Raw genomic sequence first — 898,141 nt, forward strand, 5'->3', positions numbered from 1 at the left:
GAGAGGTTGTACGACTCGAAGTCCGCGTACAGCTGCGCGAGTTCTCGGTCGCCTGCAGGGTCTGTCGCCGTCATGTCCAGCTCCAATCGAGGAACGGAGATAATCCGTACACCTACTATATGGCGCGGATCGACGAGGCGACAGGCCTTTCCATCAGAGCCGCATCGCGATCACCCCAGACACTGCGCGGGCGCGCGTATACTCCGTACACGGTCAGATGCTCAACGAAGGAGCGAGAGTGGGACAGAACCTGACGACGAAGATCCTCGAGGGTCACCTGAGATCGGGCCGGCCTGCAGCGGGCGACGATGTCACGGTGAAGGTCGATCAGGTCCTCATCGAAGACGCGACGGGGACGATGTGCGCCATGCAGTTCGAGATGCTCGAGGTCGAGACGATCGGGGTCGATCTCGCCGTGGTCTATATCGATCACAACGTGCTGCAGATCGACGACAAGAACATGCAGGACCACCGGTACCTCCAGACGTTCTGCCAGCGGTACGGCCTGCACTACTCCCCCGCCGGGCACGGCATCTCCCACTACATCCACCTCGAGCGCTTCGGCGTCCCCGGGGCGCTCCTGGTGGGTGCCGACTCGCACACCTCGATGGGAGGAGCGCTGGGCATGTTCGCCATCGGCGCGGGTGGCCTGGAGGTCGCCGTCGCCATGGCCGGCTTCGGTTTCGACTTCGTGTGCCCCCGGGTGATCGGGGTGAACCTCGTCGGGCAGCTCACCGGCGCGGCCGAAGCGAAAGACGTCGTACTGGAGTTGCTGCGCCGCTACGGCGTGCGGGGCGGACGCGGCGCGGTCTTCGAGTTCTTCGGAGCGGGCGTGGAACATCTCCCCGTCGCTGCGCGGGGGACGATCTGCAACATGATCGTGGAGACGGGGGCGAGCACCGCCATCTTCCCCTCGGACGATCAGACGCTGCGGTGGCTCCGGCAACAGGGACGCGAGTCCGACTTCGTGGCGCTCTCCGCCGACTCCGACGCATCCTACGACGAGTCGATCACCATCGATCTGACCGCGGTCGAGCCCCTCATCGCGGTCCCCCACTCCCCGGGCGATGTCGTCGCGGTCCGAGAGTTGCCCGACACGGAGATCGTGCAGGTGTGCGTGGGCTCCTCGGTCAACAGCTCCTATGAGGATCTCGCCACCGTCGCGTCGATCCTGGACGGACGCAAGGTGCACGCGGGCGTGCAGCTGACGGTCACGCCCGGTTCCCGACAGATCCTCGACACCATCCTGGCGACGGGCGTGTACTCGACGCTGATGAAAGCCGGGGCGCGAATGCTCGAGCCGATCTGCGGGCCTTGCGTCGGCATCGGCCAAGCACCGATCAAGAAATCGGCCTCACTGCGGACGTTCAACCGGAACTTCCCCGGGCGAAGCGGCACCGCCGAGGACGCCGTCTTCCTGTGCTCGCCCTCGACGGCCGCGGCGAGCGCCATCGCTGGTCGCATCGTGGACGCCGGCGAGCTTGCGCCCCTTCGCGTGCCCGCTGCGCCGCCGCCCGATCTCGACATCCACCGCACGAACATCCTCCCGCCTCCGCGGGAGGCGGAGCGGGCCGCCGTGGTGATCGAGCGCGGGCAGAACCTCGTGCCGCCTGCCGCCCCGCAGCCGCTGCCGGCTACCGTGCGCGCCCGCGTCCTGGCCGTCGTCGGAGACGATATCTCCACGGGCGACATGGCGCCGGACGGCACCATCGCGATGTCGGTATGGTCGAACATCGCAGCCTGCGCTCCCTACATGTTCCAACGGGTCGACCCGCGGTTCTTCGAGCGGGCCCGCGAGTGGGGCGGGGGGATCATCGTCGGCGGCGAGAACTACGGCCAGGGGTCATCGCGAGAGCATGCGGCCCTGATCCCGGGGTATCTCGGCGTGCGGGCCATCGTGGCGTCCAGCTACGCGCGCATCCACCGACGCAACCTCCTCGCCGTCGGCATCGCCCCGCTGCTGCTGCCCGCCGGCGCGGCCACCGCCCAGGTGGGACAGGAGTGGGTTCTCGAGGAGCTGGCGGCGGCGGTGTCCGGCTCCGCGCACTCGGTGCGATGCCGGACGCCCGACGGCGAGATCGAACTCGGACTGGATCTGAGTCCCGCGGAGCGGGCCACGCTGACGGCGGGGGGACTGCTCGCGCAGGTACGCGGGGGTGGACGGCGTCGCGTCACAGCCGGCTGACGCGGCGAACGCCGGGACCGCCCCTGCCATGGCGGGGCGGCCCCGGCGTTCCCGTTCGTCGCGTCGTGCGTCAGGACATCCGCCAGCCGCGGTGGCTCGGCTCGTCTGCGGGCACCACCTCGGTCAGCAGCGCCGTGAGGCACCCCGGGCAGAAGGCCTGCCGGAGGACGATCGGGCGGTCGGTGAAGACGCTCGGGTCCACTCGCACCCCCGGACCGGCCTTCTGCGCCGGACTCTCGCGGCGCAGCGCGCCGCTGAACGGCTCGGCTGCAGAACCGACCCTGGTGCCGCAGTGGCGGCACACGACGCTCCCCGCGTCGTCCAGCGCCAGGTTGACGTCGATCTGCGTCACTGTCGTCTCCATCCTCGTCACACTCCCGCCCGTTCACTGCGGAGGCGGGCACGCGCCTTCTCGGTGGCGAGTTCGTCCACAGCGCCGCCCGCGTCGAGCACCACTCCGTAGACCGACTCCGCCGCGCTCACCGACACCGCGCCGGCGCTGACATCGACGGAGACACGGCGCGGCTCGCGACGGAGCGGATCGCCCAGGCCGCCCCCGCCCTGCCAATGCGTGAAGTACACGTCGACCGGGCCCATGTTGGTCTCGTGATGGTTCGGCATCAGCTCCTGCTCGCCACCGATCGCATCGAATGCCTGCGGGATGATGCCGCGCGTGAACGCCTCCTGCACGCTCGTACCGCGCATCAGCACGTCCCACTGAGTGCCGGCGGGGTAGCCGCCCGAGAGACCCTGCGCCTGCGGCAGTGCCTTCCCGGTGGCCGATACCACCAGATGCACGCCGCCGATCGGCGAGTCGTGCGGGACGAAGCAGCTGGACGCGCCGACTCCGCCCCGGAACTCGCCGGGTCCGCCCGAGTCGACCTCCTCGCGCCGCCAGAGATAGAGCATCGGAAAGCTGAACTCGTTGATCTCCACATCGGCTACGCGACCCATCGGGATGCAGTTCTGACCGCCCGTGTCCACGCCGTCGCCGTCGACCTTGGCGCCGAAACCGCCCGCCATCGAGTCGCAGATCATCGTGACGAATCCTCCGCCGCGCTGATCGACGCCGGCCAGGAGCGCGAGATCCCACGTGCCGCAGCACACGCTCATCGCGGATTGGCTGAGAACAGGATCGGTGTGCAGCATCGCCGCGACAGTCTCCGACGCTGCGTTCTGGGTCGCCCAGGCCGAACTGACCGAGGCCTTTCCGATCCCGGCGGGGAACGTGCAGTTGTTCAGCGTGCCCGGCTCGCTCACGATCTCGAGGCAACGGTAGATGCCGCCCGGCGCCCACGGGATGTCAGGACACAGCATCGTCAGCACGATCGGGAGGATGCCGCCGCGCAGCCCCGCCAGGGTGCAGTTGATGATCCCTTCGACCTGCGAATCCGTGCCGGTGAAGTCGAAGACGAGGTGGTCGTCGATCTTCTTCATCGTGAGGACGATCTTGTGGATCTCCCGGTCGCCGCCGCGTCCGCCGTCCTGATGCGCGATAGACGTCCATTCCCCGTCGGGAAGAGCGCGGAGCTTGTTGCGCAGTCGCGTCTCGGAATCGAGCATCATCCGCTTCATGACGGCTTTGACGGTGTCGGGGCCGTACTTGTCGATGAGAGCACCGATGCGGTCGCGTGCGACGTTGTTCGCGCCGATCTTCGCGCGCAGATCGAGGCCGACGAGCTTCGGGACGCGTGATCGACGCAGGTACATCTCCTCGACGTCGGTCCTCATTCGTCCGTCCTCGACGATCTTGACGGGCGGAGTGGGAAGCGACTCCCAGAACACGTCGAGACCATCGACCGACCAGCTGCCCGGCGAGACGCCGCCGAGGTCGACCTGATGCGCGACGGCGCCCGTCCAGCAGAACAGCTCGCCGTCGTGGAAGACCGGCGCAAGAACCGTCACGTCGTTCTGATGCAGGCCGCCGCCGACCCAGGGATCGTTGGAGAGGAACTGATCTCCCGGACGGATACCAGGGTTGTCCGCGCGGTTGGCGAGCGTCCACCTCGCCGCCATGTCCAAAGACGCCCCCAGCTGCGTGTTGTACAGGCCGAGCTGGACGGTCTCGCCCCGCTCGTCCATGATGGCGGCGCCGAAATCGTTGCAATCGGTGACGACCACTGATCCGGACATGCGCTTGATCGCATCGCCCATCTCCTCGGTGATCGCGACCAGACGATGACGGACCACCTCGTACGTCAGCGCGTCCACGCCGTCGATCTGTGCGTCGGTGACGTCGTGCAGGACGAGATCACCGAACGCCGACCCTTGCAGCGGTTCGGCTCCCTGTGCGAAATGCTCGGAGCCGGCGACGGGGATGAGCGGCATCAGAATTCCTCCTTGTCCAGCGCGTCCGCGAAGCGGATCGCGAGATTGCCGAGCCGGTCGACTGTCGCGACCCGTCCCGCCGGGAGCGCCACGGTCGTCGTGGGCGCCTCGATGATCGCCGGCCCTTCGATGCGGTGCCCGGCGGCGAGCACTCCGTAGTCGTAGATCGCTGCCGGCTCACGTCCACGCCTCGGGTCGAGGAACACATCGCGATGACCCGACGGCGAGGGATCCCCCTCCCCGCGAGCCAGTTCAGGCAGCTGCGGGCGGATCTTCAGGCCGCCGATCGCGCGCACGCGATACGTGATGAGCTGTGTGCCGGCATCGGGGAATCCGGCGCCTTCTCCGAAGAGCTGGTCGTACAGCCGTTCGAAGTCTTCGCCGATGCGCGTCACACCGGCCGTATCGATGGTGCCGCCGGCGACCGGAGTGGCGACCTCGGCCATCTGGGCCGTGAATCGCAGGTCGGCCTCGCGTTCGAAGGTCACCGACGAGAATTCCAGCCCCTGATCGGCCAAGCGGGCCTCGAGGTCCTGTTCCAGCCGAGCGAAGGTCTCTGAGGCGGTCTCCGGTTCCACCGGCATCGACGCGGGCTGGGACCGCTCGGCCGTGAGGACGATGTCGCTCGATGCCAGACCGTATGCCGAGAAGACGGCCGAGGTGGAGCCGATGGGAACGACGACCTCGCTGACTCCCAGTTCAGCCGAGTAGCTGGCGCAGTGCATGGGCCCGGCTCCGCCGAACGCGTACAACACGAAGTCCCGCGGGTCGTTTCCCGATTCGACCACGACCTTGCGTACGAGGTCTGCCGTCTGCGCGTTCTGGATCTCGTAGATCGCGGCGGCCGCCTCCTCGACGCTGAGACCGAGCGGCTCCGCGATATGGCGACGGATGGCCTCGGCCGCCTTCTCCACCGACAGGCGCTTGCGTCCGGCGAGGAAGTTCTCCGGGTTGATGATGCCGAGAATGAGATCGGCGTCCGTGACCGTGGGCTCCTGGCCGCCCTCGTCATAGCAGGCCGGTCCCGGCCGGGCGCCCGCGCTGCGCGGGCCGACACGGAGGTTCCCGCCCGCATCCAGCCACGCGATCGCCCCACCGCCGGCGCCGATCGTGTGCACGTCGACCATCGGGGTGCTGACCGTGAACTGATTGAGCGTCGTGCTGGTGGCCGTGACGGCCTTGCCGTCGACGATGAGGCCGACGAGGAAGGTAGTGCCTCCCATATCCGTCGAGATGATGTTGCGGTCGCCGCGGACGGCGGCCAGCCGGGAGCACCCGATCACGCCACCGGTGAGCACGGAACCGATCGTCGTGACGGCGGACGCCGGGGCATCCTCGGCCGTGATGCAGCCGCCGGATCCCTGCATGACGAGAAGCTTGCCCTCCAGGCCGCGGGCGCGAAGCTCGCCCTCAAGGGGCGTCAGGTAGCCGTCCAGCCGGGGGCCGACCTGCGTGTTCATGATCGTGGTCACGGCGCGCGAGTATTCGCGGATGCGCGGGCTCACCTCGCTGGAGAGCGCGACGAACAGGCCGGGGGCCTCCTCGGCGATGATCTCGCGCGTGCGCTGCTCGTGCATGTCGCTGCGGAACGACCAGAGGTAGGACACCGCGATCGCCTCGATGCCATCCGCGAGCAGCGCGCGGACGGCTGCGCGCACCTGGTCCTCGTTGAGGGCGACGATCTCCGCGCCCTTGTAGTCCGTCCGCTCATCGATCTCGTAGATGCGCTCGCGCGGCACCAGCGCGGCCGGCTTCGCGGTCCGCGCCATGTTCTGGATCTGGTCGGGTCCGAGTCCGGCGTAGCGGCCTTCGAGGTTCATGATGCGGATCGAGTCCGCGTGGCCCCGCGTGGTGAGGAACCCGACGCGGGCGACGTCGCCCGTGACGATCGCGTTGAGCGTCGACGTGGTGCCGTGGACGATGTAGTCGGTGTCGGCGAGCAGTTCCGCCGTGGAGAGCTCCAACTCGCTCGCGAGCTCGTCGATGGCGTTCAGGAACCCCTGAGCGAAGTTCGGCGGAGTGGACGGCGTCTTGGCCGCCGCGAGCCGGTGACGATCGTCGGCCACGAAGGCGTCCGTGAACGTCCCTCCGGTGTCGATTCCGATGACGAAAGACAAGAGTGCCTCCTTTGACACGGTGTCGGGTTGTTCTGCCGCTTCGCGGCGAGAGTCGTGAGGTGATCAGCAGGCGGCGCATCCGACGTCGACGCGGAGAGCCTGCGTAGAGGTCGTTCTCCGCGCGACGGTCCAAGCAGAGAGATTCATGAGTGGCTCCATTACCATTCCGTATACGGAGTAAATATAGAGGCGGGAGTTCTCCCGCGCAAGCATCTACCCGCGTCGAGCGGCTCTCACGAGGTAGTCGTATCCGGCCTGGAGCTGCCGAGCAGTCCACAGATGCTCGCGCTTGTGCGCCACTTCCTGCTCATCCGACCACCGCTTGGGCCCTCCCGCAGCCATCGCGTCGAGCTGCACGCGGCAGGCGCGGTCCAGGAGTGCCGCGTGCATCACCGCCGACGCCAGCGAATCGCCGACCACGACCAGACCGTGGCCGGGGATCAGAACGCCGTTGGCCGCGCCCAGGCTGTCGGCGAGCGCCTGGCCGAGCTCCGCGGTGGAGATGAGATCGCCGGTGTCGAGGAAGCGCGGGATGTCGGGAGTGAGGAACGGGACCGCGTCGTGCGTGAGAGGACGAAGCGGCACGTCCAGGGACGCGAACGCGGCAGCGGCCGCGGAGTGCGTATGGACCACCGCGTTCACGTCCGGGCGCGCCCGCAGGATCTCCACGTGGATCGGGTACTCGATGTGGCGATCGCCGGTTCCCTCGAGCACCTGACCCTCGTCCGACACGAGGAGCACGTCATCGGCGGTCACCTCCTCGAATCCCAGGCCCGCTCGCTTCATGAGCACGGCTCCGTCTCGCGCAGCGCGGCCGGACACGTGACCCCAGACCATATCCGACTGCCCGGTGACGGCCAGTGCTCCGTGCGCCTCGGCGACGCGCTCGCGTTCGTCCCGCGCGTTCATAGCATCACGTTGACGGACTTCGACTGCGCGTAGCTCAGCAGTTCCTCGATGCTTTCCTCCCGCCCGACCCCCGAGTTCTTCCAGCCGCCGTACGGCACTCCTTGGAAGTGGGGACCTGCGCCGTTGATCCAGACGAAGCCGGCCTCGATGGAGCGCGCGACGCGATGCGCCCGCCTGATGTCGTTCGTGAAGATGCTGGCCGTCAGACCGTAGTCGACGTCGTTGACGATGCGGATCGCCTCCTCCTCGTCCGTCCAGCGCAAGACCGAGACGACGGGCCCGAAGATCTCCTCCCGGCTGACTGCCCAGTTGCTCCCGACGCCGTCGAGGAAGGTGGGTGCGACGAACAGGCCGGTCTCCACCGACTCCGGTCGTCCACCCCCGGTGACGACCTGGGCGCCCCGCTGCACGGCATCGTCGATGTAGCCGATCGCCCGGTCGAACTGCCTGCGGTTGACCATCGTGCCCTGGACAGCGGCGGGATCCAGCGGCGAGCGATACTCGCGGTCGGCCAGCAGCGCCCGCACCTCGGCGAGGACGTCGTCGGCGATCGAGTCGTGCACCAGCAGGCGCGATGTCGAGCCGCAGGACTGCCCGGACCACGTGAAGTTCATCCCGCGAATGGCCGCAGCGGCGACTTCCGCCGGGTCGGCGTCGGGATACGCGATGAGCGCGTTCTTGCCACCGAGCTCGAGAGTGATGTGCTTGACGGCGACCTCCGCGGCCGCCCTCTGGATGGCGAGGCCGACCGCGCCGCTGCCGGTGAAGCCGATCCGGCGAACCTTGGGGTGGACCACGAGCGCATGCGGCGCGGTAGGACCGTCGCCCACGACGATGTTCACGACACCGGGCGGGAAGATCTCCTGGATCAGGTCCCCGAGCAGCAAGGCGGACAGCGGTGTCGCCTCCGCGGGCTTGAGGACCACGGTGTTGCCGGCGACGAGCGGAGCCCCGATCTTGCTCGCGGCGAACATGAACGGATGATTGAAGGGGACGATCTTCCCGACGACGCCGTACGGCTGCAGTTCCGTGAAGTGGAGGTTCGAGCTCGCCGGGACGGTGTACCCCTTCAATTCCAGCGCCAGACCGGCGAAATACCTCAGGCTCTCGAGCGCGATCTTGACGTCGAGCATCATGACGCCGATCGGGGCCCCGCCGTCGATGGAGTCCAGTGCCGCGAAGTCCTGCCCGCGCTCCTCGATGGCGTCCGCGAGCCGCAGCACGAACGCTGCGCGCTCCCCCGCGGGGGTCCTCGCCCACCCCGGGGCCGCGGCGAGAGCGGCGTCGACCGCGTCGTTCATGTCGCCGGCGTCGGCATCCGGAACGTCGGCGATGCGCTCCTGCGAATAGGGGCTCGTGACCGCGAACGTGCGGCGCGACGCCGCGGGCACCCGGCGATTACCCACCAGCGAGAGCCATTCGCGATCGAGCAGCTGGGCGACGCGCGCCTCGTTGGTTGCGAGAGTGGCCGGAGGGATGACGGTCGTTGTCATGCGGCGAACCTTTCACAGGGCGGCACGGAAAGCCGCCTGATGCGTTGGTAAGTATACAAACTATTTTCGTATCGGGAAAGGTTTGAAGTCCTGAACGTCCCATATAGTAGGTCTGGATCTCACGATACAGTCCAGCGAGGACGACTCGACGCGTCCGATCAGGAGGTTCCATGTCCCCCGCGAACGATGCCCGACCCCTGGCCGGCGTTCGAGTGATCGAGCTCGGGAATTACATCGCGGCGCCCACCGCAGGGCGACTCCTCGCCGACTTCGGCGCCGAGGTGATCAAGGTCGAGCGCCCGGGTTCGGGGGACGAACTGCGACGCTGGCGACTTCACGCCGGCACGACCTCGATGCTGTTTCGCACTCTCAACCGCAACAAGAAGTCCGTCGCGCTGGACCTGCGTAGCGAGGTCGGCATGCGAGCCGTCCGTGAACTCGTCGGCGTCTCGGACGTGCTGATCGAGAACTTCCGTCCGGGGACCCTGGAGGCGTGGGGCCTCGGCCCGACGGTCCTGGATGAGCTGAACCCGCACCTCGTCACTGCCCGGATCTCCGCGTTCGGGCAAACCGGGCCGATGTCCGGGCGCCCGGGGTTTGCCGCCGTCGCCGAGGCGTATGGGGGTTTCCGTGAGCTCGTCGGCGAGCCCGACCGGCCGCCGGTGCGCGTGGGGGTCTCGATCGGCGACACGATCGCCGGGCTCTACGCCGCTTTCGGGGTGGTCATGGAGCTGTTCGAACGGGAGCGCCGAAGCGACGCCGTGCCCGCAGCCGAGCGGTACATCGACGTGGCCTTGCACGAGGCGATGTTCTCCGTGATGGAGTCGCTGCTGCCCGACTATTCGGCCTACGGCGTCGTGCGCGCCCGGATCGGGGGGCGGGTCGAGGGGATCGCCCCGTCCAACGCGTACGTGTGCGCGGACGCCGCGAGCATCGTCGTCGCCGGCAACGCAGACCGCATCTTCGATCGGCTCATGCGGGCCATCGGCCGGCCGGATCTGGCGGACGACCCGGAGCTGGCCAGCAACGACGGCCGGTGGCAGCGACGGGACGAGCTCGATGAGGCGATCGGCGCGTGGGCGGCCAGCCTCACGAGCGCGACCGCGCTCGCGGTCCTCGACGAGGCTGGAGTTCCTGCGGGGCCGATCCTGCGCGCATCGGACATCGTCGATGATCCCCAATACCGCGCGCGCGACATGGTGCAGGATCTCCCGGTCGACGACGGAGAGACTGCGTTCGACTCCGTCTCCTTCCCGGGTATCGTGCCGGTGCTGGCCGGGCGCTCACTGCCCGTCAGGTTCCTGGGCCCGGACCTCGGCGCTGACACGACGGCCGTCCTCTCCGGATTGCTGGGGTGGGACGCCGATCAGGTGGCGGCCGCAGGAGCAGGAGAGGATCGACGATGAACACCGTGATGCTGCGCGATGTGACGCTGCGCGACGGACTGCAGCTGACCGGAGGGTCGCTGACGGTCGAGCGGAAGGTCGAGATCGTCCGCGCGCTGTTCGCGGCCGGGATTCCCTCGCTCGAGATCGGCTCGCTCGCCCGAGCCGATCTGGTGCCCCCGCTCGCGAACTCCCTGGATCTCGTAGCCGCCCTGACCCCGCAGGAGCTCGAGCGGTCGTGGTTGTGGGTCGCCACTCCGGGACATGTCGCGAAGGCCGCCGCGGCAGGAGTGCGCAACGTGCAGTACTGTCTCAGCGTCTCCGACGCGCACAACCTCGCGAACATCGGCCGCACCACCGCACGGAGCATGGAACTGCTTCCGGAGGCGCTCGACATCGCCGAGGCCGCCGGCATGTCGGTTCAGCTGTGCCTCGCCACCTCCTTCACGTGCCCGTTCGAGGGCCCGATCGATCCGCATCGCGTATGGTCGCTCGTCGACGACGAGCGTGGTGCTCGCGCCAGTGACGTCGTCGTCTGCGACACGCTCGGTCAGGCCGGCCCGCGCGAGGTCGATGCGCTGGTAGCCGGCGTCGCCGACCGCGCAGCCGGTCGGGGAATCGCCTTCCACGGGCACGACACGTGGGGCATGGGCGCGGCCAACGCCCTGGCTGCGGTGGATGCCGGGGCGACAATGATCGACGGATGCCTCGGCGGCCTCGGGGGATGCCCGTTCGCGCCCGGCGCGAGCGGCAACACCGCGACAGAGGATCTCCTGTTCGCTCTGCGCCCCGACTGGCTCACGCCGGAGAGCTTCTCGGAGGTGGTGCGGCTCGGCGAGGCGGTCACCGCCGAGCTCTCCGAGGTCAACCGGTCACGGGCCGTCCAGGGCGCCCGTTCCGAGGCGCATGCGTTCCCCTGGGTGATCCGCGACTGACCCGGACACGGCGGTCCGTCACCGGTTCCGCGGCATCCGGCCCCCGAGCATCTCTGTGGCGACCTCGGCGCTTCGCAGCAGCGTCTCGAGCCAGCCGGTCATCACCTCGGGGTTCATGCGGAAGTTCGGCCCCATGATCGAGATCGCCCCAGCCGTTCGGCCGTATCCGTCGAACACCGGTGCCGACATCCCGGCTGCCGCTGTCTCCCTCTCCCCCTCGGTGATCGCATAGCCGTCCGCGCGGGTCTGGGCCAGGAGCCCTCTCAAGACTTCGGGGTCGGTCACCGTCCGGTCGGTGAGCGGCTCGAGGGCCTGGGAGAGGACGTCTCCCGCGAGGTCATCGTCGTACGCCAGGAGCACCCGCCCGGAAGACCCGACATGGATCGGGGCGACGTCGCCGACGCGGAGCGCTCGCCGGAGCGCGTGCCGGGTCTCGGCGACGGCGACACAGACACGGAACTCGCGCTGCCCGCGGTAGAAGGCCGCGGTCTCCCCTGTCTCGTCCCTCAGCCGTCGCAGGATCGGTTGCACGACCTCGTGCACCTCGGCGCCGTGAGCCGCGGGCGCGGCCCAGTGCATCATCCGCGCCCCGATGCGATACCGATCGTCTCGCCGGTCGAGGAATCCCGCGTCCGTCATGTTCGCGACGAGTCGTTGTGCCGTGGAGGACGGCAGCCCCGTCGCGTGGCGGATCTCGGCAAGCGTCCGCTCCGGAGCCTCGACGGAGAAGCTGTCCAGGATCCCGCGGATCTTGCCCAGCACCAGCAGCTGACCGCTGCCTCCTCCGTCACTGGACATGGTTCGAGTTTAGGTCGGCGATGCGCTGGCCCGGCATCGGCGCACTCACGTTCCGCACGTCTGTAGGGTGTGTACGGAGAATCACCGGAGGGGACACATGACAGTCATCGCGAAGGGCAGCGGCGCAGGCGCGTCGAGCTTCCTTCGGCTGGAGACCGCGTGCGGATACCTCATCCGGCGGACCCAACAGGTGCACAACGTCCTGTGGGCCGAGGAGTTCGACGGGAGGCTCACGAGCCCTCAGTATGCCGTCCTCGCCGCGCTGGCTGCGGAGCCGGGAATCGATCAACGGCGCCTGGGCGAGCTCGCCTCCCTCGACAAGTCGTCGATCGCCGATGTCGTCTCACGGCTGGCCTCCCGGCTGTGGATCGTCCGCGAGCGTGACTCGCACGATGGCCGGCGGAACGTCCTGCAACTGACCTCTGCCGCGGAGCTTGCATTCCACCAGCTGACGCCACCCGCCCAGCGCGTGCAGGATCGCCTTCTCGCGCCTCTCGACGAACAGGAGGCGGTGGCCTTCACCGCCGGGCTGGCCACGATCGCCCGCGCGCACCCCGCCCCGACCCTTCCGCCGGGGCGCACGAGCCCGGTGCTCGAGCTCAGTGCTCCCGGCCATCTCATCCGTCGCGCGCAGCAGCAGCACACGGCGATCTGGGCCGACCTGCTCGATCGTGAGCTCACCGGCCCCCAATGCGCCGTGCTGTACGTAGTGGCTGAGGAGCCCGGTGTCAGTCAGAAGCGCCTCGGAGAGCGGGCGGCGCTGGACAAGTCCACCGCCGCGGACCTGGTGCAACGACTCGTCCGCCGGGGCTGGCTCACGCGCGAGCGGATGCCGGAGGACGCCCGGGGGCGGATGCTCACCCTCACACCGGAGGGGCTCTCCGTCGTGGAGCGCACCGCGACCGCCGTCAGAGACGTCCAGGCGCAGCTGCTCTCTCCGTTGGACGAGCCCGCCCGCGCCGCGTTCGTGGAGATGCTGAGCCGGGTCGCTTTCGCCTCGACGGCGACGTCGGACTGACCCGGCGACGCGACTCGGCGCGCCCTGGCGGGTCACGTCACCGCGCGGAGCGGACCCGAGCGTCGACGGCGGCGGCTATCAGGATGATGCCGCCGTAGACGATGTTCCCGTAGAGGGGATCGATGTCGAGCAAATTGAACCCGTTCTGGATCAGCGAGAGGAAGACCACGCCGACGACCGTCCGCCATACGGCGCCGTCTCCTCCCCAGATGCTCGTCCCCCCGACTACGACCGCGGCGATCGTGATCAGCACAAGGCTCGTCCCGGCGGTCACCGGGACGCTCCCCGACTGCGAAGCCGAAAGGATTCCCGCGACCGCGGCGCCGAGGCCGCTCAGGACGAAGGTCGCGATCCGCACCGCGCTGACCCTCACCCCGGACAGCTCCGCCGCCAGGGCGTTCCCCCCGACCGCGTACATGTACCGGCCGTAGGTGGTCCTCGCGAGGATGAACCCCAAGACGAGCGCCCAGACGACGAACACCCACGTCATCAGGTCGAGACCGAGGAACCGCTTCATCGAGAGGCCGACGAACTCGGCGCTCGTCGAATCCGTCGTCTGCCCGCGGGTGACGGCCAGCACGAGCCCGCCGATCATGAGGCCGGATGCGAGCGTCGCGATGAAGGAGTTCACGCCTAGACCCGTCACCACGAGGCCGTTGAGGAACCCCAGCACCGCACCGGTGACCACACCGGCGGCGATGCCGGCAGGCACGGACACGCTATCGACGACGAGGACGGCGACGATCCCGGATGCCGCGAAGATGGCACCGACCGAGAGATCGAAGTTCCCCGCGATGATCAGAAGCGTGGCCGCGCACGCCATCACGCCGAGGACGGCCGACTGGCTGAGGACGTTCGTGAGGTTGGCGACGGTGAGGAAGTTGTCGGCGCTGACGGCCAGGTAGAGGAAAAGAGCCACCGTCAGCACGAGCACGGCGTACTCCCGCGCCAGCCTCCCGATCGTCGCGGGCCAGGTGCCGAGGGTGGCCTCCCGCGCTGGGCGTTGCGGATGGTCCGTGGTTCTCATGATGACTCCCGGTCGGCGCCGAAGGCGTGGCCGAGGATCGTCTCGGCTTCCACCGCCTCGTCCTTCAGCTCGCTGACGATGTGTCCTGCTCTCATGACGAGCACGCGGTGGGCGAGCCCGATCACCTCCTCGAGGTCGGAGGAGATCACGAGCACCGCCATCCCCCGGGCGGCCAGCTCGGCGATGAGGCCGTAGATCCGGGCCCTCGCCGCCACGTCGACTCCCTGGCTCGGCTCGTCGGCGATGAACACCCGCGGCGACGTCATCAGCCACTTGGCGAACATCACCTTCTGCTGGTTGCCTCCGGAGAGTGAGCCGACGGGGGCGTCGGCCGCCGAATCCCGGACACCGACCATGGCCAGCATGGCGCGCACGGCGCTGCGCTCTCGCCTCCGGCGCACGTACGACCAGCGCGCGAAGGCCCGGAGACGAGGCAAGCTCACGTTCTCGGTGACGGAGCGCCCGAGAACGAGACCGAGCTCCTTCCGACTCTCCGGAAGCATCGCGATGCCGGCCTTGATGGCCTGGCGCACGGAGCCGATCCGGACGGGGTGACCGTCGATCCGGATCTCGCCAGCGTGCTTGTCGGCACCGAATACGGCCCGCGCCAGCTCGCTGCGCCCGCTGCCCACGAGGCCCGCGATCCCCACCACCTCCCCCGGCCAGATCTCGAAGCCGGCGCCGCGGACCCCCGACGTGGAGGTGAGGCTCGAGACCCGCAACACCGGTACGCCGTCACGCGGCGGCGCGGACGTGGGAGGGAACTCCGAGGCGAGGCGTGATCCGACCATCGACGTCACCAATGAGTCGGCCGTCTCGTCGGCGGACGCGCCGGTGCGCACGACTCGTCCGTCGCGAAGCACGCTGACGTTGTCGCAGGCCTGGAGCACCTCACTCAGCCGGTGCGAGACGAAGACGATCGTGCGGCCCTCGTCCGCCAGCCGACGGAGCACGGCGACCAGCTGCCTTGCCTCGTCCGAGGTCAGCGCGGCGGTCGGCTCGTCCATCACGATCAGACGAGCGTTGCGCGCCACCGCCCGAAGGATCTCCGCCTTCTGCTGATCGCTCTTGCGAAGGGATCCGAGGCGTGCGTCCGCCGGCAACGAGAAGCCCACCTGTTCGCACAGCTCGCCGAAGCGGACCCGGAGCCGCCGGGCGTCGAGCACGGGCCCGCGGCTCGGCTCCTGCCCCAGCATCACGTTCTCCGCCACCGTCAGGGAGGGGACCACGGCGAGCTCCTGAGCCACGAGCGCCACACCGTGGCTCAGGGCTCCCGCTGCGCTGCGGTAGTGCACGGGCCGGCCGTCCAGGGAGAGCTGCCCCCCGTCGGGCGCGGTGACGCCGGCAATGATCTTGCCCAGCGTGGACTTCCCCGCCCCGTTCTCGCCGACCAGCCCGCGAATCTCTCCACTCTCGATGCTCAGCGTCACGCCCCTCACGGCATGCACGACTCCGTACCGCTTGTGGATGTCCGTGACGGTCAGCGAAAGACCGCTCGCCCGCCGGGGCACCCGTTCCGCGCGCGTCGCATCGACCAATGTCCTCTCCTTCCCCGAACCGTGCTGGCGCAGGATTACTGCGTGAACTCGCCCACGAAGTCGGGATAGTCCGCGAGGTTCTCCTGCGTGATCACCAGCGGCAGTCCTGCCTCCTTCAACGGATCGATCGCCGTCGGGATCGTCTTGCCTGCTGCCAGATCTGCCGCCAACTGCAGCCCGATCCTCATCTCGGTCGCGGGCAGGTTCACCGTCGTGCCGTACACCTCACCCGCCCTCATGGCCGTCATGATCGCCGCGCTCGCGCCGGCGGTCGCGATCAGCACGTCCTCGCCGGGGACCCGGTTCTCGGCCTTCAGCGCACTGATGGCACCCGTCGTCCCCTGCGCCGAGTACGACAGGATCACGTCGAGCTCCGGGTTCCGCTGCAGGAACGACTTCGTGGCAGTGATCGCGGCCCCGACGTCGGTCTCGCTCGACGTCTCCCCGACGACGGTGATGTGGGGGTGGGACTCGAGCGCAGATTGCAGCATCTCGGCGAGGATGGCGTCGCCCTGCGGGAGACTCTGCGAGGTCCGCAGCCAGCCGACCTCGCACGGGTCCTTCTCCGCGCACGCGGGGACGAGGATGTCGTCGACGAGAGCGCGCAGTTGGTCATCGAGCGGAGTGAAGACCTGGGCGACGACGCCGGCGGTCGTCGGCTCCGCGGTCGACGTGTCCGTGCCGACCGGGCCGACGGTCGAGATGAGAGGGATGCCGGCCTGGTCGGCCGCGGTCGCGCACCCGACGGCCGCGGAGGCGATGACGGTACTGATCACGATGGCGTCGTGTCGGCCGGAGCTGATGGCGTCGTTGCACGAGGCCACCGTCCTTGTCGGATCCAGCACCGCATCGAACATCTTGACCTCGACGCCCGATTCGGCCGCGAACTCCTCCATCGACTCGTTACCGGCGACGCAGTAGGGCGATGCGGTGCAGCTCAGCACCGCCACGCTGACCGACCCGCTCTCCTCCGCGTCGGCGGGCACGGCGGTGCTGCAGGCGCTGAGCGCCGACACCACCGCCAGTGCCGTCAACGCAACGAGCACACGACGCACAAGGGAATTGGAACGCATGGCTTCTTCTCCTCGCTGTGGTGGGAAGCGCTCAGGCGGACTTCTGGTCGAAGTCGAGCGGGTTCGAGTCGGATGCGGCGATGCCGTCGGGGATGAAATCGATCACGAGCTTTCGGTGGGCGATCTTCCATGCCCCGTTGCGCCGCTCGAATCGGTCGTAGAAGCGGCCGGCCGCGACGACGTCGAAGACCTTGCCGCGCGCATCCGGGTGGGTCTTGTGCAGGGCGACCGCGTACGACTCCACGTCGGCGGTGTCGCCGTGGAGGTCGATGAGGGACTGTGCTCCCAGGTGCAGCCAACTGCGGAACTGCTTCGGCACCCACTCCTTGCACCATTCGATGAGGCCGTCGATCGAGCCGGAGTACGCTCCGTCGTGCTCGTCGGTCGCGTCCTCGTGATAACACTCGCGCAGGAGATCCCAGTCCCCGGAATCGTCCGCGCGGAAGTACATGGCCAGCACGTCGCGGATCTCTTCACGGTCCGCCAAGGCCTGCAATCGGTCTTCGCCTAAGGCATCGAACTGCTTCATCGCACTTCCCTTCCGGTCAGCGGCCGGCGGTTCCGGCCGCGGTGGCGCGGGCATGCACCCGCCTAGCGGCCGCTCACGACCTCCGTGTCGAGCAGCGCCGCGCATCCGGGGCAGAACGCCTGGAGCAGTTCCACCTCGGAGTCCAGGAATCGATCGGGCGGCAGCCACACCACGCCCAGCTCGACCATGTCGCCGGCGGCGACGTGCGCGAGGGACAGGGGGTTCTGTGCGTCGTCGCCGACATCGGCCCCGCATCTCGCGCACGCGGCGGCACCGGTCGCGGTGATCGCGACACCGCCCGGCAGCGTCGCCTCCGTTTCGGTGAGCCCGGGCGAATTGAGGACCGCGACCGGGACGCCGCCGAGCCGGCGACTGCGGATCACCGCCCGCCGCTGTGCCGTCGCCGCCTGGTCGACGGAGGAGCCGTCGAGAACGACGCCGTACACGCGCTCGGCCGCTTCGGGACTCACATACCCCTCGACCACGTCGCGATGGACCCGCGACGGATCACGATCGAGCGGGTCGCCGTAGCCCCCGCCTCCGGCGCCGGAGGAGACGAACACGTCGCGCGTCCCGACGGTGACGTCGGAGGTCTTCGGATGGCACCAGTCCACGGTGTCCCCGAAATCCTCGACGGCTGCGGGCATCTCGCCCTGAGCGAATCTGCCAAGCGGATCGACGTCGCGGAACACGCGGAAGCCGAGGGACTTCGCGGGAAGACCGCCACTGATGCCCGCGCTGGAGGGGATGGCGACACCGTGGGCAGCGACCATCATCTCCATGGGCTGCGAGACGCCATAGAGGACGAGCGCCGACTCCCCCGCAACGCCACCGCGGTAGCGCCCCGCGCCGGCGCTGTCGGGGAGCTCGCGGCGGTAGAGCCAGAGGAGCGGTGTGTCGTGCTCCTGATGCTCGATGTTCGGGATCCTGCTCGCCGCGGCGAGCATGACCCCGGAGTAGTCGTCGCCGTCGCGCCAGCTTCGGGCTCCGGTTCCGCCCGGGACGACCTCGATGTTCAGGTGCAGCACTGGCGTCCCGTCGTCCACCACGCCGCGGAAGAGGTTCGACGGGATGCACGCGGCGGTCACGGCCATCGCGTTGCGCTGTTGATCCTCGGACGCGCCGGCGAGCATCCGGGAGATGAGCACCGTCGCCAGGGAGGCCGTCGCCAGCCCGCCGGAGATCGGCCCGGAGGACACCGCTGCCGGGAAGGTCGCCGCGATGAAGCTGCCGGGCCGGTATGCGCAGTCGACGGCTTTCATGATGCCGCCCGGAGCCCAGGTGAGGTCGGGGCACAGGAGGGGGAGGATGGCCGACAGCAGCCCGCCCCTCGTGGCGGGCCACGTGCTGTTGAAGAAGCCGGCCTGGTCGTCGGAGCCGGTCAGGTCGAAATGCAGCGTGTCGCCGGACTTCTGCATGGTCGCGCGAACGGCGTGGACCCGACGGTCGCCATCCCCGGACACGTCGACGAACTGGGTGCCCGACCACGTGCCATCCGGGAGGCTGCGCAGACGCCCGCGGAACTCCGATTCGGCATTGGAGAGGACTCGCGCGATCACGCGCTCGAGGACCTCGGGCGAGTAGGTCGCGGCGAGCTCCTTCATCCGTCGCACCGCAACCTGGTTCGCCGCGATCATCGCTCGCAGGTCGAGGGCGAGGAGCTCGGGAAGGCGCGACCTGCGGGTGAGCATCTGCTCGACATCGCGCTGGAGAACGGACCCGCGGAGGATCTTCATCGGCGGGATCGGCGCCGGCTCGCTGAAGACGTCGGGAGCGGCGCTGTTGAGCCCGCCCGGCAGGGATCCGCCGGTGTCCAGCATGTGCATGGTGTTGGCAGCCCAGGCGTACAACCGGCCGTCGATGAAGATCGGCGCGAGCACCGCCACGTCCGGCTGATGGACGACGCCGACCCACGGATCGGAGAGGAAGAACATGTCGCCGTCGTCGATGCCGGGGTTCTCGGAGCGGTGCTCGAGGGTCCACTCGATCGCGGCCTGAAGCCCCGTGCTGTGCACCGTCGCGAAGTCGCCCACACTGAAGATCGCGCCGCTCGCGTCGGCCAGAACGACTCCGAAGTCCATGCCCTCGGTGACCACGACCGAGCCGGACGTGCGTTGGAGAGTGGTCGCGATCTCCTCCGTCAGCTGCGTGAATTTATGCGCGATCACCTCGAAGGTGATCGGGTCGACATCAGCGCTCAAGATCGCTTTCCTTCGGGTCGGTGATGGTGATCACGTAGTTGCGCATCGCGTCCACCTCCAGACGCTGGCCCGGACGCACGGCCACGGTCGTCGTGGGCAGCTCCACGATCGCCGGACCGGTGAGCACCGATCCGACACCGAGGTTCTCCTGGCGATGAACGGGGGTCTCCTCCCGACGCCCCAGCTCCGGCCAGTGGACGGACCGGTGGGAGGACGGGTCCCAGGGCTGCACCGGGACGTCGGGAAAACGGAGGTCCAGGCGCGATACCACGCCGTAGGCATTGACACGGCACGTCGTGAGCTCGATGCCCGCATCCCGGAAACCTGCTTCGGCCCCGTAGAGCCGTCGGTACTCCGTGTCGAAGGTGTCCATGAGCCGCACCACGTCCGCAGCGCTGAGTTCGCCGGCGGGGACGGGGATCGTCACCTCGTTCGTCTGCAGCCGGTAGCGCATCGCGACGAACCGCTGGAGGATCTGGTCCCGCGCGTCCACGCCGTCGGAGACGAGCTGTGCCCGACCTTCGGCCTCCAGCGCGAGGAACGACGCGTTGATGACGGCCGGCTCCCCGGGCAGCGACAGACTCGCCGAGCGCTGGAAGGTGTGGTGGATGTCCGCCGAGGCGATTCCCCACGCCGAGAAGACGGACGCGAGCGGCCCGCCCGGGACCACCATGCTCTTCACGCCGAGGTTGGCCGCGTAGGCGGTGCCGTGCAGCGGGCCGCCGCCACCGTAGAGGAACGCGGTGAACTCGCGGGGGTCGTGGCCGCGCTGCACCGTCACCTGCCGCATCAGATCCGACATGTGACTGTCGGCGATCTGAACGATGCCCGCGGCCGCCTCGTCGACCGTCATCCCCAGCGGTTCGGCGACATGGATTCTCACCGCCTCGCGCGCGGCATCCACATCCAGCCGGATCTGGCCGCCCAGGAAGAACTCGGGATCGATCATCCCGAGGATGAGATCGGCGTCGGTCACGGTCGGGAGTGTTCCGCCGCGCCCGTAGCACGCCGGCCCCGGCATCGCACCCGCGCTGTCCGGCCCCACTCGAAGCCGGACCGAGTCGCCGACCCGCTCCGCCCGGGCGAGACTCCCCCCGCCCGCTCCGATCGAGACCGTGTCGACGAGGGGGAGGTGCAGCCGATGCTGATTGAGGATGGTCGTGGGCGTGAGCTCGAGCTCTCCGCGCACGACCAGTCCCACGTCGAAGGTCGTGCCGCCGACGTCGGTGCAGATGACGTTGTCGATGCCCAGCCTCGCCGCGAGCGCGCGGGCGCCGAGCACGCCGCCGGCGGGCCCGGAGCCGACGAGTCCCACGGGGGTCTTGCGGATCTTCTCGACCGAGGCGACCCCGCCGTTGCCCTGCATGATCCAGGGCGGCCGAGCCAGACCGCGCGCCGCCAGTCGCGCGGACAGGCGGTCGACGTAGTCAGCCGCGATGCTCGACATGGCCGCGTTGAAGCCCGCGGTCGTCGTCCGCTCGTACTCCCCCATCTGCCGCGCGACATCGACGGAGATCGTGACGGGCAGGTCGGGTGCCACCTCTGCGCAGATCTCTGCGACCCGCCGCTCGTGATCCGGGAGCAGGCACGACCACAGCAGGCACACGGCGATCGCTTCCGCGCCCTGGTCCCGTAATTGCGCCACGGCGGCGCGCACGCTCGTGTCATCCAGCGGCACGAGCACCTTCCCGTGCCGGTCCACGCGCTCCACGACTTCGCGCACGAGCGTCTTGCTCACCGGGATCGTGGGCTCCGGCCGTGCGAGGTGCGCGAAGCGATGCAGTTCGCTGTTGGCGCGGCCCGACGTGCGGCTGGCCGTCCGTGCGATGAAGACCGTGTCGCCGAAACCCCGGGTCGTGATCAGTCCGATGCGCGCACCCCGCCCCGTGACGAGTGCGTTGACGACGATCGTCGTCCCGTGCATGAAGTTCTGCGTGTCGGTCAGCAGCGACTCGACCGGTATCCCGAGCGCGCCGGCGGCGGCGACCACGCTCGACTCCACGCCGCCGACGAACTCCGGCGGTGTCGAGAGCTGCTTGCCGATGGTCAGGCTGCCTTCGGCGTCCACCACGACCGTGTCGGTGAAGGTGCCTCCGGTGTCCACGCCGATCGTGTACGGCCCGACGCTCATGCGCTCATCCGTCCACTCCATCGGCGCGACTCCGCGTCGACCACATCGGGGCCGGTCGTGGCAGGGGCATTCATCTCAGTCCTCTTCTTCTCTGTTCGGGCGTCCTGTCGCGCTGACTCTCTGAGCGATCGCGCGACGAGACCACCTGCCGCCGCGGACGACAGGTGTTCGCGCGTGATCCGCGCTAGCCGGCGTTACGCGTGTCGCACACGGTGTCGCGCGGCGGCCCGGCGAGCATCTCGACGAGGACCTCGAGCTCGGTGAGGATTCCGTCCCCGAGGCGCCACTCCTGGTACGCCTCGTGACGCTCGAAGGAGTCCCACGTCGCGATGATGAAGAGACGGTCGCGATCCTCGCGGTCCTGTGCGACGACGGCCGCTGAGCATCCGTCGAATCCGCGCACCTGCGGCATCACGGTCTCGAAGAGCGCAAGGGCTTCGTCGATGTATCCGGGCTTGAACTGCAGTTCGAGGATGGAGGTGATCGTCACGATGTCTTCCTTTGTTCGGGCGGGGTGCCGGTCGGGTGCCCGGCCTAGTAGGCGAAGTGGATCTGTGCGCGCTGATGGGACGGGAACTCGATCTGATCGAGAACCGCGCGGGCGAGATCCGCGGTCTCGATCACCGATCGGCCCTCTTCGTCGAAGAGCGCGACCTGTCCGCTCGTGCGGTAGACGCCTCGGGCGGGCCCCTGCGGCGCGTACGGCCCGAACTCGGCGGCGGGGCAGACGAACAGCCAGTCCAGTCCGGGAGGAGACGAGGATTCGAGCTGGCTGCGGACCTCCTCCATCTCGTAACCCTCCGCTTTGCGCGGCTCGGGGATGTCGAGATCGGCGAGGGTGTCGATCGCCCGGGGGCCGCCTTCGGCCAGCAGCATCGAGCCGAACCCCCCGATCACCACCAGGCGGGCTCCGGCACGAGCGGCCGCGTCGCCGAGGTCTGCGTAGGTCTGGACCAGGGTGCCGAGGGTCGTGCCCTTGGCGGACAGCGCCCCCACCACGACGTCGATCCCCGCCACGAGGGGCACTGCCCGCTCGGCGGCGAGCCCCGCCTCGTAGTGCACGGAGGGAACACGATCGCTCGGCAGGGTCCGGCTCAGCGCAGTCACCTTGTGACCGCGCGATGCCGCCTCGGCGACGATCGCCTTTCCCGCATATCCGGTGCCGCCGACGACGAGGATCTTCATCGCCCGTCCACCGACAGGAGGTTGGCGTCTTCCGAGACGGGGGCGCTCGGGATCCAGCTGATCACGAGCTTGCGGTGCGCGATGCGCCAGGCGCCGTCGCGTCGCTCGAACCGGTCGAAGAATCGACCGCCCGCGATGACATCCGCCTCGAAGCCCTTCTCGTCGGCGTGGGTCTTGTGGATGGCCACGGCGTACGTCTCGCTCTGCGCGGTGTCACCATCGACGTCGATGACCGACTGGCCACCGAAGTGCATCCAGCTGGAGAACGCTGTGGCGACGTTGTCGATGCACCACTGAACGAGCCCGTCGATCGGCCCGGTGTAGATGTCCGAGTGCTCGTCGATCGCGTCGGGGTGGTAGCAGCTCGCCATCAGATCCCAGTCCGCTGCGTCGACCGCGCGGAAGTAGGTGTACAGAACCTTGCGGATCTCCGCCTGGTCTTCCAGGGCCTGTAGCCGTCGGGCGATGGCGTCGAGTTCCTGCGTCATCATTGACTCCTTTGTGTGATTTCGGGAGTACGCCTCTCGTACTCCCCATGGGGGTGTTCAGTTGTGCATCGTGCTCAGGCTCAAGCGCCCGCACGAAGGATCTGCGCCGTGTACGGATTGAGGTCGATCGGCTCGTTCTCGCCGACGATCACGGTTCCGCCGATGGTCGCCTTGACGCGTCCGAAGGCGTAGTTGGGCTCGAACGCGAACCCCATCCCCGGTTCCAGGACCAGGTCCCGCTGGAGCGTCGGGTAGTCGTCCATGGGCGGGTACTCTTCGGCGCCGTCGAGCTTGCCGATCGTCCCGGGGAAGCCGCACAGCGGCCCGAACGGATTGATGCCGTGGGCCTGCGGCCCCATGACCCAGCCGCCACCGCCCTCGGTGGCACCGAGCATCGCATCGGCGACATCACCGAACGTGCGACCGGGGCGAAGCGCTTGCAGGCCGGCTTCGTACGATGCGCGGGCGACGGCTGCCGCGCGTTCGAAGTCGGGGTTCACGGCGCCGACGGCGATGATGACCTGGTGCTGGGTGTCACGCATCCCGAAGCGCGAGAACACCTCCCCGGCGATGATGTCCCCCTCCTCGATGATCCGAGCCGGCTGAGGCCGATAGGCCCATTGCGGCGGCCCCCAGGCCACCGGGCTCTTGCCCGTCCACAGATGCATGGCGGGAATGACCGCGCCCCGCGAGTAGGCAGCGGCCATGCCCGCCGCATAGACCTCGCTCTCGGGGACGCCGGGGGCGGCGGTCGTCGCCATCGCTCGCGCCATCGCGTCGCCCACCCAGGCGGAGTAGCGCATCACGTCGATCTCTTCCGCGCTCATCACCATGGTCAGCGTGCCGAACGCCTGACCGACGGGCACGAAGCGGGCGGCGGGAACGAGCTCGAGGACGCGATTCCATAGCGTGAAGGGGATGATTCCTTCACCGTGGAAGGGCGGATAGGGGTCGAGACCGACCACGCCCACGGTGCCCGTCGCCAACCCCGTCTCGTTCAGCACGTCGGCGATGCCCTGCGAACCCCGTCCCACTCGCATGTTGGCTGCGGGAACCCAGGTGATGTCCCCTCGCCGGATGCCCTCCATGTGGTCGGTGATGAACATCGACATGGGCGCCAACGCGATCGGTGCACCGGAACGCGGGTAGATCACCACCGTCCCGGCCCGACCGTTGGTGAACCAGGTGTCGAAATCGAACGCCGCCGCGCCGGCGTCCTCGTGCTCGCCGAACACGAGAAGTCCGTCGAGCCCCTCCCGCTCCATGAAGGTCCGAGCAAGTTCCCATCGTCGATCGCGTTCGGCCATCGAGTACGTGGGAACGTCCCCTGGCCAGGCCTGACCCTGCATGTCGTCCTCCTCAACGGCCTAAGTCACTGCTCCGTGGCTCCGTCAAGCACCACTACACACCAGATTTACTCCGTATGTCAACTAAATGGTTCACGTTTACGAAATTCCAAGAAGCGAACGTGCGCGAAGTTAGCGATTCTCCCGCACAAACGTGGCGAAGTCGCTCCCGACATGTGCCACAGTCGCCATCTTCCGTGTAAGGGATATGAAGCCGCGTCCACGGGATGGAGCAACCCCTCTGTAAAGCGCTGGTACCGCGAACCCGGCGTCGGGGCGGACTCGTCCATGTGGGCGACGGACGGCATCGACGACCTCGACGACCCTGCGTTCGTTCGATGAGGGAGGCAGCGACCAAGGGCGGGCCACCATGTTGCGGGAGGAGGAGTCGACGCGCGAAGGCGCGTCGGATCCCTGTGGTTCTGCGATTGCTGCGGTGTCAGCGGTTCATGTCGGCGAACAGCGCCACGGACGCATCCAGCGCTTCGTCGTAACCCATCTCCGCGAAACGGTAGAACGCCGGACGCCCCACCGCCGCGATCGCGCCCGCTCGCGCAGCTTTCTCCAGCCACTCTTCGGCGGTCGCGATCAGATGATCTGCAGGGGCGATCGCGTTGATGAGGCCGACTTCGCGCGCGCGCTCCGCGGAAAAGGGCTCGCCCGAGCCCACGTTCTCCATAGCCCACCGCGCGCCGAGCCGCTGGATGAGGGGCACCTGCGCGACCATCGGCCAGATGCCGAGCGACACCTCGCGGGTTCCGATCACGGCCTCGGGGGTGGCCACCGCGTAGTCCGCCACAGCCACGATGGAAGCTCCGGATGCTACGGCGTTGCCGTTGACCGCGGCGACGACGGGGGTGCCCAGGGTGGGCAGGTACTTCAGCAGCCCCGCCAGCGCGGTGGCGAACTCGACCGGATCGCCTCCGGCCTGAATCGCTGGGATGTCCAAGCCGCTGCAGAACACCTCGCCCGCGCCGGTGAGGATGATCCCGCTGACGTCGGCATCGGCATCCGCCGCCCGCAGCTCCTCCGACAGACCGGAGATGACTTGGGGGTTGAGGAGGTTTCCGTCGCCGGAGGGGTTGGTGATGGTGATGGTGACGATGCTCATTTGAGCGCTCCTTCAGGAGAGAGGACGGACTGCAGGACCGAATCGAACCGACGCGCGACCTCGTCCGCGTCACGGGCGGTGAAGGCGACGTAGCCGCGCCGCCGATCTGCTGCTCGCGCGGACCGGCGGTGACACCGGGAGCCCGGTGCGGCTGACCCCGCACCTGGTCCAGCGCGGATCCACAGCCCTACCCTCCCACTGAACGCGATCCGTCCGCGAGCTGCTTTCGCATGGTCGCACTCAGGGTGCTGACGAGTCGGAGGCCGAACGCGTGCGTTCGGCGCGCGTAGCCGCTGCGCCGGCCACGACAGAGACGCTTCAGGTTCGAGCCAGACGCTCGACAGCGCGCGCGAGTGTGCCGGCACCGTCGGCCAAGCTCTCCAGGATGTCGAAGTGATTGTTGTCCATGGCGACGACATCGACCGCATGTCCCGCGGCAGAGACCATCGCGGCGAAGTCGACCGACTGTCGTTCGAACTCCGCCGTCTCGTTCGTTCCGTAGGCCACCACGATCGGAGGAAGTGCGGGAGGCACGGTCAGGATGCTCAGACCTTCCGCCGAAGCCTCGTCCAGTCGAAGGTCGGCGTTGAGGAAGGTGTGAACGAGCGGCCTCAGATCGAAGACGCCGCTCACCGGCACCGCGCCCGCGTAGGGCATGGGCGGCAATCCGTAATCGTTGGACCAGTCCGTTTCCAGCAGGGTTGTGACCGCGTGTCCGCCGGCGGAATGCCCAGCCACCACGATGCGGTCGCGGTCGACCCCGTAGTCGGTCGCGTGCGCGAAGAAGTGCGCGTAGGCGGCGCGGTGCTGGCGGGCGATTTCAGCTACGGTGACGTTCGGGCACAGCGCGTAGTTCTCCACCGCAACCACGAAACCCCGCGCGGCGAGACCCCGCGCGACGTAGCTCCATACCTTGCTCGTCGTGGCCTTCCAGTATCCCCCGTGGATGAAGAACAGTGCGGGGCGAGACTCACCGACGGTGTCGCTCTCGGGGAGGAAGATGTCGTACGTCTCCTCAAGGGTCGGGCCGAACCGCACATCCAGCACGCAGCGGGCTTCGTCGCGGTATGCCGCACTGCGCGCCACGAAGTCGTTCGCGTAGGCGCCGAAGTCCGGCACCGTCGCCTCGATGTCGTACGCACGGTTCAGCTCGTCGACGCTGGTGAAGTCGCGGTACAGCGGGCGCGTTCCGGGCATGTTGGTCCTCCTCGATGGGTGAGCGGTTCGGGTCTTGCGACAGCGGTCGGATAGGGCGGCGCGCGGGCACGCCGAACATCGTGACGTCGACCTGCGGCGTCGCGTGCGTTCGTGAGGGGCCGTCAGACGGCGGCGATGGCGTCGATCTCGATGGTCGCGCCGTTGTAGAGCGAGAACACGCCGATGACGGTGCTGGCGGAAGGCTCCGGAACGTGGACGATGCGGTCACGCGTGCGGCGCCAGGTCACGAGCTTCTCCTGATCCAGGTGCGTGATGTAGACGTTGACGCGGACGAGGTCCTCGTACGTCGCACCCGCGGCGGTGAGCGCTCGTTCGAGCTCCCCATAGGTGAGCTCGATGGCGCGCTCGAAGCTGGCGGGGACCGAGCCGTCGGGCTCGAACCCGACCTGTCCAGAGATGAAGACGAGGTCACCGCTCTTCACGCGCGTGCTGTCGGAGATCCCGGGCACGGTGGGGGAGGCGGTGCGGGTGATGCGGTCGTTGGACATGTTTCTCCTTCAGCGGGTCGGGTGATCGGGATGCGGCGGGCGCGGAAGGGCGCGCTCTCACTCGCCTCGCCCGTAGACGAGGTAGAAGGGCACGACCGAACCGGGAAGACGGGAGTTGTCGTCGAGGACGAACCATTTCCGGTCATGGTAGACGAGCGGCTTGGTGGCATCCTCGGCCCCGTCGGCCCGACGCTTGGCCCCGATGGCCTCGACGACGATGAGGGTCGATCCGTGCACATCGACGCGTTGCACAACACGGCCGCGAAGCCAGGAGTTCGCGCTCGGGTAGTACGGCTCGCCGGTGGGGAGCCGCGCCCATTCCACGTCATCGCCGAAGCGCTCGGCTCCGCTGCGGGCGCCGAGCTTCGCCAGGTCGACCTGGTCCGAGGCGAGCAGGTGCACCACCACGGTTTCGGCACGCGAGATCGTCGGTGTGCTCGACGACATCGGCGATGCCGAGAAGACGAGCGTCGGCGGATCGATCGACACCGAGGCGACGGAACTGACCGTCATCGCAACGGGCCCGTCCCCCGCATCCGCCGTGATGATGGCCACGCCGGCGGGATGGTGCCGGAACGCGTGTCTGAAGTCATCGGCGGAGATCCGCTGCTCATCGATCGTCGCGACCATGGTCCCTCCTTCTCGAGTCGACACGCGGTCACACGATCGGCAGGACGAACCGCGCGTCGTCCTCGCGGCCGAACAGCACCTTGCCGTACGCCTCGAATCCGCTCGCCGACAGGGTGTGACCGTGCCGGCTCGCCGTGGCCTGATCGCGCCACACCCGCTGCAGCGAGGCCGACTCCGCGAACCCGGCCGAGCCATGCGCTGTCATGAGATCGTGAATCATCGTCGTGATGGTCTCCACCACCCATCCGGCTTTCGCACGCATCTCGATCCGCTCCGCATAGGGCGCGTACTCGCCGCGCTCCGCGTCGGCGAAGATGCGCTCGGCGATGTCGCGAGCAACGAGCTCCGTCGCGTTCAACTGCACGGACGCCTTCGCGATGGCGCTCTGGAAGACCGCGGAGTCGGATTGCTTCGCATAACCGGTATACGCGATGGCCTTGCTGTCCGCCTTGGAGATGACGTAGTCCAGCGCCGCACGCCCCATACCCAGGTGCGGGCCGATGAGTTTCATGAACAGCGACGGCACGAAAACCGTCTGGTACGTCAGGTCGTCGTAGTCGCTGAGGTAGTCACCCTCGACCGCCGCAGTCAGCGGGAAGATCCGGTGCTCGGGAACGAAGACGTCCTCGGCGATCTGCATGACGCTGGCCGTGGACTTCATCCCGGCCACGTACCAGTTGTCCTCCACCCCCAGCTCCGACGTCGGGATGAGCGCCAGACCCGCATCGACGACCTCACCGGCGTCGTTCTTCAGAGGAACGCCGAGCAGCGACCAGTCGGCGTGCGTGCTCCCGGTCCCGTATCCCCACTTGCCCGTGACACGGTACCCGCCCTCCACACGCTCGGAGTCGGATGTTGTGGCGAGCACGATCGAGATGAACGAGTTCACGCCTTTGTCGGTGCCCCACACATCCCGCTGCGCTTGTTCGTCCATCAGGGAGACGACCCAGGCGCCGGAGTCGAGGATGCCGTGCACCCACGCGATGCTGCCATCCCCGCGACCGATGGCCCGCGCCACCGCATGGCACTCCGCCGTGTTCGCCGCCAGCCCGCCGAACGCCGGCGGCGCCGAGATGCTGAACGCACCCGTTGCCGCCACCGCGTCGAAGTTCTCCTGCGGGATACGGCGTGCCAAGTCGGCGTCGCGGCCACCGGTGATCAGGGTGGGGCGCAGCTCATCGAGCTGGTCGACGATCGCAGCGATCTCGGGACGAAGGGGAGCGTTGGCCATGCGTGACTCCAGTGTCGGGGGTGGGTCGGCCGGAGAGGTCGGCCGGGTGTTAACCTAAGCGTGACACTCGGTGTTCACTATGTCAATAAATAATGAACACTTCCAATTCGTCTGAGAAGCGATGACTCATTCGAGGTGGTCGAACCGGCGAAGCACGTCGAAGGCCCCGGAAAGCGGCCGGGACGCGCGCTGGACCACATCGGACGGCGCATCGGAATCGAGCGCTGCGCTGCGGCGTCCCATGACGAACCAGACGCCCCGCGCGGGCACCGACCCCTGGTTGCTGTACGCGTGCGGCCGTGCCGACTCGAACTGCAGGGAATCGCCGGCTCCGAGGACGTACTCGTCGAAGTCGAGCTGAAGCGTCAACTCGCCCTCGAGGATGTACGCGTGCTCGAACCCGGAGTGCCGAGTCAGCTTGCCGCCCGCGGAACTGGAAGCCCCCGGCTGGTACGTCACCAAGAGCGCGTCCGCCCGCCCATCCGGACTACTGGCCAAGCGTTCCCATCGCACCCCGTCCTCCATCTCGATCGCGGGATTCTCCGCGGCACGCTGCACTTCGGGCGTCGCTGCGGGGAAGGGGGCCGTCGCCGCCGCGGCGGGAGGTCGCTCTGCATCCGCGAGCCCGAGGAGCTGGTCGGCCGACACGCCGAGAAACCCGGCGAGCGAGTAGAGGATGGCGACCGAAGGACGGCTCTTGCCCGTCTCCACTTGCGAGATGAGGCTCGGGGAGACCCCCAGCTCAGAGGCGACCTTTCGCAGGCTGACCCCCTGCGACTGCCGGATGTGGCGGATGCGCGCGCCGATGTTCTCTGCTGTGGACATGCTCACTCCCGGATACCGTCCGGTCAGCCTAGCAACTCGCAGCGAAACTGTTTACAAATACTTAACGAAACCGACCTCGGACGGCTAGCATCTGCCTGAGGGGCGCTCCCGCGCCGCGGATGATCGAGGAGGATCACTATGGCGCCAGCTGCCGACCGACACACCACGCGCGGCGCACTCGCCGACTCCCGGCGGGCACGCGGGGCGGCGACGCTCATCCTCGAACCGAGCTGGACGCTCGTGCACCGAAACGGCGATGTCGAGCTCGTCGCAGATCACAGCGTCGTCATCCAGGACGGCCGCATCGCGCGGATCGTCGAGGGCCGCGTGGCGGGCAACGACGTCCGCATCGACATGACCGGTCAGCTGCTCATCCCCGGCATGATCTCCGCGCACACCCACGTGGCGCTCGGGTCGCCCACCCGCGGTGTGATCGAGGGCGGCCGGTCCTACGCCGTACCGGCGGTGATGCTCGAGCAGCTCTCCCCCGACGAGATAGACGCTCTCACCGCATACAACCTCGCCGAGATACTCCGGGGCGGCTGTACCACCCAGCTCGAGCAATCACTCTCGCTCGATCATGCCCGGTCGTACGTGCGCGTCGCGCGCAACTGGGGTGTCCGCGGATACGCCTCCGGCATGCTGCCGACGTTCTCGAAGATGCTCCCGGTGTGGTTCGCTCCCGAAGATCGCATCGTCACCGAGTCGGAATCCGCCACTCTCGGCGAGATCGACACCTTCCTCGAGTGGGCCCGTACGGTCCGCGGGTCGGAGGACGGCCGCATCCAGCCGATGGTGGCTCCCCACGGACCCGAGACGGCGACGCCGGCGACGCTCGACGCGATCGCCGCCGCCGCGCGGGAGCTCGGCACCGGCATCCATACCCACCTCGCCACCCTCCCCTCCGATGCAGAGCGGATGCGGCGCATGTGGGGGAAGGCGCCCGTGCAGTGGGTCGACGATCACGGCTGGTACGACGTGCCGTTCTTCGGCGCGCACATGGGCGGCTGGGACCCCGAAACGGACGCGCCGTTCCTCGCAGCCAAGGACGCTTTCACCTTCGTGCACTGCCCCTCGGGTGCCGGAGCCGGATCAGGCGAGGGCCGTCAGCCCTTCATCGAGGCCCTGGCCGCCGGCATCAACGTGGCGGTGGGGCTCGACACGCACTCCAACGATCTTCTCGAGAACGCCAAGCTGGCCGTCCTCTACGGACGGCTGCGCCACGACATCATCGCCGACTCCAGCCCCGTCCCCGTCAAGCGTCCCACGGTGTGGGACATGATCAAGTCCGTCACCCTCAATCCGGCGAAGGGATTGGGTCGCGACGATCTGGGCCGCATCGAGACGGGTGCACTGGCCGATCTGACCTCCATCGACATCTCCGGGCTGCTCGTCGGAGGCGGCACGCCGGGCCCTGAGCCGTTGAACAATCTGCTCTACGCCAACGGCCGCATGGTCCGCCATGTCCTGACGCAGGGAGTCGTTCAGGTGAGCGACGGCCACCTCGTCGTCGATGACGAGGACGGGATCGTCCGTCGCGGCGGCGAAGTGGCGCAGCACGTGTGGGATCAGCTGGCAGCCGACGGCTGGTTCACACCGACCGATCGGTAGTGGACCACCGCCCAAGGAAGTTCGCCCCCGGCAGGTGACCCGTGATCGAGCACACCCGCCGAGGGCAAGAAGCGGAAGCGTCGTGCGAAGACCTACGCGAGACGTCCCCAGACACTCGGTAGAGCGTCTTCGCACGTGCGCCGGTCTCCCCAGACCAGTTCTCCCGATGCGAAGAGACTATCGCGGCGTGTCCACCATTTGGGGGACACGGCGCGCCGCGCGTCGTCGTTTCACCCTCCGCTTCACCCGCGATCGGGTCGTCGTCCGCGCTGCGCGCGAGCGCGGACTCCGGGGGCTCGAAGAGCGCTCCCGGAGCCCGCGTGCCGGATCCGGATACGTATATGCCACACCCGACAGTTGAGGGCCCGCTTGGGGGGCGAGCCCCTAGGGTGCTGGGGACACCCAGGCTCAAGCTAGCGCGAACCCTGGGCGACACTGCGGTGCGCCACGGGGAGAAGAGCTCGCCCCTTCGGTGCGGCGCGCCGGGCGTGCCCCGCTCACCCTCCGGCTCCCCCGGGTGCGCCGCGCTCAACGGATTCTGAAGATAGCCGCGAGGCTTTCGCAAGGAACGGTGAAGGCGCCCGAATCGCGGGACAGCGGCCGATAGCGTGGCAACTGCGTTCGGGCCACTGGGGAGTGGAACGAACGGCAAGGACGGACTGCCCGATGGCACGCGTGTCCGCTTCGAACCGACTGGGGTTGCGGGAGAAGCTCAACGCGTGCGGCAGACGAAAAAGCCCCCGCGGCCGGACTCTTCGGGAGAGTCCAGCTGCGGGGGCTTTCATGTCTTCGCGCCTTCGATCACTCGGAATAGCGGGTGAGGCGGAGGGTGAATCGATCACACGAACCCACCCAGTGTCCCCCAAATGGAGGACAACATGCTGTAGGCTGCATACATCGGAAGAACTGGTCTGGGGAGACCGGCGAACGTGCGAAGACGCTCTACCGAGTGTCTGGGGACGTCTCGCGTAGGTCTTCGCACGACACTTCCGCTCCAGCCCCCGGCGGGTGGCCCATCAAAGGGTTCGCTTGCCGGGGGCTTACTGCTGATGCCGGCGCCTCGGTTGCCCCTGGCAGCTCTTCGATTGCAGCCGTCTTGATAAGGGAGCTCACGTCCAGCTCCACACGAAGTTCCCTCGTGCGCGCTCGGCGATCGGCTTCAGGATCGCATCCTCGTACACGTCCGGGATGCTGGCGTAGCCCTCCAGGGGACTTGCGTCCATCACGGCCTGCACCGCCTCCGCGGGGATGCGTTCCGGTTCGATGCCGTTGGCGATGAGGTAGCGGTCGAGATGGTTGTGGAAGCCAGCGGCGGCGGGCGGCATCGCGCGATTGCTCTGGTCATTCATGGCCTCATCCAGCGAGACGAACTCGACGCCGTTCTGCTCGAATGCCGAGAGAACATCGCCGAGCATGTCGCCCGCGATGGGGCTGCCGTGCACGAGCCAGATGAGGGGGACGTCGCGTCCGAACAGTCGGCGGGCCACCCTGGCGTGGCTCTGAAGATTGAACACCGCAGCGCTGACATATGACTCGCGCAGCATGGTGACCGATTCGCGATCGTTGTTGTGCAGGGCACGGAAGTAGGGCGCGATCCAGGCGAAGTCGCCGAACCACGATGTGATGGGAGCGTTGGTGATGGAGTTGGCGCGCAGGTAGTCCTCCACCACCCCGCGCTGCTCCTCCGAGTCGCCGGACATGTCCATCGCGTACCGGAAGTACGACCGGGGCGCGCGAGCCAGGTGCTCACCGAGGATGTCCTCGCCCCGGCGGATGTCGTCGACGTAGGCGGCTCCCGAGATCCACGGCAATGGTGCGTGGAAGTGCGTGTGAGAACCGATGTGGTGGCCCGCCTCCGTCCAGATCGACAGCACGTCCACAAGACCGGGATCCAGGGTCAGCGGGTACGTGTGCGGGAATCCATAGACGCCCTCGATGCCGTGCTCGTCCAGGGCACGGCACAACCGCGAGACGATCCCGGGGGCCGAGTCGCCCGGCGGAATCGGCGATCCGTCCCACAGCACGAGTTCATCGACCGTGACGGCGACGCGTATGCGTTCTTCCATGTTCGCTCCTTCGAGAAATGGATGTGCACCCAATGTGTGGCGACAGACCGCGCCGCGGAATGGGCTGATGCACCAACGGATGCTGGCGTGTGGCCACATGAAGGCGATTCCAGGCGGGAGATATGCTCCCTCGTGTGGAATCGACGGCGATGCCCGCGGAAGAGGCCGCTCTGCGCCCATTCCTGGAGTGGCTCGCGCGCGACGGAGACCTGATCACTGACTCGATGTTCGAGGCGGTCGCCGCTTCCGCTCCGACCGTGATCGGACACGGGCCGAACGACGCAGGTTCGCTGCGTCAGGCTCTCGCCTCGCATCTGCCGATGATCCGCGAGGCTCGCCTGCCGGGGACGGGGGGCAGCGCTTTCCTCCTCCCCGCGCCCGCAGCCCGGTGGGCACGGCAGCTCGCGCAGGAGGGCGTCGATCTGTCTCAGCTCGTCGCAGCGTACGATGCGGGGGCCCGCGCCCTGTGGAAGGCCTTCGCGGATTCGATGCGGGTGGGGCGGCGCATCACCGACAGCGAACGTGCCGACGCGTTCGAGATCACGTTCGACCGGATCTTCCGCTATCTCGGTGTGACCCTGCCGCTCGCTGTCGAGTCGTACTCGGCGGAGCGCGACCTTATGCACCGCCGGGATGCCGTCAAGATCTCGGACCTCGTGAGCGCCGCCCTGCGCGGCGACATCTCGGAGGCGGAGGTGGAGTCGGCATCCGGCTACCGCCTGTCCGCGAACCACGTGAGCTTCATCGTGTGGAGCGGCAACGCCGTGCTGCCTGAGCTCAACCGGGTCGTCGCCCAGTTGAGCGCCGAGGCCCGCGCGTGGCAGACCCTCGCCGCGCCCATGGAGCAGCGGGTCGTCCGCGGGTGGTTCTCCAGCACCGACGCCGACGCCATAGCCCGCCTCGCGGGCCTGACGCTGCCCGCGGACATCAACGTTGCCGTCGGCAATCCGCACGCCGGCACCTCCGGCTTCCGGGTGAGCCACGGCGAAGCGGAGGAGGTTCGGCGTGTCTCCCATCTGCTCCGGGAGCGCCCGACCGGTCGGGCGATGACCTATGCGCAGACCGGCACCTTGTCCTTGCTGAGCCAGAACGCCGACCTGGCGCGCGCGTTCGCGCGCGAGCGCCTCGGAAGTCTCCTCGAGGACCGTCACTCGCACGTGCTCGAGACGCTCGCGGTCTGGCTGCACGAACTGGGCAGCCCGACCCGTGCGGCCAGACGGCTGCACGTCCACGTCAATACAGTCGTCAAACGACTCGAACGCGCGGAGGCCGTGCTGGGAGGGAGGATCGACCCGTCGGACTTCTCGTTGCGCGTCGCCACGGAGCTTGCCAGAGGACTCGACCTCGAGCTGCGGTAGGAGATGGCGCCACCGAAAGGTGGCTCGTTGCGCCCTGTGCGGCACCGCCGGGTGCTCGTAGCGTCGTGCGCAGTAGCCCTACCAACACGAGGAAGTGCGATGGCGCCATCTCCCCGAACCCTCACCGCGGCCCTTGCGGCCTCCGCGGCGAAGTTTCCCGACCGGCCGGCGCTGCGGACCGTCGACGGATCCGTCGAGCTCTCGTGGCGCGAATTCCTGGACATCGTCCAGCGGCTCGCCGCACGGCTGTCCGCATCCGGGATCGACCGCGGCGACCAGATCGCGCTGCTCCTGCCCAACCGCCCCGAGTGGCAGCTCATCGACGCTGCCGCGCTGTGGTGCGGAGCCATCCCCTTCTCGCTCTTCATGTCCTCGTCGGTCGAGCAGAACGTGGCTCTCGTCGAGCGTTCCGGCGCTCGGCTCCTCGTCATCGACGAGACGCTCGTCTCCCACTACATCGAGGCTGTTCCGGAAGGGGTTCACCTCATCGCCGTCGACGAGCACACCGTCGGGACATTGACCGCAGGCCAGACGCCGCTCCCACCCGCCCCCAGCGACCCCGACGATGTCGCCACCATCATCTACACCTCCGGCACCACGGGCGCCCCGAAGGGCGTGGAGCTGACGCATCGGGCCATCCTCTTCGTGGTGTCGTCCCTGGACGCGATCTTCTCCTTCAGCAGCGGCCGGACAATCTCCTACCTCCCGCACGCTCACATCGTCGACCGCGTCGTCGGGCTGTACATCCCGATGATCTCCGGCTCGACGGTCACCGACATCGGGGATCCGATGAGGGTGTTCGATTCGCTCGCGCGGGTGCGGCCGACGTTCTTCACCTCGGTTCCCCGGATCTGGACCGGCCTTCGCGCGCGTCTGCTCTCCGACATGGCCGCGAGCGAGAACGGGCACGCCCTGGTGGCGCGCGTGGAACAGGTCGCAGCATCCGAGCCCTTCACGCCCGATGAGGATCTGGCCCGCGTCGCCCACCCGTTCCTTCGATCCGTCGGCCTCGACGCGGTGGGCTGGTGTATCACCGGGTCGGCGCCTCTGGACGAGGGCGTGCACCGATTCTTCGCTGCCGTGGGGCTCCCGCTGCACGACCTCTGGGGCCTCAGCGAGACCGTCGCGGTGGCCACGGTCATGGCTCCCGGAGACTGGTCCCTAGGCGACGTCGGGCGACCGCTGCCGAACACGCGCGTCCGCCTCGCCTCCGACGACGAGATCCTCGTGCGAGGTCCGCACCTCGCCCGTGGGTACCGCGGTGACCCCGACGCGACGGCAGCGGCCTTCGACGCGGACGGATGGTTCCACACCGGCGACACCGGAGCCTGGACCGACGACGGCCGGCTCAGGATCATCGGCCGCAAGAAGGAGATGATCATCAGCAGCGGCGGCGAGAACATGTCGCCCGTGCAGATCGAGGCGGCCCTGCTCTCCTCGCCGGACGTCGAGCAGACCATGGTGGTCGGCGACGCGCGACCGTACAACATCGCGCTGATCGTCCCCGCCTTCGACGCGGAGGCCGTCGGGATCACGGAGACACGTCGACGCATCGATGTCGCGGTAAGGGCTGCCAACTCCCGGCTCTCCCGAGCCGAGCACGTGCGTCAGTACGCCGTCCTGGCGGCACCGTGGACTGTCGGCGGGGGAGAGCTGACGGCCACCTTGAAGATGCGTCGCGGGCCCATCGCCGAGAAGTACCGCGCGCAGATCGACGAGGCCTACCGGGCCACGCCGCTCCCGCGGGAAGACGACAGACACGACCGGATGATGACGAGGAGTCACCGATGAATGAACCCGACGGCACCGTTTCCACGGTCGACCCCGCCTCGCTCTTCGACGTGCGCGGCAAGACCGTGGTCGTCACGGGAGGCACCCGCGGGATCGGGCTGATGCTCGCGCGAGGGTTCGTGGAGCGAGGCGCGCGCGTGCTGATCACCTCTCGCAAAGTCGAAGCGTGTAGCGACGCGCTTCGAGAGCTGGAACCGCTCGGAGACGCGTGGGCGCAGGCGGCGGATCTGACGACGGCGACCGGCATCGAGGCGGTCGCTGCGGCTGCCGCAGCACGCGCGGACAGGGTCGATGTGCTGATCAACAACGCGGGCGCGACCTGGGGCGCGGCTCTCGGAGAGTTCCCCGAGGGCGGCTTCACGAAGGTTCTCGCGACGAACGTGACCGCCCCCTTCATGCTGACCCAGCGCCTGCTGCCGATGCTCGTGCGCGGCGCGACACCCGCGGCGCCCGCCCGGGTCATCAATATGGGATCCGTCGACGGGCTCACGGTCTCGGCGTCCGCGAACTACTCCTACGCGGCGAGCAAAGCCGCCATCCACCACCTGACCCGGCAGCTCGCCGCCGAACTCGCGAAGGATCACGTCACCGTCAACGCGATCGCGCCGGGTCCGTTCGACACCAAGATGATCGCGCACGTTCTGATCGACCCGCGGGCGGCGGCCGAGTTGAAGGCCCACGTTCCCCTCGGACGGATCGGCGTGCCGCAGGACATCGTCGGCACCGCGCTGTATCTGTCGGCACAGGCAGGCGCGTACGTGACCGGCGCCGTCATACCGGTCGACGGCGGCATCTCGGGGGCGGCGTGATGGCGCCCGGACGACCGGGCGCCACCCGGATGGACGAGGTGATGGCGCGAGCGGGGCAGGAGCTCGGTGTGTCGCCGTGGACCGAGGTGCCCCAGGAGCGCATCGATGCGTTCGCGGCTGTCACAGGTGACCACCAGTGGATCCACATCGATCAGTCGCGCGCCTCATCCGGCCCCTTCGGCAGCACGATAGCGCACGGCCTGCTGCTGCTGTCATTGGGCCCCGGCCTGATGACCGACCTGCTCTCCACCGAGGGATTCACCCACGCGATCAACTACGGCTACGGCAAAGTCCGGTTCCCCGCGGCGCTACCTGCTGGGCGGCGGGTGCGGTTGCGCGCACGACTCGCGTCGGTCACGCTGCGCACCGGATCAACGGCCGAGGTCACGATCGATCAGCAGTTCGAAGCGGAAGGTATGGCCAAACCTGTGTGCGTCGCCGAGGCCATCGCACTGTTGACCGAATGAGTGAGGGGTGAGAGGAACCGACATGGCGAAGGCGATCGTGCTCGCAAGGCGGCCCCACGGGTTTCCCACCGCGGGTGATTTCGAACGGGTGGATGCCCACGTCCCCGCGGTGCCGCCCGGGGGCCTGCTCCTGGAGACCCGCCACGTCAGCATCGACCCGGCCATGCGAGGCTGGCTCGATGATCGGCCGAGCTATCTGCCCCCGGTCGGCATCGGCGAACCGGTGAGAGCGCTGGGTCTCGCGCGCGTCGTGGAGTCCCGATCCGACCGCATCGCACAGGGCGCGATCGTCCGGGGGTTCGTCGGCTGGAGGGACCGATTCGTCGTCGACGATGCGGCCGGGTGGGAGATCGTCCCCGACGACTCGACAGCACGTTTGGGCGTACTGGGGCTGACGGGTCTCACGGCATGGGTGGGCATGCAGCAGATCGCTGCGCCGCGGGCTGGCGAGACGGTCGTCGTATCGGGGGTCACCGGCGCCGTCGGATCCGTCGCGGCGCAGCTCGCACGCATCGCCGGCGCCCGTGTCATCGGGGTGGCAGGGGGCGAAGAGCGAGCGCGCAGGATCACCGATGAGCTCGGGCTGCACGGCGCCGTCGACTACCGCGCGGACGACTGGCAGGAGCAGCTCGCGGAGCTCACCCCCGACGGGATCGATGTCGACTTCGAGAACGTGGGCGGACCTGTCTTCGAGGCGGTGATCGACCGGCTCAACAACCATGCCCGGATCGCGCTGTGCGGCCTGAACTCCGGTTATAACGCCGACACGCGACCCGCGGGTCCGCGGAACTTCGGCTACCTCCTCACGAAACGGGTCACGATGCGCGGCTTCATCGCCATCGATCACTTCGGAGAGGCCGACGCGTGCGCCACGGAACTCGCCCCCCTCCTGGCGACGGGCGACCTCATCGGGCTCGAGACCGTCGAGACCGGGTTCGACCGTCTGGACGCGGTCTTCATCGACTCGATGCGGGGCGGGCATCTCGGCAAGCTGGTCGTCACGGTCTGAGCCGTCGCTCCTCGAGCCACGATTCCGGCGCGAGGTCAGGACAACCGCACGACGACGCCAGACGTGAAGGTTCCGCCCGGCTCGACCATTCGCAGACCTTCCCCGCTGTTCAGCGCGTTCGCGGGGGCGGTCATCGGCTCGAAGGACACAAGATTGCGGCCCGCCGGCGCCCACACGTGGGCGACGGAGAATCCCGCTTCGAGGTCCACCGAGACACGTCGGTCGCCATCCGAGACGGCGAGGACCGCAGGTGCGGCCAAACCTCCGATGTCGTCATCCACATCGCGCTCGCCCAGTGCATACGTCGACTCCACCAGCCGCTCGGACCTCCCGTTCGGTATGAGGTCGTCGTCGAGCAGGAGTCGCTCGCTCGCGTCGAGCAGGAGCGTCCACGTCTCGCGCGACGAGTCCGGTATGCGCAGGAACGCGTGATAACCGAAGGTCACCGGCACCGGGACGTCCGAGGTCGGCCGCAGGCGCGTCTCGATGCGGAGGCCGCCCCCGAACACTTCCGCGACGACGGAGAGCCGATGCGGATAGGGGAAGACCGAGAGCAGGTGCTCGTCGTCCCACGCGAGACTCGCCTCGAGGCGCGAGATCGAGGTCGAGTCGACAGTCCAGCGCAACAGCCGGTCCCAGACGCCGTGGATCGGCCTGTCCCACTTGTCATGCGGGATCTGCGGATCGTCCTCGGAGAGCACCACTTCGCGACCGGCGGTGTATCCCCACCGCGCGAGGCGGCCAGCCCATGGATGAACGAGCGAGATGCCGTAGTCCTTGCCGGTCACGAGAGCTTCGGCGGCCCGCACCGGATCGAGCCAGTCCGCGCCCTCGTGCCGCAGGGTCGAGCACACCAGGTTCGATTCCGGAATGAACGTCGCGCTTGTCTCGCCGTCCGCCGAGACCAGCGCGATCTGGTCCCCGCTCATGCCGATCCGCGCCGGGTCAGCTCGACCGCCAGCTCCAGGTCGGCGAGTCCGTCGCGGAAGCTCGTGATGGGCGTGCCCCCGTCGCGGATGTAGGAGCCGAAGTGCCGCCACGTGCGACGGAACCCGTCGTCGTAGGGCCCCAGGATCCGCCGCTCCTGGGTGGCGGTGCCGTCGTGGGAGCGCAGCGCGAGCTCGGCCTGGCCGTAGTGCACGTACGGATGAGGGAATCGCAGACTCAGCATGTCGGTTGCGCCCGCCACCGTGATCTCCTCCTCGAACCAACCGAGGTCGGTGGCTGCCGAAAGCTCCAGCAACGCCGGCCCGCGGTGGCCGTAGTCGAGCATGGCGACCAGGGTGTCGTTGCCGGTCACGCGCACCGCATCGATCGCGTGGGGCTCGCCGAACATGCCGCGCATGACGTTGAGGTCGTGGCTCGCGAAGAACAAGAGGATGCGGTACAGATCGACGTTGCCGCCGTCACCGACCGCGCTGGACATGCTCGCGCGCATCCGGGCCATCTCGGCGTCCTTCTCGGCGACCGGCACGTCGTCACGGCGCACCAGGTCGTAGAGCGTCCACGGGATGTGGAACTCGCTCTTGAAGTCGTGCACACGCACCAGCCGGGGCTCCCCGATGTCGGGCAGGCGCCGCAGGAGCTCGTGGAACCCCCAGTCGTACCTCTTCATGTAGCCGACCATGGCGACGACGCCCGCGGCGTCGGCGCGCTCGACGAGGTCACGCCCCTCCGCGGGGTCGAGGCACAAGGGCTTCTCGACGAGCACGTGCTTGCCCTTGTCCAGGGCGGCGGCGACCGCGAAGGTGTGGTCGCGGTTCGCAATGAGCACGGCATCCAGACCGGGATGATCGAGCAGCTCCTCGACGGTGGTGTACCGCCCGGGCACGTTGTAGCGCTCGCCGAGCGCGGTCACCACCTGGGCGGAGCTGTCGCTCAGCGCGACGAGCTCGAACTCGTCGAGGTCCGCGAGAACACGAAGGTGCATGAGCTGGGCGAAGGCGCCGCAGCCGATCACCCCGACCTTGATGCGATCGGTGCGCGAGGGGTTTGTCGCCATGGTCTAGCCTTCCGCCGAGTCCAGTTGCGTGAGGGTCGCCGCGTGGATTCGCCGGAGCTGGTCGAGCGCGGAGTCGTCCGGATTCCACAGGAAGCCGTCGTATTCGAAGGAGATGGAGCCGTCGTATCCGCCGCCGACGAGCACGTCGATCACCTCGGCGAATCGCACGGCGGAGTCCACGCCGTCGGCATCGGCGTTATAGAACTTGCCGTGCACGTGACGGATGAGCGGGAGCATCCGGTGCAGAGCCGCGGGCTCGGAATGGCCCCAGAACAGCGTGGACTCGCTCGCGAACTGCTGGGCGAGCTCGTCACCGCCGGCGGCCCTGACCTCGGCGACCACGGCGGCCTCGGGGGTGCTCTCGTGCCAGCGCTGCACGACGAGGTCGGCGAGCTCGCGCGGCACACCGCGCGAGATGTAGCCGTTGACCGCCACGTCGGCGACGGTGCGGCTGAACATCCCCAGATCAGGTGCGAAGCCGAGATAGGGGGAATCGACCGCCTCGACCCGTTCGATCAGAGGATCGATCGTCTCGATCGACATCGGCGAGTGGATCTCGATCACCATGCGCACATCATGCTTCTCCGCGAACGGAACCAGCTCGCCGAGCACCACCTCGCTCGGCTGAACCCGGATGAGCGGGAAGCCGAGACGTCGAGCGGCTCGGATCTGCCGCTGAAGGTAGTCGAGTTGCTCCGACCGCGGCGCCCACGCGCCCTCCCCGCGCTGCGCGTCGCCGTAGCCGCCGTAGGCGGTGGGCGTGACGCCGTATCTGTCGACGGCCCGGCGGAACCGGTGCTCGAACTCGTCCGGCAGGTCGGGGAAGCCGCGGATCATCTGGGGTGCGACGAGCTCGACGCCCGCGCCGGGCGCGAGGGAGCCGACCGCGGCGATGCAGTCCTCCATCGTGTACCGGTAGGTGTAGTACTCCATGCCGAAGCTGTGGAGGGTGACCCCGAGGTTCATGGCGGCCATCGTCAGTCGTCCTTCCCGGTGAGCACGAGGTCCTTCTCATCCACGGCGAGCTGACGGATCGCGAGCTGTGGCCGCCAGTCTCCGTCGCCGTAGGGCACGAGCAGGCCGAGAGAGGCGGCAACGCGATGTCGGCCGGGCGCGACGACCCTGCCGGGCGCGAATTCGAGCTCGAGCACGTCGAGCACGAACCACCAGACCTCGCGGAGGCTGGGGAACTCGTCGATGCCGTACCGCGCCCCGTTCATCACGACCGTGAGACCCGACTCCGCCAGAGGTTCGCCGTCGAGCGACACCTCGAGCTTCTCCACGCACGCGAGTGGGAGGGCGCGGTACCACGGCAAGCGCAGTTGTATCCTCAGCGCGGGGTCGGCCGCGCCGCCCGGGGCGAGACGAAGGCCGGTGACGAGCTTGTCCTCGAACACTCAGGCACCCACGACGACGCTGGCGATCGCGGCGGCGCCGGGAACCGTCGCCTCTCCGACTATCGACAGCCGCCCCGTCTCGGGGTCGACGTCGATAATGAGCACGCGGTCGGCGGGCCGGTCACCCACGAGCAGGTAGCGTCCCGACGCCGCGAAATGCACGGTGCGCGCGGCGAAACCGGGGTCTTTGGTCGGGGAGACGGGGACCGCGTCGACGAAGGTGAGCTCGCCGGAGGAGGCGTCCACCGAGAAAGACACGACGGAGTCCTCGCCGCGGTTGTTCACGAAGACGAAACCGCCATTCGGATGCACGGCGATGTCTGCAGGCTCGTTGCGACCGGCGAAGTCCGGCGATGTCGACTTCGTCGACGAGAGGTGGCGCAGCATCCCGGCCGCAGGGTCGAACTCGTAGGTGGAGACGCCGGAGGCGAGCTCGTCCGTCATGAAGACGAACCGGCCGTCGGGGTGGAACGCGGGGTGCCGCGGTGCCGTGACGGGAGGGGTGTGCAGCACCTGCGTCGGGCGCAGGCGACGCGCCTCGCGGTCGAGGCGGAGGACATGGATCTCGTCCGCACCCTTGTCGCCGACGAGAACGTACTGGCCGGAGGGGTCGAACAGGGCGGAGTGCGCGTGCGAACTCGCCTGCGCGTGACCCTTCGCCTGGGGCGAGGGGCCGGGGTCGACGCTGTGGTTACGCATGACATAGACGTCGCAGGGCGCCTCGGTGCCACCGTCAGCAGTGATCGGGAAGAGGCAGATCGCCGAGTCGTCGTACAGGTTCTCCACGACCCAGCCGCCGTCGACCTCGACGACATGCTCGACGTGTTCGAAGCTGCCGTGGCTCGCCGTGACCACGAACTCCCCGAGCGGGTCCACCGAGACGTAGGTCGGAAAGGCCGCGAACGTGCGCTGCTGCGAAAGCTCGCTCAGCGAGCCGTCGGCGGCGTCGACCGCGAAGGCGAACAGCTTCGCGGGGCGTCCCACCGGCCCTCGACCGTCATTGCGCCGCTCGTCGACCGAGTACAGTCGCGTGCCATCCGCGGAGAGCGCGACGGCAGTCGCCTCCATGCCCTCCCCCGCGACGCCGGTGATCGCGAGGGTACCGTCGTCGCGCAGATCGAGCGTGTGGATGGCGCCAGGCACCTCCGTGCGCGTCGGGCCGGAGGGATAGCCACCCACGAAGACGCGGCCGATGACGTTCGTCATGGAATGAGACCTTTCGTTGGAGAGAACACGACAACTACCCCTTCGTCCCGCCGGTGAAGCCGCGGATGAGGTGTCGCTGCGAGAAGAAGTACGCGAAGAGCACGGGGATGACGGCGATCACCACGGCCGCGAACACCACGCTCCACTGCGTGGCGTATGCACCCACCGCCGAGTAGACGGCGACGGGGAGCGTCTCGTTCGCCGAGCCTCCGACGAAGACGAGCTGCGTGAAGAAGTCGTTCCACACGATGAGCCCCGTGAGGATGGCGACCGTCGCCGTGATGGGCCTCAGGAGCGGGAAGACGACCTGCACGAAGGTCCGCAGGTGCCCCGCTCCGTCCACCGAGGCAGCCTCCTCGTAGTCACGCGGCAGCGCCCGGATGAACCCGGTGTAGAGGAACACGGAGAACGGCATGAGGAGCCCGGTGTAGAGCAGGATCATCCCCGCGTAGTTGCCCACCAGGCCGAGCCCGCGGAACGCCGCGTAGAGCGGCACGACGCCCAACTGGTACGGGAGGATGATGCCCAGCACGAAGAGCGCGTACAGAGCACCGCTCAGCTTGCCCGGCCGACGCGAGAGCACGTAGGCGGCGAGCGAGCCGATGACGAGCAAGCAGATGACACTTCCGCCCGCGATCACGATGCTGTTGAGCAGCGCTGCCCCGAGGGTTCCGTTCCCGTTGCCCTCCCAGGCCTGGGCGTAAGACTCGAAGCCGGGGTCGTCCGGCACCGCGAGGCCCGTGCCGCCGACCGAGGTCGCGGGGGCCAGCGAGTTGACGCCGAGGATATAGAAGGGGAGCCACCACAGCAGGGCGATCAGGATGAAGACGATCTCGCGGATGAGGCTCCGGCCGTTGTACTGGAACATTACACGCTCCTTTCCCGACGGCGCAGAACGACGAGCTGCGCGAAGCCGATCAGGGCGACGAGGATCGTGAGCACGACGGAGAGTGCGGCGCCGTAGCCGAACTGGCCGTTGACGAACGTCTGCTTGTACACCTGGGTGGCCAGTGTCTCGGTGGCGCCGACCGGGCCGCCGGCCGTGAGCGCCATGACCTGGTCGAACACCCGCAGCCCGAGCACGAGGGTGAAGGTGAGCGAGACGGTGACCGACGGCGCGAGAAGCGGCAGGGTCACCTTCCAGAATCGGTACCACGCCGACGCCCCGTCCAGTGCCGATGCCTCGTCGATCTCGACGGGGATCGTCTGGAGGCCGGCGAGGTAGAACACCATGGTCAGGCCGGAGAACTGCCAGATCAGCACGACGATGATGGCCCAGATCGCGAACGTCGGGGAGCCGAGCCAGTCCTGCTGGGCCGGGGTGAGCCCGAGCCATCCCAGCACCCCGTTCAACGGGCCGTTGTATTGAAGGATGTACTTCCAGATGTACGACACCGCGAGCGGACTCATCGCGACGGGGAGGAAGAACATCGAGCGAAGCAGATTTCGAGTCTTCAGCGTTCGGGCGAGCCCCACGGCCAACGCCATGCCGATGGCGTTGGAGAGCACGACGAAGACGGCGGCGATGAGCAGGGTGTGCAGGAGCGCAGTGCGGGCCATCTCGTCCTGGATGATGGAGCTGAAATTCGCGATCCCGACCCAGTTGGCCCCCGAGGTGGAACCGGTCCAGTCGGTGAGGGAATACCAGGCGCCCGCAAGGTCGGCGGCGTACACGATCGCCACCACGAGGAGGAGAGCGGGAAACGCCCACCCCCACGGGACGCGCGCAGACCGTCGCAGTTTCTGCGCACTGCGCTCTCGCCGAGGCTTGACCGGCGGGTTCTTCACGTCCATCTTCCGACTCTCGGGGAGCGGTTTCGCGGGAGCCTGGGCGGCCCCCGCGAAACCTGTTGGTGTGCTGCGGAGTTCGACCACTATTCGGTCTTGTCCCACGCCTTGTCGAGGTTGATCAGCGCATCGTCCTTCGACGTCTGCCCCGTCAGCAGGCCGGTGACGTCATTGCCGAGGACCGTCAGCACTTCGGGGTTCGGGAACTGGAGTGGCATGTACGCCACCGTCTGGCCCGAGGAGATGACGTCGGACAGTGAGGCGATGATGCCCGACAGCTTCCCGTCGTTGAAGTCGTTCAGCGAGGCGGCGCCGAGGCCGTCGGCGAGGAGCTTGCTGTTCTCCGGCTCTTGCAGGAAGGCCAGGAACTTCTCTGCCTCGTCGACGTGCTTGCTCGCCTTGTTCACGCCGATGCCCTGGCCGAACGAGATCGGGAGGCGGGTGGAGTCCTCGGTGTCACCGGGGAACGGGTACATCTCGAACTTCGCATCCGGTGCGGAAGAGGCGATCTGCACGATCGCGTCCGCGGGCACGACTCCCGTCACCGACTTGCCCGACGAGAGATCGGCGATCTGCTGACCCGTGTCGATCGAGGCCGCGCCTTCGGGGTAGCAGCCGGCATCCTTCATCTCCACGTAACGGTCCATCGTGGTCTCCCACTCGGGGGTGCCGACGATCGTGGTCTCGCCCGCCAGCCTCTGGTCGATCCAGTCGGGGTTCTTCTCGAGAACCCACTGCGAGGCGAGCGTGGCGAGGAAGAGCGAGCCGAGGCCGCTGCCCTGACCGGCGATCGAGACGAACGAGTAGCCGTTGCTCGCAGCGATACGGCACTGCTCGAGGAGCTCGTCGAAGGTCTTCGGCACGGTCGTGCCGGAGGCCTCGAGGGCTGCGGTGTTGACAGCCATGCCGATGGGGAACACGCCGACGGGCACGCCGTACAGCACGTCGCCGTTGCGGAGGCCCGCGATGTCGGGCACGTCGCCGGCGAACTCCTGGTCGGAGAGGTCCACGAGGTTGTCCTGCGCCTCGAGGAGGCCGAGGGCGTTGGGGTTCCCCGTGCCCGGCGAGCCCCACACCACGTCGGGACCGTTCCCGCTCTGGAACCGCGTCTGCACGACCTGACCGTAGGTGTCGACGGGGAGGTACTGCACCTTGATGGTGATGCCGGGGTTGGCCTTCTCGAAGGCCTCGATGACCGGGTCGACCGCCGCTTCCTGTCCGGCCTGCCAGGTCATCTGGAGCTCGACCTCACCGTCGTCGGCGGCGCCGCTTGCGCATCCGGCGAGCAGGGCAACGGCGGCGAGGGCACTGCCGATGGACAACATCGTCCGCTTCATGACTCTCCTACTTCCTGTTGTGATTGTGTGTGATGGCAAGACCGCTGGCGGTCGGGTGTGACTGACGGTGTCCTAACCGTCCGTCCTGATCGGAGGACGTCGGTCGAGGTGACGGTCAGGCGGCGTCGCCACCGTCGAGGGAGAACGTGTTTCCCGTCATGTAGGAGGCGTCCGGGGAAGCCAGCCACAGGACGGCGCGCGCGATCTCGTCGGACTCGGCCGGGCGGCCGAGCGGCACGCCTGCCGCGATCTTCTGGCGCACCGCCTCGCTGTTCGACTGGTACATGGGCGTGTTGACCGGGCCGGGGCACAGTGCGACAACCCGGATGCCCTGCGGCGCGTATTCGAGAGCGGCAGACCGCGACATGTGGACGACAGCGGCCTTTGCCATCGCGTAGGCCGCGGAGCGAGGGGCGGCGCGCAGCGCCATCGCCGAGGCGGCGTTGATGACCAGACCCGGGGCGCCCGCGGTGAGCATCGCGCCGATCTCCTCCGACATGCTGTGCCATACCCCGAGCAGGTTCACGTCGACGATCGAGCGCACGTGCTCTTCGGTCGTGTCGACGATCATCGTGCCGGCACCCGTGATGCCCGCGAAGTTGATGGCCACATCGAGAGAGCCGAGGGCCTCGACGGCGCCCTCCACCATGGCGCGGACGCTCTGACGGTCGCGCACGTCCACCTGGACAACGTGCGCGGCGCCTGTGCGGGACTCGGCCAGAGCCGCCGTTGCCGCAGCGGCTTCGCTGTTGACGTCGGCGACGACCACGTCGTAGCCCGCCTCGAGGAAGGCGAGAGCGGTCGCTCGCCCCATGCCGGAACCGCCGCCGGTAACCAAGGCTGTGCGTCCTGCTCCGTAGGAAGAGGCGTTGTCGGAACTCATCAGACTCCTTTGTGGTGATGCGTGATCTGCAGTAAGTGTTATGGCGGGTGGATCATTTGTCAAGATAGGTGTCCTGTTTAATGAGACACGGATGCATTCTCGATCAGCTCCGCGAGCATCGACTGGTGCCGGCGGACCTGCTCCACCTCGCTCTGGAGGTCGGCCACTCCTCGGTCCTGGAAGTACCGCTGGCCCTCGTACTCGGAGTCGATGTACCCGTCGAACCCGCCGGAGACGAGGGCGTCGATGACCAGGGGGTAGTCGATGGACGCCTCGTGGTAGTGACCGGGAGAACCGGGGACCTCCGACATGTTGTTGAACTTGCCGTGGATGTGCGTGACGTACGGTACGAGCTCCCGGAGCCGCGCCGCCGAGGTGTGGCTGAGGGTGAGAGCCTCGGCCACCATGACGTAATCGAGCTCCTGCGGATCGGCCACCCGTGCGTCCGTCCACTCCCGGACGCCACGGAACACGTCTGTCATCTCGTCGGTCGACTGACCGGTCCTGAGATAGCGGGCGAAGTCCGATCGCACGTTGCCGGCGGTCTGCCGGGTCATGTCGACGTGCGAGAACGGCGCCGTGCCATCCCGCAGAGCGAGAGCGAGCTCCACAGAGGCGTCCTGCGACTCCTGCTGCGCACCGCGCCGCCCGAACCAGGCGAGCTGCACCTCTGACGCACGAAACTGGAAGATGCCGAGGTCGGGGACGATCCCGACATGGCGGCTTCCGGTGCGCTCTGCGAGGTCGAGGATCTCGCTCACTGCCTGCCCCTCGAGCACCATGGGCTGATGGATCTCCTTGCCCAGCCGGATGTCGAGTTCCTCGGCGACGGGCAGAGCGAGCGCCATCACCTCGATCGGCGCCACCGAGAGAGTCCGCACGATCGAGAACCCGAGTCGGTGCGCCAGTCGGATGTCGCGGACGAGGCGCTCCGCGCATTCCTCGATGCTCATCACGTGGTCCCGGAACTGCAGCACGTCCATGCCGACGTCCATCGCCACCGGGCGCGTTCCGTAGGTCTCCATCCAGCCGAACCAGCGCCGTTCGAACTCGGGTCCGGGGTCCGGATACCGCAGCGACATCTCGTCCACGATCTCGATGCCGTCGGCGCCGTCGATGTGGAGTCCCACCTCGGCGATCTGGGCCTCGAGGTCGAGCTCCTTGAAGAACTGGCTCTGCTGGTAGCTGTAGAGCGACACACCACGTCGAATGCTCATCGCGCCTCCTCGATCTCCGTCAGCACCATGGGGTAGCTCATGATCTGGGGCGTCTTGTCCGACCCGGCGCCACTTCCGGGGACGGGCGGGTTCTTCACCCACTCTTCGTCCGTGGGCAAGTATCCGTATGCCGCAAGGACGGACTGCTGCAGCCGCACGGTGTGCGCCCCGCTTGCGAGACCCCCGGGGGCGGCGATGTGCAGCACGCCCTCGTCGTCGTAGTTCCAGTGCTCCCACACAGCCGTCTTGATCTCCTCGAATGAGCGCGGCTCCCGACCATTGATCTCGAACGTCTGAGAGGACACGGGATAGATCGTCCCGTCGACCTCCAGGAAGTAGCCGTTGTGGAGAGAGAGGAACACGCCCCGGTAGTTGGCGTTGCGCACTGCCAGCTGGAAACCCACGATCTCGCCCTCGCGCACGTCGTTGCGAAGACTGTCGCTGCGAATGAGGAAGTTGTCGAACATCAGATGCTCCCGGTCGAGTGCTCGCGCGCGATGAACTCGCACGCGCGCGCGGTCAGCGCCATGATCGTCAGGGTCGGCCCGACGGCACCGTTGGACACGTAGCTGCTGGCATCCGTGATGAAGAGGTTCGGGACGTCCCATGCCTGGTTGTGCTCGTTGAGGACGGAGGTTGCCGGGTCTGAGCCCATGCGAGCCCCTCCGCACTCGTGGATCGCCGCGCCCATGGCGAGGCTCTTCTTGAACGCGAGCACGAAGATCGCACGGCTGATCGGGTCGGCGTCCGGCCACACCTTCCTGGAGTCCAGGCCCAGCGACGAGCCGGCGAAGTTGACGGAGTAGCCGTTGGCCTCCGCCATCTCGCGCAGGCCGCTCACCTGGGCGCGCATGAGGGCCCGCTCGTTGTCCGTCACCGCGAGGCGGATGCGCGGAATGGGTACGCCCCACGCATCCTTGCGCCACGTGTGCAGGCTCACGCGGTTGTCGCGGTAGGCGAGCATCTCACCGAAGGCCATGAGACCGACAGTGCCCGGATGCCCATCCGGAACCGGAAGGCGCCCGACCGTGCCCTGCACGGCCCAGCCGCGCGCGAACCCCGGGTCGATGACCCCGTCGAGGTTGGAGAAGCGCGGAATGTAGACGCCGCCCGTGGGCGCGTAGTACGGGTCGGCCGGGGCCGGATCGATGGTCTCGAAGCCGGGGTGTGCGGGGTCGTCCCCGAACAGGAGGCTCGGGGTCTGGTCCATGAAGTAGCGCCCGACGAGTCCCGAGGAGTTCGCGAGACCGTCCGGGTGCCTTGATGAACCGGAGTTGAGCAGGAGCCGTACCGACTCGATGGTCGAGGCGCAGAGCATGACGACGTCGGCCCGCACCCGGTGCTCGGCGCGCGTGAGGCGGTCGACGTACACGGCACCGTCCGCGCGGCCCGTGGCGGGGTCGACCGTGATCCGGGTGACGACGGCATCGGTGCGCGTGGTCAGGCGGCCGGTGGCACGAGCGGCGACGATGCCGAGGGGCACACGGTGCAGATTGGGCGCGGCATAGCGCCACGGCACGACGCGGCGATCGGGCCAGCGCGCCTCGACCGTGTCGCGGAACTCCGTCTCAGCCGTGGTGAGCAGTGACGGCCCCCGGTACTTGCCGTCGGGGAGGTTGTCGATGTGCTCGCTCGTGCCATAGATTCCGAGGAACTCCTCGACCCGGTCGTAGTAGGGCTCGACATCCGCGTACGAGATCGGCCAGTCGTCACCATGGCCGTCGAGACTCGCCGCCTTGAAGTCGTGGTCCGAAGAGCGCAGCAGCATGCGGCCATAGGAGTGCAGTCGCCCACCGAGCTGGCGGCCCCGTATCCAGAGGAAGTCGCCGCCTTCGGTGGCGTAGGGCTGCTGCAGGTCATTGACGAGGAACGGGCTGCCCTCAGCCTTGAACATGGCTCGCCGGGACTGCACGGGCTGCCCGGCGAGCGCCGCTCGAAGCCGACCGCCGAGTCCGATGCTCATCGCCGCCGGGGCGGTTTCGGGCTGCGGGACGAAATCCGCCTCCGTGATATCGCGCCCGGCCTCCAGAAGCAGAACCTCCAGCCCGCGCTCGGTCAGCTCTTTGACAGCGATGCTGCCCGCCGCTCCGGATCCGATCACCAGGACATCGAATGTCCTCTTGTCTGGTTCCTGCTCCGTCATTGCTCTCCTTGCGCTGGATGCTGACCTCGGGCCACCCGTAGCGGGCCTACGCGTCGAGCGCATCATCCAGAAGAGCCGCGAGAGGATTCCCGTCTCTCACGGCTCGTCGTGCCATCCCCGGTCGGCGACACCGATCTGCACTGCTCGTTCCGTGATCGTTCTCTGTCGCCAACGGATCCTGTCCGGTTAAACGAGACAAACATATCGGAATATAGGACGATAGTCGACATGAAGATCCTGACAGCCCCTCCGCGCCAAGCCGACCGCGGGCGAGAATTCGTGGCCGCGCACCCCGTGGAGCCCGTGACTCGCAACGGGCGTCCCGCGTGCTACATCTCGGTGCGCCTGCCGAGCTACCGGTCGCTCCCGCTCTCGTGCCTCGAGAACATCGCGGTGCGGATCGACGGCGTCGACGTCGACCCGGGCGACATCGAACTCGTCCTCGACGGCGTTCCCCACCGCCTCGATGAGCTGCCGCGGGCTCCGCACCTGTGGTGGTTCATTCTCGACGCCGGCAGGCTCCGCGTCACGCTCGCGCGACCGCTGACCGCTGAGACGGTGCGCGTGGAGGCGCACCTCCAGACCGTGGAGCCCTACATCTCGAACGGGAGGTTCCACTTCACCTCGTCGTCCGATCGAGTGCTCGACGTCGCACCCGAGCGCGTGGAAGGAGTGCTCCATGGCTGAGCTGCGGCTCGGCGTGAGCCTGCACAGCTTCGCCCACGAATACTGCTCATACGTGTGGTCTCTCGAGGATTTGTTGGCCATGGCGGGGCAGCTCGGTGGAGGCGTCGAGATCGTCGGACCCTCCCACCAGCGCGGCTTCCCCTACGTCACCGACGAGTTCGAGGCGGTGTTCCGCAGTGCGGTGGACCGCCACGGTCTCACTCCTACCAGCTACGGCAGTTACGCGGACCCTTTCCTGTTGCCGCATCGGGACCTCACTCTCGACGAGCTGCTCGAGTACACGATCCCCCAGCTGCGCGGAGCGGCGAGACTCGGCTTCCCCGTCGTGCGGCTCCAGCACTACACCGCCTCGATCATCGACAGACTGCTGCCGGAGGCCGATGACCTCGACATCGTTCTCGGTTGGGAGCTGCACGTACCGATGACCCTCGCGTCCGACCGCACGCGCCGCTTGCTCGACCTGGTGGAGAAGTACGATACCCCGCGCCTGGGCATCATCCCTGATGCGGGCATCTTCGCCCGCTCGGTCTCGGTGGCACACGTCCGGCGCGCCCGCGAGCTGGGAGTCAGCGAGGACGTGATCCGTCGAGTCCTCGCCGCCTGGCGCGACGACCGCGACCTCGACGAGGCGCATCAGCTGCTCGGCAATCCGGGCCCCACGTCCCCGGTGACGACGTGGGCGGGTCTCGTCTGGGACACGTTCGGGCGCTCCGACCCTGCAGAGCTCGACGCGGTGATCCACCGCGTCGTCCACGTGCACGGCAAGTTCTTCGACATCGTCGACGGCGACGAACCCGACATCCGTTACCGTGATCTCGTCGCGGCGCTCGTACGCACGGACTACACCGGGTGGGTCTCGAGCGAGTACGAGGGCGCCGTCGGCATCGGCGAGGGCGGCGGAGCCCGGGCCCAGCGCGACTCCTTCGAGCTCGTCGCGGCGCACCATCGGATGATCCGGCGGTACGAGCGCGACGCGAGCTAGGCCGCGATCGCGCGCAGTTCCGGGAGCACCTCGCTGGCCAGGCGACCCACCAGATCGAGATCGTGGACGTCGAGGAGCTGCAGGTAGATGCGGTCCGGATGCGCCGACTCGACGATGCCGGCGAGGCGGTCCAGCACCGCGGGCAAGGGGTCTGCTCCCACATCGCCCACGGCGACGGAGTACCTCAGCGACCCGGGATCGCGCCCGATAGCGACGGCCGCGTCGCGCACTCGAGCGAACCTCTCGCGTGCCGTGGGCCCATCCGAGAACGAATTGAACTCGTCGGCGAAGCGCGCCGCGAGCTGGGGTGTGCGCACGGATCCACCGCCACCGACGATCACGGGGATGCGCTCTTGGAAGGGCTTGGGAAGAGCCGGCGCCTCCGACAAGCGGTAGTGATGCCCCTCGAACGAATATGCGGCACCCGGTGGAGTCGACCAGAGCCCCGTCACGATCTCGAGCTGCTCCTCGAGCAGGCCGAAGCGCCGGGCGGGGAAAGGGATGCCGTAGGCGAGGTGCTCCGCCTCGTTCCACCCTGCACCAAGGCCGAGTTCGACGCGCCCGCCCGACATCTCGTCGACTCCCGCGACCTGGATCGCGAGGATCCCCGGCTGCCGGTACGTCACCGACGACACGAGCGTGCCGAGCCGCAGTCGGGACGTCTCCCGGGCGAGTCCGGCGAGCACCGTCCACGCGTCCGACGGGCCCGGCAGGCCCGCCGCCCCGCCGAACGCCATGTAGTGGTCCGAGCGGAAGAACCCGTCGAGGCCGTGCAGCTCGGCGGCCCGAGCGAGGGCGAGCTGATCGCCGTAGGTCTGGCCCTGCTGCGGCTCGATGAGGACGCAGACCTCGATGCCCACGCTCTCAGCCCAACAGATCGGCGACGCGCAGGGCGTTGGCCATGATCGTGAGGCCCGGGTTGAACCCTCCGTTGGTCGGGTTGAGCGAGGCATCGGCCACGTAGACGTTGCGGGTGCCGAAGAGCAGGCCACGCGGATCGCACGCCCCGTTCGCCGGATCCTCCGCCAGCCGCGCTGTCCCCGCGGAGTGCTCGGCGCCCTGCGGCTCGTTGGCGAACCGCTGAGGCACGATGTCTTCACCGCCGGCTGACTCGAGCCACTCGACGCAGCGGGGCGCGAGGTAGTCGACCGCCTCGCGCGACGCGGCGTTGGCGGTTCCGGACACGCGGGCGACCGGCATGCCCCAGCGGTCCCTGACCTCCGGGTCGAGTCGCACGCGGGCCGACGCATCCGGAATCTCCTGCACCATCGCGCGCGTGCCGAGCAGCGGTCCGGATGATCGCATCCACTCCTTGTGCGCAAGACCCCAACCGAGGCCGGGAAGCTGCCGCCCGAACCGCGCACGCTGCAGGGGGTACATCGGAGCCGCGTCGAAGATGACGCCCCCGCCCCAGCCCTCGCCGTCGCGATGCACCCAGTCGACTGTCGCGACGGAGTGCCCGGGTCCACGGAAGGACTCGCGGGTCGGGCCCGAGAGGGCGATGGCGCCCGCGAGCCCGTGGTTGTGGTGGTTGCGGCCCACCCACTCGTTGCCGAGGCCGGAGGCGAGCAGCAGGCGAGCGGTCTCTATGGCGCCCGCGGCGACAACCACCGACCGAGCGCGAACGAGCCGCTGTTGGTGTCCCTCGGGGCTCTCGATGACCATGCGCACCCCGGTGGCGACCCCGCGCGCGCCCTGAACGATCTCGACGGCCTGGGTGGAGAGCAGGAGGTCGCAGTTGCCCGTGGCGAGCGCGGACGGAATGTAGGTGTTGTGCGTTCCGTTCTTGGCGTCCACAGGACACGCGTGCCCGATGCACTGCGCGCACCGCACGCACGCGGCCCGACCGTTGCGCGGCACCGAGTTGATGGCGAACGGGATAGGCGAGGTCGACCAGCCCAGCGCTCGCGCGGCGCCTCCGAAGCGGCGGCGCACGTCATCCTCCGGCATGGCCGGCATCGGGAACGGCCGCGACCGCGGAGTCCGTTGCGCCATCGGACTCGTCGCGTCGCCAGACACGCCGAGAGCGCGTTCGACCCGGTCGTAGTAGGGCGCGAGCTCCTCGTAACCGAACGGCCAGTCGGCGAGAGTGCTGCCGTTCGGCACGCCATAGGTGCTCGCCATCCGGAAGTCCTCCTCGTAGAACCGCCAGCTCATCCCCTGCCAGAGCCGCGTTCCGCCACCCAGGGTCATCGCATTGAGGCCGTAGGCACCCCCATCGCCCTCTCCCGGTAGGAGCCGCGTCGATCCGTCGGCATTCTCGAAGACCCGCGGGCTTCCCCTGCCGGCGCCGGCTGTGACGTCGAGCACCTGCATGCGCTTTCCGCGTAGGTGATCCCCTCGGAGCTCGGCGGTCGTCATGGGTCGCGACCTGTCGATCAACAGCACGCGATCTCCCCGCGATGCCCGCTCCGACGCGACGACTCCGCCGCCGGCGCCCGCGCCGATCACGATGACGTCGTACTCGTCTGCGACCTCCCGCGGCGAGAGTCCGGTCGGCGCCGAGATGCCCTCAGCGGTGGGACCCGGGTCGAACCCGACCATCGCCCAGCCCTCGGGCGAAGCCGAACCCGCATAGAAGCCCCGGTCGGCCGCACCGACCGCGTCTTCCAGGTCGGCGCGAAGGCCGGGGTCGTCAGCCGCGACGCCGAACACGGTCGTGCGGTCTGGCATCGGGAGTTCAGCGAAAGCCTTGCCGTGGCGCTGCACCGCAATCGCATCGAGCGCACCGCCGAGGCGGTCGAACGACCGGGCGGGCCAGGCGTTCGGCGGCAGATCGCCGCTGGCGAGCAGAGCTGAAACGCCGCCGTCCCAGCCCCCGCGCCAGTCGTCCGCGGGTATCAGGGTGTCGATGATCGCGCGCGCCCGTGCGTCGAGGTCTTTCACGACGGCGTCCCTTCCATTTGCAGAATTCCTATTTAACACTATAGTTGTCTCGATTTACCGGACAGGAGAATAATGACGTACCAAGGTCGCGAGGTCGCGGTCGTGGGTGGTGGGCCAGTGGGTGCCACCGCTGCGCTGCTCCTCGCCGTGCGCGGCCTTCGGGTCCACGTCATTGAGGCGAGCTGGGGTCCGAGCGACGAGCCCAAGGCGATCAGCATCGACGACGAGTCGTTGCGCACATACGCACAGGCCGGAGTCCTGGCCGAGGTGCTGGGGATCATCGTGCCCGGGCTGGGCACCCGGTACTACGGTGCCGACGGCAGGCCGGTGTTCACCGCGAGCGCGGCGGTCCCGGGGGCGCTCGGCTACCCGTTCAAGAATCCTTTCGCCCAGCCCGATCTCGAGCACGTGCTGCACGGCGCGATGGTCATGCAACCATCCATTCAGGTGAGCTATCGCACGCGCATGGTCGACCTGAGCCAGGATGCAGACGGGGTGGAGATCACCGTCGAGAGCTTCGGCCGCCGCAGTGTGATGCACGCCGACTACCTGCTGGGCGCCGACGGCGGCCGGTCCGACACCCGGGCCCTGGCCGGCATCGGGATGACAGGTCGCTCGCACCCCGAGGTCTGGGCTGTCATCGACACGCTCAACGACTCGCACCGCGAGCGCTTCGGCATGCATTTCGGCACACCGGACCGCCCGCACGTCATCGTGCCCGGCCTAGACGGTCGCTGCCGGTACGAGTTCCGCCTGTTCCCGGGTGAGGGCGACGCCGGCGAGGTCCCCGATGCCGCCCTCATCCAGCGCCTGCTCGCGCCCTACCGCACCGTTGGCAGGGACGACGTCGAGCGCGCGATCAACTACCGGTTCCACGGCCTCAACGCCGACGACTACCGGCGCGGTCGCGTCTTCCTCCTCGGCGATGCCGCCCACATGATGCCGCCGTTCGCGGGTCAAGGCCTCAATTCAGGCATCCGGGACGCCGCCAACCTGGCCTGGAAGCTGGCCGAGGTCATGCATGGTCGCCTTGACGAGTCTGTGCTCGACACGTATCAGGCCGAGCGTCGGCCGCACGCCGCCGCCGTCATCGATCTGTCCGAGAGACTCGGTCGCATCGTGATGACGCCGTCGGAGCGCGTCGCGGACTTCCGCGACCGCGTCATCAAAGCCCGTCTGGGCTCCGCGGAGGGTCGCGACTACTTCGAACACATGCGCTACCGGCCGCTCAGCCAGTTCCAGAGCGCGCTCGTGGTTCCCGGGACCGGGGCGGGCGTCATGATCCGCCAGCCCCGGATCTTCGACATGACCCGCGCCTCGATGGTCGGACTCGACGAGGTGCTCGGCAACGGCTGGGCTATCGTCGGCGTCGACGTCACGGAGGAGGATTGGGGCACGGTCTCCGGCGTCAGGGCCGCCCTGGACGCCGTCGAGCTGCACCTGTCCATCTCCGGCGGGATCCCCTCGCGCACCCACGCCCAGCGAGTGATCGTCGATTACGACGGCTCCGCCGAGCGCGACTTCGGCGCCTTGGGGGGCCACTTCGTGCTCATCCGCCCGGACCGCGTCGCCGCCGCAGCCTGGCTGCCTGCCGACGGCGAGTCCATCCAGAAGGCGGTAGCCGCCTGGCTGCCGGCGTCCCGCACCGGATCGGCAGACAGCCGCACCACAACAGAGAGGTACGTGCCATGAGCCGACCCACGCGCACCGTCATCCCCGAGGGGCTCGCCGCCGGGAGCCTTCGGAGGACCTCCGTCTCCCACATCGCCTTCCGTGTCCCCGATCCGGCGGCGACGGCGGATTTCTACGAGCGCGTGCTCGGCCTGCAGATCGCGACGACCCTCCCGGACGGTACTATCCGGCTGGGCTGGGGCTCCGGACACCACGTACTCGATCTGGCGGCCGGCGACAAAGGGCTCCTGCACTACGCGTTCGAGGTCAGGGACGCGGGGGGCCTGAACGGGATCCGCGAGCGCCTCGACGCGGCGGGCATTTCTCACGAGAAGCTCGACCCGGGCTTCGTCGATGACGCCGTCGGCGCCGCGGACGGCATCAGCGTGATCGACCCGGACGGCACCGAGGTGCAGTTCCACTCGCCCGTCCGTCGCGCCGGAGAGCACGCTGCCGACACGGGACGCCGCCCGATCAAGTTCCAGCACACGACTATAGGCACCGCCGACGTTCGGCGTTTCGCCGAGTTCTTCGTCGGCATAGTGGGATTCCGCATCTCCGACCAGTTGCAGAACGGCCACTTCTGCTGGATGCGCAGCGACCGCGATCACCACACCCTCGCGGTCGTCGACGTCGGTCGGGGTGGTGACATCGACCACTATTCGTACGACCTCGCCGAGTGGGAGGACTTCAAGTCGTGGTGCGACCGCCTCACCGACCTCGAGGTCCCCGTGCAGTGGGGCCCGGGCAGGCACGGGCCGGGCAACAACCTCTTCGTGTTCTTCGACGACCCCGCGGGCAACCACGTGGAACTCTCCGCCGAGATGGAGAAGTTCCACGATGACCGGGTCGAGTACGTGCCGCGCCAATGGGAGCCACGCCCGGAGACCGTCAACCTGTGGGGCGGCCAGACGCCGAAGTGGCGAAAGGTCGGGGCCGCCGAATGAGGTACGTGAGCGCGGTCGTAGACGGTCGCCCCGTCGCGGCGGAGTTGCGCGACGGCCAGGTGATTCCCCTCGTGGGCATCACCGAGGTCGGGCCGGAGACGCCCACCGACGTGCTCGCGACGGCGCAGCGCGACGTGCAGCGTGCGGTTCGCCTCGAGGATGCGCGGCTCCGGCCCCTCGTTCCGGCGCCGCGCCGCATTCTCTGCGTCGGCCTCAACTACGCCTCGCACGTCGAGGAGACGAAGCGGGGCGACTCGGACTACCCGGTACTCTTCCCCAAGTTCGCCTCGGCACTCCTCCCGCCCGACGGGGTCATCGAGCTGCCGGCGGAGTCGCACCAGATCGATTACGAGGGTGAGCTCGCCGTGATCATCGGCCGCGCGGGGCGACGGATCTCCGAGGCCGGCGCGCTCGGACACATCCTCGGTGTCGCAGCCGCCAATGACGTGACCATGCGCGACTTCCAGTACAAGACCCACCAGTGGGTGCAGGGCAAGGCGTGGGATGCGTCCACCCCGCTCGGGCCCGCGATCGTCACTCTCGACGAGGTCGACCTCGACTCCGCGGGCATCCGCACCATCCTGAACGGGATCGAGGTGCAGAACTCCGACCTCGGGAAGCTGATCTTCTCGATCCCGCGCCTCATCGCCGTGATCTCGACATTCACCGCGCTCGAGCCGGGTGACATCATCCTCACCGGCACGCCCGGCGGGGTCGGGTTCCGCCGTGACCCGCAGGTGTTCTTGCACAACGGGGACCAGGTCGAGGTCGAGATCGAGGGGGTCGGCCGTATCTCGAACCTCGCAGTCGGGTGAGCTCAACGGTCGAGCAGCGCCGCCTCATTGCTCAAGTCGCGCGCGGCGGCCGCAACCGACTTCACGATTCCGGGGATGTTCTCCGCCGGGACCAGCGAGCGGATGAGCACGATGCTGAGGGCGGCGACGACGACGCCGGCGCCGTTGAAGATCGGCGCCGCGATTCCCATGGCGGTCAGGTCGACCTCGCCGTCGGTCACCGCCACGCCTTCGCGCCGGATCTCGGCGAGACGGCTCACTATCGCGTCGGGGTCAGTGAGGGTCTTCGCGGTGAACTTGGTCAGGGAGGCCCCCGCGACGAGACGGCGCACCTCCTCCTCCGGCAGCCACGCGAACAGGACCAGAGCCGAAGCCCCGGCGTTCAGGTTCAGCACGCTGCCGCGCTCGTACGACAGGCGCACGTACTGGGTGCGGGACTCCTCGCGTTCGAGGCAGATCACCGCAGGACCCATCTGCTTCGTGAGCAGCACGGTCTGCTGGTGCAGGTCGGCGAGCTGCTTCATGCGCGGCACGGCGAGGTCGGCGAGCTTGAGCCCGCCGCGCGCAATGCGCGAGAGCTCGAGGATCTTCAGGCCGAGCCGGAAGGTGCCGCGGCCGGTATCGACGAGGAACTGCGACTGAACGAGGGTCTGCAGGTACCGATAGGCCGTCGAGCGGGCGACGGCGAGCATCTCGGCCACTTCCACGGCGCTGACTTCCGGCCGCTCGTCACCGAACATCTGGAGGATGTTGAGCGCACGGTCAGCCGTGCTGTTCTTCTCGCGGTATCCACTCGAGCTGGCCATCCCGTTATTCAAGCAGAATGTCCTGCTTTACGAACGGCGCGGACGGGATAATCAGTACAAATGACCTATTTAACAAGAACGAAGGGCGTGCGCTGTGTGGGCTGAGCACATCGTCTCGAGAATGAATCTGCGGCGAGCGACGCGCGATCCGCGATCGATCTCGCTGGATATCCGCCTGAACTGGTCGCGCTCGGTGCCCATGTCCTGCGTCGAAGAGGTCAATCTCCTCGTCGATGGCAAGCCGGTCGACCCCTCCTCGCTCACGCTCGCCCAGGGAGGGGAAGAGCACTCGCTCTCGGAGTGGGCGCCGCACGACGACGTCTGGTGGCCTGTTCTGGACCCCGCGGTGGTGACCGCGACGACTGCTCACCGGCTGGAAGCCGGCGAGCACCGCATCGAGCTCGAGCTGAGAGTGCGGGTGCCAGCGTTCCCCCCTGGCCCCGACGGAGTCTGGCCGACGCGTTTCAACCGCGCAACGGTGACGGCGGTACTTCGATGAGCGCGGTGCGACTGGGGGCGACGATCTTCAGCTTCACCCGCGAGTATCTCTCCCGAGAGTGGTCTCTCGAGGACTGCGCGCGCGCTGTCGCCTCCCTCGGCGAGGGTCAGTATCTCGAGATCCTCGACTCGCAGCACATCAGCTCCTATCCCGTGCTCACCCCCGAAGCAGAGGATGGGTTCCGTAGCGCGATCGACGCTTCCGGGGTCGGACTCTCGGTGTACGGCCATGAGGTCGAGTACGGCTGGGTCGCGGGCCATCCGTTCGACGATGACCGCATCGTGGAGCTTGTCGTCCAGTCGATGGAGATCGCATCGCGGCTGGGGTTCCCGATGTTCCGGGCGAACATGCCCACGCCCGCCCTCCTGGAGCGGTTGCTGCCGCACGCCGACCGGCTCGACCTCGACCTCGTGATCGAGCTGCATTCGCACACGATCGAGTCGCCCGACATCCAGGAGCTCGTCGGGGCATTCGAAAGGTGGGACTCCCCGCGTGTCGGGCTCCTGCAAGATCTCGGCTCGTTCACCGAGCGCGTGCCCGCGGCCTTCCTCGAGTACAAGGCGAAGACCGGGGTGCCTGCGGACCTCCTCGAGATCCTCGCCGCCGGCTACAACGGCGGACGGGAGAAGGCGGACGTCCTCGATGAGATTCGTGCCAGAGGCGGAGACGCCCTTGCCGTGGAGACGGCCAACGAGTGCTTCGCGATGTTCGTGCGGACCAGTCCCCGCACCATCCGCGGCCTCGGACGCCACCTTCGACACGTGCACACCAAGTTCTACGAGATGATCGACGGGGACGAGCCGTGCATCCCCTACCCGCAGATCATGCGAGAGATACGCGATCTGGGATTCTCCGGGGTGTTCTCCACGGAGTGGACGGGGTTCAACTTCATCGACGAACCCGTGGCTCTCGACCAGATCCGGGCTCAGCAGGCGATGGTCGCGCGGTTGTGGGGCGCCGACGCCTGACCGTCGGGCTATGGGCGCGGTCGCGACCGGAATTCGCTCGGACTCACCCCGTGCGTGCGTTTGAACTGTCGTGAAAAGTAATACGGATCGTCGTACCCGACGGCACGGGCGATCTGGCTCACCTGGTCTGCCGAGCCGTCGAGGAGCCGGCGCGCACGCGCCATCCGAAGGCTCGTCTGGTACGCGATCACGCCGCCACCGGTCTGCTCGCGGAGCCCCGCCTGGAGGCGGGCGACGGACAGACCCGAAGCCGCGGCGGTAGCGGCAACGGTGATGCGCCGGTTCCAGTGCGCGGTGATCCACTCGATGGCGATGTCGACCGGCTCCGGCCGGCCCGGTCTCAGTCGGTCCGCGGCCAGCGCGGCCAGCGCCCGCCACGCTCGACCCGAGGCCTCGCGCGATCGCCCGCGAGGGTCATCCGACTCGAGAGATCCGATCAGCCTCTCTAACGCATCGACGAAGGCGACGAAGTCGCGGGGCACGAGCACCGGATTCGTCACACTGGCACCGGAGGCGCTCATCAAGTCGTCGAGGTCGATCCCCGTCAGATCCATCCAGGAGATCCGCCAGGGCAGCGCGGCGGTACCGTACGCATGAGCTTCGGCCGGCGGGAGCATGAAGACGCTACCGGGACCGAGGCGATGAGTGGTGCCGGACAGGCGGACCCATCCGCTGCCGCCCAGCGTGGCGCACACGATGACGAACCCTGCGCCGGAGGGACGGTCGACCTCCCGGGGAGCATCGAACCGCTCGGTGCCCGCGGCGAGGACGGTGAGATGACGCCCGATCGGATCCGTTGCACTCTCGGCGATCGATTCCGGAGGCGCGACGGCGATGCGCGCGCGTGCGCTGCCGCCGTCGAACTCGTTCACCCCTTGCTCGGCCTCCTGTACTCCGCATCGATCGCGGCAGCGACTCGCTCGCGCTCGGTCTCATCCTCGATGAGCGACAGGAAGATGTCGAAGTCCCCACTCGGATCTTCGCTCGTGTTTCCCTCGCGCTGTGCGAGCACGGCTTCGAGCGCGGTCTTCACGCGAGCCCGCTCGACCGGGTCTGTGAGGAACTGGAATCCATTGAGCAGCACCTCCTGTGACTCATCGTGCTCCCATCGCCAGTCGATCGGCTCCGACACGCGCTGGTAGCGGATATCCGTGGATAGCCGCATGACGCCGTCCACCGCGACGTTGTCCAGAGCGGCGTGCACGATGTGCGCGGAGTGGACGACGACATCCCCCGCGGCGTAGTCGGTGATCAGCCATCGCTCGTCATGACGGTCGGCGAGCCCAGGGAGATCCGCCGTGATCGAGGCGACCGGAGTGGGCAGCGTGCCATTGCGCTCCTCCTCGAGCACCCTGTGGTGGCTGCGCTCGAGGTAGGTGAGCCCGCCGCGCTCGATGGGGCAGTCCCCCAGCGGGATCCACATCGACAGCACTCGGTCCGTCCCCTCACGGAGGTAGACGAGGTCGTAGTGCGCCTGCGTCGCCGTCCCGATCCCACCCTCACCGGGCTGCGTGTGGCGGAGGATGCGGCGCTTGTGCAGCGCCACATCCTCCCCCAGGAACCAGCGGAACCACTCCCTGACGCGGGGCCCTTGCACCAGGGCCTCGTACTCGGGGCTGGGGATGATCCGGTCGTACAGCGCACGGCGCAGGGCGGCACGGTCGATCTCGGCGCCACCTGCCAGCCCGAGACCCGGGTCCGCATCGGGGTCCACGACACCCGTGTCGCGGAGTTCGGCGAAATAGAAGCGGCGGAACTCCGCGATCATCTGCGGGTCCAGGAAGCCCGTGAGGAAGAGGTACCCGTCCCGGCGCAGGCGACGCCACAGAGCCTCCCGGTCGTCGCGCTCTTCGGCCGGGACGGGCTCGAGCTGGCCCAGGCGGGATGGAGATTCGTCGAGGACGTAGCCGTTCGAGGTGTACATACGTCATACCTACCCGCGCCCGCGGCGGCGCTCCATGGAGACGCGTATCAAGCTGATGGACGATCGTGCCTCAGCGCTCGCGCGTGCGGTCACAACTCGGCGCCTATCTACCCCCTATGTCTTGTCCGCGTCGCCTCGGATGGCCGCGCTGACGCCCCTTCAGGCCGGAGACCAGCCGTGTGCCGCTGTCAGGCGACGAACGCGGCGTGGCCGGTGAGCGCACGGGCCAGAATGAGTGAGTTCATCTCGTGGGTGCCCTCGAAGCTGTATATCGCCTCGGCATCGCCGAAGTAGCGGGCGATACCCGCGTCGAGCTGCACGCCGTTGCCGCCGGCGACCTCCCGGCACAGCGCGACCGACTGGCGCAGGCGGCTCGCCGCGAAGGTCTTCGCGAGCGACGAGTGGTGCTCGGCAAGCGCACCGTCATCGCTCAGGCGGCTGGCCGCGATGTTGACGGCGAGCGTGGCCGTGATGTTCGTCGCGACATCGGCCAGTTTCTGCTGCACGAGCTGGAACGCCGCGATCGGCCGCCCGAACTGCCGGCGGCCCTGTGCGTAGGCGAGCGCCGCCTCGAACGCACCCATCGAGACGCCCGCCGAGTGCCACGCCGACTCGAGGCGCGTGTGCCGCAGCACGCGCGCCACATCGCGAAACCCCTCTGCCCGCTTCAAGCGATCGCGCTCAGGCACCACCACATCGGTCAGCACGATGTCGGCGTTCTCGACCGCGCGCATCGAGATCTTCCGCTCGATCTTCGTGGCGGTGAATCCGGGCGCCGGGGTGCGTACGAGAAAGCCCTTGACTCTGTCGTCGGCGACGTCGCGCGCCCAGATCACGACCACGTCGGCGAATGTCGCGTTGCCAATCCAGCGCTTCGCCCCGTTCAGCACCCACTCGTCGCCCCGGAGTTCCGCGGTTGTCGCGAGGCCCCGGGCCGTGTCGGAGCCGTGCTCGGGCTCGGTCAGCCCGAACGCCGCGATCAGTTCCCCCGCAGCCAGCGGCGGGAGCCACTCCGCGCGCTGCTCGTCCGATCCATTGAGGGAGATCGATCCCATCCCCAACCCGACGTGGACGCCCACGAGCACCGCCGTTGACGGATCGCAGCGGGCCAGCTCGAGACCGATCCAGTTGCGAAACGCCGAGCTGCTCGCGAACGGGCGAGTCTCGTCGAACCCGTAGGAGAAGATGCCGAGCTGGCCCAACTGCTTGAGCAGATGGCGCGGGCTCTCGGCGCGATCCCACCAGTCGTCGGCGTACGGTCGCACGTGCTCGTCGAGAAACTCCCGCAGCTCGACGAGTGCGCACTGCTCCTCTTCGGTGAGTTGGCTCTGGAAGGCGAAGAGATCGGCCGTCAGGGCGTCGGCGGTGTCGCGTGACAAGGTCGTCATGGTGATTCGTCCGTCCAGGTCGGGAGCACGGTGGGTGCGTCGGGCGCGCAGGCTGGTCTGATTCCGCCGTCGATCGCGACCGCGACGCGCGAAATGCGCAGCGTGCGCGACCTGAGTCGACTGCCGATCAGTGACCTCGCCGTCGAGACGATGACCCGCTCAACCATGAACGCGTTGCTCGACGCGCCCGCCACTCGACGACGGCGGCTGGATGGTGCCGGCCTCCGGCGACTCGCGGACCGCATGTCGACGTCGGAGACGGTCGAGCAAGGATCGGCGCCCACCCAGGCGAGCCGCCGAGGCGAGCCCGACCGCGACCAGTAACGCGACGCCATTGAAAACGTCGGAAATCCAGCTCGGTGCGCCCGACAACTGCAGTCCCTTCACGCCGAGGGCGAGGACGTAGACCGACAGTACGGTGCCCCAAATATTGAATCGTCCGCCACGGAACTGGGTGGCACCGAGGAATGCAGCGGTGAACGCGGGCAGCAGGTAGCCCGGTCCGATGGTGGGATCGGCGTTCGTGAGCCGCGCGGTGATGAGAATGCCCGAGACCGAGGTCAGCACCCCGCATGCCACGAGCGATCCGATGACGACGGCACCCACCCGCACGCCCGACAGCCGCGCCGCTTCGATGTTGCCGCCGGTCGCGTAGATCCGGCGTCCGAGCGGGGTACGTTCCAGCACATACCACGCGATCACCGCGAGCACGAGCATCACGATGAACGCGTAGGTCAGCCCGAAGACGCGACCCGCGCCGAAGTCGCTCAGCTCACGCGGCATGTCGAGGATCTGCCGGCCGCCGCTGAGCAGCGTCACCGCTGCGGCGAGCAGCGAGCTGATTCCCAGGGTCGCGATGAACGAGTCGATGTGTGCGTAGACGATGAGCACGCCGGCGACCAGGCCGATCAGCGCACCGACGAGCACGGTCGCGGGAAGCGCGATCGACAGCGGCATCCCCGCGGGCACGAGCATCCAGGCGACGAACATCGACGCGAATCCGACCTGAGCGCCGACGGCAAGGTTGAAGGCGCCCGCCGCGAGCGGGATGACGAGACCGATGGCGGTGATCGTCACCACCGTGTTCGTGTCGAGGAGCGACGACCACACACGCGGCGAAAGGAAGGTCTCGGGGATCGTGATCGAGAAGACGACGATGATCACGACGAGCACCCAGAGCGCACTGGCCTGGCGGAAACTGAGGGCTGACAGGACTTTTCGCGCGCGGGACGGACCGGATGCTGCCGATGTCGTCGTCATGAGGCTTCTCTGCTTTCGATGGTCGGGCTGACGGGATCGGGGCCGTCGTCAACGACGGCACGGACGATCGTGGATTCGATGAGTCCGTCGCCGGTGAACTCGTCCGCGACGACCCCGTCGCGGAGCACCACGATGCGGTCGGCGATCGAGATGAGTTCTTTGATGTCGCTCGAGGACACCAGCACCGCTCCGCCGCCGGTCGCATACTCGCTCAGCAAGCGGTAGATCTCGGCCTGTGCGCCGGCGTCGACGCCCTGCGTGGGTTCATCGAGGAGCAGGACGGCGGGGTCGAGCCGCAGGCATCGCGCGATCACGATCTTCTGCTGATTGCCGCCGCTGAACTGGTCGAAGCGCCGTTCCTCGGAATCGGCGGGAACGACCGCGACCTTCCGCATCCAGCGCTTCACGTCACGGCGTTCGCGCTTCGTGCTGACGGACCCTGTCCACGAGGTCACCGGACGCAGGCGCGGAAGGGTGACGTTCTCGCGCGCCGGAAAGGCCTCGATGCTCGCGAGCCTGCGACGATCCGCCGGCACGAACGCGAGACCGGCGGCGATGGATGTCGCGGGGCTTCCGACCGTCAGATCTTCCGCGTCGACGGTGATCGAGCCGGCGCTCGCGGGGACGGCGCCGTACACCACCGACGCGAGTTGCTCCATTCCCGAGCCGACGAGACCGGCGACGCCGACGATCTCTCCGGCGGCGACGGAGAGATCTACGCCGTTGATACGCGGGCCGTGGAGCGCCCGGACGGCAAGTCGGATGTCGCCGAGTTGACCGGAGTCGCGGCGGAAGCCGGCGGCGTTGGAAGCCCCCGCGACATCGTCCACGAGCATCTGCCGATCGAACTCGCCGCGATCGCGGCGAGCAACCACCTGTCCGTTGCGCAGCACGACGACCCTGTCTGCGAGAGTGACGACCTCGCCGAGCCGGTGTGAGATGTAGATGATCGCCGCGCCCTTCGCGGCCACGGCACGCACGGCGTCGTGGAGGATCTCGACCTCGTCGCCGTGGAGCGCGGCGGTCGGCTCGTCGAGGACGAGGACATTGTCGCCCTCCTGCCAGCCGTCGAACGCACGGGCCAGAGCGATGATCGTGCGCTGAGCCGCGGTGAGACGCTGCACGGGGACGTCCACCGCGAAATGCCCCCCGAACTCGGCGAGCAGCGCGGCGGTTCGCCGGCGACCGCCCGCGTTCAGCGGGAGGAGCCCTCCGGCTCGGTGGTGACGCACCAGGTCGATGTTCTCCACCGCCGTCAACGCGGGGACGAGGCCGAGATTCTGGTGAATGACGTGCAGCGCGGCGGGACCGCCGTCGACACCGAGGTTCACCTCGCCTGCGTCGGCGGTATAGAGGCCCGAGAGCACTTTGACGAGCGTCGACTTCCCTGACCCGTTGTGACCGAGCAGGCCGACGATCTCTCCGCGCCGCACCTGCAACGTCACGTCGTCGAGCGCGACAGTTCCCGGGAACTCCTTGCGCAGTCGATGCACATCCAGAACGACCGGTTGCACGGGCGTCTCCTCTTCGTATGTCTTCGATCCCCGGCGGCAGTCGCGCCGGGGATCGAAGGGATGGTGCCGGATCGGTGGAGAGACGTCAGAGCGAGACGCCCCACAACTCACCGAAGCGCTGGGGGAAGTCGGGATATCCGCTCCAGCCCCGGCTGTTGTCGTCGGGCAGGTCGCCGGCCTCCACCACCTGCATGACGAGTTCGTCGTCGATCACCGCCTGATCGAGCTCCTGGCCGACGATGCCGCGCGCGGCCGCGTCGACGAGGCTCCAGATGAAAACACCGAAGTCGGTGGCGACGCCGGCGGTGAGGTCACCCTCCTTGATACCCGCCAGCGTGGCCGGGGTCGGGGCGGAGTGAATCGATTTCAGATCCGTGATGTCGGCGGCGCGCAGGGCCGAGGGCAGACCGCCGACCATCTCACCGAGCGTGAACGCGGCGACAGCCGTATCGGGGTGAGCGATCAGGTCATCGACGATGATCTGCGACGAGGTCGTGCCGTACTGCGCCACCGGGATCTCGACCACGCGTATCTCGGCGTCGGGGTTGATCTCGGCGATCCGGTCTTCGAAACCCTTCTGCATGGCGATGGTCGGCGCGAGTTCGGGCGTCACGTACAGGGCGATCTCGGCCGGGCCTCCGGCCTCGACCGTCGCCCAGTCGGCCATGAGTCCGCCATAGATGCTCAGCGACGCGTTACCCGCGTCGAGGAACACCTTCTCTGGGTCGAGCCCCGTGTTACCGGTGGAGACGATGGGGACGCCCTCGGCGTCGAGCTCGTCGAGGTAGCGAGACCACAGCGCAGGCTCGATGGAAGAAACAATGACGGCGTCGTAGCCGCCCGCGAGGATCGTGTCGAAGGCGGTGGCGGCATCATCAGCGCTCAGACCCGCGTCGACGCGGTCGAACTGGATGCCGAGGGCCTCCGTCGGCGCCTCCATCAAGTCGCCGAACAGAACACAGTTCGGCGTGCCGCACTGCGCATACGCCACCTTGGATCCCGTCGGCAGCGAGGTAAGCGGCGACGTCACCGGGAACGCAGTGGGTTCGGAGAACGCGTCGAGGCTCTCCTGGGCGGCCGCCACGTCGGCGGTGGCGGCGCTCGATTCCCCGGTGGCGTCACCGCCACTGCTGCAGGCGGCCAGGATGACGGCGAGCGTCGCTACGGCGGCGATCGACGTGAGACGGGTGCTGTGCATGCTTCCTCCGTTGGTAGATGCGGATGGTGCGTCCGCTGCGGGCGCAGTACGGGTCGGTACCGCAGCTATCGACGTCTTCCGAACGCTAACCTCTGAGGTATGTTCTGTCAAGAGATATACGTTCTGCTCTGAAGAATAGTCCGCCTAGCGGGGACGTTGAACGTCGGTGCCGGCGTCGCAGCTCGCTCAGCGGGCGAGGAGTTGCGCGCGGAACCAGTCGCCGACGACATCCGTCCGCTCGGCAGAGTGGTTGTACATGGTGTGCTCGCCGTCGTCCCAGATCCGCATCGACGAATGGGCGGACAGGTCAAGGAAGACCTCCTGTTGCTCGCGCGTGACAAGGGGGTCCGCGCCACCGTGGAGGACGAGCACTGCTGCACGGGTCCGGTCGAGCGGCGGCTCGAGCCACAGCTCACGGAGGATCCGCGCCGCCGACTCGTCGTCATCCACGCCGAGCAGAGCGTGTGTCTGCTCCCGGGCCGCTCGGTAGGGCAGCGGCATCGGGGTGGCTATGGCTCCGTTCACGCAGCAGGCGGCGAAGCGTGGGTCGTGCACGGCGGCGCGGGCGGCGAGCAGACCGCCGAAGCTGTTACCCCAGACCCCGGCCGGTCCGGTGTACCCGGTGCGCTCGGCGACAACGTCGAGCGTCGCGCTGAATGCGCGGTCGACGCCGTGATCGAGATGCAAGCCGCCCATCATGCGCGTCTCGCCCTGACCTGGCGCCTCGAGGAGAACGGCGGTCAGGCCACGGCGCGCGAGCGCCTCCGCCTGCCGATGGTAGGCCGGTCCCCAACCACTCTGGCCGCCGACGATCACGACCGGTGGCGACGTGGGGCTCTCGGGCGTCCGCACGAGCCAGGCGACGAGTGCGCTCTGACGGAACGGGATCGACAGTCGCTCGACGTCGAGGGTCGTATCCAGTGCGGCGGCCCGCGCATACTCCCCGCTCAGCCGGGTGTAGAGCGTGCGCTTGACCTGCTGGTCGTCGTTGAAGGCCAACTGCGCGAAGTACAAGGCCGCGGTCGCGCGGCGGTGGCACGCGACTGCCGTCTCCACGTCGCCGCGGTGTGCCGCCGCGTGCGCGCGTTCGCTCTGGGCTGCCGCGAGCGCCTCGGCGACCTCATGCCATGGCGTCGAGGGTGGCGCGTGGAACAGGTGAGTCGCATCCCAATAGTCCATGCCGTAATCGAGCATCCGGGTGACGGACATGGCCCGGCGCAGGGCCGCCCGGAGTTTAAGGGCGTTCTCGGACGGCGTCGGCGGATTCTGTGTGGTGGTCATCGCGACGGCACCCGGATCATGCTCTCCTGCGCGACGCTCGCGACGAGTCTTCCGTCGCGAGCGTGGATGCGGCCGAGGCCCAGTCCCCGCCCGCCTATCGCGCTGGGTGACTCCTGTACGTAGAGGAGCCATTCGTCGGCGCGGGCGAAGCGGTGCCACCACATCCCGTGGTCGAGGCTCGCCGATTTCAGGCCGGGCGTCGCCCACGGGACTCCGTGGCGCCGGAGCACCGTTTCCAGGATCGAGTAGTCGCTGGCGTACGCAAGCGCCGCGCGGTGCAGTGCCGGGTCGTCGGGCATCGAACCGATGGCTCGAAACCAGACGACCTGATGAGCCACGCGTTCGCCGTCGACGGACACGTATACCGGCGACGGGACGTGGCGGATGTCGAATGGGCGCTCAGCCGCCCAGAACCTCGCCACCGCGTCCGTGCTGCCTGCGAGCACCTCGGCCGCGCTGGGGAGCGATTCCGGATCGGGCACCCCGACCGGCATCTCGGCCTGATGCTCGAGTCCGGTGTCTTCTCGTTGGAACGACATCATCGCGGAGAGGATCGGCAGGCCACGCTGATACGCCTGCGTGCGGCGGGTGGAGAACGACCGGCCGTCGTGGATGCGGTCGACGGCGAAGGTGATGGGCAGGTCGACGTCGCCCGCTCGCAGGAAGTAACCGTGTAGGGAGTGCACGACCCGGTCGGGCATGATCGTGCGATGTGCGGCGATGAGCGCTTGCGCCAGCACCTGACCACCGAACACCCGGCCGTGCGGCATCCATTGGCTCGGTCCGGTGAAAATGTCCTCGTTCGTCCGCGCCCCCGTATCGGTCAGGTCGAGAGCACGGAGGAAGGTCGCCATCGGATCACCCACCGGTCACTCCTTGACGAGACTCGAACGCAGGTCGATGAGGAGGTCCGCGACATCCTCGGGCGAGGGAGCCGAGCCGAACACGTAGAAATCGGGTCGCACTACGACTGCCACAACATCGGCGGCGTGCAGTGCATCCGTGAAGGCCGAGCCGATCTCGGTGAGCCCCGTCGGGCCGATCACACCGGCGCGCAGACCGATCTCGTCTTCGAGTTCCTGGAGGAGGACGCGTGCCCGGCCATCGGGTTCGCTGAGTGTCAGCAGCGTGAAGCCGTGGCCGAGCACGTCGTCGGAGCGCTGCGCGCCCTGGCCGTCGGCGTCGAGCGTCGGTTGGACGGCGAGTCGGCCCGCGAGAGCATCGCCCGCGCGGAAGCCGCCGCCGATCGCGGGCTGGAAGGGAGGGGGCATCTCGGTCGACATCGCGAGCGTGTGCCGACGTTCCGCTGCGCGTGCCGGGTCGGTCTCGCAGACGACCGTGCCGATACGCACCGACTCTTCGATGTACGCGAGAACGTGCGGGCGGCGCGCAGCGGTGTACTGCTCGAGCACGTCGTCGGTGGCGGAACCCGTCAGGACGAGATCGAGCATCCATCCGAGCGTCGCGGCGTCGCGGATGCCGGAGCACATGCCCTGCCCCAGGAAGGGCGGCATCACGTGTGCGGCGTCGCCGGCGAGCAGCACGAACCGATCACGGAAGCTGTCGGCGACGATCGAGCGGAACGTATAGACGGTCTGTCGCACAAGCGATCCTTGACCCGGGCTCACCCAGGGAGCGAGGAGTTGCCAGATCCGTTCGGGCTGCACCATTTCGACGGGGTCGTCCCCGTCGACGAGCATGAACTCCCACCGGAAGTATCGCCCGGACACCCGACCCATGTGACTCGGACGCGCGGGGTCCAGCACCTGCCCCGTGTCCGGGATGTCGATCTGTTGCGCGCCCGGCGTCGGCAACAAGTCGACGACGAGCCAGTCGGCTTGGAACCCCAGGTCCGTCATCCCGACCGAGCTGAGCGAGCGGACCGTGCTGTTCGCCCCGTCCGCTCCGATGACGAATCGAGCTCTCAGCGACTCACCGTCCTCCAGGACGACGTCGACGTGGCCGGTCCCCTGGCGCACATCCACGACCGGAGCACCGAAGCGCACCTCGACGTTCGGGATGCGTCGGACGGCCGCGTCCAGGACGTCTTCGAGCTCAGGTTGATAGAAGTGGTAGGACGCGTCCCACCCCGATGGGGCGGCCCAGTCCCGGGGCAGCCTCGACACGACAGTCCCGTCGGGATCGAGGAACTCGTACCGCCGTGCCGGGTCGGCGATTCGCGCCACCTCGTCGGCGACGCCGAGACTCTGGAACACGCGCATGATCTCGTGGTCGAAGTGGCCGGCACGCGGGGTCTCGTAGCGTCCGGTGCGGCGCTCGCACACGATCACTCGATGCCCAGCGCGGCCGAGAAGTCCGGCGAGTGTCTGCCCGACGGGCCCGTACCCGACGATGATGACATCGGCACTCAGATCCGCGGGCGTGGGGTTCTCGTAGCGGCTCATCTCGGTACGCATCTGCTCTTCTCATGTCGGGTAGGTACGCAGCAAATTCTTTTGTACGGAACTTGTTCTGTCAAGCAGGTCTCTGGCGCTATGCTGAGTCCCGCGAGCGACCGCGCCGCATTCATCGCACCACGAAGGAGTGGCTCATGGGGAGTGCCATCGAGCAGGCAATGCACGAAGCGATCGCCGCCGGACAGGTCGGACTGCAGGTCGCGGTGTATCGACACGATGACCTCATCGTCGACACGAGCGCTGGAGAAACCCGGGTAGGCGGCGCCGCGGTCGAGAGCGACACGGTGTTCTTCGCCGCATCCGCCGGGAAGGTGTCGACCGCCACTCTGCTGCACCGCATGGTCGAACTCGGCCACCTGCGGTACGAGCAGACCATCGCATCGCTGTGGCCGGAGTTCGCTGCCGGGGGCAAGGAAGCCTTCACGGTTGAAGACGCGGTGACGCATCGCGTCGGACTAGCCGACGTGCCTCAGTCCGACGTCGCTGGGAGCTGGGACGAGGTCGCCAGCCGCCTCGCCGCGCTTCCGCCGAGCATCGATCCCACCGCGCGCAGCGCCTATCACCCGTTCACGTGGGGATTCATCGTTGGCGAGATCGCGCGCCGCGCCGATCCCACTCATCGCGATTTCGCCGACCTCATCCGCGACGAGGTGCACCGGCCACTCGGAATCACCGATCTCTGGCACGCGCTCCCCTCTTCGGAGCACGAGCGGGTGGCGACCACGAAAGGCGCCATTCTCCGTGACGACCCCTTCGACTTCCTCATCGACGAGGGCCACCTGTTCAACACCGCCGCGCATCGTGAGCACCTCGATCCGAGCGGCGCGTGGATGGCGGCACGCGGGGGTGCGCGCCTGTGGTCGCTGTATGCGAACACAGGTGTCGTGGACGGTGCTCGTTACTTGTCCGAAGAGCGAGTGCGGTCGTTCCTCCACCCGCGGCGCGGCGATGCGCCGCTCGGCATCATGACAGGCCCGCGTGGGGTGATGGGTCGTGGAGGGCTGATGCTCGGCGGGGCTGTGCCCGACCACGGCCGCGTGCTCGGCTTCGGCGAACGGACCCTCTGGCACCCGGGTGCAGGAGGCACGATCGGTTTTGCGGACCTGGACGCCGGATTCTCGGCGGTGATCTGCCACAACGAGCTGTTCGACGAGCGCACCCCCCATCAGCATCCCTTCGCGCCTCTCGTACGCGCCATCTACGCCGACATGCGCGGCTGACACAGAAAGAAACTGAGATGCCTCATTCCACGAACGGCATTCACTACGAGGTGCGCGGCGACGGCCCCACGACCGTAGTGCTTCTGCCCGGGCTCGGCTGCTCGATCGACGCGTGGCGCGACGTGCCCGCTCTCATCAGCGGCTTCCGCTTCGTGCTCATGGATCTGCCGGGTCACGCCGGATCCCTCGGTGCCGAGGCCGACGGCTCGAGCCTCGAGACGATGGCACGGCCACTCATCGCGGCGTGCGACGAGATCGGCCTCGATCGCTACGCGATCGTCGGACTCTCCTTCGGTGGGGCGTTGGCTGTGCGCATCGCGCTCGACCGTCCGCATCAGGTGATCGCCGCCATGGCTTTCATGCCATGGCCCGCCAGTGGCACCGAATCCGGCGATCCCATCATGGCGACGCTCTACGACACCTGGGGCGACGAGGACGCGGTGGAGCGGATCGTGCAGCTCATCTCCGTCGACCCGTCGAAGACGTCCGACGTACTGCGCACGATGACGAGCGGCGTCTCCGAATCCTTCTGGCGCAGCTGGTACGGAGAAGGCGTGTATACGTCGATCGCGTCCCGACTGACGGACCTCACGGTGCCGACTTGTTATGTTCTGGGCGGGCGGGACGCCGTCGCGCCGCGCGACCGGCTCCTCGCGGATGTGCAGGCGATGCCGAACGGGCGACTCGTCTACCTTCCAGATGTGGGTCACCTGGCCCCGTACGAGTCTCCGCGTCGCGTCGCGCCGGAGATCGTCGAATTCCTCGGCCGCTACGTCGAGGGAGGGCGGATCGCGAACAACTCGAGCATCGACGCGAGCCCGCGGTAGTAGAGCACCAGCGCCAGGATCTCGAAGACCGCCGCGCGATCGAAGTGCGACCGCAGGGCGGCGAACTCGGCCGCGGGTGCGGGTTCTGCCGCGTTGGCACGGCAGAACGCGACGAGAACTCGTTCGTCGGGAGCGGGGAGTTCATGCCCCGCCCGCACCCGTTCGATCTCCTCCGCGGAGATTCCCGCGGCGTGGGCGAGAGGAACATGTGCGTGCAACTCGAATTCGGAATGGAGCTGCGCGGCTACGGCGAGGGTGGCCAGCTCGCGCTGGCGCGCCGACAGGGTGCTCGTCGCTCGAAGACGTGCGCCCAACGCTTCGAGCGGGTCACCGATAGAGGGAGAGAACAGGAACACGCCGAAAGGCCCCTCGAGCGTGCCGTCTGCGGCCTCGAGCGGGAACTGTGCATCGGAACTCGCCCGCACGCCGCTGAGGATTCGGTCCCTCAGTGCGCGCGCGCCGTCGTCGAGTTCGGCCGGCGCCACTCGCGGGTAGGCCTCGGCTCGGAGGGCGACATGTTCCTCGGCATCCATCGAACAGAACATATCCCACTTTGAGGAATTCATTCCTCCGGGGCGTCACCCATTCCCGACGAGGTCGCGCAACAACCCGGCGATCTCCTCGATGCGTCCTTCGACACGCGACGCAGGACCCGAAACGCTGATCGCCCCGATGGCCGCCCCTTCGAAATTGCGCACCACAGCCGAGACGGCATACAGGTCGACTTCGGACTCGCTGCGATTGATCGCGTACCCGCGACGCGCCGTGCGCGTGAGTTCGTCGATGAGCTTGGACCGCGTCTTGAGCGCCTTCGGCGTGCCGCCGGTCAGCGCATCGTCGGGGAAACGCCGGAGCAGCTCGTCGTGCGGAAGCTCGGCGAGTAGCGCCTTGCCCGCCGCCGAGATGTGCGCGGGCTGGCTCGCGCCGATACGCGTGCCGGCGCGGATGACGTGCGAGCCCTCGACGCCGTCGACGAAGATCACCTCCGATCCGTGGAGCACCAGCAGATGCGAGGTCTCGCCCGTATCGCGCGCCAGTCGCTCGAGCAGCGGCCGTGCGCGATCCTTCAGGTCGACGGCGCCCACGACGCGCGAACCGATCTCGACCAGGGCGGGGCCGGCAGTGTACGGCTGGCGCGGACCGACCTGCGCCAGCAGACCTTGAGATTGCAGTGTCGTCAACAGACGATGCGCGGTAGAGCGGGCGACGCTCAACTCCTGCGCGACACGGCCAACGTGCAGCTCGTTGGTCGTGCGCAACATCAACAGGATCTGCGAGGCGCTGATCACTGATTCGACTGCGTACGGCACAGCGGAGTCGCCGGACCCCTGCGCGTTCTGCATGACGAAATCATAGGACGCGTCTTGCTCTCGCCGCGGGAGTGACGTCGCTTCTCAGATCGCCGCGGGCGCACACCCTCCATCAAGTGTGCTACTTTAAAGAACATGTTCTGTTGAAAAGAACTATGACCGAGAAGCTGGAGACGCACAATGGGGTGGGGAGTCATCTCTGAGATGGGCCCGGTCACGATCCGGACCAGCAACCTCGACCTGTCGATTGCAGAGCAGACACACGTGCTCGGGTTGCACGAAGTGGCGCGCGACGGCACTCGCGTCAGCCTCGCCGGCGTCGGCGGTCGTCCTGAGCTGACCTATGTCGCGACGGACGACGAGAACAGTCTCGAGCTCCTCGGACTCATCGCACGCGACGGCGATGCGTTGCGGACCGTGCGGTCGAGAATCGAGGACGAGGGACTCCGCATCATCCGTGCCAACCCGTCGACGCCGGGCGCACCCGACGGCTTCAGCTTCGTCGGCCCCGAAGGTTTCGCCTACGAAGTGATGCTCCGCCCGGGCGCTGGACCCGCCCAACCGGACGGCTTCGGGCCGAAGCGGTACGGGCACTTCAACTTTCACCCCGAGAACCACCGCAGCACGGTCGAATTTCTCACGACCGTGCTCGACTTCCGCATCTCGGACACCATCGGCAGCGGCGGATCGAACGGATATTTCCTCCGCTGCAACAGCGAGCACCACGGCATCGCCGTTCTCCGGGGTCAGGGCACGTTCCACCATCACGCGTGGGAAACCCAGAGCCTGATCGATCTGGCGAAGCTCGGCGACCGTCTGCACGACCTCGGCCGAGAGCTGCTGTGGGCACCCGTACGTCACGGCGCCGGCCAGAACCTGGCCTGCTACTACGTGGAGCACACGGGCGCAGTGGTGGAGCTGTACGCCGACATGGAGCACATCTACGATGACGACCGGCCACCCGTGGAGTGGTCGGACGGATCCGTGTGGTGGAACGAGTGGAGCACGACGACCGGCTACCTGCCGAGCGGATTCCGGGAGTACGGGATCGCTCCGGCGGCCGCGCACTGAGGGAGGAAAGACGATGAAGTTCGTGCGTTTCGAACAGGCGACCGGGGCGCGGGGCATCGGCCTCGTCGATGACGACGCCATCCGCGCCATCCCCGGCCGGACCGATCTTCTGCCCCTCATCGAGCTGGGCACGGACGCGCTGATGACGGCGGGCGCGGAGGCTCTGCGCAGCGGGCCGGTCGTCGAGGTGGGCGCCGTGCGGTTGCTGTCCCCGATCGCCACTCCCCCGACCTTCCGCGACTTCTACGCCTTCGAACAGCATGTGAAGGCTGGTCGATCGTGGCGCGGGTTGGAGATGGAGCCGCTGTGGTACGAGATCCCCGTGTTCTACTTCTCGAACCCCTACGCATTCCGTGGCGAGGGCGATGTCCCGATGACGCCGGGTGCACGGAAGTTCGACTTCGAGCTCGAAGTCGCCGCTATCGTCGGCGCGACGGGGAGTGACCTGACCGCCGCCGAGGGTGAGGAAGCCATAGTCGGTTACGCCGTCCTGAACGACTGGAGCGGGCGCGACATCCAGCAGCGGGAGATGACCCTGTCGATGGGTCCCGTGAAGGGCAAGGACACCTCGACCTCGCTCGGGCCATACTTGGTGACGAAGGACGAGCTCGAGCCGTACCGTACTGTTACCGGCTTCGACCGCACGATGACCCTCAGGGTCAACGGGGTCGAGTACTCGCGCGCCAATTGGGCTGACGTGTATTACTCGTTCGGCGAGATGGTCGCCTACGCCAGCCGCGGCGCGGAGGTGCGACCGGGTGACGTCATCGGGTCTGGCACCTGTGGAACGGGCTGCATTCTGGAACTCAGCCGCACCCGCTCTGAGGAGGAGTACCCCTGGCTGAAGGCGGGCGACGAGGTCGTGGCTGCTATCGAGGGCTTGGGTGAACTGCGATCTCGGGTCGTCGCGGCGCCCACACCCCCCTCCTTCCGGGCGTGAACTGATCTCGTCCCGCCTCGTGAGCCAGAACTCGCGCAGCGATTCGGACCCGCATGTCGCTCAAACCCCGATCAGCGCCGTTCGCTCCGGGCTGCCACGAATTGGTTGTCGAGACTTCCGATCCCCTCGATCGTGCTGATGAGGCGATCGCCGGGCTTCAGGAAGATGCCCCGTGAACCACCGACGCCGGCTGGCGTGCCGGTGAAGATCACGTCTCCCGGATGGAGCGTGACGACCTGTGAGAGGTCGTGCACGATCTGCTCGACCGCGAAGATGAGATCCGCCGTCGATCCGTCCTGCAGAGTGAAGGGCGACGCGCCTTGAGCGTCTGCGGTCGGACCCGTGATCCGCGCTGCGATATGCAGCGCGGATGGGTCGTCGATCTCGTCAGGGCTCACGATCGCCGGCCCGTAGGGGCCGAATCCCGGATACGACTTGCCGAGACTGAACTGCGGCGCGGGACCTTGCAGCTGGACGACGCGCTCGCTGTAGTCCTGACCGACCGCGTAACCGGCGATGGTGCTTTTCGCCGCGTCGAGGGAGGGCAGGCGGTGACTCTCGCGGCCGATGATGACGACCAGCTCGGTCTCGAAGTCGACGAAGTCGCTCGGCAATTCGACCACTGCGTGTGGCCCCGCCAAGGATGAGGCGAACTTCGTGAACACCACGAGATGTTCCGGATACGACAGCCCGGCCTCGTCGGCGTGGTCGCGGTAGTTCAGCCCGATCGCGAAGACCTGCCTCGGGTCGGGGACGGGCGGGCCGAGCTCCGACGCGTCGAACTCATCGCCGCGGGGGAACTCAGCTCCCGCAACCCACTCCGCGAAGTCGTCCCACGCGTCGAGCACGTCGCGTGGCGCGGGACCGAAGCGCCCCGCGCTCGCCACGGCGACGTCTATCGCCCTGTCGTCGCGGATGAGAATGGCGCGACCGGCAAGATTCGCGAGGCGCATGTCAGACGGCCCGATCGGTCGTGAGGCTGTCGGCCCCGAGAGCCGGTTCGGCGGCGATCCGCGCCGGCCACGGGTCGTCGAACCACATACCTTGGCGCGGTTGCTCGGGCAGGAACTCGCTCCTGCGAGCGCGCTCGTGGATCTCCTGCGCGCTCGCGCCGTTGCGGTACGCCTCCAGCACCTTGTCGGGGTCGAACTGCGGACCGATCTGGTCCTCCGCGAACTCCTGCGACGCCCACATCCACTCCTTGGACATCGCCCAGTCGCCGAAGGCATCGACCTGGATCTCGACCCCGTTGCCGTCGGGGTCCTGGTAGTACATCGAGATGGTCATGCCGTGGTCGACGCAGACGGTGGGTACGACGCCGACCGAGCGCAGACGCTCGTAGTTGTCGATCCACGCTCCGAAGTCGTCGTACTCGAAGGCCGTGTGGTGAAGCCCCGCGCTGTGTGGCTTGTCGATCGGCGGGTGCACGCCCGGGATCTTGAGCAGAGCGATCCGGTGGTTGGCCTCGTCGTTCGTGAGCCACGCCGCGTGTTGCGAGTAGTAGACGGGCTGCAGCCCGACGACGAGCTCGTAGAACGCCACCATCGCATCCACGTCGAGCGTCATGAAGGTCGCGTGATGGAACTTCGGAGGACGGATGGGGCGCGGCTTGGGAACCCGGAAGTACTGACTGTGATCGATCGTCATGATGCTCGCTTCGTCGATGAGGTGAGGAGGGCGGGGTCGGCGTGATCGGGGTCGCCCCCACTCCACGCGATGTGTTGGTCGGGCCTGATCAGCAGATAGCGAGACTCGTCATCGTCGGGCGAGCGGATGTCGGCCTGCCGCACCGTGAGCGGCACGCCCGCCGCAGCGAATCGCTCCCCCGCCCGGTCGAGATCCGCCGGCGCGGCCGAGGACGGGTGGATGAGCGTCGCCCAGGGCCCGAGGTCGTCGTACAGCGAATGTCCCTGCTCGATCCATCGGTGCGGGAGCCTTGCGCCGGCGCGGGTCGACGGACGGTACCGCACGACGTCGACGACCTCGGCGCCGTCGTATGAATAGCCGAGCACGAGACCCAGAGAGTGAAACTCCTCGAGCTTCGCGCTCTGAATGGCGGCCGCGTCGAGCGGAAGGTCAGGGCCCGTCGCTGCGAGATTGCGCGCCGCCGAAGCGATCGTGCTGACCGCGACCGCGCGGCGCTCCGTCTCATACGACGCCAGCAGCGAAGGATCAGCCCAACCCTCGAGCACGGCAGCGAGCTTCCAACCGATGTTGACGGCATCGCCGACGCTCGTGTTGAACCCGTGGCCGCCCAGCGGCGGGTTCACATGCGCGCTCTCGCCGACGAGGAAGATGCGCTCCGTCGCGTAGCGGCTGGAGATGAGCATGCGCGGCGTCCAGGGATCCATCGACAGGATCTCGATGGGGACATCGGATCCGGCCTCCCCGAGCAGGCTCCGGACGAGTCGGCCGACCTCGCCTATATCGGTCTCTCCGCCGCTGCCCCCGAGCGACGCCCACCAGAGTCCCTCGCGATCGAGTGGACCGACGATGCCGCGCGGCTCGACGCCGAGAACCCAGTAGTGGAGTGCCTCGCCCATCGGCGGTCGCAGTGAGGGCGCGCGAAACACCACGTTGAGGTTGGGATGCGGCGCGCTCGTCCCTTCGAGGACACCCCCGATCCGCTCGCGCACGAGGCTCCGCGCCCCGTCACACCCCAGCACGAATCGGCTGCTCAGCTCATAAGCCGTGCCGTCATCGGCCCGGACGGCGAGGTCAACACGATCAGGGTGCTCAGCGATGTCCTCGATCGTCTCGCCCAGGCGTAGGTCGACGAGGCCGCTCCCCCGCAGATGCGCGCGGAGCACCCGCTCGACGGCGGGTTGACCGATCTGCTGGCCCGACTCGGCCGCGATCCCCTGTTCAGCGGCGTTGAGCCCGAAGATGTCCGAGAACTCGGTGATCACCGACCCCGTGACGGTGTCGCAGAAGACGGCCCGGTCGCACCACGTCGCCGGGAGCGTCGCCGCGGCACGGACGTCGTCCGCGATCCCCCATCGACGGAAATGCTCCATCGTGCGGGCGCTAGTCGTCTTCGCGCGGGGACGTGCGTCGCTGACACCGGGGCGCGGCTCGATGACGATCGACCGGCGGCCGTGATAGGCCAGCTCGGCTGCAGCGGCGAGCCCGGAAGGGCCACCGCCGACGACAACGACGTCGCCGGGGTCGCGTGGAGATTGCATTGAGCTATCGTTCGACGCATGCCGTCCACAACGCACCCGAGATTTCAATGAGCGGAACCGATCCTGCGTCCGGCCGGGGCGGACGGCCGAAGTCGGGCGAGCCGGTTCTCACTCGCGCCTTCCGGATTCTCCGCTCCTTCGCAGACGCACCGACGCGCTCGCTGTCACTTCAAGCTCTCTCGTCTCGCGCCGGCTTGCCGAAGACGTCGACCTTCCGCCTCGCGACCCAACTCGTGGAGCTCGGGGCTCTCGAGCGCCTGCGCAACGGAGAGTTCGTCATCGGCTTGCGCATGATGGAGCTCGCCTCGCTGGGCCCGCGTGGCTACGGTCTGCGTGCCGCCGCATTGCCCTTCATGGAGGACCTCCATCGCGTCACGCGGCAGCACGTCCTTCTCGCGGTTCGCGATGGCGACGAGGCCGTCCTCGTCGAGCGCCTCTCCGCGCGGGACGCCACGATCGTGAAGTACCGCGTCGGCGGGCGGATGCCGCTGGAAGCGACGGGAGTCGGCATCGCTCTTCTCGCGCACTCGCCCGAGTCGTTCCGCAGCTCCTTCTTCGCGCGGGTCGAGACCGGCGGTCGTACATCCCGGCTCCGAGAGCTGGTCGCCGAAGTGCGGCGCGAAGGCGTGTGCGAGATCACCGGCTCCAATCCCGCCGCCGCGGAGCCGGCAACGATCTCGACGATCGCGGCGCCGATCCTGACCAAGCGGGGGAGACTGCTCGGCGCCATCTCGATGGTCACGCCGGCGTCGGCCGAATCCGTCGCTGCCAACCGCGTCGCGTTGCGCACGGTGAGTCTGGCGATCGCGCGGACGATGGACGCCGCCACGATGTCAGCGCCCACCGAATGACCACCGCTGGACCTCGTTCCGTTCATCGGAATGACGGTCGCGGCCGGGTGATCGGGCGACGAACGATAGCGGGATGGGACTCGCAGGCGTGTCGCTCCAGGACGATCGACTCGACGAAACGACCGTCGTCGGTCGCTTCGCAGCCGACGTCTCCGCACGGCACGGCGTCGAGGCGGGCACCTACGCCGCGCTGCACGCCTGGTCCGTGGCCGAGCCCGACCTCTTCTGGGGGCGGGTCTGGGAGTACTTCGGCGTGGAGGCGTCAGCGCCCTACACGCAGGTCCTGGACCGTCGCACCATGCCCGGCGCGCGATGGTTCGCGGGCGCCAGTCTGAACTACGTTGACCAGATCACCCGTCACCGCGACATGCCCGGTCCGGCGATCGTCTCCGTCGGAGAAGGGGGCGGCCGCAGGGAGCTGTCCTGGCCGGATCTCCTCGACCGGGTTGCGGCATTCGCGGAAGCGCTGAGGACAGCCGGCGTGCGCGTGGGTGACCGCGTCGTCGCCTATCTGCCGAACGATCAGGAAGCCGTGGTCGCCTTCCTGGGCGCGGCGGCGGTTGGCGCGATCTGGGCGTGCTGCGCACCCGACTACGGTGCCGAAGCAGCGGCAGAGCGTCTTGGACAGCTCAGGCCGCGCGTGCTCGTGGCATCCGTCCGCCACACCTTCGCCGGACGCCCGCACGATCGAACCGGCACCGTCGAGGAGCTCGTGCGTCGGGTGGGAGCCCAGACCCTTGTGACCGTCGGCGCGGACCCGACCTGGTGCCAGCGGATGCAGTCCGCCCACGGGGTCGAGGTCATCTCGTGGGCCGACGCCGTGGAGCGGGCTGCCCTCTCCTCGCCCGCGCTCCGCACCGAACAGGTTTCGGCCGAACATCCCCTGTGGGTGCTTTTCTCGTCGGGAACGACCGGAAAGCCGAAGGGGATCGTGCACAGTCACGCCGGCATCATCGTGACGCATCTCGAACTGTTCGGCCTGCAGATGGACCTCGGGCCCGGCGATGCGTTCTTCTGGTACACGACGACGAACTGGATGCTGTGGAACATCGTGGTCGGCGCGCTGCTGAGCGGCGTGACAACGATCACCTACGACGGCAGTCCGGTTCATCCGGAAGCCGATCGCCTGTGGGCGATCGCCGCGCAGGAGAGAGTCCGTGTCTTCGGAACGAGCCCGGGGCACTTGCGCGCTTGCGCGGGGCAGGACATGCATCCGGCCGCGTTTTACGATTTCAGCGCGCTCGAGCTCGTGGCCGTGACGGGTGCACCGATGTCGCCGGACCTCGCCGCGTGGGTCACAACGGCCGTCGCCCCCCACGCCATGGTCGTGTCGAGCAGCGGCGGCACCGATGTTGCGAGCTCCTTCGTCGGCGGCGCGCCCTCGCTGCGGGTGAGCGACGGGCGGATCCCGGCAGCCATCCTGGGCGTCGCGGCGGCGACATTCGACGAGAGCGGACAAGCCGTGCGCGACACCGTCGCCGAACTCGTCGTGACCCAGCCGATGCCCTCGATGCCGCTGTATCTGTGGGACGACACGGACGGCGTGCGCTACCGCGAGACATATTTCGACAGCTTCCCGGGCGTCTGGCGACACGGAGACTGGGCGACGCACACCGCCGACGGTGGCTTCGAGATCCACGGGCGCTCGGACGCGACCCTGAATCGTCACGGCGTGCGGATCGGCTCGGCCGATCTGTACGCGGTCGTCGAATCGCATCCGGCGGTCGAGGAGGCGATGGTTGTCGGGGTGGAACGCCCCGGTGGCGAGTATCGGATGCCGATGTTCATCGTTCCCCGTCGGGGGATCAGCGTCGACGACAACGTGGTGCAGGAACTGCGAGATCGGCTGCGCTCGGAGGCGTCGCCGCGCCACGTCCCCGACGAGTTCCACGTCGTCGAGGCTCTGCCGCACACCAAGACCGGCAAGAAGCTGGAAGTGCCCGTCAAGCGGATTCTCCAGGGTGCCCGCCCCGAGCAGGCGTGCAGCCCTGGATCCATCGACCGCCCGGAACTCCTCGAGTTCTATGCGGACCTCGCCCGGCATTGGGAAGCCGGGTAGAGGTTCCACACCCGATCATCCGACGCTCGAAGGAGAGCACAATGCCTGTTATGCACGCACCCGAGGGGATCTTCGTTCCGCACGCGTTCCCCGAGAAACAGGTCGACCTCGGCGAGGTCACGATGAACTATGCCGAAGCCGGATCGCCGGACCATCCTGCCCTGCTGCTCATCCCCGAGCAGACCGGCTCGTGGTGGGGCTACGAGGCGGCAATGGGCCTTCTCGCCGAGCGCTTCCATGTCTACGCCGTCGACATGCGCGGTCAGGGCCGCAGCTCGTGGACGCCCAAGCGATACAGCCTCGATCTCTTCGGCAATGACCTGGTGCGCTTCATCGCGCTCGTGATCAAGCGCCCCGTCATCGTCGCCGGCAACTCGTCCGGCGGGCTGATCGCCGCCTGGCTGTCGGCGTTCGCGATGCCGGGACAGATCCGTGCAGCGCTCTGCGAGGACGCCCCTTTCTTCGCGTCCGAGTTGACGCCGTCGATCGGGCACTCGGTGCTCGAAGCGGCCGGTCCCGCTTTCGCGCTGTACCGCGACCATCTCGGCGACCAGTGGTCGATCGGCGACTGGGCGGGCTTCATCGCCGGCTCCAAGGCGTCCTCGTCGAAGGTCATGCAGCTCTTCCCGCAGACGGACGAGCCCCCGCAGAATCTTCGCGAGTACGACCCCGAGTGGGGTCGGGCGTTCATCGAGGGCACTGTCGCACTGAACTGCCCGCACGACGTCATGCTGAGCCAGGTGAAAACTCCCGTGCTCGTCACGCATCACATGCACATGGTGGATCCTGAAACGGGCGAGCTGCTCGGCGCGCTGAGTGACGAGCAGGCGGATCGCGCACGGGAGCTCATGGAGTCGGCCGGCGCCGACGTGAGTTATGCGTCGCTCCCCGACGCCTTCCACATGATGCACATGTTCGATCCCGAACGATACGTGCGCGTGCTCACCGAGTGGGTGGACGGCCTCCCCGATCCGAGTTGAGCCTCATCCGACATGAGGGGGCCCGGTACGACGTGCCGAGCCCCCCTCATGTCGTCTGTCCGTGGTCAACAGGTGTCCTTTCGATACGAGAGGTCCGTTATGTGATGCTCGTGCCGCCATCGACCACGAGCGTCTGTCCGGTGATGTAGCCCGCCGCGTCCGACGCGAGGAAGACGACCGTCGCGGCGAGTTCGCGCGGATCCCCCCATCGGTCGACGAGCAGGCGACGGCGCGCCTTCTCGAAGTAGTCGTCGTCGTACTGGTCCGTCATCTCGGATGCGAAGAATCCGGGGGCCACGGCATTGACGCGGATGCCTTTGCGACCGGTCCACTGCTGGGCCAGATCGCGCGTCAAGCCCAGGAGTCCGGCCTTCGACGAACTGTACGCGGCCTGCGGGAGCCCCCCTGTCGTGATGCCGAGCACAGAGGAGATGTTCACGATGCTCGAACCGGGACGCATGACACGACCGCACGACTGGGACATCCAATAGGCGCCGTTGAGGTTCACATCGATGACTCCACGGAACTGCTCGGGCGTCTCCCTCGTCGCGGGGACGGACGTCGCGACGCCGGCGTTGTTGACGAGGACGTCGACATGGCCGAAGCGCTCCATCGCGGCATCCGCGAGTCGCTGACAGGACGCCGGGTCGGTCACATCCGTCGTCACCGCGAGCGCCGTGCGCCCGGTCGCCTCGACGGCGCGGGCGGTGTCGGCGAGGCCCGACGCTCGACGCGCCCCGAGAACCACATCGGCTCCCGCCTCGGCCAGCGTGCGCGCGAACTCGACGCCCAACCCGCTCGATGCGCCCGTCACGATGGCGACCTTGCCGTCGAGGCGGAAGAGATCGGCGAGGCTGGCGGCGCTCACGAGAGGCGCTCCATCATCAGCGCCGTTCCCACATCGGCCAGGTCGTCGCCCGACTCGCCCCCCGGTAGTCCGCAGTCGAGGATGACGTCGTCTATCGTCTGCGGGTCGCGCTGGGGATGGGCGTCGACAGCCGCCCGGACGATCGTTGCGGCAAGATCATCGGGGCGGAGGTCCTTCAGCGAGCCCTTGCCGGCGCGGCCTAAGGGACTGCGCGGGGCGGAGACGATCACAGCATCGAGCATGGTCTTCCTCTTTCTGGTGCAACGACAGGTGGGGCTTACGGGATGAGCAGCACAACGGATTCCGCCACGCACGCAGGCTTGTCCACACCGTCGATCTCTATGACGCACGTGATGACAAGTTCGTGGCCGACGCGAGCAGGCCCGAAGGACGCGAGAGTCCCGAAAGACGAATGCGGGAGCCCACTGGCACAGCGGCGGGGAAGCGCACGCGGTTGAGGCCGTAGTTGAGGGTCGCGGAGAAGCCGCTGATCTGCACGACGTCGTTGAGCAGCCGTGGGATGAGTGCGAGTGTGAGGTAACCGTGTGCGATCGTCGTGCCAAACGGACCGGTGGCGGCACGGGTGGGGTCGGTGTGGATCCACTGATGGTCGCCCGTCACGTCTGCGAAGCGGTCGACGTCGCGTTGGGTGATGGCCTGCCAAGATGACCACCCCAGCGTCTGGCCCACGATAGCCTCGATCTCTGTCGCGCCGCAGAGTTCGACAGCGCCGGAGCCCGTGTCGACCTCGTTTCCCTCAGCATCCATACGGGGAGTCTTTCGAGACGTCGCGACGACGCTCGATGCGGAACGTGACTGTCGGAACGCGCGAACGACGCGCATGTCCTGTCAGAACCCTGCCGTGTTGAGGTCGAGGAAGAGCCGATCCCGGCGCCGAAGCGTGTCGAGCCAGGGGTCGATCGCCGGAAGTTCGTGCGCGAAGAAGTACTCCGCGGCGACGCGCTTGCCCTCGTAGAACGCACCGGACCCGCCATGCGCAGCGATCTCCTGCTCGAGCCAGAGCCATGCCACGACGAGGTGGCCGATCGCCTCGAGCCCCGCGGTCGCGTTCGCGAGGAGTGCGTCTGACTCGCTGCGGTCGCCGAGTGCCGCGTGCAGCTCGGCGATCCGCCCGGCGAGCGACTCAGCATGCCGCGCGGGCGCGTCGCCCAGGTCTCGCGCGGCCGTGATGGTGCGCTCCATCCTCGTGCCGAGGCGCGCGAGTCCGTCGCCCTGGGTGGAGAGGATCTTGCGCCCGATCAGGTCGAGCGCCTGGATCCCATGCGTCCCCTCGTGGATCATATTGAGCCGGTTATCGCGGTAGAACTGCTCGACGGGGAAGTCACGCGTGTATCCGTAGCCGCCGAGGACCTGGATGGCGAGATCATTCGCCGCGAGGCACCATCGTGCGGTCCACGATTTCGCGATCGGGGTCAGCAATGCGAGCAGTTCCGCCGCCTCGAGCGCCGACTCGGAGGAGGGAGCCGTGCGCTCCTCGTCAACGAGGAGCGCACAGAAGAGGATGAGTGCCAGCCCGCCCTCCGCGTACGCCTTCTGCGCGAGCAGCATCCGGCGCACATCCGGGTGATCGATGATCAACGACGGAGGCGAGTTCGGGGCGGAGGCCCGCCCAGCGCGGCCCTGCGGCCGCTCACGCGCGTACGCGAGCGAGTGCAGGTACCCCGTGTAGCCGAGCGCGGCAGCACCGAGCCCCACGCCGATGCGGGCCTCGTTCATCATCTGGAACATGATCGGCAGCCCCGCGTTCCGCTCGCCGACGAGGAAGCCCACGGCACCGGCCTTCTCGCGAGGAAGATGCGCCCCTCCGCCGAACGCGAGCAACGTGTTCGTCGTGCCGCGGTACCCCATCTTGTGGTTGAGACCGGCGAGCGCAACGTCGTTGCGTTCTCCCAGGCAACCGGACGCATCGGGCAACTGGCGCGGCACGATGAAAAGTGACAGGCCCTTCGAGCCCGCCGGCGCGTCAGGGGTGCGTGCGAGGACGAGATGGACGATGTTCTCTGCGAGGTCGTGCTCTCCGCCCGAGATCCACATCTTCGAGCCGGTCAGTCGGTAGCTGCCGTCATCCTGCGGTTCCGCCATCGTCGCGATGTCGCCCAACGACGATCCTGCCTGCGTCTCCGAGAGGCACATCGTGCCGAACCACCGACCCTGGAGGATCGGTGCGGCGTACGTCTCGATCTGCTCGGGAGTGCCGTGCGCGATCAGGAGGTTCGCGTTCGCTCCCGAGAGGAACGGATACGCGTAGGCCGCGAGAGACCCGGCGGCCACGTAGGCCATCGACGCCGACTGCACGGTGAAGGGCAGCTGCGCACCGCCGAGCTCTGCATCGACGCTACTCGCGATCAATCCGGAGTTCGAAAAGGCCTCGAGAGCGTGGCGCAGCTCCGCGGGTTGCTCGACTCTGCCGTCCGCCCCCATTCGCGGCTCGTTCTCATCCAGCGTGCGGTTGATCGGAGCGAAGACCTCGGTTCCGAGCTGCTCCGCCAAATCGAGCACCGCGTCGAACATGTCGCGGTCGTACTCGGCGAAGCGGTCTCGCTCTGTGAGCTGCTCGACGTCCAGCCACTCGTACAGGAGGAACTCGAGATCGCGTCGCGACAACAGGCGGTCAGTGGACATGCGGACTCCTTCGTACCGACGATGGGCGGCTCTTCCACGTTGCGGCATCATCCGATGTCGATGCACGCCGCGTACCGCTCATCGGACCTGTTCGAAGGTCGTGCTGGAAGCGATGAGCGCCGGTGCGCTCGTGCACCACACATCGCCTTCGGGACCACTCCCGCCTCGACTGACGGCGGCCTCGCATGTGGGACACCTCGGGGTGTCAAGCGCGAGGCTCGTAGACCGGTCGAGCCTCATCCCGCCGCGCGGATCTCCGACTCGGAACCGAGCGGCCAGCAGCGCGCTCGATGAGGTCCGACGCATCGCGCTTCCACTGTCGCCGACTGAGACGTGCCGATCAACCGCCCGGGCCGGTCGGGTCGATGGGGGCGCCGTCACCGTTCTCTGGCAGATCACCCCGTTCGACGGGCGTCGGAGCAGATGTCGGCGCGTCGGAGAGGAGCGCCGTCAGTTCCGCGTCCGACGGCACGTGAACGGCTTTCGCGGCCGCGAGGAGATCAGCGGCGTCTGCGCCCGTCCCGCTCACAAGGATGTAGGCGTCGCCGCGCACCGCAACGTATTCATGGAGTTCGCCGGCCGAGCGATGCCACACGCCGTCCTCGTCCTCGCAGGTCACCGGTGCGCCGTCCGCCCCTTCGACCGGGATGGTCTCGCATCGCTCCCGGTTGAGCTCCCCGCGATCGGTACGGATGGTCAACGTTGCGGCAGTGTCGTCGTTGAACCACGTCGCCGACATCCCGTCGCCGCCGCTCGGACCGACCGACTGGGGGGCAAGGTCGTATCCGTCCATCTGCGTCGTGTAGAGGAGCTCGGGTGCGACTCCGAGCCTGCTCGCGCTCTCGGCGATACGGGAGTGATCCGCCGCCGATGAACCGGCTGAACCGGTCATGCAGGCGGTCCCGGTCAGCGCCACGGCAAGGATCACGGCTGTGACGGCGGCGACACGGATGGACGGGAGTCGGCGCATGATCCGATCATCTCAATTTCCGCGAGGACCGGATCAGCCTGGGTTCGTCGGGTCGGCGTCAACGGTCCACGCGGTGACAACGACGGCCGAGCCCTCGACGATGTCCAACTCGATCGGCCACGACCCCCGCACCATTCCCGCGGTCTGGGCGGCCCACACGGTGTTCGTCACCAAGGCGCCGTGCGGCGACGCGGCATCCCACCCGAGGACGGCGACCGCGTAGCCTCCCGCCGGCACCTCGATACGCTGCGGACCGGGATCCTGAGCCATGAACGACCCGCCATGCTCCACCGTGACGTCGAGCAGGTGGCCGTTCTGGTCGCCGAAGGCGATGTCCGGGTAACCCTCGATGACACACGGTTGGTCCGAGAAGTTGAGCAGCTGGATCCGCATGCCGCGGTGTCCTGTCGCCGCGTCGGGCTCGCCCTTCAGCACGGTGGCTTTCTCGGGCGTGCACCACTGCGGGTCGTCGGGGATGACGCCGTCGGCCGTCTCGGGCACGGGCACGCCCGGCGCGTCCGGGTCGGGCAGCGCGCCAAAGCTGCTGGCGGAGTCGACTTCGCGCTGTGCGGCGTTCTCAGCCGCGATCGCCTCCTTTCGCGAGGCATCGGTGACGGCACCCGCGAAGATCACGCCCACGACGGCGACAGCCGCGACGGGCAGGAGCCAGACTGGCGTGCGCCCGCGCACCGGCTCGGCGTCTGAAACACGGGCGATCAACGCCGGGACCCAACCGGCCGCGAGTCCCCAGAGGGCCCCCGCAGCCGTCGCGACACCGAATCCGCTCGACAGCAAACCACGGGCGCCGTATGACACGATCCACGACCATCCGGCGCCGAGGTCGAAGGCGAGCCCCACGAGGGCGCTGGCGAGGACCAGTGCGAACCACGTCGCGACGACGGTCGCGCCCCGGCGCCACAACATGACGGCCAGGGCCAGGAAGACGACGCCCAGCACAACACCGCCGACTGCGGTCGCCGCGACGCCTCCGCCCCCGCTCTGGTAGACGGTCAGGGCCGTCGGCACGAGCTCCGGAACGAGGCTCGCCACCTGCGTCGCGCCGCTGGAGGATTGCAGGAGGGCGTCGCGGATACCGGCCGTGATGATCCAAAGACCGGCTGCGGTCGCAGCCGCCAGAAGCAGGCGAGGGACGAGGAAAGCACGCACGGTCCCCAATCCTCTCGCACACCGTTCCCGCGCACGCGGATCTGCCCGTATCGATGTGCAGTCGTGCATTCCCGGCGACGATCCACGAAAGGAAGTGATGATCCACGAACTCGAGGAGGGAAGACACCGCTGCGCAAGGACGCAAGACTCGAGAAGAGTGAGATTGCCACCGTAGGTAGCGGCGTGTCACATTTCCCGCTCACCGCAGGACCGCGCGATTCCGCGGTTCTGACACCTCAGTGACTGCGTGTGAGGCGTCTCGTGGGAGATGTTGGTCGAGATTCTTGGCCGGATCCTTACTCAACGCAGATAAGCGCCCGCGAAACAGGCGCTGATCTGGGAAAAGTGGCGGTGACGGTGGGATTTGAACCCACGGTAGGGGGTTACCCTACACAACTTTTCGAGAGTTGCACCTTCGGCCGCTCGGACACGTCACCGCCGAATAGCTTACGACACGCCGCATCCGGTCGCGAACCGGCTGCCTGCAGGGTTCCCTCGGCGTCGAGACACACCCGTGGTCCCTCCAGGGAGCCGCTGGGAGACTGGGCCCATGAGCGTGATCGAGAACTCCAAGCTGACGGTCGTGGGTGCCGGGAGCGTCGGATCGAGCGTCGCCTATGCCGCCCTCATCCGCGGCTCGGCCCGCCACGTCGCGCTCTATGACGTCGCCACGGCCAAGGTGGAGGCGGAGGTGCTCGACCTGGCGCACGGCACGCAGTTCACTGGCACGAGCGACATCACCGGCGGGAGCGACATCTCCGTCGCGGCCGGCTCGCACGTCGTCGTCATCACCGCCGGCGCGAAGCAGAACCCGGGCCAGACCCGCATCGAGCTCGCCGACACGAACGCCCGGATCATCCGCTCGATCATGCCCCAGCTTCTCGACGTCGCCCCCGACGCGATCTACGTCATCGTGACGAATCCGTGCGATGTCCTGACGGTGCTCGCCCAGGAGTCGACGAATCTTCCCCCGGAGCGGATCTTCGCGTCGGGAACGGTGCTCGACACCTCGCGGCTGCGCTGGCAGCTCGGTCGGCGAGCGGGGGTGTCGACGTCGAGCGTGCACGCCAACATCGTCGGCGAGCACGGCGACACCGAGTTTCCGCTGTGGTCGCGCGCCACCATCGGGACGGTACCCATCCTCGACTGGGAGTCGCCGGGGCATCCGCGGATGACGGTGTCCGAGCTCGATGCGATCGCCGACGAGGTGCGCGACGCCGCCTACGCGGTGATCCGCGGCAAAGGTGCCACGAACTACGCGATCGGGCTCTCCAGCGCGCGCATCGTGGAGGCGATCCTGCGGGACGAGCATGCGGTGATGCCGGTGTCGACGGTGCTGCACGATTTCCACGGCATCGACGGCGTGGCCCTGTCGGTACCCTCGCTCGTGAGCGCGTCGGGCGCGGTCCCGATCCGCGGCACCGTCTTCTCCGATGAGGAGCTGATGCTGCTGCGCCGCTCAGCCGACGCGCTTAGCACCGTCGCGGCGACCCTGCGCGGCTGAGCCGCTGTGCGCTAACGGCCGCGCACGTGGTTCCACTGCACGATGACCTCGACGCCGTGCTCGTAGCCGAGCTCGCTGACGGCCGACGTCTCGAGGACGAAGTAGCGGCCGCCCGCCGCCGTCAGACCGAGCCACACGCCCGCGAGCGCCCGCAGGAAATGAGCGTGCGAGAACAGCAGCACGTGCTCGCCGCGTGACACGCGGGGCCGGATGCTGTCGAGCAGCGACTGGGCGCGGGCAGTGACCTGTGCGATGCTCTCGCCGGGAGTCGCGCCCGCCGGTGCGCCGGCGTCCCAGATGGTCCACGGGCGGCCGAGCTGTGCGACGATCTGCGGCGTCGTCAGCCCTTCGTAGGCGCCGTAATCCCACTCCACGAGCCTTGCGTCCGTCGCCGCGTCCGGGTAACCGGCCCGACGGGCGGTCTCGACCGCGCGCCGCAGGGGGCTGGAGAGGACGAGGTCGAAGTCGCGCGGGGCCAGCAGGCTTCCCGCGAGTTCAGCCTTGTACGCACCCGTCTCGGTCAGGGGGATGTCGGTGAGCCCGGTGTGACGCCCACTCCGGCTCCACTCCGTCTCGCCGTGCCGCACGAGCACGATGCGCCCGTCTGGTTCCGCGTTCGCTCGATCGGCCACCCTCCCTATCCTGCCGCGCGAGCACCGGGAATCTCGGATGCCGCGGCTCCGGCGGGCCGGCGGAGCAGTTCACTGACCCACCACAGCAGCAGCACGACGACGCACACCAGCAGCACGTCACCGACGCCGAGCGGCCGCAGGAGGATCAGCCAGCCGAGCGCGGCGAGCGCGAGCGCCGCGCGCACGACGACCCGCCAGCGGTCGAGCCACGCCGCCAGCGATGGTGCGACATCGCGCGCGGCCAGCGCCACCCGTACGCCGCCGTTGAGGCGCCCGACGGCGGTGCGCGTGGCGACGGCGGCACGCGAGCGTCCCTGGCTCCAGGCGAGCACGGCGACCGCGACCCCGAGGACGAGCAGCACGAGCGCCGTCTGCCGCATCGACGCTCCCACCTGCTCGTAGATGACGGCCAGCGCGTCGGCGGGGATGCCGAGATCCCCGGACGCCAGCGTCAACGCGACCCCGCCCGCCGTCATCGCCGTGACGAGGACGCCGGCGCCGACGGCGAGCGCGATACCGGCGCCCAGGATCCCCGTCGAGCGACGGCGAGCCACCAGCACGCCCGCGATGAGGAGCACGACGGCGAGCACCGGCAGCCACGTCCCCGCCGCGACGGCGAGGCCGTAGACGACGCGGGCCGTGACGAGTGCGTCGCTCTGCAGCACCACGATCGTGCGGTCGACGGCGGGGATCGCCTCGGCGAACGCCCACCCCCGGTCGACGAGGCGCTCGCGGACCTCGGCGAGGATCGGCTCGAGTTCGAGCGCGACGACCCCGGACTCATCGACCGTAACGCCCCCGCCGGGGCTTGCGCCGGTCGCCGCCGTGACGAGGGCGCGATGGCTCACGCGCAGCGCCGCGCCCCACGCATCCGAGAAGACGTCGGATTCGATCACGGTCGCGACCGTGTCGTCGAGGAGGCTCCGCACGCCCGCCTCGGCGGGGGCGCGCAGCATCTCCAGGGCGGAGGTGGCAGTGGGCGGCAGGTCGAGCGCGGCGACGCCGTCGATGACGGCGTCAGTCATCGCTCCGACGTCGACGACCTCCTGGAGCGCCGCGGATGCCTCGTCGATGATGAGCGCCTGCACCTCGGGAGCATCGACAAGGGGTGCCAGGGTGGCGACGAACCGCTCGGGATCCACCAGCTCTGCCCGCGCCCACCCCGCGACCACGGATACCGGGACCAGAAGCGCCGCGAGCACGAGAAGCGCCGCCGACACCGGCGCGCGCCATCGGCCGGTCGCGGCTCGCGTCGGCCGGATGCCCGCAGCGAGCGCCCGATTCTCGGCCTCGAGCTGCGCCAGCCGGGCTCGCAGCATCCCCAGGTCGTCGTCGTCCTGGCTCATGATGGCCCCCGTCATCGCCCGCGGGCCGGCACGGTCCGCGTTCGAAACGATAGCGTCCGCTACGCGGCGGTGCCGTGTTCCACGGCGTGGGCGAGCTGCGCCAGCGAGGAGATCATCGCGCCGATGTGCACATCCTGGTCGATCCCGGCGGGCACGTCCGTCGCCTCGACGGCGACGAGCGTTCCGCCCTGCTCGGCGTCGAAGGTCCACGTCATCCGCATCGTCCCGGCGAAAGCCGGCTGCACGGAAGGGAAGTCGACCTCCTCCACGAGCAGGCGCGGCGGATCGACACGCACCCGCCGCACCACGCTGACGTCGCTGTCGACCGAGGCCTTGCCCCCGCCGTCCGGAGGATGGTCGTAGGTCAGCACCATCCGATACCCGCGCTCGGCGTCGAACTGCTCGAGGCGCCCGCTCATCCCCTCCGGCGGGATCCACGACACGAAGAGGTCGGGGTCGATGAACGCGCGGAAGACGCGCTCGGCATCGGCGCCGATATGCCGGGTCGCGTGATCGACTCGCATGCGCACACTTTAAGCGACGCCTCCTCGTTCCGATACGGCGATCCTCGGCGGCGCGATGTCGCCGGGCCCGCGTAGCCTGATCGTCATGGCCACCCGACGCCCCGCCGCCACCGCGCCCTACCGGTGCACCGAGTGCGGGTGGACGACGCTCAAGTGGGTCGGCCGGTGCGGGGAATGCCAGCAGTGGGGAACGGTCGTCGAGTCGTCGGAGCAGACCGGGATCTCCCGCGCGGTCGCGCCGGTGGCCCCGGGCGCTGCCCGCGCGGCGCGGCCCATCACCCAGATCGGAACGGCCGATGCGCCCCGTCGCACGAGCGGCGTCGGCGAGTTCGACCGCGTGCTCGGGGGCGGTATCGTGCCGGGCGCGGCGATCCTCCTCTCCGGCGAACCCGGGGTCGGCAAGTCCACGCTGCTCCTGGAGGTCGCGGCGCAGAGCGCACGGGCCGGGCGACGGGTGCTCTACGCCAGCGCCGAGGAGTCGACGGCCCAGGTGCGGCTGCGGGCCGAGCGCACCGGAGCTCTCCACGATGAGCTCTACCTGGCGGCCGAGACCGACCTGGCCACGATCCTCGGGCACATCGACGAGGTGGAGCCCGAGCTCCTCATCGTCGACTCGGTGCAGACGGTGTCGTCGGCGCTCAGCGACGGGGTGGCGGGGCATCCGAGCCAGGTGCGCGAGGTGGCCTCGACCCTCATCCGCATCGCGAAAGACCGCGGGCTCCCCGTCATCATCGTGGGGCACGTGACCAAAGACGGCTCCATCGCGGGTCCGCGCATCCTCGAGCACCTCGTCGACGTCGTGTGCCAGTTCGAAGGCGACCGGCAGACGTCGCTGCGGTTCGTCCGCGCGCTGAAGAACCGCTTCGGGCCCACCGATGAGGTCGGATGCTTCGACATGACCGGCGCCGGAATCGCCGAGGTGCCCGACCCCAGCGCGCTCTTCCTCGGGCACGGCGACCCGGAGCCCGGCACGTGCGTCACGATCGCACTCGAGGGGCGCCGCGCGCTCCCGGTCGAGATCCAGGCCCTGACCATCGCGACCAAGGCGCCGAATCCGCGCCGCATCGTCAACGGCGTCGATGCCGCCCGGGTCGCCATGGTGCTCGCGATCCTCGAGAGCCGCGCCCAGGTGAAGGTCTCGGAGATGGACGTGTACGTTTCGACGGTCGGCGGCGTGCGCCTGATCGAACCGGCTGCCGACCTCGCGATCGCGATCGCCGTCGCGAACGCCGTCGAGGGCCGGCGCATCTCGCACCGCACGGCGGCGGTCGGCGAGCTCACCCTGACCGGCGAGATCCGACCCGTCACGCAGTCATCGCAGCGCCTCTCCGAGGCCGCACGCCTGGGATACGACACGGTGCTCGACGCCCGGTCGAAGAAGGTCCGCGCGGCCCTCGACGATCTGGCCGCGCGCGGCGGCGCGCGTCGCCGCCGCGACGACGTTCCGGATTTCTGAGGCCGCCGGCCGGTTCAGCGGCGCCAGACCCCGCCCCGGCGGCGGCGCTGCTCGGTGAAGCCCAAGATCAGGGGAACGGCGATGCCCGCCGCACACACGACCAGAACGATCACGTACTCCATTCGCCAGAGTCTGCCACCGCGTCCCGCGATGCCGCGAATCCGCTCCGGCGCGCCGAAACCGGGCGATCCGCCCTCAGGCGTCGAGCGCGGCGAGGAGGTCGGCGGGAGAGGCCTGCATCGGATGCGGCCCCGCGATGTCGAAGAAGACCGTTGCGATGTCGTCCCGGTGAGCCGTGACGAACGTCCGCAGCCACGCCGGCGACTGCAGCGCGACATGGGGCGGAAGGGTCTCGGGCTTGAACGCGGCGTCGCTGAACAGCAGCAGTGCGAGATCCCCCGTGCTCGGGTCGCGATAGGTCCAGACCTCGCCGGCGTCGACGGGGTTGTCGCGATCGCCGGGGCGCATGAGCGGGACGACGGTGGGTCCGTGCCGTAGCGCGAAGGCGACGGCGGCCATGTCCTGGGTCTGCAGCGCGTCGCTCAGCGCGGTGTTGCGGAACTCCAGCTGCGCGCCGCTCTTGCGTCCCTTCTTCCCCGCCATCGTTCGAGCCTACCGAGCTCCGCCCTCAGCCCAGGAATCCGCGCAGCAGCGCCTCCGAGCCCGCCAGGTGCTCGAGCACGGCCGCGGATGCGGCATCCGCTCTCCCCGCGAGGATCGCCGTCACCATGCGTTCGTGCTGGGCGTCGGAGTGCTCGATGTTGCGCGGGAGCAGCGGGAAGGTGTCGAGCCACGCGTTGATCCGCGCGCGGTTGTCCACCGCGAGCGGCACGATCGAGGGGATCGCGGCCAGCTGCGCGATCGTGAGGTGAAGCACCGTATCGGCCCGGCGGTACTCCCCGGCGCCGGCGGCGGCCGCCTCCTCGAATCGTGCCCAGAGGGCATCCCGGTCGGACGGACCCAGAGCGCGCGAGGCTGCGGCCCGCGCCGCACCGGCCTCGAGGATCCGCCGCATCCCGAGGACGTCGTCGAGCTCCGCCGGCTCGACCGACGGCGGTGCGGTGGGGCGCGGGAGCGGATCGGCGATGAATGTGCCGCCGTACCGCCCGCGGCGTGCCTGCAGGTAGCCGGCACCGGCGAGCTCCCGGATGGCCTCGCGCACCGTGTCGCGGCTGACCCCGTAGAGCGCAGCCAGCTCGCGCTCCGGCGGCAGCGATTCGCCCGGGGCGAGCACGCCGAGCCGCACCGTCTGCACCAACCGGGCGACGGTGTCCTCCAGCGCGTTTCCCTGGCGCACCGGCCGGTACACGGCGCGGCGGACGTCGGTCAGCGGAGCGTCGGTCATCGCCTCACCCACGTCGATCACAACGGCGTCACATAGGCGTTCGTGATGCCGCCGTCGACGACGAACGCGGTCGCCGTGATGAACGACGCGTCGTCGGAGGCCAGGAACGCGACGGATGCGGCGAGCTCCTCGGGCTCGGCGAACCTGCCCATCGGCACGTGCACCAGACGCCGCTGCGCGCGCTCGGGGTCTTTGGCGAACAACTCCTGCAGGAGCGGCGTGTTCACCGGACCGGGACACAGCGCGTTGACGCGGATCCCCTGCCGGGCGAACTGCACACCGAGCTCGCGCGTGAGCGCGAGCACGCCGCCCTTCGAGGCCGTGTAGGAGATCTGCGAGGTGGCCGATCCCAGGAGCGCCACGAACGACGCGGTGTTGATGATGGAGCCGCGGCCCGCAGGAACCATGTGCCGCAGCGCGGCGCGCGAGCACAGGTAGACGCTCTTGAGGTTGACGTCCTGCACGCGGTCCCACGCGGGCAGCTCGGTCGTCTCGATCGAATCGTCGTCGGCCGGGGAGATCCCGGCGTTGTTGAAGGCGATGTCGACCGCCCCGAGGTCGCCGGCGACGCCGTCGAAGAGCAGATTCACGGATGCCTCGTCGGCGACGTCTACCGGCCGGAAGACTCCGTCGACCTCTGCGGCCGCGCGCTCCCCCGCCTCCGGATCGACGTCGGCGATCACCACGCGGGCGCCCTCGGCGGCGAAACGCCGGGCCGTCGCGAGCCCGATGCCGCTGGCACCGCCGGTGACGATCGCAACCCGATCCTGAAGGCGTTGCGTGAGGTCGACGGTCATGCGAGGGTCCTTCCGGGAGGCGGTCACGACGATTCTTCCGTGGCGTAGAAGACGTTCTTGGTCTCCGTGAAGTGCTCGGCCGCATCCGGGCCGAGCTCGCGACCGAGCCCCGACGCCTTCATGCCGCCGAACGGAGTCGAGTAACGCACCGAGGCGTGGGAGTTGACCGACAGCACGCCGCTGCGGACGCCGCGCGACACCCGCACCGCCCGCCCGAGGTTCTCCGTCCAGATGGAGCCGGCGAGCCCGTACACCGTGTCGTTGGCGAGTCGGATGGCATCGGCCTCGTCGTCGAAGGGCAGCACGGCCACGACGGGGCCGAACACCTCCTCGCGGGCGATGCGGTCTTGGGGGTCGGCGAACACGACGGTCGGGGCGAACCAGAAGCCGTCGCCGTCCGGCGCCGACCCGCGGAAGGCCACCCGCGCGCCCGCCACGAACGACGCGACGCTCTCGCGGTGCGCGGCGGAGATGAGCGGCCCCATCTCGGTGGATTCGTGCGCGGGGTCGCCCACCCGCCACGCGCGCACGGCAGGCTCGAGCAGCTCGAGAAACCGGTCGTAGGCCGAACGCTCGACGAGGATGCGGCTGCGGGCGCAGCAGTCCTGGCCGGCGTTGTCGAAGACGGCGCCGGGGGCGGCCGCGGCCGCCTTCTCGAGGTCGGCGTCGGCGAAGACGATGTTGGCGCTCTTGCCGCCGAGCTCGAGGGTCACGGGCTTCAGCATCCGTGCGCATCCGGCCGCGACGTCGATGCCGACCTCGGTCGAGCCGGTGAAGACGACCTTGCGCACGTCGGGGTGAGACACGAACCGTTGCCCGACGACCGAGCCCGACCCGGTGATCACCTGAAAAAGGCCGTCGGGAAGACCCGCCTCGGAGGCGAGCTCGCCCAGGCGGAGGGCGGTCAGGGGGGTCAGTTCGGCCGGCTTGAGCACGACGGCGTTGCCGGCCGCGAGCGCGGGGGCGAAGCCCCATGATGCGATCGTCATGGGGAAGTTCCACGGCACGATGATGCCGACCACGCCGTAGGGCTCATGGAAGGTCACGTCGATGCCCCCGGCGACCGGGATCTGCTGCCCCGACAGGCGCTCGGGCGCACCGGCGTAGAAGTTGAGCACCTGGGCCACGTGAGTGGCCTCCCAGCGGGCGGACGCGACGGGGTGCCCGGAGTTTCGCACCTCCAGAGCCGCCAGCTCGTCGACGTGCGCCTCGACGACGCGCGCGAAGGCCCGGAGCGCATCGGCCCGGGCAACGGGGGCGCGCGACGCCCAGTGGCGCTGCGCGTCGACGGCACGGGCGACGGCCGCGTCGACGTCGGCGGCGGATGCACGCGGCACCTCCTGGAAGGGGGTGCCCGTGCTCGGGTCGATGAGGGTGAAGCTCACGCCGGCACCGCCACGTCCCGCGACTGCGCGAATCGCGCCGCCGCCGCGACCAGTCCGAGGAAGAGCCTCCGGTCGGCGGAGTCCTGCTCCGGGTGCCATTGCACGGCGACGAGGTAGTCGTCATCCGGCAGCTCGAAGCCCTGCACGAGGCCGTCGTCGCTGCGCGCGGTGACCCGCAGTCCGTCGCCGAGCTCGTCCACGCCCTGGTGGTGGTAGCTGTGCACGCGCAACTCCCCCGCGCCGACGAGGCCGGCCAGACGCGTGCCGTCCGCGACGGTGACGACGTTCTCGGCGAACACGCCGCCGCCGAGACGGTAGCGCTCGGTACCGAGGGCCTCGGGGAGGTGCTGGTGCAGCGTGCCGCCGAAGGCCACGTTGATGAGCTGGAGTCCTCGGCAGATGCCGAAGAGCGGGATGCCGCGGGCTCGGGCGCCGCGCAGGAGCGCCAGCTCCCACGCATCGCGGTCGGGCCGTGGCGGGTCGGTCAGCGCATGGCGCTCGGCGCCGTACAGCTCCGGTTGCACGTCGATACCGCCGGTGAGGATGAGACCGTCGAGGCCGTCGAGCACGGCGGCGGCCGCCTCGTCCGCCCGCGGTTGAGGCGGCAGGAGAACGGCCGCTCCCCCCGACGCGGTGACCGCGTCGAAGTACTGCTGCGGGAGGAACGCGGCGCGCACCTCCCACACGCCCTGCGTCGCCTGCTCGAGGTAGGTGGTCAGGCCGATGACCGGCGTGCGCGCGTCAGAGCCGCTCGAAGCCACGGATCCGCTCCCAATCGGTCACGGCGGCGTCGTAGGCCTCGACCTCGATGCGCGCCTGGTTCAGGTAATGCTCGACGACCTCGTCGCCGAAGGCCTCGCGGGCGACCGCCGACTCGGCGAAGAGCTGCGCGGCCTCGCGCAGCGTGGTCGGAAGGTGCTCGACATCGGAGTCGTACGCGTTGCCGCTCAGCGGCGCCGGGAGGGGCAGCGCGTTCTGCACGCCGTAGAGGCCCCCGGCGATGATCGCCGAGATCGCGAGGTAGGGGTTCACATCGCCGCCGGGCACCCGGTTCTCTACCCGCAGCGACGAGCCGTGGCCGACCACGCGCAGCGCGCACGTGCGGTTGTCGATGCCCCACGCGACACCGGTCGGGGCGAACGAGCCCTTCGCGAACCGCTTGTAGGAATTGATCGTCGGTGCGTACAGCAGCGTGAAGTCGCGGAGCGTGGCCAGGATCCCGGCGATCCAGTGCTCCATGAACGGGCTGAAGCCGTGCGGCCCGTCCCCGGCCATCGTCGCGCTCCCGTCTTCGCCCCGTACCGAGAGATGGATGTGGCAGCTGTTTCCCTCGCGCTCGTTGAACTTCGCCATGAAGGTGAGCGACTTGCCGTGGCTGTCGGCGATCTCTTTGGCGCCGTTCTTGTAGATCGTGTGGTTGTCCGCGGTCTCCCGCGCCTCGGCGTAGCGGAAGGCGATCTCCTGCTGGCCGAGGTTGCACTCGCCCTTCACACCCTCGCAGTACATGCCCGCGCCCTCCATCCCGAGACGGATGTCGCGCAGCAGCGGCTCCAAGCGGGTGGTGGCAAGGAGGTTGTAGTCGACGTTGTAGTCCGTGGCGGCGGTGAGGCCGGCGTACTTCTTGGCCCAGGCGTCGCGGAAGGAGTCGTCGAAGACGAGGAACTCCAGCTCCGTCCCCGCATACGCGACGAGACCGCTGCCTGCGAGGCGCTCGCGTTGGGCGTTCAGGATGCTCCGCGGCGACGGCGCCACGGCGTCGCCCTCCTCCCAGCCGAGGTCGGCCAACACCAGCGCCGTACCCGGTTGCCACGGCAATCGGCGGAGAGTGGCGACATCCGGGCGCAGCACCATGTCGCCGTAGCCCTGCTCCCAGCCCGACATCGCATAGCCGTCGACGGTGTTGAGGTCGACGTCGACCGAGAGCAGGTAGTTGCAGGCCTCCGCCCCGTGGGGCAGCACCACATCGCGCCAGAACCGACCGCCCACGCGTTTGCCGACCAGACGCCCCTGGGCGTCGGGGAAGGCGACGATCACCGTGTCTATCTCGCCGGTCTCGATGGCTGCGTCCAACTCGGCCGTCGTGAGATTGCCCGCCATGGGTTTCCTTCCGTCGGTTCGCGCCGCTCCAACTGTAACGAGGAACTTACACGCAAAGGTAGACAGCCAGACCAATAGAACGCCACAATCATCCGCAAGGCGCGGCCGCGCGCCCACCCGAGCCTTACGGAGGTCGTATGTCTCAGTCCAACAGCGCCGCGCGAAAGGTCGCCGGCGCCACCTATATGCGCGCCGGCGACGGCTATTTCGAGAAGCGCACGCTCAAACGATCCGCCGGCGTCTGGGGCCTGTGGGGCCTGGCTGTCGCCGCGGTCATCTCCGGGGACTTCTCGGGGTGGAACTTCGGCATCGACTTCGCCGGTTTCGGCGGGATGCTCATCGCCTTCGTCATCCTCGTCGCGATGTACTACGGCATGATCTTCTCGATCGGCGAGATGGCCGCCGCGATGCCGCACACCGGCGGCGCGTACTCCTTCGCCCGGTCGGCGATGGGTCCGTGGGGAGGTCTGGTCACCGGCGCGGCCGAGACCATCGAGTACGTCGCGACCACGGCCGTGATCGTGTTCTTCTCCGGCGCCTACGCCGACGCCATCACGTCGGAGCTGCTCGGCTTCTCGATGCCGGCGTGGGCGTGGTGGATCATCCTGTACGCCGTCTTCATCGCGCTCAACGCGGCCGGCGCGAACATCTCGTTCACCTTCGCGATCGTCGTCTCCATCATCTCGATCGGGATCATCGTCGTCTTCGCCGCCATGGCCGTCTTCTCGGGCGCGTTCTCATGGGACGCACTGTGGGACATCGCCCCCGACCCCGGCCAGACGGAGTTCCTGCCGCACGGCGTTCTGCCGATCCTGTTCGCCCTTCCCTTCGCGATGTGGTTCTTCCTCGGGATCGAAGAGCTGCCGCTCGCGGCGGAGGAGTCGCACAACCCGGTGCGCGACATTCCCCGCGCGGGATTCTGGGCGCGCGGCACCCTCATCGTCACGGGTCTTCTCGTGCTGTTCCTCAACACCGGCGTCATCGGCGCGGAGGCCACGGGTGTCGCCGCGGAGCCGCTTCTGGACGGTTTCCGTGCGATCGTCGGCGACGGCGCCGCCGCGGTCCTCGCCCTGTTCGCCCTCGTCGGGCTCCTCGCGTCGCTTCAGGGGATCATGTTCGCGTACGGGCGCAACATGTACTCGCTGTCGCGGGCCGGGTACTACCCCCGCTTCCTCTCCCTCACCGGCAAGCGGCAGACGCCGTGGGTTGCCCTGGTGGTGGGGGCCGCGATCGGCTTCCTCGCCCTGGTGGTCCTCGACATCCTCGCCAACATCGACCCCGACAACGTCGGCGCGGTGGCCGGAGCGATCGTGCTCAACATCGCGGTGTGGGGCGCTGTCCTGGCGTACTTCCTGCAGATGGTGTCGTTCCTGATCCTGCGTCGCAAGTATCCCCACGCCGAGCGGCCCTACCGCAGCCCGTGGGGCATCACCGGCGCGATCATCGCCGCCGCCATCGCACTGCTGATCTTCGTCGGGTTCCTGCTCAACGAGGCGTTCCAGCCGGCGATCGTGGCGATCGCGATCGTGTACGTGATCATCCTCATCGGCTTCGGCGTGTACTTCCGCCACCGCTTGGTGCTCTCGCCCGAGGAGGAGTACGCCCTGTCGGGGGGAACACACCGCGACCCGCAAGCCGAAGGGTACGACGCGATGGAGCAGGAGGTGTTCGACGCGAAGGAGCCCGATTCCCGGCTCTGACGGGAAGACGCACGGATGCCGCGGTCGACTGCCGACCGCGGCATCCGTGCGTTCACACCCGCGCGATCGCGCGACGTGGAGACATGGAGAGGCCCTCTCGACTCCCCCAGTTGGGGGCTGAAGGATTCGAGAGGGCCTCGTACTCACTGCGGAGCTGCGGGCCGTGGCGCTTGGGGAACGCTCGGACCGGCTGCTGGGGACAACCGTGCAGCCCCTTTCACAGGAGCCTCATCAGATTATCTGCTCCGATTCGGCCTGTCTGTCCCCTCTTTGGGGGACAAATGGGGGAACAGAACGCTCAGTAGAGCAGAAAGGGCGCCGTGGTGACCGAGGGGATGCCGGCGATCGAGACCGCGAGGTGGTAGGTCGCGCCGCCGGCCGGGGCGGTCGGGCGGTCACCCCCGCACGTGTCGACCGATGACCGGGTGCGGTCCCATGTCAGGGGGGCGGAACTGGTCACCTGCTGCCCCGCAGTCAGCAGCACGATCATGTCGCTCGGCTCGGTCTGGCAGTCCGTCGATCGCCACCACACGTCCGATCCGCTCGAGATCGTGAAGGCCTGAGCGCTCGTCCCGACGTTCAGCGTGCAGTCGGCATCGCTCGTGTTGGTGAGCCGGAGGGACAGCTGCGGGTTCTGACCGCTCGCGTATGTCTGCTGGTCGGTGACCGCCTCGACGGCGACGTCACCGGGCAGACACTCGTCGGCGGTCGGGGTGAGCTCCGGCGACGGCGTGTCCGCGCCGTCTGCGGGCGTCTCCGCGGTGTCGGCGGGGGCGGTCTCCGTCGTCGTCGGACTCGCCGAGGGGGTGGTCGGTGCCGACGCGGCCGGCTTCGGGGCGTTCGCGGCAGCGGTGCTCCGCCAGGGTTGCGCGAGGAAGAGCCATACCAGGCCGCCCACGACGATCACGACCACCAGCAGCACGGCCAGTCGCCGACGCCGGTAGACGGCGGGCGAGTGCCGCCGTCGTGAGGGGGTGCCGCTCATTCCTCCAGGGTAGGCGTCGTCGTCGGTGGACGGCGTCTGGCACGCCCGCTCACAGCGTCTTGAGCATCCGCGTGTTCCCGAGGGTGTTCGGCTTGACGTGGGCGAGGTCGAGGAATTCCGCGACGCCCTCGTCGGGACTGCGCACGAGCTGGGAGTAGACGTCGGGGTCCACCACCTGCTCTCCGATGGGGGCGAACCCGCGGCGGGTGAAGAAGTCCACCTCGAAGGTCAGGCAGAACAGCCGCTGTACCCCGAGTCGCTGCGCCCGGTCCTCGAGGGCCTGGACGATCTCCCGACCCACGCCGTGGTGCAGCCAGTCATCGGCGACGATGAGGGTGCGCACCTCGGCGATGTCCTCCCAGATCACGTGGAGGGCGCCGCATCCGATGAGCCGGCCCCGCTCGTCCTCGGCGACGACGAACTCCTGCACCGACTCGTACAGCACGACGAGGTCCTTGCCGAGGAGGATGCGTCGCTGGACGAGTGGCTCGAGCAGGTCGCGGATGGCGCGGACATCCGCCGTGCGGGCGGGCCGGACCGAGAACGCGCTCATCCCCCCAGCCTAGGACCGACGCTGGCGGCGCTGACGCGCCGGGTCTACACTGCCGCCAACCGATGCCGGAAACTCGGAGCACCGATGCCCGCTCGCACCTCACGCGCGCCCGTCGTCGTCGTCGCGGACGCCGACGACTCCCGACGTGTCGCCGAGACGCTCGAGCGACGATACGGCGCTGACTACGACATCGTGCTGGCGACGGCGGATGTGCGCCGGACGGTGGACGAGCTGAGCGCGGAGGGGCGCCGGGTGGCACTCGTCCTCGCCGCCGATTCGCCCTCGGACCCACCCGCGGACGCGATCTTCTCCCACATCGCCGAGCTGTTCCCCGACGCTCGCCGCGCGCTGCTGATCGACTGGGGCGAGTGGGCGGGAGCCGAGCTCGCCGACCGGGTGCTCACGCTCATGTCAGAGCTGCTCATCGACTTCTACGTCGTCCGCCCCGCCGATCCTGCCGACGAGGACTTCCATCGCGCGGTGACGGAGTTCCTCCGCGACTGGCGCGCGACCACGCGGGACCGCACCGGCTTCACCGTGATCGGCACCGACTCCGCGCCCCGCACGCACGTCCTCGGCGCGCTGCTGGCGCGCAGCGGTCTCGCGGTGAGCCATCTCGACCCGGATTCGCCGGAGGCCGCCGACATCCTCGAGGCTGCGGGACGCCGTTTCACCGGTGCGCCGCTGGTGCGGGCTGCCGACGGCACGATCCTCGAGGATCCGGATGACGGCGCGGTGGCCCGGGCGTCGGGGCTCACCACGGCGCTGCCGACCGGCCTCGTCGACCTGGCAATCATCGGCGCGGGGCCGAGCGGGCTGGCAGCGGCCGTCTACGCGGCATCCGAGGGCCTGTCGACCCTCGTCGTCGAGCGCAGCTCCGTGGGCGGGCAGGCGGGATCCAGCTCACTGATCCGCAACTACCTGGGGTTCCCGCGCGGGGTCGCCGGCGCCGAGCTCGCCCGGCGCGCGTATCAGCAGGCCTGGGCGTTCGGCGCGAGGTTCGCCCACGCCCGCGAAGCGCGGGCGCTCGAGGCCGGTGCGGGATTCCGGCTCACCGTCGGTCCCGGCGACGAGCGGGTTCAGGCGCGGAGCGTTCTCCTGGCCACGGGTATCTCCTACCGTCGCCTGACCGTCCCCGCACTCAAGCCGTTCGTCGGGACGTCGGTCTTCTACGGCGCCTCCTCGGTGGAGGCGCGCGCCCAGCGGGGCCGCGCGGTCTGCGTGGTCGGCGGCGGCAACTCGGCCGGACAGGCGGCGCTTCACCTCGCCCGGTACGCCGCCTCGGTGACGCTCCTCATCCGCGGCGCATCCCTGGCCGCCAGCATGTCGAGCTACCTCATCGCGCAACTCGATGCGCTCGGGGTGAGACTGGTCCGCGAGTCGCACATCGTCGACGCGCGCAGCGACCTGGGCGGGCGGATGTCGGCGATCGAGATCGAGAACGCTGCCGGGGAGCGGTCGTGGGCCGATTGCCAGGCGCTGTTCGTCACGATCGGTGCGCGCCCGCACACCGGATGGCTTCCCGACTCGGTGCTCCGCGATCGGTGGGGCTATGTCGTCACGGGATCGTCCGCGGCCGACGACGACCTGCCGGATCCCTGGCGGGGCGGTGAGCCGCCGGGCCAGTTCGAGACGTCGGTTCCCGGCCTCTTCGCCGTCGGCGACACCCGCCGGAGTTCCCTCAAGCGTGTCGCGTCCGCGGTCGGGGAAGGCTCGGTCGCCGTCTCGGCCGTGCACGCCTTCCTCGCGGCACGGAAGAACACCGCTGGGCGGATGCCGTAGCATCCGCCCAGCGGTGTTCTGGTCGGTGACTCGTCGAACCGGTCGGAGCGTTACGCTCCCGCGACGATGTCGGGGGTCGCGGTGATCTCGCCCGCGGCACCCACTCCGACAGCGACCTTGTCGCCGCGCGGGGCGCTGACGAACGTGAACTGCCCGTCAGCGACGTCGACCTTCACGTGGTCGCCGGCCTCGAGCTCGCCGTGGAGGATCTGCTCGCTCAGACGGTCCTCGACCTCGCGCTGCATGGCGCGGCGCAGGGGCCGAGCTCCGAGGGTGGGGTCGAACCCGATGTCGATGAGCTTGTCCTTCGCCGCGTCCGAGAGCTCCACCGTCATGTCGCGGTCGAGCAGACGTTCGCTCAGGCGCTTGGTGAACAGCCCCACGATCTGGCGAAGCTCGTCCTTGTTCAGCTGCGGGAACACGATGACGTCGTCCACACGGTTGAGGAACTCCGGCTTGAAGTGGCGCTTGAGCTCCTCGTCGACCTTGCCCTTCATCCGCTCGTAGGACGTCTGGGAGTTGCCCTCGACCTGGAACCCGACCGGACCGCCGGCGATCGCCGAGGAACCGAGGTTGGTCGTCATGATGATGACGGTGTTCTTGAAGTCGATGACGCGACCCTGACCGTCGGTGAGACGGCCCTCTTCGAGGATCTGCAGCAAGGAGTTGAAGATGTCGGGGTGGGCCTTCTCGATCTCGTCGAAGAGGACGACGGAAAAGGGCTTGCGGCGCACCTTCTCGGTGAGCTGGCCACCCTCTTCGAAGCCGACGAACCCGGGAGGGGCACCGAACAGACGCGACACGGTGTGCTTCTCGCCGAACTCGCTCATGTCGAGGGAGATCAGCGCGCCCTCGTCGTCGAAGAGGAACTCGGCGAGCGCCTTGGCGAGCTCGGTCTTGCCGACACCCGTGGGCCCGGCGAAGATGAACGACCCCGACGGACGCTTCGGGTCCTTCAGACCGGCACGCTGGCGGCGGATGGTGCGCGAGAGTGCGGCGATCGCCTCTTCCTGCCCGATCACCCGCTGGTGCAGCGCCTTCTCCATGAAGACGAGACGGCTGGTCTCCTCCTCGGTGAGCTTGAACACCGGGATGCCGGTGGCCTGGGCGAGGACCTCGGCGATCAGGCCCTCATCGACGACCGCGTGGCTCGCGACGTCGCCCGATCGCCACTGCTTCTCCAGGCGCAGCCGCTCGGCCAGGAGCGACTTCTCCTCGTCGCGCAGGGACGCGGCCTTCTCGAAGTCCTGCTCCTCGGAGGCCTGCTCCTTCTGCTCGCGCACCTTGGCGATCTTCTCGTCGAACTCGCGCAGCTCCGGCGGGGATGACAGGATCGACAGGCGCAGGCGGGCCCCTGCCTCGTCGATCAGGTCGATCGCCTTGTCGGGGAGGAAGCGGTCGCTGACGTAGCGGTCGGCGAGGTTCGCCGCGGCGACGATGGCGCCGTCGGTGATCTGCACCTTGTGGTGCGCCTCGTAGCGGTCGCGCAGCCCCTTCAGGATGTTGATCGCGTGGGGAAGGCTCGGCTCGGCGACCTGGATCGGCTGGAAGCGGCGCTCGAGCGCCGCATCCTTCTCGAAGTGCTTGCGGTACTCGTCGAGGGTGGTCGCACCGATCGTCTGCAGCTCGCCGCGGGCGAGGAGCGGCTTGAGGATCGACGCGGCATCGATCGCGCCCTCGGCGGCACCGGCACCCACGAGGGTGTGGATCTCGTCGATGAAGACGATGATGTCGCCGCGCGTGCGGATCTCCTTGGTGACCTTCTTCAGGCGCTCTTCGAAGTCACCGCGGTAGCGGGAGCCGGCGATGAGCGAGCCGAGGTCGAGGGAGTACAGCTGCTTGTCCTTGAGCGTCTCGGGCACGTCGCCCTTGACGATCGCCTGGGCGAGACCTTCCACGACGGCCGTCTTGCCGACGCCGGGCTCGCCGATCAAGACGGGGTTGTTCTTGGAGCGGCGGGAGAGGATCTGCATGACCCGCTCGATCTCCTTCTCGCGCCCGATGACCGGGTCGAGCTTGTTGTCGCGCGCGGCCTGCGTGAGGTTGCGCCCGAACTGGTCGAGCACCGCCGAGCCGCCCTGGGCGGTCGCGGACGTCTGCTCGCCGGCGCCGGAGGCGACGCCCGCGGGCTCCTTGCCCTGGTAGCCCGAGAGCAGCTGGATGACCTGCTGGCGCACCTTGTTGAGGTCGGCGCCGAGCTTGACGAGCACCTGCGCGGCCACGCCCTCGCCCTCGCGGATGAGCCCGAGGAGGATGTGCTCGGTGCCGATGTAGTTGTGGCCGAGCTGCAGAGCCTCGCGCAGCGACAGCTCAAGCACCTTCTTGGCGCGCGGCGTGAACGGGATGTGCCCGGTCGGCTGCTGCTGCCCCTGACCGATGATGTCCTGCACCTGCTCGCGGACGGCGTCGAGCGAGATCCCGAGCGACTCGAGGGCCTTCGCGGCGACACCTTCGCCCTCGTGGATCAGGCCGAGCAGAATGTGCTCTGTGCCGATGTAGTTGTGGTTGAGCATCTTCGCCTCTTCTTGGGCGAGCACCACCACTCGACGGGCGCGGTCGGTAAATCTCTCGAACATCCTCTAACCCTCCAGAATGGGTCGACGGGCGCGCTTCCGCGCCCGGTACATCGAGAGTAACGAGCGCCCGGATGCGGCAGGCCCGTGTTCGCCGTCGGCATACCGCAGGTCGACTCGCCAGCATCCGTCGTCTTTTCGCCCGATTCTCGACGCTTTGTGGCGAGTCGACGGGAGGCGACGCGCGGAGACTCGGACCGTTGACGATCCGACCCCGGGGGCATAACGTTTATCGTTACCAACGGTATTCGTTATGGAGGTCGCTGTGGTCCGGATGAGCCCGCCGCCCACCCGTCGGGGTCGGATGGAGCGCGGCATCCCGATTCTCATCATGGCGGCAGCCGCCGTCGTGGCACTCACGTTCGTGCTGCCGGCGGCGCGACAGATCGCAGGTCTCCTCGGTGGTGAGACGGCATTGTCGCTGTTGACCGACGTCGAGATGCCTCCTGGAGCCGCCTCTCACGGAGCAGCGATCGTCTCAGGCACGTACGAGTCCGCGTGGGTCGTGGCCACCGGCTTGGGAGCGGGCACGCGGACCCTCCTGGGGCTGGGCGTCGGATTCGGCGCGCTCACGGCGGCGCTCACGTCCGGTGCCGTCGTGTTGTTCCTGCTGTTGCTGCTCTGGGGTCGCCCATTCCACCGCGCGCTCGTGGTGGCGACCCAGATCGCCGGCAGCGCGCTGCTGGTCGGCAGCATCCTGTCGGCCGGTCTCGGCGGGCTGGGACGCATGATGGCCGCTGACGAGCTCAATCGGAACACCGGCGAGGTGTTCGTCATCGGGTTCTCGTTCGAGCCTGCCGTGCTCGCGGCGGGCATCGCCGTACTCGGCCTGTCGTTCGTCTTTTCGTACGGCACCAGGCTGCAGCGCGACACCGCGGGGCTCGTGTGAGTCCTGCGGAGGACGACGGGCCCACAGGCATCCGCTGCCGCCTCGACGAACTCTTGGTCGCGCGTGGGATGACGCTGACGCGCCTTTCGGAATTGGTCGGGGTCTCGGCGGTGAACCTATCCATCCTCAAGAACGACCGGGCCCGCGCCATCCGGTATTCCACCCTGGCGGCGATATGCCGGGCGCTGGACTGCGAGGTCGGTGAGCTCCTGGCCATCGACCGTGACTGAGTCAGCCCGCCACCAGGAAGTCGGCGCCGGCGTGCCGGAAGACGCGCGATCCGGGGGCGTTGGTGTGGTGGCGCGCGGGGATCTCGAGGAACTCACCGCGCGGCGTGGCCCGAGCCAGGGAGCGGGACTGCTCGAGGATCGGGTCGTCGCCGCCCGTCGCGAAGAGCACGGGCTGCTGCGGAGGAGACGCCGGATCGGGGTCGTCGGACCCGAGCCGCATCCCCTCGGCGACCGCGATGAGCGCACGCAGGTCGTTGCCCGGCACCCGTGAGGCCAGGGTCACGTAGCGCTGGGTGACCGGGTCGTCCACCGGCTCGCCGCGCTCGGCGAACGCCCGTGCCTGCTCCACGCGGAGGCGCGCGAGCGGACGACCGTCGGGGATGCCGCCGAGAACGGCGCGCTCGAGGTGCTCGGGGCGACGCACGGCGAACTCCCATCCGACGCGCCCGCCGAGGGAGTAGCCGAGGTAGCGCACGCTCGGCAGCAGGTAGGTGTCGAGCACTGTCGTGAGGTCTTGGACCAGAGTGGCCATCGTGTAGCGCTGCGGGTCGTGCGGCTTGTCGCTCTGGCCGTGGCCGCGCTGGTCGATCGCGAGGACGCGGAGCCCGCGCCGGAGCAGCTCGCGCACCCATCCCGTGCTCACCCAGTTGTCGCGCGTGCTCGACCCGAAGCCGTGCACGCACAGCACGGCCGGCTCACCGTCTTCGCCCCACGAGTAGGTCGCCAGCCGCGTGCCGTCCTCCGCCATGACGAACTGGGGCGCGGGCACCTCCGTGAGCGCCGGGATCACTGCGTCCATCCCCCCATCGTGGCGTATCCCCGCACCGCCGGGCTCGACGGTGCGGGGATACAGAGGATGCCGCCGTCAGTCCTTCGACAGCCACACGTTCGTAGGATCGACCTGCGAGAACATCGGGATCACGATCGTGTTGTGCACGTGCGATGCGTGATACGTCGGCTGGGTCGGCGAGGTGATCGGGTAGATCGCGGCATCCTCCATGATCAACTGATCGGTCTCGGCCCATAGCTCCGCGGCGCGGTCGGCATCGGCTTCCGCGGACGCCTCCTCGATCAGGGCGTCCACCTCCGGGTTGTTGTAGAACCCGTAGTTGAGACCGTTGGGCGGGAAGGAGGAGCCCGCCTCGCCGTCGTTGCCGTAGAAGAGCGGCGCGAAGAGGGACTTCGCGGCGTCCCCATACCAGTCGGGACCCCACTGCGCGATTGCGATGTCCCACACCCCGTCCTGCGCCACGCCGGGCACGAGGAGGTACTTCGTGTAGAACTCTGCGTTAGTGGCCGTCACCGCTTCGACCTTCACCCCGACCTTCTCGAGATTCTGCTGAATCGTGAGGAAGACAGACTTCGACGTCGACGAGTCGGACTGGTACAAGACCTTGAGCGTCATGGCGTCGTGTCCGGCGTCCGCGAGTGTGCTCTCGGCCTGCTCGGGATCGAACGGATAGTAGCTCGGTTCGGTGTTGCTGTCGCTTCCGATGAATCCCGCGGGCAGGACATGGGTCAGGGGCGGTGAGATCTGCGGTCCGGACAGATCGACCGTGAGGTTCTGGCGGTCGATGGCCCGGCTCAGCGCCTGCCGGACCTCGACTGATGCAAGCGCCTCGTCATTGTTGGGCGAAACAGTGTTGAACGCGAGGTACGGGCTCGACCACAGGTTCGGAGTGAGGTTGAGGTTCGGATCCTTGGCGGTGATAAGGCTCGGCACGACGCTGTTGGGCGGATAGGTGTTCCACTCCATGTCCGCCGTCGGGCTGCCGGCCTGCAGCTGCGTCTGGATGGTCTGGGCGTTCCCCGTCTGGTTGACGACGATGGCATCCACGTATGCCTTGCGCACGTCGTCGGTTGCAGACTCCCAGGCGGGGTTGCGCTCGAAGACGATCTCCCTGGTTGGGCTGTAGGACGCGATCCGGTACGGTCCGTTGGCCACGGTGTTCTGTGCGAGTTCGGGGCTCCCCGGCACGAACTGGTCGTACTCCTGTGGCGCCGGAGAGAACGCGGGCATCGCCAGCATGTCGACGAAGTAGGAAGCGGGAGTGGTGAGCCTGAAGACGACCGTGAGGGGGTTGTCAGGCGAGACGCTGACGCCCTCGATCTCGTGGGTGTTCTGGTACTCCGCAAGCGCGACCGCCGACTCGGGGTCGACCGAGGCGTACCCTTCGCAGTATGCGTCCATGCCCACGATGAGGGACTGGAACACCGAGACCCCGCCGAAGGGGCGCGCGGGATTGCAGGTCCGCTTGACCGCTCGCACCGCGTCGGCCGCGGTGACCTGACGGGCGGGCTCGGTGTTCCAGTTGACGCCGTCCTTGATGGTGAGCGACACTGTCGCGCCCCCATCGGTGACTCCGCCGTTGTCGAGGGAGGGCACTTCTGTGACGATGTCGGGAACCGGGGTCGTGGTCTTGCCCACCTCGGCCGGGTAGGTCAGCAACTGCCGCGCCCACATCCGCTGACCGAGGTAGCCGATGTAGTTGTACGAGACGTTCGGGTCCATGAAATCGACGTCCGCGGTCCCGAGCATGTGCAACGTGCCACCGGTCTGCGGCTCGCCTCCGTCGTTGATGTTGACCGGGAATGCCGAGCCGTCGCTCGTGGTGCCGTCGTCCTCGTCGGGGATGGGGGTGCACGCGGTGGCGAGCACGAGCGCGAGCGCCGCGACCCCCGCGACCACCCCGCCTCTGGAAACTCGTTGCATGTTGCTGCTCCTGCCGATCAGGGTCCGCCTCTCCATAGGCGGTCGGTAGCACCGACCCTAGGGCGGCAGTGTTCGCAGCACAAGATCTATCTTGTGCTGTTACATTACGAGTGAATTCGCACCCGCGGGTCGAGGAGCGCGTAGAGCACATCGACGAGCAGATTGATGACCACGACAGCGATCGAGGTGACGATGACGATCCCGACGATGATGGGCAGATCCTGGTTGGTGATGGCGACGACCGCCTCGCGACCGAGACCGGGCAGCCCGAACACCCACTCGACCAAGATCGCTCCGCCCAGCGCGATGCCGACGTCGACACCGAACTGCGTCATGATGGGGGTCATCGCGCTGCGAAGCGCGTGCCGGATGATGACCCGCCATTCCCTCACGCCCTTGGCCCGAGCCGTACGGATGTAGTCCTCCCCGAGCACCTCGAGCATCGACGACCGGGTGAGCCGCGTGTAGGCGGCCGCCGTCACCAGGGCGAGGGTCAGCCAGGGCAGCAGCATGTGGCGGAACCATTCCCATGGGTTCTCCGTCAGATCGACGAATCCCCCGGCGGGCAGGCCCACATAGCCCGCCTGCGTCGGCACGTAGAACAGCGCATAGATGAAACCGAATCCGAGCACGAACACCGGCACCGAGAAGAAGAAGAGCGCGGTCACCGTCAAGGAGCGGTCAAGGAACGACCGTGGGCGCACTGCGGAGAGCACGCCTGTCCCGACCCCCAGGACGAGCCAGATCAGCGCCGCCCCCGCAACGAGGGACAGGGTGACGGGAGCCGCCTCTGCGAGCACGGATGTGACGGGGAGACCGTAGTAGTAGTCGGTGCCGAGGTCGCCCTGGAGCAGCCGCAGGAGGAACTGCCCGTACTGCTCCCACAGCGGCTTGTCCAGGCCCAGGTTCTCGTACACGCGGTCGACGACCTCCGGCGTCGCCGACCGTCCGGCAATGCGCTGGGCGACGCTTCGCGGCTCGCCGGCGAAGAACAGGAGGTAGGTGACGGCCGTGACCAGAAGGAGCACGATGGCGCTCTGCCCCAGCCGCGAGGCGAGGAATCGGATCACGCTGTCTCCTCCCTTCGTCGAGCCCGCGCGCGCCGTCTGGGGCGCCGCAGGATGAGTCGGTCGCTGCGCGGATCGAACGCGTCGCGCACGCCGTCGCCGAGGACGTTGAAAGCCAGCGTCAGGATGAGCAATGCGAGGCCGGGGAACAGTAAGAACCACCAGGCGTGGAGATACAGCTGATTGTCGGCGGCATCGCTGATCATCCCGCCCCAGTCGGCCGTCGGCGGTCGGACGCCGACCCCCAGGAAGGAAAGGGCCGCACCGGTGAGGACGGACACTGGGATCAGCAAGGTCGCGAAGACGATCGTGGGGGCGAGCACGTTCGGCAACACGTCCACGAAGATGATGCGCAGCTTCCCCGCCCCCAGCGAGCGTGCGGCCTCGACGAACTCTTTCTCGCGCAGGGAGATGACCTGCCCGCGGATGACGCGCGCGACGGAGGCCCACCCGAAGAGCGCGACGATGCCCATGATGTGGAAGATGCCGATCTCACCGATCACCGAGACCAGCGCGATACCCACGAGGAGGAACGGGATCGCCAGAGCAGCGTCGATGATCCGTGAGATGACGCTGTCGACGATCCCGCCGAGGAACCCGGCCAGCATGCCGAGGACGACTCCCACGACGATGGAGATCGCCGTCGCGCCGAGCCCGATCGCCAACGCGATCCTCGCTCCGTAGGCGATCCGCACCAGCACGTCTCTTCCGGCCTGGTCGGTCCCGAGCCAGAAGTTCGCGTTTGGACCGACCGGGAGCCCCTCGGGCGACCGCGCATCAGGTGTGTAGTACATGTCGTTCGGGCCGTGCCCGGTGAGGAGTGTGAACACCGGGGCAGCCAGCGCCACCACGACCAACAGGATGATCACGCCGAGGGAGATCATCGCCCCGCGGTCTCGGCGAAGTCGCGCGACCGCAAGCGAGAGAGGGCTTCGCCCCTCCACCGCCTTCAACTGATCGGTCATCGGTCTCCCCCGCTCGAAACGACACCCTCGACTGCCGCGTCGAGCACCTCCGCCGAGGCCAGGATCTCGCCACGCTCGACCGGGAAATGACATGCGGCCTGGTGCGTGTCCGCGTCGCCGAGGCGGGCTTGCGACAGCGGAGCGACCTCGGCACAGAATGCGCGAGCCTTCGGGCATCGGAGGTGGAAGGGGCATCCGGAGGGGAGCGCGATCGGTGAGGGCGGGTCACCCCGAAGGATCACACGTCGACGCTGGTGCACCGAGTCCGGATCAGGTTCGCGCACGGCGGACAGGAGTGCGGTGGTATACGGGTGGCGGGGGGTCTCGAAGATGTCGTCCGTCCGCCCGATCTCGACGACCTTGCCGAGGTACATCACGGCCACGCGGTCGCTCACGTGGCGGACGACAGAGAGGTCGTGCCCGATGAACAGGTAGGTGAGGCGGAACTCACTTTGCAGATCGGCGAGGAGGTTGAGGATCTGCGCCTGGATGGATACGTCGAGGGCCGACACCGGTTCGTCACAGATGATCACCTCGGGGCGGAGAACCAGGGCACGGGCGATGCCGACACGCTGGCGCTGACCCCCGGAGAACTCCGCCGGGAACCGGTTGTAGTGCTCGGGGTTCAGCCCGACGAGTTCCATCGTCTCCTGCACCGCCCGCTTGCGACTGGTGCGGTCACCCTTGGAGTGGATGCGCAGGGGATCGGCGATGATCGACCCGATCCGCCGGCGGGGGTTCAGAGAGCCGTACGGGTCCTGGAAGATCATCTGGACCCGTCGGCGCATCGGCTGCAGCTGACGCCGACCGTGCGAGGTGATGTCCTCGCCGTCCAGGAGGATGCGACCCGAGTCGAGGTCGTGGAGCCGCATCGCGGAGCGAGCGAGGGTCGACTTGCCGCAACCGCTTTCGCCGACGAGTCCGAGCGTCTCGCCGCGGTGCAGCTTCAGACTGACGCCGTTGACGGCATGCACGCGGCTGCGCGCGCGAGAACGGGAACTCCCCGAGCTCGCCGGGAACGACTTGACCACGTCGTCGAGTTCGAGCAACACGTCCCGCGGGGCGGATGCGACATCGCTCACGGCGAGACCTCCCCTGCTCCCCTGTCGGCGAAGGCATCCGCGGGGTCGTTCACGCGCGTGGCGCCCTTCGGGAGCCAGCAGGCCGAGAGGTGGCGGGAGTCATCGAGCACGGGCTCCAGCAGGGGGCGCTCGACGCGGCACTGCTCCATGGCGAAGGGACAGCGCGGGTGGAACGAGCATCCCCCGGGAAGACTCAGCAGACTGGGTGGGCGTCCGTCGATCGAGCTCAACCGGGCACCGAGCTGTTCGACGGAGGGGATGGATCGTAGGAGACCAGCCGTGTACGGGTGATGCTGGGCGTAGAAGATCTCCCGCAGTGGCGCCTGCTCGATGACTCTGCCGGCGTACATCACGCAAACGGTGTCGGCGAGGTCGGCGATCACACCGAGATCATGGGTGATCATGATGATCGCTGTGTCGAAGTCCTCCTGCAGCCGCCTCATCACCTCCAGCACTTGCGCCTGAACTGTGACGTCCAGAGCCGTCGTCGGCTCGTCGGCGATGAGCAGTTTCGGGTTCAGCGACATCGCCATAGCGATCATCACGCGCTGTCGCATGCCGCCGGAGAACTGGTGCGGATAGTCGTGCACTCGTCGCTCCGGCTGCGGGATCCCCACCAGGCGCAGCAGGTCGACCGCACGCGCGCGGGCCGCGGGGCGAGAGACCTTCTCGTGCGCCCGGATCTGCTCCGCGATCTGTGCTCCCACCCGGTACGCCGGGTGGAGGCTCGAGAGCGGGTCCTGGAAGATCATGGCGATCTCGGATCCACGAACACGACGCAGTTCCTCCGCCGACATCGTGAGCAGGTCTCGGCCATCGAACAGCGACCGTCCGGAGATCATCGCGCCGCGCAGGAGACCCACGAGCGCCTGAGTGCTGACGCTCTTACCGGACCCTGACTCGCCGACGATACCGAGGATCTGTCCCGCGTCGAGCTGGAAGGAAACGTTCTGTACCGCCTTCACCTCACCGTCCGGAGTGTCGAACGTCACGGTCAGATCATCGACTTCCAGCAGCACAGGCTCTCCTCCTTCCGCCCGCGGACGCGGGCATCCGCAGCGTCACCATACGTCTCCACTGCAACCCAGCACAAGATGCATCTTGTACTGTCACGTTTGGTTCACGGTTTCTCGCAGGGCGTTGACGAACAGCTCGGCGTGCTCCCGACGCCACGACAGCGGAGGGCGGACCTTGAGCACGTCGCCGCCGGGTCCGGTGAGGCCGGCGATGACCCCGCGCCGGACCAGTCCGTTCAGCACATCCGCGGCGAATCGCCGTGGATGTGCTCCGGGCGGTGGCACCAGGTCGACGCCGACGATGAGTCCGCGGCCTCGGACGTCGCCCAGCCTCGGGGACGCGATGGCCGCCAAGGACTGACGCAGATGCTCGCCGACGTCCGTCACGCGCCCCGCGACGTCGGTGATCTGGATCCGGTCCAGCACGGCCAGTCCCGCCGCGGCTGCCGCCGGTGTGGCGGCGAAGGTGGAGAAGTACTCGTACTCACTGGCGAGTGAGTCCGCGATATCGCGGCGCGTCAGGACGGCGCCGATCGGGTAGCCGGCACCCATGGGTTTGCCCAGGGTGACCAGGTCGGGCACGACGCCCGCGGCAGCGAACCGCCACAGATGCTCGCCCGTGCGGTGGAAGCCGGATTGCACCTCATCGGCGAGATAAAGCCCGCCGTGGCGATGTGCGCCGTCCACCAACCCAGCGAGAAAGTCATCAGGAACGTCCCAGATCCCCTCGCTGGTGAACGCGGTGTCCGCCAGCACCAATGCCAGTCGGTCCCCACTCGCCGCCAACGTCGCCGTGGCTCTGTCGATCCGCGCCGCGGCCGTCTCGCGTCCCAAGCCGCCCGGATATGGACGGGGCGCTGCGAAGGTCGCGACATGGGTCGGGCGGTATCCCGTCGGCCACTCGTTCGGGCTCAAATCCGCGAGCCACTTGGAAGAGCCGTGATACGCATGCTCGGCGACGACGGCGCCCGTGCCGCCCGTGTGCGCCGTCGCCAGGCGCCACGCGAGATCGTTGGCCTCCGTCCCCGATGTCGTGAACAGACAGGTATCGATCTCTGCGGGCATCGTGGCGATGAGCCGCTCGGCGAGGTCGACGACGGACGGATGCAGGTAGCGCGAGTGCGTATTGAGCGTGCGCAGCTGGGCGCCGACGGCGTTCGCGACGGCCGGGTGTGCGTGCCCGAGCACGGCGACATTGTTGTAGCCGTCGAGGTACCGGCGCCCTCCGGCATCGAAGAGCCAGGAGCCCTTCCCGCGCACGATCTCGAGCGGCTCGGCGTAGAACACGGGACTCAGCCGTCCCCCCATAACCGCTGCTCGGCGCTGCGGTAGATCAGGCGTCGGGGCGAGTCTCGACCTGGGCACGGTTCCGCACAGTCGCGCCAGGCGCTCCGCCAGTTCAGCCTGCTCCGTTTGCGCGAGGTCGGTCAGCACGCGGGTCGCCGGAACCGAGTGCTGGGTGATGTAGGCAGCATTGTCAGCGTGGGTGACTTGCCGACGCGCGGCGATGGCCACGGTGAGCGCGAGCCGGGCGAGCACGAGCTCACCGAGCACCGCCACCTCAGCAGGGCTCAGCGTCCGGTGCCGCTGATAGCCGTCCAGCACCGCCTCGATCAGTTCCCACGTCGAGAGCGGCTGATCCGGGGCGGTGTTTCGGACCACGGAGGTGAGGGTGACCGCCAGGTCGCAGACCGCGGCGGTGTGATGCGTGTCTCCAAAGTCGATGAGACCCGTGACCCTCCCGTCGGCGGAGAGCACGTTCGTGAGAGTGATGTCGCCGTGCTGTATGCCCGACGGAAGTCGTCGCGTCTCCGAGGACGCAACCGCGAACCGGGGAACCAGTGCCAGCAGCGCCTTATCGACTCCTCCCCCGTGGGCGCCTCCGCGCACGACGTCGGGCGCGCGACGTACATCCCAGTCGAGCACCCTGCCCGATGCCGGATGGAATAGGCCCGCCAACGCCATCGTGGTGCGCGCGGCGGTCTCACCCATCTGCTCGGCGACGTCGGCGGTGACGGGGCGCCCCTCGAGGGGTGAGCCGGGAAGCATCGTGACGACCCGCGTCAGGCACGCGCGGCCGTTATCGTCGACGACCGTATCCACCAGTTCCTGGCCGCGGGTCGGAACCGTGCGGGGCACCGGAAGTTCGGGCGCCACGGCGGCGAGGTGGTTCGCCACCGCGTTCTCCATGTCGACGATCGAGCGTTGCTCGGCAGGGTTGGACACCTTGAGCACGTACCTGTCATCGAGCATGACGATCGCATCACGCTCGCTGGAGAGTGCGCGGGCCGTGCGGGCGGAGATCCCCCAACGCTCGGCGACGTAGTCGACGGCGCGCTCCGGCGCGAGCAGGGGCGCGGCGGCCTCCAGCACGGTGTTCTTCGGATGCGACATAGCTCCTCCGTTCATGGTCTCTCAAGACGGGGTCGGCCACGCGCGCAGGACACGCAGCGCGGGCTCACCTCGCCGGTCCGATCGTGGCGGGGCGTGCGGCGCGCGCGATGGCGGCAGCGATACCCGGGGCGTCGTCAGGGCGAAGCACCGCGGTCGTGACAGCGATATGGCTGCTCACTTCGGGCCGCGTGAGGTAGGGGCTGCCCGGTGCGACTCCGATCCCCTGGCTCGCGAGCACCATGAGGGCCGCGGATTCGTTCTGCACGGGGACCCACACCATAGGTCCGTCGTCGCCCAGGACGGAGATCCCGTGTTTCTGAAGTTCCGCGACTAGCGCCTGGCGACGCTCGCGGTACACATCGCGGGCCCGTTCGACGGCACGCTGGGGCCCGTCCTGCGTCAGCAGATCCAGCAGCAGTCGCTGCAGGAGCCTGCTCGTCCAGCCCTGGCCCAGGTGCCGACGGCCGATCAGGGGTCCCATGAGAGAACTCGGACCGCCGAGCGCTGCCAGCCGAAGGTCAGGGCCGTAGGCGTCGGAGAAGCCGCGCAGGTACACGGCCTGGTCCGGTAGATAGGCGCTCACGCTCACCAGGGGTTCGGGCGAAAGCGGTCCCCAGAGATCCAGCTCGAACACCATGACTTCTCGACCCCGCAGCAGACGCGCGAGATCCTTCGCGCGCCGGGGGGAGAGCCCCACACCGATCGGATCGTGCGCCCGGCACTGCAGGAATATTGCTCGGGCACCCGCCTCGACGGCCGCTGCGACCGAATCGCCTGTCACCCCCTCGGCGTCGAGCTTCAGGGGGATGGCGCGCGCCCCAATGGAATCCAACAGATCGAGCAACGGCGGATAGGTGGGATTTTCCACGGCCACCCTGTCGCCGAATCGCAAGAAGGTCATCGTGATCAGGTCCAGTGCGTCCGTGACGCCGTCTGCGATCGTGATGAGCTCAGGGTCGTTGGGCCAATCCGTCCGCAGTTCTCTGTCGAGCTCGGGCACGATGGGGGCGGCGAGAAATCCCTCGACAGCGCCGGGACGTCCCACTCGATTCAACGACGGTGCGAGATCCGGCAGGAGGTCAGGATCCGGAAGACCGGTCGAGAGATTGACGGCGAACTCGGCCTTGTACTGAATCGCACTGCCGAAGCGAACGGGCCCCTGCCCGGTCCCCCCGGCGACGATCGTGCCACGGGCCCCGTCGGTGTAGATGAGGTTGGCCTGCTGAAGGAGTCGCCAGGCGGCGCTGACGGTGGTGGGCGATAATCCCAGAGCAGTAGCCGTCGATCGAATCGAGGGCACGCGTTGGTCGGGCTTGATCGTTCCGTCCCGCACCGCGCGGCTGAACGCATCCGCCAGCCCGCGCGCAGACATCTCCGTTATCGACCCGACGAGTATCTCGATCATGCCGTGAAACATACCGTCATTTGTGCCGCTACATCATTCAGCGGGGGTGGGCCATTGACCCTCCCACGGAACGTCTCGCCACGGCGTGCGATCGGGGCGTCCGAGAGCGATCCGCACGCTGGGCTGGGCCGAGCGGGGCAGCGTGAACATGACACCGGCGAACGTCTCCGTCGCGACCTCGATCGTCGGCCGGACACACAGACCCGATGTGGGATCGCTCAGCGCCGCCTCGACCTCTTCACCGCTGGAGACGGCAGCGAGGAGCGCATCCAGCGCACGCAGACGCGGGAGGGTGGTGGGGCTGCCCCAGGCGCGCTCATGCGCGGCCGGGGAATCGACCCAGAGGGCGTGATTGGTGTGGACCAGGCCGGATGCCGCAGGCCCCTCCACGCACGCCTCGGCCGAGCATTCGAACCCGCGGATCCCGCGGGAATCGGCGATGGCGTAGTGCTGACCAGAAGCGTGCGGCACGCCGACGAGGCGGGCAACCGCCTCGTCGGCGTTCGGCTGGCGGAGCACCTCGCGCACGACAAAAGCCACGGGAAGTCCGGTCAACGAGCCGGGCAGCCCTTCGAGGGTGTTCACGCAGCAGGCCACACCTGCGCGATTGACGCCGAGCAGGCCCACCATGCCGGCCGCCGTCAGGACGATCTGCGTCGGCTCGCCGTGGCTCTCGGCGATCCGCAGCAGGGCCTGGTTGCCGGACATGGACGAGGGGAGGTCCATGTTCTGGCCGAGCACGACACCAGCGCCATCCGGGTCCGAAGTCATGCCGATGACGCTGCAGCCCACGCCTTGGTCGTGTTGGTAGCGCCATTCTTCGTCCATGAGGTTGTACGCCCAGACCTCGGAGAGCGGCTGATTACTCGCGGCCGCGATCCCCGCCACCTCGGCGTAGAGGTCGGGCGCGACGCGCTCGACGGTCGCGACGTACTCACTGGCCGTCAGAAAGCGCTCGACGAAGGTCCTCGGCGTCACTCCGTGCCGCTCTCCGACGTGGTGGCGCCAGCGTTCCAACCCGTCCGCGATGAGTGAACGGAGCGCCTCGCCGTGGGCTTCTCCGCGGCTGCGGCCGTCACCGGCGATGTCCACCATGATCGGCGCACCAACGTCAGTCATCCCACTCCGTCCCTGAGCACGCTCGTTCCGCGATCGCGGAACGCGATGGGAAGCTGAGCCCACCGTACGGTACAGATACCTACCACACAACCATCGATTTGTGCTGTTACAACTACGCTCTAATGCGCCGTCACAAAACTCGTCTTGTGTGATGCGCGCGTGGGACCTATCGTGTGTGCGGCACACGTCCACTCAGTGAAAGGAGGGCCGGTGCGCCTCTCACATCCACGTTCGTCCCACGCCGCCGTCCGTTTCCGCGCCGCCTCCGGCATCACCGATCTCGATCAGTTTGACGTCGTCGTCATCCCTGTCACGGCCGATGGTGTCATCCCGCTCACGGTGCCGCTTCCGGAGCCGGACAGGGAGGAGTTGTCCGCGATCGCCGACCGGTTCCCCCGCCCGAAGGCAGGGTCCACTTTCTGGGTGCCGGCACGCGCTCCGCATCGACCGGACGTTCTGCTGGTCACCGTCGGCCAGGGGCCCTTGGCCACGCCCGAGAGTCTCCAGAGGGCCGCAGCCACTGCGGGACGCTCCACGCGCGGCCGCCGATCGGTGTTGTGCCTGCTCAGCCCGGCAGGAGCGCCGTCCCCCGGCGAGGTGATCGCCGAGCACTGGCTGCTCGGCGCATACGAGCACGCCGCTTACCTGTCGTCCCCACCCGAACGAGAGATCTGCGCCGTGGCTCTGTGGGGATGCGCCGAGGCCGACATCGAACGCGGACGGCTGCTCGCCGAGGTCACGAACTACGCTCGCGACCTCACGAACGCGTCCGCCGAAGACCTCACGCCGTCGGATCTCGTCAGCGAGTGCGAGAGGGTCGGCGCTGAACTCGACTTGGGATTGCAGGTCCTCGGCGAGCGCGAGTTGGCCGAAGGAGGATTCGGGGGCATTCTGGCCGTCGGCCGTGGCAGTGATACACCCCCTCGTCTCATCGAGGTGGCCTACGAACCGGTCGATGGCCCCTTCATCGCGCTGATCGGGAAGGGGATCACGTACGACGCGGGCGGCCTGTCCATCAAGGACAACGACGGCATGGCACCCATGAAATCCGACATGGCCGGTGCCGCGTCCGTTCTGGCGGCTGTCGTCGCCGTCGCGCGGATGGGGCTGCCGATCAACGTTCGTGCGTACCTCGCGTGTGCCGAGAACGCAGTAGGCCCTCGCTCGACTCGGCCCGGAGACGTGTGCACGATGCGCGATGGAACCACCGTCGAGCTCAACAACATGGACGCCGAAGGGCGGCTCGTGCTGGCGGATGCGCTGGTCTATGCCCAGGAGCGCGGCGCATCGCAGATCGTCGATATAGCGACGCTCACGTGGGGCTCGGGGCTGGGGCCGGAGATCTTCGCCGTCTTGGGGACGGATCCGTCCGTCGTCGGTGGCGTCCTCGACGCAGCGGCCGCCGGCGGCGAGCCCGCCTGGCAGATGCCCCTCTACGACGGCTACGAGAGCTCACTCGAATCATCGGTCGCCGACATGAAGAACTTCGGTCCGCACTCCGAGAAGCCGTTCATCACCCTGACAGGCGGACTGTTCCTCCGCCGCTTCGCGCGCGAGACGCCGTGGGCCCACGTGGACATTGCGACGACCGTGATGCGCGACCGCGCGACGGATCAGTCGGCCGCTGGGGCGACGGGAGTAGGGGTTCGCGCGCTCGTGCGATACGTGCTCGCTTCCTCCGCGGGGACGATCACCGCCGCGTGACGCCGCCCGGCTAGGGAGTGCCGGCGATGGGGATGCGCACGGACTCGAGCCCGTCGCCCGAGAGCACGGCCTCGTAGGCCGCGCCGGCCTCGGCCACGGTCACCACCGTCACCCGCGGGCCGAAGTCGGCGGTGCAGGCGCGGTCGGCGGGCGGGTCGGCGAACGTCGCGGCGATCTGGCCCGGCGCGGCGACGACAGCATCCGCGAGCTGCGGCGGGCAGCTCGATGAGCCCCACGTCAGCAGGGCGAACGAATCCGGCGTCGCCCAGCCGGCGCTGGGCTGGCCACCCTCGAGGCCGCCCCCGGGCGTCAACCCGGGGACGCCGGCCAGCTCGGCCGTGCCGGCATACCCCTCGCCCGTCACCTCGACCTGCAGCGCGTCGGCGGGATCGACGCCCGCGGGAAGCGGCACCGGCACGCCGCGCAGGACGAGGTCGCGCGTGCACGGGCCATCCGGCTCGATCAGCGACACCGCGAGCACACCCTCCTCGTACTCCGACGCGTCGACGAGGGGCACGCACGTCGAGCTGCCCTCCAGGAGCACGGCGACCATGCTTCCGCCGTCCAGCCACGCCGCGGACACCTCGACCTCGGCGGGAGACTCGGAGCCCCCGTCGGGCGGGGGCGTGACCGGACCGGCCGGGCCGCCGGTCGCACAGCCGGCGAGGAGAGCCGCCGTCACGAGCGTGCCGCCGAGTACCGCGAGGACCGAACCATAGCGAGTGGGCATGAGCCACCTCCGGATGCTGCCGCCAGGTTACTGCAGGGCGGAGGTGAGACGCGCGAGGTTGTCGAGCAGGGTCGAGCGCAGCGGCTGGTTCAGCCACTCTTCGAGGGTCAGCTCGCGGCTGAGGCCGCGGTACTGATCGGCGACGACCTCGAGGTCGCGCACGAACTCCTCGCCGCGTACCAGCAGCGTGATCTCGAGGTTCAGACCGAACGAGCGCATGTCCATGTTGCTCGAGCCGACCACCGCGACCTCGTTGTCGATCGTGATGCCCTTGGCGTGCAGGATGTAGGGCTTGCGGTACATCCAGATCTTCACGCCGGCCCGCAACAGCGCCTCGTAGTAGCTGCGCTGAGCGTGGTAGACGAGCGCCTGGTCGCCCTCCTCGGAGACGAACAGCTCGACGTGCACGCCGCGCTGGCACGCCGTGGTGATCGCCAGCAGCAGCGCCTCGTCCGGCACGAAGTAGGGGCTGACGATGACGATGCGCTCCTTCGCCGCGTACAGCAGTCCGAGGAACAGCTTGAGGTTGTTCTCGAAGTCGAATCCCGGTCCCGACGGCACGATCTGGCAGTCGAGGTCGCCCGGTCCGGGCGTCACCTCGAACAGGTCGATCTCGTCGGAGAGGATCTCGTCGGTCTCGCCGTACCAGTCGGAGAGGAACACCGCGTTCATGCTCGCCACGACCGGTCCCTCGACACGCACCATCAGATCGACCCAGTGGAGTCCGCGGCGGATGTTCTTGCGCAGGTTGTAGCTGGAGTCGGTGACGTTCTGCGACCCCATGTAGGCGACCTTGCCGTCGACGACGAGGAGCTTGCGGTGATTGCGCAGGTCGGGCCGTTGCGTGCGACCTTTCAGCGGCTGCACGGGCAGCAGCAGATGCCAATGCGCCCCCATGGCCTTCAGCCGCCGGAGGGTGTGACGGTAGAACGGCTTGCCGCGGTTCGCCCAGTGGTCCAGCAGCACGCGCACGACCACGCCGCGGGCCGCGACCTCTTCGAGGGCGCGGAAGAAATTGTCGGTGGCCGCATCCGACTGCAGGATGTAGAACTCCACGTGCACGTAGCGCTCGGCCTGACGGATGGCATCGGCCATGGCGTCCAGGCTCTCCTGGTAGTCCGAGATGATCGTCGCGCCGTTGTCGCCGGCGATGGGCATGGCGCCGAGGTTGCGGTTCAGTCGCACGAGAGCGCGGAACCAATGCGGCGCGTTGGGCCGCAGCGTTCCGAAATCCAGCGACGCGCTGGTCTCGCGGATGTAGTCGTTCAGGGCCGCTTGCTTGCGCCGGAGCTTGCGCGGCAGCCGCGGATTGCCGATGAGGAGGAAAAGCAACACCCCGATGAAGGGGATGAAGTAGATCGCCAGGAGCCAGGCCATCGCCGACGTCGGGCGCCGGTTGCGCGGCACGATGATGATCGCGGTGACCCGGATGGTCACGTCCACGATGAGCACGACCACCACCCACCACGTGGCGTCGAAGGTGACCTCGACCACGGAACCCCCCGCCGGAAAACTCCCCCAGCGTATCGAATACCGCGGACGCGGTCGGGGAGGTCAGTTCTCGGGCGTGGTGGCACCGACCGGCGGCAGACCGCGCTTGGCGCGCTCCTCGGCCTCGACCTTCGCGTAGACCTTCCGCTCCGTGCGGTCCATGCGCAAGATGCTGCGGAGGATGAAGAAGAACACCACCGAGACCACGACGGTGGGAAGCAGCGACCAGATCACCGCGCTCCAGTACTCATCCATGGCTCCAGGATACGCGGCCTGCCTGCGCGTGCGCCGCGTCACCTCTCCTGCACAGGCCGAGCCTCCGACGCCTTCTCCACCGTTTCCCCCCGACGCCCGCCCGGCAGTCGATGCTCGCGAGAAGGGTGGGCCCATGACCACCGTGATCCGTGCGGCCAGCGCCGCCGATTTCCTCGCCCTCGTGCCGCGTCTCATCGGCTATCTGCCGACTCGGAGCGGCGTCCTCATTCCCTTCCAAGGCAACCGCACGCTCGGCGCCCTCCGTCTCGACCTGCCGGGCGAGCTCACACCCGAAGAACGCGACAGCGCGAGCGCCACCGCCATCGGCATGGTCTGCAAGGTCACGCACGTGGATGCGGTGGCCGTCGTCGTCTACACCGATGAGCCGCTCGTTCCGGCGTCGCCTCTGCCCGCAGATGCGTGGGTACGGGCGCTGCTGGCGAAGGCGGATGTCTGCGGCCTGCGCATCAGCGAGGCGCTCTGTGTCGCCCGCGACGGCTGGGCTTCCTATCTCTCGGACGGGACGCTCGTGCACGCCCTCGCGGAGATCCCCTATGCGCACGAGGCCTTCGCGGACGAGCCGCTGCCGCACGACGACCAGATCTCCGGCGCCACGCTGCCATCGGTCGACCTCGCCGCGAAGGAGCGCGTGGGAAGAGCCCTCGCCGACATCGAAGAGGCCATGGAGTCGTTGTTCGGCACCGCCCCGGGTCCCCGGCGGGACGAGCCACGGGTCGCCCCCGGCGCCTTCGCCGCCGTCTGCCGCATGGACGACCTGCCGCTGCTGTTCGAGGAGGCGCTGTCGGGGGATCCCGCGCACAAGGATCCCTACGAGACGGCCGTGCTGGCATGGTGTCTGTCCCGTCCGGGATTGCGCGACGTCGCGCTCGTGCAGTGGTCGAAGGACCTCCCCGCGGGCGACGAGGCGTTCGACGCGCAGATGCGCTGGGCCGACGGTGAGGACTATCCCGAGCACCTCGCCCAGACGATGTGGGGCGACGGGCCGTCGCCCGATCCCGAGCGCCTGCAGGCGGCTCTGGAACTGACGCGGCACCTGGCGGCGGCGGCTCCGCGGGCGGCCCGGCCGGGGATCCTCGCGGCCACCGGATGGCTTGCCTGGGCGGTCGGGAGGTCGTCGCACGCCGGCCGGTACGCGGAGCAGGCGTTGGAGATCGATCCCGATCACGGGATGGCCGAGCTGGTCCTGAGGATGGCCGGTGCGGGTCACCTCCCCGAGTGGGTCTACCGCCGCACCGCGCCGTCCGACCCGGTGACGCGGCTCGTCGACTCGCGCGGTGTGGAGTCGCCGGCCGCGTCGGGGTGACCCGGCCGGGCCCGGCGCGGCAGCATCCGGTCCACGGCGGCGGCGGCCCACACCGCCGCAAGCCCGGCGACCGCGACCACCCCCAGCATCAGCAGGGCGTAGGCGCCGGTGGTGATGTTGATCGTCTCGGTCCACATCGCCACGAGCGAGGGGAGGAGGCACACGAGCGTGAAGAGCCACGTCAGCGGGTGGCGTCCCCGCGCGATGAGCCATCCGCCGACCGCGGCGAGGAGCGTCGCGAAGCCCTGATCGAGCACGAACGACCAGAACCCGACCGGCTCTGTGATCACCCCGGCGCCCCGCTCGATCCCGAACGTCGCCCACAGGAACAGGGTGACGCAGATGAGTGTCACGGCCCCCAGGCGGGAGGGCCAGCGGGTGGGCAGGATCGCTACGGCCGTCACCATCCCCGCGACGATGAGCACGAACTCCGCGACATCGAGAAGCGGCACGTCGGAGCGGATCGTGCCGGCGTAGTTCTCCGACTGCACGATCGCGGAGAAGTTGGTCGAAATGGCCAGGTACGTACTGAAGATCATGATCGCGACGGCCGCGCCGTAGCGGGCGCCGGCGCGGAAGGCAGGATCCCGCGTGGGAAGGGAGCCGGTCATACGCCGACGATAGCGGCTCACTGTCCGTACAATTCGGTGACATGACCGACGGCGACGACACCTCCACCGCCGAGGGAGCTCCGTCCCGCCGCGATTTCCTCCGCCGCATCGGCGTCGGTGCCGCGGGCGTCGCCATCGGCGGATCGGGCGCGGCCGCGGTCACCGCAGCCGCGACGGTGCATCCGCCCGAGTTCGCGCCCCTCCCCGCCCGGCACGCGCCCGGGTTCGACCACATCGTCGTCGTCATGTTCGAGAACCGCAGCTTCGATAACCTGCTCGGGCGCCTGTACTCGGCCGATGAGAAGTCGGTGGACGAGTTCGACGGCCTCAATCAGGGCGACTACTCCAACTCCGCTCCGGATGGCACGGTCGTTCCCGCATACGTCTACGACGGGCCGACCGACTCGATCATGCAGCAGCCGCAGCCCGATCCCGGCGAGACGTATCCGCACGTCAACACGCAGCTCTTCGGTGTCGTCGACCCGGTCGAGAACACGCACCGCGGAGGCAACGAGCACCTTCCGCCGTTCAACGCCCCGCCCGCCGGAGCGGTGCCCGACAACAGCGGCTTCGTGCGCGACTACATCACGAACTTCCGGCTGCACAAGAATCGCGAGCCGACCGCGGACGAGTACCGCGTGGCGATGGGCGGTTTCGATCCATCGATGCTCCCCGTCATCTCCACGCTCGCACGCGAGTTCGCCGTCTACGATCGGTGGTTCTCCGCCGTGCCCTCGCAGACCTTCTGCAACCGGGTGTTCTTCCACTCCTCCACGTCGCACGGCTACGTCACGAACCACGGCGGCGACGACTACTACAAGTGGATCGACGGACCCGACGCGCCCACGATCTTCACGCGCCTGGAGGATGCCGGCATCCCCTGGCGCGTGTACTACGACGCCACCCAGCTGGTGGCGCTCACCGGCATGCTCCATGCCCCCGTGCTGCAGCAGTACTGGAAGACCAATTTCCGCTCGATGGAGCAGTTCTACGAAGATGCCGCGAACGGCGACCTCCCCGCCTATTCGTTCATCGAGCCGCGCATGGTCTTCAACCACAACGACATGCACCCGCCGTGGGGCGAGCTGCGTGAGGGCAACCTCAAGCTCGAGGACGGGTCGTCGCTGTCGATCCACAACAGCGCCTACTCGGATGTGCGCGCCGGTGACGCCCTCGTGCAAGACGTCTACGACGCCATCCGCAAGAGCGACTCGTCCGACGGCTCCAACGCCATGAACACCGCGTTGGTGATCACGTTCGACGAGCACGGCGGCACGTACGACCACGTCCCGCCGCCGGAGACGGTGCCGCCCGACAACGCCGGGGCCGGGGAGATGGGGTTCCGCTTCGATCGCCTCGGCTGCCGGGTGCCCACGATCGTCGTGAGCGCCTACACCGCGGCGGGCACGGTCGTCCACGATGAGATGAACCACGGCTCGGTCATCAACACGCTGTGCCGGCTGCACGGGCTGCGGCCGCTCACCCGGCGCGACGAGGCAGCCAACCCGATCTTCAATGCGGTGAACCTCACGGTGCCCCGCCAGCCCTACGCGTGGCCGCAGCCCACGTCGCTGTACGTTCCGGCCAATCCGGAGACCGACGCGAAGGCGACCGAGGAGAAGCACCGCAAGCGCCCGCTCACCGCGCCGGCGCGGGGTCTCCTGGGCCTGCTGACAGCGCGCTTCGACCCCGGGAGCACCCCGCCGGCGACCTACGGGGAGGCCTACGACTCCCTCATGAAGTACGGCGGGGGGCTGTTCGGCGTGCGGGACCCCGACTGAGCTACTTCACGAGCGGGAAGAGGATCGTCTCCCGGATGCCGAGGCCGGTGATCGCCATCAGCAGCCGGTCGATGCCCATCCCCATCCCGCCGGTGGGAGGCATCCCGTGCTCGAGGGCGCGGAGGAACTCCTCGTCGATGCGCATCGCCTCGTCGTCGCCGCGCGCGGCGAGCTTCGCCTGCTCGGTGAACCGCTCGCGCTGGATGACCGGGTCGACGAGCTCCGAGTAGCCCGTGGCCAGCTCGAACCCGCGTACGTACAGGTCCCACTTCTCCACGACGCCCGGAATCGAGCGGTGCTCGCGCACCAGCGGGCTGGTGTCGACCGGGAAGTCCATCACGAACGTCGGGCGGGACAGGCCCGGCTTCACGAAGTGCTCCCACAGCTCCTCGACCCACTTGCCGTGGGTGGGATGCGACGGCGCGTCGACCCCCACCTCGGCGGCGAACGCTGCGAGCTCCCCGACCGGAGTCTGCGGCGTGAAGGGGTCGTGGCGGCGTCCGACGTAGCGGAACGCGATCGCCTCGTTGAGCGAGTCGTACATCGAGATGCGGTCCCACTGACCGCCGAGGTCGTAGACGGTCCCATCGGCCCACGTCACCGTGGTCGAGCCGGCGACGGCGACCGCGGCGTCCTGCACGAGCGCCTGCGTGAGGTCGGCGATGCCGGAGTAGTCGGTGTAAGCCTGGTACGCCTCGAGCATCGCGAACTCGGGGCTGTGCGTGGAGTCGGCGCCCTCGTTGCGGAAGTTCCGGTTGATCTCGAACACCCGCTCGATGCCGCCGACGACGGCGCGCTTGAGGAAGAGCTCCGGCGCGATCCGCAGGAACAGGTCGGTGTCGAACGCGTTCGAGTGCGTCACGAACGGCCGCGCGCTCGCACCCCCGTGCTGCACCTGGAGCATGGGGGTTTCGACCTCGAGGAACCCGCGTGCGGCGAACGTGGCACGGAGGCTCGCGTTGACCTTCGCCCGGGCGACGACGGTCTCGCGCGCCCGCTCCCGCACGATGAGATCGAGGTAGCGGCTGCGCACCCGCCCCTCCTCGCTCAGCTCGGTGTAGAGGTTCGGCAGCGGCAGCACGGCCTTCGATGCGATCTGCCATTCCTTCACCAGGATCGACAGCTCGCCGCGACGGCTGGAGATCACCTCGCCCGAGACGAAGACGTGATCGCCGAGGTCGACCAGCTCCTTCCACTCCTGGAGGGACTCCTCGCCGACGGCGGCGAGGGACACCATCGCCTGGATGCGGCTGCCGTCGCCGGACTGCAGCGACGCGAAGCACAGCTTGCCGGTGTTGCGGCTGAAAACCACCCGCCCGGCCACGCCCACGACGACCCCGGTCTCCTCGCCCGCCGTCAGTTCGCCGAAACGGGCGCGGACGTCGGGGATGGTGTCGGTCACCGGGACGACGACGGGGTACGGTCCTCCCGCAGCATCCGCGCGCCCGCTGAGGAGCCTCTCGCGCTTGCTCAGCCGGACCGCCTTCTGCTCGAAGGCGTCGTCGAGCTCTGCACCGACGGCGTCGTCGACGGTGGCGCCGGAGTCGGCGGGCGGGGCGGGCGCGTCGGTCATCGGGGATGCTCCTCGGGGTCTTCCCCAGTTTAGTTGCGCGGGTCCCCGGCATCCGCCGGATCAGGGGAGGTAGACGTCGGTGCTGTCGATGAACCGGTGACCGCCCACGGTCGCGGCCAGCAGCACGGTCGCCGAACCGGCATGCCCCTCGTCGACCGGCAGAAACGTGGCGGGGTCGACGACGCTGAGGTAGTCCAGCCGGATGCGCGACTCCCCCATGAGCGCCGACTGCGCGGCCGCGATGCAGGCGTCCACGCCCCGGTCGGCGTTGGACGCGGCATCGTCCAGTGCGCGGGGGATGAGCGCGGCAGCGCCGCGCTCGGCAGCGTCGAGCAGCGTGAGCCGACTGGAGACGGGGAGCCCGTCGTCCGCGCGGACGGTGGGCACCGTCGCCACCTCGATCCCCAGGAACAGGTCGCGGATCATCCGCCGGACGAGGAAGATCCGCTGGCGGTCGCGCTCGCCGTAGACCGCCACGTCGGGGCGCACCAGAGAGAACAGGATCGCCTCCGCGGTGAGCAGCCCGTCGAAGTAGTACGGACGGGAGCGTCCCTCGTACCGCAGCCCGAGGTCGCCGGCGGAGACCCGGGTGGTGGCGAAGCCGGACGGAAGGAGCTCGGCCGCGCTCGGTGCGAACACCACGTCCACACCGAGCGACTCGAGAAGTCGCGAGTCCTCGGAAGGGCTCCGGGGGTACGCCGCGGCATCGTCCGCGGTGCGAAAGCGCAGCGGGTTGACGAACGTCGACACCACGACGAGGTCCGCGCGCTCCCGCGCGAGGTGCACGAGATCGATGTGTCCGTCGTGCAGCGCTCCCAGAGTGGACAGGAGCGCGACCGTCGGTGCGTTCTCGTTCGACGGGGCTGCGCTTCTGGCCTCGGCCAGCCGGGTGCGCAGCCCCTCGACGGTGCTGATCATCCGTCGATCGTAGCGTCCGGCGGCAGACCGCCCGGCACCCACGGCCTGCCATCCGCGAGCGCCTGGTCGACGGTGGAGCGGACCAGGGCCGAGAGGTAGCCGCCCGGATTGTCCACGCCGACCCGGGCGAGGAGGTCGGACGCCTGCCGCACGATCGACCGCGAGAACTCCGTCGCCGTGGCGATCGCCTCCGCGTAGGCGGGTCGATCGGCTTCGGCGACGACCACCGGCTCGCAGCCGAGCTCGACCGCGAGCGCCTGCGCGATCGGGAGCACCGGCGCGGGAGCGGTGACGGCCGCATAGCTCTGCGCGAGCTGGCGGAGGTCGATCGATGTGCCGGTGAAGGTGATCGCCGGATGGATGGCGAGCGGGATCGCCCCCGATTGCAGGGCGGGCGCGAGGACTGCCACGCCGTATCCCGGGTCGAGGTGCATGACCAGCTGCCCGGGCTGCCACGCACCGAGGTCGCCCAGCCCGGACACGAGCCCCGGAAGCTGATCATGGGGCACGGCCAGCACCACGAGCTCCGCGCGCCGGACGATCTCGTCGGCATCCAGCAGCGGCACGCCGGGGAGGAGGGCGTCGACGCGGTCGGGGTCCGATCCCGCCGTGATCCCGACCACCGCATGCCCGGCTCCCCGCAGCGCCGCACCGATGACGGGCCCGGCGTGGCCCGCGCCGATCACCCCGACGCCCAGCCGGCCGTCGCGCGCGGTCATTGCGCCCACCGGTGGCTGCGGTCCTGCGCGGCAGCGGCCACGACCGCTTCGGCAGTGCGCTCGAACGCGCCGACCGCCTCGTCGCGGTCGAGGATTCCGACCGTGGTGGTCACGGTGCCCGCGACGACATGCGCCGTGAGGTTCGCGACGTTCAGGGCGCGATCTACGGGCCCCTGCGAGATGCCGACGCTCTGGAGGCGGGCGAGCGGGAAGATCCCGAGCGAGCGCCACAGAGCGCCGCGACGCAGGAGCAGCGCGTCGGAAGTCAGCGCGAACCCGTTCCGCCGCCAGGCGAGCGGGCGCAGCAGCCGGGCCCGCGCCGGTGTCGTCGTGTAGGGGTCGTCGTCCCCGGGCCCGTCGATCCCCTGCGTGAAGATGCGGTCTTCATCGTCCGGAGCGAGTGTCGGCAGGAGCAGCCGGAGCACGCGCTCGACGTCGTCGTGCGTACCCACCGGCAGCACGGTGGTGAGCTGCTCGGCCGTGGCGTCGCTGGACGCGCGACCGGAGATGCGATTGACCCGGATCGACCACCATCCGAAGGGCCGCCACAGCGGCGACTGCCGCACTTCGAGGGCGTGCACCCGGCCGGGCGGGAGGATCTCGGTGACCGTCGTGAAGAGGCCGAAGGTGATGCGCACGCCTCCCGGGGTGGGCGCGATCGAATACCGCAACGCACGCACGAACGAGCGCAGCGCGTAGGCGATGAAACCGATCGCCGCGGGGATGAACGCGAAGAACACCCACGGCACGTCGAAGACGGAGCCGACCACGAGCACGGCGACGATGAAGAGCAGCCCGAGGGTGGACGAGCTCAGCAGGCGAGACGCCGCCAGGCGCAGGGGCGGGATGTGCACGATCGACGCGGGCTCCGCGGCATCGGCGTCTTCTCCCTCGAGCAGGCCGTTGATCCCCGCGACGACCCGCGGTCCCCGTCTCGCCCCTGCTTCCTCCGCCTCCGCGCTCGCCTCCGCCAACTGCCGGCCCGACGCCAGACGGAGGATGTCGGCGCGGATCGTCTCGGCATGCGGGGTGGAGAGGTACTCGAGCTTGACGTTGCCGTCCGATCCCGCCCCCACCACCTCGAGCTTGGCCATCCCCACCAGCCGTGCCACGAGCGGCCGCGTGAGGTTCACGCCCTGCACGCGATCGAGCGGTGCCCGCCGGTGGGTGCGGAACAGCACGCCGCTTCGCACCTCGACGTCGTCGCCCGTGATGCGGAACGTGTGGAACCGCCACGACAGCCAGAAGATGACCAGGAGCACCGCGAGCAGGACCAGGAGCACCGCGCCGGCGACGAGGATGAGGTTGTGGTCGACGAGGTAGTCGATCGGGTCGGGAGGAGTGTCGACGTCGATGCCGGGGGTGAAGATCGGCACGAAGATCGCCACGATCCGTTCGCGCATGTTCGCGAGGATCACGCCGGCGATGACGAGGAGGAAGAGCCCGCCTCGCAGCAGCGGCGTCAACGGGTGCATGCGGTGCCACTCGCCGTCGCTGAGCGGCGAGCGCACCTCCGGGGCAGGGGGCGCGGGCGCGTCGACGTCGCTCACAGCCCGGTGCGCCGGGTCTCGGCGACGTCGACGAGCGTGTCGCGCAGGCGCTCTGCCGCCTCCTGCGGGAGGCCGGGGATGGTGACGCCCGTCGAGGCCGCTGCCGTCACCAGCTTCAGCTGGGCGATGCCGAATCCGCGGTCGAGCGGGCCGTGGGTGATGTCGATGAGCTGCATCCGCCCGTAGGGGACGGCGACGATGCGCTGCCACAGGATGCCGCGGCGGAACACGAGGTCGTCGCGGCGCAGCTGGTACCCGTACGCGCGCGCCTGCCGCGGGGTCAGCACCAGGGTCCATGCGCACAACAGGGAGACGACACCGGCGGGGATCCACACCCACGGCTGATGGAGCCACACGTGAAGCACGACGGCGACCACGAGCACCGCGGCCAGCAGTGCGGCGGTGCTGATCATGCGCACCCAGACGTAGGCACGCGCCAGTTGGTGCCATGTGCCGTCGCCGAGCGGCAGCCGCGCGACGGAGCGCGGCTCCACCACGCGGTCGAAGGTGGCGGCGTCGAGGACCTCGTCGCGGCCGGCGGCCGCGTCGGCGTCAGTGGCCCGACGTGTCGAGTCCGGGAGAGGAGTCTCCGGGGTGTTCGTCATCGTCGTCCTTCCGGATGGTGCACAGCTGCTCGGCGACGAGACCCGCGACGACGAGGAGCGCCCCGCAGACCACGGTCGCGAGGACCGTCCCCATCGAGCCTATCGAGGGCACGACCTCGCGGGTCAGCAGGAAGCCGAGGAGCCCGAGGGCGATCCCGCCGACTCCCGCCCCGACGATCGACGACGCCTTCGCCAGGATCGCGATGCGCAGCGCCCGGAACGGGTTCACCGGGGCCGTCGCGCGCCCACGGGTCGCGCGGGATATCGGGACGGCCAGCACCAGCACGACCGCGCCGAGGAGCAGGAGCAGGATCGGCAGCGACACCGCGGGGGTGAACGTCGGGCGCCCCATCGACGTCAGCACGTTGTCGAGGAGGAATCCCACCGCGGCGCCGATGACGGCAGCCACGAGCAGGAGGGCGGGGTGCGTGCGTCTCATCGTCGGCTCCGCAGTCGGTCGAGCAGATCGCTCACGCGGCCGGCGCCGGGAAGCTCCGCCTGCGGGTCGAGTTCGAGCCACGGCGCCAGGACGAACTCGCGTTCGGCGGCCCGCGGATGCGGCAGGGTGAGCCTCTCGTCTGCCGAGGTCACGCCGGCATAGGCGATGAGGTCCAGGTCGAGGGTGCGATCGCCCCAGCGCTCGCGCCGCATCCTGCCGTGCCGCGACTCGATGGCGTGGAGGGCGCGAAGCAGCACGGTGGGCGCGAGACGCGTACGCACCAGCGCGACGGCGTTGAGATAGCGCGGAGCGTCCTCGTCCTCCCCGGCCACCGTCACCGCGACAGTCTCGATCGCCGTCGAAGCCCGGACGTCGTCGACCAGCGGCAGCGCGGCGAGCTCGTGGAGCGCCGCCTTCATCGTCTCGGCTCGATCGCCGAGGTTCGACCCGAGGGCGACGACGGCGACGGGGCTCTCCGCGGTCATCGCTGCTCCACCGCGAAGCCGGCTGCCCGGCGCGTCGGGCGGGAACGGCGGATGGTGACGGAGACGTCTTCGAAGGCGACCGCAACGGGGGCGGCCGGCTTGTGCACGGTGACCGCGACCGCCTGCACCCGCTCGTCGGCGAGGACGACGTCGGCGATGCGCTGGGCGAGGCGTTCGAGGAGGTTCACCGGCTCCCCCGACACGACGCCGGCGACCTTCTCGGCGAGCTCGCCGTAGTGGACGGTGTCGGCGACGTCGTCGGATGCGGCGGCAGCCGCCGTGGGGAGGTGCAGCGTCAGATCCACGACGAACTCCTGCCCGTCGCGCCGCTCCTCGGCGTACACGCCGTGATGGCCGAACGCCCGCAGGCCCGTCAGCGTGATCTCGTCTACGGCGTCCATGCACCCTCCCAGCATTCGCCGACGCGCAGCGCGTCGCGCGTGGCGCCCACGTCGTGGACCCGCACCGCCCAGACGCCCGCCTGCGCCGCCAGGACGCTCGTGACAGCCGTCGCGAGGTCGCGGCGCGCCACTGACGCGTCGGCGCCGAGCGCGTCGGTGAGAAAGCGCTTGCGGCTGGTGCCGACGAGCACGCGGGGCCCGATGCCCACGAGCTGCGGGAGCGCGCGCAACGCGTCCCAGTTCTGGACGCCGCGCTTGCCGAAGCCGATGCCGGGGTCGAGGACGATCCGGTCGGGCGCGAGGCCCGCTGCGGCGGCATCCGCCATCCGGGTGAGGAGCTCGTCGGCGAGCTCGCGCGCGACGTCGTCGTATCGGGCCCCGGCGTACATGTCCGCGGAGGGACCCCGCCAGTGCCCGAGCACGACCTCGGCGTCGGTCGCCGCCACGGCGGCGAACAGCTCCGGATCGGCGAGGCCGCCCGACACGTCGTTGACGATGCGCGCGCCCGCGCGCACGGCGGCCGCTGCGGTGTCGGCGTTCATGGTGTCGATGCTGACGGTGAGCCCGGCATCAGCGAGGGCTGTCACCACGGGAAGCACCCGCTCCTGCTCGACGCGGGGCGCGACCCGCTCGGCACCGGGCCTGGTCGACTCTCCGCCGATGTCGAGAATCGCCGCTCCCTGCTCGTGGAGATGCCGCGCGTGGGCGATGGCGGCATCCGGATCGACGAAGCGTCCGCCGTCGCTGAAGGAGTCGGGGGTGACGTTGACGATCCCCATGACCAGGGTCATCTCGCGCCGCCCAGCAGCGTGACGAGCTCCGCCCGCGCAGCCGGCTCGGCCAGCTCGCCCCGTGCGGCGATCGTCACGGTCGTCGACTCGGTCTGGCGGGCGCCGCGCATCGTGACGCACTCGTGCATCGCGTCGAGGACCACGAGCACCCCCCGGGCATCGAGGGAGGTCGCGATGGCGTCGGCGATCTGCTCGCCGAGGCGCTCCTGCACCTGCGGCCGCGACGAGAGGATGTCGACGACCCGCGCGAGCGCGCCGAGTCCGACGACCTGCTCGCCCGGCAGGTACGCGAGGTGCGCGCGGCCCCGGAAGGGCAGCAGGTGGTGCTCGCAGATGGAGCGGAACGCGATGTCCCGCACCATCACCGCACCCGACGGGATCGTCTCCGGTGCGGGACCGGAGGCGACCGAGATGGTGTGCGCCAGGGGCGCCGCCGCATCCGCGCCCACCCCCGCGAAGAACTCGACGTAGGCATCCGCGACGCGCTCCGGCGTCTGCCGGAGGCCGGGGCGCTCGGGATCCTCCCCGATCGCCTCGAGAAGCTCTCGGACCAGCGCAGACACCCGCGCCCGGTCGACGGTCACGGAACGCCTACGCGGTCGCCGGCCGAGCCTGCCCGCTCGGACGACGGCGGGGAGCCTTCTCGGGCGTCGCATCCGCCTCGACGGATGCCGCCACGCCGGCGGGCTCCGAACGACGGGGGACGTCGACCGGCGGCAGCGCCGACACCGGGCGGTCGCTCGACGACAGCCACTGCGGGCGCGGCGGGAGACGCTTGATGTCGGTGAAGATCTCGGCGAGCTCGAGGTGGTCGAGCGTCTCCTTCTCCAGCAGTTCGAGCGCGAGCCGGTCGAGGATGTCGCGGTTGGCGTTGATCACCTCGTACGCCTCGTTGTGCGCCTGCTCGATGAGCGCCCGCACCTGCGAGTCGACGCGCTCGGCGATGCGCTCGCTGAAGTCGCGGCCGTGCCCCATGTCACGGCCCATGAAGACCTCCCCCGAGGAAGAGCCGAGCTTGACGGGCCCGACATCGGTGGTCATGCCGTACTCGGTCACCATCTTGCGGGCGATGCTCGTCGCCTTCTCGATGTCGTTCGACGCGCCGGTCGTGGGGTCGTGGAAGACGACCTCCTCGGCCACGCGGCCGCCCATCGCGTACGCGAGCTGGTCCTGCAGCTCGTTGCGGGTGACGGAGTACTTGTCGTCGAGCGGCAGCACCATCGTGTAGCCGAGCGCCTTGCCGCGGGGAAGGATCGTGACCTTCGTGACCGGGTCGGTGTGGTTCATCGCCGCCGCAGCGAGGGCGTGGCCGCCCTCGTGATAGGCGGTGATGAGCTTCTCCTTGTCCTTCATGACGCGCGTCCGACGCTGCGGGCCCGCAAGCACGCGGTCGATTGCCTCGTCCAGGGCGCGGTTGTCGATGAGCTGAGCGTTGGAGCGCGCGGTGAGGAGCGCTGCCTCGTTCAGCACGTTGGCAAGGTCCGCTCCGGTGAACCCGGGGGTCTTCCGTGCCACAACCTCGAGGTCGACGCTGTCGGCGAGGGGCTTTCCGCGGCCGTGGACCTCGAGGATCTTCTTGCGGCCCTGGAGGTCGGGAGCATCCACCCCGATCTGACGGTCGAAGCGGCCCGGGCGAAGGAGCGCCGGGTCGAGGATGTCGGGGCGATTGGTCGCCGCGATGACGATGACGTTGACCTTGGGGTCGAAGCCGTCCATCTCGACGAGCATCTGGTTGAGCGTCTGCTCGCGCTCGTCGTGCCCGCCTCCCATGCCCGCGCCACGGTGGCGGCCGACGGCGTCGATCTCATCGATGAAGATGATCGCCGGGGAGTTCTCCTTGGCCTGGTTGAACAGGTCGCGCACGCGGCTCGCGCCGACGCCGACGAACATCTCGACGAAGTCCGAGCCCGAGATCGAGTAGAACGGCACGCCGGCCTCCCCCGCGACGGCGCGGGCGAGCAGGGTCTTGCCGGTTCCGGGAGGGCCGTACAGCAGTACGCCCTTCGGGATGCGGGCGCCGACGTTCTGGAACTTCACCGGGTCCTTGAGGAAGTCCTTGATCTCCTGCAGCTCCTCGATCGCTTCGTCGGAGCCGGCGACATCCTGGAAGGTGACCGTCGGGCTCTCCTTCGTGACGAGCTTCGCCCGCGACTTGCCGAACTGCATGACGCGACTGCCGCCGCCCTGCGCGCTGGAGAGCATGAACCAGAAAAGCAGTCCCAGCAGCAGGAGCGGCAGGAGCAGGGAGATGAATCCGTCGAACCACGACGGGCGGGGCACCAGGTCGTTGAAGCCGTCGGCCGGGGCGGCCGCGTCGATCGCATCCACCACCTCGTCGGCTCGCGCCGAGACGTAGTAGAACTGCACGTCGCTCGCGCCCTCGAAGGGCTTCGACAGCGTCATGTCCACGCGCTGGTCGCCGTCGGTGTTCGTGACCTCGGTGACCGTCCCCCCGTCGAGCAGCTCCAGACCCTGCTGGGTGGAGATCTGCTTCGCGCCGTTGAGGTTGGTGATCAGCGAGAACCCGACGATGAGGAAGATCCCGATCAGCACGACATAGAGGATCGGGTTGCGCGTCAGCTTCTTGAAGTCCATGGTTCGGGCGCCGCCCAAGACCTTTCATCCGCATATCCGCCGGTCCGGCGGTCGAATCAGGGTATCGCGCGCCGTCTATGCCCGGCCTGTGCGTTCGTCGTGGGCGTACGCCCCGACGGGGATCGGACGCTGAGCGAGACGAGGCGTCAGGAGTAGACGTGCGGGGCGAGCACGGCCACGTCCCGCAGGTTGCGGTACTTCTCGGCGTAGTCCAAGCCGTAACCGATGACGAACTCGTTCGGGATGTCGAAACCGACGTACCGGCACTCGACCTGCACCTTCATGGCATCGGGCTTGCGCAGCAGGGCGAGCACCTCCACCGACTCGGCCCCACGGGACGCGAAGTTCTCCAGCAGCCAGCTGAGGGTGAGCCCGGAGTCGATGATGTCCTCGACGATGAGCACGTGGCGGCCGTGCAGGTCGGTGTCGAGGTCCTTGCGGATCTGGACGACGCCACTCGATCGTGTGCCCGTTCCGTACGACGAGACAGCCATCCAGTCCATCTGGATGTGTGTCGGAAGGCGACGCGCGAAGTCGGCCATCACCATGACGGCGCCTTTGAGCACCCCCACCAGCAGCAGGTTCTTGCCGGCGTAGTCGTCGGACACCTGCTGGGCCAGCGCGACGAGCTTGTCCTGGATCTGCTCCTCCGTGAGGAGCACCTCGGTGATGTCGTCGGGAATGTCGGCCGCGCGCATGGCTTCGATCCTAGGCGGATGCGGCGGCGGCGCCCGAGGCGGTGAACTCCAGGCGCCCGCCCGCGCGCCGGGCGGAGCATCCGGGGAGGTCCACGGGGCCTTGACCCGCCCAGTCCGTGACCAGACGCGCCACCTCCAGCGTCTGTGCGCGCGTGAGGCTCTGCCCGAACTCGCTCGCCACGACGTGGCGGATGATCCGGTGACGAAGCGCTGCCGGGTTGGCCGCGAGCGCGGCGACGGAGACGGAGATGCCCGCCTCGGCGTGCTCGACGAGATCCTCGATCGTCTCGTCGATCATCTCGGTGAACGCGGCGGCGTCTTCGCGGAGCTGCTCGGCGGTGCGGGCGAGCGCCTCGGCGATTCCCGGGCCGAGCTCTCGCTCGAGCACGGGGAGCACGGTCTCACGCGCCCGCACGCGCGTGAATCTGCGGTCGGCGTTGGAGGGGTCCTCCCACGGGTCGAGGCCCTCCGCGGCGCACGCCGCACGCGTGACGTCGCGGCGGACCGCCAGCAGCGGGCGCAGCAGGAGGGTTCCGTCCAGGTCGGATGCCGCCGCCATGCCCTGCAGGCTGGTCGCACCCGATCCGCGGGCCAGTCCCAGCAGCACCGTCTCTGCCTGGTCATCGAGGGTGTGCGCGGTGATCACCGCCAGCGCGCCATGCGCCCGGGCGGCCTCCGCGAGCGCCTCGTACCGCGCCGTGCGTGCCGCGGCCTCCGGCCCCCCGTCCGTCCCGACTGTCACCCGCACGACGTGAGCCTCGAGTCCGAGCGAGCGGGCGGCCTCGGCGGCGTGCTCAGCCACCGCATCCGAGCCCGGTTGCAGGGCATGGTCGACCGTCACCGCGATGGGTCGGAGGCCGAGTTTCGGCGCCTCGAACGCGGTTGCTGCCGCCAACGCGAGCGAGTCGGCGCCGCCGGAGAGCGCGACGACCACCGCGGGGTCGCCGTCGGCGCGCAGGCCCTCCAGCATCGCGCGCACCGCGCGACGCACTGCGGCGACGGCGGGGTCCAGGCTCGGGCGGCGCACGATGCCCACGGTACCCGCACGGCGCGTACCGAAGTCAGCCTGGTTGCCGAGGGGACGACCGGATGCGCCGGATCCCGAGGGTTTCGCGCCGCCGAGGCTGAGTACGGTACGGGTCGCGGATGCGCCGCCGCACTAGGCTGGGCCGCGGCAAACCAGATCGAAGGAGCACACGTATGGGCGCGTACGACGCCGTCATCGAGATCCCGCGCAACAGCAAGATCAAGTACGAGGTCGACCATGGCACCGGTCGCGTGTTCCTGGACCGCATCCTCTTCACGCCGATGGGGTACCCCACCAACTACGGGTTCTTCGAGAACACGCTGGGCGAAGACGGCGACCCGCTCGATGTGCTCGTCCTCCTCGACCACGACCTGGCCCCCGGGATCCTCGCAAAGGTGCGCCCCGTCGGCGTGCTGAAGATGAGCGACGAGGCCGGCGGCGATGACAAGGTCGTCGCCGTCCTGGCGAAGGACCCCCGCTGGGCGCACATCCAGGACGTCGCCGACATCCCCGAGTACACGCAGAAGGAGATCTCGCACTTCTTCGAGCACTACAAGGATCTCGAGCCCAACAAGTGGGTCAAGGTCGACGAGTGGGCCGGCGCCGCCGAGGCCGAACGCCTCGTGGCCGAGGCCTTCACCCGCTTCGAGGAGCACGAGGGGCAGACCAAGACGCAGGGATCGGGCGAGGCTCCGAACTCGCTCTGACCCGCGCAAGGAAAGAAGCCCGGCCGCATCGGCCGGGCTTCTTCGCGTACCGCGGAGTCAGACCCAGACGCCTCGCGCCTGCAGGAACGGTGCGGGATTGATCGTGCTGCCGTTCTGATAGACCTCGAAGTGCAGGTGGCAGCCGAAGACGTTGCCGGTCAGACCGACGATCCCGACGAGCTGGCCCGCTCCGACCCACTGGCCCCGGGAGACGCGCAGGCTGCTGTTGTGCGCGTACCCGGTGGCGATGCCGCCGCCGTGCTCGATGCGCACGAAGTTGCCGTAGCCACCGTTCCACCCCGCATAGCTGACCGTTCCGGCCGCCGCGGCGTAGTTGCCGGAGCCGCACCCCGCTGCGAAGTCCAAGCCGAGGTGGTAGCCGCTCGCGCAATACGACGGCGTGCACTGCGACGAGCGGGGCCCGTACCACGAGCTCACCCAAGCCCCCGATGGGCGAGCCCATCCCGAGCTGACGACTCCGCCGCCACCGCCGCCACCGCCACCGCCGCCGCCCCCGCCGCCGCCCCCGCCGCCCTGGTTGGCAGCGGCCGCGGCCGCCGCTGCCGCCGCCTCGCGGGCCCGGCGCTCGGCTTCCTCACGTTCGCGTCGCTCACGCTCCTCGCGCGCTTTGCGCTCTGCTTCGACACCTGCCTGGTAGTCGGCGACGGTGCGGGCGGTGGTGTCCTTCAGAGCCGCGAGCTGCGCCTCGAGCGTCACCTGGTTCGCCTGCTGCTCGGCGAGCGCCGCCTGCGCGGCATCCGCGGCCTGCTGCGCCGCCGCCAGCTTCTCTTCGGCGACCTTCTGCAGGCGGTCTCGCTCGACCCGCTTGACCTCTGCCTGGTCACTGAGGCTGCGGGCGCTGTCGCGCGCGGTCACGGCCTGCGAGTACACGGTCTGGTTGCGCTCGATGAGCTTGTCCATCGTGCCGAGCTTGGAGAGCAGGTCGTCGGCGGATGACGCGGATCCGGCGAAGAACAGCTCCAGCGGGGTGTCGTCCCCGCCGTTGCGATACAACTGCGCGGCGACGCGGCCGGCCTTGTTGGCCGCATCGGTCGCCTTCGCCGCCTGGGCATCGGCCTGCGCCTGCAGCTGATCGGCTTCGTACGCCGCCTGCAGGTAATCCTGCTGGGCCTGGTAATACTCCGCGGAGCGGGCTTCGACCTCGGCCTGGGTGCGCTGCACCTCGGCGTTCAGACCCTGGATGAGCGCCTGGATGCGTGTGATCTCTGCGCCCTTCGCCGCTTCGTTGGCACGCGCGCGCTCGACGTCGCCCCAGGACGGATATCCCGCGATCGCGAACGCGGACGGCACGAGCGGCCCGGCGGCGGCGCCGAGGGCTCCGAGAGTCACCGCCCCCAGCGCTCCCAGCCGCAGCGCGGCTCGGCGGTCGACGGACGGCCACAGCAGTCGCCGCTCACGGGGGCTGGGTGCGCAGTCGCACTCCTCAGCATCCAGGCGCTCGAGCGTCACGATAGAGCCTTCCGTATACAGCAGAAACTCAGACAACAGTAACAACACCCGTCACATTCACAACAGTGCGAGACGGATGCCGCGTCTCGGCCATGCTCGCCCCGCAGTGGGCCCGCCCTCGGCAGGCGCGCCCTCGATTGGCGGATCAGCCGGCGAATGCGTATGCTTGAGCGTCGGCAAGTGAGCGCTGAGCCGCGAGGCGTACGGGTTCATTCGGCCCCATCGTTTAGCGGCCTAGGACGCCGCCCTTTCACGGCGGTAGCACGGGTTCGAATCCCGTTGGGGTCACTCCGACATAACTCAATATGCATGGCCCTGTAGCGCAGTTGGTTAGCGTGCCGCCCTGTCACGGCGGAGGTCGCGGGTTCAAGTCCCGTCAGGGTCGCTCCAAGCGACGGGCCTTCTTTCGAGGAGGCCTTTCGTCTAGGACGTGGCATCGCGTCGCTTCGCGATACGGATGCCACGCGGCTCTGTAGCTCAGTTGGTAGAGCGTTCGACTGAAAATCGAAAGGTCACCGGATCGATGCCGGTCGGAGCCACTGGCCCTTTCTTCAGGCTTCTACTGGAGAGAGGGCCTTCTCCGTTCATAGGCGCCATCTCTTGTCAACGGTCTCGGAATCCCGCCGCCAGCCGGGTACACCAGCCGAATGAAGCACCTTTCGTACGGGGAAAAGACGGTGTTCGCCGATGACGTGACGGCGGATGTGCTCCTGGAGTACGCGGGTCTGCTCGCCGCCGAGCAGAGCGGCGACACCGTGACGATCCGCGCGATCGGGCAGGACGGGAATGAGGTGGATGCCACCTTCGTGCTCAACATGGCGACGAACCTGGTCGCCGAGAGCACGAACGCGGGAGTCCGGCCTCCGACGAACGACGTGGCCGTGGCGTACATGCAGGAACGAATTCAGCGGTATCGCAATCCTCCGATCGCGCAGCCGCTCGACCCCGCCGATGCGAGCGACCGCGGCGCCGACGCGCTCGACTGATCAGCCCTCCGGCGCGATCCTGCGGAGCCGAGCGGAGTGCATCTCACGAGCGGAGGCCCGGGCCCCCCGCATCCGCACTCCCCTCGCGAAACGCACTCCCGTCGTGCGGTGCGCAGGGCAGCGACCGCCGGTCAATGCTCCACCGTGGCCCGCATCCGCTCGCGGCGGCGATCGCGCACCGATCCGATCACCATGCTCACCGCGTAGAGGAACAACCCTCCCGCGACGACTGCGAGGATGACGACGCGGTTGGGACCGTTCAGCAGATTGTTCACCCAACCCAGGAGCGGCAGGCTGTACCAGAGCGTCCCCCGGATCTGCACGGCCTGCACCGGGTCGGGGTCGTCGGCGTCGTTGTTGTCGCCCTTCGTGATGAAGGTCAGCTCGCCGTCGACGTACGTCTTCGACACCACGCGGTGGCTGATGACGGCAGGGTCCCCCGAGCGGATCTGGTAGGTCACGACGTCGCCCACGCGGATGTCGTCGATCGGCGTCGGCCGGATCACCACGAGCGTGCCGGGGGGAAGCCGCGGCTCCATCGACTGGGTGAGCACGGTCATCGCACTGCCGCCGGCGATGGCCGGGAGCCCGATCACGGCCAGTGCGACGGCCAGGAGCAGCGCCAGGATCGACGCGCTGAACGAGATCGCGAGGTAGTGCAGCAGGCTGTGCTGACGCGCCTCCTCCCGCGCGGTCGCGCGCCGCGAGCGCCGGGTGGCGGGCTGTTCGGTGGTGTCGGTCATGGGCATTGCAGCGTGGGGAAGAGGACGCCGAGGTTCCACGGCGTCGTGCGGGTGATGGCGATGGTCGGATTCACGGCGGAGATGCTGCCCGAGACGGTGTCGCGTGCCTCGACGGCGAGCGCGTGCGTGCCGTTCTGCGCGATCGCGTACCCGTCGAAGCTCACCGACGCCGTGCCCGCGTCGACCGTGACCGCGGCGATCTCCCCGCCCGTGCGGGTGTCCACCACGCGGTAGGCGACCGGGGAGCCGGCGACGCGGTTCGCCGGGGCGGGCCAGCTGAGCGTCACGCCCCTGCTCCACCAGTTCGCCGAGCACGAGACGGCCCCCGCGGAGCCCACGCGGTAGACCGACTGCGTGAACGCGGGCGCGGATGCAGCGGCCTTCCAGTTCGCGCCGGCCGATCCGGTCGCGGTGAAGGCGACGGTGATGCTCTGCCCCTGGAGGGCGGCGTTGGAGGCGCTCGCGTCGGCACCGGTGATGCGCGTGGCGAGGCACACCGTGGCGCTGGCACCGGGGGCGATCGTGCGGGCGGCGGCAGGAAGAGCGGGAGCCGCATCCGCCAGCGTCGTGGTGACCGCCCCCGTGGCGGGCACGGTGGTTCCGCACGTGCCGGTCCACAGCGACAGTGCCGTCTTCTGGGCGAGCGTCGCGTGGCCGGTGGTCTGCGCGGCCAGGGTGTAGGTCAAGGGCGTGCGGCCGGTGTTGGTGAGAACGAGCGAGCCGGATGCGGAAGTCGAGGTCGTTCCGGTGTAGCGGTAGGTCGTGGCCAGGTTCCCGCTCTGAGCAAGGGTGGTCGCGACGGTCGCCGACGAGGCGGTGGCGTTCACCGAGGCGCTGGCGATCCACGCGGCGGCTGCGGCGCCGCCGCTGGCCAATGCCACGAATGTCGCGACGGCGACGATCGGGGTGAGGAGGCGGCGGCGGGTCATTTCTGGACCTGGGTTCCGGAGACGGTGAGGACGAGAGCTGTCGATGCGGCACCGGCCGCCGCGGCCGGAGCACCCGAGGGGAGCCCCACGCCCATGCAGAGGACGACCGAGACGCCAGGCGCGAGCGTCACGCCAGGGTTCGCGGCGGCTCCGAGGGAGGTGGTGGCCGCAGGCGCCACTTTACCCGCCGTGCAGTCAGCGGCCGAAGAGCCCTGGCCCACCGACACGGCGAGAGCCGAGATGAAGGCCGTGGCGGCGGCGGCGGGCTGCACCGAGAGGGCGAGAGGGGTGGTTCCCGTGTTGCGCACCGTGGTCGCGCCGAACACAGTCTTCCCGGGGTAGAGGTCTGTCGCGTTGAGCGACAGCGGGCTGAGCGACAGACTGGCCGAGCCGGCGGTCACTGTCGCCGGTCCGGCAGCGGAGGCGCTGCTGGCCCAGGCGGCGAAGGTTCCGCCGCCGGCGAGGATCCCCAGGAGAATCGCCCCCGCCGTGCCGAGCGCGGCGAGAAGCATCCGCACCGGTGCCGAGGCGCGGCGCTTCTGCTGCGCGCGGAGCGCGGCACGGGAGCGGGGGCGAGTCATCCTGGATCCTCATCTGTGAAAAGCGGTCGCTGACCGTTCGGGACTTACGCGGTGGCCTGCGTCAGCGTGACGGTCAGGTCGCTGAGGCTCACGGCGCCGTTCATGGCGTTGTTGTTGCCGCCGACGGTGTCTCCGTAGGGGAAGGCGATGGTGACCGTGACTGTCACGTCCTCGTCCACGACGCCGTTGCCCGGCGCGACGGTGAAGGTCGGGCCGGTGCCGGAGATGCCCGTGCCGCTCGCGGCCAGCGTGGCGTTGGAGAGCAGGTACCCGGCGAGAGCCTGGTCGTCGGCGTCGGTGACATCCGCGGCAACGATGGAGCCGCCGGTGAGGCCGAGAGTGGCCTCGATGCTGTCGCCTTCGGCGCTGATCGACATGGTCTTGGTGTAGGTGAGGGTGTCGCCGGGGGCGATGCGGTAGTCGGAGAGGGCGATGCTCTGGCCGTTGGCGGTCCAGGTGCCGGCCGTGCCGGAGTCTTCGACGACCATGTTGCCGGCCGCGATGGTCGCACCCTGCGACGTGGCCGAGGCGTTCCAGCTGGCGAACGTGCCGGCCCCGCCGAGGAGGAGGGTGACGCCGGCGGCGGTGGCGATCGAGGCCTTGACGAACTTCTTCATGGGATGTCCTTTCGGATGCGGCGCTTCACCGCAGATGAGGGGTGGGTGTCGGAGCCTGTGTGCCGGTCTGTTCCGACCTGCTGCCCTTGCGACATCTACAGTCTTGAGCGCCGACCGCAACGATCACCCGTGCGCAGTGAGAACGGTCCCACAGCGTTGGCGCAAGGCCGTCGAGGCGTTCGTCGGCGAAAGCACCCGATCCTCAACGCAACCTCAAGAAACCCCCATGGTTGGGGGACGATCTCTCCTCTCAGCCGTCGATTGCGGGGCCGAACCAGCGTTCGAGCGCCGGCTCGAGGCCGGCGTCGTCGTCGCCCAGCCACACGATGTGGCCGTCGGGGCGCAGCAGCACCGCCGACTCGGCGCACGGGGTGGCCGCACCGGCGACATGGTGCACGCGGTCCTCGCGGCCTGCGACCGACAGCCGCCCGCCCGCATCCAGAAGCGCGCCGCGCCCGTCGCGCAGGAGCTCGTACAGCCGGCCGTGGGGAAGCGGTACGTCGCGCAGCCGACGCCCGAGTGGCGCGTGCCCCGCGCCGACGTCGTAGCGGATGCCGATCCCCGTCGTCTGTTCGATGAGGTACCGGTTGACGTCGTCGATGTCGAGAAGGTGATCGAGCACGGATCGCACCGCCTGCGGTCCGGGGTCGAGCCGGATGAGCTCGGAATGGGCCCGGGTGAACCGGAGCACGTCGGCGGCGACGGGTCGCCGCTCCGAGGCATACGTGTCGAGGAGGCCAGACGGCGCCCATCCGCCGATCTCGGCGGCGAGCTTCCAGCCGAGGTTGAAAGCGTCCTGGATGCCGAGGTTCAGCCCCTGACCTCCGAGCGGCGGATGCACGTGCGCCGCATCGCCGGCGAGCAGCACCCGCCCCACGCGGTAGCCCTCGGCGAGACGAGTGGCATCGCCGAACCGCGAGAGCCATCGCGCCGAGTGCACGCCGAGGTCCGTGCCCGCCACGGCGCGGAGGCGTCGCCGCAGATCGTCGAGGAGCACCGGCGCCGCAGGGGTGTCGCTCGGAGCGGCAGCCCGCACCACGACGCGGAAGAACCCGTCTCCCACGGGGCCGATGCCGAAGCCCAGATCGCGCGTGCGCACCTCGGTGGCGATCGCGATCGCCTCGCCCTCGTCGACGCCGATGCGCACCTCGCCGAGGAACCACTCCGTGGTCGCAGCCTCCCCCGGGAAGGGGACACCCAGCAGTCGCCGTACGGTGCTTCGGCCGCCGTCGCATCCGACCAGGTAGGAGGCACTCACCCGCTCCCCATCGGCGAGGATGGCGGTGACCGCGTCCGCATCCTGCTCGACGCCGACCACCTCGGCGTTCCAGCGGAGGTCCGCGCCGAGGGCGAGAGCCCGCTCGCTGAGGAGGCGATCGGTCTCGGTCTGCGCGATGCCGAGGAGGTACGCGTGTGCGGTGTCGATGTCGGCGGGGGCGGGTCGGAGGATGCCGGCGAACGACCCCTGCAGGGGGTAGGTCGTGCCACGCTCCAGGAACTCCGCGAGCATCCCCCGCTGGTCGAGCAGCTCGATGCTCCGCACGTGGAGGCCGAGACCTCGAACGACCGGCGTGAGGGCTCCCTCACGCTCGAGGATCACGACCTCGACACCGCGCAACCGCAGCTCCGCCGCCAGCATCGACCCCACCGGCCCGCCACCCACCACCACGACATCGACCATCGTCACCCCGTTCTCCGTCGGCCGATCAGTCTGGACCCGCAGGGGGGTCTTGCGGCAAGCCCCGCCTTCGCCGTTACCCTGGAAATGCGGGCAGGGTCCGGACCTCAGCGTCCGCGATCGCCGGATGAAACCCGAGCGCTACGCGTCGGGACGGAGGATCATCAGCGTCGAGACGGCATGGGCCACGACCCGGGCCGAGGCATCGACGATGGTCGCCTCGGCGGTCGCCGCGCGACGGCCCAGAGTCACCACCCGGCCCGTGCAGGTGAGGGTGCCGCTGTCGACCGTTGCGGCGCGAGTGAACTTCACCACCAGGTCGAGCGAGGTGTAGCCGGTCCCCGCGGGCAGGCGCGTGTGCACGGCGCAGCCCAGCGCCGTGTCGGCCAGCGTCGACAGGACTCCGCCGTGCACGGTGCCGAGGGGGTTGTAGTGGTACTCGGCGGGCTCGAGCGAGAACACGGCTGTGCCGTCGCCCACCTCGACCATGTCGAAGCCGACCATCTCGGCCACGGGTGGGGGCGGCAGCTCGCCGCTGCGGATCGACGTGAGAAGGTCGATCCCGCTGCGCCGACGCCCTTCGGCCGCGAGCGCCGCGGGATCCTCCCATGTGTAGGTGCGTTCGCGCGAGGTCATCGCCGCACCTCCGGATAGAGCGCCTCGACGGGGCCGGACAGTGCCGCCTTGACCTCGCGGCTGGTGTCGTCGGCGAGGATCTCGAAGTCCCCCGCCTCGATGCCGTCGTATGCCGCGCGCACGATGTCTGCCGGGTCGCTCTTGGGCGCGTCGATCCTCGCCGTCATCGGGGTGTCGATGAACCCGGCGTGCAGGCCCGCGACGTGAACGCCGTCGGGAGCGAGCAGCAAACGCTGCGTGTTGGTGGCCGACCATAGCGCGGCCTTGGCGGCGCTGTAGGCGCCGGCGCGACCCATCCAGCTGAGCGCCGAGAGGACGTTCAGCAGAACGCCGCGCTGCGCGCGCAGCGCCGGAGCGAACGCGTCGGCGACGGCGAGCTGGGCCCAGAAGTTCGTCTCGAACAGCTCGCGCGCCGGGGCGAGATCGCCCATGACGCCCGACCCGTTGGAGACGCCGGCGTTGTTGATGAGCACGGATACGTCACCGGCGGCCTCCGCTGCCGCGGCGATGGAGGCGGGCGAGGTCACGTCCAGCAGCAGAGGCACGAGGCGCGGGTCACCCGAGTCGGCCGAGGGCCGGCGCGTCGCCGCATAGACCTTCGCGGCACCGCGTTCGAGCGCCTGGCTGACGAAGTGCCCTCCGAGGCCGCCGGCGGCACCCGTCACGAGCACCACCGCGTGGGATATGGCGGGCATGCACGCCCCTTTCGCTGCGATCTGGCTTCAGGCAGTGATGCTAGCACCTGGCTTCAGCATCCGTAGCCCGCGTACGCTGGACGCATGTCCGCTCTCGACCTGCCCGCCAATCGGCACTGCTCGGTCGCCCGGTCCCTCGAGCTGCTCGGTCAGAAGTGGAACCTGCTCCTGCTGCGCGAGGCGTTCTTCGGTCGCACGCGCTTCGCGCAGTTCCGTCGCATCGGCATCCCGCCCGCGACGCTCGGCGCCCGGCTCGACGCGCTCGTGGACGCGGGCCTCATGCAACGCCGGCAGTATCGCGACCCCGGCGAGCGCACGCGCGAGGAGTATCTGCTCACCGACGCCGGCCGCGACGCCCTGTCGGTGCTGGCCGCTCTGGGCAGCTGGGGCGATGCGCACCGCCCCCTCCCCGACGGACCGAGCATCGAATACCGCACGTCCGACGGCACCCGCGCGCACCTCGCCTTCGTCGACGACGACGGCAGGGTCCTCGATCGCACCGACGTCCACCCCCAGCCCACGCCCGCATACACGAGGCGCTGAGCCGAGACTCTCGGCGGTCAGGGCGCGGCGACGACCTCGGCCTCGGCCGGCTCCCACCGCAGGAGGTCGCCGGGCTGGCACTCCAGGACGTCGCACAGCGCCTCGAGAGTGGAGAAGCGGACGGCCTTCGCGCGCCCGTTCTTGAGGACCGAGAGGTTCGCGGGAGTGATCCCGACCCGCTCGGCCAGGGTCCCGACGCTCATCTTGCGCCGGGCGAGCATCACGTCGATGTCGACGATGATCGGCATCAGATCACCTCGCTCAGCTCGGCGCGCAGCTGCAGCGCCTCCTGCTCGCGCGCGATGGCCTGGGCGAGGAGCGTCCGCATCACGACGACGAGGAGAGCCATGCCGCCGAGCACGAACGAGGCGCCGCCGACCAACGCCACCACCCCCGGCGCCGCGCCGCCCGGTGCGAGCAGCACCGCGAGGACGAGTGCGAGAACGGATGCGGCGGCGATCGCGCCGATGATGATGTCGACGTAGCGGAACGCGGCATCCGAGAACACCGCGCCACGGCCGACGAGGGCGAGCAACTGCCACACGCACACCGCGAAGACCTGCATGGTGACGATGCCGAGCACAGCGAGGACGACGAGCGAGACCCGCCCCGCGAGCGGCTCGTTCTCGAGATCGACCCACACCAGCGGGACGATCACGACCTGCACGAAGACAGAACCTGCCAGTGAGAGCGCGATGACGACGCGCAGCACAGCGAGGGTGAGTCGGCCCATGATTCCGCCTTTCCGAGGAACGACAGAAATTTATCGATATTCGATAACTAAGTCAACCTCTACTGGTCTTGGTCGGCACGCCGCGGCCGGAGATGACAGCGGGCAGCCAGCGGTCCAGCAGCACCAGGACCACAGCGAGGACGACGCCGATGGCCAGGACGACGAGGGAGTTGCGCAGCGAGTCGGCGAAACCGATCTCGGTAACGTTCAGGAACGGATAGGGGTACCACCCGGTGACCGCACCGTGCACGAACGTGTACACGAGCCACAGCACCGGCCAGATGAAGGCGAGCGCGAACGTCCCCCACGACATCCGGGGCCGGGGCCCGAACACGAGCCACCCGATGAGGGTCGCCCACGGCGAGATGTAGTGGAAGCCGATGGTCGCCACGAACGCCCACCCCTCGAGGTGCACCAGCGGCGCGAGGATCGTCTCGTACACCAGGCCCGTGATGATGATCCCCAGCAGGGCGTCCAGGCGGAGGATCCGCCACATCCGCCCGTCTCTGCGGATCGACACCGCGAGGGCGATCGAGGTCCCGAGCACGAAGAGGTTGCTCTGGATCGTGAAGAAGCTGAACAGGCGTACCAGGCGGGTGTCGACGGGGCCGGTCGCGTTCGCCCCCGAGTTCGCGTCCTGCCCGCCGGTGAAGATGAGCACGATCTGGATGATGAGCGCCGCGGCGACGATCACCGCGATCGCCCCGAACCAGATGCGCGCCGCGCGCTCCCACGCCGCGGTGCGGCGGTCGGTGTTCTCGTTCACTGTGGCCGTGACTGTCATGTCGGCTCCCCTCGTCCCGCGCCACATGCTAGGGGACGGGCGACGTGCGGCGCGCGCGCCACGGCAGGGCTCGGACGTTCGCGGGCGCTATGCTTCCGGCAGCCGCTGCGCGGGGGCGCGGCGATCCGGGGGGAACCATGGCTGCCGCATCCGGTCCGCGGGCGAGCGCACGCACGTCCGCGCGAGGGCGCCAACGCCGTCGTGGCGTCGCCGTCGCCGTGGCGGTCGTCGTGGTCGTCGCGGCGCTGGCGGGAGGAGCGGCCGCCTTCCTGCTCATGCGCCCGGCGGGAGCGGAGGTCGCGTCCACGCCGACGCCCGACCCCTCTCCTACCCCCACCCCGACGCCGCTCACGCCCGCCGAGGCCCTCCTCGCGACCACGACCGACGTGAACGCGTGCGTGGTGAGCTTCTCCGGCGACGGCATCGCCCTCGACCCGCTGCTGCAGACGCAGGGCGCGCTGTACGCGGCGCTTCCGATCCCCCGCCAGGACGGCAGAGTCTTCGCCGGCTGGTACGCGAGCGCGGCGGATGCGGCGGCCTTCGCCATCCCCGCGCGCGTCAACGGCGCTGAGCTCGTCGCGTGCACCGACCGGGAGATCACGCTCTACGGATCATGGAAGACCCCGGAGGAGAATGCCGCCGAGAACACCGGCGTGCCGATTCTCATGTACCACCAGTTCACGACGAAGCCCGAGGGCGAGTCGGGATGGCTGCGCGGAAACTACGCCTATCTCGGCGACTTCGACGCGCACATGGCGCACATCGCCGACACCGGCTTCTACCTGCCGACGTGGGACGAGTTGAGCGCCTTCATCGACGGCGCACTGTTCCTCCCCCAGCACTCCGTGATCATCACCGACGACGACGCCGATCCGACCTGGCTGGAGCTGGCCGCGCCGGTCGTGAACGCGCGCGGGCTGCTCACGACGTCTTTCGTCATCACCGCGTTCCGCAGCGCTCCGACACCGAACCCCTACGTGCTGCAGCGCTCCCACACCCACGACATGCACCGTGCCGGAGCGAACGGTGACGGACGGATGGTCAACGACTCGGCCGACGTGATCGCCGCCGACCTCGAGCAGTCGGCGCAGATCCTCGGCGCCAAGGAGGTCGTCGCCTACCCCTTCGGGCACTACAACGACACCGCCAAGCAGGGTGTCGTGCAGGCGGGATTCGAGATGGCCCGCACGATCGAGCAGGGGTACGTGCGCATCGGCACCGACAAGCTCGCGCTCCCCTGCATCCGGATCAACTACGGGATGGGCCTGGACGCGCTGGTGAAGCTCATCGGGTGAGCGGGACCACCGCAGCGATGAACGGCGGATGAACTCCCGCCGATCGCCCTGGGGATGGACGGTCTTCGCTCAGGAGCGCGACACTAGGCTGAGAGCGCCCTGACCCAGCCGGATCGCGAGCTTTTCATGGACCTCTCCATCGTCGTCCCCACCTTCAACGAAGGTGCGAACGTGCGGGAACTGCTGCGGCGCCTCGCCGCCACGCTCGACGGCACGGCATACGAGGTCGTCTTCGTCGACGACTCGACCGACGACACCCCCGACGTCATCCGCGGCGCGGCCGAGACCAGCGAGGTCCCGGTGCGCCTGCTGCACCGGGAGCGGCCGGTGGGGGGACTCGGCGGCGCGGTCGTGGAGGGCGTGCGCGCCGCGTCGGGCGACTGGTGTCTCGTGATGGACGGTGACCTGCAGCATCCGCCGGAGGTCATCCCGGAGCTGCTCGAGCGAGCCGGCCGGGGCGACGTCGACGTGGTCGTGGCGTCGCGCTACATGTCGGGCGGCACGTCGAAGGGCCTCGCCGGATCGGTGCGCACCGCCGTATCGCGCCTTTCCACGGTGCTCACCAAGGCGATGTTCCCCCGCAAGCTGCACGGATGCTCCGACCCGATGACCGGGTTCTTCCTCGTCCACCGCCCGGCACTCGAGCTCGAGACGCTCCGCCCGCGCGGCTTCAAGATCCTGCTCGAGATCCTCGCGCGGCGGCAGCTGCGCCTGGCCGAGGTGCCGTTCGACTTCGCCGAGCGTTACGCCGGGCGCTCGAAGGCGTCGTTCACGCAGGGGGTGCGGTTCCTCACGCAGCTGACGATGCTGCGGTTCGGCCGCATGTCGGCGTTCGCGCTGGTCGGCGGATTCGGCGCGCTGGCGAACCTGGCGATCATGTGGGCGCTCATCGCCGTGGGCGTGGAGTACGTGTGGGCGGCGATCGTCGCGAGCGAGATCACCATCGTCACGAACTTCCTCCTGCTGGAGTACCTCGTCTTCGCCGATATGCGCGCCGACTCGGGTCTGATGCGGCATCGGTTCGCCAAGTCGTTCACCTTCAACAACATCGAGGCCGTGATCCGCATCCCCGTGCTGTGGGTGCTGGTCGAGGCCACGCACCTGCCGAGCGTCCTGGCGGCCGCCATCACCCTCCTCGCCGCGTTCGTCGTGCGGTTCGTCTTCCACGCCCTCGTCGTGTACGCCCCGCGCAAGCGTCGCCCGGAGCCGGCGACGGCTGCGACGGTGTCCGCCGACGAGATCGCCGCCTGACCGCCGGCGGCGGCGCGCCCGTGCCTCGCGAAGAGGCTTAGCCTGGGGGGATGACTTCTTCCGTGACGATGTTCGGCGCGCAGTGGTGCATCGACTGCCGCCGCACCAAGGCCCAGCTCGACGCTCTCGGTGTGCCCTACGAGTACGTGGACCTCGAAGCCGACCCGGCTGCCGCCGACGTCGCCCGCGAGATCTCCGGCCGCACGAGCATCCCCGTCGTGGTGTACCCCGACGCCACACACCACGTCGAGCCGAGCAACGACGACGTCGAGCAGAAGCTCCGCGAGCTCGCCCTCATCTGATCCGCCCGGCATGACCCGCGACGCCCTGGCCGACGCTGCCGCGAGGCTCGACGCGGCCGACCCGCTCGCCGCACTTCGCGACGCCTTCGTCGGCGCGCAGACGCCGCTGGTGTACTTCGACGGCAACTCGCTCGGTCGACCGCTGCGCGTCACCGCCGCGCACCTCGCGACGTTCGTCGAGGAGGCGTGGGGCGGGCGCCTCATCCGCGGCTGGGACGAGACGTGGATGCAGCTGCCCTTCACGCTCGGCGACCGCCTCGGGGCGGCCGTGCTCGGAGCCGCCCCCGGGCAGACCGTCGTCGGCGACTCTACGACCGTGCTGCTGTACAAGCTCGTCCGGGCGGCCTTCGACGCGCAGCAGGCGGCCGACCCCGCGCGGGTGGAGCTCGTCGTCGATCGCGACAACTTCCCCACCGACCGCTTCGTCGTGGAGGGCATCGCCGCCGAGCGCGGCGGCCGCGTGCGCTGGATCGAGGTCGATCCCGACCGGGGCGTCGACGCCGAGTCCCTCGCCGCATCCATCGGCCCCGCAACCGCCGTCGTGGTGCTCAGCCACGTCGCCTACCGGTCGGGGTATCTCGCCGACGCCGGGGCGCTCACCGCTCTCGCCCACCGCGCCGGCGCGATGGTGGTGTGGGACCTGTGCCACTCCGCCGGCGCCGTTCCCGTCGACCTCGACGCCTGGAACGCTGACCTCGCCGTCGGATGCACCTACAAGTACCTCGGCGGTGGGCCCGGGTCGCCGGCATTCGCGTATGTCGCCGAGCGGCATCAGCGCTCGCTCGCTCAGCCGATCCAGGGGTGGATGGGCGCGGCCGACGTGTTCGCCATGGGACCGGAATACCGGCCCGCAGACGGGATGCGCCGGTATGTGTCGGGCACCCCGCCGATCGTCGGGATGCTGCCGATGCTCGACATGCTCGCGCTCCTGGAGACGCACGGCATCGACGCGGTGCGCGCGAAGTCCGTCGCGCTCACCGAGTTCGCCATCCGGGTCGCCGACGAGATCCTCGCCCGGGCGGGAGTCACCGTCGCCTCGCCGCGGGATGCGGCCGAGCGCGGCGGGCACGTCACGCTCTCGCATCCTTCTATGCGGGAGGTGACCGCCCGGCTGTGGCGGGACGACGTCCTGCCGGACTATCGCGAGCCCGGCGGGCTGCGCATCGGTCTCTCGCCGCTGTCCACGAGCTTCGCCGAGACACTGGCGGGCCTTCGAGCCGTCGCCAGCGCTCTCGCCGCGGTCGGCACGGCATCCGCGGGGCGCGCGACCTAAGCTGGAGATCCGCCCGAAGGAGAGCGCCATGAGCATCGATGTGCCGGCATCCGCCCTCACCGAGGCCGACCGCGAGAGCATCGACGCGGCGCTGAGCGACCTCGAGACCGGGTCACGCCTGTGGTCCACGCTCTCGCTCGGTCACCGCGCGCGACTCCTCGAGCGACTGCACGACACCGTCGGCGCGACGGCGTCGGAGTGGGCGGATGCCGCCGCCACCGCCAAGGAGCTGCCACCCGGTCATCCGCTCCGCGGGGAGGAGTGGCTGACCGGGCCGTACACGACGCTCATCGCCCTCGATGCCGCCCGCGACACCCTCCGCGCTCTCGCCGAGCGTCGCAGCCCCCTCGACGGCGTGCGCATCGACGACGCGCCCGGCGGTCGGCTCCGGGCGCACGTCTTCCCCGCCGCGCCGCTCGACCGGCTCGTCCTCTCGGGGTTCACCGGCGAGGTGTGGTTCGAGCCTGGCGTCACCCGCGGTCAGGCGATCGCCGCGGCCGGTCTCGGCCAGCGGTCGCCGAGCCGCTCCGGCGGGGTGGGCCTCGTCCTCGGGGCGGGGAACGTGACGTCGATCCCGGTGCTCGACGTCGTGTACGAGCTCCTCTCCGCCAACAGGGTGTCGCTCTTGAAGGTCAATCCGACGCAGGACCCGCTCGTGCCGGTCCTGCGCCGCGCCCTCGCGCCGCTGATCGAACCGGGCTTCCTGCGCATCGTGCGCGGCGGCGCCGACGTCGGCGCCCACCTGACACAGCATCCCGGGTTCTCCCACGTGCACATCACCGGGTCGGCCGCGACGTTCGACGCGATCGTGTGGGGCTCGGGTGCGGATGCGGCCCGCCGCCGGAAGGCCGACGACCCGGCGCTGCGCGTGCCCATCACCGCCGAACTCGGGGGTGTCGCGCCCGTCATCGTCGTGCCGGGCGCGTGGAGTGAGGCCGACCTGCGCTTCCAGGCCGAGCACGTGGCCACGATGCGGCTGCAGAACAGCGGACACAACTGCGTCGCCGCTCAGGTCGTGATCCTGAGCGCCGACTGGCCGCAGCGCGGTGCCTTCCTCGCGGAGCTGCGACGCGCCTACGCGGCCGCGCCCGCGCGCCCCGTCTGGTATCCGCGGAGCGACGCCGCCCTCGCGGCGGCGAAGGAGGCGTATCCGGATGCGGCCTGGCTCGGTGACGGCACACGCGCCCTCGTGCGTGTGGAGCCGGATGCGCCGGCTGACCCCGTCGAGACGACGGAGTACTTCGCCCCCGTGCTCGGGGTCGTCACGCTCCCCGGCAGCGGCCAGGCCTTTCTCGACGCCGCCGTCGCGCACGCCAACGACCGGCTGACCGGGTCTCTCGGGGCCAACGTGCTCATCGACCCCGTCACCGAGACGACGCTCGGGGAGGGTTTCGAGCGCGCCATCGCCGACCTTCGCTACGGCGGCATCGCGATCAACACCTGGACGGGTGTGTCCTTCACCGTGCCCGCGCTGTCGTGGGGTGCCTACCCGGGGGGCACTGCGGCCGACGTGGGAAGCGGGATCGGCGTCGTCCACAACGCACGCCTGCTCGATCGCGTGGAGCGCTCGGTGCTGCGCGGGCCGTTCCGGCCCTTCCCCCGCGCGGTTCCCCGACCCGGTCGGCGCGCACGCTTCACGGTGCTCCCCAAGCCGCCGTGGTTCGTCTCCGCGCGCACCGGCGCCGCCGTGAGCGAGGGACTGACTCGGTTCCAGATCGATCGCGACTACCCGCGCCTGGCTGCGACGCTCCTGAAGGCCTTCCGCGCGTGAGCCGGCCGATCGTCGCCGACTACGTCGTCGTCGGAGCCGGGTCGGCAGGGGCCGCCCTCGCGTCCCGCCTGAGCGAGGATCCCGCCGTGTCGGTACTCCTCCTCGAAGCCGGCGGCCCCGACCGCGCGCTCGAGCTGCACGTGCCGGCGGCCTTCTCGCGGCTGTTCCGCGGGCCCTACGACTGGGGCTACGACACCGTCCCCCAGGCCGAGCTCGAGGGCCGGACGATCTACTGGCCCCGCGGACGCACGCTCGGCGGATCGTCCTCGCTGAACGCCATGATGTGGATCCGGGGGTTCGCCGCCGACTACGACGAGTGGGCGGAGACCGCCGGGCCGCGATGGTCGTGGGACGCGCTGGTGCCGTACTTCCGTCGCGCGGAGCGGACGCAGCATCCGTCTCACGGCACCCAGGGCACGGACGGGGCTCAGGACGTGCAGGACCAGCGCGATCCGCGCCCGCACACTGCCGCGTTCCTCGCCGCCGCGCGCGAGGTCGGCCACGACGTGACGGCGCCCAACCTCCCGAGCGGCCAGGGGTTCTCGCAGACGAAGGTGACGCAGCGCCGGGGCGCCCGCGCGTCGACCGCCGACGCCTACCTGCGGCCCGCGCGACGCCGACGGAATCTGCGTGTGGTGACCGGCGCGCTCGTGCGGCGCGTCACCTTCGCCCCCGCTCGCGTCGGTGAGGCGCCGCGAGCGACCGGCGTCGACGTCGACCTGCGGGGGGTGCGCTCGCGCGTTCTGGCGCGGCGCGAAGTGGTGCTCTGCGGAGGGGCGGTCAACACTCCTCAACTGCTTCTGCTGTCGGGCATCGGCCCGGCCGATCATCTCTCGGAGCACGGCATCCGCCTCACCGCCGAGAGTCCCGACGTCGGCGCGAACCTGCAGGATCACCTCGTCGCGGGTCTGGCGCCGGCTGCTCTCGGCGGGACGCTCTACGGCGCGCAGACCTCCGCGCAGCTGGGCAGGTATCTCTCGGGGAGGCGGGGGATGCTGACCTCCAATGTGGCCGAGGCCTACGGGTTCGTCCGCACTGACGCCGCGGCCCGCGCCGGCGTCCCCGACGGCCTCCCCGACATCGAGATCATCTTCGCCCCCGCGCCGTACGTCGGCGAGGGCCTCGTGCCGCTGCCGGGCGAGGGGATCACGGTCGGGGCGATCCTGCTGCGACCGCGCAGCCGCGGCACCATCCGCCTCGCCTCCCGGGATCCGCATCGGCATCCGCTGATCGATCCCGCCTACCTCACCGACCCGGACGGCATCGACGCGGCGACGCTGCGTGCCGGCCTCGCCGAGTGCGAGCGGCTGATCGCGGCTCCCGCGCTGCAGGCGCTCACCACCGGGAGGTGGGTGCAGCCCGCCGGAGGCGAGAGCCTCAGCCCCGCCGAGCGCGACGAGGTGTCGCTGCGCCGCTACTCGCACACGCTCTATCACCCGGTCGGAACGGCGCGCATGGGACTCGACGACGCCGCAGTCGTCGATGCCGAGCTGCGGGTGCGCGGCGTGCGCGGACTGCGGGTGGCCGACGCGTCGGTCATGCCGACGGTCATCCGCGGGCACACCAACGCCCCCGCGATCGTGATCGGGGAGGTCGCCGCCGACCTCCTTCGCCCTTCGTCTCGGTCGCTGCGCTCCCTCGCTCAGGGACCGGCGGAGCCCGGACGCTGAGCGAGCGCCCCGACACCGGACGCTGAGCGAGCGCAGCGAGACGAAGCGTCAGGTACCGGAGACAGCGAAGCGGTCGGTCGCGGCCCGCAGCGCGCGGGCGATCCCCGGCTCGCTCGCGGAGTGGCCGCCGTCGGGGACGAGAACGAGCTCGGCCTCGGGCAGCGCGCGATGCAGATCCCACGCGGTCATGACGGGAGTGCACACGTCGTGCCGCCCCTGCACGATGACCGTCGGGATCCCCCGCAGCCGCCCGGCCTCCTCGATCAGCTGCCCCTCCCGCAGCCACGCGCCGTGGATGAAGTAGTGGTTCTCGATGCGCGCGAACGCCAGAGCGTAGGAGGCGTCGCTCATCGCCGCGATCGACTCCTCGTCGGGGACGAGGGTCACCGTCGCCGCCTCCCACCGCGTCCACGCGAGTGCGGCCGGACCGTGCACCGCCGGGTCGGGGTCGGACAGGCGTCGGTGATACGCCTCGACGAGCCGCGTCCGCTCGAGCACGGGGATGGGCGCGAGGAACTCCTCCCACAGGTCGGGGAACATCGCCCCCGTGCCCCCCTCGTAGTACCACTCGAGCTCATGCTTGCGGATGGTGAAGACGCCGCGGAGCACGAGCTCGCTGACGTGGTCGGGGTGCGCCTCGGCGTAGGCGAGCGCGAGCGTGCTCCCCCACGATCCTCCGAAGACCTGCCAGGTCGAGATGCCGAGGTTCTTGCGCAGCAGCTCGAGGTCGGCGACGAGGTGCCACGTCGTGTTGAAACGGAGATCGGCCGCCGGGGCGCTCACATGCGGCGTCGAGCGGCCGCATCCGCGCTGGTCGAGCAGGATGATGCGGTACTTCTCCGGGTCGAAGAAGCGCCGCTGCCACGGGCTCGTGGCACCGCCCGGCCCGCCGTGGAGGAAGACGACAGGCTTTCCCGCGGGGTTGCCGCTCTGTTCCCAATACACGCGCTGGCCGTCGCCGGCGAGAAGCATCCCGGTCTCGAACGGCTCGATCGCCGGATACAGGATCTCGTCGAGGTGCGCGGAGCTCACAGCTGCGCCCCCGATATCGAGAAGGTGTCGCACGCGGCCGGGCCGTCGTCGTAGCCGGCGTCGAACCAGCGCTGGCGCTGCTCGCTCGAGCCGTGCGTCCACGTGTCGGGGGTCACGACGCCGCCGGACTCCGTCTGGATGTGGTCGTCGCCGACGGATGCGGCGGCGTTGAGGGCGTCGGTGATCTGCTCGCGCGTCGGCGTCTGGAAGAACGGCGTGCCGTTCTCATCGCGCGTGTCGGTGATCCTCCCCACCCATGCCCCGGCGTAGCAGTCGGCCTGCAGCTCGGTGCGCACGCCGTTGCTGTCGGGGCCGGTGCCGTTCGCCGGATACTGCTCGAGGACGCCGGTGAGGTTCTGGATGTGATGGCCGTACTCATGGGCGAGGACGTACAACTGCCCGAGGTCCCCCGCGGTGGCATCGAAGCGCTCGCGCAGCAGCCCGAAGAAGGTGGGGTCGATGTACACGGTCTCCTCCGGCGGGCAGTAGAACGGGCCGGTGGCGTTCGAGGCCGTGCCGCACGCCGACGGCGTCGACACGTCGACGATCACCGGCTGCGGCGGGCGATAGCCCTCGAGCTGGGTCTCCCAGTACTCGTCGAGGGCGAGCGACCCGGCCGCGAGGCGGCAGGCGTCGTTCTCGTTCGCGTCTTGACCGGTCTCGCAGTTCGCGATCACGGTGCCCTCGTCCTGTGGAGCCTGGCCGCCGCCGCCCAGCAGCCCGGAGAAGTCACCGCCGGTGACGGCGTAGAGCAGCAGCACGACGATGCCGCCGATCCCGGCGATCCCCCCGCCGGCGATCGCGGCTCCGCGCCCGCGTCGGCGCGCACGGTTGCCGCCGACGTTCGCGTCATCATTGAAGGTCACCCGATCACGGTACCGCCCTCCCTCCCTCCGCTCCGTCAGCGCGATGGTCGTGATAGCCGACCGGCCAATATGCTCGGAGGCGTGACCGAGCCGCTGATCATCGCGCTCGTCGCGGTCGTCGTGATCGCGCTCGCGACCGCCCTCGCCCCGCGCCTGAACATCGCCGGCCCCCTCGTGCTGATGGCGGTCGGCCTCGGCGTGAGCCTGCTGCCGTTCTTCCCCGCGTGGGAGCTCGACCCCGAGTACATCCTCGTCGGGGTGCTCCCGCCCCTGCTCTATTCCGCTGCCGTGCAGCTTCCGGCCGTGGAGTTCCGGCGCGATTTCGGCCCCATCGCGGGCCTGTCCGTGCTCCTCGTGGTGCTCTCCTCGGTGGCGCTGGGGTTCTTCTTCGCCTGGCTCATCCCCGGTCTCGGACTGGCGTTGGCGATCGCGCTCGGGGCGATCCTGAGCCCGACGGATGCGGTGGCCACCTCGATCGCGAAGCGACTGGGGATCTCGCCCCGGGTCGTCACGATGCTCGAGGGAGAGAGCCTCCTCAACGATGCCACCGCTCTCGTGCTGCTGCGGACGGCCATCGCGGCGGTGGCGGCGGGGTTCGAGTTCGGCGAGACGGTGTGGGCCTTCACGTGGGGCGTGCTCGTGGCGATCGTCGTGGGTTCTCTGACGGGATGGGTCAACCTGCGGGTGCGCGAGTGGGTCAGCCATTCGGCCGCCAACACCGCACTGAGCTTCACGGTGCCGTTCATCGCCTACATCCCGACCGAGCAGCTCCAGGGCTCCGGCCTGGTCGCGGCCGTCGTCGCCGGGATCGTCACGGGGCAGGGCGCCGCGCGGCGACTCAGTCCCGAGCAGCGCATGAGCGACCATCTCAACTGGCGCACGATCGAGCTCATCCTCGAGGGCGCGGTGTTCCTCATCATGGGGCTGGAGCTCAAGGACATCGTGCAGGCCAACCTCGCGGAGAACCAGGGGCTGTGGCACGGCACGTGGCTCGCGGTGTCGGCCCTCGGAATCGTGCTGGCCGTCCGGACCGTCTACGTGTCGGCGATCATCTGGGCGCAGGGCCGGCGCTCGCACCAGCGACATCGCGAGCGCATCGCCGAGGTGCAGGCGCGGGCCGACGAGTTCGAGCACCGCCTCACGAACGATCCGGATTCGCTGCATCCGCGCGCCCGGCGCGCCGATCCCGCACGTCTCGGGCGACGGATGGCGGGCCTGCGCGAGAGGATCTCGCGCACCCTGGCCGACCTGGACTACTACCGCGACACCCCCCTCGGCTGGCGGCATGGCACGGTGATCGTCTGGGCCGGCATGCGCGGTGTCGTGACCCTCGCGGCCGCGCAGACGCTGCCGCACGACACCCCCGAGCGGCCACTGCTGATCTTCGTCGCCTTTCTCGTCGCCGTGTTCAGTCTCTCCCTGCAGGGACTGACCCTCCCCTGGATCGTTCGCGCCCTGGGGTTGACCGGCGACGCCGGAGAGGGGCCCTCCCACTCCGAGCAGCGGGCACTGTCCGCCGAGCTGCAGACCGCGGCGAAGGAGGCCGTGACCGCGGCGACGCTTCGGCGCCGCGATGGCGATCCGTTCCCCGAGAACGTCATCCGCGTCGTCGGTGCGCGGATGACGCGTCCCCCCGAAGACGGCATGGGCGAGAGCGTCCGCGACCTGCTCGAGCTGCGTCTCGCGATCATCGAGGTGATGCGCCAGAGGCTCGACGAGCTCGGCCGTGGCGGACGGTTCAGCACCGCCGCGCTGCGGCAATCCCTCGCCGAGCTCGACGCCGATCAGCTGAGCCTCGAACTGCGCCTCGACGGGGAGGACTGACGAAGTCGTCCGGAGCGGGCACAATGGAAACCCCGGAGGTGCGCCCATGACCGAGACGATCGAGTCGCCCGACGCTCACACGCGCGCCGCGACCGACGGAGTCGGCATCGACACGAGCCCGCTGCACCTGCCGCATCCGGCGGCGGAGTGTCCGAAGTGCTTCCGCGAGCTGCAGGCGGACCGGGACTGGTGGCTCGCCCGGCCGGCCGGCGCACGGCTCGTCGGCCTCGTCGTGTCACGGCCGGGCATGCCGTCCGTGGTCGAGCAGCGCGACGACCTCACCCGCTTCGGGGTGCCGATCGCGAACTTCCGCCACCCGGCGCCCGAGACGCTCGAGGACTGGTCCGAGCGGCTGGCCCGGTTCTTCCAGACCCTCGGCCGCGGCGATGTGCTCGTCGTGGCCAACGTGCATGCGCTCGGCACGACGCTCGAGGAGGAGACCCGCGCCGTCGCCGAGCTGCGTGCCCGCGGCGTGGTGGTGAAGGTGCTCGGCCACGGCGGCCGGCATCTGTACGACACCGGCCGCTGAGCTTCGCACCGCCCGGCGCCCATCGCCGAAGGTGCATCGTCTCGGCGATCCGCTACCGGATCCGGTGCACAACCGTCGAGACGATGCACTCTCGCTGATCAGCGGATCGGGCGGAGCGTCACACCCCCGGCCGACACCTCGACGACGATCTGCGCGGATGCGGCGGAGTCGGTGCGGACGCGGTTGTCGAGACTGCCCGCCGACACGTCCGAGCGCACGTCGTAGACCGCGTCGGGCACGTCGAGCTGAAGGGAGCCGGCGCTGACCGACACGTCCACGAGCGTCGGCGCCGATCCGCCCAGCCGCACGTTCATCTCCCCGGCGCTCAACTGCAGATCGGCGCTGTCCACGTCGTCCAGATCGAGCTCCGCACGTCCCGCGCTCGCCTCAGCGGTCACCTGCGCCGCGCTGCCGGTGACGTTCATCCGGCCCGCGCTCATGTCGAGCTGAAGCGCACCGAATGCCCCCTCGGCCGAGAGCGATCCTGCGCCGAGACCGAATCGCGCGTCGGAGCCCTCGAGCTCGGCGGGGAGGACCAGGGTCGCCTGACCGTTGCCCGATCCAAACCAGGAGAAGAAGGGCGTGCGCGGGGTCTCGACACGCAGGGTGTCGCCGTCGCGCTCGAGCGTCCAGGAACCGCCGCGGGAGTCGCGCACGTCGAGGGTGGCCTCGCGGACCTCGTCGAAGCGGACGACCAGGGCCGCAGCCGAGACATCGATGTCGAGATTCGACACTCCTCCGACGGCGGCGGTGCGGGTCTCGGAGCGGGCGAGCGCCGCACCCAGCGAGGCGCGCACACCGCCGAGGATGATCGCGAGCAGGATGGCGCCGCCGAGCACGGCGGTGAGGATCGTGATCACGCGCCCCGCCGTGCGGTTGGGTCGCCGCACGGGCGATCCGGCCGGCGGCACGGGCGGCGGGTTCAGGGTGGTGGTCATCGTGCTGCTCCTGTCTGCGGCGCGGAGCCGCCGTGTTCGAGGTGGACGAGGGCGGCTTGCACACGGCGGTTCCCCGACTCGTCCTGCTCCAAGCCGAGCTTCTGGAAGATCGCGGTGATGTGCTTCTCGACGCTCGCTTCCGAGACGAAGAGCGTCGCCGCGATGGCCTGGTTCGACTTCCCCTCGGCGATGAGCGCGAGCACTTGGCGTTCCCGCTCGGTGAGCCGCTGCATCCGCTCGTCGCGACTGCGGCGAGACAGCAGCTGCGCCACCACCTCCGGGTCGAGCACCGTCGCCCCGCCCCCGATGCGAGCGACGGAGTCGAGGAACTCGGTGACGTCGGCCACGCGGTCCTTCAGCAGGTAGCCGAGCGCGCCGCCGCCACCGGAGATGAGGTCGCTGGCGTACCGCTCCTCCACGTACTGCGACAACACCAGGACGGGGAGGTCGGGATGCTGGGCTCTCAGCCGCACAGCGGCGCGGATGCCCTCATCGCTGTAGGTCGGCGGGAGGCGCACGTCGAGGATGCAGAGGTCGGGCGAGGAGACGGCGACCGTCTCGTCGAGATCGGACGCATCCGAGAGGGCGGCGACCACCTCGTGGCCCGCGTCGTCGAGAAGGCGGACGAGCCCCTCGCGCAGGAGCACACTGTCTTCGCAGATCAGGATGCGCACGGGACGCTCACCTCCAGGGCCGTCGGGCCGCCGTTCGGGCTGTCGAGCCGGTAGGTGCCGCCCGCGCCGATGATGCGGTTGGCGATCCCGTCGAGCCCCCCGCCCGGGAGGATCCGGGCCCCGCCGATGCCATCGTCCTCGACGCGCGCCCAGAGGGCGCCGTCGTCGCGGCGACGCACCGTCACGCGCACCCCGCTCGCACGGGAGTGCTTCGCAGCGTTGGTGAGGGACTCCGCGATCGCGAAGTACACCGCCGCCTCGGCGCTTCGCTCGCACCGTCCGTCGATGCGGACGTCGAGATGCACCGGCACGTGAGAGCGTGCGGCGAGCGCCGAGAGTGCGGCGTCGAGTCCGCGGTCATCCAGCACCGACGCGTGGATGCCGCGGGCGAGCTGGCGGAGCTCGGTGATCGCCGACTTCGTGGACGTGTGGGCCTCTTCGATGAGCGCCTTGGCGGTGGCGGGATCGCTGTCGATCTTCTGCTGCGCGAGCCCGAGGGTCATCCCGACCGAGACGAGTCGCGGCTGCACGCCGTCGTGGAGGTCGCGCTCGATGCGCGTGCGCTCGACATCGGCCGCGCGCACCGCGCCGGCGCGTTGCTCGGCCGACTGCCGCGCCTGCTCCGCCAGTTGCGACTCGCGCGAGGGCACCAGGATGAGACGGGCCAGCACGCCGTGCAGGACGGCGATCGCGACGAGAGCGGCGAGCGCGAGGAGCGCCATCAGAGGCCCGGCGATCAGCGCGGCGCCCGTGGGCACCTCGACGGCCCAGCCCCAGACCCGCGCGACGCCGGTGTCGGCGTACAGCGGCGAGAACGACAGCACGACTCCTGTCACGACGAGGCTCGACAGGCCCAGGGCGACGACGCCCAGCACGGTCGACACGGCGAGGTTCGCGATGCCGCGCCACACGCCCGGGTCGATGGCCTGACGCCAGAACATCAGCATCATGCCGCCGAAGCCCGGTCGCGGCTGACGCCGTAGCGCGGGCGCCGGCACGTCGTACCCGTAGAGGCCCTCGATACGTGCGGTCTCGACCCACGCGAGCGCCCACAGCGCGTAGACCAGCGCGACGAGGAAGAGCACCCCGATCCCCAGGGCGAAGATCAGGCCGATCCCGGTGCCGAGGAACGTGAACAGCATGGTGAAGATCACCGGGCCGACGATGCCGAGGGCGGCGAGGTGGGCGACGGCGCCGAGGACGCGCAACGGCGAGCGGGCCGGTGCCGACGGACGCGGGTCGGGGGCGGATGCCGTGGTTTCGGCTCGCGGGGCGGTTTGCCATGCGGCGGGGGCCGCGGGGAGGGAGCCGCCCGCCGGTTCGGGGGCAGCGGTCTGCGTGGTCATGCCTCCACGGTAGGACGACGCCGGCCGCGCGTCCCCCGGGACCTCCGGAGGGCTTCTTCGGGATATCCCGAAGGCGCGACTAGCTCCGGACGCGGGGGAGGGTGTCGCCTTCGACCTCGTCGAGGACGGGGGCGGCGACGCGGAGGGCGTCCACGACGACGGCCGTCACGTTGTCGCGCCCGCCGGCGGCGACCGCCTCCCGCACGAGACGCTCCGCCGCGGCCTGCGGCTCGGCCTCGTCGCGCAGCACCTCGGCGACGCGATCGTCGGGCAGCTCGGTGGGCAGCCCATCCGAGCAGACCAGGATGCGGTCGCCCGCCGCAACCGGAAGCAGCCAGAAGTCCGGCTCGCTCCGGCTGCCCGCTCCGATCGCGCGCGTGATGACGTTTCGTCGCGCGTCGCGCGCCGCCGAGGCCGCGTCGAGCTGGCCGGCGTCGATGAGCTCCTGGACGACGGAGTGATCGACGCTCACCTGCTGCAGCCGCCCGCCGGACAGACGGTAGGTGCGGGAGTCGCCGAGGTTGACCGTCAACCAGTGCGCCTTCCCGGCGACATCCGCGAGAGCGACCCCCGCGAGGGTCGTCCCCGCGCCCGCGCCGGCGTCGTCGGGAAGCGCGTCGACCCGGTCGCGCGCGACGGAGAAGGCCTGCTGTACGTCTTCCACCGTCAGGCTCGCCCTGCCGACCAGCGCGGTGAACTCGTCGATCACGGTGGCGCTGGCGATCTCCCCCGCCTGGTGGCCGCCCATGCCGTCGGCTACCAGGAACAGCGGCGGCGCGGCCAGATACGCGTCTTCGTTCAGGGAGCGGCGCCGGCCGACATCGGTGGCGGCTCCCCACGCGAGGGTCACCGGCGACGCGCTCACGACGCGTCTCCCCGCTCGGCGCGGCGGCGTGCGCACGACGGCTGCGGGCGCAGCACGAAGGGACATCTCATGCGACGTCGGCCTCCCGGGGGGATGGAAACGTACCGTCTCCCGTCGATGACGGGACGCAGGGTCGGTGGCCAGCCTAGTTCGGCGACGCGGCAGGGCTCAATCAGGACGCGCTCTTGTCGCCCTATCGGGCGTGTGGTAGTTCTCACGTCTCCTCGAGCGCGGCGAAAGCGGCGCCGGCCGGCTACGCGGAGGCGACGTACGCGGCGAGGTGCTGGCCGGTGAGGGTGGATGCGGCGGCGACGAGGTCGGCGGGGCGGCCCTCGAAGACCACCTCGCCGCCGTCGCGTCCGGCGCCGGGACCGATGTCGATGATCCAGTCGGCATGCGCCATGACGGCCTGGTGATGCTCGATGACGATGACGCTGTTGCCCGCGTCGACGAGCCGGTCGAGCATGCCGAGGAGGTTGTCGACGTCGGCGAGGTGGAGGCCGGTCGTCGGCTCGTCGAGGATGTAGATCGCGCCGGACTTCGCCATCGAGATCGCCAGCTTCAGCCGCTGACGCTCACCGCCCGACAGCGTGTTGAGCGACTGCCCGAGAGTGAGATATCCCAGCCCGACGTCGATCATGCGGGCGAGGGTCGTGTGCGCGGGGCCCTTCGGAAAGAACTGCGCGGCGTCGGCCGCCGACATCGACAACACCTCGGCGATGTTCTTGCCGTCGAGGAGATACTCCAGCACCTCGTCGGAGAAGCCGGTCCCGTCGCACACCTCGCACACCGTCTCGACCGTGGACTGGAATCCGAGATCCGTGATGATCACGCCGAGCCCCTTGCAGGCCACGCACGCGCCCTCGGAGTTCGCGCTGAACAGCGCCGGCTTCACGCCGTGAGCCTTCGCGAAGGCCGAACGGATGGCGTCGAGCAGGCCGGTGTAGGTGGCGGGACTGCTGCGGCGCGAGCCGCGGATGGGCGCCTGATCGACCACGACGACGCCCTCGCGGCCCGCCAGATTGCCGTGGATCAGCGAGGACTTCCCCGACCCGGCGACGCCCGTGACCACGGTCAGCACGCCGAGCGGCACATCGACGTCGACGTTCCTCAGGTTGTGCTGGGTGGCTCCGCGGATCTCCAGCGCCCCGTCGAGCTCGCGGGTGCTCTCCTTGAGCCGCGCCCGGTGGTCGAGGTGACGACCGGTGAGCGTGTCGGATGCCCGCAGGCCCGCGAGGTCGCCGGTGTATTGGACCGTGCCGCCGCTGCGCCCCGCTCCGGGGCCCAGGTCGACCACGGAGTCGGCGATCGCGATGACCTCCGGCTTGTGCTCCACGACGAGCACCGTGTTGCCCTTGTCGCGCAGAGCCAGCAGCAGGGCGTTCATCCGCTGGATGTCGTGCGGATGCAGCCCCGCGGTGGGCTCGTCGAACACGTAGGTGACGTCGGTGAGGCTCGAGCGCAGGTGCCGGATCATCTTCGTCCGCTGCGCCTCACCGCCCGACAGTGTGCCGCTCGCGCGGTCGAGCGACAGGTAGCCCAGCCCGATCTCGACGAACGATTCCACGGTGTCCCGCAGGCCCTTCAGAAGCGGCGCCACCGACGGGTCATCGATCGAGTCGAGCCACGTCGCGAGATCGGTGATCTGCATCGCCGCCGCATCCGCGATGCTGACGCCCCCGATCTTCGACGAGCGCGCCCCCTCGTTCAGCCGAGAGCCCCCGCAGTCGGGGCAGGCGGCGAACCTCACGGCCCGCTCGACGAATGCGCGGATGTGGGGCTGCAGCGAATCGCGGTCCTTCTGCAGCATGCTCTTGGTGAGCTTGGGGATGAGCCCCTCGTAGGTCATGTTGATGTTCTGGATCTTGACCTTCGTCGGTTCCTTGTAGAGGAAGTCCGCCAGCTCTTGCTCGGTGTAGTCCTGGATGGGTTTGGCGGGGTCGACGAACCCCGACTCGGTGAAGCCGCGCACCATCCAGCCGTCGACGTTGTACCCGGGGATGGTCAGCGCGCCGTCGGCGAGCGACTTGGTGCGGTCGAAGAGCTCGTCGAGGTCGATGTCGGTGACCTCGCCGAGACCCTCGCACCGCGGGCACATGCCGCCGGTGATCTCGAACGAGCGACGCTCCTTGACGGTCTTGCCGCCCTTCTGCATCGTCACCGCGCCGCCGCCGCGGACCGACGGGACGTTGAAGGAGAACGCCTGGGGCGACCCGACGTAGGGCTGTCCGAGGCGGGAGAACAGCATCCGGAGCATCGCGTGCACGTCGGTGGCGGTGCCGACTGTCGAGCGGGCGTTGGACCCCATCCGCTCCTGATCGACGAGGATCGCGGGGCTGATGTTCTCGAGCGCGTCGACCTCAGGGCGCGGCGGCGTCGACATGAACGCCTGGACGAAGGTCGGGTACGTCTCGTTGATGAGCCGCTGCGACTCCGCGGCGATCGTGCCGAAGACGAGCGAGGACTTGCCCGACCCGCTGACGCCGGTGAACACCGTGAGGCGGCGCTTCGGGATGTCGACCGAGACGTTCTTCAGGTTGTTCTCGCGCGCCCCGACGACGCGGATGACGTCGTGCGCGTCGGCGACGGGTTCGGCGGTGGATGCGGGCGGTACGGATGCGGCGGCCATGCTTCTCCTCTTCGGGGCTCGCCCCAGTGTTCCGCATGACGCGGACACGGCGCTTCCTCGATCCTGACCGATTGCGCGGTCAGGCCGTACCGGATGCGACGGAGAAGTTGTCGCGGAACAGGTTGTCGGGGTCGACCTCGCGCTTGATGGCCCGCAGGCGATCGAGCTTCTCCTCTCCGAACGCGTCCACCAGGCGCCCGGGGCGGAGGGACGAATCGAAGCTCAGATACATGCCGCTTCCCCGCGCGCGCACCGGCTCCCACGCGGCGTCGAGCGCGGCCGCGTCGGCACCGAGGGCCACGAGGGAGTGCTGCGCGTCGCGGTGCGAGTAGGCGGTGGCGTCCTCCGCGACGTCGGAGACGGCGCCGCCGACCGAGCGGAATTGCACCCAGTACGACGCTCCCCCGTCGAGCATCTGCACCACTGCCTGCGCGAGGGCGGGCGTGATGTCGCCCACCAGCAGCGACCGCGAGTGCGGCTCGCCGCGCCCCTGCTGGGGGCCGAGGTCGGCGTTGGTCATCACGCGCGCGTACGAGGTGATCTGCACCGACTGCTGCAGGAGGGGGGCCAGCTCGGCGAAGGGCTGCAGCCTCGCGAGGATCGTGTCGGCGTCATCCGAGTCGACCATCGCCATCAGCTGCGCCACGCGCGGCTCCCCCGCGCGCTGCCGGCCGAGGATGAGGAACGCGGTCAGGTCGCGCGGGGCTTCGGCCATGATGCGTCCGAATCCGGTCAGGAAGCCCTCGATCTCCGACGCGTCGAAGGCGAGCTGGGCCCAGCCGACGTTCCCGACCTCGTCGACCTCGAACTCGAAACTCGTGACGATGCCCAGGTTCGCGCCGGCGCCGCGGACGGCCCAGAAGAGATCCGGATTCGTCTGGGCGTCGGCGCGCACGAGAGACCCGTCGGCGAGCACGATCTCGACGGCACGGAGGTGATCGATGGTCAGTCCGTGCTCGCGGCCGAGAAAGCCGATGCCGCCCGCCGTCGCCAGGCCGCCGACTCCCACCCCGCCGTAGTCGCCCGAGCTGAGCGCCCACCCGTGCTGGTCGAGCGCGGCGGCCACCTGCGCCCAGCGCGCCCCCGGTCCGATGCGCACGAGCCGGCGCGCCTCGTCGAGCACGTCGATGCCGTTCAGGCGGCGGAGGTCGAGAACGATGCCGCCGTCGTTGGTGCTGCGTCCGCTGATCCCGTGGCCGCCGCTGCGGACCGACAGGGGAATCGCCGGATGCCGGCGCGCGAACGCGATCGAGGCGGCGACCTGCTCGGGCGAGTCCGGCTGCAAGACGATGCCGGGCCGCCCCTCGCGGAGGTAGGTCGAGCTCACGTCGGCGTACTCGAAGTCGCCGGGCTCGATCGCCCGGACACCGGTGGGCACCTCGTCGTACGCGATGCCCGGCCGGCGTCTGCCCAGCGACGCCAGCGAGCGCACCGGGGCCGGCGCGAGGCCGCGCTCGCCGCGCTCGCGGGCGACGATCTCGCGGACGGCGGGCGCGACCTCGCCGCCGAACTGCTGCAGCACGCGCGGATCGTCGCCGACCACGATGAACGTACCGATCCCGTCGTCGAGGGCGAAGCGCGCGAGCTGCTCGACCCACGCACGGGTGTCGCCGCTGGCCGCCGGCACGTTCAGCAACCGCCGCACCTCGCGCGGGTCGCGTCCGGCGCCGTCCGCAGCCTCGTCGATGACCGCGTTCCCGCGCGCGAGGTCGCCGGGCTGGAGGTACCCGAGGGAGGGCAGCCAGCCGTCGCCGACGCGCCCCGTGAGTGCCAGCATCCGCGGCTTGTAGGCCCCCAGCCAGACGGGGATGTCGTGAGCGGGCCGCGGGCCGCGCTTGGCGCCGTGGACCGCGTGGTAACGGCCGTCGGTGAAGAGCCCGCGGCGCTCGGAGGTGTCCCACAGGCCGCGCATCACCGCGATCGCCTCCTCCAGCGCGGTCACCGCCTGCCCGGGCGTGAGCCGCCGGCCGCCCATCGCCTCGATCGCGTCCCAGAACCCGCCGGCGCCCAGCCCCAGGTCGAAGCGGCCGCCGGAGAGGAGGTCGAGGCTGGCGGCGGCACGGGCGATCACGGCGGGCGGGCGCAGCGGGACGTTGAGCACGTTGGGCGCGATCCGCACGGTCTCGGTCCGCGCGGCGACCCACGTCATCAGGGTCCACGTGTCGACGAACGCGGGCTGATACGGGTGGTCCTGGAACGTGACGAGGTCGAGGCCGGATGCCTCCGCCAGCTGCGCGAGCGCCACGGGTACCTGCGGGTCGGCGGCCGACGGCGTGACGAACGCGCCGAACTCGAGAGGGTGTCCGTAGTCCATGGATTCAGTCCTTCGCGAGGGCGGTCGGAGCGGGTGCGGGGGTGCACAGTCCCGCGAAGAAGACGTCGAGCAGCATCTCGGCGTCGGCGGGAGCACCCAGGCGCACCGCGTGCTCGATGCCGCTCAGCATCCGCTGCAGCTGCGGAGCGGTCAGATCGGCGCGCACCGCTCCGGCGCTCTGGGCGCGGGCGAGCACGCGCGCGTAGCCGTCGTGGACCTGCGTCCGGGCCGCGGAGCACTCGGTGTGGATGACGGGGTCGATCCGCTCGAGGTTCGCGAGAACGCTCTGCAGGCCGGCGTCCTCGAGCTGGAGTGCGAGGGCGGCGGAGAGGAATCCGCGCAGCGCCAGGAGGGCGTCGGGCTCGGCGTCCGCGATCTCTGCGGTCTCGCGCAACCGCCGGAGCGAGTCGATGCTGAGCGCTTCGATCAGGTCGCGAACCGTCGGGAAGTGGCGGTACACCGTCGCGACGCCCACGTGCGCCTCGCGGGCGATGTCGTTGTGGCGCAGAGCGCCGAGATCGCGGCCGCGCGCGATCTCGAGGATGCGGGCGCGGCTGCGCAGGGCATCGGACCGGGGCACGGCCCCATGCTACCCCCGAAACGGATAGGTAATCCGTTTCGGGGGACGCGTGAGGTGCGCTCAGCCCTGCGCGCGACGGTTGGTGCGCGCCGAGCGCGACCCGACGACCATGCCGATGGTCGGGGCGCCGGCGGCGGTGCGCCCGCTCGCCGGCGTGCGCGGAGCGCTGCCCCGGCCGGCTGACCCGCCCCGGGAAGCGGATGCCGCGCCGGAGCGACCGGCGGATGCGGTGCCCGAGCGCTGACCCGCGGCCGCGCCGGAACGCTGACCCGACGCGCCGGAGCGCTGGCCCGATCCGGCGGCGTCGGAGGACGAGCCGCCGCGGCGACGGCGACCGCCACTGCGGGCGCCGTCCGACGAGGCGCCGCGAGAGGATGAGCCTTCACCGCGGGCCGCGCGCTTGCGCTGCGCGTTAGCCCCCTGCGACTGCCCGCCGCCGCGCTGCGGTGCGACCACCGGCGCCGGCGAAACGTGCGCGGCGACCTCGCCCACGAGCGCGGTGACCTCGGCAGACTCGGAGGTCACCGGCGTGGGCGTGGCCGAGATGGCCGCCTTGCGGAGGATGTCGAGGGTGTCGCGGCGCTGCTCGGGGAGCATCACCGTCACGACGTCGCCGGCGCTGCCGGCGCGGGCGGTGCGACCCGAGCGGTGCAGGTACGCCTTGTGCTCGACCGGCGGGTCGACGTGCACCACGAGGGCGATGTCGTCGACGTGCACGCCGCGCGCGGCGACGTCGGTCGCGACGAGCACCCTGGCGGTCCCGGCGCTGAACGCGGCGAGGTTGCGGTCGCGCTGCGGCTGCGAGAGGTTCCCGTGCAGGTCGACCGAGGGGATGCCCGCGGCCGTCAGCGTGCGGGCCAGCTTCTTGGCCTGGTGCTTGGTGCGGGTGAAGAGGATGCGGCGGCTCGTGCCCGAGGCGAGGGTGCGCACGAGCTGCGTCTTGGCCGTGGCATCCGCAGCCACGAAGACGTGGTGGGTCATCGCCGCGACGTGGGACGTGGCCTCGTCGACGGAGTGCAGCACTTCGTTCCGCAGAAACTTCCGCACCAGCTTGTCCACGCCGTTGTCGAGCGTGGCGGAGAACAGCAGGCGCTGCCCGCCGGCGGGGGTGCGGGTGAGCAGGCGCGTGACGCCGGGGAGGAAGCCGAGATCGGCCATGTGGTCGGCCTCGTCGAGCACGGTGATCTCGATGTCGTCGAGGCTCGCGAAGCCCTGGCCGATGAGGTCTTCGAGCCGGCCGGGGCAGGCGACGAGGATGTCGACCCCCGACGCGAGGGCGTCCACCTGGCGGCGCTGATTCACGCCGCCGTAGACGGTCGTGGTGGTGAGTCCATAGGCCGCGGCGAGCGGCTTGATCACCTCGTCGATCTGGTTGGCCAGCTCGCGGGTGGGCGCCAGCACGAGGGCGCGCGGCTTGCGGCCGCGGCGGGTCGAGCGAGCGTTCGCGAGGCGCGCGACGAGGGGGAGGGAGAAGGCGAGGGTCTTGCCCGAGCCGGTCTTGCCCCGGCCCAGGACGTCGCGCCCGGCGAGGGTGTCGGCGAGGGTGTCGGCCTGGATCGGGAAGGCCTCCGTCTTACCCTGTGCGGCGAGGACGTCGACGAGGGGAGCGGGCACGCCGAGGTCGGCGAAAGTAGGAGAAGTCATGTGTCTTTCATGCCGGGACGCGGGCGCGTGCTCGGCGATTTCGGAAGCGGCGCCGCCGAGCGGGCCGCAGATTGGCGAAGGCGTCGGGTGACGCATCCGTTCGCCGTGGAAAGTCCGGGCCGGATCCGAGACGGACGGCCGATGCGTTCGACGACGCAGGGAGCAGGAATCGCTCCGCAGTGCATCCAGTCTACCGGTCGCGACGGTGTTCGCGGTTCAGGCGGCGCGCCAGCACCCCGCGACGTGGTCGTCGACCATGCCGCCCGACTGCATGAGGGCGTACATCGTCGTCGGCCCGACGAACCGGAAACCGCGTTTGCGCAGGGCCTTGCTCAAGGCGGTGGATTCCGCCGTGACGGCGGGCACGTCGGAGAAGGACTCGGGTCGCTGACGCGGCCCGGACGGCGCGAACGACCACAGCAGCGCATCGAGTTCGCCGTCGTCCATCGCGGCGACGAGGGCGGCGTTGCCGATGACGGCCTCGATCTTCGCGCGATTGCGGATGATCCCGGCATCCGTCATCAGCCGCTCGACGTCGGCGGGGCCGAAGGCGGCCACGCGATCGGGATCGAACCCCGCGAACACCTCGCGGAAGCGCGGGCGCTTGCGCAGGATCGTGATCCACGACAGCCCCGCTTGAAAGCCCTCGAGGCTCATCTTCTCGAACAGCGCGCGGTCGCCGTGGAGCGCAACCCCCCACTCCTCGTCGTGATAGCGCAGGTATTCGGCGTCGGAGGTCGCCCATGCGCAGCGCGCGACACCGTCGGGTCCGATCCGCACATCCGTGGTCACGGCGCCACTGTATCGCCCGCCCACGACACCGGGTCGCCCACCCGGACCCCGCCGCGAGGGGTCACCGGATGCGGCCTCCCGCACGGCGCGTGCCGCGTGTCGCGACCCTTCGCGGCGGTGGACGCGCGAGGCGTCGATACAGTTCGGCCATGGAATCCGAAGCGCAGATGGGCCCTCGCCGCTACACCGCGTATCTCATCATCGGCCTCATCGTCGCTCTCGCGTTCGCCGGCACGGGCATCGGGGCGCTCGTCAGCGGCCAGGCCGTGCTCGGCTGGGTGATGCTGATCGCCGGTGTCGCGATCAGCATCCTCTCGATCGTGCGACTCGTGCTGGCGCGGCGCTCGGGCTGACGCCCGCCCTACTTCTTCGGCTTCTGTTCGGGGAGGGGGGCCTTGCCGGATGCCTTCAGCTCGGCGTAGAACGTCGCGGCCTCGTCCTGTCGGGCCTGCTCCGCGCCCGATGCGATCGGCGCGCGCAGGTGCTCGGGCTCGTAGCCGAACGCGTCGACGAGGTCCTGTGCGTGCGGACGCAGCCGCGCGCACAGGCGGTCGATGTAGCTCGAGACGGCGGCGGCGCGCTGAGTCGAGAGCCGCCCGTGGATCAGGTACCAGGCGAGGTGCTTCTCGATCAGCTGCAGGCCGAACAGGTCGCGCAGCCACGTGAGAACCTCGACCGTGCCGGCGTCGTCGAAGCGGTCCACCGCATCCGTGAACGCCTCCCACTGCAGCAGCTCGCCGTGTGCGCGGGCGGCCTCGATGAGCTCGGCCTGGTTGGCGTTGAACAGCGCCGCCGCGTCATCCGGTGAGAGCTTCGCGGCGGGACGCAGACGCCCGGCGAGGTCGGCGATCATCTGCTGCACGCGACCGGCGAGCAGGTCGTGCTGCTGGTCGGCGCGGAGGCCCCGCTCGACCGCACGGGCGGTCGATCCCAGGTCGCTCACGGCCTGGCCGATCTGGCGGAGGCCCGCCCCGTGGAACACCTTGCCGGCGGTCTGTCCGACCGCGAACGCGGCGAGGGCGCGCGCGTCCTTGCCCTTGAATTGCTTGGCATAGTCGGCGAGAAGGCGCTTTCCGACCAGCTGCAGCAGAACGTTGTTGTCGCCTTCGAACGTCACGTAGATGTCGAGGTCCTGCCGCAGTCCGACGAGCCGATTCTCGAAGAGGAATCCGGCCCCGCCGCATGCCTCGCGGGCTTCTTGCAGGGTGTCCAGCGCGTGCCACGTCGACAGGGGCTTCAGTGCCGCGGCGAGCGTCTCGAGGTCTTCGCGGTCGGCATCCGTGTCGGCGCGGCCGCTGAAGACGCCGTCGAACTTCTTCAGGAACTCGTCGTGCGCGAAGATCTGCGCGTAGGTGGTGGCGAGGCGGGGCAGCAGGCGTCGCTGGTGCTTGCCGTAGTCCAGCAGCACCACCTCGGGCGTGCCGCGGCCGGAGTCGAACTGGCGCCTCTGGTTGGCGTAGGTGATCGCGATCGTCTCGGCGATGGCGGATGCCCACGATGCGGCGCCGTCGAGGGAGATACGGCCCTGCACGAGCGTGCCCAGCATCGTGAAGAAGCGGCGACCGGGACTGGCGATGTCGCTGGTGTACGTGCCATCCGGCGCGACGTCGCCGTACCTGTTGAGCAGGTTCGTCCGCGGCACCCGCACGCTGTCGAAGTGCAGGCGGCCGTTGTCGATGCCGTTCAGGCCGCCTTTGAGACCGTCGTCCTCGCCGCCGATGCCGGGGAGGAAGGCGCCGTTCTCGTCTCGGATCGGCACGTAGAAGCAGTGCACGCCGTGGTTCACGCCGTCCGTGATGAGCTGCGCGAACACCGTCGCGGCGATGCCATGGAGCGCGGCATTGCCGAGATAGTCCTTCCACGCGCCGCGGAACGGCGTGTGGATCACGAACTCCTCGGTCTCGGGGTCGTACGTCGCGGTCGTCCCGATGGCCGCGACATCCGAGCCGTGACCGGTCTCGGTCATCGCGAAGGCACCGGGGATCTCCAGGCTCATGATGCCGGGGAGCCACTTCTCGTGGTGCTCAGCCGTGCCCAGCTGCAGCACCGCAGCACCGAACAGCCCCCACTGCACGCCGGATTTGATCTGCAGGCTCGGGTCGGCGGCGACCAGCTCCTCGAATCCGGCGATGTTGCCGCCGTTGTCCTCGGCGCCCCCGAAACGCTTCGGGAAGGCGCGGTGCACGGCCTTGTTGTCCACCAGCAGATGCAGCTGGCTGAGCACGCGTTCGCGGTGCTCGGCCATCGACAGACCGTCGACGCGCCAGAACGCGGGGTCCTTGATCATCTCGCGCGCCGCGCGACGGGTGTCGCCCCAGGTGCCCAGCAGCGCGTCGGTGACGGCGGCGACGTCGATCTGCGCCTCGGATGCCTCGGCCGGCGTGTGCGCGGCGGTCGGGGCGCCTCCGGCGGGGGTCCGTCGTTCTTCGGCGGGCGTGGTGGAGCGTACGGCAGCATCAGCCATGGGTGGGACCTTTCGGCGGAGCGGGCAGACGACTCTCACCGTAGGACTCCCACAACGTCCGGCCAACTCGGCTGGCGACTCCCCACAACGCCGCGGGAGGACGTCGGGCGCGGGGCTTGTGCGTCCCGTACAGTCCGCGGCGATTCGCCCGAGAGAGCCTCGCGCTACCGGCCGAGCCCGAAGAAACGGTCGCTCGTTCCGCGCAGCCGCTCCTGGACGTCGCGGTCGTAGGAGACCGGCGGCGTCGGCGTCTCGACCTCGCGCACGAAGTATCGGCCCGTGACGTCTGCCAGGGCCGGGTCGACGGCGAGGCGGAGGGTCGGCGCGGCGCCCTGCTCCGGGGTGAGCATCGTGCGCCGGATCAGTCTCTCGAAGGGGCGGAGCGGCGCCGGGATCAGGTCGCGGATGATCTCCGTCGAGACGATGCCCGGATGGACGGCGTTGACGGCGACATCTCCCGCGAAAGTCTCGGCAAGGCTGTACCCGGCGGTGACCGCGAGCAGCTTCGCGCGAGCGTAGGCCTCGAAGGGGGCGAATCCGGTCGCGGGGTTCAGACGCGTGAGGTCGTCGACGTCGTCGGGGTCGAGCGTGGCCGGCCGCGGCCGCCCGAGGAGCGTGATCCGGCGGCTGTCCCGAAGGGTGTCCGAGGCGACGTTGACCACCCGCGCGCGGCCTCGCCGCAGCTGTGCCTCGAGCAGAGCGGTCAGTCCGAACCCCGCCAGGTAGTCGATCGCGATATGCATCTCGATGCCGTCGGGCGAGAGACGGCGCTCTGCGTAGTGCGCGCCAGCGTTGTTGACCAGCACATGCACCGCGTCGTGCCGGTCGGCGATCGCAGCCGCGGCGCCGATGACGTCCGCCCGACGGGACAGGTCGGCGGGCACCACCTCCCACGCGTCCGGGTCGGGCATGATTCCCGAGAGAACGATGTCGGCACGCTTCGCATCCCGAGCGACGGCCACGACGTGCATGCCGCGCCGAGCGAGCTCGACGGCAAGGACTCTCCCCATGCCGCCGGTGACACCGGTGACGACCGCCACGCGGTCGGAGCGACTCATCGGCGAATCCGCGGATAGCGCCCGACGAAACGCCCCTCGAACGCTTCACGGACGAGGAAGTCCGCGAGGTCGGCGCGGCCGATGGAGTGCCACAGCCTGATCGGCAGCTCGTCCCCGGTGCGGTACCTCGCCGTCGCGGGGCCATTCCGCAGCATCGGCGGACGAACGATCGTCCACTCCAGCCCGGAGGCGGTGATCAGCGGCTCCATCGATTCCTTGTCCTTCATCTTCTCGCCCACCCGCGACCACACCGCTCGGGAGTACAGCGAGCGGTCGTGGGTCTCGCAGACGCCGTGTGCGCTCACGGCGACCAGACGCCGGACTCCCGCCGAGTCCATCGCGGGAACGAGCGTGCGCACCGCATCCGTACACACGGTGGTCACCCCCTCATCCGCTCCGCCCAGAGCGCTGATCACCGCATCCGCACCCTCGAGAGCGGATGCGAGCGGCGCACCGTCGGACACATCGCGCCACACGATCTCGCGCACGCCGGCATCGGATGCGAAGGATCCACTCCGACGGACGAGGGCAACGACGGAATACCCCTCCCCGCGCGCCCGGGCCACGACCTCCCGGCCGCTCCGGCCGGTCGCGCCGAGCACGGCTACAGTCTTTTTTGATACAGGTTGTCTCATAAATAAACGGTCGCACGTCGGAATCTATGAGTCAATGGGTCTCATAGAATGGTCGGCATGCGGAATGACACCGACCCGCGATATCTGCGGAGTCGCCAGGCGATTCTCGACGCCGCGCGCGAGCTGCTGCTCGCACAGGGGCCCGCTGCCGTCACCCACCAGCAGATCGCCGAGCACGCGGGTATCGGCCGGGCCACCGTCTACCGGCATTGGCCGCAGACCGAACAGCTCCTCGCCGAGGCGATGGCGACCGTGCCGATGCCGTTCTTCCACGCGCCGGCCTCTCCCTTCCGGGAATGGGTGACCCGCGAACTCACCGCCATCGCCGACCAGTTGGCGCAGGATGCCGTGCGCGCCGTCACGACCACTCTCGCCAACGCCGCGCTTTGGGACGACGGGATGGACGCGCGCCGCGCGGGCTTCGCCGAACTCCTGTCGCAGCGGCTGGCCGGCGCGCTCCGACAGGCGCAGGATCAGGGCGAGCTGTCGCTGCGCGTACGACCCGAGACGGATGCGGCGGCCCTCGCGATCGGTCCGGTGTACTACCGGGCGACCATCGAACGAGCACCGGCAGACGCGGCCCTCATCGAGCGCTGCGTCGACTCGCTCGGCGACTGGACCTAGCCGGGGCTCCTCGCGGGACGGTCAGGCCGCGAAGGCGGCCGGCGTCGTACCGAGCAGGCGGCGGAAGTGGCGCGTGAAGTGCGCCTGGTCGTGGAACCCCGCCGCGGCGGCCGCATCCGCCGCCGTGGACCCGCCGACCATCATGCGTCGCGCGAGATCGACACGGCGGCCGGTGACATAGCGGTGCGGCGGGATGCCGTACACCCGAGAGAACGCACGGATGAGGTGACTCGGGTGCGCACCGAGCATCCGGCCGGCCTCGGCCACGGTGAAGGTCTCGGTGAGCCGGTCGTCGAGGAGGATGCGCAGCCGTCGCGCGAGCGGATCGTCACGGCGGGCCGGATGCGGCGCCGACCCGAGGTGCGCGGCGACGCGATCGCGGAGGAGCACGACCGCGGACTCCGCGGCGAGCTCGTCGCCCGGGCGGCGGAGAGCCGCGTGCACCGCGCGCGCGGCAGTCGCCGCATCCGGTCCGAGATCCGGGCGCGCCGCCGCCCGCCCCTCCCACGATGCCGGGAGCCACCCGGCATCGAGGTACAGCACGCGCTTTCGGAACGCCCGTCCGGGAACCGCGGATCGGCCGTCGTGGGGGATGTCGGGCGGCAGGAGGCTGAGGGTCGCAGGGGCCGCGATGTGCTCATCGCGGTCGAGCCCGTACCGCACGGCGCCGGCATCGATCAGCAGCAGGGTCCAGGCGTCGTGCGTGTGAGCGGGGTAGGCGTGGTCGCGGAAGGTCGCGTGCAGCACCTCGCGCACATCCGGGATGCCCGGCTGCCACGCTCGCACCGCCTCGACCATGCAAGAAACGTACAAGACGCACGGGAGGCCGGGGCCGGAGGATGTCATCGTGCCCGAGCTCTCCGCCCCCGCTTCCGGAACCGATGACCCCGAGGCCCCCGTCCGCTTCGACACGAAGGTCGCGATCGTGCTGCGCGACGATCTGCTGCCGTGGCAGGAGCTGAACGTGACCGCGTTCCTCATGACCGGCATCGCCACGAGCGCCGAGAACCTCGTCGGCCCGCCCTACGAAGACGCCGACGGCCAGCAGTACCTGCCGATGCTCCGCCAGCCCGTGCTGGTGTACACCGCGGATGCGGCGACCCTCGTCGCGGCCCGCACCAAGGCCGTCGAGCGTGACATGTCGGTCGCGATCTACACGCGGGAGTTGTTCTCCACGCCGCACGATGCGGCGAACCGCGCCGCCGTGCGAGCGGTGCCGACGGCCGGGCTCGACCTCGTGGGGATCGGCGTGCGGGGTCCGCGCAACGCGGTCGACCGCATCCTCAAGAACGCCCGCATGCACGCCTGAGCCGCGCTCTGCGCGCGCTTCTCGCCCTCTGGGCTCGCTCAACGACCGGAGGCCACACCCGGACCCGCGCTCAACGACCGGCAACCGCCCGGACCCTGAGCGAGGGAGCTCGGCGACCGAGACGAAGGGCGACGGCGTCAGTGGGCGGCGACGACGGCGAGGATGCGGTCGCCGTAGGCCTCGCGCTTCTTCGCTCCGATGCCCGTGATGCCGTCGAGGTCCGCCAGCGACGCCGGGCGCGACGCGGCGAGCGCGCGCAGCGTCGCGTCCCCGAACACGATGTAGGCGGGGACCCCCTGCTCCCGTGCCTGCTCGGCCCGCCACGAGCGCAGCGCCTCGAAGAGGTCGCGGTCGCCGGCGTCCACCGACTCCGCCGCGGCGGCTTTGCGCACGCGTGGTCCGCTCCCCGAGCGCCCGAGGGTGTCGCGGCGCAGGGGCACGGCGGTCTCGCCGCGGAGCACTCCGCCGCTGGCCTCGGTCAGCGCGAGCGTGCCGTAGTCGCCGCGCGCGACGAGAAGCCCGCGCGCCAGGAGCTGGCGGATGACGCTGCGCCAATCCTGATCCGTCAGGTCGGCGCCGATGCCGTAGGTGGCGAGGGCGTCATGGCCCTGCTGCGTGATGCGCTCGGTGCGGGCTCCGCGCAGGATGTCGATGAGATGCCCGGCACCGAACGACTGCCCGCGTTCGCGCTGGAGCCGCACGATCGTCGACAGGAGCTTCTGAGCGGCCACCTGACCGTCCCACGTCTCGGGGGGCTCGAGGCACGTGTCGCAGTTTCCGCACGTGCCGGAGGGCTCGCCGAAGTAGTCGAGCAGATTCTGCCGCCGGCATGACACGGTCTCGCAGAGGCCGAGCATGGCGTCGAGGTGCTGTCCCAGCCGCATCTTGTAGGCGCGGTCGCCCGGCGACTGATCGATCATGCGCCGCTGCTGCACGACGTCGCCTAGGCCGTACGCCATCCACGCCACCGCCGGTTCACCATCGCGCCCGGCGCGCCCGGTCTCCTGGTAGTACCCCTCGACCGATTTCGGAAGGTCGATGTGCGCCACGAAGCGCACGTCGGGCTTGTCGATCCCCATGCCGAAGGCGATCGTCGCGACCATCACGACGCCGTCGTCGCGGAGGAACCGCGACTGGTTCGCGGCCCGCACCGACGAGTCCAGACCGGCGTGGTAGGGCAGCGCGTCGATCCCCTGTGTGCTCAGGTACGCCGCGGTCTGCTCGACGCTCTTGCGGCTGAGGGCGTACACGATGCCCGCCGGGGCCGCGTCATCCGGACCCTGCGCCTGCCGGACCGAGCGGATGAACTCGACGAGCTGCTTGCGCGGCTCGACCTTGGGGGCGATGCGGTACTGGATGTTGGGGCGGTCGAAGCTCGCGACGAATCGGCGCGCGCGGGGAAGGCGCAGGCGTTCGACGATCTCGCTCGCGGTCGCCGGCGTCGCCGTCGCCGTCAGCGCCATGCGCGGGACGCCAGGGAACCGGTCGGCCAGATCGCCGAGCGCGAGGTAGTCGGGGCGGAAGTCGTGGCCCCACTGCGACACGCAGTGAGCCTCGTCGATGGCGATCACCGACAGACGCCCCCGCGCCAGCAGGCCGAGGGTCTGGGCGCCGTTGAGGCGCTCGGGAGCGACGTAGAGCAGGTCGAGGGTTCCGGCGAGATACGCCTGCTCGACGGCGGCGCGCTCTCCCGGGGTCTGCGTCGAGTTGAGGTACGCCGCGCGCACGCCGTTGGCCACGAGCGCGTCGACCTGGTCGTGCATGAGGGCGATGAGCGGGCTCACCACGAGACCCGTGCCGGGGCGCACCAGCGCCGGCACCTGATACGTGACGCTCTTGCCGCCGCCGGTCGGCATGAGCACGACGGCGTCGCCGCCGCCCACGACGTGCGCCACGATGTCGCCCTGGTCGCCGCGGAAGGCGTCGTATCCATAGACCTCGGACAGCACGTCGCGCGGGTCGCGGCCGGTGAAGTCTCGGGCCGTCGCCGCCAAACCCGGGACGGATGCTGCCACCGGCGTCGTCGCGCCGTCGAACGGCGGAGGCGGCGCGGCAGGATCGTCAGGGGGACCGAAGGCGTCAGGGTCCCAGTCCATGCCCGCATACGGGTCGTCGGGCGGCGCGTCGGCGTACGGGTCGCCGAACGCGGAGTCGGGCCCGGCGAACGTCACCCGTCCACGGTAACCCGCGTCGCCGACGTCGCGGCCCCGCCGTCCCCAGGTTCGCGGTCGGGGCCGCGAGACTGCATCCGCGCCACGAGACAGCTGACGAGGGACGCGGTCTCGTGGCTCAGGTGCAGTCTCGCGGTGATTCTCCGCCCTGCGCATGGACGACGAACGAAAGCGAGGGCGAACCCGCGGTCCCCGTGGCGGAACAACGCCGGCCCGCCTACGTTGGACACTCGTAACGAGAAGGAGAACGGATGGCCGACGAGATCACCGTCACGCGCAATGACGCCCTGTCCCGCTATGAGATCCATGTCAACGGGCGGATCGGCGGGTTTCTGGAGTTCTTGGGGCGCGACGACCGCGCCGTGATCCTCCCCCACACCGAGCTCGACCCGGAGTTCAAGGGCATGGGTCTCGGTTCTCGACTGGCCGGTGAGGCGCTGGCAGACTTCGCCCGCCGCGGCGAGGCGGTGTCGCCCCGGTGCCCGTTCCTCACGCACTACCTGGAGGGGCACGAGGTTCCCGGGCTGGTCGTCGAATGGCCCGAGCGCCGAGAGGCCGCAGACTCCGCAGCCCCGGCCGAACCGGCATGACGCTCACGGACGACGCTCGCGGACCGCGCGCGCTTCTGCTCGAGGCACGCGAGGTTCCGCTGGGCGGCGTCCGTGCCATGTCCGTCCGCCGCAGCCTCCCTCAGCGCGAGCTGCCCATGATCGGCGCGTGGTGCTTCCTCGATCGATTCGGCCCGCAGGACGTGCGGATGCGCGTGGAGCCGCACCCGCACATCGGCCTGCAGACGGTGACGTGGCCGCTCGTCGGCGAGATCCGTCATCGGGATGCGGTGGGAAGCGACGTCGTGCTGCGACCGGGGCAGCTGAACCTCATGACCAGCGGGGAGGGGATCGCGCACTCGGAGTATTCGGTGGGCGAGGATCCGATCCCTCTCGACGCGCTGCAGCTCTGGGTCGCGCTCCCCGAGACCCGCCGGCACGGCGCGCCCGACTTCGAGCGGCACGAGCAGCTTCCCGTCGTGCCGATACCCGCCGTGAGCGGGAGCGAGGGCGAGGCGAGCATCGTGCTCGGCGAGCTTGCCGGCGTGCGCTCGCCCGCGACGGTCTACACGCCTCTCGTCGGCGCGGAGGTGCGCATCCCGGCGGGTTCGAGGCTGCGCCTTCCGCTGCATCCGGGATGGGAGTATGCGGTGGCCGGCGTCTTCGGCGACGTCGTCGTGCGCGCCGGGGAGGCGACGCCGGTGACCGGCACCTCCCTGCTGTACCTCGGCACCGGGCGCGACGCGGTCGAGATCGAGAGCGCCTCCGAGGCGACGGTGTTCCTCCTCGGCGGCGAGCCGTTCGAGGCCGACATCGTCATGTGGTGGAACTTCGTGGGGCGCACGCACGACGAGATCGTCGCGGCCCGCGAGGAGTGGGAGCGGTCGGCACCGCGGTTCGGTCCGGTCGTGGGACACGGCCCCGAGCGCGTTCCCGCCCCGCCCCTCCCTGCCGTCCGGCTCACCCCGCGCCGCCGCCGCGGCTGAGTCCAGAACACAACTCCTCAAGATCGCGGCCGAAAGGCCGTGCTGCCGGCATCCGGCGCCCGGTCTTGAGGAGTTGTGTTCCGCGAGGACGCCCGGGCCGGAACCCGAGCGTCCTCGCATCGGCGTCAGCGGAACACGACGAATGCGGTCGTATCCGACGACGTGGCGACCGTGGCACTCCCGCCGTACTGCACGCGCACGACCTTCACGCCCCGCGACTGCTTCGGTAGCGAGATGGTGATGGCGCCGTCGACGAGCGTGCCGGTGTAGGTCGCGGAGTTCACGCGCACCGTCACGTCGCCGGTGGCGGGATCACCACCGGACGGACTCACGCGCACCGTCACCGCGTAGTTCTGCGACGACGTGCCGAAGTAGCGGTTGAGCGTGACGTGCGTCTTCGAGGTGAACTTCACGAACACCCCCGCCGAGTCCGCCGTGCCCGGCACGGGGTTGCCCGCTTCGGTCGCCGTGACCCGCACCGAGAGGGTCGTTCCGACATCGGCCTTGACCACCTTGTACTTCGCGGTCGTCGCGCCCTCGATGGGCTGCCCGTCGCGGAGCCACTGGTAGGCCACCTCGACAGCGGCCGGTTCCCAGGTCCCCGGGCTCGCCGTGAGCTTCTTGCCCACGCGCGGGTCGCCCGTGATCGCCGGCGCGACCGTCGAGGTCGGAGCCGCCTGACCGGAGTCGACGGTGACGACCGTCCGCACGGCGGACTCGCCGTATCGCGCGAGTCCGAGGTAGCGCGTCTGCGGCTGCAGCCCGGACCACGACAGCGTGTACGCCGTCGCGACGCCCTGCTCGACCGGGATGGGGTTCGGCGTCGCCGTCAGGGCGCCCTCGCCGTCCGCTGCGACGTTGCCCGACCACAGATCCCACGTGAACGGCTCGGCGAACGCGAACACGTTCACCTCGACGACGTAGGTACCCGGGGTGGGATCGGTCAGCGTCACCTGCTCGTCCGCCGACCCGCTCGCCGACTGCCACATCTCGTAGTACTGCAGGTCGTCGGGGCTGACGACGCGATACACGAACAGGTCGAGATCGCTGGTCTCGTCATCGGAGGAGTCGAGCGAGAAGCGCGACAGCGTCGTCCCCTCCGGGACGTCCACGATCCAGCTGACGTAGCCCTCCGCATCCGCCCCGGAGTTCTCGTCGCCCGAGTGCCCCTCGACGGGGTTGGCGGGATCGGCCAGCAACGCCATCGGCGAGAGGCCGCTGAGGTCCACCGGCAGTTCGCCGGTCACACCCGGCGTCACCGGCACCTCGACGCTCCCCGAGATACCCGCGCCGCTCACCTCCGCCGGGGCATCGGCCGTCACGGGCTGGATGACGATCGGCGAGCGCACCGTGGTGTCGCCGCTCGCCCAGGTCAGGGAACCGCTCGTCCACTCCTCCGCCGGGGCGTCGGTGCGCGTGAAGGTCACCGTGAAGTCCTGCGTCTCGCCGGCTGCGCCGAAGGTGAGGGTGGATGGCTCGACGACCGCCTCGACGCCGGCCACGGCGACGGATGCCGTGAACGTCCCAGCCTGCGTCGACGTGACGCTGCGCTTCACGGTCTGCGGCTGGGAGAGCGATCCGATCGAGATGGAGGCGAGGTTGAGGTCGCTGCCGTCGATCGGATCGACGCCGAAGTCGGCCAGACCCTTGCCCTGGAGGAACGCGGCCCACTGCTCCGGGCCGTTCAGATACAGCAACCCGGGCTCGAAGAACCGCGTGGGGTCGACGTGACCGGCGCCCTGCGCGAACGGGTCGGTGTTCGTCGACCCGTCGTCGTTCACGGTGTCGTAGGCCGTCGTCATCATCGCCGACTTCACCTCGGCGGGCGTCGCGGTCGGGCGCTCACCGAGGTAGAGGGCGGCGAGGCCCGCGATGTGCGGCGACGACATCGACGTTCCCGAGAGGAACTCCCACGTCGGGTCCTCCGCCGGACCGTTGGCCCCCGCGGCGAGGATCGCCACACCCGGCGCGGTGAGGTCGGGCTTGAGGATGTCGCTGCCGTCGGCGAGCATCGGGCCGCGGCTGGAGAAGCCCGCGATCACCGGCGTCGGGGTCTCGACGCCGGTGACGTTCTCGCCGATCAGGGTCGCGGTGGCATCCGCGGTGTTGCGGACGTAGTCGAGCAGTGCGGTGCGGTGCGTGTCGGCGAGGTGCACGGTGGGCACCGAATGGAAGTCGTTGTCGAGCGAACCCGGCGTGACGTTCACGAGGATCATCCCGATGCCGCCGGCCTCCCGCACCGCCTGCGACTTCTCGATGCGCGCGTTCTCGCCGCGGTCGCAGACGACGATCTTGCCGGTGGCCTGCGCGGGGTCGATCGCGCCGATGTAGCAGAGCGCCGCCTGCGCAGGGTCGGCGCCGGATGCCGCGATGTCGCCCGCGTAGACGACGGGGCCGGTGACCTGCTCGCCGGTGGGCACCGAGACGGATGCCCCGGCGGCCTCGAAGCCGTTCGGCAGTTGCACCGTTCCTTCGTACGTCGGGATCGTCGAGGCGGCCACCGTCGTGTACCAGGGTGCCGCGTGGTCGGCGGTCGAGGCGCCGGGTCCGTCGTTGCCGGCGCTGGCGGCGACGAAGATGCCGGCAGCAGCGGCGTTGTAGAACGCCCGGTCCTCGGTGGCGAGCGTCGTCGTGGCCGCGCCTCCGCCGATGGAGTAGTTGATCACGTCGACGCCGTCGGCGATCGCCGCGTTGATCGCTCCCAGCAGGTCGCTCAGGGCGCAGATGTCATCGGTGGTGACGAGCGGATCGGGTCCGACGAAGCACGCCTTGTATGCGGCGACCTTCGCCGCGGGGGCGACGCCGGAGATCTCGCCGAAGTCGACGCCCTCCACGCTCGCGGCCACGGCGTGGTTGCCGGCGGCCGTGCTCGCGGTGTGCGAGCCGTGCCCGTCGCCGTCGCGCGGTGAAAGGAAGTCGGAGGAGAAGTCGTAGCCGTTGGCGGCGGCGCCGGTGCTGAAGTACTTCGCGCCGACGAGCTTCGTGGAGTAGTCGTCGTTCGACCAGTCCTGCCCGCTCACCCGGTCGCTGCGGAACTGGGTGCCATCACCCTTGGTGAAGACGACCTGGTTCCCTTCCAGGTAGGGCTCCGCACCGGGCGAGGTGCCCAGCGGCTCGCCCGCGAAGGAGGGGTTCTCCGGCGCGATTCCGGTGTCGATCACGCCGACGACCGTGCCCGCACCCGCGGCTTCCGTTCCGCCGACCGCTTCCCACACGCCGTCCGGGCCCTCGAGGCCGAGGAACTCGGTCGAAGGCACGGCGACCGGGTGCCGGATCTCGTCGGGCACGACGGCTTCGACACCCTGCGTCGCAGCGAGCTTGGCGGCCTGCGCGGAGGTGAGGTTCGCACTGAAGCCGTTGAGCGCGACGGTGTAGGTGTTGTCCCGCTCGACGCCGGCCTCGGCGGCGACCTGCTGTTGACGGTCGTCGAGGTAGGCCGAGTACTCCTGCACCGCGCGCGCGTGCACGTCGAGCTTCTCACCCTCTTCGGGGGCGGTGCGGCGCAGGTTCGACACCCCACCGTCGTAGGTGGCGGCCGGAGCCTCCTCCAGCAGCACGATGTACTGACCGCTCGGGGAGTCGAGCGGAACGGGCCTGTTCACCTCCCCCGCGCCGGTCGCGCCGAAGCTGGCGGTTGCTGTGGTGCCGGTGAACAGCGCGGCCAAGGCGATGGTCGCGACCGTCCGCAGGGGACGAGCCATACTGCGCTCCAAAGGGGGGATGAGGAAGCGAAAACGCGCGACGGCTGCGGCACGCGTCCGACAAACCTAGCTCACAGGCTTTGTCCAGGAAACGGCCGGCCGACGTTCATGTGGATAAGTCCCGCCGCAGGCGCGCGGAGTACGCTGATGCCGTGCCCGCGTCCTCCCGACTCCCGACGCGCGTGCTGCTGATCTGCGCGGCCATCGGCGTCGCATCCGGCATTCTCGGTGGCGTCGCCGGGTGGCTCACCCCTGTCGTGATCCTGGCAGCGCCGTTCGCCTACGGACTCGTGCTCGGCTCCCACGTCGTGCCCGGGATCCTCGCCCAGGAGGTCGTGCGCCTCCCGTGGGTGGCGCTGCTCGCGCATGTGCTGGCGGCACTGGTCGCCAGTGCGCTGGCACCGCAGTGGGCGATCCGATTCCTCGGCACGGCGGTGCTGTTCGGCGCGATCCAAGAGGGCGTCGCCGCGCTCACCCGCTACCGCGTGTGGCAGCCGTGGCGCTTCTTCGTCTCGGCGGTCGTGATCGGCATCATCGTCGCGGGAGTGGTGTGGTTCGCCGTCGACCTCGCGACCCTTCCCCTCTGGGCGCAGATCGCGTACCTGCTGCTGGCCGTGATCGGCCCCGTCGCCTGGACGGCTCTCGCTCTCGTCGTCGGAGCGGGCCTGCGCCGATCCGGCGTGGTGCGCACCGCCGTGCGACGCTGAGATCCGTGGCACCGGCCCCGTTCACGCCTCCCGGCGCGCCGCTCCTTCGTCTGCGCGACGTCGCCGTCGTGCACGAGGGGGCGGATGCGGCGGCCCCTGCCGGGGTGAGCCTCGACGTCGGGCCGGGCGAGGTCGTCCTGATCCTCGGCCCCAGCGGGTCGGGCAAGTCGACCCTGGCACTCACTCTCAACGGCCTCATTCCGCACTCGCTCCCCGCCGAGGTGTCGGGCTCCGTCGAGGTGGCGGGTGTGGATGCGGGATCGACCGCCGTCTCCGTGCTCAGCCGCCACGTCGCGATGGTGTTCCAGGACCCCGATGCGCAGCTGGTGACCGGCACGGTGCTGGATGAGGTCGCGTTCGGGCCGGAGAACCTGCTCGTGCGCGCTCCCGAGGTCCTCGCGCGCGCGGAGGACGCGCTGCGTCGCGTGGGGCTGTGGGAGCGGCGCGCCGACAATCCCGATCACCTGTCGGGCGGGGCGCGTCAGCGGCTGACGATCGCGGCGGCGCTGGCGATGGACTCCCCCGTGCTCGTGCTCGACGAGCCGACCGCCAACCTCGACCCCGCCGGCATCGACGACGTCTACGCGACGCTCGCCGAGGTGGTCGCACGCGGCGACCGCGCGATCGTCCTGATCGAGCACAATCTCGACGCCGCGCTTGCTCTCGTCGACCGCGTGGTGGTGCTGGACGCCGCCGGCCGGCTCCTCGCGGACGGGCCCGCCGCGATGCTGCGCGAGCGCGCCGCCGAGCTGCACGGGCTCGGCGTCTGGCTTCCGGCGGCGACGCTGGCGGCGCTGCGGCTGCGCCGCGCAGGGTACGCGCTCGATCCTCTCCCGCTGACGCCGGGGGAGTTGCGCGCGGCGCTGGAGCGAACGCCCGACCCCGCCGCCGCCCCCGCTGCATCCGCTGCCCCCGCCGCCGCATCCGCCGCCACCACGGCCTCCGCTGCATCCGCCTCCGCCTCCGCTCCCTCCGCCGCCGAACGCGGGCGAATCGGCCCGATGCAGCACGAACCGGCCCGAGGAGCACCGCATCCGGCCGATTCGCCCGGTGTCGTGAAGAGCAGCCCGCCGCTGGTGCGGGTGCGCGGGCTCACGATGACGCGCGGCCGCGGAGCCGAGCGGCGCACGGTGCTCGAGGACGTGTCGCTCGACATCGCGCCCGGGGATTTCGTCGCCGTCGTCGGCGAGAACGGCGCGGGCAAGACCACTCTCGTGCAGGCTCTCGCGGGCGTGCGTCGCCCGCCGCGCGGCGCGGTGATGCTCGACGGTGTCGACGTCGCCCGAGCCTCGCCCCGCGAGCTCGTCTCGCACGTCGGCTTCGTCTTCCAGAACCCCGAGCACCAGTTCATCGCCGGGACGGTGTTCGACGAGATCGCGCACGGCCTGCGGATGCAGCGGCTCCCCGACGACGTCGTGGAGCGCAAGACCACCGAGCTCTTGGATCGTTTCGGACTCGGCCGGCACGCCCACGTGCATCCGTTCCTCCTCTCCGGTGGGCAGAAGCGCCGCCTCTCGGTGGGCACCGCGCTGGTCGGCGGCGCCCCCCTCCTCGTCCTGGACGAGCCGACGTTCGGGCAGGACCGCGCCCGGGCCGACGAACTGCTGACGCTGCTGGACGACCTCCGGCGCGAGGGCACGACCATCGTCGTCGTCACGCATGACATGCAGCTCGTCGCCGAGCACGCCGACCGCACGGTCGTCATCTCCGGAGGCCGGCTCATCGCGGCGGCGCCGACTGCGGATGTCCTCGGTGACGAGGGGCTTCTTCGCCGCGCGGGCCTTCGCCCCACGCCGCTGCGGCTCGCCCTGGGCGGCTTGGCGTCGCATCCGGAGCTCGCACGGATCTCGCGCCTGACCGACCTCCCTGGAGGCGTGACGTGACCCTCGACCCGTACGCGGAGGCGCCGCCCGGGGGTGGACGACGTCTCGCCGCCCTCAACCCGCTCGCGAAGATCGCGGGTCCGGTGCCCGCGATGGTGTTCCTCGTCTTCACGCGCGACATCGCCACTCCGCTGGCTTTCCTCGCGCTGGCCTACGTCGTGCTGCTCGTGGGAGCACGGTGGTCGGCGCGGCTCGCGCTCGTCGTGCTCGTCGCCGTGCCCGCCGGGATCGCCCTCCTCGGAGCCACGCTGACGTTGTGGACGGATGCCTCCCGCGTCGACTCCTCCGTCATCGTGCTGCGCATCGGCGAGTGGCCGATCCTGAGCGGCGCGGTGGAGATCGGCTTCGCCACGGCGCTTCGGATCGGCGCCATCCTCGCACTCGCTCTGATCGGCGGTGTCACGACGACCGGGCCCGACCTGGTCCGCTCGCTCGTACAGCAGCTGCGCGTCCCCTACCGGGTCGGCTACACCGCCCTCGCGGCCTTCCGCTTCGTGCCGCGATTCGGGCAGGAGCTCGAGGTCATCCGCGCGGCTCGCCGTGTGCGCGGCGCGCACGGCGGTCGGGGGCCGTTCGCCGCGATCGGGCGGGGCGCCGGCGCCGTCGTCCCGCTCCTGGCCGGCGGAATCCGGCATGCCGAGCGCGTGGCGCTCGCCATGGACGCGCGCGCGTTCGGCGCCTACCCCGAGCGCACCGAGCGCCACGTCGTGCCCTTCCGCCGCCGCGACGTCGTCTTCGTCGTCGGCTTCTGGGTCGTCTCGGTCGCCCTCGCCGCAGCGCTCTTCCCGTGGGGGCTCGCATGACATCGCCGCATCCGCATCCGCTTCACGTCCCGAAATACCGGGCGACGGCCCGCTCCCTGCCTAGAATCGTGCGGACGCCCGGGTTCTCGTGATCGGGCGGGAACGATCGGGGGATCGATGGCGCGGCGACGCAGAACGGTGGCGCGGCACGCGCGGTTGCGCTCCCCCAGCATCGTCGGTCAGCTTCTCACCGTCCTCGCCGTCGCCGTAGCCGTCGTGCTCGTGGCGGGCGCCGGAACCGTCGGGTTCGCCACCTACGATCTCTCGGCCAGCTTCGTCGCGGATGCCGTCGAGCTCGAGGACCAGCCCGCGCCTCCGCCCGACATCGGCCAGATCGAGGGCGGCGTGAACCTGCTCGTGACGGGGATCGACGAGTGCGAGCCCGAGTACGCGCACTTCTTCGGCGCGCGCTGCACCGGTGCGGATGCCGGCGGCCGCCTGAACGACGTCAACATCCTGCTGCACATCTCCGACAACCCGCGGCGGGTGACCGTCGTGTCGTTCCCGAGGGATCTCATCCTGCAGGCCGCGCCCTGCACGCGCACCGACGGATCGCGATGGGGTGGCGGCACGGTCCAGATCAACGAGCTGTACATGATCGGCGGACTGAACTGCGTCGTGAACACCGTCTCGGACATCAGCGAGCAGCCGATCCCCTTCGCGGCGACCGTCACATTCGGCGGCGTGATCGAGATCACCGACGCCGTCGGCGGCGTGGAGGTGTGCCTGGCACGCGGCATGCGGGATCGGAACACCGCGATCGACTGGCCCGCGGGGCCGCGCACGATCGCGGGCATCGAGGCCCTGCAGTTCCTCCGCACCCGATACGGCGTCGGTGGCAGCGATCTCGCGCGCATCAGCAATCAGCAGCAGTACATGTCGCGTCTGGCCCGCAAGCTCGTGAGCGAACAAGTGCTGAGCGACCCGGCGACGCTCTACCGGCTGGCATCGTCGGCGCTGCGCAACGTCGACCCGACGACCTCGCTCACGAACCCGTTGACGCTCGTGCAGATCGCCCTCGCGGTGAAGGACGTCCCGTTCGAGGAGATCGTGTTCGTGCAGTACCCTACGGTCACGGCGCGGTCGGACCCGAACCGCGTCGAGCCGAACTTCGCCGCCGCGGAACCGCTGTGGCAGGCCCTGGCCGAGAACCGCCCGATCGAGCTCACGGGGAAGGTGGGGGCCAACAACGGCGTGGTCGAGGTCACGCCACCGCCCACCGACGCGGCCGCGCCCGAAACGCCGGAGGCGACGGCTGATCCGTCGCAGGCGACACCGCCCGACGCCGTCGCACTGCCCTCGAGCGTCACGGGGTCGACGGCGGCGCAGGAGACCTGCTCGGCCGGCAACCTCTCGCAATAGGCGCCGCCCGAGGGCGGGTCGCCGTTCCTCCCGCTCACTTGCGTGAATCGGCTGCTAAACCTCGAGGTTTAGCAGCCGATTCACGCAAGACGGGTCAGCGCCGACCGGCGAGCTGGCGCCCGACGATCTCGCGCATGATCTCGTTCGTGCCGCCGTAGATGCGGTGCACACGCGCATCGAGGTACGCCCGTGCGATCGGGTACTCCGTGATGTAGCCGTATCCGCCGTGCAGCTGCACGCACGTGTCGAGCACCTCGCCCTCGCGCTCGGTCGTCCAGAACTTGACCTTCGCTGCCTCTTCGGGCGTGAGCTTGCCCTCGCCGTAGAGCTCGATGGCGCGGTCGGTGTAGGCCCACAGCACGTCGACCGTGGTGGCGACGTCGGCGAGCTGGAAGCGCGTGTTCTGGAAGTCGATCACCGGCGTGCCGAAGGCCTCGCGGGCTTTGACGTATTCGAGGGTCCATTCGAAGCCGGCCTGCGCGGCCGCCGCTGCGGCGACACCGATCGACAGACGCTCGAGGGGCAGGTTCCGCATGAGCTGGATGAACCCGTGGCCCTCCTCGCCGCCGATGAGGTTCTCGGCCGGGACGAAGACGTCGGTGAACGACAGCTCCGCCGTGTCGTGCCCCTGGAACCCCATCTTGTGGAGCTTCTTGCCGTGGTCGAATCCGGTCATGCCGTTCTCGATGACGAGCAGGCTGAAGGCATCCGGGCGGTTGCCCTCGCCGGTCTTGACGAACGTGACGACGATGTCGGCGGTCTTGCCGCTGGAGATGAAGGTCTTCGCGCCGTTGACGACGTAGCCGCCGTCGACCTTCTTGGCCGTGGTGGAGACGCCCCGCAGGTCGCTGCCGGCGCCGGGCTCGGTCATCGCCAGCGCACCGAGGATCTCGCCGGTGGCCATGCCGGGCAGCCACTTCTGCTTCTGCTCCGCGGTCCCGAAGTGCGCGAGGTACGGGACGGCGAGGTCGTCCTGGATGCCGAAGGCACCGGCGAGGGAGCCGGCCCCCGCGCGGATCGTCTCCTCCATCACGATGGTGCGGAAGCGGTAGTCCTGGAGCATGCCCGCGCCGCCGAACTCCTCGGGCACGCTGAGGCCCACGATTCCCGCCTCGCCCGCGGCGAGCATGGTCGCGCGATCGATCTCACCCTCGGCGTCCCAGCGCTCGCGCGCCTCATTCGAGACGTAACGCTTGATGAACTCCTTGACGACGTCGCGGAATGCCTCGTGGTCCTCGTCGTAGATATTGCGGTCCATGCCGTGTCCTCTCCGCTGCGAGTGGATGCGCGCCAGGGCGGAATCGCTCCTGAGCGGTGCCATCGTACGGGGAGGGACCGGGTTGTCCCGGCGGATGCTGTGGATATTGCGTCCCACGAATGGTGATACTGGGTTTCGCCTTGTGCAGACCCTCCAGCCGGCGGCCCGGCGAGGCGAACGGCGACTACTCGGCGTACGAGGGCGCGGGAGGAAGCGCGAAGAACTCCTCGAGGGTCGTCCACCCGCCCTCGTGATAGGCGCGCGCGAGCTCGGTGCCGATGTAGCGCAGGTGCCACGGCTCCGGCGCGTAGCCGGTGACGTCGGTGCGCCCTTCGGCATACCGGACGATCCAGCCGTACTCCCAGGCGTGCTCGGCGATCCACGCCCCCTGGGGCGACGCGGCGAGGTCGTCGATGCTCGCGCACGAAGCCGTGCACGGCACGACGTCGACGGTGAGGCCGGATTGATGCTCGCTGTATCCGGGACGGGCGCTCACCAGATCGGCGCCGGCGACGCCCCGATCGGCGACGTGACCGGAGTACGTCTGCTGCTGCGTGGCGTACGAGCGGTACGCGCTGGCCAGACCGACCTCGCCGGCTCCGGCGTCGGCGGCACCGGTGACCATGGCGCTGAGCGCGGCAGCCGCATCCGGTCGCAGGCGGCTCTCTTCGAGACTCCGCACTCCCGGGGGTGCCACGAGCTCGGCCGGGGCCGCGTCGATCGGGTTGTACGGGTGGGTCTTGTTCACGATCATCCACACGCGCGCGGGATCGTCCAGCCGCACGCACGGGGCCGCCCCCGCAGCCACCGCCGCCCGGAACGCCTCCGGGCCACCGGTCGCGGCGATCGTCGCGGCATCGTCTCCCGCGGCCAGCGCCTGCTGCAGCGGAGCCCCCTCGCAGAGCGTTCCCGCCCCGGCCGCCCCCGCCTCGGCGGACATGACCGGCGAGGGAAGTCCCTCCTCCGGGACCGCGCGGACCTCGGCCTGGATGCTCTCGCGCGGCTCCGGCGAGCCCAGCACCGTCGGTTCGGTGAGGGCCGGCGCGGCGAGCGCCGCGGTCACCGCCGTGACGCCGCCGGCGAACAGGACGACGGCTCCGGCCAGGGCGATCAGCCGCCGAATGCCGGCCTCGCGGCGACGGGCGTGGCGCGCCCGGGCCTCGCCGGCGCGCGTCTCGGGAGAGCGCGCGGCTTCACGCAGGGCACGACGAGTGGGGGCGTGCGGATCGGGGGCCGTCACGGTTCCATTGTCCCCCTCGCGCGTCGACCGCCGGGCCGCGGACACGCGATGTTCGAAGCATCCGCGAGCACGCTTGACGTTCTCTCGAATATCTGTTCCCATGAGGAGATGAGGTGGCAAGGTCAACAGCTCGGAGTCGACGATCCGGCGGCCCTCCCGGGGATGGAGCGCATGGACGGCCTCGTCCGCTCCGTCACGACACCGGAGTTCGCCGGCATCACTTTCCACGAAGTGCTCGCCAAGACCGCGCTGAACCGGGTCCCCGGGGCGTCCGCGATGCCCTTCGACTGGACCGTGAACCCCTACCGCGGATGCAGCCACGCCTGCACGTACTGCTTCGCCCGCGGGACTCACGAGTACCTCGACCTCGATGCCGGGAGCGACTTCGATTCGCAGATCGTGGTGAAGGTCAACGTCGCCGATGTACTGCGCACGGAGCTCAGGCGCGGCTCGTGGGGGCGCGAGCCCGTGATGCTCGGCACGAACACCGATCCGTACCAGCGTGCGGAGGGCCGGTACCGGCTGATGCCCCAGATCGCGGCCGCGCTGACCGAGTCGGGCACGCCCTTCTCGATCCTGACGAAAGGGTCGCTGCTGCGGCGGGACTTGCCGCTCCTGACGGACGCTGCGCGGACGGTGCGCGTGTCGCTGGCGATGTCGATCGCCGTGTTCGACGACGCGCTGCAGAAGTCGATCGAGCCGGGCACTCCCACGGCTCAGGCCCGCTTGGACACGGTGCGCGCTGCCACGGAGGCCGGCTTCGCCGTGACGGTGTTCCTCATGCCGGTGATCCCGCACCTCACCGACTCGGTGGCCGCGCTCGACGACGCGCTGCGCCGCATCCGCGAGGCGGGCGCCGTGCGTGTGGTCTACGGGGCGCTGCACCTCCGCCCCGGCGTGAAACCGTGGTTCTTCGCGTGGCTGGAGCGGGAGCATCCGGAGCTCGTGTCGTCGTACCGGGGCCTCTACCCGGGCGTCGCGACCACGGCCCCGAAGCAGTACCGCTCGTGGCTGGCGCGCCGGGTGCGACCCCTTCTGCGGATGCACCGGCTCGACGGTTCCGCCGAGGACGAGGCTTCGTCTCGCCCGTCGGGGTCGCTCAACGCGGGCCACCCGCGGGCTCGGCCCGCGCCGGGCCTGGCGAACAGGGCAGATGCGCCCGATCCCGGGGCGCTGCGCGGCCCGGGCGCGGTGCGCTCCACGCGACCGCACGTCGCGCCGGCGAGCGAGCCGACGCTGTTCTGACGCGAAAACCGCGAGACGGCACGCACGCCACGAGACAGCGTCGCAGGGACGCAGTCTCGTGGCTGTGGTGCAGTCTCGCGGTCTGGGGACGCTCAGGAAGCGACGTCGGCGGGCTGACGGCCGGCGAGCTCCTCGAGCACGTCGTCTCCGACGCGTGCGTCTTCGAACGGCGCGTCGATCTCGGCGCGCTCGAGCATCTCGGTCATGCGGCGGCGGCGCTGACGCGTGATGAGCGTCACCACGGTGCCCGAGCGCCCTGCGCGACCGGTGCGGCCCGAGCGGTGGAGGTACGTCTTGTACTCATCGGGAGCATCGGCCTGGACCACGAGATCGATGTCGTCGACGTGGATGCCGCGGGCTGCGACGTCGGTCGCCACCAGCACGCTCACCCGTCCCGACGTCAGCCGCTCCAGGTTCCGCGTACGCCGAGCCTGGTTGAGGTCGCCGTGCAGCGCGACAGCCGGGATACCGGCGTCGTCGAACTGCTCGGCGAGCATCTCGGCGTAGGCGCGCGTCCGGGCGAAGACGAGCGTCTTGCCCTCGCGGTCGACCAGCGACGAGAGGATCTCCGCCTTGTCGCGATGGTCGATGACCAGCACGCGGTGGTCGATGGTGCTCGACTCCTGCGTCTCGCCGGCGACCTCGTAGACGGCCGGCTCGACGAGGAACTCGTCGACGAGGGCGGCCACCTCGCGGTCGAGCGTCGCCGAGAACAGCAGCTTCTGAGCGCCGTCCTGCACGAGGCGGAGGATGCGCTGCATCGGCTCGAGGAAGCCCAGCTCGCTCATGTGATCCGCCTCGTCGAGGACGACGATCCGCACCTCCGACAGATCGAGCTTGCCCTGACGTTCGAGATCCTCGATACGACCGGGCGTGCCGATGATGATGTCGACGCCCTTCTTCAGCGCGCCCACCTGGCGCGCCTGCGGCACGCCGCCGTAGATCTGCGTGGTGAACAGGCCGACGCTGCGGGCGATCGGCTGGATGGTGCGGTCGATCTGCAGCGCGAGCTCGCGCGTCGGGGCGAGGATGAGCGCCTTCGGCTTGCGACCGAACTCGCGACGGGCACCGGCCTGGCTGCGCAGGATCGACTCCACCAGCGGGGCGCCGAATGCGATCGTCTTGCCGGAGCCGGTGCGGCCACGGGCGAGGACGTCGCGGCCCTCGAGGATCGGGGCGACTGTCGCCGCCTGGATCGGGAACGGCGAAGCGGCTCCGAGATCCGCGAGCGTGCGCACGATGTTGTCACCGAGTCCGAGGCTGGAGAACGTCACATCGGCGGTCTCCTCGGCCTGGATGGCCTCTGCCTGCAGCTTCTCGTGCACGACGTCGACGTGGTCCTCGTGTGCCTTGGTGCTCTTCTCCGCATTCCAGTCGGCGCGGTTAGATCGCTCCTCGCGACGCGGGCGGTCGGAGAAGTCCCGACGCGGGCGGTCATCGAAGGAGCGGGCCGGACGATCGAACGAGCGCGCCGGACGATCGCCGAAGGAGCGCGCCGGACGATCACCCGAATCGCGACGGGGACGATCATCGAAGGAACGGGCCGGACGGTCGAACGAACGCGCCGGACGATCGCCGAAGGAGCGCGCCGGACGATCACCCGAATCGCGACGGGGACGATCATCGAACGAACGGGCCGGACGGTCACCGAAGGAGCGCGCCGGACGATCACCCGCGTCGCGGCGTGGACGGTCATCGAAGGAGCGTGCCGGACGGTCGTCCCGGCGAGGGCGGTCGTCGAACGAACGAGCGGGACGGTCGTCGAACGAACGGGCCGGACGGTCACCGTACGAACGGGACGGCCGGTCACCGTACGAACGCGCGGGACGGTCGTCATACGAACGCGCAGGACGGTCGCCGTACGAGCGCGCGGGACGGTCATCGAACGAACGGGCGGGCCGTGCATCGTCCGCGCGACGCGCGCGGTCGGTGGACCGGATGCTTCGAGCCTCGTCGCGTCCGGCGCGCTCCTGCGCGGTCCAGCGACGCTTCGGCTCCGCCGCGCCCGCGGCCTCCGGGGCGCGGTAGCCGCGGTGACCCGGGCTCTTGCTTCCCGGCTTCGAAGCGGCCGGGCGGGCATCGTCCGTACGGCGTTTGCGGTCCTGATAGGCCGGCTTGTCGCCGTAGCGCGGCTCGAAGTTCTTGGCGGGTCGACCGCCGGCGGGCTTCTTGTTCTTAGGCATGCGGAATCTTCCTGGGTTGTTTCGCGCAACAGCACGCGCCGTGCGCGCGGCACGGCACAAACCCGGACATCCGTCGGCCGGGGGCCATTTACTGTGATGGTCGTCGGGGCGGATTCGCCCCTCCCATCGGCCCCTTGGACTCACAAACCCATCCGCGCAGTGCGCGGCGTCCAGAGCCGACCTTTCAACGTTAGCGCATGCTTCCTGGGAAGCCGCCGACTAGCCTGGGCGAGTGAGCTTCGTCCCCGCAGATCCGACCGGTCATCGATTCCGACTGACCGAAGGGCCGGTCACGGCCGAGATCGCCCAGGTGGGCGCGGCGCTGCGGGCTCTGACCGTCGATGGCGTCGATGTCGTTCCGCGCTACCCCGATGACCTCCCCGCGCCGGCAGCCGCCGGCACCGTGCTCGTCCCCTGGCCGAACCGCATCCGGGACGGGCGGTGGACGCAGCGCGGCGTCGAGCGTCAGCTGGCCATCACGGAACCCGCCCTCGGCAACGCCAGTCATGGGCTCCTGCGTTTCGCCCCCTACGTGGCCGAGTCGCTCTCTCCCGGAGCCGTGACCCTGCGAGCCGACGTGTTCCCCCAGACCGGGTACCCGTTCTCGCTCGAGACGCGCGTCACCTACGCGCTCGGATCCGACGGCGTGACGGTGCGTCACGAGGTACGCAACGCCGGCGCCGACGATGCTCCGGTGGCCCTCGGAGCGCACCCGTTCCTGCAGATCTCGACCGCCGACACGGCCGATCTCGTCATCCGCGCCTCCGGGCAGACGCGGCTCGTCGTGGACGAGCGCATGCTTCCGTCCGGCGAGGAGCCTGTCGACGAGGCGACCGACCTGCGCGCAGGCCGCCGCGTGGGCGACCTCAACCTCGATGTCACCTACGGAAATCTGCACCGTGACGAAGACGGCCGCGTACGCACCACGCTCACCGCACCGGATGGGCGCGTCCTCACGCTGTGGCAGGGCATCGGGATGGACTGGACGCAGGTGTTCACGACCGACCGATACACCGGGCATCCCCTTGCCATCGCGGTGGAACCGCTCACCGCCGCACCCGACGCGTTCAACTCCGGCGCGGGGCTGAATTGGCTCGCCCCCGGGGAGAGTTTGGAGCGGGAATGGGGCGTCACGCTGTCGCCGCGCGAGCTTCCGTCGGGTGAATGAGCGGCGCGCCGACGTAAATTCCTCATGTCGGGGGGTGGGTGGTTTACCTTCCCATGCCTCGTGGGAGATATCATGTCGTTGACGGCATGCCGTCATCGCTGGGGGAGCTGATCTGGGCCATCCGGCGTTCACCACCGGAGAGCAGACGGGGTCGGGGGACTCGACGGGGGCGAACGCCTCGTCTGTTGTGGGTGGAGTTACCCGAATGAGCGCCGCCATATCTGTTTCCCGCATGCTCGCTGTCCCGTCGCCGGGTGCTGTGCTGACCCGGTCGATCGTGACACCGCTGCGCGCGCGGGTGAGCACGATGCGCCTCGCCCTTCTGGTGCTCGTCGTGCTCAGCGGCGGAGTGCTCGCCTCGATCCTCACCACGACCGATCCGCTGTGGTGGCACCTCCACTTCAGCCGTCTCGGCACCTTCCGCGACACGTCGGGCGCGCTGTTCAACGGCACGCTGGTGATCTCCGGCGTGCTCGTGACGATCTTCGCGGCGCGGGTGCGTCGTGATCTCGCGCGTGTCGGGCGGACCGCGGCACGGCGCGGGGCCGGGGTCTCGGCCCAGATCTTCCTGACGGCCATCGGCGTCAATCTCGCGATGGTGGGGTGCGTCCCGCTCAACGTGAACAAGGGCCTGCACGACAACGTCGCCGCCGGAATGGTGCTGGGCTTCGCCGCATTGCTGCTGACCTCGCCCGTGCTGATGCACCGGATGCCGCGGCGACTGCTCGCGACGACCGCGGCGATCTTCGTCGGCATCTTCGCCGGCGCGTGGCTGTTCGTCGACGGCACGATCAACCTCGCCCTGTTCGAGATGATCGCCTTCAGCGCGATGTTCCTGTGGACAGGGATGTTCACGTCCTGTCTCGCGCTGCGCACCAAGGCTGCGCCGGCGGTCGTCAGCTCGCCGGTCGAGCCCCTCGCAGCGCCCGCCTCGTCGCCTGCGACGGTTCGCCACCGGGTGCCGGTTCGTCAGCCGGCTCGTCGCCGTGCCGCGGACCGTCCGGCCCCTCGCCCCGTCGCTGCGCCCGCCTCTCGCGCGCACCTTCCACGAGGTTGTACAAGGTCGGCAGCACCAGCAGTGTCAACACGGTCGATGACACCAACCCGCCGATAACCACGATCGCCAGCGGCTGCGAGATGAAGCCGCCGTGCCCGGTGATACCCAGGGCCATCGGGGTGAGGGCGAAGATCGTCGCGAGCGCCGTCATGAGGATCGGCCGTAGGCGCCGCGAGCCCCCCGCGATCGTCGCATCGTGGGCGTTCAACCCGTTCTCGCGGTACTGATTCACCAGGTCGACGAGCACGATCGCATTGGTCACGACGATCCCGATCAGCATCAGCACGCCGATGAGCGATGCCACGCCCAGGGGCACGCCGGTCGCGATCTGCAGCAGGATGGCGCCGGTGGCGGCGAAGGGCACGGAGACGAGCAGCAGCAGCGGTTGACGCAACGACCGGAATGTCGCCACCATCACGACGTACACGATGAGGATCGCCGCCAGAAGCGCGAGTCCGAGCTGCGAGAACGCGTCAGTCTGCTGCGAGACCACACCTCCCACCGCCGCGTCGGCGCCCCGCGGCAGCTGCGCCTCGGCCAAGGCCTCGTTCACGGCGGTGGACGCGGCGTTGAGGTCATCGGTGGCCGGAGTGACCGTGACGGTCGCCGTGCGCTGTCCGCGTTCGGTCGTGACGGAGGTCGGCCCCTCGCTCTCGGCCACCGTCGCGATCGAGTCGAGGCGGATCGGTCCGGCCGCAGACGGCACCTGCAGCGCGCGCAGCTCGTCGATCGTGGCCGGTGCCGACGAGGCCGCCAGGTACACCGTCAGCGAGGTGCCGTCGATCTCGACCGATCCGATCGAGCGGGGCTGCATCGTGTTCGACACCAGCGCCCCCACCGCCACCTCCGACAGCCCGCGCTCGGCCGCCGCGTCGCGGTCGACGGTCACGGCGATGTAGGGGAGCGAGGCGGAGAGGTTGCTGGAGACCTGCCCGATGCCGCTGCGGCCGTCGAGCTCGGCGACGACCGCGTCGGCGGCTTTCTGGAGCGTCGTGCCGTCGGGGGCCGTGACATCGACATCGATGTCGGACGAACCGAATCCACCGCCGGACGAGGCCACCGTGATGGTGCCGACGTCGTCGAGGTCGGCGACGGCGTCCTGCACGCGCTCGCGCAGCTCGACCTGATCGACGTCGGGGTCGGTCGTGATCGAGTAGGTGACGCCGCTGCCCCCGCCGGAGAACGCGTCGCGCAGGGCCGAACCGCTCGATCCGATCGACACCTGCACCGTCTCGATGCCGTCGATCCCCTGGATCGCCTCTTCCACGCGCTGCGCGGCGGCGTCTTCGGCGTCCAGGCTCGGCGCCGGGCCGATGTCCTGCGTCATCGTGAAGGTGTTCTGTCCCGAGTCGCCGAGGAAGTTCGTCTTCATGAAGGGGGCGAGCGCGAGCGTGCCGGCGAGCACCAGGACGGCGATGCCGAGCGTCGCCCACGAGTGCGTCAGCGTCCACGAGAGGATCGGCAGGTACGCCCTCTGCAGGCGGGTCGGAGGTGCGTCCGGGGACTCGGGATCGACCGCACGTCCGTCGGCATCCGTCAGCTGCTTGCCCGGGCGGAGGAACCAGTACGCCAGAACGGGGACGATGGTCAGCGCGACGAACAGCGACGCCAGCATCGCGATCGTCACCGTCAGCGCGAACGGGCGGAAGAGCTCGCCGGTCACGTCGCCGACGAACGCGATAGGCAGGAACACCGCGACGGTCGTGATCGTCGACGCGGTGATCGCGGCGGCGACCTCGCGCACCGCGAGGAGGATCGAGGCCGTCTTGTCGGCATCGCCCACGTAGTGGCGCTTGATGTTCTCGATCACCACGATCGAGTCGTCGACGACGCGACCGATCGCGATCGTCAAGGCGCCGAGGGTGAGGATGTTCAGCGAGTAGCCGAAGGCCTGGATGCCGACGAAGGTGATGAGCACGCTCGTCGGGATCGAGATCGCCGTGACGATCGTCGAGCGCACCGACAGCAGGAACAGCAGGATCACGAGGACCGCGAACGCGAGGCCCAGTAGGCCCTCCTGCGCGAGCGCCTCGATCGACTGCTGGATGTAGGGCGCCTGGTCGAACACCACCGTGAACTCGGCACCGTCGAGGGAGTCCTTCAGGGAGGGGAGGAGCTCCAGGACGCCGCGGGAGACGTCGACGGTGTTGGCGGCGGGCAGCTTCGTGACCGCGATCGTGAGCGCATCCTTGCCGTCGACACGCGAGATCGTCGTCACCGGGTCGGATGCCTCGGCGACCGTCGCGACGTCGCCGATGGTCGTGAGCCCCGCGCCGAACTGGCCCGCCTCGGTGGGCACGAGCGGAAGGGCTGCGAGATCGTCGACGGTCGTGATCTTCGCTCCGGTCTGCACCGTCAGCGTCTCGTCGCCCTCGCTGATCTCGCCGCCCGGGAACAGCACGCCGTTCTGGTCCAAGGCGTCGGCGATGGCCTGCTGCGAGAAGCCTCGATCGGCCAGCGCCACCGCATCCGGGGTGATCGTGATCCGCTGCCCGAGACCACCGACGATCTGCGCCGCGTTGACACCCGCGACATCCTCGAGGTCGGGGACGACGGTGGATTCCAGGACCGCCTGCGTGGCGCCGGCGTCGTCGAAACCGGTCACGGCGACCTGGATCACCGGGAAGTCGTCGATGCTCGCCGAGATGACGTTCGGCTCGACCGCCTCGGGGAGCTGGCTCCGGATGCGGTTGATCGCCTGCGTGATCTTCTGCTCGGCGGTGGCGAGGTCGGTGCCGTAGGTGAATGAGGCCGAGATGATCGACGCGTTCGTCGTGCTCGTCGCCGTGGTCGACTCGAGGCCGGGCACACCCTGGATCGCCGTCTCGATGGGGGTGGACACGTCGTTCTCGACGACGTCGGGCGACGCGCCCGGGTACGTCGTGACGACGGCGAGCTGCGGGAACTCGATCGACGGGATGAGCTCCTGCTTGAGGTTCACCAGAGCGAGAGCGCCGAACACCGCCGCGACGATCGTGACCAGCGCGATGAGCGCGCGGTTCTTGAGACTCAGGACGGCGAGATTCGACACGGAAGTCCTTCGCGCGGGCATCAGGGAAACCGATACGGAGGTGTATCGGTGCTCAGTATCCCACGCGGATGCTGTCGGCCGGCTGCGCGCGATTCACACCAGAAGCGCGCCCACGCCGAGGCCGGCGAGGGCGAGCACGACGGTTCCGAGAAAGGTCACGGCCGCGTACGCGACGCTCGCGCGCGGGCGTCGATCCCGCGCGAGGAGCACCGTGCTGACGGCGACCGAGCTGAACGTCGTGTAGCCGCCGAGAAGCCCGGAGCCGAGCACCCAGAGTCCCGTCGCATCCGCCATGCCGGCGGCCAGCATCCCGAGGGCGAACGCCCCCGTGAGGTTCACGACGAGGATGCCCCACGGCAATCCGTTCCCGAGGGCCCGCGTGAGCGCGAGGTCCAGCACGTAGCGGAGCCCCGCCCCCACGCCGCCCGCGACCGCGACCGCCGCGAACAGCAGCGGCGTCATCGCGCGGCCCCGCGCGGACGGGCGAGGACGATGCCGGCCCACGCAGCGAGGGTGCCTCCGAGCGCGCCGGCCATCCCCAGACCGAAGAGCAACGGACTGCCGGCGGATTCGACGGCGAGAGCGCTGTACGTCGTGAACCCTCCGAGCACGCCAGTGCCCAGGAACATCCGGAGCGACCGCGAGGCCGGCGTCTCCGCTCGTCGCAGCAGGACACCGGTGAGCACGCCGAGTGCGAACGCGCCGCAGACGTTCACCAGCGGCACCACAAGCACGCCGAGAGGGACGTCGAACACCACAGCCAGCCCGGCCCGGGCGGCGGTTCCGAGCGCGCCGCCCAGCACGACGAGACCGAGATGCGCCCAGGAGAACATCTCGTCACCCTAGCGGCGAGTCACTCCCCGAGGAGGAGGCGACGGATGGCCCGGTCGCGCGAGCCGTCCAGGTCCATCAGCTGACCGCGCCTGTACAGCGAGAACACGCGGGGGTCGATGTAGCTGCTGCGTGCCACCGACGGAGTGTTTCCCAGCGCTTCCGCGGTGGCCCGCACCGCGAGCAGCTCGGCCCGCTTGAGGTCGCTCTTGGTGTCGACGGTGCCGATACGGGCCAGCGCCTCGGCGGCGAGGATCGTGCCGCGAAGAGTCCGGAAATCCTTCGCCGTGAACGAGCCGCCCGTCAGCGAGCGCACGTAGGCGTTGACGTCCCCCGGCGTGAGCGGCACCCGGCGGCGCCCGCGGGAGAAGGCGAGCAGCGCTGCACGCGGCCGGCCGACCGCCAGCTCCGTCACCGCGATCGACAGGTCCTCGTCGTCGAGCTCGAGGAACGCGCGCTTGCCGCTCTTGGCGGGGAAAGACAGCGTGACATGGATGCCGTCCACCTCGGCGTCCCGGCGCTGCAGGGTGGTGAGCCCGCGGCTGCCGTTGGAAGCGAAGTAACGCGCCGACCCCACCCGTGGGGCGACCTGGTCGAGGAGCCGGAACGCCACGGCGAGCACCCGCTCGCGATCGAGCGCCTCTCGGCGGATCGACTGCGTCACCCGGCCACGCGCACGGGGAAGCGCCTCGGCGAGGGCGAGGGCACGGGCGTACTTGCCCTTGTCCCGGCGCTTGGACCAGTCGGCGTGGTAGAGATACTGCTTGCGCCCGGCGTCGTCCATTCCCACGGCCTGGATGTGCCCGCGCGGGTCTCGGCTGATCCAGACCTCGCGCCAGGCGGGCGGGATGACCAGCGCGTGGGCACGCTCGGCGTCTCTGGCCGGAGCGGGCCTGTCACGATGGTCGAGGTATTGGAAGGACTGGCCGGAGCGCACACGCCGGTATCCCGGGTCCTCGTAAGGGCGGACCCGGATGAGCCGCGCCACCGTCAGTGGTTGCGGAGCATCGAGATGAGCTCCGACTTCTTCTTGCCGGAGTACCCGCTCAGCCCCAGCTCTTTGGCGCGCTTGCGCAGCTCGGGCACCGTGCGGTCGTCGTAGTTCTCTGCGTTCGCTCCGCGGCTGCCCACCTTCGACCGACCCTGCGCGGCGGCCGCGTTGGAGATGCGCGCGGCCTTCTCCTTCGATGCGCCGTCCTTGCGCAGCTCCTCGTACATCTCGCGGTCCTTGAGATTCGATCCACGTCCACCGGGCATGACGGACTCCTTTCTGGATGCTCCGAACGTACGATTCCGCGACATCCGGTGAGACGGGCTTGACATGCCCACGCCGCGTCGCTTCCGTCATTCGCCCCGATGACTACCACCGTCGTTTCACCGGAGTCAAGCCCACGCGCTCGCGTCCCGGGTGTTGGCACGCTGTTGTCTGTGCCTCCCGGGGTGCAAGGGACTGCCTGGACGGCGCCCCACACGAAAGAAGGAGAAGACCTCGCCATGAATATCGCCCTCCTCATCATCATCGTCATCGCGATCATCATCGCGATCGTGAGCGGACTGAACTCGGCACTGAGCTGGCTGCTGTGGGTCGCGGTGATCGTCGGTGTGATCGCCCTGATCGCCTTCCTCTTCAGAGTCATCAGCGGTCGTAACCGCGTCTAACAGACCCCCCAGGGTGGATCGGCGTTTCGGGTGCGCCGGGTTCACCGACATCGCGATATCTGTCGCGAACACGGATGCCACGTCCCCTCCCCCAAGGGACGTGGCATCCGTTCTGTGTACGGGCGTCAGAGCCGAGCGTCCGCGTACACGCTGAGCGCGTCGCGGATGAACTCCGCGCCGGCGGTCCCGCCCGCCGGTGTGGCGTAGTTGGCCGCGAATCGCGGATCCGCGACATACATCTCCGCGAGACCGAGCACGTACCCCCTGGCGTCTCCGCCGGGGTCGGCCGCGGGCGTCCCGGGTATGGCGCGCAGCCACGCCACATGCCGCTCGGCGAGGGCTTGCGCCTCGGCCGACTGCGGATCGACGCCGCTCTCGGCAGCCGCGATCCAGTCGCGCTGCAACTCCGCGGTACGCGTCGACCAGCCCGCCTTCTCGTCGGCGTCCATGCCGCGCCACCACGCGTCCGAGCGGGTGTACGCATCCGCGCCCCATCGCTCGATCACTTCCTCACGGTGCTGGGTGTGGTCGAATCCGTCGAACATCTCCTGTGCCATGAGTCGTTCACCTCCTCTCCTTCTTTCCAAGGTCTTCTCCACCGCGGCGATCTGCCGCGTCAGACGGTCCCGCTCCGCGCGGAGCCACGTGACGTGCGCGGTCAGTGCAGCCTCCTCCGTCGACGTCCGCTCGACGACCTCGGCGATCTGCGGCAGACCCAGTCCCATCTCGCGCAGGAGCAGGACCCGCTGCAGGCGCACGAGGGCGTTCTCGTCGTAGTAGCGATGACCGTGCGCGCCCGTCCTCGACGGCGGCAGCAGCCCGATGTCGTCGTAGTGCCGGAGCGTGCGGCTCGTCGTTCCGACCAGCCGCGCGATCTCCTGAATGCTCCACTCCATGGCGTCCTCCCACGGATGACGCTAGAGCTTGACGTTACGTCAAGCGCAAGCCCCGTCTGGGAGAATCCTCCGCGCAAGGCAGCAAACGCGATATATCGTGTTATCCTGCCTTCACGCGATATATCGCGAGATGCGGAAGGAGCCCGAAAATGACGCTCGAGAAGTGGTTGGTTCACCCGGGAGAGACCCGGGTCATCGACATCGAGACCGTACGCAAGCTGAAGGTCGGCCTGGTCGGGGGCCAGATCGACGTGGTCGCCCACGACGAACCGGGGGCGCGCATCGAGGTGCACGCGGTCACCGTGAAGGATCTGCGCATCGAGGTGACCGGCGACAGCCTGGAGATCGATCACCCGCAGCTGCGCTGGGACAACTTCCTCGAGGTCTTCCGCAACTTCGGCGCCGGAGGCCCCAAGGCCGAGATCAGCGTCGCCGTGCCGCGCGACGTCGCCCTGACGCTGGGCGTCGTGAGCGCGAGCGCCCTGGTCAGCGGCATCCGGAAGGACGCGCGGCTGAACACCGTCTCGGGCGACATCATCGTCGACGGACTCACTGGTGATCTCAACGTCAATGCCGTCTCGGGCGACGTGCAGGTGCGCCAGCTCGAAGGCGCGCTCACCGCGAACAGCGTCTCGGGCGACATCGCAGCCACCGGCGCCGTGCACAAGGCCTCGATCGACACCGTGTCCGGCGACATGCTCGTCGATGCGCACGGACCCGTTCACGCGGTCTCGCTCAACACCGTCTCGGGGAACGCCACCATCCGCCTGGATGACGACTTCCCCGCCAACTATGTCGTGCGCTCGGTGAGTGGTCGCGTGGTGGTGGACGGCGTGAAGCGCTCCGCTTCGGGCCCGACCAACTACGCCGATTCCACGGGTGAGCTCGCGGGGTCGTTCGTCGACATCCGCAGCAACTCCGTCTCCGGCACCGTGACTGTCCTGCGTCGCGGGTCGTCCGGCGTACGCGCGGGCGATCTCGCCGCCGAGGAGGAGTGGTGATGGCGCCGGTGTTCTCGCACGGCGACTTGCGGCTGTATCTCCTGAGCCTTCTCGACGAGTCGCCGCGGCACGGCTACGACCTCATGCAGGCACTGGCCGACCGCACCGGCGGCACCTACACGCCGTCGGCCGGCACGGTGTATCCGCGGCTCGCGAAGCTCGAAGAGGAGGGGCTCGTCACCAAGACCGTGGAGGGCCGCAAGACCGTCTACGAGATCACCGAAGCCGGTCGGGCCGAGGTCGCCGCGCGGGCGGGGGACTTGGACGGCATCGAGGCGGGGCTCGCCGACAGCGTGCGGCTCATCGCCGAGGAGGTACGGGGGAGCGTCCGCGATGCCATGCGGAGCCTGCGAGCCGACCTCGCCGCTGCCGCAGGAGACGAACGGCGCGGTGCGGCGGCCGCTCCCCGTGAGCCCGGCGTGCGGGGTCTCAGCCGGGAGCAGGTGCATCGGGCGGATGCCGTGGTCAACGAGTTCCGCGCGCGGGTGCGCTCCGACCTGCGCACGCACGTCGCGCGGGGCGGGGCACTGGCATCCGACGTGGTCGACGCGCTCGAATCGGCCTTGGACGAGGCCTCACGCGCGGTGACCCGCGCCCTGCACCACTGACGCGGATTCAGGTCCAGGCGATCTCTTCGTCGTCGGGGACCGGGTCGCCGAGCGGGATGACGAGCACCGGCCGGTGCTGTCGGTGCGTCAGGCGCGCGGCAACCGATCCCGTGAAGAACTCGCGGATGGATTCGCCGAGGCCGCGCTTGCGCGTGCCGACGACGATCAGCTTCGCGTCGATGCGGTCAGCGAGGTGCTTGATCGCGAGCGCCGGATCGCCGACGAGCTGATGCACGCTCCAGGGCACCGGGCAATCGGTGAGCGCCCGCTCCGCATCGGCGCGGACGGCGGCGAGATCGATGTCGCCTCCCCCGATGTCGAGGTCGACCGGCGCGGAGTGGATGTAGCCGTCGGGGTCTTCGAAGGTCACGAAACGCGTCACATCGACGTGCACGATCGCCAGCGGCACCGACAGCAGTCGCGCATACCGTGCGGCCTCGATCGTGACCCTCGGCGATTGGCCGGGAACAACTCCGGCGATGACGGCCCCCGCCGGGACGTCGGCTCTGTCGAGGGCCTGTTGTTCGGGTGTCGCGCCCGCGTTCTCGGCCATCAGTGTCGCCCTCCGTCCGGCCCGCGCGCGGGGGAGTGCGGGGCCACCGTGATATCCTGAATGCTACTCTTACCGGTTGGATCCGGATCCGTATATGCGTCGGGCCCGAGCTTAGCCCGCGTAGTCGATCAGAGGGGGTCTCGCATGGGGCGTGGCCGTCAAAAGGCGAAGCACACCAAGATCGCCCGTGAACTGAAGTACGACACGTACTCGGTCAATTACGCTGCCCTCGAACGAGAGCTCGGACACGCCGACGAGAACGACTACGTCGACAAGTGGGCTGACGAGCACGAGGAAACGTACGAGGACGAGAAGGCCTGAACCCGCGCGGGAATCAGGCCTCGCCGAAGACGAACCGGCCGGCGACAGTTACGACTGTCGCCGGCCGTCTCTCTCGGTGGGTCAGGCCGGGTGTCGCCGGCGCAGCACCGCGTACGTGCCCACTCCGAGGGTCGCGACGCCGAGTCCGATGGCCAGCCAGGGCACCGTCCCGCCCGTGCCGGCGAGAGGATTGCGAACGCCGCCCGCGACCGCTGCGGGAGTCTGCGACGACGAGGGGTCTCCGGGCACGGCGTCAGCAGTCACGGTGATGTTCGCGACGAGAGCGACGGCCGTCTGCGCGCCGGTGACGGTCACGGTGTGCTCCCCCGGCTCCCCCGGTGCCGTGACCGTGAACGACACCTGGCCCCCGAGCACATCCCGCTGGCCCAGATCGACGGGGTCGGATGCGAGCACCGCCGTCGCCTGCCAATCGGCGTCGAGCCCGGTCACCGTGACCGTGAACTCGTCGCCGGGCTTCACGGCCGCGACATCCGTCGCGATGGTGGCGTCCGCGCTGAGCGCGGTCAGGTCGCGCTGCAGGTGCAACGCGTTCGCGGCGGTGAAGAAGAGGTCGGTCTGATCGCTCAGCCCTACGACGTTCGCCGCGCCGGGGCCGTAACCGGCGATGCGGACCTGCGCGCCGGTGTGCTGCTGCGATCCCCCGGCCGGCGAGGTGCCGTACGCGACGATCATCGGCTGGCCGCCCGTCGTCAGCAGGTGTGTGTTCAGGCCGGGGATGGGGGACCCGACGATCTGGCTCGTGTGGGCGTGATCGGCGGTGACGACGACGAGCGTGTCATCGCGCTGCTTCGCGAATTCCAGCGCGACCTGAACCGCCTCGTCGAGATCGACGGTCTCGCCGATCTGCCCGCACGCGTTGGCGGCGTGGTCCTCCTTGTCGATGCTCGCGCCTTCGACCTGCAGGAAGAACCCGTCCTCGTTGTCGAGCAGGTTGATCGCCTTGTCGGTGAGAGCGGCCAGCGACAGCCCGCTCGCCAGCCTGGCCGGGTTGTCCGTGCACGACGCCGGCGCGGGGAGATCCCCGCCCGCGGTGAGGTCGACGGCGGCGGGCCCCTGCCACCGCACCGGGAAGTTCCCGGGGGTGAACAGGCCCAGGAGAGGCTTCTGGGCGGTGGCCTCGGCGACGGCGGCGAGCTCTGCGGCGTCGTCCACGACCTGGTACCCGCGGTCGGCTGCCTGCGCGAAGAGCGTCTCCCCCTGCCACGGGCCGGCCTTCGCCGACTGCAGGAAGCTCGCCGACCCTCCGCCGAGGGTCACATCCGGGCGCACGTTCAGGAGTTGCTCGCTGATCGACCCCAGTCCGCCGTTCTCCAGCGCCTCGTCGGTGCAGGTGGCCGTGGTCTGGTCGGGTCCGTAGCATCCGCGGGCGGAGATATGGGCGATCTCGGCACCGGGCGTGGCGTCCTGGATCTCGGCGGTGGAGACGTTGCCCGTCTTCTTGCCGTTCGCCTTGGCCAGCTCGAGCAGCGTCGGCTGCGCAATGCCGGCCACATCGACGCTCAGCCGTCCGTTGACCGTCTTGGTGCCGGTGGACCACGCGGATGCGGTGGACGCCGACTCCGACGCATAGTTCGGGTGACCGTCCGGCGTGACGGCCCAGTGCACGTAGGAGCCCGTCAGGGGCAGCGTATCGATGCCTGCGAACGTGCCGCCCGCGCCTTCGGCGTAATTGCGCGCGACGGTGATCTCCGAGTCGCCCATGCCGTCGCCGATGAGGAGGATCACGTTCTTGGCGGGGCCGTCGATGAGCGCGTCACGGATCGCGTCGGTGCGGTCGCCCTCGTGTCGGGCGGCGCCGCCGTTCTCGGTGATCGGCGTCTCGGCCGCGGCGGCCGGGAGGGCGGTGAGCACTCCAGCGGACAGCAGGGCGATCGCGGCGAGCGCCGACAGGCCCGCGCGGGCGCGTCGGGGAGGGGGGACAGGTGTCATGGGGGGGTCCTTCGCTGGGATGCGGCGCCGGTCGACGCCGCGGTCCTCAGCGAACTCCCCGCGGTCGAACGCCGCGCAACGCCCGTGTGAATTCCGCCGGAACTCGGATCAGGACTGCTGGCTGTCCTCGACCCAGGCGAGGTACTCCTCCGACACCGTGCCGGTGACGTACCGTCCGTCGAAGCAGCTCATGTCGAGGTCGTCGAGATCGGACCCCTCGAGGATCGCGGCCTTGAGGTCCTCGACCTCCTGGTAGACCATGTGGTCGGCCCCCAGCTCTGCGGCGATCTCCGGGATGGTGCGCCCGTGGGCGACGAGTTCGTGCCGCGACGGCATGTTGATGCCGTAGACGTGCGGGTAGCGGACGGGGGGTGCGGCCGAGGCGAACGTCACGCTCTTCGCGCCGGCGTCCCGGGCCATCTGGATGATCTCGCGACTGGTCGTGCCCCGCACGATCGAGTCGTCGATGAGGAGCACGTTCTTGCCCTTGAACTCGGTCGACATCGCGTTGAGCTTCTGTCGCACGCTCTTCTTCCGCACCGCCTGCCCGGGCATGATGAACGTGCGCCCGACGTAGCGGTTCTTGTAGAAACCCTCGCGGTACTCGATGCCCAGCTGGCGCGCCACCTGCATCGCGGCAGGGCGGGCGGAGTCGGGGATCGGCATCACCACGTCGATCGACCCCTCCGGCGTGTGCTTGGCGATGGTGGCGGCCAACCGCTCCCCCATCCGCAAGCGTGCCTCGTAGACCGAGATGCCGTTCATCACCGAGTCGGGCCGCGCCAGGTAGACGTACTCGAACGAGCACGGCTTCAGCTGCGGGGCGGGGGCGCACTGGCGCGTGTGGAGGGTGCCGTCGAGCGTGACGAAGACCGCCTCGCCCGGCAGGATGTCGCGCACGACATCGAAGCCCGCGTTCTCCAGCACCAGCGACTCGGATGCGACGACCCACTCGTACGTTCCCGCGCCCGAGCCCGTCGCATCCGCTGCCCGGCGCGTACCGAGGATGAGCGGGCGGATGCCGAACGGGTCACGGAAGGCGAGGAGGCCGTGCCCGGCGATGAGGGCGATCGCGGCGTACGAGCCCTCGACGCGGTCGTGCACGCGGGAGACGGCGCGGAACACCTGATCGGGGTCGAGATCGGGGACGGTGATCTCGGACTGCAGCTCGGAGCCGAGGATGTTCACGAGCAGCTCGGTGTCGGAGCTGGTGTTGAGGTGCCGGCGATCCTTGTGGAACAGGTCGTCGGTGAGCTCGCGGGTGTTCGTGAGGTTGCCGTTGTGCACCAGCACGATGCCGTAGGGGGCGTTCACGTAGAACGGCTGCGCCTCCTCCTCGCTGGAGGCCGTGCCCTTCGTGGCGTACCGGACGTGACCCAGCCCGATCTCGCCGAGGAGCGAGCGCATGTCGCGGGTGCGGAAGGCCTCGCGCACCATGCCGCGCTGCTTGTTGATGTGGAAGACGCCATTGGCCTCGGCCGTCGCGATGCCGGTCGAGTCCTGACCGCGGTGCTGGAGGAGGAGGAGCGCGTCGTAGATCTCCTGGTTGACCGGGCCGTGCCCGACCATGCCGACGATGCCGCACATGGGGTGTTACTTCGCTCCGTTCTGGGGGCCGGATGCTCCGGCGCCGTCGGCGTACGCGCCGACGAGGCGCACCGCACCGCCGTCGACGCCCTTCGCGCCCTGCTCGTACTCTCCGTCGGGTCGGGAGTCGTCCGAGACGACGCCGACCTGCCACGTCGCGATGCCGTCGGCGGCGAGCGCGGCGGTCGCCGCATCCGCGGTCTCGGGGGCGACGACGGCGAGGAAGCCGACGCCGAGGTTCCACGTGCCCTCGGTGTCGGCGAGGGGGAGTTCGCCGAGGTCGGCGAGCACGCGGAAGACCGGAGGCGGCGACCAGGTGGAACGGTCGACGTCGACCCACGTGCCGCGCGGGAGCACGCGGGCGAGGTTCGCCGCGATGCCGCCTCCGGTGACGTGGCTGAGCGCGTGCACGCCGGACGTGCGATCGAGCAGACGCAGGAGCGGCGACGTGTAGAGCCGAGTGGGTTCGAGGAGCGCCTCGCCCCACGTCGTGCCGAAGTCGGCGGCGTGGTCGCCGTATCCGATGCCGTTCCGGGCGACGATGTGGCGCACGAGGGAGTATCCGTTGGAGTGCAGTCCGCTCGAGGCGAGCGCGAGGACGACGTCGCCGCTCTGCACGCGCTCGGCTCCGAGGATCCGGTCCGCTTCGACCACGCCGGTCGCGGCGCCTGCGACGTCGTAGTCCGCCGGGCCGAGGAGTCCGGGGTGTTCCGCGGTCTCGCCGCCGACGAGAGCGGTGCCGGTGGCGGAGCATCCGGCCGCGATCCCCGAGACGATCGCCGCGATGCGCTCGGGATGCACCTTGCCGCACGCGATGTAGTCGGTCATGAACAGCGGCTTCGCGCCGACCACGACGATGTCGTCGATCACCATGCCGACCAGGTCGAGGCCGATCGTGTCGTGCTTGTCGAGGGCCTGCGCGATGGCGACCTTCGTGCCGACGCCGTCGGTGCTGGTGGCCAGCAGCGGTCGCGTGTAGCCGCGGAGGGCGCTGGCGTCGAACAGCCCGGCGAACCCGCCGACGCCGCCCTGCACCTCGGGGCCGTGGGTGCCGCGGACGGCCGACTTCATCAGCTCGACCGCGAGGTCTCCTGCTGCCGTGTCGACGCCGGCGGCGGTATAGGGGTTGTGGGACGCCACGGCCTCCAGCCTAGTGGCGCGGCGGAGCCCGCCGGACGCCGCGGGAGCGTTCCGACGGGTCCGCCGCATCCGCCCCGCGGGCCTGCGCGCTCGCGCGGATCGAGGGGAGTGCGGGTGAGGCGGGTAGTGCGGATCACGAGGGGAGTGCGGGTCCGCGGTGGTTCGCACTCCCCTCGTGAGAAGCACTCCCGTCGTGACCGCTCAGCGCGCGAGGTGCCGATCCTGCGCGAGGGCGCGCACGATCGCGTCCTGCACCGAGGGCCAGTCGTCGATCAGCTGCCGGTACCCGACGCGGATGACGTGGTAGCCGAGGAGCATCAGCTCGGCATCGTGGCGGATGTCCTCCTCGCGCTGCGTCCCGACGTGATGGCCGCCGTCGACCTGCAGCACCAGCCGCTCGCCGATGAGGAAGTCGACGTGATGGCCCGCGATCCACACCTGCGGCAGGACGCGGGCCCGCATCCAGCGCAGGCGGCGCAGCACGAACGTCTCCAATCCCGAGTCCGAGTAGGCGGAGGCTGCCTCGAGAAGCTCCCGCAGCGCCGCCGAGATCGGCATGCGCTCGAGCGATCGGCGCGACACGAGCTCCTGCCGCAGCGCCGACTCCACGATCGCCAGTGCGACCTCGTGCGGCTGGCAGCGCGCGACGAGGTCGAGCACGTTCTCGATCGAATCCGCCAGCTGGGCGGGGTCGCGAGCCAGCACGGGCCGCGCCCGGTGCACGTGCACGGCCTGCGGGTCCGGTCGAACGTGGCCGCGATGGGCGGATGCCGCGGCATGCGGCCGATCCTCGCCCAGGACCCACAGGCCCCGGCGCCGTGCCGCCGTGACGCACGACAGGACGACGCCCTCGCGCGCGGCTGCGACGAGGTACGCGTCGGCGTCGGGGGTCGCCACCCACGTTCGACGCAGGCGCAGAAGCAGCCCGAGGGAGACCGCGAGAGCGATCCGTCGGGAGCTCTCGCCGCCGCGCACGAGGTCGGCGCTCCGCACGACGCCACCGCCCTGCCGAACGCGGGCGAGAAGATCGTCGAGACCCGGGGATGCGACCATGCTCGATGCTCGCGCGCGGCGCGTCGGGCCGGAGGGCACCGCGTCGGATCGCGGGACGGGCCGCCGCATCCGCCCCCTGGGGAGGAGAGGTCACGAGGCCGGATGCCTCCGAGCGGCTCGCGCCGAGCGGAGTGCATCTCACGAGCGGAGTGCGGATCCGGCCCATCCGGCACTCCCGTCGCGAAATCCACTCCCGCCGTGGCGCCGGCTCCGCGAGGGTGGGACGCGGCGGGACGCGGCGGGGCGACACGCGGCGACTCCGGACGCCGCGCGCGCTCGTAGGATGGGCGGCATGCGGGACGGCAGCGGGCCGGAGTGGGTGATCCGCGAGGACGCGGGGCAACCCGTGCTCGTCGCGCTCTTCCTGCGCCAGGCGCTCGGCATCCGCTCCCCCGATGAACTCCCCCCGCTGCGTGGACTCCCCCCGCGGACCGTGCCGGCGTGGCCGGAGGAGTTGCAGGCGCTGCTCGAGCGCGAGTGGCGCGCCTACTGGGCCATGACGGTCGAGCCGCAGGCCCACCCGTCGCCCGAGCCGCTCGACCTGGTGGACGGCTTCGCCACTCTCGTCGCGCTGCCCGAATCTGCCCGGGCGCTTCGGGGCGCCATCCAGCCGCACGCCGCGGCCGCGGTGGCCTTCGCGCGCGATGCCCACGAGCGATATCGCGCAGAGAGCACCGCCAAACGCGGAGTGTCGTACCGGGCGTATGCCAGTGCCATCGCCGAGCACGAGCGGCAGGTGGGCCGCCGCGCGCATTCCTTCGAGCTGAACGTGCAGGTGCTGCCGCTGGCTCAGCGCGGAGTGTGGTGGATCGGATCCCTGACGGTCGCCGTGACCGACGGGCTCCGCGGCGACGTCGTCGCCTTCGACGCCGCGATCCACCCGATCATCGCGGAGCTGGCGTAGCGCTCAGTCGGGCAGCTGCACCCTCTCGTGGTCGACGCGCACCTCGCGGGTGCGCCGCCCTACGGTCCGCTCGAAGACGAGCGCCACCACACCGCCGAGCGCCACGCCGACCGGCACGCACAGGAGAGTGACGAACCCGAAGACCTGGAGCGTCGAATACTCCATGCCGGTGTTCGGGCTCGCGCCCGCCGATCCGGAGAATGCGAGCGTGAGGATGCCGGCGACCACGACGCCGAGCACCGCGCCGAAGGCGAGGAACACGCCGTACTTCGGCGCCCGGCGCACGCGCACGGTCTCCATCTCGTCCCGGACGGACGGTGCGGCGTGCGGATCGGACATGCTCCCATTGTCGCACTCCGGGCTGGACGCGGACTGCGGATGCGACGGCCACCGCCACGAGGAGCGCGAGCCCGCCCACGGCGAAGGGCCACACCGGCACACCGTCGGCTTCGATCTCGGCCGTCTCCTCTGCCTCGATGCCGCCGGCGACCGCCTCGCCCTCGGATGCCGGCGCAACCGGCTCGCCGCATCCGCTGTCCAGCGGCAGTCGCGCGGTGAGGGCGTCCATGGCGTCGCCCGCCGGGTACGTGCCGAAAGCTGCCGCGCCCGCGTCGGTAAAGGCGACCGGAACGGCGTCGAGCACGAGAGCGTCGCCGGTCGCAGCTGCGTCGGTGGGTTAGGTGTGCCTACCCTAAGATGAGTTCCGCACGTCTGGCACAGCGCGCGCTGTCGCCACCTTCAAGGTAAGCCGCACCTATGTATCCAGCCCACCGATCGACCGGCAGAGCCGGGCGGGTCCGGCGCGCGTGCGGGCGGGCGGCTGCTCTCCTGGCGCTCACCGCATGCGCGCCGTGACGAGCGAGGTCGTCCTGCCCACCCCCTCTCGCGGGCGGACGCCGCGATTCGTCCTCCTCTCCCTCGCGCTCACGGTTGCGCTCGTAGCCACCGTCGTCCTCTCCCTCGGGATCGGTCAGTTCGCGCTCGCCCCCCGCGAGGTGGTGGGGATCCTCCTCCGCGAGATCGGAGTCGCCACATCGTGGGCACCCGATTCCGCCACGGCGACGGGTGTCGTGATGGACATCCGCCTCCCCCGGATCCTCCTCGGCCTTCTCGTGGGTGCCGCCCTGGCCGTGTCGGGCGTGCTGATGCAGGCGATATTCGGCAATCCGCTGGCCGATGCGGCGGTGGTCGGGGTCTCGTCGGGCGCCGCCCTGGGCGCCGCGGCGAGCATTACCCTGGGCGTCACGGTTTTCGGGATGTGGACGACGCCGACGTGGGCGTTCGTCGGCGGGCTCGCCGCCGTGCTCACGGTGTACCTGGTGAGCCGTTCGGGCGGGCGCACCGAGGTGGTCACGCTGCTGCTCACCGGCATCGCCGTCAACGCGATCGCCGGTGCCGGTCTGGCGTTCATGACCTTCCTCGGCACGACGGCGACACGCGAGCAGATCGTGTTCTGGCAGCTCGGCAGCCTCAACGGCGCGCTGTGGCAGAACATCGCGCTGGTGCTCCCCCTCACGCTCGGCGGTGTCGTCATCGGCTTCGCGGTGTCACGGCGGCTCGACCTGTTCGCCCTCGGTGAGCGCACCGCGCGACATCTCGGCGTCCGGGTCGAGCTCCTCCGGGTGAGCGTCATCGTGACTGTCGCGCTGCTGGTGTGCGCCGCCGTGGCCTTCGCCGGCATCATCGGTTTCGTCGGGCTCGTCGTTCCGCACCTCATGCGGATGCTGATCGGGCCGGCGCACCTGCCGTTGATGGTCGTGAGCACGCTGGGTGGGGCGTTGCTGATCGCCCTGGCAGATCTCGTCGCGCGCACCGCCGTCCCGATGGCCGATCTGCCGATCGGCATGCTCACCGCACTCGTGGGTGGGCCGTTCTTCCTGTGGCTCCTGGTACGCACCCGGCGCCGATCGGGAGGGTGGGGATGAGCGTGCGTCTGGAGGCCCGCGCGGTGACGGTGATCCCGGACGGCGCGCGCGCACCCATCCTCGCCGAGGCATCCGTCCAGATCCGGGCCGGCGAGGTGCACGCGCTCGTGGGCCCCAACGGCGCCGGCAAGTCCACCCTGTTCGGCGTGCTGGCCGGCGACGTCACGACCAGCACCGGTAGCGCGTGGCTCGACGGCCGGAAGCTCGCGGCGTACCCGGCGCGCGAACTGGCACGCCTTCGCGCGGTTCTGCTGCAGCAGAACGCGGTGAGCTTTCCGTTCACCGTCTCAGAGGTGGTGGCGATGGGCAGGGCGCCCTGGGCGCGCAGCGTCCACGCCGACGAAGACGAGAAGGCGATCCGGGCCGCCATGACCGACACGGATGTCGTGGAGCTCGGCTCGCGGACGATGCCCTCGCTGTCCGGCGGCGAACGAGCACGCGTCGCTCTGGCCCGTGTCCTGGCACAGCGCACCGGCATCATCCTCCTCGACGAGCCGACGGCGGCATTGGATCTGCGGCATCAAGAGGACGTCCTCGCCCTCGCGCGCCGCCGCGCTCACGAGGGCGCAGCGGTGGCCGTCGTCCTGCACGACCTCAACGCGGCGATCTCCTCGTCCGACCGCGTCACCCTGCTCTCCCGCGGTACCGTCGTGGCCTCGGGCGCGCCCGCCGAAGTGCTCACCGCCGCGCGGATCGAGGAGGTGTACGACCAGCCCGTCGACGTCTTCCCCCACCCTCGAACGGGGCTCCCGGTCGTCCTCCCCCGGCGTTGAGACGACCCGGCCCCGCAGTCACGGACGCCGCGACGCGCGCTGCCAGGGCAACGCCTGCATGAGGTTGAGGACGGCCAAGATCCCGGCGCTGAGCGCCATTGCCGTCCCCAGCAGCGGCAGGACGAGAGGGCTGGCGAACCCCAAGGGCCCCCCGGGCACGAGTCCCTCGCTCTGCGGGAGGAGCGTCGCGGTGTCGGCCACCGGGAACATCGGGAGGACGGGCTCGCCGTCGCTCGCGAGAGCGGCGGCCAGCGGACGCTGGCGCACGACGTTCCGCGGCGAGTTCTCCTCGCCGCCGGCCGGCCGAGGCGGAGTGACCGCCAGGGCGTCGTCCGCGTCGTAGCTGATGTACAACGTCGAGGCGACTTTGGCAGGATCGCGCTGTCCGCCGGTGGTCAGCCAGTAGCCGGCCTGACCGGTGAGTTTCTGGTAGTGCACGAAGGACGCCGGGAACGACCCCCAGTGCGCATCGTTCTGCGGCGAACGCGCCGTCTGCCCCGCGTCCGGCACCTCCACTCCCCGGTACAGCGGGTCGGTGGCGAACCCCGCGTCAGCCGACGTGTCCACGCCGCGCAGCTCGGCCAGCACGACCTGGCGCTCGGGGAGCGGTTCCCACCGCGTGATGTCGGTCATGGACGCTCCGAAGCCGCTCGCCGTCGCGGTCACGCGCCCGTTGCCCGCCGCATCGATCGACAGCACCGGGTCGCTCGCGCTCCAGTACGTCATGCCGCCGTAGAAGACGACGGTGAACGACCCCGTCCATCGGATCTCCAGGCTCCCATCGGACGCGCGGCGTCCGGCACCACCCTCGATGACGACCTGATTGCCGCTCTGGCTGGAGAGGGAGGATGCCGTGACCTCGCGCCCCTCCGCGTCCCGGCAACGATCGGCCCATGTCGCCACGTCGTACTCGCCGACCCCGCGCGGCTTCTCGATGCGCACGTCGCCGTCGACCGCCCGGTACAGCCCGTGCTCCTCGGTCCACACCACCCCGCCGCGACCGACGTCGCCGGATCGGCCGGCACTGAGGAAGTTGCATCCGCCCGCGAAGGCGCCGGAACCGGCTTCGGCGTTCAGTCCCCACCGGAACTGCGCGTCGGTGATCGCGTCGCCGGCCGGCTGACCGTGATCGGGGACCGTCACCACGATCTCGCCACCGGAGTCGGCGGCGAGCGCCGGGAGCGCGGTCGGCACGACCGCGAGTGCGCCGGCGAGAAGCGCCACGAACAGCAGGCGAGCAGCGGCCCTCACCGCAGCGCCCCGGTCGTCGACAGCGGGCGCGTGGCAGCGTCCGGCCCGGAGTGCCGCGGCGCCGAGGACTTGTCGAGCACTGTGTGGGCGCGGCGGGCGCGGCGACGACGCGCGGCGCGACGGAGGGAGGCGATGACACTGACGAACACCAGGGCGAGGGACAGCGCGATGCTCGAGGCGAGGAGGACGAACACCCACATCGGCGTCTCGGGTGCGGCCGCGGCGGCTACGAGATCGGCCACTCGGACGGTGACCTCCGACCCGGAAGTCAGGCCGGATGCCGCCCCCGTGAGAGTGACCAGATGGGTGCCGTCCCGGATGTCGCGGGGCACCGGCAGCACGCCGGCGACCTCTCCCTGCGCACCGGCGGAGAGAGGGCCGACCGACACCAGGCCGTTGTCGAGGGTGGCGATGATCTGCTCGCCGGGGGCGAATCCCTGCCCGGTGAAGGCGACCGACGTACCGGCCTCCACCGTCGGGCTCGCAAGTCCCACGCGCACCGTTCCCGGGGCCGCGGCTGCCGGGGCGGCATCCGCGCCGCCAGGCGCCGTGGCAGCCGGCGTCTGGAACCGGATGGGGGTGAAGGTCTCGTTGTTCGCGTTCTTCACTCCGTGCGCGCCGATGGTGATCACGCCGCAGGTCTGCGCGCGGCAGTCCACGCTCGAGGTGCGCCCGTTCCTGTCCTTGCTCTCGAAGACCGCTCCGGGGATGACCATCGAGACCGACCACGACCCGTCCCCGGCCATCACCGCGTGCGCGGCGCCCTCGGTGTCACTGCCCGGGAACGCCACGAACCGCTGGAAGCCCTGATTGTCCTGCGACTCGGAGTCGGGGACGTAGCGGAAGTCCTCCCCCACGACGCCGCCGCTGCTGGGCTTCCACGACGAGCCGCCGGGGTCATCGACCCAGCCGAACAGCACGTAAACACCGCCGAAACCGTTCTGGATCGACTGGAACCCGCTGCCGCGCAAGGTGACCTCGGTGGCGTAGTCCGGGTCGACCGTCGCCGTGCCCTGGGCGTTGCTCACGGCAACCCCTGCCGCCGCGTGTGCGGCCAGCGGTGCGCCCAGCAGTCCGGCCGTGACGGCGAGGCCGACCACCGCGAGGCCGGCGATCCGGGAACGCCGGCTCATCGCGTGGCCTCGCTCGGGGCGTAGACCGCGACCGCGAGGGCGTCGAGCACCGCGGCGGTGTCGGGACCGAAGCTGAGGATCGTGGTGTCGGACATGTCGACGATCCGCCCTTTCTGGCCCGCGACGGTCTGGCCCACCGCCGGGATGTGCTCGGTGAGCCCGTCGACGCCGCCGACCGAGTCCAGCCCCTTCGTCATCATCAGGATCACGTCCGGGTTCGCGGCGACGAGCGCCTCCGCGGTCACCGGTCTCATCCCCACCCAACCGTTCTGCCCGGCGATGTCGATGCCCCCGAGAGCCTCGATGAGACTGTCGGCGCCGGACTCCTCGCCGAAGAGGTAGTACACGCCCGACTGCCCGCGGACGTAGAGGAAGAGCATGCGGAGGCGATCGGCCGGGTCGGCCGGCGCGACGTCGGCGATCTGGGCGACCTTCGCCTCGACGGCGGCAGTGGTGCGCTGGGCGAGCGCGGATCCGCGCTCGGGCACCCCGAGCGCCTGCGCGACCTCGATGATGAGACCCCCCAGTCCGTCGATCGATCGCCGGGAGTCGACGACGACGACGGGGATGCCGATCTCCCGCATCTGCAGCACCGTGTCCCACGGGCCGAGACTGGTGTCGGTCAGGATCACCGTGGGGTCGAGTTCGAGGATGGCCTCGGCGTTGAGGTCGTGCCCGTTCTGCGTCACGAGCGGGCGGTCGGCGATCTCGGCGAATCCGCTCGAGATGTCGCGTCCGACGATCCGGTCGCCGAGGCCGAGCTCGAAGACGATGCGGGAGAGCGATCCGTAGATGTCGAGCGCGAGGATGCGAGAGGCATCCGACACGGTGACGAGGGTCCCCTGTGCGTCGGTGATGGTCGCCGGGAGCGCCGGTGCCGGTCCGTCGACCGGCGCGACGGGCGCGGGCGCCGCCACCGCCGTCGAGGCCCCCGTCCACTCGCGGGGGTTCTCCAGTGGCGTCACCGCTGCCAGTGCGGGAGTGGGATCGGCGTCCTCCGCGACACCGGAGCCGGTCGCCTGGCAGCCGGTGAGGACCAAGGCGGCGAGAACGAGCAGAAGGGCTGCCCGAGCCGGGCGGGAGCGGGATGCGATCACGGGGACTCCGACGAGAAGTTAGGTAAGCCTTGCCTCATTCGAGACCGTATTAATAAGGTAAGCCTAACCGAACCTCGAATCCAGCTCGGAATCGAGATCCGGCCCTCTTCCCGAATCCATCCGAAAGGACACATCGTGCATTCACGCCTTCCTACGCCGCATCGCGGCACGCGACTGCTCGTCGCCGCCGGGGCGGCGGCGGCTCTCGCCGCCGGCAGTCTGGCCCTGGCAGCCCCCGCCCAGGCCGCCCCGACCGAGGTCGAGGGAGCGTCCTTCACGTGGGGTCTCAACGGCTACGCGCAGAAGGGGATCTTCGGGCCGTGGACCTTCAAGAACCTCACCGGCGACGCCCAGTACCTCGCCGGCGCGACGCAGACCGAATACGTCACCGCGCCCTTCCCCGCCACGTCGTTCCCGACGAACGCGCCGAGCGGAGCGAACCCGAACGCCGTCAAGTTCGTCGAGGGTGAGGGCACCGTCGACGCCGTCACCGGCGCGGCGGAGCTGTCGTGGACCGGCTCGTACACGATCAACGCGTACCCGGCCATCTACAACGCCCCGAACGAGATCTACTCCGACCCGCAGCTGTCGGTCGCCGCCGACGGCTCCGGAGAGCTGACCTTCGACTTCACCATCGGTGCCGGCACCGATATGAACGGCAACCCGTTCGAGGCGGTCGACTACGGCCGCCTGACGCTGGCGACCTTCAGCGCCGGCTCCATCAGCGGCCTGGACGGAGACGGCTACCGGCTGTCGCCCGACTTCTCGGGGGTGACCCTCGACCCCGCCGTCGTGTCGAACCAGGTCACGACCTGCACGGCGCCCAGCCTCGCCGGAGCATGGCCCGCGGAGTTCGTCGAGACCCTCGCTGCCGACCCCGCCGGCGCATCCGTCGCCGCGCACTTCTACTCGACCGGATGCGGCGGCAACCAGGACCTTAAGCCGGCGCTGCCGCTGGACGTCGCGTTCAGCTTCGCGGAAGTGCCGACCGAGCCCGAGGCCGGCGCCGGTGACATCGTTGTGGAGGTTCCGGACGCACCCGAGCCCCCGACCGGCACGTTCGGCTGGGCATGGGCGACCGAGTCGGCCGTCGATCTCGGCACGGCGGTCACCAGCGGCGCCAACTTCGCCGCATCCGGCTCCCTCAACGATGTGATCGTGACCGACACGCGCGCGGGCGGCACGTCGCCGCACACCTGGAGCATCTCGGGGCAGGTCACCGACTTCACTGCGGGCGCGAACAGCTTCAGCGGTGGGTACCTCGGATGGAGCCCCAAGCTCGTGAGCGGCGCGGCGACGCTCGGCACGGCCGTCACCTCTACGCAGGTCGGGGGCGTCGGCCTTTCGCAGGCCAGCGTCCTGGCGAGCTCGGGCACGGCGGCCAGCGCGACAGTGGGGGCGGACCTGTCGCTCGTCATCCCCGGCACGACAGCCGCGGGCGACTACCGCACCACGCTGACGCTCACCGCGGTGCAGTGATCCGCCGGCACAGCTGACGACGTCGGCGGGCGGGGGTTCGGCGCACACTCGCCTCCCCCGCCCGCCGCACTGACGAGGAACCGATATGTCCCGACCCTTTCCCTTCATCCCCCTCGGCGTCGTCGCGGCTGCCGCCGCGGTGCTCTCGCCGGCAGGCATGGCGCTGGCGGCGACCGGCGCCGCCGCAGATCCCCCCGCCGTCGCGTGGACCGTCGAGACCGGAGACGGCAGCCAGGGCGAGGACCGGCCCAACTTCGCGTACGTCGCCGAGCCGGGCGACGTCTTCGCCGACACGATGCGGGTCACCAACACCGGGACCTCCCCGCTCGCGCTCGCCGTGTACTCCGCCGACGCCTTCACCACGCCCAGCGGGATGATCGACCTGCGCACGGCGGAGGAGCCGCCCGAAGACGCGGGCGCGTGGATCACCGCCGACACCGCCCAGCTCGACCTCGCCCCCGGCGCCCAGGCGGACATCGCCTTCACCGTCGCCGTCCCCGGCGACGCCGCCCCCGGCGATCACTCGGCGGGCCTGATCACCTCGTTCCGCGGCGGCGCTCAGGCAGCGTCGATCGACGTCGACCGTCGGCTCGGGACGCGCGTGACAGTCCGGGTGGCGGGCGAACTCGCACCGGCGGTCGAGGTGCACGACGTCCGAGCGGGCTACGCGCCCTCGTGGAACCCGTTCGAGCCGGGCACGCTCGTGCTCGACTATCGCATGACCAACGTCGGCAACACCCTCGCGACAGCGACCGACGGATCGACCGCTGCGGGGCCGTTCGGAGCCTTCGCCGCCGCCCCGGGACCGCTCGCGCTGCCGGAGGTCATCCCGCGCTCGACCGTCGACGTGCACCGTGAGATACCGATCGCCCCCTGGGGATGGCTCTCCGGCGAGGTCGTCGTGCATCCGGAGGCCGTCGGCATCGGCATGCAGACTCTGGCCGCCGTCGCCGTCCCGTACACCGTGATCGCCCTCCCCTGGACACTGCTGCTCGTGTTCGTGGTCCTCGTCGGCGTCACGGCCGCGGTGTGGCTGATCACCCGCCGGCGTGTGCGACGCCGGGCGGAGGCGGGCGCGCGCGGCGCGGGGTGATCAGGGTCGCAGCGGCAGCAGGTCCGTGAGGTTCGAGCGGGTTCCGGATGCCGCGATGCGGCCCGCAGCCGCCGCATCCGCCCAGGCGGTCCCGCCGGTCGCGACGGCGATCCAGGTCGCCCCGTCCATCTCGACCACGTTCGGCGGTGTACCACGCGTATGGCGCGGGCCCTCGACGACCTGCACCGCGCCGAAGGGCGGCACCCGCACCTCGACGGTGTGCCCAGGGGCCTTCTCGGCGAGGAGCTGCAGGAGGTACCGCGTGGCCGTGGCGAGGTCCGTGCGCGCCGGCGCGCGTCCGGCGGCATCGGCGGCCGAGATCGCGCCGAGCGCCGCGCGGCCGTCGGCGGTCTCGATCTTGCGGGGCATGCGTCCACGCTACGCCGTACCGTACGCCGTCCGAGCGGTCCGGCGGAGGGCAGATCGGCCCGTTCCGGAGCCGCTCCGACGATCGAGACGGAGTGCGGTACGGCCGGGGGCGGGGCGAGGCGCTCGGTAGGCTGAGGCGGTGCGCATCCTCGTCCTCGGTTCCGGTGCCCGCGAGCACGCCCTCATCCTCGCCCTGCGCTCGGAGGACGCCGAGCACGCGATCTTCGCCGCCCCCGGCAATGCCGGCATCGCCTCGGACGCGCACCTGGTCACGCTCGATCCGAACGATCCGGTCGCCGTCGCGGAGTTCTCCGGCGCCGAGAACATCGACCTCGTGATCGTCGGGCCGGAGGCCCCGCTCGTGGCCGGCGTGGCCGACGCCCTCCGCACCCGCGGCATCCCCGTGTTCGGTCCGGGCAGGGCCGCGGCGCAGCTGGAGGGCTCGAAGGCCTTCGCCAAGCGCATCATGGACGCGGCGGCGGTGCCGACGGGCCGCGCCATCCGCGCGCAGAACACCGCCGAGGTGGCTGCCGCCCTCGACCAGCTCGGTGCGCCCTACGTCGTCAAGGCCGACGGCCTCGCGGCGGGGAAGGGGGTGCTCGTCACCGACGACCGCACCGCCGCTCTCGCGCACGCCGAGTCGTACCTCCCGGATGCTCCGGTGCTGGTGGAGGAATTCCTCGACGGCCCCGAGGTGTCGCTGTTCTTCCTCAGCGACGGTGACGCGGTGCTCCCCCTCAGCCCCGCGCAGGACTACAAGCGCCTGCGAGACGGCGACGCCGGACCCAACACCGGCGGCATGGGCGCCTATTCTCCGCTGCCGTGGCTGGCCGAGCGCTTCGGCGGGGAGGCGGAGTTCGTCGACCTGGTCACGCGCGAGATCGCCGAACCCGTCATCCGCCAGCTCGATGCGGAGGGAACGCCGTTCATCGGCCTGCTCTACGCCGGTCTCATCCTCACCGACGCCGGCGTGAAGGTCATCGAGTTCAACGCGCGCTTCGGCGACCCCGAGACGCAGGTCGTGCTGCCGCGGCTCGTCGACCCGCTGTCGGAGCTGCTCCTGGCCGCCGCATCCGGCAACCTCGAGGAGCGCCCGCGCCCCGCGTTCGCCGAGGCCACGGCCGTGACGGTCGTGCTCGCGAGCGACGGCTACCCCGAGGCGCCGCAGACCGGCCGCCGCATCCGCGGAGTGGATGAGGCGGCCGCTGTCGAGGGGGTGCACATCGCCCACGCGGCCACCGCACCCGACGGAGCAGGGTTTCTCGCGACCGGCGGACGCGTGCTCAGCGTCGTTGCGCTCGGGACGACCTTCCGTGAGGCGCGGTCACGGGCGTACGAGGCGATCGGGCTCCTCGAGCTCGAGGGCGGTCAGTACCGCACCGACATCGCCGCCCGCGTCGTCGAGGACTGACACCGGCGGCGGATGCCGCGTCGCGGCGCGGCGCGCTCCCCCGACCGGCGCGGGCCGCGGCGGCACCGGCGTTGCCGGCGACGGCTTCGCTACTCGGCCGCGGCCGAGGCGACGGGCGCCGGCGACGGGGCGGGCAGGGTCTTCGGCCGGCGCAGGAACAGCACCGCGATCACACCGAGGAGCAGCACCGAGGCAGGCAGCAGCACGGTCTGCGCCATGGCCTGCGAGAACCCTTCGGCGACCGCCGGCGGCAGCGTACCGCCGCCGAAACCGCTCGGGGCGTCTGCGGCTCCGGGCAGGTTCGCCTCCAGGCGGGCCTGCATGAACGCCGCCACCGACGCCGAGCCGATGACCGAACCGATCGTGCGCGTGGTGTTGTAGATCCCGGCTCCCGCCCCTGCCTGGCGGGGCGGCAGCATCCGGGTCGCGGTCGTCGCGAGCGGCCCCCACATCCCCGCACTTCCGATCCCCATGAGGGCGGAGGGCAGCAGGAACTGCCAGATCGGGGTGTCGACGGTCATGAGCGCGGCGTACCAGAACAGCGCCGCCGATGTGAGGATCAGCCCCGGCACGAGAAGGAGGCGGGGGTCGGTGCGATCGAGGAGCTTCCCGGCGAACGGCGCGAGCACGCCGGAGATCAGCGCCATCGGCACCAGGAGCAGGGCGGACTCGGTCGGTGTCAGTCCGCGCGCGAGCTGGATGAAGAACATCAGCGGCAGCGCCATCGTCGTCATCGTGAACCCGACCGTCGCGATCGCGAGGTTGGAGATCGAGAAGTTGCGCTCGCGGAAGAGGTCGAGCGGAACCAGCGGCTCGCGCGTGGTCCGCCTCTGCCCCCACACGAACGCCACCAGCACTCCGACGCCACCGACGACCATCGCCCACACCCAGGGGGCCCAATCGAAGTGCTCGCCCTCCTGCAGCCCGAAGACGAGGAGGAAGAGGCCGAGACCGCTGAGGAGGACACCCGGGATGTCGAAGCGGTGAGGATGCTTCTCCAGCGACGGCACCAGCATCCATGCCAGCACGAACCCGATGATGCCGACGGGGATGTTGATGAAGAAGATCCACTCCCAGCCGAGGCCGTCTACGAGGAGACCCCCGGCGAGCGGGCCGACGAGCGTGGCGACGCCGGCTGTCGCCCCCCAGAGCCCCATCGCCGCACCGCGCCGGTCGGCGGGGAAGGTCCGCGTGATGACGGCCATCGTCTGGGGCGTCATCAGGGCCGCGCCGACGCCCTGTACCGCCCGGGCGGCGATCAGCATGCCGAGAGAGGTGGACAGTCCGCACGCGAGGGAGGCGAGGGTGAAGACGGCGAGGCCGGAGAGGTAGATGTTCTTCGGGCCGAAGCGGTCGCCGAGGCGCCCCGTGACCAGGAGCGGCACGGCATAGGTGAGGAGGTACGCGCTGGTCACCCACACGACGTTGTCGAGGTTGTTCGTGTCGGGGTCGAGCGCAGCCTTGATGGCGGGGTTCGCCACGGAGACGATCGTCGTGTCGACGAGGATCATGAAGAACCCGATGACGAGCGCCCACAGCGCCGGCCACGGTCGGGCGGCGTGCGGAGACGGCGACGTCGCTGGTGCGGTCATGTCAGACGGCCTTTCGGTTCGCAGACGGAACACCCCACGGCAGCGTGCCGTCGCGAAGGCGGGTGAGAAGGGCTTCGGTCCATGCGAGGTCGGTCGCGAGAAGCGCGGCGGCACGGTCGACCTCGACGAGGTATTGGCCCGGCACGTTTCGAGCGGATGCTCCGGCGAGCGTGTCGCGGAGCCCCTCGAGCTCGCCGGCGAGCAGTTCACGGCGCCGATCGAGCAGCTCGCTCACCTCGCGGGCGTCGAGGTTGTGGGCCTCGGCGAGCGCCACGGAGAACTCCGTCGCGCGGTCGGTGACCGCCAGCTCGTGCCGCACCCAGGTCGCGACGGCACCGAAGCCGGCGTCGGTGAGCGTGTAGGTGGTGCGCTCGGGGCGCTTTCCGTCGCGGTCCACGCCCACCTCGGCGAGCAGCCCCGCCCGCTCGAGCCGCGAGACGGTGTGGTAGAGCGTGCCCTGCTGCACGCGGACGAGGCGATCGTCGCGACGCGTACGCAGCAGGCGCAGCATCTCGTACGGGTGCATGTCACCTTCTCGCAGCAGCCCGAGCACCATCACGCCGAGCGGCGTGAGGGGCACAGCATCCGCAGCCATGGTCACTCCATATCGATTAGTCCAGATGGACTATACACGCATCGGCGCGTGCGCGACGGGCACTCGGCGCCCGATCGATCGGCGCCTCCCGGGCGACTCGGGGCCACTCCGGCACCACGGGTGGTGCAATCGTCGCGGGATACGGTGCGAGGGACGCGCTGCCCGGATAATGGGGCGGGTGATCGACACCCCCCGACTTTCCGGCTGGACCCATGTGTACTCCGGAAAGGTGCGCGACCTGTTCGTCCCGGTCGGCACGTCCGAGGGCACCCGCCCGACGCGCATGCTGGTGGTCGCCAGCGACCGTGTCAGCGCTTTCGACTCCGTCCTCTCCCCCGGGATCCCCGACAAAGGCGCCCTCCTCACGGCTCTCAGCCTGTGGTGGTTCGACCGGCTCGCCGGCGGCGACGGCGGGCGCCGCATCCCGAACCACCTCATCCCCGACCACGTCCTCGTCGGCGACGCCGCTCTCGAGCTCATTCCCGAAGAGGTGATGGGACGCGCCATGCTCGTCGCCTCCCTCGACATGGAACCCATCGAGTGCGTCGTGCGCGGATATCTGACCGGCTCGGGGTGGGCGGAGTACCAGGCCGACGGCACGGTGTGCGGAATCGCCCTGCCGGCCGGCCTTCGAAACGGCGACAAGCTTCCGGAGCCGCTTTTCACGCCCGCGTTCAAAGCGCCGTTGGGCGAGCACGACGAGAACATTTCCTATGAGCGCACCGTGGAGATCGTCGGGGCCGAGACGGCCGCCGAACTGCGCGAGCTGTCGCTGGAGATCTACCGTCGCGCCGCGGCGACCGCCGAGAAGCGCGGCCTGATCCTCGCCGATACGAAGTTCGAGTTCGGCCGCGATGCCCGCGGCACCCTCGTGCTCGCCGACGAGGTGCTCACGCCCGACTCGTCGCGGTACTGGGATGCCGAGGCATGGCGCACCGGCGCGACCCCGGCCGAGCGCATGGCGAGCTTCGACAAGCAGATCGTGCGCGATTGGCTTGCCGCATCCTGGGACAGGAAGGGCGAGCCGCCCGCTCTTCCCGACGACATCGTCGCCCGCACGCGCGCACGCTACGCCGAGCTCCTGCAGCGCCTCACCGGCGGCTGAACCGCGACGTCGCGCACAACATTCCGGATCGATCGGCGCTGCCGACGTCGTCCGCCGGCCCGGCGGCCGGAGACGCGCGGATGCTCCGGAATAGTGTGTGCGACGCAGCCGCGACACGCGATCGCTACAGTGTCGGAGGCGCTCCGCAACCACCGGCGCCACCGAGGAGGACCCATGCCGATCTGGAAGCTGCACGGAGACGGCCGCACCGTCGAACCCGGGGCGGTCGTCCGGCCCGATGAGCGGCTGAACTGGCCCGCGACGATCGCCGTCGGCGTGCAGCACGTGATCGCGATGTTCGGCGCCACGTTCCTCGTGCCGATCCTCACCGGCTTCCCGGTCTCGACGACGCTGCTGTTCTCGGGGGTCGGGACGCTGCTGTTCCTCCTGGTGACGCGCAACCGCCTTCCCAGCTACCTCGGCTCGTCGTTCGCCTTCATCGCGCCGGTCACCGCCGCCACTGCATCCGCGGGCATGGGATCGGCCCTCGCCGGGATCGTGGCCGTCGGCATCCTGCTGGCCGCCGTCGGCTTCGTCGCGCAGTTCGCCGGCACCGGGTGGATCGACAGGCTCATGCCGCCGGTCGTCGCCGGCGCCATCGTCGCGCTGATCGGCTTCAACCTCGCGCCGGTGGCGTGGACGAGCTTCCAGGTGCAGCCGCTCATCGGCACGATCACGCTGGCGGCCGTGGTGCTCTTCAGCGTGCTGTTCCGCGGGTTCCTCGGCCGGATCTCGATCGTTCTGGGCGTCGTCGTCGGCTACCTCGCCGCCGTCGTGCTGCAGCTGACCGGCACCGACTCGATCGACTTCACCCCGGTCGCGGATGCCGCGTGGATCGGACTCCCGGAGTTCCACGTGGCCGACTTCGCCTCACCCGGCACGTGGAGCGCGATCGCGATGTTCCTCCCGGTGGTGCTGGTGCTCATCGCCGAGAACGTCGGACACGTCCGCGGCGTGGCGACCATGACGGATGCATCCGTCAACCGCTCCACCGGTCGCGCGCTCATCGCCGACGGGGCGGCGACGACCCTCGCGGGCCTGTTCGGCGGATCGGGCACCACGACCTACGGAGAGAACATCGGCGTCATGGCCGCGACGCGCGTGTACTCCACCGCCGCGTACTGGGTCGCCGGTGCCGCGGCCATCCTGCTCAGCCTCTCGCCCAAGATCGGGGCCGTGTTCAACACGATCCCGCCGGGCGTGCTCGGCGGAGTGACGACGGCCCTGTACGGGCTCATCGGCATCATCGGCATCAAGATCTGGGTCGACAACCGTGTCGACTTCTCACGCCCGGTGAACCAGTACACCGCGGCGGTGTCGCTGGTCATGGCGATCGCCGGCTTCACGGTGGCGTGGGGCGACTTCCAGCTCGGCGCGATCGTGCTGGGCGCCGCCGCGGCCCTCGTGATCTACCACCTCGGCAACCTCATCGCCCGCGCACGCAAGACCGGAGCGGATGACGGCGGCCCCATCCCCGCCGTGGGTCCGCTGGGGGGCGACCCTCTCTGAATCGGGGCGGGCGCGTTCGCGCGCTCGCGTTCGGGCGCCGTCACGAGCGGAGTGCATCTCACGAGCGGAGGGCCGAAAGGCCCCATCCGACACTCCCTCCGCGAAACACCCTCCCCCGGTGACGGGGGGGCGCGTCACGCGGAGTCGCGGATCACGAGCTCTGTGGGAAGGATGGTCGCGTGCGGCGCCTCGCGGCCGGCCAGAAGCGCCAGCAGCACGTCGGCCATGCCGGCGCCCTGCGCCTTGGAGGGCTGGCGGATGGTGGTCAGCTCGGGGGCGACGGCCGTGGCCACCGGGGAGTCGTCGAACCCGATGAGCGCGATGTCATCCGGAACCGAGACCCCCGCCTCCCGCAGCGTCTCGAGGACGCCGCGCGCCATGAGGTCGCTCTCGACGAAGAGCGCGTCGAGCTCGTCGCCGCGCGCGAGGATGCGCGCCATCGCCGCTGCCGCCCCCTCCTCGGAGAAGTCGCCGTCCTCGACCGCGACGATCTCCAGCCCCGCCTGGGCGCCGGCCTCGCGGAACCCGGCCAGGCGGTCGGTGGCGGAGGTCATTGTCTGCGGCCCCGAGATGGCCGCGACGCGGCGATGCCCGCGCGCCGCCAGGTAGCGCGCGGCTTCCCGGCCCCCGCCGACGTTGTCGATGTCGACGTAATAGTCCGTCGGCGTGATGCGTCCAGGGCGCCCGCCGAAGACGACGGGAAGGTCAGCGGCGATGCGATCGACGAAGGTGTCGCTGGTGTGGTGCGACGCGATGATCACCCCGTCGACGCTGCCGCTGCGCAGGTACGTCGTCGCCTTGTCGTGCGGATCGTCGCTGGCGATGATGAGGTTCAGCACGTAGTCCGACTGCGCGATGCGTTCGTGCACCCCCGCCACGATCGAGGCGAAGAAGGGGTCGCCGAAGAACCGGTCGGTGTCTTCGGGGATGACGAAGGCGATGGCGTGCGTCTGCCGGCGCGCGAGCGCCCGCGCAGCGCGGTTGGGCACGTAGTTCAGCGCGGCGATCGCGTCGCGGACCGCCTCCAGCGCCTCCGGCGACACGGCGGTCGACCCGTTGACGACACGGGAGACGGTCGAGCGCGAGACCCCCGCACGTGCGGCGACCTCCTCGATCGTCACCGCGTTCCGCGGCGTGCTGATGCTCATTCCCGCCTCCTCGCCGAGCGGGGTCGTCAGAGATTCGGGGAGATGTCCAGCGCGCGCTCGGCGATGATGCGACTGTACCGCCGCCCGGAGTCCTTCACCGTGCGCTTCTGCGTGTCGTAGTCCACGCGCACGATGCCGAAGCGCTTGTCGTAGCCCCACGCCCACTCGAAGTTGTCCAGCAGCGACCAGTAGAAGTAGCCGCGCACATCGGCGCCCGCTTCGACGGCGTCGAGGATCGCCCCGAGGTGCAGGTCGACGAACGCTGCGCGCTCCGCATCCGGCACCCGTTCTTCCCCGTCGACCACGACGAGCTCGTCGTCGTACGCGGCGCCGTTCTCGGTGACCATGAGCGCCACTCCGCGCGCAGCGGTGTACTCGTCGTGCACGCGCGTCAGAAGGCGGGTCAGCCCCTCGGGCTGCACCTCCCAGTTCATCGAGGTGCGCGCCAGCCCACGGTCGTGCCAGTAGATGCCCTCGGACGACGGGAACGGCGAGCGCGTGCGCCGCTCGGTCGGCGCGTCGCCGCCGCCGGGCGCGTCGGCCGGCGGGCGTCCGCCCACGTACTCGCCATGGTAGTAGTTCACGCCGAGAGTGTTGAACGGCGTCGCGATCGTCTCGAGGTCGCCGGGGAGCACCGCCTCCTCGAAGCGGTCGACGGCCGCCGGGTCGACACGACGGATGTCGTCGACGACGTCGGCGGGGTACGCCGCGCGGAAGACCGGATTCAGGAACCACCGGTTGAACTGCCCGTCGATGCGGCGAGCGGCGTCGACGTCGGCGGCATCCGCCGGGTCCACCGGGTCGGCGACGGTGAGGTTCAGCGTGATGCCGAGGTTCAGCGACGCGTCCCGCTCGCGGAGTTCCCGGACCGTCTGCCCGTGCCCGAGCAGCAGGTGGTGGGAGGCGAGCATGCCCTCGGCGATCGAGAAGTGCCCCGGGGCGTGGATGCCGGCGGTGTAGCTGAGGAAAGACGAGCACCAGGGCTCGTTGAGCGTGGCCCAGTCCTGCACGCGGTCGCCCAGAGCGTCGTGCACGTCGAGCGCGTACTCGGTGAAGAGCTCGCTCGTCTCGCGCGCCGTCCATCCGCCGCGCTCCTCCAGCGCCTGCGGCAGATCCCAGTGGTACAGCGTCAGCCAGGGGCGGATGCCGGCACCGAGGAGCTCGTCGACGAGCCGCCGGTAGAAGTCGAGCCCGGCCTGGTTGATCGGGCCGCCGTCGGGGCGGATGCGGGACCACGACGTCGAGAAGCGGTAGGTCTGGACGCCGAGCTGCTTGAGGATCGCGACGTCTTCGGGGTAACGGTGATAGTGGTCGCACGCCACGTCGCCGTTGTCGCCGCCGAGGACCGCGCCGGGCACCCGGCTGAACGCGTCCCAGATCGACGCGCGCCGACCGTCCTCGAAGGCGGCGCCCTCGATCTGGTAGGCGGCCGTGGCCGCCCCGAACTGGAAGTCCGCGGGGAAGGCGCGCGAACCGGTGCGTTCGTGCAGTGCGGGGGTGGTCATTGCGGCAGCATCCTCTCGGAGGGACAGGGTCACGTTTCAGCCCTTCACGGCCCCGGCCATGATGCCACTGATCAGCTGCTTCCCCGCGATCGCGAAGAGGACGAGCAGCGGGATCGTGGCCATCACGGCACCGGTGAGGACGATGGAGTAGTCGATGTAGAACCCCGACTGCAGCTGGCTGAGGGCCGTCTGCAGCGTCGGGTTCGACGGGCTCAGCACGATGAGCGGCCACAGGTAGTCGGTCCACGCGGTCATGAAGGTGAACAGGCCCAGGATCGCCATCGCCGGTCGGGCGGCCGGCACGCCGACGGTGAGGAAGGTACGGAACGAGCTCGCCCCGTCCATGCGCGCCGCCTCGATGAGCTCGTCGGGGATGACGTCGACGAGGTACTGCCGCATGAAGAACACGCCGAAGGCCGTGACGAGCGTGGGGACGATGACGGCGCCGATGGTGCCGGTCCAGCCGAGCTCGCGCATCACCATGAAGAGCGGGATGATGCCCAGCTGCGTCGGGATCGCCATGGTGGCGATGACGAAGATCATCAAGCCGTCCCGCCCACGGAAGCGGAGCTTGGCGAACGCGTACCCGGCGATCGTCGAGAACGACACGACCGACAGGGTGATGATCGCCGAGACCAGCACCGAGTTGCCCAGGGCGAGCCAGAAGGGGATCGCATCGAGCACCTTGGCGGCGTTGGCGAAGAAGTTGCCGCCGGGAAGGAGCGGCAGCGTCTCGCCGCGGGTGGCATTCGTTCCGGATCCGACGACGAACGACCACCACAGCGGGTACGCACTGCCGAGGATGAAGGCGGCGAGGAGGCCGTAGGTGAGGAACCCGGGGCGGCTCCCGATGCCGGCGGGCCCCGCCTCCCGCGGAGTGCGTCCCGGGCGCCAGCGCCGACGGGGCGCATCGGGCTCGATCGCGTCGACCTGCACCGGTGGAAGCGGCTCGGGAATGGTGACGCTCATGCGCGCTCTCCGTTCGCAGCGGCGCGCGCGGCCCGGCGGGCGCGGCGCGAGGGGCGGGCCTCGCCGGTGGCGATGCGGCGGGCGACGAGGAAGTTGACGACGCCGAACGCCACGATGAGAAGGAACAGCAACCAGGCGACGGCGGATGCCTCGCCGAGGTTCCGTCGGAAGAACGCCAGCTCCCACAGGAAGAGGACGGTCGTCTGGAACTGCCGGTCGCTGCCGCCGATGCCGCCGGCGGTTGAGACGTCGAACAGTCGTGGTTCGGCGAAGATCTGCAGTCCGCCGATCGTCGCGGTGATCACGACGAAGATCAGCGTCGGCCGGATGGTGGGGATCGTTATCGAGAAGAACCGCCGCACCGCTCCCGCGCCGTCGATCGCCGCCGACTCGTAGAGGTCTCGGGGCACGGCCTGCATCGCGGCGAGGAGGATGAGCGCGTTGTACCCGGTCCAGCGGAAGTTCACCATAATCGCGATCGCGAGGTGGCTGAGGAACGTGTCGTGCTTCCAGGGCAGATCGGCGATGCCGACGAGGTTGAGCAGGTTGTTGGCGAGGCCATCCGCTTCGCTGAAGATGCTGGAGAAGATGAGGGCGGTCGCGACGGGGGTCACCACGAAGGGCAGCAGGACGCTCATCCGCCAGAAGGTGGGCGCACGAAGCCCCCTGTCCAGCAGGTAGGCGACGATCAGCGCGATGGAGAGCTGCGGGATGGCGGACAGCAGGAAGATGCTGACGGTGTTGAAGACCGAGTTCCAGAACATGCGGTCGCCGAGGATCTCGACGAAGTTCCCCCAGCCGACGAACTCGCCCTGCCCCTTGAGCAGGTCCCAGTCGTACAGCGACACGTTGAGCGTGTAGACGAGGGGGAACAGGCCCACCAGGCCGAAGAGCAGGAAGAACGGGGCGATATAGAGGTAGGGCGAGCTCTTCTGGTCTGCGCGGGAGAGGCGCTGCCGAAGGGGGAGGCGCCGGCGCGGCGGCCGGGACGGGGCGGATGCCGGGGCGTCGAGCCGGGCCGGCGGTTCGGGGCGGATCGCGGTGGCGGTCATAGAGGAGTCCTCTCGCAAGCGGATGCGGGGCCCCCGGACGAGTCCGGAGACCCCGCATTCGTGACGATTCGTCAGTCGACGAGCTCCTTCAGAAGCTCCTGCGCCTGCGACCACGCGCCCTGCGTGTCCGTCTCCCCACGATCAAGAGCAGACAGGGCCGGTCCGAACACGTTCTCCTGGATCACGGAGTCCTGCGGACCCTTGAACTGCGCGACGACGCCCTGCGCACGCTGGGCGAGGATCTGGCCGGTGGGAGCACCGTTGAAGAATTCGTTCGGCGTCGCCTCGGCGGCCAGGGTCTCCTGCGCCTCGAGGGTGCTGGGGAAGTTCCCCGCGGCAGCCGACTGCTTGACCTGCTGCTCGGGCTGCGTCAGCCAGTCGGCGAGCTCTGCGGCGGCCTCCTTGTGCTTCGAGGTCTCGCTGACGGCGAGGAACGCGCCGCCCCAGTTCGCCGCTCCGCCGGGGAAGACATCGGCGAAGTCCCAGCCGGTCGACGCGTCGCCGCCGCCCGCTTCGACCTGGCCCTCGACGACGCCCAGCATCCAGCCCGGGCAGACGAACGTCGCGAAGGTGCCGTCGACGAACGACTTGCCGCCGTTCCAGTCCCACGCCGACTCGGCGGCCGACAGGCCGTCCTCGGTCGCGGCGCCGAGCAGTTCGAAGCGCTCCTGCAGCTCGGCGTTGCCCTCGACGTTCAGCTCGCCGTCGGCGGTGTAGTAGCCCTCGGGGAGCTGGTTGACCATCGCGTTCCAGACGAAGCCAGAGTGGTCGTACCAGGCCTTGCCGGTGGCCGCCTGGTACTGCCGGCCGATTTCGAAGTAGTTCTCCCAGTCGCCGTCGAGGAGCGCTGCCACCTCGATGCGATCGGTCGGCAGACCCGCCGCCGCGAAGGCGGGAGCGTTGTAGCAGATGCCCTGCGGGCCGATGTCGGTGCCGTAGCCGATGACACGCCCCTCCGGGTCGGTCGCCTGCCCGTACTTCCAGTCGACCCAGTCGCCCTTGCGGTCTTCGATGCCGTAGTCGCGGAGATCGGCGAACTGGTCGGAGACCTCCATGATCGCGCCGAGCCAGCCCTCCTCGATCGCGACGATGTCGGACAGGCCCGACCCCGCGGCGATCTTGGTGAACGCGTCGGTGCGGGCGTTGCCACCCGTATCGATGTTCGTGGCGTCGATCGTGATGTTCGGGTGCTCCTCCTCGTACTCGGCGTAGAGGTCGTCGTAGCCGAACGTGCCGAAGGTCGTGATGCTGAGGGTGATGTCCTCGTCCGAACCGGCGGCGTCTCCGCCGCCGCCGGAGCATCCGGCGAGAACGAGAGCTGTGGTCGAGGCCGCGGCCGCCACGAGGGCGGCGCGACGCAGGGCGCGTGATGACACAGGTCACTCCTTTGTGGTGTGGGTGGTTCCGGCTGTGAAGGCAGTGGGAGCGCTCTCACCGGATCGACACCGAGAGTATGGGATCGCTCCCACGGTGTCAAGGGAGCGCTCCCATGGTGGCGCCGCCGCCGTCATCGCGCCGGCACATCGGGCAACATTCCGGCGAGATCGGGCCCAGAGGCCGGTCCACGCCCCCGCCCCCCCCCCGCAGGGGCCGGGCGGATTCGTCCGGAATGTTGTCCGCGGCAGGCGCCGTAGGATGGAAGTGCCCGCCTCCCGCGACACCTGGAGCTCGAATGCCCACCATCGTCGTCGACGTCATGCCCAAGGCCGAGTTGCTGGACCCTCAGGGCAAGGCCGTCTCCGGAGCCCTCTCCCGCATGGGCGTCGATACCTTCGGATCCGTCCGCATCGGCAAGCGCTTCGAGCTCACGGTGGAGGGGGAGGTCGACGAGGCCGTGCTCGCGCAGGTCCGCACGATCGCCGACGAGGTGCTCTCCAACGCGGTCATCGAGGACGTGGTCGGCATCGAGGTGGTCGAGTGACCGCGCGCATCGGGGTCATCACCTTCCCCGGCTCGCTCGACGACCGCGACGCGCAGCGTGCCATTGCGATCGCCGGTGCCGAGCCGGTCGCGCTGTGGCACGGCGAGCACGACCTGAAGGGCGTGGACGCCCTGGTGCTCCCCGGCGGCTTCAGCTACGGCGATTACCTGCGCGCGGGCGCGATCGCCGCCCTCGCGCCCATCATGGCCGAGGTGAAGGATGCCGCCGCCAAGGGCATGCCCGTTCTCGGGATCTGCAACGGCTTCCAGATGCTCGTCGAGGCGCACCTCCTGCCGGGCGGGCTCATCCGCAACGCCTCCCAGCAGTTCATCCGCCGCGACCAGCGCCTGCGCGTCGAGAACGCCTCGACCGCCTGGACCAGCGACTTCGCCGAGGGCGACGAGATCGTGATCCCCCTGAAGAACGCCGACGGCGGCTATATCGCCGATGACGAGACGCTGCGGCGGGTTGAGGGAGAAGGTCTCGTCGCCTTCCGCTATCTCGGAGTCAACCCGAACGGATCGCTCGACGACATCGCCGGACTGACGAACGAGCGCGGCAACGTGGTCGGGCTGATGCCGCATCCGGAGCACGCGGTCGAACCCGGTTTCGGCCCGGGGACCCCCGCGGCGATGCGCTCAGGCGTGGACGGGCTCGGGTTCTTCTCCTCGGCGATCTCCGCCGTCGTCGGCGCCGCTGCCTGAGCCCATGACCGGCGACCTCGCCGAACGGCGCACCGTGGACGGGCGCCTGATCGAGCGCGTCCCGCGGCCCCCACTGGCACTCGCCCTGGGGCTGGAGCCGCATCCGGAGGGCGGCTGGTACCGCCGCACGTGGACCTCGCCCTCCGTCGTCGACACCGAGGGCGGCGCGCGTCCCGCGGCCACGATGATCGTCTTCCTCCTGCCCGCGGGCGAGGCCTCGGGGTGGCACCGCGTGTCCTCGGATGAGGCGTGGATCTGGAACGGCGGGGGCCCGATCGCCCTGCAGCTCGGCGGATCGGGCGATGAGCCGATCGCCGGCAACGTCGTCACGCTGGGCGATGCCGGCGACGGCCTCGAGCCGCAGGGGACCGTGCCGCCCGGCGTGTGGCAGCGAACCCTCCCCGCCCACGCCGACGCGCTCGCGACCTGCGTCGTCTCGCCGGGATTCGACTTCGCCGACTTCACGATGCCCGGAGTCGACGGCCGCACATCGGCCTAGCGCTCGCACCGAGAGGGCTCACACCGTGCCGGCCGGCGGCCACACCCCGATCAGCACCGCCATCACGAGGACGGTGACGAGCTCATGCGCGATGTTGAGGACCGTGAGCGATGAGGGGCGCCCCTCGAAGGCATCGTGCGTGATGAAGCGCGCGGCGGTGAAGCCGGCCCACAGCACGACCGCCGTGATGATCGCGTTCCAGAAGAAGCCGCCGTCGTAGAAGTGCCACGCGATCGCCGTCGCGCCCGCCAGCACCCAGGCGGTCACGAAGCTCACCAGCACCGTGACGAGGATCGGCCCCACCGCGTTGGCCGCCGACCCGGTCGGATCGACCTTCGCCAGCCGCATCCAGCGGTTGCCGAACACGCGCGGGGTATACCAGATCGACCCCACCACCATGCTCGACGCGGTCGCCAGCAGAACCGCCCAGTAGTTGATCTCGGGAACCATCCTCGCCTCCCTGTCGATGCCCCGAGCGTAGCGGCATGCGCGCGCCGGAGGGATAGCGTGGAGGCATGCCCCCCGCATCCCTGGTCGTCTCCGTTCCGAGCGAGCAGCTCGCCGCCGATCTGGCACCGCTTCCGGACGGCGTCGACCTCGTCGTGTGGGATCTGAAATCGCCGGCGCCGCGACAGCGCTTCGATCTCGTCGTTCCGCCGTACATGGGGCTCACGGCCGTGCTCAAGCGGCTCGACGGCATCGAGGTGGGCCTGATCCAGAGTCAGTCGATCGGCTACGACGGGGTGGAGGACGTCCTTCCCCCCGACCGGACCTTCGCCAACGCCTCCTCGGTGCACGAGACCTCGACCGCCGAGCTGGCGGTGGCTCTCACGCTCGCCGCGCAGCGCGGTATCCCGACGTTCGTGCGCAACCAGGCACGGGCCCGATGGGCGCCGCTGTTCGCCGACAGCCTCGCCGACGGGCGGGTGACGCTCCTGGGCTTCGGCGGCGTCGGAAAGGCGATCGCGACGCGACTGGCGGGCTTCGAGGTTCAGCTGCGCGCGATCGCCCGTCACTCACGGGTCGAAGACGGTGTGGCGGTCTCCGCGCTCGACGATCTGCACAGCGTCCTGGCGGCGACCGACGTGCTCATCGCCTCCCTCCCCGGTGGGCAAGCGACACAGCATCTCCTCGACGACACCGCGCTCAGCGCCCTCCCCGACGGCGCGCTCGTCGTGAACGTCGGCCGCGGGACGCTCATCGACACCGATGCGCTCGTCGACCACGTCGCCCGCGGCCGCCTGCGTGCGGCCCTGGACGTGACCGACCCCGAGCCTCTGCCCGACGACCACCCGCTGTGGTCGCTGGACGGCGTGCTCATCGCCCCCCACGTCGGCGGCGCATCCAGCGCCATGCGGCCGCGGATCGCGCGGCTCGTGCGCACGCAGATCGAGCGGATGCGGGCCGGCGAGGCGCCGCTGAACGTCGTCCTCGGCGGCTGAGGACCGTCTCTCGGATGCGGCGGACCTACGCCGTCAGCCGTGGCTGACGCGCAGCAGCTGCTTGCCGAGATTCTTGCCGTCGAAGAGCCGGTTCATGGTGCTCACGGTGGCCTCGATGCCGCCCTCCTGCACGTCCTCCGCCCACCGCAGGCTGCCGTCGCGCACCCACCGCGCCAAGCGATCTGCGCCCTCGGCGAAGCGGTCCGCGAAGTCGGTGAAGATGAAGCCCTCGATCCGCGCGCTGCGCACCGTGATGGTGGAGAGGTTGGTGGGCCCGTACGCGGTCGCCTCGTCGGAGTAGCCGCTCGAGATCCCCCCGCACATGACGACGGTGCCGCGCTGGGCGATGTTCGCGATCCCTGCTTCGAGGACCCGTCCGCCCACGTTGTCGTAGAACACGTCGACGCCGCGCGGGGCGAGCTCCGCCACGCGGCTTCGCACGTCTTCGGACTTGTAGTCGACGACCTCGTTCAACCCGGCGACCTCCCGCAGCCATCGCACCTTCTCGGCGCCGCCGGCGATCCCGATCGTGCGGGCACCCGCGAGACGCGCGAGCTGCCCGGCCACCGAGCCGGTCGCGCCGGCCGCGCCGGAGATGAGGACGACGTCGCCGGGCCGCGGACGGGCGATCTCGATCATTCCGAAGTACGCCGTCAGACCCGTGGTGCCGAGCACGCCGAGCACCGCCGTGGCGGGCACGCCCTCGGGCACGCGCTGCGCCCGAGGGGTCCCGACCCCCGCCGAGTGGATGTGCTCGAGGAGCGGCACCGACTCGAGCGTCGGCTCCGCGACGACGTACGTCTGCCACCCGAAGTTGCCGGCCACGGTCGCGCCGACCGGGAAATCGGCGACGGTGCTGCGGACGACCTCGCCCACGCCGTGCCCGCGCATCACCTCGCCGACGGGCACCGGCGGCGCGTAGGAGGGGCCGTCGTTCATCCACCCGCGCATCGCGGGATCGAAGGCGAGCCAGTCGACGCGCACCACGATCTGGCCGGCACCGGGCTCGGGGACGGTCTCCTGCACCACCGTGAAGTCCTCGAGGGTCGCGGTCCATGAGGGCCGGCGGGCCAGGCGCAGCTGGTGATTGACGAGAGCGGTCATACCGGCAATGATAACCACATAAGGACCATTCAATCTACCAATTATCGAGGAAGCACCGTGTCCCACTCCCCTCGCCCTGTCATCGGAATCACGTTCTCGTCGAGGGATCTCGAACGGGTGCGGTTCTCGCTGTGGCAGGACATGCTGCGCGGATTCGCGGAGGCCGGTGCTGCCACGCTCACCCTCGACTGCCACCGGCCGCAGGGTGATCTCGCGACGGTGACCCAGCGCCTGGACGGCCTCGTCATCAGTGGTGGCGCCGACGTCGACCCGGCCCTGTACGGCGGCCGGACGGACGACCCCGCCCTCCGCGACATCGATCGCACTCGCGACGACAACGAGCGGGCCGCGCTGCAGGCCGCCCTCGACGCCGGGCTCCCCGTCCTGGCGATCTGCCGCGGTCTGCAGCTCGTCAACGTCGCCTTCGGCGGATCGCTCTACATGGACCTGAAGCGCGATCGCGACGTCTCGTCGACCCACGAACTCCACGAGGAGGCGCTGAGCGCACCGCTTCACACCGTGGACGTGGCGCCCGCGTCGCGGCTGTCGCAGTGGCTCGGGGGGCGCAGCGGACGCATCGCGGTCAACAGCGAGCACCATCAGGGGATCCGCGCACTCGGCGCCGGGCTGGTGGCCTCCGCCGTCGCGGAGGACGGGCTCATCGAGGGCATCGAGTCGCCCGCTCACCCCTTGGTCGCGGTGCAGTGGCACCCCGAGATGCTGTGGCCGACCGACGAGAACGCCCGGCGCCTGCTCGCCGGGTTCGTCGACGCCTGCCGCGCAGACCGTGCCGCCGACGCCGCGGTCACCCCCGGCGCTGCTCGATGAGCCACGCCGGGACCTCCGCGCCGACCGCCGTGAACGCCTCATCCGGAAGCAGGGCGGGGTCCTTGTAGAGCGACCAGGTGCACGTGGAGCGCGAGGGTCGGTCGTGGCCCGCCTGTACGGGCGGCTCGATCACTCGCAGCGGGAAGCCCAGCCGCTCGATCGGGGCGCGCTGCTGCAGCTGGCAGCAGTGCACGCAGTAGTGGCAGACGCCCGCCGTCCGCCACGCCCAGTCGTATTCGCCGGCTGTGAAGCTCCGGGCGGATGCGGCGGCACCGGACCGGTCGTACGTGCGGCCGCCCGACCCGCACGGCGCGAAGCGGACCACCCACCGATCCGCCTCCTCCCAGACCTCGAAGGCGCCGTCGCGACGCGGACCGGCGAGGTGGCCGCGGGTGGCCTCGAAGATGTCGAGCACGAGACGCTCGAGCGACTGCGGCCACGGTCGTGACTCCGGCGCGTACTTCTCGGGCAGCGCAGCGTAGTAGTGGGCGAGCATCCGATCCCACAGCGGCCCCACGCACTCCTCGCCGACAGCTCCGACGGCGACGGCCAAGAGGCCGCACAGCGCGTCGGTCGCCGGATCGTGGACCGATTCCCACGTCGCGCGCGCCGACTCCAGCGCGCGGCGGGCATCGGCTGGGCGGCGTCGCCCCACCTCCGCGCCGAAGCGCGCGAGCTGTGAACGATAGTCGTCCCAGCCCGCGACGAGGCTCGCCCCGGCGCGATCGGCCTCGGAGCGGGCCGGGGCCAGCTCCGCCTCCGCAATGCCGAGATCGGCCAGGAGCGCGGGCAACTGGACGAGCCACAGCCGATACAGGTCGAAGGCCTCCTGCGCCTCCTGCACGGTCAATTCGGCCAGAGCCACCGCATCCGCGTCGCTCCCCTCCGAGAGGGCCTCGAGCGCGCGGACGTACGTGGACTCGCCCTGCGCCGCCCACTCCTCCCGTCGCACCGCGTGGCCGAGCGCTTCGCTGTGGCCGACGCGGACCGCCACGTCAGCCCCGCTCGAACAGTCGCCGCTTCTCCCAGTCGGTGACCGTCTCGTTCAGGAACGCCTTCTCCTCCTCGCGCCCGAGCGCCAGCAGGTGCCCGTGCACGGCCTCGCCGAGTGCGGCGCGCAGCTCGTCGCTGCGCTCGAAGAGGTCGAGGGCGGCGTGGAGCGATCCGGGGATCTGCGGGACGTCGTCGCGGGAATACACGTCGCCGAGTTCCATCGGGGGCATCGTGAGCGAGGCTTCGATGCCATCGGCACCCGACAGCGCGATGGCGCCGAGCGCCACATAGGGGTTCACATCCGCCCCCGGGATGCGGTTCTCGATGCGACGGACGTCGCCGCTGCCGACGACACGCAGCGAGCAGGTGCGGTTGTTGTCACCGACGGCGATCGCGGTGGGCGCGAACGAGTGCGGGCGGAAGCGCCGGTAGGAGTTGACCAGCGGCGCGTACATGAGCGTCGCCGCCTCGGCGCGCGCGGCCAGCCCGCCGACGAAGCCGTCGAATCGAGCGTCGGCACCCAACGGCGTGACACCGTCTTGGTCCCAGAGGCTCACATGCACGTGGCACGAGTTTCCGTCGCTGTCGATGTTCCACTTCGCCATGAACGTGACAGACTTGTCCATACGCGCCGCGATGGTCTTGACGCCCCACTTGTACAGGAAGTGACGGTCGGCCATGTCGAGGCAGGTCGTGTGCTTGAGGTTGATCTCGTGCTGGCCGAGACCGTACTCGCCCGCGTAACCCTCGATCTCCACGCCCGCCTGGTCCATCTGCCGGATGACCTGCGCGATGAAGCCCTCCGACTTGATGCCCGCGAAGGCGTCGTAGGCGGCGTGATACCGGGTCGAGGGAGTGAGCGTGCGGTAGTCGTCGTGCCAGGCGGATTCGTAGCTCTCGTCGAAGAGGTAGAACTCGACCTCCGTCGCGGCCTGCAGAGTGACCCCGAGCGCTTCGAGCCGGGTCAGCTGATCTTTGAGGATCTGGCGCGGAGCGAAAGCGAGCGGGACGCCGTTCTCGTCCACGGGGTCGCAGATCACGACGGGCATCGGCACCCACGGCACGCGCCGCAGCGTGCCCAGGTCGGGAGAGAGGTACACATCGGGCACGCCGTCACCCATACCCCCGATGTGATCGAGTCCGGGGCGCACGTCCTGCTCGATGTCGAGCCCCCACAGCATGAGCGGGACCTTGTAGGCGGTCGTGCGCCCGAGATTCTCGATGAATCCGTCCGCGGCGACCCGCTCGGCGAGGCAGCGACCGGTGTTGTCGGGGGTGATGAGGAGCACTCCCTCGACGAGACCGGCGTCGATCTGCTCCATCAGCTCCGCGACCGTGAGAGCTCCGTACCGGGGGGCGCGGGCTGCCGGGGCGGGCGGGGCGATGTCGACGTCGCCGATCGCTCCGTCCCTGTCGATGTTCGGCATGGTGTCCATGTCGGTCTCCGTCCTGTGGACATTTCGTACGTCGAGGTGGTGCCCTGCCGCGGTCGCGGCGAGCGGTGGGGTCGGGATGCTCTTGCTGCTCACGGGTCAGTCCTCGAGGAGTTCTGCGTACCGCCCGGGCCGCCTCGCCCGGGTGATGGCCGTGACCACCGCGCCGATCGCGAACGAGGCGACGAGCACGACGAGGATGACGATGGCCGCCGCCCTCGTGCCGACGAGGAGGTCGAAGTTGGCGACGATCATATAGATAGCGAAGCCCAGACCGATCAGCGCGATGACAGGCGCCACGACCGAGTTCCAGACCGGCGTCTCGGGGTGGAAGCGTCGGTGGAAGGCGATGACGGCCACCGAGGTGAGCGCCATCAGGGTGATGATGCCGAGCGTGGCGGCGCCGGAGAACCACGTGTAGACCTCGACGATCGGGTCGAGTCCGAGCGCGATCACCAGGAGCAGGGCCGCGACGGAGAGCCCCGTGACCGTCAGCGACGAGCGCGAGGGCGCGCGGTGCGAAGGGTGGACCGTGCCGAGATAGGCCGGCAGGAACTTCCCCCGGGCGAGATTGAACTGGTAGCGCGCCACGACGTTGTGGAACGAGAGGACGCAGGCGAAGACGCTCGTGACCAGGAGCACGCGCACGACCTCCTCCATGACGGGGCCGACGTACTGCGTCGCGAGGTTCTGGAAGACGTTCGCCGGATCGGCGCCGGCCACCGCGGCGACATCCGCCGCTCCGACGCCGATCGCCATCGCATAAGACGTGAGCGCATAGAGGATGCCGATGAACGCGACGGCGAGATACGTGGCACGGGGGATGGTCCGCTCCGGGTTCGCCGCCTCACGGCGGAACACCGCGGTGGCCTCGAAGCCGACGAAGGCGAAGAAGGCGAACATGAGGCCGAGCGCGGGCGTCCCCTCGAACGCCAGACGCGGATCCAGCGGGGCGGCAGAGAAGCCCTCGGCACCGCCGCGCACGAAGATCGCGACATTGATCACGAGGATGACCGCCACCTCGAGGACGAGCACGACGCCGAGGACGCGTGCGCTGAGTTCGATGTCGCGGTATCCGAGGAAGGCCACCAGCGCTGCGACGGCGAACGCGAACAGCCACCACGGCACGTCGACTCCGAGGTACTGGGTCACGAGAGCCCCGATCGACACCCCCAGAAGGGCGTACAGGCCGATCAGCAGGACGTAGTAGGAGGCCAGCGCGAGCGCGGCGGTCCCGGCTCCGGGGATCTTGCCGAGGCCCGCCTGCACGTACGCGTAGAAGGCACCCGCGTTGGGCACGCGCCGGCTCATCAGCGTGAACCCCACGGCGAAGACGCAGAAGATGGCGATGGCGCCGAGGAAGTACAGCGGCGCCGCGGGGTTGCCGCCCAGGGCGAAAACCAGGGGCAGCACCGCGCAGGCGGCGCCGAGGGGAGCGACCGCCGCGACGACCATGAACACGATCGAGCCGACGCCGAGGCCCCGGTTCAACAGGGTCGACTCGTTCCCGGTCCGGGTGGATGAGTTGTATGCCGTCATCGGCGTTTCTCCTTCGGGAGCTCCCCCCATTGGGAGCGGGAGATGGGTCGGAGCGAACTCCGGAGTGGACAGTTAAAAACCTATTGGACCGATCTTCAGTCCTTATAGGGATTTTGTCAATCGAATTCTTCGGTCGAAAGTCCGCACCACTGCATCGCGGTGAGGGCGAGAGCGGCAGCGGCATCGTGGATCTCCTGCACCGCACACCATTCGTCGGCCTTGTGGGCGTTCGCGAGATGCCCGGGGCCGTAGTTCACGACGGGGATGCCCGTCTGCTCGACCCAGGTGGCGTCGCAGGCGGCCGGGAACGCCTCGATGTGGGCGGCACTCCCCACCGCGCGCTCGTGGGCATCCGAGAGCGCCCGAACGATCGGGTGATCGGCGGGCGTGTGATACCCGGGGAAATCGAGGAGCCACTCGAATCGCGGGGGCCGCCGACCGAGCCAGCTGTCCCGCGCGACGAACGCGCGCACATACTCCTCTATCTCCCGGCGCACCTCCGCCGGGTCGACCAGTGGCGGATACCAGACGAGGATGTCGATCTCGCAGTACTCGGCGAAGATGAACGGGATGTTCACGTCGCGCCCCTGGCCGTGGATGATGCCCGGCATGATCGAGAAGTGCCCGGTCGGGAAGAAGGGCGCCTTCTTCTGGAATCCCCAGTCCTGCTCGAGCTGGTACAGGGCTTGGAGAACGAGGTAGCCCTTGTCGATCGCATTGACACCGGCCGCCTCGCCCGCACCACCGGCGCGGACGAGCTCGCGTCGCAGGCCCGGATGACCGGCGAGGCCCTCGACGCGGATGCGGGCCCACAGGGCACCGGCCGCGGTCGGGTTGATGTTCAGCGGCCGATCGAAGCTCGCCGACGGCTCGAGGATGATCGCCGCGTCGGCGCCGTAGCCGGCCGCCAGCACGCAGGACGTGCCCACGTCGTGCTCGCCGAGCTCCTCTCCGGCGACCGACTGGACGATGAGATCGCCGTCGAGCCGCACTCCGGCCTCCTGCAGCGCGCGCGTGGCCCACAGCGCGGCGATGACGCCCGTCTTCATGTCGCTGGCGCCTCGAGCGTAGACCCGGCCGTCCTCGACGACGGGGGTGAACGGCTCTCGGCTCCAGTTCTCCGGGTCGCCCGGCGGCACCACGTCGATGTGGCCGTTGAGGATGAGGGAACGGCCCCGCCCCCGTCCGCGCACCCGCCCCGCGAAGTTCTCCCGCTGAGCGCTCGTCGCCGGCGTGGAGTACTCGTCGAAGACGGCGGCGAATCGGTCGCGGATCAGCGCGTTGGCCTCGGATTCGTTGCCGATGTAGGTGTCGTAGTGCGCTCCGGGGTAGTTCGGATTGACGCTGGGAACGCTCAACAGCTCGAGGGCCGACTCGGTGATCGCGTCACGGCTGCGGGCGAGGACATCCAGGACGCGCGCGGCCGGCGCGCTGTGCTGCTTCCGGGAACTGCTCATGACTCCTCCAGAGGTCGGGCGGAACAGGGATCAGTGCTCGGGCGTGACATAGGCGGCCGAGATACCGCCGTCCACGCGCAGGTCGTGCCCGGTGATGTGGCGCGCTCGGTCGCTCAGGAGGAACGCCGCCGCGTCGGCGATCTCCGCGGGGTCGGCGAAGCGCCCGGTGGGAACGTGCACCATGCGTCGCGCGACCTCGTCGGCGGTGAACAGCGCGCTGAGCATGGGCGACTGCACGGGGCCGGGACTGAGGACGTTCACGCGGACGTTCGTGCGAGCCAGCTCCACCGCCAGCTCCCTCGAGAGCGCGAGGACCGCACCCTTGGAGGCGGTGTATCCGATCTGCGAGACGGCCGACCCCATCGACGCCACCAGCGAAGCGGTGTTGACGACGGCTCCGCCCCCACCGGCGACGAGGTGCGGGATGCCGTGCTTGCAGCACAGCAGGATGCTCGTGACGTTCACCCGGAGGGTGCGCTCGAACGTCGCGATGTCTTCGGTGAGGGCCGACCCGTCGTCGGGAAGAGCGACCCCCGCATTGTTGAAGAGTCCGTCGATCCTGCCGAACCGGAGCGCCACCATCTCGTAGAGCTCCGCGACCGCCGGCTCCGATGTGAGGTCGGTCGTCAAGAAGATCTCCGCGCCGGTGTCGTCGGCGGTCGCGATGTCCACTCCCACGACCCGTGCACCAGCGCCGGCGAGTGCGCTCACCGCGGCGCGGCCGATGGCCCCGGCGGCGCCGGTGACGACCACCACCTTGCCGTCCAGTCCCGCCGTCACGATGCCTTCACCCCGAACCACCGCGCGAGGCGCGTCCCGATGAGATACGCGGTGGGGCTGAACGGCCACTGGCTGATGATCTTGCCGCTCGTGGCGTGGAAGTAGCTGGGCACCTCCGTCCACACCGTTCGAGAGAGGCGCCGCTGCAGCCGGCGGTTGTAGTAGTCATGGAACGATCGGCGCACCCGGACGATCGTCGCCCGCCCCCGCACGAGCTTCTTCACCATCGCCGCGGCGAACCGCGCCTGGGCTTCATAGAACGTGACGAGCGGGATGCCGCTCGTGTTGGGGCCGAAGATCATGAAGAGATTCGGGAAGTTGGGGGTCACCAGACCGTAGAGGGCCTCGGCCCCCTCGCTCCACTGCTCCCGGAGGTCGAGCCCGTTCTCCCCGATCACGCGATACGTGCCGAGGAAGTTGGCCGCGTCGAAGCCGGTCGCCAGCACGATCATGTCGAGTTCGTGGTGCTGGCCCTGCGCGTCGACGACACCCGTCGGGGTGACATCGACGACGCGGTGCGGCACCAGTTCGGTCTTCGGGCTCCGCAGCGCCGCGTAATAGGTGTCGCTGACCACCGTGCGCCGTGCCTCGACCGAGAAGTTCGGCCGCAGCAACTCCTTCAGCTCCGGATGCGCGCCCATCTCCTGCTCCAGGAACGCCTCGACCATCTTCTGGCGCTTGCGGTTGACACGCCCGCCCACACGGGCGTGGCTCGCGCCGTACTGCCGTCGGTCGTAGTCGAGATAGAGCCGGTACCGGCGCCAGTAGTACACCGGCTTGAACCGGTTCCACCGCCGCTCCTGCGGGGTGAAATCCCGCGCGTTCTTGGGCAGCAGCCAGTTCGGGGCACCCTGGAACACCTTGACCGCCTTGCCCAGACGCTCTGCCTCGGTGACGATCTGCACGGCCGAGGAACCGGTCCCCAGCACGCCGACGGTCTTGCCCTCGAGGCACAGCCCGTCGCGCCACGTCGAGGTGTGGCAGATGTCCCCCTGGAAGACCGTTTCCCCCTGGAGGAACGAGGGGATGAGGGGAGTGTTGAGGAAACCGACCGCGGAGATGACCGCCCGGAAGGGTCCGTGCTCCGTGCCGTCCGCCGCCGTGATCGACCAGGTGTGCGCGGTGTCCGACCAGCGCACCGTCTCGACGCCGGTGTTCAGGAGCGTGTGCTCATCGAGTCGCCACTTGCGCGCGACGCCCTGCAGGTACCCGAGCAGCTCGCTCCAGTCGGCATGGGTGCGCGACCAGTCGTAGGGCTCGAACGAGAACGAGTAGATGTGCGACTCCAGGTCGACTTCGGCACCGGGATAGCGGTTGACGAACCACGTTCCGCCGATCTGTTCGGACCGCTCGAAGATGACGAAGTCCTCGATGCCCTGCTTGAGGAGGGCCACGCCGGCGGCGATGCCGCTGAACCCGGCGCCGATGACGGCGACGTCGTGGGGCCCGCCGGCCAGGGAGGGGCGGAGGTCGGAAGCGTTCACCGGGGGACCTCGGTTTCGATGGCGTGGTCCACGGCGAGAGCCTCGGCCGCTTGCTCGAAGCACTCGCGCGGTGCACGGATGACGCCGGCCCCGATCTGGCCGCCGTCTCTGCCTGCGAGCCCGACGTCCATGACCGGCAGCACGCCGGTGGCGAGAACCTTGCGGACGTCGACCGCCGTGGGGGTGCCGCGGAAGCCGAACAGCGGGATGCGGTAGTGCGGGTTCTCCCCGTGCACGATGTCGTACATCTCGAGGTTGCGGGAGATCATGACCTCGGGCGAACCGCCCTGGTAGTCCTGCAGCGACAGGGCGCACGCCTGAGCGAATCCGCCCAGGCCGATCGTCTCGGTGATGGGCGATTCGCCCCCCATCCAGGTGATCTCGTCCTCGCTGTGACCGGCGAACAACTTGCCCTCGTGGATCGGCGGCGGCCCCTCGAACCAGCGGTCGCCGGTTCCCGACACCCGGATGGCGAACCCACGGCAGCTGAACGCCATCGCGGTGACGAGCGTCGAGCCGGCAACGCCCGCCATCGCATCGGCGCTCGCTTTGGCCGCCGCCATCGACAGGCGAAGGAAGAAGTAATCGTTCTCGGCGAGATGCAGCATCGTCTCGCGCACGTTGGGCACCTCTTCTGCCACCATGTCCAGGACCGCCGGCAGGATCGCGCGACTGAACAGGACGGATGCGGCGGCGTTCCGGCTGTGCACCTCGTCCCCCATCCGCAGCGCCCGCGCGATCAGCGGCTTGAGCGCGATGCCGCCCTGCCGGCGGATCGCCTCGGCCACGACGGGAGCGAGCACGTCGTTGACGTACAGAAGCCGGTCGTGCACGCCCTGGTCGTAGCATCCGTAGTTCAGTCGACGCGGCTCTTTGCCCTCGTAGAAGTTGCAGAAGGCGATGTTGCCGCCGGAGCGGTTCTCCACCACGAACACCGGCATCGACGCCGTGTAGATCCCTGCCAGCGACCCGACCGCGCCGTAGTCGTGGCATGCCCCGATGCGGATCTCCCCGCTGTCGAACTTGGCGATCGCCTCCTCGCGCGTAGCGGCGAGTCCTTCGAACAGCGCCCCGCCCACAAGCGCTTCGCGCTGACCGCCGACGTACTCGGACCACGGCATCGGCGCGCCGGAGGTGAGGATCAGGTCGTCGGTGTATCCCGGGATGACCTCGCGCGCGATGCCGACGTCGATGACCCACGGGTCCGCCGCGGTCAGCCGCTCGAAGGCGTCGGCATTGGCCTTCTCGATGTCGACGGCGCCTTGCGTCGCCGCGGTCACCATGCGACGACCCCGCCGTCGACAAGGAGCGTCTGCGCGGTGATGAACGACGCCCGCTCGGACAGGAGGAACTCGACCGCCTCGGCGACCTCGTGCGGCTCGCCGATGCGCCGGAGCATCGCGTACGACGCCGAGACATCCTCTCCGCCGGACACGCGCGCCATCGACGGGCTCATGGGCGCACGGATGACGCCCGGCGCGACGTTGTTCACGCGGATTCCCCGCGGCGCGAGCTCATTGGCGAGGTAGCGGGTATAGGCGGCGACACCCGCCTTCGTGGCACCGTAGACCGACGCCCCCGTGAAGCGGGCGAAATGGCCGGTGAGGCTCCCCACGTTGACGATCGCACTGCCGTCGCGAAGGTACGGCGCGCCGACGTCCGTCACGCGGGCCATGCCCGCGATGTTCACCTGGAACATCAGCTCGAGCTGAGCTTCGTCGAGCTCTCCCAGGAAGGAGTCGCGGAGGATCCCCGCGCAATTGACGATCCCCACCAGGAGCTCGCCCTGCTCGAGGACCGCCGCGAACGCGTCCTCGACGCTGGATCGGTCCGACACGTCCATCACGACCGTGCGCACCCCCGCCCCGTGCTCGACGGGATCGACGGCACCGACTGCCGGCTCCAGATCGGCCGCGACGGGCTCCCACCCGCCGGCGAGGAGACGCCGGCAGATTGCCAGCCCGATCACCCCGGCTCCGCCGGTCACGATGACTTTTCGATTCACGTTTCCACCTCTTCGTGCTGTTGTCTGGGGGTTCGGCGTCGGCCGCGTCGGACCGGAGCCGGGGGAAGGTCAGTGGACCTGGCGCTCTTCGAGTGCCCAGTACGCCTGACGGAGTTTGAACTTCTGGAGCTTCCCGGTGGCCGTGCGCGCGAGCTCCTCACGGAACTCGATCCGCTTGGGGCACTTGTATCCGGCCAGCCGCTCGCGGCAGTGGGCGATGAGGTCCTCCGCCGCGACGTCGCCGTCGGCGACGACGAGTGCCGTGACGAGCTCGCCCCACTTCTCGTCGGGGATCCCGATGACGGCGACCTCGCGCACTGCCGGATGTCCCGCGAGCACGTCCTCGACCTCGATCGATGACACGTTCTCGCCGCCGGAGACGATGACGTCCTTCTTTCGGTCGTCGATGGTGAGATAGCCGTCTTCGAGGCGCCCGCGGTCGCCGGTGTGGAAGACGCCGCCCTCCTGGGCCTCCGCCGTGGCGTCGGCGTCCTGCCAGTAGGCGGCGAGATTCTGATTGCTCGCCGCGAGCACTTCCCCGTCGTCGGCGACCGTGAGTCGCACGCCGATCCCGGGCGCTCCGGCACGCGCGAGCAGGCGCGCCCGATCGGAGGCGGGAAGGTCCCGCCATTCGCGTCGCGTGCGCGACATCGTCAGGAACGGCGAGGTCTCCGTGAGGCCGTAGATCTGGATGAACTCCCAGCCGAGCTCGTCCTGGATGCGCTCGATCAGGCGAGTGGGAGGCGGGGCGCCGGCCACGACGACGCGCACCCGGTCGCGCCCGGGAACCGGCCCCGACCACCCCTGTGCCGCATCCAGCACCGCGGCCAGCACCGTGGGAGCCGCGCACATGACTGTCACGCCGTGCGCGTCGACGCGTCGGAGGATCTCCGCACCGTCGACCTGACGGAGGACGATGTGGCTGCCGCCCATACCGGTCAGCGCGTAAGGCACCCCCCATCCATTCGCGTGGAACATCGGCAGGGTGTGGAGGTAGACGTCGCTTTCGTCCAGCGCCAGGTGCCATCCGAACGTCGTGGCGTTGATCCACAGGTTCCGGTGAGTGAGTTGCACCCCCTTGGGACGGGCCGTCGTACCGGAGGTGTAGTTGAGCGTGGCCGTGGCGTCCTCGTCGGCATTCCAGGAGGCCGGCGCGGCGGCGCGGCCCCAGAGCTCATCGTCTTCTCCGAGGATGAAGCGGTGACGCACCGGCAGGCCGTCGACGAGCTCGCGCAGGGACGGATCGGCTAGGACCACCTCGGCGCCGCTGTGCTCCAGGATGTACTCGACCTCGCCGCGCGTGAGGCGGAAGTTCACCGGCACGAGCACGCGTCCGTGCGCACTGACGCCGTAGAACGCGGCGAGCATGCGGGCGGAGTTCTGCGACACGATCGCCACGCGGCCGCCGGCCGGCACGCCCAAGTCGTCCAGCGACGCTGCCAGCGAACGGGTGCGGCGCGCGAACTCGGCGTAGGTCACCGCACCCCAGGAGCCCGGGACGGCGGGTTCATCGACGACCGCGATGCGCTCGGGGAAGACGTGCTCGGCGCGGTAGAGGAAGTCGTCGACAGTGAGCGGATAGCGCATGAAGTCCTCGCAGGTGATCGGGATTGCACTCCGAGGATAAGTACTAAAAGGTCTAAACACAAGACCTGTAGTCCTTTAGGCCTTTTTCGTGATGTCGCCCGCGCGCCGGGGACTTCGTCGGCTAACCTTCCCGACAGGAGGAGTCGTGACGGAGAACAATCTGGGCCCCATCAGGCAGATCGCCGCGCACGAGCTGGTTCTCGACCAGCTGCGACGGTCGATCAACCTGGGGCAGTTCCGCCCGGGTGACCGGCTGCCCTCCGAACGGGATCTGGCCGAGACGCTCGACGTGTCACGCACGACGGTGCGCGCCGCGGTGGCGGTCCTCGAGCGCGAAGGGCGCATCGCCGTGCGGCGCGGGCGCGGCGGCGGCTTCCTCGTACTGGAACCGACGTACGACGCCGCGGAGGCCAAGCGGGAGCTCAAGCGCAACAAGGTCGCCATCCGCGACGCCTTCGACTATCGCGTCATCGTCGAGTCCGGGGCCGCACGCCTGGCCGCCGAGCGCCGCAAGGCGAGCGATCTGCCCCGATTGAAAGACCTCGTACAGCGGATGAACGAGGCGATCGAGGCCGCGGGCGACGCGCCCACGCCCGCCCTCATCACCGACTTCCGCCTGCTGGACTCGGCGTTTCACCTCGGGATTGCGCGGGCCACCGGCAACGAACAGCTGGTGCGCTCGGTCGAGCTTGCGCGCAGCACGATGTGGATGCCCGTGGGGGCGATCTTCCAGCGCATCGAGAAGAACGCCAACGACCATCACGGCGAGATCCTCGACGCCATCCGTGACAGAGAGCCCGACGTCGCCGCTGCCGTGATGACAGCGCACATCGATGAGACGCGGCACACGCTGGAGTCGTGGATCCGGCGCTGAGCCTCAGCCCATCGTGGTGAGCCAGCCGCCGTCGACGACCAGATCCGTGCCCGTCACGAAGGATGCCGCATCGGAGAGCAGGTAGTCCACTGCCCCCCACACGTCGGAGGGGGTGCCCACTCGCCGGAGGGGCACACGCTGCGCCATCGCGCTCTCGCGCGACGGGTCGGCGTCGTAGATCGCGCTGATCATCGGCGTGCGGACAGCACCCGGGCACACCGTGTTGGAGCGGATGCCGTGCGGCCCGTGCGTGGCGGCGATGGCGCGGGAGAGGCTCACCAACCCGGCCTTCGACACCTGGTACGCATCGAGTGATCCGTCCGCGCGACGCAGGCCCGCGATGCTGGCGATGTGGACGAGAACGCCGCCGCCCGCCGGAACCATGGCACGCAGCGCCGCCTGGGCGAAGAGCATCGCGCCCGTCAGGTTGATCTCCAGGACGCGATGCCAGACGCCGACGTCCAGGTCGTGGACCGAGCCGTCCACGAGACGCGGGGAGGGGAGGCCCGGCTCGTCGAACCATGCGACCCCCGCGGCGTTGACGAGGTAGTCCAGGCGCCCCGCGGCGGAGCGCTCCACGGCCGCTCCCACAGCGGCGGCCGCGAGCGCGGGGTCGGTCACGTCGCCCCCCACGAAGCTCACTCCGTCGGGGAACCCGTCGTCGCCGGCTGTCAGGTCCACCGCGACCACGGCGACGCCCTGCGCCGCCAGCCGGCCGACGATCTCGCGGCCCATGCCTCCGTTCGCCCCCGTCACCACGGCCGTGCGGGGCGCGCGATCAGACATCGAGAAGGCGCCCGCGGAGGAAGGCGGCGATCTCGTCGACGGCATGCGCGGCCTCGTCGAACAACATCGGGAACTGCGCGAATCCGTGCACCATTCCCGCATAGGTGCTCTGCTGCACCTCCACCCCCGCCGCAGCGAGCTTCGCGGCGTACAGCTCGCCCTGCGGTCGGATGGGGTCGTACTCGGCCGTGATGATCAGTGCCGGGGGGAGCCCGGTCAGGTCGGCGTCCAAGGGCGCGGCCTGGGCGTCCACCGCGTGCTCGGGGTCGGTGAAGTACGCCTCTTTATGCCACTGGACCTCGTCGCGGTAGAGCATGACCCCCTCGTACGCGAGATCGAATCCCCGCTCCAGGTCGAAGGTCGTCGCGGGGTAGAGGAGCACTTGAGCCGCCGGCGCCGGCCCGCCGCTGTCCCGCGCGCGCAGCGTGACGGCCGCCGCGAGATTGCCGCCCGCGCTGTCACCCGCGATCGCCACCCGCGTCGGATCGGTGCCCAGACGGCCGGAGGCGGCGGCTGCCCACTCCCACGCCGTGTAGCAGTCGTCGGGCGCGGCAGGAAAAGGGTGCTCGGGCGGGCGCCGGTACTCGACGCTGAGGAAGGTCATGCCCGTTCGGTTGGCCAGTGCCCGGCAGATTCCGTCGTGCGAGTCGAGGCTGCCCATCTGCCATCCGCCGCCGTGGAGATAGACGACGAGTGGTGCACCGGGCTGCGCGGTGGCCGGCACGTAGCGCCGCGCCGGGATGTCATGGCTCCCGGCCGGGATGGAGAGATCCTCGATCTGCGCGATCGGTTCGACGGGCAACGCTGCGAACGTGGCCTCGAAGTTCTCGCGCGCCTGCTCGATCGGGAGCAGGTGCGCGTTGGGGCGGCCGCTCTCGGCCGACTGGCGCAGCAGGTCTGCGGCGACGGGGTGCAACGGCATCGATCCTCCTCGAAACATCTATTGGTCTGCAGTATAGACCTTACGTGTGACGAGGCGAAAGGGGTCCGAGTCACGGGCGCGCGTCGATGTCGGCGCCCGTCCAGAGGTCTTCGCACGCCACGGCCCGTGCGCCGTGCGCGGCGAGGTACGGCCCCGCTCCGGCGTCGGCGCGCGCCGTCGCGCGGACGGCGGGCCAGTGGGTCGCACCCAGGAGCACCGGATGGCCCGGCCGGCCGTCGTACGTGGCCCGGACGAGAGCCGTGCGCAGGTCCCGCTCGGCAGCGCGCACCCGCGCCACGGCCGCGGCCGGCAGGCCCGGTATGTCGACCGGGGCGATGATTGCCGCGTCGGCGCCGGCCGCCGCCGCAAGGCCCGCCGTGAGCGACCGCGACAACCCTCCACGCCAGTCCGGCGCGACGATCGCGCGCGCTCCGGCGGGTACCAGCGGCGCGGCATCCGCGGCAGCCGCGCCCAGTACGACGACGACATCGTCGCAGCCGCCGCCGCGCAGTGCTGCGGCCACCCGCGACAGCCACGGCACGCCCGCGTCGTCACGGGCGAGCGCCTTGGGGCCGCCGAAGCGGGTGCCGGCGCCGGCGGCGAGGATCACCCCGGTCACGCGGCCGGCCGGGTCCGTCATCGCACCAGCGTAGGACCGTAGCGCGCCGGAAACATCGCGGAGCTACCGTGTGCCCATGCTGGAGCTGGCCGACGCTCTCCTCCCCGCGCTCGACGCGGGTGAGGCGGTCGCGGTCGTCACGGTGACCGCGGTCGCACGCAGCGCTCCTCGCGGTCCGGGCGCCGCGATGGCGGTGCGCCGCGACGGGTCGGTGGTCGGATCGATCTCGGGCGGATGCGTGGAGGGCGACGCCGTGATGCTGGCCCTGGGAGTGCTCGCGACGGGTCGCGTCGTCGCCGCAACGCTCGGATTCACCGACGACGCGGCGCACGCCGCGGGCCTCGCGTGCGGCGGGAGCGTCGACGTCCTCGTGCATCGGGTCGACCCGGATGACCTCGTCGCCCGCGCCGTATTATCCGCGCCTCGGACCCGCACGACCCGTGTCGGCGTCGTGGCATCCGGCCCCGAGGGCGGTCGCCTCATCGCGGACCCCGACATCCCCGCGGGAACGGGGACGCGCATGCTGCCGTCGGCATACGACGGAGCCGACCTGTTCGTGATCGAGCGCGCGCCGCGCCCGCACCTGGTTCTCGTGGGCGCGGGAGAGCACGCGATGGCACTCGCCCGGCTCGCCTCCGCCGCGGGATACCGGGTCAGCGTGTGCGATGTGTGGGAGCGCCTGGTCACGCGCGAGCGGTTCCCCACTGCCGACCGGATCGTCGTCGGGCTGCCCGCCGAGCACCTGGTCGAGCTGCTGGCGCCCGCCGCCCCGCATGCGGCCGTGTGCGTGCTCAGCCATGACGAGCGCGTCGATGTTCCGGCGCTGGCGGCCGCTCTCCGCCTCGGCGCGGGGTTCGTCGGCGCCATGGGTGCCCGGGCCACCGTGACGGCCCGGGCGCGGGTGCTGGCGGCCGACGGCGTTCCCGCGGCGGATATCGACCGCATCCGTGCCCCCCTCGGCATCGACCTCGGAGACCCCTCACCGGAGGGGACGGCCGTGGCCGTGCTGGCCGAGATCACCGCCGCGCGGTTCGGCGGCACCACGCGGCCCCTCCGAGACCTGACCGGGCCGATCCACCGCCGCGTCGAGCCATCCGCGGACTCGTGCGCCGTCCCGGCAGTAACGTCTTAGCGTGAGCGCCCCCGACACGACCGACGAGCAGTACCTCGAGCGCGCCGTCGACCTCGCGCGATCGGCGCGCGAGCGTGGGGACCATCCTTTCGGGGCGCTGATCGTGACCGCCGGCGGCACGGTGATCGAGGGGCGCAACTCCGTGATGACCGGGCACGACCCGACCGGGCATGCCGAGATGAACGCGGTGCGGGCGGCGGGTACGCAGCTCGGCGCGGTGGAGTTCGCCGCCGCCACGCTCTACGCGAGCACGGAGCCGTGCGTGATGTGCGCCGGTGCGGCCTACTGGGCCGGGATCGGCCGGGTCGTCTATGCATTCGGCTCCGACGCGCTCATCGCGCTCGTCGACGAGGGCGATGACGCCCCCTCCATGTCGTTGCACAGCCGAGAGGTGTTCGCGCGGGGTTCCCGGGCGATCGAGGTCGTCGGGCCCGTCGACGTCCCCGGGGCGCGAGCCGTGCACCAGGGGTTCTGGACCGGGGGCTGACGTCGCCTGGAACGAGGACGAAACATGCGGTCGCTACGCTCGCGACCTGCGGGTCCTATCAACCATGACCGACTCCCGCGAGTCGGCAGGCGGCTCAGGGCGGGGACTGCGGCGACCCTTTCGTCACAGCGCCCCGAAGGAGCATCCATGTCCACTCCCGTCGACAAGTCGCAGGTCGGTCTGACCGAGCGCCAGTACCACATCGGCATCGCCCCCGGAGAGGTGTCGTCGGTGGCGCTCCTCCCCGGCGATCCGTTCCGTGTGCCCTTCGTGGCCGAGTTCCTCACCGACGTCCGCGAGGTCGCCCACAACCGCGAGCACCGTACGATGACCGGCTGGTAAAAGGGTCGTCACATCACCGCGACCTCGACGGGCATGGGATGCCCGTCCACGGCCATCGCCGTCGAGGAGCTCGCGCGCGTCGGAGTCACGAGCGTCATCCGCGTCGGCAGTTCCGCGGGCCTCCAAGCCGGCATCGCCCCCGGCGACCTCCTCGTGAGCGAGGGCAGCTTCCGCAACGACGGCACCACCGACGCGTACGTTCCCAAGGGCTTCCCCGCCGTCCCCGATCCCGGTCTCACGCTGACCCTGACCCGGCACGCCCAGCGCATCGCCGCCGCATCCGGCACCCGCGCGCACACCGGCATCAGCGCGAGCGACGACGCGTTCTACGCCGAGACCCCCGAGTGGATCGCCCGGCTGAGCGGCATGGGGATCCTCAACGTCGAGATGGAGGCATCGGCGATGTACGTGGTCGCGCGCCTGCGGGGACTGCGCGCCGGGATGATCTGCGCGTGCTCGAGCAACCTCGTCGACGGCGCCTCGCTGTACTCCGAGAAGAACGCTGCGCTCAAGGACGGCTGGATGCGGTCGATCGAGGCAGCGCTGGAGACGGCGGTCGAGCTCGAGCTGTGACGCGACCCCTCCGGCGGGGCGCATCGTGTCACGCGACGTGTTGACGGGGGAAACATCCGGGTAATCCGGCGCTGATTGACTGACCCGGCCCGCGCGGCGCACCCGAGCCGCGCGCCGGCCGTGCGAAGGAGGAGCGTGGACATCCACACCGTCACGAGCTTCCGGCGCGCACTCTCGCGCGACGACCTCGCTCTCGCCCCGGGGGAGACGTTCCTCGCCGGCGGCACGTGGCTCCTCAGCGAGCCGCAACCCGGGACGACGGGGTTCGTCGATCTCACGACCCTCGGGTGGCCCGACCTCCAGGCGACCGACGCGGGACTGCGTATCGGCGCCACCTGCACGATCGGGCGCCTGGTGCGGTGGTCCCAGGCCGAGGCGCCCCCCGAGTGGACGGCCGCGGGGTCGTTCCCGGATGCCGCGAACGCGCTCCTGGCGAGCTTCAAGATCTGGCGCACGGCCACCGTCGGCGGCAACATCTGCCGCTCGTTCGCCGCCGGCGCGATGGTCGCCCTCGCTGCGGGCCTCGACGGCACGGCCGAGGTGTGGACGCCCGACGGCGCGTCGCGGCACATCCCGGTGGCCGACCTCGTCACCGGCGACGGCACCAACAGCCTCGCCCGCGGCGAGGTGCTGCGGGCGATCGACCTGCCCGACGCGGCCCTGCGCTCCCGCTTCGTCCTGCGCAAGATCGCCCTCGCCGAGCACGGGCGCTCCGGCGCGGTGATCACCGGGCGGGTCGATGCCGACGGCGGCACGGTGTTCGGCGTCACGGCTGCGACCGCGCGGCCGGTCGTGCTGCGCTTCCCTCGGCTCCCGAGCGCGACGGTGCTCCGCGACGCCATCCACGCCGCGTCCGGCTACTACACCGACCCTCTCGGGTCTGCTGACTGGCGTCGCGGGGTGAGCGGAGTGCTCGCCGAGCGGATCCGGGTGGCCCTGCACGCAGAGGCGCCCGCGGCGTGAGGTTCGAGGTCAACGGACACGAGATCGAGGCCGACCCGCGCGCCGGGCAGTCGTTGCGCACGCTCCTGCGTGAGCACGGGCATACGGAGGTCAAGAAGGGGTGCGATGCGGGCGACTGCGGCGCGTGCTCGGTGCTTCTCGATGCCGAGCCGGTGCACTCCTGCCTCATCCCGGCGATGCGGGTGGAGGGCAGTGCCGTCACGACCGCGGCGGGGCTCGCCCCCGGTGAGGCTCGGCATCCGGTGCAGGAGGCCCTCGCCGAGGGGTTCGGCTTCCAGTGCGGATTCTGCACGCCGGGGATGGCGGTGACGGCCTCGACGCTGGCGCCGGAGGATCTGCCGCACCTCGACCGGACGATGCGCGGGAACCTCTGCCGCTGCACGGGGTACCGGCCGATCCGCGCGGCGATCCGTGAGGCGGTGCTGGGCCCGGTGCGCGAGACGGGGTCGGGACGCCCCGTCTCGTCGCTCGGCGACGGGGAGGGGGTGGGGCGCTCGGTCGCCCCGCCCGAGGCGCAGCGCATCGTGCAGGGGCTCGAGCCGTTCACCTTCGACGAGCCGGTGCCCGTGCCCGGCGACGTGCTCGTGCTGCGCGTGCTGGGATCGCCCCATCCGCATGCCCGCATCCGGTCGATCGACACGGCCGCCGCTCGGGCCGTCCCGGGCGTCGTCGCGATCCTCACGCACGAGGACGCACCGGCGACGCGATACTCCACGGCACGCCACGAGCACCGCACCGACGACCCCGACGACACACGCATGATCGACGATGTGGTGCGCTTCGTGGGGCAGCGCGTCGCAGCGGTCGTGGCCGAGACCGAGGCCGCCGCGGAGGCTGCCTGCCGCGCGGTGCATGTCGAGTACGACGTGCTCCCGGCCGTCTTCGATCCCGAGGAGGCGCGGGCCCCCGGCGCGCCCCTGCTGCATCCGGATCGCACGCCCGAGGACCGCGTCGCCGAGGCCGCCCGCAACGTCGTGGCGGCGATGCACGAGCAGCAGGGCGGCGACGCGGAGGTCGCGCTCGCGGCGAGCGCCGTCACGGTGACCGGCACGTGGCGGACGAGCCGCGTGTCGCACGCGCAGCTCGAGACCCACGGCGCTGTGGGGTGGCTCGACGACGACGGGCGTCTCGTGATCCGGGCCAGCACCCAGGTGCCCTTCCTCACGCGCGACGAGCTCGCTCGCATCCTGGATCTGGACCCCGACCGCGTCCGTGTCCACGCCGCGCGCGTCGGCGGGGGGTTCGGAGGCAAGCAGGAGATCTTCGCCGAAGACCTCGTCGCCCTGGCCGTGCTGCGCACCGGCCGTCCGGTGGCGTACGAGCTGTCCCGCGCCGAGGAGTTCCTCCGCACCTCGGTCCGCCATCCGATGCGCGTGTCGGTGTCGCTCGGCGCGACAGTCGAGGGGGTGCTGACGGCGATGACCGTCGACGTGCTCAGCGACACTGGCGCCTACGGCAACCATGCGATCGGCGTGATGTTCCACGGCGTCGCCGAGTCGACCATCGTGTACCGCGTGCCCGTCCGCCGCATCGACGCCGAGGCGGTGTACACCAACAACGTGCCGTCGGGGGCGTTCCGGGGCTACGGCCTCGGGCAGGTGATGCTCGGTGTCGAGTCGGCGATGGACCTGCTCGCCGAGAAGCTCGACATCGACCCGTTCGAGCTGCGGCGCATCAACGCGGTGCGGGAGGGCGATCCGCTGCATCCGGATGACGACAAATACGAGGAGGATCTCGTCTGGGGCAGCTACGGCCTGGACCAGTGCCTCGATCTCGCGCAGGCGGCACTGCGCCGCGGCAACGGCGTCGCGATTCCCGAGGGCGCCCAGTGGCGGGTCGGCGAGGGCATGGCCCTCGCGATGATCGCGACGATCGCCCCGCGCGGGCACGTGTCGCACACCTCCGCCACGCTGCGTGCCGACGGCACGTTCGTAGTCCGCACCGGCACGGCGGAGTTCGGCAACGGCACCACCACGGCGCTGCGCCAGATCGCGGCATCCGATCTCGCGGCCGGCTTCGACCGCATCGAGCTGCGCACCGCCGACACCGACGCCGTCCGTCACGACACCGGCGCCTTCGCCTCGACCGGCATCACCGTCGCCGGGAAGGCCCTCCACGCCGCGTGCCTCGCCCTGCGGTCCCGGATGCTGGAGCTCGCGGCCGCGCTCGCCGGCGCCGACAGCCCAGCCGCAGCTCGACCGACCTCGACCGGGGTACGTGTGGGCGGGCGGATGGTGGGTTTCGACGAGATCGTCGCCGCGGCATCCTCCGGCGAGCGCAGCGACGAGGGGCTCGTGGCCGAGGGGGCGGAGTTCGGCGAGCGCCGCTCGCTCGCCTTCAACGTGCACGCCGTGCGGGTCGCCGTCGATGTGGAGACCGGGACCGTGAAGATCCTGCAGTCGGTGCAGTCGGCCGACGCGGGATTCCTCCTGAACCCCGCCCAGGTGCGCGGACAGGTCGAGGGCGGGGCGGCCCAGGGGCTCGGCGGCGCGTTGTACGAGGAGGTGTACATGGAGGACGGTCGCGTGCTCAACCCCGTGTTCCGGCAGTACCGCGTGCCGCAGTTCGCCGACATCCCCGACACCGAGGTGTACTTCGCCGAGACGGCTGACAGCGTCGGGCCGTTCGGCGCGAAGTCGATGAGCGAGTCGCCGTACAACCCCGTGGCTCCGGCCGTGGGCAACGCGATCGCGCGGGCCCTCGGCATCCGCGGGTACGTGCAGCCGTTCTCGCGGGACCGCGTGTGGCGCCTTGCCGCCCCACTGCGCGACTGATCCGGCCGCGGACTCGGCGCGCGGCCGAACCGGCGCCGGATTCGGAGAATGTCCGCAGATTCGGACGCTGGCTGCTGCTGCATCCGAATCCGGGGGCGATCTCCGAATCCGCGGCGGCCGCGGCGACCTGGATAGGGTGAGCGGATGACCTCGGATGCCCCCGACGACGCACTGATCGGAGTGTCGCTCGGGCGCGAGATCCGCGCCGCCCGCACGGCGAAGAAGCTCTCGACGCGAGCCCTCGCCGCCGCCGCCGACATCAGCCAGCCGTTCCTCAGCCAGATCGAGAGCGGCCACACCATGCCCTCGATCGCCACACTGTTCCGCCTGGCCAAGGTGCTCGGCATCTCCCCGTCCGCGCTGCTGCCATCTCCGCCTGAGCCCGACCCGGTGCGCGTCAGCCGCCGCGGCCAGGGCGAGCTCGTACCGGTGTCGGAGTCGGACGATCGGGCGACGAGCCGCATCATCACGCGCGAGACCGAGGGCGGCGCGACAGTGCAGGAGTACGTGCTCGCCGGCGCCTACCTCGGCGACTGGTTCGAGTCCGACGGCGAGAACACCGTCTACGTCGTCTCCGGCGTCGTCACCGTCATGATCGACGGCCGCGGCGAATGGGAGCTCGGCCCCGGCGACGCGCTCACCCACCCCGGCCACTTCCGCAACCGCTGGGCTGTGAAAGATGCCGCCGGCGTGACGCTGGTGCTCATCCACACACCCGCCTGATCCGCCGCCGGTCTCGGTTTACACGTCCGAAACCCGATTGGTATTTGTAATCAACGATAGGTAGCTACGGTGGCGGCGTGGTCACCGACATCACCTATCGCCCCCGGGTCGCGTCATTCCTCGCCGACGACCCGGGCCGGCTTTTCGTCGGCGGCGCCTGGACGGATGCCGCCGCCGGCGAGCGCTTCGCCACGTTCGACCCGGCGACAGGGCACCCGCTGGCCGAGGTGGCCCGGGGCCGGGCCGCCGATGTCGGCCGCGCCGCCGCCTCCGCCCGCGCCGCGCTCGAGGGCGAGTGGGGGCGGATGCGGCCCGCCGACCGGGCGGCGATGCTGTGGCGCATCGGCGACCTCCTCGAGGCGCATCTCGACGATCTCGCCGAGCTCGAGACCCTCGACCAGGGCAAGAACCTCCGCACATCGCGCTTCGGGGAGATCCCCGCCGCGATCAACCAGTTCCGGTACTACGCGGGCTGGCCGACGAAGATCCTCGGCGACACCATCCCGACCTCGCTCAGTCGTACGCCTCCGGGAAAGGAGGTGTTCGCCTACACGCGGCGGGAGCCCGTCGGCGTCGTCGGGGCGATCGTGCCCTGGAACTCGCCGCTGCTCATGGCCGCGATGAAGCTCGCTCCGGCTCTGGCGGCGGGATGCACCGTGGTGCTCAAGCCCGCCGAGGCCACACCGCTCACCGCGCTGTATCTCGGCCGGTTGCTGCAGGAGGCGGGCCTCCCGGCAGGCGTCGTCAACATCGTCACGGGATACGGCGCCGAGGCCGGGCAGGCTCTCGCCGACCACCCCGCCGTCGACAAGATCGCCTTCACCGGCTCGACCGCCGTCGGCAAGCACCTCGTCGCGTCGGCCGCCGGCGACCTCACGCGCCTGACGCTGGAGCTCGGCGGCAAGTCCCCCGCGCTCGTCCTGCCCGACGCCGACCTGCCCGCCACGATCGAGGGGATCTCGCGCGGCATCTTCGACAACGGCGGCCAGGTGTGCGTGGCATCCGCCCGCGTCTATGCCCATCGATCGGTCTATCCGGAGGTGGTCGACGGGATGGCGGCCTTCGGCGACGCTCTGCGCCTCGGCCACGGGCTCGACCCCGACGCCGATCTCGGGCCGCTGGTCAGCCTGACCCAAGCCGACCGCGTCGTCGCCTACCTCGAGGAGGGGCGGGCGCAGGGTGCTCAGGTGCACGGCGGCCGGCGCAGCGGACCGGCCGGCACCTTCGTCTCGCCGACCGTGGTGACCGGCGTGACCCCCGGCATGCGGCTGATGCGCGAGGAGATCTTCGGCCCGGTCGCCGTGGTGACGCCCTACGACGAGCTGGAGGAGGTGATCGGGTGGGCCAACGACTCCCCTTACGGCCTGGCCGCGAGCGTGTGGACGCGGGGGCTGAGCGACGCGCACCGCGTCGCCGCTCGCCTGCAGGCCGGCACCGTGTGGGTCAACTGCCACTCCTTCCTCGGGCCGGAGCTTCCGAAGGGCGGGCACAAGGAGTCGGGCTGGGGATACGAGAACGGTCCGCAGGGGCTGGAGAACTACCTGGAGACCAAGACCGTGGTGATGGTGATCTGACATGAGCAAGCGCATCGCGCTGGGCGTCTTCGAGATGATGAACCCCAGCAACGGAATGCCCACGTGGACCGACCCCCGCGGGCGCGGCGACGACTGGGACCGCCTGGAGTACTGGGTGGACCTCGCCCGCGCGCTGGATGCGGCCGGATTCGACTTCCTCTTCTTCGCCGACACCTACGGATACGCCACGCTGGGCGGGCGGATGCCGGAGGAGGTCGCCGCGCACGGGATCCAGTTCCCGGCGCTCGACCCGATGCTGGCGATCGCGGCGCTGGCTCGCGAGACCGACGCACTCGGGTTCGTGGTGACCTCGCCGACCACGGTGGAGCGCCCCTACGCCACCGCGCGCCGATTCGCGAGCCTCGACCGGTTCACGGGCGGACGCATCGGATGGAACGTCGTCACCGGCAGCTCGCAAGCTACGACCGACGAGCTGTTCGGCATCACCGAGCAGCTGGCGCATGACCAGCGCTACGACGCCGCCGACGACTTCCTCGATACGTGCCTGCGTTACTGGGAGCACAGCTGGGACGACGAGGCGGAGGTGCGTGACCGCATCCGGGGCGTCTACGCCGATCCCTCGAAGCTCCATCGCGTGGAGGTGGATGCGGCGTATCAGCGCTCCGCCGGGATCTTCGCCGTTCCGCCGACACCGCAGCGCACCCCCGTGCTGTTCCAGGCGGGAACGTCCGACCGCGGACGCGCCTACGCCGCCCGTAACGCCGAGGCAGTCTTCATCCAGGGCCAGTCGATCGCCTCGGCTGCGGCTCATGTCGCCGACATCCGCGAGCAGGCGGTGAGAAACGGTCGGGCCCCGGACGATGTGAAGGTCATCACCGGAATGACGATCACCGTCGCGCCGACGCGGGCCGAGGCGCACGCGCTGCGCGGTGAGTACGAGGCGCTTCTCGCGAGGGCGGACGCCGCGGTGATGTTCGCCGGCATCACCGGGCTGGACCTGACGGGGCTCGACCCCGACACGAGGGTCGTCGATCTGAAGACCGACCTCGGTCAGACCCTCGTGCAGCGGTACGCGCGACAGAACCCGGAGATGCGGGTCGGCGAGATCCTCGACTCCTTCCGCACGAAGGCCATCCGTGGCTTCCAGATCACCGGCTCGCCCGAGGAGGTCGCCGACGAGATCGAGGCGATCGTCGACGGCTCCGGCATCGACGGGATCATGCTCGAGCCCACGTTCGGCGGCCCCGCCGCCTATCGCGCGTTCATCGAGCTCGTCGTGCCGGTCCTCGCCGCGCGCGGCCGCGTGTCGCCTCCGCCCGGCGCGACGCTGCGCGAGCACCTGTCGGGCATCCCGCGCCTCGCGCCCACCCACCGCGCGCACGCGTTGCACGCCCGCCCGCTCGTCGAGTCGCCATGAAACGTCGGGTTTTCACGCGAAACTGCGCGTTTGTTGGCAAGTCGACGGGAGGACACACATGAGAGCGGATGCTGTCGACGCGGTGCTGCGCGGACTGAAGAGGGCCGGGGTCAGCGTCGCCACGTATCTGCCCGACTCGCTGCTGAAGGAGCTGTATCCGGCGCTGGACGCCGACGCCGACATCCGCACGATCCCGGTGACCAACGAGGGCGAGGGAGCGGCGATCGCCGGGGGCGTCTTCCTCTCCGGCAAGCGCGCGGTGCTGGTGATGGAGAACTCCGGGCTCCGCGCCGCGACCGAGCACCTGGCCCGCATGGGACTGGGCGCCGGCATCCCGGTCGTCATGATCCTGAGCTATCGGGGCGAGATGGGCGAGAACAACTGGTGGGCGATCCCGCACGGGATCACCATGGAGCCGCTGCTGCAGGCGCTGCGCACGCCCTACACGATCGTGCGGGACGTCGATGAGATCGAGACCGCCATCGTCCGCGCCTACGACACCGCCTACGCGTCGTACTACCACGCCGCGATCGTCCTGGGAGGGGACCTGGTCCGATGAGCTACTCGCGATTCGAAGCCATGAAGCTCCTCGGCGCCCGCCTGTCGGATGAGCTCGTCATCCTCTCCCTGGGCGGGGCGGTCGACGAGTGGTACAACGCCGCCCCGCACATGCGCCACGCGAGCCTGTTCCAGCAGCAGCTCGGATGCGTCACGCCCGAGGCCTTCGGACTCGCCGTCGGGCTCCCGCACCGCCGCATCGTCTCCCTCGACACCGATGGCGGGCTGCTGTTCAACCTCGGCATCCTCGCGACCCTCGGCAACGAGCAGCCGCGCAACCTCTTCGTCGTGGTGTGGGACAACGAGCAGTACCAATCGATCGGGGGACCGGCCACCCACACCGCGAGAGGCCGCGTCGACCTCGCCGCGATCGCCCGCGGCGCCGGCGTGACCCACGCGTACGCCGCCGGCACCCTCGAGGAGTTCGACGCGCACTGCGCGGCCGGGCTCGCCGCATCCGAGCCCTACCTCGTCGTGGCCAAGACCGACGGCATCCTCGAGCCGGGGATCCGCCGCAAGCACTCCGACGGGCGTGAGGACAAGTACCTCTTCGTGCGCCACGTCGAGGCCACCGAGGGCATCACGATCATGGGCCCGAGCGAGCACAACTGATGCCGCTGGTGCCCGTGCCCGCAGCGGCCTACGACGTCATCGTCGTCGGCGCCGGGGCCGCCGGATGCGTGCTGGCGGCGCGCCTGTCCGAGAATGCGGCGATGCGCGTCCTGCTGGTGGAGACGGGGCCCGATTCCCGCGGCGTCCGGGAGATCTCCGACGCTGCGCACTGGGACGCGCTCATCGGCGGCCGATACGACCACGGATACCGCTCCACCCCGTCGTCGCACGTGCTCGGACGCGCGCTGGCGATGCCGCGCGGCCGGGGGCTCGGGGGCAGCTCGAGCACGAACGCGATGCTCTGGTATCGCGGCAACCGCGCCGATTACGACGCCTGGGCGGATGGCGGCGCCCCGGGCTGGGGCTATGACGACCTGCTGCCGTACTTCCGTCGGTCCGAGTCGCGCCCGGGGGGAGATCCCGCGTATCGGGGGGCCGACGGACCGATGCGCGTCGGCCCGCTCGCCGACGTGCATGCCATCGCCCGCGCCCTGCTCTCCGCATCTGCCGAACGCGGTCTGCCGGTGCTCGAGGACGCGAACGCCGACTCGAACGAGGGGGCCGTGTACGCCGACTACAACGCCGTCGTCGCGGAGAACGGTGCGATCGAGCGCTGGAGCACCGCGCGCGGCTATCTCGAACCGGCGATCGAGCGCCCGAATCTCGACGTGGTCGTCGACAGCCGCGTGATCGGGATCGACATCACGGGCACGACCGCGCGCGGCATCCGGCACCTGTTCGAGGGCACGGTCCGCACCACCGCCGCTTCCCGCGTCGTGCTGGCCGCGGGCGCCCTCGACACCCCCCGGCTGCTGCAGCTGTCGGGAATCGGCGATGCCGCGCGGCTCCGGGCGGCCGGCATCGACGTGGTGCATCACCTTCCCGGCGTCGGCGAGAACTTCCAGGACCACCCGCTGATCCTCGGGATGAACTTCCGCTCCCGCGCGGGACTGGGTCCGGTGATCGGTAACGGTGGTGGGGCGATGGTGAACTGGCGGAGCTCGCTCGCCGAGGCCGGTCCCGACCTGCACGCCGTCATCGCGCACGGCTCGCGCGGCGACGACGCGCTCCATGCCGCGCACGATCTGTCGGGCGACCAGGTCTTCGCTGTCGTTCCCGGGCTGTACCGATCACGGAGCGTCGGGTGGGTGCGCGTGCGCTCGGCCGATCCCGACGCGCGCTTCGACATCCAGCCCAACTACCTCGCCGACCCGCGGGATCTCGCAGCGATGGTCGAAGCCGTCGACGCCGTGCACGATCTGGTGGCCGCACCCGCCTACGCGGACCTCGCCGAGGGACCGATCACCCCGCCGCACGGCCTGGATCGCGCCGGGAAGGAGAGTTTCGTGCGTCAGAACATCGGCACGTTCTTCCACTGCTCCGGTACGGCGCGCATCGGCAGCGACGAGTTCGCCGTCGTCGACCCGCACCTGCGGGTGCGAGGGCTCGACGGCCTCTGGGTGGCCGATGCATCCGTCATGCCCTCGATCCCGACGTGCAACACGCAGGCACCGACCGTCGCGATCGCCGAGCGGGCAGCCGACCTCCTGGGCGCGGCCTGACACCGCAGCACGCCGGAGCGCGCTTGGCAATCCCTTGCTGCGCCCGGGAACGCCCTGAGATGGTGCCGACATCGACATGGCCCCAACGAAGGGACGATGATGACGGCGAGTTCCCCCCGGGCTCTGCGGGCGCTGGGCGCCGCGGGCGTGCTGACCATGGCGGCGTCATTGCTGGCGGGGTGCTCGGCTGACGGCCGGGAGACCATCCGCTTCACCTTCAGCAAACGCGAGGCGCTCGAGTTCATGAGCGAACTGGTCTCCGAGTACAACTCCTCGCAGGATGACGTCCGCGTCGAGATGGACACCTCGGGCGTGGACGTGGTCTCCGCCAGCTTCGTCCGCGGCAACCCACCCGACATCATGCTCGGCAACTACAACTACGAGGTCGCCCGGTTCGTCGACCGGTGCGCGCTGTCGGACCTCTCCGACACGGATGCCGCGGCCACCATCCGCGACGACCTCGATGTGCTGATGGCCCAGTACGGCACGTGCGAGGGCCGCACGAGCGCCCTGCCGTACTCGGTGATGGCGTCTTCGGTCATCTACAACAAGCAGATCTTCGAGGACAACGGCATCGAGGTACCACAGACCTGGGACGAACTGATCGCCGCGTGCGAGGCGCTGACGGCAGCCGGTGTGACGCCGTTCTACGCCACATTCAAGGATGACTGGACCGTGGCGCAGGGCTGGTACGACTACTCCATCGGAGGCTCGCTGGATCTCGTGGAGTTCTTCGATCAGCTCGCGAAGGAAGGGGCGGAGGTGGGCGCCGGCTCGGAGGTGTCGTTCGCCGAGGACTTCGCCGAACCCCTCGACCGGATGGCCGAACTCACCGCGTACACGAACGACGACGCGGCAAGCCGGGCCTACAACGACGGCAATCTCGCGTTCGCCCAGGGCGAGGCGGCGATGTACCTGCAAGGTCCGTGGGCGCTCGCGGAGATCGAGAAGACCGCGCCCGACCTCGACCTGGGCACGTTCCCGCTGCCGATGACCGACGACCCCGCCGACCTGGCGGTGCGCGTGAACACCGATCTCGCGGCGATGATCCCGGAGGAGTCCCGCCACAAGGAGGCCGCGCGCGACTTCCTGGAGTTCCTGTACCTCCCCGAGAACATCGAGGCGTACAACGAATCGCAGCTCGGGTTCGCGCCGACCGAGGGCGCGCCGCCTCCCGGCGACCCGCGGATCGAGGGCATGACGACCTACTACGACGAGGGACGGTTCTACCAGGGCGCATCCGTGCTCGTGCCCAAGACGATCCCGGTCTTCGCGTACGCACAGGCTCTCGCGCTGGGCGCCGACCCCGGGGCGACCCTCAGCACGATGGATGCCGACTGGGCGCGCCTGGCGTTCCGCTCGCCGATCCCGTCGAGCCAGAACGACGCCCGAGCAGAGGAGGTTTCACGATGACCGCCACCGAGACCATCGTGAGCGGCGGGAGTGCGACCAAGCGCCCGCGGCGCCGCGTCGAACCGATCTACTACCTCTTCCTGTTGCCCACGCTCGTCCTGTTCACCCTCGCCATCACGGTGCCGGGCGTCGTGGGCATCTTCTTCAGCTTCACCGACTCGATCGGCCTGGGCGAGTGGAGCTTCATCGGGTTCACGAACTACATCGCCCTGTTCAGCGACCCCGCGATCCTGCAGAGCTACCTCTTCACCTTCGGGTTCTCCATCGCCACCGTCATCGCGGTCAACGTGATCGCCTTCCTGCTCGCGGTCGGCCTGGTCTCCCGCATCCGGATCAAGACGGGCCTGCGGACGATCTTCGTCATCCCGATGGTGATCTCGGGGATCATCATCGCGTACGTCTTCAACTTCCTCTTCTCCAACTCCATCCCCGCGGTCGGGCAGGCCACGGGCATCTCCTGGCTGCAGACGAGCCTCCTGGCCAACCCCGACCTGGCGTGGGTCGCGATCGTGATCGTGACGGCCTGGCAAGCCGTACCCGGCACGCTCCTCATCTACATCGCGGGGCTGCTCTCGATCCCTGGGGAGGTGTACGAGGCCGCCGACATCGACGGGGCGAGCAAGCGGCAGCAGCTGCTGCGGATCACGCTCCCGCTGGTCGCGGGCTACGTCGTCATCAACGTCATCCTGAGCTTCAAGAACTTCCTCAACGCGTACGACATCATCGTGGGCCTCACCGGCGGCGGGCCCGGCACCGCGACACGCAGCATCGCGATGAGCATCATCTTCGGCTTCAACAGCGGCGACTACGCCTACCAGATGGCCAACGCGACGATCTTCTTCATCGTCGCCGTGCTCATCTCCCTCCTCCAGCTCTCGCTCACGCGCGGAAGGAAGGTCTTCTGATGACGACGCAACCGGCTCTGTCGGCGGAGACCGCGGAAGGCGAGCTCATCGCCGAGCGCGAGCGCTCCTCCGCTCCCCCCCGCGCGCGCGGCCGCACGGGCAAGGAGCGCATCAACTGGTCGGGCACGATCGTGCTGATGCTCTGCGCGGTCACCGTGCTCCTTCCGCTGTACGTGACCATCTCGATGGCATTCAAGACGTCGGGGCAGGCGGTGGACGGCAACGCCTTCTCGCTGCCCGCGCCGTTCAGCATCGACGGATTCATCGAGGCCTGGAACCTCACGAAGTTCCCCGTGGGTGCCGCCGTGTCGCTGTTCGTCACGGCCGGCACGGTCATCCTCACGATCATCCTGGCCGCCTTCGCGTCATACGCGATCGTGCGCAACTGGGATCACCGGCTCTTCCGATACTCGTTCTTCTATCTGCTCGCGGCGATGTTCATCCCCTTCCCGGTCGTCGCCCTGCCGCAGATCCAGCTGACCGGGCGGGTGGGGCTCGACAACCCGGTCGGCGTGGTCATCCTGGCGACGATGTTCCAGCTGAGCTTCAGCGTGCTTCTGTTCACGGCCTTCCTGCGCTCGATCCCGATCGAACTGGAGGAGAGTGCCCGCATCGACGGCGCGTCAACCTGGCAGACGTTCTGGCAGCTGATCTTTCCGCTCCTGGCGCCGATGAGCGCGACGGTCGGCATCTTCGCCTTCCTGTACGCCTGGAACGATTTCATGATGCCGTCGCTGATCATCTCCGACCCCGCGATGCAGACGCTCCCGGTGCGGCAGAACCTCTTCCAGAACCAGTTCAGCAACAACTACAACGTGGCGTTCGCGTCGTATCTCATGGCGATGGCGCCCGCGATCATCGCGTATCTGTTCACGCAGCGCTGGGTCATGGAGGGCGTGACGCAGGGAGCCGTCAAGGGCTGAGGTCCGCGGGCCGCCGAGCCTTTCCGAATCGTCCTCACCGTCGTCGGATTCGGAGAATGACGCCGGATTCGGATGCGGCGGCAGATAGCATCCGAATCTGTTCGTGTTCTCCGAATCCGCGGGGCGCCTACGGCTCGAGGAGGGTGTCGAGCGCCAGGAACTGTGCACGGAACTCGGCGCGCAGGCGCTCCTTCTCGGCGTCGGAGCAGAACGCCATGTCGATGCCGTCGAGCGCGATCCTCTTGGCCGCGGCGGCATCGAGCCCCAGCGCCACCAGGCCCTCGCGGTACTCGCGGCCGAGGTCGGTGCGGAAGAACATCGCGTCGTCGGTGGACACCGAGACGGGAAGGCCCGCGTCGATCATGGCGCGGATGCGGTGCCCCTCGTCCAGCGTCCACCCCGAGCAGATCGTCGTGGAGACGGGGGTGGTCGCGAATCCGATGCCGCGATCGCGCGCGAGGGCGAGGACGGCGGGGTCGTCGACCACCCGGTATCCGTGGTCGATGCGGTCGCACCCGAGCACTTCGATCGCGTCGCGCACGGCCGACGGACGAGCCGCCGGCGTCTCCCCGACGTGCGCGGTGCGGAGAAGTCCGTGAGCGCCGGCCAGCGCGTAGGCGTCGGCGAAGCGCGTCGGGTCTTCGGTGTTCTCCGGTGTGAGGTCGTCCTGGCCGATCCCGACGACCTCGGCGAAGGGGTGAGCGATCATCTCGCGCACGAGCGCCACGGCCGCCTCCGCCGACTCCCGGCGGTTGATCGCCGCCACGACGCGGAAGCCGACGCCGAAGTCGCGCTCGGCGCGGGAAAGGCCGGCGATCACGGCCGCCATGACCTCGACGTACGACATCGGCCGGGCCCCCGCGTACTCGGGGTGCGCGAAGTACTGCGGGTTGACGTAGTACTCGCGGTAGCGGAGGTTCCCCTGTGCCACCGCATCCGCGACGCCCTCCCACGCGACCCGCTCCAGATCGGCCGACTCGCGGAGGACCTCGTGCGCGACCCGCCACCCGCGCAGGAAGTCCACCAGGTCGGCGAAGTCGAAGAGCTCGTCGACGTCGTCCGACCACAGCTCCACGCCGTACCGCTGCGCGAGCTCGTGCAGCGTCGCGGGTCGCATCGTCGACACGAGGTGGCAGTGCAGCTCGGTCTTCGGCAGCAGTTGCAGGTAGTCCTCGAACGAGATCATGTCTCCCCCTCCGTCGGGCGCGCGGCGGCGCCCTGCTTCACCACCACGAGCCGGTACGGCCCGCCCGTCGCCGACCACCAGCGGTGTGGCACGCCGCCGGCGTAGTACACGGAGTCCCCGACGCCGAGGGCGAGACGCTCGTCGCCGAGCTCGATGTGGACGCCGCCGTCGACGACGTAGACGAACTCGTCCTCCCGGTGCACGAAGACCTCGCCGGGCGTCGTGTTCTCGCCCTCCATCTCGAGCGGATGCAGCGGGCGGGCGCCGTGGGCGAGCATCCGCGCGGCACCCGCGCCGAAGCTCTCCTCCCGCGGCCGCTCGCCGCGGCGGTGCACTTCCACGATCGCGACCGAGGGGTCGGGGACCTCGGCGGCGGCGATGAGCTCGATGGGGCTCGTCTGCAGCGCGACGGCGATCTTGCGAAGGCTCGACAGGCTCGGCTGCGCGAGCCCTCGCTCGACCTGGCTGAGGAACGGATGCGACAGATCCGTCGCATCCGCCAGCTGCACCAGAGTCATCGCGCGCGAGTGCCGGAGCGCACGGATCGCGGCTCCCAGGCGCTGGTTCTCCTCGGCATCCGGCGCCGGAGCGCCGGCAATCATCGTCGTCACGGCGGAATTCCCTCCCTACGCGGGGAGCGGAACCCCCTTCTCCGCCGCATAGTCGCGGACGGCGACGACGTACGCGGCACGGCGCGCCGGGGTGAGCCATGAGGCTTCGAACGAGTTCATCGCCAGCTGCACCAGGTCGGTGGGGGTGAGACCGGCGTGCTCGGCGAGAGCGACGTAGTTGTCGGCGACGTAGGCGCCGAAGTAGGCCGGATCGTCGGAGTTGATCATCACGCGGACCCCCTCCCGCAGCAGGCCCACGATCTCGTCGGCCTTCATCTGCTCGGTGACGAACGAGTTGGACACCGGGCAGGTCGTGAACCCGAGACCCTTCTCCTTCGCGAGCGCGACCAGTGCCGGGTCCTCGACGATGTTGGTGCCGTGGTCGATGCGGTCGACGCCGATCTCCTCGATCACCGCGCGGATGTTCTCGAGAGAGCCGACCTGGTCGATGTCGCAGTGCATGGTGAGGAAGAACCCCTCCGCCTTGGCGCGCGCGTACACCGCGGCGAACTTCGTCGGCGGGTTGTCCCGCTCATCGGAGTCCAGCCCGACGCCGATGATCCAGGCCTTGTACGGCAGGGCTTCCATCAGCGTCGCCATCGCGTACTCGGCGGAGAAATCGCGGAGGAAGCAGAGGATCAACTCGGCCGAGATCCCCAGCTCGGCCTGCGCGCGCACAGCCGCGCGGCGGTATCCGGTGACGACATCGTCGAACGGGACGCCCCGGCTCGTGTGCGCCTGCGGGTCGAAGAACATCTCCGTGTGCACGACTCCCTGCTCCTTCGCCTTGAGGAGGTACGCCCAGGCGAGGTCGTGGAAGTCCTCCGCGGTCTGCAGTACGCGCATCGCCGGGTAGTACACGGCGAGGAAGCTCGTGAGGTCGGTGAAGTCGTACGTCGCCCTCACCTCGTCGACGGTCTTCTCGTCCAGCTCTATGCCGTTGCGCGCGGCGAGCGCGAACTTCAGCTCGGGCTCGAGCGTGCCCTCCAGATGCAGGTGCAGCTCGGCCTTGGGGAGGCTGTGGGCGAACGAGGTCAGGTCGACGGGCGTCGTCATAGAGGGGTCCTTTCGAGTGGATGCGGCGTCCGGCCGGGGAGCGGATGCGGCAGGATCAGGCGCGGTCGGCCATGCCCATGCGGGCCAGGGCCACGGATTCGACGATCTGCACGAGGTTGTAGAGCACGAGCGCGGTTCCGGTCACCAGTACCACGGCGCTCCAGACGGCGGAGAACTGCGCCCCGGAGATGTAGCCGCCCACGGCGCCGCCGATGCCGCCGCCCACCGCGAGCCACTCGGCGAGCAGGGCGCCGGTGAGCGCACCCGGAACCGAGATGCGCACGGCGGCGAAGAACTCCGGCAGCGAGCTCGGCAGCGCGATCTTGCGCAGCCGCGTCCAGGCCGATCCGCCGTACACGCTCACGAGATCGTTCATCTGGGGCGAGGCGGACTTCAGCCCGAAGGCGATGTTCACCAGGGCGGGGAAGAGCACCACGATGCCGCCGATCACCGCCACGGAGGCGAAGTCACGGCCGAAGATGAGGATGATGACGGGCGCCATCGCGACCAGCGGAACCGACCTCAGCAGCATCGCGAGCGGCATCAGAGCGTGCTCGACGCCCTTGGAGAGCTGGAACGCGGCGGCGATCAGAAGGGCCGCGACGAGGCCCGCGAGAAACCCGACGGCGGCGTGGCCGAGCGTGACCCACAGCTGACCGAACAGCTGCGCGCGGTTGGCGGCGGCGTTGGGCACCGTGACGAGGAAGTTCCAGACGTCGATCGGGCCCTTCCCGACGTAGGGCGAGATCTGCAGCACCCACAGGGCGCCGACCCACAGCACAATCACCGCGACGATCGTCAACAGGAACGTGAGGAGGCTCCGACCGAGCGCGCGCAGTGTGGCGCGGCGGGACTCGCGCCGGATGTCGGCGTTCAGCTGCGCGGCGGCGGCCGGGGCCGGAGCGGCGACGGCGGGCGGGAGGTCGCTCGTGAGGGCGGTCATCGCTGCGTTCCCTTCGACCACGGGGCCACCGCACGGGACACCAGGCCGAGGAGTCCGTAACCGGCGAGCGCCACCGCCCCGGAGACGAGCGCGATGTCCCACACCCGCGGAGCGTTCAGCGCCTGCTGCGCGGCGATCATGGCGGGGCCGACGCCCACCGTGATCTTGCCGAAGAACTCCCCCAGCACCGCGCCGAGGAAGGCGGCCGGCACCGCGATCTGCAGGGCGTTCAGGATGCTGGGGAGCGCAGCGATCAGGCGTACCTTCCGCAGCTGCGTGAGCCTCGAGCCGCCGTAGACGGTGATGAGGTCGAGGCTCGCCCGATCCGCGGCCTTGAGCCCGAGGAGCGCGCCGACGACGGTGGTGAAGAAGCAGCTGAGCGCCGCCAGGAAGATGGCGGTCGTCGACGGCTGACCGGCCGGGGGAATCGGTGCGATGACCACGACGAGCAGGCCGATCGCGACGATCGGGATGCAGTAGGTCAGGATCGCGATCTGCATCACGACGCCTTCCAAGCGCGGCACGACCAGCACGAGAGCCGACAGGAGCAGCGCCAGGCCGTTCCCCCACGCGTATCCGATGCCGGCCTCGGCGAGCGTCACCGAGAAGTTCCGCACGTAGAAGTCGACGCCGGTCGCGAAGAACTCGCCGATCACCTGCGGCGGGGTGGGGATGGCCTGCACGCCGCCCGGCCCGACGTTCGAGAAGACCGTCGCCGCCAGGATCCACCACACCGCGATGATGCCGATACCGCCGATGAGGGCGGCGGCCCATGCGGGAAGGCGCACGTCCTCCCACTGGATCGCGCGGGCCTTGGCGGTCTCAGTGGTCATCCGCTGCGGCGCCCCCAACGCCGAAGAGCAGTTCGGATGCCTGGTCCACGTACGCGTGGAACTCCGGTGTGCGCATCATCTCCGGCGTCCGCGGGCGGGGGAGATCGATGGTGAGGACCTCCTTGATGCGCCCCGGGCGCGGGCTCATCACGGCGACCTGGTCGGAGAGGAAGATCGCCTCGGAGATGCCGTGCGTCACCAGCAGCGTGGTGGCCGGCTTCTCCGTCCAGATGCGCAGGAGCTCCAGGTTAAGCTTCTGTCGCGTCATGTCGTCGAGCGCCCCGAAAGGCTCGTCGAAGAGCAGCACCGACGGCTTCATGATGAGCGAGCGCGCGATCGACACGCGCTGGCGCATGCCGCCCGACAGCTGCGCGGGCTTGGCCTTCTCGAAGCCCTTGAGGCCCACCAGGTCGATCATCTCGGCGACGTAGGCCTTGTCGACGGGCTTTCCCGCCACCTCGAAGGGGAGCTGGATGTTGGACTGGACGCTGCGCCACGGCAGCAGCGCCGAGTCCTGAAAGGCGATCCCGAGCTCGTTCCCGCGCCGCAGCTCTTTCGGGCTCTTTCCGTCGACCCGCGTCGTCCCGCTCGTCGGGTCTTCCAGTCCGGCGAGGATCCGGAGGATCGTCGACTTGCCGCATCCGGAGGGCCCCAGGAGCGCCAGGAAGGTGCCCTGGTCGGTGTGGAGGTTGGCGTCCTGCAGGGCGACGACGCTCTTGCGCCCGACGCTGAACACCTTGTTGAGGCCGGTGATCTGGAGGCCGGTGCCCAGGCTGGTCGCCTGGGCACCGGTCGTGGTAACCGTGTCGGTCACGAGTGTGCTCCGTTGAGGTGGATCTCAGCCCGCGTAGGCGATGAGGTCGGGGTTCTCCTCGTACACCTCGGTGAGGAGGCTGAGGTCGAACAGGTCGGCGGCGGTGATCGTGATCCCCGCGCCGGCGAGGCTCTTCACGGTCATCTCCTGCAGTTCTTCGGAGATCGTGAACAGGCCGTTCTCCTCGGTCTCGGCCGAGACGACGAGCTTGTTCTGCGCCTCGGAGCCCGCGAGCGTCTTGGCCGGGTCCAGGTCGAGGTCGGCGCCATAGGTCTCGATGGCGAGGTCGGCGCCGCCCTGCGGGTCGGCCAGCGCATCCGTCCAGCCCTTGATCTCGGCCACCAGGAAGGCCTTCAGCGCATCACGGCTGCTCTCGATCGTCTCGTCGGTGACCGTGACGGTCTCGGCGACGAAGGGCAGGCCGTTCTCGGCGAAGGGCAGGTTGGTGGTGGCGAGGCCTTCCATCTCGACCGAGATGGCCTCGTTCGTCAGGTACGCCATGAAGCCGTCGACCTCACCGTTGACCAGCGGCGCCGGGTCGTACTGCACCGGCACGATGGTCAGTTCACTCGGGTCGATGTCGTTGGCGGCCAGGAGGGCGTTGAACAGGGTCATGTTCGAGTCCTGCACGCCGATGCGCTTGCCCTTGAGGTCGTCGGGGCCGGCGATGTCGCCGCCCTCCGCGAGCGACAGGATCGTGAACGGGTTGGACTGGAACGTCGCGCCGATGATCTTGAGGGGCGCGCCCTCGTTGGCCACCGCGGCGCCGATCGAGACCGAGTCGCTCAGCGCGACATCGGCGGCGCCGCTGACGAGCTCCGCGGCGCCGGTCGACGGGCCGGGGACGAGGTTGACGGCCGAGAACCCGGCCTCCTCGTAGTAGCCCTTGCTGTCGGCGAAGTACTCGCCGGCGAACTCCTCGTTGAGGATCCAGCTGAGCTGCAACGTGAGCTCGCCGAACCCTTCGTCTTCTGCCGGGGCGCTCGATGACGACGCGGCGGAGCCGCTGGCGCATGCGGTCAGGGCGAGGGCGGTCAGGGCGACCCCGGCCAGGGCCGCGGTGGCGCGCGAGGCGCGCCGAGAGGAAAAGAACGTCATGTGCTGTGTCTCCAGATGCCAGTGGTGCACTCGGGTGAAGTGGCGCGTCCTGGGGCTCGACGTGCGCGTGGCCTCGCGCTCGACGGGAGTCGTGCTCGGCTGATCGCCACGCTAGAAGATGTAGATTTCACGAACACTGGCCCGGTGTTTCGGCGCCGTTACACCTTCGGCATCCGCCCTCTCTCCGCGCACCGACTGCCCAACTCCTCAAGATCGCGGCCTGCGAGGCGCGGGGTCCGCGTGGTTGCGCGGATCCCGCCGCCCGCCCGCGCGACCTTGAGGAGTTGCGCACACGCGAGAGTCCGGTCAGCGGGGGTGGCCGACGCGGGCGGCGACGGCGGGCAGGTCCTCGTGCACGCGGGCGGATGCCTCGGCGGCAAGGGGGTTCGTCGAGGCGACGCCGTCGTGCACGAGCTTCCCGCCGACGTACACGCCGCGAAGACTGCGCGGCGTCATCGACAGCACGTAGTTGCGCACCGGGTGCCACAGCGGGCCTACGTCGGGCCGGCGCGGGTCGACGACCACGAAGTCGGCGAACTTCCCGACCTCGAGACTCCCGACCCGGTCGTCGACGCCGAGGATCTCGGCGGCGCCGAGCGTATGAAGCCGCAGCACCCGCTCGGGCATCATCGACAGCGGGTCCTTCGTCCGGGCGCGCTGCATCGCGATCCCCATCCGCATGTTCTGCCACGGGTCGGACACGTCGGTGCAGGCCTGGTCGTCGAGGCCGATGCCGACCCGGATGCCGAGATCGAGCATCTCGGGCACCAGCGCGACGCCGGAGGCCAGCCGGCCGTTCGACGCGGGTTGCCACGACATCGACGCCCCGCCCTCGGCCGTCTGCTCGAGGATCTCCCGGGTCGTCTGGATGAAGTGACCGAAGATCATGCCGGGGCCCAGCGCGCCGGCATCGCGATAGAGCGCGAACTTCTCCTGCTGTACCGGAACCGCCTCGGGCGACTCGAGGAAGTGCGCCTGGTTGGTCACGGCGAACCGGCGCATCGCCTCGACCTCGTACTGCGCGGCCTCCGGATGCGGTGACCACTGCACCTGCCCCATGATCGAGGCGCCGAGCGCGAGATCGGGATCCAGCGATCGGGTGTGCGCCACTTCGGCGGCGAAGCGCTCGAAGATCTCTTCATCGGTCCCGGATGACACGTCCATGCCGATCGCGTCGACGAAGCGCAGGCCGGCGTCGAGGCATCCGTCGGCCTGGCGCGTGTGGTACCCGAGATCTCGGAGGGGCGCGTCGCCGCCGAGGCGCCGCCCTTCCACCATCGACTCCCACGCCTGCAGCGGATCGGTGAAGTTGTAGGCGGTGGTCACGCCGTTCGAGAGGAAGTCCAGCGCCCCGTGGAGCGTCGACCAGTACATGTGCTCGGGTGTGAAGTGCGCGGTCGTGCCGAGCATCGCATCGCACCAGCCGTAGAGGGTCTCGCTCACGCCGAGACCCCGCAGGCCACTGGTGAACAGGTGCGAATGGCTCGAGACGAATCCCGGCGCGACGAATGCGCCCGCCGCATCGAGCACCTCGTCGGCGCCGACCCGCGGTTCCCCCGATCCGAGCGCCGCGATCCGGCCTTCCTCGACGAGCATCCAGCCGTCCTCGATGAAACCGGGGTCGTCGGTGCCCGCCGGGACGCGGAGGAGACGGGCGTGGGTGACGAGCAGAGTCATGCGGTACCTCGGGTGCGAGCGCGGTGCGACCGCGGATGCGGCCGGGCTCGACGGTACGAGATGTTGATTTCACGAACACCGGCGATGGTGTTTCGCTGTCGTTACGTCTCGGAGGGGCCCGTCGCGAACCGCATCACCGCCGCCGCCATCCGGTCGGCGCCGACGTGGTCGTCGGCGGTGATCGTGACCACGGCGTCGCCGGCGAACAGAAGCATCTGGCCGTACGCCCCGTGGAGGCGCCAGCCGGCGCCGGGCCCGTCCCATCCCGCGAGCGCATAACGCTCGTAGCCCGGCTCGGATCCCGCGGCCACCCAGCCGGAGTGCATGCCGTCGATCCACGGGCGCGTGATCAGGCGGCGCCCGTCCCACACGCCGCCGTCCCGGATGAGGTGGCCCAGGCGCGCGAGCTCGGACGTGCGGAGGGCGAGGCCCTCCCCGGCGACGATGGAGCCGTCGGGGCAGCGTCGCCAGGTCGCGTCGGTCCAGCCGAGGGGGTCGAACAAGCGCGGTCCGAGCCACTTCTCGACATCGCCCACCACCACGGCGACGGCGCGCATCGCGGTGTAGGTGCTCGCGTTGGAGTACTGGAACGCCCGGCCGCGCGTAGGTCGACGAAGGAACTCCCGCGCGAGGTCGGGCCAGTCGGTCATCATCGTCTCCGACCACGGGAGGTCGATCCCGCTCGTCATGGTCAGGAGGTGCCGCAGCGTCACCGCGTCGACGCCCTCGCCGAGCTCGACGTCGGTGAGGTAGGCCGCCACGGGCGCGTCGACATCGAGCAGCCCGTCGTCCGCGGCGATCCCGGCAGCGACGACGCACACCGCCTTCGCGACCGAGTGGATGTCCTCGCGGACATCGGGCGCCCACCGATGCTCGGCGGTGTCGTCCCCGACCAGGACGTGGACGCCGTGCGCGGCGAAGCCGGCCGCATCCGCCTCGGCGACGATGCGGCCCAGGAGCACGTCCGCGCGAGTCACCGAGCAAGTCTCCCGCACGGCGCGGGCCGGTGTCTCCCCGCAATCCCGGTCAACATTCCGGACGATTCCGGATGCCGCGCCGCCACGGCCGTCCGGATGGCCGCTCAGCGTCCCCCGATCCGGAATATCGACCGCATCGAGCGCGGAGCGGGTGTCAGGGACGCGGCTCGGCGGCCAGGTGCAGCACCGACTCGGCGAGAGCCTGGATCCCGGCGGCGACGTCCGCGGCCGACACGGCTTCGTCGGGGTGGTGGCTGATGCCGTCGGGGTTGCGCAGGAACAGCATCCCCACGTCGGTGACGGCGCCCAGAGCCATGGCGTCGTGGCCGGCTCTGCTGAAGATCGTCGCCGGGTCGCGCCGGCCGGGCGCATCGGTCGCGGCGATCCCGGCGCGGACGACGTCGCGCATCAGCGGCGCGCATAAGACCGCCGGCGCGTTGTGGATCTCGCGCGCGTGCCAGCGAAGACCCCGGCGGCCCATGATCGCGTCCAGCTCGCGGCCGAGGGTGTCCCACACGTGGTCTCGGTACCCGTCGAACTCGCCTCGCAGGTCGACGGAGAACCGCGCCTCGCCGGGCACGATGTTCACCGCCCCCGGATACGCCTGCAACTGCCCGACGGTCCCGATGATCTGGTGCTCGGCGCGGCAGACGCGCTCGACGGCGAGCGCCGCCTCGCTGGCCCCCAGCAGCGCATCGTGGCGCATCGCGTACGGCGTTCCGCCGGCGTGGCGGGCCTCGCCCTCCACCACGACCTGGAAGCGTCGCGCGCTCGCGATCGACGACACCACCGCGAGCGCCTCGCCCCGGCGGTGCAGCTCCGGCCCCTGCTCGATGTGCGCCTCGAGATATCCGATCAACTGCTCCGGATGGCGGGCCGCCTCGCCGACGCGGCCCGGGTCGAGCCCGAACTCCAGGAACGCGTGACGAAGCGAGACACCGTCGGCGTCGGTGAGCGACCACCAGTCGTCATCCCACGTCCCCGCCGCCGCTGACGAGCCCAGCAGCGCCGTGCCGAAGCGGGTCCCCTCCTCGTCGGCGAACGCGATCACCTCCAGCGCGAACGGCAGCGGAGACGTCGATACGCCGTGGTCGTCGACGGATCGCAGCATCCGCACCACCTCGATCGCCATGAGCACACCGACGATCCCGTCGTACCTGCCGGCGTCGGGGACGGTGTCCAGGTGCGATCCGAGAAGCAGGGCGGGCGCGTCGGATCCGGCCGGCGGGTCGAGCCGCCCGAGCTCGTTGCCCGCGGCGTCCTGTCGCGCCGACATGCCGACCTCCCGCATCCACTCCGCCGCGAGCCGGTTCACGCGTGCGTGCTCGGGTGAGAGGTAGACGCGCTCGATGCGTCCCGGCGCCGCGGTGACGCGGGCGAGCTCGTCGCAGCGGCCCATCACGCGGCGAGCGGCCGCGGCGATGCGGTCGGGCGGGACCTCGAGCCGGTTCCTCATGCCGCGTACACCCCCTCGGCGGCCTCGACACCCCCGCCGGCGGGGACGGATGCTCCGAACCGACGGAGCACCTCCTCCAGGGCGGCGAGCGTGCGAAGCACCGCCTCGCGGCGGGCGTTGTACCCCATCGTGCCGATGCGCCACACGCGCCCGTGGAGCGGCCCGAACGACGTGCCGATCTCGATGCCGAAGTCGGCGAGCAGCGCGGCGCGCACGGGTTCGCCGGGGATCCCCTCGGGGATCTCGACGGCCACGACGTTGTTCATCTTGTGCGCCACGTCGCCGAAGACCGACAGGCCCAGCTCGACGACGCCGGCCAGCATCGCGGCGCCGTTGCGGCGGTGCCGCCGGATCACCGCCGCGCGACCTTCGAGCAGCAGCACGCGTGCGCACTCTCGCGCGGCGTAGAGCATCGAGGTCGCCTCGGTGTGGTGGTTCAGGCGGCGCGGCCCCCAGTAGTCGAGGATCATCGCGAGGTCGAAGTAGTTCGATCGGATGAAGTCGGCCGCGTCCGCATCGCCGGCCTCGCGGATGCCCGCCTCCACGCGCGCGCGGGAGCGCACCCGCTCGACGGCGCGGTCGGAGAGACAGAGGGGGGCCGAACCCGACGGCCCGCCGAGGCACTTCTGCAGGCCCGCGGTCGCCGCGTCGACCCCCCATCCGTCCATCTCGAACTCGTTGCCGCCGAGGGACGCGGTGACATCGCTGTAGAACAGCACGCCGTGCTCGCGGCAGATCTCGCCGATCTCCGCTAGCGGCTGGTTCATGGTCGTCGACGTGTCGCCCTGCACGAGCGCGAGGACGTCCGGCCGCACCCGCGTGATCGCCTCGCGCACGACCGAGACGGGGAACACCTGCCCCCACGGCACCTCGATCCGGTGCACTTCGGCGAGCGCCCGCTCGGCGATCTCGGCGAGGAGGTGTCCGAACCGCCCGAAGATCGGCACCAGCACGCGATCGCCGGGCCGGATGAGCGACACCAGCGCCGCCTCGATGCCCGCGCGGGCGGTGCCGTCGACGAGGAGCGTCGCCTCGTTGGCGGTGCCGAAGACCCCGCGGTAGAGCTCCTGCGTCTCGGCCATCGTCGCGGTCATGAACGGGTCGTACTGGCCGACGAGCGGAGCCGACAGAGCCTGCAGCACGCTCGGGTACGCCGAGATCGGCCCGGGGCCCATGAGGAGACGGGCGGGCGGATCGATCGGCCCGGGGAGAGTGTCCATCAGGCGTTCCCCGCTCCCACGAACGCGGCCAATCGTCGCGCGAGGCGAACGAGCGCGATATCGGTGCCCGCCCGGGAGACGAGGGAGATCCCGACCGGCGCCGACCCGACCGTCAGGAGGGGCACCGAGATCGCGGGCAGCCCGCCGACGGCGGCGGCCGCGGTCATCCGGACTGTCGCGCCGCGCACTCGGTCCAGTGCCGCGGCGCTCGTGGTCCGCAGCGGGGCAGGGCTGGGGGCGGTGGGGAGGAGCAGAACGGCGCCCGTCGTCGCCGCGACGAGCTCCGCGCGCCGGGCCGCCAGGACGAGCCGGGCGGATGCTTCGTCTTCGGCCGACACCGCAGACGCGGCGCGGAACCGCTCGGCCACTGCCTCGCCGACCGCGCCGGGGTGCGCGCGCAGCCACGTGCCGTGATTACGCCAGGCCTCTGCCGCCTGCACCGTGCGGAACGCGGCGACGGCGGCATCGGCGTCGTATGCGCCCGAGCGGCTCACCGCCGGGGCATCCGGGGCGTCGTCCAGAGCCCCCAGCCAGCCCTCGAACGCGGCCCGCGTGGCCGTGTCGAGGCCGCTGAGAAGCGCCTCGGGGACGACGAAGCGCCACGGCAGGTCGGCGTGGGCGGCACCGTAGACGCTCTCCGTCGTCTCGGATCCGTCATAGCTCAGGCACCAGTCGACGACCCGCTGGAGGGTGTCGCCGTCGCGGGCGAGCCACCCGACGGTGTCGAACGACTGCGCAAGGGGCACCAGGCCCTGCCGCGGCACGAGATCGTGGGTCGTCCGCAGGCCCCACAGGCCCTGGTACGACGCCGGCACGCGGATCGACCCCGCCGTGTCGGTTCCGAGGCCGATCTCGGCCTGCCCCGACGCGACGGCCGCCGCCGGTCCGCTCGAGGAGCCCCCGGGCAGCGCGCCGGGCACCGCGAGGTTCGGCGGCGTGCCGTAGTGCGGGTTGGCGCCGGCGATCGAATAGGCGAACTCGTCGGTCCTGGCGATGCCGCGCAGCGACGCGCCGGCGCGCAACAGGTCGGCCACCGCCGGCGCGGTCGTGGTCTCGGGCCGCGCCTCCTGCAGGTACGCGGGGACGCCCGCGCCGATGCGGAATCCCGCGATCGCGAAGAGGTCCTTGACCGCCACCGTCAGCCCGGCGAGCGGCCCGTCGTCGGTGCCCTGCAGGAAGGGATCGCCGACGCTGCGCCACACCGATCGGTCGAAGGCCGGCGTCGGCTCGGCCGCGGCATCCGGGCTGCCGAGAACAGGAGATGTGCCCAGAACAGGAGGATTCGGCGCAGATCGTCCTGTTCCGGTCGATTGTCCTGTTCCGGGGGCCACGGCGGCGAAATCGGACTCCCGGATGCGCGCGTGGACGCCGCACACGATGTCGACCACCTGGGAGATGTCGAAGTCGGTCGCAGCGCTGAGGTACGCGTACGCGAGGTGCTCGTCGAGCCCCCACCGCGCCCGCAGAAACGAGAGCGCCGCGCGCACGCACCGGCGCATCGCCTCGTCGAGGTCGGGGTCGAGACCCGTGGGGACGAGGTACTCCGGCGTGCGCACGAGGGGACCGGTCAGCTCGCCGAACTCCGCGACGGCCACCTCGCGGGGCACGACGTCGAAGCGCAGCGTCGCGCGCAGTGACGCCTCGAGCGCCGTGAGCGCGACCTCGCCGTCGCCCTGCGCGAAGTGGGGGTCGCCGACATAGGCGAGGGCGCCCTCGACCTGCACCGGCAGGTACAGCGCCGTCCCCTCCACGAGCAGGTTGATGTCGATGTTGCCGCCGTGCGCGCCCGGTGGCACGGAGTGCGGGCGCTCATCGCCGGCGACGGCGACGCCCATCGTCCCGAGGAACGGGGCGAGGGGGAACGCCACGACGCGTTCGCCGCCCGCGACGGCGGGGAGCGTGCCGTAGAGGCGTCCGCTCCGCTCCTCGACGGCCGCGAAGACGCTGACGTTGCCCGCCGTGCGCGGCAGCTCGCCCGCCAGCGCACCCTTGCCGTGCCGGTTCGAGATCACGCCGTACGGCACCCGCGGCTGCAGCCTCTCGACCGTGATGCGCAGCACGTCGCCGGGGCGGGCGCCGTCGACGAAGATCGGCCCGGTGATCACGTGCGGGCCGTCGGAGGCGGCATCTCGCGAAACCGACGCGGCGATGGCGATGGCGTCTTCGAGCACCGCGGATGCGGGCACTCCGTGCCCGGCGAAGAACGCGAGCGGGTCCTGCCCCTGGTCATCGAGGATCCCCTCGTGGCTTACGGTGTCGATCGTGACAGTGTCGCCGTCGGCGATCGTGAGGACCGGAGCATCCGCCGCGCACGGGAGCCGCCCCCATGACACGGTCTCGGGGGAGGCGGCCAGGTAGTGCACGCCCGGCGTCTGCCCGACACCCGGATGAAGGATCTGCATCGAATTCTCCTATCCCGCGAGCGTCGCGGGCTCGCCGAGGATCTCCCGTCCGGCGCGTGCGAGGATGCCCTCGCCGCGGCGATAGGCCGGAACGCCGTTCACCCAGGTCGACGCCACGACGCCCCGCAGCATCCGGCCGTCCCACGGTGACAGCTTGTTGCGGTACTCCAGCTCCCGCGCACGGACCGTTCGCGTCTGATCGGGATCGAACGCGACGAGGTGCGCGGGCTCCCCCGCCGCGATGCGCCCACGGCCACCGAGTCCGGCGATCCGGGCCGGGCCGACGGTGACGAGCGGCAGGAGGCGCTCGATCGGGACGCCCCGCCGATGGGCCTCGGTCCACAGGGCCGGGAGGGCGGTCTGGACGCCCGAGATACCGCCCCACGCCAGGCCGAAATCGGGAGAGCTCTTCAGCTCGGCCGTCGACGGCGAGTGGTCGCTGACGATCGCGTCGATCGTGCCGTCGGCGACGCCGCGCCAGAGCGCATCGCGGTTGGCGGCATCGCGGATCGGCGGGCAGCACTTGAACTGCGCCGCTCCCGCGGGCACCTCCTCGGCCGTGAGCGTCAGGTAGTGCGGGCACGTCTCGATCGTGAGCGCGACGCCCTGCGCCTTCGCGGCACGCACGTCGTCGAGCACACCCGCGTCCGACACGTGCACGATGTGTGCGCGACCGCGCGTGCGACGGGCCGCGTCGATCACGGTGCGCACGGCTGCGCGTTCGCTGGCGGGCGGCCGTGAAGCCAGGAACGCGGCGTAGTCGCGTCCGACAGGGCCGTCGGCGTGCAGATGCGCGGGGTCTTCGGCGTGGACGATGAGGATGCTGCCCAGTGCGGCAGTCTCGGCGAGGGCGGCCTCGAGCTGTGCGGTGTCGAGGAAGCCGAACTCGGGGATCCCCGACGGCGAGAGGAAGCATTTGAATCCGACGACCCCCGCGGCGTCGAGCTCGGCGAGGAGACCGAGGTTCTCGGGGACGGCGCCGCCCCAGTAGCCGACGTCGACCGCGAGCTTCCCCGCGGCGGCGGCTCGCTTGGCGGCGAGCGCCTCGGCGGTCGTGGTCACCGGGATGCTGTTGAGCGGCATGTCGACGATCGTCGTCACCCCGCCCGCGGCGGCCGCCGCCGTTCCCGTCGAGAAGCCCTCCCATTCGGTGCGGCCCGGCTCGTCGAGGTGCACGTGAGAGTCGACGAGCCCCGGGAGGAGCACTTCGGAATCGGGGAGGACGATGTCGGCAGCCTCGTCGAAGACATCCACCGCGGCGATCACGCCGCCCGACACGCGCACCGTCGCCGGGGTGAACCGGTCGCCGAGGAACACACGGCGCGCCGCGACGGCGGAAGGGGTCGACATGCCGCCACCGTACGGTCCGCGCGTTTCCCGGATGTTACCCACGGCAACATCTGGGAAACGCGAGGGGGCTAGCGTCGCCGCCATGGAGGTCGAAGAGTTCGACGCGCTGCCGGACGCGGACGCCGCCGCCGTGGTGCGAACGTGGGCCGACGTCCCCGGCTGGGTGCACGCCGTCGTCGCGGCACGTCCGTACGGGTCGGCGGACGCTCTCGCCTCCTACGCCGGCGCCCTGGCGGCGCAGTGGTCGCCCGCCGACCTCGACGCGGCGCTCGCGCACCATCCCCGCATCGGCGCCCGGGTCGACGGGAAGGGCGCCGAGGCCGCGGCGTCGCGCCGCGAGCAGGCCTCGATGGCGCACGCCGGCGACGACGTCGCATCCGCCATCGCCGAAGGCAACCGCACGTACGAGAGGCGCTTCGGACGGGTGTTCCTCATCCGAGCCGCCGGACGCACGCCCGCGGAGATGCTCGCGGAGCTGCATCGACGCCTCGGCAACGATCCGGATGCGGAGACGATCGAGGCGACAGCGCAACTGGCCGAGATCGCCCTCCTCCGCTTGCGGGACACGGTGGTTCCCGGAGACGCCGAAGCGGAGGAACGAGAATGACGCAGCTCACGACCCACGTCCTGGACGCCGCCAGCGGCGAGCCGGCCGGCGGCGTGGGGGTCGCGCTCGCCTCGGCGGTCGGAGAGCCCCTGGAGGTGGGAGCGACCGACGACGACGGCCGGCTCGCTCTCGGACCCGATCGGCTCGAGCCCGGCGACTACACGCTGACGTTCCAGACCGGAGCCTACTTCGCCGCGCGCGGCGTGGCGTCCTTCCACCCGCGCGTCGCGGTGACCTTCACCGTCGCCGACGATCGCCACTATCACGTGCCTCTCCTCCTCAGCCCGTTCGCCTACTCCACCTACCGCGGATCGTGAAAGCGATCGTCATCGGCGCCGGCATCGGCGGGACCAGCGCCGCGCTGGCACTGCAGCGCCTCGGTCACGATGTGGTCGTGTACGACCAGATGCGCAAGAACAAGCCGGTCGGGGCGGCGCTTTCGCTGTGGTCCAACGGCGTCATGGTGCTCAACTGGCTGGGCCTCGGCGACGAGGTCGCCGCCCTCGGCGGGCGTATGGACGACATGGCGTATTACGACGGTCACACCGGCGAGGAGCTCTGCCGCTTCAGCCTGCAGCCGGTGACGACGCGAACCGGGCAGCGTCCATACCCGGTGGCCCGTGCCGACCTGCAGGCGCTGCTGATGGAGCGGGTGGGGGAGCACCGCATCCGCCTCGGCATGCGTCTGGTGGGGATCGAGGACGACGGCGACCACGTCACCGCCACCTTCGCGGACGGGTCGACCGACACCGCGGACCTCCTGATCGGCGCCGACGGTGCGCGGTCGTTCACCCGCGACTACGTGACGGCGGATGCTGCGGCCCGCCCCGAGCGCACGTACTCGGGATACACGAACTACAACGGCCTCGTGCCGATCGACGAGCGCATCGGACCCGCGACGCAGTGGACGACCTACGTCGGCGAGGGCAAGCGGTGCGCGGTCATGCCCGTGGGGGGAGACCGCTTCTACTTCTTCGTCGACGTGCCGCAGCCGGCGGGGCTCCCCTACGACCGCGACACCGACGGCGCCGCGTCGCTGGAGGAGGCGTTCGGATCGTGGGGGGCGCCGGGCGTCCGGGCGCTCCTGGACGCCATCGACCCCGCCACGTCGTTGAACCGGGTGGAGATCTGGGACATCGACCCGTTCCACACGTGGGCGCGCGGGCGGGTGGCGATCCTCGGCGACGCCGCGCACAACACCGCCCCCGATATCGGGCAGGGCGCCTGCTCGGCGCTGGAAGACAGCTTCACGCTCGGCATCGTGTTCGCGACCACGACGGTCGGCGTCGAGGACGCGCTGCGGCGTTATCAGGGCGTGCGGTCGGAGCGGGCGGGCGACCTCGTGCTCCGCGCACGCACGCGTGCCCACGAGACCCACGCGTTCGAGCCGGCCGTGACGCAGGCCTGGTACGACAGCCTTCGGGGCACGGACGGGACGGGAATTCTCCGTGGGATCGTCGGCAACATCGAGGGAAGCCCGGTGCTGCTCGGCGGGCGATTGCCGGCCTGAGAGCGACGCCGCGGAGCGAGCGACGTCAGGCCAACGCCCCCCGCGGCTCCAAAGGAGTGCGCGTGCCCAGCCACGACCGGTCCCACGCCATGTCCTCGGCCTCCAGCAGCTCACCGCACGCGCTACACACCTGACCGCTCGTCGTCTCGTGCCCGCACGACTCGTGGCGAAGTGCCATGTGCCCGCCCCCGGCGGGCAGCGCCGTGTGCCGTTCACCCCAGATCGCCAGCTGCTGCAGGACGGGAAGCAGCTCGATCGCCGCCGGCGTCGCCGCGTACCCGCGCCGCGTGCGACCATCCGCTGTCTCGTCCACACGTACCAGCAGCCCGGCGTCCACCATGCTCCGCAAGCGACGCGCGAGCACAGCCTCCGACGCACGCAGGTTCTGTCGCAGCGTGTCGAAGCGGCGCGGACCCTGCAGGAGGTCGCGGATGATCAGGAGCGCCCACGGATCTCCGATGACATCGAGCGACCGCCGGATCGGGCAGAGCTCGGCAGACCAATCAGATCGAAGTGGCATGGCGACCTCCCGCGGCGGGTGTGATTTGATTGCTCGGCAGTCTAGCTTCGTTGAAGAAAGTTTCCGATGATTCAGAACTCCTCCGCACCGCCGCGCCGCGGCCGGCGCGTGCACCCCGCGTGGTGGGTCGCGGCTGTCGCGTTCGTCGCGCTCCTGGCCGCCGCGGGATTCCGCGCCGCGCCGGGCGCGCTGATGGTGCCGCTCCATGAGGATTTCGGATGGTCCACGAGTGTCATGTCGCTGGCGGTCAGCGTGAACCTGCTGCTGTACGGGCTCACCGCGCCGTTCGCGGCGGCGTTAATGGACCGCTTCGGGATTCGTCAGGTCGTCGCGACCGCTCTCCTCCTGGTCGCGCTCGGTGCCGGTGGCAGCGTCCTCATGACGGCGGCCTGGCAATTGCTCCTCTTCTGGGGCATCCTCATCGGCCTCGGAACGGGATCGATGGCCCTGGTCTTCGCGGCGACGATCGCGAATCGGTGGTTCGTCCGCCGCAACGGACTCGTGATGGGAGTGCTCACCGCCGGCTCCGCGACGGGTCAGCTGATCTTCCTACCACCGGTGGCAGCGCTCGCCGAGGCGGGCGGATGGCGGCCGGCCTCGCTCGTCATCGCCGCCGCCGCTGTCGTCGCCGTCCCGATCGTGTGGCTCGTCGTCCGCGACTACCCCGAAGACCGGGGCGTCCTGCCGTACGGCGCCGATCCCGCCACCCACATCCCCGCCGCGCGTGCCACCGGCGGCGCCGCCCGACGCGCCGTCGACGGCCTGATCTTCGCCGCGCGTCACCGCTCCTTCTGGGCCCTCGCGGCGGCCTTCGCCATCTGCGGGGCGACGACGAACGGCCTCATCGGCATCCACTTCATCCCGTCCGCTCACGACCACGGCATGGCGACGACCACGGCCGCGGGTCTGCTGGCCGTCGTCGGCGTGTTCGACATCGTCGGCACCGTCGCCTCCGGCTGGCTGACCGACAAGTTCGATCCGCGCAAGCTCCTCGTGGCGTACTACGTCTTCCGCGGCGTCGGCCTTCTCCTCCTGCCTTTGCTGCTCTCGGACACGGTGCACCCCAGCATGGTGCTGTTCATCGTCGTCTACGGTCTGGACTGGGTCGCCACCGTGCCCCCGACGGCGAAGCTCTGCCGCGAGATCTTCGGCGACCGCGGCACGATCGTCTTCGGCTGGGTGTTCGCCTCGCATCAGATCGGAGCCGCCCTCGCCGCTCTCGCTGCCGGCGTGATCCGCGACGGATTCGGCACGTACACGTACGCCTGGTGGGGAGGCGCCGCACTCTGCGTCGTCGCCGCCGTCCTGTCGTTGGCCGTTCGCCGCCGCCTGTCCGGCCCCGCGCCGCTCGAAAGAGCCGAGCCCGAGGCCGTGCCGCAGCGTGACGGCGGCGCACCGCCCACGATGTAGCCCGACCCTTCGTCCGGGGGTGCGGGGAGGATGCGGATCAGACGTGGAAGAGCGTCTGCAGAGGCGCGTCGCCCAGCAGCGCGCGACCACCCAGCGCGTCGATCTCCAGCAGCACGGCCGTGCCGACGATCGAGCCGCCCAGCTGCGCGACCAGGTCTCGGGCGGCCGCGATCGTGCCGCCGGTGGCGAGCACGTCGTCGAGCAGCAGCACCCGCGTCCCCCTGCCGATGTCGTCGTGCATCTCGATCTCGGCTGTGCCGTACTCCAGGGCGTACGAAACCCGCGCGGCCGGTCGGGGGAGCTTGCCGGCCTTGCGGATCGGAACGAGCCCCACTCCCGCCGCCACGGCGGCCGCACCGGCGAGGAGGAAACCGCGCGCCTCGATCCCCGCCACGACGTCGAATCCCCCCTCGAAGGGCGCGAGCATCGCGTCGACGCACGCCCGCAGTGCCGCCGCATCCGCGAGGAGCGGCGTGATGTCGCGGAAGACGACGCCGGCCTCCGGATAGTCGGGGATGGTGCCGATGAGGCTCTCTGCGCGGGCGAGTTCGTGCACCCGCCCACCCTACTGGCCGGCACGCGCGGGGCGGCCCCGAGTGAAAGCGCTTGCACTACGCTGGAGGACATGACTCTCTCTGAGGCTGACACGCGCGCGCAGGCACCGCAGACCCCCGGATCGGAGTGGTGGCGCACCGCGGCGATCTACCAGATCTATCCCCGGTCCTTCGCCGATCACTCCGGCGACGGCGTCGGGGATCTCCCCGGGGTCACCGCGCATCTCGACGACCTGCGCGACCTGGGCGTGGACGCCCTGTGGCTCAGTCCCTTCCAGCGGTCCCCGCAGAACGACGCCGGGTACGACGTGGCCGACTATTGCGACGTCGACCCGCTCTTCGGCACACTGGCCGACTTCGACGGGATGCTCGCCGGCGCCCACGCTCGCGGCATCCGCATCATCGTCGACCTCGTGCCGAACCACTCCTCCGACCAGCACGCATGGTTCCAGGAGGCTCTGCGTGCGGCCCCCGGGAGCCGCGAGCGCGCCCGCTACATGTTCCGCGACGGCAAGGGCGAGAACGGCGAAGAGCCGCCGAACAACTGGGAGTCGGTCTTCGGCGGGCCCGCGTGGAGCCGCGTGACCGAGGCCGACGGCACGCCCGGGCAGTGGTACCTCCACCTCTTCGACGCGTCGCAGCCCGACTTCGACTGGTCGAACGAAGAGGTGCGCGAGGAGTTCCGCCGCATCCTGCGTTTCTGGCTCGACCGCGGCGTCGACGGCTTCCGCGTCGACGTGGCGCACGGCCTCGTCAAGCAGGCAGGCCTCCCCGACTACACCCCCGATCCGGATGCCGGATCCATGGGCGGAGACGAAGCGTCCGTGCCGTACTGGGGCCAGCCGGCCGTCCACGAGATCTACCGCGACTGGCACATGCTGCTCGCGGAATACGACGGAGATCGTGCGCTGTGCGCCGAGGCGTGGCTGCCCTCCGTCGCCCAGACGGCGCTGTGGGTGCGCCCCGACGAGATGCACCAGGCGTTCAACTTCGAGTACCTCGAGACGCCGTGGGACGCCGCGCACCTGCGCGCCGTGATCGCAGAGTCGATCGCCACCTACTCGGGCGTCGGCGCCCCCACGACGTGGGTGCTGTCGAACCACGACGTGGTGCGCCACGCGACGCGCCTGTCGATGACCGTCGAGGTGCCGCAGGGGTACGGCGTGGGTCCGCAGACGCCGGGCAAGCCCGACTACGCCACCGGCGTGCGACGCGCCCGCGCGGCCACGTCGCTCATGCTCGCCCTTCCCGGCTCGGCGTACATCTATCAGGGCGAGGAACTCGGCCTTCCCGAGGCGACCGAGCTGCCCGACGACGCGCGACAGGATCCGACGTGGTTCCGCACGCATGGCGAACGCTACGGCCGCGACGGCTGCCGGGTGCCGATTCCGTGGCGCGCGGATGCCCCCGCCTTCGGATTCAGCGAGACCGGTGCGTCGTGGCTGCCGCAGCCGGACCAGTGGGCCGCGCTCGCCCGCGACGTGCAGACGAACGATCCCGACTCGACGCTCTCGCTCTACCGGTCGCTGCTGGCCGAGCGTCGCGCGCGAGGGCTCGGCGCCGGAGGACTGGAGTGGCTCGAGGGCTATCCCGACGGCGTGGTGGCGTTCCGAAACGGCGACCTCACGGTCGTGGCGAACGTGACCGGCGGCACCGTGCCGCTTCCTGCGGGCAGCGTCGTCGTCGCGAGCTCGCCGCTCACCGATGACGGCATCCCCGCCGACACGACAGTGTGGGTCGCCGCCGACTGATTCCGGTCGCGGGCAGGGCGGAGCATCCGGCATGGTGAGCATCGACGAGGTGGCGCGTCTGGCCGGCGTCTCCACCGCGACGGTCTCCCGCGCGCTGAGCGGTCGCGGACGCGTCTCGGAGGCTTCGCGGGAGCGCGTGCGCGTCGCCGCCGCGAGCCTCGGCTACGTCGCCTCCGCCTCGGCGTCGAGCCTGGCGTCGGGGCGGACGCGCAACGTGGGCGTTCTCGTGCCGTTCCTCGACCGCTGGTACTTCGGCGCCGTGCTCGGCGGCGTCTCCGCCGCGCTCATGCGGCGCGGATACGACATCACGCTGTACGCCGCGACTCCCGATGCCGCCGAGCGCCGCGACCTGTTCGACACCTTCCTGCGGCGTCGGCGGGTCGACGCCGTGATCGCCCTCGCTCTCGAGCTCGGGCCCGACGAGACCGGGCGCCTGAGCGAGCTGGGCGTGCCGGTGCTCGCCGTCGGCGGTCCGCATCCGCGTCTTCCGGCGCTGCCGGTGGACCATTTCGCCATGGCGCGCACCGCCACCGCGCACCTGCTGTCGCTGGGGCACACCCGCATCGCCTATCTCGGCGCGGGGCCGGAGTTCGATCTCGACTTCCACGTGCCCGAGCAGCGCCGTCGCGGATTCGAGCAGGCGCTGGCGGATGCCGCGGTGCCCGTGGCGCCCGAGCTGCTCGAGGCCGCCGACTTCACCATCGACGGCGGATTCCGCGCCGCGACGCGCCTTCTGGCGCGGGCGGATGCGCATCCGACGGCGCTGTTCGCCGCCTCCGACGAGATGGCGATCGGAGCCATCCTCGCCGCGCGCGAGCGGGGCGTGCGCGTGCCCGAGGATCTGTCGGTCATCGGAGTGGACGGGCACGAGCTCGGCGAGTTCTTCCAGCTGACGACGATCGACCAGTTCCCCCGCCGGCAGGGCGAGCGCGCGGCCGAAGCGGTCCTGGCGCGGCTGGAGCCCGCGGCATCCGCCCCGTCCGTCTCGCGGGAGCTGCCCTTCGAACTGGTGGTTCGCGCGACCACCGCCCCGCCGCCGGCTCGTCCCTGAGCCGCGGCGTCGCCCATCCGCCTGCGTAACTCCTCAAGACCTTCCGCGCGGCGAGCACCCGCCCCCGTCCTTCCGCGGCGACGGCTGCAGGCCCGCCCCGCGCTTGAGGAGTTGCGCATGCCGAGCGGCCGCTCCCGCCCGACGCCCCGGGTGAGCGCGCGTAGGCTCGTGCGCGTGAGCATCGACCTCGAGAGCGTCTACCGCGACCTGCACCGCCATCCCGAACTGTCCTTCCAGGAGACCCGCACGGCGGGGGTCATCACGAGGCACCTCGAAGAGCTCGGCCTCTCGTTCGACGAGGGTGTCGGCCGCACCGGCGTGGTGACGAGCATCGCCAATGGCGACGGGCCGGTCGTGTGGCTGCGCGCCGACATGGACGCCCTTCCGGTCGCGGAACTCACGGGCCTGGACTATGCGAGCACTGCTCGCGGCACCGATCCGGCTGGTCTCGACGTGCCGGTCATGCACGCATGCGGCCACGACATGCACGTCAGTGCGCTGCTGGGCGCCCTCGAGCGGCTCCTGGCGACGCGGAACGAGTGGTCGGGGACGATCGTCGCGGTGTTCCAGCCCGCCGAGGAGTACGGCGCCGGCTCGCACGCGATGATCGCCGACGGCGTGCTCGATCGCTACCCGAAGCCCGACATCGTGTTGGGCCAGCACGTCACGCCCCTCCCCGCCGGGATCATCGGCGTACGCCCCGGGACGCAGATGGCCGCCTCCGACGGCCTGACCGTCGTGCTCCACGGCCGCGGCGGGCACGGCTCGCGGCCTCACTCGACGATCGACCCGGTCGTCATGGCCGCGGCCACCGTCATGCGGCTGCAGACGATCGTGTCGCGTGAGGTCGATCCGCGCGACGTCGCCGTCGTCACGGTCGGCTCGATCCACGCGGGGCTGAAGAACAACATCATCCCCGCCGAGGCGAAGCTCGAGCTGAGCCTGCGCTACCCCGACGACGAGGCACGCGACCGGGTGCTGGAGAAGGTCGAGCGGATCGTACGCGCCGAGGCCATCGCATCCGGTGCCGAGCAGACCCCCACGATCTCGACCGACCACACCCTGCCGCCGACGATCAACGACGCGGATGCCACGGCGCGGCTGACGACCGCCTTCGAGACGGCGTTCGGAGCCGGGAGCGTGGTCGACCCGGGGATGTTCACCGGCAGCGAGGACGTGTCGTGGTTCGCGCGGGAATCGGGTGCGCCGTTGGTCTTCTGGTTCTGGGGCGGCGTCGACCCCGAGAAGTATGGCGCCGCGGTGGCCGGCGGCACCGTGGAACGCGACATCCCGACGAACCACTCGCCGTACTTCGCTCCCGTGCTGCAGCCGACCCTGTCGCGCGGAGTCGAGAACCTCGTCGTCGCGGCGCGGGAGTTCCTCGGCTGATCACGAGGGTTAGCCCTTGAGCTAACTGTGGATGGCCCGTAAAGTTAGCCTCGTGGCTAACGATACGGACGAGATCGGCGCGATCTTCCTCGCGCTCTCCGACCCCACCCGTCGACGGGTCGTGCAGCGACTCGGCCGGGGACCCGCGACGGTGGGCGAGCTGGCGGCGCCGAGTGACATGGCGCTGCCGTCGTTCCTGAAGCACGTGCGTGCCCTGGAGGCGACCGGCCTCATCCGTACGCGCAAGACCGGTCGCGCGCGGATGTGCGAGCTCGATCGCTCCCGCCTGTCGCTCGTGGACGACTGGCTCGCCGACCAGCGGGCGCTGTGGGAGAGCCGCACCGACCGCCTCGAAGAGTTCGTCACCCGCGCAGAGGAGCCCTCATGACCGACAGCCCGTTCGACCCCGCCCTCGACCTGACGCTGGACCGCGTCATCCGCGCTCCTCGCTTGCGCGTGTGGGAGGCGTGGACCGACCCCGACCTCCTCGCGCGATGGTGGATCCCGGCACCCACCCTGGCGCGGGTCGACCGCCTCGAAACGAGCCCCGGGGGCGCGTTCGTGACGCGTATGAGCGAGGACGGCCAGGTGTGGGAGCCCCACGTCGACGCCGTGTTCCTCGCCGTCGATGACGGCCGCCGGCTCGTGTTCTCGAACGCCGTCGACAGCACGTGGCGGCCGGCCGATCCGACGCCTGTCGCGATGACCGCCGAGATCGTCTTCCGGGACCATCCCGAGGGAACGGACTACCGCGTGATCGTGCGCCACCGCGCCCCGGCCGACCGCGATCGCCACGAGCAGATCGGATTCTTCGAGGGATGGGGCACCGTGACGGCCGCGCTTGCCGCGCTCGCCGAAGCCGACTGACGCGCGGCGGCGCCCGGTGACAGTTCGCGTGTCAGCCGGCGCCGCATCCGGGGTGGGGAGGCGGCAGCACCTGCCACCGGAGCGCGAGACTCGCCGAATCGCGTGGCGGGCAGCGCCGCATCGGAAGAGATATTCCGGCACATGCTGCCACCCGGGCCGAGGTTCACGCCCCGGGCGCGGCGGCTGCCAAGACCTCGTACGTCTCGTGCGCCGCATCCGCGAGGCCGGTGACGTCGGGGATCGCGGCCGGGTCGACGCAGAACACGACGCCGAGGGTGTCGGCGGTCGAGATCGCCGAGATGCGCAGGGCGTGATGCGGCGCGGGCTCCGACGAGGAGTAGAGGCGCTCCACCGGCCGGCCGTGCACCGCGACGGCGACGCGCGGGCCCGGGACGTTCGAGACGGCGAGGCCGAACTCGCGGGGGCCCTCCGCCAGCTGCCGCAGGCGCGTGCCGAGCGAGCCGGCGCGGCTCAGTTCGCGGAAGAGGTCGTCCATCAGGGTCGCGTCGTGATCGGCCTTGCGGCGGCGCGTCTGCGCGCTGATCCCGTCGAGGCGGCGCAGGTCGTCATGCTCGTGCAGCAGCAGGTCGACGTTGAGGAACGAGTCGCGGTTTCCGCCGGCCGCCGCGCCCTCCCCGGCGGTGTGCAGACTCACGGGGATCTGCGCGCGCATCCGCGGCACATGCGCCGACGCGTCCGGATGCTGCAGCAGCCAGCGACGGATCCCCCCGGCGATGACGGCGAGCAGCACGTCGTTGACGGTCGCATGGTGCGCGCGTGACCCGCCGATCGCCCGCATCCGCTCCAGCGGCAGGTCGGTGAAGGCCAGCGCGCGGCGACCGGTGATCGGCCGATCCCAGGGCGAATGCGACCCCGGGCGGCCGAACTCCCGCAGCAGAGCCCCGGGCATGCGCTCCCACTCCGCCCATCGCGACAGCGGCGGCGCCGCCGCGTGCGTGCCGACCGGATGCAGCGGCGCATCGTGCGGCTCGAGGACGGTGCTGTCGAGAAAACGTACGCCGCTCATTCCGTCGGCCATCGCATGATGGATGCGCACCGCGAGTGCCTGGCGCCCGCCGTCGAGCGGGCCGAGGATGTCGAGGGTCCACAGCGGCCGGCGGCGATCGAGGCGCTCCGACATCAGCTCGCTCACAGCGAGTCGGAGATCAGCGGGCGTGGCGGCGGGACGCGCCCGCACGTGCGCGTCCATGTCGATCGTCGGCGCCGGCACCCACGCCGGGCCCGCGGCGGTCTGCTCGACCCGATCCAGTGCGCGGGGGAAGTGCGGCAGGCGGGCGCGCAGTCGCTCGCGCACCCCCTCGACATCGAGGGTGGGGCCGGGTGCCAGTATCAGGAGCTTCAGCGTGTGTCCGAGCACCGCGTCGGATTCGAGGGCGAGGATCCGGGCGTCATCCGGCGACAGGAGCGTGGGCTCCCCTGCACCGTGCCCCGGCGGGACCTCCTCCATGCGCCCACCGTACTGCGCCGACGGTCAACATTCCGGAGATGTTTCGCGCTCGGCGCCCTCACCGGCGGATGAGCGCGGCACAGCAGGATCGTGCCGGAATATCGTCCCCGCTTACCGGTCGGGAAACGGCGTGCGTGCCGGATTGCACGCGGCCGCCATTAGGCGTAATGTCGCGCGCCGTGACCGAAACGAGTCGCGAGCCGGCGGATGCCTCCGCGCCCGCTCCGACGCCTGCCGCCAAGCGTCTGCTCCTCGGCGATCCGCTGACATCCGCGAAGCTCGACGAGCAGCTCCTGCCGAAGAAGATGGCCCTGCCGATCTTCGCCTCCGACGCCCTGTCGTCGGTCGCCTACGCGCCGCAGGAGCTCCTCATGATCCTCCTCGTGGGAGGCCTGGCGTTCCTCTCGTTCAGCCCCTGGGTCGCCGGCGCTGTCGTGCTGCTCCTCTTCGTGGTCGTGCTCAGCTACCGGCAGCTCATCAAGGCCTACCCATCCGGCGGCGGCGACTACGAGGTCGCCCGGACGAACCTCGGCGAGGTGCCCGGCGTCGTCGTCGCGGCGGCGCTTCTGGTCGACTACGTCCTCACGGTGGCGGTGTCGGTGGCATCCGGCGTCGACAACATCATCTCCGCGATCCCGGAGCTGAACCCGGTACGCGTCGAGCTCGCCGTCGGCTTCGTGATCCTCATCGTGCTGGTCAACCTCCGGGGTGTCCGCGAGGCCTCGACGCTGTTCGCCATCCCCACGTACGTCTTCATCGCCTCCGTCGCCGTCATGGTCGTCGTCGGCATCGCCCGCACGCTCCTCGGCGATCCGCCCGTCGCCTCCAGCGCCGGCTACGCCGTCCAGGCCGAGGAGCTCAGCCAGGTCGCCGTCATCCTCCTGATCCTCCGCGCCTTCTCCAGCGGATGCTCCGCCCTCACCGGCGTCGAGGCGGTCTCCAACGGCGTGCCCGCGTTCCGCAAGCCCAAGATCCGCAACGCCCAGACGACGCTCACGCTCATGGGCGGGATCGCCATCCTGCTGTTCGCGGGGCTCACGCTCCTCGCGCTCGTCGCGGGCGTGCACTACGCGGAGAACCCGTGCAACCTCGTCGGGTTCGACTGCGAGAACACCCCGCAGCCCAGCCTCATGGCCCAGGTCGCCGCCGCGACCTTCGGGATGGGCAGCATCCCGTTCTTCGTCATCCAGGCCGCCACCGCGTGCGTGCTTCTGCTCGCGGCCAACACCGCGTTCAACGGATTCCCGCTGCTCGGGTCCGTCCTCGCGCGCGACGGCTACGCCCCCAAGGCCCTCAACACCCGCGGCGATCGCCTCGTCTACTCCAACGGCATGATCATCCTCGGCATCACCGCGATCGTCGTGCTGGTGGTGTACCAGGCCAACCTCACGACCCTCATCCAGCTCTACATCATCGGCGTCTTCGTCTCGTTCTCCCTGGGTCAGATCGGCATGGTGCGGCACTGGCGCCGCACGCTGCGCGGGCTGAAAACGCTGCCCCCGGATGCGGCCGAGCAGACCGCCGCGCGATACGAGCGACGCTCCGCGGTCTCGGGGCTCGTGATCAACTCGGTGGGCGCGACGATGACGGTGTTCGTGCTCGTCATCGTCACGATCACCAAGTTCACGCATGGGGCGTGGCTGGTCTTCCTGGCCATCCCGATCCTCGCCGTCCTCATGCTGGGCGTGAACCGGTACTACCGCGACGTCGAGCACGAGATCCGGATGGATGACACGCTCCACTTCGGTTCGGAGGGGGATGTCGCGCTCATCCTCGTCAACCGGCTGCAGAAGCCGACCGTCAAGGCGATCGACTACGCCCTCGCCGCCCGCCACGAGAAGACCCTCGCGGTCCACGTGGCCATCGACGAGGCCGACGCCGACCGGCTTCAGAAGGAATGGGACGCGCACGGGATGCCGATCCCGCTCGTGATCATCGAGTCGCCCTACCGCGCCTACACGAGCCCGGTGGCGGAGTTCATCAAGAAGTACCGCGAGAAGCACGGCTCCGCCGTCGTCACGGTGTACCTGCCGCAGTACATCGTGGGGCACTGGTGGGAGTCGATCCTGCACAACCGGCGCTCCCGTCGATTGGCGCAGCAGCTCATGCTGGTGCACGGCGTCTCGATCACCCTGGTGCCATGGCTGCTCGACTCGTCGGAGCTCATCTACGGTCGGCGCTCCCGCCCCCTCCCCGGACAACAGCGCGGCGGGCAGCCGGATCTCCTTCCCGTGCATCGCGGCCGCCGCGTCTCGCGTCCCGCCGGTCCGCCCGACTCTCAGGACAGCATGAGCCGGTAGCCCATCCCCTGTTCCGTGAGCAGGTGTCGCGGATGCGACGGATCGGCTTCGAGCTTCTTGCGCAGCTGCGACATGTACAGCCGCAGGTACCCCGAGTCGGAGACCTGCTCACTCCCCCAGATCTCCCTCAGGAGGGTCTGACGGGTGACGAGCGCGCCGGGGTGGCGGGCGAGGAACTCCAGCATCCGCCACTCCGTCGGAGTCAGGTGCACGCGCGAACCAGCCCGCGAGGCGGTCCTCGCGGTCAGGTCGACCTCGACGTCGCCGAAGCTGACGACGGGCTCGGCGGATGCGGCGGTCCTGCGCCGAGTGAGGGCGCGCAGCCGCGCCAGCAGCTCGTCGATCTGAAACGGCTTGGTCACGTAGTCGTCGGCACCGGCGTCGAGCGCCTGGACCTTGTCGGCCGATCCGGTGCGCCCCGACACGACGAGGATCGGCGCCGACGACCAGCCACGCAGCGCCTCGATGACGGAGACGCCGTCCAGCCGCGGCATCCCCAGGTCGAGGAGGACGACATCCGGATGCACCTGGGCGGCGAGGGCGACAGCGGCGGCGCCGTCAGGCGCGGCCGCGACCTCGTACCCGTGCGCGGCGAGGGTGATCCGCAACGCCCGCACGAGCTGCGGATCGTCGTCGGCGATGAGGATCTTCACCGCGCCCCTTCCCCGTTGTCGGCCGGCTTCGCGACGGGGAGCCCGATGACCATCGTCAATCCTCCCCCGGGAGTGTCCTCCGGCGCGAGCGTCCCCCCCATCCCCTCGGCGAATCCCTTGGACAGCGCGAGGCCGAGACCGAGACCTGTGGTGTTGTCGGTGTCGCCCTGTCGCTGGAAGGGCGCGAAGACGCTCTCGCGACGCTCCGCCGGCACCCCCGGTCCGTGATCGACGATGCGGATCTCTGCTCGGTCTCCGAGACGACTTGTGGTCACCCGCACGCGCGTGCCCTCCGGGGCATACCGGCCGGCGTTGGCGAGAACGTTCACGATCACACGCTGCAGCAGCACGGGGTCGGCCACGACCGGAGGAAGCGCGCCGTCGAGGGCGAGCTCGACCGTGTCAGGTCCGAGGCGCAGCTCGTCGACAGCGGCCAGCACGACATCGGCAGAATCCACGGAGCGCAGGGATACGGCCAGCACCCCCGCCTCGACCCGGCTCACGTCGAGGAGATCGGTCACGAGCGTCGACAGCGCGGCAAGGCTCTCATCCGCCGTCGCCAAGAGCTCGCGACGGTCCTCTGGGGAGAGCTGATCGCCCGACGCTCGGAGGCCGCCGAGCGCGGCGACAGCGGCGGCGAGAGGACGCCGCAGGTCGTGGCTCACCGCAGAGAGCAGCGCCGTGCGCACCTGGTCGGTCTCGGCCAGCGCGGAGGCCTCGCGTGCGGTGAGTGTCAGGTCGCTGCGTTCGAGGGTGGCGGCCAGCTGGGCGACGATGGCATCGAGGAGTCGCCGCTCGGATGCGTCGAGGTCACCGCCGTGCAGTTCGAGGGTGGCACGCGGGGTCGTTCCCGCGCCGACGGGAAGCCGGACGAGACGCGAGGACCGCCCGTCCTCCTCCCGCAGAGGCTCGCCGTCGGTCGCCAGCACCGCGCCATCGCCGGCGACCAGGCGGACACCGGCCAGGCCGAAAGCCTCCCGGGTGCGGCTCACCAGCGCGGGGACAGCGCTCTCACCGCGCAGCACGCTCCCGGCGACGGTGGCGAGGAGCTCCGACTCGGCGAGGGCGCGGCGAGCCGCCCGAGCGCGGCGGGCGGCCTGGTCGACGACGAAGCTCACCAACACCGCGATGACGATGTACAGCACGAGAGAGAGTGCGTGCTCGGGATCGGCGACCGTGATCGTGAAGAGCGGATCGATGAAGAGGAAGTCCAGGGTGAGCCCCGAGAGCACCGCCGCGAACACGGCGGGCCAGACGCCGCCGACGAGCGCGACCACGACGACCAGCAGTTGGTAGGCGAGCACGTCGGAGGTGATCGACTCTTCCGTGCCGGTGGCGAACAGCAGCCACGACAGCAGCGGCCCGCCGGCCAGCGCGACGACGAACCCCAGGATGCGTCGCTTGACGCTCAGGGCGCCGCCGGTGAGCCGCGGCAGGGCGAACCGGCCGCCCGCGGCGGCGTGCGTGACGATGTGGACGTCGATGTCGCCCGACTCCCGGATGACGGTGGCGCCGATCCCGGGTCCGGTGAGCGCGGCGGCGAACCTCCCGCGGCGACTGACGCCGAGAACCAGCTGCGACGCGTTGACCGAACGTGCGAAGTCCACCAGCGAGCGCGCGATGTCGTCGCCGACGACCTGGTGGTAGGTGCCGCCGAGCGACTCCACGAGCGCCCGCTGGACCGCGAGCGCGCCCGGAATCTCTGAGCTCAGGCCGTCCTGACTCGACACGTGCACCGCCAGCAGCTCGCCGCCGGCCGAGCGCGCCGCGATCCGCGCACCGCGGCGAAGCAGCGTCTCCCCCTCCGCCCCACCCGTCAGCGCGACGACGACACGCTCGCGGGCTTGCCACGATCCTTCGATGCCGTGCTCGGTGCGGTAGGTCTTCAGCGCGCTGTCGACCTCGTCGGCCAGCCACAGCAGGGCGAGCTCCCGCAGGGCCGTGAGGTTGCCGAGGCGGAAATAGTTCGACAGCGCTGCGTCGATCCGCTCCGCGGGATAGACGTCGCCGGCCGACAGGCGGTCGCGCAGCGACTGCGGGGCGAGATCGACGACCTCGATCTGGTCGGCGCCGCGGACGACGGCATCCGGCACCGTCTCCTGCTGGACGACCCCGGTGATCTTCTCCACCACATCGTTGAGCGATTCGATGTGCTGCACGTTGACGGTGGTGATGACGTCGATGCCGGCGGCGAGGATGTCGTCGACGTCCTGCCAGCGTTTGGCGTTTCGCGAACCGGGAGCGTTCGTGTGAGCCAGCTCGTCCACGAGAGCGAGGTCGGGGTGTCGGGCGAGGACCGCGTCGAGGTCCATCTCCTGGAGCGTCACGCCGCGGTGCTCGATCCGCTGCGGAGGGATCACGGGAAGGCCCTCCGCCTGCGCGGCCGTCGCCGCGCGCCCGTGCGTCTCGACCACGGCGATGACGACGTCCCGCCCGTCGCCGCGGAGCCGTCGGCCCTCCTCGAGCATCTCGTACGTCTTGCCGACCCCCGGCGCCGCACCGAGGAGCACCCGCAACCGCCCGCGCCTCATCGCGCGTTCCACCCCCGCTCACCCGCACCGATATGCCCGTATCGAGCGGCCAAAGGAACCAAATGGTGCGGGGGAGCGGGGTGGGCCGGGGCCATGCGCAGAGTCTGTCAGCCCGCGAGGGCGTCGAGGGCGAGATTCAGGGACAGCACGTTCACGCGGGGCTCCCCGAGGAAGCCGAGATCGCGCGACTGCGTGTGCGCGGCCACGAGCGCGGCGACCTCGTCGGACCGGATACCTCGGGCCTCGGCCACCCGATCGACCTGGAGCTGCGCATAGGCGACGGAGATGTCGGGGTCCAGGCCCGACCCCGACGCCGTCACGGCATCGGCGGGGATGTCCGTGACCGCCGCCTCGTCGAGCTCGGCGATCGCGGCCTGACGCTGTTCGATCGCGGCGAGAAGCTCCTCGTTCTCCGGGCCGTAGTTCGAGCCGCTGGAGGCGCCGGCGTCGTAGCCGTCGCCGGCGGCGGACGGGCGGGGCTGGAAGTACTGCGGCAGCGGCTCGCCGTCGGCGTCCTGGAACGCCTGTCCGAGAAGCAAGGAGCCGACGACGGTGCCATCCGCGTCGCGGACCAGCGAGCCGTTGGCCTGCACGGGGAAGGCGAGCTGCCCGATCGCGGTGATCAGCAGCGTGTATCCGAGGCCGAGCACGGCGGTGAAGACGAGCATCGCGCGGACGGCGACGCCCGCGGTGCGCATCGTGGTGCGGGTGGTGGACATGCGGATGCTCCTCAGAAGCCAGGGAGAAGGCTCACGACGAGGTCGATGAGCTTGATGCCGACGAAGGGGACGATCACGCCGCCGAGCCCGTACACGAGCAGGTTGCGGCTGAGAATCGTCGAGGCGTTCGCCGCGCGGTATGTCACGCCGCGCAGCGCGAGCGGGATGAGGGCGAGGATCACGACCGCGTTGAAGATGATGGCGCTGGTCACCGCGGATGCCGGAGACGACAGCTGCATGACGTTCAGCGCCGCGAGGCCGGGGAAGACCCCCATGAACATCGCCGGGATGATCGCGAAGTACTTCGCGATGTCATTGGCGAGCGAGAACGTCGTGAGGGCTCCTCGCGTGATGAGGAGCTGCTTGCCGATGCGGACGATATCCAGGAGCTTGGTCGGGTCGGAGTCGAGGTCGACCATGTTGCCGGCCTCTTTCGCGGCCGACGTGCCCGTGTTCATCGCCACACCCACGTCCGCCTGAGCGAGCGCGGGAGCGTCGTTGGTGCCGTCGCCGGTCATCGCGACGAGGTTGCCGCCCCGCTGCTCGCGTGTGATGAGGGCGAGCTTGTCCTCGGGGGTCGCCTCGGCGAGATAGTCGTCGACTCCCGCCTCCGCGGCGATCGCCTTCGCCGTCAACGGGTTGTCGCCCGTGATCATGACCGTCCTGATGCCCATGGCGCGCAACTCCGAGAAGCGCTCCCGCAGCCCGTCCTTGACGATGTCCTTCAGGTGGATGACCCCGAGCACGCGGCCTGCTCCCGCGGCCAGGGTCGCGACCACCAGCGGCGTGCCGCCCGATCGCGCGATGGTCTCAGCCTCCCCGCTCACCTGGGCGCGCACCTGCGCCGGGACGGCCGCCCCCTCCGACTCGAGCCAGGCCAGCACGGCGGATGCCGCACCCTTGCGCACCAGCGTGCCGTCGGCGAGGTCGAGCCCGCTCATGCGCGTCTGCGCGGTGAAGGGCACCGCGACCGCTCCCGCCGGCATCTCGGCGACCACCCCGAGGGCCGCAGCCAACTCGACGATCGACGTGCCCTCGGGGGTCGGATCGGCTTGCGACGAGAGCGAGGCCGCCTCGGCGAGCTCGCTCTGGGACACGCCGACCAGCGGCACGAGCTCGCTCGCGCGTCGGTTGCCGTAGGTGATCGTGCCGGTCTTGTCGAGCAGGAGCGTCGTGACGTCGCCGGCGGCCTCGACCGCGCGTCCCGACATCGCCAGGACATTGCGCTGCACCAGGCGGTCCATGCCGGCGATCCCGATGGCCGAGAGCAGGGCGCCGATGGTCGTGGGGATGAGGCACACCAGCAGCGCCACCAGCACGACGATCGACACGGGAGACGCGGCATACGACGCGATCGGGTTCAGCACGAGCACCACGATCACGAAGACGATCGACAGGCTCGCCAGCAGGATGTTCAGCGCGATCTCGTTGGGCGTGCGCTGCCGCGCGGCGCCCTCCACGAGGGCGATCATGCGGTCGACGAACGTCTCGCCGGGCTTCGACGTGATGCGCACGACGATGCGGTCCGAGAGCACGCGAGTGCCGCCCGTGACGGCGCTGCGGTCGCCTCCCGACTCTCGCACGACGGGTGCTGACTCACCGGTGATCGCCGACTCGTCGACGGTGGCGATCCCGGAGACGATGTCGCCGTCGCCGGGAATGAGCTGACCGGCTTCGACGACGACGAGGTCTCCGACGCGAAGGTCCGCCGAGGCGATCTCTTCGAGCGAGGCGTCGGATGCGGCGGCATCCACGTCGGGGCCGATGGCGCGGTGCGCCACCGTCGTCGTGCGGGTCTGGCGGAGGGTCGCGGCCTGCGCCTTGCCGCGACCCTCCGCCACCGACTCGGCGACATTGGCGAAGAGCACCGTGAGCCACAACCAGATCGCGATGACCCACGTGAACCCCGGGGGAACCGTGGCGCCGCCGGAGGATCCGGGGCCGCCGAGGAAGGGCTCGGCGACGGCGATCAGCGTCGTGAGGGCCGCACCCACCCAGACGAGGAACATGACGGGGTTTCGCCATTGGGCGCCGGGGTTGAGCTTGCCGAACGCACCGGGGAGCGCCTCGACGACCTGCGCCACCGTGAAGGCGCGCGGGCGCTTCGTCTCGGCGGCCCCGGTCGGTCGCTCAGCGTCCGGATGACCGGACGTCGAGCGAGCGAAGCGAGACGAAACGTCGGTGGAAGTGGGCATGTCAGACGAGTCCTTCGGCGAGAGGTCCCAGGGTCAGGACCGGGAAGTAGGTGAGGGCGGTGACGATGAGCGCGACGCCGGCCAGAAGCCCCGCGAACTGGGGCCGGTGGGTGGGGAGGGTGCCCGCTGTCGCCGGCACGGTGTCCTGTGCAGCGAGAGAGCCCGCCAGGGCGAGGACGAACACGATCGGGACGAACCGGCCCAGCAGCATCGCCACGCCCAGGGCGGTGTTCAGCCAGGGTGTGTTGGCCGTCAACCCGGCGAACGCCGACCCGTTGTTGTTCGCCGCCGAGGTGAAGGCGTACAGCACCTCGCTCAGGCCGTGCACGCCCGGGTTCCAGATCGACGTCGACTCGACGTCGCTGCGGATACCGGGGATGGCGAAGCTCAGCGCCGTGCCGGCGAGCACCAGCGTCGGGGTCACGAGGATGTACAGGCTGGCGAGCTTGATCTCTCGCGGTCCGATCTTCTTGCCCAGGTACTCCGGGGTGCGGCCGATCAGAAGACCTCCGACGAAGACCGCGATCACGGCGAGGATCAGCATCCCGTACAGGCCCGCCCCGACACCGCCGGGTGCGATCTCGCCGAGCATCATGTTGACCATCGGCATCATTCCGCCGAGGGCCGTGTAGCTGTCGTGCATCGAGTTGACGGCGCCGGTGGAGGTCAGCGTGCTCGCCGTCCCGAACAGGGTCGAGCCGAAGATGCCGAAGCGCATCTCCTTTCCCTCCATCGCCCCCCCGGCCAGCTCCGGCGCCGAACCGGCACCGATCGACTCGAAGACCGTCAGTGCCGCCGTGGAGGCCACGAAGATCGCCGCCATGACGCCGACGATGGCGTACCCCTGCCGGTTGTCTCCGACGATGCGGCCGAAGGCCCGCGGCAGCGAGAAGGGGATCACCAGCAGGAGGAAGACCTCGAACAGGTTGGTCCACGGCGTCGGGTTCTCGAACGGGTGGGCGGAGTTGACGTTGAAGATGCCGCCGCCGTTCGTGCCGACGAGCTTGATCGCCTCCTGGCTCGCGACGGGGCCGCCCGGGATGGATTGCGCCGCCCCCGAGACCGTGGCGGCATCCGTGAAGCCGTTGAGGTTCTGGATCACGCCCCCCGCCAGCAGGAGGATCGACGCGAGAATCGACAGCGGCAGCAGGAGCCGATACGTGCCACGGACGAGATCGACCCAGAAGTTGCCGACGACGGCGCTCCGCCGGTACGCGAAACCCCGCACGAGCGCGATCGCGACGGCGATGCCCACCGCCGCCGAGACGAAGTTCTGCACCGTGAGCGCCGCGAGCTGCACGGTGTAGCCCAGCGTGAGCTCGCCCGAGTACGACTGCCAGTTCGTGTTGGTCACGAACGAGACGGCGGTGTTGAACGTGAGGGGCTCGCTGGGCGCGGGCAGTCCCAGGGAGTACGGCAGGAGCTGTTGCAGGCGCATGAGGGCGTATACGAACAGCACGCCGATGAGCGAGAACAGCAGCACCGAGCGGAGATACGCCTGCCACGTCTGGGCGCTTCGCGGATCGACCCCGAGAAGCCGGTACGTGCCCCGTTCCACGACGAGGTCGCGGGTGCCGGTGTAGATGCGGGCGATGTAGTCGCCGAGCGGCCGGTAGGCCAGGGCCAGCGCGAGCACGAGGGTCGCGCCGGTGAGAAGAAGCGACCAGATACCTCCCTCCGGCACGTCAGAACCTCTCCGGCCGCACGAGGGCGGCCACGAGATAGACCACGGCGGCGACGGCCAGGACCGTCGCGAGGATCGAGAAGAACGTCATAGCCTCTCGACCCCCCGAGCCACGAGCGCCACGAGCGCGAACAGCGCGACCGTGGCGGCGAGGAAGACGACATCGAGCACAGGAGCTCCTTCAACGGGTGCGGACCGCGCGTGCGGCGCGGATGTCCCGGAGCACCCGGGACCACGGCATCCGATGCAACTCCCGGCGGCCTCGGCGGCGGAGGATCCTCACGGAATCCATACGGGCGATCGGGTCTCTCTTACGCCGTCCTCACATCGTCGTCGCCTGATGTTGACGTGGTGTCGTCATGGTGTCATAGTGGTGTCATGCAGATCGAGTCCCATGTCGAGGCGTTGCAGCGCCACCTCGTCGCCGCCGCAGCCGCCGGCACTCCCGAGACCCAGGAGATCGCCGAGCGCCTCGTCGCCGCGCTGGATGCGGCCGCGCGCCTCGCACTCCTCGAGGCGCTGTCGGATGCCGCGGGCGAGATCACGCGCGACCTCGCGCCGGGCTCGGTCGACGTGCGGCTCCGCGCGCGAGAGGTCGACTTCGTCGTCACGCGGCCCGCCGAAGACAGCGCAGCCGCGGCGGCGACCCCCGAAGCGCCGGCGCCCGCGCCCGCTCCCGATGACACCGACGACGCCGCGACGAGCCGCACGACATTGCGGATCTCCGACGCTCTCAAGGCCCGCGCCGAGCAGGCAGCATCCGCGGAGGGTCTCTCGCTCAACAGCTGGCTGGTCCGCGCCATCACCGCCGCGCTCGAACCCGCCCGCCGCGCAGTGCCTGAATCGCACGGCTCCAGCTTCACGGGGTGGGTGCGATGACCAGCATCCCCGTCACCGGCACGGGAGCCGTGCGCGTCCGCATCGAAATGGGCCGCGTCGACGTCGTGGCCTCGGACCGCGACGACATCGACGTCACCGTGTCCCCGTCCCGACCCTCCCGAGCGCGCGACCGCGCAGCCGCCGAGGCCGTCCGCACCGACCGCGCGGGGCGGGTGCTGACGGTGACCGGGCCTTTCCGCCCCCGCATGCTCGGGCCCCGCGACGACTCCGTCGACGTGGTGATCGCCGTGCCCACCGGCTCCCACGTCGAGGTCGACGTCCGCTACGGTTCCGCCCACCTGACCGGATCCCTCGGCGAGGTCGAGCTCGACGTCGCGTACGGCGACGCGACAGTGGAGACCGCCTCAGCGCTGGAACTGCGCGGCGGTCACGGCGATGCCCGCATCGGCCGCGTCTTCGGCGACGTCGACGTGCGGATGAAGTCAGGCTCGGTGCGCGTGGACCACGTCGGTGGTGCGCTGCGTGTCGCCGGTGCCGACGGCGCGGTGCTCGTCGGGTCCGTCGCCGGTCCCGCCGACATCGCGACGTCGAGCGGCGCCGTCGACCTCGGCGTCCTCGCCGGCGACCTCGCCCTGAAATCGGCCTACGGCGGCGTGCGCATCCGCGAGCTCGTCGCCGGAAGCGCCCGGGTCGAAGGGTCGTACGGCAGCGTCGACATCGGCGTGCGGTCGGGAACCGCCGTGTGGCTCGACGCGACGAGCCAGCACGGGTCGGTGCGCACCGACCTCCGCTCCACCGACGCGCCTCCCGCCGACGAGCGCCGGCTCGAGCTGCGCGTGCGCACCGGCTACGGCAACATCCTCGTACACCGGACGGAGGTGCGCCCCTGACGCCGCATCCCCGCTCCCGTCCTCCCGCGACGACTCGCTGACCCTCCTTCCCTGAACGGATGCCGCGGCATCCCTCCCTCCAGCGCGCCCGCAACCGCGCTCCCGCCCTCCGGGGTGGAGAGCGATGGCTTCGTGCGCCCATCGGCCCGACGAAAGGACCTGTGCCATGACATCCGCCCTCTCCGTCCGAGACCTCACGAAGGCCTTCCAGGACGTACCCGTGCTGCGCGGCGTCGACTTCGACGTCGCACGCGGCAGCATCTTCGCCCTCCTCGGCTCCAACGGCGCCGGCAAGACCACGACGATCCGCATCCTCGCGACGCTTCTGCGCGCCGATGCCGGCACCGCCACCGTCGCGGGATTCGACGTCGCGCGTCAGGGGGCCGATGTGCGCAACGCCATCAGCCTCACCGGGCAGTTCGCCGCCGTCGACGAGGTGCTCACGGGGCGTGAGAACCTCGTCCTCATCGCCCGGCTGCGCCACCAGCGCGACCCGCGGGCGATCGCGGATCGCCTTCTCGCGCGCTTCCAGCTGACGGATGCCGCCGACCGCAAGGCCGCGACCTATTCCGGCGGCATGCGGCGGCGACTCGACATCGCCATGAGCCTCATCGGCGACCCGGCGGTGGTCTTCCTCGACGAGCCGACCACCGGCCTCGACCCGGAGGCACGGCTCGAGGTCTGGCGCGCGGTGAAGGAGCTGGCGGCGGGGGGCACGACGGTGCTCCTCACCACGCAATACCTCGACGAGGCCGAGCATCTCGCCGACCGCATCGCGATCCTCCACGAGGGGCGCATCATCGCCGACGGCACGCTCGGCGAGCTGAAGGCGCTGCTGCCGCCGGCGACCGTGGAGTACGTCGAGAAGCAGCCCACCCTGGAGGAGATCTTCCTCACCATCACGGCACGAAAGGACCCCTCATGACTCTCGAACTCGCTTCGCCGGCTCCGGGCGGCGCTTCGCACTTCCTCGGCGACACCGCCGTGCTCACGGGGCGTTCGCTCCGCCACATCCTGCGCAGCCCCGACACGATCATCACGACGGCTGTCATGCCGATCGCCTTCCTGCTGCTGTTCGTCTACGTCTTCGGCGGCGCGATCCAAACCGGAACGGACACGCCGTATGTGGACTACCTGCTCCCCGGCATCCTGCTCATCACCATCGCGTCGGGCATCTCGTACACCGCGTACCGGCTGTTCCTCGACATGCAAGGCGGGATCTTCGAGCGGTTCCAGTCCATGCCGATCGCGCGTGCGAGCACTCTGTGGGCGCACGTGCTCACCTCGGTGGTGGCGAACCTCGTGTCGCTCGTCATCGTCGTGGGTGTCGCGCTGCTGATGGGGTTTCGCACCGGCGCCGGAGTGGGGGCGTGGCTCGCGGTGGCGGGGATCCTCGTGCTCTTCACCCTGGCACTCACGTGGATCGCGGTGATCCCGGGCCTGACGGCGAAGTCGGTCGACGGTGCGAGCGCCTTCTCGTATCCGCTGATCTTCCTACCGTTCCTCAGCTCCGCCTTCGTGCCGACCGACTCGATGCCCGGGCCGGTGCGGTGGTTCGCCGAGAACCAGCCCGTCACCTCGATCGTCAACAGCATCCGCGCGCTCTTCACGGGCCAGCCGGTCGGCGCCGAGCTGTGGATCGCCCTCGCGTGGTGCGTCGGCATCCTGGTCGCGGCGTTCCTCGCGGCGATGGCGATCTACCGGCGCCGCATCCGCTGACCCGACGCCATCCGTTTGCGTGAATCGGCTGCTAAACGTGCATGTTTAGCAGCCGATTCACGCAAGTCGGTCAGGCGAGTCGGTCAGGCGAGTCGGTCAGGCGAGGACGAGCGACTCCAGCCGCGCGTAGCTCGTCTCCATGCCGTCGACCATGCCGGTGGCGAGGATCATGTCGCGCGTCTCCTTGTCGGGGTACTCGATGAGCACAGTCAGAAGCGTCACGCCGTCTTCCTCGTACAGCGACAGGTCGTTGACCGTCCCCTCCCCGGGCATGCCGATCATGCGCTCGGTCGTCACGGCGCGCCGCGGGGCCTCCGACAGGAGCGTCTCGCCCTCGAAGCCGAAGCGCTCGCCCGGCTGGCCCGGCTCGGGCTCCCACTCGTAGCGGTAGGAACCGCCCACCGCCGGGTCGACCTCGACCACCGGCATCGTCCAGCCCTCGGGTCCCAGCATCCACTGGCGGATGAGCTCGGGGTCGTGGTGCGCGCGCCACACGAGCTCACGCGGCCCGTTCACGAGGCGCGTGATACGCACGTGCGTGTCATCGAGCAGCTCCAGCTCGGTCCCCTTTCCCTGGGCGTAATCGCGCAGGTCCTGCAGCACGGTGTCGAGCTGGTTCATCGCCATCGTGGCGCCTTCGACCATGCCCATCCCGACCAGCTGCTCCAGCGCCTCGACCGACGGGAAGTACGTGATGCTCGTCAGCTGCGAGCCGGCGTCGGTCGCGGTGAAGGCGAAGGTCATCCGGCTCGCCGGCATGTCGGCGGATGCCTCGCCGGACTCGTCGGCGAAGCTGTCGAGCACCTCGTACCCGGCCGGGTCGTCGATCTGAAGGAACTCCCAGCGCCCGCGCGAGGTCTCCCCGCGCGGTCCGGTCATGGCGTAGACCGCGATGCCGCCGGGGACGAAGTCGAACTTCTCGAAGGTCGCGGGCCAGCCGGGAGGACCCCAGAAGCGCTGGAGCTGATCCGGATCGGTGAACGCCTTCCAGAGCCGCGCGGGCGGCACCGGGAAGTCGGCGACCATTGTGAGGGTCAAGGCGTCGGGATCGGTGGTGACGGATGTCACGGGCATGTTCGTACTCCTTCGGACAGGGATGCGGATGCATCCGGTTTCACAACGCGGGGTCGTCCCGCAGGAGGTCGTCGAGGCGATCGATGCGCGCACGCCACAGCCGCTCGTATTCGGCGAGAAGCATGCGGGCTCGCGCGATCGTCTCCGGGTCGGCGCGCACGAGTCGCTCCCTCCCTTCGGCTCGCTTGATCACGAGCTCGGCCGCCTCGAGCACGGCGACGTGCTTCTGGACGGCGGCGAAGCTCATGTCGTAGTCGGCGGCGAGCGCCGAGACCGACTGCTCCCCACCGAGGGTGCGGCGCAGGATGTCACGCCGCGTGGCGTCGGCGAGGGCCCGGAAGATCCGGTCCACCGCCGCGTCATCGAGTTCGTTATCTACAACCATTTGGTTGTAAATTATCGCTGGTTGGGGACGGCGTCAAGAGGCGAGACATCCGCGGCTCTAGGATGACCGCCATGGCAGACGCGATCGCGGCCCCCACGTTCGTCACGAGCGCGGTCGCGCTGTTCACCATCTGCAACCCGATCGGTTCGCTCCCGGTGTTCCTCGATGTCACGAAGGACCGCGAGCCCAAGCAGCAGCGACGCATCGGGATCGTGGTGGGCATCGCCGTCATCGCGATCCTCGCCATCTCCCTGGTGGCCGGGACGTTCGTGCTCGAGCTGTTCGGCATCGACATCACGGCGTTCAAGATCGCCGGCAATCTGCTGGTCGCCTTCATCGGCTGGGCGATGCTCTTGGCGCGCCGCAGCCCCGTCGCGACCAACGACGGCGAGGGCTCCCCCGCGGTCGTGCCGCTCGCGATGCCCGTGATCGCCGGCCCCGGGGCGATCGCTCTGGCGATCACCTTCGCGCATTCGTACACGTCGATCCTCGACTACGCCATCGGCCTGGCGATCATCGTCGTCGTCGGGCTCGCGTGCTCGATCGTGCTGTACTTCGGCCCCACCGTGCACAAGGTGCTCGGGCCCGCCGGCATGAACGTGATCACACGCGTGTTCGGACTCCTCCTCCTTGCCATCGCCGTTCAGGCGATCGTGACGTCGCTCGGACAGGCTCTCCCCGGCCTACTGGGATCCTCGACGTGAGAGCGGATCCCGGTAGCCTCGGAACATGACCTCGCCGCGACCCGCCTTCCGGCGCCCGGTCGACGACGAGCTCCCCGACTCGTTCGAGCCCGGTCGATCGGTGGCGCCGAGCGCCTCATCTGTCGATCTGCCGAAGGGCGATGTGCGCGTCGCCTCGTGGATCGCCGTGCTCGGCTGCGTCGTCGTGCTGCTGTGGTACTTCAGCATCCTCATCTTCGGCGGGGTCCCCCTCGGCGATTTCAGCACGCCCGCCCAGTTCCTCGTGTGGGGCCTCGCGCTCGGCGCGTTCATCTGCGGCATCGTGTGCCTGAACGCCCGTCGTGACCGCGAGTTCGCGGCCGTAGGGTTCATCGCCGGGATCGTCTCGCTGCTGGTGAACTTCGCGATCGGCCTGCCGACGGGCCTGCAGATCCTCTTCTGACCGGCCGCGGCGGCGTCGCATCCGGATGCGGCACCGCGGCACCGTCACGACGGGAGGGTGTTTCACGAGGGGAGGGCCGATGCGCGGCATCCGGCCCTCCCCTCGTGAAATGCACTCCGCTCGCGACCGGATGCAGCGGCCCCGCGCCGCGGCGAGGCAGCCGCGGACCTAGACTGGGGTCGTCCGGCCCCCTGCGAATTCCTGGAGTGCAGCCGAGTGACCACCCCCGCTGAGACGGCCGCGCGCGCGGCATCCCTCGCCGACACCGCCGCCGCGAAAGCGGCCGCAATGGCAGACACCGTCGACAACGCGATCGCCACGCCCGAGAGGGAGCAGCCGTACGGCGCGCTGGGCCTCAAGTCCGACGAGTACGACCGCATCCGCGAGATCCTCGGCCGGCGCCCGACCAGCGGCGAGCTCGCGATGTACTCCGTCATGTGGAGCGAGCACTGCTCGTACAAGTCGAGCAAGATCTATCTGCGCCAGTTCGGCGACAAGGTCTCGGATGAGATGAAGACGCGCCTCATGGTCGGGATGGGGCAGAACGCCGGCGTCGTCGACATCGGCGAGGGCTGGGCGGTCACCTTCAAGGTGGAGTCGCACAACCACCCGAGCTACATCGAGCCGTTCCAGGGCGCCGCGACCGGCGTCGGCGGGATCGTCCGCGACATCATCTCGATGGGCGCGCGCCCGGTCGCGGTCATGGATCAGCTCCGCTTCGGCGCGATCGACCACCCCGACACGGCACGCGTCGTCCACGGCGTCACGAGTGGCATCTCCTTCTACGGCAACTGCCTCGGCCTTCCCAACATCGGCGGCGAGACCGTGTTCGACGCGGTGTACCAGGGCAACCCGCTCGTGAACGCGCTGGCCGTGGGCGTCCTCCGCCACGAGGACCTCAAGCTCGCGAACGCCTCCGGCGTCGGCAACAAGGTCGTGCTGTTCGGCGCACGCACCGGGGGCGACGGCATCGGCGGAGCATCCATCCTCGCCTCCGACTCGTTCGACTCGACCGGCCCGACCAAGCGCCCCGCCGTGCAGGTCGGCGACCCGTTCGCCGAGAAGGTGCTCATCGAGTGCTGCCTCGAGCTCTACCAGGGCGGCCTGGTCGAGGCGATCCAGGACCTCGGGGCCGCCGGCATCTCGTGCGCGACGAGCGAGCTGGCCGCCAACGGCGGGAGCGGCATGAAGGTCGAGCTGTCGAACGTGCTGCTGCGCGACCCGTCGCTCACCCCCGAAGAGATCCTCATGTCGGAGTCGCAGGAGCGGATGATGGCGATCGTCGCTCCCGGAAAGCTCGACGCGTTCCTCGCCGTCGTCGGCAAGTGGGAGGTCGAGACGAGCGTGCTCGGCGAGGTCACCGGCGACGGTCGCCTCGTCATCGACTGGCACGGTCAGGAGATCGTCAACGTCGACCCGTCCACCGTGGCCGTCGACGGACCGGTGTACGAGCGGCCCGTCGCGTACCCGACGTGGATCGACGCCCTGCACGAGGACTCGGCAAGCGCCCTCCCCCGCGAGACCGATCCCGATACCCTTCGTCGCCAGTTCACGCAGCTCGTGGCGAGCCCCAATCTCGCCGACCCGTCGTGGATCACCAACCAGTACGACTACTACGTGCTCGGCAACACCGCGTTGTCGTTCCCGGATGACGCGGGCATGATCCGCGTCGACGAGTCTTCGGGACTCGGATTCGCCATCGCCACCGACTGCAACGGGCGCTACTGTCAGCTCGACCCGTATCAGGGCGCGAAACTCGCCCTCGCCGAGGCATATCGCAACGTGGCCGTCACCGGCGCCGTGCCCGCGGCGGTCACCGACTGCCTGAACTTCGGCAGCCCGGAGAACCCCGAGGTGATGTGGCAGTTCTCCCGCGCGGTCGAGGGTCTGGCCGACGGATGCCTCGAACTCGGGATCCCCGTCACCGGCGGCAACGTCTCGTTCTACAACCAGACCGGCGACACCCCGATCTTCCCGACGCCTGTCGTCGGCGTGATGGGCATCATCGACGACGTCGCCCGCCGGATCCCCAGCGGCTGGCAGGACGCCGGCGAGAACATCTACCTGCTCGGCGTGACCGACACCGAGCTGTCGGGCTCGCAGTGGGCTGGCACCATCCACGGCCACCTCGGCGGCCGCCCGCCCGAGGTCGACCTCGCCCAGGAGCGCAAGCTCGCCGAGCTGCTACAGGCCGCGGGCTCGCAGTCGCTCGTCTCCAGCGCGCACGACCTCTCCTCGGGCGGTCTGGCGCAGGCGCTGACGGATGCGGTGCTGCGCTTCGGCGTCGGCGCCCGGGTGTGGCTGACCGAGATCCTGGAGCGTGACGGGGTGGATGCACCCGCAGCCCTCTTCTCCGAGTCGACCGGCCGCGTGCTGGTGACCGTGCCGCGCGAAGACGACGTGCGCTTCCGCGGACTGTGCGAAGGCCGGGGCTATCCCGTGCTGCGCATCGGCGTGACCGACGCGCCCACTGACGGCACGGCCGCGGCGCTGGAGGTGCAGGGGGTCTTCTCCATCCCGGTGCCCGAGCTACGGGCGCTGTCGGGCGCGACCCTCCCCGCCGCGTTCGGCCCGACCGTGAGCGAGGTTCCGGCGTGAGCGGCGACGAGGAGTTCGCAGGTTTCGCGGAGAAACGGCAGCGCCGCATCCGGATCGTGGCCTGGGTGGTGATCATCTCGCTGATCCTCGTGGGCGGCGGTGCCACGGTGATCTCGCTCATCTTCGGCTGATCTTCCGCTTCGTCTCGGTCGCTGCGCTCCCTCGCTCAGCGAGACGAAGGGTCGGCGGCGTAGCCTGGGGATGTGCTTGCGGTGTGGGCGGCGGTGACCGAGGTGTGGTGGGTCGCGCCTGCCGCCGCCGGCGCGGGGGTGCTCGGCTGGGCGGGGCTGCGCACGCGTTCCTCCTCGCGCGCCCGCCGGATCGAACTCGAAGCCGCACAGCAAGACGTGACCGCCGCGCGCGACGCTGTGCGGCGCGCGCGAGCCGCCGTGCTCGCGGCGCGGGCCGCCGTCGCCCGGGCGGAAGCCGACCGCACCGCCGCGCGCGCTCATCCGGGCGAGATCGCGGCGGCACGGCAGGCCGTGCAACAGGCCGAGCGCAACGTGCGCGCCGCCAGCGCCGACCTGCGGGCCCGTCGGGCGGATGTCACGGCGGCACGTGCTGCCATCCCCGCCGCCCGCGCCGACCCATCGCAGCTGCCGCTGGCGCGTCTGCTCGCCGAGCACGACGCCCTCCGGTCGCGGTGGGTCGCCTACGAGACGGATGCGGCCAAGCTCATCGAGTACCCGGCCATGAGCGATCCGTCCGCGCCCGAGACGGCGGCGTTCCTGCGCGCCCAGGCCACCGCGCAGTGGCTGCGTCCGGCATCCGCCGCTGCGCGTATGCGCCCGGCGGACTTCGCCGCGTACCGGGATGCGGTGCGCCAGGCACAGCGCGCCTTCGACGTCGCCGAACGCGCCGCGCGCCGGCAGAACGGCGAGCCCGATCCGGAATCCAGCGGATCCGAGCGATGGGCCGAGATCGCCCGCGACGTCGTCGACTCCACCTCGCGCGCGATCGCCCTCTCGGCCGAGGCGCTCGCTCGCGCCGCAGCCTGGCGCAATCGGCGGCGCCGCTCCGACTGACGACCTCGGGTCACCTCTGTCTCGCGCGCCCGAAACAGGACGGATGCGGCGCGGAGTGTCCTGTTTTGGGCGAACCTCCTGTCGCGAGCATCCGGCGGTGCCCGGTGCCGAGCCGCACCCGGGTCGTAGCATGGCGGGGTGAGTCTCCTCGATTTCATCGGCGGCTACTGGTGGCTGGCCTTCCCCCTTCTCGGGGCGGTCGGCGCGGTCGCCGGAACGTGGGAGAAGAGCGCGCGCAACCGGCACGAGCGCCGGCTCGAGGTGATGCGCCTCAAGGGCGAGCTGAAGGCAGCCCAGACCGGCGCGACCCCGCTGGAGGCGCGACCCGACGAATCGCAGTCGGCGCAGCTCGCCCGCCTGTTCGCGGCGCACGACGCCGTGACCGCGCGGTGGCTCGACTACGAGTTGGATGTGGCCAAGCTCATCGCCTTTCCCGCCATGAGCGACGGACGCCAGCCGCTCACGGCGGCGTTCCTGCGCGCGCAGCGCGTCGCCGACAGTCTGCGCCCCGATTCGGTGAAGGCCCGGCTCACCGCCGAGCAGCTGCGTGAGTACCGCGAGGCCGTCACCGATTATGAAGTCGCGTTCGAGGTCGCCGAGCGCGACGCCCGCCGCGTGAAGGACTCGTCGTTCAGCGATGCCGAGCGCAAGCGCCTCGACACGGCGAAACAGCTCCTCACCGTGGCCGTCGACCAGGCAGCGACCCCCGCGGAGCGGCAGCTGGCGTACCGGCGGGTGCGGGAAGAGCTCGACGGGCTGCTCTCGCTTTCAGACGAGGCCATCGACGTTCTCGAGCAGCGCGTCGCCCTCGAGCTTCCCGCGACTGCGGATGCCGGCGGCGCGGCTCCGGGCGCCGACCCCGTGCGACGCGAGCCGGCACCCGGAACCGACTCGGCTCCACCCGCCGCAACGGGACCATCTACATCCCCCACTGAGCCGCGCGTCCCCCTCACTCCGCCGCGGCCCGAGCCGCCGCATCCGCCGGCCGCCTCGACGAAGCCCTCTCCTCCCAGCGACACGGCGCCCGGTCGCATCGTGCGACCCAAGCCCCGCCCCTGAACCCCGCCGCGCGCACGACATCGCGCCGAGAGCACGGGATGAGCAAGAGGTCACGGAGTGCGCTCGGCGCGATGCGGGGCAGTGCTTACCGGTGGTGATGCGAGCGGTGCACCACCGCCGTCGCCGACGGCTTCGACGGCGCAGACGAGCCGACCACGTTCGTCGCCACCACCGTGGCGCGCCAGCGTCCTGCAGGCACGTCCGAGAAGGTGACCGTCCGGGAACCCTCCGCCGCGTCCTGCGTCAGCACCTGCCCCGCCGCCGAGGTCAGTGTCACGGTGTAGGCGGTGACCGGGGCGGCCGACGGTTTCCGCGCCGGATGCCACGTGACGCGTACGTCATCGCGCCAGACCCGCACGGCCGGCTTCGACACGGCCTTCGGGGCACTGCCGATCGTGACCTGCTGCTGCAGCTGGTTGAGACCGCGCGCGGCGTCCCACGTCCCGACGTTGGCGGTACGGATGGCGAACCGCGGATCGGCCGCGACCGACGTCTCCGGTGCGGGAAGGGCCAGCGACGCGGTGTACGACCCGGCGGGGACATCGCTCAGCGGCACCGTCAGGGTCACGGTCTCACCGGGAGCCCATGTGCGGGCGTCCGCGTCGAGCGGCACGGTGACCGCTCCCGCAGCCCCGTCCAGCACGACCGACACCGGGCGCGGGTTGTACGGCGCCGCCCAGCCCTCATTACGCACGTCGATCTCGAGTGACGGCGCGTCGCCGCTGACCACGCGCGATTCCTCCAGCACGAAGCGATAGCCGAGCTGCTTCGCGACCTCGGTCAGGTTCGCCGCGCCCCAGGAGTTCAGCACGTCGGTGTTGTAGTCCCGGTTGAGGTAGCTGAAGTGGTAGCGCGCCATCTCGGCGGATGCCGACTCCCACCCCGAGCGCGGTGGGTTCACCGTGCACGTCTCCCCGCCCATCGGGAGGAACCGCGTCTCGGCCTCGAGGTACTCCTGGTCGAGGGTGATCGGGTCGGACAGGAACGTCCCGAAGTCGTCCGGCGACGCCAGGAAGCAGTCGTTGTGGTGGCCGGTCCGGGCGAGCGCGCTGCCGTCGAACGCGTCGTCTGCGGGAAGCGCCCCCTCCGCGCCGGTCGGGCGATCGAGCGTGCGCTGTTTCCACTGCATGGTGCGCACCTGCACCATGCGCGAGTCCGGAAGCGCCTCGAGGAGGGCGTCAAGCACGGTCGCGCGGGCTTCCCAGTCCTCGTCGGTGACGACGCCGGGGTCGGCGGGGTCTGCCACGAAGTGGTCGGTGTAGTAGCCCTCACCCCACAGGCCGATGAAGCCGTTCTGCATCACGGCGATGACGTCGGCGTTCGCGCGCAGCAGCGGGGTGAGCTGTGCGATGTGCGCGAGGACGCGCTCCTGCGACGCATCGCCGTACGGCGGCGAGTACGGCCAGTCGCCGCCCTGGGCGTAGGCGAACCGGAGGATGATCGAGACTCCGGCGGCGCGTGCGGTCGCGAAGTCCGCGGCGAGCGCATCCAGAAGCGTCGCGTCGAGGTCGGCGTCGACGTAGCGCTCGAGATAGACGACCCGCAGCACCTGCGACACGCCCTCCGCGCGGAAGCCGGCGAGCGCGTCGCCGGCGAGCGGCGTCCATCCGCTGCCGTCGACGCGCGAGTGGGTCTCGGTGTGGTGATAGAACCCGCGCGCCGGGTTGGCGATCGCGGCCTCGTCCTCCGAGTACGACACGACGGTCGGCTCGGGGTCCGCGGGACGCGGATGGGTCGCGGCGGCCGGCGCCGCGGTGGTGAGCACGACGGCGGCGGCCACGACGGCCGCCAGTGCGGTCAGGTTCGTGCGCCGTCGATGGGGGGTTGGCATCGATCGCTCCTCAGGTGTCCGGGGGAATCGGCCCGGGTCTTCCCGGGCGTGGAACGGACGCTAACGGCAGTGCGAAGGCGCGTCCACGAATGAGCGCAAACGCGCAACGTCGGTGAGCGGATGCTTCGCGCCGGGTCAGGCGACGACCACGTGCATGCCCGCCGAGCGCAGCCGAGCGATCTCCTCCGCGTCGGCGGCCGCATCCGTCACGAGAACGTCGACCTCCGCGGCGCGGGCGATGGGAGCGCCCGACACCCGCCCCACCTTGGAGCCGTCGGCGACGAGGATCGTCCACCGCGCCGTGGCGACCATGGCATGGTTGGTGCGCGCCTCGGCCGTGTCGTGCGTGCTGACGCCGCCGGCCGCGCTGACGCCGTCGGCCCCCAGCACCGCGATCGTCGCGTGCGCGGCCTCGAAGCTGCGCTCCGCGAGCGACCCCACCAGCTCATAGGACTGCGGCCGCAGCCGCCCTCCGGTCATGAGCACGGCGCATCCGGCGTGGGAACTGGCGATGCCGGCGATCGTGAGCGAGTTCGTGATGACCGTCAGCCCCGCACGATCCGGGAGCTCGCGCGCCACCTCGGCCGTGGTTGTTCCTCCACCGATCGCGAGCGCGAGCGCCCCGGGCGGGAGGAGGGCGACGGCGTGACGGGCGATGCGCCGTTTGGCGTCGCTGAACCGCGCGTCGCGCAGCGCCTCGGGACGCTCCGCGCTCGCTGCGGCGCTCGCCCTCCCGTGCGTGCGGACGAGGAGTCCGCGCTCGGCGAGCGCCGCCAGATCGCGGCGGATCGTCGCGCGCGAGGCGCCGGCGGTGACGGCCAGCCGGTCGACGGTCATGCTGCCGCGCTCGGCGAGCGCATCGAGGATGACGTTCATCCTGCGGGTGCGCTTCGCGGTCGGGTCCGACACCTCCGTCGAGTGCTCCTTACTTCAGACCCGACGAGGCCAGCCCGTCGATCACACGCCGCTGCAGCACGATGAACATGATGAGAACAGGCGCCATCGCGAGCAGGCTCGCAGCCATCGCCACCGGGTAGTCGGTGGTGCGGTCGCTCAGGAGCGTCGCCAACCCGGCCGACAGGGGCATCTCGGAGCTGTAGCTCGTGACGACGAGGGGCCACAGCAGCTCGTTCCAGGACCACAGCACCGTCGTGATCGCCAGAACGCTCATCGTGGGTGTCGCCAGCGGGAGCATCACGCGCCAGAAGATCTGGAAGGTGTTCGCGCCGTCCAAGCGCGCCGCCTCTTCGAGCTCGGCCGGCATGGCGAGGAACGCCGTTCGCATGAGGAAGGTGCCGAACGCGCTGAACAGACCCGGGAGGACGAGCCCCCCGATGGAGTTGAGAAGGCCCAGGTTCTGGATGATCTGGTACTGCGACAGCAGGTACACCTGCGAGGGCACCATCAGGATCGACAGGACGACCCCGAGCAGGATGCCTCGACCTCGGAAGCGCAGACGGGCGAAGGCGTACCCCGCCATCGTGCACAGCACGAGCTGCGCCACCGTGCGGATGACGGTGATGAGAACCGACGTGCCGAACTGCTGGAAGAACGGCAGCCGTTCGAACACCTCGGCGTAGTTGTCCCACTGCAGCTCGCCGGGCCAGAACACCGGCGTGACCGACTGCACCTGCTCGTTCGTCGACAGCGACATGATGATCTGCCACAGGAATGGGAAGGCCATGACGACCGCCCCGACAGCGAGCACGAGATGCGCGACCACGTACTCCTTGCCGCCGCGGACGCGACGCGGGGGGCGCTCGGCGCCACGATCGCGTCGGCCCGCGGGAGCGACGAGGGTGCGGGTGGTGAGGGCGTCAGTCATTGTGGACCCACCTCCGCTGGAATCGGAACTGCAGGAAGGTGACGAGCCCGATGATCACGAAGATGATCATCGCGACGGCCGCGGCGTACCCCTTCTCGTTGTTGACGAATCCGGCTTGGTAGAAGTAGTAGACCAGCGACATGCTCCGGGGAAGCGTCGCATTCGTGGCGGTGGTGCCGAGGATCGCGTAGAGCAGATCGAACAGCTGGAAGCACGAGATCACCGTGATGATGGTGACGAAGAAGATGCTGGGGGTCAGCAACGGCACGGTGATCGACCGGAACTGCCGCCACCGGCTGGCGCCGTCGAGGGACGCCGCTTCGTAGAGCTCGGGCGGGATGGTCTTGAGTCCCGCGGCGAGGACGATCATCGAGAAGCCCACCGAGCTCCACAGCCCGACGATCGCGACGGCGACGATGGCGAAGCCGGGAGTGCTGATCCAGTAGGGCCCCTCGATGCCGACGAGGGAGAGCAGATAGTTCACGAGCCCGAAGTCGCCGTTGAAGATGATGCGCCACACGAATGCGATCGCGGTCGGCATCGCGACGTACGGCAGGAAGAACAGCACGCGGTACACCGAGGCGAACCGTAGACCGGGCAGATTCAGAAGGCTCGCCAGGACGACGGCGAGGGGCACGCCCAGCAGAACGATGAGCGTGTAGAGCAGGGTGTTGCCGAGGGAGAGGTAGAAGCTCGGCTCGGTGAAGAGCCGGGTGAAGTTCTCCAGCCCTGCAAAGGCCGCGTCGCCGAAGACGCCGAAGCTCGTGAACGAGAACCCGGCGGTCTGGATGATCGGCCAGATGTAGAACGCCCCGATCCCCAACCCCAGCGGTCCGAGGAAGACCAGGGCCCACCACCCGTCGCCCCGCCGCGGAGAGCGGCGCGGGCGCGGGTCACCCCCGCCGCTCCGCAAGGGAGCGGCGGGGGTCACCGCGGTGCGCTGGGCAAGCGTCAACGCGCTTCCTTCGCGAGCGCTTCGTCCATCTCGGTGGCCAGCTCGTCCGTCACCTCGGCGACGGGGCGCTCGCCGGAGAATGCCTGCGGGAGCAGTTCCGCCTCGAGCGCGTTCCACGCCGCGGTGTTCGCGCTGACGGGGAGCGGGCGGGAGTAGGCGACAGCATCCAGGAACACCTGCAAGTCGGCCTGCGGCATCGACGCGGCGAAGGACGACTGCGTGCCCTCGAAGGCCGGGATGATGGAGCCGAACTCGCCCTGGGCCTGCTGGGCCTGCTTGCTCGCGAGGTAGACCTGCAGCGCCTGTGCGGCCTGCTTGTTCTTCGAGCCCGCCGCGACGACGTTGGAGACGCCGTGGATGACGGTGGCCTGCTCCTCGCCCGTCGGAAGCGGAAGCACATCGACGCTGTCGACGAACGGCACGTCGGTCAGGGCCGAGCGGAACCAGCTGCCGCCCATGTACATCGCGAGCTTGCCGGAGGTGTACCACTGGTCGGCCGAGGTGTCGGTGAGCTGGGCCATCGTGGGCGATCCGCCCGAGGCGATGAGGTCGGACCAGAACTGAATGCCCGCCTGCGCCTGCGGGGTGTTGTAGCCCGAGCTGTCACCCTCGATCACATCGCCGCCGGCCTGGAAGATCGTGTTGTAGTAGGTCGTCTGACCGTCCATTCCGCCGGCGGCGCCGTACACGCCCTCGCCCGCGAGGGCGGTGGAGATCTGGGCGGCCGTGGTCTGGAAGTCGTCCCACGTCCAGTCCGCGCTCGGAACGGCGACGCCGGCCTTCGCGAAGAGCTCCTTGTTGATCCACACGCCGATGGTGTCCATGTCCTTCGGCACCCCGTACGACACATCGTCGACGGTGTAGAGGTCGACGAGCGACTCCGGGTAGTTGGCGGGGTCGATGTCACCCGCGTCGACGGCTCCGGTGATCGGCTCCAGCTTGCCGTTGAGGGCGTAGAGCTGGATGTTCGGTCCGTTCATCCAGAAGACGTCGGGCAGGGTGTCGCTGGAGGCCTGGGTCTGCAGCTTGGTCCAGTACTCGCTGAACGGCGTGACGCTGAGCTTCACCGTGATGTTCGGATACTCCTCGTTGAAGCCCGCGATGCTCTCCTCGATCGCGTCGACCTGCGACTGGTCCCACAGTCCGTACGTGATCTCGGCGGTGATGTCCTTCTCGGGAGCGGCGTACTCGCCCGAGCCGCCGGATCCCCCGTTGCTGCCGCTGCAGGCGGTTGCGGCCAGGGCGACAGCGCTGGTGAGGGCCAATGCGCCGAGTGCGCGGCGGCCCCATCGGGTCGGTGTCATCGGTCGTTCCTTTCGATCGGGTGGTGCTGTGTGAGTCAGTGCGAGGTGAAGTAGTCGACGACGTGCGCCGGCAGGTCGGGCACGTCGAAGGGGCGAGATCCCGAGCGCAGGGAGTCGGCCGCGAGGGCGCCCGCCGCCACGGCGGCTCGTGCGGCCAAGGGAGACACGACGGTGGGGGTGCCGTGGACGACGTGGTTGAGGAACTCGCGCATCGTGGAGATGTCGGCGTCCTCGTGCCCGCTCGCGTCGCCCTCGATCGGATACTCGAGATCGCCGGCCACGGCCCACTCGCGGCGGCGGTTCCACACCTTCACCACGCCGCCGGCCGTGTCGCCGATGTTCTCGAGCCGGCCTTCGGTGCCGATGACGGTGTAGTTGCGCCAGTAGTCGGGAGTGAAGTGGCACTGCTGATAGCTGGCCAGAACGCCGCTGTCGAGTGTCATCATCATCATCGAGACGTCCTCGACGTCGACGACAGGGTTCAGGCCGGTGGCCGCGGCCGGTGGCCAGTTGTCGAACGAGAACCAGTCCGGCATCGTCTGGCCCGGACGCTCCCGGCGATCCGTGATCCCGCCGTACACCATCAGGTCTCCCATGCCGACGACCCGGCGGGTGTACGCCCCGCAGAGGTAGTGGACGACATCCAGGTCGTGGCTGGCCTTCTGCAGGAGCAGCGTGTTCGTCCGCGCCCGGTCGGCGTGCCAGTCCTTGAAGTAGTAATCGCCGCCGTTGCCGACGAAGTGCCGCACCCACACCGCCTTGACCTCGCCGATCTCGCCGCGGTCGATGATCTCCTTCATCCGCCGCACCACGGCGGCGTGACGGAAGTTGTGGCCCACGTAGAGGACGCTCCCCGCCTCCGCAGCGGCCGTCAGGACGCGGTCGGCGTCGGCGAGCGTCGTGGCGAGCGGCTTTTCGAGGTAAACCGCGACGCCCCCGCGCAGCAGCTGCTCGGCGATGTCGGCGTGCGTGTCGTCGGGCGACGTGACGACGGCCGCGTCGATCGCCTCCCCGGCCAGGAGAGCCGACACGTCCTCGAACACCGGGACTCCCGGGAAGAGCGCGTCCGCGCGGGCGCGCCCCTGGGGCGACGGATCGACCGCTGCGACGACGGCGGCACCCGCCAGAGCGACTCCGACGTGATGCGCGATCACGCTGCGCGCACCCACGCCCACCACCGCGATGCGCGGGCCAGGGGAAACGAGCGTCGGGTCGGTCATGAGGTCGCCACTCCGGTGTGCATGGAGCCCATCTTGCACACTGTGAGCGAATTTGTCACGTCTGACCGGAAATCGAGCATGTTCTACCAGCGCTCGACGTCATTTCCCGCGCGCCCGCCCGCTTCCCCGTCGCCGTAGAGGCGGCGAGAGACGTGCGAACGCGTCAGCGAGCAGCCGGTGCGCGAGTGGGCGTCGCCACGACGACGTCCACGCCGGCCTTCTCGAACTGGGCCGCCACCCGCGCGGGGAGCGCGGCATCCGTGACCAGGGTGTCCACGTCGTCGAGGGCGCAGATGCGGGCGAAGGTCGTGCGCCCGATCTTCGTCTGATCGGCGGCGACGACGACCCGCCGGGCCACCGCGGAGATCTGACGGCTCGCGTCGGCCTCGCCCTCGTGGAGGGTGGTGGCGCCGAACTCCGCCGTCAGGCCGTCCACGCCGAGCACGGCGATGTCGAGGCTGAAATCGTGCAGCGACCGCCCGACGAGCGGCCCGATCAACTCGTACGACTGGCGTCGCGGAACGCCGCCGGTCACGACGATCTTGATGTTCTCGCGCACGGACGACTCGAAGGCGATGTTGAGGGCGTTGGTGACGATCGTGACGCCCGGCTCCCCGCCGACGGAGTGCAGCCGCTCGCTCCTGCCCACGGCGCGCGCCACCTCCGTGACTGTCGTTCCGCCGTTCATGCCCACCGTGGCCCCCGGGGCGATCAGCGCCTCCACGGCGCGGGCGATCGCGAGCTTCGCGTCGGCCTGCCGGGCGATCTTGTACTGCAGTGGGAGCTCGTATCCCGAGCCGAGGGCGGTGGCGCCACCGTGCGTGCGCGTGACCAGCCGCTGCTCGGCGAGGGTGTTGAGATCCCGGCGCGCGGTCGCCGTGGAGACCCCCAGGCGCTCGCTGATGTCGGCGATCGTGACGTTGCTGCGCTCACTGATCAGCTCGAGCACGAGATTGAGCCGCTGTTGCTGGTGCATGGCCGGGCCTCCCTCCGCCCATGCTGACACACGCCCGGTTGACTCGCGTGATCGATTCTGCTCAAATGCTTGCTAAACGATCAGTATTGATCTGCTCTCCCAGGAAGAAGAATGATGAGCCGCACCTTCGTCGACGACGAGATCGCATCACAGCCCCGCACGTGGTCCGAGGCGGTGCAGCTGGCCTCGACCGTGGCGGGCGCGCTCCCTGCGGCCGGCGAGCGCGTCGCCTTCGTCGGATGCGGCACCAGCTGGTTCGTCGCCATGGCCGTCGCCGTCCGCCGCGAGGAGCTCGGACTCGGCGAGTCCGACGCCTTCGCGGCGAGCGAGTTCCCGACGGGGCGACGCTACGATCGCGTCGTGGCCATCTCGCGGTCTGGAACCACGACCGAGATCGTCGAGCTGCTCTCGCAGGTCGACGGACCGACCACGCTCATCACCGCCGTCGCCGACTCCCCGGCGACGGCTCCGGCCGACGACGTGGTCGTGCTCGACTTCGCCGACGAGCAGTCGGTCGTGCAGACCCGCTTCGCCACCAGCGTCGTCGCGATGCTGCGGAGCTCCTTCGGCGACGATCTCGACGGCGCGATCGCCGACGCGCGGATCGCCCTCGACATCGACGTCGACGCGCTCGTCGCCGTCGACCAGTGCACGTTCCTGGCCACGGGATGGGCCGTGGGCCTGGCCTACGAGGCGGCGCTGAAGACGCGCGAAGCCGCGCAGGCGTGGGCGGAGTCCTACCCCGCGATGGACTACCGCCACGGGCCGATCTCGATCGCCCAGCCCGGGCGCCTGGTCTGGAGCCTCGGTGGTACCCCTGCCGGCCTGGAAGCCGAGGTCGCCGCCACCGGAGCGACCTTCGTTGAACACGACCTCGACCCTCTCGCCCGTCTCGTCGTCGCCCAGCGTTTCGCCGTCGCGCTGTCCAAGGCGAAGGGTCTCGACCCCGACCACCCTCGGTCGCTGACACGCTCCGTCATCCTGGCGTGACCGCGACGCTCGCGATCGGGATCGACGTCGGCGGCACGACCGTGAAGGCCGTCGTCGCCGACGAAACCGGTACCGTTCACGCCGAGTCGCGCAGGCCCACCGTGACGCCCGATCCGACGGGCGCGGGCGTCGTCGACACCATCGCGCGAATGCTGGCAGAACTCGACGAAGCCGCACGGCTTCCCGTGGGCGTGGTCGTCCCCGGGATCGTGGACGAGGTCCACGGCCACGCGGTGCAATCGGCGAACCTGGGCTGGTGCGACCTCCCGCTGGCCGCTCTCCTCGAAGCCCGTCTCGGGCGGCCCGTCGGCTTCGGCCACGACGTGCGGGCCGGAGCGCTCGCGGAAGCGCGCTGGGGCGCAGCATCCGATCTGTCTGATGTCGTCGCCTTCGTGCCGGTCGGTACCGGGATCGCCGCCGCCGTCCTCGTGGACGGTCATCCGCTCGTGGGGGGCGGATGGGCCGGGGAGATCGGTCAGCTGCGGATCGCCTCGGGCCCCTTCGCCGGCATGCGCGTCGAAGAGGTGGCCTCCGCCTCCGGAACGGCACGGCGGGCGGGGTCGCCCGACGCGAAAAGCGTGCTCTCGAACGTGCGCGACGGTGACCCTGCCGCGCGGAAGGTGTGGCTCGAGACGATCGACGTTCTCGCCGACGCGCTCGCCGGGCTGACCGCCGGCACCGGAGCCGCGACGATCATCGTCGGAGGCGGTCTCGCCCTCGCGGGGTCGGAACTGTTCGAACCGCTCGAGCGCGCCCTCGATGCGCGCCTGGGGATGCTGCGCCGGCCCGCTCTTCGCCCGGCGCGACTGGGCGACCGGGCGGCCGCCCTCGGTGCGGCGCTTCTTGCGAGGGGGACGACATGAGCGCGCCTGCGGGGTTGCTGCTCACCGCCGCACACGTGGTCGACCCTGATGCTTCGGCGCCCGGATGGCTGCGCGTCGAGAACGGCGTGATCGTCGACCGGGGCGCGGGCACCGCCCCGAACCCCGAGGGTGCGGCGATCTACGAGACCGACGTCGTCATGCCGGGGTTCGTGGACATCCACGTCCACGGTGCGCGGGGCGTCGACTTCGCCGAACTCGGCGTCGACCCCCAGCCGGCGATCGACTATCACGCCGCACACGGAGCCACGACGCTCGTGGCATCGATCGCCACCGGGCCGATGGAGACCACGGCCGCGAGGTTGCGCGAACTGCAGGCGCTGGTGCGATCCGGCGCTCTCGAGGGAATCCACCTGGAAGGACCGTGGCTCTCGCCGCAGCGCCGCGGCGCGCACCGACTCGAGCTGCTGCGATCGCCCGAACTCCGCGAGGTCGAAGCCCTGCTCGAGGCGGCCGGCGGCACGGTGCGAATGGTGACGATCGCCCCGGAACTCCCGGGCGCGATCGAGGCGATCGCCGCGCTGACCCGGCACGGCGTCGTGGCAGCGATCGGTCATACCGACGCGGATGCCGCGACCGCCCAGCGCGCGATCGACGCCGGCGCCACCGTCGTGACACATCTTTTCAACGGCATGCGCCCCCTGCATCACCGCGATCCTGGCCCGGTCGGAGTGGCTCTCGCGCACCGGCAGCTGGCCGTGGAACTCATCGCCGATGGCATCCACGTGGACGACGTCGTGATCGACGCGGTGCTGAGGGCAGCGGATGACTCGCTGATACTCGTCTCCGACGGGATGGCCGCCACCGGGCTCGGCGACGGCGAATACGAGCTCGCCGGATCGCACGTCGTCGTCGCCGGCGGCATCGCGGAGCTCGCCGACGGCACGTCACTGGCGGGAAGCACCGCGACGCTCGGGGGGATCGTGGCGCGCCTTCGCTCGCGAGGAGTCGCGCCCTCGCGACTCCTCGCCGCGGCATCCTCACGGCCCTCCGCCGTTCTCGGCCTGTCCGCCCCGTCCCTGCGCATCGGCGATGTCGCCGACCTTGTCACCGTGGCGGCGGACCGCACACTCCGCACGATGAAGGCGGGGCGATGGCTCGCATCGTGACCCTCACTCCGAACCCCGCCGTAGATATCACCTACACGGTGGACCGGCAGGTTCTCGGGGAGACCGTGCGCGTGCGCGACGTGCAGCGCCGGCCCGGCGGCAAGGGGATCAACGTCGCTCGCGTCGCACGCGCTCTCGGCCGCGACGTGACGACGGTGCACCCTCTCGGCGGCGACAGCGGGCGGTGGATCGAGCGCGCCCTGCACGCCGACGGCATCCCGGCCCGCTACTGCGCGATCGCCGGTGAGACGCGAAGCACTGTCGCGGTCGTCGATGGCATCTCCCATCCGACGATGCTGTCGGAGCCGGGTCCGGCGCTGACCGACGCCGAGTGGGAGGCGCTGCTGACGATGGTGGCCGGATGCTCCGGACCGGGCGACTGGGTCGTCGTCGCAGGGTCCTTCTCGCCGGGGACCGATGGCCTCCGCCTGGATCGCCTCATCTCCGCGGTGCGCCGGCGGGGCGCGAGAGTGCTCGTCGACACGAGTGGTCCGCTGCTCAGGACCGCCGCAGACGCCGGTGCTGATGTCGTCAAAGCCAACGAGAACGAGGTGCAGGATGTGGTCGGCAGCGGCGACACGTCTCATGCTCTGGCCCGGCTGGGCGGAGCCGGCTCGCGCGTCGTGATGTCTCGCGGCGCGCAGGGCCTCCTGCTGCGCGAACCCGACGGCGCTGTTTTTGAGCGCACGGCCGTCCCCGACGTCGCAGGCAACCCGACCGGTGCCGGTGACGCCGCCACCGCCGGCCTCGTCGCTGCGCTCACCGACGGACACGACGTCGACACGGCGCTGGCCTGGGCCGCGGTCCTCGGCGCCGCCGCGGTGCTGCATCCCGTGGCCGGCGAGATCGACGCCGCCCGCATCCCCGACCTGTGCGCGCGCATCGGCCTGCCGCCCGCCATGTCGCCCCTGCCGACCCACCCCGAACGGACCTCGCCATGAGCACCCAGACCACGATCGACCTCGTCTCCGAAGCCCGCCGTGCCGGCATGGGCGTCGGAGCCTTCAACGTGGTGCTGCTCGAGCACGCCGAGGCCATCGCCGCCGGGGCCGAAGACGCCGGCCGACCGGTGATCTTCCAGATCAGCCAGAACTGCGTGGCCTATCACGGTGCGCTGGCGCCCCTGGCGCTGGCCACGCTGAGCATCGCGCGCTCGATGTCCGTTCCGTCGCTCGTGCACCTCGACCACGCCGACGACGTCACGCTGGTACATGAGGCGGTCGAACTCGGCTTTCACAGCGTCATGTTCGACGCCTCGACGCTCCCCTACGACGACAACGTCGCGGCGACACACGACGTGGCGCGCTTCTGCCACGACCGCGGCGTGCTCGTCGAGGCGGAGCTCGGCGAGGTGGGCGGCAAGGACGGAGTGCACGCGCCCGGCGCCCGCACCGACCCGGCCGACGCCGCACGGTTCGTCGAGGCGACCGAGATCGACTGGCTCGCCGTGGCGGTGGGCACGTCGCACGCGATGACCTCGCGCGAAGCCGCCGTCGACACCGCCCTCATCGGACGGATCGCCGAGGCCGTGACGGCTCCGCTGGTGCTCCACGGCTCCTCCGGGCTCTCCGACGACCAGCTGCGAGGAGCCGTGCGCGCGGGAATGACGAAGATCAACATCTCCACGCATCTCAACGGCCTGTTCACCGGCGCCGTGCGCACCGCGCTGGAGGAGGCGCCGGCCCTCGTCGATCCGCGCAAGTACGTGGCCCCGGGTCGGCAAGCCGTCGCATCCGAGATCACCCGCCTCCTGAGGCTGCTCGACGCGGGATGAGCGATCCTGCGGCTCTGCTGGGCCTCGCCGCGTCCCCCGACGTGCCCGACGCGGAGGTGGTGGAACGATTCCGCGCCGTGCTGGCGTCGACCGCGCCGATCCCGGATACCGCGTTCGACGGTCTTTCGGGTCGCGCCGTGCTCGCAGCGCTCGTCGCCGTCGTGCCCGACGCCGTGGCCCGCCACCGGCGGGACGGCATTCCCGGGGCGATCACGCTCGCGAGCCTCCCGGACGTCGGCCGAAAGCACGCCCTTTACGGAGCCGAGACCGTTCTGCCGTGGCTCCTCGGCATCCTCCGCGGTGACGTCGTGCAGGTCGGCCGCCTGCAGGTGGAGCGGACTGCCGGAGTTCACGGGTACGCGTTGCACATCCCCGAGACCGGGGCTCTGCTCCCCGCCGCCGTCGATGCGTCCCTGGCGGCCGCGGTCGAGCTGACGGGAGCGGCGCAGTTCTGCTGCACGAGCTGGCTCCTCGACCCGGTGCTTCCGAGCGCTCTTCCGGGCAGCAACATCGCCGCCTTCGCCGAGCGATTCACGGTGACCGGCACCGCCGAGCCATCCCGAGAGGCGGCCGAGTCGGTGTGCAAGTTCGTGTTCCGCCGGCCTCTCGCCGAGGTGCGGGACGGCGACGCCGTCGAGCCCCGCTCGCGTCTTGAGCGCCTCGTGGTCGCGCAGCTGCGCACCGGCGCGGGGTGGCGAGAGCCGACCGGCATCCTTCCTGCCTGATGCGGAAGCGAGATGCGCCGCGATAACCCCTACGGACGAACGGACGGGGGTCGCGTCACGCCTGGAAGCGTGCGAACTTCGCCGCAGCCTCGGGCGTGACCGGCGTGAACAGATTCACGAGGTTCCCGTCGGGGTCGCGCAGAAGCAGGGACCGGTTCCCCCACGGCATGTCGGTGGGCTTGTTGACCCAGGAGTCCACGGCATCGCGGAGCCGCGCGTACTCCGCGTCGACGTCCGCAACCAGGAACTCGAGAATCGCAGACCGGTTCCGGGCGGGCTCCGCGGCCCCCGGAGCGAAGACCGCAACGGTGCGGGTGCTGCCGATCGCGAGCGTCGCGAACGGTGTCGACAGCTCGGCGAACACCTCGCCGGTGCGGACTGTCGTGCCGCCGGTGATCAGCTCATAGAAATCGGCCAACCGGGCGACGTCGTCGGTGATGACGCGCACAGAGATGAAGTTCACGGATGCTCCTCGGATGAGATGCCGAGACGATCTCGACCACCCGAGCCTCTTCCCCTCGCGCGACAGCGTCCTGTCGGTGTTTGCCGATGTCCTAGAGATCGAGCGTTCGCAGCGTGCCGTACGGGATATCGAGATCCTCTCTGGCCAGTGCGCGCGGCGCGGGCCGTTCGGCTGTCACGGTGACGTCGCGGATGCGCTCGATGCGAAACGCTCGGACACTTCCGCGCATCCGGCACCACGCGACGACGAACCACACGCCATCGGATTCGACGTAGCCCAGCGGCTCGATGTCGCGTGTGGTCTCGCGCCCCTCGCGATCCCCGTAGCGGATCCGCAGTACGCGCCCCGTCGAGAGGGCGTCGCTGACCGCCCTCGGGACTCCCCGCTTCTCGGCCGCGCTCCGGAGGAAGTGCACGCGTTCGGCACGTTCCCGGGCGCGGCGCGCGTCGTCGGGGGTCATGGCGTACGTCAGCTTGCGCATCGCCGCGGCGGCGGCCGGCACGAAGGGCGCCGCATCCATCGACTGCAGGGCGACGGCCATCGCCACGGCTTCGTCGGGGGTGAAGTTCACGGGCGGGAGCGTGTGCCCGGACGACAGACAGTAGCCGCCCGTGCGGCCCGGTTCGGCCCAGATGGGAACCGACGCCTGCTGCAGCGCACTGATGTCTCGCTCCACGGTGCGGATACTCACTTCGAATCGCTCGGCGAGCCATCGCGCGCTCCGCGGACGCGGCGCCACCGCACGCAGTTCCTCCACCACGGCGTAGAGGCGGTCGGTTCTGTTCACGATGCCGACGTTACGCGCGACCCCGGACTTGACAGCCGGGTCCGAGGGATGCATGGTTAGTTACTGAAGTAATGAACCATGTAACGAGGTGCGGGTGATTGAAGAAGGCAAGGCGCTCTTCCTGCAGATCGCGGAGAGCGTCGAAGACGCCATCATCGACGGCAGCCTCCCGGAAGAGGGGCAGGCCCCGTCGACGAACGAGCTCGCCGCCTTCCACCGGATCAACCCCGCCACCGCGGGCAAAGGAGTGAACATGCTCGTCGACAAGGGAGTGCTGTACAAGCGACGCGGTATCGGCATGTTCGTCGCGCCGGGCGCCCGCGAGATGCTGCTGACCGAGCGACGCACCGCCTTCGCGGATCGCTTCGTGGAACCGCTCCTCCTCGAGGCGCGCAAGCTCGGTCTCGGGCCTGACGACCTCACCGCCCTCATCCGCGACCGCGCCGATCGCGCTCCTGACCTCCCGACCGAAAGGACCGCCTGATGACCGCTGTGATCGAGGTGAGGAACCTCACCAAGCGCTACCGCAACACCCTCGCCGTCGAGGATGTGTCCTTCTCCATCGAGAAGGACACCATCTACGGACTGCTGGGGCGCAATGGCGCCGGCAAGACGACCGTGATGTCGATCCTGACCGCGCAGAACTTCGCCACCTCCGGCGACGTGCGGGTGTTCGGGGAGCGCCCCTATGAGAATGCGCGCGTGCTCTCGCGCATGTGCTTCGTGCGGGAGGGGCAGCGCTATCCGGATGACGCGACACCGCGGCACGCCTTTCGCATCGCGCGGCTGTTCTTCCCGAACTGGGATCAGACGCTCGCCGAGCGGCTCATCGACGATTTCCAGCTCCCGCTGAAGACGCGCATCAAGAAGCTCTCGCGCGGTCAGCTGTCGGCCGTGGGCGTCGTCATCGGCATCGCGTCGCGCGCCGAGATCACGTTCTTCGACGAGCCGTACCTCGGGCTCGACGCCGTCGCCCGGCAGGTCTTCTACGACCGCCTCCTCGAGGACTACACCGAGCACCCTCGCACCGTGATCCTCTCGAGCCATCTCATCGACGAGGTCGCGAACCTCATCGAGAAGGTGCTCGTCATCGACCGCGGTCGCATCGTCATGGACGAGGACACGGACGCGGTCCGCGACCGGGCCGCGAACATCGTCGGAGACGCCGCCGCCGTCGACGCCTTCGTCGCCGGCCGCGAGGTGATCCACCGCGAGGGCCTCGGCCGCGTGGCCTCGGTCACGGTGCTCGGGGCGCTCACCTCCGACGACCGTGCCCGCTTGGCGGCCGCCGGCCTCGACGTCGCGTCGGTGTCGCTGCAGCAGCTCATCGTCCGCACGACCCAGAACGCCGCGTCGATCGATGCCGATCGGGAAGGAGCCCTGCGATGAACCGCACGCTCAACGTCATCCGCCTGCAGCTGACGAACCGGCAGACCTACATCTGGGTGCCGCTCATCATCCTCGGCTCGTCGTTCCTCGTGAGCATGCTGGTCTGGGTGATGCTTCCGCCGGGGGCGACGAAGTACAGCGGCGGCGCGCAGGCGCCACTGTGGTACTTCCTCGCCGTCGGGGTGATGGCGCTGACCTACACCTTCCCGTTCTCCCAGGCGATGAGTCTCACGCGTCGCGAATACTTCTTCGGGACGCTCCTCACCGCGGGCCTGACGAGCGGCCTGCTGGCGGTGGTGTTCGTCGGCGGCGGCTTCCTCGAGCAGGCGACGGACGGCTGGGGCATCGACGGCTACTTCTTCTACCTCGCGTGGGTGTGGGAACGCGGACCGGCGTCGGCGTTCCTCACCTACTTCGTGGTCGCGATGATGCTGTTCATCTTCGGCATGTGGACGGCGCTCCTCTACAAGCGGTTCGGTGTGACGGTGCTCGTCTCGACGCTCGTCGGGCTCGGTCTGGCCCTGGTGGGGATCGGCTGGCTCATCGGCCGAGCCGATGCGTGGGGCGACCTGTTCACGTGGATCGGCGTCAACGGCTCACTGGGCCTCACGCTGTGGGGTGTGGTGCTCACCGCCGTCCTCGGCGGGGCGTCCTATCTGACGCTGCGGCGCACGGTTCCCTGACGCCGGCGTCGTTCGCGCTCAGACGGTGTCGGATGCCGCGGCGGTGTGGTGGCGGATGACTTCGGCCACCACGAAGTTGAACCACTTCTCGGCGAACTCGGGATCGAGGTCGGCCTCGCTCGCCAGCCGCTTCAGCCGGGCGATCTGCTGCTCCTCACGCGCCGGATCGGACGCGGGCATGCCGTGCTGGGCCTTGAGCACGCCCACCTGCTTCGTGCAGCGGAAGCGCTCCGCGAGCAAGAAGATGAGCGCGGCGTCGATGTTGTCGATGCTGCCGCGAAGCCCCGCGAGCACCTCGCGCGGATCGGCGGCCGGAGCCGAATCGGTCATGGCGTCCTCCCGCATCCGACCCTATCGGCCCGCGGCGCGTCCGTCGGGCGGGGCGGATGCCGCCGGGGCGGCGGCATCGGCGGCTCTAGAGTGTGACCCATGACCGACGCGACCGACGGCGCTGCCGCGCCCGCCACCCCTCCCCCCGCTCCCGGCGAGCCGGTGGGACGGCCGCGATGGATGGCGTTGGCCAGCCCCTTCTCGGTGGGGTTCTTCTTCACCCTCGGCGGCCTGGTCGCCGTCCTGGTCGGGCTGGCTTTCTCGAACCTGTCCACGGTGATCATCTACATCGTCTTCGCGCTGTTCGCCGCACTGGGTCTTGACCCGGTGGTGCGGTTCCTCCAGCGTCGCGGCCTCGGTCGCGGCTGGTCGATCGCGTTGGTGTACCTCATCTTCGCGGTGATCCTCGCCGGCATCCTGTGGCTGATCATCCCCACGGTCGTGACGCAGATCACGCAGTTCGTCACCGATCTGCCCGGGATCGTGGACGACTTCGCCAAGAGCGACGTGTACGCGTGGCTGCAGAGCACGTTCGGAGCGAGCGTCAGCGACCTGCTCGCCGAACTGGAGAAGTTCGCCACCAACCCCGCGAACCTCGCCGCCATCGGCGGTGGCGTGCTCAAGGTCGGCGCCGGGATCGCCACGGGCATCTCGGGTGTCATCATCATCCTCGTCCTGAGCCTGTACTTCCTCGCGTCCCTCCCGGCGATCAAGGCGTCGTTCGTGCGGCTCGTGCCCGCCCGCAACCGCACCGGGGTCTCGAGCATGACCGATCAGATCACCGACTCCATCGGCGGCTATCTCGCCGGGATGGTGGTGCTGGCTCTGTGCAACTCCGTGCTGGCGTTCCTGCTCTACTTCTTCCTCGGGCTGCCGTTCCCGGCGCTGATGGCCGTGGTCGCGTTCTGCATCACGCTCATCCCGCTCGTCGGATCGGTGCTCTTCTGGATCATCGGGAGCCTGCTCGCCCTCTTCACCGATCCGTTCCAGGCGCTCATCTTCGCCGCCGCCTACCTCGTGTACATGCAGATCGAGGCGTACATCCTCACGCCGCGCGTCATGAACCGCACCATCTCGGTACCAGGGGCGCTCGTCGTGATCGGTGCCCTCGTCGGCGGCACGCTGCTCGGTCTCCTGGGGGCGCTCGTCGCCATCCCCGTGACGGCGTCGATCCTGCTCATCATCAAGCAGGTGATCGTCCCGCGTCAGGACGCGAAGGTCTAGCGCCTCAGTCTCCGATCGGGGGCGAGCCAACGCATCCGTGCGCGAACCCACGCTCCCGTGCCGCGTGGAAGCGTGGGCTGACGCGCGGATGCGTTGGCTCGCTTCCACCCGGCGGAGCCTAGCGCGGGCTAGCGACGCGGGAGCAGGCAGGTCGGCGCGGGCACCGGGGTGACGTATCGCACGCCGCCGGGGACGCCGGTGCGCAGGTCCAGGCTGAGCGAGGCCACCTCGTCCGACCCCTGCCCCGCGACGAGCAGGGTGTCGCGGACGACGACGTGGTGGCGGGGCTTTCTGACACCGGCCTCGACGAGCGCGATCGGCTCCAGCGCGTCGCCCGAGCCGCGCACGCGCAGGACGGCCACGGTGTCGCTGCCGCGGATGCCGGCGTAGAGGAACTCCCCGTCGCGCGACGGGGCGAGCTCGGCCGCGGTGTCGCCGTCGAGAAGGCCCGGCGCCGCCGGCACTCCGCCGATCACGCGCCAGTGCCCCTCCGCATCCGGCGCCAGCACGAAGACCTCGCGCGAGAGCTCCGTCAGCACGTAGAGATGCCCGCTCGGATGCCACACCATGTGCCGCGGCCCGCTCCCCTCGGGGAGCACGACCTGCTGCACACCACGGAGGCGCCCCTCGCGAAGGCGCCACACGCGCACCACGTCGAAGCCGAGATCGGTCGAGACGACGATGCCGCCGGGAAGGAACAGCGCCTCATGCGCGCGTGACACGCGCCCCGACTCCGCGGCCTCGACCACGGGCGCCGGCGGCTCTTCGTCGTAGTCGGGAACGAGCGACCCGAACTCTCCCGCGGCCTGCCGGAGGGCTCGCGCCGCGGCTGCCAGCTCCGGATCGGGCGCGGCGGCCGGCGCGGTCTCGGGACCGTAGGGATCGATCGCTGCCGGCGCGATCGACGCGGCCCCGAGCCCTCCGTCGGCCGCGAGCGGCACCCGCACGAGGCGCCCATCGCCCCAGCAACTGGCGAGGAGGAACGCGCCGTCCGGTGCGACGGCCACGTGGCACACCGCCGCCCCCGCGGCGACGGGCTCGCCGAGCGGAGTTAGACGGTCCTCCGCGACCTGGGCGAATGCCTGCACGCTGCCCGATTCCTCGAGGGCGGCGTACACGACGTCGAGGGCCGGATGCGGCGCCAGCCAGGACGGGGAGGGCGCGGCGACCGCGGTCCCGGTGAACGCCAGCGGCCCCCCGGCCGAGCCGTCGTCGGCGTCGCCGGCCTGCAGCATCCCGATGCCTTCACCGGGCGCGCCGTTGTGATCGGCGCCGTACCCGCCGACCCAGAACCTCATTCGTCGACCAGGGGGGTGCGGACGATGACGGCGTCGCGCGCTGCACCCACCCCGATGACGGAGATGCGCGTGCCGCTCATCTCCTCGAGGGCGAGCACGTAATCCTGCGCCTCCAGCGGCAGCTCGTCGAACGTGCGCGCGCCGGAGATGTCCTTCTTCCAGCCGGGGAAGTACTCGTAGATCGGCTTGGCGTGGTGGAAGTCGGTCTGGTTGACCGGCACCTCGTCGAACCGCTCGCCGTCGACGTCGTATGCCACGCACACCGGGATGCGGTCGAACCCGCTGAGGATGTCGAGCTTGGTGAGGACGAGGTCGGTGATCCCGTTGATGCGCGTCGCGTAGCGCGAGATGGGAGCGTCGTACCAGCCGACGCGGCGCGGTCGCCCGGTGGTGGTGCCGAACTCGAAGCCGCGCGAGCGCAGCAGCTCGCCCTGTTCGTCGAACAGCTCGGTGGGGAAGGGGCCCGATCCGACGCGCGTCGTGTAGGCCTTCACGATTCCGACGATCCGGTCCAGGCGGTTGGGTCCGACCCCGGAGCCTGTCGCCGCCCCTCCCGCCGTCGCGGACGACGAGGTCACGAACGGGTACGTGCCGTGGTCGACGTCGAGCATCGTGGCCTGGCCGCCCTCGAACACCACGACGTCACCGGCATCCAGAGCGTCATTGAGGAGCAGGCTCGTGTCGGCGACCATCGGGCGGATGCGATCGGCGAAGGAGAGCAGGTCCTCGACGATCTCGTCGACGGTGATCGAGCGCCGGTTGAAGACCTTCACCAGCAGGTGGTTCTTCTGGTCGAGCGCGCCCTCCACCTTCTGCCGCAGGATGTTCTCGTCGAAGAGGTCCTGGATGCGGATCCCCACGCGGTTGATCTTGTCGGCGTAGGCGGGGCCGATGCCGCGGCCGGTGGTGCCGATCTGACGCTTGCCGAGGAAGCGCTCGGTGACCTTGTCGAGGGTGCGGTGGTACTGCGTGATGATGTGCGCGTTCGCGCTGATGCGCAGCCGCGAGACGTCGACGCCGCGGGCGCTCAGCGCCTCGAGCTCGTAGAAGAGCACCTCCAAATCGACGACGACGCCGTTGCCGATCACGGGAACCACGCCCGGAGAGAGGATGCCGGAGGGCAGCAGGTGCAGCGCGTACTTCTCGTCTCCGACGACGACGGTGTGACCGGCGTTGTTGCCGCCGTTGAACTTCACCACCCAGTCGGTGCGTTCGCCGAGGAGATCGGTGGCTTTGCCCTTGCCTTCGTCGCCCCACTGGACGCCGACGATCACGATTGCGGGCATGGACGCTCCTCGCGTGTAGTCCGGCGGTACACCCCATCCTATCGAGCCCGCCCCCGGGCGCCGCGGTCGCTAGGGTGGCGCCATGCGGTGGACGGCGTGGACGGTGGCTCGGCTGATCTCCGCAGCCGTGATCCTCACCGCCGTCGTGACGCAGTTCCTCGTCGTGATGGCCGCGGCCGACGCCGACGGGCGCGACGTGCCGACCGTCGCCGCGAACTACTTCAGCTTCTTCACGATCCTCTCCAACATCGCCGGAATCGGCGTGCTCGCGTGGGCCGGTGTGCTCCGCCTGGCCCCGGGCCGGCGCGAGCTGCCCGATCCGCCGGCGTTGAGCGCGGCGTTCCTCTTCGTCGCGTCGTATCTCGTGATCACCGGCGCGGCGTACAACCTGCTGCTGCGGGCCATCTCGATCGGCCCGGACACGGTGCTCTGGGCCAACGAGGTGCTGCACGTCTTCGCGCCGATCGTGATCCTGGCGGATCTGCTGTTCGGCACCGGGCACCGAGCCCTGCGCTGGCGCACAGCATCCGCCGCGCTGGTCTTCCCCCTGGCGTGGCTCGTCTACACGATGACGCGCGCGCCGCTCATCACCTCGCCCGCGAGCGGCACGCCGTACTGGTATCCGTACCCTTTCGTGAACCCGTACGAGCAGGCGGGATGGCCCGGCGTGCTGGCCTACGCGCTCGCGATCGCGCTCGGCATCCTGGCGGTCGCCTTCGCGGGGGCGGCGGTGCTGCGGGTGCGCGCACGCCGAGCGGCCGCGCGCGCACCCCTCACCGAACGCGCGCGGGAGGAAAGAGCATGAGTGTCGACGCGACGGATGCCGCCGGGTTCGTCGACCTGCACTGCCATGGCGGCGCGGGCTATTCCTTCGACGATGCGGACGCCTCCGGGATCGAGGCGGCGCTGCAGTACCACCACGGCCAGGGCACCGATGGCGTGGTGCTGAGCCTGGTGAGCGCTCCCGTCCCCGCGCTCGCGCGGCGGCTCGGCGACCTTCGCCGGATCCTTCCCTCTCTTCCCGGCGCCCTGGGCGTTCATCTCGAGGGCCCGTTCCTCTCCCCCGAGCGCCGCGGCGCGCACGACCCCGACGCACTCACTGTGCCCAGCCGGGAGGCGGTCGGCGCTCTGCTCGCCGCCGGCGAGGGCGTGCTGCGGCAGATCACGATCGCCCCCGAGCTTCCCGGGGCGGCCGAGGCCATCGACGCCTTCGTCGCGGCCGGAGTCACCGTGGCGGTCGGCCACACCCAAGCCGACCACGACACGGCCGCGTCGGCGTTCGACCGAGGTGCCTCGCTGCTGACGCACGCCTTCAACGCGATGCCGGGGCTCGGGCACCGCGAGCCCGGCCCGGTCGGCGCCGCACTCGAGCGCGACCACGTCGTCCTGGAAGTCGTCGCAGACGGGATGCACGTGCACCCCGTGGTCCTCCGCACGCTGTTCGCCGCCGCATCCGGCCGCGTCGCGCTGGTGACGGATGCCATGGCCGCCACCGGCCTCGGCGACGGCGGCTACCTCCTCGGCGGCCTCGACGTCGAGGTGCGCGGCGGGCGTCCTCTGCTGCGCGGGACCGACACCCTGGCGGGGTCGACCCTCACTCTCGCACGCGCGATCGAGGTCGTGGTGGCATCCGGCGTCCCGCGCCCCGATGCCTTCGCCGCCGCCACCAGCGTGCCGCGGCGCGTGCTGGGACAAGACACCCTCTGACGCCGCGGAAAAACGCGGTCGTACGGCCAAATAGACTGGGAGCCATGTCCAAGGTCCTGCAGTCCCTCCCCGTCGGCGAGCGCGTCGGCATCGCCTTCTCGGGAGGGCTCGACACGTCGGTCGCCGTCGCGTGGATGCGCGACAAGGGCGCGATCCCCTGCACGTACACCGGTGATCTCGGGCAGTACGACGAAGACGACATCGCGTCCATCCCGGGGCGGGCCACGCAGTACGGCGCCGAGGTCTCGCGCCTGGTCGACTGCAAGACGGCGCTCGTGGAGGAGGGCTTCGTCGCGCTCTCGTGCGGGGCGTTCCACATCCGCTCCGGCGGACGCACCTACTTCAACACGACGCCTCTCGGCCGCGCGGTCACCGGGACGCTCCTGGTCCGCGCGATGCGGGAAGACGGCGTCGACATCTGGGGCGACGGCTCGACCTACAAGGGCAACGACATCGAGCGGTTCTACCGCTACGGCCTGCTCGCCAACCCCGCGCTGCGCATTTACAAACCGTGGCTCGACGCCGACTTCGTCACCGAGCTCGGCGGCCGCAAGGAGATGAGCGAGTGGCTGCTCGCGCACGGCTTCCCCTACCGTGACAGCGCCGAGAAGGCCTACTCGACCGACGCGAACATCTGGGGCGCGACGCACGAGGCCAAGACCCTCGAGCACCTCGACGTCTCGCTCGAGATCGTCGACCCGATCATGGGCGTGCGGTTCTGGGACCCCGAGGTGGCGATCGAGACGGAGGACGTCACCGTGACGTTCGACCGCGGACGCCCGGTCGCGCTCAACGGCGTCGAGTTCGCCGACCCGGTCGAGCTCGTCCGCGAGGCCAACACGATCGGCGGGCGCCACGGCCTGGGCATGAGCGACCAGATCGAGAACCGCATCATTGAGGCGAAGTCCCGCGGGATTTACGAGGCGCCCGGCATGGCGCTGCTTTTCATCGCGTACGAGCGCCTGGTCAACGGCATCCTGAACGAGGACACCCTCGCCACGTACCACGAGCAGGGCCGGCGCCTCGGGCGCCTCATGTACGAGGGCCGCTGGCTCGAGCCGCAGTCGCTCATGCTCCGCGAGTCGATCCAGAAGTGGGTCGGCTCGACGATCACCGGATCGGTGACGCTGCGCCTGCGTCGCGGCGAGGACTACACGATCCTCGACACCACCGCCCCGCACCTGTCGTACGGACCGGAGAAGCTCTCGATGGAGCGCGTCGGTGACGCCGCGTTCGGCCCCACCGACCGCATCGGGCAACTCACGATGCGCAACCTCGACATCGCCGACTCGCGCACGCGCCTCGAGCAGTATGCCGGCATGGGCCTGATCGGCGGACCGACGGGCGAGCTCGTGGGGCGCGTGACGGCGGGCGAGGCCGACGAGATCATCGAGAGCGCGACGCCGCTCGACGCCGCGCACGAGCGGCTCGCCGAGGCGACGGATGCCGCCGGCGAGGCGGCCGCGTTCGACGCCGGCACCGACTGACCCGCGCCGCCGGCACCGACCGACCGGTCCGCAAGACCCGTCGAGTTGCGTCTTGTGGTCGATATTCCGGGCGGATTTCGACCACACGGCACAAGTCGAGCACGGAAGTGCGGCCGCGACGGAGGAGGATCGAGCGGTGAAGGTCGAACTGCGCGGAGTCGGAAAGGGGCGAGCGCTGCCCGAGACGTCCCTCAGCTACGAGACGGGCGCCGTGACGCTCGCCGTCGCCGAGACCGAGCAGCGTCCGACCGTGATGGGACTGCTCGCATCGGGGCGCATGCGCCCGGCGACGGGCAGTGTCACGATCGACGGCAAGGCCGATGCTGCGGCACTTCGCCGCGCCGTCGCGCTCGTCGATGCGCTCGACGTGTCGGAGCCGGAGCCGAACGTCACGGTCGCGGGCGTCGTCGCCGAGGAGCTCATGTTCGCGGGATCAGCGCCGAACCCATTCGCCGCACGCCGCTGGCTCGACGGGCTGGGGATGGCTGAGGCCGCCGGAATCCCCATCGGCCAGGTGGCGCCGTCGAAGCGGATCCGGATCCTCCTCGAGCTGGCTGCCCTCCGCCCGGGCGTCGGCGGGATGGTGCTCACCTCCCCCGATCGCCATGGGGGCGAGCCGGCGGTGTGGTGGCGCATCGCGCGGGAGTTCGCCGACCGGGGGCTCGCGATGCTCGTGATCGCCGGCGTCGCCTCGAAGACGGTGCTCGGATCTGCCGAGGGGAGCGCGTCATGAAGGTGCCGCAGATGATCGCCGCCGAGCTTCGACGGCTGACGTCGACTCGGATGTCGGTGCTCGCGCTGGTCGCGCTGCTGGCCGTGCCGATCCTCTACGGCGGGCTGTACCTGTGGGCGAATCAGGACCCCTACGGCAGTTTGTCGCGCGTCCCCGTCGCCCTCGTCGTGCAGGACACGGGCGCGCCGGTCGACGGCGAGGATCGCAACTTCGGCGACGAGGTCGCGAAGGAGCTGCTCGACGGCGACACGTTCTCGTGGCACCGGGTGGGTGCACGAGCGGCGGAGGCGGGGCTCGCCGACGGCACCTACGACTTCATGGTCGAGGTGCCTGCGGACTTCTCCGCCGCCATCGCGTCGATCTCGTCAGCCGCGCCGCGCCAGGCCGATCTCGTCCTCCACACGAACGACGCGAACAACTACCTCGCCTCCACCATCGGTACGCAGGCGGTCGCGCGCATCCAGAACACCGTCGCCCACAAGGTGGCCGACGAGGCCGGACTCACGCTGCTGAACGCGCTGCAGACGATCCGCGTGCAGCTCGCCGACGCGGCATCCGGCGCGCAGCAGCTCGTCGACGGCCTGTCCACCGCCCGCGAGGGGAGCGGCTCGCTCGCCGCAGGTGCGGGTGCGCTCGCGGGCGGCACCGCGCAGCTGCGGGACGGCGCGGTCCGCCTGCGCGACGGCGCCGCGCAGGTGGCGGCCGGCACGGCCCAGGTCGACGCGCTCGCGCAGCAGGTGGGCGCCGCGGCGGCGGAGGCGACGGCGCTGCTGCCGCAGGCGCGCGCCGACATCGCGCGGGCTCTCGCCGACGCCGGACTCGATCCGACGCAGATCGCCGAGGTGCTCGCCGACCTCGACCCGCTCGCGCAGCGCCTCGCCGAGGCGAACACGCGCGTGCAGAACGCGGTCACGCAGGCCGACCGCCTCGCCGCCGGCGCCGGGCAGGTCGCATCCGCAAGCGCCGCGCTCGCCGACGGCGCGTCATCCGCGGCATCCGGAGCCGCCCAGCTGAGCGCCGGGGCCAGTGCGCTGGACGCGGGCCTGGGGTCCCTGGCCGATGGTGCGACGCAGCTGCAGCAGGGCCTCGCCGCGGGGGTGGCGCAGATCCCCGACTCCGATGAGGCCACGCGCGCCGCGCAGGCCAAGGCGCTGTCGGACCCGATCGCGGTGTCCTCCGACGCCCTCACCCAGGCGCAGAACTACGGCGCGGGCTTGGCGCCGTTCTTCGCCGCCCTCGCGGGGTGGATCGGCATCTATGCCCTCTTCCTCATCGTGAAGCCGGTCTCGCGTCGCGCGGTGACGGCACTGCACAGTCCCGTCCGCGTGACGCTGGCCGGATGGCTCACCCCCGCCCTCCTCGGCGGGGTGCAGATGCTCGGGCTGTTCGCCGTGCTCGCACTCGCCCTCGGCTTCTCGTTCAGCAACCCGCTCGCGACCCTCGGCATCCTGCTGCTGGCCACGGCGACCTACGCCGCGATCGTGCTGGCCCTGAACGTCTGGCTCGGGGCCGTCGGGCAGTTCCTCGGACTCGTGCTCATGGTGCTGCAGCTCGTGACGGCCGGCGGCACGTTCCCGTGGCAGACGCTCCCGGCCCCGCTCGCCGCTCTGCATCACGTGCTGCCGATGGGTTACGTCGTCGATGCGATGCGGCAGGTCATGTACGGCGGGGATGCATCACGCGTGGGGGTGGACCTCGCGGTGCTGGCCGCGTGGCTCGTGGGCGGAGGCGTGGTCGCCGCGCTCGGCGCGGGCCGCATGTCCCGATTCCGCACCCTCCGCGACCTCCAGCCGAGCATCATCGGCTGATCGGCAGGGCGGCGCGGCAGGGGCGCGGGGTCAGCCGCCGGATGCGGGCGGGGTCTCCCGCTCGGCGCGCAGCTCGTCGGCATACAGGTGCACGCGATCGATCGTCTCGTTGCGATACGCCTGGCGCCCGACCATGTGCGCCGACAGCGGCGCCGTGGCGAACTGGATCAGCACCACCGGCACGAGGAACGCCACCACCGGCCACGATCGCAGCGACAGGGCGATCGCCAGGCAGATGACGATGAGCCCGAGCACCTGCGGCTTCGTGGCGGCATGCAGGCGCATCGGCACGTCGCGGAAACGCAGCACCCCGATGGCGGCGGTGAGGCACAGCAGCGCGCCGAGGAGGATGAGCACGAGGGCGATGCCGTTCAGCCACGCGTCGAGCGGACTGACGGCTTCGGAGATGTCGGATGCGGCGCGGCGGATCATCGGTCGGCGTTGTCCTTCCGTGCGACGAAGCGGGCGATCGAGACCGATCCGAAGACGCCGACGGCGGCGATGACGAGCATGATCGGAAGCGACCGGGTGTGGTGGTTGATCGCCATCTCCGCGCCGAGCACGCACATCACCTCCGTGAGGAGCACATCCGATGCCACCGCCCGGTCGAGGATCGAGGGCCCCACGACGATACGCCACAGCGTGAGCAGCCCCGCGACGGCGAAGACGGCGAAGATGACGATCAGCACGACGTTCATCGCTGTCCTCCCCCGGCCGGCGCCACGCCGACCTCTTCCAGCTGCATCCGCGAGCCGACGGCGCGCACGATGCGTCGTTCGAACCCCAGCACGGCGTCGCGCTGCTTGTCGAGGTCATCGTCGGAGCGGACGCCGATGACGTGGAGGTACAGGATGCGGCGGTCGCGGTCGGCCTCGACGATGAGCGAGCCCGGGATGAGCGAGGCGGTGACGCCGACGTGCGTCATGATGAGGTCGTCGTCGGTGCGCAGCTGCACCGCGATGATGGCGGCTCCCGGCTGGCGCCGCGGGTCGAGCACCTGCAGAGCGACCAGAAGCGACCCTCGCACGACATCGAAGAGGAACGTCACGACGAAGACGAGCCCGTACCAGGGGTTCAGCCGACCCGACAGCTGCACGGGGGGAAGCCGGAAGACCCTCGTCACCGCGACGGCGGCGATGAGACCGGTCAGGAACGCCATGACGGTGAACTGACCCCACAGCAGCATCCACAGCGCGATCAGCCACACGAAGAACGGCAGCTGGCGCCACGCCGCGCGCAGGAGCTCCTTCGCCGAGCGCTTCATTCCTGCACCCCGTCTTCGACCTGCACGACGCTGATCGGCTCGAGGAGGGTCTCGCCGATGCGCACGCACACGTCGTACAGCGGCCCGGCGAACACCGTCAGCGCCACCGTCACGACGACCATTCCGGACGTCGCCGCCGTCATGATGCGCGGGATCACCCGTCGCTCGGTCTGGGTCCCCGCCGCCGGTGCGGCGCCGAGGTACGAGATGCGCGCCTCGGTCTCGGTGGAGTCCTCCTCCTCGCGCCAGAACGCCAGGTTCCAGGCCCGCATGAGGGCGTAGAGCGTCAGCAGCGACGTGACGATGCCGCCCACGATCAGCACGATCATGATCGGGGTGCCCACCTGCGCGGCGGCGTCGAACAGGCCGTACTTGCCGATGAACCCGGAGAAGGGCGGCAGCCCACCGAGGTTCACCGCGGGGATGAAGTACAGCACGGCGATGACCGGCGCCGCCCGCATGAGCCCGCGGACACGGAGGATGGAGGTCGATCCGGCGCGACGCTCGATGAGACCGACAGCCAGGAAGAGCGTCGTCTGCACGACGATGTGGTGCACGGTGTAGTAGATCGTCGCGCCGACGGCGACCGGCGTCGCGATCGCGAGGCCGAAGATCATGTAGCCGATATGGCTCACGAGCGTGAACGACAGGATGCGTTTGAGCTCTGCCTGCGCGAGCGCGCCGAGCACGCCGACGATCATCGTCGCCAGTGCCACGATCATGAGGAGCAGGTTGACGTCGTTGTCGCGGAAGATCTGCGTCTCGGTGCGGATGAGCGCGTACACGCCGACCTTCGTCAGCAACCCGGCGAACACCGCCGTCACCGGCGCGGGAGCGGTCGGGTACGAGTCGGGAAGCCAGAACGACAGGGGGAAGACGGCGGCCTTGATGCTGAAGGCTAGGAGGAGCATGAGGTGCAGGACGAGCTGCGTCTCCTGCGGGAGCTCGGTCATCCGCTCCGACAGCTGCGCCATGTTCACCGTGCCGAGCGCACCGTAGATCATCGCGATCGCGGAGAGGAACAGGATCGACGACACCAGCGACACGACGATGTAGACGACGCCGGTGCGGATGCGCGACTCGGTGCTCCCGAGCGTGATGAGCACGTAGGAGGCCACGAGCAGGATCTCGAAGCCGACGTAGAGGTTGAACAGGTCGCCCGCGATGAAGGCGGTGAAGATGCCGGCCGACAGGATCAGATACGACGGGTGGAAGATCGACACCGGCGTCTCGTCGTCGCCGTCTGCCGCGCCCTGTCCGACCGAGAACAGCAGGACCGCCAGCAGGACGAGGCTGGAGACGACCACGAGCAGGGCCGACAGGCGGTCGACGTAGAGGACGATGCCGAAGGGGATGGGCCATCCGCCCACCGACACCGCCAGCGGGGTGTCGGAGGCGTCGACGATGCCGAGGAGCACCGCGGCGATGCCCAGCACGGCGGTCAGCGTGATGATCGAGACGGCGACCTGGATCTTGCGATGGCGGCCGGAGATGAGGGCGATGCCGGCGCCGAGGAGCGGCAGCGTGACCAGGAGGGGGACCAGGGTGGCGGCGCTCATCGGCTCTCGCCTCCGTCCGGTCCCTCGTCGCGGTCCTCGTGATCGTCGGGTGCCTCCGGCTCGGGATCGCGCCGGCGACGCAGCGGCCGGTCGGAGGGGGCGTCGTCGCGGATACCGGCGAGGTCGGCGTTGCGCAGCAGCCGGATGGGCGACGCGTCGGAGTCGACGAAGTCGGTCGTGGCGTCGTCGTCCTCGTCTTCGACCTCCACGTCCATCTCGTCTTCGTCGGACGGACGCGCCCGCAGCGCCACGTCCTCGAGGTCGTCCTCGACGGTGTCGGCGCGCCCCAGCTGCCATGAGCGGTAGATGAGGGCGAGCAGGAACGCCGAGACGGCGAACGTGATGACGATCGCCGTGAGGGTGAGCGCCTGCGGCAGCGGGTCACTGGTCTCCCTCTCCTCGCCGAAGAACGAGGCGGCCCCCGGCTCTCCCATGACGATGAGCAGGAGCAGATTCGCGGCGTTGCCGAGCAGAAGGAACCCGATGAGCACGCGCGTGAGGCTCCGCTCGAGCATCGCGTAGACACCGCACGCGAACAGCACGCCCATGATGACGATGAGCACGAGCGAGACCGACATCAGGAGAGCACCCCCTGCGCGCGCATCTCCTGCGTCTGCCGGTCGACCTCGGCCCCGAGGCTGCGGAGCACGTCGAGGACGAGTCCGATCACGACGAGGTACACCCCGATGTCGAAGATCGTGGATGTGACGAACTCGACGTGACCGAGCACGGGCACCTCGATCTCGAAGAACGCGCTCGTCAGCGGCGGAGCTCCGAAGAAGAGCGGCACGACGGCGCACCCCACCGCGATGATCATTCCCGTGCCGAGGAGGCGACCGGCGTCGGTCGGGGCGGCGGCGCCGAGCTCGTAGCGTCCGCCCGCGACGTAGCGCATGACCAGTGCCATCCCCGCGATGAGGCCGCCCGCGAAGCCTCCTCCGGGCAGGTTGTGCCCGGCGAACAGCACGTACAGCGACACGATGATGATCGAGTGGAAGAGCACGCGCACGATCACCTCGAGGATGATCGAGCGGTTCTCCGGCCGCACCTTCTGGCCGCCGAGCAGCCACGTCTGCGGGCGGTGGCGGGTGTCGGCGGTGCGCGCCCGCGGCCCCTCCTCGGTCTCCACCAGCAGGGGTCGGCCGCGGGTGCTCAGCCGGGGCAGGGGCGACGTGAACTCGCTGAGCGTGTCGGCGCGGTGCGTGACGAAGACGAGCGAGGCGACGCCGGTCGCGGCCAGGATGAGCACGGACAGCTCCCCCATGGTGTCCCAGCCGCGGAGGTCGACCAGGGCGACGTTGACGACGTTCCGACCGTGACCGATCTCGTACGCCAGCATCGGCCACGCATCCGAGATGGGGCGCTCGACGCGCGCGCCCGTGGCGACGATCGCGACCAGCGCCATCGTCGCGCCCACCGCGATCGCCAGCACGGCGCGAGCGACCGGCCACACCGAGGCGTTGTGCTCCCCCATCCGCGCCGGGATGCGGCGGAGCACCAGCGCGAACGCGACGAGGGTCACCGTCTCGACGAGGATCTGGGTGAGGGCGAGATCGGGAGCCCCGCTCGTGGCGAACAGCACCACCATCCCGAGCCCGGTGACCGAGACGAGGACCACGCCGGTGTACCGCTTGCGCGCGTTGACGGCGAGGAGGCCCGCGGCGATCATCAGCGGGGCGACGGCCAGCTGCGCGGGCGACTGCCAGGCGTCCAGCGCCGCCTGCCATGCCGGGCCGGCCAGCAACGCCGTGCCCTCGGCGGCCACGAACACGAGGAAGATCGTGCCGACATACACCGGCAGGGAGCCGCGCTGGGTGAGCGTGGTGACGAGGACGGCGAGACGAGCGATGGCGCGCAGCGTCACGTTGTACACATCGGTCGCCGTGAACGGCAGCACCCTGACCGAGACGAAACGGCGCACGCGCGCCGTGATCACGAAGACCAGCGCGCCCAGCACGAGCGTGGCGAGGGAGATCCACAGCGCCGGCTCGAAGCCGTGCCACAGGGCCAGGTGGGGCGGGGAGCCGGGCGGCTCGATCCCGGGACTGGCTGGCGCGGCCGTCGCGGCGTACGGCTGGAGGACGATGTCGAGCCACGGCGTCGCGATCCCCGCGACGACCGTGAGTGCCGCGAGCACGACGGGTGCGCCGAGGAAGCCCAGCGGAGGGTCGGGCCAGGACGTCGGCTCCCGCCGGGCGCCCGACGCGTCGCGCTTGGTGGCGAAGGCGCCCCACAGGAAACGCAGCCCGTAGCCGACGGTCAGGACGGACCCGATCGACACTCCGAGAAGTGCGACCCACGCCCACGCCTCGCCGTGCGCAGCCTCCTCCACGAAGGCGGTGAGGGCGCCCTCCTTCGCGACGAAGCCGATCGTCGGGATGATCCCCGCCATGCACGCGACGGCGATCGCCGAGAAGGTGGCGAGGACGGGTGCTTGGCGCCCGACCCCGCTCAACTCCGAGATGTCACGGGTCGACAGCTGCCGATCGATCACACCGACGACGAGGAAGAGCGCCGACTTGAACATCGCGTGGGACAGGAGCAGGGCGAGACCCGCGAGGGCGGCCTCCTGCGTGCCGTAGCCGAGGACGACCGTGAGGAAGCCCAGCTGGCTCACGGTGCCGAAGGCCAGGATGCGTTTGAGGTCGCTCTCCCGCAGAGCCTGGAAGCCGCCGAGAAGCATCGTGAAGACGCCGAGCGAGATCACGATCGGGCGCCAGGGCGCGGCGAAGGCGAAGACCGGCGCGAAGCGCGCGATGAGATAGATGCCCGCCTTCACCATCGCCGCGGCGTGGAGATACGCCGAGACGGGTGTCGGCGCAGCCATCGCGCCGGGCAACCAGAAGTGGAAGGGGAAGATCGCCGACTTGCTCAGCGCACCCACGAGGAGCAGCACCAGCGCCGCATCGACGACGGCTCCCGTCGGAGCGATCGCGAGGATCTCCGACAGGCTCGTCGTCCCCGTCTCCACGACGAGGAGGACGACGCCGACGAGCATCACCAGTCCGCCGATGGTGGTGACCAGGAGAGCCTGCAGCGCCGCGCGGCGGCTCGCACCGCGCGCATGGTAGAAGCCGATGAGGAGGTACGACAGGATGCTCGTGACCTCCCACAGCATCACGAGCACCACGATGTCGTCGGTGAGCACGAGTCCGTACATGGCGCCCGCGAACGCGAGGAGCACGGCGGAGAACTGCCCGACGCCCTGGGTCTTGCCACCGAAGTACCAGCGGCAGTAGAGCATGACGAGGGCTCCGACGCCGGTGACCACCAGCGTCAGCAGCCATCCGAGGGTGTCCATCCGCAGCGAGATCTGAATCTCCAGCGCCGGGATCCAGTCGTATGCCTCGAACGGAATGTCGCCCGACAGCACCGCGGGCGTCGCGAGGATCGCCTGGACGAAGGCGGCGACGGGAAGAAGCGCCGCGATGTAGAAGGCGCGCGCTCCGAGGCGGGAGACGAGCCAGGGGAGGGCGAGCGGAACGACGCAGAACGCAGCGAGGAGGAGCAGCACGGCGGCCTCCTCGGGGTCGACGGGCGGGGGGCCCGGGCTCTCAGGTCGTCGTCTCTATCCTAAAGGCCGCATTCCGGCACCGGTCTCGCGAGCGTCAGGACGCGGGCGGCGCGGTGGTGTTACCTTCATGGAACGTGCAGGTGAACAACAGCGAGGCGGCGTCCGAGCCGTCGAGCATGGCCGCCACGGCGTCTCCGGCTGCGCGCCCCTTCTCCGCCGCCGGCTGGACGGCCGTGGTGAGCTCGTACGGCGCGAGCCCGTCGACGACGACGCCGTCGAATCCGGTGACGCTGACGTCGTGCGGGACGCGGAGTCCTGCCTCCTCGGCGGCGCGGATGACGCCGGTCGCGAGCAGGTCGCTCTGGGCGATGACGGCGGTGGGCCGGGTGCCAGGGTCGGCGAAGAGCATGCGTCCGGCAGCGAGACCCTCGTCGATGAGACTGGCGCCCGCGACGTATGCCGGCGCATCCGGGTACACATCACGCGCGCCGGCGAGGCGGTCGGCCGTGACCTCGACACGGATGGCCGCCTCCCCGGCGGCATCGAGCCACCCGCCCGCGCGGTCGGCGCTGGTGGGAAGGGTCACGAGAGCCACGCGCCGATGTCCCAGACCGGCGATGTGGCTGGCCAGCTGACGCTGTGCTTCGCGATTGTCGAGCCGGATCTGCGGCACCCCCGGGCCGCCGTCCCCCTCGATCACGACAGCGGGGACGCCGCGGGAACGCACGATCTCGACAGCCTCACGAGTGCGGGCGTTGCATCCGATCAGGACGGCGGCATCCAGCGGAGCGGTCAGCAAGGACGGCTCGCTCTGGACGTCACCGGTGTCGCGCAGGAGGAGGAGACCGGCGCCGACCCGGGCGACGCCCTCGGTGAGGCCGTCCATCTGCAGCGTCATCACGGGGTCGGAGAAGACCGCCCCCAGGCGCCCCTCGATCACGACGCCGACGATTCCCGACCGGCCGCGGCGCAGCGAGGCCGCTCGCGGATCGGGTCCGGTGTAGCCGAGCAGCGCGGCGGCCGCGCGCACGCGCTCGCGAGTCACCTCCGATACGGGGGTGCGTCCGCTGAAGACGACGGAGGCCGTCGATGCCGACACTCCGGCTTCGCGCGCGACGTCGGCGATGGTGGCGCGACGCGTGCTCATGCTCCGAGGCTACCCCGGCGCGAAAGCGGATGGGTGGGAGTGTCGAATCGATTCGATACACTGTTCGGCATGGATGTCGACCTCACCCGCCCACAGCTCGTGCGCTGGCGCACCGCCATCTTCGCGATCTTCCTCGCCAGCGGGCTGAGCATCGCGACGTGGGCATCGCGCGTTCCCGCCATCAAGACGGCCCTGGGCGTGGACAACATCCAGATCGGGTTCCTGCTTCTGGGGATGGGGGCGGCTTCGATCATCGGCCTGTCCCTCGCGCCGGTGGCGCTCGCCCGTCTCGGCGCGCGCCGCGGGATGCTCGCCGCACTGCTGCTGGTGGCCGTGGGCGTCGCGCTGGTCGGCGTCGGCGCCGATCTCTTCCACTCCTACGCGGTGGTCCTGTTCGGTCTCATGCTGTTCGGCGGCGGCAACGGCGCGGTCGACGTGATGATGAACGTCGAGGGCGCGGCGATCGAGAAGTACAGCGGGCGGACCATCCTGCCCCTCTTCCACGCGTTCTTCAGCTTCGGCACCGTGATCGGCGCGGGGCTGGGTGTGCTGGCTGCCGCGTGGGGGGTGGCGGTGGCGGTGCACTGCGGCCTGATCGCGGGGATGATCGCCCTGCTCGCCGTTGTCAGCGTCGCCAACGTGCCCGCCCGCGAGGTCGCGATGGACGACGACGCCGAGGATGCCGCGCCGTCGACGTGGCGGGAGCGCCTGCACCTCGCCCTCAGCGCGTGGAAGGAGCCCCGGACGTACGCGCTCGGGGTCATCATGCTCGGGATGGCGTTCGCCGAGGGCGGGGCCAACGATTGGCTTCCGCTCGCGGTGGTGGAAGATCACGGCGCCACCGAGGCGTCGGGCGCCGCAGCGCTGGCGGTCTTCTCCGTGGCGATGACGGTGGTGCGGGTGTTCGGGGGCCCGCTCGTCGACCGTTTCGGCCGCGTCGCCGTGCTGCGGGTCCTGGCGGCGGCGGCCACTGCGGGCCTGCTGCTGTTCATCCTCGCGCCGAGCCTTCCCCTCGTCTTCGTCGGAGCCGCCCTGTGGGGTGTCGGTGCGTCGCTCGGTTTCCCGCTGGGGATGTCGGCCGCCGCGGACGACCCCGCGAAGGCGGCCGCGCGCGTGAGCGCAGCCGCGACCATCGGATATGTGGCGTTCCTGTGCGGCCCGCCGATCCTCGGGTTCATCAGCGAGCACTTCGGCCTGCTGAACACGCTGTTCGTGATCGTGGGACTCATCGTGCTGTCGGGGTTCTTCGCCGGGGCCGCGCGTCCCCTCGCTCCCACGGCATCCGCCGCCCCCGCCCGCAGCGAGAGCTGACACGATTAGGCTCGTCGCGTGCGTCTGGTGATCGCGAAGTGCTCCGTGGACTACTCCGGCCGGCTCAACGCGCACCTGCCGCTGGCCACGCGCCTGCTCGTGCACAAGGGGGACGGAAGCCTCCTCGTCCACTCCGACGGCGGTTCGTACAAGCCGCTGAACTGGATGAGCCCGCCGTGCTCGCTCGTCGCCGAGGCGCCGGATGCGGCGGACCTCGAGGACGGCGTCGTCGAACGCTGGCGCGTGACCCACGCGAAGACCGGTGACGCGTTGGTCGTCCGCATCCACGAGATCCTCTCCGACACCTCGCACGATCTCGGGGTGGATCCCGGTCTCATCAAAGACGGTGTCGAGGCCGATCTGCAGCGCCTGCTCGCCGAGCAGGTGTCCCTCGTGGGCGAGGGCCTCTCGCTCGTGCGGCGCGAGTTCCCCACGGCGATCGGACCGGTGGATCTGCTCCTGCGCGACCCGGCGGGTGGGACGATCGCGATCGAGGTCAAGCGCCGCGGCGACATCGACGGCGTCGAGCAGCTCACGCGCTACCTCGAGCTGCTCAATCGCGACCCCCACCTCGCACCGGTGACCGGCATCTTCGCGGCCCAGGAGATCAAGCCGCAGGCGCGCGTGCTCGCCGCCGATCGCGGCATCCGCTGCCTCACTCTCGACTACGACGAGATGAAGGGTGTGGACTCGGGCGCACCGCGGCTGTTCTAGCGCCAGCTACCGTGGACGTATGCCCGAGCGCTCCCCCTGGTCCTGCGTCCTGTGGGACGTCGACGGCACGATCATCGACGCGTCGGAGGGGATCCTGCGGCGCCTGACCGTCACGCTCGAGCATTTCGGGATGCGGCCCCCGACACGGGGCGAGCTCGCCCACTGGATCGGCCCGCCGATGTTCGAGTCGTTCCAGACGAACGTGGGGATGACGCCCGAGCAGGCCACCGAGGCCGTCACCTTCTATCGCGGACTCAACAAGGCCGAGGGCTACACCTCGAGCGTGCAGCTCTTTCCCGGGATCGCGGAGATCATGGCCGATCTGAGCGCCGCCGGCGTGCCCCAGGCCACGGCGAGCTCGAAGCCGGAGGTGCAGGTGACCGCGCTCATGGATTTCTTCGACCTCTCGCCGTACCTCACGGCTACCGTCGGCGCGACGCTGGACGAGCGCACCCTGAGTGCGAAGTCCGACATCGTCGCGGAGGCCCTCCGCCGCCTGGCCGTCGCGGGTGCCGACACGAGCCGGCCGGTGCTCATCGGCGACCGGCATCACGACGTGGAGGGCGGCCTCGCCCACGACGTGCCGGTCATCTTCGTGCAATGGGGATTCAGCTGGCCGCACGAGGCCGAGGGCGCGCAGGCCAGCGTCGCGACGGCCGACGAGCTGCGCGCGCTCCTTCTCGTCGAGGAGTGATGGACGCTTTCTCCGGCGGCTGAGCCTGTCGACGGGTGAGCCGGGCGCGTCGACCCTATGGTGGATGTCCATGGGGGACAGACCGGGACCGGCCCAGCGGGCGACGCACTTCCTCCGTCGCATCCCGGCCACTCTCGCCCTGATGCTCGCCGTCATCGCCGTCGGCGTCGCATGGCAGGGCCTGTGGACGTCGTTCGCCCACTCCCCGGTGTACGACACCGTCGCCTACGGGCTTCCGGCGCTCGAAGCGGGACGCTGGTGGACACCCCTCACCGGCACGTTCTTCGTCAACGAGCCGTGGGTGTACGTCTTCACGCTGACCGGATTCTGGGGCATGGCGTATCTGGAGTTCCGCCGCGGATCACGCGTCGCGCTGGCGTACTTCGCGGGCGGGCAGCTGTTCGCCGTGCTCGCGACCTCGCTCCTGCTGTGGCTGTGCGCGATGCTGCCGTGGCCGTGGGCAGAGACGCAGGCGGCCGCGCTCGATGTGGGCCCCTCCGGCGGGACGATGGCATGCATCGCGGCGGCCCTCGCGCTGTTCGTGTCGCCGTGGCGACTGCGCGCGTGGATCGTGCTGATCGCCTTCATCTTTCTGGCGGTGCTGTTCTGGGGCGCGCTCGCCGACCTCGAGCACGTGATGGGCGTGCTTCTCGTGCTCGCGATCGACCGCTCGCTGCGCCCGCAGCGGGTCTCGGTGCGGGAGCAGCGGCTGATCGCTTTCGTCACCATGGTGGTGCTCGCGGCCGTGCAGCTCGTGACGCTGGTCGTCCCCACCACGGGACCTTTCGGCGTGACCGTCCCCTACGCGGCACCGTGGTTCGACGTCACCTTCGACGCCGTCGTGGTCCTCATCGCGGCGAACGGGATGCGACGCGGCCGGCGCTGGGCGTGGATCGTCAGCGTCGCGCTCTCGGTGCTCAACGTCCTCATCGGCGTCGGCCTGATCACCCTCATCGCGATCGCCGGCATCACGGATGTCGAAGCCACCGTCGACGCCGACCTCAGCGTGACCCTCGCGACATCGGTGCTGTGGGCCATGCTGCTGGTCTACCTCCTGCTCGTCCGGCGAGCATTCCGCGCGCATCGCGGGGCCCGCATCAGCGACGGGGCTCGCGCGACGCGCGAGGAGGTGAAAGAGGAGATCCGCACCCATGGCGGCGGGACGCTGTCGTGGATGGCGACGTGGGAGAACAACATCTACGCCCGGGTGGGCGGCGGCATCGTGGCCTATCAGCGTCGCGCCGGCGTCGCACTCGCCCTCGCCGATCCTCTCGGCCCCGAGGAGGTGAGGCCCGCCGCGGTGCGCGAGTTCATCGCCCGCGCCGAGCACGCCGGCCTCATCCCGTGCTTCTTCAGCGCCGGCGATGCCACCCGCGCCGCCGTACCGGCGGATTGGCGCAGCATCGTCGTGGCCGACGACACGATCGTCGATCTCCCGGGACTGGCCTTCACCGGCAAGTCGTGGGCTGCGGTGCGCACTTCGCTCAACCGCGCCGAGCGCGAGGGCGTGCAGTTCCGCCTGACGCGCCTCCGGGACGAGCCGTGGGGGATCCAGCAGCAGCTGCGCGCGATCTCGGAGAGCTGGGTCGGGGACAAGGGCCTTCCGGAGATGGGCTTCACGCTCGGGACGCTCACGGAGGCCGATGATCCGGAGGTGCGACTGGCCCTCGCCGTGTCGCCCGAGGGCAACGTGGACGGGTTCCTCTCCTGGCTCCCGATCTACGGCGAAGGACGGGTGCGCGGCTGGACGCTCGACCTCATGCGACGTCGTGACGGCGGCTTCGGACCCGTGATGGAGTTTCTCATCGGGTCATCGGCCAAGGCGTTCGCCGAGGAGGGCGCCGAGATCCTGTCTCTGTCCGGCGCACCGCTCACGCACGAGTACCCGGCCGACGCCGGCGTCATCGCCGACGTGACCGACTGGGTGGCGGGCATGCTCGAGCCGGTATACGGCTTCGCGTCGCTCCACCGCTTCAAGGAGAAGTTCAACCCGCGGTACGAGACCATGTATCTGCTCTACCGCGACGAGAGCGACCTCACTCGCATCGCGGCCGCGCTCACGCGCGCGTTCCTTCCCACCGCGACCCTGCGCCAGTTCGCCGGAGCGGGACTGGAGCTGGTGCGCGGCGAGCACTGACGCCCGGCGTCAGACGGGACGGATGTTCTCCGCCTGCAAGCCCTTGGGTCCCTGCGCGATGTCGAACTCGACGCGCTGGTTCTCCTCGAGCGAGCGGTACCCGGATGCCGAGATGGCGGTGTAGTGCGCGAAGACATCCGCGCCGCCCTCGTCAGGTGCGATGAAGCCGAAGCCCTTCTCCGCGTTGAACCACTTGACGGTGCCCTGAGTCATTACATGCCGTTCTTTCGTGCCGGCGCCATCATCGCGCCGTGGACCTCCCACGGTAATGGTGGAGGCCATGCTGCGCACCGGATGGTGACACAAACGTTGCACGAGAGCGTTAACCATACGACGCCCGGGCCGAGCCATCAGCTCAAAGCCCGGGCGTCGACGGATCCCCCCGGATAGGCCACGCAGAGCGTGACTGCGAACACTCTACTGATAGATGCGCGCGGATGCGATAGTGCGCGGAGAAAGTCGTTCACAATTCGTGACACTCGTAGGGTGGCGGCGTGGGTCACATCGAGCTGCGCGCGCTGGACGACGACGATCTCGACGCCGTCTTCGAGATGATGCGCGACCCGGATGCCGTGGCGCAGGCCGCCTTCACCGCATCCGACCCCGACGACCGGGACGCGTTCGACGCGTGGATCTCGCGCAACCGGTCGGACCCCGACGTGTCGATGTGGGTCGTCACCGAGAGCGGCGGATTCGCCGGCACCGCCGCGGCGTTCACCGTCGACGGCGATCGGGAGGTCACGTACTGGATCGCCCGGCACGCGCAGGGGCGCGGCGTCGGGTCGGAGGCCCTGCGACTCCTTCTCGCTCGCGAGCCGGAGCGACCTCTCTACGCTCGCGTGGCCGCCACCAACGTCCCCTCCGCCGCTCTGCTCGCTCGCGCGGGCTTCACCGAGGTGTCTTGTATGAGCTCGTACGCCCCCGGTGCCGGGCGCGAGGTCGAGGAGGTCGTCTACGTCCTCCCGCCGACCCTGGAGTAGCCCTCAGGCCCGGCCCGCTGCCGGTGCGGCGCCGCCCCGGAGAGTCGCAACTCCTCAAGATCCACGCCCCGCAGCGACGGCCGCCGCGGGATTCCGCAGCCGTCGCGCGCTGTCTTGCGCGATCTTGAGGAGTTGCGTCGCGCCCCGGTCGGGAACTCGGCAGCCGGCGCACGCGCAGCCACATCGGCGAACCCGGAACGCGAAAGAGGCCCCCGCCGGGGGCCTCTTTCGCTTGTGCGCGAGGGGGGACTTGAACCCCCACGCCCTTGCGGGCACTGGCACCTGAAGCCAGCGCGTCTACCTATTCCGCCACTCGCGCGAGGCGCGGGACGAATCCCGCGCACTCAACCTGCCGAGAATATCACGGGCGCTCTGCACCGCGAGACTGCACGGGCGCCACGAGACGGCGTACGGTGGCTGCGGTCTCGTGGCGGAGGTGCAGTCTCGCGGTTTGGCGACGCATGGAGTGGCCGCCCAGGCACCCTGACTACGATGTACCCACCGGTCTGCCTGCCTGAAGGAGTCTCGTGGGACTACTCGACAGTTTCGAGAAGGGTCTCGAACGCGCCGTCAACGGCGCCTTCGCGAAGACCTTCCGCAGCGGCATCCAGCCGGTGGAGATCGCCTCCGCCCTCCGCAGCGAGCTCGACAAGAAGTCCGCGGTCGTCAGCCGCGACCGCATCCTCGCGCCCAACACGTTCGTGGTCCACCTGGCCCCCGCCGACGACGACCGGATGCGGCAGCTCGGCGCCGCGCTCGGCGACGAGCTGCACACGCTCGTGCAGACGCACGCCCGCACGCAGGGCTACTCGTTCGCCGGCCCCGTCGGCATCTCCCTCCAGCGGGACGAGAGCGTCTCGACCGGCACCCTGCGCGTGGAATCGCAGACCGCGACCGGCACCGTGTCGTGGCGCGGTGTGGTCGACATCGACGGTCAGCGCCATCCGCTCACCAAGGGCCGCACGGTGATCGGTCGCGGCAGCGACGCCGACATCACGATCCCGGATGCGGGGACCAGCCGCAAGCACGTGGAGATCCTGTGGGACGGCGAGCGCGCGATGGTGCGCGACCTCGGCTCCACCAACGGCACCCAGCTGAACGGGCGCAAGGTCTCCGAGGCGCCCCTCCCGGCCGACTCCACCGTCACCATCGGCCGGACGAACATCGTCTTCCGCGTCGTTCCCCAGGCCGCCCCGCCGTCGCGGCCCTCACCCGATGCCACGCGAGCGTTCACCGTCCGCGAGGGAGGTCCGCTCGCGTGAGCGAACTCACCCTCCTGCTGCTGCGCATCGGATTCCTGCTGCTGCTGTGGTTCTTCGTCTTCGCCGTGGTCTACTCGCTGCGCGCCGATCTGTTCGGCGTGAAGGTGCGAAAGCTCCCCGAGCCGGCCGCGGCCGCCGCGGCGCCGACGCCGACGGCGGGCGCTGCCGACGCCACCGCCCCGGTCAGCCGGCCGGCGCCCGCGGCCAAGAGCGCACCCTCGTCGCAGATCAGCGCGCCTCCCGGCACCACTGCCACGACCTCCACGGTGTCCCGCATCGTCATCACGAGCGGCCCCAAGGCCGGCCTGGAGCTTCCCCTCGGGAACGAGCCGCTCACCATCGGGCGCTCGAGCGAGTCGGGCCTGGTCGTCCGCGACGACTACACCTCGAGCCACCACGCACGCCTGGTGCTGTGGGGGGACCAGTGGATGATCCAGGACCTCGACTCCACCAACGGCACCTTCCACGACGGCACCCGCGTGGCAGCTCCCGTCCCGGTGCGCATCGGCGCCCCCATCAAGGTCGGCGCGACGACGTTCGAGCTGCGGAAGTAACCCCGAATCTTCATGGTCTTCCAGGGTTCGAGCGCCGCTCTCTCGCACACCGGCAAGGTGCGCTCCAACAATCAGGACTCCGGGTATGCCGGTTCGAACCTCTTCGTCGTGGCCGACGGGATGGGCGGTCACGCGGGCGGCGACGTCGCGTCGAGTCTCGCCATCGCCCGGCTCACCGAGCTCGATCAGCCCTTCGCGTCGACCGTCGAGGCGGAGCGGGCGCTCCGCGAGGCGATCACCGAGACCGCGACCGACCTGATCGACACCGTGGGCCGCCGCCCCGAGCTCGCCGGCATGGGCACGACGGTCAGCGCGCTGGTGATGGTGGACGACTACGCCGTCATCGCCCACATCGGCGACTCGCGCATCTACCTGTACCGCGACGAAGCGCTCACGCAGATCACGACCGACCACACGTTCGTGCAGCGACTCGTCGACTCCGGGCGCATCACGCCCGAGGAGGCGCGCTACCACCCGCGCCGCTCGGTGCTCATGCGCGTGCTCGGCGACATGGACCCCGACCCCGAGGTCGACACCTTCATCATGCCGACCCAGCCCGGCGACCGCTGGCTGCTGTGCTCCGACGGTCTGTCGGGAGTCGTCGACGACATCCACACCGGCAAGGCGCTCGCCCAGGGCCTGGCTCCCGGTCGCACGGCCGACGCGCTGCTCAAGCAGGCCCTCGATGGGGGTGCGCCCGACAACGTCACGATCGTGATCGTCGACGTCGGGGGGCAGCATCCGGTCTTCATCGGCACCCCCACGATCGTCGGATCGGCGTCCAACCCGATCGGCATCGAGGTGCCCGCCGCCCGCGCCGGCCGCAGCAGCTGGCTGCACCCGAATCGTCAAGCCGCCAACGAGCCGACGCACTTCGAACCAGATGCGGAGTTCCTCGAGGAGCTCATCGAAGAAGACCGGCGCCGGGCACGCCGCCGACGCGCGGGATGGATCGTGGGATTGCTGACGGTCCTGGCGCTTCTGGCCGTGACGCTCTTCGCCGCGTACAGCTGGACGCAGACGCGGTACTTCATCGGAGCCGACGACGACACCGTGGTGGTCTACCGCGGCATCCAGCAGTCGATCGGGCCGATCTCGCTGTCCACCCCCCATGAGGACACCGACATCCCGCTGGCCGATCTGCCCGAGTTCGAACGCAATACCGTGGAGCGCACGATCAACGCCCGCTCCCTCGCCGACGCCGAGCTCATCGTGGCCCGGCTGCGCGACACCGCAGGGCGGGGAGGCTCATGAGCGAGCCCGCCCTCACCCGCACCGACGCCGTCTCCGCCGACACGGCGGTGATCCGCGCGCTCCGCCGCATCCGGGTGCCGCAGACGCAACGAAACCGCGAACTGGGCCTGCTGCTGTTCGCGCTGATCGTCAACGCCTCCGCGCTCGCGCTGGTGGAACTCGGGACCGGACGCGCGCTCGACGCGCAGGTGTTCATCCTGGGAGCCATCCCGGCGGTCCTGGCCCTCATCCTCCATGTCGTCCTGCGCCTGCGGGCGCGCGACGCCGATCCGTTCGTGCTCCCGATCGCCACGATCCTCACCGGGCTCGGGATGGCGGAGATCTATCGCATCGACATCGCGCGCAACCACGTCGGGTGGGATGCGTCATCGGTCCGCCAGCTGGCCTGGTCGACGATCGCGATCGCTGGCGCCATCGCCGTCGTGTGGTTCCTCCGCAACTACCGCGTGCTCTACCGCTACACCTACGTCTTCGGCTTCGTCGGCATCGCTCTCCTGCTGCTGCCCTTCGTCCCCGGCCTCGGCACGAACCAGAACGCGGATGTCTGGGTGTCGGTGGGGGGTCTGTTCCAGTTCCAGCCCGGCGAGCTGGCGAAGATCTCGCTCGCGATCTTCTTCGCCGGCTACCTCGTGCGCACGCGCGAGAGCCTCACCTCGGTCGGGTCGCGGTTCCTGTGGATGACGTGGCCGCGGGCGCGCGAGCTGGGTCCGCTCCTGGTGATCTGGTTGATCTCTCTCGGCATCATCGTGCTGCAGCGCGACCTCGGCACCGGGACCCTGCTGTTCGGCATGTTCGTCGCGATGCTCTACGTCGCGACGGGCAAGACCAGCTGGGTCCTCATCGGCGTCCTCCTGGCCGGCAGCGGAGCGTTCCTCGCCTCGCGCGTGCTCTCGTACGTCGGCGCTCGGTTCACCATCTGGCTCGACGCCTTCAACCCCGACCTCATCAACGGCAGCAGTTACCAGCTCGTCCAGGGGATCTTCGGCCTCGCACAGGGCGGGCTCGTCGGCACGGGGCTGGGGCAGGGCCGGCCGTATCTCACACCGCTGTCGCAGAGCGACTACATCCTCCCGAGCCTCGGTGAGGAGTTGGGGCTCGTGGGCGTGTTCGCGATCCTGAGCCTCTACATGGTCTTCGCCAGCCGCGGCATCCGCATCGGCCTGGCCGGTCAGGACGACTTCGGCAAGCTCCTCGCGACCGGCCTGTCGTTCACGATCGCGCTGCAGGTGTTCATCATGGTGGGCGGCGTGACCCGGCTCATCCCGCTCACCGGCCTCACCACGCCGTTCCTCACGGCCGGCGGATCCTCCCTCATCTCCAACTGGCTCATCGTCGCGATCCTGCTGCGGATCTCGGATGCGGTGCGCAGCCGACCCCGGGTGGTGATCGGCTGACATGACCAAAGAACTCCGTCGCCTCAGCATCCTGATGCTGGTGATGTTCCTGGCGCTGTTCGGCTCCACGAGCGTCATCCAGGTCGTGCAAGCCGACGAGCTCGCGCTGAACTCGGCCAACACCCGCGCGCTCTACGACTCGTACGAGGTGCAACGCGGATCCATCATCGCCGGCGGCACCGCCATCGCGTCGTCGGTGCCCTCCAACGACGTCTACAGCTGGCAGCGCGTGTACGTCGACGCCGACATGTGGGCACCGGTCACCGGATACATCAACCCCGTGCTCGGATCGGCGACGGGTCTCGAGCAGGCCGAGAACCAGGTGCTCAGCGGCACCGCGGGCTCGCAGTTCCTCTCGCGGCTGGACCGCATCCTCACCGGTCAGCCCCCACGGGGGTCGAATGTCGAGATCACCCTCGACCCGGTCGTGCAGCGGGCGGCGTACGACGCGCTGAACGGACTGCAGGGAGCGATCGTCGCGATCGAGCCGTCCACCGGCCGGATCCTCGCCATGGCGACGAGCCCCAGTTACGACACGAACCTCCTCGCCTCGCACGACACCGACGCGGTGGAGATGACCTACGACGGTCTCGTCGCCGACCCGTCGCATCCGCTGTACAACCGCGGCATCGGCGGCGACCTCAACCCACCCGGATCCACGTTCAAGCTCGTCGTGGCCTCTGCCGCCCTCGCGTCGGGGCGGTACACGCCCGACTCCACGCTTCCGAACCCCGCGATCTACCAGCTGCCGCAGTCCTCCCGCACGGTCCGCAACGCCACCGGCGGCACGTGCGGCGGCGGCGAGACGGTGACCATCGCCGACGCGTTGCGGCTCAGCTGCAACATCCCCTTCGCCGAGCTCGCCGTGGAGCTCGGCGACACCGCGATCCGCGACGAGGCCGAGAAGTACGGGTTCAACCGCGCCTTCGAGATGCCGCTGGAGTCGACCCCGTCCGGCTACCCGCGCTCGATCATGGACGACGCGCAGACGGCGCTCAGCGGCTTCGGCCAGGGGCAGGTCACGGCGACGCCGCTGCAGATGGCGATGGTCGCGGCGGGCATCGCCAACGGAGGGATCGTCATGAATCCACGCATGGTCGACACGGTCATCGGCCCCGACCTCACGGTGCAGCAGACCGTCGAGAGCACGGAGTTCGGCCGCGCCCTCGAGCCGGGACTCGCCGAGCAGCTGGCGACGATGATGGTCGCCAATGTCAGTGACGGCGCGGGCTCCAATGCAAGAATAGACGGGGTCGAGGTGGGCGGTAAGACGGGCACTGCCGAGAACGGGGATCGTCCGTACTCGCTGTGGTTCGCCGGGTTCGCTCCGGCCGACGATCCCCAGGTCGCCGTGGCCGTGGTCGTGGAGAACGGCGGAGGGCAAGGACAGTCGGGGAGCGGTAATTCCATCGCCGCTCCTCTCGCGAAGAAGGTCATGGAGGCGGTGCTGGGCAGATGAGACCGACACAGGGAGTGACCTTCGGGGGACGGTACGAACTCGACTCGCGGATCGCGATCGGGGGCATGGGCGAGGTCTGGGAGGCCACCGACCACGTCATCGGACGCACGGTCGCGATCAAGATCCTCAAGGACGAGTACCTGGGCGACCCGGGTTTCCTCGAGCGTTTCCGCGCCGAAGCCCGTCACGCCGCACTGGTCAACCACGAGGGCATCGCGAGCGTCTTCGACTACGGCGAGGAGGACGGATCGGCCTTCCTCGTGATGGAGCTCGTCCCGGGCGAAGCCCTGTCGACGATCCTCGAGCGCGACGGGGCGCTGTCGACCGACAAGACGCTGGACATCGTCGCGCAGACGGCCGCCGCCCTGCAGGCAGCCCACGCCGCCGGGCTCGTGCACCGCGACATCAAGCCCGGGAACCTGCTCATCACGCCCGACGGCCGCGTGAAGATCACCGACTTCGGCATCGCCCGCATCGCCGACCAGGTGCCGCTGACGGCCACCGGTCAGGTGATGGGCACGGTGCAGTACCTCTCGCCCGAGCAGGCGTCGGGGCACCCGGCATCTCCGGCGACCGACATCTACTCGCTCGGGATCGTGGCGTACGAGTGCCTCGCCGGCAAGCGCCCCTTCACGGGCGAGTCCCAGGTCGCCATCGCCATGGCGCAGATCAACGAGCAGCCCCCGCCGCTGCCGGCGACGGTGCCCGAGCCTGTGCAGCGGCTCGTCCTCGCGATGATCACCAAGAAGCCGGAGGAGCGTCCGAACTCCGCCGCCGCCGTCTCGCGCGCGGCCGCGGCGCTTCGCCGCGGCGACATCGCCGCCGCCGTCGCGGCCGTCCCGGCCATCGGGGGAGCGGTCGCGGGCGACGACGTCACCCAGCTGCTCACCTCGGGTGCCGACACCTCGGCGGCGACGCGCCTCCTGCCGGCACCCACGGCGATGACCACGGCGACCGCGACCGAGGAGGAAGCGCCCGTCGAGAAGAAGAAGCGGAGCCCGTGGACGTGGCCGCTCATCGCGCTCATCGCCCTGCTCGTCCTCGTGCTCGGCGGCACGCTCATCGCGTTCTTCGTGAACCAGGGGTCCGGTCCTGCTCCCACCCGGACCACGCCGAGCGCGAGCGTTTCCACCCCGACCAGCACGCCGACGCCGACGGCGACGCGCGTGAATCTCGAAGCTCTGGCCCTGGTGGGCATGTCCTGCGACGCCGCGACCCAGGCGGCCACGGACGCCGGCCTCCGCCCCACCGCGGCGACGGGTTCGCCGGCGGGTACTGCCGCACAGGTCAACACCGTGGAGTCCACCGACCCCGCACGAGGCAGCGTCGATCCAGGTTCGGCGATCACGATCACCTGCTTCGGGCCGCAGACGGAGATCCCGGCGCCCGGTAGCGGCCCGTCGGTCTCGCCGAACCCCGCCGAGGCCGGTGCGCTCGCCACGGTGACGTGGGAGGCGTACACCTGCCCCTCCGGCACCGGGACGCTCAGCGGCTACACCGTGTACATCCAGGGCGCGACCTTCCAACAGGGAGGGGGACAGGAGCGGAGCTTCCAGACCGGCGAGCAGTCGGCCGAGATCAACGTCCCCAACAGCCCCGGCAACATCACGGCTCGGTACGTGGCGTTGTGCTCCGGTGAAGGCGGCCAGCGGGAGTCGGCGTCCTCGCCGACGACGCAGGTCGCCATCGCCACTGCCCCCGTCCCGAGCCCGAGCCCGAGCACGACTCCGTAACCGCTAAGCTGATCCTTTGATTCACCACCCGGGGAGTGCTCCGTGACGACTGAGACGCGTGTGCTGTCCGGCCGGTATCGCGTGGCCGAACTCATCGGCAAGGGCGGCATGGCCAGCGTCTACCGCGGCTACGACCTGATGCTCGAGCGCGACGTGGCGATCAAGATCCTCAAGCGCGATCTCGCCGAGGACACGGCCTTCCGCACGCGGTTCCGTCTCGAGGCCCAGTCCGCGTCGCGGATGGCGCATCCCGCGATCGTGCGCGTCTTCGACGCGGGCGAGGACAGCGAGATCGGGCCGGATGGCGCCGCGCATCCGGCTCCCTACATCGTGATGGAGCTCGTCCGCGGGCAGTTGCTGAAGGACATCATCGCCGAGGGGCCCGTGCCCGTCGACGAGGCCCGCCGCTATGTCGACGGCATCCTGGAAGCGTTGGAATTCTCCCACCGCGCCGGCGTCGTGCACCGTGACATCAAGCCGGGCAACGTCATGGTGACCCCCGAGGGCCAGGTCAAGGTGATGGACTTCGGCATCGCGCGGGCGGTGTCCGACTCGTCCTCCACGGTGGCCGAGACCACGACGATCCTCGGCACCGCCGCGTACTTCTCGCCCGAGCAGGCCAAGGGCGAGCCCGTCGACGCGCGGGCCGATCTGTATTCGACAGGCGTGGTGTTGTACGAGCTGCTCACGGGTCGGCCGCCGTTCCGCGGCGAGTCACCGGTCGCCGTCGCCTACCAGCACGTCAGCGAGGCTCCGCTCACCCCGTCCGAGATCATCGAGACGATCCCCCGCGCGCTCGACGCCGTGATCCTGCGTGCGCTCGCGAAGGATCCCTTCCAGCGCTTCCCGGACGCCGCGAGCTTTCGTCGTGCGCTGGACGACACCGCCGAGGGCAAGCAGCCGAGCAAGAAGCAGCTGGGCGCGCTCACCAGTGAGCTGTACGGGCCCAACCCGCGTCAGGCGGCGGAGACGGCGCGGTCGCTCCGGCAGCTGAGCACCGACTCCACCATGCGCCGCACCCAGTCCGGGCCCCCCGTGGCATGGATCTGGTCGGGCGTCGCGCTGCTCGCCGTGCTCCTCATCTCAGTGCTTTTCTGGGTGGTCACCATCCGCCCGGGGACCGAGGTGCCGCAGAACGCGCGCATCGTCCCCGACGTGTCCGACATGGCTTGGGATCGCGCGGAGGATGTGCTCCTCGACGCCGACCTCGTTCCCATCCGGCGCGAGGAGGCCAGCGAGACGATCGCCCAGGGCAACGTCATCCGTACCGATCCGGCAGCGGGTCTGTCCGTCTCTCCCGGCGAAGACATCGGGGTGTACGTCTCGAAGGGTGTCGAGACCGCGACGGTGCCCCTGCTGTCGGGGCTCGCCGAAGACGCTGCCCGGCAGGCCATCACCGACGCCGGGCTGACCGTCGGGGCCATCCGTCAGCGCAATGATCCGGATGCCGCCGCCGGGACCGTGCTCGAAGCGGATCAGGCCGACGGCGCGAGCGTGGCGCTCGGCACCGCCATCAACCTCGTCGTGGCGACCGGCCGGGTCGTGATCGTCGACTACACCGGGTACACCCTCGACGCCGCGACGCGGGAGCTGCAGAGTCCCGAGATCGCGCTGACCGTGACGTCGGAGGAGGATCCGTCCTGCGCCGCGTCCGGATCCCCGACGGTGGTGCGCCAGTCGCTCAGCCCCGGCGAGGTTCCGGTGCACTCGGAGATCGTCCTGACCGTCTGCTCCGGCTAGCCCGGAAGCGGCGCCGCGCCGGCCGGATGCAGCCGCGCGCCTCGCACGTCGGCGCCAGCCAGGCCCGCGCCGGCGAGCCAGTTCCCCAGCAGCCGATACCCGCCCGCGGTGAGGATGCTCTCGGGATGGAACTGCACGCCCACGAGCGGCAGGGAGCGATGGGCGATACCCATGACCACGCCCGAGGCCGTCACCGCCGTGATCTCGAGCTCGGCGGGCAGGGTCTCGGGCAGGACAGTGAGGGAGTGATACCGCGTCGCCTCGAACGGCGACCCGAGTCCCGCGAACAGGGCGCTGCCGTCGTGTTCGACGAGTGAAGTCATCCCGTGCATGAGTTCCGGCGCGTGCGCGACGGTCGCGCCGAACGCGACGCCGATCGCCTGATGCCCGAGGCAGACCCCCAGCAGAGGCGTGGCAGCCTCCGCCGCCGCCCTGACGACGGCGACCGACGCACCCGCGCGGTGCGGCTCACCAGGACCGGGCGAGACGACGACGGCGTCCGCCGAGCGGACGACGGATGCGGCGGCTCCCGCAGCGATGGCATCCGCCTCGACCAGCTCGACCTCGGCGCCCAGCTCCCGGACATAACCGGCGAGCGTGTGGACGAAGCTGTCGTGATTGTCGACCACGAGCACGCGGAACTCGCTCACTCGACGGTGACGTCCTGTGGATTGACGAAGACGCTGACCCATGGGAAGACCCACGTGAACAGGGCGTACACGACAGCCGCGACGGCGAGGAGGAGGATCAGCACCCGCACCCACCACGGGCCGGGGAGCACGCGCCACAGCGCCGCGTACATCAGGCCGCCGCCTCGAGAAGCGAGGGCGGGAGCTGTCCCTCGACCCGCGGGGAGAAGGATTCGAAGACGCCGTACCCGACGATCCGCTCCGTCATCGAGTACATCGGGCTGCAGCTGGTCAAGGTGATGTACCGCCCTCCCGCGGGCACGTCGGGGCGCCGCGGCACGTCGAGCAGCACGTCCACCGCGTCGGGGCTCACGTACTCGAGCGTGCGGAAACGGTAGGTGTACCAGCCGGCCGGTGTCTCGACGACGAGGGGATCGCCGACGTGCAGGTCAGCGATGCGGTTGAACGGCTTGCCGAAGGTCGTGCGATGGGCGGCGAGCGCGAAATTGCCGACCTCGCCGGGCATCGCGGCGTCCTCGTAGTGCCCGATGCCGATCGGGTCGAGCGTGCGGGCGCGGGACACCCCGCCCGCGATCGGCATGGCGTAGTCGGCGCCGAAGCGGGGGATGTGCATGACGGCGAATCGCTCGGCGTCGGCCGGCTGCGGCAGAACGGGGGGCTCGGTCACCGGGTCGGCGGGGGGCTCCTCGGGAGCGGGCGTCTCCGAGGGCGTGACCGGTGACGCATACTCCTGCTCCCACTGCTGCGACAGCGCCGCACCGGCGGAGTTCTTCTCGGCCGCGTAGATGACGTCGCCGATCCACATCTGCCACGCCACGTACAGGAGGACGACGGCGCCGACCGTCATGAGCAGCTCACCGATGACACCCGTGACGGACGCGCGCCGGCGCGGTCGCGCGCGACGCGCGCGACGACTGATCGGCCCGTCTGTCGCCACCACGCTGCGATACTAACCGCCCCCGGTTATGGGGACGCTGGCAGTTAGACTGGGGGAATGGCACGAACTGGCAGCGGCGAAGACCCGATCGCCGAGCGCAGCGAGGGAGACAGCCGGCCGAACCCGGTGTGGTTTCTTCCGGTCATGATCGGTCTGATGCTGATCGGCCTCGTCTGGGTGCTCGTCTTCTACCTCAGCGGCATGAACTTCCCGATCCCCGGGATCGGCCCGTGGAATCTGGTGATCGGCTTCGGCATCGCCTTCATCGGCTTCCTCATGACGACCCGGTGGCGCTGACAGGTCGAATTACATCCGTGTGATTTGTCCCCACGTGTGGACAAACCTGTGGATAACCTCGCGGCGGTCAGCCGTAGATCACGGGCGGCAGCAGCAGAAGCGCCAGAAGCACGACGGTCGTCCCGACGAGGAGCCCGATCTGCAGCCCGCGCTGCGCCCGCCGCCGCGTGCGCGCGTAGATGAGGCCGACCAGCGCCCCCGCCACCAGGCCGCCCAGGTGCGCCTGCCACGAGATCTGGATCGCCTGAAGCGCACCCGCGAAGGACCCGGTCCCGATCGCCGACACCAGGGCGAGCACGAACGGCAGCGCGAAGTTGATGACGATGAGGATCGCGATCATCCGGATGTTGGCGCCCAGATGACGTCCGATGATGAGCAGCGCCCCGAACAGACCGAAGATGGCCCCGGAGGCGCCGACGACGGGGATGTTCGGCTGAAGGAGCGCGACCGCCACCGAACCGCCCAGGGCGCTCAGCAGATAGAGCGCGAGGAAGCGCGCGCCGCCCAGGAGCGGCTCGAGGCTGCGGCCCATGAACCACAGCGCGAGCATGTTCAGACCCACGTGCCAGAAGCCGTCGTGCACGAGGACGACCGTGAGCAGGCGCCATGGCTGGAACACGCCGGTGATCTGCGGGTACAACGCCGGCGCGAAGAACGACAGGTAGTCGCGGACGAGCGACCCGAACCCGGGGATCAGCGTCAGCAGGAAGGTGAGCCCCGTCACCGCGATGATCGCGTAGGTGACGACGGGACGGCCGGATGCCACGGCCACCATCGGTGCGGGACGACTCCAGCGTCGTTCGGCGGTGCGCTGCGCGGGGGTGCGCGTGGCGCGCTGCTCCGCCATGCACTCCGGGCAGACCACCCCGACCGCCGCCTGCGTCTGACACTCGGCGCAGATCGTGCGCAGGCACCGCTGACACAGGACGAAGCTCTGCCGGTCGGGGTGCCGGTAGCAGAAGTTGTCGCGGTTGCGGCGGAACTCGTCGGTGGTCACGCGCCGCGCCGTGTCAGACCGCGGCGACGTCGATCGAGCTGATCACCACGGGCTCGATCGGGCGGTCACCGGCGGCGGTGGGGACAGCGGCGATCGCGTCCACGACGGCGCGGGAGGCCTCATCCGCGACCTCGCCGAAGATCGTGTGCTTGCCCTGCAGCCACGGCGTGGGGTCGGTCGTGATGAAGAACTGCGATCCGTTCGTCCCCTCGGGCTGTCCCGTGATGGCGTTGCGGCGCAGGCCCGCGTTGGCCATCGCGAGCTTGTACGGCGCCTGGAAGTCCAGCTCGGGGCTGATCTCGTCGTTGAAGGAGTAGCCGGGACCGCCGACGCCCTGACCGAGCGGGTCGCCGCCCTGGATCATGAAGCCGGGGATGATGCGGTGGAAGATTACGTCGGTGTAGAGGGGACCCTCGCCCGGCTTGCCGGTGGCGGGGTGGGTCCAGGCCTGCGAACCGTCGGCGAGACCGATGAAGTTCTGCACCGTGCGCGGCGCCTGATCGCCGAAGAGGTTGACGAGGATGTCGCCATGGTTCGTGTGGATGGTCGCGATCGCGCTGGGAGAAGGCATGGGTACATTCTCGCAGAGTTATCTGCAAGCCCCTCCGTCGCGGACATCCGCCTTCTGGCAAGATGGGGCGAGTACGTCCCCATCGATCGGGAGGGCAAGACCGTGAGCCTCAGCCGCAAGCGCAAGAAGGAACTCCGCAAGCTCCAGCAGCAGGCATCGAAGCTGTGGGACTCGCAGCAGGTGCTGCTGGGCGAGAGCGCGAACGTCGCCCGGGAAGCCGGCCGGCAGTTGTCCCACTACAGCCGTGAACAGGTCGTCCCCGCGGTGAAGCAGACCTACGGCACGTACGCCGCGCCCTACGTCGACAAGGGCCTGAAGGTGTCGCGCCAGGTGCTCACCGACCGCGTCGTTCCGACGGCGGGTGCCGTGGTGGGCTCTGCCCTTTCGGTATGGGACGCCGCCAGCGACACGCGCGCACGTCTGGCCGCCGGTCGCGGCCTGGGCGGACTCGACCCGCAGACGTACGCCAAGAAGGCCGAGAAGTACGGCAAGCAGGCGACGAAGGCGCTGTCGGCGAAGTTCGCGCAGCCGAAGCGCTCGGGCATCGGTGCCGGAGGGGTCATCGCGATCATCCTCGGCGTCGCCGCGGCCGCAGGAGTCGTGTACGCCGCGTGGCAGACGCTCCGGGCGGACGACGAGCTGTGGGTCGCCGACGACCCGCTGCGCGCGCCCGACGCGTGAGCGAAGCCGACCCGACCGAACGCGTCCGCATCGCGGCTGCCGACCGGGGGCTCGCGGTGGAGATCCGCGAGCGACCTCCCGCGCGCGGCCTGCCGGAGGCGGCGGCGCTGATGGGGCTCGCGCCGTCGGGCATCGTGAAGACGCTCGTGGTCAAGCGGTCGGACGACACCTTTCTTTTCGCCCTCGTCCCGGGTGACCGCGCCATCTCGTGGCCGAAGCTCCGCGCGCTCGTCGGAGTGAACCGACTGCAACTCCCCGACGCCTCGCGGGCTCTCGAGGCCACCGGCTACGAACGGGGCACGATCGTCCCGATCGGCAGCACCACGGCCTGGCCGGTCTACGCCGACGAACGCATCGTCGGGCAGCGCATAGCGATGGGCGCCGGCGCCCACGGCTTCAGTCTCTTCGTCGACGCGGACGCGCTGATCTCGGCCTACGATGCGAAGGTCGGGGACATCAGCACGGACGCTCCGGCCGGCTAGAGCAGTCCCGCCATCCGCAGACCGATGTCCACGAGCTTGACGCGGGGAAGGCTGCGCACGGCGTCTCGCGCGAACCAGTCGGCTCTGTCGGTCGAGCCATCGATCTCGTCGCGCAACCGGCCCCCGGTCGTATGGGCGCGGTACACGATCCGCAACGCGTGCAGGGGCCCGGTGGCGACGTCGCTGATGCGGTCGGCGGCGGGGATCACACGGGAGTGGATGCCCAGGAGTCCGTCCAGCGCGACGCGATAGCCGGTCTCCTCGCGCACCTCCCGCCGCGCGGCCCGTTCCGGGTCTTCGCCCGCCTCCAGCCCGCCCCCGGGAAGGGTCCACGCGGCGTGGCGCCCCTCATTCCAGTGCGCGAGCAGCACGCGACCATCGGCGTCGGTGATGACGGCGTACGCGGCGACCCTGATGTCCATACGCCCTCACCCTACCGAGAGCGGATGCTCACGCCTGTCGGCGCGCCTCCTCGAGGATCGCGAGGCGGTCGCCGTCCCACGCCACCGGCACGGGGTCGGTGACGCCGCCCACGAACCGCCCCGCCGGATCGTCGTGGCGAAACGCGAAGAACAGCCACCGACCGTCGTCCCGCCGGCGCAGCAGGCGTCCGACGTAGAGGTCGTCGTCGGCGATGGGCGAGACCGAGGAGATGTCGAACGGACCGGTCAACGCCTCGGCCGCCACCGCCCACACCGCACCACGGGGGTGCCGAGCGCGCACCGCATTGGTGGCATCGCGGGCGAGACAGGAGAACAACAGCACCGCGCGCCCGTCGACCTCCGCGACCTGCGTCACCTCGAGCTGCCCGAATCCGTCGTCGCTCGGCGCGCTGAGCGGCGCACGGAGCTGCCACCGCTCCAGATCCGGCGACACCGCGTGGCCCACGACGCCGCGCCCGTGCGTCGGCCCGCTCGTCGCGCGCGCCGTGAACAGCATGTGCCAGCCTTCGCCCGACGGATCGGCGAACACCCACGGGTCGCGGAACGCCTCGTCGTGCCACTCGGTGGTGGCGAGGGTCTCGTACCACTCCCCGTCCGCCGCGAGCACGGGGTTGGTGGCCGCCTTGTGCCACGTGAAGAGGTCGCGGGAGGTCGCATAGCCGATCCGCTGCACATTGCGCCCGTCGGCGCTGAGATGCGAGCCGGTGTAGAAGAGGAACCACCGCCCATCGGGATGCTGCACCACCGAGCCCGTCCAGGTCGCCAGGTCGTCGAATTCCCCGGTCGCTCCGCGCACGAGTGCGTCCTCGACACGGGTCCACTCGCCGAGATCGTCGGAGACCGCGTGGCCGATCGATGCGCGATAGTGCCGCGCATCGGGGTCGTGCAGCGCGCGCGAGGCGTACAGGAAGAACAGGTGATAGCGGTCGCCGTCATCCGCGAACCAGAAATCCCACACCCAGGAATCGGGCAGGTCGAACACGTCAGGCACTCTCCTTCATCTCGGCGCTCCGCAGCGCCAGCTCGGTTCGCGTGGGCGGATCCATCCCTCGCCGCGAGACGGTGATCGCCGCCGCCGCGGCGGACCGCCGGAGCGCCGCGGTCACATCGTCCGTCGTCAGCTGCTGCAGGCGCGCCCGCAGTGCGGAGGCGGCGCCGCCGAAGTGCAGCAGGGTGTCGATGAGCGTACCCATGAAGGTGTCACCGGCACCGACGGTGTCGAGGATGGTCGTCGTCGTGGCCGGCACGCGCACCGCGCCCGCGCGCCCGACGGCGAGCGCGCCGGCCGCCCCGTCGGTCACGACGACCAGCGCGGGATGCACCTCGCACCAACGGCGGGCGACCTCCTCGGTCGTCGCATCCGGGTACAGCCATGCAAGATCGTCGGCGCTGGCCTTCGCGACATCGGCGAGCGCCACCAGGCGTTCCACGCGACGCAGCGCATCCTCGCGTCCGCCGGTGAGCGCTGGCCGGATGTTGGGGTCGTACGTGACGATCGCCTCGACGCGGGCGCGCTCGATGAGCGATGCCACCGCGTCGGCTCCGGGCGAGAGCGTCGTCGCGACCGAGCCGGTATGCACGAGGCGCGCACCCGGGACCTGGGCGTCGGCGGGGACCGCCCAGTCCAGGTCGAACTCGTATGTCGCGTCGCCCGCGTCGTCGATGCGGGCCAGCGCCGTCGACGTGCGGGCGGGGGCGCCGAGCGCGATCGTCTCGACCTTCGCATCCGCGAGCCACGACCGGATGCTGCGGCCGCCGGCATCGTCGGCGACGCGCGTCGCGAGTGCCACCGAGCGGCCGAGCCGCCCGAGGGCGACGGCGACGTTCGCGGGGCTTCCGCCGGGGCGCTCGGCCGCCCCGGCGGAAGTGTGCACGACGTCGATGAGTGCCTCTCCGAGCACCACGACGTCGTATGGATCGTGCGTCATCCCTTCACCCCGCTCGCGGCGATCGAGCTGACGAAGGCGCGCTGGAAGATGAGGAAGACGATGAGCACGGGGAGGGTGATGAGCGACGTGTACGCCATCACCTCCCCCCACGCGGTGTTGAGCTGGAAGAAGTACTGCATGCCGACCATGACGGGGCGCAGCTCCTCCTTCTGCACGACCATGAGCGGCCACAGGTACTGGTTCCACGCGGGCAGGAATGTGAGGATCGCCACGGTGGCGAACGCCGGTCCCGACAGCGGCACGATGATGCGCCGGTAGATGCCGAACCAGCTCGCGCCGTCGATGCGGGCGGCTTCGTCGAGCGACTTCGGGATGGTGGAGAAGTACTGCGCGAACAGGAAGATGGAGAACGCGTTCGCCACGAAGGGCACGATCTGCACCTGATACGTGTTGAGCCATCCGAAGTCGTACTTCAGCACGCCACCCTCGAGAACGAGGGTGGGAAGCTGGTTGACCCAGTAGACCATCGGCACGGCGATCGTCTCGAACGGGACGATGAGCGTCGCCACGACGAGCGCGAGGACGACGGTACGGCCCTTCCACCGCAGCCGGGAGAGGGCGAATCCCGCCATCGAGTTGACGACCAGCCCGAGTCCGACGGTGAGCACCGTGACGAGCACCGAGTTGAACAGGAACTGCGCCACGGGGACCCGCTCGAACACGCCGAAGTAATTGTCGAGGCTGATGTCTCCTACCGGCAGGAACGCGCTCGGTGAGTCGATGTCCTGCAGGATCTGCGCGTCCGGCTTGAGGCTCGAGACGAACATGAACACCAGCGGGAAGAGGAACAGCACCGCGAGCAGCGACATCACGACGTAGGTGAAGGCGCGACCGCGACGGCGCTGACTGCTCGCGGTGCGGCGGTTCGACGAGCCGGGAGCCGACGATGAGGCGGCGGCGCGCTCGAGGGTCGAGGTCATGTCAGTCCTTCTCTCGCGTCAGCCAGCGCTGGATGAGGGCGATGATGAGCACCGCGACGAAGAAGATGAGCGAGATGGATGCGGCGTAGCCGATCTCCTGCTGCTCATACCCTTTGCGCACCGCGTGGTAGACGATCGTCGAGGTCGAGTTGACGGGCCCGCCCTGGGTCATCACGTCGATCTGTACGAACAGGCCGAGAGCGGCGATGGTGATCGTCACGAGCACGAAGACCATGGTCGGGCGAAGACCTGGCCAGGTGACGTTCGTGAACTGGCGCCACGGGCTGGCACCGTCCATGCGCGCCGCCTCGTAGAGCTCCTCCGGGATGGTCTGGAGACCTGCCAGCCAGATGATCATGTGGAAGCCGACCGCCTGCCAGATGGAAAGCACGATGATCGCACCGAGCGCCGTGTCGGGATTGTTCAGCCAGTCCATCCCGCTCCACGCCCCGAGGGTCAGCGTGTCGATCATGGAGTTGATCAGGCCGTCCTTCTGGTACATGAACTTCCACAGGATCGACACGACGACGATCGAGGTGACGACCGGGATGAAGAAGATGACGCGGAAGAGCGTGGTGCCCCGCATCCGCCGATTCACCAGCACCGCCAGCAGGAGTCCGAGCGCCGCCTGCACGGGAACGACCACGAGGGCGAAGAGGAACGTGTTCAGCGCCGATTGGAGGAAGACCGGGTCGGCGGTGAAGGCCCGGAGGAAGTTGTCGAAGCCGACGAACCTCGGCGGGTTCGGGGAGATGAGGCGGGCGTTCGTGAACGACAGCGTGAAGGCCAGCAGCACCGGGATGATGAGGAACAGCAGGAGCAGGAGCCCCGCCGGGGCCATCATTCCGAGGCCGGCCCAGCTCTCCCGGCCTCTCGCTGAGCGCAGGCGTCGGAGCGAACGTCGCGGGCGCTCGGCCGCGACGGTCGGAGGGGTGACTGTCATGGTGTCTTCTTTCGACCGATGGCGGGGGGTCGCAGAGCGACCCCCAGCACGGTGGCGTCACTCGAAGCCGTAGCCGTCGTTCGACGCGATGTTGGTGTCGATCTCCGTGACGGCAGCGTCCAGGCTCTGCTGCACGTCGGCGCCGTTCATGATGTCCTTCGCCGCGGTCTCGAACGTGCTCGAGATGACCGCGTAGGCCGGGGTCTCCGGGCGCAGCACCGCGTACTGCTGCGAGAACTCCACGAACGGACGCAGCACGCCGTCTTCCCCGAAGTGCTCGGACGCCGCCGCGGCCGCGGCGGTCGCCGGGATCACGACCTGCTTGTCGGCGAACTCGGTGATGTACTCGTCGTTGAAGCTGAACTCGAGGTATTCGCGAGCGCCGTCGGCGTCGTTGCAGTCCGACGAGATCGCCCACTGCCACGAGCCGCCGCCGATCTTCGGGCCGTTCCCGAGATCGGGCGGGGGCAGGATGAGGAGGTCGTCACCGATCTCCTCGGCGGCGGTCAGGCCGTTCCACACGCCGGTGTAGCTGAGCGCCACCTCGTCGTCGATGAACTCCTGGTTGCCGACCGTCCCGGCGTTGCTCGCGAAGCCGTCGGCGAACAGGCCCTGGAACCACTCGCCCCAGGCCACCGCGTCGGGACCGTTGAGCACGCCGTCCGCGGTGAGCATGGAGTCGCGGTCGATGAGGTCGCCGCCGAAGCTCTGCAGCATCGGCGAGTAGGCGTAGGGCCACCACTCCCCGGTGTCCTCGGCTCCGATGTCGAGCGGAGTCTCGTAGCCGCCGGCCTTGAGGGTGGCGAGAGCGGCGTCGAACTCGTCCTGCGTCCACGGGTCCGCCACGGTGGGGATGCGGATCCCGTTGGCGTCGAGCACCGACTGGCGCGCGAAGATCGCCAGCGCCGCATCCCAATAGCCGGCCGAGTAGATCTCGCCGTCCCACGTGCCGACGGCGGTCGGAAGCAGGCTGTCGGTGATGTCGGTGGGAAGGCCGAGAGGCTGGAGGTAGCCGGCCCACGCCCAGTTGGGCATGATGGGCCCGTCCAGGTCGAGCAGGCACGGCAGGTCGCCGGAGGCCGCAGCGGCGACGATCGCGTCGTTGTACGCTCCCTGCGGGAACGACTCGTGCACGACCTCGTACGTGTCCTGGGAGGCGTTGAAGTCGGAGATGATCCGTTCGTAGACCTCGAGCTCGGCGGGGTTCCCCGCAGAGTGGGTCCACATCGTCAGCTCCGTCTTGCCGTCGGCGTTGGTCGTTCCCTGTCCGGCTTGACCGCATCCGGTCAGAACCAGCGCGGCAGCCACGCCGGTCGCCGCCAGCGGGATGAAGGTGCGCTTCATCAGTGGATTCCTTTCGATTCTTGGGGTGACGTCGACGTCACCCCGGCTGTGCCGCCGGAGCGGCCTGCGTCCGTCGCTCCCGCATCCGACGCGCTGCCGAGGGGCGCCGGAGGAGCGACGGAGGCCCGACGTACGATCGGGCAGTCCATGAGGTATGCGGAGTCCGTGGGTGCCGCGCGCAGTCCCAGCGCGGTCTCCATCGCCCATCGGCCCATCGCCGCGTGCGGGAGGCCGACCGTCGTGAGGGGCGGGTCGAGCTCGGCGGCGATGAGCTGCTGGTCGTCGTACCCGACCACCGATAGGTCGTCGGGGATGCGGACGCTGGAACGCAGCGCCCAGGAGTAGATGCCTGCGGCGATGCGGTCGTTGAACGCGAACATCGCCGTCGGGCGCTGCTCGGGCGGCAGGCTCCACAGCCGCTCGCTCGCCGCACGGCCGCCCGCCGCCGACGTGGCGACGAGGACGTGGAGGGCGGGATCGATGTCGAGCCCGGCTTCGGTCAGCACATCTCGGTAGCCCTGCAGGCGCAGGTCCGCCGCGATGGGACGGTCTTCGTCGGTGTCGACGAACGCGATCCGGCGGTGTCCGGCGTCGACGAGCTCTTGCGCGGCGGCGCGACCGCCGGCGTAGTCGTCAGGGACCACTGCGGGAAATCCGCCGCCCTCGGGCCGACAGTCCATGAACACCGTGCCGGCGGGAAGGCCGGCCGGCGCCTCGAGCACCCGGTGGTACATCGAGGCGTAGATCATCGCGTCCACGCGCTGATGAACCAGCGTGTCGATCGCCTCGGACTCCATCTCGGGGTGCCCGTCGGTGTCGACGAGGATGACGAGGTGGCTGTGCTCGCGCGCCACCTCCTGGGCGCCGGCGAGCATCTGTCCTGCGAACGGCGTTGTGGCGATGCGATCGGAGACGAGCCCGATCGTCCGGGTGCTCCGTGTCCGCAGGCTCCGGGCGATCGGGTTGGGAACGTAGCCGATCTCGGCCGCAACGCGCTCGACGCGTGCGCGAGTCTCCTCAGAGATGCGTGAGTCTGCCTTGTTCAGAACGAGCGACACGGTGGCCGACGAGACGCCCGCAGCCTTCGCCACGTCTGCGATTCGCGCCTGCGCCACAGTGTCCTCCTTTGGCTAATCGATTTATCGCGATGTTAAATCGATTTATCACTGACGAGAAGATTATGAATCTCAACGCGGGCCGCTGTCAAGTGCGGCTGTCGCCGACGAGCTGCGCGCCCGTCGATCAGGCGAAGGCCCGCACGAGCAATACAAGGCCGACGATCGTGCCGAAGGCGACGATGAAGCCCTTCAGGAGGCGCGCCGGAAGACGGCGGGCCAAGAGCGCCCCGCCGTATCCACCGATCGTCGTGGCGGGAGCGAGGACGAGCACCGCGAGCCAATCGACGGTGCCGGACAGCCCGAAGGTCAAGACCGTGACGACGCCGACGGTGGTGGTCAGGACGTTCTTCAGGGCATTGATGCGATTGAGCGACTCGTCGACGACGAGCGCGAGGACGGCGACGTACATGACGCCCAGGGCGGCACCGAAGTATCCGCCGTAGACCGCGCCCGCGAACACGGCCACCTGCAGGGTGATCGACTGACGGCGCGGGCTGAGGGCGCGCGGATGACCTACCAGCCCGCGGATGCGGTCCTGGAAGTACAGCGTCGCGGCTGAGGCGAGCACCAGGAACGGCACCGTCACCTCGAAGGCGCGAGCGGGGGTCGACAGGAGCAACGCGCAACCGCTCGCGGCGCCGAGCGCCGTGGCCGGCAGCACGGCCCCGATGCGGCGCCACTGCCCTCTCAGATCCACGCGACTGCCCAGCACGCTCGAGACGTAGCCGGGGAACACCGCGACCGAGTTCGTCACGTTCGCCTGGATCGGCGGGAGCCCGGTGGCGATCAAGGCGGGGAAGGTGATGAGCGAGCCGCCGCCGGCGAGCGCATTGATCCCGCCGGCGACGAGACCGGCCAGGAGAAGGAGAAATACGTGCGCGATGTCCATCGGGAAGCGGGACGGCTCAGCCGCCTGCCCCCTTCACCAGGACGCCGGCTTGCCAGACGACCGCGATACGGGCGGGATCGGCGAGCACCGAGATGTCCTCCAGCGGGTCGCCGTCCACCGCCAGGAGATCGGCGTCGAAGCCCGCCTGCAGCACACCGGAGCGAGGCGCCTGCGCACCCAGTGTGGCCGGACCGTTGGCCGTCGCGGCCTCGATCACCTCCAGCGGATCCATCCCGATCTCGGCGAGGAGGACTGCTTCGCGCCCGTGGCGTCCCCAGGACGCCGGGGCGTCGCCCGTGCTCTGGATGTCGGTGCCCATCGCGATCCGCACACGGGCGTGGTGGGCCCGCGCGATGTTCTCGCGATGAAGGTGCGCGATCGTGTCGAGCTTGCGAGCCGCATACGGTGGGAGGCCACCCCGGTCGAGCAGCTCCCGGATGATCGTGAGCGTCGGCACGAGGATCGCCCCTGTCTCCTTCATCGCGACGCAGGACTCGTCATCGAGGTAGCTTCCGTGCTCGATCGTGAGCGCCCCCGCTTCGAGGGCTGCCATGATGCCGGCCTTGCCGTGGCAATGAGCGGCGACGCTTCGCCCGGCAAGCCCTGCGACCTCCACGATCGTGCGCAGCTCCCGCACGGTGAGCTCCTGGTTCATCGGATCATCGATGACGCTGAGCACGCCGCCCGACGCGCACACCTTGATGATGCGGGCGTTTCGACGCAGCTGCTCGCGCACCGCCTTCGCGCACTCGGCCTCGCCGTCGGCGAGACGGAACCCGGCCCCGGCGCGCCCGCAGTCGTGCACCCACTCGGTGGGAAGGCTGTGGATGTCGCCGTGGCCCCCGGTGGCCGAGATGACCGATCCCGCAGCATAGATCGCCGGACCGGGCACAGATCCTTCGGCGACCACCGGGGCGAGGTGCAGCCCCATGCCGCCGACCTCGCGCACACTCGTCACACCCGCATCCAGTGCCCGCCGCAGGCTCGGCACGCTCCGGGCGGTCCGCGTCGCCGGATGCTCCTGGATGAGCTGGGCGAAGTCGAAAGTGCCGGGGCGGCCGCCGTTGAGGTGAGTGTGGCAGTCCCACATCCCGGGCATGACCGTCCCGACCCGCATCGTCGGAACCGCGCCGGAGTCGGGCGCGCCGTCACTCGCTCCCGCGTAGGCGATACTCGGCCCCGCGATCACCACGACGCCGTTCCGGATCGGCGTGCCGCGCCCGGGGATCAGCAGATCTGCCTCGATGCGCTGCGTCGCCGTCTCCATGTCGCCACGCTAGGACGCGCGAACGATGAGCGCCAATGCAATCTTGTTAAGCGCGGATTTACTCCAGCGCATCATTGGGGGCGGTAAGTGACAGCGGGTGCCATCCGCGTGATCTCGTGGTCGGCGAGCCAGACCGGCGAGCCCCCCGCGTCGGGCGCCACCAGGTAGACCGTCTGCGTCCCGGTGTACTGCATGCCCACGAGGACCCCGTTCCAGGCGGCGTCGCTGGCATGCACCGCGAGAGGGATGCCCGCTGCGACGATCCGCGCGGACGAACTGGGAGCGGTGGGCACGGGCTGCCTCCGAGTCGGGAGTGGGCTCACTCCGATGAAGACTCGCGACCCTGCGCGAGATACAGTTCCTCGATGTGGTCGAGCTGCCCCTCGAGCTCCGCGGTCGGGCCCTCCAGCACCACACGGCCGCGGCGCAGCACGTACGCGCGGTCGGCGGCATCGAGGATGCGCCGCACGTGCTGCTCGACGACCAGGATGCCGATGCCGCGACCGGCGGCGGCAACGATGGCCTCGAACACCCGATCGACCATGATCGGCGCGAGCCCGAGCGACAGCTCGTCGACGAGGAGCACCCGGGGTTCGGCGGCGAGGGCGCGGCCCACCGACAGCATCTGCTGCTGACCTCCGGAGAGGAGTCCGGCGCGGCGTCCGAGGTGCGGCTCGAGCTCGGGGAAGTACTCCAGGGCGCGCTCCGGCGTTCCGCGGCCGATGCTGAGGTTCTCCGCCGTCGTCAGCTTGCTGAACACGGTGCGCTCCTCCAGCACCAGCCCGAGGCCGTCGCGGGCTCGGCTGGCGAGGCCGCCGCGCGCGGGTTGCTCGGCCCACAGGAGTTCTCCGCCGAGAGGGGAGAGCTCGCCGGCAAGAGTGAGGATGGTCGTCGTCTTGCCGGCGCCGTTGGAGCCGAGGAGCCCGACGATCTCGCCGGGACGGATGACGATGTCGAGGTCTCGCACGACGGCGCGGCCGCCGTACCCGGCCGACAGCCCGCGCGCCACCAGGATCGGTGGTGCCTCCACGATCGGCTCGGTTCCCACGATCACTCCGTCCCTCCGAGCTTCGTGCCCGGCCCGGCGGTCGCGTGCGACCCCCCGAGGTAGGCGTCGATGACCTCCGGCATCCGGAGCACCTCCTGCGGATCCTGCTCCGCGATGACTCGACCGCCGTCGAGGACGAGCACCCGGTCGGAGACATCGACCACCAGCTGCACGTCGTGCTCGACGATGAGGACAGCGATTCCGAGATCTTCCACGAGACGACGGATGAGCCGCGACAGCTCCGCCCGGTCCTCGTCGTCGAGGCCGGCCGCCGGCTCGTCGAGCAGGAGCACGGAGGGCTCGGCGGCGAGGGCGCGTGCGATCGCGACCAGGCGCCGCTGTCCGTACGACAGCTCGGAGCACGACTTGTCCAGCACGTCCGAGAGCCCGAGCTCTGCAACGGCGGTGGCAGCCGCGGGGCCGAGGACGCGCTGGCGAGGCGGGCGGATGAGCTCGCGCAGCAGCGCGGCGCGGCCGCCGGTCGCAGATGGCACGGAGATGTTGTCCAGCACGGTCAGATCATCGAAGAGCTCGAGGCCCTGATACGACCGCACGATGCCGCTGCGGGCCCTGCGCCAGACCGGTAGATGGGTGATGTCCTTGCCGTCGAGCGTCACGGTGCCGCCGTCGGCGTGAGTGAGACCGGTGAGCACGTCGATCAGGGTCGTCTTGCCCGCGCCGTTCGGCCCGATCACCCCGAGCACCTGCCCGGGCTCCACGCGGAGAGAGACGTCGTCGAGGGCTCGGACGCCGCCGAACGCGACGCTGACTCCCGAAGCGATGAGCGTGCGAGGTTGCACTTTGCGGCGCGCGCGACCCTCCTCCGTCACCGTCAGGGGTTTGGCCGGCGCGGTCGCGGGCTTCGCACCGCGCCGCCCTGCGAAGCGGGCTGCCATCCACCGACCGATCTCGATCTTCCACGCGAACATCCCGTTGGGGGCGAAGGTGACAGTGGCGAGCATCACGGCCCCCACGATGAGGTTGAGCCACATCCGCGACCCGGTCGCATCATGCAGGGCATAGGAGATGGGACCGCCCGCCGAGAACAGGCCGGCGAGGAACCCGCCGCCGATGTATCCGAGTCCGCCGATCACGGTGGAGCCCAGCACGTCGATCGACCGTTGCGGAAGGTACCCGCCGAAGGTCACCGTCGTCGTCCGGAATGCCAGGAGCACACCGGCTGTGGAGGCCAGTGCCGCCGAGATCGCGAAGGCGTACAGCTTGCTGCGTGTGACGTCGACTCCGAGCGATGCCGCGGCCCGCTCGGAACTGCGGACGGCGAGCAGGCGTCGCCCGAGCGTCCCGCGCCGGAGATTGGACACCAGTACGCCGGCGACGACCAGGATGGCCAGGCACAGCAGCGCATAGCGCGCCGGGTACGCCGTGGCGTCGAGCGAGAAGTCTCCGATGCTGGGTGACTCGATCGTCGTTCCGGTGATTCCGCCCGTGTATGCGGGGTTGGTCAGCAGCACCTGCTGGGCCACGACCGCGATCCCGAGCGTCACGATGCCGAGCGAAACGCCCCGCATCCGCAGCGCCGGCAGCGCGACGAGGAGCCCGATCGCGGTGGTGGCGACGATCGCGAGGACCGCAGCGACGATCAACGGCAGTCCGAGCGCGGCAGCCGAGCGGGCGGCGATCAGTGCGGCGATACCGGCGAGCGCGAACTGCGCGAGGGACAGCTGTCCGGCGTAGCCGGTGAGCACGACGATGGACAGACAGATCAGGGCGGTGATGAGACTGATCGTGATGGCGTCGATCCACTCCGAGCTCACCACGAAGACCAGCACGATGACGATGCCCCCGAGAAGCGCGATGAGCCAGGGCCGCATCCGTCCGCTTCCGACTTCGGGGAGGCGCTCCTGAGTGGTGCCGCGCTGCGGGAGGGCATGGCCGCGCAGGAAGAGGATGACGATGATGATCAGGATCGGCACGGCCGCAGCCCAGCCGGGAGCAGGCACGTACCGCGTGATCTCCGACTGGATGATGCCGATGGCCATAGCGCCCGCCCACGCGAGGCCGAACGAGGAGAAGCCGCCGACCAGCGCCGCAGCCAGCGCCGGGATCAACAGCAGCCCGATCTGCGGCACCGACAGGCCGACCACGGGAGCCAGAAGAATTCCGGCAGCGCCGGAGAGGGTCGATCCGATCACCCAGTTGAGCATCGCGATGCGCTGCGGCGAGCGCCCCAGCGTCGCGACGGCGCGGGAGTTCTCCGCCACCGCGGTGGTGAGTCGCCCGAAGCGCGTGAAGCGGTAGACCGCCCACAGCACGATTCCGGCGACGACGCTGAGTCCCGCGAGCCACAGGCGGTCCGCCGTGACGGCCGCGCCGAGGATGTCGATGCGGTCGTCGGGGAGCATCGACGGGAGCAGCTCGATCCCTTCGCCGCCCCAGATCAGCTCGGCGCTGGACTGCAGCACGAGAAGCACGCCGAGGGTCGCGACGACGCGGCTCAGGGTGGACGCATGCTGCATGCGCTGCATGATCAGCACATGGGTGGCCAGACCGATGAGGGCCGCTGTCGCGAGGCCCGCCGCCACGGCGAGCACTTCGGGCACCCCGGCGTCGAGGAGCTTCGCGTAGACGTAGGCCGCGAACACCGCTGTTCCGACGTGCGCGAAGTTCACGACGCCGGAGCCGCGGTACACCACGACGAGGCCCATCGCCGCGATCGCGTATGCCGCCCCGGCGCCGATGCCCAGGAGTGCGAAGACGAGTACGTCAGTCATCGGTCAGCTGCCCCCTCATCCCGCGAACGGTTCGAGGAACTGGCCGGGCTCGACGGCGTACGTCTGACCGTCCTTGACGGTGACTGAGACGTTGCCGATAGCCATCGCGCATTCCAGCCCCTCGGGGTTCGCTCCGCGGTCGGGAGCGGACAGCGGCGGGAAGATTCCGCCGAGGTCGAGATCCTCCACGCTCTCCATGGCGGTGAACAGGCTCTCTCGAGTGATCTCGGGCAGTCCGGCAGCGATCTCCTGCAGTGCCCGCACCGATGCCCATCCGTTGATCGCGAGGTCGTTGCGCGCGACGTTGCCGTCCGGGTCATGAGCGTCCATGGCTTCGTTGAACTCGACGATGCCCGGGACTTCGGTGGCCGTCGACGGCTGGGTGATCGCCACTGCCAGCACGTCATCGGCCGTGGCTCCCAGGGCATCCAGAACGGACGGCGTCAGCAGGGAGTTGGGTGTGGCGATCTTCACGTCCGGCGCGTACTGCTTCACGGCCCGGATGAGGGCTGCCTCCGGCTCGCCCGGCGACAACAGCGCGATGCCGTCGACCCCTTCGGCGGCCGCCGTCGCCACGACGGCGTCGAACTGGGTCTCCCCGAGGTTGAATCCGACGGCGCCGGCGTCTTCGACGCCCGACGACTCGACGCTGTACGCGTAGGCCTCCTCCATTCCTGCGCTGGCGGCTCCGACGTTGCCGGGGTAGATGAAGCTGATCTTCGTCGCCCCGGCCTGTTCGAGCGCTCCCGCCAGTCCGACGATCGCCGCGGCGAGCCCGCCGTTGAAGCAGAACGCCGATGTGCTGGCGCCGGTGACGGGGCTGAGCGGGATGGCGCCGATGGAGGCGACGCCCGCCTGGTCGATGAGCGGAACGTATCCGTCGTCGGCGGAGGACATGTTGCCGACGAAAGCCACGACGCCGTCATCGATCGCCTTCCGGATGCACGCCCGGGCGGCGTTCGGGTTGCGCTCGCCGTTGCACACGGCGGTCAGTTCGATCGGGTGGCCGTCGATGCCGCCGTTGTCGTTGACGGCCTCGATGCCGGCCTTCACGCCCCCGAGCGCGTCGGCCTGGGTCACCCCTTCCGCCTCGATGTCGCTGATGTGGGCGACCTTGACGGGTTCACCGGTCAGCTCGGCGGGTGGGGCCTTGATGTCCCCGGAGGTGGAACTGGCGTCGTCGCCGGAACTGCAGCCCACGAGCAAGGTGGCGGCGATGCAGCACACCAGCAGTTTCCTCGCGGGGATCTTTCCTGCCTGAGTCTTCATGTCAGCTTCTCTCCATTGAGTGCGCCTGTGCGTTCGACGCTAGGCGCTGGCCTCAATTGCGTCCAGTGCCCGTTTGATAAGTGATGGATTGCGTTTCGCGCAACTGTTGCGCCCCTTGCGCGGAGGGTACGGCGGGGAGGCGGTCCTAGGGTTCGCGCCGGATCACCGGCAACGTCAGTCGGCTCGGATGTCCGCGGCCATGCGCGATGCGATTGACCGCCACGTGTGGCGTCGCCGCGTCGCCGCCGTTGAGGTTGCGGTCGTAGCGGGGGTGGTTGCTGCTGGACACCTCCAGCCGGATCCGGTGGCCCGGGCGGAAGACGTTCGAGGTGATTCCCAGGTCGACGGTCACCTCGACGACGTCGCCCGGCACCAGAGGCACAGGTTCGGCGAGCGACCTCCGGTAGCGCATCCGGCAGACGCCCTCGCACAGGAGGAGGGCGCGGCCGTCCGGGAAGACATCGACGAGCTTGCCCGTCACGTCCGTGTCGGACGCCGACGACGACACGTGGAGGGTGAGCGTCACGTGACCCGTCGCCTCGAGCGGTTCCCCCAACGCATCGCTGGTGTAGCAGAGCACGTCCGGCCGCGTCTCCACCAGGGTCTGGTCTGCGGGCCCGGCAGGCCCGTCGGTGCCGAGGGTCGCCCCGCCCACGGTGGGGACGGGGTTCGTCGGGTCGTACGCGAACACGTCGCCGCTGTCGTCCGGTGCCGGTTGGTTCTGCAATCGGCCGTCGCCGGCTGAACCGTTGGCCCTCCCGTCGCTGGTCAGGAAGAGATCTTCGTACGACGTATCGGGAAGCGGCCAGTCCTGCTCTTCCCGCCACTGGTCCACGCCCATGACGAAGATGCGCACGCGTGCGTCGGTCTGGGCATCGGTGCGCCCCCGGACCCAGCGGTCGAAGAAGCGGAGGTGCGTACCGGTGATGTCGGCCGCCTTGACGGAGCCGGCGACGCCGAAGGAGCGATCGGGGAACATGCCGGTATCGGCAGCGTCGCCGTGACCCCACGGCCCGATCACCAGCTGCTGACCGTCTCTCGCGTCCTCACTACCGCCCGCGCGGCGCATGGTTGCGAACGCGCGGGCGACCTGGCTCGCGAAGACATCGAACCACCCGGCCACATTCAGTGCCGGGACGGTGATCGACGAGACGCGCTGCAACGCCGCATACGGCTCCCAGTACGCGTCGAGGTCGGGATGCGCCTGCATCTCGGCGAACCAGGGGAGCGCGCGCTCGAAGGCAGCCCGAAGCGACTCGGGCTGCGAGAAGAGCACGCCGGCGTCATCCAGCGCGGCGAGGATCGCCAGCGCGTCTTCGCGCCGGGCCTCGGCGTCACCTCCTCGGCGCGACACGTTGGCGAAAGCCATCCGCGCCGCCCAGTTGTACAGCGTGCTCTGCGACAGCGCCCCGCGCCCGGCGTGCCACGCCTCGTAGATGTCCGCCGATGTCATCGTCGGCGCGATCGCACGCAGGCCGGCCGGCGCGGAGGGGGCCGCCTGCCACTGCACGAAGCCCATATAGGAGGCGCCCCACATCCCCAGCGCACCGTCGCACCAGGGTTGATCGGCGGCCCAGGAGAGGGTGTCCACGGTGTCCGGTTCATCGAAGCGGTGGGGCTCGAAGAGGCCGGGGGACCCTCCCATTCCCCGCACGTCCTGGACCACGACCACGTACCCGGCGTCGACCATCGCCCGCACGTCCGGCAGCTTCGGGTTGCCGAGATGCTCGAGGGAGCTTCGGCCGTACGGCGTCCGGGCGACCAGTGCGGGCCATGGGCCCGTGCCGTCCGGTCGCCACACGTCGGCGGCGAGCGCGACGCCGTCTCGCATCGGCACGGCGACGTCGGTATCGATGCGCAATCCCACGGGATCTCCGGTTCGGTCGGTGTTGCTGCGGGATGGAGAGAGGAGGTGCCTAACGCGTCGGTCGGCGGGACGGTTCAGCCGCGGAGGCCGAAATCGTCGTCTCGGTGCTCGGTCTCGATGCGGCGATCGGCCTCGTCCTCCTCCCGCCGGCGAAGCTCGACGCGGCGGATCTTGCCGCTAATCGTCTTGGGGAGCTCGGCGAACTCCAGCCGCCTGACCCGCAGGTAGGGCGGGAGCTTCTCTCGCGCGAACGCGAGGATCTCCCGCGCCGTGTCGGCATCGGGCTGGTGACCGGGAGAGAGGGCGATGTACGCCTTCGGAACCGCCAGGCGCACCGCGTCCGGCGCCGGCACGACGGCGGCCTCGGCGACCGCGGGGTGCTCGATCAACACGGACTCGAGCTCGAACGGGCTGACCTTGTAATCGGACGCCTTGAAGACGTCGTCGCTGCGTCCGATGTACGTGATGTACCCGTCCTCGTCCCGCACCGCGACGTCACCCGTGTGGTAGAAGCCACCGGCGATCGCGGCGGTGTTGCGGACCTCGTCGCCCTGGTACCCCGTCATCAGCGGAAGCGGATGCTGGCCGAGGTCGAGACAGATCTCGCCCTCACCGACGCCTTCGACGAGCGCGCCGGTCGCCGGATCGACCAGGACCACGGGGACGCCGGGAAGCGGTCGTCCCATGGAACCGGCCTTCACCGGCTGGCCGGGAGTATTGGCCACCGCCGCCGTGCATTCGGTCTGTCCGAACCCGTCCCGGATCGTCAGACCCCACTGGCGCTGGACCTGACTGATGACCTCGGGATTGAGGGGCTCGCCGGCACCCAGCGCTTCCCGCAGTGCCCGCGGCCTTCCGCGGGAGAGGTCGGCGTTGATGATCATCCGCCACACCGTCGGCGGGGCGCAGAACGACGTCACGTTCTCCGAGCCGAGTTGCCGGATGAGGGCGGCCGCATCGAACCTCGCGTAGTTGTAGACGAGCACGGTCGCCTGCGCCAGCCAGGGGGCGAAGAAGTTCGACCAGGCGTGCTTGGCCCACCCCGGTGACGAGATGTTCAGATGCACGTCCCCCGGCTTCAGCCCGAGCCAGTACAGCGTCGAGAGGTGCCCGACCGGGTAGCTGCGATGGGTGTGCTCCACCAGCTTCGGCCGGCTCGTCGTGCCGCTGGTGAAATACAGCAGCAACCGATCGCTCGAGGCGTTCCCGGGATGCTCCAGGCGGGGGTCGGAGATCGTGTAGGCATCGGCGTACGGCGTCCAGCCATCGACCGGGGCGCCGACGACGAACTTGCGGTGGTCCCCGGCGATGGCGGAGAACTTCCCGGTGTCGGCGGCGTTGGCGATCACGGCACGCGCCTGACCCCGCGCGATCCGGTCGGTGAGGTCATCCGTTCCGACCGCGGTGGTGGTCGGCATGATCACGGCACCGAGCTTCATGACGGCGAGCATCGACTCCCATAGCTCGACCTGATTGCCGAGCATGACGATCACGCTGTCCCCGCGACCGATTCCGGCCTCTCCCAGCGCCGCGGCGACCTGGTCGGAGCGGTGCGCGAGCTCCGCGAAGCTGTACGACGCCCGTCTGCCGTCCTCCTCGACGACCACCAGCGCCGGGGTGTCGTTACCCCGGGCCAGCGGGTCGAACCAGTCGTGCGCGAAGTTGAAGTGTGCGCCGACGTCGGGCCAGTGGAACTCCGCGACCGCCCGGTCGTAGTCCGTTCGCAGCGCGATGAGCTTGTCCCTCGCCCGCATCAGCGCCGCGTTCGCCGTCTCAGCCATGGGAAAGGGTCCAGTGCGAATCGGTGAGCATCCAGTGCGTGAAGCTGACGTAGTTGAGAGCGAACTCCTCCGGCGTCGCGGAGTCCTCGACGACCGTGGACAACTCCAGCGCCCGGCGATAGTGCGGAATCCGGTCCTGCTCGTAGAGTTTCAGGGCCGACGCCACGTCGTCGGTGGCGGTGAGCAGACGCGCCAGGAGCAACGCGTCCTCCACGCCGAGCGTGGCTCCGGCGGTGATGTGCGGAGACATCGCGTGTGCGGCGTCACCGACGAGCACCACTCGATCCGACGTCCACGACGGCAGCGGCGGCACCAGCATGATCTGGTTGCGGAGAACGACTTCCTCGGGCGTCGCCTCGATCAGCGCCTGAAGCGCGGGGTTCCACCCCTCGGTGTCCATATGTGCGGCGCGCTGCAGAGCCTGCTCCTTCACGGAGCCGATGAGCTCTCCCGACTCGAACTGGTTGACCAGCCAGTACACGGTGCCGTCGGCGGTGGGCACGTAGCCGCCGCGGGTGCGCTCGTGTCCGACGACGATCACGCCGCGCTCGACGGTCACCCCTTCGGGCGGCGCGATGACCGCACGCCAGGCGAGGTGACCCTCGTGCTCGACCGCGTCGCTCCCGGGAAGGAGAAGGGAGCGGATGACGGAGTAGGCCCCGTCGGCGCCGATGAGGACATCCCCCGTGAGCGCGGTGCCGTCTTCGAGATGCACGTCCACGCCCGACGGGGTCTCATCGAAGCCGACGACACGTGCGTTGAGGCGGATGTTCTCCTGCCCGACCGCCTCGGCCAGCAGATCGTTCAGCTTCGCCCGATGCACCAGCACGTACTGGTGGAACTCGTCGTCGAAGCCGGGTGTCGTGATCACCTGCCCCGCCGGCCCCCGGAAACGCATCTCGGCCGGGCGACCGATCTCTCGCACGTCGTCGCCGATCCCCAACTCGTCGAAGACCGCGAGGGCGTTCGCCCAGAGCCCCAGGCCCGCGCCCGCGGCGCGGATCTCCGGCGCCTGCTCGCAGACCACTGCCTCGATCCCTTGCTTCCGCAGCGCGATGGCGCTGACCAATCCGACGATTCCGCCGCCTGCCACGATTGCACGCACCGGTTACCTCCTGCTCTTGAGAGTCACGACAGTTGCCATCGGCGCTTCCGACGCCGTCACGCCATTCCGGAGCCGGCAGTCGGTACGAGCCGCACCGTCACCGCTTCTGCGGCCATGAGTTCCTTCGCCGGGATCGCGACGGTCGCCTTGAAGGCCGGGTCGCGGTGGACGCGCTCCACGACGGCCGCTCGTTCCTCCTCGTCGTCGAACCGGCGGATCCAGACGAACGCGTCCTCGTCGTCGGCATCGACGAACGAACCCACGACGGTCATCCCGCCCGCCTGATGGAGGGGAATGACCGTCTCCACCATCCAGCGCGCCAGCTCCGGGCCGCGGCCGGACGGAGCGGTCTCTCTGCGAACCTCAAGCCACACGATGTTCCCTCTCTCTGGCGACGCGGTAGAGGTCGGGGTCACCCTCCCAGGGCGCCGTGCGGACCACGGCCCAGCGGCGGATCGACCAGCCATCGGCAGACCTGATCAGCTCGAGGTCCCAGTAGCCGCGCATGGTGCAGTAGTCCACACCGTCTCGCGGGAGGTGGTGGTAGGCGACCATGTGCGTCCGGCAGCGCGCGACGTTCCCGTGGACCTCGATCAGCGGGACCGAGGGTGCGTGGTGCGTGACGGCGAACCCCTCCAAGGTCTCGCGCGCCTTCGCGGTCAGCTCATCCGCCGTCAGGCGGATGGCAGCCTCGTCGATCTTCGCCGACTGATCCAGTGTCATCTCCTCGGCGAAGAGGTCCCGGAAACGGCGCCAGTCCTGGTCGTCCTGCGCATGAGCGAGACTCGCGACCACACCGGCGATACCGACCCAGTCGGCCGGGCTGACGTCGCTCATATGTCCTCATCCCCCGGGCTCCGCCACCGGAGGCGGGCCCGCATCCGCCACGCTAGGCGAGATCTTCGGAGATGGACAGTGCAATCTTGTTAGCCATGGATTAACCCTGACGCAATCAACGACGAGGTCTTCCTCGGTCCAGGATGCCGCGGGCTGCACTTTCGTCCGGAGTACGATGACGCGCATGCAACTCGACTTGAACCTGCTCACGACGCTCGACGCCCTCCTCGAGGAGGGCAGCGTGATGGGTGCCGCCGAGCGCCTCCGGCTCTCGTCGCCGGCGGTCAGCCGGGCGCTCGGCCGTCTACGGCGGTTGACAGGCGACGACATCCTGGTCCGCTCGGGGCGCGTGATGATCCCGACACCGTACGCGATATCGATCAGGGAGCACGTTCGCGATCTGGTCCGTCAGGCGCGCGACGTGCTGAAGCCCGACCTGGAGCTCGACATGGCCCTCCTCGAGCGCACGTTCACCATCCAGTGCCACGACACCATTGCGACATCGTTGGTGCCGTCGCTGATCCGCCGTGTCCAGGCGCAGGCCCCGGGCGTGCAGCTGCGCGTGCTCACCGAGACCTCACGCGACACGGACGACCTGCGGCTGGGGAGGGTCGATATCGAGCTCTCGGCGAACCTTCCCGATCTCCCGGTCCTGCGGACCGAGACCCTCGGTGAGGACCGTCTCGTCGTGACCATGCGCCGCGATCACCCGTGCGCGCGGAAGCTCGACCTCGAGACGTATGCGGCGCAGAGTCACGTGGTCATCTCCCGCCGCGGTCGCCTCGCCGCTCCCATCGACGAGCTTCTCGCCGCCCAGGGTCTGCGCCGGCGGGTCGTCGCGACGGTGGCGACAGCGGCGGCAGGACTGTCCGCCGCCAGTCACAGCGACGTCCTGGTGACGCTCACGGACATCGCCAGTCGACCGCTCGTCGAGGCCTTCGGACTGACGACTCGACCGCTGCCGGTCGAGTATCCGGCCATGCACATCAACTGCAACTGGCACCGGCGCTATGACTCCGACCCGGCGCACTCCTGGCTGCGAGAGCAGGTTCGCGCCGCGTTCGCCGAGATCTCGGCCGCGGACAAGACGGAGGGAAGAGGGAGTGGAGCCTAGGAGATTCGAACTCCTGACATCCTGCTTGCAAAGCAGGCGCTCTACCAACTGAGCTAAGGCCCCCGAGGCGGAAAGTGGGGCTACCAGGACTTGAACCTGGGACCTCTTCATTATCAGTGAAGCGCTCTAACCGCCTGAGCTATAGCCCCGCATCTCGGTCGACGACACGGTCGTCAACCTCGAAGACTTTACCCGACACGCGGGCTTTTTCCGAATCGGTCAGTTGGAGGTGAAGCCCACCAGCAGGCCCCCGGTGACCTTCACGGCGAGATTGTAGATCCCCGCGATGACGGCGCCCAGCACGGTCACCACGATGAGGTTCAGGATGGCGACGATCGCGGCGAAGGCCATGACCTGGGGGAGATCCACGAAGGCGCGGATCGAGACCCCACCGTCGGAGAAACTGGTGAAGAACTCGTCCACGCGGTCGATCAGCCCCGTCGTCTGCACGACCATGAAGACGAGGAAGAACGAGACGACTGTCACGATCGCGAGAGCGACCGCGGCCAGGAAGGAGAGCTTCACGGCCGACCAGAAGTCGACATACACCAGACGCAGGCGGACCTGCTTCGAGCTGGTCTTCGACGTCGATTTCTTCGCCAGCTTGTCGGCTACCGTGCTCATGCGTCAGTACTCTCCTCGGGGGTGTCGGCGGCGGCGGGTGTAGCCGCTGCGTCCACCGCGATGTCGGCTACCTCGGCCGTTTCGGTCAGGCCCCGCTCGCCGTTTCGAGCGATCGCGATGATGCGATCGTCGTCTCCCGCGCGGGCGAAAACGACCCCCATGGTGTCGCGGCCCTTGGCAGGCACCTCGGCCACGGAGGAGCGTACCACCTTGCCGCTGGCAAGAACCACAAGGACCTCGTCCTCCTCCGAGACGATGAGACCGCCCGCCAAGTCGCCCCGATCGTCGCTCAAACGGGCCACCTTGATGCCCAGTCCACCACGACTCTGGCCGCGGTACTGGTCCACCGCGGTGCGCTTGGCGTACCCTCCCTCGGTCACGACGAAGACGTATCCGGCGCCGTTGACGACCGATGCCGACAGGAGACTGTCATCGCCGCGGAACGACATGCCCTTCACGCCCTCCGTCGCCCGGCCCATCGGGCGAAGCGAGTCGTCGGTGGCGGTGAACCGCAGCGACATCCCGTGCCGACTGATCAGCATGATGTCGTCGCCGTCGTTGACGAGGAGCGCGCTGACGAGCTCGTCGCCGTCACGGAGCTTGATCGCGATGACGCCGCCCTGGCGGTTGGTGTCGTACTCGGACAGGCGGGTCTTCTTCACCAGGCCCCCGCGCGTGGCGAGCGTGAGATACGTCGCCACCTCGTAGTCGCGGATGTCGAGGATCTGGGCGATCTCCTCATCCGGCTGCAGCGCGAGAAGGTTCGCGACGTGCTGACCCTTGGCGTCGCGCCCGGCCTCCGGCACCTCGTACGTCTTCGCGCGATACACGCGGCCCTTGTTCGTGAAGAACAGCAGCCAGTGGTGCGTCGTGGTGACGAAGAAGTGCTCCACCACGTCATCCGCCCGAAGCTGCGCGCCCTTCACGCCGCGGCCGCCGCGGTGCTGCGACCGGTAGTTGTCACTGCGGGTGCGTTTGATGTAGCCGTCGCGGGTGACGGTGAGCACCATCTCCTCTTCGGGGATGAGGTCTTCCACGCTCATATCGCCGTCGTAGCCCGGGACGATCTCGGTGCGGCGGTCGTCGCCGAACTTGTCGACGACGGCCGTCAGCTCTTCGCGGATGATGCGGCGCTGGCGTATCGCGTCGGCGAGGATGTCGTTGTAGTCAGCGATGCGGGCCTCGAGCTCGGTCGCCTCGTCGATGATCTTCTGGCGCTCGAGCGCAGCCAGACGTCGCAGCTGCATGTCGAGGATCGCCGCCGCCTGGATGTCATCGATCTTCAGCAGCTCCTGCAGGCCGGCACTGGCCTCCTGCACGGTGGGCGAGCGGCGGATCAGGGAGATGACCTCGTCGAGCGCGTCGAGCGCCTTGAGATACCCGCGCAGGATGTGCATGCGCTCCTCGGCCTTGCGCAGGCGATACCGCGTGCGCCGGACGATGACTTCGACCTGGTGCTCGATCCATAGCGAGATGAATCCGTCCAGCGGCAGCGTGCGCGGCACCCCGTCGACGATCGCGAGCATGTTCGCGCCGAAGTTCTCCTGCAGCTGGGTGTGCTTGTACAGGTTGTTGAGCACGACCTTCGCCACGGCATCGCGCTTGAGCACGATGACCAGGCGCTGGCCGGTGCGACCGGACGTCTCGTCACGGATGTCGGCGATGCCGGTGATCTTGCCGTCGCGAGCGAGGTCGCCGATCTTCACCGCGACGTTGTCGGGGTTCACCTGATACGGGAGTTCCGTGATCACGAGGCACGTGCGGCCCTGGATCTCCTCCACGTTGACGACAGCGCGCATCGTGATGGAGCCGCGCCCGGTGCGGTAGGCCTCTTTGATCCCGCGCGTCCCCAGGATCTGCGCGGCGGTGGGGAAGTCCGGCCCGGGGATGCGCTCCATGAGAGCCTCGAGCAGCTCTTCGCGGGAGGCATCCGGGTGGTCCAGGGCCCATAGGGCCCCGGAGGCGACCTCGCGGAGGTTGTGGGGCGGGATGTTCGTGGCCATGCCGACGGCGATACCCACCGAGCCGTTGACGAGGAGGTTCGGGAATCGAGCCGGCAGAACGACCGGCTCCTGGGTCTGCCCGTCGTAGTTGTCCTGGAAGTCGACGGTCTCCTCTTCGATGTCGCGCACCATCTCGAGCGCGAGCGGAGCCATCTTCGTCTCGGTGTACCGCGGGGCGGCAGCGCCCTGATTGCCGGGGGAGCCGAAGTTCCCCTGTCCGAGGGCCAGCGGATACCGCAGCGACCACGGCTGGACGAGGCGGACGAGGGCGTCGTAGATGGGGGCGTCGCCGTGCGGGTGGTAATGCCCCATGACCTCGCCCACGACACGTGCGCACTTGGAGAACGACTTGTCGGGGCGGAACCCGCCGTCGTACATGCCGTAGATCACACGGCGGTGCACGGGCTTCAGGCCGTCGCGCACGTCGGGGAGGGCGCGCCCGACGATCACGCTCATCGCGTAGTCGAGGTAGCTGCGCTGCATCTCCAGCTGCAGGTCGACCTGGTCGATCTTGCCGTGGTCGTGCGCGGGAGGAGAGTCGGGGCGCTCTTCGTCAGCCATGTCTTCTTACCTTCTGTCGGCCCTTCGTCTCGCTCGGCTCGCTCAGGGACCGGTTGCTGAGCGAGGCGGGGATGCCGCCGAGACGAAGCATCAGATGTCGAGGAAGCGGACGTCCTTGGCGTTGCGCTGGATGAATCCGCGCCGTGACTCCACGTCTTCGCCCATGAGGATCGAGAAGATCTCGTCGGCCGATGCCGCGTCGTCGATCGTCACCTGACGAAGGGTTCGCGTCTGCGGGTCCATCGTGGTCTCCCACAGTTCGTGGTCGTTCATCTCGCCGAGACCCTTGTACCGCTGGATGCCGTTGTCCTTCGGGATGCGCTTCCCCTCGGCCTGTCCGGCAAGCAGCAGCGCATCGCGCTCGCGGTCGCTGTACGCATACTCGTGAGCCGAGTTCGACCACTTCAGCCGGTACAGCGGCGGCTGGGCGAGGTAGACGAAGCCGGCCTCGATCAGTCCGCGCATGTAGCGGAACAGCAGCGTCAGCAGCAGCGTCGTGATGTGCTGGCCATCCACGTCCGCATCCGCCATCAGGACGATCTTGTGATAGCGGGCCTTGCCGATGTCGAAGTCCTCGCCGATGCCCGTGCCGAAGGCCTGGATCATCGCCTGCACTTCCTTGTTGCCCAGCGCCCGGTCCAGCCGCGCCCGCTCGACGTTGAGGATCTTGCCGCGCAGCGCGAGGATCGCCTGCGTGTGCGGGTCGCGACCCTGCACGGCCGAGCCGCCGGCCGAGTCACCCTCCACGAGGAAGATCTCGCTGATCGAGGGGTCCTTGCTCGTGCAGTCCTTGAGCTTGTCGGGCATCGCCGCCGACTCGAACACGCTCTTGCGGCGGGCGGTCTCCCGGGCCTTGCGCGCCGCCATCCGGGCACTCGCGGCGTCGATCGCCTTGCGGATGACGTTCTTGGCCTGCACCGGGTTGCGGTCGAACCAGTCGCCGAGCTGATCCCCGACGACCTTCTGCACGAACGCCTTCGCCTCGGTGTTCCCGAGCTTGGTCTTCGTTTGGCCTTCGAACTGCGGCTCCGACAGCTTCACCGAGAGCACCGCCGTCAGTCCCTCGCGCACATCCTCGCCCGTGAGGTTGTCATCCTTGTCCTTGAGGAGGTTGTTCGCGCGAGCGTAACGGTTCACCAGGGTCGTCAGCGCAGCACGGAAACCTTCCTCGTGCGTTCCGCCCTCATGCGTGTTGATGGTGTTGGCGAAGGTGAAGACGTTCTCGCTGTAGCTCGTCGTCCACTGCATCGCCATCTCGAGCGCGATGTGGCGGTCGGTGTCTTCGGATTCGAAATCGATGATCTCGTCATTGACGACATCCGATCGGCGCACCTTGTTGAGGTACTCGACGTAGTCGACGAGGCCGCGCTCGTACAGGAAGCTGTCGCGCGGATGGTGCGGCGTCTCCTTCCCGTCTTCGCCCGCCTCGACCGAGATCGCCTGCGGGCGCTCGTCGCGCAGGTCGATGCGCAGACCCTTGTTGAGGAACGCCATCTGCTGGAAGCGGGTGCGCAGCGTCTCGTAGTCGAAGTCCACCGTGTCGAAGATGTCTTCGTCCGGCCAGAACGTGATCGTGGTGCCGGTGTCATCCGTCGCCTCGCCCTGTGCCAGGGGCGCCTGGGGCACGCCGCCGTTGCGATACGACTGACGCCAGACGTGACCTTCGCGCTTGACCTCGACCTCGAGTCGCGATGACAGGGCGTTCACGACCGAGGAGCCGACGCCGTGGAGACCACCGGACACGGCATACCCGCCGCCGCCGAACTTGCCGCCGGCGTGCAGCACGGTGAGCACGACCTCGACGGTGGACTTGCCTTCGGTGCGGTGCATCCCCACGGGGATGCCGCGGCCGTTGTCGATGACACGCACGGCGCCGTCCTCGAGGATCGTCACCTGGATGGTGTCGCAGTGTCCCGCGAGCGCCTCGTCGACGGAGTTGTCGACGATCTCGTAGACGAGGTGGTGCAGACCGCGCTCACCGGTGGAGCCGATGTACATGCCCGGCCGCTTGCGGACGGCCTCCAGGCCCTCGAGCACCTGGATGGCGTCGGCCCCGTAGTCGTTCGAAACCTTGTGGGAGGGAGCGGAAGTCGGTTCCTCGGGAACGCTGTCGGGGTTCACGGACGTCATAGGTTTCGTGCGCTCCACATCGGTCGAAAGGATTGCTTCCAGTCTACCGAACGACAGCCTCCAACGGGGCCTGTACGCCCCTGTGGCGCGTTGAAAATTGGCGGTGGACCACAGAACGTGTCTCAGCCGTAGGTATCGCGCGGACCACGCCCTGGAATGGCTCTCGGGCCCCATTTCCAGGAGGGGACGTCGGGTCCGATAAATCGGATGGACTCCACCCCTGCCTCGGGGAAGCGCCGGATGATCTCCGACAGCACCTGGGCGCGCATCAGCTGAAGCTGCTTCGCCCACGCCGTCGAGTCGGCCTGCACGGTGAGCAATCCGGCATCCAGCGCCACCGGCCGGGTGTGCTTCGCCGTCTCGCCCCCGGCGACGTCTTCCCACGTGCGCGCCAGGTCGGCGCGCGAGAGCTGCGGTCCCCACCCCGCGTCGCGCGTGAGCCGGTCGAGCACGTCGCCGAGACCGGACGGGTCGCGGCCCGCCGTGAAGGGCTGGTTCTCATCGGACGCGGTCGACCGCGCGCGGCGTCGCCGGAACTTCGACGGCTCCAGGCCCCGAAGGCGAAGGTACGTGACGAGCGTCTCCGGCATCTCCGTGCCGCCGGCCGGCTCACTCATCCGCACCTCCGACGATGCGGCCGGCCTCCACGCGGACGACTCGGGCCCGCAACCCGTCGGGAACGTCTTCTTCGACCGCGGAGGTCACGATGACCTGCTCGTATCCGGCTGCGACGTCTGCCAGGCGGGAGCGGCGCCCGGCGTCGAGTTCGGCGAACACGTCGTCGAGGATGAGGACCGGGTCGCCCAGTTGCGATTCGGCGCGGAGGAGCTCGGCCGAGGCGAGCCGGAGCGACAGTGCCACGGACCACGACTCGCCGTGGGAGGCGTACCCCTTCACCGGCAGACCGCGCACACGCAGGACGAGATCGTCCCGGTGCGGCCCGACGAGGGTCAGCCCGCGATCGAGCTCTGCAACGCGTCGAGCCGCGAGCGCGGTTCGGAACTGGTCGGCGATCGACGAGGATCCGTCGATGTCGGACGCATCCGACTCGTCCTCCTCCGGATCGCCTCCCCTCACCGACAGCGCCCACTCCAGGCGAGGTTCGTGGTCGGCGCCAGCGATCGCCGAGTACGCGCTCGCGACGGGTGCCGACAGATCGTTCGCCAGAGCCAGCCGCGCCTGGATGACCTCGGTGCCGAGGGAGACGAGCTTGTCATCCCACACATCGAGGGTCGACAGCGCGTCGCCACGGACTCCGCGCGCCCTGGCCGACTTCAGAAGCGCTGTGCGCTGCCGGAGCACCCGGTCGTAGTCGGCGAGGACACCCGCCATCCGCGGCGAGCGCTGAATGAGGAGCGAGTCGGCGAACCGTCTCCGGGAAGAGGGGTCGCCGCGCACGATCTGCAGGTCTTCGGGGGCGAACAACACGACCTGCGCATAACGCGGCAGCTCAGCGGTGCGCACGGCCGCGCCGTTGACGCGCGCCTTGTTGGAGCCGGAGCGGTTGAGCTGCAGCTCGAGGAGCACGTGCCGCTCGCCGTGGGCCAGCCGGGCCCGGACCACGGCGGCGTCTGCACCGTCACGCACCATCGGCGCATCGGCCGACACCCGGTGCGAGCCGAGGGTGGCGAGGTAGGCGATCGCCTCGACGAGATTCGTCTTGCCCTGTCCGTTGCGACCGACGAACACGTTCGGACCGGCAACGAGCGAGACATCGGCGGCCGCGTAATTGCGGAAGTCGACGAGCCCGAGCTGTTCCACGATCACCGCGTCAGCCTACCCGCGGCCCCCGACGCTTCCTCTGGTGGTCAGCGAAGGAGGAGGTTCGGCTGGAGCAGGTACTTGAAGGAGCCGTCGCCACCCTTGTCGACGGATGTCTGCGGCGTGACCAGGACGGGGCTCAGCTTGTTGGCGTTCTCACTGGAGGTGAAGGTGACCCGGGTGAACTCGCTGCGAACGGCGCCGAGGGATTCCAGCAGGTACTGCGGGTTCAGCCCCAGGGTCACGTCGTCACCCAGGAGCGTCGCGTCGACCGACTCGGTCGCGCGGGCCTGCTCGGTCCCCGAGGCATCCATCGACACGCCCTCCGACGAGAAGGTGAACCGCAGCGGCGCCGAGCGGTCGAGAACGAGGGATACGCGTCGGACGGCCTCGGCCAGCTCGGCCGTGTTCACGACGGCGTGATGCTCGGTCTGCGCGGGGAAGAGGCGACGTACCGGCGGGAAGTTGCCCTTGATGAGCAGCGAGGTCACGGTCTTGTTGCCGGCGGTGAAGGCGATGATCTCGCGGTCGCCCGACCCGGAGAACGCGATCGCGATGTCGCCCCCGTGGGCGAAGGTCTTCCCGACCTCCTGGAGCGTGCGTGCCGGGACCAGAGCGGTGATCGGCTCATCGGCGGGTGCAGCGCCCCCATCCCACGGGATCTCGCGCAGCGCCACGCGGTAGCGGTCGGTGGCGACGAGACTGAGGCTGGTGCCGGTGACCTCCAGCTGGACGCCCGTGAGAACCGGTGTCACATCGTCGCGCGACGCCGCGAACGCCACCTGTGCGATCGCCGTGGCGAAATCCTCCGCGGGAACGAGGCCGGATCGGCCGGAGACCTCGGGGATCGCGGGATATTCCTGAACCGGCATCGACGCGAGGGTGAACCGGGCCGATCCGCAGGTGAGGAGGATGCCACCATCGTCGTCGACGGCGATCTGGATGGGCGCGTTCGGAAGCCGGCTGGCGATCTCGGACAGCAGACGGCCGTGGACGAGGATCGTCCCGGGCTCGTCCACCGTGGCCTCGATCGTGGTGCGCGCGGAGGCTTCGTAGTCGAAGGCGGCGAGAGAGAGACCATCTTCGGATGCCTCGATGAGAACGCCGGCCAGGATCGGCTGCGGGTTGCGCTGCGGGAGGAGCTTGACGACGAACGACACGGCTTCGCTGAACACATCGCGATTGACGTGAAACTTCACGGGTGCTCCCTCGACGTCTGGTCTGGCGTACTCATGCTAGTGCCCGTGCCGACGCGCTTTGGAAGTCCACCCCGCCCTGCAAAGGTGATCGGATCGTTTTCTTCCAGGTAAATATCTTCATCTTGTTAACGCCTGTGGAAACTGTGGACAACGCGAGACATGCCTGCGCGGACATGGGAACTACACGCGTGTGAGATGTGTGGCGGATGCGGAGAGCCCGTGGAGACGGAGGAGGAGCGCGGCGGCCGCGCTCCTCCGATTCCACAGGCGTGAATGGATCCACTCACATTCGCTGGGCGTGTCGTCCACGGTTATCCACAGGTTTTCCACACTGTGGGAAACGTATTTTGGGGTCAGTGGAGCAGCGGTGTCAAGACGACGTCGACACCGGGCGCGTCGGGCGCACTCAGCGTGAACGGCCCAGCTGCGTGGTGATCTCGGAGACCTGGTTGTAGATGGACCGGCGCTCCTTCATGAGGTCGCTGATCTTCTTGTACGCGTACATCACCGTGGTGTGGTCGCGGTTGCCGAAGAGCTGGCCGATCTTGGGGAGAGAAAGGCTCGTCCGCTCGCGGCATAGGTACATGGCGATCTGACGGGCCGTGGCCACCGCCTGCGAGCGGCTCGACCCGTAGAGGTCGTCGACCGACAGCTTGAAGTACTGCGCGGTCGCCGTGATGATGTCGGTCGGCGAGACGACATTCGCATCGTCCTGGTCGACGATGTCGCGCAGCACCGTCTGGGCGAGCGACATGTCGAGGTTCGAGCGATTGAGGCTGGCGAAGGCCGATACGCGGATGAGAGCGCCCTCGAGCTCACGGATGTTCGACGACACCACGGTCGCGATGTACTCGAGCACCTCGTCGGGGATCTGAAGTCGCTCGCTCTGCGCCTTCTTGCGGAGGATCGCGATGCGGGTCTCGAGGTCGGGCGCCTGCACGTCGGTGATGAGGCCCCACTCGAAGCGACTGCGCATGCGGTCCTCGAAGCCGGTGAGGTGTTTGGGCGGAACATCGCTCGTGATCACGACCTGCTTGTCGTGATCGTGAAGCGTGTTGAAGGTGTGGAAGAACGCTTCCTGGGTCTCGGCGCGCCCCTGGAGGAACTGGATGTCGTCGATGAGGAGGATGTCGACGTCGCGATATCGGGCCTGGAAGGCGGAGCCGCGGTTGTTGACGATCGAGTTGATGAAATCGTTGGTGAACTCTTCGCTCGAGACGTAACGCACCCGGATGCCCGCGTACATGCTGACGGCGTAGTCGCCGATGGCGTGCAGCAGGTGCGTCTTGCCGAGCCCGGAGTCCCCGTAGATGAACAGCGGGTTGTAGGCCTTGGCGGGTGCTTCGGCGACGGCGACGGCCGCAGCATGGGCGAACCGGTTGGACTGACCGATGACGAAGTTGTCGAAGGTGTACTTCGGGTTGAGTCGGGTGTCGCTGCGCGACGCTGGCGACGCGGCTTCGCCGGCGTCATCCGGCGCCGGGCGCGAGACCTGCGTCGCGGCAGCACTCGTGCTCTGCACGGTCAATGGCGCAGTGAGGTGCGCGTCGATGAGATCGGGGTTGACCGCGACGCGGAAGCTGCTGGCCGGCTCGGGAGTATCCACCCGCGTGAGCGCCTCCATGAGCGGGGCGCGCAAGCGCTTGTTGATCTGCGCCGCGGTGAGGTCATTGGGTACGTCGAGGTAGAGCACGCCCGCATACACGCCACTGGGGACGACCAGGTTGAGGAAACCCTGCAGCTGCGGCGTCACGCGGTCGTCCTGCAGGAGCTGCTCGAGAACGGCGGGCCAGATGGGGACGTCGGGGTCATCGTTCGGCGACATGGTCCCCCTGGGTGTGGATGGTGCGAATCCGACGCGACGCGACGTTGCCCCGAGCCTGTGGATAACTGACGTGGACACGCTAGTCAGCGAGCGTGCGGAGAAGCAAACCCCACTGTAGATCCGGGCCGCGTGTCTCGTCGCGGACCTCGGCGTCGCTTGGGGATAATGTGCGCCTGCACGCGCGACGGTTTGAGTTCTCCCCCGTCACGACGTAGCCTTAGTCGGTTGACTTATGCCATCACGGCAGTCCCTCGAAACCCGTCCCCGGCCCTGATCTCCCGGGGATCCCTCTTCCGGAAGTGACCTCATGAGCAAGCGTACGTTCCAGCCGAACAACCGTCGTCGTGCCAAGAAGCACGGCTTCCGTGCCCGTATGCGCACCCGCGCCGGCCGTTCGATCCTCTCCGCTCGTCGCGCCAAGGGGCGCACCGAGCTGTCCGCCTGACCGAGCGGTGCTCGCGAAGCCGAACCGACTCACCCGCGGATCGGACTACAAGGCCGTCGTCCGGCGGGGATCGCGGTGTGCCGCAGCGCACACGGTGACCTACGTCGGAGACGGTGAGTCCGCGCACGCTCGGTTCGGCTTCATCGTGAGTCGGCAGGTCGGCTCCGCCGTCATTCGCAACACGGTGCGCCGCCGGTTGAAGGCGGTATGCGCAGCGGCACTGTCGGACGTGCGACCCGGTGCCGACGTCGTCATTCGGGCGCTGCCGAGTGCGGCCTCCGCGGATTTCGGGATGCTGCGCGACGAGGTCGTGCGGTGCCTGCGGCGGAAGGCGGCCGCATGAGCAGCGCCACGCTCCCCGTCGCCTTCGTCGGAGACGGTCGCTTCGAGCCGTCCGGCGTGCTGGCGTCTCTGCCGCTCGTCCCTCGGAACCTCGGCCTGGCGCTCCTTCACGGCTACCGCGCAACGATCTCCCATGTTTACGGCGACGTGTGCAAGTACTATCCGTCGTGCTCGGCCTATGCGGTCGGCGCTGTGCAGCAGCACGGACTCGTCAAGGGCTCGGCATTGGCCGCGGCCCGGCTGGCGCGCTGCCACCCCTGGGCACAGGGCGGCATCGATGATGTGAAACCGCACCGCGACTTTCGTTACGAGCTCACCCCGCACGGTTTCGTCGTGCCCCCTGGAAAGGACTGATCCGTGCCGGATCTCATTGGAATCGTCCTCTGGCCGCTCAAATGGGCGGTCGAGGCCGTGCTGGTCGCCTGGCACGCGTTGTTCACCTTCATCGGCTTGCCGGCCGCGGAGGGCATCACATGGGTGCTGTCGATCATCGGCCTGGTGATCGTGGTCCGATCGGCGCTGATCCCGCTCTTCGTCCGGCAGATCAAGAGCCAGCGGAAGATGATGGAAATCGCCCCTGAACTGCGGAAAGTTCAGGAGAAATACCGCGGCAAGAAGGACCAGCTCTCTCGCGAGGCGATGAGTCGCGAGACAATGGCGCTGTACAAGAAGCACGGAACGACACCTGTTTCTAGCTGCCTGCCCCTCCTCGTCCAGATGCCGATCTTCTTCGCGTTGTTCAGCGTGCTGAACGATGTCGCCAAGCACGCGGGGGCGAACACGGGCGGTGTCGGTCTGCTGGACGCCGAGCTCACCCAGGAGTTCTACGACGCCAAGCTGTTCGGGGTCGCGTCGCTCCATGAGACCCTCATCAACGCCTTCGAGACCGGCAACACCACCGCCGTCATCATCCTCGTCGTTCTCGTTGTCCTCATGATCGGCTCGCAGTTCTTCACTCAGCTGCAGATCATCTCGAAGAACCTCTCCCCCGAGGCCAAGACCGGCCAGGCCTACCAGATGCAGCGCATCATGCTCTACATCCTGCCGCTCGCCTTCATCTTCTCCGGTGTCTTCTTCCCGCTCGGTGTGGTCATCTACTGGTTCGTGAGCAACCTGTGGACGATGGTTCAGCAGTTCGTCGTCATCCGGGAGATGCCGACCCCGGGATCGGATGCCGCCAAGGCGCGCGAGGAGCGTCTCGCACGCAAGGGCAAGGCACTCGATGCACAGGGCAAGGTCATCTCCATGGAGAAGTACCAGGCCGAGCAGCAGCGCCTGCTGGACGAGGCCGAACGCGCTCGCGCCGCCCAGCCGAAGCGGCAGCAGCCTGTGAGCAAGCAGCGCGCCAAGAAGCAGGGCACGAAGCGTCCGGACGGAACGGCCGGTGCACAGTCCGGCGGCGCGACGCCCGACTCCCCCGTATCCTCCTGAGAACGAAGGACTGTCATGACCGCTGATCCCACCGACGTCGCGCCCGCGCTCGATGCGACCGCATCCGCTGAGCAGCTCGAGCAGGAGGGTGACATCGCCGCGGACTATCTCGAGGAGCTGCTGGACATCGCAGACATCGACGGCGACCTGGCGCTCGACGTACGCAGCGGACGGGCATACGTCTCAGTTGAGGCGGATGCCGCGAGTTCGTTGTCGCGGCTGTCGGAGCCCGATACCGTCCAGGCCTTGCAAGAGCTCACGCGTCTCGCTGTCCAGACGAAGACCGGGCACTTCTCGCGGCTGATCCTCGACGTCGGTGGATCACGTTCGGTTCGACAGCGCGAGTTGGCCGACCTCGTCGATCGCGCTGCGACGAGGCTCGATGACGGTGCCTCGCAGGCGTCGCTCCCACCGATGTCGAGCTACGAGCGCAAGCTCATCCACGACATCGCGGCCGAGCGCGGCCTCGTGTCGGAGTCGTACGGTGAGGGCGCTGATCGTCACACCGTGCTCCGCCGGGCGTGATGTTTCACGTGAAACGGTGACGAACGTCGAGTCGGAACCGGCTGTCGCCGCCGAGATCTTCGGTGACCGCATCGCCGTCGCGCGGTCATTCACGGCTGCCCTGGCCGCTCAGGGCGAAGAGCGTGGACTCATCGGTCCGCTCGAGCCGTCCCGCATATGGACGCGCCATATTCTGAACAGTGCGGTGACCGCACCCCTCTTCTCCGGGCGCGTCGCGGATGTCGGCTCGGGGGCGGGGTTGCCCGGGTTGGTGTTGGCGATCGCGCGCCCGGACGTGGAGTGGGTTCTCATCGAGCCGATGGAGCGACGGACCAGGTGGCTGCACGAGCAGAAGAATGAGCTCGGCTTGTCGAACGTGGAGATCGTCCGCTCGCGTGGTGAGGAGTGGTCGGGCTCGGGCACGGTCGACGCGGTGACCGCTCGCGCGGTCAGCGCACTGCGCACGCTCCTGCCATTCACCGCACCGCTCGTGAAGGACGGTGGTGAGCTGATCCTTCTCAAGGGCGCGAACGCGCACAACGAGATCGAAGCCGCTGCCAAGCAGATCCGCGCGCACCGCCTGTCGAATGTGCGTGTCGAGATGATCGGCGAAAACCTCCTCGACGAGCCGGCACGGGTGATTCGCGCCAGCGTCCGCGCTTAAGGCATCGGGTGGCGGTGTGGCGTCGCCCGCGCTTGCCCGTCCGCTCTCACCGCCGATGTTTCACGTGAAACATCGGCGGTCCAGGAATCGCGGCGTCGTGCGGCCCGCATCGTACGCGACGAGTAGTGGTGTCGGCGCACTCAGCGGCGTGGTGACGTTTCACGTGAAACATCCTGGGCGTGGATGCGAAGGCCGATGACGGCTGCGCAGTGTGGAGGAAGTCGGGCGAGGTCGGCGCACGGCGATAGACTGGGGAGTCCGTGGCCCGAACGGCGAAGGAGTACGTTTCACGTGAAACAATCCGACGACTCCGGGTCTGGTGTGACGTTCGATTCCCCCATCGCCCGTGAACTCGCGGATCTCTCCGCTCGCCGCCGTGCACTGGAAGCCGTGGAGGTCTCTCTGTCGGGAACGACCCGTGTCCTCACGGTGTCGAACCAGAAGGGCGGTGTCGGAAAGACGACGTCCGCCGTCAACATCGCTGCCGCGCTCGCGTCCGTCGGAGCTCGCGTTCTCGTCATAGACCTGGATCCGCAGGGCAACGCGTCGACGGCTCTGGGCGTTCCGCACACGGCTGACACGCCGAGCGTCTACGACGTGCTCATCGACGAGTTCCCCCTCGCCGACATCGTGCAGCAGAGTCCCGAGTCATCCAACCTGTTCTGCGCTCCCAGCACGATCCACCTGGCGGGTGCGGAGATCGAGCTCGTCTCGCAAGTGGCGCGGGAGCATCGTTTGCGCACCGCCCTCGAGCACTACCTTGCTGACGACGGTCAGTGGATGGATTTCGTGCTGATCGACTGCCCACCGTCGTTGGGCCTCTTGACGATCAATGCCTTCACGGCCGCGCAGGAGGTGCTCATCCCTATTCAGTGCGAGTACTACGCACTGGAGGGATTGAGCCAGCTCCTCGGAAGCGTGCGGATGATCCAGCGCCATCTGAATCCGCAGTTGCATGTCTCGACGATCATGCTGACCATGTACGACGGGCGTACGCGGCTTGCGCAGCAGGTGGCGGAGGAGGTGCGTTCGCACTTTCCCCGGGAGGTGCTGGACACCGTGATCCCGCGGTCGGTGCGCGTGTCGGAGGCCCCGAGCTTCGGCCAGACGGTCATCGCGTACGACGGAAATTCGGCGGGCGCCATCGCGTACCGCGAGGCAGCCATCGAGATCATTCGACGGGCGACGAACGAGAAGGAGTCCTGATGGCGAAGAGGACCGGACTAGGGCGGGGTATCGGGGCACTGATCCCGACGACGGAGCAGAACGAGGCCCGTCCGGTGGACGTGTTCTTCCCGGGGGCTGCCGAACCGGATGCGGCGTCGACGCCGGCCGATTCCTTCCCTGCGGAGGCGGGGGACCTCGTCGCGGTGCCGGGCGCCCGACTGGTCCACATCGATCCCCATCGAATCGTCCCGAACCCGCGGCAGCCGCGGACCAACTTCGACGCCGACGATCTTGCTGAGCTCGTGCACAGCGTGCGTGAGTTCGGAGTGCTCCAGCCCGTCGTGGTGCGCGACCTCGGGGATGGTCAGTACGAACTCATCATGGGCGAGCGCCGCACGCGCGCCGCACGCGAGGCGGGACTCGACAGTATCCCCGCGGTCGTCCGCGACACCGCGGACGAGCACCTGCTCCGCGACGCGCTGCTCGAGAACCTGCATCGTTCGCAGCTGAACCCGCTCGAAGAGGCGTCGGCGTACCAGCAGCTTCTCGAGGACTTCGGCATCACGCAGGAAGAGCTGGCGTCGAGGATCGGCCGCTCACGCCCGCAGATCAGCAACACGATCCGCCTTCTGCGCCTGCCGGTTCCCGTACAGCAGCGGGTGGCGGCTGGTGTGCTCAGCGCGGGGCACGCCCGCGCGATCCTGTCGGTGGAAGATGAGACGCAGATGCAGCGGCTCGCCGACAAGATCGTCAACGAGGATCTCTCGGTTCGCGCGGCGGAGGCCGCGGCCAAGGGTGCCGGCCCTCGTCGGCCCGCGCCCAAAGCGGGCACGCGTCGCGGGCACCTGGACGAGGTGGGTGAGCGGCTCGGCGACCGGTTGAACACGCGGGTTAGGGTCTCGCTCACAGCTAGAAAAGGCCAGGTCGTGATCGATTTCGCTACGGTACAGGACCTCAATCGCATCCTCACGGAGCTGGGTGAGGAGCCCTTCGGCGGGTGAGGCCCGCACCTCGTTGCGTGCGAATCACCCGCCCGAGGCGAGAGGCACGTACGCTGGAATCATGACCGCGCACGACGACGCCCCACAGCGGCGGGCGAGTCTCGAGGTGCTGCGTGCAGAGGCGGCGGACGAGCGGTCGGTGCTCGTCCACGAGCGTCTTCTCAGCGGTGAGGATCCGTGGGATTTCATGGATGACCTGCCGAGCGTCGACGAACTGGTGGTCCTGACGCTGCGGGCGGAGAACATCGCGCGCAACGGCGGTGTCCGTCCCAACCGGGCACGGCACTACCGGGTCCTCCGGCAGATCGCCCTCGACTACCCGCCGCTCACGCGCGCGGTGTGGCGCCTGCTCGGCGAGGACGAGGGTCATCGCCGGTGGGATGTCTCCGTGCGCCTCGACGCGTCCTGAAAAACACAAGAACCCGGCGACCGAGGTCGCCGGGTTCTCTTCGCGCGGATGTCAGCCGATGTACTTGGCGAGATCCTGTTCGAGCGCGAACTTCGGCTTGGCGCCGATGATCGTCGTCTCGACCTCGCCTGCGTGGAACACCTTCATCGCGGGGATCGAGGTGATCTGGTACTTCATGGCCAGGTCGGGGTTCTCGTCGACGTTCAGCTTCATGATCGTGATCTTGTCGGGGTGCTCCGACTGGATCTCATCCAGGATGGGGGAGACCATTCGACACGGTCCGCACCACTCGGCCCAGAAGTCCACCAGTACGGGACCCTCGGCCTGAAGCACGTCCTGCTCGAAGGTCTGGGATGTCGTGACCTTTGCGCTCATATCGTTCCTCCTCGGAAAAGCTTGCTTCCTGATCCAACGCGCGGACGCGCGGGATTGTTCCTAGACCACGTGGGCGTCGGCGAGACCGTCGATCTCCGCGGCATCCGGAGCCGGCTCTCCGGCGTCGCCCATCGCGGCGAGATAGTGCTCCACGTCCAGTGCCGCCACGGTGCCGCTGCCGGCCGCCGTCACGGCCTGTCGGTACGTGGGGTCGATCACGTCTCCCGCGGCGAACACACCGGGGACGGACGTGCGCGAAGTGCGTCCGTCGACCCACACCGTTCCTTCGCTGGTGAGATCCAGCTTTCCGTGCACGAGGTGCGTGCGCGGGTCGTAGCCGATGGCGACGAAGACGCCCTCGAGCGGAAGCTCGCTGAGCGTGCCGTCGACGGTCGACCGCAGCTGTACGCCGGTGACCGCGTCGTCGCCGAGAATGTCGGCGACTTCGCTGTTCCAGACGAACTCGATCTTGTCGTTCTTGAGGGCGCGCTCCTGCATGATCTTGGACGCCCGCAGCTCACCGCGACGGTGGATGATGTAGACCTTCGAGGCGAACTTCGTCAGGAACGTCGCCTCCTCCATGGCGGAGTCGCCGCCGCCGACCACGGCGATGACGCGCTCGCGGAAGAAGAAACCGTCACACGTGGCGCAGTACGACACCCCCCGGCCCGACAGGCGCGACTCGCCCTCGATGCCGATCTTGCGCGGCGCCGATCCCGTCGCGAAGACGATCGACTCCGCCTCGTGGGACGCGCCGGAGCCGAGCGTGACCTTCTTGACGAGCCCGTCGAGCTCGAGGCCCACGACGTCGTCGTAGACGACCTGTGCACCGAATTTCTCCGCCTGCTCCTGCATCCGGGTCATGAGGTCGGGTCCCTGGATGCCCTCGGGGAACCCCGGGAAGTTCTCCACCTCGGTGGTGTTCATGAGCTCGCCGCCGGCCTCGACAGAGCTGGCGATGACGAGCGGCTCGAGGTTCGCCCGGGCGGCATAGATCGCGGCCGTGTAACCCGCGGGGCCTGATCCGATGATGATGACGTGACGCACGTGCGCGCCCCCTTCGTTGTTCCCTAGGCGTAAACCCATGGTAGCCGCGGGATATTCCGGGCGGCGGGGCGTCACCGGCGCGGCAGGAAACGGCGCAGCATGCCGATGGCGGGGGTGAGCTCGGGGGCGCGGAAGACCGCGAGGATCCCTAGATAAACCGCGAGGACCACGCCTCCGACGATCGTCGCGCCGAGGGCTCCGAGGAGGCGGTCGGCGGTCGTCCAGCCCTCGTCGCCGCCGAGGAGGAGGTACACGCCCCACCCGGCCGCCGCGGCGGGGATCGCCGCGAGGGCGAAGCGCCCGAGCGACGGCAGCCACTCCGCGGTCCCCACACTGCCCAGACGCCGATGAAGGAGCACCGCGGCGAGGAGCACCTGCACGGTGATGGCGAGCGATTGGCCGAGCGCGACGCCTGCCGCCAGCTGATCGACGGGGAGGAGCCCCGCTCCGACGGCTGCTCCCGCGGCGAGGGCGGTGGCGGCGACGAGCACGCCCTGGACTGCCGTGAACACGAACGGGGTGCGGGTGTCGTTGTACGCGTAGAACGTGCGCTGCACGACGAAGAGCACCGACATCGGCAGAAGGCTCACGAGGAAGCAGAGCAGGACGGGCGCGGCCTGAAGCGCCTCGCCGGCCGTCGTCGTGAAGATGCGAGAGGCCGGCACGGCTGCCACCGCGAGAGCGGCGGTCGCAGCCACGATGAACAACCCGAGGATCCGGATGCTGCGTCCGACGTCGGAGACGACGGCGGAGTGGCGTCCGGCGCTGGCGTGCTCGCTCAGCTGCGTGAAGTACGGGGTGCCGATGGACACGACGATGATGGAGTAGGGGAGCATGAACAGCAGCCAGGCGTTCTGCGAGGCGAACACCGACGGCCCGTCGCCCGAAGACTCCGACAGCACGTTCGTCTGGACGATGCCCGCGACCTGGCCGACCACGACCATGAGGAAGGTCCATCCGGCGAGACGCCCGATGTGGCGCAGCCCGACGCCTCGCCACCGGAAGTCGGGGCGCAGATGGAGCCCTGCGCGCCGCCAGAACAGCACGAGGACTGCGCACTGCGTCACGATGCCGAACGTCGCCGTTCCCGCGAGAACGGCGATCTTCGACGGATCCCACTGGGAGACCTCCTCGAGCGGACCGCCGAAGACGAGGGTGAACGCGACGAAACCGATGATCGAGACGATGTTGTTGAGAATCGGCGCCCACGTGAAGGGCCCGAACACCCGCCGGGCGTTGAGGATCTCGCCGAGGAGCGCGTAGAGGCCGTAGAAGAAGATCTGCGGCAGACACCAGTAGGCGAAAGCCGTGGACAGCGCCTGCTGAGCGGGCGTGAAGCTGCTCGTGTAGAGCGCGATCAGCCACGGGGCGAGCACCATCGCCACGGCCGTGGTCACCAGCAGCGCCACGGTGCCCAGCGTGAAAACCTTCGAGATGAACGCCCGTCCGCCGTCGGCGTGCGCGGCCGCCTGCACGATCTGCGGCACGATCACCGCGGTGAGAAGGCCGGTGGAGATGATCGCGAAGATGTTGTTGGGAAGCTGATTGGCCACCGCGAAGGCGTCCCCCGCGGTGCTCCCGACGGAGCCGATCGCTCCGACGAGCACGACGGTGCGCAAGAGCCCCGTCACCCGGGAGATGACCGTGCCGGCGCCGATGAGGACGCTCGCGCGACCGAGCCCGCTCATCCGCCGCCTCCGGGCGGCGTATCGGTGCCCACATCCGCATCCTGCTCCGGGGCTGGTCGGCGGGCGCGGCGCCTCACGACGGTGCGGAAGATCCCGAGGCCCACGAAGAGCACCATCAGGACGATGAGGATGACGAGCCCGATCGTCTCCCACTCGGCGCGGACCTCGACCTCGGCGCTCTGCACGGCGCCGACGGCCACGCCTGCCGGGCTGTAGAGCTGCATGGTGACGGTCACGGCGCCGTTGCCGATGCGCGCCTGCACGGGGATGGCCGCGCGGGTGTTGCTGTCGGCCGGCGCGAGGACCTCGGTGCGCTCGGCCACCACCAACTGCGGAGCGTCGGGGCGGGCGACCAGCGTGACCCGGACGGGATACGGCAGGTCGTTGCGGACCCACGGCGCGAACGTGGCGTCGTAGCTGATGAGGTTCAGAGTGCTCGAGGGGAGGATCCCGACGGAGTCGAGGGTCGCTGCGGTCTGCTCGCGGTGTGTGACCATGGCCGCAGCGCGCGCGGCGCTGTCGGCCCGCCATCCCACGGCGAGAAGCTGCAGGATCTCGGCCCGCTCTCGACCGGTGAGCAGGGCGGGGTCGTCGAGCACGGTGGCGAACTGCGCGACGGTGGCCTCGTCGGAGAGAAGCTGTTGCAGGTCGGCGACCGCCGCCTCGTCTGGCGCCAGCTCGTCGACGGTGACCGGTGCGACGTCGGCCGCCAGCAAGGGCGGAAGTCCGGTGGGCGATGTGCCCGGGGCGGATGCGGCGACGATGGCCGTGCGCAGGCTCACGCGTTCCCGATCGGTGCCGCGGTCGACAGTGACCAGCAGCGGCTGCCCTCCGCTTTCGCGGGTGGCGAAGGCCAGGTGCGCGGTCGCCTCCGTCAGGGCGGCGCCGCGCAGCGAGGTGTCGGGCTGATCGGCTGCGCGGCGGAGAGCGTCGGAGATGGCGCTGTCGTAGATCAGCAGCTGGGCGTCGCCTGCTGCGCCGCGCGCGCGCGCCGTGCGATCGCCCTGGCCTCCGGCCGTCGTCGCGGAGGGGATCAGGGTGAGCGAGGGGGCGCCGTCCACGCCGGCCGATCCGAGCGCCGCGACGACATCGGCGCCGGCCGTGCCCGTGCCCGGCCAGTACATGCCTGCTGCGGCATGTGGGCCCACCGTCGTGAGTTCAGCGAGGTCGGGGAGCACGGGAACCGCCGGATCCGCGCCCGGGGTGGGCGTCGGGGAGGGGGAGGCGGCGATGTTGCCGGGTGTGATGTACGAAGTCAGCGACGTCGGTTGGAGGGGCGGGGTCAGGCCCGCGTGCACCTGGGTCGCGAGATCGGCGTCGCCGAACTGCAGCGGGAAGCGGGTGTTCGGGAGGGATTCGAGTCGGGCGAGCCACTCCGCGGCCGTCGTGGGGGCAGCAGTGCCCAGAACCCGGATGGCCGCGACGACCGCGGGATCGACCGCGAGGATCGCCTCGGTTCCGTCCACGGCGTCGAGCTGCGCGGTGAGCTCTCCGTCAGCGGCGGTGAGGGGCGCGAGCTCCTCGGCGCTGAGGAGGCCCGCCTCCTGCGGGGCGGCGGCGATCGGGACGACGACTCCGACGGGGGTTGCCACGGTGTCATCCGGGACCACGACGACGCTGGTCGACACCAGCGTGTCGCCGCCGACCGACGCTGTCGCCCGCAGCGGATAGACCCCGGGGGCGCGGCCCGCGAGAACCGGCTCCTCGGGGGCCACGATGATCCCGGCCGTCGCGTCGGCGCCGGAGCGCACGGCCTCGATCGCGGCGGTTCCCACCACCGGACCGGGAGCTGCCGCACGGGCATCGGTGAGCCAGCTCGAGAGCGCCTGCCTGTCGGGGAGAGCGGCGGCGCCCAGCTCGAGCGTGACGAGAGAGGCCGGGAGATCCGATGCGGTGGCGTTCTCCACCGTCGCCGAGACCGACAGCGCGGAGCCGGGCCGGAGGATCCCGCTTCCGACCGGGGAGAGCGTCAGGACCGCTCCGCCGGGTTCGGCGGGCGGCGTCGCCGCGTGCGCGGGAATCGCGACGCCGACGGCGATCAGCGCCGCGGAGATCGCTGCAACGATACGTCTCAGGCGGCGGGGGCGCAGCGCGCGGGCAGGAGGGGTGTGGGTCATACGAGCTCCGGCGCGGCGGATGGCGGCACCGCAGCGATTCTACGGGCGGCACCTGGACTGCCCCCGTGCGCCCCGCGGGGACGGTTGAATGGGCGCATGCTGCCCAACCCCGACGCCGCCCTCTCCGGCGCGCTCGCCGCCGACCTTCGCGCGGCGGGCTTCACGTCCGCCGCGCTGCGAGCGGCGTGGACGACGCAGGGCGACGAGGCGATCGCGCGGGGGTTGGCGTCGCCCGCGCTGCGCGCCCTGGGAGCCCGCCGTGATCCGCTCGCCGTTCTCGCGCGCCTGCTCGGCCTCGGCATCGCTCAGGAGCGCGCCGATGTCCACGCGGCGCTGCCGCGCACGGGCGTGACGGGACTGGAGAAGCTGGGACTCGTCACGGCCGACGCCTTGCTCGTGCGCGCCGCAGCGCTCGTGCGTCCGCAAGCGTTCACTGACGAGCACGGCGCGGGCGAGTGGTGGATCGCGAGCGACCTCGACGAAGCGGCGCTGGGCGGCGCGCTGCCCGTGGATCACGTCCTGGGAGTCGGCGGCGCCTCCCAGACGCTCGCGCGACTGCAGCTTCCCGCCGCGGGCGGCGCCGGTCTCGACGTCGGCACGGGATGCGGCATCCAGGCGCTGCGGCTTCGTCGCGGGGTCGCACGTGTCGTCGCCACCGACGTGTCGGAGCGCGCGTTGCGGTTCACGGCGCTCAACGCGCTCCTCAACGGCGTGAGCGGCATCGAGACGCGGCTCGGGAGCCTCTTCGCACCCGCCGCCGGGGAACTGTTCGACCGGATCGTGACGAATCCGCCCTTCGTCATCACGCCGCGGGTGGAGGAAGTGCCGTCCTACGAATACCGGGACGCCGGTCGCGTCGGGGACGCGCTCGTCGCCGAGGTCGTCGCGGGGGCGGGGGCGCATCTGAACCCCGGCGGCGTCGCTCAGCTGCTCGGCAACTGGGAGTACCGGGAGGGCGCCGACGGCCTCGACCGCGTGCGCGCGTGGGTCGCAGCATCCGAGGTACCCCTGGATGCGTGGGTGGTCGAGCGGGAGCGGCTGGATCCGCTGGCATACGCGGAGCTGTGGATCCGCGACGGCGGCACGGTGCCCGGGACGCCCGCGTACGCGCGGCTGCTGGACGCATGGCTCGACGATTTCGCCGCACGAGACGTCTCGGCGATCGGCTTCGGATACATCCTGCTGCGCCGTCCCGCGTCGGGAGTCGTCACGCTCGACCGGTACGAGCGGCTCGAGGGCGGTGCCGCCCCCTCGGGCGAGCACCTCGCCGCTGCGCTCGCCGCGCATGACCGCCTGAGCGGTCTCGACGGTGCCGGGCTCGACGGTGCCGGTCTCGAGGGTGCCGGTCTCGACGATGCCGGTCTCGCCGCATGTCGCCTCGTCGTGGCGCCCGACGTCACCGAGGCGCGCCATCACCGGCCAGGCGAAGAAGCCCCCACCATCATCGAGCTGCGTCAGGGCGCCGGCTTCGGGCGGGCTCTGTCGGTCGATCCTGCCCTGGCCGGGCTCGTCGGAGCGAGCGACGGCGACCTTCCGCTGGGCGCCCTCGCCGATGCCATCGCCGACCTGCTCGAGGTCGACGCGACCGCACTGCGGGCCGACCTGCTGCCGCGCGTACGCGAGCTCGTCTTCACCGGCTTCCTCCGCTTCGCCGACTGACGCGCCGGGTGCGGGCGGATCGGTCGGTATCAGTCGATCGCGCGCCGAGAGGCGCGGCATCCGACCGATTCGCCCGCATCGAGGGTTGGTTAGGCTCGATCCATGCTGAACATGGCCGAGGGTGTCGCGCGCCTGGGCGCCCTCGCCGACTCGCCCGTCGTCGCGCGCCTGGGCCGAGCGTTCGCCGACGCCGGCTTCGAGTTGGCGGTCGTCGGCGGACCGGTGCGAGATGCGCTCCTCGGACGCGAGACGCACGACCTCGACTTCACCACCGACGCCCGGCCCGATGACATCCTCCGGGTCGTCACCCCGATCTCCTCGGCGCGGTGGGACGTCGGTCGCGACTTCGGCACGATCGGCGCTCGCGTCGCCGGAGAACAGGTCGAGATCACGACGTTCCGTGCCGACAGCTACGACGGCGTCACTCGAAAACCCACCGTCGAGTTCGGTGACACGCTCGAAGAAGACCTGACCCGCCGAGATTTCACGGTGAATGCGATGGCGCTGCGAGTGCCCGGCAAGACGCTCGTCGACCCCACCGGCGGCGTGGAGGATCTCCTCGCGAAGCGCTTGCGTACGCCGGCGGATCCGGCCGTCAGCTTCGGCGACGATCCGCTGCGGATGCTGCGGGCCGCCCGGTTCGCATCGCAACTCGGTTTCGACGTCGACCCCGCGACCCTGGCGGCGATGAGCGAGCTCGGAGACACTCTCTCGATGGTGAGCGCCGAGCGCATCCAGTCGGAGCTGGTGCGGATGCTCGGGACCGACGATCCGGTGCGCGGCCTGCGGATCCTCGTGGAGACGGGGCTCATCGAGCGCTTCCTCCCCGAGATCCCGGCGCTGCAGCTCGAGGTGGACGAGCACCACCACCACAAGGATGTCTACGAGCATTCCCTCACCGTGCTCCGGCAGGCGATCGAGCTCGAGCACGCGCGCAATCCGGATGAACCCCCCGACATCCCGCTGCGGGTGGCCGCGCTCCTGCACGACATCGGCAAGCCGTCGACGCGACGGCTCGAGCCCGGCGGCGGCGTGACGTTCCACCATCACGACATCAAGGGCGCGCGGATGGCGCGCAAGCGCCTGCAGGCGTTGCGCTTCGACACCGACACCACCGCATCCGTCGCCAAGCTCATCGAGCTGCACCTGCGTTTCTTCGGGTACGCGGAGGGTCAGTGGACCGACGCCGCCGTGCGGCGGTACGTGCGCGACGCCGGTGAGGAGCTCGAGCGCCTGCACATCCTCACGCGCGCGGACGTGACCACCCGCAACAAGCGCAAGGCCGCGCGCCTGGCGGCGGCGTACGACGACATCGAGGCGCGCATCGCCGACCTCCGCGAGCGGGAGGAGATCGACGCCGTGCGGCCCGACCTCGACGGGAACCGCATCCAGGAGATCCTCGGCATCCGCCCTGGCCGGGAGGTGGGCGAGGCGTACCGGTTCTTGCTCGAGCTGCGGCTGGACGAGGGTCCGCTGGGCGAGGACGAGGCCGAGCGGCGTCTGCGCGCGTGGTGGGCGGAGCGACCGCCGGACAGCTAAGCCGCGCGTCTTTGCGTGAATCGGCTGCTATTTCGCGACGAATAGCAGCCGATTCACGCAAGTGGCGGACGAGTCGCACGGGTGGCGACCCAGGGTCGAAAGAGATCCCCGGGCGGGGATCAGGCCACGCGGGCGCGGTGCGCGTCGGCGATCTCCCGGCCCGAGCGGCGGGCGGAGTGCTCGGCGTCGGTCTTGAGCTCGGCTGCCGTGTCGGCGAAGGCGTCGAGCGCCGGGTTGACCCCGACGAGCGTGAACGGCCGCTGCACGACGCGGAGGTCGAGGCCCCACACATCGCCGAGCACCCGCTGCAGCCAGCCCGTGGAGTGGTCCCAGCCCTCCTTCGGGGTGCCGGGGGCGTAGTTGCCGCCGAGGACGGTGACGAGGGTCGCCGGCTTGCCGCGCAGCGCCGATCCCTCCGGACCCGTGCGGGGGTCGGTGTAGGTGAGATCGAACCAGGTCTTGAAGTGCTGGGAGACGCCGTAGTTGTACAGCGGCACCGCGAACAGCAGCGCGTCGGCGGCGGTCAGTTCATCGGCGAAGGTCGTGGCGAGGGCGACGGCCTCACGCTGGCCGGGAGTGCGCTCGGCCTCGGGCACCATGCTGGCTGACACGGCGTCGGTCCAGGCCGTCGCCGGCACGGGGTCGGCGCTCACATCGCGGCGGACCACCGTGGACTGCGGATGCGCGGACAGCCACTCGCTCTCGACGAGGTCGGCCAGCTCACGGCTCGCCGATCTCGAGGGGAAGATGCTCGCGTCCAGGCGGAAGAGGGACATGGGATTCTCCGATCGTGTGATGCACCATTTCCATAGTCGCTCTGAAAAGAAAAGCGACACCGAGAACAGTAGCACCGTAGAATCGAAGCGTGAACGAGCCGACGCACGACCTCCGGCGATGTGACGCCACGGTCAGCCTGGCCTTCACCGTGCTCGGAAAACGGTGGAACGGGATGATCCTCGCCGTGCTCGGCGGGGGCTCCATGTCGTTTGTCGAACTGCGCCGCGGAGTGGACGGCATCAGCGACGCAGTGCTCTCCGATCGGCTCGCCGAGCTCACCGAGGCCAAGCTGGTCGTGCGCAGCGTCGAGCCGGGCCCACCCGTCTCCGTGGGTTACGACCTCACCGAGGCGGGACGCCATCTGCTGCCGATTCTCGATCAGCTCGGCGAGTGGGCCGCCAGCAACCTCGCCGCACCGGTGCGCTGAGCCGCCGCATCCGCGCAGCCCTCGTCACGCGGCGGAGAGGCGCCTACACTGGGCCGCACGCCCCATCGCCGATGATCGGAGCCGGGCATGTCGTCGCCGTGGTCCACGCGTCCCGAGGTCGCCCCTGACACCTCACGCCTGCTGATCGAGCGCGCCCATGACGAGCTCGTCGCCGGAAACCTGTCCGATCGTCGCCTCGCCGACGTCCGCCCGCTGGTGTGGGAGTCGTGGCGGCGGTCTCTCGCATCGGCGGCGGGGCCCGAGGGCCTGCCTCGGCTCGAGTTGATCGCCGACGACCTCGAGGCGTATCGGCGTGCGCATCCGCTTGCCGACGTCATGGACATGGTGCGCGCGCTCCTGCTGCCGGGCGACGGTCAGGACTCCGGCGTCGTCGTGGCGGTCGGGGATGCGGCGGGGCGGCTGCTGTGGGTCGAGGGGGACCGGCACGTCCGCGGGCTCACCGGTGACATGGGGTTCGTCGCCGGCGCCAACTGGTCGGAGGCGGCCGTGGGGACCTCCGCCCCCGGAACAGCCATCACGCTCGATCGCTCCGTGCAGATCCGTCACGCGGAGCACTTCAACCGGCTCGTGCAGCCGTGGTCGTGCACGGCGGCGCCGGTGCACGACCCCGAGACGCGCCGGCTTCTGGGGGTTATCGACGTCACGGGCGGGCCCGAGGCCGTCACGCCGCAGGCGCAGCTGCTGGTGGATGCCACCGCCCGCGCCGTCGAGGGCGAGCTTCTGGTCGCGCGGCTGCGCGCGCGGTCGGCCGCACCTCGCCGTCGGGCGGGACGAGCAGCCCTGACCGCGCGGGCCACATTGCGCGTGCTCGGGCGCGATCGCGCGCTGCTTGAGGTCGACGGCGAGAGCGCGGCGACGATCGTAGAGCTGAGCGCCCGACACGCCGAGATCCTCCTCATGCTCGCGACGCACCGCGGTGGCCTGTCGGCCGAGGCGCTGAGCGAGCTCGTGTACGGCGAGCCCGCCACCGAGACGCTGCGCCCCGAGATGGTGCGCCTGCGCAAGGTGCTCGAGCGGGTCGCACCGCACCTCGTGCCGCAGTCGCGGCCCTACCGCCTCGCCGCGGAGCTGGAGACCGACGTGCAGCACGTCGTGTCGCTCCTGGATCGTGGCGCGCACCGCGTCGCGCTCGCGGCCTATCCCGGCCCCGTGCTCCCCGATTCGGTCGCGCCCGGCGTCGAGGAGCTGCGGGCTTCGGCGCGCGCGGCAATGCGGGAGGCGCTGCTGGCGGAGGCCGGCGTGGACGTGCTCCTCGCGTACGCCGACACCGCGGACGCCGCCGACGACGCCGAGCTGCTGCGGCTGTGCCTCGGGATGCTGCCGCCTCGGTCGCCCAAGCGCGCCGGCCTCGTCGCCCGGCTCGAGCGTCTCGACGGCGACTGAGCGCCGCCCGTTACCTCGCCCCCTCTCGCCGCTCGCCCGTACCGTACCGTACTCAGTCTCGTCGTGGGCGGCGGCCGTGCGCGCCCCGGATTTCCGCGGGGCGCTGGGTCGGGGCGGAGCATCCGGACTGAATACGGCACGCGGGGGTCGCCGGGGCGGGAGCGGATGCAACGGGATGCAACGTTGCGCGGCCTACCGTCGACCCACACGAGTGCGGCCGAAGCGCCGCACCGACATGGACAGTCGAAGGAGACAGACATGACGATCGTCGAAGAGGGCGTTTCCAGCGTCTACGCCGCTCCCGGCCAGCGCGGTGCGCTCGCCGAGTACCGGTCGCGCTACGGGCACTACATCGGGGGCGAATGGGTCGATCCGATCAAGGGCGAGTACTTCGAAGACATCACCCCCGTGACCGGCAAGCCGTTCTGCGAGGTCGGCCGCGGCACCGCCGAAGACATCGACCGCGCGGTGGACGCCGCGTGGAAGGCGTTCGCGTCGTGGCGAAAGACCACGCCCGCCGAGCGCTCGGTGATCCTCAACAAAATCGCCGACCGCATCGAGGCGAACCTCGAGAAGATCGCGGTCGCGGAGACGTGGGAGAACGGCAAGCCGGTGCGAGAGACGCTCGCCGCCGACATCCCGCTCGCGATCGACCACTTCCGGTACTTCGCCGGCGTGCTGCGTGCGCAGGAGGGGTCGCTCAGCCAGCTCGACGAGAACACCGTCGCGTACCACTTTCACGAGCCGCTCGGCGTCGTCGGGCAGATCATCCCGTGGAACTTCCCGATCCTCATGGCGACGTGGAAGCTCGCCCCCGCGCTGGCGGCGGGCAACTGCGTGGTGTTGAAGCCCGCGGAGCAGACGCCGGCCAGCATCCTGTTCCTGTTCGACCTCATCGGCGACCTGCTGCCGGCCGGCGTCGTGAACATCGTCAACGGGTTCGGCATCGAGGCGGGTGCGCCGCTGGCCTCGCACAAGCGCATCCGCAAGATCGCTTTCACCGGTGAGACCACCACCGGACGCCTCATCATGCAGTACGCCTCGCAGAACCTCATCCCGGTGACGCTCGAACTCGGAGGCAAGAGCCCGAACCTCTTCTTCGAGGACGTGGCCCGCACCACGGATGACGCGTACTACGACAAGGCGCTCGAGGGCTTCACGATGTTCGCGCTCAACCAGGGCGAGGTGTGCACGTGCCCGTCGCGCTCGCTCATCCAGCGTTCGATCTACGACTCGTTCCTCGCTGACGGGCTGGAGCGCGTCGGCAAGGTGCGTCAGGGCAATCCTCTCGACCCGGAGACGATGATCGGCGCGCAGGCATCGAACGACCAGCTCGAGAAGATCCTGTCGTACATCGACATCGGCAAGGCCGGCGGGGCGAAGCTCCTCACCGGCGGTGAGCGCGTCGACCTCGGCGGCGACCTCTCGGGCGGTTACTACGTCGCGCCGACCGTGTTCGAGGGCACGAACGACATGCGCATCTTCCAGGAGGAGATCTTCGGCCCGGTGCTGTCGGTGACGTCGTTCGACGACTTCGACGACGCCATCTCGATCGCCAACGACACGCTCTACGGCCTCGGCGCCGGTGTGTGGAGCCGCTCCGGCGACACGGCGTACCGGGCGGGACGGGCGATCGAGGCGGGTCGCGTGTGGACGAACACGTACCACCAGTACCCCGCTCACGCCGCGTTCGGCGGCTACAAGCAGTCGGGCATCGGTCGCGAGAACCACCTCAAGATGCTCGATCACTACCAGCAGACGAAGAACCTTCTCGTGTCGTACGCCGAGGGCGCGATGGGGTTCTTCTGATCCTCATGTCGGAGCACTCCTTCCGCAGGGTCGCCGTGTCGGAGGACGCGGCGGCCCTGCTGCGCGCCCTGACCGCGCAGCACGGGCCGCTGATGTTCCATCAGTCGGGCGGATGCTGCGACGGGTCTTCGCCCATGTGCTACCCGGTGGGGATGTTCCTCACCGGTGCGAGCGACGTGGATCTCGGCTCGATCGACGTGGGCCTGGACGATCCCATTCAGGTGTACATGTCGGAGTCGCAGTTCGAGTACTGGAAGTACACCCACCTGACGATCGATGTCGTCCCGGGCCGGGGCGCGGGGTTCTCGGTCGAGGGTCCGACCGGGATGCGCTTCCTCATCCGATCGCGGATGCTGACGCCCGAGGAACTCGCGCACTTCGGGCTCGCGCCGGCGTGAGCGCCGCTCGACTTGCGTGAATCGGCTGCTATTTCGTCGCGAATAGCAGCCGATTCACGCAAGGCGGATGGCGTGGGTCACGGGCCGATCGAGTCGAAGACGATGTTGACGATCCACCATCCGGCAACGAACACGAGGGCCACGACCGTGACCCACGACACCCCGCGTTTCAGACGCCGGCCCTGCGGGGCGACGCCGGGCGGTGGCGGGGTGAGCGGCGCGGCGGGGGCGAGCGGAATGCCGGCGGCAGCGCCCGTCGGCGACGATGGCACCGAGGATGGCGCCGCGGCCGAGGCCGGCGTGCCGACGGACGACCCCAGACGCTCGTCCCGCCACCGGCCCCACTGCGCGAGCTTGTCCAAGAGGGCTGCGACGACGGAGAAGAGCCACGCCCATGTCGCCGGATCGAGCGTGGACAGGTCGCGCTTGGCGTAGAGGAACATCCAGTCGTCGACGATCTCGACGTCGAGCGCCGCGGCGTTGTCGATGAACCGCGCCATGATGTCGGGCGTGAACAGGTACAGCGCATCGCGCTCGTACCCCTCGGGGCAGTACAGCGAGAAGTACTGGTCGAAGTCGCCCTCGAGACTGAGCCTTTGATGGCGGTCGAATGCGGCCGGAAGATTGGAGGCGCCGAACAGGCCGTTGTTCCCCCGCGCGTCGAGCACGATGTGCGGCAGTGGAACATCGAGTTTGACGGCGACGTACCCCCAGCGGTGCGTCGTGCGGTTCTTGCCGGAGCCTGTCGTGTAGCGGTAGTTCGCGAACTCCACGAATCGCGGCTGCGCACCGCGCACGAGATCGCTCGCCTGTCGGGAGCTTCCCTGACTGAAGATCATGCCGGGCAACGGCGGCGACGCCGTTCCCGGTTCATAGGACATCCCGTTGGCGCGCGCGAAGCGATCGAGCCGGTACCAGCGGATGCTCCCACCCCCGCCGCGCACGAGACCCACGATGATGAGGGCCACGACGGCGCCGATGAACAGCAGCGGCACGACGGCGATCCAGCCGAGCCCCGTATCCGCCAGGCTCACGAAGATCGAGCCGAAGACGACGCCGAAGACGACGATCATGAACACGCCGATCGCCGCCGCCACGACCACGCCCAGTGCGGCCGATCCCGCCCAGGACGACACCCGCCCCTGCGCACGCAGCTCCCGGGCGAACGCGCTCACCGCCGTGCGGTCGACGGGCTCGGTGAGGGCGCGTGCGTCGAAGGCCACCGGGGCCGGAGCGCTCACCGGTTCACCTCATCCGCGTCCTCGGTCAAGTCGGCTCCCTCGTCAAGCGGCAGCGTCTCGATCGCCGGGTCGCTGCACAGGGCGCGGATGAGCTCGGGCTCGCCGCCGATGATGGTGGAGTCCCAGTCGACCTCGCTCACGAGAACCCATGCGCGATCGGCCGGCCAAAGGAGACCGGGCGAGGGCGTCCACCCCGGCAGTTCCGCGTCGGCCCACGGCACCCGCGTCACCCACCCCGGGTCGGCGAGCTCCTTCAATCCGGCGTGGAACAGCACATACGCGCGGTTCGGAAGCTGCAGCCGAGCGCCGCGCGAGATCTCGTCGGAGAGGATGCCCGGTTGCCAGGTGGGTTTGCGGAACACGTCGTTGAAGGCGTCGCGCGCCGAGTGCGCGAGGAAGTCGTCATGGCGCTGGTCGCCGTCACCGGTCAGCAGCACGCGTGAGGGACCGTAGCCCAGGGCGCCGACCAGGCCGCCGTGCCCCTCCCACACCGCAGCGCGCGCGTCGTGCGGCGTCGTCGTGTGCCGGGCCGCGATCGAGACGACGCCGGCCAGCACCTCGGCGTCGAGCGTGCCGGCGGCGGGTTGTCCATAGCGCCACCCGGCTGCGTCGCGCGGCCCGTCCTCCCCCTCCGGCTGTCGCGGATCGGCCGCGAGCCGGTGCCATTGCGCGAGCGGGTGCATCCGCCGGCCGAAGGCGGATGCGGTCGCCGCCCACGTCACCGCCTCGGCGTCGATCTGCGCGCCCCGCGACTGGAACTCCTCCCATTCGCGGGCGTGGCGGGCGTAGGGCAGCGGCGGCCAAGGTTCGCCGACCGGGCGGTCGCGCGTGGCGGGATGGAACACGCGCGCGTAGGCGGGGAATCCGCGGGGGACGACGCTGTGCATCGTCGTGTGCCACGCCGGCCCGTCGGGATCGACCCGCTCTCGGATCCAGTCGCCGGCCGTGACGTCCGCGGTCCACTCCATGCGCCCACGCTACCCATCCCTTGCCCGGGGCGCTCCGTCTCGCTCCGGTCGCCGAGCGAGAGGGCGCAGCGACCGGGACGAACAGGTCAGGCGACGGTGGCTCGCACGCGTTCGCCCAGCCAGGCGAGGTATCGCTCGTACGTCCAGCCCGACTGTGCGACGAGCTGCTGGTACCCCTCCGGTGACAGCACGAACGACAGCTCATCGGCGACGGCGTCATCTGACGCGCGCGCCAGGCCGCGGCGCGCGAGCTCGGCCACGAGCATCCGGAAGTCCGCGTGCCGGCGCGCGAGCATGCCGTCCAGCGCGGCGCGGACCACCTGGTCCGACAGCGCTGCGCCCAGGAGCACGGTCCACAGCGCGTGCGCGCGGGCGTTCGCCTCGGCGATCCGGCCGAGCACGGCGTCGAGGAACACGGCATCCGGCGCGTCCTCCAGGCCCGCGCCCGCCTCGGTCTCGGCGAGCGATCCAGCCGCCTCGGTGCCCGAGAAGCTCGTCTCGAACGCCGCGAGCAGAAGCTCTGCCTTGGAGGCGGCCGCCTTGACCGTCTCGGTCGACACCCCCGCCGAACGCGCGATCGCCGCCATGGTGGTGGCCTGGTACCCCTGGGTCGCGAAAAGGTCGGCCGCCGCGGCGAGGATGCGCGCGCGCGTCTGCGCCGCCTGTTGCGCCCGCAGATCGGATCGGTACGCGCGGGATTCGGACGGAACCACTATTGACTACCCTATCGGTGTGGTGAATACTCTTTCAGGTAATCCAATCTAGACGCGAGAGAACCTGATGTCCACTTACCTGATCACCTGCACCCCCGCCCACGGTCACGTCGTGCCACTCGTCGCGATCGCGCGGCACCTCGTCGGCGAGGGTCACCGCGTGCTCTTCCTCACCAGCGAGCGCTACGCCGACCGCGTCCGCGCATCCGGTGCGCGCTTTCTCCCCCTTCCGGCGGCCGCCGACGTCGACCTCGACGACCCGGATGCCGCGCATCCGCAGCGCACGAGCCTCCGCGGCCCCGCGGCCATCCGCTTCGACATGCTCACGCTGTTCCTCGCTCCCGGCGCCGCGCAGTTCGAGGCCGTCCAGGCGATCCTCGCCGACGAGGCCGCCGTCGATGCCGTCCTCACCGAGCCCCTCTTCGTCGGCGCCGCCCTGCTGGCGGAGATCCCCCGGTCCGCGCGACCGCCGATCGTGGCGCTCGGCATCTTCCCCCTCGGCGCGAAAAGCCGCGACACCGCGCCTTTCGGTCTCGGAATCCCCCCGCTCACCGGCCCGCTCGGGCGCGTCCGCAACGCCGCCCTCACCCTCGTTGCCGAGAAGGGCGTGTTCGGACCGGTGACGCGGGCCGCCGATCAGCTGGCGCGCGAGGTGGTCGGCCGGCCGCTTAGTCGGTTCTTCCTGGACTGGGCCGGCGGAGCGGATGCAGTGGCGCAGTTCACTGTCCCGTCGTTCGAGTACCCGCGATCCGACCTCGGAGCGAACGTCCACTTCCTCGGCCCCCTCCCGTCCGCTCCCTCGCACGCCGACGCGCCGGAGTGGTGGGGCGACCTCGACGGCACGCGCCCGATCGTGCACGTCACCCAGGGAACTGTCGCCAACAGCGACCTGACCCAGCTCATCGGCCCCGCGTGCGCCGCGCTCGCCGACGAGGACGTGCTCGTCGTCGTCACGACCGGCGGGCGAGACCTCGCCACCCTTCCCCCGTTACCGGCGAACGCGCGGGCCGCTCGGTACCTCCCCTACGACGCGCTCCTCCCCCGCACCGACGTCCTCGTCACCAACGGCGGATACGGCGGCGTGCAGCAGGCCCTCGCCCACGGCATCCCCGTCGTGGTCGCGGGCCAGACCGAGGACAAGATCGAGGTGTCGGCGCGGGTGGGATGGAGTGGCGTGGGCATCAACCTGAAGACCAATCGGCCGTCTGCGTCGCAGGTGCGTTCGGCGGTGCGGCGCGTGCTGGACGATGAGGCATACCGGACCCGGGCGCAACGGATCGGTGAGGAGATCCGCAGCGCATCGGGTCTGGGTGGATTCGACCGATTGCTGGCCGGCCTGCAGCAGAGGGCGGCATCCGATACACTGTGAAGGTTGTCCGGCCGCGCCTGTGTGCGCATCAGCCCGGACAACGTGCAACACACCCTCCTGCTGACGGGAAATGCCCGGCAGCCGTTCTAGTCCGAAGGAGGTGGGTTAGTGACGCACCAGTACGAACTCATGGTCATCTTCGATCCCGAGGTCGACGAGCGCCAGGTCGCTCCGAAGCTCGACGGTTTCCTCAAGGTCATCACGACCGATGGGGGCACCATCGACAACGTCGACATCTGGGGCCGCCGCCGGCTGGCGTACGAGATCAAGAAGAAGACCGAGGGCATCTACGCCGTCGTGAACTTCACCGCGACCAGTGCCGCGACGCAGGAGCTCGACCGTCAGCTGAAGCTGAACGAGCAGATCATGCGCACCAAGGTGCTCCGGGCCGAAGAGGCCATCGCCCTCGTCGCCGCCGAGGCGGAGCGCAAGGCCGCCAAGGCCGCGCGCAAGGCGTCGGTGCCCGAGACCCGGACGGCCAAGAAGGAGTCCTGATGGCCGGCGAAACCGTCATCACCGTCGTGGGCAACCTGACGGCCGACCCCGAACTGCGGTACACGCAGAACGGGCTGCCGGTGGCGAACTTCACCATCGCATCCACCCCCCGCACGTTCGACCGTCAGGCGAACGAGTGGAAGGACGGCGAGGCGTTGTTCCTGCGGGCTTCCGTGTGGCGCGAGTTCGCCGAGCACGTGGCCGGTTCGCTGACGAAGGGCGCACGAGTCATCGCGACCGGCCGCCTCAAGCAGCGCTCCTACCAGGACCGCGAAGGCCAGAACCGCACCTCGATCGAGCTGGAGGTCGACGAGATCGGCCCTTCGCTGCGCTACGCCACCGCTCAGGTGACGCGCGCGGCCAGCTCGGGCGGCGGTGGCGGCCAGGGTCGCCCGCAACAGCAGGTCTCGGAGGAACCGTGGTCGACGCCCGGCTCTTCCACGGCCAGCAGCGGTGGCGACGCCTGGGCCACGCCCGGTTCGGCTTCGAACTACGGCGACGACACGCCGTTCTGATCATTCCGGATGCTGACGCGCCTCGTCGAGGCGCAGCATCCGAACGCGTACGAAAGAAGGAAACATGGCTGGAAAGTCGAGCGGCGACCGCCGCAAGCCGCGGAAGGGTGGCAAGCCCACCGCTCCCGCGAAGCCGACCCGCGTCGGCGTCATTGACTACAAGGACGTCGCCACCCTCCGCAAGTTCATCTCGGAGCGCGGGAAGATCCGCGCCCGTCGTATCACCGGTGTCTCCGTGCAGGAGCAGCGCCTCATCGCCCGCGCGATCAAGAACGCGCGCGAGATGGCTCTCCTGCCTTACGCCGGCGCCGGCCGCTAAGGAGCACCCATGGCAAAGCTGATTCTCACGAATGAGGTCGCCGGGCTCGGAAGCGCCGGCGACGTGGTCGAGGTCAAGAACGGGTACGCCCGCAATTACCTCATCCCCCAGGGCTTCGCGGTGGCGTGGACCCGTGGCGGCGAGAAGCAGGTCGCGTCCATCCGCGCGGCTCGCGAGTCGCGCGCGATCCACGACCACGAAGAGGCTCTCGCCCTGAAGAACACCCTCGAGACCAACAAGGTCAAGCTGTCGGTGAAGGCCGGCGCCGAGGGTCGCCTGTTCGGCTCGGTCAAGACCGGGGATGTCGCCGACGCGGTGAAGGCTGCGGGTTTCGGTGACCTCGACAAGCGCAAGATCCACATCACCTCGCCGATCAAGGCCGTGGGCGAGCACGAGGCGACCATTCGCCTCCGTGACGACGTCACCGCCGTGATCACGCTGCAGGTCGTCGCCGCGAAGTAACGCGCGCGCACACCGGATGCCGCGGACCCCGTTTCGGGTCCGCGGCATCCGCTGTGTGGTGCGCCGAGAGTGCATCGAGGTGATGCACTCTCGGCGATCGGCTCACGCCGCGCGGCGCCGGCGGACGAAGATCGCCGCACCGCCGCCGAGGAGGAGTGCTCCCATCAGCAGCGCGATCCACTCCGAACCGCCGCCGGTCGCGGCGAGCCGCGTGCCCGCCGCCGCAGCAGCCGTTGCGGTCAGACCCGCCGGACCGCCGAGACCGGCGGCGCCAGGCGCACCGGGCGTCGTCGGAACGGCCGGGGTGGCCGGGTCGACCGGGGTGGCCGGGTCGACCGGGGTGGTCGGGTCCGTCGGGTCGACCGGGGTGGTCGGATCGGTCGGCGTCACGACGGTGGTCGATCCGTCCGTCGCGCAGTCGCCGACGACGCACACCGCGTTGCCGCCGACAGTGATCGGCAGAGCGACCGGCGTCGCGATCTGCGTGCCGCCGCCGATGCCTCCGTCCCCGCCGGTCGCGGGGTCACCCGAACCGCCGCCGGCGACCACACCGGTCGTCGTGTCGGAGGCCTCGCTGTCGCCGATCACCGAGATGGCGTTCCCGCCCGCGGTGAGGGGCGCCGCGATCGGCGCCACGATCTGCGAGCCGCCGGCAACGCCGTCGTCCCCACCCGTGGTGGGCTCGCCCGTTCCGCCGTTCCCCGGAGTCACGGCCGTCGAGCCGCTCTCGGTGGTGGCGTCACCGACAACCGAGACGGCGTTGCCGCCGGCGGTGACCGGGGCCGTCACCGGTGCCTGGGCCTGCGTGCCGCCGAGGACGGCGTCGTTCCCGCTGGTGGCGGCATCCGATCCGGCCGCCGGTCCGTCGGAAGCGGATCCCGTGCCCGTTCCCGTCGTGGTGGCGTCACCGACTCCGGAGACAGCGTTGCCGCCGAGGGTCACCGGCGCCGCGGTCGGGGCGCTCACCTGCGAGCCGCCGGCGAGGCTGTCCGAGCCGCCGGTCGTCGCCTCGTCCGTGCTGCTGCCGCTCCCGGTGGAGGCAGCGGTGTCCGAGCCTTCGCTCGTGCTGTCGCCGAGGACCGAGATGGCGTTGCCGCCGAGGGTCACCGGCACGCTGACGGGGGCTTGTGCCTGGGTGCCGCCGGCGATGCCGTCGTCTCCGCTGGTGGCCGCGTTGCCCGTGGCGTTGCCGTCACCGGTCCCCGATTCGGTGTCCGAGCCTTCGCTCGTGCTGTCGCCGAGGACCGAGATGGCGTTGCCGCCGAGGGTCACCGGCGCCTGGACGGGTGCCACGACCTGCGTGCCGCCGGCGACGCTGTCCGCGCCACCTGTCGCGGCCTCCCCCGATCCGCTCGACGCCGCGGGTGCGGCGGTCGAGGCATCCGACGACTCGCTGTCGCCGACGAGGGAGATCGCGTTACCGGCCGCGGTGACCGGTACTGAGGCGTCGGCCAGCGTCTGCGTGCCGCTGAGCACACCGTCGCCACCCGAGGTCTCGGCCGGCGGCGCCACGGCCACGGCCGGCGCGGGTGCGGTCACGGCGGCGTCGCCGGACGAGCCGTCGCCCACGAGGGAGACGCCGTTGCCCGACAGGTCCACCGGCACGGCGACGCTCACCAGCGCCTGCGTTCCGGATGCGACGCCGTCGCCGCCGCTGGTCACCGGGGCCGCCGCGGGTGCCGGGGCCGCCGCGGGTGCCGGAGCAGCCGGAGCGGCGGTGTCGGCGCCCTGCGACGATGAGTCGCCGGCCACGGAGATCGCGTTACCGGCCACGGTGACGGGAACGTCGACGGCGATGATGCCCTGCGTTCCGGAGAGGAGACCGTCGTCCCCTGTCGTTTCGGCCGCTTGAGCGACCCCTGCTCCGAGGACGGCGATGCCGCCCCCGACGAGTGCTCCGAGGAGCGCCCGCTTCATCAATGTACGCATCATGAGCTCCTGATTCGAGATGTGAGGATGGGCTGCGCGCGCAAGCGCGCGGGATCGTCTGTCACGCGCGGAGCGTGACCGGACCGGCCTCAGTCAGGAGAGATGTCGGTGTCGTACACGGGCGCGCCGGGAAGCGCGTCGTCCGCCACCGAGCGCAGCGCCGATCCGGCAGCCGCGTCGGCGTGGGAATCTTCATACCCGAGGGCGGCCGGCGCACCGGCGCCCGCGCCGCCGTTCGCGGCGGTCGTCGACCCGGACACCGGATCGGGTCCGACGGCGCTCGGACCGCCGACGGACGGACTTCCTTCGGCCGATGGGTGAACCGCGGCGGTCCCGTCGATGAGCCCGGACCCGGCGCGAGCAGAGTTCACGTGGGGGGCAGGTTCTGCCGTCGCGTCGTCGGTCACATCGCCGCGCAGCGAGGCGAGGACACCCTCGGCGCGGACAGGGGTGATTCCCGAAGGAAGCTCACCGACGATCGGGTCGACATCGACATCGACATCGACGCCGGGAGCGGGAAGCGGGGGGAGCAGCGGCCCCGTCGGAGTCGGAGTTCCGATCACGCTCGCCACCGTGCGGTCGACCGAATCGGCGACAGTGCCTACGGTGTCGGCCAGCTCGAGGCGGTCAGCGACCACGCGGACCACCGGGAGGCTGCCGGCCAGGTCGATGATCGGTGCCGTGACACGAGAGACCGTTCCGGCCGCACCCACCTCGGAGACCGCGCTCGTCACGTCGTCCACGGTGGCGGCAGCTGTCGCGTTGACCGTGTCGATGACGGCGTCGGCGACCGAGGGTGCGATCGCGACGACATCCGGGACCGCCGGGACCACGGGGACCGGCTGGGCGACGGGGGCCGGCGGGGGCGTGACCACCGGCTCGGCAACCGGCGCCGGAACAGGCGCGACGACCGGCGGCGCCACGGGGGTGACGACCTCGGTCACGACGGCGTCGACGACGCCGGTCGTCTGTTCGAGCGTGTCGCTCACGCCGGCGAGGGTGTCCCCGACGGCGCCGAGGAGGCCCGATCCGCGCTGTCCGTCATCGGCGGACGCGGAGGATGTCGGTGCCAGAAGAGAGAGGAGACACCACGCGAGGGCGGCGAGAAGCGCGAACAGCAGGAGGCGCGCCGGACGGACCCGACTGCGGCTCTGCACGTGCTCCACGCCCCCACCTCCGTTCGCTGGCCCCTGCGCGGATGGCGTTGCAGCAAGATACCTCGGGGCGGATCCCGTCCTCAAGGCATCTTGACAAGGGCGGAGATCGTGGCTAGTGACGAGTCGTTATCCCCGGATTTGTGCACAACCCACGGGGCCGGTCAGGGCAACCTTCAACCACCACTTCAACCACATCCGCGTCCCATAGGTGTGGAGAACAAAATGCCTGGTAGCACGGCGATTCATCGCCACAATCAGGACGGTTCTCCGCCGTTGTCCACAGGCGTTGTGCACAGCCTCCGCGGCGTTTCGCGCAGTCCTTCCACAGACTTATCCACAGCCCCATTTGTCCTGTGTGCGAGCACTCTCTAGCGTAGGTGCAGCCCACTCAGGAAGTCATGGTCGACGGCCGAGAGATGAGTGCGTGTCGGGGGCCCGTGCTGTTCTATGAGCGCGGGATGACGCGCGCTTGCAACCATTCAGATCACGACCATCCCGCACGCCCAGAGTGCGTACCCGAACGGAACGGAGAGCGCGTGTCGATTGCCGACATCTCGGAGGAGCGGCTCGGTGGACCCCGGCAGCACGAGCGGACGCCCCCGCACGATCTGCTCGCGGAGCAGAGTGCCCTCGGCGGCATGCTTCTGTCGAAAGACGCGGTCGCTGACGTCATCGAGACACTTCGCGGCCCCGATTTCTACGTTCCGAAGCACGAGCTGATCTTCGAGGCGATCCTCTCCCTCTACTCGCACGGCGAGCCGACCGATGTCGTGGCCGTCACCGACGAACTCATCAAGACGGGTGAACTGCAGCGCGCGGGCGGCGCCGACTATCTCCACACCCTCACCTCCATCGTGCCCACGGCAGCGAATGCCGGCTACTACGCGTCGATCGTGGCCGAGCGCGCGCTGCTGCGCCGTCTCGTCGAGGCCGGAACGCGCATCGTCCAGATGGGCTATGCCGGCGAGGGCGACGCGCTCGACCTCGTCAACAATGCGCAGGCCGAGATCTACAACGTCTCCGGCGCCGAGACGGCCGAGGACTACGTGCCGTTGACCACGGCGGTCGACGCCGCGGTCAACGAGATCGAAGCGGCGCGAGGTCGCGATGGACAGATGACCGGCATCCCGACGGGCTTCAGCGGCATGGACCAGCTCACCAACGGACTGCATCCGGGACAGATGATCATCATCGCCGCCCGCCCCGCCATGGGTAAGTCCACGCTCGCGCTGGACTTCGCGCGCGCCGCCGCGATCAAGCACAACATGCCGACGATCTTCTTCTCGCTGGAGATGGGGCGCAGCGAGATCGCCATGCGCCTCCTCAGCGCCGAAGGTGCCATCCCGCTGCAGAGCATGAGAAAGGGGACGCTCGATTCCCGCGACTGGACGACCATCGCGGCTACGCGCGGTCGCATCAACGAGGCCCCGCTTTACATCGACGACAGTCCGAACATGACACTCGTCGAGATTCGTGCGAAGTGCCGCCGGCTCAAGCAGCGCGAGGGTCTCAAGATGGTCGTCATCGACTACCTCCAGCTCATGACCAGCGGCAAGCGCGTCGAGTCGCGCCAGCAGGAGGTCTCGGAGTTCTCCCGCGCGCTGAAGCTCCTGGCGAAGGAGCTGCAGTGCCCCGTCATCGCGCTGTCGCAGCTGAACCGTGGTCCCGAGCAGCGCGCCGACAAGAAGCCGGCTCTGTCGGACCTCCGCGAGTCGGGGTCGATCGAGCAGGACGCCGACATGGTCGTACTGCTCCACCGTGAGGCGGCATACGAGAAGGACAGCCCTCGAGCGGGCGAAGCTGACCTGATCGTCGCGAAGCACCGAAACGGCCCCACCGACACCATCACGGTGGCGTTCCAGGGGCACTACTCCCGCTTCACCGACATGGCCCCCGCGATGTAACAGACTTGCAAGTTTCAGCTGATCATGTCCAGTTGCGAGTGCAGCACTTCGATGCCACCCGCGATGTCGTTCAAGCAGAACATTCTCAGGCGTGCAGTGTGGGTAGCCGGGCCTGTGGCCCGAGAACTGCAGGACGTTGTCGCCGTGACCGGCTGCCTGCGTCCAGATCCGTGATCAACATCTCGAAGCGTCCAAGTGGCATCTCCGCAACCGCGAGCTCGCGTTCGCTTACCACGTCAACCCCAACCAGCGGACCGGCGAAGGATCTAGCGAAGTCTAGGTATGTCTGGCGTTTTCCTAGACTTCGCGTGGCCCTCGCCTGGCGGAAGTTGCCCGGGAAAGTACACCTCGTTGACCGCTGGCCGCGGATCCCTCGGGGGTGAGCGCGCGCTGGTGAAGCGCAGCGAGATGTCGCAGCCTCTGGTGTCGCAACATCTTCGGAACTAGCGACAAGCGGGGATCGTGACCGTGTCACGCGCGGGACGCGAAGCTGTGTACCAACTCGCGGACCACCACATCGCGCATGTCGTCGACGATGCGATCACCTACGTCCTCGAAGAGGACCCCGCGGGCATAGGAGCGATTGATGAGCACGACTGAGATCCACGCCGAGCACACAGTGTCCGAGCACAGCACGGCACCGACTGCGGACACGAGGCGGTCCAGCACGACGACCATGTCGATTATGTTCACGGCACCCATCACCACGCGGCCCATGGCGAGCATCACGACGAGCATGAGAGCGTCGCCGAGCACACGATTGCGGGACCATGCCCGCGGCAAGGAATGCGGTCACGAGACTGTTCAGCACGATGACCACGTCGACTACGTGCACGACGGACACAAGCACGCCGCCCACGGCGAGCACTACGACGAGCCCTGAGCCTCCGCGACGCCTGTCGCGCACTCAGATAAGGGCCGGCGGGCATCCGCCGGCCCTTATCTGTCCCTGTGGGCCTGGCGGCAAACTGTTAGCGCCCCGCGCGAGCGGTGTCAGGGAGAGGGAAGAACGTGAGCTGCGGTACGCCTTCGGTGTCGGCGCGACGGGCGCCGACACCGTATGTGGATGCGATGAGGTCGGGTTGCAGAATCTCATCCGGTGTTCCGATGGCGACGAGACGGCCCTTGTCGAGGAGGACGAGCTCGTCGCAGTATCGGGCGGCGAGGTTCAGGTCGTGCAGCACGACGAGCGTCGTGAGCGGCAGGCTGCGCACGAGGGCAAGGATCTCGTGCTGGTAGCGGATGTCGAGATGGTTCGTCGGCTCGTCGAGGAGCAGGTGGCTTGCTCCTTGGGTGATCGCCCGGGCAATCAGAACACGCTGGCGTTCACCCCCGGAAAGCGTGTCGACCGACCTCTGGGCTAGGTGGGCGACACCAGCGCGTTGCATCGCGTCTTCGGCGGCGGCCTCGTCTTCGGGCCGGTAGCGGCTCCATCCGGACATGCGGATGGAACGTCCGAGAATTACTGAGTCCCAGGCCGTGAGGGGAAGACCCGTCCGTTCCTCCTGAGCCACGACGGCGATTCGTTCGGCACGCTCGCGCGCGGAGAGCGTGTCGAGGGCGTCGCCGTCGACGACGACCGTTCCGCGCATCCGGTCGATGGCACCAAACATGGCCCGGACGATGGACGACTTCCCTGAGCCATTCGGACCGATCAATCCGACCGTCCTGCCGGTGGGGAGGACAACACTTACATCGGCGACGGCGACGGCTTGGCCGTAGCGCACGACCAAGCCATCGACGTCGATCACTGCGAGAGGCGCCCGGTGCCCTCGAGCACGGCACGGAGTCCGCGGAGCGCTCCGGGGTCGGGCGAGAGGTCGGATGCGGGCACTCCGATGATGCGGTCGGCCTTGACGGCTTCGAGATCGGTGACACCGGGCTCGGAGAGCAGGTGCGCTTTCGCGTCCTCGAAGCTCTCCCCGTAGAGGCCGTAGGCGAGCACGATGGTGTCGGGGTCTGCGTCGAGGAGCGTCTCCACGTTCACTTCCAGGTAGACGGAGGGCTCGTCGCCGTAGACGTTGTCAAAGCCAGCACGATCCAGTACGTCGTCGGCGATGCCCTGCCCGCCGCGAGCGGACAGCGTGGACGATTCGGAGAAGTAGTAGACGACGGCCGCCGTCCCGCGCTCAGTGTCCGTGGACGCGGCGGCGGTCAGCTCGTCGAGCTCCGCGCGAAGCTCCTCGAGGTTGGCGTCGGCTGCAGCCTCGGTGCCGAAGACGGTGGCGAGCCGGTCGACGTCGGCGAAGATCGCGTCGAAGTCGGTCTTCTCCGTGAGTGCGGCGTCGTGGCTGCATTCTCCGTCGATGACGATCTCGGGGATGCCTGCTGCGGCGATGTCTTCCGGGGCCGCATTGAAAAGTCCGTAACCGACGATGATGTCGGGTTCTGCTCCGATGATGGATTCGGCCGTGGGGTCGGAGGGGTCGACGATTGCCGCGTCGGTCGGTGGGTTCTCGAGGCCCTCTGGAAGGTCCGCACCGAACTCGCCGCTCCGGGCCGTGATCCGGTCCGAGGCGCCGGCAGTGTCGAGGAGGGCGATGGCGGAGGTCCCGATCGTCAGAACCGAGGTGGGTTCGGACGCGATCTCCAAGTCGGCACCGCAGTTCTCGATGGTGAGCGGGTAAGCGCCCTGGGTCTCGGCGTCAGCCGTTGCCGTGGAGCATGCTGTCAGGGCGACGAGCGCCCCTGCGGCAACGAGAGCGGCACCAGAGCGTCGCCGGAGGTGATTGATCATGTCTTTCTCTCTTTCGGGTGGGTGGCAAGGGATGGGGAAAGGGATCAGCGCTCTGCTGAGCGCCGGATGAGAGCGATGAGGAGCGGGGTGCCGATGAGCGCGGTGAGAATCCCGAGCGGCAGTTCTCGTGGTGCGAAAGCGACGCGAGCTGCGGCGTCGGCCCAGACGAGGAGGAGTGCTCCGAGGACGGCGGAGGTCGGGATCACGATGCTGTGGCGTCCGCCGACGAGGCGTCTGACGATGTGCGGGACGACTAGACCCACGAAGCCGATGAGGCCGGACACAGACACAGCGGCGGCGATGACCAGACACACGACGATCACCGCAGCGGCTCGGAAGCGCGTGGGGTTTGTTCCGAGCGCGAGAGCGGTGTCGTCACTGATGGCGATCGCGTCGAAACGGCGCGCCCACAGGGTGAACGCGACGAGCGCGACGACGACGGCGATGAGCCCGATCGGCACGGAGGGCCATCGGGCTTGACCGAGGGACCCGAGCATCCAGAACAGCACCGCGCGCGTACCGTCCCGGGACTCGCTCGCGAAGACGAGGAAATTCGTCAGCGCAGTCAGCGCGAAGCCGACGGCGATTCCGGCGAAGATCAGGCGAGATGGAACGAAGCTGCCCCCGATCCTCGCGATCGTCATGACGAGCACGATCGCAAGCAGCGCTCCAACGAACGCGCTCCCGGTAAGGGCGATCGCGCCCAGCCCGGAACCGACGCCGAACAGGATGCTCGCCGCCGCACCCGTCGAGGCACCGGACGAGATCCCGAGCAGGTACGGGTCAGCGAGCGGATTGCGCACGAGCGATTGGATGGCCGCGCCCGTCATCGCGAGCACAGCGCCCACAAACGCACCCAACAACACCCGAGGAACCCGAATCAGCCACACGATCGATTCCTCGGAGGAGCTCCACGTCGCCTCGATGGGAAGGCCGAGTTGAGCGCCGACCACCCGTGCCACCACAGCGGGAGATACGTCCACGGGACCGATTCCGACCGCAACGATCGCCGACCCGACGAGCGCCAGGCAGAGCGCAACGAGAAGGACGCCGCCGCGACGGCGGGCGCGCCGCGCCGCGTCTCCCAATGTCACCCCAGATGAAGCGTCGGAGTGGCGCGAAGGCGCATCGGTCGTGTACACAGGAAGACAGCTTATTGATAACGATTCTCGTTTGCACAATCGAAGGGCTCCATGATTCACCTCCGACTTCTGCGACTGGCTGCGCCAGCGCGCGGCGCTGTCGCAGCGACGATCGTCATGGGCCTGGTGCTCAGTGCACTTGCGCTCACGCAGGCGGTGTCGACAGCGCGCGTCTTCGCCGGGATCGTGACCGGGGAGTCACTCTCTGCCCTCATCGTCCCGCTGGTCATGCTCGCGGCTGCTCTTCTTGGTCGTCCCCTCGCCACCGCGGGACGAGAGATGGCCGCCCACGCTGCGGCGTCGCGATCGAAGACGAGACTGCGTGACCAGATGCTGGATGCCGCGGCTGCTGCGGGCCCCATCGCGGCCGGTGCCCAGCGCACGGGTGAGGCCGACTCGCTCCTGGTCGACGGAGTAGAGAACATTGAGCCGTACGTGGCCCGCTACATCCCCCAGGTTGTCGTCACCGCCGTCACCGCCGTATGCGTCATCGCGTTCCTCACGGCGATCGACCCGATCGTAGGGTTCGTGGCGGCGGTCGCGGCCATCGCGGTACCAGCTGTGCCGCGACTCTGGGACGCGGCGCTACAGCGTCGCGGCGACGATCACTGGGGGGCGTACTCCGGCCTGCACGCCGACACCGTCGACGCGATGCGCGGGATGGAGACGCTGAAACTGCTCGGCGCGACGCGTCGAACCCGGCGACGGCTTCATGCAGCAGGCGAGAACCTGCTGACGGCGACGCTCGCTCAGCTGCGACTGTCGCTCGTCGAGTCTGGGCTCACCGGGTTCCTGCTGCTCGCCGGTCCTACCGTCGTCCTGTGTGTCGCGGTAGGTCGAGTCAACGCCGGCGCACTCCCCGCTTCCGCTCTCTTCCTGGTGACGATGCTGTCGTTCGAGGCCTACCGGCCGTTTCGTGATCTCGCGAATCACTGGCACGCCGGTTACCTCGGGGTCTCAGCCGGTAGCCGGATCCTCAACGAGCTCGATCGCGCGCAAGAGACCGCTGCCGCCCGTCCGGATACTCGTGCTGCTGCGGCGGCGCCCTTTGCGGTCGATCTCGAGAATGTCGTTGCCCGCTACCCCGGGGCCGAGATCGATGCGCTCAGCAGGGTCTCGCTCCGAATCCGGGAAGGCAGCCGCGTCGCGATCGTCGGAGCGTCAGGATCCGGCAAGTCGACGATCGCGAACATCCTTCTCGGTTTCCTCCCCCCCACCTCCGGTCGCGTCGCCGTTCAGAAGTCCAGCTCTGGAATGCCGATAGCGCTCGTCTCCCAGGATCCAGTGATCTTCTCGGGCACCGTGCGCGACAACCTCGCCGCGGTCGCACCGGAAGCCGATGACGTCCGCCTTCTCGAGGCTCTCCAGGCAGCGCAGGCGCTCGAGCTGGCCGGTGTGGATCGCGGCGGGCTGGATGCTCCCGTGGGCGATGCCGGCGCTCTCTTGTCCGGAGGCCAACGACAGCGGCTCGCGGTGGCGCGCGCGCTGCTCCTCGACGCACCGGTCCTGCTCTTGGACGAAGCGACCAGCGCGCTCGACACACGACGGGAACGCGCACTGCTGGCAGGTCTTCCCCGGCACACGCGCGATGGTGCCCCGGTGACGACGCTGATCGTCGCGCATCGGTTGAGCAGCATCCGTGACGTGGACGAGGTGTTCGTCATGGGAGCGGGACGTGTCCTCGAACACGGCCGGTACGACGAACTCGTCTCGGCCGCCGGGGCGCTGGCGGAGCTGGACGCTGCGCAGCGAGACGAGGTCGCGGCATGACCACGATGGCGATGCTACGACCCGTCCTGCGGCTTCTCACCGCGCTCGCTCCGGCCGATCGCCGGCTCTTCGTGCGATCGGCGCTTTCGATGACGGCCTACCAACTGGCCGCGGCTGCCGCTGCCGGGCTCAGCGCCGCCGTCGCTTCCGTCGTCACGGCAGGAGACGATGCCTTCGTGGCGGCCCTCCTGATCGGGCTCGTCGTCGCGATCGTGACCTGTGGCGCGTTCACGTGGATCGAGTCTTGGTTGAGCCACGTGCTCGCCTACCGGGTCATTGCGGCGCTTCGACTGCGCGTATACGACGCGATCGAGCGCATCGTGCCCGCTCGGTCCGCTCGTCAGCGCGCCGGAGAGGTCACCGGGACCGCCATGGGCGATGTCGAAGCGTTGGAGTGGTTCTACGCGCACACCCTCGGTGCCGCATTGAACGCCCTCCTCACTCCTGTCCTGTTCGGCATCGCGCTCGTCATCCTCGTCGGACCGGTGGGACTTGTAGTCCCGGTCGGGATCGCGCTGCTTCTCATCGTGCCGTGGCTGATGGCCCCGCTGCAGACACGCCAGGGCGCGGACATCCGGTCACGCCTGGGCGCCTTGCGCGCGACCACGTTCGAGGGGATGGAGTCCCGCCGGGAAATCGCAGCCCTCGGTCTCACCGGTCAGCACCGCGACACGGTTTTGGCGCACACCCGCGCTGTGCAATCCGCGAAACGGCGCTTCTCCCTCCGCAGCGCGCTCGAAGCCGGGCTCGCCGACCTCGTGGTGGCAGCGACCACCTTCGTGTTCCTCCTGGCCCTCGTCGGCGCGGCCGCAGCAGGAGCGATCGACCCGGTCCTCATCCCGCCGGCAACTGTGCTCGCGACGGCGTCGATCGTCCCCGCCGCCGGCGCGTTCGCAATGCTGCAACGCATCGGCGAAATGTCCGCCGCAGCAACCCGCATCCTGTCCCTCCTCGATGAACCCGACGAAGTCTTTCCTGGAAATGACACTCGTCCTGGCCTGGGCGCCGGGGCGGTTGAGCTCCGCGACGTGACGTTCGGGTACACCGCGGAACAGCTCGTGCTCGACGGTCTCGACCTCGATATCCAACCGGGCGAGCACCTGGCGCTCGTCGGCGCCTCGGGAGCGGGCAAGTCCACCATTGCCCGACTGCTTACCCGGCTGTGGGAACCCACCTCCGGCAGCATCCTGCTCGACGGACGAACCCTTCGCACCCTCACGCCCGACACCGCACGCCGCGAGGTCTCGCTCATCCCGCAGCATCCCTTCGTCTTCCGCGGCTCCCTCCGCGACAACCTGCTGCTCGCCAACCCCGACGCCCCCGACGCACAGTTGCAAGAAGCCGTGCAACGAGCAGGCCTCGCCGACACCGTCGCCGCGCTCAGCGGGGGCCTGGACGAACCTATCGGGGAGCGGGGCACCGCACTGTCCGGTGGTCAGCGCCAACGGGTGGCGATCGCGCAGGCGATGCTCCGCGATCCCGCCGTGCTCATCCTCGATGAGGCATCCGCGAACCTCGACACCATTCTGGAACGCGACCTCGCCGACACCCTCGCCCGCGTCCGATTCGGGCGGACCACCATCGTCATCGCGCACCGGGTATCCACCATCCGCCGGATGCCGCGCGTCGTGCTGATCGACGGCGGCCGCGTCATCGCTGACGGCACTCATGACGCACTCGCCGGCGACCCGCGGTATCGCTCGCTGCTCGCCCTCGATGACCCTGACGCCTCGACCATCCGGGTCGGCGCACGAGAAGAAGAGAGGGGGTGACGAATATGCAGATCACCATCACGCAGGTTGCGACGGAGCGTTCCGAGGACCAGATTCTCGCGCCCAACGCGAACAACCACGGACATGTGTCCACCGCGTTCGCCTGGTCCTAAGGACCGCCGGGTGCCCCGCCCTCGCGGCGGGGCACCCTACCCACCCCACCCGCACCTGGCACGCCGAATCGGAGCCTCATGTCCTCTTCCACCCTCACCCGAACCGTGCACGCCGAGGTCCGCACCCTGCCCGGCGGCCGCGTGCTCGTCACCACTCCCGTCGACAACTCTTATGCCCTGGACGTCGACGCTCCCACAATGCTGCGCATGCTGGATTCCTGGGCCGCGGGCATTTCCTCCCCGTTCCTGCCCGCGGGGTGGGAAGACGGCGCAGCAGTCCTTCGCGACGTGCTCGATCGCGACGGTGCGTTCACCGATCCTGAACCTGCCGGATCGCTGCCCCAGACTGCTCCCCGTTACGACTCGGGCGACGGGTCGGATGCGAATCCCGGTGACCTTCTCGTCACCGGTGACCCCGAGGTCGTCGCCGCGCTGCAGCACGGCAGCGACCGTGTCGTTCGAGCAGTGCCGGCCGATGACTGGCAGCGCGTGGTCCACCGCGCCTTCCGCACCCGGGAACTGCTCGTCTACGCCGTTCGCGGGGCCGACGACGCGACCCTCATCGCGCTGGACAGGCTCTGCAGCGACGCCCGTACACCCTGGGTGGCGGTCGAGGTCTCCCGCTCAACCGTTTGGATCGGGCCGTTCGTAACCCCGGGTTTCGGCGCGAACTACGAGGACTTCGCCGCCCGACGCACCGCGGCCGCCTTCGACGCCGTCGCCCACCGCGCGCTGCGCGCCCCCGCCGCCGGCGGAGATGCCGGCCGTGCACCCCATCACCTCGGCCACAGCATCCGCGCCGCAGCTGCCATTCTGGGCGGAACCCGAACCGGTGACCTCGTGACCGAGATCGCCGCGGACGGTACACTCACCACACATCCGGTCCTCCCGCTGCCCACCAGCGTCCTCAGCGAATCCCGCCCTCACACTCCCGCCGACCTCGTCGACCGGGTAACTGGCCTCGTCCAGCGCACCCGCGATGTCGTGCACCACCCGAGCATCCCCCCGCTTCTCGCCACCGCTCAGAGCGATGTCTGCAACATGCGCCGCGTGTCACGGTGGGCGAACAACACCTCCTGCCAGGGCTCCGCCTTCGGCGACGCGGAACAAGCGAGGGCGAGCGCGATCGGCGAAGCCGCCGAACGGTACTGCGGCAACCTCCTCGACACCCTTCCCATCACTCTCGGCACCTACGACTCTCTCCGCCTCGGCGCCACCCGCGTCCTCGATCCCGACGACCTCGTGCTGTACTCCGACGAGCAATACGACACCCCCGGGTTCCCGTTCGTCCGGATGACCCACGATCTCGAGCAGCACTGGGTGCCCGGGCGATCGCTCACGACCGGTGAGACCGTGCTCGTGCCGGCGACTACCGTCTACGTGAACTGGTTCACCGCAGGGTACGCCGGCGCACCCGTCACCACGTTCTGCCCCTTCGCCGGTATCGCGGCCGGCCCGAACCTGGAGTACGCGGTGACCTCCGCGCTCGAGGAGATCATCGAGCGTCACGCGACGATGGTGTGGTGGCTCAACGGGCAACCGCTCGACGCCGTCGACCCCGGTGACCTCGCAGACGTCTGGAACGGGATCCCCGCAGACGCCGGCCAGCGGCCCTCCCTCATCCACCTGGACAACGAGTTCGGAGTGCCGGTCATGGCCGGCGTCCTCCACAACGACGTCGACACTCTCGTCAACGTCGGCTTCGCCTGCCGCGACACCCCCGAAGCCGCCGCCCTCAAAGCATGGACGGAAGCCTGCACGCTGCAAGAAGGCAGCCGCGACCTCCTCCGCGCCGACGGCGCACACTGGGACGCAATGTCGCGCGGAGAGTTGAACAGCCGCTCGTTCAAGCCCTGGCGCGCCGACCGCCGCTACCTCGACTCCTACCGCGAAGACATGCGCGACTGCGACGACCTCATGGTGCAACAACAGGTGCACCTCGACCCCCGCGCGGTGAGGCGGGTCGCGCCGCTTCTGGAACGCTCCGCCACCCGCCGTCTCGCCGACCTGCCCCGCCTCAGCGAACGGACTCCGGCCGCGTACCAGGGTGCGCTGGAAGCCGCGGGCCACGAGGTCATCGTGGTCGACATCACCTCGCCCGACATCGCCAGCACCGGCATGGCGGTCGTGCGGGCAATCGTCCCGGGAACTGTGGGAAACGCTCCCGCCGCATTCCCCTTCCTCGGCCGAGGACGCGTGCAGGACCTCGCCGTCGAGCTGGGATGGCGAACCGAGCGGTTGGCGGAGCGCAATCTCAACTACTTTCCCGTCCCGCACGCGTGACTCGGATCACGGCCCATGCGCTCGGGGACGACCAGCTTGTCGTCTGCGGGGACGATGGACGTCGCTGGATCCTCACCGCGCCCGCGGTGGCGATCCATTCTGATGCCGTCCGCGTCGCCCTGGACGAGATCCGAGTTTCCGGGTCGGACGTGGAGATCCCGGTCGGCACGCAACACGTCGAGGTCGACTCGACCGCCGCGCTGCACGACCTCGCGAGCACGTGCGACGGCAAGATCATCGTCCTGTGGCGGTACGCGGGACGACCGCACCGCCTCCTGCTCGACCCGCTGAACGCCCCGGCCACGGCGGACCTCGTCGAGAAGCTGTTGCGGGCGGGAGTTGCGGAGCCCGCCGTGGCCGCAGCGCTCACCGAACCCCCGCTTATCGCCGACCCCCTCAGCCTGCGTCTCGAAGGTGACCACGACGCAGGCGTGGACGTGCTCGAACGATGGGAAGGCGACGCGTGGGTGCCACACCGACTCAGACCCGCCCCCAGCGTCGACACCGTCACCGGTGTGCTGCGACGGATCATCGCTCGCCCCGTCGAGCCGTGGCACCCGTCAGGCTTCCAACATCTACACGCGGAACTCCCGCACCTCGCGAGCGTCGACTCGCGCTTCCAGCCCGATGCCCTCGCACCAGCTGCAGGCTTCTCCGGCGGCACAGACACGCCCGAACAGGTCGCTGTGCTTTCGGGAATCGCTCACTATTGCGGCGCCTACTTGGGGCAAGGGCGACTGCGGCGTGCCAGCGCCGACGAGCTTAGAGCTTCGAGCGAGAGGGTGCTCACCGTCGCGGAGTGGCGCCCCCACGACCCCACCCTGCATGAGATGCCTGGGTTCCCCTTCGTCCGCGACGATGATCACGCCTTGAACTGGTGGCTCGCTGGCGATGAGCGTGGTGAGACGTGCTGGGTTCCGATCTCTCTCGTCCACGCCGGATATCTCGCTAGCGGTCTGGACGCTGTGCCGCCGACCAACAGCCACAATCTCGTCGGCCTCTACGCCGGCACCGACCTCCAAGCTGCGGCGGAGCGCGCCGCTGCACACATCATCGCCCACGACGCCGTCGCACGATGGTGGCGAAAGCCGAGCCCGCTGCCCGAGTGTGAACTGCCTGCCGCGCTTCAGCCCGAGGAGGATCGGGAATCGGCGCAGGACATACGGGTTCTCGCCGTACCTACGTCCACCGGCGTCCCGGTTCGCCTCGTCGTCGTCGACGACCGAGAGAAGGACATCGTCTCCCTGGGGTTTGCCGCAGCAGCCGAGCCCCAGGACGCCGCGTTGACAGCCGCGGCTGAGGCTCTGGTTCAACACGCGTCCGCGCGTGATCTCGATTCGCCCGACAGCCTGATCCGAAACGCGGAGAGAATCGGAAACGGCGGGGTCGCGGGTCTGGCGTCCTTCGACCGAGACCGCCGATACGCTCAGACCGCCTTCGCCGATGCGCGACGCCTGATCGATCCGATGTGTCACGTTCAATATGGGCTCAGCGCGTCAAGTGTCGCCCGAGTGAGGCGCAGGACGATTCCGTCCGGTTCGGTGCCCGAGACAGGATTGGGCGCGCAGCCGCTATCGGCTCTCTTCGGCGCGAACACGCGGGTCGTCGTGGTGGACGTCACAACCCCGCGGGTACGTGAAGCGGGCTACTCGGCATGCCGCGTTCTTGCGCCGGCGTTCGAGCGGCTCACACCTGCCGCGTTCCCCTTGAAGATCGACGAGACCGCGCCCTATCCCGGGTGGTAAGAACCTCAGCACGAGCGGACGGCGACGGTGAGATAGTTCAGCATTCCATGTATTGTCGCTCTAGTGCCGACGATGACCGCCACGGTCACGCACACAGCTGCGCTTGCCCGACTCGGTCACGCGCTCTCTGACCCGACTCGAGCCGGCGTCCTTCTTGCGCTGCGGGAAGCGCCGGCCTATCCGTCCGATCTGGCCGATGCTCTGGGTGTTTCGCGGCAGGTGATGTCGAACCAGCTCGCGTGCCTTCGCGGCTGCGGCCTCGTCGAGTCGGTTCCCGATGGACGACGGACCTGGTACCGGCTTGCCGACCAGCACTTGGCGCCGGCACTGGACGAACTTCTGCGCGTTGTGCTCTACGTCGAGCCTGGATGCTGCGCCGGCGAGAACTGCACCTGCGCATGACCGTCACGCACACACCGACCGATTACCGCCGGCACGTCCTGCAGCGCCGAATCCGATGGATCGTCTTCGCGACGATCGCCTATAACCTCGTCGAGGCGATCGTTGCAATCACGGCCGGGACGATCGCCTCCTCGGCAGCGCTGGTGGGCTTCGGGCTCGACTCGACGATCGAAGTGCTCTCCGCGGCCGTCGTTGCCTGGCAGTTCACCCGCCGCGATCCCGAACGGTGGGAGAAGGGCGCACTGCGCGTCATCGCGGTCGCGTTCTTCGCCCTCGCGGTCTACATCACGACCAGCTCTCTGCTTGCGCTGATCGCCCGGGTCGAGGTTGAGCACTCCCCGGTGGGTATTGCGATCACCGCGCTCAGCGTCGTCATCATGCCCCTCCTCTCGCTTGCCGAACGCCGCGCGGGGCGGGAGCTCGGATACATCCGCGACCGGTTCGGGATGGCGTATACGCAGGACGAAAGCTACTACCTGCTGGACGCCTCCGACAAAGCTGTCGTGTACCTGGGGCTCAAGGAGGGCATCGATCGCGAACGGATGGCCGCCGACCTTGTCGAGGCACAGTCCGGCGCGATCTCCTTCCCGGCGATCGACTACATCAATGCATTCTCCGCACGCAAGCACGATCACTTCGCGATCCCAGCGGGCACCGTGCACTGCTCCGGCGCGGGCTCGATGGTGCTCGAGATCTCAGCGACGCCGTACATCTTCACCTTCAAGATGTGGGATTGGGACCGCGTCGGCCTGGACGGGATCCCGCGCCCGATCCACATCGACCACGCCCTGGAGAATATCCAATGGGACCGGGACACGAAGTGGGTCGAGTCGAACCTCGTCGGGCAGGTGCAGGAGATCGCACGCGGTGTCGGCTGGGTCGAGGAGAGGACGGGGCTCCACGAGCTTGAGTTCATCGAAGTGCGCCGGCACTGGTTCACGGAGCCGGTGCCACATGACACCCGGGGCACGGTCAACGTGCTGAACCTGGTCGAGGGGCCGGAGGCCGTGGTCGAGTCGCCGACCGGGGCGTTCGATCCGTTCGTCGTGCACTACGCCGAGACCTTCATCGTTCCAGCCACGGTGGGCCCGTATGTGATCCGACCGCACGGGGCCGGGGAGGGTCAGCAACTCGCGACGGTGAAGGCGTACGTGCGTGGCACCCAGCGTTGAGCGCGCCCATCCCGCGGTTGAACATGCCGTCCCGGTGCTCGAGATCGGCGGGACCCACGTGACCGCAGCACTCGTCGACCTGGAAAGCCGGGCCGTGCGTGCCTCGGTCCGCCGGGATCTGGATCCGCACTCGGCACGGGACTCCATCGTCGGCACCTTCGCAGCGGCGGCCCGAGATCTCGACGTACCAGCTCCGCGTCGGTGGGGCGTGGCGATCCCTGGTCCCTTCGATTACGCCACCGGAATCGGGGACTTCCGCGGCATCGGGAAGTTCGACGCCCTGCGCGATCTCGACGTCGGACGCGCCCTCGTTCAGGCCGCGCCTGAGCGCGTGAGCGAATGCGCCTTCATCAACGACGGGGAGGCATTCGCGCGGGGAGAATGGATGCTGGGCGGCCGCGACAGTGGGCGATGGACGGTACTGACCCTGGGGACCGGTGTCGGATCGAGCTACCTCGTCGACGGCGTGCCCGTCCGGTCCGGCCCGGGCGTTCCGCTGAACGGGCACGTCCACAACCTCGTGTTCGACGGCCGGCCGATCGAGACCAGAGTGTCCCGCGCGGCACTCATCGACGCCTACCGCGAAGCGACCGGAGACGAGACCGATGTGCGCGACATCGCGGAGCGGGCTCGTGCCGGCGACCCGGCCGCGGCATCCGTCTTCACGGAGACGTTCGACGGGCTCGGACACGGCCTCGCCGGTTCGCTCCGTGAGTTCGGCACGGACATGCTGGTCATTGGCGGATCCATCGCCCGGTCGTGGGACCTCGTCGCCCCGCCGCTGCGCCGAGCGATCCAGCACGAGGGCGGGGCCGGGGGACTCGAGATCGTACGCGCGCGCGACCTCGATCATTCGGGTCTCTTCGGTGCCGCGCTCGTCGGGCGCAGGTGAGGCGGTCTGCTTCGTGCGATCGAAGCTGGTGCCTGCACTGGCCGCCTGTTCGATGCGGCCTCTGGTCCCGGAGTGACGTGGCGAAATCAGTCCTTTCGCGAAGGATCCTCGCCTAGCTTCTGCGAATTGTGATGAACCCGTGCATCCTCCGCCATCTCACACGGAGCCTGGAGCCCGTCCCGCGCCTCCCGTCAGCGACCTCAGCGACCTACAGTCGGTGAGATGAGACCACTTCGATACTCGATCAACGTGACCCTCGACGGTTGCGTCCACCACGAGGCGGGGCCGGCCCCGGACGAGGACTCGATGAGGTACTGGACGGCCGAGATCGAACGCGCCGACGCTCTGCTGTTCGGCCGGGTGACCTACGAGATGATGGCGTCGGCGTGGCGGCGGCCCGAGACGGGCGAGTGGCCGGACTGGATGCGCGAGTGGGAGATCCCCTTCGCCGAGGCCATCGACGGGACGAGGAAACATGTCGTCTCGCAGACGCTGAGCGAGGTCGACTGGAACGCGGAACTGCTGCGCGGCGAGCTCGGGGAGGCTGTTCAGCGACTCAAGGACGAGCCGGGCGAGGGGCTTTGGGTGGGCGGGGTCACGCTTCCCCTGGCGCTGGCGGATCTGGGGCTCATCGACGAGTACGAGTTCCTCGTGCAGCCGGTCCTCGCGGGACACGGGCCGACGTTGCTCGCGGGTCTTCGCGAGCGCATCGAGCTGGAGCTCGTCGATCGCCGCGAGTTCCGGTCGGGCGCTGTCGCGCTGCGCTACCGGCCGGTGCCGGGGAGAGGCTGACCGACCCCGCGGAAGCGCTTCCCGCGACGCTGCCTACACTGGCGACATGACGGCGAATCGCAACTGGGCGGGGACGTACACCTACCGGGCTCCGATCGTCGAGGCGCGTACCGTCGAAGACGTGCAGGCGGTCATCCGGGGCGGAGGCCGGGTGCGCGCCCTCGGCACGCGGCACTCGTTCACCGATCTGCCCGACGCGGACGGCGTCCTGCTCTCGACGGCAGGGATGGCGGGCGATCCGGTGCTGGACGAGGATGCGCGCACGGTGCAGGTGCCGGCGGGCATGCGGTACGGCGATCTTGCGCGCTGGCTCGACGAGCGCGGCTGGGCACTGCACAACCTCGGCTCCCTCCCTCACATCTCCGTCGCGGGCGCCGTCGTCACCGGGACGCACGGTTCGGGGAGCGGGAACGGTGTGCTCGGGACCGCCGTGCGCGGCATCGAGTATGTCTCGGCGACCGGGGACCTGGTGCGCACCACCGCCACCGACGCCGATTTCGACGGACTGGTCGTCGGGCTCGGCGGATACGGGGTCGTGGTCCGGTTGACCCTCGCGGTGCAGCCGACCTATCGGGTGCGGCAGGACGTCTACGCCGGTATCCCGTGGGATCACTTCCTCGCCGACGTCCCGGCGATCATGGGGGCGGCCTACAGCGTGAGCGTGTTCACGCGGTGGTCGGGCGCGCGCACCGGCGACCTGTGGCTGAAAAGCCTCACCGAAGAGACAGCATCCGCCGTCCCGGTGGCGCTGGCCGACGCGCGACCGTCGGATGCGGCGATCGTCGGAGAGAACAACCTCACGCCGCGCGGCGTCCCCGGGCCGTGGCACGAGCGGCTGCCGCACTTCCGCCTCGACGCCACCCCTTCGCACGGGGATGAGATCCAGTCGGAGTACTTCGTGCCGATGGCGGACGCCGCGGCTGCGCTCAGTGCGATGCGCCTGCTGGCACCCCTCCTCGATCCGGTGCTGCTGGTCAGCGAGCTGCGCTCGATCGCCCCCGATGGACTGTGGCTGAGCGGCGCCTACGACCGGCCCACCCTCGCGATCCACTTCACCTGGCACAACGACCCCACCGGGGTGCGGCGCGTTCTCCCCGCGATCGAGGCGGCTCTGGCCCCCTTCGAAGCGCGACCGCACTGGGCGAAGCTCCACGGGCTCGCGCGCGCGGATCTCGAGCGCACCGCCCCGCGCCTGTCCGATGCTCGCGCGCTCTTCGAGCGGCTCGACCCCGACGGCGTCTTCACCAACGATCACCTCGAACGCGTCGGGATCCGCGTCCGCCGTTAGGCCACGCGCGCGGCGGGGGCCCGCGTGTGTCCCGGTCCGCCTGCGGGTATTTTCGTACCGGGTTCATCCGACCGCGTACGACGGGAGACGACGACGATGCCGCACCTCGAGGTCGACTCACTGCGCGAGCTCGCCGGCGACGCGATCGCGGTGGTCGGCGCGGGACGGGTCGGCAGGGCCATGACGGCCGCTCTCCTCGCGACGGACCTCGAAGTACGCGGTCCTCTCGGACGCGCGGACGACACGTCGGGTGCCGGCATCGTCCTGTTGGCCGTCCCCGACGGCGAGATCGCGGATGCGGCGGCCGCTCTCGCTCCGGGCGCCCTGGTCGGCCACGTCTCCGGCGCGACCACCCTCGAGCCGCTCGCCCCGCATGAGGCCTTCGGTCTGCACCCCCTCACGGCGGTGACCGAGGCGACGACGTCGTTCGCCGGAGTGCCGGCGGCTGTCGCGGGGGGCACGCCGCGTGCTCTCGAGGTGTCGGAGACGCTGGCGCGCGTGCTCGGGATGGTGCCCTTCCGCATCGCCGACCGCGACCGTGCGGCGTACCACGCGGCGGCCTCGGTCGCCTCGAACTTTCTCATGACGCTCGAGGCGTTCGCCGAGGAGCTCGCGGCGACGGCGGGCCTCGATCGGGCGGCTCTCGGCCCGCTCGTGCGCGTCACCGTGGAGAACTGGCAGGCGCAGGGGGCCCGGCGGGCGCTGACGGGCCCGATCGTGCGCGGCGACGACATCACGGTCGCACGTCAGCGCGCCGCAGTGGCCGAGCGGCTGCCGGCGCGTCTGGCGCTCTTCGACGCTCTGGCCGCGGCGACCCGCGAGCTCGCGGCGAGCGACCCGGCGGTCGACGGGATCGAGGGGACCGCATGATCGTCGCGCGGACGGTCGCCGCGCTCCGGGACGTGCTCCGCGAGCGCCGTGTCGGGAGCATCGGTCTCGTTCCCACGATGGGCGCGCTGCACGAAGGGCACCTGTCGCTCGTGCGGGCGGCGCGAGGCGAGAGCGACACGGTGGTGATGTCGATCTTCGTGAACCCCACGCAGTTCAACGAGGCATCCGATCTCGCCGCGTACCCCCGCACCGAGGAGCGCGATCTCGAGCTGGCCGCCGCCGGCGGCGTGGATGTCGTCTTCGCGCCCGACGCGGCCGAGATCTATCCCGCGGGGTTCGCCACCACCGTCAGCGTCACGGGCGTCGTCGCCGAGTCGCTGGAGGGGGCGGAGCGGGGGCGGGGACATTTCGACGGCGTGGCGACCGTCGTGTCGAAGCTCCTCCTCGCCGCCCTCCCGGACTCCGCATACTTCGGGGCGAAAGACGCCCAGCAGGTCGCCGTCGTCCGCCGCATGGTCGCCGACCTCGGCATCCCGGTGCGGATCGTCGTGTGCCCGACCTCCCGCGACGACGACGGCCTCGCCCGCTCGAGTCGCAACGCGCGACTGTCTCCCGGCGATCGCGCGCGCGCTCTCGCGATTCCGCGTGCGCTCGCGGAGGTGACGGATGCCGTGGCATCCGGCGTCTGCGACCCCCGGGCCCTGCGGGCGCGGGCGGAGTCGGTGCTCGCGCACGCGGAGATCCAGCCCGAGTATGTCGCGTTCGTCGATCCGGGTACGTTCGAACCGGTGGCATCGGTCGCCGACGCGACGCTCGTCGCGATCGCGGCGCGCGTCGGGGACGTCAGACTCATCGACAACACGGTGCTGACGCCAGGGCACACCGTGCCCGCACGAGGAGGTGCGTGATGGGGTCGCAGGTCACACTGGGGCGGCTGGCCGAGATGAAACAGCGCCGCGAGCCGATCGTCATGGTCACGGCGTACGACTACCCGAGCGGGCGCATCGCCGAGCGCGCCGGAGTCGACATGGTGCTCGTCGGCGATTCCGGTGCGCAGGTCGTGCTCGGGCAGGATTCCACGGTCGCCGTGACGGTCGAGGAGATGCTCATGCTCTCGCGTGCCGTGCGCCGGGGGGTGAGCACCCCGTTCCTGGTGTGCGATCTGCCGTTCGGCTCGACCGAGATCTCCGACGAGCAGGCCGTCGCGACGGCGCTGCGGTTCGTGAAGGAGGCGGGTGCGGACGCGGTGAAGATCGAAGGCGGCGGCGAGGCGCGTCTGAGCCGCATCCGCGCGATCGCCGCGGCCGGCATCCCCGTCGTCGCCCACGTCGGGCTCACGCCGCAGACCGCTGTCGCTCTCGGCGGGATGCGAGCGCAGGGACGCACGGCGCACTCCGCCGCACGGTTCGTGCGCGAGGCGCTTGCCGTACAGGACGCCGGGGCGGCGGCGCTCGTCATCGAGGCCGTGCCCGCGGAAGTCGTCGATGTGGTGCTTCCGGCGCTGGGGATCCCGGTCATCGGCATCGGCGCCGGGCGCGCCGATGGCCAGGTGCTCGTGCTGCACGACCTCCTCGGGATCACGGAGGGCAGGACGGCGGCTTTCGTGAAGCGGTTCGCTGAGATCGGTGACGGCATGCTCGCCGGGGTCTCGGCGTATGCCGGCGGCGTGCGCGAGGGGAGCTTCCCCGGCCCGGAGCACGGTTACAGCGCGACCCCGGATGCGCTCGCCGCCGCGCGGGCGGAGCTCCAGGCCCGCGCCGGCGCCGGCTGAACCGCGGCCCGCGTCATCCGGCGAACGCCAGGATGATCAGGGGCGCGTCGGTGATGAGGTGCGCCACGATCACGACGAGAAGGTTGCGGCGCCAGACGTAGATCAGCGCCAGAAGCGCGCCGAGGGGAAGCACGACGCCGATGACGTGCGCAGGGCTCCAACTCCCGGCGTGCAGCACGGTGAACGCGATGGTGCCGAGCACGACTCCCGGCCAGGGCGACCCTGTCAGCGCGGCCAGACGCTCGATCGGGTACGCGCGGAACAGGACCTCCTCCGTGACGGCCGCTGTCAAGACCGCCGCGAGCACGATCAGCCCCGGGCGTGCGCCGGCCGCGGCGACGTCGCCGCCGCCGGTGGGGAGGACCATTCCGGCCACGAGCGACAGTGCGGGAACGAGCAGCAGGAGGACGACCCCCAGGGCTCCGGCCAGAAGCAGAGTTCGCGCTCGCGTGCGCACGACGCCGAGCCCGGCCCATCCCCGCCGCTCGATCCGGACGGTGGCGAACGCGATCCCGGCCGCCAGCAGCCACAGCGCGGCGAGTCCCGCGAGCGTGCCAATGTCACCGGGCAGGAGCTGCGGGAGGGACAGCACGAGGACCGGCGCGAGCACGAGCGCCACCGCCAGGCCGGCCACGGCCTCGAGGGTCGATCCCCCGCGCCGGCGAGGAGCTTCCGCTGTGCGTTCCGCCGCCATGAGCAGACGCTATCGGACGCCACGCGGCGGTGTTGGACGGCGACACGGGGGTACGTAAGCTCGAGGCTCTATGTCTCGACCGCTCACCCGCCGTGCCGTGCTTCTCGGCGCGACAGCCCTGGCCCTCACCGCGTGCGCACCGTCGCCCTCCCGGACCTCGCCCTCCCCGCTCTCGGCGTCCCCGACCGCTTCGTCCGCCGAGCCGGTCGCATCCGCGGCGCCTGTCGCGCTGGACCTGAGCGACCTGCCCGCCGGCAGCTTCGGGGTATGGGGGACGCTCGCGGGCGCGACGGTGGTCCACGACGCGCAGGTCCGGCTGCGGATGTGCTCGACGATGAAGCTGCCCCTCACCGCCCTCGTCCTGGCCGCGCACGCGCAGGGCCGGCTCGAGCTGACCGCGCCGCTCTCGTGGCGACCGTCCGACGTCAGGGGATACTCGCCGGTCACATCGGCGGATGCCGACGGCATGGCCACGATCGCCGAGCTGAGCGAGGCCACCGCGCGCACGAGCGACAACACGGCGGCGAACCTGCTCCTGGACGCCGTCGGCGGCCTGCCGGCGATGAACGCGTTCGTTCGCGGACTCGGCGACGACGTGACCCGGTTCGACCGATACGAGCCGGCGATGAACGAGCGCGAGGGCGACCTCGACACCACGACCGCCGAAGCGTTCGGGCGCCTGGCGCTGGCGCTCCCGGGCGCACTCGGACCCTCCGGGACGACGCAGCTGCGGGCCTGGCTGCCCGGCCGGGACGGCCGCCGCATCGCGGCCACGGCGCCGGCGGGTCTGGACCTCCGGCACAAGACCGGCTCCAGCGGCGACGGCGCCGTGAACGACGTCGCCATCCTCTTCTACGGCGATGCCGTGCTCGGGAGTCTCGCGATCTTCACCGACTCCGCGGGCGCGTCGGAGGAGCTCGTCGCGGAGATCGCCCGCCGCGCCTTCCAGGCGCTGGGCGCATAGGCCGCCCTGGTGTCGTCGCGAGGGGTCAGTTCGTGCCGTGTGCGGGCGGGTCGTGCGGTGTGGAGCGACCCCTCGCGCCGGAGAAGCTCCGCAGCCGCAGGCTGTTGTTCACGACGAGCACGGATGACAGCGACATGGCCGCCGCGGCGATGAGCGGGTTGAGGAGCCCTGCCGCGGCCAGCGGAATCGCGGCGATGTTGTAGCCGAACGCCCACACCAGGTTGCCGCGGATCGTGCGGAGGGTGCGGCGTGCCAGGGCGACGGCGTCGGGGACGGCCAGCAGGTCGTCGCGCACCAGGATGATGTCGGCGGAGCGCATCGCGATGTCGGTGCCGGTCGCGATCGCGAGTCCCAGCTCCGCTGCGGAGAGCGCGACGGCGTCGTTGATCCCGTCGCCGACCATGGCGACGACCTTCCCTTCGGCCTGCAGCCGCTCGATGAAGGCCGCCTTCTCGGTCGGGAGCACCCCGGCCGAGACTGTCGCGATCCCGACCTCGTCGGCGACGCGCCGGGCGGCAGCGGCGGTGTCGCCGGTGAGGAGGATCGTTTCGAGCCCTTGCGCGTGCAGCGCGGAGACCGCGGCACGGGCATCGGGCTTCACGGTGTCGGCGACCGTGATCACGCCGATCAGCACGTCGTCCTCGGCGACGAGCACCGGCGTGTGGCCGTCGGCGGATGCGCGGGCGAGGACAGGGTGCGCGGCATCCGTCGGTATGCCCTCGGCGCCCAGGAGCCGAGCATTGCCGATGACCACTCGGCGGCCGGCGACGACGGCGCTCGCTCCGAGCCCCGGCATCGCCCGGAACTGCGCCGTCGGCGGCGCCGCCGCGCCGTTCGCGGCGGCCGCCTGCACGATGGCGCGGGCCAGGGCATGCTCCGAGCCCTCCTCCACGGCGGCGGCCACGCTCAGAACCTCGGATGCCGATGCCTCGGCGAGGGGGATGGTCTCCCAGACGCTCATCCGCCCCGTGGTCAGCGTGCCGGTCTTGTCGAGGACGACCGTGGTGATCCGGCCGCTGGCCTCCAGCGCCTCCTGGCCCTTGACGAGGATGCCGAGGCTCGCCCCGCGGCCGACGCCGACCATGAGCGCCGTCGGCGTCGCGAGCCCCAATGCGCAGGGACACGCGATGATGAGCACGGCGATGCCGGTGCCGATCGCCTGCTGCAGCGGCGCGCCGCCCAGCAGCCAGCCTCCGAAGGTCGCCGCCGCGAGGAGGATGACGGCGGGGACGAAGAAGGTCGTGATCCGGTCGACGAGAGTCTGCACATCGGCCTTGCGCGACTGCGCCCGCTCAGCGAGCGCGGCCATCTGGGCGAGCTGCGTCGATGCCCCGACCGAGCTCGCTCGCACCTCCAGCCGCCCGTCGGTGCTGATCGTCCCGCCGAGGACCGCGTCCCCGGCCACGACCTCGCGCGGCACCGGCTCCCCCGTCATCGTGCTGACATCCAGCGACGCCGACCCCGCGATCACCACGCCGTCGGCGGGGAGGGTCTCGCCGGGGAGCACGACGAAGGTGTCGCCCGGGCGCAGTGCTCCGATCGGCTCGATCACCTCACGGCCGTCCCGGAGCACGCGGGCCTCCCGCACCGCGAGGCGGCTGAGCGCGCCGAGCACGTCCCCGGCCTTGCGGCGCGAGCGCGACTCGAAGTAGCGCCCGGCCAGCTGCAACGTGGTCATGCCCGCCGCGACGTCGAGATACATCGCATCGGCGCCGTCGGGCGCCGCCCCGAAGCCGATCCAGTACGCCGGGCCGTCGAGACCGAACGCCAGCGTGACCACCGCCCAGCCGAACGACACCGCGATGCCGAGGGAGACGAGCGTGTCCATGCTGACCGCGCGGTGGCGGAGGTTCCGCAGCGTCGCACGGTGGAACGGCCACGCGGCCCACGTGGCGACCGGCAGTGCCAGGAGCACGCACAGCCACTCCCAGCCGGGGAAGCGCCACCCCGGAACGAGGGCGAAGACGATCGTGATGTCCATCAGCGGGATGGTCAGGAGCGCGGCCACGATCAGACGGCGACGCAGAGACGTGACGCGCATGTCGCCCGCCCGCCGCGACCATTCGTCGTCCTCCGGGTCGTGCACGTGGGCGCCGTATCCCGCCGATTCCACCTGCGCGATGAGGGTGTCGGCGTCGACCGTCGCCGCGCTCACCAGGGCGCGTTCGGTGGCGTAGTTCACGCTCGCGTAGACGCCGTCGAGCTTGTTGAGCGCCCGCTCGACGCGTCGCGCGCACGCCGTGCACGTCATGCCCGAGATGTCGAACTCGGTGTATTCCAGGGTCGGCCGGTCAGTCGCGGTCATGGGCGGGTTCCTTCGCGTCGCCGTCGGATGCAGGGGGCGCCGGATGCAGCGATGGCCGGCGGACGGACAGGCGCGCCAGCATCCGGTTGTATTCGTCGAACTCGTCGTCGAGACCGGCGTCGAGATGCCGGTCGGTGCGCCGGCTCTGGCGCTCGTCCTGTCGCGACCACTGGATGCCGAGGACGATCACCACGAGCATGAGCGGCAACTCGCCCGCTGCCCATGCCACGCCGCCGGCGAGATACTGCGCGGCCGGGAGGTCTGCCCACGGGAGGCGCAGGTAGAGGTAGAAGTCCTCGGCGACCAGGAGCGAACTGGTCATGAGGATGACCCCGAAGAACGCGTGGAAGGGCATCGCCGCCAGGACGAAGCCGAGCTTGCCGACGTGCGGAAGAGGCCGCGGCGGCCGGTCGACGCCCACGGCGAGGCCGTAGTAGAGGTAGCCGACGAGGAGGAAGTGCAGGTTCATCACCTGGTGCGCCCAGTGGTAGCGCACCATCGTCTCGAACAGACCGCTGAAGTAGAGCGCGTAGTACGAGCCGACGAAGAGGACGAAGACCAGAAGCGGATGGTAGAGGAATCGCAGCACCGGCCATTGCAGCGCCTGCGTGAGCCACTCGTGCACACCCGCCGCCCGGGAGCCGCCGGTCGCCGTGGCGCGCAGCATCAGGGTGACGAAGCCGCCGAGGACCAGGAGCAGCGGGGCCAGCATGTTGAGGGACATGTGGACGATCATGTGGACGCCGAAGTCCGGCGCGGAGTACTTGCCGAAGCCGGAGCTGGTGGCCACGACGGCGACGATCCATCCGGCGATCCACGCGACGGTGCGGCCGACGGGCCACGGGTCACCGCGTCGGCGGAGCGCGCGGACGCCCCACACGTACACCCCGATGCCGGCGATCCCCAGCGCGACGAAGAGGAGATTGGGCCGCCACTGCGTCAGCAGGACGAGGACGGTGGGGGCGGCGTCGACATCGAACCCGAGGAAGTTCTGCGCGATGGTGGTCGGCACGAAGTACTGCGGCGGCGGGATCCGGGTCATCGCGACCGTCCAGCCGAGCCACCAGGCGGAGGCGAGAGTCGCCGCGGCGAGGAGCCCCGCGACGCTCCGGTCGGTGAGCCGCCCGCGCCGCCACCTGCGGGCCGCGGCGAGAAGGACGGCGAACAACGCGAGCAGTGCCGGCATCCGCGCCGCGATCTGCACGGCGGTCAGGGACGTGGAAGCGAACGCGCCCTGCAGCTTGAACAGGGCGAGCACGACGTCGGCGGCGACGGAGAGGCCGGTGGCGACGCCGACGCACAGGGACAGCCGCCGAAGAGCGGTCGGGTCGATCACCCGGCCCGTCGCGACGCGGACCGCCGCCACGGCGATCACGCCGGAAGCCGTCGCCATCGCCAGCGTTTGGGCGGCGCCGGCGTCACTGCCGAAGTCGTGCTGGGGACCGACCAGGATCTGGCCCACGACGACCGGTGCGAGCACGCCGATGCCGGCAGCCCAGGCCGGGATGAGCAGGCCGGTCCAGCGACGCGCGAACATGCTCGCCACGGTGACGACGGATGCCGCGACGAAGGTGACCGCCCACGCCTGCGGATGCTGACTGGCTTCGAAGAGGTACCCGATGCCCGACAGGCCGCCTCCCAGCGCCGACTCGACCGTGAGTCCCTGAGTGAGAGCGCCCGGCGCCACACCGTTCGCATCGAACAGCTCGAGGCCGACCATCGCCGCCGCCGACAGCGACCAGGTCGCGGAGGCCGCGCGCAGGACGGTGAGCTCGATCCCCTCGTCGATGACGGCCGCGGCGCGACGCGGCCGCGCGCGCACGAACAGCAGCGTGGCGAGCGCGCCGACGGTCAGGGTCGCGGAGGCATCCGCGATCACGTTCGCCGTGGTGGTCAGGAGCGCGACGTCCCACCCCGGGAAGCCCGTGCGGATGACCTCGTAGGGCGCGCTGCCGGTGGCCGCGACGGTGAGCCACGGCACCCCCAGCGCGAGGAGCGCGGCGGTCGCCACCACGATCGTGACCCCGGAGATGCTGCGCCGCGTCAGCGGGCGATCTGCTCCCGGAGCGGCCCGCGGCTCGGAGACCGGCGCTGCCGTCATGCCGTCGGCGTGGGAGCCGACACGAGGTCGTACCCCGCCTCGTCGATCGCCGCGGCGAACTCGTCGTCGCTCGGCGCGCGGCCCGCCACGACCGCCCACACGAGCCCCTGCGGCGCGTCGACGCGCACCTGCTCGACACCGTCGATGCGGAGCAGCTCCTGCGTGACGGCGCGTTCGCAGTGTTCGCACGTCATTCCGTCGACGCGGAGCTCGATCTCGGTGGCAGCGGTCATGCGGTCCTTCTTTCGTCCGGCGGGTCAGGGCAGGAGGGGGTCGACGGCCACGGCGACGAACAGCAGGGTGAGATAGATGTTCGACGCGTGGAACACGCGCATCGGACGAGGCTCTCGACCACTGCTCCGCGCGTCCAGCAGCAGCCGCACGGCCGCGAAGCAGAACCATCCGCCCGCGCCGAGGGCGGCCGCGACGTAGAGCACCCCCATGCCGGCGACGGGGATGAGTGCGAGCGAACAGGCGACGGTGGCCACGGCGTAGATCAGGACCTGCAGCGCGACCGCGCTCGTGCTTCTCACCGCGCCGAGCATCGGCACCCCTGCCGCGCGGTAGTCGTCGCCGTACCGCATCGACAGCGGCCAGTAGTGGGCGGGCGTCCAGAAGAAGACGACGAGGAACAGCACCACCGGCGGCCAGGCGAGCGTCCCCGTCACCGCGGCCCACCCGATGAGCACCGGGAAGCACCCCGCGATACCGCCCCACACGATGTTCTGCGTCGTGCGGCGCTTGAGCAGGATCGTGTAGATCACGACGTAGAAGAAGATCGCGAACGCTGACAGCAGCGCCGTCGTGGGGTTCACCAGCACCCAGAACCACAGCGTGGAGCCGACCGCGAGCGCCCACGAGAACACGAGTGCGGAGCGGGGGCTGATCTCCCCGGTGACCAGTGGCCGGCCGGCGGTGCGGGTCATCCGCGCATCGATGTCGCGATCGAGGTACATGTTGAACGACGACGCTGCGCCGGCGCTGGCCGCGCCGCCGATCATCGTGGCTCCGAACAGCCACAGGTCTGGAAGACCGCCCGCCGCGAGGAGCATCATCGGGGCCGTGGTCACCAGCAGCAGTTCGAGCACGCGCGGCTTCGTCAGGACGCCGAAGGCGCGCAGTCGTGAGCGGATGCGGCCAGGACGGCCGGTGTCGGCGGGTGCGGAGGCGAGCGCTGCTCCGATGTCTGCCGCCATGCCCTGCAGTCTACCTGTAAGTCCGTATACTGGGGCGATTCGATCTCAGGGAGGATGTCGACGTGAGCAACCCTGACGCGCCACGACCGGACGTGCCGGCGCCGAGTCCCGTCATGATGATGATCCTCCTGGGCCGCCGCCTGGAGGCGCGCGTGGAAGCGGAGCTGAAGGCGATGGGGCTGTCGATGCGGCGCCTGGGCGTCCTCGGACATCTGCGCCGCGAGCCCGGCATCTCCTTCAGCGCGCTCGCACGGCGGGCGGGCATCAAGGTGCAGAGCCTGCACCCGGTCATGGATGCCCTGACCGACGAGGGCTACGTGGCCACGGTGGGCTCGCGGGGGCAGGGCAGAGCCGCGGTCATCGAGCTCACTCCGCGCGGACGCGAGGCCCTGGATGCGGCGAATCGCATGATCGCCGAGATCGATCGCACGGCGTTCGTCGAGGACTACGAGCGCGATACCGCGGCCGCGCTCGTCGCGTGGGCGGCGGCGCTGCGCCGCAGTCGCGAGGAGGCTGCCGCGCCGTCCTGACACGGCGACCCTGCCGCGCGGTCCTGACCCGGTGGCCCCGCCGCGCGGCTCAGGCCAGCAGGGCTCGGCCGAACCAGTCGTCGGGTCCGCTCACGCCGGGGAGGATGGCGAACAGGGCGCTCGATGTCGCCACGGTGAAGCGGTTGAGCGCGTCGGACTCGGCGAGGCGCTGCTGCACCGGGAGGAAGCTCGTCCGCGGATCGTGCTGGTACGACACGAACAGGAGCCCCGCGTCCTCCTCACCCGCGGCCGTCTGTCCGCGGGTGTACGAGTAGGAGCGCCGGAGCATCTCCTCGCCGGCGTCGCGACGTGGCGCAGCAAGGCGGATGTGCGCGTCTGCGGGGATCTGCGGCACGCCGGACGGCGTCGTGGCCTCGAGGTCGACCGGGTCGCTCTCGTGCGAGCCGCCGAGCGGCGCGCCGGTGTCGATGTGACGGCCGACGGCGCGGTCGCGCGCGTCGGGGGTCGCAGACTCCCAGTCGTTCAGCAGCATCCGGAAGCGGCGGACCGCCACATAGGTGCCGCCGGTCATCCAGCTCGGCTCGCTTGCGTCGACCCACAGCGGCGGGCCGGCGCTCCGGCGGCTGACGGCGATGTTGTTGGTCCCGTCGATCTGGCCCATGAGGTTGCGCCCGTTCGTCGCGGAAGAGGCGGCCCGCGCACCGCGGAACCCGTTCATCTGCCACCGCGGAACGAGCGCCGAGGCGGCCGCACCGCGGATCGCCCGCACCGCCCCCCCGAGGTAGACGGCATCGTTCGAGCACAACTGCACGAACACGTCGCCGTGCGACGCGGCGGGGTCGAGCTGGTCGCCCGGAAACAGCGGCAGGTCCACCAGCGCGGGAGGCCGGGCGATGCCGAGGCGATCGAGGCCCGAACTCCCGAGCCCCACCGTGAGGGTGAACAGGCCGGGATCGGACCCCGCGCTGATGCTCGTCGGGTCGGCGCCGGTGTCGCCGACGGCGAGGGCGGCGCCCATCGCCGTCCAGCGCTTGAACACGTCCGTCAGTACGGCGACCCCCGCGCCGGGGGCGAGGTCGAACGCGATGAACGCGGCGTGCGTCGGTGTGGCGTCGGCGATCCCGCCCTGGTGGTCGCCGTAGAAGTCGACCGTCGCCGGGGTCGCGGGGGTGGGCTCGGGCGCATCGGGCGTCGCCTCGCGCGCGATCTGCGTGCCGACGAGTAGGCCCGCAGCTGCTGCGCCGACGGTTGCGGCACCGCCGAGGAGGAATCCGCGCCGCGTGGCGTCGTGCTCGGCCATCAGTCGGTGACGTCGCGCGTGCGGACGAGGCCCGCCGTTGCGACGAGGAGCGCCAGCAGGATCAGTGCGGTCGCCAGCAGGGAGGGCAGGTACGGCGTGCCGTTCAGCCCCGACGAGGCGACGGTGGTGAAGGCGGAGGCGGGGAGGAGGCCACGGCCGACAGGCGAGGCCGCACTGATCATGTTCTCGAACAGCGCGTACACGAGCCCCACCGCCAGAGCGGCGATGGCGCTGCGCAGCCAGACGGCGACGACGCTCCCGGCAAGAGCGAACGCGACCATGCCGAGAAGGAGGTTCCCCGCCGCGGCCAGCGCCTCGCCGACGCCGGCCCCCCACGCGCTCGTGTCCACACCCCATGCCCGCGCGCAGATGATCCCTGTCACGGCGGCGACGCCCGCGGCGACGACGCTAGCCATCGCCGCCGCGACCGCGACGGCGAGCCAGTTGCCCGCGAGCCACACCACGCGGCGCGGCTGCCGGACGAAGAGGACGCGGATGAGGCCGCTGGAGTACTGCCCGGTGACGTGGAGGATCGACACCGCGAGGACGACGATCCCCAGCACCATGATGGGGCGCGCGATGATCTGAGCCAGCGCGTCGGATGCCGCGAAGTCGGCCAGCACGGTGGGGGGATCGGTCAGGCGTGAGCCGCCGGGCGCGGCGGCGGTGCTGAACGTGAATGCGATCGACATCGCGGAGAAGACCACGATGGCGCCGAGCGCGGGCCACACGATGGCGGGGCGCAGCAGCATCGTCCAGGCGGAGCGGAAGGCGTGGATCATGTGAGGACCTCCGGGGAGTCGGCCGCGGCATCCGGGCCGGGGGCGGTCAGGGCGAGGAAGACCTCCTCGAGACTCGGTCGCTCCGGGGCGATCTCGGCCAACACCACGCCCGCCGCCCACACCGCGGAGTTGAGGCGGGGACCGGCATCCGCCTCCGCCGCCACGATGACGCTGCGGTCGGTCCGCGCGTGCACGGCGAAGCCGGCCCGAACGACGGCGAGCTCGACGGCGTCGAGATCGCCGGCGTCGCTGACCGTGCATCGGATGGTCGCTGGTTGTGACGCGATCATCGCCGCCGGCGAGCCCGCGAAGAAGACCTCGCCGGCGTCCACCGCCACGAGGTGGTCGCTCATGTCGTGCACGTCGTCGAGCGCGTGGCTGGAGACGAGGATCGTGACCCCGTCGTCCGCGAGCGCGCGCAGGAACGTCCGCAGTTCGGCGACCCCGCGCGGATCCAGCCCGTTGGTGGGTTCGTCCAGGATCACGATGCTCGGCGACCCGAGGAGCGCCGCCGCCAAGCCCAGGCGCTGTTTCATGCCGAGGGAGAACGTGGCGACGCGCGCGTCGGCCGACGCTTCCAGCCCGACACGCCGCAGCGCCTCGTCCGCGTGAGCGGGGCCCCACCCGGCGAGGCGCGTGAGCACGAGCAGGTTCGCCCGTGCCGTGAGGCTCGGCAGGAAGGCGGGCGACTCCAGAAGAGCCCCCACTCTGTCGGTCGGTCCCTCCCCGCCGACGCGGACGGTGCCGCGCAGCGGAGCGACGAGACCCGCGATCATCCGGAGCGCTGTGGTCTTGCCGGCGCCGTTGGGGCCGATGATGCCCGTGATGCGCCCGCGTGGCGCGGCGAAGGAGAGCGGGCCGACGGTGGCGGCCTTCGACAGGCGCGCGACGGCACCGTCCACGAGCACCGCGGCGCCGTCGCGCTCCGCCGCGGTCAGCGGCCCGGCCCGGCCTGCGCGCCGTGGCGGGAGCGGGCGCTCCCGCTCGCGCCGCGCGACGCGACCCGCCTGCCACAGCGCGAGGAGGCCACCGATCCCCGGCACGACCGCGAGCCACTTCGCCGACCGAGGGAAGGGAAGCAGCAGCGCGAAGACGACGGTCGAGACGTAGAGCACGCCGTGGACCGGGCCCCCGGTGGAGGTGACCGCCGGGATGTGGACGGTGAATCGGTTGGTCAGGATCGCCAGCAGCGAGACCAGCTCGAGCGTCGAGACGACGCGCATGACCACGAGCACTGCCGTGCCGCTTTGGGCGAGAGGTGATGACACGGATCCTCCACTTGCAGGTTACCTGTAAGTTATCACGGGAAAGCCCGCCCCGAACCGGAAGATGAGGACCGCCGTGACCGCTCCACACGCAGACAGCCCCGCCTACGCCCTGTGGAACGTCTTTGCCCTCGACCGCTCCCGGCCCGTCCTCGACGAAGCCGACATCGCGGCCCTGCGCGGTGAGACCGACGCTCTCGCCGAGCGCGGCGTCACGCTCCGCGGCTGGTACGACGTCTCGGGCCTGCGTGCGGGCGCGGATGTCATGGTGTGGCTGCACGGCGGCGATCCGGCGGAGCTGCAGACCGCCGCGCGCAGGCTCCGGCGGACGCGCGTGCTCTCCTCTCTCGCGCCGGTGTGGAACGCGCTCGCCGTGCACCGCGAGGCCGAGTTCACGCGGTCGCACGTACCGGCGTTCCTCCGCGGGATCGCCCCCGCCCGCTGGATCAGCGTCTACCCATTCGTCCGCAGCTACGAGTGGTACGTCCTCCCCGAGGAGGAGCGGCGCGACATGCTCGCCGAGCACGGGCGCGCAGGGGCGGCGTACCGGTCCGTCCTCACGAACACCGTGTCGGCGTTCGCGCTGGGCGACTACGAGTGGATCCTGCCGTTGGAGGCCGATGACCCCGTCGACCTCGTGGACATGATGCGCACGTTGCGCGCCACGCGGGCCCGTCTGCACGTGCGCGAGGAGACACCGTTCTTCACGGGGCGGCGCGTCGAACCGCTCGAACTGCTCGACGTGATCGGAGCGTGAGATGGCGCTTCGTCGCCGCCTGGCTGCCGCGCTCCTCGCGGGGGCGCTCGTCCTCGCGGTGTCGGCGTGCGCCGCGCCCGATGTGGAGGGGGACGCCGCGCGCGCGGCGCAGCTGTCGCTTCTGGACGCGGGGGAGCTCGGAGAAGTGCTCGTCGACGGCGAAGGGAATGTGCTCTACGTCTTCCTCCCCGACGCGCAGGAGGCCGTGAGCTGCACCTTCACCTGCGCGACCAACTGGCCCCCGCTGGCGGCGAAGGAGGACGCCCTCCCAGACGCCGGCGAGGGCGTGCGGACCGAGTTGATCGGCACCCTCCCCAACCCGGCCGGAGGCGAGGTGGTGACCTACGGCGGATGGCCGCTCTACCGGTACGCCGCCGACCGGACGCCCGGCGAGCACCGCGGGCAGGACACCTACCTCAACGGCGGCGTGTGGCTCGTGATCGGGCCGGACGGCGAGCCCGTGGATCCGGCGAAGTGAGCGGGCGGTCATCCCATGAACTACGTGCTCCTCATCCTCCACGTCGCATCCGCCATCGTGTTCATCGGCGGGGTGACAGTCTCGGCGAGCGTCTTCCCGCGATACGCCACCGGTGAGGCGGCGGTCGAGTTCGCCGACCGCGGAGGGCACCCCGCCGCCGTCGCGATGCACCGCATCACGCGGTATTACGGGCGTCTCGCGATCATCCCTCCGCTGGCAGGATTCTTCCTCGCGCTCCTGCTGGGGCGGCTGGGAGAGTTGTGGGTGCTCCTGGCGATCGGCCTCGTCGCCCTCGGTGGTCTGGTCCTGACGGCGAAGATCATCCCCCTGCAGGCTGCCCTGCTCGCCTCTCCACCGACGGACCCCGCCGCCCGCCGCCGAGCGATGACCTATCCCGGCCTCATGAACGTTCTCTGGCTCACCGTGCTCGTTCTCATGTTCCTCAAACCGGGCTCCTGAGAATCCGGTGAGTGACTGGACGATCACAGCAAGTGAGCGTATAGTCACTCACATGACTCGACCGGGTGCCGTTCTCTCCACAGCCGACCTGCGCCGCCCCCGCGTGGCCGCCGCTGCCCTGGGGGAGTTCGCCGCCGGCGGCTACCACGGCACGACCGTGGCCACCGTCGCGCAGGCGGCCAAGATCTCCCCCGCGTACGTCTTCAAGCTCTACCCGCGCAAGGAGGCGTTGTTCGTCGCGGCGCTCGAGACGTGCTTCGACGAGATCCTCGCCGCGATCGAAGCCGGGGCGGATGCTGCCGGCGACGAGTCTCCCGACGCGGTGCTCGACGCGATGGGCCAGGCGTACGCCTCGCTCCTGCGGGACCGGCGGCTGCTGCGGATGCAGGTGCACGCGCAGTCCGCCGCTGACATTCCGGAGATCGGCGACGCGCTGCGCTCCGGGCTCCAGCGCGTCACCCTCTTCGCGAAGGAGCGATCGCGCGCCGACGACGACGCGATCCAGCGATTCGTCGCGTACGGACAGCTCTGCCACCTCATCGTCGCCACGGGCATCGACGAGATCCCCGCCGCGTGGGCGGACATCCTCGCCCACGGCATCCGCCACCCCGACTGATCGTCGACCGCTGCCGACGGGATCTTCGCCGGCCGCGCAAGTGAGTGAGTAATCACTCTCGAGAAAGGACATCGCATGACTTTCACCGCATCCGCTCCCACCGCCCGCAGCACGCGGAGGTGGCTGGCCCTCAGCATCCTCGCCCTCGCGCAGTTCCTCGTCGTCCTCGACGCCTCGATCGTGAACATCGCCCTCCCGGTGCTCGGCCGCGACCTCGGCATGGACACCCCCGCCCTCGCGTGGGTCATCACGGCCTACGTCCTGCCGTTCGGCGGGCTGCTGCTGCTAGGAGGGCGGCTGGCCGACCGGTATGGGCACCGGCGGCTGTTCCTGATCGGGACCGCCGGATTCGTGCTCGCCTCGGCGATCGCGGGTCTGTCTGCCACGAGCGGCATGCTGCTGGCCGCCCGCGCCGCTCAGGGGGCCGCCGCGGCCGTTCTCGCGCCCGCCGCGCTGGCTCTTCTCACGCAGCTCTTCCCCGACCCCGCCGAGCGCACGAGAGCCCTGGGAGTGTGGGGCGGCGTCGCCGGCATCGGATCGGCCGCGGGGGTGCTCCTGGGCGGAGTGCTCACCGCCGCATTCGGGTGGCCGGCGGTCTTCTTCGTCAACGTCCCGATCGGACTGTTCGTCCTGGCGGCCATCCCGGTGCTCGTCAGCAGTGACGTCCTCGAGGTGCGCGAACGGCTCGACCTGCCGGGCGCCGTCACCATCACGGGCGCGCTCGTGGCGGCCGTCGGCGCACTGAGCGCCGTCGAGCGCGTCGGGTTCACGGCCCCGCTGACGCTGCTCCTGGCCGCCGGGGCCCTCGCGCTCGGGATCGCCTTCGTTCTCATCGAACGTCGCACCGCCGCGCCGCTCATCCCGCTCTCGGTCTTCCGCAACCGTAACCTCACGGTCGGCAACCTCGTGATGCTGCTGGCGGGGGGCGCCATGGTCGCGTTGTTCTTCGCCCTCTCGGTGTACCTGCAGTCCGTGCTCGGCTACGACGCGCTCGCCGCCGGACTCAGCCAGTTGCCCCTCGCCGGCGCGCTCGTGATCACCGCCGGCACCGTGCCGCTCATGATCGCCCGGATCGGCGCCCGGTGGACACTCGTGGCCTCGCTCCTCGTCGTCGCTGCGGGCCTGGCATGGCTCATGATCGCGCCGGCGGATGCGGCGTTCCTGGCATCGCTCCTCGGCCCGACGATCCTCATCGGGGCAGGCCTCGGCGGCGCGTTCGTGACGATCACGCAGCTCGCGGTGGACGGCGTCACCGGCGGCGAATCCGGACTGGCAGGCGGGCTCATCAACACCAGCCAGCAGGTCGGCGGCGCCATCGGGCTGGCCGTTCTCGCGACGGTCGCCGCGATGCGCACGGACTCCCTCGTGGAGTCCGGCGCCGCTGCGGACGTGGCCGTCACCGGCGGGTTCGCGTGGCTGTTCGCCGGAGCGGCCCTCCTCTCCGTCGCGGGCGCGGCCGTCGCAGCCTTCGCCCGACGGGGCGGAGCCCGAACCTGACGACCCGCACGGGGTGCGGGCGGGCGCACGACCTAGACTGGGAGCATCCACTCTTCGCTTCTTCCGGGATCCATCGTGACCGCATCGCCCGCCCGCGCCTTCGAGCTGCATCACCTGCAGCTCGCTCGTGCGCTGTTCGCCGCGATCGCCGCGATCATGGTGACCTTCTCGCCCGACCACTCGGCGGCCGTCGGCCTCGCGGTGTTCAGCGGGTTCGCCATCGCGACGGGCTTCGTCTTCGCTCTCGCGGCGTGGCTGATCTCCCCCGCCGGGCACCGCGCGCCCGCCGTCCTGCTGGCGTTCCTGTCGCTGGCGGCCGGGATGGTCGCCGGGATCGCGCCGTGGCGCGGCACCGCGATGCTCTTCATCGTCCTCGTGGCGTGGGCCGTGACCACCGGAGTCGTCGAGATCGTCGTCGGCGCGCGCGGCCGCCGCGACGGCGTCACGTCGTCGCTCGGGAGTCCGCGAGACCTCCTCACGACGGGGATCGTCACGCTCGTCCTGGCCGTGGGCGTGCTCCTCGTGCAGCCGGGGTACGCCCTGCAGTACTACGTCGATGAGGCCGCCCAGTCCTTCACGCTCACCGGGACGACCATCGCGGTCGGCATCTTCGGAGGCTACGCCGCCGTCTTGGCCGTCTTCCTCGGGATCGCCGGGTTCTCGCCGCGCCGCTCCGACGGACGGGCTTCCGATGCGGATGCCGCGTCCACGGCCGGGCAGAAAGGGGTGGGAGCATGAGTGAGCGCGCGTCTCGCCGGGACCTCCTGCGCCCCGTCCAGCTCCTGGGCCTCGCGTTCATCGCCGCCGTCTTCGCCGGCATCGTGACGATCGTCACGATGGGCTTCTTCCAGGCGGGTCCCGCCGATCAGCAGCAGCGCGCCCTGGTCATGGGGGCGATCGTGGCAGGCATCACCTTCATCGTCGTGCTGGTGGTCGTGGCGCTGCTGCTTCTGGCCGTCGACCCCGCTCAGATGCAGAAGACGGTCGACCGCCCGGTGCTGTTGCCCCCGGCCGGGGACGACCCCGACGCATCCGCTGACGACGTCCGAGGGTCGCGCGACCGGTAGCCCCCGCCGCGAGAGTGCATCGCCTCGCCGAAAGTGCACCGAACTTGGTGCCGGTTCGGCGACACGATGCACTCTCGGCGTTGACGCGTGCCGTGGGACTGCTACGATCGACTTACTTACTACGGTAGTGAGGAGTTCGGATGACTGCAGTGAGTGCTGTCGATCCTGCGCCGCGCGCAGCATCGCTCGATCGGCGACGCGTCTTCCGCGTGCTCAAGGGCGCGGCGGGTCTCGCGACGCTGGTGGTGGTCTTCGAGCTCGCCCGCCTCACCGGCATCCTGCCGCCGGGTTCCGTACCGTCCACGCTCGACATCGCCCGCGCGCTGGGGTCGGGCGTTGCTGACGGCACGCTGACCGCGGCCACCGGCGCGACCATACTCGCGTGGGCGCTCGGCCTCCTCGCGGCCGTGGTCATCGGGGTGCCGATCGGTCTGGCGATGGGACTGTCGCGATGGGCCGACGGCACGCTCGACCGCCTCGTCGAGTTCTTGCGCCCGATCCCCGTTATCGCCCTCGTCCCGATCGCCATTGTGACCTTCGGCATCCAGATCGCGATGCAGGTCTTCCTCGTGGCGATCGCCTGCACGTGGCCGCTGCTGATCGGCACCCGCTCCGGAGTACGTGCAGTCGACCCCCTGCAGGTCGAGACGGCGGCCACGCTCCATGTGGGGCGGATGAGCGTCATCCGCCGCGTGATCCTGCCCAGCGCGATCCCCTCGATCGCGACGGGGCTGCGCGTGGCCGCGAGCCTGGCCGTCGTCGTGGCGGTGGCCGCCGAGTTGATCTCCGGCAGCCCGGGTCTCGGTCAACTCCTCGTCAACGAGCAGCGGGCGGGGGACACGGCCGGCGCGTGGGCGTGCATCGTCCTCACCGGTGTGATCGGCGTGGTGGTCAACATCGTCCTCGGGTTCGTCGAGCGTGCGGTCGCGGGGTGGCAGGAGCAGGCCACGGAGGGACGCCGATGACCGCGGCCACCATCGCCCCGACCTTCGCCGGTCCCCGCCGGGTTCTCTCCTCGCGAGGCCCGCGGTGGGCCGGATGGCTTGCGCTCCTGGCCGCTGCGGCGGTGTGGCAGCTGGCGGGCGCCCTGAATCAGAGCGGGCTGTTCCCGCCGCTGACCAGCGTGCTCGCGGAGGTCTTCGAGGTTCTCACCTCGGAGGCGCTGTTCACCGACGTGCTGCCCTCCGTCGCGCGCACCCTCGCCGGCTTCGTGGTGGGATCCATCGCTGGGATCTTCCTGGGGGTGATCCTGGGATGGTGGCGCTGGCTTGAGCCGTGGGCGCGCCCCGCGCTCGAGTTCTGCCGAGCCGTCCCGCCTCCCGTCCTCGTTCCGATTGCGGTAGCCGTCTACGGGTCGTCCGACGCGATGAAGATCGGCATCATCGCCCTCGCCGCGTTCTGGCCGGTGCTGCTCAATACGACGGACGGGATTCGTCGCGTCGAGCCCGGCTACATCGAGAGCGCGCGGGTGTACACCACCGGGGGAAGCGCCGTGATCCTGCGACGCGTACTCCTGCCCGCGGCGACTCCGCAGATCGCCACGGGCCTACGCGTGGCCCTGGCGCTGTCGCTGATCGTCATGGTCGTCTCGGAGATGTTCGGATCGTCCTCCGGCCTCGGCTACCTCATCCTGCAGTCCCAGCGCCTGTACGCGATGACCACCATGTACGCGGGAATCCTGATCCTCGGGGCGATCGGCATCCTGTTGACCGCACTGTTCTCCGTCGTCGAACGCCGAGCCCTCACGTGGTTCGAAGGAATGAAAGGCCGCACACCGTGACCGCAGCTCCTCTTCTCGAAGTCCGCGACGTCGGCAAGAGCTATCCCGACACCAAAGGGGTGCCCGTCCCCGCGGTGGGGTCGGTGTCATTCTCCGCTCGGGCGGGCGAGTTCGTCGCCATCGTCGGCCCGTCCGGATGCGGCAAGACGACACTCCTGCGCTGCCTCGCCGGGATCCTCCGTCCCGACCAGGGGGGCGTCACGTTCGACGGCGCCGCGGTCGCTCGGGTCCCCGAAGGCTTCGGCGTGGTTTTTCAGGAGTACAACCGCAGCCTCTTCCCTTGGCTGCGAGTGCAGGAAAACGTGGAATTCGGGCTCCACGGCCTCCCGCGAGGCCATCGGGCAGAGCGCGCGCAGGCGTCGCTCTCCCGCGTCGGACTAGGAGACATCGGTGACCGCTACCCCTGGCAGCTGTCGGGAGGGATGCAGCAGCGCGTCGCCATCGCCCGCGCGCTCGCGATCCATCCGCGAGTCCTGCTCATGGACGAGCCGTTTGCCTCCGTCGACGCCCAGACCCGTATCAATCTGGAGCTCATGACTGCGGAGATCAGCCGCGAACTGGGGCTCACCAGCGTTCTCATCACGCACGACATCGACGAGGCGATCTTCCTGGCCGATCGGGTCGTGGTCCTCAGCGCACGCCCAAGCCATGTCATCACCGAGGTGGTTGTGGACCTCCCGCGACCGCGGGACGAGATCGACACCAAGGCCGATCCGCGGTTCCTGAGGGCGCGGAAGATGGTCCACGACCTGATCGTGCACCGCGAGCCCGATCTCGAGATCGTCGATATCCCCGGGGAGGTGGCCTGATGCTGGACGGTGTGACGCGGTTCCCCGCAGACTTCGCGACCCGCTACCGGGAGCGAGGGTATTGGGACGATCGGCTTCTGATCGAGCACTGGGAGGACGCGTTCGCCGCGTTCGCCGACCGGGTGGCGCTCATCGACGACGTGTCGACGTGGACCTACCGCGAGCTGTCCGAGCGGTCGTCGCGCCTGGCCCGCACGCTGCTCGACGTGGGCTTCCGACCCTCCGATCGGGTCGTCGTCCAGGTGCCCAACAGCAATGAGTTCGCGGCCCTCTATCTCGCCCTGCAGCGCATCGGCGCCATCCCGATCATGGCGCTTCCCGTTCATCGCTTCCGAGAGATCGAGCAGTTCGTCCGTCTTTCCGGTGCCGTCGCGCTCGCGTCGCCGCTGACGGCGAAAGACATAGACTTCCGCGACATCTTTCGTCGGATCGCCGCTGAGCAGCCGAGACTGCGCTGGCACCTGGCGACCGACGCGGCCGAGGGCGTGCTGTCGCTCGCCGACCTTATCGCCCGCGAGCCGCAGGCGACCGAAGACGATCTGCTGAGCCTGCGCGCCGGCATCGATCCGGAGGATCCGGCGGTGTTCCAGCTGTCGGGGGGAACGACGGGCATCCCCAAACTCATCCCGCGCAGCCACAACGACTACGCGCTGAACTCCCACCTCGCGGTGTCGATGTGCGGCGTGCAGGAGGGCGACGTGCTGCTGGACGTCCTGCCGATCTCGCATAACCTGCCGCTGGCGTGTCCAGGGCTGCAGGGCTTCCTGTTCGCCGGCGCGACCGTCGCCCTCTCGGCCTCGACGCGGGCCGTCGACGTGTTCGCGCGCATTGAGCGCGACCGCGCCACCCACATGCACGTCGTGCCGGCACTGCTCATCAAGCTCATCAACGACTCGGCGGCCGAGCGGTTCGACCTGACGAGCATGCGTGTGGTGCAGAGCGGCGGCCAGCGCCTCCAGCCCGAGACGCGCCGTGCTGCGACGCGTTTGTTCCCCAACGTCACCGTGCAGGAGAACTTCGGCATGGCCGAGGGCATGCTCATGTTCGTGCGGTTGGACGATCCGGAGGAAGTACGGCTGGAGACGGTGGGCCGGCCGGTGTGCGCCGATGACGAGGTGCGACTCGTGGATGCCGACGGAAACGACGTCCCGGACGGCGAGGTCGGGGAGTTCTGGGCACGCGGACCGTACACCCTGCGCGGGTACTACAACGCTCCGGAGCACAACGCGCGCGCGTTCTCGCCCGACGGGTATTACATGTCGGGCGACCTGATGTGGCGGCATCCGAGCGGCAACTACGTCGTGGCCGGTCGCATCAAGGACCTCATCAATCGCGGCGGCGAGAAGATCTCGGCCGAGGAGATCGAGAACCTGATCCTCACGCATCCGGCGGTGGAGAACGTCGCTCTGGTGCCGGTGCCGCACGAGGTGCTGGGTGAGCAGTCCTGCGCGTGCGTCGTGCTGCATCCCGGTGCCACGCTCACGCTGGAGGGGCTTGTTGCGCATCTCGCGCAGTTCGAGCTCGCCCGTCACAAGCTCCCGGAGCACCTGCGCGTCTACGAGGCGTTCCCGCTGTCGCCGGTGGGTAAGGTCTCGAAGAAGGACCTCGCCGTGGATGCGCGCGCGCAAGATGCTGCGCGATGACTACCTACCGCGGTAGTATCGCTTCATCCAACGCGTGAGGGGATGAGATCGGACATGACGGAGACGGCGCACCAGGAACTCGCTGAGGCGTTGTTCGAGCTGGGTTTCTCGCAGTACGAGGCGAAATGCTACGTCGGGCTGATGAATCAGGAGCCTCAGACCGGGTACCGGGTGTCGAAGACCACTGGCGTGCCGCAGCCCAAGGTCTACGAGACCCTCCGGCGCTTGGTGTCCCGCGGCGTGGTCCGGGAGATCGCCGGAGATCCGACGCTGTTCAGCGCGATCCCGCCGACGACGCTCTTGGACGAGTTGAAGGCGACCTTCGACCGGCGTCTGGACGAGGCGGAGCGGACGGTGCAGGCGATGGATGCGGCGAACACGCCGCGTCCGCTCGAGTACGTCGAGCGGTTCGACGACCGGGCCGACATCATCGCGGCCGCGCGGCTGGCGCTCGACGGCGCTCGTCGTCGCGTGTACCTCTCGGCGAGCGCCGGGGAGATCGCCGACCTCGAGCCGACGCTGCGCGAGGCGATCGATCGCGGCGTCGACGTGGTCCTCCTGGCCTTCGGTCGCCGTGAGGTCGACCTCGCCGGCGCGCGAGTCTTCCGGCACTCGTCCACCGAAGGCTCGATCTACCGTCACCACCAGGCGCGACACCTCGCCCTCATCGTCGATTCAGCGATGACGGTCAACGCGGTCGCTGCCGACGGCGCGGAGTGGCACGGCATCAGGACGGCGAGCGAGCCCGTCGTCGCCGCGGTCAAGGGCTTCATCCGTCACGACATCGACATGCAGCAGGTTTACGCCGACTTCGGCGATCAGCTCGTCGCCGCATACGGCCCGGGTCTGCAGACGCTCGGGGCCTACCGGCAAGACCACACGCGCGACCTCGCCGAAGAGCAGGGCGCACCCGCCCGCGCGGCGACCACCGCCTGAGGGTCGGGTCACCCTCGAGCGATGGCGGCGCGGATCGTCGCGATCCCCTCGACGAACTCCGGCTGCGTCGTCGACCAGTGCTGGGCGACGGTCTCGAGGGCGAGGGCGTCATCGAAGCCCGGGAGCTCGGGCGAGCGGCGCGCCGTCGCGAGGACCCGCTGCACATAGCTTTTCGGGAGGTCGGCGAGCGATGCCACTATCGCCGTCGCGGCGCTCACAGGGTCGTCGTCGACCGTGGTCACGAGGCCGCGCGCGAGCGCGGTGGGCGCATCCCACGCCTCGCCGAGGAGCGCGAGGCGGAGTGCGTCCTGAGGACCGACGATCTGCTGGAGCATGAAGAGGTGACCGCCGCCGGGGTGCAGCCGAAGCTTCGCGAACCGGCTCTCGAAACGCGCGCGCGGCCCGGCGACGCGCAGGTCGCACGCGAGTGCGAGATTGAATCCGGCCCCGACGGCCGGACCCTCGACCACGGCGACGGTGACCAGACTCGATCGTCGCACCCGCAGGAAGGCCTCGTAGACCGCGGTCACGGGAGCGAACTCGCCGTCCGCAGCCGAGAGCAGCGTGTCGAGCTCCGCCCCCGCGCAAAACGCCGGCCCGCATGCGGCCACGAGAAGCGAGCGCGCGGCGGAGTCCTCGGCTTCCTGCACGGCGTCGCCGATCGCTTGCACCATCTCCCTCGAGAGGACATTGCGGCGGTCGGGATCCCGGAGGGTGAGCACCGCCGTGGCGTCGCGGAGCTCGAGAGAGACGGGGAGAGAAGCCATACTCGTAGGGTATCATCCTACCTACTGGCGTAGGTACCTAGGAGGCTCCCATGGCTGTCGTCATCTCGTCGTACGTGCGCACTCCGATCGGCCGGGCGGGTAAGGGCTCCTTGCGCGACGTGCGCCCCGACGACCTGGCCGCCGGCGTGATCGCCGCCGCGGTGCAGCGCGCCGGAATCGACCCCGGACTGCTCGACGACCATGTGCTGGGCACGGGGTACCCGGAGGGCAAGCAGGGGTCGAACCTCGCGCGGCGCGCCGGGCTCCTCGCCGGACTCGGTGCGGATCTGGGCGGGACCACAGTGACCCGCTTCTGCGCGAGCAGCCTGCAGGCGACGCGGATCGCGGCCCACGCGATCCACAGTGGCGATGCGGCGGCCTACCTCGTGTCGGGCGTCGAGTCGGTCAGCCAGGTCGGGCGCACGCTGCAGCAGAGCGACAAGCATCCGGCGCTCGCTTCGGCGGACGCGGTGACCGACGTATACGTGCCGATGGGCGAGACCGCGGAGAATGTCGCTCGGCGCTACGCGATCTCGCGCGAAGATATGGACGCCTTCGCGGTGGCGAGTCACCGGCGTGCCGTCGAGGCGATCGACGCGGGCGTGCTCGGTGCACAGATCCTGCCGGTTCAGACACCCGACGGGGTGGTCGGCGTGGACGACGGGCCCCGTCGCACGACGTCGGTCGAGGCGCTCGCCGCCCTTCCTCCGGCGTTTCGTCCTGACGGATCGGTCACGGCTGGCAACTCTTGCCCTCTCAACGACGGCGCAGTGGCGGCCGTCCTCGTCGACGAGGAGCTGGCGCGCCGCGAGGGGCTACCCGTACGCGCGCGGATCGTCGCATCATCGGTGGCGGGCATCGACCCGGCATACATGGGCGTGGGGCCTATCGACGCGGTGCACAAGCTGCTCGCGCGCACGGGCAGGTCAATGGACGAGATGGACGTGGTCGAGCTCAACGAGGCGTTCGCCAGCCAGGTGCTCGCGGTCAGCCGCGCCACCGGCATTGATATCGATCGTCAGCTCAACCCGTACGGCGGAGCGATCGCCCTCGGCCATCCGTTCGGGATGACGGGCCTGCGCCTCGTCGGTTCGGTGGTGGACGCCCTCGAGCGACGGGACGGACGCTGGGGCATCGCCACGCTGTGCGTCGGGGGCGGGCAGGGCATGGCGATGCTCATCGAGCGTGGCGGGCCCGGGACAGAGGGTTGATTACTACTGCGGTAGGTGGCAACATGAGAGCCATGCCGAAGTCGTCATCCGCTGGGACGCGTCGTCCGATCCTCCCTGATTCCGTCGTCGCCTCGGTGCGTCTGCTCAAAGACGTCGAGATCCGGCTGAGAGACGGCGTGGTACTCCGCGCCGACGTCTTCACCGGCCTCGACGGTGCGCCGCAGCCGGTCATCCTGACCATGGGGCCCTATGGCAAGGACATCCACTTCGAGGACTTCAACCCCGCCGCCTTCGCGACGATCGAAGAGCGCGGGCCGTATCTCAACTGGGAGACGGTGAACCCCGCGTGGTGGGTGCCGCAGGGATACACGGTCGTGCGGGTCGACGAGCGGGGCACAGGGAGGTCAGAAGGGCGGATGCACCTGCTGTCCCCGCGCGAGTTCGAGGACTACGTCGAAGTGGTCGAGTGGGCCGCCGATCAGCCCTGGTCCACCGGCGATGTCGGTCTGATGGGCATCTCGTACTATTCGATCAATCAGTGGCAGGTCGCCGCCCGCCGGCCGCGGGGGTTGCGCGCCATCGTGCCCTGGGAAGGGCTCGTCGACCTGTATCGGGAGTTCCATTACCACGGCGGCATCCGCAACAGCGGGTTCTCGGAGGCGTGGTGGGTCCGGCAGATCACCGGCAACCAGAACGGGCTGGGAGATGCCGACCCGCGCCAGACTCTACCCGGCAATGTCGACCTCATGCGGGAGCAGCGCGAGCACGCCTGGATGGACGACTACTACGCCGAGCGCACGGCCGACCTGTCGCGCATCGAGGTTCCTCTGCTCTCGGCGGGCAACTGGGGCGGTTACGCGCTTCACCTGCGCGGGAACATCGAGGGCTACCTCGCCGCGGGATCGACGCAGAAGTGGCTGGAGGTGCACGCCGGCAATCACTTCGCGCCGTTCTACTCCAGCGAGTCCCGGGCCTACCAGAAGCGCTTCCTCGACCACTTCCTCAAGGGCGCTCAGAACGGCTGGGACGACGAGCCGCCGGTGAAGCTGTTCATCCGCGACAGCAGGGGCGGAACCTGGCGATACGAAGACGAGTGGCCGCTGGCGCGGACGATCTGGACGACGTTCGCGCTCGATGCCGGCCGCGGCGCCCTCTCGACCGAACCATCGGCCGACGCCGAGATCTCGTTTCCCGGGCTCACCGGCGGCGTGGAGTTCCTCTCCGAACCGCTCACCGAGGACCTGGAGGTCACCGGCCCCTCGGCGCTTCGGCTGTGGGTGTCGTCGACGACGAGCGATGCGGATCTCTTCGTGACGCTCGACAACATCCGACCCGATGGCACGGTGGCCACCTTCGAAGACGCATCAGGACTGCAGGGTCCCGTGACGAAGGGATGGTTGCGCGCCTCCCACCGCGTCCTCGACGCGGACGCGTCCACCGAGTACCGCCCCGTGCACGCTCATCGGGGCGCCACCCTGCTCGTGCCCGGCGAGCCGACGCTCCTGGAGATCGAGATCATGCCGACGAGCATGATCTTCGAGAAGGGCCACCGCATCCGTCTGTCCGTGAAGGGCGGCGACGACGGAGAGAACACGCGATTTCTCCACGACGACCCGGTCGACCGCGACCCCGCTCGCCTGGGCGGTACCGTCACGGTGTACACCGGAGGAAGCCGCGCGTCATCGTGGCTGGCTCCGGTCATCCCCGACCGGGAAGGACGACGGTGACGGGTTCATATCCGTGGCGGTTGGTCACCGTCGAGATCGACGGCGAGCGCGCGGCGGCCATCGAGGCGGACGGCCGTGTCCATCGTCCGCCTGTCCTGGGCGGATACCGCGGCGCCGTCGAGGCTCTCCGGGACTGGGACGCGGTGGCCCGCGGCCTGCGCACGTGGGCACCGGGCGACGCCGACGAGGTCGTCGATGCGACAGTCCATCACGTCGTCCCCCTGGCCTATCCGGCTAAAGTTCTGTGCTCCGGGCCGAACTTCACCGATCACCTCGCCGAGATGGGGGAGTCCGGTCTCGGCGAAGACTGGACAGCGTACTTCTTCTTGAAGCCTCCGACGACCGCGCTCATCGCCGACGGTGACGCCGTGTGGATCGACGACCCCGACCGCGCCCGCGTCGACTGGGAGGGCGAGCTGGGGGTGGTGATCGGCACCGGGGGCCGTGACATCCCCGCCGAGCGCGCGCTCGCCGTCGTCGCCGGCTACGTCGTCGGCAACGACATCTCCCTGCGAGGCCCCCATCGGCGCTCGACGCCGGCGGCTCCTTTCCAGTGGGACTGGCTCGCCAGCAAGGGAGCGGATGCCTCGCTCCCGATCAGCGGGATGGTGCCGGCGTGGGCGGTTCCCGATCCGCAGCGCCTGCGCATCCGCACGCTCGTCAACGGCCGCGTGATGCAAGACGGGACGACAGCCGACATGGTGCTCGACGTGGCGACGCTGGTCGCGCACGCCAGCCGCCTCGTCACGCTCGAGCCCGGGGACCTCATCCTCACCGGCACTCCGGCGGGGGTGGGCGCCGGGCGTGGTGTGTTCCTCCAACCCGACGACGTCGTCGAGGTCGAGATCCCGGGAGTGGGATCCATTCGAAACCCGGTGCGTCGACGGACGCCCACCGAACAGAGGAGCCCGCAATGAGTATCACGCACCTGCGCAGCGCCGCCATCTCCGCTACCGATCCCGACAGCCTTCTGCACTTCTACGAGGAGACCTGGGGGCTCACGAGCGTGAGCCGCACCGACGACGGGGCGATCCATCTCCGTGCGAACGGTCCGGAGCATCACGTGATGAGTCTCGTACCCGGGGACGGGCACTCGCTCGAGCTGATCGGTCTCGGCGCCTCGTCGCGCGAGTACGTCGACGAACTCGCCGAGAAGCTCCGGGTCGGGGGCACCGAGATCGTAGCGGGGCCGGCCGAGCGTGATCCGCTCCTGGGCGGCGGATACGGCGTCACCTTCTTCGACCCGGCGGGCCGACGGGTCGAGGTGAGTCACGGTCTGGTCGAGCACGACCTGCTCAACCGGGATCTCGGCCCCGATCGCCTGAGCCACATGGTGCTGAACTCGCCGACGAAGTGGCAGAAGGCGTCGTGGGACTTCTACGTCGAGGTGCTGGGGTTCTCGGTGTCGGATCTCTACGAGAACGACAAGATGATCTTCCTCCGCTGCAACGAACTGCATCACTGCCTGGTGCTCTCGCCCAACCCGTGGATCTCGCTGAACCATATCGCCTTCGAGGTGGAGTCCGGTGAAGAAGTGATGAAGTCGCTCGGGCGCATGCGCAAGGCGGGCTTCGACACCATCTGGGGGCCCGGGCGGCATGGGCCCGGAGGCAACGTCTTCGCCTACTTCATCGACCCGGTGGGCAACGTCATCGAGTACACGGCGGAACTCCTCGAGATCGACGAGGCCTGGGAGCCGCACGTGTGGGCTCGGACTCCCGAGAACGCGGACGTGTGGGGCACGAGTGGCGGCATTACCCCGGAGGTTGTCGAGGCGATGAAGAACCCCCCGGCGAGCGAGCGGGGCAGATGATGCGGGCATGGGTGATGGAGAGGTTCGGTCCGCCCGACGTGCTGCAGCTGCGCGACGACGTGCCGATCCCGGATCCGGGGCCGGGCGAGGTGCGCGTGCGTGTGCACGCGATCGCCGTGGCGCGCACGAAGGACGTCGCCATGCGCGCGGGCAATCCGCCGTTCGCTCCGCGTGTGAGTCTGCCGCACACCCCGGGGACCGAGCACGCCGGGATCGTCGACGCGGTCGGGACGGACGTAGACCCTGACCGCGTGGGCACGCGCGTCGCGGTCTCGGCCGTGTTGTCATGCGGCGCATGCGCCGCGTGCGTGCGCGGTCATGAGGAGGCGTGCGCCACTTTCGGCCTCATCGGCGTCGACCGTGCGGGCAGCTACGGCGAGTACGTCGTCGTGCCGGTGGGAAACGTGCACGCGATCCCCGACGGGCTCTCCTTCACGCACGCGGCCTCCCTGGCCGCCAACGGCGGCGTCGCTCGGGCGCAACTCGATGCCGGCGGCGTCGGACCCGGAACGATCGTTGCCGTCATGGGCGCGGCCGGCGCGCTGGGGTCGACGGCAGCCACTCTGGCGAAGCACCGCGGGGCGACCGTCTTCGCCGTCGACCAACTCGGCCGCAAGAAGGACGTCCTCGACGCGCTGCCGTTCGATGCCGTGTTCGACGGCGGCGACCCCGACCTCGCCGCGCAGCTGCGCGCTCGCACCGACGGATGGGGTGTGGACTGCGTCATCGACAATCTGGGACTCGCCCCGCTGTGGGCCGGGTACCGCCCGGCAGTCGCCACCCTTGGACGCATCGTCGTGTCGGGCGCGATCGGACGCGATCCCATCCCGATGGAGCTGTTGCCGTTCTACCTGCACTCCCAGTCGCTCCTCGGGGTGCGCACCGGCAATATCGGGCAGGTCCGCGCGCTGTGGGACGACGTGCGGGCCGGATTCCGTCTCGCGGACTCGGCGGTGGTCGCTCGTCCGTGGACCGACATGCACGAGGTTCACGCGATGGTCGAAGAGGGCCGATCGGTGGGCCAGACGGTGGCGGAGGTCGGATGAGCAGGGGTGCTCCCCGTCGGAAAGCGCGTGCGATGGAAGCGACGCTGTTGAACGTCTTCGTGGTGCCGGCGGACAAGGAGGCGGAGTTCCTCGAGAATTGGCGTCGCACCTCCGCCGTGTTCCAGGAAGGCGACGGGTTGATCGAGGCGCACCTGCATCGCAATACGGGCGTGGGCGACGAGACCTTCGCGTTCATCAACATCGCCCGGTGGACCAGCGCCGAAGCGTGGCGGCGCGCGCACGCGGAGTACCCGCCCACTGAGTACGACATCGAAGGCGTGGTCGGGCATCCGGCGATCTTCGCGCCCGTCGCCGACATCTACGGCCCCTCGCGCGTCAGCGCCGCACCCCTGGAAGAGTGGCTGACCGCGGCGCGCTGACGGCGCCTCGCATGATCAGAGCCGCTCCCCCGACCCCCGACGGGAGCGGCCGAAGGCCTCCAGCCCCGCGCGGTAGTCCTCGGACCCCGCCGCACGCCACCACGCCGCATCCTCCCGCGCGAGCCCGTCCTCCAGCGGGCGACCCCATCCCTCGCGCATCGCCGCGCGGACGAGGGCGACGCTGGAAGCACTGTGAGCGGAAATCTCCTGCGCCAGGCTGATCGCGCTCGCCGTCGCCTCTCCGTCGTCCACGAGATGGTCGATCAGTCCGATCTCCGCGGCCCGCACGGCATCGATGCGCCGGGCCGTGAGGAGCAGGTCGACGGCGCGGCCCCACCCGATGCGGCGCGCCAGGAGCTGCGTGCCGCCGCCTCCGGGGATGATCCCGACGGACACCTCGGGCATTCCCAGCATCGCCGTGCGGTCAGCGACGATGAGGTCGGCCGCCAGCGCCATCTCCAGTCCGCCGCCCAGGGTGTACCCGGATGCGGCGACCACGACGGGTATGGGGCAGGACAGCAGCACGGAGACGAGGCCGACGAACGCCGACCTCGCGTCGGCGAAGCCGGTCTCGCGCAGCTGAGCACGCTCGTGCAGGTCGGCGCCGACGCTGAAGTTCGCACCGGCCGTCGCAAGCACCAGCGCCCGAGCGCCGCGCCCCGCGCTGGCAGCGACCGCGGTCGACACCTCTTCGCACAGAGCGATCGACAGCGCGTTGTGGGCCCTCGCGCGCTGCATCGTCACGATAGCGACGCCTCCGACCCGCTCCTCCGACACCAGCGCATCCGGCTCTTTCGCGTTCGCGACGATTTGCGGTATGTTCATACCTACCTACTCTAGTAGGTAATAGGTGATTCCGACACGGGAGTTGAATTGCGCCGCATCGATTTGCACTGCTACCCCGGCACGCAGGAGTGGGTGGACTCGCAGGGTCCGTTCGCGGAAGCCCTGGCCACGTACTGGAAGAAGCCGTGGGTGGGACGAGCGGAAGACGACGTCGTCTCCGACATTCGCGCTCATGGTCTCGAAGCCGTCTTGGTCGCCTTCGACATCGAGTCCCTAACCGGCGCGAAGCCGTTCACCAACACCCAAGCGGCCGAGATGCAGGCGCGGCACCCGGAGACGTTCCTCGGTGTCTGGGGCGCGGTCGACCCTCTCAAGGGGGAGGAGGCGTTGACCGAGGCCGAGCGTGCGGCGCGCGAGGATCGTGTCCTCGGCTTCCACTTCCACCCGATCATGGGACATTTCAGCGTGGACGACCCCGCTCTGCGGCCGCTGTTCGAATGCATCCGGGACTTGCAGCTTCCCGTCATGATCGACGTCGGGATGACCGGTATGGGTGCCGGCATCCCTGGGGGTCTGGGCGCCAAGCTCGTACACGCACACCCGATCGCGGTGGACAATCTGGCCGCGGAGCTTCCGGATCTGACCATCATCGCCGCGCACCCCGGGTATCCGTGGGTGGACGAGATGACCGCGGTGGCTCTGCACAAGGGCAATGTGTTCTGGGAGATGTCCGGCTGGGCGCCGAAGTACTTCCCGCCGTCGCTGAAATCCGACATCCGGGGCCGGCTGAAGGACAAGATCATGTTCGGGACCGACCATCCCAGCATCCCGTTCGAGCGGGTGCTGCGGGAGTGGGACGAGCTCGGATATACCGAGGACGTGCTCAGCCGCGTCTTTCACCGCAACGCCGAGAACGTCCTCGGTATCTAGGGAGCACAGCGTGACCAATCGACCTCTCGCCCTCGTGACCGGATCGGCCAGCGGAATCGGACGCGCGTGCGCTCTTCGTCTCGCAGCGGCCGGATACGACGTGACCATCAACTACTCCCGCTCGCGTGATCGCGCCGAGGCGACCCTCGAGGAGCTACACCGCCTCGGCGGTCGGCACCGCGCAATCGCCGCCGACGTCTCGGACGACGCGGCTGTCCGTGACCTGGTACATGACGCAGCCATAGGCGGACGCTTGGACGCGCTCGTCAACAACGCCGGCACCACGTCGGAAACCCCGCCGGAAGATCTCGACGGCATCGACCTCGACGACTGGGATCGGGTCTTCCGCACGAACGTGCGCGGGCTCGTGCAGGTGACGCGGGCCGCGGCCCCCTTCCTCCGATCGTCGCGCGGGTCGATCGTGAACATCGCCTCCATCGTGGGGCTCCGCCCTGGACCGCAGCCCCTGGCCTACGCGGCGTCGAAGGCGGCCGTCGTCTCGCTGACGAAGACGCTTTCGCGCGTTCTGGCGCCGGAGGTGCGCGTGAACGCCGTCGCGCCCGGATGGATCGCCGGCGAGTGGATGGAGCGCACCCTCGGCGACCGCTACGAAGAGCTCATGGCACGCCGTGCCCGCGCGACACCGTTGCGAGCCAACGTGGAGCTCGAGCAAGTCGCCGAGTCGGTCGTCTCGCTGTTGACGTCGCATCCCTTCGTCACCGGCGAGGTGCTCGTGATCGACGGAGGCTACACCGCCACGTCGTGAACGCTCACCGAGGCGCCGCGACGCCGTGGAGGAAGATGTCCACGGCGCTCTCGGCGAGAGCGCGGAGCCGCGCCGGTGATGTGTCGGCGGGCTGGCTGAAGAGCAGACGGCTGTGCACGTCGGCTTTGAGCAACGACGTGAACAGGGCCGGCGCCAGCGCGGGTTCGGCGAAGTGCAGCTCGCCCGCTTCCGCGCGCTCGCGGAGGACGTCGATGAGGACGTGCGGGGTCTCGACGAACGGCCCTGACAGCATCAGGCTCCCGAGCTCGGGGAACTGCCGTGACTCCGCGACGACGGTCTGGAACAGCTCGATCTGCCCCGGGGAGTATATATGGCGGAGGAACACGACGCCGAGCTCGACGAGGATGCCGCGGAGGTCTCCGGAGGAGAACACCTCGTCGGGCACCTCGAACTCCACGGCGCTGCGGCGACCGATCACCGCCGCGAAGAGCTCCCGCTTGCCGGCGAAGTTGCTGTAGAGCGTCTGCTTCGACACTCCCGCCTCTTCGGCGACGTCGACCATGCTCGTCGCCGCATATCCGCGGCGCAGGAACAGGCCCTCCGCCGCCTCCAGGATGGCAGCGGTTTTGCGGGCATAGATTCGCGGGGCCACGGCGTCCCTCCAGGTTTTCTGTTGACTAGACCGTACGGTCCAGTCTAGTGTGACTCGACATCGAGATCCACCCGCGTCGAAGGAGCGCAATGAACGAGCACCGCTACGACATCCTGGTCGCCGGAGCCGGCCACAACAGCCTCATCACCGCCGCGTACGCGGCATCCGCCGGATTCCGAGTCGGGATCGTCGAGGCCATGGACGAGGTCGGGGGCAACGTCGTGACCGACGAGCTCTACCCTGGGTTCCATTTCGACACGTGTGGATCGGCGCACAGCCAGATCCAGTCCAATCCTGTCATCTCCCGGAACGAGCTCCGTCTGACCGACTACGGCCTCGAGTACATCTACCCGGACGTCAAGGCGATCTGCGTCTTCGAAGGCGGCGAGTCCATCGCCTTCTCCAAGGACGTTGACGAGACCGTCGCCCAGATAGACGCCTACTCGACCGCGGACGGGCGGGCCTACCGCGAGCTGCTGGCGGAGATCCAGGGCATCGCCGGGTTCTTCCAGATGGACGCTCAGCGTCCGGGGGGTGTCGAGCACAGCACCGAGGATCCGGATATCCGGCGTCTCCAGCGGTTCCTCTCCATGAGCGCCTACGACGTGGTTATGGAGCGTTTCGAGCACCCCGTCGTTCAGGCGAGCCTGCTGTACAAGTCCTCCCTCACCATCTACCCGGTGAACTATCCGGGCTCCACGCGGACGCTCCTGACCGGCATCCTCGGCAGCCACGGCGGGGCATGGGCCACTCCCCGAGGCGGGTCGGGCAGTCTCACGCAGGCGCTCCGGCGACTGCTGGAAGCCAAGGGTGCTGAGGTCCACGTGAGCACTCAGGTCGCTCGCCTCCTCATCGAGGACGGGAGGTGCGTCGGCATCGAGTCGACCGACGGCCGTCGGTTCTACGGCGACCGCGCCGTGGTTTCCACCATCCACATCAAGCACCTGGTGGAGATGGCTCCGCCGGAGCTGTGGGGCGCGGACTTCCTCTCCGGTGCCGGGAGTTTCAAGCCGGGGTTCACGCTATTCGCGCAGTACCTCGCCACCACCGAGCCGCCGAGGTTCCTCTGCCGCGACGGTGAGCGCACCGCGATCGCGGGGGAGATCCCCTTCTCGGTGCCCGACATGGTCGAGGGGATGACCGACCATGTCCTCGGCCGCTTCAACTCCCGGGCGGGGATCGTCGTGCACACCGGTTCGCTCGTAGACGACAGCCGAGCTCCCGCCGGTCACCACACCATCAAGATCGTCGGGCCGCAGCCCTACCGGCTGGCCGATGGCGGGCCCGAGGCGTGGGATGAGAGGAAGGAGGAGTTCGCCGATCTCATCCTGGCCGAGGTGCGCAAGGTCGCTCCCAACCTCACCGACGACGTGATCCTTTACCGCGAGATCAAGTCGCCGCTGGACCTGGAGCGCCGCAACCTCCACAACATCGAGGGCTCATGCCATGGCGGCTCGCAGTTCCCCTCGCAGATGGGGCGGATGCGGCCGGTACCGGGCTGGTCGGAGCACCGCATGCCGATCCCGGGCCTTTACCAGACGGGCGCGACCACGCACCCCGGCGGCGCGATCTCCGGTCATCCCGGACGCAACGCCGCGCGGGTCCTCCTAGAGGATCTCGGCACCTCTCTCGAGGAGGTCGTCGCCGGGAACGCCGCCCCGGACGCGTCGGCGGTGACGCACCGATGAGCGATTCCATGACGACCGTCGAGCTGCGGGAGCTCGGCAGCCCTGAGAACCTCCATGTCGTGCGGGCGCGGATCCCCGCGCCCGCCCCAGGTCAGGTGCTCGTCGAGGTCGAGGCCGCGGGAGTGATCTTCGCGGACGTGCTGTTGCGACGGGGGCAGTACGTGCATCGCCCCTCGCTGCCGTATCGACCGGGCCGGGAGGTCGTGGGGCGCATCGTCGCTCTCGGGCCTGACGTGGACACGTACCGCACAGGGGATCGCATCTTCGGGATGCTGATGGGCGGCGGATACGCCGAGTACGCGATCGTGGATCTCGTCCACCGCCCCGGTGCGGACGGCCTCGGCCTCGGGCGCGTGGCCTGGCGTGTGGGGGAGGACGTGCCCGCCGGGCAGGCGCTCTCGCACGGGAACAACCTGCGCATAGCGCACCTCATCCTGCATGGCCGCGCCGATGTGCGCGGGGGGCAGCGCATCCTCCTTCATGCGGCGTCAGGTGGGGTCGGCGCCCACCTCACCCGCCTGTCGCGGGTCGCGGGCCTGGAGGTGATCGCGCTCGCCGGATCGGAGGAGAAGGCGCAGTACTGCGCGGCGAACGGAGCTCATCACGTCGTCCGGTACAAGGAACAGGACTATGCCGACGTGGTGCGCGACATCACCGGCGGCGAGGGCGTGGACATCTCGGTCAACAGCGTCGGTGCCGACACGCTTGCGAAGGACGCCGACCTGCTGCGCCCCGAGGCCCAGCTGATCATCTCCGGGAAGGCGGCGGGTGCAGGGTCGGTCAGTCCGTCCGCGCATATGAAGTCCCTGACGTACAAGCACTTCGCCAGCTATACGCATTTCGGGCGGGCCGAAGACCTGCCGGCGACCGAGCTGGTCGCCGCCGAACTGCTGGCGCCGAGTCATGAAGACAAGCTCGAGGAGTTCCTCCTGGCCGATGTCGTGCCGGCACACGCTCTCCTCGAAGCGGGCGCGCACTTCGGCAAGGTCGTGCTGTACCCGCGCTCTTGACGTCTGTCAGGTCCACATCTACATTTGAGGTACCTACGCTAGTAGGTACTATTAGGAGGAACTCCGATGCAAAGACGCTTCGCTGTCATGATCCCGCTCGTCCTGAGCGCCTCCGTCCTCGCTGCGTGCGCGAGCCCGCAATCCGAAGCCGGGACGGAAACCGATGCCCCTGACGCGGGCGACCCGACGACGGTCACCTTCGCCACTCTCTCCGTCGCGCAGGTGGCGACCGTTCTCGTAGGGCAGGACGCCGGGATCTTCGAGGAGAACGGAATCGACCTTGACGTCGAGTTTGTGGAGTCGGCCGCGGTCATCCCCGGTCTGCTCAGCGGCCAGTACGATTTCGGCTACCTGAACGCCCCGGCGGTGCTGGCCGCGCGATCCAACGGCGTCCCGGTGAAAGCCGTCACGACCACGTCGTCGACCACCGAGGATCACGACGGTTTCCCGATCCAGATCGTCGTGCCCACGAACAGCGCGATCTCATCAACGGAGGACCTCGCCGGTTTGCGCATCGCGACCGACACCCTCTTCCAGCTCCCCGACCTGGGGATGCGAGGTGCTCTCCTAGACGCCGGAGTCGATCCGTCGGAACTGGAGATCATCGAGATCCCGTTCTCCGAGATGGGAACGGCATTGGAGGAGGGCCGCGTCGACGCCGCGGTGGTCAGCGAGCCCTTCGGCACCATCCTCCGGGAGCAAGGGCTCGTCCGCGACCTGGTCTCCACGAGCGAGGGACTCCCGGAGGGCACGCCGCAGTCGGTCCTGGTGAGCTCGGAGCAGTTCATCTCTGCGAATCCCGACGTCGTAAGCCGCTTCCAGACGGCCGTCGCCGAGACTCTGGAGTACGCCATTGCCCATGACGACGAGGTCCGAGCCCTGCTACCCACGTTCACCCAGCTCACCCCCGAGCTCGCCGATGAGATCCGGTTCGTGACGCCGAGCGCGGTCGACTCCGCGGAGGGGTGGCAGGCCTGGGCCGACCTTCTCCTGGCCGCGGGGGTCGTCGACGAGGAGATCGACGCATCGGAGGCCCACGTCCCTGCGAAGTAGGACCTCGAGAGTGCATCGCCTCGTCGAGAGAGCACCCTATCCGGTGCCCGTTCGGCGAGACGATGCACTCTCGTAACCCGCGGCTCCCCTACAGGCGGCCGACGACGGCCGAGGCCAGGCCGACGTAGCGCGCCGGCGACAGCGCGAGCAGACGCTCCTTGGCCGCGTCGCCGATGTCGAGACCCTGGACGAACTCCGCGAGGTCGGATGCGCCGACGCGGCGCCCGCGCGTGAGGTCTTTCAGGAGCGCGTAGGGGTCGCTGATCGACGAGCGCCCCGCGGCGATCTCGGCGCGCACCACCGTCTGGATCGCCTCCGCGAGGACCTCCCAGTTGGCGTCGAGATCTGCAGCGAGGACATCCTCGGCGAGGGAGATCTCGCCGAGGCCGCGCTGGAGGTTGTCCAGGGCCAGCAGCGAATGTCCGAAGGCGACGCCGATGTTGCGCTGGGTGGTGGAGTCGGTGAGGTCTCGCTGCATCCGCGACGTCACGAGGGTCTGCGCGAGCGTGGTGAACAGTCCCCCCGAGATCTCGAGGTTCGCCTCGGCGTTCTCGAACCGGATGGGGTTGATCTTGTGCGGCATCGTGGACGACCCGGTGGCTCCGGCGACGGGGATCTGCGAGAAGTAGCCGAGCGAGATGTAGGTCCAGATGTCGGTGGCGAGGTTGTGCAGGATGCCGCCGACATGACGCACGCGGTCGTACAGCTCCACCTGCCAGTCGTGGGACTCGATCTGCGTCGTGACGGGGTTGAACCCGAGGCCCAGCGACTCGATGAACGCGCGCGAGATGCCTGGCCAGTCGGCGTCGGGGTCGGCGGCGACGTGCGCCGACCATGTGCCCGTCGCTCCGGAGAACTTCGCGAGGTACTCGGATGCCGCGATCTGGCGGGCGACGCGCTCCAGACGCCAGGCGAAGACGCCGACCTCCTTGCCCATCGTCGTCGGCGTCGCGGGCTGCCCGTGGGTGCGGGAGAGCATGGCCGCATCCCGGTGCTCCACGGCGAGGGCGGTGAGCGCGTCGACCACGGCGGTCAGCTTCGGCAGCCACACCCGGGTGACGGCGCGTTGCACGGTGAGCGCGTACGCCGTGGAGTTGACGTCTTCGCTGGTGAGCGCGAAGTGGGTCAGTTCCGCGATCTCCGACAGGCCGAGGGCATCGAGGCGGTCGCGGACGAGGTACTCGACGGCTTTGACGTCGTGGCGGGTCGCGGCCTCGCGTTCGGCGAGCCAGTCGATCTCGGACTGGCCGAACTCGAGGTACAGCGCGCGCAGGCGTGTCTTGTCGGCGTCGCTCACGGGGGACGTGCCGAACAGCGATCGGTCGGTGAGGGCGAGGAGCCACTCGACCTCGACCTCGACGCGCGCACGGTTGAGCCCCGCCTCGGAGAGGTAGTCGGTCAGCGGCGCCACCGCGGCGCGGTAACGGCCGTCGAGCGGACTGAGCGGCTGCGGGGGAAGAGAGGACACGGGTCTCCCGGAGGTCGCGCGGTCGGGGCGTCAGACCGCGGAGCGGATAGCGGGCTCGAGCTGGCGGAACAGCGCCCGGCTCGCGCCCTCGATCATACCGAGCACCTCGTCGAACATCGCCGGCGAGCCGTAGTACGGGTCGGGCACGTCGAGCGACTTCGCCCCCGGGTCGAACGACATCAGCAGCGCCAGCTTGTCGGCGTCGCTCTCGCTGCGCGCCCATCCCCGGAGAACGCGTTCGTGGCTGTGATCGAGCGCGACCACCAGGTCGCTGCGGTCGAAGTCCACCGAGGTGAACTGGCGGGCGCGGTGGCGCGAACCGTCGTAGCCGCGGCGCGCCAGGGCCTCCAGCGTGCGGGTGTCGGCGCGCTCACCCACGTGCCAGTCGCCGGTGCCGGCGGACGAGGACGCGATCCGGTGGCCGAGGCCCGCGGCATCCGCGAACCACCGGAAGACGACGTCGGCCATGGGGGAGCGACAGATGTTGCCACTGCAGACGAAGACGACGCGGAACGGCTCGGACTCGCTCGCAGTCATCCCCTTATTGTGGCCGCGTCGACTCCTCCTGCACAGGCCCGGTCGACGATCTCCTTCTCCCCGACCGCGGATGACGCGCTCGGTGCGACTCCCTCGCGCGTCAGTCTGGGGGTGTGAGCTCCTCCTACGCCCCCTCCGCGGCATCGGCCGACACCGTCGAAGAGGCGCTGCGGGCGGTCCGCGCCGCGCGAGACCGCGTCGCAGTGCTCCCGCCGCGGGTCGCGCGCCTGGCCGATGACGTCGACTGGGAATCGGACACGGCGTGGCTCTTCCGTCGGCGCGTCGATGACCTGCGGCGCGAGATCGAGCACGCCGACCGATGCCTCGACGACGCGGTCACCGCGCTGCGAGGGGCGTCGATCCGGTTGCGAAGCGCCGCACCCGTCTCGTGAGCGGCCTCTCGATCCGTGCGGGCGGTGTCGTTCAGGTCGACACCGGCACGCTGCGGGATGTGGCGCTGCGGATGCGACGCCTCGCCGGTGAGAGCGCGGAGTCCTCCGACGCCGTGCGGTCGGCTGCGGCGAGAGCGGGTGCGGTCGATCCGGCCCCGGCGATCGACGTGCTCGTCGCCGCGTCGGCGCTGGCCACGGCGGCCGAGACGGCAGCGAAGCTGGCCGGTGCGCTGGATCAGGCCGCGGTGCTGTACGAGACGGTCGAGGTGCTCGCGCAGCGAAGCGTCGCGGAGGCGTCGGGCGACATCGCCCTGGCCGCGGCGCTCGACGCCCGATTGCGCGCCACCGCCCTCGATCACCCGGCACTGCTCGCGCGGGCGCGCACGCTGGTGGCCGAGTATCCCTCCCGAGAGGAGTTGAGCGACCAGGCGCTCGCGGCGTCGCTGACCCTGGGACTCCTCGGGCCGCTGTACGCCGTGATGGCGGGTGCGCTCCTGGCGTGGGGCGTCGAGTTCGCCGGTGTGGGCACCGTGCGGGCGGGCGATCGGCTGACGGGCGGGCCGGATCGCATCGTCCTGCGCGCGACCGGCTCGCCGCCGACCGTCCCGCCGCCGACCTTGGCTGCGGCGGCCGCGCGCATCCCCGGCGGCGGGACCAGCCGGGTGCGTGTCGAGAGGTACGCGATGCCCGACGGGTCGGCGCAGTTCGCCCTCTACGTCGCGGGCACGCAGTCGGTCGGCGGCCGCGACCCGTTCGACATGCGCTCGAACCTCCAGCTCTACGCCGGTGAGCGCGCCGCGTCGTACGATGCCGTCACCGCGGCCCTGCGTGCGGCCGGGGCCTCCCCCGGCGACGTCGTGCACGCCTTCGGTCATTCGCAGGGCGCGATGATCGCCGAGCGGCTCGCCCTGGAGGGGCCGTACGACCTGCGCACGCTCGCGTCCTTCGGTTCCCCGGTGCAGGCCGAGGTGGGCGACGGGACCCTCGCGGTGTCGGTGCGGCACACCGACGACCCCGTGGCCGCCCTGCAAGCCGGCGGCTCACCGGCAGCCGTCGGGGCTCCGGGCAGCTTCGTCGTCGAGCGGATCGCCGATCCGGGGGGCGATCTCGCCGACGTCCTGCTTCCGGGCCATCAGATGACCGCGTACGCGCAGACCGCGGCGATGATCGACGCATCCCACGACCCGCGCGTCGACCGGCTGCGCGGTGTCTTCGCCGAACTCGCCGAGGCGGAGAGCGTCCGCACCGTCGAGTACGAGGCGGAGCGGGTCAGTCCCGGTGCTTCTTCGGCAGCAGGATGACGCCGAGGATCCAGTTGATGACAGTGATGATGAGCGCCGCGACGACACCCCACCAGAAATGCTCGACGCGCAGGCCGAAGTCCCACAGCGACGTGATCCACGCGGTCAGCCACAGCAGGAAGCCGTTGATGACCAGCGAGATGAGCCCGAGGGTGAGGATGTAGAGCGGAAACGCGAGGACCTTGAGCACCGTTCCCACGATGCTGTTCACGATCGCGAAGATCGCGCCCACCAGCAGCGCCGTCAGCGCGACCTGCAGCCACTCACCGGGCGGGAAGGCGATCAGACGCACCTGCAGGACCGTGACGAGTGACACGATCCAGATCGCGAAGGCGTTGATGATGACGCGGACGACGAAGCGCACGGCCTTACTATGCCATGTGCACATCGGCCAGCACGAGGCCCGGGACTAGGCTCTCTCGGGTGACCGCCGACGACGACGCGCCCGTGCTCCCTCGCATCCGACCCGAGATCGCCGCCCTGCCGGTGTATCGCCAGGGCCGGCAGGCCGGTGCCGACGCCTTCAAGCTCTCGAGCAACGAGAACCCGTTCGATCCGCTCCCGGGCGTGCTCGAGGCGGTGCGAGGGGCGTCCGCGCTGAACCGGTACCCGGATGCGACGGCAGCGCTCCTGCGCGAGCGCCTGGCGGCGCGCTTCGGCGTGACTCCCGACGAGGTGCACGTCGGTGCGGGCAGCGTGTCGTTGATCGCGCAGCTGCTGCTGGCCACCGCCGGCGCCGGCGACGAGGTCGTCTACGCATGGCGCTCGTTCGAGGCGTACCCGTCTCTGGTCAAGGTCACCGGCGCCACCGCGATCGAGGTCCCGCTCACCGACGACGCGCGTCACGACCTGCCGGCGATGGTCGCCGCCGTCACCGAGCGCACGCGGGCGATCCTGGTGTGCAGTCCGAACAATCCCACCGGCCCGATCGTGACGCACGACGAGTTCGCGGCCTTCCTCGACGCGGTGCCCGCGGATGTGCTCGTGATCCTCGACGAGGCGTACGCCGAGTTCGTCACCGACCCCGACGCCGTCGACGGTCTGCGCGTGCTGGGCCTTCTCGGTCGCCCGAACGTCGTGGCGCTGCGGACCTTCTCGAAGGCGTACGGCCTGGCCGCCCTGCGTATCGGCTACGCGATCGGCCACCCGCGCGTCCTCGACGCCGCCCGCGCCACCATGATCCCGCTGTCGGTCACGGCGCAAGCGCAGACCGCGGCGATCGCCAGCCTCGATCACGAGGCCGCCCTTCTGGAGCGCGTCCGCGAGATCGCCGAGCGTCGTGACCGCCTCGCCGCCGCCCTGCGAGAGGCGGGATGGCGGGTGCCGGTGGCGCAGGGCAACTTCGTGTGGCTGCCGGCGGGGGAGTCGACGGTGGAGTTCGCGGCGGCGTTCGAAGGGGAGGGCCTCATCGTCCGCCCCTTCCCGGGAGACGGCATCCGCATTTCCGTCGGCGAGGAGGAGTCTGTGGAGAAGGTCCTAGGGATTGCTGCATCCGTTGTCCGCACCCTCCCAGAGGGGCATGCCGGGCGCGGGCTAGCGTAGGAACGTGACTGCGCCTGAGGAGCTGCCCGAAGACCTCGTGCCGCGCGACGATACCGCCCTGGTACGCGTTCTCGCCGCCGATGGGACGCTGAGCCCGACGCCCGCCGCGGAGCCCTACCTCGAGGTGGTCGAGGCGATGTCCGACGGGCTGCGCGAGCAGCTGTACCGCGACATGGTCGGAATCCGCGCGTTCGACCGTGAGGCGACCAACCTGCAGCGTCAAGGGCAGCTCGCCCTGTGGCCGCCGTCATACGGGCAGGAGGCGGCGCAGGTCGGCTCCGCGCGGGCCCTGCGCGCCCAGGATCACGTGTTCCCCTCCTACCGCGAGCATGCCGTCGCCCGCATCCGCGGCGTGGATCTCGTCGATGTCATCCGGGTCATGCGCGGCCTGACGCACGGCGGCTGGAACCCGTTCGACCCGAAGAACGGCAACACGCACGTGTACACGCTCGTGCTCGGCGCGCAGACCCTGCACGCCACCGGGCTCGCGATGGGACTGGCCTTCGACGGGAGATCGGGCAGCGGCGACGCCGACCGCGACGAGGCCGTCATCGTCTACTACGGCGACGGTGCGTCGAGCCAGGGCGACGTGCACGAGGCGATGGTGTTCGCCGCCAGCTACCAGGCCCCCGAAGTCTTCTTCCTGCAGAACAACCAGTGGGCGATCTCGGTTCCGGTGCGGACGCAGTCCCGCGCCCCCCTCGTGCACCGCGGGACCGGCTACGGCATCCCCAGCATCCAGATCGACGGCAACGACGCGCTCGCGAGCTACGCGGTGAGCCGCGTCGCCCTCGACGAGGCGCGCAGCGGGGCCGGCCCCCGCGCGATCGAGGCGGTGACCTACCGCCTCGGCGCGCACACGACCAGCGACGACCCGACGAAGTACCGCACCTCCGCCGAGGAGGAGGCGTGGCTGCGTCGCGACCCCATCGCGCGGATGCGGACGCACCTGGAGCAACGCGGCGCATCCGAGGCGTTCTTCGCCGATGTGGAGTCGGAGGCGGCCGACTTCGCCGCCGACACCCGCCGCCGCACGGTCGAGCTCGGTGTTCCCGAGCCCGGAGAGATGTTCGCGAACGTCTACAGCGAAGAGCTCGGAGACATCGCCGAGCAGGAGCGGTGGTTCGCCGCGTACGAGGCCTCGTTCTCGGAGGAGGCCTCATGACCGAGTCGATGCCGTTCAGCCGCGCGCTGAACGCGGGCCTGCGCCGCGCACTGTCGGAGAACGACCGCGTGCTGCTGATGGGCGAGGACATCGGCCCGCTCGGCGGGGTCTTCCGGGTCACGGAGGGGCTGCAGGCGGACTTCGGGCCTCGGCGAGTGATCGACACGCCCCTCGCCGAGGCGGGGATCGTCGGGACGGCGATCGGCCTGGCGATGGCCGGCTTCCGGCCCGTGTGCGAGATCCAGTTCGACGGGTTCGTCTTCCCCGCCTTCGACCAGATCACCGCGCAGCTCGCGAAGATCACCTACCGGCACGAGGGCGCGCTCTCGATGCCCGTCGTCATCCGCATCCCGTACGGCGGCCACATCGGCGCCGTCGAGCACCATCAGGAGAGCCCGGAGGCGTACTTCGCGCACACGCCGGGATTGCGCGTGGTGAGCCCGTCGACACCGCACGACGCGTACTGGATGATCCAGGAGGCGATCGCCTCGCCCGACCCGGTCATCTTCCTCGAACCCAAGAGCCGCTATTGGCAGAAGGGCGAGGTCGACACCGACGATCCGGCCCTCACGCTGCACGCCAGCCGCGTCGTGCGGCGCGGAACCGACGTCACGCTCGTCGGCCACGGCGCGATGGTGAGCGTGCTGCTGCAGGCCGCGGCCCTCGCCGAGGGCGAGGGTACGAGCTGCGAGGTCATCGACGTGCGCTCGCTGTCGCCGGTAGACTTCGACCCCATCGTCGACTCCGTCCGTCGCACGGGGCGCATGGTCTACGCGCAGGAGGCGCCCGGCTTCGTCAGCGTGGGAAGCGAGATCGCCGCGACGGTCACCGAGCGCGCGTTCTACTCCCTGGAGGCGCCCGTGCTGCGCGTGTCGGGCTTTGACATCCCGTTCCCGCCGGCGAAGTATGAGGCCGCGTACCTTCCCGATGCCGACCGCATCCTCGAGGCCGTCGACCGCGCCCTCGCCTACTGAGCGAAAAGGACCGCCCATGAGCACGCAGACCTTCCTCCTCCCGGACGTGGGTGAGGGGCTGACCGAGGCCGAGATCGTGCAGTGGCGGGTCGCCCCGGGCGACGACGTCGCCGTGAACGACGTGCTCGTCGAGATCGAGACCGCCAAGTCGCTCGTGGAGCTCCCCTCGCCGTTCGCCGGGACCGTCGGCGAGCTGCTGGCCGGCGAGGGCGACACGGTCGAGGTCGGCGCAGCGATCATCACGATCGCCACGGGCGATGCGCCGTCGACGGCACCCTCCGCACCGGCGGTGGTACCGGATGCGACGGACCCGGGCGGTGCGGTGCTCGTCGGGTACGGCAGCGCGGGGCATGTGTCGTCGCGGCGCCGTGCGCCGGCCGAGCGCCCCGTCGCCGCATCCGTCGGTGTCGTCGCGAAGCCGCCGATCCGCAAGCTCGCTCGCGACCTGGGCGTCGACCTCTCGACCGTCGTGCCCAGTGGCCAGGCGGGGGAGGTGACGCGCGAGGACGTCGTGCAGCACGCGTCGCAGGCGAGCGTGTTCCGCAACATCCAGACGCCCGAGTGGGGCGAGGTGCGCGAAGAGACGATCGCGGTACCGTCGGCGGCGCCGGACGCCGCACGGCCGGCGCCGGACGCCCGAGAGGAATCCATCCCGGTGCGCGGGGTGCGCAAGGCCACCGCGAACGCGATGACATCGAGCGCCTACTCGGCTCCGCACGTCTCGGTCTGGGTCGACGTCGACGCGTCGCGCACGATGGAGCTCGTCAAGCGGCTGAAGGCGTCGCCGGAGTACGCCGACATCAAGATCTCGCCCCTGCTGATCATGGCGCGCGCGGTGATCTGGGCGGTGCGGCGCACGCCCATGGTCAATTCCGCGTGGGTGGACGGGGACGACGGCGCGAAGATCAGCGTGCGCCACTACGTGAACCTCGGGATCGCGGCGGCGACGCCGCGAGGACTCCTCGTGCCGAACATCAAGGACGCTCAGGACCTCAACACGCGCGAGCTCGCCCGGGCCCTCGAGAAGCTCACGCTCACCGCGCGGGAGGGGAAGACCACCCCCGCCGACCAGCACGGCGGCACGATCACGATCACGAACATCGGCGTCTTCGGGGTCGACGCCGGCACGCCGATCATCAACCCGGGCGAGGTCGGCATCGTCGCCCTCGGCGCCATCCGGCAGAAGCCGTGGGTGGTGGACGGCGAGGTGCGCCCGCGCTGGGTGACGACCGTGTCGGGCTCGTTCGATCACCGCGTCGTGGACGGCGACGGCGTGTCGCGCTTCGTCGCCGACGTCGCATCCGTCCTCGAGGAGCCCGCGCTGCTGCTGGACTGACCCGCGGGCCCGGCCCTTCGTCTCGGTCGCTGCGCTCCCTCGCTCAGGGTCCAGGGGGTGCGCGGTTGCCCGAGGCTGAGCGAGCGCAGCGAGACGAAGCCGGATGCGTGACGCCCCGAGTTGAGAACGATTATCAGTAGCGCTACGGTGAGGGGGTGACCCGCTCCCGCCTCGCCGCCGCATCCGCTCTCACCGCCGCCTCCGTGCTCGTCCTTGCTGGATGCGCCGGCACGTCCGCCGACGCCGACGACGGCGTGCTGCGGATCGTCGCCTCGACGAACGTCTACGGGCAGATCGCCGAGGAGGTCGGAGGCGACGCGGTCGAGGTGACGTCGATCATCGACTCCGCTGCGCAGGACCCGCACTCGTTCGAGCCCAGCGCACAGGACCAGCTCGCCCTCAGCCGCGCCGACCTGATCATCGAGAACGGCGGCGGGTACGACGGCTTCGTCGACGCGCTGATCGAGTCCGCCGGCACGGATGCTCCGGTGCTCACCGCCGCGGAGTTCTCCCACGACTGGCCGGAGAACGCCGGGCACGAGGCCGAGGAGGACGGCGCGCACGCGGCGGACGAGGACGGCGCGCACGCACACGGGGAGGGGGAGCACTCAGACCACGAGCACGTCGAGGGCTTCAACGAGCACGTCTGGTACGACCCTCACACGATGGCGCATCTCGCCGAGGGCATCGCCGCCGAGCTGAGCGAGCTGCAGCCCGAGAACGCCGACACCTTCACCGCGAACGCGGAGGAGTTCGGATCGGGGGTGTCCGATCTCGAAGCCGCACTCGCCGAGATCGCCGCGACGAACGGCGGGGAGAGCGTCTTCGCCACCGAGCCCGTGCCGCTGTACCTGGTGGCTGCCGCGGGGCTGACGAACGTCACGCCCGAGGCCTTCCTCGAGGCCGTCGAGGAGGGGCAGGATGTGCCGCCGGCGACGCTGCTCGCCGCGCTCGATCTGCTCGACGGCGGTGAGGTGCGGGCGGTGCTCGTCAACGCGCAGACCGGCGGCGCCGAGACCACCGAGGTCGTCGCGGACGCCGAAGAACGCGGCATCCCGGTCGTCGAGTTCGCGGAGACGCTCCCAGAGGGTCAGACTTACCTCTCGTGGATGGACGCGAACACCGCCGCGCTCGCCGACGCGCTCGCTCGGTGACGTCCGCGCGCCCCCTCGAGATCTCCGGCGCCGCCCTCACCCGCGACGGACGGACGCTGTGGAGCGGCCTGGATCTCGAGGTCGAGCCCGGTGAGCTCATCGCCGTCCTCGGTCCGAGCGGCTCCGGGAAGACCACGTTGCTGCGCGCCATCCTCGGTCTGGAACGGCTGAGCGCCGGCAGCATCCGGGCCCTCGGCGCCGAGGTGCACCGCCCCGGCAACCGCGGCATCGGCTACATCCCGCAGCAGCGCCCCCTCCCCGCCGAGACGGCGCTGCGCGGACGCGACCTCGTCGCGCTCGGCGTCGACGGGCACCGCTTCGGGCTCCCGTTCCCACGGCGCGGTGACCGGGCGCGCATCGACGCGCTCGTGAACGCCGTCGGGGCCGATGACTTCGCCGATCGCCCGGTCGGGCTGCTCTCCGGCGGCGAGCAGCAGCGGCTGCGCGTCGGCCAGGCCCTCGCCGACGACCCCCGGCTGCTGTTGTGCGACGAACCGCTGACCAGCCTCGATCTGGCCAACCAGCAGGCGGTCGTGCGGCTCCTCGACCGCCACCGCCGTGAGACCGGCGCCGCCGTGATGCTCGTGACGCACGACATCAACCCCGTTCTCGGCAACGTCGACCGCATCCTGTACCTCGCCGGCGGCCGCTTCATGCTCGGCCGGCCCGACGACGTCCTCAACTCGCGCGTGCTCACGGACCTGTACGGCGCGCCGGTGTACGTGCTCCGCGCGGGCGGGCGCCTGGTCGTCGTCGGGGCGCCGGATGCCGAGGAGTCGCACCACCACCACGCCGACGAGGTGCACGGGTGAGCGCCGACGTGTGGGACGCGCTGTTCGGCGGCCTTCCCGAATACGGCGAGATCCTCGCGCTGGTGCAGAACTCCGTACTCGCGGGGGCCGTGCTCGGGCTCGTCGGCGGCCTCATCGGCGTGTTCGCGATGCAGCGCGACATGGCCTTCGCCGTCCACGGCATCAGCGAGCTGTCGTTCGCGGGCGCCGCCGCGGCGCTCCTCCTCGGCTTCGACGTGGTCACCGGGTCGATCGTCGGGTCCCTGATCGCCGCCGCGATCATCGGATGGCTCGGCGCCCGCGCACGCGACCGCAACTCGATCATCGGCGTGCTCATGCCCTTCGGGCTGGGCCTCGGCATCCTGTTCCTGTCGCTGTACGACGGACGCAGCGCCAGTCGCTTCAGCCTGCTCACCGGCCAGATCGTGTCGGTGCAGACCTCGCAGCTGGGGTGGCTCATGGCCATCGGCGCGCTCGTGCTGATCGGCCTGCTGCTTCTCTGGCGGCCGCTGCGCTTCGACTCGCTCGACCCGCAGTCCGCCGCCGCACGCGGGGTGCCCACCACGGCAGTCTCGCTCGCGTTCATGCTGCTGCTCGGCCTCATCGTGGCCGTGGCCGTGCACATCATCGGCGCGCTCCTGGTCATGGCGCTCCTGGTGACCCCCGCGGCGGCAGCGATGCGCGTGGCGACCGGGCCGCTGGCCGTGCCCGTCCTGGCAGCCGTGTTCGGGCTGGTGTCGGCGGTCGGCGGCATCCTCCTCGCCGTCGCCGGGACGCTTCCGGTGAGCCCGTACATCACGACGATCTCGTTCGTCATCTACCTCGTCTGCCGCGCCATCGGCGCGCGCCGCGGTCGTGTGCGGAGGGCCCGGGCGTGACCGGGCGCGAAACCCGCGTCCGGGACGCGCACAGCACCGCTCGGTAGAATCGGCATCATGACCCTCCAGCGCAACACGTGGCAGCGCGAACGCGTGCGCGAGGCGCTGTCGGATGCCGGGGGATTCGTCAGCGCGCAGTCCCTGCATGCCACGCTGCGCGGCGAGAACACCGGCATCGGCCTGGCGACCGTCTACCGCACCCTCGCCGGCATGGCGCAGCAGGGGGAGGCCGACTCGTTGCAGAGCCCCGAGGGGGAGAACCTCTTCCGCGCCTGCTCGTCGACCGGGCATCACCACCACCTCATCTGCCGCTCGTGCGGGCTGACGGTCGAGATCGAGGCCACCGCGGTCGAGCAGTGGGCGCGCAGCACCGCCGCCCAGCACGGCTTCACCGACGCCGAGCACGTGGTCGACATCTTCGGCCGCTGCGCGTCGTGCACCCGCGAGAAGGCGTGACCCAGACCCGCACGGCTCCGGCTCGGCAGCGCTCGCGCGGTCGCGCGCCGCTCTGGCTGGCCGCGGGCGGAGCATCCGTCCTTCTCCTGTTCGCCCTCGACGCCTTCGCTCCGGGTCTGTTCGGCGATGCCCTCCCCACCCGCGCGCAGGACGGTCTCACGCTCGCCGCGAGCGTGCTGCTGGAGTCGCTCCCCTTCGTGGCGCTGGGCGTGGTGCTCTCGATCGTCGTGCAGGTGTGGGTTCCGCCCGGGCTGATCGAACGGTGGATGCCGCGGCGTGCGTGGGCGCGCCGCGCCGTCCTCTCGCTCCTCGGCATGCTCATCCCCGTGTGCGAGTGCGGCAACGTGCCGTTCGCGCGCGGACTGATGATGCGGGGACTGTCGGTGTCGGACACCCTCACGTTCCTCGTCGCGGCGCCCATCGTGAACCCGATCGTGATCCTCACCACGCACGCCGCGTTCGGGTGGAGCGACGGGATCCTCATCGCCCGCCTCGTCGGCGGATATCTCGTGGCGAACCTGATCGGTTGGCTGTACAGCCGCCACCCCGACCCCGACGCGCTCGTCACCGACCGGTTCCGCGACGCGTGCGCGCTGGGCGTGGGAACGGCCGCGACGAGCGGCAGGGCCCGCCGCAGCATCGCGCAGTTCGTCGTCGAGCTCCGCGCGGTCATGCCGGCGCTCGTGATCGGCTCGGCGATCGCCGGCGCCGTGCAGGTGCTCGTGCCGCGCTCGGCGCTCCTCGCGATCGGCTCCGACCCGGCGCTGTCGATCGCCACGATGATCGTGCTCGCCCTGGTCGTGTCGATCTGCTCGAACGTCGATGCGTTCTTCGCCCTGTCGTTCGCCTCGACGTTCACCCCCGGCTCCCTCGTCGCCTTCCTGCTCGTCGGTCCGCTCGTCGACGTGAAGATGCTCGCGCTCCTGCGCACGACCTTCACCACGCGCGTGCTCGTCGGGATGACGCTCATCGTGGTGTCCGCCGCCTTCGCGCTCGGAACGGTGGTGAACCTCCTTGCGTAACCGGATGCTGGGCGCCGTCGCGACGCGCTGGCTCGGCGTGGGACTGGCGACCAGCCTCGCCGTCATCACCCTCGCGCTCGCGCTCACCGGACGGCTGAGCCTGTACCTCAACCCCGACTCCGCATGGTTCGCGGTGGGGATGGCCGCCGTGGTGCTCGTCGGTGCCGTCGCCAGCTTCGCGCTTCCCCTCGGAAGCGAGGAGGATCACGGCCACGATCATGCCCACGACGAGGGCGGGCCGGGGCGACGGATGCGCGCCGGCGCCGTGGCCACCGTCGCCGGCGGCGTCGTCGCATCCGGTGTCGTCGTCGCCCTCCTCGTCACCCCCGCCGCTTCGCTCTCGGCCGATCTCGCGGTCTCTCGCGACATCGGCGCCGCACCCCTGTTCGCGGGAGCCGACGTCATCACGCTCGCCGCATCCGGCGACACGTCGGAGTTCGGCGTGGGGGAGTGGGCGGGCGTGTTCGCCTCGGCGACCGACCCCGACGCCTTCGACGGCGACCCGGTGACCCTCACCGGCTTCGTCACCCCCGGGGACGACGGCGTGTTCGACCTCACGCGACTCGTCATCACGCACTGCGTGATCGATGCGCAGACCGCGAGCCTTCCCGTCTCGGCCGACGCGCGCGCGCCCGAGACGGGCCAGTGGGTCACGATCACCGGAACGGTTCGCGCGGATGCCGACGGTGCGCTGCGCGTGGACGCCGACGAGATCACGCCGATCGACGAGCCGCAGGACCCGTATGAGTACTGACTCGCGCCGCGCCCGCACCCGGCGACGACGGGCGCGCGGGTTCGCGGCGACGTTCGCCGCGTCGCTCGGCGTGCTCGTGCTCGTCGCCACGGTCGGGGCGGCCGTCACCGTCGCTCAGGGACCGCGCATCACTGACGTGCACGTCGATCCGGACGCTGCGGTCGCGGCATCCGGTGCGCGCCTGATCCTCACCACCACCCAGTCGCTGCGCGAGGTCGATGCCGCCGATGTGGAGGTGGAGCCGGAGACACCCTTCACCGTCGACACCTCGGGGCGCAGCGTCGGGCTGCGCTTCACCCTCCCGCTGCGCGACGACACCGATTACACCGTCCGCATCCGCGATGTGCGGGGTGTGGGGGCGGGGCCGCCCGCCACGCTGGAGGAGCGCTTCCGCACGCCCGCGCTCGGAATGTTCCTGCTGCAGCGCGGCACGGACGGCGACACGATCTCCCGCACCGATCTCTCCGGCGACGCGACGCCGGTGTTCACCCACGATCACATCGAGGACTTCCGCGCGACCGGTTCGCACCTCGTCGTCGCCGTGCAGGAGGACGACCGCGACCGCCTCCTCGTCACCGACCTGGGCGGCGGCCACGAGCGCGATCTGCCGCTGCCGGGGGACGGCTTCGTGTCGAATCTGCAGACCGCCGACCGCGGGGAGCGCATCGGCTACACGTACTCCGATGCCGAACTGGGCTCGGGCGGCGGCGTCGAGAGCGCGCTGTTCACCGCCTCCCTCGCCGAGGGTGCGGACGGCGAAGCGCCGACCGCCGTGGCTCTGCCGGGCGAAGACGCGCGCGTGGCGGAGTGGCGGTTCGTGCCCGACACCGACAGCATCCTCGCCCTCACCTTCGACGGGCGCCTGCTCCTGTCGGCAGCCGACGGCGCGGATGCCGCGCCCCTCGGGTCTGCCGTGGGCATCGAGGGCATCGCCCGGGGATCGTCGGAGGCGGTCGTCGAGAGGCCCGACGCCGTGGCGGTGATCGACCTCACCGACGGCTCCGAGCGCACCCTCGTCGAGCCCGCGGAGGGCGCCGGCGTCGCGGGGACGGTCACCCCTGTCCCCGGCGAGGGCGCGGGGACCATCCGCCGCTTCGCGGAGGTCAGCGACACCAGCGCGGTGCTCGGCACGCGGGTCGCGCACGTCGGCGACGACGGCGCGGTCTCGGTGCTCGCCGAGTTCGGCCCGGATGACGCCGTCCTGCAGACGTGCGTCTCACCGAGCGGACGATACGCCGCGCTGCTGATCGCCCCCGACGCCGCCGCGAACCCGTACGACCGGTACCGCCTCCCCCTTCCCGAGCGGCTCGAGACCCGCATCCTCGAGATCGCCACCGGCGACGAGGTCGTCGGTCTCGGCGGGTTCGACGTGTCGTGGTGCCAGGAGCCGCCGTCATGAACGCGTACCGCGCCGTGACTCGGCACGACCTGCTGGCGCTGCCGCTCGAGGTGGCTCCGCTCCTCCTCGGCGCGCGCCTGACCACCGTCGTGGCCGGAGAGACTGTCGTGCTGCGGCTGACCGAGGTCGAGGCGTACCACGGTCTGGGAACGGGCGACCGCGCCGATCCGGGCTCCCACGCCCGCAGCGGCCCGACGAGGCGCAACGCGACAATGTGGGGGGAGCCGGGTCACCTGTACGTGTACCTCAGCCACGGCATCCACTCGTGCGTGAACGTCGTGTGCGGTCCCGACGGGGTGGCCGGCGGGATCCTGCTGCGCGCGGGCGAAGTGCTCGAGGGCGTGGAGATCGCCACGCGCCGCCGCGTGGAGCGCCGCGGCGTCGTCCGCACGCTGCGCGATCTCGCCCGCGGTCCCGGCCGGCTCGGCGACGCGGTGGGGCTGCGGCATCCGGTGCACGACGGCATCGATGTCGTCGGCGGGGAGCCGCTCGCGGGGGCCGTCGCGTCGCTCGAGCTGCTCGTCGACCCCCTCGGCGAGGTCGCGGCCGGTCCGCGGGTGGGCGTCGCGGGCGTCGCCGGAACTTCGGCCTTCCCGTGGCGATTCTGGATCCCCGGCGACCCGACCGTGTCGCCGTTTCGCTGGGGCCGCGGCGCCGAGGAGGCCGGCCGGACCTTTCGCTGACCCCCGAAGATAGGGCTGACCCTCGAAGATAGGCTGGACGCGATGGAACTGGGCGTATACGCGGTCGTGGCGGTAGCCGTGATCGTGGGTGTCGCCGCCTTCGCGAAGAAGCTCGGCATCGCCGCGCCCATCATCCTCGTCGTCGTCGGAGTCGGGTTGTCCTACCTCCCCGGCGTCCCCGACATCGAGGTGCCGCACGAGATCATCCTCGACGGGCTGCTCCCGCCGATCCTCTACGCGGCAGCGATCAGCGTGCCGATCATCGACTTCCGGCGCAACCTGGCGCCGATCGCGAGCCTGTCGGTCGTCCTCGTCATCGTCACCGCGTTCGCGACGGGGGTGCTGCTGTTCTTCCTGCTTCCCGACCTGAACTTCGCCGCGGCGGTGGCGCTCGGGGCGATCATCAGCCCTCCGGATGCGGTGGCCGCGACCTCGATCGGTCGCCGGCTGGGGTTGCCGCCGCGCCTGCTGACCCTCCTCGAAGGCGAGGGCCTCGTCAACGATGCGACCGCGCTGGTGTTGCTGCGCTCGGCCGTCGCCGCGGCAGCGGGCGCCCTCGCGTCGCCGTGGGCGGGAGTGCTCGACTTCTTCTACGCCGTCGTCGTGGCAGTCGTCGTGGGTCTCGTCGCCGGCTGGGTCACGGTGTGGGTGCGCTCGAAGCTGAGCGACCCGGTGCTCGACACCGCACTGTCGTTGGCGGTGCCGTTCGTGGCCTTCATGCCGGCCGAGCAGCTCGGAGCATCCGGGATCCTCGCCGTGGTGGTAGCCGGGCTCTACACCGGGCATGCGGCGCCGGCGAAGTTCTCGCCGCAGTCGCGCATCTCCGACCGCATCAACTGGCGCACCATCCAGTTCCTGCTCGAGAACGGCGTCTTCCTCCTCATCGGGCTGGAGATCCGCACGCTCATCGAGCACGTGGATCCCGAGATCCTGGGCGTGTGGGACTCGATCGGCATCGGCCTCCTGGCCACCCTCGCGCTCATCGCCATCCGCTACCTGTGGATCGGACCGCTCGTCTACGCCCTCGGCACGCGGGCGCGGCGAGCGGAGAGGCGCACGTATCAGGCGCTGCTCGCGCTCTACTACTACCGCACCCACCCGACGACATCCCGGCGGGAGGCGCTCGCACGCAACCGACTCGAGCGCGATTACACGCGGCGCCGCGCCGACCTGGAGACACAGCGGCAGGAGCGCATCGATTGGCGCGGCGGCGTCGTCCTGGGGTGGTCGGGGATGCGCGGCGTCGTGACGCTCGCCGCGGCCCAGTCGCTCCCCCACGACACGCCCTACCGCCCGCAGCTCGTCCTCATCGCCTTCACCGTGGCGGTCGTCAGCATCGTCTTGCAGGGCGGCACCCTCCCCTGGCTCATCAAGATGCTCGGAGTGCAGGGGATCGACGCGCAGGACGATCGCCGCGAGTTCGCGCAGCTGCTGGAGACCCTCAGCACGGCCGGACTCCAGGCGCTGGACGAGGAGGTGACGTTGCGCGGGGACGACGTCGACCCCGAGGTCGTCGAGCGTGCGCGGCAGTCATCGTTCCTGAACACCGAGGCGGCGTGGGAGCGGGCGGGTCGCCGTGGCGCCGTCAGCGACACACCGCACCGCGTCTTCCGCGAGCTCCGGCTCGCGATCGTCGCCGCCGAGCGCGAGAAGATGCTCGAGCTGCGCGCATCCGGGGTCTACCCGTCGCGGATCCTCGCCGAGGCGCAGATCATGCTCGATCAGGAGGAGACGCGCCTGCAGCGTCGACCGGGCGGCGCCGGGCACTGATCCCGGACATGCTAGGCTGAATCTTTGTCTGCGCGCACTCCAGCACGCAGTTCGCGCCCGTCGTCCGGTTCCCGAGCTCATCGAGGGCCGGAGGGTGCAGACAAGGGATCTTGGGTGAGGCCGTCCGGCCTCACGGTACAGAAGGAGACATCACCATGGCTGCAGTGTGCCAGGTGACTGGAGCGGTTCCCGGCTTCGGTCACAACATCTCGCACTCGCACCGACGGACGAAGCGCCGCTTCGACCCGAACGTGCAGAAGAAGACCTACTTCGTTCCGTCGCTGGGTCGCAACATCAAGCTCAACGTCTCGGCGAAGGGCATGAAGGTCATTGACGCTCGCGGCATCGAGTCCGTCGTGAAGGACCTCCTCGCGAAGGGTGTGAAGCTCTAATGGCGAAGAAGGCTCAGGACGTCCGTCCGATCATCAAGCTGCGCTCGACCGCCGGCACGGGGTACACCTACGTGACGCGCAAGAACCGCCGCAACAACCCCGACCGCATCGTGCTGAAGAAGTACGACCCGGTCGTCCGCAAGCACGTCGAATTCCGAGAGGAGCGCTGATCTCATGGCCAAGAAGAGCAAGATCGCGCGCAACGAACAGCGCAAGGTGGTCGTTGAGCGCTACGCCGCCCAGCGTGCCGAACTGAAGAAGGCGCTGGTCGACCCGGCCTCGACCGACGAGCAGCGCGAAGCCGCTCGCGTGGGCCTGCAGAAGCTGCCTCGCAACGCCTCGCCCGTGCGCGTGCGCAGCCGTGACGCCATCGACGGCCGCCCCCGTGGCGTGCTGACGAAGTTCGGCATCTCGCGTGTGCGTTTCCGCGACATGGCGCACCGCGGGGAGCTCCCCGGCGTGACCAAGTCGAGCTGGTAAGCCAGCACGCATAGGGCACTGTCGAGCTGGTAAGCCAGCACGTATAGGGCACTGTCGAGCTGGTAAGCCAGCACGCATCCGTCGAAGGGGCGGGGGTTCTCCGGAACCCCCGCCCCTTTCGCGTCCGCTCGTGCCGAACTCCTCAAATTCCCGCCGATTTCCGCCCGAGGAGGGCGGCGCGTGCACTTATCGGTCCGATCTTGAGGAGTTCCGGCGCCGCGACGCGTCGCCCCGGTGCCGCCTCAGACGCCTCAGCAGTCACATTCCCGCGCGACACGCCGCCAGATCGGGCCCGAACGGCCCAAAATCCGCGGAATTCCGCGGCTCTGTTGATATGTTCAAGGCGGTCGATCCGACCACCCGGGGGTAAACCCCGTCCGATGTAACGAAAGGCGGCCGCTCGGCCGCCTGGGAGGACAACCGAATGGCTGACAAGTCCATCACCAAGACCGAACTCGTCGCGAGCATTGCGAGCGCAACGGGTCAGAGCCAGTCCGCCGTGTCGGGCGTGCTCGACTCCCTCTTCTCCACCGTCTCCGAGGCGGTCGCCAAGGGCAGCAAGGTCTCGATCCCCGGCTGGATCGCTTTCGAGCAGGTCGAGACGTCGGCTCGCACCGGCCGCAACCCGCAGACGGGCGAGGAGATCGCCATCCCCGCGGGCAAGCGCGTGAAGGTGACCGCGGGCTCCAAGCTCAAGGCTGCCGTCAAGTAACGACGCGAAGCTTCGAAGGGGGGATGCTGCGGCATCCCCCCTTCCCCGTTTCCCCAGCCGCGCCCGCATAGGCTTGAGCGGTGAACCCCCGTCTGCTGCGCCTGGCCGGCCCCGCGATCCTCGCGGTCGTCGCCGTCGCCGTGCTCGTCTGGGGACTCGCCTACGGCGGCGGAGCGACGCCCCTGGTTCTCGGTGACCCCGGGCCGGTCGTCCGCTGGGGACTGCCCGTCGCGACCCTCGCCGTGAACCTCACGGCCGCCGGGATGATCGGCTCCCTGGTGCTCGCGCTGTACGCGCTGCCGGGCGAGAGCCGCGCGTTCGACGTCGCCCTCGACACCGCATCGGTCAGCGCTGCACTGTTCACCGCCTCCGCCGCGCTGACCGGATTCCTGACGTTCGTGAACACCATGAACGCCGCGCCCAGCGCCGACGCGGTGTTCGGGCAGCAGCTGGGCCGCTTTCTCGTCGAGGTCGAGCTCGGCCGGGCGTGGCTGCTCACCACGATCGCCGGGGCGCTCCTGACGGTGCTCACCTTCGCGGTGCGCGCCTGGACGCCGACGCTGTTCGTCGCGATCCTCGCCGTGGCCGCCCTCATCCCCATGGGAACGCAGGGCCATTCGGGCGAGGAGGCCAACCACACCGCCGCCGTCACGGCGCTCGTCCTGCACATCCTCGGGGCAGCGGTATGGCTCGGCGGTCTGGTGCTGCTCGTGGTCATCCGGCCCGTCCTCGAGCGCAAGACCCTGGCCGACGTGCTGCTGCGCTATTCGACCCTCGCGCTGATCGCCTTCATCGTCGTCGCGATCTCCGGCACGGTGCGTGCATCGATCGGCCTCGGCGGGTGGGGTGCGCTCGCGTCGCCGTACGGCGTGCTGGTGCTGGTCAAGGTGCTCGCGCTCCTGGCGCTGGGCCTTCTCGGCGCGTGGTATCGCGGACGGCTGATCGGCCGCATCCGCGACGACGATGCGGCGCGGCGGTTCTGGGGCCTCGTGCTGCTGGAGCTGGCGTTCATGGGCATCGCCAGCGGTGCCGCGGCGGCTCTCGCGCGCACGCCGCCCCCGGCGTCGCTGAACGCCCCGATCCTCGGCACACCGGCCGAGATCCTCACCGGCGCACCGCTTCCGCCGGAGCTGACCGTCGAGCGCTGGTTCACCGCGTGGGACATCGACCTGCTGTGGCTTCTCGTCGCGGCGTTCGGCACCTTCTTCTACCTGGCGGGCGTGTGGCGTCTGCGCCTCCGCGGCGACGCGTGGCCGGTCTACCGCACGGTGCTGTGGATCGCCGGGATGCTGCTGCTCTTCTGGGTGACCAGCGGCCCGATCAACGCGTACCAGGATTACCTGTTCAGCATGCACATGGTGGGGCACATGCTCCTCACGATGGCGATCCCGCTGCTGCTCGTTCCCGGTGCGCCGGTGACCCTGGCCGCCCGCGCCATCCGAAAGCGCGAGGACGGCAGTCGCGGCGGGCGCGAGTGGATCCTCTGGGCCGTGCACAGCCCGGCCGCCCGCGTGCTGACGAATCCGTACGTCGCTGCGGGGCTGTTCATCGGATCGCTCTGGCTCTTCTACTACACCGACCTCTTCCGCTGGTCGCTGTACGACCACATCGGCCACGTCTGGATGGTGTCGCACTTCCTCATCACCGGCTACCTCTTCGTCCTGTCGCTCATCGGGATCGACCCGGTGCCCTACCGACTCCCGTACGCCCTGCGTCTGCTCGTTCTCATCGCGGTCATGGCGATGCACGCGTTCTTCGGCATCGCGATCATGATGCAGAGCGGTCTCATGATCGCCGAATGGTTCGGCGCGATGGGGCGCGCCTGGGGTGCGACCCCCCTCGAGGATCAATACGTCGGCGGCGGCGTGGCGTGGTCGATCGGCGAGATCCCGACGCTCATCCTCGCGATCACGGTGGCGATCCAGTGGAGCCGGTCGGATGAGCGCACGCAGCGGCGCCGCGACCGTCAGGCAGACCGCTCGGGCGACGCCGAACTCGCCGAGTACAACGCGCGCCTGGCCGCGCTCGCCGAGCGCGACACCCGCGCCCGCCGCTGACCAGCCCCGATCGCCCGTTCCTCGTATAGGCGCCCGCCGCTGGCGATCCCCATGTGGGCGAGGGGCTAGGAGTTGCCGCCCGACACCTGGATCGAGGCGGTGCCGTCGGGGAGCACGGTGATCGTGCCGGCGACGAGGAACGGCACGTCCTCCGACACCGTGCGCACCGAACCGTCGAACAGCGACCGGATGTCGACATCGATGTGTGCGACCGCGTCGGCGGCGAGGATCTTCCACCCCGCCCCGTCGGGCTCGACCTGCACGACCGGCGGCTGGACGATCGACCACGCCGGCACGTTCACGATGCGGTTGCGCACCTGGTAGCCGAACGGGCACCCTGTCGGCTGGAGCACCTCCTGCGTCGCGCAGTCGGCGAGGAATTGATTCACCTGCTCCTGCACCACGCCGACGAACTCCTCGGTGGGCTCGGCCTGGATGTCGACGGGGATGTCGGCACGCGGGGCATCCGCCAGCACGGCGACGCCCGGCGTGGCCGAGATGGGCGTCTCGACCGCGACGGAGTAGAGGCCGGGGGAGAAGACCAGGAGCGGCACCGGCGCGAGCGGATCGGCCTCGGCGCCGGCGGCGGAGACCTGTCGCTTGTCCATCTCGAAGCCGTTCACCTCGAAGCGCATCGAGCCGCGCACGGTGAGGTCCATGACGGCGAGCGGGCTGACGGCGAACCGCCAGCGGGGGAGGATGCCGACCCACCCGTCCTGCTTCACCGCGAACGTCGTCGTCCCCTCGTGTCCACCGGCCTCGTACGACAGCGTGACGCGGGTGGTGTCGCCCTTCGATTCCTCCGACATCGCCTCGACATCGGTCAGCGGACGCAGGGCCGCCGACCGCAGCAGGGCGTCGGATGCCGTGGCCGGCAGGCCCGCCGCCTCCAGCTCGGTCGGTGTCAGCGCCACGCCGGGCACGACCCGCGCGTCGGCGGCGGCGCCGTCGCGGAGGAGCTCGACGTACCGCAGCACGAACGCGGTGGGGCTGTAGAACTCGCGATACAGCGCCGCGCCTCCGGCCGCGAACGCTGCGATCAGCAGAGCCCCGACGATCGCCAGCAGCACCAGGTCGCGCGCGAGACGCCGCCGCCCGCGGGCGGCACGGGACGTGGCCGGGGTCGGCGTCGCTGCGAGCGGGTCGTCCACATCCTCAGTCTAGAAACTCCGCCGCGAAACGCTGCACCGGGGAGGCGGGCCACGCCGCTGCGCCGGCCGAACTAGCATGATGCGGTGAGCACGCCCGCCCTCTCCGCCGAGCAGGAGGCGCTTTTCCGGCTCATCGAAGACACCCGCGAGCACGTGTTCGTCACCGGCCGCGCGGGGACCGGCAAGTCCACCCTGCTCCAGCACCTCGCGTGGAACACCTCGAAGCAGATCGCCGTGTGCGCACCGACGGGGGTGGCGGCCCTCAACGTCGAGGGCCAGACGATCCACTCCCTGTTCCGCCTGCCGATCGGACTCATCGCGACGGGGCAGATCGAGCAGTCGGATGCCACCCGCAAGCTCCTCAACGCCATCGACACGCTCGTGATCGACGAGATATCCATGGTCAACGCCGACCTGATGGACGGCATCGACCGTTCGCTCCGGCAGGCGCGGGGCCGCCGAGCCGAGCCGTTCGGCGGGGTTCAGATCGTCATGTTCGGCGACCCGTATCAGCTGGCGCCGGTTCCGCCCCGCGGTGACGAGATGCGCTACATCCGCGACCACTACCGCTCGTTCTGGTTCTTCGACGCCAAGGTCTGGACGGGCGGCGAGGCGACCGACGGCGTGCTCGATATCGGCTCCCACGGCGCAGGGCTGCACGTGCGGGAGCTCGCCGAAATCCATCGCCAGTCCGATCCGGCCTTCAAGGCGCTGCTGAACGCGGTGCGCCACGGCCAGGTCACGGCCGAGATGGCGGGCGTGCTCAACGGGGCGGGCGCCCGGACTCCGCCCGACCCCGCCGACGGGGAGCATCCGATCATCACCCTCGCCACCCGCAACGACATCGTGAACACGATCAACCGGCGTCACCTCGATGCGCTGGGCGGGCGGATGCAGACCGCCGCCGCCGAGATCAGCGGCGACTTCGGCCGCGGCGAGGGCAACTACCCCGCCGATCAGGAGTTGAAGCTGAAGGTCGGCGCGCAGGTGATGTTCCTCCGCAACGACACGGCGACCTTCGGCGAGGCGCCGCGATGGGTCAACGGCACCATCGGCACGGTCACCCGCATCGCGGGCGGCACCGTGCGCGTCGACGTGGACGGTACCGAGCACGACGTCGAGCCGGCGGTGTGGGAGAGGTTCCGCTACGCGTACGACCCCGGCACCAAGACACTGTCCCGCGACATCGTGGCCGAGTTCACGCAGTTCCCGCTGCGCCTGGCGTGGGCGGTCACCATCCACAAGTCCCAGGGCAAGACGTACGAGCGGGCCGTCGTGGACCTGGGGTCGGGCGCCTTCGCACCCGGGCAGACCTATGTCGCGCTCAGCCGGTTGACCTCGCTCGACGGGCTGTATCTGTCGCGGCCCCTGCGCCCGAGCGACATCCGCGTCGACCCCGATGTGCAGCGCTTTATGGGCAGCGCCCTCCGCTCGCGTCTCTGACGCTGCGGCACCCCCTCGAGGGGTCGCGACACGCGGCAGCGCCGGGCCTCTACCCCACACGACGCGACCCCTCGCGAGGCCGGACCCGGATGCGGTCAGGCGACGGCGCTGGCCTTCGCGCGTCCGAGATCCTCGAACAGCTCGGTGTTGAAGCGGTAGGCCACGAGCACCTCGTCGATCACCCGCTCCCGCTCCGCCTCGTCCCACGGCGCCGCATCCAGCTGCTCGCGGTACACCGCCTTGAACGAGCTCGGGTCGGCGATGTCGTCGAAGAGGTAGAAGCCCACCCCGTTGGTCTCGAAGCCGAAGCGACGCTGCATGAGGCGGCCGATGAACTGTCCCCCCGACAGGTCTCCGAGGTATCGCGTGTAGTGGTGCGCCACGAAGCCGCCGGCCCAGGTGCGTCCGACGGCGCGGATGCGGTCGACGTAACGCTGGGTGGTCGGAAGCGCCTCGATGCGTTCGCGCCAGTCGGGTCCGACGAGGAACTCCAGATCGGCTTCGAGGGCGGGGAGGCGGGTGAGCTTGTCGGAGATGAACACCGCCGCGATGGCGTCGTGACTCATCCGCTCGGCGGCCTCTTCGAGGGCGTCGTAGATGAACCAGTGCTGGGCGACCAGGGCGACATAGTCGTCGCGGGTCCCCTCGCCCTTCATCAGATCCGTCATGAAGCCGGAATGCTCGCTCGAGGTGTGCGCGGCGCTGGAGCGCTCGCGCAGCGCGGCGGAAAAGGAGGCGATCTCGGGCATACGCGTCATCATAGGGGAAAAGTTAGGTAACCCTAACCCCTGATCTCGTCGTCCGTCAGTCGCGCGTCAGTCGTGCGGCCGTGGCGGGACCCCGAGTCGTCGGCACGCCTCGTCGTACAGCGCCACGATCTCGCGCCGCACCTCGCGTCGCTCGGTGATCGCGCCTCCCGGCCACGGAACCCGCAGTGCGCTCTCCCTACCCGCCGCGTCGATGACCGCCCACTCGCCGCCGTCGCCGTCGAAACCTGTCATGGTCGCCGACTGCGCGGTCGCCGCCCCGAACGCACGGGCGATCAGCAGGTTGTCGTCGCGGTGGTCGGCGTTCATGTGGCCGAGCACGCCGGCGCGGGCGGCGTCGTCGAAGTTGTGCGGCATGGGGCACAGCCTAGAGAACCCGACGAGCGCAATCCTTCCGGGGTGCTCCGGCGGGTGTGTTTGAATTCATGTGCGCGTCATCCGGCGCCGGCTCGAATTCCCCGGGGGGTGAGGATGCCGATCCATCGTCGTCGCGGCCTCGTGGCCGCCGCCACCGGTGTGGCGGCGCTGCTGGCGGTACTGACCGGATGCTCCGCACCGCAGTCGGTCGAGATCGATCTGCCGCCGCAGGTCGAGGGCGCTCTGCCCGACGAGACGCTGCAGCAGCTCGAGGCCGCGGTCACCAGCGCCATGGGCGCCACCGGGGCCTCGGGGGCGATCGTCGGCGTGTGGGTCCCGTGGAGCGGCAGCTGGGTCACCGGAATGGGGACGCAGGGGACCGACGGCGAAGCGGTCGACGTCGAGATGGCCTTCCGCGCGGCGGATGTCACTCGCGCGATGACCTGCGACGTGCTCTTCCAGGTCGCCGCCGAGGGCACGGTCGACCTCGACGATGCGGTCACCGAATGGGTGAACGGCTTTCCCGACCTCGACGAGGTGACGCTGCAGCAGCTGTGCGACGGCACCGCCGGCATGGGCTCGTATGCGCCGTATCTGCAGGCGCAGTTCCTGACCAACCCGGCGCGGGAGTGGGACCCGCGTGAGCTGGCCGGCTACGGCATGTCGCAGGAGCGCACGACGCCGGGCGCCGCCTTCCGCGACTCCGACGCCGGGTACCTTCTGCTGGGAGCAGCCCTCGAGCGCGCGACCGGCGAGAGCATGTCGGCGCTGATCTCCGAGCACGTCGCCCAGCCGCTCGACCTCCAGGCGACCTCGCTTCCCTCGCGCAAGGCGGCGCCGCCGTCCGACGGGCCCACGCTGCACGGGCACTGGTCGACGGCGGATGCCGCCGGCGTTTGGAACTGCGCGGAGCCGCCGGACATGACCACGCTGTCGGCGAGCATGGGCGGCGCCGACTCGGGCGCCGTGACCGACATCCGCGACCTCGGCAGGTACGTGCAGGCGCTGGCCACGCAGGCTCTCACCCCGGATGCCGCCGACCGCTTCTCGTCGCCGTTGCCGGTCGCACCCGATCAGCCGACGTGGTTCACGGCGGCCGGCGGCGCGTACCAGGCGGGATCACTCATCGGCCAGTTCGGCTCGATCCCCGGCTATATCACGGCCGCGTTCGCCGACCCCGAGACCGGCCTCACCGTCGCCGTCGTGCTCAACAACTCCGGCGCGAACGCCGCGATCGGAGGGTGGCTCGCCTGGGAGCTGGCGGCGATCGCCTCGAAGGCTCCCGCGGCATCCGGCCAGACCGCCCCGGCCGCCGGGCTTCCCTGGACGGCGCAGCAGTACCACGACGCGATCCTCGCCAACGCGATCTGCGCCCCGCCCGCCGCGTGAGTGCCGCTCCGGCTCGAAGCGGAGCCAGCGCAGCCGTCCTGCTCGTCCTGGGAGGACTGGCGTGCCAGGAGGTGGGCGCGTCGCTCGCTGTCATGCTCTTCCCGGAGACCGGGCCGCTCGGCATGGTCATGATGCGCCTGGTGTTCTCGGCGGTGATCCTGCTGCTCATCGCCCGCCCGCGGCTACGCGGACACTCGCGCGCGGCGTGGACGTCGGTGGGGCTGTTCGGGCTCGTCCTCGCCCTCATGAACGGCCTGTTCTACCTCGCCCTCGAGAGGCTCCCTCTCGGGGTCACGGTCACGATCGAGGTGCTGGGCCCCCTCACGCTGTCGATCGTCGCGAGCCGGCGCGCATCCGCCCTGGTGTGGGCCGGCCTCGCGCTGGCGGGCGTGGCCGCTCTCGGGGGCGGCGGATGGGAGCGGCTCGATCTCGTCGGCGTGCTCTTCGCTCTCGGCGCCGCTGTCGCGTGGGCGGGCTACATCCTCGCGTCCTCGCGCGTGGGTCGCGAGTTCCCCCGCCTCGACGGCCTGGCCCTCGCGATGGCCCTCGGCGCCGTGCTGTCGCTGCCCTTCGGCATCGCGGATGCGGGCGCCGCGCTGCTGCGCGCGGATCTGCTCGCGATCGGTGCGGCGGTGGCGATCCTGTCGTCGACCGTGCCGTACGCCTTAGAACTCATCGCCCTGCGGCGACTGCCGGCGGCGGCGTTCGCCATCCTCATGAGCCTCGGCCCCGCCACGGCGTCCCTCGCCGGCTTCCTGCTGCTCGGGCAGCACCTGGCGTGGCTCGAGATCCTGGGGATCGCCCTCGTCATCCTCGCGAGCATCGGCGCCGTGCGGGCCGCGCGGCCTCCCCGCGGTGCCTCACCCGACGAGCCGCTCGCCGAGCCGCTCGGCTGAGTCGCTCGGTTGGGGCCGCTCGGCTGGGGCTGCGGCATCCGCATTCGTCGAGAGTGCATCGCCTCGGCGAATCCGCACCGTATCTCGTGCACTCTCGGTGAGACGATGCGCGCTCGGCGGGCGGGGGCGCACCCGAGGGGCGGAGAGAGGGGCTGACGGGAATCGAACCCGCGCTGTCTGCTTGGGAAGCAGAAGTTCTGCCATTGAACTACAGCCCCGTGCGGCCTTTCGGCGCCCGGCCAGCATAACAGCGCCGTCGCGTGCCCCGAGACGGGGGTGGCCCGATGCTGCTCCCCGTGACGCCGAAGGCCCCGGACGCCTATCCGTCGGGCCGTGCTCAGCGGTCGAAGTAGCCGGGCGTCGCCAGATCCTCCAGCAGCGACGGACCGGAGGGGCTCCATCCGGTCCACTCTCGGGTGCGCGCGCTCGAGGCGGGCGCATCGGCCGCAGCGAAGTCCGCGAGCCAGCCGAAGTGCTCGCGTGGGCGCGACTGCACGGGAACATCGAGGGCCCGGCCGATCGCGGTCGCGATGTCGCGGAAGGCGATGGCCTCCTCCGCGCTGGCGGTGTAGGCCCGCGACGAGGCGCCGGATCGCAGAGCGAGGGCGTACAGTCTGCCGGCATCCGAGACGTGCACCGCCGGCCAGCGGTTGGAACCGTCGCCGATGTAAGCGGAGACCCCGGTCTCGAGCGCGAGATCGGCGAGAAGACGCATGAACATCCGATCTCCCCTCCCGTGCACCGTCGTGGCGAGGCGCACCGAACTGATGCGCACACCGCGGTCGGTGAGCGACGCCGCGACCACATCGTTCTTGCGCGCGAAGCCGGTCCCCGTCCTCGGAGGGAGGTCGGCCTCCGTCACCACCTCGCCCGGCTTGATCAACGCCAGCCCGCTCGAGATGAGCAGGGGCTTGCCGGTGCCGATGAGCGCCCCGCCCATCGCTTCGATGGCCCTGCCCTCCTGCTCGGCGCTGTCGGCGAAATGCGCGAAGTCGTGATCGAACGCGAGGTGGATCACGGCCTCCGAGCGCGCTGCGGCGTCAGCGAGCAGATCGAGATCGTCGAGCGACCCGTGGAGGACGTCCGTGCCCTTCTCGGCGAGGGCGGCAGCGCTCGAGCCCGATCGCGCCAGCGCGAGCACCTCGTAGCCGGCTTCCAGCAGGCCGGTCACGGCTCCGCTTCCCACCCATCCCGTGCCGCCGGTGACGAATACACGCATGCTGCCTCCTCGTTGTCGCTCGATGCCGGACGCTCCGGCGTCATCCTGCCGCCATTGCGGCCAGCTCCTCCTCGGTCAGACTGCGGAGCACGAACCGCTGCACCTTCCCGCTCGGGGTCTTGGGCAGCGCGTCCACGACGTGCACGCGGCGCGGATAGGCGTGCGCCCCGTACTGCGTGCGCACCGCGCGCTGCAATCGCTCTGTGAGCTCATCGCGGGGGACGGTGTCGTCGACGACCACGAACGCTTCCACCACTTCGCCACGGACCTCGTCCGGCCGGCCCACGGTGGCGGCCTCCACCACTCCCGGCTGGGAGGTGAGGACGCTCTCGATATCGAAGGGAGCGATGCGGTACCCGGCCGCGAGGATGACATCGTCGTCGCGCGAGGCGAAGAAGAAGTCGCTGCCCTCACTGCGCCCGACGTCGCCAGTGAGGTACCAGCCCGCGTCGGGCGTGAACCGCTCCCGCGTCTGCGTCGGCCCGTCCACGTACCCGCGGAACCACATCAGCGGACTCTCGCGAACCGAGAGCACGATCGCGTCTCCCGCAGTCCCGCCCGTGAAGCCGGGCAGAGCCTGTCCCATCGATCCCGGGCGCACGTCGCGACGAAGCGCGGGATTCCACGCGTTCACGATCCCCATGCCCTGCTCGGTTTGTCCCCACTGATCGCGCACCTCGATGCCGAGGGCGCGCGGTGCCCAGGCCACCACATCCGGAGTGAGCGGTTCCCCCGCGGAGGAAGCGACGCGAAGAGGACGGCGGAGCGTCACGCCCTCCTTCTTCATCGCTCGGTATGCGGTCGGCGAGGCCGTGAAGTTCGTGACCCCGAGTTCGTCGATGGCGCGCGCCGTGCGGGCGGCGGAGAATCCACCTGCGAGCAGGACGTTCGGGACGCCGAGTGCCAACGGGGCGACGATGCCGTAGTAGAGTCCGTACGCCCAGCCAGGATCGGCGGCGTTCCAGTACACGTCGTCCCCGCGCAGGTCGAGCCCGTATCTCACGTATGAGAGGAAGGCTCCGACCGCGAAGCCGGGCACTCCGACGCCCTTCGGCGTGCCCGTGGTGCCAGAGGTGTACAGCTGGATGAACAGACCCTCCGAACCCACACGTGCGCTGGAGGGGAGAAGCGGGTGCTCTCTCATCAAGGTGTCGAGCCGCTGTCCGGCGACGATCACTTCCGTCTCGATGCCGTCCAGTTTGTCGAGCTGGTCGGGATCGGCGATGACCAGCGCCGCGGACGCGCCAGTGAGGCGCTGTGCGATGGCGGGACCGGCGAAGGCGGTGAAGAGCGGGACATGCACGGCCCCCAGGCGCCAGAGCGCGACGAGGACGACGGGAAGCTGCCGGCTCTTTGCCATGAGCACGCCGACCCGGTCCCCCTCTCCCACGCCCTGAGCGCGCAATGCGGAGGCAAGCCGACGGGACTGCTCGCTCAGCTCCCCGAAGGTGAGCCGCTCGACGGTGAAGTCTTCGTCGACACACACGAATGCCGTGGCGTCCGCGGGATGCGCGTCGCAGAGGATCTCCGCGATGCTCAGCTGCGGATCGGAGAACCGGGTGCGGAGGGCTTCCACGTCCGCGACGACCTCCGGAATCCGCAGCCACGGCGCGGGAGCGGCGACCGGCTCCGGGCCCGCCCCAGGGTGGCGGATGGCGCTCATCGTCATGGTCGTTCTCCTGCTCACGCCACCGGACGCGCGGGCTCGGGGTCCACGGCGTCCCCGCGGACCGACGCCCCCGCGCCCAGGTAGAGACGCACGCGCGTCACGATGAACGCCGAGAGGAACGAGATGGCGCACGCCGCGAGCACGATCAGAAGCGGTGCGCTGGTACCGCCCACGGCGATGAGCGGGGCGAGGCTCAGCGGCAGAACGCCTCCGAAGATCGCCACGCCGACGTTGTAGGGGATCGAGTACCCGATCTGTCTCACCGCGGTGGGAAACAGCGATGAGAGGAGTCCGGGGACGACCGCGACGAACGAGGCGACCCCGACCGCCGCCGGCACCGATGCGACGAGCAGAAGCGGGGAGTCGGCGGGGATGAGGGGGAGGGTGAGGAAGAGGACGACGGAAGTGACCGTGGCGACCACTCCGCCGACGGCGAAGAGGCTGCGCCATCCGAAGCGGTCGGAGAACTTGCCCCACAGCGGCAGGGCGATCATCGCGCCGGCGATCGCCAGGAGACTGCTTCCCAGCGCCACGCCGGCCGAGTGACCGAGGTTCACCTGCAGGTACGTCGGCCAGTACTGGAAGAAGATCACGTTGATGATCGAAAGGGCGGCGAGCAGGAGGAAGCCGAACGCCACGGCGCCGGGATGTTCGCGGAGCACCACCTTGATGGAGCCCTGACGTCCGCGGACGACCTCCGGGGCGTCGGACTTCTCGAGCTTCTCGAAGCCGGGCGTCTCGTCCAGGCGACGACGCAGGTAAAGCGCGATCAATCCGAGCACGCCGCCCAGGAGGAACGGCAGACGCCAATCCAACGACGGGATCCCCGGAAAGACGTGAGTGGCCAGGAAGCTCGCGAGCAGCGCGACAGCGGCGCCCAGGAGGAACCCGCCGTAAGACCACGCCTGGAGGTAGGCACCCGAGAACCCGACCCGTCGGGGGCCGGCGAACTCCGAGACGAACACCGCGGCAGTCGGGAGCTCTCCGCCGACCGCGCATCCTTGGAGGAGTCGCATGAGCAACAGCAGTGCCGGAGCGAGCCATCCGACGGTCTCATACGTCGGGAGGACTCCGATTCCGAACGTCGCGAGCGACATGAGAGCCAGTGTGAACAGGAAGATCTTGCGGCGTCCGATCCGGTCCGACAGGCGGGACATGAAGATGCCGGCGAGCGGCCTGGCGACGAAGCCGACCGAGTAGATCGCGAACGTCTGGACCAGCCGAAGAGTCTCCGGGATGTCCGCGGGGAAGAACGCCTGGCTGATGGCTGCGGCGACGAATGTGTACGCCACGAAGTCGTAGTACTCGAGCGTCGCCCCGAGCGACGCCAGACGTCGATTCTTGGTCTCGCTCCGTGTCGCAGGATTCATCGCTTCTCCTCGCTGATCATGATGACTGCCGGCGCGCCTCTGTCGTCTTCGACCTGGCGCCGGGCTGCACTCAGTGTGGGACCCGCACGCGTGCCCGGGCCAATACCGGTTGCGAATCCCGCCCATGCCGCAACGGCATGCGAGAGCGGATTCCTCCTGGCGATGTGCGGCATCGCCGATCGCTATGGGCATCCCCGCGCGGATGCGCCCCCGGCGTCTGTAGCATCCCAACTCGATGCCTCAGTCGGCGGACGACGAAGCCGCGGGCGGTCAGGAACAGAGCAATGACACACCAAGCGGGCGCAGACGCCGGCGCGGCAGCACTCGACGCGCTGATACAGCGGCATGCCGCGCAGCAACAGGTCGGCCGGGATGAGACGATCCTCCTCAAGGGCGGCAGCATCCTGTCCATGGACCCGGCGGTGGGAGACTTCGCCGTCGGCGACGTCCTGGTCAAGGGCGGCCGCATCGCACAGGTCGGGCCCTCGATCGACGCTCCGGAAGCCGTCACGATCGATGCGACGGACCGCATCGTGATGCCGGGTTTCGCCGACCCGCACATCCACTGCTGGGAAGGCGCGTTCGGTCGGCTCATCCCCGAGAACGTGCCGCAGACCACGGCCGATCCGATCAGCGGCGCGCCCTCGTCGAGCCGTAGCTACATGAACGTCGCCCACCGGATGCTGGCCCCCGCCATGGAACCGGACGACATCTACGCCGGCACGCTCCTCACGCTGCTCAACGCGCTCGAGGGCGGCATCACGACGGTCGTGGACAACATGCACAACGCGCGCTCTCCCGAGCACTCGGATGCGAGTATCCGTGCGCTCAAGGACTCCGGCGTTCGGGGCGTGCACGCGGTGGGGGCACCGAGATCCGGGACGTGGGACGAGCAGTTCCCGGGCGACGTCCACCGCATCCGTGCCGAGCACTTCTCCAGCGACGACCAGCTGTGCACGCTGCGGCTCTATGCGGTGGGCTTCGATGATCTCGCCGACCTGATACCTGTGCGTCGCGACCTCGATCTGTGGATCTCGTTCGACAGCGGTATCGAGCGGCAGGACCTCCCGAAGCTGTACGCCGACGGATGGCTCGACGGCCGCGAAGCGATCAATCACGCCAACCTCCTCTCCGCCGACCAGCGGCAGGTGCTGATCGACCGCGGCGCGCAGGTCAACGTGTGCCCTCGCATCGAGACGCAGTTCCGCTACGGCCGGATCCCGTACACCGAGTGGGCGCAGCAAGGCCTTCGACCCGGGATCAGCAACGACAACCCGATGACCTACGGCATCGACATGTTCTCTGAGATGCGCGCTCTGTACCTCACCCAGCGGTTGGACGAGCATCGGGGCGGCCCGCGTGCCGCATCGCTGCGCGACATTCTCGCCTCCGCGACCCAAGCGGGTGCCGACAACGCCGGGCTGGGCGGAGTCACCGGGTCCATCACCCCCGGAAAACAGGCTGACCTCGTCCTGTTGGACACCAGCGGTCTTCGGCTGTTCCCGCGCAACAACGTGCTGTGCTCCGTGGTCCAGGCAGCCGACATCGGTTCGGTCGACACCGTGTTCGTCGGCGGTCGCATCGCGAAGTGGCAGGGGCGGATGCTCGGGGTCGACGTCGCGCGTGTCCGCAGGCTGGCGGAGGAATCGCACCACCGCCTGCTGTCCAGGGTCGACTGGCCACACGACTTCATCGACTTCGACGACTGAGCAGCGAAAGGACCGACGGATGGGGTTTCAGTTCCGGCGCGTGGTGACCGGCCACGACGAAGAGGGCAGAGCGATCGTGCGCTCCGATGCGCTCGTCGCATCCGAGCCGCGAGGCCCGGGGTACGAGGCGAACGTCGCGTGGTGCACGAGCCGATTTCCTCCCCGCAACGATGAGGCGCTGTTCGATGACGGCGTCCCGGGGCCCCGCGGGACGCGGGTGCTGGTGCGGATGGGCGAGCTCATCCCAGGGGAGTCCGACGTTCCGAGCATGCATCGCACCGAGACACAGGACATCGCCGTGGTGCTCGCCGGGACGCTCGACCTCGTGCTGGACAGCGGCGAGGTGGTGGAGAGTCTCGGCCCGGGCGACCTCGTCGTCCAGCGCGGCACCATGCACCAGTGGGTCGCACGCGGAGAAGAGCCGGTGCGCGTGCTGTTCGTCCTCATGGACTCCGAGCCGGTGAAGGCCGGAAGCCGCGTGCTCTCCGAGGACCTGTCGGTGTTCGACGGGCGTATCTCGCCCATGCCCGGCGCCGGAAGGTAGTGCGATGCGATTCGTGACATTCACCGACGGCGTGCAGGAGCGTGTCGGTGTCGTGGACGGGGCGGTCATCCATGCGCTCGCGCCTGGGGAGACCCTTCGAGGGCTGCTCGGCGACGACGGCGAACGTCTGCAGCGGGCGGGCGGCGAGGCCTTGCAGAGGCCGCACGACGTGTGGCCCCTCGGGGGCGTGCAGCTTCGGGCGCCGATCCCGGACCCGCCGACGGTGCGCGATTTCATGACCTTCGAGCGTCACTACGCCGGCGCGCTGATGATGGCCGACCCCGACGCGACGATCCCGGAGCAGTGGTACAGGGTGCCCGCCTTCTACTTCAGCAACCCCTATGCCGTCCGCGGTCCCGCCGACGATGTTCCCGTGCCGCCGGGTAGCTCGCTGTTCGACTTCGAGCTGGAAGTGGCGGCGGTCATCGGAAAAGGGGGCCGTGACATCCGCGTCGAAGATGCCGAACAACACATCGCGGGCTACTGTCTGCTCAACGATTGGTCGGCTCGTGACATCCAGTTCGCCGAGATGAGCGTGCGCCTGGGGACTGCCAAGGGCAAGGACACCACGCTGTCACTCGGTCCGGCCCTCGTCACGCCCGACGAGCTCGAGCCGTATCGCTCCGGCTCGGGGTTCGCCCTCGAGATGGTCGCGCAGGTCAACGGCGAGGTGATCGGCACCGACCGGCTCGACTCGATGCACTTCTCCTTCGCCGAGATGATCGCGCACGCGAGCCGTGGCACCGAGGTGCGCCCGGGCGACGTTCTCGGTTCGGGGACGTCCGGGGGAGGATGTCTCGCCGAGCTGTGGGGTCGCCGGGGAAGGGACGCCCACCCCCCGCTGGCCCCGGGCGATGTCGTCACGCTCTCGGTCGACGTGCTCGGCAGCATGTCATCCCGCGTGGTCGCGTACGAAGACATCGTCTGGTGAGCGATCCGGATGCCGGCCCTGTCGTCGACGTCCACTCCCACTTCCTCGCCCCCGGCGGTCGCGAGGACGGGCCGCGGCTCCTGATCGACGAGCACGGCATCGGGCACCTCCGTCACCGCGCGTCGTCGCGGACGGTGCCGGCTGAGCTGTGGGACGTCTCGCGTCGCCTCGCCGCCCTCGACGAGGCCGGGGTCTCCCAGCAGGTCATCTCCCCGCTGGCCGCCGTCATGGAGCACGCGTGGGCGGCCGGTCCCGCGTACGCGAGAGAGGTGAACGAATCGATCGCGGCCGCGTGCGCCGATTCGGGAGGGCGCCTCCTCGGGCTGGGGTGCCTTCCGCGGGAGGACGTCGCCGACGAGCTGGCGCGCTGTCGTGCGATCGGTCTGAGGGGCGTGGCGGTGGGGACGACCCTGGGCGGGCTCGATCTCGACGATCCGCTGGTCGCGCCGGTGTGGGAGCAGTGTCAGGCGCAGGACGCGGCAGTGTTCGTCCATCCCGTCGCCCACGGTCGAGGCGTGCTGCGGCGGGATGATCCGCGGATGGCCGTCGGGCTGGGGATGCTCACCGACAGCGCGATCGCCACGAGCGCGCTCGTCTTCGGGGGTGTGCTGGAGTCGCATCCCGCCCTGCGCGTCGCCGTGGCCAACGGGGGCGGCACGTTCGCGGCCGCCTACCCCCGCCTCCGAGACCTGCACCTCGACCACGGCGCGCCAGAGCACTGGGACCTGCTGGTGCGCCGCATCGACGCCGACGCCACCGCAGCGGATCTGCCGCAGCTGACCCTGCTGGCGCATCGATTCGGCAGCGATCGGCTTCTCCTGGGCAGCGATGCTCCCTTCATGCCGGGGCAGCTGTTGCGCATGCAGGACGTCGCACGGGCGGCGGTCGCGACCGCCGTCGCCGACGCAGCCGCACTGCTACGGGGAAACGCCCTCGCCTTCCTGGGTGGCGGTCGCTGAACCCTCGGAGAGGGTCGCACCATCCCTCCCTCCGCCGAGGAACGGAACCTCGGCGGAGAGATCCGACAGGCGCGCACGGGCGACGCTGACCACGACGCCGACGGCGGCGGTGGGTCGCCGTCCCGCGCGCGTGACCGCCGCGACGTGGCGGCGAATCGGCGGGTCGATCTGAACCGCTCGCAGCGCGCCGCGCTCGATGTCCTCCTGCACGAAGGACACCGGCAGCACGGAGCAGTACTCCGCCCGCAGCACGAGCGAGCGGATCATGTGGAGGGAGTCGATCTCGACGCCGAGCTCCTCCGGCTGCGCGTCCAGATCGGCGCGGCGCACGAGGTTGCGGTAGCCGGGGCTGAGGGCGAGCGGAAGCGAATGCAGGCGCTCGGTGGGGATGCGCTCGCCGATGTCGTCCGGGAGCAGCTCCGGCGCGCCTACGAGCACCGCGGTGTCGCTTCCGATGTCAGTGAACTCCAGTCGCGGGCTCTCGTCGTGCGGAGGCCAGCGCGAGGACAGAGCGACGTCCAGACGCCCGAGGTCGAGCCATTCCATCAGGAACAGCGGCGGCGCCTCGATGATCTGGAGTCGCACGGCCGGATGCCGCCGGGCGAACGTCATGCGCAGGTGATCGGCCAGCGGCGGAACGAGCGCCGGCGAGATCCCCACCGTGACCGTGCCGGTCAGCTGTTCGGGTGCTTCGCGGACCGCTTCGGGGATCTTCCTCAGGTAGTCGAGGACGACATCGCACATCTCGGTCAGGCGCCTGCCCGCCTCTGTGGCCCGGACGCCGTCTGCGCCTCGGATGAGCAGCTCGACACCGAGCTCGATCTCCAGCGCGCGCACCTGCTTGCTCAGTGCCGGCTGGCTCACGTGGAGGGTGCGGGCGGCCCGCCCGAAGCTGCCCTCGTGTGCGATCGCCGAGAAGTACTCGAGCTGCCTGATCTCCACGCTCACACCGACCGTTCCGACAGCGTCGAGGGAGGGTCCAGCTCGACGGTGAGGACAAGTTCTCCGCATCCTATCCCGGCCTCGCCGCACTGCCGCGAGACTCCACCTCGGCGCCGAGACCGCACGAGCGCCACGAGACTGCGGGCGGCGGCTGCTGTCTCGTGGCGCGGATGCAGTCTCGCGGTCTGGCCCGTGCCCCTAGGCTGATGCCGTGCTGCTCTCCGATCGCGACATCACCGCCGAGCTCGAGTCCGGACGCATCGGGTTGGCGCCATCCGACCCCGCCATGGTGCAGCCCTCGAGCGTCGATGTGCGCCTCGACCGGTACTTCCGCCTCTTCGACAATCACAAGTACCCGTTCATCGATCCGGCCGAAGATCAGCCCGAGCTGACCCGGCTCATCGAGGTGGCCCCCGACGAGCCGTTCATCCTGCACCCGGGCGAGTTCGCGCTCGGGTCGACGTACGAGCAGGTGCGCCTCCCCGACGACGTCGCCGCGCGCCTCGAGGGCAAGTCGTCGCTCGGGCGGCTGGGCCTGCTGACGCACTCCACGGCCGGCTTCATCGATCCCGGATTCACCGGGCACGTGACGCTCGAACTGTCGAACGTGGCGACGCTGCCGATCAAGCTGTGGCCGGGGATGAAGATCGGCCAGCTGTGCTTCTTCCGTCTGTCCTCGCCCGCCGAGAACCCCTACGGCTCGGGCCCCTACGGCAACCGGTACCAGGGACAGCGTGGTCCCACCGCATCCCGGTCGTTCCTCAACTTCCACCGCACCGACGTGGGCGTCACGGACGCGGGCTCCGCCGGCCGCTGAGCCGATCCGCCACGTGGCGGGAGGGATCGCCGCATTCTGACGCGCGCGGCGGATGCTGCGGCGCGAACGACGGCGGATGCTGAGGGGAATTGCCGAACGAAGGAGTTCTCTCATGGCCAGCTCTACCTCGCCCGCCCGCCCGCCCTTCGACCCGGAGCTGGAGGCCGTGCTGGTGACTCTGGCCGACCAGCTGCCGCCCACCATCACGCCCGAGATGATCGACGTGCTGCGCGCGGACACGGCACTGCAGCCGCTCGACGACCTGCTGGCCGAGGTCGGCGTGGAGCGGGATGACCAGACGATCCCGGGATACGAAGGCGAAAGCATCACGGTCTCGGTGCTGAGGCGCACGGGGCGCACGGGTCCCGGCCCGGGGATCTATCACACCCACGGCGGCGGCATGGTCATGGGAGACCGCTTCCTGGGGCTCGTGCAGTTCCTGCCCTGGATCGTGGAGTTCGATGCCGTGGTGGTGACAGTGGAGTACCGGCTCGCGCCGGAGTTCCCCGATCCCTACCCGGTGGAGGACTGCTACGCGGGGCTCCTGTGGACCGCCGAGCATGCCGACGACCTGGGGATCGATCCCGACCGGCTGCTGATCGGGGGCGCGAGCGCGGGGGGTGGGCTCGCTGCCGGCACCGCTCTTCTCGCCCGCGACCGCCGCGGCCCGGAGCTGGCCGGTCAGGTCCTCATCTACCCCATGCTGGACGACCGCGACAGCTCGGTGTCGACGCTTCAGATCCAGGGCGTCGGCGTGTGGGATCGCACCTCGAACATCACCGGGTGGACGGCGCTCCTGGGTGAGCGTCGCGGCACCGAAGACGTGTCGATCTACGCCGCTCCGGCGCGGGCGACCGACCTCTCCGGACTGCCGCCGGCGTTCGTCGAATGCGGCAGCGCCGAGGTCTTCCGCGATGAGGACGTCGCGTATGCCACGGCGCTGTGGCACGCCGGCGTGCAGGCAGAACTGCACGTGTGGCCGGGCGGATTCCACGGGTTCGACATCATGGCGCCGCACACCGCCCTGGCTCAGGCCGCAACGTCGGCGCGCAACGCGTGGGTGGATCGCGTCCTCGGCGCCTGAAGCGGAGCATCCGCCCCGCTGCGGGGCTATCGTTGCTGCCAGACGCGATGGAGCGGACATGCAGGAACTCGTCGGCCGGTTGACCGCGCTGGATCCCGAAGCCAGCGAATCCCTCAAAGTGGTGTCGTATTTCGACGCGCTCGTCTCGGGCGGAGTCGGCATAGAGGCTCTGCTCCGCGGCGCGGCGGTGCTGTCGGGGACGGTCGCCGGTGCGGACACCGCGGGACGCAGGCTGCGAGTGAATCCCGAGGGTGAGCGCGTGGACGGCGCGGGAGGCGGCCGCGACTGGCCGTCGCGCCCCACGCCCGACGGGACGGTGTGGATCGAGCGCTCCGGCACGGCGCACGCGAACGATGCGATGGTGCTGGAGCGGCTCGCGCTCGCCGTGTCGCTCGCGCAGGAGCGGCGTGGATCCACCCCGGAGAGCGCGCTCCACGTGGCGATCGACGCCGCACGGTCGGGGGACGAGCGCCGTGTCGCGCTGGCCCGCCTGCGCGTCGAGCCTGGCGCCACGGTGCGCGTGCTCGCGGTGCCCGCGGCCGATGCCCTCGCTCCGCCGTCGACGGTCGTCGCGACACCGCACGGGCTGGTGCGTGCCGCCTTCCTGTCGGGGATCGCCGCGTCACTGCCCGGCGCGCGCGCCGGGATCGGCGTACCCGTGCCCGCGGAGGACGCGCCACGTTCGTTCGACACGGCGGTGGTGGCGCTGCGCCTCAGCCGCGCGGAGGAGGCGGTCGTCGACGCATCCGACTACGGGGTGCTGTTGGCGGCGGCGCAGGCCCTCCAGGCGACGTCGCACCCGGATGCGGCGGTGCTCTCCGCGCTCGACGAGCGCGCTTGCGAGGTGCTTCACGCGGTCGTGGAATCCGATAGCCTGCGTGGCGCCGCATCCGCCCTCGGCATGCATCACTCGACAGTGCAGGCGCGCTACGAAGCGCTCGTGCGGGAGCTCGGCTGGGACCCGCGGAGCCCGAAGGGGCGGGCCCGGTACGAGATCGCGGCCCTCGTGCGGCGGCTCGCCGACGGACCGGGCGACTGACGCCGGTCCGCCGGCTGGGGACGTGCCGACGGGCGGGCTCAGCTCGCGTCGCCGGGTGCGCCGGCCGCGCGGCCCTGCGCGAACCCGGCGGTGAAGCCGCGCTCGAAAGCGGTGTCGTCGGAGGCGTCGCGTGCGGCGCCGCCCGGCCACGCGCCAGGGCCGAAGCCCGCGTGAGGCGCGAAGCCGCGCCCGAATCCGGCGTGGGGGCCGAACCCGCCGTCGAAGCCGTGGCCGTGTCGGCCGAAGCCGCGCGACGCGGGGCCGAATCCGAAGCCCCGCGGCCCCGGACCGAATCCGAAGCGACGGTGCTTTCCGCGTCCGCGGTCGAGCGGCGAGTTCTCGTCCCAGCCGAGCTCGCGCGCGATCGCTTCGAGGGAGGCGAGGGTCGTGGCGAAGTCCTCGGGGGAGACGGCGCCGCTCACCCGCGCGCGGACGGTCTCGACGATCGAACCGAGGCGCTCCTGGGCGGCGCGCCCCTCGTCGGTCAGCGAAAGCCCGTCGCTGGATTCGGCGACCCAGCCGCGGTCGATGAGGCGACGGACGCGGCCCCGGCGCTGCGCGAGTCGCGCGGCCAGCCAGGGAGCATCGATGTCGCCGGCGATCACGGTGAGGAGCATCCAGTCGCGTCGGGAGACGTCTTCGGCGGCGAGGGCCTCGGCGAATGCGCGGTCGATCAACGCGTCGACCGCGCGGAGCCAGAAGCCGAGGGGCGGTGTGGAGGTGGTGTCGGAGGTGTTCATGGCAAATCCTTTCGTCAGCGCGACCCGATGGCCGCGCATTACATGTCAGATGACAACCAACTCCATGTAGAGTGACATGCATCGCGGATACTTGTCAAGTGGCATGTAAATTGGGGCCATGACCGCAGACCCCGCCGACGACATCGCCGCCGCGCTGGCTCGACTGCGCGGCCCCCGGCAGCGTCCGCCCTGGGATGGTGGTCGCTGGGGACCGCACGGGGCCGCGGGGGGAGGCCACGGAGGCCGCGGGCCGTTCCCTCCGCACGGAGGGCCGCCGCCCTGGGCGGGCGCCCCGGGCCGCTTCGCCGGACCCGCGCGGCTGCGGCTGCTCGAAGCGCTCGTCGCGGCGTCGCATCCGCTCAGCGTGAGCGAGGCCGCCGAGGCGATCGGCGTCGACCAGCCGCGTGCGTCGCGGCTGGTGCAGCAGGCCGTCGAGCTCGGGCTGGCGCGGCGCGAGCCCGATCCCGACGACGCCCGCCGCACGCGTGTCGCGCCGACGGACGCCGGCACCGCCCTCGTGCGCGGGTTCCGCGGCGAGCGGCGCGACGCCGTCCGTCAGGCGCTCGAGGGCTTCAGCGACGCGGAACGCGCCGAGCTCGCCCGTCTGCTCGCGAAGCTCGCCGCGGCGTGGCCCCGCGCGTGACCCCGTCGCCGCGGCCGCGAGAGTGCATCGCCTCGGCGAGAGTGCACGAGATCCGGTGCCGCTTCGCCGACACGATGCACTCTCGGCGAAGCGGCGGCTACCGCAGCCGCTCCTGCTTTGCCCGCACGGGGAGGAGCAGCACGAGCCCGACGGCGATGACCAGCACGATGCCGAGGATGCCGAAGTAGGGGGCGCCGAACACCGTCACGAACACCGCGAACATCGTCGGCGCGAGGAACGACACGGCGCGGCCCGTCGTGGCGTAGAGCCCGAAGACCTCGCCCTCCCGCCCCGCCGGGATGATGCGCGCGAGGAAGGTGCGCGAGGCCGACTGGGCGGGTCCGACGAACAGGCAGAGGGCCAGACCCGCGGTCCAGAAGACGATCTGCCCGCCGTCGTGCAGGAGGAACACCAGCATCCCCGACACCACCAGACCGACGAGTGCGGTCACGATGACCGGCTTGGCGCCGAGCCGATCGTCGAGCGCCCCGACCGCGATCGTCGAGACCCCCGCCACGACGTTGGCGGCGACGGCGAAGATGATCACCTCGCCCGCGGAGAACCCGAAGACGGATGCGGCCAGCACACCGCCGAACGTGAAGACGCCGGCCAGCCCGTCCCGGAACACCGCGCTCGCGAGCAGGAACCAGACGGTGTGCCGGGACTCGCGCCACAGGCGCGCGATGTCGCGGGCGAGCCGTCCGTAGGAGGCGAGGAATCCCACGCGCTCGCGGCGGAAGCCGGCGCCGCGGTACTCGGGGACGGCGAAGAGCACCGGAAGGGCGAACACCCCGAACCAGGCGGCGGAGACGAGCATGGCGATGCGGACCGGCCATCCGTCTTCTTCGGGGACTCCGAACAGCCCTTGGATGAAGCCGAAGTAGACGATCAGCAGCAGCACGATGCCGCCGACATATCCCATGCCCCATCCGAAGCCGCTCACCCGGCCGATCGATCGCGGCGTGGAGACCTGCGACAGCATGGCGTTGTAGTTCACGCCGGCGAACTCGAAGAAGACGTTGCCGGCGGCGACGAGGAAGAGCCCGAGCCACAGGAACGACGGGTCCGGCACGACGAAGACCATGGCGGCGGTGAGGGCCACGACGATGTAGGTGTTGACGGCGAGCCACAGCTTCCGCCGCCCGGAGGTGTCCGAGCGCTGCCCGGTCACCGGGGCGAGGAGGGCGATGAGGAGCCCGGCCGCCGCCAGCGCCCAGCCCAGCTGCGCCTCCACCTCGCCCGCCGGGCCGAAGCTGTCGCTGGTGAGGTAGACGGTGAAGACGAAGGTCGTGACGACCGCGTTGAACGCCGCCGACCCCCAGTCCCACAGCCCCCAGGCGAAGACCGCGCCCCGGCGGGTGCTGCCGGGCGCCGGCTCGACGGCTGCGGGGGCATCGGGTGAGTTCATGTCTGCCACGATGGGCCCCTTCGATGAACGGCCGGTGCGGTTCCGGACGGCTGCGACGTCGTCGTCACGCTGCTCAGGCTAGCGCCGCCCGACGGCGCCGGTGCCAGGGCGCGTCGATCCACCGGCGCGGCCCGGTGGATAGGCTTCGCCGCATGCGGGAGAACCGGCGCACCCACGACCCCGACTTCGACGGCGACGATGTCGCGTTCGCGAAGTACTTCAAGGAGCGGGTCTACGCCACCTTCACCGGGCTCGCCATCGTCCTGGTCGTCGCCGTGGCGGAGCATCCGCACGCCTCCCACGGCCTCACCGCCCTGCTCCTGGGGGTGGGGGGTATCGTCTCGGCCGGCCTGGTGTCGGATGTCATCGCCCACCTCGCCGTGCACCGCTCCCTGCCCGGGCGCGGCGAGCTCCTGCTGATGCTGCGCATCGCAGCCGGCGGCCTCGGCACCGTCGTCGCGCCCGCGATCGTCCTGCTGCTGGCGGTGCTCGGGGTCTTCGCCGACGATCCGGCGCTCACGGCGGCGACCATCATCTACCTGCTGACGTTGGCCGTCATCGGATGGCTCGCGGTGCGTCGGTCGCGGCTGTCATGGTGGGCGCAGATCATCGTCCTAGCGGTGTTGATCGTGCTCGGGCTGGCTGTCATCGGCATCCAGACGCTGGCGCACAATCTGTGACCGCCGCATCCGATGCAAAGTTGAGCCGATTCATAGCAAGTTCATTTGACGCCGGATGCGGCGCCGCGCTAGCCTTGAGTCATCGCGGCTCAACCTCCCGGAGCGGCCGCTCCAGACTTCCCGAGCCGGCTCCACCGGCGCAACGAAAGAGAGAGAACTGATATGCCACGTGCTGTGGGAATCGACCTCGGAACGACCAACTCGGTCGTGAGCGTCCTCGAAGGCGGCGAGCCGAAGGTCATCGCCAACGCCGAGGGCTTCCGTACCACCCCGTCGGTGGTCGCCTTCACGAAGGACGGCGAGGTGCTCGTCGGTGAGACCGCCAAGCGGCAGGCTGTCACCAACGTCGACCGCACCGTCGCCAGCGTCAAGCGTCACATGGGCACCACCTGGACGTTCGATGTCGACGGCAAGAAGTGGACGCCGCAGGAGATCTCCGCCCGCATCCTCCAGAAGCTCAAGCGCGACGCGGAGGAGTACCTCGGCGACAGCGTGACGGATGCGGTCATCACCGTGCCCGCGTACTTCAACGACGCCGAGCGCCAGGCCACCAAGGAGGCCGGCGAGATCGCGGGCCTGAACGTGCTGCGCATCATCAACGAGCCCACCGCCGCCGCGCTCGCATACGGCCTGGACAAGGGCAAGGAGGACGAGCTCATCCTCGTCTTCGACCTCGGTGGCGGAACGTTCGACGTGTCGCTGCTCGAAGTGGGCAAGGACGACGACTTCTCCACCATCCAGGTGCGCTCGACCGCGGGTGACAACCGCCTCGGCGGTGACGACTGGGACCAGCGCCTCGTCGACTACTTCATCAAGCAGTTCAAGGACACCACGGGCGTCGACGTCTCGGGCGACAAGATCGCGCTGCAGCGTCTCAAGGAGGCCGCCGAGCAGGCCAAGAAGGAGCTGTCCTCGTCGACCTCGACGAGCGTCAACCTGCCGTACCTCTCGCTGACCGAGTCGGGCCCGGTGTCGCTGTCGGAGACCATCACCCGCGCGAAGTTCGAGGACCTCACCAAGGACCTCCTCGACCGCACCAAGAAGCCGTTCGAAGACGTCATCCGCGAGGCCGGCATCAAGGTCGCCGACATCGCGCACGTCGTGCTCGTGGGTGGCTCCACCCGCATGCCCGCCGTCGCCGAGCTCGTCAAGCGCGAGGCCGGCAAGGAGGCCAACAAGGGTGTGAACCCGGACGAGGTCGTCGCCGTCGGCGCGGCGCTCCAGGCCGGCGTGCTGAAGGGCGAGCGCAAGGACGTCCTCCTCATCGACGTCACCCCGCTGTCGCTCGGCATCGAGACCAAGGGCGGCATCATGACGAAGCTCATCGAGCGCAACACCGCCATTCCCACCAAGCGCAGCGAGACCTTCACGACCGCCGACGACAACCAGCCGTCCGTGGCCATCCAGGTCTTCCAGGGCGAGCGCGAGTTCACCCGCGACAACAAGCCGCTGGGCACGTTCGAGCTCACCGGCATCGCGCCGGCTCCCCGCGGCATCCCGCAGGTCGAGGTCACCTTCGACATCGACGCCAACGGCATCGTGCACGTCTCGGCCAAGGACAAGGGCACGGGCAAGGAGCAGTCGATGACGATCACCGGCGGCTCGTCGCTGGCCAAGGAGGACATCGAGCGGATGGTGCGCGAGGCCGAGGAGCACGCGGCCGAGGACAAGAAGCGCCGCGAGTCGGCCGAGACCCGCAACCAGGCCGAGACCCTGTCGTACTCGGTGGAGAAGCTCCTCAAGGACAACGAGGACAAGATCCCCGCCGAGGTCAAGGACTCCGTCCAGGCCGACGTCGACGCCCTGAAGTCGGCACTCGCCGGCGAGGACGACGACGCCGTGAAGACCGCTTTCGACCAGCTCAACCAGAGCCAGAGCGCGATCGGCGAGGCAATCTACCAGTCGTCGCAGCAGGCGGGCGAGAACCCCGATCCTGCCGCGAACGAGCCCGGGGCCGGCAACGTGCCGAACCCCGAGGAGGACGTGATCGACGCCGAAGTGGTCGACGACGAAGACGAGAAGAAGAGCTGACATGACGGACAAGAACTTCGAAGAGCCCCAGGGTGATGACGAGGTTCGACCGGACGAGGAGGGGTCGGTTGCTGAGCCTGTCGAAGCATCCGACCCCTCCGGCCAGGACGACCTGACGATCGACGACATCCTGGGGGCCGCGCAGACCGCCGAGGCCGCCGCAGAGGATGCGAAGTTCGCCGACCTCGAGTCGGCGCTGCTGAACGACCTCAAGCGGTTGCAGGCCGAGTACGCCAACTACCGCCGCCGTACCGAGGAGCAGCGCCAGGTCGAGATCGAGCGCGCGAAGGGCGAGGCCGCGAAGGGACTGCTGCCGGTGCTCGACGACCTCGACCGTGCTGAGAAGCACGGCGACCTCGAGGCCGGGACGCCGTTCGCGGCGATCGGCGAGAAGGTGCGCGCTGTCGCCGAGCGCCTCGGCGTCGTGGCGTACGGGGCGGCGGGCGAGCCCTTCGACCCGCAGCAGCACGAGGCGATCTTCCAGGCGCCGACACCGGGGACGAGCGAGCCGACCGTGCTGGAGGTCGTCGAGGTCGGATACCGACTGGGATCCGTCGAGCTGCGACCGGCTAAGGTCGTCGTCGCGGTCCCCGCCGAGTAGGAGCGCGCATGGCGAGTCAGGATTGGTTCGACAAGGACTTCTACAAGGTCCTCGGCGTCGACAAGGGCGTCAGCGAAGCCGATCTGAAGAAGACGTATCGCAAGCTCGCCCGCAAGTATCACCCCGACTCCAATCCGGGTGACGCGAAGGCCGAGGCCACGTTCAAGGAGATCAGCGAGGCGTACGCCGTGCTGAGCGACCCCGAGCAGCGCGCGGAGTACGACCAGATCCGTGCGATGGGCTCCGGCGCCCGCTTCTCGGCGGGCGGGGCGGATGCCGGCGGCTTCGAGGACGTGTTCAGCATGTTCGGGCAGGGCGGCCGGGGCACGCGCTCCCGCACCTCGACCGGTGGCGCGGGCTTCGAGGACTTCTTCGCCGGTTTCGAGCAGCAGGGCGGGAGCTTCGGCTCCGGGCGGTTCGGACAGCCCTCGGGAGGATTCCGCGGGTTCGGCGGCCCCCAGCGCGGTGCCGACGTCACGGCCCGCACGACGGTCGATTTCGTCACCGCCACGCAGGGCGAGACCATCACCCTCCAGGGTGAGGACGGCAAGCCTTTCAAGGTCAAGATCCCCGCGGGTGTCGCGGACGGGCAGAAGATCCGGCTGCGAGGCCGCGGTCGGCCGTCGCCGGATGGTGGCGAGCCCGGCGACATCGTCGTTCAGGTCGCGGTGCGACCGCATCCGGTTTTCACGCGCGACGGGCTCAACCTGCGCGTGACGGTGCCGGTGACGTTCACGGAGGCGGCTCTCGGCGCGACGATCGAGGTGCCGACGCTCGGTGGCGACGTCGTGAAGCTCCGCGTCGCCCCCGGCACACCGTCCGGGCGCGTGCTGCGGGTGAAAGGCCGGGGCGTCACGACGGCGAAGGGCACCGGCGACCTCCTCGCCGAGGTGCAGGTCGTCGTGCCGTCGCACCTGGACGACAAGGCTCGCGAGGCGCTGGAGCGCTTCGCGGAGCAGGAACCCAAGGAGAACCCGCGCGCCGACCTCATGTCGAAGGCGCGCGGCTGAGAGGGTCTGTGAGGTGAGGGAGATGGCTGACGACGAGATCGACGAGGACGCCCCGATCTTCGCGATCGCGGTGGCCGCGGAGCTGTCCAACATGCACCCGCAGACCCTCCGCCAGTACGACCGTCTCGGCCTCGTGGTCCCCGCCCGCACGCAAGGAGGGTCGCGGCGCTACTCCACGCGTCACGTCGAACAGCTGCGCGAGGTCGCACGACTGTCGGGCGAGGGGATGAGCCTTCCCGCCATCGCCCGGCTGCTCGCCCTGGAAGAACGCGTGCACTCCCTGTCGCGGCGCGTGTCCGATCTGGAGCGCCAGCTGATCGCGGAGCGCGAGTCGCGCCCGGGCGCGCGGGTGTTCGCCGCCGGCGCGACGGGGTCGGTCATCACCCTGCGTCACGGCGCCCGCGTCCGGCGCGCCACCGATATCGTGCTGTGGCGTCCGCGCCACTCGGAGGACTAACCCCGTTCACCGGGCGAGCCCCGGACCCTGGCCGAGCGCCGACCTCCGGACGCTGCGCGAGCGCCGCCCCCCGGACGCTGAGCGAGCGCCGCCCCCTCCGGACGCTGAGCGAGCGCAGCGAGACGAAGCGTCCGAAGCCGCGCGCGCCGCCGCCGCCCTACAGTTCTGCCATGGGTGAATTGCAGGGCGGGCGAGATCGCGGCGAGACGCGGGCCACCCGCCGATGGGAATCGGCGACGTTCTGGCCGCTGACGGTGGCGGCTCTCGCCTTTCTCGTCGCCTACACCTTCCAGGTGATCGGCGACCTCCAGGGGCCCGCCGAAGCCGCCACCGCCGCCATCGTCGTCGGCACGTGGGCGCTGTTCGTCGCCGACTACCTCGTGCGGCTGGCGCTGTCGCATCCGCGCGGGGTGTGGTTTCGCGCCCACCTGTTCGACGTGGCGATGGTGCTCGTCCCGACGCTGCGCCCGGTGCGCCTCCTCGGGGCGCTCACGCGGCTGACCTCCTTCACGCACTCGGCGGCGAGCTCCCTCCGCGCGCGCCTGCTGATCTACGGCGCCGGCGCCGCTCTGCTGCTCATCTGGTCGGCGTCGCTCCTCGTCCTCGAGGCCGAGCGTCACGCGCCGGGCGCCAACATCACCCGGTTCGGCGACGCGGTGTGGTGGGCGTTCTGCACCGTCACGACCGTCGGCTACGGCGACTACACCCCGGTGACGGTGCCGGGGCGGATCACCGCGGTCTTCCTCATGGTGGGCGGCGTCGTGCTCGTCGGACTCGTCGTGGCCTCGTTCTCGTCGTGGGTCGCCGAGCGCGCCACGCGCGGTCACGAAGAGCAGCGCGCCGCGACCAAGGGCGACGTCGACGAACTCGTCCGGGAGCTGCAGGACGGCGTCAGGCGGCCCGATCCGAAACCTTGACCGCGGGGCTCATGCCCGCGGGGCGCGCCGCAGGGCCCGAGCGGCGAAGGACAGGCCGAACCGCCGCAGCACGCTCGCGCGGCGAGACAGGGTGAATCCCTCGCCCCGGATGCTGGCGAGCAGCGCCGCGACGGCACCGGCGCCGATCGCGACGACGCCGCGCACCGCGGGCGCGCCGTCGAGCTGCCACCTCAGCCGCGTCACACCGTGCCAGCGGGCGAGCGGGCCCCGGCCGAGGAAGGCCTTCTCGCCGACGAGGGTGCGTTCTGCACCGCCGTCGTCGGTAAAGTCCAGCACGTAGCGCATCGCGAGATCGGATCCATCCGGAAAGAGGGACAGAGTCCCTCGCAGCGGTCGATGATCGGCGACGCCGGCGATCGAGAGCGTGCCGGTGACCTCCAGCGGATGCGACGGGTCGGCGCTGAACGCATCGAACCCCTCGAACGACACCTCCAGGCGGAGGTCGGCCGCCGGTCCCATTCCCGCGCCACGGGGCGTCTGCATCCGCTCCCGGAATCCGACGCCGTCGCCGGACGTGCGGGCGTGAAGGGATGCCATCGCCGCGCCGGCGACGTCTTCGGGAATGGGGGCGGGCACGACGTCGGGCCACTCGGGTGCGCGCCATCCGGGGTCTGCGCTCAGGCGACGCACGAGATGCTCCGCGCTGCGTTCCGCGGCCGCGAGGATGGTGGCCGAGGGATTCACGCCCGTCGCGCCGGGCAGAGTCGATCCGTCGACCACGAACAGTCCGGGGTAACGGTGCACCTCGCCCCATTCGTCCACCACGCCGTCGGGACCGGCGGGTACACCGCCGAGGTTGTGCACGGTCACGGCGCGGCGGAGGAGCGTCCACGTGGGGGCGGCGTGCACGGGGGATCCGAGCATCCGTCGCAGGAGCGGGTTCACGCGTCCTTCGGCGCGGTACAGGCGCGCCTCGCGGCGGTTGTCCCACGCCACCACGGCACTCCCCGAGTCGTCGAGGGTGAGCCTGCCCGTGGCCGAGTCGTGTCCCATCGTGAGCAGAGCCATGCGCTCGTCGGGCGTGATCTCGCGCCGCCGCGCCCACGCCTCGCGCACCCGGCGCAGCGGCAGGGTGGCGCCGACCAGGAACTGCAGCGGGAGCGGGATGGCGCCGTCCTGCACCTGGAACCACACCGGCTTCCCGCCCTCGGGCACGTCGAGGATCGTGGTGGTCGTGATCGTCGGGCCGCGGGTGAGGTCGCCGGCGCCGGGAACACGGGTCGTCGCGAGGTAGTCGCCGTTTCCGGAGAAGCCGTCGCCGAGCCGCGCGGGGAGAGCCGGGAGCGTCCCGAGGACGTCGCGCTGGCGCAGAAGCAGCTCGGTCGATCCGACCGCTCCGGCGGCGACGAAGACGCGCGGCGCGGTGAGGGTGCCGCCGCCGTCTCCGCCGGGGCGCGGATCGCGCCACGACACGGCGTATCCGTCGCCGGCCGGTTCGATGCGCTCGACCTCGGCGTGCGGCACCGCGGTCGCGCCGGCGCGCTCGGCGACGGCGAGGTAGGTGTGGTCGAGGCTGTTCTTCGCGCCGCGGTTGCAGCCGATGACGCACTCGCCGACGAACGAGCATCCGCGCTGGTGAACCCCGTGGCGATTGGTCTCCACCGCATCCGGGTCTTGCTGGAACCGGACCGCCAGGAGGGGGCGGATGGTGCCGGCCGACCGGCCGAGCCGCGCCACGAGGTCTTCCATGAGGAGGGTGCGCGCGGGCGCCGCCCCGGTGGCGGGGTCGACCGCCACCGGGGCCACTCCGACCATGTGCGCGGCGAGGTCGTAGTACGGATCCAACGCCGACCGGCGCAGGTGCGGCGGCCAGCGCGGCGAGAGCGACGGGTCGTACGGGCGAGCGAAGACGTTGGCGTAGACGAGCGAGCCGCCGCCCCATCCGGCTGCCTGCACGCTGAGCATCCGGTCGAGCCACCGGATGTCGTACAGCCCCGCGCCCGAGCCCCACAGCCAGCCGTCCTTCAGATCGTCGGAGCGCGGGAAGGACCCGGGGGGCCAGCGACGGCCGCGCTCGAGGACGACCACCCGCAGGCCCGCCTGCGACAGGCGCGCGGCCAGCACCGCGCCGCCGAATCCGCTGCCGATGACGATGGCGTCCGCGTCGCTCATCGTGCGCCTAGGCCGGGTCGATCCGCAGCACGGTCGGGCTCTCGCCCACGGAGAGGTCGTCGACGATCCGCAGCGTCCGGGCGATCTCGTCGACGGCCGGCAGGATCGTCGCCACGCGGGAGCGGTCGGAGCAGACCGCCGTCAGGGTGACGAAGTGGGTGCCGGTGTCCCACGTGTACGTCGCGAACGGCGGCGTACGGGGGTCTTTCGGCAGATCCATGACGAGCTTCTCGCCGGCGCCGAGCGCGGGAGTGCGGAACTCCTCGGTGTCGTCGTATTCGATCGGCATCATCGCGCGCGCGGTGCGCAGCTGCGGCGTGGCCTCCTGCAGCTGCGCCATGACGACGACGAGCTCGGGGTCGTCCCGCCACACCCATACCAGCACGCGCCCATCGGCGCGGCGCAGGAGGAGGGGCGTGGCCTGGCTGACCGCCCAGGCGAGGAAGCCGCCCCGTGGTCGGTCGGAGCCGGCGGCCGCTCCGCCGGCGGCGCGGCCGGCCTGATTCAACAGCATCCGGATGGCGGCCTTGCGATGGCGGCGCCCGCGGAACCCGAGGGATCCGGTCACGGCGACCCATCGCGCGGAATCGGCGTCGGCCTGCAGTCGCGGCATGGATCCAGCGTAGGGGTACGCCCTGAGCGGACGCCGCTCGCCGCATGCCGGCGGTATCTGCCAGGCTGAACGGACGGTCGCAGACCGGCCCCCGTTTCGTTTCCTCCCCTGGGAGAAGTCGTGCTCGTCAAGCTCCTCACGCGGTACCTACGCCGGTACCGTTGGCTCCTGCTGGGACTGTTGATCTTCCAGCTGGTCTCGGCCATCGCGTCCCTGTACCTGCCGCGTCTGAACGCCGACATCATCGATCAGGGCGTCGCGCGCGGCGACACCGGCTACATCTGGTCCCGCGGCGTGCTCATGCTCGTCATCTCGCTCGCGCAGATCGTCGCCGCCGTGATCGCGACCTATTTCGCCGCGCGGGCCTCGATGGGTGCCGGACGCGACATCCGACGCGATGTGTTCGAGAAGGTGAGCGCGTTCTCCGAACGCGAGGTGTCGCACTTCGGCCCGGGCTCCCTCATCACGCGCAACACCAACGACGTGCAGCAGGTGCAGATGCTCGCCATGATGGGCGCCACGATGCTCGTCACCGCGCCGCTGCTGGCGATCGGCGGCATCATCATGGCGCTGCAGCAGGACGTCGGGCTCAGCTGGCTGATCGCGGTCTCGGTTCCGACGCTCCTGATCGTGGCCGGTCTCGTGATCGCGCGCATGGTCCCGCTGTTCCGCAGCTACCAGTCCAAGCTCGACGCCGTGAACCGCGTCATGCGCGAGCAGCTGACCGGCGTCCGCGTGGTGCGCGCGTTCGTGCGGGAGCTGATCGAAGAGGCGCGCTTCCGCGCCGCCAACACCGACATCATGATCGTCGGACGCAAGGTCGGGTCGCTGTTCGTGCTGCTGTTCCCCCTCGCGATGCTGGTGCTCAACGTCACCGTCGTGGGCGTCATCTGGTTCGGCGGCATCCAGGTGGACGCCGGCAACGTCGAGATCGGGACGCTCTTCGCCTTCATGCAGTACGTGGGCCAGATCCTCATGGGCGTCATGATGGCGAGCTTCATGACGATCATGATCCCGCGCGCGGCGGTATCGGCCGAGCGCATCGGAGAGGTGCTCGCGAGCGAGTCCACGCTCGTCCGTCCGAGCGACCCGGTTACCCGCTTCGCCGCCCCGGGCCGAGTCGAGTTCGACGACGTGGCCTTCACGTACGTGGGTGCGGAGTCACCCGTCGTGCAGGGCGTGAGCTTCGTCGCCGCACCGGGGGAGACGGTGGCGATCGTGGGGTCGACGGGCTCCGGCAAGACCACGCTCATCTCCCTCATCCCGCGCCTGTTCGACGTCACCGGCGGCGCCGTGCGCGTGGGCGGTGTCGACGTGCGCCAGGCCGACCTCGACGCCCTGTGGCAGACGATCGGCCTCGTGCCGCAGCGTCCGTTCCTCTTCAGCGGAACCGTCGCCTCCAATCTGCGATTCGGTCGCGAGGAGGCGACCGACGAGGAGCTCTGGCGCGCCCTCGAGATCGCACAGGGCCGCGACTTCGTCGAGCGGATGGAGGGCGGGCTGGAGGCTCGCATCGCCCAGGGCGGCACCAACGTGTCGGGCGGCCAGCGCCAGCGCCTCGCCATCGCGCGTGCGCTCGTTCACCGCCCCGAGGTGCTCGTGTTCGACGACTCGTTCTCGGCGCTCGACCTCACCACCGACGCGCGGCTGAGACAGGCACTGTGGCGGGAGCTTCCGGAGGTGACGAAGATCGTCGTCGCCCAGCGCATCTCGACGATCACGGGCGCCGATCGCATCGTCGTGCTCGAAGACGGCCGGATGGTGGGTCTCGGCACGCACGACGAGCTGCTGGCCGGCAACGAGACCTATCGAGAGATCGTCGAGTCGCAGCTGGGGGTGGAAGCGTGAGCACGCCCGACGCCCTCACCGAGGAGGAACGCGCCGAACTCGAGCTCGCCGAGCAGGCGCGGCTCAACTCCGGAGACTGGGACAGCGTCGCCCCCGGCAAGGCGGCGAACTTCGGCGCCAGCTTCCGTCGCCTCGTGGGCCTGCTGCGCCCGTACGCCGGTTCGTTCCTCGTCGTATCCGTGCTCGGCGCGATCAGCGTCGTACTGGCCGTGCTCGCCCCGCGCGTGCTGGGCGATGCGACCAACATCATCTTCGAGGGCGCGGTCTCCCGGGCGCTGGGCGAACAGTTCCCCGCGGGCACCTCGCAGTCGCAGGTCGTCGAGGCGCTCCGCTCGGCCGACCAGGGCGACATCGCGAACATCGTCTCCGCGATGAACGACTTCCAGGTCGGAGCCGGCGTCGACTTCGACGCGCTCCGCATGGTGATCCTCGCGGTGCTCGCGATCTACGTCTTCTCGTCGCTGCTGTCGTGGATCCAGGGATATGTCATCAACGTCATCATGGTGCGCACCATGTGGCGGCTGCGTGAAGACGTCGAGGCGAAGATCCACCGCCTGCCGCTGTCGTACTTCGACAAGGTGCAGCGCGGGGAGCTGATCTCCCGCGTCACCAACGACATCGACAACATCACCCAGACGATGCAGCAGTCGCTCTCCAGCGCGCTGACGTCGGTTCTGACCGTCGTGGGCGTGCTCATCATGATGTTCACGATCTCGTGGCAGCTCGCCATCGTCGCGCTCGTGTCGCTCCCGCTCATGGGCGTCATCTTCGGCGTCATCGGCCCGCAGTCGCAGAAGGCCTTCGGCGTGCAGTGGCGCAAGGTCGGTCGGCTCAACGCGCGCGTGGAGGAGTCGTTCTCCGGTCACGCGCTGGTGAAGGTGTACGGCCGAGAGAAGGATGCCCGCGAGAAGTTCGAGGCCGAGAACGAAGAGCTGTTCGAGGCGAGCTTCCGCGCGCAGTTCCTGTCCGGGATGATCATGCCGGGCATGATGTTCGTCGGCAATCTCACCTACGTCGGCATCGCCGTGCTCGGCAGCCTCATGGTGGCCGCCGGTCAGATCCGCCTCGGCGACGTGCAGGCGTTCATCCAGTACTCCCAGCAGTTCACCCAGCCGCTGTCCCAGCTGGGCGGAATGGCGGCCGTCGTGCAGTCGGGCACCGCATCGGCCGAGCGGGTGTTCCAGCTGCTCGACGCCGAGGAGCAGGACCCGGATGCTGCGGACGCCCCTAGCCCCGTCGACGGCCGCGGAGTCATCGAGTTCGAGCACGTCCGCTTCTCCTACTCACCCGACCAGCCGCTCATCACCGACCTCTCCTTCCGCGTCGAGCCCGGGCAGACGGTGGCCATCGTCGGCCCGACCGGTGCGGGCAAGACCACGCTGGTGAACCTGATCATGCGGTTCTACGAACTCGACGGCGGGCGGATCCTCCTCGACGGGCAGAGCATCGCCGACATGCGCCGCGACGACGTGCGCTCGCGCACCGGCATGGTGCTGCAGGATCCATGGCTGTTCGCCGGCAGTATCCGCGAGAACATCCGCTACGGGCGGGAATCGGCGACCGACGACGAGATCCACGCGGCCGCCGTGGCGACCCGCGTCGACCAGTTCGTGCACTCGCTGCCCGAGGGGTACGACACCGTGCTCGACGAGGACGCCGCGAACGTGTCGGCCGGTGAGAAGCAGCTCATCACGATCGCCCGCGCCTTCGTGGCGCAGCCCTCGGTCCTGATCCTCGACGAGGCGACGTCATCCGTCGACACCCGCACCGAGCTGCTGCTGCAGCAGGCGATGTCGGCGCTGCGTCAGGGACGCACGTCGTTCGTCATCGCCCATCGCCTCTCCACCATCCGCGACGCCGATCTCATCCTGGTGATGGAGCACGGCGACATCGTCGAGAAGGGCACGCACGAGGAGCTGATCACGGCGCAGGGCGCCTACTGGCGGCTGTACCAGTCGCAGTTCGAGCAAGCCGCGCCCGACGCGGATGCCCCGGCCGTCGACGAGCCTGCCGTCGAGGCGCTCTGACCCACCGTCTTGCGTGAATCGGCTGCTAAACCGTCGGGTTTAGCAGCCGATTCACGCAAGTCACGCGAGAGTGAGGCGCGCCGAGTGGTGGATGCCGGCGTCAGCGCGCCTCTCGCGGCAGACGCGGCAGCCAGCGGTGCGGCACGAGCGTCACGGCGTCCGGCGGCACGAGGCGTCGCAGGAGCGGGCGGAACCACAGCGTGTACGACAGCACGATCCACACGATCGAGCCCAGATCCGACAGCCCACCGGGAAGCAGGGTCAGGCCCGCGTCGTTGAAGGAGTGCAGCGCGGCCGCGGCGGCGATCGCCCCCACCGCCGTCGCGACCACGCGCCGCCCGTGATGCGCCGCGAGCCAGATGAGCACGGCGGCCCCGGCGGTCCAGATCACATGGCCGAGCTCGACCCACGCCCGCGGAATGGCGCTGCCGACGGCGACGGCCATCGCCACGATCCGCGGGTGACCGAGGGAGCTGAGCGACTGCTCGACGCGCTGCACGTTCTGCTGCGCCTCGGGGCCGATCTCACCGACGTACTCGCCGCCTTCGATCGCCCCGAACACGGCGCCCGAGACCGCGACGGCCCACACACCAAGGCGCGGGTCGCGCAGCTGCGAGGCGCCGGCGGCGAGCAGGATCAGGGGCAGCAGGAGCTTTCCGACCTCCTCGATCGGGCCCGCGGCGAGGTACTGGATCTCCTCCGGGGCATCCAGCCACAGCCGCAGCGGAAGCTCGAGGAGCAGCGCGAATCCGATCGCCACCACACCGGACACCAGACCCCACAGGGTGGCCGCGCGGATGGGCAGGCTCGCCAGTCCCAGCCGACGGTGCAGCCCCGCCAGCAGCGCCGCGAGAGGGCCGCCCGTCGCGACGACGCCGGCGAGGACGAGAAGTGGCGAGAAGGACAGCAGGCCTCCCACCGCGGCCAGCGCGAACCCGACCACGAGGCCGCCGACGGCGAGGTAGACGGGCGGCCGGCGGAAGAGGCCGCCGTGCGGGTCCGGCGCGGCGGCAGCCGACTCGTCCGCGAGAGCGGGGCCCGTCCAGGCCGCGCCGTCCCACGCGCGGGAACGTCCCTCCCATCCGGTGGGATAGGTTCCGACGTCGGGCGAGGCGAGCACGGCTGAGGGCATGAGCCGAACGCTAGCGGAACCGACGCGGCGAGCCACGGCAGGGGCGCAGCCGTGTCGCGCCTCCCGCTCCGGGGTCGTTGCAGGCGGCTCGGGTACAGTGGTCACGCGCATGCACCGCACCGTGCGACCCACACCGCCGCACCAGATAGGCAGCCACCACCTGTGACCCCTCCTGCGACGCCTGACGACTCCCCCCAGAAGCCGCCCCTCACGATCGTCATGGGCTGCGACACGTTCGCCCCCGACATCAACGGCGCGGCGCGTTTCGCCGAACGCCTCGCCGCGGGCCTGGCGGAGCGCGGCCACGACGTGCATGTCATGGCGCCCAACACCGCCTACCGCCGCGCGGACCCCGCCGTCGAGGTGATCGAGGGCCAGCCGATCACGCTGCACCGTCTGCCCTCGGTGCGCTGGCCCCCTCACGACTGGCTGCGGTTCGTGTGGCCCTGGCGCGTGAAGCACTACGCGCGCCAGGTCTTGGATGCGGTCAAGCCCGACGTCGTCCACATCCAGTCGCACATCGTGATCGGCCGCGGGCTGGCACGGGAGGCGAAGAAGCGCGGCATCCCGATCATCGCGACCAACCACGTGATGGCCGAGAACATCCTGGACTTCACCACGCTCCCGGATGCGCTGAACAAGGTCGTCGTGAAGCTCGCCTGGGCCGATGCCCGACGCACTTTTGAGCTCACCCGCGCGGTGACGACGCCGACGCGCAAGGCGGCGGAGTTCCTCGAGTCGACCATCGCGATCTCCGACGTCCTGCCGATCAGCTGCGGCATCGATCGTCGCAATTACACCCCCGACCTCACGCCGCGAGACGCCAACCGCATCCTCTTCGTCGGGCGACTGACGACCGAGAAGGGCATCGACGTGCTCCTCCGCGCCGTCGCGCAGCTGGATCCCGGGCTCCAGGCGACGCTGGACATCGTCGGCGGCGGAGACCAGCGCCGCAACCTCGAGCAGCTCGCCGGCCAGCTGGGCATCGCGGAACGGGTGACCTTCCACGGCCACGCATCCGAAGAGGACTTGCGTGCCCTCTACTCGCGAGCGAGCGTCTTCGCGATCGCCTCGATCGCGGAGCTGCAGTCCATCGCGACGATGGAGGCGATGGCATCCGGGCTCCCCGTCGTCGCCGCCGACGCCGTCGCACTCCCGCACCTCGTGCACGACGGTGAGAACGGTTACCTGTTCGAGCCGGGCAACGTCGACGAGCTCACCGCGCGCCTCACCGACGTGCTCACGCAGTCGCCGGAGGAGCGCCTGCGGATGCAGCAGGCGTCGCTCGACGGCGTGATCGTCCACGACATCGAACGCACACTCGACACCTTCGAGGCTCTGTACCGCGGCGAACCGCTGCCGGAGTAGACGTGCACGTCGTGATGTTCGGCGATCAGCACGCCGAATCCTCCGGCGGCGCACAGGTGTCGATGCGGCTGCAGCGCCGATTCCTCGAGCTCGCCGGTCACACCGTGACCATCGTGGCGCCGCGCATGCATGGCCGTGCGACGCCCGATCCCGCCTACGTCGATCTGCCCTCCCTGCCAGTGACCCTCGACCGGGAGTACTCGATGAGTCTCCCCGGCCGTCGTACCGACCGCATCGTCGATGCGGCGCTGGCGGCGCGCCCGCCCGTCGACGTCGTCCACGTACAGGCCGATTTCTGGGGCGCGATCATCGGGCATCGGTACGCGCAGCGGCACGGCCTGCCCGTCGTGCACACGATGCACAACCGCGTCGACGTCGGCATCGCGGCCGTCGCCCCCTTCCCCCGCCTGGTGCTGCGCGCGGTGAACGCGTGGGCACGTCGCGCCCTCGGCTCCGGGCTGCGGATTCGGAACACGTCGGCGGATTCGGATGCCGCGGCCGGAACCCTCCGAATCCGCCGCCCATCTCCGAATCCGCGACGGCGAGACGGGGTGGACGGCTGGGCATACCTGCGGCGCTTCGGGTCGCTGTCGGACGCGGTGACGGCGCCGTCGTCGCACTTCGCCCGTCGGCTGCAGGAGCACGGCGTCTTCCCCGCGGTCGACGTGCTGTGGAACGGCATCGACGACGAGCTGCTCGACGGCGTGCGCGCCGAGCCCGACCGGACACGCAGGCCCGGGCGGCCGCGGCTGGTTTGGGTCGGCCGCATGAGCCCCGAGAAGCGCCTGCTGCCCTTCCTCGAGGCGGTCGCGGCATCGGGCATCGACGCCGAGGTGCAGGTCATCGGCGGGGGTGGACAGGCACGTGCGGCCCGGCGGCTCCTGCGACGGCGGCGGCCCGCCGCATCCGTCAGCCTCGTCGGACGGCTGCCGTACCCCGAGACGCTCCGCCGCATCGCGGCGGCGGATGCGGTGGTGCAGAGCTCGATCGGGTTCGAAACGCAGGGGATGACAGTGTTCGAAGCCGCGTCGCTGGGCATCCCGTCGATCGTGAGCGACCCCGACATCGCCGCGGAACTCGGCGCGGGCGTGTGGACGCCGCGGGACGGCTCGATACCGGCCCTGGCCGAGGCCCTCCGCCGGGCGGCGCGAGACATCGCCGCCGGGGCCGGGCCGGTCCCTGATGAGCGCACCGCGGAGCTGTTCCGGCAGTCATCGCGCACCGAGGCCATGCTCGCGGTGTACCGGCGCATCATCGCGCGATCGGGCGCCGTCACATGAGCGAGATCGCCACCGGGTAGAGCAGCCCCCACACGAGCGCGTTCACGACGGCTGACGCGCCGATGCCGAGCCCGATCCCGGCGAGGGCGTGCGGGCGGCCGCGACGCGCGATGCCGACCGCACCGAACACGACGGCCGCGACGCCGAGCACCGCATCGAGCACCGCGGATGCCGTGCCCACGATCCCGATGACGACGTAGCTCGTGCTGGCCAGGAGTGTCGCCTGCACGACCATCTGCACGACCATCGATGCGAGCAGGATCCCGCCGAGGACGACCGCGACGACTCCGGGCGGGTTGCCCGCTCGAGGGGGCGCTGGCGGGGGAGTGGGCGAGCCGTAGGGGGGAGGGGTGGTCACGGGCACCTCGTTTCTGGTGCCCCGAGTCTAGGGACCGGCTCCGCTGCGGTCAGGCTCCCACGCGAGCGCGCATGCGCCCATTCACGTGCGGCTGCGGGCGGACGCTGACGGATGCCGCGGGGGTGGGCGCGGCATCCGCGCGAGAGGGGATCATCGAGGCGCGCGCGGGGACTCGGCGGTAGCCGTCCCGCAGGAGAGCGACCACCGAGGCGGCGATCGCGACGACGGAGAGTGAGGCGAAGGCGAGGAGAATGATCATGGCAGTTACGCTACGGATGGACAATCTCTGCCACGAGTGGCAGACTTGCGCGTATTCGAAGGAATTCTGCCAAGCCGAGGAGACCGCATGAAGACCGTCGCTGTGATCGTCTCGGACGGGTTCGCGCCCTTCGAGTTCGGGCTCGCCTGTGAAGCGTTCGGTCTCGACCGGTCGGACGACGGCGTGCCGAACTTCGACTTCCGCGTCGTCACACCCGACCCGACGCGGCCCGTGCGATCGAAGCTGGGGTTCTCGCTCAATGTGGAGCACGACCTGGCCTTCGCCTACCAGGCCGATCTCGTCGTCGTGTCCCCTACGCCCCGCGAATACTGGGACCAGGCCGACGAGCGGATCCTCGACGCGGTGCGGCACGCCGTCGCTCGCGACGCCTGGGTCTTGAGCGTCTGCAGCGGCTCTTTCGTCCTGGCCGCGGCGGGCGTGCTCGACGGCAAGCGAGCCACCACGCACTGGATGTACGCGCCGACGATGATGCGCATGTACCCGCAGGTCGAGGTCGACCCCGACGTGCTCTACGTTCAGGACGGCCGCATCATCACCAGCGCCGGCACGGCAGCCGGCCTCGACGCGTGCCTGCACCTGCTCCGCCAGGAGCTCGGTGCCGAGCTCACCAACAAGATCGCGCGCCGCATGGTGGTGCCGCCGCAGCGCGACGGCGGCCAGGCGCAGTTCATCGATCGCCCGCTTCCCGTCGCCGCATCCCTCTCTCTGGCGCCCGTGACCGACTGGATGCTGGCCAACCTCCGCGCCGACCTCTCCGTGGAACAGCTCGCCGCGAAGGCGCACATGTCGCCCCGCACGTTCGCCCGCCGGTTCAAGGCCGACTTCGGGGCGACGCCGGCGGCCTGGCTGGGGCGTCAGCGCATCCTTCACGCGCAGCGGCTCCTGGAGAAGACCGACCTGGGTCTCGATCGGATCGCCTACGAGAGCGGCTTCGGATCGGCCGCGGTCCTGCGGCAGAACTTCGCCCGCACGCTCGGCGTGACGCCGACGGCCTACCGCGCCCGCTTCGCTTGCACGGACGACGCGGTGCCCGAGGCATCGCTCGAGCCGGCCCTCGCCTGACGCGAGCGCACATCCCCCGTGCGAGCGCACATCCATTTCCGCTGAATCAGATGTGCGGTCGGGAACGGGATGTGCTTTGGCGGATGCGTGCGGGCTTGTCGCGGAGCGAGGAGCGCGCTAAACTTGAGTCATCAACGCTCAACTTTGAGCGACGCAGACTTCAGGAGAGTACATGAACGCCACCCCGCAGCCCGGACAGGAGGAGTCGCAGAGCGCCCTCGAACAGTTCGGCATCAATCTCACCGACCGTGCCCGGCAGGGCAAGCTCGACCCCGTCATCGGGCGCGACAGCGAGATCCGTCGGGTCAGCCAGGTGCTGACCCGACGGACCAAGAACAACCCCGTGCTGATCGGGGAGCCCGGCGTCGGCAAGACCGCCGTCGTCGAGGGTCTCGCTCAGCGGATCGTCGCGGGCGACGTCGCGGAGAGCCTCAAGGACAAGGAGCTCGTTTCGCTCGACATCTCGGCGCTCGTCGCGGGCGCGATGTACCGCGGCCAGTTCGAGGAGCGGCTCAAGAGCGTCCTCAAGGAGATCACCGAGTCGGACGGACGCATCATCACGTTCATCGACGAGCTGCACGTGCTGATGGGCGCCGGCGGCGGCGAGGGCTCGGTCGCGGCCTCGAACATGCTCAAGCCCATGCTCGCTCGCGGCGAGCTGCGCCTCATCGGGGCGACGACGCTCGACGAGTACCGGCAGTTCATCGAGAAGGATGCGGCGCTCGAGCGCCGCTTCCAGCAGGTCTACGTCGGCGAGCCCACCGTCGAAGACACCATCGCGATCCTCCGCGGCCTCAAGGAGCGCTACGAGGCGCACCACAAGGTCGCCATCGCCGACGCTGCCCTGGTGGCTGCGGCATCCCTGTCCAACCGCTACATCACCGCGCGGCAGCTTCCGGACAAGGCGATCGACCTCATCGACGAGGCCGCGTCGCGGCTGCGGATGGAGATCGACTCCGCGCCGCTGGAGATCGACGAGCTGCGCCGACACGTCGATCGCCTCAAGCTCGAAGAGCTCGCGCTGAAGAAGGAGAAGGACGACGCCTCGAAGGAGCGCCTGTCGACGCTGCGCGAGCAACTCGCCTCGGAGCAGGAGCGTCTCGACGAGCTGCAGGCCCGGTGGGAGCGCGAGCGCTCGTCGCTGAACCGGGTGGGCGAGCTGAAGACCCGCCTGGACGCGGCACGCATCGATGCCGACCGTGCGCAGCGCGAGGGAGACCTCGAGCGCGCGTCGCGGCTGCTCTACGCCGAGATCCCCGCGCTGGAGCGCGAGCTCATGCACGCCGAGAGCGAGGAGCCGGCCGGCGACCGCATGGTCAACGACCAGGTCACCGATGAGGACATCGCCGCGGTGATCGCGGCGTGGACGGGCATCCCGATCGGCAGGCTCATGCAGGGCGAGACCGAGAAGCTGCTGCACCTCGAAGCCGAGCTCGGCAAGCGCCTGATCGGCCAGAAGGACGCCGTGAAGGCCGTCTCCGACGCCATCCGCCGTTCGCGTGCCGGCATCAGCGATCCGAATCGGCCCGTCGGATCGTTCCTCTTCCTCGGACCGACCGGCGTCGGCAAGACGGAGCTGGCGAAGTCGCTCGCCGACTTCCTGTTCGACGACGAGCACGCGATGGTGCGCATCGACATGTCGGAGTATGGCGAGAAGCATTCGGTCTCCCGCCTCGTCGGGGCCCCTCCCGGATACGTGGGGTACGAGCAGGGCGGCCAGCTCACCGAGGCCGTACGTCGTCGCCCCTACAGCGTCGTGCTGATGGACGAGGTCGAGAAGGCGCATCCGGAGGTCTTCGACGTCCTGCTGCAGGTGATGGACGACGGACGCCTCACCGATGGTCAGGGGCGCACTGTCGACTTCACGAACGTCATCCTCATCCTCACGTCGAACCTCGGATCGCCGATCCTCATCGATCCGACGCTGTCGCCGGAGCAGAAGCGCGAGCAGGTGCAGGCCCTCGTGCGCCAGGCGTTTAAGCCGGAGTTCATCAACCGGCTCGACGACATCGTGATCTTCTCGGCCCTGACCGAAGACGACCTGGCGCAGATCGTCGAGCTCGCCGTCGACGCGCTCCAGCGGCGCCTGCGCGAGCGCCGGCTCACCCTTGCGGTGACCCCGGATGCCCGCGCCTGGCTCGCCGAGCGCGGCTACGATCCGGTGTTCGGCGCTCGGCCGCTGCGCCGCCTCATCCAGTCCGAGATCCAGGATCGCCTCGCCATGGCGATCCTCGCCGGCGGGGTGCGCGACGGCGACATGGTGCGCGTGGATGTCGCCGCGGACGGCTCGTCGCTCGTGCTGACCTCCGATGGCCCCTCGATCGTGCCCGACGCATCCGACGACGACGTGATCGAGGCCGTCCTCGACGACTGACCCTCCGCGAGACCGCATCCGCGCCACGAGACAGCGGGCGACGGATGCCGTCTCGTGGCGCAGGTGCAGTCTCGCGTCAAGCGCGGCGGGGGGAGCTGCACGCCGCGGTAGCGTCGGGGGATGCGGCGGCGGAGGCGGGTGGTGGGCGCCCTGTGGGGGTCCACCCACCCCGGACCCACCGTCGTCGTCACGACGCTCTCACTCGCGCTCGGCCTCGCCGCGCACCTCGAGGCGTGGCGGGTCGTACTGCTGGTCGTGTCGGTGTTCGCGGGGCAAGTCTCGATCGGCCTGTCCAACGACGCGATCGACGCGGGCCGGGACATCGCGGTCGGCCGCACCGACAAGCCCGTCGCGGCGGGGGTCGTGTCGGCCTCGACGGCGATGAGCGTCGCGATCGGGGCGCTCGCGGTCGCCCTGGCGCTGTGCCTGCCGCTCGGTGCCGGGATGCTCGCCGCCCACGCCGTGCTGCTGGCATCCGGATGGGCCTACAACGCCGGGCTGAAGTCGACGCCTTTCTCGCTCGCGCCGTTCCTCGTGAGCTTCGGGCTGTTCCCGTCGCTGGCGACCCTGTCGGCCCCGGATGGCTCCCTCGCGCCGCCGTGGCAGAGCGTCGCCGGCGCGGTCCTGGGCGCGGCCGTGCACCTGACCAACGTGCTGCCCGACCTCGAGGACGACCGCGTCACCGGCGTGCGCGGGCTGCCGCACCGCATCGGCCCGCGTGCGAGCGCGGTGCTGGCGGCGGCCGGGGTCGCCGCAGGGGCGGTCACCGTGCTGCTCGGCTCGTCGGGCGCAGACCTCGCGGCCGTGCCGATCGTGGCATGGGCGTTCTTCGCGGCTGCGCTCGCGGTCGCCGTCGCCACGGCGGTGCGCGTGCTCGTGCGCCCGCCCGATCGCACCGTCTTCCGGCTCGTGATGATCGCCGCTCTGCTGCTGTCCGCCGAGCTCGTCGCGACCGCCGCCTGATCGCCGCGCTCTCCCGGCGGCCGAAGCCCGCGAGCGCACATCAGCTTCGCGAGCGCACATCCTGCCCGCCCGGATACGGTGTGCGCTCGGCGACAGGATGTGCGCTCGCGGAAGGGGGCACGGGTCAGGCGTTGCGGTCGAAGCCCATCGCGTACGCGTGCGCGAGGAGCGTCGCCGCCGGTGTGGCCAGCAGCCCGCGCAGCGCGAGCGCGCGCACGGCGTTCCCCCGTGCGGACGCCGGACGCCCCAGGAGCGTGTTGGCGGTCGCGATCGCGCCCGAGGTGCGCGCCGATGCCAGACGGCGGCGCTCCCAGCGCCGCAGGGCGCTCTCCGGTGCCTCCCCCGTTCGCATCCAGGCCGCCAGCAGAGGAGCGAGGGTCGCCGCATCCAGCAGCCCCAGATTCATCCCCTGGCCGCCCATCGGGCTCACCTCGTGCGCGAGGTCGCCGATCGCGAAGACCGGCCCGCGGCGCAGGCGCGGCGCCAGCGAGCGGCGGATCTCGAAACCGTCGGCGGCGTCGACGGCGGATGCCTCGGTGTCGAGCCCGCGTGCGCGCAGTGCGTCGCGGAGCATCCTCGCGCGCTCCGCGTCGTCCGACAGATCGACGGGTCCGGGCGCCACGAATCGGCGCACGCCGCCGGGGAGGGGGAAGGACTCCAGCACACCGCCGCGATCAAGGTGCACGACGGCATCCGCACCCCCCTCGGCAGTGATGTCGGCCATGACGTACCGATCGGGGTAGCGCTGCTCTCGTACGGCGCCCGGCCGGTACAGCAGTCCGCGCGAGCGCGGCCCGGCGGCCACCACGACGATGCGGGCGGCGATCTCCGCCATGCCGTCGTCATCGCGGTAGATCACGCGCGGCGCGCTCGCGCGCACCGCCGTAACCTCGCCGAAGATCGGCGCGGGCGCGTCGACGGCCAGCGCGGCGCGCGTCTCGGGCTGCGGCAGCGTGGCGACGAAGGGGAAGCGTCGCGACAGGCGGTCGAAGCGCACGACGCCCAGCAGCGCGCCCGCGGACCGCGCCTCGCCGGCCAGAACGCGGGTGGCCCGCGCGAGGAGCCGCTCGGTGACCCCGGATGCCTCGAGCGCGGCGAGCACCGGAGCATGGATGCCGATCGCTCGCGAGCCCGCGGCCGGGTCGCGACGGCGCTCGATGACCGCGACGTCGACGCCGCGGCGGACGAGCTCGGCCGAGAGGAGCGTTCCGACGGGCCCCGCCCCCACCACGACGACGTCAGGCATCGCCGCGAGCCTCGGCGAGGAGCCGGAACGGCGCCGGCGTTCCGACGCGCCATCCGGGTCCCAGCGCCGCTGCAAGCTCGGCCGGGCGGTAACTCCGCCGGATCGATCGCAGACCGTCGGTGTGCAGGAAGGTCCCGGCCGCGAGCGGCGCCACCCCGACGGCGTACAGCGCATAGGGCAGTCGGCCGCGGACGATGTCGCTGTGCAGCACCGTCCCGGTCGCGAGCAGGCGGGATTCTGCCGCGAAGCGCGCGAGCCCGGCCGCGTCGAGATGATGCAGCACGTGGTTCGAGATGACGGCGTCGTAGCGCTCGCCGTCGGCGAGCAGTCGAGCCGAGTCGGCGCACACGAAGCGCATGCCGGGTGCAGCCGCGGACGCGGCGACCGCGTGCGCGCGAGGGTCGGGATCGGCGCCCGTCCAGTGCACGCTCAGCCCGTCCCGGCGCGCGAGCGTCGCCAGACGCAGCACCAGGTCGCCTCCGCCCGAGCCGAGGTCGAGCACGCGGGCCGGGCGGTCCAGTGCCCGCAGCGCCGGCGCGAGCCGTGCGCGCCAGAGCGTGCCCCAGCCCGACACCAGCCGGTTCACCAGGCCGAAGCGGCGGTAGGTCGCGGCCAGGCGCGCCGGGTCGCAGGCCGGGTCGTCCATCAGCTCGGTGAGAGTGGCGTCGCGCTCGCGCAGGCTCATCGCTGGACGAGCGCGGGTCGGCGATCGTCCGACACGAGTGCGGCGGCATCCGCCGTACGGTCCCGCAGCACCATCCGCGCCGCCTCGAGGGTCAGCCCCGGTCCGAACGCGAGCGCGCCGAGGCGCTGTCCGTCGGGCCGAGCGGGGTCGGCGAGGATGTCGCGCAGGATGAACAGCAGCGTCGCGCTCGACATGTTCCCGTAGCGTCGCAGCACCTCGCGCGACGCCGTGAGCGCGTCGTCGGCGAGTCCGAGCCCCGCTTGGACGCGGTCGAGGATGCTGCGGCCGCCGGGGTGCACGGCCCACGCGTCGAGGTCGTCCGGGCCGCCGAAGACGTCGTCGACGACCGCCCGAACCTCCCGTCCGACGATGCGCGGCACCTCGGCGGTGAGCCTCATCTCGAAGCCGTCGTCGCCCACCTTCCACGTCATGTCGGCGGCGCCCTCGTCGCTGAGGCGCGTGGCGAAGCCGGTCAGCTCGAGCCGGCGATCCCCGCCCCGCGCCGGGTCGCCCGATACCACCGCCGCGGCGGCGCCGTCGCCGAACACCGACGCAGCGACGATCTGCTCCGGGTCCGCGGACCCTCTGATGTGGAGCGAACAGAGCTCGGCGGCGGCCACGAGCACGACCGCGCCGGGGTCGGACGCGACGATCCGCGCCGCCTGGCGGAGCGCCGGTACCGCGGCGGCGCACCCGACGAAGCCGAGGTGGTCGCGCTCCACGGTCGACGAGAGACCGAGGTCGCGCACGAGCCGGAAATCGGGGCCGGGCGCGATCAGGCCGGTGCACGACACGGTGACCACGTGGGTCACCTCATGCGCGTCGACGCGTGCGGCAGCCAGGGCGTCCCGCGCCGCGGCTGCGAAGAGCGCCGGCGCCGCGCGCACGAACTCGTCGTTGCGCTCTCGTGTCGAGGGGGACAGGAGCTGTTCGCCGTCGCGCACGTGCAGTCCGCCGCCCGTCGGGCCCAGCTCAGCGAGCACGGTGTGGCGTGTATCGATGGCCGCGGCGTCGAACGCCGCCTGCAGCAGCCGGCGCGCGCGTCGGTCGAGTCCGGGCTGGGCTGCGAGGAAGTCGCGCACGTCGGGCTGCGTCAGTCGAGTGGGGGGCACAGCCGTGCCCAGGCCCAGGATGCTGGCAGTCATGCTCCACTCTAGGCATCTTCGGCTGTGCGGCGGCCGGGGCTGGTGCACTTTCCTCCGGCCGTCTATGTTCCGCCCGCGCCGACCTTGACGCGAGGGCGTCTCCGTCGCAATACTTAAGCAAATGCCAAAGTATCGGAACGACGTCGACGCGGTCCTGCGCGCGCTGGCCGACCCGACGCGTCGCGCCGTCGTGGAGCGGCTCTCGCGCGGGCCCGCTGTCGTGTCCGACCTCGCCGCACCGTTCGCGATGAGCCTCCCCGCCCTTCTGCAGCACCTCCGGGTGCTCCAGGAGGCGGCCGTGGTCACCTCCGAGAAGAGCGGCCGGGTGCGCACGGTGAGTCTGCGTCCGGGTGCTCTCGACGTGCTGCACCTGTGGCTCGATGAGCAGCGCACACCGGCGGAGAGACAGGCCGATCGTCTCGGCGTGCACCTCGCCCGCCATCCGCAGAAGGAGAACATCTCATGACCCGAGTCCGCGTCGATCTCAACATCTCGCTGGATGGATTCGCCACCACCACCGATCAGACACCGGAGAACCCGTTCGGCGACGACTGGGGAAGGCTCACGCACGCGTACGTGAGCACCCGGACGTTCCGCGCGCGCGTCCTCGGTGACGACTCCGGCGAGGGCACGACCGGTGTCGACGACGACTTCGCGGCGCGCTACTTCGAGGCCGTCGGCGCGGAGATCATGGGGGCGGCCATGTTCGGACTGCACGAGCACCCCGGCGATCCGGAGTGGAAGGGCTGGTGGGGGGACACGCCGCCGTTCCGCGTTCCGGTCTACGTGCTGACGCATCAGCGCCGGGATCCGCTGCCCATGGCGGGCGGCACCATCTTCCACTTCCTCGAGGCGTCGCCGCGCGAGGCGCTGGCGATCGCGTCCGAGGCCGCCGGGGGTGCCGATGTGCGGATCGGCGGCGGCCCGACGACCGTGCGCGAGTTCCTGCGGGAGGGACTCGTCGACGACCTGCATGTCGCCATCGTGCCGATCATCCTCGGGCGCGGTGTCCCGCTGTGGGAGGGCCTGCGCGGCCTCGAGGCCGACTGCCGTGTCGAGAGCGTCACGGCGCCGAGCGGTGTCGTCCATGTCACGTTCCGGCGAGAGGGGCGGCGCGCATGACCGCGCCGCGGCGAACCGTCGCCCATGCCGGCTTCACGCTGGTCCGCGACTACCCCGCTTCAGTCGCGCAGGTGTGGGCCGCGTTCGCGGACGAGGACCAGAAGCGGACGTGGTTCGGGACGGATGACGCGTGGGCGGCCGGCGAGTGGCGGTTCGACTTCCGCGTGGGCGGTGTGGATGTCGCCGAGGGCGAGTTCCACGGCGGCCCGCTGTCGAGGTACGAGGCGCGGTACACCGACATCGTCGAGAACGAGCGGATCGTCGTCACCTACGACATGTGGCTCGACGGCGACCACATCTCCACCTCGGTCGTCTCGTTCGAGTTCGAGCCCGTCGCGATCGGCACGCGCTTCACGCACACCGAGCACGGTGTGCATCTCGACGGTCTCGACGACGGCGCGGGTCGCCGTGAGGGCACCGTCGGCGTCCTCGATCGGCTCGCCGCCTTTCTCGCCCGCTGAGTGCCCGGCGGACAACACTCCGGATGAATCGAGCCGATCCGGGCCCAGGGCGGTGCGGCGGGCTCGCGGCGGCGGTTCGTCCGGAATGTTGTCCCGCGGATGGTGCGCCTCCCCTTCCGCGGATGGTGCGCCTCCCCTTCCGCGGACGCGAAGAGGGACGGATCTTTCGCCGTCGCGACGCTCTCCGCCGCTCATCGCCGCCTGCCTCTCGCCCTACCCTGGGGAGATGACCGCCACGGCTGACCTCTACGACGAACGCGGCGAGGAGCTCGACTCGCTCGCCCTCCCCTTCCACGACCTCGGAGGCCGCGTCGAGTTCGACGGCGCGGTGCGCACCGTGCGCTGCCATCGCGACAACGCCCTCGTCAAGGCGGTCCTGGCCACCCCCGGAGAGGGCGCGGTGCTCGTGATCGACGGAGGCGGATCGCTCGAGTCGGCGCTCGTGGGCGACCTCATCGCCGCATCCGCCGTCGAGAACGGCTGGGCCGGCATCATCGTGCACGGGGCGATCCGCGACCGGGTGGCATTGGCCGACCTGCCGATCGGCATCAAGGCGCTGGGGAGCAATCCCCGCAAGAGCGCGAAGGCGGGCATCGGCGAGGTCGACGAGCCGGTGACCATCGCCGGCGTCGCCTTCACCCCGGGCGCGCACGTGTGGGCCGACGCCGACGGCATCCTCGTCGAACGCTGAACCCCGGCTGCGCTGCACCCCTGGACATCCGACGCCGGGAGGCGGAGCATCGAAAGCGGGCCTGACGCGCCCCGGACGGAGGTCAGCATGTTCACACCCGCACAGGCTTTCAGCGGCTTCGCCGTCGACGACCTCGCCGCCGCACGCGCGTTCTACGCCGACACGCTCGGTCTCGAGGTGCGGGAGAACGCGATGGGGATGCTGGAGCTCGTCCTGGGCTCCGGCGGCCATGTCATCGTCTACCCGAAACCGCACCACGAGCCGGCGAGCTTCACGATCTTGAACTTCGCCGTCGACGACGTCGAGTCGGCGGTCGACGACCTGCGCTCCCGCGGCGTCGAGACGAAGATCTACGACGACGCGGAGTTTCCCACCGACTCGAAGGGCATCATGCGCGAGGGCGGCCCGCTGATCGCGTGGTTCCGCGACCCGGCCGGAAACGTGCTGTCGGTCGTGGCGAACGAGTGACGGCAGCTACCCCTTCCCGGTGATCGCGCGCCGGAGATCGGCGATGGGCACCTTCGGCGTGCGCTCGGCCGTCAACAGGCCGTTCGTCTCCTGCATGGTGTCGGTCAGCTGCGTGTAGCAGGTGCCGGCGAGGAGGTCGCTGGCACGCGTCGCCTCGTAGAGCGAGCGGATGCGGGCGAGCCAGTCTTCGTCGTCTGCCGCGGTCGTGTACCCCCACCCGTCGGCGCGCTCGCCGGCGGGTTGGAAGCCGATCCCGCCGAACTCGGTCAGCATGACGGGCTGGCCGGCATCCGACGCCCCGCCGACCAGCTGCATCCGCCCCGACGGTGCCAGCCGGTCGAGGATCCGCTTCCGGGCGGCGCCGTCGGCGTACGTGTGCGCGAGCGCGGCGCCGTCGCCCTCGTAGTCGTGCACCGTGAGGAGGTCGGTGTTCTGCTGCTCCCACCCGTCGTTCGAGATGACCGGGCGCGAGGGGTCGAGGGCCCGCGTCAGATCGGAGAGCGCCCGCGAGTACGCCTGCTGCGCGGGATCGTCGGCGACGTGCTGAATCCCCCACGATTCGTTGAAGGGCACCCACGTGACGATCGACGGGTGGGAGATGTCGCGGTCGACAGCCTCCATCCACTCCCGGGTCAGCCGGTGCACGGCGATCGGTGCGAACTCGTAGGCGGCGGGCGCCTCCCCCCATACGAGCAGCCCCAGGCGGTCGGCCCAGTAGAGGAACCTCGGGTCTTCGACCTTCTGGTGGATGCGGCATGCCGTGAAGCCGAGGTCCTTGATCAGCTCCACCTCCCGGCGGAGCGCCTCGGGCGACGGCGCGGCGAGGTGACTCTCGGGCCAGAACCCCTGATTGAGCACCGAGCGAACGTCGTAGGGGCTGCCGTTGAGCAGGAAGGCGCCGCGTCGGGTCCCCACCGTCCGCACGCCGAGGTAGGAGGCGATCGTGTCGCCGCAGTCGCCGTCGGACAGCACGATCGTCGCGTCGACGAGCCGCGGATGCTCGGGCGACCAGGTCAGCTCGTCTTCGGCCTGCCCGTTGTGCTGGCGCGCAAGAGGGACGTCCACGCGGATGCGGCGGGCGCCGGCGGGTACGTCGACATCCAGTTGCCCGAGATCCTCGCCGCTTTCGTCGAAGTCGAGCGCCACCGACAGGCGCGTTCCGGCAGGCGCGACTCCTCGCAGGCGCACGCGAAGCTCGACCGCGGTGTGCCCGGCCGGCAGCCATGACACGTGCTCGATGCTGATCGAGGGCACGGCCTCGAGCCACACCGTCTGCCAGATCCCGGTGGTGCGTCGGTACCAGATGGCGTGGGCGTCTTCGTGCCAGTCCTGCTTACCGCGCGGCTGGGTCATGTCGTGGGGGTCGTCCTCCGCGCGCACCACCAGGAGGTGCGGTCCCCCCGAACGGACGAGTTCGGTGACATCCAGCGTGAACGGCGTGTGGCCGCCCTCGTGGGAGCCGGCACGGCGACCGTCGATCCACACCTCGGCGCGGTAGTCGACGGCCCCGAAGTGCAGCAGCACGCGGGGGCGGTCGGCGTCGTAGCCGGCGTTGCGAAGGTCCTCGGGCGAGATCGTGCGCGAGTACCACACGACTGGGTGGAAGCCGTCGTGCGCGATGCCGCTGGCGGGTGACTCCGGGGGGAAGGGCACGACGATCTGCTGGTCGGTGTCGAATCCGTCGGGCCACCCGTCGGCATCCCCCACCCCGTCGTCGTCGACACGGAACGCCCACACGCCGTCGAGGTTCTGCCACGCCGCCCGGAGCAGCTGAGGGCGGGGGTAGGCGCCGTCCTGCCGCGAGGCCCGCGGCACCTCGGCGGCGCGAGCGGACAGAGAGGGGTGCGACGTCGCGGGGCTCATCCGCATATTTTACAGCGCTGTAAATCATCGTCAAGCGGCTAGTCTGACGGGGTGAGGGGGCCGAGGGCGACGCTGCAGGATGTGGCGACGCAGGCCGGCGTGTCGATGAAGACGGTGTCCAACGTCGTCCGCGGCTACCGGCATGTGAGCCCCGCGATGCGCGAGCGCGTCCAGGCCGCGATCGACGCCCTCGGCTACCGCCCGAACCTCTCGGGCCGGCGCCTCGCCACCGGCCGGTCGGGGATGCTCGCGCTGGCGATCCCGGACCTCCGACGGCCCTACTTCGCGGAGTTGGCGCACGCGTTCGCCCGCATCAGCGCGGAGCGGGGCTATCGCCTCCTGCTGGAGGAGACCGGCGGGACGGCGGAGGGCGAGCGCTCGGCGCTGCACGACCGCGAGGTGGGTCTCGTCGACGGCGTCATCCTGTACCCGCAGGCGCTGTCGTCCTCCGAGCTCGACCGCCTCGACCGCGACGCTCCCGTCGTCTTCCTCGGCGAAGACCCGCCGCCGCCGGGAACCGATCACGTCGCCATCGACAACGTCGCCGCCGCCGATGCCGCCGTCACGCATCTGATCGACGTCCTCGGACGGCGCCGCATCGCGTTCCTCGGGCACGAGATCGGCGCCGTCGGTCGCACATCCGCACTCCGGCTCGAAGGGTACGCGCGCGCCCTCGACCGTGCCGGCATCCGCCGCGACGACGCGCTCCTCGTTCCGCGCGAGCGGGGCGACGCGAGAGGTGGCGAAGAGGCCCTGACGAACGCGCTCGCGGCAGGACTCGAGTTGGACGCGCTGCTCTGCCGCGACGACCTCGCCGCTCTCGGCGCCCTGCGGGCGCTCCGGCTGGCGGGCCTGGACGTCCCCACCGACGTCGCCGTCATCGGATGGGACGCCATCGAGCTCACCGCGAGCACCGTGCCGTCGCTGACGAGCGTCGCAGCCGACACCGCCGCGCTCGTCTCCGAGACCCTCGACCTGCTGACGGACCGCATGGGCGGTCCGATCGACGACCAGCGGCGCCGCACGGTCGACTTCACGATCGTGTTCCGCGAGAGCGCGCCGGGCTGACGCGCCGGGAGCGGTTCAGTCGACGGCGAGCACCCCGTCGGGGTGCTTCGGCCAGGTGCCGGGGCCGTCCGTGCCGGCGGGGTACTCGTCCAGGGGGACGTCGCCGCTGCGCCACGCGGCGAGGACGGGCTGCACGATGCGCCAGCACTGCTCGGCCGCGTCGCCGCGCACGGCGAGCGTGGCGTCGCCGTCGAGGATTCCGGAGAGCACTTCGGCGTAGGCCTTCAGGGCGCCGTCGCCGAGATCGGCACGAAGGGAGGCGCGCTCCAGTTCGAACGGGTCGTCGCCGCCGTTGAGGTTGAGCTCGAGAGCGACCCGGTCGGGGCCGAGCGAGAAGCGCAGCACCGACGGCGCCATGCTGCCGGTCAGCCCGTCGGGAAGGTGGCGCACCGGGCGGAACCGGATGATGACCTCGCGGTCGGCGTCGTCGAGCGCCTTGCCCGAGCGCAGCGTGATCGGCACACCGGCCCAGCGCTCCGTGCGTACCTCCACCGTCATCTCCGCGAGGGTCTCGGTGTTGTTGGCCGCGTTCACGCCGGGTTCGTCGACGTAAGACGGGAGCTGCCGCCCGTCGATGGTGCCGGCGGTGTAGCGGGCGCGCCGCGACGAGGTCTTCGGGTCGTCGTCCCACAGGTGCGTGGCGCGCAGCACCGCTGCCGTGGCATCCCGGAAGTCCTTCTCGTCGAGCGACGCGGGGGGCTCGAGCGCGAGGATCGCCAGCACCTGCAGCAGGTGGCTCTGGATCATGTCGATGAGGGCACCGGCGTGATCGTAGTAACCCGCCCGGCCCTCCAGTCCCAGCGTCTCGTCGTACCGGATGAGCACGGACTCGATGTGCTCCGCCGACCACACGGGCTCGATGAGCCGGTTCGCGACCCGCACGCCGACCAGGTTGAGCGTGGTGGAACGGCCGAGGAAGTGGTCGATGCGGAAGATCTGGGCCTCGGGCACGATCTTCACGAGCGTCTCGTTGAGCTCGTGCGCGCTGGCCTCGTCGCTGCCGAACGGCTTCTCCAGAGCCAGGATCAGGCCCTCGGGCACGTCGACGCGGGTCAGCGCCTCGCATGCCTTCACGGCGATCCCCGGTGGCACGGCGAAGTACAGGGCGACGCGGCCCTCGTTCCCGTCGAGAAGTGCCTTGAGGTCGGCCTCCGACGTGATGTCGGCCTGCGTGTAGGTCGTGTCGGACACCGCGTCGAACGCCGACGCGGTGTCGGTCGTCGCGAAGGCCGTCCGCACGATGTCGCGCCACGCGTCGTCGGTGACCTCCTCGATCCCCGCCCCGCGCAGCCGGATGCTGCGGGAGGACTCCCGGGCGATCAGCTGCCCGAGAGCCGGGAGGAGCAGTCGCGACGTGAGGTCGCCGGATGCTCCGAGGATGATCAAGGTCGTGGTCTCTGCATCCGCCGCCATGGCTTCACCCTAGCGACGCGACGGGGAGGCGCCCGGAACCCGTGCGCCTCCCCGTGTGTGTCGTCAGCCGCGCAGGGCCTCGGCGAGCTTCACGCGCGCCCCCATCCGAAGGAGCGAGTTGCGGTAGATGCGTGCGCCCACCCAGATCGCCGCGACGCACGTCGCGATGAGGAGGATCAGCGACACCACCGGCTCCCACCACTGGGCGGTGCCGAGGTACAGACGCAGCGGCATCCCCACCGGTGCCGAGAACGGCACGTACGACATGATGCCGAGCACGAGGGGATTGTCGTTGAAGAAGATCACCAGGAAGTACGGGACCATGATGAGCATCGTCAGCGGCGTCGTGGTGGAGCCGATGTCCTCCTGGCGCGAGACCATCGCTCCCGCCGCGGCGAAGAGCGACGCCAGCAGCACGAAGCCGAAGAAGAAGAACACCGCGAACCACACCAGTGGTGCACCGAGCCCCGCCAGCACCGCGGACTGCCCGGTCACCGACAGGCCGACCACGGCGATCGCGGCGAGGGCGGCGATCTGCGCCATCGCCAGGATGGTGTTGCCCACGACCTTTCCGGCCAGAAGGGTGCGGACGGGGATGGCCGAGATGAGGATCTCGACGACGCGCGTCTGCTTCTCCTCGACCACGCTCATCGCGATCGTCGAGCCGAACGTCGAGGCCGCCATGAGGAAGACGATGCCGAACCCGAGCGCGACGAAGTAGCGGAGGATCCCGTCGGTCGCGCCGTCGGGGTCGAGGAGCTCCACCGGCGGCGACTGGCTGAGCGCCGCCATCAGACCGCTCGGGACGCTGTCGTCGGCGACGATCTTGTACCCGAACGGCGTGGAGTCATCGGGGAGCAGGGCCGCATCGACGGTGCCGTCTTCGACGAGGGCGGTGGCGGCATCCGCGCTGTCGGCGACGGTGACGTCGAGCCCGTCGACGCCCTTCACATCGGCCTCGGTCGCGCTCGTGACGGCGACCGGCGTGCCGTCTCCGCCGGAGTTCGCGGCGAAGCCGCCCCACAGGACGGCGGCGAGGGCGACCAGCAGCAGGATGGCGGTCGAGATGACGAACGCCTTGCTGCGCAGCTTCGAGCCGATCTCACGCTCGGCGACGAGCCATACGCCCTGGAGTTCGGAGGGGGAGGTTCGGGGGGCGTTCATGCGATGACCTCCTTGAAGATCTCGGCGAGGGTCGGATGCTGCGGGGCGAAACTCGCGACGTCTCCGCGGTCGACGGCGCGGCGCAGCACCCGCTGCGCGGCCTCGTCGTCGGTGGCGTCGAAGAGCGCGTAGCCGCCGTCGAAGTCGACCACGTCGATGCCGGGCTGCTCGCGCACCCAGCCGGCGTCTCCGCGCGAGACGAGCTCGTAGCGGCGGCCGGAGTGCTCGGCGCGCAGGGCGTCGCGGGAGCCCGCGGCGCGGATCGTGCCGTCGGCGATGATGACGAGGTCGTCGCAGAGGCGCTCGACGACGTCGAGCTGGTGCGATGAGAAAAGCACGGCTGCTCCGGATGCCGCGCGCTCCTGCAGCACGCCCGCGACGACGTCGACCGCGAGCGGGTCGAGTCCGGAGAACGGCTCGTCGAGGATGAGGACCTCGGGCTCGTGCACGAGCGCTGCCGCGATCTGCGCGCGCTGCTGATTGCCCAGCGACAGCGTTTCGACGTAGTCGCCCAGGCGCTCGGACAGCCCGAGCCGGTCGAGGAGCGCCTCAGCGTTCTGGGTCGCATCCGCTTTGCTGTAGCCGTGGAGCCGCGCGAGGTAGGCGATGTGCTCGCCCACCTTCATCTTCGGGTACAGGCCGCGCTCCTCCGGCATGTAGCCGAAGCGCCGCCGATCGGCCGTGGTCGCCTCGGTGCCGTCCAGGCGCACCGAGCCCGCGTCCTTGGCGAGCACGCCGAGCGCGATGCGCATCGTCGTGGTCTTGCCGGCGCCGTTGCCGCCGACGAAGCCGGTGAGGCGCCGGTCGGCGACGGTGAACCCGACGTCGTCGAGCACGCGGCGTCCGCCGTAGCTCTTGGTGATGCCGCTCAGTTCGAGCACGTCTCCTCCTTGGATCGCGTGCTCTCACGCTACGGACGCGGGGGCGAGGAGGCATCCCTCCCCGGGTGGGTTCGCCGCCTCCGTCGAGCGGGGGAGGCGCTTCGTCTCGCTGCGCTCGCTCAGCGTCCGGGGTGCGCGCTCAGCGCCCGGGACCCGCGCGCTCGCTCCGCGTCCGGGGTGCGCGCGCTCTCGCTCGGCGCACCGGTCCCTGAGCGAGGGAGCGCAGCGACCGAGACGAAGGGCGACTACGCCAGGCCCGAGCGGTGGGCGAGCACGACCGCTTGCACGCGGTCGCGGGCCCCGAGCTTCTGCAGCACGTTCGACACGTGCGTCTTCACTGTCGCCTCGCCGATGTACAGGCGCGCGGCGATCTCGGCGTTGCTGAGCGCCTCCGCCATGAGGCGGAGCACCTCCGCTTCGCGGTCGGTGAGCGGATCGGCCAGCTGCAGCGGGGGCGCGGATGCCGCCGGCGCGGCGCCGCCCGCGAACCGCTCGATCACGCGCCGGGTCACTTCCGGGGCGAGGAGGGCGTCGCCGCTCGCGACGACCCGCACGGCCGACACCAGCTCCTCGGGGCCGGCGTTCTTCAACAAGAATCCGCTCGCGCCTGCGGCGAGGGCGGCGAAGAGGTAGTCGTCGCGATCGAACGTCGTCACGATCAGGACGGCGGCGTCGTTGCCGGGGTCGGCCGACAGGCGGCGCGTGGCCTCGAGGCCGTCCATGTCGGGCATCTGCACATCCATGCAGATGACGTCGGGGTGCAACGCGGATGCGGCGGTGAGGGCCTCCGCGCCGGTCGCTGCCTCGCCGACGACGGTGATGTCGTCCTGCACCGACAAGATCGTGCGGAATCCGGCGCGCATCATCGCGTGGTCATCCACCAGCAGCACGCGGATCTCAGGCATCGGCGACGGTCCGCTCGGGAAGCGGGATGCGCGTGCGGACGAGGTAGCCGCTGCCGCGAGGCCGCGGGCCCATCTCGATCGTTCCGCCCGAGGCGGCGGCACGCTCGCGCATCCCCACCTGCCCGAGCCCAGGGCGTGCCGGTCCGACCCGGCCGGTGTTCGAGACCTCCAGTTCGATCGCCCCGGCGCCGTACCGCACGCGCACATCGGCGGTGGCATCCGGGCCGGCGTGACGGCGGGCGTTCGTCAGGGCCTCCTGCGCGATGCGGAAGAGGTTCAACTGCACCAGATCGGGCACCGCCGACGGCTCGCCGACGACGGTGAGCGTGGTAGCGAGACCCGCCGCATCCGCCTCCTCGACGAGCGCGGGAAGCGCCGCGAGCCCGTACGGGGCGCTTCCGGTGTCGGGGCCGGCGTCGGGGGTGCGGAGGGTCTCGAGGAGGTGTCGCAGCTCGCCCAGCGCGTCGCGCGCCGACGATTCGACACCCTCGAGGATGCCGCCGGCCTGCGCCGGATCGGCTGCCATGACAGCCCGTGCGGCTCCCGCCTGCACGCCCATGAGCGACACGTGGTGAGCGACGACATCGTGGAGCTCGCGTGCGATGCGCACGCGATCGAGCGCGACGGCCTGCGCGGCGGTGACCTCGCGTTCGCGCTCCAGCTCGGCCGTTCGCTCCTCGAGCGCGGAGCGAGCCGTGCGCTGCGCGAAGGCGCGCTCGCCGAAGTAGTAGGCGCCGGCGAAGTACAGCACGTTGATGAGGAGCATCAGCAGCGAGTAGGCGACGTAGGGGGAGAACGCGCCGACGCGCGACATGCCGCCGTCCTCGAGCTGGTCGGCCGGCAGCGTCGCATCCTGGTACATGATGACGGTGAGCCACACGAACATGGCGGCGATGATGGCGACGCGCACGATCATCGCGCGTCGGCGGTTCTCCGACCACGCACCGACCGTGTACAGGGCGATGAACATCGCGATGTTGCCGGCGTACAGCTCGGGAACGCGCAGGGTGACGGCCGCGAAGTAGGCCACCGAGACGACGACCGCCACGGTGGCGGGCCACCGCCGCCGCAGCGCGAGCGGCACGGCGAGGACGAACGCATAGGCCACGGCCCACGCGAGGTCGGCCTGCTCCGCACCGTAGATGCCCGCGACGGCCGACAGGACGGCGCTGAGGAGCGCGCCGACGAACAGCACCGCCGCCAAAGCGATGTCGGCGCGCTGCTGCGCGGAAGAGAGCGGGGCCATGCCTCCAACGCTACGGGCGGGCGCCGTGATGCCGCATCCGTCTCCCGGGGGAGAGAGAAACATGCGCGGGAATAGATCGGCGGTGGCGGCGTTGACGTCGGTGACCCTGGTTCCCCGCGAAAGGAATGTTCTCTGTGACCTCGTTCACCATCGGATACATCGTCGGCAGCATCTCGAGCACGTCCATCAACCGGCGTCTAGCGAAGGCGCTGGAGTCTGTGGCGCCCGATCACGTGACCCTGGTCGAGATCCCGATCACGGACCTCCCGTTCTATTCGCCCGATCACGACGCCGACTTCCCGCAGGTCGCGCGCGACTTCAAGCAGGCGATCGCGGATGTCGACGGTGTGATCATCGTGACCCCCGAGTACAGCCGCTCGATCCCGGGCGTGCTGAAGAACGCCCTCGACTGGAGCGCCCGGCCGTACGGGCAGACGTCCTTCGACGGCAAGCCGACCGCCGTCATCGGGACCTCGGGCGGACCCATCTCCACCGCCGCCGCGCAGCAGCATCTCAAGGCGATCCTGAGCCACTACAACGCACCGACGCTCGGGCAGCCCGAGGGCTTCGTCCAGTCGCACCCCGGCCTGTTCACCGACGCCGGCGAGGTCACCGACGAGACGACGGCGGCCTTCCTCCGGTCCTACCTCGACGCGTTCACCGGCCTGATCCGGCGCTATGTCCCCGCCGGGGAGCTCAGCGAGGCCCGCGCGGCCTGACCCGCCCGACTTGCGTGAATCGGCTGCTAAATCGGGAGATTTAGCAGCCGATTCACGCAAGTGACGGGGGGTCACCCCTTGTGCTGGCGCCGGTACTCCAGCGGAGCGACGCCGTGGGTCTTGCGGAAGATCCGTGAGAAGTAGAACGGATCGTCGTAGCCGACATCCTCGGCGATCTGCGCGACCGTCCGGTCAGTGGTGTCCAGCAGCGCTCGAGCGCGATCCATGCGCAGCTGAGTGTGGAACTGAAGGACCGCGACACCGGCGTGCTTGCGGAACAGTGCGGCGAAGTGCGACGCGCTCATACCGCTGAGCGCGGCGAGGTCGGCGACACTGACGCGCTGAGCCACGTGAGAGCGAAGGTACTCCCGTGCATTCTCCACCGCCGCCGCCCGGGGCGACTGAGAAACCCGATCGGAGGACAGCACCGCCATCAGGTGCCACGCGGCACCGGATGCGGCGACGAGGCTCTCCCGCGTCGAGTCCCTGGCCATGCGGGCGACGACCTCCTCGATGAGCGTGACCACTCGGTACACATCCGACACGGAACGCACCGGCGCGTCGGCGGTCATGCCGGCCTCATGGAGGAACTCGAGAAGATCGCGACCCTCCACGTGGAGCCACCACAGCGTCCACGGGTCGGCCGGGTCGGCACCGTAGCGATGCGGGACGTGCGGCGGAAGGATCACCACGTTCCCGGGCCCCACTTCGTGGCGAACGCCCTTGATCTCGCACCACCCCGCTCCCTTGGTGCAGGCGATGACGATCGCCTGATCGATACCCGAGGTGCGCGTCATCCCGTGCGCTCGCGCATGCGGGAAATACCCGCTGTCGGTCGCGACGAGGTGCGACGTACCGGGCCGGGTGAGCGCATCGGCCACGACGGGGCGAGGGAGCACGTGCAGGCGCTGCCCGGGGAAACCATCGCTGATCGTCACGTCTCATGATGCGTCGGAGTCATTGTTTTGTCCAGGTATCTCGATCAGATCGGCCATTCCACGGGAATTGGCACCGCTCTAGCGTGGAGGAATGCTCAGGGTGGAGTCCAGCCATGCTTCGGTGATCGATTTGCCGGATGCTCCCGCGTCCGTCGCGTCTGACCCCGTGGCCGCGTGGCGAGAGCCGCTCGTCATCGATAGCTACCTGCCGGAGCAGCCCGACCGTTTCCCCTCCTTCTTCGACGCCCGCGTGTACCAGGGCTCGAGCGGCCGGGTCTATCCGTTGCCGTTCCACGAGCGCATCTCCCCCACTCCCGAGCCCTACTCCTGGGACGCGGTGCACCTCGAGAACGCGTGGCTGCGCATCGTCATCCTTCCGCAGCTCGGTGGACGCATCCACATCGCGTACGACAAGGCCGCCGGATACGACATCTTCTACCGCAACAACGTCATCAAGCCCGCGCTCGTCGGTCTGACCGGGCCCTGGATCGCCGGCGGTGTCGAGTTCAACTGGCCGCAGCATCACCGGCCCGCCACCTTCCTCCCGACCGACGTGGAGATCGAGAGGGAGGCGGACGGCTCGGTGACGGTGTGGTGTTCCGATCACGACCCGTTCGCGCGCATGAAGGGCATGCACGGCATCCGCCTGCGCCCCGACAGTGCGCTGATCGAGGCTCGCGTGCGCCTGTACAACCGCACGGATGTGCCCCAGACCTTCCTCTGGTGGGCGAATGTGGCCGCCGCGGTGAACGACGACTACCAGTCGTTCTTCCCCGAGGATGTGACCCTCGTCGCCGATCACGCCCGCCGGGCCGTGACACCCTTCCCGCACGCGCACCGGTATTACGGAGTCGACTACCCCGCTCGTCGGCACAACGACCACGACGACGGCGATCGGCTGGACTGGTGGCGCAACATCCCGGTGCCGACGTCTTACATGGTGCTGTCCACCGGCGACGACTTCTTCGGCGGCTACGACCACGGACGTCACGCCGGATTCGTGCACTGGGCCGACCGCCACATCGCCCCGGGCAAGAAGCAGTGGACGTGGGGCAACTCGAGGTTCGGCGAGGCGTGGGAGCGGAACCTCACCGACGGCGACGGACCGTACATCGAACTCATGGCAGGCGTCTACACCGACAACCAGCCCGACTTCGCTTGGCTGGCCCCGGGCGAGACCAAGACGTTCAGCCAGTACTGGTATCCGATCCAGCAGATCGGACCGGTGCAGGCGGCGACCACGCGACTGGCGGCCTCGGTGCACGGGCGGCGGCTCGGGATCGCCGCGACGGAACGCGTGCGCGTGCGTGTGCGCGTGCGCGACGCGGCCGAACGCGAGGTTCTGGCGGAGACGGTGGACATCGAGCCCGGGGCCCCGCTTCTGCGCGAGCTCGATGGGGTCGCGCCGTTCGAGGCGACCCTCTTCGACGGCGATACCGAGGTGCTGCGCGTCGCGCGCCGCGAGCCCGCGCCGCAGACGCGGTCGGCGGCCGTTGCGCCGCCGCGCCCCGAGGACGTCGGCGGTGTCGAGGCGCTGTACCTGATCGGACGCTACCTCGAGCAGTACCGCCACGCGACGCGGATGCCCGATCCGTACTGGCAGGAGGCCCTCGCACGGGATCCCGGACACACCGGCTCGCATATCGCGCTGGGTGCTCGCGCATACGAGGTCGCCGACTTCGAGACCGCGGTCGCGCACCTCACGACGGCGGTCGAGCGTCAGACGGAATGGACTCCCACGCCGCTCGACGGTGAGGGGCTCTACCGGCTCGGTCTCGCCCTCATCGCCGTCGGGGACGATGAGGGGGCGCGGGAGCGCCTCGGCCGCGCGGCGTGGGATGTGCGGTGGCGTGACGCCTCTTCGTGGGCGCTCGCTCGCCTTGCGTCGCGGCGGGGGAGATGGGACGAAGCGCTTCGCGCGCTGGACCGGATCACCGACCGGGACCACCACCAGGCGGCGTGCCTGCGCGCACGGATCCTCCGCCACGTCGGGACGGAGGCCACCGTCGCCGACGTCCTGGAGCGCGACCCGCTCGACCAGTGGGCACGCGATCTTGCTGGGCTGCCCATGACCGCCGACGCCCCCATCCTGCTGGATGTCGCATTGGAATATGCCGGGGCGGGCTTCGACGACGATGCGCTGCGCGTGCTCGATCTGGCCGAGGCGTCCGACGCCGACCGGCCGGTAGGGCAGGTGGCCGTCGGCCCCCTGGTCGCCTTCCATCGGGCGTTCCTGCTCGAACGGCAGGGCCGCATCCCCGAGGCGGAGGCCGAGCGCGTGCGCGCCGGCGCGCTCGAGACGACCGGGTGCCTGCCCTCGCGACGGGAGGACCTCGCGGCGCTGAGCGCTGCTGGGAACGTACCGGCGGCGCTGGCGCTCCGCGGCCACTGGCTGTACGACCGCCGCCGGCGCCACGAGGCGATCGCGCTGTGGGAGCAGGCGCTGACCCTGACGAGCGACGACGAGCTCCGGGTCGTCCTCCACCGCAACCTGGGCGTCGCGTCGTACAACGTGCGCGCGGACTCCGAGAGCGCAGCCGGGCACTATCGCGCCGCGCTCGCTCTCGCACCCGACGACGCCAAGCTCTGGTACGAATACGACGAGCTGTCGGCTCGGCGGGGCGACCATCCCGCCGTTCGGGCCGCGCGCCTGCTCGAGCGACCCGGCGTGGTGTCGCAGCGCGACGACCTCACCGTCACGCTCGCCGAGCTGCTGACCGAGCTCGGACGTGCGCCGGAGGCTCTGGAGCTTCTCGCCACGCGGAGCTTTCAGCCGTGGGAGGGCGGCGAGGGCCGCGTCTTGGGTGCGTGGGAGCGGGTGAACGCGCGACTGGCCGCCGACAGCGCGGATCCTGGCGCGGCGGAGAGCTACCTGCGAGCTGCGATCGACCCACCTGCTTTCCTCGGTGAGGCGCGCCACCCGCTGGCCAACCCCGCCCCGCTTCATCTGGCACTGGGCGACGCGCTCGATGCGCAGGGGGCGACCGAGGCGGCGCGGCAGGAGTGGCAGAAAGCGGCGTCGGCCGTCAGCGACTTCGCAGGTATGCGAGACCAGGCGTACAGCATCCGGACGGTGTCGGCTATCGTGGCGCTCCGTCGCCTGGGCGATCACGCTCGGGCGAGCGAACTGCGGGCGGAGCTCGTACGCCACGCCGACGAGTTGGCACAGAGCAGGGTCGAGATCGACTTCTTCGCCACGAGCCTGCCCAACATGCTGCTCTTCGTCGACGATCCGCAGCGCGCGCACGACGACGAGGTGAAGGAGCTGCAGGCGGCGCTCGCCGCCATTGCGACGTTCGACGGCGACGATGCCGTCGATACCGGGCGACTGAGCAGTCGTCCGGAACATCCGAGAGAGAGGCAATCATGACCAGCACGACACGCAGGCGCGGCATCGGACTGATCGCCGCCGCCGCAGCGGCGATCACCGTCCTCGCGGGCTGTTCTACCGGCACCCCTGACGGCGGCGGACCGGCTGCCCCGATCGAAGAGGGTCAGGCACTGCGCATCGGCGCGATCTACCTCGACTCCCAGGGCTACTACGGCGGAGTCAAGGCGGGCGTGGAGGCGGCCGCCGACGAGAGTGGGTTCGACGTCAAGTTCATCGAGACGAACCCGGGCGGCGACGTCGCCAAGGAAAGCGAGTTCATGAGCACGCTCGTGTCCTCCGGGGTGAACGCCATCATCATTTCGGCCGCATCCGCCGACAGCAGCGTGCCGGCGATCAAGCAGGCCTACGACGCCGGAATCCCCGTCATCTGCTACAACACGTGCGTCAACGACGAGGCCACCGAGAAGTACGTGAGCGCCTACGTCATCGGGGACCCGGTGAGCTTCGGCGCGCAACTGGGCGAGGCGGCCGTCACGGCGTTCACGGATGCGGGCATCACCGCCCCGAAGGTCGGCGTCGTGAACTGCGAACAGTACGAGGTGTGCAAGCTGCGCCTGCAGGGATTCCAGGACGCGCTCGAGGCGGGGCTTCCGGAGGCCACGATCGTGGCCAACCAGGAGGGCGCCGAGGTCGACCGCGCGGTGACCGTCGCCGAGCAGATGCTCACCGCCAATCCGGAGATCAACGGCATGTACGGCGAGGCGGGCGGGGCCACGATCGGCGCCTACAAGGCCGTCTCCACCGCGGGCAAGGCCGGCCAGATCCTCGTCTTCGGGTCTGACATGACGACCGAGATCGCGACCGAGCTCGAAAAGGGCGACATCCTCAAGGCCGTCGTGGACATCTCAGGCCTCGAGGTGGGCAAGCTCGCGTGGGCGGCGGTCGAGAAGGCGCTGGACGGGTCGGGCGAGGCTGCCGAAACGGTCGAGGCGCCCATCACCCTCTGGTACCCGGACACCGCTGCAGAATGGCTCGAGACGCACCCCGACGGGTTGCCGTGAGCTCGGGGCGGGGGGCGCCCGGCGCTCCCCGCCCACATCCATCCTTCTGAGAGAGAAGTAGCATGACCACGCAATCGCCGCGCGTCGACGGGGACGTCATCGCGCGCACCGTCGGCGTCACCCAGGAATACCCGGGCGTCGTCGCCCTCGCCGACGTCGACTTCGAGCTGCGGCGCGGTGAGGTGCGCGCTCTGCTGGGTCAGAACGGCGCCGGCAAGTCGACCCTCATCCGCCTGCTGTCGGGTGTGGAGGTGCCCACCTCCGGTGAGGTGCTGATCGCAGGAACCCCGCTGGGCAGTGGGGGAGTGCGAGAGGCCACGGACCGCGGTGTCTCCACGTGCTATCAGGAGCTGAGCCTCGTCGCCGACATGACCGTCGCGGAGAACTTCTTCCTCGGGCGTTGGCCACGGGCCCGCGTCGGCATCGATGTGCCTGGCATGGCGCGGCGAGCGCGGGAGGTGCTTTCCGGCCTCGGGCTGGACATCGACCCCGACGCGCTCGCCGGCTCCCTGACGCTCGCTCAGCAGCAGATCGTCGAGATCGCCCGCGCCCTCGAGAACGATCCGGCCCTCCTCATCCTCGACGAGCCGACCAGCGCCCTCGCCACGGCCGAGGTCGAGCTCGTTCTCGCTGCCGTCCGGCGCGTCGCCGACAGCGGCGTCGCTGTGCTGTACGTGAGTCACCGCATGGACGAGATCCGGCAGATCGCGCATTCCGCGACCGTGATGCGCAACGGACGCGTGGTCGAGACTGTCGACATCCGCGAGTACTCCACTGCGGCCATCGTGAGACTCATGATCGGGTCCGACCCGGAGAGTCAGCGACCGGATGCAGCGGAGTCGGCCGCCGGCCCGGTGCGGCTGGCGGTGACGCGGCTGACTGCCGAGCCGAAGCTCCGCGACGTGAGCTTCTCGGCACGCGGCGGTGAGATCCTCGGCATCGCCGGCCTCCTCGGCTCGGGCCGTACCGAGTTGCTCCGGGCCGTCGCCGGTTTCGACGCGTTCAGCGCGGGGGCCATCGAGATCGACGGCAAACCGGTCCGGGCCGTGCGTGCCGAGACCATGAGGCGGCGCGGAGTCGCGCTCACGCCGGAGGACCGCAAGCGCGAGGGCGCGCTCATGAACCTCGGCATCGACGAGAACATCGTCATGTCCGACTACCGCGCCGTCTCGAGGCGCGGCGCGCTGTCGCAGGCCCGCATCCGCGAGGCCAGCGGAAGGCTCGCTGAGCGGCTGCGGATCAAGGCAGACGACCTGTCCCGCCCGATCTCGACGCTCAGCGGCGGCAACCAGCAGAAGGCCGTCATCGCCCGGTGGCTGCACGCCGACGCGGGGGTGCTGCTGCTGGACGAGCCCACGCGGGGGGTCGATGTGGAAGCGAAGGCCCAGATCTACGCGATCATGCGCGCCGTCGCCGACGCGGGCAAGGCGGTGATCTTCGTCTCCAGCGAGCTGGAGGAGCTGCCGCTGTGCTGCGACCGCGTCCTGGTGCTCCGCGACGGCACCATCCAGCGCGAATTCACCGGCGGGCAGATCGTCCTGTCCGAGCTACTCGAAGCGGCGATGTCGTCGTCGCCCGTCCAGGAGGAATCATGACCACGGCCGCTTCCGTCCGGGAGGAAACCCGCACGCGACGGCTCTGGGGGAGCCTGACCGCGAACACCACGCTCGTGAACATCGTCGGATTGCTGGCAGCGATCGTCGTCCTGTACGTCGTGCTGGGAGCCACCGCGACCGGTTTCCTGTCGCTGAACAACCAGGTGGGTCTGTTGCGACAGGCTGCGATCATCGGTATCGCCGCGACGGGCATGACCCTCGTGATCATCGCCGGCGAGATCGATGTGAGCGTGGGCCCCGCGGTCGCGTTGTCGTCGGTGATCCTCGCGGAGGCGATGACGAACTGGGGGCTGCCGACGCTGGTGGCGATGGTCATCACGATGCTCGCCGCGATCGCATGGGGCACGCTCGCCGGGGTGCTGCGCGCGCGGTGGGCGGTGCCGTCCTTCATCGCCACGCTCGGCTTGTGGAGCGTGCTGCGAGGGATCGGACAGTTCTGGACCGACGCCATCCCGGTGCCGCTTCCCGAGGACGACCCGATCATGGCGATGCTCAACGGATCGCTGCTGGGCATCCCGACCCCCGCGTGGGCGATGATCCTCGCGTTCCTGCTCTTCGGCTTCATCGCACGCCGCACGGCGTACGGCCGGTCGGTGTTCGCCACCGGCGGCAACGCCGCGGCCGCCCGCCTCGCCGGGATCAAGGTGACCCGTGTACGCATCCTCATCTTCTCGACGATGGGGCTGCTCGCCGCGATCAGCGGCATCTTTCTGGCCGCGCGGCTGGGTTCGGGCAACGCCGGGGCCGCCAACGGCCTGGAGTTCGACGTCATCGCCGCCGTCGTCATCGGCGGCACCGCGATGGCCGGCGGGCGGGGTTCGCTCGTGGGGACCTTCCTCGGGGTGCTGTTCATCACGCTCATCGGCAACGGGCTCGTTCTCCTCGGTGTGAACTCGTTCCTGCAGAACGTCATCCGCGGCGTCATCATCGTCGCCGCGGTCCTTCTGAACGTCACGCTCTCACGGCGGGGAAAGGCACGGGGCGACGAATGAGTACCGACAGCGATCAGACCATGCGGGGCGTGTACCTGCCCGGGGACGACACCGCCATCGTGCGCGATCTCCCGGTGCCCGTCCCGGGCGCGGGAGAGGTGCTCGTGCGGGTCGGCGCGTCGGGCATCTGCGGGAGCGACCTGAGCTACATCTACCACGGGTACAAGACGCATAAGGGTCTCGATGGACGCCCCGCCTACCAGGGCGTGGTGGCCGGTCACGAGCCCAGCGGCCGCATCGTCGCCGTCGGGGAGGGCGTCACCCGTTTCACCGTGGGCGACGACGTGATCGTCTATCACATCCACGGATGCGGACAGTGCCGCAACTGCCGTGCCGGCTACTACGTGAGCTGCTCGGATCCCGCACGCCGCAAGGCCTACGGATGGCAGCGCGACGGCGGGCACGCGGACTTCGTGGTGGCATCCGAATCGACCTGCGTACCGCTGCCTGCTCCGCTCACTCACGTCGACGGTGCCCTCATCGCCTGCGGGTTCGGCACGGCGTACGAAGGCGTGATGCGCGCAGGCATTCGTGGCGGCGAGGATCTGCTCGTCGTCGGACTGGGGCCGGTCGGACTGGCCGCAGCCATGATCGGGCGCATGCTGGGCGCGCGTCGTGTCATCGGCGTCGAGCGCAGCCCCGAGCGTGTCGCCTTCGTGCGCACGACCGGCCTCGTCGACGATGTCGTCCTCGCCGACGCGAACACTGTCGACAACGTGCTGCGCCTCACCGACGGAGTCGGCTGCCATGTGACAGTCGACGCGTCCGGCAGTGCGCCCGGAAGGTCGACGGCGATCCAGTCCGCCGCCGAATGGGGTCGCGTCGCGCTGCTCGGTGAGGGGGGAAGTCTCGAGACCGAGGTCTCCGATTCATTGCTGCACAAGCACCTCACCATCACCGCGTCGTGGGTCACCTCTCTCCAGGGCATGGAGGATCTGGCGCGCATGCTGGCGGCGGAGCGGCTGCATCCGCAGGTCGTCGTCAGCCATCGACTCCCTCTCGATGACGCCGATGAGGCCTACCGGATCGCCGCGGCCGGCGCCACCGGCAAGGTCGTGCTCGTCCCTGGCTCGCGCGATGACGATTGAGAATCTGATTCGAGACGGGGGCCCCGACCTCTACCGCATCCGCACCGCGGAGCTCGCCCTCACCTTCGTCCCGGATGTGGGCGGTCGGCTGCTGTCGCTGGTGACCGGGGATCGTGAGCTGCTGTGGCGAAATCCCTCCTACATCGACGGCGACCTCGTGTGGACGCGCCCGCGCGCGACGTGGCCCGACGGCACCGGGGACTTTACCACGTGGGCGAACATCGGCGGAGCCAAGAGCTGGCCGGCGCCGCAGGGCTGGAACGACGCCGAGCGGGAGTGGGCCGGGCCGCCCGATCCCGTCCTGGATGCGGGCGCCTACAGCTGGGAGTGCGTCGAGACGCCGGCGGCGATCGCCGTCGTCCTGCGCAGCGGGTACGACCCGCGGTCGGGGCTTCGCATCGAGCGGAGGTTCGAGATCCGGACGACGGGGCGCGCCTTCACCGAGACGGTGACGTTTCGCAACGAGTCGGATCGCGCACGGACGTGGTCGATCTGGGAGGTGGCTCAGATCGCCGTGCCGTCCGCAGGCGGCGTCCCCGCGGAGGCCGTGGTCTCGGTCGAGGATGGACGGATGATCGACCTCGGCACTCACCGTGGCGGGGCGGATGCGCGACACTCCGGCCGCGAGAGGGTCATCCCGATCGTGGCGGGGGTCCTCAAGCGCGGCTTCCCCTCGGCCAGCGGTTCCCTCGCGTATCGGGAGGACGGTCGCACTCTCCTCGAACTGCATTTCACGCCCGTCCCCGGCGGGCGTTACCCCGACCAGGGCTCGCGGGCTGAACTGTGGATGCAGTCACCCCAACACGACCCGCTTCCGGAACTCGGCGGGCTGCATCCGGATGCGTGGCTCATCGAGCTCGAAATCCTGTCGCCCCTGCACGAACTCGGCCCCGGCGAGGAGGCCTCCCTGCGCATCGATTGGCTCGTCGGCGGCGAGGACGCGGCCTGACCCGCCCGACTTGCGTGAATCGGCTGCTAAATCGGGAGATTTAGCAGCCGATTCACGCAAGTGCCCGGGGAGGGGCGGACCGCTGCGGCTGACTACGAGGCGCGCGCGAGCCCGATCGCGGTCCTCACGCCGAGCGCGTAGTCGTCGGGCACTCCCACGCCGCGAAGTGCCCGCCGCGGTCGAACTCCTGCCAGGACCCGACCGTGAAGAAGCGCTCGGCGAACTCGCGAGGAGCGTTCACGAGGTCGCGCGGAAAGATCGTGAACGCCGCTGGGGCCGTGACGCGCGGCCAGTCCTTCGCGCCGCCTTCCGCGTAGGGCGTGAACGACGTGCCGATGCATCCGCTGAACCAGTACGCGCTGATCCAGGTGAGCAGTTCGTCGCGCGAGAAGACCGCCTCGACGTCGCCGTGGCAGTCCGTCCAGGAGCGGAGCTTCTCCGCGAGCCACGCCGCCAGGCCGGCCGGCGAGTCGCTGAGGGCGACCGCGAGCGTGTGCGGCTTCGTGGACTGCTCGTGCATGTAGCCGCCCTCTTCCGCCTGCCAGCGGCGGCCGCCCTCCGCGTAGGCCCGCTCGGTAGCTGTCAGGTCCTCGGGCGGATCGACGAGGAAGTGGTACTGCGAGACGTCGGTCAGATGCAGAGCCGCCACCGCATCCGGGTGGTCCGCGGCGAGCGCCTCCGCCACGTCGCATCCGACGTCTCCCGCCGAGACGACGTAGCGGGCGTAGCCCAGGTCGCGCATGGCGTCCGCGACGACGCCTGCCATCGCCCGTGACGACATCCCTCCCTCGGGGACCTGAAGCGCGAAGGGAAAGCTCGGAAGTGCCGGGGCGACGACGTTGACGTCGGCGAGAAGGGGCAGCAGGCGCTCGAAGCGGAGAACGGAGTCGGGCCACCCGTGCAGGAGGAGCACGGTGACCGATGCGCCGGCCGACGGCGCGTGCACGACGCGCAGCGGACGGCGGGTGCCGGCGATGGCCCACGGGAGAGAGCGGATGCGCTCCTCGTGCCGTGGCCAGTCGTAGCCGTCGCCCCAGTACCGCATCAGGTCGGCCGGCGAGGTGGTCGATGTCGACACCGCGCTCCCAGCCGTGCCCCGGGGGAAGTGCCGGCGTCCGGAACCGGCGGAGGCGCGCATGGAGCTCATCGCGTGATTCCGCCGAGGCGACAGGAGGCGCGGACGCAGAGATCATGGCGCAATCGAACCACGATCGTCGGACAATGAGACGCGCAGCATCTTGCGAGTGGGAGGAAATCATGGCCGGACGCATCCAGATCGACCTGTTCAGCACCCTCGACGGCGTCATGCAGGCGCCGGGCGCCCCCGACGAGGATCCCGACGGCGGCTTCGCCTACGGCGGGTGGCAGGCGCCGATCGACGACGACATGGTGGGCGGGAAGGTGATGGCGGGCATCCGGAGCATGGATGCGCTGCTCCTCGGCCGCCGGACGTACGACATCTTCGCGGCGTACTGGCCGCACTACGGCGAGGGGCCCGCGGCCGAGATCGCGCGCATCTTCGACGCCCTGCCGAAGTACGTCGCCTCGCGCGGCGAGCCGGAACTGGCGTGGCAGGGCTCGCACCTCCTCGGCTCCGACGTCGCAGCCGGCATCGCCGCGCTGCGCGAGCGGCACGAGCGGATCCACGTGATCGGCAGCGTCGAGTTCGCGCGCACGCTGGTGGCCGAGGGGTTGTTCGACGTGCTGAACCTCTGGGTGTATCCCCTCGTGCTGGGGTCGGGAAAGCGGCTTTTCCCCGCCGACGGCCCCGCGCGCGGACTTCGGCTGCTCGAGCCGCCCGTCGCGGGCGATCGTGGCGTGCTGCTTCTGCGTTACGGCCCCGGCGCTCCCGTCACCACGGGTGTGATGGGCTGACAAACCGTGACTTGCGTGAATCGGCTGCTAAATCCCGCGATTTAGCAGCCGATTCACGCAAGTGGGCGGGTCAGCGCAGCGGCACCGGCACGTCGCTGCCGCCCTGCGCGGTCAGGCGATCACGCATCTTGACGAACGCGGGCTCCGGCGCGAATGATCCGCCGAACAGGGCCTCACCCTGCGCCGACGTCGCGCAGCGCTCGAGCAGCTCGCGCGGGAGGAACCCGAACGTCTCAGCGAGGTCGGCGAGGTCACGGGGCGAGTTCATCCGCATCACGGCGACGTTGTCGCACTGCGACAGAGCCTGGGGATGCACTTTCGACGGACGCTGCGTCGACAGCAGGAGCCACAGGCCGAACTTCCGCCCCTCCGCGGCGATCTGCACGATGCGCTCGGTGAGGAGCCGATCGACCGGCGTCACCGGATCGGGCGCGCAGAAGTTGTGCGCCTCATCGAGCACGATCAGGCGCGGGGTCTTCTGGAGTCGGTCCGCCCACAGATGGTCGAGCACCGCGAGCGCCGCGGCCTTGGCCTCGCCGGGTTCGGTCAGCGACCCCAGGTCGAGCACCGTAGCGTCGGGCGCCTCGTCGATCACGGCGCGCGCATCCGGGGCGCCCCATGCCCACAGGTCCCAGTCGGCGACGCCGGTGTTCTCGAGCAGCCGCGCGAACCGGCGCACCTGCGGCTCCTCGTGGGCGTGCAGCCACGGCACCAGCCGCCCCTGCAGCGCTGTCCCCGTGCCGTCGCGCTGCAGTTCGGCCCCGACGTGGAGGGCGACGTTGAAGTCCTCGGCCTGGGTCACCGGGTCGATCTGCATGATCGCGGCGCGCGAGCGCACCGGGAGGTCGACGAAGCGGATCTTCAGCGGCTCCCCCTCGCCGCCGAGCACCCGGATGCTGCGGCTTCGCAGCGCGTCGGCCGACGCGGTGTCCGCCGTGGGCTCGACCTCTCCGAGGCGGACGAAGTCGGAGTTCGGGTCCATGACCACGATGGGCAGCCGCGTGGCGAGCAGCACCTGCTCGAGGAGCACACCGAGCGCGTAGGTCTTCCCCGACCCGCTCTGGCCGGTCCAGAACGTGTGACGATTCAGTTTGGCCGGGTCCAGCTCCGCCGGCGCGGGGGTATCGAGGCATCTGCCGATCGTGAGGGAGGCCATACCGGCAACCTATCGGGCGCGCCCGGATGGCCGCGGATGCTACGGTTCCGGTCGTGGACCGACCCGCCGATGACCGACCGGGCATGCTGCCCCGCGACATCGTCCGCACGGCCTTCGCGTCGGAGCAGGCGATCTACGGCGTGCTGCTGGTGTCGGGCATGATCGTGGTCGCGGGTCGCTACGGCGGCTCCTCGTGGGAGGTGCTCACGACCGTGCTGGCCACGGTGGTCGTCTTCTGGGCGGCCCACGTGTACGCCGGAGCGGTCGCGCACCACGGCATCGACGAGGGCGGAGTGCTCGGCATCCGGGCATCGCTGCGCATCAGCGTGCGGGAGTCATGGGGCCTCCTGCTGTCGGCGCTCATCCCGTGCGCCGTGCTGTTCCTCGGAACCCTGCAGGTCGTCCCCGATCTGCTCGCGCGGTGGGCCGCGATGTGGACGGGCGTCGCCGTGCTCGCGACGCTCGGCTACCTCGCGTTCCGGCGCCGGGGCGCCTCGATGCTCATCCGCGTCCTCGGTGGGATCACGACGTCGCTCTTCGGCGTCGTGCTCGTCATCCTCAAGGCCGTCGTGCACTGACGCCACTCGCCCCGACTTGCGTGAATCGGCTGCTGAACCCGCGGGTTCAGCAGCCGATTCACGCAAGCGGGCGGCTCAGCGCAGTGCGGCGATCTTTCCCTCGAGCACGGCGCGCTGTCGGTCGTTCGCGGTGAGCAGCACGGCCTCGGCGAGCTCGGCGCGCGCCTCGTCGCGCCTGCCCAGCTGCGCGAGAAGCTCCCCCCGGACCGACGGCAGCAGCGGCGAGCCGCGCAGCGACCCCGCGCGCGCGAGCTCGTCGACGATGCGCAGCGCACTCGCCGGTCCCGTCGCCATCGACACCGCGACCGCGCGGTTGAGCTCGACGACGGGGCTCGGCGCGACGCGGCCGAGCACTTCGTAGAGCAGCACGATGCGGGCCCAGTCGGTGTCGGCGACGCTCGGCGCCACCGCATGGCACTCGGCGATCGCCGCCTGCAGCTGGTAGCTGCCGCGGCCCTTGCCCACCGCATCCGCACGCGCCAGGAGTTCGCGCCCGCGCGCGATCGCCGACCGGTCCCAGCGGCGGCGATCCTGGTCGGCCAGCAGCACCGACTCGCCGTCGGGCCCCACTCTCGCGGCGAAGCGCGACGACTGCAGCTCGAGCAAGGCCAAGAGCCCCAGCACCTCCGGCTCCCGCGGCAGGAGCCGTGCCAGGATGCGGGCGAGGCGGGTCGCCTCGGAAGCGAGTTCCCCGCGCACCCAGCGGTCACCGGAGGTGGCGGCGTACCCCTCGGTGAACGTGAGATAGACGACGGTGAGCACCGCGCCCACGCGTGTCGGCCACTCCGCCGCATCCGGCACCTCGAAGGGGACGCGCGCGGCCGACAGCGCCTTCTTCGCTCGCACGATCCGCTGCTGCACCGTGGCGACGGGGACGAAGAACATGCGCGCGATCGCGGACGTGTCCAGGCCCGCCACCACCTTCAGGGTGAGCGCGATCTGCGCTTCGCGCGAGAGCACCGGGTGGCACGCGGCGAACACGAGCCGCAGCAGATCGTCTTCGATCGGCTCCCACTCGGTGTCGGCGACGTCGTCGAGGTCGGCGGCGAGCAGCCGATAGCGCTCGACCAGACGCTCGTGCCGGCGCCATCCGTCGATCGCGCGGCGCTTGGCGACGGCGGTGAGCCACGCTCCGGGGTTGTCGGGCACGCCGTCGCGCGGCCAGGACTCGACTGCGGCCAGCAGCGCGTCCTGCGCGAGGTCTTCCGCGACCGCCAGATCGCCGACGACCCGCGCGAGCGCCGCGACGATACGGGCGCCTTCGATGCGCCAGATCGCCGCGACGCGCCGCGAGACGTCGTCGTCCATCTCAGTTCGTTCCGAGCTGCTCGCGCCAGCCCTCTTCCTTCTGCACGAACTCGTTGTCGGAGTAGTCGGCGAAGTCGGACTCGTCGGTCACGCGGCGTACCTCGAGCTTGCTGCCCGGTCCGTGCAGCGGCGCCCGGCGCGCCCACTCGATCGCCTCCTCGCGGGACGACACCTGAATCATCCAGAATCCGTTGAACAACTCGTGCGTCTCGCCGTAGGGACCGTCGGTGACGACCGGCGCCTCGCCGGAGAAGTCGACGACGAATGCCGTGCTGAGATCCTCGGCGAGCCCCTCGCCCGCGACCAGCACGCCGGCGTTCATCATCGCTTCGTTGTAGGCGCCCATGGCGTTGATGATCTCCTCGAAGGGCTTGTCCTTGTACGTGGCGTAGGTCTCGTCGGTGCCGCGCATGATCAGCATGTACTTGGTCATCGGATGCTCCTTGTGTTGCGCTCTGTCGAGCGTGCCTGCGGGGTGCGGATGCTGCCCTCTACTCTCGCGTCGAACGACGCGGAGCGAAATCGACAGCGCGGCCGAAAAAGTCTCAGGCGTCGTCTGCCGAGGCCGGATCCCCCGTCGCGAGACGGCGGAGCACCCGCTCGAGGACGGCGCGTTCGTCGGGTCGGATCAGGCCCAGGAACGCCTGACGCACCTCGGCCGCGTGCCCGCGCACGGCGCGCAGCAGCGCGCGACGACCGGCGGGCGTGACGGTGATGAGCGAACCGCGCCCGTCCTCCGCGCTGGCGGCCCTCTCCACCAGCCCACGCCGCTCCATCCGCGTGATCAGGTGCGACACCCGGCTCTTCTCCCACGCCAGCTGGCGCGCGAGCTCGCCGACGCGCAGCGCGCGTGCCGTCGAATCGAGGATCGCCGCGAGCGTGCCGTACTCCCCCTGCGCGAGGCCCGAATCCTGCTGCAGTTGACGGTCGATCTGGAGCGTCAGCCGGGCATTGGCCGCCAGGAACGTGCGCCACAGCGCCCAATCCTCCGGCTCCAGGCTCGTCGTTTCTGCCACGAAGGGAATTCTAGGCGGTGCCTCCCGGTTAGGTGAAAGATCACCTACTATGGCGACATGATGAAGTTTCATCTACAACGAAAGGTCCGCCCATGATTCCCGGATTCGAAATCGGCGTGCTGACGTTCGGGGAGATCTCGCCCGACCCGGCCACCGGAATGATGCCCTCGCCGCACACCCGTATGACGGAGGTGCTCGAGCAGGCGGTGCTGGCCGATCAGGTCGGACTCGATGCCTTCGGTGTCGGTGAGCACCATCGGTCGGACTTCGTCATTTCCGCGCCGCCGGTCGTGCTGGCAGCGATCGCGCAGCGGACCAGCCACGTGCGGCTGTTCAGCGGCGTCACCGTGCTGAGCTCCGAAGACCCGGTGCGCGTGTTCCAGAACTTCGCCACCGTCGACCTGCTCTCCGGCGGTCGCGCCGAGATCATCGCCGGCCGCGGGTCGTTCTTGGAGTCGTTCCCGCTGTTCGGGTACGACCTGGCCGACTACGCAGATCTGTACCGCGAGAAGCTCGACGCCCTGCTGTCGATCCGCGAGTTCAATCCGTCGACGTGGCCGGGGAGCCGGCACACGCGCGATCTGCGTGGTCTGGACGTCGCGCCGCGGCCGGTCGGCGACCTGCCGATCTGGGTGGGAGTCGGCGGAACGGTCGCTTCCGCCGTACGCGCCGGACACCTCGGCCTCCCGCTGGCGCTGGGCCTGCTGCTCGGCCCGGCCGACAGCCTCGCGCCTGCTGCCGAGCTCTACCGGCGCGCGGCGGTCGAAGCGGGCCACGACGTGAGCGGCCTGCGTGTCAGCGTAGGAGCGCACGGCTACGTCGGCGCCTCGAGTCAGAGCGCGCGCGACATCATGTACCCCTCGTTCCGCGTCGGGATGATGGAGAACAACCACCAGCGCGGGGCCGGCTTCCCGCTGCCGCGCGCGGCGTTCGATGCGCAGGCATCCGCGGCCGGCGCGCTGCTCGTGGGCAGCTCGCAGGAGGTCATCGACAAGCTCATGAGTTATCGCGCGGCGTACGGCGCCACCCGCGTCGTCTTCCAGATCGGATACGGCGGCATGTCGCAGGCCGAGCACCTGGCCGCGATCGAGCGCATCGGCACGGAGGTCGCCCCGGTGCTGCGCCGCGAGACCGTCGGGAGCGCGGCCTGATGCGCCGACTCGATGTGGTCGTCGTGAATGGGAGCCCGAGCGCGCCGTCGAAGTCGGTCGCCGTGGCCGAGCTGATCACCGCGACACTGGGCGAGCTCGTGCCGATCACGGTGCGCCGGGTCGATGTCTATCGCCTCGGGCCGGGGTTCACCTCGGCTCCCGGCCGGGAGGAGGTCAGCGCCGAAGTGGAGGCCGAGCTGCTCGCGATCGAGCGAGCCGATGTGCTCGTCACGGCCCTGCCGGTGTACCGCGGGTCGTACCCGGGCATGTTCAAGCACCTGTTCGATCTCATCGATCAGTACGCGCTCGCGAACAAGCCGGTGATCCTCTCGGCGACGGGGGGCTCGGAGCGCCATGCTCTCGTCATCGAGCACGAGCTCCGGCCACTCTTCGGGTTCTTCCAGGCGGCGGTGCTGCCCGTCGGGTTCTTCGTGAGCGCCGGTGACATCGACGGCACGACGATTCTCAATGCCGAGGTGTACAGCCGCATCCACGTCGGGCTCCGCGACGTCCTGCCGCAGCTCGAGGCGCTCGCATCCGCCGCGCTCATCGACCACTGACTTGCGTGAATCGGCTGCTAAACCCGCCGGTTTAGCAGCCGATTCACGCAAGTGCGGGGCTCAGCCGAAGATCATCGGCCGGTCGTCGTCATCGTCGGGGCCCGTGAGGTCGAGGTCGACGACCACCGGCACGTGATCGCTGGGCACTTCGCCCTTGCGCTCGTTCCGGTGGATCTCGGCGCCGGTCACGGCCTCGGCGAAGGCGTGCGACCCGAGGACGAAATCGATGCGCAGGCCCTCGTTGCGGGGGAAGCGCAGCTGCTTGTAGTCCCAATACGTGTAGCCGGTGGGAACGAGCGGACGGACGACGTCGGCCAGCCCTGCCGACTCCAGCGCGGCGAAGGCCTCGCGCTCCGGCGGGGAGACGTGGGTGGTCACCCCCTCGATGACCGTCGGGTCGCCGTTGTCGGCGTCGGTGGGCGCGATGTTGAAGTCGCCGGTGAGCGCGAAGGCGAGATCGGGCGTGCGTGCGAGCGTCTCGGAGGTGTACTCCTGCAGCGCGCTCAGCCAGTCGAGCTTGTAGTAGTAGTGCGGGTCGCCGAGCGAGCGCCCGTTGGGCACGTACAGGCTCCACACCTTCACCCCGCCGACGGTGGCGCCGATCGCGCGGGCCTCCTGCGGAGCATCCGGCCCCTCGTGGCCCTTGGCGAACCCGGGCATGCCTGGGAAGCCGATCTCGACGTCGTCGAGCGGCTGCCGGCTGGCGATCGCCACGCCGTTCCACTGGTTGAGCCCGTGCGCGGCGACGGTGAATCCCGCGTCTTCGAAGGCCTCGTACGGGAACTGCTCCGTCTTGCACTTGATCTCCTGCATCGCCAGCACGTCGATGTGCTCGCGCACCGCGAAGTCCAGGATGCGGGGGAGGCGGGCGCGGATGGAGTTGACGTTCCAGGTGGCCAAGCGCATGCCGTCCAGCCTAGAGCCGGCCGCCGACGCGCGACCTCGTCACCCGCGCGGGGCGGGGCGACGCCGCGGCTCAATAGAATCGGGGCGTGACCGTCGCCTCCACGCCCGAGCTCGAAGCCGATCGCCAGGGGCTCATCGCCCTGATAAACGCGGAGGCGGTGTTCCACGGAGACTTCACCCTCTCCAGCGGCAAGAAGGCGACGTACTACGTCGACATGCGCAAGCTCACGCTCGATCACCGTGCAGCCCCGACCATCGGCCGCATCATGCTGGATCTGCTCCGCGATGTCGACGGCGTCGTCGCGGTCGGCGGGCTCACCCTCGGCGCCGACCCGATCGCCAACGCCGTGCTGCACGAGTCGGTGCGGGCGGGGACGCCGCTGGACGCCTTCGTCGTGCGCAAGGAACCCAAGGACCACGGCCGTGGCCGCCAGGTCGAAGGGGCGGATGTCGCGGGCAAGCGAGTGGTCGTCGTCGAGGACACCTCCACGACCGGCCAGTCGGCGTTGAAGGCCGTCGAGGTGCTGCGTCGCGAGGGGGCCGAGGTGGTCGCCGTAGCGGTCATCGTCGACCGCAAGACCGGCGCCCAGGCCGCTGTCGAGGCGGAGGGCCTGCAGTGGCTCGCGGCGATCGACCTCGACGATCTCGGCCTTCAGCCCCAGTAGCCCGCCCGTCGCCCGGGCTTCGCGTACCGTACTCAGTCTCCGCGGGTGCCTGGTGCGGGCCATCCGCGGGATCACGCGGCCGAACGCGGCGGCCGACGGCGTTCGGACTGAGTACGGTTCGGCGACAGCGGGCAGCGGCTCAGTCGCGGTCGCGACGGAAGTAGCGCACGGTCTGGTAGATCAGCACCACCAGCGCGCCCGCTCCCGTCACCAGCGCGACGAGCAGGATCGGCGTCGTGTCGGTCACGGGCGCGTGCCTTCCGCGGCATCCGCGACGAGCTTTCCGATGCGGGCCGCGCGGGTCTCGGGGCGGCGCGCGGTGTCGACGTTCGTGATACCGAGTTTGCGGGTCGACGGCGGGAAGGCGTCCCAGTTGGTGCGAGCGGTGGGAACCGCGTCGAGGGCGGCCGCGAGATCGTCGGGCTCGCGCAGCGCCTCGGCGTTGTCGAGCACGCTCCATGCCCCGTTGGCCTTGGCGACCTCGATGGCGCGGATGCCGGCGGCGGCGAGGAGCCCGGCGGCCTCGAGCTGAGCCACACGCGCCTTGTTCGTCGCCGCCCACCCGCTCGACGGCCGGCGCGGGGCGAACCACAGACCGCCGCGCTGCTCGTCGAAGGTGCGCACCGGGCCGTCGATCCAGCCGAAGCACAGGGCGTGGAGGATGGCGTCCTCGTACCCGACCAGTTCGAGCCCCGATCCCGCGCGCGGTCGGACGAGCCACGCTCCGCGCGAGGTCGCATGGTGCGCGGCCAGCCACGCGCGCCACGCGGCCGCGTCGGGCGCCTCGACCCGTTCGCCGTCGTCGAGGACCCCCATCACAGCCCCTGGGCGGGGTCGGTCTCGGGGTACTCCGACTCCCCGCGCTCGTCGCGCACGAGCTCGGCCACCGAGCCGAGGATCTCGTCGGGGCGGAACGGGTAGCGCTCGATCTCGCGCTGATCACTGATGCCCGTGAGCACGAGCACCGTGTGCAGGCCCGCCTCGATGCCCGCGACGACATCGGTGTCCATCCGGTCGCCGATCATCCCGGTGACCTCGGAGTGCGCGCCGATGCGGTTGAGGGCGGAGCGGAACATCATCGGATTCGGCTTGCCGACGACATACGGCTCCTTGCCGGTCGCCTTCGTGATGAGGGCCGAGATCGCGCCGGTCGCCGGAAGAACTCCCTCGATCGAGGGGCCGGTGGCGTCGGGGTTGGTCGCGATGAAACGCGACCCGCTACGGATGAAGCGGATCGCCTTGGTGATCGCCTCGAACGAGTAGTTGCGGGTCTCTCCGACGACGACGTAGTCAGGGGCTGTCTCGGTCATGATGAAGCCGGCCTCGTGCAGCGCGGTCGTCAGACCCGCCTCGCCGATGACGAACGCCGTCCCGCCCGGCATCTGCGACGCGAGGAAGTCGGCCGTGGCCAGCGCCGACGTCCAGATCGACTGCTCCGGCACGACGAGGCCCGAGGCGCGCAGGCGTGCACTGAGGTCGCGCGGGGTGAAGATCGAGTTGTTCGTGAGGACGAGAAACGGGGTGCCGTCGTCGCGCCACTGCTCGAGAAGCTCCGACGCGCCGGGAATGGGCGTGTTCTCGTGCACGAGAACACCGTCCATATCGGTCAGCCAGCACTCGATATCGGCTCTCGTGCGCATGGGCTCAGCCTATGCCCGGCCTCAGCCGCCGTCACCGGCGCATCGGGCGCCGAAGCGAGCATGACCCGCCTCGAGTCGGGCGCCTCTCGTTCGGTACGCGTGGTGAAGGGCGCCGCATCCGGACCCGTGTAGCGGCGCGAGCTGCCACCCGACGGGGGAGGCTTGCGGTTCGCGTGGCGAAGGGTGCCGCATCCGGACCCGAGTTGCGGCCCGACCTGCCACCCGGCCACCCGGCCTCAGCCGCCGTCACCGGCTAGCGTGGGGACGTGACACGTGCCGGATGGGATCCCCGAGTCCTTCCCGACCTGTCCGGCCGTACGTACCTGGTCACCGGTGCGACCGCCGGATTGGGCTTCTTCTCGTCCGAGCAGCTCGCCCGCGCGGGCGCGTCGGTCATCGTGACGGGTCGGAGCCCCAACAAGCTCGCGCTCGTGCGGGCGACGCTGGCTCAGCGGGTTCCGGATGCAGCCATCGAGACGCTGCTGCTGGACACCAGCAACCTCGGATCGGTTCGCGCCGCCGCCGCGACCGCCCGGGCGCGGGGCCGGCTCGACGGGCTGCTCCTGAACGCCGGCATCATCCACCCGCCGAAGGCGCGCGAGGAGGTCGACGGCAATGAGCGCGTCTTCGCGACGAACGTGCTCGGCCACTTCGTGCTCGCCGGAGAGCTGCTCCAGCCGCTGGCCGCCGCATCCGGCCGGATGGTGTGGCTCGGCAGCCTTTCGACGTCGCTCTGGCGCTATGACCTCGCCGACCCCCAGCTGACCGAGGGGTACTCCGCGTGGCGCGCCTACGTGCAGTCGAAGATGGCCACGACCGCCGTCGGTCTCGAGGCCGACCGGCGCCTGCGTGCGGCGGGGGTTCCCGTCGCGAGCGTCGTCGCCCACCCCGGTTACGCCATCAGCGGCCGCACGCGCGGCATCCGCGGTGTCAATGAGCCGTCGCGCGTGTCGCGGTTCGTGGGCAACCTGCAGGCTCCGATCGCGCAGTCCAAGGAGGATGCGGCGGCGTCGTCGGTGCGGGCGCTGGTCGATCCGGCGATCGGCGGCGGCGAGTTCTGGGGACCGCGCTTCCTGGTTCGCGGTCGCCCGGCGAGCTCCGCCGCCGCGGCGGGTACGCGGACCGCCGAGCTGGCCGAACGGCTCTGGCGGTTCTGCGAAGACGCCACCGGCGTGCGCTGGCCGTTCGCGAAGGCCGCCCGGGCCGCCTCGTAGCGGGCGGGTTCTGACCGCCGGTCAGGCGGAGAGCCACACGGCGTCGGCGGCGCCCTCGGGAAGCTCCGCGATGCGCCCGTCGACCCGTACGGCGCCCTCCGGGAGCACCTCCACGGCGTGCCCGACGTCGACGCCGCTGTCGACGAGTGCCCGCAGCAGAGCCGGGTCGCGGTCGCTCACGCGGAGCACGCGGCCGCGGTGCCCTGTCGGGGCGGAGCGGAGCAGCACGAACGGCTCGCGGTGCACGTCGCCGTCGGCATCCGGGATCGCGTCGCCGTGCGGGTCGAATCGAGGGCGGCCCAGCCGCGCGTCGATGCCCTCCAGGAGCCGGTCGCTGAGGGCGTGTTCGAGCACCTCCGCCTCGTCGTGCACCTCGTCCCAGCCGTAGCCGAACTCCTGCACCAGCCATGTCTCGATGAGCCGATGCCGCCGGACGACGGCTGCCGCGCGACGTTCACCGGCGTCGGTCAGCGACACGGGACCGTACGGACGATGGGTGACGAGGCCCTGCGCGGCGAGCTTCTGCACCATCTCGGTGACGCTGGAGGGCGCGAGGCCGAGGACGGTTGCCAGCTGAGACGGCGTCATCCGCTCGTCTTGCCATTCGGTGTGCTGGTAGATCGTCTTCAGATAGTCGTCGACGGCGGGGGATGCCACGCGTTCAGGCTATCCGCCCGTGAAGACGAGCCACAGCAGGATGCCGTTGAGGGTCACGAGGAACACCGATGCGGCGATGCCGGCCACCGTCGTGAAGAGGCGGTTGCGGTGCACGCCGAGCACATCGCGGCGGGCGGTGACGGCGACGAGCGGGATGAGGGCGAACGGGATGCCGAACGACAGCACCACCTGACTGAGCACGAGGGCCGCGGTGGGGTCGAATCCGAGCGCCAGGATGGCCAGCGCGGGAAGAAGCGTCACGAGGCGGCGCGCGAGGAGGGGCACGCGGATGCGGAGCAGGCCGTGCATGATCTCCGCGCCCGCATACGCGCCGACGGAGGTCGAGGCCAAGCCGCTGGCGAGGAGCCCCACTGCGAAGAGCGTGGCCACGAGCCCTCCGAGACCGCTCGCCAGGGCGGCATACGCGCCCTCGAGCGAGTCGGTGCCGGGGATGCCGGGGAGGTTCGCCGCGGCCAGGAGCAGGATGCAGAGGTTCACGGTGCCGGCGATCGCCATCGCGATCGTGACGTCCCACTTCGTCGCGCGCAGCAGTCGGGTCGTGGGGATGCCGCGCGCCATTTCGAGCCGCGACTTGCGGGAATCGGCGGTATCCGGGCCCGAGATAGCCGCCGATTCACGCAAGTCGGTGGGGCGGAAACGGTCGCGGGCGAGAGCGGAGTGCGCGTAGATCGCGTGCGGCATGATCGTCGCGCCGAGGATCGACGCGGCCAGCAGCACCGACTCCGTGCCCTCGAAGCGCGGCACGAGGCCCGCCGCGACACCGCCGGGGTCGGGCGGCCCGATGAAGACTCCGTAGGTGAAGCCGACGGCGATGATCACCACGAGGCCGATGACGATGAACTCGAACGGCCGCGCCCCGCGTCGCGACTGCACGACGAGGAGCACCATCGACACCACGCCCGTGATGACCCCGCCCCACAGCAGCGGCACGCCGAACAGCAAATTGAGCGCGACGGCGCCGCCGATGACCTCGGCGACGTCGGTGGCCATCGCGACGAGCTCGGCCTGCAACCAGTACGCGCGGCGCGCCCAGGGATTGCGGATGCGCCGGCCCAGCGTCTCGGGGAGGCTGGCACCGGTGACGATCCCGAGCTTGGCCGAGAGGTATTGGATGAGCCACGCCATCACGTTGCCGAGGACGACGACCCAGACCAGGAGGTATCCGAACACCGCTCCCGCGGTCATGTTGCTCGCGACGTTCCCCGGGTCGAGGTAGGCCACCCCCGCGACCAGCGCGGGCCCGATCAACCACGCTACGCGGCCGGTGGTCGGGGGTGTGGGGGCGTCGAGAACGGCTTCGTTTTTCGGCACACCGAAACCGTACTCTATTTTTCGGGCGCCCGAAATATCTGGCCGCGAGCGCGCGGTAGCGTGAGGGGGTGACCGATGCGCCGCGCGACGAGGACGAGCCGCGGCTTCCCGTCGGCGTCGGGCCGTGGCCCGGCGGCCCCGACGCGTGGCCGACCGATCAGCGCTACGACCCCGACCTGCTCCGCAGCGGCGACCGGCGCAACGTCGTGGACGGGTACCGGTACTGGCGGATGGAGGCGATCGTCGCCGACCTGGACTCCCGCCGCCACCCCTTCCACGTCGCGATCGAGAACTGGCAGCACGACCTCAACATCGGCTCGATCGTCCGCAGCGCCAACGCCTTCCTCGCCGCCGAGGTGCACATCATCGGCCGCCGCCGGTGGAACCGCCGTGGCGCGATGGTCACCGACCGCTACCAGCACGTGCGCCACCACGAGGACGTCGCCGCGTTCGCCGCATGGGCGGATGCGGCGGGCCTGCCCGTTCTGGCAATCGACAACGTCGACGGCTCCGTGCCGGTGGACCGCGCCGACCTTCCGCAGCGCTGCGTGCTGCTGTTCGGACAGGAGGGCCCGGGGCTGTCGCCCGAGGCGCTCGCCGCCGCATCCGCGGTCGTGGAGATCACGCAGTACGGATCGACGCGCTCCCTAAATGCGTCAGCCGCTGCCGCGGTCGTCATGTACGAGTGGTGCCGCCGCTGGGCGGGATGACCCCATCGATCACGCCTCCGTGGTCATCCACGCGCGGCCGCGGACGCGCCATCCGAGCGTGAGAAGCCGGGCGATCATGTACGCGCCGAAGAACGCCGCCGCGAGCCAGGCGAGCCCCGCGGCCCCGGATGCACCGACGACCGCTACGGCGATCAGTGCGGGCGCGTAGATCACGAGATTCACTCCGCCGGCGAGTGCGAGATACCGCGCGTCCCCCGCACCGATCAGCACGCCGTCGAACACGAAGACCACCGCCGACAGCGGCTGGGCGAGCGCGAGCACGAGAAGGGCGGGCTGGATGAGCGCGGCGAGCGCCGGGTCGCCCGTGAAGACGAGGCCAAGCACCCCCGAGAGGGCCGCGATGAGGCCCCCGACGATCACGCCGAACCACAGTCCCCACGCCGTCGTTCGCCGCAGCACCATCGACACCTCGGTCTCGTCGCCGGCGCCCAGGCCCTTGCCGACGAGCGCTTGCGCGGCGATCGCGAGAGCGTCGAGCGCGAACGCCGCCGCCGAGAACATGGTGAAGACCACCTGCCACCCGGCGAGCTCATCCGTCCCCAGCCCGGTGGCGACGGCGACGGTGGCGAGAAGGGCTACGCGCAGACTCACCGTGCGCAGGAACATCCACCCGCCCGAACGGGCCGAGCCGCGCACCCCCTCGCGCTGCGGGCGGACGGAGGCCGCATGGCGCCGTGCGAGACGGCCGATCACGGCGACGTAGGCGGCGACCATCCCCCACTGAGCGACGACGGTGCCGACCGCCGAGCCGGCGATCCCCCAGCCGAACCCGTAGATGAAGACGACGTTCAGCACGGCGTTGGCGGCGAATCCGGCGCCGGCGATCCACAGCGGCGTGACGGTGTCCTGCATCCCGCGGAGGAGGCCCGTCGCGGCGAAGACGATGAGCATCGCCGGAAGCCCCCACATCGAGACGAGGAGATAAGCCTCGGCGTTCTCGGTGACCTCCGCTCCCGCGCCGAACAGGCCCACGAGAACCGGGGTCGTGAGCGACCCGGCGAGGGCGAGGACAGCTCCGAGCCCGAGGGCGAGCCACATTCCGTCGATGCCGACCGACACCGCGCGCGTGGGATCCCCCGCACCGAACCGGCGAGCGACGGCGGGCGTCGTCGAGTACGCCAGGAACACCATGAGCCCGACGATCGTCTGCAGCACGGCGCCCGCGATGCCCAGACCAGCCAACGGGGCGACGCCGAGGTGTCCGACGAGGGCCGAATCGACGAGAAGGAAGAGCGGCTCGGCGATCAGCGCGCCGAGCGCGGGCACGGCGAGCCGCAGGATCTCCCGGTTCAGGGTGCGGCGGCCGGTGGTCACCGTCCGAGCCTAGGCGGGGGCGGGGACGAGCTCGCTCGCGGAGGCGGCGTACGGAGCCCACGCCGGCTCGCGCAGCGCAGGGCAGTGCTCAGGAGTCGGATGGGAGGAGATGTGGATCATGCGGTCCAGGGCGTCACGGGCCTCGGCGAGCTCGGTGATGGCGAGCGTGATCCGGTCGCGCTCGGCGGCCATCAGGTCCTGGGCCTCGGCGGATGCGGTGCCCGACTCGATGCACGGCATGAGCCTCACGATGGTACGGCTGGGAAGCCCTGCCGCGTACAGCTGCTGGATCAGCTTCACCCGCTCGACCGCCGACGCCGGGTATATGCGCTGGCCGCTGTGCGTGCGCTCGGCGGCCAGCAGCCCCTGCTCCTCGTAGTAGCGCAGCGCGCGCGTGCTGACCCCTGCCCGCCGTGCCACTTCGCCGATTCGCATGTCGCCCTCCGTCATCTCGCCGGCGGGACTTGACGTTGACGCCGACGTGAGGTTTTAGCGTAAGCGTCGGCGCACCCGCCCTGGGCCGCCGGACCACCCAGGAGACACCCACTGATGAACGTTCAGGACCAGATCGCCCTCGTCACCGGAGCCAACCGCGGGATCGGGCGCCAGTTCGTGCTCGAGCTGCTCGACCGCGGTGCAGCCAAGGTCTATGCGACGGCACGTCGCCCCGAGACCATCCCGACGGATGACCCGCGGGTCGTGCCGCTGCGCCTCGATCTCCTCGACTCCGAGTCGGTCGCCGAGGCCGCCGCATCCGCCGCCGACGTGACGCTGCTCGTGAACAACGCCGGCATCTCCACGGGAGCCACCCTCGTCAGGGGCGAGCTGGCGGAGATCCGGCGCGAGATGGATACGCATTTCTGGGGAACCCTCGAGGTGATCCGCGCCTTCAGCCCGATCCTGGGCGCGAACGGAGGCGGCGCGATCGTGAACGTGCTCTCGGCGCTGTCGTGGTTCGCCGCGCCGGGTGCCGGTGCCTATGCCGCTGCGAAGGCGGCGGAGTGGAACATGACCAACGGCGTGCGCCTCGAACTCGCCGCACAGGGCACCCTGGTGCAAGGCGTCCTCCTCGGTGCCGCCGACACCGACATCATGGCCGGCTACGAGGGTCCGATGATCCCCCCTCGCCAGGTGGCCCAGTCGTCCCTCGACGGTCTGGCCGACGGAGCGATCGAGGTGCTCGTCGACGACTGGACGACGTGGGTGAACGCCTCGGTGGCGGGGGATCGGGCGGCCTTCTACGCGCGGATCACCGAACTGCTCGGCTCCTGAGACATGACGCGTTCGGCGAGTGGCAAGCGTGAGGTGCTTATCCTTGGAGCATGACCGACTCCCCCCGTTCGGGCCTCGCGCTCGAGGAGCTCAGCGACGAGATCCGCCCGCAAGACGACCTGTTCCGCCACGTCAACGGGCGCTGGCTCGAGCGCACGGAAATCCCGGATGACAAGGCGCGCTGGGGCTCGTTCCACCTCATCGCCGAGCAGGCCGAGAAGGACGTGCGCGCGATCGTCGAGGAGTCGCAGGGCGCCGACCCGGGTACCGAGACCCGCAAGATCGGCGACCTGTATTCGAGCTTCATGGACACCGCGCGCATCGAGGAGCTGGGGGCCGCGCCGCTCGCCGACCAGCTCGCCCTCGTCGACGGTGTCGACAGCATCCCGGCTCTGCTCCGCGCGGTGGGCGTGCTCGAGCGCGACGGCATCAGCGGACTGATCGCGCTGTTCGTCGAGCCCGACCCGGGTGACCCGCAGCGGTATCTGCCGGTGCTGTACCAGGGCGGCATCTCCCTTCCCGACGAGAGTTACTACCGGCTGGACAACTTCGAGGAGACCCGTGCCGCCTATCGCGGGCACATCGAGAGGATCCTCGACCTGGCCGGGGTGGCGGATGCTTCGTCGTCGGCTGACCGGATCTTCGCGCTGGAGACCGAGCTGGCCACCTATCATTGGTCCCGCGAGGACAGCCGCGACGCCGTGAAGACCTACAACCTCCGCACGTGGGAAGACACCGTCGCCCTCGCCGGCATCGACCTGGCCCCGTGGCGGGACGCGGTCGCGCCGGGGCACCCGGATGCCTTCGCCGAGGCCGTCGTCTACCAGCCCAGCTTCCTGGAGTCCTTCGGGGCCCTCCTCACCGAGGAGCGCCTCGAGGACTGGAAGGCGTGGCTGCGGTTCAAGATCGTCCACGCCGCCGCCGCGTTCTTGTCGGAGGAGTTCGTCGCCGAGAACTTCGCGTTCTACGGCACGCAGCTCACCGGCGTCCCGGTCAACCGGGAGCGGTGGAAGCGCGGGGTGGGGCTCGTCGAGGCCGCGATGGGCGAGGCCGTCGGCCGCGTCTACGTCGAGCGTCACTTCCCGCCGGCGGCGAAGGAGGCGATGGACGAGCTCGTCGCGAACCTCGTCGAGGCCTACCGACAGAGCATCCGGGAACTGGAGTGGATGAGCCCGGAGACGCGTGAACGGGCGCTGGCCAAGCTCGACGCCTTCACTCCCAAGATCGGCTACCCGGTGAAGTGGAAGGACTACTCGACGCTCGAGATCGACGCGAGCGACCTCGTCGGCAACGTCCGCCGCGCGCACGTGTGGGAGCACGACCGGCAGTTGGCGAAGGTCGGCCAGCCGATCGACCGCGACGAGTGGTACATGACGCCGCAGACGGTGAACGCGTACTACAACCCCCTGATGAACGAGATCGTGTTCCCGGCCGCCATCCTGCAGTACCCCTTCTTCGACGCGGACCGGGATGCGGCGGCCAACTACGGCGGCATCGGCGCGGTCATCGGACACGAGATCGGCCACGGGTTCGATGACCAGGGGAGCCGGTTCGACGGCGACGGGTCGCTGCGCGACTGGTGGACGGAAGCGGATCGCACGGCGTTCGAGGAGCGCACCTCGGCGCTGATCGCACAGTACAACGCGCTGGTGCCGCAGGGTCTGTCGGCTGAGCACACGGTGAACGGCGCACTCACGATCGGCGAGAACATCGGTGACCTCGGCGGCCTGGGCATCGCGATCAAGGCGTACGAGCTGTCCCTCGACGGCCAGCCGGCGCCCGAGGTGGACGGGTACACCGGCATCCAGCGGCTCCTTCTCAGCTGGGCTCAGATCTGGCAGCAGAAGGGCCGCGAGGCCGAGACGATCCGACTCCTGACGATCGACCCGCATTCGCCGAACGAGTTCCGTTGCAACCAGATCGTGCGTAACATCGACGCGTTCTACGACGCGTTCGGGGTCACCTCGTCTGACGAGCTCTGGCTCGAGCCCGATCAGCGCGTGACCATCTGGTAGCCGGCGGTTCACCCGGATGTGCTGAGCTGATCCCCCCGCTGCACACGCCCTAGGAGACCGTTGTGGGTACGACCCCGGAGACGCCGCGCGACACACCGCTGCGCGGCGCCGGTCGCCCGGCCACGCGACGCCCGCCGCGGCGGACGTCCGCCGGGCGCCGCACGTTCACGTCGACGCTGCGCGCGCTCGACGACCTGGCGTCGTCGGGTGCACGCGTCGCGGTGCGCATCGACGACCTCGACCGCGGGACGGCCGTCCTCGCGGGAGACGACAACGACACCCTCCCGGTGGGCGGGCTCGGTGTCGTGCCGCTGCTGGTCGAGGTCGCGGCCGCGTTCGAGGATGGACGGCTGAATCCGCTCGAGATCGTCGACCGCAGCTCGCTCGAACCGGTGACTGTCGCGGGGATCTGGCAGCACCTGAAGGCGCCTGCCCTTCCCCTCGCGGATCTGGCCGTCCTCGCCGCATCCGTGGGTGACGCGCTCGCCGCGAACGCCCTCCTCGACCGCGTGGGGCTGCCGGCGGTGCGCGCGCGGCTGGAGACCCTCGGAATGGAGCGCACCGCGCTCCTCGACCGCTTCCGCGACCGCCGCGGTCCGGACGACGCGCCGCGCCTCGCGCTGTCGTCGGCGCGCGAGCTCGCGACGCTGTTCGCGGCCCTGGTGAACTCTCGCGCGGTCGACGCCCGCGTGAGCGCCCAGGTGGCCGAGTGGCTCAGCCGTAACGCCGACCTCAGCCTCGTCGCATCCGCCGCCGGCCTCGACCCCTTCGCCCACGAGAACGACGATCACGGACTGCTGTTCATCAACAAGACCGGGCGTGATGACGGCGTGCGCGCCGAAGCGGGTGTCCTCGCCGGCCCGCGCGCAGGTGTCTCCTACGCGCTCATCGTCTGCTTCGACGACCTGTCGATCGCGCACCGGTTGCGCGCGCACGACGCGTTCCGGGTGCTCGGCCTGGAACTGATGGAGTACGTCTTCTGACGCACGCGAAGGGTCGCAATCCGCGGCATGATGGAGGCCTGCTGCCGCGTAAAGAGACCCCTCGCGGCAGGAGAGGATCCGCATGACGGCGAGGGAGCTGGTGAGCATCGAGCTGCTCCCGGATGCTGCGACCGATGCGGCCGTGCGCGCCGGTGGGCCGCTGCATCCGCGTCGGTCACCGATCTGGGGCCGCTCATGTGACACCCCCCGCTCCGCGAGGGGTCGCGACACGCGGCATACCCGTGCTCGATGCCGCGTCTTGCGACCCTTCGCGGGAGGTCGGGCAGCCGGGAGCTAGAAGACGATCGTGTGGTTGCCGTTTCGCAGCACGCGATCCTGGGCGTGCCACAGGACCGCGCGGGAGAGCACCTGCCGCTCGACGTCGGCACCCCGTCGCGCCAGCTCGGCGGCCGAGTCGCCGTGGGTCACGCGGATGGTGTCCTGCTCGATGATCGGGCCCTCGTCGAGGTCGGTGGTGACGTAGTGCGAGGTCGCTCCGATGAGCTTGACTCCGCGTTCCTTCGCCTTCTTGTACGGCTCGGCGCCGATGAAGGCCGGGAGGAAGGAATGGTGGATGTTGATCACCGGCACCGCGAGCTTCTCCAGGAAGTCGGACGACAGGATCTGCATGTACCGGGCGAGGACCACGAAGTCGACGTTGCCGACGAGGAGCTCCAGGATGCGGGCCTCGGCCGCGGACTTGTCGGGTCCCGGTGCCGAGGGCACGTGGAAGAAGGGGACGCCGAACGAGCGGACGTCCTCTGCGGCCGTGGTGTGGTTCGAGATCACCATCGGAATGCTCACCGGCAGATCCCCGCGACGATGCCGCCACAGCAGGTCGAGCAGGCAGTGGTCCTGCTTCGACGCGAGGATCGCCATCCGCTTCGGGACGGACTGATCCGTGAGCGACCATTCGAGGTCGAACCCCTCGCCGAGGGTCGCGGCGAGGTCGGCCTCGATCGCCGGAAGCGAGGCGGCGAGGTCGGGACGATGGAACACCACGCGCTGGAAGTAGGCGCCGCCGCGCGGGTCGTCGGAGTACTGATCGAAAGCCACGATGTTGCCGCCGTTGCGGGCGATGAGCGCCGACACCGCGGCGATGATCCCGGGGCGGTCGCTGCCGTACACGATGAGACAGGCGTGATCGGGGGCGAGCTGCGGGCTGTGCGGGGCCATCCGATCATTCTGCCGTGCCGCGCGCGGCATCCGGGACGCGCCGGGCCGTGACGGTCGCCGCGCTGGCGTTAGCGGCGAGTCCGTCCTGGCGACGCGATCCGGCCGCCGGCTCCGCCGCGGCATCGACCTGCCACCGCGGTATGGGTGATGACGTCCGCGACAGTTCGAAGGCTCGCCCACCTCCCCGCCACATCCAGGATATGGCCGGCAGGGGGTCTTGCCGCAAGACCCCCTCTCGAGGAGAGAATCGGGCTCATCCGCGCGTTCGCGCGCTCACCGACCCTGATCCCGCCGCTGCCCGTCGCCCAGGCGGGCCTCGTCGTCGCGCCCTCGCGCGGTCGACGTTCGTGCCGCCTCATCCCTGGAGTACGAGTGATTCCGACACCGACCGACCCCTTCGCCCTTCCCGCCAACCACCCGAAATCATCGCCCGAACTGATCGACGCCGATCGTGCCCATTTCGGAGCCGTCGCCGCTGCAGTGCACACGCAACGCGCGGAGGCTGCGGAGCGTCTCGACGCAGTCCGACGACGCCCGGCCGGCGTCGGCGGTGCCGCCGTAGAGCGTGACGCCGAGGTCCGGCGTCTGAGCGGTCGCATCCGGCTTCTCGAGCGATTCGACATCGACCTGTGTCTGGGGCGGATGACGCTCCTCGACGGCGGTCACCTCTACATCGGCCGCGCGGGACTCAGGACGCCCGCGGGTGAAGTGCTCCTCATCGACTGGCGCACCCCGGCGGCCGAGCCGTATTTCGCCGCGACCTTGGAACATCCGGTGGGTATCGTCTCGCGGCGACGATACCGGTGGGTGGGTGAGCGCATCGTGGATTACTGGGATGAGGCACTCACCGATTCGGCGCTCGACGAGCCGGGGGCGTGGGACGACCAGTCCGCTTTCATCGCGAGCCTCGGGTCGCACCGGGAGCCGAGGATGCGCGACGTACTGGCCACGATCCAGGCCGACCAGGACGCCATCATCCGCACCCCCTCGCCAGGCGCGCTCGTCGTGGACGGGGGTCCCGGCACCGGCAAGACTGTCGTCGCGCTGCATCGAGCGGCCCATCTCCTGTACGCCGAGCCGCACCTGACGAGCGGAGGGGGCGGGATGCTGCTCATCGGGCCGAACGAGAACTACCTCGCCTACGTCCAGAACGTCCTTCCGAGCCTCGGGGAGGACTCCGTGCGACTGTCCACGCTGCGCGACCTCGTCCCCCAGGGCCGTCTTGCGGTCGACGAGGCAGATGCCCGCGTCGCCGGGATCAAGGCCGCCCTCGATCCCGCGGCGGTGATCGCCGCGGCCGTCGCGGAATACGAACGGCCGCCGCAGCGCGCCATCCGGCTCGAGACGCCGTGGGCTGATCTGTGGCTGACGCGTGACGAATGGGCCGAGCTGTTCGATCGTGCCGACGGGGCGACGCCCCATAACCCGGCGCGCGACGAGGTGTGGGAGGAGATCGTCGAGTACCTCGTCGACCAGGTCGGCGATCCGGAGGTCCCGCCCCACGCCGTGCGCGGGTGGCTTCGACAGGACGACGAGCTCACGGGCCTGTTCCTTGCTGCGTGGCCGATCGTCGCACCCGTCGCCGTCGTCGCTCGCCTGTGGACCGACATCGACTTCTTCCTGCGCTGCGCACCACACGTGAGCGCGGCCGACGCCGCCGCGCTCCAACGGGACGACGCCCACGCGTGGACCGTGTCCGATTTGCCGCTTCTCGACGAAGCCCGCCGCCGCATCGGAGGTCTCGACGACCTGCGGCGCGACCGGCGCGCGCGCGTCGACGCCGCCGCCTCGCAGGCGCAGATGTCACGTGTCGTGGAAGAGCTGATCGCAAACGACGACAGCGAGATGAAGGTGATGTCGATCCTGCGTGGGCAGGACGCCCAGAACGTCCTTGCCGAGGCCGCGCCGCGGCCCGTCTCGACGATCGACGAGCTGGCAGGCCCCTTCGCCCACATCGTCGTCGACGAGGCGCAGGAGCTCACCGACGCAGAATGGCGGATGGTTCTCTCCCGCTGTCCGTCGCGCAGCGTCACAGTGGTCGGTGACCGCGCTCAGGCCCGCCACGGCTTCGCGGAGACCTGGGCTGAACGCCTCGCCCGCGTGGGAGTGCGCAGCATCCGGATCGCGCAACTCAGCATCAACTACCGCACGCCCGCGGAGGTGATGGCAGTCGCCGCTCCCGTGATCCTCGCGGTACTCCCAGACGCCAACGTGCCCACATCGGTTCGCCGCAACGGAAATGCCGTGCGTGAGGGCCATCCTTCGCAGCGGGACCACATTCTCGGCGAGTGGCTCGCGGATCATCCCGAAGGCGTCGCGTGCGTCATCGGCGACCCGTCGTTTGTCCCTGGCGCTCGCGTGCGAGCACTTACGCCGACCGAGGCGAAGGGCCTGGAGTTCGATCTGGTCGTCCTGGTGCGACCTGAGCAGTTCGGGGCCGATGTCACCGGCGCGGTCGACCGATACGTCGCCATGACGCGATCGACCGCGCAGCTCGTCGTCCTCCGGGACTAACGCACGCCGCGCATGAGTGCGAGCACGGGCTTGGTGAAGACGAACAGCGCAATGCCGAGGGCGATCGCGATGGCGCCGAGGATCGTGAAGTACGGCACCTCGTCGTGCGGGTCGTAGAACTGGGCGACCCACCCCGCGATCGAGGTGCCCAGGGCGACCGACAGGAAGTACAGCGCCACCATCTGCGTCTGGAACCTCGCCGGGGCGAGCTTCGTCGACACCGACAGACCCGGCGGGGAGATGAAGAGCTCGGCGACCGTGAAGACGAAGAGGATGCCGACGATCGCCAGGAGCGGCGTGGAGTTGGCCGCCCCGTTGGCGAAGAAGAGGAACAGCAAGAACGCGCCGCCCATGATGATCGCCCCCAGCGAGAACTTGACGGGAGCCGGGGGCTGGCGCCGGCCGAGCTTCGTCCAGATCGCCGCGAAGACGCCCGAGAGGATGATGACGAAGATCGGGTTGATGGAGTTGATCCACGACGGCGGCATCTCCCATCCGAAGATGCTGCGGTTGAGGCGCTCGTCGGAGTAGATGGTCAGCACCGTGAACTGCTGCTGGTACAGCGACCAGAAGCCGACGTTGACGACGAACAGCGGGATGAACCCGACGACGCGGGAGCGTTCCGTGCCGCTGATCGCGCGGGAGCTGAAGATGACCGCGAAGTAGGCGACCGCGGCCGCGAGCGTCACGAGGATGACGATCGCGGCGAGGTTGTCTAGGCGGATGACGCCGAGGAGAACGAGGGCGGCGATCACCGCGAGACCTGCGACGGCGACGAGGATCACCAGCATCCGCTTCTTGGCGGGGAGCGGGTTGGGGACGCGCCGGGCGGATGCGGGGAGCTGGCGGCGTCCGAACGAGTACTGCACGAGGCCGAGCGCCATTCCGACGGCGGCCGCCCCGAATCCCCAGTGGAACCCGACCGAGGACTGGAGGGCGCCGGTGACGATCGGGCCGAGGAAGGCGCCCAGGTTGATCCCGAGGTAGAACAGCGAGAAGCCGGCGTCGCGGCGCGGGTCGTCGGCGGAGTAGAGCGTGCCCACCACCGAGGTGGCGTTGGCCTTGAGACCGCCCGATCCGACCGCCACGAGGACCAGCCCGACGCCGAGACCGACGAATCCCGGCAGCAGCGCGAGCGCGATGTGCCCGCACATGATCACGATGGCGCTGAAGAACAGCACCCGCTCCGAGCCGAGCAGGCGGTCGGCGATCCAGGCGCCGAGGATGGTCGAGAGATAGACCGTGCCGCCGTAGGCGCCGATGATGCCCGTCGCGATGGCCTTGTCGATGCCGAGGCCGCCCTCGGTCACCGAGAAGTACATGTAGTAGAGCAGGATCCCCTGCATGCCGTAGAAGCTGAACCGCTCCCACATCTCCACGCCGAAGATGTGCGCGAGGGCCCACGGCTGCCCGAAGAAGCGGCGGTCGCGATCGCTTTCGGGAGCGGGCGCGGTCTGCGATGACATGCGTTCAGGCTAGACCCGGCGCCACGCGCCGCTCGTCACCCGGTGTTCGGGGCGCCGAATGAGCTTTGGGGCGACCGTTGAGCGCCCCAAAGCACTTTCAGCGCCCCAAACCGGGAGGCGCGGGCGGCGGGACGCGCGGCGGGACGCGCGGCGCGGGCGCGCGCGGCGCGGGCGGGCGCGGGCGGGCGCGGGCGGGCGGGCGCGGGCGGGCGCGGGCGGGCGGGCGCGGGCGGCGGGGGCGGGCGGGCGCGGGCGGGGGCAGGGGAGGGGAGGGGCGTCGGCGGGAGTGACACGCGACAATGGGGAGCGTGAGCACCGCATCCCTGACCGGCCCCGGATGGCGCGCGTGGCTCATCTGGAGCGTCGGACTCGGCGCGTACGTCGTGGCGGTGGCGAACCGGTCGTCGCTCTCGTCGGTGGGGGTCGACGCTGCCGTACGATTCGATGCCGACGCATCCGCCCTGTCGATGTTCGCCGTGGTGCAGCTGGCGGTGTACGGCGCGCTGCAGATTCCCGTCGGTCTGCTCCTGGACCGCTACGGCGCGCGGCCGATCATCGTGACCGGCATGGTGCTGATGGCGGCCGGACAGGGGGTCATGGCCCTGGCGAGCGATGTGGGGATCGGCCTGCTGGCGCGCGTGCTCATCGGCGCGGGCGACGCGGCAGTCTTCCCGAGCGTGCTGCGTCTGATCGCGCTGTGGTTCCCGGCGCAGCGTGCACCGGTGCTCGTGCAGACGACGGGGCTGGTCGGTCAGTTCGGTCAGATCGTGTCGGTGCTGCCCCTCGCGTTGTTACTGCACGCGACGACCTGGTCGATCGCGTTCGGGAGTCTCGCCGGCCTCGGGATGCTGTTCGCGGTGCTGACGTTCGTGCTCATCCGCAATCGTCCGCCCGGGCGCTCGTCCGACGTCTCGGTCGACACCGACACCGGTGCCATCCGTGTCGTGAGGTCGACGGCGGACCTTCGCGAGGGGTTCCGGGAGTCGTGGGCGCATCCTGCGACGCGCCTGGCGTTCTGGTCGCATTTCACGGCGCCGTTCGCCGGGACGGCGTTCGTGATGCTGTGGGGCTTCCCCTTCCTCACCGCGGGGGAGGGGCTGTCGACGGCGACGGCCTCGCTCGTCGTGACGGCGTTCATCGTGTTCGGCATGATCTTCGGCCCGGTGCTGGGCGCACTGTCGGCGCGGCATCCGATGCGACGCTCCCGGCTCCTGGTCCTCCCGACCGTGGGGGTGCAGGCAGCCGTCTGGCTCGTCGTGATCGCGTGGCCCGGCACCGCTCCGCTCTGGCTGCTGTTCGCCCTCGCGCTCGCCCTCGGCATCGGCGGCCCGGCGTCGATGATCGCCTTCGACCACGCCCGCACGTACAACCCGAGCCACCGCCTCAGCACGGCGACGGGCATGGTCAACGCGGGCGGGTTCTTCGCGGGTCTCCTCGCCATCCTCTTCATCGGCGTCGCGATGGACCTGCTCGGTGCGGGAAGCCCCGACTCCTACTCGCTGGGCGCCTTCCGCATCGCCTTCCTGACGCAGGTGCCGCTGTGGCTCCTCGGGGCGGTGATGATCGTGATCGAGCGCCGACGCACTCGCATCCACATCGGCCTGGACGCCCCGCGCGCCCGGCGGTCCCGGCCCGGCGCCTGAAGCAGCGACGCGGGGCTCAGCGCCGGGGCAGATCGGGGAGGGACGGTCGACCACCCATCGGCACCGGGCGTGCGGGGATGAGCAGGGCGAGCACCAGGGCGATCACGGCCGCCCCGATCCCGAGTGCGAAGGACGCCTGGAAGGCGCCGGCTGTGGGCACCTGGGTGCCGTCGGCGGTCGTCACGGACATGCTCGCGAGGACGACCCCGATGATCGCACCGGCGGTGCTCGTTCCCAGAGACCGCGACAGGGCGTTGAGGCCGTTCGACGCGCCGGTCTCGCTGGGCGGGACGGAACGCATGATGAGCATCGGCATGGCGGCATAGCCGAAGCCGATCCCGAAGCCGATCAGGATGTTCGCGATCACGAGGTGCCACACCTCCGTCGCCCACAGGAGCGAGAACCCGTACGCGACGATGAGCGAGACGGAGCCGGCGACCAGGAGGATCCGCGGCCCGACGGCGTGGGCGAGCCGGCCCGACAGCGGCGAGAGCAGCATCATGATGATGCCCGACGGCATGATGACCAGGCTCGCCGTCAGAAGCGGCAGGCCGAAGCCCACGCCGGTGGATGCCGGCAGCTCCAGCATCTGGGGATACGAGACCTGAGAGCTGAACAGGGCGAAGCCCATCGCGATCGACGCGAGATTGGTCAGGAGCACCGGGCGGCGCGCGGCGACGCGGAGGTCGAGGAGCGGCTCCGGGATGCGCAGCTCGAACCATCCCCAGGCGAGGAGGATGACGACACCGGCCACCCCGAGCCCCAGCGTCAGCGGCGACGCCCAGCCCCACTCGCTCCCCCGGGAGACGGCGAGGAGCACCGCGAGGAGCCCCGCGGCGAGACCTGCGGCGCCGACGAAGTCGAATCGCCCCTCGGTGCGCAGGACGCTCACGGGAACGATCGTGAGAACGAGCACGAACACCACCACGCCCAGACCGCCCGAGATCCAGAACAGCACATGCCAGTCGCTGCGGTCGGCGACGACGGCGCTGAGCGGGAGCCCGAGCGCCCCGCCGACCCCGAGCGTCGCGCTGATGAGAGCGATCGCGGAGTCGATGCGCTTCTCGTGCAGCACGTCGCGCAGGATCGAGATCCCGAGGGGGACGACGCCGACGACCGCGCCCTGCAGGGCACGGCCGACGATGATCCCGACGATCCCCGGCGACAGCGCCGCGATCACCGAACCCGCCACCATGACGGCGATCAGCACGAGCACGATCCGCCGCTTGCCGTACATGTCACCCAGACGGCCGGCGATCGGCGTGGTGACCGCCGCAGACAGCAGGGTCGCCGTGACGACCCAGGCGGTGTCTTCGCGCGAGGCGTTCAGCAGCTCCGGGAGACGCGTCTGGATGGGCACGACCAGCGTGAACATGAACGACGAGCTCAGTCCCGCCAAGGCCAGGACGGCGACGATCAGCCCCTGGGGCGGGAGGCGAGTCAGATTGCGTCGATCATTTCCCCGGGGCACTCCTCCCACGGTAGCGGCGCGGCGGCCCCGGTCGGGCCATCCCGACCCCCGCGGTGCAAGACTGGGCGGGTGAGCGAGGAGCCCGACGTCGAGATCCGTGAGCTGACCACGGTCGCCGAGGTGCACGAGGCCGCCGCCGTGCTCGCCTCGGTCTGGCCGGGCGATCGCCACGCGATGCCGGCGAACATCCTGCGCGCGCTGCAGTATTCGGGCAACTACGTCGTGGGGGTGTTCGACGACGGCCGCATGGTCGGAGCATCCGCCGCGTGGTTCGGCGCTCCGGGCGATCGCACCATGCACTCGCACATCACCGGGGTGATCGCCGCAGCCCAGGGGCGGGGTGTCGGGCGCGCTCTCAAGCAGCACCAGCGCGATTGGGCGTTCGCGCGCGACGTGGGCCACATCACATGGACGTTCGATCCGCTCGTGGCGCGGAACGCGCACTTCAACCTGCGCGTGCTCGGCGCCCGGGTGAGCCGGTACCTGGTGGATCAGTACGGATCGATGAACGACGACGTCAACCGGGGCGTGCCGACCGATCGCCTTCTGGTGACGTGGGCTCTCGCGGCGCCGCCGGTGCCGACGCCCGACGACGACGACGTCGTCGCGGAGGTTCTCATCCCCGGTGACATCGAAGGACTCCGCCGCGAGACACCGGCCGCGGCGGCCGCCTGGCGCACCGCCGTCCGCGGCACCCTCCTGGGCCATTTCGACCGGGGCCTGCGCATCGGCGGGTTCGACGACCAGCGGGGGTACCTCCTCGTCCCCGCCGACTGACGCGACAGTTTCCGAGCGACGGTTGACGGTCGAGCGGCGGCGAGGGCCGGCATCCGTTCCTAGGCTTGCCGCATGCCCGAGTACCGCGCCGTCTTCGATTTCGACATCCGCTTCGCCAACGGCGGGGCGCTGAGCGGCACCGGATTCCGCCTCGACCTGCCGTCGGCGGAGGAGGACGCAGACGCAGTGGGCCGGCTGCTCGTGCGTCACCTCGGCCTCGCTCTCGTGGACACCGTCGAACTCCGAGGCCTGCGCATCCTCGAGGAGGCGCACCGCGGGAGCCGGGGGGTGGAGACGCCTCCCGCGAGCCGACGCCGCATCGTCGACCTCAGTCACCCGATCCGCGCCGGGCTCGTCACCTACCCCGGCCTCCCGGCTCCCACCATCGAGCCGTACCTGACCCGCGCCGACTCGCGCTCCCGCTACGCGGCGGGGACGGAGTTCGCGATGGACGTGCTCACCATGATCGGCAACACCGGCACATACCTCGACTCCCCGTTCCACCGGTACGCGGACGGATCCGACCTCGCGGGCCTCGACCTCGCGACGCTCGTCGGGCTGCCGGCGGAGGTGTTCCACCTCGAAGACGCGTGGACGCCCGAGCGCCGCGGCATCCGCGCGGAGACCCTCGCCGACCGCGACGTGCGCGGGGCCGCGGTGCTGCTGCACACCGGGTGGGATCGCTGGTTCGGACGGGAGGAGTACGGCCGGGGTGCGCCGTACCTCACGGGCGATGCTGCACGCCACCTGATCGAACAGGGTGCGCTGCTCGTGGGCATCGACTCCGTCAACATCGACGACACCGAGTCGGGCGGCGAGCGTCCCGCGCACTCGACCCTCCTCGGCGCGGGCGTGCACGTGGTGGAACACCTCACGCGCCTAGGCGAACTGCCCCCGCGCGGCGCACGGTTCACCGCCGCCCCGCCCGCCGTCGAGGGATTCGGCACGTTCCCCGTGCGGGCCTTCGCCGAACTGGGCTGATCCGACGCCGTCAGGCCGGAAGCAGACCCGTCCGCTGGAGGGCGGAGGTCAGCTCGTCGTCCGACGGCTCGACCATCGTCGAGCCGTCGGGCAGCACGAGATACGGCGTGCTCAGCCTGCCGAGCTCGCGACGCACCCACTCCGCCGCATGCGGGTCCAGCGTCAGGTCGACCCACCGGTAGGAAACGCCCCGGGCGTCCAGGAGCGCCCGAGAGCGACGGCAGTCCGCGCACGTGGGCGTGCCGTAGACGACAAGCTCGGATGCCGCGGTCATCGCGCCGTGTACCCGCCGTCGACCGGGAGCGTCACCCCGGTGATCCAGTCCGCCTCGTCGGAGGCGAGGAAGAGCACGGCGGCCGCGACGTCGGACGGTCGCCCGAGGCGTCGCAGCGACTGGTGCGCCGTCATCATCTCCTCGTACGCGGGCAACCCGCCGGGGTAGGCCGCGGCGATGCCCTCGACCAGGGGGGTGAGGACGGTGGAGGGATTCACGGCGTTCACCCGGATGCCGTACCGGCCGTAGCTCGCGGCGTCCTGGCGTGTCTGCATATTCACCGCGCCCTTGGCCACGTGATACGGCGTGAACTCGTCGTTGCCGAGGATCCCGTAGATCGAGGAGAAGTTGACGATCGCCCCTTTCCCCGCCGCGAGGAAATGCGGCACGGCGGCTTTCGTCGCGAAGAAGACGCCTTTCACGTCCACGGCGAACACCGCATCCCACTCCGCCTCGCTCACCTCGTGCGTGGGCTTGTCGACGCCGATGACACCGGCGCAGTTGATGAGCACATCGAGGCCGTCGAACGCCGTCGCCGCCGCATCGATCGCCGCGCGCATATCGTCTTCGCGAGCGACGTCGGCGCGGATGAACCGTGCATCGCCGCCCCCGTCGCGGATGCCGGCGGCGATGGCCTCACCGCGCTCCTCATCGCGATCGAGCAGGGCCACCCGCGCGCCCTCGCGCGCGAACAGCGCGGCCGTTGCGCTTCCCATACCGGAGGCCGCGCCCGTGACGGCGGCCCGCTTGCCTGCAAGACGATCCATGTCGGTCCTTTCCTCGACTCCGACACCGGGATGCCGCGGCGCGTGCCACGACATCCCGGCGAGGGGTCACGCTTCGACGGTCTCCGGGGTACGGGCGCGGTACAGCAGCGACGCATACCCCGACTCCTCCAGTTCCCGGCAGTGCTGCTGGTATACCTGGCCGCCGCCCATGTACACCTGGAACTCCTCCGGCTTGCCGGGGATGTTCTCGCCGAGGAACCAGGCCTTGGCCTTCTTGCCCTCGGTGTACATGACCGTCGAGCGTCCCGTGCGCTCGGTCTCTTCGCGCCACCAGTCCTCGGACTCCGGCGTCGCCTCGAAGTACTCCACGCCGTTCTCCTCGGCCCACTTCAGCGCGCGCTGCAACCACTGCGCGCCGAGCTGGATGGGCACGACGAGGTTCGAGTAGGGGGTCTGCGGCCCGAGCGACATGAAGAAGTTCGGGAATCCGTGGGCGTTGATCCCCAGGTTCGACTTGAGCCCCTCCTCGGCCCACTTCTCCCTCAGGGTCCGTCCGCCTCGTCCCGTGATGTCGATGTGGGTCAGGGTGCCCGTCATCGCGTCGAAGCCCGTGGCGAAGATGATGACGTCGAGCTCGTACTCGGTGTCGCCGACCTTGATGCCCTTCTCGGTGATCTCGGTGATCGGTGTCGACGCCGTGTCGATGAGGTGCACGTGGTCGTGGTTGAACGCGGCGTAGTAGCCGTGACCGGTGGGCACGCGCTTGCCGTTGAACGAGTACGTGCGCGGCGACAGCAGCTCGGCCTTGGCAGGGTCGGTCACGATCTCGGCGATCTTCGAGCGGATGAACTCGGCTGCGAGCTCACTGGCCTCGTGGTTGGTGGCCAGGTCGTTGAAGCATTCGTTGGCGAAGTGGAAGCCGCCCTCGTTCCACTTGCTCTCGAAGATGCGGCGGCGCTCCTCATCCGACACCTCGAGGGCGCTGTGCTGTGCCGGCTCCATCGCTACGCCGAAGGGATGGTTGGCGGCCTTCTCGTACACGGCGTCGTAGTTCTCGCGGAGCCAGGTCATCTCCTCGGCCGAGACCTTGTCGTTGTTGGTCTCCACGACGAAGTTCGGCGTGCGCTGGAAGACGAAGAACTCGCCGACCTCGCCCGCGATGACCGGCACGATCTGGATGCCCGAGGCGCCCAGCCCCACGAGTCCGACCCGCTTGCCCGCGAGGTCGGCGCCGGTGCGCGGCCAGTGCGCGGTGTGGTACTTCTCGCCGCGGAACGTGTCGATCCCGGGGATGTCGGGGTAGACCGCCTGCGAGAGCACGCCCATGCCGCTGACCAGGTACTTCGTCGTCACGCTCGACCCGTCGGCGAGGTGGACGGTCCAGGTGTTGGCGTCCTCGTCGTACACCGAGGATTCCACGCGCGTGTTCAGCCGGATGTCGCGGCGCAGGTCGAGACGATCGGCGACGAAGTTGAGGTAGGCCAGCACCTCCTCCCCGGACGGGTAGCGCTCGGTCCACGTCCACTCGTCGCGCACCTCCTTGGAGAACGAGAACGAGTAGTACGAGTATTCGCTGTCGGTGCGCACACCGGGGTAGCGGTTGACCCACCAGGTGCCGCCGATGCCGTCCTCGCCGTCGACGACGAGGGTGCGCAGGCCGATGTCGCGCAGGTGGTGCAGCAGGGCGAGCCCGGAGAACCCGGCTCCGATGACGATCGCGTCGTAGTCGCGGTCGGTGGTGGTGTTCGTCATGGGTTTCCTTCCAGGAGTGAGGGGTGTGTCAAGCGGGGATCCGAGCGGCGCGAGCGGCGTGGTACCACTGCGCCATCCGCTCGATCGATGCGTCGGCGGGAGCGTGCTGACCGGCCTGCAGCGTCCAGACGTGCTGCTCCCCGACCGCCGTGTCGAACGTCACGTCCACGCCGTCGCGCCGGGCGCGTTCCGCGAGCCGTACCGCGTCGGCGAAGAGCGACTCGATGTCGGACGCCGCGATGTACAGGGGTGGAAAGCCGGTGAAGTCCGCGTACAGCGGATTCACGAGCGGGTCCGTGGGGGAAGCGCCGCCGGCGAGGTACCGGTCGATGTTCCCCTGCAGGCCCTCCCGCGCGATCAGGAAGTCGGTGGCGTCGTTGGTCTCGATCGTCTCGCCCGAGTTCTCCATGTCGACCCACGGCGAGACCGTCATCACCCGACCCGGGACGGGGAGGCCGTCGCGGATGCGGCGCAGCGTCGTCGCGATGGCGATGCTGGCGCCGGCGCTGTCTCCCACGGGCGTGATGTCCTGCGGGCGGATGCCGCCTTCCACGAGAGCGTCGATGACGGCGCTGGCATCGTCGATCTGGGCCGGGTACGGATGCTCGGGGGCGCGGCGGAAGTCGGCGACGAATGCGTGCGTCCCCGCGGCCTTGGCGAGATGGCCCGCGAGCTTGCGGTGACTGGCGGCCGATCCGAGGGCGAAGCCGCCGCCGTGAAGCACCAGCAGCATCTGCGTCGGATCCGCTCCGAGGGGGGTGACGAGGATGCCAGGTACCCCGCCGAGACTCGTCGAGGCGTAGGTCACCGCCTCCGGCTCTGCCGTCGCGCGGTGCCAGTCCTCGAAGATCCAGCGCATCACCGGCAGCGACATGTCCGGTGCCGCCGCGAACTCGACGGACCATTCGGCGTACATCCTCCCCAGCGGGTCGGTCGGCACGTTCTGGGCCATGGGCAGATCCTCCTCATCGCGGATTCCAAGGGTTTCGGGCGGCTTCTGCGCCGCGCTGAGACCCAGGATGACCCCGCCGAAACGCCTTCCCGCGGGGTGTCGCAGAATGAGTCACCCCTGTCTCACGGTGACGCGGTCGAGCCTTTCTCCCGCGTCCCAGACTCTTCTCACACCACCCGTGTCGGCACTGCAGCGGAGGCCTCGACCTCCCGAGGAGCCGGCCCTCAACGAAGAGAAAGTTGGCACGCACATGCGAATCCGAACTCGCCGCCGCTCGGCGGCGGCCCTGGGCGTCGTCGCCGCAGTCCTGTTGACGACCGCCTGTTCCACCGGCTCGCTCTCCGGCTCCGACGACTCCGGGTCCGGCGAGGGCTCGGGCGCCGCAAGCGACATCACCGTCGGCGAGATCGGTGTGCAGGGCGACATCCAGGACATCTCCGCGTTCTGCGGGGACGAGGACATCACCGTCGCTCTCGCGGACGGCTTCGGCGGCAACTCGTGGCGCAAGATCACGCGCGCGATCTTCGAGGCCGAAGCCGCGAAGTGCGACAACATCACGAAGGTCCTCTACACCGACGCGCAGAACGACACCCAGAAGGCCATCAGCGACATCAACTCGCTCGTCGCGCAGGGCGCCGACGTCATCGTGACGTTCGTCGACGGCGGCGAGGCGCTGCTGCCGACGATCCAGAAGGCCACGGAGGCCGGCGTGGCGGTCGTGCCGTTCGTCGGCTCCCCCGGCGGAACGCCCGGCAAGGACTACGTCGACTTCGTATCCGAGGACATCACCACCTACGGCCGCAACCTCGCGGACTGGACGATCGAGAAGATGGGCGGCGCGGGCAACCTGGTGATGCTCGGCGGGATCGCCGGCAACTCCTATTCGCAGGGCGTGTTCGACGGCGTGGTGGAAGCCGTCGAGGCTCATCCCGACGTCACCCTCCTCAATGAGGACGGACCTGTCGCCACCGACTGGGAGCCCGGTAAGACGCAGCAGGTCGTCGCCGGCCTCATCACCAAGTACGGCGACATCGACGGGATCGTCGCGGACTACGGCGGGGGCTCGGTGGGCGGCATCCGCGCCTTCGAGGCGGCCGGCAAGCCGTTCCCGGTGTGGTCCGCCAACGACTCCAACGAGTTCGCGTGCCTCTGGTACGAGTACAAGGACACCCAGCCGACCTATCAGATCGCCACGGAGTCGTCGCGCAACTGGGTCGTCTCGGTGGCGCTGCACAAGGGCCTGGCGGCCGCCAACGGCCTCCCGAACGACGAGCCTTCGATCTACAACCTGGAGATCATCGAGGACTCCACGGATCCGGACAAGCAGCCGCAGTGCGAAGCGGACCTGCCCGCCGACGCGATCCTCTCGTCGGGTCTGAGCGTCGAGGAGCTGAAGGCGCTCTTCCAGTAACCCGCGGGCCCATCCCCGTCGCGGGCCGCGGAACGCCGCGGCCCGCGACACCACCCATTCTTGAAGGAGAACACCCATGAACCGTCTCGACGGCAAGGTCGCCATCGTCACCGGTGCAGGGCGCGGCATCGGCCGCGCCATCGCTGAGGCCCTCCACCGCGAGGGTGCCGTGACCGTAGCGACGTCGCGCGCCGCCGCCGACAGCACGTTCGGCGACATCGAGTACGCCTCGCTCGACGTGGCGTCGGAGAGCGGATGGCGCGATGTCGTCGAGGACGTGCTCGCCCGTCACGGCCACATCGACATCCTCGTCAACAACGCGGGCATCATCGCGTACGAACCGCTCCACGAACTCACCGTCGCGGACTGGCAGAACGTCGTCGCCACGAACCAGACGGGGGTGTGGCTCGGCATGCGCGAGGTGGTGCCGCACATGATCACGCAGGGCGGCGGATCGATCGTCAACATCTCGTCGATCTGGGGCTCGGCCGCCGTCGGCGGGGCACACGCGTACCACGCCACGAAAGGGGCGGTGCGGAACATGTCGAAGAACGCCGCGATCACCTACGCGACGCAGAACGTGCGCGTCAACTCGGTGCACCCCGGGTTCATCGAGACGCCGCTGACCGACGCGCAGGCCCCCGAGGTGAACGAGTACGTCGTCTCGCAGACCCCGATGGGTCGCGCCGGCCGCCCGCACGAGATCGCTGCGGGCGTGGTCTTCCTCGCCAGCGACGAAGCGAGTTTCGTCACGGGGTCCGAACTCGTCATCGACGGCGGTTACCTGGCCCAGTGATCGTGTCCCCGGCGACGGGGCGCTGCTACCAAGGAAGGAGCCGCAGCGATGACCGACATCGATCTCGGCACCCTCACCCGAACCGACGATGCGCCCGACGGGCGTCCGGCGGTGCTGCGGCTCGAGGGCATCACCAAGACATTCCCAGGCGTCCGCGCCCTCACAGACGTGAACATCGACGTGCGCGCCGGCGAGATCCACGCGCTGGTCGGTGAGAACGGCGCGGGCAAGTCCACGCTCATGGCGGTGGCCTCGGGCGCTCTCTCCCCCGACGAGGGCGCAGTGCAGATCGACGGCCACGCCCTCTCTGCGGCCGATCCCGACGAGGCGCGTCGCCTCGGTCTCGCGATCGTCCGCCAGGATCCGGCGTTACTGCCCGACCTCACCGTCGCCGAGAACATGGCCGTCGGTGTGGGCTATCGGCGCGTAGGCGGCCTCGGCCGCGCCGCGCGCTGGGCCGCGGCGCAACTGGAGCCGTGGGGCATGGGCATCGACCCCGGTGCGCGGGTGGCCGACCTCACGGTCGAGCAGCGGTTCATCGTCGAGATCGCCAAGGCGCTCGCCCTCGAACCGCGCGTGCTGATCCTCGACGAGCCCACCGAGCACCTGAGCCTCGAAGAGGTGCAGAAGCTCTTCGCGCGAGTCCGCGAGGTCGTCGCCGGCGGCGCTGCGGTGGTCTACATCTCCCACCGCATCCCCGAGGTCAAGCAGATCTCCGACCGGATCACGGTGCTGCGCGACGGCAAGGTGCGCGGCACCTTCCCCGCCGCCGACGTGGACGAGTCGCAGATCATCGAGCGGGTCATCGGGCGCAAGCTCGAAGCGGTCTTCCCCGAGAAGGGGAGTGTGGCCGGGACGGTCGGCGAGGATGAGCGCCTTGTCGCACGGGAGCTTCGCGGGCCCGGGTTCCACGACGTGTCGATGTCGGTGCGCGCCGGCGAGATCGTCGGACTCGCCGGCGTGCAGGGCAACGGCCAGTCCGCTCTCATCCGTGCCCTCGCCGGGCAGGCGCCCAGCTCGGGCGTGCTCGAGGTGGACGGCCGTCCCGTCGGTCGCGGCAGCGCGGCGGCCGCATCCGCCGGGGTCGTCTACGTACCTGCCGACAGGCATCGGGAGGGCGTCTTCCTGCCGCTCTCGGTCGCCGAGAACGTCTCGGCCGCCACTCTTCCGGCCGTCGCTCCCGGCGGGTTCGTCCGTGAGGGGCGACTTCTCTCCCGCGCGCGCGAAATGATCTCTCGGTTGGCCATCAAGACACCGGGGCCGCGCACGCCCGTCGCATCGCTGTCGGGCGGGAATCAGCAAAAGGTCGTGCTTGCGCGCACCCTTCTCGCGAGACCGCGGGTGCTCCTGGCCGAGGAGCCCACACAGGGCGTCGACGCGGGCGCCCGCGTGGACATCTACCGGATCCTCCGCGACGCGGCCGATGACGGCGCGGCCGTGGTCGTGCTGTCATCGGACGGCGTCGAACTGGAGGGGCTGTGCGATCGCGTGCTCATCCTCTCTCGCGGTGAGGTCGTGCGAGAGCTCACCGGGGACGAGGTCACCGAGTCCGAGATCGCGCGGGCTGCCCTCACGTCCACGAGCATGCGCGAGCGCGATGAGACGGCCCGCCGCGGCGGGCGGCTGCGCTCGTGGCTCCGCGGGGACCACGCGCCCGCAGCTGCTCTCGCAGCTGTCTTCCTCGCGCTGGGTCTGCTGGTGGCGACCGCCAATCCCGCCTACTTCTCGGCGTTCAACTTCAACAATCTTCTGTTCATGGTGGCCCCGCTGCTGTTCGTCGGTGCCGCCCAGCAGGTGGTCGTGATGGGGGGCGGCTTCGATCTGTCGATCGGGCCGCTCATGGGGTTCCTGGTCGTCCTGGCGTCTTTCTGGATCGTGGACGGCGGCAATCTCTATGTCGGCCTGGGGCTGATGGCCGCGGGCGCGATCGGAGTCGGGCTGATCAACGGCGTGCTCGTCACACGGTTCAACGTGAGTCCGGTGGTGGCGACATTGGCGATGTTCATGGCGCTGCAAGGTATCTTCCTGCTGCTGCGGAGCACCCCCGGCGGCGTGATCTTCCCCGGCGTCTCCGCTCTCATCCAAGCGCGCGTGGGGATCATCCCCGTTGTCACGATCGTCGGCGTCGTCCTCCTCCTCGCGCTCGAGGTGGCGCTGCGCCGCACGCGATGGGGCGTGGAGCTGCGGGCGGTCGGGTCGGCGGATGCCGCCGCCGGACGCCTCGGCATCCGGGTCCGCACGGTGCGCCTGCTGTCCTACGTGCTCTGCTCGTTCCTCGTGCTGCCCGCCGCCGTCGTGGTCATGGCCCAGATCGGTATCGGGGACGGGCGGCCCTCGATCTCGTACACGCTGTCGTCGGTGACGGTCATCGTCCTGGCCGGGACGAGCATCTTCGGCGGGCGCGGATCCTTCCTCTCGGTGATCGCGGCCGCGTTCCTGGTTCAGCAGATCCTGAACGTCTCGCCGTTCCTGGGGCTGTCGCAGGCCTGGTCGTACTGGCTGCCGGGGCTCGTCACCCTCGCGGCGGCCGCTCTCTACGCGACGCTGCGCGGCAGCGGGCGCGCTCGTCGCCGGCGCCGTGCGCCGGCACCCATCGCATCCCCTGGAGGTGTGGCATGACCCGTTCCGATCCCACCGCCCCGCAGACGTCGACGACGTCGCTGCCGGTGCCGCCTTCGGCCCGCACGGCGGACGCACTCTGGCGACGGATGCTGTCGGGCAGCTGGGTGCCCATCACCGTGGCCACCGGCGCTCTGTTCCTGGTGAGTCCGGTCATCGCGCCGGGTAGTCTGGCGGCCGCCCCGTTGCTGTCGATGCTTCCTTTCGCGGCGGTCCTGGCGATCGCCGCGGCCGGGCAGACGCTCGTCGTCCAGCAGCGCGGCCTGGACCTCTCGGTGCCCGGCATGATCGCGCTGGCCGCGGTTCTGGCCACCGCCCTGCCTCAGCAGTACGGCTGGGGGGTGTGGCCGGCGGTGGCGATGGCGATCGTCGGACCGGCGCTTTTCGGGCTGCTCAACGGGCTCGTCATCGCCGGCTTGCGCATCATGCCGCTGGTGGCGACGCTCGGGATGAACGCCGTGCTTCTCGGCACCGTCTTCTTCATCGCCAACGGCACTCCCTCGGGGGCCGCCGACGAGCTGAACCGATTCGCTCTCGCGCGGACCTTCGGCATCCCGAACGTCTTCCTCCTCGCCATCGTGATCATCGTGATCGCCTCGGTCGTGACGCAGCGCTCGGTCATCGGACGTCGGCTCACGGCCGTCGGCGTCAGCGAAGCCGCTGCCTCCGTCGTCGGCGTGCGGGTCGGGCTGTACCAGGTCGCCGCTTACGGGTTCGCTGCGGCCTGCTACGGTGCCGCCGGCGTGCTCCTGGCCGCCTACACCAAGACCCCGCCGCTGTTCCTGGGCGATCAGTACCTCCTCCCCACCGTCGCGGCCGTCGTCCTCGGCGGCACAGCGCTCACCGGCGGCATCTCGTCGATCGCGGCGACGGCTGTCGCGGCGCTGTTCCTCACGCAACTCGGCCAGCTCCTGCGTTCGGTGGGATGGCCGGATGCCCTCCAGCTCATCGCGCAGGCGCTCGTGCTGATCCTCGTGGTGCTGCTGCGCGAGCTCGTCCCGGTGCTGTTGCGCCGACGCGCAGTCCGGCGGCTCGCCGCCGCGTGATCGAGCGGGCACGGCAGAAGGGGCGAGGTGCCGACATGGCCCCCGCCCCTTCTGCGTCTGCCGCGCTACGCGGTCAGGCGGTACGTCTTCATCTTGCGGTAGACGGTCGCGCGCGAGAGGCCGAGGATCTCCGCGGCGCGGGAGCGGTTGCCCCCGGCCTCCTGCAGGGCGCGCTGGATGGCCTCCAACTCCGCACGCTCGATCATCGACAGCGAGCGCGTGCCGCGGATCGACGAGGGCAGATCCGCCGGGCCGATGGATCCGCGGCGTCCGCTGAGCACCAGCTGCTCGATGAGGGTGCGCAGCTCGACGATGTTGCCCGGCCACCGGTGCGCCTCCAGCGCCGCCATGGCTTCGCGCGTGGGCTCGAGGTGCGCGGTCGGGCCGGCATGGTCGGCGAGCATCCGCCACAGCATCCCGATGTCGCCCGTTCGTTCGCGCAGCGGGGGGACCCACGCGACGGGCACGCCGAGCTTGGTCCCTGCCGCTTCGGCGCTCCGGGGGTCGTCGGTCGACATCGTCAGAAGTATGGCGCCGCTCCCCGAGGAGGACTCGATGAGCGAGCGCATACCCGACGACGCGGCGGCATCGAGGGTCTCGATGCCCCGCAGGATGAGGGGTGCACCCGATCCCAGTCGTTCGGAAAGTCTCTGCAGCCAGCGACGGCTGCCGAGAACGTGCCGCTCGGCGGCATCCAGCACGCTCGCCGATCGCGCCGCGGAGCCCGGTCGATGGGGCAGTCCCAGCGCGAGAGAGGTCTTACCGGTCCCGTGTTCGCCGGAGATGAGCAGCGGCATCCGCGATTCGCGGTGCCGGTTGACGATCTGGGCGACGCGCAGCCATTCGGGTGCACGTCCGGCCAGCGGAGGCCGAAGGGGGCCGAAGCCGGTGTGCGTCGCCGGCCGGCGCCCGTCCACGACGACAGCGACACTGCCGGCGCCGCGCTCCAGACGCGTGACCTGCACGTCGACGTGGCCGCCCGAGAGCTCTATCGCGACGCGCCCGGAGCGCGTGCCGTCGGCGCACAGGCGCTGCAGCAGCCCGAGATCGCCGCTGGAGAGCCGCGCGGCGCCCTGGTTCTGCATCACCAGTCCGTCGGGACCGAACGCGACGACGGGGCCGGTGTGGACGTGCGACGTCGTGAGGAAGGCCGACAGCATGCTGCGTGCCGCGGGACGCTCGGCCTCCATGACGTGCTGTCCGAGCTGCGTCGCGATCGAGTGGGTGAGCGGACGCAGCAGCTCGACGCGCTCGCTCACCGGGCTCGATATCGTGACGACGGCCAGGAGTCGCCCGGTGAGAGGATGGCGCACCGGCGAGCCGGTGCACACCGCCGACCGGTAGAACTCCGCGAAGTGCTCGTTGCCGGCGATCTGGATGCTGCGGCCCGTGGCCGCCACCGTGCCCACGCCGTTGGTCCCGACCGCGGTCTCCGACAGGTCGGCGCCACGCACGGTCCCGAGCTCATCGAGGTGACGAGCGGCCGTGTGGTCGTGTGTCCAGCGCTGGAGGATCCGGCCGCCGGAATCGGCGAGCAGCAGTCCGAGCCCGGTGCCGTCGAGCTCTTCGGACACGCGCGCGAGGGGTGCTTGGAACATCTCGAGCAGGTGGCTGTCGAGCAGCTCGGTACCCACCTGGGGGACGTCGCGGATGCGGTCGGGAGACCCCAGGGCCTCCTTCGACCGCTGCCACGACGTCAGCAGATCGGGGCGCAGCACCGGCATGGACGCGGTGGCACTGAGCAGGTCGGTCTTTGCCCGGTCGATGATCCGAGCGGAGGTGTTCGCCATCTTCGACTCCTTCGTCGAGGACATGTCACTGCATCTCGGCCACGCCGCGCGCTGCGCCATGGCCTCGGATGGAGCGCTTCGGGTGCGCTGACAGTACCGTACGTTCCGTGCGCCGGGAAGGGTGCCGATCGAGCGTCATACCGCCACCTCGTCGAGGTGGGCGATGCTGCCGTCCACCCGGACCCGACGCTCGTACTCGATGACGGCCAGTCGGCCGGCCAGCTCGATGTGATGCTCGGCACTGATGCGCGCCGCGACCGGATCCCGATCGACGGCGGCTGCCGAGACGATGCCACGGAGCTCATCGAACGACTCCGCCACGCGGGCATCGTCGAGGAACGCGTAGCGGCGGAAAAGACCGATCCGAGTGTGGATGCCCGCGAGATCCGCGGTGAGGACATCATTGTCCGCGCCCTCGAGGAGGATGCGGTAGAACGTCGACTTGGACTCCTCGCGGGTGGCCAGATTCCCGCGCAGATACGCGGATTCCATGGCCTCGAGGTGAGCGACGAGCGCCGCGGTCTGATCCGGGGAGGCGCGGCGGGCGAACAGCGCTGCGGCCAGGCCCTCGAGGCTTGCGCGCACCTCGTAGAGCGACTCGATGTCGCGCTTGCTGAGCACCGTCACGATGGGTCCGCGACCGGGGATCACGGAGATGAGGCTCTCGGACTCCAGCTGCCGCAGCACCTCCCGCACGACCGTACGGGACACGCCGTACGAACCGCACAGGTCGCTTTCCAGAAGGCGCTCACCGGGAGCGCGCTGGCCGGCGAGGATCTCCTCGCGCAGCAGCGTGAGGACCTGCTGACGCAGCGGAGCGGCATGGCGAGCGATCACCGGCATCGTGGACGGCCTCTCTTCGGTGTCTCAGATCGATACACCCCGGGATCGCCGAGGGTCGCAAGTATTAGCGTAATACCAGATTACCGAAATGCGAAAGGACCGGCGATGACGACAGTCGTTCAGACCACCGGCACCACGACGCTCCGCGGCCATGCCGTGCCGGTCGACCACTACGTCGCGGGGGAGTGGCTCGGCGCCGACGAGCGCTTCGCCGTTCTCGACCCGGCCACGGGGGCGGAGATCGCGCGCGTCGCCGACGGCGACGCCGAGCTGGGCCTGCGCGCTCTCGACGCGGCCGCCGCATCCGCCGCCGCATGGCGCCAGGTGCCGCCGCGCGTGCGCGCCGACCTCTTCCACGCCGCCCACAGGCTGCTCCTCGAACGCGGCGAGGCGATCGCCGAGGTGATGACGCTCGAGAGCGGGAAGCCGCTGTCTGAATCGCGCGCCGAGTTCCAGCTGAGCGCCGACTTCTTCCTCTGGTACGCCGAGCAGATCGCACACCTTCACGGCTCGTTCGCCGAGGGCTCGCGCGGGGGCTATCGCGTCGTGACCACGCATCAGCCGGTCGGGCCCACGTTGCTGATCACGCCGTGGAACTTCCCCCTTCTCATGATCGCCCGTAAGGCCGGCGCTGCGCTGGCGGCCGGGTGCACCACCGTCGTCAAGTCCGCACGGGAGACGCCCCTCACCTGCACGATGTTCGTCCAGGCGCTGCACGACGCGGGATTCCCCGCCGGGGTGGTCAACCTCGTCCACACCACGTCCTCATCGGCGCTCTCAGCGGCCGTCATGGCCGATCCGCGCCTGCGCAAGGTCAGCTTCACCGGCTCGACCGAGGTGGGGACCGTGCTCCTCCGGCAGGCCGCCCCGGGAATCGTCAACGCCTCGATGGAGCTGGGCGGCGACGGCCCGTTCCTCGTTCTGGACGACGCCGACGTCGAGCACGCCGCCGCGCAAGCCGTGATCGCGAAGTTCCGCAACGCCGGTCAGGCGTGTGTGGCGGCCAACCGCATCATCGTCCACGAGGCCGTGGCCGACCGCTTCCTGGAGCGATTCGTCGAGCTCACCCGCGGCCTGCGCGTCGGTAACGGGTTCGACGCTGAGACCGACATCGGGCCGATCATCTCCGCGTCGCAGCGGGACGGCGTCACCCGGCTGGTCGAGGACATCCGGGGGATCGATGCGACGCTTCTCACCGGTGGGAGCGCTGTCGACGGAGAGGGGTACTTCTTCGAGCCGACGGTCTTCGAGGTTCACGATCGCGACAACGAGGTCTGCCACCGGGAGTTGTTCGCGCCGATCGCGACGATCTACCGCGTCTCGAGCACAGCCGAGGCCGTCGCCTTCGCGAACGACACCCGCTATGGACTGTCGGCGTACGTCTTCACGCGCGATCTCTCCCGTGCGCTCGCCGTGAGCGAGCGGCTCGATTTCGGCATGGTCGGCGTCAATCGCGGCATCATGGCCGACCCGGCCGCGCCGTTCGGCGGGATCAAAGCGTCGGGACTCGGGCGCGAGGGTGGGCAGGACGGGATCTTCGAGTTCCTCGAGCCCAAGTACGTCGCCGTCACCGTGGACGAGGAAGGAGCCCTGGCATGAACGCTGCATCCACTGACAGCATCCCCGCGCCGCTGCGCACGGAGAACACCTCGGCGCTGGGGATCCTGCGTCAGCCGGCCACCGTGTTGTTCGGACCCGGCCAGCGACACCAGATCCCGCGGTTGGTGGTTCCGATCGCCCGTCGCGCGCTGCTCATCACCGACGCGCGCATGGCGACGACCGCGGAGTTCCGCGATCTCGCCGCCCGCCTGCGGGCTCACGGGGTCGAGGTCGACGTCTACGACGCGACCGAGCCCGATCTGCCGCGCCGGAACGTCGTCGAGGTGGTCGAGAGGTTCCGGTCCTCGCCCGTCGACCTCGTGCTGGGCATCGGCGGCGGATCGTGCCTGGACCTGGCGAAGATCGTCGCCGTCGTCCTTCGTCACGGCGGCGACGTGCGCGACTACTACGGCGAGTTCCTCGTCCCCGGCCCCGGCATCCCCGTCCTCACCGTCCCCACCACCGGCGGCACCGGCGCCGAGGTCACCTGCATCTCCGTCATCTACGACGACGAGCGAGCGATGAAGGTGGGGGTGGCGAGCCCGCACCTGGAGGCGACCATCGCGGTCATCGATCCGGAGCTGACGCTGACGTGTCCCCCCGGGCTTACCGCGGCCACCGGCGCCGACGCCCTCTCGCACCTGGTCGAGTCGTTCACGGGACGATCCAAGAACCCCGGTCCCGACGATCTCGCGGGCAAGCTCTATGCCGGAAAGAACCTTCTCACCGACGTCTATGCGCGTCACGGGCTCGCCCTGCTGGCCGCTTCGCTGCCCGCCGTGGCGAAGGATCCGTCCGACCTCGCTGCGCGCACCGACACCATGTTCGCCTCCTACTGCGCCGGCATGGCCATCAACACCGCGGGCACGGCAGGCGCGCACGCGATCCAATCGCCGATCGGCGGCCTCACCCACACCCCCCACGGGTTCGGCATCGCCGCCCTGCTGCCGTCGGTGATGCGGTACAACCTTCCGACGCGCGTGCCCGAGTTCGCCGAGATCGGCCGGCTCCTGGGAACCGCGGATGCGACGGCCCCGGAGATCGAGCAGGCACGCGCCGGCATCGAAGGCGTCGAAAGGCTGCTGGAGGTGCTCGGCGCCCCCACCGACCTCGAGGCGCTGGGTCTGTCGCCGGACGACTTCGGATTCGTCGCGGATCAGGCGCTTCTGGCGACGCGGCTGACGGCGAACAACCCGCGTGAGCTCACCCGCGACGCGGTGCTGTCGATCCTCGAGCACGCCTACGCCGGGGATCGCGAATGGTGGGCATGAAGTGACGGCGTCGATCGCGGTCGTCGGGAGCGGCTCGATCGGAGTCGGCTTCGCGGTGCTGTTCGCCCGCGCAGGGTGCACCGTGCGGGTGTTCGACCCGATTCCGGAGGCGCTCGAGCGAGCCGCCGCCGACGTCGAGGGCCGACTGCGGATGCTGGCCGACGCCGGTCTGCGGGACGAGAGCGTCGACCGCATCCGGGGACGTATCGGGTGGCACTCCGACCTCGTGCAGGCCGTCGCCGGTGCCGACCTCGTCCAGGAGTGCGCACCCGAGCGCGTCGACGTCAAGCGTGAGCTGTTCACGGCCGTCGCGTCGGCCGCGGCATCCGCTGTGCTCGCCAGCTCGAGCTCGGCCATCCTCGCCTCGGAGATCGCGGCAGGTCTCGACGACGACGCGGCAGCTCGTCTCCTCATCGGCCACCCCGGCAATCCGCCCTACCTTCTGCCGGTCATCGAGATCGTGCCGTCCCCTCGAACCGCCGAGGCGGTGTCGGTCCGTGCCGCCGAGATCTACCGCGCCGCAGGGCTCCGACCCATCCGCGTGCGCCGCGAGGTCGAGGGGTTCGTGTTCAACCGGCTCCAGGGCGCGGTCCTCCGCGAGGCGTACTGCCTCGTGCGGGACGGCGTGGCCGACGTCGCGGACATCGACGAGATCGTCCGCAGCGGCCTGGGCCGGCGCTGGAGCGTGATCGGGCCGTTCGAGACGAGCGACCTGAACGTGCGGGGCGGCATCGTCTCCCACGCCGGACGCATGGGCCTCGCCTACGAGCGGATGGGCGCCGAGCGCGGTCAGCACGATCCGTGGACCGACGAGCTGGTCGCCGAGGTCGACAGGCAGCGGCGCGAGATCCTGCCCCTCGATGAGTGGGACGCGCGTGTGCGGTGGCGGGATGCGCAACTCCTCGCGCACGCGCCGCTGTGGGACGGTGCGCGCTGAGCTCGCCGCCCGGCCGCGCTGAGACGCGACGAGCGAGCGCCGCGTGCTACTCGGATTCCGCGGCGGGGTCGCCCTGGCCGGGACCGGGACGCACGGCGGCGTCATCGCGCACGTCGATGCGTGTGACGCCGTCGTGCTCGGTCACATCGATGCGTGGCGCGGCGTCCTCCTCGGTCGCGTTCGGCGCGGTGGTCAGCTGATCGGTGCGCTTCTCGTCGTCGGTCTGCGGATCACTCATGGTTCCTCCTCTGGGTGGGTGCGGATCAGCCTTCGCGCCAGTCGTCGCTGACGAGGTGCGACCCGGCCTGCGGGCCCATCTGCAGCATGCCACCGTCGACTGCCCAGCTCGCGCCGGTCACATACGAGGCGGCCGGCGACGCGAGGAACGCCACGACGGCGGCGATCTCCTCCGCCTTGCCGGGCCGGCCGAGCGGAATACCGGGGCGGTGCGTCTCCTCCGCATCCTCCGACTCCATGTCGTTCATCGGTGTCGCGATCTCTCCCGGAGCCACGGCGTTGACGGTGATCCCGGATGCCCCGAGTTCCTGCGCCATCGTCTTCACCAGCCCGCCGAGCCCGTGCTTGGCCGCGACGTAGGCGGCGCTTCCCACGCGCGGCTGGTGCTCGTGCACGCTGGTGATCGCGATGATCCGTCCGCCCCGGTCGGCGGCGATCATGCGCCGGGCGGCGGCCTGCATGCCGATGAAGGCGCCGTCGAGGTTCAGGCCGATGTCCTGGCGCCATCCGGCGAGGTCGAGGTCGAGGAGCGGGCCGCCGGAGCCGCCGCCGGCGTTGTTGACGAAGACGTCGACGCCGCCGAGCTCGTCGGCGAGCGCCTCGATCACGGACGCCGCATTCTCGAGGTCGGTCGCGTCGAACCGCGTAACGACGGCTCGGCCGCCTCTCGCACGCACGGCGTCTGCGGTGCGGTTCGCACCGGCTTCGTCGGAGTGCCACGTGATGCCGACGTCGAGACCGGCCTCGGCGAGCGCGATCGCGGTCGCGGCGCCGATGCCCGAGTCGGAGGCCGTGACGATGGCATGTCGGGGGGAGAAGTCGCTGCTCATGTTCTGACGGTACGAGCCGCAGCGCGACGGTCCGCAGCCCCTTTACATCGCCGGGGACGCGCGTTAGGGCGCACAACATTCCGGATCGGCGACGGATGCGGGGCGCTCCGGGCCGATCTCCGGGCCCCGGGGCGGATCGATCCAGATGTTGTCCGGGGGCGGGCGGGCCGCGGGCGGATCCGTCCAGGTGAGCCGGGGCGGCCGGGGCGGTCGCTAACCTCGTCACCGTGATCCCCGACGACTGGACCCCTCACCGCCGACCCGAAGACCGCGAGGTCCTCGGCTGGATCCGGCCCGCGGGCGACGCGTGGGTGGCCGTGTCGCTCCTGGGGCGCGACCTGACGGGACCGGTCGAGTGGCTCGAGGCCGAGGCCGCTCTGGAGGAAAGGGGACTGGGTTACCTCGCCGGCATCTGGATGCTCGACGGGGTGGCGGCCGAGCCGCTGCGGGTGCGGCTCGTGGAGGTCACCCCCGCGCGCGTCGTGGTGCACACCGACGACTTCGGCGCCATCGACGTGCCGGTCGATCGCTACGAGCTGCCATGGCCCGCCCCTGCGGCCCTGCGCCCTCCGCATCCCGACGACGCGGCTCCCGCTCCCTGGGGATGACGCGCCGCGAGTAGCCTGTGCGCATGAGCGCCGGTCGCCGCAGCACCCGGGCCGCGAGAGGCGTCACGGCGGTGCTGATGCTGACGGCCCTCGCCGGATGCGCGGCGTGGGCGCCCTCCGCGCCGCCGACCGCCGCGCCGGCGGGCCTCCCCGCCACCGTGACGGTGTCGCTGGTGCAGCTGCGCGCCGATGTCGCCGCCCGCCAGGCGCAGGTGCAGATCCGCAACGGCGGGGAGGAGGCGGTGCGCGTCGCCGGCGTCGAGGTGCGCGACCGGCGGTTCGACGGGGTCGCCGAGCGCGTGGTCGCGCGGGAGTCGGTGATCCCGGCCGGGGGTGCCGTCGATGTGCGGATTCAACTCCCTCCGATGGACTGCGCAGCCCCGGCCGAGGGCGACTCGACTGCCGTGCTGACGCTCGACGAGGTCGAGGTCGAGGCGCCGATCGTCGACACGCTCGGTTTCCTCCCCGCCCTTCACGCCCGGGAGTGCCTCGCGGTTCGCCTGGGCGAGGTCGCGGCGATCGAGATCGACTCCTTCACGCCGGGCGCCGCGGGGCAGGCGGGATCGCTCCAGCTCGCCGTCACGCCGACCGGTTCCGGCTCGGCGCACCTCGGCGCGGTCGATTCGACGCCGCTCCTCATGTACGCCCTCGACGGCCGCGCGTCCCCGTACGACCTCGCTGTCGATATCGGCCCCGACTCCCCGGCGTCGACGATCGTGATCCCGCTCGTTCCGCAGCGCTGCGATCCTCACGTGGTGCAGGAGGACAAACGCGGCACGATCTTCACGATCGACGTGACCGTGGGTGACACCGCCGGCGAGATCGACCTGGCCGCCCCGCCGGACCTGAAAGCCCGGATGCTGGCGTGGGTGGCCGAATGGTGCGGATTCGCCCCGGCCGACGGCATCGATCCGCCGCCCGCCGACTGAGACCGCACCCGCGCCACGAGACGGCATCCCTCGGCCGCAGTCTCGTGGCGCCGGTGCAGTCTCGCGTGCCGGGGCCGCTCAGTAGACTGGAATCCCGCCTCCCGGCGCCTTCCCGCAGCATCCGACCATTGGAGCCACCGTGGCCGAACAGTCCCGCCTCGACAAGGTCATCGCCCTGGCCCGCCACCGCGGGTTCGTCTTCCAGGCGGGCGAGATCTACGGCGGTTCCCGTTCGGCGTGGGACTACGGCCCCCTGGGCACGGAGCTGAAGGAGAACATCCGCCGGCAGTGGTGGCAGACCTTCGTCCGCGGACGCGGCGACATGGTCGGGCTCGACTCCTCGATCATCCTGCCCAAGCGGGTGTGGGAGGCGTCCGGCCACGTCGCGACGTTCACCGACCCGCTCGTGGAGTGCCTGCACTGTCACAAGCGCTTCCGTGCCGACACGCTGATCGAGGACTTCGAGGCCCGCAAGGGTCGTCCCGCCGAGAACGGACTCGCCGACATCCCGTGCCCGAACTGCGGCACGAAGGGGCAGTACACCGAGCCCAAGGCGTTCTCGGGCCTCGTGAAGACCTACCTCGGAGTCGTCGACGACGAGAGCGGCCTCTACTACCTGCGCCCGGAGACGGCGCAGGGCATCTTCGTGAACTTCTCCAACGTGCTCACCGCCTCGCGCCGGAAGCCCCCGTTCGGCGTCGGCCAGGTCGGCAAGGCGTTCCGTAACGAGATCACCCCCGGCAACTTCATCTTCCGCACCCGCGAGTTCGAGCAGATGGAGATCGAGTACTTCACGCCTCCCGCGGAAGCGGACGAGTGGTTCGGCCACTGGGTCGAGGCGTGCTGGGACTGGTTCGTCGACCTCGGCGTCGACCCCGCCAACATGCGTCGCTTCGACGTGCCCCCCGAGGACCGCGCGCACTACTCGGCCGGCACGATCGACGTGGAGTACCGGTTCGGCTTCCCCGGCAAGGAGTGGGGCGAGCTCATGGGCATCGCCAACCGCACCGACTACGACCTCAAGAGCCACTCCGAGGCATCGGGGCAGAGCCTGACGTTCTTCGATCAGGCCTCGGGGGAGAAGTACACCCCCTACGTCATCGAGCCCTCGTTCGGTCTCACGCGCGCCATGATGGCCTTCCTGGTCGACGCGTACGTCGAGGAGGAGGTGCCCAACGCCAAGGGCGGCACCGACACCCGCACTGTCCTGCGACTGGACCCGAGGCTCGCACCGGTGAAGGCGGCCGTGCTGCCGCTGTCGCGCAACGAGCGGCTGTCGCCGCTGGCGCGCGAGGTCTCGGACGGTCTCCGGGGGGCGTGGGCGATCGACTTCGACGACGCCGGCGCCATCGGCCGCCGGTACCGCCGTCAGGACGAGATCGGGACGCCGTTCTGCGTGACCGTCGACTTCGACTCCCTCGACGACCGCGCGGTGACCGTGCGCGACCGGGACACGATGGCGCAGGAGCGCGTCCCCCTCGACGCCCTGCACGGGTACCTGTCAGAGCGGCTCCGGGGCGCCTGAGATGACCGCGGCATCCGAAGCTCAGGAAGCTTTCGCCGCGTTCGCCGGGCAGCTCTACCGGCTGCTCCGACCCGGGGACCAGCGCGTCGTCGCCACCGTCGCCATCGTCGGTCGTCGGTCGCGCCACTGGATCCAGGTCTTCTCCCCCGACGGGGCGGAGTCCTCGGCCGAGGGCACCTATCGCATCGTCGAACCCACCGCCGACAACGCTGCCGCCGTGGCGCGCCTGCGAGAGGTCACCTACACTCCGCAGCGCGGGGCCTGGTTCACCGCCCAGGTGCGCATCACCCCCGACAAGCAGGCCTCCATCCGCACGTGGCTGGACGACGAGCCGCGCCTGGACGACGTGAGCTCCGAGGACTGGCTGGACGACCTCGAGCGGTATCCGCGCACGCCAGATCACACCCCGGCGTGGCTGGCCGGACGCGTCGCGGCCGCCCGCGCGGCACGCGAGGAAGCCGGCGAGTGGTCGACGTCGCTGACGCTGGACGTTCCCGACGCGGTCGCTGCGGATCCGGCCACGGATGCGGGTGCCCTCGCCGACGAGGGCGACGGCGACGAGCCGGAGTTCGTCCGTATCGTGCGCGCGGCCGTGGAGAGCGAACCCGACAACCTGCAGCTGCGCGTCGAGCTCATCGAGCTGTTGATCGAGCGCTCTCCGCGACAGGCGCTGGCCGAGATCGACGCGCTCGCCGAGCGGGGTGCGAACGCCCAGACGGTGGAGGTCCTGCGCGCACGCGCCGCGGCGGCGACAGCATCCCGCGCGCCGTCGCCGCCGACGGCGATCGCCTCGCCGGCATCGGAAGCATCCGTGCTCGAGAACCGCGACTCGGAGAAGATCGCGGCCCGTGCCAGCGACGCCGACGACGCCACGCCCGTCTGGGACGTCGAACGCCCGGCCGTGACGCTCGACGACGTCGCGGGCCTCGTCGAGGTCAAACGGCACCTCGAGGCGTCGTTCCTCGCTCCGATGCGAAACCCCGAGCTGGCGCGCATGTTCGGCAAGCAGCCGCGCGGCAGCCTTCTGATGTACGGCCCGCCCGGATGCGGCAAGACTTTCATCGCGCGCGCCGTCGCGGGCGAGCTCGGCGCGAATTTCGTGCACGCCACGCTCGCCGACCTCCTGGGGCAGTACATCGGCGACAGCGAGAAGGCCGTGCACGCCCTGTTCGAGACCGCCCGTGCCGCCAAGCCCTGCGTCATCTTCATCGACGAGTTCGACGCGATCGGCGGGCGACGCACGTCAGGCAACGCCTACGCGCAGGGCCTGCGGATGATCACGAGCCAGCTGCTCGAGGAGTTCGACGGCGTGAGCGCGTCCAACGACGGCATCTACGTGCTCGCAGCCACGAACCGTCCGTGGGACGTCGACCCGGCGCTGCGGCGACCGGGCCGGCTCGACCGCACGGTGCTGATCCTTCCGCCCGACCTGCCGGCGCGCGAGGCGATCGTGCAGATCGGCCTTCGCGACAAGCCCGCCGCCGACATCGACGCGAGCGAGATCGCGCGACGCACCGAGGAGTTCTCGGGCGCCGACCTGTCCTATGTCGTGGAGACCGCCGTCGAGCAGGCCTTCATGGACTCGCTGCAGGCGGGCGTTCCGCGCATGATCACGACCTACGACCTCGAGGCCGCCGCATCCCGCACCGTCCCCTCGACCCGGACCTGGTTCGAGCAGGTCAAACCCGTGATCGAGTACGGCATCGACGACGGCACGTTCGGTCAGCTCCGCGCCTATCTCAAGCAGCACCGGATCTGACGTGGCCGCGGACGTCTACGAGCAGGCTCAGGCGTACCTCGCCACCAACAACCCCGATAAGGCGAAAGGGGTGCTGCGCACGGCGCTCGCCCTGAATCCGCTCGACGGCGCCGCGCACCTGCTGTCGTCTCAGGCCGAGGCGATGGCGGGCGATCTGGTCGCTGCCGAGAAGCACGCGCGGGCGGCGGCGGCGGATGCCGAGACCCGCGGCGACGGCTTCCACGCGCTCGCGCGCGTCCTCGGGTTCGACCCCGCGCGCCGCGCGGAGGCCGTCGAGGCGGCCACCGCCGCGGTGCAGGCCGACCCCGCGGCGTGGCGGTACCGCACGACCCTGGCCGCGGCGCTCGTCGACGCGCGCAACCTGCCCGCCGCGCGGGAGCAGGCCGAGGCCGCGGTGCGACTGGCTCCGGCCGACCCCGACGAGCGCGCCCGCGCGCTGGTCGCGACCGCGCGGGTCTTCCTCGCCGATCCGCAGAACCGCGCGCGAGGCTACGACATGGTCCGCGAGGCGGCGGCCATCGACCCCACCGACTCGGCGCTGCAGCAGCAGGTGATGCTCGCGCAGTTCGCCACGGGGCGGCGCACCGACGCCCTCCGCACCGCCCTCGGTACGCTCCGCCTCACGCCGACGGCATCCGTTCCTCCCCTCATCGCGCGGTTCTCGGTCTACTTCCTGCTCCGCCGCGTGCTCGGGTGGCTGCTCCTGACCGCGTTCGCCGTCGCGATCCTGATCCTGGGCGTCGTCGGCAACCTCGGCGAGCCGTCGCTGCTCGAGCGCGACCCCGGTCCGCTCGTGCGCATCGGCTCGCTGGTCGGACTCGCCGCCTTCGCGTCGGTGCTACTCCTCGTCTTCCGGCCGCTGCAGAACCTCCGCACGCTGCGCATGGTGGTGAGGCTGTCGCGGCGCAGCGCCCTGTTCTGGTTCGGGGTCGGCATCGTCGGGGCATGTCTGCTGTCGTATCTGCTGGGCGTGGCGCTCGGAGCGCTCTTCTTCCCCGCCGTCCCTCTTCCGGTGTCGTTGCTGCTTCTCGGGTGGATCGTGCACTCGTTCGGCGCTTTCACACTGCGCGTTCCGCCGCCCGCCGACCTGCTGCGAAGCGCGCGCGGCTGAATCCGGCCGCACCCGTGCCGCGTGGGGAAACGCACGGATACGTGGGTTCTCGGCGCGGACGGACCCCTGACAGCGCGCTGACAGCGACGGACGACGGATGACAGCGGCCTGACAGCGCCCCCGGAGCACGCTGGGATCTGCCCACAGAAAGGCAGACCCAGATGACCACATCACGCACCCCCGCCGTGCGCGCCGAAGGGCTCGTGAAGACCTTCGGCGCCAACCGCGCCGTCGACGGCGTCGACCTGACCGTGGAGGCCGGCACCGTCTACGGCGTGCTCGGACCCAACGGCGCCGGCAAGACCACCACCATCAGCATGCTCGCGACACTCCTGCGCCCCGACGCCGGCCGCGCCGAGATCTTCGGCCACGACGTCGCGCGGGAGTCGCACGCCGTCCGTCAGCTCATCGGGCTCACCGGGCAGTTCGCATCCGTCGACGAGAAGCTCTCGGCCACCGAGAACCTGCTCATCTTCGCCCGTCTGCTCGGACTCTCCCGCGCCGAGGCCCGCCGCAAGGCGACGGAGCTCCTCGAGGAGTTCTCGCTCACCGAGGCCGCCTCCCGTCCGTTGTCGAAGTTCTCCGGCGGCATGCGACGGCGCCTCGATCTGGCGGCCTCCCTGATCTCACAGCCGCCGCTGCTGTTCCTCGATGAGCCGACGACGGGGCTCGACCCTCGCACGCGCGGCCAGATGTGGGACACGATCCGCCGGCTGGTCGCATCCGGATCGACGGTGCTGCTGACCACGCAGTACCTCGATGAGGCCGATCAGCTCGCCGACCGGATCGCGGTCATCGACCGCGGACGCGTGGTGGCTGAGGGGACCGCGCTCGAGCTGAAGGCGTCGGTCGGCCAGGCCTCGCTGGTGCTCCGCCTGCGGCCGGGATCGGACGTCGAGCAGGCACGATCGGTGATCGGCCGTGTTCTCGACGTTCCCGCCATCGTCTCACCGGAGGCGGCGCGCCTCACGGTGCCGATGAGCGACCCCGACCGCGTGACCGATCTGCTCGTCGCCTTCCGGGAGACCGGCGTGCACCTGAGCGAGTTCAGCGTGCAGCAACCCACTCTCGACGAGGTCTTCCTCGCCCTCACCGGCAGCGACCCCGTGACGGATGCGGGAACCGACGCCGACGCCGTCTTCGAACCGGAAGGAGCCCGCGCATGAGCGCCCTCACCGTGTCCGCCGCGAACGTCCCCCTCGCCGCCCACGCCGGCGCGGGGCAGACACTGCGCAACACCCTCACGATGGCCTGGCGCGGCCTCCTCAAGATCCGCCGCACGCCGGAGCAGCTGATCGACGTCACCGTGCAGCCGATCCTGTTCACGCTGATGTTCACGTACATCTTCGGCGGCGCCATCGCGGGGGACGTGCAGAGCTACCTGCCGATCATCATCCCCGGCATCCTCGTGCAGACGGTGATCACGACGTCGGTGGTGACCGGCGTGCAACTGCGCGAAGACATGGACAAGGGCGTGTTCGACCGGTTCCGCTCGCTCCCCATCGCCCGGATCGCGCCGCTGTCGGGCGCCCTGCTGGCCGACACCGTGCGCTACGCGATCGCGACGACCCTCACCTTCGCGATGGGGATCATCATGGGACTTCGTCCCGAGGGTGGACCCTGGGGCGTGGTCGGGGCGGGCCTGCTCGTCATCGCCTCCGCGTGGGCGCTGAGCTGGATCTTCGCGTTCTTCGGCGTGATCGCCCGCACCGCCTCCAGCGTGCAGGGGATCTCCCTGATCATCCTCTTCCCGCTGACGTTCCTGTCCAACGCGTTCGTTCCCGCCGACACGATGCCCGCGTGGCTCCAGTGGTTCGTCGACGTCAACCCGGTCTCGCACCTGGTGACGGCGGTGCGGGATCTCGTGAACGACGGCATCGTCGGCCCGGACGTGCTGATCACGCTCATCGGCGCGGCTGTCGTCGTGGCCGTGTTCGCCCCGCTGACGGTGCGCGCGTACATGCGGAAGGCCTAGCGCGCTCACTCGAGCAGACGAGCCAGCTTCGTGAAGGCGGATGCGGCGTCGGGAGGCAGATCCTCCGGCGCCGCATCTGTGCGCTCGATCACCCACCGGCGAAAGGGGTCGGCATCGTCGACGCGTCCGCGCAGGCCCGCCGACACCGCCAGCGCGTGCGCCGCCTCCGCGCTTCGCCCCGTGGTCGCCAGCCACCCCGCCAGAGCAAGGGCGACGTCCGACATGATCGGGTGGTCGGCGCTGCGCACGGCCGGATCGACCGCAGCGCGGATGGCGTCCCGGGCGTCGTCGGGCCGGCCGAGGAGCAGCAGCGCCCGCGCGCGCTCGGACGCCGCCCACGCGGCCACCTCGTTGCGCACGTCGGCGGGGAAGATGTCGCCGAGCCGATCGAGTTCGCGAAGCGCCGCCGCGCCGTCCCCCACCGCGATCGCGATGCCCGCGGCGGTCAGCCGTGCGGAGGCCCGCGCCCGCTCCGACCCCTCGGATCGCGCGGCGGCGTCGATATCCCTCATCCGCGCCTGTGCCTCCTCGACCCGGCCGAGGCGCACCAGCAGCATGGCACCGCGGGCGTGCTGCTGGAGGCTGTCGGAGGTGGAGGCGAGACCCTCCAGTGCTGCACCGGAGCGGTCGACGACCTCGAGCGCCTCCTCGAGGCGCCCCTCCAGCATGAGCCATTCCGAGCGCAGCTGGCTGGCGAAACCCTCGCCCCAGGGATCGCCCGCCTCGCGGAACGCCAGCAGGGCCCGCTCGCTCTCGACCCCGAGCAGATCGATGTCACCCGCGTTGCTCGCGCCGCCGGCGCGGGCGGTGTGACCGACCGCGCGCGCCCACAACGGCACGCCGGCGAGGTCGTCCTCGTCGATGCGGACATCGCGCGGAGTCCACGGCCTTCCGGGCGTGTGTTCGGCCATCGCGCGCCGGCCCGCTCGCAGCAGCACCGACAGCGCCGCCGTCAGATCCGACGGGTGGTCGGCGGCGGCGGCGAGGAGGGTGGAGGTGCGCTGGGCGAACCCGGAGAGGTCGGATTCCCCCGTGGGATCGGTCAGGACGCCCAGGCTCGACATCATGAGCCGCACGGCGTGCAGGACGACGCGCGCTTCGGAATCCAGCACGTTGTCGTCGGCCGTGAAGGCGGTCACCGACTGCTGCAGCTCGGCGAAACGGTCGCGCAGCACCCATGGCCACAATCGTGCACGGGCGAGGCGCACGCCGGTCTCGCGCTCGTCGGCGCCGACGCAGAAGCGGATGGCGGCGGAGAGGTTCTCGTCGTTCGCGTCGAACCACGCCAGGCCCTCGCGAAGGCCGGGGCCGCGCAGACGCGCGTCGTGCGCGAGGGCGAGGTCGGCGAGAGCGTCGGCGGCGGCATGAGAGACCTCCGCCTGCTCGCCGGAGACCCGGAGGCGCTCGCGCCCGTACTCCCGCACTGTCTCGAGCATCCGGAAGCGCCCGTCCCGGCGCGTGAGCAGGGAGCGGTCGACGAGGGCGTCGTACGCGCCGGGGTCGACCCCGACCCGTGCTGCGATGACGGCGACGTCGTCGGCGGCGAAGCCGTCGGGGAAGACGGCGGCTGTCATCAGGGCGCGCCGTTCGCCCGTGCCGAGGGTGTCCCAGCTCCAGTCGATGAGCGCGCGGAGCGTCTGGTGACGCGCCTGTGCGGCGCGCGGCCCCGCGGACAGGAGCGCGAAGCGATCGTCCAGGCCCTGATCGACCTCCCGCAGGGTGAGTGTGCGGGTCTTCGCCGCCGCCAGCTCCAGCGCGAGAGGCAGTCCGTCCAGGCGGCGGACGATGCTGTCGACCACCGCCGCATCCGCCTCGGCAGGGACCGATCCGGATGCCGCGCGCACGCGCTGCGCGAAGAGCTCGGCGCCGTCGGCGGAGGGGAGGGGGCCGACCTCCACGAACGCCTCCCCTGGCACCCCCAGCGGCTCGCGGCTGGTGGCGAGCACCCGCGTGCCCGGAGCGCCTCGCAGCAGGTCGGTGACGACGGCGGCCGCCTCGTCGGAGACGTGCTCGCAGTTGTCGAGCACGAGCAGGACGCTGCGTCCGGCCAGCGCGTCGTGCACGCGCTCGCGCGGACTTCTCGACCCGGCGCTCGCGTCGCTGAGGCGGACGCTCCGACCGACGACGCCTTCGAGGGCCGTCCACACCTCGCCGCGCGAAGCGGGCGCGAGCTCGGCGAAGATGGCGTCACCGAGGGCGCGGGCGGTCTCCAGGGCGAGGGTCGTCTTCCCTGCCCCTCCCGGGCCGAGAACGGTGACCAGGCGCGAGGCGCCGAGCTGCTCCTGGATGAGGCGCAGCTCCGGAGTCCGTCCGACGAGGGGCGTCACGGCGGCCGGCAGTGCGCCCGAGGAGGCGGCACCGGCGCGCGGAGCCGATCGGACGATCCGCTCCGCGCGGGCGCGGTCTTCGAGCAGGTCGCGCGTCACCCAGTCGAACGCGCCGGTGGAGGGTGTCCAGGGCTCGCCGTGCCACAGGGCGAGCGCGTCGGAGGCGAGTGCACCGGCGGCGGACGGGTCGGCGCTGTCGGCGGCGGCGACGAGGTCGGCGAAGCGCGTCACGTCGACGTCGTCGCGGGTGACGTTCAGGCGATAGCCGCCGGGCGCCGCCTCCAGGGCGCCGGCGGGGAGAGCGCGCCGCAGCCGCGAGACGAGCGACTGCAGCGCGCCCCGCGGATCCTCCGGTGCGTCCCATCCCCACAGATCCTCCGCGAGCGCCCGGTAGCCGATGGTGGTGCCGGGGTCGAGGGCGAGCCGGAACAGCAGCGCCTGCTGCCCGCGTCCGGGCACGGCGATGTCACCATCCTCACCGGAGACGGTGAGGCCGCCGAAGAACCCGATCCGCACCTCAGCCGTGCTCGCCGTCTCGTGCGGGTGCGGTGACCTCGCGGTAGGACGCCCCGATCACGTCGGCGAGCAGGTCGAGATCGATCTGCTCGGCGTCCTTGATGTACAGGCACCCGACGCCCGTGGTGTGCGGTCCGAGCCGCTCCAGCGCAGCGGCGTGCGCGCCGATGCCGTCGACGAGGTAGATCGTCGTCGCGGCCTTGCGGGGCGCGAACGACACCGCAGCAGTGTCACCTTCGCGGCCGCTCTCGTACCGGTAGTGGTAGGAGCCGAAGCCGATGATCGACCCCCACAGTGTCGGCGTCTGGCCGGTCGCGTGTCCGAAGAGGTCGAGCAGGGTCTGAGCGTCGCGGCGGCGGCGAGCCGGCTCGACGCGATCGACGAACGCCTGCACCTCGGGGGGAACGTCCATGTCACTTCTCCTTCGCGGCGGCCTTCATCGCCCGCTTGTGTTCGCGCACCTTCGTGAGGGATTCCGCACTGGTGATGTCGGCGACGGAGCGGAACGAGCCGTCCTCCCCGTACGGGGCGGATGCTTCGCGCCATCCCGCTCCGTCGAATCCGCGCTGCTTGCCCAGCAGCGCGAGGAAGATCTTCGCCTTCTGCTCGCCGAATCCCGGGAGAGCCCTGAGGCGCCTGAGCACCTCCCGGCCGTCGGGTGCGTCCCGTGTCCAGATGGCGGCGGCGTCGCCGGCCCACTCCTGCTCGATCGCCGCGCACAGCGCCTGCACCCGGGCCGCCATCGACCCCGGGTACCGGTGCACCGCGGGCGGCGTCTTGAACGCCTCGGCGAACGCGTCCGGGTCGTAGTGAGCCAATCGGCCGGCATCGAGCGCGCCGATGCGCTCGCGGATCTTCAGCGGGCCCGTGAAGGCGGTCTCCATGGCGATCTGCTGATCGAGCAGCATCCCGATCAGCAGCGCCAGCGGGTCGTCGCTGAGCAACGCGTCGGCCTCGGGATCGGCGGTGATGTGCAGCGTCGTCATACCGACATCCTGGCACCGCGGCCGCGCCGCCGCGGATCCCGGCCGGCGGTGGACAACATTCCGGACGGATCGGGTCATCGCCGCCGGGGATCGGCCGGAGGGGCGGCATCGGCGGGTCCATCCGGAATGCTGACCGCGTCCGGCGGACGCCGCGCCGCGGCTCAGGCCGACGGCGGGGAAACGGCCGGCGGGGGGTTCTGGTGCACGACGAGGCCGCCGGATGCCGCGGCGTCCAGGATCGCCGTCCCCACCAGTCCTCCCTGATGCCACGGCGTGTACGCCTCGGCCCACCACTGCGCATCCGGCGGTGCGGTGATCCCCGGAAGGACACGCGCGAACTCGGCCGGCGTCGGAAGAAGGCGAGGGCGCAGGACCGAGAGCACCACGGTGTCGTCGAAGAGCACCTGGAGCACGGCACCGCCGTCGAGCACCCGCAGCTCGAACTCCGCGGCGTCCTCGCCGGCCTGAGCGTGGACGGATGACGCGCCGCGGGAGATCGCGTCGGCATCCAGGGGAGACGGGGTCAGGGCGATGCTGCTACGAGGCATCCGTCCTCCTCATCGCTCGGCGGGTCGGCGGCACGGTCTCCGGAGTCGGCGCCTCCTCCGGCGGGGACGGGACCGCGGGGGCGTCGCCCGGCCCGGTCGCGAAGTGGGCGACCTGCACCAGCGTGGGGCGCTCGCCACGGCGGGCCAGGCGCCCTCGACCGGCGATCATCGGTTCTGCGTAGAGCTTGGGCAGCAGCTGCCCCTCCGCGCGGTCTCCCGACATGATGAGCGCCGTTCCGCCGGTGTCGCGGATGCCCTGCAGCGCCAGGTCGAACATCGCCCGCGCGGCTCCCGCGACGGGTCTGCTCACGACGACGTTGAGGCGCATGTCGCGCGCGGACGCGAGATACGGCAGCAGCGGACGGAGAGGTTCGGTGCCGCCCGCGGCGAGGATGTCGAAGTCGTCGGCGACCACGAGGATGCGCGGACCTCCGGCGCCGCGGTCGGCGGCCCGCTTCTCGAGCTCGGCCGCGATCGACTCCGCCAGCTGCCGCGCCTGCCGCCCCGAGGTGGCGTGCCCGCCGAGGTAGGCGTCGGGGATGTCGTCGGCGAGCTCGCCGCGCGAGTCCATCAGCGCGATGACGAGCTCCTCGGGGGAGTGGCGGTCGATCGCCCCCTGCACGATGCCGCGGAGGGTCGTCGTCTTGCCGCACCGGCTGTCGCCGAGGACGAGCAGGTGCGGGTCGCGGGAGGCGAGGTCGAGCGCGACCGGCTGCATCGTGTCCTGCCGGATGCCGACGGGGATCTCGTCCGGTTCGTCCAGCGCGTCGGGTAGCTCCGCGACCGAGAGCACCTCGGGCAGGAGGCGGATGGGGGCCGCTTCAGGGCCTTCCCAGCGCGCGGCGGTCTCGCGCGCGATCCGCTCGAGGGCGGCGCCGATGTCGTCGTCCTCCGCTTCCTCCAGAAGCGGCAGCGCGATCTGCGCGAACAGCTTGTCGCCGGTGAGCACACGGCCCGGCTCGTCGGCGCGCAGGGTGGTGGAGAGCTTGCGGGCGATCTGCGAGTCGGCGGGGTCGTTGAGCTTCAGCTCCAGCCGGGTCCCGACGAGGTTCTGCAGGTTCATCCGCAGCTCGCTCCAGCGGGAGAGGGTCATCACGACGTGGATCCCGAAGCTGCCGCCACGCTCGAGCAGCTGCGCCAGCGGCGTCTCGAGGTCTTCGAAGTCGGTGCGCACGGCGCCGAGTCCGTCCACGAGCAGCACGACGTCGGCGCTCGGAAGCTGCGGCAGGCGCCCCGCGGCGTGCTGGCGGCGCATGTCGGCGAGGGAGTCGAGGTTCGCCTCGCGGAAGACGCGCTCGCGCACGGCCAGCATGCCGGTGAGCTCCTCCAGCAGGCGGGAGAGTCGCTCGCGGTGGCCGCGCGTGGCGACCCCGCCGACATGCGGGAACGGCTCGATGCGGGACAGGCCCCCACCGGTGAGGTCCATTCCGTAGACGCTCACCTCGCGCGGTGAGTGCGTGAACGCCAGCGATACGGCGAGCGTGCGGAGGAACGTCGATCGGCCCGACTGCGGTGCGCCCGTGATCGAGACGTGACCGCCGGAGCGCGTGAGGTCGAGAAGCCACGGCGCCTGCTGCTGGCGGCTCGGGTCGTCGAGCAGTCCGATGGGCGCGCGCAGGCCCCCGCCCCCGGGGGACTCGGCGCTGGGCAGCACGCCGCCAAGGGTGAGGACGGGTGGCAGCGGCGGCAGCCACACCGGTCGCGTGCGGGCGACACCGCGCGTGAGGGCGGATGTCGCGGCCTGCACGAGGGTGCGCCCGGTCGCGGGGGCCTCGGGCTCCGCGCTGTCGGCGAGGGCGTCATCCGGCGTCTCGTCCTCCGGAAGGTCGTACGGCGGCAGAGGCAGCACCGGCGGCGCGTCGTCGCGCTGCGGTCCGCGCTCGGCGCGCTCGGGGACGGGCCCGGACACGTACCCGGCGCGGAAGCGCGTGTACACCGAGGTGTCGACCTTGAGGTATCCGAACCCGGGGATGGCGGGCAGGTGGAACGCATCCGGGCTGTCGAGCACGACAGCCGACTCGGCCTCCGAGAAGGTCCGCAGACCGATGCGGTACGACAGGTACGTGTCGAGCCCCCGGAGGCGACCCGCCTCGATGCGCTGGCTCGACAGCAGCAGGTGCACGCCGATCGAGCGGCCGATGCGGCCGATCGTGAGGAGCAGCTCGACGAAGTCGGGCTCGGCGGTGAGGAGCTCGCCGAACTCGTCGATCACGAGGAAGAGGTGCGGGAGGGCAGGCAGGTCGTCGCGCTCGCGCCGCAGCTGGCGGTAGTGGCCGATGGATGCGGCGTTGCCGGCCTCCTTCAGCAGGCGCTGGCGGCGCACGACCTCCCCCTGGATGCTCGCCCGCGCGCGCTCGGTGAGCTGCGGGTCGTCGGCGAGGTTGTCGATGATGCCGGCGACGTGGGGGAGTCCCGCGAACGGCGCGAATGCCGCGCCACCCTTGTAGTCGACGAGGATCATGCTGAGGTCATCCGGCGAGTGCGTGAGCGCGAGGCCGAGCACGAGGGTGCGGAGGAGCTCGCTCTTTCCCGAGCCGGTCGCCCCGATGCAGATGCCGTGCGGCCCCATGCCGAGCTGGGCCGACTCCTTGAGGTCGAGCAGCACGGGCGCGCCACGGTCGTCGATGCCGATCGGGACGCGCAGGAAGTCGCCCGCCGAGCGGGGACGCCAGGCCGTGCGGACGTCGATGGCCTCGACGTCGGCGACGCCGAGCAGCTCGGTGACGTCCGGAGCGAGCACCGTGCCGCTGTCGGTGGCGCTCGTGCGCGTGAGGCGCAGACCCGTCAGCGGGCGCGCGAGAACCTCCAGGAGCGCTGTGCCGACGCGGTCGTGCCGGATGCCGGTGACCGCGTCGTCGCCCGTCCCCGGTGTCTCGACAGTGAGCGCCCCGTCGGCGATCGTCACACGTGACGACACGGCCGACGGCTCCTTGAGCCGGTCGTCGACGAGGTGTACGACGGTGATCCCGAGGTCGGCCAGGTCGAACGCCGAGTCCAGGCGCGGGAGAGCGGAGGCGGCTTCGCCGTCCTCATCGACGAAGATCACGAGGCGTCCGGGCTTGATGCGGCGCCCGGCTCGGCGGTGCGCCGCGGCGGCGGCGATGCGATCGCGCAGCTCGCCGCGCAACAGCGTCAGCAGCTCGGTGAGCGTCGGGGCGACACGGCGCGCCGCGACGGCGCCGGATGCGACATCCGATGCGCTGACGTGGGGCAGCAGGTCGAAGCCCCGCCACTGTCCGTGGGAGCCCTCCGGGATGACAGCGGCCAGGTGGACGTCGTCGGGGGAGTGCAGCGCCGCGATCTGCGCGGCGAGCGCGCGGCACGTCTCGAGCCCGGCGCTGCGGTCGGCGACGATCGACACGGATCCGCCGCGTTCGAGGTCGACGGTCGCCGGCATCCCCTGCGCGATGCCGGCGAGGTGCACCATGCGCTCGGCGGAGTCCCGCATCACCGGGTCGAACGGCTGCACGGGGTTCTGCTCCGGCGGCAGTGCGACCTCGATGGCGCGGAGGTCGCCGGTGCCCACGCGCACGCGCAGGAAGTCGGCGTCGCCGGGGCGCCGCTCCCACCGCCGGGCGGGACTGGCCGCGATCTCGACGAGCGTGGCGGGCGCGGGGTTCAGGGCGAGCGACGCCTCGCGGTGGGCATCCGCCCGGCGGCGCACGTCTTCGCGGGTCTCCTCGAGGTAGTCGAGGTAGCGCTCACGCTGCACGCGCCGCTGCCGTGCGGCGTTGCCGCGCGACGTGAACGCCATCCCCACACCGCCGACGAGAGCCACGACGAGGATGACCGCGCCCACGACGACCATGATCGGGTTGTTGCGCAGCAGCACGATCATGGTGATCGAGGAGAGGCTCCCCACCACGGGGAGCAATGACTGGATGGGGAATCCCGCGGCGTTGTCGCCGAGGGGCGGCGGCGGCGCGAGCGTGACATCGGCCGGCGGGCTGACCGGCTCGGTGATGCGGGCCGGGCGGTGGACGACGCGGAGGGTCATGCGTGCACCTCCGCACCGGTCACCAGTACGGCGGCAAGGGACAACAGAGCCCGGCGAGCGGCGAGGCTCCGCGGCGCACCCGCGCTCCGCAGTCCGGTATCGGACGGGATCGCGAGGACCGGATGGGGTGTGGCGGAGCGCACCGCGCGCGCCACGGCGGCGCCGTCGCCCGTGGCCGACACGAGCGCGAGCACGGGGCGGGGCGCCTCGGGGAGGTCGGCGATCGCCGGCAGCACGGAGCGGGCCTGCTCGGTCGATGCGCGATCGGCGCTGCTCACGACGCACACGATGTCGCACAGTGCCGCGCACGACCCCAGGTCGGCGAGCGGATGGTGCGCGCCGAAGTCGGTCACGGCGATGTCGAAGAATCGCGTGATCGGCGCTGCTTCGGCCAGCCACATCCCCACCGCCCCGTCATCGAGGGGCGGATGCAGCGTCACGACGCCCTCGCGCTCGACGAGGCCGGTGAGTGCCTCGGCGGTGGTCCGCGCCGCCGCGCGCGCCTCACTCGGCGGCGTCGGTTCGGCGCCCAGCGCTCGCGCGAAGGCGCCGTCGGTCGTCGCGTCCACGGCGAGCACGGGCTCGACGCGACGGGCGGCGATCGTGCGTGTCGCCTGGAGCGCCAGGGCGGTGACGGCGGGCTCGGGGCTGAGTGAGACGAAGCCGATGCGACGAGTGGTCGACAGTGCGGAGCGGATGGCTGCGTCCTGCGCGGCGAACCGGCTCTGGGTCCCGACGGCGCTGCCGAACAGCGCCGAAGGAAGACCGCGGACGTCCAGCGCGGTCACGAGGAGCCGCCGAACATGCTGAGCAGCTCGGTATAGATCCCGAGCGCGCCGAGGAGGAGCGGTACGAGCGCGACGACGGCGAGGGTCTCCAGTGTGTTGCCGAGTCCGCGCAGCCGTGCCCGCACGTGCGGACGCGGCGACACGAGCGCGCCCGCTCCGATCGCGAGGGCCGCGACTGCGGCCACGGCAGCGCCCAGCCATCCGCGCCCGCCGGCGAGGTTCACCACGAGCGCCGCCGTGGCGAGCGCGGCGACGGCCACCCACAGCGCCCAGCCCTGCGCGCGGAGGGGGAACGCGCGGAACCGCAGCGCCGCGACGAGGCCGAACGCGAGCGCGAGAAGCCCCGGCCACAGCTCGGCCGTGAGAACGAGCGCGACGCCGGTGGCCCCGAGGACGGCGGCGACAGCGGCGACGCTCCAGGTGAGGGACGCGTACGCATCGTCGATCGCGGTGAGCGCCTGCGTGCGGGCGACGCCCTCGCCACCCGCCGCCCGGCCGTCGAGCGTCGTGAGCCCCGCGGCCGACAGGGCGATCCACGGGAGCGGCCCGGTGGCGAACGCGGCGACCGTGCCGGTGATGGCGGCGGATGCGGTGGCGTCGACCCCCGTGAGCAGCAGGATCAGCAGCAGCGACCCGAGCACGCCGCCGAGGGCGCCGCCCGCGAGCGCCCCGGGCGAGCGCTGCCCGAGCCCCACCCCGCCGAGCACGACCGTCGACAGAGCCGAGATCGCCACCGCCGCGGCGAGAAGGAGCGAACTGCCGGCATCCGCCGCGGCGGAGCTCGCCGCGACCGCGAGAGACAGGGAGACACCGGCGGCGGCGGCGCTCACGCACGCCGCCACCCGGCGCAGGCCCGCCAGCCCGACGCCCGCCGCCACGGCGACGAGTGCGACGAGCACGCCGAGCTGCGCCCATGCCGCGATCTCCGCGGTGCCGTAGGGAGCGAGGAGGCCGCCGACGGCCGATGCCAGGGCGATGGCGCTGCCGGCGACTCCCATGCGGGCGCGGGCGTCCCACCGGTCGGGGCGGGCGTCGTGCGCGTCGGCCGCAGCATCCGTCACATCGATGACGACCGGGGGCGGGGGTGCCGCCTCGAGCCTCACGAGCCGCAGCATCGTACCGTCGAGCAGCTCGAGCTGCGTCGGCGTCCGCGCGATGTCGAGCTGCTCGCCGTCGGGGGTGACGAGTGCCAGCGGACGCGCCACCGTACCCTCCGTCTCCCCGAGCAGCTCCAGCAGGCGGGGGAGGGCTGCCCCGACGGATTCGTCGCTCGGCACGACGACCTCGCAGCGGCCGGACGCGCCGACGACGGTGACGCGGGTGTAGACGCTCACGGAGCCTCCGATGCGGGGGGAGCGACCGTGCGCACGGTCGAGGTGGCGGATTTCGCGGCGGCCTGATCGGCGAGGATCTGGCCGACGAAGGAGATGCCGGCGCACACCGCGCACGCGACGGCGGCGACGATGATCGAGCCGATCAGCCGCTTCATGTGGTCGTTGATGGTGCGGCGCTCGGGGATGTGGCCGTACAGCAGTGCGGCGCCGAGGCGCATCCGCTGGATCTTCGCCTGCTCGACGAGGACCGTGTCGCGCTGATCGGGCATCAGCTGCCCCCCTCTCGTTCGAGAAGGGCGGAGGCGAGGAACGGCGCGAGCCCCAGCATCCGCCACACACGTTCGCGGTCGAGCGGTGCGAGGACCTCGGCGAGGCGCTGCCATCCACCGCCGTCGACCGAGCCGAGCGGGATGAGCACTCCGGGCAGGCGCGGGCTTCCGACTGTCGCACCGCCGACGTCTCCGGTCCACTTCACGGCGTCGACGCCGAGGGCGCGGATACCGGGTGGTCCCACCAGCAGCGCGAGCGGCTCGGGTGGTGGCGACGCCGTCGGGCGCCGGGCGAGATCGGGGGAACCGATCGCGGCGAAGGCCACCCCCATGAGCGGCATGCCGATCGTGGCGGCCGCGGCCAGCAGCTGCCGTCCTCGCTCCCCCACCGTTCCGCGCGCGTCGTCGGCGTCGACCCAGACGCGCGTGGTCTCCTCGAGCCCCTCGCTCGTGCGCGCGACGGCGAGCGTCGCGACCAGCGGATGCGCGCCGCTGGACACCGCGGCCCATCGGCTGTCGGTCGGCATCCGTCGCCGCGACCGCTCGGTGAGGTCGTCGCGGTCCCAGCCGGCCAGCATCGGCTCGAGCGCGCCCCAGTGCTCGGGCGGTGCTCCCGTCGTCTCCTGGGCGATCGACTCGAGAACGCCGCCCAGTCGCACCGGGCGACTCACGCGGTGGCGGGTCGACGCCGTCACGACGAGGTGGAGGCGGTTGCTGATCGTCGCCCGGAGGAACGCCGGGTGCACGCCGTCACGCGACGGATGCGGCGGCAGGTCGAGCACATCGGGGGGAGAGTCGAGGGCGGCGCCGGTGCGCGTGTCGTAGCACCCGTCGGCCGTCGTGCGAACGACCCAGTGGCCGTGAACCGCCGACAGGGCTTCGGCGAGCGGCTGCGTCATGCGCGCGTACTCGCCGGAGACGACCAGGGGCCGGCGACCCTCGGCGGCGGTGCGGCCGAGGAGGTCGCTCATGCCCTGAGTGAGGGCGAGCACGTCGGCGCGGGTCTCGGTGAGGACCCAGTGCTCGCCGGCACCGTCGACGAGGGGGTGATCGGCGCTCATCAGGAGGCCTCCTGCCAGGACGCGTCGTGCACGGTGACGGCCCGGTCGCCGAGTTCGAGCGAGGCGGGCGAGGGCAGCGGCGTCCGCTGGTGCGGAAGCAGCGGCTGGGAGGTGGTGCCGGTGCGCACGAAGGTGCCGTTGGTCGAGCCGAGGTCGGTCACCCACACGCGCGTTCCGTCCCACTCCAGCCGCGCGTGCGATTTCGACAGGGTCCGCGACAGGTCGGGCCACTGGAAGACCTCTGCCGGAGCATCCGCCGGGGCGGAGGGATTGCGCCCCAGGATGAGGGCCGATTCGAGGACGAGCCGCTGCCCGGAGTCCAGCTGGACCAGCGGTGCCCCGGCGCGCGCGGGGCGGCGCGGAAGCGGTGGCTGGGCGAGCCGCTCCGGAAACTGGAACGGTGCCAGGGCGGGGGCGAACGGATCGCGTCCGCGCCGCAGGTCGAAGGTCGCAAGGCCCCGGGAGAACGCGGCCGCGAGGAAGCCGCCGCCCGCGGCGGCGCCGGTCGAGCGCTTGACGGTGCGGACGCCGACGGCGCGGCCCCCGATCGACTGCCCGGTGTGGGCGACCTGGACAAGCGTCGCTGCTCCCAGCGCCGCGGCGACCGCGAGAAGCGCGACGGCGAGTCCGATGTAGCCGGTGACGATCGCGACGACGCCGGATGCCACGAGGGCGAGCGGGATCACGCCGTCGATGAGCGTCGCGCCGGCGATCTGGCCCGCACGGGCGCGAGTGGTGAGCACGAGGGGATCGACGTCGGCCAGACGCAGCGATTCCTGTGTGGTCATCGGTCATCCCCTCCCGGTGAACCTCTCGATCCTAGACGGGCTCGGCGCCGGCGCGGGAGACGGCGGGTGGGGAGTGCGGCCGATCCCGCCGACGCGCTATTGTTCGCGCTTCGATGCGCGCGATGCGCCGGTGCCCCGCTACCGCGAGAAGGGCCGGTAGGTTCGGCGCGCGACCATCTCCTGGAACTCGGCAGCCTGCTCCGGGGTGACCTCCTCCAGCGGCGACTCGAGCCGGTTGACGATGGCCTGCTGGACGCTGCCGTGGACGTCCGGCTTCCAGGAGTCGACATCGCGGAGGACCTGGTCCTCGTGTCCTTCGGGCGTGTAATGGCGGCGAAGGAGCCCGTTGGGCGTGCGATCGGGTCCGAACTGGGCGAAATACCTGTCGAGCTCGCGCGAGAGCGGCCCGGTCGGCTCCAGCGGCACGTCGGCCCGGACCTCTTCGATCGACAGATCCGGGTCATCCGGAAGGACTTCCCGCTCCCACCACGCCTTGTCGACGCGCGGCAGCTCGAGGGCGTCCGCGACGTCGGCGCGCTCGGTGCCCACCAGCACCCTGCCGCGGGCGTTCACCGCGACGGCGACGGACCGGCCGCGGTAGGTGCCCTCGTGCGCGACACGGAACAGACCGTCCAGCTCGGCAGGCGTGACGATCTTGGTGAAGGTTCCGACGCCGTAACGGTCGACGAAGCCTCGGCGGGTGGACTCGGGATCGGTCGAGGTGACGACGAGCCGACCGTGCGTGTCGCGGTTCGCGGCGTAGACCCGATCCTCGACGCGGGCGTACAGGCCGTCCCTCGTCAGGGCGATCGTCACTGCGCACCTCCGATGCGATGGAACTCGCCGTTCGAGAAGACGGCCACCGGCGTCTTGACTCCATTGTCCACCACGGAGATCAGTGCGCCTTCCGGAGGGGTGAATCGGTGGGAGGCGACGAACTCCGGGACCATGATGTCGCCGGGGGCGGCGGTGAACCCGTTCCCGGTGAAGGGCGGCGGCCAGTCGTGCGACCCGCCGAGGCGCGGGGCGTAGGGCACGTCGAAGGTCGCGCCATCCCCGGCCTGGAAGTCGATCACGGCGAAGCTGTCCGCATCCGGCCGCACGAAGGGGCTGTCGGCGTAGTCGAGCCGAAGCTCCTCGACGACGTCGGCCAGCGCGCGTGTGCCGCCGTCGTAGTCGGCGGCGCGCGTCATGAACCCGCCCAGCTGGGAGTACTCCCCGCTGATGTACTTCTCGATGTCTCCGACCGGGATCACCTTCGACATCGCCGTGTCCGGGGTGACCGGCGGCACGGCGTCGCGCAGGTCGCGGATCGCCTCGGCCTGAAGGTCGTCGAGATCCTCGAGCGGTGTCCGGCGGACCTCGTTCGCCTCCGCGGCAGACCAGTGGTGATCGGCGAGCGCGTCGGTGAAGAACGCCTGGTCGTCCACGCCGGCGCCGGCGGGCGCGGGTGACGTGTCGTGGGGAGCGGGGTCCGTGAGGGGGGTGTCGGCCGCGCCGCCGGTCTGCGCATCACCCGGCCAGTCGATGTCGGCGGCGCCGTCGGGCTGATCCACCCGGCCGAAGATCTCGCTCTGCTCCGCCTCGAGGCGGGCCACGGTTTCGCCGTCGAGGCCGGGAAGCCGGGACTGCTCGTAGAGCCCGTGGGCTTCCATCTTCGCGGCGAGGCTCGAGTCGGTGTGGAACTGCACCTCGATGATGCGCCCGCTCTGCGGATCCACCCAGTTGCTGTTGATGCCCTGGTAGCCGTCGGAGCCCCACGTGTTCTTGAGAGCGCCCGTGGGCTCGTAGCCGCGTTCGGTCAGATCGCGGATGATGCCGTTCACCCCGGAGGCGTACGCGTCGTCGGCGACCACGAAGGTGTAGCGGATGCTGTCCTTCATGCCGCTGACGACCGGGCCGGCCGGCGCGCCCGGCGCCATCTGGTCGAGCTCCGTCGCGACCTTGCGGTACATCGACTCGTCGCCCTTGAGCCGGTACTCGAGCCCCTCCAGCCGGGCGCCGGGGTGCGCGGACTGCACGGACTGGATGTCGGCGGTGATGCGCGACTCCGCGGCGCGAGAGCCGTCGAGGTACTCGTCGACCGCGGCCTTCTGCTCGGGCGACAGCGACAGGTCGGCCCCCTCGGAACTGGTCCAGCCGTCGTCGCCGGCGCCGTTCCCCTCGGCTGCGCTCGCGCCGCCGGTCGGGCCGTCGCCGTCGCCGGTCGACCCGGCACCGGAGTCGCCCGGTGCCGACGAGGCGTCGGTGGCGTCAGCTGCGCCCGACCCGCCGTCGCCGTCCCCGCTCGGGCCGCCGTCTCCCGCGTCGCCGTGCGTGGCACCCGACCCGCCATGACCCCCGGTCGCGTTGCCGTCGCCGGTCCCGCCCGTGGTGGTCTCGGGGTCGCGGATGACGGCGGAGTCGCCGCCGGTGCCGCCGGTCTCGGTGCGCACCGGCGCGTCGTCGACGAGGGAGTCGACCGCGCCGGCGCCGGTCTCGCCGCGGACACCGCCGGCGTTGACCAGCTCGGGTTCGCGCACGGGCGCCGTCACCCCGGCATCCGCGCCGCCGTCGCCTGCGCGGATGCCGCCGTTGAACGCTCCGTCGGGAAGCTCGATGACGCCGCCGGGGAACTCCAGTACGGAGGTGCCGTTCGCGTCGACTCGCGCGTAGACGTCGTTGGTGTTCACTCCCCACTCGTCGAGCGCGCGCAACGCCGAGTCCACGTCCATCGCGGTGTACACCTCGGGATGACCGAGGTTCACGTCGGCAGGCTTGATGTCGAGCTTGCCGATGAGGTTGTCGAGGCTCCCGAGGGCGGCGCCGCCGAGCTTGAGGGTGCCGTTGAGAGCCCACGACGCGGGGTCGACCATGTCGGTGAAGCGGGCGATCTTCGACAGGACGGATGCGGCAGTTCCGGCGGTCTTCACGCCGGCGATGGCCGCGCCCCCGGGGATGAGGGCGGTGCCGATGTTGAACACCGATTCGCCGAGCGCCGTGCCGGGGTCGTCCTGCCACTTGTCCCACGCGATGAGCGCCTTGCCGGCGTTGATCGCGGTCTCATCGGCCTGCGCCTTGAAGTCGCGCACCTCCTGCGGGAGGAACCCGCCGCCGCCGAACTGCTCCATCATCGAGTCAGCCTGGAACAGCGGCGCCAGGACGCCGGTGTTCATCGCGCCCGCCGCGACGATCATGCCGAGGCCGGTCCACGCGCCGCCCCACACCTCGCCGTCGAAGAAGCCCCCCGTCTCGGGGTTGTAGCCGAGGACCAGCGTGCCGAGGCCCTCGACGGTACCCCAGATGCCGTTCACGACGATGCCTTCCCACAGGAAGTCCTTGAAGACGAAGTTCGCCGTCGCCTCACCGCATCCCTCGGTGCGTTCGACCTCTGCGCCCCAGGGCATCTCGGTGCCCTCGGGGATCTCGTCCAGGCCGTACGCGAGCGGGTCGTCCTCGGACTGCGCCGAGCGCAGCGGATCGGCGCCGTAGAGGGCGCGGATCTTGTTCGCGCAGTCGCGCTCGGCCTCCCACAGCAGCACCTGCTGCGCGTTGACGTCGCGGATGAGATCGTTGTTGCGGTCGACGTACTCCTGGACCTCGTGCCACTCCTTCGTGACCGTGCGGTACTGCTCGACATCCGAGTCCGTCGTCGCGCCGTAGGCGTTCCACGAGCCGGAGTACTGCGCCGACTGCCAGGCGGGGTTGACCTCCCGCACGCTCACCCCGCCGGCGATCTCGGCGCGGAACGCCTCGGCGTCCAGTCGCAACTGGTCCAGGGCGGTCTTGATCGGCCGTACCGCTTCGGCGAAGTCCGCCAGCGCCGAGGACACCGTGGTGAGGTTGTCGCCCACGAGCGTGGCCTGCGAGTTCACCGGCGACATCAGGTCCAGGACGGTGCCCGACTCGGGCGCGACGTACACCGCGGCCATGCCCTGCCACTTGCGGTGCACCGCGGCGCCGTGATCGCGCACCTGCGTCGCGATGGTCGACACGGTGCCGGCGTTGGTGGCGATCGCGTCGGGGTCGATGTCCTTGCCCGGGATCGCGGAGGGGTCGATTGCAGAAGGCATCAGATGGCTCCGCGGGGGAGGTCGGGAGGGAAGACGGTGGCGTGGGCGGCCGTCTGCGCGTTGGCCGCCATCTCGAGGTCGCCGTTCACGTACGCCTGCGTCGCCTCGACGACGCCGGATGCCGCGGCACCGATGCGCGTGCTCATGCCTTGGATGCGCGGGCCTTCCAGCTGCTGGAAGTACGACTGCACAGCGTCAGCGATCGCGGCGGACTGCGTGGCGGTGACGCCGCCCTCCAGGGCGGGCGTCAGACCGTTCAACGCGGTGCCGAGGGCCTCGGCATCCACGTTGACGTCTTGCAGTACGGCGACGACCCCGGACGGCTGGATGCTCCAACTCGTCATGGGTCCCTACGATCAGCCGATGGATTCGACGGCGGCGCGTGCCTTGCTCAGAGCGGTCTGGGCCGACTCGTCGTTGCGCTCGAGAGAGGAACGCAGCGTCTGGATGATTCCGCGCACCTCGGCGGCGGCGTTCTTCCAGCGCAGTTCCTTCGCACGGTAGTCCTCGGACACGCCTTCGGCCGCGTAGTCCGACATCGCGGCATTCACGTCGCGGTCGTGCTGGTCGATCAGTGTCTCGAGCTGAGACGCGACGCGGTTGAAGTTGTCCTGAGCATTCTGCGATGCCGCGATGTTGTAGTCGCGGCGGTCACCCTGGTTGGCCATGTCTGATGTCCTTCCGGTCAGCGGGCGCCGAAGCGCGCGGCGTCGAACGAAGATCCGGATTCGAGGCTGGTGGTCGAGTCGACCATGTCGGACTCGCCCTCCTGGAACGAGCGGTCCATGCCGCCGATACCACCGAGCACGCCGTCCAGGGCGAGCTTGAGCTCACCCGAGATGGCGTCGGTGCGTGACTTGAAGCGATCGAAGGCGGCACGGCCTGCGCCCTGGAACTGGCCTTCGAGCGGCTCGGCCGCCTCGAGCAGCTGGCGCACCAGCAGCGCGAGTTCGTCACTCGAACCCGAAGTGGCCTTGCCGAGCACTCCGAGCGTGTCGGATCCCATCGCGAACTTCATGTCGTCCCCATTCCTTTGCCCTCGTCGATCAGACGTCGCCGTCCCAGGGTATGCAACGATGCCCGCGGCAAACAGACAGATGAGAAAGATTTCCTGTTGTGCTAAAAGCGCGACGCCTGTGCGGGGGCCCTCAGGCGACCCCGGCGTCCCCGGATGCCGCCTCGTCCACGTCGTCGGCGACGTCGATGCCGAACACCGTCGACAGGGCGGCGAGATACTCGTCGCCGCGCCCCTGCTCGGCCAACGCGTGAGCGCGCGCGGTCGGCGTGTGAAGCAGCACGCCGACGAGGTGGCGCAGCGCCTGCTCGGTGCGGCCGTCGTCGTCGCCGCGTGCCTGGGCGCGCGCGATCTCGGCGTCGAGGGCCGCGAACGCGCTCGTGCGGAGGGCGACCACTCCCGGCGTGACGCTGCGGCGCTCACCGGCGACCGCGAACCGGCGGGCGGCCGAGCGCACCACTTCGCGTGCCGCATCCGTCGCCTGCAGCTCCTCGAGCGGGGCGTGGAGGCGGATCGTCTCGAGGTCGAGCACGTCCGTGCCGGCGACCGTCGCGACATCGGGGTCGACGTTGCGGGGAAGGCCGAGATCGATGACGATGCGGCGCGACGGCGGCGTCGGCGCGTGCCCGGTGGCGGCCGGCGCACCGGCCAGAGCGGTCTCGAACCCGCCGACCCCCGCCGCGAGCGTCGCGGCGCTGAGCACCGGATGCTCGGCCGAGGTGCACGTGATGATGAGATCGGCGTGCGCCGTTGCGGAGGGGTAGCGCTCGGCGGCCACGACGGAGAGGCCGTGCTTGGCGGCGAACTTCGCACCGCGTCCGGACGGGGAGTAGACGGAGATGTCTTCGGCGCCGTGGTCCCGCAGCGCTGCGACCGTCGCCGCGGCGTACGAGCCGGTGCCGACGAGGAGGACGCGCAGCCTCGCCCAGTCGGCGATGCGGCTGTCGGCCAGTTCGAGAGCCAGGCGCACGAGCGAGCGACCGGCGCGGCCGAGCGCGGTGGAGTTCTTCACGCCGCGCTGCGCCTCGGAGGCGCGCTGGAACAGACGCTCGAGCTCCGCGGACGTCGCCCCGAGCCGACGCGACTCGCTCAGCGACCGGCGCACCTGGCCGGCGATCTCGCCCTCCCCGACGACGACGGATTCGAGCCCGGATGCCACCGCGAACAGGTGCTCGGCGACGTCGTCTCCGCCGAGCACCTCGTACGATCCGGCAAGCTCCTCGGCGGGTACACCGGTCGCCTGCTCGATCGCGGCGAAGGTGGCCTCCAGCCCCACGGCGGATGCGGCGGTCACCGGCTCGTCCATGTCGACGTAGGCCTCGAAGCGGTTGCACGTCGCGACCACGACGGCGCCCTGCACGCATTCGGAGTGCGCCGCGATCAGAGGCGCGATCGGGGTCGCGGGGACGCTGAGGCGCTCGAGCAGCTCGAAGGACGCGGTCTTGTGACTCGCGGAGACGCACAACAGCACGAGACGAGATTCTACCCGCGCCCCCCGGCAGCGGATCGGCCGGTCGCTCGACGGCGAGGCATCCGCCCGCCGTTCCTACACTGGTCGCGTGCATTGGTCTGCCGCCGGATCCCTCTCACCCGTCCCCGCGCTCGAGCGTCGCGACCTCCTGCCGCTGCGGGTGGCCGCCGCCGTCCTCGCGCTCAACCCCGATGCCGCGACCTCCGTCGGCGTGGCGGAGATCGATCCGCAGCTGGCCGACACGGCGGCGTTCTGCGAGCGCTACGGCTCGCCCCTGGACCGCAGCGCCAACTGCGTCGTCATCAAGGGCAAACGCGGCGGGGACGTGCGATTCGCCGCGTGCGTCGTGCTCGCCACCACGCGCGCCGACGTCAACGGCCTCGTCCGCCGCCGCCTCGACGTGCGGAGCGCCTCGTTCGCCCCGACCGAGGAAGCGGTCACTCTCACCGGCATGGAGTTCGGCGGGATCACCCCGCTCGGCCTGCCCGCGGAGTGGCCGATCCTCATCGACGCCGCGGTCGCGGCATCCGACGGCGTCGTCGTAGGAGCAGGCGTCCGCGGCGCGAAACTCTTCCTCCCCGGACCGGTGCTCGCGGCACTCCCCGGCGCCGAGGTGATCGAGAACCTCGGCCGCTGACCCGGGCCCCGCTCGGCGCGCAGGGAGCGGATGGGAGGATGGGGCCATGGCCGCTGCCGACGCCCCGCTCCTCCGCGCCCTGCGCGGCGACCGCCCCGAACGAACGCCCGTGTGGTTCATGCGGCAGGCCGGGCGCTCGCTCCCGGAGTACCGCGAGCTCCGCGTCGGCACGCGGATGCTGGACGCCTGCCTCACGCCGGACCTCGCAGCCGAGATCACGCTCCAGCCGGTGCGCCGCCACGGCGTCGATGCCGGCATCTTCTTCAGCGACATCGTGATTCCGCTCCGCCTCGCCGGGATCGAGGTGGAGATCCAGCCTGGGCGCGGGCCGGTGTTCGCCGATCCCGTGCGCAGCGCCGCCGATGTCGCGCGGGTGACCGCGATCGACCCGGAGCGGGTCGCCGAGGCGGCCGGGCCCGTGCGCGAGGCGGTGCGCCTGGTCACCGCAGAGCTCGGCGACACCCCGCTCATCGGCTTCGCGGGCGCGCCCTTCACTCTCGCCGCGTACCTCGTGGAAGGCGGGCCCTCGAAGGAGCACCTCCGCGCCCGGGCGATGATGCACGCCGACCCCCGCGCGTGGCACCGGCTCGCGGAGTGGCTCGCGGCGGTGTCGGCCGCGTTCCTGCGCGCGCAGATCGAGGGCGGCGCATCCGCGGTGCAGCTGTTCGACTCGTGGGCGGGGTCGCTGTCCACCGCCGACTACCGCGCCTTCGCCGCGCCGCACTCCCGGGCGGCCCTCGAGGACGTGACGGTCCCGCGCATCCACTTCGGCGTCGGCACCGGCCCGTTCCTGGATGCCATGCGGCTGGACGGCGTCGCCGACGCGGTGGGCGCCGACTGGCGGATGCCGTTGAACGAGGCCGCCGCGCTCCTCGGCCGAGACGTCACGGTGCAGGGGAACCTCGACCCGGCACTGCTGACCGCCCCCGCCGATGTGCTCTTCGCCGCGGTCGACGACGTGCTCGCGCGCGGACGGGCAGCTCGCGCGCACATCTTCAACCTCGGTCACGGGGTGCCGCCCGAGACCGATCCCGATGTCCTCAGCCGCATCGTCGCACGCGTTCACGGGGAGGCGGTGTGAGCGACGACGGCAGCGCCGACCCCGCCGTGCTGCGGCGCCTCGCCGGGGCGGCGCAGGGCCGCTCGGTCGTGGTCGTCGGAGGCGGGATCGCGGGCCTCGTCGCCGCGCACGAGTGCGTCAAAGTGGGACTAACTGTCACGCTGCTCGAGCGCGGTGCGCACCTGGGCGGCGTGGTGCGCGCCGCCGAGGTCGACGGGCTCCTTCTCGACGTCGGCGCCGAGAGCTACGCCACGCGCGGCGGCGTCGTGCGAGCGCTCATCGACGACCTCGGCCTCGCCGACGCGGTCACGACGCCGCGCCCCGGCGGTGCGTGGGTCGCCGGGCTTCCCGGTGGCGCGGCGGCGCCGCTTCCGCGCGGCGGAGTACTCGGCATCCCGGAGAACCCCTGGGCGCCCGACGTCCGCCGGATCATCGGGTGGAACGGCGCGTGGCGCGCGTACCTCGACCGCCTGCGCCCGCCGCTCACGATCGGGCACCAGCACTCCCTCGGCACGCTCGTGCGGTCACGGATGGGCGCGCGCGTGCTCGACCGCCTGGTCGCGCCGGTGACGGGCGGGGTGTACTCCGCTCGCCCCGACGACATCGACGTCGACCTCGCCGCGCCCGGTCTGAACGCGGCGCTCACCCGCGCGGGCTCGTTGGGCGGCGCGGTCGCAGAGCTGCGCGAGGGGCGCACTGCCGCGCCCGGCGCGGCGGTCGAGGGGCTCGTCGGCGGGATGTCGCGGCTGGTGACAGCGCTCGCCGATCGCGCGAGCGAGCTCGGCGCGCACCTGCGCACCGGCGTCGAGACCACCTCCATCCGCCGCGACGACGACGGCTGGATCGTGGTCACCGCCGACGCCGAGACGCCCGAGATCCGCGCCGATGCCGTCATCGTGTCGGTCGACGAACCCGCCGCCCGGCGCCTGCTGGCCCCCGTCGCGCCCGGCCTGGACGCCGAGTCGGGGCCTGCGCCCGTGGTGGAGGTCGTCACGCTCGTCGTCGACAGCGCCGATCTCGACCCCGCTCCGCGCGGGTCGGGCGTCCTGGTCGTGCCGGGCGCCCGTGCCGCGAAGGCGCTCACGCATTCCACGGCGAAGTGGGACTGGGTCGCGGCGGCCGCCGGTCCCGCACGCCACGTCGTTCGCGTGTCGTTCGGCGCCCAGGGCGAAGAACCCGCGACCGCCGGCCTCGACGACGATGCCGCAGCCGCGCTGGCCCTCGCCGAGGCGTCGGCTCTGCTCGGCGTCGCCCTCCCTGCGACGACGCTGCGCGGGGCCCGTCGGGAGCGGTATGCGCAGGCCCAGCCGGCCGCGACCATCGGCCGGGCGGCCGCCACATCCGCGGCCCGCGTCGCCATCTCGGCGGTCCCCGGCCTCGGGGCGGCGGGAGCGTGGCTCTCGGGCACCGGACTCGCGCAGGTCGTGCCCGACGCGCGGGCCGAAGCCGACCGCATCCGCTCGGCTCTGCTGTGGCGCCCGGAGACCCTCGGCGCGTGACCCTGCCTCCGTGGTGGAGGGATGTCAAGGGCGAATGCCGCGCGCGGCATACAGCGATACTGTGAGACGCGACCGCACCTCCATCCATGATCGTGAGGAGAGCTTCATGAAGGGCAAGGTAGGACTCGTCATCGGCCTGGCCGCCGGGTATGTGCTCGGCAGCCGCGCAGGGCGCGAACGGTACGAGCAGATCAAGACGCAGGCGGAGAAGATCTGGCACACCGACCCGGTTCAGAAGCAGGTCGACAAGGCGAAGGCGTTCGGCGCTTCCGCTGCCAAGGTCGTTCCCGGGGCGCTGTGGGACGGCGCCAAGCGCGTCACGAGCGCCGCCAGCGGCTCGGGCTCCGTGCAGGAGAAGGCCCAGCGCGCCGGCTCGGCCGCCAAGTCGGCGGCGAAGGACGTCGCGAACGCCGTGGACGACTCGCTCGACGAGGCGGAGAAGGCAGCCGGCGAGAGCTCGTCCGGATCGTCCGGCAGCAAGAGCTCGTCGAGCTCATCTTCCGCCAACAGCTGAGATGACGACACCACGCGGCTTCCGCGATCGCGCGGACGAGAGCCTGTTCACGCTGCTCGGGGACATCCCCGAGCTCGTGCGCAACCTCGTCGTCGCCGAGATCAACGCGGCGAAGAACTGGCTCGCCAAGACGGCGAAGGACGCCGGGATCGGCGCCGGATGGTTCGTCGGCGCGCTCTTCGTGCTGTTCTGGTCGCTGCCGGTGTTCTTCGCCTTCGTCATCGCCGGACTCTCGTCGTGGTGGCCGGTCTGGCTGTCGGCGCTCGTCGTCTTCGGCGGGATGCTGGTGATCGTGGCGATCCTGGCGCTCCTCGGTATCCTGCGGTTCAAGAAGCTCGGCAAGCGCGACAATCCGGGCCAGGCAGTGGCCGCAGACATCCGCATCGTGAAGGAGGCCGGCGATGAGCGTTGATCGCCCCCTGCCCGTACCGCGGACGGCGGTGCCGCTGGGCATCTCCGACCCGGTCGAGAAGGCCCGCGCGGAGCTGAAGGCGACGCTCGCCGCCATCGAGGTCAAGGGCAACCTGCCTCGGCGCATGGGACGTGCCGTCGACAAGGGCGTGGCGCGCGTGCGGGAGTTCCGCCGCACCAATCCCGCCGGAGCGGCGGCCGCCGTCGTCGGCGCGGCGGCGGCGACGGGCCTCGTCGTCTGGGCACTGGTCCGCGCGTACACGCGCTGAGCCCGGCCGCGCGTTCCCGCGAGCGTTTCCGCTCGCTCGTCCGCCATGGCGACGCGCCGCGGCGTGTCGCGGGCATCTGAAACGAGCGAACGGGCGGGATGCCGCGGTTTGGCGGCGCGAGACGAGCGGGGGAGACTGGGAAGATGTCCGAAGAATCTTCCGCATCCGTCTTCACGCTCTGGGCCGTCCTGCGGCGAGACCCGGCGACCCCGGTAGCCGAGCCGGATGCGACCGAGCTCGCGGACATCGTCGAGCTCATCGAGGCTGGCGGAGTGACGGTGCGCGGCTTCTACGACGTCAGCGGACTGCGCGCCGACGCCGACCTGATGATCTGGCTGCACGGCGCAGACCCCCAGGCGCTGCAGCGCGACCTCCGGCGCCTTCGCCGCACCGAGCTGCTGCGACCGCTGCTGCCGGTGTGGAACGCGATGGGCGTGCATCGAGACGCCGAGTTCAACCGCGCTCACGTGCCCGGCTTCCTCCGCGGCGAGCGGGCGCGCGACTGGCTGTGTGTGTATCCGTTCGTGCGCAGTTACGAGTGGTACCTGCTTCCCGAGGACGAGCGGCGCACGATGCTCGCGGAGCACGGTCGCAAGGGCGCGAGATTCACCGGGGTCGTCGCCAACACCGTCGCCGCGTTCGCCCTCGGCGACTACGAGTGGCTGCTCCCCATGGAGGCCGACGTGCTCACGGACCTCGTCGACATGATGCGCGACCTGCGCTACACCGACGCGCGCCGTCACGTGCGCGAGGAAGTGCCGTTCTACACCGGGCGTCGCATCGAACCGCACGAGGTGCCCGAGGTGCTGCAGTGAGCACGTTATGACGCTCCGGCTCGGCACACGCCGCAGCGCCCTGGCCCTCGCGCAGTCGCAGCAGGTCGCCGATGCGCTCACCGCGGCGACGGGCACCGACGTCGAGCTCGTCCCCATCGTCAGTGAGGGCGACGTCAACCGCGCCTCGCTGTCGCAGCTCGGCGGACGCGGCGTCTTCGCGACGACGCTGCGTGAGGCTCTGCTGGCCGGCCGCTGCGACTTCCTCGTCCACTCGCTGAAGGATCTGCCGACCGCGCAGCCCGCCGAGCTCGTCCTCGCCGCGCATCCGGCGCGCGAAGACGCCCGCGACGTCGCGATCACCCGCGACGGCACGCCGCTAGGCGATCTGCAGCCGGGAGCCTCCGTCGGCACCGGGTCGCCTCGGCGCATCGCCCAGGTGCACCGGCGGAACTCCCGCGTCCGGGTGCTCGACATCCGGGGCAACGTCGACTCGCGTCTGGGTCGTGTGCGCGACGGCGAGCTGGATGCCGTGATCCTCGCCGCGGCGGGCCTCACGCGCCTGGGCGGCGACCTCGGGGGGCTCGAGGCCGAATACCTCGGGCTCTCGGAATGGCCGACGGCGCCCGGCCAGGGGGCCCTCGCGGTGGAGGCCCGGGCCGACGCCGATGCGCGGCTTCTGGACGCCCTGGCCGGCCTGGACGATCTCGACACGCGCGTCGCGGTGACCGCCGAGCGCACCGTCCTCGCGGGGCTCGACGCGGGGTGCTCCGCCCCGGTCGGGGCGCACGCGGAGGTCGTCGACGGCGACCTGCGCCTGCGCGCGATCGTGTACGCACTGGATGGCGCGCACCGCGTGGGGCTCGACCGCACCGTGCGCATTGCGCCCCTTCTGCCGCCGGACCGGGGGTATGGTGGGTACTCAGGCAGCGGCGATGGTGCGGATGCTGCCGACGGCGCGGACCCGATCGCGCGTGCTGCGCGCACCGGGGACGATGTTGCACGTCGGCTGCTCGAACGCGGGGCGGCCGGCCTGGTACCACGAGAGTCGACCCCATGAACCACACTCCTCGGCATACGCCGACACCCGGCAAGCCCCTCGCGGGCTGGCGCGTGCTCGTGCCTCGAGGAGGCCCGTGGGGCGACGGCGTCGCCGCGACGCTCCGTCAGCAGGGCGCCGTTCCCGTCATCGCTCCGCTGATCAACTTCGCCCCGACCAACGACCAGGCCACTCTCGAGCAGGCGCTGGCCGACCTGGCGTCGGGGGCGTTCGACTGGCTCACGGTCACGAGCGCCACGACCGTCGACGTGCTCTACGCGTACCGGGCGACGATCCCCACCCACACCAAGGTGGCCGCCGTCGGTGAGACGACCGCTGCCGCGCTGCAGGCCGTGGGCTACCGCGTCGACCTGGTGCCCGAGCGTGACAACTCCGCCGCGGGCCTGGCCGAGGAGATGATCGCGCTGGAGTCCGAGCCCCGCGACGTGCTCACCCTCCGCAGCGAGATCGCCAAGCCCGTGCTCACGCGGCTGCTCAGCGAGTCGGGTCACCGCGTGCGCAGCGTCGTCGCCTATCGCACGGTGGGCGTCCCGGTGACCGAGCGCATCGCCCAAGACGTCGCATCCGGTCGCATCAACGCGATCCTCGTCACGAGCGGGTCGGTGGCCGAGCAGGTGCACGCGCAGTTCCCCGACATCCCGCCGTCGACGGTGATCGCCGCGATCGGCCCGCGCACCGCGAAGGACGCCAAGCGCTCGGGGCTCCCCGTCGACGTCGTCGCCGACCAGCAGACCGTCGACGCGCTCATCACGGCGGTGTCGCGCTTCCCGCTTCCGCACGCCGCCGACGAGCTGCAGCCGTGAGCTTTCCGCAGCACCGGCCGAGGCGCCTTCGCCAGACGCCGGCGATCCGCCGTCTCGTCCGGGAGACGCACCTCGCCCCGTCGCAGCTGGTCCTCCCGCTCTTCGTCCGCGAAGGCCTGAGCGAGCCGGTGCCCATCTCCTCGATGCCGGGCGTCGTGCAGCACAGCCTGCCGTCGCTTCGCCAGGCGGTGGCCGAGGCCGCCGAAGCGGGCGTCGGCGGTGTCATGCTCTTCGGCGTCCCCGCCGTGCGGGACGCGACAGGGTCCGGCGCGGACGATCCGGCCGGCATCCTCAACGTCGCGACCGAGGCGGTCGTCGCCGAGGTCGGCGACGCGGTCGTCGTGCAGACCGACCTGTGCCTAGACGAGTTCACCGATCACGGCCACTGCGGCGTCCTCGATGCGCGCGGCCGCGTCGACAACGACGCCACGCTGGAGCGGTACGCCGCGATGGCGCTCGCGCAGGCGCGCGCAGGCTCGGCGATGCTCGGGCTGTCGGGGATGATGGACGGCCAGACCGCGCACGTGCGCGCGGCGCTGGATGCCGAGGGCTTTGCCGGCACGATGATCCTGGCCTATTCGGCGAAGTACGCGGGGGCCTTCTACGGGCCGTTCCGCGAGGCGGTGGACTCGCAGCTGACCGGCGACCGCCGCACCTATCAGCTGGATCCCGGCAACGGCCGTGAAGGCGTGCGCGAGGCCCTCCTCGATGTCGAGGAGGGCGCGGACGTCGTTATGGTCAAGCCCGCTCTGCCCTACCTCGACGTGCTCGCCGAGGTGCGCGCATCCGTCGACGTCCCTGTGTGGGCGTATCAGGTGTCGGGGGAGTACGCGATGGTCGAGGCCGCCGCCGCGCACGGCTGGATCGACCGCCGCCGCGCGATCGAGGAGAGCCTGCTGTCGATCCGTCGCGCCGGCGCCGACGCGATCCTGACGTACTGGGCCGTCGAGGCCGCGGGCTGGCTGGGCTCCCCTCGTCTTGCGTGAATCGGCTGCTAAACCCGCGGGTTTAGCAGCCGATTCACGCAAGACGAGGGACCGGAGAGGACGACGATGAGCGATCGGAACGACGAGTGGTTCGCGCGGGCGCGCGCCGTCATCCCGGGCGGCGTGAACTCGCCCGTGCGCGCGTACGGCTCGGTGGGCGGCGCGCCCCGCTTCCTCGCCTCCGCCGCCGGCGCGACGGTGACGGATGCGGCGGGCCGCATCTACGTCGACCTCGTCGCGTCGTGGGGGCCGGCTCTCCTCGGGCACGCGCATCCGGAGGTCGTCGCGGCCGTGCAGGACGCGGCGTCCCGCGGGCTGTCGTTCGGGGCGCCGACGGAGGGAGAGGTCGAGCTCGCCGAGCTCATCGCCGCGCGTGTCGGCCCCGTCGAGAAGGTGCGCCTCGTCTCCACCGGCACCGAGGCCACGATGACCGCCATCCGCCTCGCCCGCGGCGTGACCGGGCGCGACCTGCTGGTGAAGTTCGCCGGCCATTACCACGGTCATTCCGACGGCCTCCTCGCCGCCGCAGGCTCCGGCGTGGCGACCCTCGCCCTCCCGGGTTCGGCGGGCGTCCCGGCGCCCATCGCCGCGCAGACGCTCGTGCTCCCGTACAACGACCTCGACGCCGTCCGCGAGGCGTTCGACGCCCACGGCGAGCGCATCGCGGCGATCATCGTCGAGGCCTCGGCGGCGAACATGGGGGTCGTCGCACCGCTGCCCGGCTACAACGCCGCGCTCTCGGACATCGCGCACTCCTCCGGCGCACTCCTCATCCTCGACGAGGTTCTCACGGGCTTCCGGGTGCATCCCGCCGGGTACTGGGGGTTGCAGGCGGCATCGGGGGAGCACTACTCACCCGACATCGTCACCTTCGGCAAGGTCGTCGGAGGAGGGATGCCGCTGGCAGCCCTGGGGGGTCGGGCGGACGTGATGGACGCCCTCGCCCCGGTCGGCCCGGTGTACCAGGCGGGCACGCTCTCGGGCAATCCCCTCTCCGTCGCCGCCGGGCTCGCGACGCTCCGGCTCGCCACGCCAGAGGTCTACGCCCGCGTGGATGCGGCGGCATCCGCCGTCGCCGACGCACTCTCGACCGCGCTTACGGCGGAGGGCGTGATCCACGCCGTGCCGCGCGCGGGGTCGCTCTTCGGCGTCGCGTTCCTCCCGGCCGCGCCCCACGACTACGCCACGGCGCTCACGCAGGACGCGTGGCGCTACCCGCCGTTCTTCCATGCGATGCTCGACGCCGGCGTCTCGCTGCCCCCGAGCGTGTTCGAGGCCTGGTTCCTCACCGCCGCGCACGACGACGACGCCGTGGGGCGCGTACACGAGGCGCTGCCGGCCGCCGCCCGCGCCGCCGCATCCGCCCCGATGCCACCGATCTCGGCATGACCGGTCTTCCGCCTCGCGCGTGCCGTACTCAGTCTGAGCGCTCCACGCCGCCGAGCGTGCCCGCGTCTTTCCGCGCCGATCGACCGGCCGCAGCTGCTACCAGACTGAGTACGGCTCGGTGGGCGGGGGTCGCGGCATGAGCGGTCCGCGCGTGGTCGTGCTCGCCGGAGGCGTCGGCGGGGCGAAGTTCACCCTGGGCGTGCGGGAGGCGCTGCGTCGCCGCGACGCGCCGCCCGCCACGGTCGTCGTCAACACCGGCGACGACCTGTGGCTCTCGGGCGTGCGCCTGCAGCCCGACATCGACTCCGTCACGTACGCGCTCGCCGGCGTCAACGACACCGGCCGCGGATGGGGGCGCGCCGGCGACAGCGAGCGCGTGAACGCCGAGCTGCAGGCGTGGGGTGCGGGCTGGCCGTGGTTCACGCTCGGCGACCTGGACCTCGGCACCCACCTCGCCCGCACCGGATGGCTGCGCGAGGGCTCGACGCCCACGCAGGTGCTCGAGCGGATGGCCGGGCGGTGGGAGCTGGGCGCGCGCCTTCTCCCGATGACGGATGCCGAGGTCGACACCATCGTGCACGTGCGGGACGGCGACGGCGAGCGCGCGATGCACTTTCAGGAGTGGTGGACGCGGCATCGCGCAGGGCTCGAGCCGATCCGCTTCGAGAACCCGGGCATCGCGGATGCGGCGCCCGCCCCGGGCGTCGCCGAGGCGATCGCGGCGGCCGACGTCGTCCTTCTCGCGCCGTCGAACCCGGTCGTGTCGATCGGGCCGATCCTCGCGGTGCCGGGGGTGCGCGAGGCGCTCGCCGCCGCATCCGCCGTCGTCGGCGTGTCGCCCATCATCGGCGGCCGGGTCGTCCGCGGGATGGCCGATGTCTGCCTCGCCGCGATCGGGGTCGAGACGAACACGGCAGCCGTCGCGGCGCACTACGGCGCGCGGGCGTCCGGCGGACTGCTCGACGCGTGGGTTCTCGCCGAGGAGGACGCGTCCGCGGCGGATGCTGTCGCCGCGGCGGGCGTGCACCCGATCGTCGCGCCGCTGTGGATGAGCGACGTCGCGGCGTCGGCGGCGCTCGCCGAAGCCGCGCTCGCCGGCGCCTGATCCGCGAACCCACCCGTTCCCACCGAACCCACACGAATCGTGCGGCAAACGTGGTGGGTTCGGGCAGGACGTGTGGGTTCGAGCGGGAGCCTCGCGTCAGGGGACGAGCACGATCCGCCCGAAGACCTCCCCGGCGTCCATGCGCTCGTGGGCCTGCGCGGCATCCTTCAGCGGCAGGACGTCGTGGACGACCGGCGTCAGCTCGCCGCGCGCCGCGGCGGTGAGCAGCTCCGCGCGGGCCTGCGCCTTCTCGGCCGACGGGACGATGTCGAGGCTGAAAGACGAGAACGACAGCGAGCGCGGGAACGCGCTCAGCAGTCGCGACCCGAAATCGGCGGGAGGCATGCCCGCGACCACTCCCACGACGACCATCCGCCCGCCGACGTCGAGCCGGTCGAGGAAGTCGGGAAGAGCGGGTCCGCCGACGACGTCGAGGACGACGTCGTACGACTCCGGCGCGACCTCGCCGTCGGAGCGCCCCGCGCGATCGAGCACGTGCGTGGCGCCGAGTGCCCGCAGGCGGCGGCCCCGATCCGCGGATGACGTCGTCACGGCGATCGCCGATGCCCCGTCCCGAGCGGCCAGCTCGACCATGGCGATGCCCAGGCTCCCCGCGGCCCCCCGCACGAGCACGCTCTCGCCCCGCCGGAAGTGCGCGTGCCGGAGCGCGAAATGCGCCACCGGGGCGGCGCTGCCGACGGTGACCGCCTCCGCCGGCGCGAGGTCGGCCGGCAGGACGGTGATGTCCGTCGCGAGGGCGAGGGCGAACTCCGCGTAGGCGCCCGACCTCCCCGTGAACGCCCACACGCGCTTGCCCACCCAGGAGGCATCCGCGCCGGCGCCGACCTCGACGACGGTCCCCGCGACCTCGCTTCCCGGGATCATCCCGGCGGCGAATCCGTAGCTTCCCAGCGTTCCCCGCCGGATGACGGCATCCACCCCCGCCACGCCGATCGCCTCGGTCCGGATGAGGACCTGCTCCGGACCGGGCGAGGGGCGGGGGAGGTCGACGACCGCGATCCCGCCGGAGTCGCCGAATCGGTTGATCTGTGCTGCACGCACGCTGTCTCCTTCTGATGGGCGTATCGTGGTCGACCGTAACGGACGCCCCCGTCCACTTCGTCGAAATGAGATCCATGGCCGAGCAGGTGCCTCACATGTTGCGGGCCGATGCCCGCGAGAACCGCGAGCGGCTCCTCGAGGCGGCACGACGCACGCTCTCGGAGAAGGGCCTCGACGTGACGATGCGCGAGGTGGCGCGGCAGGCCGGGGTCGGACCGGCGACCCTGTACCGCCGCTTCCCCAGCAAGAGCGACCTCGTCTCGGCGGCATTCGCCGATGAGATGCGGGTGTGCGAGACGCTGGTCGAGCGCGCCTCGGCGGATCCCGACGCGTGGCGCGGATTCCGGGCACTCGTGACCGAGCTCTGCATCCTCCAGGCCACGCATCGCGGCTTCACCGAGGTGTTCCTGGAGACGGTGCCGGGCGAAGCTGATGCGTTCGCCGAGCACCGGTCGAGTCTTCTGCGCCGAGTGTCGGCACTGGCGAGGCGAGCACGGGCGCAGGGGGCCATGCGGGCCGATTTCGTTCTGGACGACCTGCTGCTCGTGCTGCTGGCCGGTCGTGCGCTGTCCACCACGCCCGCTGACCGCCGGGAGGCCGCAGCCCGGCGGCTCGCCGCCCTCGCTCTGGAGGCGTTCCGCGCGTCGGATGACAACGGCACGCTGCCGCCTCGACCGCGTCTGGCCGCGGCGCTTCTCTCCGCTCCCTGACCCGGAGCATCCGCCAGAGCACATGTTCTCAGCGAGATCACACGTTGTCGGGTCCCACAGCATGTGCGCTCGCCGAACGGATGTGCTTTCGGCGCAGCTCGAAGGCGGGCTCAGCGCGACAGGACGCGAGAGGGGAGGGCGGCGACGACGGCGACGACCCCGACCGCGGCGAGCAGCGCCGGCCACCCGAGCCACCCCGTGGCGGCAGACCCCAGCACAGCCCCCGAGACCAGCGAAGTCCACAGCAGCAGCGGGCGACGCCACGCCGTGCGGGAGCGTCCGGTGATCATGCCGGCGATGCCGAGCCCGAACGACACGAGGCTGCCGGTGGCGTAGGTCACCGCCACGCGCGCCCGCGTCTCGTCGGCGAAGATCACGTTGAGCGCGCCCATCCCCGCGGCGACCGCGGTGTACGCCCAGACGCCGCCGAGGGCCGCGGCGAGCATCCCGGCCGCGGCGAGGAGGCACGCCGCCGTCGCGCCCAGGATGAGCCGGGTCCGCCGTGCATCGTCGGACTGCTGGGCCGCCCGGTGGCCGAGCAGTGCCGCGCCCGCCACTCCCACGACGAACGATCCGACGAGGGCCGCGCCCACCCCCGCCACCTCCCACCGCCCGGTCTCCACGCCGACAGCGGCCTGCGTGGAGTTGCCGCTCATGAACGACACGAACATCCCGCCCGTTCCGAGGAATCCGATCGCATCCACGTACCCTGCGACTCCCGCGAGCACGGCGGCGATGGCGAGAGCGCGCCGCGGATGCTGCTGCATTTCAGACGCGCGTCGCCGAGAGCACCGCGGACGTGTGCACCCCCAACCCGAGCGACCGCGCCTCCTCGAGGTGCTCCGCGGTGTCGACGTCGCGCCGCAGCGTCGACTGCTCGGGGATGTCGAGGTCGGTGCAGCCGAGCAGGCGGTGGCGGGCGGCCGAGTCGTTCCCGAAGGCGGTCGTCCAGACGGCGCCCGCCCGCGCCGTGACGAGGGTCGAACCGGTGCCCTCGGCGTCGGCGACGAGGCCGCGTTCGACCGCGGCCGCCGCGGCGAGGGCGGCATCGAGGTCGCTCGGCCGGAGCGCCGGCAGGTCGCCGAGGAGTGCGGCGCGGGGCGAGTCGGCCCCGGCCGCGTCGGCACCCAGCGCGACCGCCGCATCCAGGCCGGCTGCCTCGTTCTCGGCGACCACCTCGACGTTCTCGGCCGCGGCGAACTCCGCTGCCACATCGGCGTCATCGGTCACCACGATCACGCGGGCGACCTCCTCCGCCGCCGCGGCCGCCGCGATCGTATCGAGCGCGATCGCGCGGGCGATCCTCGTGCGGTCGACGCCGACATCGGTGAGGCGCGACTTACCGACGACGGCCGGTTTGACGGGGATGACGACGACCCAGTGTCCGGTCGCCGCGCTCACGCGAACCGTTCCCGCAGGCGCGGGAGGATCTCCGCGCCGTACATCCGCAGGAACTCCTCCTGGTTCTCGCCGGGATCGTGGAAGACGAGATGGCGGAACCCGAGCTCGACGTAGTGCGCGATGCGCTCGACGTGCTCGTCGGGGTCGGTCGACACGATGAATCGCGACGCGGCCCGCTCGATCGGCAGTTCGTTCGCGCGTCGCTGCATCTCGATCGGGTCGTGGATGCCCATCTTCTCGTCGGCCGAGAGGGCCAGCGGCGCCCAGAACCGCGTCTTCTGCAGCGCGGTGTCGTGATCGGGGTGGTACGACACCTTCACCTCGATGAGCGTGTCGATGGCGTCATCCGCCCGCCCGGCCTTGCTCAGGCCCTCCCGCAGAGCGGGGAGAAGGGTCTCGGTATACAGCTCGGGCGCCTTGCCGCTGGTGGTGATGTAGCCGTCGGCGATGCGTCCGGCCAGGCGCGTGGCGGCCGGCCCCGACGCGCCGATGTAGATCGGCACCTTCGCGTCCGGCGCCGGGCGGTCGTAGATCGTCGCGTCCTTCACCGAGTAGTAGGTGCCGTCGAACGTGACCCGCTCGTCGTCCCACAGCTTCTCGATGAGCGTGATCGCCTCTTTCAGGCGCTGAAAGCGCTCGGGCGGATCGGGCCAGTCGAGTCCGAGCGTCACCTCGTTGAGCGCCTCGCCGGTGCCGACGCCGAGGATCACGCGCCCGGGATACATCACGCCGAGGGTCGCGAACGCCTGCGCGATCACGCCGGGGTGATACCGGAAGGTCGGCGTGAGCACGGATGTCCCCATCAGGATCCGCTCGGTGCGCTGGCCGAGAGCTCCCAGCCACGGCAGTGCCGCCGGAGCGTGTCCGCCGTCGTGCATCCACGGCTGCAGGTGATCGGAGAGGAAGACGGAGTCGAACCCCATCTCCTCCGCCAGCACGCCGAAGTGCAGCAGCTCGTTCGGCCCGAACTGTTCGCTGGATGCCTTGTAGCCGAAACGCAGCGGCACCGTCATGACTCTCCCCTCTCCTTCCCGCGCACCGCGGAGTGCACGGGCTCGAACTCCGACCCGTCCGAGGCCGCGAGCCGCTCCCGGAACGCCTGCACGGTCCCCGGCCACAGTAGCGTGAGCCGGCCCGACCGCTCGTCGACGTACCAGTTCGAGCATCCCCCGGTGAGCCACGGTGTGGATGCGGCGGCGGCGGCGATCTCGTCGGTATAGGCAGCCTCCGCTTCCGGTCGCACCCGCAGCACGCGGTCCGGGCGGCGGTCGCGTTCGGCGAGGGCTCGGACGATGTAGGCCGACTGCTCCTCGATCATGAGCACCGAGGAGTTGTGGCCCAGGCTCGCGTTCGGACCGTTCATCACGAAGAGGTTGGGGAATTCCGGCACGACCGTCGACGCGAACGAGGTCATGCCGTGCGACCAATGCTCGGCGAGGGTGCGGCCGTGCTCGCCCCGCACCAGTTCGGCGTACGGCTGCCGGGTCGAGGCGAAACCGGTCGCCAGGACGAGGATGTCGGCCGTGTGGCGAGCGCCGCTCCCGGCGACGAGCGTGCCGTCGTCGACGGCGGCGAGCGCGGAGGGCTCCAGCGTCACCGCATCCGAGGCGACGGCGGGGTAGAACGTGTCCGAGAGCAGCACCCGCTTGCAGCCGAAGGCGTAGTCGGGTGTGAGATGCGCTCGAAGAGCCGGGTCGATGACCTGTGCGGTGAGATGCTCGAGCGCCGAGTTCTGCGCGCGGGCGGATGCCGTCGCATCCCCCGATCGCGAGGCGAAGCGCCCCTCACCCTCCCCGTACAGCTTGGCTCGCACCCGCGCGAGCGTGCCGGGCTGAGCGAAGCGTGCTCGGTCGTCCTCGGTATAAGTCACACCGCCACGCGGAACGATCCATGCGGCGGACCGCTGGAACAGCGTCACGTGGGCGGCACGCTTCACGAGTTCGGGTACGAGCTGCACGGCGCTCGCACCCGTTCCCACGACGGCGACGTGGGCGCCGGAGAGGTCTGCTCCGTGGTCCCAGCGCGCCGTGTGGAAGATGGGTCCGGCGAAGCTCTCCAGGCCCGCGACGGCGGGGACGTTCGGCTCGCTGAGGCGCCCGGCGGCGATCACGAGGGCATCGGCGACGACCGGCTCGGCGCCCGTGTCGATGCGCCAGACGCGCGCCGGCTCGTCCCACTCCGCGCCGAGCATCGGGGTGCGCAGGCGAAGCCGATCGCCGAGGTTCTCGCGCTCGGCGACGTCGTCGAGGTAGCGGCGGATCTCCGGGCCGGGGGCGAAGGTCGCCGACCAGTTCGGGTTGGGATGGGCCGCGAATCCGTACAGGTGCGAGGGGACGTCGCACGCGACCCCGGGGTAGGTGTTGTCGCGCCAGGTGCCGCCGACGGATGCCGCACGCTCGAGGATCACGAAATCGTCGCGTCCGGCGCGGCGCAGCGCCATCGCCATGCCGAGCCCGGCGAAGCCGGACCCGACGATCGCGATCGAGGTGCGCGTCATGCCGCCGGCCCCCGCGCCGCGACCGACCGGCGGCCGGCATCCGGTTCCTGAGCCTGTCGAAGGGTCCGGTAGTCGGTGGTGCGCTGACGGAAGGGGCGGAAAAGACGCTGCGCGATGCGAGCGGCCTCGCCCAGCGGCAGCTCGAGACCCTGCTCTATGCCCGCCTCCGGCAGCACGCGGCCGTCCAGGAGCGTGCCGCCGAGGTCGTCGCCGCCGGACTGCAGCAGCACGGCGGCCGTCTCACGGCCGACCCGGGTCCACGGGACCTGGATGTGCGGAATGCTCCCCGACAGCAGGAGACGCGAGACGGCGACCATCGCGCGATGCTCGTCCCGCGCGGAGCGTCCCGGCACGGCGGGGGTGCCGTGACCGGGCAGTGGGATGGGGACGAATTCGGTGAATCCGCCCGTGCGTCCTTGTATCGTCCGGAGCATCCGCAGGTGGGCGATCCGCTCCGCCGGCGTCTCGACGTGTCCGTAGAACAGCACCGAGGTGGAGCGGAATCCGGCGCGATGCGCGGCCGTGATCCCCTCGATCCAGCGGTCGATCTCCAGGTCGCCGGGCGCGACGATCGCGCGGACACGCTCGCTGAGCACCTTCACGCCGGTGCCGGGGACGGTGTCGACACCGGCGTCGCGAAGGGCCGCAAGTGCGCCGTCGAGGCCGAGACCGCCGCGGTCGGCGAGGTCCCACACGTCCTGCGGGCGGTAGGCGTGCAGGTGGAGGCTCGGCGCGGCGGCTTTGATCGCGCGGGCGATGTCGAGGTAGGCGCCCGCGTCCTCGGTCGGGTCGAGCCGGCCCTGCACGCACAGCTCGGTCGCGCCGAGATCGGCGGCATCTGTGGCGATCGCGGCGGCGTCGGCGATGCCGAACGTTCCCGCCGCATCCCGGCCCGCCGTGCGGAAGCCGCTGGAGGTGAGATTGCGGTTGACGACGATGCTCACTGCCTCGCCGACGGTGTAGCGGCGGACGTCGTCGGCCGTCGCGGCGAGAGCGTCGAGGTCGTCGCCGGTGGCCTCGAGGAGCGCGACCCACTCGGCGTCGTCGAGGGCCAGAGGGTCCGCCGCAGCGCGTTCGGCCAGGCCCCGGACGTCGGCCGGCCGTCCGCTCCGGACCGTACTCAGTCTCGCTGCACCGCCGCCGTGCGCGGCCCGCGGATTTTCCGGTCGCTCGGTGGTGCCGGTCGCAGCTGAGCCTGAATACGGTACGGCGTCGGAGGCGTCGTGCGGCGCCGGCCCCGCGACGGCCGCAAGCCCCTCGGCATCTGCGAGGGCAGAGACCGCGCCGTGAAGGGCCGGGTCGATCCACTCCGCGGCGTCCCGGACGAACTCCGGATGCGCCGTCAACCGCTCGCGCAGCGTGAAGCCGGCCTCGCTCGTGAGCCGGGCGAGCTCGTCGATCTGCGGCCACGGCCGCTCGGGGTTGACGTGGTCGGCGGTGAGCGGGGACACCCCGCCCCAGTCGTCCGCCCCCGCGCGGACGAGCAGAGCGAACTCCGTCGCGTCGGAGAGGTTCGGCGGCACCTGGATGCGCATGCGCGCGCCGAACACGAGCCGGGCGACCGCGACCGTCGCGACGTACTCGCGCAGATCGGCATCGGGCGCCCCCTGCATCGCGGTGCGGGGCTTCGCGCGGAAGTTCTGCACGATCACCTCCTGCACGTGCCCGTATCGCTCGTGCAGGTCGCGCATCGCGATGAGCGACTCGGCGCGGTCCCTCACCGTCTCGCCGATGCCGACGAGGATGCCGGTGGTGAACGGGATGCGGCGGCGGCCGGCGTCCTCGATCACGGCAAGCCGCAGGGCCGGGTCCTTATCCGGGGAGCCGAAGTGCACCTGCCCCGGCTCCTCGAACAGCCGCCGCGACGTGGTCTCGAGCATCATGCCCATCGACGGGCTCACGACCCGCAGGCGGCCGAGCTCGTCGTGCGTCATGACGCCGGGGTTGGCGTGCACGAGCATGCCGGTCTCGGCGGTGATCAGCCGGGCCGTCGCGGCGACGTAGTCGATGGTGGAGGCGTAGCCGTGCTCATCGAGCCACGCGCGCGCCTCGGGCCAGCGGTCCTCGGGGCGGTCGCCGAGGGTGAGGAGCGCCTCTTTGCAGCCCAGCGCCTGCCCTTGGCGGACGACGGCGAGCGCCTGCTCCGGCGACATGTAGGCCGGCTTGTGCTTCTTCAGAAGCTGCCCGGGGGTGTCGACGAACACGCAGTAGTGGCAGCGGTCGCGGCAGAGGGTCGTCAGCGGCACGAACACTTTGCGCGAGTACGTCAGGATGCCGGGGCGGCCGGCGTGCGACAGACCCTCGTCGCGCAGCGCGCTCGCGGCATCCAGGAGCGCGTCGAGGTCGTCGGCCGCCAGCAGCGCCTCTGCCTCGTCGACGTCGATCGCCTCGCCGGATCCGGCGCGCGCGAGCGCGTCGCGCCAGGCGCGAACCGCCGGATGGTGCACGGACGGCACCATCGGAGCGACGCGGGCCGAGCTCATCCTCACAGGCTAGCCCCGCGGGGGAGGGGTCGAGGTCGGGGGATCGTTGCCGACCTGTGAGGATCGCCCCGCATGTCGTGCGCGCGGCGCTGGCAGACTAAGAGCATGGTGACCCTGCTGCTCGACTCGACGCAGCTGGAGGTCGTGCTGTCACCGGTCGAGCGGGCGCTGTCGTTCCGCCGCCGGAACCTCATCCTGCGCCGCGAGCAGATCGTCAAGGTGCAGCGCACCGACGACGCCTGGACGTGGCTGCGCGGGGTCCCGAACCCCGGCACCTATCTTCCGGTCGCCGTCGCGATGGGCACCTGGAAGTCGGCCTTCGGCGACGATTTCGTCGTCATCCGGCGCCGGCGCCCGAGCGTCGTGATCGACCTGTCGGGTCACGACGAGTTCGAGCGCCTCATCCTCACGACGCAGCACGGAGTGGCGCTGCTGCAGGCGCTGCAGCTCGACGACGTCGCGGACGAGCCCGAGGATGTCGCGGTGCTGGCCGCCCCACGGCCCAAGAAGCCGCGCCTCAAGCGGCCCGTCATCGCCCCGGCCTGAGACTCACCCTCCGCCTGAGGCGAGGAGCGTCGGGTCAGTTGACGTCGCGGCGCCAGCTGGTGAACAGGCCCAGGACGAGGAAGACGACGGCGTACGCCAGGAGCACGAGCCCGCCGGCCCACCACTCCAGCGGGTCGCCCGACGACGTGGGCGTGCTGATCGAGAACGCGCTCGCGCCGACGAGGGCATCGCTCGCCGCGCCCGGGAGGACGTTGACGACCGGACGCAGCCCCTCCACGAAACCTCCCGCCAGGCGGGCGATCGGCTCCACGAACTGCGTGAACGCCAGCACCACGACGACGGCGACGACCTGGTTGCGCACGACGGAGCCGACGCCGATGCCGATGAGCGTCCACAGCACGAACGCTCCCAGCATCCGCCCGACGAGAGCCCAGGTGTCGGACGAGTCGAAGCCGGTCGACAGGTTCGAGGCGCTGAGGACGATCGCGCCGGGGACGACGGTGGCGGCGAGCCCGAGCACCCCGAAGATCAGGCCCATCACGACGCCGGCCGCCGACTTCGCCCCCAGGACGACGCCGCGTCGTGGCGTGGCGAGGAAGGTCGGTGTGAGGGTCTTGTGGCGGAACTCGCTCGTGACCATCAGCGTCCCGATCAGCAGCGGAAAGACATAGCCGAACGACGTGGCGATGCTGTAGATCACCGGCGGGAGGGCATCCGCGGGCACGGCCGGACCCGTGTCGGCGCCGAGCGCACCGGTGGCGACGGCGGCGAGGAGGAACCCGAAGCCGGTCGCCGTCGCGCCGATGTAGAGGAGGAGGACGAGACCCAGGATCCACCAGATCGACGTGGTGAACTGCTTGGTGAGCTCGGAACGGCTCGCGGCGACGAGGCTCATCGCTGGTCTCCTTCCTCGCCGGCGGAGGCATCCGGGGCGGGCTCGGGGATCTCGTCGGCGGAGGCCGGCGGCGGGACGATGTCGATGACACCGGTGCTCGCGACGGCGAACGACGCGGTGACGACGGGCGGTTCGGCCGGCGGGGCGGACTCATCCGTCGTGCCGGCCTCCTCGCCGTCTCCCGCCGGGAGGTCGGTGGCCTCATCCGCCGGATCGGGGTCGGGGATCGCGACCGCGGCACCCAGGACGGGCGAGTCCCCCCGCACGGGCGAGTCCGCGTCGGATCGTTCGGCGTCGGCCGGGACCCCGGCGTCGGGCGAACCCTCGGCGTCGGCCGGGACCCCGGCGTCGGCCGCGACCCCGGGCTCGGGCTCGGGCGAACCCTCGGCGTCGGGCGAACCCTCGGCGTCGGCCGGGACCTCGGCGTCGGGACGCCCCGCAGCCACCGCAGCCTCCGTGCCGCTCGATGCACTGACGTGGACCCGCGCACCGCTGACGAGCTCGAGGAAGACGTCTTCCAGCGTCGCGCCGCGCCGTTGGAGACTCGAGAGGGCGATGCCGGCCTCCGCCGCCAACGCGCCCACCTCGGGCGGCTCGGCCGAGCGCACCGTCAGGCCGTTGCGCAGCACCTCGTACGAGTGGCCGGCGCGATCCAGCGCGGCCTCGAGAGCGGCGCGGTCGGGCGCGTCGACGACGGTGGCGTAGTCGGAGGCCTCGGCGAGGTCTTCGATGCCGCCCTGGAAGACCAGCCGCCCCTGGGCGATGATGAGCAGCGCGTCGACGGTCTGCTGCACCTCGGCGAGCAGGTGCGACGACACCAGCACGGTGCGGCCCTCCTCGGCGAGGGTGCGGAGCAGCCCGCGCATCCACCGGATGCCCTCGGGATCGAGGCCGTTCGACGGCTCATCGAGCACGAGCACACCCGGGTCGCCGAGGAGCGCGTAGGCGAGCCCGAGCCGCTGACGCATGCCGAGGGAGAAGCCACCGACCTTCCGGCCCGCCGCATCCGCCAGGCCCACCAGCCCCAGCACCTCGTCGACCCGTGATCGCGCGATGCCGGCGGCCTGCGCGTACACCGTGAGGTGGTTCGCGGCGGTACGTCCGGGGTGGAAGCTCGACGCCTCGAGCACCGCGCCCACCGTCTGCAGCGGCCGGCGGAGCTTCGCGTACGGCTCGCCGCCGATCGTCGCCGCCCCCGCGGAGGGGCGGACGAGCCCCAGGAGGATGCGCAGCGTCGTGGTCTTTCCGGCGCCGTTGGGCCCGAGGAACCCGGTCACGAGCCCCGGTTCCACGCGGGCAGTCAGGCCTGACACCGCCGTGACGGTGCCGAAGCTCTTGGTGACGCCGGAGAATTCCAGCACCTGTCCTTCGGGCATGCCGAAACCTCTCGTCATCGATGCGATTGCCCCTATCTTCCCGGATTCCGCGAGATTCCGCGGGACATCCGGGCGTTGGCCCCCCGCGACGGTAACGTGGCGATGTGGCTCAGGGGACCGAAGCGACCGATTCAGCCGTGCTCGTACGCCGCGAGGGGAGCCTCGGGCGCCTGACTTTGAACCGTCCACGCGCCCTCAACGCCCTCTCCTACGACATGATCGGGGACCTCGCCGCCCCGCTGTCGGCATGGCAGACCGGGGGCCAGGTCGACGTGATCGTGCTCGACGGTGCGGGGGAGCGCGGGCTGTGCGCGGGCGGCGACATCCGCCAGCTCGCAGAACAGCTCCGCGCCGGACGCACCGAGGACGCGGCCCGCTTCTTCGTCGACGAGTACCACCTCGACGCCGCGATCGCCGAGTCGCGTGTGCCCGTCGTGGCCTTCGCCGACGGCATCACGATGGGCGGCGGCATCGGGCTGGCCGGGCACGCCGCCATCCGCATCGTCACCGAGCGCTCGCGTCTCGCGATGCCCGAGACGCGCATCGGTTTCACGCCCGATGTCGGTGGTTCCTGGCTCCTCTCCCGCGCGCCCGGGCGCCTCGGGGAGTACCTCGCCCTGACGGGGGAGTCGATGGATGCCGCCGACGCGCTGCACGCCGGCTTCGCGGACCACCTCGTGCCCAGTGACCGGCTCGACGCGCTGCGCGAAGCGCTCGCCACTCGCGCCGATCCGACGCTCCCTGAGCTCGTGCTGCTCTTCGACGAGACGCCCGGGCCGTCGAAGCTCGCCGCAGCACGCCCGTGGATCGACGACGCCTTCTCGGCCGGCAGCGTGGCCGCGATCGTCGATCGCCTGCGCGCGCGCCCGGAGCCGGCGGCATCCGTCACGGCCGACGCCCTCGCCGAGCTCTCGCCCACCGCGCTCGCCGTCACCCTCGAGGCGGTTCGCCGCGCGCGGGCGCTGCCCGATCTCCGCGCCGCGCTCGCCCAGGAGTACGCCCTGGTGATGTGGTTCGCGCAGACGCAGCCCGATCTTCTCGAAGGCATCCGCGCACAGGTGATCGACAAGGACCGCTCGCCGCGGTGGCGCCCCGCGGATGCCGCCGATCTGCCCGACGACCTGCTGACGAGCGCGTTCGGCTACCGCCCCCCGCTGCCGCTGTGGGAAGGGTGAGATGTCGGAACCCGCACCTCGACGACGACGGCGCTGGTCGATCGGTGTCGCGCTGGACTGGTTCTTCTTCGTCTTCGCCGGCGCCGCGGCGCTGTGGCTGTCCTACCTGAGCTTCACCGAGACGTTCCACCTCGGCTGGGCCGGGATCGTCATGGCGGTGCTGTTCTGGCTGCTGCTGGCCTATCTCGTCCTCCCGCGGCTTCACCGCATCCTCACCGCCGTCTACGTGCCCGACTACTTCATCGGGCGCACCCGCACGAGTGACGGACTCCTCGGCGACCCGGTGAATCTCGCACTGATGGGAGAGGCCGACGACATCCACCGCGCCCTCGAGAGAGCGGGGTGGACGAGGGCCGATCCGGTGACGTTCGCCTCGTCGTGGCGCATCGTCACCTCCACCCTCCGCCGGCGCAGCTACGCCACCGCGCCCGTCAGCCCCCTCTTCCTCTTCGGGCGTCAGCAGGACTTCGCGTACCAGCAGGAGGTCGACGGGAGCCCGTCCCAGCGCCACCACGTGCGGTTCTGGCGGTGCCCCGACGGATGGCTGCTCCCCGGCGGACGCCGGGTCGACTGGCTCGCCGCCGGCACGTTCGACACCGCGGTGGGGCTGTCGCTGTTCACGCTGCAGATCACGCACCGCATCGACGCCGACACCGACATCGAACGCGATCACATCGTGACGTCGGTCACGCAGGCCGACGCTCGCGTGCAGCTCGACGTCATCCGCGACTTCGCGACCGGCTATCACGCCCGAAACGGCGGCGGCGACAGCATCCGCACCGACGGCGACCTGCCGATCCTCGACGTGCGGGCGCTCGCGGAGGTGGCGGCATGAGCCAGGGCCGCACGCCTCGCAAACGCCCGGCCTTCGAGCCCCCCGTCGCGCTGATCCGTCCGATCGAGACCGATCCGGCGATGCGCCGTCCCGCGAGCACGATCGCCGGCGCGGCGCTCGTGCTGCTGCGCGCGATCGCCGGCGCGGTATGGCTGCTCGGATTCGGGCTCGGATGGTCCGGCTGGGTGCGGGATTTCGCCGCCGCGTTCAGTGGCGACGCGACCGACTCCGCCGTGCCGCCGACCACCTCGGCGACGATCGTCACGGTCGTGCTCCTCTTCGTCGGCGGCGGCGCGCTGATCGAGGCGGTGCTCGGGATCCTGATCCTCCGCGGCGCGAACGCGGCGCGAGTCGTCGTGATGGTCATCTCGACGATCTCGATCGTGACGGCGTTCGTCGGATGGTGGGTGCACGGCCAGGAGATCCGGATCCAGACCACCTACGTGACGCTGGCGCTGGACATCCTCATCCTCCTCGCCCTGTCCAGCCGCGCGTCGGCCGCGTATGCACGGCGCCGGGAACGCCGAAGCTAGGCGGTCGCCGCGGCGGCCTCGCGCCGCGCATCCGCCCGCGGCGTCGCGGCGCGGATGAGAGTGAGGAATGCCGCGTACGACGCCTCCAGGGCGCGGGCGGCGGCAGGGATACGCGGCACCATCTGCTGGAACCCGTGGATGAGGCCGGGCTGCGGAAGGTAGGTCACGGGAACGTCGGCGGCGACCAGCCGGCCCGCCAGCTCGCGGGCCTCGTCGCGGAGGGGATCGTAATCGGCGCTGACGACGACGGTGGCGGGCAGGCCGTCGAGGTCGGCGAAGCGGGGCGCCGCCACGGGATCCTCCCGCGATTCGGGGGTGGGCGCGTAAAGGCTCCAGTAGGCGCGCATCGCGTCGGCGGTGAGGAGGTAGTCGCTGCCGTTCTCGGTGTAGGACCGATTGGCGAAGGCCGTCGGGTCGAGCACGGGGTACAGCAGCAACAGGGCGGTGAGAAGGCTCTCCTCGCTGAGGGCGACCGCCGTTCCCAGCGCCAGGTTGCCGCCGGCGCTGTCGCCCACGATGGAGAGGGTGCGGTGAGGCCGGCCGCCCAGCGCACGCACGACGGCCACGCAGTCGTCGATCGCGGCGGGGAAGACATGCTCGGGAGTGCGGCGGTACTCCACCGACACCACGGGCTCCCCGGAACGCGCTGCGAGGCGGCGGGCGTCGTTGTCGTAGGAGTCGACGTCCCCGGCGAGCCACCCGCCGCCGTGGACGAAAATCAGCACGTCGGATGCCGCGGTCGGCTCCTTCCCGTACCAGCGCACCCGCACGCCCGACAGCACCTCGTCGCGGGCGGGCAGCGCCGCGAGCTCGGTCTCCACGGGCCCGCGCATCCACGCGTGAAGCTTCACGGCCTCCGTGCGGATCCGTCCGATCGGAGCCTCGGGATCGACGGCCGGACGAGCACGGACCTCGTCGATGAGAGCGGCGATGTCGGCGTCGACGGGGGCGCGAGAGGTCATGGGGGTCCTTCCGGGATCATCGGGTCGACGTCGACCCGACGGGCACGACGATAGGAGCGCCGGACCCGCTCCGGTCGAGCCGAATGGCGGGGAAGGGATCGCGGTGCGCGCCGAGTGGCGTTCAGCTGCGAAATGCCCACCGCAGCGCCGCGATCTGGTCGCTGAGCGCTCGCTGTCCGACCGAGGTCATGCGGTAGCCGTCGAAGCCGTGGATCGTCCCGGGATACTGCGCGATCCCCACCGACACCCCCGCCGCCATGAGGCGGGCCGCGTACGCGTAGCACTCGTCGCGCAGCGGATCGTATTCGGCGATCCACAGCGAGGCGGCGGGGGCGCCTGCGACGTCCGTCGCCAGAGCGGGGGCGGCGCGCTCATCCACCTCGGCCGTGCTCCCGGTCAGGTAGAGATCCCACATCTGCGTGTTCTGGGCGCGATTCCACCCCGGCGTATCGGTGAACTCCGCCATCGACCCGGAGCTGCTGCGGCAGTCCAGCACAGGGTTGATCAGCAGCTGATGCATGAGGGAGGGCACGTCGCCTCCGCGGGAGGCCAGGGACACGGATGCGGCGAGGGCCCCTCCCGCGCTGTTGCCTCCGACGGCGATGCGTCGGGTGTCGATCCGCAGCTCCGCCGCTTCGGCGTGCAACCAGACGAGCGCGTCGACGCAGTCCTCGAATGCGGTGGGGTACGGGTGTTCAGGCGCGAGCCGGTAGTCCACGGAGATGACCACGCACTCGGCGCCGCGGGCGTAGAACGCGCATCGGTCGTCCTCGGTGGCGAGATCGCCGAGCACGAACGCTCCGCCGTGGATGTACAGCAGGGCCGGCAGGCTCCCCGGCGCGTTCGGTCGGTAGACCCGCACGCCGAGCTCGCCGCCGTCACGACGCGGGATGCGCAGGTCCTCCGTGACGACGCCGGCGTGAGGCTGTCGTCCTTGCGCGGCCAGCCGCTTCTCGAGCTCGCGCGATCCGGCGACGTCCGCCAGGTCGAAGGTGGGGATCAGCACGCTGATGGCAGCCAGTTCCGGGTCCAACCTGAGGGTGGACCGGGGTCGTGCGACGCTCACTCGGCCATTGTGGCGCCTGGGAAGCGCGGACCGCACCGCCGAATGGCGCCGACGGCGCCGATTTCGCGCCATCCGGCGTTCCGTCCCGAGAGAACGGGGCCTACGATGTGACCGTGCAGGGCCTCATGGTGAAGCTGCTCAACGTCGACACGCCCGGCGAACGGGCACTCCGCGTCGTGGCGTACTTCGACCAGCTCGCCGCGAACAATCCCGATCTCGACGTGGTGGTCCGTGCGACGGCCATCATCGCCGACTGTCCCGCCGGCTTGGAGCTGACCTCCCGCGGTGTGCTCTCCCGGTACTCGGCCGAGGGGATCGCATTGCCGGGGCCTGCCGCATCCGTGTCCCAGCGCGGTACCGTCGTGGTCGACGCGAACGAGCAGGGCACGGTCTGGCTCGAGCGGGCGGGCGAGACGCTCGAGCTCGACGAGTTCATCGTCGAGCGCTTCGGGCTGACCGTGGCCGGCGTCGTCGCCAAGCAGCGCCCGCCCAGCGACGCCGACCTCGCCTTCGGATTCTCCGACCCCGCCCTCGCGCAGCTGATGGTCAACGGCCGTGCCAGCGAGGCGGAGCGGTCACGGGCGGCGCGGCTCATCGGCCTGCACCCCACGAGCCCCGTGCAGCTGATCGCGCTGGAGCCTCGTGTCGGCGAGCAGCCCGACGCCCTCATCGCCGCCATGCGCGCGGCCTGGCGGCGGCCGGTGTACCTCGCGGCGCTCTCTCGCCAGCTGTCGCTGGTCATCGCGGTGGGAAGCGACCCCGTCGAATGGAACGTCGAAGGCCTGGCGGGCCGGGCAGCGAGCGGCCCGGTGGTCGACCTGCTCGATGCGCCCTCCTCCTGGGCTGTCGCGCGAGACGCGCTGCGCTTCGCGGGGGCGGCCTCGCCGTGGCCGCGCGTGCTCGACGCCGAGCAGTTGGGCGTCGTGCGGCTCCTCGGCCTCCTCGACCCGTCGGTGGTGGCCGCCCATCCCGACGTCGCGCGTCTCGAGCAGTTGGCCGCTGCACCGCATGGTGCGGAGGCCATCGCGATCCTCGACCACTATCTGCACGCCGACTCGCTGCGCTCCGCCGCCCGTGCGGCCAACTTCCACCACAGCAGCCTGCAGAGCCGCATCGTGCGGATCGGGGAGGCGCTGCAGGTCGACCTGCGCACCCCCGCCGGTCGGCAGCGTGTGGCGCTCGCCCTGATCCTGTGGCGGATCACGCGGCGCGATCAGTCCTGACGGGAGAAGACCCTGCCGCGCGACCCCATGGGCGCGCGGCAGGGTCTTCGTCGTCAGCGCCGGCGATAGAGACGCTGGCGTCGCAGGTAGTCGAACGCGACAGCCGCGATCAGGATCGCGCCGGTGATGAGGCTCGTGTTCGCCGGCGGGACGTGCGTGAGCACGAGGGCGTTGTTGATCAGCGACAGCAGCACCGCGCCGATCGCCACGCCCTGGATGCTTCCGAGACCGCCGGCGAGGCTCACGCCGCCGATGAGCACGGCGGTGATGACCGTGAGCGTCGACGTGGCGCCGCCTGCGGCGACCTGGCCCGAGCCCACGCGGGAGGCGTACAGGATGCCCGCGAACCCGGCCGTGAGCGCCGCGATCATGTAGATCGACAGATCGAGCCGTTTGACGGGGAGGCCGTTGCCGATCGCCGCCCCCCGGTTGCCGCCGAGGGCGCGGATGTTCACGCCGAAGGCGGTGTGCTCCAGCACGAACCAGGTCGCCACGCCGATGATCACGGCGCAGACGATCGTCATCGGGATCCCCGCGAGCTTGGACTGCGCCAGCAGCTCGAACTCGTAGGGCAGCGGCAGGACGTCCAGGCCCCGCGTGATCTGGGTGGTGAGCCCGACCAGCATGAAGAACGTCCCCAGTGTCGCGATGATGGGCGGCACGTGCCAGTAGGTGATGACGACGTAGTTGAACAGGCCCACCACAGCGCACCCGGCAAGCCCCAGCACGATCGCGATGATCGGGTTCACGCCGGCCGTGAGGAGCATCGCCGTCAGCAGGCCGCCCAGCGTGAAGACGGTGCCGACGGAGAAGTCCAGCCCGCCGCCGATCACCAGGAGCGCGCTGCCGCAGGCGATCACGAAGTAGATGACGCTGCCCTCGAGGATCTGCAGGATGTTGCTGCCCGTCAGGAACTGGGGCGAACCGATCGAGGCGAGCGTGCCGATGAGAAGGATGACCAGCAGCAGCGTCACCTCCTGCCGGGCCAGCGCCCCGCGCACCCAGGAGCGGCGCTCGGCGTCGCCCTCCGAGCGCGCGGAGGCGCGCGGGGCGGTCTCGACGGCGCTCATGCGGCCTCCTCGATGTCGGCGCGACCGATCGCGCCGGTGATCATCCCGACGACCTCGGAGCGCGAGGTCTCACTGACCAGACGGGTACCGACGGTTCGTCCGAGCCGCAGCACCGTGATGCGGTCGGCGTGACGGAACACGAAGTCGAGGTCGTGGCTGATGCACACGATCGCCTCGCCGCTCCTCTTCAGCTCGTCGATGATCTCGCCGACGTGGGCGGTCTCCTGCACACCCAGGGCCGCGGTCGGCTCATCCAGCAGCACCAGCGGGCGCTTCTGGCGCACCGCGCGCGCGATCGCGATGATCTGCCGCTGGCCTCCCGAGAGCAGTCCCACCGGCGTGGTCACGTCGGTGACCCGCACCTTGAGGCTGCGCAGCACCTCCGACGCGTCCCGCCGCATCCGCTTGCGATCGAGGACGCCGAAGCGCCGCGGGAGCTGGCCGAGCGAGAGGTTGGTGGCGATGTCGAGACACTCCACGAGCGCGAGATCCTGGTACACCACCGCGATGCCCTGGTCGCCGAGACCGCCCGCCCCGGGGCGGGAGACCGGCTCGCCCTGGAGTCGGATCTCACCGCCGTCGAGAGTGTGGATGCCCGTGATGATCTTCACCGCCGTGGACTTGCCCGCCCCGTTGTCGCCGACGATCGCGTGGACCTCCCCGGCGTACGCCGCGAACGACACGTCCGACAGGGCCACGACGGAGCCGAACGACTTGGTCAGGCCGGAGACCTCGAGGACGGGCTCCGCCATCAGCCCCATCCCTTGTCGAGGTACTCGTCGAGGTCGTCCTGCGTGGCGATGACGGCCTTCACGGGAATGAGCGGGACATCCGCACCCGTGGCCGCTTCGACCAGACCGCCCACGGTGCGTGCTCCCAGGTCGCACGTGTCCTGCAGGAACAGCCCGATCGCGGCGCCGTCGCGGATGGCCTCCGGGCCGCCGTTGGCGTTGTTGATGGCGACGAGCTTCACCTTGTCCTGCAGTCCGAGCGACTCGATCGCGGCCACGCCGCCGGCGGTCATGATGCCGGTGTTGGACGCCACGATGTCGATGTCGGGATTGGCCGTGAGAAGCGCCGTGACCTGCGGCAGCGCCTGCGATGCGTCGGCGCCGACGTAGACGGTGTCGCTGATGGTGACGTTGTCGGTCTTCTCGGCGGCAGCGGTCACGCCGTCGATCCACGACTTGCCGACGCCGGTCGGGGCCTCGGCGACGAGCCCGACCACGTGGTCGCCCGGCACCGCGGAGATCGCCTCGACGTACTGCTCGCCGATGAGCGACCAGTCCGCGCCGGCGTTCACGGTCGCGCCGCTCTCGGGCTTGCCGTCGCCGTAGAGGGTCGCGGTGAGCACGCCGGCCTCCTGTGCCTGCTGCAGCACCGGGCCGAAGGCGTCGGATGCGGGGAAGGTGATGATCGCGTCGGTGCCGGCGGCGACGGCGTCCTGCACGAGCTGGATCATGACTGTCGGGTCGCCCGGCGACGACGCCGGCGGTCCCGCCTCGGTGAACTCGATGCCGTTGGCCTCGGCTTCTTCCTGAATGCACTTCGAGATCTCCTGCCACACGGGGGCGGCAGGCAGCGGGTTGACGAAGGTCAGCGTCTCGACCTCTTTGGCCTCGCCGCCGCTCGTGGCGGCGGGCTGATCGCGGGCGGGCGCCGAACAACCGGCGACGACCACGGCGAGTGCGGCAGCGCTGACGGCGATGGTGACCGCCCTGCGGGTGCTGTGAAACATCGTTGTTCCCCCTTGGAACCTCGGTAGCCGACGGAGCTGTCGACGGGATCATTCAAGATCGGATGAGGCCTTCCCCCGCCCCGACAACTGGCGGGCAGTCGCGGCGACGCGCGGCCAATTGGCGACGCGGCATCCGCACCGCCCAGAGCGAACGCGCCGCCGCCGCGCCCTGCGCACCGATTACCCTGAATCCGTGTTCGATAGCCCGGTGTCCGCGTCGGCGTACGAGGTGCTGGGAGTCGCCGCCGACGCGGATGACGAGGTCCTCCGCCGCGCGTACCGCCTCCGCCTCCGCCAAGCCCACCCCGACACCGGCGGTGACGCCGCGGTGTTCGTGCAGGTGCAGCAAGCGTGGGAGCTGGTGGGCACGCCGGAGGCCCGCGCGTCGTACGACCGCGGCCGCGGCGCATCCGCACCCGAGTGGGCGGGTCCGCGCGCGGCGTCTCCGCGTGCCGACACCCGGCCGCGCGCCCGCACCTACGGGCAGCCCGGCGGGTGGCGTCGGGAGCGGTACCTGACCCTCGTGCGCGAGTGGGCAGGGCGCGGCGTCGACCTTCCCGACCCGTACGATCCCGCCCTCGTGCGCCGCGCCCCGCACGAGCTGCGGCGGCTGCTGGCCGATGCGCTCGCCGAGGAGGCCACGGCGCGCGTGGTCGCCGATCTCGGCATGGGGTACACGGTGTGGCACGATGTCGACGCCTCCCGGGACGCCGACGCCGACGAGAAGATCGACCACGTCGTCCTCGGTCCGAGCGGGCTGTATGCGGTCCTGTCCGAGGACTTCGGCGGCCCCGTCGGGTTCCGCCGGGGCGAGATCGTCGGCCCGCACGTCGAGGGTGCCCCGGTGACCCAGCTGGTGAACCGGATGCGGCTGCTCGCCCGCGCGGCGGGCGTGCGGTTCAGCGGTGCGCTCGTCGTGCTCCCCGACGGCGACATCCTCGACGCCATCACGCAGCTCGGCAAGGTGCGCGGCACCCCGGTGGCCGTGGTCTCACGCAGCGCCCTGGGCACCGTCCTGCGGCAGGGCGTCGCCGGGGCGCGCGAGATCGGCGGAACGGAGCTGTTCGATGTGCGCACGCGCTTGCAGCAGCGCGTCCGCCACGTGTAGCAGCGCGTTCACGCTTCGTCTCGCTGTGCTCTCTCACCGTCCGGTGGGAGCGACTCCGGACCCTGAGCGAGGAGCGAAGCGACGAGACGAAGGGCCGCCGCGCAGCGGACGGTCAGCCGTTGAGGCCGAGCACGTCGAGCGGGTGGGTCAGGCGCCACCACGGGCTCGGGCCCTCGAGGTCGTCGGCCAGCTCGAGGTCGACGGATGTGCTGTCGAGTGGCCCGGTGACGGCGAGAGTGCCGACGATGTCGCCCTCCGCCGTGCGGTCGCCGAGATCGAACTCGGATGCGGGCGTCGCCGTTCCGCCGTTCCACAGGATGACCGAGGCATCCGCCGTCGTCACGACCTCGACGCTCTCACCCCAGCGCGTGACGACCTGCCCCGCGACGGTGCCGGCGGTCACGGACGGGCGAAGCTGCAGCTCGCTTTCGAGCTGAGCGAACAGCGCCCGCGTCGCGGCGTCACGCGTCTCGCTGTTGGGCTGGTCGAGCGTGGCCGCGTACAGGCGCACCGTGGTGTCGCCGATCGCGACGTCCTTGGCCGCGAGCAGGTTCGAGCGCGCGAGGGTGCCGGTCTTGATGCCGACGACGCCCGGATCGACCATGAGCGGGTTGGTGTTCGTCACCGTGCCGGCGCCGGGGAGGTCGATCGTCTGCTTGCCGACGATCTCGGCGATCACCGGGCTCGCCATGGCACGGGCGGCGAGGGCGAGGAGAGCGTCGGGCGTGGCCGTGTTCCCCGGGCTGATCCCGGAGGGGTCGACGATGGAGATTCCCGGCAGGCTGTGCGACGAGAGCCACGCCCGTGCGGCCTGCGCGTAGACGGCATCGGAGGGCCACACGTTGCCGACGAGGCGGTCGGCGTAGTTGTTCGCCGATCCGACGAGCATCCCTTCGAGGAGCTGGTACTCGGTGAGCGTGCCCCCCACCGGGACATCGAGCGACGATTCGCCGTCGGCGCGGTACTGCCAGTAGCGCGCGCGGTCGGCGGCGGTGAAGCGATACTCGGGTCCTGTCTGACCGACCTCCAGCGGCTGCGCGTCGAGCACGAGGAGCGCCGTGACGAGCTTCGTGATGCTCGCGATGGGGACGGCATCGGGGGAGGATGCGAGGGAGCCGGTGACCCCCGCCACCGAGACGGCGGCGCTTCCCTCCGCCGGCCACGCGGGCGCGCCGGCGGGTGCGGGGATCGTCTGGACCGTCGCCGCCTCGATCCGGGGCGGGATCGCGTGCAGCGGCCACAGCAGGGTCAGGGCGGCGTAGAGTGCGATCGCGCCGAGGAGCAGGCCGCTCGGGACCAGGACACCTGCCCGCCAGGGGGAGCGGCGCCGCACCCCGGCCAGGAGATCGGCGTCGGGTTCGCGGGGATCCGACGAGACGTCCGCAGCGGGGACCGAGATGCGCGTCTCATCGACCCACGCCAGCGCGACGGGCCCGGCCAGCTCCACCGGGGCGTCTGCCGGATGCTGCACGACGAGCGTGCCGTCGGCATCCGGCGCCGTGTCGGCTGGTGGCGGTTCGCCGGTGACCGCGACCGAGCCGGTCGACTCCGCGCGAACGACGCGCCGGGTCGGGGGCGGGGCGTCGGTGGTCACCGATCTACGGTACCGCCCTGCAGCGCTATACTCAGGCGCGACAACCACGGGAGTCCGGTGAGCCGGGCTGAGAGGAAGCGATCCACGCTTCGACCGTCGAACCTGATCTGGGTCATGCCAGCGCAGGGAGGAGAGATGATGCACACATCCACGTCCACGTCCGCCCCCGTCTCGACCGGGACGCACCGCCTTCGATGGCGCGTGGTCGATATCGTCGTCGCAAGCGTTCTCGGCGTCGCCGCCGGCCTGATCTTCCTGCTGTGGAACATCGGCTACCTCGGCCCCAAGGCGCTTCTGGAGCCGCTGCTCCCCGGCGTCCAGGGGCTCCTCGACGGCCCCTGGCTGTTCGCCGGCGTGCTCGGCGCGCTGATCATCCGCAAGCCCGGTGCCGCCGTCTACACCGAGACGCTGGCCGCCGTCGTCTCCGCCCTGGTGGGGAATCAGTGGGGCGGCTTCCTGACGCTCGAGGCCGGACTCGTGCAGGGGCTCGGTGCGGAGCTGGTCTTCCTGCTCTTCTTCTACCGGCGCTGGAACGTCGGGGTCGCCGTCCTCGCGGGAGTGGGCGCGGCGCTGGCCGGGGGTGTCAACAATCTGGTCCTCTGGTACGCCGGCGCCGACACCGGCTTCACCGTCGTCTACCTGGTCAGCACCGCCCTCTCCGGCGCGGTCCTCGCCGGTCTGCTGTCGTGGCTGCTCGCCCGGGGGCTCGCCGCCACCGGCGCGCTCGACCGCTTCGCCTCCGGGCGAGCGGCGCGCGCGCGCGTCTGACGCGTGCATCCGGCTGCCGTCTCCTCGCGCGGCTGGGGGTGGCGTCATGCCTCGCGGCAGGCCTGGGCGCTGCGCGACGTGTCGCTCGACATCTCCCCCGGCGAGCGGGTGCTCCTCCTCGGCGCATCCGGGTCGGGCAAGTCGACGTTCCTCGCCGGCCTGGCGGGAGTGCTCGGCGGCGAGGAGGAGGGGGAGTCCGTCGGTGAGCTGGTGGTCGACGGCGCCCCCGCCGCCGCCGCGCGCGGGCGCGCCGGTCTGGTGCTGCAGGACCCCGACTCGCAGGTGATCCTGGCGCGCGTCGGCGACGACGTGGCCTTCGGATGCGAGAACCTCGGCGTCCCGCGCGACGAGATCTGGCGTCGCGTCGACGAAGCCCTGGACGCGGTCGGTCTCGAGGTGCCCCGCGAGCGCCCGACCAAGGCGCTCTCGGGCGGCCAGAAGCAGCGACTGGCCCTGGCCGGGGCGCTCGCGATGCGACCGGGCCTGCTGCTGCTGGACGAACCCACCGCGAACCTCGACACCGGCGGGGTCGCCGAGGTGCGCGCGGCCGTGCTCCGAAGCCTCGAGCGCCATCCGGCGACACTCGTCGTCGTCGAGCACCGGGTGGAGGTGTGGCTCCCGGTCATCGATCGCGTGATCGTGCTGGGCGAGGGAGGGGTGATCGCCGACGGCCCGCCCGAGCGGGTGCTGACGGACGAGGGCGAGCGGCTCGCCGCCGCCGGCGTGTGGGTCCCCGGCATCCCCCCGCTGCGGCCGCCGGCTCCGGCGACGGCCCCCGGCGCCGTGCTCCTGCGGGCGGAAGGCCTCGCGGTCGAGCGGGTCCGCGACGCACCCGTCGCCGCGGACATCGACCTGTCGGTGCGGGCGGGCGCGGCGCTGGCGATCACCGGACCGAACGGCGCCGGCAAGTCCACCCTCGGGCTGACTCTCGCCGGGCTCCTCCCGCCGTCCGGCGGCGACCTCCTCGCGACCGGGCCGCTGGCGGGCCCTGCGGGTCCGTCGCCCATCCGCTGGTCCTCGCGCGAGCTCCTGACGCGGATCGGCACGGTCTTCCAGGAGCCCGAGCACCAGTTGCTCACGCGCACCGTGCGCGACGAGCTCGAGGTCGGTCCGCGCGCCCTGGGAGCGGTCGATTCGCTGCGCATCGACGAACTGCTCGAGCGGCTGCGGCTGGACCGGCTCGCCGCTGCCAACCCCTACACGCTCTCGGGCGGCGAGAAGCGGCGTCTCACCGTCGCGGCGGCGCTCGCGACGCGCCCGCGCGTCCTCGTGCTGGACGAACCGACCTTCGGGCAGGACTCACGGACGTGGGCAGAGCTCGTCGCGCTCCTGGCCGACGTCCGCGACGACGGGGTAGCTCTCCTGACGATCACGCACGACGAGGACGTCGTCGCCGCCCTGTGCGCCGAGCGCTTCGTCCTGGGTGCGCCGCTATGACGCTCCTGGACGCGCACGCTCGCACCGGACGGGTCGCGCGCCTCAATCCGCTGTCGAAGCTCGCCGCCAGCGCGCTCATCGCGCTGCCCCTCATCCTCACGCTCGACGCCGTATCCGCCGGTGTGGCGCTCGTGCTGGAGTGTCTGCTTCTCCCCTTCGCGGGGTTGACCTGGCGCGAGTTCTGGATGCGCACGTGGCCGGTGTGGATCGCCGCGCCCCTCACCGCGGTGACGATCGCGCTCTACGGCGAAGAATCCGGTCGGGTGTATGTCGAATGGCTGCTGCTGCGCATCAGCGACGGATCGATAGAGCTCGCCGTGGCGACGCTGCTGCGGGTGCTCGCGATCGCCCTGCCCTCGGTCGTGCTGTTCGTGACGGTCGACCCGACCGACCTCGCCGACGCCCTCGCGCAGATCCTGCGTCTTCCCGCGCGGTTCGTCCTCGGGGCGCTGGCGGGGCTGCGGATGATCGGGCTCTTCCTGGACGACTGGCGTGCGCTCGAGCTCGCGCGACGCGCGCGCGGCGTCGCGGATCGGGGCCGCATCCGCCGCTTCCTCGGGATGGCCTTCGCGCTGCTGGTGCTCTCCATCCGGCGCGGCTCGAAGCTCGCCACCGCGATGGAGGCGCGCGGATTCGGCGCGCCCGGGCGACGGACGTGGGCGCGACAGTCCCGGCTGGGCGCGGGGGACGTCGCGCTCGTGATCGTCGGCGCGCTGATCTCGGCGCTCGCCGTTGCCGCCGCGATTATCACGGGTGCATGGAACTTCATCCTCGGGCCCTCCTGACCCCGTCGCGCAATTACTACGTCCGCCCGCTTCGATCTGGATCGAGGCCGGAGCCGCGTTGACCGTGCTGACGGATGAGCGGCGTCGATGACGACCACACTTTCGAGTAGGCGACCCCACCCGCGTCTACGGTCAGGAACGCGCGAGGGCGGCGAGCTCGGCGCGAGAACCCGCGCCCGACTTGCGCAGCAGGCTCGACACGTGGAACTTCACCGTGTTCTCGCTGATGTTCAGCGTCTCGGCGATGTCTCGATTGCGCCGCCCCGCACACACCAGGCGGAGCACGTCGCGCTCGCGGGGGCTCGCCACGATCGTCTCCGGGAGCCGCTCGACTGTCGGAGGGGGGTCGAGCGGGAGCCGGATGTCCAGCTGCGAGCCCCAGCCGGGCGTCGACGACACGCTCACGTGGCCCATGAGTGCCGACACCTGCTCGGCGACCGGGCGCAGGTCGTCGTCGGAGGCGGTGAGCTCGCCGGGGCCGTCGTCGCGGATGGCGATCAAGAGGTGCAGACCGTCGCAGTCCCATTGCACGCGCACGCGGCTCGTCTCGCCGCGGTTCACGATCGCCAGGACGGTGCTCCGCACGATCGACCGTGCGGCATGCGCGATGTCGCCGGGCAGAGCGCGGCCATTGGCCGGCGGCTCGACGAACTGCACCTCGAGCTCGCTGTAGCGCACGAGTGGGCGCAGGTCGGTGCGCAGGCGCTCGAATGCGCCCACGACCGGTTCCAGCTCGGAGCTGCGCTCGTCGCTTTGGACCCGCAGCGACACCAGCGCGCCGGCGGCGACGTCGATCGCCATCGCGCGGGCCGCGCGATCGTCCAGCTTCGACGAGCGCAGGGTCGCCAGCAGCGACTCGAGCGTGAGCGCGGAGCGGTCGTGTTGCTCGGCCAGCGCGCGCGTGTAGTCGGCCGCCAGGCGGCGCACTGCTGTGCTCGCGGCGGCGTTCTCCGATGTCACCCGCCCACTCTAACCGGACTCATTATTTCGAGTAGGCGCAACCGTTCCGGTGAAGAGGTGTCGCCCTGCGGTCGAGCCGAGAGGCTGGCGCTCATGCCTGCCACCGACACCTCTCACGCCACCATCTCGATCGGCGCCGCCACCTCGCTGGTGGCGAACGAGGTCCTGCGAGCCGCGGAGCGCGCCGCCGTCGCCAGCGGAACGCGGCTGGAGGCCCTGGCCGGCCTGATCGCTCGGTCGGACCGCGTGTTCGTCACGGGCGCCGGCCGCTCGGGCCTCGCACTGCAGATGACCGCCATGCGCCTCATGCACCTCGGCTTGCAGGTGCACGTCGTCGGGGAGACGACCGCGCCGGCGATCCGCGAGAACGACCTCCTTCTCACTGCGAGCGGCTCGGGGACGACCGAGTCGATCGTGCGCACCGCGGCGAAGGCGGCCTCCGTCGGCGCGCGCGTGGGCGCGATCACGACCGCCGCCACCTCGCCGCTCGCCGACATCGCCGACGTGTGTGTGGTCGTTCCGGCCGTGCAGAAGCTCGACCGCAGCGCCGTCGAGTCGGACCAGTACGCGGGCAGTCTCTTCGAGCAGGTCGTCGTGATCCTCGGCGACGGTCTCTTCCACTGGCTGTGGCGCCGACAAGGCCCCAGCGCCGACGAACTCTGGCTGCGCCACGCGAATCTCGAATGATGCGCGCACGCAGCCTCCGCCAGCCTCCGCTGGCATCCCCGCAACAAGAGAGATTGGAACACCCGTGAAGTTGCAATTCGCGATCGACGCGCTCAGCCTCGAAATCGCCCTGGAGCTGGCATCCGCCGCCAGCGAGAGCGTCGACATCCTGGAGCTGGGCACCCCCCTCATCAAGAGCGAAGGGCTCGCCGCCATCACCGCGATGAAGTCGGCGCACCCCGACAAGGTGATCTTCGCCGACCTGAAGACCATGGACGCCGGCGAGCTCGAGGCGGACATCGCGTTCGCCGCCGGCGCGGACCTCGTGACGGTGCTCGGCTGTGCCGACGACAGCACCATCGCCGGTGCGGTCAAGGCCGCGAACAAGCACGGAAAGGGCATCGTCGTCGACCTGATCGGTGTCGAGGACAAGCCGAGCCGGGCGAAGGAGGTCGTCGCGCTGGGCGCTCAGTTCGTCGAGATGCACGCCGGCCTCGACGAGCAGGCCAAGGACGGCTACTCGCTGGAGAGCCTGCTGCGTGACGGCGAGGCCTCGGGCGTGCCGTTCTCGGTGGCGGGCGGGGTCAGCCAGTCCTCCATCGCCGCCGTTCGCGACTCCGGTGCACAGGTCGCCGTCGCCGGCGGTGCCATCTACAACGCCCCGGATGTCTCGTCGGCGGCCGCGGGCTTGCGAGCAGCGATCTCCTGAGCCCTCGCGCGGGTGCCGCGCCGCTGCGGTTCGGCGCCCGCGCCACCGGACGAGCGAACGGACGGGCAGCGATCAGGTGGCGTTCCAGAGCGCGCGATAGAAGGCATCGCGCACGGGATCGGGGTCGATGCCGTAGGCGTCGTACACCGCGCCTTCCCACTGGGCGCCGTAGTTCCATCCGGCGCTCATCGCCGCGACGGCCAGATCCGCCCAGCGGTCGGCGACGCCGAGCGCGCCGAGGTCGACATGCCCCATCCACTCGCCGTCGTCGCCGAGGAGCGTGTTGGGGGAACACGCGTCGCCGTGGCAGACGACGAGCCGATCGATCGGCGGAGCGTTCCGAAGCGCCGCCGGCACGTCGACTCCCCGCCGGGCGGCGTTGGCGACGCGCGCCGGCACGCTCCACTCGAAGGGGCACTCCTCGACGGGGAGCGCGTCGTGGAACGCGCGCAGGCCGCGGCCGATGGCGCGGACGGCGACCGCCGGACCCGCGAGCCACCGCGGATCGACGGCGGAGCGGCCCGGGAGGGCACGGGTCACGAGCCACTCGTGCGTGGCGTCGGCGCCCTGCACGAGCACGACGGGAACCGGTGTACGCCCCGCCGCCCAGCTCAGACGCTCGGCCTCTCCGGCCATCGAGGTCTCCAGGTTGCGGGGGCCGTACTTGAGGTACCGCTCCGAGCCGTCGGCGTCCACGGCGCGAAACGTGAGGCCGCCGATCTCGTTGCGCCACACCGGCTGGAGCACGGCGTCGCCCGCCACGTCGCGTACTCGCGAGGGGACGGACGCGCCGGCGTCGGGCACGGCGGAGCGCTGCCACGCCTCGCGGGCGGCGTCGCTCACGACAGCATCCGCTCGAAGCACAACGACTGCGGCATGGTCGCGACATAGGGCTCGTAGACCGGGATCGGCGTGAAGCCGAGCGAGGTGTACAGCGCGACGGATTCCGGCTGCGGTGCGCCGGTCTGCAGGATCACGCGCGGGGCGCCGGATGCTCGCGCCCGCTCGAGGACCTCCGAGGTCAGCGCGCGCCCGACCCCGCGCCGCCGGCCGGTGGGTGCGACGATGAGCCGCTTGAGTTCCCAATCCTCGCCCAGCCGGCGCACCATGACCTGGCCGAGAGGACGAGCCTCCTCACCGAGCGCCAGCAGCGTCGCGAGAACCTCGTCGGGGTGCACGCGCAGGGCCGCCGTCCGTGCGGCCGTCACCCCGGGCGGCTCGCCGGCGACGAGGGCGCCGTACCTGTGTCCCAGATCGTCGTCGAGCATCGCGCGCAGCGCGACCGCCCGCGCGTCATCGACGGCGACCTCTTCGATGCGCAGTGTCATCCGTCTATCCTGCCTCCGCCGGACGCTGCGGGACTCAGTGTCGACGTGGATGAGACTCGGTTTCTGGTAGGGTGGCACTCGATTTCTGGTTCGACGTCGAACGGAGTGCGGATGGACATCGCGGGAGCAAGCGCCCTCGTCACGGGAGGCGCCAGCGGGCTGGGCCAGGCGACCGCACGGCGGCTCGCCGCATCCGGGGCGCACGTCACGATCATCGACCTGCCGTCATCGCCGGGGGAGCAGAGCGCCGCCGAGATCGGTGGCTCGTTCGCGCTCGCCGATGTCACCGATCCCGAGCAGGTCGCGGCAGCGGTCGCCCGTGCCGCGGAGGCCGGGCCGCTGCGCGTCGTGGTGAACTGCGCCGGGATCGCGCCGCCCGGAAAGGTCCTCGACCGCGCGGGTGCGCCCACGCCGCTCGCCGACTTCGAGCGGATCATCCGCGTGAACCTCGTCGGGACCTTCAACGTCATCGCCCAGGCCGCAGCCGTGATCGCCCAGACGGATCCGGATGCCGCCAGCGGCGATCGCGGCGTGATCGTCAACACCGCCAGCGTCGCCGCCTTCGACGGACAGATCGGGCAGCCCGCGTATTCGGCGAGCAAGGGCGGCGTGCACGCGATGACCCTGCCGATCGCCCGTGAGCTCGCCCGCTCCGCGATCCGGGTGGTGACGATCGCGCCGGGCATCATGGAGACCCCGATGCTGCGTGGTCTCCCGCAGGCGGCGCAGGACTCGCTCGGCCAGCAGGTGCCCTACCCGTCGCGGCTCGGAACGGCGGATGAGTACGCGAAGCTCGTGCTCTCCATCGTCGACAACGGCTACCTCAACGGCGAGACGATCCGCCTGGACGGCGCCATCCGGATGGCGCCGAAGTGAGCGAGAGCGTTCTCCTCTCCATCGACGGAGGCCTTGCCAGGGTGACGCTGAATCGCCCCGCGTCGCTCAACGCCTTCGACTTCGAGATGGCCGAACAGTGGCGCGACGTCGCAGTCACGGTCACCGGCGACCCGTCGATCGGCGCGGTGATCCTCGATGCCGCCGGCCCGGCGTTCTGCGCCGGCGGCGACGTGCTCGCCATGGCCGCGAGCGGGGCCGCCGGCGCCGACCTCACGGCCACGGCGCTGGTCATCAACGACGGCATCCGCGCGTTCGTCGAGGCGCCCGTTCCCGTCGTGGCGGCCGTACAGGGCACGGTGGCCGGAGGAGGGCTCGGCATCATGCTCAGCGCCGACTATGTCGTCGCCGCGGAGCCGACCCGCTTCGGCAGCAAGTACGCCAACATCGGCCTCACCCCCGATCTCGGGGTCACGACCCTCCTTCCCGCTGCGATCGGACAGCGCCGGGCGCTGCAGCTGTTCCTGCAGGACCGGATGCTGACCGCGGCCGAGGCGCTGGACTGGGGGCTCGTCGCCGAGGTCGTTCCCGGCGATGCGCTGGCGACCCGCGCGGAGGAGATCGCGCGGTCCTGGCGTGACGGTGCGACCGCGGCCTTCGGGCAGGCCAAGCGCCTCGTGCGCGCCGGTGCGTACCGCACCTTCGCGGAGAGCCTCGCCGACGAGGCCGAGACGATCGGCGCAGCCGTGGACACCGCCGATGCGCAGGCCCGGGTCGCGGCGTTCGCGGCGTCATCGGCCAAGGGCCGCGCGAAGGGAACCTCATGAGCGAGAACACGCTGGCCGGCCGGACCATCCTCATGTCGGGCGGCAGCCGCGGCATCGGGCTCGCCATCGCCCTGCGCGCGGCACGGGACGGAGCGAACATCGCGTTGCTCGCCAAGACCGATACGCCGCATCCGAAGCTCGAGGGCACGGTGCACACGGCGGCCGCGGCGATCCGGGAGGCCGGAGGCCAAGCGCTGCCTCTCGTCGGCGACGTGCGCAACGAGGACGACATCACCGAGGCCGTGCTGAAGACGCAGGGGGAGTTCGGCGGCATCGACGTCGTCCTCAACAACGCCAGCGTCATCGACCTGTCGGGCTCGCTCGACCTGGCGACGAAGAAGTACGACCTGATGCAGGACGTCAACGTGCGCGGTACGTTCCTGCTCTCGCGGGCGGCGATCCCGATCCTGCGGGAATCGGGCAATCCCCACATCCTGTCGCTGTCGCCGCCGCTGAATCCGACGCCCCGGTGGCTGGGGGCGCACACCGGCTACACGCTGGCGAAGTTCGGCATGACGATGGTCACGCTCGGCCTCGCCGCGGAGTTCGCCGACGCGGGCATCGCTGCCAACACGCTCTGGCCGCGCACGACGATCGCGACCGCCGCGGTGAAGTTCGCCCTCGGCGGCGACCGGATGATGGCGGTCAGCCGCACACCGGAGATCTACGCGGATGCCGCATATGAAGTGCTGACGACCTCGGCGTCGGCACGCACCGGCCAGACCCTGATCGTGGAAGACGTGCTCGAGGCGGCCGGGGTGACCGACTTCTCGGCATACGCGGCAGTGCCCGGCACGCCCGACTCCGCGCTCTTCCCCGACATCTTCCTGGGCTGACGCGCCCCTTTCCTCGGCTGGCTCGCTCCACTGGCGCGGTCCGCTGGCTCGCTCCACTGGCGCGGTCCGCTGGCGCGGTCCGCTGGCGCTCGCGGCTGCTCCTCCTCCAGCGAGACTGCACGGTGGGCCACGAGACTGCACGGTGGCCACGAGACTGCTGACGCCGGACGCAGTCTCGTGGCGCGGATGCAGTCTCGCGGCGGGAGGTGCCGGGCTCAGTGCCGCGGGCCGGAGAGCAGCAGCACGCCGCCGAGGCCGATCATCATTCCGCCGCCGACCCCCGAGACCGTCTCCAGGCGCCGCGGCGACCGGGCGAACCACGACCGGGCCGCGCTCGCCGCGAGCGCCCAGATGCTGTCGCACAGCAGCGCCAGCACCACGAAAAGCGCGCCGAGCTCGAGGATCTGCAACGGCACCGCGCCCGCCTCGAGCGCCACGAACTGCGGCAGCACGGCAACGAAGAACGCGATCGTCTTCGGGTTGGTCACTCCTACCACGAACGCCTCGGCCAGGAGGCGCCACGGGCTGCGCGGCGTGACGGCGGCCGCACCCGCCGCAGTCCGTTTGCGGTGGCGGATGGCCTGCACCCCGAGGTAGACCAGGTACGCCGCGCCGACGATCTTGAGCGCGGTGAACAGCACGACAGACGACGCCACGACCGCGCCCACGCCGAAGGCGACCGCGACGACGATCGGCAGCATCCCGAGCGCGTTGCCCACCACGCTGAGCAGCCCGCCGATGCGCCCGAGGGCGAGTGCGCGACCGATCGTGAAGAGCACGCTGGGCCCTGGCATCACGACGAGCACGACGGCGGCGGCGAGAAACGCCAGCAGGCTGTCGATCGGAACCATTCCCACACCCTAGAGTCCCATCGATCCGGCGCGTACCGTGGCGCCATGGCGGTGCGCTCGCTCTTCCCCATCCTCAGCACGACGGATCTGCCTCGACTCGTGGATTTCTACCGCTCCGCGCTCGGCGCCGAGATCGTCTACCGCTTTGCGGATGGCGCCGGCGGCGACGCGTACGTCTCGCTCGACCTCGGCGGCGCCTCGCTGGGGGTCGGTGCGGATCCTGCTGTGCCGCCCCGTTCGGGCGACCGGATGGCGCTGTGGTTCTACGTCGACGACGTCGATGATGCGCACGCGGCGGCGCTGGCGGCAGGGGCATCCGCGGAGCGGGCGCCGGAAGTCATGCCCTGGGGTGAGCGTGTCTCGCAGGTGCGCGATCCCGATGGCAACCTTGTGAACCTGGCGACACCGCCGGCCGTCTGAGGCGCGGCCAGGCTCCGCCCAGCGGGGCGCCGGTAGCCTGGGACCATGACCGATCAGCCCCCCGTGCGCACCACCAGACCCCGCCAGGTGCGCCCGGCGACCGAAGGCTGGTCGCAGGCGAAGGACGACGAGGGTCGTCCGCTGCTGCAGTTCGCCAGCCCCAAGCGCGGCAAACCGCCGGTGCACCTCGCCGACCTCACCCCCGAGCAGCGCGTCGAGAAGACGAAAGAGCTCGGACTGCCGGGATTCCGGGCGAGGCAGCTCGAGACGCACTACTTCACGCACTACACCTCGGATGCGGCGCACATGACCGACCTGCCGGCATCCGGCCGGGACGAGCTCGTCGCCGGACTCCTGCCGCCGCTTCTCACGGAGGTGCGGCGACTGGAGACCGACCGCGGCGACACGATCAAGTTCCTGTGGAAGCTGCACGATGGCGCGCTGGTCGAATCCGTTCTGATGCGCTACACCGGCCGCATCACGCTGTGCGTGTCGAGCCAGGCCGGATGCGGCATGAACTGCCCGTTCTGCGCCACCGGCCAGGCCGGACTCACCCGCAACATGTCGGCCGCCGAGATCGTCGAGCAGGTCGTGCGCGCCAACCGGCTCATCGCCGAGGGCGGGCTGGGCGACCCGAGAAAGGTGGGTCACCCGGACGAGCGCGTCACGAACATCGTCTTCATGGGGATGGGGGAGCCCCTCGCCAACTACGCCCGCGTGATGCAGGCGCTGCGGGTCATGGTCGACAAGAAGCACGGCCTCGGAATGAGCGCGCGCGGCATCACGGTGTCGACGGTGGGCCTCGTCCCGGCCATCCGCAAGCTCGCGGACGAGGAGATCCCCGTCACGTTCGCGCTTTCGCTGCACGCCCCCGACGACCTCCTCCGCGACGAGCTCATCCCGGTGAACTCCCGCTGGAAGGTCGACGAGGCGCTCGACGCCGCCCGCGCGTACTTCGACAAGACCGGACGACGCGTCTCGATCGAATACGCGCTCATCAAGGACATGAACGACCACGCATGGCGCGCGGACCTCCTCGCCGAGAAGCTCAACGCCCGCGGGCGCGGCTGGGTGCACGTGAACCCGATCCCCCTCAACCCGACGCCGGGGTCGATCTGGACGGCCTCCGACGACGACGTCCAGAACGAGTTCGTCCGGCGCCTCAACGCCGCCGGCATCCCGACGACGCTGCGCGACACGCGCGGCAAGGAGATCGATGGCGCGTGCGGTCAGCTCGTGGCCACCGAAGACGACGAGGTCGCGGCAGCGGGGGTCACCCCGGTCTCCTGACCACTTGCGTGAATCGGCTGCTAAACCGCGCCGTTTAGCAGCCGATTCACGCAAGTGTGGGCGGGTTGCACCTTTCGGATGCATCGCGCGAGTGCAGTCCGAGGTCCGTAGAGGCCATGCGGCGCCCTTCCTAGCGTGGAGGGCATGACCAGTACTCCCCTTCCCCCCGCCGACGTCGCGCGGACTTCGGAGCGGCCCCCCGCCGCCACCGGGGGCCTCCGCGGCGTCATCCGCTCCCACCCGCTCGTCGCGTTCTTCGTCCTGGCGAACGTGCTGAGCTGGGCTGCCTGGCTGCCCTACGTCCTGTCGCAGAACGGCCTGGGCGTTCTGCCGTTCGCCTTCCCCGCGGTGCTCGGCAGCAGCCAGATCCTCGGCGTCCTGCCGGGGGCCTACCTGGGGCCCATCACTGCCGCGTTCCTCATCACGGCGCTCGTCGACGGCCGCCGCGGCCTGAAGGCGTGGGGCCGCCGGCTCTGGCACTGGAAGGTCGCCCCTCGCTGGTACGCGATCACCCTCCTCGGCGTCCCCGCCGGGATGATCCTCATCGGACTCCTCTTCTCCGGCGGTCAGATCCAGGCCCCGTCGATCGCGGCGCTGACCGCCTTCGTTCCGGTCCTGCTGTTCCAGATGGTCACGACAGGCCTCGCCGAAGAGCCCGGATGGCGCGACTTCGCCCTCCCCCGCCTGCAGAACCGCTTCACGCCCCTGCGCGCCGCGTTCGTCCTCGGACCCCTGTGGGCGCTGTGGCACTTCCCGCTGTTCCTCACCGAGTGGGGCGGCTTCCCCGAGGCATCCTGGACCCGCCCGATCGTGTTCACGGTGTTCTGCATCGCGTTCAACATCGTGATGTCGTGGGTGTTCAACCGCACCGGCCAGAGCCTGCCGCTGTCGATGCTCATGCACGTCGGCGTGAACACGTTCGCGTCGGTGATGTGGCTGGAGATGTTCCCCGGACTCGGTGGCGAGATGTCGCTGATCGCGATGGCCACCGGTGCCGTGATCGCGGCAGTGATCATCGCGATCGCCACGCGAGGTCGCCTCGGCTTCACCCGCCCCGCGGCCGACAACCTCGCCCCGCAGGGGGCGGCGACGAGCGCGACCGCACCGTCGACGCGCCCCGCCCGCGACGCGTGACCCTCCCGTCCTCCACAACCGGTCGCTCCGCCGGCGCCGCACACTACGATCAGGGTGTGGCACCGGCGGAGCGACCTGTGCGCGCTGTCGTGATCGCGACGGCGCTGGGGACCGCGGTCGGCGCCATCGCCATCCTCAGCATCGTGTCGACGCTCACCGACGGATCGTCCGCGGCGTGGGGCGGAGCATCCGAGACCGCCGTGTGGGGGATCACGGCAGCGGTCGTGGTGCTGCAGTCGCTCGCCCAGCTGTGGCGGCGGCGGATCGCGGATGCCGCGTGGCTGGTAGCCGCGGCCCTCCCGCTCGTCCCCGCGCTGACTGTGCCGGGCGAGCTGTTCAGCGTCACCGCGTTCCCCGTGCTGGTGGCCTCGTTCCTCGCGGGCGTACATGCCCCGCTGCAGCGCGTGCGCTGGTGGGGCCTCGCCGCGGGAGCGTTCATCGCCATCGGGCAGTTCGTCAACGCGCTGGGCGTCGGGCGCACCGACCTCGGCGGCGTCGCCTTCGAATCGCTGGCACAGGCGGCGCTCGTCGTGGGCGTTCCGCTGCTGCCGGCGACGGTGATCCAGGCGCAGCGCGCCGCCCGGGTGGCTCAGCAGGGCACCCTCGACGCCCTCACCCGCGAGCGCGATGCGCAGATCGGCGAGGCGCTCGCCCTGGAGAGGGCGGCCATGGCGCGCGAGCTGCACGACATCGCCGCGCACCATCTTTCGGGCATCTCGCTGATGGCCTCGGCCATCGAGGGACAGGTGCGCTCCGACCCGGATGCCGCGCGCGCGGGAGCGCGGCAGATCCGCCAGCAGAGCAGAGCGATCCTCGACGACCTCCGCCGTCTCGTCGGCCTGCTGCGAGAGGCCGGCGACGGCGACCAGGCGGTCAAGACGCTCGCGACGATCTCCGAGGTCGTCCGCACCGCCGAGGCCGCCGGCGCCACCGTCCGCCTGGACGTGCGCCCCGGTCCCTCCCGCGAGCTCGGCGAGGGCATCTCACCGCTCGGCCAGCTCGCCGCGTATCGCATGGTGCAGGAATCGCTGACCAACGCCTTGCGATACGCCCCCGGCGCGGCGTGCGTCATCGTCATCGACGACTCCGACCCCCGACGCCTTCGCGTGAACGTGCGGAACGACCCGCCGCCCCCCGGTGCGCAGCGCGCCGGCAGCGGCAGCGGTTTCGGCGTTCTCGGTATGAAGGAACGTGCCACGCTCATCGGGGGGTACTTCGAAGCCGGACCCACCGGCGACGACGGCTGGGAGGCTCGCATGAGCATCCCCCGCGAAGATGAACGATCCCTCGCACAGGAGAAGGCGCCATGATCCGAGTCCTCCTCGCCGACGACCAGCCGCTCGTCCGCGCCGGCCTGACGACACTTCTGAACGCCGAGGACGACATCGAGGTGGTGGGTGTCGCCACCGACGGCGACGAGGCCGTGCGGCTGGCCGACGAGCTGCATCCGGATGTCGCGTGCCTGGACATCCGGATGCCGGGGATGAGCGGCATCGATGTCGCGGACAGGATCGGCGGACCGGGCGCCGACCCCCGCATTCCTGTCCTGATCCTCACCACGTTCGACATCGACGACTACCTCTTCCGTGCTCTCGAGATCGGCGTCGCCGGTTTCATGCTCAAGGACTCCGACCCGGACGAGATCATCCGCGCGATCCGCAGCATCGCCGACGGCCACGGCACCCTCGACCGCACCCTCACGCGGCGCATCGTCGACGAGTACGTCCAGCGCCGGCGGCTGCAGCCGGTGACCGCCGAGAAGGCGCTCGACATCCTCACCGCGCGCGAGCGGGACATCCTGCTGCTCCTCGCCCAGGGAATGTCGAACGAGGACATCGCGGCGGAGCTGGTCGTCGAGGTGGCCACCGTGAAGTCGCACCTGGCGCGCATGCTCCCCAAGCTCGGCGTGCACTCGCGCCTGCAGGCGGCGGTCTGGGCGTATCAGAACCACGTCGTGTCGGTCGGCGACGCGTCGGCGTAGCATCCGCCGCGCCCGCTTGCATCGAAAGATGCAGGCCGCAACGTGCGTCATTTCGCGGCTAGAGCCCGTCGCGCGGCCTTCCTAGCGTGGGAGCCATGACAACGCTCGATCCGCACTCGCCTCCCCCGCTCCCCCCTGCCCCGCCCGCGACCCGGACGGCCGTTCGCTTCACCGATGTCCGCAAGAGCTACCCCGACGGTGACCACACCATCGAGGTGCTCAGCGGCGTGAACGTCGCGATCGAGGAGGGTTCGTTCACCGCGGTGATGGGCCCGTCGGGGTCGGGGAAATCCACGTTCCTCAACATCGCGGCCGGGCTCGACGCCCCGTCGTCGGGCTCGGTCGAGGTCGGCGGCCAAGACCTCGGGGGCCTCCGCGGCGACGCGGTCACCGTCTTCCGACGCGATCGACTCGGCTTCGTGTTCCAGGCTTATAACCTTCTCCCGCACCTCACGGTGGCGGAGAACGTCGAACTCCCCGCCCTGCTGGGCGCGCCGGCCATCGATCCGGCGTGGCGGCAGCAGGTGCTGGGGCTCGTCGGGCTGGCCGATAAAGCCGGCCGGCTCCCCGGACAGCTGTCGGGCGGGCAGGCGCAGCGGGTCGCCATCGCACGGGCCCTCGCCACGAAGCCGGCCGTCGTGTTCGCCGACGAGCCCACCGGCGCGCTCGACCCGCACACCGCGACGCAGGTGCTCGACGTGCTGCAGCGCACCGCCGCGCACCTGCGCCAGACCCTCGTCCTCGTCACGCACGACCCCGCCGTCGCGTCGGCCGCCGACCGCGTGCTCTTCCTCGGAGGCGGCGTCATCGCCGCCGACCTCCGCCGCCCGACGATCGCCCAGATCACCGGACAGCTGACCGCGCTGAACGAGGCCCGCTGATGTGGCAGCTCATCCGTCGCAGCGTCGGCGTCAACCGGGCCCAGTTCATCGGCTCGACCGTGGCGATCACTGCCGCGATCGCGTTGCTGCTCGCCGCCGGGCTGTGGCTGCAGGCCGGACTGAGCGACCCGGCGCTGAGCGAGTCCGGAGCGCAGCTCACCACGATCGCCGGCTCTTTCATCGGCATCGCCGCGCTCATCGCGGGCATGACGGTCGCCTCATCCATCGCGACCGGCCTGCGTGAGCGCCGTCGCCAGTTCGCGCTGCTGGCCGCCGTCGGCGCGACGCATACGCGTGTGCGCCGCATCATCTTCGGCGAGACCCTGTTGCTTCTCGTCCCGGCGATCCCCGTCGGCGTGATCGCCGGGTGGGGGATGGCGTGGCTGTCGACGCCGCTCCTGCAGTCCACGGGCCTCGTGCCGGTTGGCTACGGCGTGCCGTTCGACGCGACCGCCGCCGCCGCGGCCGTCGGGATCATGCTCGCCGTCTCCCTCATCGCGGCGTGGTGGGCCTCACGACAGAGCCTGCGCGTGAGCGCCGCCGAAGCGGTGCGCGAATCGCAGGTGGAGTCCTCCGCCCTGGGTGCCGGACGGCGCATCACCGCGCTGGTGGTGTTCGCGGCGGGGCTGGTCTCGGCGGCGATGCCGTTGGTGCTCCCGGGACTCATGGGCGTCGCGTTCGCCACGGTGTCGACGTTCCTCTTCATCACCGCGCTCGCTCTGGTGGGTCCTGTCATCGCGTCGGCCGTCGCCACGGTCCTCGGCCGCGTGCTCCCTGCGCGGTCGGGGCTGACTCTCGCGCTGGCGAACATCCGCGGCTTCTCCCGCCGGCTGACGGCCGTCGTCGTGCCGTTCGCGCTGGTCGCCGCCCTCGGTGCCGTGCAGCTGAGCACCAACGCCATCGTCGCCTCGGCGGCCCGGGAGCAGCTCTCGAGCGGGCTCCGGTCCGATCTCGTGGGTGTCGCCGCCGAGCCCGCGGGGGTCGAGGCCCTGGCAGCGCTTCCGGGCGTGACCGGCGTCGCCTCTCTCGGCGCGGTGAACGGTGAGGTGATGATCGACCCCGACAGCGAGTTCCCGATCTGGGAGGCCACCGCCCTCGCCGCCCTGGGCGGAGACGGTGTCGCCAGTCTGGTCGACGTCGACGTCTCCCGCGGGTCGCTCGACGACCTCACCGGCGACGACACGATCGCGGTGTCCGAGGACGCGCTCCTGGCGAGCGAGACCGGCGTCGGCGACGCCGTCCGCGTGCGCATCGACGGCCGGACCGTCGACCGCACGGTGGTCGCGGTGTACCGCAGCTCGCTCGGATTCGGCGATTACCTCGTGTCCGACGGGGAGGCGACAGCCGGCACGGTGCTCGTGTCCACGGATGCGGATGCGGCATCCGTGGCCCGGTCAGCCGCCGACGAGGGGATCGCGCTGGAAACGCCGGCGGAATTCGCGGAGGCGGCGCCGGCGAGCTCGGATTCGACGGTGTCGAGCGTGCTGCTGTTCGCACTCTTGGGATTCGGTCTCCTCGCCGCGATCAATACCCTCCTCACCCTGATCCGCTCCCGGCGCGGCGAGTTCGAGCTGCTGACCCGGATCGGCGCACCGCGCGGAACGATCGCGCGCACCGTGCTGGTGGAGACGGGGATCGCCGCGATCCTCGCGATCGTGCTGGGCACGGTGGCGGCCATCCCGGCCGCGGTGGGTGCCGGGATCGCTCTGCTCACCCAGTGGCCCGCGCTCCCCTGGGTTGCCCTGACAGCGGTCCCCGCCGTGCTCCTCGCGTTCGCGCTGGTCACCGCCGCCGTCGGCGCGGCAGTGACGGCCACCGGGAAGGCGCTCGCCCCGGCCGACGCCTGACGCGGCGCCTCCGAGTGTCGATCGCGCACCGTCCGCTGAGCGGAGGCGGTGCGCGATCGAGCGGGGCGGCGCGGTTCGGTCGCGCCGCCGGTTACGGGGTCGGTCGTGCGGCGGCCGCGCGCGCCACCGCGGCGATCCGGCGAGCCTGGTACGCCGCCGTGCGCTCGCGGTAGTCCTCGACGACCTCGGCGGGGGCTGTCGCGGGCGATCCCGCCGCGAACGGCGGGGCCGGGTTGTATTCGATCCGCAGCTGGATCGCCTCTGCGGTCGCGCGATCCACCAGTTCGGCCACGAGCGTCAGCGCGAAATCGACCCCCGCGGTCACTCCGCCGCCGGTGACGCGATTGCCGTCGATCACGACCCGCTCGTCCGTCGGGACCGCCCCGAAGGCGTCGAGCATGCCCATCGCCGCCCAGTGTGTCGCGGCGCGGTATCCATCGAGGAGCCCGGCGGCGCCCAGCACGAGCGCGCCCGTGCAGACCGATGTGACCCATCGCGCTCCCGACCCCTGGGAGCGCACGAAGTCGATCACCTCGGAGTCTCCCAGCAGGGCGTCCACGCCCGGACCGCCCGGCACGCAGATCACGTCGAGCGGAGGGCTCTGCGCGAACGTCTTCGTCGGGGTGATCGTCATGATCGCGTCGGTGGACACCGGCTCGAGGTCCTTCCACAGCAGGTGCACCTCCGCACCGGGATCGGGGGCGAAGAAGGGGATCCCGGCGAAGACCTGCAGAGGTCCGGTCGCGTCGAGTTGGGTCATCTCCGGGAAGACGACCAGGCCGATCTGGAGGGGCTGGGTCATGGCGGGCTCGTTTCTCGATCTGTGAGGGAAAGGGATGTGCGAACGGGTCCCGGTCAGACCCACCCGTCGAGTGCGCGTGAGGTCGCCTCGAGGTTCAAAATGTGGAGGTCGTGCCGACCCCTGGGCACCACACGCACCTCGTACCCGCCGGCCCACGCGCGCCTCTGCAGTGCGGGCGTCACCGCCACCGCGGGGTCGGCGAGGACGAGGAGCGAGGGCACGGCCGGGGGCGTCGGGGGCTCGATGTCGGGCACCACCGGGTTCGGCGCCGCCACCCATGCGGGGTCGACGAGCTGCAGAGCGCGATGGGCGTTCTCCACGTGCGTGCGGCTGTAGCCAGGGAGGATGGCGGCGAGCTCGTCGACGTCCGGGATCCGTCCGGACTCGTCGGACGGCAGGGCGAAGACGAAGTCGCGCGGCACGGTCCATCCCGGATCGAGGTACACGGCGCGTCGGGGACCGAGTCGTTCCACCGCGTCCAGGACGGCGCGCCCTCCGAGGGAGTGCCCCACGAGGAGGTCCATCCCGGCGGGCAGCGTGTCGACGAGATCGTCGGCCAGGTCCTCCGTCAGGTAGCTCGACGCCCGGTCGCTCGCGCCGTGGCCCCGCAGGTCGACGAGGGTGACGGTGTAGCCGTGCGCGGCGAGCCAGGGAACGAACTCGAACCACACACCGCCGTCTCCGAAGATGCCGTGCACGAGCGCGGCGCGCTTCGGCCCGTCTCCGACGCTTCTCGTCGCCAGTCTCATGCGACCCCCTCTCGCCTCGGCCGGACTCTATCCCGAACTCGGGCGAATTTCACTCTTTGCGGAGAAAACTAGGAATTTCAGCGTCTCTTGAAATAGTCTGCCCGCATGTCAGTGGAGCAGTGGGTGCGGGACCTGGAAGCACGAGGGACGACGCCGGCGGGTCGGCAGCTCCTTTCTGCGCTCCTCTCCCAGCCCGAACGAGCGTCGTACTCCAGCGCGGCGCAGGTCGCCGCGCTCGCCGGGACCGAGGCCTCCAACGTCACGCGGATCGCGCAGGGGCTGGGTTTTTCCGGATGGCCGGCCCTGCAGGAAGAACTGCGCGCCCGGTACCTCCGCAGCCTGAGTCTCGTCGAGATCGCCGCTCGGCACACCGGGGACACGGCGTCCAGCCACGTGCAGCGATCGATCGAGGCGGATCAGCGCGCCCTCGGACTCCTCGAGGCCGACGATGCGCTGTATACGGATATCGCTGCGCGCCTCGCATCTGCGACGACGCGGATCGCCCTCGGTGGGGGAAGCTTCGGCGCCGTCGCCCACATCTTCGGCAGCAACTGCTCCCTCGCGGGCTACCCCACCACCCACCTGTCGGAGCCCGGTGGAGTCTCCAACGCGATCGCCCGGGTGACCGAGGAAGACGTCGTCGTGATCTTCGACTTCTGGCGCCTCTACAGCGGCATGAAGCGCGCATCGAAGGCTGCACGAGCGCGCGGAGCCACCGTCGTCGTGGTGACCGACCACCCCAACACCGGGCTCACCCGCCCCGCGACCCACCTCGTCACCGTCCCCTCCGAGGGAGGCGCCTATTTCCCGACCCTCGCGCCGGCGATCGTCGCCGCCAACGCCATCTGCTCGGAGCTGGCCCTCATCGACCCCGACCGCACCCGCGAGGCGATCCGGCGCTCGGAGCGCATGTGGACCGAGATGGGGGTGATGGGATGACGCACCCGGCGTCGCCCTCGTCGCTTCCGCTCCTGGCCTGGCCCGACGTGCGGTTGGCGATCACTGCAGGACGCCGATCCGCGCTGATCGCCGTGGGTGCCATCGAGCAGCACGGCCCGCATCTGCCGCTCGCGACGGACACCCTCATCGCCAGCGAGACGGCACGTCGGGTCGCCGAGCGGATGCCGGGCGTCCTCCTCGGCCCGACCCTCCCGGTCGGCGTCTCCACCCACCACGCCTCGTTCCCCGGAACCCTGTCGCTTCCGGAGCGGGTCTTCCAGGACCAGGTGAGCGCGTGCGTCGCGAGTCTGGGCGCTCATGGCATCGAGCGGGTCTTCGTCCTGTCAGGACACGGCGGGAACTTCGGCCCCCTGGCCCGGCTCGAGACCGAGTCCGGCGGCCGCATCGGTGGGGCGACGTTCGTCCCGTTCGCCGACCTCGACGCCTTCGTGGGCGTCTTCCACTCGGTTTCGGCGCAGGACGGCATCTCGGCACCGGACAGCGGCGCGCACGCGGGCGAATGGGAGACGTCGATCATGCTCGCCCTCCACCCCGAGCTCGTGCGGATGGAACGCGCCGAAGTCGGCTTCCTCGGCGCGTTCGACCCGGAGATCGCCGACCGTCTCTTCGCGGAGGGGACGGCGAGCCTCGCGGCCAACGGCGTGCTCGGTGACCCGACCTCTGCCACCGCCGAGCGGGGAGAGCGACACCTGACCGCCTGGGTCGACACGCTGACCAACTACTTCACAGAGAGAAGCTGACGATGCGCTGGAGTGCAGAGGGCTCGTCGGAACCGGTCCACGACGTCGTCGAACGACGTGGAGTGCTCGTCCCGATGCGGGATGGAACGCGGCTCTCGCTCGACATCTTCCTGCCGCGGGGCGTCGCCGAGGCCCCGACCATCCTCACGGTTACGCCGTACGACAACAACAACGAGCGGGCGACAGCCAAGTGGTGGGCGGCACGAGGCTACGCGTTCGTCGCGGCCGACCTCCGCGGCCGCTACGACTCCGAAGGGGAGTACGACACCTTCGACGCCCGCCACAAGACCGACGGCTACGACCTCGTCGAGTGGATCGCCGAGCAACCGTGGTCCACCGGTCGGGTCGGCATGGTCGGCGCCTCCTACGGCGCGTGGATGCAGTGGTGGACGGCGAGCCTCGCACCGCCGCATCTCGTGGCCATCGCCCCCATGGTCGGCCAGCCCGACCAGTTCGAGAACATCCCGTATCAGAACGGCGTGATCGCCGGGTGGCTCGCCGACTGGTCGGCCGGGATGTCGGGGCGGACGTTCCAGGTCACTGAACGCAGCTGGGCCGACCCTGATGACGTCGCCCCGCCCTCGCCGTTTCTCGACGTCAACCGCCGACGCGGATTCGAGAGCGCGCCGTGGGTGGAACGGATGTACTCGCACCACCTCAGCACCGACGCCTACTGGGAGGAGATCTCGTACCAGGGCCGGGAGGGATTCGCTCGCATCAGCGTTCCCGCGCTCTGCGGGACCGGCTGGTTCGACTGCGCACACGCCGGATCGCCGCTGAACTACGCCGGGATGCGGGCGCACGGCGGCACCGAGGCCGCGCGCCATCCGATGCTCGTGATCGGAGCGTGGAATCACCTCTACAACCAGCCGATCGCCGGCGAAGACTACGGGCCCGACGCGGTGGTCGACCTCGACGGGCTCGTGCTGCGGTGGTACGACCACCATCTCAAGGGCATCGACACCGGGATCCCGGATGAGGATCCGGTGCGGGTGTTCGTGATGGGCTCGAACACCTGGCGGTCGGCGGGCAACTGGCCGCTGCCGGGTACGGAGTTCACCCCGCTGTACCTCACCGCGGATTCCGGCGCCAACTCCTCCCGCGGCGACGGCGCACTCGTCGGGGAGCCGATCCGCGACGGCAGCGACTCCTACGAGTACGACCCGCGCACCCCCACCGTCGACGGCTACGATCCGCAGCGCGAGCGGATCGGTCAGATGGCCGGTGCCGGCGACACGCGCCCCTCCGCCGCGGGGAACGAGGTTCTCGTCTACCGCACGCCGCCGCTCGACGAGGCCGTGGAGGTCATCGGTCCTCTCGAGGCCGTCCTCTATGCGTCCACATCGGCGCGCGACACGGACTGGTACGTCCGTCTCGTCGACATCCACCCCGACGGGCGATCCGCCCTCCTCGCCGACGGCGCGCTCCGCGCCCGCAGCAGCGACCCCGCGGACGACGGTCGCTTCTCCTCGTCCCAGCTGTTCGAGGTCGTCCCGGATGAGATCCGCCGCTACACCGTCCGGTTCTGGCGCGGCACCGCCAACCGCTTCGAAGACGGGCATCGGATCGGCATCGAGATCTCGTCGAGCTGGTACCCGTACTTCTACCCGAACTTCAACACCGGCGCCGACAACCTCGCGACGGTGGAGCTGGGAGAGGCCGTGACCGCCCACCAGACCGTGCATCACGGCCCGTCCCATCCGTCGCACATCCTGCTCCCGGTCGTCCGGGCCGAGAGAAGCGGAGCCGTGTCATGAGGGGCGAGCCGCTCGTGCGTGTGCCGGGGCAATCCCCGCTTCTGCCCGGTGCCGTGCGGGCGGGAGGGCTCGTCTACACGTCGGGCCTCGTCTCACCGAGCGCCTTCGACCGGTTCGGCTCCGAGGCGACCACGACTCCGATCCCGTTCGATGTGCAGGCCCGGGAGGCGCTCGATGTGCTGCTGGACGTGTTGGAACAGAGCGGGGCGAGTCCTGCGACGGTGATCCGGCTGGAGTGCTTCCTCTCCGACGCGCGTCACTTCACCGCCTGGAACGCAGCGTTCCAGCGCATCTGGCCCGAGCCCGGACCCGCTCGAACGACGCTGATCGTCGGATTCGCGACCGACGCGATCGACATCGAGGTGCAGGCGATCGCCGTGGTGTGAGCCTTCCCCGCCCGTTCCTCCCCCCCGCCCGCACGCAGATGTGCGGGCTCCGAGAAAGGACCATCCCATGACCGTCTCTCCCGTGACAGCCACCCCCACCCAGCTGCGCGCCGCGCGCAAGGCCGTGATCTCCAGCTCCATCGGCGCCACCCTGGAGTGGTTCGACATCATCGTGTACGCCACCTTCGCGACCACGATCGCGGCGGTGTTCTACCCCGACTCCGATCCGCTGTTCGCTCTCATCCTCACGTTCGCGACGTTCACGACCACGTATCTCATCCGCCCGCTCGGGGGACTCATCCTCGGCGGGTACGCCGACCGACGCGGTCGCAAGCACGCGCTCACCCTCACTCTGCTGCTGATGATGGTCGGAACGCTCATCATGGCGGTCGCTCCCGCCGTGCCCTTCTGGGGGCGATCGTGATCCTGCTGTCGCGCCTGATCCAGGGGTTCTCCGCGGGTGGCGAGTTCGGCACGTCCACCACCTTCCTGGTCGAGACCGCACCGCACCGGAAGAACTTCTACGGCTCCTGGCAGATCGCGAGCCAGGGAGCCGCGATCCTCCTCGCCTCTGCTATCGGATTCGGCCTGACCAACGGACTGAGCGAACAGGACCTGCAGGCGTGGGGTTGGCGGGTGCCGTTCTTCATCGGACTGCTCGTGGGCCCCGTGGGCCTGTGGATCCGTGCCCGCATGAGCGAGACCGAGGAGTTCCTCACGCGCGGCGCGGAGGACCGCTCCCCGGTCAAGACGATGGCCACCCGGCACTACGGTCGTGTGCTCGCGGGCGCAGCATCCGTCGGTGTCGCCACCCTGTCGGTCTACCTCATCCTCTACATGCCGACCTTCGCGGTGACCAACCTCGGGCTGTCGCCCCTCGCAGCCCTGCTCGGTGGCGTCGTCGCGGGCGCCATCGCACTGGTCGGCTCGCCGCTGGTCGGGCGGCTCGCCGACCGCGTGGGGCCCGCGCGGGTGATGACATGGACGGCGATCGCGGCCCTCGTCCTCGCGTGGCCGTTGTTCCAGCTCGTGATTAACGTCCCGACCATGCCGGTGCTCGTTGCGGTGATCGGCGTCCTGGGCCTCATCATGACCTTCTACTTCGCACCGCTTCCGGGGCTGATGAGCTCCCTCTTCCCTGTCGAGGTGCGCGGGTCGGGCATGTCCATGGCGTACAACCTGGGAGTCACCCTCCTCGGCAGCATCGCCCCCTCGTCCTCACATGGCTGCTGGGTCTCACCGGGCAGCTGGCGGCGCCGAGCTACTACTACATCGTCGTGTCGCTGATCTCCCTCCTCGGGCTCTTCTTCGTCCGGACGCGGTACGGGCAGCGCTGAACCGGCCGGGATAGCGTGGAGCCATGGTTTCTTATCGTTATCTCGGCAACAGCGGTCTCAAGGTCTCGGAGATCACCTACGGCAACTGGGTGACGCACGCGTCGCAGGTCGAGGACGACGCGGCGGTCAAGACGGTCCACGCCGCCCTCGACGCGGGCATCACGACATTCGACACCGCCGACACCTACGCCAACACCGCCGCCGAGGTCGTGCTGGGGAAGGCGCTGCAGGGGCAGCGGCGGGAGTCGCTCGAGATCTTCACGAAGGTGTACTTCCCGACCGGCCCGAAGGGTCCGAATGACACCGGCCTCAGCCGCAAGCACATCTTCGAGTCGATTCACGGGTCGCTCACGCGCCTCGGAACGGACTACGTCGACCTGTATCAGGCGCATCGCTTCGACTACGAGACTCCCCTCGAAGAGACGTTCCAGGCATTCGCCGATCTCGTGCGGCAGGGCAAGGTGCTCTACATCGGGGTGTCGGAGTGGACCGCCGAGCAACTGCGGGAGGGGCACGCGCTGGCGAAGCAGCTCGGCGTCCAGCTGATCTCCAACCAGCCGCAGTACTCGATGCTGTGGCGCGTGATCGAGGGCAAGGTCGTTCCCGCGAGCGAGGAGCTCGGCATCTCCCAGATCGTCTGGTCGCCGATGGCGCAGGGCGTCCTCAGCGGGAAGTATCTCCCCGGGCAACCGGTGCCGGAGGGATCGCGCGCAACGGACGAGAAGAGCGGGGCGATGTTCATCCAGCGCTTCCTGCAGGACGACGTGCTCGAGGCGGTGCAACGGCTGAAGCCGGTCGCCGCCGAGGCCGGGCTCACGATGCCGCAGCTGGCGATCGCCTGGGTGCTGCAGAACCCCAACGTCGCGGCGGCGCTGGTCGGGGCATCCCGGCCGGAGCAGCTGGCGGACACGGTGAAGGCGTCCGGGGTGACCCTCGACGCCGACACCCTCGCCGCCATCGACGCCGCGCTCGGCGATGCCGTGCACCGCGACCCGGAGGACACGTACTCGGTCTCGCCGAAGCGCCGGATGAGCTGACTCGACGCCGCATCCGTCGGCGAGCACAGGCCGTCCTCGCAGGGAGGACACACCGGGCGCACAGATTCGGCCGCCTAGAGTGCGGGGATGTCGTTCTCCGTTCACCGCCCGGGTCGCCTCGGCTCCGACGGCCGCATCGTGTTCGACGGACCCGCCGAACCGGACGCCGATCCGATGTACCTCGACGACCTCGAGCTCGAGCCGGCCGAGCGGATCGACGACGCCCCTGCGGCCGATCCCGACGCACCCGCGCCGGAGAACGCGGATGCTGCGCCGGTGAGCCGCACCGCACGCGGCCGGCGACGTCGCGGTGCCGGCTGGCGGCGCCTGGCCGTCCTCGGCGGGGCCGACGCCGTGGTGCTCGACGAGGTCCCGATCGAGACCCCGCGCTTCGTGCAGATGTTCTTCGTCCTCGCCGGAACCGCCCTCATCTCGGCGGTGTCGATGTTCTTCGCCCTCACCACCGGTGTGCGCGTCGCCGCGTGGGTGGCCGTGCCCCTCGCGCTCGTCTGGGCGCTCGTCATCTTCAACCTCGATCGGTTCCTGACCTCGACGATGCGCTCCTCGCACAGCATCGGCAAGCTGATCGGGTTGGCCCTCCCGCGTGTGCTGATGGCGGCGGTCATCGGCATCGTGGTCGCGGAGCCGCTCGTCCTTCAGGTGTTCTCCAACGACATCGCCCGCGAGGTCACCGCGACGAACCTCGTCCAGGCCCAGTCCGATCAGGAGGCGGTGACGGCAGGCCCTGAGAAGCAGGCGCTGGATGCGGCCGCCGCGCGGGTCGCGGCGCTGGAGAGCCAGGCCGCATCCGGCGTGGTGGAAGGCGCCGCCACCACCACGGCCACCGTCGGCGCGGCGCAGCAGACCGTGGACGACCTCACCGCGAAGCTGGCCGCCCAGCAGGGTGTCATCGACCAGGCCCGCGCCATCTACCAGTGCGAGATCACCGGTCAGGGCGCCGGCGACGTGCCCGGGTGCTCGGGGGTTGCCGGCGAAGGAGCCAGTTCCGGCGCCGCGCAGGCACAGCTCGCGCAGGCGCAGGCCGGGTACGACGACCTCGCGGCGCAGTTGCGCACCGCGGAAGCCGATCTGGCCGCCGCGCAGTCGTCGGCCACCGCGGCGACGGGGGTCACGGAAGAGCAGAACAAGGAGCAGGCGCAGGCAGAGCTGCCGGCAGCGAGACAGCAGTATCAGGCCGCGCTCGACGCGTACGACGCGCGCGCCGCGGAGGTGGCCGGCGGCAACGCGGGTGCCGTGGGGCTTCTCAGTCAGATGAGCGGGCTGGAGCGCCTTTCGGCGCGCGAGCCCATCCTGGCCTGGGCGCACTGGCTGATCGCGGGGCTGTTCTTCCTCATCGAACTGATGCCGGTCCTTGCGAAGGTGCTCACGAGCTACGGGTCGCCCTCGCTGTACGAGCAGGCCGACGCCCTCCGTCGCAAGGTCGCCCTCGACCGGGTCACCGCCCGCAGTTGGCGCGAGCGCGCCGACATCGTGCAGACGCCATAGTCTCGCCGTATGGTCTCCAGCGCCGGCATCCTGCTCTACCGTTTATCCGGCGGCCGAGCGTTCGAGGTGCTCGTCGCGCACATGGGCGGCCCGTACTGGGCGTCGAAAGACGCCGGTGCCTGGTCGATCCCGAAGGGCGAGTACGACCCGGATGCCGAGGGCGCGCTGGATGCCGCGAAGCGGGAGTTCCGCGAGGAACTCGGCGTCGATCCGCCGGAGGGGGAGTACGCCGAGCTCGGCACCTTTCCATACGCGTCGGGCAAACGGGTGACGGTCTTCGTCGCCGACGGTGCGGATTTCGATCCGGGCGCCGACGACCTCGAGTTCGGAGAGTTCGAGATGCCGTGGCCGCCGCGCTCGGGAAGGACTGCACGCTTCCCGGAGGTCGACCGTATTGAGTGGTGCCCCCCGGACGAGGCGCGTGAGCGGCTCGTGAAGGGTCAGCGCCCCGCGCTCGACGCCCTCCTCACGCATCTCGCCGCCGTCTAACCCGTCGACTCGCCAACATACGTCGGGTTTCGCGCGAAAACACGACGGAAGGTGGCGAGTCGACGGGCTAGCGGCCGTTGCGCGGGGCCGCGGAGACGTCGAGGGGCGGATGCGACCCGAGGCTCGACCACGCGCTCTCGACGCCGCTCGCGGCGTGCTCCGACGCCCGGACGGCACGCTCGTCGGCCCAGGCGTTGAGCACGTGCCCGGAGTGGCCGCGCACGTGCTCCAGCACGACGTCGGGGAGCCCCGCCGCCCGCCGCGCATCCCGGGCGCGGATCAGCTGCTCGAGCAGTTCGCGATTCTTCGTCGGAGCGCCGGTCGAGGTCTTCCAGCCCCGCCGGCGATGCGCGTCCATCCACTTCGTGTACGTGTCGATGGCGTACTTCGAGTCGGCCTGCACGACGAGGTTCTCGACGTCGGCGTGGTCCTCGATCGCCCGCAGCAGCCCGAGCAGCTCGCCGATGTTGTTCGTGCCGAGGGGCACCGATCCGGCGGCCCACTGACCGTCCTCGCCGACCCACGCCCACCCCGCGGGACCGGGGTTGCCCTTGCACGCGCCGTCGGTGGCCACGACATACCGGTGCGCATCCATCCGTCCCAGGCTACCCACCGTGCACCCCCGTTCACTCGTCGTCTCTGCGCTGCGCCCCCGGCGCGCCGCGGCGCTCATACGACGAGTGAACGGAGGGCCGCCGCTACACCGGCGCGGCGGTGCGGGCCAACCGGGTCCAGGTCTCCACGACCGAGTCGGGGTTGAGCGACATCGATTCGATGCCCTTCTCCAGCAGCCACTCCGCGAGGTCGGGATGGTCGGAGGGACCCTGACCGCAGATCCCGACGTACTTGCCGCGGCGCTGGCACGCCTCGATCGCCATCTCCAGCATCGCCAGCACGGCGGGGTCTCGCTCGTCGAAGGTCTGGGCGACCAGGCCCGAGTCGCGGTCGAGGCCGAGCGTCAACTGCGTCATGTCGTTCGAGCCGATCGAGAAGCCGTCGAAGTAGTCGAGGAACCGGTCGGCGAGCACGGCGTTGGAGGGCAGCTCGCACATCATGATGACCTTGAGGTCGTTCTCGCCGCGGCGGAGACCGTTCTCCGCGAGAAGCTCGACGACGGCCTCGGCCTCGCCCAAGGTCCGGACGAAGGGCACCATGAGTTGCACGTTGGTGAGGCCCATGTCATCGCGGACGCGTCGCATCGCCTCGCACTCGAGGTCGAAGCATGCGCGGAACTCGGGGGAGATGTACCGGGATGCTCCGCGGTAGCCGAGCATCGGGTTCTCCTCGACCGGTTCGTACAGCGGGCCGCCCAGCAGATTGGCGTACTCGTTGGACTTGAAGTCGCTCAGGCGCACGATGACGGGCTCGGGCGCGAACGCGGCGGCGATGGTCGAGACCCCCTCCGCGACACGCTGCACGAAGTACTCCCGCGGGCTCGGGTAGGCCTGCACGCGCTCGCGGATCTCGTCGCCGAGCTCGCCGGGAAGCTCGTCGACGGCGAGGAGGGCACGGGGATGGATGCCGATCTGCCGGTTGATGATGAACTCCAGGCGCGCCAGCCCCACGCCGCGGTTGGGGAGCTTGGCGAAGCTGAACGCCTGGTCGGGCGTGCCGACGTTCATCATGATCTTCACCGGGACCTCCGGCATCCGGTCGAGCTCGGTCTCCTCCTCGTCGAACGCGAGCGCGCCGTCGTAGACGTAGCCCTCGTCGCCCTCGGCGCACGAGACGGTGACCTCCTGGCCGTCCAGCAGCACGCGGGTCGCCGCGCCCGTACCGACGACGGCGGGGATCCCGAGCTCGCGCGCGATGATCGCGGCGTGGCACGTGCGCCCGCCACGATTCGTGATGATCGCCGATGCCCGCTTCATGATCGGCTCCCAGTCGGGGTCGGTCATATCGGCCACCAGCACGTTGCCGGGCTGGAACTCGTGCATCTGGTCGATCGAGGTCAGAACGCTCACCGGGCCTGCGCCGATGCGCTGCCCGATCGCTCGTCCTTCCAGCAGTACGGGACCGCGCTCGCGCAGCACGAAGCGCCGCATGATGTTGCCCGACTCCCGCGAGACGACCGTCTCGGGCCGCGCCTGCAGGACGTAGAGCTGTCCGTCGAGTCCGTCCTTGCCCCACTCGATGTCCATCGGCCGGCCGTAGTGGTCCTCGATGACGAGCGCGATGCGGCCGAGCTCTTCGATCTCGGCGTCGGTGAGGGAGAAGCGCGCGCGATCGGCCGCGGGGACGTCGGCGAAGACCGTGCTTCCGCCGACCTCGCGGCTCTCGGCGTAGCGCATCGCGACCGCCTTCTCGCCGACCGATCGCTTGAGGATCGCGGAGCGCCCCGCACGGAGGGCGGGCTTGTAGACGTAGAACTCGTCGGGGTTGACCGCCCCCTGCACGACCGCCTCACCGAGCCCGTACGAGCTCGTGACGAAGACGGCGTCGTCGAAGCCCGATTCGGTGTCGACGGTGAACATCACCCCGGACGAGCCGAGGTCGGAGCGCACCATCCGCTGCACCCCCGCCGACAGCGCGACCTCGGCGTGATCGAATCCGTGGTGCACGCGGTAGGCGATGGCGCGATCGTTGTAGAGCGAGGCGAAGACACTGCGAATGGCCTGCAGGACGTTCTCGATGCCGCCGATGTTGAGGAAGGTCTCCTGCTGCCCCGCGAACGATGCATCGGGAAGGTCTTCGGCGGTGGCACTGGAGCGCACCGCCCACGTCACCTCATCCGGGTCGTCGTCGCGTGCCACCAGCTGCGCGTAGGCGTCGCGGATGTCCCGCTCGAGGTCGTCGGGGAAGGGCTGCTCCTCGATCCAGCTGCGCACCGCCGCCCCCACGCGAGCGAGCTCGGTGACGTCGTCGGTGTCGAGGCTCGTCACCACGTCGCGGATGCGGGCGTCCAGCCCGCTCTCGGTGAGGAACCGCCGGTACGCATCGGCGGTTGTCGCAAAGCCCCCCGGGACGCGCACGCCCGCGCTGGCCAGATGCGAGACCATCTCGCCCAGCGAAGAATTCTTCCCTCCGACGCGGGCGAGGTCGCCCATGCCGATCTCGTCGAACCACAGGATGTTGCTCATCGGTGTCCCTCTCGTGGATGGATGGTGCAGGTCGAGCCCGATCGGACTCAGTCGCGCAGCTTCATGGACTGCAAGATGACGGCGGACATCTCCTCGACGCTCTTGGTCGAGGAGTTGAGGAACGGCACACGGTTGCGCCGGTAGAGGTCTTCGGCGCGGCGGAGCTCGAGGGTGCACTGCGCGAGGCTGGAATACGTCGAGTCCGGTCGGCGCTCGTGCCGCACCTGACTCAGGCGCAGCGGCGTCGTGGTCAGCCCGAAGCAGCGGTCGCGGTAGGCCGAGACGGCGCGCGGCAGCCCGTCACTGGGGAAGTCGTCGTCCGTGAGCGGATAGTTCGCCACCAGCAGCCCGTACTGCAGGGCGAGGTACATCGTCGTCGGGGTCTTGCCGCAGCGAGAGGGCGCAATGATGACCACGTCGGCCAGATCGAGCGCGCGGTTGCTCTGTCCGTCATCGTGCTCGATGGCGTATTCGACGGCGCGCATGCGCGCGAAATACCGCTCGAGATCGCCGACGCCGTGGTACTGACCGAGCTGCTCGCTCGCGGTCGTGCCGAGCGCCTGCTCGAGCTGCTCGAGGTGGCCGGCCAGCAGGTCGATGAACACCGCGCTCGCCCCTTCCAGCGCGGCGCGGACGCTCATCGCCTTGACGGTCGTGAACACGATCGGGTCGTCTCCGCGTGCGGCGGAGGCATCGATGTCGCGGACGACCGAGCGGGCGCCGGACACCGTGTCGACGAAGGGGATGGTGTGGCGGCGGAAATCGATGGACGGAAAGTTCGCAAGCAGGGCGCTGCCGAGCGTCTCCGCGGTGATGCCCGTGCTGTCGGACACGAAGAACGCCGCGCGCACCGTGCGTGCAGCGCGGGGAACAGAGGGCAGCAGAGTCGGATCGATCACGATTCCTCGACGGGTAGAAGGTCTGATTTGACCCTAGAAGCGCCTGCCGCCCTTCTTCCCTTCGCTGGCCTCCTAAAGATTCGCGGATCTTGTCGTGACGATAGGAAGCTGCATGCCGTTCCACGATGACGGCCATCGCGCATCCGTCTGTGTATACCTAAAAGCCTTGAGGAGTTGGAAACGGCGGTAGCAAAGCGTATTGTGTATACAAATCGGGGAAGGAGGCGTCGTGAAAGCCAGCGATTCCGCATACGCCGCCCTGCTGACCGAGATCCAGAACGGGGTCCTCGCGCCGGGGGCGGTGCTCGCGGAGGTCGAGCAGGCGACGCGGCTCGGCGTCTCACGGACGCCGCTGCGCGAAGCGCTCCGTCGCCTCGCGGCAGACGGCTTGGTCGCGCAGCTCTCTCCGCGGGTCACCGTCGTGGCCGCCCTCGACGCCGACGACGTGCGGCAGCTCTTCGAGCTGCGTCGCGCGCTCGAGGAGAGCGCGGCCCGCATCGCCGCCACCCGCGGCGACGCCGCCGTGTTCGCCGCGCTCGCGGCGGAGTTCGCCCGGACCGACCCGGATGCGGGACCCGACGCCTATTACGAGCTGATCGCGCGCTTCGACGCGGCCATCGACGCTGCCGCCTCGAACGAGTACCTCCGATCGGCCCTGCGTACCGTCCGCACCCACCTCGTGCGGGTGCGGCGCATGGCACGGGACAATCCGCCGCGCCTGGCGGAGTCCGTTCGCGAGCACCATCTCATCGCCTCGGCGATCGCCGCACGCGACGCCGACCTCGCCGCCCATGCCACCCACGTGCATCTGCACAACGCCCTCACGACCGCTCTCGAATCCCTCTTGGAGGAGACCGCATGACCACCATCCACTCCGTCCGCGTGCACCGCAGCGAAGAGAACCTCCCCCGAGAGGGGCAGCTGGCCTGGGCCATCGCTCGGGTCGCGACGGACGCTGTAGCCATCGACGCCGACGTCGCCGACATGATCATCAACCGCGTGATCGACAACGCCGCCGTGGCCGCCGCATCCCTCACCCGTCGCCCGGTCAGCGCCGCGCGTCAGCAGGCGCTGGATCACCCCGTCTCGGTCGGTGGCGTCGGCAGCACGATCTTCGGATGCCCGCTCGAGCGGCGGTCGAGCCCGGAATGGGCCGCCTGGGCCAACGGCGTGGCCGTGCGCGAGCTCGACTACCACGACACCTTCCTCGCGGCCGAGTACTCCCACCCGGGCGACAACATCCCGCCGATCCTGGCAGTCGCCCAGCACACCGGCAGCGACGGCGCGGCGCTGCTGCGGGGCCTCGCCACCGGCTACGAGATCCAGATCGACCTCGTGCGCGCGATCTCGCTGCACAAGCACAAGATCGACCATGTCGCCCACCTCGGCCCGTCGGCTGCCGCCGGCATCGGCACCCTGCTGGGTCTGGACACCGAGACCATCTACCAGGCGGTCGGTCAGGCCCTCCACACCACCACCGCGACACGGCAGTCGCGCAAGGGCGAGATCTCGACGTGGAAGGCGCACGCGCCGGCGTTCGCGGGCAAGATGGCCGTCGAGGCGGTCGACCGCGCGATGCGCGGTGAGACGAGCCCCTCACCCATCTACGAGGGCGAGGACGGCGTCATCGCGTGGATGCTCGACGGCAAGGACGCATCCTACGATGTGCCTCTTCCCGCCGAGGGCGAGTCCAAGCGGGCGATCCTCGACTCGTATACGAAGGAGCACTCGGCCGAGTACCAGGCGCAGGCGTGGATCGACCTCGCCCGCCGACTCGGCAATGAGCGGCCGGAGCTGCGCGATCCGGCGAACGTCGCATCCGTGGTCCTGCACACGAGCAACCACACGCACGTCGTGATCGGTTCCGGATCGGGCGATCCGCAGAAGTACGACCCGACAGCCTCGCGCGAGACGCTCGACCACTCGATCCCGTACATCTTCACCGTGGCGCTGCAGGACGGCGCGTGGCACCACGTCGACTCCTACGCCCCCGAGCGTGCGGGGCGGGCCGACACCGTCGAGCTGTGGCGCAAGGTCACCACCGCCGAAGACGCCGAGTGGACGCGTCGCTACCACTCGGAGGACCCGAACGAAAAGGCCTTCGGCGGGCGCGTGGTGATCACCCTCACCGACGGCTCGACGATCGAGGAGGAGATCGCCGTGGCCGACGCCCACCCGCTGGGTGCCCGGCCGTTCGCCCGCGCCGACTACGTGCGCAAGTTCCGCCTCCTCGCCGAGCCGGTGCTCTCGCCGGAGGAGATCGAGCGCTTCCTCGCCCTGGCAGAGCGTCTTCCCGAGCTCACCGCGGCGGAGGTGCAGCAGCTGTCGATCGCCGCGAAGCCGGGCGTCCTCGCGTTGGCGCCCGCCCCGAAGGGACTGTTCTGATGCTGTACTCCCAGACCACGGCCGCCGAGAAGCGGCGGGTGTTCCGCGAGCGCCTCGCCTCGGGTGAGCTGCTCCGCCTGCCGGGCGCGTTCAACCCGCTGTCGGCGCGGCTCATCGAGCGCAAGGGCTTCGAGGGCGTCTACATCTCCGGCGCCGTGCTCGCCGCCGACCTCGGCCTCCCCGACATCGGTCTCACCACGCTCACCGAGGTGGCCACACGCGGCCAGCAGATCGCGCGGATGACCGAGTTGCCGGCGATCATCGACGCCGACACCGGGTTCGGCGAGCCGATGAACGTCGCCCGCACCATCCAGACCCTCGAAGACGCAGGCCTTGCCGGAACGCACATCGAGGATCAGGTGAACCCCAAGCGCTGCGGCCACCTGGACGGCAAGAGCGTCGTCGACTCCGACACGGCCATCAAGCGGATCCGTGCCGCCGTCGATGCGCGCCGCGACCCCAACTTCCTGATCATGGCGCGCACCGACATCCGCGCCGTCGACGGACTGGACGCCGCGATCGACCGCGCCAAGCAGCTGGTGGATGCCGGTGCGGATGCGATCTTCCCCGAGGCGATGCGTGACCTCGCCGAGTTCGAGGCCATGCGCAACGCCTTGGACGTGCCGATCCTGGCGAACATGACCGAGTTCGGCAAGAGCGAGCTCTTCTCGACCGATCAGCTCCGCGACGTGGGCGTCAACATCGTCATCTGGCCGGTGTCGCTGCTGCGTATCGCGATGGGCGCTGCCGGCCGCGGCCTCGACGACCTCGGCACGAAGGGGCACCTGCGCGACCGGCTCGACGAGATGCAGCATCGTGCCGACCTCTACGATCTGGTGGACTACGAGGGGTACAACCACTTCGACACCAGCGTGTTCAACTTCCAGATCGCCCGCTAAACCATTGACCGGTCGCTGAGCGAGGCCGCGAAGCGACCGAGACGAAGCACGAGGAAGAGAAAGACATGACCGACATCGACATCAAGAAGGGCCTTGCCGGCGTCGTGGTGGACTACACCGCGGTGAGCAAGGTGAACCCCGACACCAACAGCCTGCTCTACCGCGGGTACCCCGTGCAGGAGCTCGCAGCCACGCAGCCCTTCGAGGCGGTCGCCTTCCTCCTGTGGCACGGCGAGCTGCCCACCGACGAGCAGCTGGCGCAACTGCGCGCCACCGAGCGCGCGCATCGCGCCCTCCTCCCCGAGGTGCGGGCCGCCATCGATCTGCTCCCCACGAGTGCGCACCCGATGGACGAGGTGCGGACGGCTGTCAGCGTCATCGGCGCGATCGAGACCGCCGGCATCACCAACGTGCTCGACGCCGTCGGCACGCCCGAGGAGAATCTGGAACGCAGCATCCGCCTGTTCGCGCAGCTGCCGGCGATCGTCTCCTACGGCCAGCGTCGGCGGCGCGGCCTCGAGCCGGTGGAGTCGCGGGACGACCTCGACTACGCCGCCAACTTCCTGTGGCTGACGTTCGGCGAAGAGGCGGACGACGTGGTCATCGACGCCTTCAACCGCTCGATGATCCTGTACGCCGAGCACTCCTTCAACGCGTCCACCTTCACCGCCCGCGTCATCACGTCCACGCTCAGCGACATCTACTCCGCCGTCGTGGGGGCGATCGGAGCGCTGAAGGGTCCGCTGCACGGCGGCGCGAACGAGGCGGTGCTCCACATCCTCGACGAGATCGGCACGGCGGAGAACGTCCTTCCCTGGCTCGACAAGGCCCTCGCAGAAAAGCGCAAGATCATGGGCTTCGGGCACCGCGTCTACAAGCGCGGCGACTCGCGCGTGCCGACGATGAAGGCGGCGCTCGACACGCTCGTCGCCCACTACGACCGGCCGGATGTCGCGGAGCTCTACGACGCTCTGGAGAGCGAGTTCGTCGCCCGCAAGGGCATCTACCCGAACCTCGACTACCCGTCAGGCCCGGCGTATAACCTCATCGGATTCGACACCCTCACCTTCACGCCGCTGTTCGTCGCGTCGCGCGTGACCGGGTGGACCGCGCACATCGTCGAGCAGCAGGCCTCCAACGCGCTCATCCGCCCCCTGTCGGCCTACAACGGCGTCGACGAGCGCCACATCGACGGGTACGTGCCCGACACCGCGGCCGTCGAGGTGCTGGAGCGGCCGGAGGAAGCGGCCAGCTGAGGGGTGCTCCTCGCCGCCGCGCAGTCGGGCCGTGCTCCGGGAGACCGGTGACGCAACTCCTCAAGATCGCGCTCGGCGAACGGTGCGATCGGCGGTTTTCCGCGGCGCCCGTGGGTGACGTGCCCTGATCTTGAGGAGTTGCGCACGCGGGCGATGGCGTTCGGCCGCCGACGCTCGTCGGTTTTCGGGGCCGCGTACGGGAGGCCCGAGGGCGTCGAGGCGGCGGAGGTGCCCGGCCGACGGGTGACGCAACTCCTCAAGATCGCGCTCGGCGAGCGGTGCGATCCGCGGTTTTCCGCGGCGCCGGTGGGTGGCGCGCCCTGTTCTTGAGGAGTTGCGCACCCGAGGGCAATTTGTTGGAACCCCTTCTATTTCGTAGGAAGACCTAGTAATCTCAGTCGGGCGGCACGATCGCGCCGCCCGAAGGAGAGCCATGGACGCCACCGCCGTCTCCCCGCCCGTCTCGTCCGCCATCAGCGACGACGAACGAGCCGCCATCCTCGAGGTCGTGCGGGAGTTCGCCACGACCGAACTCGCTCCCTTCGCCGTGCAGCGCGACGTCGACGAGGAGTTCCCCCGCGACACGCTGCGCCGGGCCGGGGACCTCGGGCTCGGCGCGCTCTTCGTCCGCGCTGACCAGGGAGGTCTTGGCCTGCCGCGGGCGGATGCGGTCGCGATCTTCGAAGAGCTCGCCGCCGGCGACCCGGCGATCGCGTCGTACATCTCCATCCACAACATGGTCGCGACGATGATCGACCGGCACGGCAGCGCCTCCCAACGCGAGCACTGGCTTCCGCGCCTGGCGGATATGACCGACCTCGGCGCCTACTGCCTCACCGAGCCCGGCGCGGGCTCCGACGCCGCAGCGCTCACGACCTCTGCGATCGCGTCGGGCGACGAGTATGTGCTGACCGGCGTCAAGCAGTTCATCTCCGGAGCGGGTGAGGCGTCCGTGTACGTCGTCATGGCGCGGACGGGAGAGCCCGGCCCGCGCGGCATCACCGCCTTCCTCGTCCCCGCCGACGCGGCGGGGCTGTCGTTCGGCGTGCCGGAGCAGAAGATGGGGTGGCGGGCTCAGCCCACGCGGCAGGTGATCCTCGACGAGGTGCGCGTGCCGGCATCCGCCGTCCTCGGCGAGATCGGCCGCGGATTCGCCCTGGCCATGGGAGCTCTCGACGGCGGTCGTCTCAACATCGCCGCGTGCTCGCTCGGTGGTGCCCGCGACGCGCTGGATCGCACCGTCCGCTACGTGCACGAGCGGTTCACGTTCGGGGAGGCGCTCGCGGCCAAGCAGGCCGTCGTCTTCGCGCTCGCCGATATGGCGACCGAACTGGCGGCGGCGCGGCTGCTCGTGCAGGATGCGGCCGGTGCGGTCGACGCGGGAGCCCCGGATGCATCGGCTCGGTGCGCGATGGCGAAGCGTTTCGCCACGGACGTCGGTTTCCGCGTCGCCAACGAGGCGCTGCAGCTGCACGGGGGTTACGGGTACCTCCGCGACTACGGCATCGAGAAGATCGTGCGCGACCTGCGCGTGCACCAGATCCTCGAGGGCACCAACGAGATCATGCGGATCGTCGTGGCTCGAAGCGTGCTCGGAACCGCGGCCTAGATCGGGTCGGGCACGGGCGAGGGCTCCTCGAAGTCGCCGGAGCGCTTGCGGAACCGCGCGATGATGCGCGCGAGCTCGATCTCGTCGTCCGAATCCATGCCGAGTGCGGAGAACACCTCGTTCAGTGCGGTCGTCGCCTCCTCCGCGCGCGCCCGTCCGGCATCGGTGAGCAGGAGCAGCGCCGCGCGCCGGTCCGTGGGGTGCGGCGCGCGCACGAGCAGATCGTCCCGCACGAGCCGATCGACGGTGTTGGTGACGCTCGTGGCGTGCACCTGCAGGCGCGCGACGGCACTGGACAGCGGCATCCGACCCTCCGCCGTGAACGCCAGCATGCGCAGCAGCTCGTAGCGGGCGAACGTGAGATCGAGCGGTCGCAGGGCGGCGTCGATGCGCGCCATGAGGAGCTGCTGCGCCCGGTTGACGGAGATGACGGCGGTCATCCCGTCGGCGGCAGCGTCCCACCCGTGCGCGAGCCATTGCCGGCGCGCCTCGGCGATGGGGTCGATGCGCAGTGTCTTGGCCATGATCTCCTCGCGTCCACGGTATCGTCGCCGGCTCCTCTCCCGCGAAAGGCGCCCGCGCGCCCTCGAGGACGCCGGCGGTCCGTCAGGAACGCGGCGAGGCGCTCAGGAAGACCGAGACGTGCTCCGGCACCCCGGAGCGATGCTCGTCGAGCAAGGCGATGAGGCGCTCGAGATCGTGCGCCTCGAGGGCGTCGATGATCGCCCAGTGCTCGCTCACCATCCGCTGCTGCGCATCCGGCGTGTACAGGTAGATCGACCGGTAGGCGGCGGTGAGGTTCCACATGCGGGTCAGCTCCTCCACGAGGAGCGTCTTGCGCGAGGCGTCGTAGATCCGGAAGTGCAGTTCGCGGTTGAGTTCGGACAGCAGGACGACGTCGTTGCGCGCCGTCGCCTCCTCGAGCCGGGTGTTGATCGCCCGCAACTCGGCGATCTCGTCCGCCGAGAGGGCCGGGATCGCGGGGACGAGCTCCCTCTCGATCACCCGACGGATGAGGTAGGCCTGGTCGAGCTCGTCACGCGTGAGGCGCTTTACCGAGTAGCCGGCGTTCTGACGATGGTCGAGTACGCCCTCGTTCGCCAGCATCCCCAGCGCCTGGCGGACCGGAACCCGGCTCATGCCCAGCTGCTCCGCGAGTGCCTCCTGGCGGATGATCTGGCCCGGAAGCAGTTCAGAAGAGATCAGCATCGACCGCAGCTTGTCGACGGCGGCGGCCACCGCGTCGGCATGCGCGCGCGGACGCGACGCCGTGTTCGCCGCCGATCCGCCGTTCTGCTTCTGTCTCGCGACCATGTTTGCATCTTGCCATACATAATTGAATTCAATATTGTGTGAGATGTCGGAACCACTATTGAAAGAAGTTCGTATGCGAGGACAGCGTGGCCCTCAATCCGGAAAGCGGCCAGGCGCGCTCGACGGCATTCGTGTCGTCGACGTCAGTTCGACCTTCATGGGTCCGTACTGCACGTCGCTCCTGGCGCAGTGGGGCGCGGACGTGGTCAAGGTGGAGCCTCCTCACGGCGACGTCATGCGGCTGGTCGGCGACAGCAAGAACGAGGGCATGGGCCCGGTCTTCATCAACGCGAACCGCGGAAAGCGCAGCCTGGGACTCGATCTCAAGAGCCCCGCTGCGCGCGAGGTGCTCGACCGGCTGGTCCGCACCGCCGACATCTTCGTGCACAACGTGCGGGCCTCGGGAGAGCGACGTCTCGGAATCGATGCGCCGAGGATGCTCGAGGTCAATCCCACGCTCGTGCATTGCAGCTTTCGCGGATTCGGCTCCGACGGCCCCTACGCGTCCCGCCCCGCGTATGACGACGTGATTCAGGCGGCCTCCGGTGTCGCCGTCATCCAGGGCAACGGCGGTGCTCCCGAGTACGTCCGGCAGGCGCTGGCGGACAAGCTCGTCGGCGTCGTCGGGGCTTCCGCGATCCTCGCGGCCCTACGGCGTCGCGACGCCACCGGCATCGGGCAGTCGCTGGAGGTCCCGATGTTCGAGACGATGGCGGCATTCACGCTCGTCGAGCAGCAGGGCGGGTGGGTCTTCGATCCCCCGACCGGGAAATCCGGCTACAGCCGCACCGAGTCGCCGTCGCGGCGGCCGTATCGCACCGCTGACGGCTTCATCTCCGTCATGGTCTACACCGACGCGCAGTGGGGCGCGTTCTTCGGGGCGATCGGACGCGACGACCTGGCGCACGAGCCGCGCTTCCGCACGATCCGCGACCGCACCGTGCACATCGACGAGCTGTACGGCCACGTGGATGCTGTCATGTCCCAGCGGACCACTGCCGACTGGCTGCGCATCTTCGATGACGCGGACGTGCCGAGCGGACCGGTCAACACCATCCCGGACCTGTTCGAGGATCCGCACCTGGAGGAGGTCGGATTCTTCGAGCGCGTCGACGTCGGACCGGTGGGAGGGACCCGGCTCGCCCGGCCGAGCGTCGATCTGGGCGAACCGGGACCGTACTGGAACCAGGTGCCCGCCTTCGCCGAGCACAGCCGGCAGATCATGGCGGAGCTCGACTTCGACGCCGACGAAACAGACCGCCTGATCTCCGATGGCGCGGTGATCGCTCCCGAGCATCCCCGTGCGCGTCCACCCCTGCTGTCGCCAGAGGAAGGACGTGTGCCGTGAGCGCGCTGCTCGTCGAGCGCGAGGGGCGCGTCGCCACCATCGTGCTGAACCGGCCCGATCGCAAGAACGCGTTCACCATCGCGATGGTCGACGCCTGGGCCGACGCGCTGGAATCCTGCGCGGCGGACGCGGGGGTGGGTGTCATCGTCGTCACCGGATCGGGCGGGAACTTCTGCTCCGGCGTCGACCTCGCGGAGTTCACCGCGTCGGAGCGCACTCCCCTCGAGAACAAGGACCTCCTCGCCGCTCACGTGCACCGCGTTGCGCGCGCGCTCCAGAACATCGACAAGCCGGTTCTCGCCGCCATCGAGGGCGTTGCCGTCGGAGCAGGTCTGGACATGGCGCTGATGTGCGACGTGCGCTTCGCCGCGCCGGACGTGCAGCTGGCCGAGGGGTACATCCGTGCGGGTCTGGTGCCCGGCGACGGGGGTGCCTGGCTGCTGCCGCGAATCGTCGGGGAGGCCATGGCGCTTCACCTGCTGTGGACGGGCGACGTGATCGGCGCCGACGAGGCCGTGCGGCTGGGGATCGTTCAGCGGGTCGTCGCAGACGAGCCGCTGGGGGAGTTCGTCGCCAGGTACGCTGCCACACTCGCCGACAAGCCGCCCTTCGTGGTGCGGGCGATCAAGCGGGGCGTGCGCCAGAGTCCCGGTCAAGACCTCCCGGCGGCGTTGGATCTGATGTCCTCCCACATGGCCGTGGCACTGAGCACGCCCGAGTCCCAGCAGATGCTCGCGCGGGCCGCCGCCCGGCGTCGCCCCGCCCCCGCCGGAGAGGAAAAGCAATGACCGAGCCCGCAACCGTGACCGAGCTTCGCGAGCGCACGCGAGCGGTCCTGGCCGAATGGCGCGCAGCGGGGCGCTTCGTGCCGCGAGCGGACTCCTGGCTGCGCTCCTTCGACCTCGACTTCACGCGCCGCCTCGCCGAGGAAGGGCTCATCGGGATCACGATGCCGAAGGCGTACGGCGGTCAGCAGCGCACGTTCGTCGACCGGCTCGCCGTGACCGAGGAGCTCTTGCGCGCGGGTGCGCCGGTCGCGGCGCACTGGATCGCAGACCGTCAGATCGCGCCGGCGGTGCTGCGACACGGTTCGGAGGAGCTGCGCCGGGAGATCATCCCGCCGATCGCACGAGGCGAGGCCGTGTTCTGTCTGGGGATGAGCGAGCCCGCCGCCGGCTCGGACCTCGCCCGCGTGAGCACTCGCGCCCAGCCTGTGGCGGGTGGCTGGATGCTGACCGGTCACAAGATCTGGACGAGTCACGCCCACCGGGCGACGCATGCCTACGTCCTGGCGCGCACGTCCGACGCCGAACGCAAGCACCAGGGACTGAGCGAGTTCATCGTCGACATGGGTTCGCCGGGGGTGACGGTCGACCCCATCGTCGACCTCGCCGGCGAGCACCACTTCAACGAGGTGCGGTTCGAGGGCGTGTTCGTCCCCGCGTATCGTCTCCTCGGCGAGGAGGGACGGGGCTGGTCGCAGATCGTCGAGCAGCTCGCGTTCGAGCGTGGCGGGCCCGAGCGCGTGCTCTCGAGCTACCTCGTGCTGGAGGCCCTGGTGACCGAGTCCCGACGTCGCGCAGACGCCTCGCTCGACGAGACAGTCGGCGAGCTGGTCGCACGGCTGGCCGCTCTCCGGCGGATGTGCGTCGATGTCGCCCGCGCCGTCGACGACGGCGGAGCGCCCGTACAGGAGGCGGCGAGCCTCAAATACCTCGGCAACGCGTTCGAGATGGATGTCATCGAGGCCGGTCGCCGGCTCGGGCTGGGGGTGGTGCCCGCGGCGAGCCTGCTCGGCGACGCGGAGCTGGCTTCCCCGGCGTTCGGACTGCGCGGCGGAGCCTCCGACATCCTCCTGTCCATCGTCGCGAAGCAAGAGGCGCGCGCGTGAGCGTCGAGTCTGCGAAAGCAGAAGGGAGTCACGGATGAACGACAACGAGGAGGAGCTGCGCGCTCTGGTCGAGGACATCGTCGGCTCGCATCCTGCGTCGGGGGACGAGCCCGGGCGCCGGCTCGCGATCTGGGCGGACCTGCGGGAGGCCGGTCTCCACCGCGTCGGGATCGACGAGTCCGCCGGCGGCAGCGGTGGGTCCTTCGACGATCTCACCGTCGTGGTCCACGCCCTGTCGTCCTCCGGGGCTCGCACCCCCATCGTGGAGGCGGCGGTGGCCGACCGGATCCGAAGCGCCGCCGGTGCCCTGGACGACCGGTGGGGGAGCGCAGCGTACGGCGGTGACCCGCTCGTCCCCTGGGGTACGGAGGCGGAGTTCGCCGTCGTGCTGCGCGGTGACGGCGCGGTGCTGGTGGACGGGCCGCTCCCGCTCGAGGGGCGCGACGTCTCGGCCGTCCCCCTCGGCCGCGCCACGGGCGGCGCAGAAACGGCGTCGCTGAGTGTGCCGGAGGACACGACGCGCGCGTGGGACCTGCTGCTGACGGCTGCGCTCGCCGGCAGCGCCGAGGGGATCTACCGACGTACGCGCGAGTACGTCCGAGAGCGGATGCAGTTCGACCGTCCGTTGATCGACCTGCCCGCCGTGCAGGGCCGGCTCGGGGAGATGAAGATGCGGTTGGTGCAGTCGCGTGCAGTGCTGGATCGTGCCCGCGAGCGCGGCGACGACGCGGCTGTGGCCTCGGCGCGCAGCGTCGTCAGCGCGGCGGCGTCCGCGCTGGCCGCGCACGCCCACCAGCTGCACGGGGCGATCGGGATCACGCGCGAGTTCGGTCTGTGGCCTTTCACGACCACCGTGTGGGCAGTGCGCGATCAGGTCCGGTCGGCGTCGGAGGCGGCGGCATCGCTCGGTCGGGAAGCGGTCGGCGAATCCGTCGTGTGGGACGACCTGACAGCCTGGTGAATCCCCCCGCACAGACGAAGATGCCGGTCACCCTCGGGTGACCGGCATCTTCGTCGGTGTCAGCGTGCGGGACGCGTGAGGTCTTCGAGAGTGATGCCGGGCACCACCTGCAGCAGCTCGACAGTGATCCCGTCGGGGTCGCGCAGGTACGCGAAGCGCGAGCCCGCTCCCTCCACGGGAGGGCTCGGCGGGGCCATGAACGAGACGCCGCCCGCCGTGAGCCGTTCGTAGACCTCATCGATGTCCTCGACCGTGATGCAGATGTGCGCCGCGCCGACATCGTTGTTCGACAGCGGCTGCGTCCGACCGGGCGACTCCAGGTACTGGATGAGTTCGAGGACGGTGTTCTGCGCCGAGAGCATCACGAGCAGGATGCGGGCGCCGGGCACCGCGACGGCGGCCTCGAAGTGGTCGCCCGACATCTCGATGCGCAGGCACTCCTCGAAGCCGAAGTGCTCGCTGTAGAACGCCACGGAGCGGGCGGAGTCGGAGACCACGAAACCGGCGTGGTGGATCTGGGGAGTCATGTCATTGCCTTCCTGATTATGAGTGGACGGGGGCCGGCGTCGTCGCCGGCCCCCTCGAGGGCGCTCAGCCCGTCGCCGCGATCCCGCCGTCGACGGTGAGCGCCGCTCCGCTGACGAAGCGGGCGTCGTCGGAGAGGAGGAAGCACACCGCATCCGCCACCTCGGCCGGGCTTCCGACGCGTCCCATCGGCGTCACGCGCGACATGAACGCATCGAAGTCGTCCATGCCGGCCTTCACCTGATCGCCCATCGCGGTGTCGATGAGCCCCGGGCACACCGCGTTCACCCGGATGTTGTCGGGGCCGCCTTCGGCCGCGGCCTCGCGCGTGAGACCCAGCACAGCGTGCTTGCTCGCTATGTACCCGCTGAGGTTCGCGTAACCGCGGAGGCCGGCGATCGAGGAGGTGTTCACGATGGCACCGCCGCGCGCGGCCATGACGGGCATGACGGCCCGCATGCCCAGCCACACCCCGACCACGTTGACGGACAGGATCCGCTCGAACAGCTCGACGGGATACTCCGGGAGCGGATGAGGGGCGCCGTAGATCCCGGCGTTGTTGAAGAAGGCGTCGATGCCGCCGAAGCGCTCCACCGCTCGCGCCACGTAGCCGTTCACCTCCTCCTCCGAGGAGACGTCCGCGCGCACCGCGTCCACCTGCGCACCCTGCGCGGCGATCTCCTCGGCGACGCGGTGGATGCTCTCCGAGGCGTCGACGAGCAGGAGCGCGGCCCCCTCCCGAGCGAGTTGCTCGGCCGTCGCACGCCCGATGCCGCCGGCGGCCCCGGTGACGATCGCGACCTTGTCGCGGAAGCGGTCACTCATGCGATCCCTCTTTTCCCTTCTGGATCAACGCCTGCACGTTGAGGTCGGTCCCGCCCTGGAGCAGTTCCATACGGATCTGGTCGGGACCGATGAAATAGGTGAACCGCGTCCCATCGGGGAACGGCTCGCTCGGGGGCGCGGTGAAGACGACCCCCGCCGCGCTCATCCGCTCGTACGCGGCCTGCAGGTCATCGACCTGGAAGCACGGATGGCCCGCTCCGATGTCGTAGTTGCGCGAGCTGTTGGCCCGTCCCTCGACGCCGGCGTAGTGCACCAGCTCGACGAGCGTGTTCTCACCGGCGAGCATGACGGTCGTCACGGTGGCGCCGGGAGCCTCCAGCGCCCGGTGCGTGAAGTCATCGTCGAGCACCGCGCGGTTCACCTCCACGAGGCCGAAGTGCTCTCCGAAGAAGGCGATCGACTCGTCGAGGTCGCTGACGGTGAAACCGGCATGGTGAAGAAGCGTGCTCATCGTCACACCGCCGTGTATCCGCCGTCGACGCTGATGTTCGCGCCGGTGATGAACGTCGAGGCATCCGACCCCAGCCACAGTGCCAGCGCCGCCACTTCCTCCGGCTCTCCCAGGCGGCCGATCGGATGCAGCGCTTCGAGCTCGGCGCGCGCCTGCTGCTTGTCGTCCTGCTTGGACATGTAGTCCTGCACCATGGCCGTGTCGCAATAGCCGGGGCTCACGACGTTGACGCGGATGGCGCGGGGCGCGTACTCGACGGCCATCGCGCGCGTGAGGGAGAGCACGCCGCCCTTCGAGGCGTGGTACGCACTCACGCCGCCCTGGCCGGCGAGGGCGAGGATGCTGGCGATGTTGATGATGGAGCCGCCGCGCGTCATCGCGGGGATGATCGCACGCGACGCGTAGAAGGTCCCGGTGAGGTTGACCCCCACCGTCTTGTCCCACACCCAGTCGGGGGTCTCGTCCAGCAGGAGGGGCCCGTCCGCGACGGTGCCGACCCCCGCCGAGTTGAAGAGGACGTCGACGGCGTCGAAGCGCTCTCGCGCCTGCGCCGCGAAACGGGCCACCTGATCGGCGTCGGTGACGTCGACGACCTCCAGAAGAGCGTCCGGGTACTCCTCCTTGAGGGAGGCGATGCCGCGTTCGGACAGGTCGAAGCCGCAGACCTCGGCGCCGGCATCGGAGAACATGCTGAAGGCCTTGCGTCCGATGCCGTTGCCGACGCCGGTGATCACGGCCGTCTTGCCGCCGAGCAGCGGTACCCGGCCGACGGCGACGTCGATGTTGAAAGTGGGGGTCATGGTTTCTCCTTCGGTTGTCAGGAAAGGGGGACGGACCGGTCGGCTGCCACGGCGCGGACGACGTCCTCGACGATGGCGTCCAGGTCCGGCTGTGTCGCCTCCTGAAGCGGCACAGCGGATGCCATCGGCGTGAACTCCGCTCCGTAGCGGGCGACGGGTGCGCGCAGGTGAGCGGCATGATCGGCGTGCAGCGTCGCGGCGATCTCGCCACCGAGCCCGCCCTCGCGGATCGCCTCGTGGACGATGACCGCGCGGCCGGTCTTCGCGACCGAGCGCGCGATCGTGTCGTAATCGATCGGGGACAGCGACCGCAGATCGATGACCTCGGCGCTGACGCCCCGCTCGTCCAGGCGCTGAGCGATGGACTCGATCCACTCGACGCTGCGCAGCCACCCGAGAAGAGTCACGTCGGTCCCCTCGCGCCGCACCCGCGCCGAGGTGAGCGGCTCGAGATGCTCGTTCTCGGGCATCTCCCCGCGGGTGCCGTACAGCATCCGGTGCTCGAGGAACAGCACCGGGTCGTCGCTGCGGATCGCGGCTTTCAGCATGCCGTAGGCGTCCCACGGCGTGGCCGCGGCGACGACGCGCAGGCCCGGGATGCCGGTGAAGAGGTGCTCGAAACTCTGCGTGTGCTGTGCGCTCGAGCCCGGCGACACACCCTGCTGGGCGCGGATGACGAGGGGAGCGGCGTAGCCGCCCTGCGACATGTAGCGCACCTTCGCGGCGTGATTGATGATCTGGTCGGCCGCAACGAGGCTGAAGTCCATGAACATGAGTTCGACGACCGGGCGCAGCCCCGTCATGGCTGCGCCGATCGCCGCTCCGGTGAACGCGCTCTCGGAGATCGGCATGTCGAACACGCGCCGCTCGCCATGCTTCTCGCGCAGGCGCCGGGTGACGCCGAACACGCCGCCCGGGAGGGCGACATCCTCTCCGAACAGCACCACGCGGGGGTCGCGGGTCAGCTCCTCGTCCAGGGCGCGGTTCACCGCTTGCCAGTAGAACGCTGTGGACATGGTCATCGCTCCTCTGCGTAGACGTGCTCGGTCCGGGTCGCCGGATCCGGGCTGGGTGCGGCCAGGGCGGCGGCGATCGCATCGGCGACCTCCTGCTCGACCGCGGCGTCGACCGCGTCGAGATCTGCCGCGCCCGCCGATGCGACGAGCTGCGCGCGTGCGGCGGCGAGCGGATCGGCGGCGAGGCGCTGCTCCCATTCGCCGTCGGGGCGGTACTTCGCCTGTTCGGTGGAGTAATGCCCGGTCAGTCGGTAGGTGCTCGCCTCGATCAGCACGGGACCGCGCCGGGCACGTGCCCAGCTGAGTGCGGCGCGCGTGGCGGCCCGCATCGACACGACGTCGTTTCCGTCCGCGTGAAGCGCCGGGACGCCGTGACCGAGGGCGCGCCACGACAGGTCGCGCAATGCGGTCGTGAGAGCCGTCGGCGTCATCTCGGAGTAGCCGTTGTTCTCCAGCACGAAGATGATCGGCAGGCGCATGACCCCCGCGAGGTTGAGGGCCTCGTGGACGACGCCCTGCGCCGTCGCTCCGTCGCCGAAGATCGTCATCGCCACGGCGCCGGTCCCCAGTCGCTCGGCGCTGAGCGCCGCGCCCACGGCGATCGGGGCGGCAGCCCCGACGATGGCGCTCTCGAACAGCAGATTGCTCTCCGGATGGATCATGTGCATCGGGCCGGTCCGTCCGCGCGACAGGCCGGTCTCCCGCCCCAGGACCTCGGCGACGATGCCGGCCAGCGGTGCGCCCTTGGCCAGCGCGTGAGCCCGGCCGCGGTAGGTGCTCGTGAGGATGTCGTGGCGGGCGAGCGTGGCCACGCCGCCTGCCGATACCGCCTCCTGGCCGATCGAGTTATGGATGTTGGGTGCGATCTGCCCGGCCACCTTCAAGGCGTGAAGCTCCTCCTCCATCCGCCGGCTCCGCCGCATGAGCGTGTAGTCGGCCAGCGTGACGGCGTCGCCGGCGGCCGCGGCTGTCGCTTCTTCCGCGAGCTGCGCACACGCGTGCAGGAGCTCCTCCATGGCGTCGCTGTCCGCTGCACTGCGGAAGACAGGTGGTTGAGGATGGGTCACGTCGTCGCCTTTCGTTTCGGGTAGGAGGTCTGCGCAGGCGCAGGGATCAGAAGTAGGCCCACAGCTCTGCGGCGGCGGGGATCTCGGTCTTCGGCCAGTCGGCCACGATCGTCCCCGATCTCAGGATGACGCCACGGTCGGCGATCTTCAGTGCCGATCGCACATCCTGCTCGACGACGACGACCGTCATCCCCGCGTCCGCGGCGACGTCGCCGACGACGCCGAAGATGCGGTCGACCATGATGGGGGACAGCCCGGTGGAGGGCTCGTCCAGGAGAAGAAGGGACGGGGCCCGGACGAGGGCGATGGTCAACGCCAGCATCTGCCGTTGCCCGCCGCTCATCGTGCCGGCGACCTGGTCGGCCTTGTCGACGAGCACCTCGCGGAACGAGTCGCGCAGCACGCGCTCGATGTCCTCGTTGACGCCGGCGTGACGCACGGCGTCGAGGTTCTGCGCCACCGTCAGATCGGGGAAGAGCCCCGCGACGCCCTCCGGGACGAGCGCCATTCCGCCTCGCGCACGGCTGACGACCGACCGGCCGGCGAGGGACCGCCCGTTCACGAGGACTGTTCCGCTCGTGGGCGCCTTGATCCCCGCGATGACCCGCAGCAGAGTCGTCTTGCCGGCGCCGTTGTGGCCGAACAGCCCGAGCACCTCGCCGCTGCGCACCGAGAGGGAGACGTCTTCGAGGACCGCGCGGGCGCCGTAGCGCGCGTTCAGCCCTTCGATCTGGAGGGCGATGTCAGTCGAAACCAAGGTAGGACTCCGCAAGCTGAGGGTTGGAGAAGACGTCGTCGGGCGTGCCGTCTGCCAGGACGCGCCCCTGACTGAGGAAGACCACTCGCGTGGACAGTTCGCGCACGAGGTGCGTGTTGTGCTCCACGAAGCAGATGGGATAGCCGTCGTCGACCAGCAGTCGCATCGTGTCGGCCAGGGTCCCCCGGCCTTCCTCATCGAGCCCCGAGGCGGGTTCGTCGAGGAAGATGAACCGGGGGTTCAGCGCGAGCAGCCGGGCGATCGCGATGAGCTTCTGCTGAGCGAAGCTCAGGTCCCCGGCACGCACGTCCGCGAAGCGCTCCAGACCGAGGTAGGTCAGGACGCGGTCGGCCTCCGCATTCGCGCGCCGACGCTCTCGGAAGGCCCGTGGCGCGAGGGCGATCGTGCCCAGGATGGACGCCGACCAGGACTGCTGGGCGTAGACGGCGACGTTGTCGCGCACGCTCATACTGGCGAACAGCCGGACTTCCTGGAAGCTCCGGCCCATGCCCAGGCGCGCCATCTCGCTCGGGCTCTTGGCGGTGACATCCTCGCCGTCGACGGTGATCCGCCCCGAGCTGGCGCGAAGCTGGCCGGTGATGAGATTGAACAGGGTCGTCTTGCCGGCTCCGTTCGGCCCGATGAGGGCGGTGATGCCGGGGTTGCCCAGGCTCAGGGAGACGTCATCGACCGCGGGCGAGCTGGCGAAGACCTTCGACACGTGCTCGAGCTGGATAGGCGATCGGGTGGCGGAGGAATCACTCATGGGCTGCACCCACTTTCGGGTCGGAGCCGCGGGGGACTGCGTCGACGGCGGCTCCGCGGCGGGTGACACGACGCCAGAGGTCGGCGATGCCACCGGTGATGCCCGAAGGCAGGAACAGCACGATGCCGAGGAGCAGGGCCCCGAAGATGGCCTGCTTGACCGGCCCGCTCGACGAGCTCGGCAGGCCGATCTGATCCAGGGCGAAGGGGATGAGCACCATCAGCAGCGCGCCGATGATGCCGCCCGCGAGCCGGCCGCCGCCGCCGATGACCACCATCGCGAGGAAGGTGATGGACAGATCCAGCGAGAAGTCGTTCACCTGGGCGACGCCGGTGTACCCCGCGTACAGCACGCCGGCCGCCGCGGCCATACCGCCGCTCAGCGAGAAGGTGCTCACCTTGAGCGACAGGGCGCTGAAGCCGGCAGCTCCCAGCGCGACCTCGTCCTGACCGAGAGAGCGGATCAGTCGTCCGTACGGGGAGAGGAGCAGCCAGACGACGATCAGGTAGACGATCGCCACGACGATCCCGACCAGGACGAGATACTCGACGGGGCTCGAGGGGGACCAGCCGAAGACATCGGGATAGGGCAGTCCGAACATGCCGGAGGAGCCGCCGCTGACCTCGGTCCAGTTGTAGATGACCTGGATGCCGATGAGCTGCAGGCCAAAGGAGACCACGATGAAGTAGTCCCCGACCACCCGCAACGAGACGATGGCGGTCAGCGCGCTCAGCAGGGCGGCGACGGGGATCGCGATCACCAGGGCCAGCAGCACGTTGTCGAACCCGAACAACGAGAACAGCCCGGAGTACGCGAAGGCGCCGATCCCGAACAGTAGCGCGTGGCTGACGGAGAAGATGCGGGCGTAGCCGACGATCAGGTCGAGCCCGACCGTGACGACGCTGAACAGGAGGATCTGGATCAGCAGATCCGCGACGACGACGTTCATGCGCGTGCCTTCAAACGGTTGCGAGCGATCCCGCCCGGCTTGGCCAGAACGAGCGCCACGACGATCACGAAGACGACGGTCAGTGACCACTCGCCCGGGAGGACGCTCGCCGCGAGCGCGGAGAGCATGCCGATCGCGAATCCGACGAGGGAGGTGCCCCACACGCTCTTCGCGCCGCCGGCGAGCACGGCGAGCACAGCGAGCAGGGTGAGCTGCGTGCCGCCGCTGGCGATCACGCTGCTCTGGACGCCGACGAACCAGAATGCGATGACCGAGACCGCCGCGGCGGCTGCGCATGCCGCGATCTCGACCCAGCGCCCGCGGATGCCGACGATCTCAGCCTGCTCGGCACTCGAGGACACCGCCACGTACTGGTGGCCGGCGCGTGTGCGCGTGATCGCGAGAGCGATCAGCGCGGTGACGATCAGCGCCACGGCCACCACGGAGACGTACGACCAGGAGATCCCGAACGGGCCGACGCGTTGTTGGCGCACGAACCACTCGAGGGGGAACGACCGGTTCCCGGGGCCGAACGCCAGCAGCACGCCGGACTGCAGGATGAACGACAGTGCGAGGGACGCGACGAAGGTGATCCCCGCGTCCGCGCCCCTGCGCACCATCGGCTGATACACCAGGGCCACCACGAGGGCGGTGACCACGCCCGCGACGACCATTCCGAGCAGCAGGCCGCCCAGGACGGAGCCGATCGAGCCGTCGGAGCTCATCGACACGGCGACGTAGGCGCCGAGGGTCCCGATGGCACCGAAGGCGAGGTGGAAGACCTTCGTGACGCGGTAGATGACGCCGAAGGTCACCCCCGCGATCGCGTAGATGGCACCGAAGGCGAGGCCTCCGATGAGCGCCTGGAGTATCAGATTCATCGCATTCAGACCGCGGGTGCCTCGACCACGCCGACCGACGTGGGCTTGCCGTCTTCGACCTTCATGATCTCGATCTCACCGCTGGCGCCGTGACTCTCGGTGAAGGTGAACTGACCGGCCGCGGTCTCGAACGTCGGGAAGGTGTTCAGCACCTGCTCGATGCCGTCCCCGTTGGCGGGCAGGCCCTCGTCGGCGGCGGTCTTCAGCGCCTGCGCGATGATCTGCGCGATGCTGTAGTAGTTCATGAAGTACATGTTCGGCGGCTGCTGATCGGCGTAGTCGTCGAGGGTCGCGTAGGCCGCGGAGAACTCCTCGGTCGGGTTCGAGACCTGGCTGGTGCCGTACAGCTGGAGGGAGGGGCTGTCCAGCGCCTCGGGGACTCCCAGGCCGGCCGCGGAGGTCAGGATGGGGATGTCGACATTGCGCTGCACCAGCTCTTTGAGAGCGATCGATGCCGTCGTGCCATCGACCTGCAGGTAGATCGCATCCGGATCGGCCGCGATGAGGCGGTCCAGCTGAGGCCCGACCGTGGTGGCAGTGTGGTCGGCCTTCTCGAGTGTTGCGGGCGTTCCGAACACGCGCTCGGCCGCCTCCTGCACGCGCTCACCGGCGTTCGCGGTGAAGCTCGTTTGGAAGAGGATGCCGACGTCGGCGACGTCGAGCTCGTCCTTGGCCCAGCCCATCAGCGCCTCGGCCTCCTGCGTGATCATCATCACGTTGCCCCAGAGGTAGTCCATCTCCAGCTGAACGGGGTCGCTGCCGCCGCCGTTGAAGACGGGGACCTTGTCCCGTGCGGCGACAGGCGTCTGCGCGAGCGGCGGAGCGGTGTAGGCCGTGACGATCGCCACCGCGCCCTCGCTGATCAGCTCGCGCGTCTGCGAGACGGCGAGGTTCGCCTCCGCCTGGCTGTCGCGGGCGTCGATGCTGAAGGTGGTGCCCTCGATGTAACCGGACTCGTTGAGGGTGTCCACGCCCAACTGCAGACCGTCGAGCATCAGCTTGCCGTAGGCCGCCCCTGCTCCCGTCAGGGGGAGGGTGGCGCCGATCAGCACCTCCGCCGGCACCTCGCCGGACCCCTCCGCATCCGCGGCCGCGGTGCTCCCACCGCATCCGGCCAGTGCCAGTGAGGCGGCGGCGAGGATGGCGACCCCGGCCGCTCGTCCGCCGTATTTACGCTCTCGCACGATTGCTCCCTTGCTCATCATGAGTGCTTGCTCAGCACGCGAAGCTTCTTCGCTCCGTAATGGATACCATAATTGAATTCGATATTGCCGTCAGCATCGACTATTACGATTAGATCACATCGCGGCGGCGCTTGCGAGGTCGGATTCTGAAGGGAGGTGCCGTGTGAAGACATCCGGCGGCCGGCTGGCCATGACCGACGCGGAGCGGGATCGGTACCTGCTGAGTGCGCGCACGTGCCGGCTGGCCACGATCGGCTCCGACGGAGCGCCGCGCATCGCGCCCCTCTGGTTCGTCTGGCACGGCGAGTGCCTCTGGCTGCACTCCCTCGTGCGCAGTGCGCGCTCCGGCCACATCAGACGGGACCCCCGCGTCGCCGTGACAGTGGACGACGGCGAGGAGTTCGCCGAACTCCGAGGCGTCACCATCCGCGGTCTGGCGACGATCGAGGACCCGGCTCCTCCCGAGCGCGGCCACATCGAGTCCGCCTACGCCGCGAAGTATCTGGGTGCGGACGCGTATCGCTCCGACGGGCGGCACGAGTGGATACGCGTGACGCCCGCGCTGCTCTTCTCGTGGGACCGCCGCACGGCCAGGCCCCGCTGAAGCGCGACGACCCGCTGCCCGGGTCGCGGTCGGGCGGCGTCAGTGCCCGGCCAGGCGCGCGGTGAGAGCCGCAGCGGACTGGCGAACGGCGGCGCCGAGCGAAGCGACAGCCGCCGCGTCGGGGAGCGTGCGGAAGGTCAGACCGATGGATGCCACGGGGTAGCCGTTGCGGTCGGCGGATGCCGCGGCCACCGATGCGTAGCCGGGCGTGATGTCGCCGTCCTCGGTCGCCCAGCCGCGGCTGCGCGCCTGGCGGAGGAGCTCATCGAGCTCGCCGAGCGTCGTGGGCCCCGGCCCGACGCGGCGATAGAGAGAGTCGCGGTGCGGATAGAGCGCGCGCACCTGGTCGCGCGCCAGCGCGGCGAGCGCTGCGCGCCCGGTCGCGGTCAGATGTGCGGGGAGGCGCACCCCGACGTTCGACACCGTCGTCGGCGCGCGGGGGGCCGACACCCGGTCGACGTAGGTGACCTCGGCGCCGCTGAGGACTGCCAGGTGCCCCACGACGGGCACCGGCGCCGCCGCGACGAGGCGCTCCAGAAGCGGATGCGTCATGCGCCGGAGGCGGTCGGTCTGCAGCGACCCCGCGCCGATCTCGGACACGAGGGCGGACAGTCCGTAGGCGCGCTCCTCGGGGTAGTGCACGAGGAAGCCCTCGTCCATCATCGCCCGGGCGAGCTGGTACAGCGACGAGCGCGGGACGCCGAGCTCCCGCGCGAGCGTTGACGCCGGCACGGGCGCGCTGCGCTCCGCGAGCAGTCGGAGCATCCGCAGCGCGCTGCGTGCGGCGGGCACCTGGGTCATGCGAGCTCCGATGTGTCTGAGATTTCAGACATCATATCGTCCGGCGTCGATGCGCGCCGGGAGGTGCGCCGCTTCACTGGGAGCATGTCCGCCGTTCTGGTCGGGGCAGCGCCCCTCCGCATCGCCGACGTCGTCGCCGTCGCCCGGCACGACGCCACCGTCGAGCTCGCCCCCGCCGCCCTCGAGCGGATGGCGCACACCCGCGCCGTCATCGAGCGGCTCGCCGACGACGCCCAGCCGCACTACGGCGTCTCGACGGGATTCGGCGCCCTCGCCACGACGTCCATCCCGCCGTCCGACCGGCGGCAGCTGCAGCGCTCCCTCGTGCGCAGTCACGCCGCCAGCGCCGGCCCCGCGGTGGAGCGCGAGGTCGTCCGCGGCACGATGCTGCTGCGCCTGGCCACGCTCGCGACCGGGCGGACCGGAGTGCGCCCGATCGTTGCCGAGACCTACGCGGCGCTGCTGAACGCCGGTATCACTCCCGTCGTCGGCGAGTACGGCTCGCTCGGCTGCTCGGGCGACCTCGCGCCGCTCGCGCACTGCGCGCTCGCGGCGATGGGTGAAGGGGAGGTCGACGATGCCTCCGGCGCACGTGTTCCCGCGGCCACCGCCCTCGAGGCCGCCGCCATCGCCCCCCTCGTGCTCGAGGAGAAGGAGGGCCTGGCTCTCCTCAACGGCACCGACGGGATGCTGGGAATGCTCGCGCTCGCCCTGCACGACCTCGACGCGCTGCTGCTCACCGCCGACATCGCGGCCGCTCTCAGCGTGGAGGGTCTCGCCGGTACGGACGGCGTGTTCGCGTCCGACCTGCAGGCCCTGCGCCCGCACCCCGGTCAGGCCGAGTCGGCGCGCGTGATGCGCGGGATGCTGCAGGACTCGCCGGTGATCGCCGGCCACCGGACGACCGGCTTCACCCGTGTGCAGGATGCGTACTCGCTCCGATGCGCGCCGCAGGTGCACGGCGCCGCGCGCGACACCGCCGCGTATGCGCGCCAGGTCGCCGATCGCGAGCTCGCCAGCGCGATCGACAACCCGGTCGTGACGCTGGATGACCGCGTCGAATCCAACGGCAACTTCCACGGCGCCCCGATCGGGTACGTCCTGGACTTCCTCGCGATCGCCGCGGCCGACGTCGCCAGCATGAGCGAGCGCCGCACCGACCGCTTCCTCGACCGTTCGCGCAGCTCCGGCCTGCCGCCGTTCCTCGCCGGCGATCCCGGCGTGGACAGCGGCCTCATGATCGCGCAGTACACCCAGGCCGGGATCGTCACCGAGCTGAAGCGGCTCGCCGCCCCCGCATCCGTCGACTCCATTCCCACCAGCGCGATGCAGGAGGACCATGTGTCGATGGGGTGGACCGCCGCGCGCAAGCTCCGTCGCGCGATCGACGGCCTCTCCCGCGTGCTCGCCATCGAGATCCTCGCCGCCGCACGCGGCATCGAGATGCGCGCGGAAGGCGCGGCCCCGGCCACGGCTCGCGTGGTCGAGGCGTTGCGCGAGCGCGTGCCCGGTGCAGGCCCCGACCGCTACCTCGCGCCCGAGATCCAGGCCGCGACCGACCTCGTCGTCTCGGGTGCACTGCTGCGCGCCGCCGACGCGACCCGTTTCGAGAAGGAGACCTCATGACCGGCGCCTACCGCGGGACCGCACTGCACACGCTCGGATGGCCGCAGGAGGCCGCCCTGCGGATGCTGCAGAACAACCTCGACCCCGAGGTCGCCGAGCACCCCGAAGAGCTCGTCGTCTACGGCGGCACCGGGAAGGCGGCCCGTGATCACGCCAGCCTCCGCGCGATCTACCGCACGCTCGAGACGCTCCGCGGTGACGAGACGCTGCTCGTGCAGTCGGGGAAGCCTGTCGGCGTGCTGCAGACCCACGAGTGGGCGCCGCGTGTTCTCCTTGCCAACTCCAACCTCGTCGGGGACTGGGCGAACTGGGACGAGTTCCGGCGTCTGGAGGCTCTCGGGCTCACGATGTACGGGCAGATGACCGCGGGCTCCTGGATCTACATCGGCACGCAAGGAATCCTCCAGGGCACCTACGAGACCTTCGCCGCGGTCGCTGCCAAGCGCTTCGGCGGGAGCCTCGCCGGCACGATCACCCTGACGGCGGGACTCGGCGGCATGGGGGGCGCGCAGCCCCTCGCCGTGACGATGAACGACGGCGTCGCGATCTGCATCGATGTGGATCCGTCGCGGATCGCGCGTCGGATCGAGCACGGCTACCTCGACGTCGAAGCCGGATCGCTCGAGGAGGCCCTCGCCCTCGCGTACGAAGCGAGGGATGCGCGGCGTGCGCTGTCGATCGGTGTCCTCGGCAACGCCGCCGCGCTCGTGCCGGAACTTCTCGCGCGCGGCGCGGAGATCGACATCGTCACGGATCAGACGAGCGCCCACGACCCGCTCGCCTACCTTCCGCTCGGCGTCGCGTTCGAGGACTGGGCCGAGGCACGTCAGGACCCCGGCTTCGCCCAGCGTGCGCGGGAGTCGATGGCGCTCCACGTCGAGGCGATGGTCGGATTCCAGCGGGCCGGCGCCGAGGTGTTCGACTACGGCAACAACCTGCGCACCGAGGCGAAGGCGGCCGGGTACGCCGACGCGTTCGCTTTCCCCGGGTTCGTCCCCGCGTACATCCGCCCACTCTTCGCCGAGGGCAAGGGGCCGTTCCGGTGGGCGGCGCTGTCGGGCGAGGCATCCGACATCGCTCGCACTGACCGCGCCGTACTGGAGCTGTTTCCCGAGAACCAGTCCCTCGCGCGCTGGATCCGCCTCGCCGGCGAGCGGGTGCACTTCCAGGGGCTCCCGGCGCGCATCTGCTGGCTCGGCTACGGCGAACGCGACCGCGCGGGAGAGCGGTTCAACGACATGGTGGCCTCGGGCGAGCTCGCTGCTCCGCTCGCGATCGGCCGCGATCACCTCGACGCCGGGTCGGTCGCGAGCCCGTATCGCGAGACCGAGGCGATGAAGGACGGCTCCGACGCCATCGCCGACTGGCCGCTCCTGAACGCGCTCGTGAACACCGCGTCGGGGGCGAGCTGGGTCTCGATCCACCACGGCGGCGGTGTCGGCATCGGCCGCAGCATCCATGCCGGTCAGGTCACCGTCGCCGACGGCACGGCACTGGCCGGGGAGAAGATCTCCCGTGTGCTGCGCAACGACCCGGGCATGGGCGTGCTCCGGCACGTGGACGCCGGGTACGACGAGGCGGTCACCGCCGCCGATGAGCGGGGCCTTCGCATCCCGATGCGCGAGGGCGAGTGACGTGCTGTTGCACGAGCTGGCCGGGATCGGCCGCGACCCCGACGGCGGGGTGACCCGCTTCGCCTGGACGCGCGACGACGCGGAGCTTCGCGAATGGTTCAGCGCGCGGGCGCGCGCCGCGGGGCTCGACGTGGAGGTCGACGGCAACGGCAACCTCTGGGCGTGGGCCGGCGGCGACCTGCCGGGCCGCGCGTTCGTCGTCGGCTCGCACCTGGACAGCGTCGCCTCGGGCGGCGAGTGGGACGGACCGTTGGGGGTGGCCGGGGCGCTCGCCGCGGTCGAACAGCTGCGGGCGAGCGGATGGCAGCCGCAGCAGCCGTTCGCTCTCGCGGTGTTCGCCGACGAGGAGGGCGGCCGCTTCGGAGTGGCCTGCCTCGGATCGCGCCTGCTCACCGGCGCGATGACGCCGGACCGGGCGTTGAGCCTGCGGGACGACGACGGCACGACCCTCGCGGAGGCGATGACCTCCGCCGGGTTCGATCCGGCCCGGGTCGGCGCGGATCCGCGCCGCCTCGCGGGCATCCGGGCGTTCGTCGAGCTGCACGTCGAGCAGGGGCGGATGCTCCTTCCCGGAGGCGCGCGAGGGCTCGCCGGTGCCGGCGCGCCGCTCGGAGTGGCCAGCGAGATCTGGCCGCACGGCCGGTGGCGGCTGGACCTCACCGGCCGCGCCGATCACGCCGGCACGACGGCGCTCGCCGACCGCGACGACCCCGTGCTCTCCCTCGCACGCGCGATCGTGGCTGTTCGCGAGACCGCCGAGGAGCTCGACGTGCTCGCGACGGTCGGGCGGGTGCGGGTGCACCCCGGGGCCGTCAACGCGATCGCGTCGCGCGCCTCGCTGTGGATCGACGCGCGCGGCGCCGAGCCGGAGCGCGTGCGCGCCCTTGTTGCGCGGATCGAGGAACGCAGCGCCGCCGCGGCGGTGGAGGAGAGCTGGACGGCCGTCACCCGGTTCGACCGCGCTCTCACCGCCGACGTGTCGGCGGTCATCGATGGTGACGTCCCGGTTCTCCCGTCCGGTGCCGGCCATGACGCCGGCGTGCTCGCCCTCGCGGGTGTGCCGACGGCGATGATGTTCGTGCGCAACCCCACCGGCGTCTCGCACGCCCCCGACGAGCGCGCCGAGGAGTCCGATGCCGCCGCCGGCGTGCGCGCACTCGCCGAACTCATCCGGCGGCAGACGGCATGAGCGCCTACTGGCTCGAGCACGCCGTCGTCGGCGGGGAGGTGCGAAGCGGGGTGCGGGTCGAGGAGGAGCGCGGCCGCATCCGCTCCGTCGCGGCGGGTCCGGCCGAACCGGGCGACACGCGCCTGGCGGGCCTCACCCTGCCGGGCATCGCGAACGCGCACTCCCACGCTTTCCACCGGGCGCTGCGAGGACGGACCCACGACGACGGCGGCGACTTCTGGACGTGGCGTCAGCGCATGTACGCCGCGGCATCCGCGCTCGATCCGGAGCGGTACCACGCGCTGGCGAGCGCCTTCTACGCCGAACTGCTCGAGGCCGGGTACACCGCCGTGGGCGAGTTCCATTACGTCCACCGCGATCCGACGACGGTTATGGCGGATGCTGTGGCGCAGGCCGCGCGGGATTCCGGTATCCGGCTGACGCTCCTCGACACGCTCTACCGGTACGGCGGACGGAACGGGAGCGGGCGACCTCTGGCGCTGAGCGACGCGCAGACGCTCTTCGGCGGCGGCGATGTAGACGTATGGCTGGGGCGGCATGAATCGCTTGCGAGCGGCGGGACCGTGCGACGAGGGGCCGCCGTGCACTCGCTGCGAGCGGCCGACCCCGATGACGTGCAGCGCGTCGTCGAGGCCACCGCCGGCGAGCCGCTCCACGCGCACGTGTCGGAGCAGCCGGCGGAGAACGCGCAAGTGCGTGCGGCTTTCGGGCAGACGCCGGTGCGCCTGCTCCGCGAGGCGGGCGCCCTCGGCGCGCGCTTCACGGCCGTGCACGCGACGCACGTCACCGCCGACGACGTCGCCGACCTGTCGGGGAGCTTCGTCTGCATGTGCCCCACGACCGAGCGCGACCTCGCCGACGGACTCGGGCCGGCGCGTGCGTTCGCCGATGCCGGAGCGCGAATCGTGATCGGCAGCGACCAGCACGCCGTGGTCGACCCGTTCGACGAGCTGCGCGCGCTCGAGGGCCACGAGCGGTTGCGTTCGGGAAGGCGCGGCGTGTTCTCCCCGGCCGAGCTTGTACGGGCGGCGACGGTAGACGGCTACGCCAGCCTCGGGTGGCGGGGTGGACTGGAGCCGGGTGCCGAGTGCGATCTCGTCACGCTGCGTCTGAACACCCCTCGCACCGCCGGCGCAGAGCCCGGTCAGCTGTGGCTGGCCGCATCCGCCGCCGACGTCGCCCAGGTCGTGGTGGGAGGCGTTCGGGTCGTGCGCGAGGGGCGCGCGCGCGTGGACGTGGGTGCACGCTTGGCCGAAGCGATCGGGGAGGTGTGGGGATGAGCGCGATCGTCGTCCGCGGGATCGGCGAGCTGACCACCTGGGAGGACGAGCGGCCGGTCCGTCACGACGCGGCGGTCGTGATCGACGGCGGCGCGGTCGCGTGGGTGGGGGACGATCGCGACGCGCCGGATGCCGACGACATCGTCGATGTCGGTGGAGCGGCGGTCGTGCCCGGTTTCGTCGACAGCCACAGCCACCTCGTCTTCGCGGGTGACCGCGCCGATGAGTTCGAAGCGCGGATGGCGGGGGAGCGGTATGCCGCCGGGGGCATACGCCGTACGGTGCGCCTCACCCGCGCCGCCGACGACGATGCGCTCCTCGCGAGGGCGCGGGCTCTCGTCGCCGAGATGCGACGCCAGGGGACGACGACGGTCGAGATCAAGAGCGGGTACGGGCTCACGATCGAGGACGAGGAGCGGGCGCTCCGCCTGGCCCGTACGCTCACCCCGGAGACGACGTTCCTCGGCGCGCACGTCGTGCCGGAGGAGTACGCCGAAGACCGCGGCGCCTATGTCGACCTCGTGGCCGGGCCGATGCTCGACGCCTGCGCGCCGCACGCGCGGTGGATCGACGTCTTCTGCGATGACGGGGCATTCACCGAGGACGAGGCGCGCCGCATCCTCACGGCGGGGGCCGCGCGCGGACTCGGCCTGCGGATGCACGCGGGACAGCTCGGACCCTCCGGCGCCGCGCAGCTCGCGGCGGAACTGGGAGCGGCGAGCGTCGACCACGCCACGCACCTCACCGACGCGGACGTCGCCGCGCTGGCGGCATCCGACACCGTCGTCACACTCCTGCCCGGCGTGGAGTTCTCCACGCGCCAGCCGTATCCCTCGGGCCGGCGGCTGCGGGAGGCCGGCGCCGCGGTGGCGATCGCGACCGACTGCAACCCGGGCTCGTCGTTCACGTCGTCGATGCCGTTCTGCATCGCCGTGGCCGTTCGCGACATGGGCTTCACGCCGCGGGAGGCGCTCTTCGCCGCGACGGCCGGCGGCGCGCGCGCTCTGCGCCGCGACGACGTCGGGCATCTGCGGGTCGGCGCGACCGGCGGGCTCGTGGTGCTCGACGCGCCGACGGCGACCCACCTCGCCTACCGTCCGGGCGTCCCTCTCGTCGCCCGCGTCGTGACCTGAGCCCGCCACTTGCGTGAATCGGCTGCTAAAACCCGGGTCTTAGCAGCCGATTCACGCAAGACGAGGGGGTTACGAGGAGGAGCGGCCCGCGGCGAAGCCCTCGGCGTACGCCTCGTCCGCCCCGAGACGGAACATGTCGCGCTCGAGAGGCCGCACGATCGAGCGAGCGCCGGGGAGGTCGAGCGAGCCCACCAGGTCGGCGCGACCCCGCACCACGGCCACGGGGCGTCGCGCGGCCTTGCCTTTCACGAGATCCGCCGCCGAGGCGATCTCGTCGGCCACGCACGGCATCGTGACCACCAAGGGGCGCCCCTCGGCGTCGGTCCGACCGCGAAGGTCTTCGAAGACCAGCACGCCGGCCGCCCCGATGGCGGCGTCGGTCTGCCCCTCGCGCCAGGCGCGGCCCAGCGTGTCGGACACGATCACCCCGATCGCGGCGCCCGTGCGTTCGCGCAGACCCTCGGCGAGCGCGCGAGCCGAGGCATCCGGGTCTTCCGGAAGCAGCAGCACCGTGCCCTCCGGGGTGTTGCTGGCGTCGACGCCCGCCGCGGCCGACACCATGCCGAGGCGGTTCTGCACGATACGGGTCACGTGCCCGGTGGACGTCGGCCGCGAGGCGACCACCCGCACGGTCTCCGCGGTGATCGCGTCCTCGCGGTCGGCCGCCTCGATGATGCGGCCCTCGGCCTTCGACACGATCTTCGAGGTCACGACGAGGATGTCGCCGTCGGCGAGCGTTCCGCCGGCGGCATCCGCGATGGTGGCGACCAGATCGGTGCCCGGCGTCACCTCGCCGATGCCGTCGAGCGCCCAGACCGAGAGCACGTCAGCGGACGAAGCGCACTTCGGTCAGCGTCTCGCCCAGGAACGGCTCGGTATGGGTCGAGCCGTCGAGCGTGAAGCCGTTGCGCGCATAGAAGCGGTGGGCGCGCGGGTTGTCGTCGGCGACCCAGAGGTACAGCTCCTCGCCCTTGCCGACGACGGCGTCGAACAACTGCTGGCCGATGCCGGTGCCGTGCCACGCGTCGAGGAGGTAAATGAAGTAGAGCTCCCGGCCGCGCGGCGCGTCCCGGTCGCGCGCGGGACCCGACCCGGCGAACCCGACGATCTCGCCGCCGACGAGGGCGGCGCGCATGGTGAACTCGGGCCCCTGCACAGCCCAGTGCGTCCACAGCTCGGCCATCCGCTTCGGAGAGATCTTCTCCAGCGCGGCCTTGCTGATGAGGTGGTCGTAGGTCTCGTGCCAGCATGTGGCGTGCACCCGCCCGAGGGCTTCGGCATCCACGTCGCGCACGGGCCGGACGACGATGTCGGTTCGGATTTCGGCGGGGATCTCGGCGCTCATGGCCAGACTCTACGCGGGCGGATGCGGGCGGGGGAAATCCTCACGAGGCCGGTGACGCGAGACCTATCCTGAACAGATGCGCACGCCCCGGGCGACCGTCAAAGACGTCGCGTCGCTCGCCGCCGTCTCGCCCAAGACCGTGTCGAACGTCCTGACCGGATCGGTCCGCGTGCGGCCTGAGACGCGCTCGCGGGTCGAAGCCGCGATGCGCGCCCTCGACTTCGTGCCGAATCTCAGCGCGCGGCGCTTGCGCAGCGGACGCTCGGGGACGATCGGTGTCGCCCTCCCCGAGCTGGCGACGGAGTTCTCCGCCGACCTGCTCCACTATCTCGTCGAGGAGGCTCACGAGCGGGGTTTCGCGGTGCAGGTCGACGAGACCGCGAGGAGCCCTCAGCGCGAGCAGGGATTGCTCTCCCGCGCCAGGGCACACCTCCTCGACGGCCTCATCCTCAACCCCGTGCGCCTGGAGGACAGCGTCATCGATCGTGTTGATGACCTTCCGCCCGTCGTGCTCATCGGGGAGGTCGAACAGCACCGCACCGATCGCGTGCTCATCGACAGCAGGCGGGCGGCCGCCGACGTGACAGCGCATCTCCTCGCGCGCGGATGCCGCCGGATCGCCGTCGTCGGAGGCGACGAGCGGCCCGAGCTCGCCACTGCGACCAGCCGCCTCCGCCTCGCCGGCTTCCACGACGCGCTCGCCCGTGCGGGGCTGCAGCCGCATCCCGCCCGCGAGATCAACGTCCCGTGGAGCATGGCGGGCGGCGCGGCCGCGCTGCGGGAGCTGACCGCGCGGGGCGTCGAGATCGACGCCGTCGTGGCCTTCACCGACTCCCTCGCGGTGGGCGTCATGCACGAACTGGCGCGCGCGGGGCGGCGCGTTCCGCAGGACGTGCGCCTGAGCGGATTCGACGACGTCGAGATCGCCCGATTCACCACACCCGCTCTCACCACCGTGGGCTTCGATCGTCGCCGGTTCGCGGCGGAGGCGGTGCGCCTCCTCGCGGAGCGGATCGAGACCGGTGATCTCGCCCCCCGCCAAGTGACGATCCCGCACCGCCTCGTCGAGCGCGACAGCACCCTCCCCGCCGGCTAGTTCTTCCTTGCCTTCTGGATTACATCGATGTAATGATCGCGACCACCGCCTTCGCCGGCCAGTGACGCCATCGCATCCGAAATCCGACAGGAGAACCATGCCCCGCGCCCGCATCGTCATCGACCGCGACTTCACGATCGGAGACGTGCCCCGGCGCCTCTTCGGCTCGTTCGTCGAGCACATGGGCCGCTGCGTCTACACCGGCATCTTCGAGCCCGGCCATCCGGAGGCGGATGAGCGCGGCTTCCGTCGAGATGTGCTCGCGCTGGTGAAAGAGCTCGGCCCGACGGTCGTGCGATACCCGGGCGGCAACTTCGTCTCCGGATACCGGTGGGAAGACGGTGTGGGCCCCGCCGAAGACCGCCCCCGCCGGCTCGACGGCGCGTGGCACACGATCGAGACGAACGCCTTCGGACTGCACGAGTTCGTGGACTGGGCCCGGGAGGCGGACGTCGAGGTGATGGAGGCGGTCAATCTGGGCACGCGCGGCGTGGAGGAGGCGCGTGCCCTGGTCGAGTACGCCAACCACCCGGGGGGCACGTACTGGTCGGACCTGCGCCGGCGAAACGGCGCCGCCGACCCCTTCGACATCCGGCTGTGGTGCCTCGGCAACGAGCTGGACGGGCCGTGGCAGATCGGGCACAAGACCGCGCACGAGTACGGGCGACTCGCGCAGGAGACCGCCAAGGCGATGAGATTCGTCGATCCGGACCTCGAGCTCGTGGCGGTCGGCTCGTCGGGCCGGTCGATGCCCACCTTCGGCACGTGGGAGCACACGGTCCTCACCCACGCGTACGACGAGGTCGACTACCTCTCGATGCACGCGTACTACCAGGAGCGCGACGGCGACGCCGCGTCGTTCCTGGCTGAGGCGGTCGACATGGACGCGTTCATCGACGGCGTCGTCGCCACCATCGACGCGGTCAAGGCGGCCGGCAACCATCGCAAGCAGGTGGACATCTCGTTCGACGAGTGGAACGTCTGGTACATGGAGGGCCTGGACACCGATGATCAGCCCGGTCGCGTGGCGAAGGGGTGGCGGGAGCATCCGCGACTCATCGAGGACACCTACTCCGTCACCGACGCGGTCGTGGTCGGCACCTTCCTCCACAGCCTGCTGCGCCACGGCGACCGCGTGCGCATCGCGAATCAGGCGCAGCTGGTCAACGTCATCGCGCCCATCCGAGCCGAGGAGAACGGCCCGGCGTGGCGGCAGAGCATCTTCTGGCCGTTCGCGCGCATGGCCGAGCACGCGCGCGGACAGATCCTTCGGCTCGCGGTCGACGCCTCGCAGGTGCCCACGGCGAAGTTCGGCGACGTCGACGTCGTGGACGCGGCCGCGACGTGGGACGAGGAGAACGGCCGGATCGCGCTCTTCGTCGCGAACCGGTCGCTGCGGGAGCACTCCGAGGTGGCGGTGGAGTTGCGCGGCCTCGATGTGACGGGGGTGCGGGCCGCGGAGGTGCTCACGGTGCCCGAGGGGGCCGACCGCAACGCCGCCAACACTCAGGAGGCGCCGGATGCCGTCGGCCTGGTGCCGCTTCGTGGTGTCGCGGTGGAGGACGGCGTGCTGCGCGCGACCCTGCCGCCGCTGTCGTGGGCGGTGGTGCAGTTCGACGTCGCGCGCGCCTGATCCGCCGGCGCGCGGGCGCGCGCACGCTGTGGAGGATCGACAACGGAATGCTCCCGCAGTCCGCGGATGGCTACGATCGCGGATCGTGAACATGCTCTGGCGCACCCTCCTCGTCCTCGCTCGCGCGCGTCGTGCCGCCCGCCGTCCGGGAGGACGCGTCGAGCCGACCGCGGTCGGCCGTATCCGCGTCACCACGCTCCCGACCGACATCGACGTGCTGCGGCACATGAACAACGGGCGGTATCTCTCGGTGTTCGACCTGGGTCGCTGGGACCTGCTCGTGCGCACCGGCCTTCTCGACACGATGCGCGAGCGCGGGTGGTACCCCGTGGTCTCGAGTGAGACGATCACCTTCCGCAAGTCGCTCCAGCTGTGGCAGCGGTTCACGATCGAGACGCGGTTCCTCGGCCACGACGACCGCGCGCTCTACCTCGAGCACCGGGCGGTCGTGCGCGGGGAGATCTACGCGCGGGCGCTCATCCGCGCGCGCGTGCTGAAGCGCGCGGGCGGGACGCTCGGTCACGAAGAGCTCTTCGCGGCCGTCGGCTATCCCGAGGGCCTCCCCGACGTGGAGCCGTGGGTGCACGAGTGGGCCGCGGCATCCGCCCTGCCGTCGACGCGGCGCCCCGCTCCGAGCATCTGGGACTGACTCGCTCGCTAGGGTGAGGAGCGTGCGCGAGGTGCTCACCACGATCGGGCGACTGCTGCTGGCTCATTGGCCCGCGCTCGTCGCTTGGTTTCTCGCCGGCGCGCTCGCACGCTATCTCGCGATAGAGCTGGCCGGCTTCGTCGGGGCGTACACGGCGATCGGCGGCTTCCTTCTGCTGCCGCTGGCTGCGCTGTCGCGCCTGATCGGTTTCGTCGCCATGTTCCTGGTGCTCCGCGACGGGATGCGGCGGCTCGGCGCCATCGCGCCGCTGCCGGTCGACGGCGCATCGCGCCGCCGCGCGTTCCGCGACGCCCTCCTCTCCGCGATCCTGCCGTTCTTCGCGGTGTACGCCGCGTGGGGCTTCCTCCGCCAGGACGTGCAGGCCTACACCGCTCGCGCGCTGGAGGTGCAGACCGATCGGCTATGGGTGGGCGCCGCCGCCGGCGTGGAGATCGACACCTCCGGCACCGTCGACAAACTCGGCTTCGAGCCGTGGACGCTGGCCGTCATCGCGGTGGCCTTCGCCGGGCGCTGGGCGTGGAAGCGCTGGTCGGCTCGACTGCCGAAGTGGCTCTCGCTGGGAGCGGTGTACCTCGAGGCGGTGTGGGTCTTCCTCAGCCTCTATGTCATCTCGGAGGCGATCGGGCAGATCACCGGATGGGTCGACTCGAGGCAGGCGATGGTCTGGCTCGCCGACCTCCGCGGCTGGCTCGCCGACGCCGCCGCGCCCATCGCGTGGGTGTGGTCGGCGGTGGAATGGCTTCTCGGCGAGCTCGGTGGCATCATCCTGCTGCCGCTGGCCTGGCTCGCGATCGCCGGAGTTATCTACGGGCAGGCCGTCGAACCCCAGCAGGTGCGCATCCGCGCCGCCGCCCTCGATCGGGTGCGCGGAAGGTACGGGAGCCTGCCGGCGCGGCTTCGCCGTCGCCTGTCCGACATCGGGGCCGGGATGGGGGCGCGATTCCGGCCGATCTGGCGCGCGATCGTGCTCATGTGGCGGGGCGGCCCGATCCTCATCGGCGGATACGTCCTGCTCTACACCGTGCTGATCCTCGGCGAGCGGATGCTGGGGATCGCGATCACGCGGCTCGTCGGGCCCCACGACCTCGCGTCGTTCTGGATGGTCGCCGACACTCTGGTGTTCCTCGCCGTGCCCTTGATCATCGAACCGGTGCGCACGGTTCTCGTCGCCAGTGCGTACGACGCCACGGTCGGCGCGCTCATCGGTGCCCCTGTCGTGCCGTCAGGGCACGTCCACGACGAGTCGCAGGAAGCGCGGCAACTCGTCGCCGACAGTGACGTCGACACCGAGGGGCCCGGACAGATCGTCGGGGACGAGGAAGGGCGCGGTCATGACATAGCGCCCGGCGAGGTCGGACGGGCATAGCGCGGGGTCATCGGAGCGCCAGCTGCCCGTCGTGGAGGTGGGGCGCCACTGTCGCCCCGTTCCGGACAACTCCCGCAGCTCGGGAGAGCCGCATAGCAGCGGGGCGTTCCCGGTGTCGACAGGCACCGTCACGACCAGGAGCTTCGTTCCTTCCGGGAGCTCCGCCTCAGGGTCGGCGGCGGCTTCCCGGATCTCGGCGGGTCCGAATTGCGCTCCTGCGAACGACGTCGCCCCGTCGGCGTCGACGGTGATCGGCAGGGCGGCATGTCCCGAGTTGTATGTCCACCATTCGCTGCCCCCGATGACGAGCGCTGTCGCCGGCACCAGCACGGCGACGGCGCCCAGGGCGAGCGCGTTCCGCCGCCACCAGCCGCGCGTCATCCGCGACTCCAGTCCGTGTCCGCGAGCTCTGTCTCGCCCACGCGCGGCAGATCGCCCAGGTCGAGGGGCATCTCGATGAGTTCGTCGAGGCGGGTGTCGGAATTCGTGGCCAGGCGCAGCACGGCCGCCGGCTCGTCCATGGCGTCGGAAGGAAGCTCGAACGCGAGGCTCCCGGACTGGGGGATGCCGACGGCCAGGCCCTCGCCGTAGATGCTCTGCGGTCGTTCGCTCGCCTCGAAGAATCGCTCGCCGATCTGCAGTGTCGCCGCCCCCACCCTGCTCCGGTCCTCCTCGCGTGTGGCCTCCAGCTCCGCGTCGACGACGAGCCACGTCCCGTCGGCCGACCATCCGCCCGCCGCCACCCGCTCGGCGATCCGAGGGTTGCTGACCGTTGCCGTGAGAGTGCGGGAGACCACCTGCTCGTCGAGCGAGGCGGTGACGGCGAACGGCGCGAGCGCGGCGTCTTCGCCGGGGGTGAGGAGGGCGACGAGCCATGCCGCCGCGACAAGCGCGACCCCCGTCATCCAGGCGATCCAGGGTTTCATCCGTCGCCGCCGTCCTCGGCGTCCGCACCGGCGCCCACGTCTTCGATGCGCACGGTGACGAGGGCCGCCGGTGCGGCGTCCGACCACGTCTGGCCGTCCGTGACGAAAGAGCCGGTGTACAGCTGCGCGTCGCGGACCTCGACGCGCAGCCGATCACCCTCGCTGAGGGCATCCGCCTCCACCGCCCAGGTGGCGACGAGCTGGGCGGGGACGCCCGGTTGCAGCCGCGGATCCGTCGTGGCGTCGTCGAAGCGGGCGACGGACACCGGCCCTTCACCGCTGATCGACGGCAGGCGCAGCGTCTGCGAGACGGCGCCGCTCGATCCGGTGGTGGCCAACGGCTTCGTCCAGCGATTCTCGGCCGTGACGAGAAGAGCGAGCACGCGCTGACCGGGCTCGACGGTGATGCCGGCCTCGGGGAACTCGTCGATGAGCACGGCCCGCTCCACGGTGAGGGCCACCTGCTCGCTGTCGTGGCGCGCGCCCGCCTCCAGTTCGGGAAGTGCGGCGACCGGCACGTCCGACAACCCGCCGAACGCCGCGGTGGCGGCGAGGAACAGCGCGGTGGCGATCCCCGCGAACCAGGTGGTCGGAACGCGGTCGCTCGCTGCGCGCACCCACGCCAGGCGACCGGACCGGGGAGGTTGCTCGGCCGCGGCGGGGGTCTCGGGCGCGGGGGTGCGCGGGCCGCCGCCTTCTCCACCGCTCACGGCGACAGCCTAGGGCGCGCAGCGGACGCGGTCACGCGTGGCCCGGTCGCCCGGCGTGCGAGACCGGATGCGACGACCCGTCGCACCTACGCTGAAGTCATGCTCTCCGACCCTGCCCCCGATCTGGCCGACCGGGCCGTCGAGCTCGCACGCCGCTGGGTCGCCGAGGCCGCCGCTGAGCCGGTCGACGCGTCGGCCGCGCGCCTGGCCGGGGTGCTCCGCGACCCGCAGGGACTGCCGTTCACCATCGGCTTCGTCGACGGCGTGATGCGTCCCGAGAGCCTGGCCGCGGCAGCGTCGCAACTGCACCGGATCGCACCGCTCGTGCCCGACTTCCTGCCGTGGTACCTGAAGGGTGCCGTGCAGGTCGGCGGGGCGGTCGCCCCCGCCCTCCCGGCTCCGGTCGTGCCGCTGGCGCGCCGGGCGCTGCGTGACATGGTGGGCCACCTCGTCGTCGATGCGCGCCCCGACAAGCTCGGGCCCGCCCTGACGAAGCTTCGCGAGAGCGGCGCGCGGCTGAACCTCAACCTGCTGGGGGAGGCCGTCCTCGGCGAGCGGGAGGCCACCCGTCGGCTGAACGGCATCCACGATCTCGTGCAACGGCCCGACGTGGACTATGTCTCGGTGAAGGTCTCGGCGATCGCTTCGCACGTGTCGTTGTGGGCGTTCGACGATCTCGTCGAGCGCGTCAGCGAGCGCCTCCTGCCGCTCTATCTCAGTGCCGCGTCCGACGGCACGTTCATCAACCTCGACATGGAGGAGTACCGCGACCTCGACCTGACCATCGCGGTCTTCACGCGGCTGCTGGAAGATCCGCGACTGTCGAGCCTCGAGGCCGGGATCGTGCTGCAGACCTACCTCCCCGACGCCCTCCCGGCCCTGCGCGAGCTGACCGCGTGGGCGCGGCAGCGGGTCGCGGAGGGCGGTGCGCGCATCAAGATCCGGCTCGTGAAGGGCGCGAACCTGGCGATGGAGCGCGTGGACGCGATCCTTCACGGCTGGCCTCTTGCCACCTATGACCGCAAGGTCGACACCGATGCGAACTACCTCCGCTGCCTCGACGAGGCGCTGCGGCCGGAATCGGCCGCCGCCGTCCGCGTCGGGGTGGCCGGCCACAATCTCTTCGACGTCGCCCACGCGTGGCTCCTCGCCGGGGAGCGCGACGTGCGGGACGCGGTGGAGTTCGAGATGCTCCTCGGGATGGCGCAGGGGCAGGTGGCCGCCGTCGCCCGCGAGGTCGGCCACGTGCTGCTGTACGTGCCGGTGGTGCGTCCCGACGAGTTCGACGTCGCGATCGGCTACCTGGTCCGCCGGCTCGAGGAGAACGCGTCGGGGGAGAACTTCCTCTCGGCCGCGTTCGACCTCGCCGGGGACCCGGACCTGTTCGACCGGGAGCGCGATCGGTACCTGGCATCCGTGGGACGCTCGAGCGACCCCGACCTGGCCGTCGGTCCGAACCGCGGCCAGGATCGGGCGGCATCCGTGGACCTCGATGCGCCGCGCCTCACACGCGCTCCCGCGGGCGCGGAAGAGGGCATGACGCAGGCCGTGCTCGGGATCGCCCGCGGATCGTCGCCCGAGGAGGATCCGGCACGAGTGCTCTTCGGCGGCGAGGCGTTCGTCGAGACGGCGGTCTTCTCCGAGCGGGAGTCGGAGGTGGCTCCGGATGCCGCGGGCGCGCCCGGGTTCCGAAACGCCGCCGACTCCGACCCGGCGCTCGCCGGCAACCGGGCATGGGCGGCCGAGGTGCTGGCCCGCGTCGCGGTGTCCACCGCCGGCGACGCCGCGATAGCCGACGCCCGGGTGGCGGATGCAGCCGCCCTCGACTCGGTCGTCACGAGCGTGCGCGACGCCGCATCGTCCTGGGGTTCGCGACCGGCCGCCGACCGCGCGGGCGTCCTGGAGCGCGCCGCGCGGATCCTCGCCGCCCGTCGGGGAACTCTCATCGAGGTGGCCGCATCCGAGACCGGCAAGGTCTTCGCCGAGGCCGACGTCGAGGTGAGCGAGGCCGTGGACTTCGCGGACTATTACGCCGCCACCGCGCGCGAGCTCGACCGCGTCCCCGGCGCGGTGTTCGAGCCGGCTCGCGTGACCGTGGTCGCGCCGCCGTGGAACTTCCCCCTCGCCATCCCCGCCGGCGGGGCGCTCGCGGCGCTCGCCGCCGGGTCGGGCGTCGTCTTCAAGCCCGCACCTCAGGCGCGGCGCTGTGCTGCGGTGATCGCCGAGGCGCTGTGGGCGGCGGGCGTGCCGCGCGAGCTGCTCGCCCTGGTCGACATCGACGAGGAGACGCTCGGCCGCACGCTCATCGAGCATCCGGCCGTGGACCGTGTCATCCTCACCGGCTCGTGGGACACCGCACGGCTCTTCCGCACGTGGCGGCCCGACCTGCCGCTCCTCGCCGAGACCAGCGGCAAGAACGCGATCGTCGTGATGCCCTCGGCCGACCTCGACCTCGCCGCATCCGATGTCGTCCGCAGCGCCTTCGGTCACGCGGGGCAGAAATGCTCCGCCGCGTCGCTCGCGATCCTCGTCGGCCCGGTGGCGCGCTCGCGCCGTTTCGCCCAGCAGCTCGTCGACGCGACGACGTCACTGCGGGTGGGGCCGTCGTCCGACCCGCTCAGCGAGGTGGGCCCGCTGATCGAGGAGCCCACGGGCAAGCTCCGCTGGGCGCTGACCACGCTCGGCGACGGCGAACGGTGGCTCGTGCAGCCGCGCGAGCTCGACTTCGGCGTCGAGGAGGCCGGTCGGTACTGGACCCCCGGCATCCGCACCGGCGTCGCCCCGGGCTCGCGCTTCCACCGCGAAGAGTTCTTCGGGCCGGTGCTCGGCATCCTGCACGCATCGTCGCTCGCGCACGCGATCGAGATGCAGAACGCCGTCGCGTACGGGCTGACGGCGGGCCTGCACACCCAGCATCCGGATGACCTCGCGCTGTGGCTGGATCGCGTGGAGGCCGGGAACCTCTACGTCAATCGCGGCATCACCGGGGCGATCGTGCAACGGCAGCCGTTCGGCGGGTGGAAGCGCTCGTCGGTGGGCCCGGGCGCCAAAGCGGGCGGCCCCAACTACCTGATCGGTCTCGGCTCGTGGCGGGCGAGCGCGGGCGGCCCGACGTCGTCGACGCTGCATCTGCGGGGCCTCGACTCACGCATCACGAGCCTCATCGAGTCGGCGCAGTCCTCCCTCGGCTTCGAGGCGTTCGAATGGCTCCGTCGGGGAGCGCTGTCGGACGCTCTCGCCTGGGACCGTGAGTTCGGCCGCGTGAAGGACGTCTCGCGCCTCGGCGTCGAACGGAACCTGTTGCGCTACCGGCCCGTCGAGGTCGCCGTGCGGGCCACGGCGGATGCGTCGTGGCAGGCCGTGCTGCGCGTGGTCGTCGCCGGGGTGCGAGCCGGCGGGGCGTTCGGCCTCAGCGCCCCGGTCGGGCTCCCCGCGGGGGTCCGCCGATCGCTGGGTGAACTGGGCGTCGCCGTCTCGGTCGAGAGCGACGAGGAGTGGCTCGAGCGGATCGGCGGGGCCGGCGACATCCTGGCGGCGGTGGCCGATGAGGCATCCGGCCCTCGCCCCGCCCGCGTGCGTCTCGTGGGCGCCGCCGAGACCGTCGCTAAGCTCTCCCGCGCCCTCGCGACTGCCCTCGACGGCGACCCGGATGTCGCGGTGTACGCCGACGAGGTGACGACGGCGGGCCGCATCGAGTTGCTGCCGTTCCTGCGCGAGCAGTCGATATCGATCACGGCGCACCGCTACGGCAACCGCGATCCGTGGAGCACCGCCGTCATCTGACCCGAGGGAGCCCGCCCAGCGGTCGACCCGGCGTGGCCGGCCCAGCCGTCGACACAACTCCTCGACATCGGGCCCCGCGGGTGCCGGCTCGGGGCGCGCGGCGGGGAGTTTGAGGAGTTCAGTCGTCGACGCGGCGGCGCAGGGTTACGAGGCCGACGAGCCCGGCGGCGAGGTAGAGCGCGCCCTGAAGCTGCAGAAGGGGCCACAGCCCGACCGTGCTCTCGGCCAGCCCGCCGAGGAGAAGCCCGGCGCCCTGCCCGACCGCGAACAGCACGCCCATCGCCGCGAAGACGGGGCCGCGCTCGCTCGGAGTGGTCTCCCCCTGAAGGCGGCTGACGAACGCCGTCACCATCACCACGCCGGGGGCTCCGACGACGGCGAACAGCACCACATAGGGCCAGAGCTCCGTCGTGATCAGCGGCAGATTCCACACGGCAAGCGACAGGAGGCCGAACGCCAGCGTGCTGCCCGCGGCCAGAGCCGTGGCATCCGCGCGCCGGGAGAGGATGCCCAGCGCAAGCCCGGCGGCGATGGCGCCGACGGCCTGGATGCCGCGAAGGAGCCCGACGTCGGCCTCACCGCCGCCGAGCGGACCGACGACGAACAGCACGAACAGCACCTGGAACATGCCCTGGGCGACGCTCGCCAGGACGATCATGCCGAACACGGCGCGAAGGCGGGGCAGGAGCAGGGCCGCCCAGACGCCGCCCGCGTCGTGGGCTGCGGCGAGCGACGCGTTCGCCGGCCGGACCGTCGCGATGAGCGCCGCCGAGACGAGGTAGGTCGCGACGTCGACGAGGACGACGACGCCCAGGCCCCCGAAGGCGAGCAGCAGGCCGCCCACGGGCCCGCCCGCCAAACGCCCGAGGTTCTGGTTCAACCCGATGAGCGCATTCGCCGAGACCAGCTGGTGCGGACCGACGAGGTCGGGGAGAAGCGAGTTCTTGGCGGGCTCGAAGAGCGCCGCAAGGGAGGCGTGCGCGGCGATCACCGCGAACAGCAGCGGGACGTCGTCGACGGCGTCCACGAGGAGGAGCGGCAGCAGGGCGACCGCCTGCCCCACGTTGACGAGCACCATGACCCGGCGCCGGTCGTACCGCTGCGCAAGGCGGGCGGCGAGGGGAGCGAGCACGACGGCGGGTGCGAGCTCCAGCAGGAAGGCGACCGCTGTGCCGAGGGCGGAGCTTGTCAGCTGCAGAACCACGAGCGGCAGCGCGACGAAGAGCAGCCAGTCGCCGGCGTCGGAGACGAGCCCGGCCGCCCACAGCCGCCGGAAGGAGACGACGGTGAACGCGCTGCGCGTCGGGGATTCAGTGCTCACGGTGGTCGAACGTGGGTCGAGGATAGGCCAGCGTCGACACCGAGACGACGGCCGAGCCATCGGGCGCATCGGTGCGCGTGGCGGCGATGAACGGACGCAGCAGCGCGTCGATCTGCCCGACGAGGGCCTGGACCTCCTCGGGCGTGACGCGCAGGCCGTAGGTCATGTGCGCTTCGATGCCCCGCCACTGCGGCGGCAGCGTGTCGCGCGTGCGCAGGTGCTCGCGTGCGCGCTGGAAGTCCAGTCGCAGCTCCGCCGCGGCGACGGCGGCCGCCCCGGCCGCGACATCCGGGTCGGCGGCATCGAGGTCGCTTTCCAGACCCGTGACCGTCGCCCGCCACGGGCGCTCCCGTCCGTCGGTCGACGGCGCCGGCTCGACGAGCCCGTGCCCTGCGAGCACCCGCAGGTGGTAGCTGCAGTTGGAAGGAGTGTCGCCGACCGCACGAGCGCAGGCCGAGGCGGTGGCCGGCCCCGCTGACATCAGGAAGCTGAGTACATCCAGACGCACCGGATGCGCGAGCGCGGCGAGCGTGCTCGCGTCGGCGACGCGGCGGCGGTTCTCGGCCATGATGCTCCAATCTGAAAGAGATTTTCAGACTACGAGGCGACCCCCCGATCTGCAAGGCTCTTTCAGATCTCGTCCGCGCGAGAAGAATCGGCAGAGCGGCTACGCGGAGGCAGCGATCCGGCGGAAGTGATCGGCGACCTCGGCTGTGCTCGACCTGGACTGCAGGCACAGCGTCAAGAGGACGCGCGCTTTCGGACCGTCCAACCGCTGAGCGCTCACGAGGCCCCTCGCGAGCAAGTCCTGCTCGCTTCCCGCGAAGCCATACGTCCGGGACAGGACAGTCCCTGCACCCGTGCGGGATGACAGGACCACGGGGATGCGCGCTGCGGTCTGCTCCAGAAGGGAGACCACGCCCCGGGGCACATGCCCGCCCCCGAAACCCTCCACCACCAGACCCTGATAGCCGAGGTCGGTGACGGTCCCGATGAGCCGCCCGTCGTCACCGAGCGCCATGCGGAGGAGGGCGACGGACGGCGCATCGTCTCGCACCGCGTCGGGAAGCGGCTGAAGCGGTGCGGGCCTCGTGAGGATCACGGGCTGCTGCTCTGAGACCCACCCGAGGGGGCCCACTCCGAACGACTGGAAGGCCCCGGGGTTCGAGGTATGAGACTTGCGAACGCACCGGGCAGCATGGATCTCATCGTTCATCACCACCACGGACCCCAGATTCCGGGCCTCGCAGGATCGGGCGACGCGAATCGCTGCCAGGAGGTTCGCGGGGCCGTCCGCACCGGGGAGAGCGGGATTGCGCATCGCGCCGGTGAACACGATGGGTTTCGGCGATCGAACGAGAAGATCCACCGCGAAGGCGACCTCCTCGATCGTGCTCGTGCCCTGGGTGATCACCACACCGTCGCTGCCCTCGTCCAAACTCGATCGGATCTCGTCAGCGAGCGCGATCACGTCTTTCATCGTGAGGTCGCTCGAGGGCATCTGCCGAAACGAGGTGGCAGAGAGCTCGACGTCGGGCATCGGGGGCAGCGCCTCGAGCAGCGACGCCGCTCCGAGCCGCGGCGAGACGCCGGGCTCCCCTGCGGCGGCGGTCGATGCGATCGTCCCGCCCAGACCGATCACTCGCACCCGCGGCGTGTGGGGCTCGTCCGATACCGACCGGATGCTCACACGACCGTCCTCTCCCGCGCACGGGGCAGGTCGACGTCCCACGTCGCCCGATCGCGGTCGTCCGGGGCGTGGGGAAGGCGCCCCGCGCCGTCGGGAACGGGGATCGCCCGCAACAGGGATTGGGTGTACGGATGCCGCGGATCCCGCCAGATCGTCTCCGTGTCACCCGACTCGACGACGCGACCCCGGTACATCACCACGGTGCGGTGCGCGATCCGGCGAACGACCGAGAGGTCGTGGGAGATGAAGAGCATCCCCGATTCCACTCCTTCGCACAGGCTCCTCATGAGCGCCGCCACGCTCATCTGTGTCGAGGCGTCGAGCGCCGAGATCGGCTCGTCCGCGATCAGCATACGAGGGCGCGCCGCGATGGCCCGAGCGATCGCGAGGCGCTGGCGCTGACCGCCCGAGAACTCATGCGGGTAGCGCCTCGCCGCGGATGACTCGAGCCCCACCTGCCCGAGCCAGTGCTCGACGGAGGACGTCTCATCGCCCCGAGCGACTGCAGCTCGGATGCCGTCGGCGATCTGCTTGCCGACGCGCCGGCGCGGATTGAGTGACGAGTTGGGGTCCTGGAACACCATCTGGATCGATGTCATGGCCGGCGCCCGCGTCCGCAGCCCCAGAACCGGCACCTCCCCGTCGCCGAGCCGCACCGTTCCGGAAGCACGCCGCTCGATACCGACGACGGCGCGGGCGAGACTGGACTTGCCGCATCCGCTCTCTCCGACGAGGGCGACGACCTCACCCGGGGCGACCGTCAGTGAGACGCCGTCGACCGCGCGGAGCGGGTGACGCCCGCCGTACGTGACGACGAGGTCGGACACGATCAGTCCCCTGTTCACGATGCGACTCCCTCCGCGCGCTCTCCGTCATGCAGCAGCTGCTCGACCAGAGACGCGGGATCTTCCTCGAGGGTCGAACCGGGCAGGGCTTCCAGAAGCGACCTGGTGTACTCGTGCTGCGGGTCGGCGAAGATCCGAGCGCGCGGTCCGCTCTCGACCACGACTCCCGAGCGCATGACCGAGACGTGATCGGCGATCGCGCTCATCACGCCGAGGTCGTGGGTGACGAACAGCAGACTGAGGCCCGTCTCGTCGACGAGCCCGCGGAGGAGGCGCAGAACACCCGCCTGCACTGTCACATCCAGCGCCGTGGTCGGCTCGTCCGCCAACAGCACCTCCGGGTCGCACGCGAGCGCCACCGCGATGGCGATCCGCTGGCGCTGGCCGCCGGAGAACTGATGAGGGTACTTCTTCATGGCCGTCTCGGGATCCGGAACGGCCACTCTCTCCAGGAGCGCGACAGCTCTGGCTCCGGCCTCCCGCGAGGAGAGCGATAGATGGTGGCGCACGTGATCCGTGAGCTGACGGCCGATGCTGAGCTGCGGGTGCAAGCTCGTGGAGGGGTCCTGGAAGATCATCGCGACGCGGCGGCCGCGGACGGCGTTGAGCGTCGCCGGCCGCGCGCCGATCAGTTCCACGTTCCCGTGCGGGGAGGACAGCGTGATGCTGCCGGTCGACTTCATGGCCGAGGGCAGGAGACCGAGCACCGCGAGGGCGCTCATCGTCTTTCCGGAGCCCGATTCGCCGGCGATCCCGTGCACCGTTCCCCGGGTCAGGGTGAGGTCCAGTGAGTCGACGATCTTCTGTCCGTTGCGCAGCGCGATCGTCAGCCCGCTGATCGTGAGCGCCGAGGAGCCGGTCACAGTGCGCGCCCGCCGTCCCGATTGATGTGGGATCGCGGATCGAGGCGATCGCGCAACGCGTCGCCGATGAAGTTGAACGCGGCCACGACCGTCAGGATCGCCAATCCGGGAAAGACTCCGAGCCACCAGGAGTTGAAGTTCTGCATTGCATCCGACACCATCGAGCCCCACTCGGCAGTCGGCGGCTTGGCGCCGAGTCCGAGGAAAGACAGGCCCGAAAGCAGCAGGATCGCCGTGCCGATGTCGAGGGTCATGAGGACGACGACCGGCGCCAGGATGTTGGGCGCGATGTCTCGCAAGAGAGATCTGGTCGGCGAGAGGCCGAGGAGCCGCCCGGAGATGGCGTAGTTGGAGGTGCGCAGGCCGAGCACGAGACTGCGGGTCAGACGGGCGTACCCGGGCCACGACACGATGAGCGCGGCGATGGCCGCGTTGACGAGGGTGGCGCCGAGAGACGCGGCGATGACCATTGCGAGGATCACTGTCGGGAAGGCCATGACGAGATCGGTCAGTCGCATCAGCCCCTCGTCGAACCACCGGCCGAAGTAGCCCGCGATCGATCCGATGATCGCGCCGAGGAGGGCGCTGGCGGTGACCAGCAGGAGCGCCAGCGGGATCGTGACGCGGGCGCCATAGACAAGGCGGGAGAAGACGTCCCGACCGAGGGCGTCCGTGCCCATGATCATGTCGGGCCCCGGCGCGTGGAGAACCGGCAGGTTCTGAGCGAGCGGGTCATAGGGCGCGATGAGCGGTGCGAGGATCGCGACGACGATCCATCCGACGGCGATCGCGGCGCCGAGAACGCCGACCGAGCCCGACCAGCCGCCGAGCGACGGCAGCAGTCGCCGTCGGGGGATGAGCGGCGTCGTGCGCTCCATGATGTCCGTCATGCGAGCCTCACTCGGGGATCGAGGACGCCGTAGAGGAGATCGACGGCGAGATTGACCAGCAGGTAGATCAGTCCGATGACGACACCGACGCCCATCACGCCCGGCAGGTCCAGATGCGAGGCTGCCTTGTAGGCGTATGTGCCGATGCCGGGCCATCCGAAGACCGCCTCGACGAGCACCGTGCCGCTGAGAAGGGTGCCGAAGGCGAGACCGACGACGGTGAGGATGGGGACGCTGGCGCCCCGCAGGACGTACGAGACGACCGTGCGGCGGGGGAGCCCTTTGGCCTGCGCAGCCCGGACGTAGTCCTGATCCAGGACCTCCAGCACGGCCGTCCGCACGAAGCGCGTCAACAGCCCGACGGTGTAGAGCGTCAGCACGAGCACGGGGAGTGTGAGATGCCAGGCCGCGTCGAGGAACGTATCGAGCTGGCCGGCGAGGAGTGAGTCGACGGTGTACAGGCCCGTGACATGCGGCGGCGAGGTGAAGTCGCTGCTCAACCGCCCGGAGGAGGGAGCGATGCGCAGTTTGAAGAACAGCAGGTAATAGGCCACGAGGGCCAGCCAGAACGTGGGGACGCTCAGTCCGGCGAGGGAGACCAGCCGAAGGGCCTGGTCGGTCGCTCTTCCTCGGCGGTAAGCGGCGACGGTGCCGAGGGTGACGCCGATGATCACGCTCAGCAGGATCGCGCCGATCGCGATCTCGATCGTCGCGGGCAGTGCCTCGCTCAGGTCGGACGCCACGGCCTTGCGCGTCGTGATCGACACCCCGAGATCCCCCTGCACGAGGTGCAGCATGTAGTTGGCGTACTGCACCGGCAGCGGCTGGTCGAGCCCGTGCTCGACCTTGAACTGCGCGACGGTGGCTTGGTCATCGGCGGCGCGCTCTCCGAGAGCAGCGGCGATGGGATCTCCGGGCACGATGGTCGTGAGCGCGAAGGTCACGAGGGTGACCCCGATCATCAGGAGCAGCGAGGTCACGATCCGCTGCAGGGCGAAGCGGGCGAACCGATGAGGGGAGCGGGTCCCGCCTTCCGGTCGTGCCGGAGACGGGACCCGCGTCGCGGAGTCGACGTGAGACAAGGATTACTTTCCGAGATCGGCGATGTCGATCGTCCACAGCAGGTTGTAGCCCACGTTGGTGATCCCGTCGCGCGCGGCGATGGTCTTGCTGGGCTGGATCAGGGGCACCCAGGGCCCGCTGACGTGAAGCTGCCGCTGCAACTCCTCGAAAGCCGCCTGCCGCTCCTCGTCGCTTCCCCCCTGCGCCGCCACCGCGGCGAGCTCCGACACCGTCGGATCCGCATCCGCAGCCCACCCGGTGCGAAGCCCGATCAGGTCGCCCGGGGTGTAGGCGAAGTAGTACGTCGGGTCGGGATAGGACGGACCGAAGTACCAGAGGCCGAAGGCCTCCTTGCCGTTGCGGTAATTGTCGAGCTCGGTGGCCACCGGCGCCGGGGCGAGCTCGACGTTGATGCCGACCTCCGCGAGCTGGGACTGGATGCGCTGCGCGAGCACCGTGAACTCCACACCGCCCAGGCTGACGTCGCTGGGGAAGCTGAGCGTCACCGTCTCGCCGCTGTACCCGCTTGCGGCAAGGTCCTTCTTCGCCTGGTCGATGTCGGTCTTGGGGGCCTCCTCGGGGTCGAGCGCTCCCAACAGCATGCTGGGGATGACCCCTCCCGCGCGGACGGTGCCCGGCCCGGCGAGCGACAGGAGCTCGTCGTAGTCGATCGCGTTGCGCACGGCCGAGACGAAGTCGGGGTTGCTCGTGATCGTCGAGATCGCCTCGTCCTGGTTGAGCAGGAGGAAGACGACGTCCTCGCCGGGCTCGGAGACCACATTGATCGACGAGTCCAGGCTCTCCGCCTGCGTGGCCGAGAGGTCGAGCGCGATGTCGGCGCTGCCCGCCTCGATGTTGATCGCCTGAGTGGCGCCGTCGGCGTTCTCGATCACGACTCGGTCGTATGTCGGCGCGGTGCCGCCGTAGTTCTCGTTGGCTTCCAGGACGATCTTGGACGAGATGTTGGCCGACTCGAGAACGTATGGTCCCGATCCCGCGGACGTCTCGTTCAGGAACGACTCGGCGCTGTCGGTCGTGTCCGTGGTGCCACCGTTTTCCATCACGACCCTGGAGTTGACGATCCCCAGTGCCGGATTCGTCAGGATCGCGGGCAGTTCGGGCTTCGGGACCTCAGTCGTCAGCTCGACGGTCTTGTCGTCCACCTTCGTGACGGTGACGCCGTCGAGCAGGAAGGACGGATTGCCTTTCATGCCGATCAGACGCTGGAGGCTGAAGACGACGTCGTCCGCCGTCATGGGCGTGCCGTCGGAGAACTCGGGTGAACCCTCCAGCGTCAGGGTGAACGTTCTGTCGTCGGGAGCCTGTTCCAGCGACGCCAGGCCCGGCACGACCTTGCTGACGTCGTTGCCGTCGAACGTGAGCAGGGTCTCGTAGAGCGCGTGAGCGATGAACGAGCCGGTGGGCTCGTACTGACGACCGGGGTCGAGCGTCTTGAGGTCGAAGGACTTGTCGATCGTCAGGCTCGAGACTTCGTCGCCGGTCTCTGTCTTGCCCGAGGAACACGCGGTCAGTGCGACCGCGAGCGCCAGCGCCGCGACGGCGGCCCGGCTAGCAGTGTGGAACTTCATCGTTCTCCAAAAGGTGAGGCGGGTGGCGCGGGCGCCGACCCGAGAGGGGTGGGATTGCGGTGCCGGTTGCTTCACAGAGCGAGTGCCTCTGCGTCGGGAACGGGATCCGGGCCTCGGCTCGGTCCCTGGAACAGACGGTAAGACGCTGGATGTCGAATGTCAACATCAGCAGCGCGAACGGGGATCTGTGTCTTTGTCGCCTCCTTCTACGCCGTGGCGTGAGGGTCGTCTGCGAGCAGGAGGTTCGTCGCAAGAGCGGCGCGATCGACGACCTGTCCGTCCTTGATGACGTCCCGTATCCGCTGATAGTTCTCGGCCGCCGCCAGGGGGTCGCCGTCGAGGACGACCATGTCGGCGACCTTGCCGGGCGTCACCGTGCCGTAGCGGTCTCCCTTGCCGTATGCGTCGGCGATGTGCGAGCTCGCGGACCGCAGGATCTCCATCGGATCCATGCCGCGCTCCCACGCCGCCTCGAGCCACAGAAAGTGCGCCGAGCCGATCTGAGTCGGCATGTCGGGCACGGAGTCCTCGAGAACGCCCGGGCGGAAGCCCGGGTGGCTCTTCACCCGGCGCCCGTAGGCGAACGCATCCGTCGTGAGGAGCACGCGGGCGCCCCGGTTGATGAAGGTGCGGTTGTTCTGGTCGGCGATCCCGAGACGAGCGCCATCCTCCGGTCTCGCCTCGGCGAGCCAGCCCAGGTGCCGCTCGGTGAGGAACAGCGCCATGCACGGCAGCTGCCGGTCGACGACCACGTCCATCAGCGACTCCGGGATGGCTCGGGGGCCGGTGATGTCGGGATGCTGAAGCAGGTCGGCGCCCGCCTCGACCTCCATGCGGAGGGACTCGACAGACGTCGTATGGGCCTGGACCAGCAGCCCCTCGGCGTGCGCGGACTCGACGATCCTTCGCTGCGCCTTCTCGGAGAACAGGAGATAGCGCTCCATGCGGTGGTCGGACGCGGCGTACTTGACGAAGTCCACGCCGGTGTCGCGGATGTACGCGGTCACCGCGTCGCCGATCTCGTCGATCGTCATCGAGATCAGGCCGGCGCCGCACCCCACCTCCCACTGATCGTTGATCCGCTTCTTGGTCTCGGGCTCGAAGGTGAGGCCCGACCTGAAGAAGTCCTCGGACATCGGACCGTTCAGACCGAGGATGTTGCCACCGCAGAAGAACCGCGCCGCCACGCGCTGCCCGCTCGCGACGGCGTCGCGCGCGGCGACCAGCGGTCGCGCCGGTCCCCAGGTGTCGAAGACCGTGGTGAGGCCGTATTTCAGCGCCAGCTCGGCCGCCTCGAGGGCGAGCTGGTCGTACCTGCCCTCGAACTCCAGCAGCGTGTCGGGTGTCCGAGCCGAAACGAGGTGAACGTTGGCATCCATGAGACCCGGAATCAGGTAGCCGCCGGAGTAGTCGTGCACCTCCGCACCGGCGGGCACGTCGACGGACGCCGACGGTCCGGTCGCGGCGACGCGTCCGTCCACGACGACGACGGTCGAGTCGGGAACGGGTGCCCGTCCGGTCCCGTCGATCAGAGCGGCGTGTCGGAATGCGACGATATGGGACATCTTCAACGGATCCTTCGTTCGGGTGGCCGGAGCCGGCGAATCGGTCACTGCCGTGATCGAGGCGGGGGTCAGCGGGAGGCGGATTCTGCCCCCATCAAGGTCGCCAGCGCGGCGACGTCGTCGAGCTCCTCGATCTCGACGAGCATCCGGTGCAGTCGGTCGGCGTCCGCCGGCGTCAGCACCGGTTCGGTCAGAACGAAGAACTTCTCGCGCAGGGCGTCGTCCGAGAGCGGATTGGCGGGGCTGCCCAGCGGGTGAGGCACATCTCGGGTGTGGGTCGAACCGTCCCGCAGCGTCACGGTGGTCACCGAAGCGACGGACTGTCCTTCGGTCGCGGCATCGACGTCGAAAGAGGAGTCCCCCGTGACGAACACCCGCTCGGACAGGCTCTTGACCGCGGAGTCCTCGATGCGCCGATCGGTCATGATGTCGGCGAACGTCACGGCGCCCCGATATGCGGCAACCGCCAACACGTACTGCATGCAGTGCGACCGCAGCGGGTTGTTGTCGACGACGTGGTATGACGATTGCGGCGAGCGCACATCCACTCGATCGATCTGCGAGGGATCGATGCTCTCCTCGCGGAGGATCGCTGTCAGCCCGTCGAGTCCGGCGGGGATGAAGACGCAGCAGCTGTTGCGCTTGAAGAAAAGATGCTCCACTTCGTAACGCTCGCCGATCTGCGCGAGCAGCGCATCCTGGTCCCACTGGCCCGTGAAGGCCAGGCCGAACGGGTATTTGCCGCCCAGGATGTCGTCGGGACCCTTGAAACCGTGCCTGGCGAGGAGGGCCGCCTGAGTGCCGGCCTGGGAGGCGAGCCCGATGTTGAGCGGCCGCGACTGCTCCGACGGGTCGTCGACCCACGAGAGGAGACCGCAGGCGCTGGTCCCCGCGAGTCCGAGTGCGTTGAGGAACTGCTCGTCGTCCAGCTTCAGCAGCAGCCCCGCCGCCACGGCCGCGCCGACCGTGCCCGCGATCGTGCTCGGGTGAAGCCCTCGCGCGTACATCTCGGCCGGCCCGAGCGCGTATGACACGCGCGCCGCCACGTCGATTCCCCCGACGACCGCTGCGAGCAGTTCCTTCCCTGACGAGTGCTCGCTCTCCGCCACGGCCAACGCGGCCGGTGCGACGACGGCGATCGCGTGGACGTTCGCACTCGCGTGGTGGCTCTCGATATCGCAGTAGTAGGCGAGCGTGCCGTTCAACAGCGCGGCCGTCGACGGGTCGGTGCGATCGACGGTTCCGAACACGCTCGAGGCGCGACCCTCGGTCATCCCCACGTAGCTTCGAAGCTGGTCGATGACGGGGTACTCGCTGCTCGTTGCCGCCATCAAGGCCCCGAGCGCATCCGTCAGGGCTCTCTTCGCGCTTGCTCGGGCGCTCTCGGGGACACTGTCGTACCGATAGTGGTGCAGGGCGGAGACCAGTTCAGCAGTCCGGTTGTTCGTCATGGGCGTCGTTCCTCTGTCCGGGTTCGCGGGATGCAGTGGCTCAGCCGCGCGGCAGGCCGAGGGCGTCGGGTACGCCGAGCAGGTTCGGCAGCACGAGCGTCGGGGCCGGATGATCAGGGTGGAGGGCTTGAGAGTTGCGATTGATCCAGATGGTCGGGATGCCCATGGGGACCGACCGGGGCAGATCCACGTATTGCGACTGGGCGACGTGGACGGCCTCGTGCGGCTCCGCGCCTGCGCGGTCGAGGATCAGCTCGAACAGCTCGGCTGCGGGCTTGTACGCACCGACGACCTCGGCCGTGATGGCGTGCGTGAACGGGTCGTTCATGCGTCGGGCGCTCGAGTCGAGGATGTCCTTCTGGCTGTTGGAGATGGTCCCCAGGGGGAAGGCGCGACGGAGGACGTCGAGCACCGGGATCGTGTCGGGAAACGGCGGTGCGTCGGCCATGACGTCACCGAGCCGAGCGGCCTGTTCCTCGGTGATCTCGACTCCCTCCGCCGCGCACGCCGCGAGCATCGTGTCGGCGAGCAGCTCTCGGTAGATCTTGAAGGGTTCGTCCGTCACGGCAGGAAGGGCGTGGCTGTAATACCACCTGGCGTAGAAGCTCTCCACGTCGAACCCGGGGCCGAAGAGCATCACGAGATAGGCCTTGAGCGCACCGTCCCAGTCGATGAGCGTGCCGTAGGTGTCGAACGTGATGACCTTCGGGCGAGCAGGCAGCGGGGCGGCCGGAGGATGCGGCATGCGTTGTTCCGTTCGTGGTGTGAAGAGCTCCGCACGACTGAAGGTGCGGAGGTCACCCATGGAACTAGACGACTTCGTAAGGTGTCAAGAGCAAATTACTAATTACCTCGCGAAGCTTGCGTCCGCACCCGGGACCGGAAGGCCCGCACGTGGGCGCGATTGGCGCAGCCAGCAGGTTCGCAATAGAGCCGCGTACCCGGACGAGACGTGTCCACGAAGACCCGGCTGCAGTCGACGCCCTCGCATGTCCGCATGCGGGGAAGCGCACCGTCGGCGATCGCGGACAACAGAGCCACCGCCGTCGCCGTGGTCACGCGGTCGCGCAGCGGTGCGCCGACCCGCGAGTAATGCCAGTGCCACTCACCGTCGTGGTTGGTCATGCGTGGCTTGGATGCGGCGGCGTCGAGGAACCCGTTCAAGATGTCCACGGCCTGGGTCTCGTCTTCGGTGTCGAAGATCGCGCGCAGCTCGTGTCGCCATCTCCTCAGCCACGCATGATCGAGCGGGGTCAGCGAATCCGTGCCCTCCCACTGCAGCTCGCGCAGGAGGTGAGCCGACTGGGAGATGGTGTCGAGGGCATCCTCACCCGTCACCGGATCGAAGGTGTTGACCAGCGCCACGCCCGTCTGGACCGAGCGCCCCAGGTAGTCCTTCAACATCTGCTGAACCTTCGATCGTCATGCGTTAACGCGATTTTACTCCTTCCCGTCCGAAAGGCCCGCCAAGAGCACGCCGAGTGCGCTGGAGACATGCCGCGCGGCGTAGTCGTCGAGCTCCGTGCTCGCGCCGTCGGCGATCAGGCGCAGCAGCTCGCCGTGTTCGCTGACGATGCGCTTGCGATAGTCATCCACATCCGACAGGACGCGTCGGGTCTGGAAGAACTGGATCTGAGACCGGATCGTCTGCCATGCGTGGAGCAGCCGTCCGTTGTGCGCGGCGACGTAAATGGCATCGTGGAACCGCAGGTCCAGCTCCAACAGCTCCTCGATGCTCGCGTGGGCGTCGACAGCCCGCTCCAGGTCGCGCAACGCCGATGCGATCTTGTCCGTCTGCCCGAATCTTGCGGCGCCACTGGCGGCGAGACGGTCGAGCGCGACGCGGAGTTCGTAGAGTTCGACCGCGTCGGGCGCGCTGATGTCGATGACTCGAGAGGGGCGATGCCATCCCGTCACGACGATGCCCTCCCGCTCGAGCTGCCCGAGTCCTTCGCGTACGGAGCCTCGGCTGACGCCGAGAGAGGCGGCCAGCTCGACCTCTCGGAGCATCTCGCCCGGCTCGAACCTGCCCTCGAAGATCGCCCTCCGGATCAGGGACGCTGCCTCTTCGGCGATGCCGCGGTGAGATACACGGCCAAGGCGCTGCTCGCTCATGGAAGACAGTTTGACATCCCGCCGGATGTTGACATTCAGCATTACGCCCATCAAAGTGGGAGGCGTCCGACGAAGCCTCCGCTACGAGGTAGTCGCGTCGGACGCCATCACACGCATCATCGGAGAAACAGTGACGTCAGCTCCCCTGCGCTTCGCGCATCTGGACCCTTCGCACTCCCCGGGTCAGCAGGAGAGCACCGGAGGGATTGGCGACAGCCGCGCCGTCGACTTCTCGCACGGAGACGTGGACGCGTTTCCCCCGCCAGCGCCCGCGATCACGGCCGTGGCGAGGGCCATCGATGACGGCGGGACGTGGGCGTACTCGCCGTACCGCGGCCACGGCACGGTGCGCGCGGCACTCGCGGGACGGTTGGCCGATCTGACAGGAGCCGACATCGATCCGGCCTCGGAACTGTTGATCAGCGCGGGCACCCAGGCCAGCCTGTACCTCGCGATGTCCTCCATCGTGGAACGCGGCGCCGGGGTCGCGATAGTGACTCCCGACTACTTCGCCTACCGGAAGATCACGGGCTACCTGGAAGCCCGTCCCGTGGAGATCCCCCTCTCCTATCGCGACGCTGGTGAGCCGGGCGTGCTCGACCTGGCTGCTCTGGAGCGAGCCTTCTCGGCGGGCTCGCGACTTCTCGTGTTCTCGAACCCCAACAATCCGACGGGGGTGATCTACGACGCAACCCACCTCAGCGACGTCTACGCCCTCGCGGAGTCGTACGGCGCTCATGTCATCGTCGACCAGTTGTACTGCAGACAGATCTTCGATCAACGGCCGTTCACTCACCTGCGGACGCTACCGGGCGCCTCGACACGCGTCACGACGCTCATGGGGCCGTCGAAGACAGAATCGCTGTCCGGGCTCCGGCTCGGGGTGGCGATCGGCCCCGCGGAGCTGGTGAGCCGGATGGAGAGCCTGCAAGGGATCGTGACGCTCCGCGCTCCCGGCTACTCCCAGGCCGCCTTGATGAGCTGGCTGGCCGAGCCCGCTGGATGGTTGGAGTCGCGAGTCTCAGCGCATCAGAGCATCCGCGATGACATCGCCGGAGTGATTCGAGAGAGCCGGACCGTGTCGGCCCGGCTCACCGAGGGCGGCAGCTACATGTTCCTCCACTCCCTCTCGGTCGAGGGACGGCTCGATGAGTTCGTGGACCGTCTCCGCGTGGAGTGTGGCGTGACGGTGACGCGAGGGTTCGAGTTCGGCGACTACCCGGACGGCTTCCGACTGAACTTCTCCCAGAGCCACGCGGCGGCCGTTGCAGCCGTCGAGCGGCTGGTCGACTTCTCGGACCGGTTCTAGCCGATGGCCGACGTCGCGGCGCAGGGCATCTATCGGACGGCGGTCGTGGCGAACGACCTCGTCGTCACTGCCGGCATCACCCCCCGTGTCGACGGGCGGCTCGTATGGCGGGGGAAGGTCGGCATCGACTGCTCGGTCGAGGAAGCGCGAGCTGCCGCAGCCCTGGCAGCGACCAACGCCCTGTCGGTGGCCGAGGGGGTGGTCCCCGCCGGGCGCCACCTGACGCAATGCCTCTCGCTGACCGTCTACATCAACGCCTCAAACGATTTCGAAGATCACGCCCGCGTCGCCGACGCGGCGTCCGAAGTCATCGAAGACCGCCTCGGCACCCAGGGACGGGGGGCGCGATCGGCGATCGGCGTATCGTCCCTGCCGGGCGGTGCGACGGTGGAGGTCCAGCTCACGGTGAAGATGGCGGATACCGGATAGGACGCTTCTCGGCGGGTGACAGAGAACGGCGTTGCTCCCGAGGGTGTAAATAATTCTTGACACGCCCGACGGGCGATGCCATCCTGGCGATGTCAGAAATTCTTTACATCGGAGGATGTCATGGTCTACGAGGAGCGCAACACCTGGGTGAGTCTGCTCGTGACGATCGTCGCGCTGCCGGTGTACGTGATCGTCGTGCTCACCCAGGCCGGCGGGGGCCCGCTGGCCGAGGTCGACTGGGCCCCCATCATGCTGTGGACGATCGGCATCACGATCGTGACGAGCATCCTCGTCAGCATCCTGTGGGGCATCGTCGCCGGGATGCGGGAGCCCGACGGCGTCGGTCGCTCCGACCAGCGCGATCGTGACATCGCCCGCATGGGGGATCGTGTCGGTCAGGCCTTCCCCGTCATCGCCGGTCTCGGCGCCATCGTGCTGTGCGCCGTCGAGGCGGAGTGGTTCTGGATCGCGAACACGATCTTCTTCGGGTTCGCGCTGTCGGCGGTCGTCGGCGGCATCGCGCGGGTCATCGTGTACCGGCGGGGCCTCGTCTGATGGTCAAGCCCACCCTCGTCACCAACGACATCCGGGGCCTTCGCGCCGCGCACGGCGACATGACGCAGGCCGACCTGGCCGCTCGTGTCGGCGTCACACGCCAGACCCTTCTCGCGATCGAACAGGGCCGGTACTCCCCGACCCTCGAGCTCGCCTTCCGCATCGCCCGCGTCTTCGGCGTTCCGCTCGACGACGTCTTCTCCTACCCCGAGGACTGACATGCTTCCCGAGACCCTGCCGCGCACCAGGACCGTCTGGCGCCAGAACGCGTACGGCTCCGCATCCGCAGTGACGCCCGAGAGCGCGCCGATCCCGCCGCTCCGGCGCGATCAGGTGCTGGTGCGCATGTCTGCGGTGTCGCTGAACTCCGGCGACGTGCATCTCATGACGGGCGAGCCTCGCCTGCTGCGCCTCTTCCTCGGGCTGCGCCGCCCCCGCATCCGGGGGCGAGGGATGGACCTCGCCGGCACCGTCGTCGCGCTCGGCGACGGCGTCGAGGCTTTCGCGGTGGGTGACGCGGTCGTGGGTGCGGGCACCGAGACCCTCGCCGACTACGTGGCCGTCGCCGCCTCGCGGCTGACGAAGATCCCGGATGCGGTCGACCCCCGCCTCGCGGCGACGCTTCCCATCGCCGGCAACACGGCGGTCACCGCGCTCGACGCCGGGCGCGTCGGTGCGGGCTCGCGTGTGCTGGTCGTCGGCGCGGGCGGCGGCGTGGGGACCCTCACCGTGCAGCTCGCGGCCGACCGCGGAGCGGAGGTGTGGGCGACCTGCGGCGCGCGGGCAGAAGGGGTGCTGCGCGAACGCGGCGCGAGCCGCACCTTCGACTACCGGACGACATCGCTCGACGACCTTCCGGCCGGCTCCTTCGACGCCGTCGTCGAGATCGCCGGCGAGCCGCCCCTGGCCGCCCTCGCACGTCTCGCCCGCCCGCACGGGCGGATCGTCGTCGTGGGCGGCGAGGGTCACCCCGTGCTCGGGCCCGTGCCCCGGATGCTGCGGGCGCTGTTCAGCCGCGGTCGCTTCCGCTACATCACCGCCGTCACGAGACCCGCCGTCAACGCCGAACTGCTGCGCCTGGTCGCCGACGGTGGGCTCACGCCCGCTGTCGAACGCACGTGGCCGCTGTCCGAAGCATCCGACGCCCTCGCGTGGGTGGAGGGCGGCCACACGGTCGGCAAGGTCGTGGTGACCGCGAACTGAACCTCCCTCGGCCGGCGGGGGAGCGCCGACCCTGGGCCGCGCGGCCTGTCCGTGGCACAATGGACGCGGCGTGCCCGTGTCGCCGGCTTCGTACAGCTCCGCCGGGCCCCTGGACAGCGTCCGCCGCCCCTTGATCCGAGGAGCAGTATGTCCGCGCAGGAGATCCCCGCAGTCGCCCCGACCGCCGAACGCATCCAGCAGCATCGCCGGTATCTGATGTGCCGGCCCGACCATTTCACGGTCAGCTACAGCATCAACCCGTGGATGGAACCGACGCGGCCCACCGATACGAACAAGGCGCTCCGCCAATGGCAGACGCTCTTCGACACCTATCTCGCGCTCGGGCACGAGGTCGAACTGATCGATCCCATCGACGGTCTCCCCGACATGGTCTACACGGCCAACGGCGGCTTCGTCATCGACGGACGCGCGTACGGGGCGAAGTTCCGCTTCCCCGAGCGCGTCCCGGAGGGGCCGGCGTTCATGGACTGGTTCCGTGCCAACGGTTACGAGGTCGTCGAGCCGGTCGAGGTCAACGAAGGCGAGGGCGACTTCCTTCTGGTCGGTGACACGATCCTCGCCGGCACCGGCTTCCGCTCCACCGGCGACAGCCACCGCGAGGTGGGGGATGTCTTCGGCCGCGACGTCGTGTCGCTCACGCTCACCGACCCGCGGTTCTACCACCTCGACACCGCGATCGCCGTTCTCGACCCGGTCCAGGGCCCCGGCGGCGTCGAGCGCGCGAACATCGCCTACCTCCCCGCCGCGTTCGACGAGCCCAGCCAGGGGATCCTCCGCGAGCGCTACCCCGACGCCATCCAGGTCTCGGATGCCGACGGCGCGGTGTTCGGGCTGAACTCCGCGAGCGACGGGCGCAATGTCATCATCTCGCCGCGGGCCACCGGCTTCGAGGCGCAGCTGCGTGAACGCGGCTACCACCCGGTGCTCGTCGACCTGTCGGAGCTGCTGCTCGGCGGCGGCGGGATCAAGTGCTGCACGCTGGAGCTGCGAGGAGGAAGCCGATGAGCACGTCGTTGGACACCGGCACCGTCCGAATCATCTCGGGCGAGGAGGAGCACGTCGCCTCCAACTACTCGCCGCTTCCCGTGGTCATCTCCCGTGGCGAAGGCGTGTGGGTCACCGACGTGGAGGGCAAGCGCTACCTCGACCTGCTGTCGGCCTACTCGGCGCTCAACTTCGGGCATGGGCACCCGGCGATCCTCGCCGCCGCCCACGAACAGCTCGACCGCCTGACGCTCACCAGCCGCGCCTACCACAACGACCAGTTGGGGCTCTTCGCCGCAGCGCTGGCCGATCTCAGCGGCAAAGACCTCGTGCTGCCGATGAACACCGGCGCCGAGGCCGTCGAGACCGGGATCAAGGTCGCCCGCGCGTGGGGGTACCGCGTCAAGGGCATCGCGCCGGATGCGGCGACCATCATCGTCGCCGACGGCAACTTCCACGGTCGCACCACCACGATCGTCGGGTTCAGCGACGACCCGACGGCGCGCGACGACTTCGGCCCGTACGCTCCGGGGTTCGTCCGGGTGCCCTACGGCGATGCATCCGCCATCGAGGCCGCGATCGACGAGCACACCGCCGCCGTGCTGATCGAGCCCATTCAGGGTGAAGGCGGCGTCATCATTCCGCCGGAGGGGTACCTCCGCGCGGTGCGGGAGATGACGACGAAGAACAACGTGCTGTTTCTCGCCGACGAGATCCAGTCGGGTCTCGGCCGCGTGGGCACGACGTTCGCGTGCGATCGCGAGGGGGTCGTCCCCGACGTGTACCTACTCGGCAAGGCGCTGGGCGGCGGCATCCTGCCGCTGTCGGCCGTCGTCGCCGACCGTGACGTGCTCGGCGTCATCCGCCCGGGCGAGCACGGCTCGACGTTCGGCGGCAACCCGCTCGCTTCGGCGGTGGGGTTGCGCGTCGTGGAGATGCTGGCATCGGGGGAGTTCCAGGAGCGCGCCACCGCGCTGGGCGCGCACCTCGAGGAGAAGCTCCGCGAGCTCGTGGGAAACGGGGTCACCGGCATCCGCGTGGCGGGGCTGTGGGCCGGGGTCGACATCGACCCGGCCGTCGGCACCGGGCGAGAGATCGCCGAGCGCCTGCTCGCGAGGGGCGTGCTCGTCAAGGACACGCACGGGCAGACGATCCGCATCGCACCGCCGCTGGTCATCCGCGCGACCGAGATCGACTGGGCCGTGGAGCAGCTCAAGCACGTCCTCGGCGCCTAGCTGCCCCTCGTCTTGCGTGAATCGGCGACTAAACGCGCTCGTTTAGCCGCCGATTCACGCAAGTCGGACGGAGCCGGCGCGGATGCGGCGGAAACATGGCCGCAATGCGGGGGCGATTAGGCTTCCTGCATGGGTGACCTGTTCGACGGATACGGCTCCACGCTGGCGCCGCGGAAGACCCCGTCGGGCGTTCCCGCGTACGACGAGATGTTCGGTGCGCCCTCGCATCCGGGGGACTCGGCCGAATCGCGCGCGGCCTACCGGGAGCTGTACCGCACGCTCGCGCAGATGACGCAGGACGAGCTGCGCGGTCGCACCGAATCGCTGGCCAGTTCGTACCTCGCGCAGGGGGTCACCTTCGACTTCGCGGGCGAGGAACGCCCCTTCCCCCTCGACGCGGTGCCACGCATCATCGACTTCGACGAGTGGTCGCGCATCGAGGCCGGCGTGAAGCAGCGGGTGAAGGCGCTCGAGGCGTTCCTCGACGACGCGTACGGCAGCCGGCACGTCGTGCGCGACGGCGTGCTTCCGGCGCGGCTGATCGCGTCGTCGCAGTACTTCTACCGTCAGGCCGCGGGCATCCACAGCGCCAACGGGGTGCGCATCCAGGTCGCCGGGATCGACCTCATCCGCGATGAGCACGGCGAGATGCGCGTGCTCGAGGACAACGTGCGGGTGCCCTCGGGCGTCAGCTACGTCATCTCCAACCGGCGCGTCATGGCGCAGACGCTTCCCGAGCTGTTCGTGTCGATGCGGGTGCGGCCGGTCGGCGACTACCCGAATAAGCTCCTCGCCGCCCTCCGCGCCTCCGCGCCCGGCGGGATCGAAGACCCGAACGTCGTCGTGCTGACCCCGGGCGTCTACAACTCCGCCTACTTCGAGCACACGCTGCTCGCCCGCCTCATGGGTGTCGAGCTGGTCGAGGGACGCGACCTCCTGTGCGTCGGGGGCAAGGTCTTCATGCGCACCACCCGGGGTCCCAAGCGCGTCGATGTCATCTACCGCCGCGTCGACGACGACTTCCTCGACCCGCTGCAATTCCGCGCCGATTCGATGCTCGGCGCCCCCGGGATCATGCTCGCCGCGCGTCTGGGCAACGTCACGATCGCCAACGCGGTCGGCAACGGCGTCGCCGACGACAAACTCCTCTACACCTATGTGCCCGACCTCATCCGGTACTACCTGGCGGAGGAGCCGATCCTCAAGAACGTCGACACCTGGCGGCTGGAAGATCCGGGCGCGCTCGAGGAGGTGCTGGACCGCCTCGACGAGCTCGTCGTGAAGCCCGTCGACGGTTCGGGGGGCAAGGGTCTGGTCGTCGGACCGGATGCCTCGCCTTCCGAGCTGGCGGCGCTGCGATCACGTCTGGTCGCGGACCCGCGCGGATGGATCGCCCAGCCGGTCGTCATGCTCTCGACCATCCCCACCCTGGTCGAGGACGGGATGCGGCCGCGTCACGCCGACCTCCGCCCCTTCGCCGTGAACGACGGCGACGACGTGTGGGTGCTCCCGGGCGGGCTCACCCGCGTCGCCCTCCCCGAGGGGGAGCTCGTGGTCAACTCGAGCCAGGGCGGCGGGTCGAAGGACACGTGGATCGTCGGGGGCGCCGCCCCCGCGCACGTCGAATACGGGCAGGGGCAGGGGCTCGCGGGTCTCGTCGCCGACCAGGCCGCCACCGTCACCGAGGCGATCCCGATCATCTACGACGGACAGCCCGAGCCCGCGCACTCCCCGCACGACCGGCCGCGTGGCCGCAGCGAGCAGGCGGAGCAGCAGCAGCAGAGCGACGGCCCGCAGGAGCACGGCCCGCAGGCCGAGCAGCAGCAACAGCAGGGACTCGGGGTCGACGCTTCGTCTCGCTTCGCTCGCTCAGCGCCCGGGGGACCACCTCCGGTCGCTGAGCGGGGGGCGCAGCGACGACAGCCTCCGGTCGCTGAGCGAGGAGCGCAGCGACGAGACGAAGCGTCGGGGACCGGGGGGTCGATCCCATGCTGAGCCGCATCGCCGAGTCGCTCTTCTGGATCGGCCGCTACATCGAGCGCAGCGACGGCACCGCTCGCATCCTCGACGTGCACCTGCAGCTGCTCCTCGAGGACCCGTGGATCGACGAAGACACCGCGTGCCGGTCGCTCCTGAGCGTCATGGGATCCGGGTCGCCCGATCACGGCGACGCCGTCCGCCGCGGCGACGTGCTCCAGCGCCTCGCCGTGGACCGCATGAACCCCGCGAGCATCGCCTATGCCCTCACCGCCGCACGCGAGAACGCCCGCCGCGCGCGGGAGATCGTCTCCACCGAGCTGTGGGAGACCCTCAACACCACGAGCTCCCGGATGCCGCGGCGCCTGCAGACCGACAAGGTGCACGAGTTCTTCCAGTGGGTGCGTGAACGGGCGGCTCTCGCCGTGGGCATCGTCGACTCGTCCACGAGCCGCGACGAGGCGTGGCAGTTCTTCACGCTGGGGCGGAGCATCGAACGCACCGACATGACAGCGCGCCTGCTCGCCACGCGCTCGCTCACCGAGGCATCCGGGCCGTCCTGGACGACAATCCTCCGCTCGTGCGGGGCGTACGAGGCCTACTTGCGCACCTACCGGGGCATGCCGAGTGCGCGCAACGCCGCCGAGTTCCTTCTGCTGGACCGGCTCTTCCCCCGGTCGATCATCTACTCGATCCAGCGCGCAGAGGACTGCATGAGCGCGATCGATCCGCGGGCCGATCGCGTCGGGCACTCCAACACCGTGCTCCGAGCTCTGGGACAGATCCGCAACGACCTGGAGTACCGGCCGATCAGCGAGATCCTCGGTGAACTTCCCGAGCACATGCAGCGCGTGCAGAAGGTGACGCGGGAAGCATCCGAGGCCATCCGCGCGCGATTTTTCCCGACGCAGGCGGAGCCGAGCTGGATCGGAGAGATCTCGTGAAGCGGCTCCGGATCGAGCACCAGACCGGCTTCTCCTACCAGGGGGACGTGTCGGCGTCCTACAACGAGGCGCGGATGCTGCCGAACTCGACCGACAGCCAGTTCGTGCTGAGCTCGTCTCTCGAGATCGATCCGTCCACGACGGTGAACCAGTACGTCGACTACTTCGGCACCCGGGTGAGCGCGTTCGATGTGCTCTCGCCGCACGCCGCGCTGATGATCACCGCCCGCTCGCTCGTCGAGGTGCGCCCGCGTCCGCTCGCCCACGTCGATCTGACGTGGGACGCGCTGACCGCCGAGTCGGCCCGTTCCCTCGGCACCGTCGAGCAGCTCGTGCAGACCGGCCGGACGCGTCCGCATCCGGAGGTCGCCGACATCGCCCGCTCCGTGGCGAGCCAGTACGACCATCCGGGCCGCGCAGCGCACGCGATCGCGGAGGCGATCGGCGACGCCGTGGAGTACATGCACGGGGTGACCGGGGTCAGCTCGACGGCGATGGACGCGTGGGAGGCGCGGAAGGGCGTGTGTCAGGACATCGCGCACATCACTCTCGGTGCGCTGCGCGAGGTCGGCATCCCGGCGCGCTACGTGTCGGGCTACCTGCATCCGCGCCCGAACGCCGAGGTGGGAGAAGCCGTCACCGGCGAGTCCCACGCGTGGGTGGAGTGGTTCGCCGGCGACTGGCAGGGCTTCGACCCGACCAACAACATCGAGATCGGCGACCGGCATGTGCTCGTCGGCCGCGGCCGGGATTACAACGACGTGCCGCCGCTGCGCGGTGTATACGCCGGACCGTTCAAGAGCCAGCTGCGCGTCAAGGTGACGATCACCCGCGAGGCGTGACCCTCACCGCGAGGCCCTCATCGCGAGACTGCACCTCCGCCACGAGACTGCGTCCGACGGATGCAGTCTCGTGGCGCGCGTGCAGTCTCGCGGCGGGCTGCGTGTCGGCGGGCGCGCGCGGCGGCAGGCGTGCGCGTCAGCGCGCGGAGCGCTGCGACGCGGGCCTGCGCCGCAGCGTGGCGTCGCCGACCTCGGGTCCGCGATAGACCATGTCCATGGCGCCGATGCTCTCGCCGGGAGGGACGATCGCATCGATGCGGTCGAGGATCTCGTCCGAGAGCGAGACCTCGGCACCGGCCAGCGTGTCTTCGAGCTGTGCCATCGTCCGCGGGCCGGCGATGGCGGAGGTGACGCCGGGGTGGGCGATCACGAACGCCATCGCCAGGTGCGTGAGGGGGATCCCGACCTCCTCGCTCAGCGCGAGAAGCTGCTCGATGACCGCCAGACGCCGCTCATCCCGGAAGTGCGCCATGCCCGTGCCGGAGCGGAAGGTCTCGTTCGTCCTGCCCGCGCGGTATCTGCCCGTGAGCGCGCCGCCGGCGAGGGGGCTGTAGACGAGCGTTCCCATGCCGTAGCGCTGCGCCACGGGCAGGATCTCGCGCTCGATCTCGCGATCGAGGATCGAGTAGTTCGGCTGCTCGGTCCGGAACCGCTCGAAGCCTCGGCGCTCCGATACCCACTGCGCCTCGACGATCTCGGATCCCCGCATCGATGACGTGCCGATCGCGCGGACCTTGCCCTGGCGGACGAGATCGGTCAGGGCGGAGAGCGTCTCGTCGATGTCCGTGTCGGGATCGGGGCGGTGCAGCTGGTAGAGGTCGATGTGGTCGGTGCGGAGGTTGCGCAGCGAGCGCTCCACCGCCTGCATGATCCAGCGGCGGGACGCGCCGCGGTGATTCACGTCGTCATCGATCGGCCCCCAGAACTTCGTGGCGAGGACGACATCGTCGCGCCGGCCCCGGAGCGCCTCGCCGACGACCTCCTCCGAATCGCCGTAGCGGTCGGCGGTGTCGACGAAGTTGATCCCCGCGTCGAGGGCGCGGTGGATGATGCGCACGCCCTCCGCTCGATCCGGGTTGCCGAGCGAGCCGAGCATCATGGCTCCGAGGGCATAGGGCGTGACCTGGATGCCGGTTCGGCCGAGAGTGCGGTATTCCATGGGGTCCTCCGGTAGAGTCGAATACGGAACAACGTTCCGGTACTCTGAAACTATACGGAACATTGTTCCACTTATGCAAGGAGGAGTCGTGTCCGCACCCGCGTCCCGATCGCCGCGCGCCGATGCGCGGCAGAACATCGACGCGCTTCGGGAGGCGGCGCGCACGGTGTTCGCCCGTGCGGGCGTGGATGCTCCGGTGCGGGAGATCGCCGCCGAGGCGGGTGTCGGGGTGGGGACCCTCTATCGCCACTTCCCGGCGAGGTCCGACCTGGTGGCCGCGGTCTTCACGGCCGAGATCGACGCGACAGCGGCGGAGGCTGCGGCCCTGGCCGCCGTGCATCCGCCGGGGGAGGCGCTGGATCTCTGGGTGACCCGGTTCACCCGCTTCGTCGCGACCAAGCAGGGGCTGTCGGCCGCGTTGCGCTCAGGTGACCCCGCTTTCGACGGGCTGCCGTCTTACCTCAACGACCGTCTCGGCCCGGCGCTGCGGTCGCTGCTGGACGCCGCCGTCGAATCCGGCGAGGTGCGCGCGGGGATCGATCCGCTCGAGCTCCTGCGGGCCATGGGCGATCTGAGTCATCGGGAGCCGTCCGCCGACGGCTCGCCGAACGCGATGGTCCGCCTGCTGCTGGACGGTCTCCGCCTGCGTCCGTGACCCGATTCGCGAGACTGCACCGCCGCCACGAGACCGCGTGCGGCGGATGCAGCCTCGTGGCGCGCGTGCAGTCTCGCGGCCTCGGCGCCGCGGCGCGCGCGGCGGCTCAGCCGTGCTGCGGGTGGGGGCGGGCGTCGCGGGGTGCCGGGCGATCGGACCCGGGCGCGCGGTCGGTTCCGGGGAGGCGGATGGGCGTCGTGCCGGCGACCTCGTCGCTGAACTCCGCGGGGGCCGGCGCGACGACCGAGAGGGGAAGCGTCTCGTCGAGGGTAAGGCGGAACCGACGGGACTCGTGGCGGTGGAGCCGGCCCGAGGCCAGCGTCCACGCCACGCCGATGCCGCACGCCAGCAGCGCGACCACTGCGGCGACGAAGATCGCCACGCGCGTGCCGAAGGCATCCGCCATCCACCCGACGATCGGCGCGCCGACCGGCGTGCCGCCGAGGAGGATCGCCATGTACAGCGCCAGCACGCGGCCCCGCAGCGCGGGATCGGTGGTGGTCTGCACGTAGCCGTTGGCGGTGGTGAGCATCGTCACGACCGCGAATCCGATGAGCACGAGGCTCACGCCGTACAGCTCGTACGTGGGTGCGAGCGAAGAGGCCATCATCGCCAGACCGAAGCCGCCGGCACCGAGGATCACGACGCGCATGCGGGCTCGGTCCCGCCGCGCCGCCAGCAGAGCACCCGAGAGCGACCCGATCGCGAGGATCGAACTGAGCAGCCCGAATCCGTCGGCACCGCGGCCGAACTCCAGCGCCATCGTCGAGGCGAAGATCGGGAAGTTCATCCCGAACGCTCCGAGGAGGAAGACCATCGAGAAGATGACGAGGAGGTCGGGGCGCCCTCCGACGTAGCGGAATCCGTCGGCCAGGCGGGAGCGTCCCGACGTCTTCGCCCGCGGGATGAGCTCGCGGATCCGCATGAGCGCGAGAGCGCCGATCATGGCGGTGAAGGTGAGGGCGTTGACGAGGAAGACCCAGCCGCTCCCGACGATCACGATCATGATCCCGGCCACGGCCGGGCCGATGAGACGCGCAGTGTTGAACGAGGCGGCGTTCAGCGCGACGGCGTTGGAGGCGTTCTCCCGCGTCACGAGGTCGGAGACGAATGCCTGGCGCGCCGGGTTGTCGAAGGCGGTGACGACTCCGAGCGCCAACGCGAACCCGTACATCATCGGCAGGGTCATGGCGCCGCTGAGGATGAGCACGCCGAGGGCGATCGCCAGCAGCAACATGGCCGACTGCGTGAGCATGATGAGCTTTCGCCGGTCGAACCGGTCGGCGACCCAGCCGGTGACGCTCACCAGCAGCAGGGGCGGCGCGAACTGCAGCGCCATCGTGATGCCCATCGCGCCGGCGTCGTTGTTCGTGAGCTCGGTCAGCACCACCCAGTTCTGCGCGGTCGCCTGCATCCACGCGCCGATGTTCGACACCACGGCCCCGATGAACCAGACGCGGTAGTTGAAGACCGCGAAGGAGCGGAACATGTTGCTGCTCACTTCTCCACCAGCTTCCGCATCACTGCGGCGGCGCGCGCGAGTGCCCTGCGCTCCGAGGCGGGCAGGTCGGCCAGGGCCGATTCGAGCCACGCGTCGCGGCGGCGGACGGTCTCGACGACGACGGCGCGCCCCTCGGGCGTGAGATCGATCGTGACCTTGCGCCGATCGTCGTCGGCCTGGCTGCGTGTGAGGTAGCCGGCCTCCTCCAGCGCGCCGACGGTGCGGTTCATCGAGGGCGCGCTGACGCGCTCGCGTTCGGCGAGCTGGCCGAGGGTGTGCGGACCATGCATCTTCAGCACCGCGAGCACCGCGAACTGCGCGTCGCTCATGGTGTCGATCGCTCGTTCGGCGCGCAGACGGCGGGCGAGCTTGAAGGTCGCCATCCGCACGTCGGATGCCTCGGCGCTGAGATCGGTCGAATCGGGGGGTGTGTTCGATGTCGTCATGCCATTACTTAGCCTAGCTCATTAGTTCTGCTAAGTAAAGGGCGGAGGTGCTCACGGAAGGCGCCGTGCGAGGACCACTCCGTCCTCCAGGTGCGCGGGCCTTCCGCCGGGCGCGTCGGCCTCGCGGGGGATTGTCGCGACCGTCACTGCTTCCCAGCCCGCGGGGTCGAGAGCCAACAGCGCCCACTCCTCTTCCGGTGAGCGCAGGAGCGGCGCGTGCCCGCCGTCGTGGTGCTCCCCCGCGGGCGGCGCGATGTGGGAGACCACGAGCAGGTGCCCGCCCACGGCGACGCGGTCGGCGGCTTCTCGGAGCAGCCGGATGCGGGGGAAGTCCTGCTGCTCCGAATGCAGGAAGCTCGCCAGCACGAGGTCGAACTCCCCCTCGACCGCCGCGGCGCCGTCCCCCACGTGGAAATCGACGTCGACGCCGGTCTCGCCGGCACGCTTGCGGGCCCGCTCGACGGCAGTGGCCGACACGTCGACGGCAGAGGTGTCCCACCCGCGCGCGGCGAGCCACACGGCATCCCCGCCCTCGCCGCATCCGACGTCCAAGGCCCGGCCCGGGGTGAGGCCCTCCACGACAGCGGCGACCGTGGCGTTGACGCGCCCCGACCAGAATCGCTCCCGCTCGGCGTATCGACGCTCCCAGTCGGCGTTGCGCTCAGCCGTGCGCGCGGAGACCGCGCGGTCGAAGTCCTCGGCGGCGAGCATCGCGTTCGCCCCGGCGCCCGCCATCGAGCCCGATCCCATTGAGAGCGGCACATTGGCGAAGGGCGCGATGACGTTGCCGGCGGCGAAGACGCGCGGATGGCTGGTCGCCCCGCGCATGTCCGCCGCCACCGGCGAGCCGGGCTGGTCGGCGCGCGCGAGGTCGAGCGTGGCGGCGAATCCGAGGGCGAGGTCGGGGGTGCCGGCGGTGAAGATCGCATCGACGCCGTAGTCGTTCCCCTCCGCCGTCCTCACGGTGAGCCCCACCTCGTCGTGGCGGACCCCTCGAACGGCGGCGGGGACGACCCGGATGCCGCGGGCGGCGAACCGCGCGAGAACGTCGTCGGGGAGGGCGCCCGCCCCCGCGGTGAAGGCCGTCACGTCGTCCGAGAGCTGGCGGACGAGCTCGACCTGGTGAAGGCTCATCGGCGAGGTCGCCAAGACGGCCAGCCGTCCGCCCGCGACCTCCCACCCGTGGCAATACGGGCAGTGGAGCACCGTTCGCCCCCAGCCCTCGCTCAGGCCGGGGAGAGGGGGGAGGTCGTCGCGCACTCCCGTGGTCAGGACGACGACCCGCGCGGCGTCGGACGTGCCGTCGCCCCGGGTGACCCGCATCCTGTCGCCGTCGTCGGTGACGGCCGTGACCGTCCCCGACGCGAACTCCACGCCGTACGCGCGAGCCTCCTCGCGGCCGGTGGCGAGCAGGCGGACGGGATCGACGCCGTCGTGACCCAGGACGCCGTGCATGTGCGCGGCGAAGCGGTTGCGGGGCTCTCCGGCGTCGAGAACGAGCGTGCGACGCCGGGACCGCCCCAGCATCTGTGCAGCACTCAGGCCCGCCACGCCGCCGCCGATGATGATCGCATCCCACGAAGTGTCCATGCGTTCCAGCGTCGGGTAGCTCTGCCCCTCTAGCAACTTCGCTTGCGAAAATGGCAAACTAGGACGATGGACGCCGCCTTGCAACAGATCGGACCACGCCTCCGAGCGGCTCGCCGCGAACGCAACTGGACGCTCGACGATCTCGCTGCGCGCGCCGGCCTGTCGGCCAGTACGCTCTCCCGGCTCGAGTCCGGCAAACGACAGGCATCCCTCGAGCTGCTGCTCCCGCTCACTCGTCAGCTGGGTCTCCGCATCGATGACCTGATCCCGTCGACGCCCGCGGATCCGCGCGTGCGCCGCGCGGTGGAACGTCGCGAGGGAATGGTCGTCGCACCGCTCACGCTCGAGCACTCCGCCGTACGCGCATACAAGGTCACGTTTCCGCCGCAGCGTCATGCGCCGAAGCCCCGCGTGCACGACGGCTACGAATGGCTTTACGTCCTCAGCGGACGGATCCGGCTCGTGCTCGACGGTGCCGAGCACCTCCTCGCCCGCGGCGAGGCGGCGGAGTTCGACACCCGGACGCCGCACAGCCTGAGTGCGACGGCGGATCGTGCGGCGGAGGTGATCAGCATCTTCAGCGCCGACGGGGAGCGCATCCACACCCATGGCGCCTCCTAGACTCTGGCCATGCCCGACTTCCTCGATGCGCACGGGGTCACGATCGTGTACGACGTCATCGAAGCCGAGCGTCCTCGGGCTGTCGTGCAGCTGCTCCACGGCGTGGGCGAGCACGCCGGTCGCTACGGCGCGCTGATCGCCGCGCTCGTCGCCGAGGGGTACACCGTCTACGCCGATGACCACCGCGGGCACGGCCGCACCGGCGTGAAGCAGCACAGTGGCGATCGCTCGAAGCTCGGACGCCTCGGACCGGGTGGGCACCGAGCGGCGGTGGCGGCGGTGTGGATGCTGACGCAGCGCATCCGCTCGGAGCATCCGGACCTCCCCCTCATCCTGATCGGACACTCGTGGGGCTCGTTCCTCGCGCAGATCCTCCTCAATCAGCATCCGGAGGCCTACGACGCCGTGGTGCTCAGCGGATCGGGGCTGCGCGTGCCGGGCGGACTCAACGCCGGCGACCTCAACCGCCCATGGCGGGCCGCCGGCGGCCATCGGATGCAGTGGCTCTCCAGCGACGAGGCGGTCGGAGAGGCCTTCGTCGCCGATCCCCTCGCCGTGACGACGCCCCTCATGCGGCTGTTCGGCCCGATCGAGGCGGCCCGCATGTTCGGTCGTCCGCGCCGCGACCTCGGACGCGGCATCCCCATCCTGCTGATGGTCGGGGAGGACGACACGGTGGGCGGGCCGCGCAGCGTCCGACGGCTGGCCGACGCGTACCGCCTGCGGTCGGGGCTCGACGATGTGACCACTATCGTCTACCCCGGCGCGCGGCACGAGATCTTCAACGAGCTCAATCAGGCCGACGTGCGCGCCGACCTGCTGGCGTGGCTCGACCCCCGCTTCCCGTCGCGCGAGTGACGTGCGCGCGGTCGTAGGCTGAGGGGATGCACGGCGAATACAAGGTGCCCGGCGGGAAACTCGTCGTCGTCGACCTCGAGAACGTCGACGGCAGGATCGCGGGGTTCCATCTCGCCGGCGACTTCTTCCTGGAGCCCGACTCGGCCCTCGACGACATCGACGCGGCCGTGAACGGGCTCCCCGTCGAAGCCGACGTCGCCACCATCGCCGCCGCCATCCGCGGCGCCCTCCCCGACGGGGCGCAGCTGCTCGGCTTCACGCCCGAGGCGGTTGGCACGGCGGTGCGTCGCGCGCTCATCACGGCCCCCGGGTGGCGCGACTTCTCGTGGGAGGTGGTCCACGATCGGCCGGTGTCGCCGCGCATGAACCTCGCCCTGGACGAGGTCCTCACCACGCGGGTGGGCGACGGGCGCCGCAATCCCACGCTGCGGCTGTGGGAGTGGAACGAGAACGCCGTGGTGATCGGGTCGTTCCAGTCGCTGCGCAACGAGGTCGATCCCGACGGCGCCGACAAGTACGGTTTCGACGTCGTGCGCCGCATCTCCGGCGGCGGCGCGATGCTCATGGCGGCGAACTCGATCGTCACATACTCGCTGTACGTCCCGGCGTCGCTCGTGGCCGGGATGACCTTCGCCGACTCGTACGCCTTCCTCGATGACTGGGTGCTGCAGGCGCTGCGTTCGCTCGGCATCGACGCCGTGTATCAGCCGCTCAACGACATCGCCGGTCCCTCCGGCAAGATCGGGGGCGCTGCGCAGAAGCGGCTGGCCAACGGCGGCGTACTCCACCACGCCACCCTCAGCTACGACATGGACGGTCAGATGATGACCGAGGTGCTGCGGATCGGGCGGGAGAAGCTCAGCGACAAGGGCACCGTCTCGGCGGCGAAGCGGGTCGATCCGCTGCGCAGCCAGACGGGCTTGCCGCGCGAGGCCGTGATCGAGCGGTTCATCGACACCTTCACGCAGCTCTACGGTGCTGTCCCCGGCACCATCACCGCGGAGGAGTACGCCGAGGCAGAAGCCCTGGTGTCGTCGAAGTTCGCCACCGAGGCGTGGCTCAACCGCGTGCCGTGACCGTCTCCCCGTCGCCAGGCGGTGCGCCGCCGCATCCGGGATCCGTGACGATCCACGAGGGCGACAACCTCGCCGTCCTCGCCGGCTACCCCGACGCCGCGTTCACGCTCGTGTACCTCGATCCGCCGTTCAACACCGGTCGCTCACAGGCCAAAGCGGTCGAGGTGATGCAGCCCCTGGCCCGTACTCAGTCTGAGAGCGAGCGGGCGGATGCGGGATCCGCGGTTTCCCGCGGGACCGCCCGCGCGGCCCATCCGGCCAGACTGAGTACGGTACGGGCGGCCGAGGCCGGCCGCGAGGAGCGGGCGAGCGTGGGCCGGCGCGTCGGGTTCCGCGGCCGCGAGTACGAGAAGCTGCGCGGCGACCTGCGCGACTACGACGATCGGTTCGACGACTACTGGGGGTTTCTCGAGCCGCGGCTGCTCGAGGCGTGGCGGCTGCTGGCGGCCGACGGCACGCTCTACGTGCACCTGGACTACCGCGAGGCCCACTACGCCAAGGTGCTCCTGGATGCGCTGTTCGGGCGAGAGAGATTCCTCAACGAGATCGTCTGGGCGTACGACTACGGCGCGAAGTCCCGTCGACGCTGGCCGACCAAGCACGACACGATTCTGGTGTACGTGAAGGATCCGCAACGGTACTGGTTCGACTCGGATGCCGTCGACCGAGAGCCGTACATGGCCCCCGGTCTCGTCACGCCCGAGAAGGCGGCGCGCGGGAAGCTTCCGACCGACGTGTGGTGGCACACGATCGTGCCCACGTCCGGCCGGGAGAAGACGGGATATCCGACACAGAAGCCCGAGGGGATCCTCCGCCGGATCATCCAGGCATCCAGTCGCCCCGGCGACCGCGTGCTCGACGCCTTCGCCGGCAGCGGGACGACCGGGGCGGTGGCCTCGGCGCTCGGGCGCGACGCCGTGCTCGTCGACGCCAACCCCGGGGCGATCGCCGTCATGCGCGAGCGCATACCGCACGCCGAGGTGGTCGCGCCCGCCCGTCTAGGGTGAGCATCATGCGATTCGGAATCTTCATCCCCCAAGGCTGGCGCTTCGACCTCGTCGGCATCGACGCCACGGACCACTGGCGCACCATGAGCGAGCTCGCCGCCGCCGCCGACGCCGGCCCGTGGGAGTCGCTGTGGGTCTACGACCACTTCCACACCACCCCCGTCGCGAGCGAGGAGGCCACCCACGAGGCATGGACGCTCATGGCGGCGTTCGCGGCCTCGACCGACCGCATCCGCCTCGGCCAGATGTGCACGTGCATGAGCTACCGCAATCCGGCGTACCTGGCCAAGGTCGCCGCGACCGTCGACATCGTCTCGGGCGGGCGCACCGAGATGGGCATCGGCGGCGGATGGTACGAGCACGAGTGGCGCGCGTACGGCTACGGATTCCCGCCCATCGGCGAGCGTCTCGGGCGTCTTCGTGAGGGTGTCGAGATCATGCACCAGGCGTGGACGACGGGGTCCGCCACGCTCGAGGGCAAGTACTACACCGCCGACGGCGCGATCGTGCGGCCGCTGCCCCTGCAGGACGGCGGGGTGCCGCTGTGGATCGCCGGCGGCGGCGAGAAGGTGACGCTGCGAATCGCCGCACAGTACGCCGCGTACACGAACTTCGCCGGGTCGATCGAGGAGTTCGCGCACAAGTCCGACGTGCTGCGTGCCCACTGCGACGACCTCGGCCGCGACTTCGGCGCCATCACGCGCTCGTCGAATTTCAACACGATCATCGCGCCCACCGAGGCCGAGGTCGAGGAACGGCTCCAGGCTGTGCTCGCGCGGCTCGCCCCCCACGTCGGCGCCGAGCGCGCCGCGGTGATCGAGCGCGACTACCGCGCGTCGATCGCCGTGGGGACGCCGGAACAGGTCGCCGAGCGTCTCGCCGAGCGCCAGGCCAACGGCCTCGGTTATGCCATCCACTACTTCCCCGAGGCCGCATACGACCGCTCGGGCATCGAGCTGTTCGAGCGCGAGGTCGTCGCCGCGCTCTAGGAGTGGTCGCGCCAGGAGTGGCGCGGGGCGTAACCGAGCAGGCGCCGGGCCTTGTCGATGGACAGCAGCGTGTCGTGCTCGCCGAGGTCGCGCGCGGTCGGCACATCCGGGAACACCTCGGCCACCAGCTCCGCGTTGGGGCGTGACATGACCGTGTCGGCCGCGGCGATGATGAACCGGTCGAATCCGGCGGGCGCCGCCTCGAGCGCGCGCTGGATGGCCTGCGCCCCGTCGCGTGCGTCGATGTAGCCCCACAGGTTCCATTTGCGTGCCCGGGCATCGGCGTCGAACGAGGCGAACTCGGCGTAGTCCTCGGGCACCATGACGTTGGAGAACCGCAGCGCGGTGATCGAGAGGTCCGGATGCCACCGCACCAGCTCGATCGCGAGCTGCTCCTCCAGATGCTTGACGAGCGAGTACACCGACTCCGGTCGCGCGGGATACTCCTCGTCGACGGGGATGTACGGCGGCGGCGCGTCGAACGGCAGGCCCAGCACGGTCTCGCTGGAGGCGTAGACGATCCGCCGCACTCCGGAGCGCACGGCGGCCCAGAAGACGTTGAAGGTGGCCGTCATGTTGTTGTGGAATGTCGCGGCGTCGGGGCGGAGGCCGGGGGCGGGAATCGCCGCGAGGTGCACGACGGCGTCGATCGCACCGCGGTCTTCGCCGGCGCCACCGAGCGCGTCGACCACCTGCCCGTAATCGGTCAGATCGAGCTGGACGAAGCCCGGTCGGCGCGGGCCGACGGCGTCGAGGGCGACGACGTCGACCCCCGCCGCCCGCAGCTCGCGCTCGACGACCGTGCCGAGCTTTCCTGATGAGCCGGTGAGAGCGATGCGCATCTTCCCAGCGTCGCACGCTCCCGGCGGGGTGGAACGGGGTTGCATCGTGCATCAACTCAGCCTGCGACCCGGTCCCCTCGGCGATGATCCGCGGAAATCCGCGGAGGAGGCGTCGCCGCGCGCCAGCGGAGGCTGAGTTCGGCCCGGCCGGCGGGCCGTGGGCCGACTTGGTCCGTCAGTGGAGGGCGCTCACCGAGGCGTAGCCGTCGTGAAGCACCTCGGGAAGGGCGGGCGGACCGCCGAAGAGCCGGGTCGCTCCGGTCCGTGCCGACCACGCCTCCCAGCCCGGCATGCCGTCGCGGATGAACGCGACCGCGCTGGAGTGAAGGGCGTCGGCGAGGCCGCGCGGCGGGGCGTCCCCGGCGATCTCGGTCACGCCCGGCGCGTCGAGGCAATCGAACCAGAACGGGACGTCGAGACAGTGGCAGGCCCATCCGATGACCGGCGACGGCCACGCGAACCGGTATACCCACGTCGGCGCGGAGCCGCGTGCCGTCGCGATCCGCGGGATGTCGGCACGGAAGACCCGGTCGGTGGCGTAGCGCCCCAGGATCGCGGCGTTGCCCTTGCGGCGCTGGGCTCGGTTGGCGCGGAGATAGGCGCGCTGTCGCCGCCCGCTCAGCCCGAGGCGAGCCAGCACGAGACCGATCGGGAGGATGCCGAGCACGCGTCGTGCGCGGTCGGTGGCCATCGTGAACTCGTCGTCGGTCGTGCCGACCACGAGCGGAACGCTGCTGCCGTCACCGTGTTCGATCGCCTCGACGACCGCGCGGGGTACGAGATCGCCGTCGATCTCGGGGCCCCACGGCAGGCCGTCGGCCAGCAGCGACGTCACGACGTCGAGTCGTCCGCCCGTCGCAGGCTCCCCGGCCTTCTCCTGCAGGTCGCGCAAGCGCTCCTCGGGGACGGATGCGAAGCCCTCCCGCGTGGCCGGCACCCCGGCGAGCGAGGCAAGGCGGTGGGAGATCTCCCGCGCGCGGGTGGCGTCGATGTCGGTGAGCACCGGCGAGATGGCCAAGGCGCTGCGGAACAGCCCGCGGGCCGACGGGACCGACAGCAGCGTGAGCACCGCGCCGCCGCCGGCGGACTGGCCCGCGACGGTCACCTTCTCGGGGTCTCCGCCGAATGCGCGGATCTCGTCCTGCACCCACGTGAGGGCGGCGAGCCAGTCGCGAACGGCACGATTGGACGGCGCGCCCTCGATGGCGCCGAAGCCGTCGAAGCCCAGACGGTACGACAGCGTCACGGTCACGACGCCGTCCCGCACGAACGCCGCGCCGTCGTACCAGGGGCTCGCGGGGGAGCCCGAGACATACCCGCCGCCGTGGATGTACACGAGCACCGGCAACGCCGCATCCGGATCGCCCGGACGGGACGTGTACACGTTGATCGTGAGGGTCTCGGTGCCCGGGATGCTCGGCTCGGGGATGAGCGTGATGCCCGAGTCGCCGCGCTGCGGCGTGGGGCCGAAGGCCGTCGCGTCGCGCACCCCCTCCCAGGGCTCCGGCGGGACCGGCGCGGCGAAGCGCAGATCACCGACGGGTGCCTTCGCGTACGGGATCCCGAGGAACGCCGTCGACCCCGGCCGTCGCACTCCGCGCACCGCGCCTCGGCTCGTACGTACGACGGGCGCGACGCCGGCGGTGGTGTCAGCTGCGGTCATTCCCGCATTCTCGCAGTCGCGCCCGCGGATGCTGCGGGGGTTGCCTGGGGATCGCTCGCCGGCGGCGAGCCCGACGTCATAGCACCAGGCTCGGTGCCCTCGGACGCGTCTTGCGTGAATCGGCGGCTATTCCCGCCGGAATAGCCGCCGATTCACGCAAGTGGGGGGCTATGCGGCCGACCAGCCGCCGTCGCTGGCGAGCACGACGCCGTTGATGTTCACGCCGTCGTCGCTGAGGAGGAACGTGATGGACGCCGCGAGGGCCTCGGCCTCCGCGGGGTCGGGCATCACGGCCATCGCCGTCTGCACGCGCTGCGCGCCGAGCGGCGAGCCGAAGCTCGCCTCGATGTTGGTGATCGTCGCGCCCGGCGCGACAGCGTTGACGCGCAGCCCCGACGGGCCGTACATGAACGCCGAGCTCTTCGTCAGCCCGACGACGGCGTGCTTGGACGCCGTGTAGGCGGCCCCGGCCGCCGATCCGCGCAACGCCGCTTCGGACGCGGTGTTGACGATCGATCCGCCGCCTCGCGTCAGCATCCGGGGGATGACCGCGCGCATCAGCTTCATCGTCCCGTCCACGTTCACCCGGAACACGCGCTCCCACACCGCATCGCTCATCTCGGCGACGGGGGTCATGTCGTCCATGATCCCGGCGATGTTGGCCAAGCCGTCGATGCTGTCGCCCGCGGCGGCGACGATGCGTGCGACGGCATCGTCGTCGGAGATGTCAGCGACGAGGGTCTCGACGGGGGCGTCCGGATGCTCCGCCGCGAAGGCGGCCAGCCGCTGCTCCGACACATCCACCGCCACGACGCGCCCTCCCTCGCGGACGATGCGCGAGGCGGTGGCTCGCCCGATGCCGGACCCCGCGCCCGTGACGATCACGGTCTTGCCCGAGAAGCGTCCGGCATCGATGCGCTCGGTCCACTCGCGCACCGCGACCCCGCCGTCCGGCGCGGCGGCCGTGGGAGCCGCCGTCCCCGCGGCCTCCGACGCCGCCGGCTCCGCGGCATCCGCGCCGACATCGCCGGCGTGGGCGCGGCGTACCAGATCGTCGAGCATCTCCTGCGTGAAGGCGCCGCGACTCATCTTCACGAGGCGCTTGATCGCAAGGCGGCGCACCGGTGTGAAGACGTCGGGGGTCTGCCCGCCCTGCGCGAGCATGTCGCGCAGCAGCGCGCCGCCCACGGGGTCGTCCAACCAGGTCGCGATCGATGAGTCGCCGCTCAGCGGGGCTTCGGAGCGTGCCATGAGAGATCTCCCTACCGGACAACCGTGTCCGGTATTAGGCTACCCCGCATGCCCCGGCCGTTGGAAGAGCCCACGAGGAATCGTGGACCCGCGGCGGGACCGGCCAATCGCGAGGCGCTCCTGGCGGCCGCGCGCACGGTGTACGCCGAGCAGGGGCTCGCCGCGCCGTTCAGCGCTGTCGCGCGACGGGCGGGGGTCGGACAGGGGAGTCTCTACCGGCACTTCCCGACCCCGGTCGCCCTCGCCGCCGCGGTGTTCGAAGACAACGTGGCCGATCTCGAGCGTCTCGTCGAACCGCCGTCTGCCACCCTCGCCGACCTCCTCGACGCCGTGGTGGCGCAGGCGACGGTGTCGACGGCGTTCATCGAGCTGACGACGTCGCACCGTGCCGATCCGGCCGTGGTGCACCTCGGTGAGCGGTTCGCCGCGCTCGTCGCCGCGCTCGTCGCCCGTGAGCGCGCGGCGGGGCGCATCGGGCCGCACGTCGAGACGGCCGATGTCCAGCTGGCGATCGGGATGCTGGCGACGGAACTCGCCCGGGCCGACCTCGCCGACCGCGCGGCCGTCGCCGCGCGCGCCCGGGCGATCTTCCATAGGGCGTTCGCGCCCTGACGCGGCCGAGCCGCCCGCGCACTGCCGCACGACATTCCGGACGAAGCGGCTGAGACGTGCCGTTCGCCGGTCGACGCCGCGGGATCCGCCCCCTCGTCCGGAATGTTGTCCGTCGTCGGGTCAGGACCGAAGGAAGGCCAGCAGCGCCTCGTTGATCTCGTCGCCGTGCGTCCACAGCATTCCGTGCGGCGCGCCGTCGATCTCGACGTATCGAGCGTCGGGCAGGAGCTTCGTGAAGCGTCGCGCCGTAGCGTCCGGGGGAAGGATGCGGTCGGACGTGCCGTGGACGATGAGCGCGGGGACGTCGATCTTCTCGATGTCGCTGCGGAAATCGGTCGGCCATGTCAACGGGGCGGCGGCCAGCCCCGCGTTGCTCGCGAGATTGGCGACCTGGATGCTCGCGTCGACAGCCTCCTGCGAGATGCGGGAGCCGAGATTCTCGTCGAGGTTGTAGAAGTCGTCGAAGAATCCGCGGACGAAGGCGTACCGGTCGGCGCGCACCGACGCGGCGACGCCGTCGAAGAAGTCCTGGGGGCCGGCGCCGTCGGGGTTGTCGTCGGTGACGAGCAGGTACGGCTCGAGCGAGCCGAGGAACGCGGCCCGCGCGACCCGCGAGCTGCCGTAGCGGGACAGATAGCGGGCGACCTCTCCCGTCCCCATCGAGAACCCGACGAGCACCGCATTCTCGAGCTCGAGCTGCGTGAGGAGCACGTCGAGGTCGGATGCGAAGGTGTCGTAGTCGTATCCCGACCCCGCCTTGCTCGAGAACCCGAAGCCGCGGCGGTCGTACGCGATGACGCGGTACCCCGCGTCCAGGAGCGCTGCCTGCTGTTTGCCCCACGACTCGCCGTTGAGGGGGAAGCCGTGGATGAGAACGACGGGCTGTCCCGAGCCCTGGTCGGTGTAGTACAGCTGGATCTCGGTGGAGTTCTCCGAGCCCACGGTCACGAACGCCATGATTCATCCTCTTCCGGCCGGTGGTCGAGTCCGGCCGGATCCGACGCTAGCGCGCGAGGGGGCGGCATCCCAGGGCTTGCGAATTCGCGGGCCGGAGATTCCGCGCGGTCGCGCGTCAGGCGTCGCGGCGCGCGCCGACGGACGGGAGAACGGGGAACGTCCGCGGTGCGCGGTAGCGGCCCGCGGCGAAGGCCTCGCCGACCGCGGATGCGACGGCTTCGAGCCGGTCGCCCTGCACCAGCGCGATCGCCGCGCCGCCGAATCCGCCGCCGGTCATCCGCGCGCCGATCGCTCCGTTCGCCAGCGCCGTGTCGACGGCGAGGTCGAGCTCGGGGACGGAGATCTCGAAGTCGTCGCGCATCGAGGCGTGGGATGCCACGAGCAGTTCGCCGATCGCACGCGGACCGGCGTCCCGCAGGGTCGCGACGGTGTCGAGGACGCGCTGGTTCTCGGTCACGATGTGCCGCACCCGGCGGTAGGTGACGTCGTCGAGCAGTTCGCGTGCCCGCGGGAGGTCGCTCTCAGCGAGGTCGCGCAGCGCCAACACTCCCATCGCGCGCGCCCCGGCCTCACAGGCTGCGCGGCGCTCGGCGTAGCCGCCGGTGGAGTGGGCGTGACTCACGAGGGTGTCGATCACCAGGATCTCCAGTCCCTCGCGCGCGAAGCCGAGGTCGACCTCCTGCGTCTGGAGCGTTCTGCAGTCGAGGAACGTGGCAGCGTCGGCGCGCCCGAGCATCGACGCCATCTGGTCCATGATGCCGGTGGGGGCGCCGACCGCCTCGTTCTCGGCGATGCGACCGACGCGCGCGAGCGCCACGCGGTCCAGGCCCGCCCCCCACACGTCGTTGAGGGCGCTCGCCACCGCGCCCTCGATCGCTGCCGAGGACGACAGGCCCGCTCCGACGGGCACGTTCGACGTGATGGCGACGTCGAGTCCGCGGGGCGCAGCATCCGGTGCCGCGCGCCGCAGTGCCCACGCCACCCCGAGCGGATAGGCCGCCCAGTCGAGCCCACCCGCCGAGATCGCGTCGTCGAGGGCGGCGAGGGGCACCTCGACGGCGCCCTCGGAGAACGAGCTCGAGATCCGCAGCACGTCGTCATCGCGAAGCGCGACGGCGGCGGCGGTACGCTCGGCGATCGCGAAGGGGAGCACGAAGCCCTCGTTGTAGTCGGTGTGCTCGCCGATGAGGTTGACGCGACCCGGGGCCGACCACTCGCCCTCGGCGACGCGATCGGTGAGGGTGGCCAGCAGCTCGGATGCGGCGCTCATGCGACGTCCAGCGGAACGGTCTCGAGGGCTTGGCGTAGGCGAGCAGCCTGCGACTCGGGGGTCACGTCCCCGATCCAGGCGCCCATCGCCGCCTCGGAGCCGGCGAGGTACTTCAGCTTGTCGGCGGCCCGTCGCGGCGAGGTCAGTTGCAGATGCAGTCGCACGGTGTCGCGGCCGGCAGCGACCGGCGCCTGATGCCACGCGGCGATGTACGGCGTGGGCGTGGGGTACAGGGCGTCGACGGCGCGGAGGAGCCGAAGATACAGCGGCGCGAGCTCGTCCCGCTCGGCGTCGGTGGTCTCCGCGAAATCGGCCACGTGGCGGGAGGGGAGAAGGTGCACCTCGAGCGGCCACCGCGCCGCGAAGGGCACGAACGCCGTCCAGTGCTCGCCCTCGAGTACCATCCGCTCGGAGGCGCGCTCGAGGTCGAGGATGCGGCCGAAGAGGTCGGGGGAGGTGCGCGACACCGCATCCAGCGTGCGCTGGGTGCGAGGCGTGATGTACGGGTAGGCGTAGATCTGACCGTGCGGATGCGCGAGCGTGACGCCGATCGCCTCCCCGCGGTTCTCGAACGGGAACACTTGCGCGACGCCGGGGAGCGCCGAGAGAGCGGCCGTCCGGTCGGCCCATGCCTCGATGACCGTGCGGGCGCGGATGCGGGTGAGGGTGCCGAACGAGCCGGAGCGCTCCGGGCTGAAGCACACCACCTCGCACCGGCCGACGGCGGTGCGCGTGCGCCCCAGGTCGAGAGTGTCGAGATCGTCCGAGCCGAGCGGGGGATCGGCGGCCGCCGGTGCGTCGCCCTCCGCTGCGGCGAGGGCGGGGCCGAACGACGGCGACCGGTTCTCGAACACGGCCACGTCGTACCGGTCGGGGATCTCCGAGGGATTCGTGGACGTCTGCGGGGCGAGTGGGTCGAGTTCGGCCGGCGGCAGGAAGGCGCGGTTCTGGCGAGCCGCCGCGATGGAGATCCAGTCGCCGGTGAGCACATCCTGGCGCATCGTCGCCGTCTCGGGCCGCGCGTCGAGCGACCGGGCGTCGATCGCTCGCTCGGGCCCCAGAGTGGTGCCCGGGTCGTCGTAGTACAGCAGCTCACGGCCGTCGGCCAGCCGCGTGGAACGCTTGACCACGCCGGCACTCAGCTCGACGGGGGCGGGGAGCGACGTGTTCACGATCACACGGTAACCGCCGCGCGTGTTATCGTCAACACGCTGCCGTCAGAGGTACTGGCGACGACAACGGACGGGGGCGCGATGCCGATCTCGATGGCCGACGTCGCCGCGCACGCGGGCGTGTCGGCGCAGACCGTGTCGCGGGTGGTCAACGGCAGCCCGCGTGTGGATCCGGGCACCCGAGCCCGCGTCGAAGCGGCCATGGCCGCGCTCGGCTACCGGATGCATCGGGCCGCCCGGGCGTTGCGGACCGGCCGTACCCGCACGATCGGCCTGGTCGTGTCGTCGCTGGCTGCCGTCGGGAACTCCCGGATGCTGGAGGCCGTCGCCGAGGTCGCCGCTCAGCGCGATTACGCGCTGGCGGTGGTCACCCTCGCCGGCGCGCGGAGCGTCGGCGACGCGTTCGCGCAGCTGCGTGACCAGGGCGTGGACGGCGCGATCGTGCTGAACGAGGCGACGACGCTGCTGCGCGGATCGGACCCGCGCGCGACCCTCCCTCTCGTCGTCGTCGATTCACCGCCCGATGACCGGTTCGCGATCGTGCAGACCGACCACGCTGCCGGCGCCGCCGTCGCGGTCGGGCATCTGCTGTCGAAGGGTCATGCGACGGTGCACCATGTCGCCGGTCCGTCCGGGTCGTTCGCGGCCCGGGAGCGCGAGCGCGGCTGGCGCGCCGCGCTGGAGGACGCGGCGGCCCGCGTGCCCGCCGTGGTGCGCGGCGACTGGACGTCGCGCTCAGGGTTCGCGGCGGCATCCGGGCTCGCCGGCGCCACGGCGGTCTTCGTCGCGAACGACCAGATGGCCCTCGGGGCACTCCGCGCGTTCGCGGAGGCGGGGCGCCGCATCCCCGAAGACATCGCCGTGGTCGGCTTCGACGACGTGGTCGACGCGGCGCAGTACCGACCGCCGTTGACGACGGTGCGCCAGGCCTTCGACGCTCTCGGCACCCGGGCCGTCGCGACGCTCGTCGCCATGATCGAGGAGGGGGCGGGGCCGTCCTTCACGGCTCTGCCCGGCCAACTGGTCGTCCGCGAGAGCTCCGGCCCCGGCCCGTTGTGATGCAGCGATGGACCGACGCCTCACGCCGGTAGCATCGAGCCCGTGACTCGCGTCGTCCTGGCACCGGACAGCTTCAAGGGCACCGTGCCGGCCGCGACGGCGGCGCAGGTGCTCGCGGAAGGATGGCGCCGCATCCGCCCCGGCGATGACCTGGTGCTGCGGCCCATGGCAGACGGGGGAGAGGGCACCCTCGACGCGGTGGCCGCCGCGGTCCCCCGCGCCGAGCGCATCCCCGTCACCGTCACCGGACCCGGCGGCTCGGCCGTCGTGGCCTCCTGGCTCCTTCTGCCGCCGGCGCCCGGCGCCCCGGTCGGCACCGGCGTCGTCGAGCTGGCGTCGACATCCGGCATCGAACTGCTCGGCGAGCATCTCCGGCCGCAGTCCGCGTCGACCCTCGGCTTCGGGCAGGCGATTGCCGCCGCGCTCGACGCGGGAGTGTCGCGTCTGGTGCTCGGCATCGGCTCGAGCGCGTCGACCGACGGCGGCGTCGGGCTCCTCACCGCTCTGGGCGCCCGGTTCACGGATGCCGCCGGCGGTCCTGTCGCTCCCGGCGCGGCCGGACTCGACGAGCTCGCCGACGTCGATCTCGGCGGGCTGCGGCCGCTTCCGTCCCACGGTGCGATGGTGCTGACCGACGTGACCAACCCGCTCCTCGGTGAGCGCGGCGCCGCCGCCGTATTCGGGCCGCAGAAGGGCCTCGATGCCGCCGGGGTATCGAGAGCCGACGCCGGGCTCGCGCGCCTCGCCGCGCTCGTGCCCACCGCCGATCCGGCACTGCCGGGAGCCGGCGCGGCCGGCGGCGCCGGGTGGGCGCTCGCCGCGTGGGGGGCTACCCTCGCGGCGGGCGCGGCTGAGGTCGCCGCGCTCATCCGGCTCGCGGATGCCGCGGAGTCGGCGAGCGTCGTGATCACGGGGGAAGGCTCGTACGACGCGCAGTCCGCCGCCGGCAAGGTGCCGGCCTTCGTCGCCGGGCTCGCGCCGCACGCGGCGGTGGGGCTCGTCGCCGGCCGCATCACGGCCGACGCCGACCTGTCTCCCTTCGCCGACGCGGTGTCGCTGACCGAGCTCGCCGGCTCGTCGGCGTCGGCGCTGGCCGAGGGGACACGGTGGCTGCGTGAGGCGGGTGCCCGGCTGGCAGGTACGCTCGGCAGTCGACCCTGAGGAGATCATGACGACCGTCCGCGCCTTCGCCGCCCCGTCCGCCAGCGACCCGCTCGAGCCGGTCACGATCGAGCGCCGGGATCTGGGCCCGCGCGATGTGCGCATCGACATCGCCTACGCCGGTGTCTGCCACTCCGACATCCACACGGTGCGAGGCGAGTGGGGCCCGCAGACATACCCGCTGACGGTGGGTCACGAGATCGTCGGAACTATCGCGGCGGTCGGCGCCGAGGTCGCCTCGCACGCCGTCGGCGACCGGGTGGGCGTCGGATGCATGGTGAACTCGTGCCGCGAATGCGAGAACTGCCGCGCCGGGTTCGAGCAGTACTGCCTCGACGGCTTCGTCGACACCTACGGCGCCGTCGATCGCGATGGCACGATCACGCAGGGCGGGTACTCGCAGGCCGTCGTCGTCGACGAGCACTTCGTGCTGCGCGTGCCGGAGGCGATCCCCTTCGACAGGGCTGCGCCGCTGCTGTGCGCGGGGATCACGACCTATTCGCCGCTGGCGCACTGGCGGACCGGCCCCGGAACGCGGGTGGCTGTCGTGGGATTCGGGGGCCTCGGACACATGGGCGTGAAGATCGCCGCCGCGATGGGTGCCGAGGTCACCGTGCTGTCCCAATCGCTGCGCAAGAAGGACGACGCGCTGGCCCTCGGCGCCGACCACTACTTCGCCACGAGCGATCCGGACACCTTCCGGACGCTCCGCAACTCGTTCGACCTGATCCTCAACACCGTGAGCGCGCCGCTGGACGTCGAGGCGTACCTGCGCCTCCTCGCCCTCGACGGCACGATGGTCAATGTCGGTGCGCCGCCCGAGCCCGTCGGCGTGCGCATGTTCACGCTCTTCACCAACCGCCGCTCGTTCTCGGGCTCGACCATCGGCGGCATCCGCGAGACGCAGGAGATGCTCGATTTCTGCGCCGAGCACGGTATCGCCCCGGAGGTGGAGATGATCGCCGCATCCGAGATCAACGAGGCGTACGAGCGCGTGCTGTCCAGTGACGTGCGCTACCGCTTCGTCATCGACATCGCGACCCTCTAACCCGCCATTTGCGTGAATCGGCTGCTAAACCGGCCGGTTTAGCAGCCGATTCACGCAAGGGGGCTAGGCGCCGCCGAGGGCGGCAGACACCACGGCGCGGGCTTCGGCCTGCACCTCGGCGAGGTGCTCGGGGCCGCGGAGACTCTCGGCGTAGAGCTTGTAGACATCCTCGGTGCCCGAGGGACGGGCGGCGAACCACGCGTCGGCGGTCGCGACCTTGAGCCCGCCGATCGGCGCGTCGTTTCCGGGCGCGTGCGAGAGCTTCGCGACGATCGGCTCGCCGGCGAGCTCGGTCGCCGTGACCGCGTCGGGGGAGAGCTTGGCCAGTTCGGCCTTCTGCGCGGGGGTCGCCGGTGCATCCACCCGCTGGTACGCGGAGGATCCGAACTCCGCCTCCAGCTCGGCGTAGCGGACCGACGGCGTCTTCCCGGTCACCGCGAGGATCTCGGACGCGAGCAGGCAGAGCAGGATCCCGTCCTTGTCGGTCGTCCACACCGAACCGTCGGTACGCAGGAACGACGCGCCCGCCGACTCCTCCCCGCCGAACGCGACGGAGCCGTCGAGAAGCCCCGGGACGAACCACTTGAACCCGACCGGAACCTCGTAGAGCGTGCGGCCGAGACCGGCCACGACCTTGTCGATGATCATCGACGATACGAGCGTCTTCCCCACCGCGGCATCCGCCGACCAGCCTGGCCGATGCGAGAAGAGGTAGTCGATCGCCACCGCGAGGTAGTGGTTCGGGTTCATCAGGCCGGCGTCGGGCGTGACGATGCCGTGCCGGTCGGCGTCGGCATCGTTGCCGGTGAGGATGTCGTACTCGTGTCGGCGTGCCACGAGCGCCGCCATGGCGGAGGGCGACGACGGGTCCATCCGGATCTTCTCGTCCCAGTCGAGCGTCATGAACCGCCACGTCGGATCGACGTCGGGGTTCACCACGGTCAGGTCGAGCTCGTACACCTCGGCGATGAGGGCCCAGTATTCGACGGATGCTCCGCCCAGCGGGTCGGCGCCGATGCGCACCCCGGCGCGGCGGATCGCGTCGATGTCGATGATGTTCGCCAGGTCCCGCACGTAGGCGTCGCGGAAGTCGTACTCGCCGAGCGCGTCGGCGTCCAGATCGGCGTAGCGCGTGCGTCGCACGCCCTCGAGGCCGGCCGCGATGAGCTCGTTCGCGCGCGCGGCGATCCACCCCGTCGCATCCGTGTCGGCGGGACCGCCGTTCGGCGGGTTGTACTTGAAGCCGCCGTCCCGCGGCGGGTTGTGGCTCGGGGTCACGACGATGCCGTCGGAGCGGCCCGGGTCGTCGGCGGCCCGGCCGCGGTTGTAGGCGAGGATCGCGTGGCTGAGCGCCGGGGTGGGCACCCATGCGTCGCGGGAGTCCACGCGCACGTCGATGCCGTTGCCCACGAGCACCTCGATCGCGCTGCGTTCGGCCGGCCGCGACAGCCCATGGGTGTCACGACCGAGGAACAGCGGCCCGGTGATCCCCTGGGCGGCGCGATAGTCCACGATCGCCTGTGTGGTGGCCAGGATGTGGTCTTCGTTGAAGCTCGTGGACAACGACGAGCCGCGGTGCCCGCTCGTGCCGAACGCGACCCGCTGCTGCGGGATCGAGGCGTCGGGCTTGCGGTCGTAGTAGGCGGCGATCAGCTCGTCGATGTCGATCAGGTCGGATGCTTCGGCGGGGAGGCCTGCGCGACTGCTCATGTCGACCAGTCTGCCCGCAACCCGCCTCCCACGACACCGGGTTTGACACGAAGTCGCTACGAAAACAGCGACGGGCGCCGCCACGCCGCCGCTCGCGAGCCGTCTGCGGGCAATCGCTGCGATCTTCGATCCTGCCGTCCGCCTACCGGCACGTACTCAGTCTCGATGCGCCCGCACGTCCGCTCCGCCCGCGGGATTTCGCGGCCGAGGCTCGGAGACCATCTGTTCAGGCTGAGTACGGTACAGGGCCGCCTGGACTCCGCGGGTCTAGGCTGATCGCCGTGATGCCCGAGCCCGAGACCGCGCCTGCCCGCCGTACCTACAGCTACCTCGGTCCCGCCGGAACCTTCACGGAGGCGGCCCTGGCCCAGGTGCCCGAGGCCCGGGATCAGACGTGGCGATCGGTGCGCAACGTGGCCGAAGCGCTCGCCGATGTCGTCGAGGGGCGCTCGGATGCCGCGATGATCGCGATCGAGAACTCCGTCGACGGCGGCGTGTCCACCGCACAGGACGCCCTCGCCACGATGCCGGGCGTGCGGATCGTCGGCGAGTACCTCGTTCCGGTGAACTTCGTGATCGTGGCCCGGCCCGGCACGCGCCTGGAGGACGTGTCCCTCGTGGCGGCGCATCCGGTGGCCTACGCCCAGTGCCTGCAGTGGCTCTCCGCCGCGCTCCCGGCCCACGCGCACCTTCCCGCGGCGAGCAACGTCGCCAGCGCCCTCGGGGTGCTCGACGGCACGAGTGACGCCGACGCCGCGATCGCGGCCCCCGGCATCGTCGCTCACCACGAGGTGGAGGTACTGGCCGAGAACATCGGCGACAACCCGGATGCGGTCACCCGATTCGTCCTCGTCTCGCGCACGGTCGCTCCTGCCCCGCCGACCGGGGCGGACAAGACCTCGCTGGTCGTCGAACTCCCCGAGGACCACCCGGGGGCACTGCTGGAACTGCTCGAGCAGTTCGCCACTCGCGGCATCAACCTGTCGCTCCTCGCATCGCGGCCGATCGGCGACGCGCTCGGCCGGTACCGGTTCGTGATCGACGCCGACGGCCACATCGAGGACGAGCGGATGGCCGACGCGCTGCTCGGGCTCCGCCGGTTCAGCCCGAAGGTCATCTATCTCGGGTCCTACGCGCGGGCCGACCGCGCGATCGTGCGCTACCCCGACCGCTACTCCGATGACGTCTTCGTCGAGGCGCGCGATTGGCTGCGGGGCCTGCTGAGCGGGGAACCCGAGCTCTGATGCCCGAGGTGCTCCGCTACGCCGCCTTCGCCGACCGCGACCGGCCCGGCGGCGGCAACCCCGCGGGTGTGGTGCTGGATGCGGCAGGCCTCGACGAACGGCGGATGCAGTCCATCGCTGCCGAGGTCGGCTTCTCCGAGACCGCGTTCGTCGCCGAGGACCTGCGCATCCGGTACTTCTCCCCGGTCGCCGAGGTGCCGTTCTGCGGACACGCCACGATCGCGACGGCCGTCGCGCTGGCCGAGCGCGGCGGCGCCGGTCCGCTCGACTTCACCACGCCGGTGGGGCCGGTGCACCTGGAGACCTGGCGCGACAGCGACGGCGCCGTGCGCGCGGCGTTCACGAGCGTCGATCCGTCGCTGGAGGAGCTCGCACCCGCAACGCTCGACCGGCTGCTCACTCTCCTCGCCCTCGAGGAGAGCGACCTCGACCCGGCCTTCCCGCCGCGAATCGCGTACGCGGGCAATCGGCATCCGGTGCTCGTCCTCGCCGACGCCGGTGTCTTCGACGCGTTCGCCTTCGACCCCGACGCCGTGCGGGCGCTCATGGATGCGGAGGGCTGGGCGGGCACGGTCACCGTGATGCTCCGTCTCGCCGACGGCATCTGGGAGGCGCGGAACCTGTTTCCCGTGGGCGCGATCACCGAGGACCCCGCGACGGGATCGGCCGCGGCGTCGTTCGGCGGCTACCTGCGCGCACTCGGACTGGTCGAGACGCCCGCGCGCGTCGCCATCCGCCAGGGCCGGCACGTGGGGCGCCCGAGCCTGCTCGCCGTGGAGATCCCGGCCGAGGGCGGCATCACGGTCTCCGGGACCGCCGCCGCCCTCGCCTGAGCCGCCCGTCTTGCGTGAATCGGCGGCTAAACCCCGAGGTTTAGCCGCCGATTCACGCAAATGACGGCGCGACGCCCATCAGGCCGCGGGCACGGGCTGGGCGAGAAGCTCCAGCGTGCGGATGCGGCCGGGCGCAGCGTCCCTCGGCTCGCCGTCGTACGCACCGGCGACGGGGGAGATCATGATCTCGTCCACGCCGTACTTCGCCGCGAAAGCGGTGAGCTCGGCGGCCACCTGGTCGCCGGTGCCGACGAACCACTTGGCGCGTGTCGAGTCAATGATCGATGTCGTCATGCCGTCCCACGGATCGGCCTGGGCCTGCTCGACGGTCTCGAGCGCGACGAGCGGCCGGTTGGTGCGCAGCCGTGCCATCATCCGCAGTTGCGGCAGGGCGCGTTCCTCGGCCTCTTCGGCCGTGGGCGCGGCGACCGCATTGGCGGTGAGGAAGGTGCGGGGCTCCGGATGCTGCTCGCTCGGGCGGTACTGCGTGCGGTACAGGCCGAGCGCGCGCTCGAGTCCGTCGCCGGAGAAGTGGTTCGCGAAGACGTACGGCAGGCCGAAGCGGGCGGCCAGCTGCGCGGAGTAGTCGCTCGAACCGAGGAGCCACACCTCCGGTGAGCCGGTGGAGGACGGCGTGGCGTGCACCGCGTACTCGCTGCCCGATGTGAAACGCACGGTCGCCCCCTCAGGAGAGGTCAGCGCCAGTATGTCGGTGATGTGATCGGGGAAACGGTCGACGTCGCTCGTCGTTCCCGAGCGGAACAGCAGTTGCGTGATCACCGGATCGGAACCGGGTGCCCGTCCGATCCCGAGATCGATGCGGCCGGGGGCGATCGCCTCGAGCGCCGCGAACTGCTCCGCCACGACGAGCGGCGAGTGGTTCGGGAGCATCACCCCGCCCGAGCCGACCCGGATGCGCTCGGTCCGGGACGCGGCGGCGGCGACCAGCACCGGCGGGGTCGTCGAAGCCACGGCCGGCATGTTGTGGTGCTCGGCGTACCAGTAGCGGCGGTACCCGAGCCGATCCGCGTGCGTGGCCAGGTCGAGGGAGGCGGCGACGGCCTGTGCGCTGGTCTGGCCCGCCGTGACGGGGACGAGGTCGAGGACGGAGAGGGCGGGAGCGTTCATCCTCCGAAGCAACGCCGCCGCATCCGCCCGCATTCCTCGGATGTCGCGCTCGTCACTCGGGCGAACTCCTCACGTTGTACTGTTTACGTGGCTAACGGGATGGTAGGCTCGCGGCAATTATCCGCTCAGCGACGTGAGGATGACTTCGATCGACAGCATCGACACACAGTCCGGCGGCATCTCCGAGCGCGCGGGCACGGTCCTCGCTGCCGAGGTGCGCCAGGAGGACCTCGTCCGACTTCGGATGGCGCTGGGGCGTCTGGGTCGGATGCTGCGACAGCAGAGCGACGAAGAGCTGCCGCACGCGCTCATCGCCCTGCTGTTCGCGATCCATCGTGCGGAACCCGTCACGGCGAAGGCTCTGGCTGAGAGCGAGGGGGTGACCCCTCCGGCGGTCACACGCTCGCTCAGCCGCCTCGAGGCGCTCCAGCTCATCACGAGAGAAGAAGTGCCCACCGACCGGCGGGTGCAGGAGATCCGTCTGTCGGCGAAGGGCAACAGCGTGCGCGAGAGCACGCTGCATCAGCGGGAGATCTGGCTCACCGAGCACTTGGCGCGGCTGTCGGCGGAGGAGCTGAGCAACCTCGTCGCGGCGCTTCCCGCGTTGGAGCGGCTCACGGGCTTTCCCGCGAGGTCCTGACGACACGAGGTCCGGTCGTCCTACGACCAAATAGTTAAGGTGGTGTAGCGATGGCGCTTCCGCTGTACGAGCGCGTGCTCCGATCAGGGGCCACGGTGACAGGTCACGTCTCGTCGACGAAGGGGCGGGGCGACCTCGCGCGGTACCACCTGAGCGAGGCCGTGCGCATCGGAGACCTGGTCGAGATCTCGGGCCAGTCGGGCGTCGGCCCGGACGGGGGGTTCGCGCAACGCCTCGACGAGCAGGTGCGCCAGGCGTTCGACAACGTCGCTTCCGCCCTGGAGTGCGCCGGAGCATCGTGGAGCGACGTCTACAGCGTCTCCACGTACCACGTTCCGGCGCCCGGCGCCGAGGTGATCGAGTCGGAGGCGCTGGACGCCGTGGCGGCGCACCTGCGTCGCCACCTCGCCCAGAGGCCGCCGATCTGGACCGCCGTCGCGGTCCCCGTGTTGGCGCACGCGGGGATGCGGGTGGAGATCGCCGTGAAGGCCGCGGTGTAAGGGGGAGAGATGTCCGGAGCACTCATTCAGAACGTCATCGGCACGCAGCTGCCCCACGTCGATCACGCCGAGGGGGTGTGGGTCTACGACACCGACGGACGTCGTTACCTCGATGGATGCTCGGGCGCGATGGCGGTGAACCTCGGGCACTCCCATCCGCGGATCGTGGCGGTCATGCGGGAGCAAGCCCGGCGGGTCACGTTCACCCACCGCGGCGCGTTCGCCTCGCGATCGCTGGTGGGTCTCGCAGAGAAGCTCACGGAGGCCACGGGCTTCGCGGGCGTCTGGTTCGTCGACTCCGGCTCGGAGGCGATCGAAGCGGCGATGCAGTTCGCCCTGCAATTCCATCGCGAACGCGGCGATGCCGGGCGGACGCGATTCCTCTCCCACGATCGCAGCTACCACGGCAATACGCTCGGTGCCTCGTCGCTGTCCGGCCACCCGCGACGGGCGGGCTTCGGTGCGCTCGCCCACGACTTCGCCCGGCTGCCGTCGCCCTACGGCGAGGCGCCCGGTGGAGCATCGACGCCGGCCTCGGTGGCCGGGATGCTCCAGCGGGCGGAGTCGGTGATCGCCGAGCAGGCCGAAGAACTCGCCGGCGTCGTCTTCGAGCCCGTCGGCGGGGCGACGCTGGGTGCCACTTCCCCGCCGCCGGGATACCTGCGAGGGCTCCGGACCCTGTGCGATCGCTACGGAGTGCTGCTCATCGCCGACGAGGTGATGACGGGACTCGGTCGCACGGGCCGGATGCTCGCGGTCGAGCACGCGGGCGTGGGCGCCGACCTGATCGCGCTCGGAAAGGGTGTGGCCAGCGGCTACGCGCCGGTCGCGGCCACGCTGGTGAACGAGCGGATCATGTCGACGATCGCGGCGGGTACCGGGCGCGCCCCCGGCGGTCACACCTACGCGGGGAACCCGTTCGGTGCAGCGGTGGCCGACGCCGTCTTCGACGTTCTGATCGACGAGCGACTGGTCGATCGTGCGCAGGTCGCCGGCGACTACCTCGCCGGCGGGCTGGAAAGGCTTCGCGACGCTCATGCCGTCGTCACGGATGCCCGCGGAGCGGGACTCCTGCGCGCGATCGAGTTCGCGCCTCCTGCGGCGGGGCCGGCAGGATCTTTCGCCGCAGACGTCATCGCCGAGGCGATGGCCCGCGGCCTCATCGTCTACCCCGCGACGGGCGGATACAACGACGCGTGCCTGGTCGCCCCACCCCTGATCACCACTGACGGCGAGCTCGACGACCTGCTCGAACGCCTGGACGCGGCGGTCTCGGCCGCCGCGTCCAGGCGGTGATCGGCGGCCGCCGCAGCGGGGTCAGCTCGCGGCGTCGCCCAGATGCAGCGGCATCACCAGGGGGGTGCGCAGCGAACGCCCGCCCCACTCGATGCCGCTCTCGTCGACGAGGCGGACCGCGGGGAACCGCTCCGCCATACGGCGGAAGAGGGTGGCCGCTTCCATCCGCGCGAGCCCCGCGCCCAGGCAGGAGTGGGTGCCCATTCCGAATCCGACGTGCATGCGGGCTTCGCGTCGGCGGATGTCGAGCGAGTCGGGGTGAGCGAAGACCGCGGGGTCGCGGTTCGCCGCCGCGAGCACGCCGATCACCGTGTCGCCTTTGTCGATGACGACCCCGTCGAGCTCGCGCCGCTCGGCGGCGACGTAGGGCAGGAAGTGCGCGGGCGTCACATACCGGGTGAGCTCCTCCACGGCTGCCGGCGCGAGGTCGGGCTCGGCGACGAGGACCTCCCATTGAGCGCGGTCGCTCAGGAGGCTCAGCATGCCGATGCTCAGCAGGTTGCTGGTCGTCTCGTGACCGGCGAAGATCATGAGCGCGACCATGGCCACGCTCTCGTCATGGGTCATGGCGCCGGATGACTCCGACTCCAGGAGCGCGGCGATGAGGCCGGTGCCGGCACCGGCCGCGCGCGCCGCGGCGAGCAGTTCCTCGATGTACGCCAGCAGCCCCGCGTACGCATCGGCGGCCTCGATCGCCGCGGTCTCGGAATCGGCGTTGAACTTGTTCTCGGCGATCCGCTTCGCCCAGCCGTGGATCTGGTCGAGATCGTCGAACGGGATCCCGAGGAGGTCGCCGAGCACCGTGAGAGGGAGGCTGAAGGCGAAGTGCTTGAAGTCGACGGGGGAATCCGCGGCTGCGAGGGCGTCCAGTCCGGAGTCCACGCGTCGACGAACCCGGTCCTCCATCTCCGCCTTCAGGTTGCGGATGGAGAAGGGAGCTTGCACGAGCTTCTTCACGCGCGGGTGGTCGGGCGGGTCCAGGCGCACGAGCTGCTGGAACTCCTGGTCCAGCACGGCGTCGAAGGCCTCGCGTCCCGTGGGGGAGAACGAGCTGCGCGCCCGCTCGTATCGCTCCGAGTGACGCGTCGCCGCGCGCGAGTACAGCACGTTGTTGTCGCCGAGGAGCTCGCGCACGTCGGCGTACCTGGTGAGGACCACCGCGTCGTCGATGCGCGTGACGGGCCGGGTGTCGCGCAGCTCGTTCCAGGTGGGGAACGGATCACGGAGCAGGCCGGAGTCTCCGGCGAGCAGCCCTCGGACCCGGTCCTCGAGGGGGGCGTGGGCGAGGGCGGTCATCTCGCCTCGCTCCCGGCCAGTTCGAACGGCGACACGTAGGGGACGCCCGCCGCTTCGGCGGCCAGGCGCAGGTTCTCTCCCAGCTGCGCGGCGATCTCGTGCGACACGAGCTCGATCCACATCCCCGGGGCCTCGTCGTTGTAGTGGAAGCTCGCCCGCGCGATACCGCCGTCCTCCTCGTCGACGCCCGAGAGCTCCATCCGGTACCCCCGCGACTCCAGGTCGGCCGCGGCCGACCGCAGGTCGTCGGTGAAGTAGCCGAGGTGGTGGACATATCGCCCACCGGTCACGTTGAGGTACGGCGACGGGTCGATCTGCTCCAGTAGCTCGATGTGGTGCGGGCCCTGCAGAGAGTAGGTGAACCGGACCTCACGGCCGACGACGCCGTCGGGGCATCGCAGGGGCACGGTGGAGGTCAGCGGCGGACACCATTGCAATCCGAGCGCATCACCCATGGCGGCCATGGCTCGGTCCAGATCGTTCACGATGATTCCGGTGTGGTACAGCCGGAGCAGGGGGGTCTGGGTCAACGTCGACTCCTTCGATGCGTCTCTGCACGTCTCTCCGCAGATACTACACGTGGCTAACTGATTCGGATAGGGTGAGCGCAACGCACTGGGGCGCAACGGAAGGACGGTCGACATGCCGGAAACGGTCCTCGTAGTCGGGGCAAGCGGATTGATCGGCACCGCCGTGGTGGAGGAGTACGCCGAGGCGGGATGGGACGTGGTCGCGCTCGCGCGCCGGGCTCCGGAGACGACCACGGCTGCGCCCTACCGGCACCTCGCGGTCGATCTCCTCGACGCCGCGGCTCTCAGGCGGGCGATGGGAGCACTGCCCTGGATCGAGCGGGTGGTCTATGCCGCGGCCTTCGAGAAGCCCGGCCTCGTCGCCGGCTGGTCGGATCGCGAGCAGATGCAGACCAATCTGCGGATGCTGCAGAACGTCTTGGACGCCCTGCGCGCTGCGCCGGCACACGTCGTGATCATGCAAGGCACCAAGGCGTACGGCGTGCATCTGCACTCCATCCCGCTGCCCGCGCGAGAGCGTCACCCGCGCGACCCGCACGAGAACTTCTATTGGCTGCAGGAGGATCACCTCGGCCGGTGGGCGAGCGAGACAGGCGCGGCCTGGACGATCCTGCGGCCCGTGCAAGTCGTCGGACCGGTCTACGGCGTGGCCTACAGCACGCCGCCGGTCATCGGCGCGTACGCCGCCATCGCGCGGGAGACGGGTCTTCCGTTCGCCTTTCCCGGCGGCCGCTTCGCGCCCGTACAGGCCGCAGACGTGGCGCTGGTCGCGCGCGCGATCCGGTGGGCGGCGGAGACGCCGGCGGCGTGGGGAGAGCATTTCAACCTGACCAACGGCGAGGTGTTCTCCTGGGCGGAGCTGTGGCCGGCGTTCGCCGACGTGTTCGGCATCGAGGCGGCCCCGCCGATTCGCCTGCGTCTCGCGGAGTTCCTCCCCGAGCACGAGCGGACGTGGGAGCGCATCGTGGCACGGCACGGCCTCCGGCCGCTCTCGCTGGCCGAGGTGATCGGAAAGTCGCACCAGTACGCGGACTACACGTTCGGCGTCGACATCGACGGCCCGGCGGTTCCGGCGCTGGTGAGCACGGTCAAGGTGAAGGCGGCCGGCTTCTGCGAGGTGCGCGACACGGAGTACATGTTCCGCGACGCGCTGCACGCGCTCATCGCCCGGGGAGTCCTTCCGCGCTGAGCAGGATGTCGACCACGCGGTCGGGGGCGTCCAGCATGAGCTCGTGGCCGGCGTCCACCGAGGTGACGCTCCAGGCGGGGTCCGAGCGCAGCCGGTCGAACTGCCCTCGATAGGGGGTGGCCGCCCACCCCGTCGCGAACACGAACTGCCGGTGCGGGATGCGATCGATTCCCCCGGTCAACCGCAGTCGCTGTACGAAGGGTGCGAGCGGCATCCTGGTCAGTCGCGCCTGCACCGCCTCGCGGTCCGAGGGTCGCCGTACCTCCACCATCTCGACCGGCATCGGCGGCACGCTCCAGCCGTCGTCGCCGGCTCGAGCCAGCCAGCTCTGCGCCGTGGCCGCGGAGTCCCCCACCGCAGACTGACCGTCGACGGGAACGGCGGCGTCGAGATAGACCAGCCGCGCTATCCGTTCGGGCTCCCGGTCGGCCGCCGCGCTGATGGGGTACCCGCCGAAGGAGTGCCCGACGAGCACGACGTCGCGCAGATCGTGTCGGTGCAGCAGGTCGAGGATGTCGGAGGCGTATGTGTCGAGGTTCTGATCCGCTGACAATTCCGAGGCGCGTTCTCCGAGACCCGGAAGGGTCGGCGCGTGCACGTCGTGACCTTCGGCGCGAAGACGCTCGGCGACGCGACCCCACCACCAGGCACCACGGAAGGCCCCGTGGACGAGGAGGAAGGAGGTCACGGCGCCGGCACCCGGGCGGAGACCGCGTCGAGGGCTGCTTTCTCGTCCGCACTCAGGGCGAGATCGTCCGCGGCCAGAAGCGCCGTCAGCTGGTCCGGCGTGCGTGCGCTGGCGATGGGTGCGATCACCTCCGGCTGAGCGAGGAGCCATGCCAGCGCGACGGTCGCCGGATGCGCCCCGCGCGCCGTCGCGATGCGCTGGACCTCGTCGACGACGGCCAGGCCCGCCGCCGAGTAGTACGGCGATGTGAAGCGCTCGCGCGCGGATGCGGCGATCGTCGCCGACGAACGGTGCTTCCCGGTGAGGAATCCACTCGCCAGCGCGAAGTACGGGATGACCGCGAGGCCGGAGGCGCGGGCGACCGGCGCGATATCCGTCTCGTAGGCGTGTCGGCGGACGAGGTTGTAGTGCGGCTGCAGTGCCGCCGGGCGCGGCCAGCCGTGCGCATCCGCGAGCGCGACCCACTCGGCGATGCGGGCGCCGGAGTAGTTCGACAGCCCGATGTGCTCGATCTTCCCCGCCACCTGCAGCTCCCGGAACGCGCTCACCGTCTCCTCGAGGGAGACCGAGGGGTCGTCGTAGTGCGCGAAGTACACGGCGATCCGCTCCACTCCCAGCCGCCCCAGCGACGCATCCGCTGCGGCGAGGATGTTGGATCGGGAGAGCCCGGGGAAATCCGGGTGCCTGCTGACCTTGGTGGCGATGCGTAGCGGGACGTGTGGGCGGCGGGCCCGCAACCAGGCGCCGATCGTCGTCTCCGACTCGCCGCCTCCGTGGCCCTCCACCCACGCCGAGTAGACGTCGGCCGTGTCAATCATCGTCCCGCCACCGTCCACGAAGGCGTCGAGGACGACCCGGGACTCCGCCTCGTCGGAGGTCCAGCCGAAGGTGTTGCCACCGAGGACCAGGCGCGCCCCACCCGCCAGCAGATCGATCATCGTCCTCTTCCTTCTGTCCGCAGCGCGTCGAGATGCGCGTCCACCTGGATCAGAGCCGAGAACCGCCGCACGCCGTCCAGCGCATCCCACCCGCCCGACCAGGGCAGCCGCCGGGCGACGTCCCACACCGTCGCGGCGCCGTCGGCGCTCGCACGCCCGACGTCCTCACGCCGCCGGGCGTGGTGTCGGCGAAGCGCCCCGATGCGCCCGGCGGGCTCGTTGATCGTGTCGCCGTGACCGGGATGCAGCACACGCGGCGACAGTGCGGCGAGGCGCTCGAGCGATTGCAGATAGTCCGAGACGGGGTTCGAGGCGACCGGCCCACCGAGGCCGGGCGCCGGGTTCTGCCCGGCGAGGACATGGTCGCCGACGAAGGCGATTCCGCGGTCGACATCGGTCACGCAGAGGGAGCCCGGAGTATGGCCGGGGGTCGCCAACACCCGCAGGCTCCACCCGGGGATCTCGAGGTCGTCCCCGTCCCGCAGGTCGCGGTCGATGCGGGGCAGCTCGCCCGGAGCCACGCGTCGCCCGGCGGCGGGCCTCAGCGTGCCGTGCTGATCTCCGGGCACACCCCACCGGTCGAGCAGGTCATCGAGATCCGCTCCGGCGTAGGTCCGGTGCTCGCGCATGACGTCGGCGTCGGCTGCACCGACGTGGAGTCGTGCGGACGAAGCGGCTTGGATGCGAAGCGCCATCCCGGCGTGGTCGAAGTGCGCGTGGGTGACCGTGACGGTGGCGATGTCGGCGACCGATCGCCCGCGGTCGCGCACCGCGTTCTCGAGCGTCTGCGCGTTCGCATCGGTGTCCGCACCGCAGTCGATGAGATGGAGTCCTCCGGCGGCGTCCTCGAGCAGATACGCCCAGGAGCTGCGGGGCCGCGCGCCGGGGATCTCCATGGCCAGAGCGAGGGCCGTGAGCCCGCGCGCGTCCTCGTCGGTCATGCGTGACCACCTTCCACCGGAAGTATTACTGTACTATGTTAACGATTTCGCCGCGCAGAGAAGACGAGCGAGGTTCGCATGCGGATTCTGATCACCGGAGCGGCCAGCGGCATCGGCCGCGCGACCGCGCTCGCCGCCGCCTCGCAGGGCGCACATCTTCTTCTCGTCGATCGCGACGCCGACGGGCTCCGCGCGGCCGTCGCCGAGGCGCAGGCGGCGGGTGGCCGCGCATACGCCGCGACGGCGGACCTCACCGATCCCGAGGCCTGTGACCGGGCCGTCGCCGAGGCGGGGAGACTTCTCGGCGGCTTGGACGGGCTGGTCTCCAATGCCGGGGCCATTCGGGCGGCCGCCCTCCGTGACCTCAGTGTCGAGGGGTTCGACACCCAGTTCGCCCTCAACACGCGGCCCACGTGGTTGCTGGGCCGTGCCGCGCACGGGATGCTGGCCGTCGCCGGCGGCGCCATCGTGGCGACGGCATCCATGTCGGGCAGTCATCCGACGCCCCCGCTCGGCGGGTACTCCCCGAGCAAGGCCGCGCTCATCATGCTCGTCAAGCAGATGGCGTTGGAATGGGGGCCGGACGGCATCCGGTGCAACACCGTCTCGCCCGGCCCGACTCTGACGGCGCAGACGGCCGGCGCGTTCGGCGTCGATCCCGACCCCGGCCAGCGTCGTGCGCGAGCGGAGCGCGCCGCGCACATCCCGACTCGCCGTCTCGGTGCGCCGGAGGATGTCGCCGCCGCGATCCTCTTCCTGCTGAGCTCTGCCGCCCGGCAGATCACCGGCGTCGATCTCGCCGTGGACGGGGGGATGTCGCTGGCGCTCATGCCCGCCACGGGTAGCGGAGCCGGCCACCGGGCTCAGGGCGACTGATCCTGGCTCAGCGGGCGATCCGCAGGGCGAAGGTCGGGCAGGCCGCGACGGCCTCTTCGACCGCCGCGATATCGGTGTCCTCGAGCTCGGGGGAGACGATGGTCATCGTGCTGTCCGCGCCCACCCGGAAGACCCGGGGGGCGAGGGACTCGCACACCCCCAGTCCGGCACACACGTCATAGTCCACTTCGACTCTCATGCGATTAGTTTACAACCTTAATTGCTTTGTCGTCGAGGGGGCCCCGGCCGCCGAGCTGCGAGGCGAGCACACCGGCGAGGATGATCGCGCCGCCGACCGGCTCATACCAGTGGATGGTCTCGCCCAGCAGGACGATGCCGAGGATGACGCCGACGATCGGCATGAGGTAGGTGACGGTCGCCGCGCGCGACGCTCCCCAGCGACGGATGATCCCGGTGTTCCAGACATACGCGAATCCGGTCCCCAGGCACCCGAGGATGAGCATCGCGCACACGACCTCCCACGACAGCGCCATGCGCAACGGCAGAGCGAACGGAACGATCGCCGCCAGGGGGACGACCGCGAGCAGCACCTGCATGGTCGACAGCGTCACCGGGTCGTACGGTGTCGCGGCGACGAACCGGCGCAGATACACCAGGCCGAAGGCGTACACCCCCGCCGACGCCAGCATCCCGAGCTGCGCAGGAAGCGTCTCGCCGAGCGGGATCTCTCCGGCGTAGCGCCACGGCGCCAGGAGCACCGCCACGCCGACGACGCCGACGAGGATGCCGACGACCTGGAGGCGCGTGAGGCGCTCGTTCCGCAGCAGCACCGGCGTGAGCACGAGAGTGAGAGTGGGGGTGACGGCGTTGTAGATCGCCGAGAGGCTGGAGGGGATGAGCTGACCCACGATCGAGGTGAGCGTGAACGGGATCGCGCACTGGGTGAGGGCGACGACGCTCATGTGGAACCACAGTCGCCCATCGCGGGGCAGGCGACGGCGCGTCGCGAGAAGGACGACGACCAGAGTGGCCGCTCCCAGTGCTGCTCTGATGAACGCGACCTCAGCGGGCGCGAGCCCCTGCAGTGCGATCTTGATGAGCAGGAAGCTCGACCCCCACACGAGGACGAGCGCGCCGAACATGACCCAGAGGGCGGCGTCGGCTCGCCTTCCCACCGGAGAGCCGCCCACGAGCCCTCGTCACAGTTCCAGGCGGAGGGGACACCCCTTCACCGAGCGGGACACGCAGATGAACATGGTGCGGTTCGCGGCGCGCTCGGCGTCGGTGAGGATGGCGTCGCGATGATCGGGCTGCCCACCCAGCACGACGGTCTCGCACGTGCCGCACGTGCCCTCCGAGCATGACGAGATGACCGGGATGTCATGCTCCTCGGCGACGGCGAGGATCGACCTTCCGGCGGGCACGACGGCCGTCACGCCGCTCTCCACGAACTCCACTTCGAAGTCGACGTCGCCCGACTCGTCGATCTCCCGCGGCACGAAGCGCTCCACGTGCAGTGCGCCGGAGGGCCATTCGGCGGTAGCCGCCTCCAGCTCGGCGAGCAGCGCCTCCGGGCCGCATGCGTAGACCAGAGTGTCCTGCTGCGGCTCCGCGAAATAGCCGCGGAAGTCTACGCGCGGCTGGTCGGAGGTGGTCACGACCCGGGCGCGCTCGCCGTGGCGGACGAGCTCGTCGACGAACGCCATCCGCGATCGGTCGCGTCCCGAGTAGACCAGGGTCCACTCTGCGCCGGAGCGCTCCGCCGCCTCGATCATCGGTACGAGGGGCGTGATCCCAATGCCCCCGGCCACGAAGATGTACCGCGGTGAAGCCTCCAGCACGAAGTTGTTCCTCGGCAGACTCACTTCCACGGACGACCCGACCTTCGCGGTCTCGTGCAGCAGTCGCGACACGGCGCCGTCGTCCTCTCGCAGGATGGTGACGCGCCAGCGCTCGCGGTCCGTCGTCAGTGAAGACAGCGAGTACTGGCGCACCAGGCCGTCGCCCGCGTGGATGTCGATGTGAGATCCCGGGGACCACTCCGGGAGCGGGGCACCGTCGGGGTGGGCCAGGCTGAGCGAGACGACGCCCTCGGCCTCCTCGGCCCGGTCGGCGATCACCAGGGACAGTCGCATGGTCGGGTCCGATGTCACTCGGGAGGGCAGATGCGTGTCAGCCTCCGGGCCGGCCGGCTCGGGCGCGATCGAGAAGGACAGCGGATCCATCGGCTCTCCCGCCGAGTACTGCCCGCCGAAGATGCCCATCGCCTCGGGGGCGAGCGTCGCCGTGACGTCGATCGCCTCCATGATCGCGGCGCCCGGCGCGGGGCGATAGTCGACCTCTGCGATCCGCACGCGATGACCGGGATCGCGGTCCGGATCCGCAACGGTGAGCGCGGTGCCCGCGGCGGTGAACTCGAGCCACGGCTCGTCGATCGCCACCGACATCATCCCGAAGTGCCCCGTGACCCTCGCGCAGCCGGCGAGCCGGATCACTCCCAGACCCGTGGCTGGATCCCACTCCGATACGTCGTCGACGGGGAAGGAGAACCGCCCGTCGTCCTCGCGGACAGCCGGAGCCGTCACCACGATCTCGCCGTCGTCGAGCGCGCCGACGTATCGCAGAAGACTGTCCTTGATTCCCCATCGAAGTCCGTGCGCTGTGTTCGTCATCGTGCACCTCCTGTGACCAGCGCCACCCGGCGACCGTCCCGCCGCTCGAACGCCGCGAACGCGGCCGCCGCCTCCTCCAACGCGAACACGCGCGGCGGCGACAACGGGATGACGCCGTCCGCGACGAGAGCCAGGAGTCGCGAGAGTCCCGCCCCGGACTGCGAAGCCCGCACCACGGTCGGCGCGGAGCCGTCGGGGAGGGAGGAGGGCTCGGTGGCGGGGACGAGTGCGATGTACCGGCCGCCGGGACGCACCGCGGCGCCGTTGTCCACGCCGGCGGCGTCCACGACGATGTCCGCCGAGGAGGGGCGGATCTCGTCGCCTCTCACGGCCGAGCGTGGAGCAACCCCCCTGGCCTCGAGCATCCTCACCACGAGTGAACCGACCGCCCCGCGTGCGCCCACGACGAGGACGTCGTCGCCGGGCTCCGGTGCCAGGACATCGACGGCCTGCAGAGCGGTGAGCCCGACCAGCGGCAGCGGGGCCAGCACCGACGCCTCGAGGTGCTCGGGCGCCGGCGCCAGGGCGGTTGCGGGGAGCGCGACCAGCTCCGCCCACGTGCCGCGGCCGGTGGAGGCCATGGTTGACATCCCCAGGACGCGTGCGCCCGGATGGAAGCCTGCGCCGGAGTGGACCCGACCGACCAGATCCCAGCCGAGCGTCCACGGCGCCTCGCCGCCGCGCGGACGGATGAGTCCGTTGCGGATCTTCAGGTCGGCGGGATTGAGCGCGGACGCCTCGAGGCGGACGAGAACCTCGCCCTCGCCAGGGGAGGGTTCGGAGATCTCGTCGACGAAGACCTCGCCGGGGTGGGAATCATGGAAGCGGATCGCGATCATGCTGTTCTCCATTCGGCAGCGACGGCAGCGGGTGTGGTGGCGCGCGGAGCGGGTGTGGGGGTGGCGCCCCACCCCTCAGCGCGCGCGACGGTGCGGGGCACCGGGTAGGTCCCCACGCCGTCGTGGGTGACGACGTCGAAGACGGGGCTCCGTGCCACGAGGCCGTCGGGGTGGCCCGCCATCTCCCCGATCGAGCGGTACAGGCCCCAGGGGACGAGCGCGGCGTCGAGGACGGCCGCTACCTCGGCGCGGGGGCGAGAGGCGAACCACGGCTCGAGGATGCCCGTGATCGCCGAGCGCTGCGACCAGCGGCCGGCTTCGGCGGAGAAGTCCGAGCCGGTGTGCCTCTCGAGGGCGGCCAACGGCTCAGCCGTCCCCGTCGCCGTCACCAGGTTGGCCCAGTGTCGTCGCGTGAGCGCGGTCACCATGACGCGGCACCCGTCGGCCAGGGCGAAATCCTGGCTGTAGCTGCCGTAGAGCGCGTTGCCGTCGCGGGTGCGCACGGTCGAGTTGACGACGGCGTCCGCGACGTAGCCCAGATGCGCGAGGGTCGCCGCGGCGACATCGGCGAGGCTGATCCGGATCTCCCCGCCGGTGCCGGTCGCGTCGCGCCGCCGCAGCGCAGCGAGCACGGCGACGGCCGCCTGCTGTCCCGCGAGAAGGTCCCAGGCGGGCAGCAGGCTGCCGACGGGGCTCTGAAGGATTGCGGGACCGGTGATGTCGGGCAGGCCGGTCTCCGGCTGGATCGTGTAGTCGACCGCGCTGCCGCCGTCCGCACGCCCTTCGATACGCACCAGGATGAGATCGGGGCGCACCGCGGCGAGGCTGTCGTACGACAGCCATTCCTGACCGACGGCATTCGTGACGACGATTCCGCCGCCGGGACCGCTCGCACGCAGGAGCTCGTGGACGAGTCCCCGGCCGGCGTCGGAACGAAGATCTGCGCGCGCGACGCGCTTGCCTCTGTTCAGGCCGGTCCAGTAGAGGCTCGCGCCATCGGGCCCGATCGGGTAGCGCGCACCATCGACCGGGCCGGCCTCGGGGTCGACTCGCACGACATCGGCGCCCAGGTGCGCCAGCGTCAAGGTGGCGGACGGTCCCGCCACGAAGGACGACAGATCCACCACGCGAACGCCGTCCAGCGGTCCGGATGCTGTGGCCATCACCACTCCTTCGTGGGTTGCGAAAAATTCGTGTACTAGGTTAACTGTAACCGCAGCGAGCCGAATTGCCAGCGTTCCTGCACCGCCACCTGCTTACGAGGAAGTGAGTACGACTCGATGATCGTTTATGCCGTGACAGCGCTGTCACTGGCTGCAGTTCTCGTCCCCCTGGTCGCGTCTGTGAGCCTGGTGTACCGGGTGAGCGGCGTCGTCAACTTCGGGGCCGGCTACTTCGCCATCTTCGCCGCCTCCGCGTGCGCGGCGTGGAGCTCCCTGACCAACTCGGCCATCGGTGTCACGCTGACACTCCTCGCCGGGGCGGTGCTGGGGCTGCTCACGTACTTCATCGCGATCCTTCCGGCGCAGCGGCGCGGGGTCTCGGCGATCGGGTTGACCCTCGCCTCGCTCGGAGTGGGGCTGCTGCTCAACTTCGTCACCCGTTCGGTTTTCGGCGGCGATCCCACCGTCATTCAGCCCTGGATCAAGGGCACCGTGACGATCGGAGACTTCCAGACCGCCTCGCAGCGGTTCGTCGTCATCGGCGGGGCGATCGTCCTCCTTCTCGTCTTGTGGCTGATCTTCGACCGCACGCTCATGGGGCGGATGCTGACAGCGGTCGCCCACGATCGCGAGCTCGCCGCGATGTATGGCATCCGCGGTCGTCGTTTCGATCTCGTCGCCTGGATCGCGTCGGGCGTCTGCCTCGCGATCGGCGGCATGTTCCAGGCATCCCTGGCGACCGTGTCGGTGGAGGTCGCGCCGACGCTTCTGGTGTTCTCACTCGTCGGTGCGGTGATCGGCGGGCTGGACAACCTGTTCACCGCGGTAGGAGGCGCCCTGGTGCTGGGTCTTGCGGTGACGATCACGGATCAGTTCATCTCGGTCGGGTATCAGCTGGTCACGCTGTTCATCGTGCTGTCGCTGGTGCTGGCGTTCCGCCCTCACGGGTTGTTCGCCTTCCGCGGCACGGCGGAGCGCGTCTGATGGCCGGCCTCGCCGGCGGTTCGATCCCGCCCCTCTCCCCGCCTCGCCGTACCCTCCTCGACCGGATGGGGAACCTCACCGGGGCCCGCATCGCGGCGCCGATCGTCCTGCTCGTCCTGGGTCTCCTGGCCTCGCAGAACGCCTACATGACGCACCTCGCAACGGCGGCGCTCATCGCCTTCATGCTCGCCGCGTCGTTCAACGTGATCTACGGGTACGCCGGCAGCTTCAACATGGCGCACGTCATGCAGTACGGACTCGGCGCGTTCACGTGCGTCTATCTCGAGACCCACACGCCCATCGGATTCTGGGCGAGCCTGGTGGCAGCCGTCGTGGTGACGGCCGTCTGCTCCGTGCTGGTGGCGTTGCCCTCCCGTCGGCTCAGCGAGATCTTCCTCGCCATCCAGACGCTGGCGTTCGCCCTCGCGCTCGCCGAGCTCCTCATCAACTGGCCGGAATTCAGCGGCGGTACGAACGGTCTCTACTTCATCCCGTCGCCTGAGGTCTTCGGCGTGCTGCTGCTGGGGGGTGAGATCGAGTACTTCATCCTGGTGGCGGTGTTCGCCTGGCTCGTCTTCGAGCTGATGACGAGGATCCACCGCTCCGCCATGCGCCGCCGTTTCACGGCGCTGCGAGAATCCCCCCGCATCCTCGAGTCGGTCGGGCTCTCGGAGTCACGCACACGGCTGGTCGCCTTCGCGATATCCGGCGGGGTCGCCGGCCTGGCGGGGGCCCTGTTCGCGCACTTCCAGCTCGTGATCGACCTCGACACGTTCAGCTTCGGACGCCTCATCGCCCTGCTGCTCGCGGTGATCCTCGGTGGTGCAGGGTACTTCTGGGGCCCGGTGTTCGGTGTCATGGCGCTGCTGCTGATGGATGAGATCTCTCTCCTCACGAGCGGTGCTCAGGACCTCATCTACGGGATCGGGATCCTCGTCCTCGTGATCGGGACGCGCGGGGGCATCGCCGGCGCGCTGGCTTCCCTGCGGCACCGGCTCGGCGCCCGCAGACGTGCCCGCACCGGGACCACCGCATCCGGAGTTCCCTCCCGGACGGCGGAGGGCCGCGTGACCTCCCCACCGGAAAGCGAGACCGAGGTCTCGCCGATCCTCGTCGCGGATGCCGCCACGCCCGCCGCGGCGGCGGCGGTGGTCGACCGTCCCGAGGTCGAACGCACGCTCCAGTTCACCGACGTGGTCGTCGCGTTCGGCGGCAACATCGCGGTCGATCACGCCGACGTGAGCGTGTCGACGGGCGAGGTGGTCGGCCTGATCGGACCCAACGGTGCAGGGAAGACCACGCTGCTGAACACCGCGACGCGGGACATTCCCGTCGCCGGCGGCGACGTGCTGCTGGACGGCGAGAGCATTCTGCGCAAACGCAAGCACGACATCGTGAACCTGGGCGTGGGGCGCACCTTCCAGAGCCCGAAGGTCATCCCCGACCTGACGGTGGTGGAGAACGTCATGCTCGGCGGTGACGGGCGCGCCAAGGCCACCGCGCTCGGGCAGACGCTCTACCTCCCGCGCGCCAAGGCCGACGATCGTGCGTCACGGGCCAAGGCCATGGCGCTCCTCGCCGACTTCTCCATCGCTCACCTCGCCGACGAGCGCGCAGGCTCCCTCCCGTACGGCGTGCTGCGCATGATCGAGATCGCGCGGAACCTGATGCTCGACCCGGCCTTCCTGCTCTTCGACGAACCAGGAGCAGGTCTGACCGAGTTCGAACGGGACGAGGTCGCTCAGATCATCCGATCGCTGTCCGCCCGCGGCCTGGGGATCGTTCTCGTCGATCACAACCTGCCCCTCATCTCGGCCGCCTGCGACCGCATCTACGTGCTGCAGGCGGGTAAGGTCATCGCCTCCGGTCCGCCTGCCGAGGTGTTCGCGCAAGAGAACGTGATCGCTGCCTACCTGGGGGTGTCGCAATGAGCGCGCTGCTGAACGTCCGTGACATCACGGTCGCCTACGGGCAGCACAGCCCCGTCCTCCACGACGTCGACTTCAGCGTCGACAGGGGCGAGGTCGTCGGGCTGGTCGGCATGAACGGCGCCGGCAAGTCGACGCTGCTGAAGGCGATCAGCGGCGGGCTGAAGCTCCGGGCGGGGGCGGTCGAGTTCGACGGCGCCGACGTCACCAAGACGGAGACGCCCGAGCTCGTGCGCCGCGGACTGATCGTGCTGGCCGAGGGCCACCGGGTCATCCGACCGCTCACGGTGCGGGAGAACCTCGAAGTGGCGGCGATGTCGCTGAGCCCGGCCAAGGTTCGCCAGCGCCTGGCCGAGGTCGAGGATCTCATCCACGCCCTCTTCCCCGTGCTGACGGAGCGGCGCAAGCAGCTCGCGGGGCTGCTGTCCGGCGGGGAGCAGCAGATGCTCTCGGTGGCCAGGGCCATCGTGCAGAACCCCAAGCTGCTCCTTCTGGACGAGCCTTCGCTGGGCCTGGCCCCCCTCGTCATCGACCGCATCTACGAGTCTTTGGACGCCTTCCGCGATCGTGGCGTGTCGATGCTCATCGTGGAGCAGAACAGCGATCGGGTGGCGAAGGCCTGCTCGCGTCTGGTCGTCCTGCGCGAGGGACGCATCGTCGCGCAGGGGTCGCCGACGGAGCTCTCGGGCGCTGCGCTCAACAGCGCGTACTTCGGCTGACAGGTCGCCCGCGGAGCGTGCGGGTGATCTTGTCCCAACAAATAAACCATGTAAACTAATTCCCCAGGAGGAACGATGACGGCCACCGGACTCATGTCGAGGAGAGAGCTCGTGACCCCGGAGCGGATCCGGGATCTGTTCTCGCCCCGCAGTCTGGCCGTGGTCGGAGCATCCGAGACCTCCAGCTGGGCGATCAATCTGCAGCGCAGCGTCGAGCTCGGCGGCGGCCTCGCCCGCCTGGAGTACGTCCACCCGAAGTACCCCGAGCTCTTCGGGCGCTCCACCGTGCCGTCGCTGCGCGATCTCGACGAGCCCGTCGACCTCGCGTTCGTGATGGTGGGTCCGGCCCGCGTCGCGCAGATCCTCGAGGACGCCGCGGCTGCGGGCGTGCGCAACGCCGTCGTGCTCGCCGCCGGCTACGGCGAGGCGGGCGAGGAGGGGCGGCGCATGCAGGAGGAGCTCCTGCTGCAGGCCCAGCATCTCGGCATCACCGTCATGGGACCGAACACCATCGGCTTCATCAACGGCACTCTCGGCATCGCCCCATGGGCCGTCGCTTCGCATCGTCGGCCGCTTGCCGGGCCGGTGAGCGCCGTGTTCGAGAGCGGCTCGATGTGCCGTGCCACCTACGAGTACGCCCAAGCTCACGCCGTGGGGATCAGCCACTGGGTGTCGCTGGGAAACTCCGCGGTTCTCAATACGCTCGACGTCCTCGAATACCTCATCGAGGATGAATCGACCAAGGCCATCGCCCTCTTCCTGGAGACGGTGCGCGAGCCCGAGCGCTTCATCCCCCTCGCCCGACGCGCACTGGAAGCCGACAAGCCGATCGTGGTCTACAAGGCCGGGCGCAGCGAAGAGGGGATGCGCGCGGCGATGGCGCACACCGGCGCGATGGCCACCAACGACGTCGTCGTCGACCGCGCATTCCGGCAGGCGGGCATCGTCCGCGTCGAGAGTCTCGAGGAGCTCGTGTCGACAGTCGGCCTGTTCGGGTACTCCGACCGCCGTCCCCAGGGCAGGCGGATGGGAGTGGTCACGTCCTCCGGCGGTGGATGCAACGTGGTGGCCGACCTCGCGCATGTGCACGACCTGGCCCTTCCGGCCTGGAGCGAAGAGATCTCCGGCAAGCTCAGCGAGCACCTGCCGCCCTTCGCGCAGACGCTCAACCCGCTCGACACCACCGGGTTCGGCCACGCGCGAGCGCGTCCTCGTCCCACCAAGGCGGAGGACGATCTCATGGAGATCGCCGTCGAGGATCCGAACATCGACTTCATGTTCACGATGATGACTCCTCTCCCGCCCACCCGACCCGAGGACCCGACGTTCATCGAGAGCCGGATGCGGATCATCGGCGAGATGGTGCGTGCGTCGCCCGTGCCGATCCTCTTCTCCTCGAACACCAACCTGGACATCACCGACTACGCGCGCTCCCTGCTGCACGACAACGGCGTGCACCTCATGCCGGGCGTCGACCTGGCGATGTCGTCGATCGGCTACATGATGGACTGGATCGACCAGCGCGAACGCATCCTCGCCCGAGAGCCGGTTCCCGCGGTCGACGGCATCGCCGTCCAGGGCGCGCGGTCCGGGATGTGGGACGAGTTCGAGGGTCGGCTGCTGCTGGAAAGGTTCGGCGTGCCGATGGCGCCCGCGCGGTTGGCGGCGACGGCGGATGAGGCGGTGGTGGCCGCGCGCGAGTTCGACGGCCCTGTGGCGCTCAAGGTCTGCTCGCGCGACATTCCGCACAAGTCCGACGTCGGAGGGATCGCGCTGGGGCTGAGCTCCGACGACGACGTGCGTGCGGCGTTCGAGCGGGTGGTTGCGGCCTCATCCGCGGGCGTTCCCGGCGCGGACATCCGCGGGGTCCTCGTGTCGCCCATGATCGAACCCGGCCTGGAACTGCTCATCGGCATCACCACGGATCCGACGTTCGGTCCCGTGCTGACCGTCGGGCTCGGCGGGATCTGGGTCGAGGTGCTCCACGACAGCAGCCTCCGCGTGCTGCCGGTGGCGAAGTCCGAGATCGTCGAGATGCTGGACGAGCTGAAGGGCGCCGCGCTCCTCAAGGGCGTCCGGGGCACCACTCCCGTGGACATCGACGCACTGGCCGAGGTCGTGCTGGCGGTTGCGCGCGCGGCGCTGGCCCTGGGGCCCGCCCTCGACGCCCTCGAGGTGAACCCGCTGCGGATCACCGGGGCCGGCATCCACGGCCTGGATGTGCTCATCGCCACGAGCGAGGCGCAATCGTGAGCGCGCCCGGTCCCCTCGCGGGGGTGCGCGTCCTCGACTTCACGCGCTTCATGCAGGGGCCCTACGCCACGCGCATCTTCGCCGACCTCGGTGCCGAAGTGATCAAGGTGGAGCGACCCGGCGGCGAGTGGGATCGGCGCCTGCGGGTTTCGCCGAGCGGGTTCGCGGGGTTCTTCCACGGACTCAACCGCGGCAAGAAGTCCATGGCGGTCGACATCACCACTCCCGAGGGACGCGACGGCGTTCTCCGGGTGGCCGCCGAGGTCGACATCGTGATCGAGAACTTCCGGCCGGGCGTGATGGACCGTCTCGGCCTGGGATACGACCACGTCCGCGCCGTCAACCCGCGCGTGATCTTCGCCGCCGCATCCGGATACGGGCCGCACGGGCCTCGCGCCCCCGAGCCGATGTTCGACATGGTGGCGCAGGCGATCACGGGGATCTCCGATTTCAACCGCTCTCCGTCAGGAGAGCCGCGCCTGGCGACGAGGGGGCTCGCAGACACCGCGGGAGGCATGTTCCTCGCGATGGCGGTGCTGGCCGCGCTGTACTCGCGCGAGCGAACCGGCGAGGGGCAGCGCGTCGACGCGTCGCTCGTGGGGGCCGGCATCGGCATCCACATGGCGGAGATCACGATCGCACTCGAGGAGGGGCGGGTGAACCGCCTCGGCGGCGGCCGGGTCACGTCGACCTCCGGCGCGTTCGAGGCCGGTGACGGCAGGTGGCTCGTGATCGCGGCGACGGATCAGAAGCTGTGGGGCGGCCTTTCGAGGGCGCTCGGCCTGGAGCATCTCTCCGAGGACGAGCGCTTCAGTAAGAGCCGGATCCGCGAACGCAACCGCGATGTGCTGGAGCCCCTGATCGAGGAGGCGTTCCGCGCACGCGGGCGGGACGAGTGGATCGAGATCCTCCAGCGCAACGACGTGCCGGTGGCCGCCGTCGATTCGTTCCTCGATCTGCCGGGGAACCCCGACGTCAGGGCGAACGGCTATCTCGTGGAGCAGGTGGACCGTTTCCACGGCCCCATCCAGATCGTCGGCACTCCCTTCCACCTGGAGGGCACGCCGGCTCGGGTCGGAGAGACCACCCCCGAGCTCGGCGAGCACACCGCCGATCAGCTTTCGCGCGTCGGTATCGCCCCCGATGAGCTGGAGCGGCTGATCGCCGCGGGCATCGTGCAGGTGTGGCATCCCGATGCCGAGAGGGAGGGGCAGGACACATGAGATACGGCACACCGGAGAGCATCTCCGCAGCCGCGCAGCAGGTGCTGTGGGAGCTCGACGAGCAGACCGGCATCGCGACGCTCACGCTCAATCGGCCGGAGAAGCACAACGCCATGAGCGTTCCGATGCGAGATCGCATCAGCGACCTGATGGCGGCGGCGGATGCGGATGACCGTGTCAAGGTGATCGTGATCCGCGGCAACGGTAAGTCGTTCTGCAGCGGGAACGAGATCAACGAGGAGTGGGGGCAGCGTCGTCCCCATGAGCGCCGGCGCACCCTCAACGTCGGCTACCGATATGGGGCGGACATGGCGTGGGGGCGCCTGGGGTTCAGCCAGGCGGTGTCCCGGTCGTCGAAGGTGACGATCGCGCAGGTGCACGGATACTGCGCTGCTGCGGCCTACTTCATGATCGCGTGCAAGGTCGACATCCTCGTCGCCGCGGAGGATGCGCGGATCGGCGCGCTCGAGGCGCGCTTCCTCGGGCCGGCGGGCGCGGTCGCGAGCGTTCACATCAACCGCATCCTGGGAATGAAGGCCGCCCGTCGCACGGGGTTCACCGCGATGCCGATGAGCGGTCGCGAAGCGCAGCGGCTCGGACTCGCGGTCGAAGCGGTGCCCGCCGACGAGCTGGGCGACCGGACGCGCGAGATCGCCGCCGAGGTCGCGGGCAGGCCGGCGGAGGAGTTGCTGTACCTCAAGGCGCGGATTCGTGCGGCGGAGGGGTTGATGGACACGAGCGTCCCGTCAATCACCGGACTGCTCGTCTCGCACTTCCTGCAGACCGCCCCCGACGAGATGGACTTCTGGAAGACGGCGCGGGAGGCCGGCGTCGGCGGCGCCTTGGACAAGGACAAGCAGCGCAAGGGCGCAGCGGACCCACGAACGGGGAAGCGGACATGACGATCGACACGAGCATCGCTGACTGGACCGGCCTCATCGAAGTCGACGACTTCTCCCCCCTCTCGCGCGGGGATCGCGCGTTCACTCTCGCTCTTCGCGACGCCGTCGTCGATCTCGCCGATGACGACTTCGTCAAGGCGATCGTCTTGCGTGCGCGCGACGACTTCGCTCCGGACGCCGAACCGCCCGTCCTCGACCGGCGCGAGATCTTCTCCCGCTGGCAGCGCGAGGTCCCCGGGGCCCCGGCGCTGTATCAGTCGATCACGTTCGCGAAGAAGGTGGTGATCACCGAGGTCGCCGGTGTATGCGCGGGCGCGGGCACCCTCCTCGTCCTGGCATCCGATCTCACGGTCGCCTCCGAAGACGCCACGTTCGGGTCACCCTTCCGCGGCAGGCCGGAGGCGAACTTCGTGCAGGCAGCGCTCACCATCCGTCTGAATCGCGCGAAAGCCTGGACGGTGCGCGGGACGACGTTCGACGCGGCGACCGCAGACGAGTACGGGCTGGTCAACGAGGTGGTGCCGCGCGCGCAGCTGTCGTCGGCTTCGCAGCGGATGGCGCGGGAGGTGGCTCGTATGCCGCTGGATGGCGTCGTGATGTCGAAGATGCTGCTGCAGCCGGTGCTCGACGTATCCGGTGTGGGGCGGGAGTACGACCTCGCCGGGTTCTATGCGACCGGCCTGAGCGCGACCGAAGGGGCGACACGATGAGCGATCCGCGCGTACATGTGGACATCGACCGGGCCGCGCACCTCGCCCGCATCACCGTCGACAGGCCGGAGCGATCCAACATGATCGATCCGGCGATGGTCGCGGCGATCGTGGCGGCGATCGACCGCGTGGAGGATGACGACGAGCTGAAGGCCGTGGTCATCCGCGGCGCCGGCGACCATCTCTCAGCCGGCTGGGACCCCGAGCACGCCTGGTCGATGTACACCGACGCGCCCGGCGGCTCGGTCAAGAAGCATCCCAGTCAGCGTGCGCGTCTGACGGCACTCGCCGACCTGTGGTGGGGGCCGCGGGGCATGTACACGCGCGTGCTCAAGTGCCGCAAGGTCACGATCGTCGAGGCGACCGGAGACTGCTTCGACACCGGCCTTTACCTGACGCTGTGCGCGGATCTCGTCGTGGCCTCGGACGATGCCCGCTTCGCGGGGCCGAGATGGCGCAACGTGGGCGCCGACGGCGACATGTCGTTGCTGATCGCGGAGGTCGGCCTGAAGCGGGCGAAGGATCTGCTCTTCCTCGGTCGGTCATGGAGCGCCCAGCAGGCGCTGGACTACGGACTGGTGGACGTCGTGGGCAGCCGGAGCGAGGTGGCGGAGCGCTCCGCCGATCTCGCGCAGATGTGCGCGTCGATCATGCGCGACGGCATCGTCTCCGAGAAGTACGCGGTGTTCGCCTCGCTCGCGAAGATGGGCGTCGACCTCTCGTTCGCGGCCACGACCGTGGTGGCCGCTTCGCTGAGCAACATCCACTTCCAGCCGGGCGAGTTCAACTTCCTGCGCGAAGTGGGAGTCGCCGGTGCCGACAAGGCTCTGGAGGTCTCGCGCGCCGACTTGTGACCAACTAGTTTACCTCGTAATCTAATTCAAGACTCGGGACGGAGCCGTCCCCTGTGAAAGGAAGAATCCGACGATGAAGTTCGACGCTTCGCTCACCTATACCAGCTACGAGCCGCACATGCACAAGGCGCAGAACGACCGCCAGCGCCGGCAGCTCGCCAAAGTCGTGGCCCACGCCAAGGGTGAGGTCCAAGCCGATCTCGGCCCCGTGATGGACTCGCTGGCTCCAGACCCGCAGTACCACGAGTACGGCGTGTTCGCGGATGTTCCGGGTGACACCGGACCCAAGGGCTGGGACGAGGTCCTGGCCAATTACAACGAGATGGTCGAGACCGGCTCGTATGTGATCGAGTCGATCAAGGATCGCCTGATGATCGACGACCACGAGATCGTCACCGACGGCCGCTACCGCCAGATCCTCCCGGCAAAGGTGGCGAAGGCGATGGGCTACGTGGCCGAGGACGACGACTCCGCACGCCACTACCTGCTGTCCGGCATCACGGTGGTGTTCTGGCGCTTCGACGAGAACGAGCAGGCCCTCGGCGAGGACCGCTACGTCCTGGACAAGACGATCGAGCCTCTCGCGCCCGAGGACCTGCCGGACGACTACCCCGAGCGCCTGCGCTAGGCCGCCGGCGACCAAGGAGTTCCCGAGATGACCAACCCTGCTGTCACGGCCACGCTCGAACAGCGCATCGCCGAAATCGAGAGCCGCACGCGGATCGGCGACCTGGTCGCGAACTACTGTCGCGGTGTCGACCAGCGCGAGGAGGAGCTCTTCCTCGCGCTGTGGCACCCCGATGCGTCGTACTTGATCCCCGGAGGGCGCGGCGACTTCCATCACACCGACGGCATCCGTCAGTCGCTGGTGGTCATCGGCAAAGCGTGGAAGAGCACGAAGCACTGGACCACGAATCACGTCATCACGTTCGAGAGCGACGACGTCGCGACCGGACGGTCTGACTGCTTCGCCATCTGCGAGCACCACGACGGCCGGGTCAGCCTCGTGTCCGCGACGTACGACGACCGCTATGAGCGCCGCGAGGACGGCGTCTGGCGCTTCGCGACGCGCCTCGTCACGCGCTGGTTCGTCAGCGCCGGCGAGGAGATCTCCCTCCTGCCCGCCTTCTGATCGATCGAGCCATCATGGTCACCACCGTCAGCGTCCCTCCGCTCCTGTCCCCCGAGGGCTCTGCCGACCCGTACGCGGTCTACCGGGTCCTTCGCGAGGAGGCTCCCGTCTACTTCGACGAGAGCACTCAGTCGTATCTGATCACCCGTCATGCCGACGTGCTCGCGGGATATCGTCATCCCGCCTTCACGTCCCGCAACTACGAGTGGCAGCTGGAGCCGGTGTTCGGTCGCAGCCTGCTGCAGCTGCACGGCCGGGAGCACGCCCGCAAGCGCGCCCTGGTGAGCCCGAATTTCCGCGGTGAGGGCCTCGAGTCGTGGATCCCCCTGGTGAAGCGGAATGTGAGGGCGATCCTCGACGGCGGCGTGCAGGAGGAGGTCGACGGTCTCCTTGAGCCGCTCGAGCCGGGCATGGAGGTCGACATGCTCCCGCGGTTCGCCCACCATCTGCCGGTGTCGGTGATGATGGCGATGCTCGAGCTCCCCCGGGAGGACGAGGCGATGTTCCTCGGGTGGTACAACCGGATGATCGCCTTCCTGGCGAATCTCGAGAACGACCCGGACGTGCACTCATCGGGGATCCAAGCGCGCGTGGAACTGCGAGAGTACCTCGCCCCGATCATCCAGGAGAGGCGCGCGAATCCGGGGACCGACCTCATCTCGACCCTGGCGGCGGCAGAGTTCGAAGGGGAGCGGCTCTCCGACGAGGAGGTCGCGACGCACACCACGCAACTCCTGAACGCCGGCTCGGAGACGACGGACAAGACATTCGGAAGCGTGCTGCGGCATCTCCTGAGCGACCGCAGTCGGTGGGAGGCGGTCCGCGACGACCGCTCGCTCGTTCTTCCGGTGCTCGCCGAAACACTCCGTGTCACTCCGCCGTCGCAGATGAACGGCCGGGTGCTGTCGGAGGATGTCGAGGTGGCGGGGGTTCCGATCCCCGCCGGGTCGCTCGTCCATCTGGTCATGGCGTCGGCGAACCGGGACGAGCGCCGGTTCGCCGATGCCGAAACGTTCGACCCGTGGCGCACGGACTTCTCGTTCGGCAAGGCGTTCATGGGCTCCGGCGAGCACTTCGCCTTCGGGTTCGGGATCCATGGCTGCGCCGGAGCGCAACTGGCGAAAGCCGAGCTGGAGATCGGGCTCAACGCGATGCTCGACCGCTTCCCCGACATGCGGCTGGCCGACGGATTCGAGCCGACGGAGGAGGGCGTCAAGTTCCGCGCGCCGCGCGAGATGCGCGTCGTGCTGTGACCGCAGCCTCCGTCGAGGGGCGCATCGACCCCGCTCAGGCGGAGCGCGTCGCGGGGATTCTGGGGGTGGATCCTCCTGCCGATGTGCTCCCTCCCATGTGGCATCTCGCACAGCTGGTGGAGCGCTGGCCCCGCGCCGCGCTCGGCCTCGACGGCCATCCGCTGGGCGGAGTCCCGATCCCTCCTGCGGAGCCGCATCGCCGCATGTTCGCGGGCGGTCGGGCTACGCACGTCGGCCTCCTGCAGATCGGAGAGCCGGCGCGCCGCCGATCGACCGTGGTCTCCACCACGACGAAGGACGGTCGGAGCGGCCGCTTGACGTTCGTCACCGTGCGCCATGAGTTCGAGCAGCGCGGGGAGATCGTCGTGTCCGACGAGCACGACCTCGTCTACCGTCCCTGGGACGCCGCAGCGGGCGGTTCCCCCTCAGCGGCCGCCGCCCCGGCGGCGGGGGAGGAGCTCGACGACGCCCGAGAGTTCGAAGTGGATCCCGTCACCCTTTTCTTGTTCTCCGCCGTCACCGCGAACGCGCACCGCATCCATTACGACGCGGCGTACGCGCGCACGGAGGGTCATCCCGATCTCGTCGTGCACGGCCCGCTGCATGTGATCCTCATGGCAGAGGCTCTCCATGCTCGAGGAGACGACCTGCGCGGGAAGCAGTTCGCCTACCGGCTGCTTCGCCCCGCCTACGGCGCCCAGCGTCTGCGCGTCGGTGTGCCCTCCGACGCGGACGTCGCCGTGCTGGACGGGGCGGGGCACCGGGTCGCGCGCGGAGATCTGTCCTGATGACGCGTTGCCTGTCCGCTGTCGCGCGTGCGCGAACGTTCCTCTTCGTCCCCGGAAACCGCCCCGATCGTTTCGGAAAGGCCGCGGCGGCCGGTGCGGATGTCGTCATCGTCGATCTCGAAGACGCCGTCGCCGCCGGCGACAAGGACTCGGCCCGTGCGGAGGCTGCCGCATGGTTGTCGGGGGACGGCCTCGCGGCCGTCAGAATCGGGAGCGGCCCCGGGGAGGCCGGTTCCGATCTTGCCGCCGTTGCCGGCGCGCCCGGTCTGAGCGGGGTCATCGTTCCGAAGGCCGAGTCCGCCGCGCAGCTTCGCGCGGTCAGGGAGGCCGTGCCGGCAGGGACCGCCGTTCTCGCCCTCGTGGAGACCGCTGCGGGCATCGCCGCGGCGCGAGAGATCGCGCTCTCCGCGGATCGTCTCGCACTCGGGACCGTCGATCTCGCGCTCGATCTCGACCTCGCTCCGGGCTCGCCCGCGCTGGACATCGCGGCGTTCGAGGTCGTCCTCGCGTCTCGTCTCGCGGCCCTTCCCGCCCCCGTGGCGAGCGTCACCACCGGGATCGGCGACGGCGCGGCGGCAGGACGGGATGCCGCTCGTGCTCGCGCGCACGGATACGGCGCGAAGCTCTGCATCCATCCCGCGCAAGTGGGACCGGTGTCTGCGGCGTTCCTGCCCGATGACGAAGAGCGAGCCTGGGCGCGGCGTGTGGTCGCCGCGGCGGGGGACGGCGCGGCGGCGCAGGTAGACGGGGCCATGGTCGATCGGCCCGTGCTGGAGCGCGCGCTTCGCGTGCTGGAAGACGACGGGGACCGCCCGATCGTCCGTTGAGGGAGCGCGATTGCTCGCGTCGACCTCGGATCAAGGAGATGCCATGAGCGTGGACGAACTGCTGGCGAAGGCGGAGATCATGGAGGTGCTGACGAAGTACTTCCGGGCGATGGATCGGGTCGACGACGAGATCGGCTTCGAGATCTTCCATGATGACGCCACCGGCGATTACGGCCCCGACATCTTCCAAGGGTCTGGCCGCGACCTCATCGTGTGGCTCAACGACTACAACCGCACCCTGGTCACCAGCCATCACCAGATGTCCAACGTCACGATTCACCTCGCGGGGAACCGGGCGACGAGCGAGACGTACGTCGAGGCCAACCTCATTCGGCGCGACGACACGGGGTACGTCGTGCGCCACGTGCATGGACGCTATCTCGACCGGCTCTCGACGCGGGACGGACGCTGGGCGATCGACCACCGTCACTACCGGCGCGACTTCGTCTGGGAGGAGCGTCAGCCCGACGTCGTGATCGGGGAGTCCTACATCCGCTCGCGCGAGGACCGCTCGTATCAGGACGCGGCCTGGCTCCTCGGCTGACGCGATCCGCGCAACACGGATTCAGTCGGCGGGCGCGTTGCGCAGTCGTTCCAGGCCATCGAGGATGAGGGCGAGGCCGGCCAAGAAGTCGTCGGCCGAGACCATCGCGAGCATCACGTTCTCCTGCTCGATGAGCTGGGCGAGGCGCGGCATGGTCTCGGGTACGATGAGGCGGCTCTGTCGCTCGTCGAGGATGGGCGAGTTGTTCAGGCGCTGAGCGCGCTCGCCGATCACCATCCCGCGGGTGAAGGCGTAGGGCGTTCCGAACGCGGTCCACGCCCCTTTCAGACCGAACCCTGCCCGCACGAGCATCTCGATGATGGCCTCGTGCTTCTGGTAGAGGTAGTGCGTCGAGTGCAGGGAGTACGAGTCGATCCGCACCAGGGAGAGGTCGATGAGGACATCGTCGGAGCGGTAGAGCTCTCGCATGCGGCTGAAATAGTCGTGAAGAAAGGCCCTCCAGCCCTCCGGCCCGCGCGGTTCGGGCAGCGACTCATGCAGCGTGTGGACCGCTCGGTCGTTCATTGCGCGCAGCAGGTCGTCTTTCTTGCGGAAGTACCAGTAGAGGCTCGTCACGCCGACACCCAGGTGAGCGGCGAGGCCGGGCATGCTCAGGCCGTCCAGCCCCGTCGTGGCAGCCACGGCGAAAGCGCCGTCGAGGATCTCCTCGGCGCTCAGCGAACCTCGCTGGCGTCGCACGCGGGTCTTCTCGCTCGACATCTGCATCTCCTCGCCCGCCGGGTCGCCTGCATCCGCGTCGGCAGGTGTCCCATTTTGGCACGAAAGGGATATAGTAAGGTTTACAGTAGTACTCACGAGAACGGCGAAGAGGTCGATGATGACAGTCGGTGAGGTTTCCCGCCCGGTCCGGATGGACCTCGAAGAGGGCAAGATCCGTGAGTTCGCGCGCGCCGTGCAGGCAGATGTCGGCGATCTCATCACGTCGGAGGGCGCCGTGCGGATCCCCGCGACGTTCCTCACCACGCTGCTCTTCCACGAGGATCCCGCCACCGTCGTCGCCGCGATGGGCATGGACGCGACCCGCGTCCTGCACGCCGAGCAGGAGTACGAGTTCCACGGCCCTCCGCCGGTGGCGGGGACGACGCTGTTCGCGACGTCGCGCGTCGCGAACAGCTACGAGAAGCAGGGGTCGCGCGGTGGTCTCCTGCGGTTCGCGATCCGGGAGACGGAGTTCCACGACAGCGAGGGCCGTCTCGTCGCGACAGCGCGCATGACCTCCGTCGAGCCGGCGACTCCCGCGGCGGCATCGGCATGAGCGCCGTCTCGATCGCCGTCGGCGACGCCACCGACTGGACGTTCGGCCCGGTGACGCGCACCGATATCGTGCGGTACCAGGGCGCATCGGGCGACTTCAACGCCATCCACCACGACGACGAGGCAGCGCGCGCCGTCGGGTACGACACGGCGTTCGCGCCGGGCATGTTCCACGCGGGGCTGTTGGCGACCTTCGCCACACGGTGGCTCGGAGCGGCAGCGCTCCGGCGATTCGCCGTCCGCTTCCGCGAGCCGGTCTGGCCGGGCGACATCCTCGGCTTCTCCGGCACCGTGACGAATGTCGACCCTCAGGACGACGGCGAGGTCGTGACGGTGGATCTGGTCTGTCGCCGTCCGAGCGGAGCGCCTGCGGCGACGGGGGTCGCCGTCTTCCACCGGCAAGGACCGAGGGGCGGTGGGCAATGAACGCACGGCTATCCCGCGAGCACGCCGAAGAGCTCTACGCGACGCGCGGCGACTGGACCGAAGAGCGACTCGGCGACCTCCTCGACCTCAACGCCAGACGCACGCCCGATCGCGAGTACGTCGCCTTCGGCGACGAGCGTCTCACCTTCGCGCGCATGAAGAACTGGGTCGAGGCCGTCGCACACGATCTCGTCGGCCACGGCGTCGGGCGGGGAGACCGCATCCTCATCCAGGTACCCAATCGGCTGGAGGCTCTCGTCCTACAGCTCGCCGCGTTCCGCATCGGGGCCGTCGATGTGCCTCTCATCCCCATCTACCGCACGCATGAGCTGCTCGACATCGTCCCCGACGCCGCGCCCGCCGCGATCGCGGTGGCAGCGAACCTCAACGGGAGGATCCCGACCGAGGAGATCGACGCCGTCCTGAGCGAGACCGGTCACGCCCCCCGGGTGAAGTACGCGATCGGCGGGGCGGCGGCGGGGTGGGCACAGCTCCCCGGCGCGAACAGCGATGTGCCCGCCGGTCGGCTGCCCGACCCGGCGCCCGCTTCCGAGCCGGCATTGGTGTTGTACACGTCGGGCACGACGGCGAAGTCGAAGGGCGCGGTGCTGACGTCCCGGGAGTGCGTCGCGCACGCCCGCAATTGGGTCGACCGGTTCGGCGTCCATTCCGAAGACGTCTACCTCGTCGGCACGCCGTTGTCGCACCTGGGCGGATTCAACGCCGCCATCCTGCTGCCCCTGTTCACCGGCGCCCGCGTCGTCGTGCTCCCGGGATGGAAGGCCATCGACGCGGCCGAGGTGGCCGAGCGGGAGAAGGCCACTGTCATGCTCGGGGCCGCGCTGTTCCTGACCGAGATGGTCGACGTGTACGAATCCGGGCGTTTCGCCCGGAACCCCATCCGCCTGTACGCCAGCGCCGGCGCCATGACGCCGCCCGACGTGATCCGCCGCGCAGCCCGCTTCGGCGTGGTCGCCGGCAGTTGTTACGGCATGACCGAGGCGGGCACCCTCAGCGGCTTCGGTCCGGAGGATCCGCTGGACAAGCGCGCGGAACTGGACGGGCGGATCTTCTCGGGCATGCAGATCGAGGCGGTGGACGAGGATCGCAACCCGCTCCCCTTCGGCCGACAGGGGGAGCTCCGCGTGCGTGGGCCGCAGGTCATGGAGCGGTACACCGACCCCGACGCCACCGCGCGCCAGATGGACGCCGACGGCTGGTTCTACACCGGGGACGTGGGCTACACCACGGCCGACGGCTGGGTGAAGATGACCGGGCGTCTCAAGGACATCATCAATCGGGGCGGGGAGAAGTTCTCCGCGCAGGACATCGAGCTCGCGCTGCTCGCGCACCCCGCAATCGCGGAGGCCGCCGTCCTGGGACTCCCCGACGCGCGCTTCGGCGAATGCGTGGGTGCCTTCATCCGTCCCGCCGAGGGGCGCGACTGGCAGGGCCCGCAGGACGTGCTCGCCTTCCTCGACCAGTCCGGCCTGGCGAAGCAGAAGCTCCCCGTGGTGTGGCACATCCTCCCCGGCGGACTTCCCCGAACGCCCAGCGGCAAGGTGAAGAAGAACGACCTCGCCGCGTTCCACGCGAGCCACTCGCAGACCGAGGAGAACGATGACTGATCGTCGCCCTGTGATCGTCGGAGCCGCCGCATCCGACGCCCCCCGAACGCCGCACCTGAACGTCATCGGACACCATGGACAGGCCTTCGCCCGCGCCCTGGCCGACAGCGGCGTCGCCAAGTCCGAGATCGACGGATTCTTCATGGCGGATGCCGACATCCCCGGGATGACGCCGTATGCGGTGACGGATGTCGCGGAGTATCTGGGGATCCGGTACCGCTACGCCGACAGCACCTACACGGGCGGATCGTCGTTCGAGCACCTCGTGCAGCACGCCGCACTGGCCATCGAGCACGGTCTGTGCGAGACCGCGGCGATCACCTACGGATCGGACCTCTATTCTTCGGTGGGACGTTCGCTGGGAACCGGCGGAGGAGACCTCAGACCGTACGGGGCGCGGCAGTTCGAAAGCCCATACGGCAACTCCGTCGTCGGGTCGTACGCACTCTTCGCCCGCCGGCACATGCACGAATACGGCACGACCGAGGAGCAGCTCGCCGAGGTCGCGGTGTCCACCCGGGAGTACGCCCAGCACAACCCGGACGCGATGTACCGTGAGCCGATCACGGTCGACGATGTCATGAGTTCGCGCTACATCGCCGACCCGTTGAAGAAGCTCGACTCCTGCGTCGTCTCCGACGGAGGGGGCGCGCTCATCCTCACCACCGCCGAGCGGGCCAGGGACCTGCCCCATCGGCCCGTGCACATCCTGGGCTCCGGCGTCGGACAGACGCACTGGGCCGTCCATCAGTCGCCGACGTTCGACACCACCGCAGCCCCCGCAGCCGCGGCGGCCGCCTATGCGCAAGCGGGCCTCGGGCCGGGCGATGTGGACGCTCTGATGGCGTACGACAGCTTCACCATCACCGTCCTCTTGCTCATCGAGGGTCTCGGCTTCTGCGAGAAGGGGGAGGGCGGGCGCTTCATCGCCGACGGCAACCTGCGTCTGGACGGTCGGCTTCCCACGAACACCGACGGCGGCGGGCTCTCGGCCTGCCACCCCGGTATGCGCGGAATGCACCTTCTGCTCGAGGCCGTACGACAGCTGCGCGGTGAGGCCGGGCCGGTGCAGGTGGCGGACTGCGACGTGGTGATGGCCGCCGGATCTGGAGGGTGGGCGTCCGCGATCGGCGCGGTCCTGCTGGGAACGGAGGCGGCGGCATCATGATCGACCCCGAGGTGGAGCGTCCGCTCCCGTGGATCACCGACGAGTTCTCGCGCGAGTACTTCACGGCGTGGACCGAGCAGCGGCTCGTCGTGCAGCATTGCCCTCGGTGCGGAGGCTGGCAGCACTTCCCTCGCCCGATCTGCATCGAGTGCGGCACGGTGCCCGTGTTCGAGGAGGTGCCGGCGATCGGAACGGTCTACACCTTCACGATCATCCGGCAGATGGGCATGAAGCCCTTCCGAGACGAAGTGCCGTACGCGGTCGTCATGGTCGAACTGGACAACGGCGTCAAGATCATGGGCAATCTCACCGACTGTCCGATCGAGGATGTGCGGATCGGGATGGCCGTCGAGGGCTACGGCGTCACGCACGGCGACATCGGCATCCCTTATTGGCGTCCGCGCTCGGCGGACACCCGGCACGCACGCACGGAAGAAGGAGGAATCGCATGACTCAGGGCGCTCTCGACGGAAAGGTCGTCGCGGTCACCGGTGCCGGTCGCGGGATCGGGCTCAGTCACGCGTTGCTGCTCGCCGCGGAGGGAGCATCCGTCGTCGTCAACGACCTCGGCGGCCCCGATGAGGCTGTCGAGAAGATCCGTGCTCGCGGAGGATCCGCGACCGCGAGCTCGCACGATATCGCGACATGGGACGGCGGGCAGGGGCTCGTCGACGCTGCCCTGGCCGAGTACGGTCGCCTCGACGGACTCGTGCTGAACGCGGGCATCATCCGCGACCGGATGCTGGTGAACATGTCCGAGCCGGAATGGGACGCGGTGCTGCGCGTGCATCTCAACGGGCACTTCGCGCCGCTGCGGGCCGCCGCTGCGCACTGGCGCGAGCTCGCGAAGAGCACCGGTGCCCCGGCGAACGGGCACGTCGTCATGACGAGTTCGGAGGCCGGGCTGTTCGGGAACGTCGGTCAGGCGAACTACTCCGCCGCCAAGGCCGGCATCGTCGGCCTCGGGATGGTCGCCGCCCGCGAGCTGGAGCGATACGGCGTCGCGGTGAACGTGATCTGCCCGCGCAGCCGCACGCCCATGACCGAGCACCTCGGCCTCTTCGACGCCACCCCCGGTTTCGACCGCTGGGATCCGGACAACATCGCTCCCTGGGTCGCCTACCTGTGCTCCGACGACGCGTCCCGGATCACGGGTCAGACATTCGTCGTCCACGGCGGGACGGTGTCGCTGCTGGAGCCCTGGCGGGAGGCCTCGGCGATCACCAAACAGGCACGATGGGATGTCTCCGAGCTCGCGGACGCGTCGCGCGAGCTGTTCGCCGGTCGTGACACAACGATCGTGCCGTTTCCCGACCCGGTGGCCGAGCGATGAGCGCGACCGTCGAAGACGAGGGCATCGAGCCCGAGCTGGAGGCCGACTTCCGCGAGTCCGTGCGGGACTTCGTCGACCACGTCATGCCGCTGGCCGCGACGCGTGCCATGGTCGACGAGGGACGCGGTTACGACCGGAGCGCGTGGCGGCGGGCGGTGAGCGAGCTGCAGGTCGTCTCCATCGGAGTGCCGGAGTCACTGGGCGGCGAGGGCGGCGGCCTGCCCTTCGCCGGCGTGGTGTTCGAGGAGTTCGGCCGCTCCCTCGTCCCGGGTCCGCTCTTCGCCACCGCCGGACTGGCGGCGTCGGTGCTGACGCGCCTGGGCGCACAGGAGCATCTGACGCCGCTCCTGGACGGCACGGCCACGGCGACCGTCGCGTGGGTCGGGGCATCCGGCTCCTGGGATCCCGTCGACACACCGGCCCGCGTCCGCATCAGCGGCGACCGCGCGGTCGTGAACGGCGAGCTGCGTCACGTCGTCGACGGGCACACGGCCGACACGATCTTCGTCGTCGCGCGCGACGAGGACGAGCGGGTCGTCCTCGTCGCGCTGCCGGCGGACGCGCCCGGCGTACGGGCTGTCGCTGTGGAGACCCTCGATCTCACGCGACCGCTTGCGCGCGTCGATGTCGTCGAGGCGCAGGCGACGGTGGTCGGCGCCGGAGCGGAGGCCATCGCCGCCGGGCTCGCGGATGCGACAGTGCTCCTCTGCCTGGAATCGGCCGGCGCCGCTCGACGTGCGCTGGAGCTCACGGTGGAGTACGCGAAGATCCGTCATCAGTTCGGGCGCCCGATCGGGAGCTTCCAGGCGATCAAGCACAAGTGCGCGGACATGCTCGCGCGCGTGGAGCTGATGGCGGCGGTCGCGCGGGAAGCCGCTTCCCGCCGCGAAGACCTCCCGCATGTCGCGAAGGCGTACGTGTCCGACGCGTTCTTCGCCGTCGCGAGTGAGGCGGTCCAGGTGCACGGCGGCATCGGATTCACCTGGGAGCACGACTCCCATCTGTTCTTCCGGCGGGCCAAGTCGTCGCAGCTGCTGCTCGGCGATGCGGTGATGCATCGCGCGGCGCTCGCGCGGGCAGAGGGGTGGGGCGCGTGACGAATCCCGATGAGTTCCGTGGACGTGTGCGCGAGTGGCTGGCGGCGTCGGCGCCTCGCCGCATCGCCGGCGATCTCCCCCCTGCTCCGAGCGTGAAAGACCTCTCCGATGAGGAGTTCGAGACGGCGCGCGCGCGTCAGCGGGCGCTGGCGGATGCCGGATTGGCCGGTCTGACGTGGCCCGCCGTCTACGGCGGCGCTGGGCTGGACGATGGCGCTCAGCGCATCTTCGACGAGGAGGCGGCGGAGTACGACCTCGGCCTGGAAGCGTTCAACGTCGCCATCGACCTGGTCGGCCCGACCCTCCTCACCCATGGAACCGAGGAGCAGAAGCGGCGGTATCTCCCCGCGATCCTGCGCGGCGAGGAGCTGTGGTGTCAGTTGTTCAGCGAGCCGGGGGCGGGCAGCGACCTCGCCTCGCTCTCCACACGGGCCGAGCACGACTCCGACGGGTGGCGGATCAGCGGTCAGAAGGTATGGACCTCCGGCGGCCAGCACGCCGATCTCGCGATCCTCGTGGCACGCAGCGACTTCTCGGTCCCCAAGCATCGGGGTCTGTCCTACTTCGTGCTCGACATGCATTCACCGGGCGTGAGCGTCCGACCGCTGCGGCAGATGACCGGGGATGCTCATTTCGCCGAGGTCTTCCTCGACGATGTGCCCATTCCCCCGGAGAACATCGTCGCCCGGCCGGGCGACGGGTGGAGCGTGGTCCGGACCACGCTGGGAAACGAGCGCGTCGCGATCGGCGGCGACCCCGGCATCGAGGCGCGGCAGCTGATCACCCTCGCTCGCTCGCAGCGCGAGCGCACCGGTAGGGTACAGGCGGATGCCGCGCTGCTCGACGAGGTCGCGACGCTGGAGGTGCGCAACCGCGCGCTCGCCGCGCTCGCGCGACGCAGTGCCCGCGCTGTCGCGTCGGGCGCAGGGCCGGGACCGGAGGCCTCGATCTTCAAGCTCGAGTTCGCCGACCTGCAACGGATCGGCAATGACCTGGCCTTGCGAATACTGGGGGCCGACGGGCTGTCGGCGGGTGCAGACGCGCCCGCCGGGGGAGCCTGGCAGACGAGTCTGCTCACCGCACCGTACCTACGGATCGCGGGGGGAACGGACGAGATCCAGCGCAACATCATCGCCGAGCGGATCCTGGGACTGCCCGCCGATCGTAACGACGGTCGAGACGTGCCGTTCAGCGATCTCGCGCGCGGATGAGATCTCGCCGGACCGATCACGAGTGGGTCACAAACCCTTCACAGAGGGAGCTGCGACGTGTAGCGTAAAAACAGTTAACAACCTGAATTAACAGGGTCAACGATCTGAGCTGACGATGAAGTCACCCGGAACTTGCATCGTCATCTCTCACCGGTCGGCCCACGCGTACCGGGCCTGCCGGCCCGGTACGTGAGACCAGAACCCCATCCAGAAGAGAGAAGGAACGAATGCGAATCAGAGTTGCATCAATGGCGATCGCAGCCGCCGCCGCACTCGTGCTCGCGGGCTGTGCCGCGGGCGGCGACAACGCCGGAAGCGAGGGCGAAGGGGCAGGAGAGGCCACTGGCGAGCCGCTGGTCGTCGCGATGCCGTTGCCGTTGACGAGCGGGAATGCCACGACCGCGGAGCAGATCGTCAACTCCGCCGAGCTCGCGATCCAGGAGATCAACGCGAACGGCGGAGCCGGCGGGAGGCCGCTGGAGTTGAAGGTCTACGACGACCTCCTCACCGCCGACGAGTCGGCGAAGGTGACCCAGCGTGCCCTCACCGTGGACGGCGCGGAGATCGTCGTGGGGGCGTATACGACGATCGAGGGTCTTGCGATCCGTCAGTTGACCGACCCCCGCGAGATCATCTTCATGTCGCCGTCGACCATCTCGCCGGCGCTGACGGACGGTTCCGAGTACGTCTTCCGTACCACCCACATCCAGGACGATTACCCCGAGCTCATGGCACAGGCGGCGTCAGACCTCGGACTGGAGAAGGTCGTCGTCCTGCATGACGACTCACCCACCGGCTCGACGCTCTGGCAGCCGACGAACGATGCGCTGGAGGCCGCCGGCATCGAAGCCGGGACCGAGGTTGGGTACGCCATCAACTCGACCGATGTGTCCACGGCGATCGCCGCGGTGAAGGCGCAAGATCCCGACGGCGTGATCCTGATCGGGTCATCCGCGGCCGATGCCGGCCTGGACATCAAGACGATGTACGAACAGGGCCTCGTCGTGCCGGTCATCGGGTTCTCGTCGCCGGTCGCCGCGGACGCCATCCGCATCGGCGGCGAGGCATATGAGAACGTGCCGGTGTACAGCATCCAGAACAAGCAGCCCGACAAGGCGCTCTACACCGAGTTCGCGGAGAAGTACGCCGAGGAGTACGGCGGGACGGCCGAGGAGTGGGCCGGCACGCTGCCCGAACCCGCCGCCGCGACGTACGACGCGTTCATGATCCTGAAGAACGCTCTCGACGCGACCGAGGGCGACACCGACGGCGACAAGCTGCGCGACTGGCTGGTCGCGATGGAGCCGTACGAGTCCGTCGCCGGCAAGGACGGGGCCACCATCTCCTGGGAGAACGGCCCCGAGGGCTTCTCGGGTCAGATGGCGACCCTGAAGTACGACCCGGAGACGGGCTACCTCGTCACATTGGAGAAGTAGGCGTCGAATCCTCATCGACCGGGCCCGCCGTTTCGCGGGCCCGGTCGATGTCCGTTTCCGCCGTCAGCGCGAACGCTGCACGACGTCGTACGCGTCGAGGGCGCGGCGACCGGTCTCGGCCAGGTCGACGAGTGGCGGGGCGGCACCGCCGTCAAGGTGCTCCGGCGCCCAGCGGCGGATGTACTCGTCATGCGGATCGAACCTGTCTCGCTGGCGCTCGGGGTTGAACACGCGGAAGTAGGGCGCCGCGTCCGCTCCTGAGCCTGCGATCCACTGCCAGTTGAACGGATTGTTCGCCGCATCGGCGTCCACGAGCGTGTCCCAGAACCACTGCTCTCCGCGGCGCCAATCGACGAGCAGGTTCTTGACGAGGTAGGACGCGGTCACCATCCGCACCCGGTTGTGCATGTAGCCGGTGCGCCACAGCTCACGCATCCCGGCGTCCACCAGGGCGACGCCCGTGCTGCCTTGCTGCCATGCCTCCAGGTGCGCCTCGTTCAGCGGCGGCCACGGGAACGCGTCGAACTCGCCGCGCCAGTTCTTCGTGGCCAAGTCGGGGAAGTGAAAGAGGGTGTGCCACGCGAACTCCCGCCAGCCGAGCTCGGAGAGGAAGCGGGAGGCGGATGCGGCGTGCTGCCCGGTGCCGCGATGCTCGACGACCGCGTGCCACACCTGGTGCGGGCTGACCTCGCCCCACCGCAGCCGCGGCGAGAGCTGCGACGTCGCCTCGCCGGACGGCTCGTCGCGCGAGCGGTCGTAGTCGCCGAGGTCGTCGCTGAGGAACGCGCGCAGGCGTGCGCGGGCGGCGGGTTCCCCCGGCTCCCACCGCTCCCGGAGGCCCCCGGCCCAGTCCGGATGCGCCGGGAGCAGCTCCCAGGTGTCGAGGTCGTCGCCGGCCGGGTGAATGCCCCCGCCCGGCACCTCCCGCGGTTCGGGAAGCGGGGCGCGCGGCGCGGGCGCGTTCTGGCACGCGCGCCAGAACGGGGTGAAGACGGCATAGGGGGTGTCGGCGCCGGTGCGGATCGTCCACGGCTCGAACAGGACGGAGGCCGCGAACGAGGCCACCTCGATGCCTCGGTCTCGCAGCGCGGTCTTGATCCCCGCGTCGATCCCGCGCTCTGCGGCGCCGTAACGGCGGTTCCAGAACACCGCGCCCGCGCCGACCTCCGCGACGAGCGCGGGCACGATCTCCGCCGCGCGTCCGCGTCGCAGCACCAGGGCGGAGCCGCGCTCGCGCAGGCGCTCGCCGAGAGAGGCCAGCGAACCGTGGAGCCACCATCTGGCGGCGCCGCCGAGCTCGCGGATGTCGTCGCCCTCCTCCAGGACGTACACCCCGACGACCGGCTCGCCGCGGTCCAGGGCCGCCCGCAGCGCCGGATGATCGGCGAGTCGCAGGTCGTCGCGGAACCACACGATCGAGGGGCTGGCCATCCCGTCACGCTAGGGGGCGCCGCGCCGACGCGGGTGGGATTGACAGCGCGCTGCCTTCCCGCTCACCCGCACCGTCTTGCTGCCCCGAGCGGGTGAGAGCGGCAACACGGTGCGGGCGAGGCGGGCAGGGGCGGGGCGGGGCGGGCGGGGCGTCAGAGACTCGCGGTCTTGTGACCGGAGGGCACCACGATCTGCAGCCCGCCCTCGACGATGCGGCAGTGGATGCGGGTCGCTTCGCCGAACTCGTCGCCGTCGAGCTCCACGGGCTGAGCGGGGGCGGTCGCCGTCTCGATCTGCCGGCCCTGCCGGTAGTGCACCGACGAATCCCGACCGCGGCGCTCGAGGACGCGCCGACCGGCGTGGAAGCGGCGGAGGAACGAGTTGTCCCACCAGATCTTGCGCCACACGCCGAACCATCCGAAGGGTCCCGCAGGCTGGATGATCGCGACATCCAGCTGCCCGTCGGTGATCGAGGCATCCGGGATGAGGGCGACGCCCGCCGGAAGCGCACCGCAGTTGGCGAACAGGATGCTCTGCACTCGCGCCGCGTGGAGGCGGTGCTCGTCGAGCTGGTAGACGATGCGGAACGGTTTCGCGGTGACCAGCGACCGCGCGGCGCCGTCGACGTAGGCGACCCACCCCACGGTCTTCTTCAGCTGCGGGTTGGTGTTCGCGATCATCGCGGCGTCCAGCCCCATGCCCGCCATGACGACGAAACCATGCTCCTCGGTGGAGCCGTCTTCTCGCCGCAGCCGCGCCACGCCGACGTCGACGGGGATCGTGTCGCCCTCGAACGTCGCACGGATCATCGCGTCGCCATCGTCGAGCGGCAGCGCGAGATTCCGCGCAAGGAGATTCCCGGTGCCGCTCGGGACGATCGTGAGCGGCACGCCGGTGTCGGTGAGCGCCTCGGCGACGGCCCGCACGGTGCCGTCGCCGCCGGCGACGAGGATCGCGTCGGCGCCCTCGTGCAAGGCGGCGCGCGTGGCGTCGTCGCCGAGATCATCGACCGTGGTCTCCCAGAACAGGGGTTCGGCCCACTCCGCCTGGGCCGCCAGCTCGGCCACGCGGGCGCGCAGGCGCGCGGCGTCGACCTTGATCGGGTTGTAGACCAGGGCAGCGCGTCTGCGGTCGGTCGGCGGTGCCGACATCGACGTCTGTTCGCCGTCCGCGGTGACCTGCCGAGCCTCGCCGGTCTCGCCATCGGCCGTGTCGGACGGAACGTCCTCGGGCTCGCGGATCACGCCATCGGGGGCGGCCGCCTCCGCCGGGCGCGGCGCATCGACATCTGCGCCTCGCGGGCCGGGTGCTTCCACGCCATCGGGCGCGGCATCCGGCTCACCGTCGGCGGGCGCCTCCTCACGGAGGGATTCGGACTCGAATTGCTCGCGCTCGTCGCGCCCGGGAGTCGCCTCGGAGGGGAGCGGGCCGTCTTCGGGGGAAGAGTCGTCCTCGCGGGAATCGTCAGCCGCCGCCATGGGTCAACCCTAGGCCCTGCCCGAACCGGCCCGGACCGTGCCCCGCCTAGGATAGGGGCGTGATCGACCTGACCCTGCTGCGCGACGACCCCGAGCGGGTGAAGAGCTCTCAGCTGGCCCGCGGCGAGTCCGCCGAGACGGTCGACGAGGCGCTCGCCGCCGACCGCGATCGCCGCGCGGCGATCACCCGCTTCGAAGAGCTCCGCGCGGCGCAGAACGCCCACGGCAAGCGGGTGGCCTCTGCGCCGAAGGACGAGAAGGCCGCTCTCGTCGCCGAGGCGAAAGAGCTGAGCGCCCAGGTGAAGGCCGCCCAGCACGCCGTCACCGAGGCCGAGGCTGCGGCGGATGCCGCGCTGTCGAAGATCGAGAACATCGTGCTGGACGGGGTACCCGCCGGTGGCGAGGCGGACTTCGTCACCCTTCGCACCTCCGGGGACGTGCCGACATTCGACTTCGAGCCGCTGGATCACCTCGCGCTGGGCGAGAAGCTCGGCGCGATCGACATGGAGCGGGGCACGAAGGTGTCAGGCAGCCGCTTCTACTTCCTCACCGGAGTCGGTGCGCGTCTGGAGATCGCCCTCATGAACCTCGGGCTCGACCGTGCCCTGTCGGCCGGTTTCACCCCGATCATCCCGCCGACGCTCGTGCGCCCCGAGGTGATGCGCGGCACCGGCTTCCTGGGTCAGCACGCCGACGAGGTCTACCACCTCGACGACGACGATCTGTACCTCGTCGGCACCAGCGAGGTGCCGCTCGCCGGTTATCACATGGACGAGATCCTGGACCTCGACCGCGGCGCCAAGAGGTACGCGGGCTGGTCGACGTGCTATCGCCGCGAGGCGGGGTCGTACGGCAAGGACACCCGTGGCATCATCCGCGTGCACCAGTTCAACAAGCTGGAGATGTTCGTCTACACGACGCCGGAAGACGCCGAGGCCGAGCATCTGCGTCTCGTGGCGATGCAGGAGCAGATGCTGCGAGACCTGGGCCTTGCCTACCGCGTCATCGATGTCGCCGCCGGCGACCTCGGGTCCAGCGCCGCGCGCAAGTACGACATCGAGGCCTGGGTTCCCACGCAGGGCGCCTATCGGGAGCTCACCAGCACGTCGAACTGCACCACATACCAGGCGCGCCGCCTCAACATCCGGCACCGACCGGAAGGCGGCAAGACCCAGCCGGTCGCGACCTTGAACGGCACCCTGGCGACGACCCGGTGGATCGTGGCGCTGCTGGAGACCCACCAGCGCCCCGACGGCACCGTGAGCGTCCCCGAGGCGCTGCGCCCGTACCTCGGCGGCCTCGAGGTGCTGGAGCCTGTCGGGTGACGGACGGCGAGAACCTTCCCGACAGCGGCAGCATCGAGGCACGCACCGAGGCCGACGCCGCCCGAGCGGTGGATGACGTCGCGACGGCCGCATCCGCCGGCCGCCTCCTCATCGCGCTCGACATCGACGGCACCGTCATCCTCGAGGACGAGACGCTCAGCCCAGGGGTCGTCGAGGCCGTCGCGCACGCGCAGGGCCGCGGCCACGAGGTGATGCTGGCGACCGGCCGCAGCTGGGACAGCACCGAACGCATCATGCACGCGCTGGCGATCGAGCCCGAGTTCGCCGTCTGCTCCAACGGTGCGATCGTGATGGGGCGCGCCGGCGACGGATACGAACGCGTCCATGTCGAGACGTTCGACCCGGCCGAGGTGCTGGCGCTGCTGCGCGGCCACCTCTCCGACGCGCGGTACATGGTGGAGCTGCCTGACGGGACGCGGCTGTACACCGAGTACCTCGAGGACTGGAATCTGCGCGGCGCCGGGCACGTGTCGTTCGAGCAGCTCTCGCATCAACCAGTCTGCCGCGTCGTCGTCGTGTCGCCGGATCAGACCGACGAGGACTTCCTCGAGTTGGTCTCGCGCATCGGTCTCACCCAGGTGTCGTATGCGATCGGCTGGACCGCGTGGCTCGACATCGCCCCGCAGGGTGTCAACAAGGCCACCGGCCTCGAGATCGTGCGCGAGCGCCTCGGCATCGACCCCTCCCGCGTGCTCGTGATGGGCGACGGACGCAACGACATAGAGATGTTCGAGTGGGCACTGCGCAACGGCGGACGCGCGATCGCGATGGGCCAAGGCCCCGCCGAGGTCCACGCGGCCGCGGGCGAGGTCGGGCTCAGCGTGACGGAGGGCGGCGTGGCCGCCATCCTCCGCAACGTCTAGCTGGCCGGGTCGCCCGCGATCCTGCACAACATTCCGGATGGAGGCGGCCGAGAGGCCACTTCCCGGGGCAGGGATGGGCGGCGGGCCGGATGTAACCGGAATGTTGTCCGCTCCGTCCGCCACCACCGCCCGTGAGAGGCGCTTCGACCTCGGATAGAGTGGGCGCGGCCGGCGGATGCTTCGACGGTGCCCAGCACGAGTGGTCGCATCCGCCCCGGGAGGGTTGTCCGAGCGGCCGATGGACCTGGTCTTGAAAACCAGTGGGCAGCAATGTCCCGTGGGTTCGAATCCCACACCCTCCGCAGGCGTGACGACGGCCCCCGCAGGGGTCGGCGGCACGCCTTCTGGTGGAGCGGGTTCGAACCTCGGTTGGGCCCACGCCGCCAGAGGCTCCGCGAAGCGCGGAGCGATTCGTGGAGGGGCGGTGGGGAGAATCCCACACCCTCCGCCGCGTGGGAGGAATTCCACACGCTGCGCGTTCTCACCGCGGAGCGCGGTTCACCATGGATGGGGGCAACCATGACCGGCTACGCAGAAAGTGCGCTCGTCGCCGAGGCGAAGGATGTGCTGGGCTCGGATGAGCAGATCCTTGCCGCGGGAATCTTCGGGCTCACCGAATTGACGCACGCCCAGGCGAAAGGCGGCGTGCTCGGCGGCCTTCTCGGGGCGCTCGCTCCCGGCGGCCTGGACGTTCTCGCGGGTACCTTGATCGGCGGGATCATCGGTCGGCACGACGCCGCCGCGAGGTCGGGCGCGAGCGTGCAGCTCCTCGTTGCCATCACCCCCGACACGATCCACGTGCTCAATCGCGACGCGAGCGGCTCTCTCGACACCGAGTACGCCTCGTTCCCGAGAGCGACGACGACCGTCTCCGTGCGTCCCGTCGGTCTCAGCCGGCGCCTGACGCTCACCGAGCCAGGGCACGACGCAACGGTGGAACTGCACGGTACCGTCAGCGGGGTCTCGGATCTGACCGAGGGCGACAGGCTCGTTCTCGAGCTGCTGGATCCGTCCGGACGGCCGTAGGGCTGCGCACGCGCGTCACGCAACCCCCACGATCGGCCCTCCTCCGTCCGGTGGAGTAGGGGAGTGACCTCGGATGACATCGCCCGCGTCGCGCGGGACCACTTCGGACTGCCCGACCTCCGCCCGCAGCAGCGCGAGGCGATCGAGGCGGCCATCGCCGGCCGCGATGTGCTCGTGGTGTGGGCGACGGGGGCGGGTAAGTCGGCGGTCTATCAGATCGCCGCAGCCCTGCGCCCGGGCCTGGCCGCGGTCGTCTCGCCGCTCATAGCGCTGCAAGAGGATCAGCTGGCCCGCCTGGAAGAGGCGCCCGACGCGCCCGTCGGCGTCGCCATCAACTCCGCACGCGGTGCCCGCGCCCAGCGGGAGGCGTGGGACCGGATCGACGCCGGTGAGGTGGAGTACGTGCTGCTGGCTCCCGAACAGCTCGTCAAAGACGACGTCGTCGACCGCCTGGCCGCGCAGGGCGTGTCACTCCTCGTCGTCGACGAGGCGCACTGCATCGCCGCGTGGGGGCACGACTTCCGCCCCGACTACCTCCTCCTCGGCTCGGTGGCCGATCGCCTCGGACGCCCCCCGGTCATGGCGCTGACGGCGACGGCGTCCACACCGGTGCGGGAGGAGATCATCGCCCGACTCGGCCTGCGTGATCCGCTCGTTCTCGTCGGCGACGTCGATCGGGCGAACATCTCCCTCGAGGTGCATCGCTATCCCGAGGCCACCGACAAGCGTGCCGCCGTCCTCGACGAGGTGGCGAGCCTTCCTCGACCCGGCCTGCTCTACGCCGCGACCCGCCGTGGTGCCGAGGAGTACGCCGACCAGCTGGCGGAGCGCGGCCTCCGCGCCGTGGCCTACCACGCCGGCCTCCCGGCGCGCGAGCGAGAGCGCGTCCACGAGCGCTTCCTCGACGACCAGTTCGACGTCGTCGTCGCCACCTCGGCGTTCGGGATGGGCATCGACAAGCCGAACGTGCGCTTCGTGGTCCACGCCGATGCGCCCGACTCCGTCGATGCGTACTACCAAGAGCTCGGCCGCGCCGGCCGCGATGGCGAGCCCGCGCATGCCAGCCTGCACTATCGGCCGGAAGACCTGGCCCTGCGGCGCTACTTCGCGACGAAGCATCCGGATGCCGCAGAGATGCGAACCCTCGTGCACGCACTCGAGCGCGGTGTCATCGGCCGCGCCGACCTGGCGCAGCAGACGGGCCTCTCGCCGCGGCGAGTCACGGCATTGCTCACGCTCCTCGCCGATGTCGCCGCCGTGCGGCTGACGCGGACGGGTGCGAAGCTGCGGCCCCGCCAGGACGCGGAGGTCGCGGTGCGTGCGGCTCTCGAGCGCGTCGAGGAACGAGAGCGCATCGACCGGTCGCGCATCGAGATGCTCCGCGCGTACGCCGAGACGCGCCGGTGTCGCCGTCGCGTGCTTCTCGGGTACTTCGGTCAGGAGCCGGATGAGCCGTGCGGCAATTGCGACACGTGCGCCGGTGGGTCCGCCTTCGAGGACGATGACGCCGGCGACGACCGCGACGGGCGTTTCGCCGTCGACGAGCGGGTTGTGCATCCGGAGTGGGGCGAGGGCACGGTCATGGCCGTCGAAGACGACCGGCTCACCGTGTTCTTCGACAGCCGGGGATACAAGACGCTCTCGCTGCAGCTGATCGCCGAAAACGACCTTCTCGCGCCGGTCCTCACCGCGTTCTCAGGTGCGCGACCCTAGGATGGGGCGCTGCCCGACTGTCCCGGAAGGTCCCGAGTGAGTTCGATCAAGCCCGTCAAGCGCGGCCGCCGCACGGTGGCGCGGCACGGTCGCCTCACCTCGCCGCACCCGCTCGCCCTGCTCGGCAAGGTCCTCGCGGTCGCGATCGCCGTCGTCCTGGTGGCCGGACTGGGGGTGGGCGGCTATGTGCTGTACGACCTGTCGTCGAGCTTCACCGCCGACGCCGTCGAGCTGGAGGGGCAGGACGCCGTGCCGCCGGACATCGGCGCGATCGAGGGTGGCGTCAATCTCTTCATCGCCGGAACCGACGAGTGCGAAGAAGAGCTCAAGGCCGCTTTCGGGGACCGCTGCAAGGGCCCGGATGCCGAGGGCCAGCTCAACGACGTCAACATGCTCGTGCACATCTCCGACAACCCGCGCCGGGTGACGGTGATCTCCTTCCCCCGCGACCTCATGATCCCCATCCCGTCGTGCACCGACGACGACGGCAACGTCACGTCGGCGATGAGCAAGCAGCCCATCAACAGCGCCTTCAGTTACGGCGGACTGTCGTGCGTCGTCAACACCGTCTCCGAGCTCAGCGGGCAGAACATCCCGTTCGCGGCCAAGACGAGCTTCGGCGGCGTCATCAACATCACCGACGCCATCGGCGGGGTGGAGGTGTGCATCGCCAACGGCATCCGCGACCGGTACACCGGCATCGATTGGCCGGCGGGAAACCGCAACATCCAGGGAATGGAAGCGCTGCAGTTCCTCCGCACCCGCCACGGCGTGGGGGACGGCGGCGACCTCGGCCGCATCAGCAACCAGCAGCAGTACATGTCCAAGCTCGCGCGCAAGCTCGTGAGTGAGGAGGTGATGACCAACCCCGGCACGCTGTACAAGCTCGCATCGACCGCGCTGAAGAACGTCGATCCCTCGACGAGCCTCACCAACCCGATGACCCTCGTGCAGATCGCGCTCGCCGTCAAGAACGTGCCATTCGACGAGATCGTGTTCGTGCAGTACCCGACGCTCACCGACCCGGCCGACCCGAACAAGGTCGTGCCGAACGAGCCCGCCGCCGATGCGCTGTGGGCGGCGATCGAGGCCAACCAGCCGCTGGAGTTGACCGGCGACGTCAGCCAGGGCGACGGCGTGATCGTCGCGGATGGCGGCGAGCAGCCGGTGACCGAGGAGCCGGTGGCGCCGCCGCCCACCGAGGGTGCAACGGAGGCGCCTGCTCCCGAGGAGACGGCCGTCGCGCTGCCCTCGACGATCGCGGGGCAGACCGCCGCGCAGAACACCTGCTCGAACGGCAACCTCCGCTGACCCCACGTTCGAGGACCTGCCCGCGGGCGGTTAGTATGGACGCGGCTGTTCGCGTTTCCGCGCGGATGCCTGGAGACGTCGCATAGTCAGGCCTAGTGCACCACCCTGCTAAGGTGGAGTCCCCTCACGGGGACCGAGGGTTCAAATCCCTCCGTCTCCGCACAGAAAAGCCCCGGTCATCCGGGTCTTTCGTGTTTCTGACGACGGACGTTTGCAACGTCAGATCTGCCTCCCGAAGCTGCTCAGGTGACCCCCAGGTGACCCCCGCCGCTTTTCCGCCTCTGCCTCTGCGTCGATGAGGCGCCGCAGGTGGTCGAGCCGTTGCCCTTCGCCGAGGATGTGAGCGTACACCGCGAGGACTGTCCGGGGGTCGTCGCCCAAGTACTCGGCGACCTCGTTCGGCGGTGTGCCGAGACGAAGCCAGGTCGAAGCGGCGTAGTGGCGGAGTGCGTGGCGGCGGAAGCCGAGTGGGTACTTCTTGACGGTCAGCAAAGCACACGGTGACGAGCAGCGGATCGCGGACGTCCATGAGAAGCAGCTCATCGGTCTTGAGATCGACGACGTCCTTTACGCTGCCTGCTCGAACATGTTCTTGCACGGTGACGGCCGGTCCAACCTGCTGTTTCAAGGGTCGCTCATAACCAGCGCTCGGACGTTCACCGTCAAAGAGCAGGACCAGGGACTTCGCGACTACATCAAGGCCAAGAAGCCCACGAAGTGCATCAAACTGGGCTCGATAGCAGGTTGATTTCCGACTCTGGCGGGGATCTGGCGGCTGCGGTCACATGCGCGTCGCCGCCTCCGCGCCTCACGACCTCGGCTGCGACCAGCGGTGGCAGGATGCGTCCACGGCCTGTCGTCAGGTGATCCGCGCTCATCCACCGCGCCTTCGGATCGCTCTCGTTCTCAAGGGTGATGAAGATGCAGCGCGGAGCCGCGGCCTGGACGATCGCCTGCATAACCGGCCCTCGCGACGGTGGGGTAGCTGAGTTCTACATCGCCACGGGTGGCGGTGTTCTCCACGACCTTTATGACGTACCGACCCTCGTATCGTCGCGCCGCGGGGGCGATCGTGGACGAGACATTCGACCCGAGCAAGTCGGAGAGCGCGGTTCGGCGCACTCCGACGCTCATGGCGCGGTCGGGATGCCCCGGATCGGGTAGAGGACGGAGCCGAGGCGGTGCTGCCGTCGCGGCACCATCAGATCGACGGGGCCGTCGGCGTCGCGGGCCACGATCTCGCGATCGTCGCCCGCGTCGGTCAGAGTTGCGCGCACGAGCTCGTCGAAGTAGAAGCGCTCGGGACCGGCAAAGTCGATCTCGGTGTCCGTCGGTTCCGCCGTCAGTGCGGCATCGGCGAGGAGGCTCACGGCCTCGTTGAGTTCGACCGGCTGGATGAGGGTGCGCTCCACCCTGACTTGCCCGTCGACGGTGTGCTGATCGGCAAGCGTCGGCACCCATGAGTGGAACTGCGTGGTGCGGACGATCGTCGCGGGCGCGGCCGCCGAGCGTACCACGCTCTCCTGCGCGATCTTGCCCCGCCAGTAGCCGTTGTCCGGTCCGTCGTCCTCGCTCACGCCGACGATCGACAGCAGGACATGATGCCCCACGCTCGCGCGCTCACCGGCCTCGACGAGATTGCGCGCGGTCGTCTCGAAGAAGTCCGCGGCGACGTCGTCGAAGCGCCCGATGTTCAGCACGTTCACGACGACATCGACGCCGGTCAGGGCGACGTCGAGTCCCTCACCGGTCATGTGGTCTACACCGCTCGCGCGGCTGCCGACGACGACATTCGCACCGCGCGCGGTGAGGGCGTCTGCGAGCTTCGCGCCTACCTGACCGCGGCCACCCGCGATGAAAACCTTCATACTGTCGTTCTCTTCCTTCTCGTGTTCCGTGTCCCCGCCGCCCGTGTGGGGGGGTGGGCGACGGGGACAGGCTGGGGATCAGTGGGTCGTCGGCGCGAGCGGGATGCCGCGGACCGGGTACAGGACCGTTCCGGCACGATATGCACCGTGGGGGACAAGGGCGTCGGGGTCGCCGGCGCTGTCGACGGTGACGACCTCGCGCGGGTCATCGGCCGCGGCGAGCGTCGCCCGGAACAGATCGTCCATGTAGAAGCGCTCGGGGCCGGCGATCTCGATCTCACCCTGGGGCGTGCCGGACAGGGCGACCTCGGCCAGAAGGGCGACCAGCTCGTCGAGTTCTACCGGCTGGATGAGGTCGCGCGGCGCCTGCACGACGCCGTCAACGGTGTGCTGATCGGCCAGCACGGGGATGTATCCCTGGAACTGAGTCGAGCGCACGATCGTGTAAGGGATCGAGCCGGCCTTGAGGGCCTTCTCCTGCGCCACCTTCCCGAGGTAGTAGCCGATGTCGGAACCGTCCTCGTCTCCGACGCCGACGATGGAGAGGAGGATGTGATGCTTCACGCCCGCGCGCTCGCCCGCTTCGGTCAGGGAGTGCGTGGTTCCCTCGAAGAAGCGCACGGCGGCCTCTTCGTCGAAGCTTCCGGTGTTGAGGACGTTGATGATGGTGTCGACGCCCTTCAGCACCTCGGCGACCTTGGTCCCGGCGATGTAGTCCACGCCGTCATCCAGACCGCCCGAGACGACCTCGGCGCCGTGCGCCTCGAGGACGTCTGCGACCTTGGAGCCGACGCGTCCGCGTCCGCCCGCGATGAGAACCTTCATTTCTTCCTCCTTCCGGGGCGGTGGCCGCCCCTGTTCACCATGGATTCGTGTACGTCGTCCGCGCACCGCCAGCGGGTCAGTCGTCAGCGTGGGCGTGCCACCACTGCTCGAGCGTGACGTCGCTGATGCGTGCGTCGCCGACGGGGACGATCGCATCGCCGGTGGTGGGAACGCCGAAGTATCCGACACTCGCGTCCACGCGCAGAGGCAGGCTCGAGCCGTCGTGCTGGGCGAGGCGCTCGACGAAGCTCGCCAGGGATGCACGCTCCGGGCCCGCGGTCTCCACCACGCCCAGCGGAGCGCCGACGGCGACGTCCGCGAGAACCCGCGCGACCTCCTCGGGCGCCATAGGCTGCAGGTCGTGGTCGCCGACCGTGACCACGCCGTCGGAGGTCGACATCTGCGCGATGAGGGGGAGGAAATCGAAGAACTGCGTCGCGCGCACGATCGTGGAAGGCACGCCGCTCTCGCGGATCGCTTGCTCCTGGGCGACCTTGCCGGCAAGGTATCCGCTGGCGTCCAGCCGGTCGGCGCCGACGATCGACAGGGCGATGTGATGCTTCACGCGCGCCTCCTCCTCGGCGCGGAGGATCGTCTCAGACGTCCCGCCGAAGAAGGCGACAGCCGACTCGGTGTCGAAGGCCATGGCGTTCAGCGTGTCGACCACGACATCGACGCCGGCGAGGAGGTCGGCCAGGCCCGCGCCGGTGGTGAGGTCGACGCCCGTCTCGCGCGAGACGGCCGTGACCGAATGGCCGGCGGCGCGAAGCCGCTCCGCGACGCGCCCGCCGATGTTTCCCGTCCCGCCGAAGACCACAACGTTCATCAGAACTCCTAACTTGGATAAGCCTTGTCCGGTTTAGCTTACTCGGACACCAGATGTCTGCGTCAAGTAGAATGAGGTCGTGCGGATGTCGGGTGCGGTCGAGTGGGCGCTGCACTGCTGCGTCGCCCTCGCCGATGTCATCGACCCGGTCCCGGTAGCCAAGCTCGCGCGTCTGCACGATGTATCCGGCACCTATCTGGCCAAGCAGATGCAGACGATGGCGCGCGCGGGGCTCGTGCGATCGGTGCAGGGAAAAGCGGGCGGATATGTGCTGACGCGCGCACCCGAGGACATCTCGGTACTTGACGTCGTGCTCGCCATCGACGGTCCTGCCCCCGCTTTCGAGTGCACCGAGATCCGCCAGCGAGGTCCTCTGGGGACGCCGCCCGAGGACTGCGCGCGCGCGTGCCCGGTCGCTCGCGCGATGCTCGCCGGCGAGGCGGCGTGGCGTGGCACCCTGAAGGAGATCAGCATCCGAAGCCTGCGCGACACTGTGAGCGCCGAGGGGGGCGGGCCGACTCTGACGGCGATCCATCGGTGGTTCGCGCAGCCTCTCACTCAGTCGACGTAGCTCGCGAGTACGTCGGCCTCCCGCACGGCGTCGGCAAAGGCCTGCGAGGGGCTCGGTCGGCAGATTGTGGCCTGCCTGCTCGACCTTGCGGTGCACCCGTGGGCCGGTGAAATGGGGCGCGGTGGAGGTGTCGTCGGTCGCGGGGAGTTGCCGTCCGCCAGCCTGTCCAGAGTCACCGTCACGACCGCGATGTCGGGCTGGTCGGCGAGGCGGTGCTCGAGCGCCTCGTACGGCGCCGCCCGGGAGCGAGGCCGAGCCGGTGGCGGTAGGAGTGGATCACGACGTCGACGTAGTCCGGGTTGTCGAAGGCCTCTCCCGAGCGCTCAAGGACGGCGTTGTCGTACCGCCAGTCCGGAGAGTTGCGCGTCCAGATGACTCGCGCGACCTCGGCGCGGTTGGCGTCGAGGCCCGCGCGCCCGCGGTCGGTACTGAAGTACCAGAGTTCCGCTTCGAGGTCGGGCCGGATCGGCATCCCGGCTGACGCTGCTCATCCTCGTGATGCTCCCCGGGTACTGGCAGAAAATGAGGGCCTCGACACTGCGGCATCCGCCCTCGACGACGTCGGAACGGTTCTGGAACTCGACCACGCCGGCCGCAGAGCTCGGGTAGCACCTCTCGAGGGTGAGCCGTACAGCCTGGCCTACGACATCGTGGTGGTGAGCGCCGGTGCGGTCAGCCGCACGTTTTCGATTCCCGGTGTGCTCGAGGCGGGCCGATATGGTTTAGCCGTCGCGCCGGCCGCGGGCGAGAAGCGCCATCCGGCAGTGCGTGCGGCTCTCGCTGCGCTGCGGGGAGATCCACTCCGGGCAGCGAGTTGGCCTCGTGCAGCCAGATGCTCCCGCTGCGCACCTGAGGGCGTAGATGCGACGGGCAGGGCGCGTGAGGAAGGCGTCGTCGATTACGCCTGGTGGTCCGTCAACAGCCACTCCTCGAAGGTCGTGCGCGCGAACAGACTCGGCAGCCCGCCTCGCAGGTCGCCTGAGCCGAGGCCCCGTCCGTAATGCCCGGGGAAGGGAACCTCCAGCACCTTCTTCGAGACCCCATCGTGGGCGTACATCCGACGCACCATGTCGGCCAGCGACTCCTCCTGGGGTCCCAGCAGATCCTCGGCACGCCCTGCGGGGGAGCTCTCCGCAACCGTGACGAGATGCTTGGCCACTTCGACCGCAGCCACCGGGCGGGATAGTGTCTTGGGCACGAGCGTCAGCGGGCCCATGGTCGTCTGAGCTGCGATCTGCTCGGCGAACTCGTGGAACTGTCCTGTGCGCGCGATGGTGTGCGGCACTTCGGATGCGCTGACCAGGCGCTCCTGCGCAAGCTTGCCGGCGTAGTACGAGGTGTCGATGCGGTCGATCCCGACGATGGAGAGAGCTACGTGGTGCGGTGTGCTGACGCGTCGCTCGGCCGCGAGAAGGTTCCGCGAGACCGTCTCGAAGTAGGCGACGGCCTTCTTGGTGGACAGCGTCGTTGTGTTCAGCACGTCGATGACCGCGTCTGCGCCGTCGATCGCGGCGTCCACGTTCGTCCCCCGCAGCACATCGACGCCCTCGGAGCGAGTGAGCACGACCACGGCGTGACCGCGCTCGCGCGCTGCCCTCACCACGTAACGCCCCACGGTTCCGGTGCCACCAGCCACGGCGATTTTCATGTCACTCCTTCTGTCGCTGCAGCGCAGCCGTTCGTCGGGAACCCTTGCGGCCCCCGTACACGTTCGACGAGATAGCAGGCTTGAACGTGAGGCGAGGTGTCAAGAGACGTCCCATTCCTGCAGTTTGCCCGGGTCGAGGACGAGCCACAGGTCGGTGATGCCCTCGTGGGTCACCTGGAAGCTCGCGATGCCGAAGAGGTGGTCGTCGAGGACCATCGCCAATCCCAGTCCGTCTGCCGTCCGCCGCTCCTGGAGCTGCATGCGGGGCTGCTTCTTCCGGACTCCAAGCAGGAACCGCGCGACTCGATCGGGTCCCACCACGGCGTTGGGGGCGACGCGCACCACGCCTCCGCCGTCGGCGCGCAGCGTCACGCCGTGAGCGAGGGTGCGTACCAGATCCGCGATGTTCCCTCCTTCGGTCGCCGTGCGGAAGGCGCGGACGACGTCGTCGTGCTCCTGTCGCGACACCGCGGAGGTGCGGTGCGTGCGGACGTGGCGGCGCGCCGAACTCGCGAGCTGGCGTGCGGCGTCCGTGCTGCGTCCGACGAGTTCTCCGATCTCGTCGAAGGGCACCGCGAAGACGTCGTGGAGGACGAACGCGACGCGCTCCGCGGGCGTCAGCGACTCCAGAACGACGAGGAGCGCAGTGCTGACGGCGTCGTCGATCGTCACCCGGTCGAGCGGATCGGCCGTGTCGCGCGCGGAGCTGTCGGAGCCCGTGCCGACGAATAGATCCTCGGGCACCGGTTCGGGGAGCCATTGTCCGGCCAGACGCTCCCGACGCACCCGAGCCGACTTCAAAACGTCGAGCGAGATGCGGCTCGCGACCCCGGGTCAGCCAGGCGGCCGGGTTGACGATGGCAGCGCGTTGCGACTCTGACATCCGGTACCAGCGGACGTACGTCTCCTGCACGACGTCCTCGGCCTCGGTCAGGGTTCCGGTCATCCGATACGCGAGCGAGACGAGCCGTCTACGCTCCGCCATGACTTCATGCAGCTGCGGGCCGGCGGCGTCGGTGCCCCCCTCGTCCGATAGCATTGCGACACTCCTTCCGGCGCGGTTTCTCGTGCGGTTGTCCTGCTCGCGAACCGCACTCATGAACTCGACGATGGAGGCGTCTCGAATGTGAGCAAAGCCGATCGACATAATCAAGTCATTCGACGATGCATGCCGCCTGCCGGGACTGACATCATGGGCACCATGGAGCATTCTGGACCCACGTCGTCCGCCACCGAGCGAAGCGCAGCGCGCGTCGGAGAGCACGACCGGCGGGTCAGCGTCATCCAGTACATCGCCGCGGCCCGGAGTCTGCGAGGGGAGTCGCAGCCGCTCGCAGCCGTGTAGAGCCCGCGCGGATCAGAGCGCCAGTGGCGGCGCTCTCGTCGCGGTTTTCTCTTCGAGGCGGATGGCGATTTCCTGAAAGATCGCGCGCGGAGGAGTGTCTTCGCGTCCTATCACGGGCTGGCGACCTCGGGGGAACGAGGCGCGCTGAACACCTCCCTTGCCCCGCCGCTCTGAGATGACGAGGTTGTGCCGACGCAGTACGGCGCGGTGCCGGGATAGGTGGGAGTGTACGCACACCGCTCCGGGGTCATCGTGCACCGGAATCGCGTGCGCCGCCGATGAGCTGACGACAGCGGCGGGGTCGAGCACGATGCCTTCTCCGTGACCCGGTGAAGGCGTCCGGGCGGCCCGTGATCAGCGCGTGAAGTACAGATCGTGGTGCAGACGGCACCCGGGATTGAAGCCCGCGCTGCACGTGGGGCATGCCTTCACCGCGAGGTACTCATCGATCGTGAACTGGGTGCGGCACACCCCGCAGAGCACTGCATGCTCGCCGAACGCGTCGCGTGGCCAGGGCGTGCCAGGGTGCGACTCTGATGCGGCGTGGCACGCGTGGCACGGATACCAGCGGTCGCAGCACGCGAAGCGGATGGCGATGACGTCGAGCTCGGTCGCGTAGTGGACGCAGCGGGTCTGATCGTCCACCGTCTGCCCGTGGACGATCATGTCGCCCCCCGTGCCACGAGTGCCTCGCCCAGCTGGTCGGCGTGCCGCATCGACGCGATCAGCAGCGGCATCACGAAGCGGTGCGGCCACGGCGTGATCCCTCGCGCACGCTGGGCGTCGCGGATGCCGTGCGCGAGCTGCACGATCGTGGGGATGGTGGTGATCGTCAGGGTGAGCACGAAGCCGATGCGCGTCGGGTCCACCCCGAACCGCCGGAGCGGGCCGAGCGCCCGCTCCGTGGTGGCCAGGAGATCGGGCACTCGTGTCGTCATCGACAAAAGGGCGCAGGCGAGCACCGCCAGAAGGACGCGGCAAGTGTTGATGGCTGCTGTCTCGAGCGGCAGGAAGATGACCTGAGGAATGAAGGTGGCCACCAAGACCCACCGCAGAGCGAACACCTGACGGGCCAGCACGCGCGCGCCGTGACCTGCGAGGGCGAACAGCGCCACCACGACGACGAGGCATACGGCCACGGCCGGCCACGTCTTGCCGGCCAGGCCGATGGCGAGCACGATGGTCGCCAGAAGCAGCACTTTCGGTCCTGCCGGCAGGCGGTGCAGCGGGCTCGTGCCAGGGCGATAGAGCGAGATCATGCATACTCCCGCTCGTACGCGTCGATGACCGCATCCGGTTCCCCCGCTTCGACGAGTCGTCCTCCGCTGAAGCGGAGGACCACGTCGCAGCGCGCGGCCAGCCGCAGATCGTGCGTCACGAGGACGACTTGGTGGGCGGGGTCATCGAGGAGGTGCCCGGAGATGATCCGGCTGTTCACCGCATCCAGGAGTGCAGTGGGCTCGTCCGCGATCACGAGCGAGGGTCGCGACACCAGCACCGCTGCCAGGGCGAGGAGCTGCTTCTGCCCCCCGGACAGCGTGAAGGCTGATACCTCGCGCAACGACGCGAGCCCCAGCTGATCGAGGGCCTCCGTTACTCGGGCGGCGATCTCCTCGCGGGTGAGTCCCTGCCCGCGAAGCGTGAACGCGACGTCCTCGCCGACGGTCGGCATGACGATCTGGACGTCGGGATTGCTGAAGACGAATCCGACCCTGCGCCGGAGCTCCTTGCCCTGGCGCACGGGGTCGAGGCCGTGCACGCGCACCGTGCCGCTGTCGGCGGCGACCAGCCCGTTCAGCAGACGTGCGAAGGTCGACTTGCCCGAGCCGTTCGATCCGATGACGCCGATCCGGCGCTGGTCGAGCGCGACGGTGACGGCCTCGAGCGCCCGTCGCCCGTCGAAGGCGACGCCGGCGGCCTCGAGCCGGATGACCGCGTCGTCGCTGTTCACTCGGCGGGGATCTCCTCGCGGGCGGGCGCGCCGGTGGTGCCGTCGGACCGTGCCGCGCGGCGTTCATGCGTGCGCGCGGGGAACGCTCGCGGATAGGCACGCCACAGCGCCATCGTGACGACCGTGGTGAGGACCACCTTGATGAGGTCGCCGGGGATGAACACCAGGCTCGACAGGGCCGAGCCGCCCAGCGGGAGACCGGTGACGAGACTTACGACGGGGATCCCGATCGCATAGATGACGACGATTCCGCCGACGATGCTTCCCAACGCGGTGCGCCACCAGAGCGGGCGGCCACCGCCGGCGTGAGCGATGAGGCCGATCACCAGCGCTCCCGGGATCCAGCCCACGAGGTAGCCGGCTGTCGGGCCTACGAAGGCGGCGGCCCCGCCGTGACCGCCGGCCAGGAGCGGAAGGCCCAGCGCGACGAGCACTTCGAGCACCACGACCGCCGCGGCGCCGGCCCACGGCCCGAGCACCGCTCCGGCGAGCATGACGCCGAGGGTCTGCGCGGTGATCGGCACGATACCGCCGATCGGGGGGACGAGACCGAGCCCGGCGATGAGAGCGGCGAAGACCGCGACGCGTGCGACGGCGCCGATGTCGGATCCGATCCGAGTGTCCATGGATGTCCTTCCCCCGTCGGCGTTCGCTCTTGAACACCGTTCACTTGAACAGCGTTCACCGTACTATGATCGGGAGATGACGCGCTACTCACGCAACGACATCGTGACTGCGGCCGTTGCGCTCCTGGACAAGGTGGGTCTTCCCGACCTCACCATGCGACGCCTGGCGCTGTCCCTCGAGATCCAGCCGAGCGCCTTGTACTGGCACGTCGCCGACAAGCAGACGCTTCTCGGAGCGGTCGCCGACCGCATCCTGGACCGCGTCGCACCAGTGGCGGAAGGTCTCGCGTGGCCGGAGGCGGTCACGGCGCACATGCACGCGCTGCGCGACGCGCTCCTCACCTACCGCGACGCGGCCGAGGTGGTCGCAAGCTCGCTGGCGTTGGGGCAGGGGGGAGCGGGCGCGGTGACCACGCTTGAAGAAGCGGTCGCGGCCGGCGGGTTTCCCAGGACCACCTCCCGGGCCGGAGCATCCGCTCTCATGCACTTCGTCCTGGGCTCGGTATGGCACGAGCAGCAGCGGGCCTTCGCCGACAGCGTAGGCGCCACCGCGCCGGAGGTCGCTGCCTCGCCGGCGGATGTGACGCTCGCGCGGAAATCGGCAGCCACCGACTTCGCCTTCGGCGTCGACCTGCTCGTGTCGGGGTTCCTCGCGCGCCGCGACGCGGATGCGGCCGGCGTCGATGGCGCCTCGACGACGTAGCTCTCAGAACGACGGCGCTGATCTCGGTCCAGCCCTGCGGATGCAGCCGCTAGCCGGCCACCGCGAGCAGCGCGCCGTCTCGCCGAATGCCCACGTACCGGCTCAGTTCGTGGGTGAGGGGATGGAACGGTCTGGGCGGGTTCCGCTCGTCGGTCGTGAGCACCTCGAGACGTCGTTGGCACTCAGGTCGATCGCCGCGGGGTCGGGGCGTACGGGGTCGTCGCCTCCGGAGACGACGGAGCATCCGATGCAACGCACAGCAGGCCGGGTCCGCACAAACTCGGTCCTGTTGGGGTCTAGCGCAAACGAACAAACGCTCGCTATTGTGACTTCCACACAGACGGATACCATCGGGGGACCAATGACGATCGCCGAACTGACCATTCCCGACAGCAAGCTCGCACGGGAGGCAGAGGACCTCGTCCGATCCGTCTCGGACGAGGTCCTGTACAACCACGTCATGCGTTGTTACTTCTTCGGACAGATGGTCGCGCACGCGCAGGGCACGGTGGTCGATAGGGAACTCATGTTCCTGTCGTCTGTTCTTCACGACCTCGGTCTCACCGACCAAGCGAAGGGCACTCATCGCTTCGAGATCGAGGGAGCATGTGCCGCGCGCAGCTTTCTGGTCGAGCGGGGGGTGCCGGCCCCCCGAGCGCAGGAGGTGTGGGACAACATCGCGATGCACAACTTCGACTTCAACCTCTACCGGAGCGACACCAGCCGATGCCTGCAGCTGGGCATCCTCTACGACGTCGTCGGGGTTGCGGGCATGACTCTGGATGCTATCGACGTCTCTGCAGTCGTGCGGCAGTACCCGCGGCGCGACTTCAAGCGGGCGTTCTACAAGATCTTGGAGAGCGAGGTGGCGGCGAAGCAGCCGTACCAGCACTTCTTCCACATCTGCAGCATGATCGAGTCGCTGTCGGGGCCGGTATCCATCCCCGATCCGATGGTCCTGCTCGACAACGCGCCCTTCGACGAGTAGCCGCGCTAGAAACGAAGAACGGGTCGGGCGCAAGAGCGCGCTCGACCCGTTCTTGCACGTGGGTGGTGTCAGTCCCCCCGCTGCGCCTCGAGGAGGCTCAGCTCGATGGGGTCGCCAGACTCCCCGCCCAGGTTCACCTGGTCGAAGTAGTCGTACCAACTGGCGCCGACCACGGCGTTCTCGAACTCCCGCGCCGCTTCACGGTTCGGGCACTCCCAGATCGCGAAGTACTGGTAGTCAGCGCGGCGATCGACATCGGAGTCGTTAACGCCCCAGTGTGCGAGGCGGATGCCCTTCTCCAGCAGTGCGGCGTTTCCCGCGGGCACGACGGCCATGTAGTCGCCGCGCTCTTGCTCGGAGAGCGCGCGCCAGGCGTCGTTGCCGTTCCACAGTTCGATCAAGATGTACACAGGGTGTCCTTTCGGGCGTTGAATCAGCGGGAGGAGGAGGAGAACGCGGGGTGGGTGCTACGGATCCGGTCCACAACCTCCATCTGGTGCGGGAGCAGGCCCGGATCGCCGGCGAGAAGGGCATCGAGAAAGGGATCCTCGATGTCGGACGCGATGCCCGAGAGAGCCTCCAGCATCGCCAGTCCGCAGAACGGGGCATAGGGGGCGGAGTAGCCGCCCTCGTGGCACATCACGAGGCGGCCCTGCGCGGAGTCGGCGGCCAGCTGCATAGTGAGCTCCGTCATCGCCCGGAACGACGCGCTGGTGAGCATCATGCGGCCATTCGGATCGAGCTGGCTGCCATCGACTCCGGATGCTACGAGGATCAGCTCCGGACGATGCCGCGTGACCGCGGGCACGACCAGCTGCTCAAAGGCGTACAGGTACGCTCCGCCGCTCGATCCGGGTGGCAGCGGGACATTGATGTTCGCCCCAAGGCCCTCCCCGATACCGGCGTCCTCGATACGACCGCGCCCGGGCGGGTACGCGTTGTCCTGGTGCAGTGAGATCGTGAGCACATCGGGGTCGTCGTAGAACGCGTCCTCGGTGCCGTTGCCGTGATGCACGTCCCAGTCGATGACCGCGATGCGGCGGACTCCGTGGACCGCGCGCGCGTGGAGCGCGGCGCAAGCGATGTTGGCAAGGATGCCGTGCCCGCGCCCGCGCGACGGCTCGACATGGTGCCCGTTGGGGCGGACCAAGGCGTAGGCGTTGTCCGTCTCTCCACGCAGGACGGCGTCGACGGCGACGAGGCATCCGCCGGTGGCGAGCCGGGCGATCTCGTAGCCGCCGGCTCCGAACGAGCTGAGTTCGCCTGCCTCCCCGCCTCCGGATCGGCTCATCTCGGCGAGCCGATCGAGGTACTCGGGCTCGTGGTAGCGGAGCAGCTCCTCGTCGGTCGCCGGTCGTGGCTTCAAGGCGGTGAGCTGATCGAGGAGATTCGACACCTCGAGAAGGCTCCTGATGCGTCGCCGCGTCTCAGGTGAGTCCACATGGGTCATGGGCTCTATGACGAGGCTCGGGTGCATCCACGCGGCGCCCGTCCCGAGGTCGTACCACGCGAACAGCTCGTGCCACGCAAATCCGGTTCGCCGTGGGGACATCGTCATCCTCCGCATGTCGACAGCTGCGCGGCCTCCAGATGCGGACGCTTGGCTATCTTGACGTACGAACGCTCGCTTGTCTAGGCGCATATCTGATTGCTTACCTTTCATGATGGGAATGAAGGCGTAGACAAACTAACGCTCGTTTGCTAAGCATGGGGTGAACAGCAGACGTGCCCCGAAGTCACGTCCCGGAACGAGGGAGTTCACCCGAAATGCAATCACCACGACGATTGATGGCCGTCGCCGCGTTCGCGGCGGCGGTGACCCTGCTACTGAGCGGATGTGCTGACACGACGGCAGTCTCTCCGGACGCCTCCGACGACACCGTCTCCCGCGAGGGAACGGAGGAGTTCGGTACGGGCGACATCACGGAGTTCTGCCCGGAGGAGCCGACCAAGGTTGCCTACGCCAAGGGAAGCAACAACACCTGGACGCGCATCACGCTGGCCGAGATCGAGGATGAGGCCGCCAAGTGCGACACCATCACCGAGGTCATCTTCGCCGACGCGCAGAACGATCAACAGAAGGCCGTCTCCGACATCAACAGCCTTGTCGCCCAGGGCGTCGGGGCGATCGTCGTGCAACCGGAGTTCGGCGCCGCGCAGATCCCGTCGATCGCCGCGGCCAACGCCGCCGGCGTCGGCACCGTCCCCCTTGTCTCCGACCCCGGCGGCGATGTGCCCGGCGACTACCCCGACTTCGTCTTCAACGATTACGACTACGTCGGCCAGGTGCAGGCCGACTGGCTGAACAAGGTCGTCGGCAAGGGCAAGGTCGCGTTCCTCGGCGGCATCCCCGGCGCAGCCTCGTCCATCTCCTTCATGGACGGGCTGAAGAAGGGTCTGGAGAAGTACCCCGACCTCGAGCTCATCAGCGACACCCCCATCGACACGAACTGGGATGCGGGACAGAAGAAGCGTGTAGTGGCGGGGCTCCTAGCCCAGCACGGCCGCATCGACGCCATCGTCAGTGACTACACCCTCACCGACACCGGTGTGATCGACGCCTACAAGGAAGCCGGCGTCGAGCTCCCCGCCCTGGTCGGCAACGCCTCGGGAAACATCAATGGCTGCCAGTGGGTGGAGGAGAACTTCCCCTTCTTGACGCTCGACGGCACCACCGGCCTCGGTCGCATCGCGCTGCGCAAGGCTCTCGCCGCCTCGCAGGGCAAGGAGAGCGACGAGCCGTCCGTGGCGCGCATCCCGGTGTTCATCGACACCGAGGCCGGTAAGAACCCGGTCTGCGAGCCGGACCTGCCCGCCGACGCCGACCTGTCGTCGGCGCTCACTGTCGATCAGTTGAAGGAACTGCTCGGCTGACAACCCCGCCAGCATCGCCGGGTCCGACAGGAGAGCGCCCTCCCGTCGGGCCCTGCGATCGCCCTCGGAGAAAGCAGGACCATGAAAGCCCTCGTGCTCACGGAGTTCGGCCGGGACCTCGAGATACTCGACGTCAACGAGCCCGAACTCACTTCAAGCGGCGCGATCATCCGCGTCGAGGCAAACGGCATCTGCCGTAGCGACTGGCACCTGTGGCAGGGGGACTGGTCGTGGGTGGGACTGACTCTGCCCCTTCCGCACGTCATGGGGCATGAGTTCTCCGGCGTGATCGAGGGCGTCGGCGACGCCGTCACGCGCTTCCGCCCCGGTGATCGGGTGATCGTGCCCCACGCGCACGGCGACGGCGTCTGCGACTATTGCCGCAGCGGGTACAGCAACGTCTGCGACGATGTCGCTTTCGCCGGGACGAACTACTGGGGCGGATACGGCAAGCTCGTGCACATCCCCGACGCCGACCGCAACCTCGTTGTGCTGCCCGCCGGGGTAAGTTTTGAAGCCGCGGCGGGCCTCGGATGCCGCTTCATGACGGCGTGGCATGGCGTCGTGGACCAGGCCGTCGTGCGACCGGGCGAGTGGGTCGCCGTGCACGGCAGCGGGGGGCTCGGTCTGTCGGCCATCCATATCGCCTCGCGCATCGGCGCGCCGGTGATCGCGGTGGACATTAGCGAGAGCGCCCTGGAGCTTGCGAGGGAGAGCGGCGCATACGCCACCATCAATTCCCGCGACGGCGACGCCGCCGAGCAGATCCGCGAACTCACCGGCGGCGGCGCCCACGTCGCCGTGGACGCGCTCGGCGTCGAGGCAACCTGCCTCGCGGCCATCGCCAGCCTGCGCAAGCGGGGACGCCTCCTTCAGGCCGGCCTCACCTCACAGGCCGAGCAGGGTCGCATCTCCCTGCCGATCGATCAGATCGTCCTCACCGAGCTCCAGGTCATCGGAACCGCGAACATGCCGATCTCGCGCTTCCCCGACATGATGCGGATGGTGGAAACCGGCGTGCTCGATCCCGAACTCATGGTCAACCGCACCGTCGGGCTGGAAGAAGCCCGCACCGTCCTGCAGGGGATGGGCAGCTTCTCCTCGCCCGGCATTAGCGTGCTCAACGACTGGACGTAGGACCCAAGAAAGCGAGAAAACTCATGACCATCACATCCCATATTGCATCGGCGACGGACGCCATCAGCCCCAACCTGCGCGATCATGCCACAAAGTTCTACATCGACGGCGCGTGGGTGGAACCGAAGGGTCGCGGGTCGGCGTACGTCCTCAACCCAGCCACCGAGGAGATCGTCGCCGAGATCGGTCTCGGCACGCCCGAGGATGTGAACGACGCGGTTCAGGCCGCGCGCCGCGCTTTCGCGGAGTTCAGCACCACCACCGTCGAACAGCGGATCTCGTGGCTCGAGGAGCTGCTCGCGGCGTACGAGCGGCGCGGCGGCGACTTCGCGCGCGTCCTCACGACCGAGATCGGCGCGCCGATCGGCCTCAGCAGCACCGGGCAATTCGGTCTCGGCGCCGCGCATCTGCGCCACACGATCGACGCGATGAGCGACTTCCCGTTCGAGGAGCAGCGCGGCACCTCGCTGATCCGACGGGAAGCGGCGGGCGTTGCAGGACTCATCACCCCGTGGAACTGGCCGATGAACCAGATCTTCACAAAGTTCGCCTCCGCGTTCGCGGCCGGTTGCACGATGGTGCTTAAGCCCAGCGAGGTGGCGCCGCTGAACGCGATCCTGTTCGCCGAGATCGTCGACGAGGTGGGGATCCCTGCCGGCGTCTTTAACCTCGTCAACGGCGAGGGTCCGGTCGCCGGCACCGCCCTCGTGACCCACCCCGATATCGACGTGGTGTCATTCACCGGATCGACGCGCGCGGGCATCCAGATATCCAAGGCGGCCGCGGAGTCGGTGAAGGTGGTGCATCTCGAGCTTGGCGGAAAGTCGCCGAACGTGATCCTCGACGACGCCGACCTCGAGACGGCCGTCGCCCGCGGCGTGCATGCGTGCTTCTCCAACGCAGGGCAGTCATGCAGTGTGGCGACGCGGATGCTTGTTCCCGCCGATCGGCTGGCCGAGGCCGCCGCGATCGCCGGACGTGTCGCCGACGGCTACGTGATCGGGGCGCCCCAGGACGAGTCGACGACGCTGGGACCGGTGGTCAACCACACGCAGTTCGCGCACATCCAGCGGCTGATCCAGTCCGGCATCGATGAGGGCGCGACAGTCGTGACCGGCGGTATCGGAAAGCCTGAGGGTTTCGACCGCGGTTACTACGTCAAGCCGACGGTGTTCTCCGATGCGAACAACGCCATGACGATCGCGCAGACGGAGATCTTCGGTCCCGTTCTCACGATCATCCCCTACGCCACGGAGGACGAGGCGGTGTCCATCGCCAATGACAGCGAGTACGGACTCGCCGCCGTCGTGCAGAGCGAAGACCTCGCCCGTGCGCGCCGCATCGCCGCGCGCCTGCGTGCCGGTCACGTATACATCAACCACGAGTTCGCCGACTACGCCGCAGTCCCCTTCGGCGGTCAGAAGAAGTCGGGCGTGGGATACGAGCACGGCGAGTGGGGCATTCACGGGTTCGTCAGTGTGAAGTCCGTTCTCGGCGCCGTCTGAGGCCACGCGAAGGGGCCGGAGAAACGTCCTCCGGCCCCTTCTTTGCGCGGTCCACCGCGGGTGCGGGTGGCACGTGGTCTCAGCTGGTCCTGACGGCCTCGCAGAAGGCGGCGATGCGGTCGCTGAGGAAGTCGGGACGCTCCAGCGGTATGAAGTGGCCCGAGTCCGGCACGATCTCCAGCGTCGCGGTCGCGATGTTCGCCACGATCTGGGAGCGCAGGGTCTCCGCCGGCTCCACTTCATCCTGCTGCCCGCTGAGCACCAGCACCGGAACATCAATGTTTTCCAGGTTTTCGGACACGTCCTCGACGATGGTGTAGTCCGGCCAAGCCTGCTTTGCCCCGGGTGAGCCCCCCAGACTGTCCTCGACCACCTGTTCGCGGATGGCGTCGCTCAGCTGCTGGTGGATGACACCATCCATGCCGGCGATCACGGACTCGCGGGTCGCGTAGGCGCCGCGCAGCTGCTCGCGGAAGTCCTCGGAGACGGGCAGGGGGCGCGCCGGTGCGGGGGCGACGAGGACGAGTCCGCGCAGTCCGTCCGGTCGGCGGCTGGCGATCAGCTGGGCGACTTTTCCGCCCATGCTGTGTCCGACGATGACGTATTCCTCAAGCTTGAGTGCCGCAATGACGGCCTGTGCGTCGTCCGCGAAGTCGGCCGTGGCGTAGGTGCCCTCGTCTGTTCGGGACCGTCCCCACCCGCGCTGGTCGAGTGCGACGCACCGCGCGCTGTGGTGGAGACGGCTGATCACCAGGTGCCACGTCCGTGCGGAACCACCCCAGTAATGGAGGAAGACAATCGCGGGCAGGCCTGAGCCGGCCTGCTCCACGTGGATCGTTGCCTCGCCCGTGTCGATGGTCGAGTCAGATACCGCGAGATCGGTCATGGGCAGTTCCTCTCGGGGAACGATCGTTTGTCAGTTTACCCAGGTCCACTTGGGCGCGGGGATGCGTGCGATGTTACAAGTGCGTGACGGCGGCGCCCAGATCTCGACAAACGAGCGCTTGTACGCTAAAACGATGAAGAAAGAACTGCGCAATGAGCGCGGCCCGGACAAAGGAGTTCTACGTGCGATCACAGACCCGAACACTCGCACTTCTCGCCGCCGCAGCGAGCGCGGTATTGGTCCTTGCAGGATGTGCCGACACCTCGGCGACAACGTCGCAAGGGAGCGGCCAGGCGGCGGAGCAGGAGGGGACCGCCGAATACGGTGATGGCGACATCGCCGAGTTCTGCCCCGATGAGGACACAAAGGTCGCCTACGCGAAGGGCAGCAACAACACCTGGACTCGCATCACCCTGGCGGAGATCGAGGCGGAAGCGGCACTATGCGACACCATCAGCGAGGTGATCTTCACCGACGCGCAGGGCGACCAGCAGAAGGCGGTGTCCGACCTCAACAGCCTCGTTGCGCAGGGGGTGGGCGCCATCGTCGTCCAGCCCGAGTTCGGCGCCGCGCAGATCCCGTCCATCGCGGCGGCCAACCAGGCCGGTATCGGCACGGTGCCGCTCGTGTCCGACCCTGGCGGGCAGGTCCCTACCGACTACCCCGACCGCGTTCTGCAGGACTACGACTACATGGGCGAGCAGTGGGCCGAGTGGTTGCACGAGAACGTGGGCGAAGGAACCGTCGCGTTCCTCGGCGGAACGCCGGGCGCCGCATCGTCTCAGTCGATCTTCGCTGGCTTCCAGGAGGCTCTCGCGAAGTACCCCGAACTCACGCTGGTGCAGCCGAACGTCATCGACACGAACTGGGACGCCGGTCAGAAGAAGCGCGTCGTCGCCGGTCTGCTCGCGCAGCACGGTCGTATCGATGCCTTCGTCAGCGACTACATCCTCACCGACACCGGCGTGATCGACGCCTACAAGGAAGCCGGAGTCGAGCTTCCCGCAATCCTGGGTCTTGCCTCGGGCAACGTGAACGGCTGCCAGTGGGAAGAGGAGAACTTCCCGATGTTCTCGTTCGACGGAACGACCCAGCTGGGCCGTATCGCCTTGCGCAAGGCGCTCGCCGCCAGCCAGGGGACTGAAGACCCGGAGCCGTCCATCGTGCAACTTCCCGTCTTCATCGACACCGCCGACGGCAAGAACCCGCTGTGCGAGCCCGACCTTCCGGCGGACGCCGACCTGTCGTCCACCCTGTCGGTCGACGAGTTGAAGGAACTGCTGGGCTGATGACAACTGAGTTTTCCCCGCCGGTTTCGGCGCACCGCGCGATCACTCGGGCGATGACCATCGAGAACATCACCAAGACGTACCCCGGGGTGCGAGCGCTGAGCGATGTGAGCATGATGCTCGATGCCGGGCAGGTGCACGGGGTCGTGGGAGAGAACGGAGCCGGCAAGTCCACGCTCATGGGCGTGATCTCCGGCGCCGTCGTCCCCGATTCGGGCACCGTCCAGCTGGACGGTGAGCCGATGCCGGCGGGGAATCCGAAGGCGTCACGCAGCGCGGGAGTCGCGATCGTCCGGCAGGAGCCTGCGCTCCTGCCGGACCTCACGATCGCCGAGAACATATACCTCGGCATTCCCGAGGGTGTTCGCCCCTCTCCCCTGACGATGAATCGCGCCGCAGCCGAGATGCTCGCTCAGTGGAGTGCGGACCTGCGCCTGGACCCCACCACGCGTGTGGACGAGCTCGCGCCCGAGCATCGCTTCATCGTCGAGATCACGCGAGCCATCGCATCCCGTCCGCGCGTGCTCATCCTCGACGAGCCGACTGAGCACCTGGCCGGTGAGGACGTCGACCGCCTCTTCGAGCAGATCCGTCGCCTCACCGGCACCGGCGTCGCGGTGGTGTACATCTCGCATCGCATCGCCGAGGTCAAGCAGATCGCCGATCGCCTCACGGTCCTGCGCAACGGCGCGGCCGTCGGAACGTACGATGCCGCCGACCTCGAAGAACGCGACGTCATCAACCTCATCGTGGGCCGCGAGCTCGATGAGACCTTCCCGCCCAAGCGTGGAACACGCGCCGAGACCGAGCCTCGCCTACGCGTGAGCGAGCTGAGCGGCGGCCGCTTCCGCAACGTCACCTTCGACGTCGCGCCCGGCGAGATCATCGGCTTCGCCGGCATCGACGGCAACGGGCAGCGTGAGACGCTGCGAGCACTGGCGGGGCTTCTCCCCAGCAGTGGGACCGTCGAATTGGGTGGGCGACGCGTGTCCACGCAGTCCACGTCGCAGACCGGTCGGGACAAGATCGCCTACATCGCCTCGGACCGCCACCGAGAAGGGATCTTCTCGGGGCTCAGCGTCCGCGAGAACATCGCTGTGCGAAACCTCTCGCAGTTCGTTCGCGGCGGCTTCCTCTCCAGCCGTAGCGAGTCGCGCACGACCGCGGGACTGTCGTCGCAGTTCAACGTGCGCACCAGCTCGCTGGAGAATCCCATCGACTCCCTATCCGGAGGCAACCAGCAGAAAGCTGTCCTGGCGGGAGCGCTCGGGGCGAACCCCGACTTGCTCCTTCTGGACGAGCCGACGCAGGGCGTGGACGTCGGAGCACGAAGCGAGATCTACGGCATCATCCGCGAGCGCGCAGAGCGAACGGGCATGTCGGTCGTCCTGCACTCCACCGACGCGCGCGAGCTCGCCGGTATCGCCGACCGTGTGCTCGTCTTCTCGCGCGGCAAGGTGGTCGCCCAGCTCTCCGGCGACGAGGTGAGCGAGGACAGCATCACCTCGGCCGCGCTCAGCTCGACCGAGACCCGGGAGAAAGCGCGCACGGGTTCGCACCCGGCGCTGCGATGGTTCTCCGGCGATGTGGCACCCCCGGTCATCGTCGGCGTGGCGATCGTCGCGCTGTCGTTGATCACGCAGCTGTCCAACCCGTTCTTCCTCGGCGGCCCGAGCGTCGCGAGCATCCTCACCCTCGCGACGACCCTCGCGATCGCGGCGATGGCGCAGACCATCGTGATGCTCGTCGGCGGAATCGATCTGTCGATCGGGCCCCTCATGGGACTCCTCGTGGTCGTCCAGTCCTTCTTCCTGGTGGATGGCACCAGTTCAAGTTCCCAGCTGCTCGGGTGGGTGCTGTGGATCGTGATCCCGTTGGCTGTGGGCCTGGTCAACTGGGCTCTCATCGACCTGGTGAAGGTGCATCCGATGATCGCCACGCTGGTGACGTTCACCGCGCTGCAAGCGATCTCCCTCATGCTCCGCCCGACCCCCGGCGGTGCGATCAGCCGGCGCGTCACCAGTGCGATCTCCGCGAGCGTGGGTCCTCTGCCGATCGCGTTCCTGCTCGTCGTGGTCGCCGCTGTCGTGCTCACCTGGGTGCTCATGCGCACTCGAGTCGGGGTCGTCCTTCGGGGCACCGGATCGGATGACGGCACCGCACGCCTGAACGCCATCAAGCCAGCCACCGTCCGCCTTCTCGCCTACGTCGCAGCCAGTTTGATGGCCGCCATCGGCTCGTTGCCCCTCATGGCCCAGCTCGGCTCAGGAGACCCTGCCGGCGGCACCAGCTACACCCTCGCCAGCATCGCCGCCGCCGTCATCGGCGGAGCCGCGCTGGCCGGCGGACGCGGAACGTTCGTCGGCGCCCTCCTCGGCGCGCTCCTCCTGCAGATCGCCAACTCCGTGACCACGTTCCTCGGCCTCAACACGGCATGGCAGTCGTTCCTCGTGGGCGGCCTGACCATCGTGGCGGTGGCGGGCTATTCCCGCAGCCGCCACCTCGTCTCGATTGGAGCACGTTCATGACGACCGTATCCATCCCGGTGCCCAACCGCTCGCGGTTCCGGATGCCGGCGTTCGGGCCGGTGCTCATCGCCACGGTCGCGCTCTTCGTCGTCTGCGCATTCCTCGTGCCGCAGACTGTCAGCGCGCTATCACTGCAGACGATGGTTCCGTATGCGGCGGTCCTGGCCATCGCTGCGGCGGGTCAGACACTCGTCGTACAACAGCGAGGTATCGACCTGTCCGTCGGCGGGATGATCAGCGTCGCGGCCATCGGTGTTCCCATCCTGGACTCCCGCGTGGGGATCCCGCCGTTCCTCGCGATCGTCATCGTGCTCGTCTTCTGCGGACTGGTCGGCGCTCTCAACGGGCTTCTCGTCTCGCGCTTGTCGATCACGCCGCTGGTGGCGACCCTCGCCGTCAACGCCCTCTTAGTGGGTGTGGTCGCGCTCATCACGGGGGGCTCCACCGTCACCGTCGCGCCCGAACAGGTGCGCCTGGCCACCACACGTATCCTCGGCCTGCCGGCCCTGGTGTGGATCGCGGTCGTCGTCGTGATCGTGATGGCGGTGCTGATGGCGAGGACGGCACCTGGTCGCCGGTTCGTGGCCGCGGGGGCGAACCCGGCCGCGGCGCGTGTTTCCACGGTGAACGTCACTCGTCACCTCCTCCTGGCGTACGTCTTCGCCGGCCTGAGCTACGCCGTCGCCGGCGTGCTCCTCGCCGGTTACCTCCGCAACCCTGGGAACACCGTGGGCGCGCCTTACCTCCTGACCGCGATCGCCACGGTGATCGTGGGTGGAACGGCCCTGCGGGGAGGGAAGGGCACGATCCTCGGGTCGGCGATCGCGGCGGTCTTCCTCAGCCAGCTCGTCCAGACCGTCCTGACCCTCGGGGCGCCCTCGTCCACCCAGATGCTCATCCAGGCCGGCGCGATCGCGGTGGCGGCTCTGCTGCAGGGGGCCACGCAGTTCACGCGCCGCTCGCGTCGTGGCTCGCCCGAGCCCGTGCAACCAGCCGGCCACGAGAAGGGGGAGTCCTCCTCCCTCGAGGCGACCCGTACGTAACGACCTGCGAACGGAAGGGGCCGGGGCGATTCGCCCCGGCCCCTTCCGTTCGCCCTGGGGTCAGTCGACGTAGGCGATGTCGATGTCCGCCACGTCCTGGTCGTCCAGGTTCACCACGATGTTGTCGGGGTTGCGTGTGGTCATCCAGATCAGCTCTTCGGTGTGGCTGAGGTTGCCCTCGATGTGCGGCACGAAGGGCGGAACGTAGACGAAGTCGCCCTCCGTCATGTAAAGGATCTCTTCGTAGCGCTCGCCGAAGCGGATGTAAGCGTCCCCCTTGAGGACGTATCCACCGGTCTCGGCTTCGCCGTGGTGGTGGGGGTCGGATGCCTCGGCCGGTCCGGTGTAGACCTTCCCGAACCAGAGGTCGGTGACCTCGGTGTTCTCCTTGCTCACTCCGGAGATGCGACGGGCGTTCTTGGTCTGGCCCGGTGCGGTGGGCAACTCCGCCCCCCGCTGCACGGAGAGTCGCTTCAGCGTTCGCTGCTGCTCCTGCGTCATCGTTCTTCCTTTCTTCTCGTGTCCGTCACAGCTCTTCTGCGACCGGATTGGTCAGGATGCCCAGGCCAGCGACCTCGACGGTGACGACGTCTCCCGGGAAGAGGTACAGCGGCGGCGTTCGTCCGTCTCCCACGCCTCCCGGCGTCCCCGTGGCGATGATGTCGCCGGGGACGAGCTCGGTCCACTCTGAGATGTAGGAGATCAGGGCCGGCACGCCGAAGACCAGCTGGTCGAGGGTGGATGACTGCACGACGACATCGTTCAGCCGCGTGGTGATGACCTGATCGGCCACCGCGCCGAATTCGTCCGCGGTGACGACCCACGGGCCCAGCCCACCGCTTCGCGGAAAATTCTTCCCGGGAGTGAACTGCGTGGTGTGCCGCTGATAGTCGCGGAGAGAGCCGTCGTTCATCAGCGTATAGCCGAAGACGTGAGCGTGCGCGTCGTCCTCGGAAATGTGACGCCCGCCGCGCCCGATGACCACCGCGAACTCGCCCTCGAAGTCGAAGGTCGTGCTGTTTCGCGGGGCGATGAGGGCCTCGCCGTCGCCGACGAGGGTGTCGTTGAAACGGGTGAAGACCGTCGGCTTCTCGGGGGTGGCTCGGTCCATCTCGGCGATGTGGTCGGCGTAGTTGAGGCCGACGCACAGGATCTTCGACGCATCCGGGATCGGCGGCAGCAGCGTCACGGAGGACAGGGGGCGTGCTATGCCCCCCGCACCGGCGACGGTCTCACCCGCGATGGACGCGGCGATGGCGGTCCGGAGGGACGGGTGCGGCGTGGCGTCGGTCAGGTCGAGGACCTGATCGTCGATGATCGCGCCCCATCCGGCTCGGCCGTCGGCGGTGAACGAAGCGAATCTCATCGGGGCTCCAAGTGGTCGGCGGGTGGTAGTGCCATGCTCTTCGCGCCGCCCGCTGCTGCTCTACGGCCGGGGCTCGTTTGTCCCACCAGCGATGACAAACGAGCGAACGACCGTTATTCTCGTGTCCATGGAGCACGCGCCCGAGGGACGGATCGCCGCGGCGATGAAGGTCCTCGAGCTTCTGAGTGGGACCGACCGTGTGACGGTGCGCGCGGCGGCCGAGTATGCCAACATCGGACGCTCGGCCGCGCACCGGATCCTGGCGGAGCTGGAGCGCTCCGGCCATGTGATCCGGGGGGAGGGGGGGAGGGGCTACTTTCCCGGCCCGGCCGTGGTCTTGCGCGAGCGCCTGCCTATCCAGAGCAGCAGTCGCCACCGCATCCGCCCTGTGCTGCAGGATCTCCACGTCCGCACCGAGGAATCCGTGCATGCGGCGCTGCTGATCGGAGATCACGTGCTCGTGCTGGACGGCCGACCCTCCTGTCACCGCCCCGACATCGGCCTGCGGGTGGGGATGACCGCCCCGGCGCATGCCATGGCCGCCGGCAAGCTCCTGCTGGCCACCCTTCCCGACCGCACCGTCGCGGCCCTTTTTCCGACGGACCCGCTCCCGAGGCGTTCCCGGTTCACCGTGGGCACGCGAGTGGAGCTGCTGGATGCGCTGCGCGAGGTGCGTCGCCGCGGCGTCGCGCGCGCCGAGCAGGAGTCCGAGCCCGGGGTGAACTCGGTCGCGGTCCCCCTGGACGGGCAGAGCTGGCGTACGCGCATGGCCATGGTGGTCTCCGTGCCCGTCCGGCGTGGAGCGGCGGCGCGAATGGACGAGCTCGAGCGGATCGCGCGAGATGTGGTGCGCCACCACGCGCTCACAGGTCGAATCTCCCCGTGGAGCCTCCGCCAGCGCTAGGGTTAAAGAACGGGCGTTCGCTCGTTTGCAACGAGGCAGTGGAGGTCTCCGTGGGCACATCCCGCCCCCGTCTGTTCGAGCCGATCGCGCTGCGACGTCTGGAACTTCCTAATCGGCTCTGGGTCGCGCCCATGTGCCAGTACTCCTCAGTGGACGGGATGCCGACGGACTGGCATATGGTGCACCTCGGCTCCTTCGCCATCGGACGAGCGGGACTGGTGATGACCGAGGCGACCGCCGTGAGCCCGGAAGGACGCATCACGGCGGTGGACGCCGGCATCTGGAATGCCGAGCAGGCGGAGGCGTGGGCGCGCGTCGTCGATTTCGTCCACTCCCAGGGCGTCGCCATCGGAGTGCAGCTCGCCCACGCGGGCCGCAAGGCGTCCACGGTCCCGCCCGGGCGCGGCTACGTCGATCCGGCCGACGGCGGATGGGTGACGGTCGGGCCGTCCCCTGTGCCCTACGGGAAGCTCCCCGCGCCGCAGGAACTCAGCAGCGACGGCATCCGTCAGGTGATCTCCGACTTCGCCGCGGCTGCGGAGCGCGCTGTGGCGGCGGGCTTCGATCTGATCGAGATCCACGCGGCGCACGGATACCTCCTCAACCAGTTCCTCTCGCCGCTGTCGAATGTGCGCGACGACGAGTACGGCGGGAGCGAAGAGGGGCGCCGTCGGCTGCTCATCGAGGTCGTCGATGCGGTGCGCGCCGTGATCCCCGAGGATATGCCGGTCGTGGTGCGCCTGTCCGCCACCGAGTGGGTGGACGGGGGAGTCACCGTGCACGCGACGGCCGAGATCGTGGCCGCGCTGTCGGCGCGCGGGGTCGATCTCGTCAGCATCTCGTCCGGCGGCAACGATGACCGGCAGGAGATCCCCGTCGGACCCGGCTATCAGGTGCCGCTCGCGCGGCATGTGCGCGGCGGTGCGCCCGTCCCGATCGGGGTGGCGGGTCTCATCACGTCGTCGCATCAGGCGGAGTCGGTGCTCGTTGATGGCGGCGCCGACGCGGTGTACTTCGCCCGGCAGTTCCTGCGCGAGCCCACCTTCCCCCTGCGCGCGGCCATGGAGCTCGGCGGCGAGCTGGAATGGCCGTCGCAGTACCGCATGGCCAAGTTCCCGGGAAGCATTCCGTGACACGGTGCGCACCTCCCCCGCGCCGCACCGGTTCGGTACGGTGTCATAGGCGCGTTTAGGGACGCAGGGAAGCGAGTGAGATGTGATGGTCGGTACCACCCTGGCAGGTCGCGAAACAGCCGAGTCGATTCGCCGGGAGGCAGCAAGCCTGTTCGCCCAGCACGGTTACGAGGCCACGAGCCTCCGCGAGATCGCCAGCGCCGTCGGCATCAAGGTCGGCAGCCTTTACAATCACATCGACAGTAAAGAGGACCTGCTGCTCACCGTCATGGGCGGCACGATGGACGATCTGGCGGATCTCGTCGACGACGCCCTCGAGGCGCCCGTCGACCCCGTCGAGCGGCTCATCGCATTCATGGCAGTGCACGTGCGCTTCCACGCTGAACGTGCGCAGGAGGTGTTCATCGGCAACTCCGAGCTGCGTTCCCTGCCACCGGATGCGCGCGCGACCATCACCGAGAAACGCAAGGCGTACCGCGAGCTCATCGAGCGCCTCATCGAGGCGGCGCGGATGGACAGCAGCGAGGAGCCCCTCAATGTGCGACTGCACGCGTTCAGCGTCGTCGCCATCGGGACGCACGTCGCGGGCTGGTATCGCGAGGGCGGCGGCCTGGATCTCGGCACGATCGTCAACACGTACGCCAAGATCGTGCTGCGCAGCCTCGGGATCCCCGAAGCCGACCGTCGCGTTGACGAACTCCTCCCCGTCGAGGGCTGACGACCGGCCGCCAGGCCGAACTTGTGGCCGCTCCGATCTCGCGTTACCCTCAGACTAACGAGCGTACGCTCGTAGCAATGAGGCTCTGGAGATCATGCGCACACTCGGAGACTGGGTCAGGCTCAACGCGAGCCGTCACGCCGGCCGCGAGGCCTTCGTCGGCATCGACGGTCGCATCACGTTCGGCGAGGTGGCGCCTCGCGCGGCGCGGCTCGCCCGCGGCCTGCGGGAGCTAGGGGTCGAGGACGGCTCCACCGTGGGCGTCCTGGCCGGCAACACCGTGTTCAACGCCGAGGTGTTCCTCGCCGTGGCAGTCTCCGGCGGCATCTACGCCGCGATGAACTGGCGCTGGTCGGCGCCCGAGCTCGCAGCCGGCCTCCTCGAGAGCGACTGCCGGATCCTCATCGTGGAGGAGCGCTTCCGCACGCTCGCCGAGGCCGCCGTCGCCCACCTGGCCACGCACCCGGACGCGGGGGAGCCTCCTCGCATCATCGTCGAGGACGCGGTGGAATCCGTGCGCCGGGGCTCGGCGGTCATCGAATCGACCGTCTCGCCCACCGACGGGCTGTGCCTCATCTACACCGGTGGCAGCACGGGGACGCCCAAGGCGGTGCTCCTGTCCCATCAGGCCGCCCTCGCCAACGCGCTCAACGAGCGCATCGACTGCCGTCTGGGCGACCTCCCGGACGAGCGCGGCCTCGTGTCGACGCCGATGTTCCACTCAGCGGGGCTCCTCTCCTGGCTCGTGACCCACTTCGTCGCGGGCAAGACGACGGTGCTGCTGGACCGCTTCGACGAGGCGTCCTTCGTCGAGTGGGTGGGGCGTGAGCGGATCACCAACACCTTCGTCATCCCCAACATGCTCCGACGTCTGCTCGAGGCCGGCGCGCTCTCCGATCCCGGTGTGCGCGCGTCCTTCCGCGCGATGCACACCGGGGCGGGACTCCTGCGGATGCCTGACAAGGAGCGGTACTTCGAAGCCCTCCCGGATGCTCGCCTGTACTTCCGCTACGGCCTGTCGGAGGCGGGGCCCCAGGTCACCCGGCTCCTTCACGAGGACATCCTCGACCCCTCCGTCGACGGCTCGATCGGCCAGGAGTACACCCTCGCCGAGACGCAGCTGCGCAAGGTCGACGACCCCGGCCGGCTCGCCGAGGTGGGCGAGCTGGGGGAGATCGTGGTGCGCGGTCCCAGCCTCATGACCGAGTACTTCCGCCGTCCCGAGGCCACCGCCGACGTCATCCTCGACGGATGGCTGCGCACCGGCGACCTCGCCACCAAGGACGAGCGCGGCTACTACTTCTTCCGCGACCGGCTCAAGGAGATGATCAAGAGCGGCGGCGAGAACGTGTACTGCGCCGAGATCGAGCAGGTCTTGTACCTCCACCCCGCCGTGCTCGAGGCGGCCGTCGTCGGTGTCCCCGACTCGACGTGGGGCGAGGAAGTGCGCGCGGTGGTGTCGTTCCGCAACGGAGCCACCGCCACCGAGGCCGACCTGTCGAACTTCCTGCGGGGGCATATCGCCGGCTACAAGGTCCCCAAGCGGTGGGCGTTCCTCCCCGCCGAGGAGATGCCCCGCTCCGGCGCAGGAAAGCTCGTCAAATCTGAACTACGCAAGAAGGTCGGCTGGGACTGACCCGGCCGCACGGAAACGAGGCGCCTCCATGTTCTCCAAGATCCTCATCGCCAACCGCGGCGAGATCGCGGTCCGCATCATCCGCACCGCCCGCCGGCTCGGCATCACCTCCGTGGCGGTGTACTCGGCCGCCGATGCCGACGCGCTGCATGTGCGCGAGGCCGACGAGTCGGTGAACCTCGGCGGCGGGCCGGCCAGCAGCAACTACCTGAACGTGGAGGCGATCGTCGCCGCGGCGGTGCAGTCAGGCGCCGAGGCGGTGCACCCGGGCTACGGGTTCCTCGCCGAGAACGCCGGGTTCGCGCAGGCCGTGGTCGATGCCGGGCTCGTCTTCGTCGGACCCTCCCCCGAGGCGATCACGACGATGGGGGAGAAGGTCGCCGCGCGGAACGTCGCGATCGCCGCGGAGGTGCCCCTCGCGCCGGGAACGCCCGACGCCGTGCCCGACGCCAAGACTGTCCTGGCGTTCGGCGAGGAGCACGGTTACCCCCTCCTCATCAAGGCGGCCTTCGGCGGCGGTGGGCGCGGGATGCGCCAGGTGTACTCCAGCGACGAGGTGGAGGCGGCCTTCGACGCCGCGGTCCGTGAGGCCACCGCCGCGTTCGGGAACGGATCGGTCTACGTCGAGCGCTACCTCGCCCAGGCGCGTCACGTCGAGCTGCAGGTGATCGGCGACTCGTTCGGCACGATCGCCACCCTCGGAGACCGCGACTGCTCCGTGCAGCGTCGTCATCAGAAGCTCATCGAGGAGGCCCCGGCACCGGGGATCTCCGACCGCACGCGGGCGGCCATGGCGGATGCGGCCACCCGCCTCGCGCAACACGTCTCCTACACCGGGGCGGGCACCGTGGAGTTCCTCCTCGACGGCGACAAGTTCTACTTCCTCGAGATGAACACCCGTGTGCAGGTGGAGCATCCGGTCACGGAGATGGTGACCGGCGTGGACATCATCGAGCAGCAGTTGCGCGTGGCGGCCGGGCTCGCCCTCGAGCTCCCCTCGCCCGTCCCGCTGCGGGGCGCGGCCATCGAGGCGCGCATCAACGCCGAGGCCGTGGAGGGCGGTGTGTTCCGTCCGGCCCCTGGCCCGATCGACCTCCTCGAAGTGCCCGAGCAGGCGGACCTGCGCTGGGACGGCGGATACGTCAGCGGCGATACCGTACAGGCGAACTACGACAGCCTCGTCGGAAAGCTCATCGCGTGGGGATCCGACCGTGACGCCGCCATCGATCGGCTCCACCGCGCGCTCGGCGCCCTCAAGGTCGAGGGGATCTCCACCACGGCCCACGCCATCCGCTATCTCATCGACACCGATGACTTCCGTTCCCTTCGCGCACACACGACGTGGCTCGAGACGGAGGTCACCATCCCCGACGAGGAGCCGCCGATGGACCGCTCCGAGGTCTTCGTCGGTGGCCGGTACTACCGCATCCCGGTGTTCCCCGAGGGGGCCGTCGCAGCCGTCGCCGGCGGCGTGGCCGTCGCCGCGGCGACCGCGACCGGCGCCAGCCGTTCCGGCGGCGGCCGGCGGAGCAAGAAGGCGGCCTTCGACGGGCGGCTGGTGGCCCCGATGCAGGGAACCATCGTCAAGGTCGCCGTGCAGCCGGGGGAGAGCGTCGAGGCCGGGCAAGTGCTGTTCGTCCTGGAGGCGATGAAGATGGAGAACCCCATCGCCGCCCCGGTGGCCGGGACGGTGGCCGAGGTCACGGCGGCAGCCGGGGACTCCGTTCCCGCCGGCACCGTGCTGGCGCAGTTCGAGGCGGAGGGGAGCTGACATGCGACCGCTTCGCTCCCTCCTGTTCGTCCCCGGGCACAAGAAGGACTGGATTCCCAAGGCTCTGGCATCCGGCGCCGACGCGGTCATCATCGACCTGGAGGATTCCGTCCCCGAGCCCGACAAGGAGCTCGCGCGCGACAACGCCCGCGAGGCGCTGCTGACCGGCGGCGGGGACACTGCCATCGTCGTGCGGGTGAACGGATACGCCACCGACCACTTCGCCCGCGACCTGGCCGCGACGACTCTGCCCTCCCTGGCGGCATTCCTGCTTCCCATGCTCGATGACGCCGTCGACGTGACACGGTTCGACGGGGCGATCACCGCCGCGGAGCAGCTCGCCGGGGTCGAGCGCGGCACGACGAACGTGCTCGCCTCGTTCGAGACGGCCCGCTCGATCGAGAACGCCGCCGCCATCGCCCACGCTCCACGTGTGCGCGGCATCATGGCCGCCGCAGCCAAGGGCGCTGACATCGCGCGCAGCGTCGGGTTCCGGTGGACAGCGGAAGGGAGCGAGACCCTCTACCTGCGCAGCCGCCTCCTCCTGGCCGCGCGCGCAGCCGACCTCGACGTCATCGTCGTGGGTCTGTGGCAGGACGTGCACGACCTCGGCGGGCTTCGCGCGTTCGCGAGCGAGAACGCGGGCATCGGGTACACCGGGCAGGTGCTCATCCACCCCTCGCACGCCGCCGTCGTCAACGACGTGTATGGGCTGAGCGACGAGCGCGCCGACTACTATCGCCGACTCATCGCCGCCTTCGAGCAGGGCTCGGCGGCCGGTTCCGGCGCCGTGGACTTCGAGGGCGAGCACATCGACCTGGCGCACGCCGAGAACGCACGCGCCCAGCTGGCCGCGGCCGGTCTCGACCACCCCTGACAAGGAGCATCCGACCATGAGCATGTACTACGAAGACTTCGAGATCGGTGTCGTCATCCGTCACGCCGTGACGCGCACGGTGACGGAGGCCGACAATCTCCTCTTCACGACACTGACGATGAACGTGCAGCCCCTCCACCTCGACTCCGAGTTCGCCGCCGAGAGCATCTACGGGCAGCGGATCGTTAACAGCATCTTCACCCTCGGGGTGGCCACGGGTATCCCCGTGCAGGAGACGACGCTCGGTACGACGCTCGGGAACCTCGGCTTCCGCGAGATCCTGTTCCCCAAGCCGGTCTTCATCGGCGACACCCTCCGCGTCGAGACCGAGACGCTCGACAAGCGTGAGTCCTCGTCCCGCCCCACGACCGGGATCGTCGGAATCGAGCACCGCGCCTTCAACCAGCGCGACGAGAACGTCTGCACGGTCCGCCGTACGGCGCTCATGATGCGCCGCCCCGAGTGAGTGCGTCCGGCCGGACTGTCCTCATCACGGGTGCCGGCGGCGGGATGGCCCGGGGTATTCATGCGCGCCTGGTCGCGGCCGGTTACACGATCGTCTGCGTGGATCAAAGGCTCGACGCCGCAGAGCGCGCAGCCGTTTCGATCAGGGACTCGGGTGGCACCGCGTACGCCTACGCCGCCGATGTGACCAACCCGGACGCGGTGCGCGGGCTGCGAGAGAGCGCCGAGCGCGACGCGGGCCCGATCTCGGCGCTTGTGAACGCCGTGGGGATCCTCGATCGCAAGAGCCTCGGCGACCACGACGACGAGTCGTTCGCCCGGACGATCGACGTGAACCTCGTCGGGCCGTTCCGCATCATCCGCGAGTTCGCCCCCAGCATGGTGGAACGCGGCTGGGGTCGCATCGTCAACGTCTCCTCCATCGCCGCGGTGACGGGGTACCCGTATCCCGCCTATGCGGCGTCCAAGGCGGGGCTGTCCAACCTCACCCGGTCGCTCGTGGTGGATCTGTGGGGGTCGGGAGTCACTGCCAACGCGATCTGCCCCGGCATCACCGATACGCCCATGGTCACCGACGTCGTGCGCGAGCGGGTCGCGGCGACGGTTCCGACCGGAAGGATGGTCGAGCCGGAAGAGATCGGCGCGCTGGTCGCCTTCCTGCTCTCGGATGATGCGCGGAGCATCAACGGCGCCGAAATCCTCGTCGACGGTGGCGCGACCCGGTACTTCCGACTCCTGGAGTGACCCCGTGCCCGGCGCGGTTATCAGTCCCGGTCGCCAGGGTCACGGGCGACGAGGAATCCCGACGTGAACGTCATGACCGTCTCGTCGCGCTGGTTGAGTACCTCGTACTCGAACGACCACACCCCGGTGCCCGGCTTGCTCGTCGGTCGGGTCTCGGCGAGGGTCGCGCGGGCGCGGATGGTGTCGCCGATGAGCACCGGCTTCTTCGCGCGGAGCGTGTCGAAGCCCAGCCAGGCAACGACCTTGCGGACGTATCCCGTCTGGGTGAGCAGGCCGAGGGCGACCGACGCGGTGAAGGGGCCGTGCGCGATGCGCTCACCGAACGGTGTTCCGGCGGCGTACTCGGCGTTCAGATGGAACTCCACGATGTCCCCGGTCAGTCCCGCCCACGAGACGAGGTGAGCGTCGGTGACGGTGAGACCCGACGATTCGATCGTGTCGCCGGTGCGGATGTCCTCCCAGAAGTACTCGGGGGCCTGCAGGCGTCGCCCGGTCGCGGTAGAGGTCCGGTGCGAATCGATGAATGACATGAACGTCTCGTCTTTCCCGGTGGAGATCCGGCGGTGGCTCTCTCCGATGCTTACGTGTAGACTAACGTACACTTGTTAGTGAGTCTACCTCACCGTACCGAGTTCACTCAGGAGGTCACCGATGACGACTACCGTGCAGGCCGATCCGGCGGCGGATTCGGCCGATGCTCTGGCGCCCCGCTCCGTTCACGAGCGCCTCACCGAGACGCTCGCCGAGGCCCGCCTGGGCGGGCCGGCCAAGACGCGGGAGAAGATCGTCGCATCCGGCAAGCTCCTCGTCCGCGACCGTCTGGAGCTGCTGTTCGACAACGGCGACTACATCGAGGACGGGTTGCTCGCCCGACATGAGTCGGGGCTCCACGGCGACGCGGTCGTCTGCGCGTACGGCGACGTCGACGGCCGCCGAGTGTGCGTGATCGCGAACGACTACAGCGTCAAGGCCGGCACGTGGGGCAACCGCACCTTCGAGAAGATCACCTTCGCGCAGGAGACGGCGTCCGCCGCCGGCATCCCCATCGTGTATCTCTTCGACTCGGCGGGCGCGCGCATCGACGAGCAGTTCGAGAGCTTCGCCGGCCGGCACGCGTGGGGCAACATCTTCTATAACCAGGTGCAGATCTCGGGGCGGGTCCCGCAGGTGTGCGCTCTTTTCGGCCCGTCGCCGGCCGGATCTGCGTACGTTCCTGCGCTGTGCGACCTCACGATCATGGTCCGCGGTCACGCCACCGCGTACCTCGGCTCCCCGCGACTGGCCGAGATGGTCACCGGTGAGAAGGTGACGCTCGAGGAGATGGGCGGCGCCGAGATGCACTGCACCGTCTCGGGCCTCGGCGACGTGCTCGTCGAGGACGACCCGGAGGCCATCGCCGCCATCCGCGTGTGGCTGTCGTACCTGCCGCCCAACTGGGAGCAGGCCGCCCCGGTGGCCGAGCCGGTCGCCCCGCGCGAGGGGCGCTTGCTGAGCGAGATCGTGCCGCTGCGCGAGGCCGAGGTCTTCGACATGGAGGAGGCGGTGGCCGCCCTGGTCGACGAGGACACGTTCTTCCCCTACAAAGAGCTGTTCGCCCCCGAGATGCTCACCGGGTTCGCCCGCATCGACGGGCAGCCCGTCGGCATCGTCGCGAACCAGCCCACCCACATGGGCGGGTCGATCTTCCCTGACTCCTCCGACAAAGCCGCGCGGTTCATCTGGATCTGCAACGCCTACAACGTTCCCATCCTGTTCCTCGTCGACATCGCCGGGTACATGATCGGCTCGGCCGTCGAGCGCCAGGGCATCATCCGCCACGGCGCGAAGATGATCTTCGCGGTGTCGGAGTGCCGGGTGCCGCGGATCACCGTGCTGGTGCGCAAGGCCTACGGCGGTGGGTACCTCGCGATGTCGGGGGCGCCGATGCATCCGGATGCGGTGCTCGCGCTGCCGACCGCGAGACCGGCCCTGATGGGCCCCGATGCGGCCGTGAACGGCGTGTATTACAACCAGATCCACGCGATCGAGGATCCCGAGGAGCGCCGCGCCTTCGTGGCCGAGAAGCACACCGAGTACGCCGAGGGAATCGACGTGTTCAAGATCGCCGACGCCAACGCCGTGGAAGCGGTCGTGCCGACCGACGAGCTGCGCGGAGAGCTTTCGCGCCGCCTCAACCTGTACCTTCGCCGTCCGAAGACACCGGTGACCCGTCGCCAGGCGGTCACTCCGGTCTGAGCCGGGGAGGAGGAGCCGATGGCGATCGAGTCGCCCGCGCACGGGCACGCCCCCGTCCACCCCGACGACCGTGAACTCGTCGACGACCTTCGTCGCGGACTCGTCGCGGCGGGGGAGCGGTTGAGACGGGCGACGCCCTCCGACCCCGCGCTGCGCCCTGCCACGCTCCTCGGAGAGCCCGTCACGGGGACGCGATGACCGTGCGCGACGTGTCATCCGTCGTCGCAGCGGTGCACCGCCGGGAGGTCTCCGTCCGCGACCTCGTCGAGGAGTCACTGGCGAGAATCGACCAGGTCGAGCCCGCCGTGAACGCTCTCATCACCATCACCGACGCGCAGGCGCGCGCCCAGGCGGGCCTGCTTGATCGGAGCACGTCCGACCAACTGCGGGCCATGCCGCTGGCGGGGATCACCGTCGCGGTGAAGGACAACATCGACACCGCCGACGCGCCCACCACCTCGGGATCGGGCTCCCTGAGAGGGAATCGTCCTCCCCAAGACGCCACCACCGTCCGCCGCCTGCGGGAAGCGGGTGCCGTCGTCGTCGGCAAGGCGAACCTGCACGAGTTCGGTTGGGGTGGATCGACGGAGAACCCTCACTACGGGCCCACCCGCAATCCGTGGGACCTTTCGCGCAATGCGGGCGGGTCCAGCGGGGGGTCAGCCGCCGCCGTTGCGGCGGGGGAGTGCGTCGTGGCCCTCGGGACCGACACCGGGGGGTCGATCCGCCTCCCCTCGGCGATGACCGGCATGACCGGCTTGCGCCCCTCCGTCGGTCGTGTCAGTCTGCACGGCGTCTTCCCCCTCGCCTGGACGATGGACACCGTCGGGCCGATCGCGCGGACCGCGGAGGACGTCGCCGCGGTGCATCGCGTCATCGCCGGGTACGACCCCAAGGACCCGGGCAGCTCCCGCCGGCCCGTGCCTCCGTCTCGGGGCGACGACGATCTGCGGGGAAAGCGCGTCGGCGTCATCCGGGGCATCACGTTCGAGCGTGCCGAGCCCGGCATCGCGGCGGCCTTGCGACGGGCGGTCGACGACTTGGCCAACGCCGGAGCCGTGATCGTCGAACTCGAGGTCCCCGGCCTCGACGCCTACTACGACGCGTGGCTCATCATCCATGTAGCCGAGCCCAGTGCCGTCCACCGGAGCCTGCTTTCCGAGCGCCGGGACGCGTACGGCCCGGATGTGCGTGCGCTGCTGCTCGCCGGCGAGTCGGTGACGGCATCCGACTACCTCCTGGCCCAGCGCTACCGCCGCTATCTCCGTCAGCGCTTCGAGGAGATCTTCGCGCGGGTGGACGGTTTCCTCCTGCCGGGATTCGCCACGACGGCTGCCACGATCGGTGCCGACCCGGCCGACGTCGTCCGCGCATTCGTCCTGCCGGAGGGCCCCCAGCGCTTCTTCACCGGCCTTGCCAGCGTCCTCGGGAGCCCCGCGCTGGCCCTTCCGATCGGGTTCGTCGACAGGCTTCCCGCGGGGATGCAGATCGTGGGTCGACCGTTCGACGAGGAGGGCATTCTGTCCCTCGGTATCGCGTATCAGCAGATCACCGCATGGCACGCCGCGGTCGCCCCCGTGCAGCCGCGCTGAGAATCGCTCCGACACCGAGAACCGGCCCCGCGACGACGTGTCACGGGGCCGGTTTGTGAGCGGGGGACTCAGCGTCCGGAGTCGAGCACCCGCGTCTCGAGGTATTCCAGCTCGGGCGTGTGCGCGTCGTCGCCGTCGATGTCGACGATGAGGTCGCGATAGGGCGTCGTGGGGATGCCGTTGAGCTGGTGCACTCCGCCGCGCTCGGCCGGAGCCGAATGCGTCCAGTACTCCACCACATGACGTGCCGGCGTGCGGTTCACGTGCAGCTGGAAGATGTCCGGCCGCGAGTAGTGCCCCACCGCGTCGGCGCCGCCGCGGGCGCCCTCGATCTCGGCGAAGTCGAGGTCGCCGATGAGGAGACCCTCCTCGTGCTCGTCCAGCGGCGTCGCTACCGAGTTGCCGTTCGGGCCCCAGATGCGCGAATACCCGCCGCCGGCCAGCAGGTGCTGGGCCGACAACTCGTCGTAGGCGTAGAGGTCGACGCCCGCCTGGCTGATGGTGTTGTGCGCCTCGAGCACGAAGGACTGGCCCTCCACCGCGTAGCTGAGATTGATCGCGTGGGTCACTTCAGGACCGAACGAGTGCGCGAGCGAGGTGTAGTTCGTCATGTTCGGCCAGGAGGCGACGTGGATCTGCTCGCCCATGCTGTACATCGTGTACTTCGTGAGTGGCTGAAAATGCTCCCAGCAGTTGAGGGCACCGACACGAGCGAACGACAGCTGGTGCACCTGCAGATCCACGCCCATGCCGTCGCCGTAGACCGAGCGCTCCACGTGCGTCGGCTTGAGCTTCCGGCGCACCGACACGAGCTCTCCGAACTCGTTGATCGTCGCCTGCGACATGTACAAGCTGCCGCGGTCGTACTCCGAGAAGCCCATTACGATCGCGATGCGGTGTTCGCGCGCTGCGCGTGCGAGGCGCTTGAGCTCGGGGCCGTTTCGTTCGATCGAGTTCTCGTGGTACGGGGCGACGAACTTCGACTGGTAGCCGAGCGGACCGTGCCAGATCCACCACGGGTAGCCCGGGATGAAGACCTCAGGGAACGCGAGCAGCTGCACGCCTTCGCGAGACGCCTTCTCCATCCATTCGATCGACTTGTCGATGGTGGCGTTGGCATCGAACCACACGGGCTCGAGCTGCGCGACGGCGGCGCGGATGATCGGGAATGCCATAGGTTGCCTCCTTACAACAACGGCGCCGTGCGTGTGTGGCGCTAGGTTCCCGACATTAATTCGGCGCTCCCCGCGCGGAACCACGCGGGGGTGCCACCGGACTGCGGACCAGTGCCACTCCGGTGGTCGACGCCGTAACCTCGCCGCGGCGACGGACGCAAGGTCGATTATCATTACTTCACGGGGTGATCCATGGTCCGCCCCCGCCCGCCTCTGTGAGGACGAGATGAGCGCGAACGCCTCGGGTTCGGCGCCGGCGCGTAGCCGGATGCTGTCGTCGCTTTCGCCTGCGACCCGGTCGCACACAGCCGGGAACATCGGCCGGTGGCGTGAGATCATGTTCGAGTCCTTCGCCGAGCTGGATTTCGAGACCGCCGAGGCGTCCCGTTTCTCCGGGAGGCTGTGGAACTCTATGATCGGGCCGACGGGCGTTATCGCCCTGCACGGATCGTCGCTGACGGCATACCGGCGTCAGGAGCACGTCCGCGCCGATCCTTCGCCGCTCACCACGGTCATCTGGCAGCTCTCGGGGGTCTCCTCAGCCCGGCAGGATGAGGAGGAGGTCGTCTTCCGCGCGGGAGACGTCGTCTTCCTCGACCGAGCGGTCGAGTACGTCGTAGAGTGCGTGACCCCTTTCGAGCAGCTGGTCTTCAGCGTGCCGACCGAATCGCTGACGGCACACCTGCCCGAGGCGGCGCGCGAGACGCCGCTGCACGCGGCCGTGCGGCGGCCCGATGTCCTGTCCCGGCCGTGGCGGACCTATCTGTGGGACCTGAGCCTCGCCGCCCTGCATAACCCGACGGTCGACTTCCGCACTCACTCTCAGGGGCTGACGGATGCGCTCGGCGCCATCGCGGCATCCGAAGGACCGACCGCGGCGACCGGGGGCAAGGAGCGCGTGGTCGAGAGTACCGAGATCGTCGCGCATATCGCCTCGACCGCGCACGACCCGGACCTCACCGCCGAGCAGACCGCGCGGCGGCTGCTCATTTCGCGCCGGACACTGTTCCGCACTCTCCGTGCCGCGGGACTCAACTATCGCGACGTACTCCTGGAGGCTCGCTTCGAGCGTGCGCGCACTCTCCTGGCCGACGGCGGTCGCTCGCGCAGCATCGCGACCATCGCGATCGAGAGCGGCTTTGGGTCGGTGTCGCACTTCCACACCGTGTTCCGCGAACGTTTCGGTTGCACACCCGCGCAGTTCCGCGATGGCGCGACGTCCCCAAACGCGAGCACGGCGCGCCCGTGAGGTGACGAATCACTCATCGAAGGGCGCGCCCTCGATGAGTGCGGACCCCGCCGGCAGCGTGAGCGGGGCGCCAGCGTGCTCGATGTACGTACAAATGTGGAAGAAATGCGGGTACGGTGACGTGCTCTCCAGCTCGTTGCGCAGAACCTCGTGGAAGGCGCGCTTGAAGTCGAGGCGCGGATAATGCCGGAGAACCTCCGCTACGTCGCGTTCGTCGAGTTCCGCTCCCGGAACGCCGACCACATCGTGGACCAGGCCCAACTCCATGGCTTTGCTGCTGTCATCGCGGAACAAATTCACATCCCAGACGTGCAGCGCGATGTCGTTCCACACATGCCATGCGCGCTCGTCGCTGATCCCCTGCTGCAACAGGAAGGTCCGCGCGGCATCAGCCCCCTCGATCTCGAAGCGATTCGCACCGCGTGCGTGGTCGGTCAGTCCGAGGTCGTGCAGCACCGACGAGAGGAAGACCAGCTCGCGGTCAATCTGCAGACCCTGTTGCCGGGCGAACAGCTCGCTGAACCAGTAGCACCGCATCACGTGATTGAACAGCATGTCGTCGGAGACCGACCGAGCTAGCTCCTCCGCTTCCCGAGCGAGACGGCTGTCGGGAGCCTGGATGTCAGCGATCATGGGACCTCTCCTTTGAGTTGCCGGTGGTACACAAGGCGTCGTGAGACGGTCTCAGCCGAGGACCATCGAACCCGGTAGTCCGACCGTCTCTCCGCCGTCGGCGACGAACTCGGCGCCGGTCGAGAACGAGCTCTCGTCGGAAGCGAGGAAGACGACGAGGTCGCTGATCTCGGACGGCTGCCCCGCCCGCCCCTGCAGGACGTGGTCGAAATTGGCGTAGAGCCCATCGATCATCGGGGTCTGGACGTTCCCCGGGTGGATCGAGTTGACCCGGATGCCGAAGGGGGCCAGGTCGATCGCAGCATCCTTGGTGAGCCCGCGAAGCCCCCACTTCGAGGCGCCGTAAGCGACGGCTCCGGCGAAACCCTTCAGGCCCGCCGTTGAGGAGATGTTGACGATGGACGAGGGCCGAGCACGCGTCAGGGCCGGTGTGGCTGCGCGGATGCCGCGCAGGGCCCCCGTGAGATTGATCCCCAGCACCAGCTCCCATTGCTCGTCCGTGCAGTCGGCGACCGAGCCCCCGCGGAAGATTCCGGCGTTGTTCACCAGGACGTTCAGTTGGCCGAACTCCTCCTCCGCCATGCTGACCGCAGAGGCCCAGTCGTCGTTGTCGCGCACGTCGAGACGGACGAAGCGCGCGGCATCGCCGAGAGAATCGGCGAGAGCGGAACCAGTCGAAGCGTCGATGTCGCCTATCACGACAGAGGCGCCTTCGTCCACGAGCGCCCGCGCGTGACGAGCGCCCATGCCTCCCGCCCCGCCGCTGATCAACGCGACTTTGCCTGGCAGTCTCATCGCTGCTCCCCGTGGAAGGGCGATGTCCCGAGATCTGGGGGGCGACGGATCACGAACGGGCCCGAGAGCTTGCAACCCGAGCGCGCGTGCACCGCCGCTGCGACAGGAACGCGTCCTCGGTCTCTCTGCGACGATTCGCCACGGCGCTCCCTGCCAATCTGTCCGTCAAATTACTAACGAGTGTACGTTAGAAATTGATGATCCGGCAAGCGACCATACGGACTGGATAGCTCGTCGCGTGAAGTACTGTCGACCGCGGCTGGGGCACTGCATCGCCTGGCAGCGGCATCGCCGTGGACAATTGGTCGCTCCGGTTGACGGGTCTCGTCACATTCCCCACCGCAGGCACATACACCTTCGTCACCAACAGCGACGACGGCGCCCGCGTCTGGGTGAACGACGTCTTGATCGTCGACAAGTGGTCGCCCGGCCTGCTGCAGCGCGCGGGCACGCCCATCATCGTCAGCGCGGGAGAGACGCGGCGCATTCGGGTGGAGATGAACGAGGGAGTAGGTGACGCGCTCCTGCAGCTGAAGTGGATCGCTCCCGGGTCCTCCTCGGCGGTCATCGTGCCTGGGGCGCAGCTGCGGCCCGACTTCGGGCTCGTCACAAAGAGCAAAGTCTTCGACTCCACGACCGTTGCCGGAGCATCTGCGCCGTCTGTCACGACCACGATGAAGTATCAGCATCCGTGGCTCGGTCAAGCGACAGAATCTGCGGTGGACCCCGTGAATCTCAACCTGCGCACCGAGGTCGCGTACGAACAACCCGGGGCCGCCGGATGGCTGCGCCGAACCACGCGCACTCTTCCGGCCGGGAACGCGACCGGTGCCCACAGCACCGCGGCAACGACGACCGCGTACTACGGCGACCTGGAGGATGCGCCCGCCGTGTGTGGCATACCGGCCGGCACTCGACAGTACGGGATGGCGAGGTCAACGACGGGGCCGACGTCTTCCAGCGGCACCACCGTGAGGACGCAGTACGCCTACGACGTCTGGGGGCGCACGGTGGGAACGAAGCGCACCGGCGACGCGAGCTGGTCGTGCACGAGCTTCGATGTGCGCGGCCGCGTCACGTCGCAGTCCGCGGTCGGGCCGTCGGGTGCGGCGACGCTCACGACGCTCACGACATACTCCGCGACCGCAGCTGGGCTCAAGGTGACCGTCGCAAACGGCGCCGTGACTGGTTCACCGAACGGGTCGACTATCACGACTGAGTCTGACCTGCTCGGACGGACGATTTCGTCCACGGATGTGTGGGGCACGGTAACGACGACCTCATGTGACCCCATCACCGGTCGGGCTGTGAGCAGCGCCACAACGCCTGCTGGCGGATCCGCCGTAGTGACGGCGTTCGAGTACGACCTCGACGGGAAGGTTTGGAGGGTCACCCATGCTGGGCAGCTCGCGGCGACGGTGGCATACGACTCCCTTCAGCGACTCGAGGGCGTCTCGTATGAGGGCGGTGCAGAACTTGGTTCGCTGGTGCGAGACCTCGCAGGGCGCCTCACCGCGCAGACGTGGACGTTCCCCACCACGGACCCGATCACGGATTCGGTGGCGCGGTCGCAGTCGGGACGAGTGGTTCAGCAGACGCAGGCGCGTGGGTCCACGACGCATATCTCCACCTATGGGTATGACTCAGCGGGACGGCTGGTATCTGCCGCTATCCCGTCGCACACCCTGACATATGGGTACGCGGCGGTCGGCGGATGCGGTGCAAACACTGCTGCGGGAGCATCCGGCAATCGGACCACCGCGACAGACGTCTACACCGCACCCGGGGCTGGAACGTCCGTCACGACGACGTCCACATATTGCTACGACTGGGCGGACCGCCTCCTCTCTAGCGCGGTGACGAATCCTGTTCCCGGCGCGCACCAGGTCGCTGACGGCCTGACGACCAGTGAGATCAGCTACGACGCGCGCGGCAACATCACCGAGCTCGCGGACGCCACCCTCACGTACGACGCGGCCAACCGTCACATAAAGACGCAGTGGGCTGACGGAACCGTCATGACCCTGCTCCGCGACGCAACGGGAAGAATCGTAAAGCGAACGGTCACGCCGTCCGGCGGGAGTGCGGTGGCCACCACTTACCTCCACGCCGGGGGTGGTGACTCGCCGTGGGCGACCAAGACCGGGTCCACGATCACAAGGCACCTCTCGCTCCCGGGCGGAGCCAGTGCCACCGTCACCGGATCAGCGAAGCAGTGGTCGTACCCATCGCTGCTGGGACACACGCTGGCGACGGGCGACGGCGAATCATCGGGCGACGTGCTGTTGTGCGACCCGTTCGGACAGCCGCTCGACCCCGTCAGCCGTGCACTGGGCACCGCAACGGCCGATGACACCGGGACGACCAGCGACCGTACCGGGTGGCATCAGGCCGGTCTGAAGCTCGCGCACACGTCGGGCACGTTTACGATCGTCGAGATGGGCGCGCGCATATACGTCCCCGCGCTCGGTCGGTTCTTGTCCGTCGACCCGATCGAAGGCGGCGTCGACAACGACTACGTCTGGCCCACCGACCCGATCAACAAACACGATCTGAGTGGCGAGTTCACGGCCGACTCCGCGGAGCGCTGGATCAAGGCGGGACGTTCGGTCACCAAGCTGGACAACGGTCTATCCCGCCACGCGAGAGACACCCACCGAGTTCAGTCGACTGCGAGGAATGCGGGCACGATCGCCAGGTACTCGTCATATGGACTGACGGCTCTCTCTCTTACGCTGCTTGTAGCAGCCAGGTTCGTTCCGGTGCCTCCAGTCGCTGCCACCGTGACGGCCGCCTCAACCGTGGTGGGCGGAGTAGCTTGGGGAATAGGCGTTACCGGTCTGGTGAGCTCATGCATTGGATACGCTTTGGACGCGCAATGCTGGGGGAGTGTTCCCGTTGCCCTTTTCTCCCGCGTCTTTGCTGCCGTCGGTGCAGGCCCTATCGCGGCGACCATTTTTGACGCTCATATGATCGCGGTAGATGAGCTACCGACGGTCCTCGGCCTTCTTGGGGTCGCGACGACGAAACGGCCCACGCCATGGACACCGTGAATACGATGGACATCTTTGTGAAGGCCGACTCAAGCTGGCGGCCTGCCACAGTGCTGTTCGGGCTGACGATGATGGAGGTCTTGGCGGTGGGCGGGGCCGTGTCATGGGGGAACCGCCCATTTGGCGTGCCGCAGGCGGGCGCCTGGCTTGCCTTCGGCCTCATCGCTCTAATCGTCATGCCGGGGGTTGTCCACTTCCGCTATGTCGCAATTTCGCGGCTCCCGGCGATTCCTAGCGCGGCGAGGGCTCACCGTTCTCGTGAGCTTCTCCAACGGCGCATTCGTTCGGGCAGGAATGACCCCCGTCTCCGTTGACGGTGGTCATTTGGTCGCGGGTTCGGAGGGGTTGGAAGTTTGGAACAGTTCTTCGGGCCCTGCGCGGCTGTACTCTTACCCCGGGCGCGAGCTGACAAAGGTGCTGCGAGTTCGCGTGCTCTGGGGTCTTCTCCAGATGCCGCTGGTGCGACTCATCTTTGCGAACGGCGACGTATTCGAGTGCCAACCCGTCTTCGCCAACATTCGTGACCTCTTCGGTTTTTGGAGCGGATCAATCCGGCGCGTCGCAGATCTCCTGATGTCCGCCTACGGCACGGGCAGAG

At 70.1% G+C, this 898,141-nt stretch carries 852 protein-coding genes, 10 tRNA genes, 4 pseudogenes and 1 riboswitch (1 of these 867 cut by a window edge); of the genes and pseudogenes, 430 read left to right on the forward strand and 436 right to left on the reverse strand.

The features are described 5' to 3' along the window. On the reverse strand, positions 1–74 hold the start of the coding sequence (locus tag ACTU3I_RS00265; protein ID WP_442923589.1) for a cupin domain-containing protein. It extends 1,006 nt beyond the left edge of the window; the window shows 74 of its 1,080 coding nt (coding positions 1–74); the start codon lies at positions 72–74; its stop codon lies off the left edge, out of view. Positions 75–238: 164 nt separating this feature from the next. Between ACTU3I_RS00265 and ACTU3I_RS00270 the strand changes: the two genes are divergently transcribed. Beyond that, the gene (locus tag ACTU3I_RS00270; protein ID WP_442923590.1) at positions 239–2,185 is read left to right on the forward strand and encodes an aconitate hydratase; all 1,947 of its coding nucleotides are present in this window, start codon (positions 239–241) and stop codon (positions 2,183–2,185) included. A gap of 70 nt (positions 2,186–2,255) precedes the next feature. On the opposite strand, the gene ACTU3I_RS00275 is transcribed toward ACTU3I_RS00270, so the two are convergent. From ACTU3I_RS00275 to ACTU3I_RS00295, 5 genes are all read right to left on the reverse strand, one after another. Beyond that, entirely contained in the window at positions 2,256–2,549 is a 294-nt protein-coding gene (locus tag ACTU3I_RS00275) for a hypothetical protein (RefSeq protein WP_442923591.1), read from the reverse strand. Positions 2,550–2,554: 5 nt separating this feature from the next. Further along, a complete protein-coding gene (locus ACTU3I_RS00280) occupies positions 2,555–4,513 on the reverse strand; it encodes a hydantoinase B/oxoprolinase family protein (RefSeq protein WP_442923593.1) in 1,959 nt (652 codons plus the stop codon). Next, positions 4,513–6,630 carry a hydantoinase/oxoprolinase family protein gene (locus ACTU3I_RS00285; protein ID WP_442923594.1) on the reverse strand — a complete coding sequence of 706 codons (2,118 nt, stop codon included), beginning with the start codon at positions 6,628–6,630 and terminating at the stop codon, positions 4,513–4,515. The genes ACTU3I_RS00280 and ACTU3I_RS00285 overlap by 1 nt, the downstream gene beginning before the upstream one ends. A gap of 213 nt (positions 6,631–6,843) precedes the next feature. After that, entirely contained in the window at positions 6,844–7,539 is a 696-nt protein-coding gene (locus tag ACTU3I_RS00290) for a class II aldolase/adducin family protein (protein ID WP_442923595.1), read from the reverse strand. Beyond that, positions 7,536–9,032 carry an aldehyde dehydrogenase family protein gene (locus ACTU3I_RS00295; RefSeq protein WP_442923596.1) on the reverse strand — a complete coding sequence of 499 codons (1,497 nt, stop codon included), beginning with the start codon at positions 9,030–9,032 and terminating at the stop codon, positions 7,536–7,538. Before ACTU3I_RS00295 ends, ACTU3I_RS00290 begins: the two co-directional genes overlap by 4 nt. A gap of 170 nt (positions 9,033–9,202) precedes the next feature. Here ACTU3I_RS00295 and ACTU3I_RS00300 point away from each other — a divergent pair, with 170 nt between their 5' ends. Together ACTU3I_RS00300 and ACTU3I_RS00305 are read left to right on the forward strand one after the other, a co-directional pair. Continuing rightward, positions 9,203–10,438, forward strand: a complete 1,236-nt coding sequence (locus tag ACTU3I_RS00300) for a CaiB/BaiF CoA transferase family protein (RefSeq protein ID WP_442923597.1) — start codon at positions 9,203–9,205, stop codon at positions 10,436–10,438. Continuing rightward, positions 10,435–11,352, forward strand: a complete 918-nt coding sequence (locus ACTU3I_RS00305) for a hydroxymethylglutaryl-CoA lyase (RefSeq protein ID WP_442923598.1) — start codon at positions 10,435–10,437, stop codon at positions 11,350–11,352. The genes ACTU3I_RS00300 and ACTU3I_RS00305 overlap by 4 nt, the downstream gene beginning before the upstream one ends. Positions 11,353–11,370: 18 nt before the next feature. Here the strand turns inward: ACTU3I_RS00305 and ACTU3I_RS00310 are convergent, their stop codons facing one another. After that, positions 11,371–12,150, reverse strand: coding sequence for an IclR family transcriptional regulator (locus tag ACTU3I_RS00310; RefSeq protein WP_442923599.1), 780 nt, complete (start codon positions 12,148–12,150; stop codon positions 11,371–11,373). Positions 12,151–12,247: 97 nt separating this feature from the next. On the opposite strand from ACTU3I_RS00310, the gene ACTU3I_RS00315 reads away from it, so the two are divergent. After that, entirely contained in the window at positions 12,248–13,168 is a 921-nt protein-coding gene (locus tag ACTU3I_RS00315) for a MarR family winged helix-turn-helix transcriptional regulator (RefSeq protein WP_442923600.1), read from the forward strand. 37 nt (positions 13,169–13,205) lie between these two features. Here ACTU3I_RS00315 and ACTU3I_RS00320 read toward each other — a convergent pair whose 3' ends face one another. The 16 genes from ACTU3I_RS00320 to ACTU3I_RS00395 all read right to left on the reverse strand — a co-directional run bounded on the left by ACTU3I_RS00320 (position 13,206) and on the right by ACTU3I_RS00395 (position 30,189). Continuing rightward, entirely contained in the window at positions 13,206–14,195 is a 990-nt protein-coding gene (locus tag ACTU3I_RS00320) for an ABC transporter permease (protein ID WP_442923601.1), read from the reverse strand. Then, the gene (locus ACTU3I_RS00325) at positions 14,192–15,733 is read right to left on the reverse strand and encodes a sugar ABC transporter ATP-binding protein (RefSeq protein WP_442923602.1); all 1,542 of its coding nucleotides are present in this window, start codon (positions 15,731–15,733) and stop codon (positions 14,192–14,194) included. Before ACTU3I_RS00325 ends, ACTU3I_RS00320 begins: the two co-directional genes overlap by 4 nt. A 35-nt stretch (positions 15,734–15,768) precedes the next feature. Next, on the reverse strand, positions 15,769–16,806 hold the full coding sequence (locus tag ACTU3I_RS00330) for a sugar ABC transporter substrate-binding protein (RefSeq protein WP_442923603.1): 1,038 nt from the start codon (positions 16,804–16,806) through the stop codon (positions 15,769–15,771). Positions 16,807–16,837: 31 nt separating this feature from the next. Then, entirely contained in the window at positions 16,838–17,335 is a 498-nt protein-coding gene (locus tag ACTU3I_RS00335; protein ID WP_442923604.1) for a nuclear transport factor 2 family protein, read from the reverse strand. 62 nt (positions 17,336–17,397) lie between these two features. Further along, positions 17,398–19,536 carry a hydantoinase B/oxoprolinase family protein gene (locus ACTU3I_RS00340; protein ID WP_442923605.1) on the reverse strand — a complete coding sequence of 713 codons (2,139 nt, stop codon included), beginning with the start codon at positions 19,534–19,536 and terminating at the stop codon, positions 17,398–17,400. Continuing rightward, positions 19,526–21,667 carry a hydantoinase/oxoprolinase family protein gene (locus ACTU3I_RS00345; protein WP_442923606.1) on the reverse strand — a complete coding sequence of 714 codons (2,142 nt, stop codon included), beginning with the start codon at positions 21,665–21,667 and terminating at the stop codon, positions 19,526–19,528. Before ACTU3I_RS00345 ends, ACTU3I_RS00340 begins: the two co-directional genes overlap by 11 nt. Before the next feature lie 184 nt (positions 21,668–21,851). Continuing rightward, positions 21,852–22,157 (reverse strand): putative quinol monooxygenase, encoded by a 306-nt coding sequence (locus ACTU3I_RS00350; protein WP_442923607.1) that lies wholly within the window; start codon positions 22,155–22,157, stop codon positions 21,852–21,854. Between the two features lie 44 nt (positions 22,158–22,201). Continuing rightward, complete coding sequence (locus ACTU3I_RS00355; protein WP_442923608.1) at positions 22,202–22,852, reverse strand: NAD(P)-dependent oxidoreductase; 651 nt, start codon at positions 22,850–22,852, stop codon at positions 22,202–22,204. Further along, positions 22,849–23,340, reverse strand: coding sequence for a nuclear transport factor 2 family protein (locus tag ACTU3I_RS00360; RefSeq protein ID WP_442923609.1), 492 nt, complete (start codon positions 23,338–23,340; stop codon positions 22,849–22,851). The genes ACTU3I_RS00355 and ACTU3I_RS00360 overlap by 4 nt, the downstream gene beginning before the upstream one ends. Positions 23,341–23,420: 80 nt before the next feature. Further along, the gene (locus tag ACTU3I_RS00365; protein ID WP_442923610.1) at positions 23,421–24,689 is read right to left on the reverse strand and encodes a M24 family metallopeptidase; all 1,269 of its coding nucleotides are present in this window, start codon (positions 24,687–24,689) and stop codon (positions 23,421–23,423) included. 436 nt (positions 24,690–25,125) lie between these two features. Then, positions 25,126–25,797: an enoyl-CoA hydratase/isomerase family protein gene (locus ACTU3I_RS00370; protein ID WP_442923611.1), complete on the reverse strand. Its 672-nt coding sequence runs from the start codon at positions 25,795–25,797 to the stop codon at positions 25,126–25,128. Positions 25,798–26,115: 318 nt separating this feature from the next. Further along, positions 26,116–26,994, reverse strand: coding sequence for an alpha/beta hydrolase (locus ACTU3I_RS00375; protein ID WP_442923612.1), 879 nt, complete (start codon positions 26,992–26,994; stop codon positions 26,116–26,118). A 122-nt stretch (positions 26,995–27,116) separates the two neighbouring features. Beyond that, complete coding sequence (locus tag ACTU3I_RS00380; RefSeq protein WP_442923613.1) at positions 27,117–27,503, reverse strand: RidA family protein; 387 nt, start codon at positions 27,501–27,503, stop codon at positions 27,117–27,119. A 57-nt stretch (positions 27,504–27,560) separates the two neighbouring features. Continuing rightward, on the reverse strand, positions 27,561–28,133 hold the full coding sequence (locus ACTU3I_RS00385; protein WP_442923614.1) for a flavin reductase family protein: 573 nt from the start codon (positions 28,131–28,133) through the stop codon (positions 27,561–27,563). 28 nt (positions 28,134–28,161) lie between these two features. Next, entirely contained in the window at positions 28,162–29,364 is a 1,203-nt protein-coding gene (locus tag ACTU3I_RS00390; protein ID WP_442923615.1) for an acyl-CoA dehydrogenase family protein, read from the reverse strand. Positions 29,365–29,490: 126 nt separating this feature from the next. Beyond that, a complete protein-coding gene (locus ACTU3I_RS00395) occupies positions 29,491–30,189 on the reverse strand; it encodes a helix-turn-helix domain-containing protein (protein ID WP_442923616.1) in 699 nt (232 codons plus the stop codon). 138 nt (positions 30,190–30,327) lie between these two features. Between ACTU3I_RS00395 and ACTU3I_RS00400 the strand changes: the two genes are divergently transcribed. Next, entirely contained in the window at positions 30,328–31,800 is a 1,473-nt protein-coding gene (locus ACTU3I_RS00400; RefSeq protein WP_442923617.1) for an amidohydrolase family protein, read from the forward strand. A 1,109-nt stretch (positions 31,801–32,909) separates the two neighbouring features. Here ACTU3I_RS00400 and ACTU3I_RS00405 read toward each other — a convergent pair. Beyond that, complete coding sequence (locus ACTU3I_RS00405; protein WP_442923618.1) at positions 32,910–33,866, reverse strand: polysaccharide deacetylase family protein; 957 nt, start codon at positions 33,864–33,866, stop codon at positions 32,910–32,912. A gap of 134 nt (positions 33,867–34,000) precedes the next feature. On the opposite strand from ACTU3I_RS00405, the gene ACTU3I_RS00410 reads away from it, so the two are divergent. From ACTU3I_RS00410 to ACTU3I_RS00430, 5 genes are all read left to right on the forward strand, one after another. After that, entirely contained in the window at positions 34,001–35,224 is a 1,224-nt protein-coding gene (locus ACTU3I_RS00410; RefSeq protein ID WP_442923619.1) for a PucR family transcriptional regulator, read from the forward strand. Between the two features lie 99 nt (positions 35,225–35,323). Then, positions 35,324–37,015 carry an AMP-dependent synthetase/ligase gene (locus tag ACTU3I_RS00415; RefSeq protein ID WP_442923620.1) on the forward strand — a complete coding sequence of 564 codons (1,692 nt, stop codon included), beginning with the start codon at positions 35,324–35,326 and terminating at the stop codon, positions 37,013–37,015. Next, complete coding sequence (locus ACTU3I_RS00420) at positions 37,012–37,824, forward strand: SDR family oxidoreductase (protein ID WP_442923621.1); 813 nt, start codon at positions 37,012–37,014, stop codon at positions 37,822–37,824. Before ACTU3I_RS00415 ends, ACTU3I_RS00420 begins: the two co-directional genes overlap by 4 nt. A gap of 29 nt (positions 37,825–37,853) precedes the next feature. Beyond that, on the forward strand, positions 37,854–38,291 hold the full coding sequence (locus tag ACTU3I_RS00425) for a MaoC family dehydratase (RefSeq protein ID WP_442923622.1): 438 nt from the start codon (positions 37,854–37,856) through the stop codon (positions 38,289–38,291). Between the two features lie 22 nt (positions 38,292–38,313). Beyond that, a complete protein-coding gene (locus ACTU3I_RS00430; protein WP_442923623.1) occupies positions 38,314–39,300 on the forward strand; it encodes an NADP-dependent oxidoreductase in 987 nt (328 codons plus the stop codon). A 35-nt stretch (positions 39,301–39,335) separates the two neighbouring features. Here ACTU3I_RS00430 and ACTU3I_RS00435 read toward each other — a convergent pair whose 3' ends face one another. From ACTU3I_RS00435 to ACTU3I_RS00490, 12 genes are all read right to left on the reverse strand, one after another. Further along, on the reverse strand, positions 39,336–40,229 hold the full coding sequence (locus tag ACTU3I_RS00435; RefSeq protein WP_442923624.1) for an aldose 1-epimerase: 894 nt from the start codon (positions 40,227–40,229) through the stop codon (positions 39,336–39,338). After that, the gene (locus ACTU3I_RS00440) at positions 40,226–41,302 is read right to left on the reverse strand and encodes a Gfo/Idh/MocA family oxidoreductase (protein WP_442923625.1); all 1,077 of its coding nucleotides are present in this window, start codon (positions 41,300–41,302) and stop codon (positions 40,226–40,228) included. The genes ACTU3I_RS00435 and ACTU3I_RS00440 overlap by 4 nt, the downstream gene beginning before the upstream one ends. A 3-nt stretch (positions 41,303–41,305) precedes the next feature. After that, positions 41,306–42,277 carry a sugar phosphate isomerase/epimerase family protein gene (locus ACTU3I_RS00445; protein WP_442923626.1) on the reverse strand — a complete coding sequence of 324 codons (972 nt, stop codon included), beginning with the start codon at positions 42,275–42,277 and terminating at the stop codon, positions 41,306–41,308. Positions 42,278–42,279: 2 nt separating this feature from the next. Continuing rightward, positions 42,280–42,699 carry a C-glycoside deglycosidase beta subunit domain-containing protein gene (locus tag ACTU3I_RS00450; RefSeq protein ID WP_442923627.1) on the reverse strand — a complete coding sequence of 140 codons (420 nt, stop codon included), beginning with the start codon at positions 42,697–42,699 and terminating at the stop codon, positions 42,280–42,282. After that, positions 42,700–43,905 carry a lactonase family protein gene (locus ACTU3I_RS00455; RefSeq protein WP_442923628.1) on the reverse strand — a complete coding sequence of 402 codons (1,206 nt, stop codon included), beginning with the start codon at positions 43,903–43,905 and terminating at the stop codon, positions 42,700–42,702. It lies immediately after the preceding gene. Between the two features lie 34 nt (positions 43,906–43,939). Continuing rightward, on the reverse strand, positions 43,940–44,773 hold the full coding sequence (locus tag ACTU3I_RS00460; protein WP_442923629.1) for a carbohydrate ABC transporter permease: 834 nt from the start codon (positions 44,771–44,773) through the stop codon (positions 43,940–43,942). Then, complete coding sequence (locus ACTU3I_RS00465) at positions 44,773–45,699, reverse strand: carbohydrate ABC transporter permease (RefSeq protein ID WP_442923631.1); 927 nt, start codon at positions 45,697–45,699, stop codon at positions 44,773–44,775. Before ACTU3I_RS00465 ends, ACTU3I_RS00460 begins: the two co-directional genes overlap by 1 nt. Positions 45,700–45,779: 80 nt before the next feature. Continuing rightward, a complete protein-coding gene (locus ACTU3I_RS00470; RefSeq protein ID WP_442923632.1) occupies positions 45,780–47,030 on the reverse strand; it encodes an ABC transporter substrate-binding protein in 1,251 nt (416 codons plus the stop codon). 115 nt (positions 47,031–47,145) lie between these two features. After that, positions 47,146–47,913, reverse strand: a complete 768-nt coding sequence (locus ACTU3I_RS00475) for an SDR family NAD(P)-dependent oxidoreductase (RefSeq protein WP_442923633.1) — start codon at positions 47,911–47,913, stop codon at positions 47,146–47,148. Between the two features lie 77 nt (positions 47,914–47,990). After that, on the reverse strand, positions 47,991–49,130 hold the full coding sequence (locus tag ACTU3I_RS00480; protein ID WP_442923634.1) for a sugar phosphate isomerase/epimerase family protein: 1,140 nt from the start codon (positions 49,128–49,130) through the stop codon (positions 47,991–47,993). Next, complete coding sequence (locus ACTU3I_RS00485; RefSeq protein WP_442923635.1) at positions 49,127–49,597, reverse strand: C-glycoside deglycosidase beta subunit domain-containing protein; 471 nt, start codon at positions 49,595–49,597, stop codon at positions 49,127–49,129. Before ACTU3I_RS00485 ends, ACTU3I_RS00480 begins: the two co-directional genes overlap by 4 nt. Beyond that, positions 49,597–51,273: a GMC oxidoreductase gene (locus tag ACTU3I_RS00490; RefSeq protein WP_442923636.1), complete on the reverse strand. Its 1,677-nt coding sequence runs from the start codon at positions 51,271–51,273 to the stop codon at positions 49,597–49,599. Before ACTU3I_RS00490 ends, ACTU3I_RS00485 begins: the two co-directional genes overlap by 1 nt. A gap of 228 nt (positions 51,274–51,501) precedes the next feature. On the opposite strand from ACTU3I_RS00490, the gene ACTU3I_RS00495 reads away from it, so the two are divergent. Both ACTU3I_RS00495 and ACTU3I_RS00500 read left to right on the forward strand, forming a co-directional pair. Next, the gene (locus tag ACTU3I_RS00495; RefSeq protein WP_442923637.1) at positions 51,502–51,960 is read left to right on the forward strand and encodes a C-glycoside deglycosidase beta subunit domain-containing protein; all 459 of its coding nucleotides are present in this window, start codon (positions 51,502–51,504) and stop codon (positions 51,958–51,960) included. Then, positions 51,953–52,942 (forward strand): sugar phosphate isomerase/epimerase family protein, encoded by a 990-nt coding sequence (locus ACTU3I_RS00500; RefSeq protein ID WP_442923638.1) that lies wholly within the window; start codon positions 51,953–51,955, stop codon positions 52,940–52,942. Before ACTU3I_RS00495 ends, ACTU3I_RS00500 begins: the two co-directional genes overlap by 8 nt. Here the strand turns inward: ACTU3I_RS00500 and ACTU3I_RS00505 are convergent. Further along, positions 52,939–53,796 (reverse strand): LLM class F420-dependent oxidoreductase, encoded by an 858-nt coding sequence (locus ACTU3I_RS00505; protein ID WP_442925290.1) that lies wholly within the window; start codon positions 53,794–53,796, stop codon positions 52,939–52,941. The two genes, ACTU3I_RS00500 and ACTU3I_RS00505, sit on opposite strands and share 4 nt — an antisense overlap. Before the next feature lie 10 nt (positions 53,797–53,806). Beyond that, the gene (locus tag ACTU3I_RS00510) at positions 53,807–55,828 is read right to left on the reverse strand and encodes a GMC family oxidoreductase N-terminal domain-containing protein (protein WP_442923639.1); all 2,022 of its coding nucleotides are present in this window, start codon (positions 55,826–55,828) and stop codon (positions 53,807–53,809) included. A gap of 72 nt (positions 55,829–55,900) precedes the next feature. Here ACTU3I_RS00510 and ACTU3I_RS00515 point away from each other — a divergent pair, with 72 nt between their 5' ends. Genes ACTU3I_RS00515 through ACTU3I_RS00525 form a run of 3 tightly spaced genes read left to right on the forward strand, consistent with a single transcriptional unit; the run spans position 55,901 to position 59,261 of the window. Then, positions 55,901–57,520, forward strand: a complete 1,620-nt coding sequence (locus ACTU3I_RS00515) for an FAD-dependent monooxygenase (RefSeq protein ID WP_442923640.1) — start codon at positions 55,901–55,903, stop codon at positions 57,518–57,520. After that, positions 57,517–58,446 (forward strand): VOC family protein, encoded by a 930-nt coding sequence (locus ACTU3I_RS00520; RefSeq protein ID WP_442923641.1) that lies wholly within the window; start codon positions 57,517–57,519, stop codon positions 58,444–58,446. Before ACTU3I_RS00515 ends, ACTU3I_RS00520 begins: the two co-directional genes overlap by 4 nt. Before the next feature lie 5 nt (positions 58,447–58,451). Next, complete coding sequence (locus tag ACTU3I_RS00525) at positions 58,452–59,261, forward strand: fumarylacetoacetate hydrolase family protein (RefSeq protein ID WP_442923642.1); 810 nt, start codon at positions 58,452–58,454, stop codon at positions 59,259–59,261. A 2-nt stretch (positions 59,262–59,263) separates the two neighbouring features. Here ACTU3I_RS00525 and ACTU3I_RS00530 read toward each other — a convergent pair whose 3' ends face one another. Further along, a complete protein-coding gene (locus tag ACTU3I_RS00530; RefSeq protein WP_442923643.1) occupies positions 59,264–60,046 on the reverse strand; it encodes an IclR family transcriptional regulator in 783 nt (260 codons plus the stop codon). A 121-nt stretch (positions 60,047–60,167) separates the two neighbouring features. Between ACTU3I_RS00530 and ACTU3I_RS00535 the strand changes: the two genes are divergently transcribed. Together ACTU3I_RS00535 and ACTU3I_RS00540 are read left to right on the forward strand one after the other, a co-directional pair. Further along, complete coding sequence (locus tag ACTU3I_RS00535; protein ID WP_442923644.1) at positions 60,168–60,545, forward strand: C-glycoside deglycosidase beta subunit domain-containing protein; 378 nt, start codon at positions 60,168–60,170, stop codon at positions 60,543–60,545. Continuing rightward, complete coding sequence (locus ACTU3I_RS00540) at positions 60,542–61,513, forward strand: sugar phosphate isomerase/epimerase family protein (protein ID WP_442923645.1); 972 nt, start codon at positions 60,542–60,544, stop codon at positions 61,511–61,513. Before ACTU3I_RS00535 ends, ACTU3I_RS00540 begins: the two co-directional genes overlap by 4 nt. Positions 61,514–61,521: 8 nt before the next feature. Here the strand turns inward: ACTU3I_RS00540 and ACTU3I_RS00545 are convergent, their stop codons facing one another. From ACTU3I_RS00545 to ACTU3I_RS00585, 9 genes are all read right to left on the reverse strand, one after another. Further along, positions 61,522–62,385 (reverse strand): AraC family transcriptional regulator, encoded by an 864-nt coding sequence (locus tag ACTU3I_RS00545; protein ID WP_442923646.1) that lies wholly within the window; start codon positions 62,383–62,385, stop codon positions 61,522–61,524. After that, a complete protein-coding gene (locus ACTU3I_RS00550; RefSeq protein WP_442923647.1) occupies positions 62,382–63,437 on the reverse strand; it encodes a phytanoyl-CoA dioxygenase family protein in 1,056 nt (351 codons plus the stop codon). Before ACTU3I_RS00550 ends, ACTU3I_RS00545 begins: the two co-directional genes overlap by 4 nt. Positions 63,438–63,625: 188 nt before the next feature. Further along, a complete protein-coding gene (locus ACTU3I_RS00555) occupies positions 63,626–64,825 on the reverse strand; it encodes an acyl-CoA dehydrogenase family protein (RefSeq protein WP_442923648.1) in 1,200 nt (399 codons plus the stop codon). A gap of 159 nt (positions 64,826–64,984) precedes the next feature. Continuing rightward, positions 64,985–66,085, reverse strand: a complete 1,101-nt coding sequence (locus ACTU3I_RS00560) for an ABC transporter permease (RefSeq protein WP_442923649.1) — start codon at positions 66,083–66,085, stop codon at positions 64,985–64,987. After that, positions 66,082–67,599 (reverse strand): sugar ABC transporter ATP-binding protein, encoded by a 1,518-nt coding sequence (locus ACTU3I_RS00565; RefSeq protein ID WP_442923650.1) that lies wholly within the window; start codon positions 67,597–67,599, stop codon positions 66,082–66,084. Before ACTU3I_RS00565 ends, ACTU3I_RS00560 begins: the two co-directional genes overlap by 4 nt. Before the next feature lie 85 nt (positions 67,600–67,684). Further along, positions 67,685–68,797, reverse strand: a complete 1,113-nt coding sequence (locus tag ACTU3I_RS00570) for a sugar ABC transporter substrate-binding protein (RefSeq protein ID WP_442923651.1) — start codon at positions 68,795–68,797, stop codon at positions 67,685–67,687. A gap of 186 nt (positions 68,798–68,983) precedes the next feature. Continuing rightward, positions 68,984–70,078, reverse strand: coding sequence for an alpha/beta hydrolase (locus ACTU3I_RS00575; protein ID WP_442923652.1), 1,095 nt, complete (start codon positions 70,076–70,078; stop codon positions 68,984–68,986). Next, complete coding sequence (locus ACTU3I_RS00580; protein WP_442925291.1) at positions 70,075–70,932, reverse strand: acyl-CoA thioesterase; 858 nt, start codon at positions 70,930–70,932, stop codon at positions 70,075–70,077. Before ACTU3I_RS00580 ends, ACTU3I_RS00575 begins: the two co-directional genes overlap by 4 nt. A 15-nt stretch (positions 70,933–70,947) precedes the next feature. Then, positions 70,948–72,495 carry a bifunctional 3-(3-hydroxy-phenyl)propionate/3-hydroxycinnamic acid hydroxylase gene (locus ACTU3I_RS00585; RefSeq protein WP_442923653.1) on the reverse strand — a complete coding sequence of 516 codons (1,548 nt, stop codon included), beginning with the start codon at positions 72,493–72,495 and terminating at the stop codon, positions 70,948–70,950. A 134-nt stretch (positions 72,496–72,629) separates the two neighbouring features. Between ACTU3I_RS00585 and ACTU3I_RS00590 the strand changes: the two genes are divergently transcribed. Together ACTU3I_RS00590 and ACTU3I_RS00595 are read left to right on the forward strand one after the other, a co-directional pair. Beyond that, entirely contained in the window at positions 72,630–73,715 is a 1,086-nt protein-coding gene (locus ACTU3I_RS00590) for a serine hydrolase domain-containing protein (protein ID WP_442923654.1), read from the forward strand. Positions 73,716–73,732: 17 nt separating this feature from the next. Continuing rightward, positions 73,733–74,542: an alpha/beta fold hydrolase gene (locus ACTU3I_RS00595; protein WP_442923655.1), complete on the forward strand. Its 810-nt coding sequence runs from the start codon at positions 73,733–73,735 to the stop codon at positions 74,540–74,542. Here ACTU3I_RS00595 and ACTU3I_RS00600 read toward each other — a convergent pair. Together ACTU3I_RS00600 and ACTU3I_RS00605 are read right to left on the reverse strand one after the other, a co-directional pair. Then, positions 74,485–75,075: a carboxymuconolactone decarboxylase family protein gene (locus ACTU3I_RS00600; RefSeq protein ID WP_442923656.1), complete on the reverse strand. Its 591-nt coding sequence runs from the start codon at positions 75,073–75,075 to the stop codon at positions 74,485–74,487. The genes ACTU3I_RS00595 and ACTU3I_RS00600 overlap by 58 nt on opposite strands. A gap of 45 nt (positions 75,076–75,120) precedes the next feature. Continuing rightward, the gene (locus tag ACTU3I_RS00605) at positions 75,121–75,885 is read right to left on the reverse strand and encodes an IclR family transcriptional regulator (protein ID WP_442923657.1); all 765 of its coding nucleotides are present in this window, start codon (positions 75,883–75,885) and stop codon (positions 75,121–75,123) included. A 171-nt stretch (positions 75,886–76,056) separates the two neighbouring features. Here ACTU3I_RS00605 and ACTU3I_RS00610 point away from each other — a divergent pair, with 171 nt between their 5' ends. After that, a complete protein-coding gene (locus ACTU3I_RS00610) occupies positions 76,057–76,923 on the forward strand; it encodes a hypothetical protein (protein ID WP_442923658.1) in 867 nt (288 codons plus the stop codon). Between the two features lie 13 nt (positions 76,924–76,936). Next, positions 76,937–77,863 (forward strand): fumarylacetoacetate hydrolase family protein, encoded by a 927-nt coding sequence (locus ACTU3I_RS00615; protein WP_442923659.1) that lies wholly within the window; start codon positions 76,937–76,939, stop codon positions 77,861–77,863. Between the two features lie 71 nt (positions 77,864–77,934). Here the strand turns inward: ACTU3I_RS00615 and ACTU3I_RS00620 are convergent, their stop codons facing one another. Genes ACTU3I_RS00620 through ACTU3I_RS00630 form a run of 3 tightly spaced genes read right to left on the reverse strand, consistent with a single transcriptional unit; the run spans position 77,935 to position 81,048 of the window. Further along, positions 77,935–78,816 (reverse strand): fumarylacetoacetate hydrolase family protein, encoded by an 882-nt coding sequence (locus ACTU3I_RS00620; protein ID WP_442923660.1) that lies wholly within the window; start codon positions 78,814–78,816, stop codon positions 77,935–77,937. A 1-nt stretch (position 78,817) separates the two neighbouring features. After that, on the reverse strand, positions 78,818–79,510 hold the full coding sequence (locus ACTU3I_RS00625) for a VOC family protein (RefSeq protein ID WP_442923661.1): 693 nt from the start codon (positions 79,508–79,510) through the stop codon (positions 78,818–78,820). Next, the gene (locus ACTU3I_RS00630; RefSeq protein WP_442923662.1) at positions 79,507–81,048 is read right to left on the reverse strand and encodes an FAD-dependent monooxygenase; all 1,542 of its coding nucleotides are present in this window, start codon (positions 81,046–81,048) and stop codon (positions 79,507–79,509) included. Before ACTU3I_RS00630 ends, ACTU3I_RS00625 begins: the two co-directional genes overlap by 4 nt. A 47-nt stretch (positions 81,049–81,095) precedes the next feature. Between ACTU3I_RS00630 and ACTU3I_RS00635 the strand changes: the two genes are divergently transcribed. From ACTU3I_RS00635 to ACTU3I_RS00645, 3 genes are all read left to right on the forward strand, one after another. Next, on the forward strand, positions 81,096–81,899 hold the full coding sequence (locus ACTU3I_RS00635; RefSeq protein ID WP_442923663.1) for an IclR family transcriptional regulator: 804 nt from the start codon (positions 81,096–81,098) through the stop codon (positions 81,897–81,899). Positions 81,900–81,972: 73 nt separating this feature from the next. Next, positions 81,973–83,958: an acetoacetate--CoA ligase gene (locus tag ACTU3I_RS00640; protein WP_442923664.1), complete on the forward strand. Its 1,986-nt coding sequence runs from the start codon at positions 81,973–81,975 to the stop codon at positions 83,956–83,958. Between the two features lie 41 nt (positions 83,959–83,999). Then, positions 84,000–84,938, forward strand: coding sequence for an alpha/beta fold hydrolase (locus ACTU3I_RS00645; RefSeq protein WP_442923665.1), 939 nt, complete (start codon positions 84,000–84,002; stop codon positions 84,936–84,938). A gap of 97 nt (positions 84,939–85,035) precedes the next feature. Here the strand turns inward: ACTU3I_RS00645 and ACTU3I_RS00650 are convergent, their stop codons facing one another. The 7 genes from ACTU3I_RS00650 to ACTU3I_RS00680 form a co-directional block, all read right to left on the reverse strand. After that, positions 85,036–85,806: an SDR family NAD(P)-dependent oxidoreductase gene (locus ACTU3I_RS00650; RefSeq protein WP_442923666.1), complete on the reverse strand. Its 771-nt coding sequence runs from the start codon at positions 85,804–85,806 to the stop codon at positions 85,036–85,038. Further along, positions 85,803–86,048, reverse strand: a complete 246-nt coding sequence (locus ACTU3I_RS00655) for a hypothetical protein (protein WP_442923667.1) — start codon at positions 86,046–86,048, stop codon at positions 85,803–85,805. The genes ACTU3I_RS00650 and ACTU3I_RS00655 overlap by 4 nt, the downstream gene beginning before the upstream one ends. A gap of 97 nt (positions 86,049–86,145) precedes the next feature. Further along, positions 86,146–86,574: a MaoC family dehydratase gene (locus ACTU3I_RS00660; protein WP_442923669.1), complete on the reverse strand. Its 429-nt coding sequence runs from the start codon at positions 86,572–86,574 to the stop codon at positions 86,146–86,148. Positions 86,575–86,655: 81 nt separating this feature from the next. Beyond that, positions 86,656–88,449 carry an acyl-CoA dehydrogenase gene (locus tag ACTU3I_RS00665; protein WP_442923670.1) on the reverse strand — a complete coding sequence of 598 codons (1,794 nt, stop codon included), beginning with the start codon at positions 88,447–88,449 and terminating at the stop codon, positions 86,656–86,658. 340 nt (positions 88,450–88,789) lie between these two features. Next, a complete protein-coding gene (locus ACTU3I_RS00670) occupies positions 88,790–89,419 on the reverse strand; it encodes a hypothetical protein (RefSeq protein ID WP_442923671.1) in 630 nt (209 codons plus the stop codon). A 33-nt stretch (positions 89,420–89,452) separates the two neighbouring features. Further along, positions 89,453–90,586: a DUF4232 domain-containing protein gene (locus tag ACTU3I_RS00675; RefSeq protein ID WP_442923672.1), complete on the reverse strand. Its 1,134-nt coding sequence runs from the start codon at positions 90,584–90,586 to the stop codon at positions 89,453–89,455. 346 nt (positions 90,587–90,932) lie between these two features. Then, a tRNA-Ser gene (locus tag ACTU3I_RS00680) sits at positions 90,933–91,023 on the reverse strand. Positions 91,024–91,136: 113 nt separating this feature from the next. Between ACTU3I_RS00680 and ACTU3I_RS00685 the strand changes: the two genes are divergently transcribed. After that, positions 91,137–92,090 (forward strand): L-lactate dehydrogenase, encoded by a 954-nt coding sequence (locus ACTU3I_RS00685; RefSeq protein ID WP_442923673.1) that lies wholly within the window; start codon positions 91,137–91,139, stop codon positions 92,088–92,090. 11 nt (positions 92,091–92,101) lie between these two features. On the opposite strand, the gene ACTU3I_RS00690 is transcribed toward ACTU3I_RS00685, so the two are convergent. From ACTU3I_RS00690 to ACTU3I_RS00700, 3 genes are read right to left on the reverse strand one after another with little or no spacing between them, the layout of a single operon-like run. After that, the gene (locus ACTU3I_RS00690) at positions 92,102–92,722 is read right to left on the reverse strand and encodes a histidine phosphatase family protein (RefSeq protein WP_442923675.1); all 621 of its coding nucleotides are present in this window, start codon (positions 92,720–92,722) and stop codon (positions 92,102–92,104) included. 5 nt (positions 92,723–92,727) lie between these two features. Then, positions 92,728–94,068, reverse strand: coding sequence for a hypothetical protein (locus ACTU3I_RS00695; RefSeq protein ID WP_442923676.1), 1,341 nt, complete (start codon positions 94,066–94,068; stop codon positions 92,728–92,730). Positions 94,069–94,127: 59 nt separating this feature from the next. Next, a complete protein-coding gene (locus tag ACTU3I_RS00700) occupies positions 94,128–94,592 on the reverse strand; it encodes an SRPBCC domain-containing protein (RefSeq protein WP_442923677.1) in 465 nt (154 codons plus the stop codon). An 85-nt stretch (positions 94,593–94,677) separates the two neighbouring features. Between ACTU3I_RS00700 and radA the strand changes: the two genes are divergently transcribed. Further along, positions 94,678–96,048 (forward strand): DNA repair protein RadA, encoded by a 1,371-nt coding sequence (gene radA, locus ACTU3I_RS00705; RefSeq protein ID WP_442923678.1) that lies wholly within the window; start codon positions 94,678–94,680, stop codon positions 96,046–96,048. A gap of 195 nt (positions 96,049–96,243) precedes the next feature. Here radA and ACTU3I_RS00710 read toward each other — a convergent pair whose 3' ends face one another. The 6 genes from ACTU3I_RS00710 to ACTU3I_RS00735 are packed head-to-tail and all read right to left on the reverse strand — an operon-like array spanning position 96,244 to position 101,672. Further along, positions 96,244–96,651, reverse strand: a complete 408-nt coding sequence (locus tag ACTU3I_RS00710) for a dehydrogenase (protein ID WP_442923679.1) — start codon at positions 96,649–96,651, stop codon at positions 96,244–96,246. Positions 96,652–96,676: 25 nt separating this feature from the next. Beyond that, positions 96,677–97,393 carry a FadR/GntR family transcriptional regulator gene (locus tag ACTU3I_RS00715; protein WP_442923680.1) on the reverse strand — a complete coding sequence of 239 codons (717 nt, stop codon included), beginning with the start codon at positions 97,391–97,393 and terminating at the stop codon, positions 96,677–96,679. Positions 97,394–97,410: 17 nt separating this feature from the next. Next, entirely contained in the window at positions 97,411–98,190 is a 780-nt protein-coding gene (locus tag ACTU3I_RS00720) for a 3-oxoacyl-ACP reductase (protein ID WP_442923681.1), read from the reverse strand. 23 nt (positions 98,191–98,213) lie between these two features. Continuing rightward, positions 98,214–99,575 (reverse strand): aldehyde dehydrogenase family protein, encoded by a 1,362-nt coding sequence (locus ACTU3I_RS00725; RefSeq protein ID WP_442923682.1) that lies wholly within the window; start codon positions 99,573–99,575, stop codon positions 98,214–98,216. After that, on the reverse strand, positions 99,572–100,336 hold the full coding sequence (locus ACTU3I_RS00730) for a gamma-glutamyl-gamma-aminobutyrate hydrolase family protein (protein WP_442923683.1): 765 nt from the start codon (positions 100,334–100,336) through the stop codon (positions 99,572–99,574). Before ACTU3I_RS00730 ends, ACTU3I_RS00725 begins: the two co-directional genes overlap by 4 nt. Continuing rightward, positions 100,317–101,672 carry a glutamine synthetase family protein gene (locus tag ACTU3I_RS00735; protein WP_442923684.1) on the reverse strand — a complete coding sequence of 452 codons (1,356 nt, stop codon included), beginning with the start codon at positions 101,670–101,672 and terminating at the stop codon, positions 100,317–100,319. The genes ACTU3I_RS00730 and ACTU3I_RS00735 overlap by 20 nt, the downstream gene beginning before the upstream one ends. 137 nt (positions 101,673–101,809) lie before the next feature. Between ACTU3I_RS00735 and ACTU3I_RS00740 the strand changes: the two genes are divergently transcribed. Then, the gene (locus ACTU3I_RS00740) at positions 101,810–103,372 is read left to right on the forward strand and encodes an amino acid permease (protein WP_442923685.1); all 1,563 of its coding nucleotides are present in this window, start codon (positions 101,810–101,812) and stop codon (positions 103,370–103,372) included. Positions 103,373–103,670: 298 nt separating this feature from the next. Here ACTU3I_RS00740 and ACTU3I_RS00745 read toward each other — a convergent pair whose 3' ends face one another. Next, the gene (locus ACTU3I_RS00745) at positions 103,671–104,357 is read right to left on the reverse strand and encodes a hypothetical protein (RefSeq protein WP_442923686.1); all 687 of its coding nucleotides are present in this window, start codon (positions 104,355–104,357) and stop codon (positions 103,671–103,673) included. 49 nt (positions 104,358–104,406) lie between these two features. After that, positions 104,407–104,910: an amino-acid N-acetyltransferase gene (locus tag ACTU3I_RS00750; protein WP_442923687.1), complete on the reverse strand. Its 504-nt coding sequence runs from the start codon at positions 104,908–104,910 to the stop codon at positions 104,407–104,409. Between the two features lie 84 nt (positions 104,911–104,994). Here ACTU3I_RS00750 and ACTU3I_RS00755 point away from each other — a divergent pair, with 84 nt between their 5' ends. Continuing rightward, positions 104,995–106,692, forward strand: coding sequence for an FAD-dependent oxidoreductase (locus ACTU3I_RS00755; RefSeq protein WP_442923688.1), 1,698 nt, complete (start codon positions 104,995–104,997; stop codon positions 106,690–106,692). A gap of 50 nt (positions 106,693–106,742) precedes the next feature. Here ACTU3I_RS00755 and ACTU3I_RS00760 read toward each other — a convergent pair whose 3' ends face one another. Further along, positions 106,743–109,268, reverse strand: a complete 2,526-nt coding sequence (locus ACTU3I_RS00760) for an ATP-dependent Clp protease ATP-binding subunit (protein WP_442923689.1) — start codon at positions 109,266–109,268, stop codon at positions 106,743–106,745. A gap of 250 nt (positions 109,269–109,518) precedes the next feature. On the opposite strand from ACTU3I_RS00760, the gene ACTU3I_RS00765 reads away from it, so the two are divergent. Both ACTU3I_RS00765 and ACTU3I_RS00770 read left to right on the forward strand, forming a co-directional pair. After that, positions 109,519–110,154 carry a hypothetical protein gene (locus ACTU3I_RS00765; RefSeq protein WP_442923690.1) on the forward strand — a complete coding sequence of 212 codons (636 nt, stop codon included), beginning with the start codon at positions 109,519–109,521 and terminating at the stop codon, positions 110,152–110,154. Continuing rightward, the gene (locus ACTU3I_RS00770) at positions 110,151–110,384 is read left to right on the forward strand and encodes a helix-turn-helix domain-containing protein (protein WP_442923691.1); all 234 of its coding nucleotides are present in this window, start codon (positions 110,151–110,153) and stop codon (positions 110,382–110,384) included. Before ACTU3I_RS00765 ends, ACTU3I_RS00770 begins: the two co-directional genes overlap by 4 nt. A 1-nt stretch (position 110,385) precedes the next feature. Here the strand turns inward: ACTU3I_RS00770 and ACTU3I_RS00775 are convergent, their stop codons facing one another. From ACTU3I_RS00775 to ACTU3I_RS00815, 9 genes are all read right to left on the reverse strand, one after another. Next, positions 110,386–111,183: an alpha/beta fold hydrolase gene (locus tag ACTU3I_RS00775; RefSeq protein WP_442923692.1), complete on the reverse strand. Its 798-nt coding sequence runs from the start codon at positions 111,181–111,183 to the stop codon at positions 110,386–110,388. Positions 111,184–111,249: 66 nt separating this feature from the next. Continuing rightward, on the reverse strand, positions 111,250–113,097 hold the full coding sequence (locus tag ACTU3I_RS00780; RefSeq protein ID WP_442923693.1) for an ABC transporter substrate-binding protein: 1,848 nt from the start codon (positions 113,095–113,097) through the stop codon (positions 111,250–111,252). Positions 113,098–113,201: 104 nt separating this feature from the next. Continuing rightward, positions 113,202–114,167, reverse strand: a complete 966-nt coding sequence (locus ACTU3I_RS00785; protein ID WP_442923694.1) for an ABC transporter permease — start codon at positions 114,165–114,167, stop codon at positions 113,202–113,204. Further along, complete coding sequence (locus ACTU3I_RS00790) at positions 114,164–115,129, reverse strand: ABC transporter permease (protein ID WP_442923695.1); 966 nt, start codon at positions 115,127–115,129, stop codon at positions 114,164–114,166. The genes ACTU3I_RS00785 and ACTU3I_RS00790 overlap by 4 nt, the downstream gene beginning before the upstream one ends. Beyond that, positions 115,126–116,211 carry an ABC transporter ATP-binding protein gene (locus ACTU3I_RS00795; protein WP_442923696.1) on the reverse strand — a complete coding sequence of 362 codons (1,086 nt, stop codon included), beginning with the start codon at positions 116,209–116,211 and terminating at the stop codon, positions 115,126–115,128. The genes ACTU3I_RS00790 and ACTU3I_RS00795 overlap by 4 nt, the downstream gene beginning before the upstream one ends. Continuing rightward, positions 116,208–117,230 (reverse strand): ABC transporter ATP-binding protein, encoded by a 1,023-nt coding sequence (locus tag ACTU3I_RS00800; protein WP_442923698.1) that lies wholly within the window; start codon positions 117,228–117,230, stop codon positions 116,208–116,210. Before ACTU3I_RS00800 ends, ACTU3I_RS00795 begins: the two co-directional genes overlap by 4 nt. A gap of 90 nt (positions 117,231–117,320) precedes the next feature. Next, positions 117,321–119,621 (reverse strand): aminotransferase class III-fold pyridoxal phosphate-dependent enzyme, encoded by a 2,301-nt coding sequence (locus ACTU3I_RS00805; protein ID WP_442923699.1) that lies wholly within the window; start codon positions 119,619–119,621, stop codon positions 117,321–117,323. Positions 119,622–119,685: 64 nt separating this feature from the next. Beyond that, positions 119,686–121,026 (reverse strand): aminotransferase class I/II-fold pyridoxal phosphate-dependent enzyme, encoded by a 1,341-nt coding sequence (locus tag ACTU3I_RS00810; protein WP_442923700.1) that lies wholly within the window; start codon positions 121,024–121,026, stop codon positions 119,686–119,688. 33 nt (positions 121,027–121,059) lie between these two features. After that, positions 121,060–122,145, reverse strand: a complete 1,086-nt coding sequence (locus ACTU3I_RS00815) for a C45 family autoproteolytic acyltransferase/hydolase (RefSeq protein ID WP_442923701.1) — start codon at positions 122,143–122,145, stop codon at positions 121,060–121,062. 210 nt (positions 122,146–122,355) lie between these two features. On the opposite strand from ACTU3I_RS00815, the gene ACTU3I_RS00820 reads away from it, so the two are divergent. Then, on the forward strand, positions 122,356–123,849 hold the full coding sequence (locus ACTU3I_RS00820; RefSeq protein WP_442923702.1) for a leucyl aminopeptidase family protein: 1,494 nt from the start codon (positions 122,356–122,358) through the stop codon (positions 123,847–123,849). A 10-nt stretch (positions 123,850–123,859) separates the two neighbouring features. Here the strand turns inward: ACTU3I_RS00820 and ACTU3I_RS00825 are convergent, their stop codons facing one another. From ACTU3I_RS00825 to ACTU3I_RS00835, 3 genes are read right to left on the reverse strand one after another with little or no spacing between them, the layout of a single operon-like run. Further along, on the reverse strand, positions 123,860–124,579 hold the full coding sequence (locus tag ACTU3I_RS00825; RefSeq protein ID WP_442923703.1) for a hypothetical protein: 720 nt from the start codon (positions 124,577–124,579) through the stop codon (positions 123,860–123,862). Positions 124,580–124,606: 27 nt separating this feature from the next. Continuing rightward, a complete protein-coding gene (cls, locus tag ACTU3I_RS00830; protein ID WP_442923704.1) occupies positions 124,607–126,073 on the reverse strand; it encodes a cardiolipin synthase in 1,467 nt (488 codons plus the stop codon). Positions 126,074–126,133: 60 nt separating this feature from the next. Continuing rightward, positions 126,134–126,325 (reverse strand): hypothetical protein, encoded by a 192-nt coding sequence (locus tag ACTU3I_RS00835; protein ID WP_442923705.1) that lies wholly within the window; start codon positions 126,323–126,325, stop codon positions 126,134–126,136. 133 nt (positions 126,326–126,458) lie between these two features. On the opposite strand from ACTU3I_RS00835, the gene ACTU3I_RS00840 reads away from it, so the two are divergent. Next, entirely contained in the window at positions 126,459–127,649 is a 1,191-nt protein-coding gene (locus ACTU3I_RS00840) for a DUF4192 family protein (protein ID WP_442923706.1), read from the forward strand. On the opposite strand, the gene ACTU3I_RS00845 is transcribed toward ACTU3I_RS00840, so the two are convergent. After that, positions 127,568–128,260 (reverse strand): hypothetical protein, encoded by a 693-nt coding sequence (locus ACTU3I_RS00845; RefSeq protein ID WP_442923707.1) that lies wholly within the window; start codon positions 128,258–128,260, stop codon positions 127,568–127,570. The two genes, ACTU3I_RS00840 and ACTU3I_RS00845, sit on opposite strands and share 82 nt — an antisense overlap. A gap of 41 nt (positions 128,261–128,301) precedes the next feature. Here ACTU3I_RS00845 and ACTU3I_RS00850 point away from each other — a divergent pair, with 41 nt between their 5' ends. Next, positions 128,302–130,041, forward strand: a complete 1,740-nt coding sequence (locus ACTU3I_RS00850) for an alkaline phosphatase family protein (protein ID WP_442923708.1) — start codon at positions 128,302–128,304, stop codon at positions 130,039–130,041. Position 130,042: 1 nt separating this feature from the next. Here the strand turns inward: ACTU3I_RS00850 and lysS are convergent, their stop codons facing one another. The 13 genes from lysS to tilS all read right to left on the reverse strand — a co-directional run bounded on the left by lysS (position 130,043) and on the right by tilS (position 141,785). Next, entirely contained in the window at positions 130,043–131,614 is a 1,572-nt protein-coding gene (gene lysS, locus ACTU3I_RS00855; RefSeq protein ID WP_442923709.1) for a lysine--tRNA ligase, read from the reverse strand. 60 nt (positions 131,615–131,674) lie between these two features. Continuing rightward, positions 131,675–132,532, reverse strand: coding sequence for a pantoate--beta-alanine ligase (gene panC, locus ACTU3I_RS00860; protein WP_442923710.1), 858 nt, complete (start codon positions 132,530–132,532; stop codon positions 131,675–131,677). After that, entirely contained in the window at positions 132,529–133,251 is a 723-nt protein-coding gene (locus ACTU3I_RS00865; protein ID WP_442923711.1) for a Rossmann-like and DUF2520 domain-containing protein, read from the reverse strand. The genes panC (ACTU3I_RS00860) and ACTU3I_RS00865 overlap by 4 nt, the downstream gene beginning before the upstream one ends. Then, a complete protein-coding gene (locus tag ACTU3I_RS00870) occupies positions 133,248–134,801 on the reverse strand; it encodes a PH domain-containing protein (RefSeq protein WP_442923712.1) in 1,554 nt (517 codons plus the stop codon). The genes ACTU3I_RS00865 and ACTU3I_RS00870 overlap by 4 nt, the downstream gene beginning before the upstream one ends. Continuing rightward, positions 134,798–135,406 carry a PH domain-containing protein gene (locus ACTU3I_RS00875; protein WP_442923713.1) on the reverse strand — a complete coding sequence of 203 codons (609 nt, stop codon included), beginning with the start codon at positions 135,404–135,406 and terminating at the stop codon, positions 134,798–134,800. The genes ACTU3I_RS00870 and ACTU3I_RS00875 overlap by 4 nt, the downstream gene beginning before the upstream one ends. Beyond that, entirely contained in the window at positions 135,354–135,845 is a 492-nt protein-coding gene (locus tag ACTU3I_RS00880; protein WP_442923715.1) for a DUF3180 domain-containing protein, read from the reverse strand. The genes ACTU3I_RS00875 and ACTU3I_RS00880 overlap by 53 nt, the downstream gene beginning before the upstream one ends. Then, a complete protein-coding gene (gene folK / locus ACTU3I_RS00885; RefSeq protein WP_442923716.1) occupies positions 135,842–136,330 on the reverse strand; it encodes a 2-amino-4-hydroxy-6-hydroxymethyldihydropteridine diphosphokinase in 489 nt (162 codons plus the stop codon). The genes ACTU3I_RS00880 and folK overlap by 4 nt, the downstream gene beginning before the upstream one ends. Continuing rightward, positions 136,327–136,731, reverse strand: a complete 405-nt coding sequence (gene folB, locus ACTU3I_RS00890; protein ID WP_442923717.1) for a dihydroneopterin aldolase — start codon at positions 136,729–136,731, stop codon at positions 136,327–136,329. The genes folK and folB overlap by 4 nt, the downstream gene beginning before the upstream one ends. Continuing rightward, on the reverse strand, positions 136,719–137,522 hold the full coding sequence (gene folP / locus ACTU3I_RS00895) for a dihydropteroate synthase (RefSeq protein ID WP_442923718.1): 804 nt from the start codon (positions 137,520–137,522) through the stop codon (positions 136,719–136,721). The genes folB and folP overlap by 13 nt, the downstream gene beginning before the upstream one ends. Next, positions 137,519–138,106, reverse strand: coding sequence for a GTP cyclohydrolase I FolE (folE, locus tag ACTU3I_RS00900; protein WP_442923719.1), 588 nt, complete (start codon positions 138,104–138,106; stop codon positions 137,519–137,521). Before folE ends, folP begins: the two co-directional genes overlap by 4 nt. A gap of 7 nt (positions 138,107–138,113) precedes the next feature. Continuing rightward, complete coding sequence (ftsH, locus tag ACTU3I_RS00905; protein WP_442925292.1) at positions 138,114–140,117, reverse strand: ATP-dependent zinc metalloprotease FtsH; 2,004 nt, start codon at positions 140,115–140,117, stop codon at positions 138,114–138,116. Positions 140,118–140,263: 146 nt separating this feature from the next. Beyond that, positions 140,264–140,815 (reverse strand): hypoxanthine phosphoribosyltransferase, encoded by a 552-nt coding sequence (gene hpt, locus ACTU3I_RS00910; protein ID WP_442923720.1) that lies wholly within the window; start codon positions 140,813–140,815, stop codon positions 140,264–140,266. Between the two features lie 10 nt (positions 140,816–140,825). Then, positions 140,826–141,785, reverse strand: a complete 960-nt coding sequence (tilS, locus tag ACTU3I_RS00915; protein ID WP_442925293.1) for a tRNA lysidine(34) synthetase TilS — start codon at positions 141,783–141,785, stop codon at positions 140,826–140,828. A 230-nt stretch (positions 141,786–142,015) separates the two neighbouring features. On the opposite strand from tilS, the gene ppa reads away from it, so the two are divergent. Next, positions 142,016–142,549 carry an inorganic diphosphatase gene (ppa, locus tag ACTU3I_RS00920; protein WP_442923721.1) on the forward strand — a complete coding sequence of 178 codons (534 nt, stop codon included), beginning with the start codon at positions 142,016–142,018 and terminating at the stop codon, positions 142,547–142,549. A 57-nt stretch (positions 142,550–142,606) separates the two neighbouring features. Here ppa and ACTU3I_RS00925 read toward each other — a convergent pair whose 3' ends face one another. Then, on the reverse strand, positions 142,607–144,019 hold the full coding sequence (locus ACTU3I_RS00925; RefSeq protein WP_442923722.1) for a M23 family metallopeptidase: 1,413 nt from the start codon (positions 144,017–144,019) through the stop codon (positions 142,607–142,609). 215 nt (positions 144,020–144,234) lie between these two features. On the opposite strand from ACTU3I_RS00925, the gene ACTU3I_RS00930 reads away from it, so the two are divergent. From ACTU3I_RS00930 to ACTU3I_RS00945, 4 genes are all read left to right on the forward strand, one after another. After that, positions 144,235–144,307 (forward strand) — tRNA-Glu (locus ACTU3I_RS00930). Positions 144,308–144,330: 23 nt separating this feature from the next. Next, positions 144,331–144,404, forward strand: a tRNA-Asp gene (locus tag ACTU3I_RS00935). Positions 144,405–144,485: 81 nt separating this feature from the next. Continuing rightward, positions 144,486–144,558 (forward strand) — tRNA-Phe (locus tag ACTU3I_RS00940). 108 nt (positions 144,559–144,666) lie between these two features. Further along, complete coding sequence (locus ACTU3I_RS00945) at positions 144,667–145,005, forward strand: hypothetical protein (protein WP_442923723.1); 339 nt, start codon at positions 144,667–144,669, stop codon at positions 145,003–145,005. Between the two features lie 131 nt (positions 145,006–145,136). Here ACTU3I_RS00945 and ACTU3I_RS00950 read toward each other — a convergent pair whose 3' ends face one another. The 7 genes from ACTU3I_RS00950 to ACTU3I_RS00980 form a co-directional block, all read right to left on the reverse strand. Continuing rightward, positions 145,137–145,748 (reverse strand): signal peptidase I, encoded by a 612-nt coding sequence (locus ACTU3I_RS00950; RefSeq protein WP_442923724.1) that lies wholly within the window; start codon positions 145,746–145,748, stop codon positions 145,137–145,139. Continuing rightward, a complete protein-coding gene (locus ACTU3I_RS00955) occupies positions 145,745–146,677 on the reverse strand; it encodes a hypothetical protein (protein ID WP_442923725.1) in 933 nt (310 codons plus the stop codon). The genes ACTU3I_RS00950 and ACTU3I_RS00955 overlap by 4 nt, the downstream gene beginning before the upstream one ends. Beyond that, positions 146,674–147,258 carry a hypothetical protein gene (locus ACTU3I_RS00960; RefSeq protein WP_442923726.1) on the reverse strand — a complete coding sequence of 195 codons (585 nt, stop codon included), beginning with the start codon at positions 147,256–147,258 and terminating at the stop codon, positions 146,674–146,676. Before ACTU3I_RS00960 ends, ACTU3I_RS00955 begins: the two co-directional genes overlap by 4 nt. Before the next feature lie 44 nt (positions 147,259–147,302). Then, complete coding sequence (locus tag ACTU3I_RS00965; RefSeq protein WP_442923727.1) at positions 147,303–147,875, reverse strand: alternate-type signal peptide domain-containing protein; 573 nt, start codon at positions 147,873–147,875, stop codon at positions 147,303–147,305. A gap of 250 nt (positions 147,876–148,125) precedes the next feature. Further along, positions 148,126–149,556 (reverse strand): FAD-dependent monooxygenase, encoded by a 1,431-nt coding sequence (locus ACTU3I_RS00970; protein WP_442925294.1) that lies wholly within the window; start codon positions 149,554–149,556, stop codon positions 148,126–148,128. A gap of 138 nt (positions 149,557–149,694) precedes the next feature. Next, positions 149,695–150,189, reverse strand: a complete 495-nt coding sequence (locus tag ACTU3I_RS00975) for a PaaI family thioesterase (RefSeq protein WP_442923728.1) — start codon at positions 150,187–150,189, stop codon at positions 149,695–149,697. Further along, positions 150,186–150,884: an SDR family oxidoreductase gene (locus tag ACTU3I_RS00980; protein ID WP_442923729.1), complete on the reverse strand. Its 699-nt coding sequence runs from the start codon at positions 150,882–150,884 to the stop codon at positions 150,186–150,188. The genes ACTU3I_RS00975 and ACTU3I_RS00980 overlap by 4 nt, the downstream gene beginning before the upstream one ends. 84 nt (positions 150,885–150,968) lie before the next feature. Between ACTU3I_RS00980 and ACTU3I_RS00985 the strand changes: the two genes are divergently transcribed. Next, a complete protein-coding gene (locus tag ACTU3I_RS00985; protein ID WP_442923730.1) occupies positions 150,969–151,427 on the forward strand; it encodes a winged helix-turn-helix transcriptional regulator in 459 nt (152 codons plus the stop codon). Between the two features lie 17 nt (positions 151,428–151,444). On the opposite strand, the gene ACTU3I_RS00990 is transcribed toward ACTU3I_RS00985, so the two are convergent. The 3 genes from ACTU3I_RS00990 to ACTU3I_RS01000 are packed head-to-tail and all read right to left on the reverse strand — an operon-like array spanning position 151,445 to position 152,944. Further along, positions 151,445–151,675: a helix-turn-helix domain-containing protein gene (locus ACTU3I_RS00990; protein ID WP_442923731.1), complete on the reverse strand. Its 231-nt coding sequence runs from the start codon at positions 151,673–151,675 to the stop codon at positions 151,445–151,447. Then, on the reverse strand, positions 151,675–152,160 hold the full coding sequence (locus ACTU3I_RS00995) for a DUF2975 domain-containing protein (RefSeq protein WP_442923732.1): 486 nt from the start codon (positions 152,158–152,160) through the stop codon (positions 151,675–151,677). The genes ACTU3I_RS00990 and ACTU3I_RS00995 overlap by 1 nt, the downstream gene beginning before the upstream one ends. Positions 152,161–152,212: 52 nt before the next feature. Beyond that, the gene (locus tag ACTU3I_RS01000) at positions 152,213–152,944 is read right to left on the reverse strand and encodes a Pr6Pr family membrane protein (protein ID WP_442923733.1); all 732 of its coding nucleotides are present in this window, start codon (positions 152,942–152,944) and stop codon (positions 152,213–152,215) included. A 137-nt stretch (positions 152,945–153,081) separates the two neighbouring features. Between ACTU3I_RS01000 and ACTU3I_RS01005 the strand changes: the two genes are divergently transcribed. The 6 genes from ACTU3I_RS01005 (at position 153,082) to ACTU3I_RS01030 (ending at position 160,506) form a co-directional block, all read left to right on the forward strand. Beyond that, positions 153,082–154,239: a polysaccharide deacetylase family protein gene (locus ACTU3I_RS01005; RefSeq protein ID WP_442923734.1), complete on the forward strand. Its 1,158-nt coding sequence runs from the start codon at positions 153,082–153,084 to the stop codon at positions 154,237–154,239. Positions 154,240–154,365: 126 nt separating this feature from the next. Next, positions 154,366–155,490: a glycosyltransferase gene (locus tag ACTU3I_RS01010; RefSeq protein WP_442923735.1), complete on the forward strand. Its 1,125-nt coding sequence runs from the start codon at positions 154,366–154,368 to the stop codon at positions 155,488–155,490. Positions 155,491–155,540: 50 nt separating this feature from the next. After that, positions 155,541–155,792 carry a glutaredoxin family protein gene (locus tag ACTU3I_RS01015; protein ID WP_442923736.1) on the forward strand — a complete coding sequence of 84 codons (252 nt, stop codon included), beginning with the start codon at positions 155,541–155,543 and terminating at the stop codon, positions 155,790–155,792. Between the two features lie 10 nt (positions 155,793–155,802). Beyond that, entirely contained in the window at positions 155,803–157,065 is a 1,263-nt protein-coding gene (locus tag ACTU3I_RS01020; RefSeq protein ID WP_442923737.1) for a kynureninase, read from the forward strand. A 28-nt stretch (positions 157,066–157,093) separates the two neighbouring features. Continuing rightward, positions 157,094–158,836, forward strand: coding sequence for an aldehyde dehydrogenase family protein (locus ACTU3I_RS01025; RefSeq protein ID WP_442923738.1), 1,743 nt, complete (start codon positions 157,094–157,096; stop codon positions 158,834–158,836). Beyond that, positions 158,833–160,506 carry a GMC family oxidoreductase gene (locus tag ACTU3I_RS01030; RefSeq protein ID WP_442923739.1) on the forward strand — a complete coding sequence of 558 codons (1,674 nt, stop codon included), beginning with the start codon at positions 158,833–158,835 and terminating at the stop codon, positions 160,504–160,506. Before ACTU3I_RS01025 ends, ACTU3I_RS01030 begins: the two co-directional genes overlap by 4 nt. A 48-nt stretch (positions 160,507–160,554) precedes the next feature. Here the strand turns inward: ACTU3I_RS01030 and pip are convergent, their stop codons facing one another. Together pip and ypfJ are read right to left on the reverse strand one after the other, a co-directional pair. Then, positions 160,555–161,538, reverse strand: a complete 984-nt coding sequence (gene pip / locus ACTU3I_RS01035) for a prolyl aminopeptidase (RefSeq protein ID WP_442923740.1) — start codon at positions 161,536–161,538, stop codon at positions 160,555–160,557. After that, positions 161,535–162,404 carry a KPN_02809 family neutral zinc metallopeptidase gene (gene ypfJ / locus ACTU3I_RS01040; RefSeq protein ID WP_442923741.1) on the reverse strand — a complete coding sequence of 290 codons (870 nt, stop codon included), beginning with the start codon at positions 162,402–162,404 and terminating at the stop codon, positions 161,535–161,537. The genes pip and ypfJ overlap by 4 nt, the downstream gene beginning before the upstream one ends. A gap of 81 nt (positions 162,405–162,485) precedes the next feature. Between ypfJ and ACTU3I_RS01045 the strand changes: the two genes are divergently transcribed. Together ACTU3I_RS01045 and ACTU3I_RS01050 are read left to right on the forward strand one after the other, a co-directional pair. Next, positions 162,486–164,228, forward strand: coding sequence for a cation:proton antiporter (locus ACTU3I_RS01045; protein ID WP_442923742.1), 1,743 nt, complete (start codon positions 162,486–162,488; stop codon positions 164,226–164,228). A 46-nt stretch (positions 164,229–164,274) separates the two neighbouring features. Beyond that, positions 164,275–164,757 carry a dehydrogenase gene (locus tag ACTU3I_RS01050; protein ID WP_442923743.1) on the forward strand — a complete coding sequence of 161 codons (483 nt, stop codon included), beginning with the start codon at positions 164,275–164,277 and terminating at the stop codon, positions 164,755–164,757. A 98-nt stretch (positions 164,758–164,855) separates the two neighbouring features. Here the strand turns inward: ACTU3I_RS01050 and ACTU3I_RS01055 are convergent, their stop codons facing one another. The 9 genes from ACTU3I_RS01055 to ACTU3I_RS01095 all read right to left on the reverse strand — a co-directional run bounded on the left by ACTU3I_RS01055 (position 164,856) and on the right by ACTU3I_RS01095 (position 176,539). Continuing rightward, on the reverse strand, positions 164,856–165,695 hold the full coding sequence (locus ACTU3I_RS01055) for a hypothetical protein (RefSeq protein WP_442923744.1): 840 nt from the start codon (positions 165,693–165,695) through the stop codon (positions 164,856–164,858). Continuing rightward, the gene (locus tag ACTU3I_RS01060) at positions 165,692–166,369 is read right to left on the reverse strand and encodes a response regulator transcription factor (RefSeq protein WP_442923745.1); all 678 of its coding nucleotides are present in this window, start codon (positions 166,367–166,369) and stop codon (positions 165,692–165,694) included. The genes ACTU3I_RS01055 and ACTU3I_RS01060 overlap by 4 nt, the downstream gene beginning before the upstream one ends. After that, the gene (locus tag ACTU3I_RS01065; RefSeq protein ID WP_442923746.1) at positions 166,357–167,715 is read right to left on the reverse strand and encodes a histidine kinase; all 1,359 of its coding nucleotides are present in this window, start codon (positions 167,713–167,715) and stop codon (positions 166,357–166,359) included. Before ACTU3I_RS01065 ends, ACTU3I_RS01060 begins: the two co-directional genes overlap by 13 nt. A 79-nt stretch (positions 167,716–167,794) precedes the next feature. After that, positions 167,795–168,580: a PP2C family protein-serine/threonine phosphatase gene (locus ACTU3I_RS01070; RefSeq protein WP_442923747.1), complete on the reverse strand. Its 786-nt coding sequence runs from the start codon at positions 168,578–168,580 to the stop codon at positions 167,795–167,797. A 253-nt stretch (positions 168,581–168,833) separates the two neighbouring features. After that, entirely contained in the window at positions 168,834–171,209 is a 2,376-nt protein-coding gene (locus tag ACTU3I_RS01075; protein WP_442923748.1) for an ATP-binding cassette domain-containing protein, read from the reverse strand. Positions 171,210–171,288: 79 nt separating this feature from the next. Further along, positions 171,289–173,523: an LLM class flavin-dependent oxidoreductase gene (locus ACTU3I_RS01080; protein WP_442923749.1), complete on the reverse strand. Its 2,235-nt coding sequence runs from the start codon at positions 173,521–173,523 to the stop codon at positions 171,289–171,291. Positions 173,524–173,527: 4 nt separating this feature from the next. After that, entirely contained in the window at positions 173,528–174,103 is a 576-nt protein-coding gene (locus tag ACTU3I_RS01085) for a TetR/AcrR family transcriptional regulator (protein ID WP_442923751.1), read from the reverse strand. Positions 174,104–174,163: 60 nt separating this feature from the next. After that, positions 174,164–175,747, reverse strand: coding sequence for a DEAD/DEAH box helicase (locus tag ACTU3I_RS01090; RefSeq protein ID WP_442923752.1), 1,584 nt, complete (start codon positions 175,745–175,747; stop codon positions 174,164–174,166). 216 nt (positions 175,748–175,963) lie between these two features. Next, positions 175,964–176,539 (reverse strand): DNA-3-methyladenine glycosylase I, encoded by a 576-nt coding sequence (locus ACTU3I_RS01095; RefSeq protein WP_442923753.1) that lies wholly within the window; start codon positions 176,537–176,539, stop codon positions 175,964–175,966. Between the two features lie 149 nt (positions 176,540–176,688). On the opposite strand from ACTU3I_RS01095, the gene ACTU3I_RS01100 reads away from it, so the two are divergent. Next, complete coding sequence (locus tag ACTU3I_RS01100) at positions 176,689–176,892, forward strand: hypothetical protein (RefSeq protein WP_442923754.1); 204 nt, start codon at positions 176,689–176,691, stop codon at positions 176,890–176,892. Between the two features lie 8 nt (positions 176,893–176,900). Here ACTU3I_RS01100 and ACTU3I_RS01105 read toward each other — a convergent pair whose 3' ends face one another. The 3 genes from ACTU3I_RS01105 to ACTU3I_RS01115 all read right to left on the reverse strand — a co-directional run bounded on the left by ACTU3I_RS01105 (position 176,901) and on the right by ACTU3I_RS01115 (position 180,696). Further along, positions 176,901–179,003, reverse strand: a complete 2,103-nt coding sequence (locus tag ACTU3I_RS01105; protein WP_442923755.1) for an acyl-CoA dehydrogenase family protein — start codon at positions 179,001–179,003, stop codon at positions 176,901–176,903. Positions 179,004–179,167: 164 nt separating this feature from the next. Beyond that, on the reverse strand, positions 179,168–180,061 hold the full coding sequence (locus tag ACTU3I_RS01110; RefSeq protein ID WP_442923756.1) for an SDR family NAD(P)-dependent oxidoreductase: 894 nt from the start codon (positions 180,059–180,061) through the stop codon (positions 179,168–179,170). Beyond that, positions 180,058–180,696 carry an NAD(P)-dependent oxidoreductase gene (locus ACTU3I_RS01115; RefSeq protein WP_442923757.1) on the reverse strand — a complete coding sequence of 213 codons (639 nt, stop codon included), beginning with the start codon at positions 180,694–180,696 and terminating at the stop codon, positions 180,058–180,060. The genes ACTU3I_RS01110 and ACTU3I_RS01115 overlap by 4 nt, the downstream gene beginning before the upstream one ends. Positions 180,697–180,753: 57 nt before the next feature. On the opposite strand from ACTU3I_RS01115, the gene ACTU3I_RS01120 reads away from it, so the two are divergent. Continuing rightward, positions 180,754–181,320 (forward strand): TetR/AcrR family transcriptional regulator, encoded by a 567-nt coding sequence (locus ACTU3I_RS01120; RefSeq protein WP_442923758.1) that lies wholly within the window; start codon positions 180,754–180,756, stop codon positions 181,318–181,320. A 21-nt stretch (positions 181,321–181,341) separates the two neighbouring features. Here the strand turns inward: ACTU3I_RS01120 and ACTU3I_RS01125 are convergent, their stop codons facing one another. Further along, on the reverse strand, positions 181,342–182,118 hold the full coding sequence (locus ACTU3I_RS01125) for an AraC family transcriptional regulator (RefSeq protein ID WP_442923759.1): 777 nt from the start codon (positions 182,116–182,118) through the stop codon (positions 181,342–181,344). Between the two features lie 49 nt (positions 182,119–182,167). On the opposite strand from ACTU3I_RS01125, the gene ACTU3I_RS01130 reads away from it, so the two are divergent. Next, entirely contained in the window at positions 182,168–182,629 is a 462-nt protein-coding gene (locus ACTU3I_RS01130) for a DUF2000 family protein (RefSeq protein WP_442923760.1), read from the forward strand. Between the two features lie 137 nt (positions 182,630–182,766). Here the strand turns inward: ACTU3I_RS01130 and recQ are convergent, their stop codons facing one another. Then, a complete protein-coding gene (recQ, locus tag ACTU3I_RS01135) occupies positions 182,767–184,725 on the reverse strand; it encodes a DNA helicase RecQ (RefSeq protein ID WP_442925295.1) in 1,959 nt (652 codons plus the stop codon). Positions 184,726–185,051: 326 nt separating this feature from the next. On the opposite strand from recQ, the gene ACTU3I_RS01140 reads away from it, so the two are divergent. Both ACTU3I_RS01140 and ACTU3I_RS01145 read left to right on the forward strand, forming a co-directional pair. Beyond that, complete coding sequence (locus ACTU3I_RS01140) at positions 185,052–185,390, forward strand: GNAT family N-acetyltransferase (protein WP_442923761.1); 339 nt, start codon at positions 185,052–185,054, stop codon at positions 185,388–185,390. Beyond that, the gene (locus ACTU3I_RS01145) at positions 185,387–186,334 is read left to right on the forward strand and encodes a pirin family protein (protein ID WP_442923762.1); all 948 of its coding nucleotides are present in this window, start codon (positions 185,387–185,389) and stop codon (positions 186,332–186,334) included. The genes ACTU3I_RS01140 and ACTU3I_RS01145 overlap by 4 nt, the downstream gene beginning before the upstream one ends. A 125-nt stretch (positions 186,335–186,459) precedes the next feature. Here ACTU3I_RS01145 and ACTU3I_RS01150 read toward each other — a convergent pair whose 3' ends face one another. Beyond that, positions 186,460–190,035, reverse strand: a complete 3,576-nt coding sequence (locus ACTU3I_RS01150; RefSeq protein WP_442923763.1) for a S8 family serine peptidase — start codon at positions 190,033–190,035, stop codon at positions 186,460–186,462. Positions 190,036–190,187: 152 nt separating this feature from the next. Between ACTU3I_RS01150 and ACTU3I_RS01155 the strand changes: the two genes are divergently transcribed. From ACTU3I_RS01155 to ACTU3I_RS01170, 4 genes are all read left to right on the forward strand, one after another. Beyond that, positions 190,188–190,742 (forward strand): ECF transporter S component, encoded by a 555-nt coding sequence (locus ACTU3I_RS01155; RefSeq protein ID WP_442923764.1) that lies wholly within the window; start codon positions 190,188–190,190, stop codon positions 190,740–190,742. 5 nt (positions 190,743–190,747) lie between these two features. Continuing rightward, complete coding sequence (locus ACTU3I_RS01160; RefSeq protein ID WP_442923765.1) at positions 190,748–192,625, forward strand: ABC transporter ATP-binding protein; 1,878 nt, start codon at positions 190,748–190,750, stop codon at positions 192,623–192,625. Then, on the forward strand, positions 192,622–193,428 hold the full coding sequence (locus ACTU3I_RS01165; protein WP_442923766.1) for an energy-coupling factor transporter transmembrane component T: 807 nt from the start codon (positions 192,622–192,624) through the stop codon (positions 193,426–193,428). The genes ACTU3I_RS01160 and ACTU3I_RS01165 overlap by 4 nt, the downstream gene beginning before the upstream one ends. A 138-nt stretch (positions 193,429–193,566) precedes the next feature. Next, positions 193,567–194,790, forward strand: coding sequence for an LCP family protein (locus tag ACTU3I_RS01170; protein WP_442923767.1), 1,224 nt, complete (start codon positions 193,567–193,569; stop codon positions 194,788–194,790). A 94-nt stretch (positions 194,791–194,884) separates the two neighbouring features. Here the strand turns inward: ACTU3I_RS01170 and ACTU3I_RS01175 are convergent, their stop codons facing one another. After that, positions 194,885–196,048: an acyl-CoA dehydrogenase family protein gene (locus ACTU3I_RS01175; RefSeq protein WP_442923768.1), complete on the reverse strand. Its 1,164-nt coding sequence runs from the start codon at positions 196,046–196,048 to the stop codon at positions 194,885–194,887. 184 nt (positions 196,049–196,232) lie between these two features. Beyond that, positions 196,233–197,288, reverse strand: coding sequence for a M15 family metallopeptidase (locus ACTU3I_RS01180; RefSeq protein ID WP_442923769.1), 1,056 nt, complete (start codon positions 197,286–197,288; stop codon positions 196,233–196,235). Positions 197,289–197,396: 108 nt separating this feature from the next. Between ACTU3I_RS01180 and ACTU3I_RS01185 the strand changes: the two genes are divergently transcribed. Then, positions 197,397–198,533: an Rv2578c family radical SAM protein gene (locus ACTU3I_RS01185; RefSeq protein WP_442923770.1), complete on the forward strand. Its 1,137-nt coding sequence runs from the start codon at positions 197,397–197,399 to the stop codon at positions 198,531–198,533. Between the two features lie 92 nt (positions 198,534–198,625). Here the strand turns inward: ACTU3I_RS01185 and ACTU3I_RS01190 are convergent, their stop codons facing one another. Beyond that, entirely contained in the window at positions 198,626–200,716 is a 2,091-nt protein-coding gene (locus tag ACTU3I_RS01190) for a DEAD/DEAH box helicase (protein WP_442923771.1), read from the reverse strand. Positions 200,717–200,948: 232 nt separating this feature from the next. Here ACTU3I_RS01190 and ACTU3I_RS01195 point away from each other — a divergent pair, with 232 nt between their 5' ends. Both ACTU3I_RS01195 and ACTU3I_RS01200 read left to right on the forward strand, forming a co-directional pair. Further along, a complete protein-coding gene (locus ACTU3I_RS01195; RefSeq protein ID WP_442923772.1) occupies positions 200,949–201,884 on the forward strand; it encodes an aldose 1-epimerase family protein in 936 nt (311 codons plus the stop codon). Positions 201,885–202,191: 307 nt separating this feature from the next. Next, positions 202,192–202,677: pseudogene (locus tag ACTU3I_RS01200) on the forward strand (hypothetical protein); the annotation flags it as partial. Between the two features lie 103 nt (positions 202,678–202,780). Here the strand turns inward: ACTU3I_RS01200 and ACTU3I_RS01205 are convergent. The 5 genes from ACTU3I_RS01205 to ACTU3I_RS01225 all read right to left on the reverse strand — a co-directional run bounded on the left by ACTU3I_RS01205 (position 202,781) and on the right by ACTU3I_RS01225 (position 208,060). Continuing rightward, complete coding sequence (locus tag ACTU3I_RS01205; protein ID WP_442923773.1) at positions 202,781–205,972, reverse strand: efflux RND transporter permease subunit; 3,192 nt, start codon at positions 205,970–205,972, stop codon at positions 202,781–202,783. A gap of 93 nt (positions 205,973–206,065) precedes the next feature. Then, entirely contained in the window at positions 206,066–206,434 is a 369-nt protein-coding gene (locus ACTU3I_RS01210) for a fluoride efflux transporter FluC (protein WP_442923774.1), read from the reverse strand. Next, positions 206,431–206,805, reverse strand: a complete 375-nt coding sequence (locus tag ACTU3I_RS01215; protein ID WP_442923775.1) for a fluoride efflux transporter FluC — start codon at positions 206,803–206,805, stop codon at positions 206,431–206,433. The genes ACTU3I_RS01210 and ACTU3I_RS01215 overlap by 4 nt, the downstream gene beginning before the upstream one ends. A 20-nt stretch (positions 206,806–206,825) precedes the next feature. Then, positions 206,826–207,791, reverse strand: coding sequence for a DNA topoisomerase IB (locus ACTU3I_RS01220; protein WP_442923776.1), 966 nt, complete (start codon positions 207,789–207,791; stop codon positions 206,826–206,828). A 2-nt stretch (positions 207,792–207,793) separates the two neighbouring features. After that, positions 207,794–208,060 carry a DUF7218 family protein gene (locus ACTU3I_RS01225; RefSeq protein WP_442923777.1) on the reverse strand — a complete coding sequence of 89 codons (267 nt, stop codon included), beginning with the start codon at positions 208,058–208,060 and terminating at the stop codon, positions 207,794–207,796. Between the two features lie 237 nt (positions 208,061–208,297). Here ACTU3I_RS01225 and ACTU3I_RS01230 point away from each other — a divergent pair, with 237 nt between their 5' ends. Further along, on the forward strand, positions 208,298–208,462 hold the full coding sequence (locus tag ACTU3I_RS01230) for a hypothetical protein (RefSeq protein ID WP_442923778.1): 165 nt from the start codon (positions 208,298–208,300) through the stop codon (positions 208,460–208,462). Positions 208,463–208,587: 125 nt separating this feature from the next. Here the strand turns inward: ACTU3I_RS01230 and ACTU3I_RS01235 are convergent, their stop codons facing one another. Then, positions 208,588–209,358: a MerR family transcriptional regulator gene (locus ACTU3I_RS01235; protein ID WP_442923779.1), complete on the reverse strand. Its 771-nt coding sequence runs from the start codon at positions 209,356–209,358 to the stop codon at positions 208,588–208,590. A 149-nt stretch (positions 209,359–209,507) separates the two neighbouring features. Here ACTU3I_RS01235 and ACTU3I_RS01240 point away from each other — a divergent pair, with 149 nt between their 5' ends. Both ACTU3I_RS01240 and ACTU3I_RS01245 read left to right on the forward strand, forming a co-directional pair. Then, positions 209,508–210,359, forward strand: coding sequence for a DUF4097 family beta strand repeat-containing protein (locus tag ACTU3I_RS01240; protein ID WP_442923780.1), 852 nt, complete (start codon positions 209,508–209,510; stop codon positions 210,357–210,359). Continuing rightward, positions 210,359–210,967: a PadR family transcriptional regulator gene (locus ACTU3I_RS01245; RefSeq protein ID WP_442923781.1), complete on the forward strand. Its 609-nt coding sequence runs from the start codon at positions 210,359–210,361 to the stop codon at positions 210,965–210,967. Before ACTU3I_RS01240 ends, ACTU3I_RS01245 begins: the two co-directional genes overlap by 1 nt. Before the next feature lie 7 nt (positions 210,968–210,974). Here the strand turns inward: ACTU3I_RS01245 and ACTU3I_RS01250 are convergent, their stop codons facing one another. Beyond that, positions 210,975–211,520: a universal stress protein gene (locus ACTU3I_RS01250; RefSeq protein WP_442923782.1), complete on the reverse strand. Its 546-nt coding sequence runs from the start codon at positions 211,518–211,520 to the stop codon at positions 210,975–210,977. A 144-nt stretch (positions 211,521–211,664) separates the two neighbouring features. Between ACTU3I_RS01250 and ACTU3I_RS01255 the strand changes: the two genes are divergently transcribed. Further along, positions 211,665–211,841, forward strand: a complete 177-nt coding sequence (locus ACTU3I_RS01255; RefSeq protein ID WP_442923783.1) for a DUF3073 family protein — start codon at positions 211,665–211,667, stop codon at positions 211,839–211,841. 81 nt (positions 211,842–211,922) lie between these two features. Here the strand turns inward: ACTU3I_RS01255 and phoA are convergent, their stop codons facing one another. From phoA to ACTU3I_RS01275, 4 genes are all read right to left on the reverse strand, one after another. Continuing rightward, positions 211,923–213,791 carry an alkaline phosphatase gene (gene phoA, locus ACTU3I_RS01260; RefSeq protein ID WP_442923784.1) on the reverse strand — a complete coding sequence of 623 codons (1,869 nt, stop codon included), beginning with the start codon at positions 213,789–213,791 and terminating at the stop codon, positions 211,923–211,925. Between the two features lie 108 nt (positions 213,792–213,899). Next, a complete protein-coding gene (gene purF / locus ACTU3I_RS01265; protein WP_442923785.1) occupies positions 213,900–215,378 on the reverse strand; it encodes an amidophosphoribosyltransferase in 1,479 nt (492 codons plus the stop codon). Positions 215,379–215,384: 6 nt separating this feature from the next. Continuing rightward, complete coding sequence (purM, locus tag ACTU3I_RS01270; RefSeq protein WP_442923786.1) at positions 215,385–216,518, reverse strand: phosphoribosylformylglycinamidine cyclo-ligase; 1,134 nt, start codon at positions 216,516–216,518, stop codon at positions 215,385–215,387. Positions 216,519–216,719: 201 nt separating this feature from the next. Next, the gene (locus ACTU3I_RS01275) at positions 216,720–217,571 is read right to left on the reverse strand and encodes an endonuclease domain-containing protein (RefSeq protein ID WP_442923787.1); all 852 of its coding nucleotides are present in this window, start codon (positions 217,569–217,571) and stop codon (positions 216,720–216,722) included. 292 nt (positions 217,572–217,863) lie between these two features. Between ACTU3I_RS01275 and ACTU3I_RS01280 the strand changes: the two genes are divergently transcribed. Next, the gene (locus ACTU3I_RS01280; RefSeq protein WP_442923788.1) at positions 217,864–218,475 is read left to right on the forward strand and encodes a zinc-binding alcohol dehydrogenase; all 612 of its coding nucleotides are present in this window, start codon (positions 217,864–217,866) and stop codon (positions 218,473–218,475) included. A gap of 3 nt (positions 218,476–218,478) precedes the next feature. Here ACTU3I_RS01280 and ACTU3I_RS01285 read toward each other — a convergent pair whose 3' ends face one another. Next, on the reverse strand, positions 218,479–218,814 hold the full coding sequence (locus ACTU3I_RS01285; RefSeq protein ID WP_442923789.1) for a potassium transporter Trk: 336 nt from the start codon (positions 218,812–218,814) through the stop codon (positions 218,479–218,481). 503 nt (positions 218,815–219,317) lie between these two features. Between ACTU3I_RS01285 and ACTU3I_RS01290 the strand changes: the two genes are divergently transcribed. Both ACTU3I_RS01290 and ACTU3I_RS01295 read left to right on the forward strand, forming a co-directional pair. Then, positions 219,318–220,400: a FecCD family ABC transporter permease gene (locus tag ACTU3I_RS01290; protein WP_442923790.1), complete on the forward strand. Its 1,083-nt coding sequence runs from the start codon at positions 219,318–219,320 to the stop codon at positions 220,398–220,400. Next, the gene (locus ACTU3I_RS01295; protein ID WP_442923791.1) at positions 220,397–221,173 is read left to right on the forward strand and encodes a heme ABC transporter ATP-binding protein; all 777 of its coding nucleotides are present in this window, start codon (positions 220,397–220,399) and stop codon (positions 221,171–221,173) included. Before ACTU3I_RS01290 ends, ACTU3I_RS01295 begins: the two co-directional genes overlap by 4 nt. A gap of 18 nt (positions 221,174–221,191) precedes the next feature. Here the strand turns inward: ACTU3I_RS01295 and ACTU3I_RS01300 are convergent, their stop codons facing one another. From ACTU3I_RS01300 to ACTU3I_RS01310, 3 genes are read right to left on the reverse strand one after another with little or no spacing between them, the layout of a single operon-like run. Continuing rightward, positions 221,192–222,424, reverse strand: coding sequence for a hypothetical protein (locus ACTU3I_RS01300; protein ID WP_442923792.1), 1,233 nt, complete (start codon positions 222,422–222,424; stop codon positions 221,192–221,194). After that, positions 222,421–223,557 carry a hypothetical protein gene (locus ACTU3I_RS01305; RefSeq protein WP_442923793.1) on the reverse strand — a complete coding sequence of 379 codons (1,137 nt, stop codon included), beginning with the start codon at positions 223,555–223,557 and terminating at the stop codon, positions 222,421–222,423. The genes ACTU3I_RS01300 and ACTU3I_RS01305 overlap by 4 nt, the downstream gene beginning before the upstream one ends. Beyond that, positions 223,554–224,654 carry a heme/hemin ABC transporter substrate-binding protein gene (locus ACTU3I_RS01310; RefSeq protein WP_442923794.1) on the reverse strand — a complete coding sequence of 367 codons (1,101 nt, stop codon included), beginning with the start codon at positions 224,652–224,654 and terminating at the stop codon, positions 223,554–223,556. Before ACTU3I_RS01310 ends, ACTU3I_RS01305 begins: the two co-directional genes overlap by 4 nt. A 135-nt stretch (positions 224,655–224,789) precedes the next feature. On the opposite strand from ACTU3I_RS01310, the gene ACTU3I_RS01315 reads away from it, so the two are divergent. Beyond that, positions 224,790–226,133: a hypothetical protein gene (locus tag ACTU3I_RS01315; RefSeq protein ID WP_442923795.1), complete on the forward strand. Its 1,344-nt coding sequence runs from the start codon at positions 224,790–224,792 to the stop codon at positions 226,131–226,133. Positions 226,134–226,218: 85 nt separating this feature from the next. Next, entirely contained in the window at positions 226,219–227,226 is a 1,008-nt protein-coding gene (locus ACTU3I_RS01320) for a WxL protein peptidoglycan domain-containing protein (protein ID WP_442923796.1), read from the forward strand. Here the strand turns inward: ACTU3I_RS01320 and ACTU3I_RS01325 are convergent, their stop codons facing one another. After that, a complete protein-coding gene (locus ACTU3I_RS01325; protein ID WP_442923797.1) occupies positions 227,227–227,595 on the reverse strand; it encodes a sterol carrier family protein in 369 nt (122 codons plus the stop codon). A gap of 139 nt (positions 227,596–227,734) precedes the next feature. Between ACTU3I_RS01325 and purD the strand changes: the two genes are divergently transcribed. Beyond that, positions 227,735–229,006: a phosphoribosylamine--glycine ligase gene (gene purD / locus ACTU3I_RS01330; protein ID WP_442923798.1), complete on the forward strand. Its 1,272-nt coding sequence runs from the start codon at positions 227,735–227,737 to the stop codon at positions 229,004–229,006. An 89-nt stretch (positions 229,007–229,095) separates the two neighbouring features. Here purD and ACTU3I_RS01335 read toward each other — a convergent pair whose 3' ends face one another. Then, a complete protein-coding gene (locus tag ACTU3I_RS01335; RefSeq protein ID WP_442923799.1) occupies positions 229,096–230,598 on the reverse strand; it encodes an MFS transporter in 1,503 nt (500 codons plus the stop codon). Between the two features lies 1 nt (position 230,599). Further along, positions 230,600–231,193 carry a PadR family transcriptional regulator gene (locus ACTU3I_RS01340; RefSeq protein ID WP_442923800.1) on the reverse strand — a complete coding sequence of 198 codons (594 nt, stop codon included), beginning with the start codon at positions 231,191–231,193 and terminating at the stop codon, positions 230,600–230,602. A gap of 178 nt (positions 231,194–231,371) precedes the next feature. Here ACTU3I_RS01340 and ACTU3I_RS01345 point away from each other — a divergent pair, with 178 nt between their 5' ends. Next, the gene (locus ACTU3I_RS01345) at positions 231,372–232,298 is read left to right on the forward strand and encodes a phosphoribosylaminoimidazolesuccinocarboxamide synthase (protein ID WP_442923801.1); all 927 of its coding nucleotides are present in this window, start codon (positions 231,372–231,374) and stop codon (positions 232,296–232,298) included. Between the two features lie 174 nt (positions 232,299–232,472). Beyond that, positions 232,473–233,807 (forward strand): uracil-xanthine permease family protein, encoded by a 1,335-nt coding sequence (locus ACTU3I_RS01350; protein ID WP_442923802.1) that lies wholly within the window; start codon positions 232,473–232,475, stop codon positions 233,805–233,807. A gap of 134 nt (positions 233,808–233,941) precedes the next feature. Here ACTU3I_RS01350 and ACTU3I_RS01355 read toward each other — a convergent pair whose 3' ends face one another. The 5 genes from ACTU3I_RS01355 to ACTU3I_RS01375 all read right to left on the reverse strand — a co-directional run bounded on the left by ACTU3I_RS01355 (position 233,942) and on the right by ACTU3I_RS01375 (position 239,857). Continuing rightward, on the reverse strand, positions 233,942–234,955 hold the full coding sequence (locus ACTU3I_RS01355; protein WP_442923803.1) for a LacI family DNA-binding transcriptional regulator: 1,014 nt from the start codon (positions 234,953–234,955) through the stop codon (positions 233,942–233,944). A 26-nt stretch (positions 234,956–234,981) separates the two neighbouring features. Next, the gene (locus ACTU3I_RS01360) at positions 234,982–236,460 is read right to left on the reverse strand and encodes a GH1 family beta-glucosidase (protein ID WP_442923804.1); all 1,479 of its coding nucleotides are present in this window, start codon (positions 236,458–236,460) and stop codon (positions 234,982–234,984) included. Positions 236,461–236,496: 36 nt separating this feature from the next. Then, positions 236,497–237,429 (reverse strand): carbohydrate ABC transporter permease, encoded by a 933-nt coding sequence (locus ACTU3I_RS01365; protein WP_442923806.1) that lies wholly within the window; start codon positions 237,427–237,429, stop codon positions 236,497–236,499. Continuing rightward, complete coding sequence (locus ACTU3I_RS01370) at positions 237,426–238,481, reverse strand: carbohydrate ABC transporter permease (RefSeq protein ID WP_442923807.1); 1,056 nt, start codon at positions 238,479–238,481, stop codon at positions 237,426–237,428. Before ACTU3I_RS01370 ends, ACTU3I_RS01365 begins: the two co-directional genes overlap by 4 nt. A 71-nt stretch (positions 238,482–238,552) precedes the next feature. Then, positions 238,553–239,857: an ABC transporter substrate-binding protein gene (locus tag ACTU3I_RS01375; protein ID WP_442923808.1), complete on the reverse strand. Its 1,305-nt coding sequence runs from the start codon at positions 239,855–239,857 to the stop codon at positions 238,553–238,555. 296 nt (positions 239,858–240,153) lie between these two features. On the opposite strand from ACTU3I_RS01375, the gene purS reads away from it, so the two are divergent. The 3 genes from purS to ACTU3I_RS01390 are packed head-to-tail and all read left to right on the forward strand — an operon-like array spanning position 240,154 to position 241,605. Beyond that, a complete protein-coding gene (purS, locus tag ACTU3I_RS01380) occupies positions 240,154–240,402 on the forward strand; it encodes a phosphoribosylformylglycinamidine synthase subunit PurS (RefSeq protein WP_442923809.1) in 249 nt (82 codons plus the stop codon). Beyond that, positions 240,399–241,106 carry a phosphoribosylformylglycinamidine synthase subunit PurQ gene (gene purQ / locus ACTU3I_RS01385; protein WP_442923810.1) on the forward strand — a complete coding sequence of 236 codons (708 nt, stop codon included), beginning with the start codon at positions 240,399–240,401 and terminating at the stop codon, positions 241,104–241,106. The genes purS and purQ overlap by 4 nt, the downstream gene beginning before the upstream one ends. A gap of 4 nt (positions 241,107–241,110) precedes the next feature. Next, positions 241,111–241,605 carry a cupin domain-containing protein gene (locus ACTU3I_RS01390; protein WP_442923811.1) on the forward strand — a complete coding sequence of 165 codons (495 nt, stop codon included), beginning with the start codon at positions 241,111–241,113 and terminating at the stop codon, positions 241,603–241,605. A gap of 18 nt (positions 241,606–241,623) precedes the next feature. Here the strand turns inward: ACTU3I_RS01390 and ACTU3I_RS01395 are convergent, their stop codons facing one another. After that, positions 241,624–242,055 (reverse strand): DUF1761 domain-containing protein, encoded by a 432-nt coding sequence (locus ACTU3I_RS01395; protein ID WP_442923812.1) that lies wholly within the window; start codon positions 242,053–242,055, stop codon positions 241,624–241,626. A gap of 65 nt (positions 242,056–242,120) precedes the next feature. On the opposite strand from ACTU3I_RS01395, the gene ACTU3I_RS01400 reads away from it, so the two are divergent. After that, positions 242,121–243,047 carry a 2-hydroxyacid dehydrogenase gene (locus ACTU3I_RS01400; protein ID WP_442923813.1) on the forward strand — a complete coding sequence of 309 codons (927 nt, stop codon included), beginning with the start codon at positions 242,121–242,123 and terminating at the stop codon, positions 243,045–243,047. Between the two features lie 33 nt (positions 243,048–243,080). Here the strand turns inward: ACTU3I_RS01400 and ACTU3I_RS01405 are convergent, their stop codons facing one another. Then, the gene (locus ACTU3I_RS01405; protein WP_442923814.1) at positions 243,081–244,151 is read right to left on the reverse strand and encodes an NADP-dependent oxidoreductase; all 1,071 of its coding nucleotides are present in this window, start codon (positions 244,149–244,151) and stop codon (positions 243,081–243,083) included. Between the two features lie 57 nt (positions 244,152–244,208). Between ACTU3I_RS01405 and ACTU3I_RS01410 the strand changes: the two genes are divergently transcribed. Then, on the forward strand, positions 244,209–244,979 hold the full coding sequence (locus ACTU3I_RS01410) for a gamma-glutamyl-gamma-aminobutyrate hydrolase family protein (RefSeq protein ID WP_442923815.1): 771 nt from the start codon (positions 244,209–244,211) through the stop codon (positions 244,977–244,979). On the opposite strand, the gene ACTU3I_RS01415 is transcribed toward ACTU3I_RS01410, so the two are convergent. The 9 genes from ACTU3I_RS01415 to ACTU3I_RS01455 form a co-directional block, all read right to left on the reverse strand. Next, a complete protein-coding gene (locus ACTU3I_RS01415) occupies positions 244,957–245,973 on the reverse strand; it encodes a hypothetical protein (protein WP_442923817.1) in 1,017 nt (338 codons plus the stop codon). The two genes, ACTU3I_RS01410 and ACTU3I_RS01415, sit on opposite strands and share 23 nt — an antisense overlap. 1 nt (position 245,974) lies before the next feature. Further along, entirely contained in the window at positions 245,975–247,408 is a 1,434-nt protein-coding gene (locus ACTU3I_RS01420; RefSeq protein ID WP_442923818.1) for a glutamine synthetase family protein, read from the reverse strand. Positions 247,409–247,504: 96 nt separating this feature from the next. Then, complete coding sequence (locus ACTU3I_RS01425) at positions 247,505–248,944, reverse strand: APC family permease (RefSeq protein ID WP_442923819.1); 1,440 nt, start codon at positions 248,942–248,944, stop codon at positions 247,505–247,507. Between the two features lie 116 nt (positions 248,945–249,060). Next, a complete protein-coding gene (locus ACTU3I_RS01430; protein ID WP_442923820.1) occupies positions 249,061–250,401 on the reverse strand; it encodes an ArgE/DapE family deacylase in 1,341 nt (446 codons plus the stop codon). A gap of 30 nt (positions 250,402–250,431) precedes the next feature. Continuing rightward, a complete protein-coding gene (locus ACTU3I_RS01435) occupies positions 250,432–251,181 on the reverse strand; it encodes an SDR family oxidoreductase (protein WP_442923821.1) in 750 nt (249 codons plus the stop codon). Continuing rightward, positions 251,178–252,665, reverse strand: coding sequence for a flavin-containing monooxygenase (locus ACTU3I_RS01440; protein ID WP_442923822.1), 1,488 nt, complete (start codon positions 252,663–252,665; stop codon positions 251,178–251,180). Before ACTU3I_RS01440 ends, ACTU3I_RS01435 begins: the two co-directional genes overlap by 4 nt. After that, a complete protein-coding gene (locus ACTU3I_RS01445) occupies positions 252,662–253,948 on the reverse strand; it encodes a DUF1116 domain-containing protein (protein WP_442923823.1) in 1,287 nt (428 codons plus the stop codon). The genes ACTU3I_RS01440 and ACTU3I_RS01445 overlap by 4 nt, the downstream gene beginning before the upstream one ends. Continuing rightward, complete coding sequence (locus ACTU3I_RS01450; protein WP_442923825.1) at positions 253,942–254,670, reverse strand: SDR family NAD(P)-dependent oxidoreductase; 729 nt, start codon at positions 254,668–254,670, stop codon at positions 253,942–253,944. Before ACTU3I_RS01450 ends, ACTU3I_RS01445 begins: the two co-directional genes overlap by 7 nt. Before the next feature lie 69 nt (positions 254,671–254,739). Next, positions 254,740–256,257, reverse strand: coding sequence for an AMP-binding protein (locus ACTU3I_RS01455; protein WP_442923826.1), 1,518 nt, complete (start codon positions 256,255–256,257; stop codon positions 254,740–254,742). Between the two features lie 145 nt (positions 256,258–256,402). Between ACTU3I_RS01455 and ACTU3I_RS01460 the strand changes: the two genes are divergently transcribed. Further along, the gene (locus tag ACTU3I_RS01460; RefSeq protein WP_442923828.1) at positions 256,403–257,131 is read left to right on the forward strand and encodes a FadR/GntR family transcriptional regulator; all 729 of its coding nucleotides are present in this window, start codon (positions 256,403–256,405) and stop codon (positions 257,129–257,131) included. 3 nt (positions 257,132–257,134) lie between these two features. On the opposite strand, the gene ACTU3I_RS01465 is transcribed toward ACTU3I_RS01460, so the two are convergent. The 3 genes from ACTU3I_RS01465 to ACTU3I_RS01475 all read right to left on the reverse strand — a co-directional run bounded on the left by ACTU3I_RS01465 (position 257,135) and on the right by ACTU3I_RS01475 (position 259,479). Next, the gene (locus ACTU3I_RS01465; protein WP_442923829.1) at positions 257,135–257,917 is read right to left on the reverse strand and encodes an SDR family NAD(P)-dependent oxidoreductase; all 783 of its coding nucleotides are present in this window, start codon (positions 257,915–257,917) and stop codon (positions 257,135–257,137) included. Further along, positions 257,910–258,839: an alpha/beta hydrolase gene (locus ACTU3I_RS01470; protein ID WP_442923830.1), complete on the reverse strand. Its 930-nt coding sequence runs from the start codon at positions 258,837–258,839 to the stop codon at positions 257,910–257,912. Before ACTU3I_RS01470 ends, ACTU3I_RS01465 begins: the two co-directional genes overlap by 8 nt. A 70-nt stretch (positions 258,840–258,909) precedes the next feature. Next, positions 258,910–259,479, reverse strand: coding sequence for a nucleotidyltransferase family protein (locus tag ACTU3I_RS01475; RefSeq protein WP_442923831.1), 570 nt, complete (start codon positions 259,477–259,479; stop codon positions 258,910–258,912). Between the two features lie 55 nt (positions 259,480–259,534). Here ACTU3I_RS01475 and ACTU3I_RS01480 point away from each other — a divergent pair, with 55 nt between their 5' ends. From ACTU3I_RS01480 to ACTU3I_RS01550, 15 genes are all read left to right on the forward strand, one after another. Continuing rightward, positions 259,535–260,590: an XdhC family protein gene (locus ACTU3I_RS01480; protein ID WP_442923832.1), complete on the forward strand. Its 1,056-nt coding sequence runs from the start codon at positions 259,535–259,537 to the stop codon at positions 260,588–260,590. 1 nt (position 260,591) lies between these two features. Beyond that, complete coding sequence (locus tag ACTU3I_RS01485) at positions 260,592–261,077, forward strand: nucleoside deaminase (protein ID WP_442923833.1); 486 nt, start codon at positions 260,592–260,594, stop codon at positions 261,075–261,077. Positions 261,078–261,224: 147 nt separating this feature from the next. Further along, positions 261,225–261,419: a hypothetical protein gene (locus tag ACTU3I_RS01490; RefSeq protein WP_442923834.1), complete on the forward strand. Its 195-nt coding sequence runs from the start codon at positions 261,225–261,227 to the stop codon at positions 261,417–261,419. Between the two features lie 12 nt (positions 261,420–261,431). Further along, positions 261,432–261,992: a phosphorylase family protein gene (locus ACTU3I_RS01495; RefSeq protein WP_442925296.1), complete on the forward strand. Its 561-nt coding sequence runs from the start codon at positions 261,432–261,434 to the stop codon at positions 261,990–261,992. 135 nt (positions 261,993–262,127) lie between these two features. After that, positions 262,128–262,955, forward strand: coding sequence for an FAD binding domain-containing protein (locus ACTU3I_RS01500; protein WP_442923835.1), 828 nt, complete (start codon positions 262,128–262,130; stop codon positions 262,953–262,955). Further along, positions 262,952–265,729, forward strand: coding sequence for a molybdopterin-dependent oxidoreductase (locus ACTU3I_RS01505; protein ID WP_442923836.1), 2,778 nt, complete (start codon positions 262,952–262,954; stop codon positions 265,727–265,729). Before ACTU3I_RS01500 ends, ACTU3I_RS01505 begins: the two co-directional genes overlap by 4 nt. Before the next feature lie 144 nt (positions 265,730–265,873). Then, positions 265,874–266,452, forward strand: a complete 579-nt coding sequence (locus tag ACTU3I_RS01510) for a helix-turn-helix domain-containing protein (protein ID WP_442923837.1) — start codon at positions 265,874–265,876, stop codon at positions 266,450–266,452. Between the two features lie 77 nt (positions 266,453–266,529). Next, positions 266,530–268,026, forward strand: a complete 1,497-nt coding sequence (locus tag ACTU3I_RS01515) for an aldehyde dehydrogenase family protein (protein WP_442923838.1) — start codon at positions 266,530–266,532, stop codon at positions 268,024–268,026. 1 nt (position 268,027) lies between these two features. Next, positions 268,028–269,404, forward strand: a complete 1,377-nt coding sequence (locus ACTU3I_RS01520) for an NtaA/DmoA family FMN-dependent monooxygenase (RefSeq protein WP_442923839.1) — start codon at positions 268,028–268,030, stop codon at positions 269,402–269,404. A gap of 58 nt (positions 269,405–269,462) precedes the next feature. Then, positions 269,463–269,963, forward strand: coding sequence for a thiamine pyrophosphate-binding protein (locus tag ACTU3I_RS01525; RefSeq protein ID WP_442923840.1), 501 nt, complete (start codon positions 269,463–269,465; stop codon positions 269,961–269,963). Next, entirely contained in the window at positions 269,960–270,574 is a 615-nt protein-coding gene (locus ACTU3I_RS01530) for a thiamine pyrophosphate-dependent enzyme (RefSeq protein ID WP_442923841.1), read from the forward strand. Before ACTU3I_RS01525 ends, ACTU3I_RS01530 begins: the two co-directional genes overlap by 4 nt. Further along, positions 270,574–272,136 (forward strand): GMC family oxidoreductase, encoded by a 1,563-nt coding sequence (locus tag ACTU3I_RS01535; protein WP_442923842.1) that lies wholly within the window; start codon positions 270,574–270,576, stop codon positions 272,134–272,136. Before ACTU3I_RS01530 ends, ACTU3I_RS01535 begins: the two co-directional genes overlap by 1 nt. Before the next feature lie 99 nt (positions 272,137–272,235). Next, positions 272,236–273,549, forward strand: coding sequence for an ABC transporter substrate-binding protein (locus ACTU3I_RS01540; RefSeq protein ID WP_442923843.1), 1,314 nt, complete (start codon positions 272,236–272,238; stop codon positions 273,547–273,549). After that, the gene (locus tag ACTU3I_RS01545) at positions 273,546–274,454 is read left to right on the forward strand and encodes a carbohydrate ABC transporter permease (RefSeq protein WP_442923844.1); all 909 of its coding nucleotides are present in this window, start codon (positions 273,546–273,548) and stop codon (positions 274,452–274,454) included. The genes ACTU3I_RS01540 and ACTU3I_RS01545 overlap by 4 nt, the downstream gene beginning before the upstream one ends. Then, positions 274,454–275,377 (forward strand): carbohydrate ABC transporter permease, encoded by a 924-nt coding sequence (locus ACTU3I_RS01550; RefSeq protein ID WP_442923845.1) that lies wholly within the window; start codon positions 274,454–274,456, stop codon positions 275,375–275,377. Before ACTU3I_RS01545 ends, ACTU3I_RS01550 begins: the two co-directional genes overlap by 1 nt. Positions 275,378–275,504: 127 nt before the next feature. Here the strand turns inward: ACTU3I_RS01550 and add (ACTU3I_RS01555) are convergent, their stop codons facing one another. The 14 genes and pseudogenes from add (ACTU3I_RS01555) to allB all read right to left on the reverse strand — a co-directional run bounded on the left by add (ACTU3I_RS01555) (position 275,505) and on the right by allB (position 291,000). Next, a complete protein-coding gene (gene add, locus ACTU3I_RS01555) occupies positions 275,505–276,563 on the reverse strand; it encodes an adenosine deaminase (protein WP_442923846.1) in 1,059 nt (352 codons plus the stop codon). Next, positions 276,560–277,165, reverse strand: coding sequence for a helix-turn-helix domain-containing protein (locus tag ACTU3I_RS01560; protein WP_442925297.1), 606 nt, complete (start codon positions 277,163–277,165; stop codon positions 276,560–276,562). The genes add (ACTU3I_RS01555) and ACTU3I_RS01560 overlap by 4 nt, the downstream gene beginning before the upstream one ends. 24 nt (positions 277,166–277,189) lie before the next feature. Beyond that, positions 277,190–278,230, reverse strand: coding sequence for an adenosine deaminase (gene add / locus ACTU3I_RS01565; protein WP_442923847.1), 1,041 nt, complete (start codon positions 278,228–278,230; stop codon positions 277,190–277,192). A gap of 55 nt (positions 278,231–278,285) precedes the next feature. Continuing rightward, positions 278,286–279,173, reverse strand: a complete 888-nt coding sequence (locus ACTU3I_RS01570; RefSeq protein ID WP_442923848.1) for an ABC transporter permease — start codon at positions 279,171–279,173, stop codon at positions 278,286–278,288. Next, positions 279,170–280,006 (reverse strand): ABC transporter permease, encoded by an 837-nt coding sequence (locus ACTU3I_RS01575; RefSeq protein ID WP_442923849.1) that lies wholly within the window; start codon positions 280,004–280,006, stop codon positions 279,170–279,172. Before ACTU3I_RS01575 ends, ACTU3I_RS01570 begins: the two co-directional genes overlap by 4 nt. Further along, a complete protein-coding gene (locus ACTU3I_RS01580; protein ID WP_442923850.1) occupies positions 279,996–280,820 on the reverse strand; it encodes an ABC transporter ATP-binding protein in 825 nt (274 codons plus the stop codon). Before ACTU3I_RS01580 ends, ACTU3I_RS01575 begins: the two co-directional genes overlap by 11 nt. 24 nt (positions 280,821–280,844) lie before the next feature. Then, positions 280,845–281,918: an ABC transporter substrate-binding protein gene (locus ACTU3I_RS01585; RefSeq protein ID WP_442923851.1), complete on the reverse strand. Its 1,074-nt coding sequence runs from the start codon at positions 281,916–281,918 to the stop codon at positions 280,845–280,847. Positions 281,919–282,224: 306 nt separating this feature from the next. Continuing rightward, positions 282,225–283,595 carry an amidohydrolase family protein gene (locus ACTU3I_RS01590; RefSeq protein ID WP_442923852.1) on the reverse strand — a complete coding sequence of 457 codons (1,371 nt, stop codon included), beginning with the start codon at positions 283,593–283,595 and terminating at the stop codon, positions 282,225–282,227. A gap of 101 nt (positions 283,596–283,696) precedes the next feature. Continuing rightward, the gene (locus ACTU3I_RS01595) at positions 283,697–284,572 is read right to left on the reverse strand and encodes a serine hydrolase domain-containing protein (protein WP_442923853.1); all 876 of its coding nucleotides are present in this window, start codon (positions 284,570–284,572) and stop codon (positions 283,697–283,699) included. A 154-nt stretch (positions 284,573–284,726) separates the two neighbouring features. Next, positions 284,727–286,028, reverse strand: a complete 1,302-nt coding sequence (locus ACTU3I_RS01600) for an allantoate amidohydrolase (protein ID WP_442923854.1) — start codon at positions 286,026–286,028, stop codon at positions 284,727–284,729. Continuing rightward, a complete protein-coding gene (locus ACTU3I_RS01605; protein ID WP_442923855.1) occupies positions 286,025–287,248 on the reverse strand; it encodes a pyridoxal-phosphate-dependent aminotransferase family protein in 1,224 nt (407 codons plus the stop codon). Before ACTU3I_RS01605 ends, ACTU3I_RS01600 begins: the two co-directional genes overlap by 4 nt. Beyond that, positions 287,248–288,579: an amidase family protein gene (locus ACTU3I_RS01610; protein WP_442925298.1), complete on the reverse strand. Its 1,332-nt coding sequence runs from the start codon at positions 288,577–288,579 to the stop codon at positions 287,248–287,250. The genes ACTU3I_RS01605 and ACTU3I_RS01610 overlap by 1 nt, the downstream gene beginning before the upstream one ends. Continuing rightward, positions 288,571–289,650: pseudogene (locus ACTU3I_RS01615) on the reverse strand (acetamidase/formamidase family protein); the annotation flags it as partial. The pseudogene ACTU3I_RS01615 and the gene ACTU3I_RS01610, both read right to left, overlap by 9 nt. Before the next feature lie 9 nt (positions 289,651–289,659). Continuing rightward, complete coding sequence (gene allB / locus ACTU3I_RS01620; protein WP_442923856.1) at positions 289,660–291,000, reverse strand: allantoinase AllB; 1,341 nt, start codon at positions 290,998–291,000, stop codon at positions 289,660–289,662. An 82-nt stretch (positions 291,001–291,082) separates the two neighbouring features. Between allB and uraD the strand changes: the two genes are divergently transcribed. From uraD to hpxO, 3 genes are read left to right on the forward strand one after another with little or no spacing between them, the layout of a single operon-like run. Continuing rightward, positions 291,083–291,607 carry a 2-oxo-4-hydroxy-4-carboxy-5-ureidoimidazoline decarboxylase gene (gene uraD / locus ACTU3I_RS01625; protein WP_442923857.1) on the forward strand — a complete coding sequence of 175 codons (525 nt, stop codon included), beginning with the start codon at positions 291,083–291,085 and terminating at the stop codon, positions 291,605–291,607. Next, the gene (gene uraH / locus ACTU3I_RS01630; protein WP_442923858.1) at positions 291,604–291,924 is read left to right on the forward strand and encodes a hydroxyisourate hydrolase; all 321 of its coding nucleotides are present in this window, start codon (positions 291,604–291,606) and stop codon (positions 291,922–291,924) included. The genes uraD and uraH overlap by 4 nt, the downstream gene beginning before the upstream one ends. Further along, positions 291,921–293,117, forward strand: a complete 1,197-nt coding sequence (gene hpxO / locus ACTU3I_RS01635) for an FAD-dependent urate hydroxylase HpxO (RefSeq protein WP_442923859.1) — start codon at positions 291,921–291,923, stop codon at positions 293,115–293,117. The genes uraH and hpxO overlap by 4 nt, the downstream gene beginning before the upstream one ends. 25 nt (positions 293,118–293,142) lie before the next feature. Here hpxO and ACTU3I_RS01640 read toward each other — a convergent pair whose 3' ends face one another. After that, positions 293,143–293,637 (reverse strand): winged helix-turn-helix transcriptional regulator, encoded by a 495-nt coding sequence (locus tag ACTU3I_RS01640; protein ID WP_442923860.1) that lies wholly within the window; start codon positions 293,635–293,637, stop codon positions 293,143–293,145. A gap of 66 nt (positions 293,638–293,703) precedes the next feature. On the opposite strand from ACTU3I_RS01640, the gene ACTU3I_RS01645 reads away from it, so the two are divergent. Then, on the forward strand, positions 293,704–295,047 hold the full coding sequence (locus ACTU3I_RS01645; protein WP_442923861.1) for an MFS transporter: 1,344 nt from the start codon (positions 293,704–293,706) through the stop codon (positions 295,045–295,047). Positions 295,048–295,084: 37 nt separating this feature from the next. Here ACTU3I_RS01645 and ACTU3I_RS01650 read toward each other — a convergent pair whose 3' ends face one another. Then, complete coding sequence (locus ACTU3I_RS01650) at positions 295,085–295,603, reverse strand: adenine phosphoribosyltransferase (protein WP_442923862.1); 519 nt, start codon at positions 295,601–295,603, stop codon at positions 295,085–295,087. Between the two features lie 69 nt (positions 295,604–295,672). Between ACTU3I_RS01650 and ACTU3I_RS01655 the strand changes: the two genes are divergently transcribed. From ACTU3I_RS01655 to ACTU3I_RS01675, 5 genes are all read left to right on the forward strand, one after another. After that, entirely contained in the window at positions 295,673–297,352 is a 1,680-nt protein-coding gene (locus ACTU3I_RS01655; protein ID WP_442923863.1) for a glycoside hydrolase family 13 protein, read from the forward strand. A gap of 31 nt (positions 297,353–297,383) precedes the next feature. Next, positions 297,384–298,403, forward strand: a complete 1,020-nt coding sequence (locus tag ACTU3I_RS01660) for a LacI family DNA-binding transcriptional regulator (RefSeq protein WP_442923864.1) — start codon at positions 297,384–297,386, stop codon at positions 298,401–298,403. A gap of 174 nt (positions 298,404–298,577) precedes the next feature. Further along, positions 298,578–299,792 (forward strand): amidohydrolase, encoded by a 1,215-nt coding sequence (locus ACTU3I_RS01665; RefSeq protein WP_442923865.1) that lies wholly within the window; start codon positions 298,578–298,580, stop codon positions 299,790–299,792. 52 nt (positions 299,793–299,844) lie between these two features. After that, a complete protein-coding gene (locus ACTU3I_RS01670) occupies positions 299,845–300,180 on the forward strand; it encodes an ArsR/SmtB family transcription factor (RefSeq protein ID WP_442923866.1) in 336 nt (111 codons plus the stop codon). Beyond that, complete coding sequence (locus ACTU3I_RS01675) at positions 300,177–300,659, forward strand: SRPBCC domain-containing protein (protein ID WP_442923867.1); 483 nt, start codon at positions 300,177–300,179, stop codon at positions 300,657–300,659. The genes ACTU3I_RS01670 and ACTU3I_RS01675 overlap by 4 nt, the downstream gene beginning before the upstream one ends. Before the next feature lie 163 nt (positions 300,660–300,822). Here ACTU3I_RS01675 and ACTU3I_RS01680 read toward each other — a convergent pair whose 3' ends face one another. Then, positions 300,823–302,127: a wax ester/triacylglycerol synthase domain-containing protein gene (locus tag ACTU3I_RS01680; protein ID WP_442923868.1), complete on the reverse strand. Its 1,305-nt coding sequence runs from the start codon at positions 302,125–302,127 to the stop codon at positions 300,823–300,825. A 167-nt stretch (positions 302,128–302,294) separates the two neighbouring features. Here ACTU3I_RS01680 and ACTU3I_RS01685 point away from each other — a divergent pair, with 167 nt between their 5' ends. Next, positions 302,295–304,427: an APC family permease gene (locus ACTU3I_RS01685; protein WP_442923869.1), complete on the forward strand. Its 2,133-nt coding sequence runs from the start codon at positions 302,295–302,297 to the stop codon at positions 304,425–304,427. Here the strand turns inward: ACTU3I_RS01685 and ACTU3I_RS01690 are convergent. The 6 genes from ACTU3I_RS01690 to kdpF all read right to left on the reverse strand — a co-directional run bounded on the left by ACTU3I_RS01690 (position 304,406) and on the right by kdpF (position 312,300). After that, positions 304,406–305,080 (reverse strand): response regulator, encoded by a 675-nt coding sequence (locus ACTU3I_RS01690; RefSeq protein WP_442923871.1) that lies wholly within the window; start codon positions 305,078–305,080, stop codon positions 304,406–304,408. The two genes, ACTU3I_RS01685 and ACTU3I_RS01690, sit on opposite strands and share 22 nt — an antisense overlap. Further along, entirely contained in the window at positions 305,077–307,611 is a 2,535-nt protein-coding gene (locus ACTU3I_RS01695; protein WP_442925299.1) for a DUF4118 domain-containing protein, read from the reverse strand. Before ACTU3I_RS01695 ends, ACTU3I_RS01690 begins: the two co-directional genes overlap by 4 nt. Positions 307,612–307,718: 107 nt before the next feature. After that, positions 307,719–308,330, reverse strand: coding sequence for a potassium-transporting ATPase subunit KdpC (gene kdpC / locus ACTU3I_RS01700; RefSeq protein ID WP_442923872.1), 612 nt, complete (start codon positions 308,328–308,330; stop codon positions 307,719–307,721). 11 nt (positions 308,331–308,341) lie between these two features. Beyond that, positions 308,342–310,525: a potassium-transporting ATPase subunit KdpB gene (gene kdpB / locus ACTU3I_RS01705; protein WP_442923873.1), complete on the reverse strand. Its 2,184-nt coding sequence runs from the start codon at positions 310,523–310,525 to the stop codon at positions 308,342–308,344. A 1-nt stretch (position 310,526) separates the two neighbouring features. Continuing rightward, complete coding sequence (gene kdpA, locus ACTU3I_RS01710) at positions 310,527–312,194, reverse strand: potassium-transporting ATPase subunit KdpA (RefSeq protein WP_442925300.1); 1,668 nt, start codon at positions 312,192–312,194, stop codon at positions 310,527–310,529. A gap of 16 nt (positions 312,195–312,210) precedes the next feature. Further along, positions 312,211–312,300, reverse strand: coding sequence for a K(+)-transporting ATPase subunit F (kdpF, locus tag ACTU3I_RS01715; protein ID WP_442923874.1), 90 nt, complete (start codon positions 312,298–312,300; stop codon positions 312,211–312,213). 287 nt (positions 312,301–312,587) lie between these two features. On the opposite strand from kdpF, the gene ACTU3I_RS01720 reads away from it, so the two are divergent. The 4 genes from ACTU3I_RS01720 (at position 312,588) to ACTU3I_RS01735 (ending at position 315,658) form a co-directional block, all read left to right on the forward strand. Then, complete coding sequence (locus ACTU3I_RS01720; RefSeq protein ID WP_442923875.1) at positions 312,588–313,088, forward strand: toxin-antitoxin system HicB family antitoxin; 501 nt, start codon at positions 312,588–312,590, stop codon at positions 313,086–313,088. Beyond that, positions 313,085–313,939, forward strand: coding sequence for a DUF4097 family beta strand repeat-containing protein (locus ACTU3I_RS01725; RefSeq protein WP_442923876.1), 855 nt, complete (start codon positions 313,085–313,087; stop codon positions 313,937–313,939). The genes ACTU3I_RS01720 and ACTU3I_RS01725 overlap by 4 nt, the downstream gene beginning before the upstream one ends. 166 nt (positions 313,940–314,105) lie before the next feature. Further along, on the forward strand, positions 314,106–314,864 hold the full coding sequence (locus tag ACTU3I_RS01730; RefSeq protein ID WP_442923877.1) for an ABC transporter ATP-binding protein: 759 nt from the start codon (positions 314,106–314,108) through the stop codon (positions 314,862–314,864). Further along, positions 314,861–315,658 carry an ABC transporter permease gene (locus ACTU3I_RS01735; protein ID WP_442923878.1) on the forward strand — a complete coding sequence of 266 codons (798 nt, stop codon included), beginning with the start codon at positions 314,861–314,863 and terminating at the stop codon, positions 315,656–315,658. The genes ACTU3I_RS01730 and ACTU3I_RS01735 overlap by 4 nt, the downstream gene beginning before the upstream one ends. A gap of 96 nt (positions 315,659–315,754) precedes the next feature. On the opposite strand, the gene ACTU3I_RS01740 is transcribed toward ACTU3I_RS01735, so the two are convergent. Next, on the reverse strand, positions 315,755–316,732 hold the full coding sequence (locus ACTU3I_RS01740) for an SRPBCC family protein (protein WP_442923879.1): 978 nt from the start codon (positions 316,730–316,732) through the stop codon (positions 315,755–315,757). A 40-nt stretch (positions 316,733–316,772) separates the two neighbouring features. Then, a complete protein-coding gene (locus ACTU3I_RS01745) occupies positions 316,773–317,117 on the reverse strand; it encodes an ArsR/SmtB family transcription factor (RefSeq protein ID WP_442923880.1) in 345 nt (114 codons plus the stop codon). Positions 317,118–317,188: 71 nt separating this feature from the next. Between ACTU3I_RS01745 and ACTU3I_RS01750 the strand changes: the two genes are divergently transcribed. The 6 genes from ACTU3I_RS01750 (at position 317,189) to ACTU3I_RS01775 (ending at position 322,924) form a co-directional block, all read left to right on the forward strand. Next, positions 317,189–317,821: a MarC family protein gene (locus ACTU3I_RS01750; RefSeq protein ID WP_442923881.1), complete on the forward strand. Its 633-nt coding sequence runs from the start codon at positions 317,189–317,191 to the stop codon at positions 317,819–317,821. A gap of 25 nt (positions 317,822–317,846) precedes the next feature. Further along, positions 317,847–318,242, forward strand: coding sequence for a hypothetical protein (locus tag ACTU3I_RS01755; RefSeq protein WP_442923882.1), 396 nt, complete (start codon positions 317,847–317,849; stop codon positions 318,240–318,242). Between the two features lie 288 nt (positions 318,243–318,530). After that, positions 318,531–320,840, forward strand: coding sequence for a phosphoribosylformylglycinamidine synthase subunit PurL (gene purL, locus ACTU3I_RS01760; protein ID WP_442925301.1), 2,310 nt, complete (start codon positions 318,531–318,533; stop codon positions 320,838–320,840). Continuing rightward, positions 320,837–320,971, forward strand: coding sequence for a hypothetical protein (locus tag ACTU3I_RS01765; RefSeq protein ID WP_442923883.1), 135 nt, complete (start codon positions 320,837–320,839; stop codon positions 320,969–320,971). Before purL ends, ACTU3I_RS01765 begins: the two co-directional genes overlap by 4 nt. Positions 320,972–321,043: 72 nt before the next feature. Next, a complete protein-coding gene (locus ACTU3I_RS01770; protein ID WP_442923884.1) occupies positions 321,044–321,865 on the forward strand; it encodes a hypothetical protein in 822 nt (273 codons plus the stop codon). 138 nt (positions 321,866–322,003) lie between these two features. Continuing rightward, positions 322,004–322,924: a hypothetical protein gene (locus ACTU3I_RS01775; protein WP_442923885.1), complete on the forward strand. Its 921-nt coding sequence runs from the start codon at positions 322,004–322,006 to the stop codon at positions 322,922–322,924. 85 nt (positions 322,925–323,009) lie between these two features. Here the strand turns inward: ACTU3I_RS01775 and ACTU3I_RS01780 are convergent, their stop codons facing one another. The 7 genes from ACTU3I_RS01780 to ACTU3I_RS01810 all read right to left on the reverse strand — a co-directional run bounded on the left by ACTU3I_RS01780 (position 323,010) and on the right by ACTU3I_RS01810 (position 331,035). Beyond that, the gene (locus tag ACTU3I_RS01780) at positions 323,010–324,755 is read right to left on the reverse strand and encodes a DUF4832 domain-containing protein (protein WP_442923886.1); all 1,746 of its coding nucleotides are present in this window, start codon (positions 324,753–324,755) and stop codon (positions 323,010–323,012) included. Between the two features lie 135 nt (positions 324,756–324,890). Then, positions 324,891–325,631: a DeoR/GlpR family DNA-binding transcription regulator gene (locus ACTU3I_RS01785; protein ID WP_442923887.1), complete on the reverse strand. Its 741-nt coding sequence runs from the start codon at positions 325,629–325,631 to the stop codon at positions 324,891–324,893. A gap of 49 nt (positions 325,632–325,680) precedes the next feature. Then, positions 325,681–326,580 (reverse strand): carbohydrate ABC transporter permease, encoded by a 900-nt coding sequence (locus ACTU3I_RS01790; RefSeq protein WP_442923888.1) that lies wholly within the window; start codon positions 326,578–326,580, stop codon positions 325,681–325,683. After that, the gene (locus tag ACTU3I_RS01795) at positions 326,573–327,535 is read right to left on the reverse strand and encodes a carbohydrate ABC transporter permease (RefSeq protein ID WP_442923889.1); all 963 of its coding nucleotides are present in this window, start codon (positions 327,533–327,535) and stop codon (positions 326,573–326,575) included. Before ACTU3I_RS01795 ends, ACTU3I_RS01790 begins: the two co-directional genes overlap by 8 nt. Further along, a complete protein-coding gene (locus ACTU3I_RS01800) occupies positions 327,532–328,839 on the reverse strand; it encodes an ABC transporter substrate-binding protein (RefSeq protein WP_442923890.1) in 1,308 nt (435 codons plus the stop codon). Before ACTU3I_RS01800 ends, ACTU3I_RS01795 begins: the two co-directional genes overlap by 4 nt. Positions 328,840–328,874: 35 nt before the next feature. Next, entirely contained in the window at positions 328,875–330,059 is a 1,185-nt protein-coding gene (locus ACTU3I_RS01805; protein ID WP_442923891.1) for a Gfo/Idh/MocA family protein, read from the reverse strand. Between the two features lie 163 nt (positions 330,060–330,222). Then, positions 330,223–331,035: a DeoR/GlpR family DNA-binding transcription regulator gene (locus ACTU3I_RS01810; protein ID WP_442923892.1), complete on the reverse strand. Its 813-nt coding sequence runs from the start codon at positions 331,033–331,035 to the stop codon at positions 330,223–330,225. A 114-nt stretch (positions 331,036–331,149) separates the two neighbouring features. Here ACTU3I_RS01810 and ACTU3I_RS01815 point away from each other — a divergent pair, with 114 nt between their 5' ends. The 6 genes from ACTU3I_RS01815 to ACTU3I_RS01840 are packed head-to-tail and all read left to right on the forward strand — an operon-like array spanning position 331,150 to position 336,514. After that, a complete protein-coding gene (locus ACTU3I_RS01815; RefSeq protein ID WP_442923893.1) occupies positions 331,150–332,025 on the forward strand; it encodes an SIS domain-containing protein in 876 nt (291 codons plus the stop codon). Further along, positions 332,022–332,888 (forward strand): ROK family protein, encoded by an 867-nt coding sequence (locus ACTU3I_RS01820; protein ID WP_442923894.1) that lies wholly within the window; start codon positions 332,022–332,024, stop codon positions 332,886–332,888. The genes ACTU3I_RS01815 and ACTU3I_RS01820 overlap by 4 nt, the downstream gene beginning before the upstream one ends. Further along, positions 332,885–334,015, forward strand: coding sequence for an N-acetylglucosamine-6-phosphate deacetylase (locus ACTU3I_RS01825; protein ID WP_442923895.1), 1,131 nt, complete (start codon positions 332,885–332,887; stop codon positions 334,013–334,015). The genes ACTU3I_RS01820 and ACTU3I_RS01825 overlap by 4 nt, the downstream gene beginning before the upstream one ends. Next, positions 334,000–334,956, forward strand: a complete 957-nt coding sequence (locus tag ACTU3I_RS01830) for a 1-phosphofructokinase family hexose kinase (RefSeq protein WP_442923896.1) — start codon at positions 334,000–334,002, stop codon at positions 334,954–334,956. Before ACTU3I_RS01825 ends, ACTU3I_RS01830 begins: the two co-directional genes overlap by 16 nt. Then, positions 334,953–335,789 carry a class II fructose-bisphosphate aldolase gene (locus ACTU3I_RS01835; RefSeq protein ID WP_442923897.1) on the forward strand — a complete coding sequence of 279 codons (837 nt, stop codon included), beginning with the start codon at positions 334,953–334,955 and terminating at the stop codon, positions 335,787–335,789. Before ACTU3I_RS01830 ends, ACTU3I_RS01835 begins: the two co-directional genes overlap by 4 nt. Next, positions 335,786–336,514: an acyltransferase domain-containing protein gene (locus ACTU3I_RS01840; RefSeq protein ID WP_442923898.1), complete on the forward strand. Its 729-nt coding sequence runs from the start codon at positions 335,786–335,788 to the stop codon at positions 336,512–336,514. Before ACTU3I_RS01835 ends, ACTU3I_RS01840 begins: the two co-directional genes overlap by 4 nt. A 55-nt stretch (positions 336,515–336,569) precedes the next feature. Here ACTU3I_RS01840 and ACTU3I_RS01845 read toward each other — a convergent pair whose 3' ends face one another. Together ACTU3I_RS01845 and ACTU3I_RS01850 are read right to left on the reverse strand one after the other, a co-directional pair. Continuing rightward, complete coding sequence (locus tag ACTU3I_RS01845) at positions 336,570–336,977, reverse strand: VOC family protein (RefSeq protein WP_442923899.1); 408 nt, start codon at positions 336,975–336,977, stop codon at positions 336,570–336,572. Between the two features lie 91 nt (positions 336,978–337,068). Further along, positions 337,069–337,764 carry a helix-turn-helix transcriptional regulator gene (locus tag ACTU3I_RS01850; protein WP_442923900.1) on the reverse strand — a complete coding sequence of 232 codons (696 nt, stop codon included), beginning with the start codon at positions 337,762–337,764 and terminating at the stop codon, positions 337,069–337,071. Positions 337,765–337,858: 94 nt separating this feature from the next. Between ACTU3I_RS01850 and ACTU3I_RS01855 the strand changes: the two genes are divergently transcribed. Genes ACTU3I_RS01855 through ACTU3I_RS01865 form a run of 3 tightly spaced genes read left to right on the forward strand, consistent with a single transcriptional unit; the run spans position 337,859 to position 339,836 of the window. Beyond that, positions 337,859–338,248: a GntR family transcriptional regulator gene (locus ACTU3I_RS01855; protein ID WP_442923901.1), complete on the forward strand. Its 390-nt coding sequence runs from the start codon at positions 337,859–337,861 to the stop codon at positions 338,246–338,248. Next, positions 338,248–339,153 carry an ABC transporter ATP-binding protein gene (locus tag ACTU3I_RS01860; RefSeq protein WP_442923902.1) on the forward strand — a complete coding sequence of 302 codons (906 nt, stop codon included), beginning with the start codon at positions 338,248–338,250 and terminating at the stop codon, positions 339,151–339,153. Before ACTU3I_RS01855 ends, ACTU3I_RS01860 begins: the two co-directional genes overlap by 1 nt. Continuing rightward, positions 339,150–339,836 (forward strand): hypothetical protein, encoded by a 687-nt coding sequence (locus ACTU3I_RS01865; protein ID WP_442923903.1) that lies wholly within the window; start codon positions 339,150–339,152, stop codon positions 339,834–339,836. The genes ACTU3I_RS01860 and ACTU3I_RS01865 overlap by 4 nt, the downstream gene beginning before the upstream one ends. Positions 339,837–339,854: 18 nt before the next feature. On the opposite strand, the gene ACTU3I_RS01870 is transcribed toward ACTU3I_RS01865, so the two are convergent. Next, positions 339,855–340,166 (reverse strand): chorismate mutase, encoded by a 312-nt coding sequence (locus tag ACTU3I_RS01870; protein ID WP_442923904.1) that lies wholly within the window; start codon positions 340,164–340,166, stop codon positions 339,855–339,857. Positions 340,167–340,265: 99 nt separating this feature from the next. On the opposite strand from ACTU3I_RS01870, the gene ACTU3I_RS01875 reads away from it, so the two are divergent. Then, a complete protein-coding gene (locus ACTU3I_RS01875; protein ID WP_442923905.1) occupies positions 340,266–341,390 on the forward strand; it encodes an AI-2E family transporter in 1,125 nt (374 codons plus the stop codon). 128 nt (positions 341,391–341,518) lie between these two features. Here the strand turns inward: ACTU3I_RS01875 and ACTU3I_RS01880 are convergent, their stop codons facing one another. Next, on the reverse strand, positions 341,519–342,688 hold the full coding sequence (locus ACTU3I_RS01880) for a lactonase family protein (RefSeq protein ID WP_442923906.1): 1,170 nt from the start codon (positions 342,686–342,688) through the stop codon (positions 341,519–341,521). Then, positions 342,685–343,974 (reverse strand): adenylosuccinate synthase, encoded by a 1,290-nt coding sequence (locus tag ACTU3I_RS01885; protein WP_442923907.1) that lies wholly within the window; start codon positions 343,972–343,974, stop codon positions 342,685–342,687. The genes ACTU3I_RS01880 and ACTU3I_RS01885 overlap by 4 nt, the downstream gene beginning before the upstream one ends. Before the next feature lie 82 nt (positions 343,975–344,056). Between ACTU3I_RS01885 and ACTU3I_RS01890 the strand changes: the two genes are divergently transcribed. The 5 genes from ACTU3I_RS01890 (at position 344,057) to ACTU3I_RS01910 (ending at position 349,709) form a co-directional block, all read left to right on the forward strand. Then, positions 344,057–344,779, forward strand: a complete 723-nt coding sequence (locus ACTU3I_RS01890; protein WP_442923908.1) for a Pr6Pr family membrane protein — start codon at positions 344,057–344,059, stop codon at positions 344,777–344,779. Then, positions 344,776–345,681, forward strand: coding sequence for an N-acetylglucosamine-6-phosphate deacetylase (locus tag ACTU3I_RS01895; RefSeq protein WP_442923909.1), 906 nt, complete (start codon positions 344,776–344,778; stop codon positions 345,679–345,681). The genes ACTU3I_RS01890 and ACTU3I_RS01895 overlap by 4 nt, the downstream gene beginning before the upstream one ends. 44 nt (positions 345,682–345,725) lie before the next feature. Next, positions 345,726–347,168 carry an argininosuccinate synthase gene (gene argG, locus ACTU3I_RS01900; protein ID WP_442923910.1) on the forward strand — a complete coding sequence of 481 codons (1,443 nt, stop codon included), beginning with the start codon at positions 345,726–345,728 and terminating at the stop codon, positions 347,166–347,168. A gap of 136 nt (positions 347,169–347,304) precedes the next feature. Continuing rightward, on the forward strand, positions 347,305–347,901 hold the full coding sequence (locus ACTU3I_RS01905; protein WP_442923911.1) for a hypothetical protein: 597 nt from the start codon (positions 347,305–347,307) through the stop codon (positions 347,899–347,901). Continuing rightward, positions 347,898–349,709, forward strand: coding sequence for a YhgE/Pip family protein (locus tag ACTU3I_RS01910; protein ID WP_442923912.1), 1,812 nt, complete (start codon positions 347,898–347,900; stop codon positions 349,707–349,709). The genes ACTU3I_RS01905 and ACTU3I_RS01910 overlap by 4 nt, the downstream gene beginning before the upstream one ends. Positions 349,710–349,739: 30 nt before the next feature. Here ACTU3I_RS01910 and mnhG read toward each other — a convergent pair whose 3' ends face one another. From mnhG to ACTU3I_RS01945, 7 genes are all read right to left on the reverse strand, one after another. Beyond that, positions 349,740–350,141 carry a monovalent cation/H(+) antiporter subunit G gene (gene mnhG / locus ACTU3I_RS01915; RefSeq protein WP_442923913.1) on the reverse strand — a complete coding sequence of 134 codons (402 nt, stop codon included), beginning with the start codon at positions 350,139–350,141 and terminating at the stop codon, positions 349,740–349,742. Beyond that, complete coding sequence (locus ACTU3I_RS01920; protein WP_442923914.1) at positions 350,138–350,407, reverse strand: monovalent cation/H+ antiporter complex subunit F; 270 nt, start codon at positions 350,405–350,407, stop codon at positions 350,138–350,140. Before ACTU3I_RS01920 ends, mnhG begins: the two co-directional genes overlap by 4 nt. Continuing rightward, positions 350,404–350,973: a Na+/H+ antiporter subunit E gene (locus ACTU3I_RS01925; RefSeq protein WP_442923915.1), complete on the reverse strand. Its 570-nt coding sequence runs from the start codon at positions 350,971–350,973 to the stop codon at positions 350,404–350,406. Before ACTU3I_RS01925 ends, ACTU3I_RS01920 begins: the two co-directional genes overlap by 4 nt. Then, positions 350,970–352,532, reverse strand: a complete 1,563-nt coding sequence (locus ACTU3I_RS01930) for a Na+/H+ antiporter subunit D (protein WP_442923916.1) — start codon at positions 352,530–352,532, stop codon at positions 350,970–350,972. The genes ACTU3I_RS01925 and ACTU3I_RS01930 overlap by 4 nt, the downstream gene beginning before the upstream one ends. Continuing rightward, a complete protein-coding gene (locus ACTU3I_RS01935; protein WP_442923917.1) occupies positions 352,529–353,110 on the reverse strand; it encodes a Na(+)/H(+) antiporter subunit C in 582 nt (193 codons plus the stop codon). Before ACTU3I_RS01935 ends, ACTU3I_RS01930 begins: the two co-directional genes overlap by 4 nt. Continuing rightward, positions 353,110–356,046, reverse strand: coding sequence for a Na+/H+ antiporter subunit A (locus ACTU3I_RS01940; RefSeq protein ID WP_442923918.1), 2,937 nt, complete (start codon positions 356,044–356,046; stop codon positions 353,110–353,112). The genes ACTU3I_RS01935 and ACTU3I_RS01940 overlap by 1 nt, the downstream gene beginning before the upstream one ends. Before the next feature lie 94 nt (positions 356,047–356,140). Next, positions 356,141–357,193, reverse strand: a complete 1,053-nt coding sequence (locus ACTU3I_RS01945) for a LacI family DNA-binding transcriptional regulator (protein WP_442923919.1) — start codon at positions 357,191–357,193, stop codon at positions 356,141–356,143. Between the two features lie 69 nt (positions 357,194–357,262). On the opposite strand from ACTU3I_RS01945, the gene ACTU3I_RS01950 reads away from it, so the two are divergent. The 4 genes from ACTU3I_RS01950 (at position 357,263) to ACTU3I_RS01965 (ending at position 362,049) form a co-directional block, all read left to right on the forward strand. Continuing rightward, positions 357,263–358,504, forward strand: coding sequence for an MFS transporter (locus ACTU3I_RS01950; RefSeq protein WP_442923920.1), 1,242 nt, complete (start codon positions 357,263–357,265; stop codon positions 358,502–358,504). An 18-nt stretch (positions 358,505–358,522) separates the two neighbouring features. Further along, a complete protein-coding gene (gene nucS / locus ACTU3I_RS01955) occupies positions 358,523–359,218 on the forward strand; it encodes an endonuclease NucS (RefSeq protein ID WP_442923921.1) in 696 nt (231 codons plus the stop codon). A 19-nt stretch (positions 359,219–359,237) separates the two neighbouring features. Then, positions 359,238–359,912: an HAD hydrolase-like protein gene (locus tag ACTU3I_RS01960; protein ID WP_442923922.1), complete on the forward strand. Its 675-nt coding sequence runs from the start codon at positions 359,238–359,240 to the stop codon at positions 359,910–359,912. Between the two features lie 70 nt (positions 359,913–359,982). Next, a complete protein-coding gene (locus tag ACTU3I_RS01965) occupies positions 359,983–362,049 on the forward strand; it encodes a bifunctional lysylphosphatidylglycerol flippase/synthetase MprF (protein WP_442923923.1) in 2,067 nt (688 codons plus the stop codon). 9 nt (positions 362,050–362,058) lie between these two features. On the opposite strand, the gene ACTU3I_RS01970 is transcribed toward ACTU3I_RS01965, so the two are convergent. Then, positions 362,059–362,262, reverse strand: a complete 204-nt coding sequence (locus tag ACTU3I_RS01970; protein WP_442923924.1) for a cold-shock protein — start codon at positions 362,260–362,262, stop codon at positions 362,059–362,061. 281 nt (positions 362,263–362,543) lie between these two features. On the opposite strand from ACTU3I_RS01970, the gene ACTU3I_RS01975 reads away from it, so the two are divergent. Beyond that, positions 362,544–363,029 (forward strand): GNAT family N-acetyltransferase, encoded by a 486-nt coding sequence (locus ACTU3I_RS01975; protein WP_442923925.1) that lies wholly within the window; start codon positions 362,544–362,546, stop codon positions 363,027–363,029. A 235-nt stretch (positions 363,030–363,264) separates the two neighbouring features. Here the strand turns inward: ACTU3I_RS01975 and ACTU3I_RS01980 are convergent. Next, a tRNA-Leu gene (locus ACTU3I_RS01980) sits at positions 363,265–363,348 on the reverse strand. A 208-nt stretch (positions 363,349–363,556) separates the two neighbouring features. Here ACTU3I_RS01980 and ACTU3I_RS01985 point away from each other — a divergent pair. Genes ACTU3I_RS01985 through pknB form a run of 7 tightly spaced genes read left to right on the forward strand, consistent with a single transcriptional unit; the run spans position 363,557 to position 372,425 of the window. Then, positions 363,557–364,291 (forward strand): FhaA domain-containing protein, encoded by a 735-nt coding sequence (locus ACTU3I_RS01985; protein WP_442923926.1) that lies wholly within the window; start codon positions 363,557–363,559, stop codon positions 364,289–364,291. After that, on the forward strand, positions 364,288–364,845 hold the full coding sequence (locus ACTU3I_RS01990; RefSeq protein ID WP_442923927.1) for an FHA domain-containing protein FhaB/FipA: 558 nt from the start codon (positions 364,288–364,290) through the stop codon (positions 364,843–364,845). The genes ACTU3I_RS01985 and ACTU3I_RS01990 overlap by 4 nt, the downstream gene beginning before the upstream one ends. Positions 364,846–364,857: 12 nt before the next feature. Further along, positions 364,858–366,099: a PP2C family protein-serine/threonine phosphatase gene (locus tag ACTU3I_RS01995; RefSeq protein WP_442923929.1), complete on the forward strand. Its 1,242-nt coding sequence runs from the start codon at positions 364,858–364,860 to the stop codon at positions 366,097–366,099. Beyond that, on the forward strand, positions 366,096–367,493 hold the full coding sequence (locus ACTU3I_RS02000; RefSeq protein WP_442923930.1) for an FtsW/RodA/SpoVE family cell cycle protein: 1,398 nt from the start codon (positions 366,096–366,098) through the stop codon (positions 367,491–367,493). Before ACTU3I_RS01995 ends, ACTU3I_RS02000 begins: the two co-directional genes overlap by 4 nt. 1 nt (position 367,494) lies before the next feature. After that, positions 367,495–368,952, forward strand: a complete 1,458-nt coding sequence (locus tag ACTU3I_RS02005) for a peptidoglycan D,D-transpeptidase FtsI family protein (RefSeq protein WP_442923931.1) — start codon at positions 367,495–367,497, stop codon at positions 368,950–368,952. Then, positions 368,949–370,685 carry a protein kinase domain-containing protein gene (locus tag ACTU3I_RS02010; RefSeq protein WP_442923932.1) on the forward strand — a complete coding sequence of 579 codons (1,737 nt, stop codon included), beginning with the start codon at positions 368,949–368,951 and terminating at the stop codon, positions 370,683–370,685. Before ACTU3I_RS02005 ends, ACTU3I_RS02010 begins: the two co-directional genes overlap by 4 nt. A 42-nt stretch (positions 370,686–370,727) precedes the next feature. After that, positions 370,728–372,425: a Stk1 family PASTA domain-containing Ser/Thr kinase gene (gene pknB, locus ACTU3I_RS02015; protein ID WP_442923933.1), complete on the forward strand. Its 1,698-nt coding sequence runs from the start codon at positions 370,728–370,730 to the stop codon at positions 372,423–372,425. On the opposite strand, the gene ACTU3I_RS02020 is transcribed toward pknB, so the two are convergent. Genes ACTU3I_RS02020 through ACTU3I_RS02030 form a run of 3 tightly spaced genes read right to left on the reverse strand, consistent with a single transcriptional unit; the run spans position 372,422 to position 374,015 of the window. Beyond that, positions 372,422–373,075 (reverse strand): anthranilate synthase component II, encoded by a 654-nt coding sequence (locus tag ACTU3I_RS02020; RefSeq protein ID WP_442923934.1) that lies wholly within the window; start codon positions 373,073–373,075, stop codon positions 372,422–372,424. The two genes, pknB and ACTU3I_RS02020, sit on opposite strands and share 4 nt — an antisense overlap. Beyond that, positions 373,072–373,227: a hypothetical protein gene (locus tag ACTU3I_RS02025; RefSeq protein ID WP_442923935.1), complete on the reverse strand. Its 156-nt coding sequence runs from the start codon at positions 373,225–373,227 to the stop codon at positions 373,072–373,074. Before ACTU3I_RS02025 ends, ACTU3I_RS02020 begins: the two co-directional genes overlap by 4 nt. Then, a complete protein-coding gene (locus ACTU3I_RS02030; RefSeq protein WP_442923936.1) occupies positions 373,227–374,015 on the reverse strand; it encodes a class E sortase in 789 nt (262 codons plus the stop codon). Before ACTU3I_RS02030 ends, ACTU3I_RS02025 begins: the two co-directional genes overlap by 1 nt. Before the next feature lie 54 nt (positions 374,016–374,069). Here ACTU3I_RS02030 and ACTU3I_RS02035 point away from each other — a divergent pair, with 54 nt between their 5' ends. Continuing rightward, complete coding sequence (locus ACTU3I_RS02035; protein WP_442923937.1) at positions 374,070–374,309, forward strand: cell division protein CrgA; 240 nt, start codon at positions 374,070–374,072, stop codon at positions 374,307–374,309. 67 nt (positions 374,310–374,376) lie between these two features. On the opposite strand, the gene ACTU3I_RS02040 is transcribed toward ACTU3I_RS02035, so the two are convergent. Continuing rightward, positions 374,377–375,306: a rhomboid family intramembrane serine protease gene (locus ACTU3I_RS02040; protein WP_442923938.1), complete on the reverse strand. Its 930-nt coding sequence runs from the start codon at positions 375,304–375,306 to the stop codon at positions 374,377–374,379. A 13-nt stretch (positions 375,307–375,319) separates the two neighbouring features. Continuing rightward, on the reverse strand, positions 375,320–375,877 hold the full coding sequence (locus ACTU3I_RS02045; RefSeq protein ID WP_442923939.1) for a peptidylprolyl isomerase: 558 nt from the start codon (positions 375,875–375,877) through the stop codon (positions 375,320–375,322). A 102-nt stretch (positions 375,878–375,979) separates the two neighbouring features. Between ACTU3I_RS02045 and ACTU3I_RS02050 the strand changes: the two genes are divergently transcribed. Both ACTU3I_RS02050 and ACTU3I_RS02055 read left to right on the forward strand, forming a co-directional pair. Further along, complete coding sequence (locus tag ACTU3I_RS02050) at positions 375,980–376,558, forward strand: DNA helicase (RefSeq protein WP_442923940.1); 579 nt, start codon at positions 375,980–375,982, stop codon at positions 376,556–376,558. Beyond that, positions 376,555–377,040: an aminoacyl-tRNA deacylase gene (locus tag ACTU3I_RS02055; RefSeq protein WP_442923941.1), complete on the forward strand. Its 486-nt coding sequence runs from the start codon at positions 376,555–376,557 to the stop codon at positions 377,038–377,040. The genes ACTU3I_RS02050 and ACTU3I_RS02055 overlap by 4 nt, the downstream gene beginning before the upstream one ends. Here ACTU3I_RS02055 and ACTU3I_RS02060 read toward each other — a convergent pair. The 18 genes from ACTU3I_RS02060 to ACTU3I_RS02145 form a co-directional block, all read right to left on the reverse strand. Then, positions 377,037–377,462 carry an NUDIX hydrolase gene (locus ACTU3I_RS02060; protein WP_442923942.1) on the reverse strand — a complete coding sequence of 142 codons (426 nt, stop codon included), beginning with the start codon at positions 377,460–377,462 and terminating at the stop codon, positions 377,037–377,039. The two genes, ACTU3I_RS02055 and ACTU3I_RS02060, sit on opposite strands and share 4 nt — an antisense overlap. Positions 377,463–377,490: 28 nt before the next feature. Beyond that, the gene (locus ACTU3I_RS02065) at positions 377,491–378,465 is read right to left on the reverse strand and encodes a glycosyl hydrolase family 32 (RefSeq protein ID WP_442923943.1); all 975 of its coding nucleotides are present in this window, start codon (positions 378,463–378,465) and stop codon (positions 377,491–377,493) included. Position 378,466: 1 nt separating this feature from the next. Further along, positions 378,467–379,411 carry a carbohydrate kinase family protein gene (locus ACTU3I_RS02070; protein WP_442923944.1) on the reverse strand — a complete coding sequence of 315 codons (945 nt, stop codon included), beginning with the start codon at positions 379,409–379,411 and terminating at the stop codon, positions 378,467–378,469. Next, positions 379,408–380,352 (reverse strand): carbohydrate ABC transporter permease, encoded by a 945-nt coding sequence (locus tag ACTU3I_RS02075; protein WP_442923945.1) that lies wholly within the window; start codon positions 380,350–380,352, stop codon positions 379,408–379,410. Before ACTU3I_RS02075 ends, ACTU3I_RS02070 begins: the two co-directional genes overlap by 4 nt. A 1-nt stretch (position 380,353) precedes the next feature. After that, entirely contained in the window at positions 380,354–381,295 is a 942-nt protein-coding gene (locus ACTU3I_RS02080) for a carbohydrate ABC transporter permease (RefSeq protein WP_442923946.1), read from the reverse strand. Between the two features lie 57 nt (positions 381,296–381,352). Then, positions 381,353–382,639, reverse strand: a complete 1,287-nt coding sequence (locus ACTU3I_RS02085; RefSeq protein WP_442923947.1) for a sugar ABC transporter substrate-binding protein — start codon at positions 382,637–382,639, stop codon at positions 381,353–381,355. Further along, a complete protein-coding gene (locus tag ACTU3I_RS02090; protein ID WP_442923948.1) occupies positions 382,639–383,754 on the reverse strand; it encodes a LacI family DNA-binding transcriptional regulator in 1,116 nt (371 codons plus the stop codon). The genes ACTU3I_RS02085 and ACTU3I_RS02090 overlap by 1 nt, the downstream gene beginning before the upstream one ends. Before the next feature lie 127 nt (positions 383,755–383,881). Further along, positions 383,882–384,646 carry a sulfite exporter TauE/SafE family protein gene (locus tag ACTU3I_RS02095; protein WP_442923949.1) on the reverse strand — a complete coding sequence of 255 codons (765 nt, stop codon included), beginning with the start codon at positions 384,644–384,646 and terminating at the stop codon, positions 383,882–383,884. Positions 384,647–384,662: 16 nt separating this feature from the next. Next, on the reverse strand, positions 384,663–385,913 hold the full coding sequence (locus ACTU3I_RS02100) for a metal-dependent hydrolase family protein (protein ID WP_442923950.1): 1,251 nt from the start codon (positions 385,911–385,913) through the stop codon (positions 384,663–384,665). A 71-nt stretch (positions 385,914–385,984) separates the two neighbouring features. Then, positions 385,985–386,206, reverse strand: a complete 222-nt coding sequence (locus ACTU3I_RS02105) for a hypothetical protein (RefSeq protein WP_442923951.1) — start codon at positions 386,204–386,206, stop codon at positions 385,985–385,987. A 26-nt stretch (positions 386,207–386,232) separates the two neighbouring features. Further along, entirely contained in the window at positions 386,233–386,961 is a 729-nt protein-coding gene (locus tag ACTU3I_RS02110) for an ABC transporter ATP-binding protein (protein WP_442923953.1), read from the reverse strand. Between the two features lie 2 nt (positions 386,962–386,963). Next, positions 386,964–389,693, reverse strand: a complete 2,730-nt coding sequence (locus ACTU3I_RS02115) for an ABC transporter permease subunit (protein WP_442923954.1) — start codon at positions 389,691–389,693, stop codon at positions 386,964–386,966. 15 nt (positions 389,694–389,708) lie between these two features. After that, positions 389,709–390,962, reverse strand: a complete 1,254-nt coding sequence (locus ACTU3I_RS02120) for an ABC transporter substrate-binding protein (RefSeq protein ID WP_442923955.1) — start codon at positions 390,960–390,962, stop codon at positions 389,709–389,711. Positions 390,963–391,107: 145 nt separating this feature from the next. After that, the gene (locus ACTU3I_RS02125) at positions 391,108–392,829 is read right to left on the reverse strand and encodes a CocE/NonD family hydrolase (protein ID WP_442923956.1); all 1,722 of its coding nucleotides are present in this window, start codon (positions 392,827–392,829) and stop codon (positions 391,108–391,110) included. A 74-nt stretch (positions 392,830–392,903) separates the two neighbouring features. Beyond that, complete coding sequence (locus tag ACTU3I_RS02130; RefSeq protein WP_442923957.1) at positions 392,904–394,610, reverse strand: AMP-binding protein; 1,707 nt, start codon at positions 394,608–394,610, stop codon at positions 392,904–392,906. Continuing rightward, on the reverse strand, positions 394,603–395,715 hold the full coding sequence (locus tag ACTU3I_RS02135; protein ID WP_442923958.1) for an FAD-dependent monooxygenase: 1,113 nt from the start codon (positions 395,713–395,715) through the stop codon (positions 394,603–394,605). The genes ACTU3I_RS02130 and ACTU3I_RS02135 overlap by 8 nt, the downstream gene beginning before the upstream one ends. A gap of 56 nt (positions 395,716–395,771) precedes the next feature. Then, positions 395,772–396,089, reverse strand: a complete 318-nt coding sequence (locus ACTU3I_RS02140; protein WP_442923959.1) for a hypothetical protein — start codon at positions 396,087–396,089, stop codon at positions 395,772–395,774. Then, positions 396,079–396,552: a nuclear transport factor 2 family protein gene (locus tag ACTU3I_RS02145; protein ID WP_442923960.1), complete on the reverse strand. Its 474-nt coding sequence runs from the start codon at positions 396,550–396,552 to the stop codon at positions 396,079–396,081. Before ACTU3I_RS02145 ends, ACTU3I_RS02140 begins: the two co-directional genes overlap by 11 nt. Positions 396,553–396,736: 184 nt before the next feature. Between ACTU3I_RS02145 and ACTU3I_RS02150 the strand changes: the two genes are divergently transcribed. Further along, a complete protein-coding gene (locus ACTU3I_RS02150) occupies positions 396,737–397,666 on the forward strand; it encodes a LysR family transcriptional regulator (protein WP_442923961.1) in 930 nt (309 codons plus the stop codon). Here the strand turns inward: ACTU3I_RS02150 and ACTU3I_RS02155 are convergent. The 9 genes from ACTU3I_RS02155 to dnaA all read right to left on the reverse strand — a co-directional run bounded on the left by ACTU3I_RS02155 (position 397,657) and on the right by dnaA (position 407,769). Further along, positions 397,657–397,729 (reverse strand) — tRNA-Ala (locus tag ACTU3I_RS02155). The genes ACTU3I_RS02150 and ACTU3I_RS02155 overlap by 10 nt on opposite strands. A 12-nt stretch (positions 397,730–397,741) precedes the next feature. Next, a tRNA-Ile gene (locus ACTU3I_RS02160) sits at positions 397,742–397,815 on the reverse strand. 70 nt (positions 397,816–397,885) lie between these two features. Then, positions 397,886–398,290, reverse strand: a complete 405-nt coding sequence (locus ACTU3I_RS02165; RefSeq protein WP_442923962.1) for a DUF3566 domain-containing protein — start codon at positions 398,288–398,290, stop codon at positions 397,886–397,888. After that, positions 398,287–400,854, reverse strand: a complete 2,568-nt coding sequence (gyrA, locus tag ACTU3I_RS02170; protein ID WP_442923963.1) for a DNA gyrase subunit A — start codon at positions 400,852–400,854, stop codon at positions 398,287–398,289. Before gyrA ends, ACTU3I_RS02165 begins: the two co-directional genes overlap by 4 nt. Positions 400,855–400,944: 90 nt before the next feature. Then, the gene (gene gyrB / locus ACTU3I_RS02175; RefSeq protein WP_442923964.1) at positions 400,945–402,984 is read right to left on the reverse strand and encodes a DNA topoisomerase (ATP-hydrolyzing) subunit B; all 2,040 of its coding nucleotides are present in this window, start codon (positions 402,982–402,984) and stop codon (positions 400,945–400,947) included. A gap of 122 nt (positions 402,985–403,106) precedes the next feature. Beyond that, entirely contained in the window at positions 403,107–403,601 is a 495-nt protein-coding gene (locus ACTU3I_RS02180; protein ID WP_442923966.1) for a DUF721 domain-containing protein, read from the reverse strand. Next, positions 403,594–404,751, reverse strand: coding sequence for a DNA replication/repair protein RecF (gene recF / locus ACTU3I_RS02185; RefSeq protein WP_442923967.1), 1,158 nt, complete (start codon positions 404,749–404,751; stop codon positions 403,594–403,596). Before recF ends, ACTU3I_RS02180 begins: the two co-directional genes overlap by 8 nt. A 41-nt stretch (positions 404,752–404,792) precedes the next feature. Continuing rightward, positions 404,793–405,944, reverse strand: a complete 1,152-nt coding sequence (dnaN, locus tag ACTU3I_RS02190) for a DNA polymerase III subunit beta (RefSeq protein ID WP_442923968.1) — start codon at positions 405,942–405,944, stop codon at positions 404,793–404,795. Between the two features lie 406 nt (positions 405,945–406,350). Further along, positions 406,351–407,769: a chromosomal replication initiator protein DnaA gene (dnaA, locus tag ACTU3I_RS02195; RefSeq protein WP_442923969.1), complete on the reverse strand. Its 1,419-nt coding sequence runs from the start codon at positions 407,767–407,769 to the stop codon at positions 406,351–406,353. 307 nt (positions 407,770–408,076) lie between these two features. On the opposite strand from dnaA, the gene rpmH reads away from it, so the two are divergent. The 9 genes from rpmH to ACTU3I_RS02240 all read left to right on the forward strand — a co-directional run bounded on the left by rpmH (position 408,077) and on the right by ACTU3I_RS02240 (position 413,732). Then, a complete protein-coding gene (gene rpmH, locus ACTU3I_RS02200) occupies positions 408,077–408,214 on the forward strand; it encodes a 50S ribosomal protein L34 (protein WP_005054680.1) in 138 nt (45 codons plus the stop codon). Between the two features lie 7 nt (positions 408,215–408,221). Next, the gene (rnpA, locus tag ACTU3I_RS02205) at positions 408,222–408,557 is read left to right on the forward strand and encodes a ribonuclease P protein component (RefSeq protein ID WP_442923970.1); all 336 of its coding nucleotides are present in this window, start codon (positions 408,222–408,224) and stop codon (positions 408,555–408,557) included. Further along, entirely contained in the window at positions 408,554–408,910 is a 357-nt protein-coding gene (gene yidD / locus ACTU3I_RS02210; RefSeq protein ID WP_442923971.1) for a membrane protein insertion efficiency factor YidD, read from the forward strand. Before rnpA ends, yidD begins: the two co-directional genes overlap by 4 nt. Before the next feature lie 3 nt (positions 408,911–408,913). Beyond that, positions 408,914–409,987 (forward strand): membrane protein insertase YidC, encoded by a 1,074-nt coding sequence (yidC, locus tag ACTU3I_RS02215; RefSeq protein WP_442923972.1) that lies wholly within the window; start codon positions 408,914–408,916, stop codon positions 409,985–409,987. A 15-nt stretch (positions 409,988–410,002) separates the two neighbouring features. After that, positions 410,003–410,512, forward strand: a complete 510-nt coding sequence (locus ACTU3I_RS02220; RefSeq protein ID WP_442923973.1) for a Jag family protein — start codon at positions 410,003–410,005, stop codon at positions 410,510–410,512. Between the two features lie 16 nt (positions 410,513–410,528). Beyond that, entirely contained in the window at positions 410,529–411,155 is a 627-nt protein-coding gene (rsmG, locus tag ACTU3I_RS02225) for a 16S rRNA (guanine(527)-N(7))-methyltransferase RsmG (protein WP_442923974.1), read from the forward strand. Positions 411,156–411,446: 291 nt separating this feature from the next. Further along, entirely contained in the window at positions 411,447–412,361 is a 915-nt protein-coding gene (locus ACTU3I_RS02230; RefSeq protein WP_442923975.1) for a ParA family protein, read from the forward strand. Beyond that, entirely contained in the window at positions 412,361–413,323 is a 963-nt protein-coding gene (locus tag ACTU3I_RS02235; RefSeq protein WP_442923976.1) for a ParB/RepB/Spo0J family partition protein, read from the forward strand. The genes ACTU3I_RS02230 and ACTU3I_RS02235 overlap by 1 nt, the downstream gene beginning before the upstream one ends. Positions 413,324–413,384: 61 nt before the next feature. Continuing rightward, entirely contained in the window at positions 413,385–413,732 is a 348-nt protein-coding gene (locus tag ACTU3I_RS02240; protein ID WP_442923977.1) for a tryptophan synthase subunit alpha, read from the forward strand. A 51-nt stretch (positions 413,733–413,783) separates the two neighbouring features. Here the strand turns inward: ACTU3I_RS02240 and trxA are convergent, their stop codons facing one another. From trxA to ACTU3I_RS02260, 4 genes are all read right to left on the reverse strand, one after another. Continuing rightward, positions 413,784–414,107 carry a thioredoxin gene (gene trxA, locus ACTU3I_RS02245; RefSeq protein WP_442923978.1) on the reverse strand — a complete coding sequence of 108 codons (324 nt, stop codon included), beginning with the start codon at positions 414,105–414,107 and terminating at the stop codon, positions 413,784–413,786. 60 nt (positions 414,108–414,167) lie between these two features. Beyond that, complete coding sequence (gene trxB / locus ACTU3I_RS02250; RefSeq protein WP_442923979.1) at positions 414,168–415,154, reverse strand: thioredoxin-disulfide reductase; 987 nt, start codon at positions 415,152–415,154, stop codon at positions 414,168–414,170. Between the two features lie 71 nt (positions 415,155–415,225). After that, on the reverse strand, positions 415,226–416,842 hold the full coding sequence (gene murJ, locus ACTU3I_RS02255) for a murein biosynthesis integral membrane protein MurJ (RefSeq protein WP_442923980.1): 1,617 nt from the start codon (positions 416,840–416,842) through the stop codon (positions 415,226–415,228). After that, positions 416,839–418,959 (reverse strand): DUF6049 family protein, encoded by a 2,121-nt coding sequence (locus ACTU3I_RS02260; RefSeq protein WP_442923981.1) that lies wholly within the window; start codon positions 418,957–418,959, stop codon positions 416,839–416,841. The genes murJ and ACTU3I_RS02260 overlap by 4 nt, the downstream gene beginning before the upstream one ends. 96 nt (positions 418,960–419,055) lie before the next feature. Here ACTU3I_RS02260 and ACTU3I_RS02265 point away from each other — a divergent pair, with 96 nt between their 5' ends. Together ACTU3I_RS02265 and ACTU3I_RS02270 are read left to right on the forward strand one after the other, a co-directional pair. Beyond that, positions 419,056–420,618 carry a DUF7059 domain-containing protein gene (locus ACTU3I_RS02265; protein ID WP_442923983.1) on the forward strand — a complete coding sequence of 521 codons (1,563 nt, stop codon included), beginning with the start codon at positions 419,056–419,058 and terminating at the stop codon, positions 420,616–420,618. 102 nt (positions 420,619–420,720) lie between these two features. Beyond that, the gene (locus ACTU3I_RS02270; protein ID WP_442923984.1) at positions 420,721–422,157 is read left to right on the forward strand and encodes a CCA tRNA nucleotidyltransferase; all 1,437 of its coding nucleotides are present in this window, start codon (positions 420,721–420,723) and stop codon (positions 422,155–422,157) included. Between the two features lie 119 nt (positions 422,158–422,276). On the opposite strand, the gene ACTU3I_RS02275 is transcribed toward ACTU3I_RS02270, so the two are convergent. After that, a complete protein-coding gene (locus ACTU3I_RS02275) occupies positions 422,277–422,933 on the reverse strand; it encodes an FMN-dependent NADH-azoreductase (RefSeq protein WP_442923985.1) in 657 nt (218 codons plus the stop codon). 89 nt (positions 422,934–423,022) lie between these two features. Here ACTU3I_RS02275 and ACTU3I_RS02280 point away from each other — a divergent pair, with 89 nt between their 5' ends. The 4 genes from ACTU3I_RS02280 (at position 423,023) to ACTU3I_RS02295 (ending at position 426,972) form a co-directional block, all read left to right on the forward strand. Further along, the gene (locus ACTU3I_RS02280) at positions 423,023–423,361 is read left to right on the forward strand and encodes a winged helix-turn-helix transcriptional regulator (protein WP_442923986.1); all 339 of its coding nucleotides are present in this window, start codon (positions 423,023–423,025) and stop codon (positions 423,359–423,361) included. 87 nt (positions 423,362–423,448) lie between these two features. Further along, a complete protein-coding gene (locus ACTU3I_RS02285; protein ID WP_442923987.1) occupies positions 423,449–424,765 on the forward strand; it encodes a GAF domain-containing protein in 1,317 nt (438 codons plus the stop codon). A 258-nt stretch (positions 424,766–425,023) separates the two neighbouring features. After that, positions 425,024–426,574, forward strand: coding sequence for an acetaldehyde dehydrogenase ExaC (gene exaC / locus ACTU3I_RS02290; RefSeq protein WP_442923988.1), 1,551 nt, complete (start codon positions 425,024–425,026; stop codon positions 426,572–426,574). 5 nt (positions 426,575–426,579) lie between these two features. Then, a complete protein-coding gene (locus ACTU3I_RS02295; protein WP_442923989.1) occupies positions 426,580–426,972 on the forward strand; it encodes a DUF779 domain-containing protein in 393 nt (130 codons plus the stop codon). 77 nt (positions 426,973–427,049) lie between these two features. Here the strand turns inward: ACTU3I_RS02295 and ACTU3I_RS02300 are convergent, their stop codons facing one another. From ACTU3I_RS02300 to ACTU3I_RS02310, 3 genes are all read right to left on the reverse strand, one after another. Further along, positions 427,050–428,213 (reverse strand): hypothetical protein, encoded by a 1,164-nt coding sequence (locus ACTU3I_RS02300; RefSeq protein WP_442923990.1) that lies wholly within the window; start codon positions 428,211–428,213, stop codon positions 427,050–427,052. Beyond that, complete coding sequence (locus tag ACTU3I_RS02305) at positions 428,210–429,181, reverse strand: hypothetical protein (RefSeq protein WP_442923991.1); 972 nt, start codon at positions 429,179–429,181, stop codon at positions 428,210–428,212. Before ACTU3I_RS02305 ends, ACTU3I_RS02300 begins: the two co-directional genes overlap by 4 nt. 86 nt (positions 429,182–429,267) lie before the next feature. Then, the gene (locus ACTU3I_RS02310) at positions 429,268–429,894 is read right to left on the reverse strand and encodes a TetR/AcrR family transcriptional regulator (RefSeq protein WP_442923992.1); all 627 of its coding nucleotides are present in this window, start codon (positions 429,892–429,894) and stop codon (positions 429,268–429,270) included. A 67-nt stretch (positions 429,895–429,961) separates the two neighbouring features. On the opposite strand from ACTU3I_RS02310, the gene ACTU3I_RS02315 reads away from it, so the two are divergent. The 5 genes from ACTU3I_RS02315 to rplI all read left to right on the forward strand — a co-directional run bounded on the left by ACTU3I_RS02315 (position 429,962) and on the right by rplI (position 433,054). Further along, positions 429,962–431,263, forward strand: a complete 1,302-nt coding sequence (locus ACTU3I_RS02315) for a glycosyltransferase (protein WP_442923993.1) — start codon at positions 429,962–429,964, stop codon at positions 431,261–431,263. A gap of 108 nt (positions 431,264–431,371) precedes the next feature. Beyond that, positions 431,372–431,758: a 30S ribosomal protein S6 gene (gene rpsF / locus ACTU3I_RS02320; protein ID WP_442923994.1), complete on the forward strand. Its 387-nt coding sequence runs from the start codon at positions 431,372–431,374 to the stop codon at positions 431,756–431,758. Next, a complete protein-coding gene (locus tag ACTU3I_RS02325; protein ID WP_442923995.1) occupies positions 431,758–432,273 on the forward strand; it encodes a single-stranded DNA-binding protein in 516 nt (171 codons plus the stop codon). Before rpsF ends, ACTU3I_RS02325 begins: the two co-directional genes overlap by 1 nt. A gap of 64 nt (positions 432,274–432,337) precedes the next feature. Further along, positions 432,338–432,592 (forward strand): 30S ribosomal protein S18, encoded by a 255-nt coding sequence (gene rpsR / locus ACTU3I_RS02330; RefSeq protein ID WP_344058660.1) that lies wholly within the window; start codon positions 432,338–432,340, stop codon positions 432,590–432,592. 9 nt (positions 432,593–432,601) lie between these two features. After that, positions 432,602–433,054, forward strand: a complete 453-nt coding sequence (rplI, locus tag ACTU3I_RS02335; RefSeq protein WP_442923996.1) for a 50S ribosomal protein L9 — start codon at positions 432,602–432,604, stop codon at positions 433,052–433,054. A gap of 102 nt (positions 433,055–433,156) precedes the next feature. Here the strand turns inward: rplI and ACTU3I_RS02340 are convergent, their stop codons facing one another. Continuing rightward, the gene (locus ACTU3I_RS02340) at positions 433,157–434,983 is read right to left on the reverse strand and encodes a beta strand repeat-containing protein (RefSeq protein ID WP_442923997.1); all 1,827 of its coding nucleotides are present in this window, start codon (positions 434,981–434,983) and stop codon (positions 433,157–433,159) included. 89 nt (positions 434,984–435,072) lie between these two features. Continuing rightward, positions 435,073–436,149: a hypothetical protein gene (locus ACTU3I_RS02345; protein ID WP_442923998.1), complete on the reverse strand. Its 1,077-nt coding sequence runs from the start codon at positions 436,147–436,149 to the stop codon at positions 435,073–435,075. A 527-nt stretch (positions 436,150–436,676) separates the two neighbouring features. On the opposite strand from ACTU3I_RS02345, the gene dnaB reads away from it, so the two are divergent. Continuing rightward, positions 436,677–438,044 carry a replicative DNA helicase gene (dnaB, locus tag ACTU3I_RS02350; RefSeq protein ID WP_442923999.1) on the forward strand — a complete coding sequence of 456 codons (1,368 nt, stop codon included), beginning with the start codon at positions 436,677–436,679 and terminating at the stop codon, positions 438,042–438,044. 471 nt (positions 438,045–438,515) lie between these two features. On the opposite strand, the gene ACTU3I_RS02355 is transcribed toward dnaB, so the two are convergent. After that, positions 438,516–438,782, reverse strand: a complete 267-nt coding sequence (locus ACTU3I_RS02355) for a hypothetical protein (protein WP_442924000.1) — start codon at positions 438,780–438,782, stop codon at positions 438,516–438,518. Here ACTU3I_RS02355 and ACTU3I_RS02360 point away from each other — a divergent pair. Beyond that, the gene (locus ACTU3I_RS02360) at positions 438,781–438,927 is read left to right on the forward strand and encodes a zinc transporter permease (protein ID WP_442924001.1); all 147 of its coding nucleotides are present in this window, start codon (positions 438,781–438,783) and stop codon (positions 438,925–438,927) included. The genes ACTU3I_RS02355 and ACTU3I_RS02360 overlap by 2 nt on opposite strands. A gap of 88 nt (positions 438,928–439,015) precedes the next feature. Here ACTU3I_RS02360 and ACTU3I_RS02365 read toward each other — a convergent pair whose 3' ends face one another. From ACTU3I_RS02365 to ACTU3I_RS02375, 3 genes are read right to left on the reverse strand one after another with little or no spacing between them, the layout of a single operon-like run. After that, positions 439,016–439,795, reverse strand: coding sequence for an ABC transporter ATP-binding protein (locus ACTU3I_RS02365; protein ID WP_442924002.1), 780 nt, complete (start codon positions 439,793–439,795; stop codon positions 439,016–439,018). Beyond that, a complete protein-coding gene (locus ACTU3I_RS02370; protein ID WP_442924003.1) occupies positions 439,792–440,781 on the reverse strand; it encodes an ABC transporter substrate-binding protein in 990 nt (329 codons plus the stop codon). Before ACTU3I_RS02370 ends, ACTU3I_RS02365 begins: the two co-directional genes overlap by 4 nt. Before the next feature lie 44 nt (positions 440,782–440,825). Then, a complete protein-coding gene (locus ACTU3I_RS02375; protein ID WP_442924004.1) occupies positions 440,826–441,875 on the reverse strand; it encodes a FecCD family ABC transporter permease in 1,050 nt (349 codons plus the stop codon). Between the two features lie 99 nt (positions 441,876–441,974). Here ACTU3I_RS02375 and ACTU3I_RS02380 point away from each other — a divergent pair, with 99 nt between their 5' ends. From ACTU3I_RS02380 to panB, 12 genes are all read left to right on the forward strand, one after another. Continuing rightward, complete coding sequence (locus ACTU3I_RS02380; RefSeq protein ID WP_442924005.1) at positions 441,975–443,693, forward strand: ABC transporter ATP-binding protein/permease; 1,719 nt, start codon at positions 441,975–441,977, stop codon at positions 443,691–443,693. After that, positions 443,690–445,465: an ABC transporter ATP-binding protein gene (locus tag ACTU3I_RS02385; RefSeq protein WP_442924006.1), complete on the forward strand. Its 1,776-nt coding sequence runs from the start codon at positions 443,690–443,692 to the stop codon at positions 445,463–445,465. Before ACTU3I_RS02380 ends, ACTU3I_RS02385 begins: the two co-directional genes overlap by 4 nt. 191 nt (positions 445,466–445,656) lie before the next feature. Next, the gene (locus tag ACTU3I_RS02390) at positions 445,657–447,861 is read left to right on the forward strand and encodes a YcaO-like family protein (protein ID WP_442924007.1); all 2,205 of its coding nucleotides are present in this window, start codon (positions 445,657–445,659) and stop codon (positions 447,859–447,861) included. 353 nt (positions 447,862–448,214) lie between these two features. After that, the gene (locus ACTU3I_RS02395) at positions 448,215–449,606 is read left to right on the forward strand and encodes a YcaO-like family protein (protein ID WP_442924008.1); all 1,392 of its coding nucleotides are present in this window, start codon (positions 448,215–448,217) and stop codon (positions 449,604–449,606) included. Between the two features lie 72 nt (positions 449,607–449,678). Continuing rightward, complete coding sequence (locus ACTU3I_RS02400) at positions 449,679–450,008, forward strand: ArsR/SmtB family transcription factor (protein ID WP_442924009.1); 330 nt, start codon at positions 449,679–449,681, stop codon at positions 450,006–450,008. Next, on the forward strand, positions 450,005–451,180 hold the full coding sequence (locus tag ACTU3I_RS02405) for a hypothetical protein (RefSeq protein WP_442924010.1): 1,176 nt from the start codon (positions 450,005–450,007) through the stop codon (positions 451,178–451,180). The genes ACTU3I_RS02400 and ACTU3I_RS02405 overlap by 4 nt, the downstream gene beginning before the upstream one ends. A gap of 34 nt (positions 451,181–451,214) precedes the next feature. After that, a complete protein-coding gene (locus ACTU3I_RS02410) occupies positions 451,215–452,072 on the forward strand; it encodes an ROK family protein (RefSeq protein WP_442924011.1) in 858 nt (285 codons plus the stop codon). 222 nt (positions 452,073–452,294) lie between these two features. Then, a complete protein-coding gene (locus ACTU3I_RS02415) occupies positions 452,295–452,864 on the forward strand; it encodes a dihydrofolate reductase family protein (protein WP_442924012.1) in 570 nt (189 codons plus the stop codon). A gap of 46 nt (positions 452,865–452,910) precedes the next feature. Next, positions 452,911–454,152, forward strand: coding sequence for an FAD-binding protein (locus ACTU3I_RS02420; protein WP_442924013.1), 1,242 nt, complete (start codon positions 452,911–452,913; stop codon positions 454,150–454,152). Between the two features lie 96 nt (positions 454,153–454,248). Next, on the forward strand, positions 454,249–455,022 hold the full coding sequence (locus ACTU3I_RS02425; protein WP_442924014.1) for a DUF2520 domain-containing protein: 774 nt from the start codon (positions 454,249–454,251) through the stop codon (positions 455,020–455,022). Beyond that, positions 455,019–455,891: a pantoate--beta-alanine ligase gene (gene panC, locus ACTU3I_RS02430; protein WP_442924015.1), complete on the forward strand. Its 873-nt coding sequence runs from the start codon at positions 455,019–455,021 to the stop codon at positions 455,889–455,891. The genes ACTU3I_RS02425 and panC (ACTU3I_RS02430) overlap by 4 nt, the downstream gene beginning before the upstream one ends. Beyond that, positions 455,891–456,754: a 3-methyl-2-oxobutanoate hydroxymethyltransferase gene (gene panB / locus ACTU3I_RS02435; protein WP_442924016.1), complete on the forward strand. Its 864-nt coding sequence runs from the start codon at positions 455,891–455,893 to the stop codon at positions 456,752–456,754. The genes panC (ACTU3I_RS02430) and panB overlap by 1 nt, the downstream gene beginning before the upstream one ends. Before the next feature lie 13 nt (positions 456,755–456,767). Here panB and ACTU3I_RS02440 read toward each other — a convergent pair whose 3' ends face one another. Beyond that, positions 456,768–457,448, reverse strand: a complete 681-nt coding sequence (locus tag ACTU3I_RS02440) for a lysostaphin resistance A-like protein (RefSeq protein WP_442924017.1) — start codon at positions 457,446–457,448, stop codon at positions 456,768–456,770. 70 nt (positions 457,449–457,518) lie between these two features. On the opposite strand from ACTU3I_RS02440, the gene ACTU3I_RS02445 reads away from it, so the two are divergent. Then, positions 457,519–458,412 carry a serine hydrolase gene (locus ACTU3I_RS02445; protein ID WP_442924018.1) on the forward strand — a complete coding sequence of 298 codons (894 nt, stop codon included), beginning with the start codon at positions 457,519–457,521 and terminating at the stop codon, positions 458,410–458,412. Positions 458,413–458,437: 25 nt separating this feature from the next. Here ACTU3I_RS02445 and ACTU3I_RS02450 read toward each other — a convergent pair whose 3' ends face one another. Genes ACTU3I_RS02450 through ACTU3I_RS02465 form a run of 4 tightly spaced genes read right to left on the reverse strand, consistent with a single transcriptional unit; the run spans position 458,438 to position 464,014 of the window. After that, a complete protein-coding gene (locus tag ACTU3I_RS02450; protein WP_442924019.1) occupies positions 458,438–460,717 on the reverse strand; it encodes a heavy metal translocating P-type ATPase in 2,280 nt (759 codons plus the stop codon). Then, positions 460,704–462,818 carry a cytochrome c oxidase assembly protein gene (locus tag ACTU3I_RS02455; RefSeq protein WP_442924020.1) on the reverse strand — a complete coding sequence of 705 codons (2,115 nt, stop codon included), beginning with the start codon at positions 462,816–462,818 and terminating at the stop codon, positions 460,704–460,706. The genes ACTU3I_RS02450 and ACTU3I_RS02455 overlap by 14 nt, the downstream gene beginning before the upstream one ends. Beyond that, entirely contained in the window at positions 462,815–463,051 is a 237-nt protein-coding gene (locus tag ACTU3I_RS02460; protein ID WP_442924021.1) for a heavy-metal-associated domain-containing protein, read from the reverse strand. Before ACTU3I_RS02460 ends, ACTU3I_RS02455 begins: the two co-directional genes overlap by 4 nt. Positions 463,052–463,075: 24 nt before the next feature. After that, positions 463,076–464,014: a heme o synthase gene (locus ACTU3I_RS02465; protein ID WP_442924022.1), complete on the reverse strand. Its 939-nt coding sequence runs from the start codon at positions 464,012–464,014 to the stop codon at positions 463,076–463,078. A gap of 62 nt (positions 464,015–464,076) precedes the next feature. On the opposite strand from ACTU3I_RS02465, the gene ACTU3I_RS02470 reads away from it, so the two are divergent. Beyond that, positions 464,077–464,544, forward strand: a complete 468-nt coding sequence (locus tag ACTU3I_RS02470) for a MarR family winged helix-turn-helix transcriptional regulator (RefSeq protein WP_442924023.1) — start codon at positions 464,077–464,079, stop codon at positions 464,542–464,544. Positions 464,545–464,593: 49 nt separating this feature from the next. Here ACTU3I_RS02470 and ACTU3I_RS02475 read toward each other — a convergent pair whose 3' ends face one another. The 3 genes from ACTU3I_RS02475 to ACTU3I_RS02485 are packed head-to-tail and all read right to left on the reverse strand — an operon-like array spanning position 464,594 to position 467,855. After that, on the reverse strand, positions 464,594–465,805 hold the full coding sequence (locus tag ACTU3I_RS02475; RefSeq protein WP_442924024.1) for a Dyp-type peroxidase: 1,212 nt from the start codon (positions 465,803–465,805) through the stop codon (positions 464,594–464,596). After that, positions 465,805–466,587, reverse strand: coding sequence for a hypothetical protein (locus ACTU3I_RS02480; protein WP_442924025.1), 783 nt, complete (start codon positions 466,585–466,587; stop codon positions 465,805–465,807). Before ACTU3I_RS02480 ends, ACTU3I_RS02475 begins: the two co-directional genes overlap by 1 nt. Then, positions 466,584–467,855 carry an ABC transporter ATP-binding protein gene (locus ACTU3I_RS02485; protein ID WP_442924026.1) on the reverse strand — a complete coding sequence of 424 codons (1,272 nt, stop codon included), beginning with the start codon at positions 467,853–467,855 and terminating at the stop codon, positions 466,584–466,586. Before ACTU3I_RS02485 ends, ACTU3I_RS02480 begins: the two co-directional genes overlap by 4 nt. A gap of 61 nt (positions 467,856–467,916) precedes the next feature. Here ACTU3I_RS02485 and hemQ (ACTU3I_RS02490) point away from each other — a divergent pair, with 61 nt between their 5' ends. The 12 genes from hemQ (ACTU3I_RS02490) to ACTU3I_RS02545 all read left to right on the forward strand — a co-directional run bounded on the left by hemQ (ACTU3I_RS02490) (position 467,917) and on the right by ACTU3I_RS02545 (position 477,894). Beyond that, the gene (hemQ, locus tag ACTU3I_RS02490; RefSeq protein WP_442924027.1) at positions 467,917–468,609 is read left to right on the forward strand and encodes a hydrogen peroxide-dependent heme synthase; all 693 of its coding nucleotides are present in this window, start codon (positions 467,917–467,919) and stop codon (positions 468,607–468,609) included. 1 nt (position 468,610) lies between these two features. Beyond that, the gene (locus ACTU3I_RS02495) at positions 468,611–469,087 is read left to right on the forward strand and encodes a COG4315 family predicted lipoprotein (protein WP_442924028.1); all 477 of its coding nucleotides are present in this window, start codon (positions 468,611–468,613) and stop codon (positions 469,085–469,087) included. A 15-nt stretch (positions 469,088–469,102) separates the two neighbouring features. After that, positions 469,103–469,546: a hypothetical protein gene (locus tag ACTU3I_RS02500; RefSeq protein WP_442924029.1), complete on the forward strand. Its 444-nt coding sequence runs from the start codon at positions 469,103–469,105 to the stop codon at positions 469,544–469,546. A 52-nt stretch (positions 469,547–469,598) separates the two neighbouring features. Next, entirely contained in the window at positions 469,599–470,162 is a 564-nt protein-coding gene (locus ACTU3I_RS02505) for a TetR/AcrR family transcriptional regulator (protein ID WP_442924030.1), read from the forward strand. 75 nt (positions 470,163–470,237) lie between these two features. Beyond that, complete coding sequence (locus tag ACTU3I_RS02510; protein ID WP_442924031.1) at positions 470,238–471,659, forward strand: MFS transporter; 1,422 nt, start codon at positions 470,238–470,240, stop codon at positions 471,657–471,659. A gap of 75 nt (positions 471,660–471,734) precedes the next feature. Then, on the forward strand, positions 471,735–472,397 hold the full coding sequence (locus tag ACTU3I_RS02515) for an acyl-CoA synthetase (protein ID WP_442924032.1): 663 nt from the start codon (positions 471,735–471,737) through the stop codon (positions 472,395–472,397). After that, positions 472,394–472,726 carry an amino acid transporter gene (locus tag ACTU3I_RS02520; protein ID WP_442924033.1) on the forward strand — a complete coding sequence of 111 codons (333 nt, stop codon included), beginning with the start codon at positions 472,394–472,396 and terminating at the stop codon, positions 472,724–472,726. Before ACTU3I_RS02515 ends, ACTU3I_RS02520 begins: the two co-directional genes overlap by 4 nt. A gap of 140 nt (positions 472,727–472,866) precedes the next feature. After that, on the forward strand, positions 472,867–473,691 hold the full coding sequence (locus ACTU3I_RS02525; RefSeq protein ID WP_442924034.1) for an ABC transporter permease: 825 nt from the start codon (positions 472,867–472,869) through the stop codon (positions 473,689–473,691). Beyond that, the gene (locus tag ACTU3I_RS02530; protein WP_442924035.1) at positions 473,688–474,506 is read left to right on the forward strand and encodes an ABC transporter permease; all 819 of its coding nucleotides are present in this window, start codon (positions 473,688–473,690) and stop codon (positions 474,504–474,506) included. Before ACTU3I_RS02525 ends, ACTU3I_RS02530 begins: the two co-directional genes overlap by 4 nt. Next, positions 474,503–475,315: an ABC transporter ATP-binding protein gene (locus ACTU3I_RS02535; protein WP_442924036.1), complete on the forward strand. Its 813-nt coding sequence runs from the start codon at positions 474,503–474,505 to the stop codon at positions 475,313–475,315. The genes ACTU3I_RS02530 and ACTU3I_RS02535 overlap by 4 nt, the downstream gene beginning before the upstream one ends. After that, on the forward strand, positions 475,315–476,958 hold the full coding sequence (locus tag ACTU3I_RS02540) for a (2,3-dihydroxybenzoyl)adenylate synthase (protein WP_442924037.1): 1,644 nt from the start codon (positions 475,315–475,317) through the stop codon (positions 476,956–476,958). The genes ACTU3I_RS02535 and ACTU3I_RS02540 overlap by 1 nt, the downstream gene beginning before the upstream one ends. A gap of 54 nt (positions 476,959–477,012) precedes the next feature. Continuing rightward, positions 477,013–477,894, forward strand: a complete 882-nt coding sequence (locus tag ACTU3I_RS02545; protein WP_442924038.1) for a TrmB family transcriptional regulator — start codon at positions 477,013–477,015, stop codon at positions 477,892–477,894. Positions 477,895–477,902: 8 nt separating this feature from the next. On the opposite strand, the gene ACTU3I_RS02550 is transcribed toward ACTU3I_RS02545, so the two are convergent. After that, complete coding sequence (locus tag ACTU3I_RS02550; protein ID WP_442924040.1) at positions 477,903–478,661, reverse strand: enoyl-CoA hydratase-related protein; 759 nt, start codon at positions 478,659–478,661, stop codon at positions 477,903–477,905. A gap of 50 nt (positions 478,662–478,711) precedes the next feature. Between ACTU3I_RS02550 and ACTU3I_RS02555 the strand changes: the two genes are divergently transcribed. Genes ACTU3I_RS02555 through ACTU3I_RS02580 form a run of 6 tightly spaced genes read left to right on the forward strand, consistent with a single transcriptional unit; the run spans position 478,712 to position 484,799 of the window. Continuing rightward, positions 478,712–479,872, forward strand: coding sequence for a thiolase family protein (locus tag ACTU3I_RS02555; RefSeq protein WP_442924041.1), 1,161 nt, complete (start codon positions 478,712–478,714; stop codon positions 479,870–479,872). A 23-nt stretch (positions 479,873–479,895) separates the two neighbouring features. Then, entirely contained in the window at positions 479,896–481,560 is a 1,665-nt protein-coding gene (locus ACTU3I_RS02560) for a CocE/NonD family hydrolase (protein WP_442924042.1), read from the forward strand. Beyond that, on the forward strand, positions 481,557–482,477 hold the full coding sequence (locus ACTU3I_RS02565) for a fumarylacetoacetate hydrolase family protein (protein ID WP_442924043.1): 921 nt from the start codon (positions 481,557–481,559) through the stop codon (positions 482,475–482,477). The genes ACTU3I_RS02560 and ACTU3I_RS02565 overlap by 4 nt, the downstream gene beginning before the upstream one ends. Next, positions 482,474–483,373, forward strand: coding sequence for a VOC family protein (locus tag ACTU3I_RS02570; protein WP_442924044.1), 900 nt, complete (start codon positions 482,474–482,476; stop codon positions 483,371–483,373). Before ACTU3I_RS02565 ends, ACTU3I_RS02570 begins: the two co-directional genes overlap by 4 nt. Next, positions 483,370–484,419, forward strand: coding sequence for a quinone oxidoreductase family protein (locus tag ACTU3I_RS02575; protein WP_442924045.1), 1,050 nt, complete (start codon positions 483,370–483,372; stop codon positions 484,417–484,419). Before ACTU3I_RS02570 ends, ACTU3I_RS02575 begins: the two co-directional genes overlap by 4 nt. A gap of 32 nt (positions 484,420–484,451) precedes the next feature. Then, positions 484,452–484,799: an antibiotic biosynthesis monooxygenase family protein gene (locus ACTU3I_RS02580; RefSeq protein WP_442924046.1), complete on the forward strand. Its 348-nt coding sequence runs from the start codon at positions 484,452–484,454 to the stop codon at positions 484,797–484,799. Positions 484,800–484,814: 15 nt separating this feature from the next. Here the strand turns inward: ACTU3I_RS02580 and ACTU3I_RS02585 are convergent, their stop codons facing one another. Further along, positions 484,815–485,624, reverse strand: a complete 810-nt coding sequence (locus ACTU3I_RS02585; protein WP_442924047.1) for an enoyl-CoA hydratase/isomerase family protein — start codon at positions 485,622–485,624, stop codon at positions 484,815–484,817. Positions 485,625–485,672: 48 nt separating this feature from the next. Between ACTU3I_RS02585 and ACTU3I_RS02590 the strand changes: the two genes are divergently transcribed. Both ACTU3I_RS02590 and ACTU3I_RS02595 read left to right on the forward strand, forming a co-directional pair. Beyond that, positions 485,673–486,515 carry an amidohydrolase family protein gene (locus ACTU3I_RS02590; RefSeq protein ID WP_442924048.1) on the forward strand — a complete coding sequence of 281 codons (843 nt, stop codon included), beginning with the start codon at positions 485,673–485,675 and terminating at the stop codon, positions 486,513–486,515. Between the two features lie 10 nt (positions 486,516–486,525). Beyond that, positions 486,526–487,281, forward strand: coding sequence for an SDR family NAD(P)-dependent oxidoreductase (locus tag ACTU3I_RS02595; protein WP_442924049.1), 756 nt, complete (start codon positions 486,526–486,528; stop codon positions 487,279–487,281). A gap of 4 nt (positions 487,282–487,285) precedes the next feature. On the opposite strand, the gene ACTU3I_RS02600 is transcribed toward ACTU3I_RS02595, so the two are convergent. Then, the gene (locus ACTU3I_RS02600) at positions 487,286–487,894 is read right to left on the reverse strand and encodes a TetR/AcrR family transcriptional regulator (protein WP_442924050.1); all 609 of its coding nucleotides are present in this window, start codon (positions 487,892–487,894) and stop codon (positions 487,286–487,288) included. Between the two features lie 89 nt (positions 487,895–487,983). On the opposite strand from ACTU3I_RS02600, the gene ACTU3I_RS02605 reads away from it, so the two are divergent. The 3 genes from ACTU3I_RS02605 (at position 487,984) to ACTU3I_RS02615 (ending at position 491,645) form a co-directional block, all read left to right on the forward strand. Then, complete coding sequence (locus tag ACTU3I_RS02605) at positions 487,984–489,582, forward strand: phytoene desaturase family protein (RefSeq protein ID WP_442924051.1); 1,599 nt, start codon at positions 487,984–487,986, stop codon at positions 489,580–489,582. Further along, a complete protein-coding gene (locus tag ACTU3I_RS02610; RefSeq protein ID WP_442924052.1) occupies positions 489,579–490,592 on the forward strand; it encodes a quinone oxidoreductase family protein in 1,014 nt (337 codons plus the stop codon). The genes ACTU3I_RS02605 and ACTU3I_RS02610 overlap by 4 nt, the downstream gene beginning before the upstream one ends. 87 nt (positions 490,593–490,679) lie before the next feature. After that, a complete protein-coding gene (locus tag ACTU3I_RS02615) occupies positions 490,680–491,645 on the forward strand; it encodes an ABC transporter substrate-binding protein (protein ID WP_442924053.1) in 966 nt (321 codons plus the stop codon). Positions 491,646–491,733: 88 nt separating this feature from the next. Here ACTU3I_RS02615 and purB read toward each other — a convergent pair whose 3' ends face one another. Both purB and ACTU3I_RS02625 read right to left on the reverse strand, forming a co-directional pair. After that, complete coding sequence (purB, locus tag ACTU3I_RS02620) at positions 491,734–493,113, reverse strand: adenylosuccinate lyase (RefSeq protein ID WP_442924054.1); 1,380 nt, start codon at positions 493,111–493,113, stop codon at positions 491,734–491,736. A gap of 30 nt (positions 493,114–493,143) precedes the next feature. Beyond that, the gene (locus tag ACTU3I_RS02625) at positions 493,144–493,650 is read right to left on the reverse strand and encodes a low molecular weight protein-tyrosine-phosphatase (RefSeq protein ID WP_442924055.1); all 507 of its coding nucleotides are present in this window, start codon (positions 493,648–493,650) and stop codon (positions 493,144–493,146) included. Positions 493,651–493,763: 113 nt separating this feature from the next. Between ACTU3I_RS02625 and ACTU3I_RS02630 the strand changes: the two genes are divergently transcribed. Together ACTU3I_RS02630 and ACTU3I_RS02635 are read left to right on the forward strand one after the other, a co-directional pair. Then, positions 493,764–494,042 carry a hypothetical protein gene (locus ACTU3I_RS02630; RefSeq protein ID WP_442924056.1) on the forward strand — a complete coding sequence of 93 codons (279 nt, stop codon included), beginning with the start codon at positions 493,764–493,766 and terminating at the stop codon, positions 494,040–494,042. Further along, the gene (locus ACTU3I_RS02635; RefSeq protein WP_442924057.1) at positions 494,039–495,343 is read left to right on the forward strand and encodes a hypothetical protein; all 1,305 of its coding nucleotides are present in this window, start codon (positions 494,039–494,041) and stop codon (positions 495,341–495,343) included. The genes ACTU3I_RS02630 and ACTU3I_RS02635 overlap by 4 nt, the downstream gene beginning before the upstream one ends. Here ACTU3I_RS02635 and ACTU3I_RS02640 read toward each other — a convergent pair. Next, the gene (locus tag ACTU3I_RS02640; protein ID WP_442924058.1) at positions 495,312–495,707 is read right to left on the reverse strand and encodes a phage holin family protein; all 396 of its coding nucleotides are present in this window, start codon (positions 495,705–495,707) and stop codon (positions 495,312–495,314) included. The two genes, ACTU3I_RS02635 and ACTU3I_RS02640, sit on opposite strands and share 32 nt — an antisense overlap. A gap of 14 nt (positions 495,708–495,721) precedes the next feature. Between ACTU3I_RS02640 and ACTU3I_RS02645 the strand changes: the two genes are divergently transcribed. The 18 genes from ACTU3I_RS02645 (at position 495,722) to ACTU3I_RS02730 (ending at position 512,908) form a co-directional block, all read left to right on the forward strand. Next, a complete protein-coding gene (locus ACTU3I_RS02645; RefSeq protein WP_442924059.1) occupies positions 495,722–496,885 on the forward strand; it encodes a histidinol-phosphate transaminase in 1,164 nt (387 codons plus the stop codon). A gap of 4 nt (positions 496,886–496,889) precedes the next feature. Further along, positions 496,890–498,050, forward strand: coding sequence for a thiamine pyrophosphate-dependent dehydrogenase E1 component subunit alpha (locus tag ACTU3I_RS02650; protein ID WP_442924060.1), 1,161 nt, complete (start codon positions 496,890–496,892; stop codon positions 498,048–498,050). Continuing rightward, positions 498,047–499,024, forward strand: coding sequence for an alpha-ketoacid dehydrogenase subunit beta (locus tag ACTU3I_RS02655; protein ID WP_442924061.1), 978 nt, complete (start codon positions 498,047–498,049; stop codon positions 499,022–499,024). The genes ACTU3I_RS02650 and ACTU3I_RS02655 overlap by 4 nt, the downstream gene beginning before the upstream one ends. A 16-nt stretch (positions 499,025–499,040) precedes the next feature. Then, on the forward strand, positions 499,041–500,360 hold the full coding sequence (locus ACTU3I_RS02660) for a dihydrolipoamide acetyltransferase family protein (protein WP_442924062.1): 1,320 nt from the start codon (positions 499,041–499,043) through the stop codon (positions 500,358–500,360). A gap of 155 nt (positions 500,361–500,515) precedes the next feature. Next, positions 500,516–501,514, forward strand: coding sequence for a metal ABC transporter solute-binding protein, Zn/Mn family (locus ACTU3I_RS02665; RefSeq protein WP_442924063.1), 999 nt, complete (start codon positions 500,516–500,518; stop codon positions 501,512–501,514). Next, positions 501,511–502,326 carry a metal ABC transporter ATP-binding protein gene (locus ACTU3I_RS02670; protein WP_442924064.1) on the forward strand — a complete coding sequence of 272 codons (816 nt, stop codon included), beginning with the start codon at positions 501,511–501,513 and terminating at the stop codon, positions 502,324–502,326. Before ACTU3I_RS02665 ends, ACTU3I_RS02670 begins: the two co-directional genes overlap by 4 nt. Further along, positions 502,323–503,183, forward strand: coding sequence for a metal ABC transporter permease (locus ACTU3I_RS02675; RefSeq protein ID WP_442924065.1), 861 nt, complete (start codon positions 502,323–502,325; stop codon positions 503,181–503,183). The genes ACTU3I_RS02670 and ACTU3I_RS02675 overlap by 4 nt, the downstream gene beginning before the upstream one ends. A gap of 57 nt (positions 503,184–503,240) precedes the next feature. Beyond that, a complete protein-coding gene (locus ACTU3I_RS02680; RefSeq protein ID WP_442924066.1) occupies positions 503,241–503,639 on the forward strand; it encodes a Fur family transcriptional regulator in 399 nt (132 codons plus the stop codon). Further along, a complete protein-coding gene (locus ACTU3I_RS02685; protein WP_442924067.1) occupies positions 503,636–504,661 on the forward strand; it encodes a permease in 1,026 nt (341 codons plus the stop codon). Before ACTU3I_RS02680 ends, ACTU3I_RS02685 begins: the two co-directional genes overlap by 4 nt. Before the next feature lie 4 nt (positions 504,662–504,665). Next, a complete protein-coding gene (locus ACTU3I_RS02690) occupies positions 504,666–505,415 on the forward strand; it encodes a TIGR03943 family putative permease subunit (protein WP_442924068.1) in 750 nt (249 codons plus the stop codon). Beyond that, a complete protein-coding gene (locus ACTU3I_RS02695; RefSeq protein ID WP_442924069.1) occupies positions 505,405–506,814 on the forward strand; it encodes a hypothetical protein in 1,410 nt (469 codons plus the stop codon). Before ACTU3I_RS02690 ends, ACTU3I_RS02695 begins: the two co-directional genes overlap by 11 nt. Then, entirely contained in the window at positions 506,811–507,497 is a 687-nt protein-coding gene (locus ACTU3I_RS02700; RefSeq protein ID WP_442924070.1) for a DNA-3-methyladenine glycosylase, read from the forward strand. The genes ACTU3I_RS02695 and ACTU3I_RS02700 overlap by 4 nt, the downstream gene beginning before the upstream one ends. Positions 507,498–507,539: 42 nt before the next feature. After that, positions 507,540–509,267, forward strand: a complete 1,728-nt coding sequence (locus ACTU3I_RS02705) for a cation:proton antiporter (protein ID WP_442924071.1) — start codon at positions 507,540–507,542, stop codon at positions 509,265–509,267. A 155-nt stretch (positions 509,268–509,422) separates the two neighbouring features. Then, positions 509,423–509,659: a 50S ribosomal protein L28 gene (rpmB, locus tag ACTU3I_RS02710; protein WP_168913235.1), complete on the forward strand. Its 237-nt coding sequence runs from the start codon at positions 509,423–509,425 to the stop codon at positions 509,657–509,659. Further along, positions 509,659–509,829, forward strand: a complete 171-nt coding sequence (gene rpmG, locus ACTU3I_RS02715; RefSeq protein WP_029145259.1) for a 50S ribosomal protein L33 — start codon at positions 509,659–509,661, stop codon at positions 509,827–509,829. Before rpmB ends, rpmG begins: the two co-directional genes overlap by 1 nt. A 4-nt stretch (positions 509,830–509,833) precedes the next feature. Then, a complete protein-coding gene (gene rpsN / locus ACTU3I_RS02720; RefSeq protein WP_442924072.1) occupies positions 509,834–510,139 on the forward strand; it encodes a 30S ribosomal protein S14 in 306 nt (101 codons plus the stop codon). Between the two features lie 424 nt (positions 510,140–510,563). Beyond that, positions 510,564–510,851: an HU family DNA-binding protein gene (locus ACTU3I_RS02725; RefSeq protein ID WP_125133173.1), complete on the forward strand. Its 288-nt coding sequence runs from the start codon at positions 510,564–510,566 to the stop codon at positions 510,849–510,851. Positions 510,852–510,931: 80 nt separating this feature from the next. Further along, entirely contained in the window at positions 510,932–512,908 is a 1,977-nt protein-coding gene (locus ACTU3I_RS02730; protein WP_442924073.1) for a cytochrome c oxidase assembly protein, read from the forward strand. Positions 512,909–512,973: 65 nt separating this feature from the next. Here ACTU3I_RS02730 and ACTU3I_RS02735 read toward each other — a convergent pair whose 3' ends face one another. Further along, on the reverse strand, positions 512,974–514,059 hold the full coding sequence (locus tag ACTU3I_RS02735; protein ID WP_442924074.1) for a hypothetical protein: 1,086 nt from the start codon (positions 514,057–514,059) through the stop codon (positions 512,974–512,976). An 84-nt stretch (positions 514,060–514,143) separates the two neighbouring features. Between ACTU3I_RS02735 and ACTU3I_RS02740 the strand changes: the two genes are divergently transcribed. Next, entirely contained in the window at positions 514,144–515,502 is a 1,359-nt protein-coding gene (locus ACTU3I_RS02740) for an ATP-dependent DNA helicase (RefSeq protein ID WP_442924075.1), read from the forward strand. Positions 515,503–515,597: 95 nt separating this feature from the next. Here ACTU3I_RS02740 and ACTU3I_RS02745 read toward each other — a convergent pair whose 3' ends face one another. Both ACTU3I_RS02745 and ACTU3I_RS02750 read right to left on the reverse strand, forming a co-directional pair. Further along, a complete protein-coding gene (locus ACTU3I_RS02745; RefSeq protein ID WP_442924076.1) occupies positions 515,598–516,251 on the reverse strand; it encodes a biliverdin-producing heme oxygenase in 654 nt (217 codons plus the stop codon). Positions 516,252–516,317: 66 nt separating this feature from the next. Next, positions 516,318–516,626: a DUF2470 domain-containing protein gene (locus ACTU3I_RS02750; protein ID WP_442924077.1), complete on the reverse strand. Its 309-nt coding sequence runs from the start codon at positions 516,624–516,626 to the stop codon at positions 516,318–516,320. A 114-nt stretch (positions 516,627–516,740) separates the two neighbouring features. Here ACTU3I_RS02750 and ACTU3I_RS02755 point away from each other — a divergent pair, with 114 nt between their 5' ends. Continuing rightward, positions 516,741–518,015 carry a serine hydrolase domain-containing protein gene (locus ACTU3I_RS02755; RefSeq protein ID WP_442924078.1) on the forward strand — a complete coding sequence of 425 codons (1,275 nt, stop codon included), beginning with the start codon at positions 516,741–516,743 and terminating at the stop codon, positions 518,013–518,015. Next, positions 518,012–518,911, forward strand: a complete 900-nt coding sequence (locus ACTU3I_RS02760; protein ID WP_442924079.1) for an EamA family transporter — start codon at positions 518,012–518,014, stop codon at positions 518,909–518,911. Before ACTU3I_RS02755 ends, ACTU3I_RS02760 begins: the two co-directional genes overlap by 4 nt. Before the next feature lie 147 nt (positions 518,912–519,058). Here the strand turns inward: ACTU3I_RS02760 and ACTU3I_RS02765 are convergent. The 4 genes from ACTU3I_RS02765 to ACTU3I_RS02780 all read right to left on the reverse strand — a co-directional run bounded on the left by ACTU3I_RS02765 (position 519,059) and on the right by ACTU3I_RS02780 (position 523,169). Beyond that, a tRNA-Gly gene (locus tag ACTU3I_RS02765) sits at positions 519,059–519,129 on the reverse strand. A 119-nt stretch (positions 519,130–519,248) separates the two neighbouring features. Then, positions 519,249–520,130 (reverse strand): NAD-dependent epimerase/dehydratase family protein, encoded by an 882-nt coding sequence (locus tag ACTU3I_RS02770; protein ID WP_442924080.1) that lies wholly within the window; start codon positions 520,128–520,130, stop codon positions 519,249–519,251. Between the two features lie 40 nt (positions 520,131–520,170). Next, on the reverse strand, positions 520,171–521,793 hold the full coding sequence (locus ACTU3I_RS02775) for an AMP-binding protein (protein WP_442924081.1): 1,623 nt from the start codon (positions 521,791–521,793) through the stop codon (positions 520,171–520,173). A 20-nt stretch (positions 521,794–521,813) separates the two neighbouring features. Continuing rightward, positions 521,814–523,169 carry an MFS transporter gene (locus ACTU3I_RS02780; protein WP_442924083.1) on the reverse strand — a complete coding sequence of 452 codons (1,356 nt, stop codon included), beginning with the start codon at positions 523,167–523,169 and terminating at the stop codon, positions 521,814–521,816. A 284-nt stretch (positions 523,170–523,453) separates the two neighbouring features. Here ACTU3I_RS02780 and ACTU3I_RS02785 point away from each other — a divergent pair, with 284 nt between their 5' ends. From ACTU3I_RS02785 to ACTU3I_RS02800, 4 genes are read left to right on the forward strand one after another with little or no spacing between them, the layout of a single operon-like run. Continuing rightward, the gene (locus ACTU3I_RS02785; protein ID WP_442924084.1) at positions 523,454–524,878 is read left to right on the forward strand and encodes an amidohydrolase family protein; all 1,425 of its coding nucleotides are present in this window, start codon (positions 523,454–523,456) and stop codon (positions 524,876–524,878) included. Positions 524,879–524,897: 19 nt separating this feature from the next. Next, on the forward strand, positions 524,898–525,422 hold the full coding sequence (locus ACTU3I_RS02790; protein WP_442924085.1) for a cupin domain-containing protein: 525 nt from the start codon (positions 524,898–524,900) through the stop codon (positions 525,420–525,422). Positions 525,423–525,426: 4 nt separating this feature from the next. After that, the gene (locus tag ACTU3I_RS02795; RefSeq protein WP_442924087.1) at positions 525,427–526,353 is read left to right on the forward strand and encodes a fumarylacetoacetate hydrolase family protein; all 927 of its coding nucleotides are present in this window, start codon (positions 525,427–525,429) and stop codon (positions 526,351–526,353) included. Then, positions 526,350–527,312, forward strand: a complete 963-nt coding sequence (locus ACTU3I_RS02800) for an amidohydrolase family protein (RefSeq protein WP_442924088.1) — start codon at positions 526,350–526,352, stop codon at positions 527,310–527,312. The genes ACTU3I_RS02795 and ACTU3I_RS02800 overlap by 4 nt, the downstream gene beginning before the upstream one ends. Here the strand turns inward: ACTU3I_RS02800 and ACTU3I_RS02805 are convergent. Further along, positions 527,271–528,254, reverse strand: a complete 984-nt coding sequence (locus ACTU3I_RS02805) for a LysR family transcriptional regulator (protein ID WP_442924089.1) — start codon at positions 528,252–528,254, stop codon at positions 527,271–527,273. The two genes, ACTU3I_RS02800 and ACTU3I_RS02805, sit on opposite strands and share 42 nt — an antisense overlap. Positions 528,255–528,465: 211 nt before the next feature. Between ACTU3I_RS02805 and dcd the strand changes: the two genes are divergently transcribed. From dcd to ACTU3I_RS02820, 3 genes are all read left to right on the forward strand, one after another. Continuing rightward, the gene (gene dcd / locus ACTU3I_RS02810; protein WP_442924090.1) at positions 528,466–529,071 is read left to right on the forward strand and encodes a dCTP deaminase; all 606 of its coding nucleotides are present in this window, start codon (positions 528,466–528,468) and stop codon (positions 529,069–529,071) included. A 112-nt stretch (positions 529,072–529,183) separates the two neighbouring features. Continuing rightward, positions 529,184–530,155: an alpha/beta hydrolase gene (locus tag ACTU3I_RS02815; RefSeq protein ID WP_442924091.1), complete on the forward strand. Its 972-nt coding sequence runs from the start codon at positions 529,184–529,186 to the stop codon at positions 530,153–530,155. Positions 530,156–530,213: 58 nt separating this feature from the next. Then, positions 530,214–531,194 (forward strand): helix-turn-helix domain-containing protein, encoded by a 981-nt coding sequence (locus ACTU3I_RS02820; RefSeq protein WP_442924092.1) that lies wholly within the window; start codon positions 530,214–530,216, stop codon positions 531,192–531,194. 38 nt (positions 531,195–531,232) lie between these two features. Here the strand turns inward: ACTU3I_RS02820 and ACTU3I_RS02825 are convergent, their stop codons facing one another. Further along, a complete protein-coding gene (locus tag ACTU3I_RS02825) occupies positions 531,233–531,934 on the reverse strand; it encodes a MarR family winged helix-turn-helix transcriptional regulator (protein WP_442924093.1) in 702 nt (233 codons plus the stop codon). Positions 531,935–532,052: 118 nt separating this feature from the next. Here ACTU3I_RS02825 and ACTU3I_RS02830 point away from each other — a divergent pair, with 118 nt between their 5' ends. Next, positions 532,053–532,577, forward strand: a complete 525-nt coding sequence (locus tag ACTU3I_RS02830) for a MarR family winged helix-turn-helix transcriptional regulator (protein WP_442924094.1) — start codon at positions 532,053–532,055, stop codon at positions 532,575–532,577. A gap of 97 nt (positions 532,578–532,674) precedes the next feature. Here the strand turns inward: ACTU3I_RS02830 and ACTU3I_RS02835 are convergent, their stop codons facing one another. Continuing rightward, positions 532,675–533,985 carry an MFS transporter gene (locus ACTU3I_RS02835; RefSeq protein ID WP_442924095.1) on the reverse strand — a complete coding sequence of 437 codons (1,311 nt, stop codon included), beginning with the start codon at positions 533,983–533,985 and terminating at the stop codon, positions 532,675–532,677. Between the two features lie 152 nt (positions 533,986–534,137). Here ACTU3I_RS02835 and ACTU3I_RS02840 point away from each other — a divergent pair, with 152 nt between their 5' ends. The 6 genes from ACTU3I_RS02840 (at position 534,138) to ACTU3I_RS02865 (ending at position 539,681) form a co-directional block, all read left to right on the forward strand. Further along, on the forward strand, positions 534,138–534,665 hold the full coding sequence (locus tag ACTU3I_RS02840; protein ID WP_442924096.1) for a hypothetical protein: 528 nt from the start codon (positions 534,138–534,140) through the stop codon (positions 534,663–534,665). 162 nt (positions 534,666–534,827) lie between these two features. Further along, entirely contained in the window at positions 534,828–536,696 is a 1,869-nt protein-coding gene (gene dnaK, locus ACTU3I_RS02845) for a molecular chaperone DnaK (RefSeq protein WP_442924097.1), read from the forward strand. Position 536,697: 1 nt separating this feature from the next. Beyond that, a complete protein-coding gene (locus ACTU3I_RS02850) occupies positions 536,698–537,297 on the forward strand; it encodes a nucleotide exchange factor GrpE (RefSeq protein WP_442924098.1) in 600 nt (199 codons plus the stop codon). An 8-nt stretch (positions 537,298–537,305) separates the two neighbouring features. Then, entirely contained in the window at positions 537,306–538,307 is a 1,002-nt protein-coding gene (locus ACTU3I_RS02855) for a DnaJ C-terminal domain-containing protein (RefSeq protein WP_442924099.1), read from the forward strand. Between the two features lie 22 nt (positions 538,308–538,329). Further along, entirely contained in the window at positions 538,330–538,764 is a 435-nt protein-coding gene (locus tag ACTU3I_RS02860; protein WP_442924100.1) for a heat shock protein transcriptional repressor HspR, read from the forward strand. A gap of 170 nt (positions 538,765–538,934) precedes the next feature. Next, on the forward strand, positions 538,935–539,681 hold the full coding sequence (locus tag ACTU3I_RS02865) for a potassium channel family protein (protein ID WP_442924101.1): 747 nt from the start codon (positions 538,935–538,937) through the stop codon (positions 539,679–539,681). Positions 539,682–539,690: 9 nt separating this feature from the next. Here the strand turns inward: ACTU3I_RS02865 and ACTU3I_RS02870 are convergent, their stop codons facing one another. Both ACTU3I_RS02870 and ACTU3I_RS02875 read right to left on the reverse strand, forming a co-directional pair. Further along, complete coding sequence (locus tag ACTU3I_RS02870; RefSeq protein ID WP_442924102.1) at positions 539,691–541,814, reverse strand: GMC oxidoreductase; 2,124 nt, start codon at positions 541,812–541,814, stop codon at positions 539,691–539,693. A gap of 7 nt (positions 541,815–541,821) precedes the next feature. Next, on the reverse strand, positions 541,822–542,427 hold the full coding sequence (locus ACTU3I_RS02875; RefSeq protein ID WP_442924103.1) for a hypothetical protein: 606 nt from the start codon (positions 542,425–542,427) through the stop codon (positions 541,822–541,824). A 120-nt stretch (positions 542,428–542,547) separates the two neighbouring features. Here ACTU3I_RS02875 and ACTU3I_RS02880 point away from each other — a divergent pair, with 120 nt between their 5' ends. Both ACTU3I_RS02880 and ACTU3I_RS02885 read left to right on the forward strand, forming a co-directional pair. Continuing rightward, positions 542,548–544,275: an ABC transporter ATP-binding protein gene (locus ACTU3I_RS02880; protein WP_442924104.1), complete on the forward strand. Its 1,728-nt coding sequence runs from the start codon at positions 542,548–542,550 to the stop codon at positions 544,273–544,275. Beyond that, the gene (locus ACTU3I_RS02885; protein WP_442924105.1) at positions 544,272–546,302 is read left to right on the forward strand and encodes an ABC transporter ATP-binding protein; all 2,031 of its coding nucleotides are present in this window, start codon (positions 544,272–544,274) and stop codon (positions 546,300–546,302) included. Before ACTU3I_RS02880 ends, ACTU3I_RS02885 begins: the two co-directional genes overlap by 4 nt. Before the next feature lie 100 nt (positions 546,303–546,402). Here the strand turns inward: ACTU3I_RS02885 and ACTU3I_RS02890 are convergent, their stop codons facing one another. Further along, positions 546,403–547,434: a PrsW family glutamic-type intramembrane protease gene (locus ACTU3I_RS02890; RefSeq protein ID WP_442924107.1), complete on the reverse strand. Its 1,032-nt coding sequence runs from the start codon at positions 547,432–547,434 to the stop codon at positions 546,403–546,405. A 162-nt stretch (positions 547,435–547,596) separates the two neighbouring features. Here ACTU3I_RS02890 and ACTU3I_RS02895 point away from each other — a divergent pair, with 162 nt between their 5' ends. Both ACTU3I_RS02895 and ACTU3I_RS02900 read left to right on the forward strand, forming a co-directional pair. Beyond that, on the forward strand, positions 547,597–548,802 hold the full coding sequence (locus ACTU3I_RS02895; RefSeq protein WP_442924108.1) for a glycosyltransferase: 1,206 nt from the start codon (positions 547,597–547,599) through the stop codon (positions 548,800–548,802). A gap of 2 nt (positions 548,803–548,804) precedes the next feature. Then, on the forward strand, positions 548,805–550,082 hold the full coding sequence (locus ACTU3I_RS02900) for a glycosyltransferase (RefSeq protein WP_442924109.1): 1,278 nt from the start codon (positions 548,805–548,807) through the stop codon (positions 550,080–550,082). Here the strand turns inward: ACTU3I_RS02900 and ACTU3I_RS02905 are convergent. Together ACTU3I_RS02905 and ACTU3I_RS02910 are read right to left on the reverse strand one after the other, a co-directional pair. Beyond that, on the reverse strand, positions 550,075–550,440 hold the full coding sequence (locus ACTU3I_RS02905; protein WP_442924111.1) for a hypothetical protein: 366 nt from the start codon (positions 550,438–550,440) through the stop codon (positions 550,075–550,077). The genes ACTU3I_RS02900 and ACTU3I_RS02905 overlap by 8 nt on opposite strands. Positions 550,441–550,489: 49 nt before the next feature. Continuing rightward, positions 550,490–550,699, reverse strand: a complete 210-nt coding sequence (locus ACTU3I_RS02910; protein WP_442924112.1) for a hypothetical protein — start codon at positions 550,697–550,699, stop codon at positions 550,490–550,492. Positions 550,700–550,786: 87 nt separating this feature from the next. On the opposite strand from ACTU3I_RS02910, the gene ACTU3I_RS02915 reads away from it, so the two are divergent. The 3 genes from ACTU3I_RS02915 (at position 550,787) to ACTU3I_RS02925 (ending at position 555,119) form a co-directional block, all read left to right on the forward strand. After that, positions 550,787–551,782 (forward strand): GlxA family transcriptional regulator, encoded by a 996-nt coding sequence (locus tag ACTU3I_RS02915; RefSeq protein WP_442924113.1) that lies wholly within the window; start codon positions 550,787–550,789, stop codon positions 551,780–551,782. Between the two features lie 172 nt (positions 551,783–551,954). Continuing rightward, on the forward strand, positions 551,955–554,156 hold the full coding sequence (locus tag ACTU3I_RS02920) for an ATP-dependent Clp protease ATP-binding subunit (RefSeq protein WP_442924114.1): 2,202 nt from the start codon (positions 551,955–551,957) through the stop codon (positions 554,154–554,156). Between the two features lie 120 nt (positions 554,157–554,276). Further along, positions 554,277–555,119 carry a UbiA family prenyltransferase gene (locus ACTU3I_RS02925; protein ID WP_442924115.1) on the forward strand — a complete coding sequence of 281 codons (843 nt, stop codon included), beginning with the start codon at positions 554,277–554,279 and terminating at the stop codon, positions 555,117–555,119. 124 nt (positions 555,120–555,243) lie between these two features. Here the strand turns inward: ACTU3I_RS02925 and ACTU3I_RS02930 are convergent, their stop codons facing one another. From ACTU3I_RS02930 to ACTU3I_RS02940, 3 genes are read right to left on the reverse strand one after another with little or no spacing between them, the layout of a single operon-like run. Continuing rightward, entirely contained in the window at positions 555,244–556,365 is a 1,122-nt protein-coding gene (locus ACTU3I_RS02930; RefSeq protein ID WP_442924116.1) for an FAD-dependent oxidoreductase, read from the reverse strand. Next, on the reverse strand, positions 556,358–557,050 hold the full coding sequence (locus ACTU3I_RS02935; protein ID WP_442924117.1) for a methyltransferase domain-containing protein: 693 nt from the start codon (positions 557,048–557,050) through the stop codon (positions 556,358–556,360). The genes ACTU3I_RS02930 and ACTU3I_RS02935 overlap by 8 nt, the downstream gene beginning before the upstream one ends. Further along, the gene (locus ACTU3I_RS02940; protein ID WP_442924118.1) at positions 557,047–558,195 is read right to left on the reverse strand and encodes a type III polyketide synthase; all 1,149 of its coding nucleotides are present in this window, start codon (positions 558,193–558,195) and stop codon (positions 557,047–557,049) included. Before ACTU3I_RS02940 ends, ACTU3I_RS02935 begins: the two co-directional genes overlap by 4 nt. 121 nt (positions 558,196–558,316) lie before the next feature. Between ACTU3I_RS02940 and ACTU3I_RS02945 the strand changes: the two genes are divergently transcribed. From ACTU3I_RS02945 to ACTU3I_RS02965, 5 genes are all read left to right on the forward strand, one after another. Next, positions 558,317–558,661: an ArsR/SmtB family transcription factor gene (locus tag ACTU3I_RS02945; protein ID WP_442924119.1), complete on the forward strand. Its 345-nt coding sequence runs from the start codon at positions 558,317–558,319 to the stop codon at positions 558,659–558,661. After that, positions 558,658–559,317, forward strand: a complete 660-nt coding sequence (locus ACTU3I_RS02950) for a dihydrofolate reductase family protein (RefSeq protein WP_442924120.1) — start codon at positions 558,658–558,660, stop codon at positions 559,315–559,317. The genes ACTU3I_RS02945 and ACTU3I_RS02950 overlap by 4 nt, the downstream gene beginning before the upstream one ends. After that, positions 559,314–559,778 (forward strand): SRPBCC domain-containing protein, encoded by a 465-nt coding sequence (locus ACTU3I_RS02955; RefSeq protein WP_442924121.1) that lies wholly within the window; start codon positions 559,314–559,316, stop codon positions 559,776–559,778. Before ACTU3I_RS02950 ends, ACTU3I_RS02955 begins: the two co-directional genes overlap by 4 nt. A 226-nt stretch (positions 559,779–560,004) precedes the next feature. Beyond that, complete coding sequence (rraA, locus tag ACTU3I_RS02960) at positions 560,005–560,469, forward strand: ribonuclease E activity regulator RraA (RefSeq protein WP_442924122.1); 465 nt, start codon at positions 560,005–560,007, stop codon at positions 560,467–560,469. An 87-nt stretch (positions 560,470–560,556) separates the two neighbouring features. Next, positions 560,557–560,937: a VOC family protein gene (locus ACTU3I_RS02965; protein WP_442924123.1), complete on the forward strand. Its 381-nt coding sequence runs from the start codon at positions 560,557–560,559 to the stop codon at positions 560,935–560,937. Positions 560,938–560,943: 6 nt separating this feature from the next. Here the strand turns inward: ACTU3I_RS02965 and ACTU3I_RS02970 are convergent, their stop codons facing one another. Further along, entirely contained in the window at positions 560,944–562,800 is a 1,857-nt protein-coding gene (locus ACTU3I_RS02970; protein ID WP_442924124.1) for a glycoside hydrolase family 2 protein, read from the reverse strand. Between the two features lie 51 nt (positions 562,801–562,851). Here ACTU3I_RS02970 and ACTU3I_RS02975 point away from each other — a divergent pair, with 51 nt between their 5' ends. Next, entirely contained in the window at positions 562,852–563,868 is a 1,017-nt protein-coding gene (locus ACTU3I_RS02975; RefSeq protein WP_442924125.1) for a LacI family DNA-binding transcriptional regulator, read from the forward strand. A 15-nt stretch (positions 563,869–563,883) separates the two neighbouring features. On the opposite strand, the gene ACTU3I_RS02980 is transcribed toward ACTU3I_RS02975, so the two are convergent. The 5 genes from ACTU3I_RS02980 to ACTU3I_RS03000 all read right to left on the reverse strand — a co-directional run bounded on the left by ACTU3I_RS02980 (position 563,884) and on the right by ACTU3I_RS03000 (position 569,477). Next, positions 563,884–565,281: a glucose-6-phosphate dehydrogenase gene (locus ACTU3I_RS02980; protein ID WP_442924126.1), complete on the reverse strand. Its 1,398-nt coding sequence runs from the start codon at positions 565,279–565,281 to the stop codon at positions 563,884–563,886. Positions 565,282–565,344: 63 nt separating this feature from the next. Next, positions 565,345–566,445 (reverse strand): ABC transporter permease, encoded by a 1,101-nt coding sequence (locus tag ACTU3I_RS02985; protein WP_442924127.1) that lies wholly within the window; start codon positions 566,443–566,445, stop codon positions 565,345–565,347. Then, entirely contained in the window at positions 566,442–567,326 is an 885-nt protein-coding gene (locus ACTU3I_RS02990; protein WP_442924128.1) for an ABC transporter ATP-binding protein, read from the reverse strand. Before ACTU3I_RS02990 ends, ACTU3I_RS02985 begins: the two co-directional genes overlap by 4 nt. Positions 567,327–567,571: 245 nt before the next feature. Next, entirely contained in the window at positions 567,572–568,231 is a 660-nt protein-coding gene (locus tag ACTU3I_RS02995) for a response regulator (RefSeq protein WP_442924129.1), read from the reverse strand. Next, a complete protein-coding gene (locus ACTU3I_RS03000; protein ID WP_442924130.1) occupies positions 568,224–569,477 on the reverse strand; it encodes a sensor histidine kinase in 1,254 nt (417 codons plus the stop codon). The genes ACTU3I_RS02995 and ACTU3I_RS03000 overlap by 8 nt, the downstream gene beginning before the upstream one ends. A 134-nt stretch (positions 569,478–569,611) precedes the next feature. Between ACTU3I_RS03000 and ACTU3I_RS03005 the strand changes: the two genes are divergently transcribed. Then, positions 569,612–570,196, forward strand: coding sequence for an NADPH-dependent FMN reductase (locus ACTU3I_RS03005; RefSeq protein WP_442924131.1), 585 nt, complete (start codon positions 569,612–569,614; stop codon positions 570,194–570,196). Between the two features lie 71 nt (positions 570,197–570,267). On the opposite strand, the gene ACTU3I_RS03010 is transcribed toward ACTU3I_RS03005, so the two are convergent. Next, positions 570,268–571,134, reverse strand: a complete 867-nt coding sequence (locus ACTU3I_RS03010) for an AraC family transcriptional regulator (protein WP_442924132.1) — start codon at positions 571,132–571,134, stop codon at positions 570,268–570,270. A 91-nt stretch (positions 571,135–571,225) separates the two neighbouring features. On the opposite strand from ACTU3I_RS03010, the gene ACTU3I_RS03015 reads away from it, so the two are divergent. The 6 genes from ACTU3I_RS03015 to ACTU3I_RS03040 all read left to right on the forward strand — a co-directional run bounded on the left by ACTU3I_RS03015 (position 571,226) and on the right by ACTU3I_RS03040 (position 580,171). After that, positions 571,226–574,504, forward strand: coding sequence for a DUF5107 domain-containing protein (locus ACTU3I_RS03015; protein ID WP_442924133.1), 3,279 nt, complete (start codon positions 571,226–571,228; stop codon positions 574,502–574,504). Beyond that, entirely contained in the window at positions 574,501–575,526 is a 1,026-nt protein-coding gene (locus tag ACTU3I_RS03020) for a substrate-binding domain-containing protein (RefSeq protein ID WP_442924134.1), read from the forward strand. Before ACTU3I_RS03015 ends, ACTU3I_RS03020 begins: the two co-directional genes overlap by 4 nt. Before the next feature lie 62 nt (positions 575,527–575,588). Continuing rightward, on the forward strand, positions 575,589–577,121 hold the full coding sequence (locus ACTU3I_RS03025) for a sugar ABC transporter ATP-binding protein (RefSeq protein WP_442924135.1): 1,533 nt from the start codon (positions 575,589–575,591) through the stop codon (positions 577,119–577,121). Beyond that, positions 577,118–578,134 (forward strand): ABC transporter permease, encoded by a 1,017-nt coding sequence (locus tag ACTU3I_RS03030; protein WP_442924136.1) that lies wholly within the window; start codon positions 577,118–577,120, stop codon positions 578,132–578,134. Before ACTU3I_RS03025 ends, ACTU3I_RS03030 begins: the two co-directional genes overlap by 4 nt. Then, positions 578,131–579,222, forward strand: coding sequence for a zinc-dependent alcohol dehydrogenase family protein (locus ACTU3I_RS03035; protein WP_442924137.1), 1,092 nt, complete (start codon positions 578,131–578,133; stop codon positions 579,220–579,222). The genes ACTU3I_RS03030 and ACTU3I_RS03035 overlap by 4 nt, the downstream gene beginning before the upstream one ends. Beyond that, positions 579,212–580,171, forward strand: coding sequence for a DUF4380 domain-containing protein (locus tag ACTU3I_RS03040; protein WP_442924138.1), 960 nt, complete (start codon positions 579,212–579,214; stop codon positions 580,169–580,171). The genes ACTU3I_RS03035 and ACTU3I_RS03040 overlap by 11 nt, the downstream gene beginning before the upstream one ends. A gap of 124 nt (positions 580,172–580,295) precedes the next feature. On the opposite strand, the gene ACTU3I_RS03045 is transcribed toward ACTU3I_RS03040, so the two are convergent. Next, entirely contained in the window at positions 580,296–581,249 is a 954-nt protein-coding gene (locus ACTU3I_RS03045; RefSeq protein ID WP_442924139.1) for an alpha/beta fold hydrolase, read from the reverse strand. A gap of 179 nt (positions 581,250–581,428) precedes the next feature. On the opposite strand from ACTU3I_RS03045, the gene ACTU3I_RS03050 reads away from it, so the two are divergent. Further along, complete coding sequence (locus ACTU3I_RS03050; RefSeq protein ID WP_442924140.1) at positions 581,429–582,046, forward strand: dihydrofolate reductase family protein; 618 nt, start codon at positions 581,429–581,431, stop codon at positions 582,044–582,046. Positions 582,047–582,116: 70 nt separating this feature from the next. Here ACTU3I_RS03050 and ACTU3I_RS03055 read toward each other — a convergent pair whose 3' ends face one another. Next, positions 582,117–583,202, reverse strand: a complete 1,086-nt coding sequence (locus tag ACTU3I_RS03055; RefSeq protein ID WP_442924141.1) for an ATP-binding protein — start codon at positions 583,200–583,202, stop codon at positions 582,117–582,119. 53 nt (positions 583,203–583,255) lie between these two features. Here ACTU3I_RS03055 and ACTU3I_RS03060 point away from each other — a divergent pair, with 53 nt between their 5' ends. After that, entirely contained in the window at positions 583,256–583,780 is a 525-nt protein-coding gene (locus ACTU3I_RS03060) for a hypothetical protein (RefSeq protein WP_442924143.1), read from the forward strand. Between the two features lie 75 nt (positions 583,781–583,855). On the opposite strand, the gene ACTU3I_RS03065 is transcribed toward ACTU3I_RS03060, so the two are convergent. The 3 genes from ACTU3I_RS03065 to ACTU3I_RS03075 all read right to left on the reverse strand — a co-directional run bounded on the left by ACTU3I_RS03065 (position 583,856) and on the right by ACTU3I_RS03075 (position 586,104). After that, on the reverse strand, positions 583,856–585,088 hold the full coding sequence (locus ACTU3I_RS03065; protein WP_442924144.1) for an RNA polymerase sigma factor: 1,233 nt from the start codon (positions 585,086–585,088) through the stop codon (positions 583,856–583,858). A gap of 1 nt (position 585,089) precedes the next feature. Then, on the reverse strand, positions 585,090–585,521 hold the full coding sequence (locus ACTU3I_RS03070; RefSeq protein WP_442924145.1) for a YciI family protein: 432 nt from the start codon (positions 585,519–585,521) through the stop codon (positions 585,090–585,092). Positions 585,522–585,633: 112 nt separating this feature from the next. Further along, the gene (locus ACTU3I_RS03075) at positions 585,634–586,104 is read right to left on the reverse strand and encodes a MarR family winged helix-turn-helix transcriptional regulator (protein WP_442924146.1); all 471 of its coding nucleotides are present in this window, start codon (positions 586,102–586,104) and stop codon (positions 585,634–585,636) included. Between the two features lie 92 nt (positions 586,105–586,196). Between ACTU3I_RS03075 and ACTU3I_RS03080 the strand changes: the two genes are divergently transcribed. Both ACTU3I_RS03080 and ACTU3I_RS03085 read left to right on the forward strand, forming a co-directional pair. Next, positions 586,197–587,255: an LLM class flavin-dependent oxidoreductase gene (locus ACTU3I_RS03080; RefSeq protein ID WP_442924147.1), complete on the forward strand. Its 1,059-nt coding sequence runs from the start codon at positions 586,197–586,199 to the stop codon at positions 587,253–587,255. Further along, positions 587,255–587,815 carry an NAD(P)H-dependent oxidoreductase gene (locus tag ACTU3I_RS03085; RefSeq protein WP_442924148.1) on the forward strand — a complete coding sequence of 187 codons (561 nt, stop codon included), beginning with the start codon at positions 587,255–587,257 and terminating at the stop codon, positions 587,813–587,815. Before ACTU3I_RS03080 ends, ACTU3I_RS03085 begins: the two co-directional genes overlap by 1 nt. Before the next feature lie 60 nt (positions 587,816–587,875). Here the strand turns inward: ACTU3I_RS03085 and ACTU3I_RS03090 are convergent, their stop codons facing one another. Then, a complete protein-coding gene (locus ACTU3I_RS03090; protein ID WP_442924149.1) occupies positions 587,876–588,721 on the reverse strand; it encodes an exodeoxyribonuclease III in 846 nt (281 codons plus the stop codon). An 86-nt stretch (positions 588,722–588,807) separates the two neighbouring features. Here ACTU3I_RS03090 and pyrE point away from each other — a divergent pair, with 86 nt between their 5' ends. Then, positions 588,808–589,386, forward strand: a complete 579-nt coding sequence (pyrE, locus tag ACTU3I_RS03095) for an orotate phosphoribosyltransferase (protein ID WP_442924150.1) — start codon at positions 588,808–588,810, stop codon at positions 589,384–589,386. Between the two features lie 243 nt (positions 589,387–589,629). Here pyrE and ACTU3I_RS03100 read toward each other — a convergent pair whose 3' ends face one another. After that, positions 589,630–590,202, reverse strand: a complete 573-nt coding sequence (locus ACTU3I_RS03100) for a YdeI/OmpD-associated family protein (RefSeq protein ID WP_442924151.1) — start codon at positions 590,200–590,202, stop codon at positions 589,630–589,632. Beyond that, positions 590,202–591,026 (reverse strand): HAD-IIA family hydrolase, encoded by an 825-nt coding sequence (locus ACTU3I_RS03105; protein ID WP_442924152.1) that lies wholly within the window; start codon positions 591,024–591,026, stop codon positions 590,202–590,204. Before ACTU3I_RS03105 ends, ACTU3I_RS03100 begins: the two co-directional genes overlap by 1 nt. A gap of 266 nt (positions 591,027–591,292) precedes the next feature. Between ACTU3I_RS03105 and ACTU3I_RS03110 the strand changes: the two genes are divergently transcribed. Beyond that, a complete protein-coding gene (locus ACTU3I_RS03110; RefSeq protein ID WP_442924153.1) occupies positions 591,293–592,240 on the forward strand; it encodes an SDR family NAD(P)-dependent oxidoreductase in 948 nt (315 codons plus the stop codon). A gap of 21 nt (positions 592,241–592,261) precedes the next feature. Here the strand turns inward: ACTU3I_RS03110 and ACTU3I_RS03115 are convergent, their stop codons facing one another. Both ACTU3I_RS03115 and ACTU3I_RS03120 read right to left on the reverse strand, forming a co-directional pair. Beyond that, positions 592,262–592,897 (reverse strand): metal-dependent transcriptional regulator, encoded by a 636-nt coding sequence (locus ACTU3I_RS03115; RefSeq protein ID WP_442924155.1) that lies wholly within the window; start codon positions 592,895–592,897, stop codon positions 592,262–592,264. A 9-nt stretch (positions 592,898–592,906) separates the two neighbouring features. Continuing rightward, complete coding sequence (locus ACTU3I_RS03120; protein WP_442924156.1) at positions 592,907–594,229, reverse strand: Nramp family divalent metal transporter; 1,323 nt, start codon at positions 594,227–594,229, stop codon at positions 592,907–592,909. Positions 594,230–594,297: 68 nt separating this feature from the next. Here ACTU3I_RS03120 and ACTU3I_RS03125 point away from each other — a divergent pair, with 68 nt between their 5' ends. Beyond that, positions 594,298–594,939: a TrmH family RNA methyltransferase gene (locus tag ACTU3I_RS03125; RefSeq protein ID WP_442924157.1), complete on the forward strand. Its 642-nt coding sequence runs from the start codon at positions 594,298–594,300 to the stop codon at positions 594,937–594,939. A 9-nt stretch (positions 594,940–594,948) separates the two neighbouring features. Here the strand turns inward: ACTU3I_RS03125 and ACTU3I_RS03130 are convergent, their stop codons facing one another. Then, complete coding sequence (locus tag ACTU3I_RS03130; protein ID WP_442924158.1) at positions 594,949–596,274, reverse strand: MATE family efflux transporter; 1,326 nt, start codon at positions 596,272–596,274, stop codon at positions 594,949–594,951. A gap of 9 nt (positions 596,275–596,283) precedes the next feature. Further along, positions 596,284–596,709, reverse strand: a complete 426-nt coding sequence (locus ACTU3I_RS03135) for a MerR family transcriptional regulator (protein ID WP_442924159.1) — start codon at positions 596,707–596,709, stop codon at positions 596,284–596,286. A 114-nt stretch (positions 596,710–596,823) separates the two neighbouring features. Between ACTU3I_RS03135 and ACTU3I_RS03140 the strand changes: the two genes are divergently transcribed. From ACTU3I_RS03140 to ACTU3I_RS03150, 3 genes are all read left to right on the forward strand, one after another. Next, on the forward strand, positions 596,824–597,546 hold the full coding sequence (locus tag ACTU3I_RS03140) for an SDR family oxidoreductase (protein ID WP_442924160.1): 723 nt from the start codon (positions 596,824–596,826) through the stop codon (positions 597,544–597,546). 50 nt (positions 597,547–597,596) lie between these two features. Then, complete coding sequence (locus tag ACTU3I_RS03145) at positions 597,597–599,561, forward strand: M13 family metallopeptidase (protein ID WP_442924161.1); 1,965 nt, start codon at positions 597,597–597,599, stop codon at positions 599,559–599,561. Between the two features lie 62 nt (positions 599,562–599,623). Next, on the forward strand, positions 599,624–600,544 hold the full coding sequence (locus tag ACTU3I_RS03150; RefSeq protein WP_442924162.1) for a serine hydrolase: 921 nt from the start codon (positions 599,624–599,626) through the stop codon (positions 600,542–600,544). A gap of 294 nt (positions 600,545–600,838) precedes the next feature. Here the strand turns inward: ACTU3I_RS03150 and purU are convergent, their stop codons facing one another. Next, the gene (gene purU / locus ACTU3I_RS03155; protein WP_442924164.1) at positions 600,839–601,720 is read right to left on the reverse strand and encodes a formyltetrahydrofolate deformylase; all 882 of its coding nucleotides are present in this window, start codon (positions 601,718–601,720) and stop codon (positions 600,839–600,841) included. Positions 601,721–602,092: 372 nt separating this feature from the next. Here purU and helR point away from each other — a divergent pair, with 372 nt between their 5' ends. Next, positions 602,093–604,234 carry an RNA polymerase recycling motor ATPase HelR gene (gene helR / locus ACTU3I_RS03160; RefSeq protein WP_442924166.1) on the forward strand — a complete coding sequence of 714 codons (2,142 nt, stop codon included), beginning with the start codon at positions 602,093–602,095 and terminating at the stop codon, positions 604,232–604,234. Here the strand turns inward: helR and ACTU3I_RS03165 are convergent. After that, positions 604,231–605,700 carry a peptide MFS transporter gene (locus ACTU3I_RS03165; protein WP_442924167.1) on the reverse strand — a complete coding sequence of 490 codons (1,470 nt, stop codon included), beginning with the start codon at positions 605,698–605,700 and terminating at the stop codon, positions 604,231–604,233. The two genes, helR and ACTU3I_RS03165, sit on opposite strands and share 4 nt — an antisense overlap. Before the next feature lie 299 nt (positions 605,701–605,999). Here ACTU3I_RS03165 and ACTU3I_RS03170 point away from each other — a divergent pair, with 299 nt between their 5' ends. Then, a complete protein-coding gene (locus tag ACTU3I_RS03170) occupies positions 606,000–607,343 on the forward strand; it encodes an MFS transporter (protein WP_442924168.1) in 1,344 nt (447 codons plus the stop codon). A gap of 16 nt (positions 607,344–607,359) precedes the next feature. Here ACTU3I_RS03170 and ACTU3I_RS03175 read toward each other — a convergent pair whose 3' ends face one another. Continuing rightward, positions 607,360–608,814: an MFS transporter gene (locus tag ACTU3I_RS03175; protein ID WP_442924169.1), complete on the reverse strand. Its 1,455-nt coding sequence runs from the start codon at positions 608,812–608,814 to the stop codon at positions 607,360–607,362. A 69-nt stretch (positions 608,815–608,883) separates the two neighbouring features. On the opposite strand from ACTU3I_RS03175, the gene ACTU3I_RS03180 reads away from it, so the two are divergent. Both ACTU3I_RS03180 and ACTU3I_RS03185 read left to right on the forward strand, forming a co-directional pair. Next, complete coding sequence (locus tag ACTU3I_RS03180; protein ID WP_442924170.1) at positions 608,884–609,591, forward strand: GNAT family N-acetyltransferase; 708 nt, start codon at positions 608,884–608,886, stop codon at positions 609,589–609,591. Positions 609,592–609,663: 72 nt separating this feature from the next. Beyond that, entirely contained in the window at positions 609,664–610,572 is a 909-nt protein-coding gene (locus ACTU3I_RS03185; RefSeq protein ID WP_442924171.1) for a cyclase family protein, read from the forward strand. Between the two features lie 10 nt (positions 610,573–610,582). On the opposite strand, the gene ACTU3I_RS03190 is transcribed toward ACTU3I_RS03185, so the two are convergent. The 4 genes from ACTU3I_RS03190 to ACTU3I_RS03205 form a co-directional block, all read right to left on the reverse strand. Beyond that, entirely contained in the window at positions 610,583–610,846 is a 264-nt protein-coding gene (locus tag ACTU3I_RS03190; protein ID WP_442924172.1) for a glutaredoxin family protein, read from the reverse strand. Then, a complete protein-coding gene (locus ACTU3I_RS03195) occupies positions 610,843–611,613 on the reverse strand; it encodes an SDR family NAD(P)-dependent oxidoreductase (RefSeq protein ID WP_442924173.1) in 771 nt (256 codons plus the stop codon). Before ACTU3I_RS03195 ends, ACTU3I_RS03190 begins: the two co-directional genes overlap by 4 nt. A 66-nt stretch (positions 611,614–611,679) precedes the next feature. Continuing rightward, positions 611,680–613,326, reverse strand: a complete 1,647-nt coding sequence (locus tag ACTU3I_RS03200) for a flavin-containing monooxygenase (RefSeq protein ID WP_442924174.1) — start codon at positions 613,324–613,326, stop codon at positions 611,680–611,682. A gap of 28 nt (positions 613,327–613,354) precedes the next feature. Continuing rightward, entirely contained in the window at positions 613,355–614,278 is a 924-nt protein-coding gene (locus ACTU3I_RS03205; RefSeq protein WP_442924175.1) for an alpha/beta hydrolase fold domain-containing protein, read from the reverse strand. Positions 614,279–614,528: 250 nt separating this feature from the next. On the opposite strand from ACTU3I_RS03205, the gene ACTU3I_RS03210 reads away from it, so the two are divergent. From ACTU3I_RS03210 to ACTU3I_RS03225, 4 genes are all read left to right on the forward strand, one after another. Then, positions 614,529–615,689: a substrate-binding domain-containing protein gene (locus ACTU3I_RS03210; protein ID WP_442924176.1), complete on the forward strand. Its 1,161-nt coding sequence runs from the start codon at positions 614,529–614,531 to the stop codon at positions 615,687–615,689. 76 nt (positions 615,690–615,765) lie between these two features. Then, a complete protein-coding gene (locus tag ACTU3I_RS03215; RefSeq protein WP_442924177.1) occupies positions 615,766–616,485 on the forward strand; it encodes an SDR family NAD(P)-dependent oxidoreductase in 720 nt (239 codons plus the stop codon). A gap of 48 nt (positions 616,486–616,533) precedes the next feature. Continuing rightward, on the forward strand, positions 616,534–619,104 hold the full coding sequence (locus ACTU3I_RS03220; protein WP_442924178.1) for an ATP-binding cassette domain-containing protein: 2,571 nt from the start codon (positions 616,534–616,536) through the stop codon (positions 619,102–619,104). Further along, positions 619,101–620,150, forward strand: coding sequence for an ABC transporter permease (locus tag ACTU3I_RS03225; protein ID WP_442924179.1), 1,050 nt, complete (start codon positions 619,101–619,103; stop codon positions 620,148–620,150). The genes ACTU3I_RS03220 and ACTU3I_RS03225 overlap by 4 nt, the downstream gene beginning before the upstream one ends. A gap of 65 nt (positions 620,151–620,215) precedes the next feature. On the opposite strand, the gene ACTU3I_RS03230 is transcribed toward ACTU3I_RS03225, so the two are convergent. Next, a complete protein-coding gene (locus tag ACTU3I_RS03230) occupies positions 620,216–621,940 on the reverse strand; it encodes a sigma-54-dependent Fis family transcriptional regulator (RefSeq protein ID WP_442924180.1) in 1,725 nt (574 codons plus the stop codon). A gap of 135 nt (positions 621,941–622,075) precedes the next feature. After that, the gene (locus ACTU3I_RS03235; RefSeq protein WP_442924181.1) at positions 622,076–622,783 is read right to left on the reverse strand and encodes a GntR family transcriptional regulator; all 708 of its coding nucleotides are present in this window, start codon (positions 622,781–622,783) and stop codon (positions 622,076–622,078) included. Between the two features lie 105 nt (positions 622,784–622,888). Between ACTU3I_RS03235 and ACTU3I_RS03240 the strand changes: the two genes are divergently transcribed. From ACTU3I_RS03240 to ACTU3I_RS03250, 3 genes are read left to right on the forward strand one after another with little or no spacing between them, the layout of a single operon-like run. After that, on the forward strand, positions 622,889–624,382 hold the full coding sequence (locus ACTU3I_RS03240; RefSeq protein WP_442924182.1) for an NAD-dependent succinate-semialdehyde dehydrogenase: 1,494 nt from the start codon (positions 622,889–622,891) through the stop codon (positions 624,380–624,382). Further along, the gene (locus ACTU3I_RS03245) at positions 624,379–625,653 is read left to right on the forward strand and encodes an iron-containing alcohol dehydrogenase (RefSeq protein WP_442924183.1); all 1,275 of its coding nucleotides are present in this window, start codon (positions 624,379–624,381) and stop codon (positions 625,651–625,653) included. The genes ACTU3I_RS03240 and ACTU3I_RS03245 overlap by 4 nt, the downstream gene beginning before the upstream one ends. Before the next feature lies 1 nt (position 625,654). Then, positions 625,655–626,590, forward strand: coding sequence for a 3-hydroxyacyl-CoA dehydrogenase (locus tag ACTU3I_RS03250; RefSeq protein WP_442924184.1), 936 nt, complete (start codon positions 625,655–625,657; stop codon positions 626,588–626,590). A 46-nt stretch (positions 626,591–626,636) separates the two neighbouring features. Here ACTU3I_RS03250 and ACTU3I_RS03255 read toward each other — a convergent pair whose 3' ends face one another. Together ACTU3I_RS03255 and ACTU3I_RS03260 are read right to left on the reverse strand one after the other, a co-directional pair. Next, positions 626,637–626,828 (reverse strand): multidrug transporter, encoded by a 192-nt coding sequence (locus ACTU3I_RS03255; protein WP_442924185.1) that lies wholly within the window; start codon positions 626,826–626,828, stop codon positions 626,637–626,639. A gap of 25 nt (positions 626,829–626,853) precedes the next feature. After that, positions 626,854–627,657, reverse strand: a complete 804-nt coding sequence (locus ACTU3I_RS03260; RefSeq protein ID WP_442924186.1) for an SDR family oxidoreductase — start codon at positions 627,655–627,657, stop codon at positions 626,854–626,856. 227 nt (positions 627,658–627,884) lie between these two features. Here ACTU3I_RS03260 and ACTU3I_RS03265 point away from each other — a divergent pair, with 227 nt between their 5' ends. The 7 genes from ACTU3I_RS03265 to ACTU3I_RS03295 all read left to right on the forward strand — a co-directional run bounded on the left by ACTU3I_RS03265 (position 627,885) and on the right by ACTU3I_RS03295 (position 635,564). Beyond that, the gene (locus ACTU3I_RS03265; protein ID WP_442924187.1) at positions 627,885–628,265 is read left to right on the forward strand and encodes a hypothetical protein; all 381 of its coding nucleotides are present in this window, start codon (positions 627,885–627,887) and stop codon (positions 628,263–628,265) included. A 23-nt stretch (positions 628,266–628,288) separates the two neighbouring features. Beyond that, the gene (locus ACTU3I_RS03270) at positions 628,289–629,194 is read left to right on the forward strand and encodes a hypothetical protein (RefSeq protein WP_442924188.1); all 906 of its coding nucleotides are present in this window, start codon (positions 628,289–628,291) and stop codon (positions 629,192–629,194) included. Positions 629,195–629,333: 139 nt separating this feature from the next. Then, positions 629,334–630,719 carry a glycine--tRNA ligase gene (locus ACTU3I_RS03275; RefSeq protein WP_442924189.1) on the forward strand — a complete coding sequence of 462 codons (1,386 nt, stop codon included), beginning with the start codon at positions 629,334–629,336 and terminating at the stop codon, positions 630,717–630,719. A 1-nt stretch (position 630,720) separates the two neighbouring features. Next, a complete protein-coding gene (locus tag ACTU3I_RS03280; protein ID WP_442924190.1) occupies positions 630,721–632,478 on the forward strand; it encodes an ATP-binding protein in 1,758 nt (585 codons plus the stop codon). A 1-nt stretch (position 632,479) separates the two neighbouring features. After that, positions 632,480–633,589, forward strand: coding sequence for a tetratricopeptide repeat protein (locus ACTU3I_RS03285; RefSeq protein WP_442924191.1), 1,110 nt, complete (start codon positions 632,480–632,482; stop codon positions 633,587–633,589). A 161-nt stretch (positions 633,590–633,750) separates the two neighbouring features. Continuing rightward, the gene (locus ACTU3I_RS03290; RefSeq protein ID WP_442924192.1) at positions 633,751–634,755 is read left to right on the forward strand and encodes an ATP-binding cassette domain-containing protein; all 1,005 of its coding nucleotides are present in this window, start codon (positions 633,751–633,753) and stop codon (positions 634,753–634,755) included. Then, positions 634,752–635,564, forward strand: a complete 813-nt coding sequence (locus ACTU3I_RS03295; RefSeq protein ID WP_442924193.1) for an ABC transporter permease — start codon at positions 634,752–634,754, stop codon at positions 635,562–635,564. The genes ACTU3I_RS03290 and ACTU3I_RS03295 overlap by 4 nt, the downstream gene beginning before the upstream one ends. Positions 635,565–635,569: 5 nt before the next feature. Here ACTU3I_RS03295 and ACTU3I_RS03300 read toward each other — a convergent pair whose 3' ends face one another. The 16 genes from ACTU3I_RS03300 to ACTU3I_RS03375 form a co-directional block, all read right to left on the reverse strand. Continuing rightward, the gene (locus ACTU3I_RS03300) at positions 635,570–638,407 is read right to left on the reverse strand and encodes an ATP-binding protein (protein ID WP_442924194.1); all 2,838 of its coding nucleotides are present in this window, start codon (positions 638,405–638,407) and stop codon (positions 635,570–635,572) included. A 1-nt stretch (position 638,408) separates the two neighbouring features. Next, on the reverse strand, positions 638,409–638,819 hold the full coding sequence (locus tag ACTU3I_RS03305) for a DUF1801 domain-containing protein (protein ID WP_442924195.1): 411 nt from the start codon (positions 638,817–638,819) through the stop codon (positions 638,409–638,411). A gap of 1 nt (position 638,820) precedes the next feature. Then, positions 638,821–639,393, reverse strand: coding sequence for an HhH-GPD-type base excision DNA repair protein (locus tag ACTU3I_RS03310; RefSeq protein ID WP_442924196.1), 573 nt, complete (start codon positions 639,391–639,393; stop codon positions 638,821–638,823). 161 nt (positions 639,394–639,554) lie between these two features. Then, positions 639,555–639,941, reverse strand: coding sequence for a hypothetical protein (locus tag ACTU3I_RS03315; RefSeq protein WP_442924197.1), 387 nt, complete (start codon positions 639,939–639,941; stop codon positions 639,555–639,557). Then, positions 639,931–643,938: a type VII secretion protein EccCa gene (gene eccCa / locus ACTU3I_RS03320; protein ID WP_442924198.1), complete on the reverse strand. Its 4,008-nt coding sequence runs from the start codon at positions 643,936–643,938 to the stop codon at positions 639,931–639,933. Before eccCa ends, ACTU3I_RS03315 begins: the two co-directional genes overlap by 11 nt. Further along, positions 643,935–644,726, reverse strand: coding sequence for a hypothetical protein (locus ACTU3I_RS03325; protein ID WP_442924199.1), 792 nt, complete (start codon positions 644,724–644,726; stop codon positions 643,935–643,937). Before ACTU3I_RS03325 ends, eccCa begins: the two co-directional genes overlap by 4 nt. After that, positions 644,723–646,060 (reverse strand): EsaB/YukD family protein, encoded by a 1,338-nt coding sequence (locus ACTU3I_RS03330; protein WP_442924200.1) that lies wholly within the window; start codon positions 646,058–646,060, stop codon positions 644,723–644,725. Before ACTU3I_RS03330 ends, ACTU3I_RS03325 begins: the two co-directional genes overlap by 4 nt. Then, the gene (locus tag ACTU3I_RS03335) at positions 646,057–646,329 is read right to left on the reverse strand and encodes a hypothetical protein (protein WP_442924201.1); all 273 of its coding nucleotides are present in this window, start codon (positions 646,327–646,329) and stop codon (positions 646,057–646,059) included. Before ACTU3I_RS03335 ends, ACTU3I_RS03330 begins: the two co-directional genes overlap by 4 nt. After that, on the reverse strand, positions 646,329–647,390 hold the full coding sequence (locus ACTU3I_RS03340) for a DUF6177 family protein (RefSeq protein WP_442924202.1): 1,062 nt from the start codon (positions 647,388–647,390) through the stop codon (positions 646,329–646,331). The genes ACTU3I_RS03335 and ACTU3I_RS03340 overlap by 1 nt, the downstream gene beginning before the upstream one ends. Further along, positions 647,390–648,178, reverse strand: a complete 789-nt coding sequence (locus ACTU3I_RS03345) for an FHA domain-containing protein (RefSeq protein ID WP_442924203.1) — start codon at positions 648,176–648,178, stop codon at positions 647,390–647,392. Before ACTU3I_RS03345 ends, ACTU3I_RS03340 begins: the two co-directional genes overlap by 1 nt. 138 nt (positions 648,179–648,316) lie before the next feature. After that, a complete protein-coding gene (locus ACTU3I_RS03350) occupies positions 648,317–648,994 on the reverse strand; it encodes a hypothetical protein (RefSeq protein ID WP_442924204.1) in 678 nt (225 codons plus the stop codon). Beyond that, positions 648,991–652,230 carry a hypothetical protein gene (locus tag ACTU3I_RS03355; protein ID WP_442924205.1) on the reverse strand — a complete coding sequence of 1,080 codons (3,240 nt, stop codon included), beginning with the start codon at positions 652,228–652,230 and terminating at the stop codon, positions 648,991–648,993. The genes ACTU3I_RS03350 and ACTU3I_RS03355 overlap by 4 nt, the downstream gene beginning before the upstream one ends. Further along, a complete protein-coding gene (locus tag ACTU3I_RS03360) occupies positions 652,230–652,574 on the reverse strand; it encodes a DUF6507 family protein (protein ID WP_442924206.1) in 345 nt (114 codons plus the stop codon). The genes ACTU3I_RS03355 and ACTU3I_RS03360 overlap by 1 nt, the downstream gene beginning before the upstream one ends. Before the next feature lie 12 nt (positions 652,575–652,586). Then, positions 652,587–652,898: a pore-forming ESAT-6 family protein gene (locus tag ACTU3I_RS03365; protein ID WP_442924207.1), complete on the reverse strand. Its 312-nt coding sequence runs from the start codon at positions 652,896–652,898 to the stop codon at positions 652,587–652,589. Between the two features lie 17 nt (positions 652,899–652,915). After that, positions 652,916–653,248 carry a hypothetical protein gene (locus tag ACTU3I_RS03370; protein ID WP_442924208.1) on the reverse strand — a complete coding sequence of 111 codons (333 nt, stop codon included), beginning with the start codon at positions 653,246–653,248 and terminating at the stop codon, positions 652,916–652,918. Positions 653,249–653,378: 130 nt separating this feature from the next. Beyond that, complete coding sequence (locus ACTU3I_RS03375; RefSeq protein ID WP_442924209.1) at positions 653,379–654,716, reverse strand: glutamyl-tRNA reductase; 1,338 nt, start codon at positions 654,714–654,716, stop codon at positions 653,379–653,381. Positions 654,717–654,804: 88 nt separating this feature from the next. Between ACTU3I_RS03375 and ACTU3I_RS03380 the strand changes: the two genes are divergently transcribed. The 12 genes from ACTU3I_RS03380 (at position 654,805) to cofD (ending at position 665,222) form a co-directional block, all read left to right on the forward strand. Beyond that, positions 654,805–655,353 carry a YbaK/EbsC family protein gene (locus ACTU3I_RS03380; protein WP_442924210.1) on the forward strand — a complete coding sequence of 183 codons (549 nt, stop codon included), beginning with the start codon at positions 654,805–654,807 and terminating at the stop codon, positions 655,351–655,353. Between the two features lie 46 nt (positions 655,354–655,399). Further along, positions 655,400–656,434, forward strand: coding sequence for a uroporphyrinogen decarboxylase (gene hemE / locus ACTU3I_RS03385; RefSeq protein WP_442924211.1), 1,035 nt, complete (start codon positions 655,400–655,402; stop codon positions 656,432–656,434). Then, positions 656,431–657,912, forward strand: coding sequence for a protoporphyrinogen/coproporphyrinogen oxidase (locus tag ACTU3I_RS03390; RefSeq protein WP_442924212.1), 1,482 nt, complete (start codon positions 656,431–656,433; stop codon positions 657,910–657,912). The genes hemE and ACTU3I_RS03390 overlap by 4 nt, the downstream gene beginning before the upstream one ends. 106 nt (positions 657,913–658,018) lie before the next feature. Continuing rightward, positions 658,019–658,426 (forward strand): hypothetical protein, encoded by a 408-nt coding sequence (locus tag ACTU3I_RS03395; RefSeq protein ID WP_442924213.1) that lies wholly within the window; start codon positions 658,019–658,021, stop codon positions 658,424–658,426. A 1-nt stretch (position 658,427) separates the two neighbouring features. Continuing rightward, entirely contained in the window at positions 658,428–658,838 is a 411-nt protein-coding gene (locus tag ACTU3I_RS03400; RefSeq protein ID WP_442924214.1) for a phage holin family protein, read from the forward strand. Then, positions 658,828–659,106 carry a hypothetical protein gene (locus tag ACTU3I_RS03405; protein ID WP_442924215.1) on the forward strand — a complete coding sequence of 93 codons (279 nt, stop codon included), beginning with the start codon at positions 658,828–658,830 and terminating at the stop codon, positions 659,104–659,106. The genes ACTU3I_RS03400 and ACTU3I_RS03405 overlap by 11 nt, the downstream gene beginning before the upstream one ends. Before the next feature lie 143 nt (positions 659,107–659,249). Next, positions 659,250–659,921 (forward strand): hydrogen peroxide-dependent heme synthase, encoded by a 672-nt coding sequence (gene hemQ, locus ACTU3I_RS03410; RefSeq protein WP_442924216.1) that lies wholly within the window; start codon positions 659,250–659,252, stop codon positions 659,919–659,921. Between the two features lie 7 nt (positions 659,922–659,928). After that, positions 659,929–660,939 (forward strand): hydroxymethylbilane synthase, encoded by a 1,011-nt coding sequence (hemC, locus tag ACTU3I_RS03415; protein ID WP_442924217.1) that lies wholly within the window; start codon positions 659,929–659,931, stop codon positions 660,937–660,939. After that, positions 660,936–661,742: a uroporphyrinogen-III synthase gene (locus ACTU3I_RS03420; protein ID WP_442924218.1), complete on the forward strand. Its 807-nt coding sequence runs from the start codon at positions 660,936–660,938 to the stop codon at positions 661,740–661,742. The genes hemC and ACTU3I_RS03420 overlap by 4 nt, the downstream gene beginning before the upstream one ends. After that, positions 661,739–662,728, forward strand: a complete 990-nt coding sequence (gene hemB / locus ACTU3I_RS03425; RefSeq protein ID WP_442924219.1) for a porphobilinogen synthase — start codon at positions 661,739–661,741, stop codon at positions 662,726–662,728. Before ACTU3I_RS03420 ends, hemB begins: the two co-directional genes overlap by 4 nt. 66 nt (positions 662,729–662,794) lie before the next feature. After that, positions 662,795–664,117 (forward strand): glutamate-1-semialdehyde 2,1-aminomutase, encoded by a 1,323-nt coding sequence (gene hemL / locus ACTU3I_RS03430; RefSeq protein WP_442924221.1) that lies wholly within the window; start codon positions 662,795–662,797, stop codon positions 664,115–664,117. Positions 664,118–664,253: 136 nt separating this feature from the next. Continuing rightward, positions 664,254–665,222, forward strand: a complete 969-nt coding sequence (cofD, locus tag ACTU3I_RS03435) for a 2-phospho-L-lactate transferase (protein WP_442924222.1) — start codon at positions 664,254–664,256, stop codon at positions 665,220–665,222. A gap of 96 nt (positions 665,223–665,318) precedes the next feature. Here cofD and ACTU3I_RS03440 read toward each other — a convergent pair whose 3' ends face one another. Further along, on the reverse strand, positions 665,319–666,284 hold the full coding sequence (locus ACTU3I_RS03440; protein ID WP_442924223.1) for a zinc-binding dehydrogenase: 966 nt from the start codon (positions 666,282–666,284) through the stop codon (positions 665,319–665,321). 74 nt (positions 666,285–666,358) lie between these two features. Between ACTU3I_RS03440 and ACTU3I_RS03445 the strand changes: the two genes are divergently transcribed. Next, positions 666,359–666,994, forward strand: coding sequence for a TetR/AcrR family transcriptional regulator (locus tag ACTU3I_RS03445; RefSeq protein ID WP_442924224.1), 636 nt, complete (start codon positions 666,359–666,361; stop codon positions 666,992–666,994). A 110-nt stretch (positions 666,995–667,104) separates the two neighbouring features. On the opposite strand, the gene ACTU3I_RS03450 is transcribed toward ACTU3I_RS03445, so the two are convergent. The 5 genes from ACTU3I_RS03450 to cofG are packed head-to-tail and all read right to left on the reverse strand — an operon-like array spanning position 667,105 to position 673,375. Continuing rightward, complete coding sequence (locus tag ACTU3I_RS03450; RefSeq protein WP_442924225.1) at positions 667,105–667,761, reverse strand: YoaK family protein; 657 nt, start codon at positions 667,759–667,761, stop codon at positions 667,105–667,107. 1 nt (position 667,762) lies between these two features. Continuing rightward, positions 667,763–668,395, reverse strand: coding sequence for a 2-phospho-L-lactate guanylyltransferase (gene cofC / locus ACTU3I_RS03455; RefSeq protein WP_442924226.1), 633 nt, complete (start codon positions 668,393–668,395; stop codon positions 667,763–667,765). Further along, positions 668,392–669,408 (reverse strand): glucose-6-phosphate dehydrogenase (coenzyme-F420), encoded by a 1,017-nt coding sequence (gene fgd / locus ACTU3I_RS03460; RefSeq protein WP_442924227.1) that lies wholly within the window; start codon positions 669,406–669,408, stop codon positions 668,392–668,394. Before fgd ends, cofC begins: the two co-directional genes overlap by 4 nt. Continuing rightward, positions 669,405–670,892, reverse strand: coding sequence for a flavin-containing monooxygenase (locus tag ACTU3I_RS03465; RefSeq protein ID WP_442924228.1), 1,488 nt, complete (start codon positions 670,890–670,892; stop codon positions 669,405–669,407). The genes fgd and ACTU3I_RS03465 overlap by 4 nt, the downstream gene beginning before the upstream one ends. After that, on the reverse strand, positions 670,889–673,375 hold the full coding sequence (cofG, locus tag ACTU3I_RS03470) for a 7,8-didemethyl-8-hydroxy-5-deazariboflavin synthase CofG (RefSeq protein ID WP_442924229.1): 2,487 nt from the start codon (positions 673,373–673,375) through the stop codon (positions 670,889–670,891). The genes ACTU3I_RS03465 and cofG overlap by 4 nt, the downstream gene beginning before the upstream one ends. Positions 673,376–673,480: 105 nt before the next feature. On the opposite strand from cofG, the gene ACTU3I_RS03475 reads away from it, so the two are divergent. Then, on the forward strand, positions 673,481–673,921 hold the full coding sequence (locus ACTU3I_RS03475; protein WP_442924230.1) for a hypothetical protein: 441 nt from the start codon (positions 673,481–673,483) through the stop codon (positions 673,919–673,921). A gap of 34 nt (positions 673,922–673,955) precedes the next feature. Here ACTU3I_RS03475 and ACTU3I_RS03480 read toward each other — a convergent pair whose 3' ends face one another. Both ACTU3I_RS03480 and ACTU3I_RS03485 read right to left on the reverse strand, forming a co-directional pair. Then, the gene (locus tag ACTU3I_RS03480; protein ID WP_442924231.1) at positions 673,956–674,777 is read right to left on the reverse strand and encodes an ABC transporter permease; all 822 of its coding nucleotides are present in this window, start codon (positions 674,775–674,777) and stop codon (positions 673,956–673,958) included. After that, entirely contained in the window at positions 674,774–676,153 is a 1,380-nt protein-coding gene (locus ACTU3I_RS03485; RefSeq protein ID WP_442924232.1) for an ATP-binding cassette domain-containing protein, read from the reverse strand. The genes ACTU3I_RS03480 and ACTU3I_RS03485 overlap by 4 nt, the downstream gene beginning before the upstream one ends. A gap of 104 nt (positions 676,154–676,257) precedes the next feature. Here ACTU3I_RS03485 and ACTU3I_RS03490 point away from each other — a divergent pair, with 104 nt between their 5' ends. Genes ACTU3I_RS03490 through ACTU3I_RS03500 form a run of 3 tightly spaced genes read left to right on the forward strand, consistent with a single transcriptional unit; the run spans position 676,258 to position 678,696 of the window. Continuing rightward, on the forward strand, positions 676,258–677,328 hold the full coding sequence (locus ACTU3I_RS03490; protein ID WP_442924233.1) for an enoyl-CoA hydratase/isomerase family protein: 1,071 nt from the start codon (positions 676,258–676,260) through the stop codon (positions 677,326–677,328). 1 nt (position 677,329) lies between these two features. After that, positions 677,330–678,163, forward strand: a complete 834-nt coding sequence (locus tag ACTU3I_RS03495; protein ID WP_442924234.1) for an LssY C-terminal domain-containing protein — start codon at positions 677,330–677,332, stop codon at positions 678,161–678,163. Next, positions 678,160–678,696 (forward strand): hypothetical protein, encoded by a 537-nt coding sequence (locus tag ACTU3I_RS03500; RefSeq protein ID WP_442924235.1) that lies wholly within the window; start codon positions 678,160–678,162, stop codon positions 678,694–678,696. Before ACTU3I_RS03495 ends, ACTU3I_RS03500 begins: the two co-directional genes overlap by 4 nt. On the opposite strand, the gene ACTU3I_RS03505 is transcribed toward ACTU3I_RS03500, so the two are convergent. Together ACTU3I_RS03505 and ACTU3I_RS03510 are read right to left on the reverse strand one after the other, a co-directional pair. Then, positions 678,693–679,658, reverse strand: coding sequence for an alpha/beta hydrolase (locus ACTU3I_RS03505; RefSeq protein WP_442924236.1), 966 nt, complete (start codon positions 679,656–679,658; stop codon positions 678,693–678,695). The two genes, ACTU3I_RS03500 and ACTU3I_RS03505, sit on opposite strands and share 4 nt — an antisense overlap. Before the next feature lie 121 nt (positions 679,659–679,779). Next, positions 679,780–680,724 (reverse strand): alpha/beta hydrolase fold domain-containing protein, encoded by a 945-nt coding sequence (locus tag ACTU3I_RS03510; protein WP_442924237.1) that lies wholly within the window; start codon positions 680,722–680,724, stop codon positions 679,780–679,782. 113 nt (positions 680,725–680,837) lie between these two features. Between ACTU3I_RS03510 and ACTU3I_RS03515 the strand changes: the two genes are divergently transcribed. Then, on the forward strand, positions 680,838–681,947 hold the full coding sequence (locus tag ACTU3I_RS03515; protein WP_442924238.1) for a helix-turn-helix domain-containing protein: 1,110 nt from the start codon (positions 680,838–680,840) through the stop codon (positions 681,945–681,947). A 53-nt stretch (positions 681,948–682,000) separates the two neighbouring features. Here ACTU3I_RS03515 and ACTU3I_RS03520 read toward each other — a convergent pair whose 3' ends face one another. The 3 genes from ACTU3I_RS03520 to ACTU3I_RS03530 are packed head-to-tail and all read right to left on the reverse strand — an operon-like array spanning position 682,001 to position 684,755. Continuing rightward, positions 682,001–683,017, reverse strand: a complete 1,017-nt coding sequence (locus tag ACTU3I_RS03520; RefSeq protein ID WP_442924239.1) for an ABC transporter permease — start codon at positions 683,015–683,017, stop codon at positions 682,001–682,003. Then, positions 683,014–683,769: an ATP-binding cassette domain-containing protein gene (locus ACTU3I_RS03525; protein WP_442924240.1), complete on the reverse strand. Its 756-nt coding sequence runs from the start codon at positions 683,767–683,769 to the stop codon at positions 683,014–683,016. The genes ACTU3I_RS03520 and ACTU3I_RS03525 overlap by 4 nt, the downstream gene beginning before the upstream one ends. Beyond that, positions 683,769–684,755, reverse strand: a complete 987-nt coding sequence (locus ACTU3I_RS03530; RefSeq protein WP_442924241.1) for a sugar ABC transporter substrate-binding protein — start codon at positions 684,753–684,755, stop codon at positions 683,769–683,771. The genes ACTU3I_RS03525 and ACTU3I_RS03530 overlap by 1 nt, the downstream gene beginning before the upstream one ends. Positions 684,756–684,948: 193 nt before the next feature. Here ACTU3I_RS03530 and ACTU3I_RS03535 point away from each other — a divergent pair, with 193 nt between their 5' ends. Further along, the gene (locus tag ACTU3I_RS03535; RefSeq protein WP_442924242.1) at positions 684,949–685,863 is read left to right on the forward strand and encodes a DnaJ domain-containing protein; all 915 of its coding nucleotides are present in this window, start codon (positions 684,949–684,951) and stop codon (positions 685,861–685,863) included. 112 nt (positions 685,864–685,975) lie between these two features. Here ACTU3I_RS03535 and ACTU3I_RS03540 read toward each other — a convergent pair whose 3' ends face one another. Continuing rightward, positions 685,976–687,457 carry a D-alanyl-D-alanine carboxypeptidase family protein gene (locus ACTU3I_RS03540; protein ID WP_442924243.1) on the reverse strand — a complete coding sequence of 494 codons (1,482 nt, stop codon included), beginning with the start codon at positions 687,455–687,457 and terminating at the stop codon, positions 685,976–685,978. A 36-nt stretch (positions 687,458–687,493) separates the two neighbouring features. Next, positions 687,494–687,603: riboswitch (TPP riboswitch) on the forward strand. Between ACTU3I_RS03540 and ACTU3I_RS03545 the strand changes: the two genes are divergently transcribed. From ACTU3I_RS03545 to ACTU3I_RS03555, 3 genes are all read left to right on the forward strand, one after another. Then, positions 687,596–688,225 (forward strand): ECF transporter S component, encoded by a 630-nt coding sequence (locus ACTU3I_RS03545; protein WP_442925302.1) that lies wholly within the window; start codon positions 687,596–687,598, stop codon positions 688,223–688,225. (Overlaps the previous riboswitch by 8 nt.) 69 nt (positions 688,226–688,294) lie before the next feature. Then, positions 688,295–689,662, forward strand: a complete 1,368-nt coding sequence (locus ACTU3I_RS03550) for an ABC transporter ATP-binding protein (RefSeq protein ID WP_442925303.1) — start codon at positions 688,295–688,297, stop codon at positions 689,660–689,662. Then, positions 689,659–690,447, forward strand: a complete 789-nt coding sequence (locus tag ACTU3I_RS03555) for an energy-coupling factor transporter transmembrane component T family protein (protein WP_442924244.1) — start codon at positions 689,659–689,661, stop codon at positions 690,445–690,447. Before ACTU3I_RS03550 ends, ACTU3I_RS03555 begins: the two co-directional genes overlap by 4 nt. Before the next feature lie 132 nt (positions 690,448–690,579). Here the strand turns inward: ACTU3I_RS03555 and ACTU3I_RS03560 are convergent, their stop codons facing one another. Further along, a complete protein-coding gene (locus ACTU3I_RS03560) occupies positions 690,580–691,407 on the reverse strand; it encodes a LuxR C-terminal-related transcriptional regulator (protein ID WP_442924245.1) in 828 nt (275 codons plus the stop codon). 93 nt (positions 691,408–691,500) lie between these two features. Between ACTU3I_RS03560 and hxlB the strand changes: the two genes are divergently transcribed. After that, positions 691,501–692,094 carry a 6-phospho-3-hexuloisomerase gene (hxlB, locus tag ACTU3I_RS03565; protein WP_442924246.1) on the forward strand — a complete coding sequence of 198 codons (594 nt, stop codon included), beginning with the start codon at positions 691,501–691,503 and terminating at the stop codon, positions 692,092–692,094. A 64-nt stretch (positions 692,095–692,158) separates the two neighbouring features. After that, on the forward strand, positions 692,159–692,782 hold the full coding sequence (hxlA, locus tag ACTU3I_RS03570; protein ID WP_442924247.1) for a 3-hexulose-6-phosphate synthase: 624 nt from the start codon (positions 692,159–692,161) through the stop codon (positions 692,780–692,782). Between the two features lie 72 nt (positions 692,783–692,854). Here hxlA and ACTU3I_RS03575 read toward each other — a convergent pair whose 3' ends face one another. Both ACTU3I_RS03575 and ACTU3I_RS03580 read right to left on the reverse strand, forming a co-directional pair. Then, complete coding sequence (locus ACTU3I_RS03575; protein WP_442924248.1) at positions 692,855–693,625, reverse strand: phosphotransferase; 771 nt, start codon at positions 693,623–693,625, stop codon at positions 692,855–692,857. Next, positions 693,622–694,110, reverse strand: a complete 489-nt coding sequence (locus tag ACTU3I_RS03580) for a GNAT family N-acetyltransferase (protein WP_442924249.1) — start codon at positions 694,108–694,110, stop codon at positions 693,622–693,624. Before ACTU3I_RS03580 ends, ACTU3I_RS03575 begins: the two co-directional genes overlap by 4 nt. A gap of 111 nt (positions 694,111–694,221) precedes the next feature. Between ACTU3I_RS03580 and ACTU3I_RS03585 the strand changes: the two genes are divergently transcribed. From ACTU3I_RS03585 to ACTU3I_RS03595, 3 genes are read left to right on the forward strand one after another with little or no spacing between them, the layout of a single operon-like run. Then, entirely contained in the window at positions 694,222–694,986 is a 765-nt protein-coding gene (locus ACTU3I_RS03585; RefSeq protein WP_442924250.1) for an SDR family NAD(P)-dependent oxidoreductase, read from the forward strand. Continuing rightward, positions 694,983–695,771 (forward strand): enoyl-CoA hydratase/isomerase family protein, encoded by a 789-nt coding sequence (locus ACTU3I_RS03590; protein WP_442924251.1) that lies wholly within the window; start codon positions 694,983–694,985, stop codon positions 695,769–695,771. The genes ACTU3I_RS03585 and ACTU3I_RS03590 overlap by 4 nt, the downstream gene beginning before the upstream one ends. Beyond that, the gene (locus ACTU3I_RS03595; RefSeq protein WP_442924252.1) at positions 695,768–696,607 is read left to right on the forward strand and encodes an SDR family oxidoreductase; all 840 of its coding nucleotides are present in this window, start codon (positions 695,768–695,770) and stop codon (positions 696,605–696,607) included. Before ACTU3I_RS03590 ends, ACTU3I_RS03595 begins: the two co-directional genes overlap by 4 nt. A gap of 215 nt (positions 696,608–696,822) precedes the next feature. On the opposite strand, the gene ACTU3I_RS03600 is transcribed toward ACTU3I_RS03595, so the two are convergent. Then, positions 696,823–697,458, reverse strand: a complete 636-nt coding sequence (locus tag ACTU3I_RS03600) for a LysE family translocator (RefSeq protein ID WP_442924253.1) — start codon at positions 697,456–697,458, stop codon at positions 696,823–696,825. Positions 697,459–697,503: 45 nt separating this feature from the next. Between ACTU3I_RS03600 and ACTU3I_RS03605 the strand changes: the two genes are divergently transcribed. From ACTU3I_RS03605 to ACTU3I_RS03635, 7 genes are all read left to right on the forward strand, one after another. Beyond that, complete coding sequence (locus ACTU3I_RS03605) at positions 697,504–697,878, forward strand: VOC family protein (RefSeq protein WP_442924254.1); 375 nt, start codon at positions 697,504–697,506, stop codon at positions 697,876–697,878. Between the two features lie 45 nt (positions 697,879–697,923). Continuing rightward, positions 697,924–699,168 (forward strand): 23S rRNA (adenine(2503)-C(2))-methyltransferase RlmN, encoded by a 1,245-nt coding sequence (gene rlmN / locus ACTU3I_RS03610; protein ID WP_442924255.1) that lies wholly within the window; start codon positions 697,924–697,926, stop codon positions 699,166–699,168. A 144-nt stretch (positions 699,169–699,312) separates the two neighbouring features. Then, positions 699,313–700,302 carry a CPBP family glutamic-type intramembrane protease gene (locus ACTU3I_RS03615; RefSeq protein WP_442924256.1) on the forward strand — a complete coding sequence of 330 codons (990 nt, stop codon included), beginning with the start codon at positions 699,313–699,315 and terminating at the stop codon, positions 700,300–700,302. A gap of 56 nt (positions 700,303–700,358) precedes the next feature. After that, complete coding sequence (locus ACTU3I_RS03620) at positions 700,359–701,612, forward strand: sensor histidine kinase (protein ID WP_442924257.1); 1,254 nt, start codon at positions 700,359–700,361, stop codon at positions 701,610–701,612. Next, entirely contained in the window at positions 701,609–702,283 is a 675-nt protein-coding gene (locus ACTU3I_RS03625; RefSeq protein WP_442924258.1) for a response regulator, read from the forward strand. The genes ACTU3I_RS03620 and ACTU3I_RS03625 overlap by 4 nt, the downstream gene beginning before the upstream one ends. A 95-nt stretch (positions 702,284–702,378) precedes the next feature. Further along, complete coding sequence (locus ACTU3I_RS03630) at positions 702,379–703,164, forward strand: ABC transporter ATP-binding protein (protein WP_442924259.1); 786 nt, start codon at positions 702,379–702,381, stop codon at positions 703,162–703,164. Beyond that, positions 703,164–705,011, forward strand: coding sequence for an FtsX-like permease family protein (locus ACTU3I_RS03635; RefSeq protein ID WP_442924260.1), 1,848 nt, complete (start codon positions 703,164–703,166; stop codon positions 705,009–705,011). The genes ACTU3I_RS03630 and ACTU3I_RS03635 overlap by 1 nt, the downstream gene beginning before the upstream one ends. 91 nt (positions 705,012–705,102) lie before the next feature. Here ACTU3I_RS03635 and ACTU3I_RS03640 read toward each other — a convergent pair whose 3' ends face one another. Then, positions 705,103–705,813, reverse strand: a complete 711-nt coding sequence (locus ACTU3I_RS03640) for a DJ-1/PfpI family protein (RefSeq protein WP_442924261.1) — start codon at positions 705,811–705,813, stop codon at positions 705,103–705,105. A gap of 53 nt (positions 705,814–705,866) precedes the next feature. Continuing rightward, positions 705,867–706,562: an alpha/beta fold hydrolase gene (locus ACTU3I_RS03645; RefSeq protein WP_442924262.1), complete on the reverse strand. Its 696-nt coding sequence runs from the start codon at positions 706,560–706,562 to the stop codon at positions 705,867–705,869. Positions 706,563–706,667: 105 nt separating this feature from the next. Between ACTU3I_RS03645 and ACTU3I_RS03650 the strand changes: the two genes are divergently transcribed. The 9 genes from ACTU3I_RS03650 to ACTU3I_RS03690 all read left to right on the forward strand — a co-directional run bounded on the left by ACTU3I_RS03650 (position 706,668) and on the right by ACTU3I_RS03690 (position 714,774). Beyond that, positions 706,668–707,501 (forward strand): MurR/RpiR family transcriptional regulator, encoded by an 834-nt coding sequence (locus tag ACTU3I_RS03650; protein WP_442924263.1) that lies wholly within the window; start codon positions 706,668–706,670, stop codon positions 707,499–707,501. Continuing rightward, positions 707,498–708,262 carry a creatininase family protein gene (locus ACTU3I_RS03655; RefSeq protein WP_442924264.1) on the forward strand — a complete coding sequence of 255 codons (765 nt, stop codon included), beginning with the start codon at positions 707,498–707,500 and terminating at the stop codon, positions 708,260–708,262. Before ACTU3I_RS03650 ends, ACTU3I_RS03655 begins: the two co-directional genes overlap by 4 nt. 2 nt (positions 708,263–708,264) lie before the next feature. Further along, positions 708,265–710,019, forward strand: coding sequence for a CocE/NonD family hydrolase (locus ACTU3I_RS03660; protein WP_442924265.1), 1,755 nt, complete (start codon positions 708,265–708,267; stop codon positions 710,017–710,019). Beyond that, entirely contained in the window at positions 710,016–710,405 is a 390-nt protein-coding gene (locus tag ACTU3I_RS03665; protein ID WP_442924266.1) for a RidA family protein, read from the forward strand. Before ACTU3I_RS03660 ends, ACTU3I_RS03665 begins: the two co-directional genes overlap by 4 nt. Positions 710,406–710,472: 67 nt before the next feature. Further along, positions 710,473–710,829, forward strand: coding sequence for an MFS transporter (locus ACTU3I_RS03670; protein ID WP_442924267.1), 357 nt, complete (start codon positions 710,473–710,475; stop codon positions 710,827–710,829). Continuing rightward, positions 710,826–711,692 (forward strand): MFS transporter, encoded by an 867-nt coding sequence (locus ACTU3I_RS03675; RefSeq protein ID WP_442924268.1) that lies wholly within the window; start codon positions 710,826–710,828, stop codon positions 711,690–711,692. Before ACTU3I_RS03670 ends, ACTU3I_RS03675 begins: the two co-directional genes overlap by 4 nt. Positions 711,693–711,765: 73 nt before the next feature. Next, complete coding sequence (locus ACTU3I_RS03680) at positions 711,766–712,779, forward strand: aldo/keto reductase family protein (RefSeq protein ID WP_442924269.1); 1,014 nt, start codon at positions 711,766–711,768, stop codon at positions 712,777–712,779. Positions 712,780–712,866: 87 nt separating this feature from the next. Next, the gene (locus ACTU3I_RS03685; RefSeq protein WP_442924270.1) at positions 712,867–714,285 is read left to right on the forward strand and encodes a DUF4407 domain-containing protein; all 1,419 of its coding nucleotides are present in this window, start codon (positions 712,867–712,869) and stop codon (positions 714,283–714,285) included. 9 nt (positions 714,286–714,294) lie between these two features. Continuing rightward, complete coding sequence (locus ACTU3I_RS03690) at positions 714,295–714,774, forward strand: NUDIX domain-containing protein (RefSeq protein WP_442924271.1); 480 nt, start codon at positions 714,295–714,297, stop codon at positions 714,772–714,774. Between the two features lie 67 nt (positions 714,775–714,841). Here the strand turns inward: ACTU3I_RS03690 and ACTU3I_RS03695 are convergent, their stop codons facing one another. From ACTU3I_RS03695 to ACTU3I_RS03705, 3 genes are all read right to left on the reverse strand, one after another. Next, positions 714,842–715,369 carry a ribonuclease H family protein gene (locus ACTU3I_RS03695; RefSeq protein ID WP_442924272.1) on the reverse strand — a complete coding sequence of 176 codons (528 nt, stop codon included), beginning with the start codon at positions 715,367–715,369 and terminating at the stop codon, positions 714,842–714,844. Between the two features lie 103 nt (positions 715,370–715,472). Further along, positions 715,473–717,854, reverse strand: a complete 2,382-nt coding sequence (gene ppsA / locus ACTU3I_RS03700; protein ID WP_442924273.1) for a phosphoenolpyruvate synthase — start codon at positions 717,852–717,854, stop codon at positions 715,473–715,475. Positions 717,855–717,901: 47 nt separating this feature from the next. Beyond that, complete coding sequence (locus ACTU3I_RS03705; RefSeq protein ID WP_442924274.1) at positions 717,902–718,753, reverse strand: pyruvate, water dikinase regulatory protein; 852 nt, start codon at positions 718,751–718,753, stop codon at positions 717,902–717,904. Positions 718,754–718,982: 229 nt separating this feature from the next. On the opposite strand from ACTU3I_RS03705, the gene ACTU3I_RS03710 reads away from it, so the two are divergent. From ACTU3I_RS03710 to ACTU3I_RS03730, 5 genes are all read left to right on the forward strand, one after another. Then, entirely contained in the window at positions 718,983–719,615 is a 633-nt protein-coding gene (locus tag ACTU3I_RS03710; protein ID WP_442924275.1) for a GntR family transcriptional regulator, read from the forward strand. Next, complete coding sequence (locus ACTU3I_RS03715; protein WP_442924276.1) at positions 719,612–721,138, forward strand: MmgE/PrpD family protein; 1,527 nt, start codon at positions 719,612–719,614, stop codon at positions 721,136–721,138. Before ACTU3I_RS03710 ends, ACTU3I_RS03715 begins: the two co-directional genes overlap by 4 nt. After that, on the forward strand, positions 721,138–722,037 hold the full coding sequence (gene prpB, locus ACTU3I_RS03720) for a methylisocitrate lyase (RefSeq protein ID WP_442924277.1): 900 nt from the start codon (positions 721,138–721,140) through the stop codon (positions 722,035–722,037). The genes ACTU3I_RS03715 and prpB overlap by 1 nt, the downstream gene beginning before the upstream one ends. 65 nt (positions 722,038–722,102) lie before the next feature. After that, the gene (locus tag ACTU3I_RS03725) at positions 722,103–723,293 is read left to right on the forward strand and encodes a bifunctional 2-methylcitrate synthase/citrate synthase (RefSeq protein WP_442924278.1); all 1,191 of its coding nucleotides are present in this window, start codon (positions 722,103–722,105) and stop codon (positions 723,291–723,293) included. A gap of 433 nt (positions 723,294–723,726) precedes the next feature. Then, a complete protein-coding gene (locus ACTU3I_RS03730; protein WP_442924279.1) occupies positions 723,727–724,902 on the forward strand; it encodes an acyl-CoA dehydrogenase family protein in 1,176 nt (391 codons plus the stop codon). Here ACTU3I_RS03730 and ACTU3I_RS03735 read toward each other — a convergent pair. Next, positions 724,899–725,426, reverse strand: coding sequence for a MarR family winged helix-turn-helix transcriptional regulator (locus tag ACTU3I_RS03735; protein ID WP_442924280.1), 528 nt, complete (start codon positions 725,424–725,426; stop codon positions 724,899–724,901). The genes ACTU3I_RS03730 and ACTU3I_RS03735 overlap by 4 nt on opposite strands. Before the next feature lie 82 nt (positions 725,427–725,508). After that, a complete protein-coding gene (locus ACTU3I_RS03740) occupies positions 725,509–726,216 on the reverse strand; it encodes a GntR family transcriptional regulator (RefSeq protein WP_442924281.1) in 708 nt (235 codons plus the stop codon). A 73-nt stretch (positions 726,217–726,289) separates the two neighbouring features. On the opposite strand from ACTU3I_RS03740, the gene ACTU3I_RS03745 reads away from it, so the two are divergent. From ACTU3I_RS03745 to ACTU3I_RS03760, 4 genes are read left to right on the forward strand one after another with little or no spacing between them, the layout of a single operon-like run. Further along, positions 726,290–727,564 carry a CaiB/BaiF CoA transferase family protein gene (locus tag ACTU3I_RS03745; protein ID WP_442924282.1) on the forward strand — a complete coding sequence of 425 codons (1,275 nt, stop codon included), beginning with the start codon at positions 726,290–726,292 and terminating at the stop codon, positions 727,562–727,564. Beyond that, positions 727,561–728,352 (forward strand): enoyl-CoA hydratase/isomerase family protein, encoded by a 792-nt coding sequence (locus ACTU3I_RS03750; protein ID WP_442924283.1) that lies wholly within the window; start codon positions 727,561–727,563, stop codon positions 728,350–728,352. Before ACTU3I_RS03745 ends, ACTU3I_RS03750 begins: the two co-directional genes overlap by 4 nt. Then, entirely contained in the window at positions 728,349–729,455 is a 1,107-nt protein-coding gene (locus tag ACTU3I_RS03755) for an acyl-CoA dehydrogenase family protein (protein ID WP_442924284.1), read from the forward strand. Before ACTU3I_RS03750 ends, ACTU3I_RS03755 begins: the two co-directional genes overlap by 4 nt. Positions 729,456–729,489: 34 nt before the next feature. Then, on the forward strand, positions 729,490–730,416 hold the full coding sequence (locus ACTU3I_RS03760) for an acyl-CoA dehydrogenase family protein (RefSeq protein ID WP_442924285.1): 927 nt from the start codon (positions 729,490–729,492) through the stop codon (positions 730,414–730,416). A gap of 59 nt (positions 730,417–730,475) precedes the next feature. On the opposite strand, the gene ACTU3I_RS03765 is transcribed toward ACTU3I_RS03760, so the two are convergent. The 11 genes from ACTU3I_RS03765 to ACTU3I_RS03815 all read right to left on the reverse strand — a co-directional run bounded on the left by ACTU3I_RS03765 (position 730,476) and on the right by ACTU3I_RS03815 (position 739,658). Continuing rightward, a complete protein-coding gene (locus tag ACTU3I_RS03765) occupies positions 730,476–730,943 on the reverse strand; it encodes a VOC family protein (protein ID WP_442924286.1) in 468 nt (155 codons plus the stop codon). Positions 730,944–731,007: 64 nt separating this feature from the next. Further along, positions 731,008–731,766, reverse strand: coding sequence for an SDR family NAD(P)-dependent oxidoreductase (locus tag ACTU3I_RS03770; protein ID WP_442924287.1), 759 nt, complete (start codon positions 731,764–731,766; stop codon positions 731,008–731,010). Beyond that, on the reverse strand, positions 731,759–732,238 hold the full coding sequence (locus tag ACTU3I_RS03775) for a VOC family protein (RefSeq protein ID WP_442924288.1): 480 nt from the start codon (positions 732,236–732,238) through the stop codon (positions 731,759–731,761). Before ACTU3I_RS03775 ends, ACTU3I_RS03770 begins: the two co-directional genes overlap by 8 nt. 2 nt (positions 732,239–732,240) lie before the next feature. Continuing rightward, the gene (locus ACTU3I_RS03780; RefSeq protein WP_442924289.1) at positions 732,241–733,038 is read right to left on the reverse strand and encodes an SDR family NAD(P)-dependent oxidoreductase; all 798 of its coding nucleotides are present in this window, start codon (positions 733,036–733,038) and stop codon (positions 732,241–732,243) included. A gap of 17 nt (positions 733,039–733,055) precedes the next feature. After that, entirely contained in the window at positions 733,056–734,060 is a 1,005-nt protein-coding gene (locus ACTU3I_RS03785; RefSeq protein ID WP_442924290.1) for an alpha-ketoacid dehydrogenase subunit beta, read from the reverse strand. Next, complete coding sequence (locus ACTU3I_RS03790) at positions 734,057–735,121, reverse strand: thiamine pyrophosphate-dependent dehydrogenase E1 component subunit alpha (RefSeq protein WP_442924291.1); 1,065 nt, start codon at positions 735,119–735,121, stop codon at positions 734,057–734,059. The genes ACTU3I_RS03785 and ACTU3I_RS03790 overlap by 4 nt, the downstream gene beginning before the upstream one ends. A 46-nt stretch (positions 735,122–735,167) precedes the next feature. Continuing rightward, the gene (locus tag ACTU3I_RS03795; RefSeq protein WP_442924292.1) at positions 735,168–735,878 is read right to left on the reverse strand and encodes an ABC transporter ATP-binding protein; all 711 of its coding nucleotides are present in this window, start codon (positions 735,876–735,878) and stop codon (positions 735,168–735,170) included. Then, positions 735,865–736,644, reverse strand: coding sequence for an ABC transporter ATP-binding protein (locus ACTU3I_RS03800; protein WP_442924293.1), 780 nt, complete (start codon positions 736,642–736,644; stop codon positions 735,865–735,867). The genes ACTU3I_RS03795 and ACTU3I_RS03800 overlap by 14 nt, the downstream gene beginning before the upstream one ends. Then, positions 736,637–737,593, reverse strand: a complete 957-nt coding sequence (locus ACTU3I_RS03805; protein WP_442924294.1) for a branched-chain amino acid ABC transporter permease — start codon at positions 737,591–737,593, stop codon at positions 736,637–736,639. Before ACTU3I_RS03805 ends, ACTU3I_RS03800 begins: the two co-directional genes overlap by 8 nt. Further along, a complete protein-coding gene (locus tag ACTU3I_RS03810) occupies positions 737,590–738,474 on the reverse strand; it encodes an ABC transporter permease subunit (RefSeq protein WP_442924295.1) in 885 nt (294 codons plus the stop codon). The genes ACTU3I_RS03805 and ACTU3I_RS03810 overlap by 4 nt, the downstream gene beginning before the upstream one ends. A gap of 5 nt (positions 738,475–738,479) precedes the next feature. Beyond that, positions 738,480–739,658 carry an ABC transporter substrate-binding protein gene (locus ACTU3I_RS03815; RefSeq protein WP_442924296.1) on the reverse strand — a complete coding sequence of 393 codons (1,179 nt, stop codon included), beginning with the start codon at positions 739,656–739,658 and terminating at the stop codon, positions 738,480–738,482. A 163-nt stretch (positions 739,659–739,821) separates the two neighbouring features. Here ACTU3I_RS03815 and ACTU3I_RS03820 point away from each other — a divergent pair, with 163 nt between their 5' ends. After that, a complete protein-coding gene (locus tag ACTU3I_RS03820) occupies positions 739,822–740,262 on the forward strand; it encodes a pyridoxamine 5'-phosphate oxidase family protein (protein WP_442924297.1) in 441 nt (146 codons plus the stop codon). Positions 740,263–740,301: 39 nt separating this feature from the next. Here the strand turns inward: ACTU3I_RS03820 and ACTU3I_RS03825 are convergent, their stop codons facing one another. Next, on the reverse strand, positions 740,302–741,063 hold the full coding sequence (locus tag ACTU3I_RS03825; protein ID WP_442924298.1) for an IclR family transcriptional regulator: 762 nt from the start codon (positions 741,061–741,063) through the stop codon (positions 740,302–740,304). A gap of 84 nt (positions 741,064–741,147) precedes the next feature. On the opposite strand from ACTU3I_RS03825, the gene hutH reads away from it, so the two are divergent. From hutH to hutI, 5 genes are read left to right on the forward strand one after another with little or no spacing between them, the layout of a single operon-like run. Beyond that, positions 741,148–742,689, forward strand: a complete 1,542-nt coding sequence (gene hutH / locus ACTU3I_RS03830; protein ID WP_442924299.1) for a histidine ammonia-lyase — start codon at positions 741,148–741,150, stop codon at positions 742,687–742,689. Further along, positions 742,686–744,323 carry a urocanate hydratase gene (gene hutU, locus ACTU3I_RS03835; RefSeq protein WP_442924300.1) on the forward strand — a complete coding sequence of 546 codons (1,638 nt, stop codon included), beginning with the start codon at positions 742,686–742,688 and terminating at the stop codon, positions 744,321–744,323. The genes hutH and hutU overlap by 4 nt, the downstream gene beginning before the upstream one ends. A gap of 1 nt (position 744,324) precedes the next feature. After that, positions 744,325–745,512, forward strand: a complete 1,188-nt coding sequence (locus ACTU3I_RS03840) for an allantoate amidohydrolase (protein ID WP_442924301.1) — start codon at positions 744,325–744,327, stop codon at positions 745,510–745,512. Next, complete coding sequence (locus ACTU3I_RS03845) at positions 745,509–746,792, forward strand: formimidoylglutamate deiminase (RefSeq protein WP_442924302.1); 1,284 nt, start codon at positions 745,509–745,511, stop codon at positions 746,790–746,792. The genes ACTU3I_RS03840 and ACTU3I_RS03845 overlap by 4 nt, the downstream gene beginning before the upstream one ends. Further along, a complete protein-coding gene (gene hutI, locus ACTU3I_RS03850) occupies positions 746,789–747,925 on the forward strand; it encodes an imidazolonepropionase (RefSeq protein ID WP_442924303.1) in 1,137 nt (378 codons plus the stop codon). Before ACTU3I_RS03845 ends, hutI begins: the two co-directional genes overlap by 4 nt. Before the next feature lie 69 nt (positions 747,926–747,994). Here hutI and cofE read toward each other — a convergent pair whose 3' ends face one another. Both cofE and ACTU3I_RS03860 read right to left on the reverse strand, forming a co-directional pair. After that, the gene (cofE, locus tag ACTU3I_RS03855) at positions 747,995–748,750 is read right to left on the reverse strand and encodes a coenzyme F420-0:L-glutamate ligase (protein ID WP_442924304.1); all 756 of its coding nucleotides are present in this window, start codon (positions 748,748–748,750) and stop codon (positions 747,995–747,997) included. Position 748,751: 1 nt separating this feature from the next. Continuing rightward, the gene (locus ACTU3I_RS03860; protein WP_442924305.1) at positions 748,752–749,270 is read right to left on the reverse strand and encodes a GNAT family N-acetyltransferase; all 519 of its coding nucleotides are present in this window, start codon (positions 749,268–749,270) and stop codon (positions 748,752–748,754) included. A 76-nt stretch (positions 749,271–749,346) separates the two neighbouring features. Between ACTU3I_RS03860 and ACTU3I_RS03865 the strand changes: the two genes are divergently transcribed. The 4 genes from ACTU3I_RS03865 to ACTU3I_RS03880 all read left to right on the forward strand — a co-directional run bounded on the left by ACTU3I_RS03865 (position 749,347) and on the right by ACTU3I_RS03880 (position 754,035). Further along, positions 749,347–750,366 carry a LacI family DNA-binding transcriptional regulator gene (locus ACTU3I_RS03865; protein ID WP_442924306.1) on the forward strand — a complete coding sequence of 340 codons (1,020 nt, stop codon included), beginning with the start codon at positions 749,347–749,349 and terminating at the stop codon, positions 750,364–750,366. 97 nt (positions 750,367–750,463) lie between these two features. Beyond that, a complete protein-coding gene (gene arfA / locus ACTU3I_RS03870; protein WP_442924307.1) occupies positions 750,464–751,999 on the forward strand; it encodes an arabinosylfuranosidase ArfA in 1,536 nt (511 codons plus the stop codon). 85 nt (positions 752,000–752,084) lie between these two features. After that, a complete protein-coding gene (locus ACTU3I_RS03875; protein WP_442924308.1) occupies positions 752,085–752,648 on the forward strand; it encodes an acyl-CoA thioesterase in 564 nt (187 codons plus the stop codon). A 22-nt stretch (positions 752,649–752,670) separates the two neighbouring features. Then, positions 752,671–754,035: a hypothetical protein gene (locus ACTU3I_RS03880; RefSeq protein ID WP_442924309.1), complete on the forward strand. Its 1,365-nt coding sequence runs from the start codon at positions 752,671–752,673 to the stop codon at positions 754,033–754,035. 377 nt (positions 754,036–754,412) lie between these two features. On the opposite strand, the gene ACTU3I_RS03885 is transcribed toward ACTU3I_RS03880, so the two are convergent. Together ACTU3I_RS03885 and ACTU3I_RS03890 are read right to left on the reverse strand one after the other, a co-directional pair. Next, complete coding sequence (locus ACTU3I_RS03885; RefSeq protein WP_442924310.1) at positions 754,413–754,961, reverse strand: hypothetical protein; 549 nt, start codon at positions 754,959–754,961, stop codon at positions 754,413–754,415. Beyond that, on the reverse strand, positions 754,958–755,671 hold the full coding sequence (locus tag ACTU3I_RS03890; protein ID WP_442924312.1) for a hypothetical protein: 714 nt from the start codon (positions 755,669–755,671) through the stop codon (positions 754,958–754,960). Before ACTU3I_RS03890 ends, ACTU3I_RS03885 begins: the two co-directional genes overlap by 4 nt. A 99-nt stretch (positions 755,672–755,770) precedes the next feature. Here ACTU3I_RS03890 and ACTU3I_RS03895 point away from each other — a divergent pair, with 99 nt between their 5' ends. Continuing rightward, positions 755,771–759,454: a proline dehydrogenase family protein gene (locus tag ACTU3I_RS03895; protein WP_442924313.1), complete on the forward strand. Its 3,684-nt coding sequence runs from the start codon at positions 755,771–755,773 to the stop codon at positions 759,452–759,454. Positions 759,455–759,572: 118 nt separating this feature from the next. On the opposite strand, the gene ACTU3I_RS03900 is transcribed toward ACTU3I_RS03895, so the two are convergent. The 13 genes from ACTU3I_RS03900 to ACTU3I_RS03960 form a co-directional block, all read right to left on the reverse strand. After that, entirely contained in the window at positions 759,573–760,775 is a 1,203-nt protein-coding gene (locus ACTU3I_RS03900; protein ID WP_442924314.1) for an MFS transporter, read from the reverse strand. Beyond that, on the reverse strand, positions 760,765–761,343 hold the full coding sequence (locus tag ACTU3I_RS03905) for an ArsR/SmtB family transcription factor (RefSeq protein ID WP_442924316.1): 579 nt from the start codon (positions 761,341–761,343) through the stop codon (positions 760,765–760,767). The genes ACTU3I_RS03900 and ACTU3I_RS03905 overlap by 11 nt, the downstream gene beginning before the upstream one ends. A gap of 99 nt (positions 761,344–761,442) precedes the next feature. Continuing rightward, entirely contained in the window at positions 761,443–762,465 is a 1,023-nt protein-coding gene (locus ACTU3I_RS03910; protein WP_442924317.1) for an asparaginase, read from the reverse strand. After that, complete coding sequence (locus ACTU3I_RS03915) at positions 762,462–763,310, reverse strand: ABC transporter ATP-binding protein (protein ID WP_442924319.1); 849 nt, start codon at positions 763,308–763,310, stop codon at positions 762,462–762,464. Before ACTU3I_RS03915 ends, ACTU3I_RS03910 begins: the two co-directional genes overlap by 4 nt. Continuing rightward, a complete protein-coding gene (locus ACTU3I_RS03920; RefSeq protein ID WP_442924321.1) occupies positions 763,307–764,173 on the reverse strand; it encodes an ATP-binding cassette domain-containing protein in 867 nt (288 codons plus the stop codon). Before ACTU3I_RS03920 ends, ACTU3I_RS03915 begins: the two co-directional genes overlap by 4 nt. Continuing rightward, positions 764,170–765,063, reverse strand: coding sequence for an ABC transporter permease (locus ACTU3I_RS03925; protein WP_442924322.1), 894 nt, complete (start codon positions 765,061–765,063; stop codon positions 764,170–764,172). Before ACTU3I_RS03925 ends, ACTU3I_RS03920 begins: the two co-directional genes overlap by 4 nt. Beyond that, a complete protein-coding gene (locus ACTU3I_RS03930; RefSeq protein WP_442924323.1) occupies positions 765,060–766,145 on the reverse strand; it encodes an ABC transporter permease in 1,086 nt (361 codons plus the stop codon). The genes ACTU3I_RS03925 and ACTU3I_RS03930 overlap by 4 nt, the downstream gene beginning before the upstream one ends. A gap of 3 nt (positions 766,146–766,148) precedes the next feature. Continuing rightward, a complete protein-coding gene (locus tag ACTU3I_RS03935) occupies positions 766,149–767,714 on the reverse strand; it encodes an ABC transporter substrate-binding protein (RefSeq protein WP_442924325.1) in 1,566 nt (521 codons plus the stop codon). Between the two features lie 206 nt (positions 767,715–767,920). After that, on the reverse strand, positions 767,921–769,279 hold the full coding sequence (locus ACTU3I_RS03940) for an amidohydrolase family protein (RefSeq protein ID WP_442924326.1): 1,359 nt from the start codon (positions 769,277–769,279) through the stop codon (positions 767,921–767,923). A gap of 68 nt (positions 769,280–769,347) precedes the next feature. Next, a complete protein-coding gene (locus ACTU3I_RS03945) occupies positions 769,348–770,730 on the reverse strand; it encodes an MmgE/PrpD family protein (protein WP_442924327.1) in 1,383 nt (460 codons plus the stop codon). Positions 770,731–770,770: 40 nt separating this feature from the next. Further along, a complete protein-coding gene (locus ACTU3I_RS03950; RefSeq protein WP_442924328.1) occupies positions 770,771–771,475 on the reverse strand; it encodes an HAD-IA family hydrolase in 705 nt (234 codons plus the stop codon). Positions 771,476–771,573: 98 nt separating this feature from the next. Next, positions 771,574–772,134: a CGNR zinc finger domain-containing protein gene (locus tag ACTU3I_RS03955; RefSeq protein WP_442924329.1), complete on the reverse strand. Its 561-nt coding sequence runs from the start codon at positions 772,132–772,134 to the stop codon at positions 771,574–771,576. A gap of 36 nt (positions 772,135–772,170) precedes the next feature. After that, on the reverse strand, positions 772,171–772,845 hold the full coding sequence (locus ACTU3I_RS03960) for a GntR family transcriptional regulator (protein ID WP_442924330.1): 675 nt from the start codon (positions 772,843–772,845) through the stop codon (positions 772,171–772,173). Positions 772,846–772,975: 130 nt separating this feature from the next. Here ACTU3I_RS03960 and ACTU3I_RS03965 point away from each other — a divergent pair, with 130 nt between their 5' ends. The 10 genes from ACTU3I_RS03965 to ACTU3I_RS04010 all read left to right on the forward strand — a co-directional run bounded on the left by ACTU3I_RS03965 (position 772,976) and on the right by ACTU3I_RS04010 (position 782,344). After that, positions 772,976–774,154, forward strand: a complete 1,179-nt coding sequence (locus ACTU3I_RS03965; protein WP_442924331.1) for an aminotransferase class I/II-fold pyridoxal phosphate-dependent enzyme — start codon at positions 772,976–772,978, stop codon at positions 774,152–774,154. A gap of 3 nt (positions 774,155–774,157) precedes the next feature. Continuing rightward, a complete protein-coding gene (locus ACTU3I_RS03970; protein WP_442924332.1) occupies positions 774,158–774,583 on the forward strand; it encodes a RidA family protein in 426 nt (141 codons plus the stop codon). Positions 774,584–774,703: 120 nt separating this feature from the next. Continuing rightward, entirely contained in the window at positions 774,704–775,138 is a 435-nt protein-coding gene (locus tag ACTU3I_RS03975; RefSeq protein WP_442924333.1) for a hypothetical protein, read from the forward strand. Further along, positions 775,138–775,356 carry a helix-turn-helix transcriptional regulator gene (locus ACTU3I_RS03980; protein ID WP_442924334.1) on the forward strand — a complete coding sequence of 73 codons (219 nt, stop codon included), beginning with the start codon at positions 775,138–775,140 and terminating at the stop codon, positions 775,354–775,356. The genes ACTU3I_RS03975 and ACTU3I_RS03980 overlap by 1 nt, the downstream gene beginning before the upstream one ends. Before the next feature lies 1 nt (position 775,357). Further along, positions 775,358–776,341 (forward strand): NAD(P)-dependent alcohol dehydrogenase, encoded by a 984-nt coding sequence (locus ACTU3I_RS03985; RefSeq protein ID WP_442924335.1) that lies wholly within the window; start codon positions 775,358–775,360, stop codon positions 776,339–776,341. A 147-nt stretch (positions 776,342–776,488) separates the two neighbouring features. Continuing rightward, positions 776,489–777,367 carry a dimethylargininase gene (ddaH, locus tag ACTU3I_RS03990; protein ID WP_442924336.1) on the forward strand — a complete coding sequence of 293 codons (879 nt, stop codon included), beginning with the start codon at positions 776,489–776,491 and terminating at the stop codon, positions 777,365–777,367. Further along, complete coding sequence (rocD, locus tag ACTU3I_RS03995; RefSeq protein ID WP_442924337.1) at positions 777,364–778,581, forward strand: ornithine--oxo-acid transaminase; 1,218 nt, start codon at positions 777,364–777,366, stop codon at positions 778,579–778,581. The genes ddaH and rocD overlap by 4 nt, the downstream gene beginning before the upstream one ends. Positions 778,582–778,710: 129 nt before the next feature. Continuing rightward, the gene (locus ACTU3I_RS04000; RefSeq protein WP_442924338.1) at positions 778,711–780,576 is read left to right on the forward strand and encodes a circularly permuted type 2 ATP-grasp protein; all 1,866 of its coding nucleotides are present in this window, start codon (positions 778,711–778,713) and stop codon (positions 780,574–780,576) included. Next, positions 780,570–781,502, forward strand: coding sequence for an alpha-E domain-containing protein (locus tag ACTU3I_RS04005; RefSeq protein ID WP_442924339.1), 933 nt, complete (start codon positions 780,570–780,572; stop codon positions 781,500–781,502). Before ACTU3I_RS04000 ends, ACTU3I_RS04005 begins: the two co-directional genes overlap by 7 nt. Beyond that, on the forward strand, positions 781,499–782,344 hold the full coding sequence (locus ACTU3I_RS04010; RefSeq protein ID WP_442924340.1) for a transglutaminase family protein: 846 nt from the start codon (positions 781,499–781,501) through the stop codon (positions 782,342–782,344). Before ACTU3I_RS04005 ends, ACTU3I_RS04010 begins: the two co-directional genes overlap by 4 nt. A gap of 136 nt (positions 782,345–782,480) precedes the next feature. On the opposite strand, the gene ACTU3I_RS04015 is transcribed toward ACTU3I_RS04010, so the two are convergent. Continuing rightward, the gene (locus ACTU3I_RS04015) at positions 782,481–783,503 is read right to left on the reverse strand and encodes an aldo/keto reductase (RefSeq protein WP_442924341.1); all 1,023 of its coding nucleotides are present in this window, start codon (positions 783,501–783,503) and stop codon (positions 782,481–782,483) included. Positions 783,504–783,591: 88 nt separating this feature from the next. On the opposite strand from ACTU3I_RS04015, the gene ACTU3I_RS04020 reads away from it, so the two are divergent. Next, positions 783,592–784,158: a TetR/AcrR family transcriptional regulator gene (locus ACTU3I_RS04020; RefSeq protein ID WP_442924342.1), complete on the forward strand. Its 567-nt coding sequence runs from the start codon at positions 783,592–783,594 to the stop codon at positions 784,156–784,158. A gap of 106 nt (positions 784,159–784,264) precedes the next feature. Here the strand turns inward: ACTU3I_RS04020 and ACTU3I_RS04025 are convergent, their stop codons facing one another. From ACTU3I_RS04025 to ACTU3I_RS04035, 3 genes are read right to left on the reverse strand one after another with little or no spacing between them, the layout of a single operon-like run. Next, positions 784,265–785,647, reverse strand: a complete 1,383-nt coding sequence (locus ACTU3I_RS04025; protein ID WP_442925304.1) for an MFS transporter — start codon at positions 785,645–785,647, stop codon at positions 784,265–784,267. Positions 785,648–785,655: 8 nt separating this feature from the next. Next, entirely contained in the window at positions 785,656–786,105 is a 450-nt protein-coding gene (locus tag ACTU3I_RS04030) for a MarR family winged helix-turn-helix transcriptional regulator (RefSeq protein ID WP_442924343.1), read from the reverse strand. 51 nt (positions 786,106–786,156) lie between these two features. Next, complete coding sequence (locus ACTU3I_RS04035) at positions 786,157–787,695, reverse strand: FAD-dependent oxidoreductase (RefSeq protein ID WP_442924344.1); 1,539 nt, start codon at positions 787,693–787,695, stop codon at positions 786,157–786,159. A gap of 66 nt (positions 787,696–787,761) precedes the next feature. Here ACTU3I_RS04035 and ACTU3I_RS04040 point away from each other — a divergent pair, with 66 nt between their 5' ends. Genes ACTU3I_RS04040 through ACTU3I_RS04060 form a run of 5 tightly spaced genes read left to right on the forward strand, consistent with a single transcriptional unit; the run spans position 787,762 to position 792,246 of the window. Continuing rightward, positions 787,762–788,316 carry a helix-turn-helix domain-containing protein gene (locus ACTU3I_RS04040; RefSeq protein WP_442924345.1) on the forward strand — a complete coding sequence of 185 codons (555 nt, stop codon included), beginning with the start codon at positions 787,762–787,764 and terminating at the stop codon, positions 788,314–788,316. A gap of 9 nt (positions 788,317–788,325) precedes the next feature. After that, the gene (locus tag ACTU3I_RS04045) at positions 788,326–789,174 is read left to right on the forward strand and encodes an alpha/beta fold hydrolase (protein ID WP_442924346.1); all 849 of its coding nucleotides are present in this window, start codon (positions 788,326–788,328) and stop codon (positions 789,172–789,174) included. Positions 789,175–789,200: 26 nt separating this feature from the next. Beyond that, positions 789,201–790,250 carry a lipoate--protein ligase family protein gene (locus ACTU3I_RS04050; RefSeq protein ID WP_442924347.1) on the forward strand — a complete coding sequence of 350 codons (1,050 nt, stop codon included), beginning with the start codon at positions 789,201–789,203 and terminating at the stop codon, positions 790,248–790,250. A gap of 44 nt (positions 790,251–790,294) precedes the next feature. Next, the gene (locus ACTU3I_RS04055) at positions 790,295–791,257 is read left to right on the forward strand and encodes a DNA-methyltransferase (RefSeq protein WP_442924348.1); all 963 of its coding nucleotides are present in this window, start codon (positions 790,295–790,297) and stop codon (positions 791,255–791,257) included. Between the two features lie 5 nt (positions 791,258–791,262). Next, positions 791,263–792,246 carry an LLM class F420-dependent oxidoreductase gene (locus ACTU3I_RS04060; RefSeq protein WP_442924349.1) on the forward strand — a complete coding sequence of 328 codons (984 nt, stop codon included), beginning with the start codon at positions 791,263–791,265 and terminating at the stop codon, positions 792,244–792,246. Here the strand turns inward: ACTU3I_RS04060 and ACTU3I_RS04065 are convergent. The 3 genes from ACTU3I_RS04065 to ACTU3I_RS04075 all read right to left on the reverse strand — a co-directional run bounded on the left by ACTU3I_RS04065 (position 792,243) and on the right by ACTU3I_RS04075 (position 796,002). Further along, the gene (locus ACTU3I_RS04065) at positions 792,243–793,088 is read right to left on the reverse strand and encodes an NAD-dependent epimerase/dehydratase family protein (protein WP_442924350.1); all 846 of its coding nucleotides are present in this window, start codon (positions 793,086–793,088) and stop codon (positions 792,243–792,245) included. The genes ACTU3I_RS04060 and ACTU3I_RS04065 overlap by 4 nt on opposite strands. A gap of 175 nt (positions 793,089–793,263) precedes the next feature. Beyond that, complete coding sequence (locus ACTU3I_RS04070; protein ID WP_442924351.1) at positions 793,264–794,751, reverse strand: carboxylesterase/lipase family protein; 1,488 nt, start codon at positions 794,749–794,751, stop codon at positions 793,264–793,266. A 168-nt stretch (positions 794,752–794,919) separates the two neighbouring features. Next, a complete protein-coding gene (locus tag ACTU3I_RS04075) occupies positions 794,920–796,002 on the reverse strand; it encodes an SDR family NAD(P)-dependent oxidoreductase (RefSeq protein WP_442924352.1) in 1,083 nt (360 codons plus the stop codon). A 48-nt stretch (positions 796,003–796,050) separates the two neighbouring features. On the opposite strand from ACTU3I_RS04075, the gene ACTU3I_RS04080 reads away from it, so the two are divergent. Continuing rightward, on the forward strand, positions 796,051–796,614 hold the full coding sequence (locus ACTU3I_RS04080) for a TetR family transcriptional regulator (protein WP_442924353.1): 564 nt from the start codon (positions 796,051–796,053) through the stop codon (positions 796,612–796,614). 120 nt (positions 796,615–796,734) lie between these two features. Here the strand turns inward: ACTU3I_RS04080 and ACTU3I_RS04085 are convergent, their stop codons facing one another. The 3 genes from ACTU3I_RS04085 to galT all read right to left on the reverse strand — a co-directional run bounded on the left by ACTU3I_RS04085 (position 796,735) and on the right by galT (position 800,013). Further along, positions 796,735–797,571 (reverse strand): alpha/beta fold hydrolase, encoded by an 837-nt coding sequence (locus tag ACTU3I_RS04085; protein WP_442924354.1) that lies wholly within the window; start codon positions 797,569–797,571, stop codon positions 796,735–796,737. Positions 797,572–797,686: 115 nt separating this feature from the next. Next, the gene (gene galK / locus ACTU3I_RS04090) at positions 797,687–798,841 is read right to left on the reverse strand and encodes a galactokinase (protein WP_442924355.1); all 1,155 of its coding nucleotides are present in this window, start codon (positions 798,839–798,841) and stop codon (positions 797,687–797,689) included. After that, complete coding sequence (galT, locus tag ACTU3I_RS04095; RefSeq protein ID WP_442924356.1) at positions 798,838–800,013, reverse strand: galactose-1-phosphate uridylyltransferase; 1,176 nt, start codon at positions 800,011–800,013, stop codon at positions 798,838–798,840. The genes galK and galT overlap by 4 nt, the downstream gene beginning before the upstream one ends. A gap of 81 nt (positions 800,014–800,094) precedes the next feature. On the opposite strand from galT, the gene ACTU3I_RS04100 reads away from it, so the two are divergent. From ACTU3I_RS04100 to ACTU3I_RS04110, 3 genes are read left to right on the forward strand one after another with little or no spacing between them, the layout of a single operon-like run. Beyond that, a complete protein-coding gene (locus ACTU3I_RS04100) occupies positions 800,095–801,072 on the forward strand; it encodes a LacI family DNA-binding transcriptional regulator (RefSeq protein ID WP_442924357.1) in 978 nt (325 codons plus the stop codon). 42 nt (positions 801,073–801,114) lie between these two features. Then, positions 801,115–802,233: a glycerate kinase gene (locus ACTU3I_RS04105; protein ID WP_442924358.1), complete on the forward strand. Its 1,119-nt coding sequence runs from the start codon at positions 801,115–801,117 to the stop codon at positions 802,231–802,233. Positions 802,234–802,240: 7 nt separating this feature from the next. Further along, entirely contained in the window at positions 802,241–803,281 is a 1,041-nt protein-coding gene (locus ACTU3I_RS04110; protein ID WP_442924359.1) for an NAD(P)-dependent alcohol dehydrogenase, read from the forward strand. 63 nt (positions 803,282–803,344) lie between these two features. Here ACTU3I_RS04110 and pgm read toward each other — a convergent pair whose 3' ends face one another. Continuing rightward, a complete protein-coding gene (gene pgm / locus ACTU3I_RS04115; RefSeq protein ID WP_442924360.1) occupies positions 803,345–804,991 on the reverse strand; it encodes a phosphoglucomutase (alpha-D-glucose-1,6-bisphosphate-dependent) in 1,647 nt (548 codons plus the stop codon). A gap of 284 nt (positions 804,992–805,275) precedes the next feature. Between pgm and pheA the strand changes: the two genes are divergently transcribed. After that, positions 805,276–806,235: a prephenate dehydratase gene (pheA, locus tag ACTU3I_RS04120; RefSeq protein WP_442924361.1), complete on the forward strand. Its 960-nt coding sequence runs from the start codon at positions 805,276–805,278 to the stop codon at positions 806,233–806,235. Then, complete coding sequence (locus tag ACTU3I_RS04125; RefSeq protein WP_442924362.1) at positions 806,235–807,068, forward strand: PhzF family phenazine biosynthesis protein; 834 nt, start codon at positions 806,235–806,237, stop codon at positions 807,066–807,068. The genes pheA and ACTU3I_RS04125 overlap by 1 nt, the downstream gene beginning before the upstream one ends. A 78-nt stretch (positions 807,069–807,146) precedes the next feature. On the opposite strand, the gene ACTU3I_RS04130 is transcribed toward ACTU3I_RS04125, so the two are convergent. Continuing rightward, positions 807,147–808,196, reverse strand: a complete 1,050-nt coding sequence (locus tag ACTU3I_RS04130) for an LLM class flavin-dependent oxidoreductase (RefSeq protein ID WP_442924363.1) — start codon at positions 808,194–808,196, stop codon at positions 807,147–807,149. 139 nt (positions 808,197–808,335) lie between these two features. Between ACTU3I_RS04130 and ACTU3I_RS04135 the strand changes: the two genes are divergently transcribed. From ACTU3I_RS04135 to ACTU3I_RS04145, 3 genes are read left to right on the forward strand one after another with little or no spacing between them, the layout of a single operon-like run. Next, positions 808,336–808,836, forward strand: coding sequence for a MarR family winged helix-turn-helix transcriptional regulator (locus ACTU3I_RS04135; protein WP_442924364.1), 501 nt, complete (start codon positions 808,336–808,338; stop codon positions 808,834–808,836). A gap of 50 nt (positions 808,837–808,886) precedes the next feature. Beyond that, on the forward strand, positions 808,887–809,336 hold the full coding sequence (locus ACTU3I_RS04140; protein WP_442924365.1) for a Rid family hydrolase: 450 nt from the start codon (positions 808,887–808,889) through the stop codon (positions 809,334–809,336). Between the two features lie 9 nt (positions 809,337–809,345). Beyond that, positions 809,346–810,632, forward strand: a complete 1,287-nt coding sequence (locus tag ACTU3I_RS04145; RefSeq protein WP_442924366.1) for an aminotransferase family protein — start codon at positions 809,346–809,348, stop codon at positions 810,630–810,632. A 21-nt stretch (positions 810,633–810,653) separates the two neighbouring features. Here ACTU3I_RS04145 and ACTU3I_RS04150 read toward each other — a convergent pair whose 3' ends face one another. Together ACTU3I_RS04150 and ACTU3I_RS04155 are read right to left on the reverse strand one after the other, a co-directional pair. Continuing rightward, the gene (locus ACTU3I_RS04150) at positions 810,654–811,928 is read right to left on the reverse strand and encodes a cytochrome P450 (protein ID WP_442924367.1); all 1,275 of its coding nucleotides are present in this window, start codon (positions 811,926–811,928) and stop codon (positions 810,654–810,656) included. Further along, on the reverse strand, positions 811,925–812,458 hold the full coding sequence (locus ACTU3I_RS04155; RefSeq protein WP_442924368.1) for a VOC family protein: 534 nt from the start codon (positions 812,456–812,458) through the stop codon (positions 811,925–811,927). Before ACTU3I_RS04155 ends, ACTU3I_RS04150 begins: the two co-directional genes overlap by 4 nt. A gap of 112 nt (positions 812,459–812,570) precedes the next feature. On the opposite strand from ACTU3I_RS04155, the gene ACTU3I_RS04160 reads away from it, so the two are divergent. Further along, entirely contained in the window at positions 812,571–813,647 is a 1,077-nt protein-coding gene (locus ACTU3I_RS04160) for an NAD-dependent epimerase/dehydratase family protein (protein ID WP_442924369.1), read from the forward strand. Here the strand turns inward: ACTU3I_RS04160 and ACTU3I_RS04165 are convergent. The 3 genes from ACTU3I_RS04165 to ACTU3I_RS04175 are packed head-to-tail and all read right to left on the reverse strand — an operon-like array spanning position 813,619 to position 816,214. Beyond that, positions 813,619–814,335, reverse strand: coding sequence for an alpha/beta fold hydrolase (locus tag ACTU3I_RS04165; protein WP_442924370.1), 717 nt, complete (start codon positions 814,333–814,335; stop codon positions 813,619–813,621). The genes ACTU3I_RS04160 and ACTU3I_RS04165 overlap by 29 nt on opposite strands. Then, on the reverse strand, positions 814,332–815,273 hold the full coding sequence (locus ACTU3I_RS04170) for an aldo/keto reductase (protein WP_442924371.1): 942 nt from the start codon (positions 815,271–815,273) through the stop codon (positions 814,332–814,334). The genes ACTU3I_RS04165 and ACTU3I_RS04170 overlap by 4 nt, the downstream gene beginning before the upstream one ends. Next, on the reverse strand, positions 815,270–816,214 hold the full coding sequence (locus tag ACTU3I_RS04175) for an MBL fold metallo-hydrolase (RefSeq protein WP_442924372.1): 945 nt from the start codon (positions 816,212–816,214) through the stop codon (positions 815,270–815,272). Before ACTU3I_RS04175 ends, ACTU3I_RS04170 begins: the two co-directional genes overlap by 4 nt. Positions 816,215–816,292: 78 nt before the next feature. Here ACTU3I_RS04175 and ACTU3I_RS04180 point away from each other — a divergent pair, with 78 nt between their 5' ends. Beyond that, positions 816,293–817,090: an SDR family NAD(P)-dependent oxidoreductase gene (locus ACTU3I_RS04180; protein WP_442924373.1), complete on the forward strand. Its 798-nt coding sequence runs from the start codon at positions 816,293–816,295 to the stop codon at positions 817,088–817,090. Between the two features lie 7 nt (positions 817,091–817,097). Here the strand turns inward: ACTU3I_RS04180 and ACTU3I_RS04185 are convergent, their stop codons facing one another. Genes ACTU3I_RS04185 through ACTU3I_RS04205 form a run of 5 tightly spaced genes read right to left on the reverse strand, consistent with a single transcriptional unit; the run spans position 817,098 to position 821,725 of the window. Then, the gene (locus tag ACTU3I_RS04185) at positions 817,098–817,289 is read right to left on the reverse strand and encodes a ferredoxin (RefSeq protein ID WP_442924374.1); all 192 of its coding nucleotides are present in this window, start codon (positions 817,287–817,289) and stop codon (positions 817,098–817,100) included. Positions 817,290–817,293: 4 nt separating this feature from the next. Continuing rightward, the gene (locus ACTU3I_RS04190; RefSeq protein ID WP_442924375.1) at positions 817,294–818,241 is read right to left on the reverse strand and encodes a DMT family transporter; all 948 of its coding nucleotides are present in this window, start codon (positions 818,239–818,241) and stop codon (positions 817,294–817,296) included. 9 nt (positions 818,242–818,250) lie between these two features. Next, entirely contained in the window at positions 818,251–819,723 is a 1,473-nt protein-coding gene (locus ACTU3I_RS04195; protein WP_442924376.1) for an HtaA domain-containing protein, read from the reverse strand. Next, on the reverse strand, positions 819,720–820,562 hold the full coding sequence (locus tag ACTU3I_RS04200; protein ID WP_442924378.1) for an alcohol dehydrogenase catalytic domain-containing protein: 843 nt from the start codon (positions 820,560–820,562) through the stop codon (positions 819,720–819,722). The genes ACTU3I_RS04195 and ACTU3I_RS04200 overlap by 4 nt, the downstream gene beginning before the upstream one ends. Next, on the reverse strand, positions 820,559–821,725 hold the full coding sequence (locus ACTU3I_RS04205; RefSeq protein ID WP_442924379.1) for a CoA transferase: 1,167 nt from the start codon (positions 821,723–821,725) through the stop codon (positions 820,559–820,561). Before ACTU3I_RS04205 ends, ACTU3I_RS04200 begins: the two co-directional genes overlap by 4 nt. 117 nt (positions 821,726–821,842) lie before the next feature. Here ACTU3I_RS04205 and ACTU3I_RS04210 point away from each other — a divergent pair, with 117 nt between their 5' ends. The 14 genes from ACTU3I_RS04210 (at position 821,843) to ACTU3I_RS04275 (ending at position 835,842) form a co-directional block, all read left to right on the forward strand. After that, the gene (locus tag ACTU3I_RS04210) at positions 821,843–822,709 is read left to right on the forward strand and encodes a branched-chain amino acid ABC transporter permease (RefSeq protein ID WP_442924380.1); all 867 of its coding nucleotides are present in this window, start codon (positions 821,843–821,845) and stop codon (positions 822,707–822,709) included. Further along, on the forward strand, positions 822,709–824,640 hold the full coding sequence (locus ACTU3I_RS04215) for a branched-chain amino acid ABC transporter ATP-binding protein/permease (RefSeq protein WP_442924381.1): 1,932 nt from the start codon (positions 822,709–822,711) through the stop codon (positions 824,638–824,640). The genes ACTU3I_RS04210 and ACTU3I_RS04215 overlap by 1 nt, the downstream gene beginning before the upstream one ends. Beyond that, positions 824,637–825,356, forward strand: a complete 720-nt coding sequence (locus ACTU3I_RS04220) for an ABC transporter ATP-binding protein (protein WP_442924382.1) — start codon at positions 824,637–824,639, stop codon at positions 825,354–825,356. Before ACTU3I_RS04215 ends, ACTU3I_RS04220 begins: the two co-directional genes overlap by 4 nt. A gap of 75 nt (positions 825,357–825,431) precedes the next feature. Further along, on the forward strand, positions 825,432–827,609 hold the full coding sequence (locus tag ACTU3I_RS04225) for an acetate--CoA ligase family protein (RefSeq protein ID WP_442924383.1): 2,178 nt from the start codon (positions 825,432–825,434) through the stop codon (positions 827,607–827,609). Further along, positions 827,606–828,832 (forward strand): CaiB/BaiF CoA transferase family protein, encoded by a 1,227-nt coding sequence (locus tag ACTU3I_RS04230; protein WP_442924384.1) that lies wholly within the window; start codon positions 827,606–827,608, stop codon positions 828,830–828,832. Before ACTU3I_RS04225 ends, ACTU3I_RS04230 begins: the two co-directional genes overlap by 4 nt. After that, on the forward strand, positions 828,829–829,734 hold the full coding sequence (locus ACTU3I_RS04235) for an enoyl-CoA hydratase/isomerase family protein (protein WP_442924385.1): 906 nt from the start codon (positions 828,829–828,831) through the stop codon (positions 829,732–829,734). The genes ACTU3I_RS04230 and ACTU3I_RS04235 overlap by 4 nt, the downstream gene beginning before the upstream one ends. Further along, positions 829,731–830,444 (forward strand): enoyl-CoA hydratase/isomerase family protein, encoded by a 714-nt coding sequence (locus ACTU3I_RS04240; RefSeq protein WP_442924386.1) that lies wholly within the window; start codon positions 829,731–829,733, stop codon positions 830,442–830,444. The genes ACTU3I_RS04235 and ACTU3I_RS04240 overlap by 4 nt, the downstream gene beginning before the upstream one ends. Then, positions 830,441–831,298, forward strand: a complete 858-nt coding sequence (locus ACTU3I_RS04245; RefSeq protein WP_442924387.1) for an enoyl-CoA hydratase/isomerase family protein — start codon at positions 830,441–830,443, stop codon at positions 831,296–831,298. The genes ACTU3I_RS04240 and ACTU3I_RS04245 overlap by 4 nt, the downstream gene beginning before the upstream one ends. Positions 831,299–831,371: 73 nt before the next feature. Continuing rightward, entirely contained in the window at positions 831,372–831,926 is a 555-nt protein-coding gene (locus ACTU3I_RS04250; protein WP_442924388.1) for a hypothetical protein, read from the forward strand. A 27-nt stretch (positions 831,927–831,953) separates the two neighbouring features. Further along, entirely contained in the window at positions 831,954–832,430 is a 477-nt protein-coding gene (locus tag ACTU3I_RS04255; RefSeq protein ID WP_442924389.1) for a nuclear transport factor 2 family protein, read from the forward strand. A 14-nt stretch (positions 832,431–832,444) separates the two neighbouring features. Beyond that, positions 832,445–833,683, forward strand: coding sequence for a cytochrome P450 (locus tag ACTU3I_RS04260; protein WP_442924390.1), 1,239 nt, complete (start codon positions 832,445–832,447; stop codon positions 833,681–833,683). Then, complete coding sequence (locus ACTU3I_RS04265) at positions 833,680–834,471, forward strand: hypothetical protein (protein ID WP_442924391.1); 792 nt, start codon at positions 833,680–833,682, stop codon at positions 834,469–834,471. Before ACTU3I_RS04260 ends, ACTU3I_RS04265 begins: the two co-directional genes overlap by 4 nt. Further along, entirely contained in the window at positions 834,471–835,298 is an 828-nt protein-coding gene (locus ACTU3I_RS04270) for an HpcH/HpaI aldolase/citrate lyase family protein (protein ID WP_442924392.1), read from the forward strand. The genes ACTU3I_RS04265 and ACTU3I_RS04270 overlap by 1 nt, the downstream gene beginning before the upstream one ends. Before the next feature lie 43 nt (positions 835,299–835,341). Continuing rightward, positions 835,342–835,842, forward strand: coding sequence for a nuclear transport factor 2 family protein (locus ACTU3I_RS04275; RefSeq protein ID WP_442924393.1), 501 nt, complete (start codon positions 835,342–835,344; stop codon positions 835,840–835,842). Between the two features lie 21 nt (positions 835,843–835,863). Here ACTU3I_RS04275 and ACTU3I_RS04280 read toward each other — a convergent pair whose 3' ends face one another. After that, positions 835,864–836,562 (reverse strand): TetR/AcrR family transcriptional regulator, encoded by a 699-nt coding sequence (locus ACTU3I_RS04280; RefSeq protein ID WP_442924394.1) that lies wholly within the window; start codon positions 836,560–836,562, stop codon positions 835,864–835,866. 115 nt (positions 836,563–836,677) lie between these two features. Here ACTU3I_RS04280 and ACTU3I_RS04285 point away from each other — a divergent pair, with 115 nt between their 5' ends. The 9 genes from ACTU3I_RS04285 to ACTU3I_RS04325 all read left to right on the forward strand — a co-directional run bounded on the left by ACTU3I_RS04285 (position 836,678) and on the right by ACTU3I_RS04325 (position 845,416). Further along, complete coding sequence (locus ACTU3I_RS04285) at positions 836,678–837,118, forward strand: FAS1-like dehydratase domain-containing protein (protein ID WP_442924395.1); 441 nt, start codon at positions 836,678–836,680, stop codon at positions 837,116–837,118. Continuing rightward, positions 837,115–837,543: a MaoC family dehydratase gene (locus ACTU3I_RS04290; RefSeq protein ID WP_442924396.1), complete on the forward strand. Its 429-nt coding sequence runs from the start codon at positions 837,115–837,117 to the stop codon at positions 837,541–837,543. The genes ACTU3I_RS04285 and ACTU3I_RS04290 overlap by 4 nt, the downstream gene beginning before the upstream one ends. After that, complete coding sequence (locus ACTU3I_RS04295; RefSeq protein ID WP_442924397.1) at positions 837,540–839,171, forward strand: class I adenylate-forming enzyme family protein; 1,632 nt, start codon at positions 837,540–837,542, stop codon at positions 839,169–839,171. Before ACTU3I_RS04290 ends, ACTU3I_RS04295 begins: the two co-directional genes overlap by 4 nt. Next, positions 839,164–840,339, forward strand: a complete 1,176-nt coding sequence (locus ACTU3I_RS04300) for a thiolase C-terminal domain-containing protein (RefSeq protein ID WP_442924398.1) — start codon at positions 839,164–839,166, stop codon at positions 840,337–840,339. The genes ACTU3I_RS04295 and ACTU3I_RS04300 overlap by 8 nt, the downstream gene beginning before the upstream one ends. Beyond that, the gene (locus tag ACTU3I_RS04305) at positions 840,336–840,791 is read left to right on the forward strand and encodes a Zn-ribbon domain-containing OB-fold protein (RefSeq protein WP_442924399.1); all 456 of its coding nucleotides are present in this window, start codon (positions 840,336–840,338) and stop codon (positions 840,789–840,791) included. Before ACTU3I_RS04300 ends, ACTU3I_RS04305 begins: the two co-directional genes overlap by 4 nt. Next, positions 840,788–841,672 (forward strand): SDR family NAD(P)-dependent oxidoreductase, encoded by an 885-nt coding sequence (locus ACTU3I_RS04310; RefSeq protein WP_442924400.1) that lies wholly within the window; start codon positions 840,788–840,790, stop codon positions 841,670–841,672. Before ACTU3I_RS04305 ends, ACTU3I_RS04310 begins: the two co-directional genes overlap by 4 nt. Then, positions 841,669–842,769 (forward strand): acyl-CoA dehydrogenase family protein, encoded by a 1,101-nt coding sequence (locus ACTU3I_RS04315; protein ID WP_442924401.1) that lies wholly within the window; start codon positions 841,669–841,671, stop codon positions 842,767–842,769. The genes ACTU3I_RS04310 and ACTU3I_RS04315 overlap by 4 nt, the downstream gene beginning before the upstream one ends. Continuing rightward, positions 842,766–843,980 (forward strand): acyl-CoA dehydrogenase family protein, encoded by a 1,215-nt coding sequence (locus ACTU3I_RS04320; protein ID WP_442924402.1) that lies wholly within the window; start codon positions 842,766–842,768, stop codon positions 843,978–843,980. The genes ACTU3I_RS04315 and ACTU3I_RS04320 overlap by 4 nt, the downstream gene beginning before the upstream one ends. A 248-nt stretch (positions 843,981–844,228) precedes the next feature. Continuing rightward, complete coding sequence (locus tag ACTU3I_RS04325; RefSeq protein ID WP_442924403.1) at positions 844,229–845,416, forward strand: ABC transporter substrate-binding protein; 1,188 nt, start codon at positions 844,229–844,231, stop codon at positions 845,414–845,416. Between the two features lie 63 nt (positions 845,417–845,479). On the opposite strand, the gene ACTU3I_RS04330 is transcribed toward ACTU3I_RS04325, so the two are convergent. Together ACTU3I_RS04330 and ACTU3I_RS04335 are read right to left on the reverse strand one after the other, a co-directional pair. Then, on the reverse strand, positions 845,480–846,847 hold the full coding sequence (locus ACTU3I_RS04330) for a cryptochrome/photolyase family protein (RefSeq protein ID WP_442924404.1): 1,368 nt from the start codon (positions 846,845–846,847) through the stop codon (positions 845,480–845,482). Positions 846,848–846,999: 152 nt separating this feature from the next. Then, a complete protein-coding gene (locus ACTU3I_RS04335) occupies positions 847,000–848,325 on the reverse strand; it encodes a diacylglycerol/lipid kinase family protein (RefSeq protein ID WP_442924405.1) in 1,326 nt (441 codons plus the stop codon). Between the two features lie 59 nt (positions 848,326–848,384). Here ACTU3I_RS04335 and serS point away from each other — a divergent pair, with 59 nt between their 5' ends. The 7 genes from serS to ACTU3I_RS04370 all read left to right on the forward strand — a co-directional run bounded on the left by serS (position 848,385) and on the right by ACTU3I_RS04370 (position 854,744). Continuing rightward, complete coding sequence (gene serS, locus ACTU3I_RS04340) at positions 848,385–849,650, forward strand: serine--tRNA ligase (RefSeq protein WP_442924406.1); 1,266 nt, start codon at positions 848,385–848,387, stop codon at positions 849,648–849,650. Continuing rightward, complete coding sequence (locus ACTU3I_RS04345; RefSeq protein WP_442924407.1) at positions 849,647–850,534, forward strand: HAD family hydrolase; 888 nt, start codon at positions 849,647–849,649, stop codon at positions 850,532–850,534. Before serS ends, ACTU3I_RS04345 begins: the two co-directional genes overlap by 4 nt. A gap of 217 nt (positions 850,535–850,751) precedes the next feature. Further along, positions 850,752–850,836 (forward strand) — tRNA-Ser (locus ACTU3I_RS04350). Positions 850,837–851,053: 217 nt separating this feature from the next. Then, positions 851,054–851,560 (forward strand): hypothetical protein, encoded by a 507-nt coding sequence (locus ACTU3I_RS04355; RefSeq protein ID WP_442924408.1) that lies wholly within the window; start codon positions 851,054–851,056, stop codon positions 851,558–851,560. A gap of 63 nt (positions 851,561–851,623) precedes the next feature. Continuing rightward, entirely contained in the window at positions 851,624–853,273 is a 1,650-nt protein-coding gene (locus ACTU3I_RS04360) for a RecQ family ATP-dependent DNA helicase (RefSeq protein ID WP_442924409.1), read from the forward strand. A 36-nt stretch (positions 853,274–853,309) separates the two neighbouring features. Then, entirely contained in the window at positions 853,310–854,584 is a 1,275-nt protein-coding gene (locus ACTU3I_RS04365; protein WP_442924410.1) for an LCP family protein, read from the forward strand. Between the two features lie 71 nt (positions 854,585–854,655). Next, a tRNA-Ser gene (locus ACTU3I_RS04370) sits at positions 854,656–854,744 on the forward strand. Positions 854,745–854,803: 59 nt separating this feature from the next. On the opposite strand, the gene ACTU3I_RS04375 is transcribed toward ACTU3I_RS04370, so the two are convergent. Beyond that, a complete protein-coding gene (locus tag ACTU3I_RS04375; protein ID WP_442924411.1) occupies positions 854,804–855,076 on the reverse strand; it encodes a hypothetical protein in 273 nt (90 codons plus the stop codon). Positions 855,077–855,170: 94 nt separating this feature from the next. On the opposite strand from ACTU3I_RS04375, the gene ACTU3I_RS04380 reads away from it, so the two are divergent. Beyond that, positions 855,171–855,332 carry a hypothetical protein gene (locus ACTU3I_RS04380; protein WP_442924412.1) on the forward strand — a complete coding sequence of 54 codons (162 nt, stop codon included), beginning with the start codon at positions 855,171–855,173 and terminating at the stop codon, positions 855,330–855,332. Between the two features lie 382 nt (positions 855,333–855,714). Here the strand turns inward: ACTU3I_RS04380 and ACTU3I_RS04385 are convergent, their stop codons facing one another. The 3 genes from ACTU3I_RS04385 to ACTU3I_RS04395 all read right to left on the reverse strand — a co-directional run bounded on the left by ACTU3I_RS04385 (position 855,715) and on the right by ACTU3I_RS04395 (position 858,103). Beyond that, positions 855,715–856,452, reverse strand: coding sequence for an SDR family oxidoreductase (locus tag ACTU3I_RS04385; RefSeq protein WP_442924413.1), 738 nt, complete (start codon positions 856,450–856,452; stop codon positions 855,715–855,717). A 78-nt stretch (positions 856,453–856,530) separates the two neighbouring features. Beyond that, positions 856,531–857,277: an SDR family oxidoreductase gene (locus ACTU3I_RS04390; RefSeq protein WP_442924414.1), complete on the reverse strand. Its 747-nt coding sequence runs from the start codon at positions 857,275–857,277 to the stop codon at positions 856,531–856,533. 76 nt (positions 857,278–857,353) lie between these two features. Further along, positions 857,354–858,103, reverse strand: coding sequence for an SDR family oxidoreductase (locus ACTU3I_RS04395; RefSeq protein ID WP_442924415.1), 750 nt, complete (start codon positions 858,101–858,103; stop codon positions 857,354–857,356). Between the two features lie 85 nt (positions 858,104–858,188). Here ACTU3I_RS04395 and ACTU3I_RS04400 point away from each other — a divergent pair, with 85 nt between their 5' ends. Beyond that, positions 858,189–858,674 (forward strand): RrF2 family transcriptional regulator, encoded by a 486-nt coding sequence (locus tag ACTU3I_RS04400; RefSeq protein ID WP_442924416.1) that lies wholly within the window; start codon positions 858,189–858,191, stop codon positions 858,672–858,674. Positions 858,675–858,852: 178 nt separating this feature from the next. Here ACTU3I_RS04400 and ACTU3I_RS04405 read toward each other — a convergent pair whose 3' ends face one another. From ACTU3I_RS04405 to ACTU3I_RS04440, 8 genes and pseudogenes are all read right to left on the reverse strand, one after another. Beyond that, a complete protein-coding gene (locus ACTU3I_RS04405; protein WP_442924417.1) occupies positions 858,853–859,146 on the reverse strand; it encodes a hypothetical protein in 294 nt (97 codons plus the stop codon). A gap of 426 nt (positions 859,147–859,572) precedes the next feature. Then, complete coding sequence (locus ACTU3I_RS04410) at positions 859,573–860,322, reverse strand: SDR family oxidoreductase (protein WP_442924418.1); 750 nt, start codon at positions 860,320–860,322, stop codon at positions 859,573–859,575. 99 nt (positions 860,323–860,421) lie between these two features. Further along, positions 860,422–861,066, reverse strand: a complete 645-nt coding sequence (locus ACTU3I_RS04415; protein ID WP_442924419.1) for a sigma factor-like helix-turn-helix DNA-binding protein — start codon at positions 861,064–861,066, stop codon at positions 860,422–860,424. A 145-nt stretch (positions 861,067–861,211) separates the two neighbouring features. Further along, positions 861,212–861,532 (reverse strand): annotated as a pseudogene (locus tag ACTU3I_RS04420) (sigma factor); the annotation flags it as partial. A gap of 489 nt (positions 861,533–862,021) precedes the next feature. Beyond that, positions 862,022–862,333, reverse strand: a complete 312-nt coding sequence (locus ACTU3I_RS04425; protein WP_442924420.1) for a CHY zinc finger protein — start codon at positions 862,331–862,333, stop codon at positions 862,022–862,024. Beyond that, positions 862,330–862,926 (reverse strand): CbiQ family ECF transporter T component, encoded by a 597-nt coding sequence (locus tag ACTU3I_RS04430; RefSeq protein WP_442924421.1) that lies wholly within the window; start codon positions 862,924–862,926, stop codon positions 862,330–862,332. Before ACTU3I_RS04430 ends, ACTU3I_RS04425 begins: the two co-directional genes overlap by 4 nt. Next, entirely contained in the window at positions 862,923–863,618 is a 696-nt protein-coding gene (locus ACTU3I_RS04435) for an energy-coupling factor ABC transporter ATP-binding protein (RefSeq protein WP_442924422.1), read from the reverse strand. The genes ACTU3I_RS04430 and ACTU3I_RS04435 overlap by 4 nt, the downstream gene beginning before the upstream one ends. Continuing rightward, positions 863,615–864,244, reverse strand: coding sequence for a biotin transporter BioY (locus ACTU3I_RS04440; protein ID WP_442924423.1), 630 nt, complete (start codon positions 864,242–864,244; stop codon positions 863,615–863,617). Before ACTU3I_RS04440 ends, ACTU3I_RS04435 begins: the two co-directional genes overlap by 4 nt. A 76-nt stretch (positions 864,245–864,320) precedes the next feature. On the opposite strand from ACTU3I_RS04440, the gene ACTU3I_RS04445 reads away from it, so the two are divergent. Then, a complete protein-coding gene (locus ACTU3I_RS04445; protein WP_442924424.1) occupies positions 864,321–864,947 on the forward strand; it encodes a TetR/AcrR family transcriptional regulator C-terminal domain-containing protein in 627 nt (208 codons plus the stop codon). 361 nt (positions 864,948–865,308) lie between these two features. Continuing rightward, positions 865,309–865,935: a diguanylate cyclase gene (locus ACTU3I_RS04450; RefSeq protein WP_442924425.1), complete on the forward strand. Its 627-nt coding sequence runs from the start codon at positions 865,309–865,311 to the stop codon at positions 865,933–865,935. 68 nt (positions 865,936–866,003) lie between these two features. On the opposite strand, the gene ACTU3I_RS04455 is transcribed toward ACTU3I_RS04450, so the two are convergent. Beyond that, positions 866,004–866,345 (reverse strand): DUF6616 family protein, encoded by a 342-nt coding sequence (locus ACTU3I_RS04455; protein WP_442924426.1) that lies wholly within the window; start codon positions 866,343–866,345, stop codon positions 866,004–866,006. A gap of 23 nt (positions 866,346–866,368) precedes the next feature. Continuing rightward, a complete protein-coding gene (locus ACTU3I_RS04460; protein WP_442924427.1) occupies positions 866,369–867,502 on the reverse strand; it encodes a class II histone deacetylase in 1,134 nt (377 codons plus the stop codon). Positions 867,503–867,702: 200 nt separating this feature from the next. Here ACTU3I_RS04460 and ACTU3I_RS04465 point away from each other — a divergent pair, with 200 nt between their 5' ends. The 3 genes from ACTU3I_RS04465 to ACTU3I_RS04475 all read left to right on the forward strand — a co-directional run bounded on the left by ACTU3I_RS04465 (position 867,703) and on the right by ACTU3I_RS04475 (position 871,451). After that, entirely contained in the window at positions 867,703–868,809 is a 1,107-nt protein-coding gene (locus tag ACTU3I_RS04465) for a substrate-binding domain-containing protein (protein WP_442924428.1), read from the forward strand. Positions 868,810–868,890: 81 nt separating this feature from the next. Next, positions 868,891–869,946: a zinc-binding dehydrogenase gene (locus tag ACTU3I_RS04470; protein ID WP_442924429.1), complete on the forward strand. Its 1,056-nt coding sequence runs from the start codon at positions 868,891–868,893 to the stop codon at positions 869,944–869,946. Between the two features lie 23 nt (positions 869,947–869,969). Then, positions 869,970–871,451, forward strand: coding sequence for an aldehyde dehydrogenase family protein (locus tag ACTU3I_RS04475; protein WP_442924430.1), 1,482 nt, complete (start codon positions 869,970–869,972; stop codon positions 871,449–871,451). Between the two features lie 79 nt (positions 871,452–871,530). Here the strand turns inward: ACTU3I_RS04475 and ACTU3I_RS04480 are convergent, their stop codons facing one another. Beyond that, on the reverse strand, positions 871,531–872,337 hold the full coding sequence (locus ACTU3I_RS04480; protein ID WP_442924431.1) for an alpha/beta fold hydrolase: 807 nt from the start codon (positions 872,335–872,337) through the stop codon (positions 871,531–871,533). Positions 872,338–872,519: 182 nt separating this feature from the next. On the opposite strand from ACTU3I_RS04480, the gene ACTU3I_RS04485 reads away from it, so the two are divergent. Genes ACTU3I_RS04485 through ACTU3I_RS04495 form a run of 3 tightly spaced genes read left to right on the forward strand, consistent with a single transcriptional unit; the run spans position 872,520 to position 877,197 of the window. Continuing rightward, positions 872,520–873,626, forward strand: coding sequence for a substrate-binding domain-containing protein (locus tag ACTU3I_RS04485; protein WP_442924432.1), 1,107 nt, complete (start codon positions 872,520–872,522; stop codon positions 873,624–873,626). Positions 873,627–873,679: 53 nt separating this feature from the next. Further along, positions 873,680–876,154, forward strand: a complete 2,475-nt coding sequence (locus ACTU3I_RS04490; protein WP_442924433.1) for an ATP-binding cassette domain-containing protein — start codon at positions 873,680–873,682, stop codon at positions 876,152–876,154. Next, positions 876,151–877,197, forward strand: coding sequence for an ABC transporter permease (locus ACTU3I_RS04495; protein ID WP_442924434.1), 1,047 nt, complete (start codon positions 876,151–876,153; stop codon positions 877,195–877,197). The genes ACTU3I_RS04490 and ACTU3I_RS04495 overlap by 4 nt, the downstream gene beginning before the upstream one ends. Positions 877,198–877,257: 60 nt before the next feature. On the opposite strand, the gene ACTU3I_RS04500 is transcribed toward ACTU3I_RS04495, so the two are convergent. Together ACTU3I_RS04500 and ACTU3I_RS04505 are read right to left on the reverse strand one after the other, a co-directional pair. Next, positions 877,258–877,698 carry a cupin domain-containing protein gene (locus tag ACTU3I_RS04500; protein ID WP_442924435.1) on the reverse strand — a complete coding sequence of 147 codons (441 nt, stop codon included), beginning with the start codon at positions 877,696–877,698 and terminating at the stop codon, positions 877,258–877,260. A gap of 25 nt (positions 877,699–877,723) precedes the next feature. Beyond that, positions 877,724–878,563, reverse strand: coding sequence for a fumarylacetoacetate hydrolase family protein (locus ACTU3I_RS04505; protein WP_442924436.1), 840 nt, complete (start codon positions 878,561–878,563; stop codon positions 877,724–877,726). Between the two features lie 127 nt (positions 878,564–878,690). Here ACTU3I_RS04505 and ACTU3I_RS04510 point away from each other — a divergent pair, with 127 nt between their 5' ends. The 8 genes from ACTU3I_RS04510 (at position 878,691) to ACTU3I_RS04545 (ending at position 886,811) form a co-directional block, all read left to right on the forward strand. Beyond that, positions 878,691–879,467 carry an IclR family transcriptional regulator gene (locus tag ACTU3I_RS04510; RefSeq protein WP_442924437.1) on the forward strand — a complete coding sequence of 259 codons (777 nt, stop codon included), beginning with the start codon at positions 878,691–878,693 and terminating at the stop codon, positions 879,465–879,467. A gap of 50 nt (positions 879,468–879,517) precedes the next feature. Then, positions 879,518–880,600, forward strand: a complete 1,083-nt coding sequence (locus ACTU3I_RS04515) for an NADH:flavin oxidoreductase/NADH oxidase (protein WP_442924438.1) — start codon at positions 879,518–879,520, stop codon at positions 880,598–880,600. A gap of 85 nt (positions 880,601–880,685) precedes the next feature. Then, on the forward strand, positions 880,686–881,318 hold the full coding sequence (locus tag ACTU3I_RS04520) for a TetR/AcrR family transcriptional regulator (RefSeq protein WP_442924439.1): 633 nt from the start codon (positions 880,686–880,688) through the stop codon (positions 881,316–881,318). Between the two features lie 94 nt (positions 881,319–881,412). Continuing rightward, positions 881,413–882,954, forward strand: a complete 1,542-nt coding sequence (locus ACTU3I_RS04525; protein ID WP_442924441.1) for a class I adenylate-forming enzyme family protein — start codon at positions 881,413–881,415, stop codon at positions 882,952–882,954. A gap of 28 nt (positions 882,955–882,982) precedes the next feature. Next, entirely contained in the window at positions 882,983–884,725 is a 1,743-nt protein-coding gene (locus ACTU3I_RS04530) for an acetyl/propionyl/methylcrotonyl-CoA carboxylase subunit alpha (protein WP_442924442.1), read from the forward strand. Between the two features lies 1 nt (position 884,726). Beyond that, the gene (locus ACTU3I_RS04535) at positions 884,727–885,602 is read left to right on the forward strand and encodes an HpcH/HpaI aldolase/citrate lyase family protein (RefSeq protein WP_442924443.1); all 876 of its coding nucleotides are present in this window, start codon (positions 884,727–884,729) and stop codon (positions 885,600–885,602) included. 16 nt (positions 885,603–885,618) lie between these two features. Beyond that, the gene (locus tag ACTU3I_RS04540; RefSeq protein WP_442924444.1) at positions 885,619–886,068 is read left to right on the forward strand and encodes a MaoC family dehydratase; all 450 of its coding nucleotides are present in this window, start codon (positions 885,619–885,621) and stop codon (positions 886,066–886,068) included. Beyond that, positions 886,065–886,811: an SDR family NAD(P)-dependent oxidoreductase gene (locus ACTU3I_RS04545; protein WP_442924445.1), complete on the forward strand. Its 747-nt coding sequence runs from the start codon at positions 886,065–886,067 to the stop codon at positions 886,809–886,811. The genes ACTU3I_RS04540 and ACTU3I_RS04545 overlap by 4 nt, the downstream gene beginning before the upstream one ends. A gap of 20 nt (positions 886,812–886,831) precedes the next feature. Here the strand turns inward: ACTU3I_RS04545 and ACTU3I_RS04550 are convergent, their stop codons facing one another. After that, entirely contained in the window at positions 886,832–887,341 is a 510-nt protein-coding gene (locus ACTU3I_RS04550; RefSeq protein ID WP_442924446.1) for a MaoC/PaaZ C-terminal domain-containing protein, read from the reverse strand. A 121-nt stretch (positions 887,342–887,462) separates the two neighbouring features. On the opposite strand from ACTU3I_RS04550, the gene ACTU3I_RS04555 reads away from it, so the two are divergent. The 3 genes from ACTU3I_RS04555 to ACTU3I_RS04565 are packed head-to-tail and all read left to right on the forward strand — an operon-like array spanning position 887,463 to position 890,638. Then, positions 887,463–889,046, forward strand: coding sequence for an acyl-CoA carboxylase subunit beta (locus ACTU3I_RS04555; RefSeq protein ID WP_442924447.1), 1,584 nt, complete (start codon positions 887,463–887,465; stop codon positions 889,044–889,046). A gap of 18 nt (positions 889,047–889,064) precedes the next feature. Beyond that, positions 889,065–889,244, forward strand: a complete 180-nt coding sequence (locus ACTU3I_RS04560; RefSeq protein ID WP_442924448.1) for a hypothetical protein — start codon at positions 889,065–889,067, stop codon at positions 889,242–889,244. After that, a complete protein-coding gene (locus ACTU3I_RS04565; protein ID WP_442924449.1) occupies positions 889,241–890,638 on the forward strand; it encodes an amidase in 1,398 nt (465 codons plus the stop codon). The genes ACTU3I_RS04560 and ACTU3I_RS04565 overlap by 4 nt, the downstream gene beginning before the upstream one ends. Before the next feature lie 68 nt (positions 890,639–890,706). Here ACTU3I_RS04565 and ACTU3I_RS04570 read toward each other — a convergent pair whose 3' ends face one another. Further along, positions 890,707–891,813 carry a carbon-nitrogen hydrolase family protein gene (locus ACTU3I_RS04570; RefSeq protein ID WP_442924450.1) on the reverse strand — a complete coding sequence of 369 codons (1,107 nt, stop codon included), beginning with the start codon at positions 891,811–891,813 and terminating at the stop codon, positions 890,707–890,709. Positions 891,814–892,150: 337 nt separating this feature from the next. Here ACTU3I_RS04570 and ACTU3I_RS04575 point away from each other — a divergent pair, with 337 nt between their 5' ends. Next, positions 892,151–893,062 carry an AraC family transcriptional regulator gene (locus tag ACTU3I_RS04575; RefSeq protein WP_442924451.1) on the forward strand — a complete coding sequence of 304 codons (912 nt, stop codon included), beginning with the start codon at positions 892,151–892,153 and terminating at the stop codon, positions 893,060–893,062. A 9-nt stretch (positions 893,063–893,071) separates the two neighbouring features. On the opposite strand, the gene ACTU3I_RS04580 is transcribed toward ACTU3I_RS04575, so the two are convergent. Then, positions 893,072–893,695, reverse strand: coding sequence for a diguanylate cyclase (locus tag ACTU3I_RS04580; protein ID WP_442924452.1), 624 nt, complete (start codon positions 893,693–893,695; stop codon positions 893,072–893,074). Between the two features lie 51 nt (positions 893,696–893,746). Continuing rightward, on the reverse strand, positions 893,747–894,490 hold the full coding sequence (locus ACTU3I_RS04585) for an SDR family oxidoreductase (protein ID WP_442924453.1): 744 nt from the start codon (positions 894,488–894,490) through the stop codon (positions 893,747–893,749). A 260-nt stretch (positions 894,491–894,750) separates the two neighbouring features. Between ACTU3I_RS04585 and ACTU3I_RS04590 the strand changes: the two are divergent. Then, positions 894,751–897,543 (forward strand): annotated as a pseudogene (locus tag ACTU3I_RS04590) (PA14 domain-containing protein); the annotation flags it as partial. Positions 897,544–898,141: the final 598 nt, after the last annotated feature.

Origin of the sequence: Microbacterium sp. RD1 (assembly GCF_052220165.1) — a bacterium.
In the GTDB taxonomy this organism is placed as follows: domain Bacteria; phylum Actinomycetota; class Actinomycetes; order Actinomycetales; family Microbacteriaceae; genus Microbacterium.

Excerpts from the sequence above, each read along its gene's own strand:
- ACTU3I_RS00275 (WP_442923591.1), bottom strand. The coding sequence starts at position 2,549 with ATGGAGACGACAGTGACGCAGATCGACGTCAACCTGGCGCTGGACGAC.
- ACTU3I_RS00280 (WP_442923593.1), bottom strand. The coding sequence starts at position 4,513 with ATGCCGCTCATCCCCGTCGCCGGCTCCGAGCATTTCGCACAGGGAGCC.
- ACTU3I_RS00290 (WP_442923595.1), bottom strand. The coding sequence starts at position 7,539 with ATGAACGCGCGGGACGAACGCGAGCGCGTCGCCGAGGCGCACGGAGCA.
- ACTU3I_RS00295 (WP_442923596.1), bottom strand. The coding sequence starts at position 9,032 with ATGACAACGACCGTCATCCCTCCGGCCACTCTCGCAACCAACGAGGCG.
- ACTU3I_RS00300 (WP_442923597.1), top strand. The coding sequence starts at position 9,203 with ATGTCCCCCGCGAACGATGCCCGACCCCTGGCCGGCGTTCGAGTGATC.
- ACTU3I_RS00305 (WP_442923598.1), top strand. The coding sequence starts at position 10,435 with ATGAACACCGTGATGCTGCGCGATGTGACGCTGCGCGACGGACTGCAG.
- ACTU3I_RS00310 (WP_442923599.1), bottom strand. The coding sequence starts at position 12,150 with ATGTCCAGTGACGGAGGAGGCAGCGGTCAGCTGCTGGTGCTGGGCAAG.
- ACTU3I_RS00315 (WP_442923600.1), top strand. The coding sequence starts at position 12,248 with ATGACAGTCATCGCGAAGGGCAGCGGCGCAGGCGCGTCGAGCTTCCTT.
- ACTU3I_RS00320 (WP_442923601.1), bottom strand. The coding sequence starts at position 14,195 with ATGAGAACCACGGACCATCCGCAACGCCCAGCGCGGGAGGCCACCCTC.
- ACTU3I_RS00330 (WP_442923603.1), bottom strand. The coding sequence starts at position 16,806 with ATGCGTTCCAATTCCCTTGTGCGTCGTGTGCTCGTTGCGTTGACGGCA.
- ACTU3I_RS00335 (WP_442923604.1), bottom strand. The coding sequence starts at position 17,335 with ATGAAGCAGTTCGATGCCTTAGGCGAAGACCGATTGCAGGCCTTGGCG.
- ACTU3I_RS00345 (WP_442923606.1), bottom strand. The coding sequence starts at position 21,667 with ATGAGCGTCGGGCCGTACACGATCGGCGTGGACACCGGAGGCACCTTC.
- ACTU3I_RS00355 (WP_442923608.1), bottom strand. The coding sequence starts at position 22,852 with ATGAAGATCCTCGTCGTCGGCGGCACCGGATATGCGGGAAAGGCGATC.
- ACTU3I_RS00360 (WP_442923609.1), bottom strand. The coding sequence starts at position 23,340 with ATGACGCAGGAACTCGACGCCATCGCCCGACGGCTACAGGCCCTGGAA.
- ACTU3I_RS00365 (WP_442923610.1), bottom strand. The coding sequence starts at position 24,689 with ATGCAGGGTCAGGCCTGGCCAGGGGACGTTCCCACGTACTCGATGGCC.
- ACTU3I_RS00370 (WP_442923611.1), bottom strand. The coding sequence starts at position 25,797 with ATGAGCATCGTCACCATCACCATCACCAACCCCTCCGGCGACGGAAAC.
- ACTU3I_RS00375 (WP_442923612.1), bottom strand. The coding sequence starts at position 26,994 with ATGCCCGGAACGCGCCCGCTGTACCGCGACTTCACCAGCGTCGACGAG.
- ACTU3I_RS00380 (WP_442923613.1), bottom strand. The coding sequence starts at position 27,503 with ATGTCCAACGACCGCATCACCCGCACCGCCTCCCCCACCGTGCCCGGG.
- ACTU3I_RS00385 (WP_442923614.1), bottom strand. The coding sequence starts at position 28,133 with ATGGTCGCGACGATCGATGAGCAGCGGATCTCCGCCGATGACTTCAGA.
- ACTU3I_RS00390 (WP_442923615.1), bottom strand. The coding sequence starts at position 29,364 with ATGGCCAACGCTCCCCTTCGTCCCGAGATCGCTGCGATCGTCGACCAG.
- ACTU3I_RS00395 (WP_442923616.1), bottom strand. The coding sequence starts at position 30,189 with ATGTCCACAGCAGAGAACATCGGCGCGCGCATCCGCCACATCCGGCAG.
- ACTU3I_RS00400 (WP_442923617.1), top strand. The coding sequence starts at position 30,328 with ATGGCGCCAGCTGCCGACCGACACACCACGCGCGGCGCACTCGCCGAC.
- ACTU3I_RS00405 (WP_442923618.1), bottom strand. The coding sequence starts at position 33,866 with ATGGAAGAACGCATACGCGTCGCCGTCACGGTCGATGAACTCGTGCTG.
- ACTU3I_RS00415 (WP_442923620.1), top strand. The coding sequence starts at position 35,324 with ATGGCGCCATCTCCCCGAACCCTCACCGCGGCCCTTGCGGCCTCCGCG.
- ACTU3I_RS00420 (WP_442923621.1), top strand. The coding sequence starts at position 37,012 with ATGAATGAACCCGACGGCACCGTTTCCACGGTCGACCCCGCCTCGCTC.
- ACTU3I_RS00425 (WP_442923622.1), top strand. The coding sequence starts at position 37,854 with ATGGACGAGGTGATGGCGCGAGCGGGGCAGGAGCTCGGTGTGTCGCCG.
- ACTU3I_RS00430 (WP_442923623.1), top strand. The coding sequence starts at position 38,314 with ATGGCGAAGGCGATCGTGCTCGCAAGGCGGCCCCACGGGTTTCCCACC.
- ACTU3I_RS00435 (WP_442923624.1), bottom strand. The coding sequence starts at position 40,229 with ATGAGCGGGGACCAGATCGCGCTGGTCTCGGCGGACGGCGAGACAAGC.
- ACTU3I_RS00440 (WP_442923625.1), bottom strand. The coding sequence starts at position 41,302 with ATGGCGACAAACCCCTCGCGCACCGATCGCATCAAGGTCGGGGTGATC.
- ACTU3I_RS00445 (WP_442923626.1), bottom strand. The coding sequence starts at position 42,277 with ATGGCCGCCATGAACCTCGGGGTCACCCTCCACAGCTTCGGCATGGAG.
- ACTU3I_RS00455 (WP_442923628.1), bottom strand. The coding sequence starts at position 43,905 with ATGACGAACGTCATCGGCCGCGTCTTCGTGGGTGGCTATCCCTCCGGC.
- ACTU3I_RS00460 (WP_442923629.1), bottom strand. The coding sequence starts at position 44,773 with ATGTTCCAGTACAACGGCCGGAGCCTCATCCGCGAGATCGTCTTCATC.
- ACTU3I_RS00465 (WP_442923631.1), bottom strand. The coding sequence starts at position 45,699 with ATGGACGTGAAGAACCCGCCGGTCAAGCCTCGGCGAGAGCGCAGTGCG.
- ACTU3I_RS00470 (WP_442923632.1), bottom strand. The coding sequence starts at position 47,030 with ATGAAGCGGACGATGTTGTCCATCGGCAGTGCCCTCGCCGCCGTTGCC.
- ACTU3I_RS00475 (WP_442923633.1), bottom strand. The coding sequence starts at position 47,913 with ATGAGTTCCGACAACGCCTCTTCCTACGGAGCAGGACGCACAGCCTTG.
- ACTU3I_RS00480 (WP_442923634.1), bottom strand. The coding sequence starts at position 49,130 with ATGAGCATTCGACGTGGTGTGTCGCTCTACAGCTACCAGCAGAGCCAG.
- ACTU3I_RS00485 (WP_442923635.1), bottom strand. The coding sequence starts at position 49,597 with ATGTTCGACAACTTCCTCATTCGCAGCGACAGTCTTCGCAACGACGTG.
- ACTU3I_RS00490 (WP_442923636.1), bottom strand. The coding sequence starts at position 51,273 with ATGACGGAGCAGGAACCAGACAAGAGGACATTCGATGTCCTGGTGATC.
- ACTU3I_RS00495 (WP_442923637.1), top strand. The coding sequence starts at position 51,502 with ATGAAGATCCTGACAGCCCCTCCGCGCCAAGCCGACCGCGGGCGAGAA.
- ACTU3I_RS00500 (WP_442923638.1), top strand. The coding sequence starts at position 51,953 with ATGGCTGAGCTGCGGCTCGGCGTGAGCCTGCACAGCTTCGCCCACGAA.
- ACTU3I_RS00515 (WP_442923640.1), top strand. The coding sequence starts at position 55,901 with ATGACGTACCAAGGTCGCGAGGTCGCGGTCGTGGGTGGTGGGCCAGTG.
- ACTU3I_RS00520 (WP_442923641.1), top strand. The coding sequence starts at position 57,517 with ATGAGCCGACCCACGCGCACCGTCATCCCCGAGGGGCTCGCCGCCGGG.
- ACTU3I_RS00530 (WP_442923643.1), bottom strand. The coding sequence starts at position 60,046 with ATGGCCAGCTCGAGTGGATACCGCGAGAAGAACAGCACGGCTGACCGT.
- ACTU3I_RS00535 (WP_442923644.1), top strand. The coding sequence starts at position 60,168 with ATGAATCTGCGGCGAGCGACGCGCGATCCGCGATCGATCTCGCTGGAT.
- ACTU3I_RS00540 (WP_442923645.1), top strand. The coding sequence starts at position 60,542 with ATGAGCGCGGTGCGACTGGGGGCGACGATCTTCAGCTTCACCCGCGAG.
- ACTU3I_RS00550 (WP_442923647.1), bottom strand. The coding sequence starts at position 63,437 with ATGTACACCTCGAACGGCTACGTCCTCGACGAATCTCCATCCCGCCTG.
- ACTU3I_RS00555 (WP_442923648.1), bottom strand. The coding sequence starts at position 64,825 with ATGACGACCTTGTCACGCGACACCGCCGACGCCCTGACGGCCGATCTC.
- ACTU3I_RS00560 (WP_442923649.1), bottom strand. The coding sequence starts at position 66,085 with ATGACGACGACATCGGCAGCATCCGGTCCGTCCCGCGCGCGAAAAGTC.
- ACTU3I_RS00570 (WP_442923651.1), bottom strand. The coding sequence starts at position 68,797 with ATGCACAGCACCCGTCTCACGTCGATCGCCGCCGTAGCGACGCTCGCC.
- ACTU3I_RS00575 (WP_442923652.1), bottom strand. The coding sequence starts at position 70,078 with ATGACCACCACACAGAATCCGCCGACGCCGTCCGAGAACGCCCTTAAA.
- ACTU3I_RS00580 (WP_442925291.1), bottom strand. The coding sequence starts at position 70,932 with ATGGCGACCTTCCTCCGTGCTCTCGACCTGACCGATACGGGGGCGCGG.
- ACTU3I_RS00585 (WP_442923653.1), bottom strand. The coding sequence starts at position 72,495 with ATGCGTACCGAGATGAGCCGCTACGAGAACCCCACGCCCGCGGATCTG.
- ACTU3I_RS00590 (WP_442923654.1), top strand. The coding sequence starts at position 72,630 with ATGGGGAGTGCCATCGAGCAGGCAATGCACGAAGCGATCGCCGCCGGA.
- ACTU3I_RS00595 (WP_442923655.1), top strand. The coding sequence starts at position 73,733 with ATGCCTCATTCCACGAACGGCATTCACTACGAGGTGCGCGGCGACGGC.
- ACTU3I_RS00600 (WP_442923656.1), bottom strand. The coding sequence starts at position 75,075 with ATGGATGCCGAGGAACATGTCGCCCTCCGAGCCGAGGCCTACCCGCGA.
- ACTU3I_RS00605 (WP_442923657.1), bottom strand. The coding sequence starts at position 75,885 with ATGCAGAACGCGCAGGGGTCCGGCGACTCCGCTGTGCCGTACGCAGTC.
- ACTU3I_RS00610 (WP_442923658.1), top strand. The coding sequence starts at position 76,057 with ATGGGCCCGGTCACGATCCGGACCAGCAACCTCGACCTGTCGATTGCA.
- ACTU3I_RS00615 (WP_442923659.1), top strand. The coding sequence starts at position 76,937 with ATGAAGTTCGTGCGTTTCGAACAGGCGACCGGGGCGCGGGGCATCGGC.
- ACTU3I_RS00620 (WP_442923660.1), bottom strand. The coding sequence starts at position 78,816 with ATGCGCCTCGCGAATCTTGCCGGTCGCGCCATTCTCATCCGCGACGAC.
- ACTU3I_RS00625 (WP_442923661.1), bottom strand. The coding sequence starts at position 79,510 with ATGACGATCGATCACAGTCAGTACTTCCGGGTTCCCAAGCCGCGCCCC.
- ACTU3I_RS00630 (WP_442923662.1), bottom strand. The coding sequence starts at position 81,048 with ATGCAATCTCCACGCGACCCCGGCGACGTCGTTGTCGTCGGCGGTGGC.
- ACTU3I_RS00635 (WP_442923663.1), top strand. The coding sequence starts at position 81,096 with ATGAGCGGAACCGATCCTGCGTCCGGCCGGGGCGGACGGCCGAAGTCG.
- ACTU3I_RS00640 (WP_442923664.1), top strand. The coding sequence starts at position 81,973 with ATGGGACTCGCAGGCGTGTCGCTCCAGGACGATCGACTCGACGAAACG.
- ACTU3I_RS00645 (WP_442923665.1), top strand. The coding sequence starts at position 84,000 with ATGCCTGTTATGCACGCACCCGAGGGGATCTTCGTTCCGCACGCGTTC.
- ACTU3I_RS00655 (WP_442923667.1), bottom strand. The coding sequence starts at position 86,048 with ATGCTCGATGCTGTGATCGTCTCCGCCCCGCGCAGTCCCTTAGGCCGC.
- ACTU3I_RS00660 (WP_442923669.1), bottom strand. The coding sequence starts at position 86,574 with ATGGATGCTGAGGGAAACGAGGTCGACACGGGCTCCGGCGCTGTCGAA.
- ACTU3I_RS00665 (WP_442923670.1), bottom strand. The coding sequence starts at position 88,449 with ATGTCCACTGACCGCCTGTTGTCGCGACGCGATCTCGAGTTCCTCCTG.
- ACTU3I_RS00670 (WP_442923671.1), bottom strand. The coding sequence starts at position 89,419 with ATGCGCCGACTCCCGTCCATCCGTGTCGCCGCCGTCACAGCCGTGATC.
- ACTU3I_RS00685 (WP_442923673.1), top strand. The coding sequence starts at position 91,137 with ATGAGCGTGATCGAGAACTCCAAGCTGACGGTCGTGGGTGCCGGGAGC.
- ACTU3I_RS00695 (WP_442923676.1), bottom strand. The coding sequence starts at position 94,068 with ATGAGCCAGGACGACGACGACCTGGGGATGCTGCGAGCCCGGCTGGCG.
- ACTU3I_RS00700 (WP_442923677.1), bottom strand. The coding sequence starts at position 94,592 with ATGCGAGTCGATCACGCGACCCGGCATATCGGCGCCGATGCCGAGCGC.
- radA (WP_442923678.1), top strand. The coding sequence starts at position 94,678 with ATGGCCACCCGACGCCCCGCCGCCACCGCGCCCTACCGGTGCACCGAG.
- ACTU3I_RS00710 (WP_442923679.1), bottom strand. The coding sequence starts at position 96,651 with ATGGCGGGGAAGAAGGGACGCAAGAGCGGCGCGCAGCTGGAGTTCCGC.
- ACTU3I_RS00715 (WP_442923680.1), bottom strand. The coding sequence starts at position 97,393 with ATGACCGACGCTCCGCTGACCGACGTCCGCCGCGCCGTGTACCGGCCG.
- ACTU3I_RS00720 (WP_442923681.1), bottom strand. The coding sequence starts at position 98,190 with ATGACCGTCGACCTCACGCAACGCCTTCAGGATCGGGTTGCGATCGTC.
- ACTU3I_RS00735 (WP_442923684.1), bottom strand. The coding sequence starts at position 101,672 with ATGGCGGGCAATCTCACGACGGCCGAGTTGGACGCAGCCATCGAGACC.
- ACTU3I_RS00740 (WP_442923685.1), top strand. The coding sequence starts at position 101,810 with ATGTCTCAGTCCAACAGCGCCGCGCGAAAGGTCGCCGGCGCCACCTAT.
- ACTU3I_RS00745 (WP_442923686.1), bottom strand. The coding sequence starts at position 104,357 with ATGAGCGGCACCCCCTCACGACGGCGGCACTCGCCCGCCGTCTACCGG.
- ACTU3I_RS00750 (WP_442923687.1), bottom strand. The coding sequence starts at position 104,910 with ATGAGCGCGTTCTCGGTCCGGCCCGCCCGCACGGCGGATGTCCGCGCC.
- ACTU3I_RS00755 (WP_442923688.1), top strand. The coding sequence starts at position 104,995 with ATGCCCGCTCGCACCTCACGCGCGCCCGTCGTCGTCGTCGCGGACGCC.
- ACTU3I_RS00760 (WP_442923689.1), bottom strand. The coding sequence starts at position 109,268 with ATGTTCGAGAGATTTACCGACCGCGCCCGTCGAGTGGTGGTGCTCGCC.
- ACTU3I_RS00765 (WP_442923690.1), top strand. The coding sequence starts at position 109,519 with ATGGAGGTCGCTGTGGTCCGGATGAGCCCGCCGCCCACCCGTCGGGGT.
- ACTU3I_RS00775 (WP_442923692.1), bottom strand. The coding sequence starts at position 111,183 with ATGGACGCAGTGATCCCGGCGCTCACGGAGGTGCCCGCGCCCCAGTTC.
- ACTU3I_RS00780 (WP_442923693.1), bottom strand. The coding sequence starts at position 113,097 with ATGCAACGAGTTTCCAGAGGCGGGGTGGTCGCGGGGGTCGCGGCGCTC.
- ACTU3I_RS00790 (WP_442923695.1), bottom strand. The coding sequence starts at position 115,129 with ATGACCGATCAGTTGAAGGCGGTGGAGGGGCGAAGCCCTCTCTCGCTT.
- ACTU3I_RS00805 (WP_442923699.1), bottom strand. The coding sequence starts at position 119,621 with ATGTCGCATCCGAAGAACACCGTGCTGGAGGCCGCCGCGCCCCTGCTC.
- ACTU3I_RS00810 (WP_442923700.1), bottom strand. The coding sequence starts at position 121,026 with ATGATCGAGATACTCGTCGGGTCGATAACGGAGATGTCTGCGCGCGGG.
- ACTU3I_RS00815 (WP_442923701.1), bottom strand. The coding sequence starts at position 122,145 with ATGACTGACGTTGGTGCGCCGATCATGGTGGACATCGCCGGTGACGGC.
- ACTU3I_RS00825 (WP_442923703.1), bottom strand. The coding sequence starts at position 124,579 with ATGCCCACTCGCTATGGTTCGGTCCTCGCGGTACTCGGCGGCACGCTC.
- ACTU3I_RS00835 (WP_442923705.1), bottom strand. The coding sequence starts at position 126,325 with ATGGATGAGTACTGGAGCGCGGTGATCTGGTCGCTGCTTCCCACCGTC.
- ACTU3I_RS00840 (WP_442923706.1), top strand. The coding sequence starts at position 126,459 with ATGACCACCGTGATCCGTGCGGCCAGCGCCGCCGATTTCCTCGCCCTC.
- ACTU3I_RS00845 (WP_442923707.1), bottom strand. The coding sequence starts at position 128,260 with ATGACCGGCTCCCTTCCCACGCGGGATCCTGCCTTCCGCGCCGGCGCC.
- ACTU3I_RS00850 (WP_442923708.1), top strand. The coding sequence starts at position 128,302 with ATGACCGACGGCGACGACACCTCCACCGCCGAGGGAGCTCCGTCCCGC.
- lysS (WP_442923709.1), bottom strand. The coding sequence starts at position 131,614 with ATGACCGACGCGCCCGCCCCGCCCGCCGACTCCGGCGCCACCGTCGAC.
- panC (WP_442923710.1), bottom strand. The coding sequence starts at position 132,532 with ATGATCAGCACCGTCGAGGGGCTGCGCACCCGGCTGGCCGAGGCCAGA.
- ACTU3I_RS00865 (WP_442923711.1), bottom strand. The coding sequence starts at position 133,251 with ATGACCGCGCGCGACGGCCGGCTGGGCGTCGGGGTGATCGGCGCGGGC.
- ACTU3I_RS00875 (WP_442923713.1), bottom strand. The coding sequence starts at position 135,406 with ATGACGAACACCCCGGAGACTCCTCTCCCGGACTCGACACGTCGGGCC.
- ACTU3I_RS00880 (WP_442923715.1), bottom strand. The coding sequence starts at position 135,845 with ATGAGACGCACGCACCCCGCCCTCCTGCTCGTGGCTGCCGTCATCGGC.
- folK (WP_442923716.1), bottom strand. The coding sequence starts at position 136,330 with ATGACCGCGGAGAGCCCCGTCGCCGTCGTCGCCCTCGGGTCGAACCTC.
- folB (WP_442923717.1), bottom strand. The coding sequence starts at position 136,731 with ATGGACGCCGTAGACGAGATCACGCTGACGGGCCTGCGGGCGTTCGGC.
- folP (WP_442923718.1), bottom strand. The coding sequence starts at position 137,522 with ATGACCCTGGTCATGGGGATCGTCAACGTCACCCCCGACTCCTTCAGC.
- ftsH (WP_442925292.1), bottom strand. The coding sequence starts at position 140,117 with ATGGACTTCAAGAAGCTGACGCGCAACCCGATCCTCTATGTCGTGCTG.
- hpt (WP_442923720.1), bottom strand. The coding sequence starts at position 140,815 with ATGCGCGCGGCCGACATTCCCGACGACATCACCGAGGTGCTCCTCACG.
- tilS (WP_442925293.1), bottom strand. The coding sequence starts at position 141,785 with ATGCTGGAGGGCCTGCGCGCCGACGGCGACCCCGCGGTGGTCGTCGCG.
- ppa (WP_442923721.1), top strand. The coding sequence starts at position 142,016 with ATGGGCGCGTACGACGCCGTCATCGAGATCCCGCGCAACAGCAAGATC.
- ACTU3I_RS00945 (WP_442923723.1), top strand. The coding sequence starts at position 144,667 with ATGAAGCACCTTTCGTACGGGGAAAAGACGGTGTTCGCCGATGACGTG.
- ACTU3I_RS00950 (WP_442923724.1), bottom strand. The coding sequence starts at position 145,748 with ATGACCGACACCACCGAACAGCCCGCCACCCGGCGCTCGCGGCGCGCG.
- ACTU3I_RS00955 (WP_442923725.1), bottom strand. The coding sequence starts at position 146,677 with ATGACCCGCCGCCGCCTCCTCACCCCGATCGTCGCCGTCGCGACATTC.
- ACTU3I_RS00960 (WP_442923726.1), bottom strand. The coding sequence starts at position 147,258 with ATGACTCGCCCCCGCTCCCGTGCCGCGCTCCGCGCGCAGCAGAAGCGC.
- ACTU3I_RS00965 (WP_442923727.1), bottom strand. The coding sequence starts at position 147,875 with ATGAAGAAGTTCGTCAAGGCCTCGATCGCCACCGCCGCCGGCGTCACC.
- ACTU3I_RS00970 (WP_442925294.1), bottom strand. The coding sequence starts at position 149,556 with ATGGTCGATGTCGTGGTGGTGGGTGGCGGGCCGGTGGGGTCGATGCTG.
- ACTU3I_RS00975 (WP_442923728.1), bottom strand. The coding sequence starts at position 150,189 with ATGACCTCGCGCGAACGCACCTACACATGGGAGGATCCCGCGGCGCTC.
- ACTU3I_RS00980 (WP_442923729.1), bottom strand. The coding sequence starts at position 150,884 with ATGCCCGCCATATCCCACGCGGTGGTGCTCGTGACGGGTGCCGCCGGC.
- ACTU3I_RS00985 (WP_442923730.1), top strand. The coding sequence starts at position 150,969 with ATGTCCGCTCTCGACCTGCCCGCCAATCGGCACTGCTCGGTCGCCCGG.
- ACTU3I_RS00990 (WP_442923731.1), bottom strand. The coding sequence starts at position 151,675 with ATGCCGATCATCGTCGACATCGACGTGATGCTCGCCCGGCGCAAGATG.
- ACTU3I_RS00995 (WP_442923732.1), bottom strand. The coding sequence starts at position 152,160 with ATGGGCCGACTCACCCTCGCTGTGCTGCGCGTCGTCATCGCGCTCTCA.
- ACTU3I_RS01000 (WP_442923733.1), bottom strand. The coding sequence starts at position 152,944 with ATGACAGTCACGGCCACAGTGAACGAGAACACCGACCGCCGCACCGCG.
- ACTU3I_RS01005 (WP_442923734.1), top strand. The coding sequence starts at position 153,082 with ATGGCTGCCGCATCCGGTCCGCGGGCGAGCGCACGCACGTCCGCGCGA.
- ACTU3I_RS01010 (WP_442923735.1), top strand. The coding sequence starts at position 154,366 with ATGGACCTCTCCATCGTCGTCCCCACCTTCAACGAAGGTGCGAACGTG.
- ACTU3I_RS01015 (WP_442923736.1), top strand. The coding sequence starts at position 155,541 with ATGACTTCTTCCGTGACGATGTTCGGCGCGCAGTGGTGCATCGACTGC.
- ACTU3I_RS01020 (WP_442923737.1), top strand. The coding sequence starts at position 155,803 with ATGACCCGCGACGCCCTGGCCGACGCTGCCGCGAGGCTCGACGCGGCC.
- ACTU3I_RS01025 (WP_442923738.1), top strand. The coding sequence starts at position 157,094 with ATGAGCATCGATGTGCCGGCATCCGCCCTCACCGAGGCCGACCGCGAG.
- ACTU3I_RS01050 (WP_442923743.1), top strand. The coding sequence starts at position 164,275 with ATGACCGAGACGATCGAGTCGCCCGACGCTCACACGCGCGCCGCGACC.
- ACTU3I_RS01055 (WP_442923744.1), bottom strand. The coding sequence starts at position 165,695 with ATGACCACCACCCTGAACCCGCCGCCCGTGCCGCCGGCCGGATCGCCC.
- ACTU3I_RS01065 (WP_442923746.1), bottom strand. The coding sequence starts at position 167,715 with ATGACCACGCAGACCGCTGCCCCCGAACCGGCGGGCGGCTCCCTCCCC.
- ACTU3I_RS01075 (WP_442923748.1), bottom strand. The coding sequence starts at position 171,209 with ATGGCCGCCGCATCCGTACCGCCCGCATCCACCGCCGAACCCGTCGCC.
- ACTU3I_RS01080 (WP_442923749.1), bottom strand. The coding sequence starts at position 173,523 with ATGGACTACGGACACCCTCTCGAGTTCGGCGCGTTCGTCACGCCGTCG.
- ACTU3I_RS01090 (WP_442923752.1), bottom strand. The coding sequence starts at position 175,747 with ATGACTTCTCCTACTTTCGCCGACCTCGGCGTGCCCGCTCCCCTCGTC.
- ACTU3I_RS01100 (WP_442923754.1), top strand. The coding sequence starts at position 176,689 with ATGGAATCCGAAGCGCAGATGGGCCCTCGCCGCTACACCGCGTATCTC.
- ACTU3I_RS01105 (WP_442923755.1), bottom strand. The coding sequence starts at position 179,003 with ATGGCTGATGCTGCCGTACGCTCCACCACGCCCGCCGAAGAACGACGG.
- ACTU3I_RS01110 (WP_442923756.1), bottom strand. The coding sequence starts at position 180,061 with ATGAGTCGCTCCGACCGCGTGGCGGTCGTCACCGGTGTCACCGGCGGC.
- ACTU3I_RS01115 (WP_442923757.1), bottom strand. The coding sequence starts at position 180,696 with ATGAGACAACCTGTATCAAAAAAGACTGTAGCCGTGCTCGGCGCGACC.
- ACTU3I_RS01120 (WP_442923758.1), top strand. The coding sequence starts at position 180,754 with ATGCGGAATGACACCGACCCGCGATATCTGCGGAGTCGCCAGGCGATT.
- ACTU3I_RS01125 (WP_442923759.1), bottom strand. The coding sequence starts at position 182,118 with ATGGTCGAGGCGGTGCGAGCGTGGCAGCCGGGCATCCCGGATGTGCGC.
- recQ (WP_442925295.1), bottom strand. The coding sequence starts at position 184,725 with ATGGACTGGGACCCTGACGCCTTCGGTCCCCCTGACGATCCTGCCGCG.
- ACTU3I_RS01140 (WP_442923761.1), top strand. The coding sequence starts at position 185,052 with ATGGCCGACGAGATCACCGTCACGCGCAATGACGCCCTGTCCCGCTAT.
- ACTU3I_RS01145 (WP_442923762.1), top strand. The coding sequence starts at position 185,387 with ATGACGCTCACGGACGACGCTCGCGGACCGCGCGCGCTTCTGCTCGAG.
- ACTU3I_RS01150 (WP_442923763.1), bottom strand. The coding sequence starts at position 190,035 with ATGGCTCGTCCCCTGCGGACGGTCGCGACCATCGCCTTGGCCGCGCTG.
- ACTU3I_RS01175 (WP_442923768.1), bottom strand. The coding sequence starts at position 196,048 with ATGGACCGCAATATCTACGACGAGGACCACGAGGCATTCCGCGACGTC.
- ACTU3I_RS01185 (WP_442923770.1), top strand. The coding sequence starts at position 197,397 with ATGAGGTGGCAAGGTCAACAGCTCGGAGTCGACGATCCGGCGGCCCTC.
- ACTU3I_RS01190 (WP_442923771.1), bottom strand. The coding sequence starts at position 200,716 with ATGCCTAAGAACAAGAAGCCCGCCGGCGGTCGACCCGCCAAGAACTTC.
- ACTU3I_RS01210 (WP_442923774.1), bottom strand. The coding sequence starts at position 206,434 with ATGACGCCGCTGCTGTTCGCGGCGGTCGCGGTCGCGGGCGGCGTGGGG.
- ACTU3I_RS01215 (WP_442923775.1), bottom strand. The coding sequence starts at position 206,805 with ATGTTCTCCTGGGCGCATCTCGGTCTCGTCGTGCTGGGCGGCGCGCTC.
- ACTU3I_RS01225 (WP_442923777.1), bottom strand. The coding sequence starts at position 208,060 with ATGCCCGGTGGACGTGGATCGAATCTCAAGGACCGCGAGATGTACGAG.
- ACTU3I_RS01230 (WP_442923778.1), top strand. The coding sequence starts at position 208,298 with ATGAATATCGCCCTCCTCATCATCATCGTCATCGCGATCATCATCGCG.
- ACTU3I_RS01235 (WP_442923779.1), bottom strand. The coding sequence starts at position 209,358 with ATGGAGTGGAGCATTCAGGAGATCGCGCGGCTGGTCGGAACGACGAGC.
- ACTU3I_RS01240 (WP_442923780.1), top strand. The coding sequence starts at position 209,508 with ATGACGCTCGAGAAGTGGTTGGTTCACCCGGGAGAGACCCGGGTCATC.
- ACTU3I_RS01245 (WP_442923781.1), top strand. The coding sequence starts at position 210,359 with ATGGCGCCGGTGTTCTCGCACGGCGACTTGCGGCTGTATCTCCTGAGC.
- ACTU3I_RS01250 (WP_442923782.1), bottom strand. The coding sequence starts at position 211,520 with ATGGCCGAGAACGCGGGCGCGACACCCGAACAACAGGCCCTCGACAGA.
- ACTU3I_RS01255 (WP_442923783.1), top strand. The coding sequence starts at position 211,665 with ATGGGGCGTGGCCGTCAAAAGGCGAAGCACACCAAGATCGCCCGTGAA.
- phoA (WP_442923784.1), bottom strand. The coding sequence starts at position 213,791 with ATGACACCTGTCCCCCCTCCCCGACGCGCCCGCGCGGGCCTGTCGGCG.
- purF (WP_442923785.1), bottom strand. The coding sequence starts at position 215,378 with ATGTGCGGCATCGTCGGCATGGTCGGGCACGGCCCGGTCAACCAGGAG.
- ACTU3I_RS01275 (WP_442923787.1), bottom strand. The coding sequence starts at position 217,571 with ATGGTCGCATCCCCGGGTCTCGACGATCTTCTCGCCCGCGTTCGGCAG.
- ACTU3I_RS01280 (WP_442923788.1), top strand. The coding sequence starts at position 217,864 with ATGCGGGACGGCAGCGGGCCGGAGTGGGTGATCCGCGAGGACGCGGGG.
- ACTU3I_RS01285 (WP_442923789.1), bottom strand. The coding sequence starts at position 218,814 with ATGTCCGATCCGCACGCCGCACCGTCCGTCCGGGACGAGATGGAGACC.
- ACTU3I_RS01290 (WP_442923790.1), top strand. The coding sequence starts at position 219,318 with ATGCGCGCCGTGACGAGCGAGGTCGTCCTGCCCACCCCCTCTCGCGGG.
- ACTU3I_RS01295 (WP_442923791.1), top strand. The coding sequence starts at position 220,397 with ATGAGCGTGCGTCTGGAGGCCCGCGCGGTGACGGTGATCCCGGACGGC.
- ACTU3I_RS01305 (WP_442923793.1), bottom strand. The coding sequence starts at position 223,557 with ATGAGCCGGCGTTCCCGGATCGCCGGCCTCGCGGTGGTCGGCCTCGCC.
- ACTU3I_RS01320 (WP_442923796.1), top strand. The coding sequence starts at position 226,219 with ATGTCCCGACCCTTTCCCTTCATCCCCCTCGGCGTCGTCGCGGCTGCC.
- ACTU3I_RS01325 (WP_442923797.1), bottom strand. The coding sequence starts at position 227,595 with ATGCCCCGCAAGATCGAGACCGCCGACGGCCGCGCGGCGCTCGGCGCG.
- ACTU3I_RS01335 (WP_442923799.1), bottom strand. The coding sequence starts at position 230,598 with ATGACCGCACCAGCGACGTCGCCGTCTCCGCACGCCGCCCGACCGTGG.
- ACTU3I_RS01340 (WP_442923800.1), bottom strand. The coding sequence starts at position 231,193 with ATGGCTGCGGATGCTGTGCCCCTCACGCCGCTCGGCGTGATGGTGCTC.
- ACTU3I_RS01350 (WP_442923802.1), top strand. The coding sequence starts at position 232,473 with ATGCCGATCTGGAAGCTGCACGGAGACGGCCGCACCGTCGAACCCGGG.
- ACTU3I_RS01355 (WP_442923803.1), bottom strand. The coding sequence starts at position 234,955 with ATGAGCATCAGCACGCCGCGGAACGCGGTGACGATCGAGGAGGTCGCC.
- ACTU3I_RS01360 (WP_442923804.1), bottom strand. The coding sequence starts at position 236,460 with ATGACCACCCCCGCACTGCACGAACGCACCGGTTCGCGCGCCTTCCCC.
- ACTU3I_RS01365 (WP_442923806.1), bottom strand. The coding sequence starts at position 237,429 with ATGAGCGTCACCATTCCCGAGCCGCTTCCACCGGTGCAGGTCGACGCG.
- ACTU3I_RS01370 (WP_442923807.1), bottom strand. The coding sequence starts at position 238,481 with ATGACCGCCACCGCGATCCGCCCCGAACCGCCGGCCCGGCTCGACGCC.
- purS (WP_442923809.1), top strand. The coding sequence starts at position 240,154 with ATGCCCACCATCGTCGTCGACGTCATGCCCAAGGCCGAGTTGCTGGAC.
- ACTU3I_RS01390 (WP_442923811.1), top strand. The coding sequence starts at position 241,111 with ATGACCGGCGACCTCGCCGAACGGCGCACCGTGGACGGGCGCCTGATC.
- ACTU3I_RS01395 (WP_442923812.1), bottom strand. The coding sequence starts at position 242,055 with ATGGTTCCCGAGATCAACTACTGGGCGGTTCTGCTGGCGACCGCGTCG.
- ACTU3I_RS01400 (WP_442923813.1), top strand. The coding sequence starts at position 242,121 with ATGCCCCCCGCATCCCTGGTCGTCTCCGTTCCGAGCGAGCAGCTCGCC.
- ACTU3I_RS01405 (WP_442923814.1), bottom strand. The coding sequence starts at position 244,151 with ATGACCGCTCTCGTCAATCACCAGCTGCGCCTGGCCCGCCGGCCCTCA.
- ACTU3I_RS01420 (WP_442923818.1), bottom strand. The coding sequence starts at position 247,408 with ATGGACACCATGCCGAACATCGACAGGGACGGAGCGATCGGCGACGTC.
- ACTU3I_RS01425 (WP_442923819.1), bottom strand. The coding sequence starts at position 248,944 with ATGACGGCATACAACTCATCCACCCGGACCGGGAACGAGTCGACCCTG.
- ACTU3I_RS01430 (WP_442923820.1), bottom strand. The coding sequence starts at position 250,401 with ATGAGCAGTTCCCGGAAGCAGCACAGCGCGCCGGCCGCGCGCGTCCTG.
- ACTU3I_RS01445 (WP_442923823.1), bottom strand. The coding sequence starts at position 253,948 with ATGGTGACCGCGGCGACGCAAGGCGCCGTCGACATCGAGAAGGCCAAT.
- ACTU3I_RS01455 (WP_442923826.1), bottom strand. The coding sequence starts at position 256,257 with ATGCGCTATCCGCTCACTGTCGACGACTTCCTCTACCGCGCCGAGCAC.
- ACTU3I_RS01465 (WP_442923829.1), bottom strand. The coding sequence starts at position 257,917 with ATGTCTGATCGCGCGCCCCGCACGGCCGTGGTGACGGGGGCGAACGGA.
- ACTU3I_RS01470 (WP_442923830.1), bottom strand. The coding sequence starts at position 258,839 with ATGCCGTTGCACCCCGTCGCCGCAGACCTGCTGCGCCAGTCGGCCGAG.
- ACTU3I_RS01475 (WP_442923831.1), bottom strand. The coding sequence starts at position 259,479 with ATGACGGACCCGGCCGGCCGCGTGACCGGGGTGATCCTCGCCGCCGGC.
- ACTU3I_RS01480 (WP_442923832.1), top strand. The coding sequence starts at position 259,535 with ATGCTGGAGCTGGCCGACGCTCTCCTCCCCGCGCTCGACGCGGGTGAG.
- ACTU3I_RS01490 (WP_442923834.1), top strand. The coding sequence starts at position 261,225 with ATGTCCACTCCCGTCGACAAGTCGCAGGTCGGTCTGACCGAGCGCCAG.
- ACTU3I_RS01510 (WP_442923837.1), top strand. The coding sequence starts at position 265,874 with ATGACCTCGGATGCCCCCGACGACGCACTGATCGGAGTGTCGCTCGGG.
- ACTU3I_RS01520 (WP_442923839.1), top strand. The coding sequence starts at position 268,028 with ATGAGCAAGCGCATCGCGCTGGGCGTCTTCGAGATGATGAACCCCAGC.
- ACTU3I_RS01525 (WP_442923840.1), top strand. The coding sequence starts at position 269,463 with ATGAGAGCGGATGCTGTCGACGCGGTGCTGCGCGGACTGAAGAGGGCC.
- ACTU3I_RS01530 (WP_442923841.1), top strand. The coding sequence starts at position 269,960 with ATGAGCTACTCGCGATTCGAAGCCATGAAGCTCCTCGGCGCCCGCCTG.
- ACTU3I_RS01535 (WP_442923842.1), top strand. The coding sequence starts at position 270,574 with ATGCCGCTGGTGCCCGTGCCCGCAGCGGCCTACGACGTCATCGTCGTC.
- ACTU3I_RS01540 (WP_442923843.1), top strand. The coding sequence starts at position 272,236 with ATGACGGCGAGTTCCCCCCGGGCTCTGCGGGCGCTGGGCGCCGCGGGC.
- ACTU3I_RS01545 (WP_442923844.1), top strand. The coding sequence starts at position 273,546 with ATGACCGCCACCGAGACCATCGTGAGCGGCGGGAGTGCGACCAAGCGC.
- ACTU3I_RS01550 (WP_442923845.1), top strand. The coding sequence starts at position 274,454 with ATGACGACGCAACCGGCTCTGTCGGCGGAGACCGCGGAAGGCGAGCTC.
- add (WP_442923846.1), bottom strand. The coding sequence starts at position 276,563 with ATGATCTCGTTCGAGGACTACCTGCAACTGCTGCCGAAGACCGAGCTG.
- ACTU3I_RS01560 (WP_442925297.1), bottom strand. The coding sequence starts at position 277,165 with ATGATTGCCGGCGCTCCGGCGCCGGATGCCGAGGAGAACCAGCGCCTG.
- add (WP_442923847.1), bottom strand. The coding sequence starts at position 278,230 with ATGACGACGCCCGTCGACCTGACCTCGTTCGCCCACAGCCTCCCCAAG.
- ACTU3I_RS01570 (WP_442923848.1), bottom strand. The coding sequence starts at position 279,173 with ATGACCGCCCTCACGAGCGACCTCCCGCCCGCCGTCGCCGCTCCGGCC.
- ACTU3I_RS01575 (WP_442923849.1), bottom strand. The coding sequence starts at position 280,006 with ATGACCACTGAGACCGCCAAGGCCCGCGCGATCCAGTGGGAGGACGTG.
- ACTU3I_RS01585 (WP_442923851.1), bottom strand. The coding sequence starts at position 281,918 with ATGACGTTCTTTTCCTCTCGGCGCGCCTCGCGCGCCACCGCGGCCCTG.
- ACTU3I_RS01590 (WP_442923852.1), bottom strand. The coding sequence starts at position 283,595 with ATGACTCTGCTCGTCACCCACGCCCGTCTCCTCCGCGTCCCGGCGGGC.
- ACTU3I_RS01600 (WP_442923854.1), bottom strand. The coding sequence starts at position 286,028 with ATGAGGAACCGGCTCGAGGTCCCGCCCGACCGCATCGCCGCGGCCGCT.
- ACTU3I_RS01605 (WP_442923855.1), bottom strand. The coding sequence starts at position 287,248 with ATGGACACTCTCCCCGGGCCGATCGATCCGCCCGCCCGTCTCCTCATG.
- allB (WP_442923856.1), bottom strand. The coding sequence starts at position 291,000 with ATGTCGACCCCTTCCGCCGTCGCGGCGCGCCGTGTGTTCCTCGGCGAC.
- uraD (WP_442923857.1), top strand. The coding sequence starts at position 291,083 with ATGGAGGTCGAAGAGTTCGACGCGCTGCCGGACGCGGACGCCGCCGCC.
- uraH (WP_442923858.1), top strand. The coding sequence starts at position 291,604 with ATGACGCAGCTCACGACCCACGTCCTGGACGCCGCCAGCGGCGAGCCG.
- ACTU3I_RS01640 (WP_442923860.1), bottom strand. The coding sequence starts at position 293,637 with ATGCCACTTCGATCTGATTGGTCTGCCGAGCTCTGCCCGATCCGGCGG.
- ACTU3I_RS01645 (WP_442923861.1), top strand. The coding sequence starts at position 293,704 with ATGATTCAGAACTCCTCCGCACCGCCGCGCCGCGGCCGGCGCGTGCAC.
- ACTU3I_RS01655 (WP_442923863.1), top strand. The coding sequence starts at position 295,673 with ATGACTCTCTCTGAGGCTGACACGCGCGCGCAGGCACCGCAGACCCCC.
- ACTU3I_RS01660 (WP_442923864.1), top strand. The coding sequence starts at position 297,384 with ATGGTGAGCATCGACGAGGTGGCGCGTCTGGCCGGCGTCTCCACCGCG.
- ACTU3I_RS01675 (WP_442923867.1), top strand. The coding sequence starts at position 300,177 with ATGACCGACAGCCCGTTCGACCCCGCCCTCGACCTGACGCTGGACCGC.
- ACTU3I_RS01680 (WP_442923868.1), bottom strand. The coding sequence starts at position 302,127 with ATGGAGGAGGTCCCGCCGGGGCACGGTGCAGGGGAGCCCACGCTCCTG.
- ACTU3I_RS01685 (WP_442923869.1), top strand. The coding sequence starts at position 302,295 with ATGTCGCGCGCCGTGACCGAAACGAGTCGCGAGCCGGCGGATGCCTCC.
- ACTU3I_RS01695 (WP_442925299.1), bottom strand. The coding sequence starts at position 307,611 with ATGAGGCGCGGGCGGTTGCGGGTGCTCCTCGGTGCGGCGCCGGGGGTC.
- kdpC (WP_442923872.1), bottom strand. The coding sequence starts at position 308,330 with ATGTCCACCACCCGCACCACGATGCGCACCGCGGGCGTCGCCGTCCGC.
- kdpB (WP_442923873.1), bottom strand. The coding sequence starts at position 310,525 with ATGCCCACTTCCACCGACGTTTCGTCTCGCTTCGCTCGCTCGACGTCC.
- kdpF (WP_442923874.1), bottom strand. The coding sequence starts at position 312,300 with ATGACGTTCTTCTCGATCCTCGCGACGGTCCTGGCCGTCGCCGCCGTG.
- ACTU3I_RS01720 (WP_442923875.1), top strand. The coding sequence starts at position 312,588 with ATGCAGATCGAGTCCCATGTCGAGGCGTTGCAGCGCCACCTCGTCGCC.
- ACTU3I_RS01725 (WP_442923876.1), top strand. The coding sequence starts at position 313,085 with ATGACCAGCATCCCCGTCACCGGCACGGGAGCCGTGCGCGTCCGCATC.
- ACTU3I_RS01730 (WP_442923877.1), top strand. The coding sequence starts at position 314,106 with ATGACATCCGCCCTCTCCGTCCGAGACCTCACGAAGGCCTTCCAGGAC.
- ACTU3I_RS01735 (WP_442923878.1), top strand. The coding sequence starts at position 314,861 with ATGACTCTCGAACTCGCTTCGCCGGCTCCGGGCGGCGCTTCGCACTTC.
- ACTU3I_RS01740 (WP_442923879.1), bottom strand. The coding sequence starts at position 316,732 with ATGCCCGTGACATCCGTCACCACCGATCCCGACGCCTTGACCCTCACA.
- ACTU3I_RS01745 (WP_442923880.1), bottom strand. The coding sequence starts at position 317,117 with ATGGTTGTAGATAACGAACTCGATGACGCGGCGGTGGACCGGATCTTC.
- ACTU3I_RS01750 (WP_442923881.1), top strand. The coding sequence starts at position 317,189 with ATGGCAGACGCGATCGCGGCCCCCACGTTCGTCACGAGCGCGGTCGCG.
- ACTU3I_RS01755 (WP_442923882.1), top strand. The coding sequence starts at position 317,847 with ATGACCTCGCCGCGACCCGCCTTCCGGCGCCCGGTCGACGACGAGCTC.
- purL (WP_442925301.1), top strand. The coding sequence starts at position 318,531 with ATGGCAGACACCGTCGACAACGCGATCGCCACGCCCGAGAGGGAGCAG.
- ACTU3I_RS01780 (WP_442923886.1), bottom strand. The coding sequence starts at position 324,755 with ATGCCAACCCCCCATCGACGGCGCACGAACCTGACCGCACTGGCGGCC.
- ACTU3I_RS01785 (WP_442923887.1), bottom strand. The coding sequence starts at position 325,631 with ATGAACGTCATCCTCGATGCGCTCGCCGAGCGCGGCAGCATGACCGTC.
- ACTU3I_RS01790 (WP_442923888.1), bottom strand. The coding sequence starts at position 326,580 with ATGACTGACGCCCTCACCACCCGCACCCTCGTCGCTCCCGCGGGCCGA.
- ACTU3I_RS01800 (WP_442923890.1), bottom strand. The coding sequence starts at position 328,839 with ATGACACCGACCCGATGGGGCCGCCGCGCACTCGGCGCATTGGCCCTC.
- ACTU3I_RS01805 (WP_442923891.1), bottom strand. The coding sequence starts at position 330,059 with ATGACCGACCCGACGCTCGTTTCCCCTGGCCCGCGCATCGCGGTGGTG.
- ACTU3I_RS01810 (WP_442923892.1), bottom strand. The coding sequence starts at position 331,035 with ATGCACCAGCAACAGCGGCTCAATCTCGTGCTCGAGCTGATCAGTGAG.
- ACTU3I_RS01815 (WP_442923893.1), top strand. The coding sequence starts at position 331,150 with ATGAGCCGCACCTTCGTCGACGACGAGATCGCATCACAGCCCCGCACG.
- ACTU3I_RS01825 (WP_442923895.1), top strand. The coding sequence starts at position 332,885 with ATGAGCGCGCCTGCGGGGTTGCTGCTCACCGCCGCACACGTGGTCGAC.
- ACTU3I_RS01830 (WP_442923896.1), top strand. The coding sequence starts at position 334,000 with ATGGCTCGCATCGTGACCCTCACTCCGAACCCCGCCGTAGATATCACC.
- ACTU3I_RS01835 (WP_442923897.1), top strand. The coding sequence starts at position 334,953 with ATGAGCACCCAGACCACGATCGACCTCGTCTCCGAAGCCCGCCGTGCC.
- ACTU3I_RS01840 (WP_442923898.1), top strand. The coding sequence starts at position 335,786 with ATGAGCGATCCTGCGGCTCTGCTGGGCCTCGCCGCGTCCCCCGACGTG.
- ACTU3I_RS01860 (WP_442923902.1), top strand. The coding sequence starts at position 338,248 with ATGACCGCTGTGATCGAGGTGAGGAACCTCACCAAGCGCTACCGCAAC.
- ACTU3I_RS01865 (WP_442923903.1), top strand. The coding sequence starts at position 339,150 with ATGAACCGCACGCTCAACGTCATCCGCCTGCAGCTGACGAACCGGCAG.
- ACTU3I_RS01870 (WP_442923904.1), bottom strand. The coding sequence starts at position 340,166 with ATGACCGATTCGGCTCCGGCCGCCGATCCGCGCGAGGTGCTCGCGGGG.
- ACTU3I_RS01875 (WP_442923905.1), top strand. The coding sequence starts at position 340,266 with ATGACCGACGCGACCGACGGCGCTGCCGCGCCCGCCACCCCTCCCCCC.
- ACTU3I_RS01880 (WP_442923906.1), bottom strand. The coding sequence starts at position 342,688 with ATGAGGTTCTGGGTCGGCGGGTACGGCGCCGATCACAACGGCGCGCCC.
- ACTU3I_RS01885 (WP_442923907.1), bottom strand. The coding sequence starts at position 343,974 with ATGCCCGCAATCGTGATCGTCGGCGTCCAGTGGGGCGACGAAGGCAAG.
- ACTU3I_RS01890 (WP_442923908.1), top strand. The coding sequence starts at position 344,057 with ATGCGGTGGACGGCGTGGACGGTGGCTCGGCTGATCTCCGCAGCCGTG.
- ACTU3I_RS01895 (WP_442923909.1), top strand. The coding sequence starts at position 344,776 with ATGAGTGTCGACGCGACGGATGCCGCCGGGTTCGTCGACCTGCACTGC.
- argG (WP_442923910.1), top strand. The coding sequence starts at position 345,726 with ATGTCCAAGGTCCTGCAGTCCCTCCCCGTCGGCGAGCGCGTCGGCATC.
- ACTU3I_RS01910 (WP_442923912.1), top strand. The coding sequence starts at position 347,898 with ATGAAGGTGCCGCAGATGATCGCCGCCGAGCTTCGACGGCTGACGTCG.
- mnhG (WP_442923913.1), bottom strand. The coding sequence starts at position 350,141 with ATGATCCGCCGCGCCGCATCCGACATCTCCGAAGCCGTCAGTCCGCTC.
- ACTU3I_RS01920 (WP_442923914.1), bottom strand. The coding sequence starts at position 350,407 with ATGAACGTCGTGCTGATCGTCATCTTCGCCGTCTTCGCCGTCGCGGGG.
- ACTU3I_RS01925 (WP_442923915.1), bottom strand. The coding sequence starts at position 350,973 with ATGAAGCGCTCGGCGAAGGAGCTCCTGCGCGCGGCGTGGCGCCAGCTG.
- ACTU3I_RS01930 (WP_442923916.1), bottom strand. The coding sequence starts at position 352,532 with ATGAGCGCCGCCACCCTGGTCCCCCTCCTGGTCACGCTGCCGCTCCTC.
- ACTU3I_RS01935 (WP_442923917.1), bottom strand. The coding sequence starts at position 353,110 with ATGTCGGTCTCGCTCGTGCTCATCGTCATCATGGGCGTGCTGTTCGCG.
- ACTU3I_RS01945 (WP_442923919.1), bottom strand. The coding sequence starts at position 357,193 with ATGAGCACGCGTCGCGCCACCATCGCCGACGTCGCGCGCGAAGCCGGA.
- ACTU3I_RS01950 (WP_442923920.1), top strand. The coding sequence starts at position 357,263 with ATGGATGTCGACCTCACCCGCCCACAGCTCGTGCGCTGGCGCACCGCC.
- ACTU3I_RS01960 (WP_442923922.1), top strand. The coding sequence starts at position 359,238 with ATGCCCGAGCGCTCCCCCTGGTCCTGCGTCCTGTGGGACGTCGACGGC.
- ACTU3I_RS01965 (WP_442923923.1), top strand. The coding sequence starts at position 359,983 with ATGGGGGACAGACCGGGACCGGCCCAGCGGGCGACGCACTTCCTCCGT.
- ACTU3I_RS01970 (WP_442923924.1), bottom strand. The coding sequence starts at position 362,262 with ATGACTCAGGGCACCGTCAAGTGGTTCAACGCGGAGAAGGGCTTCGGC.
- ACTU3I_RS01995 (WP_442923929.1), top strand. The coding sequence starts at position 364,858 with ATGGTCTTCCAGGGTTCGAGCGCCGCTCTCTCGCACACCGGCAAGGTG.
- ACTU3I_RS02000 (WP_442923930.1), top strand. The coding sequence starts at position 366,096 with ATGAGCGAGCCCGCCCTCACCCGCACCGACGCCGTCTCCGCCGACACG.
- ACTU3I_RS02005 (WP_442923931.1), top strand. The coding sequence starts at position 367,495 with ATGACCAAAGAACTCCGTCGCCTCAGCATCCTGATGCTGGTGATGTTC.
- ACTU3I_RS02010 (WP_442923932.1), top strand. The coding sequence starts at position 368,949 with ATGAGACCGACACAGGGAGTGACCTTCGGGGGACGGTACGAACTCGAC.
- ACTU3I_RS02025 (WP_442923935.1), bottom strand. The coding sequence starts at position 373,227 with ATGTACGCGGCGCTGTGGCGCGTGCTCCCCGGCCCGTGGTGGGTGCGG.
- ACTU3I_RS02035 (WP_442923937.1), top strand. The coding sequence starts at position 374,070 with ATGGCACGAACTGGCAGCGGCGAAGACCCGATCGCCGAGCGCAGCGAG.
- ACTU3I_RS02045 (WP_442923939.1), bottom strand. The coding sequence starts at position 375,877 with ATGCCTTCTCCCAGCGCGATCGCGACCATCCACACGAACCATGGCGAC.
- ACTU3I_RS02060 (WP_442923942.1), bottom strand. The coding sequence starts at position 377,462 with ATGGACATCAGGGTCGCCGCGTACGCCGTCATCACCGACGCCGATGGT.
- ACTU3I_RS02070 (WP_442923944.1), bottom strand. The coding sequence starts at position 379,411 with ATGACGCACGATCCATACGACGTCGTGGTGCTCGGAGAGGCACTCATC.
- ACTU3I_RS02075 (WP_442923945.1), bottom strand. The coding sequence starts at position 380,352 with ATGACCTCGACCCTCGAGCGCGCCGCCGCCTCATCGTCGGCTCCCGGC.
- ACTU3I_RS02080 (WP_442923946.1), bottom strand. The coding sequence starts at position 381,295 with ATGACAGTCACCCCTCCGACCGTCGCGGCCGAGCGCCCGCGACGTTCG.
- ACTU3I_RS02085 (WP_442923947.1), bottom strand. The coding sequence starts at position 382,639 with ATGAAGCGCACCTTCATCCCGCTGGCGGCGACCGGCGTGGCTGCCGCG.
- ACTU3I_RS02095 (WP_442923949.1), bottom strand. The coding sequence starts at position 384,646 with ATGGACATCGCGCACGTATTTCTCCTTCTCCTGGCCGGTCTCGTCGCC.
- ACTU3I_RS02100 (WP_442923950.1), bottom strand. The coding sequence starts at position 385,913 with ATGGAGACGGCGACGCAGCGCATCGAGGCAGATCTGCTGATCCCCGGG.
- ACTU3I_RS02115 (WP_442923954.1), bottom strand. The coding sequence starts at position 389,693 with ATGACTGACGTACTCGTCTTCGCACTCCTGGGCATCGGCGCCGGGGCG.
- ACTU3I_RS02120 (WP_442923955.1), bottom strand. The coding sequence starts at position 390,962 with ATGAAGACTCAGGCAGGAAAGATCCCCGCGAGGAAACTGCTGGTGTGC.
- ACTU3I_RS02130 (WP_442923957.1), bottom strand. The coding sequence starts at position 394,610 with ATGGCTGAGACGGCGAACGCGGCGCTGATGCGGGCGAGGGACAAGCTC.
- ACTU3I_RS02145 (WP_442923960.1), bottom strand. The coding sequence starts at position 396,552 with ATGAGCGACGTCAGCCCGGCCGACTGGGTCGGTATCGCCGGTGTGGTC.
- ACTU3I_RS02150 (WP_442923961.1), top strand. The coding sequence starts at position 396,737 with ATGCAACTCGACTTGAACCTGCTCACGACGCTCGACGCCCTCCTCGAG.
- ACTU3I_RS02165 (WP_442923962.1), bottom strand. The coding sequence starts at position 398,290 with ATGAGCACGGTAGCCGACAAGCTGGCGAAGAAATCGACGTCGAAGACC.
- gyrA (WP_442923963.1), bottom strand. The coding sequence starts at position 400,854 with ATGGCTGACGAAGAGCGCCCCGACTCTCCTCCCGCGCACGACCACGGC.
- gyrB (WP_442923964.1), bottom strand. The coding sequence starts at position 402,984 with ATGACGTCCGTGAACCCCGACAGCGTTCCCGAGGAACCGACTTCCGCT.
- ACTU3I_RS02180 (WP_442923966.1), bottom strand. The coding sequence starts at position 403,601 with ATGAGTGAGCCGGCCGGCGGCACGGAGATGCCGGAGACGCTCGTCACG.
- dnaA (WP_442923969.1), bottom strand. The coding sequence starts at position 407,769 with ATGTCGCCGAACGATGACCCCGACGTCCCCATCTGGCCCGCCGTTCTC.
- rpmH (WP_005054680.1), top strand. The coding sequence starts at position 408,077 with ATGAGCAAGCGTACGTTCCAGCCGAACAACCGTCGTCGTGCCAAGAAG.
- yidD (WP_442923971.1), top strand. The coding sequence starts at position 408,554 with ATGAGCAGCGCCACGCTCCCCGTCGCCTTCGTCGGAGACGGTCGCTTC.
- ACTU3I_RS02220 (WP_442923973.1), top strand. The coding sequence starts at position 410,003 with ATGACCGCTGATCCCACCGACGTCGCGCCCGCGCTCGATGCGACCGCA.
- ACTU3I_RS02235 (WP_442923976.1), top strand. The coding sequence starts at position 412,361 with ATGGCGAAGAGGACCGGACTAGGGCGGGGTATCGGGGCACTGATCCCG.
- ACTU3I_RS02240 (WP_442923977.1), top strand. The coding sequence starts at position 413,385 with ATGACCGCGCACGACGACGCCCCACAGCGGCGGGCGAGTCTCGAGGTG.
- trxA (WP_442923978.1), bottom strand. The coding sequence starts at position 414,107 with ATGAGCGCAAAGGTCACGACATCCCAGACCTTCGAGCAGGACGTGCTT.
- murJ (WP_442923980.1), bottom strand. The coding sequence starts at position 416,842 with ATGAGCGGGCTCGGTCGCGCGAGCGTCCTCATCGGCGCCGGCACGGTC.
- ACTU3I_RS02260 (WP_442923981.1), bottom strand. The coding sequence starts at position 418,959 with ATGACCCACACCCCTCCTGCCCGCGCGCTGCGCCCCCGCCGCCTGAGA.
- ACTU3I_RS02265 (WP_442923983.1), top strand. The coding sequence starts at position 419,056 with ATGCTGCCCAACCCCGACGCCGCCCTCTCCGGCGCGCTCGCCGCCGAC.
- ACTU3I_RS02270 (WP_442923984.1), top strand. The coding sequence starts at position 420,721 with ATGCTGAACATGGCCGAGGGTGTCGCGCGCCTGGGCGCCCTCGCCGAC.
- ACTU3I_RS02275 (WP_442923985.1), bottom strand. The coding sequence starts at position 422,933 with ATGTCCCTCTTCCGCCTGGACGCGAGCATCTTCCCCTCGAGATCGGCG.
- ACTU3I_RS02285 (WP_442923987.1), top strand. The coding sequence starts at position 423,449 with ATGTCGTCGCCGTGGTCCACGCGTCCCGAGGTCGCCCCTGACACCTCA.
- exaC (WP_442923988.1), top strand. The coding sequence starts at position 425,024 with ATGACGATCGTCGAAGAGGGCGTTTCCAGCGTCTACGCCGCTCCCGGC.
- ACTU3I_RS02295 (WP_442923989.1), top strand. The coding sequence starts at position 426,580 with ATGTCGGAGCACTCCTTCCGCAGGGTCGCCGTGTCGGAGGACGCGGCG.
- ACTU3I_RS02305 (WP_442923991.1), bottom strand. The coding sequence starts at position 429,181 with ATGGAGTGGACCGCGGACGTCACGGCCGGCGACTGGATCCGAGAGCGG.
- ACTU3I_RS02315 (WP_442923993.1), top strand. The coding sequence starts at position 429,962 with ATGTCCACTTACCTGATCACCTGCACCCCCGCCCACGGTCACGTCGTG.
- ACTU3I_RS02325 (WP_442923995.1), top strand. The coding sequence starts at position 431,758 with ATGGCCGGCGAAACCGTCATCACCGTCGTGGGCAACCTGACGGCCGAC.
- rpsR (WP_344058660.1), top strand. The coding sequence starts at position 432,338 with ATGGCTGGAAAGTCGAGCGGCGACCGCCGCAAGCCGCGGAAGGGTGGC.
- rplI (WP_442923996.1), top strand. The coding sequence starts at position 432,602 with ATGGCAAAGCTGATTCTCACGAATGAGGTCGCCGGGCTCGGAAGCGCC.
- ACTU3I_RS02340 (WP_442923997.1), bottom strand. The coding sequence starts at position 434,983 with ATGCGTACATTGATGAAGCGGGCGCTCCTCGGAGCACTCGTCGGGGGC.
- ACTU3I_RS02360 (WP_442924001.1), top strand. The coding sequence starts at position 438,781 with ATGAGAGCGTCGCCGAGCACACGATTGCGGGACCATGCCCGCGGCAAG.
- ACTU3I_RS02355 (WP_442924000.1), bottom strand. The coding sequence starts at position 438,782 with ATGCTCGTCGTGATGCTCGCCATGGGCCGCGTGGTGATGGGTGCCGTG.
- ACTU3I_RS02370 (WP_442924003.1), bottom strand. The coding sequence starts at position 440,781 with ATGATCAATCACCTCCGGCGACGCTCTGGTGCCGCTCTCGTTGCCGCA.
- ACTU3I_RS02380 (WP_442924005.1), top strand. The coding sequence starts at position 441,975 with ATGATTCACCTCCGACTTCTGCGACTGGCTGCGCCAGCGCGCGGCGCT.
- ACTU3I_RS02385 (WP_442924006.1), top strand. The coding sequence starts at position 443,690 with ATGACCACGATGGCGATGCTACGACCCGTCCTGCGGCTTCTCACCGCG.
- ACTU3I_RS02390 (WP_442924007.1), top strand. The coding sequence starts at position 445,657 with ATGTCCTCTTCCACCCTCACCCGAACCGTGCACGCCGAGGTCCGCACC.
- ACTU3I_RS02400 (WP_442924009.1), top strand. The coding sequence starts at position 449,679 with ATGACCGCCACGGTCACGCACACAGCTGCGCTTGCCCGACTCGGTCAC.
- ACTU3I_RS02405 (WP_442924010.1), top strand. The coding sequence starts at position 450,005 with ATGACCGTCACGCACACACCGACCGATTACCGCCGGCACGTCCTGCAG.
- ACTU3I_RS02415 (WP_442924012.1), top strand. The coding sequence starts at position 452,295 with ATGAGACCACTTCGATACTCGATCAACGTGACCCTCGACGGTTGCGTC.
- ACTU3I_RS02420 (WP_442924013.1), top strand. The coding sequence starts at position 452,911 with ATGACGGCGAATCGCAACTGGGCGGGGACGTACACCTACCGGGCTCCG.
- ACTU3I_RS02425 (WP_442924014.1), top strand. The coding sequence starts at position 454,249 with ATGCCGCACCTCGAGGTCGACTCACTGCGCGAGCTCGCCGGCGACGCG.
- panC (WP_442924015.1), top strand. The coding sequence starts at position 455,019 with ATGATCGTCGCGCGGACGGTCGCCGCGCTCCGGGACGTGCTCCGCGAG.
- panB (WP_442924016.1), top strand. The coding sequence starts at position 455,891 with ATGGGGTCGCAGGTCACACTGGGGCGGCTGGCCGAGATGAAACAGCGC.
- ACTU3I_RS02440 (WP_442924017.1), bottom strand. The coding sequence starts at position 457,448 with ATGGCGGCGGAACGCACAGCGGAAGCTCCTCGCCGGCGCGGGGGATCG.
- ACTU3I_RS02445 (WP_442924018.1), top strand. The coding sequence starts at position 457,519 with ATGTCTCGACCGCTCACCCGCCGTGCCGTGCTTCTCGGCGCGACAGCC.
- ACTU3I_RS02450 (WP_442924019.1), bottom strand. The coding sequence starts at position 460,717 with ATGACCGCGACTGACCGGCCGACCCTGGAATACACCGAGTTCGACATC.
- ACTU3I_RS02455 (WP_442924020.1), bottom strand. The coding sequence starts at position 462,818 with ATGACGGCAGCGCCGGTCTCCGAGCCGCGGGCCGCTCCGGGAGCAGAT.
- ACTU3I_RS02460 (WP_442924021.1), bottom strand. The coding sequence starts at position 463,051 with ATGACCGCTGCCACCGAGATCGAGCTCCGCGTCGACGGAATGACGTGC.
- ACTU3I_RS02465 (WP_442924022.1), bottom strand. The coding sequence starts at position 464,014 with ATGGCGGCAGACATCGGAGCAGCGCTCGCCTCCGCACCCGCCGACACC.
- ACTU3I_RS02475 (WP_442924024.1), bottom strand. The coding sequence starts at position 465,805 with ATGGCCGAGCACGACGCCACGCGGCGCGGATTCCTCCTCGGCGGTGCC.
- ACTU3I_RS02480 (WP_442924025.1), bottom strand. The coding sequence starts at position 466,587 with ATGATCCACGCCTTCCGCTCCGCCTGGACGATGCTGCTGCGCCCCGCC.
- hemQ (WP_442924027.1), top strand. The coding sequence starts at position 467,917 with ATGAGGACCGCCGTGACCGCTCCACACGCAGACAGCCCCGCCTACGCC.
- ACTU3I_RS02495 (WP_442924028.1), top strand. The coding sequence starts at position 468,611 with ATGGCGCTTCGTCGCCGCCTGGCTGCCGCGCTCCTCGCGGGGGCGCTC.
- ACTU3I_RS02500 (WP_442924029.1), top strand. The coding sequence starts at position 469,103 with ATGAACTACGTGCTCCTCATCCTCCACGTCGCATCCGCCATCGTGTTC.
- ACTU3I_RS02505 (WP_442924030.1), top strand. The coding sequence starts at position 469,599 with ATGACTCGACCGGGTGCCGTTCTCTCCACAGCCGACCTGCGCCGCCCC.
- ACTU3I_RS02510 (WP_442924031.1), top strand. The coding sequence starts at position 470,238 with ATGACTTTCACCGCATCCGCTCCCACCGCCCGCAGCACGCGGAGGTGG.
- ACTU3I_RS02520 (WP_442924033.1), top strand. The coding sequence starts at position 472,394 with ATGAGTGAGCGCGCGTCTCGCCGGGACCTCCTGCGCCCCGTCCAGCTC.
- ACTU3I_RS02525 (WP_442924034.1), top strand. The coding sequence starts at position 472,867 with ATGACTGCAGTGAGTGCTGTCGATCCTGCGCCGCGCGCAGCATCGCTC.
- ACTU3I_RS02530 (WP_442924035.1), top strand. The coding sequence starts at position 473,688 with ATGACCGCGGCCACCATCGCCCCGACCTTCGCCGGTCCCCGCCGGGTT.
- ACTU3I_RS02540 (WP_442924037.1), top strand. The coding sequence starts at position 475,315 with ATGCTGGACGGTGTGACGCGGTTCCCCGCAGACTTCGCGACCCGCTAC.
- ACTU3I_RS02545 (WP_442924038.1), top strand. The coding sequence starts at position 477,013 with ATGACGGAGACGGCGCACCAGGAACTCGCTGAGGCGTTGTTCGAGCTG.
- ACTU3I_RS02550 (WP_442924040.1), bottom strand. The coding sequence starts at position 478,661 with ATGGCTTCTCTCCCCGTCTCTCTCGAGCTCCGCGACGCCACGGCGGTG.
- ACTU3I_RS02555 (WP_442924041.1), top strand. The coding sequence starts at position 478,712 with ATGGCTGTCGTCATCTCGTCGTACGTGCGCACTCCGATCGGCCGGGCG.
- ACTU3I_RS02560 (WP_442924042.1), top strand. The coding sequence starts at position 479,896 with ATGAGAGCCATGCCGAAGTCGTCATCCGCTGGGACGCGTCGTCCGATC.
- ACTU3I_RS02570 (WP_442924044.1), top strand. The coding sequence starts at position 482,474 with ATGAGTATCACGCACCTGCGCAGCGCCGCCATCTCCGCTACCGATCCC.
- ACTU3I_RS02575 (WP_442924045.1), top strand. The coding sequence starts at position 483,370 with ATGATGCGGGCATGGGTGATGGAGAGGTTCGGTCCGCCCGACGTGCTG.
- ACTU3I_RS02580 (WP_442924046.1), top strand. The coding sequence starts at position 484,452 with ATGGAAGCGACGCTGTTGAACGTCTTCGTGGTGCCGGCGGACAAGGAG.
- ACTU3I_RS02585 (WP_442924047.1), bottom strand. The coding sequence starts at position 485,624 with ATGAACATACCGCAAATCGTCGCGAACGCGAAAGAGCCGGATGCGCTG.
- ACTU3I_RS02605 (WP_442924051.1), top strand. The coding sequence starts at position 487,984 with ATGAACGAGCACCGCTACGACATCCTGGTCGCCGGAGCCGGCCACAAC.
- ACTU3I_RS02610 (WP_442924052.1), top strand. The coding sequence starts at position 489,579 with ATGAGCGATTCCATGACGACCGTCGAGCTGCGGGAGCTCGGCAGCCCT.
- ACTU3I_RS02615 (WP_442924053.1), top strand. The coding sequence starts at position 490,680 with ATGATCCCGCTCGTCCTGAGCGCCTCCGTCCTCGCTGCGTGCGCGAGC.
- ACTU3I_RS02625 (WP_442924055.1), bottom strand. The coding sequence starts at position 493,650 with ATGACTGCGAGCGAGTCCGAGCCGTTCCGCGTCGTCTTCGTCTGCAGT.
- ACTU3I_RS02645 (WP_442924059.1), top strand. The coding sequence starts at position 495,722 with ATGTGCACATCGGCCAGCACGAGGCCCGGGACTAGGCTCTCTCGGGTG.
- ACTU3I_RS02655 (WP_442924061.1), top strand. The coding sequence starts at position 498,047 with ATGACCGAGTCGATGCCGTTCAGCCGCGCGCTGAACGCGGGCCTGCGC.
- ACTU3I_RS02660 (WP_442924062.1), top strand. The coding sequence starts at position 499,041 with ATGAGCACGCAGACCTTCCTCCTCCCGGACGTGGGTGAGGGGCTGACC.
- ACTU3I_RS02680 (WP_442924066.1), top strand. The coding sequence starts at position 503,241 with ATGACCCTCCAGCGCAACACGTGGCAGCGCGAACGCGTGCGCGAGGCG.
- ACTU3I_RS02690 (WP_442924068.1), top strand. The coding sequence starts at position 504,666 with ATGCTGGGCGCCGTCGCGACGCGCTGGCTCGGCGTGGGACTGGCGACC.
- ACTU3I_RS02695 (WP_442924069.1), top strand. The coding sequence starts at position 505,405 with ATGAGTACTGACTCGCGCCGCGCCCGCACCCGGCGACGACGGGCGCGC.
- ACTU3I_RS02700 (WP_442924070.1), top strand. The coding sequence starts at position 506,811 with ATGAACGCGTACCGCGCCGTGACTCGGCACGACCTGCTGGCGCTGCCG.
- ACTU3I_RS02705 (WP_442924071.1), top strand. The coding sequence starts at position 507,540 with ATGGAACTGGGCGTATACGCGGTCGTGGCGGTAGCCGTGATCGTGGGT.
- rpmB (WP_168913235.1), top strand. The coding sequence starts at position 509,423 with ATGGCTGCAGTGTGCCAGGTGACTGGAGCGGTTCCCGGCTTCGGTCAC.
- rpmG (WP_029145259.1), top strand. The coding sequence starts at position 509,659 with ATGGCGAAGAAGGCTCAGGACGTCCGTCCGATCATCAAGCTGCGCTCG.
- rpsN (WP_442924072.1), top strand. The coding sequence starts at position 509,834 with ATGGCCAAGAAGAGCAAGATCGCGCGCAACGAACAGCGCAAGGTGGTC.
- ACTU3I_RS02725 (WP_125133173.1), top strand. The coding sequence starts at position 510,564 with ATGGCTGACAAGTCCATCACCAAGACCGAACTCGTCGCGAGCATTGCG.
- ACTU3I_RS02745 (WP_442924076.1), bottom strand. The coding sequence starts at position 516,251 with ATGCCCGAGATCGCCTCCTTTTCCGCCGCGCTGCGCGAGCGCTCCAGC.
- ACTU3I_RS02750 (WP_442924077.1), bottom strand. The coding sequence starts at position 516,626 with ATGCCGCACAACTTCGACGACGCCGCCCGCGCCGGCGTGCTCGGCCAC.
- ACTU3I_RS02755 (WP_442924078.1), top strand. The coding sequence starts at position 516,741 with ATGCCGATCCATCGTCGTCGCGGCCTCGTGGCCGCCGCCACCGGTGTG.
- ACTU3I_RS02770 (WP_442924080.1), bottom strand. The coding sequence starts at position 520,130 with ATGCGTGTATTCGTCACCGGCGGCACGGGATGGGTGGGAAGCGGAGCC.
- ACTU3I_RS02775 (WP_442924081.1), bottom strand. The coding sequence starts at position 521,793 with ATGAGCGCCATCCGCCACCCTGGGGCGGGCCCGGAGCCGGTCGCCGCT.
- ACTU3I_RS02780 (WP_442924083.1), bottom strand. The coding sequence starts at position 523,169 with ATGAATCCTGCGACACGGAGCGAGACCAAGAATCGACGTCTGGCGTCG.
- ACTU3I_RS02785 (WP_442924084.1), top strand. The coding sequence starts at position 523,454 with ATGACACACCAAGCGGGCGCAGACGCCGGCGCGGCAGCACTCGACGCG.
- ACTU3I_RS02790 (WP_442924085.1), top strand. The coding sequence starts at position 524,898 with ATGGGGTTTCAGTTCCGGCGCGTGGTGACCGGCCACGACGAAGAGGGC.
- ACTU3I_RS02795 (WP_442924087.1), top strand. The coding sequence starts at position 525,427 with ATGCGATTCGTGACATTCACCGACGGCGTGCAGGAGCGTGTCGGTGTC.
- ACTU3I_RS02815 (WP_442924091.1), top strand. The coding sequence starts at position 529,184 with ATGGCCAGCTCTACCTCGCCCGCCCGCCCGCCCTTCGACCCGGAGCTG.
- ACTU3I_RS02820 (WP_442924092.1), top strand. The coding sequence starts at position 530,214 with ATGCAGGAACTCGTCGGCCGGTTGACCGCGCTGGATCCCGAAGCCAGC.
- ACTU3I_RS02825 (WP_442924093.1), bottom strand. The coding sequence starts at position 531,934 with ATGAACACCTCCGACACCACCTCCACACCGCCCCTCGGCTTCTGGCTC.
- ACTU3I_RS02830 (WP_442924094.1), top strand. The coding sequence starts at position 532,053 with ATGACCGCAGACCCCGCCGACGACATCGCCGCCGCGCTGGCTCGACTG.
- ACTU3I_RS02835 (WP_442924095.1), bottom strand. The coding sequence starts at position 533,985 with ATGAACTCACCCGATGCCCCCGCAGCCGTCGAGCCGGCGCCCGGCAGC.
- ACTU3I_RS02840 (WP_442924096.1), top strand. The coding sequence starts at position 534,138 with ATGCGGGAGAACCGGCGCACCCACGACCCCGACTTCGACGGCGACGAT.
- dnaK (WP_442924097.1), top strand. The coding sequence starts at position 534,828 with ATGCCACGTGCTGTGGGAATCGACCTCGGAACGACCAACTCGGTCGTG.
- ACTU3I_RS02850 (WP_442924098.1), top strand. The coding sequence starts at position 536,698 with ATGACGGACAAGAACTTCGAAGAGCCCCAGGGTGATGACGAGGTTCGA.
- ACTU3I_RS02855 (WP_442924099.1), top strand. The coding sequence starts at position 537,306 with ATGGCGAGTCAGGATTGGTTCGACAAGGACTTCTACAAGGTCCTCGGC.
- ACTU3I_RS02860 (WP_442924100.1), top strand. The coding sequence starts at position 538,330 with ATGGCTGACGACGAGATCGACGAGGACGCCCCGATCTTCGCGATCGCG.
- ACTU3I_RS02865 (WP_442924101.1), top strand. The coding sequence starts at position 538,935 with ATGGGTGAATTGCAGGGCGGGCGAGATCGCGGCGAGACGCGGGCCACC.
- ACTU3I_RS02870 (WP_442924102.1), bottom strand. The coding sequence starts at position 541,814 with ATGAGCGACGCGGACGCCATCGTCATCGGCAGCGGATTCGGCGGCGCG.
- ACTU3I_RS02875 (WP_442924103.1), bottom strand. The coding sequence starts at position 542,427 with ATGCCGCGACTGCAGGCCGACGCCGATTCCGCGCGATGGGTCGCCGTG.
- ACTU3I_RS02890 (WP_442924107.1), bottom strand. The coding sequence starts at position 547,434 with ATGCCCTCAGCCGTGCTCGCCTCGCCCGACGTCGGAACCTATCCCACC.
- ACTU3I_RS02910 (WP_442924112.1), bottom strand. The coding sequence starts at position 550,699 with ATGATCATTCTCCTCGCCTTCGCCTCACTCTCCGTCGTCGCGATCGCC.
- ACTU3I_RS02915 (WP_442924113.1), top strand. The coding sequence starts at position 550,787 with ATGAAGACCGTCGCTGTGATCGTCTCGGACGGGTTCGCGCCCTTCGAG.
- ACTU3I_RS02920 (WP_442924114.1), top strand. The coding sequence starts at position 551,955 with ATGAACGCCACCCCGCAGCCCGGACAGGAGGAGTCGCAGAGCGCCCTC.
- ACTU3I_RS02925 (WP_442924115.1), top strand. The coding sequence starts at position 554,277 with ATGCGGCGGCGGAGGCGGGTGGTGGGCGCCCTGTGGGGGTCCACCCAC.
- ACTU3I_RS02930 (WP_442924116.1), bottom strand. The coding sequence starts at position 556,365 with ATGCCTGACGTCGTCGTGGTGGGGGCGGGGCCCGTCGGAACGCTCCTC.
- ACTU3I_RS02935 (WP_442924117.1), bottom strand. The coding sequence starts at position 557,050 with ATGAGCCTGCGCGAGCGCGACGCCACTCTCACCGAGCTGATGGACGAC.
- ACTU3I_RS02940 (WP_442924118.1), bottom strand. The coding sequence starts at position 558,195 with ATGACTGCCAGCATCCTGGGCCTGGGCACGGCTGTGCCCCCCACTCGA.
- ACTU3I_RS02945 (WP_442924119.1), top strand. The coding sequence starts at position 558,317 with ATGCCAAAGTATCGGAACGACGTCGACGCGGTCCTGCGCGCGCTGGCC.
- ACTU3I_RS02950 (WP_442924120.1), top strand. The coding sequence starts at position 558,658 with ATGACCCGAGTCCGCGTCGATCTCAACATCTCGCTGGATGGATTCGCC.
- ACTU3I_RS02955 (WP_442924121.1), top strand. The coding sequence starts at position 559,314 with ATGACCGCGCCGCGGCGAACCGTCGCCCATGCCGGCTTCACGCTGGTC.
- rraA (WP_442924122.1), top strand. The coding sequence starts at position 560,005 with ATGACCGCCACGGCTGACCTCTACGACGAACGCGGCGAGGAGCTCGAC.
- ACTU3I_RS02965 (WP_442924123.1), top strand. The coding sequence starts at position 560,557 with ATGTTCACACCCGCACAGGCTTTCAGCGGCTTCGCCGTCGACGACCTC.
- ACTU3I_RS02970 (WP_442924124.1), bottom strand. The coding sequence starts at position 562,800 with ATGAGCCCCGCGACGTCGCACCCCTCTCTGTCCGCTCGCGCCGCCGAG.
- ACTU3I_RS02980 (WP_442924126.1), bottom strand. The coding sequence starts at position 565,281 with ATGGCGGCGGATGCAGAGACCACGACCTTGATCATCCTCGGAGCATCC.
- ACTU3I_RS02985 (WP_442924127.1), bottom strand. The coding sequence starts at position 566,445 with ATGAACGCCCCCCGAACCTCCCCCTCCGAACTCCAGGGCGTATGGCTC.
- ACTU3I_RS02995 (WP_442924129.1), bottom strand. The coding sequence starts at position 568,231 with ATGCCTGAGATCCGCGTGCTGCTGGTGGATGACCACGCGATGATGCGC.
- ACTU3I_RS03000 (WP_442924130.1), bottom strand. The coding sequence starts at position 569,477 with ATGGCCCCGCTCTCTTCCGCGCAGCAGCGCGCCGACATCGCTTTGGCG.
- ACTU3I_RS03015 (WP_442924133.1), top strand. The coding sequence starts at position 571,226 with ATGCTCAGGGTGGAGTCCAGCCATGCTTCGGTGATCGATTTGCCGGAT.
- ACTU3I_RS03020 (WP_442924134.1), top strand. The coding sequence starts at position 574,501 with ATGACCAGCACGACACGCAGGCGCGGCATCGGACTGATCGCCGCCGCC.
- ACTU3I_RS03025 (WP_442924135.1), top strand. The coding sequence starts at position 575,589 with ATGACCACGCAATCGCCGCGCGTCGACGGGGACGTCATCGCGCGCACC.
- ACTU3I_RS03030 (WP_442924136.1), top strand. The coding sequence starts at position 577,118 with ATGACCACGGCCGCTTCCGTCCGGGAGGAAACCCGCACGCGACGGCTC.
- ACTU3I_RS03035 (WP_442924137.1), top strand. The coding sequence starts at position 578,131 with ATGAGTACCGACAGCGATCAGACCATGCGGGGCGTGTACCTGCCCGGG.
- ACTU3I_RS03040 (WP_442924138.1), top strand. The coding sequence starts at position 579,212 with ATGACGATTGAGAATCTGATTCGAGACGGGGGCCCCGACCTCTACCGC.
- ACTU3I_RS03050 (WP_442924140.1), top strand. The coding sequence starts at position 581,429 with ATGGCCGGACGCATCCAGATCGACCTGTTCAGCACCCTCGACGGCGTC.
- ACTU3I_RS03055 (WP_442924141.1), bottom strand. The coding sequence starts at position 583,202 with ATGGCCTCCCTCACGATCGGCAGATGCCTCGATACCCCCGCGCCGGCG.
- ACTU3I_RS03065 (WP_442924144.1), bottom strand. The coding sequence starts at position 585,088 with ATGGACGACGACGTCTCGCGGCGCGTCGCGGCGATCTGGCGCATCGAA.
- ACTU3I_RS03070 (WP_442924145.1), bottom strand. The coding sequence starts at position 585,521 with ATGACCAAGTACATGCTGATCATGCGCGGCACCGACGAGACCTACGCC.
- ACTU3I_RS03080 (WP_442924147.1), top strand. The coding sequence starts at position 586,197 with ATGATTCCCGGATTCGAAATCGGCGTGCTGACGTTCGGGGAGATCTCG.
- ACTU3I_RS03085 (WP_442924148.1), top strand. The coding sequence starts at position 587,255 with ATGCGCCGACTCGATGTGGTCGTCGTGAATGGGAGCCCGAGCGCGCCG.
- ACTU3I_RS03090 (WP_442924149.1), bottom strand. The coding sequence starts at position 588,721 with ATGCGCTTGGCCACCTGGAACGTCAACTCCATCCGCGCCCGCCTCCCC.
- ACTU3I_RS03100 (WP_442924151.1), bottom strand. The coding sequence starts at position 590,202 with ATGGGGGTCCTCGACGACGGCGAACGGGTCGAGGCGCCCGACGCGGCC.
- ACTU3I_RS03105 (WP_442924152.1), bottom strand. The coding sequence starts at position 591,026 with ATGCGCACGAGAGCCGATATCGAGTGCTGGCTGACCGATATGGACGGT.
- ACTU3I_RS03135 (WP_442924159.1), bottom strand. The coding sequence starts at position 596,709 with ATGCGAATCGGCGAAGTGGCACGGCGGGCAGGGGTCAGCACGCGCGCG.
- ACTU3I_RS03140 (WP_442924160.1), top strand. The coding sequence starts at position 596,824 with ATGAACGTTCAGGACCAGATCGCCCTCGTCACCGGAGCCAACCGCGGG.
- ACTU3I_RS03145 (WP_442924161.1), top strand. The coding sequence starts at position 597,597 with ATGACCGACTCCCCCCGTTCGGGCCTCGCGCTCGAGGAGCTCAGCGAC.
- purU (WP_442924164.1), bottom strand. The coding sequence starts at position 601,720 with ATGGCCCCGCACAGCCCGCAGCTCGCCCCCGATCACGCCTGTCTCATC.
- ACTU3I_RS03165 (WP_442924167.1), bottom strand. The coding sequence starts at position 605,700 with ATGTCATCGCAGACCGCGCCCGCTCCCGAAAGCGATCGCGACCGCCGC.
- ACTU3I_RS03170 (WP_442924168.1), top strand. The coding sequence starts at position 606,000 with ATGGGGAGCGTGAGCACCGCATCCCTGACCGGCCCCGGATGGCGCGCG.
- ACTU3I_RS03185 (WP_442924171.1), top strand. The coding sequence starts at position 609,664 with ATGCCCGAGTACCGCGCCGTCTTCGATTTCGACATCCGCTTCGCCAAC.
- ACTU3I_RS03190 (WP_442924172.1), bottom strand. The coding sequence starts at position 610,846 with ATGACCGCGGCATCCGAGCTTGTCGTCTACGGCACGCCCACGTGCGCG.
- ACTU3I_RS03195 (WP_442924173.1), bottom strand. The coding sequence starts at position 611,613 with ATGGATCGTCTTGCAGGCAAGCGGGCCGCCGTCACGGGCGCGGCCTCC.
- ACTU3I_RS03200 (WP_442924174.1), bottom strand. The coding sequence starts at position 613,326 with ATGACGAACACCACCACCGACCGCGACTACGACGCGATCGTCATCGGA.
- ACTU3I_RS03205 (WP_442924175.1), bottom strand. The coding sequence starts at position 614,278 with ATGGCCCAGAACGTGCCGACCGACCCGCTGGGGAGGATGTACGCCGAA.
- ACTU3I_RS03210 (WP_442924176.1), top strand. The coding sequence starts at position 614,529 with ATGCGAATCCGAACTCGCCGCCGCTCGGCGGCGGCCCTGGGCGTCGTC.
- ACTU3I_RS03215 (WP_442924177.1), top strand. The coding sequence starts at position 615,766 with ATGAACCGTCTCGACGGCAAGGTCGCCATCGTCACCGGTGCAGGGCGC.
- ACTU3I_RS03220 (WP_442924178.1), top strand. The coding sequence starts at position 616,534 with ATGACCGACATCGATCTCGGCACCCTCACCCGAACCGACGATGCGCCC.
- ACTU3I_RS03225 (WP_442924179.1), top strand. The coding sequence starts at position 619,101 with ATGACCCGTTCCGATCCCACCGCCCCGCAGACGTCGACGACGTCGCTG.
- ACTU3I_RS03230 (WP_442924180.1), bottom strand. The coding sequence starts at position 621,940 with ATGGCGAACACCTCCGCTCGGATCATCGACCGGGCAAAGACCGACCTG.
- ACTU3I_RS03235 (WP_442924181.1), bottom strand. The coding sequence starts at position 622,783 with ATGCCGGTGATCGCTCGCCATGCCGCTCCGCTGCGTCAGCAGGTCCTC.
- ACTU3I_RS03240 (WP_442924182.1), top strand. The coding sequence starts at position 622,889 with ATGACGACAGTCGTTCAGACCACCGGCACCACGACGCTCCGCGGCCAT.
- ACTU3I_RS03245 (WP_442924183.1), top strand. The coding sequence starts at position 624,379 with ATGAACGCTGCATCCACTGACAGCATCCCCGCGCCGCTGCGCACGGAG.
- ACTU3I_RS03255 (WP_442924185.1), bottom strand. The coding sequence starts at position 626,828 with ATGAGTGATCCGCAGACCGACGACGAGAAGCGCACCGATCAGCTGACC.
- ACTU3I_RS03260 (WP_442924186.1), bottom strand. The coding sequence starts at position 627,657 with ATGAGCAGCGACTTCTCCCCCCGACATGCCATCGTCACGGCCTCCGAC.
- ACTU3I_RS03270 (WP_442924188.1), top strand. The coding sequence starts at position 628,289 with ATGAGCGCCGGTCGCCGCAGCACCCGGGCCGCGAGAGGCGTCACGGCG.
- ACTU3I_RS03280 (WP_442924190.1), top strand. The coding sequence starts at position 630,721 with ATGACCGCGGCATCCGAAGCTCAGGAAGCTTTCGCCGCGTTCGCCGGG.
- ACTU3I_RS03290 (WP_442924192.1), top strand. The coding sequence starts at position 633,751 with ATGACCACATCACGCACCCCCGCCGTGCGCGCCGAAGGGCTCGTGAAG.
- ACTU3I_RS03295 (WP_442924193.1), top strand. The coding sequence starts at position 634,752 with ATGAGCGCCCTCACCGTGTCCGCCGCGAACGTCCCCCTCGCCGCCCAC.
- ACTU3I_RS03305 (WP_442924195.1), bottom strand. The coding sequence starts at position 638,819 with ATGGACGTTCCCCCCGAGGTGCAGGCGTTCGTCGATCGCGTCGAGCCG.
- ACTU3I_RS03310 (WP_442924196.1), bottom strand. The coding sequence starts at position 639,393 with ATGACGACGCTGCACATCACCGCCGATCCCGAGGCCGACGCGTTGCTC.
- ACTU3I_RS03315 (WP_442924197.1), bottom strand. The coding sequence starts at position 639,941 with ATGCCTCGTAGCAGCATCGCCCTGACCCCGTCTCCCCTGGATGCCGAC.
- eccCa (WP_442924198.1), bottom strand. The coding sequence starts at position 643,938 with ATGACCCTCCGCGTCGTCCACCGCCCGGCCCGCATCACCGAGCCGGTC.
- ACTU3I_RS03335 (WP_442924201.1), bottom strand. The coding sequence starts at position 646,329 with ATGCCCGATCAGCGCGACACGGTCCTCGTCGAGCAGGCGAAGATCCAG.
- ACTU3I_RS03340 (WP_442924202.1), bottom strand. The coding sequence starts at position 647,390 with ATGAGCGCCGATCACCCCCTCGTCGACGGTGCCGGCGAGCACTGGGTC.
- ACTU3I_RS03345 (WP_442924203.1), bottom strand. The coding sequence starts at position 648,178 with ATGACCACACAGGAATCGCTGCGTCTGGCCGACGTCGATCCCCTCGTG.
- ACTU3I_RS03355 (WP_442924205.1), bottom strand. The coding sequence starts at position 652,230 with ATGCCTTCTGCAATCGACCCCTCCGCGATCCCGGGCAAGGACATCGAC.
- ACTU3I_RS03360 (WP_442924206.1), bottom strand. The coding sequence starts at position 652,574 with ATGACGAGTTGGAGCATCCAGCCGTCCGGGGTCGTCGCCGTACTGCAA.
- ACTU3I_RS03365 (WP_442924207.1), bottom strand. The coding sequence starts at position 652,898 with ATGGCCAACCAGGGTGACCGCCGCGACTACAACATCGCGGCATCGCAG.
- ACTU3I_RS03370 (WP_442924208.1), bottom strand. The coding sequence starts at position 653,248 with ATGAAGTTCGCGATGGGATCCGACACGCTCGGAGTGCTCGGCAAGGCC.
- hemE (WP_442924211.1), top strand. The coding sequence starts at position 655,400 with ATGGCCGCTGCCGACGCCCCGCTCCTCCGCGCCCTGCGCGGCGACCGC.
- ACTU3I_RS03395 (WP_442924213.1), top strand. The coding sequence starts at position 658,019 with ATGAAGGGCAAGGTAGGACTCGTCATCGGCCTGGCCGCCGGGTATGTG.
- ACTU3I_RS03400 (WP_442924214.1), top strand. The coding sequence starts at position 658,428 with ATGACGACACCACGCGGCTTCCGCGATCGCGCGGACGAGAGCCTGTTC.
- ACTU3I_RS03405 (WP_442924215.1), top strand. The coding sequence starts at position 658,828 with ATGAGCGTTGATCGCCCCCTGCCCGTACCGCGGACGGCGGTGCCGCTG.
- hemQ (WP_442924216.1), top strand. The coding sequence starts at position 659,250 with ATGTCCGAAGAATCTTCCGCATCCGTCTTCACGCTCTGGGCCGTCCTG.
- hemC (WP_442924217.1), top strand. The coding sequence starts at position 659,929 with ATGACGCTCCGGCTCGGCACACGCCGCAGCGCCCTGGCCCTCGCGCAG.
- ACTU3I_RS03420 (WP_442924218.1), top strand. The coding sequence starts at position 660,936 with ATGAACCACACTCCTCGGCATACGCCGACACCCGGCAAGCCCCTCGCG.
- hemL (WP_442924221.1), top strand. The coding sequence starts at position 662,795 with ATGAGCGATCGGAACGACGAGTGGTTCGCGCGGGCGCGCGCCGTCATC.
- cofD (WP_442924222.1), top strand. The coding sequence starts at position 664,254 with ATGAGCGGTCCGCGCGTGGTCGTGCTCGCCGGAGGCGTCGGCGGGGCG.
- ACTU3I_RS03445 (WP_442924224.1), top strand. The coding sequence starts at position 666,359 with ATGGCCGAGCAGGTGCCTCACATGTTGCGGGCCGATGCCCGCGAGAAC.
- ACTU3I_RS03450 (WP_442924225.1), bottom strand. The coding sequence starts at position 667,761 with ATGCAGCAGCATCCGCGGCGCGCTCTCGCCATCGCCGCCGTGCTCGCG.
- fgd (WP_442924227.1), bottom strand. The coding sequence starts at position 669,408 with ATGACGGTGCCGCTGCGTTTCGGCTACAAGGCATCCAGCGAACAGTTC.
- ACTU3I_RS03465 (WP_442924228.1), bottom strand. The coding sequence starts at position 670,892 with ATGACGCGCACCTCGATCGCGATCGTCGGGTCCGGCTTCGCCGGGCTC.
- cofG (WP_442924229.1), bottom strand. The coding sequence starts at position 673,375 with ATGAGCTCGGCCCGCGTCGCTCCGATGGTGCCGTCCGTGCACCATCCG.
- ACTU3I_RS03475 (WP_442924230.1), top strand. The coding sequence starts at position 673,481 with ATGGTGACCCTGCTGCTCGACTCGACGCAGCTGGAGGTCGTGCTGTCA.
- ACTU3I_RS03480 (WP_442924231.1), bottom strand. The coding sequence starts at position 674,777 with ATGAGCCTCGTCGCCGCGAGCCGTTCCGAGCTCACCAAGCAGTTCACC.
- ACTU3I_RS03485 (WP_442924232.1), bottom strand. The coding sequence starts at position 676,153 with ATGCCCGAAGGACAGGTGCTGGAATTCTCCGGCGTCACCAAGAGCTTC.
- ACTU3I_RS03495 (WP_442924234.1), top strand. The coding sequence starts at position 677,330 with ATGTCGGAACCCGCACCTCGACGACGACGGCGCTGGTCGATCGGTGTC.
- ACTU3I_RS03500 (WP_442924235.1), top strand. The coding sequence starts at position 678,160 with ATGAGCCAGGGCCGCACGCCTCGCAAACGCCCGGCCTTCGAGCCCCCC.
- ACTU3I_RS03505 (WP_442924236.1), bottom strand. The coding sequence starts at position 679,658 with ATGACCTCTCGCGCCCCCGTCGACGCCGACATCGCCGCTCTCATCGAC.
- ACTU3I_RS03520 (WP_442924239.1), bottom strand. The coding sequence starts at position 683,017 with ATGAGCGCCGTCGAGACCGCCCCGCGCGCCTCCGCGCGCTCGGAGGGC.
- ACTU3I_RS03525 (WP_442924240.1), bottom strand. The coding sequence starts at position 683,769 with ATGGCGGAGCCCGTCCTCGAGGTCTCCGGCCTGACCAAGTCGTTCGGC.
- ACTU3I_RS03530 (WP_442924241.1), bottom strand. The coding sequence starts at position 684,755 with ATGTTTCACAGCACCCGCAGGGCGGTCACCATCGCCGTCAGCGCTGCC.
- ACTU3I_RS03545 (WP_442925302.1), top strand. The coding sequence starts at position 687,596 with ATGCACACATCCACGTCCACGTCCGCCCCCGTCTCGACCGGGACGCAC.
- ACTU3I_RS03555 (WP_442924244.1), top strand. The coding sequence starts at position 689,659 with ATGACGCTCCTGGACGCGCACGCTCGCACCGGACGGGTCGCGCGCCTC.
- hxlB (WP_442924246.1), top strand. The coding sequence starts at position 691,501 with ATGCCTGCCACCGACACCTCTCACGCCACCATCTCGATCGGCGCCGCC.
- ACTU3I_RS03580 (WP_442924249.1), bottom strand. The coding sequence starts at position 694,110 with ATGACACTGCGCATCGAAGAGGTCGCCGTCGATGACGCGCGGGCGGTC.
- ACTU3I_RS03585 (WP_442924250.1), top strand. The coding sequence starts at position 694,222 with ATGGACATCGCGGGAGCAAGCGCCCTCGTCACGGGAGGCGCCAGCGGG.
- ACTU3I_RS03595 (WP_442924252.1), top strand. The coding sequence starts at position 695,768 with ATGAGCGAGAACACGCTGGCCGGCCGGACCATCCTCATGTCGGGCGGC.
- ACTU3I_RS03600 (WP_442924253.1), bottom strand. The coding sequence starts at position 697,458 with ATGGTTCCGATCGACAGCCTGCTGGCGTTTCTCGCCGCCGCCGTCGTG.
- ACTU3I_RS03605 (WP_442924254.1), top strand. The coding sequence starts at position 697,504 with ATGGCGGTGCGCTCGCTCTTCCCCATCCTCAGCACGACGGATCTGCCT.
- rlmN (WP_442924255.1), top strand. The coding sequence starts at position 697,924 with ATGACCGATCAGCCCCCCGTGCGCACCACCAGACCCCGCCAGGTGCGC.
- ACTU3I_RS03615 (WP_442924256.1), top strand. The coding sequence starts at position 699,313 with ATGACCAGTACTCCCCTTCCCCCCGCCGACGTCGCGCGGACTTCGGAG.
- ACTU3I_RS03625 (WP_442924258.1), top strand. The coding sequence starts at position 701,609 with ATGATCCGAGTCCTCCTCGCCGACGACCAGCCGCTCGTCCGCGCCGGC.
- ACTU3I_RS03630 (WP_442924259.1), top strand. The coding sequence starts at position 702,379 with ATGACAACGCTCGATCCGCACTCGCCTCCCCCGCTCCCCCCTGCCCCG.
- ACTU3I_RS03635 (WP_442924260.1), top strand. The coding sequence starts at position 703,164 with ATGTGGCAGCTCATCCGTCGCAGCGTCGGCGTCAACCGGGCCCAGTTC.
- ACTU3I_RS03640 (WP_442924261.1), bottom strand. The coding sequence starts at position 705,813 with ATGACCCAGCCCCTCCAGATCGGCCTGGTCGTCTTCCCGGAGATGACC.
- ACTU3I_RS03645 (WP_442924262.1), bottom strand. The coding sequence starts at position 706,562 with ATGAGACTGGCGACGAGAAGCGTCGGAGACGGGCCGAAGCGCGCCGCG.
- ACTU3I_RS03650 (WP_442924263.1), top strand. The coding sequence starts at position 706,668 with ATGTCAGTGGAGCAGTGGGTGCGGGACCTGGAAGCACGAGGGACGACG.
- ACTU3I_RS03655 (WP_442924264.1), top strand. The coding sequence starts at position 707,498 with ATGACGCACCCGGCGTCGCCCTCGTCGCTTCCGCTCCTGGCCTGGCCC.
- ACTU3I_RS03660 (WP_442924265.1), top strand. The coding sequence starts at position 708,265 with ATGCGCTGGAGTGCAGAGGGCTCGTCGGAACCGGTCCACGACGTCGTC.
- ACTU3I_RS03665 (WP_442924266.1), top strand. The coding sequence starts at position 710,016 with ATGAGGGGCGAGCCGCTCGTGCGTGTGCCGGGGCAATCCCCGCTTCTG.
- ACTU3I_RS03670 (WP_442924267.1), top strand. The coding sequence starts at position 710,473 with ATGACCGTCTCTCCCGTGACAGCCACCCCCACCCAGCTGCGCGCCGCG.
- ACTU3I_RS03680 (WP_442924269.1), top strand. The coding sequence starts at position 711,766 with ATGGTTTCTTATCGTTATCTCGGCAACAGCGGTCTCAAGGTCTCGGAG.
- ACTU3I_RS03685 (WP_442924270.1), top strand. The coding sequence starts at position 712,867 with ATGTCGTTCTCCGTTCACCGCCCGGGTCGCCTCGGCTCCGACGGCCGC.
- ACTU3I_RS03690 (WP_442924271.1), top strand. The coding sequence starts at position 714,295 with ATGGTCTCCAGCGCCGGCATCCTGCTCTACCGTTTATCCGGCGGCCGA.
- ACTU3I_RS03695 (WP_442924272.1), bottom strand. The coding sequence starts at position 715,369 with ATGGATGCGCACCGGTATGTCGTGGCCACCGACGGCGCGTGCAAGGGC.
- ppsA (WP_442924273.1), bottom strand. The coding sequence starts at position 717,854 with ATGAGCAACATCCTGTGGTTCGACGAGATCGGCATGGGCGACCTCGCC.
- ACTU3I_RS03715 (WP_442924276.1), top strand. The coding sequence starts at position 719,612 with ATGACCACCATCCACTCCGTCCGCGTGCACCGCAGCGAAGAGAACCTC.
- prpB (WP_442924277.1), top strand. The coding sequence starts at position 721,138 with ATGCTGTACTCCCAGACCACGGCCGCCGAGAAGCGGCGGGTGTTCCGC.
- ACTU3I_RS03725 (WP_442924278.1), top strand. The coding sequence starts at position 722,103 with ATGACCGACATCGACATCAAGAAGGGCCTTGCCGGCGTCGTGGTGGAC.
- ACTU3I_RS03730 (WP_442924279.1), top strand. The coding sequence starts at position 723,727 with ATGGACGCCACCGCCGTCTCCCCGCCCGTCTCGTCCGCCATCAGCGAC.
- ACTU3I_RS03735 (WP_442924280.1), bottom strand. The coding sequence starts at position 725,426 with ATGGCCAAGACACTGCGCATCGACCCCATCGCCGAGGCGCGCCGGCAA.
- ACTU3I_RS03740 (WP_442924281.1), bottom strand. The coding sequence starts at position 726,216 with ATGGTCGCGAGACAGAAGCAGAACGGCGGATCGGCGGCGAACACGGCG.
- ACTU3I_RS03745 (WP_442924282.1), top strand. The coding sequence starts at position 726,290 with ATGCGAGGACAGCGTGGCCCTCAATCCGGAAAGCGGCCAGGCGCGCTC.
- ACTU3I_RS03755 (WP_442924284.1), top strand. The coding sequence starts at position 728,349 with ATGACCGAGCCCGCAACCGTGACCGAGCTTCGCGAGCGCACGCGAGCG.
- ACTU3I_RS03760 (WP_442924285.1), top strand. The coding sequence starts at position 729,490 with ATGAACGACAACGAGGAGGAGCTGCGCGCTCTGGTCGAGGACATCGTC.
- ACTU3I_RS03765 (WP_442924286.1), bottom strand. The coding sequence starts at position 730,943 with ATGACTCCCCAGATCCACCACGCCGGTTTCGTGGTCTCCGACTCCGCC.
- ACTU3I_RS03770 (WP_442924287.1), bottom strand. The coding sequence starts at position 731,766 with ATGAGTGACCGCTTCCGCGACAAGGTCGCGATCGTCACCGGGGCCGCC.
- ACTU3I_RS03775 (WP_442924288.1), bottom strand. The coding sequence starts at position 732,238 with ATGAGCACGCTTCTTCACCATGCCGGTTTCACCGTCAGCGACCTCGAC.
- ACTU3I_RS03780 (WP_442924289.1), bottom strand. The coding sequence starts at position 733,038 with ATGACCCCCACTTTCAACATCGACGTCGCCGTCGGCCGGGTACCGCTG.
- ACTU3I_RS03785 (WP_442924290.1), bottom strand. The coding sequence starts at position 734,060 with ATGACCATGTCCACAGCGTTCTACTGGCAAGCGGTGAACCGCGCCCTG.
- ACTU3I_RS03800 (WP_442924293.1), bottom strand. The coding sequence starts at position 736,644 with ATGAGTGATTCCTCCGCCACCCGATCGCCTATCCAGCTCGAGCACGTG.
- ACTU3I_RS03805 (WP_442924294.1), bottom strand. The coding sequence starts at position 737,593 with ATGAACGTCGTCGTCGCGGATCTGCTGATCCAGATCCTCCTGTTCAGC.
- ACTU3I_RS03810 (WP_442924295.1), bottom strand. The coding sequence starts at position 738,474 with ATGAATCTGATACTCCAGGCGCTCATCGGAGGCCTCGCCTTCGGTGCC.
- ACTU3I_RS03825 (WP_442924298.1), bottom strand. The coding sequence starts at position 741,063 with ATGACCCAGGTGCCCGCCGCACGCAGCGCGCTGCGGATGCTCCGACTG.
- hutH (WP_442924299.1), top strand. The coding sequence starts at position 741,148 with ATGTCCGCCGTTCTGGTCGGGGCAGCGCCCCTCCGCATCGCCGACGTC.
- hutU (WP_442924300.1), top strand. The coding sequence starts at position 742,686 with ATGACCGGCGCCTACCGCGGGACCGCACTGCACACGCTCGGATGGCCG.
- ACTU3I_RS03845 (WP_442924302.1), top strand. The coding sequence starts at position 745,509 with ATGAGCGCCTACTGGCTCGAGCACGCCGTCGTCGGCGGGGAGGTGCGA.
- hutI (WP_442924303.1), top strand. The coding sequence starts at position 746,789 with ATGAGCGCGATCGTCGTCCGCGGGATCGGCGAGCTGACCACCTGGGAG.
- ACTU3I_RS03860 (WP_442924305.1), bottom strand. The coding sequence starts at position 749,270 with ATGAGCGCCGAGATCCCCGCCGAAATCCGAACCGACATCGTCGTCCGG.
- ACTU3I_RS03865 (WP_442924306.1), top strand. The coding sequence starts at position 749,347 with ATGCGCACGCCCCGGGCGACCGTCAAAGACGTCGCGTCGCTCGCCGCC.
- arfA (WP_442924307.1), top strand. The coding sequence starts at position 750,464 with ATGCCCCGCGCCCGCATCGTCATCGACCGCGACTTCACGATCGGAGAC.
- ACTU3I_RS03885 (WP_442924310.1), bottom strand. The coding sequence starts at position 754,961 with ATGAAACCCTGGATCGCCTGGATGACGGGGGTCGCGCTTGTCGCGGCG.
- ACTU3I_RS03895 (WP_442924313.1), top strand. The coding sequence starts at position 755,771 with ATGCTCTCCGACCCTGCCCCCGATCTGGCCGACCGGGCCGTCGAGCTC.
- ACTU3I_RS03905 (WP_442924316.1), bottom strand. The coding sequence starts at position 761,343 with ATGGCCGAGAACCGCCGCCGCGTCGCCGACGCGAGCACGCTCGCCGCG.
- ACTU3I_RS03925 (WP_442924322.1), bottom strand. The coding sequence starts at position 765,063 with ATGACGGACATCATGGAGCGCACGACGCCGCTCATCCCCCGACGGCGA.
- ACTU3I_RS03935 (WP_442924325.1), bottom strand. The coding sequence starts at position 767,714 with ATGAAGTTCCACACTGCTAGCCGGGCCGCCGTCGCGGCGCTGGCGCTC.
- ACTU3I_RS03940 (WP_442924326.1), bottom strand. The coding sequence starts at position 769,279 with ATGTCCCATATCGTCGCATTCCGACACGCCGCTCTGATCGACGGGACC.
- ACTU3I_RS03945 (WP_442924327.1), bottom strand. The coding sequence starts at position 770,730 with ATGACGAACAACCGGACTGCTGAACTGGTCTCCGCCCTGCACCACTAT.
- ACTU3I_RS03950 (WP_442924328.1), bottom strand. The coding sequence starts at position 771,475 with ATGCCGCATCCTCCGGCCGCCCCGCTGCCTGCTCGCCCGAAGGTCATC.
- ACTU3I_RS03955 (WP_442924329.1), bottom strand. The coding sequence starts at position 772,134 with ATGTTGAAGGACTACCTGGGGCGCTCGGTCCAGACGGGCGTGGCGCTG.
- ACTU3I_RS03960 (WP_442924330.1), bottom strand. The coding sequence starts at position 772,845 with ATGAGCGAGCAGCGCCTTGGCCGTGTATCTCACCGCGGCATCGCCGAA.
- ACTU3I_RS03970 (WP_442924332.1), top strand. The coding sequence starts at position 774,158 with ATGGCCGACGTCGCGGCGCAGGGCATCTATCGGACGGCGGTCGTGGCG.
- ACTU3I_RS03975 (WP_442924333.1), top strand. The coding sequence starts at position 774,704 with ATGGTCTACGAGGAGCGCAACACCTGGGTGAGTCTGCTCGTGACGATC.
- ACTU3I_RS03980 (WP_442924334.1), top strand. The coding sequence starts at position 775,138 with ATGGTCAAGCCCACCCTCGTCACCAACGACATCCGGGGCCTTCGCGCC.
- ACTU3I_RS03985 (WP_442924335.1), top strand. The coding sequence starts at position 775,358 with ATGCTTCCCGAGACCCTGCCGCGCACCAGGACCGTCTGGCGCCAGAAC.
- ddaH (WP_442924336.1), top strand. The coding sequence starts at position 776,489 with ATGTCCGCGCAGGAGATCCCCGCAGTCGCCCCGACCGCCGAACGCATC.
- rocD (WP_442924337.1), top strand. The coding sequence starts at position 777,364 with ATGAGCACGTCGTTGGACACCGGCACCGTCCGAATCATCTCGGGCGAG.
- ACTU3I_RS04000 (WP_442924338.1), top strand. The coding sequence starts at position 778,711 with ATGGGTGACCTGTTCGACGGATACGGCTCCACGCTGGCGCCGCGGAAG.
- ACTU3I_RS04005 (WP_442924339.1), top strand. The coding sequence starts at position 780,570 with ATGCTGAGCCGCATCGCCGAGTCGCTCTTCTGGATCGGCCGCTACATC.
- ACTU3I_RS04015 (WP_442924341.1), bottom strand. The coding sequence starts at position 783,503 with ATGGAATACCGCACTCTCGGCCGAACCGGCATCCAGGTCACGCCCTAT.
- ACTU3I_RS04025 (WP_442925304.1), bottom strand. The coding sequence starts at position 785,647 with ATGTTCCGCTCCTTCGCGGTCTTCAACTACCGCGTCTGGTTCATCGGG.
- ACTU3I_RS04030 (WP_442924343.1), bottom strand. The coding sequence starts at position 786,105 with ATGACGACATCGAACACACCCCCCGATTCGACCGATCTCAGCGCCGAG.
- ACTU3I_RS04035 (WP_442924344.1), bottom strand. The coding sequence starts at position 787,695 with ATGGACACTTCGTGGGATGCGATCATCATCGGCGGCGGCGTGGCGGGC.
- ACTU3I_RS04040 (WP_442924345.1), top strand. The coding sequence starts at position 787,762 with ATGGACGCCGCCTTGCAACAGATCGGACCACGCCTCCGAGCGGCTCGC.
- ACTU3I_RS04045 (WP_442924346.1), top strand. The coding sequence starts at position 788,326 with ATGCCCGACTTCCTCGATGCGCACGGGGTCACGATCGTGTACGACGTC.
- ACTU3I_RS04050 (WP_442924347.1), top strand. The coding sequence starts at position 789,201 with ATGCACGGCGAATACAAGGTGCCCGGCGGGAAACTCGTCGTCGTCGAC.
- ACTU3I_RS04060 (WP_442924349.1), top strand. The coding sequence starts at position 791,263 with ATGCGATTCGGAATCTTCATCCCCCAAGGCTGGCGCTTCGACCTCGTC.
- ACTU3I_RS04065 (WP_442924350.1), bottom strand. The coding sequence starts at position 793,088 with ATGCGCATCGCTCTCACCGGCTCATCAGGAAAGCTCGGCACGGTCGTC.
- ACTU3I_RS04070 (WP_442924351.1), bottom strand. The coding sequence starts at position 794,751 with ATGACCGCAGCTGACACCACCGCCGGCGTCGCGCCCGTCGTACGTACG.
- ACTU3I_RS04075 (WP_442924352.1), bottom strand. The coding sequence starts at position 796,002 with ATGGCACGCTCCGAAGCCCCGCTGAGCGGCGACTCATCGATCGCGACC.
- ACTU3I_RS04080 (WP_442924353.1), top strand. The coding sequence starts at position 796,051 with ATGCCCCGGCCGTTGGAAGAGCCCACGAGGAATCGTGGACCCGCGGCG.
- ACTU3I_RS04085 (WP_442924354.1), bottom strand. The coding sequence starts at position 797,571 with ATGGCGTTCGTGACCGTGGGCTCGGAGAACTCCACCGAGATCCAGCTG.
- galK (WP_442924355.1), bottom strand. The coding sequence starts at position 798,841 with ATGAGCGCCGCATCCGAGCTGCTGGCCACCCTCACCGATCGCGTCGCC.
- ACTU3I_RS04100 (WP_442924357.1), top strand. The coding sequence starts at position 800,095 with ATGCCGATCTCGATGGCCGACGTCGCCGCGCACGCGGGCGTGTCGGCG.
- ACTU3I_RS04110 (WP_442924359.1), top strand. The coding sequence starts at position 802,241 with ATGACGACCGTCCGCGCCTTCGCCGCCCCGTCCGCCAGCGACCCGCTC.
- pgm (WP_442924360.1), bottom strand. The coding sequence starts at position 804,991 with ATGAGCAGTCGCGCAGGCCTCCCCGCCGAAGCATCCGACCTGATCGAC.
- pheA (WP_442924361.1), top strand. The coding sequence starts at position 805,276 with ATGCCCGAGCCCGAGACCGCGCCTGCCCGCCGTACCTACAGCTACCTC.
- ACTU3I_RS04125 (WP_442924362.1), top strand. The coding sequence starts at position 806,235 with ATGCCCGAGGTGCTCCGCTACGCCGCCTTCGCCGACCGCGACCGGCCC.
- ACTU3I_RS04130 (WP_442924363.1), bottom strand. The coding sequence starts at position 808,196 with ATGAACGCTCCCGCCCTCTCCGTCCTCGACCTCGTCCCCGTCACGGCG.
- ACTU3I_RS04135 (WP_442924364.1), top strand. The coding sequence starts at position 808,336 with ATGACTTCGATCGACAGCATCGACACACAGTCCGGCGGCATCTCCGAG.
- ACTU3I_RS04140 (WP_442924365.1), top strand. The coding sequence starts at position 808,887 with ATGGCGCTTCCGCTGTACGAGCGCGTGCTCCGATCAGGGGCCACGGTG.
- ACTU3I_RS04145 (WP_442924366.1), top strand. The coding sequence starts at position 809,346 with ATGTCCGGAGCACTCATTCAGAACGTCATCGGCACGCAGCTGCCCCAC.
- ACTU3I_RS04150 (WP_442924367.1), bottom strand. The coding sequence starts at position 811,928 with ATGACCGCCCTCGCCCACGCCCCCCTCGAGGACCGGGTCCGAGGGCTG.
- ACTU3I_RS04160 (WP_442924369.1), top strand. The coding sequence starts at position 812,571 with ATGCCGGAAACGGTCCTCGTAGTCGGGGCAAGCGGATTGATCGGCACC.
- ACTU3I_RS04170 (WP_442924371.1), bottom strand. The coding sequence starts at position 815,273 with ATGATCGATCTGCTGGCGGGTGGGGCGCGCCTGGTCCTCGGTGGCAAC.
- ACTU3I_RS04175 (WP_442924372.1), bottom strand. The coding sequence starts at position 816,214 with ATGACCGACGAGGACGCGCGCGGGCTCACGGCCCTCGCTCTGGCCATG.
- ACTU3I_RS04180 (WP_442924373.1), top strand. The coding sequence starts at position 816,293 with ATGCGGATTCTGATCACCGGAGCGGCCAGCGGCATCGGCCGCGCGACC.
- ACTU3I_RS04185 (WP_442924374.1), bottom strand. The coding sequence starts at position 817,289 with ATGAGAGTCGAAGTGGACTATGACGTGTGTGCCGGACTGGGGGTGTGC.
- ACTU3I_RS04195 (WP_442924376.1), bottom strand. The coding sequence starts at position 819,723 with ATGACGAACACAGCGCACGGACTTCGATGGGGAATCAAGGACAGTCTT.
- ACTU3I_RS04200 (WP_442924378.1), bottom strand. The coding sequence starts at position 820,562 with ATGATCGCGATCCGCTTCCATGATTCCCACCCCGGCGAGGTCTTCGTC.
- ACTU3I_RS04205 (WP_442924379.1), bottom strand. The coding sequence starts at position 821,725 with ATGGCCACAGCATCCGGACCGCTGGACGGCGTTCGCGTGGTGGATCTG.
- ACTU3I_RS04210 (WP_442924380.1), top strand. The coding sequence starts at position 821,843 with ATGATCGTTTATGCCGTGACAGCGCTGTCACTGGCTGCAGTTCTCGTC.
- ACTU3I_RS04215 (WP_442924381.1), top strand. The coding sequence starts at position 822,709 with ATGGCCGGCCTCGCCGGCGGTTCGATCCCGCCCCTCTCCCCGCCTCGC.
- ACTU3I_RS04220 (WP_442924382.1), top strand. The coding sequence starts at position 824,637 with ATGAGCGCGCTGCTGAACGTCCGTGACATCACGGTCGCCTACGGGCAG.
- ACTU3I_RS04225 (WP_442924383.1), top strand. The coding sequence starts at position 825,432 with ATGACGGCCACCGGACTCATGTCGAGGAGAGAGCTCGTGACCCCGGAG.
- ACTU3I_RS04235 (WP_442924385.1), top strand. The coding sequence starts at position 828,829 with ATGAGATACGGCACACCGGAGAGCATCTCCGCAGCCGCGCAGCAGGTG.
- ACTU3I_RS04240 (WP_442924386.1), top strand. The coding sequence starts at position 829,731 with ATGACGATCGACACGAGCATCGCTGACTGGACCGGCCTCATCGAAGTC.
- ACTU3I_RS04245 (WP_442924387.1), top strand. The coding sequence starts at position 830,441 with ATGAGCGATCCGCGCGTACATGTGGACATCGACCGGGCCGCGCACCTC.
- ACTU3I_RS04250 (WP_442924388.1), top strand. The coding sequence starts at position 831,372 with ATGAAGTTCGACGCTTCGCTCACCTATACCAGCTACGAGCCGCACATG.
- ACTU3I_RS04255 (WP_442924389.1), top strand. The coding sequence starts at position 831,954 with ATGACCAACCCTGCTGTCACGGCCACGCTCGAACAGCGCATCGCCGAA.
- ACTU3I_RS04260 (WP_442924390.1), top strand. The coding sequence starts at position 832,445 with ATGGTCACCACCGTCAGCGTCCCTCCGCTCCTGTCCCCCGAGGGCTCT.
- ACTU3I_RS04270 (WP_442924392.1), top strand. The coding sequence starts at position 834,471 with ATGACGCGTTGCCTGTCCGCTGTCGCGCGTGCGCGAACGTTCCTCTTC.
- ACTU3I_RS04275 (WP_442924393.1), top strand. The coding sequence starts at position 835,342 with ATGAGCGTGGACGAACTGCTGGCGAAGGCGGAGATCATGGAGGTGCTG.
- ACTU3I_RS04280 (WP_442924394.1), bottom strand. The coding sequence starts at position 836,562 with ATGTCGAGCGAGAAGACCCGCGTGCGACGCCAGCGAGGTTCGCTGAGC.
- ACTU3I_RS04285 (WP_442924395.1), top strand. The coding sequence starts at position 836,678 with ATGATGACAGTCGGTGAGGTTTCCCGCCCGGTCCGGATGGACCTCGAA.
- ACTU3I_RS04290 (WP_442924396.1), top strand. The coding sequence starts at position 837,115 with ATGAGCGCCGTCTCGATCGCCGTCGGCGACGCCACCGACTGGACGTTC.
- ACTU3I_RS04295 (WP_442924397.1), top strand. The coding sequence starts at position 837,540 with ATGAACGCACGGCTATCCCGCGAGCACGCCGAAGAGCTCTACGCGACG.
- ACTU3I_RS04300 (WP_442924398.1), top strand. The coding sequence starts at position 839,164 with ATGACTGATCGTCGCCCTGTGATCGTCGGAGCCGCCGCATCCGACGCC.
- ACTU3I_RS04305 (WP_442924399.1), top strand. The coding sequence starts at position 840,336 with ATGATCGACCCCGAGGTGGAGCGTCCGCTCCCGTGGATCACCGACGAG.
- ACTU3I_RS04310 (WP_442924400.1), top strand. The coding sequence starts at position 840,788 with ATGACTCAGGGCGCTCTCGACGGAAAGGTCGTCGCGGTCACCGGTGCC.
- ACTU3I_RS04315 (WP_442924401.1), top strand. The coding sequence starts at position 841,669 with ATGAGCGCGACCGTCGAAGACGAGGGCATCGAGCCCGAGCTGGAGGCC.
- ACTU3I_RS04325 (WP_442924403.1), top strand. The coding sequence starts at position 844,229 with ATGGCGATCGCAGCCGCCGCCGCACTCGTGCTCGCGGGCTGTGCCGCG.
- ACTU3I_RS04330 (WP_442924404.1), bottom strand. The coding sequence starts at position 846,847 with ATGGCCAGCCCCTCGATCGTGTGGTTCCGCGACGACCTGCGACTCGCC.
- ACTU3I_RS04335 (WP_442924405.1), bottom strand. The coding sequence starts at position 848,325 with ATGGCGGCGGCTGACGATTCCCGCGAGGACGACTCTTCCCCCGAAGAC.
- ACTU3I_RS04355 (WP_442924408.1), top strand. The coding sequence starts at position 851,054 with ATGACCGGCTACGCAGAAAGTGCGCTCGTCGCCGAGGCGAAGGATGTG.
- ACTU3I_RS04380 (WP_442924412.1), top strand. The coding sequence starts at position 855,171 with ATGTTCTTGCACGGTGACGGCCGGTCCAACCTGCTGTTTCAAGGGTCG.
- ACTU3I_RS04385 (WP_442924413.1), bottom strand. The coding sequence starts at position 856,452 with ATGAAGGTTTTCATCGCGGGTGGCCGCGGTCAGGTAGGCGCGAAGCTC.
- ACTU3I_RS04390 (WP_442924414.1), bottom strand. The coding sequence starts at position 857,277 with ATGAAGGTTCTCATCGCGGGCGGACGCGGACGCGTCGGCTCCAAGGTC.
- ACTU3I_RS04395 (WP_442924415.1), bottom strand. The coding sequence starts at position 858,103 with ATGAACGTTGTGGTCTTCGGCGGGACGGGAAACATCGGCGGGCGCGTC.
- ACTU3I_RS04400 (WP_442924416.1), top strand. The coding sequence starts at position 858,189 with ATGTCGGGTGCGGTCGAGTGGGCGCTGCACTGCTGCGTCGCCCTCGCC.
- ACTU3I_RS04405 (WP_442924417.1), bottom strand. The coding sequence starts at position 859,146 with ATGCCGATCCGGCCCGACCTCGAAGCGGAACTCTGGTACTTCAGTACC.
- ACTU3I_RS04410 (WP_442924418.1), bottom strand. The coding sequence starts at position 860,322 with ATGAAAATCGCCGTGGCTGGTGGCACCGGAACCGTGGGGCGTTACGTG.
- ACTU3I_RS04425 (WP_442924420.1), bottom strand. The coding sequence starts at position 862,333 with ATGATCGTCCACGGGCAGACGGTGGACGATCAGACCCGCTGCGTCCAC.
- ACTU3I_RS04430 (WP_442924421.1), bottom strand. The coding sequence starts at position 862,926 with ATGATCTCGCTCTATCGCCCTGGCACGAGCCCGCTGCACCGCCTGCCG.
- ACTU3I_RS04440 (WP_442924423.1), bottom strand. The coding sequence starts at position 864,244 with ATGGACACTCGGATCGGATCCGACATCGGCGCCGTCGCACGCGTCGCG.
- ACTU3I_RS04445 (WP_442924424.1), top strand. The coding sequence starts at position 864,321 with ATGACGCGCTACTCACGCAACGACATCGTGACTGCGGCCGTTGCGCTC.
- ACTU3I_RS04450 (WP_442924425.1), top strand. The coding sequence starts at position 865,309 with ATGACGATCGCCGAACTGACCATTCCCGACAGCAAGCTCGCACGGGAG.
- ACTU3I_RS04460 (WP_442924427.1), bottom strand. The coding sequence starts at position 867,502 with ATGCGGAGGATGACGATGTCCCCACGGCGAACCGGATTTGCGTGGCAC.
- ACTU3I_RS04465 (WP_442924428.1), top strand. The coding sequence starts at position 867,703 with ATGCAATCACCACGACGATTGATGGCCGTCGCCGCGTTCGCGGCGGCG.
- ACTU3I_RS04470 (WP_442924429.1), top strand. The coding sequence starts at position 868,891 with ATGAAAGCCCTCGTGCTCACGGAGTTCGGCCGGGACCTCGAGATACTC.
- ACTU3I_RS04475 (WP_442924430.1), top strand. The coding sequence starts at position 869,970 with ATGACCATCACATCCCATATTGCATCGGCGACGGACGCCATCAGCCCC.
- ACTU3I_RS04480 (WP_442924431.1), bottom strand. The coding sequence starts at position 872,337 with ATGACCGATCTCGCGGTATCTGACTCGACCATCGACACGGGCGAGGCA.
- ACTU3I_RS04490 (WP_442924433.1), top strand. The coding sequence starts at position 873,680 with ATGACCATCGAGAACATCACCAAGACGTACCCCGGGGTGCGAGCGCTG.
- ACTU3I_RS04495 (WP_442924434.1), top strand. The coding sequence starts at position 876,151 with ATGACGACCGTATCCATCCCGGTGCCCAACCGCTCGCGGTTCCGGATG.
- ACTU3I_RS04500 (WP_442924435.1), bottom strand. The coding sequence starts at position 877,698 with ATGACGCAGGAGCAGCAGCGAACGCTGAAGCGACTCTCCGTGCAGCGG.
- ACTU3I_RS04505 (WP_442924436.1), bottom strand. The coding sequence starts at position 878,563 with ATGAGATTCGCTTCGTTCACCGCCGACGGCCGAGCCGGATGGGGCGCG.
- ACTU3I_RS04510 (WP_442924437.1), top strand. The coding sequence starts at position 878,691 with ATGGAGCACGCGCCCGAGGGACGGATCGCCGCGGCGATGAAGGTCCTC.
- ACTU3I_RS04520 (WP_442924439.1), top strand. The coding sequence starts at position 880,686 with ATGGTCGGTACCACCCTGGCAGGTCGCGAAACAGCCGAGTCGATTCGC.
- ACTU3I_RS04525 (WP_442924441.1), top strand. The coding sequence starts at position 881,413 with ATGCGCACACTCGGAGACTGGGTCAGGCTCAACGCGAGCCGTCACGCC.
- ACTU3I_RS04530 (WP_442924442.1), top strand. The coding sequence starts at position 882,983 with ATGTTCTCCAAGATCCTCATCGCCAACCGCGGCGAGATCGCGGTCCGC.
- ACTU3I_RS04535 (WP_442924443.1), top strand. The coding sequence starts at position 884,727 with ATGCGACCGCTTCGCTCCCTCCTGTTCGTCCCCGGGCACAAGAAGGAC.
- ACTU3I_RS04540 (WP_442924444.1), top strand. The coding sequence starts at position 885,619 with ATGAGCATGTACTACGAAGACTTCGAGATCGGTGTCGTCATCCGTCAC.
- ACTU3I_RS04550 (WP_442924446.1), bottom strand. The coding sequence starts at position 887,341 with ATGTCATTCATCGATTCGCACCGGACCTCTACCGCGACCGGGCGACGC.
- ACTU3I_RS04555 (WP_442924447.1), top strand. The coding sequence starts at position 887,463 with ATGACGACTACCGTGCAGGCCGATCCGGCGGCGGATTCGGCCGATGCT.
- ACTU3I_RS04560 (WP_442924448.1), top strand. The coding sequence starts at position 889,065 with ATGGCGATCGAGTCGCCCGCGCACGGGCACGCCCCCGTCCACCCCGAC.
- ACTU3I_RS04565 (WP_442924449.1), top strand. The coding sequence starts at position 889,241 with ATGACCGTGCGCGACGTGTCATCCGTCGTCGCAGCGGTGCACCGCCGG.
- ACTU3I_RS04570 (WP_442924450.1), bottom strand. The coding sequence starts at position 891,813 with ATGGCATTCCCGATCATCCGCGCCGCCGTCGCGCAGCTCGAGCCCGTG.
- ACTU3I_RS04575 (WP_442924451.1), top strand. The coding sequence starts at position 892,151 with ATGTTCGAGTCCTTCGCCGAGCTGGATTTCGAGACCGCCGAGGCGTCC.
- ACTU3I_RS04580 (WP_442924452.1), bottom strand. The coding sequence starts at position 893,695 with ATGATCGCTGACATCCAGGCTCCCGACAGCCGTCTCGCTCGGGAAGCG.
- ACTU3I_RS04585 (WP_442924453.1), bottom strand. The coding sequence starts at position 894,490 with ATGAGACTGCCAGGCAAAGTCGCGTTGATCAGCGGCGGGGCGGGAGGC.